This is a genomic window from Acidithiobacillus sp., assembly GCF_023229925.1.
Lineage (GTDB): Bacteria > Pseudomonadota > Gammaproteobacteria > Acidithiobacillales > Acidithiobacillaceae > Acidithiobacillus.
Map to the genome: position 1 here is coordinate 621,814 of NZ_JALNYM010000001.1, position 680,177 is coordinate 1,301,990.

Below are 680,177 nucleotides of genomic sequence, written 5' to 3' on the forward strand. Positions count from 1 at the left end.
GCAAAACTCCATCAGATGATAGTCCCGATGGGAACAGGCCTCCGCGGCAATGGCGTGCGCCAGACCTCGTGCTAGGGTGGGGTCACGAAACTCGTCGACGTACTTCATATTTTCGCCCCTTCCCCATCATCCAGCCGACCGGCCAACTCGGCGAAGAGCGCCAAGGTCCGTTCGGCCTCCTCCGGCTCCAGCCGGGTCAACGCATAACCTACGTGGAGAATGACATAATCCCCCTCCCGGACGCCGTCCACCAGGGCTAGCGAGATCTCCTTGCGCAGACCATCCAGCTCGACCACCGCCAGCTCGTAATCCAGCAATCGTTCGACCCGCACGGGAATAGCTAGGCACATGACGTCACTCCTCTTATAGTACAGCGGCCTGTGCCACCCAGGCCTGTCCCAGGCTCAGGCCGCCGTCGTTGGACGGCAGTAGCCGCGCTTCAAACACTTCCAGTCCTGCCTCTTCCAGCCCTTTCCGCACCGCCGTCCGCAGAATCACGTTGACAAAGCACCCCCCACCCAGAGCCACCCGCCGGATTCCGGAACGGGCAGAGGCCTGTGCCGCCCAGTCAACCAGGCCCCGGACCAAAGTGGCATGGAAGAGGGCTGCCCCGAAGGCCGGGTCGTCCAAGTCGGCCAGATGATCCAACAGCGGCAGCAAATCGAGGGTTCCGCTCTCTTCCAGCAGGTAGCCGCCCGCCAAGGGGTTTACCTTCCCCCGACGCAAGGCCAAGCCTTCCAGCAGCAGGGCCGCCTGCCCCTCGAAATTTGCACAGTCCTTGACACCCAGGAGCGCGGCAGCGGCGTCGAAGAGCCGCCCGGCGCTACTGGTGGACGGCGCGTTGATGCCTTGCTTCAGCATCTGGACTACCACCTCCGCGCTTTCATGCGGAAAGCGATGAATGATCTCGCTGCCTCGGCCCAGAGCGTGCAGCGCGCTCGCCGCCATGCGCCAAGGCTCTCGGGCGGCCCGGTCACCCCCTGGCAGAGCCAGCGAGCGCAACTGCCCCAAGCGCTGAAAACCACCCTCTTCCACCAGAAGCAGCTCCCCGCCCCACGGCGTTCCATCGCCCCCCAGTCCCACGCCATCCAGCGCCAGCCCGAGGCAACAGCCCAGCAAACCATGCTCGGCCATGACGGCGGCAATATGGGCGTGATGGTGCTGAACGGCCACCGCTGGCAGACCATGGGCAGCGGCGAATGCCAAGGCGAAACGGCTGCTGTGGAAATCCGGGTGGAGGTCGTGGGCTACCCGCTCCGGGCGGACGTCCAGCACGCCGAGAAGATGCTCCACGGTCTCTTCGAGCGCCGTGCAAGCGGCAACATTGTCCAAGTCACCCAGGTGCTGAGAGACGAAGGCCTCGTCGCCACGGGTCAGGCAGATGGTATTCTTGAGCGCCCCCCCCAGCGCCAGTACCGAAGGGCCGCGGGCGGGCAGCTTTATGGCTGCGGGGGCATAGCCTCGAGCCCGGCGAATAAAGACCGGAGCGCCCCGATTCGACTGCAGCACACTATCGTCGCAACGGACCAGAATGCCGCGGTCATGCACCACATAGGCGTCGGCCAGTCCGTGCAGACGTCGAAAGGCCTCGTCATTGTCCGTTACCAGAGGTTCGCCGCCAGGGTTGCCAGAGGTGCAGACCAGCACCAAATCCTGGGGTTGCCGCAGCCAGGCCGTGCCGCGGGGGCGCCCCGCGGCTTCGTGAAAGAGGAGATAATGGAATGGCGTGTACGGCAGCATCACTCCGAGCCAGGCAAGCCCCGGCGCCACACCCGGAAAAGCGACGTCGCAGCCCGGCCCCTTGGGCAACAGCACGATGGGGCGGGCTGTGGACTCCAGCAACAAAGCCGCCTGGTCGTCACAGTGGACCCAAGGGGTGAGGGAGGCACGGTTTGCGGCCATGACGGCGAAGGGTTTCTCGGCGCGGATTTTGGCGGCGCGCAAGCGCGCCACCGCTTTCTCCCGTCGAGCATCGCAGACCAAGTGGAATCCTCCCAGGCCCTTGACGGCCAGGGTCCGACCGCCGCGGATCAGATTCAGAGCGGCGGCGACGACATCCGGCACCGCCAGCGCCCGCCCGTCCGCGTCGTGCAACGCGAGTTGGGGGCCGCAGGCAGGACAGGCGACTGGCTCCGCGTGAAAACGGCGGTCCAACGGTTCCTCATACGCGCGGCGGCACTGGACGCACAGCCCGAAACCCGCCATGGATGTATTGGGTCGGTCGTAAGGGAGGGCACCGATGATGGTATAGCGGGGACCACAATGGGTGCAGTTGATAAAGGGGTAGCGGTAACGCCGGTCGGTGGGATCGAAGAGTTCTTCCAGACAGGCATCACAGACCGCCGCATCCGGTGAGACGCCGGTGCGGATCGTGCCTGTGCGACTTTTCTCAATCAGGAAGTGGGCACAGGCGGGGCGAAGCGCGATCTCGCGTACCTCGACCCCCTCCACCCGGGCGAGTGACGGGGCCTTCAGCCGCAGGTCCAGGATGAGGCGTTCCAGGTCCGGGACCGAACCCTGCACCTCCATGTCCACCCCCCGGCCATCATTGCGCACCCATCCGCCAAGCCCTAGCTCCGTCGCCAGACGATAGGCGAAGGGTCGAAAGCCCACCCCCTGCACCTGCCCCAACACGCGCAGGCGATAGCGAACAACCCTTGCTACGGAAGGGTTGCCGACGGGCAACATCAGTGGGCCTCTCCCAGACGCGATCGCAGGGCGGCCAACTCTTGTTCCAGTGTCGTCTTTCGCGCCCGCAACGCCCTTTCGCGCGCGCTACGGGCCTGTTCGGCACCACCCTCGATCCACGCCAGCCACGCGGCCATGCCGTCGCCGCGGGTGGCGGAGACCTGCAGGACCGCAAGTTTCGGATTGATCCGCCGGGCATAGTCGATGCAGACATCCACATCGAATTCCAGATAGGGAAGCAGGTCGATCTTGTTGAGGAGCAGGAGGTCGGCGGCATGGAACATGTCCGGATATTTGAGAGGCTTGTCCTCCCCTTCAGTTACCGACAGCACCACTACCTTGTGGGCCTCTCCCAGATCAAAGGCGGCCGGACAGACCAGGTTCCCGACGTTTTCGATGAAGAGTACCCCCTCGGCGACGGGCTGCAACTGCTCCAGTGCATGCCCCACCATGTGAGCATCCAGGTGGCAGCCCTTGCCGGTGTTGATCTGCAGTGCGTCCACCCCAGTGGCGCGAATACGCTCGGCATCCCGACCCGTCTGCTGATCTCCTTCGATCACCGCCACCGGCAGCCGATGTTGCAGGGCCTCGACGGTGCGCACCAGCAGCGTGGTCTTGCCCGAGCCGGGGCTGGAGACCAGATTCAGGGCAAAGACACCCCGCTCGGCCAGATACCGGCGGTTGGTGTCGGCGTGGCGCTGATTCTTGGCTAGAATGTCCTGCTCGATCCGCACCATGCGCCGTCCGTCCATGCCCGGTGCATGGACGTGGGCCGCCCGGGATTCGTTTCCATGCCTATGCTGCCCGTTATCCTCGTGAGGATCATGGGGATGGTTATGGTGATCAAGCCCCTCGATCTTCATTTCACCACCACCGCAACCACATGTGGTACACATCATTCCACCTCCAATTGCTGAATACGCAATTCCGCGCCCTCGACGACCTGGAGCTGATGACTACCGCATTGGGGGCAGGCATCGAAATATTGCCGGATGGACACCTTTTCGCCGCAGGGAAGGCACCACGCCTGTGCCGACACCGTCACGATTTCGAGACGGGATCCCTCGGCCAGCGTGCCCTGCGTGACCACATCAAAATTAAAGCGCAACGCCTCCGGTTCCACGCTGGCCAGAACGCCTATTTCCAACCATACCACATGCACACGGGCGAAGTGCTGGATCTTGGCCTGTTCCTCCAGCGCCTGTAGTACCCCTTCGCACAATGCCATCTCATGCATAGTCACGTCACCTGTACATTTGCCCGGTTTCTGCTGCGTGTCATGGAATTATTCACCATGCTGTACTATAAGTAGGTATATATCAGAATGGGCTGCGTTTAAAGTTTGACAGGCTACCGGCGAATTATTGGAAAAATGCCACGCAAAGCGTTTGTTCTTTGCCGTGAAACCGCGGTGATATCTTTAGCGTTGAAATCCATGGAAGAATTTTTGGAGAGAACCATCATGAACTGGAAACAGCGTCACATTGTCTGGTTAGTATCCGGCGCCATCCTATATGCCGGTACGGCAGTTACTGGGGCCAGCGCATCCCCCGTGGACATACAGTTAAATGTTGGGACGCAGCCCATCTATGGGGCACCCGGCTATCCGCCAATAGCGATCGCCACGCCACCCTTGATGATTTGGTTGAGCAGCCTCGGGGTTTATGCCGCCTATGGCACATCTCAGCCCATTTTCTATCAAGGCGCAACCTACTATTATTATTATGGCAATCGCTGGTGGGCCGGACCGGGCTATCGCGGCCCATGGCATCCCATCCTCGCGCCGCCGCCCGCGCTCCGTCACTGGAATTACCGCGACTGGCAAAACGTCCAGCGCGACGCCGGCCGCCATTATCAAGACCCGCAGTGGCGCCATTTCCGGCCGACGGAACGTCCGCAACCAATGTATCGTGGGCCGGAGCAGCGGGCACCAGGCGCCTTTCGGAGGCCAGATGGTGGACCCGGCCAGGGCCGCGGTCCTCAGGGACAAGGATCGCGGCAGGGTCGAAACTAACCGAGTTTGCCCCTGACCCAGTCGCGAGCGGCGTTGAGGGCGGCATCCAAAGCCGCCGGATTGCCAGCCCCGGCCTGCGCCATATCCGGACGCCCGCCGCCCTTGCCGCCCAACGGTTGCGCCACGGTATTCACCAGTTCTCCGGCGTGAATCCGTCCAGTCAATCCTTTACCGACGCCAGCAATCAACGCCACCTTCTCCCCTTCCACGCCCGCCAGAACGATGACGCCGTCAGCTAATTGACTGCGCAGGCGATCCAGGGCATCGCGCAAGGCTTTGCCATCCATCCCCTCCAGACGCCTGATCAACACCGGCACTCCGCCCACGTCCTCGGCCTCTGCGGCAAGATCGGCACCCGCTCGGGCGGCTTCGTCCCGCTTGACCTTTTCCAGCTCCTTTTCTAAGTGCCGCAGGCGCTCCAGGGTGTGTACCAGGCGCTGATCCAGTTCTGCAGGGGCGACTTTCAACAGTCCGGCTGCCGCTTGCAGACGTTCTTCATCACGCTGAATAGCCTCCAGAGCCACCGCGCCGGCGACCGCCTCGATACGCCGGATGCCTGCGGCTACGCCACTTTCACTGAGGATCTTGAACACGCCCATATCCCCCAGTGCCTCCACATGGGTGCCGCCGCAGAGCTCCATGGAGAAATCTCCCATGCGTACCACCCGCACCTCATCACCGTACTTCTCGCCGAAGAGGGCCATGGCACCCAGGGCCTGTGCTTCAGCGATGGGCAGCACCCGGGTTTCGGCGCCGACGTTATTGCGGATAGCCGCATTGACCATGCGCTCGATCTCGCGCAACTGCGCCGCCGTTACCGGCTCCGGCTGGCTGAAGTCGAAACGCAGCCGCTCCGGATTGACCAGCGAACCCTTCTGCTGCACATGGTTGCCGAGCACGTTGCGCAGGGCGGCATGGAGCAGATGGGTCGCGGAGTGATGTGCTGCCGTCGCCCGTCGCCCCACTTCATCCACACTGGCGGCCACCGTATCGCCAACCCGCAGACGACCGGATGTCAAACGACCCAAATGCACATGCAGGTGACCCATGGGCTTTTGGGTGTCCGTCACGGTAAACAGGGCAGCATCCGACTGGAGCGCACCACGATCCCCCGCCTGCCCGCCGGATTCCCCGTAAAAAGGCGTCCGGTCGAGAATAACCGCACCCGCATCCCCTGCTTCGAGGAAGGCCACCTCTTCGCCATCGCGGATCAGCGCCAGGACCTTCCCTTCATCCGCGCAGACTGTATAGCCGGTGAACCCGGTAGCCGACAGACGCATGGCCAGATCGTGGTATACCCGCTCGGTTTTGACCTCACCGCTGCCCGCCCAGGCGGCGCGGGAGCGGCTGCGCTGCTCGGCCATGGCCGCCTCGTAGCCGTCCATATCCATGACCAGATCGCGCTCGCGGGCGATATCGGCGGTCAGATCAACGGGGAAGCCAAAGGTATCCGCGAGCCGGAAAATGATCTCGCCGGGAATGGCGGCGCCTACTGCCAGACCCGCAATAGCGTCTTCCAGCAGACTGAGTCCGCGCTCCAGCGTTTCACGGAATCGGGCTTCCTCACGCTCCAGGGCACGCTCGACTTCGCGCTGTGCCCGCGTGAGTTCAGGGAAAGCGTTACCCATCTCGGCTACCAGTGGCGCCACCAGTTGATGAAAAAATACGGTCTCCATGCCCAGCTTGCGGCCATGCCGCACGGCGCGACGGATAATGCGGCGCAGCACGTAGCCGCGCCCTTCGTTGGCGGGCAGGACGCCATCGGTGATGAGAAAGCTGCAAGCGCGGATGTGATCTGCCAGCACCCGCAAACTGGTGTCCGTTGCCGTATCACGGCCGTAAATTTTGCCACTGATAGTGGCCGCCGCGCCGATCAACGGCTTGAAGAGGTCGGTGTCATAGTTGTTATGTACGCCCTGGAGCACGGCGGCGAGACGCTCCAGACCCATGCCGGTATCGACGGAGGGTTTGGGCAGCGGCGTCAGGGTGGCGCTGCTGTCCCGGTCAAACTGCATGAAGACCAGATTCCAGATTTCAATATAGCGATCGCCATCTTCCTCTGGACTGCCCGGAGGGCCTCCAGGGATATGGGGACCATGATCGTAAAAAATCTCTGAACAAGGGCCGCAGGGGCCGGTGTCACCCATGCTCCAGAAGTTATCCTTCTCGCCACAGCGGGAGAGGCGCAGTGGGTCAATTCCAATCTCATTGATCCAGATGGCGGCGGCTTCCTCATCCTCTTCATAAACCGTAATCCAGAGCTTTTCCGGCGGCAGTCCCAGGCGCTCGGTGAGAAAGCGCCAGGCAAAACCGATCACTTCGCGCTTGAAGTAATCCCCGAAGGAAAAGTTGCCGAGCATCTCGAAAAAGGTATGGTGCCGTGCGGTGTAGCCGACATTTTCCAGATCGTTGTGCTTGCCACCCGCGCGCATACAGCGCTGTGAGGAGACAGCGCGCCGGTACGGACGGGTTTCTAGTCCCAGAAACACATCCTTGAAGGGCACCATACCCGCATTGGTGAACAACAGGGTCGGATCATTACGGGGAATCAGCGGGCTGGAGGGTACGATCTGGTGCCCCTGCTCCACAAAATACTCCAGAAAAGCTTGGCGAATGGCTTGCGCGTGCATTGGTCTTCCGTTGTTAAGAATAAAATGTTTCTGCCTCCGGGTAAGGGGGTATTCCACCGCTTACCCGCTGTCAATCCGCAGAGAAATCCCCTTCTCTGCTGGCGGTCAGCACCCGGCGAATCGTCTCTCCGGTAAATCCCCGCCCTGCCAGAAAACGGACGCGCCGGGCATAATCTTTCGCGTCTACTGGCATGGTGTCGCCAAAACGCTTTTGATAGACGGTCTGTGCCTGCACCAGCCAGTCAACCTCTGGGTCTGCGCTAGCCTCGACCCCTGCCCGCCGCAAGTCCTGACGCAAACGCAACGGCCCGTGCCCCTGACGCACACGGGTACGGACGAGCATTTCCGCATAACGCGCATCATCCTGATAGCCGGCAGCGACGAGTGCATCCAGCGCCAGCGCCACGTCCCCTGCATCACATCCCGCACGGAGCAATCTGTCACGCAATTCCAGACGTCCATACTCCCGGCGCGCCAGCAACCGTAGCGCCAGCGCGGTGGGATCGCTGCGTTCCGCCGTCAACTACCCGACCGCTGCGGGCTCTACCGCGTCTTCGGCAAAGGCCAGGGGATGACCTGCTGCCGCTGCCCGTATCCGCTGCTCGATATTGACCGCCAATTCCGGATGTTCCTTGAGATACTGGCGGGCGTTATCCTTGCCCTGGCCGATACGTTCTCCCTGATAGCTGTACCAGGCACCGCTTTTTTCGACAATGTCGAACTTCACGCCGAGGTCCACCAGCTCGGAAAGACGGGAGATGCCTTCGCCGTAATAGATGGCAAATTCGGCTTCACGGAAAGGCGGTGCAACCTTATTCTTGACTACCTTGACGCGGGTATCGTTACCTACCACTTCGTCGCTCTTTTTGATCGCGCCGATACGGCGGATATCGAGACGCACGGAGGCGTAGAATTTGAGGGCGTTACCACCGGTAGTGGTTTCCGGGCTGCCGTACATCACCCCGATTTTCATACGAATCTGATTGATGAAAATGACCAGGGTATTAGTTCGGGAGATATTGGCGGTGAGCTTGCGCAGCGCCTGACTCATCAGACGCGCCTGCAAGCCGACGTGGGAGTCGCCCATGTCGCCTTCGATTTCCGCTTTGGGGGTCAGTGCAGCCACCGAGTCGACAACAATCAGGTCGACTGCCCCGGAGCGTACCAGCATGTCGGCGATTTCCAGCGCCTGCTCGCCGGTATCCGGCTGGGAGATCAGAAGGTTTTCCAGATCGACGCCGAGCTTATGGGCGTAGCTGGGGTCCAGAGCATGTTCGGCATCAATGAAAGCTGCCGTGCCTCCGGCAGCCTGACAACTGGCTATGGCGTGCAGGGTAAGGGTCGTTTTACCCGAAGATTCCGGCCCGTAAATCTCTACCACTCGGCCCCGCGGCAGGCCACCGACACCGAGAGCCAGATCCAATCCCAGCGAACCGGTGGAGTAGACCTCAATATCCTTGATGGCATTGTGATCACCGAGACGCATGATGGCGCCTTTACCAAATTGCTTATCAATCTGTGAGAGGGCCGCCGAAAGGGCCTTGCTACGCTGTTCGTCCATAATGCTTTCCTTCTCCTGAATTGCGGGTTAACCCATCCTTGCAAAACACCCTGTTATAGTGGCGCGCGGCAGGGCCTGATGATCCGCGGTACTGCGGGGGTCATCGGAACAACCCTTTCCGGCATTCTACCTGAGCGAACGGGCGGGGCAAACGACTGAAAGCTACTGCGACATAATTCTTAGTCGACATGGTGGCCGCCGTTCATCCAGCCCCGCGCAATAATCCTAATAACCCGCCCAAAGCGACCGAACCCGCGGCATACTGCACCGACCAACGGTCTCCGTGAAAGTGACAAGTGCTCACCTGCGGCTCCGCGCCCCGCGCACCCCAGGCAATACAGACTGTGCCCACCGGCTTGCCGGGCACGGCGCCTCCCGGCCCGGCGATACCGGTAACCGCTGCGGCGATGTCCGCGTCGTGCAATGCACCCGCGAGCATTTCCAGGGCGGTCTCCTCCGCTACGGCCCCGACCCGCGCGAGGGTGGCTTCCTGCACTTTCAGCAACTGAATTTTCGCGGCATTGCTGTAGGTCACAAACCCGTGGCGCAGCAGCGCCGAGGAGCCGGGCAAGGCGGTGATCCGCGCGGCCAGATCACCGCCGGTACAAGACTCCGCCAGGGCGAGTCGGGTGTCCCGCGCACGGGCGTGCTGGAGCAAGGACCATTCCGGCGGCGCCATGTGCAGCGACATGGCGCCGGGTGTTCCAGCCTCGACCCAATACTCGCCCGGCAAAACCTCCGGTGCGGTGCCGCTGTCGTTGAAAAGGCTCAAAGGCACCTCGCAAACGGGCAGATGCGCGTTTGCCCAATCGCGCAACGCGGCCCAGTCACCAGCCGGTAGACGGGTGCGGAGCGATGTTTTCATCCAGCCTGAGGCGTTCGCAAACTCGCCAATGGCCACCGCCATGCTGGAACAATCGGGCAATGTGGCGACCAGCTCCACCCGGACATCCATCCCGGACCGCCTGGCCCAGGCCGCCAGACGCTGGGCATCGGGCAGGGCCGCGGGGCGCATGGGCAGCAATATCTGCAAGGACTCCGTAGGACGGGTATTCGTCATAACCAGCCCATCGCCAGCATCAGTCGCAGAAGAATCAGTGCCGGGATCGCCGCAGCGATATCGTCGAGCATAATACCCGTGCCTCCATGAATATGCTTATCCAGCCAGGAAATCGGCCAGGGTTTGAGCATGTCAAAAAAGCGGAAGAGCAGAAACCCGACGCACAGCGTCCACCAGCCGAAAGGCACCAGCCAGAGGGTGAGCAGCAGGCCCGCCCATTCATCCCAGACGATAGCCGGGGGATCCAGCGCCCTTTTACCACCGCCGTTTTGCATCTCCCGCGCGGTCTGCCCGCAGAGCCACGGCCCCACCGCGATCATCGTCACCAGCACCAGCGCATAAACCATATTGTTCTGCACCACGAGGGTCAGCAGCAGATACAGGGGAATGGCAGCGATAGTACCCATGGTGCCGGGCAGGATGGGCGACAGGCCGCTGCCGCCCCCCAACGCCAGCCACTGATACCAGGGTCTAGAGCGCATGGACATGCCCCCAGGTGGAAGGCAGCGGCAGCGGCTCATCTCGCCAGGTCAAGGTGACCGCCGTCCCGGCATCGGAGACCGCCGGCAGGATGCTGCCCACCGCTGTCAGGCGGAGGGCAAGTGTCCGCGCGGCCTCCTGTATTGCCGTCGATAAGGCAGGAGCGGCACAAAGGATCAATTCATAATCATCACCGCCGGTGAGAGGCCAGCGTTGCAGGCGTTCCGGGTCAGTCCGCGCCAGATCCGCGAGTTCCGGGCTCAAAGGCAGCGCATCCAGAGCGACCTGCGCCCGGACACCCGAAGCTTTCAGGATATGGCCAAGGTCGGCCAGAAAGCCATCGGAACAATCCACGGCACAAAGCACACCCACTGCCAGAGCCGTCGTGCCGAACTCGAGACGGGGCGTGGGACGCAACCGACGGGCCTCCAATGCATCCCGCTGTGGTGCTGAGCAAGGAAAGGCCTGCCCGTCGTGGCCGCGTTCCACAAAGGCCAGATCCAGGGCTGCGGCCGCATCCCCGAGACTGCCGGTGACCCAGATCACATCTCCGGGCCGCGCCGCATCACGGCGCATCACCCCACGGCCGGCAAGCCCCAACGCGGTTACCGAGAGGGTCAGCGGCCCATCCGTAGCCACCGTATCGCCGCCGACCAGGGTAACGCCGTGGCGGTCGGCGAGCGCACTCCAGCCCGTTGCGAATGCTGCCAGCCACTCCCCATAGCCCTCCTCCCGCTGCGGCAGGGCCAGACTGAGCAGACACCAGCGCGCCGCCGCACCCATCGCGGCCAGGTCGCTGAGATTCACCGCAAGGGCTTTCCAGGCGAGGTCTTCCGGGCGGACCTCGGGGAAAAAGTGGCGACCGGCGACCAGCGTATCCATCGTCGCCACCAGTTGCCGACCCGCGGGGTCCAGCCAGGCAGCGTCGTCGCCGATACCGAGCCGCACGCCCTTGCCCGCCTTACCGAGACGACTCCGTAACCGTTCGATGAGCGCAAATTCTCCGCCCGCCATGTTCACTCCGTTTTCGCCGATGCTCGCGCTACTATAGCAAGGACATCATCTGAAGGAAGCCATGCCCAGCAACCTCACCGTCACCGGACGCTTTGCGCCCTCCCCCAGCGGCCCGCTCCATGCGGGATCACTCATTGCCGCCATTGGCAGCTATCTCAGTGCCCGCGGTCAGGGCGGGCGCTGGTTGCTGCGTCTGGAAGACGTGGATGAGGACCGCGTGCGTCCCGGTGCCGCCGACGCCATTCTCCGGCAACTGGAGGCGCTGACGCTGGACTGGGACGGATCGGTGCAGACCCAGTCCTCCCGTAAGGCGATCTACCGGGAAACGCTGACGGCTTTGCAGGCACAGGGCATGGTCTATCCCTGTGCCTGCACCCGTCAGGAAATCCGGGCCTGCGGTGCACGTTATCCGGGCACTTGCCGGTCGGGTCTGGCACCCGGACGGCAGACCCGCTCTTGGCGCCTGCGGGTGCCCGACCATTTACCGTCCTGGGAGGATCGTTTCCATGGCTGGCAACCATCGCCCGCACCACAAGGTGACCCCGTCCTGCTGCGTGCCGACGGCTACTTCGCCTATATCCTGGCCTGTGTCGTGGACGACGGTGCGCACGGTGTCAGCGAAGTGATTCGCGGCGGTGATCTGCTGGCGCTCACCGGGGTGCAACGCTATCTGCACAGCACCCTGAACCTGCCCCATCCCCAATATGGGCACCTGCCCCTGCTCTGCGATGCAGATGGACGCAAGCTGTCCAAAAGTGCCAACAGCCCCGCGTGGACAGGCAACCCCAGTCAGGCCTGGGAGGAGACGTTGCGGCTACTGGGTTGGACAACGCCTGCCGGGCTGCATGGGGCTTCTGCGCTGGAGTGGCGCGACTGGGCATGTACACGGATGGCTGCCGGACAGCCTCTCTATCGCATTGCGCCACTGGCTTGTACCAGCAGACGGCGTTAGGCTGAACCCCATGAACCTGCCGCCGCTCACCCCCGCCACCCTGATCCGCCGCTACAAACGCTTTCTTGCCGACTGCACGTTGGCCAGCGGCGAGATCATCACCGTACACTGCCCCAACTCCGGGAGCATGCGCAGTTGCGCCGAACCCGGTCAGCCCATCCTGATCTCCCTCAGCGACAACCCCAAACGCAAACTGCCCTGGACCTGGGAACTCTACTGGAGCGGCGCCAGTTGGGTCTGCGTCAACACCCAACGCCCCAATGCCGTAGTTGCCGAGGCCATCGCCGCGGGCGACATACCCGCCTTGCAATACTACACACAACTGCGCCGCGAAGTGCCCTATGGCCATCATGAACGCGTGGACATCCTGCTCAGCACCGAAGGCCAGCCGCCCTGTTATGTGGAGGTCAAATCCTGCACACTGCTGGAGGACGACGGCATCATCCGCTTCCCCGATGCGGTCAGCAGCCGCGCCCTGCGCCATCTGGGGGCATTGACGGAAGTGGTCCGCAGCGGCAAACGGGCGGTGATGCTTTTTCTGGTCGGCCGGGAAGACGGCCGGGGTTTTGCACCCGCAGACGCCATTGATCCCGCCTATGGCAAGGCCTTGCGCCAGGCACGCATCGACGGTGTGGAAATTCTGGCCTACCGGACCCGCGTCAGTCCTGATAAAATGATCATAAGCGCGGCGGAACCGCTTTTCTTTTAGCCGCTTCAGGAGAACAGCATGTTACAGCGCAGCAAAAAATCCCCACAGGGTAGCATCAAGACCGCAGAAGAGGTCGAAAAAATGCGGGTGGCCGGGCAGCTCACGGCCATGGTGCTGAAGATGATCGGCCCTCATGTCAAAGCTGGCGTTACCACCGGCGAACTGGACCGCATCTGCCACGATTACATCGTCAATGACCTGCAGGGCATTCCGGCACCGCTCAACTATCAGCCCAGCCCGGAATACCCACCCTTTCCCAAATCCATCTGCATCTCCCTCAACCATGTGATCTGCCACGGCATTCCCGGCGACCGTGTGATCAAGGATGGCGACATCCTGAACATTGACGTCACCGTCATCAAAGAGGGCTATCACGGTGACAGCAGCAAGATGTTCGCTGTCGGCGAGGTGCCGTTGCGGTCGCGGCGGGTAATGGAAGTGGCCCATGAAGCTATGGTGCGCGGTATTCAGCAGGTGCGGCCCGGCGCGACCCTGGGCGATATCGGCCATGCCATCCAGGTCTACGCCGAGGCGCAACACTGTTCCATCGTGCGGGAATTCTGTGGGCATGGGATTGGCCGCAAATTCCACGACGAACCGCAGGTATTGCACTACGGCAATCCCGGCGAGGGCGTCGAACTGGTGGCGGGCATGACTTTCACCATCGAGCCCATGGTCAATGCCGGCAAACGCCATATCAAGGCCCTGCCCGACGGCTGGACCATCGTCACCAAGGATCACAGTGCCTCCGCCCAGTGGGAGCACACCATTCTGGTCACCGACGATAGTTACGAAATACTGACCCAACTGCCTGGCGACCCTATTTAAGAATGACGAGCCGCGTCGCGCAAACCCAGACGCTCGCACCCCATGCGGCGTTGCGCGCGGGTCAGGGGTCGCTGCAAGCCGCGTTTTCGTCGCCACGGCGAAATAGCAGCACCTTGCTCCGCCAGCACTGCCGTCTGGTGGACAGCACCTTGCGCCAGCTCTGGCAGGCGCCATCGGACACAGACGTGTCAGCCGCCGACTATCTCACCCTGGTGGCCGTAGGTGGTTATGGGCGCGGCCCCCTTTTCCCCGGCTCCGACATCGATTTGTTGATTCTGACCCCCAGCGTCCTGACCGCGACACAAAAAGACTTCATCGAAGGCTTCCTGAACAGCCTCTGGGACCTGCAGATGGCGGTGGGGTATAGCGTTCGCAGCGTGGATGAATGCTTGCAGGAGGCACGCCAGGACTTGGGCATTGCCACCACCCTGCTGGAGTCCCGTTATCTGGCCGGATCGCACCCTCTGCTGCAAGACCTGAATCGCGCCTCACGGGAAAACCCGCCCTGGTCCCCCCCGCTTTTTTTCGCCGCCAAACTGGCAGAGCAGGAAAACCGCCTCTCTCGGTACAGCGATACCGCCTTTCATCTCGAACCCAATCTCAAGGAAGGTCCCGGTGCGCTGCGCGATATCCATCACCTGCAATGGCTCGCGGCCAGTGTTTTTGGGGAGGGTAGCCTGTACCGGCTGCGCGATGAGGACATAATCACCGTTGAGGAATATCGTCAGATCCTGCGCGCCCAGGCCTTGCTCTCGCGCCTGCGGATCGCCCTGCACTACGCCACCGGACGCCACGAAGACCGTCTGCGCCTCGACTTGCAGGTGCCGCTGGCGAAGCAATTGGGTTACACCGACCGGCGTGGGCGCAGCGCCGTCGAACAACTGATGCAAAAGCTCTATCGCGCCTTCGCCGACATCCTGCGCATCGCCGCCATTGCTCAGGAGAATATCGCGCAGCACCTGGCCACACGCACGACAGCGCCCGTGGTTCCAGATCAGCGCGTCGCCCTGCCTCTACGTCCGTTGCGCCGCGATGACCCGCAATTGCTCCAGCACATTCTGAGCCTGTTCCGCCGCCTGGCGGAGGACTCCCGACGGCGCACCCTCGATGCCCAGACCCAGCGCCAGCTTTACGCGTTACGGAACGCTATTCACCCGCGTGATCTGGATCATGATCCCGTTGCGCAGAAAGAATTTCTCGCCATTCTCGCCCAGCCGGACGGCGCCTATCGCAGCCTCAAAATGATGCAGCAATGTGGCATTTTGGCGCGCATACTCCCCGCTTTCGGACGCATTACCGGACGCATCCAGCACGACCTCTTCCATGTGTATACCGTGGATCAGCACACGCTCTTTCTGCTCCGCAACCTCGGTCAAATATGGACCAACGAGACACCGCAGATAGCCGTCGCCAACGCGGCCCGGGAGCAGGTCGAAAAACCGGAGTTACTGGTGCTGGCTGGCCTCTTCCATGATATCGGCAAAGGTCGCGGCGGCGATCACTCCAAAATCGGTGCACAGGAAGCCCGGCGTTTTGCCCGGCGCTTACAGTTGTCGCCCGGCGATACGGAACTGATCGCCTGGCTGGTGGAACAGCACCTGCAAATGTCCAGCGCTTCCCAGCGACGTGACCTCGAAGATCCACAGGTCATCCGCGATTTTGCCGATCTGGTTCAGGATGAACGGCATCTTGCCTATCTTCTGCTTCTCACCGTTGCCGATATGCGTGCCACCAATCCTGAACTCTGGAATGACTGGAAAGGATTATTGCTTGGCACCCTATACCGGGCGACGGCTAGTGAACTTCAGCGGGAAAAGCGGCAGATGCAGGACCTCCCACAACTCATTGCCGATAAACAACATTTTGTCATGGGAAAAATCACCAGTACGGACCAGCCGCAGGCGCGCGCCCTCTGGCGACATCTTTCTGGCCCCTATTTCCTGCGTTACACCGAAGACGAACTGCTCTGGCATTGTCAGGAAATACTGGCCCACAAAAGCCGCAAGACGCTGGTTGCGGTGCGGCCCCATGCACCAGAAGGCAGCGAAATCCTGATTTACGGTTCGGACCGGCCGGGGCTTTTTCAACAGATTACCGGCGCGCTCGATCGTCAATCCTTGAACATTGTCGACGCCCGGATCGATACCAGCGAGGACGGGCGCGCCATCGACACCTTTCTGGTCATCGACAACAGCCACGCCTTCGCCCACAGCGCCCAAGCCCACGCCGATCTGGGTGCCGAACTCCGCGCAATCATTGAAGGAGAGACGACCAGAAAGCCCTGCTTCGGTCCGCGCCATCGCGACCCACGCCACCGTTTTTTCGCCAATATTCCGGCTGAAATCCGCGTGGACAACCGCGCCCTACCCCGTTACACCCTACTGGAAGTCCGTGCCACAGATCAGCTTGGACTACTGTACCAGGTAGGTGAGGCACTACGCGCCTTACAACTCAATATCCACGGCGCCAAAGTCTCCACTTTTGGTGAACGGGTAGAAGATACTTTTTTCATCCTCAACGAGCGTGGGCGCAAACTATCGGATGCACAGGCCAAGGCGTTGACCCAAACCCTGGACAACATCCTGAACGGCAAGGCCGCGTAGACGATGCCGGTTGGTCAGACACACTCCCATTTCCAGTACATTCGCCCTTTCTCCAGACAGGCTCAACACCATGTGGTCATTTCTTCTTCCTGATGCCCGGCGCCGCCGCGACCGCGCCCTGGCCCTCGCCGGCGTACTGCGCAGCGCCCTGCTGGTGCAGAACATTGCGCGCAACGGCACGCAGCCTGGAGAACTGCTGCAGACCTGTATACAGAGCATTCTCGCGCTGGAGTGTCAGGATAGCCAAAGTGCCTTGGGCGATGTCGCCAGCCTGCGTCAACCCCTGGCCCTGCTCTGCCCCTTGCTGCAACGCGGCCCCGGCAACGCCCAAGAGGCCGAACTACTCCGCTACAGCATGGCGCTGACGACCCTCGGCAAACGTTTGCTTAAAAATTCGTCCGCTACCCAGCGCGTTCAGGAAGGTATCGAACAGGCACAGCGCCAGGTCGTCCATTTTGGCGATCCGACACAACGCAGCATCATTGCCGGACTTGCCCAGACTTACACAGAGGCCATCGGTACCCTGCGCCCGCGCATCATTGTCAGCGGTGAAAGCCGCTTTCTGAGCGATCCCGACGATGCCGCACGCATCCGCACCCTTCTGCTCAGCGGCATCCGTGCGGCGGTCTTGTGGCGCCAGGCGGGTGGCCACCTGCCCGGCGTCCTCCTGGAACGCCGCGGGCTCTGCCAGGAAGCAGAAGAACTGCTCGCCATCCATCCCACAGCATGACACGTTTCAACCCCATCACCGGTCGGTGATCTGGCCGAGGTCACATATTTTCAGCCCATTTCCAACGCCTGCGCCACGGCCTCTTCCACCCGCTCTATCCATATAAAAGTGAGTTGTTGCCGGGCATTCTCGGGGATATCTTCGTAATCCCGGCGGTTGCGCGTCGGCAATAGCACCGTATCAATACCGGCACGCAGCGCCGCCAGGACCTTTTCCTTGATCCCCCCGACGGGCAGCACCAAACCGCGCAGACTGATCTCGCCCGTCATGGCCACATCCGGTCGGACTTTGCGGCCGGTCAGCAGAGAAATCAATGCCACAAAGAGCGTCACCCCAGCGCTGGGTCCATCCTTGGGGATAGCACCAGCGGGGATGTGGATATGGATATCGCTCTTGTCGATACTCTCCTGGGCAATTTGCCAGTCCGCCGCCCGCGCCTTGACCAGGCTCATGGCCGCCTGGGCGCTCTCCTTCATGACATCGCCGAGCTGGCCGGTCAGGATGAGGCGGCCGTTACCGGGGCTCTTGCTGGCCTCGATAAAGAGGATATCCCCGCCCACCGGCGTCCAGGCCAGGCCGGTGGCCACGCCGGGCAGGGCTACCCGCGAAGCAACTTCGTTTTCAAAGCGCTGGGGGCCGAGGATCGTCGTCAGATCGTCGGGACGGACGTGCATCCCGCTACTGCTGCCTTCGGCGATGCGCACCGCCACCCAACGGCAAATACCCCCCAGCTCCCGTTCCAGATTGCGACAGCCGGCCTCACGGGTGTATCCGTGAATCAGCGCCAGCAAGGCATCTTCCTCCAGGACCAGTTGCGCCTCCGTCAGGCCCGCCGCCTCCCGTTGCCGGGGCAGAAGGTAGCGGGAGGCAATATGTCTCTTGTCCTCTTCCGTATAGCCCGAGAGCGCGATGATCTCCATCCGGTCCCGCAGAGGACCGGGAATGGTATCCAGGACATTGGCCGTCGCGATGAAAAAGACATGACTGAGATCGAAGGGCATGGCCAGATAGGTGTCGCGAAAGCTGCGGTTTTGCTCCGGATCGAGCACTTCCAGCAGGGCTGCGGCGGGATCACCATGGAAACCACCCGCGCCGAGCTTATCGATCTCATCCAGGAGCATCACCGGATTGCGCACTTCCACCTTGCCCAGCGCCTGGAGAATGTTGCCCGGCAGGGCGCCAATATAGGTGCGCCGATGGCCGCGGATCTCCGCCTCGTCATGGACGCCGCCCAGGCTCACCCGCACAAACTTGCGCCCCATGGCGCGGGCGATGCTCTGGCCCAGAGAGGTCTTGCCCACCCCCGGCGGTCCCACAAAGCAAAGAATGGGGCTCTTGCCATTGGGATTCAGGCGATGTACTGCCAGATGCTCCAGAATGCGCCGTTTGATCTTGTCGAGGTCATAGTGATCTTCGTCGAGAATCATTCGGGCTTCGGCGATATCGATGCGCTCCGCTGTCTCCTTGCTCCAAGGGAGGGCCAGAATGGCGTCGATATAACTGCGCACCATGCCATACTCCCCAGCCCCCTCGGGCATCCGTTGCAGGCGACGCAACTCCTTGCGGGCCACCGCCTCCGTCTCGGCGGGCAAGTGCGCCTCGTCAATGGCATGGCCCAGCGCCTCCATCTCACCGTTGCTTTCCTCTCCTTCCCCCAACTCCTGCTGGATGGCCTTGAGTTGCTCGCGCAGGAAATACTCGCGCTGGCGGCGATCCATGACCTCCTTGGTCTGCTCGCCGATCTTGTGGGTAAGCTTCAGGACCTCGATGCGATAGCTCAAAAACTGCGAGATCTGTTCCAGTCGGCTGCGGACATCAAGGTTTTCCAGGATCTGCTGGCGCTCCTCGGCCTTGAGATCGAGAAAGTTGGCAATCAGATCGGCCAGCGCTCCGGGCTGCTCCACATGAGCGATGGCCTGGGCGAGCTCCTGAGGTACCTGAGGTAGCAGAGACAGGGCTTCGGTAGCCTGCTGACGCAAGTGCAGAACACGGGCATCGAGTTCCGAACCGCTAGCGGTGATCTCCTCGAGTCGCTCGATACGGGCCGCCAGAAAGGGATAATCCGGCAAAAATTCGCGCACCCGAAAACGACTTTCGCCCTGAGCAATGAGGTGGTGGCTGCCATCGCCCGTGGTCACATAACGCAAAACACTGGCCACCGTACCCACCGCATATAAGTCACCAGGGCCGGGTGTATCGTTGCCGGGGTCCTTTTGCAGCAACACGGCAACGGGACATTCCTGGCGAATGGCCTCCTGGGCCGCTGCTACCGATGCTGCGCGACCAATACCGAGGGGCAGAACCACCCCCGGGAAAAGAACAAGATTGCGCATGGGCAATACCGGCAGAACATCCTCGGGTAATGCCTGCTTGTGGCTTCCGCTCGCCCCCGTGTGCGTGTCTTCCATTTCATACCCCCTGCTGGCGAAAGGACAAATGGAGACAGCCATCGCGCATTTCCCAGCCCTGTAAGGTCAACCCATCAGGAACTCGCAAACGCCGGTCAAAAGCGCCGTAGGGAATCTCCAGGCGATGGATATGCCCCGTTTGCAGATCTGCGGAAAGCCGGCGCAGACCACTCACCATCAGCACATTGCCGCTGAAGATCACCCGTACCGCCTCCGGGCTCACGCCCGGCAAAGCCACGACAATCTGCAGCCCCTCACTGGTCTCGAAAACATCCGTAGGCGGCTGCCATAGCGGTTGCCGATCCGACCGCGCCGGTTGAAAGAAACGCCGCTGCAGGCGTTCTGCACGCTCCAACATGTCTATGGCCTGCATCCACATAATGTCTTCCAGTTCGCGCATACCGGCCCCCTAGCTGACCTTCATCACATCCTGCTATTATAGCGTATACCGGCGCAGTTCTGATTTTTTCATCCACACCGAAAGTTGGCGCCCTCGCCATCGCTGAATGCCAGGATGATCCCACTTACTTGGACGCATTGGCCGGAACAGGTCATTGGTCAACGAGAACAGGTCACTCGTTATATCTAGCGAAACCCTGTGCAGCAACTGATGAGTCTTTCCTGTAATTCATATGATTGAAATTGTTAACCCATGCACTCACGTCACTGGCAGGCATCGGCTTGGCAAAGAGATAGCCTTGCATGGCGTGGCACTCCAGCGTCTCCAGTAATCGCAAATGACCGATGGTTTCCACGCCTTCGACGATCACGTCAAGCCCCAGCATATTGGCGGTCGTCATGACGCCGGCGACAATAGCGAAGTCCCGCGGATCGTTCAGGATATTCCGCACGAAGCTCTGATCCACCTTGATGGTTTGCGCTGGTAGTTTTTGTAGGTAACTCAGGGAGGCGCTGCCGGTACCAAAATCGTCCAAGGCGATACGCAGGCCCAAGTCATTGCAGACCCGCAAGGTTTCTTGTGCTTTGGGAAAATCAAGCAAGGGGGCGCTTTCCGTGATCTCGATTTCACACATTTCCGGCGCGATGTCAGGATGCGCAGCCAAGACCGCACGCACATCATTCAAGAACTCGGGATCCAGCAGATGGCAGGCACTGATGTTCATCGACATCCGTAAAGGAAGCCCATCGCGATGCCACTGCTCCCCTTGCGCCAACACGGCATCCAGCACGAAACATCCAATGCGTCGAGCCAGGCGGGGATGATCCAGGGCTTCGGCAAACACGGCTGGCGTGAGAATCCCGCGCTGCGGATGCGCCATCCGGATCAACGCCTCAAAGCCGATAATCCCTTGGCAGGATGCAGTCCCGTCGCGCATAGACACCACCGGCTGGTAGTACATGATCAGCCGCATAGACACCGCAAATGACAAGCTTGCATATTGGACGAGTGCTCTTTTTTCTGAACTATGAAGTATTGCATTTTTAGTATAGAAACGTAGAGTACGCAAGGCCTCGTCGTTATACGATGGCTGCAAAGAAGCGCAATCTCTACCCGGCGGGCCGACAGGACCGAAGGTTATCTAAAATCAGGCGGAGGTTGGGGAAATATGGGTGCGGTCATTGCCAACTGGCTGTTTTTCAGTCATAAGACCGTCAGCATCACACACCAAAACGGCATCAGCCAGGCGTTCGCCAGCCATCAGGGCAGCGCACCAAGAGGCAAGCACTTATGAACGGCCTGCTCCGTATCGCTCTGAAACTGCTGCTGAACGACAAAGGCAAATTCGCCACCCTGGTCATTGGCATCACCTTTTCCGTGTTTCTGATGATGCAGATGACCTCCATGTTCTCCGGCATACTCTATCAATCTGCATCCAACATCGTGAATGTCGGCGCCAGGATGTGGGTGATGGACCCCGCCGTCCAAACCCCGCAAAACAGCATCCCCATGCCCAACTACGTACTGGACGCGGTACGTAGCATACCCGGCGTAAAGTTTGCAGTGCCTTTTTATGTCGGTGCGGGCCTCGTCAGGCTCAATGACGGCACCTATCAGTCCGCCACCATCATCGGCCTGGACGATGCCAGCCTGTTCGGTCGACCGGCGATCATTTCCGGCCGCATTACGGACATTTACCAGAACAACGCCTTCATCATGGTCAAGGATGCCAACTACGCCAAGCTGGGCAGCCCCAAAATAGGCACCAGCTTTGAAATCAATGATCATCGCGCGGTTGTCGTGGCCCTGGCCCATACTCCGGTGCCCGGCCTGTTCGGTTTGCCAACCCTGTATACCACCTATAACCGCGCCACCCAGGATCTGCCCTCCACCCGCTATCTGATTTCCTACATCCTGGTGCAACCGAAAAGCACCCAGGATATCGCCGCCATCCAACAGCAGGTCAAGCGTCTGGGCTATCTGGCCTTGACCGATCAGCAGTTCATCAACCGTAACGACCGGTTCTATGAGTTTCAGACCGGGATGGGCACCAACATCCTGATCATGACCCTGATCAGTTTTCTTGTCGGCCTATCCATCGCTGGCGAGACCTTTTATATGTTCGTCCTGGACAATCTCGAGCACTTCGGCGCCCTCAAGGCCATCGGCGCAAAAAGCGGCGAACTCATTCAAATGATCGTCTTTCAGTCACTGGTCGTCGGCTTTCTGGGCTTTGGCTTCGGCGTGCTCCTGTCCTCCACCATGATCGCCATTGCCAAACTGAAGATCGCCAACTACGCCGCCATGGTGACCTACGAAAACCTGTTTATGGCCCTCATCATGGTCCTGATCATATCCGTTTTCTCGAGCTACATCGGCATCCGCAAAGTCATTCGCATAGACCCCTTCGACGTCTTCCGGGGCTAGCATGATCCTGACGGCGAAAGGCATCACCCAATCCTTTGGCGAAGCGCCGAATCAGACCTACGCGCTCCGCGACGTCAGCTTCGCTGTGGATTTCGGCGAGATGCTCTATATCGTCGGCCCTTCCGGCTCCGGCAAGACCACGCTGTTGAGCATCATCTCCGGTATCCTGCGCCCCGATGGCGGCGACGTGGTGGTGAAGGGTACAGACATCTGGAAGTTGGACAGCGACGCCTTGGCCGGCTTTCGTCTGCAGACCATTGGTTTCGTCTTTCAGGACTACCATCTTTTTCCCCGCCTGACCACGCTGGAAAATGTGGCCATTCCGCTGATTCTTCGGCGTGAGCCCTGGGACAGGAGTCTGGCCGAAGCGCGCAAAACATTGCAGATCGTCGGCCTGGCGGAAAAAGAAAGCTTACCGCCCTACAAGTTGAGCGGCGGCGAGCAACAGCGGGTCTCCATCGCCCGCGCCATCGTCGCCCAGCCGGACCTGCTGATTTTCGATGAACCTACCGCCTCCCTGGATGGAGACACCGGCAGGAAAATCATCGCCTTCGTCAAGGAGCATATTTTGAATGCGCAGCGTGCGATTATCATCGTGACCCACGACAGCAGAATTTACGAATATGCGACGCGGATCATTCGCATGGAAGATGGCAGGATCGTCCCCGGAACCGGAGTGGACCATGAGAAATAAGATACTTTTCGGGCTGGCCATCGTGGGGATCCTCATCGGCCTGGTCAGCGCCTACATATATAGTCGGCAAACGCCGCCGCAACCCCCTCTGGCCACCAACTATGATCCTTACGCCAACGGCCTATTCGCCAACGGCATCATCGAGAGTTATGCGACCAATGGCGAAAACATCAACATCTACCCGCAGGTGTCCGGAAGGGTGACCGGCATCTTCGTTCAGGATGGGCAGACCGTGGCGAAGGGGACGCCGCTCTTCGCCATCGATGACGCCGTGCAAAAGGAGGTGGTGGCCCAGAACATGGCCCAGGCCCAAGCTGCCCTGGCCCTGTTACAGGAGTTGAAAGCAGAGCCCCGCAAGGAAACCTTGCGCATTGCCAAAAAACAAGTCGAATATGCCCGAGCCAGTCTGAAATACCAGCAGGCACAACTGGAAATCACCAAAAAGGAAATGGCCATCAATCCCCAGACGGTGAGCAAACTTGCCCTGGAGAACGTGCAAAACTCTGTCCTGATCGCCGAAAACAATCTCAAAGTGACGCAGGCGCAGTATGCGCTGACCCAGGCGGGCGCCTGGAGTTACGATATCAAAAATCAACAAGCTATCTACCATGCGGCGCGCAAGACCTACGCGTCGAGTAATGCCTTGTTACAGGAATATGTCGTGCGGGCGCCGGTCACCGGCGATATCCTGCGTATCAGCACCGCGATTGGCAGTTACGCATCCCCTCAGGGCGTCTATGGCACTTATACACAGGGGATGGATCCGGTCGTGGTGATGGGCAAGAAGACCGCCTACCTGCAGGTCCGCGCCTATTTGGATGAGATATTGGTTCCAAGACTGCCTGCGCCTGCCGATATAACCGCGAAGATGTTCATTCGCGGCGCCAGTAATGTCAGCGTACCGCTGCAGTTCGTACGGATACAACCCTACGTGACGCCGAAGATCGAACTGTCCAACCAAAGGACGGAAAAAGTGGACGTGCGGGTGCTGCCAGTCCTCTTCAAATTTAAGATTCCAAAACACATGAACCTGTTTCCCGGCGAACTGGTGGATGTGTATATAGGGAAAAAGTCAGGACCATAAATGCGATACCCGTGCGCGGGCCAGAAGGCGCGGCAGGCGTCATTGCGGCCGGTGGCGGTAAAACGCCCCACATAATCCGTATATCCGGCCTCCTGCATCTGTCGCAAGGCCTCGGCCAGAAGCGCCGTTTCGATACCCAGGCCGAACACGCGGCAGGACAGCACCACCTGCACAATCTCGTTATCGCGCAGCAGAGCCAGAGCGATGAGGCCATGATTGGCGAAGCGATCTTCGGCGCTGGCGGCCAGTAACCTGCCGCCAGCGCCTAGCCACACCCGCATTTCCGCATCGGACCAGCGCTGGCCGGTGGTATTGAACTGATTGGTTTTGTTGAGCAATTCCAGAGCGCGGGCATAGCGGGAGTGCCGGGCATCGGCGATGCGATCAAAGCGCAGCGTGAGGCCCAGATCCTGCAGCCAGGCTTCCCGGTCTTGCACGGGCGCGGCCTGGTCGCGGGCCATTTTGGCCTGGATCAGTTCGGTACGATGGGCGGACTCTTCCGTTACCCGGAGCACCTGGGTTTCGGGCGCATAGAGCAAAACATGCCGCCAGCGCCCCGATCAGAAAACGCATCTGCGGAAAAGCCCGCCGTACTTCTTCAATTTCCAGGGGATTATCGTCTATAAACAGCGCCTGCTCGGGCAGGATATTGGTGGCCTGCAAAATGTCGGCGATATTGTCGGATTTGGGACGCCAGTTGATCTGCCGCGCGCAAAAGTCCTCCAACCGCAAAGCCTGTCCCCAAACCTGCCGAAAGCGATCGCAGGTTGGCGCCTCGTCATTTTTACTGGAAATAGCCAACAAAAGCCCGCGTCGCTTGCATTCCAGCAGCGCCCCCGCATAGCCGATAGGCCACCCCTCCGTGTGCCGCCAGGGAGCGACTTCCTCTTCTTCGGCCAGCACCCCACGCCAGAGGGTGTTGTCCAGGTCCGTAATGATAATTTTAACCGGGTCTTTACCACACAGCACAGCCCAGGCACCCTCCAGACGATCTAAAATATCCCGGCAAATCCACTCGCCCTGCTGACTGCGCGGAAACAATCCGGCATGGGAATAATGCCCGACATAACCGTCGTAGGCACCCGCATCTCCATAATATTTACGTATATCATTAATTTCAAAATATAATACATTCTGACGAGTAGAGAGAATGCTTTCCATTTCATCATTTATTGCGCGAACAAGATGATATATTGACTTGTCTCTGTTTCGTCCAAAGACACCAAATAATTGCTCTGGAGGCTCTAAAAATGACAAAAACAATATTGGAAAACCGCTAGGTATCAATCTTAAAACATGTTCAATAACCGTGTTTAAATGGGCAATACTGTTAGCCAGAAGCAATTCGTGATCCGCCTCGGCACGCAAGTAAAATAAATCACCATTACCGTTCCCTGATACCATACCCAGAACGGTAGTTATGACGATGAAATGTCCGGTAAGCGGTGCGGCAGAGCTCATCCACGATACACGCGATATGCCTTACACGTACCAAGGAGAGACCATTATCATCCCGGAGGTCACGGGAGACTATTGCCGGACCTGTGCGGAGTCTCTTCTGGATGCGGGCGAAACGGATCGCGTGATGCGCAAGATGCGTTCTTTCTCCCTGCACGCTTGGACATCTGCAAGAGCCCAGACAATTCCACATCCGGCAAAGTGGAGAGCACCCGGTACAGCAGGCGGATTTCCTGGGGAATACCATAAAAGCTGTCCAGGGCCGGATGCATTTCCATCAGAACACGGAGATTAAAGCCGATACACCCCAATCGACGGCCACTCGCTCCAGCACCCCCTGCCAATCCCCCCTGCGGGTTTGCCGGAAGAGGCGATGGCTGGGATACCACGGGGTGTCCTCGCGCTCCGTCATCCATCTCCACTCAGCTTCAAACGGTAGCAGCACCCAGGTGGGACGGCCGAGCGCCCCCGCCAGATGGACTGGAGAAGAGTCCACGGAGATCAGCAAATCGGCGATCTGCAGAATGGCGGCGGTGTCCTCGAAGTCGCGTATCTCGTCACTCAGGCGGCATAAATTCATGCCTGTTGGGGCAGGCTGGTAGGCTGCCGGTCCTTTCTGGATGGCCAGGAAGGAAGCAGCAACCGTGGCAAGAGAAGCGAATTGCTCCAGACGCATGGAGCGGTTGCCATCGTTGGGATGGGCAGGCCGCCCTGACCAGGCCAGAGCGACCCAGGGGCGAGGGAGGTCGTGCAAGCGCGCTTGCCAATGTGCGATCCGCCCGGGATCGGCCTGTAGATAGGGCATCTCCAGGGGCAGGTCCGAGAGCTGCAGGCTTAGGGCGTGGGGCAGGCTCATCAGTTCGCAGTGGGCGTCAAAGCGCGGCGGCAGCGTTCCCCGAGGCTGTACCGGGAACTCGGGATAAGCCCGGCGCACCAGGGAGAGGGACTCGTGATTGACCTCGACCAGAATCTTCGCCTCGCTGTGTTTCTGGGCGGCACGAAGTAGGCGGATGAACTGAAAAGTATCGCCATAGCCCTGTTCGTCGTGGATGAGCAGGGTTTGGCCGGAGATCGAGCGCCCATCCCAGCGGGGAGCGGCCTGAATGTGTCGGGCGAGGGCCGTGGTGTGGGGCAGATGGTAGCGGTATCGGTACGCCTCCCAGCCGTGCGCGAAATCCCCCAAGGTAAGCAGGGTATCGGCGAGATCGTAGCGCGCGGGGAGATCGCCGGGGAGGGTCTCGACGATCATCTCCTGTATCTTGCGTACGGCCTCAAACCGGCCCTGACGGCGGTAGGCCAATGCCAACAGCTTCCAGAGGGGGATGGGGCCCGTCCCCCCCTGCAGATAGGGATGCAGGAGGGTTCCCACCGCCTCGGGGAGATCGGCGGCGATGAGCGCCTGACCGTGGGCAAGGAGCTCGGCGATGGAACGCTTCATGCGTCGGGATCGATCTCCAGCGCCTCCAGCAGCGGCTGGAGTTGCGCGGCGTGGATCTTCCAGCGGCCGACGGAGCTCCGATAGATGGGTTTGCGGACCTGATTGACGCTCGCCGTCTTCACCGCTCGGCGGGTTTCGTAAAAGTGCTTGCAACCGGGTTCCCAGTCGAGACCAAGGAAATCGAGCAGACGGCGGGTTTGATCTTCCTGATCGTCCACCACCGCCTCGTAGTCCACTTCCAGAAACTGGCTGGCCGGGAGGATATGCCGCCAGTGCTCCATCAGCCGGGCATAGGCCCGGTAGAAGCGCCCGAGCTCCTGCAGATCGTAGGAAAAGCGCTGCTCCCCCGAGAAGTTTTTGCTGTAACAGGACAGGCAGGTATCCACCGGATCACGACGGCAATGGATGATCTTCGCCTCGGGCAGGAGCAGCGGAACGAGCCCCGCATAGAAGAAGTTCGCGGGCATCTTGTCGACGAGATAGCGGGCCTTCTCAGCGAGCGGGGTGATACGATCCCGATATCGCTGGCCAAGGCTCCGAAGCTGCTCTGGAGGGAGAGACACCAGGGCCTCCGGATATATCCCGACCGCATCGACGATGCGACGCAGATCATTCAGTTCTCCGGCACCGTGTATTGCGGAATGTGAGGCGAGGATCTGTTCGATCAGGCTGGTGCCAGAGCGGGGCATGCCGACAACAAAGACGGGGATTGCTTCCGTAGCGGCTTGCGATATGGATGGAATATGCCACTTGTCTTTCGGGAACAGAGTGATGATCCGCTCCGCCAGTGCATCGGCCTGAGCGGGATCGTAGCTGAAAGTGGCACGCTTGGCGGCATTGCCCGCGTGCAGATGGGCAAAGGCGCGCTGCGAGTCCTGCAAGTCCAGATGGGCTTTGCCAAGGGCAAAGTCCAGCAGCATCCGGTCGCGGGGCAAAAGCTCTTGCTCCAGCAGGGCCTGCATGCGGGGCAGCAAGGCGTCCTCGCGCGTAAAACGATGCAGATCGGCCCAGTTGTACCAGGCACTGGCCGAGCGGGGAAAACGCTCGATGGTCCTCTCGAAAAAGCGTTCGGCCGCCGTCCTGGCGCCCTGCTCCATGTGCAGCACCGCCTGACTGATCAGGGCGTCTTCTGCCTTGACCCCGGGTAGTTCTCCGGCCTTGGCATAGGCGGCCAGAGCCTCTTCGTGCCGCCCCAGAGCCTGCAGGACACTACCGCGAGCGTATTCGGCATCCGCAGATTCCGGGGCATGTTGCACCGCCTGCTCTGCGGCTTGCAAGGCTTCAGGCAGGCGTTCGGCCTCCTTCAAGAGGGTGGCTTTGGTGGACCAGGCCTGGCCATTCTGGGACTGAAAGGCAAGCAACGCCTCGACCCAGCGCAGGGCCGCTGCGGGGTTCTGGCGCTCCTGCTCGGCAGCGGCGAGGTTGATATAGGCATCCGTCAGATGCGGATCGAGAGTAATGGCCCGGCGTCCCGCTTCGATGGCGGCTTCGGTCTCGCCCCGGTCGGTGAGGAGCTTGGCGAGATTGCTATAGGGCTGCGGATAGGCGGGATCGAGGACCATGGCTTGCCGCCAGTACTGCTCGGCAGAGCTGAAGTCTCGCTGCCGCAGACAGGTATTACCGAGGTTATTGAGGACCTTGGGATTTTTTGGCTCGACAGCGCGTACCCGTTCCAGGTATTCCAGGCTCTCGTCAAACCGTCCCATCTCCTGCAGGAGGATGCCCAGATTGTTCCAGGCACCCGAGAGCTGGGGGTCGCGGGCGAGCGCCTCGCGGGCGGACCGCTCGCCTTCAGCGAGTTGTCCGCGTTGGCGGAGCATCTCGGCGAGATTGCTCCAGTAGACCGCTGCTGCCTGGGGCGAGGCGCAGGCTTGACGAAGATACTCGATAGCCGGGTCCAGACGACCATAGGCATGTGCCATGAGACCCAGCAGGTGCAGGGCGTCGGGCTGGCCGGGGAAGCCCGCCAGAATACGCTGGCAGAGCTGTTCGGCCTGGGCGGCCTGCCCAGCTTGCCAATGGGCCTGGGCCCGTTGCAGGGCCTCGGGGAGGGTCATGGTCGGGGCTTGGAGTGGGTCAGACATAGGCTTCCTGGCGCATCCATTGAGTGGCAATCCATTTTTCTCCTTTGTGCACCGGGAGGCCGGCGTGCAAAGAAAGGGGGTGGCGCTGGCCTTCTTCGTTCAGATTGCGGAAAAGAACTCCGCCCCCGGGAATGGGCGAGACCTGCAGCCCAAGTTCCGGAAAGGCCGTCTCTCCACCTTCCTCGACGGCATTGAGGTAAAGGATGAGAGTGGCCTGGCGGTTGCCACCCTGACGCAAAGTCGGGGCATCAGCCGCAAAGGCGTCATAGTGCGGCTTATATTCCCCGCCCGGGCGATAATGCAGAATCTGCAAGGGCTCCTGACAGTCGATGGGGATGCCGGTCAATTGGGCAATGCCCTCAGCCAACGACTGCAGGATGGGATAGTCGTCGCGCTTGGGCCAGGCCATCTCCGAAACCCGTTCACCGTGGGCCACCTCCTGCCCGGTCTGCTCGTCGGTCACCGTCGCCGGGCGCAACAGAAATTGTCCGATGGCGATGAGGTTCTGGCAGTTCTCGAGCGTGAGCAGACCCGCCCAGGCGCTGAGCCCGATACGATCGACCTGTAGCAAACGCTGTGGCATTCAATCCCCATAGAAAACGCCCGGCACGGGACCGGGCAGAAGAATATTGGTACTTTAGCGAAAACCGCTGACCCGCGATAGTTGGCCCACTCACCACCGATAGCGGGCGATGAGGTCGAAGCTGTTGAAGTGGGTATCTCCTGCGAACTGGCCCTCATAGGCAAGCTTCGCCACCCAGGGACCCTTGCCCTGCAGGGTCAGGCCCACCCCGATGTCGAGCGCGCCCGCCGGAGCCACCAAGGTCCGAGTGAGATTGTCGCCCAGGTAGCGGGTCTGTTGCAGCACATTCAGGTGCAGGGTACCGACGTTGGCCGCACCCCCCAATCAACCGCCAACCGGACAAAGTTTATGAAAAGTTGAAATGTCACAAGAATGTCACCCTGGTTTCATCAGAGTGTCACATTGTGACGATATTCTTATAGATGTGGCAATTAACCGCAGACACAGCATTGTGCAAGGAGATAATAGTTATGACGTATTCCCATCATCGCCCGCTGCTCTTGGCCCTGGCTAGCGCTGGAATGATTGCTCTGATGTCCCAGGCGCATGCGCAAGGCGACAGTGGGGAAACCACTGTTCAGGTCGGCCAAGTATCCAAAAAGGCAAAGGTTATTGCCAGTAAGAAGAAAGTCCCCTTAAAGGCTACCTACTCGGAGCACGCCATTAGTGCCGAAATGGTGCGGCGCGCCTCGCCGATGCAGAATGCCCAAACGATTCTCGCCACGAAGCCGTCGATAAACGCATACAGTACCGGCCCCAACGGCGTGCGCAGCACCATCACCTTCCGCGCCTTCAACAGTGGGCAGTTCTCCGAGACCTTCGACGGCATCCCTCTCAATGACATGTTCAACGGTGGGGCCACGAATCAGGCATCGAATCGCAACGCCATTCCACTGACTCTCAACGATATTTCCGGCATCAACATCTACAACGGGATCAACAATCCTTCGGTCAACTCGTACAACTCCCTGGGCGGCACCATCAATTATCAGCCGCGCAAGCCGAGCAAGATTCTGGGCGGGTCGGTGGGCATGGGCTACGGCAGTTTCGGGACCTTTCAGTGGAATGCCTTATTCAACACCGGCTCCATCGATGGCTTCCGTTCTCTGTTCGCCTACAACCGGCAGACCAGCAACGGCTGGTTGCAGAATTCCGGCAACCAGAACACCAACTACTACTACGCCGGGATTCTGCCCTACGACCACGGCATGTCCCGAATGTCGGCGTATGTGATCGTCAACCGCAACGTGGGTTATACCCCGCATAGCGTGCCGCAGACCCTGATTCAGCAATATGGTTACAGCTACCAATGGCCGTTGAATTATTCCACCACCTCGAATACCGATACCGAGCTAACGGCCATCCTGGGCGACAAGAGCGTCATCAACCGCCATGTGATCCTGGGCGCAAAGGTATACGTGCAAAACAACAACTACCATCGTACCTCCTATGCGAACCCGGCTTTCGATCAAAGCGCCAGTCAGCCCTATTACCTTCCGAATCAAGGTACGGGCTATCCCTTCTGGCTCTCCTATCCGGTCCCTCCCACCTATGATCCCAGCGCCATCTTCGGGTCGACCCACTATGGTACCGATTATCACCTGTACGAAGACATCTCCAACAGCCTTGGCTTTTCCCCCAAGGCGCAGTTCATCCTGCCGCACAACCGGGTAACCCTCGGCGGCAATGTTTCCTACGGTATGCTCCACAGTGCGGAATACTGGTACGGATCTTATGCCATGCCGAAGGTGTCTCAGTACAATAGTGCCTGGGATGAACATGACACTCGCCTGCTCTCATCGGTCTACATCCAGGACAACATCAGCCTGTTGGGCGGCAAGGTGCATATCACTCCGGGCATAAAGTATCTGTATGCTTATACGACAAGCTCCGATAATATAGGCTTCTATTACCCGATCGGTGGGACCGTAGCGAACAGCCAGGCATTCACGTCACCGACCATCGGCATCAGCTTTGCCCCCATCCATGACCTGAGCTTTTACGGTTCCTGGGGTCGGAACATCAAGTTCCCGAATATTGGCGCCTATTACGGCAACATTGCCGAACAGAACAATGCCGGTCAATACGTTGTGGTACCTGTAACCGTGCAGCCGGAATATGTCACGGATTATGAACTCGGGATGCGTTATCGCCACCAGGGATTCATAGGCAGCATCAACGCCTATCGGGAACAGTTCCAGAACACCTTCCTCACGAACACCAATGCCTCCGGCGTGAGCAATACCTACAATGGCGGCAGTTCGCGGTACGAGGGGGTAGAGTTGGCCCTGGAGCAACGTCTCGGCCACTTCCTCTTGGGCCATTGGGCGGCTTTTGCCAACTACTCCTATAACCAGGCGGTCTTTACTTCTTCCTTCAACTCCAGCTACGCCGGCAACGTTCTGGCCGGACAGCCCTTGGCGAATGTTCCGAAAAACATGTTCAATGTGGGTCTGGACTGGGGATACCATCATTTGCATGCCCATATCGATGGGAAATACGTCTCCAGCCAGTATATCAACCAGCAATTTGCAGGCACCCCGACCAGCCAGACCATACCGCCCTACTTCCTGCTGAACCTCGGTGTAGAGGACACGATACCGGTTCACGCCGATTATGTGAAAAATGTGAAATTGGCGCTGAATGTCGACAATCTGCTGAATCGCCATTATTTTCCAAAAGGTTTCAGCAACACCGATTATTACGGCAACGCCTATCTGTCCGTCCTGGAAGGCATGCCGCGCTTTGTATTCGGCAGTGTGACGGTGAAGTTCTAGGATAAGACCTGAATCGGGAGATTTAGAGAGGTAGGAGCACACCTTGCGACTTAACGATCGCCCTTGGCATAGCGCCCCATGAGTGAGGCTTCGGCCAGCACATGTCCGTGCATGGCCGCCTGTAGGCTGTCCTTGTCAGGATTTTGCAGCGCGGGCAGGGTCGTATCTAGGGCATAGAGCCGGAAAAAGTACCGGTGTCTGCCGACGGGTGGGCAAGGGCCTCCGTACCCTCTGCGCTGCCAGTCGTTAAGGCCTTCCCGGGCGCCGGGCGGAAGCCTTTGTACCCCTGCAGAGAGTTCCTGAATATGTGGCGGAATGTCATACACTATCCAATGTACCCAGATGCGCTGGGGAGCCGCGGGGTCCGGGGCGTCTGGATCTTCCACGATGAGGGCCAGGCTTTGGGTCCCGGCGGGGATACCCTCCCAGCGCAAGGGGGGCGAAAGGTCTTTCCCCTCGCAGGTGTACTGGCGCGGAATAATGCCTTCGCTGGCAAAGGCACTGGAATGGATCTGCATAGTTGCCTCCTGGGCGGAAAGTGCAAGCAACGGCCCCGCCAGTGCCGGACCCGCAGGAAAGATGCCAACTACGAGCAGCAGTACAGCCCACCACCAAATTCGGCGCATGTCGGGTTTGGTCCCATCCCTGAAATTCATGATCAGCAGGATCATATGGATTATAGCTCGTACGGAACGCATCATTCGCTGGCGGGACAGGCTCGAACTGCCGACTTAGTGATTAACAGCCCCCTATTTTACCCTTTTTCGTTCAGGCAGTTGAATCACGACCATTTGTTATTTAATCACTTTTGTACACGCCCGTACACGCCCAAACACAATCTCAGTGTCCAGAATGTCCAGCCGGATTTCCGGTACGGACGTCACTCCCCACCAGGCAACCGCCGGGCAACGAACCCTTTGCGCCGCGATGTTCTCCCGCTTAGGGAAGCGGTGTCAGGTTGCACTAAAGTCACACTCGCACTAAACTGTTCAAGCGTTGATGATATTAATAGAGGTTTCGCCATGTTGGTCACAAAGATTCGCAAGCAAGGCGGTGCGGCGGTAGTTACGCTCCCTGCGGAAGTGCTGCGGCAGTTGGATGCCGGTATCGGTGAGGATTTGAGCATAGTGGTCTCCCAGCACACTGTTATCCTGCGTCCGGCACGCGGTGAGCGGCGGCGCTATAGCCTGGAAGAATTGCTCGCTGGTGTCACCGAGCAGGACATGCAGGTCCTCGCTGAAGACACCGCCTGGGCCAGGGAAGGTGCGCCCGCCGGGAGAGAGTTGATTTGATCGGACGGAAGGTTCCATCCCCTGGCGACGTGTACTGGATCAATCCCAATCCAACGGCAGGAAACGAAATCCGGGACCGGCACCGGTTCGTGGTCATCACGCCCACCGAAATCAACAAGCTGGGCTTGGTCACCTGCGTGCCTATCACCAGCGGTGGCAATCACGCCAGGCAGAACGGATTGACCGTGGCCATCGCAGGGCATGACACGACAGGCGTGGCCGTCTGCAATCAAATGCGCACATTCGATCTACGCGCCCGTGCTGGAGACATTCAGTATGTGGAAACGCTGGACCAGCAAACTACGCGCGAAATTATCAACCGGGTAACCAGTATCATCGATCCAGCGTGACGCGATAGGCGCGGGCGTTAGCGGAATGCCGTTTGCCACTTCAGTTCAAGACTCCTCGTTTAGCTGTTAAACAGCGAGGGACGCTTTCGCCACAATTCACTACGTCATGGGCGGAACTTCCGGTTGCGTTGGCGAGAATGCCTGAAGTTTAGGTCTCTCGGATTTGTCCAGGCAATCCAAGCCAACCCATGTAAAGAGTGGTTGACCTGATCATCAACAGGTATACACTTAACCCATAGGTAGCGCTGACCGGTGAAAGTGCCCGCCCGCCTTGCAAAAGGTTCGCACCCTTGAGTGGAATAGCCAAGAGGCTCCGGATTAACAATGCCCATCCCCGTGATGGGCATTGGCTTTTATGGGGCCTCTCGTATAGGTTTACCCAGCAACCGATTTAGCAGGACAATAAAAAACTTGATTGGCTTCTTGTACTTAAGGGCATCAATCCGCTCATGAGCGCTGTTGATAAAAAGGTTAAGATCAGCCCCTTCCGTCTTATTAGCCTTAGTGACCGTAAAAATACCGCATATTCAAATTTACGATCATCCTCCACCATATCGACTGTTATGAACTCTTCTCGGCCGGAATGCAGACAGCGTCTTCTTTCCAGGTCAGCAATAATACTCGGCAACCGTTTAGATAAAGCCCATCTTCCAGAATCAAAAACACGCTTTTCCCGGCTATCGGAGTACCAGGCATCTGCAGCGACATCCTCATCTGTGGACGGCCCCCGGTGTCAGATACCGTCTTGATGACGCCTATGCAAGAGCTTTTTCAGGGTCGAACGGCTGACCGGATTTGAGGACACCATAGGCGATATGCAGGAGCTTGCGCATGGCGGCAATGATCACCTGCATAGGGCGTTTACCATGAGCGATCAGGCGGTCACAGAAAACCGTAATCACAGGATTTCTCGCCTTGGCCGCCTCATAGAGGGCATGACGTTTCGCCAGCAGCGCGTGATCTTCGCCCCGGTGGCGCTGTGCCGGGGTGAAGAGTGGAAGCAGACGTATGACTAGGCTAAAGTATGCGCCATACTTGCCGTGCGCGAGAGGGAGAATTTCATTGTTTTGTCTCATGTGGATGCTTCAGAAGAAGGATAATAAATACAAACATAAAGGCTTGGCATTGAAGGTCCCAGATGGGACATGTATGATGCATTCTGTCTGGTTCATAAAGCTGCGCGCTCTGGTGTGGACCGTTACGTAACAACGATTAGATATCTGATTCATTTAATGTAATCGTAATTCATCATAATACATAATCAATGGTAACAATTTTGGAGAAATTATGAAAGTAAATTATTCTAAGCAAACGCTAAAAACTCCAAATCCTATTGCACGATTTGCTCACACGAAAAGATATCAACTGTCAACAGGGCGCGTGTTAAAATATTTAGGAGATAAGCAAACATTATTAGATTATGGTTGTGGTAAAGGTGATTTCTTAAATGAAATTTTCGAGTTAAGGAATGATGCTAAATTGCTCGGATACGATCCTGAATCAGGGCATTTTTCTGAACGGTATAATATTATAACTGATACTGACAAAATACCTGACAATTCCGTTGACGTTTTTTGCTCATTTGAAACTTTAGAACACTTATATCAAACAGAAAGGAACCGGTTGTATGCAGAAGCGATGCGCGTTCTAAAGACGTCAGGAACAATTATTATTTCCATACCAATCATTGGCGGCCCGACGTTGTTATTAAAAGAAGTTAATAGAATATTATTATTTAAGAGGAGGTCTGATTACACACCAAAGGAGTTATTAGCTGCATCATTTTTTGGTATTCCAGCCGTAAGACCTGATGATTTAAGAGTAACCCATAAAGGATTTAACTTTAGGACCATTGAAAAAGAGCTGTCATCTAATTTTTCCATTAAAAACCGTTTTTATTCTCCATTCACAGCATTGCCATGGTATTTAAATTCACAAGTATTTTATGTTTTAGAAAAATAACATATTGACATTTCGTTTTATCAATGTGCCATCAAGCTGAAACCCCACTTTTCAAATTCCTGATTGGCGCAGAACACCAGGGTCTTCTCGCGCTGGTCGATCTGGCTCATGAAGAGCTTTACCCGATAACGTTCCCGCTCGGGGATGACGATTTTGCGATTGAGGTCCCCTCTTGTTTCTACTGAATACCTCGTTAAACAAGGCTTTTTAACTTGGCTCCCCGGGACAGGCTCGAACTGCCGAACTAGTGATTAACAGTCCCTATTTTACCCTTTTTCGTTCAAGCAGTTTCATCACAACCATTTGTTATTCAATCACTTTTGTACACGCCCGCACACGCCCAAACACAATCTCAGTGTCCAGAATTTGTCCAGAATGTCCAGACGGATTTCCGGTACGGACGTTACTCTCCACCAGGCAAGCGCCGGGCGGCGGACATGTACGCCGCCATGTTTTCCCGCTTACCGACGGCCAGTACCAGAACTACCAAGACATCATCTTCGACGCTGTAGACCAGGCGATAGCCCTGTTTACGCAACTTGATCTTGTAACAGTTCGCCAGATCCCCATGCAGACGGGTGCCGGGCACATGCGGTTGCTCCAATCGCTTCTTCAGAGCCTTGCGCAACGGACCCTTTGCGCCGCCATCGAGCGCATTCCATTCTTCGAGGGCTTCCGGCATGAACTTCAGCCGGTACTTCCCGACCTCAGATTTGGTCAACATCCACCTCTATGGCCGTATCCTTGCGTGCCAACCGGCGTCGAGCGACTTCCAGCAAGTCCCGATCGGCCAGCTCCTCCACCAGCGCTTCAAAAACTTCCGGGTTGACCATATAGAACGCGGGGCGATTGTGATTGAGCACCGCCACCGGGCGCGTCCCCGCGTCCCGGAGTACGCTGGCTGGGTTCTTCTTGAATTCGGTCATACTGATGGAGTAATCGGCGTAAATGGGTTCCATGATGATGTGCTCCTGCATTCTGTATAATGCTAACAGAGCCAAATATAGAGCCGATAACAGCGCTTTTCAAGAGGCTGCCCGACGGAAAACAAAATATGGCGCGGTATTTTCAAGGGGTGAGGCGGCAAGCGAACCCTGAATCTGCGTCAGACGCGAGCATTGGCGGAATGTTTCAGGGTGTCAGAGCAGGTATTTTTGTGATTGTCTAAGCATTTTCAAGGATCAGGATATATTTTCCACATGTTATCCACAGCTAGTCGCTTCGCTTGGAGTGATAGCCGCGATACAATTATTTTGAACTATAAGAGTGAGGTAGCCAGGTTGGCCGTGCGTAAATGGGCGTATCGTGCCAGCATTTGCAGATTTTTATGGCCGGTAATAGCTCGTATTTCCATAATGTCCAAATCGGTACGCTCAAACAAGCGGCTGGTGGCCTCGTGGCGCAGGTCGTGAAAGTGGAGCGCGTCGTCGCCCCAACCGCTGGGGATGCCCGTAGCAATACGGGCGCGGTCCCAAGCACTATCTATACCCGCGCCAGACATCCCAAACACAGACACATCCTTTTCCCCTTTTCTCGCTGATCGCCGTGGTACGGCATTCAGTGCCTCTATCGCCGCCGGCGAAAGCGGGACGGTACGGGCGTCACCATTTTTGGTCTTAGGAAGAAATAGCGTTCGGTCTTTGAGGCGCACGTTGTCCCAGTGCAGCGCCACGATCTCGCCTTGACGCATCGCCGTCTCGACTGCCAACACAACCAGACAGGCCATGTTCAGATCTAACGCCCCAAGGATCGCCCCCATTTCCCCCGGATTCAGGCGACGTTCGCGGCCACCCGGCAGGCGAGGCTTACGCACGCTGGACACCGGATTGTCCAGAGAAGCCATACCCCAATTCGATTTGGCCACCGAAAATAAATGTGAGAGCGCTGCGAGGTGCAACCGAATGGTGTTCGCGCCTTTACCTTCCGCTTCCATTTCCTTAATGACGTTGGCGACATCCACCCCACGGATGCTCGCCATGGTGCGCGATGACAGCGGGCGGCGGAGCCACTGGCGAATAAAGCGCTTTTCCGCGTCCTGACTACTCACCTTCTTGGTAGGTGTCACCTCGACAAGGTAGCGCTCAAAGCATTCCCCCAAGGTCGTTTTTTCAGACTCACCACGCGGCGCAAAGATTCCCCGATCCATTTCTGATTCGATAGAGCGCGCCCACGCTTCCGCCTCACGTTTGACTCGGAAAACCTTGGTCTGTGTCGAGTAGCCTTTACGTCGCACCTTGGCCTGCCAGCCAATGGTGATGCCGTCCTGGTCTGTTTGCGCGTAGAAACCCGCCATCAATTCACCGTCTGGACAATCTGGACAAATTCTGGACACGGAAGCCTCATGATCTTCGGTAGTGCTTTGCTAGCGAAAACACGGCCGACGGTGTCCAGTATCCCTCTTCAGAAAACTCGATGTCCAGAAAATGTCCAGAAAAACAAAAAGGAGCTAGGCGATACTTACCTAACTCATTGATTCTTTTGGCTACCCTGGACAGACTCGAACTGCGGACCTAGTGATTAACAGTCTCAAAGTCGGGCATTTATGGCGTTTTATCTACCCCCCTGTATCTTGACGTATCAGTCACTTAGTCAGATACTACCTTTACCGATATTCACCGATTTACCGGAAATGTGTTAGCCCCGCGTTAGCCCGGCTAACTGGAGTCTCAAGGTCCAAAGGGAGCACGCCATGCCTGAGAAGATGCAATTCACCAAGGCCCGCATAGCGGCGCTGGAGCCGGTCCCCGGCAAACGGATCACCGTCTACGACGAAACACAGAAGGGACTCTGTATCCGCGTTACACCAGCCGGAGCCAAGGCGTTCTATTGCGTCCGAAGGGTGGAGGGCAAAGTGGAGTGGGTACGCATAGGCGATGCCACCGCCGTGACCATTGAGACGGCCCGGACCACTACCGCGAAGATCGTCAACGATATTGCCGCAGGGACCAACCCCGCCGAGCAGAAGCGTATCAGGAAAGCGGAGATGGCATTCTGTGACCTGTTCAGCGAGTGGGTGAAGGACTGCAAAGCCAGAGACAAAAAGAGCCTGAGCAAAGATCAGGACAACTACCGCTTGCACCTGCAAGGACTGGCCCGCAAGAAGCTATCAGACATTCAGCGTAACGAGATACGCAAGCTGCACTCTACCCTTTCGGTAAAGTCCGGGAAGTTTCTTGCAAATCGCGTCCTGGCCTTGGTGCGGGCACTGTTTAACTTCGGTATCAAAACGCTGGATATACCGGGACTGACCAACCCCGCAGCCGGGCTAAAGATGAATCGGGAGGAAAGCCGGGATCGTCGTCTGCACCTCGACGAAATGCCGCGGTTCTTTGAAGCACTGGCCGCCGAGGAAAACCCCGATATGCGGGATTACATCATGCTTTCGCTGCTGACCGGGGCGCGTCGCTCCAACGTGCTGGCGATGGCCTGGGCAGAGATCAATCTGGACCGGGCAACGTGGACCATCCCCGGCTCCAAGGCGAAGGCGAAGGACAATATAACCGTACCGCTGACCACCGCCGCCATTGAGGTGCTACAGGCCCGCGCAGAAGCTACAGGGGCACAGGGATGGGTGTTCCCCGGCGCTGGCAAGACAGGCCACCTTGTAGAGCCTAAAAAGGGCTGGCAACGGCTATTGCAGCGGGCAGGCATCGAGGACTTGCGCTTGCATGACTTGCGCCGTTCTTTGGCATCCTTCCAGATCGACGCGGGGGTGTCTCTGGCCGTCATAGGCAAGGGGCTAGGCCACCACTCGCAGCAAACGACTGCCGTCTATGCAAGATTGGCGCAAGACCCCGTAGCAGACGCCTGGCAGAAAGGCACCGACGCCATTCTGGTGGCTGCTGGCGTCAAGAGCACCGCCGAGATCGTGCCTTTGAAGAAATTGCCCGGCCATCGCAAAAGTGCTATATCGTGAAGTGGACCACAGAGACACTTGACCAGCGTGTTGATGATGAGCTGAACGCCCTGCCGTCCGCATTGCTGGCGCGTCTGGCGCGGATATTGGAATTGATTGAGCAGGTGGGCTTGGATCAGGTCCACGAGCCGCATATCAAGCACTTGGAGAATAAGCTCTGGGAGATACGCGCCAAGGCACCGGATGGGATTGCCAGAGCGATATATGTCACTGCAACAGGGAAGCGGCTGGTAATCCTTCATGCTTTCGTCAAGAAAGCGCAGAAAACGCCTAAGCAGGCCATAGAGACAGCACGGCAACGCGCCAAGGAGATTTTGCAATGACTCTCATATCGGAACTGAAAGAGCAATGGATGAAAAACCCCGCGTTCAAGGCGGAATACGACGCGCTGGAAGATGAGTTCAGCCTTGCCCGCGAGTTGATCGAGGCCCGGACCCGCGCTGGACTGTCGCAAGCGGAATTAGCGCAACGCATGGGCACCACACAATCCGCTATTGCCCGCCTGGAGAGTGGCAAGGCCCCGCCGTCCATGCGAACCATTGCGCGTATCGCCGCCGCTACCGGCACCCGCGCCGTAGTCCGGCTGGAGCCTCGCCCTTGAATGAGCGCGTCGCAGACGTACAGATCACCGAGGACACGCTGTCCGTGCGGCTCATGGATGGGCGCAGCATATCGGTCCCCCTTGAATGGTACCCCCCCGCCTTGCCCATGCCAGCGCCAAGGCCCGCGCCGTCTGGGAAGTTGCGGGGGGCGGCTATGGCATCCATTGGCCGGAGATTGATGAGGACTTGAGCACCGAGGGACTGCTAAGAGGCGCACCCGCACCGCGAGGGGTGGCATGATTCTACATATCACCGAAGCAAAAGCCCTCCCTGGCCATCGCCTGCACGTCCGATTCAGCGATGGGCAGGAAGGCGATGTGGACCTATCCCGAGAACTGACCGGTCCGGTATTCGACGCATTACGGGATGATGACCTGTTCAACCGGGTAGAGGTCCACAGTCTGTTCCATACCGTGACATGGCCCAACGGCGCAGACCTGGCACCCGAATATATGCTGGGGACCTGTTACAGCACCAGCAAGACCAACGCGAAAAAACCGCGGTTCAATAACACAAGGACATTATTATGAATATGCTATTAAAGACATACCTAGTCGCAACAGGAACCGTTCTTTTAACCAGTTTTGGTGCTCTTACCGATGCATCAGCGGGGACGACGTTCTCCGAGTGGCAAAGATCACAATCGGGGTTTTTCTGCACATCGGCTCTCGAGAAGGGAACGCTTACTGTAAGTTGCAACCAGCCTAATATTGATGACGATGATCACATTCACCAGTTTCAGGAGCTGGGATTGTTAAGCAGAACCGTGACCAATTCAGAGACTAGAGAATATCCCGCGATACCGGTTATAAATGTTTCAAAAATGGTGCTTCTCGAAGACCTGAGGCTACTTCCAACGGGGCGGATGATTAAAGTTGTGGTGATTGTCCAAGTTCCGAACCGCTATGGAAACATTGCACCGAGAACACTCTATAGCTTTGACTTCCCTGCTGGGCTGGGAAAGAAAATAAACTGGAATGGCTTCGGTTTCACTAAGCTTATACGAGTTACACAAAACTTCAGGTTTGGTTCCTGGTTTTTAAATAATTTTCCCCATAACTAAACAACTAGGAAAAACCTATGATCGCTCACGCAAACCAACCACCTTTCCCGCCAGCGCTCGTGCGTTATTGCGACATGAAAAGCACTATAGCAGCTGAAACCCAAAAGGCGAGGCGCGCGCACATGTTTACGCCTAACCGTGATATGTCACTACGTGACCAAGTGGCGGCTTCCATAATCAAATATCGCATGGGCAGCTACACCTATATTCCAGGCCACAAAAATCATAACGGGGCTATATTTATTATGGAAACCGCATTTATCATTCATACTGTCAACGAGGTGTTCAAGTGGGAGTCCAGAAGAGAAACGACAGGACAGGTGCATTCATTGATCAATATGGCCTGTTTAATGGGTCCTTCTGTCCGTAAGTATAAACATAATCATCCAATAAAATAAGAAATAGAGGCACGACAATGTTAGTTACTCTTGGCATCCTGATAGCGATTGCCGCGTGTTTCTGGGCGCTGTATCGCATGAAGGGAAAACGTGCTCACAAGGTTATGACGGTAGAAGAGCGCAATGCGAGACTGGCACCTTGGGCGAGGCCATCTGAGCCGACGACGGATGACGGAACGAAACAGGCAGATTCGGTCACACCGCCGTCCGCCATGCCGAGAAGGCCGGATTTTGGAGATTTTCTAGCAGCATACCATGAAGCGAAAACACACCCGACGCTAAAACAACGAATAGACAACATCTTCGCATTTAGCGGGTGTATGGTTTTTGCGCTGCCGTTTATGATTATCTGGGTGCTGTTCTTCGGGACCATTATATTGGTAGCGGTAGGTTACTTATTATCCGATTCGCACCAAAGCCATGATCCTGGCAAAAATCCCGCATATATCAGCACTCCGGCAGGTGTGGAAAGCATATACAAGGACCATAATTATAATACAGAGTTGTTCTGCAGAGCAGAGGCCGTCTCTCTGAAAAATAATGTGGTCAATTCAATAACAGATATAAGTATAAGTTCACGATACCATCCATCCAAAAAATCAATCGCTCTGCTCACTCACTATGCTGAAGCAAAAGATGATGTTTATGGAATTGAACGATGGTCTACCATTGAAGCGCGCGATGATCTAAGAATATTAAAAGAGACTCGTTCCTCAGTTAATGCCAATATTGGATCCATAAATGGGCTGCGTCTGTATCTCATAGCTCTGCAGACAAATTTTGTCTTATCATCTGACCATGCTTATTGCGGCAAACCAATTTGGTGGCCTAAACAATTCTCAACATCTCCAAAACAGCTTATGCGTGAATATTAAGACGATGTAGAGCACGGTCCGCAGATATGGAGTGCATGATTATGGCGAAACAATCACTAGAACCAGATTATTACACGCTGGAAGAATTGGCGGATAGGTGGGAAAAATCTGAAGACATCCTTCAGAGGTTAGCCCTGGAAGGAAAGGTTGAATGCTTCTTTTCCCTTACAGAAGAGGAAGAAAACATGGACGCCGGCTGGGACGAAGCAAGGGGGGACGTTCGAGAATACTTCTCAAAAAAATCTTTCCGTTTTCGTGCGTCCGAAATCCACCGCATGGAGCGCCAGCACGAAGCCGTAGAGAAGGCCGCCGCCGATGATGTTCTGGGCACCAGAGAGCGGGAAACAATGCAGGCCGTTATTGCGGCTATGACACAGGTTATTGCAAGCACCGCGCCGAAGTATAAATGTGGCGACCGTCCTAATGTGGATGCTATAGCCAGCACGTTAGAAGGAATAATCCCCGACCGGAAAAAAAGGGGAATTAGCGAAACAATAAGCAAGGCTTTGAAAGCAGGGCTAATCCGCACCTGATTTGCAAATGTAAATTACATTTTGCATTTCCCAGATCACCGCAGAAAACCACCGCATCATGGCCTCACGTTATCCCTGAATGTGAGGCAACACCCATGCAAACGAACACCGAATCAGTAGCCCCGATTGTCGCCGAAATTGGCCGTACCCTGGGCTATCCGCCCGAAGCTATCCCCACACAGATTGACGAAAAGCGCACCGCCGAAGTGCTGGGCGTCAAAGTCTCCACCCTGACCAACTGGCGCACGACTGGCCGCTACGCCTTGCCCTATATCAAGGTGGGCAGGCTAGTCCGTTACCGCGTCGCTGACCTGGCCGCCTGGATCGCCAAGCGCCGCACCGGCATGGAGGCCGCCCAATGAAAAAGGCCGCCCTTCCGAAGAAAGACAGCCCGTTCAATCAGCTCAATAAGTTTATTGTTCTTCCAACTGTTTTGCAAGAATTTGTTGTGGCAATTTTAGGGGGTGCAAAATGCTGACTCCCAAAAATAAGCGAATTTTTGAGGCATTGGCTGAGCGAAATGCCACAACCCGCGAATGGCCTGCGCCTGAGCGGATCGGTTCAGACTTGCCACCAGTGCCGCAGATGGATGTGGAGGCGCTTCTGCCTGCCCCGCTTGCCGGGTATGTTAGAGATGCCGCGCATCGTAAGGTTGCCCCGCCTGAGTTTGTCGCCGTATCCCTGCTGGTCAGTCTCGGCGCATTGATTGGAGCGCGGTGTGGAGTGCGGCCCAAACTGCTGGACGACTGGATCGTGGTCCCGAATCTTTGGGGTGCAATCATCGCGCCGCCGAGCAAGAAGAAGTCGCCCTCTATGGCCGATGGTACAAAGCCGTTGAACTGGTTATCCGCCAAAGCCCGCGAGAACCACAACAAGGCGATGGAAGCCCATCAGGAAGAAGCTGATCGGTTCGATGTAATGATGGCCGCGGCGAAGAAAGCCATGCAAAAAGCCGCTGAAAAAGGGGATGATGCTGCCATTGAGCAGGCCAAGGCGCGTATAGCTGCCCTCAAAGATACCAAGCCAAAGCCGCCGACGATGAAGCGGTACACGTCCAATGACGCCACCATCGAAAAGCTGGGCGACCTGCTGGTGGAGAACCCACAAGGGCTGCTGACTGTCCGGGATGAATTGGCCGGGCTGCTGACATCGTTCGATAAATCCGGCCACGAATCGGATCGCGCCTTTTATTTAGAAGCATGGAACGGGACTGAGGGGCACGAAGTAGACAGGATTGGGCGGGGTTCCCTGTATATTCCCAACCTAGCGTTATCGATTCTGGGAGGCATCCAACCCGAACGACTGGAGCGTTATCTGGACAGTGCTGCCAAGGATGTGGGCAACGATGGGTTACTGGCCCGTTTTCAGTTGATGGTATGGCCTGACTCCCTGGACTTTGAATGGAGGGACACCGCGCCCGATAAGGCGCTGAGGGATGCCGTGTACAAGGTGTTCGAGACACTGGACGACGACGATTTTATGGCCGCCTGGGGTGCTGAACCTGCCGACCAGTTCCGGCGTATCCCTTCATTCAGGATGTGCCCCGCAGCCGCTCAAGCCTTCATTGCATGGGACACCAAGCTGCAAACGGAAATCATGCCAACGTGTCAGTCGGTATTGCAGGAGCACTTCGGAAAGTTCGAAAAGCTGGTGGCGGGGTTGGCGCTGATTCTGGACATGGCCGAGCGTGCAGATGCAGGCGGGATCATCGGTCCGATTCGTGAGGGTCCCATGCTCAAGGCGATAGCCTGGGCGGGTTTTCTCGGCGCTCATGCCCGGCGTGTCTACCACCTATGGATGCACCCGGAGGTCAGAGCCGCGCAAAAGCTGAGTGAGGCGCTGCTGCAACGCAAGTTGCCCGACACCTTCACCACCGCCGACGTTCAACGTAAGGGATGGTCTGGCCTGGGATCGCCTAGAGAGATCGCGGCCGCGCTGGAGTTCCTGGAATCTACCGGGTGGGTGCGACCGCTCCCAAAACCGGAGATGCCAACCCCCGGACGGCCTGGCAAGGGGTATGCCGTGAATCCAAAAATTCACCTTTCAAACGCCAAAGGCGACCCGATTAAACCTACCAAACCCCCGCAAAGTGAATTAAATAGGTTTGATAGGGTGTCATCTAGCGTTTGTGAGGATGTTTTTTCCGACGATGACGACACCTCTATGGATGGTGAGGTATGAATGCCGCCGAGCTGATGACCGAAATCATCCAAGCCGGTGGTGAAATCTGGGCGGAGGGGGACCGGCTCAAGTTCCGGGATACCCCCGCCCGGCTGATACCGCTTATCCGGGAACACAAGGCCGCGCTGCTGGCGCTGCTAACGCCACCGTCACCGGCCAAGAGCACTGCTGACACCGCCCAGCCCATGCCGATGCAGCACAGGGCAGATATGCCCCCGCAAACAGCGCCAGCACCAGTCTATTGCCGAGATTGCGCGAGGTTTCAGCCGGGCATCCAGAAGCTCTCGGTGGGCGCATGCCTTGCCTCGGTGACGGGTCCGCCGTCTGGTGGTGTTGGTTACAAAGCCTGCTACCCGATGGCACCCAGAACCTGTCCCAGCTACGAGAGGAACGTCCCATGAGATACCCCAAACCAAAACCCGAGAAAACCATAACCACAAAACGCAGACGAATCCGCCGTGAACATGCGAGCGGCCCCATTGGGTCGCTCTGGAATAGAGTTACCGACCGGCTGGATGTGGCGGAGCTGGAGCTGCTGGCCGCCGGTCTGCTGAACCAGCGACCACCGAAACGAGCCGCCGCGCGAGATCAGCATCGCCGCGAGTTGTTGCGGGATATGTTGGATGATGTCTGGATCACGTCCTACATGGCAGAAGCCGAGATCAAAACGCTCCGGGTGGCGCGGGCTGCTGCCTTGGCGCAATTGAGTGCTGCCGCAAAAAAGATTAAAGCGTTACAGGCGCGAATCTCAGAGCTTGAGCACAAGCTCTCAGAAGCGACGTAGACCACAGGGGTGCATCACGAGTCTGTAACGTATAACTTATTTATTATTCAATTAGTTGTGCACTGATTTACGCATAAATACCACATTACAACGCCATGTTGGAAAACTGTTTTTCAGGTTTGTTTCGCTAGGGTATCAGACATCACGTTATACGGTGGCCACACAATTAAACCCCCTCCCGGTCCAGGTTCAGAGAGCCACGGCTTACGGTTGGACGCTGTCCCGCAAGGCTGTCACCGTGACAGGCGGATCACTGCTGGGCGTGACCGGCACCAGCACCCCATTTTCCTTTCTGAGGTTAGCCCTGGGTTAGCCCGCAAAAATAAAGGCACCTAGCAAGTTGCGCTAAGTGCCTAATTCTTTTGGCTCCCCGGGACAGGCTCGAACTGCCGACCTAGTGATTAACAGTCACCCGCTCTACCGACTGAGCTACCGGGGAAAAGTGCGCGTATCCTAGCCTTCCGTGCCGCGCGCGTCAAGGACTAGACACCCGCTTTTCTCCCAGCCACCGGGCACCCCCACCTTGCCAAAGGATGACATTTCGGCTATCTACTTTTTTAGAGAAAAAAGAAGGAGGAAGACGCCGATGCGAAGGCAAAGCATGATGTTACTGGTCGGCCTAATCAAACATGGAGGCGGACTCATCCTGTTATTGACTCTGGCCCTCAGCGGCTGCGCCACCATGACGTCGCGCTCGGCATATCCACCGGCAAACCCATCTCCCGAGAACACGTCGCCTGCTTACGACAGCCGCGCGGAAGCCACCACCCTGGATGCCGTGCTCGTCCATACCATCGCAGAAATTGGCAAACCATATCAATGGGGTGGAGAAAGTCCGCGGACGGGATTCGACTGCAGCGGGCTCATCCAATATGTATTAGGGCGCGCCGGGGTGGCGATTCCCAGAACCTCTTTTGCCCAAGCCGAAGCGTTGCCAGCGGTAAACCTCAGCCGCATTCGCCCCGGCGACCTGGTGTTTTTCAACACCATGGGCCAGCCCTTCTCCCATGTGGGCATCTATATCGGCGGTAATCAGTTCGTCAGCGCCTTGAACCGGCAGCAAGGTGTCGCTGTGCAAAGCCTGCAGATTCCCTACTGGGCGGAGCGGCTGGATGGCGTGCGACGTCCGATGCCTGCCGAGTTGCTGGCGATGCGGGACAACTAAATGCATAAAAATACGGTCTTATTCCTGAAGAGCACATTGGCCGCGGTGGTCGCCGCGGTTTTATCGGCATGCGCGACCAATGTCGGCACGGTGAATCAAGCGGCCGCACCGGCAATCGCCACACCCGCCCCGCTGCCCTTGCCTGCGGCGCCTTTGCCCGCGGTACCCATTCCGGAGCAACCCAGCACTGCGGTCATGCCGGAGACTAGCAATAACTGCATCAGCAATGTGGCGTTCCCCAATTTTCCCCAGCGATATCAGGAGCGGTTGCAGAAAATCGCCTGCCACCTGCAGGAACGGGATGACCTGCCCGCCAACTATGTGATTCCTACCCTGCAAAATGCCCATTTCAACGCCCGCGCCGTGGCGCTGATGACCCCCCCTCCCCCTTCTGCAACGCCAGCGACACCGTATCCCTGGTGGCGCTACCGGAATCGTTTCCTGCGCCAGAACCGTCTGAATCAGGGGGTGCAATTCTGGCGGGAGCATGCCGCGCTTCTGCACGCAGTCAGTCAAAAATATGGCGTTTCTGGACCGATTTTGATGGGTATTCTCAATATAGAAACGGGCTTCGGTTCCTCTCAGGGCGGGTTTTCCGTGCTCGACAGCAACTTGAGCCTGGCATTGGCGTTACCTGGCCGGCGGCGGTTTTTTCTGCACCAGACCGCGGAGACACTGAAGCTCGCCCAGCGTTTGGGTGTTTCTCCCGGAACCCTCCTGGGCTCACAGGCAGGTGCCATGGGCATGTCCCAGTTCCTGGCCAGCAGTTACCTGCGCTATGGTGTCACCTGGAATGACCCGCCGGGCGGACCCATGCCCAACCTGTGGCAGTCGCCTGCCGATGTATTGGCCTCCACCGCCAACTTCTTCCGCCGCCACGGCTGGCAGCCGGGACAGCCGGTGCTGTGCCAGGTATCCGGCGATCAAGGCGCTGACGTGGCGCCATTTCTACATGGCAAGCACCCGCTTGCGCAACTGCGCGCTGCCGGTATTCAGCCGGAGATGGCTTCGAGGCTCCCAGGATCAACGCCAGTGGGCCTGCTGCGCTTGCAGACAGAGCATGGTCCGACACTGTTCATCGCCTACCCGAATTTCTACGCCATCATGGGCTACAACCCGAGCACTTATTACTCGGCAACAGTCTGGGCCTACGCCGAAGCGATCAAGCGGGTTATCAACGGCTGATCCGCGGCCATATCACGGGCGCCACGACATTTGTCGGACGCCGCTGCCCTTGTGCTAATATGGCGCCTTCCGTTTCCAGAAAGGATGGAGTCCGGTGTGGCGTTAGAAAAAACGGGAATGCAATCTGTCGATCTGATTATTCTGGCGCGCTGGATCGTGCCGATTCGACCGCGCAGCGTACTCCACGATCACGCCATGGCGGTGCATGACGGACATATCGTCGCTATCGGCCCGGCCGAAGAAATCCGCGCGCGCTACACCGCAGCACACACTACGCAACTCGACCACCATGTGCTGATGCCCGGTCTGGTCAACGCCCATACCCATGCGGCCATGACCCTGATGCGCGGACTCGCGGACGACCTGCCGCTGATGACTTGGCTGAATGAACATATATGGCCCGTAGAGGGCCGTTTTGTCAGCCCGGAATTTGTGGCCATGGGCACGGAACTGGCTGTCGTGGAGATGCTGCGCGGTGGCACCACATCCTTCAATGACATGTACTTCTTCCCTGAAGCCGCGGCGGAGGTTGCCCAGCGCATGGGCATGCGGGCCACCATCGGGCACGTCGTCATTGATTTTCCCACCGCCTATGCCGCCAATGCCGATGCCTGCCTGCAGGCTGCAGCGGATTTATTGCCGCGCCTGCGCCGGATGTCCCTCATTCGCCAGAGTATTGCCCCCCATGCGCCTTACACCGTCGGTGATGCGGGCTTGCGCGGGGCGCGCGACCTGGCCACAGTGGAAGAGTTGCCGGTGCATATGCACGTTCACGAAACCGCCTACGAAGTGCGGGAGGCCATGGATCGTGACGGCATGCGCCCGCTGACGCGCTTGGCCAGACTGGGATTATTGAACCAGCACTTTCTCGCCGTACACATGACCCAGTTGAATGACGAGGATTTGGCACTTTGCTGCGACTCGGGACTACGCGTTGCCCACTGCCCCGAATCCAATCTGAAACTCGCTTCGGGGATGGCACCGATAGCTGTCCTGCGTCAACAGGGCATCGGATTGGCCATCGGAACAGATGGCGCGGCCAGTAACAATGATCTCGACATGCTGGGTGAATTGCGCACCGCCGCCTTGCTGGCGAAAGGCGCAAGTGGGGATCCCACCGCCTTCCCCGCCTGGGAGGCCCTGGAGGCTGCGACGCTGGGGGGTGCGGAGGCCATTGGCTGGGGCGCAGAAACGGGTAGCCTGGAACTCGGCAAGGCCGCCGACTGTATCGCCATTGATCTGGATCATCCGGCCACTTTCCCGGTCTATGATCCGGTCTCGCAGGTGGTGTATTGTGCCGGCCGCGATCAGGTCAGCCATGTCTGGGTAAACGGTAATCCGCGTATTGTCGAAGGACGGGCCGTGGATTGGGACACGCAGGATGTGTTTGCACGCGCCCGGAGCTGGGCACAGCGCATTCGTGAAAAGGATAATGACGCATGAATATGGATCAGGCTGAAGTCAACAAGTTCGACGCCCTCGCCGATCAGTGGTGGAATACCGATGGACCCTTCCGCACCCTGCATGAAATCAACCCGTTGCGTCTCGACTTCATCGCCAACGGCTGTGGAGGGCTGAACGGCAAGAAAGTGCTGGATGTGGGCACCGGGGGCGGACTCCTGGCAGAGGCCATGGCCCGTCAGGGGGCGGATGTTACCGGTATTGATCTCGCAGAGGACGGCCTGAATGCGGCACGCCATCATGCAGATACCAGCAGAGTGAGCATCGACTACCGGCAGATCGCCGTCGAAGATTTGGCGGCGGAAAAGCCAGGGCATTATGACGTGGTGACTTGCATGGAAATGCTGGAGCACGTCCCCGACCCGGCAGCCGTAGTGGCGGCTTGTGCCCGTCTGCTGCGTCCCGGCGGCGACGCTTTTTTCGCCACCCTCAATCGCAATCCCAAAAGCTACCTGATGGCCGTCATTGGCGCCGAATATGTGCTGGGCTTACTGCCACGCGGCACCCACGATTATCAGAAATTCATCCGGCCCAGCGAACTGCTCGGCATGGCGCGCAAAGCCGGTCTGGAGACTTTATCGCTCAAGGGCATGCATTACGATCCGATGCGTCATCTGGCCCACCTGACCCAGGATGTGACCGTCAATTACCTCACTCATACCCGCAAAACCCATGGCTGAAAGTTGGGCGGTGCTTTTTGATCTGGATGGCACCCTCGTCGACACAGCACCCGATTTGGCGGCAGCCGCCAACCGGATGCGTGAAGCCCGAAACCTACCCCTCTTGCCCCTTGCGAATCTCCGTCCTGTGGCCTCCCAGGGCGCCAGTGGATTGCTACGGGCGGCCTTCGGCCTGCAACCCGAGGACCGGGCATTCGCCGCCATGCGCGATGAATTTCTGAAAAATTATCAGGAACACATTTGTGAGCAAACGACCTTATTTCCCGGCATGACGCATGTTTTAAGTTTACTCGAAGAACGTGGCGTTGCCTGGGGCATCGTCACCAATAAGCCGGGATTTCTGACCATACCACTGATTGCTGCTTTGAAATTGACCGTCACGCCTGGCGCGATTGTCAGTGGCGACACCACTGCCCGCGCCAAGCCCGACCCCTTACCCGTGATGCATGCCTTGCAGCAACTCGGTGCCACCGGGAAGCAGAGCATTATGATCGGCGATGATCCCCGGGATATTCTGGCGGGCAGAGCGGCGGGTACCCAATGTTGGGCAGCGGGCTGGGGCTACATCGAAGCCGGCGATGACCCCGAAGGCTGGGGTGCCGATCAGGTCATTCGGAACAGCCGGTCACTGGAGCTCGCCCTTCTCCATTTCCACACCACCCAATGACACCGGATGCTGCTGGCTGCGAGTAATCTGTAAAATCGCCGCCGAAAGTATCAGTACACCGCCCAGCACCTCCAGCCAGGTCGGCGCTTCCCTGGCCAACCACCAGGCGGAGAGCGCGCCGACAATGACCTCAAACGGCATAATGACCGCCGAAACGCTGACCGGCATCCGCGCCACCCCGTACTGCACGGCCATCGTCGCACCGGCAATCCATAGCCAGGAGAACGCCAGCAGATAAGCATAGTCAGCGGGCTCGAGACTAGGCCAGTGCTGGAATAAGGCAAAAGGCAGGGCGATCAGTGCGCACCCCCACCAGACGGCGGTCGCACGGTGCAAATCGCCCAGGGCCATATCGGCGCGCAGCACCACATTACTGAGGGCAAAAGCAAAACCGGAGGAAATGGATAACAAATCATCGGTGCTTAGATCCATTATAGAAATGCCCTGACCATGGCTAACCACCAACACCGAGCCGCCCACCGCCAGGATTGCAGCCAGTGCGCCGCGCCAGCCAATGGGCTCGCGCAGAAATACCCGTGCTGCAAAAATGGCCCAGACCGGCGAAAGGTAAAATAACAACAGCATCCGAACTACTTCGCCATGAACGAGCGCCAGCATAAAGGCGACATTCGTCCAGCCCCCGAAAATGAGCAGCCCGACAAGGGTGCGCGCATGGCCGCGTAGCTCATGACGTCGCCGCCAGGACCACCATCCTGCGGGAATCGCCAGCAGCACATAAATAGCCACGATCAGCCAGGCGCCACGCAATCCCGCCGCGTTAAAGTAACGCAAGGGCCACCACAACACGCCCCAGAGGCAGGAACCCAGCAATAGGCCCAGGATCGGCAAACTGTTTCCGCGCACCGGCAATTGAATAGAGTGGCTCAGGAGAGAATCCTTTGCACCAACCAGGCATCCCGGTAAATACAGGGGCTATGCTGAATTTCCGCATTGATAATCCGCTGAATCTCACAGCGCACATGCGGCCAGTTCTTTTCTTCTAGCACTCGAATTTCGCACTCAGGATGAACTAGCACCTCAAGACCCATGGCGATAATTCATGGGCTTACTTTGACGCGCCCAAAGTTCGGCGTAATGACCGTTGGCCAGCAACAATTCTTGGTGATTACCCATTTCAGAAATCTGTCCATTAGCCATCACGATAATGCGATCAAAGTGCGCTATAGTCGAAATACGATGCGCGATGGAAATCACCGTACGGCCTGCCATAAGTGCATCCAGTTCATGCTGAATTTCCTGCTCGGTCACAGAATCCAAGGCTGACGTCGCCTCATCCAAGACAAGAATAGGCGCGTTTTTGAGGAACACTCTGGCAATCGCAATACGTTGCCGCTGTCCTCCCGAGAGCTTGATGCCGCGCTCTCCTACCTGGGCATCCAGCCCGGTGCGACCAAAGGAGTCTACCAGATTCAGAACAAACTCGTCAGCACGTGCCTTGTGCAGGGCCTCCTCCACCTCTTCACGGGAGGCTTTTTGCCGTCCATAGCGTACATTATCAAGGATAGAGCGATGCAATAAGGACGTATCCTGAGATACGACACCAATATACTGACGAAAGCTTTCTTGCTGGATATCCCGAACGTCCTGACCGTCAATCAGGATTCGACCGTTGTTTACATCAAAGAAACGTAGCAGTAAATTGACTAGAGTAGATTTCCCAGATCCCGACGGACCGACGATAGCAACACGCTCCCCCGGATGTATGGTAATGGATACTTCATCAACATGTTTTATTTCGTCTACTGCACCATCAGACTGATGATAACTGAAGGAGACTTTGTCAAAGACGATATTGCCCTTTTTATAGGAAAATGGCTTAGCCAACGGTGCATCTCCCATAACCCGAGGGCGATCTACTGAGCGCATACCATCCTGGACCGTACCGATATTTTCAAAAATCGCCGATAAACTATTGGCAACCCATCCGGACATATTGGCGATTTGCCAAACCAACGGCACCGCAGTCACCAGTATACCTACGCTAATAAATTCCTCATGCCATAACCAGATGCCTACTCCGGTTGTCGCACTCAACAACAATGCATTAAGCACAGTCAGAGAGGTCATCCATGTGGTGACCATCCGCAACGATGCACGAAATGCGGAGGTGTGACCCGTTAGCGCGTCCCTGACGAACTGATCTTCATCTTCCGACTTGGCAAACAACTTTACCGTATGAATATTGGTGTAGCTGTCTACAATTGCCCCGGTAAGGCCAGAACGCGCTTTGGATAACGAATTAGATCGCAGAGTGAGGCGTGGAATAAAAAACCACATCAACAGCCCATAAAGAATAAACCAAAGAAATACTGGAGCAGACAGCTCCCAGCTCTGTCTGGCGAGAATAATGATCGAACTTATGCCGTAGGTGAGTAGATACCATACTGCTGTCAAAGTTGCCACCGTACTTTCCCGCAGCGACGGACCGGTTTGCATAACCCGATTGGCGATGCGTCCGGCAAAATCATTTTGGAAAAACCCCCAGCCCTGACGGATCAAACCTCGATGATTCTGCCAGCGAATCAGGTTCGTGAAATTGGCGGCAAGAGTCTGATTAGTCACCAAGTCATGAAAAAAATGAATAATAGGGCGCACCACGATGATTATCAAGGCCATAATCAATACGGCATTAAATTCATCTGAAGGCAGATCGTTCGACTTCGAATGAGCCACATATCCAGTTATTTTTCCAATAAAAATAGGTATGGAAAGATCCACAATAGCCGTGATAAACCCCGCCATAAATAGCAGAATCATCGACCCCTTGACCTGTGAGACATAATGCCAGTAAAACTCCCATACCGACGATCGGCTGGTGTGATCCGAAATTTCATGGGTTTCATGGTCTCGGAAAATATCAATCATCCTTTCAAACGCCTTATACATCCTTTTCACCCATATCCATTTTGAACAACGGTGTAATTCGCGCTGCCAGCGCTGTTTCCAAGGCGTACCCGTAACACAGTAAAAGCGACTCAGTTCCATGGCCCGCGAAAAACGTTGCACCGACCGGCAGTCCCTGTATATGCCCGGTGGGCACCGTCAAACTTGGCGTACCAGCCACGGCTGCGAGCGTACTACTTCCACCGGTGTGGTGGTCACCAGTAAGAAAATCAATTAACCCACTTGGATTATTGGAGGGTGCGACACAGGCTGCCAACTGGTTTTTATACAGCATGTAATCCAACCCCTCTGTCCATGCCAAACGTTTACACAAGCGCTTGGCATCAAGATACCTTTCCTCCCCAAGCCCGCCTCTCTCCGCGGCAAGCTCCAGATATTCCTGTCCAAACCACGGCATCACCGACCCCGAATTTTTTGAGTTCGAGGCAAGCAATGCTTCGAGCGAGTGCGGTACATCTTTTGAACGAAGTCCTTTCAAGTAACGATTGATGCCGTATTTAAATTCATAGAGTAGAACTTCCAATTCCGCCTGGCCAAGTTCCGCCATATCGGGAAGTCGAATGCCCTCAACCAGGGTAACTCCGAAATCTTGCAATGCATCCAGAACTTTTTCAAAAATAGGTATGGCGTCACGATGCAGCTCAAACGGATTCCTCAACACTCCAACCCGGGTACCTCTCAGCCTGCCTATATCGGAAAAGATCACCGGGCCGCCGTTACCCGCCACATCCTTTCTCAATACCTGATAGAGCAAAGCACAGTCCTGAACCGTTCTCGCCATAGGTCCAGCGGTATCCTGACTGTGGGCTAAAGGCACGACACCGACGGTGCTGATTTCACCCAAACCGGGCTTCAGACCCACAAGGCCGCAAGCCGCAGCGGGGCTGAGGATGGAGCCGTCCGTCTCCGTTCCAACGGCAACCGTACACAGACTAGCGGCGACAGCTGCGGCAGATCCCGAACTGGAACCAGAGGCGCTACGAGTCAGCATATAAGGATTACGGGTCAGCCCACCCCGACTACTCCAGCCACTAGTGCTCCAGGGACTACGGAAATTCGCCCATTCACTGAGGTTGGTTTTGCCAAGTATTACCGCTCCCGCGTCCCGCAAACGCTGAATCAGAACGGCGTCTCGATCGGGACGATTATCCAGCAATGCCAAGGAGCCGGCACTGGTGATCATGCCATCACCGGTTTCAATATTATCTTTAACTAAAATGGGAATGCCATGCAGAGAACCTCTGAGGCGTCCCTTTTTTCGTTCCATATCCCGCGCAACGGCAATACTCCTGGCCTCCGCATTCATTTCTATGACGCTATTTACGCCCCAGCCACTGCTCGAGCTGTTTGAATCATGCGCAGCGATGCGCGCAAAATAGGCCTCAACCAAATCTAACGATGAGCAAATACTAGAGCCCATCCAGCTTTGAAGGGTAACGATATCCACCTCAGACAAATCCGGCAAGATCATTGTAACCTCAGACTTAAAGAGCAGGACGGATCTATGAAGACAAAACCCATCTCATACGGATATGTTCTATACCGGCTTCATCAAAAGCGGGGCCAAAAGGCTCATAACCCAACTTGAGGTAAAATTCCTGAGCGCTTCGCTGAGCGTGGCACCAAACCTCTGACAGCCCCTCGTCGCGCGCGGTACGATGTACTTGGCCCATGATCTGAGTACCCACGCCACATCGTCGGTAAGATGACAGCACTGCCAGACGGCCCACTTTGCCCTTTAAGGCAGTGTCGAGACGAGCGGTCGCTACAAAAACGGTGCCGCTTTGCGCCAGAAAATGCTGGCAGTGCATGTCGCGATCGTCCATTTCCATTTCCTCTGGCACGCCTTGCTCACGAACGAAGACCTCCATGCGCAATTTCTCAATAACCGCACGCTCCCGGCTAAAATCCGCCAGAAAAACCCTGATAAATGGCTTGTCACACATAAGATGATTCCAGAATCACTGTGGATGTTGAGGATTACAGACCACGGAATACAACGCATCCGCTAACTGTTTATGGGTGATTTCAGGCGCATATTTTACAATGTATTCCGGATAAGGTAAAAAAATCACGGGAACCTGTGTATAAGCGTAACTCTCATACTTGTAAAGTGCTTTAAGACCATTATTCTCAGCGCTATCGCGGATAAGTTGATCCATATAGGCGTTACTATAATCTCCGTAATTAGAGCCACCACCAGTATTAAATAAGCCATCACCACTTGGATAATAATCCGGATCATAAGACCATACGATCATAGACGCTTCCCATTTTCCATGCGGATGCAATTTGGCGATCTCCAGGTTAAATGGCAAAACACGGATACGCATGTCTACCCCAATACCCTGCCAGTCCTCTTTCAACAACTCACTGACCGCCACCAAAGTCTGACTTACGTCAGGCACCAACATGGTAAACATGAGTTTATGGCCATTTCGAATCCGTATCCCGTCCGGACCCGCCAACCATCCCGCTTCCGTAAGGAGGTGTTTTGCTTTGGCTGGATTATATGCCAAAACAGGATCTGCAACCAACTTTTTCATTTTGGGCGAAAGATAGGTATCTGGATTGGTAGGAACCGGATTAAAGCTGGGCACACCCAGACCATGAAATGCCGTCCGGATAATTTGTGGCTGGTTAACCGCTAGTGCCAGGGCCTGACGTACCTTCACGTCTCGCAAAAAAGACACCTTGGGATTCGTAAGGTTCAGCGTGACATAATTAAATCCATAGCCCCCATTACTCACGCAGGTTTTTAGATTTTTGACCATCCACCGAGCATCATATAAATAATGTGGAATCATACCCGCCTGAATCACGCCGGATTTCAGTGCCCAAAATGCGCTGGAGTCTGAGGTATACATTTTAAAACGCAAATGCTGCAGTGCAGGCGGTGGTCCTGAATATTTAATATTTCTAACAAAATCAACACTTCTACCCGGTATATATCGTTCCAGCTTGTATGGTCCATCCACCACCGAAACCATTTCTGGTTTATCCTGGAACTTGAAAATCGTGTTGATGGAGTATTTTTTCCATAGCCACGCGGGAACAGGCACCAATTGCGACAATCCATTGAGTTCAAACCAGAGGATATTCACCGGTCGTTTCACGGAGATTTGCACGGTCCGCGCATTGATCACGATCGCTTTAGTGATCAAGTCGGGCATACCACCCATGCCACTGTTCGCGTAACGTGAGCCAAATTCCTGAATCATGCGCAGGCAAGCCAGTACATCGGTGGCGGTAACAGGCTTACCATTAGACCATTTCCAGGGCTTTAGCCTGATCGTAAACTGGCGACGATCTACTGAAACATGAATGGACTGAGCAATAGACTGTTTCCAGTCAATTTTCAAATCCGTGCCAATCCAAAGCAGCGGACGGAACATCAAAGTAATGATCTGCATGTTCGCACTGGAGTCATTATTAACCACCGGCAGCAGCGAGTTCACAGTCATCGGCGGAGACAAGCCCACGGAAGTCACGGTAGTCAGCGATGGAAGTGGGGTCGCAGGCGCCTTGGCCTCAACGAACACCCCCGTAAAAGTGAGACCGAGAAACAAGGAAGCACTACGATATAGATTTTTCAGAACGTCCCCTCAAAGGGTTATTTTCAATGCGGTCATTGCCCCGGGAAGCATGGCCCCACCCCAGGAACGGCTACCGTAACTATGGGTTTCGGGAATGTGGTGCATGGTGGCGCCCAACGCCTCGAGATCAGAGCCCAAAATCTGATACAGACTGGAATCCACCCGCACCGGCGCCAGTGGACCCGCGAGCTCGCCCTGCTCCACCCAGAAACAGTCATATCGCGTCATTGCCGTCAGGCGACAACTCGCCGGATCAGAAATATTCGTGTACCAGAGACGACCAATATACAAACCCGTGCCAATCTGCCGGAGTACTTCCGCATCCGGCAACGCCCCAGCATGGAGATGTAGTGCCATGGGCAGACCATCGCTATTGATCATCTGGTCAAATTCCCGCGCTGCGCGCGGGCTGACCAGAGACTGCCGCGCGCTTCCCGCCGCAATGAGCGGCACTTCACCGGGCAACGGAAAGCCCTGCTCCGTAAACGGCGGAGCACCCAAAGCCAGTCGATTCTCCTGAAGCATGACGGAGGGGTCCAAATGCTTTTCACCCGTATATAGCTGACTCAGCGGACTACTTCCACTGTGAATAGCCTCTTCCGAAAAACCATTCCAACTGATCGTCCCGAGCAGTTCGGCGAGCGCCTCTGCCGAAAGCCAAGCCCGATAACTACCGGCTTTGGGGGTGACAGTTGGCCTCTGTAGAGCATTCAGGTTCCTCGCCATGCCATCCATGAGTGCGGGAATATCCTGAATATCCGGCTGATTCCTGACCCGTTTGACGGCGTTATATTCGGAATCAAAAAAACTCACATCCACACTGCTGCCACCACCGCGATGTACCAGACAATGCCCCTGGCTACTACATACGGCGAGTGTCTGTGGACCGGCGAGAACCAGCCCCACCAAATCATGAGCGCCTGCAGATTCACAAAGAACGCTGACCATCTCCTCAAAATTTGAGGACGAACCAGGACCTCCGGTTTCTATCTGCCAGGGATCTGCGCTCAGGTTCAACCAGGGGTCATCTGGCACATACCGCAAATCATCGCGCAGCGACTGGACCCAATCCCGCAGGTGTGTACCGGAAGGAAGCTCCCCCTCCAGCGAGGCGCTCACCATGGACTGACCATTTGATAAAAACAAGGTGAGGACATTCTGATGAATGGCACCGCTCTGATTTATACGCGCCTGATTCAAACGCGCATATTGCGTTTCCTCCGCATATAACTTTGCATAAAGCTGCTCACCCGCGCATACCAGCGTAGCCAGGACGCTGGGCAGGTTCAGAATATACTGATCCATTGTGCTCATCATGCGTTGCCACCAAAGGTTTCAATGCCGCGAAAGAGACAGGCAGGTGAGGCGTGCCCGACGGTGATCGCCTGATTGGGCTCTCCTTTCCCGCAATAGGGCGTTCCAGAAACGCGGTAACTGGCACGATCCCCCACCGCAATGAGCGATTTCCAGAAGTCCAGAGTGCGTCCTCGATAATTGGGGTTTTTCACCCAACCTTTGAGTTGTCCATTCTCGATACGACGTCCCCATTCACAACCAAACTGAAACTTGTCGCGACGCTGGTCAATGGACCAGGAACGATTTTCGCTCATCCATATCCCATGCTCGACGTGCGCAATCATATCCTCCATAGACGTGCCCCCCGGCTCCAGATTGATATTGGCCATGCGGTCGATGGGTTGGCGCAGAGGGTCACATACCCGTGCGCAGGCTACGGGTTCCATACCGACACGGGCCGCAGAGCGTGCCCCTCCAAGCGGGCGCTGCAGGATGCCATCACGGATTAAATGGGTACGTTGTGCGGGGGTACCTTCGTCGTCGTACCCAAACCCCGCAAGTTCACCCGCTTCGGAGGGATCAAACACCACGTTAAGTAGCGCGCTACCATACTGAAGCCGTCCAAAGTCTTCTTGTCGCACAAAGCTCCATCCCGCATAGTTCCTTTCGTCCCCGAGAATGCGATCCAACTCCAAGGGATGACCGATGCTTTCATGAATCTGCAAAGTCATCTGCTCCGGTGAGAGCAATATATCCGTAATACCCGTGGGGCAGTCCGGTGCGTCCAGCAATTCGAGCGCCTCAGTTGCCAGCCTTGTTGCTGTTGCCACCGTGAAGCCAGACCTCGTCAATGCTTCAGCGCTGGCCGTTCCCTGAGCATAAGGGCTGTAACTGCGTGACTGCGCCTCGTGGCCGTCACTGGCGGTCGCTTGCATGTACGGCATGCAGAGATAGGTTTCCTGGTGCTGTTCCGCCCCGGCGCTATGTAAAAAATAGCGCTGCCGTTCAACCGTCTCGAGACCCGCCCGACGATCCTTGATTCGGTCGCTTTGCTTCAGAGCCGCGTCCAGAACACGCAACCATTCAAAGCGTTCGGCAAGAGACATCCCCGGACCACCGGGCGAACGCCAGTGGCCTATCTGGTTGGGCTTAGGCCAACTCTCCATATCCGTCAGACGAAATGCCGCCAAAGCCTCCGCGCACTGAGTGGCCTGGATGACCGCTCGACGCAATCCCTCCGTAGAAAGATCTGTAGTCGACGCATAACTTACATTGCCCCCCGATCCGACAGTAAGAAGTGCTGCTCTCAGCATCTGACGTTCCGGAGCCACGGCAACCCCACGTTGAACGCTCGTACTTAACCTCACACTTTCTTCGATTAATACCGACCAGTAAGGTAGAGATTGCAGCAGACCAGCGGCCCGGCGCGCTGTAGCACGTAAATCTTCGCCTGAGCCAGATTGACTAGATGACATTAATGTTCTCCTGAGTACATTAGCCAGTCGTTCCGGTAGGCTGCGACGACTGCAGCCTGTCGACACGCTCCAGCGGGAAATGGCAGGCCACCTGATGTCCCTCAGCCACATTCTGCAGCAAAGGACGCTCGCTGCCGCAGCGCGGCTGGGCTTTCGGACAGCGGGTATGGAAAGCACAACCAGAAGAGGGATTGACCGATGACGGAGGCTCCCCCACCGGCGGCGGCAAGTGGGCTGTCTCGCCCTGGCGAACCATGGGCGGCAGAGCATCCATCAGGGACGCGGTGTAGGGATGGGCCGCGTTGCTAATCAAGGCGCAGGTGGGGGCAATCTCCACCACCCGTCCCAGATACAGCACCATAATGCGTTGCGCGAGGTAAGAGACCGCTCCCAGATCGTGACTGATGAAGATGTAGCTCAGCCCCATTTCGCTTTGAAGATCCCGCAGTAGATTCAGGATACGGGCCTGCATGGAAACATCCAGACCTGAAGTAGGTTCATCCAGCACCAGGAGCTGCGGATCAGTGGTAAGCGCCCGGGCGATGGCAATACGCTGCCGCTGACCACCCGAGTACTGACCTGGATATCGGTTCATGGCCCGTCGGTCAAGACCCATACGGTCAAGCAACGCTTCGGCTTTCTGGCGGCGCTCCCCGGCGCGGCCGATGTGTTGCAGGAGCAGTGGCTCCATGATGATTTGCCCTACCGTCATGCGGGCATTCATGGAATCAAAGGGGTCCTGAAACACCATCTGCATTTGCTGGCGGAAGGGACGGATCTGTTTTTCACTCAGGGCGGTGAGGTTGGTACCATCGAGATGCACCGCTCCGGAGCTTGGCCGTACCAGATGCAGAATGGCCCGCCCCAGTGTGCTCTTTCCAGAACCCGATTCGCCGATCAGACCAATAGTTTGCCCTCGTTCCAATCCGAAGCTGATATCACTCAGGGCATGTACGGTGCCCTGGTTTTGCCGCAGCAAGCCGCCTTCACCCAGATTAAATCGGACATCCACTTGCTGTACTTTCAGCCAGTCGCTCATGCCGCACCTCGGACCGGATGAATACAGTAAAAGTGATGGACTTCACCCTGCCGGGTGGGATAGGCCTGCAAACATTCGGGTGTCACGGCTGGGCAACGTTCTGCAAAACGACAGCCGACCGGAAATTCCTGGGGTCGAGGTGGAAGTCCGTCGATATCACCCAGACGTTCCCCCGTGTTGAACAATCGTGGAATGGCGTGCAGCAGGGCTTGACTATAGGGATGCCGCGGCGCACGAAAAAACGCTTCTGCGGGGCCTTGTTCGACGGTCTTGCCCGCGTAAAGTACCATGACTTTCTGGGCGTACTCGGCCACCAAAGAAAGATCATGCGTAATAAAGATCACCGCCATGCCGTGCTCTTTCTGGAGACGCTGAATCAGCCGCAGAATCTGGGCTTGATTGATGACATCCAAGGCGGTGGTGGGTTCGTCGGCAATCAACAGGCGGGGCTTACAGGTGAGGGCCATGGCGATCATCACCCGTTGCCGCATACCACCGGAGAACTGGTGGGGATAGTCGTCGAGACGTCGCTCGGCATCGGGCACCCCCACCTCCTGAAGAAGTTGCAGGGCGTGCGCCCGGGCGGCCTGGTCCGTAGCCCCGCAGTAAAGCCGGTAGGGTTCGGCGATCTGCTGAGCTACGGTCAGGCTAGGATTCAGGGACGAGAGCGGATTTTGGAAGATCATCCCGATCTCCCGGCCTCGGGCGGCCCGCAGGGCGGCGTTGGAAAGGCGGGTGATCTCGGTATTTCCGAGTTGCACTGAACCACTGCTGATCTTTCCTCCCCACGGGAGCAGTCCCATGAGCGCCGCAGCAGTCATGGATTTACCCGACCCGGATTCACCCACCAAACCCAGGGTTTCTCCAGCGCGCACCTCAAAACTCAGGGATTCTATGACGTTAAAGGCTTTGCGTCCGCGCCCGAAGGTCACCGTCAAATCCTTTACCTGTAAAACCGTCGTTTCACTGCGCATATCCGTCTCCCGCAGGGGCATATGGGAACGATGCTGGGTTTTATCGGCCATCTCAGCGACCCTCCATCTGGGCCAGGAGGCCCTGGCCCAGCACGTTCATCGCCACAATCGCCAGGAAAATGGCCACACCTGGGAAGACAATCAGCCACCAAGGTCCAATGATCACGAGTTGTAATCCATCATTGAGCAGTCCGCCCCAGGAGGCGTGGGGGGGCTGAATACCGAGGCCGAGAAAGGACAGGCCAGACAGTGCCAAAATCAGATCCGCCACCATGAAAGTCGTGTTGACGATGAGTATGGGCAGCATGGAACGCATCAGATGCGTCCGGGCGATATAGAAGGTGCTCGCTCCGAACTGCCGGGCGGCGAGGACATAATCGCGCTCTTTATACGCCAGTGCTTCATTCCGCACGATGCGGGCCAGCCCCGGCCAGGACAGAAAGCCGAGAACCAATACCAGACTCAGGGTGTTCAGGGGAACGATGGCCGCGAAGAAAATCATCAGCACCACCCCCGGTAGGGCCAATAGCGCATCGAGCAAACGCATCAGCACCTTGTCCAGCCAGCGAGGACTTAAAGCCGCAGTCATCCCGTAGAGAATGCCCAAAAAGATGGCGATGAATGATCCCAGTAAGCCGACTTCCAAAGTAGCCCGTCCCCCTTCCATCATGCGGGCAAGCATGTTGCGCCCAAGGTTGTCGGTCCCGAAGGGAAACTGCCAGGAGGGGGCAAGCAAAATGTGGTTGGCGTGGATGGCCAGAGGATCCGCAGGGTACAGAAGCTGTCCCACCCAGGAGAAAAGTATCAGCAATACAAAAATACCAAGTCCGATCCAAGTCATGGGATGACTGTACTGACCCACCCAATGGCGCAGGGAGTCCGTCCAAAGGCGGGTGAACATCCCGGCAATGGGGCGCGCTAACAAGCGCTTATTGACATCCATATCCGTCGGGATATTACTCATAGCGCACCCGTACATCGAGAATACTGTTGGTGAGATCCGCTGCGAGGTTGCCGAGAATAGTCAGGACTCCGATCAGCAGGACAATCGCAGTGAGGGTGGGATAATCCTGCTCCAGCGCCGAGCGCCAGAGCAACCAACCCAGACCGGGGTAATTGAAGACGCTCTCGGTGAGAATGCCACCGACAAAAATGCCGGGGATCATCATGCCGATGACGGTAATCAAGGGACGGATGGCATTGCGTAAGACATGATTGACGGCGATCCGCAGGGGCGGGACACCCCGGGCGCGGGCGGTGCGTACATAGTCCAGACGGTACTCGCTGCGCGCCTGATGACCGAAATAGCGGGACAGACCGGCGGTCAGTGGCAATGCGATGGTAATCGCCGGCAGAATCATGTGATGCAGATAACTGCCCACATTGACGCCCCCATGCCAGCTTTCGCCGCCACCAATGCCTCCCGGAGGGAACCAGCTCACGTCAATGGCAAAAAACAAAATCAACATCACGCCGATGAAAAACACCGGAATGGAGTACACCACGATTTGACCGGCACCAATCAGCACGCCCGGGATCCGCTCCGCCCAGTAGCCCTGAAACATGCCTATCAGAACCGAAAAAAGAATCGCCACGACCGTAGCCAGGACATACAGCAATATGGAGTTCTTCAGGTAAGACCCCATGAGAGAAGCCACCGGTGCGTGCTGGGTAAACGAGTAGCCCAGATTGCCTTCAAACAAATGTGTCCACCAAATGCCGTACTGTTGCCAGATCGGATGATCCAGACCCATCTGCCTGTTCAGGGCCGCCACCGCTTCCGGGGTCGCGTGCATGCCCAGAATACTGTACGCAGGACCACCCGGTGTGGCATGAATCAGAAAAAAGACCATCGTTACCAGCAGAAATAACGACAGTACCGATGTCGCCAAACGGTGAACAATCATGCGCCGCATCATCGAGAAAAACTCCTTGATCGCGGATCCGACCGGTCAGTTAAGTTATTTTTCATGGCTCACCCATAAAAATTGCGGGTAAAAACCACCCGTAGGAGTTAATGCCTTAGATAGGCCATGAATATTTTTATAGGCCATAACAAATATTTTCATAATAGGGAGCACAATCACCGGCTGCTGCTCAGTAAAATAATTTTGAAAATTATACAGCGGCTGGAGACCGGCGTGTATTCTGATTTGGTCCCCCAATTTATCCAGATTTTTGTTACAGTAATGATAGCTGTTTTCAACACCGTCGCATTTGAAAATCGAACCACCCGTCGGAAAAGAACTCTGGCTCCAGGCAAGATAAACGGCCTGCCAGTTTTTGTCATGAGTGTCCACCATTTCCGCGTACACTTCATTAAATGGCTTCTCCCGCATATTTACTTCTATACCTACTTTTGCAAACATTTCCGCGAGGAGCGTCGGCCCACGAATAATGTCGGGCGGCAGGTAGAGCGTAAATACCATCCGCCGCCCATTTTTCTCACGAATTCCATCCGAACCACGATGCCAGCCCGCCTCATCCAGCAGCTTATCAGCAAGTGCGGGATCATAAGCTTCTTTTTTCAGGAGTGATTTGGCTTCTGGTGACAAAAAAACCGATGGATTGCCCGGAATCAGACCGTAAGCCGGCGCACCATGTCCATAACCCAGAACTTTAATCATTAAATCCTGATTAATGGCATGCATCATTGCCTGCCGCACCAACACATTGTGCACAAAGGCAATATGGGGATTATCAAAATTAAAACCCAAATAATTAAACCCCCATGGAGGCCCCACCGTAACCATGCGATCATTAACAAGTTGAGCTTTGGCTTTGTATAATGGAGCCGGCAGATTCCCGAGTTGGATCGTTCCACGTTTCAGCGCGAAGAAGACACTCGAATTAGAATTCAAGAATCGAAATATCAGACGGCCAATGTGGGGCTTATCTGGTCCAGAATAAGCCCGATTAGGGACCATACTGACGTAGCGACCCGCATGAAATGACTCCAGACGAAAAGGACCATCCACCGCAGTATAAAATTTCATGTTGGTCATATTGTCATTCATTTGCTTTACGGTGTAGTTTTTCCAGCTACGCGCAGGGTATGGCACAAGTTGCGCAAGTCCGCTCAACTCAAACCATGTCGGATTGACCGAACGTTTCGTGACCACACGAACTTCATACGGATTAACTACCGAAAAGGATTTAATTTCACCCGGCATCCCGCCGGCTCCATACCCCGGATAAAGGGGACCCAACTTCAGAATCATATGGTAGGTGTAGGCCACATCCGCCGCCGTAACCGGCACGCCATCAGACCACCTCCAACTTTTGGAAAGAAAAACCGTAAAGCTGCGATGATCCTGGCTGACGATTATTTTTTTAGCCACACTCAACTGGTAATTGATCTGAAACTTGCGATTTATCCAGAGCAGTGGTTGATACATCAGTGACTCTGCCTCGCTATCATAGGCCGAGGATGTCAGTAGCGGATTAAATCCGTTCATAGCAGCCGGGGGAGATAATCCGATTCCCGGCACGGTAGTGATCGTCCCGCCATTCTGGATTTCCGTAGAGGCTTCGGCAGTGCCGCCGCTCACCATACCAATCAATCCCCACAACAGCACACATACATATCCCGACATCGTCATGCATTTTTCTCCAACACCAACGCTGGTCGATTATTTTGCAGCGGTGGTACTGCTATTTTGTGCAGGTCATTCGCAACCATATTTATTTGACTCCCACATTGAGGCACAAAGCGCGGCCAACAGCGGGACGACCTCTGAAGCGGCGAAGTCTATTCTATAAAACTCAAAACCCGCAGGCTGAATATGCGATTTTGCCGCAACGCCCATGGAGCTTCTGGCCAGAACAGAGCAACTTGAAGGTGAGCATATTTCATGCCAGGCACGATGACCAATACCACGACCTGGGGAGACGTTCCGAAAAATATCGTTACATTCACTTCACCTATCCGCAACATAACGTACCGACAAAATGTCTTTCATGGAAACCTACAACGACCATTGTCCTTTCCAACTTCGGACAACCCGCTCCCGTCGCACCATTGTAGGCCATCCATGATCATCACTGCACCATAATGGAACAACATAAAGAGCGCAGCATATGTTGGAATGAATCCGGTCGTCCGCCTTGCAACTATTTTCATGCAGACCTGAAAAAATAATTTTTTCCTTTTATATCAGCAGGTAACAATATTATTTTTTTAAAAAAGTTACCGGAATCGCCAGCTGCGGCAACACCGTTGTCTCGTTGGCACAACAGTTGCTTGCATAGCGCGCATTGGAGCTCTCCGGCCGACGCGACAAGCATCTGCATAAGTTAAGAGTTCCGACCTTAATTTCACTGTGTTATCACATTTTAACCGGAGATAAAATTATGCCGAAACCATGCTACAACCGCACCATTATGGAGCAAAGCCGATGCTGCGAGTCCCGTAAAGAAATAAAAATAGTAATTGCGGCGACGATGCTCGCACTATACCCCGCTCTCGCTACGCCGGCTTACGCCGCCACAAACAGCAGCCCTGCGATGAACACTGGCACCAGCACCGAGCAGGTGGTCAAGCTTAAAGGAATAAAGAAAAAATATGAAAAGCTATTGGTTGGTGAGCGCAATATCGCATCGGCGATGTCGGTAATTTCACCTAAACAGATCAGCCGCGCTAGTAGCTCACAATCTATTTACAGCATCCTAAAACAAACGCCCTCGGTCAATGAATATCAGCAGAATATCGGACCTGGCACCCCGGTTCTTACCGTACGTGGTGTGCGGATGACTCAGCTCGCACAAACGTTAGATGGCATACCTATGACAAGCCTTCTTTCTGGCGGACAGGGGGCATACCTTACGAACAACGTAGGTTCGCTCGTAGGGACGGGTCAAATCTCCGGGATTCATGTTTATCCCGGCGTGGCCCCACCCGATCGCGGCGGCTTCGCCACCGTCGGAGGAACCATCGACTATACCACCAAGCAGCCCACATCCAAGCCCTATGCGGACATTTTCACTAAAATCGGTTCCTTCTCGACGGATACCTACGGGTTTGAAGCCAATTCCGGTAACATTCCCGATACAGATGGCCTAAAGACTTTTGTCCGTCTCAGCCAAACACAGACCGCAGGCTATATCCAAAACACACCCGCGCGTTACACCGACTTCCTGTTTAGCGCGATAAAGCCTTATGATGATGGTCTTTCCAAAGTCACTGCAACAGTGATTTATAACCAGGCAAAAGGTAATCTTATCAGTGCACCGATTCCCACAGCACAACTGGATAAGTATGGCATCTTCTACAATTATCCGCTCTCTATGGCAAGTACCGAACAAGATAACAAATATTTGACGGTGATACTCGGTGATTCCACTTATATCAACAGTCATATTGTTGTCGGTGGCAAGTTATTTTATATCCACAAAAGTAACGTTTTCAAAACTTACACCGATCCTGCGTACATCAACGCTACGTATCCCTATCAGGTAAACTTTAACTCGCCTTACTTTGCCTACGGCGCAATGGGACCCAACGCCGGTACTGGCGTTGGGCCTAATCTCGGGTATGATCCCCAGGCCGTTTTCGGAAGTTATACGGCAGGAGAAGCCGCAGAAATAAGCAGGGGATCGACCCACACTCTCGGATTTGCACCGAAGATAAACTTTTTTCTGCCTCATAACGATATAACCATCGGCGGGCTCATTGCCAAAGAGGAAACCGGATCTGGTGGCGGTGCTTATGTTTATGGCAACCTGAACATGCCAGAAATCAATGGATATAACAATATTGCGCCGATGGGCGGCAACGCGCAGCGTACCGTCTATAGCGGATATATTTCCGATAAAATCAATTTGCTAGATGACCGGCTTCATATAGAACCTGGGGTCACCATTACTGGCGTAAGCACCAGCAACTATGTACCTAATAATCTATATGGAATGGCCCCTTACTCGTTAGGCAACTACGACAAAACCATTCTACCCTATCTCGGTCTTTCATATGATGTAACTCACAAGGTCGTGGCCTATGCCAGTTATGGTAAGGGCGCGCGTTTTGCACCAGTAGGGGACTATGTACTGGGTTCTAGCGGGAGCACTACACTCGCGCCGGGACCGGAAACGGTGAATGCCTACGAAACGGGTGTGCGCTATGTCGGCAAGCGCCTATACGTCAATTTCGACGGCTACTGGCAGAATATGCACGGCATGTTCTCGTTTTATACCAACTATGTCACTAATGAAAGTCTTTACGGAAACATTGGTGAAGAACAAATGAAAGGTCTGGAGCTGTCTAGCAAGTATCAGATCAACCATAATATAACGGCATTTGGTAGCGCATCATTTACTCAGGCGAACTACCAAAATTCCTTCTCTGCAAACGTAACACCTTTTGAGGGACAGTATGGTTATGTATTTTCTGGAGATCCCTTAGCAGCGGTGCCAAACTGGCTGGCCTCTTTAGGTGTGACGTACCATAAGGGTGGATTCAGCGGGCAGCTCATGGAACAATATACTGGTCCACAACCAACCACTTACAACATTTCTCCGAGCAATCCCAATCCGCTACTCTATGACGCAACTACGCCAGACACATCTAAGATGTTGGCGCCCTACTTTATTACCGATCTGCAGGCGAGCTATAAAATTCCGATTCACGAGGATCACTTGAGCTCGCTGACTGTCAGTTTGAATGTGGACAATTTGTTAGACAACCATTATTACGTTCACTACTACAATAGTTATAAGGAGTTTGGATTCGCAGCGGTCGGCAATCCTTATACCTCCGCGTACCCAGGCGAACCGCGATTCATCGAAGTGGGACTGTCTGGTCGCTTCTCCTAGTATTGTCGCGTAGATTTGCGCTCAAACAGACCCGGGCTCATGCCCGGGTTAACTTTTTGCAGCAGCCATTCACAAGGCGTGCGCAAGTGAGGAAACGTAAGATGATTATCAACAACTCTTGCATGGCATCTCCTATACACTCACTCAAACACTTCGAACAACTGGGCAACATACGCTGCGCCAACCATGCGCGGTTAGAATATGAGCACCGGTATGAGATACTTAATAACTCCGCCATATTAAAAAACGACGTTTTATATTATCTTCTTGCCGGCCACGAATATAGCGAGATCATACTTGCAGGAAGCGTCGACTTACAACAACAGAAAGGATCTGAAATGACGTCTCGAATCAGTGGAGTTAGCGCGAGCGCAAAAAAATATAGAACGACATGCGCTGACAAATGAACATATAAAATAAGAGGCCATCGCGGTGAATTATAGCAATATAGAAATTTTCATACAGACACTTGTTACCTTGTTTATTCTAATGGACCCTATCGGCATCCTTCCACTTTTTATCGCTTTAACGAAAGATCAAAATGTTATACAAAAAAAGAACGCGGCGCGGCATATTGCGCTGGTCGTAGCCGCTGTCCTGACAATTAGCACGTTATTTGGAAATGATATACTTTCTTATTTCTATATTGGCATATCAGAATTTAAAGTAAGTGGGGGATTGTTACTTCTGCTGATGTCTATGCAAATGTTGATAACAGATAACATCAGCGCGGTTTTTGTAAGCGAGAAAACCAGAAAATATAGTAGTGGCCGGCTGGTTACCCCTCTGGGAATCCCCTTACTCGCAGGCCCTGGCGCGATTGGTACTGTTATCATATATGGACAACGAGCACCTAATGTGCTGGGTTATGGCCTTATTATTGTTGACGTTATCATCGCATCGTTCGTCGCCTACGTGGCGATGTACAATGCGCATCATCTAGCCCGAATATTTGGTGACATCGGAATCGAAATCATCACCAAAATATTAGCGCTTATTTTAGGCGCTATTGCCATCCGATTTATATGTCAGGGGTTAATTATGTTATTACCAGGCCTTAACTAGAACGCGGCGAATTCCAACTTATGGACATTTCAATTATCGGCGCCAATGGTAGCACGGGCAAGCATATCGCGAGCCGCGTTCTTCTGGAGAAACTTCTGCTGCCGACAGATCGCCTACAACTGGTAGGAAGAAAAGACGGTAACAGCGCTGCCGCACTCTACGGTTTCCGCCAGGATCTGAAAGATGCCTTCGCTGAACACTGTCCCATTATCGACATCGCTCTGCATCCAGAGGAAGTAGTGGCGGACATTATCGTCATGACCGCGGGTTCTACCATCCAGGCCCACCCCGATCCCGGCAAGCCTCCGCCAAGCCGCGATGAGCTCGCCGCGTATAATCGGGAGATTGCCATTCCCTACGCAGAAGCTATCGCTCAATACGGACACGGACACGAGGTCGTCATTGTAGTAACTAATCCGGTCGAACTCATTGTCGAAATATTTTCCCAACGCTACAACCGAAAACGCGTCGTCGGGATGGGTGCATACCAGGACAGCTTGCGTTTTAGACGTGAAGTCGCACGCTCAATCAATGTTTCCAGAGAGGCGGTAAGAGCCATGGTGCTAGGCGAACATGGGGACGGGATTGTCCCGATTTGGAGCAGTGTCACCGTACAGGGTTTTTCTGACTCGGAAACCGCTCGCGCCATAAAAAAAGTCCGCAGTAGCACGACTAGTCTGGAATTTCCTGAAACACTGGCGCAGATGCGGGATGATATCGTACGGGTCGCGCAGACCGGCAACATCGCGGAAGCATTCCGACGTTTTGATACGTTGCCGCCCGATGTGCGGGTCATGGTGGGACCTTTTTTGACGTTGTTCGCTGGCTCAAAAACCGATATTGCGACCGCAAATGCCACGGTGGATCTAATCAAATCCGTACTGAGTGGCAAGGATACCGTGATCGCCGCACAGGTCTCCCTCAGAGACGAATTTTTAGACGTATCTGGCCCTATCGGGGCGCCAGTAGTCATCAGCCCCAAGGGGTGGGACGCAGTCTATCCGATGACACTTTCCGAAGGCGAGCAACAACTCTTTTACCGGGCAGCGCACTCCATACAAAGGAAACTTCAATTATGGAACCCCTAGACGCAGACATGCTTCCAGAGCAGGTGATTACCCTTACGGTCCAGGATGAGCCCGGAACACTGTTCCTGGTCTCTTCTGTATTTTCGAATCGGGGAATATCCATGCGCAGTCTTCATCTGCATGAAGAGCACATTATCCTGCAGGAGAGGCCATGCAGCAGGCTGACCATTCGCTTTCTGGGAGAAGAAAGTCGTAAAAAAATCATCTGCCGCCTACTTTGCCGTCTCGACTGTGTGATAGGCTCCCAGTGATAAGTCTGGATCTGATATATTTTAAATTTCCATGATCATTATTTTTTCCTATTAAAAAGGTGCAGAAAATAGTATGGCGCCCTCTTCGTCATCTGGCGCTATCTCCTGCAACCACGGCGGCGTATTGGAACGTAACTACAATCTTCCTTTAGAGGAAGTCGTAAAATCCTATTAAGTCAGGTACAATAATAATGCTGACCAATCTTTATGCATATTTAGGCCCATATTCTGTACCGGTTTTTCGTAAGCTACTCGGTGCCGCCTTAGTGTCAGGAATAGGTGACGCATTAATCCCCATTGCATTTGCGATTGAAAGTCACCGTGTCGAGCCATCTGGTTGGGGTTTTACTTTGGTGCTACTTTCATTGTGGCTTGGCCGACTCTTGGGTATGCTTATAGTACGGCATACCAGGCCAGCAGCGAACCCTGTATCGGTGATGATTACATCTGATATTGTTAGATTTTCTGCGCAAATTGGACTTTTCATCTGGCTAATACTTCACGCTGACCATAACAGTGAAGCAATCGTTACCATTACAGCGTTCTCCATATCTTCTGGAATTTATGGCCTCGCCACCGCGTTCATTCAACCTGCACGTTTTAACGCAATGGCACACATTATTCCATCAAAGCATCGCACGCAAGCAAACTCATGGATGTCTATATTCGGTGACACCCTCTCAATTGTTGGTCCACTTGTTAGTTCCGTCATTATGATTTCAATTGGATTTAAGTCGGTACTGCTCATAGACGCGCTCAGCTTTCTGATTGGCATCCTTATGTTAACTCGAATAAAAGTCAACCAATCTGGTCATACTACAGATAAAATCATTAATACAGAAAATGAGATACCCCATATTAACAATGTAAAACTCCCACGCTGGATCAACGTTGGTTTCATGACTTGGCTATTTGTGGCGCTAACGATTGGCATTTTAGGAACCGCAGGACCAACATTTGTTATAGATCGCAATTCATCTGCAGCATGGGCAGTGGCAGCTGCTTGTATGGCTACAGGTTCGCTGGCTGGATCAGCGATATCATTGCTGGGAGTGATTAAATCATTATCTTGGAAACAATTGCAGTTATTAGCTTGTTTTAGCCTCGCGGCGCAGATACTATGTTTTCTGTTTGTCTCTGTACCTCTTATTGTCTGGGTTTCTGGATTCTTTGGTTCGGCTCTAGTTACGGTGTCGGGGATTCGCTGGGACACCATTGGGCAGTCCGTTGGATCAGATAAGCATATTCATGCTTTTGCAGTTCGGGATCAGGCCGTTCATACAATCGGCATCCCCGCTGGAATGCTGATCTTTGGAGTTTCTACTATTCTCAACTCGAGCGCGGCTGCAATAACCATCGTTGCGGCCGTTGTTGCAACTATGGGTATTTTTATCGCCACGGTGAAAACACCGGATTTTCTTTGATCATAAATGCGCGTCAAACCTCGTCGTTTTGGGCGAGGAAGGATAGGATAGCGCGGCGGGGAGTCGGCTCTATGCCGCCGCGCCGGCCAAATCGGGCGCGGAGAATCGCGCGTAAGTGGTCTGGGACAAGCCGGCACCTTGAAAGAGGATTACCGCAGTCAGGGAAGTCTGGTGACGACAATGGCTGCAGTGAAACGTCCATGTCTTAACAATCAATGCATTACATCACGTGGCACCCTGAACCAAAAAAGCAGCGGAAACATCATGCTAACCAGGTAAAGCTTTGTCCAAAATCCGGGATCCACTATTGTTGTACAGTACGCTTTTCGGCATCAAAACAGTGGGAAGATAACCTGTGGCCTGATTTGTCAGCTCAATTGTCGTTCTAAGCACCGGTTTCTTGAGGGGACAAAAGGTTCTTTTCAAGAACCAGCTCTGTCGAGTCCTCCTTTATGGAGAAGTATCCACAACGCTAACACCGACTAATTGACCGCCACGTTCTGCAACTAAAACCACTCCCAGCGAGCTATTCACCCACTTTCTCCAATTTTTTTCCGTTTTGTTCCGAACCCACTCCGCTATTTCAGCACTGTCATTTCGATGATCACTTTCACAGAGTTCAATAATAGAGCGACGAATAACATCTATCGCCTGTTCCGCATCATCATCGGTTCCACACCGTATTTTTAGCTCCATAACTGACCTCACACGTTCTAAATGTTTTTACATTATTGATAAATTATTCATGGCACGCGAAAACGACTTGCAGTATTCTCACGTTGAGGATGTTGGCGGTCTTGTGCACCCAGCGGTGCTGGATGCGCGCAGACCGCCGCTGACACCCACCAGTAGGCATACCGTTTACCTTCCAGGGAACAACGTCGCCAGGCGGCATGCTCTTCTGCCGAATCTTCAAAAACGCTATTATCTGTCACGGTGCGCTCCTCGTTGCTTATTGGTCAGCAAGCCCTTTGTAGCAACCGTGCGCCACCTCATTCAAGTCAGATGTATCTGACCACAAACCAGATTCAATTATAACGCTTACATAAGCCAGGAACCAATAGAGCCCGGAGATGTTGTGCGCACCCGACCACCATGCTCACCAGAGAGGAAAGATTCATGATCCAAGTCATTCGTGCTGATTATCAAAATACGGTTCACCGTTTGGCGATACTCGAGCTGATCGATCTTTACGCCTGTGATGATATGGGGCAGGGAAAGCCGTTAAGCGCGTCCGTTCAGTCCAGATTATTGGATGACCTCAGTGTCCGACCCTGGGTACACATTTTTCTCGCCATTGAAAAGCAGGATACGATCGGTGTCGCGGTTTGTATCGAGGGGTTTTCCACATTCAATAGTGCACCCCTGATCAACATTCATGATGTTTATGTAAAGCCAGAGTTTCGCCGTCACGGTGTTGCCAGCGCGCTATTTGCACATATTGAGGCAACCGCACATCAATCGGGGTGCTGCAAGCTCACGCTTGAAGTGCTGGATGGCAACCTTCCTGCCCAGAAAGCCTATCGTAAAATCGGCTTCATTCCCTACACGGTCAATGACAATGCGGGCGCAGCGCAGTTCTGGCATAAATACCTCAAATAAAACTCACTGCGTCAGGGCTTGTCATGACCGCCATCCTTGCCCCAGAATCACTGCTTATGACAATAAACTCCATGAATCCCCTGCTGGAAACCTTGCAGGCGTATCCTTTTGAGCGTCTGCGCATACTGCTGGCGGGCGTTACTCCGGCGGACAAGGAGCTCATCGACTTTTCCATTGGTGAGCCGCGTCACCCGGCGCCAGCCATCGTCAGCGAGGCGATCATTGAGCACCTGCATGGTCTCGCCGAGTATCCCAAGGTACTTGGTGATCTGCGTTTACGGCAGACCATTGCGGACTGGGCCACCCGGCGCTTTGCCCTGCCCGCGGCTTTTCTCGATCCGGAGCGGCATGTCATCCCCGCCAACGGCAGCCGCGAGGCCCTGTTCAGCGTCGCGCAGGCGGTACTGCCGCCTTGTCAGACCCCCAAACCCCTGGTCTTGTTGCCCAATCCCTTTTATCAGATTTATGAGGGTGCGGCCTTGCTGGCCGGTGCAGAGCCCTATTATCTGAATTGCGAGGCTAGTGGGCAGCCCGACTTTGCCGCCGTAGACGAATCCGTCTGGGCACGCACCGCGCTGCTCTACATCAACTCGCCCCACAATCCCACGGGCGCGACCCTGTCACTGGAAACCCTGGACTGGTTGATCCGCAAAGCCCGGCAGCACGGCTTCGTGCTCGCTGCTGACGAGTGCTACAGTGAACTCTACCCCGACGGACAGGCACCAGTGGGTATTCTGGAGGCCGCCGCAGCGACGGGCAGTTTGGCGCAGGTACTGGCTTTCCACAGTCTCTCCAAGCGCTCCAGCATTCCCGGTGCGCGCAGTGGCTTTGTCGCGGGCGACGCGGATATTCTCCAGGCTTTTATCCGTTATCGGACCTATCTGGGTGCCGCCACCCCGCCCTTCATTCAAGCCGCGGCCATCGCCGCCTGGCAGGATGAGCAGCATGTGCGGCATACCCGTGCTGATTATGCCCGGAAGTTTGCCGCCGCCCATGATATTCTTGGTGCGGTGCTGCCGATAGAGACGCCCGCTGGCGGCTTTTATCTCTGGCCGCAGGTGGGCGATGGCGAAGCCTTCGTTCGCACCCTCTACGAGGCAGAGCATGTACGCTGCCTGCCCGGTGCTTATCTGGCGCGGGATGCCCACGGCATCCACCCCGGTCAGGATCGAGTCCGCATTGCGCTGGTCGGCAGCCTGGAAGACTGCGTCGAGGGCATGCAGCGCATACGCCATTTTATGGAACAGCACCCCTTTTCGACTTTTAACAAATATTAATCAAGGAGTTATTGTGAGCCACAGTCTTGCCACCATTATCGACGCCGCCTGGGAAAACCGTGCGGAGATTTCCCCCAAGCAGGCATCGGCTGAACTGCGGGAAGCCGTGCATCAGACCATCGAAGGGCTGGACAAGGGCGTCCTGCGGGTGGCTGAAAAGCGCGATGGCCAATGGGTCACCCATCAGTGGATCAAGAAGGCGGTGCTACTCTCTTTCCGTTTGCAGGATAATGCCCGTATTCCGGGTGCCGAGACCAATTTTTACGATAAGGTGCCGGGCAAGTTTGCCGACTATAACAGCAACGATTTTCGCACCGGCGGTTTTCGGGTAGTGCCCCCCGCCACGGCGCGGCGCGGGGCCTTTATCGGCCGCAACTGCGTGCTGATGCCCTCGTTCGTCAACATCGGCGCCTATGTGGATGAAGGCACCATGGTGGATACCTGGGCTACCGTCGGCTCCTGTGCGCAAATCGGCAAGCATGTACATCTTTCCGGCGGTGTCGGCATTGGTGGCGTGCTGGAGCCCTTGCAGGCTAACCCCACCATCATCGAGGACAACTGCTTCATCGGGGCCCGCTCGGAAGTGGTGGAAGGCGTGATTGTGGAGGAGGGATCGGTCATCTCCATGGGCGTCTTCATCGGCTCCAGCACGCGCATTTATGACCGTGCAACCGGTGAGATTACCTACGGACGGGTACCTGCTGGTTCAGTGGTGGTTTCCGGCAGCCTGCCTTCCAAAGACGGTAGCTACAGCCTCTACTGCGCCGTCATCGTCAAGCAGGTGGATGCGAAAACCCTGGGGAAAGTCGGCATCAACGCCATTCTCCGTGACATCTGAGGGGCGCCCCGTGGGCAAAAGTGCCGTACTGGCGCTGGCTGAAGACCTGATTTCCCGCCCTTCGGTGACCCCAGAGGATGCCGGTTGTCAGGATCTGATGATCGCCCGGCTGGAGGCCATCGGTTTCCGGGTGACACGTCTGCCCGCCGGGGGGGTGGAGAACTTCTGGGCGGAGCGGGGCAACACCGGTCCGTGTCTTTGTTTTGCGGGACATACGGATGTGGTCCCCAGCGGTCCGCTCGCAGAATGGCAGAGCGACCCCTTTCAGCCGACCATCCGCGACGGCCTGCTCTACGGACGCGGCGCCGCCGATATGAAAGGTAGTCTTGCCGCCATGGTGGTGGCGGTAGAGCGTTTTGTCGCCCTGCATCCGGGGCATTCCGGGCGTCTGGCCTTTCTGATCACCTCCGATGAAGAAGGCATCGCCACCCATGGCACACGGCATGTGGTGGACTGGTTACGGGACCACGGGGAGACCATCGACTGGTGCGTGGTGGGCGAGCCCTCTTCCGAACACACACTGGGCGATGTCATCAAAAATGGTCGACGCGGCTCGCTGAACGGACGCCTGACCGTGCAGGGTATACAGGGGCATGTAGCCTACCCCGACAAAGCCGATAACCCCATCCATCGCGCTTTTCGCCCACTCGCGGATCTCGTGGATCAGACCTGGGATGCGGGGAATGATTTTTTTCCGCCCACTCGTCTGCAGTTCTCCAATATCCATGCGGGTACTGGGGCTAACAACGTCATTCCCGGCCAGTTGCAGGCGGATTTCAATTTCCGTTTTTCCACGGAGTCCACGCCGGAGTCTTTGCAGTCAGGGGTCCACAAAATTCTGGACGCCTCCGCCATGCGCTACACCATCGACTGGCAATTGTCCGGCCCGCCCTTCTTTACTGCACCGGGTCCCCTGGTGGCCGCCACTCAAAAGGCCTTGCAAGCCGTAGAACGGCACGAGGCCCGGCTTTCTACCGGCGGCGGCACCTCGGACGGACGCTTCATCGCCCAGTTGGGCGGGCAAGTCGTGGAACTCGGACCCATCAATGCCACCATCCACAAAATCAACGAGTGCGTCGCCGTTGCCGATCTGGAACATCTGTCCCAGATCTATACGGAGATCATGGTGCATCTGCTGGGGGCGGCGGATGGCCACTAGGCGCGTACGACATACCGTCTACGCGCTGGCAGGCATTCTGCGCGCCGCCTATAACCGCCCTGATCAAGGAACCGCATAATGTCGCACCGTATATGGCCCAATTTCTATATCGTAGGCGCGGTAAAGAGCGGCACGACTTCGCTCTATGCGCACTTGCGGCAACATCCCCAGGTGTTCTTGCCGACGATGAAAGAACCGCATTTCTTTACCCAGCCCCATCCTTCTCCCGAACAGACCCATTTGATTCAGTACGTAGCCAACGTCGAGCAATATCAGCATCTCTATCGGGGTGCCGACCAGTTTCCCCGTATCGGGGATGCCAGTCCTTCTTATCTCTGGTGTGAAGAGGCCCCGGAACGTATCCATGCCGTGCAGCCCGATGCACGCATCATTGTCATTCTGCGCGACCCGGTACAGCGGGCTTATGCCCAATACCTCATGGATTTCAATGAAGGCGTCCTCGACCTGCCGTTCATGGAGGCGTTGCAGCGGGACTGGACCCGTTCCGATAAAGGCTGGGGTATCTCCCAACTCTATGTGGAACTCGGGCGCTATACGGCGCAGATCATCCGTTATCAACAGCGTTTTGGTGCCGACCACGTACACGTTTGCCTCCTGGAAGATCTCAAAGAAAACCCACTGGCGGTGCTGGAGGGCATTGCCGATTTCCTGGACATTGATCGTGCGGCCATGCGCGCCATTGATTTGGGAACCGCCCACAACGCGCACCGTCTGCCGCGCGGGAACTGGGCCCGGCGTCTTGCCAGCGGACGTATGAGCCGTTTTATCGGCGAGCATCTTTTCCCCCATAGCTGGGGCGAATATATCTGGCGTCACTTTTTCCTGCGCGAAGGCCGTAAGCCGCCCATGGACAGCGCAGCGCGGCGTTTTCTGCAGGAACTGTATGCCCCGGAAATCGAGCGCCTGGAACATTTGCTGAATCGACCTCTGCCAGAATTGCGGGTATCGTGGAAGGCTCTCGAGCCGATAAAAGATACCGAACCGTCCGCCCTGCCGCAGAAGCCATCCGGCAATATCTGAGCCCTCGCTCAGTTGCCGCCAAGGCTTGCCGGACCCCGACGGGTCTACTATGTTTATATAGAGAGATGACAATCGGATTTACAGCAGAGGAGAGGGTCATGTCTGGGCGCTATATCCGTTTTTTCAAGGACATCCGCATAGAAGACGTGCCTCTGGTAGGCGGTAAAAATGCCTCGTTGGGGGAAATGTACCGGGAACTGAGTCCACAGGGCGTGAAGGTCCCCAATGGTTTTGCCATCACCGGTGCGGCCTATCGTTACCTGCTGGATCAGGCTGGCGCCTGGCCGGCGCTCCATGATGCGCTGGACGGGCTAGACCCGACCGACGTCACCGATCTGGCCAGGCGGGGTGCGCGGGCACGCGAAATCGTCTACAGCGCCCCCCTGCCGGCGGATTTGCAGGCCGAGATACTGGCGGGCTACGCCGAACTGCGCAAGGAATATGGCGAAGCACTGTCGGTAGCGGTGCGTTCCTCCGCGACCGCCGAAGATTTGCCTACCGCCAGTTTCGCCGGTCAGCAGGACACCTACCTCAATATTTCCGGCGAAGTCGCCCTGCTGGACGCCTGTCGCCGCTGTTTTGCCAGCCTGTTTACCGACCGCGCCATTCACTATCGGATTGATCAGGGCTTTGACCATTTCAAGGTCGCCCTGTCCATCGGCGTCATGAAAATGGTGCGTTCGGACAAGGCGACCAGCGGCGTGATGTTTTCGCTGGATACCGAGACGGGCTTCCGCGACGTGGTCTTCATCACCGCCTCCTGGGGACTGGGTGAGAACGTGGTGCAGGGCGCCGTGGACCCCGACGAATTCTACGTCTTCAAACCCGCGTTTCTGCGGGGCAAAAGGGCGGTTTTGCGGCGGGTATTGGGCAGCAAGAAAATCAAGATGATCTATACCGAAGGGGATACCCGGCACGGCACCCGCAATGTCGCCACCCACCGCCATGAACAGGACAGTTTCTGCCTCAGCGATGCGGACGTGCTGACTCTCGCCGATTACGCCATCCAGGTCGAACAGCATTACAGCCGGAAAATGCAGGAAAGCCGACCCATGGACATGGAGTGGGCAAAAGATGGCACCGACGGCCAGCTTTACATGGTCCAGGCGCGGCCAGAGACGGTGGCCTCTCAGAAAAAGGGACAGGTGCTCGAAGAGTACATCCTGGACGGTCAGGGCACCGTACTGGTGCAGGGACGCGCCATCGGCAGCAAGATCGCATCCGGACCGGTGCATATTATCCGGGATGTAAGACACCTGGCGGCGTTCAGGCCCGGCGAGATTCTGGTGGCGGATACCACTACCCCGGACTGGGAGCCCATCATGAAAGAGGCAGCCGCCATTGTCACCAATCGCGGCGGACGCACCTGTCATGCCGCCATTATCGCCCGGGAACTGGGCATCCCTGCCGTCGTCGGCTGTGATCACGCGACCACCACGCTGAAGGATGGCGACAGTGTGACCATATCCTGTGCCAGTGGTGATATCGGCAATGTCTACGCGGGTACCCTGCCCTTCATGGTCCGCCATACCGATCTGGCCACCCTGCCCCGTCCGCAAACGCAGATCATGATCAACCTCGGCAATCCGGAAATCGCTTTTCAGACATGCATGTTACCCAACGATGGCGTCGGTCTGGCGCGGATGGAGTTCATCATCAACAGCGCCATCAAGGCCCATCCCATGGCGCTACTGCATCCGGAAAAGGTCGAGGATGTCCCTGAGCGCAAAGCATTGGCAGCACTGACCCAGGGCTACGTCCAGCCCGCCGATTTCTTTGTGGAACGCTTGTCGGAAGGCATCGGGACCATCGCTGCCGCCTTCTATCCGAAGCCGGTGGTGGTGCGGATGTCCGACTTCAAAACCAACGAATATGCCGCCCTATTGGGGGGGCGCTGGTTTGAGCCGGAGGAAGACAACCCGATGCTCGGCTTCCGCGGCGCCGCGCGCTACGCACACCCGGCCTATACCGAGGGGTTTCATCTGGAATGTCTGGCCATGAAACGGGTTCGCGAAGAGATGGGGCTGGATAATGTCATCCTGATGCTGCCCTTTGTACGTCGGGTGAAAGAAGCGGACGACGTGCTGGCGAAGATGGCGGAGTTCGGCCTGCGCCGTGGCGAAAATGGCTTGCAGGTCTATGCCATGTGCGAAATTCCCAATAATGTCATTTTGATCGATCAGTTCGCCAAGCGCTTTGACGGTTTTTCCATAGGCAGTAACGACCTGACGCAACTCACCCTGGGCGTCGACCGCGACTCGGCCATAGTCGCCTTCGACTATGATGAGCGGGACGATGGCGTCAAGGAGATGATCCGCCTCGCGGTGGAGGGTTGCGCCCGTAACGGCATCCACTCCGGACTTTGCGGACAGGCCCCTTCGGACTATCCGGAGATGGCTGAGTTTCTGGTGCAAATCGGCATTCAGTCCATGAGCCTGAATCCGGATACGGTACTGGCGACGACCTTGCTTGTGCTCGACGTGGAAAGAAGGCGGAGTGGAGGGGCATGAAGGTCAACCCGGTACTGCTGGTGATTTTTGACGGCTTCGGTCTCAATCCCAATCGCGCTTTTAATGGCTGGGCTCAGGCGCACACGCCGCATCTCGATCACTACTTTGCCAGTTTTCCCCATACCGCCCTGCAGGCTTCGGGGCGGGCGGTGGGCCTGCCGGACGGGCAATTCGGCAATTCAGAGGTGGGTCACCTCACCCTGGGCTCGGGGCGGATTCTTCTGCAGGATCTGGTGCGCATTTCCGATAGCCTGGCGGACGGCAGTTTTGCGCGAATTCCGGCTTGGCAGGACATGCTCGGAGACTCCAAACGCCTGCATCTGGTGGGTATGGTCTCCGATGGTGGCGTGCACTCCCATATCGCACATTTGCTGGGTATCCTGCCGCTGGTGGTGGCGGCGGGCGTGGAGCCGGTAGTGCACATGATTACCGACGGACGTGATACGGCGCCGCAGTGCGCCGATCTGTTCGCCCGTCAGGTGGAGGAAACCCTGCACCACCTGGGGAAGGGCCGCATTGCCACCGTTTGCGGGCGCTATACGGCCATGGACCGTGCCGGATATTGGGACAGGACGGAAAAGGCCTGGGCCGCGCTGCTGCGCGGGGAAGGACGCACTGCGGACAGTGCTGAGGCGGCTATCCACAGTGCCTGGCAGCGCGCTGAGGGGGATGAGTTCATTTCGCCCACCCTCATCGGCGATCCGCAACAAAATCGCATAGCCGCCGATGAGCCGGTCTTTTTCTTTAACTTCCGTTCAGATCGCATGCGTCAGTTGAGTGCGGCCGTCGCCATGCCCTACTTCAAGCACTTCGAACGGCGGGGCGAGACCGCGAGACGTGCCCTGTGCATGACCTCCTACAACGACGAATATCCCTTTCCGGTCCTTTTCCCCCCCGACATTCCCCACAGCGTCCTGGCCGAAGTGATCAGCGATGCCGGTCTGAAGCAGTTCCACTGCGCCGAGACCGAGAAATACGCCCACGTGACCTATTTTTTTAATGGCGGGCGGGAAGCCCCCTTTCCGGGGGAAGATCGCGAGATCATCCCCTCACCGCAGGTGACCACCTATGACCTGAAGCCAGAGATGAGCGCGCCGCAGGTGGCGGACCGGATTATCGCGGCGCTGGAGCGTGGTGACTACGCCTTTGTACTGGTGAACTTTGCCAATGGCGACATGGTCGGCCATACCGCCAAAATCCCCGCCATCCTGCGCGCAGTGGAGACCCTCGACCTGCAGTTTCACCGGGTGCTGCAAGTGGCGCAGCGGCAGGGTTTCAAGGTGATTCTTACCGCCGATCATGGTAATTGCGACGAGATGGTGGACCCGGTAAGCGGCGAGCCCCATACCCAGCACACGGTGTACCCGGTTCCCATGCTGCTGATCGGGGAACCAGGCGCCCGCCTGGGTATCGGCCGCGGCACCGCCGACATCGCCCCCACCGTTCTGGAACTCATGGGTCTACCGCAACCCAACGCCATGACCGGACGCAGCATCCTCCTCAATAACAGCATTGTCTGAAGCCGGTTTCCCCCAAGGGAAAAGGAGTTGTCGTTATGAGTGCCATGGATCGTGTCGCCGTAATCACGCAGATCATCGACGACCTGACGGACGAATATCCGACCCTGATGTATCCGGTGCCCCTGACCAAAGCGGCAGACGATTTCCTGGCGGAGACGCCGCATGGATAAGGCAAAAATGGCAGCCATGCTCCGCGACATGTTGCGCGCGAGGGCCATTGAAGAGGCGGCCGCACAAAGCTACGCCCAAGGCAACATCGCCGGTTTTCTGCACCTGTATCCGGGTGAAGAGGCCGTGGCAGTCGGCGTGCTGCATGCGGCGGAACCGGGTGACTACGTGGTCAGTACCTATCGCGAACACGTCCATGCCCTGGTGCGCGGCATTCCGGCGCGGCAGATCATGGCCGAACTGTACGGCAAGAAAACCGGGGTCAGCGGCGGTATGGGCGGCTCCATGCATCTTTTCGATAAGGACCGGCGCTTTCTGGGCGGTTACGCCATCGTCGGTGAGACCTTCCCCATTGCTTTGGGCGCAGGCTACGCGGTGGCCTATCGTAAATTGCCTGAAGCCGTGCTCTGCTTCTTCGGTGATGGTGCGGTCAATCAGGGCACCTTTCACGAATCCCTGAACATGGCCGCCTTGTGGAAACTGCCCATTTTCTTTGTCTGTGAGAACAACCATTATCAGATCAGCACCGAAATTCACCGGCACTCCGCCATCACCGAAGTCTACAAACGCGCCTGCGCTTATGGCATAGCGGCTGAAAAGGTGGATGGCATGGACATCATCGCGGTACACGAGGCGGCCAAAAGGGCACTGGACCGGGTCCGCGCCGGGGACGGACCGCAGTTCCTGGAGCTGGAAACCTACCGCTTCCGAGGACATTCCATGGCCGACCCCGGCCGCTATCGCCCGGCCGCTGAGCTCACTGCCTATCAGGCCAATGACCCCATCGCCGCGGCCGTCCAGATGGCGGAATGCCCATACCCCAGCGCCGATGCCATAGCCGCAGCCGGTGCCGACTGCGTGGCCCGCTTCACCGACCACTGCTGTGCGGCGGGGCATCTGGACGATGCGGCCGTCGGGCGTATGCGCCAGGAGGTTCAGGAAGAAGTGGCGGATGCGGTGGCTTTTGCCGAACAGAGCGACGCACCGGACATGGACGATGCCTGGCAAGCCTTCCACCGCAATCGCCGTTTCGAGACCTTCATGGAGGCTGCGCCATGAGCGAGATGCTTTACTGGCAGGCGCTGAACCGCGCCATGGACGCCGAAATGGCCGCCGATGAGACCATACTCACCTTGGGCGAGGATGTGGGGCTATATGGCGGTACCTACCGGGTGACCGAGGGGCTCATGGCCAAATATGGCGAATGGCGGGTGCGCGACACCCCCATCTCCGAGAACAGTTTTACCGGCCTCGGGGTGGGCGCGGCGATGCTGGGCCTGCGCCCGGTGGTGGAGATCATGACCATCAACTTCGCCCTTTTCGCCATGGACGCCATCGTCAACATGGCGGCAAAAATCCCGTTCATGTCCGGCGGACAGTTTCCCATGCCTCTCACCATCCGCATGCCCGGTGGTGTTGCCAAACAGTTAGGTGCTCAGCATTCGCAGCGGCTGGAGCACATGCTGATGAATGTGCCCGGCCTGCGCATCGTGGTCCCCGCCACCCCACAGGATGCCTACTGGCAGTTACGCCAGGCCATTCGCAGCGATGACCCCATTCTTGTGCTGGAACATGAGTTGCTCTATTTCAGTAAAGGCGACGTAGACGAGGCGACGCTGGCTCCACCCATCCATCAGGCGGTGCTACGTCGGCCAGGGCGGGACATCACCTGCATCGCCTACTCGCGGATGTTGCCGCTGGCCCTGCAGGCTGCGGAGACCCTGGCGGCGGAAGGCATCGAACTCACGGTCATTGATCCGCGCAGCCTTTCGCCCATTGATTGGGACACCTGCGTGCGCTCGGTAGAGCAGACCCACCGCTGCCTGATCGTCGAAGAGGACTGCCGCTTTGCCGGTGCCGGTGCGGAGTTCGCCGCCACCTTGCAGGAGCGTTGCTTTTACCTGCTGGACGCCCCCATCCAGCGGGTAGCGGGGATGGATATCCCTACCCCCTTCAATGGTACTCTTGAAGCCGCCAGCATCCCCCGCGGGGAAGACATTGTACAGGCGGCCCGGCGGATGATGGCCCGGAGCTAGGAGGAGAGGTTGATGAAAGCGGAAATCACCATGCCGGTACTGTCCGACACCATGCAGACCGGACGCCTCACCCGCTGGAACAGGGCTGTCGGTGAAGCGATCAAGAAGGGCGAAGCCGTTGCGGAGATCGAAACGGATAAAGCGATTCTGGATGTGGAGGCCTTTGCCGACGGTTTTCTGGCGGGCCCTCTAGCCGCGGTGGGCACGGACATCCCGGTGCGGCAGGTCATCGGTTACATTGCCGATACGCGGGAAGCGAGAAAGACCGAGCACCCCCCGCACCCCGGTGGTCTCCAGGCTTCTCCGTACGCCCGCGCCCTTGCCCGTGATCCGGAACTGGACCTCCGCCAGGTAAAGCCCGGTCCCGACGGCACCATTCATGCGGCCCCGGTACTGGCCAGCGTTTTAGCGCCCGAAGATGCGGACCTGTGCCTCGGCCCGCCCTACACCATCGAGCGACCCAGCATGCTCCGCGCTGCGGTGGCCCGTAATATGTCGGCGACCCTCGACACCCCCACCTTTTTCATCAGCAGCCGCTTGGCCACGGCGCCCCTGCATGCTGCCGCCAAACAGGCGAGCCTCAGCCTGACCCTCGCCCTGACCCGCGCCTGCGCGCTGACCGTCGCCGAAGATCCCTGGTTTAACCACGTCTGGACCCGTCAGGGATTGGCCAAGCGCAGCCGGGTGGATGTAGGCATCGCCGTGGATACGGGCGAGGGGCTGATCACACCGGTGCTGCGCGATGCGGCCGGCCGGCCGCTCAAGGAATTGGTGGAGGACTGGCGGACCCTGCTCGGCAAAGTCAAAAAGGGCCGGATTTATCCGAAAGATTATCAGGGGGCCAGCTTCTATCTTTCCAATCTTGGGGTTTTCCCGGAAGTAGAGCGCTTCAATGCCATCGTGCCGGTGGGCGCTTCCGCCATACTGGCCGTGGCTGCCGCGGGCCGTGATGGGCGGGCGGACTTTACCCTGAGCTGCGATCACCGGGTGATTTTCGGCGCTGACGCGGCACGCTTTCTGCAGCGGCTGGGCAAGCGGCTGGAGGATTTGTCCTGGTTGGCCACTGGCGAGGGAGGCCTGTGAATATAGCGGCAACGCGACATGTCCTCTGCCTCAACAGCGGTTCGTCCTCCATCAAGTTCGCGGTTTTTGCGCTGGGGGCTGCAGGGCAAGAGAAACTTGCGGAAGGCGCCGCCGAGCGTATTGGGCAGAGCGTCGGGCGTTTATGGCTGCAGCGGGGAGAAGAGCAGGTCTTTGACCGGCAGTTAGCCTTGCCGCAGCAGCAGGAGGCCTTAAAGGCCGTATTTGCGGCACTGGCGGAGACACGCTGCGCGACGCCGGACGGCGTCGGCCACCGCATTGTCTCCGGCGGACCGCATCATCAGGCGCATTGCCTGGTGGATAACCAGGTGCTCAGCGATCTGCGCGCCTCCCTGCGTTTTGCCCCTTTACATCTTCCCGCGGAAATCGCCGCCATAGAGGCTGTACAGGCGGTGTGGCCCCATATTCCGCAGGTCGCCTGCTTCGATACGGCCTTTCATCAGAGCATCCCGGAAATAGCCAGCCGTCTACCCCTGCCGCGCAATCTCTGGCAGGAAGGTGTCCGTAAATACGGCTTTCATGGCCTCTCTTACGAGTACATCGTCGGTCGGCTCCCCAATCATGCCTCCGGCAAGACCATCATCGCCCACCTCGGTAATGGCGCGAGCATGGCGGCGGTGCATAACGGGCGGTGCCGCGATACCACGATGGGCTTCACCCCCACTGGCGGCCTGGTGATGGGCACGCGCAGCGGCGATCTCGACCCCGGCGTTCTGCTCTATCTCATGGAAGAAAAGGGCTACAATGCGGCGCAACTGGAGCGCGTCCTCAACCATTTATCCGGCTTGCTGGGTATTTCTGCCTGTAGCGGCGACATGCAGACCCTGCTGCAGCTGCGCGGTGGCGACCCCCATGCAGCGCAGGCCATCGACCTATTCGCTTATAGTGCGCGCAAGGCCATCGGCAGCTTGATGGCGGTGCTGGGTGGACTGGATCGCCTCGTTTTTACGGGGGGCATTGGCGAACACGCCGCCGCGATCCGCTGGGCCATTTGTCGGCCCCTGCTGGGGCTGGGGCTGGAGATAGATCCGGTCGCCAATGAAGACCCCGGACTACGCATTTCCGTGCCGCACAGCCCTGTAGACATCCTCGTCATCCCCACGAATGAAGACCTGATGATCGCCCGGCACTGCCACCGGCTCCTACCTGGGCAGGAGCACCGTCGTTGAAATCCGGTAAAACGCATCACCGCGCGCAACAGCCTGCGCACCCAGTACACCCCGATCACGCCAGCATGACCCAGATTCTCGACGAAAGCCCCCTGCTGCCGATCCATTATCGCATCTGGGCGTTATCCACTGGTGGCACCTTGCTCAGCGGCGTCTCGATGTTTCTACTGGGTGTCACGCTACCCCTGGTGATACCCGTCTTTGCCCTTCCCGCCACCAGCGTCGGCCTGGCCGCTGCCATGCTCATGGGCGGCACCGTCATTGGCGCACTGCTCGGCGGGCATCTGGCTGACCACTTCGGGCGCAAACCCGTCATGGTCATGGACATGATCCTGCTCATGATCGCCGCCCTGCTGGCCGCGCTCGCGCCCAATGCTGCGCAGCTCATCGGTGCCGAATTGCTGGTCGGCGTGGGTATTGGCATGGATTTTCCGGTAGGAAGCAGTTATCTGGCGGAATTCATGCCCCAGAGGCGGCGCGGACGCATGATGGCGGCCGCCATCGCCGTGCAATCCATCGGCATGCTGGCAGGTGCCGGTTTTGCTCTGATCCTTTTGCATAACGCCCATCCCGGAGACAATACCTGGCGCTGGTTGCTGGCCGCAGAAGCACTATTGGTGCTCCCCTACCTGCTCGGCCGCCTCACCCTGCCGGAGAGCGTGCGCTGGTGTATGGGGCGTGGTCACAACGCCGAAGCCGCCCGCATTCTGGAACGCATCGCGCCTCAACAAACAGAGATGCTCGCCGCCATGGTTCGGCATCTGGGCAAGAAAATCCACCACGTGGCCAAGATCCGACCAGGTCGGCACATGGGTATAGGGACCCTGTTTTCTCCGGAATACCGACGCCGCACCTTGCTGGTGACCCTGCCCTGGTTTTTTATGGACGTGGCCACCTACGGCGTCGGCCTGTTCACCACCATCCTGCTCGGTGCCATGCGCAATGGCGGGAACGACGGGATCATCGGTGTGGTTAGCAGAGACCTTGCCAATGCGCTGGACAGCGGCAAGGTGGATATTTTTCTCCTTCTCGGTTCCGTACTCTCCCTCTGGGCGGTACCCTGGCTGGGCCGGATTCATATGCAGATGATCGGTTTTGGGGGCATGGCGCTCGCCATGGGATTACTCTATTTTGCGACGGGTATGGCCGGAGGGGCCGCTGCCCACCTGCAGCTCATTCTGATCGGTTTCATGGTGTTCAATCTGTTCATGACCGCAGGCCCCAACGCCACGACCTTCATCTTGCCAACAGAAATGTACCCCACGCAGGTCCGCGCCTTCAGCGCCGGGTTCGCTGCCGCTATAGCCAAGATTGGCGCGACCATCAGCGTTTTTTTGCTGCCGGTGATCCAGTCTGCGCTGGGCGTTACCATGGTCTTGCTGCTGATGGGCACGGTCAGCCTGCTGGGTTTGGTGCTCACTTACAGCTTCCGTGTGCAAGGCCGTGGCCTGACGCTGGAAGAGCACCACGGACCGGCTTTGCCCCAATGAAGCATCGAGAGAAGGAGATCAGACATGCCCTATGCCCATTTTGATGCGCTGTTGGCCGCCGTCGCACCCCTGGACGACATCCCCGTGGCCGTGGTGGACGCCGCCGAGGAGCATGTCCTGCGCGGTGCCTGCGCGGCAAAACTGCAAAGCATCGTAGATCCCATCCTCATCGGCGATGAAAACGAAATTCGCAGCTTGCTGCTCAAGCTGGGACACGATTCCGGCGCCTGTCCCAACTTTCGCATCATCCACGCGGACAATGCCGAAGCCGCCGCTGAAAAAGGCGTCGAGTTGGTGCTCACCGGAGAGGCCAAAGCGCTGATGAAGGGACACCTGCATAGCGACACCTTCCTCCACCCCATTCTCGCCAAACTGCGCACGGATCGTCGTCTTTCTCATGTCTTTGTTGCGGATATCAAGGCGTATCCGAAACTCCTGCTCATCACCGATGCCGCCATCAATATTGCACCTGACCTGACCACCAAGGCCGCCATTCTGCAAAACGCCATTGATCTGGCGCGGATTCTCGACGTTGCGCAACCCAAGGCCGCCATTCTCTCCGCGGTGGAAGTGGTCAACCCCGCCATCGTCTCGACCGTAGACGCTGCCTGCCTGTCGAAAATGGCGGAACGCGGGCAGATTACCGGCGCGCTGGTGGACGGCCCCCTCGCCTTCGACAACGCCATATCCAAAGAGTCTGCAGAGATCAAAGGGATACAGAGTGTTGTGGCCGGAGACGCCGATATTCTGCTGGTACCCGACCTAGTGTCCGGCAACATCCTCGCTAAAGATCTGGAATACCTGGCCGGGGCGACACTGGCAGGGATCGTGATGGGCGCCCGGGTGCCGGTTATCCTCACCTCCCGCGCTGATCCCGCCCGTGCCCGCCTGGTTTCCGCGGCACTCGCTGCCCTCGTGCATTATCGTCGGCTGGAGACGCCCGCATGACCGAAAGCAACGCCCGCCGCCCGCCCATCGCCACCCTCACCCTCAACCCGGCCGTGGACATCGCCTACGAGGTGGCGCACCTGATTGCGGACCAGAAAAGTCATGCCACGTCCACCCGCTACGACCCCGGCGGGAACGGCATCAACGTCGCCCGCGCCCTCAAGGAGCTGCTCGTCTACGCCCACAGTTGCTGTGTCGTGGCCGGAAATATCGGCGAACTGCTGCAGAAACTGCTGCAGCATCAACTGGATGATCCGCACTGCGTGCATCTGGAGGGGGAAACCCGCGTTAACGCCACCATTTTGCAGGGTGACCCCACCGCACAGTTTGAAATCACCGGCATCGGGCCGCGAGTTTCAGAACTCATCCTCGCCGATATCCGGGAAACCTTTCTGGGCCTGTGCAAAGACGGTTTTGCGGTACTCACCGGCTCCGTCCCCCCCGGCGTGGATGACCATTTCTACGGAGATATGATCGATCGCGTCCGGGCTGGCGGTGGACAATCCATTGTCGATGCCCATGGCGCCCTCCTGCAACACGCTCTTCCCCATCATCCCTTTCTGATCAAACCCAACCGCTATGAGCTGTCCCTGCTGCGCCAGCGCGACTTACCTACGCTGGAAGATGTGGCGCAGGAGGCGCGCGCCGTACAGCGGGAAGGAGTGCACTATGTCTGCGTGTCCCTGGGTGGCGACGGCGCACTGCTGGTCGGACCCGATGGCAGCTATTTCGCCAAGGCACCCGCCGTTACGGTGAAGTCGACGGTCGGCTCAGGCGACGCCATGGTCGCCGGCCTCGTCGCCGCGCTGGCCCACGGCCAAAGTCCGGCAGAAGCCCTGCGTCTGGCTGTCGCCTGCGGCAGCGGCACGGCCGCCCGGCCGGGGACCGAGATTTTTTCCCATAATGATCTGGATGCCCTGCTACGGGTTACGGAAGCGCATGCGCTGGATATTTGAGCGCACTGTATCCATTCTACTATTCCAAACATATCTGTGCTTTACCCGCCTCTTTGGCGCGATACATGCGATCATCAGCCAATTTCACCAGTTCCTGCCAGGTGTCTGCGCGATCCTGTGGCCATTGTGCGATGCCACCGCTCCAGGTCAAGGGCTGGCCGTCGGGTCGCTGCATAATGCCACTATGAACGATGGCCTCCATCCGTTTAGAAGCCCGTTCTGCGGTGGCATAGGGCATGACGAGCACGAACTCCTCGCCGCCCCAACGGATCACCGCATCGCTGTCGCGCAAAGCCGCTTTCAGCTGCTCGGCGGCATAGAGCAGGATATCGTCCCCCGTTTTGTGCCCAAAAACGTCGTTCACCTGCTTAAAATCATCCAAGTCAAGGAAAACCATGGAGATGGGGAATTTCTGGCGTTGCGCCTGGGCCATCTGCAATTGCAGGAATTGCTCGCCGCTACGCCGGTTCAACAGGTGCGTCAGAGGGTCCAGACTGGATTGTTGAAACAATCCTTTCATGAGTTGAAGCTGACTCAGGGAAGCCATGCTGCTCACAATCGCAATCAACAGCAGCAACAAGAATACGACCATATCCTTCGTGCCGGGCAGCATCCCCTGACTGTGCAGCTGTTCAGAAAGCATGAAGGCCAACAACATGGGCAGACCGAACAACAGTGTTTCCGTTACCACAAATGGAAACAGGGCCAGCCCGGTCAGCAACACGAACGGCAAAAAGGCATATCCAGCCACCATGGCCCGCCCCAACGCATCGAAATGCACGTCTGCGAGCAATAAACGGCTGAATATGAAAAAAATGGTGGGGATGGTCAACAGCAGCCCGACGGCAACCTTGGCGTGTCCCACACTCGGTGAACAGCGGCAAAGGAAAGCCAGGAAACCGAAGGCCGCGCTGGCAAGAATCCGCGCACCCGCCAGAGTGACCGCGACCCTAAGCGGAAAAATGGCGAAGTCGACCACCATCCAAAGAGGGGTGAGCACCGCGAATACGGCGGCCGTCATCTGGACACGGGAAAGGATGAACCGAGCGCGATAGCGGGAAAAAAGCGGGGAATGGGAGTGGCTATTGACAAAATCCACCAATTCTCCAGGTCCCACAAAGAAAAACTGGCCAATTTCTATCTTGGCACCGAGCCAAAGTCTTTGCCGTAGTCCTTGTAGAAAACTCATGCGCCATGTTCCAGAATATGGTGGCCCCACCAGTCAAGACAGCTAGAGGGCGAGTCCACGCCGGGCCGGTATGACGTAGGGATAGATCTTGTGCTCCGCTTCATTGCGCTCATCGTCCTCTCCTCACCAGACAACAAGCTTAAACCATTGTCTTAAATAGAGGGGGCACTATAATGTGGCTCACAAAATTTTTCAACGAGGTACACTTTACTTATGGCTTTATCCATTACCGACGAGTGCATCAATTGCACCATTTGCGAACCGGACTGTCCCAATAACGCGGTTTTTCCCGGATTGACACATTATGAAATTGATCCAGATCGATGCACAGAATGTGAAAATTTTTTTGCTACGCCCATGTGTCAGGAAGTCTGTCCGGTGGATTGCATCATGTCCATTTCGTAACCATTCACGGAGCGTGCATCTACATGCCACGCATGTTGTGATGCCTTCTCCTGAACCCGTGTTCAATGAGACAAGGAAATCAAGGTGAAAACAAAAATTATAGCAGAACGATATCATGATTTCAGTTATGGACATCGCGTGTATCAGCATGAAGGAAAATGCGCGGCTTTGCATGGACATAACGGTCGGGTGCATTTTACAGTAACCGCTGATACGCTGGACACTGTTGGTCGTGTGGTGGATTTCTCTGTGATTAAGGATAGTCTCTGCAACTGGGTGGAAAATCATTGGGATCACAGGTTCATGGTATGGGAAGAAGACCCTTTGTCATCTCCTCTATGCAACATGAATCCGTCCACCGTTATTGTTCCATTTAACCCTACAGCAGAAAACATAGCCTATCACCTGCTTCATACAGTTGGTCCCATGCAGCTTAAGGAAACTGGTGTAAAGCTGATTAAGGTAACTTTTGAAGAGACCACAAAGTGCAGGGCCGCCGCTGAAATCGAATGATGGGTTTCCTTTACCCACTCCGCCTGGATAGAAATGATGCCCTAGAACCAGACATGGCCCTAATCTGCTTTAAAGGTGCGAAGATTCTCTCTCAACCGTTGCGCAGATTTTTGCAATAATCCGGCCTGATGGCGTGCTACCTCACTTGCCTCGGCGGTACTACGCAGTGCCGTAGAGATATGAAGAATGTTCTCGGTCACCTGCTGAACCGCCTTACTCTGTTCATCGGCTGCGGTTGCCACGGACACCACCCTTTCCGATACGGAATCAATCTGCCCGGTGATCAAGGTCAGTGCCTGCCGAGCCTCGTCTCCTTGTTTGGCGCCCTGCCGAGCCCGTTCTTTCCCCTCTTCCATGGCCTGTATGGCGTCGCCGGAGTCCCGCTGGATGTTTTCCACAATGGCACGGATAGCTACCACGGCCTCTACGCTGCGGTTGGCCAGCCCGCGTACTTCGTCGGCGACGACCGCAAACCCCCGCCCGCTCTCCCCTGCACGCGCTGCTTCAATGGCGGCATTTAACGCCAACATATTGGTCTGATTGGTAATTTCCTGTATGGTGCTGACGATGTCGCCGATGCGTGCGCTGGATTCGCCAAAACGGCTGACCGTATGCGCTACGCCTTCAATACTCGCGACAATTTCTTTCATCGCATCAAGGGTCTGCCCAATGACACACCCACCCTTGTCGGCTTCCAGCTTGGCCTGCTGTGCCGTCGATGCGATTTCCTCCGCACGATGCGCTACGTTCGTAGCAGCGACACTCATGGCTTCTACTGCGGTGGATATGGAATCGGCCTGGTCGTTTGCCTTGATGGTTCCAGAGCTCAGATCTTGTGATAGAGCCTCAATCTCAGTGCCTTTCTGGGCCACCTCATCGGCGGCGCTGCGCACATTGTGGATCAACGTCGCCAGCCGGTTGCCCATCTCGTTGACGGACGAACCGATATTGGCTAGCATGCCACGCATGTCATGGGTATCGACGCGGGAGCGGAGGTCTCCTCCCGCTATCTCTCCGACCACCTGGCTGGTGTTGCGCAACTGCACACGGATGGTGCGGTTTACCATGGTGGCGATGAGCAGCACCAACACGATAGCGCCTACTCCGGAAACAACCAGGATTAAAAGCATCCCATGGTATATGGTGCGGGTATTCTTGGATAAAGCATCTGCATCTTCGTTAAACGCAGAAAATAGTTGTTTTGCTGCAAGATTGTATTTTCCATAAGCGGGCTTCACCGCATGCTTATAAATATCTCCTATTTGATCGAAATCGCCATTTTGCATCGCATGGATTTCTTGCACTGCAGCAGTGCGCGCCGCTCTCTTGGTCGACAGCAACATTAACAAGGCGTGTGCGGCGCGAGAGCCGGGTTTAGAGAGCACCATGCGATCAATTTCTTGCGTATGTATGTCATTGCTGTTTTCGTCCGCCAGAATCGCGGCCATCTGTGTTCCATTGTTGACGGCAGTACTAATTCCCGCATTGTAATTACTGACTGCATCGGCAATTTGCTCCAGCGCCTCACGCGTAAATGCTGATGTCGAAATAATTTTTGCTGCTAATACACTTTCCTGCTGCACGGCATATAATTGAGAGGCCGCGGCGTCCACCCTATACAGAGAATAGATCGCAGCGAATGTGCCAATAGCCATCGCGATAGCAGCGAAGATTGCGCCGCCCACGATTGCTTGATTTACATCCATTTTTATTTTTATCATCGGTTTTCCCGGGAAACGATATGGAATCTTACAGTTAAGATCATTAAAAACAATACCAACAAGACACCGCTGCTCATAATAGCATTAGAATGTCGTATTTATGAAGCCCTGTGGGCTCACGCTACAGAAGTTCCGGCCTTACGTATCGTGCTGTCCCGCGAGGCCAGCAGGAAATTGGCGCAACAGACTGATTTTACTTGTTTATGTCCGCACCTCCATGGTGCTCATTGGTGACGGAGTAGATAACGGTCAGCGACTCTGCCCCAGGCCCACAGCGCTGAATACCTGGGGCTCCGAAAGACATTCCGAAACTCCCGCACATGGGCCATGAATCAGGGCATCCGTCCGAATCTCACCTCTGCGCCATCTGCAAGACGGACGTTGAGAATGTTCTACACTGACAGGAGGATACGGTCATGGCGCATGATGAACCGGTCGCTGCATCCTTTTCCAAGCGCAACTGATGAGGAGCATCAGATGGCTGACACCACAACGGATATCCTGATCGTTGGCGGCGGCCCCGCCGGCATGATGACGGGGATTACCGCCGCCCAGTTCTCGCCGCACAAAAAGGTCCTGGTGATCCGCCCGGAAACGGATGCGGTGATTCCCTGTGGTATCCCCTACATATTTGGCACCCTGGGCGGCACCGATGAGGATATGGCGGGGCGCGCGCCCCTGCTGGCGGCTGGCGGACAGCTTCAGATGGGCATGGTCCAGAACATCGATCGCGTTGCACACAGCGCCACCCTGGCGGATGGCGCTGTCATTCACTGGGAACGTCTGGTGCTGGCCACTGGTGCCGAAAACTTCATCCCCCCCATTCCGGGCACCCATCTGGAAAACGTCTTCAGCATCCAAAAAGACTACGATTATCTGGAGAAGCTCTTCAGTACCCTCATCCCGCAAATCAAAAAACTGGCTATCATCGGTGGCGGTTTCATCGGGGTGGAATTTGCCGACGAAATCCGCAAACGCGGCATCGAGGTGCATATCGTCGAGATGCTACCGCACCTGATGCAGGCGGCCTTTGACCTGGATGCCTGTGCGGCGGTGGAGAAGCAGTTGCAGGCCCATGGCGTGCATATCCATACCGGAGCCCGGGTGGAGGCGCTGCTGGCCGATGCCAGCGGCAAGCGCGTCGGGCAGGTGCAGATCGCCGGACAGGATGCCCTGAACGTGGACGCAGTGCTCATCGCCATCGGTACTCGCCCCCAGGTCGCGCTGGCCAGGGATATGGGCTTGACCCTCAGCCGCTCCGGCGGGATCTGGGTCGATGCCTTCCAGCGTTCCCGCGAAGATCCCGATATTTTTGCCGTCGGAGATTGCGCCCACAAGCAGGATTTTTTCACCCGCAAGGCCAATCACGCCATGATCGCCTCTCAGGCGGCGGCCGAGGGCCGCATCGCTGGCATGAACCTCTATGGCCTGCGCCAGCTCCGCTACAATGCCGGATCGGTAAGCATCTACGCGAGCCAAATCGATGGCTTGGCTTTCGGCGTCGCCGGGCTTACCCAGCATCAGGCGGAGCAGGAAGGCTTCCCCATTCTGGTCGGCGAGGCTCACCTGCCCGATCATCACCCCGCCTCCATGCCCAATACCACAGAGATTTACTGCCGGATCATCTTCGCCGCTGACTCCCTGCAGATACTCGGCGGACAGATTCTCGGCGGTGCCACCACCGGCGAACTGGTCAATACTATCGGTCTCGCCATACAGATGCACGCCTCCGCACCCGATCTGGCCAGTATGCAATTTGGCAGCCAACCCCGCCTGACGCCTTCCCTGCATCCCCTGATAGCCGCTACGGGTGACGCCCTACGACGCCATTATGAACCTCTCCATCCCTGCTTTACAGGAGCCCCACATGCCTAAAATCGCCCAAGCGCCACTCGGCATGTCCGCCGAAAGCACGCACCGCTGGATGGAAAACTATCGTCTCGCCACCCAGGACAGTGGACGCCTGTTCCTGATGGCCGGCGATCAGAAAGTCGAACATCTCAACGACGATTTTATCGGTGGTCATGTCGCGACGGACGACTCCGACCCGGAGCATCTGTTCCGCATCGCCAGTGAAGCGCCCGTGGGTTGCTTCGCCGCACAAATGGGCCTCATTGCCCGCTATGGCATGGACTACCGCGATATACCCTACCTACTCAAACTCAACAGCAAGACCCATCTGATCAAAGCGGCGCAACGCGATCCGGTCAGCCTGCAGTGGCAGAGCATGGCGCAGGTCCACGACTTTCTGCGTCATTCCGGTCTCCGGGTGGTTGGAGTGGGTTACACCATTTATCCGGGCTCTGAGTTCGAGCCGACAATGCTCAGTGAAGCGGCATGCATCATTCAGGATGCCCATGCCATGGGATTGCTGGCCGTCATCTGGGCCTACCCGCGCGGCAAGGCCGTGGGTGAACGCGAGCAGGACCCGCATCTCATTGCCGGTGCTGCGGGTCTGGCGGCCTGTCTCGGGGCGGATTTCGTCAAGATCAACCCACCACTCAATGCGGTCGGCGCCATGGACGGCACGCTCCTGGGTGAAGCGGTAGCCGCTGCCGGACGCACCCAGGTCGTCTGCGCAGGGGGTTCGGAAGCCGATGCGCCGGAGTTTCTACAACGCCTCCACGAACAGATTCATGTGGGTGGCACGCAAGGCTGCGCCACTGGCCGGAATGTCCATCAGCGCAGCCAGCCCGATGCCGTCAACTTCTGCAAAGCCATCCACGCCATTGTCGTCCACAATCAGGGCGTCGATGAAGCGGTCAAACTGCTGAATCCCAACGCATGATGAAACTACCAGCGCAGCGCTGCAAAATTGTCTGCACCATCGGCCCGGCGTCCGATGCACCGAAAACACTGGAGCAGATGATCCGCGCCGGAATGAATGTGGCCCGCCTGAATCTCGCTCATGGTACGCCGGATGAACACCGCAGCCGCATTGGCCGTATCCGCGCTGCGGCGGAACAGGTGGGACAGCGCGTTGCCATCCTCGCTGACCTGCCCGGCCCTAAAATCCGTATCGGTGTGCTACCCGCCCCGGTCACCCTCAAACGCGGCAGCCGGGTACTCCTCGCCCCTGATGTACCCGGAACCCCAGAGCAGATTCCCTTGGAGCTGCCCCGCCTTTCCCGTCCTCTGGTCAAAGGTGACACGGTGTTTCTGAATGATGGCTTTATCGAATTGCATGTGGAGCAGCATGATCCTGCCGGTATCCTCTGCCGGGTGCTGGTAGGCGGCGCACTGCTCTCCCATAAGGGCGTCAATCTGCCCGGGGTGACACTGGAAGGTGGCGCCCTCACCTCGGCTGATCGCGAATTGCTGGCCTTCGCGCTGGAGGCCGGCGTTGACGGGCTGAGTGTCTCTTTTGTGGAAACGCCGGAAGACCTCCACGCCGCCCGTCGGGAAGCGCAGGCTTTGGGTTATGATCCCTTTCTAGTGGCCAAAATCGAAAGGGCGCAGGCATGGAAACACATTGATGCCATCATCGCCGCCGCCGACGGCATCATGGTGGCGCGCGGTGACCTTGGCGTAGAGGTACCCATCGGGCAGATCGCGCTGATTCAAAAGCGCCTCATCCGCAAGGCCCGCGCGGTAGGCAAGCCAGTCATCACCGCCACCCAGATGCTGGAATCCATGGTTCACAACCGTCGCCCCACCCGTGCGGAGGTGACGGACGTGGCCAACGCCGTCCTCGATGGTACCGACTGTGTCATGCTCTCCGAAGAATCAGCCATGGGCGATTATCCCGTCGATGCAGTGAAAATGCTGGCGGAAATCGCCCACATCACCGAAAAATCGCGATCCGAGATGAGCCCGCTCGATGCAGAAACCCTGCACGACGCGCCCAGTGTGGAGTCGGTCATCGCCTGGGATGTCCGTACCGCTGCTCAGCATCTGAATCCGCTGTTTATCGTCACCCCCACGGAAACGGGCACCACCGCAGCCCGCATCGCGCGCTTCCGACTGGCCCCGTGGATACTGGCCTTCAGTCCCCATAACCGCACTTGCCAGCGCCTGTGCTTTCATTATGGCGTGCATGCCATAGAAATGCCGAGCCCTGATCAGGGCTGGGAACAAGCCGTCCGCCGTTGGCTGGTCACCCAGGGTATCGAAAAAGGCCTCATTCTCCTTACCCATGGCCCGAGCCAGGGCCACCCCGGTGGCACCAACCGTTTAGAGATTATTCGTCTGGAGCAAGCCAGCACCCTTTGATCTGCTCACCGCATGTTCCATTGAACCGGAGGACTTTGTGACCATTACCCCTTGCTACCTATTCCCGCAATTGCCCGAATCACTTGCCGGTCTGGCCGAACTCGCCGTCGACCTGCGCTGGTCCTGGAGCCATACCGCTGACACCCTCTGGCAGCACATCGCTCCTGAACTCTGGGAGCAAACCCGCAATCCCTGGCTGATTCTGCAAAATGTTGGCGGTAATACGCTCCAACAACTGGCCCAGGACCAGGATTTTATCGCGAAGCTGAACACCTTCGTCAGCGAGCACCGCGACCGCCTCGCGCAAACATGCTGGTTCAGCAAAACCTATCCCCACCCGCCCTTCAGTCAGGTGGCCTATTTCAGCATGGAGTTTGGTCTGTCCGAGTCCCTGCCCATTTACTCGGGAGGCCTCGGCATCCTTGCCGGCGACTGCTTGAAAACCGCCAGCGATCTCGGAATTCCTCTACTGGGTATCGGCATGCTCTGGCAGCAGGGTTATTTTCGCCAGAGTCTCGACGATTGCGGCCGCCAGATCGAACTCTATCCTTACAACGATCCCACCCAGATGCCCGTCACTCCAGTGCGGGACGCGTCGAGCGAATGGCTCCGCCTGGAATTGCCTTTCCCCGGACGCAAAGTCATCCTCCGCGCCTGGCAGGCCCAGGTCGGTCGGGTGACCCTGTATTTGCTCGACAGCAACGACCCCCTCAACGCCCCCGCTGATCGCGGCATCACTGCCGAACTCTACGGTGGCGGCCCGGAGACTCGCCTGCAGCAGGAAATCTGCCTGGGCGTCGGCGGCTGGATGCTGCTGCGCCGCCTGGGGATCCAGCCGGATATCTGTCACCTCAACGAAGGGCATGCAGCCTTCGCCATTCTTGCCCGGGCTTACAGCCACATGCAGGATCATGGAACCGATTTCCCCTGCGCCCTTACCGCCACCCGCGCCGGGAATATCTTCACCACCCATACCCCCGTTTCCGCCGGTTTCGACCGCTTTCCGCCGGAACTGCTGACACGCTACGTCGCCGGCGCACCCAGGGCCTTCGGCATAGACGTGGAAACGATCCTCGCCTTGGGCCGGGAGAATCCAGAAGACACCCGCGAACCTTTCAACATGGCCTGGCTCGCCATTCACGGCAGCCTTACCGTCAATGGCGTCAGTCGCCTGCATGGGGCTGTCAGTCGTCGTTTGTTCCAACCCCTGTTTCCACGTTGGCCCGAGGACGAAGTCCCCGTCACGCACGTCACCAACGGCGTTCATACGCCCTCCTGGGATTCCGCTGAAGCCGACGCCTTATGGACCAAGCATTGCGGCAAGGCACGCTGGCTGGGGGACTTAAAGGATATCGAAGCCGATTTTCGCCGGACCTCCGATGAGGATATCTGGCAACTGCGCAGCACCGCGCGCCAGCAGGTGATCCACTTCGCTCGGCAACGCCTGCAAAAACAATTGGCAGCCGCACACGCACCCGATCAGGACTGCGAACAGGCCAAAACGGCACTCGATCCCAATACCCTTACCATCGGTTTCGCCCGCCGCTTTGCCGCCTACAAGCGCCCCAACATGCTGCTCACCGATCCAGATCGTCTCTACCGTCTGCTGAATAATCCCCACTGTCCCGTACAATTGCTGATCGCTGGCAAGGCACACCCCAAGGATGGGGCCGGCAAGGCCATGATCCAGCAATGGACCCAATTTATTCATCAACACCCCGACCTGGCCGGGCGCATGGTCTTCATCGCCGATTACGACATGATGGTCGCCGAACAACTGGTGCAGGGTGTTGACCTGTGGATCAATACCCCGCTTCGTCCCTGGGAAGCCAGTGGCACCAGTGGCATGAAAGTGCTGGTCAACGGCGGCCTCAATCTCTCGGAGCTGGATGGCTGGTGGGCCGAGGCCTATAGTCCGGAGACCGGCTGGGCGTTGGGGGACAGTCAGGAGCACGATAGCGACCCGGAATGGAACCGACTGGAGGCAGAGCAGCTTTACCGTCTGTTGGAGGAAGAGGTTGTTCCCCTCTTCTACCATCAGCGTGATGCCAACGGCTGCCCTTGCGGATGGATAAACAAAATCCGCGAAAGCATGAGCCGGCTGACCTCTCAATTCAGCAGCAATCGCATGTTGCAGGAATACGTGCACTCTTTATATGCCCCTGCTGCCCGCCTCCTCGCCGCTCGTAGCGAACGGGCCACGGTGGACGGGATCAGTCGATGGCAGCATGACATTCGTCAGCATTGGCAAAGCCTGCATTTTGGCGAACTGAATGTACAAAGTGACACGGACACTCATCATTTTCAGGTGCATGTATATCTGGATGATCTTGACGCCGACGCCGTGGCGGTACAACTCTTTGCCAATGGCGACGGAGCGCAAGACCCTAAAATTTATGCGATGACGCGCGGAGACGCCTTAAGCGGGGCAATCAATAGCTACAATTATACCTGTGCAGTGCCTGCCCACTGCGCGGTCGAACGTTTCACGCCGAGGATCATTCCGCATCGCGACGGATGTTTGGTTCCCATGGAAAGCACCGAAATACTCTGGTACCGCTGAGAGGACAACTTCATGAATAATCAGATACCTGATCTCCCTACCATCGTCGAGGCCGAACGCAAAATGTTCGGCAAATACCTCCTACCGATTGCCATCGTCCTGATCGTTATCGGCCTTTTCGGACTGCTGAGCCCGGTCATTCTTTCGGCCGTAACCGATGGGGTGCTGGCGGCCATATTGATCATTGCCGGGTTCACCTGGATCATCCACAGTTATCAGATGCATCAGCACCGGTTGGCAGACTGGCTGAAACCGCTGCTGCTGCTCATTACCGGCGGGATCATGATCGCACTGCCCAACGCCGGTATTGCCGCCATCGGCCTGATGTTCATCCTCTACTTTGTGCTTGATGCCTACCGCAACTTCACCCAATCCAACGTCCACGCCGGCCACGGAAGGGGCTGGTTTATTTTCAGTGGAGTGATCGATATTGTCATAGCCATTCTGTTTTTTGCCACCTGGCCACAAGGCTCGCTCATTCTGGTCGGCATCTTTGTGGGCGTAAATCTGATTTTTGATGGCGTCATTTTGCTGATGCTCCGCAATGTTGTGTCTGGAAGCAACAAATAGGCTCGAATAGCGCCATGCGCACATGCCCATAGCAGGACTATCCAGCATTTAATGCGGCGTTGCTGCATTATCCGAATCACCTGGAGGACGAATGATGACCACGATTCCACAACATTTTGCCAACCGTGAAGAGGCGGCGGAATTACTCACCCATCGCTTGGCCTCTTATGCGGGTAAACACCCCTTGGTGCTCGCTATTCCGCGTGGAGCGCTGCCCATGGCACGCATCATCGCCGAGAACCTCCACGGGGACCTTGACGTCGTCCTCGTGCGCAAAATCGGAGCACAGGGCAACCCCGAATACGCCATAGGCGCCGTCGATGAGGAGGGGCGGATATGGACCGATCCCATGGCCAATCGCCTGGGTATCGACGCGCAGTACATTCGCGATGAAGCAGCCCGGCAACTGGAGGTGATCAAAGCGCGGCGCGCACAATACACACCGATTCACCCGGCCATTGACCCTCAGGGCCGCATCGTTATTGTGGTTGACGATGGCGTCGCCACCGGTGCCACGCTGGGGGCTGCATTGCGTCTCCTTCGCCAGCGGCGACCTGCCCGCCTGATCGCCGCCTTTGCCGTGGCCCCTCCCGACACCATCGCGCAGTTGCGTCCCCTCGCCGATGATCTGGTGTATTTGGCGGCCCCACAACCATTTTATGCGGTAGGCGAGTTCTTTACCGACTTCCGTGAAGTCAAGGACGCAGAGGTGCTGGAGATTTTGCGCGAAACATCGCCCAGGCAGGAACCGGAGCAGACATAAACATGCCCATTCTCAATCCTGATATTGTCCAGATCTTCGACGAAATCGCCGACCTTTTGGAGATTGAGGACGCCAATCCCTTCCGGATACGAGCCTACCGCAATGCCGCCCGCCTCGTGCAGGGTCTGAGCAGCGATGTCAAGACTATGGTAGAGGCCGGTGAAGACCTCACCGAGCTACCCGGCATCGGCGACGACCTGGCCAAAAAAATCATCGAGATCGTTACCACGGGCCACTGCTCCTTTCTCGAAAAGCTGGAAAAACAGACCCCCCCGGCATTGACGGAGCTGCTCAAGGTGCCGGGCCTCGGACCCAAGCGGGTCAAGGCGCTTTGGCATGAACTGGACGTGGAGACCGTGGACCAGCTCACCCGCGCCGCCCGGGAAAAGCGCATTCGCGGCATCCCTGGTTTTGGCGAGAAGACCGAAGCGCGTATCCTGGAAGCCCTCCAGGCCCAGATCGCCGCCGTTCCCCGCTTCCCTATCGCCATCGCCGCCCCGTATGCGGCCGCCCTGGTCCGATACCTGCAGAACGTACCCGGCGTGCAGCGGGTAGTAGTGGCGGGCAGTTTCCGGCGCGGCCGGGATACGGTGGGCGACCTGGATATATTGGCTACGGCCGCTACCGACAGTCCGGTGATGGCGCGCTTCACCGCCTACGAAGATGTGGCGGAGGTTCTCTCCCACGGCACCACCCGGGCCACCGTGATCCTGCGGAACAAACTTCAGGTAGACCTGCGGGCCGTGGATGAATCCGCCTATGGTGCCGCCCTGCATTATTTCACCGGCTCGAAGGCCCACAACATCGCCATCCGCCGCATGGGTCAGGATATGGGTCTAAAGGTCAACGAATATGGGCTTTTTCGCGGGAAAGAACGTATCGCCGGCGATACGGAGGAGTCGGTGTATGCCGCTGTCGGCCTGCCTTATATTGCGCCGGAACTGCGGGAAAACTGCGGCGAAATCCAGGCCGCCCGCGCCGGACATTTGCCGAAACTGGTGGCGATGGGCGATTTGCGCGGCGACCTTCACGCCCACAGCAAGGCCAGCGATGGTCACTATAGTGTGCGGGACATGGCCGCGGCGGCCAAGGCCGCAGGTCTGGAGTATCTGGCTATCACCGAGCACAGCCGCCACCTGACCGTCGCCCATGGCCTCGACCCGGTGCGCTTGCGCCGGCAATTGGACGAGATTGACGCCCTCAATAGGGAACTCGATGGCATCACGCTGCTCAAGGGCATAGAGGTGGACATCCTGGAAGACGGCAGCCTGGATTTGCCCGACGGCATCCTGGGTGATCTGGACCTGGTGGTGGCTGCGGTGCACTACCGCTTTGATCTGCCCAGAAGCAAACAGACGGCACGTATCCTCAAGGCCATGGACAGCCCCCATTTCACCATCCTCGCCCATCCCAGCGGACGGCTCATCGGCAGCCGGGAAGCCATGGATGTGGACATGCCCCGCGTCATCCGCCATGCGCGCGAGCGGGGCTGCTTTCTGGAGATCAACGCCCAGCCCGAGCGCCTGGATCTCGTCGACATCCATGCCCGGATGGCCAAGGAAGAGGGGGTGCTGCTGGCCGTCAACTCCGATGCCCACAGCATTCACGACTTCGACAATCTGCGTTTTGGCCTGCAGCAGGCGCGGCGCGGCTGGCTGGAGAAGAAAGACGTGCTCAATACGAGGACCCTCAAGGCGTTGCGGCCATTGCTGGCGGCGACCATGAGCAGCTAGGCCGACGCGTGCGGGGGCCTGTTTCACTGCCTTATCACATCGGCGGCTCCGGCTGCGGCTTTGAAATGGCGCTGAAACCACTCCAGCGCGAGGCGGGCCGCCGCTTCCAGTGTCCCTCGTTCCTCGAAGAGATGGGTGGCGCCGGGGACAATGGCCAGTTCCTTCTCTGCCCGCAAAGCGGCGAAAGCCTGCTCATTCAGACCAATCACGACATCGTCTAGGCCGCCGACGACGAGGAGGGTGGGTGCTTTTACCTGAGTGATGGCAGGACCGGTGAGATCGGGTCGCCCGCCGCGGGAAACCACCGCAGCGATAGCGTCACCAAACTGGGCGGCGGCGCGCAAGGCCGCCGCAGCGCCGGTACTGGCACCGAAATAACCCAGGGGCAAGCCCGCCGCTTCCGGCTGTCGCTTTGCCCAACGGGTGGCTAACACCAGACGCTCGCTCAGCAGGCCGATGTCGAAGCGGGTGGCGTAGACCCTGTCCTCCTCTTCACTGAGCAGATCAAAGAGCAAAGTACCCATACCGCCATCGCGCAGTATCTGCGCCACGTAGTTGTTCCTGGGGCTCAGGCGACTGCTGCCGCTGCCGTGGGCGAAGAGCACCAGACCGAGGGCATTTTTGGGGACCGCCCAGTTACCTTCCAGGCTCACCCCTTCTGCCGAAATGCGCACGGACCGTTCTGATCCCACCATGCCTCACCTCCCGTTGATCTGCACTTCGTTCATTATAGAACCGGTCACGGCCCGTTGCGCTCGGAACATGGGTATCATCCAAATGTGAAATATAGAGATCACCTCCATACTTTGCTAAGGTGAATATCCAAACTCATCACAGGACCCTCCACCATGACACTCCTGAGCATCATCACCTTTCTCATCATTGGCGGTATTGCGGGCTGGCTGGCGGGACTACTGATCAAGGGACGCGGCTTTGGAATCATCGGAGACATCATCGTTGGTATCATCGGCGCGTTCATCGGTGGCTTCGTACTCATCTTCTTCGGCCTGGCAGGCCTTTTTGGGGCGGGTATTATCAGCGCCATCATTGTGGCTTTCATCGGCGCGGTCATCCTTCTGAGCATCATCAAGCTCATCAAAAGGATATGAACTCAGCCAGATGAACGCTATGGCTGTTCTGGTTGGCGAGGGCGTCATCGCCCTGCCGCATAAGCGCAGCGCATATTGAGCGGACAGGTATCACAGCACGGACGAGGCCGACAGTAATCCTTGCCCAAAGAGACCAGCAGGGCATGCAGCGCATTACGTACCGCTGCGTCGCCCGGCTCCAGCTCCGCCTCGATGGCAGCCTGCACCTCGGTATAGGACAGATGATCGCCCAACAGACCGACGCGACCACCAATCCGGCGGGTATACGCGTCCACCACCATCACGGGCAGACCCAGGGCATAAAGCAGAATGGAATCTGCGCTTTCCTCACCGATACCGTGGACCGCCAGCAAGTCTCGCCGCAGCGCCGGAACGGTCGCCTGCCGGGCGATCTGTTCCGGCACCGCACCCGCACCCCGCGCCTCCAGAAACCGGCACAAGGCCAACAGGCGTTTCGTCTTTATCCGATAAAATCCAGATGGCCGGAGCAGTTCAGCCAGATCATTTTCCGATAGAGCCAAAATGACCGCCACGCTCAGGGCATCCGCCGCCCGCAGATTGGCAATCGCCTTTTCGACATTGCGCCAGGCGGTATTCTGGGTCAGGATCGCACCCACCATGACCTCAAAGGGCGACTGCGCGGGCCACCACTCCTGTGGGCCGAACGCCTCCTGCAACGTCCTGAATACCGCCAACCAGCCATTTTCCCCTGGCATCGACAGGCGCTAACCCCGGACCACCCGACGTCCCTGCCCCGCTCCGCCACGCGATGCCCCCTGTCGGGCTTCTCGCCTGCTGTTGTTTTTTCGCGGTTCGGACGCATCTGTCCCTCGTCCCGCCTTGTCAGGGGGCGGTGTCGCAGGGTTTACCCACTGCACACTGGCAAGCAAGGCTTCGCGCTCTTCGTCGGGCAATTCGTCAAAGTAACCCGTCTTGAGCAAACGCGGCATTTCCACCACCCCGTAGCGCACCCGGATCAGGCGACTCACGGTCAGGCCGACTGCCTCGAAAAGTCGTCGCACTTCGCGATTACGCCCCTCGGCCAAAGTGACGTGATACCAGTGATTGAGACCTTCACCCCCGGCTTCCTGCACGCTCGTAAAACGCGCCTCACCGTCTTCCAGCGCCACACCCTGCAATAGGCTGGCCTGCTGCTCCGGACTCACCACTCCCATCACCCGGACGGCATATTCCCGTTCGATGCCCGCGCGCGGATGCATCAGTGCGTTGGCGAGATCGCCGTCATTCGTCAGCAATAACAAGCCCTCGGTGTTGTAGTCGAGACGCCCGACCGCAATCCAGCGGCTACCGCGCAACCGCGGCAAGCGATCAAAAACCGTGGGCCGACCCTCGGGGTCACTGCGGGTAGTGAGCTCCCCCACTGGCTTGTGATAGCGCAGCACGCGCAGGCGCGGACGCACCCAGGAGGGAATCCGCAACGCCTCCCCGTCAACGGTAATTTTGTCCTGTGCCGTCACCCGATCCCCCAGTTTGGCGGGCTGGCCATTCACCACCACACGCCCTGCCGCGATCCACTCCTCCATCAGGCGGCGGGACCCCAGGCCAAAACGCGCGAGTACCTTCTGCAATTTTTCGTCCATGTTTCTCCAAAACCTACGCAAGCTGCGGCAAATACTCCCCGGATCATATCCCGTCCGCGCTCTGGCACCTACAAAAAAACATACCCCGCACAAAGGCGGGGCAATTTTTGCTGACCACTGCGACGGTCAGGATGCCTTACGATGGGTCTCGTCCTCCTTAAGCCGACTAATACCCATCATCTTAAACAGCATCCTCTCATAAAAAGGCTCGGAGACACCTATCTTCATCTTGCGGATGAAGTACTTCTCAAAGGCCACCTTGGCCAGATGTACCCAGCGGCCATAGGCAAAGATATCGACCTTACGGGGTCGCAACTGGGGCAGGGCAATAAACGCCGCGCCGCGATCACCCATATCGGCAAAACACACCGCATTCCAGGTGCCCATGGTCTGCTCACCCTTACGGCCTTCCAGATCCGCCTTGATATTATGTACCGCCGCCGACACCATGGACTCGATCATGTAACCCGTCTTGGGCGCGCCAGTCGGTACCGGAGTTACTTCCACCGGCGGAATTGCGATAGCGATACCCGCCGCAAAGATGTTCGCATACTTCTTGCTGCGCTGATGTTCGTCCACCAGCACAAAACCGCCAGGATTGCACAACCCCTCGACACCAGCCACGGCAGGCACGCCCTTGAAGGCCGGGATCATCATGCCGAACCTGACTGGCAGAACCATTTCCTTGACGGTTTCACCCAGATCATTCACCTGGGTCACATACATTTTGCTGTCTTCGACCTTGGTGACCTTACAATTGGTGTAGGCATCAATACCCTCTTCCTTGAGCCCCCTGGTCAGAATACCCATAGAGTCACCTACGCCCTGAATGCCCAGGTGACCAATATAAGGCTCACTCGTGATAAAGGTGAAGGATGGAATTTTGTCGCGCATGCCCCGCTTTTTGAGATCAGAAGCGACGATCATGGCATATTCGTAAGCGGGCCCAAAGCAACTGGCGCCCGCCATAGCACCCATAACGACAGGGCCTGGTTCGCGTAACAACGCCTGATATTCAGCAAAGGCCTTCTCTGCATGATCCACCGTACAAATGGATTGCACCGGGCCGTCATGCGGGTCAGAACCCGGCACATTCTCAAAAGCCAGCTTCGGACCGGTAGTAATCAACAGATAGTCGTAATGCACCTTGCTACCATCGGCGAGGGTAATATCCTGTGCTTCGGCATCAATGTGCTCAGCGGACTGCGGAATGAAATGTATCCCTTTGCGCTCCACATAAGGTCTGATTGGAAACGCGATGTCGTCACGCTCCTTCCAGCCTACGCCCACCCACGGGTTGGACGGCACGAACTGGAAATAATCATTGGCGTTGATCAGCGTCACCTCATGCCCGGAACCCAGAGCTTCTTTCATTTCGTAGGCGGCCGGCATCCCGCCTGTACCTGCGCCCAAAATTATGACATGTGCCATTGTTTGCTCCTCACATAACCTACTGCGCCAGATTCAAGGTAAGCCACAACCCCCATCTCCGCTTACCGAGCCCAATTTCAAACTCTGCTCTGGATATTATAGTACGTCCAAAATTCGTCCAATCAGATTGATATAACTTTCCCATCATCTTTATTTATCATGTTTCATTCCGTCACGTTTTTCATATTCCGTCAGGTCTCTCCGCCGCCATGACCTTTGGCAATGCTTCCAGCGAAGGCAGCGAAAAATGTGCCAGGAAACCCGGTGTGGTCACCCAAAGCGCCGGTCGCCCCGGAGTATCCCGGTGCCCGGCGACCATTATCCAACCGCGCTCCTGAAGCTGCTGCATGATCTGCGCGCTCACTGCAACCCCCCGCCAATGCTCTATTTCTGGACGGGTTATCGGCTGCTGATAGGCAATCACGGCCAAGGTCTCCAGCGTCGCCTTGGATAAAGGTCGTGGCGCCTCGACGTGAAGGCGCGCCAGGAGAGCATTGTGACGGGGATGAATCTGCAAACGATAGCCACCGGCGACGGAGACCAGTTGCAGAGGTCCTTCGCCAACGGCTAGCAGCGTCTCCAACGCCGCCTCCCATCCTCCGCAGTCGGGATCGTCGTCAAGAAGGGCCGCCAGGTGCTCGCGGGAGATCGGCTCAGCGCTGGACAAAAACAAGGCCAGGAGCGCCTCACGCATCGGCCACCCCAAGCCCATCGACACCCGCTACCGCGACCTGCCAGCCCCCCTCTTCGTCTTCGACCAAAGCCAGTGCCTCTTGCCGGAGCAATTCCAATATGGCTAATAGTGATACTGCCAAAATCAGGCGATCTGCCGTGGGCGGCAGGAGCTCGTTAAAAAACCAGGGGCGCGGCTCTCGGCGGCAATGCAGAAGTAACTCCACCATCCGTTGCCGTAATCCCATATGTGGATTCGTCAGGGTATGGGCCGGAGGTGGCTTGCGCGCAGGGCGCTGAAGCAACGCCTGCCAGGCATTTACGACATCCAGGAGGGCTACCAGCGGTGGTGCCAAGGGCAGATCAGGGCATGGCGTGGGGTACATTGTCCAGAAATCCCGTCCTGCCTGAGGCAACGTGTGGAGCGCCTCCGCTTGACTCTGCACCGTAGCCAGAGCCTCCAGGCGGCGCGCCAGTTCCAGACGGGGATCAAGGTCTTCATCCTCCGCTGCGGGCGGCACGGGCAACAGCATGCGTGCCTTGATCTCCGCCAGCCAGGCCGCCATCAGCAGATATTCCGCCGCCAGTTCCAGATTGCGTCGGCGCGCTTCGTGCAGGTAGTGCAGATACTGCCGAGTCACTTCAGCCACTGGAATATCGCGGATATCCATGCGGTTACGGCGGATCAGCCAGAGCAGCAACTCCAGCGGACCGGAAAAGCTCTCCAGCAACAGCTCCAAGGCGTCCGGTGGAATAAAGAGCCCATCGGGCAGGACTTCCAGCGGCTGCCCGTGAACCTGCATGGGCACCGCCGATAGACGGGATTCAGAAACGGCGCTGCCCATGCGCCAGACCCATGGCTGCGCGTACCCGCTCCAGCGTCTGCTCGGCGCGTCGGCGGGCACGCTGGGCACCCGCGTGGGCAATTTCCTGTAGTTGCTCCGGACGGGCCGCCCAGTACTCCGCCCGCTCACGGATCGGGGCCTGCTCAGCGAGCACAGCTTCAATTACCGGCTGCTTACAATCCAGACAGCCGATACCTGCCGTTGTACAGCCATTGCGGACCCATGCCTGCGTCTTCAGGTCGGAATAAACCTGATGCAGGGCCCAAACCGGGCATTTTTCGGGCGTACCAGGGTCCGTGCGTGCCACCCGAGCTGGATCGGTGGGCATGGTACGAATTTTTTTCTGCACCACTTCCGGCACTTCTCGCAAGGAGATCGTATTCCCGTAAGACTTGCTCATCTTCTGCCCGTCGAGCCCCGGCATTTTTGAGGCCGCCGTCAGCAACGCCTGGGGTTCGCGGAGAATTTCCCGCCCCTTGCCCTCCAGGTGGGCCAGGAGTTGCTCGCACATCCCCGCACTGAGCCCTGCCTGCTGCCCCAGGAACGCCGCCGCTTCGGTCACCGCCAGACCGTCACCGTTCTGCTGAAAACGCCGCTGTAAGGAGGCAAAAGTCTTCGCCGCGCGCTTGCCCATGGCCTGTATGCCCTTTTCTACCTGCGCCACCGCATCGGCATCGCGCCCGTAGAAACTGTTGAAACGCCGCGCCAGCTCTCGGCTGATCTCCAGATGCGCCACCTGATCCGCCCCCACCGGTACCTTGTGGGCGTCATAAAGCAGAATATCGGCCGTCATCAGCAGCGGGTAACCCAGAAAACCGAAGGTGGCAAGATCACGCTCCCGCAATTTTTCCTGCTGATCCTTGAAGGTCGGCACACGCTCCAGCCAGGACAGCGGTGTCAGCATCCCCAGCAGCAGCGCCAGTTCGGCATGCTGTGGCACATGGGATTGGATAAAGAGCACGGACTTTTCCGGGTCTACCCCCACCGCCAACCACTCAATGAGCAGATCCCAGACCGCTTCACTGATCCCCCGTGTCGTTTCATAATGGGTGGTCAGCGCATGCCAATCGGCAACGAAGAAATAACACTCCGCCTCATCCTGCAAACGCAGCCAGTTTTTGAGTACGCCGTGATAATGCCCCAGATGCAAACGACCCGTCGGCCGCATGCCGGAAACGATGATTTCTGTCATCACAAACCGCCAATTGTCAGAAAAAAGTGACGCACCAACAGAAAAAGAGGACCCAGGACGGACCACAACACGCCGGTGAACAGCAGTGCAATCAAAATAATGAATCCATAAGGTTCAACCCGGCTCAGGGCCATACTGGCTGACGCCGGCAACAACCCCACCGCCACCCGACCACCGTCCAGCGGCGGAATGGGGATCAGATTAAAAATGATCAGGATGACATTGATCATAATGCCCGCCTCGCCCATCAGCCGCATGGGTTCACTGATGTACGCCAGGGCATCGGGGAGATGCCCGCCCATCCACAACACCAGTGTCCATAAGAAGGCCATCAACAAATTGGCGGCTGGCCCGGCGATGGCGACGAGCACCATATCGCGTTTGGGGTCTTTCAGTCCGTCAAAATTGACCGGCACCGGCTTGGCGTAACCAAAGAGAAAGGGCGAGTGAAACAGCAGCAGCATGCCCGGCAGCAAAATGGTCCCAAAAGGATCAATATGTTTGATCGGATTCAGCGTTAGACGACCCATGAGCATAGCGGTGGGATCACCCCGTTTCCAGGCAACCCAGCCATGGGCCACCTCATGCACGGTAATGGCAAACAACACCGGTATCGCCCAAATGGCCAGGGTTTGGATAAATTGCGTGGCATCAGACATGGATGCAGTATATCAGCGTAATGCCCTACCCGCCTAATACTACATGGGGCTAGACGGCAACGCTAAGACCGAGCAGCCCCGGGTCACCAGCGCCTTGACGGAGCAGGCGCGGCGGCCATTGCAAAAGATCCACCACCGTTGAACAGAGTGCCCCACCCACACCCGAGACCAGCACCATATCCACCTGACTCCCCAACACCTCACAAATTTCATCGGGATCTGTCAGCGGCGCACTGGCGCCCGGAAGTTGCAGGGTAGAGCTCATCAAGGGCTCTCCCAACTCCGTAAGCAGCATTTCACACACGGGATTGGCAGGTATACGCACACCAATACTGTGCTTTTTCGGGTCGGCCAGGCGCCGCGGCACATCTTTGGTCGCTGGTAGAATGAAGGTGTAGGGTCCAGGCATCGTTTTACGCACCAGCGCATACGCAAGATTATCCAACTTGGCATAGTCCGCCAATTGGGAAATACTGGAAAACAGCAGCGAGAGGTCATGCTGCAAATCCAGTTGCCGGATGCGCCGCAGCCGTTCTTGGGACTCCCGTGCCGCCACTATACAACCCAAGGCGTAGCAGGTATCCGTTGGATAAACCAGCAAACCTCCGGCATGCAGCACCTCAACGGCTTGCGCCAGCAGTCGCGGCTGTGGATTCACAGGATGCAATTCTACACACAACGCCATGATATCCTCCTTAGGAACACAATGGCCTTCAACAAGCAGACACCCCGAGGCACGAAATAGATACCGCCACAATTCAAAAGGGAATGATACGTCAGCCGCGACTGGTCCCGCCAGTCTCTCCCTGCCCCTCGACGTGCCCCATGACACATTGACTAGAGGACAGAGCGCATGAGCAGTGCTGCCATTTAGGAACGCCCCGGCGCGCCTCTTATACCTGCCTGCTGGGTCGTGGTGAATACGGCGGACACTGGCGTGCCGCCTTTGTTGCCACAGGGGCATCAGCACAGGATATGCGCTATAATCACCAACCCCATTGACAGAATTTTAAGGAGGCGGCAAATACAATGCCCGCAGATAACGTCCGTCCGGCCTGGTCTCTGGCCGATATTCCTTACGCCGCCATTGAAAAGGAAAAGATCATCGGCAATATGGACTGGTTTTATCTATTAGCCGGTGCTTCCTTTGTAGAAACGCTGTCCGATCTCTACACCCGTAACCTCGTGGAATACTATCAGGATAACGTGAGTGCCACCATGTGGTTGCTCCAGGAATGGGAGATCGAAGAGGTACAGCATGGGCAAGCATTGCGCCAATATGTGCTCACTATTTGGCCGGATTTTGATTGGGAACGTGCTTATCAGGGCTTTGTAGACGCTTATCTGCCCTACTGTCGCACGGATTTACTGGGACCCACTCGCGCCTTAGAAATGGCTTCACGCTGCGTCGTCGAGACGGGCACGTCCAGCTTTTATACGATGATTCAGGCGGCCAGCCCGGAGCCCGTGCTGTGCCAGCTCGCTGCACGCATCCGCGCCGACGAAGTCCATCACTACAAATATTTCTACCGATTTTTTCTGCAATATCAAGCACGCGAGAAAAATTCACGCTGGCGCATTGGCCGTGAACTCTGGAAACGTGTGGCCGAAGTGGATCAGGAAGACAGCTATCTTGCCCTCAAAAATGCTTTTGAAGTAAAAAATCCCGGGCAGCAATTCTCCTTGGAGGATTTCTCAGCATTTCGACAACGCATGGGCGGCTGGATAAGTCGCCACTACCCCTTTGATATGGCGATGAAAATGTTGCTCAAACCAATCGCCCTGCCCCCCCTGCTGCAAAAAGTCATACTTCCCTTACTGACGCGCAGCGCACGGCGCACCATCATCAACTAACGGCGTTACCGTGGGATTGCTACCTGCCAACCCCCATCAATCGTCATCGCCCCAGCGACGGTCATGCTCATGGTGCCAATAATGTTCACGACGCCGATACCAGCGCGGAGGCGGAGGCGGCGCATAATAGTAGGCTGGTGGCGCTGCATAATAGGTTGGCGCTGGATAGACGACACCGGGGACACCGATAGACAAGCTTACTGCCGGGCCACCCCAACCATCCCGATCCGCAAACGCGGAGTTCGACAGCAACAGGATACCCGCACCCAACGCTGTCACCGACAGCATAAAACGCCATTTACATTTTTTGGTGGACATCACTTCCTCCGCATTCTTCTCAATAATGATGGGAAACACAGTCACCCATTTCCCAACTGGCTACAGGGATCGTACCGTAACAGACGCATACTGACGGTGGGGGGCAGCCGAAGATTGATGGGCAGGCTCTTCCGGCGTAAGCAGCAGCCAGTCCGCCTGCTCAACATGGCCCATCACCATCTGCGCGTCGCCCATCATCCGCAGGCCGCTGGACACTACCGGCCGGGCAACAGAAGTAGTCGTTGTTGGGCGCAGTGGCGCCACCTCGTGCACAAGGCCTCCCAAAGCGATGAAAGGTGCGGCAATCAGTGCCGTGAACAGGGCATTATAGATGGGCTTCTTCATGGCTAACTCCTCTACGATCATTACACACCGTTATCAAGCATTTTTTATGCCACACTACCCGGAAGCCAACGATGGCCACGCGCAGGAAAACCTGAAACGCCCACCCACAGGGCCAAAACCCCTTTTTGTGATCATTCACCAACGGATAACCCACCAAAAAAGCTTCGTTTCAAGATCAGGGATCACATCAAGCTGTCGCCATATGCCGACAACATATACCCCTCTCGTCATTTTTTATCGTGCAAATAACCACCTAGCGAGGTGGCTAGGCGACTACAGCCAGCAGCCTGAACCGAAGCCCTCAGCCATCGCCTGTGATAAGCTGGCGATCAGCGCAACCCCATGCCCATTTCTCGTTCCATGAATGGCCTCAGAAAAGGAGCGACATGTGATTCAGTGGAAGATCCTTTTACCAGCGGATAACCGGAATTTTTCAAAAAGTAGGCTGATATTTTCGCATTTATCCTGGTTAGGAAGATGCTTTGTTATCCTGATTTTTCCGCTATTGGCAGACGCCTCTGGCACGCCGGTGTCACAGGCCAGTGCGACGCTACAATCGATTCACCAGGATTTATCAAAAAACGTCGATTTACAGCAACTTCTGAGCTGGCAGAAAACCGTACGCGTGATCAGCGACAACGCACAACAGTGTATAATAGAAAGGAGCAGCAACCTCAACCAAATAGATAAAAGTCTGGGCATACTAGGGTCTACCATTGCCGGCGAACCAAAGAATCTCAGTACATTACGCCAAAAACTACAGGATACGCAAAAGAATCTCAGCGGAGAACTCGCTACCTGCAAGGTTCTCGCCGTCGCGAGCACAGATCTGAGCGAACAAATCAGCAACAAACGTGATGCACTACATGATAAATTGCTCTTACGCCATGATCACAGCATCTGGAAACAGGCGATTGCCCTGCAATCGGTCTCTGCTGCCACTTGGATTGACGAACAACATTTCTGGCTCGCTCATAATGGACGTTCTGTTCTTGCACAACAGAACTTGCAGATATCCATAGGAATTGGTGTAGTCATATTTGTGTTGCTATTTTTTTTACGTGCGTCATTAGCTAAAATAATTTATCGCACACTGAAGTTACCTGTTCTACAACATAATTCTTATCATTATATATCGTTGCTGGCGGGCATCCTCGCCACTGCAACGGCGACCTATTTCACCAACACCCTTTCGCCCCTCATTGCCCTCATTCTCGGCACCTGGGGCGGCTATATCTTTATCTCCATGCTACTCGCTTTGGCCCTCAGCTCGTCGGGCGTAGTCAGCCGTCATTTACCTTGGAGACCGCAAACGCTACGTCCCACTCTGCGAACCTTACGGTTCATTGCGGCCTTATCCGTATTGGGTCTCACCTGGGCCAACATTTCTCCCAACGATCCATTGTCGCCGATAGGACCCATCTTTTTTGGATCTATTTACCACCTGGTAGTTCTCGGTGCAGTATTTTGGCTGGTCTGGCAGACCGGCGACCGAAAATCTTTCCGTGGTTATCCGCTGCTTAGAATACTCATATCATTAGCCCTGATCGCCACCGCTATATTCGCCATCATTGGTTATCGTAATCTTTCTTACTATATGTTCTTTGGCCTGCTAATGTCCTTGCTTGCCTTCGGAATGGGTCTGTTTTTTTCCTGGGCAAGTGCCGACTTTTGGATGCATACAGCGCGAAAAGCCGGGCGCTGGCAACATCTCCTGCGCCAACGTCTCGGCCTGAAAGAAGATCAACCCTTGCCCTGGATAACATGGTTCAGTGCCATAAGTTACGCCGCCGTGTGGTTATGCGTAGTGGCATTTATTTTATATGCCTGGGGTCTGACACATACCGGATTTACCCTGATCGGGAAATATTTCATCACCGGCTTCTCCATTGGCAGCTTTCATATTCAGCCTTTTCGCTGGGTGATTGCTGCGCTTTTGCTCGTGCTGCTGTTCAACATTAACGCCCTGGTCCAGAAACACCTATCCGACCACTCCCGGATTATTGGACATTTGGAAAGCGGGGCCCGCCACTCCGTACTGTCCATCGTCAGATATATGGGATTTATCATCGCCGTACTGATTGCGCTTTCCACCGCGGGTGTAGCGCTGCACAATCTTGCCATCATCGCGGGCGCATTATCCGTTGGCATCGGCTTTGGCCTGCAAAATATCGTCAATAATTTTGTGTCTGGTCTGATTCTGCTATTGGAGCGTCCCATTCGTGTTGGTGACTGGATTCAGGTGGGTACCACTCAGGGATATGTGCAGAAGATGAGCATCCGTTACACCCTGATCCTTACTTTTGACCGCACTGAAGTCTTCGTTCCTAATTCTGAACTGATCTCTGGCCAGGTGACCAACTGGATGTACACGAATAGCGTGTTGCGCCTCATGATCCCCTTCAGCACTGCTCATGATGCCGATATCCCGCTGGTAAAGCAGTTGCTGGTAGCGGAAGGTCAAAATCATCCCGACGTCCTGCAGGACGATCCGCGCGGTATTCCGCCTACCGCGCTGTTGCTGGACGTCAACGAAAATGCCCTGCAATTCTATCTGCGGGTGTATCTGGAGGACTGTAACAAGAGTTATAACGTGCAGACCGACCTGCGTGCTTCCGTGGTGGAAAGTCTGCTCCGCCATAACGTAACACTGGCGCACCAGCAGCAGGACGTCCACATCATTCCCAGCCGGATTTTACCTACGGACGGGAATATGGTTCAGCCGACGGGAGGTCATTAACCACCACTATCAGGTTATCGCGATGGGCCAGTATCGGTACATCCCCGCTCACCTCGGGATCGTCAGCCAGCTCACCACCGTTTTTAGCGTAACAAATCGTTGATTACCAAGTTGTCACGATGAATCAGTACATCTTCCAGCACCTCAGGATCATCCGCCAATTCATGACTCTGTTTCCGGCAGCAGCGCGCAGCGACCGGCGCGTCGAGATTGATCAAACCGCGGGCGATGTCCCGCCCCAACGGATCTTTGCAAACGACCAAATCGCCCCGCCGGAATGTACCTTCTACCGCGATAACTCCCACCGGCAGTAAGCTGCTTCCCTCCTCCAGAATCGCCCGGGCCGCGCCCTGATCCAGATGCAGCACTCCGTTGCTGCGCAGATGCCCGGCCAGCCAGCGCTTCCGCGCAGCCAGCTTAGGTAAGCGGGCATGAACGAAGGTGCCGATCGTTTCCCCCTGCTGCAAGCGCGGCAAAACTTCCGGACTGCGTCCATCCGCAATGATCGTCGACGTACCAGAACGCGCGGCACGTGCCGCAGCACGCACCTTGGCCAGCATACCGCCCGTTCCCACCCGGGATCCGCCGCCCCCGGCAATGCGCTCCAGCATCGGATCGCCTGCACCAACCTCCGTCAGGAGCGTCGCTTCGGGATGACTGCGCGGATCAGCGTCAAACAGTCCCGTCTGATCGGTAAGAATGACCAGGATATCGGCATCCAGCAGATTGCTCACCAGTGCCGCCAGGGTGTCGTTGTCGCCCAGATTGATCGCGCTATAAGAAACCACATCATTTTCGTTGATGATGGGCAGCACATTCCTGTCCAGCAGCGTGCGTAACGTGGAGCGTGCATTCAGGTAGCGCCGGCGGGTACGAAGATCATCGTGGGTCAACAGCACCTGACCACAGTATAAACGGTCATTCTCGGGCTGCGCGCATTCCTGCAGCATCTTCTCGTAGGTATGTATCAGGGCGGATTGACCAACGCTGGCCGCGGCTTGTCGGGCTTTGAGTGAAACCGGCCGATCTGTCCAGCCCAGGCGTTGCATTCCAGCGCTTACCGATCCGGAGGACACCAGTACCACTTCTACACCGCGCTGATGCAACTGCAGAATTTGCTGCATCCAGGCGTGTATCGCGGTGGTATCCAGATGCTGGCCGTCGTTCGTCAGCAGGCTGCTGCCAATTTTAATCACCCAACGCTTCGCATCCGTTTGCAGATTTGAACGATTCGACCATCGGTTAGGTTCTATTGCCCGTTTTTTTCCGATGCGATCCGTCATGCATCCCTCCTGTTCACCGAATAGATCTGTGATTGAAAAAAAGTAAGCCCATGCCGGTAGTACCGTCACCCATTACATGCTTACATGCTGCTCACGGCGCATCCGCTTCCCGCTTTCTGAAATGCTGCATGTAAGCTCTCATGGTACTGTCCGCCACCGCCTGATGAATGGCCACATAAAATATCAGCAGGCTCAAAACGGCCACTGCCGCCATGCCGGAAAAAAATCCAAGCACCCCCGTTCCGCCCAGAACCGCCGGGCTCAGCCAACTGATTCCCCACAAACCCAGAAAATAGGGAATAATCCACCACATATACTGCCACCCCATTGCGGACCATCTGCCTTTCCGCCAGATGCCGGTGAGGGCATAAAAGATTAGCAGGACGAACAAAGTGCCGAAAATGAAATTCAGGGTATTCAGACCCGACCAGAACACGATCCAGCTTGCCACGACGAAGGTGAGCGGTGCGATCACTGGTGCTGCCCACAGGCGAAAAGGGCGCTCCAGATCAGGCATTGCGCGACGCAACTGAATCAGGGCAACGGGACCGATGACATAGGACAGTACCGTCATAGAAGCGATGTAACCCACCATTTTCTGCCAGGAGGGAAACGGAAAAAAGAATACCGCACCGACAGCGTACAGCAAAATCAGGCTGGCCCAGGGCACCCCATGCCGATTGATGCGTGCCACCCACTTGGGCGCTGCTCCGGTATCGGCGGTCGCCAGGGTAACCCGGGCTGCAGTGGTGGTATAAATCAATGCGGCTCCGCCCGGTGACACAAACGCATCGACATACAGGAGCACAGCCAGCCAGCCGGCCCCCACCGCAGCGGCAAGGGCGGCAAAAGGACCGTTGATTCCGGAAAAATGGAGGTGTTGCCAGCCTCCCGCCGCCAAATCGGCAGGACGTATCGCACCGATAAAAGCTACCTGTAAAGCGATATAAATTCCCGATGCAATCACGACGGAGCCGATAACGGCAATCGGTACATCCCGTTTCGGGTTTTTACTTTCTCCAGCCAGGTCGATGGCATGACGAAAACCCAGCAGGCTGAAAATCACACCGTCGGTGGCCACAGCAACGAACATTCCGTGAAAATCGGCCGTGGCATTCTGTGCCCGCACCACAAAGTTACCGGGGTGCCACGTCGTGGCGAGCAACACGCCAATCGTCAGCACGGGAATCGAAATTTTCCACCAGGTAGCGCCATTGTTGATTTTCAACACCCAGCGCACCACCAGAAAATTAATGGCAATAAATAAGGCCAGCAACGCCAGCGCGACAGTAAAACCTTTGACGCTGAGCAGGTCGGAATGTTGCTGCAGCAATCCCGGCAAGTAATTATTGGCGTAGGTCAGTATGGCCGTAACTTCGATGGGCGCGATGGTGGCGTAAGAGAGAAAGAGAATCCAACTCCACATATGACCAATGATCGGGCCGTTTCCCACATGGGCCAGATGAACCACTGCACCCGCTCGGGGAATCAGCGGACCAAGCTCCGCAAAAACCAATGCCAGCAAAAGGATAGCAGCGGCGCCGATCATCCATGAACCGATTGCGTAGGGGCCTGCCCGCTGCGCGGTATATAGTGGTCCGAACAACCACCCAGAGCCAATTGAAGCACCCACACAGGCAAGTATAAGGCCTTGCAGAGAACCGTCGCGCCGCAGCCTGCTTTTTTTATTCCGAAGCTTTCTGGATGCCATGATTTCTCCAAAAATGTGGTGAATATCACGGTGCAGAATGACCAAGGAATTGCGCGTTACCGCCACACCGAATATTTTTAATATTTATTACCGATAAAATATTAATATTTTTATTATCACATTTCGCAACAAAAATGTCAACACTATTTATTTAACGTACAAAATAATTAGCGTATTTCACATAAAAAATAATGCGAGTGACCCGTAAAATGGCGTGACGTGAAGCAGCATATACTGCGGGAAAGCGCTACGGAATACGCACATAGTCGAAAGGCGGGAACGAAGTATTTTTTATAAAAGATAACGGCAACTCAGGTGCAAAGAAACGCCCAATTGCCGCCATATATACATACTTACCGCCTGGTCATTCCCACTCGATAGTAGCCGGCGGCTTGGATGAAATATCGTAAACCACGCGATTGATCCCGGCGACCTCGTTGATGATCCGGGTGGAGATGCGCCCCAGCACTTCATAGGGTAGGTGCGCCCAGTCTGCGGTCATGCCATCCGCCGACTCCACCGCGCGCAGGGCGATGGTTTCATCATAGGTCCGCGCATCGCCCATCACGCCGACACTGCGCACCGGCAGCAATACCGCAAAAGCCTGCCAGAGACGATCATACAACCCGGCGTCACGGATCTCTTCCATGACGATACGGTCGGCACGGCGCAGGACTTCCAGGCGATGTTCATCAATCGCCCCCAGACAACGGATAGCCAGACCAGGCCCCGGGAAGGGCTGACGACGGATCACTTCTTCGGGCATGCCCAGCTCACGGCCGAGTTCCCGCACTTCGTCCTTGAACAGTTCACGCAAGGGTTCGACCAGTTGCAGGTGCATGCGCTCCGGCAAGCCACCCACGTTATGGTGAGACTTGATCGTCGCGCTGGGACCCTTAAACGAAATAGACTCGATCACGTCGGGATAAAGGGTACCCTGGGCCAGAAAGTCGGCGCCTTCCAGATGCTTCGACTCTTCCTCAAAAATCTCGATGAACAGATTACCGATGGCCTTGCGCTTCTTTTCGGGATCAGTGACCTCCGCCAGCACATCCAGAAAACGCTGCCGGGCGTCCACCACCTGCAGGGGAATCTGAAAGTAATTGCGAAAGACCGTCGCTACCTTCTCCGCCTCTCCAAAGCGCAACAGCCCGTTATCCACAAAAATGCAGGTGAGCTGGTCGCCGATGGCACGATGAATGAGCACCGCCGCTACGGCCGAATCCACCCCGCCGGAAAGCGCGGCAATGACCCGGCCCTTACCCACCTGGGCACGAATCGTCGCCACCGCCGTGTCCACATAAGAGTGCATGGTCCAATCACCCGTGCAGCCGCATACGCCACGCACGAAGGCCGTGAGCATCTCCGCACCACGGGGGGTATGGGCGACCTCCAAATGAAACTGCACGCCATAGAAGTTGCGCGCAGGGTCGCCAATAGCCGCCAGCGGCGAATTGGCACTGCTGGCCAGGACCCGGAAACCATCGGGCACGGACTCGATCCGGTCGCCGTGACTCATCCAGACTTCTTCGGCAGTGTCTGCCGCCCCGAAGGGTAAGAACGGGCCGACCGCTTCTGTTATCTGAATGTGCGCCCGGCCATATTCCCGATGCTCCGCCTTGCCAACTCGTCCGCCCAGTAAATGCGCCATCAACTGCAGGCCGTAACAAATACCGAGGATCGGCAGGCCCAGGGTAAACACGTCCAGATCAACCATGGGAGCGTCGACATCATGTACCGACGATGGTCCGCCGGACAGAATGATCCCCTGCGCTTGCCACGCACGAATGTCCGCGAGTGGCATATTATAAGGATGAATTTCACAGTAAACGTGCGCTTCGCGCACCCGCCGCGCAATAAGCTGGGTGAACTGCGAACCGAAATCGAGAATCAGGATACGTTCTTGCATGGTTCACTCCACCCGGTAATTGGGCGCTTCTTTGGTGATATTCACGTCATGGACATGGCTCTCACGCACGCCCGCCTGGGTAATCTTGATGAAGCGGGCGCGGCTGCGCAGAGCCGACAAATCTTCTGCCCCCAGGTAGCCCATGCTGGAGCGCAAGCCACCGAGGAGCTGGTGAATCACCTGCCCGGCCGGTCCCTTATAGGGCACCCGGCCTTCCACGCCTTCGGGCACCAGTTTGGGGGCCTCCGGACTAGCATCCTGAAAATAGCGGTCGGCAGATCCTTGCTGCATAGCTCCCAGCGAGCCCATGCCACGATAAGCCTTGTAGGAACGACCCTGATAAAGTTCGATTTCGCCCGGCGCTTCGTCGGTACCCGCGAGCAGGCCACCGACCATGACCGCATGCGCTCCCGCGGCCAACGCCTTGGCGAAGTCCCCGGAATAGCGGATGCCGCCGTCGGCAATAAGCGATACGCCGGTACCTGCCAGCGCGTCCGCCACATGACTGATGGCCGTGACCTGTGGCACACCTACCCCGGCAACAATACGCGTCGTACAGATAGAGCCCGGTCCGATACCCACCTTGACGGCATCAGCGCCTGCTTCCACCAGCGCCAGGGCCGCCTCTCCGGTAGCAATGTTGCCGCCGATTACATCCACATCCGGAAAATGATCCTTCACCCAGCGTACCCGGTCGAGCACCCCCTGACTGTGCCCATGGGCCGTATCGACGATAATGACATCAACTCCCGCCTCTGCCAGTGCCTGTACCCGCACGTCGGTGCCTTCGCCGACGCCCACCGCGGCACCCACCAGCAGGCGACCTTGGCCATCACGGCAGGCCAGCGGGTGTTCGGTAGCCTTGCGGATATCCTTGACCGTAATCAGCCCACGCAATTCAAAACACTCGTTGACCACCAGGATTTTTTCAATGCGATGCTGATGCAGCAATGCCTTGGTGGCATCCAGACTGGTCCCTTCCGGCACCGTGACCAGGCGTTCGCGCGGGGTCATGACACTGCTCACCGGGGCATCCATGCGCGTTTCAAAGCGCAGATCACGGTGGGTCACGATGCCCTCCAGACGCTCACCATCCACGACGGGCACGCCGGAAATTCCGTGTACGGCCATCACCTGCAACACTTCGCGAATACTCACATCGGCGCGAGTGGTAATGGGGTCCTTAATAACGCCAGACTCGAACTTTTTGACCCGCCGCACCAAAGCGGCCTGCTGGTCCGGGGACATATTCTTGTGAATGATGCCGATCCCACCCTCTTGCGCAAGTCCAATGGCCATGGCGGCCTCGGTTACTGTATCCATCGCCGCCGAAAGTAGTGGGATATTCAGCCGGATGCGGCGACTGAGCTGGGTCGCGATCTGCACATTACGGGGGAGCACCGCCGAATGGGCGGGAACGAGGAGCACATCGTCAAAGGTGAGGGCTTCGCCGATCAATTGCATATTGGTTCACCTAACAAGAAAGGGGCCGGGCAGTTGCGTCCCAACCCCATGGTTCAAGGCATCCCGCACTATACCCAAGTGAACACTTTTTTTCCAGCCTTGTTTGACGTGGCGGGCACACTCTTGTAGTTTTCTGCGATGGCTCTCCATCATCTCCACGCCCCGGCCCACATCGAAGCATCATGACCGTTTCCATCATCATCCCCTGCCACAACGAATCCGGGAATCTCGCGACACTCTACGCCCGGGTCTGTGCCGTCATGGACGAAGCGGGTGAGCCGTGGGAGATGATTTGCGTCAATGACGGCAGCGGCGATGACACACTGTTGCAGTTGATCGCCCTGCATCACCAGGATCGACGGGTCAGGGTTATTGATTTATCCAGAAATTTTGGCAAGGAAGCGGCGCTCACCGCCGGGCTGGATGCCGCGCGGGGAGAAGCCGCCATTCCGCTGGATGCTGACCTGCAAGACCCGCCCGAACTGATTCCCGAGCTTCTCGCCCAATGGCGGGAGGGGTTTGATGTGGTGAACGCCGTCCGACTCTCCCGCGAAGGAGAATCGTGGCTCAAACGCGCCTCTGCGCATGTCTTTTACCGGATCATCAATCGCATGAGCGATGTGGAGATACCGCCGGATACGGGGGATTTCCGGCTGCTGTCCCGTCCGGTTCTCGATGCCTTGCAGACCCTTCCTGAACGCAGGCGCTTCATGAAGGGTTTGTTTGCCTGGGTCGGTTTTCGCAGCACGAATGTTTACTACCATCGTGCGCCCCGCCATGCGGGGAAAACCACCTGGAACTATTGGCGGCTATGGAATCTCGCCGTAGAAGGCGTTACGTCTTTTAGCCAGGTACCATTGCAACTTGCCGCTTATCTGGGTTTTGTGGTTTCGCTGTTGGCCTTCCTTTATGCCGTCTGGCTGATCATCCGCACCCTGGTGTATGGAAACCCGGTAAAGGGTTATCCATCCATGATGGTTACCTTGCTATTCCTGGGTGGCGTGCAGCTCATGGCCCTGGGAGTGATCGGTGAATACCTCGGCCGGATCTATGAGGAAAGCAAGCAAAGGCCGATATACCTGGTCAGACAAGTCTGGGGAACGGTCAATGTACCTAACGCGATCCAATCAGAAGACAACCCATGAATATTGGGCGTTCGAAGTAACAGCACGTACTTCCCGGTAAGCACTGCTTTTCCGCAACTTTTCAGGTACACTGTCGCCCAGATTACTCGCCTACCGACCCAGAGATCGCCCTTGGTATCCATAAAATCCTTTATTACCAAGCAGTTGAACCTGCCCGACAGCGCCATCGAAACGACGTTGGCGCCATCAACCGGCATCTCCGGTGCGCTGGTGACACCGCGCAGTGAGCACAAGATATCCCGGCGCCAGATCAGTGACAGTGCCTTGCAAGTACTCAATGGCCTGCACCGCGCCGGCTTTCAGGCCTATCTGGTCGGCGGCAGTGTCCGCGATCTGCTACTGGGACGGGAGCCTAAGGATTTCGATGTCGCGACGGACGCGCGCCCGGAACAGGTCCGAAAGCTGTTTCGGCGCAACGCACGGCTGATCGGCCGACGTTTTATCCTGGTCCATGTGCAGTTTGGTAGCGAGATCATAGAAGTAGCCACCTTCCGTGGCAGTGCGAACGGCAAGGAAGACGCAGCCAGCGAGCACAGTGAAACAGGACGCATATTGGCGGATAACGTCTATGGCTCACTGGAAGAGGACGCACGGCGCAGGGATTTCACCGCCAATGCCCTTTATTACAATATTGCCGACCGCAGTATTTTAGATTTCTCCACGGGCATGGAAGATTTGCAGGCCGGTCGTCTGCGCGTCATTGGTGATCCCGAGCAGCGTTACCGGGAAGATCCGGTACGGATGCTGCGGGCCGTTCGCTTTGCTGCCAAGCTGGGATTCATTATGGATACAGCCGCACAAGTGCCCATAGCGGCCTGCCGCGAGCGCCTGCAGGAGGTGCCTTCGGCGCGGCTGTTTGAGGAAACGCTGAAACTTTTTCTGAATGGCAATGCGCAGACCAGTTTCGAACACCTACGTCAGCAGGGACTATTTTCCGCCCTGTTTCCCCAGGTGGATGTGCTCCTCGACAACGCAGAATACGGCGCGGCGCGTGCGTTGTTGCAAGGTGCGCTGGAAGGCACCGATACGCGGGTACGCGACGGCAAATCGGTGACGCCCGCGTTCCTTTTTGCTGCATTGCTCTGGCCGGCTCTGCAACTGCAAAGCCAGTTGCTTGAGCAACAGGGCAAACCTGCCACGGTCGCGTTGCAGCAGGCCGCCAGCGACGTGTTGCAGGAATGCGTGGGGCGGGTTTCTGTCCCCCGCCGCTTCGCCCTACCCATGCGCGAAATCTGGGATTTGCAAGCGCGCTTTCTGCGCCGTGGGGGACGTCGCCCTCATGCTCTGCTCGCCCATCCACGCTTTCGCGCGGCCTTCGATTTTTTGAGTTTGCGCTGCCAGAGTGGAGAAATACCTGCCGCTTTGGTGGAATGGTGGGAACAATTCCAGACCGCAGATCATGATGGTCGGCGCCTTCTCATCGAACAGGCCCGTCTCGAAGAAACCGGGCAGGAACCAGCGCTGGGGCCACTCCCCGCAACATCACGTCGTCGTCCCCGGCGACGGAGACGACGCAGTAATCGTTCGGATCAGGACGATGGAGCCCAGCCGGGCGGCGCAGACGACGGTCATGACGACGGACAGACCGCCAGCAGTTAATTCGGATCCCCTCATTTCCACGGGACACGACTCGCTGGACGCTCACAGCACCATGCCAAAGGCAGGCCACCTACCCGCCGCAGAGATTCACCGGATGCTGCAAGAGCGGTGGGGAGACGCGCTGCTACAACGCCTGCACGCCATCGGCAGGATCGCTGCAAAGCTTGGCACACCGGCTTATCTTGTGGGCGGCTCTGTCCGTGACCTCCTGCAAAATCACCCCACACCAGACGTAGACCTGGCCATTGAGGGTGATGTCCGCGCAGTCGCCGGGGCCTGTTCCGCGGAACTGCCTGGCGTGCAATGCACCTATCATCCGCAATTCGGCACCGCCATCCTCCAGTACCCAGACGGATTCCTACTGGATCTAGCGCGTTGCCGGATAGAACATTATCCAGCGCCCGCCGCGCTGCCGGAAGTGCAACCTGGAGACATTCAGGCGGACTTGATCCGCCGCGATTTCACCATCAACGCCATGGCCATCTCCCTGGATCCGGAACACTTTGGCGACTTTCTGGATCCCTATGGAGGCCGTGAAGACCTGCAACACAGCCTGCTGCGCGTGCTCCACCCCCTTTCTTTTCTGGATGACCCCACCCGCATTCTGCGCGGACTTCGTTTCGCCGCGCGTTTTCAACTCCAATTGGAAACCGACACCCGCGGACTACTGGAGGAGGCACTGGCCCAGGATATTTTCGCCCGACTCAGCGCCGCGCGTTTATGGCGTGAACTGAAGTATCTGCTCGAGCTCGCCGACCTCCCTGCGGCTTTGGAGAAACTGGGTGCCTGGCAGTTGTGGACACTACTGCGCCCGACACCGCTAGATCTGGAGGTTCTCCTTGCCCGGATACGGCGTGGTCAACAGGAAATCCAGTGGTTTCACGGCCACTTCTCTGGCGAGAAACTCTTCGGCGCCGCCGTCTTGTTGACCATACTTTGGCGGGATGTCCCTTGGGCGGAGGCGGAGAAACGCTTACACTATTGGCCACTGGCTGATGGGCGTCATATTCTGAACGATCTGCACCGACTGTCAGAAATGCCTGCGGCCTTGGCGAAGGCCAGTCGCCCCAGTGCAGTAGCGCGATTATGGGAATCGCTGTCTCTGCCAGGGGTGCTCGCGCTACGCGCAGAATACCCGGAAACCGATGCCACCGCCGAAAGTGGCCGCTACTACTTGCTGAAGCAGCGTGGTCTGACGTCACCGCTTAATGGCAAGGAACTGCAGGCCATGGGCTTGGCGGCCGGCCCACAGCTTGGTAAGGTACTGCATCGTCTGCACGATGCCCGCCTGGATGGCGCGATTAAAGACAAGGAAACCGCCCGACAATGGCTTATCAGACAAGGCATCCTGCCTGCCATCCAACCGTGATGGCCTGGATCAGTATTGGCAGCAACCTGGACCTGCCCGAGGCACAGGTGCGGCGGGCGCTGGGGGCCTTGGCCGCCGTACCGGAAAGCGCCCTCCTGTGGCAGTCCCATCTCTACCGGACAGCACCCGTGGGTGGTGTCCCCCAGCCTGCGTTCATCAATGCGGTCGCCCGCCTGCAAACGGCATTGCAACCCCGCGCCCTCCTCAGCCATCTGCAAATGCTGGAGGCAGCGGCGGGACGCCGTCGCGCCGAGGAAATTTACTGGGGTCCGCGGGTGCTGGACCTCGATCTGCTGAGTTACGGGACCACCCATTCCACCGACCCGGAACTCACCCTGCCCCATCCCCGTCTGCACGAGCGGGCTTTCGTGCTCGTCCCCCTTGCCGAGTTTGATCCGGAATTGGTCATTCCCGGCTGTGGGCGCATCGCCGACCACCTGCCCGCCGTGGCGGGGCAATCCATCACCCGTATTTCTGGCAACATCCAGGAAACGTCCGCGCGCAACACCCGTTCCGCCCAGGCATGACCAATCCCCGCATCATCAGTATCGAAGGTCCAATGGGCGCCGGCAAAACCAGTCTGGCGCGGCAACTGGCCCATGCCCTGGGTGGACAGATCATTCTCGAAGCGCCAGCCCAAAATCCCTTTCTTTTCCGCTTCTACCAGGAACCGGATGCAGCGCTGGCGGCAGAGTTGCAGTTTTTAATGCAACGCCGGGCACAGTGGCAGCATCTGGGAGACGGCCCCTGGATCATCAGCGACCACAGTGCCCGCAAGGACGAAATATTTACTCCCCTTACCCTGAATACAGAAGAACTTCGTCTTTTCCAGACCTTGCGGGAGGCTCTGGACTATCACCCTGCACCGTCAGACTTAATGATATTTCTGGATGCGCCACTACCGATCCTGCTGGAGCGCATCCAGACCCGTGGGGATGCCTATGAGCAGGCGCTGACAGCGGATTACCTGGAGCGGGTGCAGATGGCTTATCGTGTATGGAAAACGGGCTATTCCTTTCCCTGCCTGGATATCGACACGGCGCAAGTGGATTTTGTCCACGATCCGCGGCACACTGAGCAACTGATTGACGCCGTCAGATATCGGCTGAAAGATACTGAGGAGCGAGATGCATAAGAAAATTGCCCATTGGGTGCAAGACAAAAAAAACGGCATAAAACGCGCCGTGGTAACGGCCTATGACTATCCTTTTGCTCGTTTCGCGGCGGAGGCGGGGATGCATGGCATACTGGTGGGCGATTCTCTCGGCATGGTGGTCACCGGCGCTGACGACACCCTCAGCGTTACGCTGGAGCAGATGGCCTATCACACCCGGATGGTGGCGCGGGGCGCCGGTGACTGCCTGGTATTTGCTGATCTGCCCTTCGGGACCTACGAAAAGGGTCCGGAGCAGGCCTGGGATGCGGCGACCACCCTTCTGCGCGCCGGTGCCGATGTCATCAAACTGGAAGGCGGTGCGGAGATGGCGCCTACGGTGGCCTTCTGCGCGCAGCGGGGCGTCAATATCTGCGCCCATATCGGCCTGACTCCCCAGCGGGTGCGGCAGTGGGGCAGTTTTCAGCGGCAGGGTACCGACGCGGACAGTGCGCATCGCTTGCAGGCTGATGCCGGGACACTGGCGGAAGCGGGTGCCCGTTTCGTCGTTTTGGAAGCGGTCCCCGACGCGCTGGCGGCGAACATTTCCCGCGCTATCACCATACCCACGATCGGCATCGGTGCCGGACCGGATACGGACGCCCAGGTGCTGGTGGTGCACGACCTACTGGGGCTTGGTGCGGAAAGCCCACCCTTTGCACGGCGCTATATAGAAGGCGGCCAGATCATGCGGGATGCCCTCGCCGAATATGTGCAGGACGTGGGCAACGCTCAATTCCCGCCGCGTCACAAGCGCTGAAATGGCGATCTTCAAAGATATCGCCAGCGTGCGTCAGTGGCGCCAAAGTCTGCGTGGCCCTCTGGCCCTGGTGCCCACCATGGGCAACCTGCACGATGGGCATCTCGCGCTGGTGAAACTCGCCGCCACCCGCGCCGAACAGGTGTTGGTCAGCATCTACGTCAATCCCTTGCAATTCGGGCCCCGGGAAGACTTTGCAAACTACCCGCGCACCCTCGACCGGGACCTGCAGCGTCTGCACGACGCTGGTTGCCAGACTGTATTTGCCCCGGATGACGGACTGATGTATCCGCGGGGACGCCAGGATATCAGCATCGTTATGCCACCACGCAGCCTGAGCAAGGTACTGTGCGGCGCCAGTCGTCCTGGCCATTTTGCCGGGGTCTGTACCGTACTCAGCAAACTATTGCACATGGTCGCGCCAGAAATCCTCCTGCTCGGCGAAAAGGACTATCAGCAACTGCGCATCGTTCAGCAGATGGTGGCCGATCTGAATCTCAACGTGCAGGTCTTGCCGGGCCCCTTACAGAGAGAGGCAGACGGGCTCGCCTACAGCTCGCGCAACACCTATTTGAACCCGGCGGAACGGCAGGTTGCTCCGCTGCTCGCGCAAACGCTGTTCGATCTCGCCCGACGCAGCACCAGCGCAGCGAATATCGCAAGCCTCACGACAGAAGGCTGGGAAAGGCTGGAGCAGGCCGGTTTTTTGCCGGACTATCTGGAGTTGTGCGATGCCCAGACTTTGCAGGCACTTGACGTTCCGCAGCCTGATGCGCGCTGGTTCGCGGCTGCACGGCTGGGGCAGACCCGGCTCATCGACAATGTTATAGTTCCCTTATGAACACTCGCCTGCGCGAAATTCCTTACAACTATACCTCGTTTTCAGACGCCGAGATCGTGTGCCGCCTGATCGGGATGAATGCCTGGCGAATACTGGAAGACCTACGCGAACAGCGGGTCACCGGACGCTCGGCACGGATGCTCTTTGAAGTGTTGGGTGATCTCTGGGTGGTGCAGCGCAATCCTTACATCCAGGATGATTTGGCGCGGGATCGACATCGCCGCCAGGCCCTCTGGGACGCCCTGGCGCATCGTTTGAACGATATTACGGAGCGCGCTGAGGGCAATCCGTTGGTGATCCGTCTGCTGGAGAGCGCTCGCGTCGCGGTGCGCAGCTTTACGCAACAATTTGATGCAGATCTGGCCCTGCGCAAGAAAGCGGAGCGTCGCCTGCTCAAAATCACCGCAAGAGATAATATCGACTTCAGCGCCTATGCCCGCGTCGCGCATGTCACTGACGCCTCCGACTGGCGTGTGGAATTACCGTTTGTCGTCCTTTATCCCGCCGACGAGCCCGAAGTGCAGCGCATGGTCGCCGCCTGCCGCGAAATTGGGCTTTCCATCATCCCGCGCGGGGGGGGCACCGGCTATACCGGCGGTGCCATTCCGCTACGCCGCCACTGCGCGGTCATCAATACCGAAAAGCTGGAACGAATGTCGGTGATCGAAATGGTCACGCCGCCGGGCCTGAGCACCAGTGTCCCCAGTATCTTTGCGGGTGCGGGTGTGGTCACCAAGGTCGTGGCCGATGCGGCCGATGCGGCAGGCCTCGTCTTTGCCGTCGATCCCACATCCATGGACGCCTCCACTATCGGCGGCAATATTGCCATGAATGCGGGGGGCAAAAAGGCTGTGCTCTGGGGTACGGCCCTCGACAACCTGCTTTCCTGGCGCATGGTAACCCCTGATGGGAATTGGTTGGAAGTGGAACGCCTGGACCACAATCTCGGCAAGATTCACGATCAGCCGGTGGTCCGTTTTCGCCTGAATCGCTTTGCCGCCGACGGGCATACGACACTCGGGGAGTCGGAACTGCTCACCCTGCCCGGTGCCAGCTTCCGCAAGGCCGGGTTGGGAAAGGATGTTACCGATAAGTTTCTCGGCGGTTTGCCAGGCATCCAGAAAGAAGGCTGCGACGGTATTATCACCTCTGGACGCTTCCTGCTCCATCAGATGCCGGCCCATGTGCGCACGATTTGCCTGGAGTTTTATGGTGCCGATCTGGATGCCGCGGTACCAGCCATCGTCGAAGTAAAATCCTACGTGGAGGGGTTGGAGCATGTCCTGCTCACCGGTCTGGAGCACCTGGACGAGCGCTATCTCAAGGCCATCAAGTACAGTAACAAGGCCCCTCGTCACGAACGCCCGAAGATGCTGCTGCTCGCGGATATCGCCAGCGATGACCCCGATGCAGCGGGTGCAGCGGCAGCGGCGGTAGTACGTATTGCCAACGCCCGCGGCGGTGAAGGCTTTGTCGCCACTACCCCCGAGTCAAGACGCCGATTCTGGGCCGACCGCAGCCGCACCGCCGCCATTTCCGCCCATACCAACGCTTTCAAAATCAATGAAGATGTGGTCATTCCTCTGGAGAGGCTGGCGGAGTATAGCCGCGCGGTCGAGCGTATCAATATCGAGCAGTCCATCAGCAGCAAGCTGGCCAGCCTCAGCGCACTGGAGGAATATGTCTCCGGTGATCTCGCAGAAATCCGCAAAGCCAAGGATTATGAAGAAAGCAGTGAAGATCAGGCCATCGTCGACGCCAAAAAATCCGCCGCCAGGGCGTTGATTGGCGATACGCGTCAGCGTTGGCAATCTCTGCTGGAGAAGCTGGATACGCTGGCCATGGCGCATCCAGAACTGCTGGACGCGCATATGCTGTCCGCCGTGCATCCCGATGATACCCTGGCCCGCCTCCTGCTGCGCGGCGCCCTGCGCGTCAGTTACCGGGAGCGTGTCGGCAAGCCATTGGAGGCGCTGTTCGCTGGCGATGCATTTGCCGCCGTGCGGTCGCGTATCCGTGAGATCCATGCAGAAGTACGCCGTGCCCGCCTTTTTGTCGCCCTGCACATGCACGCCGGCGATGGCAACATCCACACCAACATCCCGGTGCTCTCCAGTGACTACGCCATGCTCCACGAGGCCGACCGGGTGGTGGACCGGATTATGGCCATCGCCCAGAAACTGGGCGGCGTCATCTCAGGCGAGCACGGCATCGGCATCACCAAGATGCGCTGGCTGGAACCGGAAAAAATTGCCGCTTTCGCGGCTTATAAGGCCAAAGTGGACCCGGACAGCCTCTTCAATCCGGGCAAGCTGCTGGCGGGCTCCGGCCTGGAAACTGCCTATACGCCCTCTTTACAACTGGTGGAACAGGAAGCGCTGTTGCTGGAGGCCAGCGAGCTGGGTGCCCTCAATCGTGAGATCAAGGACTGTCTGCGCTGCGGCAAATGCAAGCCGGTCTGCATGACCCATATCCCCCGCGCCAATCTGCTCTACTCACCGCGCGACAAGATCCTTGCCACCGGTCTGCTCATCGAGGCATTTCTCTACGAGGAGCAGACGCGTCGCGGCGTCTCGCAGCAACATTTTGCCGCCCTTAACGATGTGGCCGACCATTGCACTACCTGCCACAAATGTGAGACGCCCTGCCCGGTGAATATCGACTTCGGCAAGGTCTCCATTCACATGCGTAACATACTCCGGGCGCGGGGTGAAAAGTCCTTTAATCTCGGCACGCGCTTGGCCATGGGCTATCTCAATGCCACAGAGCCCGGCAAAGTCCACCTTTTGCGGCGGGGTGTGCTGCAAAGCGCCTACAATGCGCAGGCCCTCGCCCATAAAATCATCAAGCCGCTGCTGCCCAAGGGGCCACCACCGGCCACCACCGGCAAGACCCCGCTACGCGCCGAGGTCATCCACTTCCTGCGCAAACCGCTGCCTACGGACATGGGCGTGCAGACCATGCGTCAGCTTCTCGCCATTGTCGATGACAAGACCGTCCCCATCATCCGCGACAGCGCCAAAGTCACCGACGAGAGTGACGCGGTGTTCTATTTCCCCGGTTGCGGCAGTGAGCGGCTCTTCAGCCAGATTGGCCTGGCGACACTGGCCATGCTGCATCATGTTGGCGCGCAAACCGTATTGCCACCCGGCTACCTCTGCTGCGGCTATCCACAAACGGCGGGGGGTCAGGAAGACAAGGGGCAGGAAATCTCCGTGCGCAATCAGGTGCTCTTTCATCGCGTAGCGAACACGCTGAACTACCTGGATATCAAGACCGTGATCCTGTCCTGCGGCACCTGCATGGATCAACTGCTGCAATACCAGTTCCAGCAGATCTTTCCGGGCTGCCGTCTGCTGGATATCCACGAGTACCTGATGGAAAAGGGCGTCGCTCTGGAAGGCGTAGAGGGCGTGCAGTATCTCTATCACGACCCCTGCCACAGCCCCATGAAAACCCACAAGCCCCAGGCCGTGGCGTCACAACTGCTCGGGCAACAGGTACTGGACTCTGCCCGCTGCTGTGGAGAAGCAGGGACCCTGGCCAGTAGCCGTCCGGATATTGCCACCCAGCTCCGCTTTCGTAAGGAAGAGATACTCAAGGAAGGCATCCTGCAGCTCACCGGCAGCCCGCGTGCGGAGAATGGCAACGTCAAACTGCTCACCAGTTGTCCCGCCTGCCAGCAGGGTCTGGAGCGTTACCGCGAAGATACGGGTCTCGACACCGATTACATTGTCGTCGAACTGGCACGTAAAATCCTCGGCGCACGGTGGCAGCAGGGTTTTGTCGACGCCGCTCGCCGGGGAGGTATTGAGCGAGTCTTGCTCTGATGGCCACCAACCCACCACCCCAGCGACTGGGCAAACCGGACCGTTCCATGCACCTGCTTTCGGCCACTTCTGGCGCGGCAGACATCGTCGCGTTCCTCAAACTGAATATGGTGTTTACCTCGGCGATGACCGGCAACCTCGCGCTCTTTGGCATCGCTGTCGGCCAAGGCCACCTGCTCTCGGCCACCCATTCCCTCGCCGCTCTTCTCGGTTTCATCAGCGGCGTGGCCATCGCCGCGCTCTGGAAAGAACGCCCCTTCGAGCTGCGCTGGATACTAGGTCTGGAAGTCGTATTCCTCGTGCTTTATGCGCTCTGCTGGTTGCGGTGGGGTTTTCCGCCGGATGGTATCCCGCTCTATGCATTGATCCTTTTCTCCGCCACGAGCATGGGGATGCAGAGCGTGGCGGCACGACTAATCAATGTCGCCGGGGTCCCTTCTGTGGTTTTCACCAACACCCTGACCAGTATCGTGCTGGTTTTCATTCAAAGCATTCACAAACACCGCCCCCTGCCCTTTGCCCTGCGCCAACAGATGGCCGCCCTGCTCGCTTATCTCGGAGGCGCCGTGGTCTTCGCATTCCTGCTGATGATTAGGCCGGTGCTGGCTATGACCCTGCCGGCTATTTTAGTAGCTCTGGCCCTCTGGATGCACTGGCGCCCCACAGCCGATGCGGTAAGTTGAGGGGGTGCAAGCGCAGCCCTATGGAAAGCTCGGACACCGAAACGCAATCCCCTGGACGAGCACCCCTCGACGGCGTGCTCGACCTGCACGCCTTCCGTCCGCAGGAGGTACCCGACCTGCTGCACGAATATCTCCGGGCCTGCCGCGCTGCCCGACTCACGGAAATTCGTATCATCCATGGCAAAGGCAAAGGCGTGCTGCGCGAGACCGTTCATGCGCTACTCCGCCGCGAGCCCATGGTCCGCAATTTCCGTCTGGCCAATGACCGCAGCAGTTGGGGCGCGACCCTGGTCGATATTTATTTGCCAGACGTCCCCTTACCACCCCGCAGTTCACCGGCTCCAACAGCACAGGTACGGGAATCCGCACCTGGCTGGTATCGTCTGTTGCAACGTATTTTCGTCAAAGGATAAACATGGCTCAGGAAGGCGTCAGCAAATTTCACCTGGACTGGCAGGCCAGTCCCGTCATCGAGTGCCCAGACCGGGGCCTGCTCGGTCATTGGCGCGACGTACTACATGCCCACGGCCTGATCGGTGCGGATCCCGCCCGCTACGACGGCATCGGTTTTGGTAACGTGAGTTGTCGTTGCGACGGCGGTTTTTTGATCACCGCCACCCAGACCGGCCACTTGGCCACTTTATCACCTGACCATTTCTGTCAGGTGACCCGCTGGGATATCGTCCACAACCAGATCTGGGCCAAGGGACCACAGCCGCCCTCCTCTGAAGCCCTCAGTCATGCGGCCTGCTATGACGCCCATCCGGAAATTCGCTGGGTCTTCCACATTCACGATCCGCTGCTCTGGCATCAGACCGCGGCCTCGGGGTTACCGGCCACACCGCTCGATGCGGAATATGGCACTCCCGCCATGGCCCTGGCCGTATTTCATCTTGCCAGACAGGAGCGGTTCCCCCTGCTCATCCGGATGGCCGGTCACGAAGACGGACTCATCGCTGCGGGCCACAACGCCGCAGAAACCGGCGCTTTGCTATTAAACGCCGTTGCCGAAGCTCAGGCCTCTAGCGCCTTGCGCAGATAAAAGTCCATATCGGTGAGATTATTCAGCGCCCAGCGTCGGTAATCATCGGGCAGATCGACAATCTTCACGCCCTTGTGTTTGCCGAAAGGCATCGTTTCGGGAATCCGTGCGCGCTCGCTGAACTCCCATAAATCTTCCCAGGAATTGGGCCGCACCGAGAGAATAACCTTATTCAGAAGAATCCGGCAAAATTTCACGTCAGCCAGTGCCGAGTGGGCATTTTTTAGGTTATCCCGGGTCTTGTGCTTATCCTTGCTGAAGTGATACATCAATGCCGACTGGGAATGGCTATCCACCTCGGGCCAGAGCTTGCGGGTCATGGCATAAGTGCAGATGCGTTTGACATCGGGCTTGCCGATGACACCCCAGTCATAATCTATGCTGTGACCGACGAGATACCCTGTGTCTTCGGGTAACTGAAAGCTGCTGGCGGGCGGACTTTCCAGCAGATCTTCCTCAAGAATATGGTGTACCGCCATCGCTCCCATCTCAATGGGTTTGGCTGGCCGGTAACGCTGCACGAACTGTTCCTCTACTTCCAGCGTCTTCAGATCGCTCACCGCTAGCCAGGCCGCCTCAATCAGATCAGGCTCCACACGGCCCGTCGTTTCGGTATCAAAAATCAATGCGCGCATGCAAAACCTCATCCCGGATCTGGCGAAAAGATGCAGGGTAAATGCCTGCTTCGCAATGGGCAAGCGCCCATGTCCGATGGAACTTTACAGAATACACGACATCTCATTGTTTGTCCGACGACTTTATCCAAACATTGCTTTTTTCATCCGGCAGCCCCATTCACAGAAGAGGAGCAAAAAAACGTAATTTACGTTATGCTATCAGCGTGTTCATTCACAGGAGTCAAACATGAATCAGGACCAGAATCAGAACCCGTACCAATTTCCGGACAGCATGAATCCGGCGGGAGCCAGCAGAGGCACATCTATCGGCGCACTCATGGGAAAAACCTATGCGCTGCTTGCGGCCACGCTCGTGGTGTCTGCCATTGCCTCGGTGTATGGCATGCACTCGGTATTCGCCTACCAGCATCCCTTCATCCTGATGATCGGCTCCTTCGCTCTGCTCTTCGCGGTGCAGTACACTGGTGCCCACCGCAGTCCCTTTGCGGTTCCCCTGGTTTTCCTGTTTGCCGGTGGCATGGGCATGATGATGGGCCCGGCCATTGAGATGTATCTGCGGATGCCCGGTGGCGCCTCGATCATTGCCGAGGCCCTGGGTACTACTGCAGCCATGTTCGTTGGACTGTCCGCGTATGCCCTGACCACCCGACGGGATTTCAGCAACATCGGCGGCTTCCTGATCACCGGTCTGGTGCTGGCCATCGTGGTCTCTTTGCTGAATATGTTCCTGTTCCATATCCCCGCGTTGCAACTGGCCATTGCTGGCGTGCTGGTACTGGTCTTCAGTGGCCTGATCCTTTTTGACACCCAGCGCATGATCCGCGGCGGCATTCAAGAGCCCGTCCTGCTGGTGGTCGGCCTCTATCTGGATATCATCAACCTCTTCATGGCGTTGCTCGAAATCTTCGGGGGCAATCGCAATTGATCACCGCGTCCTTCCTGCATCGACAAGAAGGACGCTTTTTTTGAAAGCATGGCACGCAGTATTTGCTATGTCACCACCGGGGATATCAGACATCGCCTTTTCCCGTTTTATAATCCATGAGTAATTCCACCTCTCTGCAAAACCACAGCCCCATGATGCGGCAGTATTTCGGGCTAAAGGAACAATGCCCGGATGCGCTGCTTTTCTATCGCATGGGGGATTTCTACGAGCTCTTCTTTGCCGATGCCGAAAAAGCCGCCCGCCTCCTCGGCATCACCCTCACCAGCCGCGGACAGAGCGCAGGACAGGCCATTCCTATGGCGGGGGTACCCGTCCAGAGCGTAGATGGCTATCTCGCGAAACTGGTGCGTCTGGGCGAACGGGTGGCCATCGGTGAGCAGATTGGCGATCCGGCCACCGCCAAAGGTCCCGTGGAGCGCGCCATCGTGCGGGTCATCACCCCCGGTACCATCATTGACGGTGCCTTACTGGATGCCGGCCAGGAGCCTCTACTTCTGGCCCTCTGTCCGGACGGCCCGCGTTGTGGCCTGGCCTGGCTGGATGCCGCCGGAGGACGCCTCATGGTGCGTGAGGTAGCCGACACCGCCATCGCAGATACCATAGCACGGCGTCCCGTCGCAGAAATCATCGCCCCGGAAGATACATCGCTTCCAGTCGGAATCGACCCGCAAAAATTGCAACTCCTGGAGAAAACCGGCTTTCAAACGCGGCGCACCGAGGCAGTACTTGAACGCTATTTTGGTGAACGGCTGGCGAGTTTCGGGTGCAATGACTGGCCCCTCGCCTTACGCGCCGCCGGCGCACTCCTGAATTATGCCGAGACCCAACTACGCAGCAGTCTGACCCAAGTCCAGCGAATTCATCCAGAGCGCACTGAAGAAGAGCTCTATCTGGACGCGACCGCCTTGCGGGCATTGGAAGTAGTGGAAAGCCTGCAAGGGAATGGCCCTACTTTGCTCACCTTGTTGCAAAAAACCCAGACGGCTATGGGCGCCCGCTTGCTCCGTCGCTGGCTTCTACGACCGCTACGCCAGGGCCCCGTGCTTGCGGCCCGTCAGGAAGTCGTCGCAGCGCTCACCCAAGGCAGCGGGCCAGGCACCCTTCAGAAGGCCTTGCACGGTATCGCGGACGCGGAACGCATTCTCACCCGCGTTGCTCTGAATAGTGCGAGCCCCCGTGATCTCGCCCAACTCCGCGGTACCTTGCAGGCACTGCCCACGCTGCGCGCCACCCTCGAAGAAACGGGGCATCCTGCGCTCACTCCTTATCAGGAGCGCATAGCGCTCTTTACCGCCCTCCGCACGCTGCTGGAAGAGTCCTTAGTGGATGCCCCGCCCATGACCCAACGAGATGGCGGCTACATTCGTGCAGGCTACGATGCCGAGCTAGACCGCCTGCAACAACTCAGCCAGAATTTGCAGGAAGTGCTGCGTGATCTGGAGCAGCAGGAACGCCAGCGCACCGGCATCGCCCAACTCAAAATCCAGTTCAACCGGGTGCATGGCTTTTACATCGAAATCAGCCGTAGCTACCAAGGCCCCATTCCCGACGACTATCGCCGCCGCCAGACCACCAAGAACGCAGAACGCTACATCAACGATGCCCTGAAAGTCATTGAAGATCAGGCCCTCTCGGCAGAGAGCCTGGCCCTGAGCCGGGAGCGCCTGCTCTTCACGCAAGTCCTGGAAGTGGCCGCCCCCGAAGTGGCGGCCCTGCAGGACGCCATGACCGCCGTCGCCGAACTGGACGGTCTCAGCACGCTGGCCGAACGCGCCATCACCCTGCACTGGTGTGCCCCGCATTTCGTCACCGAACCGGTTTTACACGTCCGCGACGGCCGCCATCCCGTCGTAGAAGCCCAGATCGGCAGTAATTTCGTGCCCAACGATCTCGATTTTGATAAAGAACAGCGGATGCTGCTGATCACCGGTCCCAATATGGGCGGCAAATCCACCTACATGCGGCAAACAGCCCTCATCGTCCTGCTCGCCCACATCGGCAGCTGGGTGCCTGCCCGCGAAGCCATCATTGGCCCCATCGACCAGATTTTCACCCGCATCGGCGCTGCCGACGATCTGGCCGGCGGTCGCTCCACCTTCATGGTGGAAATGAGCGAAACAGCGCGCATCCTCCATCTCGCTACGGCACATAGCTTAGTGATCCTGGATGAAATCGGGCGGGGCACCGCCACTTACGATGGCCTCTCCATCGCCTGGGCCACGGCCGAAGCACTGGTGGAACGGGGCGCCTGCACGCTCTTCGCCACCCACTATTTTGAATTGACGGAGATGGCTCTTCCCGGCCTGCGTAACGCCCATCTTGACGCTTTGACACAAGGGGATCAGGTCGTATTCCTGCATCGGGTGGAGGGTGGCCCGGCAGCGCAGAGCTACGGACTGGCGGTGGCCAAGCTGGCCGGAATTCCTGACCCGGTCGTGCAACGTGCCCGCCAGCGGCTCAGTCAACTGGAAGAAACCGCCCAGCAGCCAACCCGCAATGCAGCGCCCGCCCAGTTGTCCCTCTTCCAGGCCGCTCCGCATCCGGCGGTGCATCGATTAAGTCAGATGGAACCGGATCAACTCAGCCCCAGGCAGGCCCTGGATCTGCTCTACGCACTCAAAGAATTAGCGCAGTAAAACCGGTTACGCCCTTACTCCACTTTCACTTCAATGGCCTTATGCTTCGTTTCAGTACTTTTGGGCACCTGGAGATTCAGCATGCCATCCTTAAACGTGGCTTTGATCTTGGTTTCATCGACATTGTCAGGCAGCGTAAAACTACGGACAAAGCTTCCGTAGTATCGCTCGACTCGATGGAACTTTTTCCCCTTTTCTTCCTTCTCCTGCTTCCTTTCTCCCTGGATGGTAAGTACCCCATTGTCCACGCTGACTTTGACATCTTCTTTCTTGACCTCGGGTATTTCTGCCTTGATCACGAACTCGTTGTCCGTCTCGCTGATGTCAACGCGGGGAGACCAATCACCCGTTGTGATGAGCTCCTGACCCCGGTTTGAAGGCCAACCCATCGCCCTGATGTAGCGATCAAACATGTCGTCGATGTCACGCAGCGGTTCCCATTTAATCAGTGCCATGATATCGCTCCTCAATTATGCGGGACTCGTTTACCTTATTGGATAGCCCGCGTTCGACCCAGTAAGGGATTCATTTTATCGGCTGCTTCGGCTTGGGAAAGATTTAATTCTAGCTCATTATTATGGGCAGCGATGCTCACCCTACACACCAATGGATTAACTTCCTGCCGCGGCAGATCGAGCAGTTGCATTCGGTCACACGATCAATGACCGTTTCGATCTCGAAGCGCACGGCACCGCAGTGGCAGCTTCCGATGTAGCGTGGCATCTCCGTAGGCCCCAGCGTGGAGTTCAGCGGAGCGCCGCATCGCGGCGCGTTCGCTGGAACGTAGTGTTAGAAGCAGACTCTTCAAGGCGTTCAGCGAGCCACACCTTAATAATGGATTGCCGGGTAATGCCGAGCTTTCCTGCTTCTCGATCTAATGATTCAATCATCCACGTAGGAAAATCGACATTAACGCGCTTTTGCTCCTGCAACACGCGTTTCGCCTTGGATAACTCCAGAGCAGCAGTAATGTCAACCCCCTCATCAAACTGTTTATCGAACGTTTTAGCTTTCATATAGTGCAGCCTCCTCGGTTCGTGATCGACGAGCAGAAATAAGTCGAATATTTGCCGTTTCCCTAGCCTTCGGCTCTGCGAAAACCTGGCCGTAGGACTTCCACTTATGAAGTAACGCGCCATACCCGGCGCACACGAATGATGTAACCGGTCGCCGGACCCGCGTAGTAGCGGAGGGAACCTGCAGGCGCAGCTTGCGGGCGGTCCGATTGACCGATGGGTTGGGCGTCAAGCGGTCTTCTGCGGCACAAGCTTCACTTGAAGCTCGCACCCCACGGCCTGGGCATACCGCTTGAGAGTTGCGAGCGAGGGCGCATGCTTTCCGGCCGACTCGAGCCTCGAAACTGCACTCTTGGTTGTTCCCATCCGTTCCGCGACGGCGTCTTGCGTCAGGCCCGCACGGGATCGTGCCTTGAGCATTTGGCTGGCAACTTGGTACTCAAGGGCAAGGGCGTCATAGGCTTCGACGAACCCCTTGCGGGTTGCCGCCTTGGCAAGGAATTCCTTGTGGGAATGACGGACGGGTTTGAATTTCAGTTCAGCCATTTGAAACCTCCTTCAGGCGCTTGCGCGCCAACTTAAGTTCTCGATCAGGCGTCTCCTGCGCCTTCTTGATGAAGGCGTGGAGGACGACGGCCCGTTTGCCAACGAGAAAGCAATAGAACGCTCTACCGATGCCGGAACGACCGCGAGGCCGAAGCTCAAACAAGCCATCACCGAAAGCCCTCGAGTGCGGCAGCCTGAGACTCGGCCCATATTCGGCCAGCAGTTCGACCAAACGCGCGTAGTCGGCGAGGACATCTACGGGCCACGACTCAATCTCGTGGAGGACGCGCTCGTGGAAGTACTCGATCTCGAAGAACATGAACAGATGTTAGCAAATACGCGAACACGACGCAATTGAGGTACAATGCCAGTCGCCCAACATTCGGCGCCAGCCTTGCGGCGAGCGCAGTTCATGGAGATCTCCCAGCGTAAGACACGTCACTTTTGCCGCATGAGCGCCGGATTTACAAAATGCACCCCATTCGCAGATGGAGGGCTTCGCGGTCACGTGCCCGCTCGCCCCGGATGCATCACGCCTCATATCCGGTTTTTGTTCATCGCCCCGCAGCTTCGGATTGGGCTTCCTCCAGACCCCGCCTCGCGACAACGCCCTTGCCGTTCTCCTAGCCTTCGGCTCCGCGAAAACCTGGCCCCAGGACTTCCACCTGGGTAGTTACGTGCCATGCCCGGCACACACGTTCAAATTGAGGGGCAGGCCGCTTCTGGCCTGTCCCGCTCGAATGTAGGGTTGGGCTTCATAGGTACGAGAAGGGCTGTTACTTTAGCTCCTTCCATTCATCCGTCAGTAGGCCAGAGAACCCCCAGTCTTCCTCATTTATTTCCTGAATAATGATATGGGTGTGCTCCGCCGTTTTCCCGAGTACGCGCACAAGTGAAGCTGTTACATCCTTAACTAGTTGAGCCTTCTGCTCTCTTGTGACGCCTCTGGTGATCTGGATGTTTACGTATGGCATGTTGTTGATTCTCTCTTTGGATATATCGTCATTTGGTGCGGCAAGAAGCCTAATGTTTGAGGTAAGGGGCGAGGGGCCGGGCTGCCGGTGGAGCGCCCCTCTTGACCGATTGATTAGGCTATATTTTCTCAGAGTCAAAAAAGTCATTATCGAGAACCTTTACCTCGTAATGGCTTTTAGTCTGCACACCAACATTGAACTTATGCATCAGGTCAACAAGCTTAGAACCGTCCAGTAAGATTATTTTATGGTGTGCATCTCTGGCTTTTACTTTTGCCTTTTCATCAAAAGTAGACGTAGTCACAAAGATGCCCTTGTGGGTATCGCCACTCATAGCGCCGATAAAGTTGCGTATATCAGTTTCACGGACTTTATTTTCGCTATAACGCTTGGCTTGAATATATATCCTCTCAAGCCCAAGCTGATCTTCGTTAATAATGCCATCGATCCCACCATCGCCTGACTTGGCTGTTTCTATGAAGTCGCCATATCCCATTTTTTTAAGCAACATCAAAATTATCTTTTCAAACGCATACGGATCAACCTCTTTAAGCATTGAAAGAAGTTCATCTTTTACTTCCCGCTCGATCTGCTCAAAACCAGAATCAATCAAATCCTGTGGGCTTGCGTTCGCTACGATTATTGTTTCTGGTACAGACTTGATTTCAGGCTCATAAAAAGTAATGACGTTTGATTGAATGTCATTGAGTGATACATTTTCTGGCTTGGCAGATTTCCCTTTCTCGGTGATCTGAACATAGCCTCGTTGTGGATAGTGAACAAACCCGCCTTTCTTAAGATAGGACTTTCCCCAAGCAATACGATTTTCAATTAAACGATCCCCACTCTTGGTTGTCTGCCCCAGCAGATCCTGGGGCAGGTTCGAATAAAACCGATCCACTACAAGCCGAAAAAGATCTCTGCCTTTGATGATTTCACTATCTTTAAGCACTTCCAATATTGGAAGGAAGGTTTCATCAAACTTCGGCAATTCCATTGATTCTCCGATCTTGCAGTATGATTTTAGTAGAGTCTAACGTGGCGCTTAAGGGGCGGAGGCCGCTTCTGGCCCGTCCCGCTTGACCGTAAGGTTAGCGGCTTTTTGGCCAACGACTCGGATTGCGAGCATCATGTAACACAGCCAAAACATGTACGAGATCACCCCGCACCACATAAAACAATCCGTAAGGGAACCGTGGAAGGAGTGCTCGGCGAACACTGGAAATTACCTCAGCATAAAGCAGAGGTGCTTGCTCTAGCCGTTTTAGCTGTAACTCCAATGCGGCAATAAATTCTTCACCGAGGCCAGGACTCTGTAATTCGTACCACTCTTGAGCTTCGCCAGTTTCACGCAAAGCTCGCTTAGAGAATTTCAGGCGATACGCCATGAGCCATCTTTAAGGCGTGATTTCACTTGATCCCATGAATAACCTGCTTCCGGATTTGCCTCAAATTCTGCCAAACGCGCTTCTAGTTCAGCTTTAAGCGCGGGCGAAATTTCCACGGCTTCAGGTACTGCGGCAACACTGTCCCAGATAAGCTCAACGAGACGAATGCGCTCCTGTACCGGAAGCTCAAGAATGTCGGCAATAGAGATATTGTTCATGTCGGATATTGTACCCCTTTTCGGAAAACACGCTAACTCCACGCGGGCATCCGCTAACGTAAATTATACTGCACCATAGTGCTGTGTAACATGCGTAAATGCAGGCTAACATGAGGGAGCGTACATGGCTACAACGGGCACTACAAACACCCCGATTCGCCAACCACGGTTGCTGGAGCTAGTACGGGAAGCGCTGCGACTGCGTCATTACAGCCTGCGTACCGAGCAGGCTTATGCCTATTGGGTCAAGCGGTTCGTGCTGTTTCATAGCAAACGGCATCCCCGGGAGATGGGGGCTGCGGAGGTGGCGTGGATTTGCCCTGGCTGGATGAAATTGTGCGCGCCAAACGGCCACAGCGTTTGCCGGCAGTGCTGACGCCGGAAGAAGTGCGTCGCCTGCTGGAATCGGGTCAGGACATTCGCACGGTGCAGGAATTGCTGGGACAGGGTTTTCCCACTCCCCTGATAACCTCTGTCCGGCGGCGTCGCTGGTGATATGGCATGGGGTGGATTTCAATGCGGTTCACCCCATGGTAACGCCGACCACCATCGCACTTGCCATGAGCCCCTTCAGCGTGTACTGTACTTTTATACAGTACCCACCGAAGGAGGCATCACATGGCACCTCATCATTCTGCATCGCAGTTCTGGCCCAAGACGGCGGGCATTTTGGTCTTTGGCACGCTGATTGGCCTCTGGCTGGGACATCAGGACAAAGGTTATCAGCCCGGCCCGACGTCCTCTATGGAGTCTGTGGTACTTCAGCAGACTCAGCAAACGGCCACCTTCCAGCGCACCGCACAAGACCAACCCGCCACGGAGCCTTTTACCGTGCGGCCGTGATAAACTGCGCCGGACAAAAATGGCTTTAGGGCCGATCACACACGGCAAATCAGGGAGTTACTTTGGAACTGGATCACAAGGCCCGCGAGGCCATAGAAGACATCATCAATCGCCGGGAGGGCATCAACTCCATACAGGCGCAACTGAAGGAGGACATCAAGGCGATAGCCGAGTACCTTGCGGTAAAACCCACGCAGGTGGCCCGGATCATCAGCCTGGTGGAGCGGGAACGTGCCAAGGGGGATGTACTGGAGGCCGAGCGTGGGGTGATTGACGCGGCGGAGTCCATGATCCCCGTAACGGCGTCGGCGGAAGCGCAAGACGCTTAACACGGCGATGCGGCTGCGGTGTCTGAAGCATGCACTGCATCCGCATCTAGAAACTGCAAAAATGCCTGGATGGTATGGGACTGGTAAATGGGCTGTGGTCTGGCCATATACAGTGTCCATTGAATGCCGTGCGGCGACGGTAAGCGGCGTACGTGGACGCGCCAGTCTTTTCGGTAGCGCAAGGCTGCGGCAGTCACAAACCCGATGCCCAGCCCGGCGTCTACGGCGGCACCTACCGCCTCGACGCCAGTCACTTCGATGGATTGTTTGGGTGTCAAGTGTGCGTCATGAAACACCCGCTCCACAGAGCGGCGAATGCCCGAGGCGCGTTCCCGCCAGATCATGGGGTAGGACATGAGGCTTTCCAGGGTGATGTCGTCTTGCGCCAGCAGCGCGTGTCCCTCCGGGAAAATCGTCATGATTTCATCGTGTAACCATGGCGTTACCGTATAGTAGGAAGGCAACCCTTCCAGATCCAGCCCGCCTTCCAGAAAGAACAAATCCCAATCGGACAACGAGATGTCTGACCAGTCGATGATGCCACCGCGCAGTTGAAGTTCCACATCGGGGAACTCCCGCTGAAAGGCCACCAGACGTTGCGGCAGAAAATAATTGGCCACCGTATTGGTCGCGGCGATGCGCAGCACACCGTTTTGCAGGCGCTGCCGACGCAACACGATGTCGTCAAATTCGTCGACCACATCGCGCATCCGCTGCGCGGTGGAGAGCAATGCCTCCCCGGCCGGCGTGAGGCGAATACCGCGGCCGCTGCGCATGGTGAGCGGTTCCCCCACTTGCTGGGTGAGTTTCTGTAAACGTTCCGTCACCGTCGGCTGACTGCGGTGCAGCACCCTGGCCGCCGCGCTGATGCCCCCGGACCGGGCTACCGTTAGAAAAGTCAGCAAAAGCTCGGTATCCATATATCGCTATATCCTATAGGTTAGTTATAAATTTCCAATTTGACCTATATATTCCCGGGCCGCATTATCGCTGCGTCTTCCGGAAAATAGCAAACACAACCGCCCGTGACGTCTTCCCTCCGTATTGCCGCCCCGATACCAGCGCTCAGCGCGTCTATGGTGGTACTTCTCAACCTGGTGATCGGGCTGGGTCACCTCCTTGTACTCTTCAACACCGGGGCCTATCTGCCGATGATCCCCCATGTTGCTGGGAGTCTGGGCGTCAACCCCGCTTATGCAGACTGGACCCAGGCGAATTTTTTCCTGGCTATGGCGCTGGCCTTTCCCACCGCGACATGGTTTTTGCACCGCTGGGGGGAGATGCGCAGCCTGCTCGGCGCCTTTCTCACCTTTGCCCTGGCTTCCTCCGTATGCGCCCAGACCTCCAATTACGATTGGTTTTTGGCCGCGCGCGTCGTCCAGGGTTATGCGGGCGGACTGACTATTCCCATCTCTCTTGGTGTCATCCTGCGTCACTACACCCCACAACGGCGCAATATTGGCCTGAGTCTGTGGGGCATCGCCGCCATTACACCGTTCACCTTAGGGCCGACCATCGGCGGCTGGATCACCGACACCCTGGGTTGGCGTTGGCTTTTTTACCTCAACATACCCATTGCCATCGCGGTCGCCTTGATCAGTGCGATACTTCTGGTCGGGCGCGAAGCGGAACACCGCCATCCACCATTAGACTGGCCGGGTCTGATTTTCCTGATGATCGCCTTAGCCGCGCTGGAGTCTGCGCTCAATTCCGGGGAAATCATCAGTTGGTGGCGTTCCAATACCATCATTTTTCTGACGACTATCGGCGCTGCCGCGCTTATTTTCTTCGCACTCTGGGAATGGCACAGCAGCCATCCCCTGCTGGAACTGCGCTTTCTGCGACGCCGTAATTTCCTGATTGGAGCGATAGGGTTATTTTTCACTGCGCTCTTTTTTCAGGGCGCTATGGCCATCTATATTGTGGAATTTCAGTTGACCATGGGATATTCCGCCTGGATGGTTGGCCTCCTATTATTGCCCATGGCTATTTTCTCAAAACTCAGTGCCACGCTCACGCAGCATTTTTTGAATCACATTGATGCGCGCATACTCGGGATGATTGCCTTGCTGGGATTTTCGGCAGGCAGTTTCTGGGTTTCCTCCTACAATCGGACGGCTTCTTTTGATGAATTGCTCTGGCCGCAAATACTCGTGGGCATGTTTCTGGGTGGTCTATTCCCGCCATTAATCGCCATTGCGCTTTCCGGGTTGCGCGGCGCTGCCGAAATGCGTGGTACGGCCTTTTTAAACCTGCTGCGGGTATGTGGACAGGCCATGGGTATTCCTATTATGGCCACCTTATGGGGCAGACGCCTTATTTTCCACGAGCATTTTCTCACCGAAGACAATGCGGCGGGAAAGCATGGGATCAGCACATCGGTGGGACATGAGACGTTGGCCAACCACATAGCGCGTCATGCCGCATTGCTGACTTTTAATGAAATATTCTACATCGCCGCATGGGGATTTCTGACCGTGGCCGGTCTGTTATTGTTAGCCAAACGGGTGGTTTTCGCCGAGCCGGATGTCCGGGTGCGCCGGGCGCTGGAAGAACTGGCGGAGCCCTGATGAAACACAGCATCGCCCTTATCCTACCGCTGTTGTTGCTCGGCGCCTGCGCGCGCCTGCCGCCGCATCTCCCCGGCGGCAAAACGGCGCATGATACCCAAATCAGTGGGATACTGGCCCAGTTGGACGGCCACGCCGGGGTGACTCCGGGTGCTTGGCCCGCGTCAAACTGGTGGGCATCGGCGCAGCTACCCGCCCTGAATAACTTAATCAACGAAGCGCTGCGCAACAATCCGTCGTTACAGGTCGCCAGTGCGCGCATTCTGGAAGCCCAAGCGGCGGCGGCAAACCAGCATACCGCCCTCCTCCCGCACCTTTCCGCAGGGACGTCGGTGACTCAGGAGTACTTTTCCCGGCAGGGCTTGCACGCCCCCTTGAACGGCAAAACCATCACCTATGGTGCTCTCAATCCTCTGGAAATGCGCTATCACCTGGATTTGTGGGGACGTGACAGCGATCGCTTTCGTGCCGCCCTGGGGGAGGTACGCGTACACCAGGCGGATTACGCCGAGGCAAAATTATTGCTTTCCACTCAGTTGGCATGGCACTACTTTTTGCTGGCGGGTGAGGTACAACGTCTCCGCCAGGTGGATCGCGCGGAAGTCCTGCACACCTCCTTACTCCACCTGGTACAACAGCGCTGGCACGACGGCCTGAGCGATGCCCGTACCGTTTATCTTCAGGAAGAGGCACGCGCAGGGGCACGCCAGTCGGTAGCCGACATGCAGGCAGCCGTTGCTCAACAGCGCTATATATTGGCGGCGCTGGCCGGACACGGACCCGATTGGGGGCGGGATATTCCGGCAGAGCCGTTGCCCACGCTATCCACGATCACCATGCCGCGGAATTTGCCCCTGCGCCTCATTGCCCACCGTCCGGATATAGTCGCTGCGCGCTGGGAAATGGAAGTCGCGGCGCAACAGGTGGGTGCGGCACGCGCGGCCTTTTATCCCGATGTGAATATCGCCTTGTTTGCGGGGTGGAACAGCATTCACCTGGGAGATTTGTTCAGCCCTGGCAATCTCGCACATGCCCTTGGCCCGGTCATATCCCTGCCCATTTTCGAAGGGGGGAGATTACGCGCCCAACTGAAGGAGAAAAATGCATTATATCTAGCCACGGAAGACCATTATCGCGCCACCATCCTCGACGCAGTGCGCGAGATTGCCGGTCGTCTGGCCACCTGGCGGCAGATACGCAAAAAACTCCGGGCACAACGGCAGATGATTTTCGCGGTCGAGCATACCACGGCGCTGGCGGAGTCCGCCTTTCATTCTGGAATTACGGATAAAGCAGAAGCCTATAGTGCGCAGATTCAAGAAACGGAAATAAAAAATCAACTGCTGGCCTTAAAGGTGCAAAATGCGCAATCCTGGGTATTGCTGCATTCAGCGCTGGGTGGCGGATATACCTCGTGGAAAAATCCCACATGAGCGTGCAAAAGCCCGAACATTCGAGTTCTCCCATCCAACCGGAAAAACGCGCCCGGATGCTGGTGCTCGTTACCCTCATTTTTGTACTTGCCGGATTGATCTGGGCCGCGTGGTGGTTTTTGCGGGGGCAGTACCGGATAGAAACCAACGATGCCTACGTCTCCGGCAATATTACGCCGGTGAATAGCCAAATGGCCGGCACCATCAGTAGGGTACTAGTAGAAAATACCGAATTCGTCACCGCCGGACAGGTAATGGCTAGCCTTCAGGCCAATCATTCCCAGCTCGCACTGCAACAGGCAGGGGCGCATCTGGCAGCGACGGTCAGGCAGGTGCGCAGGGATTTCGCCAAGGTCACCGCACTGCAACAGACCGTCAGCGCCAAAAACGCCGAACTCCACAAATTAAGCAGCGATTTAATCCGCTATAAACAATCCCTGCCGAGCGGCGCTGTTTCCGCCCTCCGCATTGAAGACACGCAAAACGAAATTGCTGCTGCGACAGCACAAGTAGCAGCGGCCCAAGCGGCGCTAAAAGGCACGCAAGCCATCATAGCGGGCACCACCCTGCAAACGAATCCCCTCGTGCGCCAGGCCGCGGCGCAGTTCGAACAGGCCGATATTCAATGGCAACGCCGAGTTGTCCGTGCACCGGTGTCAGGTTATGTCGCGGAGCGCGCCGCCTACCCCGGACTGATGGTGCACCCCGGCCAGCGCCTGTTTTCCGTGGTGCCCCTCAATGATTTGTGGGTCGTAGCCAACGTCAGAGAAACCGCCATGCGGCATGTCCGCCCCGGACAACGCGTTCAATTGACCAGTGATTACTATGGCCGCGATGTCCATTATCACGGCAAAGTGCTGGGACTGCTGCCGGGTGCCGGTAGTGCCTTCAGCATCCTGCCGCCGGAGAATGCCACCGGAAATTACATCCATATCGTCGAACGGGTGCCGGTACGTATCGCGTTACCCGCCGCAGAACTCGCCAGGCATCCACTGCGGCCCGGGCTCTCCATGGTTGCAGAGATGCACTGGACGCCCTCACAAAAGCATTCGGTGCTCAAACCACTCACCACCTCGCCGGTACGAGGATACCAAACCGCTATATACAATGGGGAGTTAAGGCATGCCCAGCAACGCGCCGCCGCTATTATCGGCGATAATACCTAGGCTGAAGTGACTCAGCCGAACTTGACCGGAATCAAGGAATCCGCACAGACAACCGGCTAAGCTGCAAAACGTATCGCGTTTTACTGAAGTAAATCCACAGTTCAACCAGAAGGAGCAACAACAGATGGCCATCAATATCCAACTCATCCAATCCAGCGGCGCGGCAGTTAAAGACCTGGGCGTGCAGGTTGCCGAACATTTTTATAACACGATGTTCACCCATTTTCCTGAAGTGAAGAAAATGTTTCCGGGGGACATGACAGAACAGCGGGTACGCCTTTTCAATTCCGTCATTCTGATCGCCACCAATATCAACACCATGGAAGTGCTGGTCCCCTATCTGAAGGAACTCGGTATCGGGCACATTAAATACGATACCCGCCCGGAACATTACCCCATCGTCGGCAAAAGCCTGCTCAATACCCTGAAGCATTTCCTGGGGGCGGCCTGGACGCAGGAAATGGCAGAATCCTGGATTGAGGCATACAACCTGGCCTCCACCGTTTGCATCGAGGCGGCCTGCGAGGCCATGGCCCCTTCCCGCTTCGTCCCGGTGACCATAGACGACGTACCTCCCGCCGTTTGATTGACACCTTGCCATTGGCATACCGGCTACTCAGGTACGCCATTATTTTGGGGCATGCCCGTTATGGAATATGAAATCTGTCTGGAACCGTCCGGCATCCACTTTATGGCGGATGAGCGCCAAAATATTATCGAAGCGGCGAAACAGCATGGCATTGCCATCAAACATGGCTGCGCCAGTGGTTCCTGCGGTGATTGCAAAGGCACCATTTTGTCCGGCGCCAGCGAACAGGGACCTTTTATGCCCCTGCTGCTCTTACCCACGGAACGGGCTGCTGGCATGGCCATTCTCTGTAAATTGTATCCACGCAGCGCCATGCGTTTGCGTGCCGAGGTGGTTCCGAAAGACATCTGGACAGCCGAGATTACCCGACTTACACCGCTGGCCTGGAATGTACTGGAGTTACGGCTGCGGCCGGAACGGCCTTATCCCTACCGGACCGGACAATATGCCCGCGTAGCGGTGCCGGGGCGTCCGGGTCAGTGGCGCTCTTATTCCATGGCGACGCCACCGAACACCACCGGAGAACTGGTTTTTCATATCCGTGAATTACCCGGTGGCGTATTTAGCCAATGGCTTTTTCATGCCGCGCAAACGGGTGATAAATTAACCCTGGGCGTTCCACAAGGCGAATTCGCACTATGCCCGGATAATGATCGTGATATGCTTTGTATTGCCGCCGGCACCGGTCTGGCCCCCATTGAGGCGATTATTCAGGAAAGTATCGAATTGGGGCGGACCCGGCCTATCCATCTTTTTTACGGGGCCAGGAAACAGGCCGATTTTTATCATCTGGAAGAACTGGCCAGATGGTCACAACAATATCCGCATATCACCATCACATCGACGCTGTCTGATATGCAGGACACCTCCTGGGCCGGCGCCCACCGTCTCTTGCCCACGGTTGCCGCCAGCGGCCACTGGAAGGATCATGAAGTCTATCTCTGCGGTGGCCCCGGCATGATAGAAGCCGCCATCGACCTGCTGCTCTCCCATGAAGTGCAGCATGACCATATCCACTTCGATGCTTTTGCGCCCAATGGATAGTACCGCTGACAAGGTGAAATATGAAAGTACAAATACTGGTTTCAAAGTGGTGCCCTGTTTGCCCCCAAGCAGAAAAAGTTTGGAAAGAGGCTTCCCAGAAAGTGCCTATGGAGCTGGAGGTGCTGGATGTTGCGGATCGTGAAGGACGCGAAATAGTCAGTAACCTGCGCATTAAGACTGTTCCAGCCATTGTGGTGGATGGCGCCCTAAAGGCGGTAGGTGTGCAGCCTTTGGGAGAAGTGCTGAAGATGCTCGGCGCATCATAAACACGGTATCGTAGATACGCTATTCTAACATTATGGGTACAGTTCAAATGCTAGCATAACTCACGCCGCTCGACATCATTTTCCACATAATGGAGAACGTTATGGCCGATATAGACCAGATTATGCAACACGATCATGAACGCCTGGATCAACTATTGGGACAGAGCGCACATGCTGTTTCGACTGGGGCATGGCAGGAGGCGGCCCATCTGCTGGAGGTATTCCGCCACGGGATTGTCGACGGCCATATGGTGGTGGAGGAAAGCACACTTTTCCCAGCCTTCGAGCGTAACGAGGGTGGTGACGATCATCCACTGACAGCATTGCTACGTAAGGGCCATCGGGATTTGCGGATATTTTTTGAGGAGATGGCTGAAGCCATTCATGATCAGGACGCGGAAACCTTCGACGATCTGCTGAGCACCGTGCAAACCATTCTCAAACAACATGACGCCAAGGAAGAGACGGAACTCTATCCCTATCTTGCAGCGGCCTTACCGGATCGTGGTGAAGCAGCGGGCAAACGCATTCTGGCCTGTGAAGCGGAGACGCCATCATGAGTGAATATCACGGCTGTGAATTGCCTGAGGATCTGTTTTACGACCTCGACTATGTATGGGTACGCCCAGAAGATGACGGCACATTGACTATTGGGGTCACAGATCCCGCCCAAACCATGTCGGGGCGTTTACAAAAGGCCAGAATAAAAAAAACCGGCACCCATCTGGATGCCGGACGGCATGTGGCCACACTGGAAAGTGGTAAATGGGCGGGCGGCGTACCAGTGCCATTTGCAGGTGAAGTCATTGCACGGAATGAAGCGCTGCTGGAGGACCCGCACCTGATTAACATCGATCCCTATAAAGACGCCTGGATCGCCCGAGTGAAACCCGACGATCCACAACACGCGCTGGACAACGTCAAAACCGGACCCGACGCTATGGAAGCGCTGGAAGCCTGGATCAAGCGTTACGGTGTGCAGTGTATGCGCTGCTCTGACTGATCTGTTTGGGGATGGCAATAAGAATGCAGGATTCCGTTACCACATGTGTCATGACAGCACCCCTTTGTCAGGCCCACGACGCCGCCAATGGTCATGGACGCTGAAGGTCAGGTGCAGCAACCACAAAACCAGCAAGATAACGGCCAACACGTGGTGCCATGGAAGGCATTCACCATGTCTCTGCCACAACAGAATACCGATAACCACCGTGATGCTGGCAAAAATCAGGAAAAGGCCTTGCACTGGAGCATCGATCCCCTCGCGAAATGAGGCCGAAAAGCCTATCTCTCCACGGATCTGTCGTCCCAATTGATGCCGAGTTTCTGCCGAGAATAAAAACATACGCGCCATGACCTTGTTTCCCTGCGGAGTCGCAAGCAACCAACCCCACTCCCCCATGATGAAGACGCCAGCCACCAAGCCACCCGCGACATGAAAAGAAAATATCCAGCGCATCCCCGCACCCAGCAAAAAGCCCGAGAGTATCTGCATGGTTACCGTCAGCACGACACCTAGGAGGATGAATAATGCCCAGCGCGGGCGGCGGATCGTGGTCATATTTCCAATGCCACATGGACTCGATTCATCCCCGCAAAGGGTCCCAGAGATAGCATCACGACATTACCTTCCTCTTCAACGGCTGCGGAGTCATAGTGATTTTGACTGCTATACTCAATAATTCCTTAGCCCAGGTCAAAAAACTCAACCACTATACTGGTTAATTGATTTCACCTATGGCTGCTCCGTCTGCAAAAAGACGGCAGCCTGATGCGTAATGACTAAAATGACTTCAGACCGCTCTCAGCACATTGAAATTACGACTTGGCGCGTATATGCGCGTCCCCTGCCCATAGGCTACCACGTACTGGCTGAACGCCTCTGGCCTCGTGGCGTGCGCAAGGCCGACCTCTCGCTGGATGCCTGGCCCAAAGACCTCACCCCCAGCACCGCCCTGCGCCAGTGGTTCGCCCACGATCCTGAACGCTGGGACGAGTTCCGCAGCCACTACCTGGCAGAATTGGCGACGCAAAAAGAAAACGCTCTGACGCTGCTGGCCGAAGCCGCCGGGGCACCTATTATCCTGCTCTATGCCGCCCACGACCAAGAGCACAACGGTGCGTTGGTGCTCTGCGATTTTCTGCAGACACTGACGGCACCAACTCCCGGCGCACCCTGAATAGTGGCAAAGACATCAAGGCACATCGCCTCAATGCCCTTCGGCCCAGCGCCGGAGAGCGAGCGGATCAGGGATGGTAATAATCCGGCGCTCCACATCTATGAATCCGGCCTTGCGTATGCGGGTCAGCACCCTGGACAGTGTCTCAGGCGTCAAGCCCAGACGCGCTGCCACCACCGCTTTCTTGGCAGGAAGTTCGACGGCCGTGGGGCCATTCACCATCGGACACAGATCCAGCAGATAACCCACCAGCCGCTGCTCCGCCGACTCCACACTCAGATGACGCAATTCCTTGACCAAAAAATGCAGGCGCATGCTGAGGCGCGCCAGCATCTGGCGCATCAACAATGGCCGTTGCTCCATGCTCTCGACGAAGCGGTTCAGTGGAATCTCCAGCACCGTGGTCGCCGCATCGGCCTGCGCCGTTACCGGATAACGGCCACCGAGAAAGGCCACCGCCTCGGCGAAAAGGTCATCGGGCTGGATGATTTCGACAATTTTCTCCTGCCCGGTCGCCGCCGCCGCAATCAGATCAATTCGCCCCGATGCCAGAAAATAGAAGGATCGGGCCAACGACCCCTCGGCAAAGAGGATATCTCCCGACCCCAGGGTCAGTGGCCGGGACTCCGCCAGCAACGGTACGATGACGTCCTCGGGCCAGGCGGCGAAGAGCGGAGTTTGCCGTAGGCGGGAAAGCAACGCGTCCTTGTTATTCTCCATGGGCAGCACTTTCTCCAGAATAGGGGGAGCGGACAGGAAGATCAGCATCTCTTGCCACTTGCTTGACGTCAACCACCTTGGCCGGCATAAGGAACTCCGTAGATGAAATGCCCAATGGAATAGATTGGCGTGTTTCTTGCTGAGACTCAAACATTCTGGACAACGACGTCCTCGCCACCTAGATTCTAGGCCGCGGGGATTTTTTGTAGGTGCCGCTTATTTTGGAGAAATGGTCATGGCGCATGAACGCTCTCTCAGCATTGGCTATGTAGCTCTGGTCGACAGTGCGCCACTGATTGTGGCCCGCGAGGGCGGCTTCTTTGCCAAACAGGGCCTACAGGTGGTCTTACAGCGGGAACCGTCCTGGGCAAGTTTGCGCGATCACTTGCTGTTCGGTGATCTCGTGGCAGCGCATGCCCTGGCGCCGCTGCCGCTGGCGGCGACACTGGGCATCGCCTCACCGCGGGTACCGGTGCTGACGGCGCTGACGCTGTCCTTGAACGGCAATGCGATCACCGTGAGCACTGCACTGCATCAGCGTTTGACGGATGCGGGTCTGACGGGTGGCGATCAGCCCCTATTGGCGGGTCTGGCTTTGCGGCAGGTCATTCATGCCAAACCGGCCACCAAGCTGCGCTTCGCGGTGGTATCGCCGGTCTCTAACCATCATTATCAACTGCGCCACTGGCTACAGGCGGCGGGCATTGATCCAGCAACGCAGGTGCAGATCAGCGTGGTGCCACCGCGTTATATGGTAGAGGCGTTGCGTGCCAACGAGATCGACGGATATTGTGTCGGTGAACCGTGGGGAAGCCTGGCTGCGATCGAAAAGGTCGGAATACCCATCGTCAGCAGTTACGCCCTCTGGAACAATCTGATGGAAAAGGTACTGGCGGTGCGCGAGGACTGGGCACTGGCGCAGCCGGAGCTGCATCTAGCGCTGCTTCGTGCGGTATTAGCGGCAGGACACTGGCTGGATGATCCGCAACACCGACTGGAGGCAGCACCTTGGGTGGCTTCGGCTATTGATGTGCCTACAGAAATCGTCGCACTGGCACTGACCGGCGCGGTGCCAGGTTTGCCGCAGCGGGAGGATTTCCACGTATTTACGCGCTATGCAGCGAATTTTCCCTGGCATTCCCAGGCACATTGGCTGGTGCGACAAATGCAGGCAGCGGGTCAATGGCCGGAGGGTGCGGATGCCGCGGCACTCATTCCGCGGGTGTATCGTTGCGCCGAATACCGCCAAGCGGCCCATGCCCTGCAGATTCCTGTGCCGAAAGAGGATTTCGTGGCCTGGGGCGGCGAAGCACAGCCCTGGTTGCTGGCGGATGATCTGGGGGGCACGATCCGCATGGGTGCCAACCGCATTTTTGACGGGAGCAGCGTACTGCCGTAATGCCGCTTGCACCATGATGATGCGAAATTTTGGTGCATCTGCACAGGTATTGCGCATCGACCGCGCTAGCCGGAGGGATTTCCTGCCCCAGCACTCCTGTGATTTTTGGGCAGACTATCCCGTGAACGCCGCACGACGGCACAGTACCCACACGTTCGGTCGCACGACGCAAATAATGGCACGATAGCTGCTTAAAGACTTGCAAGCACTGTCCACCGACGGACAGCGTTTTGGAGCGAAGGCGTTCCTGGCCCACCAGCCAGGAGCGCCTTTTTTCATGTCCTGCATTCTGCCTTTAAGGAGACCATGATGAAAGAATTTTTGACGTCGCTGCGCACCGGCAACTGGCGGGCGTTGGTTGCCAGCTTTCTTTATTTCGATACGGGTTTCACGGTCTGGCTGCTCTACGGCCCGCTGGCGCCATACATGGTCAAAACCCTGGGACTAACACCTGCGGAACAGGGTTTTCTGGTCGCCATCCCGGTACTGGCGGCGGCGATTTTACGGGTCGCCATGGGCAATCTCTATCAGGCCATGGACGGTCGCTGGCTGGCACTGGGCGGCATTGCCCTGTCGGCCATTCCGCCGCTTTTTCTGCTCCTTTATCCGGGGGCACTCCACTTTCCCCTGCTGATTGTCCTCGGCATTCTGCTCGGGGTTGGAGGTGCGAGTTTTGCGGTAGCCCTGCCTATGGCGGGGAGCAACTATCCCGCCAAGGTACAGGGGACGGTCCTGGGGATCGCTGCGGCCGGTAACATCGGCGCGGTGCTGGACGGCTTTCTGTTTCCACCGCTGGCCGCCCAGTTCGGCTGGGCGCATGCTACTGCCGCCGCCCTGCCCCTGCTGACGCTGGCCGGAGTGACGATGTTCTTCTGGGGTAAAGATAACGCGCCGAAAAGCGGGCAGGTCGGACAAGCGCTGGCGGGTTTTACAGCAACGCTGGTCGGGCTGGCCTTTCTGGCGGTGGCGACGCCGTTGGGTTGGCTCGGGCTGCACGGCAAGACGGCTCTGCTGATGCTGCCGATCTTCGGGGTGCTGCTCGCGGGTTCGGTACTGCCGCAGCGTTACCGCCTGGCCCTCAGGGAGCGCGACACCTGGGTCATCATCCTCATCTACAGCATCACTTTCGGCGGTTTCGTAGGGATGTCTGCCTACATCAGTCTGTTGCTGGTGTCTTTGTATCATTTGCCGAAAATCGATGCGGGTATGTTGATGGCACTGTTCGCCTTCACCGGCGCCATGTTGCGGCCCCTGGGCGGGATCATTGCCGACCGGGTTTCCGGTGTTCTCGCCTTGCGCTGGTTTCTCGGCGGCATTGCCCTGACGGACGCCGCTTTTGCCCTGTGGACCCCGTCGCTGGCCGTGGCCGTTGCGTTGCTGCTCTGTCTGTATGCCTGTTTTGGGCTAGGTAACGGGGCGACCTTTCAACTGGTACCCCTGCGTTGGCCCCTGAAGACCGGGATCATGACAGGCATCATCGGTGCGGCTGGCGGCATCGGTGGCTTTTATCTGCCGGTAATTCTCGGCATTGCCAAGGAGGAAACCGGGACCTATCACCTTGGCTTCGCCTGCTTCGCCCTCCTCGCTGCAACGACGCTGGGACTGGTGCTAGCCATGCGCCGCCACTGGCTGCCGTGGTCACAGCACGCAGTCGTCGCCCAGGAGACTGTCAGCCCAGAGATCGGAGAGGTGCCAGCGGCCGTAAGCGACTAACCCCCGGCTTCAACGTCCCCGCGGAGTATTTTCGAGCACGTGATCTTCGCACCAGGGAACGGTTGCCCCCGTCCTCCGCAGATATTTACAGAAATATCCTTAAAACACCGGAGAAACTCATGTCGCGATCCTCTTCACACCGACGTCGTCATGCTATCGCTGCCCTCTTTGCCCTGCTGGCCAGCACCGCCCACGCAGACACTCTGACCGATGCCATCAGCGGTGGCCAGGTCAACCTCGACTTTCGTCCGCGCTATGAATTCATGTCTCAGGCGGACAAAAACAACGCCAATGCCTTCACGGTGCAAACGCTGCTCGGCCTGGCGAGCAAGCCCATCGCCGGAATCAGCGCTGATCTGCAGTTCATCAATGTGGCCGGGATCGTCAATCACTACAACAGCCTACGCAATCGTAAAGCAGCTTACGCGCTGATTCCCGATCCAGAGGAAACCAATGTTAACCAGGCCTATCTCCAGTATGCGGGCATTCCTGCTCTGCGCCTGCGCGCCGGTCGTCAGGAGATTAACCTGGATGACGAACGCTTTGTTGGTGCGGTGGGTTTCCGGCAAACGCCGCAGAGTTTCGACGCGGTCTCGGTACAGGGCACAGCACTGCCTGATCTGACGTTTTACGGAGCTTATATCTGGCGGATCAAAAACATCCTCAATGAAAATGTGCCATCGCGAATCTTTCTCAGCGAGGTGAGCTGGACACCGTCCCCCTTACTGCATGCTCAAACCTTCGGCTATGGCTATGGGAATCAGGCGCATAGCGTCATTCCGGGAGCGGCGGCATGTTTTCTGGCGGGTAATGCACAGGCTTGTAACAGCACTACGCTGGGTGTACGAGTGCAAGGCGCTATTTCTCTGGGGGACGCTCTGCACCTGCCCTACGACCTGAGCTATGCCAAACAGCTGCCTTATGACGGCGGGAGTGCGGTGGTGAATGCCCAGTATTATCACGTTGGTGCCGGTCTGGCGCTGCCGGAGTTCTGGCTGCATACCGACTACATGGTCATGGGAACAAATAGTCAAGGTAATTATGGCTTTCAAACGCCTCTCGCCACCAAACACGCCTTTAACGGCTGGGCAGAAGTTTTTCTGACCACGCCACCCGAAGGTTTGCGTAGCCTGTACTTCACCCTTGGCGGCGAGCTGATGGGCACCCAACTGGCGGCCATTTATTATGACTTCCAAGCCGACCGTGAAGGTGCGCAATACGGACACGAACTGGATTTGTCGGCCACCCACGTCTTTTTCAAACACTGGAGTGCCGGGGTACAGTACGCGGATTACCGGCGTATCAGTTACGGAATGAATACCGAAGGCACATGGGTATTCGTGACGGCGAAATTCTAGCCACTGCACCGCCCATTTGCACTATTATGGTGCGACTGGATCACGACTGCACCATAATATATCGGCGCACCGTAGCGCGTTCGCCATAACTATTTGTTTTTATTTTATGCGAAATACGGCATGGTTATTGCCTCTCGATTGTGGTGCGATCTGCAACGATCGCCAGTGTGCAAAACGGCAAAGGCGTCGTCAGCAATTCGGCTGACTGCGCCTTTTTTCTATTCTGGGAGTATGAAATGATGAATCCGGTACCCGTACAGCATCGCAAAGCGCGCCTGGTGGTGGTCGGCAACGGCATGGCGGGCATTCGCGCCGTCGAAGAGCTGCTGAAAATGGCACCAGAGCTCTACGAGATTACCGTTTTTGGCGATGAACCCCATCCCAATTACAACCGGATTCTCCTCACCCCGGTACTCGCCGGAGAGATGGCCCTGGAGGAAACCATTCTCAACCCTTTGGACTGGTATGCTGAACACGGCATCACCCTGCACACGGGGAGCCGAGTGACCGTCATCGACCGGGTGAAGCGACAGGTCGTGACCGAAGATGGGCGCATTGCACCATACGATCGCCTGTTATTGGCGACCGGGGCGGCAGCGGCCATCGCCCCCATTCCGGGGAACAACCTCCCTGGGGTGCTCAGCTACCGGGACATGGCCGACGTGGAATCCCTCACCCGCAGCAGCGATCTTGGCGGCGAGGCGGTCGTCATCGGCGGCGGTTTATTGGGTCTGGAAGTGGCGCATGGTCTGCGGGCGCGGGGGATGGGGGTGACGGTGGTACATCGCCGCGACTGGCCGCTGGACAAGCAACTGGACGCGCGCGGAGGCGCCTTGTTGCAGACCGCCATGGAGGCGCGCGGCGTGCATTTTCTGCTGGGCAAGGAAAGCGCGGCGGTGCTCGGCGATACCCATGTCAGCGGCCTGCGCTTTACCGATGGCAGCGAAATCCCTGCAGATGTGCTGGTGATGACCATCGGCATCGAACCGCGTATCGAGATTGCCCTGGCGGCGGGTTTGCAGTGTGAAACCGGCATTCTGGTCAATGATACCCTGCAAACCTATGATCCGCGTATTTATGCCGTCGGCGAGTGCGTACAGCATCGCGGGCAAACCTACGGCCTCGTAGCCCCCCTCTTTGAGCAGGCCAAGGTGGCGGCCAACCATCTCGCCGAGTACGGGCGGATGCGTTACCAGGGCTCGGTCACCAGCACCAAGCTCAAAGTCACAGGAATCGAACTCTTCTCCGCCGGGGACTTCATGGGTGGTGATGACTGCGAGGAAGTAACCCTGCTCGACGGCAGTCAGGGCATCTACAAAAAAGTCATCCTGCAGGAAAACAAGGTCGTCGGCAGTCTGCTCTATGGCGACACCAGCATCGGTCCCTGGCTCTTTCAGCTCATGCGTGACGGTACCGACGTCTCCGCCTTCCGCGACCATATCGTTTTCGGTGAAACACATTTGGGTGACTCCGGCCATGCTGGCGAAAATCAGGCCTCGCGGCTCTCTGACGGGGCGGAAATCTGCGGCTGTAATGGCGTGACCAAAGGCAGCATCGTCAAGGCCATCCGCGAGCAGGGTTTGTTTACGCTGGAGGAAGTGCGTAAATGCACCAAGGCCAGCGCTTCCTGCGGCTCCTGCACCGGGCTGGTGGAGCAGTTGCTGGGCAGCACCCTCGGCGGCATTTATGACAGCACCACGAAGAAAAAGGCGCTCTGCGGCTGTACCGAACTCAGTCATCAGGAGACACGCGACGCCATTATTCAGGAAAAATTGCTCTCGGTGCGCCAGACCTTTGCCTATCTGGACTGGCGGCATCCAGGCGGTTGCGCCACCTGTCGACCGGCGGTCAACTACTATGTGCGCACGGCCTGGCCAGCAGAGGGATTGGACGACGCCCAGTCCCGTTTCATCAACGAGCGTGCCCACGCCAACATTCAGCGCGACGGCACCTATTCGGTGATTCCGCGGATTTATGGTGGCGTGACCAGTCCGGCGGCACTGAAACGTATCGCCGAGGTGGCAGAGCGCCATAATGTGCCCATGGTGAAATTCACCGGGGGGCAGCGTCTGGACCTACTGGGAGTAAAAAAGGAGGACCTGCCGCAAATCTGGGCAGAGCTGAACATGCCCTCGGGACACGCCTACGGCAAGGCCCTGCGCACCGTCAAATCCTGCGTCGGCACCGACTTCTGCCGCTTCGGGGTGCAGGACAGCACCCGCCTAGCCATTGAGCTGGAACGAGGACTGGAGCGCATGTGGGCGCCACACAAGGTCAAACTCGCGGTCTCCGGCTGTCCGCGCAACTGTTCTGAGAGCACCATCAAGGATTTCGGCATTATTGGTGTCGATTCCGGCTGGGAACTCTATGTGGGCGGCAATGGCGGCATGAAGGTGCGTGCCGCCGACCTCCTCTGCAAGGTAAAAACCCACGAGGAGGTTTTGGAAATGGCCAAGGCCTTTTTGCAGATGTACCGGGAAGAGGCCCAATACCTGGAGCGCACTGCGCCCTGGGTAGAGCGAGTTGGTCTGGACCATATCCAGGCCATCGTCGTGAGGGACCGGGAATCCCGGCAGCAGCTTGCCGCACGCATGGACTTCGCCCTGTCGCAGGAAAAAGACCCCTGGGCGGAAGCAGTTTCCGGTCGTCTGGATATTCACGCCGCGCCCCTGCGCCGCGTCCCTGCCTGAGGTGATCATGATGGAATGGGTGGCACTCGGTAGTATTGCAGAAATCCCCGCCCTCGGCGGCCGTTATGTGGATACGCCCCAGGGGCAAATCGCCGTCCTGCGCAATGAAAATGACGAAGTTTTTGCGGTCCGCAATCGCTGCCCGCACCGCGGCGGCCCCCTCGCCGAGGGCTTCGTCTCCGGCAAGACAGTATTCTGTCCGCTGCACAACTGGCAGATTGATCTGGAGAAAGGCGAGGCGATGGCGCCGGATCATGGCTGCGTGAAGCGCTTTCCAGTACGCGTCGAGGATCAGCAGGTCTGGCTCGGACTGGAGGGGGTGGCGCCATGACTCTGATACGCCCGCAGCCCCTGCACCGCCTGCAGAGCAAGTCGGTCTGCCCCTACTGCGGGACCGGCTGCGGGGTCATTATCGAACACGACGGCCAGCACATTACCGGTGTGCGTGGCGACCCCGATCATCCGGCCAACTTTGGACAATTGTGCAGCAAGGGAAGTAATTTGCACCTGAGCAGTACGGGCGAGGATCGCGCCCGTGAACCGCTGCGGCGCCAGCGCGGCAGTGAAGACTGGTCGTCCCTGAACTGGTCGGAGGCGCTGACGCAGATGGCGCGTACCTGGGCCGGAATAATCCATACCCAGGGTCCGCAGGCCGTGGCTTTTTATGTTTCCGGACAATTGCCGACGGAGGATTATTATCTCGTCAACAAGCTGGCCAAGGGTTTTATCGGCACCAACCATATCGACACCAACTCGCGGCTATGCATGGCCTCCGCGGTGACGGGCTACAAATCCAGCCTCGGTATGGACTCGGTGCCCTGCTGCTATGAAGACCTCGACAGCGCCGCTTGTCTTTTTATCGTTGGCGCCAACGTCGCCTACGCCCACCCGATTCTCTTCCGCCGCATCGAGGCAGCCAAATTGCGCCGCCCGGAACTGCAGATTATCGTCGCCGACCCACGACGCACGCCGACAGCAGCCATCGCCGATGTGTTTCTGCCGATTCAACCCGGCACCGATGTTGCCCTCTTTCACGGCATGCTGCATATCCTGATCTGGGAAGGGCTCGTCAACCGCACCTTCATTGAGGCGCATACTGAGGGCTGGGAAGAACTCAAGGCGCTGGTACAAAACTACACCCCGCAAAGGGTAGCGGAAATCTGCGCGATTCCGCTCGCCGATCTGCGCGCCGCGGCGCTGGCCTTCGGGCAGGCACCGGCTGCCCTCTCCCTCTGGTGTCAGGGGCTCAATCAGTCCAGCCACGGTTCCGACAAAAATGTCGCACTTATCAACCTGCATCTGGCCACTGGGCAAATCGGCCGACCCGGCGCTGGTCCCTTCAGCCTGACCGGGCAACCCAATGCCATGGGTGGGCGCGAAACTGGCGGCATGCCCGCCCTCCTCCCCGGTCACCGCGAAGTGGCCAACCCGGAACATCGCGCCGAAATCGCGGAGATCTGGGGCGTAGAGAGTCTACATCCACAGCCCGGCCTCACCGCCGTGCCCCTGTTTCAGGCGCTCGAACGCGGCGAGATTGCAACGATCTGGATCACCTGCACCAACCCGGTGCTGTCCATGCCCGATCAGACACAGGTACAGCGCGCTCTCGAAAAATCTCTTTTCGTCATCCTGCAGGACAGTTATCTCGGCACCGAAACCGCCGCCTATGCCGACCTTCTGCTTCCCGCCGCCAGTTGGGGCGAGCGCGAAGCCTTGGTGACCAACTCCGAACGACGTATCACCCATCTGCAAACAGCTGTTCCCGCGCCAGGCAGCGCCCTGCCGGACTGGGTCATCTTCCGGGATTTCGCCTTTGCGCTGGGCAAGGCACTGGATGCCCTCGATCACCCACTGCCAGGTACCCGAGATGCTTCCTGGGCCGAGCGCGCCCGGCGTATGTTTGATTTTTCCGACTCCGCCAGCATCTTTCTGGAATATCGGGAATGCACCCGAGGCCGCGATCTCGACATCACCGGCCTCGACTTCAGCCTGCTCGACGAGTGGGGGCCGCAGCAGTGGCCCTATCCGCAAGGCGCGCAAGCAGGGCAGGCTCGCCTCTACGCCGACGGCATTTTCCCGACGCCCAGCGGTCGCGCCCGTTTCCGCAGCCCGGAATACGTCGGGGTCGCCGAAGAGATCGACGCCCGTTATCCTCTGCGCCTGACCACCGGTCGCCTGCGCGATCAGTGGCACAGCATGAGCCGCACCGGCAAGGTGGCGGCCCTCTTCGCCAGCGACGAAGAAGCCTTTCTCGAAATACACCCGGATGACGCCCAACACCTGAATCTCAGCAACGATGTCCTCGCCAGAGTCAGTAGCCGGCGCGGCAGCAACATCCTCCGAGTGCGGATCAACGCCGATCTGCAACCGGGGTTGATTTTCGCCCCCATGCACTTCGGGCGCCGCTTTGCCCCCGCCGCCCTTTGCAATCAAATGACCCTCGCTGCTATTGATCCCAGCTCCGGCGAGCCGGAGTTCAAGCACACGGCAGTGCGGGTGGAACCAGTGATTTTCCCTTGGCAGGGTACGGTCCTGCGCTTGAACGATCAGGATATCTATTTTCACGCCGCCCAGCGTATTGCCCGGCAATTCCCCTACGCGAGCCTCAGCCGCATCCGTCGGGGGGAGCGCGAGGGCTTTATCCTCCGTCTCGCTGGCGACCAGGCCCCGGCAGCCCGTGAGATTCACGCCTGGGATCAGGGACTGGGTATGGATGACATCGACATTCTTGACTATGAGGATGGCCGTCGCGGTGTGCGCAAACGCCTCTGTATCCGGGGCAACCAGCTCTATGCCGCCCGCCTCTTCGGCGAAGACACCACCCGCGACTGGCTACGTGAACTGTTGTTAAGCGCGACGGACGTCCAATCCTATCGGCACACCCTTTTTGCCCCCAAAGTGCCCCTCGATATGGGCGCATGGGTGCGCTCGCGAGGCGTTTGCGCCTGCACCGGAGTGGATGAGCGTACCCTGCGGCAGCACATCGAAGCGGGCGCGGTCACCCTCGGCCAGATTGCGCAGGTCTGTGGCGCGGGCGGCGAATGCGGCTCCTGCAAACCAGAAATAATCCATATTATCAGCAGAATGCGCCAGGAGGCCTCATGAATAGCATGCCTCTGAACCTGATTGTCGGCCGCGTCGCACGCGGACGGGAACACGCCGAGGACCTGTCCCCGGATGAAGCCCAATCCCTCTTTGCCGCCTGGCTGGCTGGCGATCTCCCTGACCTCGTCGCCGGCGCTTTGTGGGCCGCCTATCGTATCAAGGGCGAGTCCGTAGATGAACTGCGCGGTTTTGTCAGCGCCAGCGAAGCGAGCCTGCCGTCCGTTTCCATCGACAGTGCTTATCGTCCGGTGGTCTTCCCAAGCTACAACGGGACCCTGCGCGGCGCTAATTTGTTGCCCCTGCTGGCGTTGATCCTCGCCCGTTGCGGCGTACCGGTATTACTGCACGGCCCGGCAGCAAGCACGGCAAGCAACGTTATGGCACTCACCGATCACGATCCCTCCGGACGGGTCAGCAGTGCGCAGATATTTGCTGGATTCGGCCTGCCCATCGCCCATGATAACGCGCATGCGAGCAAACAGTTGCAGCAACAGGGTCTCAGTTACCTGCCGATGGAGCAACTACACCCAGGCATCGGCCGGATGCTCCAGCTCCGCCAGCGACTTGGAATCCGCTCCAGCGCGCATACCGTCGTCAAACTCATCAATCCTTTCCAAATATCTGCAGTACACTGCGCCGGGGTCACCCACCCGCCTTATCTGAAGCTTCTGCAAACCTTTTTTAGCACAACCGGGCGTATTGCCCTCTGCCTGCGTGGCACCGAAGGCGAACCCTTCGCCAACCCCAAACGCCGCCCCGACCTGCATACTTGTGTGGCGGGAGATTACGCCCTGTGGATGGCCAAAGACGATAAGCCACTGGCCCAGATCCCGGCACTGCCTGTGGATCAGAGTGTGAGCGCGACATGCCGCTTCATGGATCGGGTCCTTTCTGGCCGCACCCCCTTGCCCGCGCCGCTGGCCGATCAGGCGCTCTGCCTCCTCTCTCTCAGCGGTCGCAGCGTGGACATGGACAGCGCCCGAGCGCTCTTATCCCAGACACTTTCCGGCAACACGGAATAACTGGAGACCTCAGCATGCAAAAGCTATCTTCCCCAAGAGTCTCCATCGTTGGCGCTGGCCCCGGTGATCCCGAACTGCTCACCCTCAAGGCAGCACGCCGCATCGCCGAGGCGGAGATCCTCTTCTACGACGCCCTCGCCAACCCGCAGATCCTCGACATGGCGGCGGACAGTTGCCGCAAAGTCGAAGTTGGCAAGCGTGGCGGCCAGAACTCGACCCCGCAATTGCTCATCCACGAACAACTCATCCGCGCCGCACTGCAGGGTCTGCGGGTAGTACGGTTAAAGGGCGGCGACCCCTTTCTCTTCGGCCGCGGCGGCGAAGAATGCCTAGCCCTGCGCGCCGCCGATATCGACTACGAAATCATTCCCGGTATCACCAGCGGTATGGCGGCAGCAGCCTATGCGGGGGTACCGCTCACCCATCGTCACCGCAGCCAGTCGGTGCTCTTTCTCACCGGTCATGAAGCGCGCGGCGGTAAAGCACCGGACTGGTCGCGCTACGCCCAGGCGGCCGATACTCTGGTAATCTATATGGGCATCGAGCGGGTGGCTGGCATTTGCGCGGCACTCATGGCGGCTGGCCTCGCGGCGGAAACTCCCTGCCTCGCCGTACAATGGGCCACCCTGGAGCAAAAACAGGTACGGGCGCCCCTGGCACAGCTCCGCACAGAAATTGTCCGCGCCAAACTGGGTAGCCCGGCCATTCTGATTATCGGGGCCGTGGTTGATCTCGCCGATCTCTGTGCCTGGCTTCCCAGAACAGAAGAGGCGGCGCGCCACTTACTGCAACAACCTTAAGGAGACACCGTGCCTGAAGTGCAGTTCCTGCTGGCTCACGGTTCACGCAGCCCCCAATGGCGACGCCCCTTCGAGGTGATTGCCGCCCGCCTGCAGGTAGCCCAGCCGCAGCGGCGGATCATACTTTGCTACCTGGAATTGTGGACCCCGTGCCTGGGCGAGGCCATGCGCGAGGCTTTTGCAGCCGGGCTACGCCAGTATCGCATTTCGCCGCTTTTTTGGAGTAGTGGCCGACACTTACAGGAGGATTTACCCACCCTCGTCGCCCAACTCCGGGCTGAATTGCCTGACTGCGAGATCCGCATCGATGGCCCTCTGGGCGAATCAGAAACGATTATTCGCGCCGCGCTACAAGCCTTGCAATGAACCCATGCATCGCGTCATCCTGATAGACAACGACACTGAGCGCGCCGAGATTCTGCGCGAGGCGCTCAGTCTGGAGGGCCATCAGGTTGCCGATATTTTCTCGTGGGCGGAGCTTTCCTGGCAGCGCCTGGAAAAGCTGCAGCCCGACGTCATCATCGCCGAAGCGGGCACCCCGGAACGCGATGTGCTCGAACACATCGTCTTCCTCAGCGAGACGCTGGAATTACCTGTCGTCGTCCTCGGTGCCCCCGAAGATGAAGATACCATGCGCCGTGCTATCCGGGCCGGGGTTGCCGCCTACGTCGCCCATGGCATCTCCGCCCGCGACATCGCCCCCATCCTCAAGGTCGCCGCCCTGCGCTATGCCGAATACCGGCACCTGCGCAAGGAACTCAAAGACACCCAGAACGCCCTTTCCGAGCGCAAGCTGGTGGAAAAAGCCAAAGGCATTCTCATGCGCGACATGCAGATTGACGAAGCCGAGGCCTACCGCCGCCTGCGCCGCCTCGCCATGGACAAGGGGAAAAAGCTGTCGGAAATCGCGGAGATGGTGATTGCCATTTGCCCTTAACCACGTCTTGCACCCTCAGACCAGGCACTTTGATCACCCCGATCAGAGCATATCAACGCGCCGCCCTGCCCCGCCCTCCCCGCCGACCCCGGCAGACGTCCACGCGATTTTTCCGCAATCCGCGCGGCAAGGGCTGCTCCTCCAGATAAACCGATAGGGATTGCAGGGTGGCAGATGCACTCAGAGCGATCAGTTTGACCCCCTTGCCCTTGGGCAAATTTTTGACCTCGGCAAGAGGAAACAGCAGGCCATGTCCGTCTGAAGTCAGACAGAGCGTTTCCGCCTGAAGATCGGTGACCGGCACCAGTGGCATCGGCCGCTCATCCGCGCTCAAGGTCAAAAAGACCTTGCCCGCCCGATTGCGTCCAGTCATGTTTTCCAGGGCAGTCAGGAATCCATAACCACCGGTTCCGGCCACCAGCCACAGGCTGTCGCTGGCGCCGCAGGCTACGGATGCCAGCGCGCCGCCCGCCTGAAAATCCACCTGACTCGACACGGGAATGCCGTCGCCGCGACCGCCGGGTATTTGCGCCACGGCGATAGAATAGGCGCGCCCCGAATTATCCAACAAGGCCAGCGTATCTATAGATCGCACCTCGAAGACTTGCAACAAAGCATCGCCTTCCTTGAACGCCAAAGTCGTCGAATCCAGCCCGTGACCGGAGCGGGTACGCAGCCATCCCTTTTGCGAGACGATCACCGTAACGGGTTCGTCGGTGACGGCAGCGGCAATGGTCTGGATGGATTTGTTGGTAATGGCGGTATCGGCTTCCAGAAGGGTGCGACGGTCATCTCCGAATTTTTTCGCGTCGGCGGTGATTTCTTCAGCAATCAGTGCCCGCAGCCGGGATTCGTCCTGCAGGAGCGCGCTCAGGTACGCGGCCGTTTCCCGTTTTTCGGCCAATTCCTTTTCCAGCTCAATACCGGCCAGTCGCGCCAGTTGCCGCAGGCGAATCTCCAGGATATCTTCTGCCTGAATCTCGCTGAGCTCGAAGTGGACCATGAGGTCGGCCTTGGGGTCGTCGGACTCGCGGATTACCCGGATTACCGCATCGATATCCAGCAGCACCCGTAAACGGCCTTCCAGAATATGGATGCGCGCCAGGGCCTTGTCGAGGCGGAACTGGCTACGCCGCCGTACGGTCGTTACCCGATAGCGCACCCACTGCCGTAATATTCGGGTGAGCGGCATACACGGTGCTTTGCCATCCAGATCCAGCACCGTGAGATTCACCGACTGGTTGGACTCGAGCGAGGTGCGGGCCAGCAGGTAGGTCATCAGACTCTGCGGGTCCTGGTTGCGCGAGCGCGGCTCAATGACGATCCGCACGGCGTGGGCTTTGCCTGACTCGTCGCGCACGGTATCCATCTGGGAAAGCATGGCGTTTTTTGTCGTTTGCTGCTCCGGAGAAAGCGCCTTTTTCTTGCCTTCCCCTTTGGCTTGCGGGTTGGAAAGGGTTTCTATCTCCGAGAGGATTTGTGCGGTGGACACCCCCGGCGGCAGTTGCTGTACCGCGATGCGCCACTCCCCGCGCGCCAGCTTTTCGACTTCCCAGCGGGCACGCACCCGGATGCTGCCGCGCCCCGACAGATAGGCCTCGCGGATTTGCCCCGGCGTCGAAATAATCTGGCCACCGCCAGGGAAGTCGGGGCCGTGAATCTGCTGCAGTATTGCGTCATCGGTCATGTCCGGGCGCAAGACCAACTCCGCACAGACCTGCGCCAGTTCGCGCAAATTGTGGGGCGGAATCTCCGTAGCCATGCCGACCGCGATGCCGGAGGCGCCGTTCATCAGCAGGAAGGGCAACCGGGCGGGCAAGGTGACGGGTTCTTCCAGCGTACCGTCATAGTTGCTGCGGAAATCGACCGTGCCCTCATCCATTTCTGCCAGCAGCAGCTCGGAAATGGGGGTCAGATTGGCTTCGGTGTAGCGCATGGCGGCGGCCGAGTCGCCGTCCAGAGACCCGAAGTTGCCTTGCCCATCCACCACCGGGTAGCGCAAGGTGAAGTGCTGGGCCATACGCACCATGGCGTCATACACCGAAGTGTCGCCGTGGGGGTGCCACTTGCCAATCACCTCGCCCACCACCCGGGCAGACTTGACATGCTGTGGTGAGCGTTGCAGCCCCATATCGCGCATGGCATGGAGAATCCTCCGTTGCACCGGTTTCTGGCCATCGGCCAGCGCCGGAATCGCCCGCCCGGTTACCACACTCATGGCGTAGGCCAGGTAAGCACGTGCGGCATATTCCGCAAGCGGCGGCGCCGGAGGTTCGCCAGAGTCCAGGGCCATACCCCCGGATGGCGGAGGCGGTGATGCTGGCGAGGCCGCGGATAATGCAGCGACATCCCGCACCGCTTCGGGTGCCACCAGCGCAGAAGCGTTACCGATGACCGCCCCGCTTTCCGGGGAGCGCGCATTACCGATGAGATCAAAAAGATCCCGGGTGTTAGCCATGCTTGAAAGTCCTCGCCTTAAATATCAATATCTGCCGTCCAGCCATCCCGCTCCATCCATTCGCGACGCCCGCCCGCCGATTGTTTGGCCATCAGCAGGCTGAAACGGGTATGCAGTGCCGCCTGATCGGCAGCCGTCATGGATAATGGGACAAGGGAACGGGTATCAGGGCACATGGAGGTTTCCCAGAGCTGATCCGGGTTCATCTCGCCCAAGCCTTTGAAACGCTGCACCGAGATCGCACTTTCCTTGACGCCTTCGGTGCGCAGGCGATCTATCGCCGCGTCCCGTTCGGCTTCTGCCTCGCAGTAGATTTTACGGGCCTTGCCGCGCCAGGTGGTATCCACCCGGTATAAAGGCGGCTTGACCACGAACACGTGGCCGCGCTGCAACAGCGCCGGGAAATGCCGCAGAAACAGGGTCAGAATCAGCACCTGAATATGGCTGCCGTCCACATCGGCATCGGACAGTACCATGACTTTGCCGTAGCGCAGCCCGGCCAGCACCCGATCCGGGTCCGCCTGAACGCTGTGTGCCTCAATACCCAGGGCCACCGCCATATTGTGGACTTCCTGGTTTTTGAAGATCTGGTCCGCATCCACTTCCCAGGTGTTGAGCACCTTGCCCCGCAACGGCAGCAAGGCCTGATATTCTTTATCGCGCGCCGCTTTGGCGGAACCGCCGGCAGAGTCCCCTTCGACCAGAAACAACTCATTGCGCTGAATATCCTCACTTTCACAATCCGTCAGTTTGCCGGGAAGTGTCGCCAGGCCCGAGCCCTTCTTACGCTCGATTTTTTGCGCGGCGCGGGTACGAGCCTGGGCATTCTGGATCGCCAACTCTGCGATCGCCTTCCCCGCATCCGGATGACTGTTGAGCCAGAGTTCCAGCGGATCACACACGGTCTGCGCCATCAGCTTATGGGCGTCGCGGCTGGTGAGCTTGTCTTTGGTCTGCCCCTGAAACTGCGGATCGAGCACGCGAGCCGAAAGCACCAGCGCCATCTTACCGGTAACATCATCCTGTACCAGTTTGAGCTTGGCGGGGACGAGGCTGTGGTGCTCCATAAAACTGCGCACCGCCTCAAAAACCCCGGCTCGGAAGCCCGACTCGTGGGTACCACCGTCCAGCGTCGGGATCAGATTGACGTAAGTCTCCGGGTTAGGGGCGGCGCCGTTAATCCAACAGAGCGCCCAGCCCGCACCTTCCCCTTTCGCAAAACCGTTACTGTCCCCGTCCTGATAGGAGACTCCCGCAAAAATCGGCGTGGTCAGCTCGAGATCAGCGACGATTTCCGCGAGGTATTCCGCCAGACCTTCGCTATATTTCCAGACGACGGGTTCGAGCTCCGGGACGGTGAGGCTCACTTGCAGGCCAGGGAGGAGAATGGCCTTGGCGCGCAGGAGATGGGTGAGCTCCCGGATATTGATCTTGGCCGAGTCGAAATACCGCCCGTCCGGCCATACCTGAACCCGCGTGCCATGGGTGCGCGGGCCACAGTCTTCCAGCCGGGCCAACGCTTCGCTCACCTCCCCCTGCGTCAACACCAGGCGATAGCGACCGTTACCCGGCCCCTGAGGGTCGCGGGTTTTGATTTCGACTTCCACCCGTTGGGACAGGGCATTGGTGACAGCCACGCCTACCCCATGCAGACCGCCAGAAAAGCGGTAGGCCGACTCCAAATCCGTCTTATCAAACTTGCCGCCCGCGTGCAGGGTCGTAAAGGCCAGCTCGGCCGCCGGGCGGGACTCGCCGGGCGGGATGCCGACCGGGATGCCGCGGCCATTGTCCTCGACGATCACCGAACCATCGCCACAGACCGTCACGTCGATGCGCGTCGCCTGGCCGGCCAGGGCCTCATCGGCAGCGTTGTCGATCACTTCCTGAATGACGTGGGTGGGGCAAGTCGTCCGGGTATACATGCCCGGACGCAACTTGACCGGTTCGAGTCCCTTGAGGACGGTGAATTGTTCGGCGCTATAGCTCAAATGGTGGTTTCCTTCTGCCTCCCCCTATCATAAAGCTGAAAGGGCCGGATGGGCAGCCCTGTGGCCCCACGCGCCAGCCGTCATACGAATTAATTTTCCCTTAACGAACCGTAACCCCTTCGTATGCTGGCAATCGTCATCTTAGTGTCACAAATTTGTCACAATAGTGTCATGTGCGAGAGTTACCATAATGCGGTAGTCGCGGATAGTCGTGAATCGCCTTGCAGTAATAAAACCTCATGATCCGATGATCAATCATTATGAATATGAATAATTCAACAATAATCAGAATGGAGCCATACTAATGTTTAGCATCCTCCTAGGTGCCGTTTATATACAACACGCCCACACTGCCTTACTGGAAGGCTTGGCATGGCTGAATATGCCTGCCTCTACACAGAATTATCGGGCAGAGCAGAAAATATTGTTAGTCTCGCCAAAGGTGACTGACACCATGGTATATGATATCGAATATGCCTTAGAACGAAATGGCTATCCCGTGCATCGGATTCATTCTACTCATGACATAAATGGATTAGACAAAAGCTTACAAGTAAAAAATGTGATACTCAATGGATGGTTAGATGACTACCGTGACTATCTCCAGAATATACAGGATATCGCTCATAAATCAGTACCTTTTCTGGTCATAGGAGACAGCGCGGAAGCAAACAGCGGATCGATAGCGATCGCTGCGATTGAAGCCGGTGCAGTCGCGTTTATTCCGTGGACCCTCGGGGAAGGGTTGCTAATGGCCCATCTCCGCAGGCTGGATGACGAGATAACTATCCGTCCCACAGAACTGTCAAAATTACCAGGGCATATTCAGTTAGATCCTCTTTCCCGCAGAGTGTCGATATCCGATCAGGAAATTTATCTGCCAAAACAGCTTTTCAGGCTCTTTGAATATATGGTGACGCACCCTGACGAGGCGATATCCTATCAGCAGCTTCTGCAAGTCCTCGCAGAAGGGAAAAGGATATATATCGCACCGAATACGCTCGTGGTGAAAATTTACCGATTGCGGAGGATACTGGAGGATACGGGAGCACATAGATGGTTGGAAACCATCCCCGGTTTCGGTTATCGCTTCTGCCCACCAAGGCACGGTACCCACTTGACTGAACAGTCAACACAGTAAAGGTGTAGCAAGGCCATATAACACCCTCGGTCGCTCCGCGAGCTGAGTGTCATTCGCCAACCCGATCATCTTCAACGAAAAGAATGCGCACAAGATGGTCCCCGTAGTTTTCCGGCGCCTTTGCCCACCCCTAAGCCCCGGTTTTAGCGTCGACGCCTACCTCATGGGTGACTTTGCCATGATTGATATCGAAAGAATAGCGTAAACCGCTCCCACCTTTCTCCTGCTCCAGTTCTTCGTTCGTGAGTTTGCCGGGGTATGCCTTCAAGGCAATAGTCCGCGCCTGTTCGATAGTTACCTTGGCATGGCCCGCCAGATTCTGGCCGGTGAAGGCGAAGGCATTAAGGGATGTCGCAGTCAAAACGACACTCAGCACGCCAATAACGACTTTTTGATGTTCCCATGATATGCACTCTACCACCTCGGAATTAGCGCAGGCTTGGCGCCGGCCAAGTGGAGATTCCTGGATGCACACTCGTCATCCTAAAAAAATATCGGCAGAAAAGCTCCAGACATAACACCCTGGAACCTTTCTGCCGAAAATTACAAGTAACTCTATATCTAGAAGTTTACCGCAATACTTCCATATACCGTCAACGGGGCGCCAGGCAATGCCAGCATCTGCCCAGCCGAGTTTCCACCCAGAAGTCCGCCGGCCGTAATATACTGGAACTCGTTATAACGATTATTCGCAAGGTTGAGGACATCGACACTCAGCTTGACGTCCTTCAAACCCGGAATACTCCCACGCGTGGGGATGGTGCTGTCAAAACCCAGATTCACCGTACCATAGCCCGGCATTTTCTGCTGGCTCGGCGCAGTCGTATTGTTATTGAAGATATTTTGTGCGCCGGTGTACTGATACCAGATCCGCGGCTCCAGTAACACGCCCGAGAGATAGTAGCTGTACGCTGTACCGATATTAAAAGTGCTGCTTGGCACGTTGGATACCGGCAGTCCGTCATAACTAACACCGCCAGTTACGTAATGAGCGAAAGTTGCCTTCTCGAAATTCAGATTGGCGAAAACGTGCAGGTTGTAAATCGGGTCATCTTCCAGTGCCATATTGACGCCCTGATAGATGGAATCACCATTCGCGTCACCCAGATAATTGCCATTGGCATCGTAGAACGGAATATACTGGTTGGTATAGTGCAGATGGTAAAAGCTCGCCAGCAGAAAGAAATTATGCAGGTAAGCGGCATCCTTGAAATGAATCTTTATGCCCGCATTATAATCGGCGCTTTTTTCCAGACTATAAATCGGTGGGGTGCTTTGATACAGACCACCGCCCCCGCCCACCTGCGGCTCCTTGTATGCCTGCGCGTAGCTGGCAAACACTGCCAGCCATTTGATCGGCTGCCAATTGAAATCCACCGAGGGCTCCACCTTGGTGAAGCTGTTGCTGGCGGCCGGGAGCACACCCTGATTATTCTGCGGATACAGGGCATAAGCCGCGGCGAAATCCGATTGCGCGGCAGGCGTGTAACGCGTCTGATAATTGATGAAACGCACACCTGGCGTGATATGCAGGTTTTTCATCGGACTGATCCGATCCTGGATGAACGCGGCAAGATCCGTCTGGTCAAAATAGTCGCTGCGATAATGCGCATTGGGCACAGACGCCGAACCGTAGTACGGCGGGTTGGTATTGTAAAAGGCGTTCCGCGAGTTATACCGGCTGTTCAGGAAGAATCCACCCACGTTCACATCGTTATAGGGCAGGGCCACCGAAAACCACAGCTTGTCGCCGTACACATCGGTATGGGGGTTATTGTATTCATACAGATTACCCGGATTGGACAGTCCGTAGTTGTTATAATGGAAATGCAGACGGTGGCCGTTGCGATACCAGAGCGTGTTATGCAGACCCACCATGCTGTCCAGTGCAAGGTTCAATTTGCTATAGACCAGCCAGGTGGTATTGCCGTCCCGTTTGAACCAGACATTTTCCGGCAGCGAGGAATAATACCCTGACGTCGCCTGGCTATACAGCGGCGAGTTCGGCGTACCATCCATGGTCACACCGGCAATGGGGTTGAGGGGGATGGATACCGGCCGGTAACCAGAACCTTTCGCGAGGTAGGCGCCCATTGAAAAGTCACCGTTGCTGAAGGTCTTGCGGGTTTTCAGGAACCAGGCGTAGTTATAACTGGGGTTGGCGAAACCATCCGAGGTTTGACGGTAGCTGTTGCCGGAACCGGAGCCACCCGCCAGAATGGTGGACCAGCCGTCTATGCTCCCGGTGCGCACGTTGAAGACGATATTTTTGGTATTGTAGCTGCCGTAACTCATCTTGATTGATGCGCCAGCCGTTTTGGTGGGTTGCAAGGGGACAAAATCGATCTGGCCGCCGATGTTGTTATACCAGCGATCCACCGGGTTACCGGGACCATAGGTGACGCCTATACCCTGCAGAATGCCGTTCTGCGGTACCTGCGGACTCTCCCAGAGGCCACTGGAGGGATTCACCATGGGAACGCCGTCAAAGGTGACGGAAAGACTGCCGTTGTCAATCTGGCCACCGGAGAAACCGCCCCAACCCTGCTTGATCCCGTTCACGCTGATAGAAGTCTTGGTGGAGCCGGTGTATCCATAGCTGGAGACGCTGACGCCCGGCGCGTAAGACAAAGCCTGCGCACTGCCGCCTACCGGACCGGCAGCCGCTAATTCATGCTTGTCCAGCACCTTCACCGACTGACCGGAATTAAAACGGTGTTGTTGGGTAAGGGACTGTGCCTCACTGCTCCCAAGGTAAGAACTTCCCTGTGCAGCGGCATTGACCTGACCGACGTCGACGGCAGCATGGTGAGCACTTACCGTGCTGGCAGTAACGCCATCAGCCAGGGCAAGTGCACTCGATAGCATCATCCCGGATGCCATGAGCGCAACGATGATTGGACGTAAATTCGCGGTGTTACGCATGGTTAAAACACTCCCTGTTATGATCGATGCCCCAAAAGAATCTTCGGGCGTTTCAAAGTAGGGAGTACCATAACCACCAAATGTGACGACAATACGACAGATCAATGACTTTTTTATGACATTTTGAGGGGCCGGCCTAAAAAATGGCAATCACTTCTTTACTTAGACACTTGACCGAAGCAAAGCAGCTCTTTAGCGGTCAGACACCCACCTGCCCAAGCAGGTGGCCGATTAGTGCGGTGGCGATCATGGAGAGAGCCCCCCAGAAGACAACGCGGAGAGCCCCCTTCAGCATGGAGGCTCCACCGGCCTTGGCAGCGACCGCACCGAGGATCGCCAGCAGTAGTATGGTGGTGGTAAACAGGACAGGTAGCACCCTGCTGTGGGATGCGAAGGTGGCGATTAATACGGGGAATAACGCGCCACAGACGAAAGCGGCGGCGGAGGCTAAAGCGGCTTCGACAGGCCGGGCGGCCGCCATTTTCGTCAGGCCCAGTTCATCATGGGCATGCGCAGCGAGGGCATCATGTTGCATAAGCTGTGCGGCGACTTGCTGGGCCAGCGCCACATCAAGGCCACGCGCCATATAGATATTGCGGAGTTCGAGGAGCTCTTTTTCGGGATTTTTCTTCAGCTCCCGTCTTTCAATCTCAAGATCGGCCAATTGGGTATCGGCCTGGGAACTCACCGACACATACTCACCGGCCGCCATGGAAAAAGCGCCAGCGACCAACGCGGCAACACCAGCAAGCAAAATTTGCTCATGGCTTGCCTGCCCGGCCGCGACACCGGCAAGCAGGCTTGCTGTCGAAAGCAGGCCATCGTTGGCGCCAAGCACACTGGCCCGTAACCAGCCGATCTTCTCATGATGATGGTATTCCTCGTGATACATGCGATATCTGTTCTCGGCAGAAGGCGGCTATCAAAGTGTACCCGGAGTACAAGGTATTGGTCTATATCACCTAGTCGGCAGGCAATGGTATTATCGGACACGAGTTCGTGCTTACGATTTAACCTACACCCAAAGAGAATCAGCCTATGGAACAGAGTTCAACCCCGCATGTCACCTATTGGAATACAGGCACACGTCTTCTTCATTGGGGCATGGCGCTCACCGTGAGTTTTCAGCTCCTCATCAGCCTGATCATGGAACAGCCCAAGCCGGGTCGGGTACCGACCTCTATTCAGGCCCTTTCCTTTGAACTCCATGAGTGGGTGGGCCTGGCTGCGGTTGGAGTCATCATCGCCCACTGGGTATGGAGCGCACTACTCACCCGTGACGACAGCGGCTTCCGTCACCTGTTTCCCTGGGATTCAAAAGGACGGGCGAAACTCCTGATGGAATTACGCCAGATACTACGGTTTCAATTACCCGAGGGAGGCCCTGAAGGGGGGCTGGCGGGACTCGTCCATGGTCTGGGATTCCTCGCTGTCTCCGCTATGGCGGCCTCCGGTGCCGTACTTTTTTTTATCTACCCCAAAAACGGCGTGGAAACGCCATTCGTCGGTAATGTTGCCGATCTGCATAGCCTCATCGCCAACCTCGTCTGGGTTTACTGGTACGGCCATATCGGCATGGCACTATTGCATGAGGTCCTGGGTCATCGGGTTCTAACGCGTATTTTCCTTCTGCGCCGGTAAACCGCCCCTCTAATTTTCTTTGCGATGTGGGGTGAGATAAACCCAGACCGCCAGGAAAAGGAACGCGATGACGTAGATATTGGTGGTACCCAGGACATCGCCCTTGTTCGCCGTGGCACCCGGCAGAAACGGCGCACCCCAACCTTCCGCCGTCGTCCAGACACCAATGCTGTAGGCAATACCAACGGGGATCACCCAGCGCAGACCTCGGCCGATGATAAGATAAAAAGCGATAATACTTTCTATGATCGCGGCAAAATAGCCAAAGAGCACTGGCCCGACCCAGGTGATAACTGTGATAAAGAAGCTGATATAGGCTGCGATCCAAGCCGGTTCGCCGGGCAGAGCCTGCTGCAGGTAAGTAACGGCATTATTGAGAAAATAGGGCTGCCATTTCCAAAAGGCATCGACGGCCCAGAGTATGCCGAACAAGACACGCGCGGTGTGCATGGCCGGCGCGTAAATAGGACGATGCGGTACTTTACTGAGACTCAATCCCTCCCAGCTCCGGGTCCAGATTACATAGAGGAAGCAGAGCGCATAGATGATGGCGGTACCGGGATCGGTCGCACCCTGGGTGTAGGGACCGCCAAAACCGCCAACGGTACTCCATAGCCAGAGGTTATAAATCACGCCCACCCAAGCCAGCAGTGGCAAGCCGATACCGGTAATGAGGGAGATGGCGAGAATGGCGTCGAGCGCTATAGTCGCATAGGCCACATACTGTGCACCCAGTTGCTGGACCAGTTGCGCCATCCAATGACCATAGCTGGCGATCCAGGCGGGTTGTCCGGACACCCAGTCGGCATTGAGGGTGCTCAGAAAGTGAGCGCTGTAGGCAGGACTAAGTTGCAAGCAGGTATTGATCAGCCAGATTAGGCCGAAAAGGATGCGGACCGCACCGAAAGCTTGTTTACGACGTCGTTCAAAGGGCTGGTGTGTTTTCATCATGCCTCTCATTGTGTCATTAATAACGCGGACATTCTTCAGGAAATCGACAAGAAGGTCAAAGGTCGGGAAATCTTTTGCTCTGGTTATTAAAGAATAAACATCATGAAAATACTGATCATTGAAGATGAGCCAAAAACCGCAGCCTTTTTGAAGAAAGGTTTTACGGAGGAAGGGGATATCGTAGACATTGCCAGTAATGGTACAGACGGACAACACCTGGCGGCGACAGGGGATTTTGACGTCATCGTACTGGACGTCCTGTTGCCGCAGCGGGATGGCTGGTGGGTTTTGCAGGAAATCCGCAAGCGGCGGGCGGATCAACCAGTCATCCTGTTGACAGCGCTGGATGCGGTCTCCCAACGGGTGAAGGGCCTGCAACTCGGCGCCGATGATTATCTGGTCAAGCCCTTTGCCTTTTCTGAACTGTTGGCGCGGGTGCACAACATCTTGCGCCGCTGTAACATGCGCTCCGAGGACGTACTCCATTGCGCGGATCTGGAGATCGATCTGCTACGGCATAAGGTCTGGCGGGGGGGCGAGGCCATCGACCTTGCCCCTCAGGAATATCGACTGTTGAGCTATCTGATGCGCTTTCCCGGCGAAGTGCTGACCCGTACGCGGATCGCCGAGCAGGTCTGGGATATGAATTTTGATGGCGACAGCAATGTGGTGGATGTCGCGATCCGTCGGTTGCGCAGAAAGGTCGACGACCCCTATTCCCGCAAACTGATTCATACCTTGCGAGGGGTCGGTTATGTCCTTGAAACACGCGACTGAGGCTTTCCGCCGCGTTACCGGTTCGATAGCTGTACGTCTGACGTTGTGGTACGCGTTGCTCAGTGTTTTGTTGATCGCCGCCGTTGGCAGTGCATTATATTGGGTACTCGCGGAGCAATTACGGCAGGTCGACAGCCAAATTTTATCAAGCAAGATCAATGCGGTGCATAGCGCACTGAGCCAGCATGCCGGGAATGTTGAAGCGCTACAACACGAAATGCAGTTGGAGGCGAGTACGATTCGCGGCGTATTCATCTGGGTCAACCGCCCCCCTGCCGGCATTATTGCCCGCGGTCGTGACTTCAATCCGCTTCTGGACAGTCCACGACCATTCACGAAATCACCCAACGCGCTGGAAAAAACGGAGTGGCGATGGAAAATACGCGATCACGATCATTATCTGGTCATGGCACAACGTTTTGCAGGGCATCCGCCCACAACAATTTATGTCGCCGTCAGCACCACGCAGGAAGCGCAATTTTTGGCACTTTATCGGCAGGTGCTGCTGCTGGCGACTACCCTCGTCCTGCTAGCGGCAGTGGCGGCGGGATATCTGATTGCCCGGCGGGCTATGCGACCGGTCGCACGGTTGGCGGAGATCGTCGATGAGCTGGGTGCCGCGCAATTGCATCGGCGCGTTGCGGACGAACATTGGCCGGGCGAGCTGCGTACTCTGGCGGCCAACTTTGACCGCCTACTGGGTCGGCTGGAGACGTCCTTCAATCGCATTTCGCGATTCTCCGCCGATATCGCCCATGAACTGCGCACGCCCCTGCATATCCTGCGCGGCGAGGCGGAAATCGCCCTTTCCAGAAACCGCAGTTTGGCGGACTATCAGGCGTGTATCGAGTCCGCTATGGATGAATACGGACGGCTTTCGGGCATGGTGGACGCCCTCCTCTTTCTCGCTCGCGCGGAGCAGCCAGATGCCCAGCTCGACACACCGTTGCTGGACAGCCGGGAAGAAGTAGCGGCAGTCTGCGCCTTTTATCAGGCAATGGCCGACGAGTTGGGGGTTGCGCTGGTCAACAGGGCCAGTGGGTCAGTGGCGGCGAATCCCGGACTGTTGCGGCGCGCGCTGGGCAATCTGCTCGGCAACGCGCTGCGCCATACCCCTGCGGGCGGGCAGGTCAGTATCCGCACCGCCATTCAGCCATCGCTACTGCAGATCATCGTCAGCGATAGCGGTTCCGGGATGGCGGCGGAGGATCTGCCGCATGTGTTTGACCGCTTTTATTGCGCGGATGTGGCGCGGATGCGTCAGGGTCAGGGCACCGGACTGGGGCTCGCCATCGTGCGGTCCATTATGCAGTTGCACCGCGGCGAGGTCGCACTGCAGAGTGAATTGGGGATGGGTACCATCGTCACTTTATCTTTCCCAATTATCGCGACAGAAACTCTGGCATCGCACTAAAGATGACGAATTCGACAGGTTGCGGTCATCTTCTGGTTTCCTGCTTTTGCAATGATGCGCCAATGGCCGCCGCAGTTATGGCGGTATTTATCCTGTGCGGAGATAAAATTGTAATGGCCGGTTATCGGACCCCCCCAGAAAAGCGCCAAAATAATTTCGCGTTTTTAAGCGTAAAGGTCCGTGCATGACGCACAAAGCCGCAACACGGCGGATTGCGACTGCGCTCGGAATCGGCGCCTGTCTGCTCTCGGGTACCGCCTCGGCGGACGATCTGACTTTACAGAGCGCCATTCAGCGTGCGCTGGTCAATCAGGCGGTGGTGCAGCAGGCGCAGCACATGATTGCGGAGCGCCAGGATCAGGGTCGTGCGGCGCACGCGGATCTATTGCCCGCCCTCTCGCTGAGTACCGGAGGCATCTGGACCCAAACCCAGAACGGCCAGCCGCGCTTTGTCAGTGCCAATGGCGCACGGGAGCTGATCGGACAGGTTCGCCTGCAAATCCCGCTGTATACGCCGCAAGCCTATGCCTTATCGGCGCTGGCACGCGACCGCTCGGCCATCGCCCGTTACCGGCTGCAGCAGACACGGCTTGCAGTCGCCGCGCAGGTGACCGTGGCTTATTACCGGATGGCGCTGGACGATAACGAACTGGCCGTGTGGCGCAAGGCGCTGGCGGCGGCGCGCCAGATGCGCACGGCGACGCAGGAAGGGTACCGGGCGGGGACCCGCTCGCGCCTGGATCTGAATCAGTCCAAATTGACCCTGGTACGGATCCAGATGGGGCTCGATCAGGCGCGACCGCGGGCGCAGGCGGCGCGCCAGGTGCTCGCACTGCAGACGGGCTATGGGATGGCGGTGCTGCCCAAGCTGGCGCCCGTTGCCGCCCCACTCACTGCGTTGCCGAATACAAATATGCTCCGCCAGCAAGCCGACCAATCGCAGCCGCTGTTGCGCGTCGCCGACGGCGAAATTCAATCGGCGCGATCGCTGTTGCACTATCGGCAGGCGGCGCGGCTGCCAGCCCTTGCCGCCACCGGTGCCTATGGGGTGGACACCTCGACACTGCCGCAAAGCCAGCAGTTGGGCTGGCAAGCGATCCTCAGCCTGCAAATGCCCATTTTTGGCTTTGGCCGCAACCGGGATCGGGTCGCCGCGGCGCAGGAGCAGGTGGCCGCCATGCAGGCCGCCAAGGCGGCGCTGCAACTGCAGATTCGCAGCCGCTTGGCGGCCGATTACGGGGCGGCACAGGCGGCAGTAAACACCTTGCAGGACGCGCAGACGCTCGCCCGGACCGCACGGACGGTCTATACCATGACCCGCAAGGGCTATCTCGCCGGTGCGGAGAGCGCACTGGCGTTACAACAAGCGGAGAATGGCTGGGTGCAGACCCAGTTGCAAAGCGCAGGCGCCGCCATCCGCGCCCGCCTGACACGTGCGCAACTGGCATTGGATAGTGGCTTGTTGCCCGATCAAAGGAAGCTGTCATGACCTCCCGCAAATGCTCAATGATCCATATTTCCCCACGCTGGCCCGCCGTTATCGGCCTCACCACCCTGCTCTGGCTGACCGGCATGAGCGCAGCTTGGGCACTGCCGGTACGCGTGGCCATCGTCGCCGCCGCGCCAACCCATCAGGAAAACACCGTCCTCGCCACCGTCGAGAGCAACGGTCGAGTGACCCTGACCGCTGCGGTGAGCGGCCGGGTGCTCGGTCCGCTACTGCCGGCCGGACAAATCCCTGCTGGCACCCTGGTGGCGCGCATCGCACCGCCCGGCCTGCAGGCGACGATCAGTGCCGCTCAGGCGCGGGTCGCTTTCAGTCGTAGTCAGTGGCTCCGCAACCAACAGCTCTATGCCGATGGTGTCCTCTCCCGGCAGGATGTGGCGCGGACGAAGCTGGCGCTGGACGAAGCGCAGTCCGCCCTCCGCGTCTTGCAGGCGCAATCAGACCAGCAGCAACTGACTGCCCCCTTCGCCGGGAGCCTGCATTATCTGGTGCCTGCTGGCGCGGTGGTCAACGCTGGCCAGCCCATCGCCACTCTCGCCGGCCGCGGAGCACCCTGGGCGCACGCCTACGTCACGCCTGCCGTGGCGCAGGGGCTGCGGATGGGAACAGTGGTAGGGCTTGATGGCAGCAACTGGCAGGGGCACGGCAAGATTCGTTCCGTCGGGCAAAGCGCGCGGCATCTGGGTCTGGTGTCCGTCTACATCGACCTACCCGCGCGCAGCCCGTTATTGCCCGGCGAGTGGCTACAGCTGCGGCTGCCGACGCCGGGGGCAACAGCCTTCGTTCTGCCGACGGCCAGCATCGTCATGCGCGGTGCCCGCACCGAGGTATTCGCCGTTCGCGACGGGCGTGCGGTCGTAGTGCCCGTCCGCATCGTCGCCAGCCGTGGCGATCGCACCTGGGTCAGCGGTGATCTCCGGGTAGGGGAACCCGTCGTACGCTCCGGCAACGCCCGTCTCGTCGCCGGCACCCCCGTGCAGGTCCATAAGCCATGAAGCGTTATCTGGATTTTCTCTGGGAAAATCGCTTCAGCGTCATCCTCGCCGCCCTGTTTTTGCTGGCGGCCGGCTGGTTCGCCTTAAAAAGCCTGCCGGAAAGCGTGTTTCCCAATGTCGATTTCCCGCGCGTGGCGGTGCTGGTCAACGACGGCAGCCTGCCAGTCAAGTTCATGGAAGTCGAGATCACCCGACCGCTGGAGGCACTGGCCAAGGGGCAGCCGGGCGTCCGGCTGGTGCGTTCGCAGACCGGCAACGGACTGACCAAGCTCAATGTCTACTTCAATCCCGGCGTCAATCCGCAGACCGCCTATCTCATGCTGCAGGCCCGCCTCTCGCAGGTTCGTTTACCCGTCGGCGCGCAGATGCGGGTGACGCGCATGGCACCTTACACCTACCCCTTCGCCGAGTATGCGCTGGTGTCCAATCGTCTGGACAGCTCGGCGATGATGCCGACTTTCGCCTTTCAGGTTCGTCCCGCCCTGCTGGCCATTCCTGGCGTCTATCAGGTGCAGGGCACCGGCCGCGGCTGGCCGCAGGTGCATCTTGATCTGAACCCGGTGCGCCTAGCCCAATATCATCTGACGGCACAGCAGGTGATCGACACTCTCCGCCTCGCCCAGGGACCCTTTTTCTCCGGCATTCTGCATGCCTATCACCAGCAGTTTATCGTTGCCACCACGCCCCGGCCGGTGGACACTGCGCATCTGGCCGCCCTGACCCTGCCCCTCGGTCCGGCCAATGCCGAAGGCATCCGCGCCCCGCTGGCGTTGGGCACGCTGGGACAGGTGCGGGTCGGTCCGCCGCCCTTGCTCACCGATGCCGCCGTTCCCGGCTACCGCCATGCCCTGATCATCGACGTGCTGTCCCAATCGCGGGCCAACGACGTGGATGTCGCCCGTGCCGTACAGAGCCGGCTGGCAACCTTGCGGGCGCACCTGCCAGCCGGTGTGCAACTGGTGCCCATCTATGACTTGAGCCATCTGATCAGCAGCAGTCTGCGCGACGTCTGGATCGCCCTCGGGCTCGGCAGCCTGATTGCCTGGCTGGTGGTCCTGGCGTTTTTGGGTCGTTTCGACGGAGCAGTGGCAACCCTGGTAGTGGTACCACTGGCGCTGGCCGCCGCTTTTCTGGCGCTGCATGCGCTGGGCTACGGGCTCAACATCATGACCCTCGGCGGCTTGACAGCGGCGATTGGCGCACTGGTGGATCATGCCATCGTGGTGGTCGAACGCGGACTCCACGGTCTGCACGGCGACCGCACGGCGCGACGACGATTAGCCTTGCGCCGCGCCGCCGAAATTCTGCCGCTGATGACCCTGGCCACCCTCACCTCTTGCCTGATCTTTCTGCCGCTGATTTTTTTGTCCGGCACGCTGGGGCTCCTGTTCCGGCATATGGCGCTGGCCATCGTCATTGCCCTGCTGACTTCGCAAATCGTTGCCCTGCTGGTGACGCCGGTGCTGGCTGCCTGGCTTGCCGGGCGCCCGCAACAGAACCGACGAAACGGCGCTGAGCGCTGGTTACGCCGACATTTCGGCCGCTGGCTGATTTTCGGCATGCGCCGCCCGTGGTGGGCCATTCCGGTAGTCCTGCTCCTCGCGATAGCAGGATGGCTGACGCTGACCACCTTGCCCACCGCCTTCCTGCCCCATTGGGACGAGGGCGTGATCTCGGTGCCCTTCCGCACCCCCGTCGGCAGCAGCGTGGCAGAAACCACCCGCGTGGGGCGCGATTTCATGCGGGTGGCGCTGGAGAACCCCAATGTGGAGCGGGCATCGCTGTTGGTCGGGCGCGGCTTCCAGTTCCTCCATGCGCCGGCCAACAAGGGGGCCATCGCCATCGTCCTCAAACCCAATCACGCGCAGAGCACCGAGGCGGTGATGCGCACGTTGCATGTGCAGTTCCGTCAGATGGCTCCGAATTTGCTCTCCTTGACGCTCCATCAAACGATGATTGTACGCCTGGGTAATCTCTCGGGTGCCCACGCGCCGCTGGTGGTTTATCTCTTCGGCTCGGATTCCGCCACGCTGCGTGCGCAGGGCGCGCGTCTGGCGGCGGCATTGCGCCAGAGCCATGCCTTTGAGTCCGTGAACTTCAAGTCGCCTTCTGCTGGTCCGGAGTTAGAGATTACCCCGTCGCCACTGGCCGCGATCTATGGCATTACCCCACCGGAGCTGGCCGGCCAGGTCAAAGCGCGTTTCTGGGGGCGGCAGGCGGGCTTCCTCCTGCACGGCGAGCAGATTCTGCCGATCCGCGTCAGCCTCGCCGGCCACGATTTCACCCCGCGCGAGATGGACACCCTCCCCATTCGCTTGCCGGACGGAAGCTTTACGCCGCTGGCGAGCATTGCCGGCGTTCATGTGCAGGGCGAGATACCCTTCGTGACCCATCAGAATCTGGTGCCCGACGCCTATGTCTGGCTGCAGCCAAAGCCCGGTGAGGGACTGGCGCAGACCGCCGATAAGGCGCGCGCGGTAGTGGCAAACCTGCACCTGCCGACCAATGTCAGCACCCTGCTCGGTGGCTACTTTCGCCAGCAGTCGCAGAGCTTTCAGCAGATGGCGCTGATACTGGGCGGCGCGCTGGTCTTGCTCCTGATCTTGCTCGGCTTTCAGTTCAGCAGTCAGCGCGCCGCCATCTCCGCACTGCTGGCCATTGCATTGGCGGCACCGGGGGCGCTGCTGGCGCTGCTGCTGCTCGGCATCGATCTCGATAGCACCGCCTTTCTCGGCGTGCTGTTGGTCTTTGCCATTGCCGTCAATAATGTGATCCTGATTTTTGCGCGCGCCCGACAACTCGGTGGCCCGCAGCCGCGCCCCGCCGTGGTCGCCCTTGCCGCCCGCCAGCGCCTGCGTCCCATCCTGATGACCATGCTCGCCGACGTCCTCGGCTTTCTGCCGCTGGCCATCGGTATCGGCCACGGCACCGACCTGCTCAAGCCCCTCGCGGTAGCGGTCATGGGTGGTCTGCTGCTGTCCGTGTTCATGTCTTTGTGGCTGGCGCCGGTACTATATGCCGCATGGCCCACCAGGCGCCCACTGTCAGCCCCGGACCAGCGGACCAATTTCCTTGCCTGAGGGGGCAATTAAAACTATATTTTGATAGCGTTGTTATTTCACTGGAGGTGTGAGATGTCTAAAAAATCATGTTTAATTCCGATCTTGGGCGCTGTGCTGTGTCTGCCGGTCGGGATTGCCTTCGCTGCGGATGCCGCCCCCGCTGCCGGACAGGTTCAAAACCAAATGATCTATGGCAGCCAGTTGATGACCCCCAAGGAGCGTGTGGAGTATCGTGACAAATTGCGTGCGGCCAAGACCATCCAGGAACGCGAACGGATACGTCAGGAACACCACGAAGAGATGATGGAACTGGCCAAGAAAAGAGGGGTAACCTTACCCGCCGTACCACCCGCAGGCGGGGCCGGCATGGGTCCCGGTCGTCTGAATGGCGGTGCCGGCATGGGTCCGGGTGCCGGAATGATGGGAACCGGAACGGGTGGTGGAATGGGCACCGGTCCGCGGCGCTAAGGGTCAGCACGCCCCTGTGCAAAAAAGTTAAGTCTTCCGGACGGGTTCGTTTCTTGACCCCACAGGCGAGGCGTGGGTTCCGTATTCGTGGTAAATCCGCGGCGTAAGCGGCCCGACCCCAACGACAGGATTCCCATGCTACGCTTCCATATTCTGCAGCGTCCTGGTATTCAGGCGGCCCTTCTATCGGCACTGCTCTTCGGCGCAAGCACGCCGCTGGCCAAAATCCTGCTGACGTCGGTCAGTCCGTGGATGCTGGCTGGGCTCCTCTATCTGGGCTCAGGTCTGGGCCTGACGCTTTACCGCTGGTTGCGCCGCGCCAAACGGGTGCAACTGTCGCAGGGGGACGCCTTCTGGTTTGGCACATCGGTGCTGGCGGGCGGAATCATCGCGCCGGTACTGTTCATGATCGGTTTGCACGGGGCGGCGGCTTCGACCGCTTCTTTATTATTAAATGCGGAGGCAGTGTTTACCACGCTGCTGGCGTGGTGGGTATTCAAGGAAGGTTTTGACCGGCGCATTGCCTGGGGCATGGTGGCAATTGTGCTGGGGATGGTCCTCCTCAGTTGGCCTGGTCAGCTACATTTGGATCATCTGTGGTCCGCCACCGCCATCATCGGCGCCTGCTTCGCCTGGGGCGTGGACAACAACCTGACCCGCAAGGTGTCCTTGACCGATACCACTTGGATCGCTGCCAATAAAGGCTGGGTGGCAGGCGGCGTCAATCTCGGTCTGGCGCTGTTACTTGGTGACCATCTGCCTGCCCTGCCGGACGTGGCGGCGGCGATGCTGCTCGGATTTTTCGCCTATGGCGTCAGCCTCGCCCTTTTTGTGGTCGGTCTGCGCCATCTCGGCAGCGCGCGGACGGGAGCGTATTTTTCCAGCGCACCCTTTGTCGGTGCCGCACTCAGCGTGATACTCGGTGCTCCGGTCAGTCCGTTCCTGGTGATTGCCGGGGCACTGATGGGTTGGGGCATCTGGATGCACCTCACCGAACGTCACGAACATGCCCATATCCATACCTTTATGGAACATGATCATACCCATGTGCATGAAGAAGCACATCATCAGCATACGCACCCGGTTCCGGTGGCGTCAGGGGTCCGTCATCGCCACCCGCACCAACACGAAGCGCTGACCCACAGCCACGCCCACACGCCGGACATGCATCACCTCCACAAGCATTGAGCCGTGCACTTCACGAGCGAACCACTTGCCACTTACGCAGCGCCACCAGCGACCAGATGCTCTCTACCACCCCAAAAGGCCAGGTACCCGCGAGGAAGCCATAAGCCGCAGACCCCAGGCAAGCCACCGCAAAAGCCAGCGTGAACCAGTGCGAGCGCGATTCAAAGGCGTAAAACAGCATCATCAGGGTCACAATCGTGGCCCCATAAATCGTCAATAGCATAGGTACTCCCTCAGATTAAGCCGATGACCGCAGCGCACAAACCGTAACCTACCCCACAACCAGATACTACACAAACCGGTTACAAATATTACCAGATTACCGTTTGCCCTCCTGCCCGCCTTGACTTTGTAGCACACTTCATGGTTTACGATGTCCTACGCACTTCAAAAAAGTATCTCTTGGCATTTATAACCATAGGGAAGCGAGCTTGTGACAATGGATCCCGCAGCCACAAGGCTGCGCTGTTCTAATGATGTAATTGCGATTGATAAGGGAGCAACTCATGACGACGTATGCCTTTTCCACCACCACTACCGGATCTTTTCCGGCGGCCCTCGCAAAAGTTACGGAGGCCCTCAAAGCGGAAGGCTTCGGCGTACTGACCGAGATCGACGTGGCCGCAACTCTCAAGGCCAAACTCGGGATCGATTCACGACCCTACAGGATCCTGGGAGCCTGTAACCCCCAGTTTGCCCACCAGGCGATTGAAGCCGACCCTGACATCGGGCTGCTCCTGCCCTGTAATGTCATTGTCCGGGAGGAAGCCAACGGCCAGGTCACGGTGGGCTTCATGGACCCCGCCGCAGTGCTTGGCATGGTCGGCAACCCGCAGGTAACCGCGATCGGTGAAGCGGTACGCGCCAAGCTGGTTCGGGTGAAAGCAAGTCTTGAGACCACCTGACACCAATATGCAGAGAATCCGCCGCCACTTTCCCCTGCTCGCCTTGCTGGCCATGTTCCTTCTCGGAACATGGATAAGCAATGCCGCGGTGGCTATGCCGCTCGGCGTTTCATGCACTGCCATGCCAGGCATGTCGATGGCAGACCTGCCTTGTTGCCAGGGTGATCACGTCATGGATATGACGAGCACGCATTCCGGGGCGATGTCCGGTCAGTGCATGTCGATCTGTGCAGAAGCCCATGCGCCAGGGGGATTAAGACTCCCCGGAATGGCCTTCCCGGCGCCGGCAATAACGGGCTCAGTGACATTTTCCCGTCTGGCAAGGTTTAGCCCGACACCAGCCCAGTTTTTTTTCTCCCACCCGCCCCATCATCCTCCCCCCCTCCAGCACGTGCGGCTGGTCATTTAATTTCTCCTGAGCAAACTGGCCCCCTTTCTAAACGGGGGGATATGTCATTAATTTGCCATGGAGATTTTTCATGCATACCAACATTCCTGGTCGTTTTACCCAACCGACATGGCGCAGGATTCGCCTCTTGGCCGGGGTGCTAGTGCTCCTGTCGGTAACGACCGCCGGGGCCGCTCCATTGAGCCTGCAAGGCGCAGAGGCGATTGCCCTGCGACAAAATCCCGGTCTCGGCGCCCTGACCCAGAAGATTGCCGAATTACGGCACAAGGCCGTGGCGGTGGCCCAACTGCCCGATCCGCATCTCGCCCTCGGCGCCGTCAACCTGCCCCTCAACAGCTTCTCCATGAACCAGCAACCGATGAGCATGCTGAGCGTGGGCGTGAGTCAGACTTTTCCCTCCTTTGGCAAATTGGGGCTGGAAGGACAGCAGGCGGGGGTGGAGGCGGAGGCGGCCGCCGACACCCTGCGCGGCCAATCCGCCGAGCTGGTGTTGTTGCTGCGTCGCGCCTGGCTGCAAGCGGTCTATGCCGAAGATGCCGTGGCAACGGTCCGGCATCAGGAACAATTGCAGGTCGAGAGCGTGCAGGCGGCCCTGGCGCTCTACCGGTCCGCTCAGGGGTCCCAGGCCGATGTCCTCCGCGCCCAACTGGCGCGCGACAGTCTAGCCAATGATGTCGATCGATTGCAGTCGGAGCAGGCAAGCGATCTCGCGCAAATCGCGCAGATCCTGAATCTGGCGGAACCGCCGTCCATAGAGCATCAATGGCCGAACCTGCCACCCCCGCCCACCCTGGCTCAGGCGGAAGCCCGCCTCTCCGGCCAACCCCTCCTGCGCGCCGCCCAGGCGCAAACCCGCGCGGCGCAAATGGGCGTGCAGGTAGCCAAACGTGGCTATTGGCCGGAAGTCACGGTCAGTGTCGATTACGGTCAGGATTTCCACCCCGGCAGCCCCAACTGGCTGTCAGCAGGGGTTGACCTGAGCCTGCCCATATTTCCGGGAGATCGCCAGGATCAGAACGTCGTCGCCGCCCGGGCCAAGGCCCTGCAGGCGCAATATCGCTACGACGATAAACAGCTTGCCTTGACGCAGCAGGAGCGCGCCACCTTCGCCCGCTACGCAGCCCTCAAGACCGAGTTGGAGCGCACCGATCAACGCCTGCTGCCCACCGCACGAAATGCCTTTTCCGCGACGCTCGCTGCCTACTCGGCGGGACGTGCCGAACTGAGCGCGGTGCTGCGCACCCAGAAGGAAGTGCTGGACTACGCCCTGACCCGCCTGCAATACCGCCGCGACCTGGCCCTCAGCGCCGCAGAACTGGATTTCCTCACCACCGAAGGGGGAGCACAATCATGAAGTCACGCAACAGGATCATCGGTATCGGCCTGCTCGTTTTTGGCGTAGCCCTTGGGGCTGGAGTGGTGTGGTGGCTGCGGGCCCCCGCCGCCGCGCCGAGCGCCAACTCCACCGCAACCCATTCTCAGGAAGGCACGCCCAAGGGACGGCATATCCTCTACTGGGCTGCCCCCATGGACCCCAAGATTCATTCGGATCATCCGATGAAGGACAGCATGGGTATGCCTTATATACCGGTGTATGCCTCCAGGCCGAGTGCGCAAAAGGCATCCGGCCTCAGCATCGATCCGCGCCTGGCGCAAAACCTGGGGGTGCGTCTCGTAGACGTGCAGCGCCGTCAGATGGGCCACGCCATCCACACCGTGGGCACCGTGGCGGTGGACGAAAACCGTGTCTATTCCGTCACCCCGCGTTTCTCCGGCTGGGTGACACGCTTGAACGTCCGGGCCGTGGGTGACCCCGTGCAGCGCGGCCAGGTGCTCGCCGAGATGTATTCTCCCGAGCTGTATAGTGCCCAGCAGGAATATCTCATTGCCCGCCGCCAGGATGGGACGACGGAAGACCCGGCACTGCTGGCGGCAGCCAAGGCGAAATTGCGGCTGCTGGGCATGCCGGAAGGCCAGATCGCGGCGCTCACCCGGCGCGGCACCGCGGAGCGGGACGTACCGCTCTTGGCGCCTGCTTCCGGGGTGGTCGAGACCCTCCATGTGCGCCAGGGTGGTTATGTCTCGCCGCAAACGAATATCTATGAAATAGCCAACCTCGACCGGGTCTGGGTCAATGTGGCGCTCTATTCCTATCAGTTGCCCTGGGTACAGATCGGCAACCCCGTGCGCCTGCGCCTGCCCGCCTATCCCGGCAAGGCCTGGAAGGGACGTTTGAACTTCCTCTACCCGACCCTCGACCCCCAAAACCGGACGGTGACGGCCCGGCTGAGCTTTCCCAATCCCGGCGGGAATTTGCGCCCCGGCACCTACGCCGACGCCACCATTTTAGCCAGCGCCGAGAAGACCCTGGCGGTGCCCAGCAGCGCCGTACTGCGTACCACTCAGGGGAATTACGTGATGCTGGGTGAGGGCCAAGGGCACTTCCTGCCGGTAGAGGTCGCCCTGGGGCCGGAGGCCGACGGCTGGGTAGCCATCGACAAAGGACTCAAAACCGGTGACCGGGTAGTGGAGAGCGCCCAGTTCCTGCTCTATTCCGAATCCCAGTTCCGGTCCGTCAAGGCCCGCATGCTGGGCAATGGAAATTCCCCACCGCAACACAGTGGCCTGACTCCGGGCCGGGAGTCCCCTGCGCCGGCTGCTCCGGTCGGGGATGCAGGTGCCCCATTGACGCCACAGGCATCATCCAGTCCGGGCACCATGGCCGGGATGAACATGGGCCAGGGAGGTCAATCTCATGATTAGAGCGATCATGCATTGGTGTATGGCAAACCGCTTGCTGGTCATGATCGCCGTCCTGGTGTTGATCGTCAGTGGTACGCTGGCAGTGATCGATATTCCCCTGGAGGCCATCCCCGACATCTCGCCCACCCAGGTCATCGTCAAAACCTCCTACCCGGGGCAGGCTCCGCAAATAGTTCAGGATCAGGTGACCTATCCGCTGGAGACCACCCTGCAGGAGGTCCCCGGTGCCCAGGCCGTGCGCGGCTACTCGATGTTCGGGGACTCCTATGTTTACGTCTTGTTCAAGGGCGGCACCAGCACCTATCAAGCGCGCAATCTGGTACTCCAATACCTGAGTCAGGTGCAGTCCAAGCTGCCGCCGGGGGTCACACCGACCCTGGGTCCGAACAGTTCAGGGGTGGACTGGATCTTCGAGTATGCCCTCAGCGACCCCGGCGGGACCCTGAATCTGGCCGAACTCACCACCTTGCAAAACTGGTTTCTCAAGTACGAACTGCAGGGCATCTCCGGTGTCGCGGAGGTAGCCACGGTAGGGGGCATGGTGCAAGAGTACCAGGTGGTGGTGGACCCCCAGAAACTTCTCGCCTACCACCTGACTCTACCGGACGTGGAGGCCGCTATCCGGGCTGCCAACGGGGAAACCAGCGGCTCGGTGGTGGATATGGGAGAGGCGAGTTATATCGTCCGCACCTCGGGTTACATTCGTTCCCTGAAAGACCTGGAGGATGCGTCTCTGGCCGTGCGCGACGGTGTGCCCATTACGCTGCGGCAGGTGGCCCGCGTGCAGCTGGGCCCGCAGTTGCCCAACGGCATTGCCGAACTCAACGGCCAAGGCCATGTGGTAGGCGGTATCGTAATGATGAACCAGGGCGGCAACGCCTATGCCCTCATCCACCAGATTGAGCGCAAGCTGAAGGACATCCAGCCCTCCCTACCCAAAGGGGTGCAAGTCGTCACCACTTACAGCCAGGCCCCGCTCATCCAGCGTAGCATTCATACCCTGACCAGCAAGCTGCTGGAGGAATCCCTGGCGGTAGCACTCATCTCCCTGCTTTTCCTGCTGCGCGCGCGTTCGGCGCTGGTGGCTCTCGTCGCCCTGCCGCTGGGGATACTGGCGGCCTTCCTCATCATGTGGGTCCTGGGTATCCCCGCCAACATCATGTCCCTGGGCGGCATCGCCATCGCCATCGGCGTGATGATGGATGCCCCCGTGGTCATGATCGAAAACATGCACAAGCATTTGGAACACCACCCCGGCGTCGACCCCTGGGCGGCGGCCATAGCGGCAGCGGAGGAGGTCGGTCCGGCCTTATTCTTCTCGCTGATCATCATCGCCGTTTCCTTCCTGCCGGTCTTCGCCCTGGGCGGCGAGGAGGGCAAGCTCTTCGCGCCACTCGCCTTCACCAAGACATTTTCCGTGGCCGCCGCCGCCATGCTCTCGGTAACCCTGGTGCCCATCCTCATGGCTTGGTTCATTCGCGGTCGCATCCTCCCCGAGAACAAAAACCCCCTGAATCGGGTCCTGGCTTTCCTCTACCGACCAGTCATCCACGGTGTCCTGCGCGCCCCCTGGATCATTTTGGTCCTCGCCCTGCTGCTCACGGCCACCCTCTACTACCCCTGGAACCGCCTGGGGTCGGAATTTATGCCACCCCTGAACGAGGGGACGCTGCTCTACATGCCGGTCACCCAGGATCCGGCAGTCTCCATCGGCCAGGCGGCCACGCTCCTGCAGCAGACGGACCGCATCCTGAAGACCTTCCCCGAGGTGGAGACGGTTTTCGGCGAGGCCGGAAGGGCACAAACGGCGACCGATCAATCGCCCCTGTCCATGTTTGATACGGTGGTGAATTTGAAAAATCCCGACCAGTGGCCAGCCGGGATGACCATGCACAAGCTGCAAAGCAAGATGAACAAAGCCTTGCAAGTCGCCGGTCTGTCGAATATCTGGACGCAGCCGCTCAAAGGACGGGTGGATATGCTGACTACCGGTCTCCAGACGCCATTAGGCATTAAAATCGGCGGAACGGATCTCGATACCCTGAACCGCCTGGGGCAGGAACTCCAAACGGTTTTGCGCCAGGTACCCGGCACCCAAAGCGCCTACGCGGCCCGGGTCACCGGCGGCCGCTACATCGTCATCCACACCGACCGCGCCAAGGCCGCCCGCTACGGCCTTTCGGTGGCGGATGTGAACCGTCTCGTGGAGACGGCCATTGGCGGCGAGGTCCTGACCACCGCAGTACAAGGGCTGGAACGCTTCCCAGTGGATCTCCGTTACCCTCGGGAACTGCGCCAGTCCCTGTCCACCCTGATGGAAAGCCGCATCGCCGCTCCCAACGGTGCCCAGATCCCTCTGGCCCAGGTAGCCGATCTCCGTATCGAGGGTGGCCCCGCCATGCTCACCAGCGACAATAGCCGCCTGAATAGCTGGATCACCATCGACCTGAAGCCCGGCACCAACATCGGTGCCTATGTGCCCCGCGCCAAAGCGGCGATTGCGAAAGCCGTCCGTCTTCCAGGAGGTTATACCATCTCCTGGGTAGGCCAGTATCAGGTCATGGAGCAGGCCGCCAAGCGCTTGGAGCTGGTCATTCCTGCCGTCATTCTGCTGATCGCCCTGCTCCTCTACTTCAACTTTAAAAACTGGGTGGAGGTGACCATCATCCTGCTCACCCTGCCCCTATCCCTGGTCGGCGGTTTCTGGCTCGTCTACTGGCTCGGCTACAAACTTTCGGTGGCAGTGGCCGTGGGCTTTATCGCCCTCGCGGGGGTGGCGGCGGAATTCGGGGTGGTGATGCTCCTCTACCTGGATCAGGCCCTCATCCGGCGGCAGGCCCGTAACGCCTTGCAGAACTGGCACGACCTTCGGCTCGCCGTCATCGAGGGGACCATGCTGCGCCTGCGGCCTCTGGCCATGACCTTGACCCTGGTGGTGGGTGGCCTCTTACCCATCCTGTTCAGCCATGGCGCCGGTGCCGATGTGATGAAGCGCATTGCCGCGCCCATGGTGGGTGGCATGTTCAGCGCTGCGCTACTGGCGCTGCTGGTGATCCCCGCCCTCTACGCCCTGTGGCAGAAACGGCGATTGAGCCTGCGGTGAAGACGGTACAGACAAGGAGAAAGTAATGGCATCAGCAACGGACACACATTACAGGAGGATTCGCCATGACGCGAGAAACATCTAACCAGGAAATATGCAAAGAAAGTCAGATCATGACAATCAGACTTCGCCATGCTGCCCTACGGGGGTTTATGATGACGATCCTTATGACCGCGCCATTATCTGCCTATGCACGCGAAGATCATGCGCCAACCAATCCACGATATGAGACAAAAATACTGAAAGATAAAGCAGAATATTTAACGTACACCATGATTGTAGAAATCAAGGATGGTCACTGGGAGGAAGTCGTTAAGGATGCCCAAAAAGTTGCCGAGATCGGTAAGCAAATACAGGCAATAAATACTTATTGATGTGACTACTGGCACCATCGGACCTTCGCGACAGGCAGGAACGCTGCATCTGCCGGATGGCTTGATAGGATTTGGCGAATCGTAAACATCTCGACTGATGAGAGTTACCGCACGCCTCAACTGCTCCCGGAATCTCCCAAAATCACCGTTGTGAAAGGAGCCAAAAACACCCATTCTTGACACCAGTAGAGACCATCATTTCAGGCACTTTGAAATAGCGCCATCCACCAATTGGTGAGAGGTGGTAATAGCAATATAATTAGCATATTGAAAAGTATCTCTTGAGGAGCATGTCAGCGACATGAACGAACTAAAACTTTTTCCTGTTATCACCTTGCTGGCAACGCTTTTCATGGGCATCCAAACCGTACGTGCAAATGATACCATCCAAAATCCTTGCATCGGACCGTCCGCATTGCTCGCCCTGCTAGATCGACCCACAGTGTCTGACAGCGCCTGTGTGGTGCAATACGGCCATGCCGTACTGGAAGCCGGTTACCAACACGCCAACGTTACGGGAACCGGAGGCGGCACTGCCGATGATTTTCCCGAGGCAGAATTGCGCTTTGGCCTACCGGGCCACAACGAATTCATCCTGCTGCCGCCCAACGACACGCTCCAGCAGATCCCAGACAGCTCACGTCTCCAGGGGTTCTCGGCCACCACGGTCGGCATCAAGCACGAATTGGGCTATGCCAAACACTGGCTGGGGGCCGTGGAAAGCTTATTTACTCTACCCTCCGGGAGCCCGGCGTTTGGCAGCCGGGGGACAGGAGTAGCTTTTAACGGCATCGTTGACTATGCCCCCAGCAACGACACCGGGATATCCTTGCAATTGGGCGTCACATCTCAAACCAATCCCGCACTCGCAGGAGGTGGTCGCTTCACCAGCGTTAATCCGGACATCACCTTTACCTGGTTGCCTTTGTGGAATTTACAGTTCTATGGCGAGTTCTACGGACAAAGCCGCACGGGGCCGGACCTGGGGTCCGGTTTTGATGCGGACGGCGGTGTGCAGTATCTGCTTACTCCCTACTGTGAAGTGGACCTCGAAGAAGGTGTGCGCCTGAGCGGAAACCTAGGTGGATTTACCCATTACTTCGGGGCAGGGATGGGTTTACTGTTCTGATCCGTTAGGTCCTTTAAACAAAGGGTATCAGATGTTCTGACAATGCAGCCGCCCCCTCCCTCGTCGTAACAAGGCATTGTCATCGTACTGAAATATTCATCTGCTAAACTTCAGACATGAGCAAGCAGGTGAAGCACATGAATAAGGCATGGCAAGACCTTCAGGAAGCCCTTGGAGGGCTTCACACGCGGATTGTCCAAAGTGAAGCAACCCAACTCACTCTTTTGGAGCAGCAAGACCCCAGCCTCCCCTGGCATCCCGGTATCCGTAACATGCTGCACTACCTGGCCCTGCGTAGCGTCGATTTGCGTCCCCTGCAAGATGCCTTGTCAGATACCGGACTCTCCTCTCTCGGTCGCGCAGAAAGTCACGTGCTCGACAGCGTGCAGTGTACCCTGCAGATATTACGCGCCGCCCTGCAAATGCCGCCTGCCGACTTCAGTGGAACCACAGCCATCACGCGAGAGCAAGGCCAGCAGGCCCTTACGAACAACACGCTGGCCCTGCTCGGTAGTCCGCCCCACCAACGCAACACCCACATCATGGTAACGCTATCCGGCGATCGCGTTGACGATTCTGATTTTTTCCGCAATTTATTAACTGCCGGCATGAACATCGCGCGTATTAACTGCGCCCATGATGACCCGGCCATATGGCAACGGTTGGCTGAGCAGGTCCGCACCGCGAGCCGTGACACTGGCCACCCCTGCCGGATTCTCGCCGACCTCGCCGGGCACAAGATTCGCACCGGCCCGCTTCCCGAAGTTTCGGGAGTGATCCATTTGAGTCCTGAACGTGACCGCCTCGGTCGCCTGCAAACGCCAGCACAAATGACCGTGCTGGCCTGCCATAAGGAGATAGCGCTTAGTCCCGCAGGGATAGATTGCCTGCTCCTTATGGCATCCGGTAGCGCCATGCCGCAGCAAGGCGAAGACTTGCTCTGCCACGATGCCCGCGGCAAAGAGCGCGTACTCGTGGTTGAACGCATTGAAGGTCAGATCATCACCTTACAGGCCATGCAGGGCTGCTACTTCACTGCGGGGAACCCCTGGCAAAGCCGGCGTCGCCGCCATGTGCAAGGACACTTTGTGGGCATTCCGCAAAGCGCACTCCCTCTGCATCTGGAAGTCGACGATCAGCTCCTGCTGCAAAGCCAACCAGGGCCCGGGGCACCGGCACAGAAGAGTCGCCCGGCACGCATCGCCTGCACCCTCCCGGAAGTCGTTGCGCAACTGCCCGTCGGCCAGGCGGTGTGGATGGACGACGGCAAAATTGCCGCCATGGTCATGGAACAGGGTCCTGAAGGTGCCTTGCTGCGCATCACCAAAACCAAACCAGGGGGTGCCCGCCTACAAGCAGGCCGTGGTCTCAATTTTCCCGGACTAGCACTGAATCTTCCGGCCCTCAGTGCCAAGGACCTGGAGGATCTGGACACCATTATTCCTTTGGCGGATCTCATCGGTTTTTCTTTCGTAGAGAGCGCCGAACACATGCGTGGCATGCTGGAAGCCCTGCGTCAGCGGCAAGGTGAACACCTGGGTGTTATCGCGAAAATAGAAACCGCTGGCTCCTTTCACAAACTACCGGAGATACTGCTGGCCGCCCTCGGACGCCAACCGATGGGTGTAATGATCGCGCGCGGCGATCTGGCTGTAGAAGTGGGCCCTGAACGACTGGCGGAAGTACAGGAAGAAATTCTCTGGCTGGCGGAAGCAGCCCATTTGCCCGTCATCTGGGCCACCCAGGTACTGGAACAACTCACCAAAAAGGGTGTCATCTCCCGACCCGAGTTCACCGATGCGGCCATGGGCGTGCGCGCCGAGTGCGTGATGCTCAACAAGGGTCCTTACGCAGTCGAGGCTGTGCATACGCTGAACGACATTCTTATCCGCATGCAAGCCCATCAACACAAAAAATTCAGTCGCTTACGGGCCCTGCACTGGGGCGCATCCACGGTATCGGCAAGTCAGTGACCTGAGCCACCACGCCGCCGCTGAATACGGCGACTGCGGATTTGCCACAGGGTCAACAGCAACCCCACCACCACATAGGACATCACGGCGATAAACAGTACCAACGGTGGATGCACGGCGACCAAGGCCACAGCCAGCACCACGAGGATGGCTAACGCAAAAGGCACTCGCCCGTGCAGGTCGAAATCCTTGAAACTGCGGAAGCGGACATTACTGACCATCAACAGGCCTAACGCGTAGACCAGCCCCAGTGCCAGATATTCACTAATCTGCGTCAACCAGGGGTAGCCCTCCCCTACCGCCACCCAGACCAGACTGGCCAGCACGGCCGCTGCCGTGGGTATGGGCAAACCCTGGAAGTAGCGCTTGGACGCGCTATGCACCTGGGTGTTAAAGCGAGCCAGGCGCAGGGCACCACAGGCGGTATAGACAAAGGCCCCCAGCCAGCCGAAATTGCCGAAATCCCGCAGCCCCCACAGAAACACCAAAATGGCCGGCGCCATACCAAAGGCAATCACATCCGCCAATGAGTCATATTCCGCGCCGAATGCGCTTTCCGTATGGGTCATCCTCGCCACACGCCCATCCAGTCCGTCGAGAATCATGGCAATGAAAATGACGATGGCCGCCACCCGGTAATGTCCGTTAATGGAAGCGATGATAGAGTAGAAACCCGCAAAAAGGCTGGCGGTAGTAAAGAGGTTGGGCAGGACATAAACACCACGGCGCGGATATCTGGGATTCATGCCTGCTGCACACCCAAGGTCGCAATACTCTGGGCGCCCGAACGCACCCGCTCCCCTATAGCCACCAAAGGCTGGGCACTGAGCGGCAAGTAGGTATCCACCCGCGAACCAAAACGGATAAAGCCGAAGCGCTGGCCCGCGGTCACTACACTGTCCGCAGCGACATAACAGACAATCCGCCGTGCGACCAAGCCCGCCACCTGTACGACGGTCACGTCGCTGCCGTCGTCGGTTTTCACCCAAAGAGCATTGCGCTCATTCTCCAAAGAAGCCTTGTCGAGGGCCGCGTTGAAGAACTTACCCGGAAAATACCAAGCCTTTTGCACCTGTCCCTTGACCGGCATGCGATTCACATGCACATCAAACACATTCATAAAAATACTGATCTTGAGCGCATGACGGGAAAGATAGGGGTCTTCAACCTGCTCAATAGCAATCACCTTGCCATCAGCCGGGCACACCACCGATCCTTCCGATAACGCCGGCAGCGGTCGCCGCGGATCACGGAAAAACTGGAGGCTGAAGAGAAAAAGCAGATAAAAGGGCGAAGCCCACCAGGCATTCGTAAATATCTGCAGCACAATGGCGACACCTAAAAACAAGGCCAAAAAAGGCCAGCCCTCGCGCGCCAACAACGGATAAGGATAGTCTGTTTTCATGCGCAGAGCCTATCAGGAGCCAGACCACGATAAAAGGGCGGAATCACCACAGGCACATTGCTTTTTGCCCACAGCCGTTCCGCCCCATGCGGATTGTCGCCAATCCCCGTCGCGAAATTAGTTACGCGAACGGTCCACAATCCGGTTCTGACCAATCCAGGTCATCATGGAGCGCAGTTTGTTGCCTACCACTTCGATGGGATGCTCGGCACCCATCCGGCGCATGGCCTGCATAGTCGGCTTGCCCGCCTGATTCTCGAGGATAAACTCCCTGGCAAATTGGCCATTCTGAATTTCCGTCAGAATCTTCTTCATCTCCGCCTTGGTATCGGCATTAACGACGCGTGGGCCGCGGGTCAGGTCGCCATATTCGGCGGTATTGGAAATCGAGTAGCGCATATTGGCGATGCCGCCCTCATACATGAGGTCAACGATCAGCTTCAACTCGTGCAGACACTCAAAGTAGGCCATTTCCGGCGCATAACCGGCCTCCACCAGCGTCTCGAAACCCGCCTGCACCAACGCCGTGGCGCCACCACAAAGCACGGCCTGCTCACCGAAAAGATCGGTTTCGGTCTCTTCCCGAAAGCTGGTCTCGATCACGCCAGCACGGGTGCCACCGTTGGCCTTGGCATAAGACAGCGCAATATTGGTGGCATTGCCGCTGGCATCCTGATGCACCGCAATCAGGCTGGGCACACCGCCGCCCTGGGTGTAGGTAGAACGCACCAGATGCCCCGGCCCCTTGGGCGCCACCAGGAAGCAATCCAGATCGGCACGCGGATGAATCTGACCAAAGTGGACGTTAAAACCGTGAGCGAATACCAATGCCGCGCCCTGTTTGATGTTTGGTGCGATCTCATCGCGATACAGCGCGCCCTGGCCTTCATCGGGGGTCAGGATCATGATCACATCGGCGACTGCTACCGCTGCGGCGACTTCCTTGACTGCCAACCCGGCCTTGCTGGCCTTCTCCCAGGAGGAGGAGTCCTTGCGCAGACCGACGACCACGCTGACGCCAGAATCCTTGAGGTTCAAGGCGTGGGCATGACCCTGGGAGCCGTAACCGATGATGGCCACTTGCTTCTTCTGGATCAGGGCGAGATCGGCGTCGTTATCGTAATAAACCTTCATGTGAAACCTCTTGCTATCTGGTGAAGTGATTGTAACTTTTTCGTTTAGGACTTAGATTGCCTTGGCACCACGGCTAATGGCGCTGGCACCGCTACGTACCACCTCAATGACCATACCGGGATCCAGAGCATGGATAAAGGCATCCAGCTTCTCGCCAGTACCGGTCAGCTCTATGGTGTAGGAGCGGTCCGTAACATCAATGATGCGCCCCCGGAAAACATCCGACAGCCTTTTAACTTCCTCACGATCCGGCCCCACAGCATGGACCTTGATGAGCATCAGCTCTCGCTCAATGTGCGGACCCTCTGTCAGGTCCTGCACACGAATGACCTCCACGAGCTTATTCAATTGTTTGAGGACCTGCTCCATGATCTCTTCGGAGCCGCGGGTAGCCACGGTCATCCGCGAGATACTCGAATCATGGGTCGGCGCGACGGTCATCGCTTCAATGTTATACCCGCGCGCAGCGAACAACCCTGCCACTCGTGACAAGGCGCCCGCTTCATTTTCCAGCAAGATAGAGATGATATGGCGCATGGGGTTACACCAGAATCATTTCAGAGAGGGCCGCACCCGCGGGCACCATGGGGTAGACATTTTCCTGCGGGTCCACCTGAAAGTCCATGAACACCATGCGATCTTTAAGGCGCAGCGCCTCACGGATCACCGGCTCCACATCAGCGGGCGTGTCCGCACGCAGGCCGATATGGCCATAGGCTTCGACCAATTTGACAAAGTCCGGCAAGGCATCCACATAGCTCATGGCATAACGATTTTCATAGAAGAACTCCTGCCACTGACGCACCATCCCCAGATAATGATTGTTGAGACACGCCACCTTGATAGGCAAGTGATACTGCAGACAGGTGGACAACTCTTGAATATTCATCTGGATGCTGCCATCGCCCGTCACACAGACCACCGTCGAATCCGGTTCGGCGACCTGCGCGCCCATGGCCGCCGGGAGCCCGAAGCCCATGGTACCCAAACCACCACTGTTGACCCAGCGCCGTGGCCGGTCGAAACCATAAAACTGCGCTGCCCACATCTGGTGCTGTCCCACATCCGAAGTGACGATGGCATTACCCCCTGTCAGTTCAAAGAGCTTCTGCACCACAAATTGCGGCTTGATGAGGCGATCGTCCTGCTTGTAATGCAGACAATCGCGCTGCTGCCATTCCTCAATTTGCGCCCACCATGCCTGCATTGCCTGGGGATCGTTGCGCTGATCGCTTTCCGCCAGCACCTGATTCATTTCGAGCAGGACCTGCTGCAAATCGCCGACGACGGGCACATCCACCCGCACATTCTTGGAGATGGAGGACGGATCAACGTCCACATGCACAATCCGCGCGCGTGGCGCGAACTTGGCAAGATTGCCGGTGACGCGATCATCGAAACGCGCGCCCAGAGCAACCAGCACATCACAATGTTGCACAGCCATATTGGCCTCGTAGGTACCGTGCATACCCAGCATGCCCAAAAACTGACGATCCGATGCCGGATAGGCACCCAAGCCCATGAGAGTATGGGTAATGGGCGCGCCCAGCGTGCGGACCAGCTTGCGTAGTTCCCCGGAAGCGTTACCGAGGATAATGCCACCGCCGGTATAGAACATCGGCCGCTGCGCGCTGGTAATGAGTTGCATGGCTTTACGCACCTGCCCCAGATGGCCTTTCAGCGTCGGTTTGTAGGAACGCAGAGTGATTTTTTCCGGGTAGTGGTAATGGGTTTTGTGGCTGGTAATATCCTTGGGGATGTCCACCAGCACCGGACCAGGCCGCCCCGTCGTCGCCAGATAAAAAGCCGTCTTCAGGGTGTTCGCCAGATCGCGGACATCCTTCACCAAGAAATTATGCTTGGTGCAGGGGCGCGTAATACCCACCGTATCCACTTCCTGAAAGGCGTCATTGCCGATGAGCGCAACGGGCACCTGCCCGGTAATCACCACCATCGGCACCGAGTCCATATACGCCGTGGCAATTCCGGTCACCGCATTGGTGGCACCCGGGCCGCTGGTGACCAGCGCCACACCGACCTTGCCGGTAACCCTGGAATAGGCATCCGCCGCATGCACCGCCGCCTGCTCATGACGCACGAGAATATGCTTGACGGCATCCTGCTGCGCAAGCTTGTCGTAAATATACAGCACCGCACCGCCCGGATAGCCGAAAACATGTTCCACACCTTCATCACGCAACGCACGGACTACAATCTCCGCACCCGTCAGCTCTTCTGTTTCCAGCTCGGGACTTGGGCGATCTTGCGTAGTCGTCGGGGACGTCATCGTCGTACTCCTCAGGGAATAAAGTATCAGCACAAAAAGCTAGACATATTTTGCTGTGAGGTCAAATAAAAATGCCTTGGCACATACGGATTGTCATCTATGGTACCGCGGCAGCCAGCACGCTTTTTGGCCTAATGACTGTGCAGGTATTCCAGATAGCCGCGCGCCTTGCTGACCAGATCCTCCGGTAGGCCGCGTTTTGCCGCAACAACCAGTCCCAGGGAATGCCCAGGCACCCCGATCTGCAGCTCGTAGGTGGGCTCCAACCGCTCCTGATCAAAGCGCATGGAAGCATTCCGCAGGCAAGCATGGGTCTCGGCAAAGGCCTTGAGCGGCGTGAGATGGGTGGTCACCATACCCCGCACCCCGCGTCCTGCCAGATAATCGAGCACCGCCATCGCCAGCGCCGCCCCTTCTTCCGGATCCGTGCCGGTACCCAACTCGTCCAACAGAATGAGCGTATGGTCGTCCGCATGAGCGAGCAACTTTTTCAGCACTTCCACATGACCGGAGAAAGTGGACAACGCAAAGGCGACACTCTGCGGGTCACCCATGTCGACAAAAATACGGGTAAAGTTGCCGACCACGGCGCGCCCATTCACCGGGATATGTAAGCCGCAATGGGCCATGACTGCAAGCAACCCAACGGTCTTCAGAGAGACGCTCTTACCACCGGTGTTGGGTCCGGTCACCACCAGAATCGGACACTCGGCATCAATATGCACGGATAGTGGTTTGGGCTGCGGACCCCGCTTCTCCGCGTAGGCCAGTATCAATTGTGGGTGATAGGCTTCTTCCAGTAACAATACCGGTTCATTTACCATCTCCGCCGCTTTGCCATGCAGATGGATGGACAGTTGCGCACCCGCCATGGCCAAATCCAGCCAGGTGAGTGACTCCACCAGATGCTGCAGACTGTCCAGGCGCTCACGCGCCGCATCACTGAGCGCGCGGAGGATGGCCTGATTTTCCTGTTCGATACGACCCGCGAGTTTCTCCAGATGGTTATTGCCTGCCACCATTTCCATCGGCTCAACCAAAGTGCCGTGCCCACCCGGACCTGTGCCGCGCCGCACACCGCGAATATTGTCCACCGCGCCATCGGGCAAATGCACGCAGGCGCGCTGGCCGGACCAGTGGGCCTTCGTTCCGGGCGCACGCAGATGCCCCTGCAAAGCCTTCTGAACCTGCTCGCGCTCCGTCTTCAGTTCGTGATGCAACTGGCGCAGGGCATCATTACCATCTTCGCGCACACTGCCGTTGGGCAAGAGCACGGCGTCAATTTGGGGCAACAGGTCCGCCGCTGCGTCCAACCGCTCCGGTCCGGTGGGCAAAAGCGCAGGACGCTTTTCCACATAAGGACGCATCTGCGCACCGACCCGCAACACCAGCGCCAGATTACGAAAGGCTGTACCCGCCAGCGCCGCGCCAGGAGAAGCCACCTGGCGAATGGCAGCACGCACATCCGGCAGATCTGGGAGGATCGGGCCTTCGCCCGACTCCAGGCCGAAGCGGGCGGCGGTGATGGCCTCTTGCAACTGGCGAGCGACGCCCACCGTGGGGGCAGGTGCAAGATTGCGCGCCGCATCGGCCCCAAAGGGCGTCGCACAGAGCTTTTCGAGCAGCCGGCGGATGCCCTCGAATTCCAGGGGCTTAAGGTCAGCTTCCATGGGTTCTCCTGATCGTTGTTTCGCGCAAGGGTACAAAAGGCCGGGCGATAATGCCAACCCAATCAGTTTTGGAAAATTTCCCGCCACCAGCGCTTGCGGCCTTCGGGCACGACAAACTCCCCCAGAGGATCAGGAGCTACCCGCGAGAGTATCCAGCCGGCTGGAACCACTTTTCCGCTGCTGCCACAAGACGCTCCCAAATTGTTGGGATCGTAAATCTTGATCAGCCGCGGATGTTCAAAATCGTCGACATAGACAATACCCAGATATTTTTCCTTATGATCGTGATGCAGCAAGGTGCCAATCGCGCCCAGCACTTTGCAAAAAGTCGCGGCATCAAGCGGCTCCTGCGGGAAATCTACGCCAACAAAATACACATACCAGCCATTGTCCGCCTGTTCAGCGAGCATCTGCTGGAACTCATCCCAGCGCGACCACTCACGAATGCCGCGCAGCATCCCGTTGTATAACTGCATAAATTCAGGCATCAGACCGCCTCCACAACACCCTGAAAACTGACCAGCACCCGACGGCTGACTGGTCGCACCCGGTGTTCAAAAAGAAAAACCCCCTGCCAGCTCCCCAGTGCCACCCGGCCCTCCCGTACGGGAATGATCAAGCTATTCTGGGTCAGCACACTGCGCAGATGCGCCGACATATCATCTGGTCCTTCATTGCAATGACGAAAACCGGGATCATCATCTGGAACCAAACGCGCAAAATAATCAAGGATATCCGCGCGCACATCCGGATCGGCATTTTCTTGCAGCAATAGGCTGGCCGAGGTGTGTGGCACAAAGAGATTCGCCCATCCTACCCAGGCACCGGCTTCCTGCAACCAATCCTGCAATTTCTGAGTGAGTTCATATAGGCCGCGGCCACCATTGTTCACCTGCCATTCATGACTGCAATGCTTCATCCCCCCTCCCTTGCCTTGTTTCAACACCAGCTTCGGCCATAACGACAGCCGTATCTCTTGCCTTTTTACCATGTCGCCGGACCCGGAAAAAATCCCTTAATAAAACCGCAGATGGTGTTGCCAATAGACCTCCCTCCGTCAGGATGCGATGGTTAAAGCGGTCATCCTCTAACAGGTGGTAAAGACTTTCTACCGCACCCGCCTTCGGATCCGACGCGCCATAGACAAGACGCGCTACCCGCGCATGCAGCATCGCTCCGACACACATAACGCAGGGTTCCAAAGTGACATAGAGGGTAGTACCCGTCAGCCGATAGTTTCGCAAAGACCGTGCCCCCTGACGCAGTACAAGCATTTCCGCATGCGCGCTGGGATCGTGGCCCTGAACCGGTGCATTATGCGCCGCCGCCAACAGACGACCGTCAGCATCCAGCAACACCGCGCCGACGGGCACTTCGCCTTGCCCCGCCGCACGAGCGGCGTAATCCAACGCCAGCGTCATCCACGCCACATCCCGGTGATCAAGGTTATCGTCTGTCAAGTTCATGGAACTCCTGAATTACCCTCGCTAAAAACCATGTTGCACGCCGCGCCGACCGCATTTCGAGCGTATTGTAGCAATTTCTCGGTGGGCGCGCCTTGACAGAATCGGGAATGCTGCTAATTTCCCCCACAAGTTGCGAAGAGTATTCGTGCTTTGCGCAAGTGCCGTTGGTTTTCTGCAAACCGCATTTATGTAATATTCGTCAGACTATAAAAGGGAATAAACGTGCTGCGCTTACCAACTCCTCCTTTGCTCGGCCTGGATATTAGTCCGGACGCGGTAAAACTTGTTGAACTCTCGCAGTCCCGAGGGAAGCTTCGCGTCGAACATGCGGACTCCGAGGCGCTTCCGCCAGGCGCCGTCAACGATCGTGACATTCAGGACGCTGAAGCGGTCGGCCATGCACTGCGCACCATTCTTGAGCGATCCCGCGTCCGGACCAAGGCCGTGGCGACGGCTTTGCCCGCCAATACGGCCATCGTCAAGGTCATATCGCTTCCGGGCGACCTGGATGAAGTGGGTATCGAAGAGCAAATCCGCTTTGAGGGCAGCCAATACATTCCTTACAGCATTGACGCCGTCAATTTTGATTTCGCGGTGCTTGGACCCGATGAAACCAGAAAAGGTTATAGCCATGTTTTGCTGGTAGCGTGCAAGAAAGAAGCCGTCGAAGATCGTGCTGCCGCTATCGAAGAAGCGGGCCTCAAACCAAAAATTATTGACGTCAAGCCCTTTGCGCTCTGGTTATTATATGAGCATCTCGCCAGCATGGCGCCGCAAGAACGCATCATCCCCGGCAGAGCGGTCATTCTGGTAGAAATAGGTAGCGTCACCACAAATATCAATGTGTTCCAGGAAGGACATCCGGTTTACTCCCGTGAGCATAATTTTGGCCTGGGTCGTCTGATTGAAGAAATACAGCGCCGCTATAGCCTCGACGCCAATGACGCACAACGCATGGAGCGCTTCGGTGGCCTGCCTCCCGAATATGAGCGTGATGTGCTCAACCCCTTCGCCCGGAGTATGGCCCAGGAACTGTTTCGCTCTCTTGATTTCTTTCAGGCCAGCATGCCAGATATTCCCGCAGGATCGGTACATCTTTTTGGTATCGGCGCTAAAATTCCGCAACTTGCAGAACAATTACGTCAACTGGTGAACTTCCCGGTTTACGTACCTGATCCTTTTGCGGGCATGGAAATGGCTCCCCAGATCAGCCGTCGCTTTATGGATGCAGACAGATCCTCTTTAGCTGTTGCCTGTGGGCTGGCGTTAAGGAGGATTCCGGCATGATCCGCATTAACCTGCTACCCTATCGGGAGGCCCAGCGTACGCAACGCGGCCGACTTTTAGCACTGGCCCTTGTTGGCATCCTGCTGCTTGCCGCCCTGTTCTATTATGGTATCTACAGTATTTTTAGTGCGCGCGTGTCTGCTGAGCAGAAAAAAGTGCAGTATCTGCAGGGGGTTACTACCCAACTGGACAAAAAAATCGCGTCCATTGCCGACCTGCGTAAAAAACGTGATGAACTGCTTTCCCGTGAGGGCATCATTACCGACCTGCAGAACCAGCGGGATATGGTGGTGCGTCTCTTCAACACCCTCGCCAGCGTCACCCCCAACGGTGTTTTTCTGACACATCTCAAGCAGGCAGGTAATGCCATTACCGTCGATGGTTATGCCCAGGCGAACGATCAGGTCGCGGCATTTATGCGCAACATTGAAGCCTCAAGGATTTTTGAGAAGCCAGAACTGAACATCATCAGCAAATCCAAGCTGGGTAATGAAGAGGTGGGACAATTTACGCTGCGGATGAGCATCCGCACGCCGACTGCCGCGAATAGAAGTGGCGCACCGGCGCAGAACAAGGATACACGACCATGACCTTTGATGAACTCCGTAATCTGCAAATTGATGACATCATCCGCTGGCCGGTCAAAACCAAGCTCATCGTCATCGCCATCATTGTTCTGGTTCTTGGCGTCGTGGTTTGGTTTGAATTCATTTCACCCGAAAATGAGAAATATGATCAACTGCAAACTCAAGAAGACAGTCTGAAGATTCAAGTACGGCAAAAACAATTGCTGGCCGCCTCCCTGCCTGCATATCAGGCCCAGATCAGGGAAATGAATCGGCGTTTTCAGAACTTTCTGCAGCAGTTGCCCAACCGCACACAGATTCCTTCGTTGCTGGATAATGTGACATTGGCGGGACGTAGTCGCGGATTGGATTTCGAACTGTTCCAGCCTACCGGAGAAGTGAACAAAAATTTCTATGCCGAGATCCCGGTCAAGCTCAAAGTAGTCGGTACCTACAATGACATCGGGCGTTTCGCCGCCGCGGTCGCCGCCATGCCTCGCATCGTCACCATTAACAATATCGACATTGCCCGGATGCCTGATGCGGGTGCAACCAGCGCGGCCAAGGCTCAGGCTGTCCAGAAACTGGTGATGCAGTGTACAGCAACCACTTATCGTTATCTGGATGGCGGTGGCAGTGCCGGTCATCAAAGCAAGAAAGGGGGCCAACCATGAAACGCTCTCTACATATCCTGATGATGCTTACCGGCATGGCGCTACTGAGCGGTTGCTCAGACAACGACAATCTCCGCCATCTTCAGACCTTCGTTGCTGACGGCCCGAAGAGCAACACGCACATTACACCGCTGCCCGTGCCCCCTGCTTACGCGCCGAAGGCTTATGAGAATCCGCTCAACCGTGATCCCTTCACGAGCTTCTCGGAGCTTCTGTTGCGCAAGGAAGCTGCTGCCGCCAGTACCGGCCCACGTCCGGCCAGTCATGGGCCTGTCCAGCCGCTGGAAAAATATGCGCTTTCCAGCCTGAGCATAACCGGCATTGTTCGGGATAATCAGGACAAGCTCTGGGCCGTGGTCCTGGCGCCGGATAAAAAAATCTATCGCGCAACCATCGGCAGCTACATCGGCACCCATAATGGTCGCATCGTGCGCATTGAGGATGACATGACGAAACGGTCGGTCACCGTCGAACAATACATACCCAACGCCTTCGGTGGATTCCAGAAAGAACAGACCGTTTTGCACATGCAAAACGGCAACTAAACATGATTTGCCTAACCCCAAAGAATACAGAGGATAGCGAAAAGATGAGCACAGCATCCAGTACCGCCCACCACACCCGCCGTGTCGCTGCAAACCCTCAGCCCCGCTCTTTGGTACTGAGGCCAGCGATTATTGCCATCATGGCGGCGACGCTCTGCCTGATCTCCGGTGCCGCCTGGGCCGAGAGCCTGATCAGCAGCGTTACGCCGGTACGGGATCAGCATGGCACGGCGTTCCTGATCCGCAGTGACAGCCGCCCTGCCTACGACGTAAACACAATGAATGGCGGTTATCGGGTGCGCATTGACTTCAGTGACGCCCATTTTATGAGTTCCGTGGGTACCGTCGCCGGCAGCGGTGCTGTGCAGAATGTGCTCACCGAAAATGTGGGTCATCACGCCCGCCTTGATCTGCTGTTGAAGTCACCGCAGGCAATCATGATGGAGCCGGCGCCCGGCGGTTATCGACTGGCCTTGGTCGCCAATCAGAGTGAAGCGTCTGCCGCAAGTGTCCCGAGCGTGCCCGCCAGCAGCCGTGCGACAGAAACCCCGGTGACGTCGGCGCCGCCCCTGCCCACCCCAACCATCACATCAGGCACACAAATCAATGATCTGAGTTTTAAGCGTGGGAAGGATGGCGGCGGCGTCCTCAATCTTTCCATCTCCGGCCCGCAACCGCAGATGAACGTCACTCGTGAGAATGGCGCCCTCATCGTCGAGCTCAAAGACACGATCATTCCCTCCAGCTACACCCACCGTTTCGGGGTCAACCAGTTCGGCACCCCGGTTCAGTATGTGGACAGCTATCCTCTGGGACGTAGCACCCGATTGGTTTTTGCCATTCACGGTCCTTATGAGTACTCGGCCTACCAGCTGGGGCAACACACGTTGATTGACGTACATCCCAGAACCACTGCGGCAGGCATCAATCCCGATGCCGGTGCGCGCCTGAGTATGGACTTCCAGAACATCAGCGTGCGCGATGCCCTGCAAGTGATTGCCGACTTCACTCACCAAAACATCGTGGTTTCCAACAATGTAACGGGCAGTCTTTCCATCCGTCTCAAGAACGAGCCGTGGGAGCAAGCGCTTCAGGTGATTCTGGAGTCTCAGGGACTGGCGAAAAAACATATCGGCAACATTCTCTGGGTGGCTCCGGCCAACCAGATTACCAGCCAGGAAGAGGCACAACTGAAGGCCGCTGCCAGCAAGCGCAAGCTCGAACCGCTAGAGACGGAGCTGATACAGATCAAATATGCAAAAGCCTCGCAGATTGCCTCGCTACTGCAGGGTTTCGATCAAAACCAGCAAACTGGAGTTGCAGGGGCCGACAATGGCACGAGCATGAATCCCGCACAGAATGCCGCTCTGGCCAGTGCACTGGGCATTCCGAGCTCCAGCCTTATTGGCAACTCGCTGCTCGGCCCACGCGGCTCGGTAGCGGTAGTAACCCGCACCAACAGCCTGCTGGTTCGAGACACCCCGCAGGATATTACCAACATTAAAAACCTGATCGCCAAGATCGATCGTCCGGTCCCGCAGGTATTGATTGAAGCGCGCATTGTGCAGGTCACCACCAATGCGGCACAGTCCCTGGGGGTGGTTTGGGGCGGGACTTATACCGGCGGCGGCGGCGGCGGGGTCGTCAACCTGTCGGGCACTGGTGCTTCAGGAGTCACCCCAACACAGGGGGGCGCCTACCCGATGTCTGGAACTTCCACCACCAGCGGAACCGGCTTCACCACCCCGGCCTTGGTAAACCTGACGCCTTCCACCGCCGGCAGCGCCCTCGCTGGCACCAATCCGGCTTCGCTGGGTTTTGCCCTGGGCACCGCCGCCGGTAATCGCATCTTGAACTTGCAATTACAGGCGCTGCAAGCGAATAACCGCGCCAAGATTATCTCCAGCCCCAAAGTTCTCACCCAGGACAACGAAAAAGCCGTCATCGAACAGGGTCAGGAAATCCCCTATCAGCAGTCCACCAGCAGCGGCGCAACATCGGTATCCTTCAAGAAAGCGGAGCTCAGCCTGGATGTCACACCGCACATCTCACCCAACGGCAAGATCACCCTGGATGTGGACGCGCAAAATAACCAGCCCAACTATGCCCAGGCCCTGCCCTCCGGCATTCCCATTGATACCCAGCAGGTTAAAACCAAGCTGCTGGTCAACAACGGCCAGACCGTGGTCATCGGTGGCATTTATACCGACTCAATCACCCGGACGGAAACCGGCGTCCCCTTATTGAAGGACATCCCTCTGCTCGGTTGGCTCTTCAAGAGTCACCTGAAAAATGTGGCCAAGACCGAACTGCTGGTCTTCCTGACCCCCAAGGTGATTGGCGGCGGCGCCCCAGATGGCCTCGGTGGGACTTCCGGCAACGCCAATCTCGGGCAATGACCGGAAGTATTATCCTCGTCGGTCCGATGGGATCGGGTAAATCCACCATCGGGCGGCTCCTGGCCGCCCGATTGCGTCTTCCTTATGTGGATAGTGACGCGCTGATCGTACATCATACGGGCGTAGACATCCCCACCATCTTTGAAATTGAAGGGGAGTCCGGCTTCCGCGAACGGGAACGCAAAGTTATCGCCGACCTTTCCTCCCGGAGTGAGGCGATCGTACTGGCCACCGGTGGCGGTGCCATACTCGACCCTGCCAATCGTTATTATTTGCGATGCATGGGCGAGGTCATTTATCTGGATGTCAGTGTCGGCGAGCAACTCAAACGTATTCGCCATGACCGCAGCCGTCCCCTGTTGCAAAATACCGACCTCGATACGCGCCTGAAAACACTCGCGGAGCAACGCAATACGCTCTATCAGGAGACCGCACACTGGCGGGTGCTGGGCGATGGTCTGCGCTCGGATCAGGTCTTGCGCCGGATACTGCGACATCTCCAACAGCGTGCAGGACAAGCGCCCGCACGAGGATAGCCAGTCCAAGAAGCTCAAACGGTCGCGATGGCGGCAGCACACTTGCCTCAACGTAAAAGAACCCCAACAATGGGGTATAAATCGGTCTATAAGAGTAAACGTTATGCACAGCCTTCGCGTCGATCTGGGTCCGCGCAGTTACCCCATCCACATAAGCACCGGCATCCTCGCCGATCCGACCCTTTTCGCTCCCGTCCTGAGCAAAGGCCCGGTCGCGATTATCACGGACAGCAATGTCGCGCCCTTCTACCTAGAAACGCTGCAAACAACCCTGAAGAAACTTGAAAAGGACTTGCTGGTCATCATCCTGCCAGCTGGCGAGGAGAGCAAGTCTCTCGCTCATATCCAAGAAATTACCGGGCGCCTGCTGAGTGCGGGTTACGGCCGTGACTGCACCCTCTGCGCCCTCGGCGGCGGCGTCGTCGGAGACATCACCGGCTTCGCCGCCGCCGTGTATCAGCGTGGAGTCACCTACATTCAGGTGCCGACCACCCTGCTCGCCATGGTAGACTCCTCTGTCGGTGGCAAAACCGGGGTCAATCACCCACTGGGTAAAAACATGATCGGCGCTTTTTACCAGCCACGTGCCGTGATCGCCGACACCGATACCCTGGACAGCCTGCCTGACCGGGAATTCCGCTCAGGACTGGCCGAGGTGATTAAATATGGCCTGATTAACGATCAGGGCTTTTTCTCTTGGCTCGAAGACCACATGGATGCGGTGCTCGCCCGGGAGGCCGACGCCCTGGCCAAAGTGATCCAATGCTCCTGCAAAGACAAAGCCGACGTCGTGGCACGCGACGAATTGGAGGGGGGGTTGCGGGCCATTCTCAACCTCGGTCACACCTTCGGCCATGCCATTGAAGCGGCGACCGGCTACGGCCAGTACCTGCATGGCGAAGCGGTGGCCATCGGCATGGTCATGGCAGCAGATCTTTCGCGCCGTCTCGATCTGATTCGGGAGAGCGAGCAGGATCGTATCTACGCCCTCATCAAAGCTGCTGGATTACCCACGCTGGCCCCCACACTCCCCGTCGCCGATTATCTTGGCTTTATGCGCGTTGACAAGAAAGCGGAGGGGGGCCGGGTGCGCTTCATCCTGCTGCGCGGCATTGGGAATGCAGTCATCACCGGAGATGTCCCCTCGGCCGCTATCACTCAAACCCTTCAGGCCTTCATGGAGCATGGACATGCATGAGATCAATAAAGCAACCGCGGAACTGCAAGAGGAAATGGCGCAACGCATCGCGCTGAACCCCGGCGGCACCCGCCGTATTGGCAACTTCGGTTTCATCGAACTGGAAGAGACTTGGGGTGACGAAGCCACCATCATCAACACCGCGCGCATCAGCACCACCAACCAGCGCCTCCGCAGCGGGCACGAATTTTCAGAGCGCGACCGCGCCCTGCTCTACCAGCTACTGCGCGATCAACATGGCACCCCCTTCGAGACCGTCTACTTCCGCTTCCGCTTCATCGCGCCGATTTTTGTGTTGCGCCAATGGGTTAAACACCGCGTTTCTAGCTGGAACGAATTTTCCATGCGCTACCGCAAGCCCCTCTCTGTCGCCTACGTGCCCGATGCCGCCGCACGCACGGTGGATGGCTTTTCGGTATTGGACGAGGCGGCCATAAGCGAATACGAAGCGCTGATGGCGCAGCTCTTTGGCTGGTACGAGCATCAATACAATGCGGCTTGCAGCCGCATTGATCTGGCGCGCGAAAGCGGCGAGTTGGGTCCTAAAGAGGGCGGACGCGACCCTTACCGCGGCCGGGCCCGCGAGCTCCTGCGTAACGTGATGCCGGTTGCCGCCTACTCGGATGTCTACTGGACGGTCAACTTCCGCAGCCTGATGAACTTTTTCAAGCTACGGTGCAAGAAAGATGCCCAGTATGAAATCCGCGAATATGCCGATGCAGCCTTTGCGCTGTTCGCCACGCGCCTGCCTCTGCTCGCCGAAACCATGCAGCGGGTAATAGACGAATCCGCCGCCCGTGTCGCAGTACAGGAATCGTCCGGGCATGCCTGACCCTGTCTCTCCGAACCAGTCCGAGAGATTGGCGCCTTACGCCGCCGACCCCGCACAAAGCCGTGGCCGCAAACATGCGGAGGAACCGCCCGCCGGTCGCAGCGCCTTTCAGCGCGACCGGGACCGGGTCATCCACTCCAGCGCCTTCCGCCGTCTTGAATACAAGACCCAGGTCTTTGTGAATCACGAGGGTGACCTCTATCGCACCCGCCTCACCCACAGCCTGGAAGTCGGACAGGTGGGTCGCGCCATCGCCCGCCAGTTGGCCCTGAATGAGGATCTGGTCGAAGCCATTGCCCTGGCCCACGATCTCGGTCATACCCCTTTTGGTCATGCCGGGCAGGATGCTTTGCAGGAGTGTATGGCCGACCTCGGCGGTTTCGAGCACAATATCCAGTCCCTGCGTATTGTAGATCACCTGGAAAGGCGCTATGGCGACTTTCCAGGCTTGAATTTGAGCTTTGAAACCCGCGAGGGCATTCTCAAACACTGCGCCAAAAGCAAAGCAGCCGACCTGGGAGATGTGGGTGAACGCTTTCTGCAGGGCAGCCATCCCAGTCTGGAGGCGCAGATCACCAATCTCGCCGACGAGATTGCCTATAATAACCACGATATTGATGACGGCTTACGCGCTGGCCTGCTCAATCTGGAAGAACTCTGTGCCAGCACCTTGTATGGGGCTATTTTTGTGGAGGTGTCCCAGCGCTATCCCGAAGCCTCCGAAACCGTATTGCGTCACGAAACCGGCCGCCGCCTCATCAACCTGCTCATCCACGATCTAGTCGATGAAACCCGACGCCGCATCGCCGCCGAGGGCATCATCACGATCGCAGATGTACGGGCCGCGCCACACCCCCTCGCAGCCCACAGTCCCGCCATCGCCCACGACGTCGCTGTGCTCAAACGCCTCCTTTTTCAGCGTATGTATCGTCACCCGCGGGTGCATCGTCAAGCGGAAAAAGCCAAGCGTCTGGTACGCAAACTTTTTCATACCCTGTGTGAAGATCCTCGACTGCTCCCGCTAAAATATCAGGTGCGCATCAACGAGTGTAGCGGTGCAGCGAAGCGCCAGGCGCGTGTCGTTGCCGACTATGTGGCTGGCATGACCGACCGCTTTGCCATTGCCGAGTATGACCGCATCTTCGATCCACATGGCGAAGCCTGAGCCCTTGGATGGTGCCCATGAGCGCGTTATAATGCTCGGCCCTGCATTGCAGTCCGGCGACAGGGTGATGTGATAACCAGGTGACACTATGACGCACAGCTTATATTCCTCCGACTTTGAACGGGACTCCTGTGGCTTTGGGCTGATTGCCCAGATGGACAACCAAGCCAGTCACGCCATTGTCGCGACGGCAATCACCTCCCTGGCACGCCTCACCCACCGCGGCGCAGTAGCCGCCGATGGCAAGAGTGGCGACGGTTGCGGCCTGCTGTTGCAGATGCCGGAGGCCTTTTTCCGCGCCATCGCCACCGAGCAGGGTGTTGCTCTCGGCAAACATTTCGGTATCGGCCAGTTTTTTCTCCCGCAGGACCAATCGGTTGCGGATGAAATCCGCACGACACTGGATGCCGAAGCCGAAGACCTCGGTCTCCGATGTCTGGGCTGGCGCGAGGTCCCTACCGACCTTGCCGCTTGTGGTGACGAAGCCCTTAAGAGCCTGCCGGGTGTATGGCAAGCCTTTGTGGGCCTCCCCGACGCCGCGGATACAGACAGTCACGAACGCCTCCTTTATCGCCTGCGACGACGGGTAGAAAAACGCTTTGTCGACGAGAGCAGCTTTTTTGCCGTGACCTGTTCCTCCCAGGTCATCGGCTACAAGGGCTTGGTGCTGCCAGAGAATCTCCCCGTTTTTTATCCCGATCTCTGCGACCCACGCTTCGCCTCCGCGCTCGTCACCTATCACCAACGCTTCTCCACTAATACCTGGCCGGAATGGCGGCTATGCCAACCCTTCCGCATGCTCGCCCACAATGGCGAGTTGAATACGGTGCAGGGCAACCGTCTGTGGGCCAAGGCGCGCGAGGCGCAGCTCCAATCCGACCTGCTGCCTATGGCAGAAGTGCTACCTGCAGTGGGCGGTGGCAGCGACTCTTTTAGCCTCGACAATATGCTTGAACTGCTGGTGCAGGGCGGCATGGACTTCTTCAAGGCCATCCGCCTGTTGGTGCCGCCCGCCTGGCACAATGTTCCGCGCATTGAACCCGCCCTGCGCGCCTTCTACGAATATCACTCCATGCGCATGGAGGCCTGGGATGGCCCTGCCGGGCTGGTGCTCAACACCGGACGCATCGCGGCTTGTGCACTGGATCGCAACGGCTTGCGCCCGGCCCGTTATGTCATCACCAAAGACCGTATCATCAACATCGCCTCCGAAGTGGGCGTCTTTGACTACGATCACCGCGACATCGCCGTGCAGGGTCGGGTCGGGCCGGGGCAATTGGTGGCGGTGGATATGGCCACCGGAAAATTCCTTGAGTCGGCAGACATCGACGCGCGAATCCAGAACAGCAACCCCTACCGGGAATGGCTGGATCGATATGCTGAGCATCTCGATAGTGACGACAGCGACACCACCCCGGTACTGCCGGTAAGCGACCTGCTGGTCAGCGAAAAGGCCTTTGGTGTCAGCTTTGAAGAAGAAGACCAAGTCATTCGTGTCCTCGCCGAGGGCGCCCAGGAAGCCGTCGGCTCCATGGGTGACGACACCCCCATGGCGATCTTATCGCGGCAAACCCGGCATATTGCCGATTATTTCCGTCAGCAATTCGCCCAGGTCACCAATCCCCCCATCGACCCCCTGCGTGAAGCCCTGGTGATGTCCCTCAACACGGTCATCGGCAGTGAAAGCAACCTGTTTGCCGAGCGTCCCGAATATGCCCGGCGCATTGAAGTACACTCCCCGGTGCTCTCCGATGCCACTTTTGTCGCCCTCACCAGCCGGACGGAACCGGCCTTTCGCGGCCAGACTTTTGATCTCTGTTATTCCGCGGCAGACAGCAATCTGGGAGGCGCTATTGAAGCCCTCTGCGAAGAAGTCATCGAAGCGGTGCGGCACGGAGCCGTTATCCTGGTGCTCTCGGATCACGCCCTGGAGCGCGATCGGCTCTACATCCCGGCACTGATGGCGGTAGGTGCAGTCCACCACGCCCTCATCGATGCTGGTCTGCGCACCCGCTGCAATATCGTCGTGGCCACCGCCCACACCCGCGATCCCCACCATTTCGCCACACTGATCGGTTACGGTGCCACCGCTGTCTATCCCTACCTGAGCTATGCCATCATCCGCAGTCTGGCCGAGCGGCATGCCTTCAGCCAGCCGGTCACGGCCCTCAAGGCGCTGGAAAATTATCGCAAAGGCATCGACAAAGGCCTCTACAAGATTCTATCCAAGATGGGGATTTCCACCCTCGCCTCTTACCGCAGCACCCAACTTTTTGAAGCACTTGGTCTGGATCAGACGGTGGTGGAGCGCTGCTTCAAGGGTACGGTGAGCCGGATTGGCGGCGCTTCCTTTAGTACATTGGAAAGCGATATCCGCCAGCAGGTCCGCGACGCCTACCTGCCGCGGAAGACGCTACCTATCGGTGGTCTGCTCAAATATATCAATGGTGGCGAATATCACGCCTACCACCCGGACGTCGTCCAGAGCCTGCAAACGGCTGTAAAATCAGGACGCTATACCGACTATCAGGTGTTTTCCGGACTCGTCAACGAACGCCCGATCACCAACCTGCGCGACCTGCTGCAATTGCGCACGGCAGCACAACCCATTTCGCTCAGTGAGGTTGAACCCATTGAGGCCATCACCCGCCGTTTTGACACGGCAGCCATGTCCCTGGGCGCGCTCTCGCCCGAGGCCCATGAGGCCCTGGCCATCGCTATGAACACCATCGGCGGGCGCTCGAACTCCGGTGAAGGCGGCGAAGACCCGGCCCGTTATCACAACAACAAGGTCAGCAAGATCAAGCAGATCGCCTCCGGTCGCTTTGGTGTGACGCCGGAGTATGCCGTCAATGCCGAAGAGTTGCAGATCAAGGTAGCCCAGGGCGCCAAGCCCGGCGAAGGCGGTCAGTTGCCGGGGCATAAGGTCAGCGGCATCATCGCCCGCCTGCGCTACGCCAAGGAAGGCGTCGCCCTCATCAGCCCGCCGCCCCACCACGATATCTATTCCATCGAGGATCTGGCACAGCTCATTTTTGACCTCAAGCAGATCAATCCACAGGCCTATGTCTCCGTCAAGCTGGTCTCCGAGGCCGGTGTCGGTACCATCGCGGCCGGGGTGGCCAAGGCCTATGCTGACCGCATCACCATCGCCGGTTATGATGGTGGTACCGGCGCCAGCCCGCTGACTTCGGTCAAATATGCCGGTTCGCCGTGGGAGCTGGGTTTGGCGGAAACTCAGGTCACCCTGCGCCGCAACCACTTGCGGCATCGGGTGCGTTTGCAGGCCGACGGTGGCTTCAAGACCGGGCTGGATGTGGTCAAAGGCGCCTTGCTGGGAGCCGAAAGCTTCGGTTTTGGCACCGCCCCGATGATTGCGTTGGGTTGCAAGTATCTGCGCATCTGCCACCTCAACAACTGCGCCACCGGCATTGCCACGCAGGATGAGACCCTGCGCAAACATTTCACCGGCCTCCCGGAAATGGTCATCAACTACTTCCGCTTCGTCGCCGAAGAAGTCCGCGAAATCATGGCGCAACTCGGCATCCGGTGCTTTGACGACTTGGTTGGTGCCACCCAGATGCTGGAAATCGGTGGGGCGCAGACGGAAAAACAAGCACATCTCGACCTGCGTCCGCTGCTGGCCAATACCGATCTGCGCGATGCCGACAGCAACATCCACACCCAGGATCGTAACCCACCTTTCGATAAAGGCGAGCTTGCTGAGACCATGGTGAAGGACGCGCGACCTGCGCTGGACGAGCAAATCCCCACCCGCCTGCACTATCCGATTCGCAACGTGAACCGCTCCATCGGCGCCCGTCTCGCCGGAGAAATCGCCCGTCGCTATGGTAATTCTGGCCTGCGGGAAGATGCGGTACACGTCGACTTGCAGGGTACGGCGGGCCAGTCCTTTGGTGCCTTCTGCGTGCAGGGTATGACCCTGCATCTGCACGGCGACGCCAACGATTATGTAGGTAAGGCCATGAACGGTGGCACCATCATCATCGCACCGCCAGCGGGCGTTTCCTATGCCAGCCAAGACTCGGCTATTGTCGGCAACACCTGTCTGTACGGAGCCACTGGCGGGCGTCTTTATGCCGCAGGGCGCGCCGGTGAGCGTTTTGCGGTGCGTAACTCCGGAGCCATCGCTGTGATCGAAGGCGCCGGGGACCATGCCTGCGAGTACATGACCGGAGGCCAGATCGTCATCCTCGGCCCGGTCGGCGTAAACTTTGGCGCGGGCATGACCGGTGGTCTCGCCTTTGTCCGCGATCAGGCCCGCCAGTTTCCTGATCAGGTGAATGGCGAACTAGTGAATTATCACCGGATTGAAACCGAGTCCATGCGCGGCTACGAGGCCCTCCTGCGACGCCATATCGAAGCCCATGCGGCCACCACTGGCAGCAGTTATGCCGCAGGGTTGCTCAAGGACTGGACCCACTTTATCCGTGATGTCTGGCTGGTGGTGCCCAAGGCGGCCAAACTGGATGTTCTGCTCGAAGAAGCGAGCTGACCGCGTCACCACTGAGGAAAAACCATGAGTCATTTTTCATTTATCGAAGACCCGCGACAGGACCCCAAAAAGGTGGACGTGGAAGAACGCCGCGCGGCCTTCACGGAAATTTACCACAGCTTTGACCTGGACAGTGCACAGCTTCAGGCCGACCGCTGCCTGCACTGCGGCAACCCATATTGTGAGTGGAAGTGCCCAGTGCATAACTATATTCCCAACTGGCTGCAGCTCATTGTTGAAAACCGCCTGGAAGAAGCGGCCAGTCTCTCCCATCAGACCAACACCCTCCCGGAGATCTGTGGCCGCATCTGCCCACAGGATCGCCTTTGTGAAGGTGCCTGCACCCTCAATGACGGCTTTGGCGCCGTTACCATCGGCAACCTGGAAAGATTCATCACTGAAGAAGCCCTGGCCCGCGGCTGGCGACCGGAAACACCCGATATCATCCCCAACGGCAAGCGCGTTGCGGTGGTAGGGGCTGGCCCTGCCGGGTTGGGTTGTGCAGATATTCTCAACCGCGCAGGCACCGAAGTGGTCGTGTTTGACCGCTACCCGGCAGTTGGCGGCCTGCTCACCTTTGGCATTCCGCCTTTCAAGCTGGAAAAAGCAGTAGTGGCCCGCCGCGCCGATCTGCTTCAGGAAATGGGTATCCGCTTTCAGCTCGATACAGAAGTCGGCAAAGATATTTCCCTGGGTAATCTGTTGGAAGACTTTGACGCCGTGTTTCTGGGGATGGGCACCTACACGGCCAAGATTGGCGAGTTTCCTGGCGAGAACCTGCCTGGCGTCCTCAAGGCGCTGCCCTATCTGATTGCAAACACGCGACACCTGATGCAGTTGTTGGACCCGGCACTCCCCTACGTCAACCTGTCCGGCAAACGGGTCGTGGTGCTGGGTGGTGGCGATACCGCCATGGATTGTTTACGCACCGCCATCCGCCAGGGTGCCAGCACGGTCACCTGCGCCTATCGTCGCGATGAAGAAAACATGCCTGGCTCGCGCCGGGAAGTCGCCAATGCCCGCGAAGAGGGAGTCAAATTTCTCTTCAACCGCCAGCCCGTCGAGATCACGGGTGATGCGGTATCCGGCGCACGGAGTGTGCGCCTGGTCGAAACTCGTCTGGGGCAGCCCGATGCCAAGGGTCGTCGCCATCCAGAAATTGTTCCTGGCTCAGAGCAGATACTGGATGCCGATGCGGTGATCATCGCTTTTGGTTTTGATCCCTCCCCCGCCCCCTGGTTTGCCGAATACGGCATCAGCACGGACGCCCGTGGACGGATTAATACCAACGAACGATTCCAGACCACTAACCCACGTATCTTTGCCGGGGGGGACATGCGCCGCGGCTCTGACCTAGTCGTCACGGCGGTAGATGAAGGGCGCAGGGCCGCCGAGGGCATCCTCGATCAACTGGGCGTATAGCCGATGAAGTCCGCATTGCAGAATGATAATTTCCTGCGTGCCTGCCTGCGTCAACCAGTGGATCATGTCCCCGTCTGGCTGATGCGTCAGGCCGGGCGTTACCTGCCGGAGTACCGCGCTACCCGCGTCCGTGCCGGGGATTTTCTCACCCTCTGCACCACACCGGAACTGGCCTGTGAAGTGACGCTGCAGCCCATTGATCGCTTTCCGCTGGATGCCGCCATCCTTTTTTCGGACATCCTGACCATTCCTTATGTCATGGGACTTGGACTGCAATTTCAGGAGGGCGAAGGTCCGGTATTCGAACGTCCCTTGCGTAACGCTGCGGACATCGACGCACTGAGTCAGCCCGATCCAGAAACGGAGCTGCGCTTTGTGATGGATGCGGTGCGTCTCATCCGCCGTGAGCTGAATGGACGGGTACCTCTCATCGGCTTTGCAGGCAGCCCATGGACCCTCGCCTGCTACATGATCGAAGGTCGCGGCAGCCGCGACTTCATCCATATCAAAGGGTTACTATATAGTGATCCAGCGCTGCTACATCGCCTCCTACGTCATCTGGCCGCAGCGGTCTGCCAATACCTCAACGCGCAGATTGCCGCAGGGGCGCAGGCAGTGATGATTTTTGATACCTGGGGTGGCAGTCTCAGTACCCCGGCCTATGCAGAGTTCTCGCTTGCCTACATGAGCGAGATCATCGCCGGTTTGAAGCGCGAAGCAGAAGGCCGCCCGGTGCCAATCCTGCTCTTTACCAAGGGCGGGGGTAACTGGTTGGGAGCAATGGCGGCGAGCGGCGCTGATGTGCTGGGTCTCGACTGGACAACCGAGTTAAGTGTCGCCCGTCAACATCTGGGTGATGGCATAGCACTGCAGGGCAATATGGACCCCATCGCCCTCTATGGCAGCGCCAGCGCTGTCGCTGCAGAGGCAGAGCGCGTTCTGACCAGCCATGGACCTGGGCCGGGCCATATCTTTAATCTCGGCCATGGCATTACCCCACAAACCCCCGTCGGAAATGTCGCCACCCTGGTGGAAAGCGTTCATAACTGGCGGCCTGCCTAACTAACCCTCGTGACCATGCCGCCATGCTGCCCAGGCATCCCGGATAGGACGACGGCGGGGATTATGCAGATAGGTGATTGAAGCCCCTTGCTCCATCCGGTGTAAGGCATCGGCAATAGCCGCCTGAGCCGTCGCTGCCAGCTTCCGGCGACCCAATTCCGGCGCCAGCGCAGGCAGGAATTCAACGCGCAGTGTCAACGGTGCCGCCGCTGCCAGTCTCCAGAGATGTCCAAACAAGCTATCTTCCCCAATGAAGGGGCAGAGGGGATCGGGCTGACCGGGGCGCAGTACGTCTTCATAGCGCAAAGCGACAGGAATCGTCGGTGCTGCCGCCCCGGATGCGGTCTCGAAAGGTGCCGCAAAAAAATCACCCACCCCCTTCCCATCGCTGGTGGTCCCTTCTGGAAAGAGCACAACACTGGTGCCAGCTGTCAGAATCGCACTGGCCTGACGCATGGTGCGCTGACTGGCGCGGGCGTCGCTACGATCGATGAAGAGCGTCCCCAGCCACTCACCCATAATCCCGAAAAACGGCCAGGCACGCATTTCCGTCTTCGCCACAAAACGCCCCGGAACCAGGGTCGCGAGCGCGAGAATATCCAGGTAGGACACGTGATTAGCGGCGACAAGTACCGGCGATTTAGGGATGGCCCCGTCCACGCGCAAATGGATCCCAAGGATACGCAAGGCCCGCCGACTCCACCAGGCAAAAGCTCGATAACTACCCGCATCGGGCTCGGGCTTGCGTGCACAAGTCCAGACGGCCAACGGAAAGGCCAGAAGCAGATAAAACACCAGCACCGGCAGCCGCCAGATACGCCGCAAAGCCTTGGGCCGCGAACGACGCCAGCGCCGCCCCGGGTAAGTTATCAATACCGAAACGGGCTTTTTACGGCGTATCACTTACGCGCGTCCACCGGTTCCAGAAAGCGCTGCTGATAGCGAGGGGTGATCAGACCAGACTCGCACCAGACGAAGAAATCTGCACAATGGAATTGCGGATCCCAGAAAGGTTCGCCGCCAATACGCACCCCCGCCCTTAAATAGCCCTTGAGCAGGCTAGGCAGTGTGGCAGGGTCTACCTGCGCCTGCACATCAAAATTGGGGACAGCGCGCAGGGGGAAAACCCGCTGTTCCTGCGGCGTCAGGTACATATTGAGACGCTGGTACAGAGCGCCAAGGGCTGGGCCGTCGGTGCTGTGTACACTCGCGCAGCCCATGAGATAATCGATTTGCCACATCGTCATGGCCTCGGCCAGCCCCGACCAGAGCAACGCAATCACCGCGCCCTGACGGTACTCAGGATGTACGCAGGACCGTCCCAACTCCATAATTCGCACATTCAATGCCAGCAGACGTGAAAGATCAAACTCTGTCTCGGCATAATAGCGCCCTACCCGGGCGACTTTCTCGGGGCGGAAGAGACGATAAGTACCAACAACTTCCTGACGGAGCTCGTCTTCGACAATCAGGTGCTCACAAAAGGGGTCGTACTCATCCTGATCCAGCCCAGGACGACCACCGAACTGGGCACCATACTCGGCACTGAATACGCCATAGCGCAGTCGTTGCGCCGCTTCTACTTCGTCCTGGTGACGTGCCAGATAGAGACGCAACGAGCGCTCCTTCTTGGTGGCGACGTGACCGGTACTGCCGTGAGATTGGGTGCTGAGCATACGGGGCTCTCCGTGCAAAAACGATAACGAACCTTCACTTATTGTGACCCACAACCATGACAATAGTGCGACACTTTTATGAACTTTTTATGACAATGATACGCGGTCTCTCAGCGAGATGGTAACTTTTCTTCATAAAAATATCGTGCTGACCTTACAGCAAGAGTCCTCGTCGCCATTAACTCGCGTCGATACGAGCATTTTATATCATGACTCAAGCAATACCAGCCCTGACCATCAAATCGCGGTGGTTTCGATGTGGATCGCGGCAGGCTCTTGCACCGCACGCCCCCAATAGTTACTGTATGCCTTTGCTTTAACGCATACCGTCAGAGGTGAAAGTTCTGCCATGTCCGCCGCTCCCGAGGAAGTCGATGACAGCCCCTACTGCTGCTGTTCGGCCGCCACCTTTCAGGAAATCCTTGAGCGTCAGCGCGCCACCCCCTTGCCTTTTATGGAGCTTTTGATGGTCCACGCCGGATGCGGCGGCGGTTGTGGCAGTTGCATTGACGATCTCGAAACCTATTTGCGCAGTCACGACGCCTATATAGAGGATTGAATTCTTCCTGCACTTTTCATCCGCCCTGGTGGTCGCGGGGTGGCCATTTTCAGACCATCTGGGCGCCGTTTTTCGCCCACTCGGGTTCTGTCGAATTTCGCCGGGAAATCTGGGAAACGCCTGATGGCGACCAGGTGGCTGTAGACCGGGTGGACACATCAGACGATGCACCCGTGGTTATCCTCTTTCATGGCTTGGCGAGCAGTTCGCGTGGACATTATGCCCACTCCCTCGCGGCGGCTCTGCGGCAGAGGGGCTGGGCAGGCTGCTTTATCAACTTCCGCGGCTGCGGGGGAATTGACAATTTCCTGCCCCGCGGCTACCACGCGGGTGATAGTGCCGAGATTCGCTGGATGCTGGAGCGCGCTACGGCACTGTTCCCACGACGCCCACGCTACGCCGTCGGTGTCTCCCTCGGCGGAAACGCTCTTCTCAAATATCTGGGCGAGGCACGAGACGAGGCGCACAAAAATCTGGAAAGTGCGGCTGCGGTCTGCGCGCCCATTGATCTGATCGCGACGGCAGAGCATCTGCAATCCGGTTATCTTCGCTTCTACAACCGGTATTTTCTCCTGAAAATGAAGAGTTCTGTCCGCCGTTACGAGGCCAAGTACCCGGATATGGCGGACTGGCCACGGGTCTTTTCGGCAAAAAGCGTGTATGATTTCGACGAATATTTTACGGCACCCGTACATGGTTTTTCAGGCGCCCGACACCTCTGGAAAGAAGGCTCCGCAGCGCCGTTGTTGTCACATATCAATGTGCCCACACTGCTTCTGAACAGCGCGGATGATCCTATTGTACCCGTCGACAGCCTACGCAATGTTCAGACAAACCCGGCCGTAACACGTTGCATCACCGAGCATGGCGGTCATGTTGGCTTTATAGAGGGGGCCTTTCCGGGTCATCTGCGCTGGTTGCCAAACACGCTGCTGGACTATTTTGAAAGGAAGAACATTCCATGACAGACCATCTGCAACCCCGTCTTCGCATTCTGCTGGCAGAAGCCATCGCCGTTGGCCCCGGCAAGGCCGAACTGCTTCGCCATATTCGCGAAGAAGGCTCCATCTCCGCAGCGGCGCGCGCAATGAATATGAGTTATCGGCGTGCCTGGTTGCTGGTAGATACCATGAATCGCTGCTTCCTGGCACCGGTAGTCGGCACGGCCACAGGCGGCAGCCATGGCGGCGGCGCGCATCTGACCGAGATGGGTGAAGAAATCCTGAAGCGTTATGAAGTGATGGAAAGCAAAGCGAATGCGACCCTCGCTCCTGATATCGCCGAATTTCGCAAACTCATGCAGCTCCACACACCAGAAGAAAACGCCTCGTGAAAAATCTTCTCCGCGAAGTACTGTGCAGCCGGGTCTATGATGTGGCCCGAGAAACGCCCCTGGAAGCGGCGCCCAAACTGAGCGCACGCCTACAGCGCGAAGTGCTGTTCAAACGCGAAGACCTGCAGCCGGTGTTCAGCTTCAAACTGCGCGGCGCCTACAACAAAATCGCCCAGCTTTCGGACGCCGAAAAAGCACGCGGTGTCATCACCGCCAGCGCCGGCAATCACGCGCAGGGTGTCGCCTACGCTGCTCAGAAGCTGGGTATCCGTGCGGTGATCGTCATGCCCGGCACCACTCCGGAAATCAAGGTCAATGCGGTACGGGCGCGGGGTGCGGAGGTCATTCTTCATGGTGACAGCTACTCCGACGCGCAAGTGCATTGCGACGCACTGATTGCCGAATCGGGCCTGGTCTTCATTCCCCCCTTTGACGATCCGCTGGTCATTGCCGGACAGGGGACCATAGGCGCAGAGATACTCCGTCAGCGCGGCGCCGGCCTGGAAGCGATTTTTGTTCCGGTGGGCGGCGGCGGTCTCATTGCCGGGGTAGCGGGCTACCTGAAATCCATCATGCCAGAGATTCGCATCATTGGCGTTGAACCCTTTGAGGCCGATGCCATGTATCAGTCTTTGCAGGCGGGAATGCGGGTAACTCTGCCGCAGGTCGGTATTTTCGCCGATGGCGTGGCGGTGCGCCAGGTGGGAGAACACACCTTTGCCCTCTGCCAGAAATATGTGGATGAAATTGTGCGGGTAAGTAATGACGAGATATGTGCCGCCATCAAGGATGTTTTTGACGAGACACGTTCCATTATGGAGCCGGCGGGTGCGCTTGCCCTGGCGGGTCTCAAACGGATGGCCGCAACCGACCCTGGTCAGGGCGGGGCCTGGGTCGCCATCCTCTCCGGCGCCAATATGAACTTTGACCGTCTGCGCTTCATCGCCGAGCGGGCGGAACTGGGCGAGGCCCGCGAAGCACTGTTTGCGGTCACGATTCCGGAGCGACCGGGAGCCTTTCGCGCCTTCTGCGCAGCCATTGGTCAGCGGGTCGTCACCGAATTCAATTATCGCCTGCACCGCCGGGATCAGGCACATATTTTTGTTGGTGTGGCTATCCGCGACCGGGAAGACGCCAATATGTTGCTGGGGAACTTACGGACGACGGGCCACGAAGCACTGGACCTGAGTGACGATGAAATGGCCAAGCTGCATATCCGTCATATGGTCGGTGGCCATGCGGTCGCGGCGCAGAATGAGCGGATTTATCGCTTTGAGTTTCCGGAACGTCCGGGCGCCCTGATGGAATTTCTCGACCAGTTGGGCGGGCACTGGAATATCAGTCTTTTCCATTATCGCAATAATGGTGTTGACCTGGGCCGGGTCCTGGCGGGCTTTGAGGTGCCGGATGCCGAGATGGCGGAGTTTGAATCACTGCTCGCCCGGCTCGATTACCCGCATGTAGCGGAAACCGCCAACCCAGCCTACCGGTTTTTTCTGGATCACGGTCAGCACTGACCCCTGCTTAATCGCCGCGGGGGGTAAACATCAGGCGCAAAGACTCACCGATACCCGCCGCCATACCGTGCCAGCGACGGGCAAGATCCACATCCATGTGGTCCAGCATGGTCTCGTGGAAAAGCGCAAGCCAGTCATCCACCAGCAGATTGCTCACTCCAACCGACGCGTGTTTGTCGCCCAACGCATAGCGGTATTCTTTGTAAGGCAGTCCACCGGATACGGTCCACCAGTAATGGCTGAGTCGGTCTTTGTGCAGATCCCAGTCCTGGACGACGGAGAAAGGCTCTGCCAGGGTCGGGTGAAGCTGGATGCGATTGTAAAAATCGTCCACCACCGCACGAATCACCGGCAGCGTAATCTTCTCGCACAAGGGTTCGAGACGGCGTTTGGGAGGGCTTACCTGCTCCATGATCGGCTCCGGCGTCCACAGACTGGGAAAACATGCAGTATTGCTGATGGAGCCAGTGCGGGTCAACATCCAGAAACCCGCCGGTCAGAATCGCTCCGGGCGGTAGGGCGTGGGGTCCGTAAACGGCGTTTCACCCGCCATCATTTCAGCCAACAAGCGCCCGGTGGTGGGTCCCAGGGTCAGCCCCTGATGGCAATGGCCAAAGGCATACCAGACCCCCGGATGCCCCGGCGCCCGGCCAATGATCGGCAGCATATCGGGGGTGCAGGGGCGCACCCCCATCCAGGGGTCGGCGTCCAGGCGCTTGCCCAGGGCAGGCAATAACCGGCGGGCCTGCGCCTCCGCCCGAGTGAGCGGAATAGCGGAAGGCGGGGCATCCCGATGCGCGAACTCCGCACCGGTCGTCAGCCGGATACCGCGTTGCATGGGCGCCAGCATATAGCCCTGATCGGCATCGAGCAGCGCGTGACAGAGTGGTGTGGCCTCCGGCTGAGCGTAGTGCATGTGGTAGCCCCTTTTTACAAAGAACGATGGGTGGTAACCCAAAGGTCCGGACACATCCGTTGACCAGGCGCCCAAAGCCACCACCACCTCGGCGGCGTCGACCGGTTCATGCACCGTAGCGATGCGCCATCCTGTCGAACGGCGCTCTACACCCTGCACAGCGCTGGTGCGGAACTCGCCGCCCAGCCGGGTAAAATAGTTCAGGTACGCGCGCGTAAGCGCATGAGGGTCGACGACGGCCAGCGGCTGGGTCCAGTGGATGCCGCCAGCCAATCCGGGGCGCAGACTGCGCTCCACCGCCGCCACCTGAGCGCCGTCGAGTGCATCGTAGGCCACCGCAAAATTCTCGGCCTTAAATGCCGCCTCTTTCAGGGCATGATCCAGGGACTCAGTCTTTTCATGTACCTGCAACCAGCCACCGGGACGGAGCAGATCAATCGCCCCCGCCGCTCCAGCCAAGGCCAGATGGTCATCCAGACAGTGGGCTATCAGTGCGGCGTAATGCCGGGCAATCATCCGATGACGATCTTCCTGGGAGTTATACCAATACCGCATGAAGGGAATAGCCAGACGCGGCAGCATCGCCCCCCGATAGTAGGCCTCGGTCGACTGATTGCGAGCATAGCTGAGCAGCGTCGCCAGAGCGCGGGGGAAGGGGTGCGGCATGACCGCCTCGCGCTGAATCAGGCCAGCATTGCCGAAGGACGTTCCCTCTCCGGGGCCCTGTTGATCCAGGAGAATGGTGGAACGACCCCGTAACTGCAGTTGCAAGGCAATGGAGACCCCAACGATGCCTGCCCCCAGAACCACCACTTCGCCATGCGCCGCCATAATCACTCCAGAAACAGTTTATGAGCCCATTCCGAGCGCCATTTTTTTGTCGGGTATTGATATAACCGCCAGTATGGGACACTAAAATGACGTTTCTATGGGTTGCTTTGATATTGCAGTGGCCTGCCGTCAGGGTCAAGACAGTGAGGCTGTACTGCTATTCCTCGGTCGAGAGCGCCTGCCCTTGGTCGAGCGCCAGCGGCGCCTGCTGCCCCTTTTTTGCTGTGTGGCCGGGAAGTAGGGCTGATGAATTCCGCCTTGCGGCGATTAATGAGGCAAAGCAACTCAGGGAGAGGGAATGTTGTGGTAATCATCTGTTTAACATGGCGGAGAGGGTGGGATTCGAACCCACGTGGGGTTGCCCCCCATCCGATTTCGAGTCGGCGCCGTTATGGCCACTTCGGTACCTCTCCGTGGAGGCATACCATAATCTTTCCCGACGCCAACGGCAAGTGCGCAGCGCCAACAAACGCAGTGCAGCGCTACAACGCGGCGCCGTCGTTACGATCCTTGGCACTGATAAACTGGCGTTTGAGGACGTGCTCCCGCTTGAGCCCCAACCACAGCGCAATCGGGCTCGCAACGAAAATTGAGGAATAAGTACCCACCACGACGCCAATCACCAGCGCCGTGGCAAACCCGTGAATCACCGGTCCACCGAAGAGGAAAAGCGACAGGGCGACCATGAAGGTGATGAAACTGGTAATCACCGTTCGTGACAGGGTCTCATTGATGGCGACGTTGAAAATCTGCGCCACATCGCCGCTGCGGGACGCCCGCAAGTCCTCACGCATTCGGTCGAAAACCACCACCGTATCGTTGAGCGAATAGCCCATGATGACCAGCAACGCCGCAATCACGGTCAGGGAGAACTCTTCGTGACTGATGGCGAAAAATCCCACCACCAGGATCGGATCGTGGAGCATGGCAAGCACGCCGCCCACGGCAAAACGCCACTCGAAGCGAAACCCCACATAAATCAGGATGCCCAGGGTCACGATAATGAGTGCCATGATCCCCTTGTTCCGCAATTCCTTACCCACCTCGGGGCCGACATATTCGGTGCGGCGCAACTGCACGTCCGGGTACTTCATCTGATCATTCTGAAACACCTGTAAAATCTGGTTACCCACCGCACTGCTCTCACCGGGTACTGTGCGCAAGCGAATCAGCAGGTCGTGGTCACCACCAAAGGTCTGCACTACCGCACCGTGAAAGCCTGCCTGGGTGAGGGTACCCCGCACCGCGCCCAGATCCGGCGTCTTGCTGAAGGCCAATTCCACCAGCGTGCCGCCGGTGAAATCGATGCTGTAGTTCAGCCCGCGCACCAGAAAAACAGCGACAGAAGCAACAATCAGCAGAGCGGACACACCCAGAAAAACCCAGCGCCTGGACATGAAATCTACATGGGTACGGACTTTGAAAAGTTCCATTGCGGCCTCAGATATAAAGCTTTTGCACGCGCCGCTTACCGAGGGCGAGTTCGATGATGCCACGACTCATCATGGTCGCGGTAAACATGGACGTGATCACACCGATAGTCAGCACCAGCGCGAAGCCTTTGATGGCTCCAGTACCGAACTGGAATAGCACCAGTGCCGCAATCAACACCGTGATATTGGAGTCCACAATAGTGGCAAAGGCCTTCTTGAAACCGGCGTCAATGGCAGCGCGGGCGCTCATGCCAAGGCGCAGTTCCTCGCGAATACGTTCGAATACCAGCACATTCGCATCCACTGCCAGGCCGATCTTCAGCACGATACCGGCAATACCCGGCAGAGTCAGGGTACCGCCCATTATCGAGAGCACCGCCAGAATAGCCAGAACATTCACCAGGATAGCGAGGTCGGCAATCAGGCCAAAAGCCCGGTAATAAAGCGTCATGAAGAGCACGACGAAGAGCATGCCGAAGACCACCGCCATCACCCCGTCGTGGATGGAGTCTTGGCCCAGAGTCGGACCGACCGTGCGCTCTTCCGAGATATGGACAGGTGCGGGTAGCGCGCCAGCCCGCAATTCAATGGCGGCATTACTGGCGTCTTTCAAGCCGGAGAATCCGGTAATCTGGGCGCGCCCCCCCGTAATGGCTTCACGTATCACCGGCGCGGTCACCACCTTGTTATCCAGCAAAATAGCCATGCGCTTGCCCACATTTTTGGTGGTCAGATCACCGAAGATGCGGGTCCCCTCATTGTTGAAACTGATATTAACGATGGACTGGCCGCTATTGTTGTCCACCCCGGCGCTGGCATTACTGAGATAACGGCCCGTGAGCACCGTATCCGTGTAAAGCACGTAAGGCGCACCATGAATGCCGTAAAACAGGGCTGTGCCGGGCGGCAGGTCACCTTTGAGGGCGGTCGCCATGTTGACCTGGCCATCCACCATTTTGAATTCAAGTTGGGCGGTAGAACCAATAATGGATTTGGCGCGCTGGGTATCCTGCACACCAGGCAATTGCACAGCGATATGCTCAGCGCCCTGACGCTGGATGACCGGCTCCGAAACGCCCAGTTCATCGATACGATTACGAATAACAACAATGGCCTGCTGCAGTGCATCATTCTTCATTTTTTTGGCGGCAGCGGGGGTGATGCTTACGCCTAACACCGCGTTAGGCTGCAGGGTGACGGCATAATCGGGGTAATGCCCGTCAATAGCCTTTTGCGCCTGCGCCGCGACTGCGGCATTTGCCATCTCGATGGCAAGGCTTTGCGGCCCGGTCATGTTGACCGCCAGATATTGCAGATTCTGGTGACGGAGGAAGGTGCGCAAGCTGCCGCTGCCCTGCTCCAGAGCATGTTTGATAACGGCATCGGTATCGACACGCAGCAGAAGATACACGCCGCCGCGCAAGTCAAGGCCCAGATTGACGGGCTTGCCACCGAGACTGCTTAACCAGGCTGGCTCTGCAGACATCTGCGAAAGAATGACCTGGGCATTGGCCGGAAGTTTGTTTTGCAGCAAGGTCTCGGCCAGGCCCTGGGCATTATCGTTCGGGAAAAAGAAGGTGCTGCCCTTCTCGTCCGAGCTGACGCGGGTGACCGGAATTTTAGCCGTCTGCAGCCAGTCCTGTAGCGTGGCCGCTGGCGGCAGGATAGTCCCAGTGGGAGCACGCACCTCCACTGCGGAATGCCAGCCATAAAAGTTAGGCAGTGCGTAAAACAGGGAGGGCAATACGACGGCGAGGATAATCAGGTACTTCCACCACGGGTAACGGGTCATGAACGAGCCTTTACAGTTTTTTCAATGTCCCTTTGGGCAACAGTAACGTCACTGAAGCCCGCTGTACTTTTACAATGACCCCCTCAGCGACCTCAAGCTGCAGATAATCCTCACCCGCCTGCATAATCCGCCCAGCCAGACCACCTTGAGTAACCACTTCATCGCCTTTGGAAATCGCTGAAATCAACTGGCGTTGTTCTTTCGCTTTTTTCATCTGCGGGCGAATCAGCAGAAAATAGAAAATGCCGAAGATGATGAGGAGAGGGATAATTTGCATGAAAATGGATTCTGGACCACCCCCCGCCGCAGTTCCGGCATAAGCATTGGCGATAGGTGAAAAGTTCATATCCACTCCTGATCAGGTCTGAAGGTCGTCATTGTAGCCTTTAGGCGTCAACTAGGGAACCAGCAGCACGCTGCCGGTAGAAATCGTCGGTAAAAGCATCCAGGCGACTGGCCGCGATGGCTCCCCGCAGACCTGCCATCAGCTCCTGGTAGTAGTGCAGATTGTGCAGGGTGTTCAGGCGCGCACCGAGGATCTCATGACTGCGCTGCAAGTGGCGCAGATAGGCCCTGCTATAGTTCTGACAGGTGTAACAGGCACAAGCCGGGTCCAGAGGCCGCGTGTCTTTTTCGTAACGGGCGTTGCGCAGTTTGAGAATGCCCTCGCGGGTAAAAAGCCAGCCATTGCGAGCATTGCGGGTGGGCATGACACAGTCGAACATGTCGACACCGCGACGTACTCCCTCGACCAGATCCTCCGGTGTGCCGACCCCCATGAGGTAACGGGGCCGCTCTGCGGGCATCTGCGGCATGAGTTCCTCCAGCACCTGCATCATCTCCGCCTTGCTCTCCCCTACCGAAAGTCCGCCGATAGCAAGACCGGGGAAATCCAGTCGCTGCAATCCCGCCAGAGAACGCTGCCGTAAATCCCCATACATTCCCCCCTGGACGATGCCGAAGAGCTGACCCGGCCCGGTATAAGAGGCTCGGGAGCGCGCTGCCCAGCGCAAAGAAAGCTCCATGCTGACACGGGCTTCTTCGTAGGTGGCAGGATGGGGCGTACATTCATCGAAGACCATAGCGATGTCCGAACCCAGCGCCGCCTGAATTTGCATGGACTCTTCCGGTCCCAAAAAGATCTTGTGGCCATCGGTGGGCGCACGAAACTGCACTCCGGCCTCCGTCAACTTGCGCAGCGCACCCAGACTGAAGACCTGGAAACCGCCCGAATCGGTGAGGATGGGCCGATCCCAGTGCATCATCTTATGCAAGCCGCCTACCGCGCTGATGACCTCCAGGCCGGGACGCAGAAAGAGGTGAAAGGTGTTACCGAGGATAATCTCGGCCCCGAGCGTCTTCAACTCCTCGGGAGACATGGCCTTGACGGTGCCGTAGGTACCCACCGGCATGAAGGCAGGCGTCTGAATATTACCGCGGGGCAGGTGTAGAACGCCGCGCCGTGCCGCGCCATCACTGGCCAGCAGCTGATAAATACTCATCGGCGTCCGGCCTGAGGGGATATCAACATAGCATCTCCATAACTGAAAAACCGATAGCCCTTTGCCACCGCGTGGCGATAGGCAGCGAGCATGCACTCCGTACCAGCAAAGGCACAGACCAGCATGAGCAGCGTGGATTCCGGGAGGTGAAAATTGGTCAACAGCCCATCAATCACCTGAAAGGTTTTACCAGGATAGATAAACAGACGGGTCTCTCCGGTGTATGGGCGCAGCGTTCCATCCTGCGCTGCTGTCTCCAGCGCGCGGCATGCCGTGGTGCCTACGGCAATCACCCGCCCGCCCCGCGCCTTCGCGGCGGCAACAGCAGCCACGGTCGCCGCGCTGACTTCCATGGTTTCGGCATGCATGGGGTGCTCGGTAATGTCATCACTGCGCACCGGAAGGAAAGTCCCGGCACCGACGTGCAAGGTCACAAAGGTCCGCTCAACGCCACGCGCCGCGAGGGCGGCCATCAGGTTCGCGTCGAAATGCAAGCCGGCGGTGGGTGCGGCCACCGCACCAGGATGGGCCGCATAGATGGTCTGATAGCGCTCCCGATCAATGGCCTCCGGCATCCGCCGGATGTAGGGCGGCAGGGGCATACTCCCTTGGACTTCGAGAATAGATAACCACTGGGCATCCGCAGACAGGCTCAAACGAACGTCCATGCCATCCCTTTCCTCTACCGTAGCCACGGCACCACCCGGCAAATGAATGGACATGCCCGGCCGCAACGCCTTGGAGGATTTTGCCAGAAACCAGCCCTCTTGAGCATCTACCATTCGGTCGAGCAGCAGTTCGACCGCGCCACCCGTCGCTTTGCGGGCCTGCAAACGCGCGGGAAGCACACGGGTATCGTTGAGTACCAGCAGGTCTCCGGGCTGGAGGAGGTCGGGCAGATCGCATATCTGCGCATCTTCCCAAGTGCCTTGGCGGCCATCGACGATGAGCATGCGCGCGGCGCTGCGTTCCGCGAGCGGTGTCTGGGCGATCAGCGCGTCAGGCAATTCATAATAAAAATCACTTTTCTGCATGGAGTGTATCAGGAAAACCAGTCGGATTCAGGTTGGTCAGGGTGCGGGATTACTTGCACCAGTGTGATGCGTGGACCTTTTTTGCGCAAGACCACCACGTCGAAGCTGGAAAAAGCAATTCGCTCCCCCTCTTCCGGGACCCGTTCGAGCTGATGCATGATCAGACCGCCGATGGTATCTGCAGTCTCCTCGTCAATATCCATGTGAAGGCTGCGTTCCAGCGAATACAACGAGAGACTGCCAGAACCCACCCAACTGCCATCAAGGCGCCGCCGCCACTCCCGCCGCTGGTGCCGGAACTCATCAGGGATAACCCCGAGCAAACTTTCCAGGACGTGATCCAGCGTAACAAAGCCGGTGATGGTGCCCAAATCATCCACCACCAGAGCAAAATGCGGGTGGCCGGAACGAAAATGGGTCAGCAAGTCCATGGCCGATAACGCCTTGCCCACGGAAGGTAGTGGGCGCAGGAGTTTTTTCAGATCACCCAGGTCCGGGTGCTTTGACAGGGCCGCGAAAGCATCCTTGACGTGGAGCAGGCCGACCACGTGCTGGCGGTCCCCTTCGCATACCGGATAACGGGTAAAGCGATGGCGCATCATCACCTGGCGGATCTCTTCAGGGCTGTCTTCCAGCATCAGACAGACCATCTCGGCAGCGGGACGCATCAGATCCCCGGCCGTCAGTTCCGTAAAATCCAGGGTGCGATCGAGAATATCTCCGGTGCGCTGGCCGAGGGTGCCCTGCGCCTGACTGAGGGCCAGAATCATCGCCAGTTCATCGCGGGAATGGGGTGCATCACCGGCATGTTGATCCACCCGTAGCGCAAAGAGGCGTAACACGATACGGGTCGCACCATTGAGCACCCAGATCGCCGGGTACATGAGCCAGTAAAAAGCATAGAGGGGTGCGCCGGTCCACAGGGACACTGCCTCCACCTTGCGGATGGCCAGCGACTTGGGTACCAGCTCTCCAACCACAATGACGATGAAGGAGATCAGAGCAAAGCCGGCTGCAAAAGAAACGGATCGCAAGGCCGTCGGATCGGTCACCCCAACAATCCGGAAAAGGGGTTGGAGCAAATGCGCCACGTTGGGTTCACCTACCCAGCCGATGCCCAGAGAGGCAATAGTAATACCGAGCTGGGTCGCGGAAAGATAGGCGTCGAGACGATGGTGTATCCGCATGAGAATGCGCCCGCGCAGCCCATGCTCCTGAGCAAGGGTACGGGCATGGGTACTGCGTAATCGCACCAGCGCAAATTCTGCCGCAACAAAAAAGCCATTCAGCAGAACCAGTAGGGCTGCCAGCAGCAGCCCGTTGACCTCATGCACGGGAAGTCACTCCCGCCCGCGCGTGGCGGGGGTGTCGTCGTTCAGTCATCACTGGTGATGAGTTGCTCCAGCTCCGCAAAACTTTGCACCACATCATTGGTCTGAATGGGCACTCCGAGTTGTCGCGCTATCTGACTGATGGAAAAAACACCGCGAACCTCTTCACCACGGGGCGTTTTCTCGCGCACCAGGGCGTGCTGACGACCCGCCTTGCGCAGGGTCAGGACGATATCCCCCACGGTAGACCGCGCCACCTCAGCGAAGTCGAGCACATCGATCTGACCCAGCGGCACCATGACCTCCTGCACCTTGATGGAGTCCCGTGCGACATGGTTTTCGGCGGCCAGTTTTACAGGCTTCTCACCCATGATGTCACGAGCAGTGGCCAGACCGATCAGCGTACCGAAGTCATCCAGCACAAAAAGCATACGGACGCCCACATGAATCATGCGCTGCATGGCCTGATCAATGGTGGTTTCCGGCTTTATCGTTGCAGCTGGCACCCGACTGAGGTCGGTCATACTGTTGATCGCTATGTCACTGAGCGTCACAGTCAACGGCATCCCATTATCAAGCACGCAGATACGTGTGTCCGGCTGGAGTCCATGACGTTGTAAGGCACGGAATCTTGTCATTTCATTTTCTCCGCAGTTGGAAAAGTGGCTGAAAAAACTCGCTCCTGTCCAAGGATAGCGCAAATCAGCGGCTTGCAAGAGCAGCAAAACCGCGCTCCAGATCATCGCGAAGGTCGTCGACATGCTCCAGTCCGATACTGATCCGCAGCAGGCCATCGCCAATCCCCGCCGCAGCCCTTGCTTCAGGACTAACCCGGCTGTGGGTCGTGCTGGCAGGGTGGGTAATGGTGGTCTTGGCATCCCCGAGATTGGCGGTCAAAGAAAGCAGGCGCAGGGCATCCACAAAGGCCCAGGCCGCCGTTTGCCCACCATGCAAGTCAAAGGACAGAATTGCACCCGGCAGGCGTTGCTGACGCGCCGCGAGGGCGTGTTGTGGATGGCTCTTGAGGCCAGGATAGTAAACCCGCGCTACTTCCGGCCGTGCTTCCAGCCATTCGGCAATCTGCTGGGCATTGGCGCAGTGACTCGCCATGCGCAGTCCGAGGGTCTCCAGACCTTTGAGCTGCACCCAGGCATTGAACGGACTGAGACTTGGACCCGCCGTGCGCACGAAATTGCGTGGCCCACTGTTGAGCAGTTCGGTACTGCCGCAAACCGCCCCGCCCAGGGTTCTCCCCTGCCCGTCCAGGTACTTGGTGGCGGAGTGAATGACCAGATCGGCGCCAAATTTGAGGGGCTGCTGCAGGGCCGGGGTACAGAAACAGTTGTCCACCACCAGCCAGGCATCATGGGCATGAGCTAGGTCCGCCAGTGCCTGCATGTCGCCAATCTCGGTAAGCGGATTAGAAGGCGTTTCAAGGAAAAGCATCCGGGTATTGGGACGCAGTGCCGCGTGCCACGCCGCCACGTCCGCCAGCGGCACAAAACTGGTCTCCACCCCGAAGCGACCGAGAATATTGCTGAGCAGTTGCACGGTCGTACCAAAAATAGAGCGGGAGGCGACGACGTGATCGCCCGCCTTAAGCATCCCCATGAAGGCCGTCAGGCAGGCGGCCATGCCAGAGGCCGTGGCGACACAGGCTTCTGCACCCTCCAGTGCGGCAAGCCGCTCTTCAAAAGTACGTACGGTGGGATTGGTGAAGCGCGCATAGATATTCCCCGGCGCCCGTCCGGCAAAGCGCTCCGCGGCCTCTTCCGCCGAGTCGAAAACAAAACTGGAGGTCGGAAAGATGGCCTCGCTGTGCTCCTGCTCCTGGGTGCGGTGAATACCAGCCCGGATGGCGAGGGTCTCCGGGCGAAGATGTGCCGCCCAGTCTGGGTTGGAATCCTGAGAGCTCATCGCAACGCCTCGATCAGATGCAATTGACGCGAGCCATGTCCTTCCGGCGTCGGCAATGGATAGTCGTCGCTAAAACAGGCGTCGCAAAATCCTTGCCCACGCCCGCCCACGGCTTCATAAAGCGCCTCCAGACTAATGTAGCCCAGACTGTCAGCACCAATGATTTTACGCACCTCTTCAATACTGTGCTGGGCTGCGATGAGCTGGGATCGATCCGGGGTATCGATGCCATAATAGCAGGGCCCGGTCGTGGGTGGCGCGCTGACCACAAAATGCACCTCGCGCGCCCCGGCCGCCCGCACCAGACTGACAATTTTAGCGCTGGTCGTGCCCCGGACGATAGAATCATCCACCAGGACCACTCGCTTACCACGCAGGATGTTGGGCTGGGCATTGAGCTTCACCTTAACCCCGAAATCACGACCGCGCTGTGCCGGTTGAATGAAGGTGCGGCCCACATAGTGATTGCGGATCAACCCCAGCTCGAAAGGCAGACCGGAGGCCTCGGCATAGCCCATAGCCGCCGCCACGCCGGAATCGGGGACGGGCACCACCAGATCCGCCTCCCGCGGATGCAAACGCGCCAACGCCTGACCGATGCGTTTGCGCGCCGAGTATACGTGGACACCATCAAGCACACTGTCTGGACGGGCGAAATAGATATATTCAAAGACGCACATGCGCCGACCGACGGGCGCAAAAGGTTTGCGGCTTTCGATCCCGTCTTTGGAAATGACGATCAGTTCCCCCGGCTCAACATCGCGGACGAACTCCGCCCCCATCAAGTCGAGGGCACAGGTCTCGGAGGCCAGCACAAAGCCCCCGGAATCAATCAGGCGGCCCAGCACTAGCGGACGAAAGCCCATGGGATCACGCACCCCGATCAATCGGCTCTCCGTCAGACAGACCAGCGAGTAGGCACCGGAAACCTGCTGCAGCGCCGCCGCGAGCCGGGTCCCCGTATCATCGCCCGGTACCCGCGCCAGCAGATGGACGATGACCTCGGTGTCCATATCCGTGTGGAATATGGCCCCTTCCCGCTCCAGCCGGGTGCGGAGTTCAGCCGCATTGACCAGATTACCATTGTGACCGACGGCAAAGGCACCATGGCGATAATTGATAAATACCGGCTGCGTATTCCGCAATACGGAATCCCCTGCAGTAGAATAGCGCACGTGACCGATCGCCTGTTCACCGGGCAACTTGCTGATCTGCTCCAGCCCGAAGACATCGGCCACCCGCCCCATACCGCGTTGCACATAAAGCTTGCCCTGATCGCCAGAAACAATACCTGCCGACTCTTGCCCCCGATGCTGGAGGGCATAGAGGCCGAGATAGGTCAGGTTCGCGGCTTCCGGATGACCAAATACGCCAATGACCCCGCATTCATCATGAAAATGATCGTCATCCACGGCATGCTGCACCACATTGTCATTTTGCAATTTTTTGCGACTCCAAATAGGACACGGCAGGTGCCGTCAACAATTGCGACCAGTGTTTCACCGATTCCTGTGCCAGCCAGGAACTCTCCCACCAAGGGGACAGGGACAAGGTCGAGGACTGTACCAGGGTGACCGCAATGGCAATCAGCACCAATCCCCGCAAGAAACCAAAGAAAGCTCCCAAAAAGCGGTCCGTCGCCCCGAAACCAATGCCGTATAATAGCTTACGAACGACAAAAGCGCACAGGGTCCCGACAATCAGACAGGCAAAGAAGAGGATAAAAGAAGCCAGTGGCACCCTCCAGCCTGCGGGGATCGGCGACGACAGCCGGGGCGCCAGCCAACTCCCGCCCCAGTTCCACGCCACATAAAACCCGCCAATCCATGCCGCCAGGGAAAAAAACTCGCGCACCATCCCACGAAAAAGCCCCCAGAGCGCGGACAACACCACCAGCCCCACGGTAGCGGCATCTATCCAGAACATCATGCCGGATCACTCTGCAGCCACGCCATGGGCAACTGCTTGACGAGGTGAAAGGAGCCGAAACAGAGCAGAATGTCTCCAGCCACCAAGGTCATTCTTGCCCTCTCCAGGGCCTGCTCCATGCTGGCATCCGCGGATATCGCGACCGCGCCCATACTCTCAAGTCTATCGCAGAGTTGCGCCGCCGTCGCTGCACGCGGCGTATCGGTGATTTCCAGCACATGCCAAGCATCCACCCAGTGCAATAGCGGCGCGAGTGTCCCGGCAATATCTTTGTCAGCAAGCATGCCGACAATGGCGTGGCAACGCGCGGTACCCTTTCGCGCGGCCAGCAATGCCGCCAATTGCCGAGCAGCCTGCGGATTGTGGGCGACATCCACCAGCAGATCAGGACTGTCCTTACCCCAGGGCTGGAGCCATTGGCAACGCCCCGGCAACTCCGGCGCCAGCGTCCAAGCGGAAATCGCCGTATCGGGCATCGGCAACTTCTCCCGCAGCAGCGATACCGCCGCCACCGCCAGTGCCAGATTGGCCCATTGCGCCGGTCCAGCCCATAAAGGCGCCGGCACCGGAATCTCTTGCCCGAATCCTGACCATTTCCCGCGCAAAGGATCAATATGAAAGTCCCGCCCCAACTGCTGCAAAGGCACATCAGCGCGCACCGCCGCTTCCAACACCGAAGCGCAGGGGTCTTTTGCATCCCCATAGACGGCAGGCACCCCACGACGGAAGATGCCCGCCTTTTCCCTGCCGATAGATGCACGATCAGACCCTAGCCAGTCCTGATGATCCAGATCCACGGTGGTCACGACACTACAATCCGGCACGAACGCATTGACGGCATCCAAACGGCCCCCCAGGCCGACCTCCAGAATCGCCACATCGACCCCGGTGGCCAACATCATCCGTAGCGCAGCGAGAGTCGCAATCTCAAAATAAGTGAGCGGAATCTCGCGTGCGGTGTCGGCCAGTTCCGTGAGTTGCTGGCACCAGAGGGACTCAGGCGCCAGCCCACCACCCAGCCGCAGACGTTCAGTAAACTGCCAGAGGTGCGGACTGGTATAAGCGCCAACGCGATAACCGGCCTGGCGATAGAAGGCCTCCAGATAAGCCACCGTGGAGCCCTTGCCATTAGTGCCCCCCACCAAAATCACCGGCACGGGCAAACGCGCGGGAATCTGCAACGCCGTCAAAGCGGCCAGCATCCGCTCCAGACCCATGACGATTTGCTCGGGTGGCCCGGCAAGTGCAGCGACCCGATCACTGAGGGTATCTGGCAAAGACATCACCGGTTACACCCGCCCCCGTACATAGCGCTTAATGCGCACTCTCGGCACGGGTCAGTATCCTCAGCATCTCGCTCACTACCGTGCGCATCTGGCGACGATCGACAATCTGGTCAATGGCGCCGTGCTCCAGCAAATATTCTGAACGCTGAAACCCCTCCGGCAGCTTTTCACGGATGGTCTGCTCGATCACCCGCGGTCCGGCGAAGCCGATCAAGGCTTTGGGCTCCGCAATCAGGATATCTCCCAAGGTGGCCAGACTGGCAGAAACACCCCCCATAGTCGGGTCGGTGAGCACCGAGATAAAAGGAATCCCCGCCTTGGCCAGTCGCTCCACAGCAGCTGACGTCTTGGCCATCTGCATCAGGGAAAAAAGTCCTTCCTGCATCCGTGCCCCACCGCTGGCACTGAAGCAGACCAGTGGACAACGTTCCGTCAGCGCCGTCTCCGCCGCTTTGGCAAAGCGGGCCCCCACCACCGAGCCCATACTCCCGCCCATAAACTCAAAGGCGAAGGCGGCGGCCACCACCGGGCGCCCTTCGAGAAGGCCGCGCATCACCACCAGGGCGTCTTTCTCTCCGGACTTGGCCTGGGCTTCTTGCAGTCGATCCTTATAGCGCTTCTGATCCTTGAAACGCAGCGGGTCCACCGGAACGTATTCCTTCGCAATTTCCAGGCGGGGCTCCGCATCGAGGAAAAAATCCAGACGTTGCCGGGCAGTGACCCGCTGATGGTGTCCGCAGTGGGGACAGACGAAAAGGTTTTCCTCCAACTCCGTGCGGTAGAGCACCACCTGACAGGTGGAGCACTTGGACCACAGGCCCTCGGGTACGGTACGCTTGTTTTCGGTTGCGCTGGGGGTCTCTCTGGGCGCTCTTTTTATTTTGGGCGGCAGCACCCGATCGAACCAACTCATACGCCTCTCCTTTCCGTTGTTCGTATGATCTGGGCCAGTGGCTCGATAAAGCGGGTGGCCGCCGCAATAGCTTCCTGATCCGTCGTACACTCCGCCAGTTGATCGACCAGTGCGCTGCCGACGACCACCGCGTCGGCGCCGACCATCACCTGTGCCACCATCGCTGCATCACGAATGCCAAAGCCGATGGCGACGGGCAGGCCCAGTTGCTGACGCAGGTCGTGTACTCGTTGCAATACGGCAGCCCAGTCCGCCTGGGCGGCGCCAGTAATACCACGCAGAGAAACGTAATACACAAAACCGCTGCCCATACTGCGGACGGTCGCCACCCGTTCCGGACCACTGGTCGGTGCCAGCAGGAATATGGGATCAATACCGTGCTGCTGGAGAACAACGGCTTCGCCGCGCCCCTCTTCCGGGGTCAGATCCACCAGGATGACCCCGTCCACCCCCGCCGTCGCGGCAGCCGCAGCGAACGGGGTTATGCCCATGGCTTCTACCGGATTCAAATAACCCATAAGGATAATGGGTGTATGGCTGTTGGCCATACGGAATTCGCGTACCCACTCCAGAACCATGCGCAGCTTCACCCCCCGCGCCAGCGCCCGCTCACTGGCGCACTGAATGCTGGGACCATCGGCCATGGGGTCGGAAAAGGGCATCCCCAGCTCGATGGCATCGGCCCCGGCAGCAACCAGCGCGTGCATCAGGGGCACGGTCGCGGTCAGCGAGGGGTCACCCGCCGTCATAAAAGGAATGAGAGCGGCGCGCCCCGCATCCTGGAGTTGGGCAAACAGTCCGGTCAGACGACTCATAAATGAATACCCTCGAGAGCGGCGACGGTATGAATATCCTTATCCCCTCGCCCGGACAGGCTAACGATAATGGTTTGATCAGTGTGCATGGTCGGCGCCAGACGGAAGGCATGAGCCAGTGCATGGGCGGTTTCCAGTGCCGGAATGACGCCCTCCGTGCGGCACAGGCGATGGAAGGCGGCCAGCGCTTCTTCGTCAGTGGCGGCCACATACTCTGCCCGCCCGGTATCCTTCAGATAAGCATGCTCAGGCCCAACCCCCGGATAATCCAGCCCCGCCGAGATGGAGTGCGTCGGCAGAATCTGGCCGTCTTCATCTTCCATCAGGTAGGTCCGGTTGCCATGCAGCACCCCCGGACGCCCCGTCGTCAGAGGGGCGGCATGTTGTCCAGTACTCAGTCCCAGTCCGCCTGCCTCGACACCGATCATCCGCACCGCCTTATCCTCAATAAAAGGATAAAATAGCCCGATGGCATTACTGCCTCCCCCCACGCAGGCGATCAGGCAATCGGGGAGCCGTCCCGTCAGTTCGAGGCACTGCGCCCGCGCTTCGTCGCCAATGACCCGGTGAAAGTCCCGTACCATAGCCGGATAAGGATGTGGTCCCGCCACCGTCCCGATCACATAAAAAGTGTTCTCGACATTGGTCACCCAGTCACGCAAAGCTTCATTGAGCGCATCTTTGAGGGTGCGGGTCCCGCTACGCACCGCCGCCACCTCTGCGCCCAGCAAACGCATGCGAAACACATTGCTGGACTGACGCTGGATATCCTCCTCGCCCATGTACACCAGACATTCCATGCCATAGCGGGTCGCCACCGTCGCCGTGGCGACACCATGCTGCCCTGCGCCCGTCTCGGCGATTACCCGTTTTTTGCCCATACGCCGGGCGAGCAAGGCCTGACCGACCGCATTATTGATTTTGTGCGCACCGGTGTGGTTGAGATCCTCCCGTTTGAGGTAGATTTGCGCTCCACCTAGCTCCTTGGAGATGCGCTCCGCATGATAGAGCGGATTGGGACGACCGACGAACTGGCGCAACTCGTAGTGCAGTTCAGCCCGAAACTCTGGATCCCGTTGCGCCTCCTGATAGGCATGTTCCAGTTCCTCCAATGCCGGAACCAGGGTTTCTGCGACGAAACGCCCGCCGTAAGGACCATAGTGTCCGGATGCATCCGGCAAAGCATAAGCTCCCATTTTCTCTCCCTCAGGTACCGCGCACCCGCGCAACAAACTGCGCCATTTTGTCATGATCTTTGCGTCCGGGCGACATTTCCACCCCGCTGCTCACATCTACCGCATAAGGCCGCGCGATGGCGATAGCTTCGGCAACATTCCCGGCATGCAACCCGCCGGCCAAAATCCAGGGCTTACCCAGATCTGGCAGTCGCCACCAGTCGAAACTCTGGCCCGACCCTCCCCAGACTCCCGGCGCTGCACAGTCCAGCAGCAGTCCTTGCGCGTCATGATAAGCGTCCACCGCTGGCCGCAGGTCTTGCGCTGCAGTCACCCGCAACACCTTGATATAGGGCCGATCAAAATGGCGGCAGAAGGATGGCGACTCGTCGCCATGAAATTGCAGGACATCCAAAGGGCATTGCTGCAGAGTTGCGGCCACTTCAGCAGTATCCGCGTTGACAAAAAGGCCAACGCGCGTGATAAAGGGCGGCAATGCCGTGAGCACCTCCTGGGTACGTACAGCATCCACGGCTCGCGGACTTTTACGGTAGAACACCAGCCCGATGGCATCCGCACCGACGGCCGCGGCCGCGCGCGCGTCCTCCGCATTCGTGATACCGCATATCTTGATACGCACCATCGGCATATTCTAACACCGCGGCATGCAGAAAGCATGAGTGCAGCCATTCGGTCGCGCCCGTTACACCCCCATCAAGAAACCGGCATCTACCGCATCCACCGGCAGCCCGAACTCCGCAGGATAACGCGGCGCTACAAAATAGAGGCCGCCCGGTGGGGCCGTAACGCCAGCCTGGCAGCGATCGCGACTGACCAGCACCTCCACTGCCCAGCCCACGGGTCGCTCGCCGCTGCCGATGGCAATCAGCACCCCCGCAAGATTACGCACCATGTGATGCAGGAAACCATTAGCCTCGGCATCAATGGCAATCAGTTCGCCCCGGCGAGTGACCTGAAGTTGGCACAAATTCCGTATGGGACTTTTAGCCTGACAGGCAGAGGCGCGAAAGGCGGAAAAGTCATGGGTACCCAGCAGAGTTTGCGCGGCTTCCTGCATGGCTTGCACATCCAGAGGGCTATATATCCAGGCGGTGTGATTCCGCCATAGTGCGGATTTTTCACGACGATTGAGAATCACATAACGATAACGCCGCGCCGTGGCAGAAAAACGAGCGTGGAAATGGTCCGGGACGATCCGGGCCCAACGCAGCGCCACGCCTTTGGGCAGGAAGGTATTGGCGCCACGTACCCAGGCCTCGGGAGGACGCACGACCGGGCTGTCAAAATGCACCACCTGACACAGGGCATGCACCCCTGTATCGGTACGCCCGGCAACGATGACAGTAACTGGACACTGGGCCACACGACTCAGTGCTGTTTCCAGAACACCTTGTACGCTGTCCTGATCCAACTGGCGTTGCCAGCCACAGAATCCATTACCATCGTATTCAACTCCCAAGGCCCAGCGAATGCTGGACCTTGGCACGACCAATTCCATTTCCAAGCCCGGTTAACAGTTCTTCAGCAACTGCCTGGCTTCTTCCTGCTGGACACTGCTGCCTTCCCGAGTCACTTCTTCGAGCAGATCGCGTGCCGACTCACTGTCACCCATTTCCACATAGGCCTTGGCCAAGTCGAGCTTGGTACCGACCGCATCCCAATCCGCAACATCCATGCTGATAGATGCTTCCTCGCTCGCAGGAGATTCCGCGGCTGCGGAGGAAGAAGCCGGCAGGGCGGGTGTGGATGGCTCATCATGCTGGGCCAAGCCGACCAGGGGCGCTGCAACTGGAGCTTCCAGCGCTGCAGGCGATTCTTCGCGCGTTTCCTCCATCAGGCGGAATTGCTCATCAATGTCCTGCAGAAGCCGGGCCTTTTCCTCCGGCGGGAATGCGCTCTTTTCTTCCGCAGCAGTCGGCTCCGCGGCCGCGTGGTCAAAGTGGAAATCCAGCATATCCAAGGGAGCCGGTGCCACAGATTTTTCCACGGGCTCAGAAAACGACACCTCAGTAACCGGCTTGGAAGTTGTCGCCGTCGCCGCCTCCTCGGAGGTAGCAAAGAGCGCATTGCCGGGAAAGAGCCGGGCCCCTTGGGCGGCCACTTCCTGCCACGCGGCATTATGCGGTCCGAAACGCCCCCGCATGCGCTCGGCGAGATCCAGATACTCCTCATAGCGATCCAGATTGGCATAAATATCGAGCAGTTTAACGTACAGCTCCTTACGCCGTGGATTCTCTTCGAGAGACTCATTGAGCACGGTGACTGCCTGTACTGCCTTACCGTAGGTCAGGTAAAGATCAGCTTGTTCAATTGGATCGATTTCGGCACCGGTATATGCATCTTTGGCGCTTTCCGGGTGATCTGCAGATGGAGCAAGGCCTGGCAGAGCATCGAGTACGGGCACGGCGACTGCGGCAGATTGAACACCCGACGGAGCCGGTGTAATGGGGGCTGCTGTAGCCACAACTGGCTCAGGAGGCTGGGGCTGGGGTTGGGTATCCGATCTCCTAGGCACTGCACTCAAAGTAGAAAGCCGCTGCGAAATCTCGCGCTGGCGCCTTTCCGCCTCTTTTTGACGACGCAGCATCCAGAGGAACAAAACCAGCAGCAGAATATTACCACCTAGCGATACAACCAACGGAATATTATTGAAAAGACTGCTGTTACCTGCCGTCCGGGAAAGGGTGGCGAGCTGCGCGCCCTGACTAGCCAGCAGGCGCTCCTCTGCGCTCAGACGCTGCCCCAAGCTGGCCACTTCGGCCATCAATTTTTGATTATCATCACGGAGTACAGCATCTGGCCCCCGCAACTGACCGGTTGTGGCAGTGGATGCGGTGCTGGCTGCGACCGCGGTAGCCACTGCTGCAGGCGCGCTGGAAAGCACCAGATGCGTCGCGTTTCCGGCAGATTTCACCGCTGCTACTGCAGATGCGGCCGGTGCAGTAACAGCACCCGAGGGTATTACAGTAGCCGCGGTAGGCGTAGTAGCAACAGCAGACATACCGTTCCCTGTACGCTGGGCAGACAACCAAACTTTGGCCTGTGCCGGTGAAACGGCCTGCACCTGCGCCAGACTAGGCACCGTCAGCATGCTTCCGGCATAGAGGTAAGCAGGATTACCACCCTTGAAGGCTTGCGGGTTGGCCTTCACCAGAGCGGCCATGACCTGGTCGAGGGTGACCGCACTGCTGCGCGTGATATATTGAGCAACCTGGAACAGAGATCCATTGGCGGGCACCGGACCATAACGGCTCACCCTGGACCAGCCATGGTAGATGGGTGCAGGTGCTGCGTGGCGGACGGGCTGCGAAGTTGCCGGGAACGCCGACAAGGTACTGGACGGTGGAACAGGTACGACTGACTGGGGCGTGGGGACAGAGCTATCCCCGGCATTGTATGCAGCATATTCACGTACCAACTGCCCTCCCGACCAATTGAGCTGCACCAGAAAATGCAACGCCGGCTGGGGCAGTGGCAGAGGACTACTGATCAATATGGCCGGTCTGTCACCACTGCGCACCGTAAAATGCCAGTGATCCAGCGCACCCGCCTTGGGAAGATCAATCATCGCGAAGGCGCTGGCGGGTGCCAGACCGGCCCTGATACTCGCTTCACTTTGCGGACTCAACGACTGTATGGAAATTTCGGCACGGAAAGGCTCTCCCGGCGCGGAAAGCACCCGCAAATCACCAAGCCCCAGGGCCTGCGCCATACCCGGCAAGAGGAGACCCATACCGGCCAAGGCCCACAACCAGTTCTTCTTATCCATCATTCATCTTCCTCATTTTGGTAATACCAGCGCAGCCCGGCAAACATTTGTCGCCAATGACGTCTATAAATAGTCGCGAATCAGCAACTCTGCAATCTGTACACTGTTCAGCGCGGCCCCTTTGCGAATATTGTCTGCTACTACCCAAAAATTGATTCCGCGTTCATGCGAGCAGTCACCGCGAATGCGGCCTACATAGGTAGCATCCTGCCCCGCCACATCCAGTGCTGAAGGCCATGCGCCCGTGCCACGATCATCCATGACGATGACGCCCGGGGCCTCTTCCAGCAGCGCGCGGACGGCATCTGGCGTAATTGGCGCGCGGGTTACCACGTTGACTGCTTCGGAATGGCCGTAAAACACCGGCACCCGTACACAGGTAGCGGTCAGAGCGATATCTGGAATCTCCAGGATTTTACGGGTCTCCCAGAGCATCTTCATCTCTTCCTTGGTGTAGCCGTTATCCTGGAAAACATCAATCTGGGGCAGGCAATTAAAGGCAATCCGTTTGGGGAACACCTCGGCGCCCCCCTCTTCATGACGGAAAATCGCCAGGGTTTGCTGCCCCAGTTCTTCAATGGCCCGCTTGCCCGCACCACTGACCGCTTGATAGGTCGCGACCACCACCCGCTCGATGCCCACCGCATCGGCAATAGGCTTGAGTGCCAGCAGCATCTGGATAGTCGAGCAATTAGGGTTGGCGATAATGCCGTGGCGCCGGTAATCGGCAATCCGCTGCGGATTGACTTCGGGCACCACCAGCGGGATGTCATCGTCATAACGGAACTGGGAGGTGTTGTCGATGACCACACAGCCGGCAGCCACTGCCTTGGGGGCGTATTCCGCGCTGACCCTGGCACCAGCGGAAAACAGCCCGATATCGGCCTGCGACCAGTCGAAAGTCGCCGCATCCTGTACCAGCACCTGTTTGCCATTAAATGGCAGACGTCCGCCCGCCGAGTGGCTGCTGGCCAGCAGGTAGAGTTTATCCACCGGAAACTTTCGCTGCTCCAGAATCTGCAGCATCACCTCACCGACGGCGCCGGTAGCGCCCAGAATAGCTACGTTGTAACGTGATTTTTGCATCCGCGTCTCAATCCTTGAGGTTCAGGGCGTCGACCACTGCGGCACCCATGGCTTTGGTGCCGATCACCGGTGCCCCCGGCGCCGCGATATCCGCGGTGCGCAGGCCCTGATCCAGCACCCGCTGCACCGCCGCCTCCACCCGCTGTGCCCAGGGTTCGGCATTGAGGGAATGCCGCAGCATCATCGCCATGGACAGAATCGTGGCCAAGGGATTCGCCTTGTCCTGCCCGGCGATGTCCGGCGCCGAGCCATGAATAGGCTCATACATCGCCCGCCCCTCGCCCAGTGACGCCGAGGGCAACATGCCGATGGATCCGGTCAACTGACTGGCTTCGTCGGAAAGAATGTCGCCGAACATGTTGCCGGTCAACAGCACGTCGAACTGTGCCGGGGCGCGGATCAATTGCATGGCGGCATTATCCACATACATGTGGCTGAGCTGCACATCGGGATAGCCCCGCGCCACTTCGGTGACCACCTCGCGCCACAAACGTGTGGTTTCCAGGACATTGGCCTTATCCACCGAGCACAACTGTTTGCGGCGCCCCTGGGCAGCGCGGAAGGCCACATGGGCGATACGGCGAATTTCATCCTCGTCATAGACCATGGTGTTAAAGCCGCGGCGCTTGCCGTCGACAACCTCCAGACCGCGCGGCTGGCCGAAGTAGATATCCCCGGTCAGCTCGCGCACCACCAGGATATCGACATCGCGCACCAGTTCCGGACGTAGGGGCGAGGCATCCAGCAACTGCGGAAAAATCTGCGCGGGACGCAGGTTCGCATAGAGGTCCAGGCCTTTGCGCAAGCGCAGCAGTCCCTGTTCCGGGCGTTTGGCGGGTGGATACGCGTCCCAGCGGGGGCCGCCCACCGCGCCCAAAATGACCGCATCAGCCGCCATGGCCAACTGCAAAGAAGCTGCTGGCAAGGGATCATCGCTGGTGTCCAGCGCGGCCCCGCCCACCAAGCCTTCGGTGCACTGCAGGCCAAGGTGGGCGGCCTGATCCACGGCATCCAGCACTTGTCGGGCAGCCGCCACGATTTCCGGACCAATGCCGTCACCGGCGAAGATGGCTATTTTTTTCATACCATATCCTTTTTCATCACGATGCGAATAATAAAAGGGTTTTCCGTCCCAAAGAATTGTGGAAGGATAGCATAGGCATTGCCCGCAAGGCACGACACCAGTGGACCCACCCATCAGCGCTTTGGCACCCGCAAATACTCCCGATACGCGGGATGCACAACAACGGCTACCGATCACTGGAATCATTCTGGCCGGTGGCGCCGGGCGTCGCCTGGGCGGCGCGGATAAAGGCTGGCTGGACTGGCAGGGGAAACCCCTGATCGAGCGGGCCATCGCCATCCTGCACGGGGATTGTGCCGACATCGTCATCAGCGCCAACCGCAATCTGGACCGTTATGCGCAATGGGAACATCCCGTCGTCTCCGATTTGACGGCAGACTTTCAGGGCCCGCTCATGGGCCTGGCCGCCGGAATGCATGCCGCGACGCAAGCCTGGGTAGCCAGCATCCCGGTCGACAGTCCCTATTTACCCGAGGATATCGTACGCCGTATGTGGCAGGCCAAAGGCGGGCATGACCTGGTGGTGGTGCGCAGCGCCGACCATTGGCATGCGGTGATCTGCCTGTGTCGCTGCGATCTGCTGCCCCAGCTACAGCGTTATCTGAACGACGGCGGGCGGCGAGCGCAAGGCTGGTTCCAGGACCGCTCTTTTGCCGGTCTTACCCTGCCCGCCGACCTGCTGCGTAACTGCAATCATCCCGAGGATATGGCATGAAAACGCTCTGTGTAATAGGATATAGCGGTAGCGGTAAGACCACCCTGCTCTGCGCCCTGATTCCCCTGCTGCGCGGATATGGACTGAAGGTCGCCGTCGTCAAGTCGACCCATCATGATGTGGACTGGGACGTACCGGGAAAAGACAGTTACCGTTTACGGGAGGCAGGTGCAGATGCCGTATTACTGCAGGGTCCGAAACGCTGGTTTATGACCAGACCTGCTCCGGCAGAAGTCAACCTGGAAACCATCAGGGCCAGCCTGCAACCACCGCCAGACCTTCTCCTGATGGAGGGGAACAAGGCACTGGCGGTGCCGAAAATCGAAGTGCACCGGCCAGGTCTCGGGCGTCCCCCGCTTGCGGCAGATGACCCCTGTATCATGGCTGTGGCAACAGATAGCGTTCTGGACCTTCCCTGCGTTCAACTGGATCTGAATGCGCCGTCCGCCATCGCGCAATTCATCTGGCAATGGATAAAAAAGGGAGATTAAACATGGCTCACTGTTGTGGTGGTAACGAACCTGATTCCCTGGCTAAAAGTGTCGCCGACGCACGGGATGCCATCCTCACGGCCAGCCTGCCGGTACAGGGTACCGAAAATATCCATCTCGGCCATGCGCTGGGACGGGTACTGGCCACAGATATGCATGCCCCTGCCAACGTGCCCGCCTGGTCCAATTCGGCCATGGATGGCTACGCCCTGCGCAGCGTTGACGGCGATGCCGTACGGCGCATCATCGGCCAGTCTTTTGCCGGACATCCCTTCAAGGGGCATGTCGGTGCCGACGAGTGTGTACGTATTATGACCGGTGCCGTGGTCCCGGAAGGCGCGGATGCCGTGCTCATTCAGGAGCAGGCAGAACTCCACGCTGATCAGGTCACGCCGCAAGCGGTCAGCAATACGGGAGCAAATATCCGCCAGCCCGGTGAGGACCTACAGGCCGGAGCCCTGGCCCTGGAAGCGGGAACCTGGCTGCGTCCCGCCCAAATCGGACTGCTCGCCAGTTTAGGTGTGGCTGAACTCGCCGTGTATCGCCGTCTACGGGTCGCATTTTTCTCTACCGGCGATGAGTTGCGCCCACTGGGCAGCGTGCTGGGTCCAGGACAAATCTACGACAGTAACCGTTACGCCCTGCACGGCATGCTGCAACGCCTCGATTGTGAAATTCTTGATCTCGGCCGTATCGCCGACGATCCAGAGCAGATCGAAGAGGCGCTGCACCGCGCCGCAACCATGGCCGATATGGTGATCAGCACCGGCGGCGTCTCCGTGGGAGACGCCGACTACATCGCCGAACTCCTCGGTCGCCTCGGCACCATCAATTTCTGGAAAATAAACATGAAACCCGGGCGTCCTCTGGCTTTCGGACAACTCGGCAACGCCATCTTCTTCGGCCTGCCCGGCAACCCCGTCTCCACCATAATGACTTTTTACCAGTTTGTACGTCCCAGCATCCTCAAGCGCATGGGCAAAACGGCCCCCTGGACCGCTCCGCTGCTACAGCTTCCTTTGGCAGAGGATCTCCAGAAAAAGGGGGGGCGCACCGATTTCCAGCGCGGTCGGCTGCTGCAGACCCCCAGCGGACTACAGGTGACGGGGATTGGTCAGCAGGCCTCCCATATCATGAGTGGAATGGCCCATGCCGACTGCCTGATCATTCTCGCGGCCGAAGCGGGGCATGCCAAGGCGGGCAGTCTGGTCGATGTACAGTTGCTGGAAGGACTTGTCTAGGTCGCCCTAATCCAGGCCGTGACGTGCCGTGTAGGGCGTCGAGTGGCTGAGATGAAAGCGGAAGTTGTCCGCATAGAGTTGCTGTAGCGCAGGATTTCCCCGAAATATCAGGAGATTTTCGGCGTTGGCCTGCTCTGCCGCCTTGCTGAAATTAAAGCTGCCCGTGATCAGCGTTCCCGAATCGATCACCATCACCTTGTTATGGGCAATAGCGTGCTGGTCATCAATGTAAACGGGCACACCCTGGTTAGCGAAAAAATCGGCCACCGAATATTTCTGGGTGCGCTGACTCTTGTCCAGCACCACCTTTACCTCGACACCTCTTTTGGCGGCATTGAGCACGGCCTTGGCTATCGGCGCGCTGGTGAAGCTATAGGCTTGCACCCAGACCCGTTGCTTCGCCTCGCCAATCGCCTGCACGATGGCCGATGTCGCTCCACCAGGCGGCGAAAAAGCCACTTCAATCGTCCCTTGCGCTGGCACCGTTACGGGTGTGTGCGGCAGTGCGGCGGTGGCCGCTGACCACTGATTTTGCCCCCAGTTTTTCAGCGATTGCCAGCCGGATCCAGACCCATCGGCCTGTGCCCCTGCGGCAAAAGACGCCAGCAACAATCCACAAACCAGCACCATGCTCGACCGCTTCAGTCCAGTCATAAACGCTCCTGCTTATTATTATTCCTGTCATTTAGTGACGGAGATATTGATAATTAAACTGCTAAGTAGCGTACTGTTTCCATACATAACAGGCAATCCCTGCCTCGGGGCAGACGGGTAACAGTGCGGCGGAGCGCATGCAATGGCGCTATCAGCAAGGGCAGTTCATGCGCAAAAGGTCGTCACCGCCCCGTGGAGCAAGTCTACCGCTGGCCATACCGAGTCCCCGGATGCACCAGAAAAGATAAAAACATACGAAAATTGGTGGCATATAGTCAATTAGTCATATAGTTAGCGCCGCAATTGAGATGGTTGCCTTTTATTTTTTTGTATTCCGCGATCACGGCATCCAACAGACGACGTTCTGCTGTTTGCACTGAAATCCTGTCATTCTCTTTAGGCGAGGTTATGATCCGTAAATTCATGGCTGCCATAGCCCGATGGTACTCCCTATGCAGAAGATCTATGGTGCTACCCTCCGCAAACCCCAATCGCTGTAGATTTTTTGTGATATGACAAGTGCTCGCATCCGCCAGAGGCATATAGCTCACCAACCGCGGATCCTGCCGAATGGCATTTTTAAAGATTGCGTTATGCGTGATTAGCTCGGCATAGAGCCCGAGAAGGCTCGTTGGATGCTCACGTTGTGTCTTAGGAGGATGCCTTAAGAATTGGAGCAGCTCCTCTAAGGGCAGGGGCCTCGCGATGGCATAACCCTGGAACATTTCCACATCCAGCATGGTCAACGCATCTAATATATCCTCCGTTTCCACGCCCTCTACTACAAGACTGACCCCGAAGTTTTCAGCGAGTTCCTGCATCGTAATCACGAAATACAGATCTTCCGGGCAATGCTCCAAGGTGCGCACAAAACCTTGATCCAACTTGATTTCGTCCACCGGCAGGGTTTTCAGACGCAAAAGCGAGGAATAAGCGCTGCCAATGTCATCCAAGGCAACGCGCACACCTAAGGCACGCAGATCCTCCAGTTGCCCTACGGCATCCTCGGTATTCAGGAATTCGCCGCCCTCCAGAATCTCGAAGGTGATACGCTGAGGATTTATAGGAATTTCCGCCAGGGCGTCCTGCAGACAAGCGAGGCAGCGCTCGTTCAATGAGGAGGGATGCAGGTTCACTGAAGCCCAGAAGCGCGCATCCCCGGGGCCTTCTGCATCTATGCGCTGGATATCCGTCAAGGTCTGGAAAAGCACCTGCCGTGTCAGATCGTAAAGGTCGCCCTCGTTGAAATGGGGCAAAAATTCCATTGGTGTGATGATGCGTCCATCGGCATCCTGTAAACGTGCCAAGGCCTCCATACCGACGATCCGGCGCGAACGGTTATCGAGAAGCGGTTGGTAAAAGACCCGAAGGCCATCCTCATGAAGCAGTTTCTGATAGCCGTTGAGATGTTTTGAAATCTCATGTCCGTAGATCATCCAGAACTGACGGCGATCCGCTTTATTTGCCTTGGATTCATAAAGCGCCTGGTCGGCCAAGCGCAGGAGGATGTCCGAATTATCTCCATCCACGAAAGGGTAGATGGCGACCCCCATGCTCAGCCCTATTTGCACCATTTGTCCATCGTCCAGCGGGATCGGCTCACGACTGATATCTCCGATTTTATCCATGATGGGTGCCAAAGTATCTAAATGGTCCAGATCTTCAATTAACAGCACAAATTCATCTCCACCCAAACGGGCGACAAAGTCGGATTTGCGCAAGGACGCCGTCAACCGTTTACCCAAGGCCACCAGCACCACGTCTCCGGCCTCATGACCATAGGTATCATTGACAGGCTTGAAGCTATCCAGATCCACCATGCACACGGCCAGGAGCTTTTGGTTGCGATCTGCACGTGCGATGGCGCGATCCACCTCCATATCCAGCGCGCGACGATTTGGGAGAGCGGTCAATAAATCTGTCATCGACTGACGAGACAAATCCTCCATGAGTTGATGGCGCTCGGTGACATCTACCGCTGTCCAAACAACAAGCGGATGCTCAGGATCAGTCATCAACCGCTGACCTGACACATCCACATAAATCATCCGGCCATCCCTGCGTTTTACCGCAACATCTTTTATGGATGCGCCACCCTGCGCCAGAATTTCCTGCGCGAGATGCGCTATTTTTGGGCTACTCTCGCCGTTAGGACAAATCTCCTGCGTAGAATGACCGAGGACATCCTGCGCATTCTGATAGCCCAGAATAGCCAAGAATCCTTGATTCACCTCACGGATGATCCGCTCGGGATATTGCTCCAGATAGATACCGGTGATCGTATTGGCAAGCAGAGACTCCTGGGTGGCGTTCAATTGACGGATAGTCTCTTCGTTCCAATGACGTTCCGTGGCGTCCACGTGGGTCCAGACGATCCGTTCTGGCTCGCCGCCGCCCGTGAGCACTTTTTGTCCGGACAAGTCGATATAAATAACGGTCCCATCCAGACACCGATAAGGCACATCGCGCAATATACCATTACCCTGTGCAAGAACTGCTCCGGATAATTCCTCGACCTTTTGCATGGTGTCCATATCCGGGTGAAACTCGTATGCGGAATGTCCTATCATATCTTCCATGGACGAGATGCCATAAATCTCCAGTATTCGCGCATTAGCCCTCTCTACCACGCATTCGGGATAACGCACGACATTCACTCCCGCTGTCAGGCTATTGAGTAACGCCGCATTAAAGGCGGAGGTCGCATGTTCCTGTCGTGCGAGATCAATGCGATCCAAGCCAAAACTGATATCCCTACCAATCGCTTCCAAAATATTCTGTGTGTCCTCGTCAAAGACACACTCCTTACCCCAGTAAAAAGAAAGCAGGGCCCACAATACGCCTGCCCGGTAGAGGGGAAGTGTAGCGCTCTCCTCAATGCCGAATCGCGCGGCATGCTCCTGCCAAGGCACCATATCCGAACCCATGGAAAACACTGAGCCAAAGATTTTTTCCGGCTTCCGCCAGACTCTACCCGCCGGACCAAGGCCCTCCGGCAAATCGTCACGGCTGGATATCCGGATCCCCTCCAGATAGGTGGTTTCCCCAGCCTGGGCCAGTATCTGGAAAGTCCCCTGCGCATCAGGTTTGCCGACCCAAACAAGGCGCATATTGGTGTGCTGAACCGCGAGCGTGCAAATATTATGGAGCAATACAGATTCACAATCCGCTCTGGCAATCGTCTGGTTCACCTCACTGAGCAGGATGTTGAAACTGGTTAACTGTTGCTGATGCTCCAGACTCCGCTGCAAGGATGCTTCCAGCACCTTGCGCTCGGTAATAGCCCGGGCAGAGTCAAATAATACCCACTGGCCCTGAATCTGAACGGGTAAACCATTGATCTCCACATCAATAATGGTTCCATCCTTGCGCTGAAAGCGGGCTTCAAAGCGCAGAGGCTCTTGCATGGCGAATTGTTGCGCGATGTTCTCCAAAAGCTCTTCGGCGTTTTTCTCCGCATACCACTGAGCTACATGCATGCCGATCATTTCGTCGCCAGCGTAACCCAACATATCGCAAAACTGATAACTGGCCTCCAGGAGTACGCCGTTTTCATCAAGAATATGAATGCCGTCGCTCGCGTTTTTCAGTAGCGCTTCGTTTTTCTCTGAAACTTCCATAAGTTGCTGATGATTCCAGATCAGCGTGAGCGCCGCACTCATGGATTGAACCATCTGTGCCAACAGATTTTGCAGCGCCCCATTAAAATACCTCGAGTCATCACTCGCGATCACCAGAATCGCGCTGGGCTCTGCATAGTCGCAGGCGAAAACCGGATACACCATAATGCTGCGGATACGCTGTAATGCTGGGATGGTCTTCTGAATTTCCGCCATCGCCTGATGCTTTTGCGGATCTTGCGGACCCAAAGGGATTCTTTGCGGATAGCAGCGTTTAGGTACCAGCTCCCCGTAGGAGAAATTTACCGCATCCTTGGAAATCTTCAATTGCGCCAGACATTGCTCCAGGGCCGGTTCATCGGCGCAAACCGTAGTGACCCGAAAATATTCTGTGTGTGTATCGGGGACAGCGATATAAGCACCGATAGCATTCGTTTTTTGCACAATGCTCTCTACTACCAGCCGATGCATCTCCTCCGGACTCTGCAGCTTGATAAGCGACTGCTGAACCTGGAGAGCTATTGCCTGGTATTCTTGTAGGCGGATCAGATTCCTATAGGCAATATGGGTACCTCTATACACGACCGCTATGATCAGGAGAAGCAGAAACTCGATAGGCAGATACGGTCGCTCATTCTTCCAAAAAAGATGATTCAACGTGGCCCCATCCCACTGGGCTTTGACCATCAGTGGGATACCCGGTACCGGCAACGTGATTTGTCCGGCGGGCGAGGACAAGGGGGTTCCGGGTGGGTTCCAATGGCCATCCTTCCAAATGGAAACGGTCTTACCATCAGGCAAACTCAGGACGACCGCCTGGATCAACGGCGAGATGCGAATGCTGCCCAAATTTGATAGAACGAACGGAGAATCGATAAATCCCCGCATATGTCCTTTGCTTGTCTTAACGCGGTCCCGCATGGTAACCACCCAGGCATGATCACTCCTGGCGTAAGAGGGAGTTCCCAACAGGCGATTCGGTGCATCTTTAAAATGCGCATTTATTTGCTCTGCCACCCCATCCGCGATGGCTTGTCCAGCCACCTGCGCCTTATCGTGCAGATCATTGCGGACCGCCGCAATTCTGATGGTCATCGCGTTGAATACGAAAACCCCAGACACGACCATGACCGCGAAAAGAAAGATCGCGTTAATGATCCATTTGGTTCGTCTTATAGAGTACATAAAGGGTGCCAAGAAAAACCTTTTTCGGGAACATCAATTCGGGAGATTCAACATGCCATAACAGTGGTTTCAATTCCGAAGTGCAACACGTAATGTCAATCAGAATTTATGCATCAAAGAGTTGGGCGGCACCGTTCCCTGGCATCCGTAACGTCCTGATCTCGCTGGACGCCGACCGGCAATCTTTGAGAATCAAGATAGGACATTTCGGTGAGGGCAGCCAATTTCATGCTGCGTGGCCATGTAGAGGGCACGAATCACCGCATGAGAATCCGTTGCCACGATCTGTATAAGCGCCCCGACTGGCCCTGCAGGGCGTACCCGCTTCCGCTCCCAATTCTGCAAGATATTGAGCTTGACCCCGATCATCGCGGCGAACTGCGACTGACAACGCCCTCTGGTTTCACGGATAGCCTTCACATCCGGATCCAGAATCCGGTCCAGCGTTCCGCACATCACAAAATCAGCGGGGCAGACAATAGGGCAGACATTGTCTATTATATAAAAATAAAGCAATTAAATATCATTATCTTACTGCTTTTATGTGGCGGAGGCGGTGAGATTCGAACTCACGAGGGGCGTTAACCCCTGCCGGTTTTCCTTACCCGCTATGGCTTTCGCCACAGGGCCACAAGGGCCCTTTTGGAGTCTGGATCATGCCTTCACCCTGGCCGTGAGGCTGTAGGTGGGAACCGTCTGATCTCTACACCTTCCGGAACCTTTCCGGCTTGGCTCGGCGTTACCTCGGATAAACCAGGGGATTCGCCGAATTTGATTCCTGCCACCCTGCCCGTTTCCCGGCAGGGGCTCGATTTGGGGACAAGACCGGTGCAATCAACCGCTCTGCCACACCTCCGTGGTCCGCTAGTCTAACGAAAGTGCTGCCCGATGGGAATGGACGCAACACCGCTCCTCTCTAAAATGTTATATAATGATTTTCTTCTTATTTATCGAGCAATTAAAAATACCTTGGTGCTGACAACAGCCCCCAGAGGCTATACTACCCCTACGCTCATCTGGAGCGCGGCGATAGCAATATGGAGGAGAAGTCGATGTTCAAAAAAATGACAATAGCTGCCATCTTGGGGCTTGGTTTAGCGGGGTCGACGATAGCTGTGGCGGCGGACGCCCCGACTGCAGCAGCAATTAGCACTGCCCAGGCTCCCGCCGCTGCTCCGGATTTCATGTCCTCTGCCTGGGCGCAAAGTCTCTGCACAGCATGGAACAACAGCTCGACATTGACCAAAAAGCTGGCCGGTTCCTGGGCCAAAAACAATGGTGGCAAAGGCTACAAAGTGATGGAACTCTCCGACTCCGACATGAAAACCACTCCGCCTGTACAGCTCGAAATCGCTCTGAAGGGAGGCAAAGCCGAGTGCATCTACGGCGGCCCCATCAAAGTCACCAAACTTAACTACAGTTACGACTACAAGATGTGGGCTACTACCCATAACTGGCACCATATGGGTTCGCCCATGATGGCCATGATGTGGGGTGACTTGAAGTTCAAGGGTCCAAAAATAGAAGCCATGGAAAACATGGGTCCATTTGCTGCTTTCCTGAAACTCATCAAGGACGTGCCCGCAACGGTTCCAGCCTCCTGATCGGCTATCTCCGTAACGAACAACAAAGGGGGCACCCCGGAACCACTGGGATGCCCCCTTTGCCCGATCCAGGCTCCCCACCTACTAACTCTTCCGCAAGCGCTCCAGCAAAATGGCGTTTACCTGATCAGGATTGGCCTTCCCCTGACTAGCTTTCATCACCTGACCCACGAAGAAGCCCAGCAGTTTATCCTTCCCCGCGCGGAAGTCGGCCGCCTGTTGCGGATTGGCCGTGACAATGGCATCCACCATTGCGGCAATAGCCGCCACATCGGTAATCTGCCGCAAACCCCGACCATCAATGATGGCATCCACCTCGCCACCGCGATAAAAAATCTCTTCAAAGACTTCTTTGGCGATCTTGCCAGAGATCGTCCGATCTGCAATACGCTGAACCAGCAGGCGTAGTTTTTCTGCAGAAACCGGGCAGTCCTCCATCTCAATACCCGCCTTGTTGAGGGCGCCGAGCAGATCGCCCATGACCCAGTTCGCCGCCAGCTTACCATCCACACCGGCGGCCACCTGCTCGTAGTAATCTGCCAAGACCCGGCCTGCGGTGAGCACCCCAGCGTCATAGGCTGTCAGGGCGTACTGATTCATAAAACGGGTACGCTTGGCATCGGGCAGCTCAGGAAGGATGTCCCGTATCCGCTCAATACGCGACTCGTCCAGCACCAACGGGAGCAGGTCGGGGTCAGGAAAATAGCGGTAGTCGTTGGCCTCCTCCTTGCTGCGCATGGAGCGGGTTTCGTCGCGATTGGCATCATAGAGACGTGTTTCCTGCACAACCTGACCACCACTCTCCAGAATATCGCGCTGGCGAACGATCTCGTATTCAATCGCCTTTTCCAGAAAACGGAAGGAGTTGAGATTTTTAATCTCTGCCCGGGTCCCGTATGCTGCGCCCGGCCGCCGCAGGGAAACGTTGGCGTCACATCGGAAGGAGCCTTCCTGCATGTTGCCATCACAAATATCCAGATAACGCACCAGGGCATGCAGTTTCTTGAGGTACGCCACCGCCTCAGCCGGCGACCGCATATCCGGCTCCGACACAATTTCCAACAGCGGCGTACCCGCGCGATTCAGGTCGATGCCAGACTGACCGATAAAGGCCTCGTGCAGCGATTTACCGGCGTCTTCTTCAAGGTGAGCACGGGTGACACCCACACCCTTTTCCACACCGTCAGCCAGTTGCACCGTCAGCGTCCCCTTGCCGACGACGGGCAACTCGTATTGGCTGATCTGATAGCCCTTCGGCAGATCGGGGTAAAAGTAGTTCTTGCGGGCAAAAATACTGTGCCGGTTCAGCTCCGCGCCAATCGCCAGCCCTAAGGCGATAGCCTTATCTACTGCTGCCACATTGAGGACCGGCAGAGCGCCGGGCATAGCCAGACAGACCGGGCAGGTGTGACTATTAGGCTCCGCCCCGAAAGCGGTCGGACAGCCGCAAAATATTTTGGTGGCGGTATTGAGCTGGGCATGGACTTCCAGGCCAATGACAACTTCCCAGTCCATACTCAAGCCTCCCCCGCCTGCAAGGACGGACGCGCGCGATGCCATTGGGTTTCCTGCTGATAGCGATGGGCCACATTGAGCAATAGATCGTCGGCGAAGTAATCCCCCATCAACTGCATACCGACAGGTAACCCGGCCGCAGTGAAGCCACAGGGAACGCTGAGCGCGGGAATGCCCGCCAGATTCACCGCGATGGTATAGATATCCGCCAGATACATGGCCACCGGATCCGCGTTTTTGGCCCCCAGCGGAAAGGCCGGGGTCGGGGTGGTCGGCCCGACGATCACGTCCACTTCCGCAAACGCCCGCCGGAAGTCCTCGCGAATCAGGCTGCGCACCTGCTGGGCCTTGCGATAATAGGCTTCATAGTAACCCGCAGAGAGCACGTAGGTACCCACCAGAATCCGTCGCCGCACCTCCGCACCAAAACCCTCATACCGGCTCTGCTGGTACAAATCAGTCAAATCGGCCGGGTTCGCCGCCCGGTGGGTGTAGCGCACGCCATCAAAACGGGCCAGATTACTGGAGGCCTCCGCTGGCGCCAGGACATAGTACGTGCTCACCGCATGGGGATTGTTGGGCAGACGAATCGACTGCACCGTGGCGCCCTGCCGGGCGAGCTCCGCAATACCCGCCTGCACGGCAGCTGCCACCTCGGGGTCGAGACCGGCGCCGAAAAACTCCTCCGGAACCCCCACCCGCAAACCCTGCAAGGGACGGTCCAGGCCGCGTAAAAAATCGCTGGCGGCGGCTGGGTGACTAGTGGAATCACGCGGGTCATGCGCGGCCATCGCGTTCAGCATCAGCGCACAGTCCTCGGCGTTACGCGCCATGGGACCGCCCTGATCCAGGCTGGAGGCAAAGGCGATCATGCCGTAACGGGAGACCCGGCCATACGTCGGCTTGATACCCGTGATGCCACAGAGGGCGGCTGGCTGGCGGATAGAACCCCCGGTATCCGTACCCGTCGCCGCGGGGATCAAACCCGCCGCCACCGCAGCAGCAGAGCCCCCAGAAGATCCACCAGGCACCATGCCAGTATGCCAGGGATTGCGCACCGGGCCAAAATAACTGGTCTCGTTGGAAGAACCCATGGCGAATTCATCCATATTCAGCTTACCTAGCACGACCATGCCCTCTACCGCCAGCCGCTCGACCACTGTGGCGTTGTAGGGCGCGACAAAATGCTCCAGCATTTTTGAACCACACGTGGTGCGTACTCCCGCCGTGCAGAAGATATCCTTATGGGCGATGGGAATGCCGAGTAAGGGACCATCCTCACCAGCCGCACGTCTTGCATCCGCCGCCGCAGCGGCGGCGAGGGCTTTACTCTCGGTAACCGAGACAAAAGCATTCAGCGCCGGATTGAGGGCGGAGATCCGCTTTAGCAACGTCGTGGTCAATTCTACGGAAGAAAAATCCCGCTCTTGCAGGCCCTGGCGGAGTTCCCGCAGGGAGAATTCGTGGAGTTCCAAGTGCAGCTCCTACTCGATAACTTTGGGGACGAGAAAAAGCCCATGTTCAGCCACCGGAGCACTGGCCATAAGCAGCTCACGCTGATCATGATTACCAACAGTGTCTGGACGCAAGGGCTGATCCAGATCCAGAGGATGAGCCATGGTCGGGACACCCTTCGTGTCAATCGCACGCAGTTCTTCCACCAGAGCCATGATACGCTCTAACTGATCCGCCACTGCGGGTATTTCTGTCTGCGGCAGCGCAATACGGGCCAGATGTGCCGTGCGCCGCACGGTATCGTGATCGAAGGCCATGATTATGGATTTCCTTTTTTGCTCTCGTGACTCTGGGTGGCTTGATCTGGTGTGCTGGCCACCGGTGGCGGCAGTTGCAGGCCCTCCAGCAACTGGTTTTTACTGACAGCCCCTCCAGAAATCAGATACTGCTCATGCTGTTCCCAGGCATTACGCATAAACACGTAAGGATTAACGGCATCCTGGACCATCCGGATGTTGGGCCCTTCGACATAGCCCTTGTTGATGACTCCCATACCCGTCAAGGCCCACTGAGCCGGGGTACTGGTCAGATAATATGCCGGCCCGGTAAAAATCGTCATCGCCAGACCGGGCAAACTGCGTAGTGAGCTGGGCCCATAAAACGGCAGCACCAGATAGGGTCCCTGCGGAACCCCCCAGACACCCAGCGTTACCCCCAAGCTGTTCTCGTGGTTGGGCAGATCCAGACGGTTCGCCACATTGAACAGTCCGCCCAGACCAAACACGGAATTGACGAGGAATCGGCTCAGATCTTCCATCCCCTGTTGACCACGCCCCTGCAGAAAATCATTGATAAAAATATAGGGCATATCCACATTGGCGAATACATTGCTGACCCCCTCGCGAACGAAATCCGGGGTCACTGTTTTATATCCGGTGGCTAGCGGCTCCAGCACATAATCATAAAGACCCATGTTCAGGTGAAACATCGGCCTGTTGATGGCCGCCAGCGGGTCTGCGGGCGATTCCGCAGCGCTCTGAGGCCCATTTACCGTGGCACATCCCGACAAGGTCAACATTCCAAGGGCCAGCATCACTCCTGATAAATACACACCTGATCGCGTCATTGGGAGCCTTTGGCGTACCCGGCGATTTGTGCTTTCAGATGCGCAACCAGCGCGGCAAAACCCTTTTTCTGCATGGTTTCGGTATATTCCGCACGCTTCAGGGCAAGATCGCTGATCCCGTCGGCGAAGACATTCACGATGCGCCACTGATCCCCTTGCTTCTGCAGAATATAATCAAAGCGATGCACCTTGCCATTATGCTCTGTAAAGGTACTGAACACCCCCTCCGTACCGGGATGCAAGGTTTCGCTCCTCATGATAGCAAAACGCTCCCCGTTGTAGCTGTCGAAACGCGCGGCATAAGTGGCTGCAGTGAAATCAGCAAGCACTTCAACAAACTCTTTTTGCTGTTCTGGACTGAGTTTTTCCCAATAGGCCCCCAGCGTCAGGCTGGCGATTTGCGGATAATCAAAAGCGCTCTGCACCACTGGAGCGACAATGCGGTAACGACCACTGTAACCCAATCGGCTTCCACCCTGCATGGATTTGATGAGAACAGCGTCCAACGCAGTGATGGTTGCTTCCGGCGTATTCGCAACAATCGTCTTGGCCGTTGACGTTGTAGATGTGGATGCCGTTGGCGCAGCCAGCGCTGCTGCAGAGAGCGCTGGGGTGATACCCGTCACTGCACAGGCCAACAGCGTTATTACGGATTTTTTCAGCATAATTCCTCCAGATCCATCCCGAATCGGAATTAACTCAACGTTCGACGCGCAATGGAAAGACCGGGTGACTGGGACTCTGAGGAGGCGGTGACACCGGCATGTCTGGCGCCATCGGCCCCTCCGTACGCGGACCGCGCAACGCTACTTTCAAGGCTCGCAGCGGATGGGTGAAGGTATCATTGACGGCCGTCGGTTCAAAACCAGAGTGCACCTGACATTGGTCACATTTCCCATTCACCCCCACGCCGTATTTATCCCAGGGCGTCGTCTCCATCAACTCATTGAAGCTCTGCGCATAACCCTCGCTGACCAGCAGATAACACGGCTTCTGCCAACCAAAAATGTTGCGTGTGGGGTTGCCCCAAGGGGTGCACTGATAATTCTGATTACCTGCCAGAAAATCTAAAAACAGGCTGGATTGATTGAACGTCCAGTTTGCCTTGCGCTCCTTGCCAATACGGAAGATATCGCGAAAAAGCTGGCGTGAGGCACGTCGCTGGATAAACACCTCCTGCTGCGGTGCCCGCTCGTAATTGAACCCCGGCGAGATGGTCACGCCCTCGACACCCAAGGCCTTGCAATCATCCAGGAAGCTCGCTACTTCTTCAGCACCTTCGCCCTGGAAGAGGGTGCAGTTGACCGTGACCCGGAAGCCTTTTTCCACCGCTTCGCGGATCGCCGCTGCCGCCCGCTGGTAGGTGCCGGGCTGACACACCGAATCATCATGACGATGTTCGTTGCCATCCAGATGCACCGAGAAGGTCAGGTACGGGGATGGCTGATAGTCGTCCATACGTTTTTTGAGGAGCAGTGCGTTGGTACAAAGATAAACAAAGCGCTTGCGCGCGACGAGCCCCCCTACGACAGCGGGCATATCCTTGTGAATCAGCGGCTCGCCACCGGCGATGGAAATAATAGGCGCGCCACATTCCTCGGCGGCGCCAATGCATTCCTCGACAGAGAGGCGTTTGTCGAGCGTTTCATCGGGGTAATCAATTTTGCCGCAGCCCGCGCAAGCGAGGTTGCAGCGGAACAATGGCTCCAGCATCAGCACCAGGGGATAACGCTTACGCCCCCGCAATTTCTGCGTAAGGATGTAGCGTCCTACCCGATAGCTCTGAATTAAAGGAACGCCCATGATAAAATACCCTCGCCTCGCTGCAACGCAGCATGTAAGTAATGAACAACACCTTGTGGCCAGTATAACATACCAAAGCGTATGTGGGACAAGATCACCTACCTTTAGAACGAAGGTGGAAATCGGAACCTATATCCAAAGACATGGCGATCATGAAATGCTCTCCTCATTCGCATGTCTGTGCCGCCACTGAAGGTGTACATGATGGCCCTCTAATACCTGCCACGACAAGAGTACCGGGATGCCCAGCACGATTTCACGGAAACGCCGTGCCAGCGAAAAAGCCAACGCCAGGTCGGGACCCACGCCGATAGCGCTGCCGAAAAGGATAAAGCCGCCCTCTTGTACCCCCAGCCCCCCGGGCACCAGAAAGGCCATGCTGCGCAGGGCTTGTCCCAGGCTTTCCATGAGCAGCGCCGCCCAGGAGGGAATAGGATGCCCAAGCAGCCAGAAGGTAAACCAGACCTCCGCGGTGCCTGCCAACAGACTCGCCAGTTGCCAGAAATTGGCCGGAAGCAGGCCCCAGCGGCGGGCATAGAGCCTGCGAATTTCGGCATCCAGATATTGCGGATCGCCTATGAGCGCGAGCAGGTCCTTGCCACCCAGGAGCTTTTTCATCAGCATCTGAAGAATAGTGAACAAACCCCAGTGCCGCTGCATCCAGACAAAGACCACCAACAGCGGCAACACCAGCGCCAAAAGAAACACCACCTCCAGTTGCAGATGACGATCACTTACCTCGTAACTGAGCACCAGGAGTCCCGCGAGCGTGAAAGCAAACTGGCTCAACAAGGTCAAAGTGACTTCGACCATGACACTAGCCCCGGCGATATAACCGGGCACGCCATAGCGAGTCAATAGACGTACACCAAGCATCTCACCGCCCACCCGTGCCACAGGCAGGAGACCGTTGACCGCCTCGCGGACCAGCGCGACCCATAGTAAAAACCAGTAGCGCGCGCGCGCTTCACCGCGCAGCAGCCACTTCCAGCTCAGCACATCCAGAGCCTGCGGCAGCAGGTGAAAGGGGAGAAGCCAAAGCAGGCCCCAGCCGGCTACCGCCAACAATTTCACAATGCCGGAAACGCCGGCCTGCACGATCAGGAAGACAGACAAGCCCAGGCCGAGCAGACCAGCCGCCAGAAACAGGAGATTACCTTTCTGTTTTAACAAATTAGCGGCCTTCATCCTGCGCGATACCGTCTTCGCGGGGTGACTGGGTGAAGAGCAGCAGCAGAGCCGGAAGTACAATCAGAATGCACAGCAACACAATGGCCAGCGCGAGGCTCAGTGCCTCGCCGAGACTGGCCATACCGGGATCACGGGAAACCGCCATACTACCAAAGGCGCTGAGGGTCGTAAGCCCACTAAAAAGGACCGCCATGGGCGTGGATGTGCCGAGCAAATGCGCCACATCCACCCCGTTGCGCCAGCGCACCACAATGTAAATGGCAAAGGCCACGCCGAGGCCGATGAGCAGCGGCAGAACGATGATGTTGCCCAGATTGAAGCTCAACCCAAACAAACGCATGGCAGCTACCGTAAACAATGCCGCCAGCAGCAGCGGGATCATGACCAGCAAAACGTCCCGGTAGCTGCGCAAAGCCAGGAGGAGCAGCAGGCTGATAGCGATCAGCGCAATATAAGTAGCCTCCTGAAAAGCCCCAAGCACCGCTTCCCCACCCTGAACCAGCATCACCGATGTACCTACGGCATTCGGTTCCACTTTCAGCACACTTTGCACAAAGGTCGTCATCGCCTGATTACTGCTCAGATTGGCTTTAGGGAAAATCTCCACGCGTGCCTGGCCTGAGGCCGCCACATAACGATCCCGCAGGGATTTCGGTAGGGTCTGCAAGGTTACCGGTGCCGCGGACAGGGCCATGCCAAGTCGTTGCAACTCACTGGGCAAGGTCCCCATCACCCGCGTTTGCAGATCCGCGATTGCTTTACCGTCAGCACCATCCTTTGCTAAAAATTGCGCCAGATGATCAGCCAGCACCGCAGCCACCTGTCCGTCCGGTGTTCCCTCGCCATCTTTTTGCGCGAGATATCGCAACCGGGTTACGAGATCCGCAAGATTTTTGGCGGTATCTGGGGGCGGCGGCTGCAAACTGGCGGGCATCAACAGCGAAAAGGGTGGCACCAAAATCTGCAGATTCTGCAAAATGGCCAACTTCTCGGACTGCCGCTCCGGGATATAGCTGGAGATCGTCAGGGCCTGCGCCACCGTAGGTAACCGTTCCACCCGGGTGGCAACGGCCTGCGCCGCGGGAATATCCGAGGTGAGAACTTCGATGCGGTACGGCGCCGTCTGCGGATCAGCGAGGAGCCTCTCAAAAACACGTACCCCCTCGGCATGGCTGTCGATCATATGCAGCGGATTAAAATCAAAGGAAGTACGCAACGCCAGCGGCACGGATACCATCGCCAGCAGGGTCACACCGCCCAGTACATAGTAGGCATAACGGTGGATGGGGTGACGCACGAGGGTAGGGATTTGGCGCAGATGCGGGTAGTAGGTCAGTCTTGTACCCGTGATCACCATAGGCCATAGGGTCAAAAAAGCGGGCAGGAAGGTGAGTGTCATGAGGAGAGCAACGAGCATACTGGTGCCGGATATCAGTCCGAGATCGACGATACCCGCATAGCTGGTTGGCACAAAGGCATAAAAACTGAAAGCAGCCGCAACGGCGGCAAGACTTAAGGCGCCGCCCATACCTTGTGTCACCCGCTGCATGGCCTGTCGGTGGGCTGCGCCGTTAAAAACCTCTTCCCGGTAGCGTAGGCAGAACTGAATGCCAAAATCAACGCCCAGCCCAATGAAGAGAATAGCAAAGGCCACTGAAATCAAATTGAAGGGACCGATAAAAAGTAGCGCCCAGGCCGTGGTTAAAATCATGCCCGCGATCAACCCAATCAGCACACCGGAAACCAGACGCAATGAGCGCAATGCGATGATCAGCAAAATAATTTCAAGACTGATGGTCAGCGCCAAAGAAACCGTAGCCCCCTGACTCACCGTTTTCAATTGTTCCGCATCCAGTACCGCGCTACCGGTCACCCCAACATCGACCCCGTGGGCAGCGTTCAGGTGGAGCGCAGCGAGGCCAGCACGCAAGGTATGTATAGCCGCAGCGGCAGGCTCCAGAGACTTATAATTTAGTGCCGGCTGAATAATAACGAAGCGTTGCGCTGGGCCCATTTGGGCCAGATCCCCCCCCATGAGTTCACCCCAGGGGATTTCATAGGACTTACCCCGCATCTGCGCGACGACCGCCTTATTCATGGCGGAAAAAATAGCCGTTAATCCAGGCAGATGCACGCCATTCGTCAAGCGTTGATCGATCGCCATACTTAACAAACCACTGAGGCCATCCAGGCTGGGCTCAGCAGAGAGTCTGGCGATGAGGGGCTGGGCATCCGTAATGCGGTTAGCGAAAGCCTGCAATTCTTTGGGGGAGAGGTACAGGAGACCGTTACGCTGAAAAAAAACGCCGCCGCCAGGCACATACACATCATGGAAAGACTGTGGCCGGGCACGCAGCCAGGCACTCAGACGATCCACCGTCGTATCCGTAAGAGTCCGGTTATCGCCCTGCAGGACGACCACAATCGTGTTTTTATCCTGAGGGAACGCCTTCTGATAAGCCACTTCGCGCTGCTGAAAAGGCAAATCACGCGACAAGGCGTGGCTGGTATCGGTATCTACAGAAAAATGACCAACCGAATAGACCAGAGCGAGAAGCGTAGCCAGCGCAATGGCCGCCAGCATCCAGGCAGCACGCCGCACCGAGAGGTCCACCAAAGCCACTAAACTCTGGGAGACAAATACCCCGGTGCGCTGCAAAAAACGATCAACGGATGGCAAAATCACTAAAGGTACCCTTCGCGATGTCTTGATCGCGCAAATAATTTTTTACGCTGGGGCTCATCAGGGCCACCCACTCGGCGTGCTGCTCATACTCTGGCATAAGGGCGTGTAATGCTACAGTCTGCGCCGTTGCCGGATGGAAATATATTTCCGTAACCTCCGTCGCTCGCAGACAGCCGAGCATCCGAAGCAGTCGCGCTTCGTCCATATGGCCGGTGGCATCCAGACCATAGAGCAGATCATTGTGACTGATTCGGCGACGGTCCAGTTGGCGACGCATGCGCGCCAGCCAGGGGCGTAGAAAGAAAGACCAGAGTGCCGGCGCCAAACCCTGGGCACCGCCACAACGCGCCGCCCCCAGAGGTTCCCAAGGCAAACGCACCGCCCGCAAACCAAACTCCTCCCCGATATCCAGCATCAGCGTGAGTACTGTGGGGTGCAAATGCAGGTGTTTGTGGGCATTGGCATGATCCAGTTCTAAACCGGTCGCCGCAAAAGCCGCAAACTGGGCACGGATTTCGGCCGCCAGTTGTTTTCTAACCTGGGGCAAAAAGAAATAGCGCACCCCACGTAGCCAGAGATCAGCGGCAAAACGCCCCTGCTTATCGACTAAATCAGGTACCTGCTCTACGGGGAGCAGCGGTGCGCCATCTACCAGGGTGAGATGCAGGCCTACGCCCAGGCGTGGCAGTTCTCTGGCACGGGCGACAGCATCCTCAGCCGCTGGTGCAGCCACCATGAGACTGGCGGTAGTCAGCACACCATCACGATGCGCTGACTCCACCGCCTCATTCACCGCCACATCCAAGCCAAAGTCGTCGGCGTTGAAGATGACCCGCCGACCGCCGACCTGCCCCACTTCAGCCGTGGCGCTGTCGGAGGAAGCGGACGAATTCAACACCCTCGCGCAGACGACGTTTCATCATTTGCGTGCTCTTGAGCATCTCCCCCGTGATTTCGGCAATCTTGCCAGCACGGAAGTAGAAGCGCTTGTACATCACCTCTACGGAGTCGAAGATTTCCGTGTGGTTGAGATGCGGGTAACTCATGGGACTGATCTGTACGCCACGGTCGTTGACCAGATGGGCTTCGTCTTCATCCGTCAACCAACCTTCCTGCTTCGCCTGATTATACAGGAAAGTGCCCGGATAGGGCGCCGCCAGCGATACTTGAATAGTATGCGGATTGATTTCCTTGGCGAAATCGATGGTCTTTTGAATGGTCTCCTTGGTCTCGCCTGGCAAACCGAGGATGAAGGTGCCGTGAATCACAATCCCCAATTTGTGGCAGTCGGCGGTAAATTTACGCGCCGCCTCGACCTTGAGGCCCTTCTTGATGTTGTTGAGGATCTGCTGGTCGCCAGACTCATAGCCCACCAGCAACAGGCGCAGGCCATTCTCATGCAGTACCTTGAGGGTTTCATAGGGCACATTGGCCTTGGCATTGCAGGACCAGGTCACGCCGAGCTTGCCGAGACCGCGGGCAATCTCTTCGGCACGGGGACGATCATCGGTAAAAGTGTCGTCGTCGAAGAAGATTTCCTTGACCTGCGGAAAGTTCTTTTGAATATAGCACACCTCGTCAATGACGCTGGCGGCGCTGCGGGTGCGATAGCGATGCCCGCCGACAGTCTGCGGCCAAAGGCAGAAGGTGCACTGCGAACGGCAACCGCGCCCGGTATAAAAAGAAATATAGGGGTGCTTCAGATAGCCAATGAAATAGTCTTCAATGTGCAGGTCGCGCTTGTACACTTCGGAGACGAAGGGCAAAGCATCCATGTCTTCAATCATGGCACGATCGGAATTATGGACGATCTGACCATTGCCGGAGCGATAGGTGATGCCGTCCACTTCACTGAGGGGCCGCCCTTCCGCCACTTCCTTGAGAGTGTAGTCAAACTCTTCGCGGGCGACAAAATCGACCGCGGTGGAGGCTTGCAGGGATTCTTCCGGCTCTACGGCCACCTTGGCGCCGACCATGCCAATCAGCATCCCAGGGTAGTGCTCCTTGAGCAACTCGGCCATGCGCACATCCGAAGGGAAAGACGGCGTGCTGGTGTGGATAATGCAGAGATCATACGCGGCCGCCACCTGCAGGGTTTCTTCAACACTGACATCCCCTGGAGGGGCGTCCAGCAAACGACTGCCGGGGATCATGGCGGCGGGCTGGGCCAGCCAGGTGGGGAACCAGAAAGAGCGAATTTCCCGCTTGGCCTGATAGCGCGAGCCGGCACCACCGTCGAATCCCTCAAAAGAAGGCGCTTGCAAGAAAAGGGTTTTCATCGTCATTGTTTTGCTCCGTCATGGCCACCCATCCGCCCGTCGGCGCCGATGGCAAATTGCGACCCTCGCCAGGCGACGTGCCGCGCGAAAAGGGCGTGAAACCAAATCCACAGACCCAGGAAATCTCCCAACAGGGCCACTCCGAAGGAGTCACCCGTACTGAGCTTGTGCATAATTTGCCTATGGTACACGAGGCGCAAGAGGAGAACCACACCCAGAGGCAGCCCGCCCCACAAGCCCATCCAAGGTGCCAGCAGAAGCACCAGTGGCAGCGGATAACTCAAAAAGGAGAACGCGTGCCCCAACGGCTGTACCGATCGCGTGGTGCGCGACCAGCGCAAGGCATGCTGATAAAATGACCGAAAACCGGCCTCTTGAACCTCGGTGTCGACCACGTAATCCGCCAACAGGGTGTGTTGCCCCAACTGGCGGCTGTAGGCACCGAGCCAGTAATCATCCGCCAGTTGATTCGCTAATCTGGGCAGGCCGCCAAAGGCCTCCAACATCCCACGCCGCAGGGCCATGGTCGCCCCGCCACAGAAGATATTTGGACCCAGGCGCGCCGCCACCAGCACCGAAGGCAGAAAAAGGCTGTTCACCTGGCTGGCCAATACCCGCGACCAGAAGGTAGCCGCTGGCCGGGCCCGGTAGAGGCAGGTGACCACGCCCACATCCTTATTTTGCAGAGGCGCGCAAATCTGGCGCAGATAACGGGGACCGACGGCAATGTCCGCGTCACTGATCACCAAAGTATCATAACGACAGTCGGCGAGGATGCCCACCAGATTATTGACCTTGGGATTACTGCCGACACGCGCTTCTGTACACACCCAGTATAGTGACAAGGCCGGAAACTCGGCTTGCAGACGTTGCACCACTGCGATAGCCGGATCGGTCGGGCGCTGCACGCCAAAAACAATTTCGAATGCCGGATAGTCCTGTGCGCAAAAACTGTGCAGAGCGTTGTAGAGATCCCCCTCATCACCATGCAGGGGTTTGAGCACACTGACGGCGGGCCAGTCGCACAAGATATCTTCCGTCGCAGCAGCATCACGCTCCGGCAACACCGGATGCCAGCGTCCGACCGCCCAGAGCGTCAGCAACGCATAAATTACGGCGACCAGAGAGATCAACGCCGCAAAGCCGCCTATCCACCAGAACATAAACGCCCCCAAGCGGGGTCCGGCAGACCGACAGACACGCTATAAGTAGTGATGCTCAGCAAACCATTGTACCGCATCCCGCAAGGACTCCTCCGCAGGACGATGGGTGTAATGCAGGACCCGTTCCGCTTTGGCAGACGAAAAATACATTTTATGGGCGGCCATGCGCAGTTCGTCCACCGTCACCAGCGGTGTCCCCCTGCCACGCAGCCGCGCCACGCCTTCTGCCCCCCAGGCTAGGGGATAAAGCAAGCGGCGTGGGATACGCAGCCACGGCGAACGATGCCCGGTCAGACCGGCAATACGAGTGAGGATCGCCGCCAGCGGGAGATTGTCACCACCGAGAATGTAGCGTTCCCCCACCTCGCCATCCGTAAAGGCCTGCCAGTGGCCCGTGGCCACATCATCCACATGCACCACGTTCAGGCCGGTATCGACATAAGCCGGCATGCGGCCCGCCGCAGCATCGCGCACCATCCGCCCGGTGGGGGTCGGCTTGCGATCCGCCGGGCCTATGGGCGTGGAGGGATTGACGATGACGATGGGCGCGCCTTCATCCTGGCAAAGGGCACGCAGTGCCTCTTCAGCAAGATATTTGGAGCGCTTATAGTGACCGATCATATCTTCCAAACGCGAAGGAGTTTCTTCATCCGCTTCCCGACCATCGGCGTAGTGGCCGAGCACGGCAACGCTGCTGGTATAGACGATGCGCTTCACTCCGGCATTGAGTGCCGCGCGTATCAGGCGTTCGCTGCCGCCCACATTGGCGGCGTACATGGCACGTGGTTCGGTCACCCAGAGCCGATAATCCGCGGCGACGTGAAAGACCGCCTGACAGCCTGCTACAGCGCAGTCCAGAGCCGGACCATCCGTAAGATCGCCGACAGCCAACTCCACGTTCAGGCCTTCCCAGTTGCTCGGATCAGCACTCGCCCGGTGCAACACCCGCACTTCCAGACCTTCGGCCAGCAGGCGACGTAACACCGCACCGCCGACGAAACCCGATGCTCCAGTCAGCAGCGCTTTCATGCGACTCTTCCCGCCTGAATACCTGGCACAACGGCGCGCAAAGTGTTCAGTGCCTTCTGCATCTGCCCACCCAAACGTATCAAAGCAGGCAACTCAGCAGGATGACGCAATAATCCGCGCATGAACCTGAGCGCCTGCGGGCGTCCATAAGCATCGACACTCCCCGTAGCCACCGTCGGCAGTGACTGATCCGCTGGGTCCACAACACTGCGAATGACGATAAAGGGTTGGTCTGCCGCATGGGCGGCCGCGGCAATGGCACCACTCTCCATATCCACACTTTGTGCCGATGGGTAGTCCATCAGAAATGCGGATTTCGTGGCCACGGCGCTGCAAGGGGAATCTACCGAGAGCAGACCTCCACCGTGAACGGGAAGAGTCAGCGATTTCTCCACGGACGTGCGCCAGGTCAGATTCACCGCCCAGGCCTGCCCTGACCAGAACACGGTTTCCGGCAACAGCAAGTCCCCAGGCTTCCGCGCCGGCTGCAGGGCGCCTGCGGTGCCCCAGGAAACCACCCCTTCAACACCCGCAGCAATCAGTTTACACACCGCGGACGTCGCCCGCTCAGGCCCCATGCCAGAAACACACAGCAATAGCCGCTCACCTATTTCTATCACTGCATCGTGCGACAGTGCGCCCGCATGAAGAACACGCGCCTCCGCGTCCAGAGCCACCACCACCCCTACGCGCGGGCAAGACATCCCAGATTCCGGTAACGGGCCATCGCCCAGAGCGGGAAGTATCGGCTATAACCGTGATAAATCAGGTAAAAAACCTTGGGGAATCCCGGTGCGTTAAAAAAGGGGTCCTGCCAGCACCCATCCCCTTCCTGGTGTGCCTGTAACCAGGCTATACCGCGATGCAAAGCGACACTATCCCGGTCTCCCGCCGCCATCAGACCGAGACATGCCCAGGCCGTCTGCGCTGCGGTAGAAGTCTGGCCCATGCCGGCGAGACCAGGGTCGCCATAGGAGTCATTGCTTTCACCCCAACCACCGTCGCTCTGCTGTACCGCGCGCAACCAGTATGCTGCGCGCTCCATAGCGGGTTGCAGGGAAGAATCATCCAACTCAGCCAGCGCCATGAGCACGGACCAGGTCCCGTAGACGTAATTGGTCCCCCAGCGCCCCAGCCAAGCCCCGGATGACTCCTGTTCACGCAACAGGTAAGCCACGGCACGCCGCAAAATATCCCGGTCCCGTGGCCGCGCCAAATGCGCCAGGAAAGCCACCACGCGCCCGGTGACATCGGCCGTCGGTGGGTCCAGCAAGGCCTTGTGATCGGCAAAAGGGATTTCGTTGAGGTAATAGTGGGTATTATCGACGTCATAAGCCCCGAATCCGCCGTTTCTGGATTGCATACCAGCCAGCCAGTTTGCCGCCCTTTCGATACTTTCACGATCTTCTGCACGCCCGGCCCGCGCCAGTGCCCAACCTACCGCCGCCGTGTCATCCAGATCCGGATAATAAGGATTAGCATACTGAAAGGCCCAACCGCCGCCCGCCAAATTGGGCCGCTGCTCCTGCCAGTCGCCGGGTTCAGTACCAATTTGCCGGTCCTTGAGCCATTGAATACCGCTTTGTACCGCCGGAGACACCTCGCCATCCTGCTCCAGCAGCGCATGGAGCGCGAGACAGGTGTCCCAGACGGGTGACACACAGGGTTGACAGTAGGCGTCGGTCGCCCGCTCCACCACCAATTTGCGCAGGGCTGCCCCCGTTTGCTGGCGATAGATATGGTCGGACGAATAACCGAGCAACTCCAAAGCCTCGTGGGCGTTCACCATGGCCGGGAAAATACCATTCAGGCCATCTTCCCCGTTAATCCGCGCTGTAAACCACACCTCCGCCTTCTTCAGGGCACTGCGCCGGATACTCCGGGGTATCCAGTCCTCCATCAACCGCCAAAATCGGTCCAGAGACAGAAAGAGATGCGCCACAATCCCCTGCCGGGCATGGCTGAAATAGTCCGCAATCTGCTCCGGCGGCCGCCGGAACAGTTCGCGGATATGCACCTGCAAGGGGTTTTTGGCACGCGCCTTGAGGCTGCACAAAATAAACAGCGGCACCATCACCGTGCGCGACCATGACGCCACTTTATAAATTTGAAAGGGAAACCAGCGCGGCAACAGCATGATTTCCACCGGAATAAAAGGCACGGCCCGCCACGGCACCTGGGCAAAGAGTGCCAGGGTAATGCGCGTGAACACATTGGCGTGTTCCGCGCCACCATGCGCCAGGATCGCCTCACGGGCGCGCCGCATATGTGGTAGCTCCGGAGCATCCCCGGCCAGCTTCAGTGCATAATAGGCCTTTACCGAAGCGCTCAGGTCAAAACGGCCTCCGTAATAGAGAGGCCAGCCGCCGTGATCCGCCTGTTTATTGCGCAGATAGACGGCCATCTTGGCCTCCAGAGACGTATCGCGCTCGTCCATGTAGTGCTGCATCAGAATATATTCGGCAGGGATAGTGCAATCGGCTTCAAACTCGAAGCACCAGTGACCATCTTCCGCTTGCAGATTACCGAGCGCGGTGCGCGCCTCAGCTATCACCCGATCCAGCGACGCGCGAAAAATGCTCGAACTGTAGCGCACGGGTTGCAGGATACGATTCATGGTCGCCCTGCAGCAGGAGACTGCGCCAGCGGTTTGACACCCACCCGAAAGCTCAGTTGCAGGAGCGCGTCGGAACGATGCAGCAGGCGCGACAGGAATACCACCCGATGCACAATGCTCCGACTGATTTTTACTTCGCTCCCGGAAGCAAAAGCAGGATTTTCGGAAATCCGCCGCAGGGTCAATACCGCCATGGCAATAGCCCAGAGGCAAAAATCGCGCATCCCCGTCTGCTCGGCCGGAATCAGTAATGTATAACGCAGCGCATCCTGCAAATGCCCGGCGGCATTGCCCAGCAGTTCACTGAGACCCGCTGCAAAACCCGGATCACGGCTGCCGGGTTGCACCGCGGCAATATCGCAACCATGATGCTGGAACAGTGCGCGTGGCATCCAACTCACGCCGCGCTGCCAGTCATCCCAGATATCCTTGAGGATATTGGTCATCTGTAGACCTTGCCCAAAAGACACCGCGAGCCGCTGCATCTCCGCAGCATGATGCGCCAGTCGCGGCTCATACTCCACAAAGAGGCTGGTGAGCATTTCGCCGACAACGCCCGCGACTACATAGCAGTAGCGGTCCATCGCCGCCATGTTGGCAAGTCCCTGCAGGGAAGCATGTTGCTGAAATTCCGCCATCCCCCTGCCCATGATCCGCACGCAGCGGGACAATGCAGCCCGCTGCGTGGGGCTCAGGCTGTGGGTGATGGCAACGACCTCAGGGGTGTGGCGAATCAGATCGTGCTCAGCTTCGGGCATCGCTGCCGACAGACATGCACCGAATGCAGCGGCAAAAGCGGCAGCATCGCCCGCACCCTCCACCACCGCGAGGAACTCCGCCTGCCAGTAGACCTTCTTTTCCCATGGCAAATCCGGATCGTCTTCTATGGTATCGGCGATTCGGCACAACAGGTAGCCATTACCGACCGCTTTCCGCAAGGCTTCCGGCAACTGGGGAATCGTCAGGGCAAAAGTCCGCGAAACGGCCTGGAGACTCTGTGCCTGGTACGCCAAAGCCTGCTCCAGCGCCGCCGTCAACATGCGGTCCTGTCTGGTGACATCCAAACTCCTTATTCTATTTGTCCGGGTGTGCAAAACACCCTGTCATCTGGCGGCAATGTAACGATCCCAGGCCCATTCTGCAAGTCTTGCAAACCCACGGTCCCATCCTGCGTCGGCTCATCACGGCTCACCAGAGGAAAGCGTGACATCGGATGACATGTGCAATTCGGAACGCAGGGCGCGGCGCATCAACACATCGCTCGCAGCGCGCGGCGCCGTGCCGTCAAAAAGTACGCGATATACCTGCTCGGTGATCGGCATATCCACGCCCAGACGCTGTGCAAGCTGGAACAAGGCTTGCGCCGTACACACCCCCTCGGCCTCTTCACCAATCTCGCGCAGCACTGCTTCCAGACTCAAGCCACGGCCCAGGCCTATTCCCACCCGCCGGTTCCGCGACAAGTCGCTGCTCGCGGTGAGGATCAAGTCACCCGCACCCGCCAAGCCCATGAAGGTCTCGGTTCGCCCCCCCAGCGCCGTTCCCAGGCGATGCAATTCTGCCATCCCGCGGGTGATGAGCGCGGCACGCGCACTGTCGCCATTCCCCAATCCATCAGAAATACCCGCAGCAATCGCCAGTACATTTTTGATCGCCCCACCCAGACAGACACCCGCCACATCATCACTGGTGTAGACCCGCATCTGCGCACTGCCAAAGGCCTCGGCCACCCGCTGGGCGTGGGTCAGATCGGTGGACGCCGCCGTCATCGCCAATGGTTTTTCCAGGATCAAGTCGTGGGCAAAACTCGGGCCAGAGAGCACCACCAGCGGCACATCTGGCACAGTTTCCTGCAATACCTGATCAAGGCGCAAAGCCGTCCGCGTCTCCAGCCCTTTACTGGCGAGGACCAGCAACGTAGCAGGTGGCAGACAGGAACGCAGATTCGCCATCAGACCGCGCAAGGCATGGCTGGGTATGGCGAGCACTATACCCTCACTGTCTCGCACCGCAGCGGTGAGGTCCACAGTACAGCGCAGCCCTTCAGGGCGCGCGCACTGCGGAAATATGGGAAACAAATCCGCGCGACTAGTCTGGCAAGGCAGACGATTGGCGCACCGCCCCCAGAGCTGCACGGCATGCCCCTGCCGGAGCAGATAAACCGCCAGGGCTGTCCCCCAGTGACCGGCTCCCAGCACCGCCCAACGCATGGTTTATTGCGTCGTGTAGTTCTGTTGCTGGACCTGTGCCTGCTGATACAGGGCCTCGAAATTGACCGGATGCAGGTGCAGGGGCTGGAAGCCGCCGCGGCCCACCATATCCGCCACCACTTCCCGCGCGTAGGGGAACAGTATCGTCGGGCAGTGCACGGCGACCAGGGCGGGCAGGTGCTCTTCCGGAATATTCTGCATACGGAACAGACCAGACTGCTGGACCTCCACCGCAAAGTAGGTGCTTTCGCCCGCCTTGGCCTTGACTGTCACGGTCAGCGTCACCTCGGTAAGGCCATCCATACCTTCCACCGCATTGCTGGTGGTGTTCAGGCCGACGTCCACCGTCGGTGCCTCAGTCTGCACAAAACTGAGCGGCGCATTGGGCGACTCAAAAGAGATGTCCTTCACATAAATGCGCTCAATCATAAAAACTGCTTCTTGTTCGTCCATAAGTCCCTTCATCCTGGATTCTTGAGTTGCGAGAGATTTAGTCTACCTGAAGAGGCCCCACTGAGCTACGCATGGACATCGGCAGACTCCGCAAAACAACACTTGCCCCATGCGCCCGTTCTGTGTAGGATTCTCAGCGCTGTCCAGGTCCCCATCGTCTAGCGGCCTAGGACACCGCCCTTTCACGGCGGTAACTGGGGTTCGAACCCCCATGGGGACGCCAAATAAAACAACAAGTTAGCAAATTATGCACGGTTAACTTGATTAAACGCTGCAATTATGCTGCACTCAGTTACAGATATACGGGTGCAGCGTGAGGTGGCAGCATGGCAACGATTAACCCAAGAGTAGATCAAGACAACAACGTGATCGGCTGGCAAGCCATCATCCGTAAACGCGAGTTCCCCTCCCAGACGAAAACCTTCCGCACTAAGCGCGATGCTGAATCGTGGTCAAAGATCACTGATTCAGAAATGGTCCGTGGCGTTTTCATCCAACGCAATGATGCCGAGCGCACGCTGCTTTCTGACGCTCTGGACTGTTGGCGCGTGATTGCAGGTTCACCCCCTGCGGGGCAGACCGCCGTCTCCTGAGCAGCACTTAGCGGTTTGAAGTCTGCTCCTGCAAACCGACTCCGGGAGACCTACTGCCGTCTTCAGTACGACACCGCAAACTCGCGTTTGCGTTCGTGAGACACCACCGACGGGCTGCCAGGAGGTCAGAACATGAAACCCAGCCAGGAATCGGGCTCATGCCTAGCAATCGTCTCGCAACCGGCCGTTTTTGAGAAAACGTGGCATGCCATTGCGTCGGCCCCATCGGCGTGCTAACGTCACGTTATTACCTCTGGAGACAGTCATGCGCAAAGTCTTTCATACCAGCCAATTCATGGCAGGTAATTCACCTGCCGTCCGCATCCCTGTGAGTATGGCATTCCCGAAGCAGACCAAATTGGTCGTGATTCGAGAGGGAAACAGGCTCATCGTGGAGCCTGAAGAAGATTCGCTCGAATCGCTTCCGGCGCTGTTCGCTGCGCTGCGCCCACAGCACACCGGCGAGCGCCCAGAGTTTGTCGAGACGGAAAGATCTTGGTGATACTGCGCTACTTGCTGGACACCAATATTTGCATCTACCTCATGAAGGAGCAGCCCGCATCAGTCATCCGGCGGTTCGCGGCCTGCAAGCCCGGTGAAATTGGGATCAGTTCGATCACCTGGGCTGAATTGTGCTGTGGCCTGGACGTGCATAACAACCAGTTCGAAATGGCCACGCTCTTGAGCAGGCTGATCGTCAAGGATTTTAACGTGGATGCAGCGGACCTCTTCGGAAAGCTCTCCCGGCAGTTCCCAGCCAGAAAGAGCAGCTTTGACCGCATGATTGCCGCGCATGCTTTATCGCTGGGAGTTACGCTGGTGACCAACAACACGGCCGATTTCGATCTCTATGTCGGTGCAGGACTGGTCGTCGAGAATTGGGTGACATGATGGCGAAGTTGCACTTCCTGATCATCAACGGGCTTTTCAACCCCTGTCAAAGGCTTCCTGTAGAGATTTTCTGTTGAAGGGCCGGTCCAGACTGCAAGCGGACGTTGGATTGAGGCATCTGGCTTCTCTAATAAATGATGGGCTGTGACTACCGCCCCTCACGCTACGTGACCAAAAAGTCTCCCAACGCTCCCAACGCTCCCAACGCTCCCAACGCTCCCAACGCTCCCAACGCCATCAGTATTACTGACCGCACTCACATCATGAAGCATTTTCGCAGGTCGAGCACACAGGGGGTTACACATGGGGCACGGTTCCAATGAAGCAGTAAGAGATGCAGAAGAAGATTTTCGCGAAAAAATCTCACCGGAAATTGCCAAAAATGCGGCTGAATTAGTTGCAGCCGGTGACATGGCGCGAGCTGAGGCGATTAAAGCAGCAACCGATCACCAGCGATACATGCAGGAGGCTGTCAGCGATGAAACAGGAACTGTTGAGACGCTGAAGGAAGCACAGAGGCCTGTACCTAGTCGTAAAGTATCAGCACATCAGGTCAAGGCTATCGCTGAGGAGTTAATAGATCACGCGCGTGAGGCTGCTGATGATTTCTAAGTGACATGGACTTGGGCAGGAGTTCGTCAAGCCTACTGTTTTCTGGACACCGGAAGTGCTGCCTCCGAACGCCTGCTCCTGCTGCATGCCGTCGTTGGGTACTAATGGTCGGCAGCAGACTGGTAGCGGACGTTGAGTTGGATTACCCTTCGACGAGGATGATGGGTGGTGCTCAGGGGCAGCCTGCAGGGCGGGTCAAGACTGGAAGCAGACGCTGGATCGCGGGGATGCCGGGCCAATGGGTGCTCTAGGAGCGAGGACCTTGGGGATGCATGACTGTCGAGGTTGTCTTATAATTTCGCGAACATGGCTGCGAGTAAGATGGGTGAACATAGTGCCAGTCCGCCCGCGTGGCAGCAGGCGACGAATACCGGGCTAGGCAGTCTCTGCGATTGGTCTGATGTCGGCATGCCAGGCTACCTGTGCGACACGAGCGCAATCAATCTGTTACGCGCTGGCTGTTCGCAAAGGACGAGACAATACGAGACAGAAATATACAAATTTTCTAAAGTAATAAGTCGCGCTTCAGTATTGAATAAATCATGACTTACCTCATGTTTGGTGAACCGAACCTGAGGATGCTAAATTGAAACATAACTCAACAGCTAACCACATAAATCATCGATGGATAAAATGGCCAAAACGCTTATTTATAGAATTTTTTCAAATCAAAATTTATGGACTTTTGCTGCGTCAATAATAACAGCAATTGGCGCTATTTATCCATTATATTACTCAAGCAATGCACAGCTAACAGGAGACCTAGTTGTGCGACCATTGCTGGCAACATCTGTTTTCCCTTCCGCCGATTTGAGCCCGGAATTAAGCAAGCATCTAAAATTAGAATTCATGGATAAAAAATTAAACCCTTCTCACGTTCAACTTTTGGTATACACCATACAAAATCTGTCGCCTAGAATAATAACACCAAAAGATTTTTACAAACCTATTAAGATAACCGCTCTTGGTGGGCGACAACTTATTAATGTTACTGCTAATACAGAAGAAAACAGACCACCAATTACACCGGTGGTAAAAAATAAATACGAAGCAGAAATACCACCAACATTGCTTAACCCAAAAGATAGTTTTTCTGTGACTGTCCTTTTGGATGCTGGACACAAAATTCCAATTATAAGCAACCCGTATTCAAATAGTGAATCTAGTGTTCAGTGGACGGCGCTGATTAAGGGGGAGACTTTAATAAATTACGACCCCAAAAAACCAAGTAAATTTTTATCTGATCTTGATCTTTATGTTTACATTTACCACATAGGGTATGCGGTTGTAGCGCTATTTATTTTGGGGATAGTGTTGTCATTTGCTCAGGTTTATAGATTTTTTATTTCCGACTACATATATCAAAAATTTATTTTTTCGTCTATTGAAATAACGGTTAGAGTTGCATTGGCGTGGAGCGCTGCAGAATCAATTATTAGTTTGTTTGACATGCCAACAGAAGCCCCAATTGGTTATTTATTTATGGCCGCCTACGTTGCAATAATACTGTTGCCTTCGCTTGTCTCTATAAAACAATTTATTGTTAAGCAACTCTCTAATAGTACGCCATGATATCAATATCTGAAAGCGATACGAGCAATATAAAACAATATTTTCTGAACCATGAGCAATTGGACGCTTTCGGGGGCATTTCCTACCCTGCAAAGGTGCATCAACGCGTATGTCTTTCTATATTATAAAAACGTCACTATAGCGAGTAGCTGTTGCCTGCTAAGCTTTGAATGACAGCAAACGCTGCCCTGTCGCCGTTGAGCCCTGATGGTCGGCAGCAGACTGGAAGCAGACGTCCGCTTGGGATGCATATTGGCTCGATAAGGATAGTCATCAGGAGAAATTAATTGTTCTATCTAATTTCTGCTAAGCACTTACCATGAAAGGACGTTTTACCCTAGTTTCACAGGCGGCCAGCCAGACTAACAATAGCTTCCTTTATAACCTTCATGGTTTCATCCAATCTTCCAAGGACAAGCTTGGTGTTACCGTATGTACGATATTCTTATCAACATGGCCTCCTTAAACCATCCTACCAACTTGAATCTCTAGTCATCTAAAATTGCGATGGCCATTTGAAGGATAAAGCCGACTGATTGCTAAAAAGCTTCATCCTAGAGTACACTCCAAGCAGGCCACCCAACAACAGGAGTCACGGCATCGTGATAGGGAAACATTATATTGTTATCATAGACTACATTTTAATAGCGATAACAATTCCGTCCTTTATACTTTTATCCTTATATATGTGGATAAAAACAATAAAAAACCGATATCAAAACTTTCCTTAATAATCTTTTCCGCATCATTTGCAACATCTATTGCATTGTTTTTCTTGTTCTTATTTTGGGTCCTCACCACGGATACAGAAATTCCAGGATTTATTACTCGGTATGTAGAAGGTCTCTTTACAAAAGAAAGCATAGATATTTCAACTCTTAGCTATGTAGCGTGGTTCTTTTTACTGTTTTCATGGTGGTATATTATGCCGAAAATAATAAAATATCGGCGATTTTCCTTTTTGAAGAGATACAGGAAAAGCATTACCCTTTTTCTGTCCTCGCATCAATTGTCAGCCGTGGTTTCGTTTTCATTTATTTATTTTTCGTTATTATTAATATCTGTGGTAGACTTCTTTGCCGCAAAGAACAATTATTGGTTACTCCTTTTATTTTATTGGTCGGTATTTGTTTTATTTACCGCGGCTCCGCCATATGTATCGGCAACTCTCGACCCACATAAGAGATAAAAAACTAGACAACGCTCTCCTTGGATGGTCTCAGAGGCATTTGTTGGCCCTGAAGGTTTTTATTACTAGCACCCATCAGTTCATTTTGTTACAGACGACTGCTCCCGACCCGTTGCAGATGTTCGTGGTTTGCGAAAGTAGACGCTGATTTAGGCTGAATACGCACGAACCCTGGTCGCCGGTGGTCGGGGCGCCCCACTCCATCGCTGCCTATCAGTGGTATTTGCACCGCTGCTCAGGCTACGCCGAGGTCGGCCTTCACTTGGTCCAGGCCATTGCGCAATCCCGGCACCGGCCAAACTTGGTTAACGTCGAAAGGGTGCGCTTTTACAAGCCAGTAGACCACGAGAACAACTGGCTTTGCGAATAAACCACCAGCCGATGCTGCGCGTTCCTGAATCTTCTTGGTGACGAATGGGGTGAGCTCCGCCTTCACGCCATCCAGGCTTGCCTCTTTGAGCAGGCCCTTGTACGTGTCCAAGATGTCGCGGGCCTCAGGATCGCTTGATGTCGGCGTAATAGAAACCAAGATGGGTTTGACCGTCTCGTCAAGGAAGGTGCACCAGTGCTCGATCTCTCGATTCACCTGATCGAGTTCGTGAACAGCGTGGACGAACATCTCGTCGGTCGTTTCCATGAGAGCCATGCACCGGGCAACGAGCCGCTGCACGGTTAAGGGAACGTGTTCGCCTTTGTAAATTCGGTCGTGACCCAGCTCCGCGTACGCATGTTGCAGGACGGTGCGAATTTGCACTTCGCACGACAGTCCTTCTGGAATCGTCACGCCATTGTGGCTGAACTCCTTGTTGTTGCGCAACAGGTAATGGACTGACTGATATTCAAACGATGTGGGGTCCTTGGCTTGCTCGTCTACTGGATTTCTGTCACGACTGAGGGACCACGCCGTCTGCCCGACAATGGCTCTCTCTACAACTTCAATGTCTGTTTTCAAGAGGACGACGAACCGAGATCCGACGAGGTCGGTCATTTGCTCCTTCGGCTGTGCGTATTTCTTCTTCTTGAGCTTTTTGAGCGCAGACTTTCTCTCCTTGTAGCGATAGTCGGGCGGAATCTTGAAGAACGACTTGTACGCTTCGTCGCCCAGCTCCAGTTTCACGAGTTCGGTGATACGACCCACGATAAAGCCTCCCCACGCCTGCAGCGCAGGGCGCAATTCGTCCAGCCAGTCACCAAATTCGTTCTCATTCATTGCTTGCTACGGTCCCCCGTACGGTCACGGTCGTCGTCCCATCGCCGTTGTCCTTGAACTCCAGGAGTGCCTTGACTGCGTCAGCGGGCGTGGAGATCACCACGTCCGAGTCGAAATACACCTTCTGACGCCGACGCAGGCGATTATTCACATATTCCACATCCTTGGTGATCGCGTGCGCGGGAAATCCACTATTTTGCATGTAGGCAACGTAGTCCGCTTGATCCTTCGCACCTTGGATGTGAACCTGTGCAAAATTGGAAACGCTTAGGGTCTGGGTGTTGCTGCGCAACTCGGTGCGTAACGCCTCGCCCAAGGCAATCCGTTTGCCCTGACTGAATCCTTTTTCGTCGAAGAATTTCAACGTCTTCTCGAAAAAATCCTGCGTGAGGCGGCGGTCCGACGCCGCGACATTGGAACCAAGGAACTCGCTGTAAAAATAGAACGCCGCCCTCCTCGACTCCGTGCCGGTCATGAGGTGGTCGTAGACATGAACGCTATGATGCTCCGGAGCGTACTTGCCGCCCTTCTTTCCCGTCCCAGCCGCCGTTCGCAAGAAGAAGCCGATCTTGTAGAGGCGCTGGCTTTCGGTCAGGAATAGGTCGTTCAGCACATCAAGTACCGACTGCCCTTGCTTGGTCGTTTCGGAAAGAGCCTGTTCGAGGTCTGCCTTGATGAAGGCCGCGAATGGTTGGCCAATTGCGCCGACCGTGCCGCTCATCGAAATCAACTTGGCGGAACTGAATGCCTTACTAAGTTGCACCTGCGTGAGCTTTTCAGCAGCAGCCTGAGCGTGGGCTTTAAAGTCCAGATCAGCGCAATCCATCATTACGCAGGCAAGCCCGAATGCGCTATCATCTCTTGTGTCCTCGAAGTCGGCTTGCACACCGTGTGAGTTGTGACCCAAGGCCTTGCTGATTCGGGCAACCACGACGTCGCTAACGGCACTGTTTAGATGCAATACGTCAGTGCCCCCCGACGGGGGCACGAGATTCTTGTTCAGATCTCGCGCCGGAATGGTGTGAACCACGACCCGGTTTATGGCCATCTGATCGATTTTTAGCAAGCGCATTCCTCCTCGTTAGGTTGCCGCCGATCAAAATCAGATCAAGTATCCGATTGAGTTTTGACCTGAGATCTGAACCGGGTTCTTGGTACTCCGATATTCGGCACATATACCCCCCAACGCTGTTTCTTGAAACGCCTTCGCCCACATAAGTTGACGGACACCAGGCAGTCGTGAACAGCAGCAGGTTATTTGCACCTGGTTGACAGGCTGCTATCGGCGCCGCTAGCGGCCTGTCAGATTATTCGCGTAACTTACTGATTCTATTGCATCGACTATTTTCTTAAAATTTACAAATATGATTAGCAATCAATAGGTTGCATTTTTTTTCAAAATCGAAGTCCGACAGCTGCTAGGTCACGGTCTGCTCCTTGCCGATATTACTCGTTCCTGTGCACGGGTGGAATGTCTGTTTCCGCTGCCCAGCCGCCGTTCGTAGTCGCAGGTCGAATTGGTGATAGGCAGCCAGCCAGAGAATCTGATTGCCGTGGCCAGACTGCTCGTTCATCCCTGTTTTGCACAAAACGACACATGTTGAGAATGACTCTGGTTAACCAGTTCTTACACGCGACAGGCATTTCTCCCGTCACCCCTTCACAATCTCTGGTCAACCTCTTTTTGCATATAGCCATATCCTATTGCGTACTACTACATATACACTTTGAGCTTTTCGTGCCTAATCACGAGTTACGCCACCCCCCTCCCCCGCCTGTTCCTTACCCCCCAGTGGGAGGTCGTACCCCGCAGGGCACAGGGGTAATCCGGTTATACTGGAACCGGAATTGTATAGACAAAAACAACCATGTTTGTTGGTTATGCTGTAACCAGACAACCACGGCAGCTACTCCGGCCCAAACGTTGATGTTGACGTGGGCGCTGATGTAGGCATCGGCGCCGATCCGCCTCCGCCTCCTTGCCGTGCATGCGCCAACGGATCATATGCATCTGGCAAGGACCCCGCCTTCCATGCGTCTGCAATGTCCTTTGAGCCAAAAGGGGCGTCCACGCGATGACCGTTTCGCATCCCAACGCACAGATTTTATCGATCTGCTTTTCATGATCCGAATCAGTACGCCTTTGAGTTTCAGCCGTTTTCTCATTCTCCAGACAAACATAAACGGTGGCGGACTGCTTCAAGACGGACTGCACATGTGGCCGATCCAGGAACGCGCGAACCCCCGCGCCGCCGGATACGACCTGACTCCTTGCCTCCGCATAATCCGGCCAACATGGAATGAGGGTCGTAGTCGATGCGAGTGCCAAAACCGCTACCGTGGCGCTGGAAGGCGTAAAAAACGTTACACTGACCCTGCGCGATGTGAGCTGGGCGCGCGCCCGTTATGACGCGCCCCGGCCCGTCGGGTAGACACGGTCCTGCATCCAGGCCATTTGATATGGCTACGCCCTTATGTCAACACCGTGACAGCGGGCGCTGGTCAGGAGTGGGGTGCAAATGTCTGGTCCTCAGCAGGCAAAACGCGGGTTGGCAACTTCACCCAGGTGCATCAGGTACAGGGCGCCTTAGCCAGTCTGGGGCCGGATTTTGCGGGGTATGGGCTGCCACTTGTTGAGCTACGAATGCCCAAGGTCAAACAGAAGATCTCCGCCTGTTTCCGAACTTCTGATGGGGCTGGCGCCTTCTGCACGATCCGATCCTATCTGGAAACCTTACGCAAGCAGGGCATCGACCTGCTGCACGCCTTGGTCCAATCCTTTCAGTGGGAAACCCCACAGCCCACCATCGGGTAACTGTACCCCTAGTGAATAGTTACGGTTAACTATAGTGCACACCCACAGATCGCGTAAATAAAACACAACAACGTTAGAAAATCCTTGCAAATATAACCCAGACAGCTTCACGGAAAACTATAAATAAGCATTTTATTTGATGTTCTGAACTTTAGACATGCAGGCTCGGCACCGGCCTGTGGATGCGGTGCAATCGGGCAGGATTACTGAGGAATAAGTGGGTCAGTCGGCCTTTTTTCGGGGTGGGCAATCGATATCTACCCAAGGGAGTTCCCCCGGCAGGATTCCCCACATGGGCGGAAATGGCAGCAGCCTTTTCGCGTCCCTGCAGAACCAGTTCAGCCCTCCGCAGGAAACCCGAACCGCTTCTCCAACAAGATAAAATCTCTGAAAAAAAACCGGCATTTTTTCCGGGTGAATGGGCGGTTTAAAGTCTGAGCTACAACCAGCGTTGCCATCGCTTTGAGACCTACCCCTTGATTCAATACCCTCTGCAACAGATTCCGCTCATCTGCGATCAACTGCAGGTATTTCCTTCCCATTCTTCAACTCTGACCCCTTTGGACCATCGGCGTTGCATTTCATTCTTGAGCGCGCGGTGTTTTCCATAAGCAACATTATTGTATGAAAAATAGTACATACATATGATACAATTACGGTTGACACCACCAAATTATTATTGCTAGGTTAGAAACACATGCAGGTTTATGTGCGTGTTCATTGCCCGATATCCATGATCTAGAAAGACCTGTTAAGGAGAGTAATCGTATGAAGCACATTGCACGCAATTTGTTGTTAGGACTTGGTGTCTTTAGTCTCGGTAGCACCTTGGCTTTAGCCGATATGGAACCGCCCGTGAGCTCTGCTCAGCAGCCTGCCAGCACAGCTACCCAACCTGGTCAGAGCGCTCCGGCGCCGATGATGCCGGTGCAGCCGGCCCAGAGCCTTCATGTTGGTCCAACGGAGTTGCGCCACTTTGCATCGGTCATTGTGGCCATTCGTCCGATCGACAAGAAAGTGCATCAGGAGATATCGACGAAAAAAATTACCGCCGCACAGCATCATCAGATGATCGTGAAATACGGAACGAAAATAGAGCAGATATTGGTTCAGAATCATCTCACGCCAGTGAAATATGAAATGCTGTTGAAAAAGGCGCAAACAGATCCGGCGTTCGCTCAACGTACGGAAACCGTCATAAAGACTATGGCCAGTTACTGAGGATAAACAACGTGTTGGGCGATAGCCGCACACTGCTCGCTACCGCGTGGGTTCTTTTGGGGATGGCGAGCGTGACAGTATCCGCGGCTACCACCATGTCTCAGTTCGAGGGGAATGCGCGCCATTTAGCGTTTACCCCGGATAAGATCGGCAGCTTCGATACCTTCATCGGTCAGCACATCATCGCTCCTCCCTCAGTCGATGGAAAAACTCTGTTGGTAACGACGGGGAAGACGGGATACCGCCAGGAGGGGCAGGTGCTGCGCGTCGATGCGCAGACAGGCGCCATTTTATGGCGAAGCGCTTTGGGCAATATTAGCATGACACAAGCGATCGTGGCGGGCCATGATGTGATAGTAGGGCTCGGTGGCAAACGCATGTTTGCGGTCAACCCAGGCTACTCTTGTCGTTCCCGATTTCCCCACGCCATCGAGGCACTCCAGGCGGCTACCGGCAAGGTGGTCTGGGAATATGCCACGCACTGTCAGGATATGGCGACACCTGCTTATGCCCACCATGAAATTTTAACCCCTACCGGAGGCGGCCGTTTCATCGCCCTGGACGCCCGCACGGGGAAGTTGCTTTGGCAGATACCCATCGGTGGGTGGTCGGCGATGTCTTCCCCTGCCAGAGTTGGCTCGAATCTTTATTTCGGAACGGATAATCTCTTCACCCACCGCAATGATTTTTACGATATCGACTGGCGGACCCACAAAATTCGTTGGTCGCGGAATTTTGCGCATACCGTCAATCTTGCAGAAGCATCCCCAGTGGTGCGTAGGGACACCGTGTTTACGGCGTTCATGCGTAAGGATTCCTATGACCTGTGGGACATTCTGGTACATCTCTGGAAACACACCCCGATGCGCGACTTTACCTTCGAGGTGGTGAGTCTGAATGCTGTGACCGGGCGTTTGATTCATCGAAAGAATATCTATACCCATCACCTATCGCCGCGCGCATGGATTCATGAGCGCATCATCAGCAGCGAAATATATTGGAAGAACTGGGTAGTGGCGGCACTACGGAAAATCGGCCACGCCATCCATATACCGGCCCTGTTTTCCAGTATGCGCAAGTCCGATCCGATGCACCCGGGAATCTATGATCCCCCCCTCACCGTGTGGCATCGTATCATTTATGTCGAACCACGCTTGACCAAACGTTTATATGCGCTGGATGCGCGTACCGAAAGAATTCTCTGGATCTTCCGGACAGGGGCAGATGTTAGCAATCCCAACGTATACCATGGGACCCTCTATACCGTGAATGCCCAGGGAATTTTGTATGTGTTGAATGCGCGAACCGGCAAACCGATACATACCGAAAAACTCGCAACCGGTACGGTTGGACCATCCGATGGGCTGCTCAGCCCGTATGCCTTTGTCGTGGGAGGCACCTCCGGGAAACTGGTCTCTCTGCCTATTGGGCACATGAGCACGGTCGATGGTATCGACAAAGGTGTTACGCACCACGTTAATTTCGACTCTTTGTCCCGCCCTATTCGGCGGTAAAAAACGTGGCGTGTTCTCCGTTATTTTATGTCAATCAGCGTCAGCCATTGACCATGCGTCAGCACCAAATATTTGCCACCTATGGAGTGTTATAACGCTTCGTAACTCTATGGACTAAAACATAAACATCAAATTCTTGATCTGATCAAAGGTGAACAAGCTTGACGCTGATCAAAACTTGATACACTCAGGCGCTGTTTTACAGACAAGCAAACCGCCGCAGTCTTCGCCGGCCTGAAAGCGCGCCGCTTTGGAGCGGAACTGTTGCGTATGGCGCAGCGGAAACTGGCACAGTTGCATCGCGCCGGCCAAATCGAAGATCTGGCTGTACCGCCAGGTAACCGCCTGGAGAAGCTCTCCGGCGATCGGAACGGCCAATGGAGCATGCGCATCAATGATCAGTGGCGGATTTTTTGCTTCGTATGGCGCGACAGCAACGCCTGGGACGTGGAGATCGTGGATTATCACTGATGGATGGAGGTATATCGTGAGCATTCGTGTGGAAGAGATCGAAAAGATGGATTTTTCCGATGTGGCGAATCTGCGCGCAGGTCGGTCTGCCCCCATTCACCCCGGCGAGATCTTGCTGGAAGACTTTCTGAAGCCGATGGGCATCACCCAGTACCGTCTAGCCAAGGAAATCGGCGTCCCGCAGCGCCGTATCGGGGAGATCGTGATGGGAAAGCGGGCCGTTACCCCGGATACCGGGCTGCGGCTGTCCCGGTTTTTCGGAATGAGCGACGGTTTCTGGGTGGGCCTGCAAACCGATTACGATCTCGCCGTGACGCGCCACGCCATGCAGGCAGTTCTCAATAAGATTCAACGATACGACGTTCATGCGGCGTAACGACCAGGATCCGCTGGTAACGACTCCGGCAGGTTGAGTTTGCCGCACTCTGTGGCAGGTGGACTGAAAGGCTATATTGCAGCGGGGGCGGACATTCCCGCCCAGTGTATCTGGAGGAGTAATATTAGTCAGAGGCGTGGGCCATCTGGTAAATTGCATAACTGATAGCCTATCAAAATTCACGATATAGGCCATGAATCCGGAAAACGATTTCAAGAGGTATTTTTGAAGCGGTAACGGGTTGATTCTGTGGGCGTCCGTGCCCCGAACTCATGGCCTCTCAAAAACGGTGGTTTTGTGCTGTCGCACAAGTCCCAAGGCATGTGACACGCATTGACAGTAAGGCGCTTTTGCATTACTGTGGGCGCATCATTACAAGCGACTGTGAGGACAGCATGACCACATTGACCGTTACCGCGCGGGGACAGGTGACTTTTAGAAAAGACGTGCTGCAACACCTCGGCATCAAGCCGGGAGAAAAGATCGAGCTGGATTTGCTGCCCGATGGCAGGGGCGTGCTCAAAGCAGCCCGGCAAACCGGAACGGTTGCCAGTTTTGTCGGCTTACTCGCGGGCCGAACAAAGAAAGTCGCCACCATTGAGGAAATCAACGTGGCGACCGCACAAGGCTGGGCCGGTAAAGAATGAAAATCGCTGTTGATACCAACGTACTTGTTCGTGCTGCTGTGGGCGACGACCCCGCACAAGCGAGCATTGCCGCCAAGGTCTTGACCGAAGCCGAGTTGATCGCGGTCGCGCTGCCGTGCCTGTGCGAATTTGTGTGGGTGCTGCTCAGGGTCTACGGCTTCCAACCATCCGACGCAGCCGCTGCGATCCGCGCTCTACTTGCCGCCACCAATGTGGAAGTGAATAGGCCGGCCGTAGAGGTTGGCCTATCGGTACTCGAAGCTGGCGGGGATTTTGCTGATGGCGTCATTGCCTATGAAGGAAATTGGCTCGGTGGAGAAACCTTCGTTTCTTTCGACAAAAAAGCGGTTGCCCTTCTCACGGCACAAGGGCAATCAGCACGCCTTTTGTGAGAAAAGGCGATGAGGATGGGCGGTTTCAATAGTGAGTGCTGGATAATCCCGCTTCAAGGCATGTTCCAAGGCGATGTCCATGTGTTTTTCTCCTGTATCTAAATTTAGAGCGCGGGCGCATTTCCCAGCGTTACGCTCTCCATGTCGGTTGCTGTGGCCATCCACCCCTGCTGTTCCTGATGGCAAAACAGGGTCAAGCCCTAATATCCTGTAGGAATGGTACGCCTGGACCGGTCTTTATCTGGGCGAGAAGGCTATGGAGCAAGGCAAAACGCAACGCTTGCGCCTTTACCAAGACGAAAACACCGGTGTGATGTGGCTCGTTGTGATGAATAGCGAGGTCCCTTGCGGGTTGCCCGACGCATTTTTCTCCGAAAGGATTGGCGATTTCGCTCTTGTGCGGCAGGGAGAATCGCTACTGGTTGGCCGGATCTCCGCCCCTAGCCAAAACATTCTGGGCCGGGTTCTAAGCCGCATGGCAGTTTTCATGAAACGAACGCTCACCACATCAACAGCGCAGCCGCCTCGGCTAACGCCTTGTCTTTGCGACGCAGTTCCCGCTCCAACTCACGAATCTGTTTCTGGTCTGCACGGGCTTGCGCACCCGCTGTCTGTTTCTGTTGGGTGGCGGTCTGCTGTCCAACAATACAAGCCTGTTTCCACACTTTTACCTGATCTGGATACAGCTCTTTCTCCCAACAATATTCGCTCAACGGTCGCGGTAGAGACAGTAGTTACCCACTGCCCCCGCACAGATCCGTACGAGCGGAATTACCGCATACGGCTCCTACCTTAGGTCATGACGCGAAACCTTTGCGATGGGTGGGGATGAGCCAGTTTTACGGGAGGAAGGTATCGGTTCACTATCGGCCCAAAACGCCGCCAAGACATTCGTGCGCGCTGACTGCGTCGCCTTAACGCATGCAGCCATGCGCGAATCACTTCCGTCCGGAAGCCATTCAGCCTATCCGTGTTGCCGGGGACGGCGAAGTACGCAAAGTACCCGCGTAGCACCGTTCCCAACCAACGGCCTGACACCCTAATGGGTTCATGCCGTCGCCGCATCAACGTTTCCCTGATAGCACGCAACGTCTGGCGCATGCGTTTCTTGACCTATGGTGGACCCAATGCCATTGCTGGCGCGAACGCCCATCATCGTCGCCGCTTTCAGCATCCCCTTGTCCAGCGATAACACCAGATCGGCCCCATGATTTCTGGCGATGGCCAAATGCAATGCATCGGCAGTGCGCAGACCCGTCGCATAGTGCCGAATGTAATTCCCTGCCAATACAAAATCGTCGTGCCCAGGGCGCAGCACACGGAAAGCATCACGAATCAAATCATCGCACATGCTTTCGGCGGCTAGCGCCTCCTCCTCACGCAAACCACTCATGCGGACCTCGCGGGCCAGCAGGCTGGAGAACTCAAGCCGCGTGAAGCTGCTCAACACAAATTCACCAGCAGGCAATGCTTGCAGGTATGCGGCCACCTGCACGCTCGTCGGTTCCTCCAGAATGAGTGGCGCCAGAAAACTCGTATCAAAATACCACACCTCAGGTCGACTCATCCCGCATCTCCTGCAAGAGGTCAACACTCAGTTTGCGCCAATGTGGCATTCTGGCCCGAAATGCAGCAAGGCGGTCAAACGGGAGTGGTCCGGTGGTTTTATCCGCGCTCTCCACGCGCGCTACAGGCCGCCCATGGCGCGTGATAACCACCACTTCACCGTTTTCCACCTGATGGAGTATTTCGCTGAGATGCGCCTTGGTTTGGGCCAGGGTATAGGTTGCCATAGTGGTGTGCCCTGTATGACCATAATAGTAGTCATACTAAAGATCGGCAGCGCAAGCGTCAATGCATCACGTCACCATCTCCATTTGATCCGTCGCCAGACTTGGCACGCGCCGCCCCTTTCTTTGTCTCCCGCCCTTTCTTACACTGTAGGCTACGCCTCAACAGGACTTTTTATGCGCGCCAGTCAGATCTTCATCCCCACTCTTAAGGAGACACCCGCCGAGGCGGAGCTCATCAGCCACCAGTTATTGCTGCGCGGGGGCTTTATCCGCCGTCTGGCTTCCGGCTTGTACACCTGGATGCCCTTGGGGTTGCGGGTGTTGCGCAAGGTGGAACGGGTGGTGCGCGAGGAGATGGACCGCAGCGGCGCACAGGAACTGCTGATGCCACTGGTACAGCCCGCCGAGCTGTGGCAGGAGTCGGGGCGTTGGGAACAGTACGGCCCGGAGCTGCTGCGCTTACGGGATCGTCATAATCGCGATTTTTGCCTGGGACCCACCCATGAGGAAGTCATCAGCGATCTCGCGCGGCGGGAGATTCACTCTTACCGGCAGCTTCCCGTCAACTTCTATCAGCTTCAGACCAAGTTTCGCGATGAAATACGGCCTCGCTTCGGACTGATGCGCGGCCGCGAGTTCATCATGAAGGATGCTTATTCCTTCCACATGGATCATGCCTCCCTGGAAATCACCTATCAGACCATGTATGAAGCCTATCAGCGGACGTTTACCCGTCTTGGGCTGAACTTCCGTGCGGTAGAGGCGGATAATGGGGCCATCGGCGGTAAACGCTCCCATGAGTTTCATGTGCTGGCAGACTCGGGGGAAGACGCCATCGTCTCCTGTCACCACTGCGATTATGCCGCCAACATGGAAAAGGCCGCGAGTCGCCCCGCGCCCGCAGAAACGGAGGTACCGCTGGCTGCCGAGCAGGTACAGACACCGGGTATCCGTACCGTGGCGGGGCAGGCGGAGCACCTGGGTATCAGCACCGCAAAAATCGTCAAGACCGTATTGGTGGTGGCCGACGGCAAGATCGTGATGCTACTGCTGCGCGGTGACGACGAACTGAATCTGGTCAAGGCGGGGCATGCCCTGAATGCCCAGGACGTGCACATGGCCAGCCCGGAGGAGGCTGAATCGGCCACGGGCGCACCCGTGGGCTTCATCGGCCCCAAGGAGCCGCTGCTGCCTGTCCCCATCATGGCGGATCACCGCGCTCTTGGCGTAACCAATTTCAGCACCGGCGCCAATGCGGCGGAACTGCACTGGATCAATCTCAACTGGGACCGCGATCTGTCGCGCCCGGCGGCGGCCGATCTCCGCGATGTCCGCGCCGGCGATAGCTGCCCCCATTGTGCGGAGGGCACTCTGAGCATCCGCCGTGGCATCGAGGTGGGTCACGTCTTTCAGCTTGGTGAGCGCTATAGCGAGAGCATGGACATCACCGTGCTCGACGAAACCGGCCGTGACGCCACGGTCACCATGGGTTGCTACGGTATCGGGGTATCGCGGGTGGTAGCGGCGGCGGTGGAGCAGCATTTCGACGATCGGGGCATCACCTGGCCGGTGGCTCTCGCCCCCTTTGAGGTAGGCATCGTCGCCATCAATGCGCGCAAGTCGCCAGAAGTGGCCGCCGCCGCTCAAGCCCTGCATGATCGCCTGGAGGCGCTGGGCTACAGCGTGTTGCTCGACGACCGCGATGAGCGTCCGGGGGTGCAGTTTGCCACCATGGATCTGATCGGTCTGCCCCATCGCATTGTGGTCAGTGACAAAGTGCTGGCGCAGGGCGTTTGGGAATATCGGGCGCGACGCGCCACCGAAAACGTACTGCTCGACGAAACGCAACTCATGGACACCCTGCGCAAGGAGCATCCCCGTGGATAAATCACCCGTAAAGACCCCCGTAAAGCACATTTTGGTGGCCGTCGACTTTTCGCCGATGGCCCTATATACCGCCCGGATGGCGGCGCAAGAGGCCCAATTGCACGGCGCCAGCCTCACCTTGCTCCACATTTTCAACCCGCAAATGCTCAATCTGCAGATGCCGGAAGAAATTCTGCCGCCGACCCTGGATCTGCGCGAAAAGCTGCTCCACCTGGCCCAGGCCGAGATGGAAAAACTGCGCCAGACCGTAGCCGAGAGCGGAATCACCCCGCGGGTAGAATTGGAGGAGAGTGGGGAGAATATCGGGAAGGCGGTGATTGCCTTCGGCAAGGCCCATGCAGTGGACATGCTGGTGGTGGGCAGTCATGGCCACGGCGCCATTGGCCGGTTGTTGCTGGGTTCTGTCGCCAATGACATTGTCCATTACGCCAGTTGTCCGGTGCTGGTGGTCAAGCACCAGGAGGATTGAAGTAAAATCCTAAGGCTAGGGCGCAGACTTCCCGGTGCCTGCCATTTGCGCGGCCCAGTCACTCACCGCCATGACAAAATGTTCACTTGCCCCGGCCATGGCCACGGCACCACCCTGTGCACTCGCACTGGGAAGCGTCTCGGTGAAACGAAAACAGTGCTGGGCAATCACCTGAGAATCCGCAGCCTTCACTAGCGTCGCGGTCCCGGCCACCAGTGCCTTGCCCGCATTCGGCCCGCTGAAATTCACCACGAAATCCGTCAACCTGACCTGCAACAGCCAGGTCGCTGTGCCGTTGGACTGCCCCACCAAAACCGCCCGCCACTGGCCAGAGCCTTCTAATTGATGTTGCAAGCGGCTGACAATCATCTGCGGCGGGGTGCCGGCCCAGCGGGCGTCCCGGTAGGCCAGCAGGCGCTGTGGCTCCTGATAGAGCAAATGATACTGGTACGCGTCCGTTTTCAGCCAATGTGCGGCACTGACCCGAGCCAAACGCAGTACGGGCAGCGTCGTCGTGGTGTCCATGCTGCTGGCCAGAGGGGCGGGATGCGGCGGCGTAATATCGTAGGGTGTCTGCCAGGGGACACTGCTGGCACAACCCGCGGCGAGCAAAACCATGCATGCCAGCACCATGTGTTTCCCCGCGGGTGAATATTTAGAAAGAGGGTGTTGCATGCGCTCAGTTTCCTCCTGCGGAAAAGCCCGACTCACCCGGTCCCGGCGGCGGGCCCTGATTGCCGTAGAGCAATGATTGCGGGGAACGTTGCAGCGAATGGCTGAGATCCGCTAACGCCGCGCTGCTGCTCATCAAGCTTTGGGTAAGGCGATTCACCCGCGGCAGGGTGTCATAATTGAGCGTGTTCGCCGCCCGCTCTCCTGCGACACTGAGTCCACGCAGTGACTTGGCGGCCACCGACATATCCACCAGCGGCGCTTGCGCCGCCACGGTCAGCGCATCAAGATGGGCGATGAGCACATGGCTCGCCACCATGGTGGACTGGGTGGCTGCAACCATGGCAGGCAGGGCTTTAATGGTCGGCAACAATGCCGTCTCCATCTGTACCAACTGGTCTGTGGCCTGATCTACATGGGCTAGCGTCCGCGCAAAATGTCTGCGATTCTTGTCAGTTAAAAGTGCGTTCAGGCGGTCAGCCAGTTCGTTGCTGCGATTCACCAGTGATTCACCATTACGGGACAGCACCTCAAAAAAGCTGGGGTGCATGGGAATTTCGGCCGGTCGACCGGGCACCCCCGGCAAAGGTGCGAAGTCGGTGCCGTGATCAGTCAGGGACAAATAACTCAGCCCGGTCACCCCTTGCGGCGCCAGTTCGGCGAAGGTCGCCCGGGTAATGGGCGTCACCCTATCCACCTTGATCCGCACCCTGATCATGCGCGGATTCGCCGGATCCAGGCCAATCGCGGTCACTTCCCCCACCCGTACACCTTTGAAGCGCACCGGTGCCTGAAGGGTCAGGCCCGCAACGCTGTACGGCGATAGCACATCAAAGGTGATGCCTGGCTGCTCGCCACGATGCATCCACAATCCGACGACGGCCACTCCGACCCCCAGTACGGCCAAAAAGATGAGTGCTACCAGCGCGTGCGCTCGGCTCTCCAAGAGAAACTCCTTTGCAATATCAGCGGCTATTGGAGCACAGGACGGACGCCAAGCCAATCACCACCCGACACGCGCGCAGATGAATGCACGGATTGACTTGCCACAAGACCCATGCCTAAATGGCGGGAAACTACTGGAACCCTGATTCTCTATGGACTTTGATATCCTCCGCCGTACCATGATTGACGCCCAGATTCGCACTTGGGATGTGCTCGACCCCCGCGTGCTAAGTACTGTTGCACAGGTGAAGCGTGAGCTTTTCGTGCCGACCCCATATCGGCATTTAGCTTTTGCTGATTTTAATTTACCTTTGGGGCACGGTGAGATCATGTGGACGCCAAAGATGGAGGCGAGGGTCTTGCAAGAGCTGGATCTGCATGAACCGGATCGGGTCCTGGAGATCGGTACCGGAAGCGGCTACCTGACAGCCCTGATGGCACAGCTATCGGGGATGGTACACAGCGTCGAGGATCGCGCCGAGCTCTCCCGAACGGCGGAAGGCCATTTGCGGGTGCAAGGCGTTCAAAATACCCACCTGCACATTGGTGACGGCTCTAACGGCTGGGTAAGCAATGCGCCCTATGATGCCATCTGCATCACCGGCTCCTTGCCGGTGCTGCCGAATGCCTTCAAGGAGCAACTGGCGGTCGGAGGGCGATTGATCGCTATTCTCGGCACCGGCCCGGCCATGCGGGTGCGCCGCATTTTCCACTCCCAGCCCGGCATCTTTGAAAGCTCGGAACTCTTCGAGACAGAGATTCCGCCTCTGCGTCACAAGCCGCTGCCTGTCGGCTTCGTATTCTGAGCGATCATGCGTATTGAGGCCGGGCAGAGCGTTGTCCTCGCCGTTGATCTGCAGGATCGCCTGCTCGGCACGCTTCCCCCCGTGCGACGGGCGCCGCTGCTGCACAACATCACCCAACTGCTGGAGGCAGCCACGGCCCTCGGGCTGCCCACCCTTGCCACCGCCCAATATCCGCAGGGTCTGGGACCAATCCGTGAGGATATCCGCGTCCATACTGCCGATGTCCTGGAAAAGACCGCCTTTTCCTGCCTGCGCAGCAGCAACAGTCACCGATGGCTGGAGGCACAGGACGGACGACGTCAGGTCATCCTGACCGGTATAGAGCTTCACATCTGTGTGCTGCAAACCGCCCTGGACCTGCAGGCAGGGGGTTGGCAACCGGTGGTCGTGGCCGACGCCTGCGCCAGCCGTGACGCGGAACATCAACAACCCGCTTTGGAGCGGCTGCGGCAGGCGGGGGTTACGGTCGCCGTCGCTGAGTCGGTATTTTATGAGTGGCTGGGCGACGCGGCGCACCCAGCTTTTCGCACCCTTGCCGCCGCCTGGCGTTAGGAGTGCTGCCGTGAGTTCTGCCCCACTGAGTTACCAGATCAGCGCCGCGCCACAAGCACATCTTTTTCACGTATCTCTGAATATTTCCGAACCGGACCCGGAAGGACAGATCCTCGCCCTGCCCGCGTGGGTACCCGGCAGCTATACTATCCGCGACCTCGCCCGCCATGTGACCCAAATCCGCGCAGAGCGTAATGGGCAGGATGTCGCCCTGCACAAAACCGGTAAGGACCGCTGGCGTCTTGCTGCGGGGCAGGGCCCAATTGTCGTCCATTATACCGTGTACGCTTTCGACCGCTCAGTACGCACGGCATATCTGGATGATCAGGGGGGCTTTTTCAACGGACCGGCCATCTACTTGCGGGTCTTGGGGCAGGAAGACCAAGCGCACGCCGTCCTCCTGGATGGTCCGGAAGACTGGCAGGTGGCCACCGCCCTCCCCCGGCAAAGCGGTGCAACCTGGGGCTGGGGCAGCTTTGTTGCCGCTGAGTATAGCGCCCTCATTGATCATCCGCTGCTCATGGGCACGCTCACTCTGCTGGATTTTTCGGCGGGAGAGCGGCCCCATCACCTACTCATTCAGGGAGCCCATCAGGCAGACCTGCAACGGCTGGGTCCCGATCTGACGCGCATCTGCGACTGGCAACATCATTTCTGGGGCGATGCCGCCTTTGCCGAGTACCACTTTCTGTGCATGACCAGTGCTGATGGCTATGGGGGATTGGAGCACCGCGCCTCCAGCGCCCTCCTCTGCGCCCGGGATGACCTGAGTGGCCGCAACGAAGATCATTATCAGCGCTTCCTGGGGCTCGCCAGTCACGAGTATTTCCATAGCTGGCTGGTGCAGGCCATTCGTCCCGCCGTGCTTAGCGCCAGTGCCCTGGACCGCGAGGCGCCCACACGCGACCTCTGGGTCTTCGAGGGGATAACCTCCTACTATGATGATCTCTGCCTGCACCGCGCCGGCCTGACCACGCCCGAGCAATATCTGCGCGGAATCGGGAAGGAGCTGACCCGTTTACTGCGCCGCCCCGGACGTTTCCTGCAAAGCCTGGTGGAATCCAGTGAAGATGCCTGGATCAAGCTCTATCATCCCCACGTCAACAGTGCCAACTTTGAAATCAGTTATTATAACAAGGGCGCCCTGATGGCCCTCTGTCTGGACCTCAGTCTGCGCATCGAGAGCGAAGGCACCCAGAGTCTCGACACCTTGCTCGCCCGGCTGTGGCAAGACTACGGCCGCATCGCCAAACCGCTGCCGGAAGGTCAATGCATTAATCTCGTCGAGGCGCTCGCCGGCTCGGCGCTCGCCGCGCGTTTGGATGCTTGGATTACAGAGAAGACCGACCTGCCGTTGCGCGCACTGTTGGCGGAAATGGGCATTGCGCTACACCTGCGCGCCGCCAATGGTCCGCAGGATGAAGGCGGCGAGGTCTGCGAGAAAACCCCGCCGGTCTGGCTGGGTGCGCACTGGCGTTCGCACGCGCTGGGTGCTCAACTGCGCCATGTGCAGAGTGGCGGCCCTGCAGAGCAGGCAGGGTTGTCGTCGGACGACATTCTCATCGCCATTGATGGCGTCCGGACTACAGCGGAACAATTACCGCCACAACTAGATGCGGTTCCCGCGGGGGCGACGCTACGTATTCAATTCTTCCGCGATGATATTCTTATGGAAACTCATCTGACCCCCGCTCCGCCTCCACAGGATACGGCCTGGCTGGAATTACTGGGGGATGTGGACGCGGTCGTCCTGGCACGTCGTCGTGCCTGGTTAGACGGGACTACGGCAACAGCGGAAAGTCGTTGCGCTTCCATACCATCATGATCTGACTCGGTAGCAACCCATTTCCGTACAGACCATACCCAGAGGGATATCCCAAGGCTCTTTGGGCACACGCGGCACTTCCTGAAAGGCGTGCCCCACCCCAATCAACCGCGGACGCCGCCAACTGCGGCGATGCGGCACATGTGTCAGGCTGCGATCATAAAAACCGCCGCCCATCCCCAGACGGTAACCTTCAGCGTCAAAGGCAACCAGTGGCAGAATCAGCAGGTCCAGTTCACGAACGGAACGCTGATGACGGGGAGGCACCTGCGGTTCCGGGATGCGAAAGCGATTGTTGCGCATGGCCACATGCGGGTTAAAAGGCGCAAAACGGAGGCTACGTGCAAACGGCCCGGCGAGTACCGGCAGATAAAAATGCTTGTTGACTGCGATCGGGTGCTGCATAAGCGGCAAGGGGCTGATTTCGCCCTGCATTGGCCAGTAGAGTCCGATATGCCGGGCCCGCTGAAAGTGGTTGAGACGCGCGAGGTGATCAGAGAGCGCTATGGACGCGCACTGTAATGCCTCAGGTGACAGGTTGCGTCGCTGCTGGCGCAACTGGCGGCGTAACTGACTTTTTGCTGGTACTTCATCCAGCCCTTGAAACAAAAAACCTCCCGCGTGGGTCGTGCGGCCCGCTACCCCATGAACCTGATGTACAGGTGGGAATCCACACACCGCTTTAGGCTACTCCACGAAGGAGCTGCACACCGCGGCGATGACTGAAGATCCCCTGGATAGACAATGTTGGTTCAGGAATCATCTCGACCACTCGCGCCCCGCAGGAGGCAATGCCCAAGCTACTCTGCCCCCTTATCCATGTCAACCAGTCGGCGCAGGCGATCTTCCAGCAGATTGAGTTGATCATCGCGCGCGCGAACTTGCTGGCGGGCGCGCTGCAGATCTGCAGCTAGGTTGACCGCCACCATCAGTGCGGTGCGCTCCTTACTGATCATTCGCCCCCGTGCACGGGCGGCTTCGAGCTGTTGATTCAACAGTGCCACCGCCTCCAGAAGCAATGTCTGTTCTTCGGGCAGACAGGGCACCTGATAACTTTGCCCCAGCAAAGTGATGTTGACGTGATTGGTGGTGGGACTGCGAGTTGCTTCAGGCACGGTTTTCTCCATCTGTATGGTTCTATTCTTCGTTTTCCCAATGGCTCACCTGCGTGAGCAGCTCACTGAGCCGCAGACATACCGCCTCCTGACGTTCCCGCAACAAGATATTCTCGGCGTCGAGCATCTGGATTTGCTTTTGCAGAATCTGCAGGGAACGTTTGTCACGTCCATCTCCTTCCAGATGACGACGCAAGCCGCGATAATCCGTTATAATGTTTTCCAGCTCTGCGAACAGAGATTCAAAACGGGACTCCAACACTGCGCCACCCCACCTTACCAAGGATTTTGCCTCCGAGTGTACGAAGCGACCCAGCCATTTGCAAACTGAGCCAGGTCGTTCCTGATCATGCCTCTTTCTGACCCAGCCAAACGTAATCGCGACTTTCGCTTCCGGCTCGGTATAGCGACTGGCCTGATGCTGCTGGCGATTCTGGTCGTCGTATTACGGGTCGTGGATCTGGAGGTGCTGCATTTTTCCAAGTTCCGCACCTTGGCTTATGATAATCATGCGGCACTCGTCCCCGTCGCCCCACCCCGCGGTCTGGTGCTTGCCGATCATGGTGAGGTGTTGGCGGAAAACCAGCCCACCTATGCCGTGGAAATCACTCCCGACCAAACGCCCCATTTGCGGGAGACGTTGCGGTATCTACAGCAAATGCTCGGGCTAAATGCAGACGATATGCGCCAATTTCAGGACCGGCGTCTGGGAAAGCCGGATTTCGATCCGGTGGTCCTCAAGACCAATCTGACATCTACACAGATCGCCGCTATTGCCGTGCGCGCGCTGGATCTGCCCGGCGTACGGGTTGTCGCCATGCTCCATCGCCACTATCCCTACGACGCACTTTTTTCTCACGTCGTCGGCTATGTCGGCCCTATTACTGCCACCGATCTGAAGGATTTTCACGCCAGCAATTATGTTGGTCGCAACTATATTGGCAAGAATGGTCTGGAGCGCTATTACGAACGCCAGCTACGCGGCACCATGGGTTATCAGATCAAGGATATCAACGCACGCGGCCTACAGGTGGGCACCCTGCGCGACATCCCCGCACACCCCGGAGACAATCTGCTCACGCACTTGCGCGTGCGCGTGCAGCAGGCGGGGGCAAGGGCCTTCCAGGGCAAAGGGTATCGCGGCGCCGTCGTCGCTTTGAACCCTAACAATGGCGCCGTACTGGCTATGGTCACCAGCCCCAGCTTTAATGCCAACTGGTTTGTGGATGGCATCAGCACAGCGCACTGGCAGAGTCTGCTCGATAACCCTGGACGTCCGTTGATGAACCGCGCTGATAATGGCCTCTATCCACCAGGGTCCTGCGCCAAGCCGTTCTACTCCATTCAGGCCGTGCAGGAAGGCGTGATTACGCCTGATTTCCATACATTTTGTGCAGGTAACTACCAACTCGGCGGTCATACCTACTGGGACTGGAACCGGGCAGGTTTTGGCAATACGGGCATAACCAAGGCCCTGGCCTGGTCGGTGGATGTCTTTTACTACAAGCTCGCAGTGAAGATGGGCATCGCTCTGCAGGACAAAACCCTATGGCGATTTGGCTTCGGCAGAAAACCCCCCATCGACCTGCCGGGCGGGGCCAGTGGTCTGGTGCCGACTCCCGCCTGGAAGCGTAGGCATCTGCATGCACCTTGGTATACGGGAGACTCCGTCATTCTCGGAATCGGTCAGGGTTATTTGCTGGAAACGCCATTGCAGTTGGCTCGCGCGGTCTCCGCCCTCGCCAACGGCGGTTATCTGATTCAGCCTCAGGTCGCCAAAGCCTTCATTAACCCGAACACCGGCCAGATAGCAACCATTCCCAATGCGCCGCCCGTTAATCTGCACATTTCGGCAGAGGCCATGCATGCCGTCCATAAGGGTATGGAGGCCTGTGTCGCAATCGGCACCTGCCATACCGTCAGTATTCCCGGCATTACCGTTGCCGGAAAAACGGGGACGGCGCAAGTACCGGTGGGTTACAAAAATGGCCACACCATCTATAACAACGACTCCCTTTTTATTGGCTGGGCACCAGTAGATCATCCCAAAATCGCCGTCGCCGTAGTGGTGGAATATGGCGGGCACAACGCCTGGCAAGCCTTGCCAGTGGCCCGTGCGGTGATCAAAGCCTATTTACAGCCCGATGAAAAAACACCAGAAAAGGTTGCCGAAAAAGCTACAGCGCATTATGATGCGCGCCTTGCTATTGGGGAGAAAGGTTCTGTCAACCCTCGCCCCGCTCATTTCACTAAACCATAAGGAGTCCAAAAAATGACAGATTTTGCAATTGCAGCACAACCGCGTGAAGATAACGGCCGCCGTGCCAGCCGTCGCCTGCGCCGTACCGGCATGGTGCCCGCTGTACTTTATGGTGATGGCAAGGCCTCGATAGGTCTTAGTATTGAAGCCCGCCTGCTACGCAAACTGCTGCCCGACGAGCGCGCATACACCCACGTTATTACGCTGCAGTTCCCCCACGGCAACGAGACGGCGCTCATCCGCGACATACAAATGCATCCCTACAAAGAAGAAGTGCTGCACATGGACTTTTTGCGCGTTCATGCTGGAGAACAGGTGCGTTTGCATGTGCCAGTCCACTTCCTGAACGAAAGTACCTGTGCCGGCCTCAAGGCAGGCGGTGTTCTACATCGCGCCCTGATGGACGTAGAAGTGGAAGCTCCAGTGGATCGCCTACCAGAAGCCATCGAAGTGGACATCGCCGGACTGCACACGGGCGAAAGTCTGCATTTGTCGCAGATCAGTGTGCCTGTCGGCGTGACCCTGGTGCCTTTGCTGCATGAGGACGACAAGGAAGTGGTCTCCATCCACAATCCGCGTACCGGCGCCGAGGCGGAAGAGGCCTCGGAGACCACCGTCTGAGGCCTTATGGACTGGTTGTTGGCGGGCCTCGGTAACCCCGGCGCGGAATACGTCCGGACCCGCCATAATGCCGGTTTTTGGACGCTCCAGACCCTTGCGGATCGGGTCGGGGCGTCTTTGCGTATGGAGAAGCGCTGGCATTGCCTAGCCGCTACGACACGAGCTTCCGGACTGGAACTGGGGCTGTGTATGCCTCAGGATTTCATGAACCGCAGCGGTGGCCCGGTACAGGCCATGGCGGCCTTTTATAAAGTGCCCGTAGAGCGGATTTTGGTAATTCATGACGAGCTGGACCTGCCTCCTGGCACGGCGCGGCTGAAACGCGGTGGTGGTCATGGCGGACACAATGGCTTACGCGACCTCGAACGTACGCTGGGTACCCGCGATTACTGGCGGTTACGCATCGGTATCGGCCATCCAGGGCACAAAGATGCGGTCATCGGTTATGTGCTTGGCGCTCCAACGGCAGCAGATAAGGCCCTGATTGACGAGGCGATTGAGCGCAGTCTCGGCGTACTCCCCGATTTTCTCAGCGGCCGCACGGATGCGGCACAAAAAACCCTGCACAGCGATTAGGAGTTTCTTATGGCTTTGGCCTGCGGCATCGTCGGCTTACCCAATGTCGGCAAATCCACCCTTTTCAACGCCATCACCAGGGCGGGTATCGCGGCGGAGAACTATCCCTTCTGCACGATTGAGCCGAATGTTGGCTTGGTTGCCGTGCCGGATCCCCGTCTTGAGGCCCTGTCAGAGATCGTCAAACCACAGAAAGTACAGCACGCCACCATGGAGTTCGTGGACATCGCCGGGCTGGTGGCCGGTGCGGCGCAGGGTGAGGGTCTGGGCAATCAGTTTCTCGCCCATATCCGCGAGACGGACGCCATTGCCTTGGTCACCCGCTGCTTTGAGGACCCCAACGTCGTCCACGTGAGTGGCCACGTAAACCCGGTGGCGGATCTGGAGGTGGTGCTGACGGAGCTGATTCTGGCTGACCTCAGCACCGTGGAGAAGGCCCAGGCGCGGGTGGCGCGACAGGCCAAGGGCGGCAACAAGGACGCGGTGGCCGAAGTCGCTGCCATGGCCCGCCTCCTGCCCCACCTCAATGAAGGCAAGCCGGCCGCCAGCCTGCACCTGAACAGCGAGGAGCGGGAGCATCTGCGCAGCCTCTGCCTGCTGACCATGAAGCCCCTCATGGTCATTGCCAATGTCGCTGAGAACGAACTACAGGACGGTCCCTGGCGCGCGCCCCTGGAAGCTTGGGCGACTGAACGGCATGCGAGTGTAGTGCCTGTCTGCGCCGCCATAGAAGCAGAACTGGCGGAACTGGAACCGGAAGAGCAAAGTGCTTTCCTGCAGGATTTGGGGCTGGAAGAGCCCGGTCTCAACCGCATCATCCGCGCCGCTTACCGTTTACTGGGTCTGCAGACTTACTTCACCGCTGGCGTCAAAGAGGTCCGCGCCTGGACCATCCCGGTGGGGGCCACGGCGCCACAGGCGGCGGGAGTGATCCACAGTGATTTTGAACGCGGTTTCATCCGCGCCCAGACCATCGCCTATGACGATTTCATTCAGTACAAGGGCGAACACGGGGCCAAGGAAGCGGGCAAGATGCGTGCGGAAGGGAAGGAATACGTGGTGCAGGATGGGGATGTGTTGAACTTTTTGTTCAACGTCTGATCGGCTTCTGAAAGGGTTGATCGAACGCGCCAGCGCTTTTTGCCCGCAAAGCGCTGGCGGCGGTACTGGGTGGTGTCATGCGCAAACTATCGGACACCGTACCTGAAATCAGTCATTGGCAGGCGATAGAAATTGGGCAGTACACGCTTAAGGCCCCAATAAATCATCAAACTGTATCGACCTTGCGCGATACCTCATGGGTGCTGCCCAAATCAAGTTGACACATTCAGCGGCAGTGAGAGCGCAAATCGCAGAGCGCAGAGCGCAGGATATTGGCCCGGCTGCAGCATCGCCAGTTCTTCACCATGGCGGAACTCAACGCGGCCGTTCGCCCCCTTCAATTATTTAGGCAATAAATCACCCTTTAACGTATAGCGGAACATCCGTTCAAAATAGATTACATGGCGCGTGTTTTAACGTACACTCTCCGCCCATGGAACAGGTCTGCAAAAAAATTCGGCAACTTCGCGAGGATAAAGGCTGGTCCGTGCGCGGGTTGGCAGCGCGTGCCGAGATTTCACCCAGTGCCCTCTCGCAGATCGAGGCCGGGCAGAACTCCCCCTCCATCGCCACGCTGGAAAAAATCTGCGCGGCGCTGCAGATCCCCATCGTCGCGATTTTCGATGATGGAGAAACGGCGGGTTTACCGTTGATCATGCGCAACGGTGACCGGCGCAAGTTTTACAGTGCCGGTTCCCACGCCTCACTGGAACCGCTGGCCCGCGGCCTGCCGCAAAAGAAAATGCAACCGCTGCTGATGGTGCTCGAACCCGGCGGGGAGTGTGGGGAGCATCCCTATGCCAGTGCCGAGGGAGAAGAATTCACCATTGTCATCCACGGGACAGCCGCCTTTGAACAATCCGGGGTGACCACGGAGCTGGGGGAGGGCGACGCCATTTACTATGACCCACGTCTGCCCCACAACTGGCACAACCGCGGTCACTCCGCAACGACCCTGCTGGTGGTGGTAGCCCAGTGATCTCCTGCCTGCCCCTGGATCTGGCCACCGGGGCATTACTGCTCTGGCTGGGTCTGGGGCTACTGGGCTTTCTGCTGGGCGACTGGCCGGCCCTCGCCTGTCGGCTGGTCTTTCCGCTGAGCAGCGTGGTCGCCCTACTGCTGACCATTGCCGGATTCACCGCGCTGACGACCACCCCGGACGACTTGCAACTGCGCGGCCCCCTCCCCGCTCTGCCCTGGTCTTTCCAGATTGATCCCCTCTCGGGATTTTTCCTGATCCTGCTAGGGTTGCTGGTCTTCGCGGTGACTCTGTTTGCCACCGGCTATTTCCGCGTCCTGCCAGGGCCGGCACTGCGTCGGCTCATGCTCCAGTACCACACTTTTCTGCTGGGCATGGGGCTGGTTCTACTGGCGGCCAATGCCTTCACTTTTCTGGTCGCCTGGGAAATCATGGCGCTGGCCTCGTATTTCCTGGTGGTGACGAAGCATGAAGAGGCTGGCAGCCGCCTTGCCGGTTTCCTCTATCTGCTCATCGCCCACCTCGGGGCGCTGGCCATTTTGCTGGGCTTCGTCCTTCTCGCCGGGGCGGCCATAGCCCAGGGCGGGCCTTTTAGTGCCATGCTGCACGCCCCCCTCGACCCGTTCTGGGCATCGGCCGCCTTTCTCCTGACCTTTTTCGGATTCAGCGCCAAGGCGGGCCTGCTCCCCCTGCATATCTGGTTGCCGGATGCCCATCCCGCGGCACCCGCCCCAGTCTCCGCGCTGATGAGCGGGGCAATGCTGCAGATGGCCTTCTATGGCATGTTGCGGGTGGATTTTTTCTTCCTCGGCAGACTGGCCCTGTGGTGGGGTCCCTTTGTGTTGGTGGTAGGGCTCACGACGGCCCTCTTCGCTGTGCTTTTCGCCGCCGTCCAGACCGACATGAAGCGCCTGCTGGCCTATTCCTCCATAGAAAATATGGGCCTGATCATGGTGGCTTTCGGCCTCGCCCTGATCTTCTGCGCGCACGGGCTCGATGCCCTGGCGGCCCTGTCTTTGGCCGCCGCCCTGTATCACGCCCTGAACCATGCTTTCTTCAAGGGCCTGCTTTTTCTCGGCAGCGGCAGTGTGCTGCACCGGGCGGGCAGTGTGGCCATGGATCGACTGGGCGGCCTGATCCGGCAGATGCCGCAGACCGCATTTTTCATGCTCCTAGGCACCCTCGCCATCGCGGGGCTGCCACCCCTCAACGGCTTCGTCTCTGAATGGCTGCTCCTGCAAGCCTTTCTGCTATCCCCCGCACTGCCGCAAAGCACCCTCAGTGCGGTATTATCGTTGGCGGCCGCTGGCGTGGTGCTGGCGGTCGCTCTGGCGGCCTATGCCATGGTCAAGTTTTACGCCATCGCCTTTCTCGGTCAACCGCGTGGCACCTGGTATGTCCACGAGGCCGGACGCTGGGAACGGTCGGCCATGGCCCTGCTCAGTCTCGCCTGTATTTTTCTCGGACTCTTTCCGGGTGTTCTGCTGAATCTGCTGCATCCGGTGTTGCTGGAGATGCTCGGCCAGGGCGTCGCCATCCAGCAAGGGCTATGGCTGACCCCGGTCTCCGCACAACGCGCCAGTTATAGTCCGGTGATTTTCTTCCTCGGCATGGCGACCGCCCTGGGTCTGGGTTTTCTCCTGATCTGGAGCCTCTTTGGCCGGCCCTTGCGGCGCGTACCAGCCTGGGCCTGCGGTTTTCCCGTCCGGACGCCGGCCATGCAGGATAGCCCACTGGGCTTTGTGCAACCTCTACTGCGCATCTTCGCCCCACTGTATCAGGCGGAGCGGCAGGCAGACGATGTCGGTCGCTGGCGGGTATGGATCGGCGAACCGGTGTACCGCGGCATCTATCAACCCCTGAACCGCATCGTCCTCTGGCTCTCGGCTCAGGTGCTGCGCCTACAGCAGGGTCGCATCACCCTGTATCTTCTTTACAGTTTCCTGACCCTGCTGATCCTGCTGGCGATCTGGCGATGACCGCAATACTGCTAGAACTGGCGCAGGTGCTGCTGGTGGCGTTTCTGGCGCCGCTCTTTGCTGGCCTGCTGCGGGCATTGCGGGCGATCCTGCAGAACCGGCGACCGGCTGGCTGCTGGCAGAGTTACCGCGATCTGTATCGCCTGTTCCATAAAGAATCTCTGCAGGCAGAGGGAACATCCTGGCTCTTCCGCTTTGCGCCTTACGGGATTTTCGGGGCGTTCTGTCTGGCGGCCGGGATCATCCCCATTCTCGCCACCGGCCTACCCCTGGCACCGGCTGCCGATGTCATCGCCCTGGTGGGTTTGTTCGCCCTGGCGCGGGTTTTTCAGGTACTGGCGGCCATGGATACGGGGACGCCCTTCGCCACCTTGGGTGCCCATCGGGAAATGCTGATCGCAGGACTTGCGGAACCCGCCCTGCTGGCCACGCTCTTTACGGCGTCCCTGCTCTCCCGGTCCACTTCGCTGAGCGTGATCGTCGCCCATCTGGAGCAACTGCGCTTCGCCCTGCACCCCAGCATGGTTTTCGCCGCCGCCGCCTTTTTTTTCGTGCTTCTGGCAGAAAACGCACGGATTCCCGTGGACAATCCCGCCACCCACCTGGAGCTGACCATGATCCACGAAGCCATGCTCCTGGAGTACTCGGGACGGCACCTCGCGCTCATGGAGTGGGGGGCGCAGATCAAGCTGACGCTCTATGTAGCCATCGGTATTGCGCTGTTTCTGCCCTGGGGTATCGTGCCCGCCGCAGAAGTCGCGACACTGCCCGTAACCCCGCCAGTCCTGCTGCTGAAATTCGCGGGCGCCGCCGTTATCCTGGCGCTGGTCGAAACCTTGCTCGCGAAGTTGCGCCTTTTCCGCGCCCCGGAATTCATGGCAATTGCCTTTCTGCTCGGGGTCATCGGGCTTCTGACTTTCTTCATGCTGGGGGCATGACATGATGATCACCACACAGGGGCTCGCCTGGGGCATCCCCCTGCTGAGGCTCCTCGCCGCCCTCCTCCTGCTGCTGGCTTTCGCCATGCTGGCGCAACGGCGGCTCCTCACCCTGATCCACCTTCTCGCCTGGCAAGGAGCGGTCCTGGCGACTGACACCGCGCTGGTGGCGCTGTTGACCGGGCAGACGGAATTATGGTTTTCCGCAGCGCTGACCCTGTGCCTGAAGGCCATTCTAATCCCGACGGTCCTGCATCGTCTGCTACGGCGACTGCAGGTGCATGGCGATGTGGAGGCAATACTCAACATCCCCCTGACCCTACTCGCCGGCATCGCACTGGTCATCTTCGCCTTCTTCCTCGCCGCCCCCATCACCGCCCTGACCGGCACAGTGACCCGCGGCATGGTCGGCATTGCCCTTGCCGCCGTACTGCTCGCTTTTCTGATGATGATCACGCGGCGCAAGGCTATTTCTCAAGTCGTGGGTTTTCTGGCTATCGATAATGGCCTCTTCTTCGCCGCCACCAGCGCCACCCTGGGTATGCCGATGATTGTGGAACTGGGCGTAGCCCTGGATGCCCTGATCGGTTTCGTTATTCTCGGCGTGTTCTTTTTTCAGATACGGGAGACCTTCGACAGCATGGATCTCCAGCATCTGGAACATATCCGGGAGGAATAATGCTGATTCTGCTGGTTCTGATGTGCGCGGCGATGGGCATCCCCCTGCTCGCCCTCTGGGGCGACGGACGCCGGGGCGCAGCGCTGTTCATCGGCCTCAACACGCTGACCCTGATGGCCATCGCCGCCCTAGCTATACAGGTGCTGCGGGACGGCGCATTTACCGCGGGCGGCGGACAATTCATGGTGGATGATCTCAGTATCGTGCTGGTACTGGTGGATGGTCTGGTGGGGCTCAGTACGGCATGGTTCTCCCGCAACTACATGCTGCACGAAATTGTGCACTGGTCGCTCTCTCGCCGACGTGTCCGCCTTTATCACGCCATGTTCCAGACCTTTCTCGCCACCATGCTGCTGGCCCTGTTGACCAACAATATGGGCATCCTCTGGGTGGCCATGGAAGGCGCCACCCTGTCCACGGTCCTGCTGGTGAGTCTCTTCCGCACCGCCGAGGGCCTGGAGGCGGCCTGGAAATATTTCATCCTCTGTGGCGTCGGTCTGGCGATGGCGCTATTCGGCACGATCCTGCTGTATTTCGCCGCCCAGAAAATCATGGGGCACGGTGCAGACGCATTGCTGTGGACCCATCTGGCAGCGGTGCGTCATCAGTTGGAGCCGCAGGTCATGGCCATCGCTTTCATCTTCATGCTGGTGGGCTACGGGACAAAAATCGGCCTGACCCCGCTCAATAACTGGTTACCGGATGCCCATGCCAGCGGCCCCAGCTCGGTTTCGGCAGTACTTTCCGGACTATTGCTCAATGTGGCCCTCTACGCCGTGCTGCGCGCCAAGGTGCTGGTGGATGGTGCCCTGGGTCCGGACTTCGCCGGTCGACTGCTGATGGGCTTCGGTCTGCTCTCCCTGCTGGTGGCGGCCTTTTCCATGCTACGGCAGCGGGATGTGAAGCGGCTTTTCGCCTACTCCTCCATCGAGCATATGGGACTGGCCACCTTCGCCTTCGGGATCGGCGCACCACTGGCGAGTTTTGCGGGCCTACTGCACATGATCAGCCACAGCCTGACCAAATCCTCCGTGTTTTTCTCGGTCGGACAAGCGGTACAAAGTGCCGGCAGCCGGGAGATCCAGCGCATCCGCGGCCTGTTGGAATTCAGCCCCTTCCTGGGTTGGGCGCTCATGCTGGCGGTGCTCTTCATCCTCGGGATGCCACCCAGCGGCCTCTTTCTGAGTGAATTTCTTATTATCACCAGCACGTTGCAGGCCCAGCCCTGGCTCACGCCCTTGCTCCTGCTGGGATTGGGCGTAGCCTTCGCCGGGATTTTTCCGCGTCTGCAGGGCATGGTCTTCGGGCCTGCTCCAGAAGGCATCGCCCGCCAGCCCGTCGCCGGCATCATACCGGTCTTCATCCAAATGGGCCTCGTCATCGTGCTCGGGGTGTTCATCCCCTGGATACTGGTCCAGTGGATGCAGCATGCCGCCCTGCTCCTCCACGGATAAGGACGCCATCATGCCCAACCCCGCACTGCGCGTACTGACTGATTTTAAGCAATGGGGCACGACGTTACCGGTGTGGTCCGGTCGCCTCTGCAAAGAGTATTGGCCGCTTGCCGCCCGCAATATCCGTATGCAAGGGGGTCGCCTGCTGGCACTCTGGGGCGAGGACTTTCGCGCCAAAGAATCCGTTTATCTCGTCCATGCGGCATTTCTCGCCGAGACAGGCATCGTGCATACGGAAATGATCGTGGACCCTGCCACTGCGGTCTGTCCGAGTCTGGCCGCTATCTTTCCGGCTGCCCTGCGCATGGAACGCACCCTTTACGACCTGCTGGGCGTCCGCACGACAGGGACGAACGATACCCGCCCCTGGCTGCGGCATGCCGCCTGGCCTGCGAATCAATTTCCCCTGCGCGCGGATTTTCGCACTGAAAACCTCGGTACCGCCGGAGACGGAGACTATGCCTTCGTGCCTGCGGCCAGCCTGGACACCCACGAAATTCCGGTCGGCCCCATACATGCCGGTATCATCGAACCGGGGCATTTCCGCTTCCAAGTCCTGGGAGAAGAAATCCTGCGCCTGGAGGAACGCTTCGGCTATACACACAAAGGGGTGGAACGCCTCTTCCAAGGCCTGGACATAGACGCAGGTGCACGACTGGCCGGACGGATCAGCGGCGACAACACGGTGGCTTATGCCTGGGGTTATGCCCAGGCGGTGGAACAGATCGCCAACGCACAGGCGCCAGAACGCGCCCAATGGCTGCGCGCCCTCTGCCTTGAACGGGAGCGTTTGGCCAATCACCTCGGTGACATTGGCGCCCTCGGTAACGACGCCGGACTGGCCTTCGCCCTGACCCAGTTTCAGGCCCTCAAAGAGGACTTGCTGCGGGAGAATCGGCGCTATTTCGGACATCGCTATCTCATGGACAGGATTTTGCCCGGTGGTGCGGCCTTTGATCTCACTGCGACGGCCATCGCGGCCCTCCACAGTGCGGGGCAGGCAATCAAAACCGCCGTCTGGCGTCTACAGGGGATCCTCGCCGAGCACGGTGGACTGCGCGACCGCGTGGTGCAACTGGGCATAATTTCGCCAGAGCGGGCCGCGCATCTGGGACTCATGGGGGTTGCCGGCCGTGCCAGCGGCCAGGCCTGGGATTTGCGGGTGCAGTTCCCCCACACTCCCTATGACCAGCTCCAGGTACGGATGGCCATTGCCACAGAAGGCGATGTCGCGGCACGCATGGCCGTGCGCTTTCAGGAGATTTCCGAATCGCTACGCTTACAGGAGGAGATCCTCCAGAAACTGCCCGTCGGTGACGTATACCGCCCGCTGGACCTCCGGCATGCCGCGGGTGAAGGCGTCGGTTGGGTGGAGGGTTGGCGGGGTGAGATATTCTTCTGGCTGCGCATGGAGCAGGGAAATATTCGCCACTGCCGCCCTCAGGACCCCTCGTGGACCCTTTGGCCGGCTCTGGAAGAGGCGGTCCTGCGCGATATCGTCGCGGATTTTCCGCTCATTAACAAATCCTTCAACCTGAGTTACAGCGGCCATGATCTTTGAGCACAGCGCCCGGGCGATTCCCGAAAGGAGACGATGATGTATCGGATACTGCGCGAGGTCCTGCGGTTGGGAATAGCCGGGGAAAAACCGCAGCGGACGGAACGGGACCCCGCATCCGCCAGCCCCTCCTGCTTCCACCACAGTCTCAGCATTCGCCATGTGGATGCGGGCTCCTGTAATGGCTGCGAACTGGAGCTCAATGCCCTGAACGGTCCGCACTATGGACTGGAGCAGGCCGGTTTTCGCTTTACCGCGTCCCCACGCCACGCCGATGTGCTAACGGTGAGCGGGCCGGTGACCCGCCATATGGTTGCGGCTTTACAAGACTGCCACAACGCCATGCCCGAACCGCGGCGGGTCATCGCCATCGGCGACTGCGCCTGTTGCGGCGGTGTATTCCGGGGCAGTTATGCGGTCATGGATGGCCTCGCAGTCGTGTTGCCGGTGGATCTGCAAATACCGGGCTGCCCGCCAAACCCTGACGCTCTACTGCACGGGCTGTTGCAGGCGTCCGGGGAACGGACAGAGAAGAGAACTGATGCAGGATATTGTCTTGACGCTCAAAGGCTGTCCACAGGTGGATAGAGCACTGGCAGAAATAGATCATAAAGTTTTACTTATCTGTAATATAAGATTTTCATTAGTATATTACTACTATTTTTAGTGGTATATTACCATAATAAAATATATTGGTCGTAATGTCTGTTAATCAGAATAAATAATGTGAAGTTAGCAACAAAATTAATCTTTCCCATCAACATGCATATAAGGAGCAACCATGGATCAATCTAATCGTTATGCCGATCTTTCTTTAAAAGAGGAAGAACTTATCGCCGGTGGCAAACACATTCTGGTGGCCTACAAAATGAAGCCCAAGGCGGGCCACGGTTATCTGGAGGCTGCCGCCCACTTTGCTGCGGAATCGTCCACCGGCACCAACGTCGAGGTGTCGACCACCGACGACTTCACCAAGGGCGTGGACGCGCTGGTTTATCATATCGACGAAGCCACCGAGGATATGCGCATCGCCTATCCACTGGAGTTATTCGACCGCAACGTCACCGATGGCCGCATGATGATTGTCTCCTTTCTGACCCTGGTCATCGGCAACAACCAGGGCATGGGCGACATCGAGCACGGCCAGATGATCGACTTCTTCATGCCCCCGCGCGCCATTCAGTTGTTCGACGGCCCGGCCAAGGATATCTCTGATCTGTGGCGCATCCTCGGCCGCCCGGTCAAGGACGGCGGTTATATTGCCGGCACCATCATCAAACCCAAGCTGGGCCTGCGCCCCGAACCCTTTGCCGCAGCGGCCTATCAGTTCTGGCTCGGTGGCGACTTCATCAAGAATGACGAGCCCCAGGGCAACCAGGTCTTCGCCCCGGTGAAAAAGACCATCCCGCTGGTGTATGACGCCATGAAACGTGCCATGGACGAAACGGGTGAGGCCAAACTGTTCTCCATGAACATCACCGCCGACGACCATTACGAAATGTGCGCCCGCGCCGACTTCGCCCTGGAAACCTTCGGTCCCGACGCCGACAAGCTGGCCTTTCTGGTAGATGGCTTCGTCGGTGGCCCGGGCATGATCACCACGGCACGCCGCCAGTATGCCGGCCAGTACCTGCACTATCACCGCGCCGGTCACGGCATGATCACCTCGCCCAGCGCCAAGCGCGGCTACACCGCCTTCGTGCTGGCCAAGATGTCCCGCCTGCAGGGTGCGTCCGGTATTCATGTGGGCACCATGGGCTACGGCAAGATGGAAGGCGGTGCGGATGACCGCAACATCGCCTACATGATTGAGCGCGACAGTTGTGACGGTCCCGTCTATCATCAGGAATGGTATGGCATGAAACCCACCACACCCATCATCTCCGGCGGCATGAATGCCCTGCGTCTGCCCGGCTTCTTCGAGAACCTGGGCCACGGCAACGTGATCAACACGGCAGGCGGTGGCTCCTACGGCCACATCGACAGCCCGGCGGCCGGCGCGGTCTCCCTGCGTCAGGCTTACGAGTGCTGGAAGGCGGGTGCTGATCCCATTGAGTACGCCAGGGAGCACAAGGAATTCGCACGGGCCTTCGAATCCTTCCCGGGCGATGCCGACAAGCTTTACCCGGGCTGGCGCGAAAAGCTGGGCGTACACCGGTAAGCCGCTGACTCAAACCGGTTCCGGTCAACCCGGTGAAAGCGCCCCCATCCGGGGGCGATTTTGTTGAAAGCGGCCGCCCGCAGCCCGCTTTCAGACCGACCCATTCCCTGTTTCGCCGCCTCCGGCGGCAAACCGCACACGGAGCACCGCATGACTGCAACAGATTCCTCCATCCTGAACCAATATCTGGTAGGCAAGGAGCCGTTTTACCAGCCTCAGCATAACGAAGTGGCCCTGTTTGAAGCCGCTTATCGCAGGCGTCTGCCGGTAATGGTCAAGGGACCGACGGGTTGCGGCAAGTCCCGCTTTGTCGAATTCATGGCCTGGCGCCTCGGCAAGCCGCTGGTCACCGTAGCCTGTAACGAGGACATGACCGCCGCCGATCTGGTCGGCCGCTGGCTGCTCGACAAGGACGGTACCCGCTGGCAGGACGGCCCGCTGACAGTGGCGGCACGCTACGGCGCTATCTGCTATCTGGACGAAATTGTCGAGGCCCGTCAGGACACCACCGTGGTGATCCACCCGCTCACCGACCATCGCCGCACCCTGCCCCTGGACAAGAAAGGCGAACTGATCCGTGCGCATCCCGACTTTCAACTGGTAATTTCCTACAACCCCGGCTATCAGTCGCTGATGAAGGATCTCAAGCAATCCACCAAGCAGCGCTTTACCGGCTTCGAATTTGACTATCCCAACGCCGACCTGGAAACCGGGATTCTGGTGCAGGAAACCGGCGTGGCACCGGCCATAGCCGCCCAGTTGGTCACCGTGGCCGCCACCGCCCGGCGTCTCAAGGGTCATGGTCTGGACGAGGGCATCTCCACCCGGCTGCTGGTCTATGCGGCCATGCTGATGGACGATGGGGTGGCGCCACGCGCAGCCTGCCGCATGGCATTGGTGCAGCCGATCACCGATGATGCCGACATCCGCGCGACGCTGGAACACGCCATCGACATGACTTTCGCCTGAAGCGCGGCATTGACCTCCATGACGGATCATCCGCGCGACGCCTCCCTGCCGTCCCGCCTGGCGGCCTACCGGGAGCAACTCGACTGTCGCTTCCCCCGGGTCGGCGAGGTGTTCCCCGACTGTATCGCCCAGGCCAGCGCCCGCCTCAGCCCGGCGGGCATGAGCGCTTATGTTGACGCGGCGCGCACCCTCTGCAAACTCGGACGGGGTGAAGAACCGGTCCTGATTTTCCTCGAAGAGTGGCCGGATATTGGCGCTGCGCTGGGCGACGGTACGCTGGAAATGGTCATGCAGATGGTGCAGCACATGCAGCGCTCACCCAACGGCAACGCCATTGGCGGATTTCTGCAAACCCTGGCGCCGGTCAGCCGCGCCGTGCAGAGCCGCGAGCAATTGGGGCATTACCTGGACGTGCTGCGCGACATGATGGAGCGTACCACCGGCTCCATCCACGGCTATCACCAGACCCACCCCAGTCCCGGTTTGCCCGACCTGCTGCGCCAGGCACCCGCCTTGCTACAGTGGTTGACGGTGGATGGCCTGCGCAACTGGGTCCACTATGGCGTGCGCAATTACCTCCACCACCCCGAACGTCAGAAAGACTTCTTCTCGCTGCAATCCGCCGACAGCCGGGCGGTGCTGCAGCGTGAGCGTCACGGCACCCTGCTGGTGGCTGTCGAACACAAGCTCGGCCTGTACCTGCGCGGACTCTGGCAGGACAGCGAAGTATTGGTACCCTATTCCACGACCTTCGATACGCTGCGCAAACCGCAGCCTTACTACGACGCGCTCGGCATGCGGCTGCCGGACGTGCTCGATGACCTGCCAGGTGCCAGCGCGCTGGACCACTACCGCGCGATCCTGGCGCATATGGTCGGCCACCAGCGCTGGTCAACGCCGCAGATAGCCGATAACTGGAGCCCGTTCCAGCGCCTGGCGGTGGAGTTTTTTGAGGACGCCCGCATCGACACCCTGCTCATCCGGGCCTATCCCGGCCTGCGCACGCTATTCCTCGCGCTGCACCCCAAACCCGGTGAAGATGCCTGCGATCCGGAGACGACCTCCTGCCTGCGCCATCGCCTGGCGATGCTGTCGCGGGCGCTGCTCGACCCGGAACACGGCTACCGTAATCCCGTGCTCCATGACTTTGTCGGCCGCTTTCACGGGGAACTCGCGGGCGGCAATGCCGACACGCCGGCCATGGCCCGGCTGGCGCTGGAATATGTCACCACCACGCGCCGCCAGAGCGATCAGTTCGCCAAAGTGCATTTCGCCGATACCGAGATCAGCTACCGCGACGACAACCGCGGGTTATGGCGGTTCATCGAGGCAGGGGATGAGGAGGAAGCCTTAGACACGGAGCGGCGCAAGGCGCCCAATCTGGAAACCCAAGGCCTGCCGCCGCGCCACTATCCCGAATGGGATTATCAGAGCCAGAGCTACCGGCCCGACTGGGTTAGCCTCTATGAAGGGCTGCACGCCTCGGCGGCGGCAGCGACCATTGATCAACTGCTCCTCAAGCATGCGGCGCTGGCCAAGCACCTCAAACGCCTGCTCGATCTGCTCAAGCCCCAGGACAAGGTGCGCATCCGCTATCAGGAAGAAGGCAGCGAACTGGATCTGGACGTCGCTTTGCGCTCCTGGATGGACTTCAGGAGCGGCCGCACCCCTGACCCGCGCATCAACATGAACCATCGCACGGCCGGTCGCGATATCGCCGTGACCCTGCTGCTGGATTTGTCCGAATCGCTGAATGAACCCGTCAAAACCGGCGGCGGTGACGGCCAGACGGTGTTGCAACTGTCGCAGGAAGCGGTGTCGCTGCTCGCCTGGTCCATCGAACAGCTGGGCGATCCGCTGGCCATTGCCGGTTTCAACTCCAACACCCGCCATGAAGTGCGCTATCAGCACATCAAGGGTTTCTCCGAGCTCTGGGGAGACACCGTCAAGGGCCGCCTGGCGGCCCTCCAAGCCGGTTATTCGACCCGGATGGGTGCCGCCATGCGCCACGCGGGACACTATCTAGCGGCACGCAAGGCCGACAAGAAACTGATGCTGGTGCTCACCGATGGCCAGCCCTCTGACGTCGACGTGCAGGATAATCGTCTCCTGATCGAAGATGCCCGTCAGGCGGTCAACGAGCTCGATCGCGACGGCATCTTCACTTACTGTATCAGCCTCGATCCCCATGCCGACGCCTATGTCGCCGACATCTTCGGCCGTCAGTACACCGTCATCGACCACATTGCCAAACTGCCGGAAAAGCTGCCGGCACTGTTTATCGCCTTGACCAAATAACTGCTCCCTACCCGGGTAACAGGCGTGCCGCTTCCTGATCCAGCAAAAAATCCCGGAAGGCCTGAGTAGCCGCCGAGAGGCGCTTACCCTGACGGTGCACCAGATACCAGTGGCGTTCGATAGGCAAGCCTTGCACATCCAGCACCGCCAGATGTCCCGCCAGCAACTCTTCCCGCACCGTATGCAGAGAAGCGATGCCCAGCCCCATACCGGCGCGCACCGCATGTTTGATGGCTTCGTGGCTGCTCACTTCGATGCTCGCATGTAGCACAACACCAGCCCTTTCGAAAAATTGTTCCACGGCGATCCGCGTCCCCGAACCCGACTCTCGCAGAATGAAGGGATAAGCCGCCACCGCCTCCAAAGTAATCGCCCTGGCCTGAGTTAAGGGATGATCAGGCGCAGCGATGATCACCAACGGGTTTTCCAGAAAGGCCGTAGCCTCCAGCGACAAATCCGCTGGTGGCCGCCCCATGATAGCCACATCCACTTCGTTCTCCGCCAGCTGATGCAGCAAGGTCTCTCGATTGGTGACATCCATACTGACCGTCACCTGCGGGTGCAGTTTACTGAAAGCCGCCAGCAGATAAGGTGCGATATATGCCCCGGTGGTCGCCACGCTGATGTGAATATGCCCCCCCGCCAGCCCCTTGAGGTCATTAATCACTTGTACCGCCTCATCCAACTGCTGGGTGATGGCGGCACTGTAGCGCGCCATTTCCCGCCCCGCTTCAGTGAGATAAATCCGGCGCCCCAGTTGTTCAAAGAGTGGCAGTCCGACTTGATCTTCCATCTGCCGGACCTGCATAGATACGGCGGGTTGGCTGAGATGAAGTGACTGCGCCGCGCGGGTAAAGCTCTGATGCTTCGCCACGGCGGTAAACACCTGTAACTGGCGAAAGGTGAGATGCATGCTCATGGTGCTTTCCTGTAGTGGCCGCAACTAACGCAATACTTCGCGCGATTCTATCAGCATTACCTTATGACATGATACCCATACCTCTGCATTCCACCTTTCCTGATTAGCATCAGAAACATGAAAATGGTCAATTTTTTAGACCATTTTCTCTTGGCCATTCCTGTGCGCAACTCTGGATAGAGATTTCTGTCTTTACAATCTCATCGACCGGAACTGCGATGAGGACCGCAGTCACGTCCGCATCCGAATCGCCCCACGCCACAGCGACTTAAAGTCAGTAGTCGTTTGTAATTTAACATTTTTATATCGGTCAATGGCGGGAGTGAAAACCTATTGACAGGCACATCCGTTTATATATTATTGAGAATAGTTCTCGTTTCTATTTATATGGTGCTTCATGCCTCTGCTTTCCCGCCCCACTACCGTGGTTCTCCTCTCCTGCGCCAGCGTCCTCGGATCCATCTTCGATGCCTGGGCAGTGGATGGTCCTGCGTCCTCCGGTGAAGGACCAATTCCGAACATCTCCGGCATTTCTCCCAAATATCTGGCCGCTTACAGCCATATGACAGAGGGCGTCTCGTGGGCCGGACATGTGGACAGCGAGCTATCGACCAACCTATTGGGCGGGATTAAACAGGGCAGCGAGGGAAACATCGTCGGGCAGTTTGGTCTGAAGTACGACATGGAAAAAGCGGGCCTCTGGAAGGGCGGGAAATTCACGCTTTCCCTCATCGGGATTTACAGCAGCGGGGTCCAGCAAAATTATAGCGGCGACATCCAGACGGCCAGTAATATCTGGGCGCCCAATGCGATCCGTTTTTACGATGCCGCCTTCCGCCAAAGCTGGACAGACTGGCTCAACACCCGCGTCGGTTACATGGACGTGAATTATTACTTTGACGTCACTGCCAATGCCTTGCAACTCATCAACAGTTCCTTTGGCATGACGCCGACCATGACCGTCAATGTCCCTGGTACCGCCACCTATCCTTACTCAGGACTAGGGTTTCTGGTGGATACCCATGGCGAACACCTGAGTAGCAAGGTCGCACTATTTCAGGGCGACCCTCAGCACCAGACCTCAGCCTTTCATCGCGGCTACATGGCCTTGTGGGAAGGAGACCTGCACTGGGGCAAGAGGGAGGAAGACGATCTTGGGGACAGCAGCGACAACGATGGTCAGTACATCCTCAAAGCAGGTGTCTGGCACTACCGGCCGTCCAACCCGGACCATTACGGGATGTCCCCCACGACCTCGGGCGTCTATGTCGTCGCCGAAGGGAACTGGAGCCTGCCCGGAGAACGTCGGCTGGGGACCTTTGTCCAGATGGGCGGCGCACCGCAGGACATCAATCCCGTCCCCTGGTATCTGGGACTGGGCCTGCGCCTGGGTCAGCCGTTCGCCGTTCGCCCAGATGACAGTCTGTCCATCGGTATGGCGCGCGCATGGCTGCGTCCAGGTCCCGTGGCAAAGAGCCTTGACGTGGACACTACCGCCATCGGCAATGCCGAGACGACTTACGAACTCACCTACGTCGCGAAGCTCACTGAGCACCTCAGCCTGCAGCCCGACCTGCAATACATACAGCATCCCAACGGCTATTTTCCTGATGCGACGGTCGGTATGTTGCGTTTGCACGTCGAATTTTTCTGAATGCGGAGGGCGGATCCAGTGAATCCATCCCTGTCCGTAGGAGACCTTAACCTGGGCGACAGCGCCAGGGTACGCGATGTCGGCGGTGGCAGAAGCATACAGCAACGCATGAGCATGCTCGGCATCCGCCGAGGCATCGACATCAGCGTGGTCCATGGTCCGAGCAAGCGCGGTGCGGTATTGCAGGTGGGTGGAGCGCGCGTTGCGCTGGGCTGGGGCATCATCCAGCATATTGAGGTGGAGTTGCCGGGGACCGATTCCCGGAATACAGGAGAGCCGACATGAGCACATGTCACGAAGAAAATCAGAAAATTCAATTTACAGCAGGACTACCGGTCATTGCCCTGGCCGGCAATCCGAACTGCGGTAAAACCACCCTGTTCAACCTGCTGACCGGTGCCCATCAGCATATAGGCAACTGGCCAGGCGTTACCGTGGAGCGACGCAGCGGCAACCTGAGCCTAGCCGGGCGCAAGGTCTCCGTAGTGGACCTGCCCGGCGTGTACAGTCTATTGGGAGGCGGCGGCGAGGATCAAACCGTGGCGCGCGACTTCCTGCTCGACGGGCAGGTCGATCTGATCGTCAATATCGTCGATGCCTCCAATCTTGCGCGACATCTGGCCCTGACTGCTGAGCTGCTGGAAATAGGTCGCCCCATGGTTCTGGTAATGAACATGGTTGATGAAGCTGAAGCCCAGGGACTGGAAGTGCATACGACTGAACTCTCGGCAGCGTTAGGTTTGCCGGTAGTACCCATGATCGCCCGCAAGGGCAGGGGACGCAGCGAGCTGCTGGGCAGTTTGACCCAGACACTTAAGCAAGCACCTCACGGCACTCCGCCCGCCTATGGCCTACTGATAGAACGGGCCTTAAACGTCCTGACCATCCTGCTACCCGGCGGCAACCCCGCGCGCCGGCGCTTCGAAGCCTTGCGCCTGCTCGAAGGTAGTGCCGAACCGGCCGACCCCGGGATGCAATACGCCCTGCAGCAAATCATCGCAGAGGTGGAGGATGGCAGCACTGAAATCCCCGCCGATCTGATCATGGATCGGCGCTTTGGCTGGGCACAGGAAATGGCCGCCATGGCACTGCGTCGGAACGGAAATGCCGGAATGCGCCAGCGGGTCACCGACCTGCTGGATCGGGTAGTCCTCAATGACTGGCTCGGCGTTCCCGTCTTTTTGCTGATGCTCTATCTGGTCTTCGTCGTCAGCTTCAGCGGCGGCAATGTCTTTTTAGACTTCTTCGATCAAGCCTCCGCTGCAATCCTGATACACGGAGTGGGTCATGTACTGCTGGAGACGGGATTGCCCACCTGGCTGATCTCTGTCGCCGCAGGGGGCGTTGGGGGCGGACTGAATCTGGTGATTTCCTTCATTCCCCCCATCGGCCTGACCTTTCTCTTTCTCGCCTTTCTCGATGACTCGGGCTACATGGCCCGTGCCGCCTATGCCATGGATCGCCTGATGCGCCGCCTTGGCTTACCTGGCAGCGCCCTCGTCCCCATGGTCATCGGCTTCGGCTGCAATGTGCCCGCCATCATGGGTTCGCGCATCATCGAGGACCCGCGCGGACGCATCCTGACCGTACTGATGCAGCCCTTCATGTCCTGCTCCGCACGCCTGACCATTTATATGGCCTTTGCGGTAGTCTTCTTTCGCAATAATGGCGGACAGGTGGTTTTTGCCCTCTATGTGTTAGGGATCATCGTCGCCTTGCTGACGGCGTGGCTACTTGGCAAAACCGCCATGCGTGGAGAGGTCCTGCCCTTCGTCATGGAACTGCCGCCCTATCGTCTGCCGAGTTTCCGCAGCGTGTTCTTACAGAGCTGGCAGCGCCTGAAAGTGTTCATCTTCCGGGTGGGCCGGGTGATTGCGGTCATCGGCGTGGTGCTGTTTATTCTTCCCGGCATCGGCTGGACGGATCACGGTCTGCGCAGCACCAACATTAATCACTCTCTGCTCGCCCAGGGTAGCCGCGCGCTGGTCCCTATTTTTGAACCCATGGGCATTCATCAGGACAATTGGCCCGCCATTTCCGGCCTCGTTGCCGGGGCAGCCGCCAAGGAGATTGTGATCGGCACGCTTAACGGCATTTATCAGCGGCAGAATGCTGCCGACCTACTGGCGGACTACCGCGATCCCGACATTGCCGGGCAACTCTGGGATGCGTTGAACACCATCCCGGCTAATGCGGTGACTTTCATCACCACGCTGGACGATCCGCTGGGGCTATCGGCCATGGAATCCACCTTTTCCGCTGAACAAGCCTCTGGGGCGGAAAGCGCTACCCTTCAGGCGATTGCGGCGGGCTTCACTACCCTCTCGGCATTCACTTATCTGGTTTTTGTGCTGCTCTACGTGCCCTGCGCCAGCACCATGGGAGCCTTACGTCGCGAAGTTGGCTGGCGCTGGATGATCTTCTCCCTGCTTTATGGCACCGGCCTGGCCTGGGGCGCCAGCACGGTGATTTACCAGACGGGCACCTTCGCCGAACATCCGGGATCTTCTACGGCGTGGATCGCTGGCGTACTGGCCGCTTTTGCCTTGCTGGTCATCGGGCTACGACTTTATGGACAACGCAGCGACATGTTATCAAAGCCATTTCTGAACCGGAGGGCATCGGTATGAAACCGTTGTTCGCGGTTCGGGAGATACTGCAGAAACAAGGTATGGCCAGCGCCAGCCAGATAGCTGCGGAATTAAAGCTCTCTGTTGGACTAGCCGAGGATATGCTGGCGTACTGGCAGCGGCGCGGCGCGGCGGAGCAAGTAGCTGTGGGCACCCGGAAAAGTTGTGGCGGTTGCCGTTCGGGCGGCGGCGACCGTTGCGGCAACACCTCGGCGTCTTTCGTTCATGCCTACCGCTGGTGCGGCGGTGGGGAGAAGGCAGTGACGACAGCTCAGCCCGCTGTTCCACTGACTTGGCATCAGCCGTGAACTGGCGGGTGGTCACTTAGCCTATTGTCTCCATGAGGCGGTCCTCTATACTTATCCCACAGGACGGAAGTGATGTTTGATTGGCCATGACGAACGAGGTGACCGGTGCGGGTAAAAGTGGCAGCCATTCAGATGGCCGTGGGGAAAAACGAGGCCGATAATATTGCCATGGCGCTGCAGCAGGTGACCGTGGCAGCCGATGCTGGGGCCAAAATCATCCTCCTCCAGGAACTTTTCAGCACACCGTACTTCTGCAAAGATCAGAATCCCGATTTCCTGAGCCTGGCGCAGCCCCGCGAGAGCCACCCCGCCCTGCTCGCCATGCAAAAGCTGGCGCGGGAGCGCGAGGTCGTGCTCCCGGTCAGCTTTTTTGAGCGTGCCAATAATGCCTTCTTCAACAGTCTGGTGGTTTTTGACGCCGATGGCAGCGATCTGGGGCTCTATCGCAAGGCCCATATCCCGGACGGTCCCGGCTATCAGGAAAAGTTTTATTTCAGCCCCGGCGACACCGGGTTCCGCGTGTTTGACAGCCGCTATGGACGCCTCGGCGTCGCCGTCTGCTGGGACCAATGGTTCCCGGAGGCCGCGCGGGTGATGGCCTTGCAGGGCGCCGAAATACTGTTCTACCCCACCGCCATCGGCTCCGAGCCCCAGGCCCCCGAAATCAACAGTCGCGGGCACTGGACCCGGGTCATGCAAGGCCATGCCGCCGCCAATCTCGTCCCCGTCGTCGCTGCCAACCGGGTGGGACGGGAAATCGGCCGGGAGAGCGAAATCACCTTCTATGGCGGCTCCTTCATCAGCGACGCCACCGGCGCACTCATTGTCCACGCCGACCAGGAAGAGACCATCCTCTATGCCGATCTCGACCTGCAAGCCCTCGCGGCACAGCGGCTGGAGTGGGGACTCTTCCGTGATCGCCGTCCTGAACTGTACACGCCCATCCTGACTTTGGACGGGAATCCGCGTCGTGGATGATTCCCAACCCCCCGCGCCACCCGTCATCGCGCTGAGCGCCTATGAGCGCAACGGAGAGGCCTTTTCGCTCGCCCCGCAGTATGCCGCCGCCGTCTGTCAGGCGGGTGGGTTGCCCATCCTTTTTCCACCCCAGTGTCCCGAAGCCCGACTTATTCTGTCGCGCTGTGACGCGCTGGTGCTCACCGGCGGCGGCGACATCTCTCCCGATTTTTACGGTGCGCCGCGTGACGACAGCATTCATGCCGTACATCCGGACCGCGACGCCTCTGAGATCGCGCTGGCGCGAGAGGCCATCGCCCGGCGTATCCCGGTGCTCGGCATCTGCCGCGGCCTGCAGATCATTAATGTCGCCTTGGGCGGCGACCTGCTCCAGGACCTGCCCAAAAGCATCGGCACCCGCATCTGCCACCGCAACGCCGAGCATAATCCCGTCATGCATGAGGTCATCGTCTTGGCGGACACGTTGCTCGGGAGAATCGCCCGGCGGGATACCCTGGAGATCTCCTCCTGGCACCACCAGGCCATCGCGAATATGGCCCCCGCACTACGCATCAACGCCATCGCCGAGGATGGCGTCATTGAAGCCGTGGATATGCCCGACAACCCAGATGTCTTTGCCGTCCAGTGGCACCCGGAACATACAGCCGCCGGTGACCCGCATCAGCAGGCGCTGTTTGATTGGCTGGTACAGCGCGCTGCCCGGCGCATAGCGCGACACAGACTTAGCGGGAAGGATGTTCGGCAGGCTGCAACCGCTGTTGCAGCCAGGCCAGCGCAGCGGGAGTCAGCGAAATCACGATGATGGCGACAATCACCATATTCAGATGGCTTTTGACCCAGGGAAAACGTCCGAGGAAATAGCCCGCGCCGAGCAAGCCCCCCACCCACAGGAAAGCGCCCGTCAGATTGAAGCCAAAGAAGCGACGGTACGGCATGACGGCAATACCTGCCACAAAGGGCGCGAAGGTACGAATAACCGGCAGAAAACGGGCGATAATCACCGTCTTACCGCCATGCCGCGCATAGAAGCGCTGGGTCGTAACCAGGTGCCGGACATTGAGCAAGCGCCCGCCAAAAAGGTGGACACCCCAGCGGCGGCCCACCCAGTAATTCACCGCGTCACCCAGCACCGCCGCAGCCACCAGCAAACCCAGCAGCCAGGGCGCGCTCATGATGCCTGCGCCGGCTAGAGTACCACAGATAAAAAGCATGGAGTCGCCCGGTAGGACCGGCATGATCACCAGCCCAGTCTCCGCAAAGAGAATCAGGAACAACAGGGCATAGACCCAGGCTCCATATTCCTGCAAAAACAGAATCAGGTATTGGTCAAAGTGCAGCAGAATCTGCACGAGATGATGAATATCCGACATTGGCGCGATCACCCGGTGCGACGTGGATTCACGCGTCTTCCGGCGCGCCGCGGTAACGCTGATAGTGACGTTCGAACATCATCTCCAATTCAACAATGACCGTCCCTGCCGCTTCCCCGCCCATCACATGCCTGGACATCAGGCCGGAGGTATCATTGAGCATCTCCTTGGCGTCGAGCATGGCATAACTTTCCCGCAGGCGTTTAATCGCGCCGACGACGGTCTCCCCCTCTTTGGCGGGCAAGATATTCGGCTTCTGTAGCGTCGGCTCTGGCGCTGGCTGTCGCCGGCTATTCAGGAATTCCGCAAAAGTAAGCACCTGCTCCTGCTCCGCACTCCCGAGCCTGCGCATGACGCGGAGAAAATGACGTTCCCGACTGTTCATACATCGTCCCCAGTGTCCACCTTGAGGGCAAATACCCGTGGTTTGCGTTTCTCGGTCATAAGAGACAACTCGCGGACCAGAGCGACAATGACTCGGTCCGTAGTTTTCTGCATCTCCGGCCACAGTGCCCGCGCCTGCCCCAGCAGTTCGCCGATATTCTCGGGGGTTTCGCGGTCCTCTTCCATGAGGATATCTTCAATCAGTCCCGGCTTCATCTCCGGCCTGAACAGCAGCCCTACCACCCCTTCTTCCGGGCGGAAGGCGATCCAGTGACCTTCGTCATCCACCACCAGCGGCTCGATGCCCTCCGGCAAGGTGGCGGTACCCGGCGACCAGACCATCACCTGAGCGCCGTCCACCGCCTGTGCCAGAGGGTCGTTGCGACCTGCCTCGGTGGCGTGGGCGGTGGTGAAATAGGCGTTATGGTAGGGCTCCAGATGCAGTTCGGCTCCTTCATACTGCGCCAGCAATAACGCACCCAGACCAAAGCCCACCACCGGCCGCTTCGCCTTGCGGAAAATGGCAATGGTATTGAGTTCCTGGGTCAGCCAGGCATATTTGTTCGTCTCCAGGGGAGACATAGGCCCACCCAGCAGAAACAGTGCATCAAAGGTCAGTGCATTGCCCGGCAGTTCGTTGCTGAGAAAAACCCGGAAGTAACTGAAACCGATGTCGCGCTTTTCCAGCTGACTCTCCACGATACCCAGAAACTCGGAGTAACTGTGCTGCACGACGGCAAAATGCTTCATGTTATCCCTCTCGACGCACCGGCATGGACAACATGTCCCTGCTACAGCGGCCTTTCGCGAATTCCAGAAATTCATCCATCACCAAGCTGCGGAATTTCTGCTTCTGATAGACGAAAGAATAGGGGCGGGCCAGCGGTGGATTTAAGGGGCGGGCCACTAAAGTACCGAGCGCCAGCTCCTTGAGGACAGTCGCCGCGGAAACAATAGCCACCCCCAGCCCACCTTCCACAGCCCCTTTAACCGCTTCCGGGCTACCCAATTCCATGGTGATATGCAGATCGTTGGTGTCTACGCCGACCTGTTGCAGGTATTCCATAGTCACCTCACGGGTGCCCGATCCTTCTTCGCGGGAAACGAAGGGATAATCCAGCAACTCCTGCGCCGTCACGCTTTCGTGACTACTCAGGGCATGATCAGGGTGGGCGATCACAATCATGGAGTCCATGCAACACTTGAGGGTGGCGAGGCTCTTGTTGGTAACCAGCCCCTCCACCAGCCCCAGATCAATGCTGTTATCCTCAATCATATGGACAATTTTGTCTGTATTGCCCACATGCAGACGTACCTGCACGTCGGGATACTTCATTTTGAAATCGCCCAGCACCCGAGGCAGCATGTATTCAGCGATGGTCGTACTGGCACCGATGAGCAGATGCCCGCGCAGATCACCAGTCATTTCCCCTACCCGGTTGGACATCTCACTGTAGAGCGAGATGATGCGCTCGGAATACTCATAAACCACCATGCCCGCCTCAGTGAGGCCGATGCGGTTGTGGGTGCGGTCAAACAAACGGGTATTGAATTGTTCTTCCAGTTGTTTGACCTGAAAAGTCACCGCTGGCTGGGTCATATGCAGTGTATCTGCCGCCTTGGTAAAGCTGAGCAGCCTTGCCACCGTGTGAAAAACCTGTAAACGCCTGTCTGCCATGAAAATCCTTAAGTCGCCCGCGACTTTTCACCAGTTTAGGGGTAATATCTGAGCGCTTCAATACAGTGTTTACGGAGGATAACCCATGCCCAAGGCTTGGGAAAAGCTCGATCTGCAAGGCGCTGGGGTACAGAGTCTACAAATTCGCCTGCAAAAACTCCAGAAAAAATCTCTATGGGGCTATCTATACTGGTGTCTGTCCCCTTTTGGGGCGCACCGTTTTTATCTGGAACAGTCATGGGCCTGGGTCTTTCCGCTGATCAGCGTCGCGATTCTCGTGCTGACATTTCTCGGCTTGACCTGGGAAGCTGTCGGTCTCGTCGTCGTCCTCTGCGCCGTCGCGCTCTGGGACCTCAGTCGCATCGGCCTGTGGATCAGCGCTTACAACAAGGAACTGCGTAAGGCAAGTTGGTTCGCCCAGCAGACGCCAGCCGCCCCCGCCAACTACCAGGGACGCGCGGACAGTAGCGAAAAGTCGGCGCAGTGGCAGCGCGAGTTACAAGACTATACCCAAGCCAAGGAGAGCGAGCGCGCCGGCCACCCTGCCACTAATACCCCCGCCAAAAAAGGTTTTGCGCCAGGCCAACGCCGCCTCTCTTTCGCGGAACAGGAGCGCCTGCTCGCCGAAATGGCCAAATCTCCGAAAAGTGCGACGGAGAAAAAGCCACCTGATTCTGCCAAAAAGTAGTCGGGATCAACTGAAGCCAGGCTATTGCTCCTTTTCAAACATGGCCAGATAGCGCTCCCTGGGGAGCGGAGGCTGTTTGGCTACCGCCAGGAAATCGGCGAGATGCAGGGGCGCACTGAGCCCCACCAAGGTGACCCCGATACCGGGCGTAGAGCGCACAAACTGGATGGCGCGTTGCGCCGCATCGGCCAGTTCCGGCATCGCTTCCTGCAAGGAAGGCACCTCTTCCCGCGCCAACAGGCCCTTGCCAAGGGGATGGCTCGCCATGATGGTCAACTTGAGTTGAAAAGCCGCCTGAATAGTCGAGCCGATGTTGCCCTGCCCCGTCACCTGACTGAAGCGCGTGTAGGCCTCCGGCATCAGCGCGTTGAATGGCACCTGTACCACCCGCAGATGGTGACGATTACCCTGCCCCGCCGCCTTCTCAGCCAACCCGATAAGGCTGGTCAGGGACTGGAACAGGGTATTATCCGTCTCTACCCGGCAGGCATTGAAGGTGGAAATGCCGTAGTAGCGGATCTTGTTGGCCTGCACCGCCGCTTCGAGCATGGTAAACACATCAATCAGCTTGCGGTACATCCCTTCTTTGCCAATCAATGGGATATGCACCTCCGGCTGATCCACCAAAAATACATCCAGGGTTTCCAGACCAGTTTGCGCGCGCAGGGTATCCAGTTGCCAGGCAATATATTCCGGACTCAGGCAGTGGACCCCTTGGACCATATCCTCCTCCTTGCCCAGCCCCTTGGCCACCACTTCCTCACGGAAAAATGCCAGCGGATCTTCTGGCCGTCCGTCGGGAAAGGTCAGAAACCCCCCCTTGCCAACCACGAAAAACTCCTCACGCTGGATACCCGCCGCCATCGCCTTCGCGATGCCCACACCTACCGCCCGCCCGGCCCGCCCGAAACGGTAGTTGGCACCAGTGTCGATGACGTTGATGCCCGACTGCAAGGCCCGCGCCACAATGGCCGCCACCGCGACATCCGTCACATCATCCACACCGCCGGGGAAGGTACCGACGCCGAGGGAAGATAGCTTGATGCGAGTGTTCAAAAAGTCACTGAAGTGTTCGTCAGCGAGGATCCCAGCGAAGCGTGCCACGTAGGCCTTGGTACCGGCACTGTTGGCGGCCCCCGGAATCAGTCTATTTTCCGCAACATTCACGCAGCGTTACTCCTGTTGGCAAAAAGGGGATGATGTTGCAGCAAAAAATCCAAGCGTTCACGCAGCTCGGCGCGCACCGGCCCCAGTAGGGGCGCATCTTCCAGCGACAAGAACTGCTGACCATAGTCCGGCGCGTCCTCATCGTCCAATTCCCAGTCGACCGTCGTGAGCAACGTCTGTCCGGCGGCTGGTAATTCCGCCGGTAACGAGCGACCGCTGAGGATGGCCCAGAGGCCGGTCCAGCAGCGCGCCAGGGCAACCGGATGATAACCGCCCCCGCCCAGAACCAGCAGACGCGGACTTTCCGCCACGATCTGGCGCACGACCTGCCAGAACAGGCCGTTGGCGATCCGGAACTTGCTCAGAGGATCCGGTGCAAGGATATCGGTGCCCGCCTGCAAAACGACGACATCAGGGCTGAAGCGCTGCAAAACACGAGGCCATAACTCGGCAAAAGCCAACACATATTCGCTGTCATTCACCTCTTTGGGCAAAGGCAGATTAACCGCCAGCCCCGGCCAGTCGGTGAGCTTCCCGCCCTGAAAGGGATAGGCGTAGTCCGTATCCATGTGCAGGGAGACCGTCAGCGTGTCCGAATCTTCCACAAAGGCCGCCTCCACCCCATCACCGTGGTGCGCGTCCATGTCCCAGTACAACACCCGCAACCCGGCGCGGCGCAGGCGCTGAATAGCGAGCACCGGGTCGTTGAGGTAGCAGAAGCCACGCGCCTGACCCGGTGCGGCATGGTGCATTCCGCCCGCGGGGCTGAAGGCGGTTGCGCCTTCCAGCACGGCTTCCGCCGCGAGCACGCTGGAGCCGGTAGCCAGGGAGGGCGTATCGAAAAAACCGGGGAAATAGGGATTCTCCAGCGTACCCAACTGATAACGTTGACGATCGCTGTCCTGCACACCACCACGAAACTGTGCCCGCTCAAAGGCCTGTATGTAATCTTTTGTATGAAAGCCGAAGAGCTCCTGATGACTCGCCGGGCGGCCCTGCCGGTATTCTTCCGGCGCCATGGCCCCGTAACTGTTGATGAGGTCCAGGGTCAGGGATACCCGCGGAATCGCCAGGGGATGGTTACTCCCATAACTCTCCCGCCGGTAACGCGCCGCGCCGACGAAGACCGCCGGGCGGGTCGCAGCGATTTGTGGGCGCAGCATCCCCCGCTCGTTCACATTGCTGGCAACCATCTGCGCCTCATCCGTCACGCGCTGTGACCGCGCAGGCGCAGATAAATCTCCGGCAGACGCGTCGGTAGGCTGTCGAGATGGGGCAACACGAGATAGTGCCCCGGCCCGAAAACCAGCGGCAGATATTCGCCACCACGCGGATCGAGACTGATACAAAAGGCGTGAATACCCAGGTCTTGCGCCTCCTTCACCGCCATGCGCGTATCCTCCTGCAAATAACGAAAGTCACCGCCGTCGTCATAATCTGCGGGACGGCCGTCCGACAGAATCAGCAGCAAACGTCGCTGCGCCGGACTGCGCAGCATGAGCCGTGCGCTATGGCGGATGGCTGCCCCCATGCGTGTCGCCAAGCGCCCGGACAAGCCGCCGAGCAAGGCCCGCGCCCGGGAATCAAACTTGTCGGCAAAGCGCTTGATAGGGTAGAGCAATACCTCGTCATGATATTTGCTGGCGAACCCATAGAGGGCAAAAGGATCACCCACTTCTACCAGTGCCTCGCCGAAAAGGAGCATGGCCGCGCGCAGACGATCCACCACCCGTACCCCGGAATCTCCGGCCTCTGCCATGATGGAGGTGGAGAGGTCGGCAAGAAGCAGTACGGAAGTGTCCCGCTGTTGCGGTCGTCTTTGTTGGTAGATGCTGGCTTTGGGCGAACGCCCGGCGCGCCGTTCCACCATAAACTGCACTGCTGCCTCCAGATCCGGCTCGTCACCCTCGTACTGCCGACGGCGCGGCGCCATCCGGGTCGGCTTCTGCGCCTGCAAGGCCCGCTTCAGACGCCTTAATGTACCGTCATATTCTGCGGCAATGGCGACAGCTCTGACCTCATCCTGTTCGCGCAGGGGGCGCTCGTGCACCCGTGCCCAGTTTTCCTTATAGTTCTGCTGCCGGTAGTCCCATTCCCGATAAGGCCAGCCGCCTTGGGGACCTTGTACCCCGCGACCACTGCCAACAACCTTGGCAGGAATGGGAATACCGACCCCGACGCGCCCGCCGGTCCCCTGAATGTCCTCCGGTGGGATATCCATATCCGGATCGTTGCCCTCCGCCTGTTGCGGGGCCTCCCTGGGCTTTTCTTCATGGCCGGTGGCACCTAGCTCGCCACCACCATCCATCTCCGGCGCATCAGTGCCGCGTTTATGGCGCGGGTACACCGGTCGTGCGGCATTAGGCGAATGGCCGGGCAGATAAGCGCTGGCCCGTTCGGACAAGGATATCGGCGGCAAATCCGTCGTCGCATACAGGGTCAACGCCGCCCGGAAGGCATCGACAATGCCCGCCTGCGCCATCGTCAGAACAGCGAGTTCGGCAGACAAATGTCCGGTGCGCGCCTCTTCCAGCAGTCGTAGCGCCTCCTCGTAGTAACGTCTGGCCGGTCCTCCCGGCGGATTGTGGGCATGCGCCGCCCGCAACACCCGCGCCAGGTAGCCGGGCATCTGCCGTTCCAGCGCCGCATCCACGCGCAAGTCTTCGCAGAGGTCGAAAATAAGCTGGAAGCGGATCAGGTCTTCCCCAAACTGCGCGAAGAGCGGCCGCCAGGTAATCCGCTGGTCGGGATCCAGGGGAGGATGCTCCATACCGATTTCCGCAAAAAGAGCGCGGATGGCGTCCTGCTCGTAGCTGTCAAACGCCAGATGCGCGCCGGTATGGTAAAAGGCGAGCAGTGCCTCCTCCCGGTCCGGCATCACCGCCGGTACGAAGAGGCTACGCCCGTCGGTCTCCAGAAAACTGCGCCCGCCTTCCAGGCTCCAGTCGCCCTCTTCCAGGGGCAGATGCAGCCCGGTCCAGGCCTGAAGCAGAAGTCCAAAGAGCCGCTTGTGGGTCCCCATATGAAAGCCGGGCAGAACCTCCAGCAAGAAGCTGCGCGCTTCGTCACTCTCCAGCCGGAACCAGGCCTCACCACGCACGCGCCCCGCAGCCAGCACATCCGCTCCGCGCCTCGCCCACTCTGCTACACCCTCCAGCCCGCAGATGCCACGCACCTTGATGGCACCTTCCAGATACGTCCCCAAGCCCAGACGGCCCTTGGCCAGGGTATCGGCGGGCGTCAGCAGCGCCCGCAACCCCTCAGTGCCCGCGTCGCCAAACAGAATGGCTGCAGGCACCCGGAAATAGGACGCCGCGCTGTCCACGTGCCGGTCAACCCAGGCGGCACCCAAGGCAAACCACAACGCCTCTCCCTCGACGCCCCAACCCCGGCGTACCGCGCTGGCCTGTTCAAAGAAGCCCACCGCCGCCCGGAAGGTTCCGCGCTGACTGAGGAACCTGCGGGCCTGGTCCAGCCAGGGGTCCAAGCCCCCAAAGGCTTTTACCAAATCGGCGGTGGTATGAAAAAACGCCTTGCCTGCTTCCCGATCATAAAAAAACAGGTCCCGCCCGGTCTCCAGGTACCGCAAGGTCGCCACCTCACCGAATGGGGTGACCGCCGGCAAAGCCGCCCGTGCATCCCTCCCGGCCACAAAGCTGATGGCCGCCAGATGGTCGAGGATATCCTCCGTCGCCGCCGACATGGCCGTTCCTTAGCTTTGTTCCGGGAAGAAGGTCCGGAAAATCTCCAGCAGCGCCTCGGCCAATTCCGGATCGTCCGTCTGCGGATTGATGATCGCCACGGTACAGGCCTCCAGCGCGTCCAGCCCCGCCGCCATCAGCGCACCCGCATAGATCAGGGCGCGGGTAGAGGTCACTTCCTGCAATCCCTGATCCTTGAGATTCCGCGCCTTACCCGCCGCCGCCACCAGCGCTCTGGCCCGACGCTCATCCATGCTCGCCTCTTTCATCACAATCCGGGTTTCCACATCGGCGGGCGGATAGTTGAAATTCATCCCCACAAAACGCTGCTTGGTCGAAGGTTTGAGGTCCTTCAGCACCGTCTGGTAGCCCGGATTGTAGGAAATCACCAGCATAAAATCGGGGTGCGCAGTGATCTCTACACCGAGCTTCTCAATGGGCAGATGACGACGATGATCGGTCAGCGGATGAATGACGACCGTCGTATCGGTACGCGCCTCGACGATCTCGTCCAGGTAGCAGATCGCGCCCTCCCGCACCGCTTTGGTCAGCGGGCCGTCCTGCCAGACCGTCTCGTTACCCTCGATCAGAAAGCGTCCGACCAGATCCGAACTGGTAAGGTCTTCATGGCAGGCCACGGTCACCAGCGGCCGCTTCAGACGCCACGCCATGTGCTCCAGAAAGCGGGTCTTACCGCAGCCCGTCGGCCCCTTGAGCATGACCGGCAAACGCCGACCCCAGGCCGCCATGAACACGCTTACTTCATTCGCCACCGGCTGATAAAAAGGCTCATCGATAAGCAGGCGCAAGCCGTTACTCGCTGCCATTTTCGTCTCACTCATTCTTTGTCCCCATTGTTTTGCTCGGCATGACTGCGCAGGTACAGATAGATATGGCGCAGGGTATGAATCACCATGCGCTCCGGTTGAGCGGGCAGCGCATCGGTACGCTCCTCTTGCAGGCAATTCTGGTAATAAATCAGTTCACGACAATTATCGCGAATGGTGTTCCAGTAGGGGGCACCTTTCACCAGCACCCTCCACAATTCCAGCAAACCCGCATCACTGACATAAGCTTTGCGCTCTGCAGCCAGCATAATACGCAACATAGCTGACGCCTCTTCCACGCCCGCCACCACCAGCTCCGGCAAGGCCATCCCGGCATCCTGCTGCCGTGCCAGCGCCTCAATACGCTCGTGCGTTGTATCTAATGCGCTCATTAACTCGTTTGACTGCGTCATCATCACTCCTGATGGATTTTCCGAACGCGACCCGCTACCGCTCCGCGCGATTTTCGTCTAGGATAAAAGAGTTTCAGCTGAATGCGTGCATAATTCATTTTATAGTGTGATTAAGAAGGGGCTACCATGAGTACGAATCTGATCAAAATGGTCAAACTCAACAACCTGCAATACAATGCCAATCGCGACCCGCAGGTTTACCGCCGCGTCGCTGGCCATCCTTTCCGGATTCAGGCCATGCTGGAAGGCAAGGGCACCGCGAAGATCAGTGTCACCTGCGAAGGCAAGGCCCTGAAAGAAGCCAGCCTAGAATTGCCCGGCATTTTCTCCTACGAAATCACCTTCAAGAACGCCGGCATCCGTATTGCCACGCTCACCGTCAGCGCCAACGGCCAGAGCGAGAGCCACGACCTGCTGCTGGACACAGAAGCCCACGCCAAAGTCGGTTAACGCTTCACCGCAGGCAACGCCCATCGGTTCTCCAGCTGGTGGGCAGTACCCCAACATTTACCAGCCAAACAGAGCAAAAAACTCTGGTAGGCGCTGCAAGCCCGCATCCCGGTCAAAAAAGCGATCCGCCCGCGCCGAACGCGCCGCATTCCGCTGTTCCTGGCTTCCACCCAGACAAAATATCGCAATATTCAATTGATATTCCCGCCGCAGAGTATCAATCAATTCAATAGGCTCTACAATTTCCGGATCATCCAGGTTCAGCAGCATAAACCGATGCAGCAACACGTCCTGCCAATCGCCCAGGTCGTCCAGGTTCGTAGCTTCCGTCATCTCCCAATCTTCGGGCATCCCTGCCACGACCGCCGCGTGCAATTCCGGATCACTTGCCATGAGAATAAAGCGCTTACGCATCCGATCACCGATACTGGGCACTTAGCTACCTCCATTGTCAGAATATCCGTGAGCCGTGCGGTGGGGCTCAATCCGTCCAGACCGCTGTCCCTAATAGCCTTTCACCCCAGAACGGGGCTTCCTTTCCGGCGATTTCTCGCAACCGCTCGCCAAGCTGGACGGGGTCAGGCTGCAGGCCGGTTAACCGTGCCCCCTGCCCCGCCGACCAGACAGAGCCAGCGACGCGCCGAAAGGTGCCATTTTCCGTCCACACCCGCAACCAATGGCCATCGGGCCAGTGCTGCTCCGTCAGGAAAGCACGCGCTTTGAGCTTGATACCGGCAGGCACCCGACGGCGGACGGGCTGGTCCCAGTCCACATCCTCCAACTCAGTCTGCTCCATCGCACGCCGCTCTCTCTCCGTAAGCGCCGTCGGAAACGCCACTTCCCAGCCCATAGCCTGCAACAACCGCGGACAGAATTTCAGCACTGCCTCCACACCGATCACTCTGTTCAGCAACTGCGACCAGCTACATATCCCTTCCTGCAAAGCCTCTGTCAGCCATGTGCGAAAACCCGCCGAAGGGGCTGCCACACAGTCTACAAAGGACGCCCACTGCGCCTCCAGAATAAAGCTGCCACCCAATACCAGACTATGCCCAATGGTCGCAGCCCCGGTGCCACCGATCTTGCGCCCTTGGCACCAGAAATCATGCCCTTCCCGCGCCTCCACTTTCAGGCCAAAATATTCATGCACAGCGATCACCCAAGGGGCAATCAGGGCAAACAGCTCAGGCGCACGGCGCACCCGCGCAGTCGGCGGAAAGATAAAGAAATAACTCAGCTGATCAGGATCTACCCAGACCAAACCACCACCCAGGGCTCGTTGCACAATCGGAATCCTCAGCCGCTCACAAGCCGCCCGGTCCAGCTCCGCACCCGGTCCCTGTGCGGCCCCCAGACTCAGATGGGCATCAGACTGCGCCAGCAGCAGAATGGGCATATCCTGCTCGCCCTGCGCCTCCGCCAAACCAACATAAGCCTGGTGCAGAGCCTCCGGGGCGAGCTTCTCCAAACGGATCAGACGAATTCGCACGACTTACAAAACTGCGTCCAATCGAAACAACCGATTCGCCCCAATCAACTCTGCGCAATCTCCTCCTGCGCTTCTTTATCCTTCGGGCGATAAAAAGCAGAAAAATAAAAGTCGCGCTCATTGAGGGCCTGATGCCAGCGCACTCGTTCTTCCACGCCCGCCTGCATGATCCCTGCCATGGCCATGGACTGCTCACTGTCGAGAATCAGGATGCCATCCTGCAAATCTTCATCCAGATCAATAAAATGTGCCGCCAATCCTTGCGGCTCCTGGATATGTACCAGGAAAGACTTGCATGAGGGATCTTCCGGGTCCAGTGGTGTCATCACCAGACGCCCCAGATAAGCCATGCGCGCCAGTTGATTGAAACGGGGAATCTCCAATTTTTTCCCCATCTTGTACTTTTTCAGCTCGTTCTTCAGGCTGCTCACGTCGGTAATCGGTATCGACTTCATGACAATCCCTAGCAATACGGTCGGCTATATATTCCCCCAAAACCCCCTCCCCATGCAAGACGCCCACAAAAAAGGAGACGGTTGCCCGTCTCCCGCGTAACCCGAGGAGGGATTGTTTAGAATACGTAACCGATTTGAAGGCCGTAGGAGTTTTCATACATGGTAGCGCTGACAGGCATAGGTCCACCAAAAGGGGAGGAACCAGCCGGACCCGTGTTGGTATTGGAGAACTCATGCATGTAGGCCTCCGTCAACTTCCACCCCATGCCCAGCTTCTGCGTGGCACCGAAGGTAATGGCACTCTGCACGATGGCCGGGAAGATCAGATTGGAGGCAATCGTGTTGTTACTGATGGGATTGGAACCATAGGTATAACCTGCACGTACCTGCAACCAGTTGGTAAGATCATACTGTGTGCCGATGTTGGCCACCCACTGGTTCTTCCAGTGCATCGGTAATGCAATAGAGGATACACTACCCGCAGGTGCGCCATGATAAACCGCATTCCAAGGACCAGACACGTCAAAGTTATTCATAGTGCTCGCCCAGTTAATCCACTGCCCCTCTACACTGATTAACCATTGCGGGATTGGGCGGATCGCCAGACCAAATGCAACCTGCTGCGGATAATTCAGAGTACCGCTATATTGACCGGGAGTTCCGTATACCCCAGACATGGTTTGAGGGTTTATCTGATTTTGAACACCCGCCTGCCAGTTTAGGGACGAAAACCAAATGGGTGATTTATAGGTCAGGCCCAAGGTGACCATGTCATTCACTTTGTACAACATACCCAAAGTAAATCCCGCGCCATAAGCCCACGATGGATTAGCAAGATTCAATCCACCCGTATTCAATGGACCCATTGGTCCATAGGCAGACGCATACTGCGAAAAAGTCTGCTGGAAAGATGCTTGTTCAGCAGCAATATTCAGCGTAGCACCCACAGCCAAATGATGATTCACCTTCATAGCAATAGAAGGTGCCATTTGCATAAAGGTAATGCTACTAAAAGCTTGCGCGTATCCGCCATAGGGCATATTAGGGTTGGCAGGCACATTCTGCAAATAATTCACGCCCAAGCCGGAGGTGCCATACACACCACCACCAAATACGATCCCATCGCCGAATGCAGGTGCAACCCAGCCAATCGCCGGAACACCGTAGACGTTGGTGTGGCTGCCAATCTCGCCAAATCCCAAATTCGTCTTGCGAACCGGATTAAAAATTTCTGCCGAGAAGGCGGCTTGCGGAGCCATCAATGCCAATCCGGCCGGGTTGCTGATAGCCGCAGACAGAGGATCATCCGGCGCCGCCACCACGGCACCTGCCATACCCACGGCATACTGACCAATACCAATCAATTGATAACCATCAGTTGCGAATGCGCTGACCGACAGGCCCATCGCCAATGTCGCGCCAACCGCAATTCCTAAAATTTGTGATTTTTTCATCTAAATCCTCCGCCCTCAGTTGTGTCGCTAATGACACGATGATTGTGTCGGAAGCGAAACAGTGATGCAAGACCTTGGTTCTATCATTTTTTTAATCCGTTTATCAACCCACAAAATGATGGTTTATTAGCAATAATAAATATTATAAAGACCTATAAGAGAACGCACATAAACTCAACAAAAAAGGGGCCAAAGCCCCTATATGCGCATTACATAATACACCCCGATTCGGGATGAGACCTTGGCGCTAGCCCAAAAACTGCAAATCCTGCAATCGCATCTGGCGCCGCACGATTTCCACATCTTCCTTGTTCAGCGCAAAGGGAAAGGAGCGGATATCCGAAGGCGACGAATCCCCATAAGGCCGATTACAGGCGCTGACTTCTTCGTCATCCTTCCCTGGGCAGCCGGAGGTCTGAAAGGGCTTACCGGAGTTGATGATGTCTTCCAATTCCGCCTGGGGATAACCGAAACCCAGTACGCGACCATACTGATCAAACTCCATATCCTCATAACGGCCACCCGCATAGTCAATCAGGAATCGGCCCAACTGCACCCGGCGCCAATGGTCCTGGGGCACGGCGTCCCAATCTTCCATCATGGAGCCCTTCTCTGGGAAGAAGGCAAACATGTGGTTGTGACCACCCATATCTTTCATCTTCTGACAGACGGCGAGGATTTCCTGCTCCGTCTCGCCCATGCCGCAGATCAAGTGCGCGCCGAATTTCTCGGGTCCGTAAATTTCTGCCGCCCACTCGATGGTCTGCCAGTACTTATCCCAGGAATGAGGGCTCTGCACCGTCTTGCCACGGGTACGCTCAAAGATTTCCGGCGTCACGGCATCCAATGCGACGGTAAATATATCGGCACCCATCGCCTTGAGGTCGATCAGATCCTGCTTCTCCATGGTGGTCGGATTGGATAGGATGGAGGCGGGAATGTGGGGCGCCACTTCCATCCAGCGCTTCAGTATGACTTGGGTATCATGGTCGGAATCGGGGTGGGTGATCATACTGATGCACATACGCTGGAACTGACCCTTGTCGCTGTTCTTGGCGATACGTTCGAGCATTTCATCCACGCGCACCGTCGGCCAGTCCACCCGGATGAAGTTGCGGTCGGCGTAATCACGGCTCTCTTCGCGGTGCCGGGCCAGACCACAATAGGTACAATTGGCACGGCAACCTTCCGGATAGGTCATCAACAGGTTCAGGCAATTGGTACAGGAGGTTCGGTGCATCACTCCTGGCACCAGGCCCAGGGTAATCGCCGCTGCGGTGCTGAGCTGCACATACTCCGGCGACCGCATCGTCGGCGTTTTGACGAAATAATCCGGGCGATAAAAGTTCAAGGGCTGGGAATTTTCTTGCGCTACCGCACTCATGGAAGCTCCTCCTGTCATTCCGCCTTAGGCGGCAAAGTATTCATCAAAGGCGATCCAACCGGATCGCATCACCCTGTCTTTCTGGGCCGCAGGCTGTCGCCACACGGCTTCCAAAGATTTTCTCCGCTGCACGGCCCGCGCCAGGGCCGGGCCAAATTGATCCTGCATATCCTCGGCGTAACTCTCCAATGCTTCCCCATCGCCCGCCAGATAATCAGCAGCGGCCAGTCCTGCGCCCTCCCCGCTGATCACCGCAGCGGGGATGCCCGCACCGGTAATGGGATGGGTCAGCCCCGCCGCGTCCCCGGCAAGCACCACGTTGCCATGTACCATCAGCCGAATACCGCCCACGGGAATCGCGCCACCGGTACGTCCGAGGACGGCTTCGCCGATGATGCCGCGCTCTACCATCTGCCAATGCAACTGCTCCAGCGGCAATTTAAGATTATCCTCAAAACGCCGATCCGCACCCAATCCAAGATTCGCCACCGGCCCGCGGGGAAACAACCAGCCATAGCCGCCAGGAAAGGCGTCCGAGAGGAAAATATCCGTATCCGCATAGGAACGCAGCAACGGCACCGTATACTGACGGGTATAAACAACCTGTTGATGCGGCATGCCCACCGCTGCCGCCACCAGACTATGTGGCCCATCGGCACCAATCAGCAAGCGGGGACGCACCGTCAACTCCTCATCCGTGCCGCGCCGCAAGCGGGCCACTGCGCCATCCCAGGCGAGGAATCGGCAACGCATTTCCACCTGCGCGCCCGCCGCCTGCGCCAACTCCGCCAACCCCTGATCAAAACGTGCCCGGTCAATCATCATGCCGGGGAAGACACTGTGGTGCTGTAGCCCGGATGGTAGTACCGTCAACATCCCTTCTATGTCCTGCACCCGCGAATCCGTTTCATGTACGGTACGCAAGAGCGGCATGGGGACAAACTCGGCACATTGCACCGGAACACCGACCTCCGCACGGCGATCCACGCAGATCACCGTCAGGCCCTTGCCCGCAGCGGCACGCGCTGCCGCGGCGCCGGCCGGACCAGCACCTATCACCAGTACATCTATGGCTAAGGGGTTCACGCGTCTTTTGCCGCCATCCGCAATACCGTCGCGAAATGTTCCGGCTGTAAGCCGAAACCATCGACAGCCTGTTTCTCGAATAATCCCTCGATAATGCCATCCACGTCATTCAGATGGACATTACGCAGCGCCGCCTCCAGATCGACGATAGCGCGCCGCGGCTGAACAAAATAATCACCGCTAAAGTGAACCTGCCGCACACGATTCCCATAGCTATCCCAGAGCATTTCCGCTCGCAGCGTGCCACCGGGGGCGCGTAACGTCGCTTTACGCAACGGCATATCGTCGCGCGCACGGCGGTTGATGCCGAGCCACTCCGCGTCACGCACCTCCGCCAACGCCTCCGGCAACAGCGCGGCTACGGCATCCGGCAAGTCGCCCTGGACGAAAGACAGCCCCAAATGCGCGCGGAAACCATCCAGCAAGACCTTCTGCACCGCCATCAACTCCGGTGCTTTACCCAACAAGGCTTTTAAGCTCGTCACCCGTTCCGACACCGAAGAGATGGCATGGGCATCCAGTTTCTCCAGCGGTACGCGCAGTACGCGCAACATCCGCGGAATGTCCAGATCGACCAGCACCGTCCCCTGAAACAGCAAGGTGTCTCCATCCATAATCCCACCGGTGCCGGAAATTTTTCGCCCTGCCACTTCAATATCATTGCGCGGACGAAATTGTGCGGTCACTCCCAAAAGAGACAAGCCAACCGCTGCCGCTTCACAGATCTTTCGTGACAGCGACGCCATATCACCCTGGGGCAGCGCGTCCCGCCGACACACCAACTCCCAACCTATCTGGGTGGGATCAAAAATCAGTGCACCACCACCGGTGAGACGACGCTGCACCGCGATCCCCTGCTCACGACAGAACTCCAGGTTGAGTTCCTGCTCCGGCGATTGGTGATAGCCGACCAGAGCGGACTCCTCAAAGCGCAGGAAACGGAAAATATTGGGAATCTGACCTTCGGACATCGCCAGGAGCAATGTCTTGTCTAAGGCCATATTTTCGTCGGCCGGGCGCAAGCCGGTATCGACTACAAGCCAGTCTTTAGCGTTATGCGTGTTCATAACGCAAGCCACCGGACGAACGTGAAGTCTAGAAGAAACAATGCAGTCTCAGGCCGTAAACACGATCGGGATATCCCGCAGATGGGTACGACGCTTCGGTGCAACGGGGACATAATCCAGCGGCATAGTGGTCGTCTCGTCACCGAGCGCCAGGACTTCTTCACCGACAATCATGGAGCAGCAGGACGGTGTCACAAAGACATCCCGTTCCAGGTGCTTGGCGAGGGCCAGCATGCCGTCCGAGGGGAAGGCCACCCCGTTCAGTCCTGCCATAACCGCATAGGTATCGGTGATGGAGCGATGCACACCGGAAGGTCGTGCGCAGCCCAGCAATACCGGAGTTTCCGGCAGAGCTGCCCGCGCATCCATAAAGAATTTACCAATTTCATCCGCTGCTGGCGTCGCGAAAGGCCGACTCGAAGAAGCGTACTGCGGCATGATGACCACCAGCACCAGTGCGCTGGGCAGATGCCGCTGGATAATTTCGAGAGCGTTCCACTCACCAAGCAGCTCTCCGTAATGCAGCCCGATGACAATATGCGGCACCACTTTCATCTTGGTGGCCACCAAGGCTTCCAGGGCGGCCTCAAAATCATCCACCGAACGGCGCAAATGGTACACTTGGCTAATGGTGTCCTGTGCACCGATTACATCCATCATGGCCACATCAACACCCGCATCCTCCATCCCGCGCGCAAACTCCGGGGTGGCAATACCCGTATGCATGGCAATCTGTAAATTCGGATAGCGATCCTTAATCTTGCGCACCGTCGGAAAATAGGGTTCGTAATGGACCACGTTCTGATGGTCAGAACCGCCTGAAAGAAGCAGCCCACGGCCTCCATCCAGGACAATTTGGTCCACCAGACGATCCAGTTCTTCTGGCGTCCGCACCGGAATCATCGGCTCCAAAATCTTCGCCTTACAGTGATCACATTGTAACTTGCAGTCCCCACCGGTGATGGAGATAGCGGGAAACGCATTCTTCCCGCACGCGGAGACTTCCGACGTTTCATGATGTTTAAAAGAAGGCGTATAGAAATTGATACGACCCACCTGAGTACCGGACAGTCCGGACCACCGTTCACGCATAGAGTCCACCAAATCTGCATTGAGGACCAAATCCTCCAAAGCCTCTACTTGAGAAACAGCGTTTAACCATGGGTTCATATGAATTTCCATCCTTTACACAGAGAGAAAGCTGGACGGCCGCAAATGCGGCCGTCTTCTTGGATCATGACGGCTTTGCGAATCAGCAGCCGCCAAAACCATCAGCAGTCATCTTTTCTTCGAAGGCCGCCAAAGCGTCGGCACCGGTCTTCAGTTCACCAGTGTCACCGTCGAAGTCTGCCGGGGTAAGCTTGGCAATCCAGCCGCTGCCGTAGGGATCTTTATTGATGAGGCCGGGATCTTTCGCAACATCATCATTGCTCGATACGACGGTGCCACTGACTGGGCTCTTCAACGGGCCAACCCATTTTCCAGACTCAACGGTCGCCGCCGACTTGTCCTTCTTGATGTCCTTACCAGCGCCCTTCGGCGTATAAGAAACGATCTGTCCCGCCAACGCACAAGCATAGGAGGTCATGCCGATGGTCACACTGCCATCATCTTCCTTGCGTAACCACACGTTATTATCCACGTTGTACAGCAGGTCCTCGGGGATTTCACAGCCACGTACAGTTCCCATCATTTTCTCCTTCGGGGTCACATTTTAGGTAAACAAAGCATGCTGCCAGGCAGCATTATTTAAAAAAACAACAATCGGTCAACGGACAAAATCAAGTCGGCGAGATCACCGGCAGACGCCACCGCATCCACTTCTTCAATCAGGTTATCAGCCTGAATCTCATAGCCTGGAAGTGCCGGACGACATACATGAATTTCTACCCCGGCATTCTTCGCGTCACGAATAAAGTCAATAATGCGCTTGCCACCAGCCATCGCCGAGAGATTTTCCGCGACCCCTGCCTGCATCAGCCTGACCGCTTCCATCGTGCAAAAAATCTTAACCTCAGCATCCATGGAAGACAACAGGGCGCCTAGATAAAAAGGTGTCGCACAGCGATGTGCCGTGCTTGGCCCGCTGGTCATCACGATGACTACCGACTTTTCGCCCTGATCCTCCAGGTAGTGATCGCTCATCGCATTCCTCGTTCACAATGAATATCATCACGCAGACAGCGCTGCCGGTACAAATCAAAGGCAACGTCTCCAGTAGACAGCTTTTCGAGCGCAACATCTACCGAAGCCACTGGCCGTACCCGTGCGATCCATGCTTCGTAGGGCTCAATATTGAGAAGATTAGGATCTTCCAATACATCTTCGTTGGCCGCATCAATCACGCAATCAAAGACATTCGGCACCGGGCCCGCCCATTTCCCACTTTCAATAGTGGCGACCGGCTTGCCCACCGGACGACGTGTTCCAGGCCTGCGTACCCGGACGTGCAATATCTTTCCCGCAATCGACTGAGATATGTCGGTCATACCCACGGTAAGTGTGCCGTCGCCTTCACGTCGCACCCAGATTTGGCATTCCCGATCGTAATATAATTCGGCGCGGAATTCGCAACCGTTACATTCCATAGCCTTCCCCTGGTGTCAGCGGCAGGTAAAAAAAAGCGCCCCACAAAGGGGCGCGTTTCCACACCGTCAGATAATACCTTTGGCCGCGAGGAGATCCATCGAGTCGCTGACGTTGTCGGGGATGCCGACTTTGCGAGCAGACAGACCCATGGCCAAACCGAGCAATTGGGTAAAGTAAATCACCTTGACGTTCGACTTGATGCCAAATTCCGTCTCAGCGCGAACCTGATGCATTTCCAGGCCAGAATGGCAGGTAGGACATTCGGTAGCGATCACTTCCGCACCCGCATCTTCCGCCGCCTGAAGGATATTCAGCACCAACTGGGTGGAAGTGTCCGAATCCGATAGCGTATGGGCGCCGCCACAACACGCCGTTTTCAGAGGAAAATCCACACTGACGGCACCGGCAGCGGATAACAAGTCATCCATAAAGTGTGGCGCATAAGAAGACTCGGAGCCAGGACCCTGATCCTTCTCCGGAAAAATCTGCCGGGGACGGGTGTACATACAACCGTAGTAGTTGGCAATCTTCAGCCCATTCAAGCTCTTCTTGACCTTACTTTTGATGCCATCGGTGCCTACTTCTTCCATGAACCATTCCAACGCATGCAAGCTGCGCACATCGCCATCATATACAGGATCACCCGATTTGTCGGCGAGCTCCTGCACCGTTTTCATGGTTTCTTCCGAAGTAGCGCACTCATATTCGGCTTGCTTCAGATTACGATAGCAGCCATTACAAGGCGCCATCACCGTATCGCAGCCCTGCAGCTTACTGGCAATAGCCAGATTCCGTGCGGACATATACGTCTGCAGCATGGGATGAATGTTCTTCACTTCCATCGCACCACAACAGTTGTAGTCTTCGAGGTTTTCCATCTCCAGACCGAGTTCTTTCACCAGAACGCGGGTGGATTTGTCATAGGGTCCGCCGGAACCTTCCAGCGCACAGCCCGGATAATATGCAACTTTAGCCATGATGAGCGGCCTCCTTCTGTGCCTTCACATACTCAGCGAGGACTTCACCGGTTTTACCCCATGATTTGGTCTTCGGACGAAACACCGTGTTCATTCCCATTTTGGCCAACTGGCCTAAAGGCAGGTGCTTAGTCAAACGTTTGCCAAACTCCACGATCCAGGCCTGCACCATGGGCTGGCCGGAGCGCTTGAAAAACCCCATCATCACCTCAGTATCTTCAATGCGCCCATACTCGATACACTGATGCGTGAACTCTTCATCAAAATGTGTGGACAGCGTCTTGGGCGTCAAGCCGTTCTCTTCCAGCCAATGCGCTGTCGCCTTCATCACTCCTTCAGGACGGACATCCTTAGGGCAGATGTTGGTGCATTTATTGCAGGAAACACACTGCCAGATGATGTCTTTATCCTTTATCAGCTCGGCTTTCAGCCCCAAACGAATCAGATAAATCCAGTAACGCGGATTAAAATCCACGTTCTGCGCATACATGGTGCAGGAATTGGTACAAGAACCGCACTGCCAGCAGCGATGCACGTTCTCACCACCGCTGTAGCTCTGGATGATTTCTTCAAAATGCTCTTCATAGTCCGTCAGCGTGCGTGGGGTAATCATGGTGTTCCAAGAACCGGAAACATCTACCCCATCTACTACCAGATGATCGTGCTGCAAAATCCGATCGGGATCGATCAGTGTTTTTTCATGAATAGCCATAGCCGCTCCTATACCCTAATTCATCAATGAATGTCGTCTCTCTTGATACGAGAGCCACCCATCCGCCGGTGTACCTCTACGCCCAGCAACTTACGGATCTGTTCCGTAAAGTCTGTTTGGCCGCCAAAATCTGAACGCAAAAAGCCCTCTGCCATAGCGCGCACATATTGCGAATACTGGTGGGCCAGGATGATATCGACCATATAAAATACATCACGATATACCCCTAGTTCTAACAGCGCTTCCCGCATCCATTGGCGCAAACCCTCAAACATTTCCGGACTTTCGCCGAAAGGGAAATCGGTCAGGTAGTCGCCCCCACGGATGAACTCCCGCACCGCGCCTGAGGTCGTACTTTGATCCCAGACCCAACGCGTCATCAGCGGATACCGCTCTGGGTCACTGAAGTGCAAAACTTCGGCTCCCATATCCCTGATAACGCGTTTCGCTTTTCCTGTAGCAGGTAATGCCTCCTCAAAACGCATCATGCGCTGTGCCAGATCGCCGTGACCATCCAGCAAATCGCGCATCAATTCACCTACCCGTGCAGCGCCCTGCTCTTCTATGACCGGCCAGATTTTGCGTCTCGCGGTAAACATCTGCTCCACGAGATGCGCCATCTGTGCGTCCGTCAGCGGCCGTTTGTCCTCCAGCAGGAGACGACGAAAACTCGCCGTCTTCTCCGTCAGGCTACTGACCAGGTCAGCAAGACCCTGCTGCCCCTCGAATGCCTCTTCAAGCTCATAAAAAGATCTGCTGAGCAGTCCCTTATCGAGCTCAATCGGCAGTGAGGCGGGAACGATATGCTCTTCGTTCCCGTTGTGGTAGATGTCAGCTGGCAACTTTCTGCTGTCCGTAGAGATCGGCTACCGCACGCGAACCAGCGGACTGACCCTGAGCAATAGAACTATCAATATCCTCCGGACCTGTAGCAGCGCCGCACACATAAATACCCTTGCGCGTCGTGCCCTGGCTATTCGTGTACTGTTCCGCACGATCAATGAATCCATGCTTTTCCAGACCAATACCAAAAGTCTTGGCAATTTCAGGATTCAGCGCGTTGGGATCCATGCCAATGGCGTGAACGACGATATCCATGGGAATCACAATAGGACGCTTAACCAGAGTATCTTCGCCTTTGACCAGCAGGCGACCGTCGGGTGATTTGGTGACTTCGGCGATACGTGCCTTGACGAACTTGGTTTTGAACTCTTCCTGGCTCTTCCAGTAGAACTTGTCTTCATAAAGGCCGAAGGTACGGATGTCCATGTAGTAGATGAACACGTCGGTGCTCGGGGAAATTTCCTTGATCTCCATGGCGAGATTGGTGGAAACTGTGCAGCAGATCTTGGAGCACCATTCACGACCAATCTGGCGGTCCCGCGACCCGACACAAAGCAGGATAGCCACACGCTCAGGAACCCGGCCATCGGAGGGGCAACGGATCTGACCTGCACTCACCATCTGCTCCATCTGCGTGGTGGTAAGCACGTCTTCATAGGTGCCGAAGCCCCATTCCGGTTTGTTGATGGAGTCAAAATGCGTGAATCCGGTACCGAGAATGATCGCACCCGCTTCGACCTTATCGCCGTTGCTCAAGGTGGCCGTAAAGTTACCGGCTTCGCCCACTACCTGGGTGACCTTGGCAGATTTGTGAATGCTGACGTTCCCGTCGCCTTCCACACGGCTGACCATACGGCCGATCGCATCTTTGGCCCACTCGCCCGATGGCACCAGCTTGGCATAGCCAGAGATGATCGGAGCACCACCAAGAATATCTTCCTTCTCAACGATGACAGCCTTCCGCCCCATGGAGGCGATGGTGGCCGCTGCCGACAAACCTGAAGGACCTGCACCTACGACTAGAACTGTATCTTGTGCACTCACTGAATTTTCTCCTTAAGCGCTCGCTTGCATATTGATATTTTGATTGGTGGCGAGTTCGGGGTTGTAGAGGTATTCCACATTGCCCTGTTCCACCTGCTTGAGATATTCCTGGAAGTCGGCCTTGGCCTTGTCCCAGCTGATGCCCATCTTTTCCACCAGATCTTCACAGGGTGAAGCATGCCACTGCAACTGGACGATCTTGAAGGGGTCGGCGCCACAGGCGAGCGCCGCGAGCTGCACGTCGGCGATGATAGGGATGCTGTAGTTCATGTCATGGGCTTTGCCGATCCACTGGTTTTTGTCCATGGTGGTGATACAGCCGGTGTCGATGCCGATCATCACGTCGGCGTTGGCTTCTTCCCGGGCGACCTTGATCTTGCGATTCATGGTGAAGCTGCGGGTAAACTCGCGCTCGGAGATGATGTGGCGGAAACCAAAGCCACAGCAGTCGTACCAGGTGGAGTAGTCGATAACCTGCGCACCCAGGGCCTGGGCCATGGAGGTGCCGACCGCTGTGCGATTGCCGCCGAGCACGCTGTTGTCGTAAATGGCGTCTTCCGCCACCATCTTGTAGTAGTGACAAGCAGCGTGGGTGGTCACGCGGATGTTACTCATGTCGATGGTCTGCATTTCACTGGCGATGCGGTTGCGCATAACGTGCAACCATTCACTGTAATGGACGACCTCTTCGGGGATGACAATCTTGCCGTCGACCAGACGACCGAGTTTGCCCAGGATCTTTTTGACCTTTTCGCGCAGTTCAGCCGACTCGATCAGGTACTTGCGGATTTCCTTGTAGTTACCGAAGGAGGTGCCGCAGTGCACCAAGGGAAAGAAGTGGCCATTCTCAAAGCCGTGCTGCTTGCCGGAGACGTACGCCTGATGGAAGTTGCGCAGGAAAACGGCGGCGAGGGATTCGACATTGCCGATGCCGGAGCCGTGGTAGTTCCAGGCGGTGCAGGAGGTCTGGTCGGTTTCGTCGAGGTAGTCGATGCCCAGGTTGTTCATAAACCAAATCAGACTGGTGGGGTAGCCGGGGATGTTGCCGCACTGACCACAGCTCTTGTGATGCCAGAGGTTGTTGGTAGGAACACGTTTTTTCCAGCCAAACAGCGTATCTACTTCAATGGGCTTGTGGTCATCGTTGATGCGGTGGACGATGATCTCGCCTTCCTTCTCCAGTTCCCACATGTGATCACGAATGTCGTCCATCCGCTCGCCGAGGTCCATCGTGCGCCGGTCAACGTGGCTGCGCACCCAGGCCGTGGCCGCTTCGGCCTCGTTCGCCGAAAGATTCGTGTCCTGAAAAAAAGCACCGTGACCCGCTACGCCTTGCTGCGTGCTGTTGTCGCTCATGATTGACTCCTCAGTCCTTATCACTCTGGCTCTCAAGCCAGTCTTCGTAATCTTCGCGCTTCTCGTCAATGAAGTCCTCAATCACGTCGAAGAGATTTTCGTCCATGGTTTCCAAGGACTTGAGCACGCCCGTCATTTCCCAAATGGTGTACATCTCTACAGAGGTCTTCAGCGACACTTCCCACGCCGTTTCCACAGTCTGCAAGGTGCGCACCGGAATGGCTTTACGCAATATCCGCAGATCGCCTTCTACCTTCTGGATATTGGGGCCCCAGTCGGGAAAGTGATCGGGCTGAATCATATCGGGAGAAAGCTGGTTGCCGGTGGTGATCAGCTTGAGCATGACGCGACCGAAGGGCCGCAACACATCTTTCGCCGACTGCATGCCATGACGAATAGACACTTCGCGCAGAATCATGACCAGACCACCGGGGGAATTCTTGAAAGGACAACGTGCCGCACAAGTCATGCACTGCGCACAGGCCCAGATTTTTTCCTGCATCGCATCATAGATCTGCTCGACATTTTCAGTCCACAGCAACTGGACAATCTCGCGCGGGCTATAATCATAGAACTGCGCAGACGGGCAGGTAGCCGTACAAATGCCACAATTCAAACAGCCATTAAGTTCGTGATCATAACGAAAATCCGCACGGACTTCGTCAAACATCTCTTTCATCTCAGCGTAAGTCGCCATTTACTCGCTCCTCGCTAGCAATTAACACGTCGCACCTGTTGACCTGCAGTGCAGATCGACAGTTCACATAAAGAGCGTAATATCAGACTCTCCGGCAAACTCAAAGAACGATGCAGCGCCGCCAAGTTCAATGCCATCAATGAAATCCGCCGTATCAAACTCGAAAAGATCAACGGTCATCTGACAGGCAATCATCCTTACTTCTGCTTCAACACAGAGCTCACGCAGTTCTTCCAGGCTGGCCACACCCTTTGCCTTCATTTTGCTCTTCATCATGGAAGTAGCCATTCCTTCCATGCCCGGAAGCACCATCATCAGCGTCGGCATCGGTATCGGCATGGGCATCGCGGGATTCCCGAGCGGGCTCACGCGCAGATGGCTCAAGTCTTTCTTCAACAACTGCAGGCCGTAGAAGGTAAAAAATATCTCAACCCCATAGCCGAGCGCCGCTGCGGTAGATGCCAGAATGAAGGGCGGATAACCCCAGTCCAGGGTGCCCTTCGTGGCAATAATTGCTAATTTTTTCTCGTCCATTGTTTTGTGCTCCCGGTCGGGCTTCTTTTCCCAACCTTATTAAGTTAGGCCTTCTGGATGAAGAAGATGAACTCGCCAGCGGCTTCCGCATGCTCCAGAAGGGGATTCTTGGTCTGCTTGGAAAACGCTTCGAAGTCCTTTACTGCGCCCGGATCGGTAGCAACAATCTTCAAGACCTGCCCAGAGGTCAGTTCACCAAGCATCTTCTTGGTGCGGAGAATCGGCAACGGACAATTCAGTCCGCGGGCGTCGAGTACCTTGTCTTCTTGTACCATGGGTTAACCTCCTCGGTTATGATGTCTGTCAAAGAATACTTGCTGGACTCTATCAGGAAAAGCATGAACAGCAAGGCAAATATTTTGATTTGATGATTAAGCCCCCCTATTTTAGGATATCCTTATTAATCTGACAACTGCGCAATGGGAAAGCCCCGATTGGCCCAGGCAGATATTCCTCCACGTAAATTAAGCACTTGGCCGAAACCCTGTGCCGCGGCGAACGCCGCTGCCTGCGCCGAACGCCCACCGCTCAGACAGTAAAAAACGATCGGTTGCGATTTATCCATCTGCTGTAGTGACATAGGCAACAGATGCAAAGGTAGGTGCCTGGCTCCATCAATAACGCCCCGTGCAACTTCACCGGGCGAGCGCACATCAATCAAGGTGAACGCATCCCCTTGTTCCGTTAAGGCTTTGAGCTGATCTGCGGTGATTTCTTGAAAACCGTACATGCGTCACTCGTTTACATGAAAGAAAAGTTAATCGATCAGTCTACACGATGCTCCGCACGGCGTGTAGCCCCATATTCCGGAAACAACAAAAATCGGAAAGGCTAACCCCCGAGTCGCATCATGAACACCGCCATGGAACGACTTGGATCATCTACAAACCGGTGCCGCTCCGGTTTATCGCGCCAGATACCCCGGGTAATGGCCTCGGCGATCTGCCCGTCACTATTCGACCCCCGCAGGAGGGGCATAAGCGCCAATCCGCTATCCTGACCCAGACAATACACCAGACGTCCCGTCGCCGTGAGGCGTACCCGATTACAGGTTGCACAAAAATCATTGCTGATTGGGGTAATGAAACCCACTTGGGAACGCACCCCAGGAAGCTGATAGAGGCGTGCCGGGCCATTATCTGCGGGCCTGGTCACGGGCTGCAGCGGACCAAATTGGCGCTCTATGACTTGCTGTGCTTCTGCGGCGCTCAAAAACTGCATTTCTTGGGCGGCGGCCCCAGCCTCGCCCAGGGGCATGGTCTCAATAAAGCGTATATCGATGCCGCGCTGCATCGCATAGTCTACCAGCACAGGCAGATCATTTCCGTTATTCTGGCGAAGCAGCACGACGTTGAGCTTAATTCGTGGAATTTCCGCGAGAATAGCGGCTTCGATACCTTCCAGCACACGACCCAGGTCACCACCTCTGGTCACCCGTGCGAAAACCTCGGGATCAAGGCTGTCAAGACTGATGTTCAGATTATTGACACCCATCTGCCGCAGAGCCGCGGCGCGGCGCCCTAGAAGTAATCCGTTGGTGCTGACACTGATCTTACCCACACCATGACGATGTGCCGAACCGATGAGGGAAAGAATCTGCGGATGAATGAGCGGTTCGCCGCCGGTAAAACGTATATGACGAACGCCGAGTCCACTAAAAATGCGAATCAGGCGATCATATTCTTCTGCCTGAAGATGGTCTTCCCGCGCGTAGAAGGGGGTCCCTTCTTCTGGAGAACAGTAGCTGCAACGAAAGTTGCAGTGCTCAGTCACCGAAATGCGCAGATAGCTGACATGCCGACCGAACTGATCCGCCAGCGCGGTTTCTCGTCTCGGCTCTGCAAATAACTCCTGCGGCATGCCTGCGACTCCTTGGGAACTTTCCCCAAAAGGCCCATACTAGACCTCTTTTGAGACCGTGTTCAACACTGGTGACCGCCATGATGGCGATGACCACACGCTGTATCTCGACAAAAAAGCGGTCGGCATGCGGTACCGATCCCGAAGATAACCGATAGATCAGCGAACCAGGCGGGGCTGGAAGGGGAGTGTGAAAGTCGCTATCGTTGCGCACGACAATCACACCATGATTCCCGCCGGGGTGGTATTACCCCAACCAGAGAGTCATCCATAGCCAGAGGCACTTGGAAAAGTTCATATCCGCTTTCTGAGTCGCACGAGCTTTATAGTCTTACGCAAAAGGAGTGCCAGATTTATGTCAGGTGTCAATACACTCAATCATTTTAATAGGCTAGGTGAAGCCCACATGGTCGATATCGGTGAGAAGGTAGTGACGACTCGTGTTGCGCTGGCGTCAGGTGAAATCATTATGGCGGATTCTACGCTAGAACGCATTGAGTCTGGACGTATGGGGAAAGGCGATGTTCTGGGTGTAGCACGTATCGCAGCCATTCAGGCCACTAAAAGAACATGGGAGCTGATCCCTTTGGCACACCCATTGCTCCTCACGGGTGTCGAGGTCGAATTGACTCCTGCTCATGATCCGGCGCGGATTGTTTGTCGTGCCGAAGTGCACTGCGTCGGCCAGACGGGCGTCGAGATGGAAGCACTCACGGCGGTTTCCGTGGGTTTACTCACTATTTACGACATGTGCAAAGCCATGGATCGCGGGATGCTGCTACAAAATACCGGTCTCATACGGAAAGACGGCGGCAAGACGGGCCTCTGGGAGAGAGACCAGGCGTCCTGTCCGCCTTCCCCCTGATACCTACTTACCGCGATTTGGTGAAGAACTGTAACGCACCATCACATCCCGATCCTTCCAGTTCACCTCTTTCAGAATCTCATCGGGGATCATGTAACGATCCTGCGGCGCTATGTCCTGATACTTCACCACGCGCAGCACGTCGCTGAAGGCGAGTTTGCGCAGTAGGCCGTCTTTGTCCGTAGCACGGACGATCATGGCGTCCTTGAGGAGGGCATAGACGTAGAAATTGCCGGGTCGCAGTTTACCTTCCTTATCCTTCCAGGTAACGGTAATGCGCGAATGTTCTTTGAAATCATTGCGAATCATGAGTGAATCTCCTTGGATTAAGCGCCAATAAACTAATCACCGTGCCGGGCACAACGCAAATAAGCGCTACTTATTACAAAACAAAAACGGTGATTAGACTTATCAGCCCTATTCCGCCCCCCCCCCTCGGGGGAGCAAGGGGATGCTCCCAAATTCGTGCATGCAGACGCGAGGTACAAGATGGCTACCGTCATGAAATTTAGGGATAGATCTTGTGCTGCGGATGGGGCCGACTGGCATTCGGTCCTAGCGCCGACCCCGCGCGCACATCAATCGCCTCACCTTCAAAAGGGATGTGGTAGCATTCATTCACGAGTTTCATAGCTTTGGTCTCGGCCATTCCTCATGCTAGACTGCCCTTTGCACTCGGCTTGTTGGGGATGCAGTCAGTTTCTGCCCCTTCAAAGTGGTTTCCTCCCATTTTCAGCAAGGCTTTTAACTTGATGATATTTAAACGCATTCTTGGAATCTTCTCCACCGACCTTGCCGTAGATCTGGGCACCGCAAATACCCTGATTTACGTACGCGGCAAGGGCATTGTGCTGTCTGAACCGTCCGTGGTGGCCATCCATACGGGGCGGCATGGGGCTACCAGCCGACGGATGCATGTCGGAGAGGAAGCCAAACGTATGCTGGGCCGCACACCGGCCAACATTACGGCTATCCGACCACTGAAAGACGGCGTGATTGCCGATTTCCAGATTACCGAGGCCATGCTCAAGCACTTCATCAGACGCGTGCACCATCAACGCTTCCTGAGCCCAAGCCCGCGGATTATCGTCTGTGTGCCCTATGGAGCAACGCAAGTAGAACGGCGTGCGATCCGCGAGTCGGCGATGAGTGCGGGCGCACGCGAAGTACACCTGATTGAAGAGCCGATGGCGGCCGCCATCGGGGCCGGGATGCCCGTTGCGGAGCCTACCGGCTCCATGGTGGTGGATATTGGCGGTGGCACCACCGAAGTCGGCGTCATCGCGCTGGGCGGGGTGGTCTACTCCCAAAGCGTACGTGTCGGTGGTGACAAAATGGATGAAGCTATCGTCAACTACATTCGTCGCAACTACGGCATGTTGATTGGTGAGACTACCGCCGAAGAGATCAAGAAGAAGGTGGGCTGCGCCTACCCCGGTCAGGAAGTGCTCAGCATGGAAGTACGCGGGCGCAATCTTGCCGAGGGCGTTCCACGGACTTTTACGATTACCAGCAATGAAATTCTTGAAGCCCTTCAAGAGCCGTTAGGTGCCATTGTTGGTGCTATCAAACTAGCCCTGGAGCAGACACCTCCAGAACTCGCTGGCGACATCGCCGAACGAGGCATGGTATTGACCGGCGGTGGTGCCCTCCTCCGCGATCTGGATCGCTTGATCATGGAGGAAACGGCGCTACCAGTCATCGTTGCGGAAGATCCATTAACCTGCGTGGCGCGGGGCGGCGGCCGGGCGCTCGAAGAACTGGAATTACTGGGTGAGGTATTTGCCGACGATTAAGCTTACAGCTTCCCCAGAGCTACCATGCCTGCATTGTTTTTCCCCCGCCGCTACCCGCCACTTCTTCGCGTAGCCGTACTGGTTTTGTTGACCGTATTCGTTTCGCTGTTCAGCGAAAAACATCCCAGCATAGAAAGTGTTTCTTTGACCATAGCCTATCCAGTGCAGTGGCTCAGCATGCGGGGAACCAGGGTCTGGCAGCAAGCTGACAACTACCTGCAAAGCCGTGCCGCGCTAGAGTCTGAAAATGCCCAACTACGCGCTGAACTCGTCCGTACCCGCCCTAAACTATTAGAAGCAGAAATCCTGCGTAACGAAAACCGACAGCTTCTTGCGTTACTCGACAGCATCCCCCATCCGCCCGGGAAAGTCGCTGTCGCGCAGGTTATCGCGCAGAACTTTTCACCCGGGAACCAGTTGTTAATCGTCAACATGGGCGCGCGCGCGGGAATCTATGTCGGACAGCCGGTTCTTGCCACAGGGGGAGTGGCTGGCCAGGTAGTCAGTGTTTCGCCTATGAGCAGCCAGGTGGCTCTTCTTTCTGACCTGGACAGCAGCATTCCCGTACAGCCCGCAGATTCGGACACGCCCCTACTGGTAGACGGCAAGGGGGATATTGACAACCTTACCGTACCCTTTCAACCGCGCAACACCTCTCTGAAGGTCGGCGATAGACTTGTCACCTCTGGCTTAGGTGGGCGCTACCCGCCGGGACTGAATGTCGGCACGATTTCTGCCATCGTCCGGAATGGTGACCACTCCTTTGCACAGATTGTGGTACGACCGGCTGTTCGTTTGGGACAACTGAGCACGGTGCTTATGCTCTGGGATAGCCCATCCCCGCAGCCAGCGGCAATACCATGATCGCCATCGCGCTCATTCTCGGCTTTTTATTCGCACTTACAGCAGAAACCATTCCCTGCGGCCCGCTTTATGCCTTACTCCATCCTGATTTTGTCGCTCTGCTGCTGCTCTATTGGGCGATCAGCAGCAGATCTGAACTCAGCTTCACCATCGTCTGGCTGATCGGTCTGCTTCAAGATATGGTACTCGGGGGTACGCTGGGAACTCAGGCCATCGCCGGGGTTGTGATGATTTACCTGCTCTATACCGGCATTGCCCGGGTCCGCAGCCTAGCGTCCTGGGAACAACTTTTCTTCATTTTTCTGTTACTGCTGACCCACCGTTTACTGGTCTGGTTGTGGCAAGCCTGGGCAGGCACCATCACCTGGCATTTTTCGCTGCTTTTAGGACCTGTAATCGGCGCCCTGCTGTGGCCGCTTTTCACGCTGACGCTTGATTATCTGCGTCACGCGTTGCGCCTGAAGCATATATGAACGCATTACTGCCCGCCCAAGAACATCGGCAATTCACCCGTCGGCTGCTCGCCGTAGCGGGACTGATCACCCTGCTTACGGCCATACTGGCTACACAGGTATACAGGCTGCAGGTTTTAGATCACGACCACTACGCCACCCAATCCGCCCATAATACTATTGCATTGCTGCCGATCGCCCCCCTGCGCGGCCGTATTCTCGATCGACATGGGCAGATACTCGCGGATGACCGGACCGGTTTCGCACTTGCGATCACACCGAACAAGGCCATTCACTTGCGCGAAACCATCCACCGCCTGCAGCAGATTCTACGCATTAATGCGGAGGATCAGAAACGTTTCAGCCGTGATCTGTCACATGCACACCCCTATCAGCCTGTCTTCCTTCGTCGGGATCTCCGTCCTGATGAGCTGGCAGCATTTGCCGTACAGCGCCATCAATTTCCGGGGGTGGAAATACGGACCCAGATTAAACGTTACTATCCCTATGGTTCGCTTTTCGCCCATGTATTGGGCTATGTGGGCCGCCTGACACCTGCGGAAATCCGCGAGGACCAGATGGCGGACTACGCCGGGCTGGATAGTATCGGCAAAAGCGGTCTGGAAGCACAGTATGAAGCACTGCTGAAAGGCCAGCCCGGCAATCAGGAGGTAGAAGTCGACGCCCGCGGACGCACGGTACACAGCCGGTTGCACCTCTTGGCCCGGCGGGGGACAACACTCCATACAACGCTGGATCTTGCCGTACAGCAGGCTGCCGGCCGGGCTATGGCCGGGCGGCAGGGCGCCGTGGTAGCATTGGATCCGCAGAATGGTGATGTGCTCGCTGCTTATTCGGCACCCGCGTTCGACCCGAATGCTTTCGTCGATAGCCTGAGCATCGCCGTCTGGTCCAAACTTCGGGATGATCCGGGCACCCCCATGACCAACCGGTTCCTGCGGGGCAGCTATCCTCCGGGCTCCACCATCAAACCTTTCGTGGCACTCAGCGCCTTGCATGACAAGGTCATCACCGCGGATCAACGGCTCGTTGGCGGCACTTACTACCAGATCCCCGGCACCAAGCACAAATATTACGACTGGAAACCCGGCGGTCATGGTGCGGAAAATCTGCGCGAAGCCATTCGTGATTCCAATGACGTCTATTTCTATCAAATCGCCATGCGCCTCGGCGTCACCCAGATCGGCAACGGCCTCGCTCATTTTGGCTTCGGTCAGCGCAGTGGAGTGGATTTACCTGGGGAATCCGCGGGGGTGGTCCCCTCCCCGGACTGGCTGCGCCAGCGCTACGGCCAGACGTGGTACCAGGGACAGACAGTGATGATGGGAATAGGACAGGGTTATCTGCTGAGTACCCCACTCCAGTTGGCGCGTGCCACCGCCAGTATCGCTAACGGTGGCCGACTGGTTACACCGCATCTGGAACAATCGTCCGATAGCGTAACGCGACCCCTGGACTTTTCACCAGCCACCGTTGCCGTCATTCAGAATGCGATGCGTGATGCCGTGACCACCGGCACTGGCAAATTGCTGGCCGATGATATACATACGGTTGCGGGTAAAACTGGCACCGCTCAGATACACCATGCGCAGCGTAATGACTCTGGTCTGGTACTGCATAATACGATTCAACTTTGGCAGGATCACGCACTCTTTATCGCCTATGCGCCTGCCGACCACCCGCGCATCGCTGTGGCGGTGGTTGTCGAACATGGTGGCCACGGAGGTCGTACTGCCGGTCCCGTTGCCAGAGCAGTAATCGACGCCTACCTCGATACGATGACAGCGCCGGAGGTCAGCCCATGAACTGGCGCATTCACCTGCTGCGACCACTGCGAAAACTGGATCCGGCGCTCATGACAGGTATCGTGATACTCATGCTCATCAGCCTCGCGGTGCTTTATAGCGGCAGCCAGGAAAGTATCCGCGTGGTACTTGCCCAACTTTTGCGATTCACTGTCGGCATCGTCGTATTGGTAATTGTCGCGAATACACCACCTGAGCGCATTCGCGCCTGGGCACCCGCCTTGTACGCCATAGGCATTATCCTGCTCGCCATCACCCTCGTGGTGGGCAAAACCAGTCTTGGCGCACGCCGCTGGCTGGGAGCCGGGCCGTTGGTCTTTCAGCCCTCGGAGCTTATGAAGCTCGCCCTTCCCCTGTTCCTCGCCTATTATTATTCTCAACAGGAAAACGTCCGCCACTGGCTTTCTACCGTCGCGGGATTTGTGCTTATCGCCATCCCCTTTTTGCTCATCGCCAAGGAACCAGACCTCGGTACAGCCGCACAAATTGGCGCGGCCGGCATCTTCATGATGTGGCTGGCGGGTGCGCGCCGCCGCTGGTTTGTCGGGCTTATCATTCTGATCGCGGTCAGCGGCCCGGTGCTCTGGCATTTTCTGCACGGATACCAAAAAGAGCGCATCCTGACTTTCCTGGATCCCCAACGCGACCCCCTGGGTGCGGGATACCACATCATTCAGAGCATGATCGCCGTAGGTTCTGGTGGGTTTTGGGGAAAGGGCTGGTTCAACGGCACCCAGGTTAACCTCGATTTCCTGCCAGAAGCCCAAACCGACTTCGTTTTTTCGGGATTTGCCGAGGAATTTGGTCTGGTCGGGGTGGTTATCCTCATCTCCACCTACCTGCTCATTGTCTTGCGCGGCCTAGTAATCGCCTACGAGAGCCGGGATTCCTTCGGTCGCCTCATTGCCGGCACCCTGAGCCTGACTTTCTTCCTTTACATTTTCATTAATATGGGCATGACCACCGGGATCCTTCCCGTGGTAGGAGTGCCTCTGCCACTGATAAGCTATGGCGGAACAGCTATGCTGACTTTTATGATTGGGCTGGGCATCCTGATGTCGGTCCACGCCCACCCGCGTACACACGAATAATGCGATTCCTCCCTACGAAGTGTTGGGTGTTGGGCACTATCTGCCGTTCCCGGGCATGGCTTTCTGCTGGCGCATCGTTATAATTCCAGACCTACCAAAACCCTCGAAATTCCAATCAGCGCTTACCACTGAGGTCTCTTCATGATTGCCCGTACTTCCCTGATCACCTGGATACTTTTCCTGTTTGCTGGCCTCTGTTTCGCACCCTGGGCGCTTGCAGCATCCCCGACGCCCATGCTGCCCACACCACCTGCACCGGCCATGCCTGCCATCGTTAGCTATGTGCTGATGGACTACGATACCGGACAGATCATCGCGGCTAAAAGTGAAAATCTGCGGCGGGCACCGGCCAGCCTCACCAAGCTGATGACAGCCTATCTAACCTATCAGGCTATTCAGAACGGCACCCTCACTGCCCAGGAAAACGTCCCCATCTCCAATACCGCCTGGAAGACAGGGGGCTCCAGCATGTTCGTCCAGCCCAATGCACCGGCGAATGCTAGTCAATTGTTGCATGGATTACTGATTGATTCAGGGAATGATGCGGCCGTAGCGCTCGCCGAAGCGGTGGGTGGCAGTCAGCCAGGCTTTGTCACGCTGATGAACGATATGGCCCTGCGCCTCAATCTGCACAACACCCATTACAGTAATGTCGATGGCCTGCCAGACAACAATCTCTATACCACCGCACTGGATGTCGCCAAGCTGTCGCGTGCACTCATTCAGCAGTTCCCACAAGTAATCCATATCACCAAAGAAAAGTCTTATACCTATAATGGTATTACTCAGCGGAGCTGGAACCCCGTACTTTTTCGTGACCCTACGGTAGACGGCCTGAAAACCGGCCTGACCGACGCCTCCGGCTACTGCATTGACGCTACTGCCATACGGAATGGTCGTCGCCTTATCGCCGTTGTTCTCGGCGGACCAAGCTGGGCTGGCAGCACCAATGCCGTCGAGGCCCTGCTCGATTACGGATACCGTTTTTTCGTCAACCATCCGGTTTATACTACCGGGGAAAAAGTCAGCGAGATCACCCGCAGCGATTTATCGCCCATGCATATCCCCGTGGGCGTCGAACAGGTCGTAAACATCACCGTTCCGAAAGGACATTTTTCGGAGCTACAGCGCGTGGTGGAGATTGTACCCCATCTCCAGGCTCCGCTGAAGAAAGGTGCGGTCGTCGGGCAGCTCGTCTTCCTGCTGGATGGCAAACCACTGAAGTCCGTGCCTGTTGTTACCCAGACTCCTGTGAAGAAGGCCGGTTGGATAGCGCAGCTCTTCCACAAGATCAGCAACGCGCTATAAGCAATATGCCGAATCTACGACAGGTCTTCACCTAAGACTGAGGAAGACTTACCATGATCAGCAGACGCCATGGATTGGTCCTGTCCGACGATGACACGAGGGGGTTACGAGACGCTATGGAAATCGAAAAGAATCCAGCAGAAGACTTTCCGCACTTACACCATGTCAAAGCCATTGGTCAGCGCGATGATCTGCTCGCAGCGGTGCGGGCGGCGATCGCACCTCATGCGCCGGATTTGCCGGACATGGCCTTCTCCTGCCGACCCAGTAGCCAGGGGCAATATCAGGCCGTCACGGTTTCTCTGGAGGTCAGCAGCCATGAACATCTTTTGGCTATTTATACATCCGTCAAAGAGATTGACGGCGTAATCCTCTGCTTATGAACACGCCCTTACTCGTTCGCTGCTGGCCGGGCCTGCTCCCTTACTTTACGGTACTGGATGCCATGCGCGAATTCACGGCACAGCGGGACGCCGATACCCCGGATCAGATGTGGCTTCTCCAGCATCCTCCGGTCTTTACTTTGGGGCGCAATGCTGATGCGGCTGACGTTCTTGACCCCGGCCCTATCCCGGTTATTCGCAGTGATCGCGGTGGCAAAGTCACCTATCATGGACCGGGACAATGGGTAGTCTATTTGCTCATTGATCTCCCCCGTATGGGAATCAATGTCCGCAGTTTAACCACCGCCATGGAACAGGCCGTCATTCGTCTGCTCCAGCAACATGGCGTGAGCGCTCATGCGCGTCGCGATGCTCCCGGAGTCTATGTGGGGGATGCCAAAATTGCCTCCCTGGGCCTACGTATTCAGCGCGGTCGCAGTTACCACGGCCTCAGCCTCAACACACAGATGGATCTGAGCCCTTTCCAGCGTATTCATCCTTGTGGCATGGTCAATCTCGCTGTCACCCAGGTGCACGACCTCTGCCCGGACTGGCCCAGCCACGATATTGCCGAAGCCCTGATGGCGGAATTGGCTACCAGCCTGGATCGCCCTTTAAGAAAAGGAGGGGCCTGACATGGACCCCCAACACCAGTCAAAAAAAGCCGAGCGCGGCTACGAAAAGACCGCACGCAACCCCATACCCATCATTCCGGCAACGGCCGAACGCCAGCCCAAGCCCCAGTGGTTACGGGTACGATCACCGTTATCCCCCGAGGTGGACAGACTCAAAAAGATCCTGCGTGCAGCGGACCTCCACACGGTCTGTGAGGAGGCCTCCTGCCCCAATCTGGGAGAATGCTTCGGCGGAGGGACAGCAACCTTCATGATTCTAGGAGACGTTTGCACCCGTCGCTGCCCCTTCTGTGATGTCACCCATGGCCGTCCGCAAGCACCTGATCCTCTGGAACCTGTCCACCTTGCCCAGACCGTGGCAAACATGGGGCTACGCTTTGTCGTCATTACCTCCGTAGACCGTGATGATCTGCGCGATGGGGGTGCCCATCACTTTGCTCAGGTCATCTCAGCGTTGCGCGAACATTGCCCGGAACTGCATATAGAAATTCTCGTACCGGATTTTCGTGGTCGGGTAAACAAGGCTCTGGCGACGCTCCAGGAGACACCGCCGGATGTCTTCAATCACAATCTGGAAACCATACCACGTCTGTATTTACAGGCTAGGCCCGGTGCGGATTACCACCACTCGCTGCAGCTACTCGCTGCCTTTAAGGCACAACATCCTCATGTCCCCACCAAATCCGGGTTGATGCTTGGTTTGGGTGAGGAACTCGATGAAATCCGCGCAGTGATGCGAGATCTGCGGCAGGCGGGATGCGAGCTACTCACCCTTGGGCAGTATCTGGCACCTTCCCGTCATCATCTGCCAGTCGCGCGTTTCATTCTGCCAGAGGAATTTCGGCAGTTACAGCAGGATGGTATGGCTATGGGATTCCGCCACGTCGCTAGCGGCCCACTGGTACGATCTTCCTATCATGCCGAGCGCAGTTTCCATGAAATGGGCGGGGATTGAGCAGAGCCAGAAGTATGCTGCTGCGCTATACCACTATATTGACCCTGGCCTCAGCGCTGCTGCAACCACCGGGCGTCTTGTTCATCCTCGCCGCTATCGGTTGGCTAGCGGAAATTCTAGGTTGGCGTTATCTCGGCCGGGTGCTCATTCTGCTCGCGCTGGGCACCCTCTATTTTTTCTCTACTGCGGTAGGAGCACGCCTCCTCCTCTTGCCATTAGAAGATCGCTATCCGCCCCTGATGCAGCCCCTGCACGGTGCCGAGGTTCCCCGGGCGATTGTCGTGTTAGGGGGCGGGGAGGTTATGCAGTCCCCAGAATCATCCCGAGAAACGGCGAATGCACGCACCCTCGTGCGCCTGATGGCGGCGGCACAGCTCGCCAAGCGAACTGGACTCCCCATCATTCCCAGTGGCGGTGCTCCGCGACTGGGCGCCCCACCCGAGGCGGTCACCATGGAGCATATTCTGCGCCAGGATTTGGGCGTACAAAGCCCTATCTGGCCGGAAACCCAATCCTACAATACTGCCGCCAACGCGGCAGACAGCGCGGCACTGCTGGTCGGGCACGATATCCACCAGATATACTTGGTGACCTCCGCATTGCACATGCCACGGGCGGCCGTCTGGTTCCGGCACGCTGACTTGAAAGTGATCCCGGTTCCCACCGATTACCGTCTGGATCGGGTGAACGGACTCCGACCGGATAGCTGGTTGCCGCGCGCCATTTATCTAGAAATCAGTAGCGAGGCAAGCCACGAGTACCTCGGACTGCTTTGGCTCTGGATTCAGGAACAAGGAATCGGGGGTGGTCACTAGCCCGCAGTAGAGGGGACGATTTTCTACGACTTTTGATCGGGGAAAGTCACTTGGACATGCAAATGTTCCTGATCGGCAGCGCTCGCCAGAGGTAATGGCGGCGGTACCGCAGCGCCATTCGCCGATGGACCATACGGTGCGTACGCATAAGGCGTTGTGGGAAGTGCGGCGGACAGCGCTTCGTAGCTCGGCGCGTCGACCCCAATGGGAAGTGCCACGGTGTTATGCCCCGCCACAATATGCCGGACCTTGCCCCAATCAACATCCTGTTTGATGCGATTCTGCGCCATGAAAGACTTGATCGTCATAACGGCACGCTGCAAATCCGGGATGCCTTTTTGGTGATAGGCATGCATCGGCTTGTAGGACTGCAGATAGACTTGCCCATCACGTACACCCACAAGGTTGGGCTGATCAATAATCCGCACCGGGGTACCCACGGGAATCATGGGGAAAAGTTGCGCAACATTCTCCGGAAACATCTGGAAACAGCCCTGACTGGCTCGCATACCAACACCCCAGGGATGATAAGTACCATGGATGAAGATGCCGGAGAGCCCAGTCTCCATCGCCAGCTCGCCCATGGGGTTCTCGGCGCCGGGTGGCCAGTACCATGGAATGTCCATGTGAAACTTTTTCTCAAACCACGCATGGATATTTTTGGGAACGTTCCACGCAGGCATTTTAAACTTGGCGATAATCTGCGTGGCCGTTAAACGCTCCTTCCAGCCCGGCAGAAAGACCCCAACAGGATAGGTGTATACCACTCGGTCATTCGCCGGAAAATAGTAAATCCGTCGTGCCGGAATATCCACGATGATGCCGGTCCACGGCTTTGGCGGTAGAACATACTCGGCAGGAATAACCACCTTACTGGCCTGGCCGGGGAGCCAGGGGTTAACTCCGGGGTTGGCTGCCGTCACCTGATTGTAACCTAGGTCGTAGAAGCGCCCGATATCCAAAAGCGTATCGTCACTATGGGTTGTTACCGCCTTCAGCGCTCCGACCATATTACCCTGGGCAGGCAAGGCATATACACTGGCATCGGCTACCGTCGCTCCGTACCCCATGAAGGCCGCCAGAAACCAGACACCTAACTGTTTTTTCATTATTTATTTTCCTGTTTGCGGCGCATTGAAAAAGCAAGAAACATTATCCACAGCACGCGCATTGGCAGCGTGCTCCTTTACCGTCATAATTATAAAGTAAAAGGAGGCATGTATGGAATCACCACATCTGATGTTCTTGAAAAATGCAGCAGACGGGCGACCTGCTTCCAGTGCGCTGTTACGCGATGCGCTGCATCGCCTTGATCATATGCTGGCTGACCTGGCTGGCGACCTGCGCATCACCTATGCTGGCCCCTACGTCGGTCTGAGCCAGACGCCGCAACAACACCAATTGTGCGTCGCTGAGCATCAATGGTCGGTGCAGGAGCGCGGCTGGGGTGTCGCCATTTGCACTAGCCATACCGTTCATGGATGGCGTGCCGAATGGCGGCTGGCCACGGTGAGCAGGGAACGCCTCCCGCTCGTCGTAAATGCTTTGCCCGCATTATTTGCAGGTTACGCGGCAGAGGCCGATGCCTCTCCGGCTGCGAAGCGCCCCAGCACGAGGCGCATCCATGAAATTGCCGAACTCTTCGCACATTGACAGCACCGGTAAAACGCCTATTTACCGGGCTGATACCGGCAAAGAAGCAAAACCACGTTCATTTTGAAGCGAGATTCCTGCATGGAATTGCCCATCGGCAGTCTGATTGTTATAGCTTTCCTCGTGGCCCTGGTCATCTTGACCGGGTTGTGGAAGGCGTTGCGCAGGCGAAAACTTCTCAATGTCGCAGGCACGCTGCGCCCTACCCACGAGAGTAGCGGAAGCCCGGCACATGCAGTCCCAGTTATTAAAACCGTCCCAGCCAACAACACGTCGGAAATAACCGCCTCTGTACAGGTTGATGAGACCAGCATTCTTGACGAGGTGGAAATTTATCTTTCCTATGGCCACCTGGAACAGGCGGCCACGTCTCTGAATTGGTACGTGGATCACAACCCCGACGATATTCAGCAGATGCGTCGGCTCCTCTCGATCTATCGTGAAATTCCTGACATTGATCACTTCGCAGAACTTTTAGAAAAACTCAATGATTCGCGTGCCATCCCTGGCGCAGAGGTCCAGAATCTCGTTTTAGAAGGGCTAAAGCTGGATCCGAAAAACCTGCAATTGCGGGTAACTGCAGAGAATTTAGGGGTGAGCAGTGCGCAAATTGCTGCAGTCATTACCCACTCTACGCATGCACCGCAATCAGCGGCATCTTCCTCACTCATAGATGCACAAAGAGAGTTACAGCAAGCCATCGTCAACCCGGAGCCGCTGGATCTGTCTGGATTTGTTGCGAAACCAGGGCAGTTATCGGGCGGGGGTTTAAAGACCAGCTCTGCAGGCACAGACGTTATGCTGCTGACTGGGTCCGATGACATCACACCGCTGGATGAGGAGGAATATGAGGTAGTGGCAGGGCTGATTTCGCCGCTCAGTGCTGCACGTCATTTGCTGACGTGTCGCCAATATCCCGAGGCCGAGCGTCTGTTACGCCGTAACCTTATTCTCGATCCCCGCAAACTCATCCTCCAGGTCACCCTTTTAGAGATGCTCTACATCCAGCGGCGATGCGCCTCCTACGCTGAGGCCCTTCTTCAGCTCTATATAACCTTGTGGGGTGCAGGTAGCGTTTTGCGAACGCGATTGCTGCACCGCGGCCAGCGACTGGGTAAGCATGACCTGTGGACCCCTCTTGCCGAGAGCGACGGAGAAGAGCATGTTCTCGCTAGGCTGGCCGATCAGTACGGGCTGTATCTGCCGATCACGGCCATACCAATGAGCAGCCCACCGCTGGTAACAGAGGAAATTCGCCGCGACCATCAGATCACGCAAAAGGGCAGCGAGGACAGCATTATCGAGGAATTCAACCTGCTTCTGGAGTATGGGCAGGTAGATGAAGCCGTAGATCTTCTGGAGAAAGCCACATTAGCCCAACCAAACCATGGCGTTTATTACGGACCGCTTCTCGAAATGTACGAAAGGATGGATGCCCGGGAGCGCTTTTCCCAATTCATCAAATCGATTCTTACAACGGATATGCCGCCCAACGAAGATATCATGCGCCAAATGTTCAGCCTTGCTGAACGCCTCCAGCGCTACCCGCAACGACAGATCATTTAGGATTTGATCATGACGAAAAACCCCTCTAATAACGATAGTATCCTCGTTCGCAGCATCGGGATGGATGCACGCAAAGAAGCCGTCTTCCGTATGGCTTTCAAAATGTTTACCCGGCGCCATTATCAATTGCTGGATGCGGGTGATACGCAAGCATCTGCAGTGACCATTATTGATGTGGATGGTGCGGAGGGGATGACTATCGCCCATCGATTGCATAGCGAACAGCCGGAACAACGGATCCTCCTGACGAGCGTTTCCCCGCAACCCGATAGTATGTTCCCGGTTTTGCAGAAGCCTGTACGTATGGAAACCCTATTTCCAGCGCTGGAGTCGTTACTGAATGGCGGCCCTGTAACTGGAAAACCGGCCGGCAGGAGCGGCGCCACGGTCATGCCCATTCGGCCCGAGGTCACGATCCCCGCGCTGTCCACGCCTGTTGCCCCATCACCCACCGCCGCAAACCCGCCTGTGCCAAAACCCGTCGCAGCGCCAGCCGCTACGCGGCGCCCGGCCCCCTTGCTGCGCTCTGAAGAAATACGTCACTTCAACCCTCAGGCGGGTCTGCTGGGACTTTTACAGATTATCCGGCGTGATCAATCGTCGGCCATTATTGTGAATGACCGGCAACAGGTTATTCTGCGATTAGACCCGATGGCAGATCAAGCCATCTTGCTGGTGGACGATGAACATCTCAAATCGCTGGCACGAGAAGAGCACCCGCGACTACAAATGCGTGCCCCCAATGACACTGACGTCCCCGCTCCTGCAGCCACAAGGCACCTCACCCTTCAGTCTCTGCTCTGGCAAATGGGCGCATGGACTGCTAACGGACGTCTCAGCCAACAACTACAGATCAACGCCCCGGTACAGCTGAAGCAATGGCCCAACCTGACGCGACTTACCATGCTGCCTGACGCGCTGCGTTTAGCCGCTTTTTTAGCCCGCTCTCCGGCATCTCCTGCGTTGACGGTGAAGATGTTACGCGTCGAGCCATATGATCTCTTCAACTTTCTTGCCGCCGCAGACAGCTTAGGACTGCTGCGCTACAACACGGCAGAGAATCCCGACAACCGCATCCAGCCAGCGGCGCCCGATGCGCCAACGGTTGCAGAAATACCCGCGGCCAAAAGAAGCTTCTTGGGTCGGCTCCTTACCCGCATTTCCGGGCTGTAAAATGCGGATGCAAAGAGCGCTTAGCCAAAAATTATATTGAAGGAGCCCCGTTGTGAGAGAAGACAATAAAATTATCTTTACCGGTCCTGTTGGTGTGGGCAAAACGACCGCCATTTCAGCATTGTCGGATATTCCAATTATCTCCACTGATGCCCAGGCCTCGGATATGACGCTCAATCGCAAGGGTCACACCACCGTGGCGATGGATTATGGTGTACTGAAGCTGGATGTGAACACTAAAATTCACTTGTATGGGACCCCTGGCCAGGAGCGTTTCGACTTCATGTGGGACATTCTCACCACCGGTGGCCTCGGCCTCATCTTGATGCTGGACAACACCCGCCCTAACCCGAAAAAAGATCTGCACTTTTTTCTCCATGCCTTCAAAGATTTCATTGTCGACGTTCCCGTAGTCATCGGGGTTTCAAAGACAGATGTCCAGACACAACCTCAGATAGCAGACTACGCCAGCATGCTCCCAGAAGTGACCGCTGATTTACGGATGCTTAATCCCATTCCACCGATTTTTGAAGTGGATGGTCGAAACAAGGAAGACGTTAAAAATCTGGTTATGGCACTTCTTTACTGCATCGATCCTGGAATCGGGGATCAATTATGAGTATCGAACTGGTCGCCACCAGCGCTGATCTTTATGGTGAAGTGACCCCAGCCGGGGCTTTTTATGCCACATCCAGCCCGAATCAGGAAGGAAGCCGGATCGTTCTATTGCATATTTTAAGAGAAGGACACCGGGTGCCCTTTAGCATCAAGGCCGCACAGCGTTGGACTCAGGCGGCGAACGAAGACGAAGCCCTGCGCAGCATTTTTCGCCTGCAACGACTAGGCTTATTACGGGGTACGGCTCATCCACGTCAGCAAGAAGACAAGCGCCTGGAAGATGCGCTACCGCCCCTCCTCGCGCAACTTTCGGATGTACAGAGAACACTCCTCGCCGACGAAAATGGCTTTTATCTCGCCGCAGCCGGCTACACCCATGAAGCCGCGGAAGAACTCGCCGGGCTTTCGGGAGATTTACTCTCCCTGCAATCCAGGCATGGTCGTTTGCTAAAAAACAACCTGCATGTCAACACTGAAACCTGGGGATTGCTCGATCCCGCAGGACGCTCTGAGCTGGGGTTCTGGCCATTATTCATCGGTCAGCAACGTTTTATGCTCGTCGTTAGCGGTACGCCTCGCCTGCAGGATCAATCCTTCGTTACACTGGTACAGGATTTAGATAAACGCTATCGCTAAAACAACATCCTTATTCATACACTTCATTACCAAGTCATCAGGAGAACAAAAATGCGCGAAGAAATGCTTAAATCCGTCCTCAGTGATCTGAACGGGTCTTCTGCGGACATCGAGGCATCAGCCGTGATTTCTACCGACGGCCTCACTATCGCCTCACTGCTTTCTTCCACCATGGATGAAGACCGGGTCGGGGCCATGGCGGCGGCGATGCTTTCCCTGGGCGACCGTACTGCCGCAGAGTTGGCACGGGGCGAGCTGGAACAGGTCATGATCAAGGGCGATAACGGCTACGTTCTGCTTATTCACGCCGGCCCGGATGCCGTCCTGACCGTCATTGCCCGCAAAGAGGCGAAGCTCGGACTGGTCTTTCTCGACGCGAAGCGCGGGGCTTCAGGGATTGCCGAACTGCTTTGAGCCCATTCAGGGCAGGAAGACGCCCTTCACAGGACTGGCTGCATTGGGCCATAATGCGCGAAACCTCTGTCAGAGATCCGTATGACTTTCCAGGAAATCATCCAGCGGCTGCAAGGCTTCTGGGCCGATCAAGGCTGTGTTCTACTCCAGCCCATGGATATGCCGGTGGGTGCCGGCACCTTCCACCCTGCCACTTTCCTGCGGGCCATTGGCCCCGAACCATGGCGCGCCGCCTATGTGCAGCCGTCCCGGCGTCCCACGGATGGCCGTTACGGGAACAATCCCAATCGTCTCCAGCACTACTATCAGTTTCAGGCGGTGCTCAAACCAAATCCGGTGAACTTGCAGGAACTCTACCTCGAATCGCTGGCGGCCCTTGGCATTGATTCCCAGGTGCAGGATATCCGTTTTGTCGAAGATGACTGGGAGTCACCTACTCTGGGTGCCTGGGGTCTGGGCTGGGAAGTCTGGCTGAATGGGATGGAAGTCACCCAGTTCACCTATTTTCAGCAAGTAGGTGGCTTGGATTGTCATCCGGTCATGGGCGAAGTCACTTATGGTCTGGAACGGCTGGCCATGTACCTGCAGGGCGTAGAAAGTGTTTACGACCTTGTGTGGACCCCCGGCATCCTCTACGGAGATGTGTTTCATCAGAACGAAGTGGAGCAATCCCGCTATAATTTTGAGCTGGCCCCGGTAGAAGACCTTTTCCAGCGCTTCGACCAGGCAGAAAAAGACTGCTGCGCGTTGCTGGCGGCGCGGCTCCCCCTACCCGCCTACGAACGGGTACTGGACTGTTCCCACACCTTCAACCTGCTGGATGCCCGCCATGCCATCGGCGTCAACGAGCGCGCGCGATTCATCGGCCGCGTCCGTACTCTCGCCCGTGGCGTCGCCGAGAACTATGCCGAAGCGCGTGCCGCCCTCGGTCATCCTTTACTGCGGAGCCAAGATGTCAGCGCCTGAAGATCTCCTGCTGGAACTAGGTTGTGAAGAATTGCCAGCGCGGGAACAACTACCCCTGCAGGATGCCGCGACCGAGATCGTGGGCCAATTGCTGGACAAGGCCGGGTTGCAGTATGGGAACATCTGCGGCTATGTCACCCCGCGACGACTCGCCCTCTGGATTAAGGGCGTGTCCCGACAGAGTCTACCGCACGAAACCCTGCGCCGTGGTCCGCCCGTGGAACGCGCCCGTGATGCGCAGGGTAAGCCCACGGCGGCGGCGGAGGGCTTTGCTCGCTCCTGCGGGGTCAGCGTTGACGATCTGCTCACCCTGGAGACGGACAAAGGCCCGGTCCTCGCCTGGCGGGAAGTGGGCGCCGCCCAGGACAGCCACGTCCTGTTACCCGAGATCGCCAGCAAACTGGTGACCAGTTTGCCCCTGCGCAAACGTATGCATTGGGGAGCACGTTCCGATAGTTTCCTGCGCCCGGTGCGCTGGCTTTTGCTGCGTCAGGGCCAGCAGGTGCTGGACTGGCATATTTTTGGTCTGAACGCTGGCGGAGAAAGCTTCGGGCATCGTGTCCATCATCCCCAGGCGGTCCAGATTACCACACCCGCCGATTACGCAGACTCCTTGCTACAGGCAAACGTAATGGTAGATTTCGCCGGGCGCCGCGCGCGCGTTGCCGCCAAGATAGCGGCCTTGGCCGGTGAGATGGCCGTTAGGCCCATCCTGCCGGCAGCCTTGCTGGACGAGATCACCGGACTTAACGAATGGCCGGTCATTCTCGCCGGTAGTTTCGCCTCGGACTACCTGCGGGTGCCGGAAGAAGCGCTGATTACGGTCATGATGCAGCACCAGCGTTATGTCCCCCTGCGCGGCCAGGATGGGCGCCTGGTGCCCTATTATCTGTTTGCGGCCAACCTGCACAGCCTGGATGCGCAGGTCATCATCAATGGGAATAACCGGGTACTACATGCCCGACTGGCCGATGCTGCCTTCTTTTGGGATCAGGATCGCCAAGTCTCACTGCAGATGCAACGGGCCGCGCTAGCGGGGGTACTGTTTCAGGACGGCCTCGGCAGCATTTTCGACAAAACCACGCGTCTGCAGAAGCTTGCAGTGTCCCTCGCGCCACACTTTGCGGTAGATGCAGGAGACATGGACCGCGCCGCAGAACTCTGCAAAAGTGACCTGATCAGCGGTCTGGTGAATGAGTTCCCTGAATTGCAGGGCACCATGGGCGGCCACTACGCCCAGCATGACGGAGAAAACATCCGTGTTGCCACTGCCATTGCCCAGCATTACCTGCCCAGTGGTCGCGATGACGAAATCCCGGTGGATGCGCATGGGCAGTGCCTGGCCATTACTGACAAGCTGGACACCCTCTGCGGCTTTTTTGCCATCGGCAAAGTCCCTACCGGCGACCGCGACCCCTTCGCCCTACGCCGCGCCGCACTGGGGGTGCTGCGGATTGTGCTGGATGCTCGGGTGCCCCTGAACCTGGAGGAAGCGGTAGCCAGTACGCTGGCCGCTTACGGCAGCGCTTTTGCCAAAAACAAAACGGAGACGCAGACTGCAGTGCTCGACTTCTTTCTGGACCGGATGCGTGTCTATTTCCGGGAGGAGGGTTTCCGTGCCGACCAAATCGCTGCCGTGCTCAGCCGCCAACCCTACGAGCCACTGGATGCGCGTCAGCGTCTTGAAGCCCTCGCCCTTTTCCAAGCCGAGCATGCTGCGGCGGATGCTCTGGCCGCGCTGATCAAACGGATCAACAATCTGTTACGCAAGGAAACCCTCTCTGCCACTTGGCAGGTGGACCCACGGCGCTTTACGGATCCCGCAGAGAGCGCACTCTGGGAACACTGGCAAGCCCTGGCACCGCCCGTCTATGGGCAACTCGCAAAACGCCAATATGCCGCAGCTTTAGACCTGCTCGCGGGCTTACGTCCCCCGGTCGATCAATTTTTTGACGGGGTCATGATCCTTGCCGAAGAGCCAGTGCTACGCCGGAATCGTCTCGCTCTGCTTGCTCAACTCCAAGAGGCGTTTCTGCGCATCGCCGACTTCTCGCTGTTACAGGGGGCCTGATGGGGCAACTGGTCATCCTCGATCGTGACGGCGTCATCAACGAGGACAGTAGCGCCTTTATCAAATCCCCTGCCGAGTGGCGTCCTATTCCAGGCAGTCTGGAGGCAATCGCGCGTCTGAACCGCGCTGGCTATCAGGTGGTGGTAGCCACCAACCAGTCCGGTGTGGGTCGGGGGCTTTTCGATATCCGTACCTTGACCGCTATCCATCAGCGTATGCGCCAGGCACTGGCCGCCGTAGGCGGTCGGATAGATGCGATTTTCTTCTGTCCCCATGCCCCGGAAGCGGAATGCGCGTGTCGTAAGCCAGCGCCTGGCCTATTTCACGAGATCCAGGAGCGCCTGCAGACCTCGCTGGAACAAGTTCCCGCCATTGGCGACAGTATGCGCGATCTGGTCGCCGCGCGTGAAGCCGGCGCACGCCCCGTGCTGGTACTGACGGGCAAAGGCCAAAGCATGCGCCTGAAAGCGGAAACGGCGGGCATCCCTATTTTCGCTGATCTTAACGCGGCAGTACACGCCATTCTCGGCATTCCGTGATACGCGCCATTCGCAGTAGCTTGTTTTATGTCGGTTTCACGATCTGGACCCTGGTCTGGGCCATATTCAGCCTGGCCGTCGCCCTGTTGCCGCTGTCTGCGCGGGTCTGGGCCAGTCGCTTATGGGCGCGCACTGGCATCGGCTGGCTCCACTGGAGTTGTAGCCTGCATTATCGGGTTTCCGGTCTCGCCAACATTCCCGCCACGCCTTGCGTCATCGTCGCTAATCATCAGTCGGCGCTGGAAACCCTGCTCCTCTGGTGCATCTTCCCACGACTCTCCTACGTACTGAAAAAGGAACTCTTCCGCATCCCGGTGATTGGCTGGGGCTTGCGCCTGTCCTGGCCCATCGGTATCGACCGCGACGCTGGCAAACAGGCCTTGGTGCAAGTAATTGAAGAAGGTAAAATCCGTCTGGCAGCGGGTTTTCATGTGGTGATTTTTCCAGAGGGCACCCGCCACCCCTGCGGCGAGGTCGGCCCTTTCAGCAGCACCGCCGCTGGCTTGGCCATTCGCGCCCAGGTTCCTCTTTTGCCTATTGCCGTGAACAGCGGGTGTTTCTGGCCGCGTGCAGATTGGCGCAAACGGCCAGGAATAGTCGAGGTGCAGATCGGCCCCGCACTGGCCCCCGCAGGTAAAGCCGCTGCCCTTAACCAGCGAGCGCAAGACTGGATTACAACGGCGGTTGCAGAGATGGGGACAGGGCCTGCTGCAAAAGCGCTTTAACCAAAGTACCTGCAATATCCTGGCCGGTAACTCCTTCGATGCCTTCCAGGCTAGGGACGGGGTTCACCTCCAGCACCAAGGGCCGCTGATCTTCGGCCAACATGATATCCACCCCGGCAAAACCCAGACCCAGTGCGGCCGCCGACCGGCATGCAATGGCGGCAAAATCCTTCGGCAGATCCGGCATTACTGATGCTCGCCCCCCGCAGTGCAGGTTGCTACGAAAATCCTCAGCAGAAGCCTCCCTGCGCATAGCCGCAATCACCTCGCCGAAGAGGACGATTACCCGAAAATCCTGACGTCCTGGAAGAAAGCGCTGGACCATCGCTTCATGTTGCAAATGGAGGAATGTGTCCAGCATTCCCCGTGCGGCGACAGGCGTATCCGCTAAACTGACTCCCACCCCCTGCGAACCACCGAGCAACTTGTGCACCAACGGCGTCCCCAAAGCCGACATCGCCAGATCACGCTGCCCTACCTGGGTGAAGTAAGCGGTTTGCGGCACGGCGACGCCAGCCGCGACCAGGGACTGCAAGGAAGCGAACTTGTCGCGGGACAACTCCAGCGCCCCCGCACTATTGAGACAATAGCTCCCTACCCCAGCAAAGTAACGCAGCAGGCGTGACCCGAGACGCGTGATCGGACCACCCACCCGCGGAATGACCGCCACGCAAGGCGCCAGCAGAGAGGACCCATAGTAAAGCTGGGTCTGGATATTATTCAGCATCAACAAACACTGCTCAGGCTGGAGCAATACTGGTTCAGCGCCCGCTGCGGCAACCGCATCCATCAGACGGCGGGTCGAATAGAGTTTCGCTTGGCGAGAAAGGATTGCAATACGCGGCGCGTCACTCATGCGATAGGTACATCCTCACGAAAAGTGAGCAGCGGTAATTCGCCGTGCGCAATGGAGCGCTCAATGAACCCAGCGCGACCCGGCGTGCGCGCCTCCAGCGCCGCCCGCGATAGGGCAGGCTCACCGCTGATCGCCGCGAAGAGCACCTCCAACTCCCAGAGATCTACGCGCAACGTCCCGAAGGGATTATTTTGCGTCGCCGGGCGCCAGAAGAGGTTCGGCAACCATCCTTTACTGCACACTGCGGGAGCCAGATAGAACGTGCGGCAACGCTCGGCTATCTCTGCCTGCGCCGGAATCCGAGTCACATCCAGGTTTTTCATAAAATTCCTCTCAGAATATCTTTGGCACTGGTGCACAAAAAGCCAGCCAGCAGGCGTAGGCATCGATCACCCATCCGCGATGGATGATCATAAAGCCATTTACTTGGCAACGGAATCATTGTGGAGCATAATGGTCAAGTATTCAGGAACAAGTATTAAAGTTCATTCGCAGAAAACGGCTTGACGGCCAAGGAGTCCATCATGAGCGACAACAGCACGCAGCAAGGCGTAGCGGGTCACGGTGCCTTTTTTCAGGACACGAATCTTTCGGCGAACGAGGCCGAAACGGCCACGGCCTGGGTGCGCAGCCACGTTGACCGGCGCACGGTGGACCTCGGCGAGCGGATGGACGACATCCGTGATCACATGTGGGAACTGGAGAAGGAAGGCGAGATCATCGTCCACCGCATCAACGATGACCACAAGCCCATTGAAGTAGATACGCTGTTTGGCTGGAAAAAACGTGTTCCTACCAACAACCTCTGGCATCACAAGAGCTGTGGTCAGTGCGGCAACATCCCCGGCTACCCCACCAGTCTGATTTGGTTTATGAACAACCTGGGCATCGACTACCTCGACGAAACCGACCAGACCTCCTGCACCGCCTGGAACTACCACGGCTCCGGCATCGGCAATGTCGAATCCCTCGCCGCCGTTTTCCTGCGCAACTTCCATCAGGCGTACGTCTCCGGCAAGCAGCACGGCTTTGAGAATGGCCACTTCTTTCCCTTGGTGCACTGCGGCACCTCCTTCGGTAACTACAAGGAAATCCGCAAGTACCTGATCGAGTCGGCTGAACTGCGCGAAAAGGTCAAAAAGATCCTGGGCAAACTCGGTCGCCTGGTCGACGGCAAGATTGTCATCCCCGAAGAGGTCATCCACTACAGTGAATGGCTGCACGTTATGCGTAACCGCATTGCCTCGGAGATGCAGGTGGTGGACATGAGCAACATTCGCGTCACCGTCCATGCCGCCTGTCATTACTACAAGATGGTGCAGGAAGACGCCGTGTACGACAACAGCGTACTTGGCGGCAATCGCACAGCGGTCGGCACCTCCGTCGCGCAGGCCCTGGGTGCGCAGGTTATCGACTACTCCACCTGGTACGACTGCTGTGGCTTTGGTTTCCGCCACATCATCTCCGAGCGCGAGTTTACCCGCAGCTTCTCCATGAATCGCAAGATCAAGGTCGCCAGGGAAGAAGCCAAGGCCGACGTGATGATCGGCATCGACACCGGCTGCATCACCACGTTGGACAAAAACCAGTGGATCGGCAAGGCGCACGACATGAATTACTCCATGCCGATCATCGCCGACGTGCAGCTCGCGGCGCTCGCCTGTGGCGCCGATCCCTTCAAGATCGTCCAGTTGCAGTGGCACGCTTCACCCTGTGAAGATCTGGTGGAAAAGATGGGCATCAGCTGGGACAAGGCCAAGGCCGACTTCCAGGAATATCTCAAGCAGGTGGAACAGGGCAATGTGGAATACCTCTACAACCCCGAACTCGCCACCAATCAAAATATCAATATGAAGATGGCTTCCGCCTGATTCAGTTTGACGCGCAAAATGACCCCGCCCGGTGCGGGGTTTTTTATTTTTGCACGGAATCTATCCGGGCATGGAATACTTCAATCCACAAAAACCTCCCCTCGGGGCACATTTTTCGGGTATGCTTAAGCATGTCCGCCATAACAGGCGATAGCTTTATCCGTTTAACCAGGAGGATGACAGTGGACCCCAAGGCCCTCAATAGCCGTTGCGTAGAACTTTTTCAGAACCCCGACGTGCGCCTGCGTATGTGGAATGCGCGGATGTTCTGGCAGGTTGGTGATCAGATGAATGTCGCGCCGACTGCACTCACCGACCCCAAGGTGGATACTTGTGAGTTAGAAGTCATGCTCAGCGCCGCCGCACTGACTGATTCCCAGTGTGCCGCTGAACTGGACAAGCGCGAACCTGGTCGCGCCGCGTTCATTCAACGCCAGGTCCGGGAAGGCATGCGCCCGCTTTTACGTCCTGCGCAATAACCAGGGCCGCAGGCATCGCGCAGTTGCTGGTCTCAGCATCGGGGTGGTTGCTAGCGTAACCCCCTTGTGCATTGTCATTGGCGGTCATGTGTGCTCGGCGCAGGTCCAGGACCAGGGTGTTTTCCGCACCCCACGCAAATTGCGTCCCATTGTTATCCGCCCTTTGGCAAGACCGGTACAAAGCGCTATTCTTGCGCCATCGAGGTCGCCATTCGTCAGGGAACTGTTCCATGCCCAAAAAACCTGCCACGCCGTTGCAAACTCCCGACGGCAGCCGACAGATCCTGCTGCACTCCTGCTGCGCGCCCTGTGCCGGTCCAATCATGGATGATATCCGCGCGGCTGACATTGATTTCACCGTGCTCTTCTACAATCCCAATATCCATCCCCAGGCCGAGTACGCGTTACGCAAAGAAGAGAACATCCGCTATGCCGAACAACTGGGTGTCCCCTTCGTTGACCTCGACTATGACAAGGATAACTGGTTCAGCCGTGTGCAGGGACTGGAATGGGAACCGGAGCGCGGCGAACGTTGCACCGCCTGTTTTGATATGCGCTTCGAGCGCTCCGCTCTTTATGCCGCCGAACACGGCTTCAGCGTCTTTTCCAGCACCCTCGGCATTTCCCGCTGGAAGGATATGGCCCAGATCAACGGCTGTGGACAACGGGCGGCAGCGCGCCATGTCGGGTTATGGTACTGGGACTACAACTGGCGCAAGGGTGGCGGCAGCGCACGAATGATCGACATCGCCAAGCGCGAGCAGTTTTATCAGCAGGAATACTGCGGCTGCGTGTATTCCCTGCGCGACAGCAATCTGCACCGGATCAGCCAAGGCCGCGGCAAAATCATCCGCGGCGTCAAGTTTTATGGTTACAACGAGAGCGGTCAGGGCGCTGGCGCAGAAACTACTACAGAGGCTTCGGGCATCAAGAGCTCGTAGCGGTCTCCCGGCCCCAACAATTCCGGAACGACACCCCGCTGCCTGTCACACCTGAAAGCTTGCCGTATCTCCGCCATCTTTACATAGCTCTGCCAGACGGGGCCAGGAAAAACCAGGACCGGGGTCCCATTTACGACCGGGTGAAACGTCCGAATGCCCTACCATGCGCTCGGGGCCCATGGCCGGCAAGAGCGCCCGCAAATCTATTGCCAACGCTGCTAGGCCATGATACTGGACCGGCATGAACGCCGTGCCTTCACTACCCTCCAGTTCGACGCCAACGCTATAATCATTGCAGGCGGGACGCCCTTGCCATTCAGACACCCCGGCGTGCCAGGCCCTCTGAAAAACCCCGACATGCTGCCATAAGGTGCCGTCCCGTTCGATGAAAAAGTGGGCCGAGACCCGCATATCGCGCAGTTTGTCGTAGTAAGGGTGGCTGCTAAAGTCCAAGGTTCCCATAAAAAACCGCTGCACGTCACCGCTGCCAAAGCCCTCAGGCGGCAAGCTGATGGCGTGCACGACCAGTAGGTCCACCGCCGTATTCGCCGGACGTTCGTCATGGTAGGGCGACGGCGCCCGTCGCGCATGGCTGTGCCAGCCGTCCGGATCCCATACCCTCACGGCATCTCCTCCGCAGGCAGCTGCGCGTGGTCACGCAGCCAGCGATCCAGGGCATGAACCCGCGCCTCTACCTGTATGGGACGCTGGTACTGCCCATCCCGAAACAAAAACAACGCCGGCAGATGGTATACATTGAATTCCTGGGTGATCCCCATGTCCACACCCGCATCCACCTCCCACACTGCCACTCCGTCATGGGTAGACTCGAAATCACCGAGCAACTTGCGCCAGATCCGGCAGGAATGACAACCCGCCGAGCTGAAAAACAGAATGACTTCACCCGGGGTATTCGCCATCCGCTGCCAAAAGCCCAGCTCCGATACCGTTTCCATGCACTTCTCCTCAATCACCTGGCCAGACAGGCGAAAAAACGGACGTGCTCACGAATCGGCCAGCCAAAAAAGCAAGTCCAACTCCACGAGCAACCGGGTAGGATATATCGCCAAGGCATGCTCCACGCCAGCCGCTAATGGGCTGGCGCCAGCCATTTTCCCTGTCCGAGACGATTTAACACACCCCTTTACCTCCTCAAGCGAGGATCTCACATTGTTTCCTCCGGGCATCGAGAACGCCCTCAGGAGATTGCGGAAGAGGGGCCCGACGCCCTAGATCTGCGGATGCCGCCTCCCCTGAGGGTTTTGCAAACGGTTCAAGGCCGAGAGATAGGCCTTGGCGCTGGCGATGACAATGTCCGTATCCGCCCCCTGACCATTCACGATGCGGCCATCCTGCTGCAGACGCACCGTGACTTCCCCTTGGGCGTCGGTGCCAGTCGTGATGGCATTGACCGAATACAGCAATAATTGCGTACCGCTCTCCGTCACCGCTTCGATGGCCTTGAAGGCCGCATCCACCGGCCCTCCACCCACGGCCATGGCGGTCTTAGCCACACCTTCCACCATGACCTCCACCGTCGCCTCCGGGCGGGTGCCCATCTCCGAACAAACACGCAGGTAACCCAAGCGATAGCGTTCCGCCTGCTCCTCCTGGAGGTCCTCATTAACGAGGGCCTGCAAGTCCTCATCGAAGATTTCCGCCTTGCGGTCGGCCAGCGCCTTGAAATGTGTGAAAACCATGTCGAGGGCATCCTTGTCCAATTGAATACCCAGGGCCTCCAGGCGCGCCCGCACCGCCGCCCGGCCCGAGAGCTTGCCCAAGGTCATGCGGTTTGCCGCCCAGCCCACGTCCTCGGCGCGCATGATCTCGTAGGTCTCCCGGTGCTTGAGCACACCGTCCTGATGGATACCCGACTCGTGGGCAAAGGCATTGGCCCCAACGATGGCCTTGTTGGGTTGAATCGGGAAACCGGTGATAGTGGACACCAGCTTGCTGGTGGACACAATCCGGGTGGCATCGATATGGGTATCACAGGGGAAAATATCAGCGCGGGTACGCACCGCCATGACGATCTCCTCCAGGGCGGCATTACCAGCCCGCTCGCCCAGCCCGTTGATGGTGCATTCTACTTGCCGCGCCCCATGCTGTACCGCCGACAAGGAGTTGGCCACCGCCAACCCAAGATCGTTGTGACAATGGACGGAAAAGACCGCCTGACCGGCGTTCGGTATACGCGCGCGCAGATTGGCGATGAGCTGCCCGAAACGATCAGGGAGGTTGTAGCCCACCGTATCCGGAATATTGATGGTACGCGCCCCGGCGTCGATCACCGCCTCAATGACTCGGCAGAGAAAATCCTCCTCGGAACGCCCGGCATCCTCCGGCGAGAACTCCACATCATCGCAATATCGCCGAGCGAGCTTCACCGCAGCGACCGCTCGCTCCAGCACCTCGTCAGGGGACATGCGCAATTTGGCCTGCATATGTACCGGGCTGGTGGCGATGAAGGTGTGGATGCGCCCCGCCGCTGCTCCGGCAATGGCCTCCCCGGCACGGCGGATATCCTCGTCCCGAGCGCGGGCCAGGGCGCAGATACGGCTGTCCTTCACCGCTGCGGCGATAGCCTGCACCGCCGCAAAATCGCCGTTGCTGGCCGCGGGAAATCCTGCCTCGATGACGTCCACGCGCAGGCGCTCCAGGGCCTTGGCGATGCGCAATTTTTCGTCGCGCGTCATGGCCGCGCCCGGCGACTGTTCGCCATCGCGCAAAGTGGTGTCGAAAATGATCAAGTGTTCTTTAGATGGATTCATGGATCACCCTTTCCAGATCGTTCGCAGTGATTGTACCGCGTTGGCGCGTTTTCACGAAGGACACGCAGACCGCACCACTTCCCGTACCGGCGTCATGGAGCGACTGTTAGCGGTGGCAGAAAAGATGGATCAGAAGCACATCCTGACCAGTCTCGCCTCCTCCGTTGCCGGCCAGGGGCTACTGAAGAAGCGGCCCATACACCCCCGCATCCAAGTCTGGTATCAGCAGACTCTGGGATATCAGGAAATGACCGGCCTTGCATTGATGATGACAAGACTTACAGTAAACGTGACGTCATATTTTGCAAGAGTGTCTTTGCACTGACGAAAGACCTGCCAACATCACAATATGGACAACGTATATTGTTGGCGAATTGAAGAAGGGTGGGTAATTCTTGGATTAATTGGTCGGGGCGAGAGGATTTGAACCTCCGACCACCTGAACCCCATTCAGGTGCGCTACCAGGCTGCGCTACGCCCCGCGAGAAGCCGTAATGTACTGCCAAAACGCCGCCCAGGTCAATGCCTGTGACCGCACAAATCCAATAATGCCAATAACTCCCCGCGCAAGTATTGCCAGCGTTTGCGGTCCTCTATAACGCCGCCAGAGAGATCCGTCATCTCCAGATTCAGTTGCCCACGATTTTCTTCCTGGGGCGCGCTGCGGGGGGCACGCATCAGTTCTTGCAACCGTTCACGCGCGCCATGGATCGTGTAGCCTTCACCGTACAGCAGGGCGCGAATCTGTCTCGCCAGCAACAGATCACGACGCTGATAATAACGCCGATTACCTTTTCTTTTCAGTGGACTCAGCGGAGGAAACTCCTGCTCCCAGTAGCGCAGCACATGCGCCTTCACCCCGCAGAGCAGGGCCGCCTCGCTAATGGAGAAATACCGCTTTTCCGGTATCTCCGGGAGTGGCGCGAGGTCTTTGCCCGCCTTTCCCTTAACCGTTGTCTGGTTCGCTACCATTTACGTAGGCTTTGAGCTTTTGGCTCGGATGGAAAGTCACTACGCGCCGCGCTGTAATGGTAATTTCCACACCCGTCTTCGGGTTGCGCCCGGGACGCGGATTTTTGTCGCGCAACGTGAAGTTACCAAAGCCCGAAAGCTTCACCTCTTCGCCCTGCGCCAAATTTTCACGAATACCATCAAAAAGGGCTTCGACAATGCCCTTGGCTTCCCGCTTATTAAGACCCATAGTCTCGAACAGCATATCCACGATTTCTGCTTTGGTAACCGCCATATTATTCTCCTTATGCCCTGAGTTCGATGGAACCGAGTCGCCGCACGGCAACCAGCAACCGGTCCATTTCTACTTCTACGTCTGTCTCGGTCAGCGTCCGCTCAGCATCCTGCAAGAGCAGCGCAAAAGCCAGACTGTACGTTCCCACTGTCAGAGAAGGTCCCTGATAGCGATCAAAAATCGTGATCTGCTGCACAATACCCGATGCTGCTACCCGCATGGCGTTCAGCACCGTCCCCGCCAGAATGTCCTGCGGAATGACTAAGGCCATATCCCGCCGCAACGCCGGAAATGGCGACAAGGATGTGAACCTGGAGACATTCGTCAGGCCACTCAACCATTCCATATCCAAATAGAAGAAAAATGGTGATTTGTCCAGGTCATACTCCGCCGCAAGCGTCGGATGTAACGCACCCAACATACCTACCCGCCGATCTTCCACACAGATTTCTGCGACCTGCCCCGGATGTAAAGCCGGGTAATCGCCCAGCGATCGGAAAGTAAACTCCGTATCCGGCCAAAGCGCGAGCAAAGCACACACGTCACCTTTCAGGTCGTAGAAATCAGCCGTACGCTGCGGCTGCGCCCAACTTTCCCGATCCGCTGTCCCGACAATACATCCGCCCAAGACAAGGCGTTGCCCATTTGCAGAAAACACTCGTCCTAGTTCGAAAATCCGTACCCGTTCCTGCTGCCGCTTCACATTAAACTGAAGCGCCTGCATCAAACCCGGCCAGAGACTGGCGCGCATGACGGCCAAATCTGCGGACAGGGGGTTGAGCAGGGAGGGTGCGTCGGCACCCGGCGTGAACAAATCTTGCGCCTGACGGGAGACAAAACTGTAGGTGATCACCTCATGATAATCACGTGCTTGCAAAACACCACGCAAGGTGGCTGACTGCGGTCCCCACGCCATGGGCAAGGGTTGCAATGTGCCCTTCGGACGATGAGCGGGTAATCGCTCATAGCCGTATATTCGGCCCACTTCCTCAATCAGGTCTGCCTCAATGTGCAGATCAAAGCGGTGACTCGGAGAACGCGCGTGCCAACCATCGTGTGTCCTGTTGACACTCAGCCCGAGACGGGTGAGGACTGCCTCGACCACAGTATCTTCGTAATCCATGCCCAGGATGCGTGCCAGTCGGGCACGACGCAAGGGGATCGGCATATGCTCGGGTAACTGCCCCAGGACGGTGCAGGATCGCTCTGTCCGCAACTGTGCCGTACCCAGCGTCGCGAGACACTGCAGCGTACTGCTGGCCACTACCGGCCCCAAGGCGAAATCCACGCCACGTTCGAAGCGCATGGCGGCATCCGTCTGCAAGCCCAAGCGGCGTGCACGCCCCTGGATAGCCTTAGGCTGGAAGAAAGCAGACTCCAGAACAATACAACGCGTCCCTGCCGTTACCGCGGTACGCCGTCCACCGATAATACCTGCGAGAGCCACCGGACCGGCGCTGTCGGCAATCACCAACATATCGGACTTGAGCGGCAGATCCCGGCCATCCAGGGCATCGAGAATCTCCCCGGCCTGCGCCCAACGCACGTTGAGTCCGCCTTGCAGGGTATCGGCGTCAAACGCATGCAGAGGCTGCCCCGTTTCGAGCATTTGCAGATTCAGCAAATCCACTACCGGGTGGATACAGCGCTGCCCCGCACGGCGCAGACGCTCACGTAAATGGTCCGGCAGCCGTTCAGGAACACCCTCTATCCATAGGGCAGTATAGGAAGGACAGGCGTTTTGCGCATTTGCAGCAATGTGCGGAGCGAAGCCTCCATTATCAGGGACCGCGTTGTCCAGACCCACCATCCTCCATGCCGGCGTCGGGCCATCATTCACTGGGCGGGACACAACCTCCGCACCGAGGGCGAACAATTCTCTGGCCACTCCGGTTACGGACAATGCATCGCCGCGATTCGGGGTAATCCCCAGGGTCAGTATCTGGTCATCCAGACCGAGGTAACACCGCAGATTGGCTCCAACCGGCGCATCCGCATCCAGGACCAGCAAACCGCTGCTGCCGTCATCGAGCCCCAGTTCCGCGGCTGCACAAAGCATTCCCTCGGAAGAAATACCACGCAACGCAGAGATAACAATAGAACGCCCATCGGGCAACAGCGCGCCAGGTAGAGCCAGAGGTACTCGCTGACCTACAGCCAGGTTATCCGCCCCGCAGACAACAGTGCGTAGCTGCCCGTCGCCCGCATCCACCTGCGCCACCCGCAGTTTACCGGCGTCCGGATGGGGTGCAATGGACTGAACGGACGCAACGACCACCCCTTGAAAAGGCGGTGCGGCGTCCTCAACGGCCTCCACCTCAATACCGCCCATGGTCAGGCGTCGGGCAATTTCTTCCGTATCCCAGGAAGTGTCTAATAATTCACGAAGCCATTGTATACTGACGCGCATGGTAAACCCTCAGGAAAACTGTTTGAGGAAGCGCAGATCGTTCTCGAAAAAGAGTCGCAGATCATTCACTCCGTAACGCAGCATGGTGAGGCGCTCAACACCCATCCCAAAGGCGAAGCCGCTGAAGCGCTCACCATCGACGCCGGCACCCGCCAACACCGCCGGATGCACCATGCCACATCCCAGCACCTCCAGCCAACCGGTCTGCTTGCAGACCCGGCAGCCAGATCCACTGCAAATTACGCAGCCGATATCAATTTCAGCGGAAGGCTCCGTGAAGGGGAAGTAAGATGGACGGAAGCGTACTGGGAGATCAGGCTTTGCGAAAAACTCCTGGAGGAAATCCGCTAATAAACCGCGCAAGTCGGCGAAACTGGCATGTTCGTCGAGCAACAGGCCCTCGACCTGGTGAAACATCGGCGTGTGGGTAACATCGGAGTCGCGCCGGTACACTCGACCAGTGGCGATCATACGCAGGGGGGGCTGGTGAGTTTCTAGAAACCGAATCTGAACCGTCGAGGTTTGGGTGCGCAAGAGACACGCCGCATCCAGATAAAAAGTATCATGCATCGCCCGCGCCGGATGATCTTCCGGAATATTGAGCGCAGCAAAATTGTGGTAGTCATCCTCTATTTCGGGACCATCGCTGGTTTCAAAACCCAACCCGGAAAAATAATGTTCGATCCACTCCAGAGTCTGGCGAACAGGATGCGCACTGCCCCATGCTTCCCGCCGCCCCGGCAGCGTCACGTCGAGCCGTTCCTGCTGTAGGCGTGCCTGAATAACCGCTGCTTCGAGCCCTGCTTTGCGTTTCTGCAGAAGCAACTGCACTTCGGACTTGCGCTCATTGAGCAACTGCCCGGCTTCTCGCCGCGCTTCGGGCGACAACTGGCCAAGTTGCTGCATGGCCTGGGTAAGAACACCCTTCTTACCGAGCCATTGCAGGCGGATCTGTTCCAGGGCATTGAGGTCGGAGGCCGCCGCGATCTCTCGGGCGGCCTCCGCGACGGAGGCTATGGATTGCAAAGACATCGCCATAGCCTTCGCCACCGTCAAGCTGCCAACTGGCCTTTGACTACCTCGACGAGACGGGAGAAGGCCGCCTTGTCACGCACGGCGATATCCGCCAGCACCTTGCGGTCGAGCTGGATACCCGCGCGCAGCAGACCATTCATGAAACGGCTGTAGGTCACGCCCTCAGAACGCGCTGCTGCATTGATACGCACAATCCACAAACTGCGAAAATCGCGCTTCTTAGTCCGGCGATCACGATACTCATAGGTCAGCGCCTTCATCACCGCCTGATGGGCGATGCGATAATTGCTCTTACGCTGACCACGAAAGCCCTTCGCACGGGCCAGAACTTTCTTGTGACGGGCGTGGGCGGTTACGCCACGTTTTACTCTAGACATGGTACTGCTCCTCTATCATCAACCGTAGGGAAGCATGCGCCGCAATGCGGCCTGATCGCTACCCGAAGTAACCAAGGTATGGCGCAGGTGGCGCTTCCGCTTGGTCGTCTTACTCGTCAGAATGTGGTTCAAAAAAGCCTGACGATGCTTAAATTTACCGGAGCCGGTACGCTTAAAGCGCTTGGCCGCCCCACGATTGGTTTTCATTTTTGGCACGATGGTCTCCTATTTTTTCCGCGGTGCGACAATCATCACCATTTGTCGCCCTTCCATGCGGGGCCGTTGTTCAACCACACCCACTTCAGTTAAATCCTTTTCAACCCGGTTAAGCACTTCCATGCCCAATTCGGGATGCGACATTTCACGACCGCGAAAACGCAAGGTGATTTTTGCACGATCTCCATCTTCAATAAAACGCAAAATATTGCGCAACTTGATCTGGTAGTCGGCATCATCCGTACGGGGGCGGAATTTAATTTCCTTCACCTGTGTCTGTTTCTGCCGACGTTTTGCGTCATGCTGGCGTTTGCTTTCCTGAAAGCGAAACTTTCCGTAGTCCATAATCCGGCATACGGGAGGATCAGCTTGCGGAGCGATCTCGACGAGATCCAGTTCGGCTTCCTCTGCAGCAGCGATGGCTTCCATAAAGGATAGCACACCTAACTGTTCTCCCTCGACGCCTATCAACCGGACCCGCGCTGCGGTAATTTCCCGATTGATATTCACTTCTTTCTCTGTCGCGATCGCCTTATCCTCCTCGCTAGCCTTGCCACTCCAGGGTGTTAACCCGCTCCCGATCCATTTTCTGCAGAGCGGCTCCCACAGCGTCTATGGTAAAGGTGCCGAGATCCTGGCCATTTCGATCCCGCACCGCCACCGTACCCGCTTCTTTTTCCCTTTCCCCGACCACCAGCAGATAGGGCACCCTACGCAAAGTATGGGCGCGTATCTTATAACCTATCTTCTCGTTTCTCAAGTCCGTTTCTGCCCGGATGCCACGTTTCACCAATACGTCACTTACCGACTCCGCGTACTCTGTATAATGCTCACTAATGGGCAGCACCACAGCTTGTACAGGAGCGAGCCAGACCGGGAACTTGCCCTCATAATGCTCAATGAGTACACCGAAGAAACGCTCGATGGAGCCGAAGATGGCGCGATGCACCATGATGGGCACCTTACGCGCGCCATCCTCCGCCACATATTCCATGGCGAAGCGCTCTGGCAGATTAAAATCGAGTTGTACGGTACTGCACTGCCACTTACGGCCGATGGCGTCCTGGATCTTCAGATCGATTTTAGGGCCATAGAAAGCACCGCCACCTGCGTCCACCTGATAGTCCAGGCTGGCGCGCTCCAGGGCATTGCGCAAGGCCTGGGTAGCGACTTCCCAAATCTCGTCACTGCCCACTGAGTGCTCGGGACGGGTGGACAGATTGATTTCATATTGGCTGAAACCGAAGGTGCCAAGAATTTTCCGGACCAGCGCCAACACCGCACCGATCTCTGCTTCTATCTGGTCTGGCCGACAAAAGACGTGCGCATCATCCTGGGTGAAACCACGCACCCGCATCAAGCCATGCAGGGCGCCCGACATTTCATGGCGGTATACCGTGCCCAATTCTGCCCAACGAATCGGCAGATCCCGGTAGGAATGCAGCTTGTCCTTGTAAATCAGGATATGGAACGGGCAGTTCATAGGCTTGAGCTGGTAGGGCTGCCCCTCGTCCTGCATCGGGTCAAACATGGATTCGGCGTAAAAGTCCTTGTGCCCGGAGGTATACCACAACTGCTCGTGGGCAATATGCGGCGTATAGAGGAGATCGTAACCCGCGTCGACATGGGCACCGCGCCAGAAATCCTCAATGATGCGACGGACTCGTGCGCCCATGGGATGCCAGAACACCAACCCACCGCCGGCATCTTCCTGAATGGAGAACAGCTCCAACTCTGTGCCGATGCGCCGGTGATCCCGTTTTTCGGCCTCCGCCAGTTGCTGGAGATAGGCGTCAAGGTCTTTCTGCTGCGCCCAAGCTGTACCATAAATACGCTGCAACATGGGGTTACGAGAGTCACCGCGCCAGTAGGCACCCGCTACCCGTTGCAACTTAAATGCTCCCAAAGTACCGGTCGATGGCACATGAGGACCACGACACAGGTCCACAAAATCCCCCTGGCGATACAAACTCAACAACTCGCCTTCTGGAATGGCACGAATGATTTCAACCTTATAGTCTTCGCCCATCTTTTCAAAGAGGGCAACGGCGTCTTCACGGGAGAGTAATTCACGCTGCACCGGGAGATTTTCTTTGACCAGCGCGCGCATCCGCTCTTCGATAGTTTCCAGATCTTCTGGCGTGAAACCACGCGGGAAGGCAAAGTCATAGTAGAAACCGTTATCAATGACCGGTCCAATGGTGACCTGGGCTTCCGGATAAAGAGACTGCACCGCCTGTGCCAGCAAATGCGCCGTCGAATGGCGGATCACCTCCAGACCATCTGCGCTGTCGCGGGTAACAATCGCCACTTCAGCGTCCTGATCCAGCACCGCCGAAAGGTCTTTGAGGGTGCCGTTGACCCGCATGGCTACCGCAGCCTTAGCCAGCCCGCTGCCGATCGTGCGCGCCAACGCCAGCCCGCTCACAGGCTCTGCGAACTGACGACGACTACCATCCGGCAACTGGATATCTGGCATAGCCCCTCCAAAGAAAAAGCACCAGCGAGCATTGCCCCTCTGGTGCGGGATTTGGTAGGCGCGGGCGGTTTCGAACCGCCGACCTCTACCGTGTCAAGGTAGCGCTCTCCCCCTGAGCTACGCGCCTGCAGCCCGCAAATGTACCGGACTAGCGGGCTATACGTCAAGATCTGCGCAACATCGGCAGTACATTAAAGCGCCAGATAAAGCCCGGGATGGCAAAAACGGCGAACATGCACAGGGCAACCACATAAAACTCCCAACCCTGAGCGTGGTTCTGCCCATCCAGACCACGCTCCATGCCCATACCGATGATACCAACGATGAGATACATTGCCAGCCACTCAAGCAGATACCACTGCAGTGCTTTCTCACCAGCCACGGCACGGAAAAAAAATAGGCGGTTACCCAGCCACGGCAGATTAGCCGCGATAAAAGCCAGTGCAATATAGACCAGCACCCAGTCTTGCATACGCATCAGATCACCCCCTGCATGGCGTAGAAGCAAAAGGCCATCAGCGGCCCCGGCAGAATGCCGAGCACCAACAGCGCCAGACTATTCATGCTTAATGCAGTACTGGCCAAGTCATCACGCACAATAACCCCCGTCTCGGCATCTGCGTGGTCAAAGTACATCACTTTGACCACGCGCAGATAATAAAATGCGCCGATCACCGCGAGCAGTACGCCGATCACCGCGAGCCAGACATACCCTGCGGCAATCACCGCCTGAAACACCGCCAGCTTGGCATAAAAGCCCACAGTCGGCGGTACCCCGGCCATGGAAAACATGATGATCAACATCAGGAAGGCATACCAGGGCTTGCGCTGCGCTAGGCCCTTGAAGTCATCAATACGTTCCGCTTCAAAACCCGCCCGGCTGAGCAGCATAATCATGCCAAAACCGGCCAGGGACATCAGCACATAGACCACGGTATAGAAAAATGCACTCGCCAATCCAACCTCAGTGCCCGCCACAATGCCCAGCGACAGGAATCCGACGTGACCGACGGTGGAATATGCCAGCATCCGCTTAATGTTCTGCTGGGCAATAGCGATCACATTACCGACCACCAGAGACACCAGACTCAGCGCGACAAAAATCTGCTGCCAGGATTCCAGCATTCCGTAGCCACCGTCTACCAGCAAACGAATGATCAGGGCGAAGGCACCAATTTTTGGTGCCGAGGCGAGGAAGGTTGTCACCACCGTGGGTGCGCCCTGATAGACATCGGGTAACCACATATGAAAAGGTGCCGCGCCTAGTTTGAAGGCAATACCGGCGACGATAAACACCATGGCGAAGACCAGTACCAGGTTACCCCCAGTCACCTTCACCAACGCGCTGGCGATATTCCGCACATCCAGGGTTCCCGTCAGGCCGTAAAGAAGCGACATACCATAGAGCAGCATTCCAGAGGCCAGAGCGCCGAGGACGAAATATTTCAACCCGGCTTCTGACGCCGCCACACTGTCGCGATAGAAGGCGACCAGGGCGTACTGGCTCAGCGCCAACAGTTCCAGCCCGAGATAAATGCTGAGCAGGCTGCCGCCCGAGACCATCACCATGACGCCCAGTAAGGCAAAGAGCAGCAACACGAACACTTCGCCCCGGTAAATGCCGCGATCCACGAGGTAGCGCCTAGAATAGAGCACCACCATCAGTACAGCGAGATAGCTGAACAATTCCGCAACATTGGTGAAGGGGTCGAGAACGAAGAGACCGGCAAAGGCTGTACCGCTCTGCCCCATCTCAAAAATGGTCAGCACGACGGCGCCAATCAGGGTCAGCGCCGTCAGCACCGCTGCAAGATCACGCAGACGATCGCCCCAGAACAAGTCCGTCAGCAAAACGACGCAGGCCATCGTCAGTACCCAGATTTCCGGTATGGCGAAAGTCCAGTGCATAAGGAATGAATTCATAGGCAAAGTCCTTTACGCCGGAATTTTGGAGAGAGACACCTGAGTCACCAGATGCTGTACCGAGCTGTGCACGATATTGAGGAAGGGCGCTGGCCAAAGCCCCAGTAGCAAGGTAAAAGCGGCCAAAGTACCCAGTACAAACATTTCCCGACCATCAAGGTCTTTCAGTCCGGCCACTTCGGAATGGGTAACGCTGCCAAAAATCGCCCGCTTGAAGAGCCAGAGGGTATAGCTGGCACCGGTAATTAAGCCCGTGGCCGCCAGAATCGCAGCCCATGGGTTCACCTGATAGGTTCCGAGCACCACCATAAACTCGCCAACAAAGCCAGAGGTGCCCGGCAGACCGACATTACCCATGGCAAATAACATCATCAGCGCCGCAAAAATCGGCATGACATTAGCCACACCACCATAGGCTTTGATATTACGGGTATGCATCCGGTCATAGAGCACCCCGACACAAAGGAACATGGCCGCACTGATAAAACCATGAGACAACATTTGAATGATACTGCCCTGAATCGCCACGCTATCGAACACAAAAAAGCCCAGAGTCACGAAACCCATGTGAGCAATGGAGGAATAAGCAATCAGCTTCTTCATGTCTTCCTGCACAATGGCCACCAGCGCGACATAAATAATCGCGATGAGGGACAACAGAATCATCAGCCAGGCCAGCTTATGACTGGCGTCGGGCACAATGGGCAGGCTCAGGCGCAGGAAACCGTAAGCGCCCATTTTCAGCATCACGGCTGCAAGAATGACGGACCCCCCTGTCGGCGCCTCCACATGGGCGTCGGGCAACCAGGTGTGCACCGGCCACATGGGGACTTTCACCGCGAAGGCAAGGAAAAAGGCCATGAAGATAAGAACCTGCGCGCCCATCCCCAGAGGGGTCTTCTGAAACTCCAGCAAACTGAAGCTATTACCACTGTGGAAGTACAGATAGAGCAGCGCTACCAGCATCAGCACCGATCCCAGGAAGGTATACAGAAAAAATTTAATAGTCGCGTAGACCCGTCGCGGGCCACCCCAGACCCCGATAATCAGGAACATGGGAATGAGCATGGCTTCCCAGAATACATAAAACAAAACGGCATCCAGCGCGCAGAAGACACCAATCATCATACCTTCCATGATCAGGAAGGCTGCCATGAATTGTGCCACCCGCTCTTTCACATTTCGCCAGGAACTAATGACCACCAGCACCGTAAGGAAACTGGTGAGCAGAATAAACCACAGGGAAATCCCGTCGACGCCCAGGTGATAAAAGATGTTCAAGGAGGGAATCCAGGCAACCCGCTCGCTGAACTGCATCGCCGCCGTATGCGTATCAAACCCGGTGAAAAGTGGAATGGTCACAGCGAAGGCAGCGAGAGACACCAGTAGTGCCAGCCAGCGCGCGGCCTCGGCACGGCGATCACCTACCACCAGGACCAGCAGACCGCCAACGATTGGCACCCAGATGGCATAACTAAGGAGGGATGAAGGCGCCATACTTTACCCCCTCCAGACCACGAAATAAGTCATGAATAGAATCAACCCGATAATCATCGCAAAAGCGTAGTGGTAGATATAGCCCGTTTGGACACGCCGCCACGACGATGCCGCCTTGCCAATCTCACGGGCCGTGCCGTTGACTAAGATGCCGTCGATGAGGCGCTCATCGCCCACGTGCCAGAATAAACGACCAAATTGTAGGACACCACGCACCAGAACCGCCCGGTTGAAAGCATCAAAACCGTATTTGCTCTCCAGCACCCAAATAAAGGGGCTGAGGAATCGGGTCAGTGCCACTGGCAGACCCGGACGTAACCAGTAGAACCAGGTGGCAACAGCAATACCAGAAAGTGCCAGCCAAAACGGCGCGGCGCGCAAACCATGCAGCAGGAACTCTCCGGTACCTTGCCAATGAGTGCTGATCTCCCCAACGGTATTTAGCTGCGGGGCAATCACCAGCGAAGAGTCGAGGAAGTGTCCAAAACCGATAGGACCGATATAGGCCCAGCCTGCGTAAATCGCCGGAATGCTCAGGGCAATCAGGGGCACAGTAATCACCCTGGGTGACTCGTGCAGATGCGCATGGGTGTGGGCATCCATACGGGGAGCGCCATGAAAGACGAGAAAGAACATTCGGAAGGTATAGAGTGCCGTGACGAAGGCGCCTGCCACCAGCATGAACTCTGCCCAGCCGGCACCGGGCAGGGTCGAGAGCCCCACGGCTTCAATAATGAGGTCCTTACTGAAGAAGCCGGCGAAGGGTGGCATGCCCGATAACGCCAGACTGCCAATCAGGAAGGTGACATAGGTGATGGGCATCGCCTTGCGCAGTCCACCCATTTTGCGAATATCCTGCTCGTTAGCCATTGCATGAATCACCGAGCCCGCTGCCAGGAATAACAAGGCCTTAAAAAAGGCATGGGTCATCAAATGGAAAATTGCCGCAGAAAAAGCAGAAGCGCCCAGCGCTGCGGTCATGTAACCCAACTGGGAAAGGGTCGAGTAGGCAATGATGCGCTTGATATCGTTCTGCACCAGACCGATGAGTCCCATAAAGAGTGCGGTCACCGCGCCGATGAAAAGCACCACGGTAAGGGCCATCGCTGACTGTTCATAAATCGGCGACATCCGCGCGACCATGAAAATACCCGCAGTGACCATGGTCGCCGCATGGATCAAGGCAGAAATCGGGGTCGGACCCTCCATGGATTCCGGCAGCCAGACATGCAAAGGCACCTGCGCCGATTTACCCATGGCGCCGATAAACAGGAGCAAGGCAATCCAAGTCAACACACTCCAGGGATGACCGGGGATGATTTCTAACGTCTGCCCCACCAGATGGGGTATGGCCGCGAATACCGTGCGGTAATCCAGACTGCCGCAATAGTGGTATATAGCCGCAATCCCGATCAAAAAACCAAAATCGCCAACGCGGTTAACAATGAAAGCCTTGAGTGCTGCGACGTTGGCGCTTTCCCGCTGGAACCAGAAACCGATGAGCAGATACGAAACCAGACCCACCGCCTCCCAGCCAAAAAAGATCTGGAGAAAATTATTGCTCATCACCAGCATAATCATACTGAACGTGAACAAGGCTATATAACTGAAGAAACGCGCGTAACCCGGATCACCGTGCATATAACCAATGGTATAAAGATGCACACACAGAGATACAAAGGTCACAATGACCAGCATCAGTGCCGTCAGGCTATCGATATCAAAACCAATAGATACCGGGAGATGCCCCAATACCGCCCAGGTATAGACATTCCCGTAAAAGGTGATGCCGTGACTGGACTGCCACAGCACCGCTAAAGACAGATAGAAAGCAATAACTACGCCAATAGTCGGCGCCCAATGCGCCTGTTCCCGAAGCTTCCAGCCCCAGAAACCGGCCATCAGGGAACCCACCAGCGGCGCCAGCGGAATGGCCAGATACACGGCGAGAGGGGGAAAGGCGTTTAACCAGTCAAAAACCCACATATCAACCCCTCAACTCGTCGATATCATCTACATTAATGCTATGGCGATTACGGAAGTACACAACCAGTATCGCCAGGCCAATAGCCGCTTCGGCAGCCGCCACGGTGAGAATAAAAAACACAAACACCTGTCCGTCGAGATTGCCGAGATAATGGGAAAATGCGACCAGGTTGATATTCACTGCCAACAGCAACAACTCGATCGCCATCAGCAGAATGATGACATTTTTGCGATTGAGGAAAATGCCGACCACGCCGATGGAAAAAAGCATCGCCCCGAGAATCAGATAGGCCGCCAGGGTCGGTTGTCCAGCACTCATGATTTTGGCTCCCGCAAATCCACCAGATGCACCCGATCTTTGGCGCGCACGGCCATCTGTGCACCAATATTCTGAGTTTTCGTACCCGTCCGGCGCCGCAAGGTCAGAGCGATGGCGGCAACAATAGCTACCAGCAGAATAACTGCCGCTATTTCAAACGGATACAGATATTGGGTATAAAGAAGAACCCCCAGCGCCCGCGTATTATCGGCATTGGCGGGTATAGCTGCGGGTGCGGAAATATGACCCAGCGGAGAAGTCCAGAAAACAGCCGCCAGTTCCAGCACACCGAGGATAGCAATAGCCAGACCTAATGGCAGATAACTGAGAAAGCCTTCTTTGAGACGTGCCAGGTTGATATCCAGCATCATCACCACAAAGAGGAAAAGCACCATCACCGCACCCACATAGACCAGGATAAGAATCAACCCCAGGAATTCTGCTCCCAGCAGGATGAACAGGGCTGCCGCATTAAAAAATGCCAGCACCAGATACAAGGTCGCATACACCGGGTTACGCGCCGTCACCACGAGGGTTGCGGAACCCAGCAGTATGGCCGAGAAAATATAAAACAGGATCGTGGTTACTGGCAGCATGGCATCCATTCTCCGTCAGCGATAAGCGCGATCAGCATCGCGATCGGCAGCCAGCTCTGCTTCCAGGCGATCGCCATTGGCCAGCAGCATGTCTTTGGTATATATCAGGTCGCTGCGAGCTTCGCCGTGATAAGACAGCACCCGGCTTTCGACGATGGAGTCCACCGGACAGGACTCTTCACAAAGCCCGCAAAAAATGCACTTGCTGAGATCAATATCGTAGCGAGTCGTCCGCCGCGTACCATCGCTGCGGACATCGCTTTCGATGGTAATGGCCAGCGCCGGACACACGGCCTCACAGAGCTTGCAGGCAATGCAGCGTTCCTCGCCGTTCTCATAGCGGCGCAAGGCGTGCAGGCCCCGGAAACGCGGCGATTGCGGCGTTTGCTCTTCGGGGTATTGCACGGTGATTTTTCGCGCAAAGAAATAACGGCCGGTAAGCTGCATGCCGCGCAGCATCTCGGTCAGGAAGAAGGTGTTAAACCATTGCTTGGGGCGAAACTGCATATTGTTCTCCTCAGCGCAAAATGGCACGTAATGGCGTTTCCAGAGCAACGCCGACTACGACAATCCAGGCGATCGTCACCGGGATAAACACTTTCCAGCCCAAACGCATGATCTGGTCATAGCGATAACGGGGAAAAGTGGCGCGAATCCATAAAAACACGTAGAGCAGGAAAGCCGTTTTTAGCAACAACCAGACTATTCCGGGAATCCAGGTGAGCACCGGCGTATTGATCGGCGCATACCAGCCACCGAGAAAGAGCACCGTCGTCAACACGGAAACAAAAATCATATTGGCATATTCAGCCAGGAAGAACAGTGCGAAGGCCATCCCGGAATATTCCACATGGAAGCCTGCCACAATTTCCGACTCCCCTTCCGCTACGTCAAAAGGGGCGCGGTTGGTTTCTGCTATGCCGGAAATAAAATACACCAGAAAGAAAGGGAATAAGGGCAGCCAGTACCAGGACCAGAAACCGCCGCCCGCCTGTGCTTCAACGATTTTAGTCAGATTCAGGGTCTGGGCCAGCATCAGCACCCCCACCAAGGCAAAACCCATGGCGATTTCATAAGCCACCAACTGGGCCGCCGCACGCATGGCCCCCAGAAAGGCGTATTTGGAATTGGACGCCCAGCCCGCAACGATGATGCCATATACCCCCAGACCGGCAATAGCCAGCACATAGAGCAGGCCTGCATTCATATTGGAGATGGCCATATCCGGACCGAAAGGAATAGCCGCCCAGACCAGCAGCGCCGGCACAAAAGCCAGCACGGGTGCCGCCAAAAAGAGAAAGCGATTGGCGTTGGTGGGAATGATCACTTCCTTGAACATCAGTTTAATCGCATCCGCAATCGGCTGCAGCGAACCTTTGAAACCCACCCGGTTGGGGCCCAGACGCACCTGTATATAACCGATCACCTTACGCTCCGCCAAGGTCAGATAGGCCACGCCCAATAGTAGCGGCACCACCACGATAATGATTTTTATCAGCGACCAAAGGATCGCCCACCACGCCGTATTCTGAAAATCCTGCATGGCTCCGCCTCCTAAGCACTGGCCGCGGCGGCAGGTAGCGTCGCCATGGTCACCGAGCAGGTCGCGTAAGTGGCGCCTAATGCTGCAGTTTCGTCATACCCCATAGGCACCCAGACGGTACCCATCGGAATCCGCACGTCCAGTACCAGAGGCAGAAAGATTTTGCCGCTGGAACTACTGATTTCGACAAAGTCCCCGCTTAGAGCCAGCACCGTGGCCTGGTCCGGATGCATTTTCGCCACGGCAGGCTGGGTCAGAGGTGCTGCACGTCGCACCAGTGGATCGCCCCGATAGATGGACCAGTCGCCCAGACGGCATAACCCATCAGCAGACATAGTCTCAGGAGCCAGCTCCAAAGTGGGGAAGGCATGGAAAGGCGGCACATCCAGCGCATACTCACCAATTTCGTGCTGCCAAGCGGCAGTGACTTCACTCAGTTCATTAAACTGGAATCCAGACAGCTCAAGGCCATCACCAAGTACGCGCAGTATCTTCCAGGCCGGACGCGCCTCGCCCGGTGTTTTTACCGCTGCCCGAAAGGTTTGCAGGCGCCCTTCATTATTAATGAATGACCCGGAACCCTCGGCAAAAGCCGCCATGGGCAATATCACGTCAGCATACTGCTTCGCTTCGCTGGCAAACTGCGTGATGCTCAGCACGAACTCCGCTTTTTGCAGGGCGGCCAGCGCTGCACCGCCGCGCATCGCGTCCATACCAGGCTCTGTCGCGAGGAGCACAAAGCCGCGTATATCCGAGTCCCAAAGCGCATCGGCAGGCAACCCCAACTCCTGTGCGGTATGACCACCGGGCAGACGATGCGGTACACAACCACTCAGCCAAGCCCCTGCACTATTAGCCTCTTCCGCCAGCCAGCCGACCCGCCCGCCCGCCAGTTCAGCGAGCGTCTCAATCCGGGCAATCATCTCTGCCGCCTGTGGGTGATGCAGCAAGGCGCTGCCAATGAGAATGAGCGGGTTATCCGCAGCAAGCAATGCTCTAGCCGCATGAGCAAGCAGATCGTCACTCGCGGTTCCGGAAAGGTCTGACAGGCGGTTGCATAGGGCGTCATAAAGAGCAAGATCCATACCCGCATCAGCTATCAACTGCGTCACGGGATAGTTAAAATCCTGACGCAGGCTGTCCATGGCAATGACCTTACCCCCCTGCAATACGGATTTGCGCAGCCGGTGGTTAGTCAGCGGCTGTTGTTGCCGGGGGAACGCATGGCAAAGCAGCACGACAGGCTCATGCTCCAGATCTTCCAGCGCCATATTCAAGGCCGGGTAGACTGGCATTGCGGCATCCGCACGAAAATCCTGCTGACGCAAACGGTGGTCCACATGCGGACTACCCAGACCACGCAACAGCGCCTGGAAAAGAAACAACTCTTCATTGCTGGATTGCGCCGAAACAAGTCCCGCCAGCCGCTCCGGGCCGTGCCGGGCGATCACTTGCTCCAGGCCAGACAAGGCCGCATCCAGGGCGTCCGCCCAAGGGACTTCGCGCCATTCGCCATCCACCCGCAACAAAGGCTGAGTCACACGATCTCTGGCCTGCAAACCGGTGTAGGCGTAACGCCCTTTGTCACAAATCCATTCTTCGTTGACCGCCTCGTTTGCTCGCGGCAGCACCCGCAACACCTCACGTCCCAGACTCTGCACATCAGTATTGCAGCCCGTCGAACAATGCGGGCAGAGTCCCGGCGTATGCTTCAGCTCCCAGGAACGCGCCTTATAGCGGAAAGGCTTGCTGGTCAGCGCGCCCACCGGGCAAAGGTCAATCATGTTGCCGGACAATTCCGACTGCACCGCCTTGGCGACATAGGTGCCAATGGCCATATGCTCGCCACGTCCTGTCGCCCCCAGCTCCATGATCCCGCCGATCTCCTGGCCGAAGCGCACGCAGCGGGTACACTGGATGCAGCGGGTCATTTCCGTGGCGATAAGTGGCCCGATGTTCTTGTCCTCCACGACCCGTTTCTCTTCCGTGTAGTGGCTGTGCGGATTGGCAAAGCCCATGGTGACGTCCTGCAAAGGACATTCACCACCCTGATCACAGATAGGGCAGTCCAGGGGATGGTTGATGAGCAGAAACTCCAGCACACCCTGCTGTGCCATCTTCGCCTTGCGCGAAGCAGTCGCAATCTTCATGCCGTCGGCGACGGGTGTCGCACAGGCCGGCAATGGCTTGGGGGCTTTTTCTACATCCACCAGACACATGCGGCAATTGGCCGCCACCGACAACTTCGGGTGGTAGCAGAAAAACGGAATATAAATCCCCAGAGACCCTGCGGCCTCCATAATGGTCGTCCCCGGCGCCACCTCAATGGCGTGCCCGTCAATTTCGATGTGCGGCATCAGGCAGCTCCCATGCTGATCAGACAACGCTTGTGCTGAATGTGATATTCATATTCTTCGCGAAACAGGCGGATAGAGCTGACCACCGGAGCTACGCCGCCATCGGCCAGAGCGCAGATGGTGCGACCCTCGATGCGCGAGCCCACATCCAGTAGCAGTTGCAGGTCCGCTTCGCGGCCTTGACCGTTTTCGAGGCGATGCATCACTCGCCACAGCCAACCCATCCCTTCCCGGCAGGGCGTACACTGGCCGCAGGATTCGTGCATATAAAAACGGGCGATGCGCTCCACGGTTTTCACGATGCAGACGCTGTCATCCATGATAATCACCGAACCGGCGCCCAGTGCCGAACCGGCTTTGGAAATGGAGTCATAGTCCATGGTCACTTCCATCATGGCAGATCCCGCCACCATAGCGGTGCTGGTTCCTCCGGGAATAACCGCCTTCAACTGACGGCCTGGCCGCAGTCCACCCGCCATCTCCAGCAAGTCCTTAAAGGGCAGCCCCATGGGCACTTCATAGTTACCCGGCTTCTGCACCTGACCCGTCACCGAAAAAATTTTGGTGCCGCCATTATTGGGCTTGCCCAGACTCAGGAACCAGCCCCCCCCCTTGGTGATGATGTCCGGGACTGAGGCAAAGGTTTCCACGTTATTGATAGTAGTAGGCCGTCCGTACAAGCCGTAACTGGCCGGGAAAGGTGGTTTGAAGCGTGGCTGCCCTTTCTTTCCCTCCAACGCCTCCATCAGCGCCGTTTCCTCACCGCAGATATAGGCGCCTGCCCCTCGGTACACATACAGATCAAAGGAGAAATCGGTACCAAGAATGTTCTGCCCGAGATATCCCTTCGCGTAAGCCTCTTCCAACGCCCCTTCCACAATCTGGATTGGCTCTACAAACTCGCCGCGGATAAAAATGTATCCGGCACTGGCCCCCATGGCGTAGGCACCGATAATCATGCCCTCAATCAGACGATGGGGTTCATAGCGCATAATGTCCCGGTCCTTGCAGGTACCGGGTTCACCCTCATCGGCATTGCAGAGCAGGTACTTGGTACCTGTCACGCCCTTGGGCATGAAACTCCACTTCAGCCCGGTGGGGAAACCGGCGCCCCCCCGCCCACGCAGGGCAGATTTTTTTATCTCGCTGATGATCTGATCGGGCGCCATGGGTTCCAGCAGCACCTTGCGCAGAGCGCCATAGCCCCCGGTCCCGGCATATACGGAGAGGCGGTGGGAATCGGGCATACCACGATTCTGCAGCGTAACACCGTTAACGAACATCGTCGGGCCCCCCACGTAATTTCGTCAGCAAGGCATCCAGACTTTCCGGCGTCAAGTTCTCGTAGTAGTGATCACCGACCTGCAGCATCGGTGCATCTTTACAGGCACCCAGGCACTCCACTTCCTGCAGGGTAAAAAGACCGTCTGCGGTCGTCTCCCCAGGGTCCACACCCAGTCGCTCACTGAGGTGCTGAAGTACCGCGTCGGAGCCGTTCAGAAAACAGGATACGCTTCCGCAGACGCAGAGCTTGTGTCGACCCACCGGCTTGAGGTCGTACATACTGTAAAAAGTGGCCACCTCGTAGACCTGAATCGCCGGGATGCCGAGCAGATCGGCAACATACTCCATCACCGCTTCGCTCAGATAACCCTGCTCCTCCTGGGCAATGCGCAGCGCCGCCAACAAGGCAGAACGCGCCTGATTCGTCGGATATTTGGCCCGTTCAAGAGCAATTTCTGCCAGAGATTTTTCCGATAACATGGCTTACCTGTCGATCTCGCCGAAAACAATGTCCATGGTGGACAAAATAGCCACCACGTCCGCGATCATATGCCCACGCGCCATCTCATCCATGGCGGCGAGATGCGGGAATCCGGGTGCACGGATTTTCATCCGGTAGGGTTTATTGGCACCATCGGAAATCATGTAAATACCGAATTCCCCCTTGGGGGCCTCCACCGCGGTATAGACCTCGCCCGCAGGGACCGCCATGCCCTCGGAAAAGAGTTTGAAGTGATGGATCAACGCTTCCATGCTGGTTTTCATCTCTTCGCGGGGCGGCGCGGCCACCTTGAAATCATCAGTAATCACCGGGCCGGGGTTCTTGCGCAACCAGTCCACACACTGGGCAATAATCTGGTTGCTCTGCCGCATCTCGGCCACACGGACCAGGTAGCGATCATAACAGTCCCCAGTTTTTCCCACTGGAATATCAAAATCCAGGTCGGCATAAGCCGCGTAGGGTTGTGTACGCCGCAAATCCCAAGCCACCCCGGAAGCACGCAGCATGGGTCCGGTAAAGCCCAGTTGAATGGCCCGCTCCGGTCCCACGACGCCGATACCCACGGTGCGCTGCTTCCAGATACGATTATCTGTCAGCAGAGTCTCATACTCATCCACATAGGTGGGAAAACGGCGAGTAAAGTCCTCAATGAAATCGAGCATACTGCCCTGGCGGCTGGCATTGAGTGCTTCCAGTCGCTGGGCATTCCGATAGGGAGACGGTTGGTACTGGGGCATCTGTGCAGGCAGGTCACGGTAGACGCCACCCGGGCGATAGTAGGCGGCATGCATGCGCGCGCCAGAGACGGCCTCGTAGACATCCATGAGATCTTCCCGCTCGCGGAAGCAGTAGAGAAAGACACTCATAGCACCGACATCCAGCGCATAGGCGCCCAGCCAGAGCAGATGATTGAGAATACGGGTAATCTCGTCGAACAGGGTCCGGATATATTGGGCCCGCACCGGCACCTCAAGACCAATCAACTTCTCGACCGCCTGACAATACGCGTGCTCATTGCACATCATGGACACGTAATCCAAACGGTCCATATAGGGCAAGTTCTGCAGATAAGTCTTGCTTTCTGCAAGCTTTTCGGTAGCGCGATGCAGCAGGCCGATGTGAGGATCGGCGCGCTCGATCACCTCACCATCCAGCTCCAGTACCAGACGCAGCACACCATGGGCCGAAGGATGCTGCGGTCCGAAATTCATCGTGAAATTGTTAATTTCGGGCATTATAGTGACCCTCCCCTTCCTCGCGGATGATACGCGGCACCACCACGCGCTCCTCGGTGCGTGTCGGCTCGTAGACCACCCGGCCCTGGTCCGCGTCATAACGCATTTCCACCGTACCGACCAGGGGGAAATCCTTACGGAAGGGATAACCTACAAAGCCGTAGTCCGTGAGGATACGCCGCAGGTCGGGATGGCCGTCAAAGAGAATCCCGTAAAGATCAAAAGCCTCACGCTCAAACCAGTTCGCCGCCGCCCAGATATCCACCACCGAGGGCACAATCGGCAAATCGTCATCCGCAAAAATGCGCACCCGCAAACGCTGGCGATGTTTCAGGGAGAGCAGATGATAAACCACAGCGAAGCGGGGACCTTCCCAAAGCCCATCGCCGTAGTCGACATAGTCCACACCGCAAACGTCCACCAACAAATCAAAGGCACAGTCCGCGTCATCCCGAAGCCGGAGACACGCCGCCAAAAAACCCTCACGGGACAACTCCACGGTCAACTCACCGCGATCCAGCCGCACGCTGCGTAGTGTCTTTCCCAGTTCCGCGCCTAGATACTGGCGCAAATTTTCGAGTGCGTCAGTCATAGCTCACCTGGCAATGGTATTCGTACGACGGATTTTTTTCTGCAACTGTATCAGGCCGAAAAGCAGGGCCTCAGCGGTGGGCGGGCAGCCCGGCACATAAATATCCACGGGCACAATGCGATCGCAGCCACGCACAATGCTGTAGGAATAGTGATAGTATCCCCCACCGTTCGCACAGGAGCCCATAGAGACCACCCAGCGGGGTTCCGGCATCTGGTCATAGACCTTGCGCAAGGCTGGCGCCATCTTGTTGACCAGCGTCCCCGCCACGATCATCACGTCGGACTGGCGCGGGCTGGGGCGAAAGACAATGCCGAAGCGATCCAGATCGTAGCGCGCGGCGCCAGCGTGCATCATCTCCACCGCACAACAGGCGAGACCGAAGGTCATGGGCCAGAGAGAACCAGTTCGGCTCCAATTCACCACGGTATCGATACTCGTGGTGACGAAGCCTTTTTCGAGGATACCTTCTATTCCCATTCCAGTGCCCCCTTCTTCCACTCATAAATGAAGCCGACGACGAGAATGGCAAGGAAGATCATCATGGCGAGGAAACCCGTCATCCCGATCTGATCGAAGACCACCGCCCACGGAAAGAGAAAGGCGATCTCCAGATCAAAGAGAATGAAGAGGATGGCCACAAGATAGTAGCGCACGTCGAATTTCACGCGCGCGTCCTCAAAAGCCTCGAACCCGCATTCGTAGGGTGAGAGCTTTTCACTGTCCGGCTTGCTTGGCCCCAGCGAAGCCCCCATCAGCAACGGGACCACACCAACCACCAAGGCAACGAGCAGAAATATGAGCACTGGCAAATAGTGGTTCAACATCCCCAACCCCCTCCACCTAATCTGGGCTCTGGAAAACCGCATCCAAAAGCCGCCTATAAATTATTTTTCTTGTATATAAATCAGGGCCCTGTCAAAACCCAGAGACAAAAAAACAGCCCTATAGGCTGCAATTTGGTGCCGAAGACCGGACTCGAACCGGTACAGCTTGCGCCGCCGCCCCCTCAAGACGGTGTGTCTACCAATTTCACCACTTCGGCTTAATATTTAAAACTCTCTCATGACACGCTAACGACGTCAAGGCTTGACGGGGGTTTTTCCTGCAGAAGCAGAAGGAACCGCACCGGTCGCAGGACCCACTGTTGCTGCTACCGACTGCGTCGGAGCAGCAACGACGGGTACTGCTGTCGTCACTGGCACTTTGCTAGGCAAGGCTATACCAGAAACCGTACTGCTGGAATGGTCGGAAAGATAGGCCAATCCGAGGCTGTTCAAAAAGAATACAGCGCCAATCACGGCAGTGGTGTGGCTCAGGAAATTACCCGCACCGCGCGCACCGAAAACGGTCTGCGAACCGCCACCGCCGAAAACCGCGCCAATATCCGCACCCTGCCCCTTCTGAATCAGAATAAGCCCCACCAGGACGATACAAATGATGACCTGGAATACCAGCAACGCCGTGTACATCGCCTCAGCCTCCTCGTCCTGCCGACTCGGCAGCACGACAAATTTGGATAAACTCACCCGCCTGCAAGGAAGCACCACCGACCAGACCGCCGTCAATGTCCACCTGGTCAAAAAGTGCGGCTGCATTGTTACCTTTAACGCTCCCGCCGTAAAGCACTAAGAGACGTTTGGCGAGTTGCGCCGAGTATACGGCCACCAACCCACGGATGAAGGCATGCACCGCCTGTGCCTGTTCGGGACTGGCACTCAGACCGGTACCAATGGCCCAAACGGGTTCATAAGCAATGATCATGTTGGGCTGGCTCGCTTCGAGATTCAACAGTGGCAGTATGGCTTCGACCTGACGGCGTAATACCGCCTCCGTGGCACCTTGCGCACGCTCCGCTTCAGTTTCACCCACACACACCACCGGAACAAGACCCGACAGCAGTGCTGCCTTAACCTTCTGGGTGACCTGCAGATCGCTTTCCGCAAAGATTTGCCGTCGCTCGGAGTGCCCAATCAGCACATAACGGCACCCCATATCACGAAGCATGGCACCCGATATTTCTCCCGTATAGGCACCGCTGGCTTCCCAGAAAAGGTTTTGCCCACCCCAACGCAAGGCGCTGCTTTTGGCCTCCTGAGACACTGCGTGGAGCAACGTAAAGGGCGGGAATATCACCACCTCTGGACGCATCGGCTCCAGCCCGGCATGGAGGATGGCCTGAGTGAGATGCACCGCATCCGCACCCAAGCCATTCATTTTCCAGTTTCCTGCTACCATTGTGGGACGCACGCTAATTCTTCCTTATGATCAATGTCTACGACGACCTCATCGCCCCTGGGGTTGCCGATGGCACGGTCATGATTATCTAATGTGGCGGCCAGTGTAAGGATTCAGCCTCGAATGGTCAATTTAGCGCTCCTGGGACTGCGTGGGTAAGTGCCAGCTTGGCCAACTCTGTGGTCAGCATCGCCGCCACATCGCCCGCCACATCAGCGGATGCCGCCTCTACCATGATCCGTAATACGGGTTCCGTACCAGATGGCCGCACCAGTAAGCGTCCTGTTCCTCCCAAGCGATCCTCTGCATCCGCAATCAACTGACGCGCCGATGGCTGGTCGAGCAAACTGTGCGCACCCGCCATGCGCACGCTCTTCAGCACCTGAGGAAAAGGACGATAACCTTCACGCAGCACTGCCAGCGCCTCACCAGCGCGGCGCAGGATAGCCAATATCCGCAACGCGGCAAGGATGCCATCACCGGTAGTGTTCGCGGGTGTAATGATGTGCCCCGATGACTCGCCACCCAACGGATAGCCATGGCGACGCATGGCCTCCAGCACATAACGATCACCTACGGGCGCGCGCAGCATCGGCACACCGCAGCCGGCCAGTGCCTGTTCCAGAGCGAGATTAGTCATGACCGTACCGACCACACCAGGGAGCTCGCCGTGCTGACACATATCCCGTGCCAGCAACCAGAGAATTTCATCACCGTCAAGTAATTCACCCTGATCGTCCACCAAGAGCAGGCGATCACCATCACCATCAAAGGCAATGCCCATATCTGCGCCAGTGCGGAGCACTGCGGCACGCAATGCTTCGGGATGGGTGGAGCCCACCTGATCGTTGATATTGATGCCGTTGGGCTCTGCCCCCAGCAAGTCCAGGGTAGCACCCAACTCCCCGAAAATCATCGGAGCCACCTTATAGTTGGCACCATGGGCGCAGTCCAGCACCAGACGCATACCACGCAGGTCGAGATCGGCAGGGAAGGTGGTTTTGCAAAACTCTACATAGCGGCCCGCCGCATCATCTACCCGCCGCGCCTTACCCAGACGCTCTGATGCCGACAAGGTCATGGGCCGCTCCATCCAAGCCTCGATGGCCTCCTCCTGAGCGTCCGGCAACTTGTAACCATCCCCAGAGAAAAATTTGATACCGTTGTCCTGATAGGGATTGTGCGAGGCGCTAATGACGATTCCAGCATCCGCGCGCAAGGTGCGCGTCAGATAGGCGATGGCTGGCGTCGGTAAAGGGCCGACCAGCAAAACATCAACGCCAGCTGCCGCCAGACCGGACTCCAGAGCGGACTCCAGCATATATCCCGACAAACGGGTGTCTTTGCCAATAACCACCCGGGGCCGACCCGGCGCGTCGGCGGTGAGCACATGTCCAGCAGCCCAGCCCAGGCGGAGAACCCATTCAGGATGAATAACAGAATCACCGACCTGACCGCGCACCCCGTCGGTCCCAAACCATTTTCTCGCCATAGTTTCTTTGACTCCACATAGGGGCGGTTTGTCAGCGCCTGGGGCGTAACTCTGCCTATAGTTAAAAAAGGTGAACCTTTATTTCTTCAACTCAAACCCATTCCGCGCCAGACCCGCAGCGCCTGCACCGTTTCGCCCACATCGTGGACACGCACGATGTGGGCGCCGCGCTCTACTGCCCAAAGTGCAGCAGCAATACTGCCCGCCACACGCTCTGCAGCCCGTTCCGCACCGGAAAGTGTACCGATCATGCGCTTGCGGGACAGACCAACGAGCAGCGGCGCACCTATGGACGCAAAGGCATCCAAATGGCGCAGTAAACTGCAGTTGGCTTCCAGATCTTTGGCGAAACCAAAGCCGGGATCAATGAGCAGATGTTGTCGGGGAATGCCTGCCGCGACACAACACTCTATGCGCTCAAGCAGGAAGCTCTTCACCTCCGCTACCACATCGACGTAATGGGTTTCTGCTAGCATATTCTGCGGAGTACCCCGCATGTGCATCAGACAGACGGGAACACCCAACTCAGCAATAGTCCCCAATGCCAGCGGATCACCACGCAACGCGGTCACATCATTCATCAACCCTGCGCCCAAGGACCAAGCTGCACGCATAACGGCGGCTTTGCTGGTGTCAATGGAAATGGGCAGCGGCACCTCTGCCGCCACCGCTTCCAATACCGGCAGCAGGCGCCGCAATTCTTCCTCCAGCGCCACCGCTGGCGCCCCCGGACGGGTGGATTCCGCCCCGATATCGATGATATCCGCGCCCTCTTCCCACATCCGTTTAGCGCGCGTAAGCGCAGCATCCACAGACAGATAGGTGCCACCGTCGGAAAAAGAATCAGGAGTGATATTGAGCACCCCCATAACACAAGGGCGCCCGAGAACCAGTGGGCGCCCGTTGCAATCCAGCGTCAGGGTCAAACGGGGTGTTCTCCTGGATTCAGGCCAGGCAACGACTGCCCGCCCGATTTGTCGGCCGTCGTGACATTACCACTGGGTGTGGAGGGATAGTTTCCCGTACCCTCTGCCGGCGGCTGCGGGTCGCGGCCAGCCATGATGTCACTCACCTGCCCCGCGTCCAGTGTTTCATACTTCAGCAGGGCCCTAGCCATGGCCTCGACCTTGTCACGATTCTCTTCAATCAATTTACGGGCAATGCCGTAGCGCTCCTGGATAATATCGCGCACCTCCCCGTCCACGGTTCGCGCCGTCTGCTCGGAGATATTGCTGTGCTTGGTCATTTCCCGACCGATGAACACCTCTTCCTCTTTTTCACCAATGACCATCGGCCCGATGCCGGACATGCCCCACTGGGTCACCATGCGCCGCGCCAGGTCGGTGGCACGCTCAATGTCGTTACCCGCGCCTGTCGTCATCTGGTTGAGGAACACTTCTTCTGCAATACGCCCACCCATGAGAATGGAGATGTTACAGAGAATTTCCTGACGCTCGTAATTAAAACGATCCTCCGTCGGCAACTGCATGGTGAGCCCCAAGGCCCGGCCACGCGGAATGATGGTGACTTTATGCACCGGGTCCGTGCCCGGCAACAACTTGGCGACCACCGCATGGCCCGACTCGTGATAGGCCGTGGTTTCCCGCTGTTTGTCGCTCATGACCACCGACTTGCGTTCAGCGCCCATCATGACCTTGTCTTTGGCATCCTCAAAGTCATGCATATCTACCAGACGCTTGCTCCTGCGTGCCGCCATCAGCGCCGCTTCATTGACCAGATTGGCCAAGTCCGCGCCGGAGAAGCCCGGGGTACCCCGGGCAATGACCTTGGGGTCTACGTCCGGGGCAATCGGCACCTTACGCATGTGCACCTGCAGAATCTGCTCGCGCCCGCGAATGTCCGGCAAAGGTACAGTGACCTGCCGGTCGAAACGACCGGGTCGCAACAGCGCCGGATCCAGCACATCCGGACGGTTGGTGGCAGCAACAACAATAATGCCCTCGGTACCCTCGAAACCATCCATCTCCACCAACAACTGATTCAGGGTCTGCTCGCGCTCGTCGTTACCGCCACCCAAGCCCGCACCGCGCTGACGACCCACCGCATCGATCTCGTCGATGAAGATAATGCAAGGAGCATGTTTTTTAGCCTGCTCAAACATATCGCGAACCCGCGATGCGCCGACACCGACAAACATTTCCACAAAGTCGGAGCCGGAGATAGAGAAGAAAGGTACTCGTGCTTCGCCCGCAATGGCACGCGCCAGCAAGGTCTTACCAGAACCCGGCGAGCCCATGAGCAATACGCCCTTGGGAATCCGTCCACCAAGGCGCTGGAACTTCTGCGGATCGCGCAGGAATTCAACGATCTCTGCAAGCTCATCCTTGGCTTCTTCAACACCCGCCACGTCGGCAAAAGTGACCTTATTGTTTTCTTCCGTCAGCATCCGCGCCTTGCTGCGGCCGAAAGTCATCGCTCCCCGACCGCCCGCGCCACCACCGCCCATCTGGCGCATGAAGAAAATCCATACACCGATCAGCAAGAGCATCGGGAACCACGAGATGAGGATAGAAAGCAACAGCGATTGCCCTTCCGGCGGCTTGACCGAGATCTTCACCCCGGCAGCCAGCAGTTGGGGAACGAGTTGCGTGTCGTTTGCCGGAGTGTAGACGCTGAATTGCTGCCCGGAACTGAGGCTGCCATTCACATGATTACCGTTGATGGTGACATCGGCAACCTGACCCTGTTTGACGCTATTCACGAAGGTCGAGAAATCCATAGCCTGAGCCGGCGTCGAACTGCTCGTATTGAGGTTCTGAAACACCAGCATCAGAATGACGCCAATCGCCACCCACAACAGCACATTTTTTAAGATATTATTCATTCGCACACCCCCCAAACGGGAGAATTAGACCGATTATAAGACCAATATATCGTTCGATGTTAGCGTTCTCAAGACCACCTGACAAGAGCAGGGTTCTCAACCTTGTGTTCCACCCACGGTCAGATCACGGATTTTCAGCGTCGGCTGCCCAACACCTACGGGCACACTTTGGCCATCCTTGCCGCAGGTACCCACTCCTGTATCTAGTTGGAGGTCATTGCCGATCATTTCAACCCTGGTGAGCACATCCGGGCCGTTGCCAATCAGGGTGGCGCCTTTGACTGGCCTGGTTATCTTTCCATTTTCAATAAGATACGCTTCAGAGGCGGAAAAAACGAACTTGCCGTTAGTGATATCCACCTGACCGCCCCCGAAGTTGACGGCATAGAGCCCACGCTTAACGCTGGCGATGATTTCCTGAGGATCGCGATTCCCGGCCCGCATGTAGGTGTTGGTCATCCGCGGCATGGGCAAATGCGCGTAGGATTCGCGACGCCCGTTGCCCGTCGACCGCGTCCCGGTCAGACGGGCATTGAGGGTATCCTGCAAGTAGCCTTTGAGGATGCCATCTTCAATCAGCGTCGTGCACTGGGTCGGAGTTCCTTCATCATCGACGTTCAGGCTGCCACGGCGGCCAGCCAGCGTACCATCATCGACAACCGTAACACCCGGCGCCGCGACCCGCTGACCGACCCGGCCACTGAAGGCGCTGGTCCCCTTGCGGTTGAAGTCACCCTCGAGACCATGGCCAATGGCCTCATGCAGTAATATGCCCGGCCATCCCGGCCCGAGGACCACTTCCATGCAGCCAGCAGGGGCCGCCTCAGCCTCCAGATTGACGAGGGCCTGACGCGCCGCCTCCCGGGCGAAGTCTTCAGCCATATCGCCCTGAAGAAAGGTCTGATAATCATAACGGCCGCCACCACCCGCACTCCCCTGCTCGCGCCGACCGTCCTGCTCGGCAATGACGGAGACGTTGAGGCGCACCAGGGGGCGCACGTCGGCAGCCATGGTACCGTCGAGGCGCGCCACCAGCACCACCTCAAAACGGGCACTCAGACTGGCCATCACCTGAACGATACGTGGATCACAGGCCCGGGCGGCCCGTTCCACGCGCTCCAGCAGGGCGATTTTCTCGCTATTGGGAAGAGAAGCCAGAGGATCGACAGGCGAATAGAGCGCCAACCCCTGACGCCGCTGCCAGACCAGCCCCTTCTCCTGTCCCGGATGGTGAACAATGGCGCGCGCCGCATCTGCCGCCGTCAGCAAAGCATCTACAGCGATTTCGTCAGAATAGGCCAGCCCCTGACGTTCACCGCTCACCGCCCGCACACCCACGCCTTGTTCGATAGAGTGACTGCCCGACTTCACGACCCCTTCTTCCAGACTAAAGCCCTCGCTGCGGCTGTACTGAAAATACAGGTCAGCATCGTCCAGGGCGCGATGGGAGAGGCGGCCGAATACTTTTTCCAACTCCCCTTCGCTGATTCCGCCGGGAGCAAAAAGCGTAGCGCGGGCAATTTCCAAGGCTGAGGCAGTCATGACGTTCCTTCCTGACAGATAATGTGATCAGTATGCGCCCAACCGGCGGTTTAGAACAAGTCCAAATTCATAAACCGGCAGAGATACTCTGCCGCCCGCCCACGGACAAGAGATAAAATTTCATTGTGAAATGATGCTTCTGATTGAGTTATCCACATCTTTTGCCCAACTTGCGCACGACATTATGCACAAGATATGGTTGACACAGACAGAATCAGGTCTATATTTAGTGCTTGGGCGCTCTGCGATCCGTTTTTGCACTTCGCCCCGGCGTATCCCTTCACGCCGCCTCGCTGTTTGCGTTCAACTATCGCCCCGATCATAGGAGTTGCCCATGTCCAAACCTGCCGCCCAAGCCATCGTCAGCAACCCTGCCTACGACCCCTCCGAAGCGAGCCACTACAAAGTCATCCGTCGCAACAACGCGATGGTCAATTTTGACGCCAGCAAGATTCACATCGCTGTGACGAAGGCCTTCCTGGCCGTGGAAGGCGGCAGCGGGGCGGCGAGCGCGCGCGTCCGTGACCTTGTCAGCCGTTTGACGGAACAGGTGATAGAAGCACTGAAACGGCGCCAGCCGGGGGGCGGCACCTTTCACATTGAAGACATTCAGGATCAGGTGGAACTGGCGCTCATGCGCGCCGGCGAACACGAAGTCGCCAGGGCCTATGTGCTTTATCGCGAAGAGCGCGCGCGGGAACGCCGCCAGCAAGCTGCGGCGGAAATCCCAGCCGAGGTCCCGGTTATTAAGGTCAGCCATCCGAATGGCAGCCAGCGGACACTGGACATGGCACGACTGCGCGCCGTTATCGAAGAAGCCTGCAGTGGCTTGGGCAGCGCAGTGTCGATAGATGCCATTCTCGGCAATACCGTCAAGAATCTCTACGACGGTATCAGCGAGGATGAACTGTTTCAGGCCCCCATTCTGGCGAGCCGGGTACTGATCGAGCGCGATCCCGCCTATGCCTACGCCTCGGCACGTCTGCTCCTGGACCGGGTACGCTGGGAAGTGCTGGGTGAACCGGCGACCCAGGCCGAGATGACCGTCCGTTATCCTGAGTATTTCCGCGACTATCTGCAAACCGGCATCCAGAATGAGCTGATCGACCCGCGTCTGGGGCAGTATGATCTGGAGCGTATCAGCGCCGCACTCAAGCCTGAGCGGGACCTGAATTTCCAGTATCTGGGCATGCAGATTCTGTATGACCGCTACTTTTTACATGTGCGGGAGCGTCGCATCGAATTGCCGCAGGCCTTCTGGATGCGGGTGGCCATGGGTCTGGCGCTCAATGAAGTCGACCGCGAAACCCATGCCATTGCCTTTTATGAGGTGCTGTCCAGCTTCGACTTCGTCAGCTCGACACCGACCTTATTCAATGCCGGAACCCTGCGCCCGCAGTTGTCCAGTTGCTTCCTGACCACCGTGGGTGACGACCTGGATGACATCTACGAAGCCATCAAAGAAAACGCCATGCTCTCCAAGTTCAGCGGCGGTTTGGGGAACGACTGGACGCCGGTGCGCGCCCTGGGGTCTTTCATCAAAGGCACCAATGGCAAATCGCAGGGCGTCGTGCCCTTCCTCAAGGTAGTCAATGACACGGCGGTGGCAGTCAATCAGGGCGGCAAGCGCAAAGGCGCGGTCTGCGCCTACCTGGAAACCTGGCACATGGATATCGAGGAATTCCTCGAACTGCGCAAGAATACCGGCGACGACCGCCGTCGCACCCACGACATGAATACCGCCAACTGGATCCCCGATCTCTTCATGGAGCGCGTGGAAAGCAACGCGATGTGGACGCTGTTCAGCCCCAACGAAACGCCGGACTTACACGAGCTCACCGGGTCGGCCTTCCGGGAGCGCTATGAGCACTATGAGCGCATGGCGGATGCGGGCAGCATCGAATTGTTCAAGCGCATGCCCGCCATTCATCTCTGGCGCAAAATGCTGACCATGCTGTTCGAGACCGGCCATCCCTGGATCACCTTCAAGGACCCGTGCAATCTGCGCAGCCCGCAGCAGCACGTCGGGGTGGTGCACAGCTCCAATCTCTGCACCGAAATCACCCTCAACACCAACGCCAAGGAAATTGCCGTCTGCAACCTGGGGTCCGTCAATCTGGTGTCCCATTTGCGGGCAACGGCGAGCACCGACACTGGCGCATTACGCGAGGACAGCAGCCCGGAAGCGTTGCTGGTGCTGATGGATGAGGAGAAGCTGAGCCGCACCATTCGGGTGGCCATGCGGATGCTGGATAATGTCATCGACATGAACTACTACGCCGTCGCCAAGGCGCGCAACAGCAACCTGCGGCACCGGCCGGTAGGTCTGGGGCTGATGGGCTTCTCCGATGCCCTGTTGCAGATGCGGATTCCTTACGCTTCGGCCGCAGCCCTTGCCTTTGCCGACATCAGCCAGGAAGTCATTTCCTACCATGCCATTGATGCGTCGGCCGATCTGGCCCGGGAACGGGGCAGCTATCAGAGCTTCCCAGGGTCCTTGTGGAGTCAGGGTATCCTGCCCATCGACAGCATCGAACGGCTCGCGGCCAGCCGCGAGCACGGCGTGGACGTGGACCGCAGCCAGCGCCTGAATTGGGCTGCACTGCGCGACAAGGTCAAAGCGGGGATACGCAACAGCAATTGCCTGGCTATCGCACCGACCGCCACCATCTCCAACATTGTGGGCGTCAGCCAGGGTATTGAGCCGATTTACCAGAACCTCTATGTCAAATCCAACCTGTCCGGCGAGTTTACGGTGGTGAACAGCTATCTGGTCCACGACCTGAAACGCCTGGAACTCTGGGATGAGGTCATGGTCAATGACTTGAAATACTTCGATGGTTCGGTCATGCCCGTAGACCGCATTCCGGCCAGCATCAAGCCCTTGTATGCCAACGCCTTTGAAACCGACCCGGAATGGCTGGTGGAAGCGGCGGCGCGGCGGCAGAAATGGCTGGATCAGGCCCAAAGTCTCAACCTCTATTTTGGCCAGCCTTCCGGCAAGAAAATTGACGAAACCTACCGACTGGCCTGGAAACGCGGCCTGAAGACCACCTACTACCTGCGCTCACTGGGCGCCACGGCAGCGGAAAAATCGACGGTGCAGACGGGCACCCTCAATGCCGTTGTATCAGGTCAACCCAAAGCCTGCGCGATCGACGATCCGACTTGTGAGGCCTGTCAGTGATACGGGAGTTGTTTAAACAAAGGAAAACATCATGCTAAGTTTTGAAGAAAATCTTCGTAAAGAATCCATTCCCAACGGACCGTTAGCGACGCGTCCGGAACATATTGGTGGCATCGAGGAGACTGGCACGACCAGTTTTGAACGGGTGCGCGCCGAAGACAAGCGCATCATTAACGGCCACGCTGATGTCAACCAACTGGTGCCTTTTAAATACCAATGGGCCTGGGATAAATACCTTGCCGCCTGCGCCAACCACTGGATGCCGCAGGAAATTCAGATGTCCAGGGACATCGCCCTGTGGAAAGACCCCAAGGGGCTGACCGAGGACGAGCGGCGTATCGTGAAGCGCAATCTGGGCTTTTTTGTGACGGCGGACAGCCTGGCGGCCAACAACATCGTGCTGGGCACGTATCGTCATATCACCGCCCCGGAATGCCGCCAGTATATGCTGCGCCAGGCCTTTGAAGAGGCCATTCATACCCATGCCTATCAGTACATTGTCGAATCCATCGGCCTAGATGAGGGCGAGATATTCAACATGTACCATGAGGTGCCTTCGGTACGGGATAAAGACCAGTTTCTGATGCCCTTTATCGACATTCTGGCGGACCCCCACTTCAAAACCGGCACCCTGGAAAATGACCAGAAATTATTACGCTCGCTGATCGTGTTTGCGGCGATTATGGAAGGTACCTTTTTCTATGTGGGTTTCAGCCAGATTCTGGCGATGGGTCGGCAGAACAAAATGGTGGGCGCGGCGGAGCAGTATCAGTACATCCTGCGCGATGAATCCATGCACTGCAATTTCGGTATCGATATGGCCAACCAGATCAAAGTGGAAAATCCGCAGCTCTGGACGGAGGCGTTCCAGCAGGAAATCATCGACCTGATCCGCCGTGGCGTAGAGCTGGAATGCGCTTACGCCGACGATACCATGCCCCGCGGCGTACTCGGTCTGAACGCGCCGGTCTTCAGGGAATACGTCAAATATATCGGCAATCGCCGTCTGGTGCAGCTCGGTTTGCCGCAGCAGTATCCGGGCGTACAGAATCCCTTCCCGTGGATGAGCGAAATGATGGATCTCAAGAAAGAGAAGAACTTTTTTGAGACGCGGGTCACCGAGTATCAGACCGGCGGGGCGCTGAGCTGGGAATAAGCGGGCTGCTCCATTGGACGACACATAAAGTGAGATTCCCGCCACATAAAGTGAGACTGGCGCGACACATAAAATGAGATCAAAAGAGACCAGTCAGCCAAACGTAGGCTGCCACTTCTTGTGAAGTGGCAGCAAAACACAAAATTCTCGTCTCGCGCGTAATGTATGCCCATAATTTGAATGTCCACAGTGCAGCGGGAGCGGACATTCGGCGACTTGGCCAGCATGTTCTCAAAACTCGTCACCATGGCGGGAAACCGTAACCGTTTTTTGAGAATAATTTTCGAGAATTGCAACCCCTTGATTAACCGTGAGGCAGCCATCACCAGCCGAAGACTCCCAAAAACAGTGGGTTGCGAAATTCTGGAATTTAAGCTGTGTACTTGAATGAAATGTTATGGCTCAGAACTATTTTCCTAGAATGGAATGCTGTCATCAAAGGAATCCGAAGGCTGTTTTTTCAATACAAACAGCGATTCGTTATTCTCAATCCAATTCCATCCGGAATCGGAGACCCGTGCGATTGTGTACATTTCGTTTCGATTTTCTTCCCATTCATCTTTTACTTCAATAAGCTGCTTAACATTTAGGCGCCGAAATGCGAGCGAAAAGCCGATTGCGGTTAGGCCGGAACGTTCTGAATCTTCTTTGAGTCGGTACAGCGTAGTTCCTGTTCCTGGAAGTGCAGAGTCACCCGCGAGAGTCGCGAGCACCATCAACTCCCCTTGTGAGAGACCGTGAGTTGGGGCTATTTGATCAGCCTCAGCAATTTGTCGAAGGGCTTCAGATCTATTCAACATCGCATTGATACGATCGGATATGGTTTTTTTTAGATTTTCAAAGTCACTCGGAGACTCGGCCGTGTAGCTGATTACAGTTCGATGCTGAATGTCAAAGGGGTATTTGGTAGATATTCGCTCGTTTGAACAGATCATAACTACGGGACGTCCGATTGCGAAGGCAAAACCCAGTTCGTACCAAACGTTTGGATTGTCAGTCGTTATGTCGGCAAGGCAGACTGCTGACTTGCGAATACCTTCCTCAATGCCTTCTATCGGTATTTCTACACACGGATCGCGATCAACTCGGTAAGCCTCAAGTCCCGCTGACTCGATAGCATGGATGTAAACGTCATCAAACCGCTTATCAAACTTCCCACGATCAAAAGGCTGAATCACAAAGCAAGTTGGCATGGTATCACCTCAGAAGCATTACCGTTATTTTTAATAATAAATCAAATCAGTTACCTGTTTTTCCTAATTTGTCCCGCACGGTTTGTGTTTGTGCTGGGCATGGTGCGACCTGGCTCACCTGGTGCGGTACTTGTCTAGCTTGGGTTTGACTCTGCAATTGGGTCATAGCTTGAAAGCTATTTTTCAGTTTTGCCATTTGATTAAAACTCTCGCTGACCGGCTTTAACTTGCCAACATCATTAAAACCATCATAAGCCGCAACGGGCTTTGACGTACTTTTCGTCTTGTCGTTTGACATCTCGTTTCCTTTATCGCTAAACGTGTTAATTGCTGAAGAAATGCCAAGTGCCGCCGAAAGTAGCATGGCGATAAAAAACGAACAGCTTGCGGCACTATCAAGCACAACAAGAAATGGATCAGCCGTGATTTGCCGGTTAAACACATCAATAATGTGTTTTTTGTTCCTTCTGAATATCATCAAGACGAAAACAAGGCAAAGCATAAAAGCAAAAATTGCTCCGACATAAAGCAAAAAAGAGGCAACAGAGTCTATAGCCGTTTGCATCACTGAAACCAAAACGCCTATCCCAGCCACGGATAGGGTTAGCAGGCTTTTGTCATGCTCCAATGCCGTGCCAAACCAAGCCGCCATCCCTTGCGAATAGAACTCCACCTCCTTGGATTCTTTCAACCTCTCTTCTCTTTCTACAGCTTTCTCTTCGTTATCTTGGAGGCTCATTCGGTATGCATCAATGATTCTGCGTGATGTTTGTTGGGTATATGCGTCAGATTCACAACTGGGGCTTGATGCCAAGCTCGATTGAGTCGTTATGTCTGGCAATAGCCCGCTTTGCAGCATCTTTGGAGCTATAGACGGCCGGACGACCGAACTTGTCGGCCAACATCATTGCGCCTTTTGAACTTGATAGGTGAACATTCCACCCCCCCGTTGCTTTTTGCAACTGAGCTGCATTCGCAGCCTTGATGTTCGCGATAGCTTGATCTGTGAGGCGATTGCGCGGCATAAGTTTCTCCATGTGATGGCGATAAGATCGCCATATGATATACCGTACAGAAACCTTTGGCAACCCCTTGTGATCACCGTGTGTGCGCCATAGAACTTCCAGATTGGATTCGGCAGCACTGTTATGTGCAGTTTAACTAGGAGCTATGCGGTATAACATTCCGACTGAATTATGGGACAGAAGGGATCAAATTGTCCCATGGTGCTGATTCGGCAAGCGGCGATATGCCCACTATTACGGGTGTTTCTGCATGCAGGGAAGGAACCAACAAGGGACAAAAAGTTAATCATCATCTCGACGACCTCCATCCATGCAGAATATCCATCCCTCTCATTTGTAGTCTCCAGAATGGCAAAGACCAAGTGACACCTTCTCGGAATAACGGTGGAACGATGTGGATATCATAGTACAAATATGTTGGTTCCGTCATCCGGACGCTGAGCATATGGCGCCTTGGAATCAAGTGTTATCCAATGACTGCTATCAGTCTGCTGCCGACCATCAGGGCTCAACGGCGGCAGGGCAGCGTAACCGGTTATCTAGGAATTGGTTGTCAGTACACAGCGCGCTTGGGTGATATTTACTAGACATAGAAAGAATAAAAATCCCCACAGCCACTATTTGTCGAATTTCGCTGCAAGCAGCTGGAAATCTGACCCGGAGAGAGTAAATAAATAGAGCTTTTAAATATATAACCAGTGTCAATAAAACTGTTCTTTTGCGGCATTAGACTTTATGTTGTAGACAATAATTATATTTTCCGTGTTATTTTTTCTTCTTTAGGCGCGCAGTGAACCCTGCTTCTATGTTTTCTGCAAAAGCGATAAGACCATTTAGCTTTTGTTCTTCGGCAGCATCAAGAGAGCCAGATATATATCTGTGATACATTGCCCTAATAAGCCTTTTTCTATCCCGACCAATAGAAATTGAATGTGTTGGTGTTAATGTGATACCTGTTACATTTCTTCTGCCTGATCTTGAGGCAAAAATTGTTTTTTTATCATTTATTATTATAGTTGGGTATTCTAATTCCATCAATAAGTTAGTGATTACACCAAGATACTTATCAATTATCCCATATGTTTCGCAAGAAATTGTGATGTCATCTGCGTAACGGGTATAAATAGCATTTTCTTGTGAGCAAATAGAAGAAAGATTCTGATCAAAATCATATAAAATACTGTTTGATATGATTGGCGATGTGGGCGCTCCTATGCATAATATTCTATTCCCCTTGCTTTTTTCCCATGAGCACAGCCTGGACATCATATCTATTGATTTTTTATCTATCGAGCAAGATAAAAATCTATCAAAATGGGCAGATATATCGCTCAATTTTATTGACGTAAAAAAGTTCTTGAAATCTAATTTCATTAAGTAATTGCTGTTCTTATGGTTAGATGCATTGATCTTGATTGAGGAGCCGGTTTTGTAGGCTGTCGTCGCGTTGTCAACCGGTAGGTTTTCAATTAGGATGTTATTAATTAGCCATCGTTGAATTAATTTTACGTCACGGGATGGCTGAGCAACCTCTCGCATGCCCCCGGACCTTTTTTTTATATAAAATACCTTGTAGCTTACCGGCGCCTTTTTTATTATCTCAATAATATGATTTTTCTGTAACCCAGTATCTACAGATATATTATATAATAGCTTGTTAAAATCCAGCATGCTTTCGAGCCTCTTGAATGGCTAAAAACCTTTTTTTTTCATCGCGACGATACAGATCAAGCATCGTCGCACGAAAAATATTATGATCGTGCAATTCGACAAGTACGTTGTATTCAATAAATAGATCTGGAGTATTGCTAATGTAGAATCTCTGCGCCCCTTTTGGTTGAATTTTTACCAGATCAACGAGGTCTAGAACGCGCAAAGTTTGTTTCAACTCGGATTCTGATATTCCGTTACAAAAACCATTTAATAAAGAAAGCACCTCACGCAAAGTTAATGCTGAATACAAGTTTAAGATGTCACAAACAAGTAACGATTGGTGAAGCCAACGACTGCATGAAAAAACTTCAGATGTTTCGTGCGACAGCCGTTCTTCTAACGATTCAACGACTAACTCTGCAGCCTCTAACATCTTGGCGTGAACCAAAACCTCACCTTTTAACTCTTCTTTTTTCCACTCATGGCACTCTGCAATATTTTGCCGATCATTTTCCAAAAATGTTATTGGACCTAGGCGTACAAATGAACTGCTGTCATAATGTTTTGTTTCGATAACAACAAGCAACTTATTTTGGTATTCAGCAAGCGCCGAAAACAGCCCAAGCTCAGCTAATGAGCCTGGGCTTTCTAATACTAATACTATTACCGAAGACAGTTCGGCAATATGTTTTTCAAATGAAATTAGATCGTTGTATATTGATTCATAATTCCAATCTTTGTAATCTTCGGCGATACGTATGCGATTTATTAGTCTGCTTTGTGTAGATAGTTTATTGTAGATTGCGTCACGAATTGATGCTGGCATTTGTGGTTGCGAGCCACAAATTGTGCCTCCGCATAAAAAAATAAAGCCATTATATGGCTTTATTTTTGATGGCCTAATGATATTATATAGTTCAGACATGTTTTATTGTGGTCTTTACCTTGATGCCGCAGAAAAGGCGGTTCGGGTTTTCCGAGTGCTCGCAGGAAAAGGCGAACCGCCTTTTCTGCGGAAAATGTGCTCAATAAGTGATTGTCTGGCGAAACGCCCGACATAATCTACGAAACCCAAGCGTAGATAACGCGTAAAGACCACATATTATTATCCTCGTGCCATCTGTGCTGTCAAGGGCTAATGATAGGACAGCATGTATCATATTGCCTGGTGAGCGTAGACCTATCAGGGGTGGATGCCTTGGTTTTGCTGAGTTAGTCACTTACCCATTGGGTGCCATTTTGAGAAAAAAGGTTGAGGCTGCTCAAACTGTCATGCCGCTGCCATGGTCATATCTCCTGCTGGCATACCGTGATGAGGATCATAGTTCAATTCAGTCGGCCAAGCCATCCATTACACAATCGCTGCCAAGGGTCTTGCTGAACAAGCCTACGAGGGCCCCAATGACCGCAATCAGTCTGCTGCCGACCATGAGGGCTAACCTTATTCGTTAGCTCTCATTTTTCTCAGCCTTTATGCATGCCTCGCGCAGTCGTTTTATAAGCCCCTCTTCCGGTCGGGAGTCTAACACGTAACCAACAGACGAGAACATCTATGCTGCTGAGCTGCGCCATGATCGCGTAATCGCACTCATGGGCAGCATCCAGTTCAGCCCGAATCATTCTGAGTTTTTCCAAATCAGATTGTCTTCCGCCATCCTGTATCTCCCTTGGCATCCATGGAAAGGTTATGGGTGCCGGAGCAGGAAAGAGTCATCATCTCCTCCCTTACCCACAAACGCTACCGCCCTATGGACGGCTTTCGTCCAGAAATGGGGAAACCAGCCGGGCTGTGGCCTGTATCATCTACTTCACGCAGGACTCCGGGTTTCCTAAGCTGAACCGGGCCAAGCCGGGTGCAGCCAAGCCCAAAAGTAAGCCAACCGCGGCCTCTGCCCGCCCAGAAGCGAACAGGCCCTGGATATTTTAATCCAGGCTCTGCGCATCGGTTGCCACTTAAGGATGAGCGTGTCTATATTGTGGCTGGAATACTGGGTAGCGCAAAGATGCCGCTAGCCAGTTTTGATTTTTGACGGAGAAGAAAATACTACATGGCCAAGCTTGCCGACCTCATTTGGAAAAACGCCGAACTCCTCCGTGGAGCCTACAAAGAAAACGAATACCGCAAAGTCATTCTCCCCTTCACGATCCTCCGTCGTCTTGATTGCACCCTGGAGTCCACCAAACAAGCGGCTCTCGACCAGTGGGAAACCATCAGGGACCAAGGCTACACGCCAGAGATGAATGACACCTTCCTCACCCGCGCCTCTGGTACCGGCTTCTACAACCTCTCCCGCTTCACCTTGGCTGGCCTGCAGGCAGACCCAGATGGCCTGCGCGATAATCTCGAACACTATGTGAACGGCTTCTCGCACAACGTCCGGGAGATCTTTGAGAAGTTCACCTTCCTGCAGGTGATCGACAAGCTCCAGGAAAAGGAGCGCTTGTTTCTGGTGCTGCAGCGTTTTGCTGAGACCGATCTGCACCCGGATGTCGTGTCCAACATTGATATGGGCCAGGCCTTTGAGGAGCTACTGCGCCGCTTCAATGATTTGTCCCCGGCTGGTGAGCAGTACACCCCGCGCGATGCCATCCAGCTCATGGTCAACATCCTGCTCGACCCTGACGACGAAATTCTGTCTCGCCCAGGCGTGGTCCGATCGATCTATGACCCGGCGGCCGGCACCGGCGGTATGCTCTCCGTTGCGGAAGAACACATCACCACCATGAACCCCCGGGCCAAGCTCAGCCTCTTTGGTCAGGAGCTGGAGGATGAGACCTACGCCATATGTAAGGCCGACATGCTCATCCGCGGTCAGGACCCGGCGAACATCGCCCTGGGGGACAGCCTCAAGAGCGATCTCCATGCTGGAAAACGCTTCGATTATCTGCTTTCCAATCCACCCTATGGTGTCGAGTGGAAGCCTGCCAAAGATACGGTGGAAAAAGAGTACAAGAAGGGCTATGGCGGACGCTTTGGCCCAGGCCTTCCACGCATCTCGGATGGCCAGATGCTGTTCACCCTGCATTTGCTGTCGAAGATGCAGCCGCTCACCAAGACTGCTGACGGCACCATCACGGGTGGCAGCCGCATCGGTGTAGTCCATAACGGCTCACCGCTGTTCACGGGTGACGCCGGGAGCGGCGAGTCCGAGATTCGCCGCTGGATACTGGAAAACGATTATCTGGAGGCCATCGTGGCGCTGCCGCCGGATATGTTCTACAACACAGGCATCAACACCTATCTCTGGTTCCTCACCAACCGCAAGGAGCCGCATCGCAAGGGCAAGATCCAACTGATCAACGCCGTGGATCTGTTCATCCGGCTGCAGAAGAGCCTGGGCAAGAAGCGTAATGAGCTCTCCCAGGATCAGATTGAGGAGGTGACCCAGATCTATGATGACTTCCAGGCAGGATCGCGCTCCAGGATATTCGATAACACCGACTTTTTCTTCCGCAAGGTGACCGTTGAGCGGCCATTACGACTACGCTTCGATGTTTCGGCGGAGAAAGTGGGGGCCTTGCGGGATGATCCTGCGTTCGGACGACTTAAGCCGGAAATGTCTGCTGCGCTGATTTCCGCGCTTGAAACTCTGGTTGGTCATAAGCCGTGGATGGATGCAGTTAGTTTCAATGTGGACCTGCGGATGGCGTTCACCAAAGGGTCGGAGCGTGTTCAGGAATGCAGCGCTCAGGCTGCATCCTCTGCTCCTGCGAAGTCCATCCAGCCTACTGATGCCATCATCAAGCTCGTCCACAAGCATATTGGTGAGCGTGATGAAGATGCCACAATTGTCAGGGACGTCGACGGGAAACCGCTGCCCGATGCAGAACTCCGGGACACCGAGAAGGTGCCCTACGGCGAGGATGTGAAAGCCTACTTTGCGCGCGAAGTGAAGCCGCATTGGCCGGAGGCATGGATCAACGAAACCGTCCGTGATGAGAAGGATGACCAGGTGGGCCTAGTGGGCACCGAGATCAACTTTAACCGGTATTTCTACATCTACCAGCCGCCTCGACCTCTGGAGGAGATTGACGCGGAGTTGAAGCAGGTGGAAGCGGAAATCGCGGCGTTGCTGGCAGAGGTAACGGAGTGATCGCTAACGCCGCGCAATACTTGGTATTCCGCCGGGGAATCGTCTATGAAGGTGGGCGGGACCAGCTATGGGCGCTTTATCCGATGCCTTTAATCTCTCCTGCGACCTGCGAGCGTATCGAAGTACGGGATCTGGTTTTTCGGGAGGACTCCTTTGATCCCCTGACAAGAATCAGACGCGGGCGCTTCTATCAACGCTATGGCGGTCGCGGAGCGATGCGGTGGCAGGCTTCTTTCGTTTCCAACGGACTTTACGGACCGCTGCTTGGCGTGCCGTACTGCGACGAATTTGATGAGGAGGACAGTTGCAAATTGGTGCGTATCCCAGACGAAAAAACGATTCGAACAGCGGTCGTTCAAATCGGTACGGAAAGCGCTACTACGGCATGGCGTGTCGTCGATATCGAACAAAATTTGTTTGGGCAACAGGTGGTTACCCTTCGTGCGAAATCGTTGTTCGGTGTGCTGCCAGAGCTTTCTGGCGAACTGCTTGATAAACAAAACAGCTCGTTGAAACAAGACAAGATCACACAGATTGGATTGTCTCTGGATCGGCTTGTCGATACCCACCATCGCCTTCAACCCGTTCCGACCGTCGATGTTGCGCGGGAAACGGCCAGAGTCCTTCTGGCGGCATGGATCGGCAGCGAGGCCGTCAGCAAAGATTTGAAGGACGTGATCGATCTGATCCCAGAGAAGATGAGCGTGTTGCGCAACACTGCGTACATCGTGAACCGCCTGCATCCTCGCGCCAAGACTGCGGAACAAGAAGCGCAAGCCCGGAAAGGAAACAGCCTTCGGGAACCCATAGAAGACGATGCGCAAACCAGTGTGCATCTGATCGGGATGATGCTTCGGGAAATCGGGTGGGCCGCCGCATGAGTCACTACAAGCACTATCCTGCCTACAAGGATTCTGGGGTGGAGTGGCTGGGGGATGTGCCGGAGCATTGGCAAGTCGCGCAGTATAAGCATTTGGTAGATATCCAGAACGGCTCCGACTATAAGCATGTCGAGATGGAAGAAGGGTTTCCTGTCATCGGCTCAGGTGGAGCTTTTGCTTTTGCCTCGGACTATCTCTATGACGGCGAGTCCGTGCTGTTGGGCCGGAAAGGCACAATCGACAAGCCGAGGTATGTCACCGGCAAATTTTGGACCGTTGACACCATGTACTGGACCAAAATTGCACCCGATGCCCATGGCAAGTATACCTACTACACTGCGTTGACCATTCCGTTCAATTACTATTCTACAAACACAGCGCTACCCAGCATGACCAAGGACGCGCTCAGCTCCCATGCCATCGCACGACCGCCGCTGCATGAGCAAATGGTTATTTCGGCCTTCCTTGACCGCGAAACCACCCGCATCGACGCCCTGATTGCCAAGAAGACCAGGTTCATCGAACTCCTGCGCGAAAAGCGCCAGGCGGTGATCACCCGGGCCGTCACCAAGGGGCTGGACCCCAACGTGAAGATGAAGGACTCCGGGGTGGAGTGGCTGGGGGATGTGCCGGCACATTGGGAGGTTAAGGCGATAAAGCGAGAGTCATTAGTGCAACGAGGCGCATCTCCTAGGCCAATAGATGACCCTGTCTATTTTGATGATCGTGGTGAGTATGCGTGGGTTAGAATTTCGGATGTAACTGCTTCAGAAATGTATTTATATGAAACAGAGCAACGGTTGTCATCTCTCGGAAGTTCACTAAGTGTTAAAATGCAGTCGGGTTCTCTATTTTTGAGTATCGCTGGCTCTGTAGGTAAACCATGTATCGCCGGAATAAAATGCTGCATTCATGATGGGTTTGTGTATTTCCCTGGCTTGAAGAAAGATCCAAAATTTCTATTTTACATATTCGTTTCAGGTCAACCGTATAGCGGGCTTGGTAAGATGGGGACACAGCTTAATCTGAATACTGATACTGTGGCCTCAATCTATATTGCATCACCACCTATCGAAGAGCAATTCGGTATCACTATCTTTCTTGACCGCGAGACCGCAAAAATAGACTCTCTTATCACTAGGGCTGAGCAAAGTGTCGCCCTGCTACGCGAGCGGCGGTCTGCGCTTATCACGGCGGCGGTGACTGGTCGGATTGACATCCGTCAGGTGCTGCCAGAATTGGTGGACTAAGTCATGTCAGAGATGTCCTGGTCCCCCTTGAAGTATAAATATAGCTTTCCTGTGGTTATGGGCATTGCTTTCATCGGTATGCTGATAGTCTCATCGCGGATGAAAGTAGATTTCAAATCGGTGGCCTCAAAGTTTGTCTTTATCTCGAAAGACCGGTCCAGTAACCCCCTGCGCTATATTTCAAAGCAGGGCAATTCCGGAAGGATCGTAGACCTCGAAGACTTCACGAGCACGATCCAGTCTCTCGTCATTGTCGGCGCCTCTCCAACTGTCGCTATCCCGGATGACATATTTGAATCATTTACGAACTCTAAGCGGCACTTGATACTCGCATGGGCGGAGATGGAAGGACTGCAGAATAGCGTTAGCTTGAGTGCCGCGGAGTTTATAGCCGCCAGGAGCTTGGAGATGGCTCTAGGCGACAAGATCGCACCTGTAATGAGGCACATCGGCAAAGCCAAGAAAAAGACTCCAGTGCTGCATGAAATGCTGGAATTTTTTGTCGAGGATGTTTTGAAGAAGTTTCAACCAAGCTGGCTTCAAGACTATGCTTCCGGTGAGTTTGACCCGCTGAAATGTCTTTGTGCCCTAACCGCCGGCCGTAATGGTTATGCCCACGGACAGCCTGAGCATTTGTCATACGAGGTTTTAGACCTCCGTAGGCTCCAGTTGATGGCTGACTCCATTGGTTATCTATACTCCGACGACTTTTCAAGCCTGACAGCTGAACGTATAACTATAACAAGCACTGAAGGATGATTTACATGCCCGCCATAACCTCCGAAGCCCAATTCGAAACCGAAATCGTCGCCCATCTGACCACCCACTCCGGCTGGCTGGAAGGTCATGACGCCGCCTACGACGCCCATCTTGCCTTATTCTGTGAGGACGCCGTCTCCTGGGTCCAGGAGACACAGCCCGAGTCATGGGACAAATTCCGCTTCAACCACCCAGGCAACGCCGAGGAAGTCTTCTGCAAGCGCCTCGCCGAGGAACTGGATCGCAAGGGAACGCTTACCGTCCTTCGTAAAGGTTTCAAGGATATCAACGCCACCTTCCGTATGGCCCAGTTCGCCCCTGCCAACGGTCTCAACGAAAAGACCTTGGCCGACTATGATCGCAACCGCCTGCGCGTGGTCCGCCAGGTGTATTACTCCGAGCATAACCGCAACTCCATCGATCTCGTCTTTTTCGTCAACGGAATTCCGGTTGCCACCAGCGAGTTGAAAACCGATACCACCCAGCCTGTCCAGAACGCCATCCGCCAGTACCGCGTGGACCGTCCCCCCGTAGACACCCGGACCAAGGCCAAGGAGCCACTCCTGCAGTTCGGTAAGCGCGCCCTGGTCCACTTTGCGGTGTCCTGCGACGAAGCCTGGATGACCACCCATCTGCAGGGCCCCAAGACCTTCTTCCTGCCCTTCAACCGGGGCACCGAAGAAGGCGGCGCCGGTAATCCGCCCAATCCCCACGGCTATGCCACCTCCTACCTTTGGGAAGACATCCTGCGGAAGGACGTTTGGATGCTCCTGCTGGGCAAATATCTGCATGTCGAGCGGAGCGAAAAAGAGGATCCGGTTACTGGCAAGAAGGTCACCCGCGAAATTCTACTCTTTCCCCGCTTTCACCAGTTCGATGCCGTGCGCAAAATCCTGGCAGCCACCCGAGCGGAAGGCGCCGGCGGCAACTTCCTGGTCCAGCATTCGGCAGGCTCTGGCAAGTCGAACACCATCGGCTGGCTGGCCCATCAGCTCGCCTCCCTGCACGACGCGCTGGACCAGAAGCTTTTCGATTCTGTGATTGTGATCACCGACCGCAGGGTGCTCGACTCGCAGCTCCAGGATACGATTTACCAGCTTGACCATCAGCACGGTGTGGTCCAGAAAATCGACGAGAACTCCAAGCAGCTCGCCGAGGCCTTGACGGCGGGCAAGCCCATCATCATCACGACCATCCAGAAGTTCCCCTTCGTGCTGAAGCAGGTCTCGGAGCTGGCCGAAAAGCGTTTCGCCGTGGTCATCGACGAAGCGCATTCTTCGCAGTCGGGTAAAGCCGCGCATGCCCTGCGCCAAGCACTTTCTGCTGGCGTATTGGTTGATGGCGCAGATGCAAATTCTGCAGAGGAAAATGGTGGAGAAGACGAGATCAGTGGCGAGGACGCCGTAGCTACCCTGGTGGCCAGCCGCAAACGCCCCCCGAACCTCAGTTACTTCGCCTTCACGGCCACGCCAAAGCCCAAGACGATTGAGCTTTTCGGTCGGCGGCCGGACCCGTCCTTACCTGCCTCGGACGATAACAAGCCCGAAGCTTTCCACGTCTACTCCATGCGCCAAGCCATCGAGGAAAAATTCATCCTTGACGTGCTCAAGAACTATGTAACCTATTCGGTCTTCTGGAAGTTGGGCCAGGTGGGGGAGGATAAGGAGGTCGAGGCTGGCAAGGCGAGCAAGGTCATTGCTCGCTATGCAAAATTGCATCCAACGAATATCAGCCAGAAGGTCGCCATCATCGTCGAGCATTTCCGCGAGAAGGTCATGCACAAAATCGGCGGCCGGGCGAAGGCCATGGTGGTCACCGATTCCAGGCTGGCAGCAGTGCGCTACAAGCTGGCCCTGGACAAATATCTGAAGGCGCAGGGCTACACCGACTGCAAGGCCTTGGTAGCCTACTCTGGGACCATTACCGATGCCGAGAGCGGTGTGGATAAAGTTGGAGAAGGCGACCTCAATGATCAGCATCAGCGGGACGACCGGATCCAGGAGGATTTTGCGACTGACGAATACCGGGTGCTGCTGGTGGCGAACAAATTCCAGACTGGATTCGATCAACCGTTATTGCACACCATGTATGTTGACAAGCGGCTATCCGGCGTTCTCACTGTGCAGACGCTCTCCCGGCTGAACCGGACGTGTCTCGGCAAGGAAGAGACTTTCGTCCTGGATTTCGTCAATAAACCCGAAGATATCTTGGCCGCATTCCTGCCTTACTACAAAACGGCCACGCTCTCTGGCGTCAGCGATCCCAATATCCCCCATCGGCTCAAAGAGAAGCTGGACGCAGTCGGCGTGTATTTGCGGCAGGAGGTAGAGACCTTCGTCAAAGTCCTGCTGGCCCGTAACGGCTCTCAGGCGGCCCTGCAGGCTCAGCTCAAGCCGGCGGCGGACCGGTATAGAGCGCTGGACAAGGGGGAGCAGGAAATCTTCCGCAAAGACCTCGGGAGCTTTCTCCGCGCATACGAGTTTCTGTCGCAGATCGTGCCATACGAAGATCCGGACCTGGAAAAACTGTACCTCTATGGTAAAGGCCTGTTGCCGCGCCTCAATCAGTCACAGGACTCCGAGGATTTGCATCTGACAGACAATCTAGTGCTGACTCACCTGCGCATTCAAAAACGGGCTGAGCAGGCTCTGCGGCTCGAAGGGGAAGAAGCGCCGCCCTTGGATCCGATGACCGACATCGGTACCGGCCTTGGGCACGAGGACCTGATAGCGCCCTTGTCCCAGATTGTCAGCAAGCTCAACGACCTGTTCAGCGGAGATTTGAGTGACGCCGACCTGATCGGGTACGCAACCCACCTGATCGGTAGGATGACCGAGAACGCGGGATTGCGGGAGCAGGCCCAGGCGAACGACACGGTGGGCCAGTTCGCCAAGGGCGACTATCGTAAGGTCCTCAAGGATAGCGTGATCGACGCGATGCAGAGCCATCAGCGGATGGCAGAGCAGGCGTTACGACGGGAAGATACCTTTGATGGGTTGGCCGAATTGCTGGTGGAGGCGGTTTACCAGCGGTTACGCGGGGAAGCCTCCGGCCAGAAGGCCTAACCGGGCCAACCTGCTCAGCGCTGATTGTAGGCATGCAAGTGGACGCTCAGTTTTTCGGCATTGCCTGATCCGCTAACTAATACTAGGGGGTATGGTGCTCTGCGGGATAAGCGGTTCGCTATTGATTATCATCGGTTGATCTATCCCTACCGGCGGCTTTGTCGGCTGGAGCATAAATTGTTGAGCCATTTGAGGCATGCCTTGCATTAGAACAGTAGCCACTCCCTTATGGTTCTCGACAATCTTGATCGCAGGAGTTTGCGCGAAGGTATGCATGAAAGCATGATGTATCGTAAGGATCAAATCCTGTAAGTAATTGTCAGCTTCAAGTTCTTCTATGTTCAACCCTATTTCCCTGCAACGCCTCATCGAAATGTGCCGTGAATGGGTTTTTGTTCCAGAATGGTCACTAAGCACCTGGACGACACGCTTGGCTTTAGCTTTGACATCGGCATCTTGAATAAACATATTTTCCTGAAGCCAGGATTCGACCATTTCACGGGACAAATCAATTGCCTGCATACACTCCAGTAGGAAAGTTGGATGATATTTACCGATAATTGCTTGCCAGAGAGGCGCGCTGTGTGGGTCCTGTTTTATGCTTTCCACAGCCATTTGAAACTCATCAAGCACAGCCTGTGCCGCCACCCCGCCAAATTGAGGATCCACCGGACCAAGGCTGGATTCCTTGCCCATTAAAATAGACTTTGCCGAACAGGCAATCATGGTTCCAGCCGACATGGATATCTGCGGCACAATAACACGGATATCCTTATTGAACATCGTCCACAGATAATCAACAAGAGATTCGGTGGCCGATATGCTTCCGCCAGGAGTGTGCAAAATAAGATCAAGTCCTATCGATCTGTCTAATTTGTGGACCGCCGCCATAAATCCGTTTTTGTCATCATCTCCTATGTCCATATTCGGAATTTGCGGAGGCCGTGAGAGCCATCCAGAGTAATATGCGATGACATTACGCTTTGTGTATTTATGGAGCTTGGCAAGATAACTTCGCCTTACTAGGTCAACTGATTGTAGGCCGTTAGTCTGTCTACGTCGGATCTGATCAAGGACGGTATTCCAACTGGGCATGACTAGATAGCACTGCTGGTTGTTGACGTGAGGAAGGTGTGGACGTTTGGATCTGTTAATGAAAATCGTTCAAATGGTCCAGCCTGTACAGCTCCAGGCAAGGGAGTGAACAATTGGTTATACCACTCGACGGACATATCTTTAGACAAGGTCGGTACCCCATCCTTGCCCTTCGAAGCATGGAAGGCGGTTTCCAACAGGCTAGGCCCGGACGACAACTTCAAGGTCAGTGGCATTGCAGTTCTCTCCAAAAATGAGACTAGGTAAGTAAGTATAGTTATCCATCAGCACAGATGCCAGTCTGGGGACCATAAAAAGCATTGGCCTAGCTTAGGCCTGTTGCCACAATCATGGCCAGGGAGTATGTATTCGCTTTGCGTTATGCGACATATAGTGATACATAGCGCAAAATGACTGCTATGTCTCCCTATCGTCACTGCCAATTCTTTATCATCATCCGTGCTCGACGCCGCTGAACGCACCGGCAAGCTCAACCTGCGCACTGAAGAAATTCGCGCGGCTTTGCCCGGTGTCACTCCGACAGCCTTGCGCCAGGCGATCTCCATACGCTTCGCGATGATCTCCTGGCTTTCTTGTGCGTAAGGCTTTTGGCCTTCAGCTATTATGCTGGGCACCGCCAAGTCGATGGGGGTCAACTCCGCCTATTTGCTGGGGGTACTCGGCCGATTATTGTATGGCCGTTTTGACCTCTTCTAGTGCGGTGGCGATATCTGTACTGCCCAACTGGACCATATTCGCCATCATCAACCGAAAATGCTCTGGCACCAGCGCCAGATCGGTAAACGCCTGCCATGCCTCCGCTTCATTTAACGGACGCTGAGTCGCATTCGCAAAGGCGCGAAGCATGTGCTGCACGAACTCTGGCCCCAGGTGGGGAAAGGGTATCTGATGGCTAAACTGGAAAAACGGGGCCTTTTCCATCTGAAACATCCGCCGCAGGCCTTCGCTTGATGACCCTGTGAAAACCGCTTTAATTTGGTCTCCATGCTTGTCGAGGGCGCTCCTCAGGGCGGCCACCAGTGCGCCATACCGCCTCTCGTCCGCCAGCGTCTGGATTTCGTCCACGAGCAGCAACGTAGGGTTTTTCTTCTCGGCCAACGTGTTCATCCACTGCCGGAGATCCAGCATGCGTTCGCTGGCCTCTGCCGTCCCCTGCTCCCATGATGCCTGTACGCCTACTGTACTCGCGTTGGCTCCGACACCTATTTTTGATCCTGGTCGGCCCAACCAACGCCGTACGCCCGAAATAATGCCCTCCCCCTCCGCCGCCTTTCGGATGGCATCGAGCAATACCGATTGGGGGTCTTCTCTGGACTCCCACAGGGACACGTAAATGGTGATATACCCGGCCTTTTCGGCGGCGGGCAACAGGTCCTTACGGAGAAATTCCGATTTCCCCATCCGCCGCTGGGCAAAGAGCACCAGACTCTTACTGAGTCCGATGGCCAACGTTTTCAGGTATTGATCGGCCAACGCTGTTCGCGGGTAGTGCCAAGGGTCTTTGACCATTTCTATCCTGTTTTATTGCCATGATAGATAATTATCTATGTTACCGATAAAACCAGGTAATTCAATCGTTCTGCTTTGTGGGAGGCTTCGGTTGCAAAATGGCGTTGACACCCCATCGTTTCGACCTCATATAGCTCGGGACATGCCACTTAAATTATTGCAAGATGTAACAGTACGTGCGTCCCCATCAAATATTTCGCTATTACCACTCATGATCACCCAGATTATAGGCCGCAATCTAACCGAGAGCGCAGTCTAGCTCAGCCATTTAGAATAGTGACGGGCATCCGATAATGGCTACACATGCTCCATGCCATCAGTGCTGACAAACACATCTAGGGCCACCATCACGAACGCAACCGTCAGTAACGCAAAGAACCCACTGCCGCTATCTATGATCCAGTTAAATGTAGCCTTCCTTTCACTGATCCGCTGATCATAAGACGGGTACGGAATACTATGGATGTAGTTAGCCGACGATAGCATCTAGACAGCGATCCGCCGAAGGCCATAGCGATAGACGATAAAGGACAAAAAAACTGTATGTTTGGTTTCATAATCCACGTTAACGTCTCGGGCGCCAACCAAATTCCGAGCATGTCTATGGCGCTTCATTTTAGATTCTTACCAAATATCGTGTGGTGGAATATTACCAACTATCCCATTGCGCAAATTGTGCAGCCCCCAATCACGCAACTTTCGAGCCCGTTCATACTCTTTTGTGGCCTTGTGAAAATTTTCTGAGTTAGGTGCTACTGGTACATGGAGAAGGGATAATCCCCACATAGCATCAAACCCAAATTTTCCTCTAAGCAGTTGCACTCCCGCGCGAGCCCGATCTTCACGACCCCACCCTATCTTCCGATCACCCATGAGTTTCCATAGTTCTCTGCATAAGAGGAAAGCAGACTCGGAGAAATCCACGGTATCCAGATCCAGCCTCATGTCGTCAACCACCACCTGGTTCAAAAGCCTATCACGGAAACACTCGAAGATGTATCCAGCCATCAACAAATAGGAATCAAATGCACAAGACACCAACAATGCACGGTACAGTGAATCGCTAATATGAATAGCATTATTCCCATGATATGAATAAATGTTCTCTGCCAATAGAATGGCTAGGCAGGCTACCGAATCGAACCCCGCCCTTACTTCTAATTGCTGGAGATGTTTTTCATTGATGTCAGGGCTAGTTAACGCTTTGCGTATGCTAAGCTTTGATTCGTTCGCGAAAACTATCCGTTGAATATCCGGCGCCAGCCGACCAAGCCACGACTCCTTCTTTTCCAGAACCCTATCTGGTTGCCGTAGAACTTCCCACATCGGGTGCCTAAGTATCCCCGCACTGCCGGGAACCATCGCCTCCACCTTGCTGACCGTCGTTTTTGATGGTTGGTGCAAACCGACGGCGTACTTGTCCCACTTCCGCCGGCGAAAGACTTCGTTGAATTGGGTACGCCCGAACCCTTCTGGTTCCAGGTAGCGTTCAATCGCGTAAGGCGTTGGGCTATTCCCAAGCATAGGGCGCAACAGTTCTCGCACGCGCCAGTACCACAGCACTGTGGCCAGAACCGCCATTTCGTCGCGACGAGGGCTGGTGGCGTTCGCCAAAGACTGGTTTACAGCACCTCTAAATTCTTCAAGTTTTTCTGAATACATTTATTTATCAAATAGATATAAAACTTCGGTGGAGTAAAGTTGGTATCCAATTTTACCTTCTACCAAGCCGCTGTGCCACATCTAATAATTATCTGGAAGATTGTACCACTGCAACTGAGAGCGCAGTCGGAAGGGTGGCCGTTCAACAGTAAACCCCACAGGTTAGGCGCTCAGGTACGCAGACATTTAACGGCCTGTTCGAGGATGCCATTTTGAAAGCATTGCCCAACGACGATCCCCAATCGCATAACCTAATTTTTATAAAGCCGTTCCTGGGATCACCCGGACCAGCAGCGTGCATTAGTCCGGACGAACACAAGTGCCCCACAGGAAATCAATACCTTAAAGTTTGCTGTATCAATCCGCATCAAAAAAGAAGGCGTCATGGGCTACTGACACCCCGTTGCATTATTTTCAACCTCGCAATCTCCGAGCGCGTCGACATGCGGCCCTTACCAACTACGATAAGTTTAAAGGGGAAAGTGAGTTTAACGAACAGCGAGAAATGTCGATTCTTTGCCAATACAGAACACCAATACAGGTAAATATGTTATTTCATACGCAGCATGCAAGCAATCGTTTTAATGTATTTTTAATGGGGACATTATGAACAACATCAGTGGACATTTCGCAATCACTGATCTGAATAATGATTTGCGGCCAGCTTTGCAAACAATTTTTTCTGCAGAAAAGCCACCGAGCAGCATTCTTCACGGGGTCCGCAAACTGCGCAAGGGACTACCTGAAAAAAAGATTGTATTTTTTCCGAGCACAAAGAATGGTGGTCTTATCCCTTGTGAGAGCAGACTGGAGGCGGCGTATTGCCTCTTCCTTGAGCACGACCGCACAATACAGATTTACCGTAGCCAGCCCGTAACGATGGACTTCGGACCAAGGGGTCGGTACACAGCGGACTTTGCCTTTTTACGCTCCGATGGTTCGATTGAATTAAGAGAAATAAAGTTCTCCGGCGTCATGAACGATCCAGATATTGCAACTTTTTATTCATGGCTGACGGATGCGCTCGCCCGCCTCGATATTGGTTTTCGAGTCGAAACGGAAGAGATGATTTATCAGGCACCGCGGCTGGGAAATCTCAAATATCTTTATCGCGGAGCTAGAGCACCGGATAGTGAACTCATATCGAATCTGACGCTGGCAATCTTGCAGGAATTAGGAGGTGCGCTTTCGCTGCGCGAATTTCATAGCGCACTGCGGCGGGCCGGGATTCCACCACTGGTGGCGGAGAAGTTGCTATTTCAAGAACTTGCGTGCTACGACGAGAATCTTCCGGTAGGTCCCCATTCGCTCGTTTGGCTAAGGAGTAACCAAAAATGATCCCAGAAACTGCCATGAAAATTGGACAGCGGTTCGTTGTCCGAAAAATCGAGTTCGAAATTCTCGCCGTCGAGGCTCGTCGTATTCGATATGCGGAAGTAAAAGGCGGTCGAATACGCCATATGGCCTTCGCTAAATTCAAGGAGCTTCGTGATCGGAACATAGCAGAACTGATAGGCGAAAAACTCAATGAAAACGATCTAGAGCGGCCATCAAAGTTGACTGAGGTGGAAATGACAGAAATGAACCGGCGTCTCAGCTATGTCCGTCCCATCACTAAAGCTATGGTCGCTAGATCACACGAATATGTTGAACCGTTGATTATTAATCTTGCCAAGGAGCGGAAGGAGGATCCACCGGGGACGTCTACCGTTCTAAGATGGATTAGGAAATACATCCTGGCCAATGAGAATCCGCTTTCATTAGCTCCACGATTTCGAGACCGCGGGAATCGCTCGTTGCGGTTTGACCCGCGCGTGGAGGGAATCATGTCAGATCGTATCGCGCGGGATTATCTGAATAGCCAGCGACTCAGCGTGGCCCGCGTTAGCTCTCACATTGTGGGGCATCTCATGGAAGAATTCGGCGATAATGACTTGCCACCTGCGGATTTAACATTTCCTTCCGAAAGAACTGTGCAGCGACGTGTAGCAGAAATCGATTTATATAAGCGAGACCGCGCCAGGTTTGGCCCGCATGCCGCGAACCGTCGTCACAAGGCGGCAGGTGCTCAGAGGTTAGTAACACGTGTGCTTGAAGTGACCGAAACAGACGGGACACTATTAGATGTACTTATTGTCGATCCCGATACGGGAGATGTGCTGGGTAGGCCATATTGCACTGCGGTGATCGATGTGTGGTCCCGTGCGATTATCGCACTGGTAATCACATTCACGCCTTTCTCTGCTCCAACGCTCTTAATGGCCTTGAAGATGGCTTGTAGCCAGAAATGCACGCAAAACATGGGCGGCGTCATGGAAATAGTGGTCTTCGATAATGGTTCGGATTATGGCAGTGACGCGGTGCGCAATTTTTGCAGCAGGACAGGAATTCAGGTTGAAACCTGTGCACCACGTGATCCGAATGGTAAACCGCATATCGAGCGATTCTTCAAGACCCTGAACCACCAACTTATCCATATAGTGAAAGGAACAACTTTCTCAAATCCGAAGGATCGCGGTGATTATCTATCAAATAAATATGCATGCGTTACCATGGATATTTTAAAATCACGCGTTTTTGAATGGTTGGAAATGGATTACCACGTACGCCTTCATCGTGGATTTGGTAGAACACCGTTTCATGCGTGGGAAGAAAATGCCAAAGACCATTCGCCGCTGGTATTTCCTATGGACGACTTGGATATCATCGCACGTTCGGTAGTTTTGCGCTCCATAAATCGTGGCCGCATTCAGTACGAAAACCAGCACTGGTATTCCCACGCACTCGCAATGTTAGAACAGCAGTTGGGATCCCACGGACTTCCCGATAAGGTCAAGGTCTTTGTGGATGAGTTAAATCTGGATCGAGTGTTTGTGGAAGATCCGCGGAGTCACGGAAATTTTATCCAAGCCGATTCTACTCGCCCAGAATACACCCGAGGCTTAACTCTTTACGAACACAGGAAGGTATGCCAGGAGATCAAGGATCAAGGAAAGGCGGATATGGAAAAACTGCCACCTTTTGCATGGGAGAAGGCACGCTGGGAGCTTTGGAAAAAAATTGTTGAAGACGGTGAATCTTATGCTAACAAGCAAATTGCTCGCCTGACCGATGGGAAGAAAAAAAGATTACTCGATGCGGATGAAAAAATCATGAAACAGACCGAAGATCTACCGGAACCAGATGATACTCTGGGAGATCCACCGGATGACGGCAAAAACGAGGAAAGTGTCGTCGAAACCAGGGAGAACAGGTATAGACGCCAAAAAAGTGACACAGACCCCATAGATATAGTTGAAACTTCAAAAAACAGTGCGCCAGAAAAAAGATCTTTTGAAGTTCAGAGAATCATTAGAGATCCCAATAAATGAACCATATTAGACGAAGATGCCCAACAGAAGAAGATGTTGCAGCTACTGATATCTTGGCACCACCGGATTTTTTAACAACCGCAGTTGCAGATGTCAACTGACATCTTTAGCAACGTAGTCCCAATTAGATTGTAGCAGAAAAGATAACCATACCCAGCATATCTCTTTTGGAATAGGTGTCTTGTGTACTGTACCGCAGAGCAATCATCTGGAACAGCGTTGATGTATTTATATTATGGAAACAAATCACAATATGTCTAATGAGGAATCATTGAAAATGGAACAGTTCGAAATCGAAGAACGCGCCAACCGAATTGACGAAATTTATGTTGCCCACACCTCCGCTCACCGAGCAGTAGCTGGCATCGAAGATTGCTTGCGGCGGTCATTAACCGCTGCAGAGCCCTTAAATGCTGTATTGATTGGACGTGCGGGAACAGGAAAAACTACGGTATGTAACGCCGTTCTGCAACATCTACCGCGGCGCATAGATGTGCGCGAAGGCAAAGAAGTCACCGTTATTCCTGCTTTTTATTCAGAAATCCCCAGTCCCGCAACCATTCGTGGCGTCGCGTCGTCGCTGCTAGGAGCATTAGGGGATGTGCACCCGGATCGCGGAACAGCCATAAATCTCACACATAGAGTAATAACACAACTCAAAGCGTGTGAAACACGATTAATTTTGCTGGATGAATTTCAACATCTTCTTGATGAGAAGCGCAGTCGACGCGAAGAGTACCGGCAAGATGTTTCCAACTGGGTAAAGACATTGATAAACAAGACGCATGTGCCAGTGGTGCTTGTAGGGATGCCGGAATGCGAGGTGCTGGTAGATGCAGACCCACAGCTCGCCCGACGGTTTCAACGCCGCTTTCGACTCGAGAACCTTGGCTTTGGTGGCAAGGAAAAAGGTGAATTCCGCCTATTTGTTGAGGCACTCGGCGCAGCAATACCCGAATACTGTAACCTCGCTGGATTTCCCGACCTCAGCAGTAAAACAGAAGCACTCGCTCTATATGCTGCCAGTGGAGGGAATCCCTCTTACGCTACCGGATTGTTGAAAGAGACAGTAATTGTTACCTTGCGCGCCCGGCGTGAGACCACAACAATGGAAGATTTTGCAGCCGCTTATGATATAGGAGTAAGCCAGGGCGGATCTCTGGTAAAGGTTAATCCATTTCGCTTATCACAGGAAGAGCTCGTACGGAATATAAAAAATGGGTTCAGGGGGGTCAACTAATGGCACTTCTTGTCCGTCCAATCCCATACCCAGAGGAGTCACCAGGAAGCCTTCTTCTGAGGGCGGCGGAAGAAAATGGTTGGCAATCTCCTGTCCAACTGCTAACCGCCTACCGTTGCATACGAAATTCCGATGAAAAACATTTGCGGACATTGTTTGTGCGACCGGAAGCCCTTGAGGAGATCATGCACACTCTGGGCATGAAGGAAGGTATCGGGGTCAATTTGGCATACCATCGTGATGGCGTGACAGAGGTGTCCCCCATCCGATGGGCCAGTGTCACGACACCTTGGTCATCCATGCGATTCGTCTCCGGCGCTTTTTGCCCTCTCTGCCTTAGAAAACAATTGTCCCTGCAGCGTACATGGGATCATCGTCTGGTTACCAGCTGCCCTAAACATGGGGTCCTCCTTATCGACCGATGTCCAGAATGTGGACTTCACTTGTCTTGGAACAGGCCTGGTATTGCAACTTGTCGGTGTGGGTATGATTTATCCTTGTCGGCCCCGGTGACGATAGATACTGATGCAACGGCCTTCGTGAAAGAACTTGCTACAACGGGGGATCAGAAGGTTTTTGATGCGCTGGACGCGTTATTTGAAGGATTGCTCCCGATTCTGGACAAGGTTGGATCCCTTGCCGAACAGCACAAGCTAGTCGAACTTGCAGTTTCTGGCATACGCCGACCAGAGTCACTCGTCCCGCTGGTCGCAAATTATATTTTGGATAATGAATGTGGTGGTCTATCCGTTCATCCAAGAATCACATGCCTGCCTTTATTGGCGTCAGGGAATACGGTGGTCCAGGAATTTGGTGTGCTGGTTCTAAGGGAGCTGGGTATTCGAGGTTGGCTGCCAGCATCGTCAATCGAAGAAGTCCCAGGACAGAAAGGAATTCGGGAGGCCGCAGCGGTTCTTGGACTCACCGAGGATCTAACAAAGAAACTTGTCCACCATAATATCTTGCGTGGGAAACGCAACAAAAGTAGCCACGCCTGGCGCATTGAGAATTCATCTCTCAACCGGCTACTCATGGATTTGGAGAACCGTAAATCCGTAGTAAAGGATGCCATATCGGTTTTCCTGTACCGCAAAATCCCAGGTCCACGGCACTCCTTAGCAGAAGCCATTAGCGACATCATAGCGGGAGCCCTCGTGAGCGGAGGATTTGATTTGGCGCCAGGTCTAGAAAGTTTAACTGTCGTGGCTCCTGCGCGGAAAGTATGTGCCCACTGGGATGACTGCGTGACTGTCGCCGAACTCGCTGAACGCTGTAATGTTCACACGGAAAATATTCGGTTCGCGATTAAAGCCGGAGTGATTCCTGCCGAGAAAAGAGTTACGAATGGCCGGAAAATGACTGTCATCGACATCTTCGACGCTGAAAAATTTGAGAAAGACTACATCTTTGCCGGCAGCCTAGCACGGCAAATTGGCGCCAGCGTGACAAACTTTGCAGAAAAGCTTATGTCGACGGGAATTCGTCCTGTGTCCGGCCCGAAAGTCGACGGAGGGCTTACCTACATTTTTCAGCGCCAAGATTTGGAAGCATTAGATCTGGGTGCCGTCGCGGCGCTGGAAAATTATCCGACAAGAACAGGGCGGAAAAAGCTTGGGCTGGCTCAACACACCATCGAGAGTACAATTTCTCTAGCAAAAGCGGCAAAAGCATTGGGACTAACTGTTCAACGGACAAAAGGCTTGGTTCCGAAAGGGCTATTGGAGGCTGCGGAATACGGTGGACGCGCACTTCAGATCAATAGGGATTCTTTCGATCGACTAAAGTCGATGCTCGACGACCAAAACCTCATAACTATTGATGATGCGGCTAAGATTGTTGGTGAGACTCGCTCAGCGTTCGAGCATCGCTGGGTGCATACCCACCTGGTCACAGTAATTGATCTCGGAGTACGTCGCGTTATCCGCAGACAATGTCTAGAAGAAGTCCAACGCTATAAGCGCATCTTTATTACAGCGGATGAAGCTGGGAAGCTACTAGGGTCGCACCGCAGTTTATTACCAAACTGGGAGCGTCGCGGGCTGATTGCACCGGAGAAAGTCATGGAATCCAAGATCGTTGGGGTCAAGCTATATCGGCGCGCAGATTTCGATCAACTACGCTTATTGAAGGAATATAGCGGACCCAGTAATGAGCATGAATAGCGCAAGACTTGTGAAATGACAGAAAGTCAAAATCATGGGGGTACTACTTATGTCAACGCACGCTTCTGCGTCAGGGGCAGGAATGTCTCGCACGATGGAATCGACTAGCACGGATTGCTGCAGCGTGGCCGCCATTGCCATACATCTTCCACCCCTTGCCAATCACCCAGGGTGGGTCTTGGGGCGTGAATTGCGCCCGCAGGGGGCTGTAGGGGGAACAGCGATGGTTCTCTCTACCGAGATATCACGATTAGTTATTTATGCCGACAAATGCGATGGACAAACCTATCATCCTACGGCCACAGCTTGACCAGCTTCAGTCTGGGCCTTATCATAAGGCTGTACACTGCCATCATCGTATAGACGTCGTGATGAGAACAGCCCGTAGGCACCGGGCGACGAAATAACCAGTGCCATGTTAGAATCTTGGCACGCTACGGTATACAGAGGTTATAATTCATCAATATTGTCTTTAATCTTTGGGAGATAGCATCCTCAAAGGATGCCTGATGGTTTTCATTGGTATCGCGCGGGGATTCAATTGGGTACCTGCCAAACGACTAGAAACTTTACTTCTGTAGATATGGCGCCGATAAGACCATATCAAGACATATCGAATTTGGTTTACAGTTTCATTTATATGAAACATGATCTCCTCTCGCAACGAGAATAATAGGACATCATCACCCCATCCTGAGTTCAGATGAGCCGCTTCCGAGCCTAACCCTGCTCCCGCGAGACGAACGCAGCGGATATCCAGAGCGTTCGACCGCTACCGAACCAACCAACATTGCACAACCCGACATCAATCTCGAACCGCGCTACCAATATTGGTGCCTCCTTTCTCATGGTTAGGGGCTATGATACCAGCAGAGAATATCATTTAATGCGTCGGTTTTTTTCATTAGTCTCCGTTTATGTGTCGCATAGTCTCGCTATATGTGACGCATAAATCAGTAGGCGACTGATTATTAATAGCCTACAATCTCACCATATGTGTCGGCCAATGTGCTCCGTTGGACGACACATAAAGTGAGATTCCCGCCACATAACGTGAGATTGGCGCGACACATAAAATGAGATCAAAAGAGACCAATCAGCCAAACTAGGCTGCCACTTCTTGTGAAGTGGCACCAAAACACAAAAATCTCGTCTCGCGCGTAATGCCCAACCATAATTCGAATGTCCACAGTGCAGCGGGAGCGGTCGTTCAATTTAGGTCAGGTGGGTGTAGCATCAACCCACAAGTCTGGCTTTAGCTGTAGATATCCAGAAATGTTATACGGCAACGTCAGCTGTTATGCTGCAGCCTCAGTGTAGTCTGATTTACGTTATAGTTGAATACCCCTTAGATAGTACCAACTTATTTTGCACATATTAAATGAGCCAGTATTTTTTAAAAAGGACTAATTTGATAATGACTGCTACCGAAATGTTTACTGACTTTCTTGATAATTTAAAAATTGATAATGCCGATCAGATTAGTCTTCGTTATGGCGAGATTACATCAATCTTGAACAAGAAATTTCGAGACTCATATTCCAATACAGCTAACAGCTTGCAAGTTGGTTCTTATGGTCGATGGACTGCGATTAAAGGGGTCTCCGACTTGGATATGCTGTATATTATGCCTAATAGCAAATGGGATTCATATAAGAACGGCAAGCAATCGCAACTCCTGACTGATACTAAAGATGCCATTAAGGTCAGGTATCCTACGACAGATGTTCGCGTCGATCGGTTGGTTGTAACAGCAACTTATGCAAACTTCCACGTTGAGGTTCAGCCTGTTTTCGAACAAGACGATGGAAGCTTTAAGTACCCAGATACTTATTGTGGTGGCAGCTGGAAAATAACCAAGCCTCGTGAAGAAATACAGGCAATTAAGGAGTTTGTTGATCAAAAGAACAAAAATCTTCGTCGCCTGTGCAAAATGGCAAGGGCTTGGAAAAACAAACATGGCGTAGCCATGAGCGGATTGCTTATTGATACGCTTGCACATAACTTTCTCAAATCAACCTCGGATTATGATAATAAAGGTTTCTTATATTACGACTGGATGAGTAGAGATTTTTTTCAGTACCTAAAGGATCAGCCAGAACAAGACCACTACAAAGCACTTGGTAGTGGTCAGAATGTAAAAGTTAAGAAAAAGTTTCAGAAGAAAGCCGAAAAAGCTTATGAATTATGCTTGAATGCTATTGATGCTGGAGATTCTGATGCTGCCAATGACAAATGGAAAAAAGTATATGGTCGGCCATTCCCCGCCAAGGCCAAGCAGGTAGAAGAATCAGTTAGCAAATCTTCTGGAGCCTGGAGAAATACTGAAGAATTTATAGAAGATAAATTTCCCATTGATATTCGCTATGATTTGACATTGGATTGCGAAGTATCTCAAAAAGGATTTAGGGAACATCTTATCTCAGTCATGCTTATAAAAAAAATACCTCTACTTACTAATAAAAAATTATTATTCATGGTCACCTCTTGCGATGTTCCAAAACCATACTCAATATACTGGAAGGTTTTGAATAAGGGCGAAGAAGCAGAGAGGAGGGATTGCATTCGAGGTCAAATTATCTCAGATGAAGGGTTCGAGAGAAGAGATGAATCAACAAATTTTCGAGGAAGGCATGTCGTTGACTGTTATGCTGTAAAAAACAGCATTGTTGTAGCCAAAGACAGGATATACGTGCCCATTCAATGAGAATCTTATGACAAAAGATGAACTGCTAAAATCAATTGCAGAAACTGGTTACAATGTTGGTTTTGGTGCTAAAAAGCACTTTGCCACCTATGACATTGTAGAAAAAGTACCCGGGTTCATTGGTTTTCTTTCCTTGGCTTTTGGTATATATGCGCTAGCATTTAACGGTTTGTCAACTAAATTTCTATCGGCATCGTTTATCGTCTTAGGTGTTATTGGGCTATATATATCACCCTATGAGCATAACAAATCTGAGTATATGAGTCTTGGTGTAAAATTAACTCAGTTATATAATGAACTTGGAAGACTGTATCGCGATGCCAAAAGCGCCGATGATGATGACATCGAAAATCTTGCCATTAAATTTGCTCAGCTGCAAAATACATATTATGAATCATGTCTAAGCAAACAAATTTTGTTTAGCGATTGGTATGCACACTATAAATTCTTTTGGCAACATCAAGTTGAATGGGTTGATGAACAAAAGAAATTTAAGTTATTTAGGGATAAAATTCCTTTAACGTTCTCGATATTTATTGTTTTTTTGTTTGTATCTCTAATTGCTTGGAGAGTTGAGTTGTTAGTTCATGCCTGTCAAGCAGTATCACCGTAATTGCTATAACAATTACATCCACCTGGACAGCAAAAAGTGGCGCGGCTTTTGCTGCGCTCCAGTCGCCCCGCTTTTTGCTGCCGGTGATGTGTAGCGTGAAGGGGTGAGTGACTGCAATCAGTCTGCTGCCGACCATCAGGACCCAGCGGCCACCCAGGATGGAGCGGACAAGCATTCCCACATACCTTTTTCAGACCAGAAAAGAACGGTCCAGTAGATCAATTCACAATCGCACCAAAAATCTGGACCCGAGCGTTCAAGCAACATAAGTCCTCGAACTGTTTATTAAATAAAAACATTCCAGTCATGCATCAATCTTAACGGGATAAAATAATAACCAATAAATATGTTTTTATATAGATTATTTCCAGCAAATTCTTCTCCGTAAATCTTGCAAAAGTAACCACCATTTTCCCTTATTATGAAGTAAACAAGCAGTGACGATACTTTTATATTTTTGTTATGATATTTGGTCGCAACATAAGAAATAAAATTTCTGTTGTTCTCCACCCTTAAAAAGTCCCCATACTCTATGGTTCTTAATGAGAACCCAGCAATATCAGAAGGCAGCGGTGAAACTAGATAGAGTAAAATTATTGTAGCTAATATGCCAAAGTAAATAGGTTTCATATAGTCAAAGAGACGTTTTACTCTAGCATTTGCGTATTTTAAGATGAGCAAGATAACAAGCAATGCCTCGCAACCCAAAGTCGACCAGAAAAAATATATCAAATCATTCTCTTTAAAGAATGACAATGACTTTTCATATGGAGGAATCCCACCAAAGCCATATATATCTCTGATATTTGTAAAAATAACAACATAATAAACATAATAAAAACCGACGAGAAGCAGCCCGATCAACGCTCCGTACACATACCTATTAAATTTTTTTTGCGCCTGTGGAATAGCTGATAATATTGCCGCCTGAGTAACAAGCAATGGCGATATAAATAAAAGAACCATAAAAAGGAATATTGACGATGTTATTATATCGAGATACAAAAAATTACCAACAGGAAACGGAACGTTTTTTTGCGTACAGTAAAGAACTAGATTTAAGAAGCCAAACACGGAAGCAAATATCGATAAATTTCTAATTGTTAATATTTCTTTTATCTCTTTATTCATTATTTTGGCCTTTTGTCATTTTAAGCGAGTTAGGATAGAAGCCGCTGACCGTGTCTCTGGAGCCGCACCAACCATCTTTCATGGTGAAATCTACCCACTTAGACTCTTGTCAACCAATATGTATCGCCCCATATTTTAAGAATATTTGCGCAAATCTTTGATGAAGGCATATGCTGTCAATATGAATACTTTGTTCTATATCGAGTTTTATTTTTCTATTGATCGTCCGTATTCTTCGTAAAAATAGGCTATGTCTACAAAACACCTATCATCAACGCTAAAAATGCCGTGATCATAGCACGAAGAGTAAACCTATGTATATTTCCTCGACGATCTCCAGGCAGAATAAAGACCGAATGAGTGCAACATGGAATTACGAAGCCGCCATATAACCGCTATTTCTGCTCCTTCTATATCCGTATAACGAGAGGGATATGCTTTAAATCGTTGTCCAACTTGTCCAGCGTCGCCACAAAGAAATTAGGCCAACAAATGAAGTCCAGCAAGAATACCCATCACACCTGTCCATGTTTGCACCTTTTGTGTGGCAAGTTTTTATATCTCTTCCGAGAAAATAAAGATTTCTGAATGTTTGTGGAATGGGCTAGGATCTTCATCTGGATTCCTAAAGTAGATTAAATTTATTGCAATTCAATTTAACTAAAAAGTGACTTATTTAATAAGAAGACTTGCTCTATTACGTCACAATATCCGTACTTCAAAGAGGTATACCCCTATTTTTTAATGATTTATTACTTACGCCACAATGTCTGACAACACAATGAACTGTTCCATCTGTACAACCATGTGCCAAACCCAAATTTAGCTTATTTCTACGACTGTTGCCAGTCCTTGGCCGCCATGACTACACCGGAGAACTACCGTCAAACCAATGCTCCGGAGATTGGTCCAAACGAACGGCCGCTTCCAGTCTATTGCTGCCGATCAGCCTACGGATCGCCGAGTCACTGCTGAGTCTGGCCTACCAGCCGTGCACTCTTCAGGTCGTAGAGCACATCAGTAATAGATCCATCCCGAATGCGCTGAACCGCTTCGTCAATCACATGGAGCGGCACCAAAAACCACTCCCTTGGTTTGACCGGATGTCCGAAGCGATCTTCGATGGTCAAATCAATCTGTGCTGCGCCGAATAAGCGATGGAAGATGTTTTCCAGCCTTGTGCGGTTTAGATTGTGGAGCTTGTAGGTGGCAACCACCTCTACGTCGGCTAGCAGATATGTGGCATCCTTTTCTGCGCCCGCGATGCGGGTCTCCACCTTGCCGCCGGTCACGCCGATCTTGTGAATCAGCTCGCGGTGCTCGGCGACGAATGGATGGCTGGACAGGCTGCGCAACACATAGATGGTTCCGGTTTCGATGTCGTCTGGCTCAGGCGCATCGCCAAACAGCGGCCCCATATTCGTGCCGGTCAACATGCGAGCGTTTTCGTCTTTGTAGAGCGCACGCTGTAGCGAGCGCATCAACAGATTGCTTTCGGTGCCGTTGGAGTAGACCACACGCAGGCGCGCATCTGGCTCGTTGTTGCCCGTGCGAAAGATGTCACCCTGCTCGGCCACATAAACCAACAAACCGCCCAAAACAAAGAAATTGCCCACCTTAAAGTTGGAGTCACGCCCAAACTGGCGGGACTGGCGAACGCCAGCCTTCAACTCCCGCTCCACCTGCTCAAACAGCGGTTGGAACTTGTCAAACTCTGCGCACGGCGTGCGCTCGGCGATTTCCTCCGGCGCACGCTTTTCGGTGCTAGAACGCACATGGCGCAGCACGGTGATGTCGCGTTGATCGGCGGGTTCATCGCCAATTCCCAACTCGGCCAGCAAGGTGTCTTCGTCCATCGCATCCACATCGACCGAAGCCGCTGCCGCGCCAGACAATAGCCCCGGCGCATCCAACCCGGCCAGGAGCGTTTGGGCTTCTGGCAACTGGCGTATCTGGTCCAAACGCACGGCATACAGGCGTTCAAAGATGTCACGACCCTCGCCATGCAATGGAGCGCGACCGTGGGTTTGATGAAAGCGCAGGATGTCCTCAAAGCCCGCGATGATGCGTTCCTCGCGCGGGGTTCGGCTGGACGCCTTGAGCGGGGCGACTTCTACCCCCAGCGCATCCAACAGTTCGTCATCGTTCATGTCAGCCATTGCCGGGCTCTCCTCGCGCCTGAGCAGCCTTGGCCTGTGCACGGTAACGCGTCAGCGCGGCCACGCCTTCGGCCATGCGCTTTTCCCATGCATCGGCGGAGTGGATGTCCGGCAGGCGGCCGCGTTCATTCTTGAACAGCAGGGCGCGTTTTGCCAGCTCGCGGGCTTCGTCTTCGGGAATGCTGAGCTTCTTGGCGGCAATGCTGGCCTGCACCTGGCGCAGTGATTTCTCATCCATCGCTTTCGCCAGTACCGCGTAGGCGGCGTCGAAGGGGTTGATGCGGTCGATCAGGTCAATGTCCAGGTCGCGCACGTTGACGAACTTGCGCACCCCATCCAGCAAGGCCGTACTGCCTTGATCTGCACCTTCGGCATCGGCCTGGGCCAACGCCAACTTGGCCTGTTGGGTGATGTTCATGGCAGCGATAGCATGCTGACGAATGGCCTCCTGATCGGCCTCGTTCAATTCCGGGTAACGCTCGCGCACGATCTTGCCCATGTGCAACTGGGTGAGTTCTTCGGGCAAGGTGTTTTCCTGGTCGAACAAGCCGCGCTCCAGCACCGTCTTGTCCTGCAGGAAACTGGTGACGACTTCGTTCAAGTCTTCTTTACAGATGCGAGTGGCTTCAGGGGTTTCCGGCGTGGCCAGTCCGTTGATCTCGACGTGGTACTGACCGGTGCCTTCATTCACCCCCACATTGGTGCGGCCTGGCTGATAGCCGTCGGGTCCATAGTCAAAGCCCTCCTTCGGCCCCATGTCCTTCGGGGTGAACTCGTAGCGTGGTGCAAGAACCTGTTCCATCAGCAGACTGGCGGAAATGGCCTTGAGCAGATCGTTCACCGCCTCGGCCACAGCGGCTTGTTCGGCTGCGGGTTCGGCAATCAGATTGGTGAAGCGCGCCCGTTCCTTGCCCTCGGCATCGCGGGTGGCGCGGCCAATGATCTGCACGATTTCGGTCAAACTGCTGCGGTAACCAATGGTCAGCGCATGTTCACACCAGATCCAGTCGAAACCTTCTTTCGCCATGCCCAGCGCGATGATGACGTCCACATGGTCGCGGTTGTCCTTCTGCGCCGGGTCTTTCAGTGCCGCCAGCACGCGGGAACGCCTGGCCGGGTCGCTGTCGTCCACGAGGTCTGCCACCTTCAGCGTGCCGCCGTTCGTGGTTTGTATCTGGTGGAAGCCGGTGGCCGGATCAATGCCCTTCCATTCGCCCAGCGCGTGCATGATCTCATTCACTTCGCGTTCTTTGTCTTGCAGGCTCTCGCGCGAGTTGACGTTGGGGATGTGAACGATGGTTTTTAGTGCCGGGTCCAGCACCTTCGCAACGGCGTCCACATACCGGCCCGTATAGAAGAAGTAGCCGATGTCCAGCGACTTGAGCCAGTTGTAGCCATTGAGCTGCTCGTAGTAGGTGTAGGTGATCGTTTCGAACCGGGCTTCATCCGCCGGGGTCAGCACCGCTTCGCTGTCGCCACGAAAGTAGGAGCCGGTCATAGCCACCAGATGCACCTTATCGCGGGCGATGAAGGCACCAAGCTGACTGCCCAGCTTGTTGTCCGGGTTGCTGGAAACGTGATGGAACTCGTCGATGGCAATCAGGCGGTTGTCGAATGCATCAATGCTCAACTCTTCCACCGCAAAGCGGAAGGTGGCGTGGGTGCAGACCAGCGTCTGGTCGGAGCTTGCCAGAAACTTCCGCACCGCGTCCACCTTGGACTTGGCCGCGCGTGGCTCGTCTACACCGGGGGCGTTGCACAGGTTCCACTGTGGGGCCACCCGCCAATCCCAATAGAAGCCGTGCTGGCTCAGGGGTTCATCGGCAAAGCTGCCGCCGATGGAGCGCTCGGGCACCACGATGATGGTCTGCTGCAAACCCTGGTTGTTGAGCTTGTCCAGGGCAATGAACATCAGCGCGCGGGATTTGCCCGATGCCGGTGGCGATTTGATCAGTAGATACTGCTCTCCGCGCTTGGCATAAGCGCGCTCCTGCATGGCGCGCATGCCCAACACATTGGCCTTGCTGGATACGCCGGTGCGCGCCGTGGTGATGGATACCGACGGCACGGTGTAGGCGTTGGTGGGGTTGGTCGTTGCGTTCATGGTTTCCGTCGTCGTGGTGCAAAGTGTGTGGAACCGGTGATCAAAACTGGATCAAAACTTTCCAGTTCCAACGCTATTTCATAACTTGTTGCAGTGCATTGATATTTTGTCAATCAGACCGGACGGTGCTTGGTTTCCGGCGAGCGAAATCAAAACCCGATCAAATCTACTAGCGCATCCGTTTCCATCCGTTTCCATCCGTTTCCATCCAATGTTCACGGGTCACGCCTGAGCAGAGCCAGCGTACTCGACGTACATCGAAGCCCGCCCAGCACCACGCAATTCGATCTTGTGCGAAACGACAAGGCGACGCAAAAGCTCTTTGGCCTGCCCCTCAGTCAACCGACACAACGCCATCACTTCCGCCCGCTTGATCTGGCCGTGCTGGCGAATGTAGCTCAGTACCATTTGCTCGTGCTGAATCGGGCCAAAGCCCACCTGGCGGGTGTACGCGGCCTTGTCGCTCACCACCGAATACACCGAGGCCGACAAGGTGTAGCTGCGCCCGCGTGTATTGCCATGCGCCTCGACCAAACCCGCTTCGGTCAATGCCTCCAGGGTGCGTTTGGCACTCGCCACATCGCGCTGAATGTGCCGGGCCAATGCTTCTGCCGACAGGCGTTTGAACTCACGCAAGACACCCAACGCGATCAGTGAGTCGATCGGCAACTCTGCATTACGCTGCCGTTCGATATCCACTACCATGCGCCGAAAGGCCACATCAGCAGGCACGGTGGGCAACTGTAGCACCACATTTTGCGCATCCGTGCGGCCATAGTCAGGCGCGGGGCGGCCAAATTTGAGCATGCCGCGATAAATCGTGTCCACCCCGCGGCCCGAGCGCTCAACCACGCCGATCCGCTTCATCGCATCGGCCAGCGCGCGATTGCGTGGACGCGGCTCCGTCACTAGCAAATTAGCTAAGGTCACCCCATCCACCAGACCGCCGGGGTTGCTGATTACCAGTGCTTCATCCTCCAGCCGCACATGCACCGCGCCCATGCGGTGGTAATCGCGGTGAATCAACGCATTGGCCACTGCCTCACGAAAGGCCGCCATGTCCACCAAGGGCACCGGCACACGAAACAGGCCTACCTGCAATTCCTGTTCGGGGTTGTAAGGACGAAAATTCGTTTCCAGCCAATCCAGCGCCTTGAGCAACGGAAAGCGGCGGAACTCATTGAACCGCACCGCCTGCTGCGCAAGCACCTGAAACGCCAGCTCATGAGTGGCCACGCGCTGCTGCAATGCCGCCTCGCGGCCAATCAATAACAGCCCCGTAAGCGTAGGCACCCGGCTCCCGTCGGGCTGACGCTGGGTGAACCCCAAAGCCCCATCCAGCGCCTCGTCATCCAGCTCCAGCAACACGCGGTCGCCACCATATTGACGTATCGCCTGGCGCAGCCGTTCACGCTCCAGCGGGTCAAAGTCGGCCAGCGTCGCACCGGCAACGACCTGCGCCGACGCATCCATCAAACCAAAATGGCCTGCCCGGCTGCTGCGATCATGTGGCAACATGGGGACGCATTCGGGCGTGCCATCCGGTTTCAGGCGGCGTCGCAGATATACCCCCGATGTGGTGGCAACCACCGTGCTGGATTTAGGCACCACAATGCGCGCCACGCGAACGCCGGAAAACGCCAGATCACTGACTATGACAGCGAGGGACGGCGAAGTTCTGGCCGCCACCAATCCCGGCAAACCTGCTAGATTCTGATGCGCCTCATGCAGGCCAGTGGGCGTGCCATCATCCTCCACGCCCAGCCAAAGTTCCCCGCCTTCGGTATTGGCCAGACAAACCAGTGCCTCGACCAACTCATCGTCGGACAAGCGTTTGCGGTCGCTCTTGAATTCAACGGCCAGCGTTTCAGCCAGCGGCAACGAGCCGGGTGGCGCGGTAGTCATGATGGCTTCTTCTCTCCCGCCAATTTTCGGGTGGGCTTGGCAATTCCCGCCGCCGTCATTTTCGTATACAGCTCGAACAGCTTTTCCAGCCGCTCGGTATCGTTCCTGAAGCGGCGACCGATGTAGATGCGCTCCAGCACTTCGTCGTTGCGCTCGTGGGCATGGCGCAGATTCTCCGGCATGTTATCCGGGTCGTACAGGTCGGCGATGGTGGCGGGGAAATGCGCCTCGCGGGCGAGCAGGATGTCTTCGGCGCAGGCGGTCAGGTCGGCTTTGTTCTGCTCGGTGAGGAGGGGGACGGGGAAGGTGTTCCAGCCGAGGGTGTTGGAGTAGCGAAAATCGGTTTTGAGCTTGCCGCAGACAGTGCCAATCCAGACCAGATGCAGGCGGGAAGCGATGAGGGCCATGTTCCAGAGGGGGGCGTCGTAGAGGGCGAAAGCGAGGTTGGAAACGACGGTTCCGGCAGGCAGATAACCGCAGGGCAGGTATTCGCGGGATTCGGATGAGACGCTAGGGACAATGAGCGTTGAATGCTTGCCGAAGTACATCCTTTGGAATTGGTGCGATCTTTCAGCGATGTCCCTTGCTGTCTTCCCTCCGTTGAGCCGCAGACTACGCACATCACGAAGACGTTGAGCAATAGGCTTGATGCTTTGTGCTTCAGCCAAGTGCTGATCTTCGATCCACACGCAGTAACGCTCTAGGCCACGAATGAACTCAGCCGAGCCATAAATCCGACGGACAAAGCGGCCTTGCTGCGCAGGCGTGAGTTGCAGTGCGTCGCGCTCGTCGCGAGACAGCAGCAAATGACCACCATCTATTGGCGTATTTCCAAAGGTCATCTCACTCTGTGCGCCCTGAGGCTGGCTAGCCTTGTCCACGATGACACTCTCGCCTGCCGCTAGATATGCGTTGATATGCGTGCATTGGCGCTCAATGGTTTGTCCCGAATTGTCCAGAGAGAACAAACGCCTCAGATTGCGTGGCTGCGTTGTGATACCAATGATGGCTACGGTCACACCTGCGTTGTGGCTCGCAAGGTTTGCCCACCGAAAGGATGTGTGGGCAAACTCGATCTGGCAGCCACTAGCAAAGATTTCCGGCCACAAAACTGGAACTTGCAGGCCTTGGCAGATGGAGTTGGTGGACACGAAGGCGGCATTGGACTGCGCTTTGGTGCCGTAGTCGGCGGCTTTCAGGAACCAGCCGGCAACATAGTCGAGTGACTTCCAGTTCTGGATTCGCTTGTCGAAAAGAACATGCAAATCAGCTTTTTGTTCGTCCTTCTGATCGCGCGAGCCAAGATACGGCGGATTCCCACAGATGTACGTCTCTCCGCCTTCATTCTCGAAGTCGATTTCCGTCTGGTTGAGCGGCGTGCCAAATAGGTCATCGGCGAGCACTTTCACCTCCGTACCCGTGGGCGGGCAGATTCTCAACCAATCCAGCCGCAGCGCATTACCGCAAACAATCCAGTTCTGCGCATCCAGCGGCAGAAACTCCGCCAGCGCGTCCTTCTGTCCGCGATACAGCACATCGCACTGGAACTCGGCGATGATGAGCGCCAGGCGCGCGATCTCCGCCGGAAAATCGCGCAACTCAATGCCACGAAAATTGGTCAACGGAATCTCGCTGCCCAGTTGCGCTTTGCCCAGGCGACGGTTGATTTCCGCCTCAATCTTGCGCATCTGCTTGTAGGCGATCACCAGGAAGTTGCCGGAGCCGCAGGCCGGGTCGAACACGCGGATGCGCGCCATGCGCTTGCGCAGGTTCAGCAGCTTGCGCTCGTTATCACCGGCTTCGGTCAACTGTGCGCGCAGATCATCCAGAAACAGCGGATTCAACACCTTCAGGATGTTGGGCACGCTGGTGTAGTGCATGCCCAAAGCGCCGCGCTCTTCGTCGTCGGCCACGGCCTGGATCATGCTGCCGAAGATGTCCGGGTTGATCTGATTCCAGTTCAGATTGCCGGCGTGCAGAAGGTAAGTGCGCGCCATCCGTGTGAAGCGCGGCACTTCGGTGCTTCCAGAAAACAGGCCGCCATTCACATAGGGGAAGCCATTGGCCCAGTTTGGCAAACGGGGCTGAGCATTGGCACGCTCGGCAACCTTGACGTTCATGGCACGGAAGATGGTTTTCAGCACCTCATGGGTGTTGGAGCCGTCTCGCTCGCTCATTTGTTCTACCGTGCGGGTGAAAAGCCCGTCGTCATTGAAGATGTCGGTGTCTTCGGCAAAAAAACAGAACACGAGCCTGGCCATGAAGTGGTTCATGTCGTGGCCGCGCTCGTCCTTGGCCCAGTCCGGGTTTTCGCTCAGTAGCTCGACGTACAGCTTGTTCAGCCGCCCGGTGGCGCGCACGTCGATAGGGTTGTCCTTGATCTCCTTGATAGTGGAGATTCCAGCCAGCGGCAGTAAGAAGCCGAAGTGGTTGGGGAGGTCCGGGTAGGCGCAGGCGATGGTTTCGCCGCTAATCAGTTCTTCCGCTTCAACGGTCAGCCCGTCGGTGGCGAGGATAAACTTGGCTTTAGCCTTTGCGGTGGCCGGGCTGGCGCGTAATGCCATGAGGGTTTGGCCGACACTGCCTTCTGCGCACACGGCGATATGAATGTTGTTGCGCTGGAGTACGCCACCGGGCACATCGGAGGCGTTGTTGTTGCCCGTGCGCAGGCGCTTGAGGGCCGTGTCCTTATTGCCGAAAGCGGCCAGGAACGCGAACGGGAACTCCGCCGCATCGAATGACTGAAAGGCGAGGTCTGATATGGCGGCTTCGATTTCTACTGCATTCATGGGGCACCTTGCCTATTGGAGTTTTCTTTTCCCATGGGCCTCAGACCCTCCTACCTAATAACATACTGAATCGCCCCACATCACGCAGCAAGCACCAAAACAAACCACCAAGAGACCTTGCACAAGCACTCGGTACAGATAGATCGAATGGCCGCTTCCGGTTTGCTCCCGACCATCAGGGCTCAACGGCGACAGGGCAGCGGTAGCGGTCATTGGCTGTTCCCTATCAGTGCCATCATGCGACCGACTACATTTCCTGACGTACCGCAGGCGTACAGCCTACTTTCCCCATTGGTTCCACCCCAATCGTAGCAGCGCCGCATTGGTGGCATGGCGGTCAAAGAGGAAGGGATTGAAGTCCTCACCGGCCCAACGGAGAAATTCCCGCACATCCTTGCTCTTAGGCTTGGTCTGGTAAAGTTCAAGGAAGTCCTGGTAGCCCGGTATGCCGCCACTGTCCTCTGGCGGGCAGGCTCCCTCTCCAGCCTCCACAAAGGCGGCTCCGTAGGGTTCGTCCTTGGTCTCGACCTTCTTGACGCCAATGAGGTGGTTCCAACTGTCCCCGAAATCATAGAGATAACTGAACGACAGCCCTTTTTTCAACAGGGAACCGAGTTTGACTTTCCGCTCATCCTGGATCGGCACCTCCCGCAGGTCATCGGGATGCGGTATGCCATAATGTCTTCCATCGATGGTGAATTCGTGCAGATGGGCGCCGGTCCAGCCCATGGCTGCCTGCAGAATGTGGTGCAAGGCATGCAGGGACATGTCACTTTCTACCCATACCCACCGCCAGATAGGTGGATCTATGCCTTCCAGCGTCACCTGCAGCAGATAAGCGTGATGCGGCGATGTTTTGGGGCCGCGCGGTGTGGCCATGCCATTCTCCAGAGCGATAATTCCAGGTCCAATCCGATCGGGACGACGAGCGGGGCACCCATAATCCCACCGTATCTGGCCAGAGTCACCAGTCCCAAGCTCATGGCAATCTATCGCCCCTGGACCGCCGCGGCAAGAGTGCTCTTCGGGATGCCAACGCCCTTTATCTTGTGTTCCGTTCCATTCTATTCCGCTCAGTACCGTGTTAGCTAACGGCCATCAACATCGAAGCCTATGAGTAATCGTGCCTAGCAATATCAACTCACTCGGTCGTCACTCATGCCCATGCCGTATGACTTGTGTTAACCATGTATTGACAACAGCTATACGCCGCTCTACCATTTGTATATCTGTTGTGTTCCATGAGGAGACTGCCATGCGCGCTGCCGCCATCAATTTACGTGCCTTGCCGGAGCAACGTGATCTCATTGACCACGCCGCCAACCTGTTGGGCAAAAACCGTTCCGATTTCATGTTGGAAGCCGCCTGCGAGCGTGCGCAATCGGTGCTGCTCGATCAGGTGTTCTTTGGGCTGGATGCGGAAAAATTCCAGCAGTTCACCGCCATGCTTGATGCGCCGCCACATGCCAATGAGGGTCTTGAGCGGTTGATGGCGGTCAAGGCGCCGTGGGAAAGCAATCAAGCATGAGCTTGAAGCTATCCTCGCCGCAACCACTTGCCGCGACGCATCTGTTGGGCGACTTTGAGTGCGGAGCGCCTGCTCTGGATGAATGGCTCAAACGCCGGGCGATGAATAACCAGCTCACTGGCGCCAGCAGGAGTTTTGTGGTTGTTGATGAAGAAAATCGTGTGCGTGGCTTCTACTCCATGTCAGCTGGTGCGGTCTCTCATCAACTGGCGACCGGCTCGGTTCGTCGCAATATGCCCGATCCGGTTCCCGTCATGGTGCTTGGCAGGCTGGCGGTAGATCGACGGGCACAAGGCATCAAACTGGGGGCAGCCATGCTGCAAGACGCGGTGAATCGGGCCATCACCGTATCGCAGAACACCGGAGTTCGCGCTTTGCTGGTTCATGCGCTCCACGAACGCGCCAAACAGTTCTATGAGCACTACGGCTTTCAGGAGTCACCACAACATCCGATGACGTTGATGCTGCGCCTGAGTACCGTCAAAGCTTGATTACTCCACGCAGGTATAATTTTCGGGTTATACGCAAAAAGAGGCTGACCAGAGATTGCGAGGGGGCGGCGGGAGAAATGCCTGTCGCGTGCAAGAACTTGTTGACCCAGGTCATTCTCAACATGTGCCGTTATGCGCAAAGCAGGGCTGAGCAAACAGCCTGGGCACGAGAATCAGATTCTTTAGCCAGCCCGCCTATCACACATTAGATAGATCTGTGATTACGAACGGCGGCTGGGCAGCTTAAGCAGTCGTCCAGCGGACTGACCATCATGTTCTCGAAACTCGTTACCATGGCTGTAAACCGTAGCAGTCTTTTGAGAATGGTTTTTGAGAATTGCAACCATTTGATTTACTGTGCAGAAATCACCACCATCTGAAGACTCTCGAAAACGGTCGTTTCAGAGAGGGTTATATGATGCTAAATGATGTTACAAGTAGTATCATTCGTGGATGAATAAAGCGATCAAGCTGCGTGAGGCCATGAAAAACCACCCCATGTGGTGGCAGATTGATGATCTTCAGGTGGTTGCCCGTCAGCACGAAATCACCTGGCGACACGATGGCGGCAGTCATTGCATATTTATCCGGCCCGATGGGCGGACGCTGCCCGTGCCCGCCCATCGACCGATCAAGCCGGTCTACATCAAAAAGTTTTTGCGCCTAGTGGCAGGAGAATGACCATGTATGCCCTGGAAGATTACCCGTTCGAGATGCGCCCGCTGAAGCCCTCAGAAGGGGGTGGGTATCTGATTTCCTACCCGGACTTCACGGAATGCATTGCGGATGGAGAAACGGTGGAAGAAGCATTACAGAATGGCCGGGAAGCCTTGCAGGCAGTGATGGGGGCTTTGCAGGAGCAGGGGATGCCGGTACCGGCACCGAATAGTGGAGGCGTGGCTTCCGGAAAATTCATTGCCAGAGTACCCAAATCCATTCATGCCCAACTTGCTGCGCGGGCCAGAATGGAGGGGGTATCGCTCAATGCGATGGTTTTGACGCTCATCGCCAAGGGATTGGGTCAGGGAACGCGGGTGGAATGAGGTCTGTACCACCCTCTGAGCCTAGCCTAACAATGGCATTCCTTATCCCGCAACCAAGGAGACCATGCCGGCATAAAAAGTCCACCGCCGCCATTGACCGCCAATTTTTGTGTTACTACACTAAATCTAGTGACAACTGGATTTTCGCGATGCGGATTGGGTGCTGGAGTCCCGCTATCGTCTCGACATGCCGGTGGCATGGCATGACGAAATGCGGCTACAATCCTTCGCCTAGGTGTTTGAGGTGCTCACTGTGCTTTCGCTGGCGCATGCCGAGCGCGGCGAGGAGTCTCGCATCATCAGCTTTCGGAAAGCCAGCGCGGAAGAACGGGAGATGTACCATGCGTGGCTTGAAAACGACTTCACAGACTGATTTGGCACGGCTCCGTGCCACCGGCGACTTCGCCTGGGATGGAACCGACGAAGACGACCGCCCGCTTTTGCGGGAAGAGATGCAGGCTGGCATCGATGCCAGCCGCAAGAAGCGGGGTCGACCCGTGGGAGCGCTCAAGGAATCCACGACGATCCGTTTCGATCGCGACGTGTTGGAAATGTTTCGCGCCTCCGGCCCAGGCTGGCAGACCCGCATGAATGCCGCCTTGCGCGACTGGCTCAAAAGCCATTCTCCAACGCGGGGTTCCTGATCATGTCATCGGCTGAGTATGGCTTGATCGTGCCACGCTCCACGGTGGTCTGGTGACCCAGGTGCGCCAGGGCGGCGGCGTGACGCTTCGCCGGACCAGCGGTGGCGGCATAAACGTCAGCGAACTCTGGGGCCATGCCGTAGCCAATATCACGCCGTCGGCCATGCCGGCCGTCACGATTTCTCTGGTGGCCATACACGGCGGCGCCTTTACCTGGCTGGCCTATGCCCTCATCGGCATGCTGATGACCCTGGTGGCCCTGCAGGTGGGCATTCTGGCCAGACATTTCCCCTCCCCCGGCTCGCTGTTCTTTTATCTGAGCAAGGCCCTGCATCCGATTTCCGGCATGGTCGCGGGCTTCACCATGATTACCGGCTATTTGGGCGCCTTGGCGGCGGCCCCGCTGCTGGGCGGGCTTTTTGTCGAGCAGGCGCTGCGGTTCTTCTGGCCGGTTTCCGGGATGGGCTGGATTGCCGGAATTGGGGTGCTTTATCTGCTGGTGGCGTGGCGCCTGGCCCTGCGCGGCATCGAAATCTCCGCGCGTTGGGGGCTCTGGGTAGAGATATTCTCCATCCTCTGCATCGTCTTCATTGCCGCGGCGGCGCTCTGGCATCTTGGCTGGCGCGATCCGGCTCAGTGGAATTTCCAGCGCTTGCACACCGCGCCACTGGCGCAGGCGTTGATTCTCTCGTTGCTGGCTTACGGTGGCTTTGAGACGGCAGGTAATCTGGCAGGTGAAACCAGCGCGGCGCGCACCGCCATCCCGCGCGTCATGGTGCTTTCCGTGCTGATGGTCGGCGGGTTTTTCGTCGCCATGGCGTATATCGAGGTGCTGGCTTTTGCCCACCTCCCTACCCCTCTGGGCGACAGTGCGGCCCCGCTCAATGCCATCGCTCAGGCCATCGGGCATCCCTGGCTCGGCATTTTCTCCGATCTCGCCATGGCGACGGCGGCATTTTCCGCCACTATTGCCACCCTCAACAGCATCTCGCGGATTCTTTACAGTATGGCCGGACACGGGATCATCCCGCGTTTTTTCCATCACCGGGACTTACGCCACGGCACCCCGGCGCGGGCGTTGCGGGTACTCGCCATCAGCGTGCTCATCAGTATGGCGGTGGTTACCCTGTGGAAAATTCCCATATTGTCGGTGGTCGGCACCTTTGGCACCTTTACCGGGCTGGCCTTTCTGCTGATTTATAGCCTGGCCAACATCGCCACGCCCTGGTTCCTGTTCCGCCAACGCCATGCCTGGCGCTGGCCCAGCCTGATCATCGCCGGCATCAGCCTGCCGCTCCTGATCAAAGTGACGGCGGTCAGCCTCTGGCCCTTGCCGGTCGGCGGTGAAGGTGCGGCCACCCTGCTGTTTGTCGTGCTGGTGATGGTCATTTTTTTCTGGGGACTCTACTGGGCGGCGTTTCGGCCGGAGCGCTTGCGGCATATCCTTGTTGCCGTGGACGAACCATAAGCCTGACCACGCCGGTTACCCATCCCGAAATCTGGGGAGGTCTCCCGGCGCCCGCTGGGAAACATACCGACCACATGGTATCTTACTCAGGTAATCTTCCAGCCCGTCCGCACCAGCAAGTTGCCAACGCATAAGGAAATAGCCAATGTCCCAAACCAGCAAAGATCTGTTTTCCCCTCTCAAAATAGGGTGCTACACCTTGAAAAACCGCATCGGGCTGGCGCCGATGACCCGCATGTCCTCGGAAAAGGACAGCATTCCCCGTCAGGACGTATTGGATTTCCTGATCCGGCGCGCCGAAAACGATGTCGCACTCATCACTACCGAAGCCATCGTCAGCGATTATGAAAGCGCCCAGGGCTATCCCGGCCAGGCGCGGTTAACCACGCAGCGGCAAATTGATGCCTGGGCACAGGTCAACGCCAAAATCCGTGCGGCGGGCAGCGTATCGGTGCTGCAAATTTTTCATTGCGGCAGAATAGCGTGGAATGAAGTGAATCCCGCCGAACGCACTATCGCAGCCAGCGCATTGATCCCCAAACAAAACAACCCACTGACCGGCGCGCCTTACCCCATGCCCGACGTGATGTCGTCCTTTGATATTGCGCATGTCATTCAGGGTTTCGTCGAAACGGTTAAAGGGGGCATTGCGGCTGGATTCGATGGTATAGAAATTCACGGCGCACACGGTTACCTGATCAATGCGTTTCTATCCGCCTACAGCAATCAGCGTGCAGATAACTATGGTGGCAGCGTCGAAAACCGCTTCCGCTTTGCCCGTGAAGTCGTAGAGGCTGTGCGTCCACATGTGCCGGCTGACAAACTACTCTTCTTCCGGATATCCAACTGGGGTGTTGCGGATATGGAAGTTTCCCTGTTCGCCAATGCCGACGAATGGACAGAGGTGATTCGACTCCTGGATCAACTCCCCATCGACGCCATTTCGGTATCCACCTACCGCTTTGGCGACGAGGCCTTCGGGACCGGCAAAAATATGGCACAGTTGACCCGTAGCGCCACCCGGAAACCATTGTTGATCTGCGGCAATATTCATGATCGGGACAGCGCCGAGGCAGCGCTGGCGGATGCCGATATGATTCTCTCGGGCAAATCCCTGTTACTCAATCCCCACTGGGTGAACGATCTGCGCGCCCACAAAAGGATGGATGCCTACTCCTCCGAGCAGGCCAATATCGCCTACACCAAAGAGCCGTTACCCTGAGCCGCTTTCAAGCCTTCGGTAGGGTTACGCCACTCTGGCCCTGATACTTGCCACCGCGGTCGGCGTAAGACACTTCGCAGACCTCGTCAGATTCCAAAAACAGCACCTGCGCCACGCCCTCATTCGCATAGATTTTCGCGGGTAAGGGTGTCGTATTGGAGAATTCCAGGGTCACATAGCCTTCCCACTCCGGCTCAAAAGGCGTGACATTGACGATGATGCCGCAACGGGCGTAGGTGGATTTACCCAGACAAATAGTCAGCACATTACGCGGGATACGGAAGTATTCCAGCGTACGCGCCAGGGCGAAAGAATTCGGCGGGATAACGCAGGTATCCCCGGTAAAATCGACAAAAGAATCTTCGCTGAAATTCTTCGGATCGACAATCGCGCTACGGACATTGGTGAAGACTTTGAACTCCCCGGCGCAACGGATATCGTAACCATAGGAAGACAAGCCGTAGGAGATAATGGAATTTCCCTCGACGTGCCGCACCTGTCGCGGTGAAAAGGGTTCGATCATCCCGTGTTCTTCCGCCATCTGACGGATCCAGCGATCGGATTTGATGCTCATGGCGGAGACTTCCTGTAAGCGGCTGCGAATCAGCGGTTCTGGACGACGATGTTGGGGAACTTGTGGCTGTGATCGACCGCCTGGATCGCCACCCGTCCGGCCACATGCCGCGCCAGTTCCAGATAGATTTTGGCGAGACGGGAATCCGGCTGCGCCACCACCGTCGGCGCGCCATTATCGGCTTCGTTGCGAATGCTGCGGTCGAGCGGTATCGCCCCCAGAAATTCCACCCCATCCTGCTCGGCCATGGCCGCACCACCGCCATGTCCGAAAATATCGTCCTCGTTACCGCACTTCGGGCAGATATAAAAACTCATGTTCTCGATGATACCGAGAATAGGCACACCCACTTTCTCAAACATCTTCAGACCCTTGCGGGCGTCCAGCAAGGCAATGTCCTGTGGCGTCGTGACGATCACCGCACCGGAGACCGGCACCTTCTGCGCCAGGGTGAGCTGGGTATCGCCGGTACCCGGCGGCAGATCCACCACCAGATAATCCAGCTCGCCCCAGCGGGTGTCGGAAAGCAACTGCTCCAGCGCCTGCATGACCATGGGGCCGCGCCAGACCATGGGCGTTTCGTCGTCGATGAGAAATCCGATGGACATCGCCTTGATGCCGTGCCCTTCCATGGGCTCCATCTTTTTACCATCTTTACTGGTCGGCTTGCCGGAAATGCCCAGCATGCGCGGCTGACTGGGACCGTAGATGTCGGCGTCGAGCATACCCACCTTGGCGCCTTCTTTGGCCAGCGCCAGCGCCAGATTGACGGCCGTGGTGGATTTACCGACCCCTCCCTTGCCGGAGGCAACAGCAATGACGTTTTTGATGCCTTCCATCAGCTTGACACCGCGTTGCACCTGATGCGAAAGAATACGGTGCCCGACAGTAACTTGCGCGCTGATGCCATGATCATTCTGGATTTGTCGGGCCACCTCCTCGCTCAAACTAATGGCCACCCCCAGACTGGGGTAAGGCAATTCCAGTTTGACTGCAAAGCCATCGACCCCCTTGAGGACCCCTGCTGCTGCCAGATCTTTGCCCAGATAAGGGTCCTGCATCGCGCGCAGCGACTGCTCGATCTGTTCCCGCGTCAATCCTGTCATGATCTCTTCCCCGTTCTCAGCGTGGCGCTTCAGAACTGATAATCACCTCGTGGCGCTCAATACCACCCCCCTCACCAAAGGCTTCTTTGGGCAAAGGATTGGTGTGGGCGGTCTTAAAGTCGGCACTTTTCATCCACGCCTCGAAGGCCGCCTGATCGACCCAGTGAGTCAGCACCACATACAGACCGTCATCGTTTAGCGGACGCAGGATCTCCATACGCACGAAACCCGGCTGTTTATCCACTTCGCCCGCCCGGCGCCGGAAGCGCTCCTCAAACTCCGCACGATACTCCGCCTTCACGGGAACCCGGTTCGCTACGACGTATTGCATGATGATGCTCCTCGTATACTCGCATGTCAGATGGTAGTCATTGTAGGGTCGGCAAATCCTTCAGGCCAAGCACATCCTGCATATCATACAGGCCCGATGCCCTGCCCCGCAGCCAACCGGCGGCCCGCAAGGCACCCTCCGCAAAATTGAGACGGCTGGTCGCGCGGTGAGTGAGCTCCAGACGCTCTCCGGTCCCCGCCATCCACACCGTATGTTCACCGACCACGTCCGCACCACGCAGCGTCGCAAAGCCGATACTGCCGGCCACCCGGGGGCCGGGAATGGCATTGCGATCCAGACACTGGATATCGTCCAGGTGCTCGCCGCGCCCCGCCGCCACCGCCCGCCCCAGGGCCAGGGCGGTACCAGAAGGTGCATCCATCTTGTGACGATGATGGGCCTCGACAATCTCCACGTCATAATCCTCGCCGAGGGCTGCGGTAATGGCGGGCAAAAAGGCGAGCAACACGTTGACACTGACGCTCATGTTCGGCGCCAGCACCAGCGGAATATGTCGACTGGCGTTTTCCAGTTCCGCGCGCTGGGTCACGGAAAAACCCGTCGTGCCGACCACGACCGGCTTCGCTGCCGCCACACAGGCCGCGACATGCGCCAGAGCAGCCTCTACCGGACCAAATTCAATCAGCACGTCCAGATCAGCCAGGGTACCCGCGAGATCTGCGGTGACTGGCAGGCCCAAAGCATGAAGGCCCGCCAAACGGCCAGCGTCCTCCCCCAGATAAGCAGCCCCGCTGCGCCCTACGGCTGCCACCAATTGCAGCTCAGGATGAGCGACAATGGCCTGCACCAAGGCCCGCCCCATGCGGCCCGCCACCGCCGTAACGCCGACGCGCCACACCCTGGCCATCAGAGGCCCATCCGGTCAAAAAAGTCTTTGGCCTTATTCCACCAGCTTTCCTGCTGGGGATGTTGGACGTTGTCGCTGCCTTCTCCGGCAAACTCTTCCAGCAACTCCTTTTGCCGGGCGGAGAGGTGTACCGGCACCTCCACCTGGACCTGGCAATGCAGGTCGCCGTTGAGCTTGCTGCGCACCCCTTTGATGCCCTTGCCGCGCAGACGGAATACCGCGCCCGACTGCGTACCTGGCGCAATCTGCACCTTGGCGCGCCCGGTCAGAGTCGGCACCTCCAGCTCGCCGCCCATGGCCATGGTCGTAAAGTGGACTGGCACCGCACAGTGCAGATCATCGCCGTCCCGCTCAAAGAGCGCATGCGGCAACACCCGCACCTGAATATACAGGTCTCCCGCCGGACCGCCCCGCTCGCCCGCTTCGCCCTCCCCGCTCAGACGGATACGATCCCCCGTATCCACTCCAGCGGGGACTTTGACCTGCAAATCTCGGTTCTTGCGGACCCGACCATGACCATGGCAGTTCGTGCAGGGCTCTTTGATGACCTTGCCGCTGCCGTTACACTGCGGGCAGGGGCGGGTCACCGAGAAGAAACCCTGCACCATCCGTACCTGACCGCGACCACCACAGGTCGTGCAATCCTCCACCGCACTGCCCGGCTTGGCGCCGCTGCCGTGACACACCTCGCAAGTGGCTGAACTGGGAATCTGAATGGTGACTTCTTTACCCAGAGCCGCTTCTTCCAGCGTAAGCTCCAGTTCGTAACGCAGATCGGCCCCTCGCCCCGAATCCTGGCCGCGAAAACCACCGCCAAAAGCCTGCTCGAAGAGATCGCTGAAAACGTCGCCGAACCCTCCACCACCGCCACCAAAGCCCCCAAAGCCAGCACTCGGCCCGCCGCCACCGCCATTCACCCCGGCATGGCCAAATCGATCATAGGCCTGCCGTTTCTGTGGGTCGGAGAGCACTTCGTAGGCGGCGCTGATTTCCTTAAAGCGATCCTCAGCACTTGCATCACCCGGATTGCGATCCGGGTGATAACGCATGGCCAGACGCCGGTAAGACTTCTTGATCTCGCCGTCGTCTGCCGTGCGGGTAATTTCCAGTACTTCGTAGTAATCCCGTGTAGCCATCTTCTTTCCTGAAACGGGCAAGGGGACAGGATAACAAACCCTGCCCCCTCGCGACCGATGGTAATTTTACTTCTTGTCGACTTCTTCGAACTCGGCATCCACCACGTCATCCGGCTTGGCATTGCCCTGGGCACCCGTATCGGGTTCTGCCTGCGCCTGACTGGCAGCTGCGCTCTGCAACAATGCCGACATAGCGGCCATCAGGGTGGCGACAGCCCCCTTGATCGCTTCCACATCCTCACCCTTGGCGGCTGCTTCCACCGCGGTGATCGCTTCCGTCACCTTGGTCTTGTCGTGCTCAGGTGCCGTGGCATGCTCCTCCACCGCCTTGCGTGCTCCGTGCATGCTGGCGTCCGCCTCGTTGCGCGCCTCGATCAGCGCACGCGCCTTCTTGTCATCCGCAGCGTGGGCCTCAGCCTCCTGAATCATCCGCTTGATTTCCTCCTCGGACAGGCCCGAGCTTGCGGTGATCTTGATGGACTGCTCCTTGCCGGTCTGGTTGTCCTTGGCCGAGACATGGAGGATGCCGTTGGCGTCGATGTCGAAGGTCACTTCGATCTGCGGCATGCCCCGCGGGGCGTTGGCAATATCGGCCAGATCAAAACGCGCCAGGGACTTGTTATCCCGCGCCAGCTCGCGCTCACCCTGCAACACGTGCACCGTCACCGCCGACTGATTATCCTCCGCCGTCGAGAAAATCTGCGACTTGCGGGTCGGGATGGTGGTGTTCTTCTCGATCAGTTTGGTCATCACGCCGCCCAGGGTCTCAATGCCAAGGGACAACGGCGTCACGTCCATCAACAGCACATCTTTCTTTTCGCCGGACAACACCGCGCCCTGGATGGCCGCGCCGATGGCCACGGCCTCGTCCGGGTTCACATCCTTACGCGGGTCCTGACCGAAGAAGTCTTTGACCTTCTCCTGCACCTTGGGCATCCGGCTCTGGCCACCCACCAGAATCACGTCGGTGATCTGGCTCGTCGCCAGATTGGCGTCCTTCATGGCCACCCGGCAGGGCGCCATGCTGCGATCGATCAGATCTTCCACCAGCGACTCCAGCTTGGCGCGGGTCAGCTTCATGTTGAGGTGCTTCGGCCCGCTCTGATCCGCCGTAATAAAGGGCAGATTGACGTCGGTCTGCTGCGCCGAAGACAACTCGATCTTCGCCTTCTCGGCCGCTTCCTTCAGACGCTGCATGGCCAGACGGTCGCCGCGCAGATCAATACCCGATTCCGCCTTGAAGGAGTCTGCCAAATAGTTGATGACGCGGTTGTCAAAATCACCGCCGCCGAGGAAGGTGTCGCCATTGGTGGAGAGTACTTCAAACTGGTGTTCCCCCTCCATTTCGGCGATCTCGATGATGGAGATATCGAAGGTGCCACCACCCAGGTCATACACCGCAATTTTGCTGTCGCCGGGCTTCTTGTCTTCGCCAAAGGCCAGCGCCGCCGCAGTCGGTTCATTGATGATGCGCTTGACCTCCAGACCGGCGATACGGCCCGCATCCTTGGTCGCCTGACGCTGTGCGTCATTAAAGTAGGCCGGCACGGTGATGACCGCTTCGCTGACCTTTTCGCCAAGATAATCTTCGGCCGTCTTCTTCATCTTCTGCAGGATAAAGGCGGAAATCTGCTGCGCGGAATACTTCTTATCGCGCACTTCCACCCAGGCATCGCCGTTGTCGGCCTTGATGACTTTGTAAGGCACATGCTTGAGGTCTTTCTGGACCTCGGCATCATCAAACTTGCGGCCGATCAGACGCTTGACCTCATACACAGTATTTTCCGGATTGGTGACAGCCTGACGCTTGGCTGCTTCACCCACCAACACTTCGCCTTCTTCCGTGATAGCGACGATGGACGGCGTGGTGCGCTTACCTTCGCTGTTCTCAATCACCTTGACCTTATCGCCTTCCATCACGGCGACGCAGGAGTTGGTGGTTCCCAAATCGATTCCTATTACTTTAGCCATTTTATCATCTCCTGAATATGCAAAACCTGTCTGGTGTGCGTTGTGTTATTCTGCCGCTTTAGGTGCTTTGGAAACGGAAACCATGGATGGTCGCAACAAGCGGTCATGCATTAAATAACCTTTCTGATGCACCGCCAGAACCCGGTTTGCGTCCCCCTCCGTTTCCACCATGGCAATCGCCTGATGCAGATGGGGATCAAAACGCCCTTCGCCCATTTCTATGGGGGCGATGCCGGCCTTTCCCAAGGCTTGGGCAAACAGCGTCAACGTGTTTTCTAAACCCTGCCGCAATGGCGCGATGCTCTCGGCGCCCTCCACTGGGCTAGCCAGCGCCAGCTCCAGGCTGTCAATCACCGGCAGCAATTCGCGGGCAAAACGATCCACGGCATAGTTGCGGGCGTCTTCTACCTGCTTTTCGTGACGCTTGCGCAGATTTTCCGCATCCGCCAAGGCGCGTAAATAATCGTTGCGGTAGCCTTCCGCCTTTTCTTCCCAGTTCACCACCTCTGCACCGGCAGATTCTGCTTCAGTGGATGGCGATCCCTGTTGCTCTTCTTCATTCATGTGCAATCAACCCCTGAAAGTTTGAGTCCAAGACAATATGGGGAAGAGGTCGGAGTATTTCAAGATCTGGCGGTATCAGGATTGCGACAGGGCGCGACCAAGCAATTGCGCCGTGCCGTCGACCAGCGGAATAATCTGCTGGTAGGGCATCCGCATCGGTCCGATCACCCCCAGCACCCCGACCACCTCCCCATCAACACTGTAAGGTGCCGATACCACGCTGCAATCGCTGAGCGGCGCATAGCCCGACTCTTCCCCAATAAAAAGACGCACTTCACTACCGCGCATACTCTCATCCAGCAAATGCACCAGATCGCGCTTCTGCCGCACGGCGGCCAGGAGCGCGCGCAGGCGTTCACTCCCCGCGAGCTCCGGCAGGTCCAACCATTGGAATTCGCCCTCGATGAGCATGCGCTGCTGATCTTCCTCCAGCATTTCTTCGCCCAATTCCATGGCGCTGCGCAGAATGCGGTCCATTTCATGACGGGACTGCTGCAGATCCCGCTGCAGGTTATGGATAACATCCTGCAGTGGCCGCCCGCCGTATGTGGCGTTAAAGAAATTGGCCGCCTGCGTCAGTTCTGCCGCGCCAAAGGGATGCTCAGTGCGGATCAGGCGATTCTCCACGTCCCCCTTGTCGGTGACGAAGATGGCCAGCACCTCACAGTCGCGCAGGAAGATAAAGTCCACATGCCGTAAAATCCGGGTTGCCCGCCGCGGCACCCGCACGAAACCCGCCATGTGCGTCAGTTCGGAGAGAATGCCCGTGGCGGCATGCAGTACCTGCTCCGTATCCGGAGCGCGAAACCCGATGCGATGCACCAGCAAGCGGTTGGATTCCGCCGACAGGGGCACCACCCGCAGCAATGCATCGACAAAAAAACGGTAACCGACATGGGTGGGAATGCGCCCGGCGGAAGTGTGGGGGGAGATCAGATAGCCCTCGTCCTCCAGGTCCGCCATGACATTACGCACGGTAGCGGGACTGATGTTGAGGCCCGCATCACGGGCCAACTGGCGACTGCCGACCGGCACGCCTTTGGCGATATGCTGCTCGATGAGGGATTTGAGCAGGTGACGGGCGCGTTCATCCATGGCCGTCTACATCCCCGGCCAACATGCGCAAAGCACGCAGAGCGGCTCACCCCGTACGACGGGCAAGGACTGCGGCTGCATGGCGCAGATAAGGGGATAAAACATGGCGGGAGAAATCATCCTTGGCACTCAACCATCATGAGTGCTAGTAATTTAGCAAAAAATGATGGCGGAGCAAAGGAACGGTCCGGCCCCTCCCGAAGATTCAGGGCAGACCACCGGGAGGCAGACCGAAAACGGGCGTTACTTGATCTTGTCTTCCCGGTACATCACATGCTTCCGGGCCTTGGGATCGAATTTCTTCATTTCCAGCTTATCGGGCTTGGTCTTCTTGTTCTTGGTGGTGGTGTAGAAATGACCGGTACCGGCCGTGGAAACGAGCTTAATCTTGTCACGCATGATTCAATCCTCAGATATTTTCGCCGGCGGCGCGCAGTTCAGCCAGAACGACGTCAATCCCTTTCTTGTCAATGGTACGGATACCCTTGGTGCTTACCCGCATACGCACCCAGCGATTTTCGCTTTCCACCCAGAAACGGTGGTACTGCAAATTGGGCAAAAAACGGCGGCGGGTCTTGTTGTGGGCGTGGGACACATTATTCCCCGCCATGGGCTTCTTGCCCATCACCTTACATACTCTGGACATCGGTTAATCTCCCTGAAAAAAGGCGCTCTTTATACCATAGATGAAAGTGGCCTGCCAATGGTCCGCACGCCATTGCCTGACAAGGCTATCCCCTGTAATTTATCCGTACTATGAAAAGACGCCTATTGATCACCAGCGCCCTCCCCTATGCCAACGGCCCCATCCACCTCGGGCACCTGGTGGAATACACCCAAACGGACATCTGGGCCCGCTATCAGCGCCTGCGGGGCCACGACTGCGTCTATGTCTGTGCCGATGATGCCCATGGCACACCGATCATGCTCCGCGCCCAGAGCGAGGGCATCACGCCGGAAGAACTTATCACCCGCATGCACGGCGATCATCTGCGCGACTTCACCGGCTTCGGCATTCAGTTCGATTTGTATCATAGCACCCACTCGCCGGAAAACTTTGAAATTTCTCAGCGTATTTATCGTGCCCTGCGGGCCGCGGATTACATCAACGTCCGCGAAATCGAACAGGCCTACGATCCCGTCGCAGGCATTTTCCTGCCTGACCGCTTCATTCGCGGCACCTGCCCGCGCTGCGGCGCAGCGGATCAGTATGGGGATAGCTGCGAAGCCTGCGGTGCCACCTACAGCCCCACCGACCTGATCAACCCCGTTTCCGCGGTCTCTGGTGCCGTACCCGAGCGCCGCAATTCGGAGCACTACTTTTTTCAGCTCGGGGATTTCAGCGACTTCCTCCGGCGGTGGATTCACAGTGGTACCCTGCAGGAAGAAGTCGCCCACAAGCTCGATGAATGGTTCAGTATCGGCCTGGCCGACTGGGACATCAGCCGCGACGCCCCCTACTTCGGCATTCCCATCCCCGATGCCCCCGGCAAGTTCTTCTATGTCTGGCTGGACGCCCTGCCCGGCTACATGGCCGCCACCCAGCACTGGTGCGCAACCCATGACCGCAATTTCGCCGATTACTGGGGTCCGGATTCCACCGCCGAGATCTACCATTTTATCGGCAAGGACATCATTTACTTTCACGGACTGTTCTGGCCCGCCATGCTCAAGGGCTCCAGACACCGGTTGCCGACGGGCATATTCGCCCACGGGCACCTGACCGTAAACGGCGCCAAAATGAGCAAATCGCGCGGCACTTCCATTACCGCTGGGCAGTATCTCCAACATCTGAATCCCGAATTCCTGCGCTACTACATTGCCACCAAGCTCAACAGCCATGTGGAAGATATCGACCTCAATCTCGAAGACTTCCTGCTCAAGGGCAATGGCGACCTCGTCGGCAAAGTGGTCAATCTGGCCTCCCGCGCGGCGGGTTTCATCCACCGCAGTTTTGCGGGCCGACTGGCCGCCTCCCTGGGCAATGATCAGACCTTTTATGATGGGCTGCTGCAGACCCAGGAGGCCATCGGTGAGGCCTACGCGGGACGCGAATATGGCAAGGCCATGCGCGATATCATGGCGCTGGCCGATCAGGTCAACGCCTATGTAGACCAGAACGCCCCCTGGACTTTGGCCAAAGACCCGACCCAACGCGAGGCGCTGCACCGTGTCGCCAGCGTCACCCTGAATGGCTTCCGGGTGCTGATCACCCTGCTCAGCCCGGTGCTGCCGGAGCTCTCGCGCAAATCGCTGGAGTTCCTGCAATGCGACTTGGACTGGGCGGGCGTGACCAAGCCGCTTCTCGATCACCAGATCCAGCCCTACACCCATCTTTTACAACGTATGGAAAAAACCCAGGTGGACGCCTTGATCCAGAATTCCGCAGAAAGCCCCGCAACAGCCCCCGGCATGGCGACGGCCCCAGTGCCCACGCCCGCACCGGCTGAGGCCAAGGAAGAAAATCCCTTTATCAGCGTGGACGATTTCAGCAAGGTAGATTTGCGCATTGCGCGGATTATTGCCGCGGACAGCGTGGAAGGCGCGGACAAGCTACTGCACCTCACCCTGGATGTTGGCGAGGGCACCCGCTCGGTCTTTGCCGGCATCAAGAGCGCTTACGATCCTACCAGCCTGGTCGGCAGGCTGACCGTCATGGTCGCCAATCTGGCGCCCAGAAAAATGCGCTTCGGCCTGTCCGAGGGCATGGTGCTTGCCGCCAGCGGGCCGGAGGGCGGCCCCTTCCTGCTCTCTCCCGATAGCGGGGCCCAGCCCGGCATGCGGGTTAAATAGGAGTCTGCGCGGCCGCCAGCAACATGCGTTCTTCATAGGTTTCGCGGGCCAGACGCACGTCCTCCAGAAACCACGGGAGCTCTTTCAGCAGTAGCGCCTGCGGGCCATCGACCAGCGCTGTTGCCGGGTCGGGATGGAAGTCCACCAGAATCATGTTGGCGCCGGCCACCACACCCTGCGCGGTCACATGGAACACATCCATGATGCCATCCGGCCCCGCATCGCGGCTGCCCACGGAGTGGGACGGATCAATACAGACCGGCATCCGCGTCAGCCGCTTCACGGTCGGCACCTGGGCGAAGTCCACGAAGTTGCGGTGCGGATCACCCAGATTCGTCTTCATGCCGCGCAGTCCGAAGACCACCTTGGTATTCCCCTCTGAGGCCAGGTACTCGGCGGCATTGAGGGATTCTTCCAGGGTGATGCCGAAACCGCGCTTGAGCAGGACGGGGAGTTCCTGCTGCCGCCCCACCGCCTTCAGCAACTCGAAGTTCTGGGTATTGCGGGTACCGATCTGCAGCATGACCCCGGTCGGATGGCCGGTTTTCTCCAGCGCCTCACGGATCTCATCCATATGCGACTCGTGGAGAATCTCCATGGCGATGACGCGCATACCGTACTTGCCCGCCAGTTCAAAAACCCAGGGCAGACAGGCCTTGCCGTGCCCCTGAAAGGCATAGGGGCTGGTGCGCGGCTTATAGGCGCCCATGCGAGTGCAGACCTGGCCGTTTTCCTGTAGGGCGCGCAGCATCTGCTCGACGTGCTCCGGGGTATCCACGGCGCAGAGCCCGGCAAAGACGTTGAGATTATCCTGGCTGAAACGCACCCCGTTGTACTCAAAACCATGGGTACGCTGGTCGCCGGTATGGCGGCCCAGCAACCGGTATTCCCGGGACACGCGAATCGCCCGCTCGACACCGGGCAGGGCTTCCATGTCTTCTATCCGCAACGGCTTGGTGTTACCGATCAGGTAAATCTCACTGAGTAACTGCTCCACACCCTGTTCCTGATGGACCCGAAAGTGGATACCGGAGAAGCTGCGCAGATGAGTCAGCAGTTGCTGGAAGATCGGCGATTGTTCGCCGAGGTCGGCTTGCAGGATCAAAATCATGACTTGCCCCCTTTCGTGCCTGCCAAAAACTGCCGAGGAGCATAACATGGCGCCGCCACCGCCTCTATGGAAGCCACGCGTATTTTACCGCGCTATGACCTCAACATGCGTTCCGGCCGCACGTACCTGTCGAATTCTTCCGCGGAGAGATGGCCGAGATGGAGCACCGCTTCTCGCAAGGTGCAGCCTTCGCGGTGGGCATGCTGGGCGACAATAGCGGCTTTTTCATAACCGATCACAGGTGTCAGAGCCGTCACCAGCATGAGGGATTCTTCCATATTCTGCCGTAGCCGACTTTCTGCAGGTTGGAGATCGTGCAGGCAATGGTCGGCGAAAGACCTCGCCGCATCTCCCAGCAGCCGGATAGATTGCAGAATATTATGCGCTATCAGTGGCTTGTATACATTCAGCTCAAAATTACCCTGCGAAGCGGCAAAAGCGATGGCCGCATCATTGCCGTAAATCTGCACGCAGACCATGGTCAGGGCCTCGGCCTGAGTGGGATTCACCTTGCCGGGCATGATGGAGGAGCCGGGTTCGTTTTCCGGAAGATGCAGCTCGCCCAGACCGGCCCGCGGGCCGGAAGCCATCCAGCGGATATCGTTGGCAATCTTTATTAGGGACATGGCCATGCCACGCAGCGCCGCGCTCAATTGCAGCAAAGCTTCATGTCCCGCCAGGGCGGCAAACGCGTTGGCCGCCGAGTGGAAAGGCAGACCCAGCTCCACATGTAACCGCGCGCACACCGCACTAGCAAAATCCGGGTGGCAGTTGAGACCGGTACCGACGGCTGTCCCGCCCAGCGCCAGGGCGTAAAGACCGGGCAGGGTCTGCTCCAGGCTGTGAATGCCCTGCTGCAATTGCGCCATATAGCCAGAAAATTCCTGCCCCAAAGTGAGCGGAACCGCATCCATCAGGTGGGTACGCCCGACCTTGATGAGGTGGGCAAAATCCCCCGTCTTACGCTCCAGTTCTCCCCCCAGGTGCGCCAATGCCGGTAAGAGCCCCTGATGCACCGCCAAAGCCACGGCAATATGCATGGCTGATGGAAAAGCGTCGTTGGAAGACTGTCCCAGATTGACGTGATCGTTGGGGTGAACCGGCGTTTTACTGCCACGGGGCTGCCCTGCCATTTCATTGGCCCGGTTGGCAATAACCTCATTGACGTTCATGTTGCTCTGGGTGCCGCTGCCGGTCTGCCAGACCCGCAACGGAAACTGCATATCCCAGCGCCCGGCAATGACTTCCGCCGCCGCATCATTGATCTTTTCGGCCAACGTCGCGTCCAGTAGGCCCAGTTCGGTATTCACCGACGCCGCCGCCCGCTTGATCCGCGCCAGGGCGTGGATAACCGGCAGAGGCATCTGCTCCGTACCGATGGCGAAATAGCGCAAGGAGCGCTGGGTCTGGGCGCCCCAGAGAGCGGCGTCTTCCACCTCGATAACGCCCATGCTGTCCTTTTCCTGACGCATACTCAGTGTACTCCCGCCAGCTTTTCGGCCTCATCCACCATTCCGGCCATGTAATCCAGCGCGCGCGACCAAATTTCCGGCTCCTCCAGATCAATGCCGGTCATCGCCACTACGTCAGCAGGGGCCTGACTACCGCCAAGTTTCAGCATGGCGATATAACCGGGCACGAACTCCACCGAGGCGGCCCGCTGGCGCTGAATCAGCGCTAGCGTCAGCAGTTCCCCAAAGGCATAGGCATACACATAGCCCGGCGAGCCGATGAAGTGGGGAATATAACTCCACCACCAACGATAACCGGGGCTGAACTGGATACTGTCAGCAAACTGCTCCGTCTGGGTTTGCATCCATAACTCCGCCAGGCGATCCTTGCTCAGTTCGCCCTCGGCACGGCGCGCGCCATGCATGGCCACTTCAAAGCGGTGCATGGCCATCTGCCGGAACACCGTCGCAAAGGTATCCTCAATTTTGCCGCAGAGCAGGGCTAGCCGTCGCTGAGGGTCCTGCTCCTCGCGCACCAGTCGCTCGAAGGTCAGCATCTCGCCAAAGACAGAAGCCGTCTCCGCCGTGGTCAGGGGGGTATCCGCGTTCAAGTGGCCCTGCTCGCGGGCGAGATACTGGTGAATACCATGTCCCAGTTCGTGGGCCACCGTCATCACGTCACGCACTGTGCCGGTATAGTTGACCATGAGGTAGGGGTGGACATCCGGCGTCGCTGGATGCGCGAAGGCCCCGCCCCGCTTGCCTGGCGCCAGCGCGGCGTCAATCCAGCCCTCATCGAAAAAACGCTGGCCGATAGCCCCCAGTTCCGGAGAAAAATCCGTCACTGCCGCCAGCACGATACGCTGACACTCCGCCCAGTCGTAGCGCCGCTCGCCGCCCGGCAAAGGTGCATAGCGGTCATAGTCCATCAATGGCGACACGTTCAATAATTTGGCCTTGAGCCGGTAATAGCGGGCCACCAGCGCGTAGCGTCCAACCACGGCCTGCTCCAGCGCTTCAACCATTTTGTCGGAGATTTCGTTGCTCAGATTGCGGTCACTCAGCCAGTGGGGATAGCGGCGCAGACGGTCATCCAGGGCTTTGTCGGCGAGGATGGCGTTGAAACAGGTGGTGAGGGTATGCAAGCGCCCTTCCAGCCCCTTGCTGAGGGACTCGGCCGCATCGCGACGCAACTCCCGGTCGGGATTGGACAACAGGGTCAACACCTCCTGCTCGGTCATCTGCTTGCCGCGCAGTGGAAAGCGCATTTCCGTCAATGTTTCATCAAAAAGCCGCTCCCAGAGCGCCCGCCCGGTCACCCGCTTTTCCGACAGAATCTGCTCCTCACTCTCGCTGCGCAGGTGGTCACGATACCTCCGCCAGTTGCGCAGCAGATGCGCCCAATGCGCCAGTGCAGGGTCTGCCAGCAGGCTTTCTGCCCGGCTCTCCGCGATGGCATTCCAGGCGATATCGAAGAAGACCAGTTGATTCTGGATGGCCGTGGCGGCCTCTTCATAGGCCTGCAGAGCGGCACCATAGGCGGGCTGATCGGCATGGGTGACGTAACTGAGATAGCGGAAGGTACCCACCCTGGCCATGCGTTGGCGGATAGCCTCCAACTGGCCCACAGCCGCCGCCAGCTGCGCGGCGTCCAGCCCGCCCAGCCCGGGGCGATAGGCTTCAGCGAAACGCGTCGCCGCGCTATCCGCCCAGCGCATGTCTTCCGCCAGCCGCGGATCATCCATCCCGGCATAGAGATCTTCCAGGCGCCAATGTACCCGCTCCGCGCCCGTCGCTGCCTGATTTACGCCCTCCATCATGCTGTTTTCTCCATCCGAGTAAGTTTGAGTGGTACCGCCGTTCAGCCCGCCTTTTCCGGCAAACCCAGACTACGGCGAACACAAGGCAACAACGCCGTTAGATCTGGGGCGCGTCCTGCGCGTTGGGCCTGCCACATCATCTCTCCCAGACAATCCACAAAAAGATGTTCGGCGTCGGTTTCACCCAGCTTGCGGCGCGCGCTGTCGAAGAGGTCCACAATACCTGCAGGCTCTCCCAATGCCAACATTTCCTCCAGCCCCACATGCAGGGACATGTGCATATAAGGATTGCTCCGCCCCTGCTCCGGCAAAAAGTCCTGCTCCAGCCCGCGCTCCACATCGGTCAGCAGAGCATGATATTCCGGATGGCGGAGAATGACAGAGACAATTCGCGTCTGCACCCCTTCCAGCGGACGACACTCCTGATAGGCGCGCCAACTATCCAGAAAGATCTGCCGATATGTTTCTCGTTTAGTGCCATAAAGCATAATGATTAGCCTGTCAGAACATACCCGAAGATCATAGGTCAGACCGGCACGGGTAGGAAAGAGATGCTTTATGTGGTAAATAAGGCGGGACTTGGAACCATAAATCATCTTAATTAAAAGCATTTATCGCAGCATTATTTTCAGCGGGAGATCAGCGCATCATGGCCAACGCGAATGCAGTATCGTCAGCAGCAATAACCACCCTCAACGAACGCCAATGGGAAGGACTCGGCAAAGTCGGTGACGCCGCCCTGCAGGTGCAAAACCTGCTACAGATGCTGCGCGATATTCTCAATGAACTGCCGCAGGCCATTGACACCGACAAGCTCATGGAGACCATGAAGCCGTATCTAGAGCAACTGCAGAGCGTCGCGGAGTCGCTGCAAGCCTTCATTAAGGGCAACTCCAGTGAGGAGCCGCTGGATCGCCTGCGCAACATGCTGAACGATGTCCAGAACGCTGAACTCAACAAGACCCTGAAGGAGGTTCTACAACTGCTCGGCAACCTGCAGCGCGCCGGCTTCTTCAGCTCCATCTCCGCCCTCAGCGCTGAGCTCAAATGTCCCGTCATCGGCGAAAATCCGGAAGACATGGTGCGAAAAATCCATAGCGCTACCGCAAGCATCCAGTATTGGCTGGATAGCGCCAAACAGGGTATTGGTGTCATCGGCAACATGGTCAGCCAACTCGACCTGCCAGATCGTCTCGACGAAATTCAGGAAATGGCCGGCCAGTGGATTCAAATGGCAAAACGGGCCCAGCGCCTGATTCAGGGCGACGCCCCCAACCTGCAAGCGCGCCTGAGCGGCATGCTCGACATGGCAGAAATTCTCGGTGGGCAGATGAACATCGCCATCGGCACCCTGCGCGACACTATGCCAGAAGTGCTGGAAGGCGAAAACATGAGCGGCACGCTCGCCACCATTGGTGCCGGCGGCAGCCGCTGGATGCACATCGCGCTGCGGGTTAAAACTCTGGCACAGGGCAACTCCGAAGATATCGCTCAACGGGTAGAAGGCTTGCTGGACCAGGTGGAGCATCTCGCCGGCTATGCCGCGAGTGCGGGCTTCTTCATTCAGGCGGGTAAAGATGGCGTAGGCGCGGTCCGCAACATCCTCAGCAACATGGACCTGCCGGAAAAGTTGGACGACCTTGCGGAAGAAGCCGAAAAGTGGCTGAAAATCGCGATGCGTGCCAAAGCGCTGGCGCAGGGTAGCTCTGACAGCCTCGCTGATCGCGTTGGTAGCTTGCTGGGCATGGCGGAAGCCATCGGCGGCTCACTGCAGGCGGCGGCTAAGGCACTCGAGGACAAAGGCATCCACCTGGAAGAGCTGATCGCGCCACGCGGCGATCTCAGCATTGCTTTCGGCACCGCCGCAGACACAATCGGCGAATTCTGGCAGGACGGCACCATCCGCCACATCGGCAGCACCATTAGCCAGGGTGCCATGGCCTGGCTGGAAATCGCGCAGATCGGCGCCAAGGCTGTACGGGGCGATGCGGAAAGCATCAACGTGCGTATCAAGGAAATTGTTCTGGGCCTGCATGATGCCCACCTACTGGACATGCTGCCTGACGTCTTCGCGCTGGTGGGTAATTTGCAGAAGGCCGGCCTGGTCGGCAAGCTGAACATGATCATGACGCAAGTCGTCCCCATGATCCCCTCCGACGAAGTCTTTGCCAGCGGTGTGAACAAGGCGATGAAGGCGCTGGAACAGACCAGGACAGAGATGAAGGACGAGAATAACAAGGGTGGCGGCATCTTCGGCCTGATAAAGATATTCTTCGCCAAAGACACCCAGTTCGTGCTGAAGTTCGCCGTGCGCTTCGCCTCCATCTTCCTGAAGGCACTGAAGCAGGGTTGATTTTTTAGCTCTCGCAAAAGAGCCCGGGACCTTGCTGGTCCTGGGCTCTTTTGCGTCGCGGGAAAGGAACGCCGGTACTATGCCCCGTGCTGTCCCCACCACACCTTTGCCTTCTCTGCTGCCGCCCTGGCCGCTGCCGGATCGTTCAGCCAGGCTTTCGCCAGATCGACAATCTCCGCATTATCTTGTGCCCATACCGCAGCGCCGGCGGCCAACAATCCCTGACGTACTGCGTTATCCGGCATTTTCGGACCGAGGATGAGTGGACAACCATCAGCGATGGCTTTGGCAAGATCCACTGCACCGCCTATGAGCGTGCCACCCGGCACACAAAAATCCACACACCCATAGAAAGCATCGCACAGCTCCGCCGTTTCCACAAAGTAGACGCGCGTTTTTATGGGCACGAAGCTGGTGAACAGACGACTATGACGGATGGTCTGCAGATGGTATTTCAGCGCATCACGATAAACAGGTTCGTAGCGCTCTTCCCGATCCGGCGCCAGCACCATGATCCCCATTTTCACCCGCATCAGGGAGAGAAAAATCCCATAGGCCTCAGCATCTTCGCCTTCGTGCAGGTTGGGGAAGTAGACAACGCAACGGTTACGGTCCCGAAACTCCTTAAAACGCTCGCACCATTCCATACAGATCACTCCTTGGCGGTAGTTATGGGCTTTTCCACCCGCGATGATAGGCGACAGGGGCGTATCATTCAAAATTTGCTCAACGCAGGTGCTCATGAATCGCTCACTGCTTTTGTGTTACATTAGCAACAACGCTCAGCAAAGAAGAACACCGGCCCTATGTTGCGAACACTTTTTGTACTCTCGGAGATGGCGCCCTACTCCAAGACGGGCGGTCTCGCGGATGTCGGCGGGGCTTTGCCCCTGGTGTTGGGGCAACTAGGTGTCGATGTTCGCGTGTTGCTGCCCTACTATGGCCGTCCGGCACTACATGATCTGCGCTGGTGCTGCACCGTCAATGTACCCTATACGGGTGAAACGACCGAGCTGTGGTCCCTGGCGGAGCGACCACAGGTTCTTTTCCTCCGTTACCCCGCTTATTATGAGCGTGACGGCAGTCCTTACCAGGATGCTCAAGGTGAAGACTGGTCAGACAATGACCGACGCTTTGCCTCACTCAACCGGGTAGCTGTCGAAATCGCCCAGGGACGTGTATCGGGGCTCAATTGGCGTCCAGATATCGTCCATGCCAATGACTGGCAAACCGGACTGATACCCTACCTGCTCGACCTGGAGTCGCGGATCGGCGCGACACGACCCGCTACCCTTTTTACCATCCATAATCTGGCTTATCAGGGTCGCTTTGCGCCCAGCGCGATGGCGCCACTGCACTTGCCAGCGGCAGATTTTCACTGGCTCGGGACGGAACTCTACGGGGCCTTTTCCTTTATGAAAGCGGGCCTGACTTATAGCGACCAGCTCACCACCGTCAGCCCCACCTATGCCCAGGAGATTCAGACCAGCGCCTTCGGTATGGGACTGGAAGGGCTGCTACAAACCCGATCCGCGCATCTGTCGGGCATTCTCAATGGCATTGATGCCATCCACTGGAACCCCGGCGCGGACCCTTATCTGCCCGCGCATTATTCGCTACAAGATCGGCTCGGCAAGGCGCAGTGCAAATCGCAACTGCAGAGCAGTCTCGGTCTCTACCCCGATCCCGAGGTATTCCTCCTCGGCATGATCAGCCGCCTGGTGGAGCAGAAGGGAACGGATATGGTACTGGATATTCTCCCGGATCTGTTACGCCGCGGCATGCAGGTGGTGGTACTGGGTAGTGGCGATAAATTTTATGAGCGGCAACTACTGGAGATGGCGGCGGCGTATCCGGCGCAAATGGCGACACGCATCGCCTTTGACGAAGGGCTATCCCATCATATTGAAGCAGGCGCAGACGCCTTCCTCATGCCCTCCCGCTTCGAGCCCTGTGGCCTGAACCAGATGTACAGCCTGCGTTACGGCACCTTGCCTATCGTCCACCGTACGGGCGGACTGGCCGATACGGTCACGGATGCCGACGACTTCCGCCATCCGTCACAATGCAACGGATTTGTTTTTGATAACCCGCAAAGCGACGCCCTGCACCATGCCGTGCTGCGCGCGGAGGCGCTGTTCCGTCAACCGGCGCTGTGGTCACATCTGCAGGATCAGGCCATGGCAGGAGACTATAGCTGGCAGCACTCGGCACGTGCCTATTTCCAACTTTATTACGAGGTGCTGGCGCGGCGCGCTGGTGGTCACTCAGCACCTCCCGCTCGCCACTGACTCGCTATACTGGGAACTAAAGGAGAACCATATGGAAATGCAATTTCATGGCGCTGCGGGGGGGGTCACCGGGTCCTGTCATTTCCTGCGCATTGGCGATAAAAGGCTGCTCATCGACTGCGGCATGTTTCAGGGCGGGCATGACCTGGAAGAAGAAAATCGCGCTGAATTTGGCTTTGACGCCAAAGAGATTGATTATCTGTTGCTGACCCATGCCCATCTCGATCATTGCGGGCGCATTCCCTTACTGATGAAACGCGGCTTTCGCGGCGAGATCATCACCACGGCAGCCACCCGCGAACTCGCGCGACTAGTGCTCATTGATGCCGCAGGCCTTGCAGCAGAAGAAGCGCGACGCTCCAACCGACGTCACCAGCGTCAAGGTGGAACGGAATCCGCGCCCATTTATGACATCACTGACGTCCTCGATACCATGGATCACTTTGGACGTGCCGCAGATTATGGGCAGAAAATAGCGGTCTGCCCCGGCGTCAGCGTGACCTTCGGAGATGCCGGCCATATCCTCGGTTCCGCCTGGGTATTGATAGAAGCCAGTGAAGCTGGCAGGCAGCAGCGCATCGTCTACTCCGGCGATCTCGGCAACCGCGGCAACCGCGGCAAGCCGATCATCAACCCGTCCACCCCCGCCCCCCAGGCGGATGTCATCGTCATGGAAACCACCTACGGCGACCGCCTGCACAAGGCCATCGAACCCTCGGTAAACGAGTTGCGCGATGCCATCCTCGACACCCTGAACCGCGGCGGCAATGCCATCATCCCCACCTTCGCCCTGGAGCGCGCCCAGGATTTACTGTATTACCTGCGGGAGATGATGAACGCCAACCAGCTCCCCGCCAACCTGCCGGTCTTCCTCGATTCGCCCATGGCCATTTCCGCCACGGAGATTTTTCGCCGACATCCGGAATGCTTCAATCCCAACACCCGTGAAAACCTGCAACATGGCGCCGACCCCTTCGCCCTGCGTAACCTCCACTTCACCCGGGAAACCAGCGAGTCCATGGGCATCAATCTGATCAAGGGCGGCGCCCTGATTATGGCCGGATCGGGCATGGCGACCGGCGGCCGAGTGACCCACCATCTCAAACACAACATCTGGCGCGAAGACTGTAGCGTCATCTTTGTCGGCTATGCCGCACAGGGGACGCTGGCGCGGCGCATTATTGACGGGGCGAAAACCGTACGGATATTTGGTGAAGAGATTCACGTCGCCGCCAAAATTTACACCATCGGCGGTTTCTCGGCCCATGCCGACCACGACGAACTCCTCGCCTGGTACGGTGACCAGAAGCCGACGCGCACCGTTCTCGTCCATGGTGAGGATAATGGCCGGGAAGGCATCGCCAGAGTGCTGCGGGCGCGCGGCTTACGGGTGGATTGCCCAGTCATTGGTGATCGTTATTCCCTCTAAAAAAGCTTTTGCGTTGCGCCGGGACCATAAACGGCTACAATGCCCCGAAGGCTTTTTACACCCGCATGCAGGAGGAGTCGTACTATGTCAGGTCATTTTCCTTTTTCCGGCAAGGCCAACCGCGTTTCGGTCTACGCCTTTTTTGAGGCCCACGATTGGAGCCTTGAAGCGCAAGAAAAATATTTTGAAGCGTGGTACCAGTGGGCAAAAGACTACGTCATGAATGACGCCGACCTGAAAGCCGCCAAAGGCGTACTCTTCAGCGGCGACCATTTTGGAACCCATGCCGACCATGATTTCCATCTGCACGGCTACGCAGTTGCCACGCGCATGCTGGACCTCGGCGAAACCATCAAGGGGAGCATCCTGCCCAAGCTGGACCACGACATGCTTCACGCACTGGAACATGATCATGAAAAATGGATCGCTGCCGCCAATGCCGTCGCGGCAAGCCATCCCCGGCCGGAAGTGCCGGAGATTGGTCGTTATCGTCACGTCTGAATGTGCGACAACGGTGTCGGGTCAGGTCACAGACCCGACTTCCGGCACTGCGACCAGCCTAACTCACCGCACCGCCATCTGCCTCCGTGGGTAATATGCGCCATGGATACACAAAACATTCATCGCTGTTTCGCGGCCCTGCGCGCCGCCATTCCTGAACCAAAAACCGAACTAAACTACCACACCCCTTTTCAGCTTCTGGTCGCCGTGGTGCTCTCTGCGCAAAGTACGGACAAGGCCGTCAACGCCTGCACTCAAACGCTCTTTACAGCGGCACCCACTCCCGACGCAATGGCAGCGCTCGGCGAAGACGGCATCAAGACCCATATCCGTCGCCTGGGACTATTCAACGCCAAAGCCCGTCATGTGCATGCCCTGGCCCAACAATTGCTGGCCCTACATGACGGAGAGGTGCCCGCGGACCGGAAGGCGCTGGAAGCGCTTCCCGGTGTCGGGCGTAAAACCGCCAATGTCGTCCTCAATACCCAGTTCGGGCACCCTACCATTGCGGTAGACACCCATATCTTCCGGGTAGGCAATCGGACGGGAATCGCCCCCGGTAAAACACCTCTGGCCGTTGAAAAGGCCCTACTCGCGGCGGTACCCGCCGAATACCTGCAGGACGCCCACCATCTTTTGATCCTCCATGGCCGCTATACCTGCACGGCCAGACGGCCGCGCTGTGGCCGCTGTCCGCTTTTCCAGTGCTGCGAATGGCCGGACAAACATCGGTAGTATCTGATAAATGGAGCAAAAGGGACGCGAAGCACATTGGGGTTTAGATATGCTTGGCGTGTTCGGCTCTAGTCCGAAAGGTTCCGACCTGAACTGGGTACCCCGTCTTACGAATCTTCACCTGCCAGTCTATACGGGTTTCATCGCGGTCTTTTCTTTCATTGATGGCGGGCCGTACTCACTCTCATAGTGGCGCACAAATTCAATACAGCAACAAAAAAAGGCTTAAGCGGTATGCCTAAGCCTGTTCTATTTGGTGGAGCGGAGGAGGATCGAACTCCCGACCTTCGCATTGCGAACGCGACGCTCTCCCAGCTGAGCTACCGCCCCATTGCCGCGTAGGATAAGGGCAACTCCGTCGTAATGCAATGGGCGGCACGGCCGTGTGCCTGCGCGCGATCAGTACTTGCCTGATAGAACGCGGCACGCCGCGCTGGGAGTTCTGAGCGTTACGCTCGGCCCACCACCACGACATCACTACCAAAGGGGAATATTTCTGGCTTCAATCCCGCCTCGCTGAGGGCCGCGGCAATTTCCTCCGGATGCAGGAAATGGTTGCCCTGCACATGCTCGGTCAGATTTTGGAAGGCCATGGCGCGTAGCGGCGGCTCACGCAAAACGCGGTGATCGTCGGGCCAGGCGGGTTCCCAGATGACGATGGCACCTTCGGCTTTCAGGCTGGCGCGCAGTCGCTGAAAAATCTTACCACGGCTTTCCCAAACATGATGCAGAGCACGATTCATGGCGATGAGGTCGGCGGGCTCTGGCAGGGAAAACTGATGAATATCGCCCTCATCAAAATGCAGGCGATCCGCAATGCCCTCGCTTTGGGCTTGTTTCGTAGCCTGGCGAATGTTTTCGGCGAAACCATCCAGCCCCAGACCGCGCAGATGTCCGCAGCGGGCGGCGAGCGCCCGCAAATACCAGCCATTACCACATCCCAGGTCCACCGCCAGCCCGCCACGTGCATCGACTTCGGCAAAGATGGGGACGGCCGGGCAGATTTTCTCCTCGAACGTCTTGCGAAAATTGTTCTCCAGCATCAGCCCGAACCAGGGGAGAATGGTTTCGCGTTCGGCCAGCACCTGTTCGCCGGGACGCTCACCCGTGCGCATGAGACCCGCCGCCCGCTCCGCCATGTGTGCAGAAAGCACGGCACCCACCGCTACACCCATGCGGCTGTTTTCAGCTTCCGGGCGCATGCTGTCGCCATCCTCACTCAACCGCCATTGCTCATTATCGGTCAGCTCCAGCCACCCAAAGGCATAGGCGGCATCACACCAGCGCAGCACATAGCCGGTATCCATCCCGGTAGCGGACGCCAGCGCCGCACTGTCCGCGTTACCCAGAGTATGGAGGGAGCTAAAAAGCCCGTTGACGACGCCAATGAAGGCGATGTTCAGGGATAATGCACCCTGGGCCTGCTGCCGAAGTTCATCCATACTGCGTAAAGCCATGTCACACGCCCTCGTTCAGATAAGGTATTTCAGACCAATCACGGCGAGTACCGCGAGGGTCCCCATGAGAAAAGCTCTTTGATTGATGCGCAGATGCAAGTGATTGCCCGTCCACAGACCGAGCAGCACCGGTGGAACCAGCATGAGAAAACCCACCATCAGTTGCCAGGTCAGCAGGGCCAGCGCTATGTACATAAAGGCCCGTAGAATATTGTCCGTGAGGGCAATACCCTGAAACGTGGCACGGAAGGCGCGTTTGTCGAGATGACGCATTTGCAGATAGGCGACAATGGGTGGCCCTCCACCGCCATACAAACTGCCCACCACGCCACCGAAAATGCCCAGCGGCATTCCCCAAGGCAAGGCGACCTGGGGTAGTCGTTCCGGCTTCATTATCAGCGCGTAGACCACGTAAGCGAGAATGAACACGCCGAGAAAGCGGGTGAGATTCTGGGCATTGGTATCCGCGAGAATAAAGGAGCCGATGGCTAACCCAATCACGCTGCCGGGAATCAGCCAGCGCAGCTCCGGCCAGCGCATTTCCTGGAAGTCATAGGCTCCCAACAGCATGGAACCGAGCAGGTCCAGCAGCAACACCACGGGCACCACTTGTTTTATGGGGAAAATAAGCGTCAGCAAAGCCACAGAAATCAGTCCAGAGCCAAAGCCAATCACCGCTCGGACGTAAAAGGCGACCAAAATGATCCCTCCGGCGATGGCCCAGAGCAACGGATTTTGGATCAGGGTAGCGTAGGACAAAGAAGCATGCGTTATCATACCGACCAGTCTATATGATTTATGAATAACCTTCCATATAAGAAGATGGTAGAATTTGATTCATCCAAATCGAGCGTTGGCCTATAGGCAGCCTTAAAAAAATAGCCTAATATCGAAGTATCCTGAGAAATTGCTTTAACCCGATATAGCTGATGCGGCGAGGTATTCCCATGCTGGCCTCCATTCCTGTACCAGACACAGATCCTGATTTCCCTTCCACAGGGTGGCGGCTCTTTTCCTTGCTTTCGTTGGTGGTGATTCTTCTACTTTGCGCACCGCGCGCTAAGGCAGAGACCAGCGGCATCCCGCCCATAGAGGCGCGTGCTTATATCCTGATGAATGCGGATACTGGCGCCATCATCGCGACAAAAAATGCCTATCAGCCCTATGCTATTGCCAGCATTACCAAGCTGATGACGCTATATCTGCTTTTCAAAGACATTGACAGTGGGCATCTGCAGATGAACCAGCACTTCGTGCCCTGTCACGCGGCGCTACAGACGAGAGGCTCCAGCATGTTCATGCATCCCGGCTTGCCCTTTACCGTCACACAGATGATTCTCGGAATGACAGTGCCTTCCGGTAATGATGCTGCGGTAGAAGCCGCACATCTGGTGGCCGGCAACGTACCCGCCTTTGTCACCGAAATGAACCAGACGGCGCGCAAAATCGGGATGCTTTCCACCACCTTCTATGATCCAGATGGCTTGCCGCATCCCAATAACATGGCTAGTCCCTATGATATCGCCGTCCTCACTCGCACGATCATGGCCCAGTTTCCGCAGTTCATGCCTTTTTTCGGCCACAAAAGCTTTACCTACGCGGGCATCACCAGCCCCAACCCCAACCTTTTGGTGGGGCGGGTGCCCTTTATCACCGGCATGAAAAGTGGCTATACCGATGCAGCAGGACATTGTCTCGTTGCTACGGGAACTCAGGATGGCGTAAAGCTGATTGCAGTGATCCTCGGAGTGCCGTCCTTCCACAATGAAAGGCGGGGTTTCTGGAAGGCATCCTGGCAAAGCCTCAAGTTACTGGACTGGGGATTTGCACGCACCCTCTGGCTGCCTGCAGCGCCGCATCTGGAGCGGACCTCGGCACCGTAGCCTCTAACCTTTCTATTCGCTCAGGTGCGCGGATGGTGCAGAGCCAGTTGAGTCGGCGGGTGGCTTCTTCAGGAACAAGATCAGCGGAATCATGACCAGGAAGCCGTAGAAGACGAGCACAAAAGCATCCAACATCCCGCGCATGTTAGCTTGGCTGTATAGTACAACGTTGCCCAGCACTTGCCAGGTAGTCGGATTCTGGGTCATCCCCGCTGCTGCGAGATAGTGATAGAAGGCAGGGTTGAACGGGTTGATAAAGCCGCTCATCTGGTTCCAACCCACCTGCGTTTCCTGAGTCGTCACCGTAGAAACGATAGCGATGCCGATACTGCCACCCAAGGTTCGCATCAGGTTGAAAATACCCGAGCCCTCGGCCTGTTGTGATTTTTTCAGGGTCATAAAGGCCAGGGTGAAGAGCGGAATGGTGACCAGACCAAAACCAATGCCGCGGATGAAGCTGGGCCAGATAACCCAGGCCATGTTGATGTCCAGGTTGTAGAGTGTCGCGAAATAAGTGCCGAAGGCACCGAAAATGACGCCGACCAGTACGATGTTACGTGGGTTGACGCCGCGCCCAAGAAATCGTCCCGCCAGCATCATGGACAGCATCGCACCAATGCCCTGAGGTGCCATCACCAGCCCTGCGGTAAAAGCTTCATAGCGCATCAGTGTCTCCAGCATGATCGGCAGAATCACCATGGTACCGAAGAGGGCAAGACCGAATATACCAATACCCATGCTGCCGATGGAGAGATTACGGTCTTTGAGCAGACGCAAATCCACTACCGGATGTTTTACGCTCAAAGAGCGCCAGACAAAAAAGAGCATTCCCAATATGGCACAAATGGTCAGGATAATAATGGTCCGCGAGCTGAACCAGTTATCCTGATCGCCGAGACTCAGTACGCCCTGCAGGCTGCCCAGCCCCAGGGCCATCAATGCAAAGCCTGTCCAGTCCACCGGGCGGGGGGTAGCGCTCTTGCCGCCGTCAGGAATGGTCTGCATCAGCAGGAACGCGAGGATTCCGAAGGGAATATTCACATAGAATACCCAACGCCAACTGAGCGTGTCCGTCAAATAACCGCCCAGAGTGGGGCCGAGAATCGGACCCAGCATGATACCCATGCCGAGTATGGCCATAGCTTGGCCGCGTTTGTTGGACGGGTAGGCGCCGAGCATGATGGTTTGCCCCACGGGTGCCAGTGAGGCGCCAAAAATGCCTTGCAGAAAACGCCAGAGCACGATTTCCACCAAGCCGTGTGACTGCCCGCAGAGCACCGAGGAAATCACAAAGCCGACCACACTCCAGAGCATGATGGTGCGTTGGCCGTAGCGTTCCACCAGTAACCCGGTAAGGGGCAGGACAATCACATTGGCGACCATGTAACTGGTGAGCACCCAAGTGATCTGATCGCTGTTGGCATGCAGAGACCCTCGCATGTAGGTCAGTGCGACGTTGACAATGGTCAGGTCGAGCACCTGCATGACTACCGCCAGCATGACCGCGGCCGTAATGGTGAGGCGTGAAACCGAGCTCTCTTGCGCCACGGGTGGCCCCTCTCTGTGACGGATAATCCTGACAATACGGAACAGCTTTACCCACCTTAGCGCCTGGACCTGAAGACGCGCACGCAGGTACCGACCGTTCGGTCAGTATAAGGTCGACACCTCTCTCTGGCAAGCTAGGAAGGTATTAAGTAATGTAAGGATAGGCCACGATCAAAAAACCAGAGGTATCGCCCGATGCACCGCATGGCCAGACTTATTCTGGTGGAAAGCGTGGAATGTCACGGGATGCGGGTGTCTGACGTAGCAGATCCTCCTCATCGCTGCGCAGCCAGCGCCATTCGCCTGGACGCAGTTCGCCGAGGAGCAGATTTCCCACTGCTACGCGAATCAGTCGCAACACATCTCTGTCACAAGCGGCAAGTAGACGCCGAATCTGGCGATGACGTCCTTCCTGCAAAATGAATTCCAGCCACTGGGTTTTGCCACCGCATCGTAACTCACTGATCCGCATCGGCAAACAACGTTCGCCGTCGAGCACGGAGCCAACCGCCAGTTGGGCTGCGGCGCTGGCAGAGAGGGGTGGACGAACCTGTACATGGTAGGTCTTCGCCACATGTTGATCGGGATCCAGCAGTTGTTGCGCCCAGTGCGGATCATTGCTGAAAAGCAGCAGGCCGGAGCTGGCCTGATCCAGACGTCCTACGGGGGCCAGCCATGGACTCTTGGGCAGCAGGTCGTACACGGTGGCACGCCCCTTTTCATCCTGGCGGGTGGTAAGGATTCCGCGCGGTTTGTGCAGCAGCAAAACCTGGCGGGCACGGGCGGTGACCTCGATACCATCTACACAGATTTTTGGGCCGAGCAGAGTGAAGCGCGTCTCTGGATCGTGTATCCGACAACCATCCACCTCCACCCTCCCGGCGCGAATCCATTCCGCCGCTACCGTCCGAGAGCATAGCCCGGCTTTAGACAGGAGGCGAGCAAGTCCAAAGCTAGGAGCACTTTGGTTTTGTCCAGACTTTGGACTATGATTTAAGGAGTATTTCACTAGTCTGCCCAAAGGAATTCGATATGGCGCATGAAACGTTGCATGAATCCCTTGAATCCTTGTCCCCTGAAACCGTGGACATCCACCGGGCCATTTCCTCGCTGATGGAGGAGTTTGAAGCGGTCGACTGGTACCAGCAGCGTGCGGATGCCTGCAAGGACCCTACTCTCAAGCAGGTACTGGAACACAACCGGGATGAAGAAATTGAGCATGCTGCCATGGTCCTGGAGTGGCTGCGCCGCAAAATGCCGCGTCTGGATAAAGAATTGCGTGAGTACTTGTTCAGCAAAGGCTCCATCACCGGCCACGAAACTGAAGCGATGGGACGAGAGTAAAGCGGATCGCACCATCACGGTACAAAACGCGCACAGAGATCGTTGTAAAAATTGAGTCCGAGGGCGGTTGGTCGTAGGGTTTCCCCTTTGATTTCGACTAAACCATTGCGCTCGGCCCGGCGAATTTGTAGCTGGATCATCGGCCATGACAGGCCGGTACGTTCCGGAAACAACCCTATGGGGAAGCCATCCGTCAGGCGCAGGGCGTTGAGCATAAACTCGAAGGGTCTGTCGGCAACTAAAACGGGTTTATAGTCGCCAATGGCGTCGGCATCACTTAGCGCGTCGGCCATATAACTTTCCGGGCGGCTGGGTTTGCGGCTGCGCCAGATGCCCTCGGGCAAGGTGATCTTGCCGTGCGCCCCGGCACCGATGCCGAGATAGTCGCCATAGAGCCAATAATTGCGATTGTGCTGGCAGCGTTGGCCAGGCAGGGCATGCGCGGATATCTCGTAGCGCGGCAGTCCGGCCTCCCGGAGTCGCTGACGTAGGGCACTTTCCATGTCGGCTGCCTGATCGTTGTCCGGCAGGTTGGCTGGCGGATGGCTTGCAAATGGGGTCCCCTCCTCCAGGGTGAGCTGGTAGAGGGACAGGTGAGGGGGTGCATAGTCCAGTGCGGTTTGCAGGTCTGATCGTGCAGCCGCGAGATCCTGCCCCGGCAGGGCAAAAATGAGATCGAGATTATAGCTTTCGAATTCAGCGGCGATGGCGAGTTCCACCGCGCGGTGGGCTGCCGCGGCGTCGTGAATGCGGCCGAGCCGTTGCAGGAAGACGTCGTTGAAAGATTGGATGCCCAAAGAGAGCCGGGTAACGCCTGCCTCCCGGAAAGCGCGAAAGGAGGCCGCTTCTATCGCCCCCGGATTGGCCTCCAGCGTTACTTCCAGGCCAGGCAGTGGCCGCAGGCGGGCGCGGATCTCGGAGAGCATACGGTCGATGATTTCTGGCGGAAAGAGACTGGGGGTGCCACCACCGATAAAAACCGTCTGCACACGACGTCCCCAGATGCGTGGCAGTTCGCGATCCAGATCGGCAAGCAGTGCAGACAGATAACGTTCTGCCGGGATGCTGTCAGCGGCGTGGGAATTGAAATCGCAATAGGGGCACTTGGCCTTGCACCAGGGCAGATGCACATAGAGCGAAAACGACGACGATGGTTTTAGGGTGGGGTTCATGGGTACTCGTGAGAGGAGTGACAGGTGACGGAAACAGACTGGACGCCCTTATTTTTACTCCGAACAGTGCTTTTCCCCAAGGCTTTATTAGGGCTGCGTATTTTTGAGCCACGTTATCTGGACATGATCAGCGCTTCACTGCGGCAAGGTCGTGATTTTGGCATTTGCCTCAGCCACTCCTGGAGCGATGGTCATGCCGAACCGGAGTTGGTGGGTACTTTGGCACGCATTGTGGACTGGGGTGGCGAGGCGGGTGTTCTCCAGATTCGGGTGCAAGGGCAGGAACGCTTCACCATTCAGGAGTGGCGTTATGATGGACCGTTGGCGGTCGCTGTCATTCATCGCTGGGCCGCGGAGCCCATTGTGCCCATGCGCCGCGAAAGTGACGTGTTGCGCTCTATCCTTGAAGAGTTAGTCGGCAAGGATTCCGCAGCAGAGATGGACGCGAGCAGCGCCGGAATGATTCTGGCGCAGGCACTGCCCGCCTCTCCAGAAGAAAAGCAACAGCTCCTCATCCTTCAGGACCCCCTGGAGCGATTGCGCCGCATTATGGATCTGCTCAACCAGCGCGGCGCCTAGGAACGCATCTTAACGCTTTCCCTTTCCGTAAATGTAAGTGGAAAAATCGGTATAATTTTGTGAAAGACTACGGAAAAGATGGTCGAGACTGATGATGGCCTGTTCCAGGATGTTCACAGTAATGTATGGCTTCTCTACCTTTAATCGCTGGTAACGGGCGCGGGTGAGGACCAGTACCTGAGTATCGTCACTCTTGGCGAGGATGCGGGCGCTACGTGGCTGACGATCGAAAAAAGACATCTCTCCAGCCATCTCCCCATCACGTACCCGGACCACTTCTACTTCGTCGCCATCGGCGGTGTGGTGAATAATGGCCATTTCACCCTTGACGCAGAAGAACAGGGCCTCCCCTAACGTACCCCATTCGGCAATCACCTGGTCCATGTGGAACTGGGCATGGGTGACATATTCTGCAAGGGTCTGGATCTCGCTGATGGTCAGAGACTGCGCCAGATGATGCTGTTTGAGAAATTGCGCGATTTCTACATGGGCAATGCCAGGCATGGTTCGTTCCTCTGGAAAGCAGATTTTCCATCATTATAAGGGTGGAAGATGGGTGAGGGACAGTACCATGCCACATTTTGAATCCTGCTGGCTCCTCGCGGTACAATGCGCCACTACCTCCAACGAGCAATCCCATGACACGTCCCAGTGGAAGAAGTGCTGACGCCTTGCGTCCGGTACAAGTCACCCGCAATTTTACCAAACATGCCGAGGGCTCGGTGCTAATAGCCTGCGGCGACACCAAAGTGCTGTGCACCGCCAGCGTCGAAGAAAAGGTGCCGCCCTTCCTGCGCGGCGCGGGCAAGGGCTGGGTGACTGCAGAATATAGTATGTTACCACGCGCAACCCGGGAGCGGGTCGCACGGGAGTCCGCTAAGGGACGCATCGGCGGACGCACCCACGAAATTCAACGTCTCATCGGCCGTAGCCTGCGTGCCGCCGTAGATTTGCAGGCCTTAGGCGAACGCACCATCTGGGTGGATTGTGATGTGCTTCAGGCCGATGGCGGTACCCGCACCGCGAGTATCACCGGCGCTTGTCTGGCGGTGGCCGATGCTCTGCAGCATCTGCGCGCGACGGGGCGGATTCAGAATAGTCCATTGCGGGACTGGGTGGCGGCTGTTTCGGTGGGGATATACCAGGGACAGGCGGTGCTGGATCTCGACTATGCCGAAGACAGCAATGCCGATGTGGATATGAATGTGGTGATGACCGGTGCAGGCGCATTTGTAGAAGTGCAGGGTACTGCTGAGGGCGCGGTATTCAGTGCGGAACAAATGGCGGAAATGCTGGGGCTGGCGCGCAAAGGGGTCGCTGAGTTGGTGGCGCGTCAGCATCGGGAGTGTCCGGAAGCCCGTTCATGACGCCCTTGCTGCTGGCCACGGGCAATGTCGGCAAAGTGCGTGAACTGCAACCGTTGCTCGCCGCCCATGGCTTTGCAGTGGTCAGTCAAGCGGAACTGGGTATTTCCAGTATTGCAGAAACCGGGGCCACCTTTGTTGAAAATGCCTTGCTTAAGGCACGTCACGCCGCTTCAGAAAGTGGTATGGCGGCGCTCGCCGAAGATTCCGGGCTTTGTGTGCCCTATCTGCAGGGGGCGCCCGGCCTTTACTCCGCACGCTATGCTGGCCCAGAGGCCAGTGACGCCGCCAACAATACCAAGTTGCTGACGATGCTGGCAGAGGCGCGGGGAGAGGCCCGTGCTGCTTATTATGTGGCTTGCATGGTCTTTTTGGAATCCGCGGCTGACCCCTCGCCTCTGGTGGCCCAGGGCTTCTGGCGGGGAGCTATTGGTGAGCATCCTGCCGGTGACGGCGGGTTTGGTTACGACCCCCTATTTTGGCCAGCGGGCGGGCTACGCAGTGCAGCGCAGCGTGGTCTGGAAGAAAAAAATGAGTGCAGCCATCGTGCGGTGGCGCTACGCAGACTGATAGAACTACTGACGGAACGTCAGACCCCCCAGCCACTATCACTCAGTAACTGACGCAGGCGAGTCAGGGCCCGTACCTGCAGTTGCCTTACTGCCTCGCGACTGACACCCATCCGCTCGGCGACGGCCTCCAGGGTCATGGGCGCATCGCCATGCATGCCGTAGCGAAACACCATGACTTCCCGTTGCTTTTCGTTAAGTTCTGTCAGATGCCCACGCAGCGCTTTGCAGATGGCGTCGCGGTCGTACTCGCTATCAGGACCAGAAATGTCACCGGCCACTTGTTCGATACGGCTTGGCCCATCGGACAATTCTTCGTCGAGAGAGAAGACACGAATGTCGGCGAAATCCAGGGCGCGCATGGTACTCTCGCGTACCCCAAGCGCTTCGCGACGCTGCTCCCGGCGCACATCGGTGCTGCTATCTTCTTCCTCTCCGCGCTGCATATAAGCGTGCAGGGACTTGGCAAGATAGTCAGGCAGACGTATGAAGCGGGAGCGGATGAGCGCCCGTTGCATGGCCTCGCGAATCCACCAGGTCGCGTAGCTGGAAAAACGTGTCCCGAGCCCTTCCCGAAATCGATCGGCGGCTCGCAACAGGCCCATATAACCCTCCTGAAGGAGGTCCTCCTGACTGAGCCCTTTGTTGCGATAACCGCGGGCGACCGCCCTCACCAACGGCATGTGGGCAGAGATGAGGGTGGTGCGAGCGCATTCGTCGCCCTGGCGCAGGCGATGAATGAGTTGCAGCTCCTGCTTCTGGCTGAGAAACGGTCCACTGTTCTCGTCATCTATAAAATCATCAAGAGGCGGTGGATCAATGGCGGGCCCCATATCAGGAATGTCTGAATCCATGAGCTCTCTAGCTTCAGTATACATTTTGGCCTCTTGCTTTGATTAGAAAGTGTTGTAACATTGTAATCTAATAATATAATTTAACAGGGATTTCCGTTTTCCTGTATTAGGATTCTTTTTGATCTGCCTGTCAAGGGCCTGCAACTGTTGCCTTGCGGTTTTGGCAACAATGTTGCCGCCATCGCGAAAAATAATGCACTTATAGCTGAGGAGCATTCTCGGGTGTCCACGTCTTTTTGACTATGCCCCTTGATCTGCCTATAATCTCGCCCTTTCTTGTCACCCTTATCCAAAGAGGTCGGAATTCTTCTATGCCAACTGTTCGCGTCAAAGAAAATGAGCCCTTCGAAGTTGCGCTGCGGCGTTTTAAACGTTCCTGTGAAAAGGCGGGTGTCCTTACCGAAGTGCGGCGTCGTGAGTTCTACGAAAAGCCCACGGAAGAACGTAAGCGCAAGGCCGCGGCTGCCCGCAAACGTTCGTTGAAACGCATGCGTCGGCAGTCCATGCGTCTGGTTCGGCTCTACTGATGACACTTCGCGAGCGCATCCAGGAAGATATGAAGTCGGCCATGCGCGCCCGGGAAGCCGAGCGTCTGGTGACCATTCGTATGCTCCTGGCGGCGATCAAACAGCGCGAAATTGATGAGCGCCGCGAACTCAGCGACACGGAAGCGTTGAGCATTGTGGATAAGCTGATCAAGCAGCGCAAGGATTCCGCCAGTCAATTTGTTGCCGGTGGTCGTCCTGATCTTGCGGAAAAGGAAGAGTCAGAAATCGTTTTTCTCGCGGTCTATCTGCCAACGGCTCTGTCACCTGCAGAGATTGATGGGCTGATCACTGAGACGATGACGGCCATAGCGGCCAGCGGTCCCAAAGATATGGGCAAGATACTTACCGCCCTGCGCCCGCAGATGCAAGGACGGGCGGACATGGCCGTGGTGGCGGAAAAAGTGAAGGCCCGCCTTAGCAGTTGATGGACGGGGGGTGACTGTGGCCGGGGTTGCCCCTTGGCAGCACAGCTTCTGGCGGGCTCTGGATGCCGGTGATGTGCAGAGCGCGTGGTCAGAGCATTGTGGCCATATCTATGGCCGCAGGCATGTTGCGGCGACCGTGCCGTGGGTGACACTCGCAGAAATCCATGATCGTCTGAGCTGGTCACAGTGCTTGTCACAGCGTATTGCCGCCGGTTTTCCGCTCCCTGTTTCTGATATCCCCGATGTAAATACCTTGCTGGATCTGGCTCAGCGCCCTGGCGCTGTGCTCAGCGGACGAGATTTGCGCGCGGTGCTCAACGTGCTGACAGCGCAGAAGGGTTACGCCGCGGCGTTGCGTCAGACCGTGGATGCCCTGACCGGACTGGCGGCAGAGCTTGATCCTCCTGTGACCTTGTCGCGCAACCTCAACATGGCGTTGGATGAAGAGGGCGAACTCCTAGATACGGCGAGCGCCGATCTCGCCCGCCTACGTCAACGCCTACGGACCAGCCGCGGCGAATTGCAACGTTTCTTGCAGAGCGTTCTGCGCAATCCTGATTCGCAGGAATACTGGCAGGATCAGATCATCGTGCAGCGTAATGAGCGTTACGTGTTACCCCTCAAAGCCAGCCACAAGGGGCGTATCAAGGCGATCATTCATGACCGCTCGGCCAGCGGTGAAACCCTTTTTGTAGAACCACTGGCTGCTGTCGATCTGAATAATCAGTTGGTTCAGGACCGACGTACTGAGCTTCAGGAGCAGGAACGTATTCTCAGCGTCCTGAGTGCGGCTGTTGGGGAGGAGGTGCCGGGCATCGTCACGGCCTTGCGGCATATGGGCCGCCTGGATGCGGTACGGGCAGGACTGGAACTGGGTGACGCCTATGGCGGGACTTTGCCCAAGGTGGGCGTTGCAGCGGCGTTTGATCTGCAGGCCCTACGCCATCCGCTACTTTGCCTGCGTCATCCGGGGCAGGTCGTGGGTAACGCAGTGCATCTCGGGGCGGACACGCGCCAACTGGTGATTACCGGCCCCAATACCGGTGGCAAGACGGCAACCCTGAAAGCGGTGGGGCTCAATCATCTGATGGCGTATATGGGGTTGCCGGTAACGGCGGAAGGCACTCTGGGTTATTTTCGGAAGTGCTTTGCGGTCATTGGTGATGCCCAGGATATTCACACAGATCTTTCTACTTTTTCGGCGCAGGTGCAGCGTCTGCGGGAAATGCTGGAGCATGCTGATGCCCACAGTCTCGTGCTCCTTGATGAATTGGGCAATGGCACCGATCCACGGGAGGGGGGTGCTTTGGCCCAGGCGGTAGCTGAGGCGTTGTTGAAGGTTGGCGCCTGCACGCTGCTCACCAGCCATCTGGAAGTGATGAAACGCTATGCCCTGAGCCATGAAGCGGTGGTGCTGGCAGGGATGGGTTTCGATGCAGAGCGCCTGGCGCCCACCTATCGCCTGCAGTGGGGCGTGGGCGGCGCCAGTCATGGTCTGGCGATCGCTCGTCGGGTGGGCATGCCAACGCCGCTGATGGCCCGCGCCGAGGCGCTCTACGCCGATGACCGTGAGGACTGGGAGCGTTGGGAAGCGCAGCGGGAGGGCCTGTTACGGGCCGCACAGCAAGCCATGGATGAGGCCGCATTGGCACACTACGAAGCCGAAAAGTCTGCCCGACGTCTAGAGCGCGAACTGGAAGCGGCACGACAAGAACGTGATAAAGTGGCTTCTGTAGCGCGCGCGGAATGGGAAAATATTCTGACGGCCGCGCGCCAGCAGGTACGGCAAACTATCGCGGCGCTCAAGTCAGGGCGGGATACGCAGGCCGCGTCGGCAGCCCTGCAGCGTCTGGAAGACCCTTTTCGGTCGAAAGAGCAGCATACTGCGAACGGCCTGCCTGCCGTAGGGGCTAAGGGCCTATTTTTGCCGCTCCGGCAAGTGACCCAAGTATTGCGTGTAGATCCGGCTCAGCAAAGGGTACAGATTCAATTGCGGGGCAAACAGCTTTGGGTGCCTGTCGCACAATTCGCGGTAGATGCAGCGCTGCAGATCCCCAAGGAAAAAGGCAGCACGCAGTATGCGACCCCGGAAGATCATCCATGGCGTCTGGATTTGCGCGGACAGCTTCGGGAAGACGCTTTGGCGGCTTTGTGCCGTCATGTGGATGGTGCCGTGGCCGCCGGTCGGCAGCAGGTGGAGATTCTGCATGGTAAGGGTAATGGCGTACTTGCGGAAATGGTGCGCGAGTTTGCCGACCAGGACCCCCGAGTCAGCCAATGGCGCATGGCGCGACCAGAGCATGGTGGTGGCGGTGTCAGCGAGTTGGAGTTACGCTGACGAATGGCCAACTTTTCTCCCGCATTTATCGATGCCGTACTGGAGCACAGCGATCTAGTGCGCCTTATCGACAGTCGTGTACCGCTGAAAAAAAAGGGAAAGGATTTCTGGGCCTGCTGTCCGTTTCATCAGGAAAAAAGCCCCTCGTTTTCTGTCAGCGCGGATAAGCAGATCTATTACTGTTTTGGCTGCCATACACATGGAAATGCCATTGGATTTTTGATGGCCCATGATCGGCTATCTTTTCCTGAAGCAGTGAAAACACTCGCCGAAGAAGCGGGCATTGCGCTGCCAGAAGATAGCCCCACGGCAGAACAGGAAGACCTGCGGCCGCTGCGTGCCATCCTGGAAAGAGCTGTCGCCCTTTACCAGTCCATGCTCTCAGAATATCCGCCAGCCCAGGAATACCTGCGTGGAAGAGGATTGGGTGCCGACACTATCGCGCGCTTTGAACTGGGTTATGCACCACCAGCGGCCCAGTTTCTGAGCCAAAAACTCGGCACTGACGCATTATTGCGGCGGCAGTTGCTGGGTGCGGGATTGGTCAGCAGTCGTGACGACGGCTCACTCTATGATCGTTTTCGCGGCCGGGTGATTTTCCCGATACGCGATGGGCGAGGACAAGCGGTAGGGCTCGGCGGGCGCAGCCTTGATGGACACGAGCCCAAATATCTGAATTCTCCGGAAAGTGCTCTTTACCACAAAGGACGGGTGCTTTATGGCCTGCATCAGGCGAAGGAGGGTGTGCGTCGTGCCGGACGTATCCTGCTGGTGGAGGGATATCTGGATGTCATTACCTTGCACCAAGCCGGCATCGACTATGCGGTCGCTGCTAGTGGGACTGCCTTGGGCGATAGCCAACTGGAAATACTGTTCCGGGCGGCGGCTGAGGTACTACTTTGTTTTGACGGTGATAATGCGGGCCGTCATGCCGCTTGGCGCGCGATACAGATGGCACCAGAGCATCTGCGCGAGGGGCGTCTGCTGCGGGTGTTGTTTCTGCCCGATGGGGAGGACCCTGACTCACTGGTGCGCCAGCACGGAGCAGCGGCGTTTGAATCACTACTTCCCACCGCGCGCCCGGCCATTGATTTCTTTTTGGAAGAACTGCAACGCCGACACAATCTTGCAGCAGAAGACGAGAAGGCTCTTTTTCTGCATGCGGCGCGCAATTTTTTGGAGCGGGTAAGTGATCCGATCTTGCGTGAGGTCTATGAGCAACGGGTGCAGGATCTTTGCGGGTTAGCGCCGGTTACCCGGCGGGCGGCGCCGCGCGTGGCACGCAAACCGTCGCTCAACGCATCCCGAGGGCCATCCCTTTATAAAACCACCTTGCGACTTTTGCTGAACCACCCGGAGGACCCTGCGTGGCAGACGCTGGATCGCGATTTGCTGCCGTTTCTCTTCGACGGTGACCCTACGGTAAAAAATCTGGCGGAGGCACTTGATATTTTGGCCAACATGACCCATTTAAGTTCTCACGAGTTGTTCGCAAAGTTGTCGGTATCGGAACATGCGGAAATGTGCTATGCGCTGGTGATGACTGATGCTGGCGGCGTAGAAGATGGCGCGTCGACACAGCTTGAAATTTCGGGCTGTGTGGCGCGACTGAATCAGCGTCTTGCTGCAGCGCGCAGCCACTTTATCAGCCGGGCAGCGGATCAGGGTGGTTTGAGTGCGCTTTCCGAGCAGGAGCGAGCAGAGATGGTACGCTTGTCCCGGCGCGGCAGGCGGAGGGATGTTTGAACCAGTCAAATGCAGAAAAAGGGCTGAGGACGCAAGCCTATGACAAAGCACCTTTCCATGCGTGTGGTTTTTCTTATATAATATGCGGCTTTCCGCGAGTGCAGGGTGGTTATGAGAGACGGTGAGAGTGCAGTGGATAATGAATCTCAGCGGTCTGAGCTGAAGCGGCTTATTGCGCGCGGTAAAGAGCAAGGCTATCTGACCTATCGCGAGATCAATGATCATTTGCCCGAAGAGGTTTTCGACCCTGAGCAGATGGAAAATGTCATCTCCATGATCAATGACATGGGCATCGAGGTCTTCGAGGAAGCCCCCGATGACGATACCCTACTCATGGATGGTGAAGGTGGTACTGTGGTCGCCGCTCAGGAGGCGGAAGAAGCCGCAGAGGAAGCCTTGGCCGTGGTCGAGGCGGATATCGGGCGGACCAGTGATCCGGTGCGCATGTACATGCGCGAGATGGGTAGCGTGGAACTGCTGACCCGTGAAGGCGAAATTGAAATCGCCCGACGTATTGAAGACGGCTTGGTGCAGGTGCTGCGTGCAGTATCGACCTGTCCGACAACCATCTCGCTTCTGCTGGACGCCGCCGATCGGGTGGAGCGTGGCGAGACACGTTTGGATGAAGTGGTCGACGCCTTTATCGATCCTAATGCGCTGGATGCGGAGGCTGTCAGCGAGGATGAGGATACCGTACTCGTAGAGGGTGACGAGACTGAGGTTGAGGACGACGACGAAGATTCCGAAAACGGCGATGTCGAAGTAGACAAAGGCCCGCAACTCGAAGAAGCGTTGGAACGATTCGCGATCATCCGCGCCGCTTACGCTGCGTTACTCGTCAGCCATGCCGATGGTGAAATGCGTGGGGAAGGTTACCAGCAGCAGCGTCGTGAGCTTGCAGAACGCTTTCTGGAAATCAAGCTCAATGTTCGCCAGATCGATGTCATGACCGATGCACTACGCGAGCTGACCGAGGAGGTACGTCAGTGCGAGCGGGAGATGATGGAACTGTGCATTGAACGTGCACGTTTCCCGCGTAAAGACTTTGTACGTAGTTACCCCGGTCACGAGAGTGATATTGCCTGGATTGATCAGCAAATTGCAGGTGGCTACACTTATAGTGCTCGTTTGGTTGAGTTTCGTGATGATGTCGTGTCGATCATGAAGCGACTGGCAAACATTGAGAGGCGTGCTGGTTTGCCGGTTGCTGAGATCAAAGAGGCCAGTCGACTGATGTCTATTGGTGAGGCCAAAGCACGACGTGCCAAAAAGGAGATGGTTGAGGCCAACCTGCGTCTGGTGATTTCCATCGCCAAAAAGTATACCAATCGTGGCTTGCAGTTTCTGGATTTGATTCAGGAAGGGAATATCGGCCTGATGAAGGCAGTGGACAAGTTTGAATACCGGCGTGGCTACAAATTCTCTACTTACGCGACTTGGTGGATACGCCAGGCCATTACGCGGAGTATTGCGGATCAGGCACGGACCATTCGTATTCCCGTACACATGATCGAAACCATCAACAAACTCAATCGGATCAGTCGGCAGATGCTTCAGGAAATGGGACGCGAACCGACGCCTGAAGAGTTGGCGGAGCGGATGGAGATGCCTGAGGACAAAATCCGTAAGGTGTTGAAAATTGCCAAGGAGCCCATCTCTATGGAGACGCCCATTGGGGATGACGAAGATTCGCATCTGGGCGATTTCATCGAAGATCGGAACGTAACGGCGCCAGCGGATTCGGCCGTTAACGCGGCAATCCGTGAAGTGGTCGAGGAACTGCTCGATAATGGTTTGACGGCGCGGGAAGCCAAGGTGCTGCGTATGCGTTTTGGTATCGGGATGAATACCGACCACACGCTGGAGGAAGTCGGCAAGCAATTTGACGTTACCCGTGAGCGTATCCGCCAAATTGAGGCTAAAGCGCTGCGTAAACTGCGCCACCCCTCTCGATCGGAGCGTTTGCGCAGTTTTGTGGACGGTGAGGTGACGATCCCGTCGTGACTGATGTTTTTTAGCGGTATCGGGCGTGGGGTCATCGCATTCCACGCCTTTCTTTAGGGCCTGTAGCTCAGTTGGTTAGAGCAGGGGACTCATAATCCCTTGGTCCACGGTTCGAGTCCGTGCGGGCCCACCAAATAAAACCATGTGTCAGGACGTGAGCGGGGGCGGTAGGTTTTGAGTCTATAAGCACCATGTAAGCACTGCCGCATAGACCGCCCAGATCCCGAAGGAACACCTATGAGCAACTATCAAGACCTCGCCGGATTGTCGAGGCCAAGCGCCCAGGTAGCCTGCCTAACAAGGACCGCCGTTGATAATGCGCTCGCCCAGGCCATCCGCTACGCCCACGAACAGCACGTCAAGTAGGTGGCCGTCTGTGATGGCATCCTGTTCTTCGCTGCAGACATCGTTGATGGTGGGTGGAGTCCGCGCGTAGTGTTCGATCTAGCCCAGGAGGAAGCGCCGGTTGATGCGCTCTGGTGGGTGAGCATGGATGGCGTCCACCGTCCTTGTGAGATGCCCGCCGACTTATCGTTGCTGGGGCAGCTTGGTGCCGTTCTATCTGCCGAGGATACTGCTGGCGCTGATCAGGATGCGCTGCTTCATCCGAAGTATCAGATCCCTGCTCGTTGCTTTGCCTATGTGGGCAATCCCAGCAAGACGTCCACCTGGAAGCTGCCCTACCTGTTGGCCGATGGCTCTACCGATCTGAAGCGGTTACCCAAGGCCATCCAGTCACTCTCCAGTAATTATCGTGGCGCAAAAGTGGGCGGCATTCCCGATGAGGCTATTCCGCATGTGTTCCGCCGTCTGGCGGGCGCCGCTACAGCGGAAGGCAAGGTGCCAGCGTCAGGCGTCACGGTCGCGCCCACCTATCAGATGCTTGCAGATATCCTCCAGCAGATGGAACTGGCCGGGGTATAGGGTAAATGCCCAGCAAGGGGCCATATCTGCCCCGTGCTGCCCCCTGAAAAGTGGGGAGGCCACGTTTTTACATCTGAAACACGCCGTTAGTCGCCTGCATTGCGCTCTGCGCCAGTATCGCCTATGTTTCTGATCGGAAGCCCACAAAATGCACGGAAGAACACCATGGCCATCATAACCAAAACCGCCCTTACAGTGGCTAGCTGTTTTTTGATCTTTGATGGGGGCACCACCTTCTACACCGTCAGATCCCATCTGGAAATTCTACGCAAGCGGTGCGTTAACTTGCTGCACGCATTAGTCTGGTCTTTTCTGGGGAAGCCCCCGCAGCCCTCCATGGGGTAGCCCATGGTTGACATCTATCTTTATATTAAGATATATAAACGGACAAAAAATGAATAGACTTTTTATATTTATTAATACGTTAGACACCAGAAATGCATCCACCATTGCAAATGTTTTTAATGAGGCGAAATCTGCCTCAGATGGCTACCATATTGAAATCATAATAACTGGCGAATCTGGAATTATTGCAACAACGCTGGCAGATGAAAGCGGCATTGATGAAAAGTCATTATGCTTAATACACGAAGCCATGAGGTCTGCAAAATCCGCCGGGGTGAAAATCAATATCTGTGAACGATCTATCGAGTGGTGCGGGTTAAATACTGACAATATTATTCCTGAGATAGATAGTATAGTAAACAATAATTACATCACGGAAATAGATCCAATTGACGCCTATGTTATATATCTTTGAATGCGTTTAATTATCGGCCCACACCTCCGACCTGGCCGATGGTCTGGATACTCTTGCCACCCATCTGCTCCATGGCGCCGAATACATGTTCAACGCGCGCCCGCGCTTTAGGGATTCTATGATTGCGCCGTTGCTGGCATTCGGGCAGCGGGTGGTTGCGACCGCCTTTCCGTTGGATACGACTCCGGTAGCCTGAGGCTTTGAGTGGTCCTTCCCGTTCCTGACTGGGATAGCCGCTATCCGCATGCACTTCCGCACTGTATTCCAGTCATCCAGTATGGTTTCGAAATGCCGACTGTCGCAGGCACCACACTTCGTGGCCTGAAGCGACAAGCACTTCCATCGTTTTCCGGTTAAGGTATCATCCAGTGCTATTACTTGCATCCTGACAGAGATCTCTACGCGTGCCCCTTCAAAAACCTGCAGACATTGCGCATGAAGCTCTCCGTCGGATTGCGGAGGCACAACTGCCTCCTACCCCGGAATACTTTGCCAGATTCTATTCGGAAATTGCCCAAACGCCCCCCGCGGCACCATCATCCATAGCCTGGCCGGGCTTGTGCCGCCGCCTGCTCAATGAGTGGGAACGTTCACAGGCGGGGCTTACGCATTTGCAAAAAATAGCGGCCAGAGACCGGGTTCTGGGAGGTAGCGATGCCGAAGAGGTTGCCCGCCAACTGGCGGCCACCATTCAGCAGTGGGAGCGCATGCCCAGCCGACTGCTTCAGCCCGACGCCCCCATCCACCACGGCGATGGCGATTGTCAGCCCTGGCGTCAACTGTGGATTACCAGCCTTCGGCATGCCCTGGGTTCAAAGGTTTGGGAGGCACTCAAGACACACGAAGCATTACTGCAGATCGACGCTTTATTGGCACAAACCGAAACCACACCCGATCAGCTGCTTCCCCATATTCATAAAATCTGGCAGGTCACCGATCAATTCGCACAAGACGATCTGCATATTCGTGAGGGCCTGCAACAACTCATATCGCTGCTGCTCAACAACGTCTCTGATTTGGTTGAGGATGAACGATGGCTTGATGGTCAGATTCATGTGATTCAAGCAATCACCCGCGATGTCCGCAACCCTGCTGGAATTGATCAAGCCATTGCCAGCGTCAAGGAAGTGCTCTTCCAGCAGGACAAACTTAAAAGCGGGGTTCACGAAGCGCGGCAAGCCATTCGCGACTTGATCCATCTGGTGCTGACCACCGTGGATGGGCTGGCGGATCAGAGTGGTCAGGTACACATCCAACTGGAGCAACTTGCTGAAGCATTGAACACAACGGAGGACTGGAAACAAATTCGTCAGATCGTGGCATCGGTCGTGGATACCAGCAAAATCATCAAAAATCATGCTACCGAAACCAGAGATGCGCTACGCTCCGCCAAAGCCCGGCTTCAGGCTGCCCAAGCCAGAATCTACACACTGGAGGAGGAAATGTCTGCGGTCAGCGCCCTGGTTCATGTGGATCCACTCACCGGTGTGTTGAATCGACGCGGCCTGGAAGCCGCTTTTGCGCGCGAGGCCGCTCGCGCGCAACGCCTGGCGCAGCCCCTTGCCATTGCCATTATCGACCTCGACCACTTCAAACGGGTCAACGATATGTATGGTCACGATCTCGGTGATCAGGTGCTCTGCGGCGTAGTTCAAGTCCTGCGCGACACACTGCGGGGGAGTGACACCATCTCCCGCTATGGTGGCGAAGAATTTGTTTTATTGATGCCCGACACCTCACCAGAAGAGGCTCTGGGTATCTTGCAGCGTGTTCAGGAACAACTACACCTGCGCCCATTCCATACGCGTGATTATCCGCTGCATGCCAGCTTCAGTGGCGGCATCAGTGCGCTCAGGCCAGGCCTGACGCAGGATCAGACGATCGCCCTTGCCGATGAGGCGCTGTACCGAGCCAAGCATGAAGGACGGCGGAGAATCTATCTCGCCGCGCAAGCGAATTCGTCGACCTGATGACCGTCTGATTTTTTGCCGAACGTTACGCCGACGGGGCTGAAGGTTTGACGCATCGTGAACACCCATACATGCCTAAAGTTTTTCTTGAAAGACGGGCCTCAGGAGTCAACACTAAAGCAACATGACAGCAAACCAATTTTACCTTGGGCGGCAAGCCATCATCGGGCGTAAGCACGAGTTAGTCGCATATGAATTGCTTTTCAGGTCCAGCACAGACAACACGGCCACACTACTAGATGATGTTGCCGCCAGTGCTGCCGTCATCCAATACGCATTTTCCGACCTGGGCATACAAAAGGTTCTTGGTGAAAAAAAGGGCTTTATCAATTTGTCGGAAACATTGCTGATGAGCAACGTCATCGAGGCATTACCCCAGGATATGGTGGTACTGGAAATTCTCGAGACAGTTCCCCTAACGCCGCGGGTGATTGATCGCTGTCAGCATTTAAAGGGCTTAGGGTACCGACTAGCTCTGGATGATATTATCGAGTTTGCAGAAGGTTATGAAGCCATTCTGCCGCTCATCGACGTGGTAAAGGTGGATGTGCTCGCGATATCTCAGGCCAAAGTCGTGGAGATCCAGCACAAGCTGCGTCCTTTTGCCTGCACATTACTGGCGGAGAAGGTGAATACTCAAGAGCAATACACTTTTTGTAGAAACTTGGGTTTCGATCTGTTCCAAGGCTTTTTCCTCGAAAAACCTACCGTGCTCTCTGGTAAGTCCATACAACCTTCGAACATGGTGCTCCTCAACCTGCTTAGCCTGGTAATGTCAGATGCAGAAACCCATCAGCTGAATGACGCGCTGAAGCAAGCACCGGATATAACTCTGAACCTTCTAAAATTGATCAATTCGGCAGCTTTCCGTTCGCTCGGAAAAATATCCACTGTGCGGGAAGTGATTGTAAAGCTGGGTCGTATCCAGTTGGGTCGATGGATTCAGATCATGGTATTTGCTCAACAAAACGGTACTAACCCCAGCACCAGCACGCTCGTGCATATGGCCGCTGCACGGGGCCACTTTATGGAAGGATTGGCCAAAGCGCTTGGTTGGGCAGAATTAAAGGATCGCGCCTTTATGGTAGGCATGCTTAGCTTGATGGATGTCCTGTTTAACCAACCATTGGTTGAAATCCTTAGCCTGCTTAATCTTGATGATCAGTTACAGGCAGCGCTGCTCAACTACGAAGAAAAACTAGGAGTGCTACTATCCTTGGCAGAGAGCATCGAGCATGGCGAGAACGATGCGGTGCATACTTTGATGGAACGCTTGGGCTTAACGGACTACGATCAACTGAACAGATTGCAAATAGAGGCTATTTACTGGGCGGATAGTCTTTCGGCACTCTGATCAGATCCATCAAAGTGTTGAACATCCCTGTCAGGACGTGCTTTCGCTTCCCGGTGGGCAAGCTGCCGATGCCATACAAGATTTTGGCCAACGAGGATGATGCGTTTCCGAATAGGCCAAGGCAGGATTTAGGGGCCACTGCACCCACTTATCATTTTATTTGGTGCGCAGTACTGGAGTCGAACCAGTGACCTTCGGCTTCGGAGGCCGACGCTCTATCCATCTGAGCTAACTGCGCGTGGGCCAGATTATAGGGAACTCGCCCCGCCGTTGTCCAACCTTTCCTGCGCAACTCCCTGAAAGTCCAGCGCCAGCCAGTACTGCTCGGTGGAGCGCGCGCGCGAGGCTTCCGGCTTGCGTACCACGATCTTCTTGAAGTCCTGGCGCAGCGCCCGGCGCAACGCCTCCGCGCCGGACCCCATAAACACCTTGATCAGCAGCGAACCACCCGGCACCAGCCAGCGATGGGCCATATCCAATGCCAGCTCCGCAAGATCTATGGCGCGCGCCTGATCGACGCTGGCAATGCCGGACATATTGGGGGCCATGTCGCTCATGATCAAGTCAGCGCCATCCGGCAAGGCATCCCGGCAGGCGGCCAGCACGGCATCTTCATAGACGTCACCGCAGATCACTATGGCGCCCGCCACCGGGTCCATAGGCAAACGATCCACCGCCACCAGTCGCCCCTTCCTGCCGATGAGCGGTGCCGCCACCTGCGTCCAGCCACCCGGCGCCGCGCCCACATCCAGCACCCGCATACCCGGACGGATCAGGTGATCCTTCTGCTGAATCTCCAGCAATTTGTAACTCGCGCGCGAGCGATACCCCTCCTTCATCGCGCGCTGCACGAATGGGTCTTTAAAATGTTCCTTCAGCCACTTCTCACTGGATTTACTTCTTGCCAAAACACACCTCCGGGCTTTGACCCCCGCCCTCCGCAAACGTACACTCTGCCGCTACACCATAGCGGCCCAATCAGACTGACGAGGATACCATGCTGGACGCCAAACAAAGACAAACCCTGCGTGGACAGGCGCACGCCCTCAAGCCCGTCGTCATGATCGGCGCCCATGGCGTCACCGACGGCGTCCTCGCCGAACTGGAAGTCGCCATCAACGCCCACGAACTCATCAAGATACGTTTGCCCCAGGTACCCCACGACGAACGGGACGACATGGTAGAGGCTTTGTCCGGCGCCAGTCATGCCGACGTTGTCGGCCGCATCGGGCGCGTACTCATCCTCTACCGCCCCCGCCCGGCCGCCGCGCACAAACGCTGATCGGTGGGCCGGTATAACTTGGCAGCCTGCCCCCGGACCGTTAGACTGTTTCTGAATCGTAACGCCGACCAACGGCCCGGAGCACACCATGGAAGAGCATGCCCCCACAGAAATCCAGATCAGCGTCGAGACGCGCTATCTGCCGGAACAGTCCAGCCCGGAGCAGGAACATTTCGCCTTCGCTTATCAAATCACACTGCAGAATAACGGCCCGCAGACGGCACAGCTCCTCAATCGCCACTGGATCATTACGGACGCCGAGGGCCATATCCAGGAAGTCAAAGGGCCAGGCGTCGTCGGTGAACAGCCGACGCTGCAGCCCGGTCAACGCTTCCGCTACACCAGCGGGTCTGTCCTGTCCACGCCCGTAGGCAGCATGCATGGCAGCTTCGAGTGGGTCAGCGATACCGGGGAGAGTTTTGTCGTCCCTATCCCCGCCTTTCGTCTGGCGGTGGCCACCGTCTTTCATTGAGCCGCCAGAGCCTGCAGCGCGCCTACGCGCTCTGGGCGCCCATTTATAATTCGGCGGTGCGCGCCTTCTCCGCACCCTTGCGGCAACGCAGCCTCAGCAATATTCCGCCGGCGCCCTGTCGCGTCCTGGTCGATGGCATCGGCACCGGGCTGGATATTCCTTATCTGCCTGCCACCTGCGAAGCCGTCGGTATCGACATCACTCACGCCATGCTCCGCCACGCACAAAGCCTGTCTCCCCATTTCCCGCTTATTCGCGCCGACGCCGAGGCTTTGCCCTTCCCGGATGATTGTTTCGATATGGTCGTCATGCATCTCATACTCGCCGTCGTACCCCATGCCGGACGGGCATTCGCGGAAGCCAGCCGCGTCCTCAAACCTGGCGGCCGGATACTGCTCCTCGACAAGTTTGTGCGCCCCGGTGAACGCGCCTTCTGGCGGCGCCTGCTTGCCCCCCTGTCCGGCCCCATTGCCACCCATACCGACCTGGTGTTCGAGGACCTTCTGGCACAACGGCCCGAACTGCAGATCGTCAGCGACCTCCCCGCCGCTGTCGGCGGTTGGTTCCGCCTGATCACCCTGGAAAAAACGCGCGCGGCGCCCACACCGTAGGCATCGCTGGCGACACGAGACAAAAAAATGGCCCGGAACCTTACCTGCGCTCCGGGCCATCTCCCGTCATCCATCCAAAGCGAAGCTTAACTGCCGCCGCGCGATGCCTTTTTACGTTCATTCTCCGTCAGATAACGCTTACGGATACGAATGGACTGCGGCGTCGCTTCCACCAACTCGTCATCGGCAATAAACTCGACTGCCGCTTCCAGCGTCAGTTTAATCGGCGGCGTCAGCATGATGTTTTCATCGGAACCGGAGGCGCGCATATTGGTCAGCTTCTTTTCCTTGAGCGGGTTGACCACCAGGTCGTTGTCACGGGTATGAATGCCGATGACCATACCCTCGTAGACCTTGTCGCCGGGGCTGACAAACATCCGGCCGCGCTCCTGCAGATTGAAGAGCGCGAAACCCACCGCCTCGCCTTCTTCCGCCGAGATCAGCACGCCGTTGTTGCGCGCCGGAATAGTCCCTTTGACCGGACCATAGTTGTCGAAAATATGGCTAATCACCCCGGTGCCGGAAGTCGCCGTCAAAAACTCGGTGTGGAAGCCGATCAGCCCGCGCGCCGGAATCCGGTATTCCAGGCGCACCCGGCCCCGGCCATCGGGGATCATGTCCTGCAACTCGCCGCGGCGGATGCCCAGGCGCTCCATGATGGTGCCCTGATGCTGTTCTTCCACGTCCACCGTCAGCGCCTCATAGGGTTCTTCCCATACGCCGTCTACCTGGCGCTGAATCACCCGCGGCCGCGACACCGCCAGTTCGTAGCCCTCGCGGCGCATGTTCTCGATGAGGATGGTCAGGTGCAACTCGCCGCGCCCGGACACCATGAACACATCGGCGTTGTCCGTATCTTCCACCCGCAACGCGACGTTGATCAGCAACTCGCGATAAAGACGCTCACGCAACTGGCGACTGGTGACAAATTTCCCTTCCCGGCCCGCGAAGGGGCTGGTATTGACCTGAAACGTCATGTTCAGGGTGGGTTCGTCAATGGGTTTCCACGGCAGCGCATCCGGCGCTTCGGGCGCCGCGATGGTGGCGCCGATGGAGGGTTCTTCAATGCCGGTTACAGCGACAATGTCACCCACCGTAGCGCTTTCCCACGGCACCCGCTTGAGGCCATCAAAGCCGAGGAGCTGAAGGATACGCGCCTTGGTCTGGGTCTTATCGACGCCGTGAATAAGGACAATATCCTGCCCCGGACGCATGCTGCCCCGGCGAATGCGACCGACCGCAATACGTCCCACATAGCTGGAGTAATCGAGGTCGGCAATCTGCATCTGCAGGGGACCATCGGGATCGCCTTCGGGCGCCGCCACATGACCGAGGATCATCTCAAAGAGCGGCTTCATGTCACCGGAGCGGACTTCAGGGCTTTCCCCCGCATAGCCCTGCAAACCGGAGGCGTAGATGACCGGAAAATCCAGTTGTTCTTCCGTCGCACCCAGCTTGTCGAAGAGGTCAAAGGTCGCGCTGATGACATAGTCGGCGCGGGCGCCGGGGCGATCCACCTTGTTGATGACCACGATTGGCTTGAGACCCAGTTCCAGCGCCTTGCGGGTAACGAAACGGGTCTGCGGCATCGGGCCTTCAACGGCATCCACCAACAGCAATACGCCGTCCACCATGCCCAGCACCCGCTCCACCTCGGCGCCAAAGTCGGCATGGCCAGGGGTGTCGACGATGTTGATGTGGGTGTCGCCCCACTGCACCGCCGTGTTCTTGGCCATAATGGTGATGCCACGCTCCTTTTCCAGATCGTTGCTGTCCATCACCCGCTCTTCCAGTTGCTGGTGGGCGGCAAAGGTACCCGACTGGCGCAGGAGTTGGTCCACCAGCGTGGTCTTACCGTGGTCCACGTGGGCGATGATGGCGATATTACGGATTTGACGAGCCACTGATATTCCCCAAAAACGGTCATAAGAAAAAACGCAGAGGCCACAAGCCCCGCAGCGGGTTTTCTTATAAAGGTATCCACCCCAAAAAGCAAATAAAAACCGCCCCCGAAGGGGCGGCAATGGAACCGCCGGAGCGGCCCGAAGACTGATTTGAACTTAGAAGCCAGCCTGGAACTGCAGCATCAGGGTGTTGTAGGCCACTCCGTTGATGGGGGCAAAGCCGCCGCCGTTAGGATTGCCATAGAGGTTGTTGATGGAGCCGCCACGGGTCGCCAGGATGTAGTTCAACTGGACTTCAGCCGCATGGGGATTATTGGGGTTCACGAAGTAATTCACGCCAACGGTTGCGTTACCCAGGGTGCCCCGACCATGGACTGCATACTGGTCATAACGCGCGGCAGCCTCGACGTCCAGCCAGTCAGGGGTCAGGGTCATCTCGTACAGGTTGGCAGCGAGCTCAGCATGCCAATCCGTAGCGGCATAAGTGACCGGGGTATACAACGGATTGGTATTCAGGTAAGGCCATGCGGCCACGCCGGAAGCCTTGGTGTAGCCAGCACCGTAGTGGATGCCCATCATCCCACCCTGGACGCCAACGTTCCAACTGGTCAGGTTGTCGGTACCATACCCGTTCTCTGTACCCATACTGCCGCTGACTTCCGCGGTCAACAGGGGACCCATGCTGTACTTCAGCATGCCGGACACGATGTACTTGCCGTTGCCGTTGAGTAATCCACTCTGGCCACCGCCAGCGGTAAGGGTACCGCTGTTACTGAAGGCAGTATAATTGTCCAGTGAGGTATTATCGAAAATACCCACGGCGTAGCCGATGCCGGTACCCATCACGTCGTCGGCATGGAACATGGCACCCGCGGAACGTCCGGGCAACAGGGACTGGTTCATGTTACGGTAGATGAAGGTCAGTTCATTACCCGCAGTGCCGGTATATTCCAGACCTTCCGGGGTCTTGAACTTGCCGACCTGCAACTGTACGAAGGGCACCGGTGCGTAGTTGACCCAGGCATCCATCAGCTGTGCCTGACTACCGCTAAGGCCGCCAAGGCCGTTGTTAAGCAGGCCGTTGCTGTTCGGGGACGAATTGACTGCATTGCCGAGACCAGCATTATCCCAAGCGCCCTGGATGAAGTAAGTCACACCGGGCACCGCCTCACCCTTGAAGCCCAACCGGATACGGTTGGCGCCGAAGACCAGTCCGCTGGACTGTGTGGCTGGAATACCGAATTGCGTGGCGCCGGTGATCTGGGCATAACCGAAAACAACCGGGCCGGTGTCCCTGTTGGAACTGGTCGAAGCGAAAGCAACGCCAGGGACCACAAAAGCCGCCGCAACGGCCAAAGCTACGAGATTCTTTTTCATGACTAAGCTCCTCCTCGAGAGCAATTATTTCAAATACCACGAAGGAAACTATAGCATCGGCGTGAACACTTTGCAACATTTTCACAACACCCTTTTTACAACGCGCAACAAACCTTGTATAGATAAGGCGCCAGCCATTTGACACGGGCCGGTCGCCACGGCTATCATTCGCCCCTCTTTTGGGGGATCGTCTAGCGGTAGGACAGCGGACTCTGACTCCGCTAACCGTGGTTCGAATCCACGTCCCCCAGCCAAATAATAACGCTGACGCGCACTGTCCTCCCCGGGCAGACATTGCTAAACTCAGGGCATGAGCCACCCCCATGCTGATTCTGCGTCCTCCTCTCTGCGCTTCACCAAGATGCAGGGCCTGGGTAACGATTTCGTCGTTTTCGATGGCGTTCGTCAACGGGTCGAACTGCGCCCCGAGGCGATCCGAGCCATAGCCGACCGCCACTTCGGCGTCGGTTGCGATCAAATTCTGCTCGTAGAGACCGCGATGTCTCCCGATGCGGATTTCCGGTATCGCATCTTCAACGCGGATGGCACAGAGGTGGCACAGTGCGGCAACGGCGCCCGCTGTTTTGCCGTCTTCGTGCACCGCGCCGGACTCACGGACAAAGAGCTCATCACTGTCGAGACGCTGGCCGGACGCCTTATCTTGCATCACCAGGATAATGGTGAAGTCACCGTCAACATGGGTGTCCCGCAACTCGCCCCGGCTGAGGTTCCCTTCCGCAGCAATGAAGAAGCGCCCGAATACCTGCTGTCCGTAGGGGACGACACTCTGCGCATCGCCGCCGTCGGCATGGGCAATCCCCACGCGGTGTTGCGCGTGTCCAGGGTGGCCGATGCACCGGTAACCACCTTGGGTCCCCGCGTTGAAACACACCCGGACTTTCCCCAACGCTGCAATGTGGGTTTCATGGAAGTCCGTGACCGAGGCCATATTCAACTACGGGTCTGGGAGCGCGGTGCCGGGGAGACTCTGGCCTGTGGCAGCAACGCCTGCGCAGCAGTCGTCGCCGGTATCCGCTGGGACGAGCTGGATCATGCGGTGGCGGTGACTCTGCCCGGCGGCACCCTACAGATCGAGTGGGCTGGCCTTGGACAACCGGTCCTGATGACCGGCCCGGCGCAAGTGGTTTTTGACGGGGTCTGGCCCTGGTCAAACTGAATCACTGCAACAATGACAGCGAAGGGAGAAACATCATGCAGGATGCAATACTACAGGCCATTGCCAGGAGTTTGAACAGCGATGCAACCCCATTAGCGTTTCTGCACAAGCTCAACGATCAGGAGGGCGAAATGCTGGCACGCCTGATCGCCGCACTGGAGGTGCATAGCGCCGCTGAACGTTACAATGAAACCCATTGGGAGGATGACTGAGTGACCACAACCCCCGAAACGGATGACCGGGCGGATCAGGTCCTCGCCTATCTCCGTCAGCATCCCCAATTTTTGTGGGACCAGGAAGACCTGCTCCATACCCTGACCCTGCCCCATGTCGGGCGCGGTTCGGCCTCCTCCCTGCTGGAGCGGCAGGCACAGATACTGCGCGAGGAAAACGTCCGGCTGCACCAACGCATCAGCGCGCTGCTGAGTGCCGCCCAGCAGAATGCCGCACTCGGCTTGCACCTCTCCGATCTGGCCACCGAACTGCTGCAGACGCCCGATTGTACCGCGACCCTGAATACCGTTATCACCCGTTTGCGGGAGGGCTTTCAGGTCGAGGAAATGGCCTTGATCGCCCGCGCGCCCATGGCCGATCTGCCGCAATTCCTGCCACTGGACCAGGCGGATTTTCAGGAGATTCTAAATGGGTTCCCGCTGTTGCGCGCCGCGACCGGACTGACTCTCAGCCCGCGGCTGCGCAGCACCCTCTTCGGCGCGGCAGGGGCGGGACTGGAGTCCTTCGCTCTGATCCCCCTTGCCGGTGAGCATCTGCAAGGGGGTATTTTGCTCGGCAGTCAGCACCCCGGCCGCTATGCCGAGGACGCTGGGGCCGACCTGCTCGACCAGATTGCCCGCCTCGTCACAGCGGCACTGGATCGCTGTCTGAACCCATGCTGATTGAAACCGCCATTGCCCAATTTATCACAGCACTCCGGCAGAGCGGCAGGGCCAGCCCGGCCACGATCAGCGCCTATGGCCGCGACCTGCTCGCCTGGTCGCGGTTTTCACAGCAACGCGGACAGACGGAGATCGCGCAAATAGATCGCAGCAGTCTGCGCGCCTACCTCGTAGCGGAGCGCAGCCGGGGCGTGGCCATTCGCAGTCTGCGCAGGCATTTCGCGGCATTACGCGCCCTCTATCGCCATCTGCAACATGACGCGCCCGAGCTGCGCAACCCAGTGCAGGGCCTCGCCATGCCCAGGGCGGAACAGCGTCTGCCCGACTGGCTGACGGTGGATCAGGCGCACCTGCTGATGCATCCTGCCGCTACTCCCGAAACGGCGGCGCCCCAAAATTTCACCAGCGTACGTGATCAACTGATCCTGGAACTGTTGTACTCCAGCGCCCTGCGCGTCAGTGAACTGGCAGGACTCAATCTGGGCGATCTGGATCGTCACGGCGGCACCGTGCGGGTGCTGGGCAAGGGGCGCAAGGCGCGTATCGTGCCGGCGGGTCAACCCGCCTGGGTGGCGCTCCGCGCCTACCTCGCGTTGCGCCCGGCAAGTGAGGAAACGGCACTCTTCGTCAATCCACGCGGCCGGCGGCTCAGCGTGCGCAGCATCCAGATGCGGGTCAAAAAGCTGGGGGAGGCCCGACTGAGACAACCGCTGCATCCCCATACCCTGCGCCACAGCGCCGCCAGCCATCTGCTGCAGTCGTCCGGCGACTTGCGCGCGGTGCAGGAATATTTAGGCCATGCAGATATTGGCACGACCGCCATCTATACCCATATGGATTATCAGCAGTTGGCGCGGGTCTACGACCAGGCACACCCGCGGGCACGGCGTGGCGACCAGGATACGAAGCACTTTGAGGGGAAAGTATGACAGATTCGCAGCAAATGCACGGGACGACGATTCTTTGTGTCCGACGGGGTGCCAATGTGGTCATGGCCGGAGATGGCCAGGTGACCCTCGGCAATACGGTGATGAAGGGCAACGCCCGCAAGGTGCGCCGCATAGATCCGGGCGTACTGACCGGTTTTGCCGGGGCTACGGCGGATGCTTTTACCCTGCTGGAGCGTTTTGAGGCCAAACTCAAGGCCCATCCTGGCCAATTGGCCAAGGCCGCAGTGGAACTGGCCAAGGAGTGGCGCACTGACCGGGTACTGCGCCGTCTGGAGGCCATGCTCGCCGTCGCGGATGAAAAACAAAGCCTGATCATCACTGGGCAGGGCGACGTACTAGAGCCCGAACATGGTATCATCGCTATTGGTTCCGGCGGGCCTTACGCCCTGTCAGCGGCGCGTGCCCTACTGGAAAACAGCGACATGCCCGCCCGTGAAGTCGCCAAACGTGCCTTGGGCATTGCTGGCGATATCTGCATTTACACCAACCACAACCACACGATTGAAGAACTATGAGCATGTCTGAAATGACCCCCCGCGAGATCGTCCAGGAGCTGGACAAGTACATCATCGGCCAGTCCGAGGCCAAGCGTGCCGTGGCCATTGCCTTGCGCAACCGCTGGCGGCGCGGGCAGGTGCCACCGCCGCTGCATCAGGAAATCACCCCCAAAAATATCCTCATGATCGGGCCTACGGGAGTAGGCAAGACGGAAATCGCCCGGCGTCTGGCGCAACTCGCCAATGCCCCCTTCATCAAGGTAGAAGCCACCAAATTCACTGAAGTAGGTTATGTGGGCAAGGATGTGGAATCCATCATCCGCGATCTGACCGAAACCGCCGTAGAAATGGTCCGCAGCGAACGTCAGGCCGCGCTGCACCAGCGTGCTGAGGAGCTCGCCGAGGAGCGGATTCTTGACATCCTCATCCCCGGTCCGCGCGACAGCAGCATACCGCGCAGCGATGAGGGCACTCGCCAGAAGTTCCGCAAGATGCTGCGCGAAGGCAAGCTGGATACGCAGGAGATCGAGATCGAGGTGAGCGCCCCCAAGGGCGGTGTAGAGATCATGGCCCCGGCGGGCATGGAAGAAATGACCAACCAGCTCCGCGACATGTTCTCCAACATGACGTCGGGCAAAACCAGCACGCGCCGGGTCACGGTACCCGAGGCGCAGCGCCTGTTGACGGACGATGAAGCCGCCAAGCTGGTCAATGAAGAGGAGGTCCGCGCTCTGGCAGTGGAACGGGTGCAGTCCGGCGGCATAGTGTTCATTGATGAAATCGACAAGGTGGCGGTGCGCTCTGGCATGCAGCAAGGTTCTGACGTCTCCCGTGAGGGGGTACAACGCGATCTGCTGCCACTGGTGGAAGGCTCCAATGTGAGCACCCGTTACGGAGTGGTGAAGACCGATCACATCCTCTTCATTGCCTCCGGCGCCTTCCACCTCAGCAAACCCTCAGACCTGATTCCCGAACTGCAGGGCCGCCTGCCTATTCGCGTGGAACTGGAAGCCCTCAGTGCAGCGGATCTGGTGCGGATACTGCAGGAGCCGGAGAATGCGCTAGTCCGGCAGTATAGTGCCTTGCTGGCCAGCGACGGGCTAACCTTACACTTTACCCAGAATGGCGTGCAGCGTATCGCCGAAATTGCCCAGCAGGTGAATGAACGGGTGGAGAACATCGGTGCTCGGCGATTACACACTGTCATGGAGCGGTTGCTGGAAGAGGTGGCTTTTGTCGCACCGGACGGCAGCACTACAGCCCTGGAAGTCGACGCCGCCTATGTGGACAGTCGCCTGAAAGATCTGGCGCAGGACGAGGATTTGTCCCGCTATATTTTGTGATGGGGTGACTGCACAAGCGGGGTCAGGGCTTTATGTAGAGGGCACCTGCCCCCTGGGCGTCGGCAATGGCAATGATTCCGGCGGGAACCAGTTGGCTGCCCGCCGGGCGGTCATCTGGATCCAAGCCAAGATTATGCAGGCTGTTTTCACAAAAATCGACGCGCACTCCGGCACTGATGCGTTCTTCCATCTCGCGCCGCCAGTGGCCCTTCGCCCAGAGGGACACAGGCGCCTGACCATTCGCGATGACCCGCAGGCTCCGCTCCAGAGCCGCTGCCTGGGCATTACGAACATTGGCCAGCAGATTAGGCCAGCGACCGGCATCGTCGACGTGAAAAAGCAGTATGGCGCTCAAACTGCCGCCGTCGTCGTGAGCATCTGTTGACGCAACTTGCCCATACTGCTTTTTTCCAGCTGCCGTACCCGTTCTGCCGAAACGCCCAGTTCATCGCCCAACACCTGCAAGGTCTTGGGGTCTTCGCTCAGCCAGCGGTTTTCAATGATGTAGCGATCTCTCTGGGGGAGAGCTGACAACGCCGTGTGCAGGGCCTTGTGCTGATGCCGATCCCAGTCCCGCTCCGCCAGTTGCTCTACGGGCGACCCGGTGGGATCCGCCAGATCAAGGACACGTCCGCCCTCTCGTTCTTCATCCGGTTCGAGGTTGAGCGAGTAGTCGTAACCGGACATCCGCCCTTCCATCTCCAGTACCTGCGCCTGGGTAACGCCCAGATCGTCCGCAATGGCGGCGCTTTCCTCGCCACTCATCCAGCCAGCATGGGTGCGGCTGGAGCGGAGGTTGAAGAACAGTTTGCGCTGCGCCTTGGTAGTGGCCACTTTGACGATACGCCAGTTACGCAGGATGAATTCGTGAATCTCCGCCTTGACCCAATGCACCGCAAAGGAGACCAGACGTACGCCATGATCCGGGTCGTAGCGCTTCACCGCCTTCATCAGGCCGATATTACCTTCCTGAATCAAGTCGGCTTCCTGCAATCCATATCCCCGATAGCCACGCGCTACCCGCACCACAAAGCGCAAGTGGCTGAGCACCAGATCCTTGGCCGCGTCCACATCGTCGTGATCACGCAGGCGCAGGGCCAGGTCACGCTCTTCTTCCGGCCGCAGCAGCGGTTGGGCGTTCACAAAACGCAGGTAGGCGGCCAGCCCGTCAGGGCCGACCAAATCTCTACTGGCTATCGCAAGTTCTTTCATGGCAATCCTCATGCACCGTCATGCGTCATTTGACTCCGAATACCGCTGCATGTTCCGTTTTGCGGAGCCCGACTTCAGGAAAAAGTATGGTCGAGGTGCCGCCCCACTGCAAGGCGCGACCCCAACCAACCGAGAAGCGCACTGGCGGCGATAAGAATAAGACCCTGCCCGGAATTCAGACCCAGCAAATGGAACCGGGTCCCGTAGAGTTCCGCCAATCGTTCCACCGGTCCCTGCAAAACAGTTACCGTAATAGCGACTATGATCCAGGCAATCACCCCGGCCACCGCCCCCTGAAACAGGCCCTGATACAGAAAGGGACGGCGAATAAAGGCGCGGGTAGCGCCTACCAGGCTCGCCACATCGATTTCGTCGCGCCGCTGGGCGATGTGCAGGCGGATCGTGTTACCCATGACCAGGATGGCGCCCACGGCAAGTAATCCGGCGAGAATCCAGACTGCACGCTTCCCTAAGGCAAGAATCGCCTGCAAACGCGCCACCCAATGCAGGTCTGATTGCGCACTGGCTACTCCCGGTTGCTGGCCCCAAGAGGCTACCAGTGTTTGCAGCGCAGATGGATTCTGCGCCAGCGGGTTCAGTTCGACCACAAAAGACGCCGGTAAAGGATTTTCACCTAAGGTCTGTATGGCCGCCGTCATTCCGGCATTGCGCTCGAACTCCGTCAGCGCCGCCTCTTTGCCCACATAACGCACACTCACCACCCCGGTGCTGCGTTCGAGCAAGGCCTGGAGGTTCTGAATTTCTGCGGCAGAGGCGTCCTGATGCAAAAAGAGAGATATCTGCGCTTGATCCCGCCAGTGCCCCAAGAGTTGCTGGAGATTGTTGAGGGCAGCAAAAAGGCCCACCGGAAGCGCCAGAACGATAGCCAGCGCCAGCACAGTCATGAGCGTGGCTACAGGCTGCTTGGTCAGCGTATTCAGCGCACTTTTAGCCGCTTCCAGACGAATATGGAAATTCACGCCTTGTCCTCCTCAGGAGTGTGCAGACGGCCCTGTTCCAGGTGAAAGACCGGCAGGCCGAGGCGGTTGACTTGCGATTGATCGTGGGTAGCCACCAACACGGTCGTTCCGTGGTGATGGAAGTCGCGGAAGAGATCAAGAATCTCCGTACTCAGGGAGTTATCCAGATTGCCCGTCGGTTCATCCGCAAGCAGAATTTCCGGAGTATGGACGATGGCACGGGCAATGCCCACACGCTGCTGCTCACCGCCAGACAGGATCGCGGGCAAATCCTGCGCGCGATCCCCCAGCCCCACCTTCTCCAACGCCGCCCGTACCCGGCTTTGTATCTGCCGGCCAGTAAGGCCTCCCACCTGCAAGGTCAGCGCTACATTACTGAACACATCGCGATCCATTAGCAGCTTATGGTCCTGAAATACGACACCGATCCGCCGCCGGTAGGCGGGGATATGACGGCGCCGAAGGGTGGAGATATCGACACCATTGACCATCAGCGTGCCGCGACTGACATCCTCCAAACGCAGAAGCAGCTTGAGTAGCGTACTTTTACCGGCACCGGAAGGCCCCGTCAGCAGGGCCATCTCGCCTTTATGCAAATGCAGATTCACCTCTCGAAGGACGTGATGCCGTCCCGGATAATGCTTGGTGACGTTGACAAACTCGATCATGACTTCGACTCCGCAAAAAGGGCATCGACAAAAGATTCGGGGTCAAAAGGACGGAGATCTTCGACCTGCTCACCAACACCGATATAGCGAATGGGGATGGACACGGCCCTGGCAATGGCCGCCACCACGCCACCTTTGGCGGTACCATCCAGCTTGGTGATGCAAATACCCGTCAACCCTACCGCATCGTGAAACTGACGCACCTGATTAAGGGCATTCTGGCCGGTACCGGCGTCCAGCACCAGCCAGATCTGCTGTGGCGCCTCCGGGTCCTGTTTACCAAGGACCCGCTTGATCTTCTTCAGTTCTTCCATGAGATGGCCCTGGGTATGAAGACGTCCGGCAGTATCGGCGATGAGCAACTCGCTGCCGCGCGCACGTGTCGTAGTCAGCGCATCAAAGATTACGGAAGCACTGTCGGCGCCCGTCCCCTGCGCCACCACAGGCACCTGCACCCGTTTACCCCAGCCCTGCAACTGCTCCACGGCGGCGGCGCGGAAGGTGTCTCCGGCAGCGAGGACAATACCGAAATCCTCCGCCTTCCAGTGCGCAGCCAGCTTGCCGATGGTGGTCGTTTTGCCCGCCCCGTTGATACCCACCATGAGCAACACCTGGGAACGCCCCTTCTCGGGTGACCAGGGTTGCGCGCGGGGACGCAGGATGTCGAGAAGCGACTCGCGCAATGCCGCCTGGAGTGCGTTGGGGTCCGTGAGTTCCTTGCGACGCACCCGCTCCGTCACGCTGTCCATGATTTCACGGGTTGCAGCGGCGCCCAGATCAGCTTGCAGCAGTAAGGCTTCCAGATCATCCAGCAATTCTGCATCAATGACCTTTTTGCCAAGTACCAGACGCCCCATACCCTCGACCAGTTGTTCCCGGCTTCGGGTCAGTCCTTGTCGAAGACGGGAGAAAAGCCCTTTTCCGGGCGTATCGGAAAGGGCTTCTGCCTGGGTCATAGCTTCCGCTGTAGCTGGCTCCCCAGCAACTGGGGAGATGGTTTCTACAGACGACGTTTCCCCCGCAGGAAGGCTTTTGTTACGCTTGAACCAGTCGAACGCCATTGAGTTAAGCAGACCTCAGACACTATGAATTTTTACATTATCCACCGAAGGGCGGGATCGAACAATGCGCACGATGGCGCACCATGCCATGAGCGGCGTTTCTTGTCGCGAAATCGGCCCGCATGAGCGTCTCTATTATTGCGGGTCGTCATCGCGGCCGACGGTTGCTCACCCCGACCGGACTTTCCTTGCGCCCCACACCGGGCGCTGTGCGCGAGACACTGTTCAATTGGCTGGGCGGACGGGTGACCGGGGCACGGGTGCTGGATCTTTTCGCAGGTAGCGGCGCACTAGGACTGGAAGCCTGGTCACGCGGCGCACAAGAAGTCGTTTTCATTGAGAAAAACCCTCAGCACCGCCAGCTCTTGTCCCGGAATCTGGCGACCTGCGGAGTAGCGGCTCCGCAGTTGGCGGGTCTGGATGCACTGGAATACCTGCAACATGGCACCCGACCCTTTGATATCGTCTTCGCTGATCCACCCTTCGACCAAGGCTGGCCAGCGCGGCTGGCCCCGATATTGTGGAAGGGAAAGCAGTTCGCTGCGGAAGGCTGGCTGTATCTGGAGACCTCCGCCGCGGAGCAGTGGGGTGACACTTTAATTCCCAGCCATTGGCAAGTTCATCGGCGGGGCCGCTGCGGTGATTCGTACTACGTACTTTATATGATTTCTCTGGAGCATTCCCATGACTAGGCCCAACATAGAGCGCCGGATCATTTATCCGGGCACCTTCGATCCCATCACCAATGGTCACGAAGATCTGGTGCGGCGGGCAGCGACGCTATTCGACGAGGTCGTAGTGGCGGTAGCCGCCCAAACGGCGAAAACGACCATTTTCCCTCTCGCGGAACGGGTCGCGCTCGCTGAGGCAACTTTAGGCGGGATTCCGGGAGTGCGGGTACGGCCATTTCCTGGCCTGCTGATTCACCTGCTTCAGGAGGAAAAGACGCACCTGATCCTGCGCGGGCTGCGCGCCATATCGGACTTTGAGCATGAGTTTCAACTGGCTTCCATAAACCGGCGCATGGATGCCCGGATTGAGACACTTTTCCTGATGACCTCCGATCAGCACACCTTTCTCTCTTCCAGCCTCGTGCGTGAAATCAGCCGACTAGGGGGGGATGTGGATGCCTTCGTCCAGCCCGCTGTGGCCACCGCCTTAAAGCAGCATTCTCGTATCGGCATAGACCCCAACGCTGCAGAAAAGTAGAATATGAAGTTGCCTTGAGGAGTATAGAATGTCCCTACTCATTAACGATCAGTGCATTAATTGCGATGTCTGCGAGCCGGAATGCCCCAACAATGCCATCAGCATGGGTGCACAGATCTACGTCATCAATCCCAATCTGTGTACGGAGTGTGTCGGTCATTACGACACCCCCCAATGCATGGAGGTCTGCCCCGTCGACTGCATCCTCAGCGACCCCGACCATGCAGAGTCGCCGGAAGCCCTGGAACAAAAATTTCTGCGGCTTACGGGGCAGTGCTGACCGGCTCCCGCAACAGATGGAGCAATGGCGCCGAGAGACGGTCGAGACGAGCCATTTGCTCCTGCGCAATCTGCAGGCTCTGCTGTAGTTGCTGAATGCGGGTATCAATATTGCCCATGGTTTGAGCAATACTTTGCAGCGCATTGAGTTCCTCTTCGGCATTGTCATGAAAAACCTGCAGCTGCTGGTTCATGACCGCCATGATCTCATCTACCCAGGTCTCTGCTTCCCGTCTGGTTTCGACGACGAAATCGCGGGTTCGACTGGCTACGGTCAAGAAGGCTTTACGCACTACGGCACTCTGGGTGTTCATGGCGATCTCCAGCATCATCCCAAATCGCTCATAATTTTCCGCCATATCAATGAGCTCCGCCCGCCGCGGCATAATGGCATAGGGCACCGTCCGCAACGCGGGTAAACGATAACGGTTCTGTAGCGCTTGATACTCCCCGGCCACCAGTACCGACACCTGCTGCGCACCCTGTAGCGCCTTGTCAAAATGGGCTATAGCTTCCTCGAAGAATAGCCTGAAACGTTCGACGATACCTGCCGTCGTCCATACGGAGAGCATCTCCGCTTTGGCGTTGCTGATTACGAAATCAAAGGAGGCAGGAGCCAAGGGGACGAGCAGACACTCCTCAACCGCCTGACGAAAAGCCGCCTTTTTTTCCTCGAAGGCGTGCCGGTCTTTCTCAAAGCTTTGGAGCAACCGCTGATGCTGTGCCACCAGTTCGGGTACTTTCTCAGCAGTCCGATCCTTGAGGCTGCGCACACTCTCCATCTGCGCCGTGATTCTATTCATTTGCTCATGCAACAGATTCTTCTGATCCATAACGACGCGCTCTACCTGGGCCCGGCATTTAGCCTGTATGGCCTCCTGCCGTGCGGGCAGCAGCACTCTGGCGATGGAACGCTCCAAGGCTGCCATCCCGCTGCGTTCAAGCAATTCCGGGTCCTGGCGGATTCTGGCAACGAGCCCCTTCTGACCGGAAACCGGGATAACCTGCTCACGAGGAATACGCAGTCGTTCCGCCGTTTTGTCCACCTGCTGTCCAATTTCTGCCACCACGCCCGACCAGTCACGCAATTCGTCCCAGAGGGTATCAATCTTGTTGAGGAGCACTATTTGCTTCTGGTGTGCATTACGTATCAGATACTGGTCCCAGATGGTCAGGTCGCTTTGAGTAACGCCCGTGTCAGCACCTAAAACAAAAATTATGGCATCGGCATCGGCGAGCATACCGAAAGTCAGTTCGGGCTCAGCGCCGATGGCGTTGAGGCCAGGGGTGTCCAGCACCGTGAGACCAGCATCCAGCATAGGATGCGCCAGATAAAGCAAGGCGTGACGCCAGCGCGGAACCAACACCTTACCTAGGCCACAGGAGGGGCAAACCGTGCGCTCGCGGTCTTTGGGCGTACGGTTGAGCGGCGGGCAGAGTCCAATGCGACGAGCATCCTCGATCGTCACACAAACTGTTTCCGTAAGATGAGCCAACGCCTGGCACCGTTCATTTTTTTCTTCCAGCACCAGCGGCAATCGCGTCCACGCGCTCCCTGCCCTTTTGAGTTTTTCGATGCTGACATCAAGACTACGGCTGGCAATGGGCAGGAGTTGCAAACCGGGCCGCCCCTGTGGCGCGCCGCGAATCTCCACCGGACACATGGTCGTCTGACCGGAACTGGAGGGCAGCAGACGCGTCCCCATATCCGAGAAAAAGAGGGCATTAATCAGTTCGGTCTTGCCGCGCGAAAACTCACCGACAAAAGCGATACGCAGGCTGTCCTGCTCCGTTTCATAAGCCACAGTTTCCAGTTGCAGCATGGTCCCACTGGGCAGCAAGCCCAGATCGGCCGTCAACGCCGCCATTTCATGAAGACCGGCAATGACTTTTTGCCGCCAACCATTCAACGCGCGCAGCCCCTGCAGAATAGGGGACGCCTCTAACAAATGCTCTTCACTCATGCTTACTCCCGACTGGTCAGCGCTGACATTGGGAACAATAAGTCGTCGCCCGGCCGCTGATACGGATGCCGTGTAACTGCGCACCGCACTGCGTACAGGGCTCCCCTTCTCGTCCATACACCGCAAGAGATAGTCGAAAATAGCCGTTTCTGCCATCGGGCCGGGTGAAATCGCGCAGAGTCGTTCCACCCTGGGCAATAGCTGCCTGCAGGACATCACGCACGGTCTGCACCAGCTTCTCATAGCGCGGCAGGGCAATACGCCCCGCATGGCGGCGCGGATCGATACCTGCCACAAACAAAGACTCATTGGCGTAAATATTACCGACGCCGACGACGATGTGGGCATCCATGAGGAAGGATTTAACCGGTATCTGCCGGTTTCGGCTTCGCTGATGCAGGTATTCCGCCGTAAAGTCATGGCCCAGAGGTTCTGGCCCCAGATGTCGGAGGAACGGATGCTGGTCGGGATCGGCGAGCCAGCATACGGCTCCAAAACGGCGCGGGTCGTGGAAGCGCAAGCACAGGTCGCCGGCAAAAAGCAGATCGACATGATCATGCTTCTGCACCGGGGTGCTTTGCGGGAGGACACGCAGGTGCCCGCTCATCCCCAGATGGATCAAGATCGCGCCCTGTTCCAGGTCAAGCAGAAGGTATTTGCCCCGTCGCCGCAGGTTCAGCAGACGCTGCCCGGCCACCCGCCCGGCAAGATCGGCGTTCACCGGCAGACGCAGGCGACCATCCCGTACCACGGCCCCCTCCAGGCGCTGTCCCAACAGATGAGGGGCGATACCCAGTCGGGTGACTTCGACTTCGGGCAACTCGGGCATGGTTAAGTCCTTGTTCCGCTGCTCACGCGTTCACGCCCGGCCAGATCACCGCAGGTTCGCACCGCGCTGAAGCCGGCGTTGATGAGCAGACCACGCACCGCGTTCCCCTGATCAGGACCATGTTCTAGCAACAGCATGCCGTGCCGCGAGAGGCGCTCATGCGCGCCCGCAATGATGCGTTCCAGGCATTCCAGACCGCTGGGACCAGCCACCAGAGCATCCCAAGGCTCATGACGCAAATCAGGAAGATGGGGGTCACCATCGGCCAGGTAAGGGGGGTTGGCCACAATCCGGTCAAAACGCAAAGTGCTATCCACCGGCGCGTACCAGTCGCCCTCCAACCAGTGTACCTGCGGCGCCAGAAGCGCACCATTGGCGCGCGCGACCTGTAATGCCGCCGGGCTGCGCTCCACGGCCCAGACTTCCGCCAGAGGCCGTGCCTGGGCAATGGCCAATGCAATGGCCCCTGAGCCTGTACCAAGATCGAGCACCCGTGATGTGCCCTCCTCTACTAATCCCTCCAGAGCCTGGGTCACCAGCGTCTCCGTATCCGGGCGAGGGATGAGCACCGCAGGAGCCACGCGCAGATCCAGCCCGTAGAAAGACCATTCGCCTAAACAGTAGGCTAATGGTACACCCGCCCGGCGTTGCGTGAGCAGTGCACTAATCCGTGCCTCCTCCTCTGAAGAAATGGGCCGCAATGCATTGCGTAGCAGCGCCGCCCCCTCCAGCCCAAGGGCGGCAGCCAGCAGCCAGCGTGCTTCCTGCTCGGGCTGATCACTCAGCACCCGCAGCTGTTCGCGCAGATCATGCTGCCAATCGCGCAGACTGCGCGACGGATGGTGCGTTACGCCCGAATCAGAGATCATCACCCAGATGCTGCAGGAGATCGGCCTGATATTCCTTGATCAGCGGTTCGATAACCGCATCGAGATCCCCCGCCAGCACCGCCTCCAACCGGTACAATGTAAGATTGATACGATGATCGGTGATCCGCCCCTGCGGAAAGTTGTAGGTACGGATACGCTCGGAGCGATCCCCGGAGCCCACCAGCAGGCGCCTGGTCTGGGCCGCCGCACTTTGCTGCTTCTCCTGCTCCTGCTCCAGCAGACGCGCCTGCAACAGCGCCATGGCCCGCGCCCGGTTTTTGTGCTGGGAGCGGTCTTCCTGACAGGCGACCACCAAACCGGAGGGGATATGGGTGATGCGGATAGCGGAGTCGGTCTTGTTGATATGCTGCCCGCCCGCACCACTGGCCCGGTAGGTATCAATGCGCAAATCGGCGGGATTGATGGTGATCTCGCTCACCGTATCCACCTCAGGCAGCACCGCTACCGTACAGGCGGAAGTATGGATACGGCCCTGCGCCTCGGTCTCCGGCACCCGCTGCACCCGATGCCCGCCCGACTCGAATTTCAGGCGGGAATAAGCGCCGCGACCGCTGATTTCCAGCACGATTTCTTTGTACCCACCACGTTCCGAATCGGAAGCGGAAAGAATGACCACGGCAAAACCTTTACTCTCTGCGTAGCGGGTATACATTCGGGCCAGCACTCCCGCAAAGAGTGCTGCCTCCTCACCACCAGTCCCCGCCCGTATTTCCACAAAGACATTACGATCATCATTGGGGTCCTTGGGCAGCAGGCGCACTCGCAGGGATTCTTCGAGCTGATCGAGTTCTGCCTGTGCCAACGCCACTTCTTCACTGGCCATGGCACGCAGTTCCGCATCTCGTTCTTCCATCAGCATGCGCTCAGCCTCGTCTCGATCCCGCTGTCGCTGCTCATGACGGCGAAGCAGATCCAGCACCGGGCTAATTTCTCCCAGTTCTTTGGAAAGACTTTGAAAACGCTGTGCGTCGCTCGCCACATCCGGGCTCGCCAGCAACTGACTCAATTCATCAAAACGAAAAGCCAACTGCTCCAGTTGGCCTTGCAAACGCGGGCTGAGACTCATCCTTCGGCGTCACTGAGATGGAACAGAATATCCAGCGCCGCGACGAGACTTTCGTTGGTCGCGTCCTGACAAGGCTGGCGAAGGGTCGCAATGGGGTCGTGAAGCACCTTATTCATCAAGGCCTTGGAGAAGGCGTCCAGTACCGCATGGGGGTCCTGCCCCTGATCCAGGTAACGCATAAAACGCCGTACCTCTTCCTGGCGCCGATCCTCCACATGATCACGCAAGCGGCGGATGGCGGGCACCACATCCAGACTCTCCCGCCACTGCTGGAACTCACCGACCTCCTCGGCAATGAGCAGTTCTGCCACCGCTGCCGCCTCGCGGCGTGCACGCATGCCCGCTTGAGCGATATCGTTCAGATCATCCAGCGTGTAGAGAAAACATTGCTCTACACCTTCCACTTCCGGGGCAATATCCCGGGGTACGGCGAGATCCACCAGCATCAGATCACGCTGCGCCCTCCGCATCATGGCCGCGGAGACCGTTTCCAGCGTGACAATCGGCAGCGGACTTGCCGTGCAACTGACCACCACATCGGCGTCATGCAGGAGCTCCGGGATAGCCTCCAGAGCATGAGCATTGCCAGTGAATTTCTCGGCCAACAGCTGCCCGCGCTCTGCACTGCGATTGGCTACGGCAAAACTCTCCACCCCATGCTCGCGCAGATGGATCGCCACCAGTTCGATGGTATCCCCGGCGCCGATCAACAATACCGACTTGCCTTCCAGACTGCCCAGCAACTGTTTGGCCAGACTCACGGCGGCATAAGCCACACTGACCGGGGCTGAACTGATGGCAGTCTCCGATCGCACCCGTTTCGCCACGCGGAAGGTCCAATGCAACAGGCGATTCAGCACCGGCCCGGCAGCACCATTATCCGCAGCCGCCTGATAGGCATCCTTGACCTGACCAAGGATCTGCGGCTCTCCGATAATCATGGAATCCAACCCGCAGGCCATGCGAAACAGATGACGCACGGCCTCTGCATCGCTGGAAGTATAAATATGTCCATCCAGCAATCGCGGGTCCACGCCGTGGAAGTGACAAAGCCAGTCCTGCAAGGCCTGGCGATGGTAGCCCTGCCCGCCGTGGAGGTAGATTTCCGTACGGTTACAAGTGGATACGATCAACGCTTCCGTGGCCAGTCCTTGCTCCAGCAAGTCGCGGTGGGCCGTAGCCAGATTCTCCGGAGAAAAGGCGACTTTTTCCCGGACCGCGATAGGGGCAGTATGGTGACTCAAACCAAGACAGAAAATAGCAGCGACCGTCCCTGCAGAGCGACGATTAGGGGGCTGAATTGTCGCCGACGCCGGGCAGGATTGCAAGCCAGGTTCCTAGCGGTTATTGTGCCTGCTGGCGAAAAAACGCGGAGAAAAGACAGATGAGGAGCAGGCTTGGGGGCATCGCGGCGGGTATTGTACTTAGCCTCGCCACCGGAGGTGCAGCCGCCGACTCCGCTTCGGATGGCATGACCGGGAAGCAACTTTACTATCTGTTAGTCGCCGAATTCGCCACCGTGCAACAGGAACCACAATTGGCCGTTTCGGCCTGGCGGGAAGCCGCCAAACTGGCGCCGGAAGCCAATGTCCTCGGGCGCGCCACACAAATCACCGCGCAATTCGGTGATTTTCCCGGCGCTCTGCAGCTCGCCAAACGCTGGCGGGAGACCGCGCCAGGGAGTGCCCAAGCAGATCAGTTTGAAGCCGCGCTGCTCCTCACCACGGGTCAGGATGAGCAAGCCATTCAATTACTACAGGCAACACTTGCCCGCTTTCCTGACGACCCGAAAGTCACCCTGCAGCTCGCTGAATTACTGGTGGCCCACGGGCGTAGCGGTGAGGCACGGCGATTGTTGAGCGCACTGGCAGACAAAAACCCGAAATCTGCAGCCGCCTGCTATGCGCTCGGACGTCTTGATCTCAGTGAAAAACGACCAGAACACGCTATTCCTTGGCTGGAGAAAGCCCTCAACCTTCGTCCGAACTGGCAGGAAGCGGCCATCAGTCTCGCCGAAGCGCAGCAAGCTACCCTGGGTCCTGCCGTCGCTTTGCGTAGCATTCAAAGTTTCACTGCCAGTTATCCGGCGGCCACGCTCGCTCGTCAATATCTGGCTGCGCTCTACCTCAAAATGGGTGGCCTGACACAGGCCTATCGCCTCTACCAGGACATGGCGCGACAGCATCCCGATGACCCCGATATCCTCCTTTCTCTCGGCCTTATGGACATCGACCGAGGTAACTGGAAGAGCGCAGAAGCCGCTTTGCAGCGCGCCCGCGATCTGGCGCCCCAGTCCCCCGCACCGCTTTACTATCTGGGGCGCCTCTACGAGGCACAGAATCGTTGGACAGAAGCATTGCAGTGGTACCAGCGCATCCACTCCGGCCCTCTTTATCCTGAGGTCGAACTGCGCAGCGCCCGCGTGGAATACCTGCTGGGCCAGCATGACAAAGCCACCAAAAAACTGCGAGCACTGGCGACCGCGCACCCGCAGGACGCACAAATCCCGCTGTTGGAAGCAAACCTGCAGCAAAATAGCGGCCACCTTCATCAGGCCCTGCAGGTGGTCAGTGAGGCCTTGCAGCGCATGCCGGACGAACCTGGGCTCTGGTACGCCCAAGGCGCCATCTATGAGCAACTGAAAGACTATCCGGCCATGGAAAAAGCCATGCGTACGGTTATCCGCCTCGCGCCGGACCATGCACAAGCCTACAATTTCATTGGCTACAGCTTGGTCGAGCGGCACAGCGATCTGGCCGAAGCGCAAAAATTACTGACCAAGGCGCTGAGTCTGGACCCGGACAATCCCGAAATTCTGGATAGCGTCGGCTGGCTGCATCACGTGCGGGGCGACAACAAACAGGCTCTGGAGTATCTGCAAAGAGCCCATACAGCTTTACCAGACGATGCCGATGTGAGTGCACACCTCGGACGCGTCCTCTGGTCACTGGGGCGCCACACAGATGCCCGGCAGGTCTGGCAAAGCGCGCTGCAAAAGCATCCGGACGATGCCACCCTCAAAAGCGATCTTGCCCGCTAGCCATGAGAATCCTTTATCCCAGAGCACTCACCCGGCGCCCGGCCAGGAGACCCATCCGCATACTGGTTGCGCTCCTGCTCACCGGCGTGCTATCCGCCTGCGCCACCACACCTCTCATCCAGCCGCCCACCCACGTCATCCTGCCAACGACCGAGAGAAATCAAGTCGTCGCCAGCCTGAAATATTGGCAAGCCAGTGGGCAGGCCGCTCTCAGCACACCCAAAACGAGCGAAGATTTCGGATTCCGCTGGAAGCAGTCCCCCCGACACCAGGAACTTTCCATTTACGACGCGCTCGGCCGTACGGTTGCCCGTATCGAAGCCGACCCACAAGGGGCGCATCTGCAGCTGGCCAATGGCGAGACACGACAAGCGGACAATCTGGGTGCCCTCCTCGCGCTGGTCCTCCATGTCGATCTGCCCGCGAGTGAATTACCAGACTGGATACTTGGCCTGCGCAACGCGACGGCAACCGAACAACTGAATCCAGACGGCCTGCCGGAAGTACTCCACAGCGGCCCCTGGCAGATCCATTATCTCCAATATGCGCCGATAGGCGGACTGACCATGCCCAAGCTGCTCCAGGCCACTGGGCCGGAGGGTATCACCCTGCGTTTGGCCATCACCCAGTGGCGGATGGGAGGCCATAGCGCCCCATGAGCGAAAGTTACCCCGCCCCCGCGAAGCTGAATCTGATGCTGCGCGTTGTCGATCAGCGCAGCGACGGTTATCACGAGCTGCAAACGGTATTTCAGTTTGTCGACCTGGCTGACCAGATCCAGTTCAGCTCGCGCCCCGCCGGGCAATTTTCCCGCAGCGGCGGACCAGAAGGCGTGGCCGAAGCCGACGATCTCAGCATCCGCGCCGCGCAACGCCTGGCCGATGTCGGTGGCGTCCGTGAGGGTGTGCATATTCATATCGACAAAACCCTGCCCATGGGCGGGGGTATCGGCGGTGGCTCCTCGGATGCCGCCACCACCCTTATCGTGCTTAACCGGCTGTGGCGTACTGGTCTGCGCCACGAAGAACTCATGGCGATTGGCGCCAGCCTTGGTGCTGATGTTCCTATATTCATATTCGGGCGCAGCGCCTGGGCGGAGGGTGTAGGCGAGCGCCTGCGCGTGCTCGATGCTCTCCCGGAAAGCCATTATGTGCTGCTGCATCCGCAGGTATCGGTAAGCACCGGGGAGATATTCACCGCCCCTGAATTGACACGGCACCATGTGCCCATCACAATAGGCGCGTTTCTCGGCGGGGCAACGGAAAACACCCTGGAACCTACGGTTTGTGCCCGCTATCCAGAAGTCCATCGTGGCATGCGCTGGTTAAGAAGCCAAGGCGTGCACGACGTTCGTTTGACGGGTAGTGGTGCTTGTGTTTTCGGGTTGGCGGCAGATGCCGTTTCCGCGCAACGGATTGCCGCGCGGGTACCTGCTCCCTGGCGCGCATGGCCCGTGCGTGGATGTAATAAACACCCACTTTACGATCCCGCCGAGCAATGATTATTGGGGCGTAGCCAAGCGGTAAGGCACCGGATTTTGATTCCGGCATTCCCAGGTTCGATCCCTGGCGCCCCAGCCAAATTGTCCTCGGACTATTTTGCCACCTGCGAAGAGAGAAGGACGTTACATGGCCCACGGCAATCTCATGGTCTTCAGCGGGAACGCCAATCCCATCCTCGCCGCTCAGGTGGCGCGCTTCCTGCAAATTCCCATTGGCCGTGCGGAAGTCAGTTCCTTCAGCGACGGCGAAGTCTTCGTCGAAATTCTGGAAAATGTGCGTGGGCGGGATGTTTTCGTACTCCAGCCCACCTGTGCGCCCACCAATGACCACCTCATGGAACTGTTGACCATGATCGACGCACTGAAACGCGCCTCAGCCAACCGCATTACCGCTGCCATGCCGTATTTCGGCTATGCCCGGCAAGATCGCAAATCCCGCTCACGCACAGCCATCACCGCCAAGCTGGTTGCAGATCTCATCACCACTGCCGGTGCCAACCGGGTCCTCACGATGGATCTGCATGCCGACCAGATTCAGGGTTTTTTTGACGTACCGGTGGATAACATTTATGCCTCACCTATTCTCCTCGGCGATATTTGGCGACAGAGCTACCCGGAATTGATTGTGGTTTCTCCTGACGTGGGCGGCGTCGTCCGCGCCCGCGCCATTGCCAAACGCCTTGAAGTAGATCTCGCCATTATCGACAAACGGCGCCCGCGCCCCAATGAATCAGTCGTCATGAATATTATTGGAGACGTGGACGGCCGCACCTGCGTTCTCGTGGACGACATGGTCGATACGGCCAACACGCTCTGCGAAGCGGCCCATGCCCTCAAGGCACGCGGTGCCGTCAAAGTCTGCGCTTACTGTACTCACCCGGTGCTGTCTGGTCCCGCTATGGAACGCATCGAAAGGTCCGAACTGGACGAACTGGTTATCACCGACACCATACCGCTCAGGCCGGATGCTCAGGCCAGCAGCAAGATTCGCGTGCTGTCCATTGCCGAACTGCTGGCCGAAACTATCCGCCGGATTGCGGAAGAGGACTCCGTCAGCTCGCTGTTCATGGATTAACGCCATCCTTGCAGCTGGGCATCGGCCATTGTATGATCTGCGTTCTATCAATGGTGGCTGTAGCTCAGTCGGTAGAGTCCCGGATTGTGATTCCGGTTGTCGCGGGTTCGAGCCCCGTCAGCCACCCCAAACAAAACAAGGAGTTAGGAAATTATAGCCTAACTCCTTTTTCGTTATGTTGATTTTTAGGGACAATTGCGGGACAGTGAACCTCTGTGCGGGACACTTTGGAGAAACTGAAAATGGCCACGCTCACACCGCGCCACGACCGCGAAGACCTCCTCATCGGCTGGCAAGCCAAAATTCGGAAGAAGGGATACCCCGTTCAGAACCAAACATTCCGAACCAAAGCGGAGGCATTGGAATGGGCTACGGTTGTCGAGTCAGAAATGGTGAGAGGCATCTGGCGGAACCGCGTCGAGGCTGAATCCACCACCCTACGGGAGGCCTTGGAACGCTATCTGGTTGAGGTATCGCCGCTCAAGAAAAGTCACAAGCAGGAATCCTACCGCATTACGGATTGGAAACAACGCCCCATCGCTCAACGTTATCTGGCGTCCATTCGGGGCAAGGACGTTGCGGACACAGTCAGGGAGATGCAATCAGAGGGTAAATCAGCCAACACTATCAGCCTGCACTTGGCCATTTTATCCCACCTATTCACCATCGCCCGAAAAGAATGGGGCATGGAATCCCTCGTCAACCCGGTCGAGCTCGTTCGCAAGCCGAAGAAACCACAAGGACGTGATCGCCGACTTGTCGACGACGAGGAACAACGACTCCTGGATGCCTGTCGAGCCACCAACCCCGAACTGGCACATATCGTAACCATTGCCATCGAAACGGCCATGCGCCAAGGCGAGATCATCGGCATGACTTGGGATCTGGTGGATTTGAAAAGACACACTGTCACACTGTTAACCACCAAAAATGGCTCGAAACGTATCGTACCGCTATCCAACACAGCCGTCGGCACACTACAGGGCATGCCCCGCCGTATGGATGGTAGAGTCTGGACATATACCCAAGATGGCCTGAAATCCTCCTGGATTAAAGCCGTTAAACGCACCGCAATCGATGATCTAACATTTCACGATCTACGACACGAAGCCACTAGCCGACTTTTCGAAAAAGGGTTTAATCCGATGGAAGTCAGCAGCATTACAGGGCATAAAAACATGCAAATGCTCAGGAGATACACCCACCTTAAGGCAGAAGACCTCGCAAAACGTATGGGATAACAACATTATCTCCATCAAATCGGGAGAATGAGGATAAGGACAAATCGACAAGTACATGACACATTGCCGGGAATTCCCTGTCATCACACACCCTTTCAAGAAAACCTGCAAAAAAGCGGGCATCGATGGGTTACGGTTGCACGACCTGCGCCACGAAGCCATCAGCCGGTTTTTTGAGATGGCGTTATCCATACCGGAAGTCGCCACCATCACCGGGTTGTAATTTCTTTCGGACGGTTCGAAAAACTCCCCATATGCAGTAAAATTCAGGGGGGTAGGTTAGATCGGAGAGCCGGTGATGGCAGGACTGGTAGGGCAAACAGGATTCTTCCCCGGAGACCGCCGGTTGCGGGAACTGGATTTGCTGGGCGACGGCCTGCCGCTGCTCAATCGGCTCATTCCCTGGGAGCGCTTCCGCCCAATTCTGGAGAGTGTGCCGAAGGCCAAGCCCAAAGGGCCGGGAGGGAGAAAGCCCTACGACCGGATGCTGCTCTTCAAGATGATGGTGTTACAGCAACTGCACAATCTCAGCGACGAACAAACCGAATACCAGGTTCGGGATCGCCTCAGTTTTCAGCGTTTCCTGGGGCTTGGGTTGGAGGAAGCCGTACCCGATCACACGACCTTGTGGCTATTCCGTGAATCACTGGCCCAGGCCAAGCTGACGGAGCGACTGTTCACGGCCTTCCATGCTTTTCTGCGGGAAGCTGGCTACGCCGCACGGGCCGGGCAAATCATCGACGCGAGTTTTGTGACGGTTCCACGGCAACGGCTGCACCGGAAGAAACGGGAACAGGTCAATCAGGGCGAAACACCCCAGACGTGGCAGGATCAGCCCGCCAAGCGCCGCCAGAAAGACACCGATGCCCGCTGGACCAAAAAGAATGGCCGCAGTTTCTTCGGATACAAGAACCATATCAACGTGGACAAGCGCCACAAGCTGATTCATCAGTACATGGTCACGGATGCCGCTGTGCATGACAGTCAGTGCCTGGAAGCGCTTCTGGACCCGGAGAATCAGGGCGTACAGGTTTTTGCGGACAGCGCCTATCGTTCAACGGAAGCGGAGCAAATGCTATGTCAAAAAGGTTACCGCAGCCAAATCCACGAGAAGGCGCAACGCAACCGCCCCTTGACCAAGGCCCAGGAGTTGGCCAACACGCGCCGGTCACACCACCGCGCACGGGTTGAGCATGCCTTTGGCGCCATGGTACAGCAGGGTGGTAAGTTTCTGCGCACCATTGGTATGGCTCGCGCTGAAGTCAAAATCGGTATTACGCATGCGCTGTGCAGTTCATGCAAGATGGTGGCCTTCCAGAATAACAGGGGTACGAGGAATAAAATCCGTGCCGTCATAGCTACTCTTCAGTTGCCGCAGTGAGGCATTGCCGTCGTAATTCGGCACGCTCACGGTAAAGGCCCAATCTGGCTCCAACCCATTTTCCTCACAAAATTGTACGATTTCCAAGTGGGTAGGACATAACCAGCGGCGATCATCATGGGCCCAGCGGTTTTGCATGCGATCACTGGACTGCTGCATCCAGCACCATCCGTTTTTCGTTTCTTGATAGATAAACCAGCAATTATCTTCCGGATCGTAACGCCACTCATCGGTAAACTTCTGTTCACGCAATGGCCAGTTTTTATAGGTGAAACCCGACATCCAGAGAGCGTCGCTTCCGGTGATACGACGTAAAGGGTCTTTCATGGCGTCAGTTAAAGAATTTTCATCCGCCCTGGCTAACAAATGATTATCCGTGTCAAAACGCAGGCGAGCATCCAGGGCGTGACTTAAAAGTGACCAATCCACTAATTGTGTCATATCATGATTGACAAATTCCGTTGAATTGTCTCTTGTTTCGTTGCCTGGCCAGAGAAAAGCCACGTCTTTTCCATGACATGCCCGCAGGTTGTATTGCAATATTCCAACGTTTGAATGTGCAACATGGCCTGCCCGATGACGGTGAACACGGCCCGACGTCTGAACGATGGATTGCGCGCTGGATGGCTCAATAATCGCCCAATCGAAATCATGATCACGGCCTACCTCTTCAACCGGGGTGGCGACCACGATGAATAACCCGGATTGCACATCATCCCGATCCATATGTTTGCGTACCGACAAATGCCCGGATGGCGCATCCGGGTTTTCGCCCCGGGATAAAATCTGGTCCAGATCACGCTCAAGCATTATTCTATGTCCCCTGAACAGTCTGCTATGATAACAGGCTACACGAGGCTGATGCCGGGATAACTCATCGCGCAAATAATCTGCCATGATAATGGCGGTGCGAATGTTGGCCACCCGGATCAGGCCAACGGACATTGATTTTCCTGACCTGATGTCCAGCCATTTATGTTTTTCATGAAAACCCAGGACGCCTTGCGCTATCGTTTTCCTGAAAGCTTCTTCAGATTTTTCCATTTTAAGCAAACAACCTTTACGCGAAATTTCAGTTTTCTGCGCAAGCGCCGTTTGCAGACGCTCCAAATGCAGCCGGAATACAGCAGAGAAAACTTCAGAGGAACCCATCACGTCCATGGACGGTTCTGACAGGTCGGAAATGACGCCGCAGGCGAAATCCGGGCTGTCAGATCCATTCAGCGCGGCACGCATGGCAGCGCCATGGGCGTAGAATCGCCCCAAGGCATCAGCCAATGCCGGCGTCATGGTGGCGCTGGAAGCGATAACATTGCGTCCGAACAATCCCGCCAACTGAACCAGGCGCAATATGGCCACAACGGATTTGGCATCATAGTTGTCAATTTCATCAAGAATAAGATCACTATTCATCAACCGCAGCAACGGCACGATATGCCGCCCCTGTGCGCCTGGATCACCAGCCGGAACCAGATAATCAGCCGTAGACACAAAAACAGGGGCGGCAATAAGATCTTTCAGATTGTGATCATCCTTGACGAAATGCGCCAACCAGTCGGGCAGAGGGTTGCCCATACCTGTTATGGCGATGTCTTCCCCCAGGCTGCGATCCATTTCATCTTCGTTTTCCGGCTGTTCCTGTGCCCTGTACGCCTTGTGCGTCATGGCGTCACCGATGACTACTGCCATATCCGATTCCTGGATGCCCATCTGGTGGCGATAGGCGCTCCCGGTTTGCAGGGTCAGCGTGCGCAGATTGAACAAGGCGGTAAACCGGGCTTTGTTATTTAGGACAGCACGAATGGCCAGCCTGGCGCAGGCGCGCGTCTTGCCTGACCCCGTACCGGAAATTACGGCCAGCAACATGGGTTTTCCAGGGTGCGCGCTTCGTATTTTTGTTACAGATTGCGCCGCGAGTTCCTGCCACTGGAAACGACCTGTGGCAGGGACGTCAATGCCAGACAACGAATCTGGACTCAGACCCTCCAGAGCGTCCTCCAGGTGGAACATACGATCCGCCATGGCTGCAGCCTGCTGTCCAACCGATTGCAGGTGCCATTGAAGGGTCTGGTTGTGTCGGCGCTTTCCTTTGGCGTCTTTTACGGTATTGGCGAAGGGTGGATTGTTAACCATATTCTGGCATTCGCCCTGATCGCAGCGTTGCGAGGATACCTGATGGTCCGCCAATATCAGCGCGGCCCGCGCCATGAACGCCACAGCGCGCCAATAGAGGGGGTCCATACCATTGGGATGCTCACGCAGTTTGCCCATCATTCGAGCGACCTTACTGGTAATTTCATCCGGGAAACCCGCTTCGCGATTCCTGATAAGGGAGATATCCGGCATGCTTTTGTTTTTCTTGTCCTCCACACCAGAAGAATACATTTTGCCTGCGCGAATCATGTTATCGGCGTCCGGCACCCCACAGTTCTTCTCCTCGTTTAACATCCGGTGATGGGTCGCCACGCAAAACAGAACGGCCGAAAATGCGTCATTGCAGGCTAACAGGGGGTGGTTGCCATTTAATCGCTTTTCATGCGCCTGACGCATTGCGGAGTCCCACACGGATTCCAGCGTGGATCCTTGTTCGTTCCATAGCGATTCCACAATCCTGGTGGAAATCCACTCATGTCGTATGGGGTCGGCTATGGCCCCATCCATGAGAATTTTTCGAGCAAAGAACTGATTGTTTTTCCCCAGATCATGAAACAGCCCGCTCATCGCGGCAATTCGTTTCACCTCTCCCCACCACGACGCGTCTGAGTGGTCCATGGTGCGTTCCCGTGTTTTACCTTCGGTTACAAAAACAGGAGTTCGCCAGTCATCGCCAAACCGTGCCCTACTGCCTACGATCCAAAGAGGGATCAGACCCCGCTTACGGTCGTTACGCAAACAGATGACCGCTGTATTCCTGGATGCCGTCGCTCGCAAATGGATTTGCAAGCTGTGCAACCCTTCCTGGGTGATTGGGGTAGACCATGTGGAGTCCCCCATGCGAAAGGCGTAACGATCCAGTACCGCGCGAGTGCGACGAATGGCGTTTTTCTGGCACGCGGATATCAATACGATGTCCATTATCCATTCTCCAGGGTATTCATCAGCGGCGGCCAGACAGCCTTATCGGAGAGGCACTGCGCCCCAAAACGGCGGTAGAACTCGAAAAGGGTGCGCCGATTCAATGTGATAGTTCCATCCTGAATACGCAGCTCATTCGATATGGCAATGGCCTGATCCGGTGTGAACAACGGGTTGAGCATTGCGCGAATAGTGATGTCCGCATCATGAATACCAGGCTTTGAAAATCCCTTGGGTAAGGCACATGGATGGTCGTTGACGCCCAGAATCCGTGCCAGGACAAAAATGCGTAGCGGATACCCCTTTTTTTTCATGTCCAGTGCCACTAACCGCCATTGATCGCCCATGCGCTCCAGTCCTATGGGGTACACACATCTCCATTGCCCTTCTTCTCCACGATTCAGGCTAACGTAGCGCAGGTGTAGTCCTTGTTCCCGATGGATCGCAAGAATGATTTTCCCCAAGGCGCGATGATCGACCGGCGTATTCCGTGTCCATCGAGGAATGAATACCGGCAACTCGTGGTCCTCAATGCCCGTCATGGCAGGCGCGTTACCATTTTCGATTTCCTCCAGCAGCGATTCAAAGCCAGCCCACTCTGGCACGCCACTTTCCTTTAACAGTACCAGACGGGCACCACCGCCGCGTCCATCCCGATCCAGACAGGAGGCGGCGTCAAGGGCGGCGGCGGTCCACCGCGTGTAGGACGCCTGCGAGGCCTCGAAGTGCTGCGCCATATCCTGGCGCCGTGCGGCACCTAGGCGGCAGGCCCGTCTGACTAGGTATAGGGAAGCATCTGGTAAATTTCCAGGCGGCCTGCTTTTTATGCTCATTTATGACCTATTGTGTGGAGTTAATAATTATGGGATGATGCTATCATAGTTTTTTAGCCAAGGAAATGCTTTATGACAAAACCAATCGGCAAGCGTAAGGACCCTACGCTGAAACCATGGAAATCGTTGCCCATGGACGCATACCGCACCCAATGCGACCAACTGGTTACGCATTCGACCAAGGGAGTTAACACCAATGCGGCCGGCGGAGGCGTTCGGGTAATCCCTGCAATGGATGCGGGTCTGCCCTACGCCAGCGCTCGCTTTGGGCGGGAACCGGTGGCCCTGGATTACACCAAGAACGCCACACAACCATTCGCAGCTTCGGTGGCCACCGAACAATTAGATGCCGTGCGGCTTAATGATTTCCGCCGTTTTTCGGGAGTGGATGCAACGGAATGCGCGGAACTCCAGGAACACGTCCTACCCCTACTGGATCGACATCATGTCTCAATAGGCGTCCGTATTAGTCCAAGAGTGCGACAAATCCTGGTGGACGACGGTCAGGGTGGTGATATTAGTCTTACACCTCTGCATTCCGGCGGGTTCAGTGCCAGACTTCATCGCTTGACGGACTTGGCTCTGGAGGACTCAGTGGCGGACGTGGAAAACGGGTCGGCTCATCCGGCGTTTTTCGATGAAGTGACGATCAAGGTGGGGGGTGATAAGGCGCAGAATGCCGGACGTATTCATTTGATCGGGGCCATGCAGCGGGCCTATCGCTTTGCGGTTCCCACAGAGAAGGACCCGGACATTCGCGCGGCCATTTCACTCCATCACCGCGGCTTATCCACCCTGCCTTCCAGCGCCCTGCTGGCGGAATACGAACGGTTCCTTAGCGGATTGCGAAAACGTGACAAGAAGCAGGGACTACCACTGCAGCGCACGGATCAACGTATGGACAGGGAGTACGACCTCATCGCTAGCATGGTGCGGGCTGTCCTGGGCCGTGGCGACAAGGCCCACAACCTGATCGCGCCCTATGTGGGCACCGTTCTGGAAGATTATGCTTCACCGAATTTGCCACTGGTGCAGCAGGGGCTACTCAATCCGGCACTTCGTAACGACGTGTGGAGGATAACCTTTGCGCGGGAACTGGCGCAACGCATCGCCGCAGCCAAGGCGAAAGACGGGAAGACGCTCATCGTGGGTATCTCGGGGCGCAGCGCGGAGTTCCTGCATGGGCACATCATGGAGGCATTGTCATGAGCAAGCGATTTTTGGTGATTCCGCGCATGCGGATTGAACACGTCAACGCCATGCAGGCATGGTGGCTGATGGCGCCACCATCACCCATGACAATTTACGGTTTTTCCCGCGCACTGGGGTTGCGTTGCGCCTTCTCGATTTCCGGACTGGCTATCGCACATCACGGTGTACAGTGGCTGGCTGCCGAAAAGTCCAATGCCCGTTTCGTCAAGAAACACAAAGGTGGCCGAGATGACAAAAATTGGGATCTCCGTTTCTGGAACCGCAAGGTGATTCCACAGCAGCCACAGGGGGCAACATTCATTGATGAGCAGGATCATATCGCTTCCGGATTTGCAAAAGGACTTCAGCCAACCGCCCGCTGCCATGTGGAAATGTCCGTGGTGTTGGATATTGGTGACGCCGATGTGCATCCCGATGACGTAACCGACTTTCTCTGGTCCGGCCGGTTGGGAGGCGGAGCCATCGTCGATCATGGCTCTGTTGAGATTTGCGGGTCCTCTGAAGAAGTGATCCGAAAAATCGGTGGCGGATTCTGGATCGTCGATCGCTCGGAGATGGCATTGCAAGCGATGCAATCATTTGGGCTGGACGGCACCGAGGCGTTAATTCATGTTCTTGGCGTGAACGCACAACAAAAAAACGCTTATTACGGTGCCAGCGCACGCGAACAGGAAACGATGGACAGCCCGGAATCATGGCTGTCGGCCAACGTAATAGGGTATGCCGCATTGGAACCTCTCAAGGAACGGATTGGTGTACGTGATGGAGTCCGTCATGCCTATGCAGAACCGCTGGTTGGCTTGATGCAATATCGTTCGGTGCGCGAGGAAAAGCGCATGCCATTTTGGCAGTACCACACCAGCCCTGAAAAGGGTGTTTATCTGATGAAAGGAAACTGAAACATGGAAATTAACAGCAATACGCTCCCCCTCAAGAACTTGCCTTCTGTTTTGGCTTTTCGTCGCGGCGTCGTCATTACCGATGCACCGCTCGAATATGGAAACACGCGTGGCGACGTGGTTCCCGTGCCGGTCATTCATCACGGCACGATGGGCACCCAAAACGTCAATGAAAAGAAAGCTAAGGCCAGTGGCAATGCGGGAACCGACACGGTTTCCGACGCGGAACGCGATGTACGTAACCTGCAGGTCATTGAATCTGCCAAAACCGGGCCCGACATGATGGATTTGCAGATCGGCTTTGAAATCAAGGCACTTCCTCTGGGTGGCGCGCTACACGCCTGCGCCAACTCGAAGAAGGAAAATCTGGAAGATGCGGAAAAGATGCGGGCCATGCTGGATGACTTTATCCTTCGCGCCAAAAACTCTGAAGGACTCGCGGAAGTCTCTCGCCGGATCGCCCGCAACGTCTGCAATGGCCGCTGGCTGTGGCGCAATCGTTTGATCGCCAGCGGAATCCGCGTGGAAGTGTCCGCAGGCGATCAACAGTGGGAGGTGCCTGATGCGTTGCAAGTGTCCCTGCGCGATTTCAACCATTATTCCGATATCGAAAAATCCATTGGCGAAGTATTGGCCTCCGGGTTCCGTGGCAATGCGAAAAAGGTTGCGTTGAGGGTTCGTGCCATTCTCGATTTGGGCGTTACCGGGTCCGTGGAAGTCTTCTGTTCACAGAACTACGAGCCCGACACCGGCAGGAGCAGCGGGAAAGGCGAACTTTCGCGCTCCCTGTATAAGCTGGCCATGTCCACCCGGCAGCAGGATCGGGACGGTGTGCGGATCGTGGGGCAGGCAGCTTTCCGCGACGCCAAGATCTGGAACGCCTTGCGCACTATGGACAACTGGTACCCTGGGCACTCCGATACGGATATGCCGATTCCCATTGAACCGCAAGGCGCGTCCCTGTCCATGATGCAGTTTCTGCGGGCCAAGGAAAACAAGAAGTTTTCCGCTTTCGAGTTGTTCAAACGACTGAACCAGATCGATCCGGATTCTGCAGAAGGTATGTACTGTATTGCATCCCTGATGCGTGGCGGCGTGTTTGGTGATAGCGAGAAGGATCGCGGTGATGAAGGGGGGGGCGCACAATGATTCCCTCTGCGTACTGCAATCTGGAGGTGCGCGGGACGGCCACCCATGGGCACGGCACGATGATCGTGCCCGCCCTGGCAAGCCTGATGACCGTCCTGCACGGTTTTTTTATAGATCATCCGGGGTCATACGCATTGGACTTTCCGGAACTGAAGGCCGGAATAGCGAATAAAACTGCCTTGCTTGGCCGTGTGGTTCGTGTGTTTTCTGATTCACGGGAGCACTGCGACGCCTTGCTGAAAACCGTCGAGCAACATGCTGTTTTATCTCAGTATATTATGACTGGTCGCGTGCGCACCGTAGCGGAACATTCCGGGCAGTGGGTTTCCATGCACCGGGCGCGTGTTGCTCCGCGAAGTCAGCCCAGCAATCGGCATCGGGATCTGGAAGCACAGCAAAACCACCAGCCTCCATTCCTGCTGATGCGCAGCCACAGCACCCAGCAGCATTTCAGCCTGATGCTGGAAAGACGCGCATATCTGGAGCGCGGGACAGATGCAGGCGTGTCGAACAGTTACGGTCTGTCCGGAGCGCGACCAGTTTACCTGCCTGATCTGCCAGCATGAGCAGACCGCCCCCTAAAACCGCGCAAATCCTTCTCTCAAAGCGTGCGAATGTGATGTATATCGAACATGCGCGCGTCATGGTGAAGGATGGCCGCGTCATTTATCTGACTGAGTTTAAAGATGGCACGGATCGCGGGTTCAATATCCCAGACAAAAACACGGCTTTTTTATTGTTGGGCAAGGGCACATCCGTTACTGACGGGGCTGTGCGCATGCTGGCTGAATCCGGGGTAATCATAGGCTTTTGTGGCTCCGGCGGAGCACCTCTGATTGCTGGCGTGGATATGGCGTTCATAACGCCGCAAAGCGAATATCGTCCCACGGAGTACATGCAAACATGGATGCGTCTGTGGTTGAATGAGGAAAAGCGCCTGAATGCGGCAAGAAATTTCATGATCAAGCGATTGGAATTTACGTTGGAGTCCTGGGATAAGCAGAGTATTGTGATTCCGGATGCCGTCGCACGAAAATTTGAAGGTGGCATTCAATCCGCACAAAATACCGGTCAACTTCTTTCCGTAGAAGGGGATTGGGCCAAGGCACTGTATGGTGTTTTGGCCAGGAAGTACAAACTGGATGACTTCCGGCGGGAAGATGGCAAACGGAGTCGGGAAGATGTACCGGCAACCATCAATGGCTTTCTCGATCACGGAAATTATATCGCTTATGGCTACGCAGGGGTATCCCTGTATGCCCTTGGCATATCCTATGCCTTACCCCTCCTGCACGGCAAGACCCGACGCGGCGCTCTCGTTTTTGACGTGGCCGACCTCATCAAGGATGCCACGGTTATGCCGCTGGCGTTTGAGTTTGGTTCCAAAGGGGTCAGGGATCAGGAGTTTCGCACCACACTGATTCAACAAATGCAGCTTAGTGAGGCAACCGACATGATGATCGACACCATCAAAGAGACCATCGAAAAATCGACATAAAATATATCATTACCAAACAATAAGTTAAAATATTTCCTGGCAAGGAAGGTCTACGCTCCTTAACAGTTGATAACTGAATGAAAAACTTGACATTTTTTGGACGATATTTGCTGTTATCCGCCGTACAGGCGGCTTAGAAGAAGGGACGGACGAATGGCTACAACTCCGCACTGTTATCCGCCGTACAGGCGGCTTAGAAGGGAAAGATCGGCTCCGGAAAGATTGGCTCTGGGTTATCCGCCGTACAGGCGGCTTAGAAGAGTTCGGCGAGAAGGGCGTCGGCGAATTTTATGTTATCCGCCGTACAGGCGGCTTAGAAGTGAATTTTTAGGTCTGGGTACACGCGCAGGACGTTATCCGCCGTACAGGCGGCTTAGAAGTCTACAACGCCGACTGCCGGGATGTGCTGCCGGTTATCCGCCGTACAGGCGGCTTAGAAGAGTGTGATGAGTCAGATATGTATATAGAATCTGTTATCCGCCGTACAGGCGGCTTAGAAGAGCTTGCGGCTGGCCTGGTCCAGTAATTCTTTGCTATCCGCCGTACAGGCGGCTTAGAAGATCTGACTTCCTGGGCGCATAGCGCGGGCCACGTTATCCGCCGTACAGGCGGCTTAGAAGTACCGCGCCAGCTACGCGCACTTCGCCAAAGAGTTATCCGCCGTACAGGCGGCTTAGAAGACCTGGCTGAACCACGCCACCAACATGTTTGAGGTTATCCGCCGTACAGGCGGCTTAGAAGTTGCGCTTCTCCTCGCGGAGTTGCAGGAGTTCGTTATCCGCCGTACAGGCGGCTTAGAAGACGCGGGGGGGTGACTACGCAGAAGGCGCACTGTTATCCGCCGTACAGGCGGCTTAGAAGTACGAGATTTTTTCCCGATTGATGAAGAAGGAGTTATCCGCCGTACAGGCGGCTTAGAAGATGCAAAATGCGGAGGGCAAGATCGTCAACCTGTTATCCGCCGTACAGGCGGCTTAGAAGACCTGCTCCACAATAGATTACACTACCATTGCGTTATCCGCCGTACAGGCGGCTTAGAAGTCTGGGGTCAGTGGTAGGCTCCGGCTCTTTGCGTTATCCGCCGTACAGGCGGCTTAGAAGTGAACCTCGAACACGTGCGCGATGCCGGAGAAGTTATCCGCCGTACAGGCGGCTTAGAAGAGACTAAGAGTAGGCCGGGCCAGCACGATGGCGTTATCCGCCGTACAGGCGGCTTAGAAGAGGCTCTTTGCCGTCATGGTCTGTGCTTCTTCGTTATCCGCCGTACAGGCGGCTTAGAAGTCGATGATGCGTTCTTGACTGAGCGCTATCTCGTTATCCGCCGTACAGGCGGCTTAGAAGTTATCGGATACCGCACGGTTACCCACGCCGTCGTTATCCGCCGTACAGGCGGCTTAGAAGTCAGCAAGTCATGGCGGCGGGGAATCCTGACCGTTATCCGCCGTACAGGCGGCTTAGAAGATTGGAAAAAGGAGCGGTATTACATTGCTCCCGTTATCCGCCGTACAGGCGGCTTAGAAGGGGAAAGCCGAGTTAAGCGACGAAACCTATATGTTATCCGCCGTACAGGCGGCTTAGAAGTTCAAACAATATAGGTCCTTCCTTACCTATTGGTTATCCGCCGTACAGGCGGCTTAGAAGCGATGGCGCGGATGTCCATCCCGGAAGCGGCTGTTATCCGCCGTACAGGCGGCTTAGAAGCAATAGCGCTACCGGGGCGCCCAATACCGCATGTTATCCGCCGTACAGGCGGCTTAGAAGTAGCGCATGGCTATACTGATTTGGAAATAATCGTTATCCGCCGTACAGGCGGCTTAGAAGATTAATTCTACGGGTTTACTTAAATCTATCACGTTATCCGCCGTACAGGCGGCTTAGAAGAATGCGGCAGGTCAGGTGGGGGTGGCCAACGCGTTATCCGCCGTACAGGCGGCTTAGAAGCATTAAAGAGCGGAAAAAGCGTACCCCGAAAAGTTATCCGCCGTACAGGCGGCTTAGAAGACCCTGATGTGGATAGATTGGCGTTGCTTGACGTTATCCGCCGTACAGGCGGCTTAGAAGGCATAGGTGTACGGCGTAGCTGTCAGCTTCACGTTATCCGCCGTACAGGCGGCTTAGAAGAGTAGTGCGGTTTGCGCGTCCTGCGCAGTTCCGTTATCCGCCGTACAGGCGGCTTAGAAGGCCTCGTTCAGCAGGCGCACGTCGCTTCGGTCGTTATCCGCCGTACAGGCGGCTTAGAAGGGTGCCTGATTATGTTGCTGCTCTTGAGACCCGTTATCCGCCGTACAGGCGGCTTAGAAGTGACGAAGTAATCACATTGCGCGATAGTTATGGTTATCCGCCGTACAGGCGGCTTAGAAGAGATAATCAACATGCACGCAGAGCTAGCTAGTGTTATCCGCCGTACAGGCGGCTTAGAAGAGAAAAGCCTTGTAAGTGGTAAAACGAGGCAAGTTATCCGCCGTACAGGCGGCTTAGAAGTGCAATGTTGCCTGCAAATCCATAAGCATCGAGTTATCCGCCGTACAGGCGGCTTAGAAGTCAATCGCCACACGCTGGCGCATATCGTCCGCGTTATCCGCCGTACAGGCGGCTTAGAAGAATCGTAATGATGAGGCGCATGATGCGCTCAAGTTATCCGCCGTACAGGCGGCTTAGAAGATTTTGGGTTAGCCACTAATGCGGCTGTTGTGGTTATCCGCCGTACAGGCGGCTTAGAAGATATAGTCCGGGTCAACTAATCCAGTGGATACGTTATCCGCCGTACAGGCGGCTTAGAAGACAGCGTCGGCCCCTGGTTTCTGGTTGAGCCTGTTATCCGCCGTACAGGCGGCTTAGAAGAGCAGGAGAGCCATCTTGGTATCGAGCGTTGCGTTATCCGCCGTACAGGCGGCTTAGAAGAGGTCGGGTTTATCCACGGCCACCGACAATTCGTTATCCGCCGTACAGGCGGCTTAGAAGTCTCTTGTGTTGTTGTATGTGGGAAATTGATAGTTATCCGCCGTACAGGCGGCTTAGAAGTTTTTAGACGATCCCTTCTTTAGCGGCATCACGTTATCCGCCGTACAGGCGGCTTAGAAGGTATGATCCCGCACTTTTCTTCTAATGCTGAGGTTATCCGCCGTACAGGCGGCTTAGAAGACAGCGCAACGAAGCGCGACCGGGAAACTCTCGTTATCCGCCGTACAGGCGGCTTAGAAGTACCGCGTCTGGTGCGTCTGGTACTGCGCCTAGTTATCCGCCGTACAGGCGGCTTAGAAGATGAAACATGAGGCGTTATCAGAAAACGCGCTGTTATCCGCCGTACAGGCGGCTTAGAAGACAAACAGCCCTATGACCTGGATCAGGGGCCCGTTATCCGCCGTACAGGCGGCTTAGAAGTCAAGAGTTTATGCCGGGTGGAATTGCCGCTAGTTATCCGCCGTACAGGCGGCTTAGAAGGACCGGCAAGACGATCAACAAGACGGATAAGCGTTATCCGCCGTACAGGCGGCTTAGAAGGTAAAGAACAAACGTAACAGGCCCCGGACACTGTTATCCGCCGTACAGGCGGCTTAGAAGTGAAGGCCTTTTCTTGCGTCTTTTTCATTTCCGTTATCCGCCGTACAGGCGGCTTAGAAGATTCGGCTGGAGTATATTTTGGGCCTGCGGATGTTATCCGCCGTACAGGCGGCTTAGAAGTGGACCCCAATCGCCCAGAGCGCATCCAGACCGTTATCCGCCGTACAGGCGGCTTAGAAGAATTAGCGGCCATGCTATTGCGCATTCCCGAAGTTATCCGCCGTACAGGCGGCTTAGAAGAATGCTGGCGCAGTAGATGGATGCTGGATTCCGTTATCCGCCGTACAGGCGGCTTAGAAGTGTTTGCGCTTTTTGGTTGCCTCAATTTTCTTGTTATCCGCCGTACAGGCGGCTTAGAAGACCCCGAATATCCAGCGGGCATACTGGCTGTAGTTATCCGCCGTACAGGCGGCTTAGAAGAGAACACGTCCCAGATCGGGCATTGGGTGGACGTTATCCGCCGTACAGGCGGCTTAGAAGATCATCGCTTTTGTGAGTGTGTGGCTGATTAAGTTATCCGCCGTACAGGCGGCTTAGAAGACCTGGGCCACTACGTCACTGAGCATTATTTCGTTATCCGCCGTACAGGCGGCTTAGAAGGTTAACGTAATCCAAAAGCTGACTATGAATGAGTTATCCGCCGTACAGGCGGCTTAGAAGATATAGTCTGGGTCCACTAAACCAGTGGATACGTTATCCGCCGTACAGGCGGCTTAGAAGAACAAATTCAGGGGGTGCATGGCCTGGACGTAGTTATCCGCCGTACAGGCGGCTTAGAAGAAGGAGCATTACGTTATCCGCCGTACAGGCGGCTTAGAAGATGCGCTGCCGGGGCGCTGTCCACAATCTATCGTTATCCGCCGTACAGGCGGCTTAGAAGACTCTGGTAAAATCCGAGGTTGATGCGTTTGCGTTATCCGCCGTACAGGCGGCTTAGAAGCAGACCAGAGCGCGGGGAATACACCGGAGAACGTTATCCGCCGCCTGCGTGGAAGACATCGACTATCGCGGTTCCCGGGGACTGGATCGACCCCAAATCGCGGCGTTGATCCAGCACACCTGGGTTCGTCAGGGGCATAATCTGCTGATCACCGGCGCCACCGGTACCGGTAAAACTTGGCTGGCCTGTGCGCTTGGGCATCAGGCCTGTCGTCAGGGCCTGAGCGTGCGTTATCTGCGCTTACCCCGTCTGTTTGAGGAACTCCGGATTCGTCACGGTGACGGCAGCTTCGGGCGTTATCTCAGCGCCCTGGCCAAGGTCGATCTGATTATCCTGGATGACTGGGGACTGGCCCCCATGGGGGCGGAAGGCGTTCGGGACCTGCTGGAAATCATCGATGACCGGGTGAACCAACGGGCCACGCTGATTACCAGCCAGTTACCGGTCAACCACTGGCACGAATATCTGGGTGAACCCACTGTGGCCGATGCCGTACTGGACCGGCTGCTGCAAAGTGCGCACCGACTGGAGCTGAAGGGGGATTCTCTGCGGCGTCACCGTGACGGGCGCGACACCCAAAAAGTTGACCCATCGTGACCACCCGTGCTTAAAATTACGACGACCAGAATGTACGCTTTTCGGGGGTGCCCACGATCAGTGAAATGGCCGCCCACGATCAGTGAAATGCGCATCAAACGGAATGGGTGCCCACGATGCCCCGGAATACGCACTTACTCGGCATGGGTTTCATCAACACCTGTAGCGCTGTCTTGTCCTGTTCAGCCAACGGTCATAATCCCAGATGCCAATGACGGCAGGCATCCGGTCATGGGTGGGCTGCAGTACCGATTGCCGAAGCTACGGCCTAAGCAGTCTCGTCTTCGCGGCTATTTAGCCGCGAAGACGAGAGTCGATACGCACGGAATTTCATCGCCTTCTTCTGGACACGATCCCGCACAAAAATCCGCCCCACCCTCAACACTCCCCCTGCTAGGTTTATCGAATGCATGTTTTTAACGATAGGAAAAATCCCATGAAAACTGCGTTTACAGATTTTCTTCAATGCAGTTTTGCCGTCGGGTAACCCATGGCGCTATTCCATAGAATCCGCGATGACCAGGCACCCAAAAACCGACCAATAAAAGCAGTAAAATACATCGGATGTCCCAAATGGCGTCATCTTGTCACCAACATATCGACAAAATGTCACCATTTCACCAGCATGGCCCCAAAATAACACCAAAATGGTGACAAACAGGAAGCGCTAATAGACCTTGCTGCCATACCGAACTGCCCATTAGAAAACGCTCATCTTCCATGCGGTTCCGCACCGAAGATGAGCGTCTGGCAGTCCACCTATCGCGGAGACGGGGCATTATTTACAAGGGAATTTTTGCGCCGCGATTCCACGACGCGACAACCGGCCCAATACAATGGTCATCCGCCCCGACGTGAGCGGATATCTCCAGGATTTGGTCATGCCATATCAGGTAGCGTTCCGCTGTTGGTGGCGCGACCCAGTGTTGCGGCAACCCACAGCGTGCGGCTGACGGCGAGACTACGACCACTATCGCAGCACCGTCTGCCCGCACATAGCATCGCAACCGTCCAGTTTTCCCGAGCTCCAGCAGGGCGTCGCCCAGCCATGTCCGATCCAACCGCACCATACCTATGGGGTAATCGTGGACCGCCTCCATGGGGAATACCGGGATATCGGCCACATCCTGATGCGCGGCGCCGGCGACATCCAGCCGGTGAGCAAACAGTGCCCAGGCCTGATCACAAGGAACCGTATCGTCCCGCGCATCATTTGGTACCGCCATCGGTGGATTGGTCTGGCCATTAATTTCACTGGTATCCAAAGCCAACTTTTGACGCGCCCAAGCCATCCAGGCAGACAAATCCTCTGCATAGGTGTCCCGCATCTCGGGCTCTACCCAGGAGAGCGTTTGCGGCTGCTCCGCCCACGCAACATACAAACCCTTGGCACCGGGAGTGGCGATGATCTGGTTCAGCGGTTTTTGTAGGCTCGCCATCCCCATGGGGCGTCCAACGCCTGGAACACGATCCCGGAGCAACGCAAAAAAGACGGGCCGGACGGACAGCAGCACCCAGCAGTCCTTGCCGACTTCGGCCACGAGGTGGATCCAGTCCCGCTCCTGGGGTGGGAATTCGAGCGCCACGCTCCACCGCAAATTCTCCGGCAACATCCCTGTGGGCAGATGCAAAAAAGCCTCCATTTGCGTTTCGGAAGCGATCTTCCAGAGATGGATTCCAGAACCAAGGTGAAGCGTATCCGAAGCATCCACCACCAGCCCCGCCCAGCCCACCAACTGCAGGAGTCTGTCATCACTGAGCGTTCGCCTGCCGCCGACGACCCCCATCAGATTGCTTCTGCTCACCCCGAATCTGCGCGCTATCTCCACCAGGCTGAGGTGAGAAAGCGTCAGCACATTGCGCAAATGTTCAATCGGGATCGGATAGGCACGGATGGACATGAACACCTCTAGGACAGAGCTTTTGAACGATCTGCATTATATGGTATCCCGCCGCGACCGTCCTGCAAAACGGGTGCTGACAGATATACATAAAAACGGAAAACTGCAAAACCATGTGGCAGGACAGGATAGTTGACTTGTCTGTATTACATCGCTATACTCTGCACCATTGTCATTCCGCAAAAAGGAGGCTGACATGACCGCACAATGTATCGATCAACTGCTCGCTCTGGGCGAAAAACTGAAGAATGACGTGGAAGAATCCGGCAAACGGAACACAGACGTCTTTCTTGCGATCTGGGACAGCATTGAACTGAGGCTGCTGGATGAAGATTTCGACCTGGTGTCCGCACGTGAACCCAAAAACATCGTCGATCTGAGTGTGCGGGAAGGGTTGGTGGATATCGGGCGCTGTTATCTCGCAGGGGATAGCCGACTGCCAAACGATCGAAACATTGCCGAACAGTGGTTGGCGATCGGCGCAGAATTGGGTTCTTTGATGGGGCAGATGCTGTTGTTGCGGATGAATATTGAGGTTGGCAGGACCGCGTACGACCCTCGATGGTTGCAGGCCTTCCAGAGATGGCAGGCCGAAGAGGAACATTCTGATTTCATTTGGAAAAACCAGAATCAACGCTTTGACATGATGCGTCAGGTGGCCTTCGGGCTGGGTTTGCAGGCGGCCGTGGGGCGGAAAGATGCCGCTCTGGCCGAAGAGGTGTTGGGCATCATGCGAGCGTTGTCCTTCGATGATCTGCAATTGACGGGGTTGAAATGGCAGGCGGAGATGTTGCTGCTCCAGAACAAGCCCGCTTCGGAGCCCAGCCGTCAAATACTGAACAGTATCGCCCCAGGAAATGACGGCAAGGAAAATCAGGCGTTGGAGCGTTTCAAACCGTTGCTTCGCCCCCTGCCCTTGCAGACCTGGCCGGGCAGCCTGTCCTGGACGGAAAATTTGCGGAGGGAATACCCCTGGATGTCGCGGGCCATGGATATGCTGGAGAATGAATGGGCGCTCAATCGCGTCACTGGACAACCGGTGCTGAAGTTCCGCCCTCTCCTGCTGGTCGGAAATCCTGGGCTCGGAAAGAGCCGCTTTGTGCAAAGCCTGGGGGAGGCGTTGGGGTTGCCAACGGCATTCATGACGATGGCAGGAATGAACGATAACATGATGCTCAAAGGCACGGCGCGCGGCTGGAGTTCCGCAAGGGCGGGTTATCTGGTGGAATTCATGCTGGAAAACCGTCAGGCCAACCCGCTGGTCTGTCTGGATGAAATTGAGAAAATCGGCACGGGGCGGAACAACGGCCGCCTTTGGGAAACGTTGCTGACGATGCTGGAACCGGCGACGGCCAGTCGCGTCACGGACGAATTTTTGCTTGGGCCGGTGGATTATTCGTCCGTCAACTGGGTCGCCACAGCCAATGATGTGGACGATTTGCCCGAACCATTGCAATCACGCTTCACCATCATTCGGGTGGGAGAACCCGCCGGAGGGGACTTTGACCGTATTTTTACGAATATCCTCAAGGATATTGCCCGTGATCTGGGCACGGAACCCTGGGCGTTGCCGTCCCTGAATCCACAGGTGGCCGGGGCATTGCGACGGCGGTTTCAGCGCAAACCCGGTTCACTGCGGCGGCTGGCCGTGATCACACGATCGCTGCTGCAACTGGAGGCCAAAGCACAGATGGATGAAGATGGGGCACTGAGGCGTCTGCAGTGAGTATGGGAAGGGTATTCAACCCATAAGGATCAGAGCGATGAAAATCACCCGCATGGCGTTATAGCCATACGTTTTACGAGAAAAATACCATGTTCATCCGATTGATTTCCGACATTCATGTGGATGTGAATCCACCCGCTACCGTCCGTCTGGCGTCATTGCCGACGGACAGGGACAGTATTCTCGTGCTGGCGGGAGACTTCGGCACGCCCAAAAATCTGGCGGACTGGCTCAAGATGGTGGCCGACCCTTTTCCACATGTTGTGGCGGTGTTGGGGAACCACGATTACTGGGGTTTATCCGTCGAACGCGCTCCGGAAAAATGGCGTGAAGGTCTGGCCAGACATTTGCCGGAGGATCTGATGGCGCGGTGTACTCTGCTGGAAAGACAAGGCGTGGACATCGGCAATATCCGCTTTTTCGGAACCACTCTGTGGTCCGATTTTGATGGCGGCGACCCCTATGCCATGCGGGCGGCGCAGGAGACCATGCAGGACCATAAGCGGATACGGTGCCATGGGGGTGCCCGGCGCTTTTTGCCGCGGGACACCCTGGAGGTGCATCTGGCCAGCAAAGTCTGGCTGGAGGAATCCATCGCACAGCCCTGGACCGGCCACAAGGTCGTGATCACCCACCATGCACCGGCATGGGAGTCCATTTACAAATCCTTCCGGCAGGATGATCTGTCCGGCGCCTACGCCAGCCGATTGGAGGAAACGGTGGCGCGCACCGGTGATCAGGGGGTGCGGCTGTGGATGCACGGCCATACCCATCATGCGGTGGATTACCGTATCGGTGCGGTGCGCATATTGTCCAATGCCTTCGGATACCCGAGGGAAGGTACCGGCGTGCAGTTGGATCAGGTGGTTGAACTGGAGGAGCAGGTTTCATGAACCCGCGTGTCATAGCCCATCCGGCCAATCTTCAGGGCCGGGATTTCATCGTCGGTGATCTGCACGGTCACCCCGATGTCCTGCGCAGGCTCATGGATCATGTGGGCTTCGACTATGATATGGATCGCCTGTTCAGCGTGGGCGACCTGGTGGATCGCGGCCCGAACAGTGCCGGGGCGCTGGATCTGCTGGATGCGCCCTGGTTTTATCCGGTGCTGGGCAACCACGACGCCATGCTGCTGGCCACGTTGAATCTGGGTCATTTGCGGGAGATGCGGCGGGAGGAAGCCCAACGGACCGCGGCCTACGCCGATCTCTTTGCCCGCAATGGCGGATGGGACTGGTTTCGTCCTTATCGGATGGATGAAGAATCGTGCGAACGATGGTGGTCAGCGCTGTCTCAGGTGCCTTTGGTACGCATCGTCGACGCTGAGAATACGGCTCCTGCCGGGCGGTTTCAGGTACTGCACGCGGAACTGGTGGCAGAACGCGAGGATGGCGTGGCGGTGTGCTGGAATGACGCCACGCTCGCAGAGGACACGCATCCCCGCTGGCTGGAGCCGCATCAAGTCATCGGCTATGACGCTACGGGAACTTGGGAAGATCATCTGCTGTGGGGGCGGAGCTTGCGTTATGCCCTGTCCCACGAGGTACCCATTGTTCCGGCCGCGTTGTCCCGCACCTATGTGGGGCACACCATCACGCCGCCCCGGGCAGGCCGCTTGTTGCAGGTCGCTGGACATGTGTTTCTGGATACGGGTGCCGCCCATCTGGATCAGGCCGAGCGATACCGCGATCAGGGCTTGACCCTGTTTTGCCATCAGGAACAGCAGGGGTGGATGGCCACCGCAACCGACATGGAGAGCGTAACGCTGGGAAATGCGCCCGGGTTCTAAATGAGATACAGGAGAAGAACACATGGACATCGCCCTGGAACACGCCTTGCGACGGGATTACCCGGCACTCTACAGCAACTGCCGGGAAATCCATTTTGAGTGCGAAGACGGCTGGTATCCCCTGCTGCGCGCCCTGTCTCAGGCCGTAGAGACCTACTGCCAGGAGAACGGCATAGGTCTCCACGTCACCCAGGTCAAACAGAAATTCGGGACGCTGCGCTATTACTATGGCTATGACGCAAAACTGACGGACGCGCAGAAACATGGCCTGTTTCAGATCGTGGAGGATTATTGTGACCGCTCACGCCGGATCTGTGAGCACTGCGGTTTGCCGGGTACCTTGTTGGTCAGTGGCGCCTACTGGCATGTGGCCTGTCCGGAGCACGCCGACGGCGGACTGACGCCTTCTGCCTTTCAACAGTTGCAGGAAGCCAAATTCAAACAAAGGGGATTGCCACCGGAAGGACCCCTCGCCGCACGCAGGCTGCCCGCCGATCCCAAACGGGACGCGTTCACCTACCGGCGTTTCGTGGCTATCCGACTGGCCCACTATGCGGAAGAAATGGCTGAAGCGCGGACCAACTGTCATTGTGCCGACGGGAGTGCACCGGTTTTGCATTATCTCGCCGGCAGTATCGGTTCCGGGAAAACGCTCCTCTCCGCGCCTTTGCGCCGCCAGTTGGGCATTGCGGAAAGCGCATGGGTCGACGTGGATCGCTATCTGCCGTCGCTTCCGAAAGATCACGCACGCCTGGTCACGATGGCCCGTGAGGCCATCCGGCAATGGCTGCCAGACGAAGATGACGCAGATCGGGCCATGGGCCTGATTCCCGCCGCCAATGAACCCCTTCCAGAATTGCAGGTGGCCTATCTGCTCTCCAATGCGGACTGGCGGCGGGGTTTGGATGCCCGTCAAAATCTGCTGGTGGAAACCACGTTCTCCCTTGCGGGCCGATTCGATCAGGTACTTGAAAGCATTCGGGCAGGGGCTGTAGTGGATCTGGATTATGTGGGTGTTCATGATCTGGATACGCTGGTCCAGCGGGTGCAATCCCGTGCCCTGGGCAGTGATCGGGTAGATATTCCAGAGGCCCAGATTGAACGTAATCTGTTCAGCGGTTTTACCCACGCCGCGCTGGTGGCGCATCTTGCGCGGCGCCTGCGCGTGTACGATAACCGCGCCACGGTGGACCTGAACCTGCAGGCCGACTATCAGCCGCTCCTACTCTTGGAAATAGAGAAAGGCGTCATCCTCCGGCAAAGCGCGGAGCCTCTGCCCTGGTGGGCGGAAATTCTGCGGGATGTGGCCCTGGGGGCAGACATGGGCGTGGATGTTGACGCCCTGTACCGTTGAAGATTTCAGGAATGAATATGCGCACCTTTTTTACCAGCGACAGCCATTTCGGGCACGATAATATCATCCGGCATTGTAAGCGCCCCTTCCAGGACGGCGCACAGATGGACCGTGCGTTGATGGATGCCTGGAACAGCGTTGTGCGCCCCGGTGATGTGGTCTACCACCTGGGGGACTTCTCCCTACGCCCGGCGGCGGTCATCAGTGACTTGCTCAAAAAGCTGCACGGCACCAAGCATCTGATTGTCGGCAATCACGATCGGACCACGGGTATGGAGGGCTGCCGCCTGCAAGGCTGGGCCAGCATGCGGGAGATGGCCAAAATCAGCGTGGATGGTCAAAGCGTTCGTTGGAGCGCATCTCTTTTGTGCTATAGTGCATGCGTGCAGTGGTGCATGTCATGGAGGCTATCATGCAGAACGTTAAAACGATTGGGAGCAATGGCCAGATTTCTTTTGGCAAACGGTATGCGGGCCGTCAAGTATGCGTGGAAGAACAAGAGCCCGGGGTATGGTTGGTACGAACCGTGAAGATAATCCCTGACAATGAGCTTTGGCTGAATACGCCCAAGGCGCAAAGCGATCTGCAACGTGCTCTGGCTTGGGCATCGGCGCATCCGGCGGATGATACCGACACCCCGCACGCTCTGGATCAAATGATCCGTGGGTGATCCGGTTCGTCTGGACCTGAATAATCCGGTATTCCAGGAAAACCTGCTTGCCTTGCCCAAGCCAGAACGCCATTCTGCCCTGGAGACCTTGAGAAAGATTTTGCACATGACCTGGGATCAGGTCTACCGGGATAAGGGGTTGCGATGGGAGAAAATTCTGAGTGTGACGCCGCCCAAAGGTATTGCTGCCATCTACTCGCTACGGATCACGCAATCCCGCAGGGCGACCGCCTACCGGGATGGAGACTACTTGCGGTTTTTAACCGTTGCCCCGGACCACGATGCAACTTACGGTAAGAAATGAGATGAAGCGAGAATGTGGCGCTGGCTTACGGGGAGCTCACCAGGTTCCATAGCGGTCATCATCCTTTTGATGACTATCGCTTTAGTCCTCAGCAGGCTGGGCGATTTTTCTGGGCTGAGCGCTCTGGCCGACCAATGGCGAAACCTTCGACGAAGCCCCTTCCGGTTAGTGGCAACCGTCCAGACGTTCCTGGCGGTTCTGTTTTTACTTGAAAATATCGCCGTTTCGATAAGATAAGCGAGATAACCCATGCGCATTGCCTACGCCTCCGACCTCCACCTGGAGTTCGATTCCTCTTTGACGCTTTTCACGCTCACCGGGCTATCCACACCTGCCGTGGGCACCACCGCCGACGTGCTGGTCCTGGCCGGCGACGTGGACACCATACCGGAGTATTACACGGAGTTTTTGCGCAAGCTGCGTCTGGCCTACGCGGGTCCAGTCATCTTCGTGCTGGGGAACCACGAATATTACCACGGCATATTCCCAGACGACCGGCAGAAGTACCGGGATGCCATCGCCCACGACCGCCAAGCGCACCTGCTGGAAAACGAGGTCATCATCATTCAGGGTGTCCGGTTGCTGGGCGCCACCCTCTGGACGGACTTCGCCAGCGGAAAACAGATGCGCAACTGTCGGCACATGATGTCCGACTTCGAGGTGATTCATGATGGGCTTGCACCCTGCAAGGGGTTGGCACCCGGCACGGGCGTGTCCGGCAGCATCACCCCGGAAACCATCCTCAAGGTCCACCAGGACAGCATCGCCTGGCTGGATGGCCAGTTCACTCATCACCCGCATGACGGGCCGACGGTGGTTATCACTCATCACGCGCCCAGCTACAAAAGCCAGCATCCCCGATTCGCCGGCAGCCCCATATCGGGCGGCTTCTGCTCCAATCAGGAGCATCGCATTCAGCGTTGGAAGCCCGACGTCTGGATTCATGGTCATGTGCATGATCCTATGGATTACCGCATCGGCAAGACGCGGGTGCTCTGCAACCCCTGGGGCTATCCCGATGAAGGCCGGGCACGGGAATACCGGATCGTGGAAACGAATGCCACGAGCAAGGGAGATAGCTATGCATGACGTGATGATGGATATTGAGGCGCTGTCCACCCAACTGGGAGCGGTAGTGCTCACCATCGGTGCCGTCATTTTCGATCCAGAGTCTGACCAGATCGGGCAGACCTTTGCCATCCGCCTGCCTGCCCAAGAGCAGATCGACAAAGGTGCCCTGGTGGACATCGACACCATTGAATGGTGGATGGAGCAAACCCTTGAAGCGCGTAATGCAGCCTTCCACGGACCTTGTGCCCATTCAGTGGCCGCCGGATTGGGCAAGTTCTCCCGCTTTCTCCAGCGTATCCCCGCAGAAAGATTGCGGCTTTGGTCCAATGGTCCAGCCTTCGATTCCGCGCAGCTACAACTCTTGTATGCGCGGTTTCGGGTAGAATTGGGTCCGGGCATGGGCTGGCCGGTGCGATATAATGCCGACCGGGACTGCCGTACCATTTTTTCCTTGGCCTATCCGCAAGGCGGTATCCCCGTCGAAGAGAAGGGTGTCGCCCATAACGCCCTCGATGACGCCATCTGGCAAGCCAAGGCGGTGCAGGCGTGCATGCAAAAATTGCGTGACCGTGCTCACCCATGAATCCGCCCCCGTCGAGGGCGAATGGCTCACACATCACTCTCCCGTCTGTAGATCAACCGCCTTGTGCCCAAAATGCTACTCGTAACCCGACGCAAAGGGACAAAATGGTGTTGCCATCACCTGTTGCCACTGCTTTTCCCCGTACCCCTCAGTCTCCCGGAGAATGGGGCCAACCTAAAAAGCCGGTTGGCCGGACTGATGCCATGGCGCAGCGGTGGCCGCTTCGCTGCCGCCCGCGCCGCGGCTCCGGCTTTCATCCTGAAATAGGCTTCGTGGACCCCTGCGGCAATCAATTTTTACACCACCGCTTAATCGTGGATTCAGGGATGCCCAGTACCTGAGAGATGACCCCATAGCTGCTGCCAGAGGCTCGTATCAGCCGTGCCGTGGCCCTTTCCTGTTCGCTGGCCGCACGTCTGGTTTCACCACTGGCTTTGCCGCCCAATGCACCGCGTCTGGCCTGCACCTCTGACGTATGGGTATGTTCTACCCATTGACGCCAGTCGGTATCGGTCATGCTGTGACCTTTGCGTTTGCCTGCCAACACATAGTTGCTGATGGATAAGGCTATGTGCCTGCATTCGCGATGTCCTAAAGGGGGACTGTTGTGCGTGGCGTTGTAACTTTCAACCAACCGCAGTACCGCGTCAAAAGTAGCATCCCGGCCCATAGAATAGGCTGGCCACCGGCACGCCTCCCTGAACTGAACCGCCATTCGTGCGTTCGAACAGAACTGTGCCCATCTGATATTCGATATCTTGCAAGCGGCGGCTCCGCGTCGACTGTCGAATACTAAGTGCTGCAGCAGCTTGCCGAAGGCTGCGATGCTGAGCGACGACAATGGCCCAGCGCATCTCTCGCAGCGTGACATCCACCTGTCACTCACGGATTGCCACGTCGTCCAGCCGGCGTGGCAATTGGATTGCACTGAAAAAAGTGAATGCGTGAAGGCCACAGAGAAGGAAAAAAGCCCAAGCATAAGCTGTCGAGACCGCATGGTCTGCATTATGCGACCGCAGCTTCCAGGCCAGGAAGGACGCGCAAAGCGTCGTCATTAAAGCTGGCGGTGCGGCCGTCGTCAGCACTGGGGGCGGACGCATGCGCTATCCCGCAAAATATGCGGGGTGATTAAGGTCGAAGAGGAGACCTGGCTGCTCCGGCGCCCAGCCGAGCAACGATCGAGTCCGCTCACTAGAGGTCGGGACATCGAGGCTCGCGAAGGGGGCGAACCACCCGAAATGCTTTACCGCCTCTTCCGGGGATTTCGAGACCACCGGAATGTTCAGCCGCCGCCCGATCATCTCTGCAATCTCCTTGAACGGGACGCCTTCCTCGGCGACGGCGTTGAAAGGGCCTCCCTCGGCGCCGCGCTCAATCGCAAGTCGAAAAACGCGGGCCGCGTCGAGGCGGTGCACCGCAGGCCAGCGATTGCCGCCTTCGCCGATATAGGCGGCAACACCCTTGTCTCGCGCCAAGCCGATCAGGGTCGGCACAAAGCCATGATCGCCGTGGCCATGCACCGATGGCGGCAGCCGGACGGTCGACGCCCGCACACTGCGGGCCGCCACTGCGATGGCCGTTGCTTCCGATGCACGAGGATAGGCATCACTCGTGGGCATCGGCGGGTCGGTCTCCGTCCCGAGCCGCCCTGGCGCGAAACCAAGCCCTGAGGTGACAAGCAGGGGACGATCCGAGCCTTCGAGGGCACCGCCAAGCGTTTCGATAACCCGCACATCCTCAGCGCAATTCTTGGCGAATTTTGAGAAGTCGTGGTTGAAGGCGGTGTGGATCACGCCATCCGACCGCGCTGCCGCGCCCTTGAGAACGTCGAGATCCTGGAGCGAACCGCGCACGACCTCGGCGCCAGTGGCAGCCAGAGCCGCTGCCTTGTCGCCCGATCGACAGAGGCCAAGCACCTGGTGGCCATTGGCGATCAGCTCGGTGACGACGACTGAGCCTACCCAGCCCGTTGCGCCAGTGACAAAAACTTTCATGACAGAAGTCTCCTAAATTCGAATTGGGGAAAGACGCGGTCAGCCAGTGCCTACGCCGGCCTGATTGCCTCGATCCTGGTGATCTTGATGGCAGGCTTCGCTCGTGGGGCCGCCTCCACCATCCTGTCGATCAGCGACTTGCATTCCTCTTTCCCGCTCGCGAGCAATTCGCGCATCGATTTCACGCGCGAAAACATCCAGAGCATGAAGGTCAAAACAAAGATCGGAAGCCCGCTGACGCGCGCTTTCGACTTAGGATAGATTTGATAGCCAAGTGCTTTGATTAGCGCGAAGCTCTCTTTCACGCCGCGTGCGACGAGCTTTGCTTCGCCCCAGGAGGCGCCTCCGCCGCGCCGCTCACCAGCCACCGCGACGCTTTCGAATCCTATACACAGCGGAACGTGGCAGCGCAGCCAGAGGGGCATGTCGGGTTCATGGGCTGCCGGTATTCCGGCGGCGTTGAATACGTCCACCCAGCGCTGCTGGCTCATGATGGTCTTTTGAGATTTCGAAATAGTGGGCTTGAGCTTGCCGTCTTTGTCGATCATCGCCTGCATGAAAGGCATGCCGAACGAGCATCGCTCGGCGCCGATCGCGTCGCGCAGCCTCTCCGGCGAGAAAGAGACAAACATGAACTGAATGCTCTTGGCGGCGCTGCGCTGCAAGGTAGGCAGCAGGGTGTCGACCTGATAATCGACGACCGTCACGATGATCAGATCGTAGGGTGTTTGCTCGTCGAGCACGTCGGCGATGTGCACATCGGCGCGCTCACCCTTGATGGTGACGATCCCATTGTCGCGCCGTAACTGCTGGAGTCGGGCCGACATCGGCCGGGCGATGACGGTGACGTCATTGCCGGCGCGCGCCAATTGGAAAGCGAAGGCGCTGCCGATCTTGCCGCAACCAAGGATGGCTATACGCAGAGATGTGAACGCAGGTGAGGGTGAAGGCATGAATATGGTCCCTGATTTCGGTGAGGGACAAATCTTAACTGACGCTGTATGATGGTAAAGTATGGACCTTATGGTAGTATAGAGACTGATAGGATGAGCGAACATCTTACGAACGAGAATGTACTCGGAGCCTATCTGCGTGATCGCCGGACTAAACTTGACCCCGCTGCGCTCGGGTTTTCTTCAGAACGTCGCCGTACCCTTGGGCTGCGCCGTGAGGAAGTCGCGCAACGCGCCAACATCAGCACGACTTGGTACACGTGCCTCGAACAAGGACGCAGCGGCGCACCGTCCGCCGCCGTTCTTAACCGCCTCTCGCGAGCCCTGATGCTTACGGATGCGGAGCGTGAGCATCTGTTCCTGCTCGGGCTCGGCCGTCCGCCTGAGGCCCGCTACCGGGGGAACAATGATGTCACGCCGCGGCTGCAAAGCGTGCTCGATGCGCTGGATCCGAGCCCAGCTCTAATAAGAACGGCGATATGGGATGTCCTCGCCTGGAATCGGGCGGCAACCGTGATGCTGGTTGATTACGGAAAACTTCTGCCGGACCAGCGGAATTTGTTGCGCATGATGTTCCTCAACCCCTACGCACGGACGATCCAGAACGATTGGGAGAGTGTGGCGCGCTTTGTGGTAGGCGCCTTCAAGCTCGATACCGCGCGAGCGGGGGCCGCTGCGGAAGTGGAGCTTCTTGTCGACGAACTCTGCCGACTGAGCCCCGATTTCAGAAGGATGTGGCGCGACAATGAAGTTCACGGCGCCCACGGCGATGCCGTCAAACACATCCACCATCCGGTACTCGGTCCGCTTGCCTTCCAATATTCGGCGTTTTCTGTCGATGGGCGGACCGATCTCAGCATGGTCGTTTACAATCCGGCGACACCACACGATGCTGAACGGATTACCTCGTTGATCACCTGAGCCAACTGGTGGGCGCAAACCTCATCTCTCTACGTCACTTCGGGATATATCCAACCAATCCCAAGAATCGGATTTCGCGAGCACTCGAAACATGTCAACAACTTAGGCGTAAGTAATCGCCACCAGGAGGGAGGTTTCAGTTGTGTGGGCCGGATTTGGACTTACTCGACAAGGTTCGAGTGCTACCACAATCCGGCACTCTAAGCAGAAGTGTGTTGACGCTAACCCAATATTGACCATTTAGACGCGCTTATGCGCGTTGCACCCGCACCGGCAGAAAAACCCCGGCTTACAGGCGACCCAACGGGTGCCGTCGAGAGATAAACCGCCGCCGGGGACAATACCATGGACATGGGGGTGATGCGTCAGCGCCGATCCCCAAGTATGGAGGACCAGGGTAGCTCCGATGTGCGCACCCAGATGCTTGGGATCGGCCGCAATGGTACCCAATGTCTCGGCAGCGGCATTAAACAGCAAGCGATAGACCACTGCCTTGTTGTAATAGGCAATCGCGCTGATGGGAGCCGGCAAGGTGAAGACCACATGATAATAGTCTACCGGCAGCAGCTCGGTTTGCCGGGTTTCCAGGCAGCGTCGAGCCGCGCTGGCCTGGCACTTCGGGCAATGGCGGTTGCGGCAGGAGTTATAAGAAATATCCGTATGCACACACTCCGTGCAACTCAGCACATGTCCATCCAGCGCTGCGCTGCGGCATTGCTCAATGGCGGACATGACCTTGAGTTGGCCGAGGCTCAAGTGCGTGTGTTGAGCGTGTCGCCAGGTTGGCCCATGGGCACGGAAAATATCCGCGACCTCTACAGCGGGTTGTTCCACGGAGATGGCCTACGTGGGGCGCAGGCCCTCGATAGGGCTGACCACTTCACGCAGGATCTCCGTGGCTACTGGGCATAGAGCGCCGTCGTCTCCAGGCGCCGGTGCCCGAGCAGGACCTGAATCACCCGGATGTCGACCATCTGTTCCAATAGGTGAGTGGCGAAACTATGGCGCAACGTATGCATCGAAACGCGTTTATCTATCTTTGCACACCATGCCGGGGCCGTTTGGCTGGATGTAAGCGCGTTGAAGGGCGGTTTTCAGGGGGCGGATTTGCAGCCCTGCGATCAGATCATCCGTGCAATACGGCTTGCGGGGCAGGTGCTCGGCAAAGCAAGAAAGGGCGTCAATCGCGGCCATCAAAGCCCCCGATCGCGCTCATGCTCTGCATGGGGACCGGACAGGCTTTGATTGCATAGCCAAGGGAGGCTATACTGGACCTGTCCGGTCGTCCCCGGAATTCGATGCCCCGTATACCTTTGTCTCCCCAGACTTGCAGGTTACGGGGCATTACCATTTCTATCATGGGTAATGCCTTTGGGCTGTTGTTGATCCTCTGAAACTACGCCAGAAAGCCGCTATTCAGCAAGATCAGTACCAAAATGGCGATCTGGACGCAGGTAACCACTCACTGACGATAAACCTCTTTCCGGTGGGCGATTTTCACGACGAGAATGCACACATCACGATCCTCAATATTCGCAATAACACGGTAGTTTCCTACTCGGTAACGCCAGAGACCGCTGAGACCTCCAGAAAGCGGTTTGCCCAAACTGCGGGGATCATCCAGGAGGGCCACTTTAACCTCGATAAAGTCTCGGATGCGTTTACGCTCTTGTGCATCAAACTTTCGCACGTCTTTCTGAACAGACTCCGCGTACTCAATCCTCCAGACCACGCCAGAATTCCTCGCTGCTTAATACGCGCTCATCCCCGCGCCGGACACGCTCCAGGGTTGCTTCGGCCAAATAAGCGTCCTCCATATCATCCAGATGCTCCAAAATAGCCTCGCGGACGTAATAGGTCTTCGTGCGTCCTGTCGCTTTTGCCAACGCATCTAGACGCTTCTCGATGTCGCTGGACAGACGAACCCCAATCATAATAACCTCGCGATAAACATGTTAAACGTGTTTATCATTTTGCGCCTGATCCAGAGCAAAGGGAAGCGCCACCCACCCTTCAGCCTACCCCTTAGAACCAAAAATTCGTGACCACCATGATTTGGCGCCGGGGCCAGGTAACAACCTAGCCTCCAATGAGTCCAAGCGTTGCTTGAGCCATGACTCTTGCTCTTGATGTTCACGAAGTTGCTCTTCGCGAATCCTCAGCATTTCACGAAGCACTTCATTTTCTGCGCGCAACGCAGCGTTTTCACTCTGTATTGTCACCGTATCCGGTGTTATTTCTGTGTCTTTTTTGTTGTCTTTATCGTTGTCTTGCAAGACGCCGAAGACCCTGATCAGCTCAGATGTGTCTATCTGTGGCTTTCCAAGATGATCTTTATCAACGCTTAACTTTCCTGATCTTATATAAGAGTAGAGCGTTGATCTGGCCACATTGGCCAAGCCAGCAGCCTCTGACAGGTTAATTTTTGCCATATTATTACCGTGTATGATGCGTTGTCTTTCTTGTAGTACGAACCATTCAACAAATCAACAGCAATCACCGCCACAGTTTCTCGAAGCGCACCGGGTTGGTGGCCGTGTAGCGCACCGTATGCTGGATGTTCCGGTGCCCCAGGTAGTCCTGAATGAGCCGGGTATCGGCGCCCTGGTCGGCCAGAGCGAAGCCGCAGGCGTGCCGGAGCATGTGGGGATGGGGCGGCAGGGCCAGCCCCGCCAGCTCCCCATAGCGGCGCAGCAGCGCCCAGAAGGTCTTGCGCGACAGCGCCGTCCCCCGGCTACTCAGAAACAGCGCATGACGATCCAGGGCGGCCCCAGTGCCGCCTTCTTTCTTGCGCCACTGCCGCAGCCAGCGCTCCCGCTCGGCCATCCAGCCTTTCAGCAGGCGGATCTCCTCCGTCCGCAGCGGCTGGGTGGTGGACAGCCCGCCCTTGAGCCGCTGCACCTGGAGAATCTTGCTCTCCAGGTCCACCTGGTCCATCCGCATGGCACAGGCCTCCGTCACCCGCAATCCGTGGCGGAACATCAGGAGGATCAGACAGCGGTCGCGCAGGCCGGTCCGGGGGTTGTCTTTCGTGGCCGCCAGCAGGCGATCCACCTCCAGGGTGGTGAGATGCTTTCTTTCGCCCTCTGAGGCCGTCCGGCGCTTTTTGGGAGTGGCTTCTGCTACAGATAACAGCCCTTGTCCTGCGGACGGCGATCCTGTCGGCGACCGCCCTGTTTTCCCGTCCGCCATCGCCCAAAATCTCCACCGTGATCGTAATGTCTCATCATAGCCCCTTCCGGTCCTTGCCGGGTATCTGGAGAATCAGTACATTAAGACTTCTATCATAGCTGCGCTCTTTCGCGTTGTGGGCCGCAAAAAACCGATTCTGCTCAACGTCGTCGCAATCCCGGTCGGCATCACTATCGCCGAGGCAGTGCCTATGGGTTGGCACATTTCAGGCACGGCATTTATCTTCGTGCTAGCTGGAGCGGTTGGTGTTTCGGTATTTTCCGCGCAGTTCATCAAGGTGCAGCGTAGCGCCACGAGCTTAAAGCAAGAAATGGAGCCGACGTGATTGATTGCTTGTTCTTGGACTCGGATGACCAGCGCCATTTCCCAGCGGACGTTCGGCGTATCATTCATAGCATCTGCACAGATGCTGAGCCGAAGATTCGCTCGGCTATACCGTTGTTGCCTGCGACGATCGAGTTCGCCGCTCAAACCGGTAGCCGCGTCATCCCCGAAGTCGGCTCTATCGGTATGGCAGTTTCATTGGGCAGGATCAGCTGGGTTGTAGATCCTCATCATTCTGGCGGTATCGCCGCAGTTGCACAAATGCACCTGTTCGCAATGCTGGCCCACGAGTGTCATCACCTCGCACGCGGCTGGGTCATTGAAGCGAACCCCCAGCGCCCGTACAGTATGCCGGAGGCCGTTATGAGCGAAGGTTTGGCCACGGCGTTCCAGCGCGACATTACGGGAGTAACGCCACTTTGGGGCACCTACCCAGAACAAGCATCGATATGGGTTCAAGAGCTTCTCAGCCTGCAAGCCGACGCACCATACCAGCATTGGATGTTCCAGCACCCAGATGGTCGCAAATGGATCGGCTATAAAGCGGGTACCTACCTTGCGGACAAAGCTTTTCAGTCTACCGGGCTGACTGCAGCCGAGCTTGTGTCCACACCAGCCCAGGAAATTCTGCGCATGGCCGGCGTTGAGGCGTAGTGATAATGCCGTCCAACATTTTGCAACAGCCGTTAGGCGAGGAGTAAGCGGTGATCGTTGAACGCATCTTCATCAGCCCAGAGCGCGGCGCGGATCAAGTAGAGCGCCAACACATCGCAGTTCAAGGCGGAATGGGAGTCTTAGGTGATCGGAACTTTGGGAAACGTACTCAACCGGGTCAGAACATCACATTGGTCGAAGCTGAAGAAATCGAACGCTTCTGCGCTCAGTTTTCTCGCACCACTGATCTTTCGCTCACGCGTCGAAACCTTGTAACCAGAGGAGTGAGGTTGAACGATCTGGTGAATGTTGAGTTCTCAATCGGAAATGTCAGGCTGCGCGGTATCGAACTGTGCGAACCATGCACCCTTCTTGGCAAACATTTAAGTAGCGAGTCTCTTACCCCTGCTGCGGTCATAAAGCACTGGGTTCACCGTGGCGGACTGTTTGCCGATATCCTCAGCAGTGGAGCAATCGTTCGTGGAGCTCGTATTGAAACTGACGCCTAACCCTTGCTCAGCTCAAACGTTCGGGATTCTGAAGGGGTTTTATGGGTGCGTGACAAGTCGCACTATTTCGTTACCGTAACGGATCGTTGTTCTGAACTGCGGATTGCCCATCCGCGTGTCTTGACAAGAAAAATTCTAGCATTAGGTATTACAATGCGTTCTGTCTCGTTTTTATTCACTCAAAATAGCGAGGAGCCAGGAAATGTATGAGAACCGAAATAATAAAAGCCTTGTGTGGCCGCAAGAGATACAAATTGACCCCTCTCTAAGCATTGCTATGCTGGCGGTTGAACACACGGAGAAAGTCTTTTCTTTGATCGATAAAAACAGGGATTATTTGTCCCGTTGGCTCCCATGGGTTGATGAAACACGTTGTGTTGATGATACAAGGAGTCATATTATGACAGCTCCTGTTCAGCTTCAGCAGGGAACGGATGTTAATTACGTCATTAAATTCAATCATACGATTGTGGGGCGTGTAGGTTTTCATTACTTTGAACCGTTTTCGAGCGCTGGCCGACTGGGATACTGGTTGAGCGAAAAAAGCCAAGGGCGGGGAATAATGTCACGAGTCTGTAATTATTTAACAGAAGAGGCGTTATGCCGCCAAGGTATCCGTCGTGTGGAAATTCGATGTGCAGCCGAAAATAGCCAAAGTCGGCGAATCCCTGAACGGCTTGGCTATCGTTTCCATGGGTTTTATAAGGAGGCTGAATGCCTGCAAGGGCGGTACGTTGACCATGCCGTGTACTTTGCGGAATGTGATTGGTGGGTTATCTCATGTTAGAACTACGTCACCCTGGGATCCTTGGTTTATTTTATTGTCTATCAGAATATTTATCTCACAAGCCATAAAAACTCAACTTTAAACATTCAGAAGCTATTTATTAAGATTAATAACCATGAGATAAAACACTGAGTTTGAGCGGTTGTATCAGTCATCCCGACAACGATTTCATAAATTGAGGAATATTTATTCCACAAGCTGGATTGACGAAAGGATATCAGGTTGGTTTAGGATGCAGATAGATTGTTGCAGCGATTCTGCATATTCGGCACTTTTCAGTGATCATATCGGATCAATACTTTGGCCCAATATCCATCTTTACCTTCTTTACAATTGGTAGACTGTGAAGATTCTCGAGAAGCAGCGGATTATGTGGCGGAATGTCATCAGGCATTTGCCAGGTTGAACCCTAATCTTGCTCTTGAAATTCGGCCCGCTGATGCGGAATATCTGGCGGAATGTCTGGAAACAGGAACATTGCATTTTGTTAATCTGAATAATGAGCGAATTGGTTTATTTGCTACAGCATGGATAGCAATTGAATTTATTCAGGGTTATGTTGTGGTTGAAGAAATTATTCATCCAGCCTTTCAGGGACGAGGACTCGCAAAATATGTGCAGCGTGAAGCTGCGGCACTGCTCGATAAAGCAGGTGAAGGTGAAAAGGCCATGATTGGAACTATACATGCCCATAATATTGCTTCTCGCAAAACGGCAATTGGCGCAGGTAGGCCAGGTATCTTACAATGCGAATTTATATCGTTGTAAAAAAAGGCTGAACGACTATTTCGTTCTGAGTAAGGCCACAAGCATTCTAGAGATAGTTGTATTAACAACCAAACTGGCCATAGCTAACTACGGATTGACCATCCGCTGGTCTGACCTACATGAAGGCCAGCCTACACCGGAGAGATGACGCATTGGATCGCGCTGCCTGGTGCCTCTTGCCCAAAATACGCCCAAGTTCCACTGAAAAAAAGGAGGTTAACACCGTCTCAGTCTGGTCGACTTGCCCACAGCCGTGTAGTGCGCTGCACCGCTATAACACCTGGTCAAAATTCAACGCGCACAGGTGGTCAGTTTTAAATGCGCGCCAACAAATCTGGATTTCACGATGGCGAAGCGCCGCTGATTTCTCCCGGATCCTGGTGCCTCGCGACAGATCATCAGAAAAATAGGGCTTTTGCGGCATCCGCGTCACCATCAATTGCAAAATCGGATGAAGGTCAGCTGGTGGTGTTGTGTTGGTCGCCCAGCGATAAGCGGTCCTCGTGTCCAGTATCTGTTGAAGCTCGGAAATATCCTGTGAGTCCGTGCTGTTTTGGAGCGCCCGCCGTAAATTATCGGTGCTCAGCGCATGATTGCATTTGAGGATGGCTGCCCATCCAACGTAGCCGGCCATGACGCGAGGTCAATGATGCTGGGTGGCTATGCGGGGTCTGCCGACTTTTCTGGGGGGTGGTTCTACCGCCTGACGATAGCTATAAAGCCATGCAAGCACATCATCGCGCAAATAACGTGGCGCTTTGGAACACGGTAGATAGGTGGCTTTCGGTAGCTTGTGAGGTGCGACGGACGCAATGTTTTGGACCGTTTTCTTACTGAGAAGGAGTAGGTTGGCTAGTCCTTGTTGATCTAATACAAGCGGGACAGCCAGTCGGTCAGGGTCACTGTCGCCATCCCCCTCCCCTTTGGCGGGCGCGGCACCACGATGCTGGCTGCGCGGCCGTCTAACGGACGCCGCGGTTTTTTGGTCTACGGCAGCCGCCTTCGCCTTTTGAGCGATCCGTTTTTTTGCGCAAGACTGTATCTCTTGCACGCGATGGTGATGAAGGATTTTCTGGTCGCCCTCGATTTCCTGTCGAACCTCATACTCTTCCTGACCCAACAAGCCGTATTGGTCGATTTCTTTTGGTTTTCTGCGTGGTGATGTCTTTCCTTTCGGCGGCGGTGGGGCCTTGGAAAAGACAATGGCTGATAGGTTCTCTACTGGCATGGCGCTGCTCCGTATTATCGCGGGGGTATGAAGCAGATTTGGCGTGGCCTCTGGAAAAGAGACTGGCTCATGCCTGGAGAAACGTGCGGTCCCCTGCCACGCCGAATCTGCCTCATTTGTCAGGCTACCAGAACAAATTCCGACTTCGAAACAGTTAACGTATGGCAGATGACGGGCGGGATTGGTGGTGATGAAAGGTTGGACGCACACTCACAAACGACGCCATCAATATACCTGGCTGCCCACCAATTTGCGGGACAATTGCGGGACAGTGGAGGCAGGAAACGCTGGGAACATTAGGGAATAATGATTAATGTATGTCGTTGTTTTTTATGCATACAATTCACTTTTATGGCTGACAAAAAGGGATATTATTCGGATTGTGATTCCGGTTGTCGCGGGTTCGAGCCCCGTCAGCCACCCCAATAAAATCAAGGCTCTAGACGAAAGTCTGGGGTCTTTTCTTTGCCAAATTGATTTTGCGCTGCACTTATGCGGCACTTTCTTACGTTGGCTGCACCTTGACTGCAGCGCAAGTAAGAACGCACACATGGCGACGATCAACCCCCGTAGGGACCAAGACGGGCATATCATCGCTGGCAGGCCATCATCCGGCGCAAAGGCCACCCGGCCCGGACCAAGACCTGCCGGGCCACGGCGGAAGCGCTGGACTGGGCGCGTATTGAGGAATCCGAGATGGGACATCCACCCGGGAGAGGGATGCGGGCCATTACCAGCGTCACCGGCCCGAGCGATTGCTCGGGTCTTCCATCACCTAGTCGTTAGATTCTCGCCAACAATACGATCCCGATGAGAATCGGGACGGCGAGCAGTACCGCGCGCCACAGCGGCACGAAATACGGAGTTTCACCGGATGATCGGTGCGACTTGTAGCCATGAATCATGGCCGACACCAGGTTCTCTCCGCGAACCAGGCGGTAGAATACGATCGCGGTGAGATGCAGACTAATGAGGAGCAAAAGGAGATTGAAATTGTCGGCGTGCCAATGTGCGAAACGCCGTCCGGTCGTGTAAGAGACCCACTGGGACAATGGACCTGAGGAGCCGCCGTCGTTATTGACCGCGAATAGACCGAGAATCGTTTGCAGCAGCAAAAGGCTCAGCATTACGATGATACTGAGTGCACCCAGCGGATTGTGACCGAGTGACTCGTAGCGATCGCGATCGCAGAGCTTGCGGGCATAGCGCCAGACGCCCGCGGGTCCGCGAACGAAACTGCTGAACCTGGCAGTCTGTCCGCCGCAAAAACCCCACAAAATCCGAAAAGACACGACACCGAGGACTCCGTAGCCGGCGAACAGGTGCCATCGCATGTGATCGGTGTCCGCGGTCCACCAGCAGGTCGCGAACAGAATCAGGATGCTCCAGTGCCAGATCCTCGTCGGCAGATCCCAGACTCGAACGCGCTTTCGAACTGAACTCCCCGTATTGACCATGCATCACCACCAGTTGCTGTGCGTGCGGAAAACCCGATGGCAACTGTCGCAGGACTGACCGAGTCTCCTGGTTTCCAATGCGAGCGCGTGCAGGTCGTGGCCTGCGGCGTCCCGCGTCATGTTTTGTGCGCTGATTCGCATTCTCTGTGCGGCCTGGGCGAACGCAGCGGGTTTCGCCCAGATTTCCCGGCTCGCTCGGGTGCCGGCCCCATGCCCTTTCCCGCTGCCCGCAGGAAACCATGTGGGCAGGGAATCGGCGAGCACGGCAATTTGCCTCGCGTCCACTTGGATCAGGCGCCAATTCAGGTGCGAGCGATCCATCTGATCCCGCAGAAGCTTGTCGGTCCTGCCGAGTGTCCTGAAGTGCACCTTGCGTGCGTGGATGATTTGCGCGATGCCGGTGGCATTGGCGCCACCCGCAAAACTCATCAGCAGCGCGACGCTTATCCATAAGAGCGGATCGCGGAGGCGGCAGGTTCGAAAGCCGTTAAAACCCATGGTGCTCTATCCTTGATGTGGAGTAGACAGGCGGGCTGCATAGCCACCCGGTGAATGATCTTCGAAATAAACCATTCATAAATTAAATGAATTGACCTGAGCTTGTAAATAAGGGTCGCCTTGGTCCGGCGCATGCTGAGGGTACCATACGTCGTGGGATCAAGACCAATGGAGCTCACCCACCGATCAACGATCCTGGCATATTGACGGGTGGACAGATGTGGGGATGCCCTTAGCCGGCTGGGAAAAAGATACTGCTCTGCCTCCATTGAGCTCTGATCGGCGGTACCAGACTGTAAGCGGCCATCCAGTTTTCGTTGGCGACGGGCGGGGTAATGCGTTCCTTGAATCAGGCACCCAGCCGAAACCGACAACTAGACAATACCATCCGAAAGCATAGTACCATTGGTTTTATCTACCCTTCATCACTGCTACGCTGGAGTCGACCTTGGCCCCGTCCCTCTCCACGAACACCCTCTGAGATCACGCTATGCGCATAGACCGCCTGGATCATGTCGTCCTGACCGTGGTGGATATATCTGTTACGATCGACTTCTATTCACGGGTATTGGGCATGCAGGAAATCACCTTTGGTGACCAGCGAAGGGCCTTGGCCTTTGGGCAGCAAAAAATCAACCTGCATTCGGCAGGGCGTCCCATCGCTCCGCATGCGGCCAGTCCCACTCCCGGGTCGGCGGATTTATGCTTCATCGTGGCCGGTGGTATCGAAGAAGTGCTCGCCCATCTGCAGGTCTGCGGAGTTGCCCTGGAAGCCGGTCCGGTGCCCCGCACTGGAGCCACGGGGCCGATCACCTCTGTCTACTTTCGAGATCCCGATGGCAATTTGCTGGAGGTGGCCACGTATGATCAGCCGATACAACTGTCATGACCGGTAATTCGCGCGTCGCACTGGTTACCGGCGCCACCTCCGGCATTGGTCTGGCTATCGCGCAGCGTTTGACGCAGGCGGGATATTGGGTGGCCCTGCATTCCCGCACCTCCTCCGCTGCGGGTCTACAAGCGGCGGCAATGCTGGCGGGTGCCCACTATTTTCAGGCAGACTTGCTGGAGGATGGTGAGCGCCGGGATCTGATCAATCAGGTGTATACGCACTATGGTCGGCTCGACGTGCTGGTCAATAACGCGGGTGAGTCCAGCATGATTCCGCATGATGATCTACAGGCCGCGACACCCGATATCTGGCACCGCCTCTACGAACTCCATGTGGTGGCGCCCTGGCAACTCGTCGCGCTGAGTGAACCCTATCTGCGCGCGGCATCGACGGCCGAACACCCGGCATCGGTGTTAAATATCAGTTCCCATGCCGGCGTCCGACCCAAGGGGGCTTCCATACCTTACGCCGCCAGCAAGGCCGCATTGATCCATGTCACCCGCTTACTCGCCAAAACCTTGGGACCCGATATCCGGGTGAACGCTATCGCACCGGGGCTGGTGGATACGCCGCTGACCGAAGATTGGGCGACCATTCGCGAACAATGGATTCGCGATGCCCCCATGGGTCGGAGTGCGCGCCCTGGCGACGTCGCGGATGTTGCCATGATGCTGACTGAATCGAGCTATCTGACGGGAGAGGTGATTGTGGTGGATGGCGGGATGAACCTTATTTAACCAGCCCCAATCGATGAAAAATCCGTCAAAAGAGGTGCATATGATTTACACAGTTGAATGCAGCTTTACCGACCCGTCTGCAGAGGATGAATGGAATGCCTTTTACAGCAATGAAAAGTTGCCCGCGTTAATTTCTGTTAGGGGGTTTCTCACATCCCAACGATTTAAATTGTCCGATGGAATACCTTCTGCGCCAACTTATCTCGCTATTCACACTATCGCCAATGAGGGGGTTCTTGAAAGCGCTGATTATCACCAAAATGGTGGCGGCAATTTTGCAAAGTGGCAACCCATGATTACAGATTGGCATAGGAATATTTATGGAGGGATCGATCTGTTCGCAAATGTCACAAATGAACAGCGATTGTTAATTAGCAACGAAAGCGGTGACGCATTAAGAGCGCTTGGGTTTCAAGTTCTGCATCTATGGGCAACAGGACTTGATCGGACGCCAATGGAACGTTGGGTGGCGATTTCCGGCAATCTACCAGATCCTGCCCATCATCTGAAAGCAGGTGGAGTATGTATATACGTCCCTATGGGAAGTCAATTACAGAGTGATTCCACGTAATTATCATACGCAGAACAAATGAATTGTGATTTTGCACTCTATGGCGCATCGCGGTGAACGTAATGGATTATTTCACAACGACGAAGGACGGCCATGCATCAGATCGTGACACAGATTGATATTGCGGCATCACCGGAGCGTGTGTGGTCCATCCTCATGGATTTCCCCGCCTATCCGCAATGGAATCCCTTCATTCGCTCGCTTTCCGGAGTGGCGAAGCCGGGAGAGAAGCTGCGTGCGACCATTCAACCCGAGGAACGCCGGGCCATGACCATCCGGCCGAAGGTACTGAAGGCAGCAGATCAACAAGAACTGCGCTGGCTGGGCCGCTTGGGGTTTCCCGGTCTCTTTGACGGCGAGCACTACTTTCAACTCACCACGATCGGTAATGGGTATACGCGGTTCACCCAGGGAGAGCGATTCTCAGGCATTCTGGTGGGCATGTTCGTATCCAGCATGAAAGCAGCGACAAAAGCGGGTTTTAATGCGATGAATCAGGCATTGAAGAATCGCGCGGAGGCAAATGACCATATTGGCCACGCACATGATGATATCTCCAAGGATCGGTACTGACATGGACACCCGAAAACTGCTGCTCACCGCGCAGGAGATTGATCAGATGAAGGGCGAACATAAGGTCCATTTTCTCAATCCCAGCGCCGTTCGTATCAATAGGTCTTTGGGCGATGCGGTAGGACTCCGGCACATGGGTATACATCTCATCCAGATAGAGCCGGGTAAAGAGAGTGCCGAGTACCACCGGCATCATTATGAAGAAGAGGCCGTGTACGTGCTGTCTGGTAAGGGCATGCTCACCATGGAAGGGGATCAGTATCCCATCGCCCCGGGTGACTTCGTCGGTTTTCCTTGCCATACCGTCGCGCACAGCATCATCAACGATGGAACGGAAACACTCGAGTGCCTGGTCATCGGTCAGCGACTGGATCAGGATGTCGCGGATTACCCGAATCAGCATAAACGCCTATACCGTAATAATGGGGAATGGAATCTGGTGGATATGGCAGATATCCGTGTATTGCGCGAATCCACGCAGAAATAACAGGAAAGCTATGAAACCCGCAAAATTCGATACCCAGCCGTCGCAGCACTTCCTGATGGAAAGCGCCACCGTAGATTATGCGCATGCCGATATCCGTAAGTTGGCGGCCGCGCTGTCTTCTGACGATCCAACGGCAACCGCCAGGCGTTGCTTCGAATGGGTACGCGATCACATTGCGCACAGCATGGATTTTCACCGGGAAGAAGTGACCTGCGCAGCGTCGGATGTGTTGCAGCAAGGCACTGGCCTATGCACCGCGAAAAGTCATCTGCTCGTGGCCTTATGGCGCGCCAACCAAATCCCTGCAGGATTTTGTTATCAACGACTGACGCTGGATGGCCCTAATCCGCCCTACTGTACACACGGCTTCACCGCCGTCTGGCTGGACGACTGGGGCTGGTATCGTTGTGATGCGCGCGGCAACAGCAAACCCGGGATCCACTGCGAATTCACGCCCGGCCAAGAGAACCTGGCCTATCCGACTATGTATAACGGCGAGCAGACCTATCCGGATATTTGGGCGGAGCCCTGGCCGGATTTGCTCACCGCCATGGAAAAGCTGCAAAACATATCGCAGTATCGGAGCCATCCCATTGACGCCTGCCCACCCGCCGCGGATTTGTGCGTAAGCGAGCCTACGGGAATGAACATACAGAGCGCGGAGACCGACCATGTATTGCCCTGACCCGTTTGCGGAAACCCGCCCGGAAATCCTGCGGGCGCTGATTCAGCGTTATCCCCTCGCAACACTGGTCAGTGTGGGTGCCAATGGTCTGGAGGCAAATCATATTCCCTTGTACCTCGCACCCGACGAAGGACCGCAACCGGTGCTGCAAGGCCATGTGGCACGCGCTAATCCCCTGTGGCGGGAGGTGTCCCCGGACAATGAGGTGCTGGTCATCTTTCAGGGGCCGCAACACTACATCAGCCCCTCGTGGTACGCGACCAAGGCGGAAACCGGCAAGGTGGTGCCTACCTGGAACTATGCTGTCGTCCATGCTTACGGTCGGTTGCACGTCAGGGACGATCCCGCTTGGGTACGGCAACAGATGGTCGCCCTGACCGCGCAGCAGGAGAACGGCTTTACCCTGCCCTGGCGGGTGGAGGATGCGCCCCAGGACTTTACGGAGCGGCTCATCCAGCAGGTGGTGGGCATAGAAATCCCCATCTCCCGCTGGGTGGGCAAGTGGAAGGTCAGCCAGAACCAGCCGCTTTGCAACCGTGACAGTGTCGTTGCGCACCTGGCGCAGCAAAAACAGCCTGATTCTGAGGCCATGGCTGAATATGTTCTGGTCGGCCTGAAAGGCGGCAAGAGAGACCATCCTTGATGACGATTACCGTGGGTTTTCTGGTGTTCCCAGGGATTCAGCTGCTGGATCTGGCAGGTCCCTATGAGATTTTTTTGGCAGTGCACGAGGGATGATTGCGGAGCGTGGACCATTGCTACCCGAGATAGTGATTCGACTGTTGGCGAAGGATGAACTGGCAATGATCTTGCCGCTGGTACAGGAGCTCAACCCTGGCGTGCCGCCGGCTGTGCTCGCGCAAAGACTTCAGGATATGACCGCACAGGGATATCGATGCGCTGCCGCTTTTGCGGATGATTGCTGTATCGGTGTGGCGGGTATCTGGCTGGGAACGCGTTTTTGGTGTGGACGCTATCTGGACGTCGACAACGTGATCGTCGCCCCGCAGTATCGAGGTATCGGTATCGGTCAACAGCTTATGGATTGGGTAGAGACCTACGCGCACAAAGAGGGCTGCGAGATCATGGTGCTGGATGCTTACGTCACCAATCATCCTGCGCACAGGTTTTATCAGCGCAACGGTTACCAGATCGTCGGCCACCACTTCGTCAAATCATTGCGGTCCACCGGATGACCCACGAAAGCAGGCTGGGCGGTTTTGAGATACCCTGAATCTCGTGGACACTCTCGATTGGATATAATGGATCGAAGAGGATTTCATGGTATTGGGAACACACCCTCAAATACGAAAAAACCCCGCCGAAGAATCGACGGGGTCCCATCACAAACAACCGGCGCGAGAATTACTTCATCATCGCCTTTTTGAACATCCGCTCCACCTTCTCATTGGCTTCGTCGGCCTTCTGATTGGCGGCGTTGGCCGTGCTCATCGCCTGATCCGCAGTGCTCTGCGCGGCGTTAGCCTTGCTCAGCGCGTCCGTCGCGGTGCTCTGCGCGGCATTGGCCTTGGCCAAGGCCTCGTTGGCGGTGGACTGTGCGGCGTCGGCCTTGGCAGCAACCTTGTCGAGGTCAGAGGTGGTCGCACAACCGGCCAGGCCCAAGGGCAAAATCAGCGCAGTTACTTTCAAAGCGGTGGTGAACTTGCTCATAGCAGTCTCCTTTGTTGGGTTGGATAACGAGCAGACAAAGCATAGCTAAAAAAACAACAACACGCCAGTCTGCAAGCGTGTTTTTTCAGTGGCGGCTACAATCTCGCGCATTGAATACCTGCATATACATCCAGGCAGCAGCTTAGTCCACTATTACGAGCATCTGACAAAAAGGCACAACCCCTTCAATCGATCCGACCACACTCGGCCGACCCTCCCGTACCTAACAGGATACGCCCCAAACACACCATCTAACTGACTGTTTACACTTAAATAAAATTATGTCCTTGATTTTTTCCACATTTTTTGTAAAATGCTGTTCCGTTTCATATTTTGAGAAAAACGCCAGCGACGTTGAAGCTGGGGGGTAGGTCACCACAGGCCAGCTCAAATAAGGAGATAGACTTGATACGACGATTATCTGCCGGTATGAGCATCGCTTTATTCGCATTTTTGCTGCCCAACGCCTTGGCACCCAATCCAAGCGAATTACCAATACCACTGCCCAACAAGCCATTAGAAGATGTTAACAACCATCAGCGGATGGACAGTCAGTCATCCATCTCCTCAGGAGAATCTGCTCAGCCTGAACGCAGCGACGGTGCGCTCCTCATGCGGCAAAAAGTGTTTTACCTGCGGCGATTAACCGCTTACAACGCACTTCCCGACCAAACCAGCAGTGATCCAGATATTGCGGCCTGCGGCCCTAACCGGCCCAATCAGATCGCGCTTTCGCAGGATTTGTTTTTCCTCAAGAATGGGAGCAACCGCTGTGGTGAACACATAGATATCATTTTGCATTCTGGGCGGGTGATTCATGGTGTGGTCTGGGACACCATGAATTCCCGGTATCACATGGCTGCCGACATTCTGATGGGTAGTGTCCAGCGCGCTATGGACTTCGGGGTAAAGCAGGCAAAATTGCGTTTCGTACGCTCGCGAGCACCGTCGACTAACGGCCTCTGAACGACAACAAGGCCTGCCTTGGCAAACGATTATCGCCCACTGCCGGGCCCGGCCGCCATCATTGCCTCCACATCGGCTATGCGCTTTGGCACTTCGTCTGAAAGGATATCCGGCCCGTTGGCAGTCACCAGCACGTCGTCCTCAATACGAATCCCGATACCGCGCCAACGCTCAGGAACCGACGGATTGTCCGGGGAGAAGTACAGGCCTGGTTCTACCGTCAGTACCATCCCCGCCTCCAGTTTCCGCCAGGACTGATCCGCGCTGCGATAATGGCCGACGTCGTGGACATCCATGCCCAACCAGTGCCCTGTCCGGTGCATATAGAAGGCCTTATAGTTGCCCTGCTCAATAATTCCATCGCGACTACCAGCAAGTATTTTCAGATCCAGCAGGCCGTCCACAAGTACCTTGACGGCCTCGTCATGATAATCCGCAACCGGGCGTCCTGCCTGTACGACCGCGATTCCCGCTTCCTGACTGGCCAGAACGACTTCGTAAATTTCCCGTTGTGCGGGACTGAAAACGCCGTTGACCGGCAAGGTTCGGGTGATATCGCCCGCGTAGGCCCCCACCTCTGCGCCGGCGTCGATCAGTACCAGATCGCCGTCACGCAGTTCCGCATCATTTTCCGTGTAGTGCAGAATACAACCGTTGACTCCGCCACCAACGATACTGGGATAAGCCACACTGGGCGACCCGAGGCGATGAAAAACGTGCTCGATCTCAGAAGCCAGCTCGTACTCCAGCATACCCGGCTGGCACAGACGCATGGCATGGCGATGGCCAGCGCCACTGATCCCCACCGCCGCCCGCAGGATTTCGATCTCTTCAGGATCCTTAAACAGCCGCATCTCATGGATCAGATCAGCAACGTCGACCACTTCGAGCGGGTAGCGCACACCTTGCCGAATCTTGCTCTTGGCGACATTACGCCAGTGCATGACCCGCGCGTCGAAATCCATGGACTGACCCATGGGATAAAACAATAACTCCCGATTTTCCAGCAGTTGTGGAAGGACGTCATTCAGGTCATGGATCGAGAGGCAACGATCCACCTGACATTGCTCCAGAGCACCTTCCAGCCCAGCACGACGCCCATCCCAGGTTTCCCGCTCCGGGTCACGCGGACGGCAGAACAGGATCTGCTCCCCATCCGCGCGCCCTGGAACCAACACTAGCACGGCTTCGGGCTCCATGAAGCCGGTCAGGTACAAGAAGTCGCTGTCGCCACGAAACGGATAGTGCACGTCGCTGTTACGGCTCTTGGCTGTGGCGGTGGGTATGATCGCGACACCGGCTGCGTGCATTTTCTGCATCAGACGACTGCGGCGAGCAGAATAATCTGGACGGGGCAAATGGAGTTTGGCCATGGGTGGAATGGCGCTTTACTGCATAGCCGCTTCGACCTGCCTGGCAAATGCCGGGTCGTTCTGCGTCCGCTTGAGCAGGCTGGAGTACTGCTCCGCTGTCAAATGATTACTGGCAAGGATACTGTTTACTCTGGTCATGTAGGATTTTTTCAATTCTTCCCGCTTGGTGGCGGTGATATCCTTCTGGCTCAGGGCGCTGTGGACCTGCTCGTTGAGTGGCTTGATCCCCCGAACCGCGGCCGCAAAATTCTTTATTTCAGTGGGGCTTGCCACGGCACCCGCAGTCATTGCGGTGCGTACCAACCCTGGTGCGGCTGTCTCCATGCCAGAGGCGAAGGCCATACTGGTCCCCAGACCAAACAGACCCAAAGCAAACAAAGCAGTCCCTGCAAATCCACACCTGGATGAATGGAATACGCCCTGTGCAGCAGAGTAAATGGTAGGCTGTTGCATAATAACTCTCCTCTCGGACTATCAGAAAAATGCAGGAATAGCTTCACATATCAGTAAATTATGTGATTTCTCATGCGCACTCCAAGCCACCCTAACCGCTCCGAAAAGATATTGCAAGCTATCCGGCAGACAGCCACAGTACAGCAGACGCGCAGGGGCTTACTCTCCGTCGAAAGCCGCCTCTATCGCATCACCAAGACGGGCGACCGGACGCAGCTTAAAAGCGGAAGAACTCAAAATCTTCTCACCACGCGGGAGAATGGCGCTCGTGAAACCCAGCTTGATGGCTTCGTGTACCCGCGCTTCGGTAGCCGCCACCGGACGCACTTCTCCCGCAAGGCCGAGCTCACCAAAAACCGTCTGACGCCCCTCTAAGGGTTTATTGCGAAAACTGCTGAGCAGGGCCAAAGCCACCGCCAGATCGGCGGCGGGTTCGTTGACTTTGATTCCACCTGCGATATTCACAAAAACGTCCTGATCAAAAAACATACTGCCACCGTGGCGATGCAGGATAGCCAGCAGGAGGGAGAGGCGGTTAGGGTCCAGACCGATGGCGACCCTGCGCGGGTTAGCCAGCGGACTGGGCGTCACCAGGGCCTGCACTTCTACGAGAAGCGGTCGGGTCCCCTCCTGCGTCGCCAGCACTACACTCCCCGCTACGGGTCGATCATGCTGCGACAGGAAAAGCTGCGAAGGATTAGCGACTTCGCTCAGGCCCTTTTCATGCATCTGAAAAACGCCCAGCTCGTTGGCAGCACCAAAGCGATTCTTGATGGCACGCACAATCCGGTAGGGACTACCCGCCTCCCCTTCAAAATAAAGGACAGTGTCCACCATGTGTTCCAGCACGCGCGGGCCAGCGATGGCCCCTTCCTTGGTCACGTGGCCTACCAGCCACACTGTGGTGCCCGTAGCTTTGGCGAAGCGCACCAAGCGGGCCGCGCACTCCCGCACTTGCGCTACCGAGCCGGGGGCCGACTGTAGCGTGTCGGTATAGACCGTCTGGATAGAATCCACCAGCACCAATGCGGGTCGCTCCGATTGGAGCAGCCCCTCGATCGCTTCAAGATGATTTTCGGCGACTACCCGTACGGGGCTCTGGTCCAACCCCAAGCGCTGCGCCCGTAAGGCAACCTGTGCTGCGGACTCCTCGCCAGTGACATAAAGCACCTTACTGCCCTGAGCCAGATGATGGGCGGTCTGGAGCAGGAGGGTGGATTTGCCGATACCCGGTTCTCCGCCCAGGAGAATGGCGGCCCCCGGCACCTGGCCACCGCCCAGCACCCGGTCGAGCTCTGCCAGACCCGTCGTGCTGCGCCCCACATCCATGATCGGCACCGCATGCAGACATTGCGGCGGGCTGGCCGTGGCATAGGTGGTTTGGGATTTGGCCCCGGTCTTCTCCACACGCTGCTCGACGAAACTGTTCCAGGCACCACAATCCGGGCAGCGCCCCAGCCATTTATTGCTGGTACCGGCGCATTCCTGACAGACAAAGAGGGTTTTGTCGCGACTCATGACACCAACTGGCGCGGAACGCGCATCTGCATACGACAGCTCAATTCGTAGGAGATCGTATCGAGTCTTGCCGCCAGGGATTCGAGGGCTGGTCCGCCAGCCCCCATAAGCACGACGGAAGCCCCGATTTCCGCCGACACGGTCGTCAAGTCTACAAAAAGCATATCCATACTCACTCGTGCCAAAGTCCGTGTAGCCTGTCCGGCGACCGTAACCGGTGCACCTGAACCCAAGTGACGCGGGTAACCATCACCGTAGCCCGCCGCCACGACCCCCACCCGGCAGTGCGCAGGAGCCTGCCAGGCCGCACCATAGCCCAGCCAGTCACCAGGGGCGAGCTCGCGGATGGCCACCACGGCACTACGCCAGGATAGAACGGGCTGCAAACCGATTTCGGTACCGCTGTGCCCCGCGAAGGGCGAAAGCCCGTATAGCATGAGCCCAGGGCGCACCCAATGCTGATGGGTAAAGGGCAGTGCCAGCACCCCCCCCGAATTGGCCAAGGTGTGCTGACCCGCCGTGCAATGCCCAAAGTGCGCAACGGCCTCGGCGAAAACGTCCGCCTGCTGGCGACTGAGAGGATCGTCCGGCGTATCGGAGCGGGCGAGATGACTCATCAGCCCCAGCACCCGCCAGCGGGGATGGCTTTGCAGCCCGGCAAATACTGCCGACAGTTGGTCAGGTGCAAAGCCCAAACGGTGCATACCCGTATCCACTTTTATAAACAGCCGCAGGGACGCGTCAGCGGCATGGGCCGCCAGCCAGAGTAGCTGCCGTTGTTCATGGATAACGAGCAGATAGCCCCGCGCGGCCGCAACGGCGATCTCCTCCGCGTCGAAAGGCCCCCCGAGCAGACAAACCGGTTGCTCCAGACGCAGATCATGAAGGGTTTCCGCCTCGTCCAGAGAAGCCACGGCAAAAGCATCGACACCGGCCTCTGCCAGCACCGGAGCGCAGAGCGCAACATCATGTCCGTAGGCATTGGCTTTGACCGCCGCCATAATTTGCGCGTGGGGCGCATGTTGGCGCACTACGGCCATATTATGGCGTAGAGCAGCAGCGGAAATATGGGCAACAACAGGGCGAGTCATATCACCATGATACCGCAAAGCACAGGAAAATCCCCTGGCAAAAATCAGCGCACAGCGAGCTAATGCCCGAAACTATCCCCAGACGGCGCATAATTCTCAAAGCGGGTATATTCACCGAAGAAGCTCATCCGCACGGTCCCGATGGGTCCGTTGCGCTGCTTACCGATGATCACCTCGGCAATGCCCTTCACCTCTTCCTTATCCTTGTAATACACCTCATCGCGGTAAAGGAAGAGAATCAGGTCGGCGTCCTGTTCAATAGCGCCGGATTCACGCAGATCGGACATCTGCGGACGCTTTTCGGTACGGCTTTCCAGGCTGCGGTTGAGTTGCGAAAGGGCAATCACCGGGATGGACAGCTCTTTGGCCAACGCCTTGAGCGACCGGCTGATCTCGGAAATCTCCGCGACCCGATTGTCACCTCTCCCCGGCACCTGCATGAGTTGCAGATAGTCGACCACAACCAGCGCCAAACCATGTTCTCGCTTCAGCCGACGCGCCCGCGAGCGTAAGTCCGTCGGCGTCAGCGCCGCCGAGTCGTCCGCGAACAACGGTGCATTACCAAGTTCACCGATGGCATGGGCGATTCGCGGCCAGTCGTCATTACCCAGACTGCCATTGCGCAGCCGATGCTGGTCCACCCGCCCGCGCGACGAAAGTGCCCGCAAGACGATCTCGTCCGTCGGCATTTCCATACTGAAAACCGCCACCGGCTTGCCTTCGTTACAAGCGACATGCTCGGCTATATTCATGGCGAAAGAGGTTTTGCCCATGCTCGGACGACCCGCGACGATGATGAGCTGACCCGGATGCAGACCGGAGGTTTTCTCGTCCAGATCGGCAAAGCCTGTGGACAGACCCGTGACGCCTTTTTTCTCGCGGGCGATGGTTTCGATTCGATCGATTACCGCCGGAAGTGCATCCTTGAGTTGCTTGAAGCCTTCACCAACCCGCTGCTGCCCTTCGGCGAGCTGAAAGACCCGGCTTTCCGCTTCGTCCAACAGCGCCTGAGCTTCCCGCCCTTCCGGACGATAGGCCAGTTCGGCGATTTCCCGGCCAACCCGAATGAGGTCGCGCAGGGTAGCTCGCTCCCGCACGATCCGCGCATAGGCGAGCACATTGGCCGCCGAGGGCGTCTCGTTGGCCAACATGAGGAGATACTGCACCCCGCCCACCTCAGCAAGTTGCTCGTGATCTTGCAACCACTCGGAGACCGTGACGGCGTCTACTGCCCGCCCGGCACCCAGCATGGCACTGATGGCCAGAAAAATCTGGCGGTGACGGCGCTCATAAAAATCTTCGGCCGTCACCGCCTCGGTCACTTGATCCGCTGTATCGGGGTCAATCAGCAGAGCACCGATGACGGATTGCTCTGCCTCAATAGAGTGCGGCGGGGCCTTGACCCCGCCGCCATGGTCCGCAGACTCGAACACTCCGCCCGCCCTCGCCAGTACCAGGGTCAGGCGCGCTCGACGAACACCATCACGTCCAGCTCCACTTCCGGGTGCAGGTGTAACCGCGCAGGGAATTCACCTATCCGCTTGATTGGGCCATCCGCCAAACGGATTTCCGAATGGGCCACTTCATGACCCAAGGCTGCCAGCGCGGCGCTGATATCATGCAAGCCCACCGAGCCAAACAAACGGCCATCTTCGCCCGCCTGCAGGGCAATTTTGACCACGGCTTCCGCCAACGCGGCAGCGCGTTTCTGAGCCACCTGCAAACGCTCTAATTCGACATGCTCCAATGCCGCCTTACGCTCGGCAAAATCTTCCAGATTACGCTGGTTGGCCACCACGGCCTTGCCCTGCGGCACCAGAAAATTGCGTCCATAGCCCGGCCGCACTTCGACCACATCACCCAGACGCCCCAACTTATTGATACGTTCCAGCAAAATCACTTTCATTCCAAATCCCTCCAAAAAATTCCCTGCTAAACCGCCATCAGGACCGCGAGCCGGCAAACCGTTGACGCAAGTGAAAAACACGATCCACAATGCCCAGCACAGCAACCACCAGCAAGAACTGCGTAAGCAGGATCAGTCCAATATAAAAAGCTGCCAGCGCAATTAGGGGCCAACCCTTTGACGCAAACCACAAGTGCACGAAACTCAGGCCTTGCAGCAGATACAGACCGCCGACTAGTATGGCAAGGTTCTGTACTGACCATAGCGCATCACCATGCAGCAGGCTGATGCCCAACAACGTCACGACGAGCAACCAGATCAGCCGATCCGGCAGCACCCAGTCCCGAAACACCCGTTGTGGCGCCAGAATGCCCTGGAAACCTTCACTCCAACGACTGGCCAGCAACGCCGCCAGCGTCCAGAGCAGCGCCATGCCTGCGGCGAGAATTCCTGGCATCAAGCGGGTCATGTCACCCAATATCTGGCGCTGCGTCGTACTTAACTCTTTCCGCACGGGTGCCAGCAAATGTTCCATCTGCGTTTGCCAGAAGGCCGGACCCACACCCTGCGGTATGACCCAAAGCAAGAGCACCAGCGTCAAAACAGACAAGCCGATGGTCACCCAGACTACCCCACCCCACTGCAGGTCCCACTGCAGGCCTTCCCCCAACAGCCGCCCCGGCAGCCAGGCCACTAGAGCAAACGCCACACCATACCACGGGTTCAGCGTAAACAGTGCGGAGGCGACCCCGGCAATCAGCAGAACCTCAAAGCTTTCCTTGCGTCCAGCCTGCAGGGTAACGAGCGCCACCAAAGCGACGCAGTTGAGCAGTAACGGCCCGGCAAGAAAGGGGACCAGTCCCGCAGCACTAAAGAGTACCGCGATACTGATGCCAGCTTGCCAGCGTCCGCTGAGAAACCAGCGCAAGACCCCACCCTCCGCCTGCGCCGCCACCCGAACGCCGGTGCCTTAACGCACGACGTAGGGCAATAACGCCAGAAAACGGGCGCGTTTGATCGCTGTAGTCAACTGCCGCTGATACAAATTGCTGGTACCGGTAATCCGGCTGGGGACGATTTTACCTGTCTCGCCCACATAAGCCTGCAAGGTTTTCAGATCCTTGTAGTCAATTTCTTTGACGCCTTCTGCCTTGAAACGGCAGAACTTACGGCGGCGGGTAAAGTTACTGCCACCGCCACGCTTGTCGCCATCGTTATCCCGATCTCTGTCCCGATTAAATGCCATCTGAAATCTCCTTGATTAGGCCGTCGCTACGGTTTCGTTATCGCTGTGGTCCGGCTCGCTGTCGTCTTCGGCGGTGTCTTCACTGCGCTCACGGCGGTCACTCTCATCGCGGGCCAGGAAGGAGGGCCCAGTGACGGCTTCATCGCGGGCCAGAATCAGGTGGCGCAATACCGCGTCATTGAAGCGGAAGGCATCTTCCAGCTCGGCCAAAGCGGCCCCGGTGCACTCCACATTCATCAGGACATAATGGGCCTTGTGGGCCTTCTTGATGGGGTAAGCCAGTTGGCGGCGGCCCCAGTCTTCCAGACGATGAAAATGCCCGCCATCGCTCTCGATCATGCCACGATAGCGCTCAATCATCTGGGGGACCTGCTCACTCTGGTCAGGATGGACCAGAAATACAATTTCATAATGACGCAAAAGTTGCTCCTTATGGTTCACTGCGGAGTCCGGGCGCCCATCGCCCGAACAAGGAGTAAAAGGTGAGGGCGTATTCTAATACGCGACACGGGAAAAACAAGGGGTTAACCTTTTGGCCCGTGCATCAGCCAGAGAATCCAGGGGCCAGAGCCCGCAATTGCTCGATCTGATGCAGACAGCGCGCCCGGTCTGCGGGGGACAGGGGTAATGTTGCAGCGTTCCCGGCGAGTTTCTCCAGGCGGTCACCCGTCGGCAGTGCCTCCTTGGATTGGAGATGCGAGATCGCCGTTTTCGCCCCCTCCGGATCGTTACAAATCAGCAGCAAGTCCGCGCCTGCCGCCAGTGCCGCATCCACCCGCGCGGCCATATCGCCGACTCCATGCGCACCCGCCATGCTGAGGTCGTCACTGACCACCACACCAGTAAAGCCCATATCTTTGCGGAGGATATCCTGCAGCCAGCGCGACGAGAAACCGGCGGGGCGTTCCGTATCTACCCGGGGATAGAGACAATGCGCGGGCATGATCGCCGGAATCCCCGCAGCGATCAGGGCAGCAAAGGGCTGGAGATCTTCCTGAATGGCGCTGAACGGACGCTCATCCAGAGGTAAATCGAGATGAGAGTCGGCGGCCACTGCACCGTGACCGGGGAAATGCTTGGCGACCCCCTGCAAGCCGGTCCGTGCCATACCCTCCCAGAACGCTACCGCGATAACACCCACCCACTCTGGATCGCGATGGATAGCGCGGTCGCCAATCACTGCAGAAACGCCGCGATCCAGATCTACACAGGGGGTAAAGTCCATGTCCAGGCCGAGCGCCCGGAGCTCCGCACCGAGTAGAAGACCCCAGTCCCGTGCTGCCGTTTGCGCCTTTTCCAGTCCGGCGCGATCCGCCAGACAACCCAGAGTCGCCATGGGTGGGAAGTGCGTCACCCCGGCGCGCAGACGCTGCACCCGCCCCCCCTCCTGATCAATACCGATGAGGAGCGGGGGAGAACGCAGCGCATGCAATTCGCCGCACAGGGCGCGCACCTGTTCGGCATCAACACAGTTGCGTGCAAAAAGGATGACGCCACCCACTGCTGGCTGGCGCAGCATCGCGCATTCCGCGGCAGTAGGCTGCAGCCCAGCAATATCGACCATCAGCGGCCCCCAAGCAGGGCGCTGCAGCTCAGTCTGTATCGGCATGGGGGGTGGGCTCCTGCATACTGGCCCGCGCCTTGGCTGCGGCACGGGCTTTGGCTTCTTCCTTGTCCATCTCTTCGTTCTGCACCAACTGCATATCCGACGGCATGGATATCGGCAAAGCAATACTCGGCGGCTGGCTGGGAATACCATGCACATGCACGGGCACGATCATCATGCTGAAACCATCATGCTGCAGGCGATCCTGCACAATAAAGCTGACTTCATCATGCAGCAGTCCGTGGAAGGGCCCCTGCGCAGATGTATCAATCACCCGTCCCGCGAAGAAGATGCTCTGCGGAAAATAGCGGATAGCGACATTGGCCAATTCCTCCATCGCCAGGATACGGTCGGTAGAGTAGGTGGCGAACCAGGTCGCCGCCATCCCTTCGTTGCGGCAAAAGGCCATATACTGGTTGGCCTCAGTCTCCACGTATACCTTCAGGTCTTCCAGGGCCTTGATACCCTTAAACTCACCCTGACCAACAATACCCGCCAGCAGAAACACATAGTTCTTGACGAAGCCACTGACCATACGGTGCGCCGTCAGCAAGGTATGCAGTCCCAGGCCGTCAAAACGGCTGACAAAAAATACGGCCGTGGCACCACGCGGATCCAGGGGCAGGTTGGGGCCAGACTCCAGATGCTCGGGCACCACATCCAGCATGGTTTCGTCCAGTTCGGCGGTGATTTTACTGATACTTTTGTAATGGCGATAGATCAAATATCCGAGACCCACCACAATCGCAGTAACCAGCAGAGTGAACCAACCACCCGCATCAAATTTCTCGAAAATGGTGATGGCGAGAATGGAGGCCGTGACGATAAAGCCCAGAATACTGACGGCAAGTCGGCCCCGCCAGAGTGGCTCCTGATGCCGCTGGCCAAACCAGTGCCGGCTCAATCCCGCCATGGTCAGGGTAAAGGTGATGAATACATTGATGCTGTACAGCACCACCAGAATGCTGACATGTCCGCCCGTCGCGAGGAGGATGGCAATAGCCGAAAAACCAATGAGCAACACGCCATTGCGTGACACAAAACGATCCGACAGGTAGGAAAAGCGCTCTGGCAACCAACGATCGACGGCCATATTCGCCATGACGATAGGCGCCGTGATAATACCCGTATTGGCGGCGATAAAGAGAAGCAGACCCTCGCTAATCAGGGTAAGCAGTGTCGCCGTCGAACCAAAGGGGATACCCCCCACCGTCCACCCCTGGGTAATTGCACCATAGAGCACGGCATTCAGGGTTTGCCCCTGCTGGCCGTGCACGTGGTACATCAGGTACAAAAAGATCAGACTGCCCGCGACCAGAGACAGAGACGTCGCCAGCAAGGTCATCGTGCGCTGGCCGGTCTGCACACGCGGTTCACGCATAATGTGCACCCCATTGGCTACGGCCTCCAAACCCGTATAGGTACCACCACCCAGGCTGAAGGCCCGCAATACCAGCGCCACAATAAAGATCCAGCCATATTGCATGCTGTCATGCCGAACACCCGCAACGGTGTTATAGGCAATGGCCGGCACGGCTTCCACGTGGCTCAGCAGCCCCCAACCGAGGAGTATGGTGTGGGTCAGGACGAAAGCCATAAAGATCGGCAACAAAATCTTGATGGATTCTTTCATACCGCGCAAATTGATAAAAATCAGCAACAGCAACACGGCGGCATCCAAGAAAATGCGCTCATCGTACCAGGAGGAAGGCATACTACTCAGCAGCGCCTCGGTGCCCGACGCCACCGAGATCGCCGCCGTTAAAATGTAATCGACAATCAAAGCGGCGCCACTCACCAGACCGGCCTTCGGCCCTAACAGGGTAGACGCGGTGTGATAACCGCCGCCGCCGTCGGGAAAAAGAGCAATGACTTGTTTGTAACCAGCCGAAATGACGAACACCGAGAGCGGGATGCCGATGGCCAGCAAAACGGCCAGATATTCATGCCCTTTCAGGGCATAGTAAATTTCCGGAGGACCATAGGCGGAGGAAGACAGGGCATCGGAACCCAGACCGACCCAGGCCAGAAACGCCGCGAGCGAAAGATTCTCGAAAAGTTTGGGATTGAACACGTTTACGGCGCGACGAAAACGTGGCAAGCGGATCCAGGCCATTCACTGCCTCCTAGCGGGGAAACGCAGCGGTGGCTGCAGGCCGATAAAAACAGGGGTGTTTACCGGACATGCCGCAAAGAGCATGCACACCGCATCCGGCGCCATCCGCACACAGCCCGCCGACACTGGCTGGCCGAGGTGATCCACATCGGCAGTACCGTGGATGTAAATATAACGGCGGAAGGTATCCTGAGAGCCGCCACGATTAAAACCGCTTTCGCTGCCGGAGAGCCAAAGAATACGGCCGAGAATCCAGTCTTGCCGCGGCTGGCCCGCCGCCCACTGCGCGCTGTAACGGGCACCCGTCCAGCGCCGGCCGCGCAGGATTGCCGTCGTGGGCAGGCCTTCACCGATGCGCGCGCGCACCACATGCCATCCGCGCGGCGTGCACCCGCTGTCACGTTGTTCACCGAGTCCGTTACGAGCCGTGGATATGACATACTCCGAACGCAGCTCAGCACCGCTCATCTCGCGCAACCGCTGGGCGGGAACATCCACCCAGAGCCAGCGTGGGGGCATTTCAGCGCGCAAAGAGGGCGATGGATTCGACATGGACGGTATGAGGAAACATGTTGACGACGCCAGCCGCTTGCAGATGATAGCCGCGTTCGTGTACCAGATACGCCGCATCACGGGCCAGGGTCGCCGGATTGCAGGAGACATACACCAGGCGGCTGACACCGGGGGTCAAACTGCGCAGCACTTCAATGGCGCCACTGCGGGGGGGGTCGATGAGCATTTTGTCGATGGTGCCCGCCAGCGCAAAATCTTCCATCTGCGCCTGGGTGAGATCGGCTACGGCATATCGGGCTTTATCCGTCAGGCCATTGGCGGCGGCATTCTCGGTAGCCAGCGCGACCAATCGAGCATCCCCTTCAATGCCAAGTACCTGCGCCCCCAATCGGGCGATAGGCAGGGTAAAATTTCCGAGTCCGCAGAAGAGATCCAGGATCCGCTCTCCCGGTTGCGGCTGCAGCAGCGCCATGGCGCGGCGCACCATCACCTGATTCGCCGCCTGATTAACTTGAGTGAAGACCAGCGGATCAAAACGCAGGCGCAACTGATAATCCGGCAGGTCGTAATAGAGGGGCTCCGGCTGCTCCGGCCATAAAGGATGCAAGGTGTCCGGCCCGCGCGGCTGCAACCATATCTGCAGGTCGTGTTGCGCACCAAAAGCACGCAAGTGCCGCAGATCGCTTTCCGCCAGCGGCCGCATGTGACGAAACACCAGAGCGACCGCATCCGGCGTGGCGGCCACTTCAATCTGCGGAAAATCCTGGGGCGATTGCATCTGCCCGATCAGCGCCCGCAGGGGCAGGATGCGCTGTCCGATGCGCGGGTCAAGGGTCAGACATTGGCCCATGTCCACGACATAACTGCTGTTGCGTTCGCGGAAACCGACCAGTGCGCCCCGGGTTTTTGGCGTCCGCACCGAGAGTCGTGCCTTGCTGCGATAGCCCAGGCTCGGGCCATGAATGGGGGGCAGGACACGTCGGGGGCGGACCTTGCCGATGCGCCAGAGATTATCTTCCAGTTGTCTTTGCTTGATAGCCACCTGCGCCGCTGGCTCCAGATGCTGCAGGCTGCAGCCCCCGCAGACGCCAAAGTGCGGACAGGGCGGCGACACCCGCAGGGGGGATGCCTTGACCACCTGCAGCATCTCGGCACGATCAAAGCTCTTGTGGTCCTGAGTACGCCGTGCCCAGACCCGCTCGCCAGGCAGCGCCCCATCGACAAAAAGCACTTTGCCCTCCACACGGGCGATCCCGCGTCCTTCGGCATCCAGACTTTCGATAACCACCTGCTCAGGCTGAGCGTTATGAATGGGTTTGGGACGCGACATGCAGGTTCTCTGGCCACAAGGTGAGAAATTCCTGGACGTGGGCCTCGTCCCGGCTTTGTAAGTAAGACCGCAATTGCGTTTGACCGGCATCATAAGCCGATTTGTCGAGATGCCCGCGGGTCAGTTCAAAACGCAGATGGACCAGGGCCGTGTTCAGCACATCGACCTCGCAGTAGTGGCGGATGCCCGCCAGATCCCCGGCCTGATAATGGGTCCAGACCTCCGCGCCGCTCATCCCCAGCTTGCCAGGCAGCCCCAACAAGAGTGCCACGTCCTGAAGGCGGGCGACATTGCGCATCTGGTAGGCAGAAAGAATGTCCATGAGGTCGAGATGGCGCTCGTGGTAACGGCTGGTGTAATTATTCCAGCGATAACTCTGATCGGTCTGTCCCTGCTCCCAGTAGCGGGCCGCAGGGATACCGTGGAGCAGGGCGCGGTAATGCAGTACCGGGAGGTCAAAGGCCGCGCCATTCCAGGACACCAGTTGCGGAGCATGACGCTGGATGAACTGAAAGAAGGCAGCGACGAGAGTGGCTTCGTCATCGTCCGCCTTGCCGAAACTGTTGAGCTTGACCTGCTCGCCCTGCCACCAAAGAGCAGAGATAGCCACGACCCGATGCAAATAAGGACGCAGGAACTCCGTCGCGCCCTGGGTTTCGATGCGGCGCTGGTGCTGCAGCAATTCCGCCACGCCCGCGTCATCCCCCAACGCAATGCCATGCACCCGCCGCCCACCGGCAACGTCGGGCACTGTCTCGATGTCAAAAACCAGAATGTTTTGCAAGATGGTGACTATTTCTTCTGCCACTGACCACTGGGCGACTGGTACCAGTATCCTGCGGGTGCTTTGTCGATCCAGGCCTCGGCAAAAGTCTGCTGAATTTGCCCCGCCCACTCGGGATGACCATTGGCATCAGCGATCTGCTGATAGAGATTGCTGAGCGCCTGATTATAACTGGCCACCAGCCCATTGAGCGGAGCCCGCTGCGGCAGCGACACGGCTGCCGCATCATGGATCGTCACCTGACCGTTGGCCGTGTAACCCACCGCGCCACTGACAAAGTAAGGATGCATTTGCGTCGCCAGTGCCTCCACCTGCGCCCGCGCCGATTGCACCCCAGGACTGGAAGCATCGAGGTTTGCGGCGGCCTCTGCCGTGCCGCTGACGGCCGAGAAGCCCATAGCCAACAGGTAGCTGGCCGCATGGTAGGGGGATGCCATGCTCAGGGAATCCGTAGCGGGGGCGGCGGATCGGGCCGGCGCCGTCGGCGCTGACACGGCCGGAGCAACAGGAGCCTGCAAGGCACCCTTGGCAGCGGCCCTATACACCTCACCGACCACTTGATCCGCCAGTTTCTGGGCCGCCGCAGCCGGAAAGTAAATGTTGACGGTCACACAAGCGGATAGCGCCATGAGCAATCCCAGTGCCAGTACACTGCGCCAACCCTGCGTTTTCAGCCAACCCTGCTTTGTCATTTGCTCATTCTCCTGTACCAACTTGGGCACCACTATGCATGGCGGTTTTCAGACGCGCCAGCAACTCGTCCCAGTCCACCCGGCGATTGTACCCCACTATATCCACCCTGGGCAGCCCTCGCCCCTGAAGGATCACAAAACCCGAATCCTCTGTCCCCACTCCAGACAATTCGGCGACACCATCCTGGAGATGCACGCCCATCCCCAGATGCGCGTATGCAAAGGTCTTGAACATCCGCAGAAACATGCCCTGAAAAAATCCGCTGATGCCGTTACCGCCGCCCAGCCTGGTAAGATTCTGGACCGCCGCATAGCTGATTTTCTGAGACACGCCTTGAACAGGAACCGTATGAAATTGCGCCTGAAAAGCCTCCGGCGACCAGTTCAACAGAGTGAGATTTTTTACGTTACCACTGAGCACCCCGCTGATGTACCCAAAGTGGAAGGCGTCCGTCAAGGGCTTCAGTTGCAACCCGGCAATCCCGATGTTAGCCCGCAGCAGGGGTAAAACACCGAGGAAATTCTCGATATGCAGATCGCCCACCCGCACCTCGCCTCCGAACACCTGGGCGGAGAGTGCGCCGCTGGTGGTGATGTCTCCCGCGTGATACTGCAGTTCCGGGATGATGGCCGATACCGTCCCGGTAAACGGCGGCCAATGCATGATCCTGGTCAATTGGGCCATGCTGACCCCTCGCAAGTCGCCGCTCATGCTAAAACCCGACCGCGGTCCTGCCCAACGTGCCGCCAGATGCCGAAAATGCAGTTCGCCCCCCAGCAGGGCCAGGGTGAAAGGCTGTTGCAACTGAAAGCCCTGGGGATTGAGGAACAGCTCAGCATGCAGCGGACCCGCAGGAATATGATAGAGTTCCGCAGACTGCCAGCGAAGCACCGCGTCAGAGGTCTTGCCGGTACGACTCCAGGCACCCTGGCTATTCACGCCCGTCACCGCAAGATCCCCCCTGGGACTGGAAATAGCCGCGTTGCGCAGATCCCATTTCAGCGCACGCAGACCACCCTCTCCCGCCACGGAAAAATGCACTTGCCCCGCGGCCTGCAACTGGGCCGCGAGACCGCCGGGGGGAGCCAGCGGTTTAATCCAGTTCGCATACAGGGGCGCCATCGCCACATCCATGTCCCGGATCTGCCAGCGCAGCACCCCGCCCCGAGTCGGCCGGTACAACGCAAAACCACCCTGCCCGAGGCCGGGCCAGCGGATGCTTCCCTGGTCCAGTTGCCAGGCCTTGGCCGTCTGTTGCCAGCGGGTTTGTATCCGCACCGGCGCGGCGGGGGCTGTCCAGTACCATGGACTCCAGAGGACACCCCCCCGGGTCCAGCGCATCCGGGCAGTGCCGTGCCATTGCCCGGTATATACACCGTCCCCTTGGAGCTGCAATGCGACACCCTGGGCGGCCTGCAAACCGTCCGGGCTACTGAACTGGAGCTGGCTACACTGCAGTTCAAAAGCCATTTGACGAGCCTTTGCCCAGCTTGCGCCCTGCGCCCGGACTTGCCAACGCGCCTGCCCTGAGGTCTGCCAGGTGGCGGGCAGCAGGGTAAATGCGTGCACCAGACCGGCAACCGGCAGGCTGCCCGCACCCGTCAGATGCCACTGTCCGGCGGCGGTACTCTGCACCTGCACGCGGGTGCTGCCGAATTGCGCGCCTCGCAAGGCCAGCATGGCCTGCCCACTGCCGCCCACCTGCCGCAACTGCACGTGCCCATCGCCATGCAGTGCACCCCACGGGCTGCCGTCCACCGCCAGAAGACCCTGACGACATGCCCAACCCTGCGCCGTCTGGAGCCCGCATTGCAGCCGGGCACGCTGCCAGAACTTGTGTTTACCCACCTGCACGACGCCCGCCGCCAGACGCAACTGATCGCCCTGCGCCGATGTGGTCAGCGTCACCCGCGGGTGCTGGGCTGTCCAGCCCGCTCCGCTTATCTGTGCGGCGCTGATTTCCAGAATTTGTGCCCCGGCCACGCCGCTGCTAGCGAGCCCCAGGCACAGCGTCATAGACCACCGGACGGCTATCGGCAAAGCCCTGCTGCGCCCGTGCATCATGCTCTCAAGCCGGAAAAACACCCGTAGAGAGGTAACGGTCACCCCGGTCACAGATAATGGCAACCACCACACCATGCTCCAGCTTTTGTGCCACTCTGATAGCCGCTGCTACCGCGCCGCCAGAAGATATGCCGGCCAGCACCCCTTCTTCCCGCGCCAGACGACGGGTCATTTCTTCGGCTTCTTCCTGGCTCACATCAACAATCTGATCAACAGACTCAGGATGATAGATGCGCGGTAAATAGGCTTTCGGCCAACGGCGAATACCAGGAATTTTGGCCCCCTCCGTCGGTTGTACGCCGACAATCTGAATACGGGGGGACACTTCCCGCAAATAGCGGGAGGTGCCCATGATGGTTCCCGTCGTCCCCATGGATGAGACGAAATGGGTCACGGTTCCACGGGTATCGCGCCAGATCTCCGGCCCGGTACTGAGATAATGCGCCTCGGGGTTATCGGGGTTCGAAAATTGATCGAGCATGAAGCCCTCTCCCGCAGCTACCATCTGCTGCGCAAGATCAATAGAACCTTCAATACTCCGGGCGGCTGGCGTGAGAATCACTTCCGCACCGTAGGCACGCATCACCTGCCGCCTTTCGATACTCATGTTCTCCGGCATGATCAGCGTCATGGATAATCCCCGCACCGATGCCGCCATGGCCAGGGCAATACCCGTATTCCCGCTGGTGGGCTCGATCAGACGCGTAGAAGAAGTGATGGTGCCACGCTCCAACGCCCGGCGAATCATATTCACGGCGGGGCGATCTTTGACGGAACCCGCGGGATTGTTACCTTCCAGCTTCCCGAAAATCCGCACACCCGCATGCGGCGACAAGCGCCGGAGTTCACATAGGGGGGTATTGCCTACCCAATCCTCCAGACCACCCATCTCTGCCTCCTTCTGGGCAGTATTCAATAGTCAGCATCATAGACCCAATCTGCAAAATGCGGCTATCCTTTCTGGAAAAAGATCCGGGGGGATACCTCGCCTGCAGATCATCATCCTTGACACACAGGAATGCATCAACATGGAAGCAGCCCGGCATCGCAACACTTGGCATATTCATCCTGATACCGTAGCCCTCGCCCAAAGATTGGCAGCCGCCATTGCGCGTATGGCCCAAGAGGCTATTGCCGCGCGCGGCGCCTTCCATCTGGTGGTCGCCGGTGGCAACACCCCCCGCGCGGCTTATGCACTGCTTCCGCAACTCGGCCGGGACTGGCAGTGCTGGCACCTCTATCATGGGGATGAGCGCTGTCTTCCGCCCCAGAACCCGGAGCGCAACAGCCTGATGCTGGACACCGTCTGGCTGTCCCAGGTACCCATTCCGGCGCGGCAGATTCATCACATCCCGGCCGAGCGGGGTGCCGAAGTGGCTGCCCGCGACTACGCCGCGGAGCTTCCGTCGCATGCCTTCGATTTGGTTCTGCTGGGAATGGGGGAGGATGGCCATACGGCCAGCCTTTTCCCCGGCCACGACTGGGGCTTGAAAAAAAGCAGCCCCGCCACCCTCGCCGTCCACGATGCCGCCAAGGCGCCGCCCCAAAGGGTGAGCCTGAGCGGCTGGCGATTACAGTACACGCGGGAGATGTTTTTTCTCACCACGGGCAGCGGCAAGCGGATGGCACTCGCGGCCTGGTTACGGGGCGAACCCATTCCCGCCGCACTGGTAGGCACAGCAGCCGATGTCTGGCTGGACAACGCGGCCTGGCCGGAAACAGTGCCTGGGGCCATTTGACCCAGACCCCATAGCAACATCCCTCCCCACGTCGCCCCCGTGAATCCGGGTTTTGCGGGCGCCTCAGGCGGTGTTCAAGCTTTCGCTGCCCCGCCCTGCTGCTTGACCATGGACAGCGCCGTACCCACCAGCGCACCGATATTGCCCAGATCCGCCGGGATCACCAGACTGGTGCTCGCCTTGGCGAGATTACCCCATTTTTCGATGTAATCCTTGGCGAGCTGCATCTGCAAGGCCTCAATACCTCCCGGCGCCCGCGCCGCATCGCCGATGACGCGGATGGCGGCGGCAGTAGCTTCGGCAACCAACTGGATGGCGGCGGCCTCACCCTGGGCGCGCAACACTTCCGCCTGTTTGCGACCATCCGCGACGTTGATGTCCTGCTGACGTTGTCCCTCGGAAGTGTTGATCTGCTGCTGCCGTTGCCCTTCGGACTTGGCGATCAGTGCCCGCTTTTCCCGCTCGGCAGTAATCTGCAGCTCCATCGCGCGGATGATCTCCTGGGGCGGAGTAATATCCTTGATTTCATAGCGCAGTACCTTGACGCCCCAGTTAATCGCCGCCTCGTCCACCGATGCGGCGACGGCCGTATTCAGCAACTGTCGGGACGAAAGCGCCGCATCCAGATGCAATTTGCCAATCTCTGAACGCATGGTGGTCTGCGCCAGTTGTATCACCGAAATAAAGGGGTTGCTGGAGCCATAGGCCGCCTTTACCGAATCGGTAATCTGCAGATAGAGCACGCCGTCCACGGTCATTGTGGTATTGTCCAGGGAGATACAGACCTGCGCCGGCACCTCCATGGGCACCTCGCGCATGTCAAAACGGAAAGCAATGCGGTCCAGAAAAGGGATGATGAAATTCAGCCCCGGCTCCAGCACTGCATGATATTTACCAAGGCGCTCGACGACCCAGGCGCGCTGTTGAGGCACGACCCGGATGGTGGCCCGCAGAATGAAGAAGGCTGCAACAACAACAATCAGGATAACGATGAGGGAGGACATAATGGCTCCTTGCCAGAATTTTGCCGGGGTAGCACACCTAAATGTAGCAAGTTATCCGTCTTGGCGATGATGACGGCGCGGTCGCCCGGGCAAGGTGCAGGACCATCATCGACGACCGCCAGCCACTCGGCACCGCGATAACGCACACTGTACTGCTGATTGCTGTCCGGCCCGCTGACAACCTCCACGCCCTGCCCCAGATCAAAGTCTCCGAGATCTTTGGTTGCGGCAGCTAAACGATGACGTAGCCACAGTCCGGTGGGCAGCAAGACCAGACAAAATCCGAGAAAAACCCAGTGCAGCACCGCGCCAGGCAAAAGCAGCCCGGTGATCGCCGTAAACAGGGCCGCCAGCGCCACCGCCGCCAGATAGAACGTGCCCGTAAAAAGCTCCGCCAGCCCGGCGCCGAAAGCAATGACGACATAGACCATGAACATCGTCACCCCCAAGGTCATTCTGTCCCGGTCAACTGTAAATAAATCGCCCCGAGAGGCGGCAGCACCAGTTCCAGCGAATAAGGCAGCCCCATCCAGGCCAGAGCCTGGGCCTGCTGCGGCAAGTTACCGATATTGCCGCCGTGATAAGCGCCCGCATCACTGTTGAAGATCTCATGATATCGACCCGCCGATGGCACGCCCAAGCGATAATTGTGCCGTGGCACCGGCGTAAAATTGAACGCGGCCAGTACGAAGCCGCCATCCCGATCCCAGCGCAGAAAACTCAATACGGACTGGTCGGCGTCGTGACAATCCACCCAGGAGAAGCCCTCGCCGTGAAAATCCTGCACATGCAAAGCCGGGATATCCCGGTACAAATGCGCCAGATCCCGGCTCAATCGCTGAATACCCTGATGCCAGTCCCAATGCAGCAGGCCCCAGTCCAGGGCCTGCGCGCAATCCCACTCCCGTCCCTGGCCGAACTCGTTGCCCATAAAATTCAGTTTTTTGCCGGGATGGGCGAACTGGTAGCTGAAAAGCAACCGCAGGTTGGCAAAACGCTGCCAGGCATCTCCGGGCATCTTGTCCAACAGTGAACGCTTGCCGTGCACCACTTCATCATGAGACAGGGGTAACACGAAGTTTTCCGTATAGGCGTAAAGCTGGCTGAAGGTCAGATCGTTCTGGTGAAAGCGCCGGTAGACCGGGTCCTGCTCCAGATAAGCGAGGGTGTCATTCATCCAGCCCATATTCCACTTCATGGAAAAACCCAGGCCGCCCACATAGGTGGGGCGGGAAACCATTGGCCAGGACGTGGACTCTTCAGCGATGGTAAGGATACCCGGATGGCGCTCATTGAGGACCACATTCATCGCGCGCAGAAAATCGATGGCCTCCAGATTCTCACGGCCACCGTACTGATTGGGAATCCACTCGCCTTCCTGACGCGAATAATCCCGGTAGAGCAGGGACGCCACCGCGTCCACGCGCAACCCGTCGATATGGAAGCTGTCCGCCCAGTAACAGGCATTGGCCAGCAGGAAACCGCGCACCTCATTGCGCCCGAAGTTGAAAATGTAAGTGCCCCAGTCGCTGTGCTCGCCTTCGCGCGGGTCGGCATGTTCATACAGCGCGGTGCCGTCAAAACGCGCCAGCCCCCAGTCATCCTTAGGGAAATGCCCCGGCACCCAGTCCAGGAGCACGCCGATGCCCGCCCGATGAAAGTGGTCTACAAAGGCGCGGAAGGCATCGGGAGCACCAAAACGACTAGTGGGCGCAAAATAGCCGCTCACCTGATAGCCCCAGGATTCATCCAAAGGGTGCTCCATCACCGGCATCAACTCAATGTGGGTATAGCCCATGTCTTTACAGTAGATTGCCAGGCGCTCCGCCAGCGTCTCATAACTAAGAAAATGGCCCAACGCATCACGCTGCCAGGAACCGAGATGCACCTCGTAGATGTTCATGGGGGCATGTTGCCAATCCTGACTCACCCGCGCCGCCATCCAGTCCCGATCGGCCCAGACGTGATTCGTCTCCACCACCCGCGCTGCAGTGCTGGGTCTGAGCTCAAAAGCATGGGCATAGGGGTCGGTCTTGACAAAGACGACCCCGGAATCGCGGTGGCGCAGCTCAAATTTGTAGATTTCGCCAACAGCCAGATCGGGGACAAACAATTCCCAGATGCCGCTCTGACCGCGCGCGCGCATGGGATGAGTGCGGCCGTCCCAATCATTGAAATCGCCGACGACGCTGACCCGCTCGGCATTGGGCGCCCAAACGGCGAACGATACACCATCCACCCCCTCGTGATGGCGACGATGCGCGCCGAGATGACGATAGGCTTCATAAAGGCGCCCCTCGCTGAAAAGATAAACCTCCAGATCCCCCAGCACCGGACCGAAGACATAGGGATCGTAGCGTTCGTGAAGCCCGTGCCGGTCTTCCCAGCGCAAGCGGTAGGGCACCGGCATGACCTCGCCATGATGGTTGAAGACGCCGTCGCGATGAGTCTGCTCCATGGCCACCCATCCCTTCGGCGTCTGTATCTCCACGCGGAATGCGCCAGGTAGAAAAGCCCTCTGCACGGCCTGCTGACCGGCTACATGCTGGCCCAGCCAGGCGAAAGGGTCCTGGTGACGCGCTTCACAGATCGCCAATTGGTCTTCACTGTCGCCGGACATCTCTGTCGCCGTACCACTGCGCTTTTGTATTGCCGTCACCGCACCCTCCTCTACCTGCATCCGGGGGGAACCCGTTTTCACTTTGATATCATGCCAGCGCCTTCTGAGCATAACACATCCAGAAAGCAGTGCCGTTCCACCGGATGCGACGCTCTTTCGTATACAGAGTCCTTGCCGATACTGGTCAAGTTCAGTACCTTAAAGACCAGCGCATCGACAATCTTACCTATACTGCAGGCAGGATTGTATTTATGCCAAAAAAGGAGAGGGTCATGTCGGAAGAAGGCGGTCTCGGAGTAGCCAATTCACCCCGCTTCGTCAGCAACCTGACCAAGAATACCCTAGCTCTGGTGCTCGCCGGGGGGCGGGGCAGTCGTCTCGGTCCACTGACCGACTGGCGCGCCAAACCGGCAGTCCCCTTCGGCGGTAAATTCCGCATCGTCGACTTCTGCCTCTCCAACTGCCTTAACTCCGGTATTCGTCGCATTGGTATCCTCACCCAGTACAAATCCCATAGCCTCATCCGTCATATCCAGCTTGGCTGGGGTTTTCTTCGCGGCGAGTTCAGTGAGTTCACCGAGATTCTTCCCGCCCAGCAGCGCATGAATACCGGCTGGTACAAAGGCACCGCCGACGCCATCTTCCAGAATATTGACATCCTCCGTGCCCATCGACCGCGCTATGTAATTATCCTGGCGGGTGATCATATTTATAAAATGGATTACGGTCAGATGCTTGCCGAGCACGTCCAAAGCCAGGCCGACATGAGTGTCGCCTGCATTGAGGTGCCGTTGGAAGAAGCCAAGTCCTTCGGCGTCATGACCGTCAACAGCGAGGACCGTATCACTGCCTTTACCGAAAAGCCCCAGGACCCGGTGCCCATCCCCGGCAGTCCCGATCGCGCCTTGGCGAGCATGGGTATTTACGTGTTCAACACCGACTTCCTCTACGAACAGCTCATTCGCGATTCCGACAGCCACAATTCCACCCATGACTTCGGTAATGACCTTATTCCTTACATGGTCCCACGCTACCGGGTGATGGCGCATCGTTTCCGTAATAGTTGTATTTCCAGTTCCGGGGGAAGCAACAGCCGCTGTTACTGGCGGGATGTGGGCACGGTGGATGCCTACTGGTCCGCCAACATCGACCTCGTACATGTCACTCCCGATCTCGACCTCTATGACAGCCGCTGGCCGATCTGGACTTATCAAGAACAATTGCCGCCGGCCAAATTCGTGTTTGACGATGAAGGCCGCCGGGGCATGGCGCTGGACAGCATTGTTTCCGGTGGCTGCATCATCAGCGGTGCCACCGTTCGCCGCTCCCTGCTCTTCTCCAACGTGCGGGTCAATGACGGACACACCCTGATTGAAGACTCGGTCATCCTGCCCAACGTTCGCATGGGCGAAGGTGCGCGCCTGCGCAAGGTGGTTGTGGACAAGGGTACTATTGTACCGCACGGGCTGGTGGTCGGTGAAGATCCGGCCGAAGACGCCCGCCGTTTCTATCGCACACCTAACGGCGTAACCCTGATTACCCCGGAGCTACTTGGTCAGCAACTACATTTTGTGAGGTAATGCCTATGCTCCCGGCGCGCGCGCTTCATGTCATTTTCTGTTGGCACATGCACCAGCCGGATTACCGCGATGCCGACGGCTTCTACGCCTTGCCGTGGACCTATCTGCATGCCTGCAAAGATTATTCGGACATGGTGGCCCACTATGAGGAGAACCCCCTTGCCCGGGGGGTGTTTAACATCGTGCCGATTCTGGTCGAGCAGTTGGAGGACTACACTGCGCAGTTTCAGAGTGGACAGTTTCGCGATCCGCTACTGATTGCACTTGCCACGGAGGATCTCAAGACACTGTCCAGGGAACAGCGGCATTTTCTTCTGGAGCAATGTTTTCGCCTCGACCCCGAGCATATGCTCAACCCTTTTCCTCGCTATCGTCGACTCCATGAGATTTATCAGCTCATGCTGGAGGACGTGAACGAGATAGCGGATTATCTCTCGGTTCAATACATCGCGGACCTCGTGGTCTGGTATCACCTGGCGTGGACCGGAGAAACCGTGCGGCGCGGCAGCCCCTTTCTCCAGTCGCTGTTCGCCAAAGGCCGTGGTTTCAGCCAGGACGACCGTCGGCAACTGGTGGCTTTTCTCGGCGAACTCATCGCCGGCCTGATTCCCCGGTATCGCGCTCTGGCGGAAGCGGGGCGCATCGAAATTTCCACCACCCCCTACTACCATCCCATCGGCCCGCTGTTGCTCGACTTCACGGCGGCGCGAGAGGCAGTGGCGGACGCGCCGTTGCCTGCCTGCCCGGCCTATCCCGGCGGCGCTGAACGCGCGCGCTGGCACATCGAGCGGGCGCAGAATAGCCATCCCCCGCATTTCGGGGTGCCAGCGCAGGGTATGTGGCCCGCAGAAGGAGGCGTCTCTGCCGCCTTTGTCGAAATGATCGGCAACGCCGGTGTACGCTGGACTGCCTCTGGTGAAGGCGTACTGGCCCACAGCCTGCTCCTCGGCGAGGATGACAGCGCCCCACGCGGCCGGGCGGAATACTTGTACCGCCCCTATCGACTGCAAGGGCAGGGCCCGGCACTCTTCTTCCGTGACGATGCGCTCTCCGACACCATCGGCTTCGACTACAAAACCTGGTCCGGGCACGATGCCGTCACGGACTTTATCCACAAACTGGAAGCTATATGGCGGCAGACGGAGCATGAAGAAAACCCCGTCGTCAGTGTTATTCTCGATGGCGAAAACGCTTGGGAATACTATCCTTACAATGGTTATTACTTTCTCTCTGAGCTCTATAAATCCCTGGCTAATCACCCCCACATCCAGATGTGTACCTTCAGCGATTTCGTCAACAACCATCCAGATGACATGAAAGCCATACCCCGCCTGGCCGCAGGGAGCTGGGTCTACGGCAGCTTCAGCACCTGGATCGGCGACGCCGCCAAGAATCGTGCCTGGGACTTGCTCTGCGCCGCCAAACAGGATGTGGATCAGCATCTCGGGCAATTGCCTGCGGAGCAGCAGGCCCGCATTCTCGAACAACTTGGCCGCTGTGAAGGCTCCGACTGGTTCTGGTGGCTGGGTGATTACAATCCCTCAGACTCGGTGCGCGATTTTGACCATCTGTATCGTCTTAACCTCCGCAAACTCTACACCCTGATGCAAATCCCCGCCCCCGACACCCTCAGCGAGCCCATCAGCCACGGCGGCGGCGCAGCGGAGGCCGGTGGTACCATGCGCCGCACCCACGCCAAGGACCCTGAATGACCCACAGCACCCCGCTCCTCCTCGGCGTCCATGCCCACCAACCGGTCGGCAACTTCCCCCACGTCATCGACGATGCCGTATATCGCTGTTATCACCCATTTTTAGAGGCGATGCACAGCTTTCCTGAGTTTCCCTTTGCCATCCACATCAGCGGCTGGCTGCTTTCCTATCTGATTGACCGGCACCCCAGGACCATCACCTTGCTACAGGAGATGGTGGCCCGCAATCAGGCGGAGCTGGTAGGTGCGGGTGATACAGAGCCGGTGCTTGCCGCGATTCCCCACGCCGACCGCATCGCCCAGATTGAGGCCATGGCCAGCCGGCTGGAGAAACACTTCGGACAGCGTCCGGTCGGGGCATGGCTCACGGAACGGGTCTGGGACCCCAGTGTGGTGCCCGCCCTCAACGAAGCCGGGGTACGCTACGTTATGGTGGACGACTATCATTTCCTCTGTGCGGGCGCGGCAGAACGTCAGCTTGGCGGCTTCCACCGCACCGAGGAAAATGGTCGAAGCATCGACGTTTTTCCCATTTCCGAGGCGCTACGCTACCGACTACCCTTCTCCGAAGCCGCCACCGCCGTGTCGTACATTGAAAGTATTTCTGAACAGCATCCGGGCAGCGCCGGTATCTATTTCGACGACATCGAGAAGTTTGGTGTCTGGCCGGAGACCTATAGCTGGGTGTACGAGAAAGGCTGGCTGGAGCAATTCCTGGGTGGCGTGCTCGACTCGGCACACATTCAGCCGGTGCGCTTCCGGGACTATCTGGCACAGAACCGCCCCCAGGGCATCATCTATCTGCCGACGGTATCCTACAGCGAGATGAACGAATGGACCCTGGCCCCCGATGCGGCGCGCTGCTATGCAGCCTTCCTGGAGCAGGAAAAAACCGCGGGCCGGCTGGAAAAGCGCAAAGCCCTGATCCGCGGCGGCACCTGGAAAAACTTCCTGACCCGCTACCCGGAATCCAACTGGATGCACAAGCGCATGCTGCAGCTCTCCCAGCGCTTCCATGCCTTACCCAAGCGCCAGCAAAGCAAAACCATGCGCGCAGATCTGCACGAAGCGCAGGCCAACGATGCCTACTGGCACGGACTCTTCGGGGGTATTTATCTGCCCCACCTGCGGCGCGCCGTCTTCAACGCCATCGTCCGTCTGGAGGCACAACTGGACCGGATTCAGGCACGCCCTGCCTTGGAGATGACTGACGTGGACATGGACGGGGTTGGCGAACTGCTCTACCACAATCACGCCCTCCAGTTGATTATCCGCCCGGAGCCAAGCGCCGCCGTGGTGGAGTGGGATTGCTACGCGCTGCGGCACAATCTCGGTGATACCCTGGCCCGCCGTGATGAGGCCTATTATGACAAGATTCGTCACGGCACCATTGCGCATGAAGCCCCCGGCGAGGGCATTGCTTCCGCCCACGACCGCGTCAGCTTCAAAACCGACATCAGCGCTGAAGACCTTACCCCGGACACCACACCCTGCCACAGCTTTCAGGAATGGATTGACGAGAGCGCTGTCACCTACAGCGAAAGCAGTTTGCAAGATGCCCCGCACTTTTCCGGCGGCGTCGTGGACGAATGGGCAGTCAGCAAACGCTACACCCTTGCGGAAAATCGCCTCACGGTGGACTATCGGATTGAGTCGGCCCGCCAGCAGGTAGAAGCGCAGCGTTTCCGTACCCAGCTCTTTCTGGCCATGCCGAGTTGCGATGGCCCAGCGGGCCAGTTTTTTGCCAATGGCCGTTCACAGGGCGGCTTTGGCGAGCCCATTCAGGGTGAAGCGACCGGGGAAATCGTCCTGGAGGATATGGTTATGGGCGGTAAAATCGTCCTGCATTTCAACCCGCCGGTGCGTTGGCGAAGCGCGCCGCACCTGACCGTCTCACAATCGGAAGCCGGCTTCGAGAAGATCATGCAGGCTTTACGCCTGGAACTGGAATGGCCGGTGCAAGCGGGCAAAGCGCACGTCATAGAAATACAAGCCGCAGTCATTCCCCATGGCTGAGGGCCTGACCATCGGCATTGACGTGGGCGGCACCAACCTGCGCTTTGGCGTCTTTCGTGGCAATGATTTTCTGGACTCCACGCGCAGTGAAGTGGATTTACGCGAGCAATGCCGCCAAGCGGCGGACCCGGAGACCGCAGCCACGCTGGTCGCCACGCTCCTGACTAAAGGCATCGCCGATCTGCGTCGACATCATCCCGATATTGCGCGGGTAGGTATTGCTTTCCCGGGCTTTATCAACGATGACGGCGTATTGCTGCAATCCCCCAACATTCCGCAACTGATTCAATTCGATCTGCAAACCGCCATGCGCACCGCTTGCCAACTCCCCGTCCTGGTCGAAAATGATGCCAACGCAGCGGGTTATGGCGAATTCTGGGAGGAACGTCAGGAGCGACCGGAGTTGCAAAATCTGCTCTATGTCGGTCTCGGTACGGGGGTCGGTGGTGGCTGGATTCATCAGAGCCATCCCTGGCGCGGCGATCATGGCATCGCCATGGAAATCGGCCACATTATCGTGGTACCGGGGGGGCGGCGCTGCGGCTGCGGCAATCAGGGTTGCCTGGAGCAATACGCCTCGGCGCGCGGGGTACAATCCAGTTACGTGGAGTTGACGGGTACCGCGCCAGATACCGCCGCCATCGCGCAAATGGCCCGCGATGGTCACAGTGAAGCCGTGAGCGCTTTTCAGATGGCTGGCGGCTATCTGGGGCAGGCACTGGCCCATATCCTCAAGGTAACCGATGTCGGCGTGGTGAGAGTTGGCGGCGGTATGAGCGCCGCTTGGGACCGCTTTGCCCCAACCATGCTGCAGCGCCTCGATGCGGATCTGATCCCCGCTTTGCGCGGCAATGTCGAGGTGAAGCGCGGTAATGATGATGACCTCGCCGGCATGCGCGGCGCCGCGCTGCTCGCTGATCAGGCGTTTTTACACGACTGATGCGTATCGGTATCTTTGACTCGGGAATCGGCGGCATCAGCACCCTGCTGGCCTGCCTGCGCTACCTGCCCGATGCGCACTATCTTTTTTATGGCGACAGCGCCCACGCCCCCTACGGCGACAAAAGCCCTGCGCAGGTGCGGCAGTGGACGGAAGCAGCCTATGCCTGGTTCATCGCCGCGGGCGTAGATGCGGTGGTGCTCGCCTGCAATACCGCTACCAGTGCCGCCGTCGCGCCGCTGCGGGAGCGCGCCGACGTACCCATTATCGGCATCGAACCCGCCATCAAGAAGGCGCTCGAAGATCACCCGCAGGGCGAAATATTACTCCTGGCCACCGCCGTTACCGTCAGCGGCGTCAAATTGCAAGAACTGTTGGATCGTCTTGAAGGCGGCCCGGAGCGTGTCCGCCCCCTCGCCTGCTCCGGTCTCGCCGAAATTGTCGAAACACAGGATGCACAGTGGCGCGAACGCGCCAGCCGCTATCTGCAAGTGCAGGTCCGGCCAGCGCAACAACAGGATACACGGGCCGTTGTCCTGGGCTGTACCCATTACTGTTGGATAGGCGACCTGATACGCGATGTTCTGGGCCGCGACATTGCTGTTGTCGATGGCAATGATGGGGTGGCCCGTCAGTTGTGTCACCGCCTGAACATCCCCACCGAGACGGGTGTAATGCCCCCACTACCCAGTCATGCGCGGATATCCCTGCACTTCACCACCGACAATGACGTAAAAAGCCACCTGGCTCGCCAGCTTTTGGCCGCAAGCGGGGTGCGCATGGATTCGCAGCCCGATTCGCCCCTCTGACCCATAGGGAGGCTATATCAGCAGTGGCACCGCCAGAGCCAGGGCATGAATGGCAATACCGATCATTCCGCCCACCAGCGTCCCGTTGACGCGAATGTACTGTAGATCCGTACCTACCCCTTCCTCCAGGAGGCGGACCATGTCCTTATCCGGCCAGGCATGTATCGTCGCTTCGATGTGCTGAGCCAAACCGTCGCGCAGGGCAGGCGCCAAACGACGAGCGCTGTCCTCCAGGTAGCCATTCAGCGCATCCTGCAATGCCGGTTGCTCGCCCAGGAAAAAGCCCAGTTGCTGCGACAAACGCTGCACCTGCCCCTGTAACCGGGAATCCGGGCGCTGCAGGTCGGTTTCCAGCCAGGAGCGCAGATCGCGGAGTAGGCCATCCACATAGGCCTGCACCGCCGGATGGGCAATCAAACCATGCTGCCAGCGCTGCACCCGAGCCTGGAAGGTGGCATCCGTCTGCAAACGCAGAATGGCATCCTGCATCCAGCGATCAAAGGCCAGGCGGCGGGGATGCTCCGGGTCATCCGCGATTTCCTGCAACAACTGATGCGCCGCCTTCACCAGATTGCGGGCCAGATTCTCACTCAGCGTGGCCGGGTCCATGACCGCCCCCATCCACGCGAACAGGGTCGGATAGGCGCGCTTGAGCATCGCCCCGATCTGATCCGCCAGCAGGCTTTGGGTATCTTCACCATCCAGCCAGCGGCGCAGGCGCTGAATGCCATCGTCAAGCAGTGCCTGGTGCCGGTGATCTTCGGTCAGCAACGCCAGAATACTCCCCACCCAGCGCGCGCCGTCTATGCCCTGCAGTTGCCGCCCCAACGCAGCGCGCAGCGCGGTGCGCAATTCGCGGTCATCACTGAGGGCCAACCCTTGTTGGAGCAAGGCCGTCATCTGCCGGGCCAGCAGCGCGCTGTTCCCGGCATCACTCAGCCACTGCGCCAGCCAGGTGGCCGGATCGGCGCGTCGCAACAGGCGCACAATGGCCTCGGCCTCTAGAAAGTGTTCGCGGATAAACTCCGCCAGACGGCGCGCCAGACGCGCCTTGTTCCGCGGCAGGATCGCCGTGTGCGGAATGGGCAATCCCAAGGGATGCCGGAAGAGTGCGACCACCGCAAACCAGTCCGCCAAAGCACCCACCATGGCCGCCTCCGCAAAGGCCCCCGCCCAGGCCCAGGACCCGGCAAAGTCATGTGCTGCCGCCACCAGAAACAGCGCCAGCGCCCCCAGCAATAAACCCAGCGCCCAGCGGCGCAGCACACGTAGTCTTTGAGTCCGATCTGGTTTAGCGGCGGTCACTATAGCTCCTGTAGGTGAGGGCGGGCACGGGCGCATCCCTGGGGTGTCTGGCCAGGAGTTTAGCAGAAGGCAGCGCTTGCCCGGTAAAAGTGCGGCAAGGGCTTGAAGCACTGACAGCGCCGGTCGTAGCATGGACAGGCGACAAGAGAAGGCCTATAGGGGGAGCACATGCGTCTGTTTTTAGCTATTTTTCTGCCATTTCTGGTATTTTTCACTATTGGCCGCCCGATTGCGGGGATTGTTTGCCTGATTTTGCAGATCACGCTGATCGGCTGGGTGCCCGCGGCCATCTGGGCGGTGTATGCGCTGAGTCAGTACAAGACGGACAAGAAGATTGAAAGGGCGTTGGGGAGGTAACATAGGATTGCCAGTGCCATGATCAGGCACCATCGCCCGTAGCTTTTTGCGTCGTATGCGCCGCCTCGAAGATCTCGCGTGCCAGTATCGGGAATACCCTGCGCTGGCAAGGTGGCGATGGATTTCAGCAATCATTGGGCCTTTTCCGAATGATGTTTTTAACCGATCTTTAGTGAATTTATCGGCCGTTTTAGAGTATAAGTACCCCGTACATGGCATTGAGCATACCCTCAACCGCCGCTCGCGCCACGCGCACATCCCCCCAAGCAGAACCATATCAATGGTTCCGCTTGGGTTATTTACCAATCACCAAAAGGTACGGGTCAAAACGGAATATCATCATCAAAATCCTCCGCCGGCACGGGCGGCATCTCATTCTTCCGCGAACTCCCCGCACTGCTGCCACCACTCGGCCGGGACTGATCTTCTTCATCGAAGCTAGCCGCACCGCCGCTACCGCCCCCACGCGCGCCCACCAGTTGCAGACGGTCTCCCACGATCTCCGTGGTGTAACGCTCCTGCCCTTCCTTGTCGGTCCACTTGCGCGTCTGCAGGCGGCCTTCCACATAGGCCATGCTGCCTTTGCGCAGGTATTCGCCGGCGATTTCCGCAGTGCGTCCGAAGAGCACCACCCGATGCCATTCGGTGCGCTCCTGCTTGTTGCCTTCCTTGTCCTTGAAGGTCTCAGAAGTCGCGACGCTGAAGTTCGCGATGGCACCGCCGCTGGGCTGATAGCGCATCTCCGGGTCCCGTCCCAGATGCCCCAACAATATGACCTTGTTCACTCCCGCCATCGTCTGATCTCCTTATCTGCAGGGGACGGGTGTCCCCGAAAGCTTTATACTAACCCATTGTCCCCAAAAAGAGCATGTCGGCTGCATGGAACACATCCATATCCGGGGCGCCCGCACCCACAACCTCAAAAATATCTCCCTTACCTTACCGCGCGACCGCCTCATCGTCATCACCGGGCTGTCCGGATCGGGCAAGTCGTCACTGGCCTTCGACACCCTCTACGCTGAGGGACAGCGCCGCTATGTGGAAAGCCTCTCGGCCTATGCCCGCCAGTTTTTATCCCTCATGGGCAAGCCCGATGTGGACGCGATTGAAGGACTGTCGCCAGCCATCGCCATAGAGCAGAAATCCACCTCCCATAACCCCCGTTCCACCGTCGGCACCGTCACCGAGATTCACGACTATCTGCGCCTGCTCTACGCCCGTGCGGGCACCCCCTGGTGCTGCGGCGCGCCCATTCAGAGTCAGACCATCAGCCAGATGGTCGATCAGCTCCTGGCCCTGCCCGAAGGCGAAAAGCTCATGATCCTGGCGCCGGTGCTGCGTGATCGCAAAGGCAGCCACGAGGACATCATCGGCAGCCTGCGTGCCCGTGGCCTGATCCGCGCCCGGGTGGATGGTCAACTCCTCGAACTGGACGAAATCCCCGCGCTGGACAAGAAGCGCAAGCATCGCATCGAGGCCGTCATCGACCGGCTGGTGCTGCGCGACGATAGCGGGCCGCGCCTGGCCGAATCGCTGGAAACCGCCCTCAGCCTCGCCGAGGATCAGGCCATCGTCGTCCTCATGGGACCACAGCATGCGGAAGAGCGACTGTTTTCCGCTCACCATGCCTGCCCCAGTTGCGGGCGCTCCTTTCCGCCTTTGGAGCCGCGCCTCTTCTCCTTCAACAATCCCGCCGGGGCCTGCCCGCGCTGTGACGGTCTCGGCGAGATCACCTTTTTTGACCCCGACCTGATCGTCCCCAATTCGGAACTGAGCCTGCGTGATGGGGCCATCGCCGCCTGGACCAAGCGCCATCAAGAGCACTACGCGCCCCTGCTCACGGCGCTGGCCGCACACTTTCATTTTTCCCTGGACACCCCATGGCGGGATCTGCCTTTCGACATCCGCGAGCAGATTCTCCACGGCAGCTCCGAACGCATCACCGTCCAGCAAGGGGCGCGCAGCCACAAGCTGAGCTTCGAGGGCGTCATTGCCGGTCTGGAGCGGCGCCTGCGCGAAACCCAGTCCAATCTCATCCGCGAAGAAATCATGCGTTATATGGGCCGCCTGCGTTGCCCCGTCTGTAATGGCAGCCGCCTGCGCGAAGAGGCGCGCATGGTCAGGGTTGGCCCACTGGCCATTCAGGAAGTCTCGGCGCTGTCCATTCGCGCGTCATTGCAACACTTCACCCATCTGCAACTGGAAGGGCAGGAAGCCCTCATCGCCGAGCGCATCCTCAAGGAAATCGGCAGTCGTCTGAAGTTTCTGGTGGATGTCGGCCTCGACTACCTCAGCCTCGACCGCTCCGCCGAAACCCTCTCCGGTGGGGAAGCGCAGCGCATCCGTCTCGCCTCGCAGATCGGCGCGGGGCTGGTGGGGGTGATGTACGTCCTCGACGAGCCCTCCATCGGCCTGCACCAGCGCGACAACGACCGCCTCATCGGCACCCTCAAGCATCTGCGCGATCTCGGCAACACCGTCATCGTCGTCGAACATGATGAAGATGCCATCCGCGCCGCCGATTATGTGGTGGACATGGGCCCCGGCGCCGGTACCCACGGCGGCGAAGTCATCGCCCAGGGAACCCCGGAAGAAATCCGCAGCAATCCCGGCTCTCTCACCGGACGCTATCTGACCGGAGACCTCTGCATCGCGGTCCCTGGGCGGCGGCGCGCCAATGTCAGCCAGCGCTGGCTGGAGGTGCAAGGCGCCACCGGCAACAATCTCAAGTCAGTAAACGCGCGTATCCCCATCGGCCTCTTCACCTGCATCACCGGGGTCAGCGGTTCCGGCAAATCCACCCTCATCAACGACACCCTCTACCCCGCCTGCGCCCGCGTGCTCATGGGCAGCAGCCAGAGCCCCGCGCCGCATCAGCATTTGCGCGGGCTGGAGGAACTGGACAAGGTCATCGCCATCGACCAAAGCCCCATCGGCCGCACCCCGCGCAGCAACCCGGCCACCTACACCGGACTCTTCACCCCCATCCGCGAGCTGTTCGCCGCCACCGGCGAGGCGCGCACCCGCGGTTACAATCCCGGCCGCTTCAGCTTCAACGTCAAGGGCGGGCGTTGCGAAGCCTGTGAGGGCGACGGCGTGATCCGGGTGGAAATGCACTTTCTGCCGGACATTTATGTGCCCTGCGACGTTTGCGGCGGCAAACGCTACAAGCGCGAGACCCTGGATGTCCACTACAAGGGCAAAAACATTCATGAGGTACTGGAGATGACGGTGGAAGATGCGCGGGCCTTTTTTGACCCCGTCCCCTCCGTCGCCCGCAAATTGCAGACCCTGCTGGATGTGGGCCTCGGTTACCTGTGTCTGGGCCAGTCGGCTACCACCCTCTCTGGCGGCGAAGCGCAGCGCGTCAAACTCTCCCGGGAACTCTCCCGTCGCGACACCGGGCGGACCCTCTATATCCTGGACGAACCCACCACCGGCCTGCACTTCCACGACATCGCCCTGCTCCTCGAGGTACTGCAGAAGCTGGCCGACGCGGGCAACACCATCGTCGTTATCGAGCACAATCTGGACGTCATCAAGACGGCAGACTGGGTCATCGACCTCGGCCCCGAGGGAGGTTCCGGCGGCGGCCAGATCATCGCCACCGGCACACCGGACGAAGTGGCGCACAATCCCCTGTCTCACACCGGGCATTATCTGGCGCGACATCTCAATCGTTGAGCTTTTTGCACACCTGCAGCCGATGCCGCAAAATAACCAATAACCATTGACTGGAGTTCACCGCATGCCCGTCCTCCCCGAACGCCGAGAGCAGATCCGCAGCGCCCACGCGGCGCTCATCCTGCAAGTCGTCGCCGCCTGCCAGAATGTCCATCTCCGGGCGCCGCTGGAAGAAAACCTGCGCGTCGCTGCCGCCAATGGCTGGGGCGAGCTGGTCGCCGTCATCCGCCAGATTCTGGCCGGGCAGCGTGAGCTGGGTCTACTGCAGGGGCTGGACGAAGAAGACAGTACCATCCTCGAATCCATCCTCATGGGCTTGCAAAATCCCGAAACCCTACCCAAGGCCAGTGATCAGGCTGACCCCACTCTTGCCGCCCCTGGCCTCGCCAGTGTTATCCTCGCTGCCCGCCGCGGTGAGCCGGAAGCCCTCGCCTGGCTGGGCCGTATGGCCACTCAGATGCAGCGAGCCGGCGGCGACATGGCGCGTATGGGCGCGGCCCTTGGTCCCCTCTCTCGGGGCCAGTACGACCGCCTCAAACTGGAGCGCGGCATGGGCCCCCTCGGGCGTAGCCTGCTCCAATCCGTGCTGGACGCCCTGGCTAAAGGTGAACAGCAGTAATTGCCCCGAAAACCGGCGCGCCTTGAAAAGGCCCCGTTTTGACCATACCTGCAACGGTAAATAAAGGCAGTGCAGTCTATCCTCTTCTTCACCTCTTCTTCTCAGGAGTTCGTATGGCTGTCAATGGACACGTTCTCGAAGTGAACCTCGGTAATTTTCAGGAAGCCGTTGTAGGGCTATCCCGGAAGGTGCTGGTACTGGTCGATTTCTGGGCGCCCTGGTGCGCGCCCTGCCGGGCATTGGGTCCGGTCCTCGAAAAACTGGCGGCGGAGATGGACGGCGCCTTCGTGCTCGCCAAGGTCAATTCTGACGAGAACGCCGACCTGTCGCGCCAGTATCAGGTACGTGGCATTCCGGCCGTCAAGGCCTTCAAAGATGGTAAAGTCGTCGATGAATTTACGGGTGCGCTTCCCGAATCCGCCGTGCGCCAGTTCATCAAGAAAAATCTGCCGTTGCCGGGCGATGAACTGCGCGTGCAGGCCCTTGACGCCATTGCCCAGGGCAAGGTAGCAGAGGCCGAACCATTGCTGGAACAAGCCATCGGCCTCAACCCCAGGAACGATCCTGCACGCCTGGCACTGGCACACCTAGCCATCCAGCAGGGCCGCCATGCCGACGCACAGGCTCAGATCGACGCCATGTCCCCCACTTTCCAAATGGAAACCGAGGTCGAGGGGCTGAAAGCGTTACTTGAATTCACTGAGATGGCCCGCAGCGCGCCACCCATGGCCGAACTGGAAGCTACCATTGCCAGCGAAAAGGGCGAGCCCCGTGCCCAGGCCATGTATCAGCGGTCTTTACTTTTGCTCTTGCAGGGACAGGAAGAAGCGGCCCTGGACCAACTCATCGAGATGGTGGAACGTCACAAAAACTACCAGGACGGCCTGGCCCGCAAAACCATACTGAAGATATTTGCTTTGCAGGGTAATCAGGGGCCTCTGGTGGAACGCTACCGGTCCCGCCTGTCCCGCGCTTTGCACTAAGGGTGTGGCTATCCGCCGCCGTCTCTCATTGAGATTTATGTGTTATGTTGTAATGGTCGGTCGGAACTCCCGGCCCTTTCCCAACGTCCAACCCAGGATGTACCGAGCTGCAAGACAAAATCCAGAAGGAGAGTCCAATGGCGAATAATCGCCCGAATTCGATGTTGAAGCACCCCAAACTGGTAGTCACTGCCGTCGTAGCGGCATGTTTTGGTTTTTCACTGGGTGCGACAGAGTGGGCACAGGCCGATACGCCGACTTCGCCCGCCTTGTCCATCGCCACCAATACGGCCCCCCAGCAGGCCTTGGTCGCGCTGCCGGATTTCACCCCAATTATCGATCGTTACGGCCCGGCAGTAGTGAATATCAGCAGCACCACGAATAAGGTCATTCACCAGCAGACCAACCCTTTTCCGCCAAACTCGCCTTTTTATCAGTTTTTTCATCACTTCATGGCTCCCGGACAAAACGGCTCAGCCCCCCAACAACATGAAAAAATCCAATCTCTTGGGTCCGGCTTCATCATCAGCCCCGACGGCTATATCGTCACTGCCGGTCATGTCGTTCGCGGCGCCAACCATATCGTCGTTACCCTCACCACGCACCATGCCTATCCGGCCAAGCTGATCGGCCTCTCGGTACGTTACGATACGGCACTGCTCAAAATCGACGCCAAGGACTTGCCTACCGTGCCCCTTGGCAACTCCGACGATCTGAAGGTTGGCCAATGGCTGCTCGCCGTCGGCGCGCCTTTCGGCTTCTATAACACCGTGACGCAGGGCGTGGTCAGCGCCATGAACCGTCCGCTGCCCGATGACGAATACATCCCCTTCATCCAAAGTGATGTGCCCATCAATCCCGGCAACTCCGGCGGACCGCTCTTCAACATGAAGGGTCAGGTGATTGGCATCAACGACCAGATTTACACCAACAGCGGCGGCTATATGGGTCTGTCCTTCTCGATCCCCATCAATACCGTGATGCGGGTGGTGCAGGACTTCAAGGATCACAAAGCGATCCAGTTCGGCTATCTGGGAGTCGAAGTACAGGATGTCACGCCGCCGATGGCGCAAGCACTGCACCTCAAGGAGCCGGTGGGTGCGCTCGTCGCCTCCGTCATGCCGGGTAGCCCGGCCGCCAAGGCAGGCATCAAGCCCGGTGACGTCATCGTCACCTATGACAACAAGCCGGTGTACAATGTCGGGCAGTTACCGCCTATGGTTGGCAATACCCTGCCGGGCACGCAGGCCAAGGTCGGCATCCTCCACCGCGGAGAAGCGGAAACCAAAGAGGTCCTGATTACCGCCCTACCCAAAAACATGGAAGGGCCTTCCGGCAGCCAGGGGTCCTCCACGGCGGCCAAGGTAGGCAAAATTTCCCGCATGGGCATCCATGTCCAGTCGCTGACCCCCAGCATTGAGAAGCAGTTGGACGTGCATCATGGTGTCGTGGTGGTCGGCGTTAGTGAAGGCGCGGCAGCGGAAGCCGGGATCATGCCGGGCATGATCCTCCAGCAGATTGATCAGCAGGACGTCAACAGTCCCACCCAGTTGGAACACATTGTCGCCGCTCTGCCCGCTGACCAGCCTATCCCGTTGCTGGTGCGGCAGGGCAAAGCCAGCATCTATGTGGTGGTGACGCTGCCTAAGAAGTAGAGTCGCGACAATACGACGAGCATCACCCACGTGGGTGATGCTTCTGATGTAGTTCCTTCAAACGCGCCTGCGCCACATGGGTATAAATCTCCGTGGTGGACAGATTCGCGTGGCCAAGCATCAACTGCACGCTGCGCAGGTCCGCGCCGTGATTCAGCAGATGGGTGGCAAAGGCATGACGCAGGCCGTGGGGAGAGACGGTCTGGGTGATCCCCGCAACATGGGCGTAATGCTCAATGTTTTGCCAAAAACGCTGCCGGGTCATGGCGGCTCCACGTCCCGTCACGAAAACGGCAGCACTGATGCGTTCGCCCAATATCTGCGGACGACCGCTTTGCAGATACTGCGCCATGCGTCCGACGGCCATTTCCCCCATGGGCACCAGACGTTCCTTGCGACCCTTGCCAAAGACCACCACCAGACCGGCGCTGAGGTCCACCTGGCGCGTCTCCAGATTCACCAGCTCCGACACCCGCAAACCGCAGGCGTACATCAACTCCAGCATGGCCGCATCGCGCAGTCCCAGAGGACGAGTGCAATCGGGGGCGGCGAGCAGGGTCTCTGTTTCGGTTTCACTGAGGACATGGGGCAGCGCCCGGCCGAGGCGGGGACTTTGCAGATTACGGCTGGGATCACGGGGCACCCAGCCCTCCCGCTCCGCATGACCGTAGAAACGGCGCACGCTGGAGAGCAGGCGGGCCACGGAACGCAGAGCCGCTCCTGACTGCAGCTTCTGCCCCAGGATACGCGCCAGAGCACCTTCATCGGCCGTGGTCAGGGTCAGCCCTTGCGCCACGAGAGCAACCGCCACCTGCAGCAGATCCTGACGATAGGCCGTCAGGGTATTTTCACCGAGGTTTTTTTCCAGCCACAGGGCGTCGAGAAAGGCATCTATCTGCTGACGCTCAGCAGATACAGCAGCGGCTGCAGTCATTGAATCGCCCGGCTGCGGAAAAACAGCGCGTCAAAGTGCCAGCGGGTCAGCCCAGAAACAGGCGTGTAACAACCAGAGGATGAATCCATGCCAACGGTCCTCCCGTCAAGGATCCGGCGCGCTGCGCAGTGCGCCACAGAGACCAGAAGCCTGCCGGTCCACCCTGCGCCACGCCACACTCGGCCACCTGTAACCACCACTGCGGGCCAGAGCCGGACGCCGCGGCATACAAGGCCCCCTGCCAACTGAATGGCGCAGGCACTGGCTCCAGGGCTGCGCGCTCGCGATAAGCGGCCAGCGTACTGAAGTCCGGCCAATCCTCTTGACGCTTCCATCCGGCAAAGCCAAAAGTGGTAGCCGCCGCACTGAACAACACTTTCCGCGCCTGCCGCAAACTCCGGTGGGGTAATGCCAGTAAACTGCCGAGCCAGACATAGAGACGAATCAGCGGCAAGGGATCCTTGCCGCCACCGCCCTCAATGATCATCAGGGTAACGGTCAGGAAAAGCTGACGGATGGCGTCCAAAGGCTGGTCGCCGAGGGCACGGATACGCCCCATGAAGGCAGGCAGATCGCGATCCCGCAGGGCATGGAGCAGCGGTTTGTCTATTGCCGGATCGCGACTGGCACGCCCCTCCGGGACCACCACAGCCACCCCGGCAGGCAGTTGCCAGTGACTCTGCAAAAGCGCCATCGCTCCCAACGAAAAGGGTCGAGCAGGGAGATCGGCAGTAGCGTCATGCCACTGCCCGTAAAGGATGGTACGCAGACCCTGGGCGTGGTTATCATCGGCCAGACGCTGGGCCAGACGGTTGAGGACAAGCCGCCGGGCGTTATCGTCCTCCGCCATACTAAACAGCAGCGGCGCCAACGTCTCCAGATCACCCTCTTCAATGCCCTTGGCGAAGATGTCCGCCTCCATGTCCAAAGGCATGGGGTTGGCGGCCTCAGACCTCAGCGCAGCGGGCGGCATGGCTGCTGGCTTCACCAGCGATGCCTCCTGCACCTGTATGGCAGTCGCCAACAGCGCTGCGGGCAAAGACTCCGCATCAGCGAGGAGCGCCAGGGTATCCGCCACCATCTGCAGGGCCTGCTCATCTGCGGCGGCAGCCCACCAGTACGGCAACAAACGTTGCTGCCAGGCAGCGCGCAAGACCAAGCGCTGAGCGGAATCAGCCCAAAGAACTTCCCGCTCAGATAGAGAAGCAGAACGCCAGCATTCGAGAATATCCCTCGAACCCGGCGTCAGCATCCCCTCATCCAACCCGAACCCGGCCATGGCCGAGTGCCGCGTCAGGCTGCATCAGCCCAGCTTTTCTTTGATGCGCGCGGCTTTACCGGAGAGATCACGCAGGTAGTAGAGTTTGGCGCGGCGCACATCACCACGGCGCTTCACCTCCACCTTGGTCACCAGCGGCGAATAAGAGGGGAAAACGCGCTCCACCCCTTCACCATTGGAGATTTTGCGGACCGTGAAAGCAGAGTGCACGCCACGATTGCGGCGGGCAATGCAAATACCTTCAAAAATCTGAATGCGCTCGCGGTCGCCTTCCTTCACTTTCACGTGAACGGCAACCGTATCGCCCGCACCAAAAGCCGGCAGCTCCGACTTCATTTGTTCTTGGTTAATTTCGTCAATGATGTTCATGCCCAACTCCTTAGCCTAGTATTACTGCGTTTCGCCGCCCTGACTGCGATACTCTTCCAATAATGCCTTTTCACCGGCCTGCAGCCCCCGTTGCTCCAGCAAATCCGGGCGCCGCTCGGCGGTGCGTCCTAACGACTGCTGCAAACGCCAGCGGCGGATGCGTGCGTGATCTCCGGAAAGCAGCACCTCCGGAACCCCCTCCCCCGCCACCACTTCGGGCCGGGTGTAATGCGGGCAATCCAGCAAGCCGGACGCCGCAAAACTGTCTTCTGCCGCCGAATCCACATGCCCCAGCAGACCCGGCAACTGCCGCGCCACCGCCTCCATCAGCACCAGCGCGGGCAATTCACCACCTGCCAGCACATAGTCACCGATGGACCATTCTGCATCCACCGCTGCCAGCACCCGCTCGTCAATGCCTTCATAGCGGCCTGCCAGCAGAATCAGGCCCGGCAACGCCGCGAAATCCTGCACCGCCTGCTGCTGCAAGCGCCGCCCCTGGGGCGACAAGTAAATCACCGGCGCCCCCGGATTAGCCTGCCGCGCTGCCGCGATAGCCGCCAGCAAAGGCGGCGCCATCATCAGCATGCCCGGCCCGCCGCCAAAAGGGCGGTCATCCACCCGCCGGTAGGTACTGTCACTGAAATCCCGCGGGTTCCAGGTTTGCACCTCAATCAGCCCGCGGGTCAACGCACGCCCGACAATGCCCTCCTGCAAATAACCGTGGATCAGCCCCGGAAAAATGGTGATGACATCGAAACGCATCACCAGTCGGCTTGCCAATCCACGACAATCTGCCCAGCGGCCAGATCCACACCCGCAGACGCTTCGTCCGACCACGGAATGAGCAACTCACCGCCCTTGCCATCGTCGACCACCATCACGTCATTCGCCCCGGTCTCCAGGAAAGCAGACACGTCGCCCAAAGCGACGCCTTCCCGGTTCAGCACCCGCAACCCGGTCAGCGTACTCCAGTAAAACTCACCGGCTCCCAGCTCAGGCAATTCAGCCCTGAGCACGGCGATTTCCTGCCCGATAAGGGCACGCGCCTGCTCACGGTCATCTACCTGCGCCAGCTTGGCCACCACGCCCTCGCCCTGCATACGCCCGTCTTCCAGCACCCAAGGGCACCGGGCCGGGCCGAGATACCAGGGCGAGTAGTCGAGGATAGCGTCGCGATCTTCGGTAAAAGAAAAAACCTTCACCATACCGCGCACCCCATAGATGCCGGAGACACGCCCCAGCACCACCCACTCTCCGGCGTCAGGCGCTGACGACACCCGTCTTGCTCACGCCTTCTTTCTTCAAAAAGCCGGCGACGGTATCGGACGGCTGGGCACCCTGACTCAACCAGTAAGCGGCGCGTTCTTTGTTGATCCGCAGCTCGGCTACTGCCCCAATGGGGTTGTAAAAGCCCAGACGCTCAATAAAACGACCATCCCGACGGCTACGGCTGTCGGTCACCACAATGTGATAAAAAGGCCGCTTCTTGGCGCCGCCCCGGGCCATACGAATGACTACCATGTGTTCTCCTTAACCATGATCCTCTCCCAATGTGCGGGAGAAAGGCGCGTATCGTAACTAAAAACAAGCTCTAACGGAAGGGTAAACCGCCCTTCAACATCGATTTGGGATTCATCCCCAACAAACGGCTGAGCCCCCGGCCCCCTTTACCCATTTTTTTGAACATCTTTTGCATCATTTCGAACTGCTTAAGCAGGCGGTTGACCTCGGTAACAGTCGTCCCGGAACCTGCCGCAATCCGCCGCCGTCGCGAGGCTTTGATAATGTCCGGATGCCGCCGTTCGCCAGGCGTCATGGAATTAATCATGGCCTCCAGACGGCGCATCGACTTGCCGTCCTGCATGGCGCTTTGCGCTTCGGCGGGCAACTCGCCCATGCCGGGCAGCTTGTCCATGATACTGGCCATACCGCCCATACGCTCAAGCTGGCGCAACTGCTCACGGAAGTCTTCCAGATCGAAGCCCTTGCCGCTGCGCAGCTTGTCGGTCATCTTCCGGGCCTGATCTTCGTCCACGTCCTGCTGGACCTGCTCCACCAAGCTGACGATGTCGCCCATGCCCAGAATGCGCGAAGCCATGCGATCCGGATAAAAAGGCTCCAAGCCCTTGCGGATTTTTTCACCGATACCAATAAACTTGATGGGCTTGCCGGTAATGGCTCGCACCGACAGCGCGGCGCCACCGCGGGCATCACCATCGGCCTTGGTGAGAATCACGCCGGTCAGCGGCAGGGCATCATTAAAGGCCTTGGCGGTATTCACCGCATCCTGACCGGTCATGGCATCGACCACGAAAAGCAACTCCACCGGTTTGACCGCGGCGGTCAGGGCTTGCGCCTCGGCCATCATCTCGCTGTCCACGTGGAGGCGCCCCGCCGTGTCGACGATAAGCACGTCATAGACACCGCGCTGGGCCGCTTCCACCGCATCCTGGGCGATGCGTACCGGCTGCTGGTCCGGGCTGGTGGGAAACACATCCACCGCGATATCTTTACCGAGGTGCACCAGCTGCTCCATGGCGGCAGGACGATAGACGTCGGTACTGACCATCAGCACGCGCTTCTTTTCTTTGTCCTTGAGCCACAGGGCGAGCTTGGCACTGGTGGTGGTCTTACCCGAGCCTTGCAAGCCCGCGAGCAGGATCACCGCCGGGGGACGGGCACTAAGATCGAGGCGATCATTGTGCGCCCCCATCAACTTTACCAGCTCATCATTGACGATCTTGACGAAGACTTGCCCCGGCGTGAGGCTTTTGACCACCGCTTCGCCCATAGCCTCTTCGCGGACGTTATGGATGAAGTCCTTGACTACCGGCAGAGCTACGTCGGCCTCCAGCAGCGCCAACCGCACATCGCGCAGTGCGTCGCGGATATTATCCTCGCTCAGCCGTCCCTGGCCGCGCAAGTTCTTGAAGGTCTGGGTCAGTTTCTGGGTCAGATTGTCAAACATGGGTCCCCCTCGTGTAGGGGTGGATTTTGGACTGTATGGAGCGGTCGCGCAATGCGTGACATCCCCCCGCCGCACCGGCAGAGGATTGAACTGGTGCCGTTGATAAGGCTGCATCCGCACTGGTTTCTCCGAAATCTGCCGCCGCTCAGGCATCCGGCGGCCAGTGACGGCTCACCGGATCAAACCTGCCGGATACTTGAAAATTGCTTCGAGCACCCGCTTCCGTCATCTGGAAACGGCAGAATCCGACCCTTCGCCACCACTAAAGCCGGGGGATTCCCTGTTTTTGGTTAAGCAGGCTCAACCTGCCAACGCAAGCATCAACTGATTGATGCGAGCGACGAAACCGGCAGGATCTTCTAATTGTCCCCCTTCAGCCAGAATCGCCTGATCCAGCAACAGTGCTGACCATTCGGCGAAGCGCGTATCATCTTTTTCGCCTTCTATGCGTACCAGCATGGGATGGGTAGGGTTGATCTCCAGGACAGGTTTGGTGCTGGAGATTTCGTGGCCGGCCTGCTTGAGCAATTGTTGCATGTACAGGGCCATGTCCCGCTCGCCTAGGACGATACAGGCCGGAGAGCTGGTCAGGCGGTGAGAGACGCGCACCGCCTCCACCCGCTGGCCTAAGGCGTTTTTGATGCGTTCCACCAAACCTTCAGCACCCTTTTCGGTTTCTTCCTGCGATTTGCGTTCTTCTTCGGTCTCGATAGCGCCCAGGTCAAGCGCACCTTTGGCGACGGATGCCAGTGCCTTACCCTCAAATTCGGGCAAATGGCTGGTCAGCCATTCATCTACGCGATCACTGAGCAGCAATACTTCGATGCCTTTTTTGCGCAGCAACTCCAACTGTGGGCTGTTTTTGGCGGCAAGGAAGGAGTCCGCAGTGATGTAGTAAATTTTGTCTTGACCCTCGGCCATACGCGCGAGGTAATCGGCCAGCGATACATTTTGCGTGTCCGTGTCCGTGTGCGAGCTGGCGAAGCGTAGCAGCTTGGCGATCTGTTCGCGGTTGCTGTAATCCTCGCCCGGTCCTTCCTTGAGTACCCGTCCGAATTCATTCCAAAACGTCTGATATTTTTCGGGCTCTTTCCCGGCCATTTCCTCCAGGAGACTCAGTATTCGTTTCACCGACCCGGAGCGCATCTGATCAATGACTCGGTTACCCTGCAGAATCTCGCGGGAAACGTTAAGAGGCAAATCGCTGGAATCGATCACACCGCGCACAAAGCGCAGGTAGCGGGGAAGGAGCTGCTCGGCATCATCCATGATGAAGACGCGCTGCACATAGAGCTTGATACCGTGGGAATGGTTGTGATCCCAAAAATCAAAGGGGGCTTTGGCAGGAATGAAGAGTAAGGATGTGTACTCCAGTCGTCCTTCAACATGGTTGTGGCTCCAGGTCAGAGGGTCGCCATAGTCGTGGCTGACGTAGCGATAAAACTCCTTGTACTCGTCGTCGCTGATCTCGGACTTGGATCGTTGCCAGAGCGCGGAAGCCTTATTGACCGTTTCCCATTCGTCACCCGGCTTGCCATCTTCGCCCATTTTGCGCATACGGATCGACAGGGGTATGTGATCCGAATACTTGTTGATGATGCTGCGTAAGCGCCAGGCGCTGAGCAGGTCCTGGCGTTCTTCCTCACGCAAGTGCAAGACGATTTCGGTACCGCGCGCGGGCAGACTCAGGGTTTCCAGAGTATAGGTTCCGGTACCGTCCGACTCCCAGCGAACACCATGCTCTGCCTCCATGCCGGCGCGACGCGTGTTCAGGCTAACGCGATCCGCAACAATGAATGCCGAATAAAAACCTACTCCGAACTGGCCGATCAGCTTGGCGTCTTTGGTCTGATCACCGCTGAGGCGTTCAAAGAACTCTCGCGTTCCAGACTTGGCGATAGTGCCGATATGAGCAATCACCTCGTCGCGGTTCATGCCAATACCGTTGTCTCGCACGGTAATGGTGCCAGCCTCGGGATCGAAGTCCACCTCGACCTGAAGCTCGCTGTCACCTGTTAAGAGGGTGGGGTCGGCTAATGCCTCGAAACGTAGCTTGTCGCAGGCGTCAGAGGCATTGGAGATCAACTCGCGCAGAAAGATCTCTTTGTTGGAGTAAAGCGAATGGATCATCAACTGCAATAGCTGATTGATCTCGGTCTGAAATTGCATGGTTTCCTTGCTGGCGGTCATTGTCTCTCCTGAATTGATGGGGTTCGCGCAGAGAGCGAACGGTTGAATGTAAGCAGGCTGGAAGTGGTGTCTGCTAAAGAAAAAATCAAGGCCACTGGTGCCTCATCCAAACCAGGCGCTAAGGCTTCAGTACACAGTCATCGCTGCTCAGGGTCCCAAAAGGGAAGCGCACGAGCCTGAATGCTGGGATAGAGATGGTGACGATCATGAAACATCGTCGCTCGCACCAGGGTTCGGCCATAGGGCAACTCAGCCAGCACCTGGAATGCCCGGGGAAGTTTCAGGCAGTAGGTGCCAGGCACACCGTTGCGCACATGCGGCAGATAAAAAAACGAAAAATCCCCTAATGCGTACACCAGCCGCAGCGGGATCCAGAACCAGAGAAAGGCCCAACCACCTACCAAAAGGCAAGCGCCAAAAATGCCCACCCGCCACCAGAAGTCTGGCGAAAGCGTCCGAATTCCGTGGGGCTGCCTTATCCAGCGGAAAAACGCTTGCTCGGGCACGGTCAAAGCCCCCCAGGCGGCCCGCCATGGTCCACCCAAAAGATGAAAGGCATCAGGATCCGCACGAGTCGCTGGATGCCGGTGGTGCCCGAAATGGATTTGCCTGAACTCGTCATACCCCAATGCAAAAGGCGTAAATGGCAGAGGCATCAATCGTGTGGCGAAATCCACTCGTGTGGGGCCGCGCAAATGAAACAGTTCGTGGGTATAGATCATCCAGCGGGGCAACAAGAGCAACACCATGATCACCAATATCCAGCCCGGCATCGCTAACGCTACGACGGTGCCGTAGGCGCTGAAGAGCAGCAGCACAATAATCAAACTTCGGAACTGGTAACGCCGCGCATCCGCCACTGTAGCGACATGTGGATCATTGGCGGGAGGTTTAGGTTGATGTGGTTGCATGGTGTGAATCCCAGAACTGCCTTATCCTACGACGCCACTATGGCTGCCGATAAGGTGAATAGCCACCTGGAGGCACATCACCATCGCACAATTCGTTGGGGCCGGGATATGATCGGCGATGGACCAGTGGGAAGTGAGTGTTCGGATAGGTCGACGTGGCACGGTTATTCCTCATCGGACATTGATGTAGAAAATCTTGAGAGCGGTAATATAGCCCGTTTTTGCTCCATAGTACGTTCCAGACGAGCGCATCGGCCAGCAGCGCCCCGCCGAGGCCCTGCCCTTTGAATGTCCGATCGACGGCCAAGCGGCCCATACGAACGGTCGGATGGCGCGGTAGCTTCTTGCCGGTGCTGGCTGGAAGATCGGCCAGCAGCAGGCTTGCTGACGCCAAGGTGTAGTAGCCCGCGATGCGCTTTCCATCCGCCAAGGCCACGAAACAGGCGACCATGCGGCGGCGAACGTCTTGGGTGACTTGCTCGCGCAAGTAGCGGTTCAACGATTCCGAATTGCTGTTGAACGCAGCGCAATCATGCCTGGCATCGAGCGGCGCAAGCTGGAACTGACTCACTCAGTGCGCAAGAGCTTGCTGCGACGGGCGAAAGCACGTTCCAAGGCTGGGGGCGGCTTCGGTGGCGATAGCAGCGCCTGTGCAAAACACGCCTGATTGGCCAGCGAAAGCCTGATCACTTCGGCATGTTCAATAGCGTGCTGCGCGGCGTCCTGGATGGCGCCCACAACGAAATCGGTCATCGTGCGTCCCTGAAGTTCAGCCGCGCGTTTGAGCATCGCATGCCGATCCGTGCTGATCCGGGTTTCGAGACGGGCGGTCGAGATGGCAGCGGGCACGGTGTTGTCCTCCCGATGCAGTCATACGGCAAATTGCCGTACAGAGCAATGGCCACTGGGGATTGCCGGGCCAAAGAATAAGAAACATAACACAATGAATAATAATCACTCTTTCCGACATAAAGTAAGGCATAGGGCACTCAGGGGGCGGTTCGGGACAAAATGGGGCGCTTATCCACAGGTCAGGCGGTTGTCACGGTGAGGCCAAAGGGAAGGCTAAGGGGTGCGGTTTGGGTGCCGGTGAGTGCCCACGGGTTGCGGCTTGGTGTCCCATGAGTGCCCCACAAGGGGCTTATGATAGTCTGGAGTATTGCCTAACACACTGTTTTATTTGGTGGGGACGGCGGGATTCGAACCCGCGACCCACGGCTTAAAAGGCCGCTGCTCTACCGACTGAGCTACATCCCCCAAGGAAGGCCCTGGCGAGACAACCGTCAGGGCTGCGTATTATCGGGTGCAGACGGGGACGGGTCAAGGCACAATCGCTGCAGCGTCGGCACCACCACCCGAAGAATGGCGGGCATTGGATATTTCCGTTCAGCCTGATCTTCAGCATACCTTGACCTGCAACAGCTCCTCCCCTGCCGGGTCCACCAGATGGACGGCGCAGGCAATGCAAGGATCGAAGCTGTGGATGGTGCGGAGGATTTCCAGAGGCTGGGTGGGCTCGGGGAGTTCGGTGCCTTTGAGTGCCGCCTCGTACGGGCCGTCCTGTCCGGCAGCGTCTCGCGGGCCAGCGTTCCAGGTGCTGGGCACCACCGCCTGGTAGTTGTCGATGAGACCCTCCTTGAGGACCAACCAATGGGCTAGGGCACCGCGGGGCGCCTCCGTAAAACCCACGCCGCGCGCCTCGGTGGGCCAGGTGGCGGGCTCCCAGAGGGCCGGGTTGAAGGTTTCAAGTTTGTCGGCACGGATATTGGCCATAAGCTGATCGTACCAGCCCTGCATGGCGTCAGCGATGATCTTACTTTCCAGGGTACGGGCGGCGGTCCGCCCCATGGTGGAAAAGAGGGCCTCGACGGGCAGGTCCAGCTTGCGCAGGCTGCTGTCAATCAGGGTGCGGGCCTCCTGGTTGCCGCTGGCATAAAGGACCAGCATCCGGGCCAGAGGCCCCACCTCCATCGCCTTACCCTTCCAACGCGGCGACTTGATCCAGGAATAGCTGGCCGCGCTGTCCAGATGCGCGTAGGGCGGTTGGGGTCCGGTGTAGTCCAGGTGGGTTTGTCCTGCAAATGGATGGAGCCCCTGGTCCTTGCCCACGGTGTAGGAATACCAGGAATGAGCCACAAACTCCTGGATCTGATCGGGGGCGCGCAACTCCAGGGGGTGGAGGGTGGAGAGGTCCCGGTTGAGAATGATGCCACGGGGGATCATGAGACTGTCCAAGTCGTTGATGCCGTGGGAGGGGAACTCGCCGTAGGTCAGGAAGTTGCCCACCCCTTCGCCCTTGCCGAACCAGTCCTTGTAAAAACCGGCGATGGCGAGGGTGTCGGGCAGGTAGACCTGATCCACGAAACGATGGATCTCGCGGATGACATGCTGCACGATCTCCAGGCCCGTCATATTGACGGCGGTAGCTCCGACCCCCACCGCCGCGCCATCGTGCAGTGCTGCGGGTGATACGCTGATGGCCGTGGGGACGCCACCCACCACAAAGTTGGGATGGGGGTTCTTGCCGCCGAAGACGGCATGGAGCTTGGCTACCTCCCGCTGCCAGGTCAGGGCGTCCAGGTAATGGGCCAGCGCCATGAGGTTGGCCTCGGGCGGCAGCTTGTAGGCGGGGTTGCCCCAATAGCCGTTGGCGAAGAGGCCAAGTTGTCCGGAGGCCGCTAAACGGGTGAACTTGTCTTTCACTTCGGCGAAGTAGCCCGGTGAGGAGCGCGGGTAATCGCTCAGGGATTGGGCCAGCGCGGCCGTTTTGGCGGGATCCGCCTGGAGGGCCGAGAGCACGTCCACCCAGTCCAGGGCGTGCAGTTGATAGAAATGCATCACATGATCGTGGACGAACTGGGCGGCGATCATGAGATTACGGATCAACTGGGCGTTTTGCGGGATGGGGTAATGGAGCGCGTCCTCCACCGCCCGCACCGAGGCGATGCCGTGCACCAGGGTGCAGACCCCACAGATGCGCTGGGCGAAGGCCCAGGCGTCGCGGGGATCGCGGCCCTGGAGGATAATTTCCAGGCCGCGCACCATGGTCCCGGAACTGGAAGCGCCGGTGATGACACCATCCTTGACCTCGGCTTCGATGCGCAGGTGTCCCTCGATGCGGGTAACGGGATCGACAACGACGGTTTGCTTGACCATGAATCACTCCTGCTCCGTAACGAGATGGTCGGCCACCAGCTCCAGCAGACTCTGGGCCGTCTTGTCCCCATGGAAATGGGCTTGGCCGTCGTCGAAGGTCTGACGGCAGTTGGAACAGGTCGATACCAGCATCTCCGCCCCTGTGTCCTCCACCTGCTGCATCTTGATCTGGTAGGTTTTGTAGCGCAGGGGATCGGCCCGGTGGATGGTCACCACCCCGCCCCCGCCCCCGCAGCACCAGTTGTAGGCGCCGTGCGCGTCCATCTCCCGCAGTTCCACCCCCAAGGCGCGCAGCACTTCCCGCGGCGCCTCGGTGACGCCGCCGCGGCGCACGATCTGGCAGGGATCATGGAAGGTCGCCGAGTTCCGCACGGGTTGCAGTTGCAGCTTGCCCTGGCGGATCCCTTCCGCCAGATACTCGGCGATCTGCAGCACCTGGAAGGGCAGAGGCTTGCCATAGAAATTGGCGCCCTGCCAACGCAGGGCCTGATAGGCATGGCCGCATTCCGGTAGGATGAGCATGCGGGCACCCACCGCGATAGCGGCCTCGATGAGCTTGAGGCTCGCCTCCCGCTGACCCTGCTGGTCGCCAGCGAACATGCTGAAATTGGTAGCCTCGTAACCATCGCTGCGAAAAGTCCAGGACGCGCCCATCCGCTTCATGATCTTGGCCAAGGCGACGATGGACTGGGGATATTTCATGACCTCAATGGAGGAGATGGTCATGAGGACGTCCGCCCGTTCCCGATCTAGGGGAATCTCGACATTGTGCTCATCCTCCAGCCAGGCGATGCGGTCCTTGAGGACCGCCGGGGTGGTACCAAGGGGGCTGCCTTCCCGTTTCGCGCGCTCCACCGTCGCCCAGAGTTCATGGGGCACCAGCCCGGCGGCGGCCATGCCGTGCCGGGCTAAACCCACGAGGCTGGCGATGTCGATGCCCATGGGGCAAACCATGGTGCAGCGCCCACATTGGGTGCAACTGTCGTAGATCAGCTCCTGCCATTCTTCCAGTGCCTGCACGGTGACGCGGCGCTTGAGGTTGAACAGACGGAAAAAAAACGAAAACGGCCCGGCTTCGCGCTTGTAGGCCTGCTTGAAGGGTTCCAGCTTCCAGATAGGGGTGTACCTGGGGTCGCCGGTTTGCACATAGTACTGACATACCTCGGCGCACTGGCCACAATGCACGCAGGACTCCATGTAAAGGGCAGCGGTGGCGCCGAACTCCTTGACGAAGCCACGCATGGCCCGATCGAGCCGCTCGGTGTCGGCCATCTCGCCCTGCTTGTCGTAGCGTGGCTCGGGTTTCTGGATGCTCAGACGAGACTGGTTCAATTCCAGAGGGAACTGCGTATCTATGCTGGTCATGTCTGTGCCCCCCGACGGCTGTAGATCGTCCCGGTGACACTACGGGAGAACAGGAAGAGCACGGTATGGGCGAGCTTGCTGAAGGGCAGCCACGCCAGCAGGAGTTCCGCGCTCAGCATGTGCACAGCGAGCAAGTCCTCATAACGGCCACCCAGATGGTAATAGGCCATAAGCCCCGTGAGCAGTGGCGTAAAGACCAGCAGCCAACTGAAGTAGTCATCGAAATTGGAGATCCGCCGCAGCACCGGATGGGTGGCACGATGAGCGAGGAGGGCGAGGAGGCTGATCAGGGCGACGCCGGTGGCAAAGGTGATCACCCCTGTTGGCAAGCCCGGCCAGGACAAGCCCGTGATGTCGCGGATGAGAAGGATGTGGGGCACCAAACCCAGAATCACCAACGCCAGGCTGAAGTGAAAGACATAGCTCACTGCCTCCCAGTGGAGGATGCGGGGCCGGAACTCCCGGCGCGGCCACATGCGGGTAAAGATGGTCCTGATGCCCTCCAGCCAGGCGTGGCGCACCCGCGGCTCCGAAAGATCACGGGGTCGGCGCAGAACCAACACCCCCACGAGCCGCCAAAACATGCCGAAAACCAGGATGATCAGCGCGGCCTCCAGGGCGGGGCCGCGAGCGAAATCCAGCAGGTCTGTCTCAGTGCTCATGGGAATCCTCCTTGGGGGGCAGGCTGTTTACCTCTTTGGCGCCTTTTGCAGCGGACGCTTGCTGACGGGAGCGGGCGAGCGCTGCCGCTCCCACCCCGACCACTGCTCCCCCCAGCGCCGCACCGCCCAAAACCTCCCCGCGCGGCCAGTGGCCGGTAGCTGCAGGCAGGGGCCGGTAAAATCCGCCTTTGTCCCAAAAGTCCGGCTCGGAGCAGCCCAGGCAACCATGACCGGATTGGATGGGAAAGCTGGTCCCCTGGTTCCATTTCAGGGTGGCGCAGGCGTTGTAGGTCACCGGTCCCTTGCAACCCAACTCATAGAGACACCAGCCGTTGCGCGCGCCCTCGTCGTCGAAGGTGTGGGCGAAGCGGCCCTCGTCGTAGAAAGGCCGGCGGTAGCAACGGTCGTGGATGGTATTGCCGTAAAACGTCAGCGGTCGCCCCTGGCGGTCGAGGGCGGGCATCCCGAAACTCAGGTAGTAGACGACCACCCCGGTCATCACCTCGGGGATGGGCGGACAACCCGAGACGTTGATGATGGGGCGGTCGCGGACGACCTCCGAGACCGGCACCGCGCCGGTGGGGTTGGGTGCCGCATAGGGAACGCCGCCGAAAGCGGCGCAGGTCCCCACCGCGATGATGGCCGCAGCCCCCTGGGCGGCATGGCGCAGGTCATCGACAGCGCTTTGGCCCGCGGCCACACAGTAGGCGCCGCCTGCTCCCATGGGCACGGCCCCGTCCACGATGAGGATGTACTTGCCCCAGGCCTTGCGCATGGCCTCCTTCCGGGCCGCCTCGGCGGCCTCACCGGCAGCGGCCTGAAGCGTATCGTTGAAGGCCAGGGAAATGTTGTTGAACAGGAGGTGTTCGATGGTAGGCGAGAAGGAGCGGGTCATGGACTCCAGGCAGCCGGTGCATTCCTGATAAGAGAGGTAGATCACCGTGGGCCGAGGGGCGCTCGCCAGCTTTTCCGCCATCGCCGCAGCAGCGGCAGGAGGCAGGGCCAGCAGGGAGGCGGTGGCGGCGCAGAATTTCAGGAAGGCGCGACGGCTCAGGCCGTTTTTCCGGAATGCGTCGAGGATGGTATCTTCCATCAGTGCCCTCCTGGTTCACCAACGGCGATGCGTTGCCGCAGCCGCTGCAGCCCGACCGCGATGTCCGTGGTATCGGCTGGAACGATCTCCGGCACATGGCATACTTCCAGCGACTCCGTCAGCAGGATTCCGTCCTCGCTGGAATGGCGCACCCACCACACACCTGGCACCCCGGTCTCATCGATGCGGGAGGTTCCCAGGGTTGCCAGTTCCATGTGAACCTCTCCCGTCCCCAGTATCTCCCGGAGCATATCCCGGTCGGCGGGGGAAAGGGGCAAGGAGCCAAGATCGATGCAGTGCCGCCGCCCCGAGAGGAGCAAGGCATCCAGGGCGGCGACAATCTCCTGCAGCAAGGCTGGCGCGTTGGCGGCGGGGCTAGGTGCGGGACGGATAGGAATGGCATCAAGCGTCTTCACGTTGCCATTCCTCCAGGAGCGAGCGGGCGCGACGCCCGGCTTCGGGCAGGGATCGGGCCAACGGCAAACTCAGGGTGTCGCCCCAGGCGATGGTCCGGGGCTGAATGCCGAGCAATGCCCGCCGGGGCGGAAGACAACCGAGCAGGCGCGCCATGTCCAGCAGTTCGGCTAGACTGGCCTCGTGCACGCTGCCGGCTCTCGGACGGGCCAGGAGACGGTCCATCTCAGCCCCCTGGAAGAGGGTCACCTGCCCAGCTTCCCGCCCCGATTCCACGGCATCCGCCACTAGCAAAGCATCCACCCCCTCCAGTTCAACCAGCAGCGACGCGCCGATCGTGCCCCCATCCAGGATCGTGACGCCGGTCATGGGTGCCTGCCCGGTGAGCCAGCGGACGACGTGCACGCCCACTCCATCGTCCCCTTGCAGGATATTACCCAGCCCCAGTACCAGTATGCTTCCCATCGTGCCCTCGTGGGGGATCGGAGCAACGGCGCTCAAACGTGCTTGTCCGTATCCAGTGCGAAATGCCCGGAGAACTCCGCGTGGTCGAGGACGTGACCGAGTGGATGGAATTCGCGGGCACGGGGGTCCGCGGCAGGGGGCGGTCCGAGTTGGTCGCTGTCCCGACCTCCCTTGCGCAGCCTTCCTTTCACCGATTCCCAGCCAGCGCCTTCGGCGAGGCCGAGGGTGGGCAGATCGGTCGCCATCAGGATAAAGTCATAGTGTTGAAGCTGATGGTTGGCGTCTGCCTCCGGCGGGCGGTAAGCCATGGTCCCGAAGTCATTGCGCCCCAGCTTGGCGCCATCAGGCAATGGGCCGCCTTCGTGGATACCTTCAGCGGCAGGCGGCAGGTCGTAGACCAGCCACTTGACCTTGCGCCCCGCTTCCGCCTCGCGATGCTCCATGAGCAGGATCAGGCTTTTGGTACCGGGTGGCAGATGCTGCCAGAAGATGGGCGGGGTGCGCCCGTCGCCGGGTTGAGTGAAACGTCTGGCGATCCAGTCGTCAGGATCGATGCCGGTACTGAATACCTTCATCTCTGCCATGGTGGCCTCCTCACAAGTGTGCGGGCGGTTGGCCAAGTGCTGCGGTCGCCTTCGATACGGCCATGCCCGCGGAAATTTCCCATTCCCGCCTAAGGATAGCAGATAGTCGGTGCTGTCGATGGATGCGTTGCGTGGCGATCCTTCAGGGGAAGACGCCTTAGAGGTTCGGGTTTTCCTCCAACGCCAACTGATCGTCAAGGGTTTCGCGGCGGCGGATAAGGCGGTGCTGGTGGCCGCTGATGAGCACCTCGGGAGGACGGGGGCGGCTGTTGTAGTTGCTGCTCATGGCGAAGCCGTAGGCGCCGGCGCTCATGACGGCGAGCAGGTCACCAGCCCTGGCCGCTACCGAGCGGTCCTTGGCAAGGAAGTCACCACTTTCACAGACCGGGCCGACGACATCCAGGGCTTGTCCTGTTTCGGCGCTTTGGTGCAGGGGCAGGATGTCATGCCAGGCTCCATAAAGTGCGGGGCGCAACAGGTCATTCATGGCTGCATCCACCACGCAGAACTGCTTGCTGCCGTTGTCCTTGAGGTATTCCACCTTGGTCAGCAGCACGCCGGCATTGCCCACCAGCGCACGGCCCAGCTCCACAACCCGCCGTGCCGCTCCGCCTTGCAAAGCCTGATCCAGTGTCCAGGCGTAGTCCGCGGGGCTGGGCGGGATTTCGTCGTGGTAGCGAATGCCCACACCGCCGCCCAGATCCAGATGCTGGAGGGCAATCCCATGGGTCGCCAGTTCGTCATACAGCGTGCGCACCCGCACCGCCGCCTCACCCAGGGGGGTCAGGTCCAGCAACTGGGAGCCGATATGGCAGGCAATACCCTTCAGCTCCAGCGCCGGATGTTGCGCCGCCTGCAGGTAGAGGTGGCGGGCCTGCTCCATGGGGATACCAAACTTGCTCTCCTTCAGCCCCGTAGCGATGTAGCGATGGGTGCCAGGGTCCACGTCGGGGTTGACCCGCAGGGCCACCGGCGCACGTTTGCCCATGTCGGCAGCAATGTCCGCAATGCGCCAGAGTTCGGCCGCGGACTCGACATTGAAGCAGAAGATAGCGGCGTTGAGGGCAGCGCGGATTTCGACGCTCGACTTGCCCACGCCGGAAAAAACGGTCTTGTCGGCATCGCCCCCCGCACGCAGTACCCGCTCCAGCTCACCGCCAGAGACAATATCGAAGCCCGCGCCCAGCTCCGCAAAAATCCGCAGGATGCCGAGATTGCTGTTGGCCTTGACCGCATAACAGACCTGGGTGTTGTCACCGAGGGCAGCGCTGAAGGAGTGATAGCGCTCGCGCAACGCCGCCTCGGAATAGACGTAACAGGGCGTGCCGTAATGCTCTGCTATTTCCTGCAAGGGAAGGTCTTCACCATAAAGGGCGTGATTGCGGTAGTGAAACGTATTCATGGGACAGCGGGGCTCTGAACAGGCGCCGAGGGCTCAACGACGGTGGAGTTCTGGGTAGGAACCGTGGTTGCGGCAGGTGTAACGCTGTGAGCAGGCGGCAGGGTCAGCGCCGTTTTACGGCCGCAACCGCCCAGCGCGAGACCAAGCAACAGCAGTAGGAAGACGGCGCGGGCGCGGTTCACAGAGCCTCCCGCTGCAAGCGCTCACGGGCGCGCAGGATGGCGGCTTGCACTTGCCGGGGTGCCGTACCGCCCAAATGATCACGCGCCGCCAGGGAGCCTTCTAGTGCCAACACCGCATAGACCTCCCGACCGATGAGCGGTGACAAGGCCTGCAAATCCGCCAGTGGCATGGCTTCCAGGCCGATGTTGCGTTCTTGGGCTAGGCGTACCGCCCGTCCCACCACGGCATGGGCATCGCGGAAAGGCAGCCCCTTGCGCACCAGATAATCGGCTAGGTCTGTGGCGGTGGCAAAGCCGCGTTCTGCCTGTGCGCGCATAACCGCAGGCCGGGTCTGCAGGCCCGGCAACATCCGGCCCATGATCTCCACGCTGGCGCGCATTTGGTCGAGAGCGTCGAAAAAGGTCTCTTTGTCTTCCTGATTATCGCGGTTATAGGCGAGGGGCTGGCCCTTCATAAGGACGAGGATAGCGACAAGATCGCCGATCACCCGCCCACTCTTGCCGCGAATGATTTCCGCGACGTCCGGGTTCTTTTTTTGCGGCATGATGCTGGAGCCGGTACAAAAGCCGTCGGGCAGGTCAATAAAGCCGAAAGGTGCCGACATCCACAGGATCAGCTCTTCCGACAGCCGCGAGAGGTGGACGGCGAGGATGGCGAGGTCCGATAACACCTCCATCACAAAGTCGCGGTCGGAGACCGCATCGAGGCTGTTTTCGGCGACGGCCTCAAAGCCGAGTTGACGCGCCACATCCCAGCGGTCGATGGGAAAGGTCGTCCCCGCCAGCGCCGCCGCGCCCAGGGGCAGCACATTCACCCGTCGCCGCGCATCGAGCAGACGCTGGGTATCGCGGTGGAACATTTCCACATAGGCCATACAGTGGTGGCCAAAGCTTACCGGTTGGGCGACCTGCATGTGCGTCAGGCCAGGGAGGATAGTCTCCACCTCCCGCTCGGCAAGGTCGATAAAGACGTTTTGTAGGTGCTGCAGCCCCTGGACGAGGTCATCCAGACAGCCGCGGGCATAAAGGCGCAGGTCGGTTGCTACCTGATCGTTGCGGGAACGGCCGGTGTGGAGCTTCTTGCCGACGTCACCGATGATTTCCGTGAGACGTGACTCGACGTGCATGTGAATGTCTTCCAGCGCGTCGACAAAAGGGAGGCGGTCTTCGACGATCTCCTGCCGCACCTGCGCCAGCCCGGTGACAATAGCTTCCACCTCTGCCTCCGCCAGCACGCCCACCCGGCCCAACATGCGCGCATGAGCCATGGAGCCACGAATGTCTTCCACATACAAACGGCGATCCACCTGAATGGATGCCGTAAAGGCTTCTACTAGACTATCGGTGCCCGCCGCGAAGCGCCCACCCCACATTTTTTCACTCATGCCCACACCTCCTGTCCTGCCCGCGACTATAGCGAAAAGGGGGCATTGTTCGCCAGCGCTTCCAGCCGTCGCCCGGCTCTTTGGCATTCCTCCCCAGCTCTTGCTACAGTCTGAAAGAAGAGCTTACACATGGGGTACAACGGATGGACGGAGCAAAAAAAATGCATGGCTGGCGCTGGCTGATCGTGTTGCTGTTTTTGCTGATTGTGGTGTCGGTGCTGTTCTTCTGGTGGCAGAACCAGCAAACCAAAGTACAGTCCACAGCGCCTGCAGATGCGGCGGCGGCGGTGCAACTGATATCACCCACGGTCTCTACTCGGTCCGTTGCGAACTTTCCCGTTGGCAAGACCATTTCTCAGGGGGGTACGCTGGAGGGTCCCATCAGCGGGCAATGCGGCAACATCAAGTGGCACAACCTCAGTCCCGCCGAAGTCGCCCATCTTCGTAAGCTTTGCCCGCCCGCGGCTGCTACCCGGTCCTGAAGTCACCCGTTTAAGGTGACTGCGGCAGGATTATACGCGCCTCCAGGCCGCCGCCCGAGGCGTTGGCCAGGGTGAAGCGCCCGTGATGGTAGGCCACAATCCGTTCGACGATGGCCAGCCCAAGTCCTACCCCGCCGCCCTTTCCGGCTTGTGCGAAAGGCGCACGCACAGTTTCCAGTTCACTCTCCGCAATGCCCGGCCCGTGATCGCGGACGCGGATCAGCACGCCGTCCGCCGTGGGTTCCGCACTGACATCTATGGGTACGCCACCGTGGGATTGCGCGTTGTCGATGAGGTTTTGCAGGGCGCGGGCCAGACCCACTTCCTGTATGGGCAGCTTCGGTAGATCCGCCGCAGGCGGGTGCCACACCACGTCAGCCTGTTGGCGCAGTATGAACATTTTAAGCCAGGGCCCCAGGTCAGTCGCTACCAGCGGCTCCTGCTCGCCACTGCGGGCGTAATCCAGAAACTGGTGGATAACCTTATCCATCTCCTGAATATTGGCGATAATTTCGCCACGGGCCTCCTCCTCGGCCGGTAGAAATTCGGCACTCAGGCGCATGCGGGTAAGCGGCGTGCGCAGATCATGAGAGACCCCCACCAGCACCATCTCCCGCTCTTTCCAGAGACGATGCAAATCGCGCAAGGTTTGGTTGAAGCGTTCGGCTAGGCGCCGCAAATCGGCTGGACCTGCCTCGGGCAGATCCGCTGGTGTATCGCCGCCGCGCAAACGTGCCACCCCCTGCATGAGCCGGGTGAGAGGTCGGGTCACCTGACGTACCGCCAGATACGCCCCCAGCCAGGAGAGCAGCAAAATCGCCGCCAGCTTGAACCAGGGCAATGGCAGCCCCGGTGAATGGGGCATGGGCATCGCCAGCGCCAGGGTGGCATCGGGCCGAGCTAGCAGCCAAAGCACCCGGCGCTGGCCGTCCATGCGTAGTTGCGCCTGCGGCCAGCCCATGCGGTGCAGCAATTGCAGAGCATTTGCCAGTACCGGCATACGGGGCTTGTGGCCGCGCAGCGTACCGGCAGGAACGATGCGGAGCCCTTGGTGCATCAGTTCGGACGTCGCCGCTCGACGCTGGACCGGGCTAAGGCTTTCACTCAGGGTCAGGATTTGCGCCCAGTTCTGCGCCAGCAGCTCGGCCTGCGGGTTGGCCTGATAGATATTGAAAAACCAGTACACCGCGAGCTGACTCAGCAGCAGCAACCCAGCGATGATGAGAAACATACGGGTAAACAGCGTATCCGGCCAGCAGCGCGGCTTTTTCATCCGGGTAAAGCGCCTTGTTCCCTGGGCGTAGCGTCCCCGCCGTCGGGTACCAGCACATAGCCCCGCCCCCAAACGGTCTGAATATAGTGTGGCTCACTAGGGTCGTCTTCGACGAGGCGTCGCAAGCGCGAGATAAACACATCAATACCCCGTGCCCCCGGTGTGGTGTCGTCGCTGCCGTGGGTCATGGCCAGCAGACGGCCCCGCGAGAGCGGTTGCCAGGGATGGCTGGCCAGCGCGTGCAGAATGGAAAACTCACTGTCAGTAAGGGAGATTTTCTCATCATTCCGCCAGAGACTGCGGCTGCCAAGAGCGAGGCGGAAGGGTCCGAAAACAAGTACCCCCGGGGTTGGATCACTACTGCGCAGATCCTGACTGCGCCGCAAGACGGCACGGATACGGGCAACCAGTTCCTGCGGCTCAAAAGGCTTGGAAAGATAGTCGTCGGCGCCCACATCAAGGCCTTGCACCCGGTCGCTGAGATCACCTCGGGCAGTCAACATGATGATAGGCAAATGCGGTTCCTGCACCCGTAGGCGCTGGCAGATGCTGAAGCCGTCTTCGCCGGGCATGAGGACGTCGAGCAAGAGCAGGTCATAATATTCCCGCTCCAATTGGCGATCCATTTGCACGCCGGAGGCGGCGGCGTGGACGACAAAACCCTGCCCTTCCAGGTAACGCACCAGCATAGTGCGCAGCCGGGGGTCATCATCGACCAGCAGGATTTTGCCGCCCTCCGTCATTTACTTGCCCCAGGGTCCCCGCTTGGTCCCCATTTCCTTATATAAGGCAGTAGCTTTCTGCCACTGCACAGGCGTCAGGACCTTATGGAGATAATTCACCTGCTGGATGCCATGTTCGAGCATCGTGGCATGATCCTTGAGGACCGCTTCCTGCAAGGGGGCGATGGCACTGCCCGACTCACCATTCAGCAGCGCATCACGCAATGCGGTGTTGTGGACCAGCATATCGTGACGCCAGGTCGGCATGGCTTTTTCCTGCTGGGCACGCCAGTTTTTCAGATCCGTTTCCTGGGCGGGGGTCAGCTTAAGGTCCACCGCATGCCGCCAGACAATGGGCATCAGCATGGGCACGGGTGCATTCCGCATCCAGCCCCCCTTGCGCATGGGGCTATGCCGCCATCCTCCTGGACAGGGATGACCGTACATCATGCCCGGTCCCATCATGGGGCCACCATTCATGGCAGGCTGGGCCTCTGCGCCTGCTGCAAAGGCAGGTACTACCGCCAGCGCCATCGTTCCGACCATCAATCCAGATACTACGTGCTTAAATTTTAACATCACTCTGCTCCTCATCACTCAGGGGGAAAGGTGTACCCTTTCCGTGGCAAACAAGTTAGCGCTCCGCTCCGGTGGATACCAGCAGCAAAGTGTCAAGAATTGTGAATGGGGGTGATTGCTTGTTGCTGTGGACACGCCTGGCGGCCTACCGGCGGGAAAACTACTTGGTCAACTTTCTTTCAGGTCGCCCCACTTGGATTGCACCTTACCCACCTCTTTTTTTACCTTACCCTCCGTTTCTTGCTGGTGATCTCCAGCAACCTTTCCAGCCGCCTCTTTAACAGCACCCTTTACAGTTTTCACAAGACCGTTGACTTGATCCTTATTCATGAAACGCCCCTCGCTTCACTATAAAAAACAAAGGTTTCTTATGCCAACATCCGTATGCGAATCACCGATGCCCATGGGCAAGTTCTGCAGTGCGCGCCTTAAGTTGCATTAGTAGCGCATCAAAACCCGCGTTTTGCATGGCCGCCGAGCATTTCACAGGGAGATAAAATCTTGTCGCTCACAGCGATGTAGCACAAATACAATATTCCTGAGAAGTAATACCCTTTACAATCTGCGTCTACCCGTAATCAGCGCCACCACAAACAATACCAGGAAGATGACAAACAATATTTTTGCGATTGATGCCGCCGCCCCTGCTATCCCAAAGAAGCCAAGCATACCTGCGATCAATGCGACAATGAAAAACACCACAGCCCAGTAAAGCATACACCCTCCTTAATATATATTCCGGAGAACCGATACAATCGTTTACTCACGAGACAAATTGCTTAACTATAGTACATAGACTGAGTATAGAACCTGATTTGCCTTCCGCAAGGTCAGCCTGTAACATCACGCTACAATTTCACCCGGGACCACCTCTTCCTTATGATTCCGCTTTCCGAGGAGAAAGGCGGCTTTACTGCCGAGGAACCTGAGTGTGCCCCCCCCAAGCGCTATTGCTGGCTGTTTGTACCGTTTTCTGTGTGGCTCAAGGCAGACTGGCGCAAGCGGGCATTGGTACATGGCTGGCAAGTAGAGGCCGCCCAGCGTATGGAGATTAGCCAACCCAAGGTGTCGGCGCTTTTGCGGGGAAATTTTAGTAATCTCTCCGAACGCAAGCCGATGGCCTGCCTGAATAGGCTGGGGTACGACATTGAGATTCAGATAAAGGCCGCATCCGCGCCAATAGGTCATGTGGTGCTGGCGGTTGCCTAAAAAATCATATTCAGATATCGCCGGAGTTCCGTTGCATGATCCTCAAAGAAAGAGACAAGGCTTGGCGCAAGCTCGCAGAGATGGAGCTGGAGCTTCTGTTGCAATGCAATCTAAGCGATGAGCACCGCAAGCAGATAGAGCAGGAGCATTACATGCTCAAATCAGGTAATGATGCCGAGTCCACGACGGCCTTTGACCTGAGCCTTAGACATCGAGAATCTGCTAATTGGATCGTTCTCCACGATTTGCGGCTGGTCGATGGGGATGACGTAGCGCAGATTGATCATCTGTTGATGGTGCGCACCCTCGACTTCTTTGTATTGGAAACCAAGAACTATTCAGGAGGTGTCAAAATTCTCCCTAGCGGTGAATTTGAGGCAATCCGCAAAGATGGAAGTACCTACCCAATACCATCGCCCATTGCGCAGAACGATCGTCACATTGTCCTTTTAAAGCGGCTGCTCAAGCGTCACCAACTCCTTCCTCACCGCTTTGGACTTGCGAAGCCGCATTTCCATAACCATGTGCTGGTATCCACGCGAGGCCGCCTCTTAAAACCTCGCGAGAACGATTTTACGGAAGTGGTGAAGAGCGACCTCTTTTTTCAGCGTATTGATGACTTTCGTAACGGAATTACGGTCGCAGATGTATTTAAACGTCTCCCAGGAGTTACTAGTACCAAAAGGCTGCAAGCCATCGGCGAAGCTATCGCTTCTTGGCATAGACCACCATCAAAACTGGACTATCGTCAGCGCTTCGGTATCACAGAATCTGAGATGCAGCCGAGAACTGAAAAAACGAAACAGGCAAACGAGGACGTTGTATACACTTCAGGCGACCCAATGCATGCTGATGGCAGATATTTTTGTTTTCGGTGTCGACAGCCAATCACTCCCGCAGAGGCGCGCTTTTGTTTCGATAAGCCGAATCGCTTCGGAGGGCGGGCTTACTGTAGAACGCACCAAATATCCTGACAATTCGGTAGGCCGGATCAGGGTAGGGAGCCGTCTGTTTTGGCGATTAGGGCCGAACGACAGAAATGCAGCGGGAAGCGGACCTTCCCGCCCAGTATCTGGAGGAGTAATATAGTCAGAGGCGTTGGCCATCTGGTAGATTGCATAACTGATAGCCTCTCAAAATTCACAATATAGGCCATGAATCCAGAAAACGATTTCAAGAGGTGTTTTGGGAGCGGTAACAGGTTGGTTCTGTGTGCGTCCGCGATCTGAAGCCATGAGCCCTCAAAAATTCTCGTTTGTGAGATACTGCCACAGTGACAACCACAGATTAGACCTTGCCGGTTGGTATGGCGTTGAAGCTGGCTCGGCCTGATCTTCCAGAGGATCTGGATGCTTTTGGTGGCCAGGGCTTTTCCCGATGTTCTCCGCTGGGTTGCTGGTTCCATCCACAGGGTGGCGCACAGAATTTGTGGATGGTTCCTGCAAGAGGGAAAACCGCCTAATATAGACATCAGGGACCGCATGGGGGCTTTAAACCCTCGCTGATGATCGATACCAGAGGAGCGCCCAGAATGAATGCCGTTTTACCTTCTATCATCTCCGAGTTTGCCTCCACCGAGCAGGAGGTCAGCTACACGGCTTGGCTGCAGGCCAAGACTGCCGCTAGCATGGCCGACCCGCGCCCGAGCATCCCGCACGATGAGATTGAGCGACGCATGGCCGAGCGACTAGCACGGCTCAGACAGCGCAAAACGTCCTGATGCTACCCATCTTCTGGCTTGAGTCGGCCGACGCCGATCTAGCCGCTATCATAGACTACATCGGTCGTGAGTGCAGCCGAACGTCTGTGGGAACGCCTGCGCGTCTGTGTGTTGCCACTGTCAGAGCATCCCTACCTGTACCGCATCAGCGATCGCGTGCCGGGCTTGCGCGAGAAGGCCCCGCACCGGCAGGCCATGAACCCAGCAAAATCAAGCCATCCGCCCGTTCTGTCCGAGTGGCCACGAGACAGAATGATACCTACTGACTTGTTGCATTGCACTTCACGTTTTAATACTCCTGGAGGAGGTTCACCAAGGACCATGTTCATGTTATGGTAAAAAACCACAGAGGCAGGCAGCAGCTCTGAAGAGTGGCGCAATCGCGTTGCCACGTCTTCCATACATGGTATAGGAAGTCGCTATCATTTGCCGCTTCGCGCTTCGCCCTTGCGATTGATACAGCGCATTTGACATGGACCGCGCAACCCCAACCAGCTGTACCATGGCAACGGACACGCACGATACTGCACCAAAGATTATGTCTTGGGTCCAAGTAAGACCAGCTTTCGCTATCTGGTCGGTCCGGCTGGCGCCAAGGTTGCACAGCGAGCACGTCCAAAAAACTCCGCTCGATCAGCCTGGTCCGGCCATTGATCGCCAGACTTTGTGAGCCCGCCCTGGCGTAAGGTCGGGATGAAACTCTATTGCTTGTTAATATCTGCTATCTGCCACGTCAAACGCTGTCCGGGCACCACCCCGTGACGCTCAACACCGCCTGCCGCCACCTCCAGCGTCGTGCGGGCACCCCGGCAGGATTTCATGCGCCACATGCTGACACCTGGGTGACAAGTCAATATCTTCAGATCGACATCCAGGAAAATGACATCAATGGGGAAACGCATGCCCACGGTGTGTACACTCCCACAGGCAGTCAACAACAACCCCTGCTGATCAGAGAGCCCGGCCTTGCCCAGCAAGCCCTGCAAACGGTCGAGAAAACTGGCCGCCATCTGCACCTCAGACCAGAGCACCTGATCACCCCGACAAACTACGCCTTGTTGTGTCAAAAGCCGCCTTCCTGAAGAAATTTCATATAGATGACAAAAGCCAGCATCAAAAAGGTGATGGGGAAAATGAAGACAACCAGTGGAGCCAGTAACTTGACCGGTGCCTCCAGTGCCAGCTTTTCGGCGCGCAGGAAACGTTCCTCACGTCGCTGTTCCGCTTGCGCCCGCAATACCGGCCCCAGATCACCACCCCGCTCTTCCGATTGAATCAGGGCGCTGACCAGGCTCCGCACTTCCGGCAACGGAACCCGCTCCCCAAAGCGTCGGAAAATATCCATCTTCGGCGTCCCCGCACGCAAATCGCGGATCATAATGCCAAATTCATTGCGCAACGGTCCCAGCGGCCCCTTGTCCACCGCCACCTGCATAGCGCTGGTCAAATTGAGGCCACCCTCAATCATCAAGGTGATAAAGTCCAGATAAACAGGCAGTTCCTTGAGAATCATCCGCCCCCGCCGCTTCGCCTGCTCAACAAGCCACAAATCGGGATAAAAACTGCCCACCAGCGTAGCCAGCAGGCTCAGCCAAATATTGAAAAGCCCAAATGCCGTATAGGATAAAAAAACAAAAATCAGCGGCACCAGCATGCTGATTGCCTTGAGCGCTACAAACTCTCTGGCACTGAGCAAATAATTCATACCGGCTCTTTGTAATCGCTGGTGGACGCGCAGTAAAAAGCGGTCTGGAATAAAGACAATCAACGTGGAACGGATAAACTGCACCAAGGGCCAGAACGGACGCAACCCTTTGGGCAAGGGATCCATATAATCCCGCGGTGATGGCTCCATCTGCCGCGCCAGCACACCCAATCCATAGACAAAAAGTCCGATGGACACCCCGGCTACGAGCGCTATTAATGCTGCAAAAATCGCACTCATACTTCAATACTCACGATTTTACGGATCCAGAAATAGCCGAGCACTTCAAACAAAATGGCGATAGCCAGCACCGTCCAGCCGCGCATCGTATTAAATAGCGCCCCCATAGCCTGTGGCTCAATCTGCAAGAGCGCAAAAATGATCAATACCGGCAAAATTGTCATCACAATACCTTGAAGTTGGCCCTGTGAGGTCAACGCTTTTATCTTCTGCTCCATCATTAATCGCTTGCGGAAGGTATCCCCCAGTCGCGCCACGGTGTCGGCGAGATTACCTCCCACCTCCCGGCTAATACGCAAGGCGGAGGACACCAATTGCACGTCCTGCGACGGCACCCGTTGCGCCAGATGGTCTATGGCGTCCTCGAAGGCGGCGCCCAGGCGCTGCTCCCGCACGACCAGCGCCAGTTCTTGGCTGATGGGTGGACTCAGATCGCGGGAGAGTCCTTCCATGGCTTGCTGCAAATTGGCGCCGCCGCGCAAGCCGCTGGCCAGCATCATGAGAACATCCGGTAGTTGTGCATGCAGACGATCCAGACGCCGCTTCTGCAGCCAGCGCAGCACAAAACGGGGCAACAAGGCGATGATAATGGCCAACGTAACGGCCAACACTGACGAACCCAGCAGCAACCAGATCATAAGCGGCAAAGCCAGCACCGCCGCTACGTTCAGCTTCCACAGCAGATCAGGGTCAGCGAAGATGAACAACTCCGACAACTTGACCTGCCCCTCGCGAGCGAAGGTCATTCGCCCCGTCACCAAAGCCTGCCGGGTTGCCAGCAGGGCCACAAAAGTAAGCCCGACCACCGCTGCGAATACCAGAATACCGAGTACCTTATGGCTTACCATCCGCTCCCCCCACCCACTTTTCTGGGCTGATTATCGATTCATAAAGGAATCACCCTAACATTCTGCATCTTACGATCGACTCTGCGCATTACTCTGTGATGTTAACGCGTTCATCGCATTAAAACATAATCCAGGGATCAGCAACAAACATTCAATAATCACACATTATAAATTATACTGCATTGTATTTATGTATAATTTTATATAAAAATTCAGCGCAATGACTTCAACAAAAGCAATTATAGTAAACAGCATTGCTACATATTGACATCGACACGGAGCGCGGTAACATCGTGCCATAGCATAGATTATATAATTCTCCATATTGGAGGGAGCGAATATGTGGCTAAACCTACTAGCCCAACCCGCGGCGTGCGGTGCGGGCCAGGCACCAAAGTGCTATACATTGGGAAGGTCACCCTCTGACATCTCCAGAGGATGGCGGGAACAGGGCTGGTTCCGACAAATCAAGGTCTATCGCCTGCATCGCCACTGCAAAGGCTGGCGGACCACATCCTGGTGGCGCTACCCCACGGGACGCTGGCCTGCCCCACCCAGAGAATTGATCGTCCGGGCGCAGCGCGAGGCAACATCCGGAAATCCACACCCCTACTGTATCACGACGTCCTCGCAACTCGCGATGAGCCCCCTCTGCAACCCCACTCCTACCCAGATCGCGTTATTCCACCTGGAAATCACAAGGGCGCTGAGCAATACGGAACTCAAGGATATTCAGGCAGAGTTGCTTATTCTCTACACAGCGCTCGAAACTGAAGAACCTTTTCATCCCGAGCTCACCCCAACGGACTTGCGTATTGCACAAATGCTCGTAGAGGGTATCGGTCAAAACGAGATTGCGACCCAGATTGGTCAAAGTGAAAGTACCATCCGCTCTCGGATCGCCGTCATGTGCAGACGGCATGGAGTACCCAATCGGCGGATGCTCCTGGCACGTCTGCTCAAAACCATCCAAAACAAAAAACCCGGCGGCAAGCAATCCGTCCCTCACCAATTATCACGATCGGAGTGAAGAACATGCGCACTTTTACCCTGCAAATCAGCTTATTGTTGCTCCTGACCACCGGCTCCGCCTTTGCACTGGACGAACCCGGACAGGATTTACCCTTTCTGGGGCGCTACCCTGGCAGCATCATTGATAGTTATAAAACCGCTCATTACGACGAGGCTACCATTCCCCTCGGGATTTTAGGCAGAAAAGGGTTCGCCAACTCGGAGACCGTAGAGGGTCAGGTGACGTACATTCGTTACAAAGTACCGGAAGATCGCTCACCCCTGGAGTTCATCCGTAACTACCGGCAGGCACTACAGCGCGCTGGGTTTCACATCTTGTGGCAATGCGCCGATCATGGCTGCAGAAACCCCGACGCAGATGTGGCAGCAACACTGTGGCGGGGCGCTCCAACCCGCTACACCGGCGGCGCGGAAATTTTTAGCTTTGAGAATGGCCGCATGCTCAGTGCCGAGTATCGCGCCACGGATGGTGTACGCACTATTGTATTTATCAACGATAACACCCTGTTTGGCCATTCTCAGGACGCCTCCGTATACGCCGTGCAAACCAAACCCATGCATAGCGGCCTAGTCAGCAGCGATGTCGGACAGTTGACCAGCGAAAGCATGGCGGGCGCCCTGATTCAGCGGGGACATTTCGCTATGCACTTACCCTTTGATTTCAATCAGGCGACCTTACGGCCAGATGCGCAGTCCACTCTGACGGCGTTATCCCAACTTATGGAGCAGCACCCCTCTCTCCGCGTACGCCTGGAGGGGCACACCGATCAAGTGGGCTCTGCTGCATACAATCAGATGTTGTCGTTAAATCGTGCCTTGGCCGTAAAATCGGCTTTAGTAGCGCGAGGTATAGTTGGGCAACGTATTGAAGTTACCGGATTTGGTGCCACCCGCCCGGTAGCAGGTAACAATACCGATGAGGGGCGGGCACAAAACCGCCGGGTTGAAGTAGTCGATCTCAGCCCTGGTGCCATCGCCGGGCTCCCGCCTGCAAATGCCGACATCGCGCCGACCACCACCCATGCGCCCGCAATGAATAGCGCACCCACCCCATACAAAGCTGTGTCTATCACAGCAACCCAACACCAATCACTGGGAGATCTGCAGCCACCATCCATGCTGCTGTCGAACTGACTAACACCACTGCAGACGCCGTTCGCAGCGAGACCAACTAACCGGCTACAGCAGGGTTTGCGTAGCGTGGTACAGGGCATCTTTGATAACTGACCACCAAGCCTAGATCATCATCACTGAGCGCGCCAAACAATCTGTCCGGCGCTATTTTTTGCCAAAAAATCCAACATTTTACGGCACATATATAAGTAAAAAATAGCGCACAATCATGTTTACTTTAAAGTAACGGTCACCTGCTCGTCGCCCAATTACCCGCAATGCCGCGCTTCCAAAGCTGTATCATCTTTATAACAAAACCGGAGCGCCACTATTAATATTATCTTTCATATAATTACGGCATAATACCAGTGATTTCTGGCCATATTGTGCAATACTTTTGCCTATGTTTGAATGTTTCCGTGGTAGATGCGATCCCACCCATTTTATGGAGGACACATGAAACATTATTTCGTTATTCAGAAGTCTCACGCAGAACGCGGCCAGGGCATGACAGAGTATCTGATAATTGTCGCGCTTATTGCGATCACTGGCATTGCAGCGTTTTCTCTCTTTGGGCAGACACTGCGTCATCAGATGGCAGGTATTTCTCAGGAACTGTCTGGTAAAAAAGCGGACTCTGATATTACAGCAGCCCAAGGTACGGCTGGGCAGGCGACAATTAATGCAGACCTGCAGAAAAACATGAGTGATTACAAATCGGATATGGGCAAGTAATTAGCTGCGGGCGGGGTTCACCCCGCCCATGATCTGAAAGGATTTTAGAAAAGTCGTTTCAGATCATGCCAGCTCATACATTAAGGGGATGTAGTGTTGCATAATACTGATCCACAGCGCGGTTCTCCTGCCGCAGGAAAGCATACAGAATCAGGACAAGCTGCCTTATTTTCTGCTCTCCTAATCCCTGTAATCTTGCTCTCCGTCCTCTTCGTCTTTAACACCGGGCAACTTACCGCCACCAAACTGAAAACTCAAAATGCTGCCGACGCTGCTGCCTTCTCTGCCATGCAAATGGAGGCAAGGGAACTCAACTTTATCTCTTACACCAACCGCGCAATGGTCGCCAATCAGGTTGCTATCGGGCAGACAATTAGTTTGATTTCCTGGTCACATCATGTAAAAACTCTCGGACAGAATATCCAGCGCCTGGGTACTCTTGTGTCTTGGATACCGGCGGTCGGACAGGCTATCGCAACGATCACCAACGCAATTGCCCAAACTACCAACGCATTAGATCAAAGCATCGATACTGCTTCTAAAGTAATTCTTCCGGCGCTGGACATCGCCGATGCTGCGCTGAGTGGTTCGCAAGAGGCTTATCACATGGCCAACGGTGTGTTTGATCCTGGTGGTGGGAATACCAACCCCGGGGGCGCGATGACCGCCGTGGCCGAACAGGTGGTCAAGCTAAACGATCATGAGGCCAGGCTAAATGGTATCGCTCTGGCTACAAATTTAGGTCAGTACTTTAGCAATCGCGGCGATCTCGTCAAGCGTTGGGGAGGGGATAAAGAAAGTGCACAAGCAAGAATGGCGTATATGATCAATGCCTCCCGAGATGGATTTACGAACAACCGTTCGGACCTCCCTATCCCTTTGCAGCTTCTGAGTGACATAGTGCCTCACGACTTATGGGTACTTAAATGGGATATCCCGCGTAAGGGAGCCTCCCAAATTGCGCTCGACCCGGAAAATGGAAAATATGTTTGGTCGGGCATGGATACGCTCTCTTTGCATATGTGGCGGAGAAAGTTTGCGATTTTTGGGGAATGGGAGTCCCTACCCGAAGCGCCTCTTGGCTGGGGTGCCGCGCAGACAACGGGTGACTCACCCTATCACTACTTCCAATCTGCACTCCGTTACCGTGAAATCGACACATCTACGGAAGAGCCGTTTCCACCACATACAAGAACTCAATATATCCCTCCCTACGAGGGATCCTGGAATACCAACCCAGAGGCGTCCGGCTTGGCTAAATCTGAATACTCCTATGAGCAAGATTCCTACGGAAAAGGCATGGTAAATAACGGAGCAGATGCAGACCGTTTTTCTGCCAATGGAATTACCCGATATCAGGATTTTGATCACGTAAGCCCATCGCTGAAAAGGGCTAACGGCGACCCTGCGGATATCATGCCATTTTACATGGTGCTTGTAGAACACCCACGAGGAACCGTCAGAGATTCTGGCACCGCTTTAGGCATCAAACAAAATGCAGCGCATCAGGAGATGAATTTGGCGCTGCCGCAAACCGCACAAAGCGGGCAGGTGCGCGCAATTGCCAAGGCTCAGGTCTATTTCCGACGCCCGGCTTCGCTATGGCAACGCATTGATCGCCACTACGAGCGTGGGAACCTCTTCAGCCCATTCTGGGAGGCACGTCTTGTGGATTTAACCTTAACGGACCGTTCGCGATATGCCGCCCTGCTGGGATTACAGCAGTAAAGAGGGCCTGCTCATGAAAAAAACAGCTTTCAAGTTACGTCACATACTACTAATGACTTCTGTGATTAACTGCCTTAGCTTCGCTGTCGCTACCAAAGCAGAAAAAGGTTGCATGGCATTTTACAAGAAACGTGCAACCATATTGGGAAACCAGCCCGACGAACGCGGCCAATCCCTCACCGAATTCGTTGTGGTGGCAGCCTTTGCACTCATCCCACTCTTTTTTCTGGTGATCTATACCGGCAAATGGAGCTTTACCCAATTACGCACGATTGAGGCTGCGCGTTATGTGGTGTGGGAACGCACCGTATGGCGGGACCAGCCGCCACAGGGACGGGAATGGTTGGCCATCAAGAGCGACGCAGACCTGCGTAATGAGGCGGCCGTGCGATTTTTTGGCCCGCACAATGCGCGCTTATCGAATGCCAATACGGGGAGTGGGCAAAACGTAGATCCGATTCTGGCCCGACATGATGGACAGTCCCTGTTGCGCGACCTCGCCAATATCCAGGTGGCCACCCACGAGGAGCCTATATCCACGGGCGTATCCATGAAGTTTTTAGGAACGCTCATGAAACTGACCGACATCCCCCTGCGCATGACGGGACCGATGGTCGCCACTGTCGGGGTTCAGCTGGAAAGGCTGCCGGGATACGCCTACCTGCCCGATAACCCACTCGCTCGAGGACCGCAATTTGCGGCGCAGGCAGCCGTGCTCACGGATGCCTGGACCGCTAATGGTCCCGCCGAAGAGGTGCGCATCGTCAAACAACTCCTGCCCACCGGTTACCTGGATAATGGTGCCGTGAATACCGTCAAGTCCGTGGGCGGTTTTTTCTTCCCTGAGTTGAATCGTCTGGAGTCCGGGCATATCGACCCCGAGGTACAGTATGGCGATCGCCTTCAACCTTACCCCAGTGGAGGCAAATAGATGAAGCTTCGAGCTACCACGCTGTGCGCGGCGTTTTTCCTCACCAGCCCGGCTATCGCGGTCGCCGCCGACAATGCGCTACTCCTGCCCGCCCCCGAAAATGCCGTCATGGAGCCCTTGTCCAGCCAACTCAAAATCAATGGCGTGGATATGAGGGCCGTGCAATTCCATGTGGGCGCAGAGGAGGAGCGGCTGCGTTCCTATTTCGTAGAAGCCTGCGCGAAACTGAAAGGATCCTACACCGAAAATCAGCTCCGCAACGAGCATATTCAGGGCTGCATTACTCCGCCTTATTCTCTGACCAGTCAATGGCATATGGAAGGAGACTCGGCGTACGGCACGCTCACCAGCCTGCGCATGAATCAGAAAATCGAACGCGACGCCCTGCCCGACGATCTGCCTTTACCCGCCGATGCCCTGGTGCTTCAGGACGTGGAGAGCAGCGATGCTGGCATCCGTGGACGGGTACTGCATGTGCGTGTCGATACACCAGCCGCCAACCTTCGCGCGTCACTGGACAAAGCATTGCTCGCACAACAATGGCAACCGGCACCGGCCATGCGTAACAACGGTTCCGTGATCTCCATGAATAAGGACAATCGTCGGCTCGACGTCGTTATTGGCGAGGATGGCCCCGGTAAAAGCCGCTTAGTCATCGTCCTGGATCAACGATAGGAAGCACGTCCATGGACGAAAAAGGCCAGTCCAGTATTGAGTACGCCATTGTTGCGGTCTTCGCGCTCGGGTTGCTGTTTATCGGCGACCCTAGTCCCATTGCCCAGATCATGGACGCGCTGCGTAAATTTTCCAGCGATTTTTCCTGGGCTGCCTCCATCGCCACCCTGCCTTTCTGAGGAGTTCCCGTGTCGACCCCGATCAAACCCGAGTCCATACCACCGATGCTGCAAAAGAAAAGTCGTGCGCTTACCGGCTGGATTTTGCTGGCCGTCGCCATTTCGGCAGGGCTGGGCGCGGCCTTCCTCGCCGTGCAGTCCCTGGATGCCCAAGAGTCCGCCCTGAAGCAGCGACTGCTCCGCGAGTTGACCTCTAAAAAGGAAAGCACCATTCCGGTAGTGGTGCCCATCGAAAATCTGCCTGCCAAGACGGTGCTTACTCTGTCCATGGTCGCCCGACGCAACATTCCTGCAGATAGTGCGCCGGGCGGCGTCGTCACGGATACCGATTTCAATAAAATTGAGTACAAACGGTTACTTTTCCCTGCCGAGCGTGGTAAACCATTAACGCTCTCCATGTTCAGTTCCACGGAGAGTCCTGCGGACGTTTTGGACAGCCAGCATATCGCGCTGACGATTTCCGTGAACTCCGAGAACTCCATGGACAAAATGCTCCGCCCGGGGGACCGCGTCGACATGTTGTGGATTACCCAGGCGGATGTTCGCACCAATGCCGCCGCGGGCTCCATCACCAACGTGCAAATGACGCCTGCAGCCCCGGAGGGTGCTTTAGTGCGCTTTTTGGGGCAAAACCTGAAAGTCATCGCGACCGGAAAGGATTTATCCGCCAACGGGGGCAACAGCAGCGCCGAAGGCTATAGCACAATCACCCTCGAAGTCACGCCACTGCAAGCACAAAAGATTCTGGTCGCGCAAAAGAGTGGAGAAATCCGTCTGGATTTGCGCGGCAATGACAAAAATAGTGCCTGGCCCAAACGCACCGTGTCACTGCACGACATTATCGGCTATCCGCATGCGGCGGCGGGTGTGGAATATATTGCCGGCGGATCTTCGGGCACCGGCGGCCCGAGCATCGCCCATGTGCAAACCGCGGGCACGTCGCACCCTTCAGCCAGAGCTACGGACAGTTCTGTCCCCGGCGGCAACGGCAACGCACTGTCCGACCATACGCCAGGCAGCCAAATGAAATACTTGCCGTTCTCCTACGTCCCACCCTTGCCACAGCCCTGACAGGAAATCGTTCACGATGAAGATGATTAAAAAATCCCTGGCTGCGGCCATATTTACCTTGATATTACCCGCCTTGGCCTGCGCCAAAGGCGACTTGGAATTAGATAACCAGTCGAGTATTTCCATGTACTCTGGCCAGGTAAAAATCATTACGACGAATACCGTGAAACGGGTAGCCGTGGGCAATGGAAAAATCCTCAGCGTTACCCTCGTCGATGGCAAAGAATTACTCTTGCTGGCCGAGGGTGCGGGCGAGACGAACCTGCATCTTTGGTACAAAAACGGGGAAGAAAGCGCCGCACGTGTGGTCATTTCGCCCAAGGATGTCGGACGCGCTGCCGAAGAGATTTCCAGCCTTCTCGGCAAGAACCCCAATACCCAAGTACGCGTCGTTGGCGACAAAGTCATTATTGATGGCAAGAATCTTTCTGAAGAGGATTTGAGCAGGATAGAAAAACTCAAAGCGGTCTATCAGAACCTGGTAAACCTCGCGGAGAAAGAACCGCTGAGAATGGAAAAGGTAGTCCTCCTGGATGTCAAAATCCTCAAAATGAAAAAGGACTTTTTCCGTAGCCTCGGGGTGAACTGGAATCAATCCATGGCTGGCCCACAGGCGGGTATTGTCGGCGACTTCAGCTCCAATCCGTATTTCCGCATGGGCGTACCGACGACCAACGGCACGGGGGGACCCTTGGCCAACTTCTCTTTCCCCAGCTCAGGGCTACAGGATTTGCCCCTGAAGGTTGCCCCCTTCGCAACCAACTTTGGCATCATCGCTTCTGTTGCCTCGCGTATTAACTTCGCCTTGCAAAACGGGGATGCCTACGAGATCGCCAACCCCAAGCTCAGTGCCAAGAGCGGCAGTAAAGAACCTGCTGAATTTCTGGCGGGTGGGCAAATTCCGATTCCATTAGCCATTGGTTTCGGCCAGACCTCAGTGATCTTCAAGGATTTTGGCATTCGCCTTAAATTCTCTCCGGTAGCAGATGACCGGAATAATGTCAGCCTGAAAATATTCACGGAAATAAGTAATATTGATCCCTCTCTCACCGTCGGAGGTGTGCCTGGATTCTTTACCAGCCGTACTCAGGAAGAAATCAACCTGAAAGATGGGGAAACGCTGGTTATGTCCGGACTGGTGGATCATAGTCTTTCACAAAACAGCAATAAAATACCCGGGCTGGGCAACATTCCAATTCTCGGATACCTTTTCAAATCAGACGACTTTAGGAATAACGAATCAGATTTAGTGTTCCTGGTCACTCCCAAGGTAATCACTGCCAACTCGTTAGAGAACATCGACGCTGAATCTCATGCCCGTTATCTCGAAAATATGTACAAAAGAAATCCCGACAAAGGCATTATCCGTTAGGAGAACCCCCCATGTTTATAGTCCGCGCGTCACATCCCAAAACAGGAACCCAGGAGATTACGCCCAGCGATGGTGTCTGCCTGCTGGGTAAAGCAGAGCATGTCCATCTGCGCATGGAGGGCTGGAATATTGGTAAGGAACATGCGCGGATATATGCCGAGCAGGGTGGGGTTTATATTGAGGGACTGGGCAGCTTTGGCGCGGTGCTGGTCAACGGCGAACGCATGCGCGCCTATGGGCCGGTGGAGGCCCATGACGAGATTGTCGTCGCCGGATATCGGCTGCAAATTTTGCCGCGTTTCGATGGCGAGGATCTGCCCACTCCAATCTCCGCAGAGGATGACAGCAGCATCCCCGTGTCGCCGGCTACGCTCCTCAAAGTAGTAGAAACTGTGCCAGAGTGGGTTCGTCCCGTCTACGACGCCCCCTGGCTCGCGCTGGTGCGGGCGGTCCACGAGACAGTGCGCAGTCAGATGGACCTGCGCCGTGTCGATCTTGGTGCTTTGTCTCCCGAAGAACTCCGCCGCATGGTGGGCGAACTGGTGCGGGAAGTGGTCTGGCGAATGAACCCAACCCCGGAGATCGACCGGCAACGCCTCGTCAAAGAGGTGCTGGACGAAGCGGTAGGCCTCGGCCCTCTGGAGGACTTCCTGGCCGATGCCTCAATCACCGAGATCATGGTCAACCGCTTTGATGAAGTCTTTATCGAGCGGCAGGGTAAGTTGCTGGCGGCTCCGGCATTGTTCAGCAGTGATCTCGCGGTACGGCACATCATCGACCGCATAGTCGCCCCCATCGGCCGCCGTATTGACGAAAGCTCGCCGCTAGTGGACGCGCGCCTGGCCGACGGCTCCCGCGTCAATGCCGTCATCCCGCCGCTGTCCCTGAAAGGCGCCTGCATCACCATCCGCAAGTTCTCCAAGAAGCGCCTGCAGATGGAGGATCTCATGGCCTACGGCTCCATTGATGCGCGCATGGCTCATTTCATTCAGGTCTGCGTGCAGCAGCGCAAGAACATCATCATTTCCGGCGGCACCGGCTCGGGCAAGACCACCCTGCTCAACGTGCTCTCCAACTACATCCCCGATCACGAGCGCATTGTGACCATTGAAGACGCGGCCGAATTGCGCCTCTATCAGCCCAATTTAGTCTCACTGGAGGCGCGCCCCGCCAACATGGAGGGCAAAGGCCAGATTCCCATCCGCGAACTGGTGCGCAACGCCCTGCGCATGCGTCCCGACCGCATCGTGGTGGGCGAGTGTCGCGGCGGCGAAGCACTGGACATGCTGCAGGCTATGAACACCGGCCATGACGGCTCCCTCACCACCGCCCACGCCAACACGGCCCGCGACATGCTCTCCCGGCTGGAAGTTATGGTGCTGATGGCGGGCATGGACTTACCACTCACGGCCATCCGCGAGCAAATCGCCTCGGCAGTGGACATCATCGTTCAGATCACCCGCTTTTCCTGCGGCTCGCGCAAGGTGACGAGCATTTGCGAGGTGACGGGTACCGAGAGCGGCACCATCCAGTTGCAGGAGCTGTTTACATACAAACAACGGGGTTATGGTGCCGAGGGCAGGGTGCAGGGCATCTTTCGTGCTACCGGGGCGGTGCCGGAATTCTACGAAGTCATGCGCGAACGCGGCTTGCCGGTGGATTTGTCCATCTTCCAGGCCGAGGAGCCCTTGCGAGGGCGGGAGGACGTGCATCATGGGGCGTAGGATCCGCACCGGGACGAAGCAGATGGCACGCGGGCCGCGGCGCGGCTTACCAAACGCAGCCGCCCGCAGGGAGGCTGGTGCCAGCGCAGTGGAATTCGCCATTGCCGCACCCGCCTTGCTGCTCGCTCTGCTCGGCACCTTTCAGGCAGCATTACTCTATCAAGCCCGCGCCCAACTGGAAGTCGCTACCCAGGAGGCAGTACGGGCGGGAACTTTACACGGGGCTAGTGTCGAGGCCATGCGTGATGCCCTGGCCCGCGGGCTGACGCCGCTCTATACCCACGGCCAGAACCTGGCTGCTCTTGCTCAAGGCTACGCTACCGCCAAAGTCGCAGCAGGCCAGGCCACTATCCGGGTGCTCAACCCCACCCGGGAGGCCTTTGACGACTTTGCGGAACAGACTCGCGATGCATCAGGTGCCTGGGTCAGGGCGATACCGGTAGACCATCTCGGCTATCGCCGGACCAGCGTGGGCAGCGGAAGCCATCTGTCCGTGCAGGACGCGACCCTTCTGAAGGTGCAGATCACGACTGTTCAACCACTCATCGTGCCCTTCATCGATCAGATTGGTCGGGGCATCTACCAGATGGATACGGGCTTGAAAAATTTAGGCCTACCCAGCCTTTTTGGCGTCCGCCTGAGTCCGGTGACAGGCGTTGATGGCAAAATCCGCTGGGGGATTCTCATGCAGGCCGAGGCGGTGATGCGGATGCAAAGTCCGGTACTGGCGGAGGGGTTGCCGAGCCAGGCGACGGTGGAGCCAGGGCAGAATAGAAATAGCAACTTCCCAGAACCCACGGAGGAGGTCAATTCGCTTAACCCCTTACCGGCTCCTGACATTGGCGACTACACACCGCCCCCAGATCCGGAATTTTGTGTGCACTAAATGAAAACGCAGTCCATAGGCATTTAGGAGACCAGAAAGATGCGGCATACCCCCCAATTATTCGCCTCAATGCCGTTGAGCGTCCTGGTGATGACTATATGTGCCACACTCCCCGGCGATGCTGAAGCTATTGATTGTAGCAAGGCATCAAACTTTAATGAGCAAACCATTTGTGGAGACAAGAAACTTCTCATTTTGAATCGGGATCTTACGGTTGTTTACAACAAATTCATGAAGGCGTTCTCCGACACCGGACATTACACCCACCTCATCACCGAGACCAAGACAGCACAACAGAAATGGCTCCAAAGGAGGAATGCCTGCGGCGCAGACGCCGCCTGTGTCAAGACGGCCTACGAAGAGCGCCTCGAAGCTCTGCAGAGAAAGGTCTGTTATCCGCGAGATGATAGCCCCATTTATCAGGCGTCTTCTCAGCCAGCGCCTAAAAAGACGACCACACAGAATGCAACTGATCATCAAAGTCAGAAGCCCAAAGAACCGACCGCAGTTTGTTCTTCCGATGATCGGGTGGACTATGATTTTATAAAAAAGAACGAGGGTGCAATGCTTGATTTCTACGTGCCCGGCGCTTTCAATACCGACATCAAAACAGGTAAGAATTTAGGGCCAAAATTCAAAAGAGATAAAAATGGCGACCCAATACAAAAAGCCATAGCTTCCAGCGGGGTCACCGTCGGTCAGGGCGTAGACCTTGGACAACAAACTGTAGACAGCCTAAAACATTACATGAACGTTGAGGCGCAAAAATATGGCAAACCAGCAGATGTGGACATTGGATCTTTAATGAATCGTATCAATCCTTTTATTGGGTTACAAAAAGATGTATCTGTCTCTACTCTCAATAAATATTACAAAGATAATGGTCAATATCCGTACCTTAGCCCATTAGAAGCGGAGTTTATTTCTTCTGCGGTAAAACATGGCTATGCCGAAGATGCAGCGGCACTTTTCAATAAAAACTCCAGGCCGAAGATGAATTTCTGGTCCTTACCTGCCACCGTGCAAACCACACTCACCGATATGAAATACCATGCCTATATTCAGAGTGTCGCCCAATATTACTATCGGGGGGAATGGCAAAAAGCGGCAGAAGCGTTCAGACAACTCTCGACAACGGCGAAGTGGGCAAAGTTTGAAGACCGCTTCCTGCGGCGCGCAAAGATGTTGACCGATGCGATCAACAATAACTCTCTGCCGAAAAGAGGGGATCCCTGCACACCCAAGCCATCCGCCGCCATCAATCGCTCGGCGTGGTGGCAAAACCCACGGCGTGCGCGCTGGGCCTGAGTTTTTCACCTTCACTTAAATCAGGAGATCACCCAATGATACGACGCATACTTCTCGGCATCGGCTTCTGTGCAGCCCTCGGCGTCAGTCTTAGCGCCTGCGCCGTAGATGCCCCCCTCAACTGCCCGGCGATCGCCACCAAGATCCCCGACGCGTTTGCCCCTACCTGCAGTCACCCACAGACCCCCCTGCAAAAGGCCATTTGTTACTATAAACCAAAGCATTGGACCGATAATCTTCTATTATTTGACAGCTCGTTAATGCATGCCTACAAGCAAGCCCTCCGCGCGGCTGGCGTGGGCACCCCCGAATGCACTCACCTGCTGGCAAGCCAAACGGTCTTCGAAAAGAAACTCGAAGCCTGCGGCAGTGATGGAGACTGCGTCCTCGAAACCATGCGCAAACGTAGTTTTGCGCTACGCGACATCAGAGAACACCAGCAAGCCCCCCTGGAAGCGGCTGCTCTGCAGCGTTTTGCGGGTGGGGCAATCTTCCAAAACCCCGACCACAAGCCGGCGCCGCTCCTGCAGCGCATCCAGCGGGGCATGGATATTTATCCCCTCCCCCACATGGCGCTACCGAACGGCAACACCCTCGTCTGGGGCTTCCAGCCGCACAATGCTACCGTCCAGTCCCTAGCCGTGGTCAACCACCAGGGTGCCGTACAGTTGCTGGGCGCGGTGGATGGCATTTATCTCGGCCTACCCCAGGACAAGACCCGGCCGGAGCTGGATGCAAACGCTCGCATCACCCTGTTCGTGCGTGATCCCCAGGCCCTTGCCCAAAACCTGTCCGCTCTCCGCGCCTGGGCAGTGGCGAGCATCCTCGGCTTCAATGTGGACTGCGGCGGTGCCGACGCCGCCCGCTGCAGAGCCGCCGAGTCCATCCCCGTGCCCATCCTGGCCTACCGCCTCAGTTGCCCGCAAAAGGACCCGAACAAAACCTTGGTCAACCGCTGTCCTCTGCCCTTGCCCGCCGTGTCCGGCAATATCTCTCCGGGATTGTTCTGGCAATGATCCGACCAAAGTCCCACAAAATGATCACGGTGTGCTTCGTCCGTGTTGCATCGGCGCACATCGGAAATGGCACGACTGGTTCGGCCTTTGACGACATACCGGAAACGCCCATCCGGGGCCTCGTGCCAGCGGGTCGGCATGCACTGTCTCGCGCCCAAGTGGAAACAATTCGGTTGCAAAGTGACGCGGACAGGTACCCGTTTCGCCCACAAAACGGGTGGCCGGCGATCCTGGTTCTGTAAGCGCGTCCCCGGTCAGAACAGCAACGGAGCCGGGTCCAATGCCGGATATTTCGTCTCCATCACGCAGCGGCGTTCGGGTTTTTTGAAAACGCCGCCCAAGTCAAGCAGGCTAGTCTGCGAGTGCCAACCGCTGCTCGATGCGTTCCACGCGCGACGAGATCATCAACGCGCAAAATAGGCTGCAGCCGTCCGCGTTCATATAGAGCGCCTGCAACTCGCTGCGCACCACATTGAGATCCATATCGATGGCTGCAATATGTGTGCCGCGCAGCAGCAGCAGGATATGGCGATAGTTCTGGAGATGGGTAATGCGGAGTTGGCGGATAGTGTCGTTCATGACTTAATATGGATGCCCCCAAGTGTGCAAGATGACATTTGATGTCTGGCATTTTGAGATCTAGTTGCTACCTCAAAAGCGGCCGCGCACGGGCACATCATCGCCCAACGCTAAGGTGGACACAGTGCTGGCCTCCAGATACCAGAGTGAGATCGATTATTAGAGGTGGTGCGCCAGGCATTCATACATCGCGGAATTCGGGATGTGGTTGCGGGGCATCCCGATCAGACCTATAGTCTAACCCGCATGTGGTTCTCTGATTTGCGGAGGCGCAGGACCATGAAAGTCGTCAAAAACATGAACACCACCGAACGCTGGCTGCGCATTTACTTCGGCGCCATCATTTTTCTGGTCTATTTCGTCAATCCCTTCCCCTACAAGGAATGGACCTTTTCCGGGTTGCTCATCATCGCCAGCGGCGTGTTCGGTTACTGCCCCGTGTATTCCCTGCTCAAAAAACCCAAAGCCGCACCAGCGCCAGGCTCCGTAGCCGATCGCTGAGCTCACGACGGGCGCGGCGCCGCAAACGGCGCCCGCAGCGCGTCCTGTACAGACCCCGCCGCAACGATTTATCATTTGCCCTTAATTTTTCATACAATCACTGAAAATGGCACTCATCGTACAGAAATTTGGCGGTACTTCCGTGGGCAGCGTGGAACGCATACGGGCCGTTGCGGAGCGGGTCACGGCCAGTCATCGCGCCGGTCATCAGGTGGTGGTGGTGGTTTCCGCCATGTCGGGCGAGACGGACCGTCTCCTGCAACTGGCGCGCGCCCTGGCCGATGCTCCGGCCGAGCGCGAGCTGGACACCCTGCTCAGCACCGGCGAGCAGGTCACCATTGCGCTGCTGAGCATGGCTCTGGAGCGTATCGGTCAACCCGCCATTTCGTTCACCGGCGGGCAAGTCGCCATCATGACCGACTCGGCCCATAACCGAGCGCGCATTGAGCATATTGACGATCACAATATCCGGGCGGCGCTGGATGCCGGCAAGGTTGTGGTCGTGGCGGGTTTTCAGGGGGTCGATCCGCATGGCAATATCACTACCCTGGGTCGCGGCGGTTCCGATACCACCGCCGTGGCCCTGGCGGCCGCCCTGCATGCCGATGAGTGCGATATCTTCACGGACGTGGACGGCATTTACACCACCGACCCCCGGGTGGAATCCCGGGCGCGCCGCCTGGATCGCATCACCTTTGAAGAAATGCTGGAAATGGCCAGCCTCGGTGCCAAGGTTCTGCAAACCCGCTCCGTCGAATTCGCCATGAAATACCATGTTCCCGTGCGGGTTTTGTCGTCTTTTCAGGATGGACCCGGCACCCTGGTCACCAATGAGGAAAATTCTGTGGAAGCTCCCCGCGTCTCCGGCATCGCCTTCTCCCGCAATGAGGCGAAAATCACCGTCGTCGGCGTGCCCGACCATCCGGGCATCGCCTATGCCATTCTGGGTCCGATTTCCGCGGCCAATATCAATGTGGATGTGATCCTCCAGAATGTTTCGGAGGCGGGTAAAACCGACTTCACCTTCACGGTGGACCGCAATGATTTCGCCAAGGCCCGCGATATTCTCCAGGGCGTGGCCCAAGAGCTCGGCGCCGAGGACGTGCGGGGCGACACCCATATCGTCAAGGTCTCCGTGGTGGGCGTTGGGATGCGCTCCCATGCCGGTATCGCCGCCACCATGTTTGAAACCCTGGCGCGGGAAAACATCAACATCCAGATGATTTCCACCTCCGAGATCAAGATCTCCGTCGTCATTGAAGAAAAATATCTGGAACTCGCGGTGCGGGCTCTGCACGCCGCTTTCGCCCTGGACGGGGAGGCACCAGCCTGATGCCACTCATGTCCACTTATGCCCGGCTGCCAGTCGCTTTCGCAAGCGGTGAGGGCGTCTGGCTCTATGATACCGAGGGACGCCGTTATCTGGACGCCCTGGCAGGAATCGCCGTCTGTGGCCTGGGGCACAGCCATCCGGCCGTTACCCGTGCCTTGCAGACCCAGGCCGGGCAACTGCTGCATACCTCCAACCTCTACCATATTCCGGCGCAGGAAAAACTGTCTGACACCCTCTGCGCCATCAGTGGGATGGATGCAGCCTTTTTCTGCAATAGCGGTGCCGAGGCCAATGAGGCGGCCATCAAAATCGCCCGCCTCCACGGTCACGGCAAAGGCATCGCCGAACCGCAGATTCTGGTGTTCAGTAACGCTTTTCATGGCCGTACCCTGGCGGCACTGACGGCCACCGGTAATTTCCGCATCCAGGAAGGCTTCAGCCCCCTGATGCCGGGCTTTGTGCGCGCCCCTTATGGCGATCTCCACACCGTCCGCGCGCTGGTTCAGGCCAACCCCGGCATTTGCGCCATTCTCGTCGAACCGGTGCAAGGCGAAGGCGGTGTGCGCCCGGCGCCTGAAGGTTTTCTGACCGGACTGCAGGAGGTCTGCGACGCGCACGGACTGCTCCTGATGCTGGATGAAGTGCAGACGGGCATCGGCCGTACCGGGGCCTTCTTCGCCTATCAGCAGATTCCCGGCTTACGGCCCGACGTGCTCAGCCTAGCCAAAGGGCTGGGCAACGGGGTACCCATCGGTGCCATGCTGGCCCGCCAGTCCACCGCCGCGCTCTTTGGACCGGGTAAACACGGCACTACCTTCGGCGGTGGGCCTCTGGTCTGCGCCGCCGCCCAGGCCGTGCTCGACACCATGCAGCAAGAGGCCATCCCCGCCCATGCGGAACAAATGGGGGTTCTGCTCCGCCAGCGTCTACGCGCGCGCCTCGGCCAGCATCCCGAGGTGGTGGAGGTGCGCGGCATGGGTCTGATGGTTGGTATCGAACTGGCCCATAAGCCCGAGCGTCTGGTGGAACGCGCTCTGGAGGCGGGCCTGCTCATCAACGTCACTGCCGAACGGGTAATTCGTCTGTTGCCGCCACTGATTCTGCAAGAGGCAGAAATCGACCTCCTCGTCGCTGGCCTGGCCAGCCTTCTGGAATCCGCGTCATGAACGTCCGTCACTTTTTGCGCCTCTCCGATCTCAGCCCCGCCGAACTGCGGGCGCTCCTGCAGCGTGCCATCGCCCTGAAGAAAATCCAGCGTGCGGGTGAGCGCTACGCCCCTTGCGCGGGCCGGACACTGGCGATGATCTTTGAAAAATCTTCCACCCGCACCCGCGTGTCCTTTGAGACGGGTATGGCGCAACTGGGCGGTCACGCCCTTTTCCTCTCGCCACGGGATACCCAACTGGGGCGCGGCGAGAGCATCGAGGACACCGCCAGAGTGATCTCGCGCATGGTCGATATGGTGATGATCCGCACCTTCGGTCACGACAATCTCATCCGCTTTGCTGCCGCCTCGCGGGTACCGGTGATCAATGGTCTCTCCGACGACCACCACCCCTGTCAGCTCCTCGCCGACCTGATGACGGCGACGGAACACTGGGGTGATCTGCGCGGCAGGACCGTGGCCTATATCGGCGACGGCAGCAATAATATGGCCCACTCCTGGATGGAAGCCGCGCAGATTTTCGACTTTCAACTGCGCGTCGGCAGCCCGGCGGGTTACGCACCGACGGCCGCAATGTGGCAGACCGGCGGTAATCACGTCACGATCCTGCATGATGCCGTGGCCGCGGTGCGCGGTGCCGACCTGATTGTCACCGACGTCTGGACCAGCATGGGCCAGGAAGAAGAGGCCGCCGCACGCAAGGCGATTCTCGCCCCCTTCCAGGTCAACGCCACGCTCATGGCCACCGCGGCGGCGGACGCCTTATTCATGCACTGCCTTCCTGCCCACCGTGGCGAGGAGGTCAGCGCCGAAGTCATCGACGGACCACGGTCTGTCGTCTGGGAAGAGGCGGAAAACCGCCTCCACGCCCAGAAAGCCCTGATGGAATTATTATTTGGCATCGGCCCCGTGGCCGCACTGCAAGGAGATTGATGCATGGTCAAGAAAGTCGTTCTCGCCTATTCCGGTGGTCTGGATACCTCGGTCATCCTCAAGTGGCTGCAAGATCAGTATCAGTGCGATGTGGTCACCTTCACCGCCGACATCGGCCAGGGTGAAGAACTGGAACCGGCGCGCGCCAAGGCCGAGAAGCTTGGCGCCAGGGAAATCTTCATTGATGATCTGCGCCAGGAATTCGTCCGTGATTACGTGTTCCCCATGTTCCGCGCCAACACTCTCTACGAGGGCGAGTACCTGCTGGGTACCTCCATCGCCCGGCCCCTCATTGCCAAGCGCATGGTAGAAATCGCCGCCGACGTGGGTGCCGATGCCGTCGCCCACGGGGCTACCGGCAAGGGTAACGATCAGGTGCGTTTTGAACTGGGGGCATACGCCCTCAATCCGGACATTCAGGTGGTTGCCCCCTGGCGGGAATGGGATCTGAACTCCCGCGAAAAACTCCTCGCCTACGCCGAACGGCATGGCATTCCGGTGGAGCGCCACGGCAAGAAATCCCCCTACTCCATGGATGCCAACCTGCTGCATATTTCTTATGAAGGCGGCATTCTCGAAGACCCCTGGGCGGAAGCCGAAGACAGCATGTGGCGCTGGACCACGGCGCCGGAGCACGCGCCAGACCAGCCCCGTTATCTGGAGATCACCTACGCGCACGGCGACCCCATCGCCATCGACGGCGAGCCGCTCAATCCTGCGCAGTTGCTGGCGCACCTCAACACCGTCGGCGGCGAGCATGGCATCGGGCGCCTGGATATTGTCGAAAACCGCTACGTCGGCATGAAATCCCGGGGCTGCTACGAGACTCCCGGTGGCACCATTCTACTCAAAGCACATCGCGCTATCGAATCCATCACCCTGGACCGGGAAGTCGCCCATCTCAAGGATGAGCTCATGCCCCGCTACGCCAGTATCATTTACAACGGCTTCTGGTGGAGCCCGGAACGCCGCGCCCTGCAGACGCTCATCGATCAAACCCAGCGATTGGTCAATGGCGTGGTGCGCCTCAAACTCTACAAAGGGAGTTGTATGGTAGTGGGACGGCAGTCGCAGGAGAGTCTCTTTGATCCACGTATCGCCACCTTTGAAGATGATGCGGGCGCCTACAATCAGAAAGATGCCGAGGGCTTCATCAAGCTCAATGCGTTGCGTCTGCGCATCGAAAAGCGTTTGCAGGGTTAACGGCAATGGCTCCCGAACCGCATGTACTGGCCAATGCGCTGGGCAAGGCGAGCCGCATTTCTCTAGACGGGCGGCGTAGTGAGCGTAGCGTTATTCTCGCCGATGGCAGCATGCACAGTCTCACCCTGCTGCACCCGGGCATCTATACTTTGCGCAGCGAGGTAACAGAAACCATCCAGATACTCAGTGGAATAGCCTATTATCGCGCCGACGGGTCCAACGACACTCAGGAGTTGCATGCTGGCGACAGCATGGTCATTCCTGCCAACCAGAGCTACCGGATAGAAGTGGTGGAGCCTCTGGATTACCTGCTTTCAAGTTAAGGAGATTCTCATGCGCATACTACACACCATGCTTCGCGTCGTCGATCTGGATCGCGCCATCGCCTTCTACACAGAGGTGCTCGGCATGCATCTCCTGCGCCGTAACGATTACCCCGAGGGCGAATTTACCCTGGCCTTCGTCGGTTATCAGAACGAGAATGCCGGGGCGGTCATTGAGCTGACCTATAACTGGGGCGTGGAACATTACGATCTCGGCGACGGCTTCGGGCATATCGCCATTGAAGTAGAAGATGCCGTGGCGGCCTGTGACGGCATCCGCCAGCGGGGTGGAAAGGTAGTGCGTGAGGCCGGGCCCATGAAGCACGGCAACACCGTCATCGCCTTCGTGGAAGACCCCGATGGCTACCGCATCGAGTTGATCGAGCGCAAAGCAGACTTTGCCGAATATCCGGCCTGAACGGCGAAGTTGCGCACTCAGGTCATCCCTTTTTAATCCTCAGACCACAATGCCGCGACTCCCATATTCCGCAAATATTGCTGATGAGCCGCGCACTCCTCGGAACTGGCGCGAATCACCCGCAAGGGGTCGCGCGGTCGCGCTAATGGCGTTGGCATGACCGCGTTCCGACCATCCCCAGAGCGTTGAGTTTCCACTACGGCATGGGAGCCACCCACCGCCCCCAACAGTCCCATCATATCCACCTGGCCACCCGTCATGGCCAGATAGACCTCAGCGAGTATCTCGCAGTCCAGCAAGGCACCGTGCAGATCACGACGGCTGTTGTCCACATTATAGCGTCGGCACAAACTGTTTAGATCATTTTTCTGGCCCGGATGACGGCGGCGCGCATCCACCAGCGTATCCATCACCGCCTGCCGCAACGGTGCTCTTGCCACCTGCTGCAGTTCATAGTTCAAAAAACCCAAATCAAAAGGCGCATTGTGAATAATGAGTTCCGCGTCACCCAGGAAGTCCAGAAAGGCGTCCGCGACCTCAACGAAACCCGGCTTATCCTGCAAAAACTCGTCGGTCAGTCCATGCACCCGCAAGGCCTCCGGATCACTGCTGCGCTGCGGATTGAGATATTGCTGGTAATGCACCCCCGTTACCCGCCGGTCGATCAGCTCCACGGCCCCGATTTCAATCACCCGATGCCCTTGCTTCCAGTCGATACCCGTGGTTTCCGTATCCAGCACCACCTGCCTCATAGCCATCCTTCGCCCTCCTGTACCTGCCCGCCCGCTGCATGCTGATCCATAACTAGATTCAGCAACGCATCCACCCGTTCATTCTCGATATGCCCCGAGTGCCCTCTCACCCACTCCCACTGGATCTCGTGACGTGCCGCCACGGCCGCCAATAGCTCCCAGATATCCCGATTTTTGACCGCATCCCCACCCGCAGTCCGCCAGCCCCGGCGCTGCCAGCCAGTCAGCCATTGGGTCATACCATCGCGCAGATAACGGGAGTCACTGACTACCCGCACGACGCTGGGACGCTTGAGTGCCTCGAGGCCGCGCAGAGCCGCGGTCAACTCCATCCGGTTGTTCGTCGTTTCCGGGACGAAGCCCCATAAGACCTTCTCCTGCCCGGCCAGCCGCAGATATGCACCCCAAGCCCCCATACCCGGATTACCGCGACAAGCACCATCGGTGAATACATCTATGATTTCTTTTGGCATAACGCAGGGCTCTCGGCAGGATTGGGGCCATCATAAGCAACGGGTGCTTCGGAACGGACTTTTTGACGCCCGGAACGCCACTTGAGCGGACGCAACGCGCCGACCAGTGGGCGCTCGGGATCACGCCGTTGCGCCAGCATCAAATAAGCGTTGGCCCCTGCTGGCCACCAGCGGTCGCCCATCAGCTCCAGCCACTGCGCATTGCGCTTCAAACCCGGCACGGAATATTGAAAGTAGCGTCCCTCGCGCAGAACAAAATCCTGCTCTTCCAACAGGGTACGCAGTCGTCCCAGGGGCAGGAAGGGCCGCCGCCACGGCCAGGCGCGGTCCCGGCGCCAGAGGTGCCAGCGCCGGACCACACTCAGACTGCCTCCTGGGTTGAAATCCATAATTAGCACATGTCCCTCGGGGCGCAGCACCCGCCAGCACTCTTCCAGCACCGCCTGCGGATTGGCTATCCGGGTAAGACAAAAAGGGGCGATAACCAGATCAAAACGCATGGCCGCAAAGGGCATCGCTTCATAGGCACCATAGGCTTGCAGATATTCGTCGGAAGGTAGGGCGAAACCGTCATTGAGCAACACCCAGGTGTGCTCGTGGCCGGGCGGTAGCCCCCAGAAAACGGGTTGCCCGAGTTGCAGAATAGTCTGCGGCTGTAGGCGTTCTACCCAGCGCGGCAGAATATCCCGGGCTCGGTCCAGCAAGAGGCGGCCGCTACTACCATCCCACCAGACAGCGGCACGACGCGCCCGCGGTCGACTGCGGCGTCCCAGACTCTGCATATCAGCGCAATGGCCTTGCAGCAGCAGCGAAAAAAGAAAACACTAGCGTCGGGTACCCCAATTCAATGCCATAATGGACCTATGGTACCTTGCCCGTAGCGAGATGCAAAAATGCCCATTCATTTTATCCCGGCCTTCACGGATAACTACATCTACGCCGCAGAAACACCCAAAGGCGCATGGATTATCGACCCCGGTTGTGCAGAGCCCGTTCTCGCCTGGTGCGCTGAACATCAGCTCCGCCCCAGCGCCATTCTTTGCACCCACCATCATGCGGACCACACCGGTGGCGTGGAAGCACTGGCGCAACATTTCCGCATACCGGTCTATGGCGCCAACCAGCGCATCCCGCAACTCACTCACACCGTTCGCGCGGGCCTCTTAGCGCTGGACACGGAGTTGCTCACCGTGTTGGAAGTACCCGGGCATACCCGCGATCATCTCGCCTACGTTTGGAAAGACGCGCTTTTCTGTGGAGACACCCTCTTCGCCGCTGGTTGCGGGCGCCTCTTTGAGGGCACCGCAGCGCAGATGTTTCAGAGTCTGCAGCAGTTCGCCGGATTGCCGGGGGATACCGCCGTCTACTGTGCTCACGAATACACCCTCAGCAACCTGCGCTTCGCAGCACAGGTCGATCCGCAGAATCCGATCATTGCGCTGCGCCAAAAAATGGCCTCCGCACAGCGCGCGCGCAATGAACCCACCTTACCCTCCAGCATGAGCCTGGAGTGCGCCAGCAACCCTTTCCTGCGCTGCCATGAGCCCGCCTTGATCCACAGTGCCAACACCTTCGACCCTGACACCGGCAACGACCCTGTCCGCGTCTTCGGCACGCTACGCCGCTGGAAAGATCATTTTTCCTGAGTTCAGCGCCGTGTCGGCAGGCACATCAGTTCAAAACGCTCGGCCCAGGCCTTACGCAAGACCCTCCGCACGGCTTCAGCGTCCACCGCGGCAAGGGTCTGAAGGGACTCTTCCACCGGTACTAGGCGCCCCAGATACAGCCATTGTCGCGTCAGGCGGCTCATGCGAATTTCCGCATCTTCCTGCCCCAGCAGGAGCTGAATCCGCAGGCTGCGCTTCGCGCAAGCCATATCCTCCATCGTCGGTCCATGCTCCAGTAATGTCGTCAGAACCTCCGCCATGGCTCCTGCCGCTTGAGCCTGCTGCGCCCCCGGTGTGGCCGCATAGAGCGTCCACTCCCCGCAATCACGAAGGGGATCGAGATGGGAAAACACCTGATAGGCCAGCCCCCGTTTTTCACGCAGTTCGCGGAACAGATAGGACGCGGTGCCACCACCCAGTATGGCGTTGGCCACCACATAAGCCAGATAGTCCTTCGCAGCAACGCTGCAAGCTGGCGCCATCCAGATCAGATGCGCCTGTTGCGCCTGGGCACGGCGCAGGCGTTTCTGTCCGCCATGAAACAGCGGGGTGGGCATTGCAGCACGGGCGCCATGGCGCGGTTCCCGGAAAGCCGCCGCCGCCCAGGCACAGAGTGCCGTATGCTCCACTTCCCCGACGGCGGCGACGATCAGTGGCGATTCGGCGAGGACCCGCTGGTGATAGGCTTGCAAGCGCTTCCGACTGGCCGAACGGATACACTGTGCGTTCCCCAGCACCGGCCAGGCCAGAGGATGCGCCCCCCAGATTTCTGCGAGGGCACGCTCCTGCGCCCAATCCTCCACATCCTCAGCAGCCATGGCCGCCTCTTGCGCAACTACCCGCTTTTCAAGACGCAGGTCAGCGTGGTCAAAACGCGGTTTCGTCAACAGCTCGGTCAGCAGAGCAAATGCTTCCGCAGCGTCTTCCGCCAGCACGGTCCCGTGAAACACCGTGCTTTCGCGATCCGTAAACGCATTGATGGTGCCCCCCAGCGACTCCATCGCTGCATTGAGCGCATCGCCATCGCGCTCCGTGCTACCTTTGAAGAGCATGTGTTCCAACAAATGAGCAAAGCCGTTTTCGTTCGGGGCCTGATCCCGACTGCCATTGCCGACGGTCAGAGACAAAGCCACACTCCGACGTCCGGGCAGGCGCTCACTGATCACCGTCACACCGTTATCCAGCGTTGTGCAGAGCGATTCGGCGGCGCGCGTCAGGCGGCGTTCAACCATATTTATAGTGATATCGGCGGACAGCTTATTGCGGAATATCCTTACTGCTCAGTTTGATCTTGCCCTGACGATCCACCTCCAGAACTTTGACGCGCACCGTCTGCCCTTCCTTGAGGTGGTCGTGGACATCGCTGACCCGCTCGTTGCTGATCTGGGAAATGTGCAACAGACCATCCCGTCCCGGCAGAATCGTCACAAAGGCACCGAAATCCATGATCTTGGCCACCTTGCCATCATAAATAGTATCGACCTGCACATCCGCCGTCAGCAATTCGATACGCCGCTTTGCTGCCGCGCCCGCTTCACCGTCCACAGAAGCGATGGTTACCGTACCGTTGTCCTGAATATCAATGGTCGCGCCGGTTTCTTCGGTCAGGGCACGGATGACCTTGCCGCCCGGTCCGATGACGTCGCGGATGCGATCCGGATTAATCTGAATGGTGATAATACGCGGTGCATAGTCGGACAATTCGCCGCGGCCTGTGGACAGCACATTATTCATGAGTCCAAGGATATGCAGTCGCCCGGCCAGGGCCTGCTTGAGCGCCTGCGCCATGATTTCCCGGGTGATTCCATCAATCTTGATATCCATCTGCAGGGCAGTCACCCCCTGTTCTGTGCCTGCCACCTTGAAATCCATATCGCCCAGATGATCTTCATCACCGAGAATATCGGTGAGAACGGCAAAGCGGTCGCCTTCCTTGATGAGGCCCATGGCCACACCCGCCACCGGCGCCTTGAGCGGCACCCCCGCATCCATCAGCGCCAGGGAGGCACCGCAAACGGTGGCCATGCTGGAAGAGCCGTTGGACTCCAGCACTTCGGAGACCACTCGCAAGCTGTACGGGAATTCGCTATTACCGGGCAGGACCGCCGCTACTGCACGCTTGGCGAGGCGCCCGTGGCCGATTTCCCGGCGTTTGGGGGAACCCACCATACCCGTCTCTCCGGTAGAGAACGGTGGAAAGTTATAATGCAGCATAAAGCGATCACGACTCTCCCCTTGCAGGGCGTCAATGATCTGCTCATCGCCCTTAGTGCCCAAGGTCGCCACCACGAGGGCCTGGGTTTCACCCCGGGTAAAGAGCGCCGAGCCGTGGGTCCGCGGTAACACGCCCGTCTCGATAGTAATGGGACGCACCGTCTTGCTGTCCCGGCCGTCAATGCGCGGCGCGCCATCCAAAATACGTCCGCGCACAATGCTGGTTTCGATTTTTTTCAACAGGCCACGCACCAGATCGCCGCGCTGTGCATCTCCCGCGGCAAAGGCTGTCGCCATGGACTGCTGCACTTCTTCCAGACGCTTGCTGCGTGCCTGCTTCTCCGTCAGCGCATAAGCTTCCTGCAAGAGCCGCGTGGCCTCCTCGCGCACCAGCACGCCCAAGGCCTCATCGGCCACCGGCGCCACCCACTCCCAGCGCGACTTACCGGCTTCCCGTGCCAAGGCTTCAATCGTCTCGATAACCGGCTGGAACTGCGCGTGACCGAACATCACCGCTTCCAGCATGATCTCTTCGGACAATTGCTGCGCCTCGGACTCGACCATGAGTACCGCCTGCCGGGTCCCTGCCACCACGAGATCCAGTTGCGAAGTGGTCAACTGCGAGTAACTGGGGTTCAACACATACTGCCCGTCGATATAACCCACCCGGGCCGCACCAATCGGACCATTGAACGGAATGCCGGAAATCGCCAGGGCCGCCGAAGCACCGACCAGCGCCAGGATATCGGGATCATTATCACGATCCACCGACAGTACCGTGGCGATAACCTGCACTTCGTTCATGAAGCCCTTGGGAAAGAGCGGCCGGATGGGCCGATCAATCAGCCGTGAGGTCAGCGTCTCCTTTTCAGCAGGTCGCCCTTCACGCTTAAAAAAACCACCAGGAATTTTGCCCGCTGCATAGGCCTTTTCCTGATAGTTGACCGTCAACGGAAAGAAATCCTGGCCCGGCTTCACCTCCCGGCGGCCCACTGCCGTCACCAGAACGACAGTATCCCCGCTAGAAACCAGTACCGCACCGTCTGCCTGGCGCGCCATACGGCCCGTTTCCAGTTGCAGGCGGCGACCGCCAAAATCTACTTCTTTTCGAATGATGGTCAAGACCTTCTCCTTACTTACGCAGACCCAGACGTTCGATCAGCGTGCGATAGCGATTCACATCCCGCTTCTTCAGATAGTCCAGCAACTTGCGGCGCTGGCCGACCATTTTCAAAAGACCCTGACGGGAATGGTGGTCATGCTTATTGATCTTAAAATGATCGGCCAGCCCTTCAATACGGGTGGTCAGCAGGGCAACCTGCACTTCAGGAGAACCCGTATCCCCCGCATGCGTGGCATAACCCTGGACAACTTCTGCTTTGATATCACGAGACAATGACATAATTCCTTCTCCTCGGAAATTCTAAAAAAACAATAATCCCTAGTTTACGCTCATGAGGCGGCGAGGCGCCACCTTTCCGTCGTCCATGACCTCTCCTAAACCGAGGAACTGCTCCCCCGGTCCATAGAGGCGAATACGTCCAAGAGAAGAAGGCGCGTGGGCAACCACGACCCCCTGTCCCTGACGCAGGTAATAGGCCGTGTTCTCCGTCAGAGTCACCGCCGGTAAATATTCCAAAGCCAAATCCATGGCTTTAAGCGGACATTCCCCACGCCCAAGCACCTCGGCAAGCTTCTCCAGGGTCAACGCCTGCGCGATATCAAAGGGACCGGTAGAGGTCCGCCGCAATCCTTCAACATGCGCACCACACCCCAGTGCTGCACCGATATCTACCGCCAGACTGCGGATATAGGTGCCCTTGGAACAGTGCACATCCAGTACCAAACGATCACCGTCCAACGCAATCAGGTCGAGCGCATCGATGCGTACCTGCCGTGCCGCCCGCTCCACCTCCAGGCCCTTGCGCGCCAGCTCGTAAAGCGGCTTGCCACCCTGCTTGATCGCCGAATACATGGGCGGGATTTGCGCGATCTCACCGAGAAACTGCGGTAACACCGCACGCACCTGCTCGGCGCTGACGGTTACCGGCCGCTCTTCGAGAATTTTTCCCTCGCTGTCACCCGTCGTCGTGGTCTGCCCCAGACGCAAGGTCGCCCGATAGGACTTGTCCGCATTAAGAATATAGTCCGAGACTTTAGTGGCCTCACCAAAAAGCAAGACCAGCAGCCCGGTAGCGATGGGATCGAGGCTCCCTGTATGCCCGGCTTTTTTAATGCCGAGCAGACGTTTAGCCCGCTGCAAGGCCGCGTTGGACGTCAGCCCCGCGGGTTTGTCGAGGAGCAACAGACCATGCTGACAACTCATGGCAGATCCTCCGGTTCCGATTCCTGCGCCGGCGGCAGGTGCGCCAGGAGCTCCGCCATTTCTGCGCCACGGTCAAAACGCGCGTCGTAAATAAAATGCAGGGGCGGAATGCGCCGCAATGCCAAACGCTTTCCCAGGAGCTGCCGAATTTCTCCGGCATGATCCTGTAACACCTGACGCACCGCATCGGCCCGCTCAGGGCCCTCCATCAACGAAAAATATACGGCTGCCGAGCGCATATCCGCCGGCAAATCCACCAGTGTGATACTGGGGGGCAGCAGGGCCAACTCGGAAGGTAGCCCGTGCAGACGCGGCAATACCGCTGCAATCTCTTCCCGCAGTAAATGGGCCACCCTGGCGCCGCGCGGATACGCGCGATGAGAACTATGCAACACCGCCTCCTAGACCGTTCGCGCCACTTCAGTGGTTTCGAAAGCCTCAATGACGTCGCCGTTTTTCAAATCATTAAAGTTGCGGATACCCACACCACACTCAAAACCTTCACGCACTTCTTTGACATCTTCTTTGAAGCGCCGCAAGGAATCCATTTCTCCGGCATGAATGACCACATCCTGACGGATTACCCGGACCTTGGCGTTACGCCGCAAGATGCCGTCGGTAACCATACAACCGGCAATCGTACCCACTTTGGGCACCCGGAACGTATCGCGCACCTGCGCATGGCCCAGAATACGCTCACGGATTTCGGGAGCGAGCATGCCACTCATAGCAGCCTTCACTTCGTCCACCGCATCATAAATGACGCTGTGATAACGGACATCCACGCCGCTATGGTCGATCAGACGCCGCGCAGGCGCTTCCGCACGCACGTTGAAGCCGATGATGACCGCCTGAGACGCCGCGGCGAGGTTCACATCGGACTCCGTGATGCCACCGACCCCGGAGTGAATGACATTGACCTTTACCTCGGCAGTGGAAAGGCGTTCCAGCGTCGTGGCCAAGGCCTCTACGGAGCCCTGCACGTCTGCCTTAATCAGCAAATTCAACTGCTGCAACTGACCATCTGCGGCGGCCTCGAACAGGCTTTCCAGTGTCGCCTTCTGACTCTTCGCCAGACGCACGTCACGGAATTTACCCTGGCGAAAGAGCGCCACTTCGCGTGCTTTACGCTCATCAGCCACCACGACCACCTCGTCACCGGCCTGAGGCACATCCCCCAGACCCAGCACCTCTGCCGGCATGCCCGGAGCCACCGACTGCGTCGGCTGGCCAGTATCATCCACCAAGGCCCGCACCCGTCCAAACTGTGCTCCAGCCAGAAGCATATCACCCGTATGCAGGGTGCCCTGACGTACCAGCACCGATGCCACGACGCCACGTCCACGATCCAGTCGGGACTCGATGACCACGCCCTTCGCCGGACCGTTCACCTGAACATCCAGATCCAGCATCTCTGCCTGCAACAAAATAGCGTCTAGTAAATCATCAATATGCAGCCCGGTCTTTGCAGAGACATTCACAAATTGCGTGTCACCGCCCCACTCCTCAGGCACCACTTCATGCCCGGCGAGTTCCTGGCGTATGCGTTCCGGATCTACGGACGGCTTATCGATCTTGTTCACCGCCACCACCATGGGCACTTTAGCGGCCCTGGCGTGGTGAATCGCCTCTATCGTCTGCGGCATTACCCCGTCATCGGCTGCCACCACCAGCACGACAATATCCGTCGCCTGCGCACCACGGGCACGCATGGCCGTAAACGCCTCGTGGCCCGGCGTATCGAGGAAGGTCACCATCCCTTTCGGCGTCTCCACATGGTAGGCGCCGATGTGCTGGGTAATACCCCCAGCCTCACCACTGGCTACCTGCGTAGAACGAATCCGGTCCAGTAGCGACGTTTTACCATGGTCCACATGCCCCATGACCGTCACCACCGGAGGCCGTCGGCCCATGATTGGTGCCTCCGCAGTCCCATCCTCTACCAGGAAGGCTTCGGGACTGGTGATTCCCACCAACTTTACCTTGTGCCCCAGTTCCTCTACGACGATTGCGGCGGTTTCCTGATCAATCACCTGATTGATGGTGGCCATCACCCCCATCTTCATCATCGCCTTGATCACGTCAGTGGCCTTAATCGCCATCCGGCTGGCCAACTCACCCACAGTAATCGTTTCGGGAATCGCCACTTCGCGGATGACCGGCGCCACCGCCCATTCGCTTGCGGCAGCCCCCCCCCTGCCGCGGCCTCGTTTGTCTCCGGACTTGTGGCGCCGGGCGAGGGCATCGGCATTGCCGCCCTCGTCACTGCGTCGCCCGCCCCGCCGAGCTGCTCCGCCACGGCGGGCATCATCATCCCCCGCGCGCGCGCCCGGACCAGCTTTTTTGCCTTTCGCTGGCGTCGTTGCGGCAGGCGTTCTGCTCGCTGGCGATGGTGCTGCAGACCGTGCACGTTCCGCGCCTATTGCCGGTGTCCTGCCGCGATCAGGACTAGGCCGTTCCGGAGCGCGCGAAGGTGCGGGTGCCAACCTCGCTTCAGGGAGCGACGGAACCTGTTGCGCAGGTGGTTCCATCGTCACCACTGGTGCAGCCGCCGCATGCGCCGGCTGCATCTGCTGATCAGCCACAACTTCCGCAAGCACCGGCTCGGTAGAAACCCGCACAGCCTCTCCCGCAGAAACCGTTTCCACAGTCGGCGCCGACTCCATTACCGTTGGGGTCATCCGATCACTCGCTGGGGTTTGTTCTGGAATAGCTGATTCCGTGGCCTCTTCAACCACCGCTTCCCGTTTGACGTAAGTCCGTTTACGGCGCACTTCCACCTGCACCGTACGCGATTTCCCGGCGCCTACAGACTGTTTTATTTCCGAGGTGCTGGTGCGGTTGAGTGTAATGCGGCGCAGTTCTCCGCCTCCCTCTCCGTGCGCACTGCGCAACGAAGCGAGAAGACGATGTTTGTCGTCCTCAGTGACCACATCCTCGGCCGTATTCTTGGAAATGCCCGCAGCATTCAACTGCTCCAGCAGCCGAGCATTTGTTACACCCAATTCAGCAGCAAAATTGGCGACAGTTACCGTCATAATCCTCATTCTCCAAAACCGCTACCCCGCCGACATACGTCTCGGGGACAGGGTCTGTATCAAGCAAACCAGGGCGCACGCGCCTCCAGAATGAGAGCCTTGGCCCGCTCCTCATCCACACCGACCATCTCGCATAGCTCGCTCGTAGCCAGTTCCGCCAAGTCCTCGGAAGTGACCACACCTTTACTGGCCAGTAAGTGCGCCAAGCCCCTATCCATACCTTTCAGGGACAGCAAATCCTCTGCCGGTTCACTGAGCGCCACCTGCTCTTCCTGGGCAATAGCCTTATTGAGCAGGACGTCGCGCGCACGGCGCCGCAATTCACCGACGAGATCCTCGTCCAGCCCCTCAATCTCCATCATCTCGGCGACCGGAACATAGGCCACTTCCTCAATAGAAGTAAAGCCCTCGCTGACCAGCAAGCCCGCCAAATCCTCATCCACCCCCAGTTCCTGGATGAAGTGATGGAGGAAGGTCGACTCTTCTTCGTCACGCTTGGTCTGGGCCTCTTCCTCAGTCAGAATGTTGATGGTCCAGCCCGTCAATTGCGTGGCCAGCCTGACGTTCTGACCACCCCGACCAATGGCCTGCGACAAATGCTCAGGCCCGACTACCACATCCATACTGTGCGTATTCTCATCCACCACGATACTGGACACTTCCGCAGGCGACAGAGCATTGATCACATAGCTGGCTGGATCGGCCGCCCAGATCACAATATCAATCCGCTCGCCTTTCAACTCATTGATGACCGTCTGCACTCGGTTACCACGCAGACCGACACAGGCGCCCACCGGGTCGACACGCGGATCATTAGAGCGCACGGCCAGCTTCGCCCGCAGGCCCGGATCACGTGCGGCCCCCATGATTTCGATCATCCCGTTCCCGATTTCCGGAACTTCCTGGGCGAATAGCTTGATCAGCAATTCGGGACTGGTCCGCGACAAAAAGAGCTGTGGCCCCCGCTGCACACGGCGCACATCCTGGAGATACGCACGCACGCGATCACCGGGACGGATAGCTTCGCGCGGCATCATCTCTTCCTTGGGAAGAATGGCCTCCGCACGCCCCATATCGACGATGGCATTGCCTTTTTCCAGGCGTTTGACCAGGCCACTGATGATATCACCCTTGCGTAACGCAAAGTCCGCGACGATTCTATCGCGCTCGGCGTCCCGCACTTTTTGCACAATCACCTGCTTGGCCGTTTGTGCGGCGATCCGTCCGAACTCGACAGGGGGCAACACTTCTTCGATATAAGCACCGAGCTCGACATCGGGACGGTTTTGTCGGGCATCGCTCAGACGAATCTGCTGATCCGCTTCAAAAGCCGTACTCTCATCCGCTACCACTTCCCACAGACGGCGGGTTACATAGTCGCCTGTCTTACGATCCACATCCACCGCGATATGCCAGTCCTGCCCATATTTCTTTTTGGAGGCGGAGACCAGAGACGCCTCCAAGGCCTGGAAAATCACTTCCCGGTCCACATCCTTCTCATGGGCGACGGCATCCGCCAGATAAAGAAGTTCACGACTCATTGACCTGCTCCTCTCTGCATGTTCCGTCTACTCACCATTGGGGAACCAGCCTTGCCTTGTGGATATCTTCCACTGCAAACGCCCAGCGCCCCTCAGCATTTTTTAAAACCACTTTCTGATCTTCAACGCCAAGCAACTCACCCTGCACACGGCGCCGCCCTTGCATCAAACCATGCAGGTGAATCTCGGCCTGAGATCCTTTAAATCGGTCAAAATCGTGTAAATTTTTTAGCGGCCTGTCCAGCCCCGGGCTAGATACCTCCAGACGGTATGCTGCATTGATTGGATTTTCCACATCGAGCCACAGGCTCAGCTGGCGACTCACCGCCGCACAATCTTCGATTGTAACTGCCGCTGTGCCATCTTTCTCTATGAAGACTTGTAACGTCACTGCGCGCCCCGCACGCACCATACGTGCATCCACCAAGGCGCAGCCTACGGCGCCTACTTGCTGAGCAATTCCTTCATAAAGTCGATCTTCCACGTTCACCATTCCCAAGTACAGAAACAAAAAGTGGGCACTTGGCCCACTTTTTTGCGCATGATACGCAGAATCACCACAAAAAACAACCCCGTCTCAGAGTAGAGAGTCGGGGTTGTTGGGTATAGGTGTCTGGCGGTGACCGACTTTCGCGGAGGGAGGCCCTCAACTATCATAGGCGCTGCAGCGTTTCACGGTCCTGTT

General features: G+C 57.3%; 659 protein-coding genes, 13 tRNA genes, 1 other RNA gene, 7 pseudogenes and 2 CRISPR repeat arrays (1 of these 682 running past the window's edge). Of the genes and pseudogenes, 335 read left to right on the forward strand and 345 right to left on the reverse strand.

Going from position 1 to position 680,177, the window contains the following annotated elements; translation table 11 throughout:
- The 5 genes in view from hypD to hypA are tightly spaced (at most 13 nt apart) and all read right to left on the reverse strand, a layout consistent with a single transcriptional unit that may run on beyond the window.
- Nucleotides 1-108: the start of a hydrogenase formation protein HypD gene (gene hypD, locus M0P56_RS03195; RefSeq protein ID WP_291508601.1), read on the reverse strand. 1,065 nt of this gene lie to the left of the window's left edge; the window shows 108 of its 1,173 coding nt (coding positions 1-108); the start codon lies at nucleotides 106-108; its stop codon lies off the left edge, out of view.
- Nucleotides 105-350, reverse strand: a complete 246-nt coding sequence (locus M0P56_RS03200) for a HypC/HybG/HupF family hydrogenase formation chaperone (protein WP_291508602.1) — start codon at nucleotides 348-350, stop codon at nucleotides 105-107. Before M0P56_RS03200 ends, hypD begins: the two co-directional genes overlap by 4 nt.
- A 13-nt stretch (nucleotides 351-363) precedes the next feature.
- A complete protein-coding gene (gene hypF, locus M0P56_RS03205; RefSeq protein WP_291508603.1) occupies nucleotides 364-2,688 on the reverse strand; it encodes a carbamoyltransferase HypF in 2,325 nt (774 codons plus the stop codon).
- Nucleotides 2,688-3,587: a hydrogenase nickel incorporation protein HypB gene (hypB, locus tag M0P56_RS03210; protein ID WP_291508604.1), complete on the reverse strand. Its 900-nt coding sequence runs from the start codon at nucleotides 3,585-3,587 to the stop codon at nucleotides 2,688-2,690. The genes hypF and hypB overlap by 1 nt, the downstream gene beginning before the upstream one ends.
- Complete coding sequence (hypA, locus tag M0P56_RS03215; protein WP_291508605.1) at nucleotides 3,584-3,925, reverse strand: hydrogenase maturation nickel metallochaperone HypA; 342 nt, start codon at nucleotides 3,923-3,925, stop codon at nucleotides 3,584-3,586. Before hypA ends, hypB begins: the two co-directional genes overlap by 4 nt.
- Before the next feature lie 225 nt (nucleotides 3,926-4,150).
- On the opposite strand from hypA, the gene M0P56_RS03220 reads away from it, so the two are divergent.
- A complete protein-coding gene (locus M0P56_RS03220; RefSeq protein WP_291508606.1) occupies nucleotides 4,151-4,702 on the forward strand; it encodes a hypothetical protein in 552 nt (183 codons plus the stop codon).
- On the opposite strand, the gene alaS is transcribed toward M0P56_RS03220, so the two are convergent.
- The 6 genes from alaS to thiL all read right to left on the reverse strand — a co-directional run bounded on the left by alaS (nucleotide 4,699) and on the right by thiL (nucleotide 11,447).
- Nucleotides 4,699-7,332, reverse strand: a complete 2,634-nt coding sequence (gene alaS, locus M0P56_RS03225; protein ID WP_291508607.1) for an alanine--tRNA ligase — start codon at nucleotides 7,330-7,332, stop codon at nucleotides 4,699-4,701. The genes M0P56_RS03220 and alaS overlap by 4 nt on opposite strands.
- 70 nt (nucleotides 7,333-7,402) lie before the next feature.
- Nucleotides 7,403-7,855 (reverse strand): regulatory protein RecX, encoded by a 453-nt coding sequence (locus M0P56_RS03230; RefSeq protein ID WP_291508608.1) that lies wholly within the window; start codon nucleotides 7,853-7,855, stop codon nucleotides 7,403-7,405.
- Nucleotides 7,856-8,893, reverse strand: a complete 1,038-nt coding sequence (gene recA, locus M0P56_RS03235) for a recombinase RecA (protein WP_291508609.1) — start codon at nucleotides 8,891-8,893, stop codon at nucleotides 7,856-7,858.
- Nucleotides 8,894-9,095: 202 nt separating this feature from the next.
- Nucleotides 9,096-9,953: a CinA family protein gene (locus tag M0P56_RS03240; protein WP_291508610.1), complete on the reverse strand. Its 858-nt coding sequence runs from the start codon at nucleotides 9,951-9,953 to the stop codon at nucleotides 9,096-9,098.
- Nucleotides 9,950-10,435, reverse strand: a complete 486-nt coding sequence (locus M0P56_RS03245) for a phosphatidylglycerophosphatase A (RefSeq protein ID WP_291508611.1) — start codon at nucleotides 10,433-10,435, stop codon at nucleotides 9,950-9,952. The genes M0P56_RS03240 and M0P56_RS03245 overlap by 4 nt, the downstream gene beginning before the upstream one ends.
- The gene (gene thiL, locus M0P56_RS03250) at nucleotides 10,425-11,447 is read right to left on the reverse strand and encodes a thiamine-phosphate kinase (protein ID WP_291508612.1); all 1,023 of its coding nucleotides are present in this window, start codon (nucleotides 11,445-11,447) and stop codon (nucleotides 10,425-10,427) included. The genes M0P56_RS03245 and thiL overlap by 11 nt, the downstream gene beginning before the upstream one ends.
- 61 nt (nucleotides 11,448-11,508) lie before the next feature.
- Between thiL and gluQRS the strand changes: the two genes are divergently transcribed.
- From gluQRS to hflD, 5 genes are all read left to right on the forward strand, one after another.
- Nucleotides 11,509-12,399, forward strand: coding sequence for a tRNA glutamyl-Q(34) synthetase GluQRS (gene gluQRS / locus M0P56_RS03255; protein ID WP_291508613.1), 891 nt, complete (start codon nucleotides 11,509-11,511; stop codon nucleotides 12,397-12,399).
- 10 nt (nucleotides 12,400-12,409) lie between these two features.
- Complete coding sequence (sfsA, locus tag M0P56_RS03260; RefSeq protein WP_291508614.1) at nucleotides 12,410-13,108, forward strand: DNA/RNA nuclease SfsA; 699 nt, start codon at nucleotides 12,410-12,412, stop codon at nucleotides 13,106-13,108.
- Between the two features lie 18 nt (nucleotides 13,109-13,126).
- The gene (gene map / locus M0P56_RS03265) at nucleotides 13,127-13,936 is read left to right on the forward strand and encodes a type I methionyl aminopeptidase (protein WP_291508615.1); all 810 of its coding nucleotides are present in this window, start codon (nucleotides 13,127-13,129) and stop codon (nucleotides 13,934-13,936) included.
- A gap of 2 nt (nucleotides 13,937-13,938) precedes the next feature.
- Complete coding sequence (glnD, locus tag M0P56_RS03270) at nucleotides 13,939-16,539, forward strand: [protein-PII] uridylyltransferase (RefSeq protein WP_291508616.1); 2,601 nt, start codon at nucleotides 13,939-13,941, stop codon at nucleotides 16,537-16,539.
- A gap of 70 nt (nucleotides 16,540-16,609) precedes the next feature.
- Nucleotides 16,610-17,269, forward strand: coding sequence for a high frequency lysogenization protein HflD (gene hflD / locus M0P56_RS03275; RefSeq protein ID WP_291508617.1), 660 nt, complete (start codon nucleotides 16,610-16,612; stop codon nucleotides 17,267-17,269).
- Between the two features lie 50 nt (nucleotides 17,270-17,319).
- Here the strand turns inward: hflD and lon are convergent, their stop codons facing one another.
- From lon to M0P56_RS03290, 3 genes are all read right to left on the reverse strand, one after another.
- Nucleotides 17,320-19,677: an endopeptidase La gene (gene lon, locus M0P56_RS03280; RefSeq protein WP_291508618.1), complete on the reverse strand. Its 2,358-nt coding sequence runs from the start codon at nucleotides 19,675-19,677 to the stop codon at nucleotides 17,320-17,322.
- Nucleotide 19,678: 1 nt separating this feature from the next.
- Nucleotides 19,679-20,077, reverse strand: coding sequence for an Hsp20/alpha crystallin family protein (locus M0P56_RS03285; protein ID WP_291508619.1), 399 nt, complete (start codon nucleotides 20,075-20,077; stop codon nucleotides 19,679-19,681).
- A 172-nt stretch (nucleotides 20,078-20,249) separates the two neighbouring features.
- On the reverse strand, nucleotides 20,250-21,050 hold the full coding sequence (locus M0P56_RS03290; RefSeq protein ID WP_291508620.1) for an EAL domain-containing protein: 801 nt from the start codon (nucleotides 21,048-21,050) through the stop codon (nucleotides 20,250-20,252).
- Between the two features lie 195 nt (nucleotides 21,051-21,245).
- On the opposite strand from M0P56_RS03290, the gene M0P56_RS03295 reads away from it, so the two are divergent.
- From M0P56_RS03295 to M0P56_RS03315, 5 genes are read left to right on the forward strand one after another with little or no spacing between them, the layout of a single operon-like run.
- On the forward strand, nucleotides 21,246-21,371 hold the full coding sequence (locus M0P56_RS03295) for a hypothetical protein (RefSeq protein ID WP_291508621.1): 126 nt from the start codon (nucleotides 21,246-21,248) through the stop codon (nucleotides 21,369-21,371).
- Complete coding sequence (locus M0P56_RS03300) at nucleotides 21,368-22,504, forward strand: ABC transporter permease (RefSeq protein WP_291508622.1); 1,137 nt, start codon at nucleotides 21,368-21,370, stop codon at nucleotides 22,502-22,504. Before M0P56_RS03295 ends, M0P56_RS03300 begins: the two co-directional genes overlap by 4 nt.
- A gap of 1 nt (nucleotide 22,505) precedes the next feature.
- Nucleotides 22,506-23,198 carry an ABC transporter ATP-binding protein gene (locus M0P56_RS03305; protein ID WP_291508623.1) on the forward strand — a complete coding sequence of 231 codons (693 nt, stop codon included), beginning with the start codon at nucleotides 22,506-22,508 and terminating at the stop codon, nucleotides 23,196-23,198.
- Complete coding sequence (locus M0P56_RS03310) at nucleotides 23,188-24,282, forward strand: HlyD family secretion protein (protein ID WP_291508624.1); 1,095 nt, start codon at nucleotides 23,188-23,190, stop codon at nucleotides 24,280-24,282. Before M0P56_RS03305 ends, M0P56_RS03310 begins: the two co-directional genes overlap by 11 nt.
- Nucleotides 24,283-24,293: 11 nt before the next feature.
- The gene (locus M0P56_RS03315) at nucleotides 24,294-24,533 is read left to right on the forward strand and encodes a hypothetical protein (RefSeq protein ID WP_291508625.1); all 240 of its coding nucleotides are present in this window, start codon (nucleotides 24,294-24,296) and stop codon (nucleotides 24,531-24,533) included.
- A 133-nt stretch (nucleotides 24,534-24,666) separates the two neighbouring features.
- Here the strand turns inward: M0P56_RS03315 and M0P56_RS03320 are convergent, their stop codons facing one another.
- Nucleotides 24,667-25,650 (reverse strand): HAD-IIIC family phosphatase, encoded by a 984-nt coding sequence (locus M0P56_RS03320; protein WP_291508626.1) that lies wholly within the window; start codon nucleotides 25,648-25,650, stop codon nucleotides 24,667-24,669.
- 109 nt (nucleotides 25,651-25,759) lie between these two features.
- Between M0P56_RS03320 and M0P56_RS03325 the strand changes: the two genes are divergently transcribed.
- Nucleotides 25,760-26,035, forward strand: coding sequence for a type II toxin-antitoxin system MqsA family antitoxin (locus M0P56_RS03325; RefSeq protein ID WP_291509248.1), 276 nt, complete (start codon nucleotides 25,760-25,762; stop codon nucleotides 26,033-26,035).
- Here the strand turns inward: M0P56_RS03325 and M0P56_RS03330 are convergent.
- The 4 genes from M0P56_RS03330 to M0P56_RS03345 all read right to left on the reverse strand — a co-directional run bounded on the left by M0P56_RS03330 (nucleotide 26,018) and on the right by M0P56_RS03345 (nucleotide 30,169).
- Nucleotides 26,018-27,178 (reverse strand): glycosyl transferase family 8, encoded by a 1,161-nt coding sequence (locus M0P56_RS03330; protein WP_291508627.1) that lies wholly within the window; start codon nucleotides 27,176-27,178, stop codon nucleotides 26,018-26,020. The genes M0P56_RS03325 and M0P56_RS03330 overlap by 18 nt on opposite strands.
- Nucleotides 27,175-29,262 (reverse strand): tetratricopeptide repeat-containing sulfotransferase family protein, encoded by a 2,088-nt coding sequence (locus M0P56_RS03335; RefSeq protein WP_291508628.1) that lies wholly within the window; start codon nucleotides 29,260-29,262, stop codon nucleotides 27,175-27,177. Before M0P56_RS03335 ends, M0P56_RS03330 begins: the two co-directional genes overlap by 4 nt.
- Entirely contained in the window at nucleotides 29,255-29,845 is a 591-nt protein-coding gene (locus tag M0P56_RS03340; protein WP_291508629.1) for a 2OG-Fe(II) oxygenase, read from the reverse strand. Before M0P56_RS03340 ends, M0P56_RS03335 begins: the two co-directional genes overlap by 8 nt.
- A 90-nt stretch (nucleotides 29,846-29,935) precedes the next feature.
- Nucleotides 29,936-30,169: a hypothetical protein gene (locus tag M0P56_RS03345; RefSeq protein WP_291508630.1), complete on the reverse strand. Its 234-nt coding sequence runs from the start codon at nucleotides 30,167-30,169 to the stop codon at nucleotides 29,936-29,938.
- Between the two features lie 146 nt (nucleotides 30,170-30,315).
- On the opposite strand from M0P56_RS03345, the gene M0P56_RS03350 reads away from it, so the two are divergent.
- Nucleotides 30,316-32,622, forward strand: a complete 2,307-nt coding sequence (locus M0P56_RS03350; protein ID WP_291508631.1) for a TonB-dependent receptor — start codon at nucleotides 30,316-30,318, stop codon at nucleotides 32,620-32,622.
- A 50-nt stretch (nucleotides 32,623-32,672) separates the two neighbouring features.
- Here the strand turns inward: M0P56_RS03350 and M0P56_RS03355 are convergent, their stop codons facing one another.
- Entirely contained in the window at nucleotides 32,673-33,278 is a 606-nt protein-coding gene (locus M0P56_RS03355; RefSeq protein ID WP_291508632.1) for a YbhB/YbcL family Raf kinase inhibitor-like protein, read from the reverse strand.
- 366 nt (nucleotides 33,279-33,644) lie between these two features.
- Between M0P56_RS03355 and M0P56_RS03360 the strand changes: the two genes are divergently transcribed.
- Together M0P56_RS03360 and M0P56_RS03365 are read left to right on the forward strand one after the other, a co-directional pair.
- Nucleotides 33,645-33,914: an AbrB family transcriptional regulator gene (locus M0P56_RS03360; RefSeq protein WP_291508633.1), complete on the forward strand. Its 270-nt coding sequence runs from the start codon at nucleotides 33,645-33,647 to the stop codon at nucleotides 33,912-33,914.
- On the forward strand, nucleotides 33,911-34,264 hold the full coding sequence (locus M0P56_RS03365) for a type II toxin-antitoxin system PemK/MazF family toxin (RefSeq protein WP_291508634.1): 354 nt from the start codon (nucleotides 33,911-33,913) through the stop codon (nucleotides 34,262-34,264). Before M0P56_RS03360 ends, M0P56_RS03365 begins: the two co-directional genes overlap by 4 nt.
- 755 nt (nucleotides 34,265-35,019) lie before the next feature.
- On the opposite strand, the pseudogene M0P56_RS03370 reads toward M0P56_RS03365, so the two are convergent.
- Nucleotides 35,020-35,130, reverse strand: a pseudogene (locus M0P56_RS03370) (IS110 family transposase); the annotation flags it as partial.
- A 421-nt stretch (nucleotides 35,131-35,551) separates the two neighbouring features.
- On the opposite strand from M0P56_RS03370, the gene M0P56_RS03375 reads away from it, so the two are divergent.
- Nucleotides 35,552-36,226, forward strand: coding sequence for a class I SAM-dependent methyltransferase (locus tag M0P56_RS03375; protein WP_291508635.1), 675 nt, complete (start codon nucleotides 35,552-35,554; stop codon nucleotides 36,224-36,226).
- A 403-nt stretch (nucleotides 36,227-36,629) separates the two neighbouring features.
- Here M0P56_RS03375 and M0P56_RS03380 read toward each other — a convergent pair whose 3' ends face one another.
- From M0P56_RS03380 to M0P56_RS03390, 3 genes are all read right to left on the reverse strand, one after another.
- Complete coding sequence (locus M0P56_RS03380) at nucleotides 36,630-36,908, reverse strand: type II toxin-antitoxin system RelE/ParE family toxin (protein WP_366110150.1); 279 nt, start codon at nucleotides 36,906-36,908, stop codon at nucleotides 36,630-36,632.
- A 25-nt stretch (nucleotides 36,909-36,933) separates the two neighbouring features.
- Entirely contained in the window at nucleotides 36,934-37,185 is a 252-nt protein-coding gene (locus M0P56_RS03385; RefSeq protein WP_215854143.1) for a type II toxin-antitoxin system Phd/YefM family antitoxin, read from the reverse strand.
- Between the two features lie 299 nt (nucleotides 37,186-37,484).
- Nucleotides 37,485-38,558, reverse strand: coding sequence for a site-specific integrase (locus M0P56_RS03390; RefSeq protein ID WP_291508637.1), 1,074 nt, complete (start codon nucleotides 38,556-38,558; stop codon nucleotides 37,485-37,487).
- A gap of 357 nt (nucleotides 38,559-38,915) precedes the next feature.
- On the opposite strand from M0P56_RS03390, the gene M0P56_RS03395 reads away from it, so the two are divergent.
- The 13 genes from M0P56_RS03395 (at nucleotide 38,916) to M0P56_RS03455 (ending at nucleotide 46,578) form a co-directional block, all read left to right on the forward strand.
- Complete coding sequence (locus M0P56_RS03395) at nucleotides 38,916-40,142, forward strand: site-specific integrase (RefSeq protein WP_291508638.1); 1,227 nt, start codon at nucleotides 38,916-38,918, stop codon at nucleotides 40,140-40,142.
- Complete coding sequence (locus M0P56_RS03400) at nucleotides 40,139-40,465, forward strand: type II toxin-antitoxin system RelE/ParE family toxin (RefSeq protein WP_291508639.1); 327 nt, start codon at nucleotides 40,139-40,141, stop codon at nucleotides 40,463-40,465. The genes M0P56_RS03395 and M0P56_RS03400 overlap by 4 nt, the downstream gene beginning before the upstream one ends.
- Nucleotides 40,462-40,743 (forward strand): helix-turn-helix transcriptional regulator, encoded by a 282-nt coding sequence (locus M0P56_RS03405; RefSeq protein WP_291508640.1) that lies wholly within the window; start codon nucleotides 40,462-40,464, stop codon nucleotides 40,741-40,743. The genes M0P56_RS03400 and M0P56_RS03405 overlap by 4 nt, the downstream gene beginning before the upstream one ends.
- Nucleotides 40,744-40,828: 85 nt before the next feature.
- Nucleotides 40,829-40,984 carry a DUF2442 domain-containing protein gene (locus tag M0P56_RS03410; RefSeq protein ID WP_291508641.1) on the forward strand — a complete coding sequence of 52 codons (156 nt, stop codon included), beginning with the start codon at nucleotides 40,829-40,831 and terminating at the stop codon, nucleotides 40,982-40,984.
- Complete coding sequence (locus tag M0P56_RS03415; RefSeq protein WP_291508642.1) at nucleotides 40,981-41,274, forward strand: DUF2442 domain-containing protein; 294 nt, start codon at nucleotides 40,981-40,983, stop codon at nucleotides 41,272-41,274. The genes M0P56_RS03410 and M0P56_RS03415 overlap by 4 nt, the downstream gene beginning before the upstream one ends.
- A complete protein-coding gene (locus M0P56_RS03420; protein ID WP_291508643.1) occupies nucleotides 41,271-41,807 on the forward strand; it encodes a hypothetical protein in 537 nt (178 codons plus the stop codon). The genes M0P56_RS03415 and M0P56_RS03420 overlap by 4 nt, the downstream gene beginning before the upstream one ends.
- 17 nt (nucleotides 41,808-41,824) lie before the next feature.
- A complete protein-coding gene (locus M0P56_RS03425) occupies nucleotides 41,825-42,205 on the forward strand; it encodes a hypothetical protein (RefSeq protein WP_291508644.1) in 381 nt (126 codons plus the stop codon).
- A gap of 17 nt (nucleotides 42,206-42,222) precedes the next feature.
- On the forward strand, nucleotides 42,223-43,080 hold the full coding sequence (locus M0P56_RS03430) for a hypothetical protein (protein WP_291508645.1): 858 nt from the start codon (nucleotides 42,223-42,225) through the stop codon (nucleotides 43,078-43,080).
- 41 nt (nucleotides 43,081-43,121) lie between these two features.
- Nucleotides 43,122-43,613 (forward strand): hypothetical protein, encoded by a 492-nt coding sequence (locus M0P56_RS03435; RefSeq protein WP_291508646.1) that lies wholly within the window; start codon nucleotides 43,122-43,124, stop codon nucleotides 43,611-43,613.
- Nucleotides 43,614-43,708: 95 nt separating this feature from the next.
- Nucleotides 43,709-43,975, forward strand: coding sequence for a helix-turn-helix domain-containing protein (locus M0P56_RS03440; protein WP_291508647.1), 267 nt, complete (start codon nucleotides 43,709-43,711; stop codon nucleotides 43,973-43,975).
- Between the two features lie 109 nt (nucleotides 43,976-44,084).
- Nucleotides 44,085-45,794 (forward strand): YfjI family protein, encoded by a 1,710-nt coding sequence (locus M0P56_RS03445; RefSeq protein ID WP_291508648.1) that lies wholly within the window; start codon nucleotides 44,085-44,087, stop codon nucleotides 45,792-45,794.
- Nucleotides 45,791-46,195 carry a hypothetical protein gene (locus M0P56_RS03450; protein ID WP_291508649.1) on the forward strand — a complete coding sequence of 135 codons (405 nt, stop codon included), beginning with the start codon at nucleotides 45,791-45,793 and terminating at the stop codon, nucleotides 46,193-46,195. The genes M0P56_RS03445 and M0P56_RS03450 overlap by 4 nt, the downstream gene beginning before the upstream one ends.
- Nucleotides 46,192-46,578 (forward strand): hypothetical protein, encoded by a 387-nt coding sequence (locus M0P56_RS03455; protein ID WP_291508650.1) that lies wholly within the window; start codon nucleotides 46,192-46,194, stop codon nucleotides 46,576-46,578. The genes M0P56_RS03450 and M0P56_RS03455 overlap by 4 nt, the downstream gene beginning before the upstream one ends.
- A gap of 363 nt (nucleotides 46,579-46,941) precedes the next feature.
- On the opposite strand, the gene M0P56_RS03460 is transcribed toward M0P56_RS03455, so the two are convergent.
- Nucleotides 46,942-47,017: transfer RNA gene (locus M0P56_RS03460), tRNA-Asn, on the reverse strand.
- A 147-nt stretch (nucleotides 47,018-47,164) separates the two neighbouring features.
- Between M0P56_RS03460 and M0P56_RS03465 the strand changes: the two genes are divergently transcribed.
- The 5 genes from M0P56_RS03465 (at nucleotide 47,165) to M0P56_RS03485 (ending at nucleotide 51,736) form a co-directional block, all read left to right on the forward strand.
- A complete protein-coding gene (locus M0P56_RS03465; protein WP_291508651.1) occupies nucleotides 47,165-47,743 on the forward strand; it encodes a C40 family peptidase in 579 nt (192 codons plus the stop codon).
- Nucleotides 47,744-48,928: a lytic transglycosylase domain-containing protein gene (locus tag M0P56_RS03470; RefSeq protein ID WP_291508652.1), complete on the forward strand. Its 1,185-nt coding sequence runs from the start codon at nucleotides 47,744-47,746 to the stop codon at nucleotides 48,926-48,928. It abuts the gene before it with no gap.
- 96 nt (nucleotides 48,929-49,024) lie between these two features.
- Nucleotides 49,025-50,371, forward strand: a complete 1,347-nt coding sequence (locus tag M0P56_RS03475) for a TRZ/ATZ family hydrolase (protein WP_291508653.1) — start codon at nucleotides 49,025-49,027, stop codon at nucleotides 50,369-50,371.
- Nucleotides 50,368-51,069: a bifunctional 2-polyprenyl-6-hydroxyphenol methylase/3-demethylubiquinol 3-O-methyltransferase UbiG gene (gene ubiG / locus M0P56_RS03480; protein ID WP_291508654.1), complete on the forward strand. Its 702-nt coding sequence runs from the start codon at nucleotides 50,368-50,370 to the stop codon at nucleotides 51,067-51,069. Before M0P56_RS03475 ends, ubiG begins: the two co-directional genes overlap by 4 nt.
- The gene (locus tag M0P56_RS03485) at nucleotides 51,062-51,736 is read left to right on the forward strand and encodes an HAD family hydrolase (RefSeq protein ID WP_291508655.1); all 675 of its coding nucleotides are present in this window, start codon (nucleotides 51,062-51,064) and stop codon (nucleotides 51,734-51,736) included. The genes ubiG and M0P56_RS03485 overlap by 8 nt, the downstream gene beginning before the upstream one ends.
- Here M0P56_RS03485 and M0P56_RS03490 read toward each other — a convergent pair.
- The 13 genes from M0P56_RS03490 to M0P56_RS03550 are packed head-to-tail and all read right to left on the reverse strand — an operon-like array spanning nucleotide 51,695 to nucleotide 66,643.
- Nucleotides 51,695-52,585, reverse strand: coding sequence for a DMT family transporter (locus M0P56_RS03490; protein ID WP_291508656.1), 891 nt, complete (start codon nucleotides 52,583-52,585; stop codon nucleotides 51,695-51,697). The genes M0P56_RS03485 and M0P56_RS03490 overlap by 42 nt on opposite strands.
- Before the next feature lie 35 nt (nucleotides 52,586-52,620).
- Complete coding sequence (locus M0P56_RS03495; RefSeq protein ID WP_291508657.1) at nucleotides 52,621-52,785, reverse strand: hypothetical protein; 165 nt, start codon at nucleotides 52,783-52,785, stop codon at nucleotides 52,621-52,623.
- Nucleotides 52,775-54,622 (reverse strand): ABC transporter ATP-binding protein, encoded by a 1,848-nt coding sequence (locus tag M0P56_RS03500; protein ID WP_291508658.1) that lies wholly within the window; start codon nucleotides 54,620-54,622, stop codon nucleotides 52,775-52,777. Before M0P56_RS03500 ends, M0P56_RS03495 begins: the two co-directional genes overlap by 11 nt.
- A 13-nt stretch (nucleotides 54,623-54,635) precedes the next feature.
- A complete protein-coding gene (locus M0P56_RS03505) occupies nucleotides 54,636-56,132 on the reverse strand; it encodes an amidase (RefSeq protein WP_291508659.1) in 1,497 nt (498 codons plus the stop codon).
- 31 nt (nucleotides 56,133-56,163) lie between these two features.
- Entirely contained in the window at nucleotides 56,164-56,607 is a 444-nt protein-coding gene (locus tag M0P56_RS03510) for a GNAT family N-acetyltransferase (protein ID WP_291508660.1), read from the reverse strand.
- A 15-nt stretch (nucleotides 56,608-56,622) separates the two neighbouring features.
- Entirely contained in the window at nucleotides 56,623-58,230 is a 1,608-nt protein-coding gene (locus M0P56_RS03515) for a peptide ABC transporter substrate-binding protein (protein ID WP_291508661.1), read from the reverse strand.
- Nucleotides 58,231-58,266: 36 nt separating this feature from the next.
- Nucleotides 58,267-59,574 carry a metallopeptidase TldD-related protein gene (locus M0P56_RS03520; RefSeq protein WP_291508662.1) on the reverse strand — a complete coding sequence of 436 codons (1,308 nt, stop codon included), beginning with the start codon at nucleotides 59,572-59,574 and terminating at the stop codon, nucleotides 58,267-58,269.
- On the reverse strand, nucleotides 59,571-61,028 hold the full coding sequence (locus M0P56_RS03525; RefSeq protein WP_291508663.1) for a TldD/PmbA family protein: 1,458 nt from the start codon (nucleotides 61,026-61,028) through the stop codon (nucleotides 59,571-59,573). Before M0P56_RS03525 ends, M0P56_RS03520 begins: the two co-directional genes overlap by 4 nt.
- 19 nt (nucleotides 61,029-61,047) lie before the next feature.
- Complete coding sequence (locus M0P56_RS03530) at nucleotides 61,048-62,067, reverse strand: ABC transporter ATP-binding protein (protein ID WP_291508664.1); 1,020 nt, start codon at nucleotides 62,065-62,067, stop codon at nucleotides 61,048-61,050.
- Nucleotides 62,064-63,092, reverse strand: coding sequence for an ABC transporter ATP-binding protein (locus M0P56_RS03535; RefSeq protein WP_291508665.1), 1,029 nt, complete (start codon nucleotides 63,090-63,092; stop codon nucleotides 62,064-62,066). Before M0P56_RS03535 ends, M0P56_RS03530 begins: the two co-directional genes overlap by 4 nt.
- 1 nt (nucleotide 63,093) lies before the next feature.
- On the reverse strand, nucleotides 63,094-64,005 hold the full coding sequence (locus M0P56_RS03540) for an ABC transporter permease (RefSeq protein WP_291508666.1): 912 nt from the start codon (nucleotides 64,003-64,005) through the stop codon (nucleotides 63,094-63,096).
- The gene (locus M0P56_RS03545; protein ID WP_291508667.1) at nucleotides 63,998-64,960 is read right to left on the reverse strand and encodes an ABC transporter permease; all 963 of its coding nucleotides are present in this window, start codon (nucleotides 64,958-64,960) and stop codon (nucleotides 63,998-64,000) included. Before M0P56_RS03545 ends, M0P56_RS03540 begins: the two co-directional genes overlap by 8 nt.
- A 42-nt stretch (nucleotides 64,961-65,002) precedes the next feature.
- The gene (locus tag M0P56_RS03550) at nucleotides 65,003-66,643 is read right to left on the reverse strand and encodes a peptide ABC transporter substrate-binding protein (RefSeq protein WP_291508668.1); all 1,641 of its coding nucleotides are present in this window, start codon (nucleotides 66,641-66,643) and stop codon (nucleotides 65,003-65,005) included.
- Nucleotides 66,644-67,394: 751 nt separating this feature from the next.
- On the opposite strand from M0P56_RS03550, the gene M0P56_RS03555 reads away from it, so the two are divergent.
- The 5 genes from M0P56_RS03555 (at nucleotide 67,395) to M0P56_RS03575 (ending at nucleotide 73,679) form a co-directional block, all read left to right on the forward strand.
- Nucleotides 67,395-69,851 (forward strand): TonB-dependent receptor, encoded by a 2,457-nt coding sequence (locus M0P56_RS03555; protein ID WP_291508669.1) that lies wholly within the window; start codon nucleotides 67,395-67,397, stop codon nucleotides 69,849-69,851.
- 432 nt (nucleotides 69,852-70,283) lie between these two features.
- Complete coding sequence (locus M0P56_RS03560) at nucleotides 70,284-70,916, forward strand: MarC family protein (protein ID WP_291508670.1); 633 nt, start codon at nucleotides 70,284-70,286, stop codon at nucleotides 70,914-70,916.
- Nucleotides 70,917-70,936: 20 nt separating this feature from the next.
- Nucleotides 70,937-72,004: a malate dehydrogenase gene (locus tag M0P56_RS03565; RefSeq protein WP_291508671.1), complete on the forward strand. Its 1,068-nt coding sequence runs from the start codon at nucleotides 70,937-70,939 to the stop codon at nucleotides 72,002-72,004.
- The gene (locus M0P56_RS03570; RefSeq protein ID WP_291508672.1) at nucleotides 71,992-72,255 is read left to right on the forward strand and encodes an amino acid-binding protein; all 264 of its coding nucleotides are present in this window, start codon (nucleotides 71,992-71,994) and stop codon (nucleotides 72,253-72,255) included. Before M0P56_RS03565 ends, M0P56_RS03570 begins: the two co-directional genes overlap by 13 nt.
- Nucleotides 72,256-72,446: 191 nt before the next feature.
- Nucleotides 72,447-73,679 (forward strand): MFS transporter, encoded by a 1,233-nt coding sequence (locus M0P56_RS03575; RefSeq protein ID WP_291508673.1) that lies wholly within the window; start codon nucleotides 72,447-72,449, stop codon nucleotides 73,677-73,679.
- Between the two features lie 450 nt (nucleotides 73,680-74,129).
- Here M0P56_RS03575 and M0P56_RS03580 read toward each other — a convergent pair whose 3' ends face one another.
- Nucleotides 74,130-74,375, reverse strand: coding sequence for a hypothetical protein (locus M0P56_RS03580; protein ID WP_291508674.1), 246 nt, complete (start codon nucleotides 74,373-74,375; stop codon nucleotides 74,130-74,132).
- Nucleotides 74,376-74,422: 47 nt separating this feature from the next.
- Nucleotides 74,423-74,614, reverse strand: coding sequence for a hypothetical protein (locus tag M0P56_RS03585; RefSeq protein WP_291508675.1), 192 nt, complete (start codon nucleotides 74,612-74,614; stop codon nucleotides 74,423-74,425).
- Nucleotides 74,615-74,798: 184 nt separating this feature from the next.
- Here M0P56_RS03585 and M0P56_RS03590 point away from each other — a divergent pair, with 184 nt between their 5' ends.
- From M0P56_RS03590 to M0P56_RS03660, 15 genes are all read left to right on the forward strand, one after another.
- On the forward strand, nucleotides 74,799-75,281 hold the full coding sequence (locus tag M0P56_RS03590; protein ID WP_291508676.1) for an N-acetyltransferase: 483 nt from the start codon (nucleotides 74,799-74,801) through the stop codon (nucleotides 75,279-75,281).
- Between the two features lie 56 nt (nucleotides 75,282-75,337).
- Nucleotides 75,338-76,558: a succinyldiaminopimelate transaminase gene (gene dapC / locus M0P56_RS03595; protein ID WP_291508677.1), complete on the forward strand. Its 1,221-nt coding sequence runs from the start codon at nucleotides 75,338-75,340 to the stop codon at nucleotides 76,556-76,558.
- Between the two features lie 13 nt (nucleotides 76,559-76,571).
- Nucleotides 76,572-77,396: a 2,3,4,5-tetrahydropyridine-2,6-dicarboxylate N-succinyltransferase gene (gene dapD / locus M0P56_RS03600; RefSeq protein ID WP_291508678.1), complete on the forward strand. Its 825-nt coding sequence runs from the start codon at nucleotides 76,572-76,574 to the stop codon at nucleotides 77,394-77,396.
- A 10-nt stretch (nucleotides 77,397-77,406) separates the two neighbouring features.
- Complete coding sequence (gene dapE / locus M0P56_RS03605) at nucleotides 77,407-78,555, forward strand: succinyl-diaminopimelate desuccinylase (protein ID WP_291508679.1); 1,149 nt, start codon at nucleotides 77,407-77,409, stop codon at nucleotides 78,553-78,555.
- Nucleotides 78,556-78,633: 78 nt separating this feature from the next.
- Entirely contained in the window at nucleotides 78,634-79,596 is a 963-nt protein-coding gene (locus tag M0P56_RS03610) for a sulfotransferase (protein ID WP_291508680.1), read from the forward strand.
- Between the two features lie 98 nt (nucleotides 79,597-79,694).
- Nucleotides 79,695-82,106, forward strand: a complete 2,412-nt coding sequence (gene ppsA, locus M0P56_RS03615; protein ID WP_291508681.1) for a phosphoenolpyruvate synthase — start codon at nucleotides 79,695-79,697, stop codon at nucleotides 82,104-82,106.
- On the forward strand, nucleotides 82,103-83,626 hold the full coding sequence (gene gpmI, locus M0P56_RS03620; RefSeq protein WP_291508682.1) for a 2,3-bisphosphoglycerate-independent phosphoglycerate mutase: 1,524 nt from the start codon (nucleotides 82,103-82,105) through the stop codon (nucleotides 83,624-83,626). Before ppsA ends, gpmI begins: the two co-directional genes overlap by 4 nt.
- 35 nt (nucleotides 83,627-83,661) lie before the next feature.
- Nucleotides 83,662-83,796: a hypothetical protein gene (locus tag M0P56_RS03625; protein ID WP_291508683.1), complete on the forward strand. Its 135-nt coding sequence runs from the start codon at nucleotides 83,662-83,664 to the stop codon at nucleotides 83,794-83,796.
- Nucleotides 83,789-84,853, forward strand: a complete 1,065-nt coding sequence (locus tag M0P56_RS03630; protein WP_291508684.1) for a thiamine pyrophosphate-dependent enzyme — start codon at nucleotides 83,789-83,791, stop codon at nucleotides 84,851-84,853. Before M0P56_RS03625 ends, M0P56_RS03630 begins: the two co-directional genes overlap by 8 nt.
- Nucleotides 84,850-85,830, forward strand: coding sequence for an alpha-ketoacid dehydrogenase subunit beta (locus M0P56_RS03635; protein WP_291508685.1), 981 nt, complete (start codon nucleotides 84,850-84,852; stop codon nucleotides 85,828-85,830). Before M0P56_RS03630 ends, M0P56_RS03635 begins: the two co-directional genes overlap by 4 nt.
- Before the next feature lie 12 nt (nucleotides 85,831-85,842).
- On the forward strand, nucleotides 85,843-86,913 hold the full coding sequence (locus M0P56_RS03640; protein WP_291508686.1) for a 2-oxo acid dehydrogenase subunit E2: 1,071 nt from the start codon (nucleotides 85,843-85,845) through the stop codon (nucleotides 86,911-86,913).
- Nucleotides 86,910-88,100, forward strand: a complete 1,191-nt coding sequence (locus tag M0P56_RS03645) for an acetate/propionate family kinase (RefSeq protein WP_291508687.1) — start codon at nucleotides 86,910-86,912, stop codon at nucleotides 88,098-88,100. Before M0P56_RS03640 ends, M0P56_RS03645 begins: the two co-directional genes overlap by 4 nt.
- Nucleotides 88,097-89,590: an MFS transporter gene (locus M0P56_RS03650; protein WP_291508688.1), complete on the forward strand. Its 1,494-nt coding sequence runs from the start codon at nucleotides 88,097-88,099 to the stop codon at nucleotides 89,588-89,590. The genes M0P56_RS03645 and M0P56_RS03650 overlap by 4 nt, the downstream gene beginning before the upstream one ends.
- Before the next feature lie 24 nt (nucleotides 89,591-89,614).
- Complete coding sequence (locus tag M0P56_RS03655; RefSeq protein ID WP_291508689.1) at nucleotides 89,615-90,538, forward strand: bifunctional enoyl-CoA hydratase/phosphate acetyltransferase; 924 nt, start codon at nucleotides 89,615-89,617, stop codon at nucleotides 90,536-90,538.
- Nucleotides 90,535-91,494: a 1-phosphofructokinase family hexose kinase gene (locus tag M0P56_RS03660; protein WP_291508690.1), complete on the forward strand. Its 960-nt coding sequence runs from the start codon at nucleotides 90,535-90,537 to the stop codon at nucleotides 91,492-91,494. The genes M0P56_RS03655 and M0P56_RS03660 overlap by 4 nt, the downstream gene beginning before the upstream one ends.
- Before the next feature lie 19 nt (nucleotides 91,495-91,513).
- On the opposite strand, the gene M0P56_RS03665 is transcribed toward M0P56_RS03660, so the two are convergent.
- On the reverse strand, nucleotides 91,514-92,683 hold the full coding sequence (locus M0P56_RS03665; protein ID WP_291508691.1) for a GGDEF domain-containing protein: 1,170 nt from the start codon (nucleotides 92,681-92,683) through the stop codon (nucleotides 91,514-91,516).
- A gap of 213 nt (nucleotides 92,684-92,896) precedes the next feature.
- Between M0P56_RS03665 and M0P56_RS03670 the strand changes: the two genes are divergently transcribed.
- Entirely contained in the window at nucleotides 92,897-93,088 is a 192-nt protein-coding gene (locus M0P56_RS03670; RefSeq protein ID WP_291508692.1) for a YfhL family 4Fe-4S dicluster ferredoxin, read from the forward strand.
- A gap of 84 nt (nucleotides 93,089-93,172) precedes the next feature.
- Nucleotides 93,173-93,601: a 6-carboxytetrahydropterin synthase gene (locus M0P56_RS03675; RefSeq protein WP_291508693.1), complete on the forward strand. Its 429-nt coding sequence runs from the start codon at nucleotides 93,173-93,175 to the stop codon at nucleotides 93,599-93,601.
- Between the two features lie 59 nt (nucleotides 93,602-93,660).
- On the opposite strand, the gene M0P56_RS03680 is transcribed toward M0P56_RS03675, so the two are convergent.
- A complete protein-coding gene (locus tag M0P56_RS03680) occupies nucleotides 93,661-95,322 on the reverse strand; it encodes a methyl-accepting chemotaxis protein (RefSeq protein ID WP_291508694.1) in 1,662 nt (553 codons plus the stop codon).
- 477 nt (nucleotides 95,323-95,799) lie between these two features.
- Between M0P56_RS03680 and M0P56_RS03685 the strand changes: the two genes are divergently transcribed.
- From M0P56_RS03685 to polX, 7 genes are all read left to right on the forward strand, one after another.
- Nucleotides 95,800-97,197: an FAD-dependent oxidoreductase gene (locus M0P56_RS03685; RefSeq protein WP_291508695.1), complete on the forward strand. Its 1,398-nt coding sequence runs from the start codon at nucleotides 95,800-95,802 to the stop codon at nucleotides 97,195-97,197.
- A complete protein-coding gene (locus tag M0P56_RS03690; RefSeq protein WP_291508696.1) occupies nucleotides 97,190-98,110 on the forward strand; it encodes an aldolase in 921 nt (306 codons plus the stop codon). The genes M0P56_RS03685 and M0P56_RS03690 overlap by 8 nt, the downstream gene beginning before the upstream one ends.
- Nucleotides 98,107-99,534 carry a pyruvate kinase gene (gene pyk, locus M0P56_RS03695; RefSeq protein WP_291508697.1) on the forward strand — a complete coding sequence of 476 codons (1,428 nt, stop codon included), beginning with the start codon at nucleotides 98,107-98,109 and terminating at the stop codon, nucleotides 99,532-99,534. Before M0P56_RS03690 ends, pyk begins: the two co-directional genes overlap by 4 nt.
- 37 nt (nucleotides 99,535-99,571) lie before the next feature.
- Complete coding sequence (gene glgP / locus M0P56_RS03700) at nucleotides 99,572-102,097, forward strand: alpha-glucan family phosphorylase (protein ID WP_291508698.1); 2,526 nt, start codon at nucleotides 99,572-99,574, stop codon at nucleotides 102,095-102,097.
- A 12-nt stretch (nucleotides 102,098-102,109) separates the two neighbouring features.
- Nucleotides 102,110-102,667 (forward strand): HdeD family acid-resistance protein, encoded by a 558-nt coding sequence (locus M0P56_RS03705; RefSeq protein WP_291508699.1) that lies wholly within the window; start codon nucleotides 102,110-102,112, stop codon nucleotides 102,665-102,667.
- A 91-nt stretch (nucleotides 102,668-102,758) separates the two neighbouring features.
- Nucleotides 102,759-103,430, forward strand: coding sequence for a phosphoribosyltransferase (locus M0P56_RS03710; RefSeq protein ID WP_291508700.1), 672 nt, complete (start codon nucleotides 102,759-102,761; stop codon nucleotides 103,428-103,430).
- A 2-nt stretch (nucleotides 103,431-103,432) separates the two neighbouring features.
- Nucleotides 103,433-105,163, forward strand: a complete 1,731-nt coding sequence (polX, locus tag M0P56_RS03715; protein WP_291508701.1) for a DNA polymerase/3'-5' exonuclease PolX — start codon at nucleotides 103,433-103,435, stop codon at nucleotides 105,161-105,163.
- 23 nt (nucleotides 105,164-105,186) lie between these two features.
- On the opposite strand, the gene M0P56_RS03720 is transcribed toward polX, so the two are convergent.
- A complete protein-coding gene (locus M0P56_RS03720; RefSeq protein WP_291508702.1) occupies nucleotides 105,187-105,858 on the reverse strand; it encodes a dienelactone hydrolase family protein in 672 nt (223 codons plus the stop codon).
- 153 nt (nucleotides 105,859-106,011) lie between these two features.
- On the opposite strand from M0P56_RS03720, the gene M0P56_RS03725 reads away from it, so the two are divergent.
- The gene (locus M0P56_RS03725; protein ID WP_291508703.1) at nucleotides 106,012-106,272 is read left to right on the forward strand and encodes a GlsB/YeaQ/YmgE family stress response membrane protein; all 261 of its coding nucleotides are present in this window, start codon (nucleotides 106,012-106,014) and stop codon (nucleotides 106,270-106,272) included.
- A 44-nt stretch (nucleotides 106,273-106,316) separates the two neighbouring features.
- Here M0P56_RS03725 and M0P56_RS03730 read toward each other — a convergent pair whose 3' ends face one another.
- The 8 genes from M0P56_RS03730 to M0P56_RS03765 all read right to left on the reverse strand — a co-directional run bounded on the left by M0P56_RS03730 (nucleotide 106,317) and on the right by M0P56_RS03765 (nucleotide 113,357).
- Entirely contained in the window at nucleotides 106,317-106,988 is a 672-nt protein-coding gene (locus M0P56_RS03730) for an endonuclease (protein WP_291508704.1), read from the reverse strand.
- Nucleotides 106,989-106,997: 9 nt separating this feature from the next.
- On the reverse strand, nucleotides 106,998-107,873 hold the full coding sequence (gene rluB / locus M0P56_RS03735) for a 23S rRNA pseudouridine(2605) synthase RluB (protein ID WP_291508705.1): 876 nt from the start codon (nucleotides 107,871-107,873) through the stop codon (nucleotides 106,998-107,000).
- 126 nt (nucleotides 107,874-107,999) lie between these two features.
- A complete protein-coding gene (locus M0P56_RS03740; protein ID WP_291508706.1) occupies nucleotides 108,000-109,304 on the reverse strand; it encodes a sulfide:quinone oxidoreductase in 1,305 nt (434 codons plus the stop codon).
- A 181-nt stretch (nucleotides 109,305-109,485) separates the two neighbouring features.
- Complete coding sequence (gene scpB / locus M0P56_RS03745) at nucleotides 109,486-109,998, reverse strand: SMC-Scp complex subunit ScpB (protein ID WP_291508707.1); 513 nt, start codon at nucleotides 109,996-109,998, stop codon at nucleotides 109,486-109,488.
- The gene (locus M0P56_RS03750) at nucleotides 109,991-110,821 is read right to left on the reverse strand and encodes a ScpA family protein (RefSeq protein ID WP_291508708.1); all 831 of its coding nucleotides are present in this window, start codon (nucleotides 110,819-110,821) and stop codon (nucleotides 109,991-109,993) included. Before M0P56_RS03750 ends, scpB begins: the two co-directional genes overlap by 8 nt.
- The gene (locus tag M0P56_RS03755) at nucleotides 110,802-112,013 is read right to left on the reverse strand and encodes a tryptophan--tRNA ligase (RefSeq protein WP_291508709.1); all 1,212 of its coding nucleotides are present in this window, start codon (nucleotides 112,011-112,013) and stop codon (nucleotides 110,802-110,804) included. The genes M0P56_RS03750 and M0P56_RS03755 overlap by 20 nt, the downstream gene beginning before the upstream one ends.
- Nucleotides 112,013-112,672 carry a site-2 protease family protein gene (locus M0P56_RS03760; RefSeq protein WP_291508710.1) on the reverse strand — a complete coding sequence of 220 codons (660 nt, stop codon included), beginning with the start codon at nucleotides 112,670-112,672 and terminating at the stop codon, nucleotides 112,013-112,015. The genes M0P56_RS03755 and M0P56_RS03760 overlap by 1 nt, the downstream gene beginning before the upstream one ends.
- Nucleotides 112,673-112,721: 49 nt before the next feature.
- Nucleotides 112,722-113,357: an L-threonylcarbamoyladenylate synthase gene (locus tag M0P56_RS03765; protein WP_291508711.1), complete on the reverse strand. Its 636-nt coding sequence runs from the start codon at nucleotides 113,355-113,357 to the stop codon at nucleotides 112,722-112,724.
- A gap of 344 nt (nucleotides 113,358-113,701) precedes the next feature.
- Here M0P56_RS03765 and M0P56_RS03770 point away from each other — a divergent pair, with 344 nt between their 5' ends.
- Nucleotides 113,702-114,526 (forward strand): ferritin-like domain-containing protein, encoded by an 825-nt coding sequence (locus tag M0P56_RS03770; RefSeq protein ID WP_291508712.1) that lies wholly within the window; start codon nucleotides 113,702-113,704, stop codon nucleotides 114,524-114,526.
- A 36-nt stretch (nucleotides 114,527-114,562) separates the two neighbouring features.
- On the opposite strand, the gene M0P56_RS03775 is transcribed toward M0P56_RS03770, so the two are convergent.
- Together M0P56_RS03775 and M0P56_RS03780 are read right to left on the reverse strand one after the other, a co-directional pair.
- On the reverse strand, nucleotides 114,563-114,844 hold the full coding sequence (locus M0P56_RS03775) for a hypothetical protein (protein ID WP_291508713.1): 282 nt from the start codon (nucleotides 114,842-114,844) through the stop codon (nucleotides 114,563-114,565).
- A gap of 60 nt (nucleotides 114,845-114,904) precedes the next feature.
- The gene (locus M0P56_RS03780) at nucleotides 114,905-115,189 is read right to left on the reverse strand and encodes a hypothetical protein (protein ID WP_291508714.1); all 285 of its coding nucleotides are present in this window, start codon (nucleotides 115,187-115,189) and stop codon (nucleotides 114,905-114,907) included.
- A gap of 505 nt (nucleotides 115,190-115,694) precedes the next feature.
- On the opposite strand from M0P56_RS03780, the gene M0P56_RS03785 reads away from it, so the two are divergent.
- Nucleotides 115,695-117,929: a mechanosensitive ion channel domain-containing protein gene (locus M0P56_RS03785; RefSeq protein ID WP_291508715.1), complete on the forward strand. Its 2,235-nt coding sequence runs from the start codon at nucleotides 115,695-115,697 to the stop codon at nucleotides 117,927-117,929.
- A gap of 83 nt (nucleotides 117,930-118,012) precedes the next feature.
- Here M0P56_RS03785 and proB read toward each other — a convergent pair whose 3' ends face one another.
- From proB to guaB, 4 genes are all read right to left on the reverse strand, one after another.
- Nucleotides 118,013-119,212: a glutamate 5-kinase gene (proB, locus tag M0P56_RS03790; protein WP_291508716.1), complete on the reverse strand. Its 1,200-nt coding sequence runs from the start codon at nucleotides 119,210-119,212 to the stop codon at nucleotides 118,013-118,015.
- Between the two features lie 91 nt (nucleotides 119,213-119,303).
- Nucleotides 119,304-120,923 (reverse strand): APC family permease, encoded by a 1,620-nt coding sequence (locus tag M0P56_RS03795; RefSeq protein WP_291508717.1) that lies wholly within the window; start codon nucleotides 120,921-120,923, stop codon nucleotides 119,304-119,306.
- Between the two features lie 364 nt (nucleotides 120,924-121,287).
- A complete protein-coding gene (gene guaA, locus M0P56_RS03800; protein ID WP_291508718.1) occupies nucleotides 121,288-122,832 on the reverse strand; it encodes a glutamine-hydrolyzing GMP synthase in 1,545 nt (514 codons plus the stop codon).
- 3 nt (nucleotides 122,833-122,835) lie between these two features.
- Entirely contained in the window at nucleotides 122,836-124,296 is a 1,461-nt protein-coding gene (guaB, locus tag M0P56_RS03805; protein WP_291508719.1) for an IMP dehydrogenase, read from the reverse strand.
- Between the two features lie 182 nt (nucleotides 124,297-124,478).
- Between guaB and M0P56_RS03810 the strand changes: the two genes are divergently transcribed.
- From M0P56_RS03810 to M0P56_RS03860, 11 genes are all read left to right on the forward strand, one after another.
- Nucleotides 124,479-125,441, forward strand: a complete 963-nt coding sequence (locus M0P56_RS03810) for a glycosyltransferase family 2 protein (RefSeq protein WP_291508720.1) — start codon at nucleotides 124,479-124,481, stop codon at nucleotides 125,439-125,441.
- Between the two features lie 111 nt (nucleotides 125,442-125,552).
- The gene (gene pcnB / locus M0P56_RS03815; protein WP_291508721.1) at nucleotides 125,553-127,040 is read left to right on the forward strand and encodes a polynucleotide adenylyltransferase PcnB; all 1,488 of its coding nucleotides are present in this window, start codon (nucleotides 125,553-125,555) and stop codon (nucleotides 127,038-127,040) included.
- 52 nt (nucleotides 127,041-127,092) lie between these two features.
- Nucleotides 127,093-128,409 carry a CCA tRNA nucleotidyltransferase gene (locus M0P56_RS03820; protein ID WP_291508722.1) on the forward strand — a complete coding sequence of 439 codons (1,317 nt, stop codon included), beginning with the start codon at nucleotides 127,093-127,095 and terminating at the stop codon, nucleotides 128,407-128,409.
- Entirely contained in the window at nucleotides 128,367-128,936 is a 570-nt protein-coding gene (gene folK, locus M0P56_RS03825) for a 2-amino-4-hydroxy-6-hydroxymethyldihydropteridine diphosphokinase (protein ID WP_291508723.1), read from the forward strand. Before M0P56_RS03820 ends, folK begins: the two co-directional genes overlap by 43 nt.
- Entirely contained in the window at nucleotides 128,933-129,544 is a 612-nt protein-coding gene (locus tag M0P56_RS03830; protein WP_291508724.1) for a deoxynucleoside kinase, read from the forward strand. Before folK ends, M0P56_RS03830 begins: the two co-directional genes overlap by 4 nt.
- Nucleotides 129,537-130,322, forward strand: coding sequence for a 3-methyl-2-oxobutanoate hydroxymethyltransferase (gene panB / locus M0P56_RS03835; RefSeq protein WP_291508725.1), 786 nt, complete (start codon nucleotides 129,537-129,539; stop codon nucleotides 130,320-130,322). The genes M0P56_RS03830 and panB overlap by 8 nt, the downstream gene beginning before the upstream one ends.
- Nucleotide 130,323: 1 nt before the next feature.
- Nucleotides 130,324-131,163: a pantoate--beta-alanine ligase gene (gene panC, locus M0P56_RS03840; RefSeq protein ID WP_291508726.1), complete on the forward strand. Its 840-nt coding sequence runs from the start codon at nucleotides 130,324-130,326 to the stop codon at nucleotides 131,161-131,163.
- Nucleotides 131,160-134,993 carry a DUF3683 domain-containing protein gene (locus tag M0P56_RS03845; RefSeq protein WP_291508727.1) on the forward strand — a complete coding sequence of 1,278 codons (3,834 nt, stop codon included), beginning with the start codon at nucleotides 131,160-131,162 and terminating at the stop codon, nucleotides 134,991-134,993. The genes panC and M0P56_RS03845 overlap by 4 nt, the downstream gene beginning before the upstream one ends.
- On the forward strand, nucleotides 134,993-135,676 hold the full coding sequence (locus tag M0P56_RS03850; RefSeq protein WP_291508728.1) for a YoaK family protein: 684 nt from the start codon (nucleotides 134,993-134,995) through the stop codon (nucleotides 135,674-135,676). The genes M0P56_RS03845 and M0P56_RS03850 overlap by 1 nt, the downstream gene beginning before the upstream one ends.
- Nucleotides 135,677-135,696: 20 nt before the next feature.
- Nucleotides 135,697-136,089, forward strand: a complete 393-nt coding sequence (locus M0P56_RS03855) for a Smr/MutS family protein (RefSeq protein WP_291508729.1) — start codon at nucleotides 135,697-135,699, stop codon at nucleotides 136,087-136,089.
- Nucleotides 136,090-136,091: 2 nt separating this feature from the next.
- On the forward strand, nucleotides 136,092-136,718 hold the full coding sequence (locus M0P56_RS03860; RefSeq protein ID WP_291508730.1) for a class II aldolase/adducin family protein: 627 nt from the start codon (nucleotides 136,092-136,094) through the stop codon (nucleotides 136,716-136,718).
- On the opposite strand, the gene M0P56_RS03865 is transcribed toward M0P56_RS03860, so the two are convergent.
- Entirely contained in the window at nucleotides 136,691-137,353 is a 663-nt protein-coding gene (locus M0P56_RS03865; RefSeq protein WP_291508731.1) for a DUF3820 family protein, read from the reverse strand. The two genes, M0P56_RS03860 and M0P56_RS03865, sit on opposite strands and share 28 nt — an antisense overlap.
- A 229-nt stretch (nucleotides 137,354-137,582) precedes the next feature.
- On the opposite strand from M0P56_RS03865, the gene M0P56_RS03870 reads away from it, so the two are divergent.
- On the forward strand, nucleotides 137,583-138,281 hold the full coding sequence (locus M0P56_RS03870; protein WP_291508732.1) for a Bax inhibitor-1 family protein: 699 nt from the start codon (nucleotides 137,583-137,585) through the stop codon (nucleotides 138,279-138,281).
- 116 nt (nucleotides 138,282-138,397) lie between these two features.
- Nucleotides 138,398-140,938, forward strand: a complete 2,541-nt coding sequence (gene mutS / locus M0P56_RS03875) for a DNA mismatch repair protein MutS (RefSeq protein ID WP_291508733.1) — start codon at nucleotides 138,398-138,400, stop codon at nucleotides 140,936-140,938.
- A 14-nt stretch (nucleotides 140,939-140,952) separates the two neighbouring features.
- On the opposite strand, the gene M0P56_RS03880 is transcribed toward mutS, so the two are convergent.
- The 8 genes from M0P56_RS03880 to M0P56_RS03915 form a co-directional block, all read right to left on the reverse strand.
- Nucleotides 140,953-141,393 (reverse strand): Hsp20/alpha crystallin family protein, encoded by a 441-nt coding sequence (locus M0P56_RS03880; RefSeq protein ID WP_291508734.1) that lies wholly within the window; start codon nucleotides 141,391-141,393, stop codon nucleotides 140,953-140,955.
- A gap of 291 nt (nucleotides 141,394-141,684) precedes the next feature.
- Entirely contained in the window at nucleotides 141,685-141,954 is a 270-nt protein-coding gene (locus M0P56_RS03885; protein ID WP_291508735.1) for a CopG family transcriptional regulator, read from the reverse strand.
- 228 nt (nucleotides 141,955-142,182) lie between these two features.
- Entirely contained in the window at nucleotides 142,183-142,500 is a 318-nt protein-coding gene (locus tag M0P56_RS03890; RefSeq protein ID WP_291508736.1) for a helix-turn-helix transcriptional regulator, read from the reverse strand.
- Nucleotides 142,493-142,819: a type II toxin-antitoxin system RelE/ParE family toxin gene (locus tag M0P56_RS03895; protein ID WP_291508737.1), complete on the reverse strand. Its 327-nt coding sequence runs from the start codon at nucleotides 142,817-142,819 to the stop codon at nucleotides 142,493-142,495. The genes M0P56_RS03890 and M0P56_RS03895 overlap by 8 nt, the downstream gene beginning before the upstream one ends.
- Before the next feature lie 457 nt (nucleotides 142,820-143,276).
- Nucleotides 143,277-143,621: a 4-oxalocrotonate tautomerase family protein gene (locus M0P56_RS03900; RefSeq protein WP_291508738.1), complete on the reverse strand. Its 345-nt coding sequence runs from the start codon at nucleotides 143,619-143,621 to the stop codon at nucleotides 143,277-143,279.
- Nucleotides 143,593-144,471, reverse strand: coding sequence for a restriction endonuclease (locus tag M0P56_RS03905; RefSeq protein ID WP_291508739.1), 879 nt, complete (start codon nucleotides 144,469-144,471; stop codon nucleotides 143,593-143,595). Before M0P56_RS03905 ends, M0P56_RS03900 begins: the two co-directional genes overlap by 29 nt.
- A 94-nt stretch (nucleotides 144,472-144,565) precedes the next feature.
- Nucleotides 144,566-144,862 (reverse strand): type II toxin-antitoxin system RelE/ParE family toxin, encoded by a 297-nt coding sequence (locus tag M0P56_RS03910; protein ID WP_291508740.1) that lies wholly within the window; start codon nucleotides 144,860-144,862, stop codon nucleotides 144,566-144,568.
- Complete coding sequence (locus M0P56_RS03915; protein ID WP_291508741.1) at nucleotides 144,847-145,080, reverse strand: addiction module protein; 234 nt, start codon at nucleotides 145,078-145,080, stop codon at nucleotides 144,847-144,849. Before M0P56_RS03915 ends, M0P56_RS03910 begins: the two co-directional genes overlap by 16 nt.
- Nucleotides 145,081-145,204: 124 nt before the next feature.
- On the opposite strand from M0P56_RS03915, the gene M0P56_RS03920 reads away from it, so the two are divergent.
- From M0P56_RS03920 to M0P56_RS03935, 4 genes are all read left to right on the forward strand, one after another.
- Entirely contained in the window at nucleotides 145,205-145,456 is a 252-nt protein-coding gene (locus M0P56_RS03920; RefSeq protein WP_291508742.1) for a phage integrase N-terminal SAM-like domain-containing protein, read from the forward strand.
- A complete protein-coding gene (locus tag M0P56_RS03925; RefSeq protein WP_291509258.1) occupies nucleotides 145,390-145,575 on the forward strand; it encodes a hypothetical protein in 186 nt (61 codons plus the stop codon). The genes M0P56_RS03920 and M0P56_RS03925 overlap by 67 nt, the downstream gene beginning before the upstream one ends.
- A gap of 123 nt (nucleotides 145,576-145,698) precedes the next feature.
- On the forward strand, nucleotides 145,699-145,923 hold the full coding sequence (locus M0P56_RS03930; protein WP_291508743.1) for a hypothetical protein: 225 nt from the start codon (nucleotides 145,699-145,701) through the stop codon (nucleotides 145,921-145,923).
- 62 nt (nucleotides 145,924-145,985) lie between these two features.
- Entirely contained in the window at nucleotides 145,986-146,252 is a 267-nt protein-coding gene (locus M0P56_RS03935; RefSeq protein ID WP_291508744.1) for a hypothetical protein, read from the forward strand.
- Here the strand turns inward: M0P56_RS03935 and M0P56_RS03940 are convergent.
- Entirely contained in the window at nucleotides 146,249-147,172 is a 924-nt protein-coding gene (locus tag M0P56_RS03940; RefSeq protein WP_291508745.1) for a LysR family transcriptional regulator, read from the reverse strand. The two genes, M0P56_RS03935 and M0P56_RS03940, sit on opposite strands and share 4 nt — an antisense overlap.
- A gap of 105 nt (nucleotides 147,173-147,277) precedes the next feature.
- Here M0P56_RS03940 and M0P56_RS03945 point away from each other — a divergent pair, with 105 nt between their 5' ends.
- From M0P56_RS03945 to M0P56_RS03980, 8 genes are all read left to right on the forward strand, one after another.
- Nucleotides 147,278-148,822 carry a DHA2 family efflux MFS transporter permease subunit gene (locus M0P56_RS03945; RefSeq protein ID WP_291508746.1) on the forward strand — a complete coding sequence of 515 codons (1,545 nt, stop codon included), beginning with the start codon at nucleotides 147,278-147,280 and terminating at the stop codon, nucleotides 148,820-148,822.
- On the forward strand, nucleotides 148,822-150,255 hold the full coding sequence (locus M0P56_RS03950; protein WP_291508747.1) for an efflux transporter outer membrane subunit: 1,434 nt from the start codon (nucleotides 148,822-148,824) through the stop codon (nucleotides 150,253-150,255). Before M0P56_RS03945 ends, M0P56_RS03950 begins: the two co-directional genes overlap by 1 nt.
- Nucleotides 150,252-151,421 carry an HlyD family secretion protein gene (locus M0P56_RS03955; RefSeq protein ID WP_291508748.1) on the forward strand — a complete coding sequence of 390 codons (1,170 nt, stop codon included), beginning with the start codon at nucleotides 150,252-150,254 and terminating at the stop codon, nucleotides 151,419-151,421. The genes M0P56_RS03950 and M0P56_RS03955 overlap by 4 nt, the downstream gene beginning before the upstream one ends.
- Before the next feature lie 124 nt (nucleotides 151,422-151,545).
- A complete protein-coding gene (locus tag M0P56_RS03960) occupies nucleotides 151,546-152,007 on the forward strand; it encodes a globin domain-containing protein (protein ID WP_291508749.1) in 462 nt (153 codons plus the stop codon).
- A 63-nt stretch (nucleotides 152,008-152,070) separates the two neighbouring features.
- Nucleotides 152,071-153,054 (forward strand): FAD-binding oxidoreductase, encoded by a 984-nt coding sequence (locus M0P56_RS03965; RefSeq protein ID WP_291508750.1) that lies wholly within the window; start codon nucleotides 152,071-152,073, stop codon nucleotides 153,052-153,054.
- A 20-nt stretch (nucleotides 153,055-153,074) separates the two neighbouring features.
- The gene (locus tag M0P56_RS03970; protein ID WP_291508751.1) at nucleotides 153,075-153,320 is read left to right on the forward strand and encodes a thioredoxin family protein; all 246 of its coding nucleotides are present in this window, start codon (nucleotides 153,075-153,077) and stop codon (nucleotides 153,318-153,320) included.
- 101 nt (nucleotides 153,321-153,421) lie between these two features.
- A complete protein-coding gene (locus M0P56_RS03975; RefSeq protein WP_291508752.1) occupies nucleotides 153,422-153,880 on the forward strand; it encodes a hemerythrin domain-containing protein in 459 nt (152 codons plus the stop codon).
- Nucleotides 153,877-154,323, forward strand: coding sequence for a glycine cleavage system protein H (locus M0P56_RS03980; RefSeq protein ID WP_291508753.1), 447 nt, complete (start codon nucleotides 153,877-153,879; stop codon nucleotides 154,321-154,323). The genes M0P56_RS03975 and M0P56_RS03980 overlap by 4 nt, the downstream gene beginning before the upstream one ends.
- 48 nt (nucleotides 154,324-154,371) lie before the next feature.
- Here the strand turns inward: M0P56_RS03980 and M0P56_RS03985 are convergent, their stop codons facing one another.
- On the reverse strand, nucleotides 154,372-154,881 hold the full coding sequence (locus tag M0P56_RS03985) for a hypothetical protein (protein ID WP_291508754.1): 510 nt from the start codon (nucleotides 154,879-154,881) through the stop codon (nucleotides 154,372-154,374).
- 226 nt (nucleotides 154,882-155,107) lie between these two features.
- On the opposite strand from M0P56_RS03985, the gene M0P56_RS03990 reads away from it, so the two are divergent.
- Nucleotides 155,108-155,500: a DUF488 domain-containing protein gene (locus M0P56_RS03990; RefSeq protein WP_291508755.1), complete on the forward strand. Its 393-nt coding sequence runs from the start codon at nucleotides 155,108-155,110 to the stop codon at nucleotides 155,498-155,500.
- 30 nt (nucleotides 155,501-155,530) lie between these two features.
- On the opposite strand, the gene M0P56_RS03995 is transcribed toward M0P56_RS03990, so the two are convergent.
- On the reverse strand, nucleotides 155,531-156,268 hold the full coding sequence (locus M0P56_RS03995; RefSeq protein ID WP_291508756.1) for a Crp/Fnr family transcriptional regulator: 738 nt from the start codon (nucleotides 156,266-156,268) through the stop codon (nucleotides 155,531-155,533).
- A gap of 187 nt (nucleotides 156,269-156,455) precedes the next feature.
- Between M0P56_RS03995 and M0P56_RS04000 the strand changes: the two genes are divergently transcribed.
- The 10 genes from M0P56_RS04000 to M0P56_RS04045 all read left to right on the forward strand — a co-directional run bounded on the left by M0P56_RS04000 (nucleotide 156,456) and on the right by M0P56_RS04045 (nucleotide 169,244).
- The gene (locus M0P56_RS04000; RefSeq protein ID WP_291508757.1) at nucleotides 156,456-157,619 is read left to right on the forward strand and encodes a CmpA/NrtA family ABC transporter substrate-binding protein; all 1,164 of its coding nucleotides are present in this window, start codon (nucleotides 156,456-156,458) and stop codon (nucleotides 157,617-157,619) included.
- A gap of 306 nt (nucleotides 157,620-157,925) precedes the next feature.
- Nucleotides 157,926-159,332 carry an MFS transporter gene (locus M0P56_RS04005; RefSeq protein WP_291508758.1) on the forward strand — a complete coding sequence of 469 codons (1,407 nt, stop codon included), beginning with the start codon at nucleotides 157,926-157,928 and terminating at the stop codon, nucleotides 159,330-159,332.
- 119 nt (nucleotides 159,333-159,451) lie between these two features.
- Nucleotides 159,452-160,690 carry an alginate export family protein gene (locus tag M0P56_RS04010; RefSeq protein WP_291508759.1) on the forward strand — a complete coding sequence of 413 codons (1,239 nt, stop codon included), beginning with the start codon at nucleotides 159,452-159,454 and terminating at the stop codon, nucleotides 160,688-160,690.
- A gap of 236 nt (nucleotides 160,691-160,926) precedes the next feature.
- Nucleotides 160,927-163,380: a nitrite reductase large subunit NirB gene (gene nirB / locus M0P56_RS04015; RefSeq protein ID WP_291508760.1), complete on the forward strand. Its 2,454-nt coding sequence runs from the start codon at nucleotides 160,927-160,929 to the stop codon at nucleotides 163,378-163,380.
- A gap of 7 nt (nucleotides 163,381-163,387) precedes the next feature.
- Nucleotides 163,388-163,711: a nitrite reductase small subunit NirD gene (gene nirD / locus M0P56_RS04020; protein WP_291508761.1), complete on the forward strand. Its 324-nt coding sequence runs from the start codon at nucleotides 163,388-163,390 to the stop codon at nucleotides 163,709-163,711.
- Nucleotides 163,708-166,485, forward strand: coding sequence for a nitrate reductase (locus tag M0P56_RS04025; RefSeq protein ID WP_291508762.1), 2,778 nt, complete (start codon nucleotides 163,708-163,710; stop codon nucleotides 166,483-166,485). Before nirD ends, M0P56_RS04025 begins: the two co-directional genes overlap by 4 nt.
- Nucleotides 166,482-167,507: a DNA-binding protein YbiB gene (ybiB, locus tag M0P56_RS04030; protein WP_291508763.1), complete on the forward strand. Its 1,026-nt coding sequence runs from the start codon at nucleotides 166,482-166,484 to the stop codon at nucleotides 167,505-167,507. The genes M0P56_RS04025 and ybiB overlap by 4 nt, the downstream gene beginning before the upstream one ends.
- A 14-nt stretch (nucleotides 167,508-167,521) precedes the next feature.
- Nucleotides 167,522-168,307, forward strand: coding sequence for a uroporphyrinogen-III C-methyltransferase (gene cobA, locus M0P56_RS04035; protein ID WP_291508764.1), 786 nt, complete (start codon nucleotides 167,522-167,524; stop codon nucleotides 168,305-168,307).
- Nucleotides 168,308-168,316: 9 nt separating this feature from the next.
- Entirely contained in the window at nucleotides 168,317-168,673 is a 357-nt protein-coding gene (locus M0P56_RS04040; RefSeq protein WP_291508765.1) for a CbiX/SirB N-terminal domain-containing protein, read from the forward strand.
- Nucleotides 168,674-168,677: 4 nt separating this feature from the next.
- A complete protein-coding gene (locus M0P56_RS04045; protein WP_291508766.1) occupies nucleotides 168,678-169,244 on the forward strand; it encodes an ANTAR domain-containing response regulator in 567 nt (188 codons plus the stop codon).
- A gap of 52 nt (nucleotides 169,245-169,296) precedes the next feature.
- On the opposite strand, the gene parC is transcribed toward M0P56_RS04045, so the two are convergent.
- Complete coding sequence (gene parC, locus M0P56_RS04050) at nucleotides 169,297-171,702, reverse strand: DNA topoisomerase IV subunit A (protein WP_291508767.1); 2,406 nt, start codon at nucleotides 171,700-171,702, stop codon at nucleotides 169,297-169,299.
- A 17-nt stretch (nucleotides 171,703-171,719) separates the two neighbouring features.
- Nucleotides 171,720-173,690 (reverse strand): DNA topoisomerase IV subunit B, encoded by a 1,971-nt coding sequence (locus M0P56_RS04055; protein ID WP_291508768.1) that lies wholly within the window; start codon nucleotides 173,688-173,690, stop codon nucleotides 171,720-171,722.
- Nucleotides 173,691-173,994: 304 nt separating this feature from the next.
- Between M0P56_RS04055 and M0P56_RS04060 the strand changes: the two genes are divergently transcribed.
- A complete protein-coding gene (locus tag M0P56_RS04060; protein WP_291508769.1) occupies nucleotides 173,995-174,831 on the forward strand; it encodes a winged helix-turn-helix domain-containing protein in 837 nt (278 codons plus the stop codon).
- A 130-nt stretch (nucleotides 174,832-174,961) separates the two neighbouring features.
- Here M0P56_RS04060 and M0P56_RS04065 read toward each other — a convergent pair whose 3' ends face one another.
- The 3 genes from M0P56_RS04065 to M0P56_RS04075 all read right to left on the reverse strand — a co-directional run bounded on the left by M0P56_RS04065 (nucleotide 174,962) and on the right by M0P56_RS04075 (nucleotide 178,648).
- Complete coding sequence (locus tag M0P56_RS04065; protein ID WP_291508770.1) at nucleotides 174,962-175,192, reverse strand: PepSY domain-containing protein; 231 nt, start codon at nucleotides 175,190-175,192, stop codon at nucleotides 174,962-174,964.
- Between the two features lie 200 nt (nucleotides 175,193-175,392).
- A complete protein-coding gene (locus M0P56_RS04070; protein WP_291508771.1) occupies nucleotides 175,393-177,756 on the reverse strand; it encodes a TonB-dependent receptor in 2,364 nt (787 codons plus the stop codon).
- 199 nt (nucleotides 177,757-177,955) lie between these two features.
- Nucleotides 177,956-178,648: a VIT family protein gene (locus tag M0P56_RS04075; protein ID WP_291508772.1), complete on the reverse strand. Its 693-nt coding sequence runs from the start codon at nucleotides 178,646-178,648 to the stop codon at nucleotides 177,956-177,958.
- A gap of 146 nt (nucleotides 178,649-178,794) precedes the next feature.
- Between M0P56_RS04075 and M0P56_RS04080 the strand changes: the two genes are divergently transcribed.
- The gene (locus tag M0P56_RS04080) at nucleotides 178,795-179,397 is read left to right on the forward strand and encodes a cytochrome b/b6 domain-containing protein (RefSeq protein WP_291508773.1); all 603 of its coding nucleotides are present in this window, start codon (nucleotides 178,795-178,797) and stop codon (nucleotides 179,395-179,397) included.
- A 9-nt stretch (nucleotides 179,398-179,406) separates the two neighbouring features.
- Here the strand turns inward: M0P56_RS04080 and M0P56_RS04085 are convergent, their stop codons facing one another.
- Entirely contained in the window at nucleotides 179,407-180,348 is a 942-nt protein-coding gene (locus M0P56_RS04085) for a hypothetical protein (RefSeq protein WP_291508774.1), read from the reverse strand.
- Between the two features lie 102 nt (nucleotides 180,349-180,450).
- Here M0P56_RS04085 and M0P56_RS04090 point away from each other — a divergent pair, with 102 nt between their 5' ends.
- From M0P56_RS04090 to M0P56_RS04120, 7 genes are all read left to right on the forward strand, one after another.
- Complete coding sequence (locus M0P56_RS04090; RefSeq protein ID WP_291508775.1) at nucleotides 180,451-181,125, forward strand: heavy metal response regulator transcription factor; 675 nt, start codon at nucleotides 180,451-180,453, stop codon at nucleotides 181,123-181,125.
- Complete coding sequence (locus tag M0P56_RS04095) at nucleotides 181,103-182,539, forward strand: heavy metal sensor histidine kinase (protein WP_291508776.1); 1,437 nt, start codon at nucleotides 181,103-181,105, stop codon at nucleotides 182,537-182,539. Before M0P56_RS04090 ends, M0P56_RS04095 begins: the two co-directional genes overlap by 23 nt.
- A 184-nt stretch (nucleotides 182,540-182,723) precedes the next feature.
- A complete protein-coding gene (locus M0P56_RS04100; protein WP_291508777.1) occupies nucleotides 182,724-184,028 on the forward strand; it encodes a TolC family protein in 1,305 nt (434 codons plus the stop codon).
- The gene (locus M0P56_RS04105; RefSeq protein WP_291508778.1) at nucleotides 184,025-185,041 is read left to right on the forward strand and encodes an efflux RND transporter periplasmic adaptor subunit; all 1,017 of its coding nucleotides are present in this window, start codon (nucleotides 184,025-184,027) and stop codon (nucleotides 185,039-185,041) included. The genes M0P56_RS04100 and M0P56_RS04105 overlap by 4 nt, the downstream gene beginning before the upstream one ends.
- Nucleotides 185,038-188,121 (forward strand): efflux RND transporter permease subunit, encoded by a 3,084-nt coding sequence (locus tag M0P56_RS04110; protein WP_291508779.1) that lies wholly within the window; start codon nucleotides 185,038-185,040, stop codon nucleotides 188,119-188,121. The genes M0P56_RS04105 and M0P56_RS04110 overlap by 4 nt, the downstream gene beginning before the upstream one ends.
- Before the next feature lie 54 nt (nucleotides 188,122-188,175).
- Nucleotides 188,176-188,571 (forward strand): hypothetical protein, encoded by a 396-nt coding sequence (locus M0P56_RS04115; protein WP_291508780.1) that lies wholly within the window; start codon nucleotides 188,176-188,178, stop codon nucleotides 188,569-188,571.
- A 135-nt stretch (nucleotides 188,572-188,706) separates the two neighbouring features.
- The gene (locus tag M0P56_RS04120) at nucleotides 188,707-189,759 is read left to right on the forward strand and encodes an EamA family transporter (protein WP_291508781.1); all 1,053 of its coding nucleotides are present in this window, start codon (nucleotides 188,707-188,709) and stop codon (nucleotides 189,757-189,759) included.
- A 10-nt stretch (nucleotides 189,760-189,769) separates the two neighbouring features.
- On the opposite strand, the gene M0P56_RS04125 is transcribed toward M0P56_RS04120, so the two are convergent.
- Nucleotides 189,770-189,982: a hypothetical protein gene (locus tag M0P56_RS04125; protein ID WP_291508782.1), complete on the reverse strand. Its 213-nt coding sequence runs from the start codon at nucleotides 189,980-189,982 to the stop codon at nucleotides 189,770-189,772.
- A gap of 283 nt (nucleotides 189,983-190,265) precedes the next feature.
- Between M0P56_RS04125 and M0P56_RS04130 the strand changes: the two genes are divergently transcribed.
- From M0P56_RS04130 to M0P56_RS04160, 7 genes are all read left to right on the forward strand, one after another.
- On the forward strand, nucleotides 190,266-190,664 hold the full coding sequence (locus M0P56_RS04130; RefSeq protein ID WP_291508783.1) for a DUF302 domain-containing protein: 399 nt from the start codon (nucleotides 190,266-190,268) through the stop codon (nucleotides 190,662-190,664).
- 479 nt (nucleotides 190,665-191,143) lie between these two features.
- Entirely contained in the window at nucleotides 191,144-192,427 is a 1,284-nt protein-coding gene (locus tag M0P56_RS04135) for a TolC family protein (RefSeq protein WP_291508784.1), read from the forward strand.
- Nucleotides 192,424-193,836: an efflux RND transporter periplasmic adaptor subunit gene (locus tag M0P56_RS04140; RefSeq protein ID WP_291508785.1), complete on the forward strand. Its 1,413-nt coding sequence runs from the start codon at nucleotides 192,424-192,426 to the stop codon at nucleotides 193,834-193,836. The genes M0P56_RS04135 and M0P56_RS04140 overlap by 4 nt, the downstream gene beginning before the upstream one ends.
- Nucleotides 193,829-196,939 carry a CusA/CzcA family heavy metal efflux RND transporter gene (locus tag M0P56_RS04145; RefSeq protein WP_291508786.1) on the forward strand — a complete coding sequence of 1,037 codons (3,111 nt, stop codon included), beginning with the start codon at nucleotides 193,829-193,831 and terminating at the stop codon, nucleotides 196,937-196,939. The genes M0P56_RS04140 and M0P56_RS04145 overlap by 8 nt, the downstream gene beginning before the upstream one ends.
- A gap of 65 nt (nucleotides 196,940-197,004) precedes the next feature.
- On the forward strand, nucleotides 197,005-197,313 hold the full coding sequence (locus M0P56_RS04150; protein ID WP_291508787.1) for a hypothetical protein: 309 nt from the start codon (nucleotides 197,005-197,007) through the stop codon (nucleotides 197,311-197,313).
- Between the two features lie 301 nt (nucleotides 197,314-197,614).
- Nucleotides 197,615-198,442 carry a hypothetical protein gene (locus tag M0P56_RS04155; protein ID WP_291508788.1) on the forward strand — a complete coding sequence of 276 codons (828 nt, stop codon included), beginning with the start codon at nucleotides 197,615-197,617 and terminating at the stop codon, nucleotides 198,440-198,442.
- A gap of 137 nt (nucleotides 198,443-198,579) precedes the next feature.
- Nucleotides 198,580-200,415, forward strand: a complete 1,836-nt coding sequence (locus M0P56_RS04160; RefSeq protein WP_291508789.1) for a pyruvate kinase — start codon at nucleotides 198,580-198,582, stop codon at nucleotides 200,413-200,415.
- On the opposite strand, the gene pssA is transcribed toward M0P56_RS04160, so the two are convergent.
- From pssA to tadA, 9 genes are all read right to left on the reverse strand, one after another.
- Nucleotides 200,409-201,161: a CDP-diacylglycerol--serine O-phosphatidyltransferase gene (gene pssA / locus M0P56_RS04165; protein ID WP_291508790.1), complete on the reverse strand. Its 753-nt coding sequence runs from the start codon at nucleotides 201,159-201,161 to the stop codon at nucleotides 200,409-200,411. The genes M0P56_RS04160 and pssA overlap by 7 nt on opposite strands.
- The gene (locus M0P56_RS04170; RefSeq protein ID WP_291508791.1) at nucleotides 201,158-201,820 is read right to left on the reverse strand and encodes a phosphatidylserine decarboxylase; all 663 of its coding nucleotides are present in this window, start codon (nucleotides 201,818-201,820) and stop codon (nucleotides 201,158-201,160) included. The genes pssA and M0P56_RS04170 overlap by 4 nt, the downstream gene beginning before the upstream one ends.
- 117 nt (nucleotides 201,821-201,937) lie before the next feature.
- Nucleotides 201,938-202,954, reverse strand: coding sequence for a ketol-acid reductoisomerase (gene ilvC, locus M0P56_RS04175; RefSeq protein ID WP_291508792.1), 1,017 nt, complete (start codon nucleotides 202,952-202,954; stop codon nucleotides 201,938-201,940).
- A 51-nt stretch (nucleotides 202,955-203,005) separates the two neighbouring features.
- Entirely contained in the window at nucleotides 203,006-203,491 is a 486-nt protein-coding gene (gene ilvN, locus M0P56_RS04180) for an acetolactate synthase small subunit (RefSeq protein WP_291508793.1), read from the reverse strand.
- Between the two features lie 4 nt (nucleotides 203,492-203,495).
- On the reverse strand, nucleotides 203,496-205,241 hold the full coding sequence (gene ilvB / locus M0P56_RS04185) for a biosynthetic-type acetolactate synthase large subunit (protein ID WP_291508794.1): 1,746 nt from the start codon (nucleotides 205,239-205,241) through the stop codon (nucleotides 203,496-203,498).
- 131 nt (nucleotides 205,242-205,372) lie between these two features.
- Entirely contained in the window at nucleotides 205,373-206,911 is a 1,539-nt protein-coding gene (locus M0P56_RS04190; protein ID WP_291508795.1) for a DNA mismatch repair protein MutS, read from the reverse strand.
- A gap of 62 nt (nucleotides 206,912-206,973) precedes the next feature.
- The gene (locus M0P56_RS04195) at nucleotides 206,974-207,399 is read right to left on the reverse strand and encodes a hypothetical protein (RefSeq protein ID WP_291508796.1); all 426 of its coding nucleotides are present in this window, start codon (nucleotides 207,397-207,399) and stop codon (nucleotides 206,974-206,976) included.
- On the reverse strand, nucleotides 207,399-207,830 hold the full coding sequence (locus M0P56_RS04200; RefSeq protein ID WP_291508797.1) for a secondary thiamine-phosphate synthase enzyme YjbQ: 432 nt from the start codon (nucleotides 207,828-207,830) through the stop codon (nucleotides 207,399-207,401). Before M0P56_RS04200 ends, M0P56_RS04195 begins: the two co-directional genes overlap by 1 nt.
- Nucleotides 207,811-208,377 carry a tRNA adenosine(34) deaminase TadA gene (gene tadA, locus M0P56_RS04205; protein ID WP_291508798.1) on the reverse strand — a complete coding sequence of 189 codons (567 nt, stop codon included), beginning with the start codon at nucleotides 208,375-208,377 and terminating at the stop codon, nucleotides 207,811-207,813. The genes M0P56_RS04200 and tadA overlap by 20 nt, the downstream gene beginning before the upstream one ends.
- 222 nt (nucleotides 208,378-208,599) lie before the next feature.
- Here tadA and pilM point away from each other — a divergent pair, with 222 nt between their 5' ends.
- The 12 genes from pilM (at nucleotide 208,600) to hemE (ending at nucleotide 224,579) form a co-directional block, all read left to right on the forward strand.
- Nucleotides 208,600-209,664, forward strand: coding sequence for a type IV pilus assembly protein PilM (pilM, locus tag M0P56_RS04210; RefSeq protein WP_291508799.1), 1,065 nt, complete (start codon nucleotides 208,600-208,602; stop codon nucleotides 209,662-209,664).
- Nucleotides 209,661-210,254 (forward strand): PilN domain-containing protein, encoded by a 594-nt coding sequence (locus M0P56_RS04215; RefSeq protein ID WP_291508800.1) that lies wholly within the window; start codon nucleotides 209,661-209,663, stop codon nucleotides 210,252-210,254. The genes pilM and M0P56_RS04215 overlap by 4 nt, the downstream gene beginning before the upstream one ends.
- Nucleotides 210,251-210,904 carry a type 4a pilus biogenesis protein PilO gene (locus tag M0P56_RS04220; protein WP_291508801.1) on the forward strand — a complete coding sequence of 218 codons (654 nt, stop codon included), beginning with the start codon at nucleotides 210,251-210,253 and terminating at the stop codon, nucleotides 210,902-210,904. The genes M0P56_RS04215 and M0P56_RS04220 overlap by 4 nt, the downstream gene beginning before the upstream one ends.
- Nucleotides 210,901-211,449, forward strand: a complete 549-nt coding sequence (locus M0P56_RS04225) for a pilus assembly protein PilP (protein WP_291508802.1) — start codon at nucleotides 210,901-210,903, stop codon at nucleotides 211,447-211,449. The genes M0P56_RS04220 and M0P56_RS04225 overlap by 4 nt, the downstream gene beginning before the upstream one ends.
- Before the next feature lie 44 nt (nucleotides 211,450-211,493).
- Nucleotides 211,494-213,848, forward strand: a complete 2,355-nt coding sequence (locus M0P56_RS04230; protein ID WP_291508803.1) for a type IV pilus secretin PilQ — start codon at nucleotides 211,494-211,496, stop codon at nucleotides 213,846-213,848.
- Nucleotides 213,845-214,384 (forward strand): shikimate kinase, encoded by a 540-nt coding sequence (locus M0P56_RS04235; RefSeq protein WP_291508804.1) that lies wholly within the window; start codon nucleotides 213,845-213,847, stop codon nucleotides 214,382-214,384. Before M0P56_RS04230 ends, M0P56_RS04235 begins: the two co-directional genes overlap by 4 nt.
- A gap of 103 nt (nucleotides 214,385-214,487) precedes the next feature.
- A complete protein-coding gene (gene aroB / locus M0P56_RS04240; RefSeq protein ID WP_291508805.1) occupies nucleotides 214,488-215,582 on the forward strand; it encodes a 3-dehydroquinate synthase in 1,095 nt (364 codons plus the stop codon).
- Nucleotides 215,575-216,414 carry an FAD-dependent thymidylate synthase gene (thyX, locus tag M0P56_RS04245; protein ID WP_291508806.1) on the forward strand — a complete coding sequence of 280 codons (840 nt, stop codon included), beginning with the start codon at nucleotides 215,575-215,577 and terminating at the stop codon, nucleotides 216,412-216,414. The genes aroB and thyX overlap by 8 nt, the downstream gene beginning before the upstream one ends.
- Entirely contained in the window at nucleotides 216,407-217,579 is a 1,173-nt protein-coding gene (locus tag M0P56_RS04250; RefSeq protein WP_291508807.1) for a deoxyguanosinetriphosphate triphosphohydrolase, read from the forward strand. The genes thyX and M0P56_RS04250 overlap by 8 nt, the downstream gene beginning before the upstream one ends.
- 88 nt (nucleotides 217,580-217,667) lie before the next feature.
- Entirely contained in the window at nucleotides 217,668-222,095 is a 4,428-nt protein-coding gene (gene gltB / locus M0P56_RS04255) for a glutamate synthase large subunit (protein ID WP_291508808.1), read from the forward strand.
- A 24-nt stretch (nucleotides 222,096-222,119) separates the two neighbouring features.
- Entirely contained in the window at nucleotides 222,120-223,517 is a 1,398-nt protein-coding gene (locus M0P56_RS04260) for an FAD-dependent oxidoreductase (protein WP_291508809.1), read from the forward strand.
- Nucleotides 223,518-223,520: 3 nt separating this feature from the next.
- Nucleotides 223,521-224,579 carry a uroporphyrinogen decarboxylase gene (gene hemE, locus M0P56_RS04265; protein WP_291508810.1) on the forward strand — a complete coding sequence of 353 codons (1,059 nt, stop codon included), beginning with the start codon at nucleotides 223,521-223,523 and terminating at the stop codon, nucleotides 224,577-224,579.
- Here the strand turns inward: hemE and M0P56_RS04270 are convergent, their stop codons facing one another.
- The gene (locus tag M0P56_RS04270) at nucleotides 224,580-225,482 is read right to left on the reverse strand and encodes a 1-acyl-sn-glycerol-3-phosphate acyltransferase (RefSeq protein ID WP_291508811.1); all 903 of its coding nucleotides are present in this window, start codon (nucleotides 225,480-225,482) and stop codon (nucleotides 224,580-224,582) included. It lies immediately after the preceding gene.
- Nucleotides 225,479-226,255, reverse strand: coding sequence for a GNAT family N-acyltransferase (locus M0P56_RS04275; protein ID WP_291508812.1), 777 nt, complete (start codon nucleotides 226,253-226,255; stop codon nucleotides 225,479-225,481). Before M0P56_RS04275 ends, M0P56_RS04270 begins: the two co-directional genes overlap by 4 nt.
- 349 nt (nucleotides 226,256-226,604) lie before the next feature.
- Between M0P56_RS04275 and M0P56_RS04280 the strand changes: the two genes are divergently transcribed.
- Genes M0P56_RS04280 through ilvA form a run of 4 tightly spaced genes read left to right on the forward strand, consistent with a single transcriptional unit; the run spans nucleotide 226,605 to nucleotide 229,664 of the window.
- Nucleotides 226,605-226,814, forward strand: a complete 210-nt coding sequence (locus tag M0P56_RS04280; protein WP_291508813.1) for a (2Fe-2S)-binding protein — start codon at nucleotides 226,605-226,607, stop codon at nucleotides 226,812-226,814.
- Nucleotides 226,811-227,779 (forward strand): alpha/beta fold hydrolase, encoded by a 969-nt coding sequence (locus tag M0P56_RS04285; protein ID WP_291508814.1) that lies wholly within the window; start codon nucleotides 226,811-226,813, stop codon nucleotides 227,777-227,779. Before M0P56_RS04280 ends, M0P56_RS04285 begins: the two co-directional genes overlap by 4 nt.
- A complete protein-coding gene (locus M0P56_RS04290) occupies nucleotides 227,776-228,147 on the forward strand; it encodes a winged helix-turn-helix domain-containing protein (protein WP_291508815.1) in 372 nt (123 codons plus the stop codon). The genes M0P56_RS04285 and M0P56_RS04290 overlap by 4 nt, the downstream gene beginning before the upstream one ends.
- Nucleotides 228,144-229,664, forward strand: coding sequence for a threonine ammonia-lyase, biosynthetic (gene ilvA, locus M0P56_RS04295; RefSeq protein WP_291508816.1), 1,521 nt, complete (start codon nucleotides 228,144-228,146; stop codon nucleotides 229,662-229,664). The genes M0P56_RS04290 and ilvA overlap by 4 nt, the downstream gene beginning before the upstream one ends.
- A gap of 7 nt (nucleotides 229,665-229,671) precedes the next feature.
- Here the strand turns inward: ilvA and M0P56_RS04300 are convergent, their stop codons facing one another.
- From M0P56_RS04300 to leuB, 22 genes are all read right to left on the reverse strand, one after another.
- On the reverse strand, nucleotides 229,672-230,076 hold the full coding sequence (locus M0P56_RS04300) for a truncated hemoglobin (protein WP_291508817.1): 405 nt from the start codon (nucleotides 230,074-230,076) through the stop codon (nucleotides 229,672-229,674).
- Between the two features lie 84 nt (nucleotides 230,077-230,160).
- Complete coding sequence (locus tag M0P56_RS04305; protein WP_291508818.1) at nucleotides 230,161-231,411, reverse strand: FAD-binding oxidoreductase; 1,251 nt, start codon at nucleotides 231,409-231,411, stop codon at nucleotides 230,161-230,163.
- A gap of 324 nt (nucleotides 231,412-231,735) precedes the next feature.
- Nucleotides 231,736-231,824 (reverse strand) — tRNA-Ser (locus M0P56_RS04310).
- A 69-nt stretch (nucleotides 231,825-231,893) separates the two neighbouring features.
- Nucleotides 231,894-232,844 (reverse strand): protein translocase subunit SecF, encoded by a 951-nt coding sequence (gene secF, locus M0P56_RS04315; RefSeq protein WP_291508819.1) that lies wholly within the window; start codon nucleotides 232,842-232,844, stop codon nucleotides 231,894-231,896.
- A 7-nt stretch (nucleotides 232,845-232,851) separates the two neighbouring features.
- Nucleotides 232,852-234,636, reverse strand: a complete 1,785-nt coding sequence (secD, locus tag M0P56_RS04320) for a protein translocase subunit SecD (RefSeq protein ID WP_291508820.1) — start codon at nucleotides 234,634-234,636, stop codon at nucleotides 232,852-232,854.
- A gap of 10 nt (nucleotides 234,637-234,646) precedes the next feature.
- Complete coding sequence (gene yajC, locus M0P56_RS04325) at nucleotides 234,647-234,982, reverse strand: preprotein translocase subunit YajC (protein ID WP_291508821.1); 336 nt, start codon at nucleotides 234,980-234,982, stop codon at nucleotides 234,647-234,649.
- Nucleotides 234,983-235,022: 40 nt separating this feature from the next.
- The gene (gene tgt / locus M0P56_RS04330; protein WP_291508822.1) at nucleotides 235,023-236,138 is read right to left on the reverse strand and encodes a tRNA guanosine(34) transglycosylase Tgt; all 1,116 of its coding nucleotides are present in this window, start codon (nucleotides 236,136-236,138) and stop codon (nucleotides 235,023-235,025) included.
- The gene (gene queA, locus M0P56_RS04335) at nucleotides 236,135-237,172 is read right to left on the reverse strand and encodes a tRNA preQ1(34) S-adenosylmethionine ribosyltransferase-isomerase QueA (protein ID WP_291508823.1); all 1,038 of its coding nucleotides are present in this window, start codon (nucleotides 237,170-237,172) and stop codon (nucleotides 236,135-236,137) included. Before queA ends, tgt begins: the two co-directional genes overlap by 4 nt.
- Before the next feature lie 8 nt (nucleotides 237,173-237,180).
- The gene (locus M0P56_RS04340) at nucleotides 237,181-238,506 is read right to left on the reverse strand and encodes a hemolysin family protein (protein WP_291508824.1); all 1,326 of its coding nucleotides are present in this window, start codon (nucleotides 238,504-238,506) and stop codon (nucleotides 237,181-237,183) included.
- Nucleotides 238,507-238,547: 41 nt separating this feature from the next.
- Nucleotides 238,548-239,141 carry a CBS domain-containing protein gene (locus M0P56_RS04345; RefSeq protein ID WP_291508825.1) on the reverse strand — a complete coding sequence of 198 codons (594 nt, stop codon included), beginning with the start codon at nucleotides 239,139-239,141 and terminating at the stop codon, nucleotides 238,548-238,550.
- Between the two features lie 64 nt (nucleotides 239,142-239,205).
- On the reverse strand, nucleotides 239,206-240,420 hold the full coding sequence (locus tag M0P56_RS04350; protein ID WP_291508826.1) for an O-succinylhomoserine sulfhydrylase: 1,215 nt from the start codon (nucleotides 240,418-240,420) through the stop codon (nucleotides 239,206-239,208).
- The gene (gene purF, locus M0P56_RS04355) at nucleotides 240,417-241,862 is read right to left on the reverse strand and encodes an amidophosphoribosyltransferase (RefSeq protein WP_291508827.1); all 1,446 of its coding nucleotides are present in this window, start codon (nucleotides 241,860-241,862) and stop codon (nucleotides 240,417-240,419) included. Before purF ends, M0P56_RS04350 begins: the two co-directional genes overlap by 4 nt.
- The gene (locus tag M0P56_RS04360; protein WP_291508828.1) at nucleotides 241,852-242,349 is read right to left on the reverse strand and encodes a CvpA family protein; all 498 of its coding nucleotides are present in this window, start codon (nucleotides 242,347-242,349) and stop codon (nucleotides 241,852-241,854) included. Before M0P56_RS04360 ends, purF begins: the two co-directional genes overlap by 11 nt.
- Entirely contained in the window at nucleotides 242,346-243,632 is a 1,287-nt protein-coding gene (locus M0P56_RS04365) for a folylpolyglutamate synthase/dihydrofolate synthase family protein (protein WP_291508829.1), read from the reverse strand. Before M0P56_RS04365 ends, M0P56_RS04360 begins: the two co-directional genes overlap by 4 nt.
- A gap of 31 nt (nucleotides 243,633-243,663) precedes the next feature.
- Nucleotides 243,664-244,548, reverse strand: coding sequence for an acetyl-CoA carboxylase, carboxyltransferase subunit beta (accD, locus tag M0P56_RS04370; RefSeq protein ID WP_291508830.1), 885 nt, complete (start codon nucleotides 244,546-244,548; stop codon nucleotides 243,664-243,666).
- The gene (gene trpA / locus M0P56_RS04375; RefSeq protein WP_291508831.1) at nucleotides 244,545-245,363 is read right to left on the reverse strand and encodes a tryptophan synthase subunit alpha; all 819 of its coding nucleotides are present in this window, start codon (nucleotides 245,361-245,363) and stop codon (nucleotides 244,545-244,547) included. Before trpA ends, accD begins: the two co-directional genes overlap by 4 nt.
- Entirely contained in the window at nucleotides 245,360-246,559 is a 1,200-nt protein-coding gene (gene trpB / locus M0P56_RS04380) for a tryptophan synthase subunit beta (protein WP_291508832.1), read from the reverse strand. Before trpB ends, trpA begins: the two co-directional genes overlap by 4 nt.
- Nucleotides 246,560-246,569: 10 nt before the next feature.
- On the reverse strand, nucleotides 246,570-247,187 hold the full coding sequence (locus M0P56_RS04385) for a phosphoribosylanthranilate isomerase (protein ID WP_291508833.1): 618 nt from the start codon (nucleotides 247,185-247,187) through the stop codon (nucleotides 246,570-246,572).
- Between the two features lie 54 nt (nucleotides 247,188-247,241).
- Nucleotides 247,242-248,045 carry a tRNA pseudouridine(38-40) synthase TruA gene (gene truA / locus M0P56_RS04390; RefSeq protein ID WP_291508834.1) on the reverse strand — a complete coding sequence of 268 codons (804 nt, stop codon included), beginning with the start codon at nucleotides 248,043-248,045 and terminating at the stop codon, nucleotides 247,242-247,244.
- Between the two features lie 24 nt (nucleotides 248,046-248,069).
- Entirely contained in the window at nucleotides 248,070-250,331 is a 2,262-nt protein-coding gene (locus M0P56_RS04395) for a FimV/HubP family polar landmark protein (protein WP_291508835.1), read from the reverse strand.
- Nucleotides 250,332-250,391: 60 nt separating this feature from the next.
- Nucleotides 250,392-251,414 (reverse strand): aspartate-semialdehyde dehydrogenase, encoded by a 1,023-nt coding sequence (locus M0P56_RS04400; RefSeq protein ID WP_291508836.1) that lies wholly within the window; start codon nucleotides 251,412-251,414, stop codon nucleotides 250,392-250,394.
- A 7-nt stretch (nucleotides 251,415-251,421) separates the two neighbouring features.
- Entirely contained in the window at nucleotides 251,422-252,498 is a 1,077-nt protein-coding gene (gene leuB, locus M0P56_RS04405; protein ID WP_291508837.1) for a 3-isopropylmalate dehydrogenase, read from the reverse strand.
- A 100-nt stretch (nucleotides 252,499-252,598) separates the two neighbouring features.
- Here leuB and mobA point away from each other — a divergent pair, with 100 nt between their 5' ends.
- Genes mobA through glp form a run of 3 tightly spaced genes read left to right on the forward strand, consistent with a single transcriptional unit; the run spans nucleotide 252,599 to nucleotide 254,945 of the window.
- The gene (gene mobA, locus M0P56_RS04410; protein WP_291508838.1) at nucleotides 252,599-253,213 is read left to right on the forward strand and encodes a molybdenum cofactor guanylyltransferase MobA; all 615 of its coding nucleotides are present in this window, start codon (nucleotides 252,599-252,601) and stop codon (nucleotides 253,211-253,213) included.
- Nucleotides 253,210-253,704, forward strand: a complete 495-nt coding sequence (gene mobB / locus M0P56_RS04415; protein ID WP_291508839.1) for a molybdopterin-guanine dinucleotide biosynthesis protein B — start codon at nucleotides 253,210-253,212, stop codon at nucleotides 253,702-253,704. The genes mobA and mobB overlap by 4 nt, the downstream gene beginning before the upstream one ends.
- A 2-nt stretch (nucleotides 253,705-253,706) precedes the next feature.
- The gene (glp, locus tag M0P56_RS04420; protein WP_291508840.1) at nucleotides 253,707-254,945 is read left to right on the forward strand and encodes a gephyrin-like molybdotransferase Glp; all 1,239 of its coding nucleotides are present in this window, start codon (nucleotides 253,707-253,709) and stop codon (nucleotides 254,943-254,945) included.
- A 6-nt stretch (nucleotides 254,946-254,951) separates the two neighbouring features.
- Here glp and M0P56_RS04425 read toward each other — a convergent pair whose 3' ends face one another.
- The 3 genes from M0P56_RS04425 to M0P56_RS04435 all read right to left on the reverse strand — a co-directional run bounded on the left by M0P56_RS04425 (nucleotide 254,952) and on the right by M0P56_RS04435 (nucleotide 260,860).
- The gene (locus tag M0P56_RS04425; RefSeq protein ID WP_291508841.1) at nucleotides 254,952-255,599 is read right to left on the reverse strand and encodes a phospholipase D family protein; all 648 of its coding nucleotides are present in this window, start codon (nucleotides 255,597-255,599) and stop codon (nucleotides 254,952-254,954) included.
- 275 nt (nucleotides 255,600-255,874) lie between these two features.
- Complete coding sequence (locus tag M0P56_RS04430; protein WP_291508842.1) at nucleotides 255,875-260,314, reverse strand: EAL domain-containing protein; 4,440 nt, start codon at nucleotides 260,312-260,314, stop codon at nucleotides 255,875-255,877.
- Nucleotides 260,315-260,596: 282 nt separating this feature from the next.
- Entirely contained in the window at nucleotides 260,597-260,860 is a 264-nt protein-coding gene (locus tag M0P56_RS04435) for a hypothetical protein (RefSeq protein ID WP_291508843.1), read from the reverse strand.
- Nucleotides 260,861-261,456: 596 nt separating this feature from the next.
- Here M0P56_RS04435 and M0P56_RS04440 point away from each other — a divergent pair.
- Nucleotides 261,457-262,008 carry an SCP2 sterol-binding domain-containing protein gene (locus M0P56_RS04440; RefSeq protein WP_291508844.1) on the forward strand — a complete coding sequence of 184 codons (552 nt, stop codon included), beginning with the start codon at nucleotides 261,457-261,459 and terminating at the stop codon, nucleotides 262,006-262,008.
- Between the two features lie 84 nt (nucleotides 262,009-262,092).
- On the opposite strand, the gene gatB is transcribed toward M0P56_RS04440, so the two are convergent.
- The 17 genes from gatB to secB all read right to left on the reverse strand — a co-directional run bounded on the left by gatB (nucleotide 262,093) and on the right by secB (nucleotide 281,535).
- A complete protein-coding gene (gatB, locus tag M0P56_RS04445) occupies nucleotides 262,093-263,523 on the reverse strand; it encodes an Asp-tRNA(Asn)/Glu-tRNA(Gln) amidotransferase subunit GatB (RefSeq protein ID WP_291508845.1) in 1,431 nt (476 codons plus the stop codon).
- Between the two features lie 2 nt (nucleotides 263,524-263,525).
- On the reverse strand, nucleotides 263,526-264,998 hold the full coding sequence (gene gatA / locus M0P56_RS04450) for an Asp-tRNA(Asn)/Glu-tRNA(Gln) amidotransferase subunit GatA (RefSeq protein ID WP_291508846.1): 1,473 nt from the start codon (nucleotides 264,996-264,998) through the stop codon (nucleotides 263,526-263,528).
- Nucleotides 264,999-265,007: 9 nt separating this feature from the next.
- The gene (gene gatC, locus M0P56_RS04455; protein WP_291508847.1) at nucleotides 265,008-265,295 is read right to left on the reverse strand and encodes an Asp-tRNA(Asn)/Glu-tRNA(Gln) amidotransferase subunit GatC; all 288 of its coding nucleotides are present in this window, start codon (nucleotides 265,293-265,295) and stop codon (nucleotides 265,008-265,010) included.
- A 2-nt stretch (nucleotides 265,296-265,297) separates the two neighbouring features.
- On the reverse strand, nucleotides 265,298-266,104 hold the full coding sequence (locus M0P56_RS04460) for a VacJ family lipoprotein (RefSeq protein WP_291508848.1): 807 nt from the start codon (nucleotides 266,102-266,104) through the stop codon (nucleotides 265,298-265,300).
- On the reverse strand, nucleotides 266,101-266,769 hold the full coding sequence (locus M0P56_RS04465; protein ID WP_291508849.1) for an HpnM family protein: 669 nt from the start codon (nucleotides 266,767-266,769) through the stop codon (nucleotides 266,101-266,103). Before M0P56_RS04465 ends, M0P56_RS04460 begins: the two co-directional genes overlap by 4 nt.
- Before the next feature lie 34 nt (nucleotides 266,770-266,803).
- Complete coding sequence (gene hpnH, locus M0P56_RS04470) at nucleotides 266,804-267,907, reverse strand: adenosyl-hopene transferase HpnH (RefSeq protein WP_291508850.1); 1,104 nt, start codon at nucleotides 267,905-267,907, stop codon at nucleotides 266,804-266,806.
- 150 nt (nucleotides 267,908-268,057) lie between these two features.
- Nucleotides 268,058-269,080 (reverse strand): lysylphosphatidylglycerol synthase domain-containing protein, encoded by a 1,023-nt coding sequence (locus tag M0P56_RS04475; protein ID WP_291508851.1) that lies wholly within the window; start codon nucleotides 269,078-269,080, stop codon nucleotides 268,058-268,060.
- A gap of 1 nt (nucleotide 269,081) precedes the next feature.
- A complete protein-coding gene (locus M0P56_RS04480) occupies nucleotides 269,082-271,784 on the reverse strand; it encodes an MMPL family transporter (protein ID WP_291508852.1) in 2,703 nt (900 codons plus the stop codon).
- The gene (gene hpnK, locus M0P56_RS04485) at nucleotides 271,765-272,679 is read right to left on the reverse strand and encodes a hopanoid biosynthesis-associated protein HpnK (protein WP_291508853.1); all 915 of its coding nucleotides are present in this window, start codon (nucleotides 272,677-272,679) and stop codon (nucleotides 271,765-271,767) included. The genes M0P56_RS04480 and hpnK overlap by 20 nt, the downstream gene beginning before the upstream one ends.
- Nucleotides 272,642-274,069: a hopanoid biosynthesis associated radical SAM protein HpnJ gene (gene hpnJ, locus M0P56_RS04490; protein ID WP_291508854.1), complete on the reverse strand. Its 1,428-nt coding sequence runs from the start codon at nucleotides 274,067-274,069 to the stop codon at nucleotides 272,642-272,644. The genes hpnK and hpnJ overlap by 38 nt, the downstream gene beginning before the upstream one ends.
- The gene (gene hpnI / locus M0P56_RS04495) at nucleotides 274,066-275,226 is read right to left on the reverse strand and encodes a bacteriohopanetetrol glucosamine biosynthesis glycosyltransferase HpnI (RefSeq protein ID WP_291508855.1); all 1,161 of its coding nucleotides are present in this window, start codon (nucleotides 275,224-275,226) and stop codon (nucleotides 274,066-274,068) included. Before hpnI ends, hpnJ begins: the two co-directional genes overlap by 4 nt.
- A gap of 39 nt (nucleotides 275,227-275,265) precedes the next feature.
- Nucleotides 275,266-276,255 (reverse strand): hopanoid-associated sugar epimerase, encoded by a 990-nt coding sequence (gene hpnA, locus M0P56_RS04500; protein ID WP_291508856.1) that lies wholly within the window; start codon nucleotides 276,253-276,255, stop codon nucleotides 275,266-275,268.
- Nucleotides 276,252-276,959 carry a nucleosidase gene (locus tag M0P56_RS04505; RefSeq protein WP_291508857.1) on the reverse strand — a complete coding sequence of 236 codons (708 nt, stop codon included), beginning with the start codon at nucleotides 276,957-276,959 and terminating at the stop codon, nucleotides 276,252-276,254. The genes hpnA and M0P56_RS04505 overlap by 4 nt, the downstream gene beginning before the upstream one ends.
- A complete protein-coding gene (gene shc, locus M0P56_RS04510) occupies nucleotides 276,941-278,872 on the reverse strand; it encodes a squalene--hopene cyclase (protein WP_291508858.1) in 1,932 nt (643 codons plus the stop codon). The genes M0P56_RS04505 and shc overlap by 19 nt, the downstream gene beginning before the upstream one ends.
- Nucleotides 278,869-279,936, reverse strand: a complete 1,068-nt coding sequence (locus tag M0P56_RS04515) for a phytoene/squalene synthase family protein (protein WP_291508859.1) — start codon at nucleotides 279,934-279,936, stop codon at nucleotides 278,869-278,871. The genes shc and M0P56_RS04515 overlap by 4 nt, the downstream gene beginning before the upstream one ends.
- A 117-nt stretch (nucleotides 279,937-280,053) precedes the next feature.
- Nucleotides 280,054-281,082 (reverse strand): NAD(P)H-dependent glycerol-3-phosphate dehydrogenase, encoded by a 1,029-nt coding sequence (locus tag M0P56_RS04520; RefSeq protein ID WP_291508860.1) that lies wholly within the window; start codon nucleotides 281,080-281,082, stop codon nucleotides 280,054-280,056.
- Nucleotides 281,083-281,085: 3 nt separating this feature from the next.
- Nucleotides 281,086-281,535 carry a protein-export chaperone SecB gene (secB, locus tag M0P56_RS04525; RefSeq protein ID WP_291508861.1) on the reverse strand — a complete coding sequence of 150 codons (450 nt, stop codon included), beginning with the start codon at nucleotides 281,533-281,535 and terminating at the stop codon, nucleotides 281,086-281,088.
- A gap of 147 nt (nucleotides 281,536-281,682) precedes the next feature.
- On the opposite strand from secB, the gene M0P56_RS04530 reads away from it, so the two are divergent.
- The 6 genes from M0P56_RS04530 to M0P56_RS04555 all read left to right on the forward strand — a co-directional run bounded on the left by M0P56_RS04530 (nucleotide 281,683) and on the right by M0P56_RS04555 (nucleotide 285,203).
- Nucleotides 281,683-281,758: transfer RNA gene (locus tag M0P56_RS04530), tRNA-Glu, on the forward strand.
- 103 nt (nucleotides 281,759-281,861) lie between these two features.
- Nucleotides 281,862-282,128, forward strand: coding sequence for a hypothetical protein (locus M0P56_RS04535; RefSeq protein WP_291508862.1), 267 nt, complete (start codon nucleotides 281,862-281,864; stop codon nucleotides 282,126-282,128).
- Nucleotides 282,129-282,393: 265 nt separating this feature from the next.
- Nucleotides 282,394-282,630 carry an antitoxin gene (locus M0P56_RS04540; protein WP_054608893.1) on the forward strand — a complete coding sequence of 79 codons (237 nt, stop codon included), beginning with the start codon at nucleotides 282,394-282,396 and terminating at the stop codon, nucleotides 282,628-282,630.
- A complete protein-coding gene (locus M0P56_RS04545) occupies nucleotides 282,627-283,019 on the forward strand; it encodes a type II toxin-antitoxin system VapC family toxin (protein ID WP_291509249.1) in 393 nt (130 codons plus the stop codon). Before M0P56_RS04540 ends, M0P56_RS04545 begins: the two co-directional genes overlap by 4 nt.
- A 303-nt stretch (nucleotides 283,020-283,322) precedes the next feature.
- Nucleotides 283,323-283,631: a hypothetical protein gene (locus tag M0P56_RS04550; RefSeq protein WP_291508863.1), complete on the forward strand. Its 309-nt coding sequence runs from the start codon at nucleotides 283,323-283,325 to the stop codon at nucleotides 283,629-283,631.
- A gap of 624 nt (nucleotides 283,632-284,255) precedes the next feature.
- Nucleotides 284,256-285,203: a hypothetical protein gene (locus M0P56_RS04555; protein WP_291508864.1), complete on the forward strand. Its 948-nt coding sequence runs from the start codon at nucleotides 284,256-284,258 to the stop codon at nucleotides 285,201-285,203.
- A 1,424-nt stretch (nucleotides 285,204-286,627) separates the two neighbouring features.
- On the opposite strand, the gene M0P56_RS04560 is transcribed toward M0P56_RS04555, so the two are convergent.
- Complete coding sequence (locus M0P56_RS04560) at nucleotides 286,628-287,602, reverse strand: hypothetical protein (protein ID WP_291508865.1); 975 nt, start codon at nucleotides 287,600-287,602, stop codon at nucleotides 286,628-286,630.
- Complete coding sequence (locus M0P56_RS04565) at nucleotides 287,595-288,668, reverse strand: nucleoid-associated protein (RefSeq protein WP_291508866.1); 1,074 nt, start codon at nucleotides 288,666-288,668, stop codon at nucleotides 287,595-287,597. Before M0P56_RS04565 ends, M0P56_RS04560 begins: the two co-directional genes overlap by 8 nt.
- 1,234 nt (nucleotides 288,669-289,902) lie before the next feature.
- On the opposite strand from M0P56_RS04565, the gene M0P56_RS04570 reads away from it, so the two are divergent.
- The 8 genes and pseudogenes from M0P56_RS04570 to M0P56_RS04605 all read left to right on the forward strand — a co-directional run bounded on the left by M0P56_RS04570 (nucleotide 289,903) and on the right by M0P56_RS04605 (nucleotide 295,038).
- On the forward strand, nucleotides 289,903-290,034 hold the full coding sequence (locus M0P56_RS04570) for a hypothetical protein (RefSeq protein WP_291508867.1): 132 nt from the start codon (nucleotides 289,903-289,905) through the stop codon (nucleotides 290,032-290,034).
- Between the two features lie 206 nt (nucleotides 290,035-290,240).
- Nucleotides 290,241-290,417: pseudogene (locus M0P56_RS04575) on the forward strand (IS66 family transposase); the annotation flags it as partial.
- Nucleotides 290,418-291,185: 768 nt separating this feature from the next.
- Nucleotides 291,186-291,638, forward strand: coding sequence for a DUF4168 domain-containing protein (locus M0P56_RS04580; RefSeq protein WP_291508868.1), 453 nt, complete (start codon nucleotides 291,186-291,188; stop codon nucleotides 291,636-291,638).
- Nucleotides 291,639-291,700: 62 nt separating this feature from the next.
- Nucleotides 291,701-293,152, forward strand: a complete 1,452-nt coding sequence (locus M0P56_RS04585; RefSeq protein WP_291509250.1) for a PQQ-binding-like beta-propeller repeat protein — start codon at nucleotides 291,701-291,703, stop codon at nucleotides 293,150-293,152.
- 210 nt (nucleotides 293,153-293,362) lie between these two features.
- A pseudogene (locus M0P56_RS04590) lies at nucleotides 293,363-293,623 on the forward strand (type II toxin-antitoxin system RelE/ParE family toxin); the annotation flags it as partial.
- A 16-nt stretch (nucleotides 293,624-293,639) separates the two neighbouring features.
- On the forward strand, nucleotides 293,640-293,999 hold the full coding sequence (locus M0P56_RS04595; RefSeq protein ID WP_291508869.1) for a HigA family addiction module antitoxin: 360 nt from the start codon (nucleotides 293,640-293,642) through the stop codon (nucleotides 293,997-293,999).
- A gap of 395 nt (nucleotides 294,000-294,394) precedes the next feature.
- Nucleotides 294,395-294,646: an AbrB/MazE/SpoVT family DNA-binding domain-containing protein gene (locus M0P56_RS04600; RefSeq protein ID WP_291508870.1), complete on the forward strand. Its 252-nt coding sequence runs from the start codon at nucleotides 294,395-294,397 to the stop codon at nucleotides 294,644-294,646.
- Nucleotides 294,643-295,038, forward strand: a complete 396-nt coding sequence (locus M0P56_RS04605; protein WP_291508871.1) for a type II toxin-antitoxin system VapC family toxin — start codon at nucleotides 294,643-294,645, stop codon at nucleotides 295,036-295,038. The genes M0P56_RS04600 and M0P56_RS04605 overlap by 4 nt, the downstream gene beginning before the upstream one ends.
- Nucleotides 295,039-295,544: 506 nt before the next feature.
- On the opposite strand, the pseudogene M0P56_RS04610 reads toward M0P56_RS04605, so the two are convergent.
- The 3 genes and pseudogenes from M0P56_RS04610 to M0P56_RS04620 all read right to left on the reverse strand — a co-directional run.
- A pseudogene (locus tag M0P56_RS04610) lies at nucleotides 295,545-295,751 on the reverse strand (IS3 family transposase); the annotation flags it as partial.
- A 335-nt stretch (nucleotides 295,752-296,086) separates the two neighbouring features.
- On the reverse strand, nucleotides 296,087-296,605 hold the full coding sequence (locus tag M0P56_RS04615; protein ID WP_291508872.1) for a type II toxin-antitoxin system VapC family toxin: 519 nt from the start codon (nucleotides 296,603-296,605) through the stop codon (nucleotides 296,087-296,089).
- Nucleotides 296,592-296,831, reverse strand: a complete 240-nt coding sequence (locus M0P56_RS04620; RefSeq protein WP_291508873.1) for a type II toxin-antitoxin system Phd/YefM family antitoxin — start codon at nucleotides 296,829-296,831, stop codon at nucleotides 296,592-296,594. The genes M0P56_RS04615 and M0P56_RS04620 overlap by 14 nt, the downstream gene beginning before the upstream one ends.
- 174 nt (nucleotides 296,832-297,005) lie before the next feature.
- Here M0P56_RS04620 and M0P56_RS04625 point away from each other — a divergent pair, with 174 nt between their 5' ends.
- Together M0P56_RS04625 and M0P56_RS04630 are read left to right on the forward strand one after the other, a co-directional pair.
- Entirely contained in the window at nucleotides 297,006-298,718 is a 1,713-nt protein-coding gene (locus M0P56_RS04625) for a proline--tRNA ligase (protein ID WP_291508874.1), read from the forward strand.
- Nucleotides 298,711-299,187 (forward strand): universal stress protein, encoded by a 477-nt coding sequence (locus tag M0P56_RS04630; protein ID WP_291508875.1) that lies wholly within the window; start codon nucleotides 298,711-298,713, stop codon nucleotides 299,185-299,187. The genes M0P56_RS04625 and M0P56_RS04630 overlap by 8 nt, the downstream gene beginning before the upstream one ends.
- A gap of 15 nt (nucleotides 299,188-299,202) precedes the next feature.
- On the opposite strand, the gene M0P56_RS04635 is transcribed toward M0P56_RS04630, so the two are convergent.
- Together M0P56_RS04635 and M0P56_RS04640 are read right to left on the reverse strand one after the other, a co-directional pair.
- Complete coding sequence (locus M0P56_RS04635; RefSeq protein WP_291508876.1) at nucleotides 299,203-299,805, reverse strand: ABC-type transport auxiliary lipoprotein family protein; 603 nt, start codon at nucleotides 299,803-299,805, stop codon at nucleotides 299,203-299,205.
- 61 nt (nucleotides 299,806-299,866) lie between these two features.
- Nucleotides 299,867-300,805, reverse strand: coding sequence for an MlaD family protein (locus M0P56_RS04640; RefSeq protein WP_291508877.1), 939 nt, complete (start codon nucleotides 300,803-300,805; stop codon nucleotides 299,867-299,869).
- Nucleotides 300,806-300,956: 151 nt separating this feature from the next.
- Between M0P56_RS04640 and M0P56_RS04645 the strand changes: the two genes are divergently transcribed.
- From M0P56_RS04645 to M0P56_RS04655, 3 genes are read left to right on the forward strand one after another with little or no spacing between them, the layout of a single operon-like run.
- On the forward strand, nucleotides 300,957-301,610 hold the full coding sequence (locus tag M0P56_RS04645; protein WP_291508878.1) for a protein-L-isoaspartate O-methyltransferase: 654 nt from the start codon (nucleotides 300,957-300,959) through the stop codon (nucleotides 301,608-301,610).
- Between the two features lie 6 nt (nucleotides 301,611-301,616).
- Nucleotides 301,617-302,162: an isochorismatase family protein gene (locus tag M0P56_RS04650; RefSeq protein ID WP_291508879.1), complete on the forward strand. Its 546-nt coding sequence runs from the start codon at nucleotides 301,617-301,619 to the stop codon at nucleotides 302,160-302,162.
- Between the two features lie 10 nt (nucleotides 302,163-302,172).
- Complete coding sequence (locus M0P56_RS04655; RefSeq protein WP_291508880.1) at nucleotides 302,173-303,987, forward strand: M61 family metallopeptidase; 1,815 nt, start codon at nucleotides 302,173-302,175, stop codon at nucleotides 303,985-303,987.
- Here M0P56_RS04655 and M0P56_RS04660 read toward each other — a convergent pair.
- The 4 genes from M0P56_RS04660 to M0P56_RS04675 form a co-directional block, all read right to left on the reverse strand.
- Complete coding sequence (locus tag M0P56_RS04660; RefSeq protein WP_291508881.1) at nucleotides 303,982-304,596, reverse strand: 5-formyltetrahydrofolate cyclo-ligase; 615 nt, start codon at nucleotides 304,594-304,596, stop codon at nucleotides 303,982-303,984. The two genes, M0P56_RS04655 and M0P56_RS04660, sit on opposite strands and share 6 nt — an antisense overlap.
- A 1-nt stretch (nucleotide 304,597) precedes the next feature.
- A non-coding RNA gene (ssrS, locus tag M0P56_RS04665) (6S RNA) lies at nucleotides 304,598-304,778 on the reverse strand.
- A 9-nt stretch (nucleotides 304,779-304,787) separates the two neighbouring features.
- A complete protein-coding gene (locus tag M0P56_RS04670) occupies nucleotides 304,788-305,102 on the reverse strand; it encodes a cell division protein ZapA (RefSeq protein ID WP_291508882.1) in 315 nt (104 codons plus the stop codon).
- A 22-nt stretch (nucleotides 305,103-305,124) separates the two neighbouring features.
- Entirely contained in the window at nucleotides 305,125-305,364 is a 240-nt protein-coding gene (locus tag M0P56_RS04675) for a hypothetical protein (RefSeq protein ID WP_291508883.1), read from the reverse strand.
- Nucleotides 305,365-305,451: 87 nt separating this feature from the next.
- Between M0P56_RS04675 and mrdA (M0P56_RS04680) the strand changes: the two genes are divergently transcribed.
- The 14 genes from mrdA (M0P56_RS04680) (at nucleotide 305,452) to M0P56_RS04745 (ending at nucleotide 322,675) form a co-directional block, all read left to right on the forward strand.
- Nucleotides 305,452-307,362 (forward strand): penicillin-binding protein 2, encoded by a 1,911-nt coding sequence (gene mrdA / locus M0P56_RS04680; protein WP_291508884.1) that lies wholly within the window; start codon nucleotides 305,452-305,454, stop codon nucleotides 307,360-307,362.
- 12 nt (nucleotides 307,363-307,374) lie between these two features.
- The gene (locus M0P56_RS04685) at nucleotides 307,375-307,983 is read left to right on the forward strand and encodes a 50S ribosomal protein L25/general stress protein Ctc (protein ID WP_291508885.1); all 609 of its coding nucleotides are present in this window, start codon (nucleotides 307,375-307,377) and stop codon (nucleotides 307,981-307,983) included.
- Nucleotides 307,984-307,989: 6 nt separating this feature from the next.
- Nucleotides 307,990-308,559: an aminoacyl-tRNA hydrolase gene (pth, locus tag M0P56_RS04690; RefSeq protein ID WP_291508886.1), complete on the forward strand. Its 570-nt coding sequence runs from the start codon at nucleotides 307,990-307,992 to the stop codon at nucleotides 308,557-308,559.
- 9 nt (nucleotides 308,560-308,568) lie between these two features.
- Nucleotides 308,569-309,660 carry a redox-regulated ATPase YchF gene (gene ychF, locus M0P56_RS04695; protein ID WP_291508887.1) on the forward strand — a complete coding sequence of 364 codons (1,092 nt, stop codon included), beginning with the start codon at nucleotides 308,569-308,571 and terminating at the stop codon, nucleotides 309,658-309,660.
- Nucleotides 309,661-310,093: 433 nt separating this feature from the next.
- Entirely contained in the window at nucleotides 310,094-310,639 is a 546-nt protein-coding gene (locus M0P56_RS04700; protein ID WP_291508888.1) for a helix-turn-helix domain-containing protein, read from the forward strand.
- Nucleotides 310,636-312,618: a hydrogenase 4 subunit B gene (gene hyfB, locus M0P56_RS04705; RefSeq protein ID WP_291508889.1), complete on the forward strand. Its 1,983-nt coding sequence runs from the start codon at nucleotides 310,636-310,638 to the stop codon at nucleotides 312,616-312,618. The genes M0P56_RS04700 and hyfB overlap by 4 nt, the downstream gene beginning before the upstream one ends.
- A complete protein-coding gene (locus M0P56_RS04710; protein WP_291508890.1) occupies nucleotides 312,615-313,556 on the forward strand; it encodes an NADH-quinone oxidoreductase subunit H in 942 nt (313 codons plus the stop codon). Before hyfB ends, M0P56_RS04710 begins: the two co-directional genes overlap by 4 nt.
- A gap of 1 nt (nucleotide 313,557) precedes the next feature.
- Nucleotides 313,558-314,235 (forward strand): formate hydrogenlyase, encoded by a 678-nt coding sequence (locus M0P56_RS04715; protein ID WP_291508891.1) that lies wholly within the window; start codon nucleotides 313,558-313,560, stop codon nucleotides 314,233-314,235.
- A complete protein-coding gene (locus M0P56_RS04720; protein ID WP_291508892.1) occupies nucleotides 314,235-315,689 on the forward strand; it encodes a hydrogenase 4 subunit F in 1,455 nt (484 codons plus the stop codon). Before M0P56_RS04715 ends, M0P56_RS04720 begins: the two co-directional genes overlap by 1 nt.
- A 10-nt stretch (nucleotides 315,690-315,699) precedes the next feature.
- A complete protein-coding gene (locus M0P56_RS04725; RefSeq protein WP_291508893.1) occupies nucleotides 315,700-317,250 on the forward strand; it encodes an NADH-quinone oxidoreductase subunit C in 1,551 nt (516 codons plus the stop codon).
- A 33-nt stretch (nucleotides 317,251-317,283) separates the two neighbouring features.
- Entirely contained in the window at nucleotides 317,284-317,835 is a 552-nt protein-coding gene (locus tag M0P56_RS04730) for an NADH-quinone oxidoreductase subunit B family protein (RefSeq protein WP_291508894.1), read from the forward strand.
- Nucleotides 317,836-318,028: 193 nt separating this feature from the next.
- Nucleotides 318,029-319,408 carry a ribulose-bisphosphate carboxylase gene (locus M0P56_RS04735; protein WP_291508895.1) on the forward strand — a complete coding sequence of 460 codons (1,380 nt, stop codon included), beginning with the start codon at nucleotides 318,029-318,031 and terminating at the stop codon, nucleotides 319,406-319,408.
- A 150-nt stretch (nucleotides 319,409-319,558) separates the two neighbouring features.
- A complete protein-coding gene (locus M0P56_RS04740) occupies nucleotides 319,559-320,377 on the forward strand; it encodes a CbbQ/NirQ/NorQ/GpvN family protein (RefSeq protein WP_291508896.1) in 819 nt (272 codons plus the stop codon).
- Between the two features lie 108 nt (nucleotides 320,378-320,485).
- The gene (locus tag M0P56_RS04745) at nucleotides 320,486-322,675 is read left to right on the forward strand and encodes a VWA domain-containing protein (protein WP_291508897.1); all 2,190 of its coding nucleotides are present in this window, start codon (nucleotides 320,486-320,488) and stop codon (nucleotides 322,673-322,675) included.
- Between the two features lie 7 nt (nucleotides 322,676-322,682).
- Here the strand turns inward: M0P56_RS04745 and M0P56_RS04750 are convergent, their stop codons facing one another.
- Nucleotides 322,683-323,594 carry a LysR family transcriptional regulator gene (locus tag M0P56_RS04750; RefSeq protein WP_291508898.1) on the reverse strand — a complete coding sequence of 304 codons (912 nt, stop codon included), beginning with the start codon at nucleotides 323,592-323,594 and terminating at the stop codon, nucleotides 322,683-322,685.
- Between the two features lie 397 nt (nucleotides 323,595-323,991).
- Here M0P56_RS04750 and M0P56_RS04755 point away from each other — a divergent pair, with 397 nt between their 5' ends.
- The 6 genes from M0P56_RS04755 to M0P56_RS04780 all read left to right on the forward strand — a co-directional run bounded on the left by M0P56_RS04755 (nucleotide 323,992) and on the right by M0P56_RS04780 (nucleotide 329,966).
- On the forward strand, nucleotides 323,992-325,248 hold the full coding sequence (locus M0P56_RS04755) for a carbohydrate porin (protein WP_291508899.1): 1,257 nt from the start codon (nucleotides 323,992-323,994) through the stop codon (nucleotides 325,246-325,248).
- A gap of 18 nt (nucleotides 325,249-325,266) precedes the next feature.
- Nucleotides 325,267-325,533, forward strand: coding sequence for a FeoA family protein (locus M0P56_RS04760; RefSeq protein ID WP_291508900.1), 267 nt, complete (start codon nucleotides 325,267-325,269; stop codon nucleotides 325,531-325,533).
- The gene (gene feoB / locus M0P56_RS04765) at nucleotides 325,530-327,878 is read left to right on the forward strand and encodes a Fe(2+) transporter permease subunit FeoB (protein WP_291508901.1); all 2,349 of its coding nucleotides are present in this window, start codon (nucleotides 325,530-325,532) and stop codon (nucleotides 327,876-327,878) included. The genes M0P56_RS04760 and feoB overlap by 4 nt, the downstream gene beginning before the upstream one ends.
- A complete protein-coding gene (locus tag M0P56_RS04770) occupies nucleotides 327,875-328,186 on the forward strand; it encodes a FeoC-like transcriptional regulator (RefSeq protein ID WP_291508902.1) in 312 nt (103 codons plus the stop codon). The genes feoB and M0P56_RS04770 overlap by 4 nt, the downstream gene beginning before the upstream one ends.
- A 117-nt stretch (nucleotides 328,187-328,303) precedes the next feature.
- Complete coding sequence (aguB, locus tag M0P56_RS04775) at nucleotides 328,304-329,164, forward strand: N-carbamoylputrescine amidase (protein ID WP_291508903.1); 861 nt, start codon at nucleotides 328,304-328,306, stop codon at nucleotides 329,162-329,164.
- Nucleotides 329,157-329,966 (forward strand): gamma-glutamyl-gamma-aminobutyrate hydrolase family protein, encoded by an 810-nt coding sequence (locus tag M0P56_RS04780; protein WP_291508904.1) that lies wholly within the window; start codon nucleotides 329,157-329,159, stop codon nucleotides 329,964-329,966. Before aguB ends, M0P56_RS04780 begins: the two co-directional genes overlap by 8 nt.
- Here the strand turns inward: M0P56_RS04780 and M0P56_RS04785 are convergent.
- From M0P56_RS04785 to M0P56_RS04800, 4 genes are read right to left on the reverse strand one after another with little or no spacing between them, the layout of a single operon-like run.
- Nucleotides 329,887-330,534 (reverse strand): VTT domain-containing protein, encoded by a 648-nt coding sequence (locus tag M0P56_RS04785; RefSeq protein ID WP_291508905.1) that lies wholly within the window; start codon nucleotides 330,532-330,534, stop codon nucleotides 329,887-329,889. The genes M0P56_RS04780 and M0P56_RS04785 overlap by 80 nt on opposite strands.
- A 28-nt stretch (nucleotides 330,535-330,562) precedes the next feature.
- On the reverse strand, nucleotides 330,563-330,919 hold the full coding sequence (locus M0P56_RS04790) for a hypothetical protein (protein ID WP_291508906.1): 357 nt from the start codon (nucleotides 330,917-330,919) through the stop codon (nucleotides 330,563-330,565).
- Complete coding sequence (locus M0P56_RS04795; RefSeq protein WP_291508907.1) at nucleotides 330,916-331,668, reverse strand: GMP synthase; 753 nt, start codon at nucleotides 331,666-331,668, stop codon at nucleotides 330,916-330,918. The genes M0P56_RS04790 and M0P56_RS04795 overlap by 4 nt, the downstream gene beginning before the upstream one ends.
- Nucleotide 331,669: 1 nt before the next feature.
- A complete protein-coding gene (locus M0P56_RS04800; protein ID WP_291508908.1) occupies nucleotides 331,670-332,596 on the reverse strand; it encodes a LysR family transcriptional regulator in 927 nt (308 codons plus the stop codon).
- Nucleotides 332,597-332,681: 85 nt separating this feature from the next.
- On the opposite strand from M0P56_RS04800, the gene M0P56_RS04805 reads away from it, so the two are divergent.
- Nucleotides 332,682-333,284, forward strand: a complete 603-nt coding sequence (locus M0P56_RS04805; protein WP_291508909.1) for a TM2 domain-containing protein — start codon at nucleotides 332,682-332,684, stop codon at nucleotides 333,282-333,284.
- A gap of 21 nt (nucleotides 333,285-333,305) precedes the next feature.
- Here the strand turns inward: M0P56_RS04805 and M0P56_RS04810 are convergent, their stop codons facing one another.
- The 5 genes from M0P56_RS04810 to M0P56_RS04830 are packed head-to-tail and all read right to left on the reverse strand — an operon-like array spanning nucleotide 333,306 to nucleotide 339,395.
- Nucleotides 333,306-334,451 (reverse strand): aldo/keto reductase, encoded by a 1,146-nt coding sequence (locus M0P56_RS04810; protein ID WP_291508910.1) that lies wholly within the window; start codon nucleotides 334,449-334,451, stop codon nucleotides 333,306-333,308.
- Nucleotides 334,448-335,644, reverse strand: coding sequence for an acetoin utilization protein AcuC (locus M0P56_RS04815; protein ID WP_291508911.1), 1,197 nt, complete (start codon nucleotides 335,642-335,644; stop codon nucleotides 334,448-334,450). Before M0P56_RS04815 ends, M0P56_RS04810 begins: the two co-directional genes overlap by 4 nt.
- Nucleotides 335,645-335,658: 14 nt before the next feature.
- A complete protein-coding gene (locus M0P56_RS04820; protein ID WP_291508912.1) occupies nucleotides 335,659-338,154 on the reverse strand; it encodes a VWA domain-containing protein in 2,496 nt (831 codons plus the stop codon).
- Between the two features lie 9 nt (nucleotides 338,155-338,163).
- The gene (locus tag M0P56_RS04825) at nucleotides 338,164-338,994 is read right to left on the reverse strand and encodes an AAA family ATPase (protein WP_291508913.1); all 831 of its coding nucleotides are present in this window, start codon (nucleotides 338,992-338,994) and stop codon (nucleotides 338,164-338,166) included.
- Complete coding sequence (locus M0P56_RS04830) at nucleotides 338,991-339,395, reverse strand: hypothetical protein (RefSeq protein WP_291508914.1); 405 nt, start codon at nucleotides 339,393-339,395, stop codon at nucleotides 338,991-338,993. The genes M0P56_RS04825 and M0P56_RS04830 overlap by 4 nt, the downstream gene beginning before the upstream one ends.
- Nucleotides 339,396-339,518: 123 nt before the next feature.
- On the opposite strand from M0P56_RS04830, the gene M0P56_RS04835 reads away from it, so the two are divergent.
- A complete protein-coding gene (locus M0P56_RS04835; protein WP_291508915.1) occupies nucleotides 339,519-339,842 on the forward strand; it encodes a hypothetical protein in 324 nt (107 codons plus the stop codon).
- 57 nt (nucleotides 339,843-339,899) lie between these two features.
- On the opposite strand, the gene M0P56_RS04840 is transcribed toward M0P56_RS04835, so the two are convergent.
- From M0P56_RS04840 to moaA, 21 genes are all read right to left on the reverse strand, one after another.
- Nucleotides 339,900-340,277: a hypothetical protein gene (locus M0P56_RS04840; protein WP_291508916.1), complete on the reverse strand. Its 378-nt coding sequence runs from the start codon at nucleotides 340,275-340,277 to the stop codon at nucleotides 339,900-339,902.
- A gap of 46 nt (nucleotides 340,278-340,323) precedes the next feature.
- Nucleotides 340,324-341,331, reverse strand: coding sequence for a lipoate--protein ligase family protein (locus M0P56_RS04845; RefSeq protein ID WP_291508917.1), 1,008 nt, complete (start codon nucleotides 341,329-341,331; stop codon nucleotides 340,324-340,326).
- Between the two features lie 44 nt (nucleotides 341,332-341,375).
- Nucleotides 341,376-341,786: a hypothetical protein gene (locus tag M0P56_RS04850; RefSeq protein WP_291508918.1), complete on the reverse strand. Its 411-nt coding sequence runs from the start codon at nucleotides 341,784-341,786 to the stop codon at nucleotides 341,376-341,378.
- A 116-nt stretch (nucleotides 341,787-341,902) separates the two neighbouring features.
- Entirely contained in the window at nucleotides 341,903-343,240 is a 1,338-nt protein-coding gene (locus tag M0P56_RS04855; RefSeq protein WP_291508919.1) for an OmpP1/FadL family transporter, read from the reverse strand.
- 247 nt (nucleotides 343,241-343,487) lie between these two features.
- Nucleotides 343,488-344,624 (reverse strand): radical SAM protein, encoded by a 1,137-nt coding sequence (locus M0P56_RS04860; protein ID WP_291508920.1) that lies wholly within the window; start codon nucleotides 344,622-344,624, stop codon nucleotides 343,488-343,490.
- Nucleotides 344,625-344,648: 24 nt separating this feature from the next.
- Nucleotides 344,649-345,710: an NAD(P)/FAD-dependent oxidoreductase gene (locus tag M0P56_RS04865; RefSeq protein ID WP_291508921.1), complete on the reverse strand. Its 1,062-nt coding sequence runs from the start codon at nucleotides 345,708-345,710 to the stop codon at nucleotides 344,649-344,651.
- Nucleotides 345,707-346,777, reverse strand: a complete 1,071-nt coding sequence (locus tag M0P56_RS04870) for a lipoate--protein ligase family protein (protein ID WP_291508922.1) — start codon at nucleotides 346,775-346,777, stop codon at nucleotides 345,707-345,709. The genes M0P56_RS04865 and M0P56_RS04870 overlap by 4 nt, the downstream gene beginning before the upstream one ends.
- A 48-nt stretch (nucleotides 346,778-346,825) precedes the next feature.
- A complete protein-coding gene (locus M0P56_RS04875; RefSeq protein WP_291508923.1) occupies nucleotides 346,826-347,947 on the reverse strand; it encodes a radical SAM protein in 1,122 nt (373 codons plus the stop codon).
- A gap of 82 nt (nucleotides 347,948-348,029) precedes the next feature.
- Nucleotides 348,030-348,470, reverse strand: coding sequence for a glycine cleavage system protein H (locus tag M0P56_RS04880; protein WP_291508924.1), 441 nt, complete (start codon nucleotides 348,468-348,470; stop codon nucleotides 348,030-348,032).
- Nucleotides 348,471-348,526: 56 nt separating this feature from the next.
- Nucleotides 348,527-348,922, reverse strand: coding sequence for a DsrE family protein (locus tag M0P56_RS04885; protein ID WP_291508925.1), 396 nt, complete (start codon nucleotides 348,920-348,922; stop codon nucleotides 348,527-348,529).
- Nucleotides 348,919-349,365, reverse strand: coding sequence for a glycine cleavage system protein H (locus M0P56_RS04890; protein ID WP_291508926.1), 447 nt, complete (start codon nucleotides 349,363-349,365; stop codon nucleotides 348,919-348,921). Before M0P56_RS04890 ends, M0P56_RS04885 begins: the two co-directional genes overlap by 4 nt.
- Nucleotides 349,366-349,431: 66 nt before the next feature.
- The gene (locus tag M0P56_RS04895) at nucleotides 349,432-350,343 is read right to left on the reverse strand and encodes a CoB--CoM heterodisulfide reductase iron-sulfur subunit B family protein (RefSeq protein WP_291508927.1); all 912 of its coding nucleotides are present in this window, start codon (nucleotides 350,341-350,343) and stop codon (nucleotides 349,432-349,434) included.
- The gene (locus tag M0P56_RS04900; protein WP_291508928.1) at nucleotides 350,336-351,055 is read right to left on the reverse strand and encodes a 4Fe-4S dicluster domain-containing protein; all 720 of its coding nucleotides are present in this window, start codon (nucleotides 351,053-351,055) and stop codon (nucleotides 350,336-350,338) included. Before M0P56_RS04900 ends, M0P56_RS04895 begins: the two co-directional genes overlap by 8 nt.
- 23 nt (nucleotides 351,056-351,078) lie before the next feature.
- A complete protein-coding gene (locus M0P56_RS04905; RefSeq protein ID WP_291508929.1) occupies nucleotides 351,079-351,897 on the reverse strand; it encodes a hypothetical protein in 819 nt (272 codons plus the stop codon).
- Nucleotides 351,887-352,942, reverse strand: a complete 1,056-nt coding sequence (locus tag M0P56_RS04910; protein WP_291508930.1) for an FAD-dependent oxidoreductase — start codon at nucleotides 352,940-352,942, stop codon at nucleotides 351,887-351,889. Before M0P56_RS04910 ends, M0P56_RS04905 begins: the two co-directional genes overlap by 11 nt.
- A gap of 12 nt (nucleotides 352,943-352,954) precedes the next feature.
- Nucleotides 352,955-354,298 (reverse strand): heterodisulfide reductase-related iron-sulfur binding cluster, encoded by a 1,344-nt coding sequence (locus M0P56_RS04915; protein ID WP_291508931.1) that lies wholly within the window; start codon nucleotides 354,296-354,298, stop codon nucleotides 352,955-352,957.
- 10 nt (nucleotides 354,299-354,308) lie between these two features.
- Nucleotides 354,309-354,995 (reverse strand): 4Fe-4S dicluster domain-containing protein, encoded by a 687-nt coding sequence (locus M0P56_RS04920; protein WP_291508932.1) that lies wholly within the window; start codon nucleotides 354,993-354,995, stop codon nucleotides 354,309-354,311.
- 63 nt (nucleotides 354,996-355,058) lie between these two features.
- On the reverse strand, nucleotides 355,059-355,529 hold the full coding sequence (locus M0P56_RS04925) for a DsrE/DsrF/DrsH-like family protein (protein WP_009562304.1): 471 nt from the start codon (nucleotides 355,527-355,529) through the stop codon (nucleotides 355,059-355,061).
- Between the two features lie 44 nt (nucleotides 355,530-355,573).
- On the reverse strand, nucleotides 355,574-355,804 hold the full coding sequence (locus M0P56_RS04930; RefSeq protein ID WP_291508933.1) for a sulfurtransferase TusA family protein: 231 nt from the start codon (nucleotides 355,802-355,804) through the stop codon (nucleotides 355,574-355,576).
- A gap of 125 nt (nucleotides 355,805-355,929) precedes the next feature.
- A complete protein-coding gene (locus M0P56_RS04935; protein ID WP_291508934.1) occupies nucleotides 355,930-356,259 on the reverse strand; it encodes a rhodanese-like domain-containing protein in 330 nt (109 codons plus the stop codon).
- 101 nt (nucleotides 356,260-356,360) lie between these two features.
- A complete protein-coding gene (gene moaA / locus M0P56_RS04940; protein WP_291508935.1) occupies nucleotides 356,361-357,389 on the reverse strand; it encodes a GTP 3',8-cyclase MoaA in 1,029 nt (342 codons plus the stop codon).
- 355 nt (nucleotides 357,390-357,744) lie between these two features.
- Between moaA and moaC the strand changes: the two genes are divergently transcribed.
- Nucleotides 357,745-358,254 carry a cyclic pyranopterin monophosphate synthase MoaC gene (gene moaC / locus M0P56_RS04945; protein ID WP_291508936.1) on the forward strand — a complete coding sequence of 170 codons (510 nt, stop codon included), beginning with the start codon at nucleotides 357,745-357,747 and terminating at the stop codon, nucleotides 358,252-358,254.
- 3 nt (nucleotides 358,255-358,257) lie between these two features.
- Here the strand turns inward: moaC and M0P56_RS04950 are convergent, their stop codons facing one another.
- A complete protein-coding gene (locus M0P56_RS04950) occupies nucleotides 358,258-358,563 on the reverse strand; it encodes a hypothetical protein (protein ID WP_291508937.1) in 306 nt (101 codons plus the stop codon).
- 446 nt (nucleotides 358,564-359,009) lie between these two features.
- Between M0P56_RS04950 and M0P56_RS04955 the strand changes: the two genes are divergently transcribed.
- From M0P56_RS04955 to M0P56_RS05000, 10 genes are all read left to right on the forward strand, one after another.
- Complete coding sequence (locus M0P56_RS04955) at nucleotides 359,010-360,050, forward strand: rod shape-determining protein (RefSeq protein ID WP_366110501.1); 1,041 nt, start codon at nucleotides 359,010-359,012, stop codon at nucleotides 360,048-360,050.
- Between the two features lie 24 nt (nucleotides 360,051-360,074).
- Nucleotides 360,075-360,914, forward strand: coding sequence for a rod shape-determining protein MreC (gene mreC, locus M0P56_RS04960; RefSeq protein ID WP_291508939.1), 840 nt, complete (start codon nucleotides 360,075-360,077; stop codon nucleotides 360,912-360,914).
- Nucleotides 360,911-361,387 (forward strand): rod shape-determining protein MreD, encoded by a 477-nt coding sequence (gene mreD / locus M0P56_RS04965; protein ID WP_291508940.1) that lies wholly within the window; start codon nucleotides 360,911-360,913, stop codon nucleotides 361,385-361,387. The genes mreC and mreD overlap by 4 nt, the downstream gene beginning before the upstream one ends.
- Nucleotides 361,384-363,192: a penicillin-binding protein 2 gene (gene mrdA / locus M0P56_RS04970; protein ID WP_291508941.1), complete on the forward strand. Its 1,809-nt coding sequence runs from the start codon at nucleotides 361,384-361,386 to the stop codon at nucleotides 363,190-363,192. The genes mreD and mrdA (M0P56_RS04970) overlap by 4 nt, the downstream gene beginning before the upstream one ends.
- Nucleotides 363,189-364,283 carry a rod shape-determining protein RodA gene (gene rodA, locus M0P56_RS04975; RefSeq protein WP_291508942.1) on the forward strand — a complete coding sequence of 365 codons (1,095 nt, stop codon included), beginning with the start codon at nucleotides 363,189-363,191 and terminating at the stop codon, nucleotides 364,281-364,283. Before mrdA (M0P56_RS04970) ends, rodA begins: the two co-directional genes overlap by 4 nt.
- Before the next feature lie 141 nt (nucleotides 364,284-364,424).
- The gene (locus tag M0P56_RS04980) at nucleotides 364,425-365,591 is read left to right on the forward strand and encodes a D-alanyl-D-alanine carboxypeptidase family protein (RefSeq protein ID WP_291508943.1); all 1,167 of its coding nucleotides are present in this window, start codon (nucleotides 364,425-364,427) and stop codon (nucleotides 365,589-365,591) included.
- Nucleotides 365,592-365,644: 53 nt separating this feature from the next.
- The gene (locus M0P56_RS04985) at nucleotides 365,645-365,974 is read left to right on the forward strand and encodes a DUF493 domain-containing protein (RefSeq protein WP_291508944.1); all 330 of its coding nucleotides are present in this window, start codon (nucleotides 365,645-365,647) and stop codon (nucleotides 365,972-365,974) included.
- Nucleotides 365,971-366,609 (forward strand): lipoyl(octanoyl) transferase LipB, encoded by a 639-nt coding sequence (lipB, locus tag M0P56_RS04990; RefSeq protein ID WP_291508945.1) that lies wholly within the window; start codon nucleotides 365,971-365,973, stop codon nucleotides 366,607-366,609. Before M0P56_RS04985 ends, lipB begins: the two co-directional genes overlap by 4 nt.
- 1 nt (nucleotide 366,610) lies before the next feature.
- Entirely contained in the window at nucleotides 366,611-367,564 is a 954-nt protein-coding gene (lipA, locus tag M0P56_RS04995) for a lipoyl synthase (RefSeq protein ID WP_291508946.1), read from the forward strand.
- 14 nt (nucleotides 367,565-367,578) lie between these two features.
- Complete coding sequence (locus tag M0P56_RS05000) at nucleotides 367,579-368,379, forward strand: YdcF family protein (protein ID WP_291508947.1); 801 nt, start codon at nucleotides 367,579-367,581, stop codon at nucleotides 368,377-368,379.
- A 23-nt stretch (nucleotides 368,380-368,402) separates the two neighbouring features.
- Here the strand turns inward: M0P56_RS05000 and M0P56_RS05005 are convergent, their stop codons facing one another.
- Nucleotides 368,403-369,488, reverse strand: coding sequence for a L,D-transpeptidase family protein (locus tag M0P56_RS05005; protein WP_291508948.1), 1,086 nt, complete (start codon nucleotides 369,486-369,488; stop codon nucleotides 368,403-368,405).
- A 112-nt stretch (nucleotides 369,489-369,600) separates the two neighbouring features.
- Here M0P56_RS05005 and M0P56_RS05010 point away from each other — a divergent pair, with 112 nt between their 5' ends.
- The 10 genes from M0P56_RS05010 to M0P56_RS05055 all read left to right on the forward strand — a co-directional run bounded on the left by M0P56_RS05010 (nucleotide 369,601) and on the right by M0P56_RS05055 (nucleotide 378,740).
- The gene (locus M0P56_RS05010; RefSeq protein ID WP_291508949.1) at nucleotides 369,601-370,032 is read left to right on the forward strand and encodes a hypothetical protein; all 432 of its coding nucleotides are present in this window, start codon (nucleotides 369,601-369,603) and stop codon (nucleotides 370,030-370,032) included.
- An 81-nt stretch (nucleotides 370,033-370,113) separates the two neighbouring features.
- Complete coding sequence (locus tag M0P56_RS05015; RefSeq protein ID WP_291508950.1) at nucleotides 370,114-371,598, forward strand: hypothetical protein; 1,485 nt, start codon at nucleotides 370,114-370,116, stop codon at nucleotides 371,596-371,598.
- A gap of 9 nt (nucleotides 371,599-371,607) precedes the next feature.
- A complete protein-coding gene (locus M0P56_RS05020) occupies nucleotides 371,608-372,771 on the forward strand; it encodes a response regulator (protein ID WP_291508951.1) in 1,164 nt (387 codons plus the stop codon).
- Between the two features lie 52 nt (nucleotides 372,772-372,823).
- Nucleotides 372,824-373,390 (forward strand): ATP/GTP-binding protein, encoded by a 567-nt coding sequence (locus M0P56_RS05025; protein WP_291508952.1) that lies wholly within the window; start codon nucleotides 372,824-372,826, stop codon nucleotides 373,388-373,390.
- The gene (locus M0P56_RS05030; RefSeq protein WP_291508953.1) at nucleotides 373,387-374,025 is read left to right on the forward strand and encodes a roadblock/LC7 domain-containing protein; all 639 of its coding nucleotides are present in this window, start codon (nucleotides 373,387-373,389) and stop codon (nucleotides 374,023-374,025) included. The genes M0P56_RS05025 and M0P56_RS05030 overlap by 4 nt, the downstream gene beginning before the upstream one ends.
- Before the next feature lie 51 nt (nucleotides 374,026-374,076).
- On the forward strand, nucleotides 374,077-374,439 hold the full coding sequence (locus M0P56_RS05035) for a roadblock/LC7 domain-containing protein (protein WP_291508954.1): 363 nt from the start codon (nucleotides 374,077-374,079) through the stop codon (nucleotides 374,437-374,439).
- Nucleotides 374,440-374,520: 81 nt separating this feature from the next.
- Nucleotides 374,521-375,405: a glycine--tRNA ligase subunit alpha gene (gene glyQ, locus M0P56_RS05040; RefSeq protein ID WP_291508955.1), complete on the forward strand. Its 885-nt coding sequence runs from the start codon at nucleotides 374,521-374,523 to the stop codon at nucleotides 375,403-375,405.
- Complete coding sequence (gene glyS, locus M0P56_RS05045) at nucleotides 375,392-377,476, forward strand: glycine--tRNA ligase subunit beta (protein WP_291508956.1); 2,085 nt, start codon at nucleotides 375,392-375,394, stop codon at nucleotides 377,474-377,476. The genes glyQ and glyS overlap by 14 nt, the downstream gene beginning before the upstream one ends.
- Nucleotides 377,476-378,015, forward strand: coding sequence for a D-glycero-beta-D-manno-heptose 1,7-bisphosphate 7-phosphatase (gene gmhB, locus M0P56_RS05050; RefSeq protein ID WP_291508957.1), 540 nt, complete (start codon nucleotides 377,476-377,478; stop codon nucleotides 378,013-378,015). Before glyS ends, gmhB begins: the two co-directional genes overlap by 1 nt.
- Entirely contained in the window at nucleotides 378,012-378,740 is a 729-nt protein-coding gene (locus M0P56_RS05055) for a 1-acyl-sn-glycerol-3-phosphate acyltransferase (RefSeq protein WP_291508958.1), read from the forward strand. The genes gmhB and M0P56_RS05055 overlap by 4 nt, the downstream gene beginning before the upstream one ends.
- Here M0P56_RS05055 and M0P56_RS05060 read toward each other — a convergent pair.
- On the reverse strand, nucleotides 378,688-379,596 hold the full coding sequence (locus tag M0P56_RS05060; RefSeq protein WP_291508959.1) for a RimK family alpha-L-glutamate ligase: 909 nt from the start codon (nucleotides 379,594-379,596) through the stop codon (nucleotides 378,688-378,690). The two genes, M0P56_RS05055 and M0P56_RS05060, sit on opposite strands and share 53 nt — an antisense overlap.
- A complete protein-coding gene (locus M0P56_RS05065; RefSeq protein WP_291508960.1) occupies nucleotides 379,593-379,919 on the reverse strand; it encodes a hypothetical protein in 327 nt (108 codons plus the stop codon). The genes M0P56_RS05060 and M0P56_RS05065 overlap by 4 nt, the downstream gene beginning before the upstream one ends.
- A 201-nt stretch (nucleotides 379,920-380,120) precedes the next feature.
- Between M0P56_RS05065 and M0P56_RS05070 the strand changes: the two genes are divergently transcribed.
- From M0P56_RS05070 to M0P56_RS05080, 3 genes are all read left to right on the forward strand, one after another.
- Nucleotides 380,121-381,467, forward strand: a complete 1,347-nt coding sequence (locus tag M0P56_RS05070; RefSeq protein WP_291508961.1) for a heterodisulfide reductase-related iron-sulfur binding cluster — start codon at nucleotides 380,121-380,123, stop codon at nucleotides 381,465-381,467.
- 176 nt (nucleotides 381,468-381,643) lie between these two features.
- A complete protein-coding gene (locus M0P56_RS05075; protein WP_291508962.1) occupies nucleotides 381,644-381,946 on the forward strand; it encodes a hypothetical protein in 303 nt (100 codons plus the stop codon).
- Between the two features lie 230 nt (nucleotides 381,947-382,176).
- Entirely contained in the window at nucleotides 382,177-382,887 is a 711-nt protein-coding gene (locus tag M0P56_RS05080) for an epoxyqueuosine reductase QueH (protein WP_291508963.1), read from the forward strand.
- A 45-nt stretch (nucleotides 382,888-382,932) separates the two neighbouring features.
- Here the strand turns inward: M0P56_RS05080 and ampD are convergent, their stop codons facing one another.
- The 3 genes from ampD to M0P56_RS05095 all read right to left on the reverse strand — a co-directional run bounded on the left by ampD (nucleotide 382,933) and on the right by M0P56_RS05095 (nucleotide 385,658).
- A complete protein-coding gene (gene ampD, locus M0P56_RS05085; protein WP_291508964.1) occupies nucleotides 382,933-383,511 on the reverse strand; it encodes a 1,6-anhydro-N-acetylmuramyl-L-alanine amidase AmpD in 579 nt (192 codons plus the stop codon).
- A complete protein-coding gene (locus M0P56_RS05090; RefSeq protein ID WP_291508965.1) occupies nucleotides 383,508-383,843 on the reverse strand; it encodes a co-chaperone YbbN in 336 nt (111 codons plus the stop codon). Before M0P56_RS05090 ends, ampD begins: the two co-directional genes overlap by 4 nt.
- Nucleotides 383,844-384,116: 273 nt before the next feature.
- Nucleotides 384,117-385,658, reverse strand: coding sequence for a 2-isopropylmalate synthase (locus M0P56_RS05095; protein WP_291508966.1), 1,542 nt, complete (start codon nucleotides 385,656-385,658; stop codon nucleotides 384,117-384,119).
- Here M0P56_RS05095 and M0P56_RS05100 point away from each other — a divergent pair.
- On the forward strand, nucleotides 385,657-385,983 hold the full coding sequence (locus M0P56_RS05100) for a hypothetical protein (RefSeq protein ID WP_291508967.1): 327 nt from the start codon (nucleotides 385,657-385,659) through the stop codon (nucleotides 385,981-385,983). The two genes, M0P56_RS05095 and M0P56_RS05100, sit on opposite strands and share 2 nt — an antisense overlap.
- Before the next feature lie 80 nt (nucleotides 385,984-386,063).
- Here the strand turns inward: M0P56_RS05100 and M0P56_RS05105 are convergent.
- The 32 genes from M0P56_RS05105 to tldD all read right to left on the reverse strand — a co-directional run bounded on the left by M0P56_RS05105 (nucleotide 386,064) and on the right by tldD (nucleotide 415,372).
- Nucleotides 386,064-386,140, reverse strand: a tRNA-Pro gene (locus M0P56_RS05105).
- A 37-nt stretch (nucleotides 386,141-386,177) separates the two neighbouring features.
- Nucleotides 386,178-386,630: a MerR family transcriptional regulator gene (locus M0P56_RS05110; protein ID WP_291508968.1), complete on the reverse strand. Its 453-nt coding sequence runs from the start codon at nucleotides 386,628-386,630 to the stop codon at nucleotides 386,178-386,180.
- Nucleotides 386,605-386,904 carry an integration host factor subunit alpha gene (locus M0P56_RS05115; RefSeq protein ID WP_291508969.1) on the reverse strand — a complete coding sequence of 100 codons (300 nt, stop codon included), beginning with the start codon at nucleotides 386,902-386,904 and terminating at the stop codon, nucleotides 386,605-386,607. Before M0P56_RS05115 ends, M0P56_RS05110 begins: the two co-directional genes overlap by 26 nt.
- A gap of 10 nt (nucleotides 386,905-386,914) precedes the next feature.
- Nucleotides 386,915-389,314: a phenylalanine--tRNA ligase subunit beta gene (gene pheT, locus M0P56_RS05120; protein ID WP_291508970.1), complete on the reverse strand. Its 2,400-nt coding sequence runs from the start codon at nucleotides 389,312-389,314 to the stop codon at nucleotides 386,915-386,917.
- Nucleotides 389,315-389,323: 9 nt separating this feature from the next.
- Entirely contained in the window at nucleotides 389,324-390,346 is a 1,023-nt protein-coding gene (gene pheS, locus M0P56_RS05125; RefSeq protein ID WP_291508971.1) for a phenylalanine--tRNA ligase subunit alpha, read from the reverse strand.
- A gap of 20 nt (nucleotides 390,347-390,366) precedes the next feature.
- Entirely contained in the window at nucleotides 390,367-390,726 is a 360-nt protein-coding gene (gene rplT, locus M0P56_RS05130) for a 50S ribosomal protein L20 (protein ID WP_012537291.1), read from the reverse strand.
- An 18-nt stretch (nucleotides 390,727-390,744) separates the two neighbouring features.
- On the reverse strand, nucleotides 390,745-390,942 hold the full coding sequence (gene rpmI / locus M0P56_RS05135) for a 50S ribosomal protein L35 (RefSeq protein ID WP_064219264.1): 198 nt from the start codon (nucleotides 390,940-390,942) through the stop codon (nucleotides 390,745-390,747).
- A 9-nt stretch (nucleotides 390,943-390,951) separates the two neighbouring features.
- Nucleotides 390,952-391,452, reverse strand: a complete 501-nt coding sequence (gene infC, locus M0P56_RS05140; protein WP_291508972.1) for a translation initiation factor IF-3 — start codon at nucleotides 391,450-391,452, stop codon at nucleotides 390,952-390,954.
- A gap of 34 nt (nucleotides 391,453-391,486) precedes the next feature.
- Entirely contained in the window at nucleotides 391,487-393,421 is a 1,935-nt protein-coding gene (thrS, locus tag M0P56_RS05145) for a threonine--tRNA ligase (RefSeq protein WP_291508973.1), read from the reverse strand.
- A gap of 52 nt (nucleotides 393,422-393,473) precedes the next feature.
- Nucleotides 393,474-393,548: transfer RNA gene (locus M0P56_RS05150), tRNA-Val, on the reverse strand.
- 36 nt (nucleotides 393,549-393,584) lie between these two features.
- The gene (locus M0P56_RS05155; RefSeq protein ID WP_291508974.1) at nucleotides 393,585-393,899 is read right to left on the reverse strand and encodes a DUF2818 family protein; all 315 of its coding nucleotides are present in this window, start codon (nucleotides 393,897-393,899) and stop codon (nucleotides 393,585-393,587) included.
- The gene (nuoN, locus tag M0P56_RS05160; protein ID WP_291508975.1) at nucleotides 393,899-395,344 is read right to left on the reverse strand and encodes an NADH-quinone oxidoreductase subunit NuoN; all 1,446 of its coding nucleotides are present in this window, start codon (nucleotides 395,342-395,344) and stop codon (nucleotides 393,899-393,901) included. Before nuoN ends, M0P56_RS05155 begins: the two co-directional genes overlap by 1 nt.
- A 12-nt stretch (nucleotides 395,345-395,356) precedes the next feature.
- On the reverse strand, nucleotides 395,357-396,841 hold the full coding sequence (locus M0P56_RS05165; RefSeq protein ID WP_291508976.1) for an NADH-quinone oxidoreductase subunit M: 1,485 nt from the start codon (nucleotides 396,839-396,841) through the stop codon (nucleotides 395,357-395,359).
- Between the two features lie 3 nt (nucleotides 396,842-396,844).
- Entirely contained in the window at nucleotides 396,845-398,827 is a 1,983-nt protein-coding gene (gene nuoL, locus M0P56_RS05170) for an NADH-quinone oxidoreductase subunit L (protein WP_291508977.1), read from the reverse strand.
- A 1-nt stretch (nucleotide 398,828) separates the two neighbouring features.
- Entirely contained in the window at nucleotides 398,829-399,146 is a 318-nt protein-coding gene (nuoK, locus tag M0P56_RS05175) for an NADH-quinone oxidoreductase subunit NuoK (protein ID WP_291508978.1), read from the reverse strand.
- Nucleotides 399,143-399,742 carry an NADH-quinone oxidoreductase subunit J gene (locus M0P56_RS05180; RefSeq protein WP_291508979.1) on the reverse strand — a complete coding sequence of 200 codons (600 nt, stop codon included), beginning with the start codon at nucleotides 399,740-399,742 and terminating at the stop codon, nucleotides 399,143-399,145. Before M0P56_RS05180 ends, nuoK begins: the two co-directional genes overlap by 4 nt.
- 15 nt (nucleotides 399,743-399,757) lie before the next feature.
- On the reverse strand, nucleotides 399,758-400,249 hold the full coding sequence (gene nuoI, locus M0P56_RS05185) for an NADH-quinone oxidoreductase subunit NuoI (protein WP_291508980.1): 492 nt from the start codon (nucleotides 400,247-400,249) through the stop codon (nucleotides 399,758-399,760).
- 10 nt (nucleotides 400,250-400,259) lie between these two features.
- On the reverse strand, nucleotides 400,260-401,285 hold the full coding sequence (nuoH, locus tag M0P56_RS05190; RefSeq protein ID WP_291508981.1) for an NADH-quinone oxidoreductase subunit NuoH: 1,026 nt from the start codon (nucleotides 401,283-401,285) through the stop codon (nucleotides 400,260-400,262).
- A gap of 11 nt (nucleotides 401,286-401,296) precedes the next feature.
- The gene (nuoG, locus tag M0P56_RS05195; protein WP_291508982.1) at nucleotides 401,297-403,642 is read right to left on the reverse strand and encodes an NADH-quinone oxidoreductase subunit NuoG; all 2,346 of its coding nucleotides are present in this window, start codon (nucleotides 403,640-403,642) and stop codon (nucleotides 401,297-401,299) included.
- Nucleotides 403,642-404,889, reverse strand: a complete 1,248-nt coding sequence (gene nuoF, locus M0P56_RS05200; RefSeq protein ID WP_291508983.1) for an NADH-quinone oxidoreductase subunit NuoF — start codon at nucleotides 404,887-404,889, stop codon at nucleotides 403,642-403,644. The genes nuoG and nuoF overlap by 1 nt, the downstream gene beginning before the upstream one ends.
- A 25-nt stretch (nucleotides 404,890-404,914) precedes the next feature.
- Nucleotides 404,915-405,406, reverse strand: coding sequence for an NADH-quinone oxidoreductase subunit NuoE (nuoE, locus tag M0P56_RS05205; RefSeq protein WP_291508984.1), 492 nt, complete (start codon nucleotides 405,404-405,406; stop codon nucleotides 404,915-404,917).
- Between the two features lie 3 nt (nucleotides 405,407-405,409).
- Nucleotides 405,410-406,663: an NADH-quinone oxidoreductase subunit D gene (locus M0P56_RS05210; RefSeq protein ID WP_291508985.1), complete on the reverse strand. Its 1,254-nt coding sequence runs from the start codon at nucleotides 406,661-406,663 to the stop codon at nucleotides 405,410-405,412.
- Complete coding sequence (locus tag M0P56_RS05215; protein ID WP_291508986.1) at nucleotides 406,650-407,255, reverse strand: NADH-quinone oxidoreductase subunit C; 606 nt, start codon at nucleotides 407,253-407,255, stop codon at nucleotides 406,650-406,652. Before M0P56_RS05215 ends, M0P56_RS05210 begins: the two co-directional genes overlap by 14 nt.
- A gap of 3 nt (nucleotides 407,256-407,258) precedes the next feature.
- Nucleotides 407,259-407,735: an NADH-quinone oxidoreductase subunit B family protein gene (locus tag M0P56_RS05220; protein WP_163098500.1), complete on the reverse strand. Its 477-nt coding sequence runs from the start codon at nucleotides 407,733-407,735 to the stop codon at nucleotides 407,259-407,261.
- On the reverse strand, nucleotides 407,726-408,082 hold the full coding sequence (locus M0P56_RS05225) for an NADH-quinone oxidoreductase subunit A (protein WP_291508987.1): 357 nt from the start codon (nucleotides 408,080-408,082) through the stop codon (nucleotides 407,726-407,728). The genes M0P56_RS05220 and M0P56_RS05225 overlap by 10 nt, the downstream gene beginning before the upstream one ends.
- Before the next feature lie 133 nt (nucleotides 408,083-408,215).
- A tRNA-Leu gene (locus tag M0P56_RS05230) sits at nucleotides 408,216-408,300 on the reverse strand.
- A gap of 37 nt (nucleotides 408,301-408,337) precedes the next feature.
- Nucleotides 408,338-408,727 carry a preprotein translocase subunit SecG gene (gene secG / locus M0P56_RS05235; RefSeq protein ID WP_291508988.1) on the reverse strand — a complete coding sequence of 130 codons (390 nt, stop codon included), beginning with the start codon at nucleotides 408,725-408,727 and terminating at the stop codon, nucleotides 408,338-408,340.
- Nucleotides 408,728-408,731: 4 nt separating this feature from the next.
- Nucleotides 408,732-409,505, reverse strand: a complete 774-nt coding sequence (gene tpiA / locus M0P56_RS05240; RefSeq protein ID WP_291508989.1) for a triose-phosphate isomerase — start codon at nucleotides 409,503-409,505, stop codon at nucleotides 408,732-408,734.
- A gap of 115 nt (nucleotides 409,506-409,620) precedes the next feature.
- Entirely contained in the window at nucleotides 409,621-410,985 is a 1,365-nt protein-coding gene (gene glmM, locus M0P56_RS05245; RefSeq protein WP_291508990.1) for a phosphoglucosamine mutase, read from the reverse strand.
- Between the two features lie 86 nt (nucleotides 410,986-411,071).
- A complete protein-coding gene (folP, locus tag M0P56_RS05250) occupies nucleotides 411,072-411,911 on the reverse strand; it encodes a dihydropteroate synthase (RefSeq protein ID WP_291508991.1) in 840 nt (279 codons plus the stop codon).
- The gene (ftsH, locus tag M0P56_RS05255; protein ID WP_291508992.1) at nucleotides 411,908-413,830 is read right to left on the reverse strand and encodes an ATP-dependent zinc metalloprotease FtsH; all 1,923 of its coding nucleotides are present in this window, start codon (nucleotides 413,828-413,830) and stop codon (nucleotides 411,908-411,910) included. Before ftsH ends, folP begins: the two co-directional genes overlap by 4 nt.
- Before the next feature lie 96 nt (nucleotides 413,831-413,926).
- Nucleotides 413,927-415,372: a metalloprotease TldD gene (tldD, locus tag M0P56_RS05260; RefSeq protein WP_291508993.1), complete on the reverse strand. Its 1,446-nt coding sequence runs from the start codon at nucleotides 415,370-415,372 to the stop codon at nucleotides 413,927-413,929.
- 334 nt (nucleotides 415,373-415,706) lie between these two features.
- Between tldD and M0P56_RS05265 the strand changes: the two genes are divergently transcribed.
- The gene (locus tag M0P56_RS05265; protein ID WP_291508994.1) at nucleotides 415,707-418,559 is read left to right on the forward strand and encodes a ribonucleoside-diphosphate reductase subunit alpha; all 2,853 of its coding nucleotides are present in this window, start codon (nucleotides 415,707-415,709) and stop codon (nucleotides 418,557-418,559) included.
- A 31-nt stretch (nucleotides 418,560-418,590) separates the two neighbouring features.
- On the forward strand, nucleotides 418,591-419,715 hold the full coding sequence (locus tag M0P56_RS05270) for a ribonucleotide-diphosphate reductase subunit beta (protein WP_291508995.1): 1,125 nt from the start codon (nucleotides 418,591-418,593) through the stop codon (nucleotides 419,713-419,715).
- 416 nt (nucleotides 419,716-420,131) lie between these two features.
- Here M0P56_RS05270 and M0P56_RS05275 read toward each other — a convergent pair whose 3' ends face one another.
- From M0P56_RS05275 to M0P56_RS05295, 5 genes are all read right to left on the reverse strand, one after another.
- Nucleotides 420,132-420,908 (reverse strand): hypothetical protein, encoded by a 777-nt coding sequence (locus tag M0P56_RS05275; RefSeq protein ID WP_291508996.1) that lies wholly within the window; start codon nucleotides 420,906-420,908, stop codon nucleotides 420,132-420,134.
- Nucleotides 420,909-420,954: 46 nt separating this feature from the next.
- A complete protein-coding gene (locus tag M0P56_RS05280) occupies nucleotides 420,955-421,647 on the reverse strand; it encodes a hypothetical protein (protein ID WP_291508997.1) in 693 nt (230 codons plus the stop codon).
- A 52-nt stretch (nucleotides 421,648-421,699) separates the two neighbouring features.
- On the reverse strand, nucleotides 421,700-421,933 hold the full coding sequence (locus tag M0P56_RS05285) for a hypothetical protein (RefSeq protein ID WP_291508998.1): 234 nt from the start codon (nucleotides 421,931-421,933) through the stop codon (nucleotides 421,700-421,702).
- 765 nt (nucleotides 421,934-422,698) lie between these two features.
- Nucleotides 422,699-423,604 carry a retron St85 family RNA-directed DNA polymerase gene (locus M0P56_RS05290; RefSeq protein WP_291508999.1) on the reverse strand — a complete coding sequence of 302 codons (906 nt, stop codon included), beginning with the start codon at nucleotides 423,602-423,604 and terminating at the stop codon, nucleotides 422,699-422,701.
- Entirely contained in the window at nucleotides 423,591-424,511 is a 921-nt protein-coding gene (locus M0P56_RS05295; protein WP_291509000.1) for a retron St85 family effector protein, read from the reverse strand. Before M0P56_RS05295 ends, M0P56_RS05290 begins: the two co-directional genes overlap by 14 nt.
- 1,123 nt (nucleotides 424,512-425,634) lie before the next feature.
- Here M0P56_RS05295 and M0P56_RS05300 point away from each other — a divergent pair.
- The 5 genes from M0P56_RS05300 to M0P56_RS05320 are packed head-to-tail and all read left to right on the forward strand — an operon-like array spanning nucleotide 425,635 to nucleotide 433,635.
- Nucleotides 425,635-427,680, forward strand: a complete 2,046-nt coding sequence (locus M0P56_RS05300; protein ID WP_291509001.1) for a class I SAM-dependent DNA methyltransferase — start codon at nucleotides 425,635-425,637, stop codon at nucleotides 427,678-427,680.
- A complete protein-coding gene (locus M0P56_RS05305; RefSeq protein WP_291509002.1) occupies nucleotides 427,677-428,561 on the forward strand; it encodes a hypothetical protein in 885 nt (294 codons plus the stop codon). Before M0P56_RS05300 ends, M0P56_RS05305 begins: the two co-directional genes overlap by 4 nt.
- On the forward strand, nucleotides 428,558-429,811 hold the full coding sequence (locus M0P56_RS05310; RefSeq protein WP_291509003.1) for a restriction endonuclease subunit S: 1,254 nt from the start codon (nucleotides 428,558-428,560) through the stop codon (nucleotides 429,809-429,811). Before M0P56_RS05305 ends, M0P56_RS05310 begins: the two co-directional genes overlap by 4 nt.
- 3 nt (nucleotides 429,812-429,814) lie before the next feature.
- A complete protein-coding gene (locus tag M0P56_RS05315) occupies nucleotides 429,815-430,570 on the forward strand; it encodes a hypothetical protein (protein WP_291509004.1) in 756 nt (251 codons plus the stop codon).
- Between the two features lie 5 nt (nucleotides 430,571-430,575).
- Nucleotides 430,576-433,635, forward strand: coding sequence for a type I restriction endonuclease (locus M0P56_RS05320; RefSeq protein WP_291509005.1), 3,060 nt, complete (start codon nucleotides 430,576-430,578; stop codon nucleotides 433,633-433,635).
- Nucleotides 433,636-433,707: 72 nt separating this feature from the next.
- Here M0P56_RS05320 and M0P56_RS05325 read toward each other — a convergent pair whose 3' ends face one another.
- Nucleotides 433,708-434,559, reverse strand: coding sequence for a hypothetical protein (locus M0P56_RS05325; protein WP_291509006.1), 852 nt, complete (start codon nucleotides 434,557-434,559; stop codon nucleotides 433,708-433,710).
- A 630-nt stretch (nucleotides 434,560-435,189) separates the two neighbouring features.
- Here M0P56_RS05325 and M0P56_RS05330 point away from each other — a divergent pair.
- Entirely contained in the window at nucleotides 435,190-435,333 is a 144-nt protein-coding gene (locus M0P56_RS05330; protein ID WP_158306945.1) for a hypothetical protein, read from the forward strand.
- An 84-nt stretch (nucleotides 435,334-435,417) separates the two neighbouring features.
- On the opposite strand, the gene M0P56_RS05335 is transcribed toward M0P56_RS05330, so the two are convergent.
- Both M0P56_RS05335 and M0P56_RS05340 read right to left on the reverse strand, forming a co-directional pair.
- The gene (locus M0P56_RS05335) at nucleotides 435,418-436,260 is read right to left on the reverse strand and encodes a hypothetical protein (RefSeq protein WP_291509007.1); all 843 of its coding nucleotides are present in this window, start codon (nucleotides 436,258-436,260) and stop codon (nucleotides 435,418-435,420) included.
- A gap of 624 nt (nucleotides 436,261-436,884) precedes the next feature.
- On the reverse strand, nucleotides 436,885-437,922 hold the full coding sequence (locus tag M0P56_RS05340) for a hypothetical protein (protein ID WP_291509008.1): 1,038 nt from the start codon (nucleotides 437,920-437,922) through the stop codon (nucleotides 436,885-436,887).
- A gap of 606 nt (nucleotides 437,923-438,528) precedes the next feature.
- Here M0P56_RS05340 and M0P56_RS05345 point away from each other — a divergent pair.
- From M0P56_RS05345 to M0P56_RS05370, 6 genes are all read left to right on the forward strand, one after another.
- The gene (locus M0P56_RS05345; protein ID WP_291509009.1) at nucleotides 438,529-439,260 is read left to right on the forward strand and encodes a hypothetical protein; all 732 of its coding nucleotides are present in this window, start codon (nucleotides 438,529-438,531) and stop codon (nucleotides 439,258-439,260) included.
- Nucleotides 439,257-441,293: a DDE-type integrase/transposase/recombinase gene (locus tag M0P56_RS05350; RefSeq protein ID WP_291509010.1), complete on the forward strand. Its 2,037-nt coding sequence runs from the start codon at nucleotides 439,257-439,259 to the stop codon at nucleotides 441,291-441,293. Before M0P56_RS05345 ends, M0P56_RS05350 begins: the two co-directional genes overlap by 4 nt.
- Nucleotides 441,294-441,570: 277 nt before the next feature.
- Nucleotides 441,571-442,533, forward strand: coding sequence for a TniB family NTP-binding protein (locus M0P56_RS05355; RefSeq protein ID WP_291509011.1), 963 nt, complete (start codon nucleotides 441,571-441,573; stop codon nucleotides 442,531-442,533).
- Complete coding sequence (locus tag M0P56_RS05360; RefSeq protein ID WP_291509012.1) at nucleotides 442,533-444,695, forward strand: TniQ family protein; 2,163 nt, start codon at nucleotides 442,533-442,535, stop codon at nucleotides 444,693-444,695. Before M0P56_RS05355 ends, M0P56_RS05360 begins: the two co-directional genes overlap by 1 nt.
- A 1,417-nt stretch (nucleotides 444,696-446,112) precedes the next feature.
- Nucleotides 446,113-447,402 (forward strand): hypothetical protein, encoded by a 1,290-nt coding sequence (locus tag M0P56_RS05365; RefSeq protein WP_291509013.1) that lies wholly within the window; start codon nucleotides 446,113-446,115, stop codon nucleotides 447,400-447,402.
- 7 nt (nucleotides 447,403-447,409) lie between these two features.
- The gene (locus tag M0P56_RS05370; protein ID WP_291509014.1) at nucleotides 447,410-448,015 is read left to right on the forward strand and encodes an SLATT domain-containing protein; all 606 of its coding nucleotides are present in this window, start codon (nucleotides 447,410-447,412) and stop codon (nucleotides 448,013-448,015) included.
- 285 nt (nucleotides 448,016-448,300) lie between these two features.
- Here the strand turns inward: M0P56_RS05370 and M0P56_RS05375 are convergent, their stop codons facing one another.
- From M0P56_RS05375 to M0P56_RS05400, 6 genes are all read right to left on the reverse strand, one after another.
- Nucleotides 448,301-449,146: a hypothetical protein gene (locus M0P56_RS05375; protein WP_291509015.1), complete on the reverse strand. Its 846-nt coding sequence runs from the start codon at nucleotides 449,144-449,146 to the stop codon at nucleotides 448,301-448,303.
- 965 nt (nucleotides 449,147-450,111) lie between these two features.
- The gene (locus M0P56_RS05380) at nucleotides 450,112-451,305 is read right to left on the reverse strand and encodes a GIY-YIG nuclease family protein (RefSeq protein ID WP_291509016.1); all 1,194 of its coding nucleotides are present in this window, start codon (nucleotides 451,303-451,305) and stop codon (nucleotides 450,112-450,114) included.
- Complete coding sequence (locus tag M0P56_RS05385) at nucleotides 451,298-453,409, reverse strand: DEAD/DEAH box helicase (protein ID WP_291509017.1); 2,112 nt, start codon at nucleotides 453,407-453,409, stop codon at nucleotides 451,298-451,300. Before M0P56_RS05385 ends, M0P56_RS05380 begins: the two co-directional genes overlap by 8 nt.
- Before the next feature lie 222 nt (nucleotides 453,410-453,631).
- Nucleotides 453,632-455,314, reverse strand: coding sequence for an ATP-binding protein (locus M0P56_RS05390; RefSeq protein WP_291509018.1), 1,683 nt, complete (start codon nucleotides 455,312-455,314; stop codon nucleotides 453,632-453,634).
- Entirely contained in the window at nucleotides 455,311-458,103 is a 2,793-nt protein-coding gene (locus tag M0P56_RS05395) for a DNA methyltransferase (protein WP_291509019.1), read from the reverse strand. The genes M0P56_RS05390 and M0P56_RS05395 overlap by 4 nt, the downstream gene beginning before the upstream one ends.
- A 279-nt stretch (nucleotides 458,104-458,382) precedes the next feature.
- Nucleotides 458,383-458,982 carry a plasmid pRiA4b ORF-3 family protein gene (locus M0P56_RS05400; RefSeq protein ID WP_291509020.1) on the reverse strand — a complete coding sequence of 200 codons (600 nt, stop codon included), beginning with the start codon at nucleotides 458,980-458,982 and terminating at the stop codon, nucleotides 458,383-458,385.
- Nucleotides 458,983-459,358: 376 nt separating this feature from the next.
- Between M0P56_RS05400 and M0P56_RS05405 the strand changes: the two genes are divergently transcribed.
- The 7 genes from M0P56_RS05405 to M0P56_RS05435 all read left to right on the forward strand — a co-directional run bounded on the left by M0P56_RS05405 (nucleotide 459,359) and on the right by M0P56_RS05435 (nucleotide 464,499).
- Nucleotides 459,359-459,631, forward strand: a complete 273-nt coding sequence (locus M0P56_RS05405) for a DUF1778 domain-containing protein (RefSeq protein ID WP_291509021.1) — start codon at nucleotides 459,359-459,361, stop codon at nucleotides 459,629-459,631.
- Nucleotides 459,628-460,122, forward strand: a complete 495-nt coding sequence (locus tag M0P56_RS05410) for a GNAT family N-acetyltransferase (RefSeq protein ID WP_291509022.1) — start codon at nucleotides 459,628-459,630, stop codon at nucleotides 460,120-460,122. Before M0P56_RS05405 ends, M0P56_RS05410 begins: the two co-directional genes overlap by 4 nt.
- Nucleotides 460,123-460,575: 453 nt before the next feature.
- Nucleotides 460,576-460,803 carry a type II toxin-antitoxin system HicA family toxin gene (locus tag M0P56_RS05415; protein WP_291509023.1) on the forward strand — a complete coding sequence of 76 codons (228 nt, stop codon included), beginning with the start codon at nucleotides 460,576-460,578 and terminating at the stop codon, nucleotides 460,801-460,803.
- A gap of 2 nt (nucleotides 460,804-460,805) precedes the next feature.
- Nucleotides 460,806-461,165: a type II toxin-antitoxin system HicB family antitoxin gene (locus tag M0P56_RS05420; RefSeq protein ID WP_291509024.1), complete on the forward strand. Its 360-nt coding sequence runs from the start codon at nucleotides 460,806-460,808 to the stop codon at nucleotides 461,163-461,165.
- 341 nt (nucleotides 461,166-461,506) lie between these two features.
- Nucleotides 461,507-461,809 carry a BrnA antitoxin family protein gene (locus tag M0P56_RS05425; protein ID WP_291509025.1) on the forward strand — a complete coding sequence of 101 codons (303 nt, stop codon included), beginning with the start codon at nucleotides 461,507-461,509 and terminating at the stop codon, nucleotides 461,807-461,809.
- A gap of 52 nt (nucleotides 461,810-461,861) precedes the next feature.
- Complete coding sequence (locus M0P56_RS05430; RefSeq protein ID WP_291509026.1) at nucleotides 461,862-463,277, forward strand: APC family permease; 1,416 nt, start codon at nucleotides 461,862-461,864, stop codon at nucleotides 463,275-463,277.
- 145 nt (nucleotides 463,278-463,422) lie between these two features.
- Entirely contained in the window at nucleotides 463,423-464,499 is a 1,077-nt protein-coding gene (locus M0P56_RS05435) for an NADH-dependent flavin oxidoreductase (protein ID WP_291509027.1), read from the forward strand.
- Nucleotides 464,500-464,506: 7 nt separating this feature from the next.
- Here the strand turns inward: M0P56_RS05435 and dcd are convergent, their stop codons facing one another.
- The 10 genes from dcd to rpmB all read right to left on the reverse strand — a co-directional run bounded on the left by dcd (nucleotide 464,507) and on the right by rpmB (nucleotide 472,790).
- A complete protein-coding gene (gene dcd / locus M0P56_RS05440) occupies nucleotides 464,507-465,073 on the reverse strand; it encodes a dCTP deaminase (RefSeq protein WP_291509028.1) in 567 nt (188 codons plus the stop codon).
- A 29-nt stretch (nucleotides 465,074-465,102) separates the two neighbouring features.
- The gene (apbC, locus tag M0P56_RS05445) at nucleotides 465,103-466,179 is read right to left on the reverse strand and encodes an iron-sulfur cluster carrier protein ApbC (RefSeq protein ID WP_291509029.1); all 1,077 of its coding nucleotides are present in this window, start codon (nucleotides 466,177-466,179) and stop codon (nucleotides 465,103-465,105) included.
- Nucleotides 466,180-466,195: 16 nt separating this feature from the next.
- Nucleotides 466,196-466,510: an antibiotic biosynthesis monooxygenase gene (locus tag M0P56_RS05450; protein ID WP_291509030.1), complete on the reverse strand. Its 315-nt coding sequence runs from the start codon at nucleotides 466,508-466,510 to the stop codon at nucleotides 466,196-466,198.
- A gap of 37 nt (nucleotides 466,511-466,547) precedes the next feature.
- Nucleotides 466,548-467,378, reverse strand: coding sequence for a 4-hydroxy-tetrahydrodipicolinate reductase (gene dapB, locus M0P56_RS05455; RefSeq protein WP_291509031.1), 831 nt, complete (start codon nucleotides 467,376-467,378; stop codon nucleotides 466,548-466,550).
- Complete coding sequence (gene dnaJ / locus M0P56_RS05460) at nucleotides 467,378-468,514, reverse strand: molecular chaperone DnaJ (RefSeq protein ID WP_291509032.1); 1,137 nt, start codon at nucleotides 468,512-468,514, stop codon at nucleotides 467,378-467,380. Before dnaJ ends, dapB begins: the two co-directional genes overlap by 1 nt.
- 66 nt (nucleotides 468,515-468,580) lie before the next feature.
- On the reverse strand, nucleotides 468,581-470,485 hold the full coding sequence (gene dnaK / locus M0P56_RS05465; protein WP_291509033.1) for a molecular chaperone DnaK: 1,905 nt from the start codon (nucleotides 470,483-470,485) through the stop codon (nucleotides 468,581-468,583).
- Nucleotides 470,486-470,530: 45 nt separating this feature from the next.
- Nucleotides 470,531-471,049 carry a nucleotide exchange factor GrpE gene (locus tag M0P56_RS05470; protein WP_291509034.1) on the reverse strand — a complete coding sequence of 173 codons (519 nt, stop codon included), beginning with the start codon at nucleotides 471,047-471,049 and terminating at the stop codon, nucleotides 470,531-470,533.
- A gap of 75 nt (nucleotides 471,050-471,124) precedes the next feature.
- Nucleotides 471,125-472,144 carry a heat-inducible transcriptional repressor HrcA gene (gene hrcA, locus M0P56_RS05475; RefSeq protein ID WP_291509035.1) on the reverse strand — a complete coding sequence of 340 codons (1,020 nt, stop codon included), beginning with the start codon at nucleotides 472,142-472,144 and terminating at the stop codon, nucleotides 471,125-471,127.
- 243 nt (nucleotides 472,145-472,387) lie between these two features.
- Complete coding sequence (gene rpmG, locus M0P56_RS05480) at nucleotides 472,388-472,543, reverse strand: 50S ribosomal protein L33 (RefSeq protein ID WP_291509036.1); 156 nt, start codon at nucleotides 472,541-472,543, stop codon at nucleotides 472,388-472,390.
- Between the two features lie 10 nt (nucleotides 472,544-472,553).
- The gene (gene rpmB, locus M0P56_RS05485) at nucleotides 472,554-472,790 is read right to left on the reverse strand and encodes a 50S ribosomal protein L28 (protein ID WP_291509037.1); all 237 of its coding nucleotides are present in this window, start codon (nucleotides 472,788-472,790) and stop codon (nucleotides 472,554-472,556) included.
- Between the two features lie 110 nt (nucleotides 472,791-472,900).
- Between rpmB and metG the strand changes: the two genes are divergently transcribed.
- A complete protein-coding gene (gene metG, locus M0P56_RS05490) occupies nucleotides 472,901-474,937 on the forward strand; it encodes a methionine--tRNA ligase (RefSeq protein ID WP_291509038.1) in 2,037 nt (678 codons plus the stop codon).
- Here metG and M0P56_RS05495 read toward each other — a convergent pair.
- From M0P56_RS05495 to M0P56_RS05510, 4 genes are all read right to left on the reverse strand, one after another.
- Nucleotides 474,930-476,048 (reverse strand): 3-deoxy-7-phosphoheptulonate synthase, encoded by a 1,119-nt coding sequence (locus M0P56_RS05495; RefSeq protein WP_291509039.1) that lies wholly within the window; start codon nucleotides 476,046-476,048, stop codon nucleotides 474,930-474,932. The two genes, metG and M0P56_RS05495, sit on opposite strands and share 8 nt — an antisense overlap.
- Before the next feature lie 92 nt (nucleotides 476,049-476,140).
- The gene (fumC, locus tag M0P56_RS05500; RefSeq protein ID WP_366110294.1) at nucleotides 476,141-477,526 is read right to left on the reverse strand and encodes a class II fumarate hydratase; all 1,386 of its coding nucleotides are present in this window, start codon (nucleotides 477,524-477,526) and stop codon (nucleotides 476,141-476,143) included.
- Nucleotides 477,523-479,319 carry a M3 family oligoendopeptidase gene (locus M0P56_RS05505; RefSeq protein WP_291509041.1) on the reverse strand — a complete coding sequence of 599 codons (1,797 nt, stop codon included), beginning with the start codon at nucleotides 479,317-479,319 and terminating at the stop codon, nucleotides 477,523-477,525. Before M0P56_RS05505 ends, fumC begins: the two co-directional genes overlap by 4 nt.
- 41 nt (nucleotides 479,320-479,360) lie before the next feature.
- On the reverse strand, nucleotides 479,361-479,807 hold the full coding sequence (locus M0P56_RS05510) for a DUF1841 family protein (protein WP_291509042.1): 447 nt from the start codon (nucleotides 479,805-479,807) through the stop codon (nucleotides 479,361-479,363).
- Between the two features lie 161 nt (nucleotides 479,808-479,968).
- Here M0P56_RS05510 and M0P56_RS05515 point away from each other — a divergent pair, with 161 nt between their 5' ends.
- The gene (locus tag M0P56_RS05515) at nucleotides 479,969-481,672 is read left to right on the forward strand and encodes a hypothetical protein (protein WP_291509043.1); all 1,704 of its coding nucleotides are present in this window, start codon (nucleotides 479,969-479,971) and stop codon (nucleotides 481,670-481,672) included.
- A 77-nt stretch (nucleotides 481,673-481,749) separates the two neighbouring features.
- Here M0P56_RS05515 and M0P56_RS05520 read toward each other — a convergent pair whose 3' ends face one another.
- The gene (locus tag M0P56_RS05520; protein ID WP_291509044.1) at nucleotides 481,750-482,415 is read right to left on the reverse strand and encodes a 3-deoxy-D-manno-octulosonic acid transferase; all 666 of its coding nucleotides are present in this window, start codon (nucleotides 482,413-482,415) and stop codon (nucleotides 481,750-481,752) included.
- Between the two features lie 63 nt (nucleotides 482,416-482,478).
- On the opposite strand from M0P56_RS05520, the gene glgA reads away from it, so the two are divergent.
- The 4 genes from glgA (at nucleotide 482,479) to nth (ending at nucleotide 486,628) form a co-directional block, all read left to right on the forward strand.
- A complete protein-coding gene (gene glgA, locus M0P56_RS05525) occupies nucleotides 482,479-483,963 on the forward strand; it encodes a glycogen synthase GlgA (protein ID WP_291509045.1) in 1,485 nt (494 codons plus the stop codon).
- A gap of 31 nt (nucleotides 483,964-483,994) precedes the next feature.
- Nucleotides 483,995-485,392: an MBL fold metallo-hydrolase RNA specificity domain-containing protein gene (locus tag M0P56_RS05530; RefSeq protein WP_291509046.1), complete on the forward strand. Its 1,398-nt coding sequence runs from the start codon at nucleotides 483,995-483,997 to the stop codon at nucleotides 485,390-485,392.
- A gap of 84 nt (nucleotides 485,393-485,476) precedes the next feature.
- Nucleotides 485,477-485,893, forward strand: coding sequence for a hypothetical protein (locus M0P56_RS05535; protein ID WP_291509047.1), 417 nt, complete (start codon nucleotides 485,477-485,479; stop codon nucleotides 485,891-485,893).
- Nucleotides 485,894-485,995: 102 nt separating this feature from the next.
- A complete protein-coding gene (gene nth / locus M0P56_RS05540; RefSeq protein ID WP_291509048.1) occupies nucleotides 485,996-486,628 on the forward strand; it encodes an endonuclease III in 633 nt (210 codons plus the stop codon).
- Nucleotides 486,629-486,882: 254 nt separating this feature from the next.
- Here nth and M0P56_RS05545 read toward each other — a convergent pair.
- The 3 genes from M0P56_RS05545 to M0P56_RS05555 form a co-directional block, all read right to left on the reverse strand.
- A tRNA-Ala gene (locus M0P56_RS05545) sits at nucleotides 486,883-486,958 on the reverse strand.
- Between the two features lie 119 nt (nucleotides 486,959-487,077).
- Nucleotides 487,078-488,085: a trans-aconitate 2-methyltransferase gene (locus M0P56_RS05550; protein ID WP_291509049.1), complete on the reverse strand. Its 1,008-nt coding sequence runs from the start codon at nucleotides 488,083-488,085 to the stop codon at nucleotides 487,078-487,080.
- Nucleotides 488,086-488,100: 15 nt separating this feature from the next.
- Nucleotides 488,101-488,862, reverse strand: coding sequence for a sulfite exporter TauE/SafE family protein (locus M0P56_RS05555; protein WP_366110284.1), 762 nt, complete (start codon nucleotides 488,860-488,862; stop codon nucleotides 488,101-488,103).
- A gap of 170 nt (nucleotides 488,863-489,032) precedes the next feature.
- Between M0P56_RS05555 and M0P56_RS05560 the strand changes: the two genes are divergently transcribed.
- Entirely contained in the window at nucleotides 489,033-489,968 is a 936-nt protein-coding gene (locus tag M0P56_RS05560; RefSeq protein WP_291509051.1) for a D-alanyl-D-alanine carboxypeptidase family protein, read from the forward strand.
- A gap of 12 nt (nucleotides 489,969-489,980) precedes the next feature.
- On the opposite strand, the gene M0P56_RS05565 is transcribed toward M0P56_RS05560, so the two are convergent.
- Entirely contained in the window at nucleotides 489,981-491,516 is a 1,536-nt protein-coding gene (locus tag M0P56_RS05565) for a DHA2 family efflux MFS transporter permease subunit (protein ID WP_291509052.1), read from the reverse strand.
- A 214-nt stretch (nucleotides 491,517-491,730) separates the two neighbouring features.
- Nucleotides 491,731-492,525 carry a pseudouridine synthase gene (locus M0P56_RS05570; protein WP_291509053.1) on the reverse strand — a complete coding sequence of 265 codons (795 nt, stop codon included), beginning with the start codon at nucleotides 492,523-492,525 and terminating at the stop codon, nucleotides 491,731-491,733.
- A 23-nt stretch (nucleotides 492,526-492,548) separates the two neighbouring features.
- Here M0P56_RS05570 and M0P56_RS05575 point away from each other — a divergent pair, with 23 nt between their 5' ends.
- A complete protein-coding gene (locus tag M0P56_RS05575) occupies nucleotides 492,549-492,860 on the forward strand; it encodes a ferritin-like domain-containing protein (protein WP_291509054.1) in 312 nt (103 codons plus the stop codon).
- 14 nt (nucleotides 492,861-492,874) lie between these two features.
- On the opposite strand, the gene hemW is transcribed toward M0P56_RS05575, so the two are convergent.
- The gene (gene hemW, locus M0P56_RS05580) at nucleotides 492,875-494,032 is read right to left on the reverse strand and encodes a radical SAM family heme chaperone HemW (protein WP_291509055.1); all 1,158 of its coding nucleotides are present in this window, start codon (nucleotides 494,030-494,032) and stop codon (nucleotides 492,875-492,877) included.
- A gap of 24 nt (nucleotides 494,033-494,056) precedes the next feature.
- On the opposite strand from hemW, the gene M0P56_RS05585 reads away from it, so the two are divergent.
- Nucleotides 494,057-494,611, forward strand: coding sequence for an LON peptidase substrate-binding domain-containing protein (locus M0P56_RS05585; protein ID WP_291509056.1), 555 nt, complete (start codon nucleotides 494,057-494,059; stop codon nucleotides 494,609-494,611).
- 9 nt (nucleotides 494,612-494,620) lie between these two features.
- Here M0P56_RS05585 and M0P56_RS05590 read toward each other — a convergent pair whose 3' ends face one another.
- On the reverse strand, nucleotides 494,621-495,115 hold the full coding sequence (locus M0P56_RS05590; RefSeq protein ID WP_291509057.1) for a Crp/Fnr family transcriptional regulator: 495 nt from the start codon (nucleotides 495,113-495,115) through the stop codon (nucleotides 494,621-494,623).
- Nucleotides 495,116-495,249: 134 nt separating this feature from the next.
- On the opposite strand from M0P56_RS05590, the gene rph reads away from it, so the two are divergent.
- Nucleotides 495,250-495,978 carry a ribonuclease PH gene (rph, locus tag M0P56_RS05595; protein WP_291509058.1) on the forward strand — a complete coding sequence of 243 codons (729 nt, stop codon included), beginning with the start codon at nucleotides 495,250-495,252 and terminating at the stop codon, nucleotides 495,976-495,978.
- Nucleotides 495,975-496,598 carry an RdgB/HAM1 family non-canonical purine NTP pyrophosphatase gene (gene rdgB / locus M0P56_RS05600; protein ID WP_291509059.1) on the forward strand — a complete coding sequence of 208 codons (624 nt, stop codon included), beginning with the start codon at nucleotides 495,975-495,977 and terminating at the stop codon, nucleotides 496,596-496,598. Before rph ends, rdgB begins: the two co-directional genes overlap by 4 nt.
- Here rdgB and M0P56_RS05605 read toward each other — a convergent pair.
- Nucleotides 496,565-497,422: a sigma-70 family RNA polymerase sigma factor gene (locus M0P56_RS05605; protein ID WP_291509060.1), complete on the reverse strand. Its 858-nt coding sequence runs from the start codon at nucleotides 497,420-497,422 to the stop codon at nucleotides 496,565-496,567. The two genes, rdgB and M0P56_RS05605, sit on opposite strands and share 34 nt — an antisense overlap.
- Nucleotides 497,423-497,709: 287 nt before the next feature.
- Here M0P56_RS05605 and rpsU point away from each other — a divergent pair, with 287 nt between their 5' ends.
- The 9 genes from rpsU (at nucleotide 497,710) to M0P56_RS05650 (ending at nucleotide 506,143) form a co-directional block, all read left to right on the forward strand.
- Nucleotides 497,710-497,925, forward strand: coding sequence for a 30S ribosomal protein S21 (gene rpsU, locus M0P56_RS05610; RefSeq protein ID WP_035195145.1), 216 nt, complete (start codon nucleotides 497,710-497,712; stop codon nucleotides 497,923-497,925).
- Nucleotides 497,925-498,371 carry a GatB/YqeY domain-containing protein gene (locus tag M0P56_RS05615; protein ID WP_291509061.1) on the forward strand — a complete coding sequence of 149 codons (447 nt, stop codon included), beginning with the start codon at nucleotides 497,925-497,927 and terminating at the stop codon, nucleotides 498,369-498,371. Before rpsU ends, M0P56_RS05615 begins: the two co-directional genes overlap by 1 nt.
- Before the next feature lie 16 nt (nucleotides 498,372-498,387).
- Nucleotides 498,388-500,709 carry a Smr/MutS family protein gene (locus M0P56_RS05620; protein ID WP_291509062.1) on the forward strand — a complete coding sequence of 774 codons (2,322 nt, stop codon included), beginning with the start codon at nucleotides 498,388-498,390 and terminating at the stop codon, nucleotides 500,707-500,709.
- A 3-nt stretch (nucleotides 500,710-500,712) separates the two neighbouring features.
- Entirely contained in the window at nucleotides 500,713-502,455 is a 1,743-nt protein-coding gene (gene dnaG, locus M0P56_RS05625; RefSeq protein ID WP_291509063.1) for a DNA primase, read from the forward strand.
- Between the two features lie 111 nt (nucleotides 502,456-502,566).
- Nucleotides 502,567-504,459: an RNA polymerase sigma factor RpoD gene (gene rpoD / locus M0P56_RS05630; RefSeq protein WP_291509064.1), complete on the forward strand. Its 1,893-nt coding sequence runs from the start codon at nucleotides 502,567-502,569 to the stop codon at nucleotides 504,457-504,459.
- Nucleotides 504,460-504,515: 56 nt separating this feature from the next.
- Nucleotides 504,516-504,592: transfer RNA gene (locus tag M0P56_RS05635), tRNA-Ile, on the forward strand.
- Between the two features lie 104 nt (nucleotides 504,593-504,696).
- Nucleotides 504,697-504,825: a hypothetical protein gene (locus M0P56_RS05640; protein ID WP_291509065.1), complete on the forward strand. Its 129-nt coding sequence runs from the start codon at nucleotides 504,697-504,699 to the stop codon at nucleotides 504,823-504,825.
- Nucleotides 504,826-505,383, forward strand: coding sequence for a hypothetical protein (locus M0P56_RS05645; RefSeq protein ID WP_291509066.1), 558 nt, complete (start codon nucleotides 504,826-504,828; stop codon nucleotides 505,381-505,383).
- A 394-nt stretch (nucleotides 505,384-505,777) separates the two neighbouring features.
- Nucleotides 505,778-506,143, forward strand: coding sequence for a hypothetical protein (locus tag M0P56_RS05650; protein WP_291509067.1), 366 nt, complete (start codon nucleotides 505,778-505,780; stop codon nucleotides 506,141-506,143).
- A 31-nt stretch (nucleotides 506,144-506,174) separates the two neighbouring features.
- On the opposite strand, the pseudogene M0P56_RS05655 reads toward M0P56_RS05650, so the two are convergent.
- Nucleotides 506,175-506,443: pseudogene (locus M0P56_RS05655) on the reverse strand (transposase); the annotation flags it as partial.
- A gap of 104 nt (nucleotides 506,444-506,547) precedes the next feature.
- On the opposite strand from M0P56_RS05655, the gene M0P56_RS05660 reads away from it, so the two are divergent.
- Together M0P56_RS05660 and M0P56_RS05665 are read left to right on the forward strand one after the other, a co-directional pair.
- Nucleotides 506,548-508,113 (forward strand): diguanylate cyclase, encoded by a 1,566-nt coding sequence (locus M0P56_RS05660; RefSeq protein ID WP_291509068.1) that lies wholly within the window; start codon nucleotides 506,548-506,550, stop codon nucleotides 508,111-508,113.
- 124 nt (nucleotides 508,114-508,237) lie between these two features.
- Nucleotides 508,238-509,467, forward strand: coding sequence for an EAL domain-containing protein (locus M0P56_RS05665; protein WP_291509069.1), 1,230 nt, complete (start codon nucleotides 508,238-508,240; stop codon nucleotides 509,465-509,467).
- Between the two features lie 161 nt (nucleotides 509,468-509,628).
- Here the strand turns inward: M0P56_RS05665 and M0P56_RS05670 are convergent.
- Both M0P56_RS05670 and M0P56_RS05675 read right to left on the reverse strand, forming a co-directional pair.
- A tRNA-Arg gene (locus M0P56_RS05670) sits at nucleotides 509,629-509,705 on the reverse strand.
- A gap of 10 nt (nucleotides 509,706-509,715) precedes the next feature.
- A complete protein-coding gene (locus M0P56_RS05675; protein WP_291509070.1) occupies nucleotides 509,716-510,375 on the reverse strand; it encodes an SAM-dependent methyltransferase in 660 nt (219 codons plus the stop codon).
- Between the two features lie 89 nt (nucleotides 510,376-510,464).
- On the opposite strand from M0P56_RS05675, the gene yhbY reads away from it, so the two are divergent.
- From yhbY to M0P56_RS05690, 3 genes are all read left to right on the forward strand, one after another.
- A complete protein-coding gene (gene yhbY / locus M0P56_RS05680; RefSeq protein WP_291509071.1) occupies nucleotides 510,465-510,749 on the forward strand; it encodes a ribosome assembly RNA-binding protein YhbY in 285 nt (94 codons plus the stop codon).
- A gap of 88 nt (nucleotides 510,750-510,837) precedes the next feature.
- Nucleotides 510,838-511,221, forward strand: a complete 384-nt coding sequence (apaG, locus tag M0P56_RS05685; protein WP_291509072.1) for a Co2+/Mg2+ efflux protein ApaG — start codon at nucleotides 510,838-510,840, stop codon at nucleotides 511,219-511,221.
- A complete protein-coding gene (locus M0P56_RS05690; protein ID WP_291509073.1) occupies nucleotides 511,218-511,832 on the forward strand; it encodes a class I SAM-dependent methyltransferase in 615 nt (204 codons plus the stop codon). Before apaG ends, M0P56_RS05690 begins: the two co-directional genes overlap by 4 nt.
- Nucleotides 511,833-511,918: 86 nt before the next feature.
- Here the strand turns inward: M0P56_RS05690 and typA are convergent, their stop codons facing one another.
- Nucleotides 511,919-513,736: a translational GTPase TypA gene (gene typA, locus M0P56_RS05695; RefSeq protein ID WP_291509074.1), complete on the reverse strand. Its 1,818-nt coding sequence runs from the start codon at nucleotides 513,734-513,736 to the stop codon at nucleotides 511,919-511,921.
- A gap of 156 nt (nucleotides 513,737-513,892) precedes the next feature.
- A complete protein-coding gene (locus M0P56_RS05700) occupies nucleotides 513,893-515,113 on the reverse strand; it encodes a porin (protein ID WP_291509075.1) in 1,221 nt (406 codons plus the stop codon).
- Between the two features lie 180 nt (nucleotides 515,114-515,293).
- Here M0P56_RS05700 and M0P56_RS05705 point away from each other — a divergent pair.
- From M0P56_RS05705 to hslU, 7 genes are all read left to right on the forward strand, one after another.
- Nucleotides 515,294-515,367, forward strand: a tRNA-Gln gene (locus tag M0P56_RS05705).
- Nucleotides 515,368-515,423: 56 nt separating this feature from the next.
- Nucleotides 515,424-516,290 (forward strand): diaminopimelate epimerase, encoded by an 867-nt coding sequence (gene dapF / locus M0P56_RS05710; RefSeq protein WP_366110273.1) that lies wholly within the window; start codon nucleotides 515,424-515,426, stop codon nucleotides 516,288-516,290.
- 35 nt (nucleotides 516,291-516,325) lie between these two features.
- The gene (locus tag M0P56_RS05715; RefSeq protein ID WP_291509076.1) at nucleotides 516,326-516,502 is read left to right on the forward strand and encodes a hypothetical protein; all 177 of its coding nucleotides are present in this window, start codon (nucleotides 516,326-516,328) and stop codon (nucleotides 516,500-516,502) included.
- A complete protein-coding gene (locus M0P56_RS05720; protein WP_291509077.1) occupies nucleotides 516,503-517,186 on the forward strand; it encodes a DUF484 family protein in 684 nt (227 codons plus the stop codon).
- The gene (locus M0P56_RS05725; protein WP_291509078.1) at nucleotides 517,180-518,115 is read left to right on the forward strand and encodes a tyrosine recombinase XerC; all 936 of its coding nucleotides are present in this window, start codon (nucleotides 517,180-517,182) and stop codon (nucleotides 518,113-518,115) included. The genes M0P56_RS05720 and M0P56_RS05725 overlap by 7 nt, the downstream gene beginning before the upstream one ends.
- Before the next feature lie 14 nt (nucleotides 518,116-518,129).
- Nucleotides 518,130-518,651, forward strand: coding sequence for an ATP-dependent protease subunit HslV (hslV, locus tag M0P56_RS05730; protein ID WP_291509252.1), 522 nt, complete (start codon nucleotides 518,130-518,132; stop codon nucleotides 518,649-518,651).
- 2 nt (nucleotides 518,652-518,653) lie between these two features.
- Nucleotides 518,654-519,976 (forward strand): ATP-dependent protease ATPase subunit HslU, encoded by a 1,323-nt coding sequence (gene hslU / locus M0P56_RS05735; protein WP_291509079.1) that lies wholly within the window; start codon nucleotides 518,654-518,656, stop codon nucleotides 519,974-519,976.
- A gap of 22 nt (nucleotides 519,977-519,998) precedes the next feature.
- Here hslU and M0P56_RS05740 read toward each other — a convergent pair whose 3' ends face one another.
- The 5 genes from M0P56_RS05740 to ftsY form a co-directional block, all read right to left on the reverse strand.
- Complete coding sequence (locus M0P56_RS05740; RefSeq protein WP_291509080.1) at nucleotides 519,999-520,331, reverse strand: hypothetical protein; 333 nt, start codon at nucleotides 520,329-520,331, stop codon at nucleotides 519,999-520,001.
- Nucleotides 520,328-521,188: an RNA polymerase sigma factor RpoH gene (gene rpoH / locus M0P56_RS05745; protein WP_291509081.1), complete on the reverse strand. Its 861-nt coding sequence runs from the start codon at nucleotides 521,186-521,188 to the stop codon at nucleotides 520,328-520,330. Before rpoH ends, M0P56_RS05740 begins: the two co-directional genes overlap by 4 nt.
- A gap of 74 nt (nucleotides 521,189-521,262) precedes the next feature.
- Nucleotides 521,263-522,168, reverse strand: a complete 906-nt coding sequence (ftsX, locus tag M0P56_RS05750; protein WP_291509082.1) for a permease-like cell division protein FtsX — start codon at nucleotides 522,166-522,168, stop codon at nucleotides 521,263-521,265.
- Nucleotides 522,165-522,836: a cell division ATP-binding protein FtsE gene (ftsE, locus tag M0P56_RS05755; protein ID WP_291509083.1), complete on the reverse strand. Its 672-nt coding sequence runs from the start codon at nucleotides 522,834-522,836 to the stop codon at nucleotides 522,165-522,167. Before ftsE ends, ftsX begins: the two co-directional genes overlap by 4 nt.
- Entirely contained in the window at nucleotides 522,833-523,792 is a 960-nt protein-coding gene (gene ftsY / locus M0P56_RS05760; RefSeq protein ID WP_291509084.1) for a signal recognition particle-docking protein FtsY, read from the reverse strand. Before ftsY ends, ftsE begins: the two co-directional genes overlap by 4 nt.
- Before the next feature lie 227 nt (nucleotides 523,793-524,019).
- On the opposite strand from ftsY, the gene rsmD reads away from it, so the two are divergent.
- The 3 genes from rsmD to M0P56_RS05775 are packed head-to-tail and all read left to right on the forward strand — an operon-like array spanning nucleotide 524,020 to nucleotide 525,386.
- Entirely contained in the window at nucleotides 524,020-524,589 is a 570-nt protein-coding gene (gene rsmD, locus M0P56_RS05765; protein ID WP_291509085.1) for a 16S rRNA (guanine(966)-N(2))-methyltransferase RsmD, read from the forward strand.
- Entirely contained in the window at nucleotides 524,582-525,106 is a 525-nt protein-coding gene (coaD, locus tag M0P56_RS05770; RefSeq protein WP_291509086.1) for a pantetheine-phosphate adenylyltransferase, read from the forward strand. The genes rsmD and coaD overlap by 8 nt, the downstream gene beginning before the upstream one ends.
- A 28-nt stretch (nucleotides 525,107-525,134) precedes the next feature.
- Nucleotides 525,135-525,386, forward strand: coding sequence for a YfhL family 4Fe-4S dicluster ferredoxin (locus M0P56_RS05775; protein WP_291509087.1), 252 nt, complete (start codon nucleotides 525,135-525,137; stop codon nucleotides 525,384-525,386).
- Here the strand turns inward: M0P56_RS05775 and M0P56_RS05780 are convergent.
- From M0P56_RS05780 to hemA, 5 genes are read right to left on the reverse strand one after another with little or no spacing between them, the layout of a single operon-like run.
- Nucleotides 525,370-527,349 (reverse strand): dynamin family protein, encoded by a 1,980-nt coding sequence (locus tag M0P56_RS05780; protein ID WP_291509088.1) that lies wholly within the window; start codon nucleotides 527,347-527,349, stop codon nucleotides 525,370-525,372. The two genes, M0P56_RS05775 and M0P56_RS05780, sit on opposite strands and share 17 nt — an antisense overlap.
- Nucleotides 527,350-527,365: 16 nt before the next feature.
- A complete protein-coding gene (gene mutM / locus M0P56_RS05785) occupies nucleotides 527,366-528,178 on the reverse strand; it encodes a bifunctional DNA-formamidopyrimidine glycosylase/DNA-(apurinic or apyrimidinic site) lyase (RefSeq protein WP_291509089.1) in 813 nt (270 codons plus the stop codon).
- Nucleotides 528,179-528,180: 2 nt separating this feature from the next.
- Complete coding sequence (prmC, locus tag M0P56_RS05790) at nucleotides 528,181-529,047, reverse strand: peptide chain release factor N(5)-glutamine methyltransferase (RefSeq protein WP_291509090.1); 867 nt, start codon at nucleotides 529,045-529,047, stop codon at nucleotides 528,181-528,183.
- The gene (gene prfA / locus M0P56_RS05795) at nucleotides 529,037-530,134 is read right to left on the reverse strand and encodes a peptide chain release factor 1 (protein WP_291509091.1); all 1,098 of its coding nucleotides are present in this window, start codon (nucleotides 530,132-530,134) and stop codon (nucleotides 529,037-529,039) included. The genes prmC and prfA overlap by 11 nt, the downstream gene beginning before the upstream one ends.
- A complete protein-coding gene (hemA, locus tag M0P56_RS05800) occupies nucleotides 530,131-531,462 on the reverse strand; it encodes a glutamyl-tRNA reductase (RefSeq protein WP_291509092.1) in 1,332 nt (443 codons plus the stop codon). The genes prfA and hemA overlap by 4 nt, the downstream gene beginning before the upstream one ends.
- A 56-nt stretch (nucleotides 531,463-531,518) precedes the next feature.
- On the opposite strand from hemA, the gene M0P56_RS05805 reads away from it, so the two are divergent.
- From M0P56_RS05805 to M0P56_RS05845, 9 genes are all read left to right on the forward strand, one after another.
- Complete coding sequence (locus tag M0P56_RS05805; protein WP_291509093.1) at nucleotides 531,519-533,174, forward strand: tetratricopeptide repeat protein; 1,656 nt, start codon at nucleotides 531,519-531,521, stop codon at nucleotides 533,172-533,174.
- A 2-nt stretch (nucleotides 533,175-533,176) separates the two neighbouring features.
- Nucleotides 533,177-533,833, forward strand: coding sequence for a lipoprotein insertase outer membrane protein LolB (lolB, locus tag M0P56_RS05810; RefSeq protein WP_291509094.1), 657 nt, complete (start codon nucleotides 533,177-533,179; stop codon nucleotides 533,831-533,833).
- Nucleotides 533,830-534,675 carry a 4-(cytidine 5'-diphospho)-2-C-methyl-D-erythritol kinase gene (ispE, locus tag M0P56_RS05815; protein WP_291509095.1) on the forward strand — a complete coding sequence of 282 codons (846 nt, stop codon included), beginning with the start codon at nucleotides 533,830-533,832 and terminating at the stop codon, nucleotides 534,673-534,675. The genes lolB and ispE overlap by 4 nt, the downstream gene beginning before the upstream one ends.
- A 4-nt stretch (nucleotides 534,676-534,679) precedes the next feature.
- Nucleotides 534,680-534,754: transfer RNA gene (locus M0P56_RS05820), tRNA-Gln, on the forward strand.
- Nucleotides 534,755-534,802: 48 nt separating this feature from the next.
- Nucleotides 534,803-535,750, forward strand: a complete 948-nt coding sequence (locus tag M0P56_RS05825; protein ID WP_291509096.1) for a ribose-phosphate pyrophosphokinase — start codon at nucleotides 534,803-534,805, stop codon at nucleotides 535,748-535,750.
- Nucleotides 535,751-535,803: 53 nt separating this feature from the next.
- Nucleotides 535,804-535,879, forward strand: a tRNA-His gene (locus tag M0P56_RS05830).
- A gap of 113 nt (nucleotides 535,880-535,992) precedes the next feature.
- Nucleotides 535,993-536,991: a site-specific integrase gene (locus M0P56_RS05835; protein WP_291509097.1), complete on the forward strand. Its 999-nt coding sequence runs from the start codon at nucleotides 535,993-535,995 to the stop codon at nucleotides 536,989-536,991.
- 55 nt (nucleotides 536,992-537,046) lie between these two features.
- Nucleotides 537,047-537,214 carry a hypothetical protein gene (locus M0P56_RS05840; RefSeq protein WP_291509098.1) on the forward strand — a complete coding sequence of 56 codons (168 nt, stop codon included), beginning with the start codon at nucleotides 537,047-537,049 and terminating at the stop codon, nucleotides 537,212-537,214.
- 75 nt (nucleotides 537,215-537,289) lie between these two features.
- On the forward strand, nucleotides 537,290-538,372 hold the full coding sequence (locus tag M0P56_RS05845; protein WP_291509099.1) for an IS5 family transposase: 1,083 nt from the start codon (nucleotides 537,290-537,292) through the stop codon (nucleotides 538,370-538,372).
- Here M0P56_RS05845 and cas3f read toward each other — a convergent pair.
- Together cas3f and M0P56_RS05855 are read right to left on the reverse strand one after the other, a co-directional pair.
- On the reverse strand, nucleotides 538,286-541,447 hold the full coding sequence (gene cas3f / locus M0P56_RS05850; RefSeq protein WP_291509100.1) for a type I-F CRISPR-associated helicase Cas3f: 3,162 nt from the start codon (nucleotides 541,445-541,447) through the stop codon (nucleotides 538,286-538,288). The two genes, M0P56_RS05845 and cas3f, sit on opposite strands and share 87 nt — an antisense overlap.
- A complete protein-coding gene (locus M0P56_RS05855) occupies nucleotides 541,447-542,184 on the reverse strand; it encodes a WYL domain-containing protein (RefSeq protein ID WP_291509101.1) in 738 nt (245 codons plus the stop codon). The genes cas3f and M0P56_RS05855 overlap by 1 nt, the downstream gene beginning before the upstream one ends.
- 168 nt (nucleotides 542,185-542,352) lie before the next feature.
- Here M0P56_RS05855 and M0P56_RS05860 point away from each other — a divergent pair, with 168 nt between their 5' ends.
- The 6 genes from M0P56_RS05860 (at nucleotide 542,353) to M0P56_RS05885 (ending at nucleotide 552,136) form a co-directional block, all read left to right on the forward strand.
- Complete coding sequence (locus M0P56_RS05860) at nucleotides 542,353-543,489, forward strand: hypothetical protein (RefSeq protein WP_291509102.1); 1,137 nt, start codon at nucleotides 542,353-542,355, stop codon at nucleotides 543,487-543,489.
- Nucleotides 543,486-544,391, forward strand: coding sequence for a type I-F CRISPR-associated protein Csy2 (locus M0P56_RS05865; protein ID WP_291509103.1), 906 nt, complete (start codon nucleotides 543,486-543,488; stop codon nucleotides 544,389-544,391). Before M0P56_RS05860 ends, M0P56_RS05865 begins: the two co-directional genes overlap by 4 nt.
- A gap of 3 nt (nucleotides 544,392-544,394) precedes the next feature.
- Complete coding sequence (gene csy3 / locus M0P56_RS05870; protein WP_291509104.1) at nucleotides 544,395-545,540, forward strand: type I-F CRISPR-associated protein Csy3; 1,146 nt, start codon at nucleotides 544,395-544,397, stop codon at nucleotides 545,538-545,540.
- Nucleotides 545,537-546,106 carry a type I-F CRISPR-associated endoribonuclease Cas6/Csy4 gene (locus tag M0P56_RS05875; protein ID WP_291509105.1) on the forward strand — a complete coding sequence of 190 codons (570 nt, stop codon included), beginning with the start codon at nucleotides 545,537-545,539 and terminating at the stop codon, nucleotides 546,104-546,106. The genes csy3 and M0P56_RS05875 overlap by 4 nt, the downstream gene beginning before the upstream one ends.
- Complete coding sequence (gene cas1f, locus M0P56_RS05880) at nucleotides 546,103-547,038, forward strand: type I-F CRISPR-associated endonuclease Cas1f (RefSeq protein WP_291509106.1); 936 nt, start codon at nucleotides 546,103-546,105, stop codon at nucleotides 547,036-547,038. The genes M0P56_RS05875 and cas1f overlap by 4 nt, the downstream gene beginning before the upstream one ends.
- Nucleotides 547,039-547,150: 112 nt before the next feature.
- Nucleotides 547,151-551,379: a CRISPR direct-repeat array (repeat unit 28 nt; unit sequence GTTATCCGCCGTACAGGCGGCTTAGAAG).
- 8 nt (nucleotides 551,380-551,387) lie between these two features.
- Nucleotides 551,388-551,599: a CRISPR direct-repeat array (repeat unit 29 nt; unit sequence CGTTATCCGCCGTACAGGCGGCTTAGAAG).
- Nucleotides 551,600-551,635: 36 nt separating this feature from the next.
- A complete protein-coding gene (locus tag M0P56_RS05885; protein WP_291509253.1) occupies nucleotides 551,636-552,136 on the forward strand; it encodes an ATP-binding protein in 501 nt (166 codons plus the stop codon).
- Between the two features lie 782 nt (nucleotides 552,137-552,918).
- On the opposite strand, the gene M0P56_RS05890 is transcribed toward M0P56_RS05885, so the two are convergent.
- The gene (locus M0P56_RS05890) at nucleotides 552,919-554,037 is read right to left on the reverse strand and encodes a hypothetical protein (RefSeq protein WP_291509107.1); all 1,119 of its coding nucleotides are present in this window, start codon (nucleotides 554,035-554,037) and stop codon (nucleotides 552,919-552,921) included.
- A 196-nt stretch (nucleotides 554,038-554,233) separates the two neighbouring features.
- Between M0P56_RS05890 and M0P56_RS05895 the strand changes: the two genes are divergently transcribed.
- The 9 genes from M0P56_RS05895 to M0P56_RS05935 all read left to right on the forward strand — a co-directional run bounded on the left by M0P56_RS05895 (nucleotide 554,234) and on the right by M0P56_RS05935 (nucleotide 561,534).
- The gene (locus tag M0P56_RS05895; protein ID WP_291509108.1) at nucleotides 554,234-555,763 is read left to right on the forward strand and encodes an AAA family ATPase; all 1,530 of its coding nucleotides are present in this window, start codon (nucleotides 554,234-554,236) and stop codon (nucleotides 555,761-555,763) included.
- Nucleotides 555,764-555,852: 89 nt separating this feature from the next.
- A complete protein-coding gene (locus M0P56_RS05900; RefSeq protein WP_291509109.1) occupies nucleotides 555,853-556,656 on the forward strand; it encodes a metallophosphoesterase in 804 nt (267 codons plus the stop codon).
- Nucleotides 556,653-557,552 (forward strand): metallophosphoesterase, encoded by a 900-nt coding sequence (locus tag M0P56_RS05905; RefSeq protein ID WP_291509110.1) that lies wholly within the window; start codon nucleotides 556,653-556,655, stop codon nucleotides 557,550-557,552. The genes M0P56_RS05900 and M0P56_RS05905 overlap by 4 nt, the downstream gene beginning before the upstream one ends.
- 22 nt (nucleotides 557,553-557,574) lie before the next feature.
- On the forward strand, nucleotides 557,575-558,906 hold the full coding sequence (locus tag M0P56_RS05910) for a hypothetical protein (protein ID WP_291509111.1): 1,332 nt from the start codon (nucleotides 557,575-557,577) through the stop codon (nucleotides 558,904-558,906).
- Between the two features lie 17 nt (nucleotides 558,907-558,923).
- Nucleotides 558,924-559,436: a metallophosphoesterase gene (locus M0P56_RS05915; RefSeq protein WP_291509112.1), complete on the forward strand. Its 513-nt coding sequence runs from the start codon at nucleotides 558,924-558,926 to the stop codon at nucleotides 559,434-559,436.
- Complete coding sequence (locus M0P56_RS05920) at nucleotides 559,433-559,576, forward strand: hypothetical protein (RefSeq protein WP_291509113.1); 144 nt, start codon at nucleotides 559,433-559,435, stop codon at nucleotides 559,574-559,576. The genes M0P56_RS05915 and M0P56_RS05920 overlap by 4 nt, the downstream gene beginning before the upstream one ends.
- On the forward strand, nucleotides 559,569-559,880 hold the full coding sequence (locus tag M0P56_RS05925; RefSeq protein WP_009566670.1) for a hypothetical protein: 312 nt from the start codon (nucleotides 559,569-559,571) through the stop codon (nucleotides 559,878-559,880). The genes M0P56_RS05920 and M0P56_RS05925 overlap by 8 nt, the downstream gene beginning before the upstream one ends.
- Before the next feature lie 249 nt (nucleotides 559,881-560,129).
- The gene (locus M0P56_RS05930; protein WP_291509114.1) at nucleotides 560,130-560,969 is read left to right on the forward strand and encodes a metallophosphoesterase; all 840 of its coding nucleotides are present in this window, start codon (nucleotides 560,130-560,132) and stop codon (nucleotides 560,967-560,969) included.
- Nucleotides 560,962-561,534 (forward strand): 3'-5' exonuclease, encoded by a 573-nt coding sequence (locus M0P56_RS05935; RefSeq protein WP_291509115.1) that lies wholly within the window; start codon nucleotides 560,962-560,964, stop codon nucleotides 561,532-561,534. Before M0P56_RS05930 ends, M0P56_RS05935 begins: the two co-directional genes overlap by 8 nt.
- Nucleotides 561,535-561,823: 289 nt before the next feature.
- On the opposite strand, the gene M0P56_RS05940 is transcribed toward M0P56_RS05935, so the two are convergent.
- The 4 genes from M0P56_RS05940 to M0P56_RS05950 all read right to left on the reverse strand — a co-directional run bounded on the left by M0P56_RS05940 (nucleotide 561,824) and on the right by M0P56_RS05950 (nucleotide 564,481).
- Nucleotides 561,824-562,051 carry a hypothetical protein gene (locus M0P56_RS05940; RefSeq protein ID WP_291509116.1) on the reverse strand — a complete coding sequence of 76 codons (228 nt, stop codon included), beginning with the start codon at nucleotides 562,049-562,051 and terminating at the stop codon, nucleotides 561,824-561,826.
- 130 nt (nucleotides 562,052-562,181) lie between these two features.
- Entirely contained in the window at nucleotides 562,182-562,388 is a 207-nt protein-coding gene (locus tag M0P56_RS12370; RefSeq protein WP_366110292.1) for a LysR family transcriptional regulator, read from the reverse strand.
- Nucleotides 562,389-562,637: 249 nt separating this feature from the next.
- Complete coding sequence (locus tag M0P56_RS05945; protein WP_291509117.1) at nucleotides 562,638-563,528, reverse strand: SDR family oxidoreductase; 891 nt, start codon at nucleotides 563,526-563,528, stop codon at nucleotides 562,638-562,640.
- A 50-nt stretch (nucleotides 563,529-563,578) separates the two neighbouring features.
- Nucleotides 563,579-564,481: a ketopantoate reductase family protein gene (locus M0P56_RS05950; protein WP_291509118.1), complete on the reverse strand. Its 903-nt coding sequence runs from the start codon at nucleotides 564,479-564,481 to the stop codon at nucleotides 563,579-563,581.
- Nucleotides 564,482-564,574: 93 nt separating this feature from the next.
- Here M0P56_RS05950 and M0P56_RS05955 point away from each other — a divergent pair, with 93 nt between their 5' ends.
- Nucleotides 564,575-565,402, forward strand: a complete 828-nt coding sequence (locus M0P56_RS05955) for a helix-turn-helix transcriptional regulator (protein ID WP_291509119.1) — start codon at nucleotides 564,575-564,577, stop codon at nucleotides 565,400-565,402.
- A gap of 276 nt (nucleotides 565,403-565,678) precedes the next feature.
- Here the strand turns inward: M0P56_RS05955 and M0P56_RS05960 are convergent.
- From M0P56_RS05960 to M0P56_RS05990, 7 genes and pseudogenes are all read right to left on the reverse strand, one after another.
- Nucleotides 565,679-566,236, reverse strand: a pseudogene (locus M0P56_RS05960) (transposase zinc-binding domain-containing protein); the annotation flags it as partial.
- 65 nt (nucleotides 566,237-566,301) lie between these two features.
- Nucleotides 566,302-566,445 (reverse strand): annotated as a pseudogene (locus M0P56_RS05965) (tyrosine-type recombinase/integrase); the annotation flags it as partial.
- Complete coding sequence (locus tag M0P56_RS05970) at nucleotides 566,432-566,596, reverse strand: hypothetical protein (protein WP_291509120.1); 165 nt, start codon at nucleotides 566,594-566,596, stop codon at nucleotides 566,432-566,434. The pseudogene M0P56_RS05965 and the gene M0P56_RS05970, both read right to left, overlap by 14 nt.
- A 268-nt stretch (nucleotides 566,597-566,864) precedes the next feature.
- A complete protein-coding gene (locus M0P56_RS05975; RefSeq protein WP_291509121.1) occupies nucleotides 566,865-567,134 on the reverse strand; it encodes a type II toxin-antitoxin system RelE/ParE family toxin in 270 nt (89 codons plus the stop codon).
- Complete coding sequence (locus M0P56_RS05980) at nucleotides 567,118-567,336, reverse strand: DUF6290 family protein (RefSeq protein ID WP_065974140.1); 219 nt, start codon at nucleotides 567,334-567,336, stop codon at nucleotides 567,118-567,120. The genes M0P56_RS05975 and M0P56_RS05980 overlap by 17 nt, the downstream gene beginning before the upstream one ends.
- Nucleotides 567,337-567,420: 84 nt before the next feature.
- Entirely contained in the window at nucleotides 567,421-567,834 is a 414-nt protein-coding gene (locus M0P56_RS05985; protein ID WP_291509122.1) for a hypothetical protein, read from the reverse strand.
- Between the two features lie 64 nt (nucleotides 567,835-567,898).
- Nucleotides 567,899-568,594: a tyrosine-type recombinase/integrase gene (locus tag M0P56_RS05990; RefSeq protein WP_291509123.1), complete on the reverse strand. Its 696-nt coding sequence runs from the start codon at nucleotides 568,592-568,594 to the stop codon at nucleotides 567,899-567,901.
- A gap of 115 nt (nucleotides 568,595-568,709) precedes the next feature.
- Here M0P56_RS05990 and M0P56_RS05995 point away from each other — a divergent pair, with 115 nt between their 5' ends.
- From M0P56_RS05995 to M0P56_RS06015, 5 genes are all read left to right on the forward strand, one after another.
- Nucleotides 568,710-568,919, forward strand: a complete 210-nt coding sequence (locus M0P56_RS05995; protein ID WP_291509124.1) for a hypothetical protein — start codon at nucleotides 568,710-568,712, stop codon at nucleotides 568,917-568,919.
- A complete protein-coding gene (locus tag M0P56_RS06000; protein WP_291509125.1) occupies nucleotides 568,916-569,572 on the forward strand; it encodes a DUF2268 domain-containing putative Zn-dependent protease in 657 nt (218 codons plus the stop codon). Before M0P56_RS05995 ends, M0P56_RS06000 begins: the two co-directional genes overlap by 4 nt.
- A gap of 50 nt (nucleotides 569,573-569,622) precedes the next feature.
- Nucleotides 569,623-570,081 (forward strand): hypothetical protein, encoded by a 459-nt coding sequence (locus M0P56_RS06005; RefSeq protein WP_291509126.1) that lies wholly within the window; start codon nucleotides 569,623-569,625, stop codon nucleotides 570,079-570,081.
- Nucleotides 570,082-570,283: 202 nt separating this feature from the next.
- Nucleotides 570,284-570,868 (forward strand): GNAT family N-acetyltransferase, encoded by a 585-nt coding sequence (locus tag M0P56_RS06010; RefSeq protein WP_291509127.1) that lies wholly within the window; start codon nucleotides 570,284-570,286, stop codon nucleotides 570,866-570,868.
- Nucleotides 570,869-571,168: 300 nt separating this feature from the next.
- Entirely contained in the window at nucleotides 571,169-571,636 is a 468-nt protein-coding gene (locus M0P56_RS06015; protein WP_291509128.1) for a hypothetical protein, read from the forward strand.
- Between the two features lie 271 nt (nucleotides 571,637-571,907).
- Here the strand turns inward: M0P56_RS06015 and M0P56_RS06020 are convergent, their stop codons facing one another.
- From M0P56_RS06020 to M0P56_RS06035, 4 genes are all read right to left on the reverse strand, one after another.
- Entirely contained in the window at nucleotides 571,908-572,270 is a 363-nt protein-coding gene (locus M0P56_RS06020; protein ID WP_291509129.1) for a hypothetical protein, read from the reverse strand.
- 9 nt (nucleotides 572,271-572,279) lie between these two features.
- Entirely contained in the window at nucleotides 572,280-572,864 is a 585-nt protein-coding gene (locus tag M0P56_RS06025) for a hypothetical protein (RefSeq protein WP_291509130.1), read from the reverse strand.
- A gap of 782 nt (nucleotides 572,865-573,646) precedes the next feature.
- On the reverse strand, nucleotides 573,647-574,321 hold the full coding sequence (locus M0P56_RS06030; protein WP_291509131.1) for a cytochrome b/b6 domain-containing protein: 675 nt from the start codon (nucleotides 574,319-574,321) through the stop codon (nucleotides 573,647-573,649).
- Between the two features lie 3 nt (nucleotides 574,322-574,324).
- Nucleotides 574,325-574,819 (reverse strand): cytochrome c, encoded by a 495-nt coding sequence (locus tag M0P56_RS06035; RefSeq protein WP_291509132.1) that lies wholly within the window; start codon nucleotides 574,817-574,819, stop codon nucleotides 574,325-574,327.
- Between the two features lie 490 nt (nucleotides 574,820-575,309).
- Between M0P56_RS06035 and M0P56_RS06040 the strand changes: the two genes are divergently transcribed.
- The 8 genes from M0P56_RS06040 to M0P56_RS06075 all read left to right on the forward strand — a co-directional run bounded on the left by M0P56_RS06040 (nucleotide 575,310) and on the right by M0P56_RS06075 (nucleotide 579,960).
- Nucleotides 575,310-575,708 (forward strand): VOC family protein, encoded by a 399-nt coding sequence (locus tag M0P56_RS06040; RefSeq protein ID WP_291509133.1) that lies wholly within the window; start codon nucleotides 575,310-575,312, stop codon nucleotides 575,706-575,708.
- A complete protein-coding gene (locus tag M0P56_RS06045) occupies nucleotides 575,705-576,448 on the forward strand; it encodes an SDR family NAD(P)-dependent oxidoreductase (protein WP_291509134.1) in 744 nt (247 codons plus the stop codon). Before M0P56_RS06040 ends, M0P56_RS06045 begins: the two co-directional genes overlap by 4 nt.
- 40 nt (nucleotides 576,449-576,488) lie before the next feature.
- On the forward strand, nucleotides 576,489-577,019 hold the full coding sequence (locus M0P56_RS06050; protein ID WP_291509135.1) for a hypothetical protein: 531 nt from the start codon (nucleotides 576,489-576,491) through the stop codon (nucleotides 577,017-577,019).
- Nucleotides 577,020-577,112: 93 nt separating this feature from the next.
- The gene (locus M0P56_RS06055; RefSeq protein ID WP_291509136.1) at nucleotides 577,113-577,592 is read left to right on the forward strand and encodes an SRPBCC domain-containing protein; all 480 of its coding nucleotides are present in this window, start codon (nucleotides 577,113-577,115) and stop codon (nucleotides 577,590-577,592) included.
- Nucleotide 577,593: 1 nt separating this feature from the next.
- Complete coding sequence (locus tag M0P56_RS06060) at nucleotides 577,594-578,079, forward strand: cupin domain-containing protein (RefSeq protein ID WP_291509137.1); 486 nt, start codon at nucleotides 577,594-577,596, stop codon at nucleotides 578,077-578,079.
- 10 nt (nucleotides 578,080-578,089) lie between these two features.
- The gene (locus M0P56_RS06065) at nucleotides 578,090-578,764 is read left to right on the forward strand and encodes a transglutaminase family protein (RefSeq protein WP_291509138.1); all 675 of its coding nucleotides are present in this window, start codon (nucleotides 578,090-578,092) and stop codon (nucleotides 578,762-578,764) included.
- Nucleotides 578,751-579,407, forward strand: coding sequence for an FMN-binding negative transcriptional regulator (locus M0P56_RS06070; RefSeq protein WP_291509139.1), 657 nt, complete (start codon nucleotides 578,751-578,753; stop codon nucleotides 579,405-579,407). Before M0P56_RS06065 ends, M0P56_RS06070 begins: the two co-directional genes overlap by 14 nt.
- A gap of 91 nt (nucleotides 579,408-579,498) precedes the next feature.
- Complete coding sequence (locus M0P56_RS06075) at nucleotides 579,499-579,960, forward strand: GNAT family N-acetyltransferase (RefSeq protein ID WP_291509140.1); 462 nt, start codon at nucleotides 579,499-579,501, stop codon at nucleotides 579,958-579,960.
- A gap of 169 nt (nucleotides 579,961-580,129) precedes the next feature.
- Here the strand turns inward: M0P56_RS06075 and M0P56_RS06080 are convergent, their stop codons facing one another.
- Nucleotides 580,130-580,435 carry an Lpp/OprI family alanine-zipper lipoprotein gene (locus M0P56_RS06080; protein WP_291509141.1) on the reverse strand — a complete coding sequence of 102 codons (306 nt, stop codon included), beginning with the start codon at nucleotides 580,433-580,435 and terminating at the stop codon, nucleotides 580,130-580,132.
- Nucleotides 580,436-580,840: 405 nt separating this feature from the next.
- On the opposite strand from M0P56_RS06080, the gene M0P56_RS06085 reads away from it, so the two are divergent.
- The gene (locus M0P56_RS06085) at nucleotides 580,841-581,401 is read left to right on the forward strand and encodes a hypothetical protein (protein WP_291509142.1); all 561 of its coding nucleotides are present in this window, start codon (nucleotides 580,841-580,843) and stop codon (nucleotides 581,399-581,401) included.
- A 29-nt stretch (nucleotides 581,402-581,430) separates the two neighbouring features.
- On the opposite strand, the gene pepP is transcribed toward M0P56_RS06085, so the two are convergent.
- The 17 genes from pepP to cysM form a co-directional block, all read right to left on the reverse strand.
- Nucleotides 581,431-582,774 (reverse strand): Xaa-Pro aminopeptidase, encoded by a 1,344-nt coding sequence (gene pepP, locus M0P56_RS06090; protein ID WP_291509143.1) that lies wholly within the window; start codon nucleotides 582,772-582,774, stop codon nucleotides 581,431-581,433.
- Nucleotides 582,775-582,789: 15 nt separating this feature from the next.
- The gene (locus M0P56_RS06095) at nucleotides 582,790-583,116 is read right to left on the reverse strand and encodes a DUF4168 domain-containing protein (RefSeq protein ID WP_291509144.1); all 327 of its coding nucleotides are present in this window, start codon (nucleotides 583,114-583,116) and stop codon (nucleotides 582,790-582,792) included.
- Nucleotides 583,117-583,386: 270 nt separating this feature from the next.
- Nucleotides 583,387-584,745, reverse strand: coding sequence for a DNA repair protein RadA (gene radA / locus M0P56_RS06100; protein WP_291509145.1), 1,359 nt, complete (start codon nucleotides 584,743-584,745; stop codon nucleotides 583,387-583,389).
- Nucleotides 584,742-585,836, reverse strand: a complete 1,095-nt coding sequence (alr, locus tag M0P56_RS06105) for an alanine racemase (protein WP_291509146.1) — start codon at nucleotides 585,834-585,836, stop codon at nucleotides 584,742-584,744. The genes radA and alr overlap by 4 nt, the downstream gene beginning before the upstream one ends.
- A gap of 59 nt (nucleotides 585,837-585,895) precedes the next feature.
- Nucleotides 585,896-587,269: a replicative DNA helicase gene (gene dnaB / locus M0P56_RS06110; RefSeq protein ID WP_291509147.1), complete on the reverse strand. Its 1,374-nt coding sequence runs from the start codon at nucleotides 587,267-587,269 to the stop codon at nucleotides 585,896-585,898.
- Between the two features lie 26 nt (nucleotides 587,270-587,295).
- Nucleotides 587,296-587,742 carry a 50S ribosomal protein L9 gene (rplI, locus tag M0P56_RS06115; protein WP_291509148.1) on the reverse strand — a complete coding sequence of 149 codons (447 nt, stop codon included), beginning with the start codon at nucleotides 587,740-587,742 and terminating at the stop codon, nucleotides 587,296-587,298.
- Between the two features lie 37 nt (nucleotides 587,743-587,779).
- The gene (locus tag M0P56_RS06120) at nucleotides 587,780-588,697 is read right to left on the reverse strand and encodes a DUF2232 domain-containing protein (RefSeq protein WP_291509149.1); all 918 of its coding nucleotides are present in this window, start codon (nucleotides 588,695-588,697) and stop codon (nucleotides 587,780-587,782) included.
- Nucleotides 588,698-588,712: 15 nt separating this feature from the next.
- Nucleotides 588,713-588,988, reverse strand: coding sequence for a 30S ribosomal protein S18 (gene rpsR, locus M0P56_RS06125; protein ID WP_291509150.1), 276 nt, complete (start codon nucleotides 588,986-588,988; stop codon nucleotides 588,713-588,715).
- A 15-nt stretch (nucleotides 588,989-589,003) separates the two neighbouring features.
- Nucleotides 589,004-589,408 (reverse strand): 30S ribosomal protein S6, encoded by a 405-nt coding sequence (rpsF, locus tag M0P56_RS06130; RefSeq protein ID WP_291509151.1) that lies wholly within the window; start codon nucleotides 589,406-589,408, stop codon nucleotides 589,004-589,006.
- 124 nt (nucleotides 589,409-589,532) lie between these two features.
- Nucleotides 589,533-590,597, reverse strand: coding sequence for a beta-N-acetylhexosaminidase (gene nagZ / locus M0P56_RS06135; RefSeq protein ID WP_291509152.1), 1,065 nt, complete (start codon nucleotides 590,595-590,597; stop codon nucleotides 589,533-589,535).
- Nucleotides 590,581-592,710 carry an APC family permease gene (locus M0P56_RS06140; RefSeq protein WP_291509153.1) on the reverse strand — a complete coding sequence of 710 codons (2,130 nt, stop codon included), beginning with the start codon at nucleotides 592,708-592,710 and terminating at the stop codon, nucleotides 590,581-590,583. Before M0P56_RS06140 ends, nagZ begins: the two co-directional genes overlap by 17 nt.
- Nucleotides 592,711-593,229: a L,D-transpeptidase gene (locus M0P56_RS06145; protein WP_291509154.1), complete on the reverse strand. Its 519-nt coding sequence runs from the start codon at nucleotides 593,227-593,229 to the stop codon at nucleotides 592,711-592,713. It lies immediately after the preceding gene.
- A gap of 1 nt (nucleotide 593,230) precedes the next feature.
- Nucleotides 593,231-594,553, reverse strand: coding sequence for a 23S rRNA (uracil(1939)-C(5))-methyltransferase RlmD (rlmD, locus tag M0P56_RS06150; RefSeq protein WP_291509155.1), 1,323 nt, complete (start codon nucleotides 594,551-594,553; stop codon nucleotides 593,231-593,233).
- Nucleotides 594,528-595,361, reverse strand: a complete 834-nt coding sequence (locus M0P56_RS06155) for a 3'-5' exonuclease (RefSeq protein ID WP_291509156.1) — start codon at nucleotides 595,359-595,361, stop codon at nucleotides 594,528-594,530. Before M0P56_RS06155 ends, rlmD begins: the two co-directional genes overlap by 26 nt.
- A complete protein-coding gene (locus M0P56_RS06160; RefSeq protein ID WP_291509157.1) occupies nucleotides 595,346-596,029 on the reverse strand; it encodes a DUF1318 domain-containing protein in 684 nt (227 codons plus the stop codon). Before M0P56_RS06160 ends, M0P56_RS06155 begins: the two co-directional genes overlap by 16 nt.
- Nucleotides 596,030-596,033: 4 nt before the next feature.
- On the reverse strand, nucleotides 596,034-598,046 hold the full coding sequence (locus tag M0P56_RS06165) for a hypothetical protein (RefSeq protein WP_291509158.1): 2,013 nt from the start codon (nucleotides 598,044-598,046) through the stop codon (nucleotides 596,034-596,036).
- Nucleotides 598,047-598,098: 52 nt separating this feature from the next.
- The gene (gene cysM, locus M0P56_RS06170) at nucleotides 598,099-598,983 is read right to left on the reverse strand and encodes a cysteine synthase CysM (RefSeq protein ID WP_291509159.1); all 885 of its coding nucleotides are present in this window, start codon (nucleotides 598,981-598,983) and stop codon (nucleotides 598,099-598,101) included.
- Nucleotides 598,984-599,122: 139 nt separating this feature from the next.
- On the opposite strand from cysM, the gene pgl reads away from it, so the two are divergent.
- Nucleotides 599,123-599,833, forward strand: coding sequence for a 6-phosphogluconolactonase (pgl, locus tag M0P56_RS06175; protein ID WP_291509160.1), 711 nt, complete (start codon nucleotides 599,123-599,125; stop codon nucleotides 599,831-599,833).
- Between the two features lie 74 nt (nucleotides 599,834-599,907).
- On the opposite strand, the gene M0P56_RS06180 is transcribed toward pgl, so the two are convergent.
- The 3 genes from M0P56_RS06180 to glgB are packed head-to-tail and all read right to left on the reverse strand — an operon-like array spanning nucleotide 599,908 to nucleotide 603,457.
- The gene (locus M0P56_RS06180; protein WP_291509161.1) at nucleotides 599,908-600,837 is read right to left on the reverse strand and encodes an SPFH domain-containing protein; all 930 of its coding nucleotides are present in this window, start codon (nucleotides 600,835-600,837) and stop codon (nucleotides 599,908-599,910) included.
- Nucleotides 600,813-601,292, reverse strand: a complete 480-nt coding sequence (locus tag M0P56_RS06185) for a hypothetical protein (protein ID WP_291509162.1) — start codon at nucleotides 601,290-601,292, stop codon at nucleotides 600,813-600,815. The genes M0P56_RS06180 and M0P56_RS06185 overlap by 25 nt, the downstream gene beginning before the upstream one ends.
- Complete coding sequence (gene glgB / locus M0P56_RS06190; protein WP_291509254.1) at nucleotides 601,289-603,457, reverse strand: 1,4-alpha-glucan branching protein GlgB; 2,169 nt, start codon at nucleotides 603,455-603,457, stop codon at nucleotides 601,289-601,291. Before glgB ends, M0P56_RS06185 begins: the two co-directional genes overlap by 4 nt.
- Before the next feature lie 272 nt (nucleotides 603,458-603,729).
- On the opposite strand from glgB, the gene glgC reads away from it, so the two are divergent.
- Genes glgC through murI form a run of 5 tightly spaced genes read left to right on the forward strand, consistent with a single transcriptional unit; the run spans nucleotide 603,730 to nucleotide 610,513 of the window.
- Nucleotides 603,730-605,037 carry a glucose-1-phosphate adenylyltransferase gene (gene glgC, locus M0P56_RS06195; protein WP_291509163.1) on the forward strand — a complete coding sequence of 436 codons (1,308 nt, stop codon included), beginning with the start codon at nucleotides 603,730-603,732 and terminating at the stop codon, nucleotides 605,035-605,037.
- Nucleotides 605,038-605,042: 5 nt separating this feature from the next.
- Complete coding sequence (locus tag M0P56_RS06200; RefSeq protein WP_291509164.1) at nucleotides 605,043-606,749, forward strand: glycoside hydrolase family 57 protein; 1,707 nt, start codon at nucleotides 605,043-605,045, stop codon at nucleotides 606,747-606,749.
- Nucleotides 606,746-608,764, forward strand: a complete 2,019-nt coding sequence (locus M0P56_RS06205) for an alpha-amylase/4-alpha-glucanotransferase domain-containing protein (RefSeq protein WP_291509165.1) — start codon at nucleotides 606,746-606,748, stop codon at nucleotides 608,762-608,764. The genes M0P56_RS06200 and M0P56_RS06205 overlap by 4 nt, the downstream gene beginning before the upstream one ends.
- On the forward strand, nucleotides 608,757-609,704 hold the full coding sequence (locus M0P56_RS06210; RefSeq protein ID WP_291509166.1) for an ROK family protein: 948 nt from the start codon (nucleotides 608,757-608,759) through the stop codon (nucleotides 609,702-609,704). The genes M0P56_RS06205 and M0P56_RS06210 overlap by 8 nt, the downstream gene beginning before the upstream one ends.
- Entirely contained in the window at nucleotides 609,704-610,513 is an 810-nt protein-coding gene (gene murI / locus M0P56_RS06215; protein WP_291509167.1) for a glutamate racemase, read from the forward strand. Before M0P56_RS06210 ends, murI begins: the two co-directional genes overlap by 1 nt.
- A gap of 12 nt (nucleotides 610,514-610,525) precedes the next feature.
- Here murI and M0P56_RS06220 read toward each other — a convergent pair whose 3' ends face one another.
- Nucleotides 610,526-611,818, reverse strand: coding sequence for a DUF445 domain-containing protein (locus M0P56_RS06220; protein WP_291509168.1), 1,293 nt, complete (start codon nucleotides 611,816-611,818; stop codon nucleotides 610,526-610,528).
- Between the two features lie 168 nt (nucleotides 611,819-611,986).
- Between M0P56_RS06220 and M0P56_RS06225 the strand changes: the two genes are divergently transcribed.
- On the forward strand, nucleotides 611,987-612,175 hold the full coding sequence (locus M0P56_RS06225) for a YqaE/Pmp3 family membrane protein (RefSeq protein ID WP_291509169.1): 189 nt from the start codon (nucleotides 611,987-611,989) through the stop codon (nucleotides 612,173-612,175).
- Between the two features lie 323 nt (nucleotides 612,176-612,498).
- Here the strand turns inward: M0P56_RS06225 and M0P56_RS06230 are convergent, their stop codons facing one another.
- Nucleotides 612,499-612,969 carry a single-stranded DNA-binding protein gene (locus M0P56_RS06230; protein ID WP_291509170.1) on the reverse strand — a complete coding sequence of 157 codons (471 nt, stop codon included), beginning with the start codon at nucleotides 612,967-612,969 and terminating at the stop codon, nucleotides 612,499-612,501.
- Nucleotides 612,970-613,054: 85 nt separating this feature from the next.
- On the opposite strand from M0P56_RS06230, the gene uvrA reads away from it, so the two are divergent.
- The 4 genes from uvrA to M0P56_RS06250 all read left to right on the forward strand — a co-directional run bounded on the left by uvrA (nucleotide 613,055) and on the right by M0P56_RS06250 (nucleotide 619,116).
- Entirely contained in the window at nucleotides 613,055-615,859 is a 2,805-nt protein-coding gene (gene uvrA / locus M0P56_RS06235) for an excinuclease ABC subunit UvrA (RefSeq protein ID WP_291509171.1), read from the forward strand.
- 64 nt (nucleotides 615,860-615,923) lie between these two features.
- Entirely contained in the window at nucleotides 615,924-616,478 is a 555-nt protein-coding gene (locus M0P56_RS06240; protein WP_291509172.1) for a hypothetical protein, read from the forward strand.
- Nucleotides 616,479-616,591: 113 nt separating this feature from the next.
- The gene (trxA, locus tag M0P56_RS06245) at nucleotides 616,592-617,461 is read left to right on the forward strand and encodes a thioredoxin (protein ID WP_291509173.1); all 870 of its coding nucleotides are present in this window, start codon (nucleotides 616,592-616,594) and stop codon (nucleotides 617,459-617,461) included.
- A gap of 137 nt (nucleotides 617,462-617,598) precedes the next feature.
- Complete coding sequence (locus tag M0P56_RS06250; protein WP_291509174.1) at nucleotides 617,599-619,116, forward strand: Do family serine endopeptidase; 1,518 nt, start codon at nucleotides 617,599-617,601, stop codon at nucleotides 619,114-619,116.
- 22 nt (nucleotides 619,117-619,138) lie between these two features.
- Here M0P56_RS06250 and xerD read toward each other — a convergent pair whose 3' ends face one another.
- The 22 genes from xerD to argH all read right to left on the reverse strand — a co-directional run bounded on the left by xerD (nucleotide 619,139) and on the right by argH (nucleotide 638,478).
- The gene (gene xerD, locus M0P56_RS06255; RefSeq protein WP_291509175.1) at nucleotides 619,139-620,050 is read right to left on the reverse strand and encodes a site-specific tyrosine recombinase XerD; all 912 of its coding nucleotides are present in this window, start codon (nucleotides 620,048-620,050) and stop codon (nucleotides 619,139-619,141) included.
- A 46-nt stretch (nucleotides 620,051-620,096) separates the two neighbouring features.
- On the reverse strand, nucleotides 620,097-621,329 hold the full coding sequence (locus M0P56_RS06260) for a hypothetical protein (RefSeq protein WP_291509176.1): 1,233 nt from the start codon (nucleotides 621,327-621,329) through the stop codon (nucleotides 620,097-620,099).
- A 24-nt stretch (nucleotides 621,330-621,353) separates the two neighbouring features.
- The gene (gene rplS / locus M0P56_RS06265; protein ID WP_291509177.1) at nucleotides 621,354-621,698 is read right to left on the reverse strand and encodes a 50S ribosomal protein L19; all 345 of its coding nucleotides are present in this window, start codon (nucleotides 621,696-621,698) and stop codon (nucleotides 621,354-621,356) included.
- A 21-nt stretch (nucleotides 621,699-621,719) separates the two neighbouring features.
- A complete protein-coding gene (gene trmD / locus M0P56_RS06270) occupies nucleotides 621,720-622,463 on the reverse strand; it encodes a tRNA (guanosine(37)-N1)-methyltransferase TrmD (protein WP_291509255.1) in 744 nt (247 codons plus the stop codon).
- On the reverse strand, nucleotides 622,463-622,978 hold the full coding sequence (gene rimM / locus M0P56_RS06275) for a ribosome maturation factor RimM (RefSeq protein ID WP_291509178.1): 516 nt from the start codon (nucleotides 622,976-622,978) through the stop codon (nucleotides 622,463-622,465). Before rimM ends, trmD begins: the two co-directional genes overlap by 1 nt.
- Nucleotides 622,962-623,222, reverse strand: a complete 261-nt coding sequence (rpsP, locus tag M0P56_RS06280) for a 30S ribosomal protein S16 (RefSeq protein WP_291509179.1) — start codon at nucleotides 623,220-623,222, stop codon at nucleotides 622,962-622,964. The genes rimM and rpsP overlap by 17 nt, the downstream gene beginning before the upstream one ends.
- Nucleotides 623,223-623,292: 70 nt before the next feature.
- Nucleotides 623,293-624,669 (reverse strand): signal recognition particle protein, encoded by a 1,377-nt coding sequence (gene ffh / locus M0P56_RS06285; protein WP_291509180.1) that lies wholly within the window; start codon nucleotides 624,667-624,669, stop codon nucleotides 623,293-623,295.
- Between the two features lie 300 nt (nucleotides 624,670-624,969).
- Complete coding sequence (htpG, locus tag M0P56_RS06290) at nucleotides 624,970-626,859, reverse strand: molecular chaperone HtpG (RefSeq protein ID WP_291509181.1); 1,890 nt, start codon at nucleotides 626,857-626,859, stop codon at nucleotides 624,970-624,972.
- Between the two features lie 137 nt (nucleotides 626,860-626,996).
- Nucleotides 626,997-627,770 (reverse strand): hypothetical protein, encoded by a 774-nt coding sequence (locus M0P56_RS06295; protein ID WP_291509182.1) that lies wholly within the window; start codon nucleotides 627,768-627,770, stop codon nucleotides 626,997-626,999.
- Nucleotides 627,771-627,807: 37 nt separating this feature from the next.
- On the reverse strand, nucleotides 627,808-628,341 hold the full coding sequence (locus M0P56_RS06300) for a GNAT family N-acetyltransferase (protein WP_291509183.1): 534 nt from the start codon (nucleotides 628,339-628,341) through the stop codon (nucleotides 627,808-627,810).
- Entirely contained in the window at nucleotides 628,338-628,619 is a 282-nt protein-coding gene (locus tag M0P56_RS06305) for a DUF1778 domain-containing protein (protein WP_291509184.1), read from the reverse strand. The genes M0P56_RS06300 and M0P56_RS06305 overlap by 4 nt, the downstream gene beginning before the upstream one ends.
- Nucleotides 628,620-628,951: 332 nt before the next feature.
- Nucleotides 628,952-629,027: transfer RNA gene (locus M0P56_RS06310), tRNA-Lys, on the reverse strand.
- A gap of 141 nt (nucleotides 629,028-629,168) precedes the next feature.
- Nucleotides 629,169-630,926: a nickel-dependent hydrogenase large subunit gene (locus M0P56_RS06315; RefSeq protein WP_291509185.1), complete on the reverse strand. Its 1,758-nt coding sequence runs from the start codon at nucleotides 630,924-630,926 to the stop codon at nucleotides 629,169-629,171.
- A gap of 3 nt (nucleotides 630,927-630,929) precedes the next feature.
- The gene (locus M0P56_RS06320; protein WP_291509186.1) at nucleotides 630,930-632,291 is read right to left on the reverse strand and encodes a (Fe-S)-binding protein; all 1,362 of its coding nucleotides are present in this window, start codon (nucleotides 632,289-632,291) and stop codon (nucleotides 630,930-630,932) included.
- Nucleotides 632,288-632,953 carry a nitrate reductase gene (locus M0P56_RS06325; RefSeq protein ID WP_291509187.1) on the reverse strand — a complete coding sequence of 222 codons (666 nt, stop codon included), beginning with the start codon at nucleotides 632,951-632,953 and terminating at the stop codon, nucleotides 632,288-632,290. The genes M0P56_RS06320 and M0P56_RS06325 overlap by 4 nt, the downstream gene beginning before the upstream one ends.
- Nucleotides 632,943-634,046 (reverse strand): hydrogenase small subunit, encoded by a 1,104-nt coding sequence (locus M0P56_RS06330; protein WP_291509188.1) that lies wholly within the window; start codon nucleotides 634,044-634,046, stop codon nucleotides 632,943-632,945. Before M0P56_RS06330 ends, M0P56_RS06325 begins: the two co-directional genes overlap by 11 nt.
- Nucleotides 634,046-634,462 (reverse strand): hydrogenase expression/formation protein, encoded by a 417-nt coding sequence (locus tag M0P56_RS06335; RefSeq protein WP_291509189.1) that lies wholly within the window; start codon nucleotides 634,460-634,462, stop codon nucleotides 634,046-634,048. The genes M0P56_RS06330 and M0P56_RS06335 overlap by 1 nt, the downstream gene beginning before the upstream one ends.
- Nucleotides 634,449-634,925: a hydrogenase maturation protease gene (locus tag M0P56_RS06340; RefSeq protein ID WP_291509190.1), complete on the reverse strand. Its 477-nt coding sequence runs from the start codon at nucleotides 634,923-634,925 to the stop codon at nucleotides 634,449-634,451. Before M0P56_RS06340 ends, M0P56_RS06335 begins: the two co-directional genes overlap by 14 nt.
- A gap of 32 nt (nucleotides 634,926-634,957) precedes the next feature.
- A complete protein-coding gene (locus M0P56_RS06345) occupies nucleotides 634,958-635,509 on the reverse strand; it encodes a YbhB/YbcL family Raf kinase inhibitor-like protein (RefSeq protein ID WP_291509191.1) in 552 nt (183 codons plus the stop codon).
- Between the two features lie 157 nt (nucleotides 635,510-635,666).
- Nucleotides 635,667-636,911: a diaminopimelate decarboxylase gene (gene lysA, locus M0P56_RS06350; RefSeq protein ID WP_291509192.1), complete on the reverse strand. Its 1,245-nt coding sequence runs from the start codon at nucleotides 636,909-636,911 to the stop codon at nucleotides 635,667-635,669.
- Nucleotides 636,908-637,093 (reverse strand): lipoprotein, encoded by a 186-nt coding sequence (locus tag M0P56_RS06355; protein WP_291509193.1) that lies wholly within the window; start codon nucleotides 637,091-637,093, stop codon nucleotides 636,908-636,910. Before M0P56_RS06355 ends, lysA begins: the two co-directional genes overlap by 4 nt.
- Nucleotides 637,090-638,478, reverse strand: a complete 1,389-nt coding sequence (gene argH, locus M0P56_RS06360; protein ID WP_291509194.1) for an argininosuccinate lyase — start codon at nucleotides 638,476-638,478, stop codon at nucleotides 637,090-637,092. Before argH ends, M0P56_RS06355 begins: the two co-directional genes overlap by 4 nt.
- Before the next feature lie 161 nt (nucleotides 638,479-638,639).
- Between argH and M0P56_RS06365 the strand changes: the two genes are divergently transcribed.
- A complete protein-coding gene (locus M0P56_RS06365) occupies nucleotides 638,640-638,960 on the forward strand; it encodes a hypothetical protein (protein ID WP_291509195.1) in 321 nt (106 codons plus the stop codon).
- A gap of 10 nt (nucleotides 638,961-638,970) precedes the next feature.
- On the opposite strand, the gene M0P56_RS06370 is transcribed toward M0P56_RS06365, so the two are convergent.
- The 5 genes from M0P56_RS06370 to M0P56_RS06390 all read right to left on the reverse strand — a co-directional run bounded on the left by M0P56_RS06370 (nucleotide 638,971) and on the right by M0P56_RS06390 (nucleotide 642,251).
- Nucleotides 638,971-640,233: an ATP-binding protein gene (locus M0P56_RS06370; protein WP_291509196.1), complete on the reverse strand. Its 1,263-nt coding sequence runs from the start codon at nucleotides 640,231-640,233 to the stop codon at nucleotides 638,971-638,973.
- Nucleotides 640,230-640,976, reverse strand: coding sequence for a response regulator (locus tag M0P56_RS06375; RefSeq protein ID WP_291509197.1), 747 nt, complete (start codon nucleotides 640,974-640,976; stop codon nucleotides 640,230-640,232). The genes M0P56_RS06370 and M0P56_RS06375 overlap by 4 nt, the downstream gene beginning before the upstream one ends.
- Nucleotides 640,977-641,534 carry a hypothetical protein gene (locus M0P56_RS06380; protein WP_291509198.1) on the reverse strand — a complete coding sequence of 186 codons (558 nt, stop codon included), beginning with the start codon at nucleotides 641,532-641,534 and terminating at the stop codon, nucleotides 640,977-640,979.
- Nucleotides 641,535-641,702: 168 nt separating this feature from the next.
- Entirely contained in the window at nucleotides 641,703-641,864 is a 162-nt protein-coding gene (locus M0P56_RS06385; RefSeq protein ID WP_291509199.1) for a CsbD family protein, read from the reverse strand.
- 225 nt (nucleotides 641,865-642,089) lie between these two features.
- Nucleotides 642,090-642,251 carry a DUF1328 domain-containing protein gene (locus M0P56_RS06390; protein WP_215855841.1) on the reverse strand — a complete coding sequence of 54 codons (162 nt, stop codon included), beginning with the start codon at nucleotides 642,249-642,251 and terminating at the stop codon, nucleotides 642,090-642,092.
- Nucleotides 642,252-642,413: 162 nt separating this feature from the next.
- Here M0P56_RS06390 and M0P56_RS06395 point away from each other — a divergent pair, with 162 nt between their 5' ends.
- The 3 genes from M0P56_RS06395 to M0P56_RS06405 all read left to right on the forward strand — a co-directional run bounded on the left by M0P56_RS06395 (nucleotide 642,414) and on the right by M0P56_RS06405 (nucleotide 644,463).
- Nucleotides 642,414-642,743 carry a helix-turn-helix domain-containing protein gene (locus M0P56_RS06395; protein ID WP_291509200.1) on the forward strand — a complete coding sequence of 110 codons (330 nt, stop codon included), beginning with the start codon at nucleotides 642,414-642,416 and terminating at the stop codon, nucleotides 642,741-642,743.
- A 35-nt stretch (nucleotides 642,744-642,778) separates the two neighbouring features.
- On the forward strand, nucleotides 642,779-643,717 hold the full coding sequence (locus M0P56_RS06400) for a nuclease-related domain-containing protein (RefSeq protein ID WP_291509201.1): 939 nt from the start codon (nucleotides 642,779-642,781) through the stop codon (nucleotides 643,715-643,717).
- A 557-nt stretch (nucleotides 643,718-644,274) separates the two neighbouring features.
- Nucleotides 644,275-644,463, forward strand: a complete 189-nt coding sequence (locus M0P56_RS06405; protein ID WP_291509202.1) for a stability determinant — start codon at nucleotides 644,275-644,277, stop codon at nucleotides 644,461-644,463.
- Between the two features lie 701 nt (nucleotides 644,464-645,164).
- On the opposite strand, the gene M0P56_RS06410 is transcribed toward M0P56_RS06405, so the two are convergent.
- Genes M0P56_RS06410 through M0P56_RS06420 form a run of 3 tightly spaced genes read right to left on the reverse strand, consistent with a single transcriptional unit; the run spans nucleotide 645,165 to nucleotide 647,256 of the window.
- Nucleotides 645,165-645,530, reverse strand: a complete 366-nt coding sequence (locus M0P56_RS06410) for a DUF192 domain-containing protein (protein WP_291509203.1) — start codon at nucleotides 645,528-645,530, stop codon at nucleotides 645,165-645,167.
- The gene (locus M0P56_RS06415) at nucleotides 645,527-646,408 is read right to left on the reverse strand and encodes a type II secretion system F family protein (RefSeq protein WP_291509204.1); all 882 of its coding nucleotides are present in this window, start codon (nucleotides 646,406-646,408) and stop codon (nucleotides 645,527-645,529) included. The genes M0P56_RS06410 and M0P56_RS06415 overlap by 4 nt, the downstream gene beginning before the upstream one ends.
- Nucleotides 646,405-647,256: a type II secretion system F family protein gene (locus M0P56_RS06420; protein ID WP_291509205.1), complete on the reverse strand. Its 852-nt coding sequence runs from the start codon at nucleotides 647,254-647,256 to the stop codon at nucleotides 646,405-646,407. The genes M0P56_RS06415 and M0P56_RS06420 overlap by 4 nt, the downstream gene beginning before the upstream one ends.
- A gap of 340 nt (nucleotides 647,257-647,596) precedes the next feature.
- On the opposite strand from M0P56_RS06420, the gene M0P56_RS06425 reads away from it, so the two are divergent.
- From M0P56_RS06425 to M0P56_RS06485, 13 genes are all read left to right on the forward strand, one after another.
- Nucleotides 647,597-648,286, forward strand: coding sequence for a LuxR C-terminal-related transcriptional regulator (locus M0P56_RS06425; RefSeq protein WP_291509206.1), 690 nt, complete (start codon nucleotides 647,597-647,599; stop codon nucleotides 648,284-648,286).
- Nucleotides 648,287-648,291: 5 nt separating this feature from the next.
- Entirely contained in the window at nucleotides 648,292-649,422 is a 1,131-nt protein-coding gene (locus tag M0P56_RS06430) for an OmpA family protein (protein WP_291509207.1), read from the forward strand.
- 435 nt (nucleotides 649,423-649,857) lie between these two features.
- Nucleotides 649,858-650,136: a pilus assembly protein gene (locus M0P56_RS06435; RefSeq protein WP_291509208.1), complete on the forward strand. Its 279-nt coding sequence runs from the start codon at nucleotides 649,858-649,860 to the stop codon at nucleotides 650,134-650,136.
- Nucleotides 650,137-650,232: 96 nt separating this feature from the next.
- The gene (locus tag M0P56_RS06440; protein WP_291509209.1) at nucleotides 650,233-651,864 is read left to right on the forward strand and encodes a pilus assembly protein TadG-related protein; all 1,632 of its coding nucleotides are present in this window, start codon (nucleotides 650,233-650,235) and stop codon (nucleotides 651,862-651,864) included.
- 112 nt (nucleotides 651,865-651,976) lie between these two features.
- Complete coding sequence (locus tag M0P56_RS06445) at nucleotides 651,977-652,795, forward strand: hypothetical protein (protein ID WP_291509210.1); 819 nt, start codon at nucleotides 651,977-651,979, stop codon at nucleotides 652,793-652,795.
- On the forward strand, nucleotides 652,796-653,470 hold the full coding sequence (locus tag M0P56_RS06450) for a hypothetical protein (RefSeq protein WP_291509211.1): 675 nt from the start codon (nucleotides 652,796-652,798) through the stop codon (nucleotides 653,468-653,470). It begins immediately after the preceding gene.
- A gap of 11 nt (nucleotides 653,471-653,481) precedes the next feature.
- The gene (locus M0P56_RS06455; RefSeq protein WP_291509212.1) at nucleotides 653,482-653,649 is read left to right on the forward strand and encodes a hypothetical protein; all 168 of its coding nucleotides are present in this window, start codon (nucleotides 653,482-653,484) and stop codon (nucleotides 653,647-653,649) included.
- A 9-nt stretch (nucleotides 653,650-653,658) separates the two neighbouring features.
- Entirely contained in the window at nucleotides 653,659-654,720 is a 1,062-nt protein-coding gene (gene cpaB / locus M0P56_RS06460) for a Flp pilus assembly protein CpaB (RefSeq protein ID WP_291509213.1), read from the forward strand.
- Nucleotides 654,721-654,736: 16 nt separating this feature from the next.
- Nucleotides 654,737-656,092, forward strand: coding sequence for a pilus assembly protein N-terminal domain-containing protein (locus M0P56_RS06465; RefSeq protein WP_291509214.1), 1,356 nt, complete (start codon nucleotides 654,737-654,739; stop codon nucleotides 656,090-656,092).
- An 11-nt stretch (nucleotides 656,093-656,103) separates the two neighbouring features.
- Entirely contained in the window at nucleotides 656,104-657,816 is a 1,713-nt protein-coding gene (locus M0P56_RS06470) for an ATPase, T2SS/T4P/T4SS family (RefSeq protein ID WP_291509215.1), read from the forward strand.
- Nucleotides 657,806-658,702: a TadE/TadG family type IV pilus assembly protein gene (locus tag M0P56_RS06475; protein WP_291509216.1), complete on the forward strand. Its 897-nt coding sequence runs from the start codon at nucleotides 657,806-657,808 to the stop codon at nucleotides 658,700-658,702. Before M0P56_RS06470 ends, M0P56_RS06475 begins: the two co-directional genes overlap by 11 nt.
- 39 nt (nucleotides 658,703-658,741) lie before the next feature.
- A complete protein-coding gene (locus tag M0P56_RS06480) occupies nucleotides 658,742-660,010 on the forward strand; it encodes a pesticin C-terminus-like muramidase (RefSeq protein WP_291509217.1) in 1,269 nt (422 codons plus the stop codon).
- Between the two features lie 35 nt (nucleotides 660,011-660,045).
- A complete protein-coding gene (locus M0P56_RS06485) occupies nucleotides 660,046-661,026 on the forward strand; it encodes a hypothetical protein (protein ID WP_291509218.1) in 981 nt (326 codons plus the stop codon).
- A gap of 351 nt (nucleotides 661,027-661,377) precedes the next feature.
- Here M0P56_RS06485 and M0P56_RS06490 read toward each other — a convergent pair whose 3' ends face one another.
- Nucleotides 661,378-661,605: a hypothetical protein gene (locus M0P56_RS06490; RefSeq protein ID WP_291509219.1), complete on the reverse strand. Its 228-nt coding sequence runs from the start codon at nucleotides 661,603-661,605 to the stop codon at nucleotides 661,378-661,380.
- Nucleotides 661,606-661,884: 279 nt separating this feature from the next.
- On the opposite strand from M0P56_RS06490, the gene M0P56_RS06495 reads away from it, so the two are divergent.
- The 7 genes from M0P56_RS06495 (at nucleotide 661,885) to gloA (ending at nucleotide 667,481) form a co-directional block, all read left to right on the forward strand.
- Nucleotides 661,885-662,106, forward strand: a complete 222-nt coding sequence (locus M0P56_RS06495) for a DUF2892 domain-containing protein (RefSeq protein ID WP_291509220.1) — start codon at nucleotides 661,885-661,887, stop codon at nucleotides 662,104-662,106.
- A 106-nt stretch (nucleotides 662,107-662,212) separates the two neighbouring features.
- A complete protein-coding gene (locus tag M0P56_RS06500; protein ID WP_291509221.1) occupies nucleotides 662,213-663,439 on the forward strand; it encodes an aspartate kinase in 1,227 nt (408 codons plus the stop codon).
- Complete coding sequence (locus M0P56_RS06505; RefSeq protein WP_291509222.1) at nucleotides 663,439-664,605, forward strand: aspartate aminotransferase family protein; 1,167 nt, start codon at nucleotides 663,439-663,441, stop codon at nucleotides 664,603-664,605. Before M0P56_RS06500 ends, M0P56_RS06505 begins: the two co-directional genes overlap by 1 nt.
- The gene (gene argF, locus M0P56_RS06510) at nucleotides 664,602-665,537 is read left to right on the forward strand and encodes an ornithine carbamoyltransferase (RefSeq protein ID WP_291509223.1); all 936 of its coding nucleotides are present in this window, start codon (nucleotides 664,602-664,604) and stop codon (nucleotides 665,535-665,537) included. The genes M0P56_RS06505 and argF overlap by 4 nt, the downstream gene beginning before the upstream one ends.
- Nucleotides 665,538-665,540: 3 nt before the next feature.
- A complete protein-coding gene (locus tag M0P56_RS06515; protein WP_291509224.1) occupies nucleotides 665,541-666,740 on the forward strand; it encodes an argininosuccinate synthase in 1,200 nt (399 codons plus the stop codon).
- 5 nt (nucleotides 666,741-666,745) lie between these two features.
- Complete coding sequence (locus M0P56_RS06520; RefSeq protein WP_291509225.1) at nucleotides 666,746-667,063, forward strand: pyrimidine/purine nucleoside phosphorylase; 318 nt, start codon at nucleotides 666,746-666,748, stop codon at nucleotides 667,061-667,063.
- Between the two features lie 10 nt (nucleotides 667,064-667,073).
- Nucleotides 667,074-667,481, forward strand: coding sequence for a lactoylglutathione lyase (gloA, locus tag M0P56_RS06525; RefSeq protein ID WP_291509226.1), 408 nt, complete (start codon nucleotides 667,074-667,076; stop codon nucleotides 667,479-667,481).
- 32 nt (nucleotides 667,482-667,513) lie between these two features.
- Here gloA and dnaQ read toward each other — a convergent pair whose 3' ends face one another.
- The 3 genes from dnaQ to M0P56_RS06540 are packed head-to-tail and all read right to left on the reverse strand — an operon-like array spanning nucleotide 667,514 to nucleotide 669,488.
- On the reverse strand, nucleotides 667,514-668,239 hold the full coding sequence (gene dnaQ, locus M0P56_RS06530; RefSeq protein ID WP_291509227.1) for a DNA polymerase III subunit epsilon: 726 nt from the start codon (nucleotides 668,237-668,239) through the stop codon (nucleotides 667,514-667,516).
- Nucleotides 668,230-668,706, reverse strand: a complete 477-nt coding sequence (gene rnhA / locus M0P56_RS06535; RefSeq protein ID WP_291509228.1) for a ribonuclease HI — start codon at nucleotides 668,704-668,706, stop codon at nucleotides 668,230-668,232. The genes dnaQ and rnhA overlap by 10 nt, the downstream gene beginning before the upstream one ends.
- Nucleotides 668,688-669,488, reverse strand: coding sequence for a methyltransferase domain-containing protein (locus M0P56_RS06540; protein WP_291509229.1), 801 nt, complete (start codon nucleotides 669,486-669,488; stop codon nucleotides 668,688-668,690). Before M0P56_RS06540 ends, rnhA begins: the two co-directional genes overlap by 19 nt.
- A gap of 111 nt (nucleotides 669,489-669,599) precedes the next feature.
- Between M0P56_RS06540 and gloB the strand changes: the two genes are divergently transcribed.
- Entirely contained in the window at nucleotides 669,600-670,352 is a 753-nt protein-coding gene (gene gloB, locus M0P56_RS06545) for a hydroxyacylglutathione hydrolase (protein ID WP_291509230.1), read from the forward strand.
- A 2-nt stretch (nucleotides 670,353-670,354) separates the two neighbouring features.
- On the opposite strand, the gene M0P56_RS06550 is transcribed toward gloB, so the two are convergent.
- The 8 genes from M0P56_RS06550 to rimP are packed head-to-tail and all read right to left on the reverse strand — an operon-like array spanning nucleotide 670,355 to nucleotide 679,985.
- Nucleotides 670,355-671,605, reverse strand: coding sequence for a pitrilysin family protein (locus M0P56_RS06550; protein WP_291509231.1), 1,251 nt, complete (start codon nucleotides 671,603-671,605; stop codon nucleotides 670,355-670,357).
- A gap of 25 nt (nucleotides 671,606-671,630) precedes the next feature.
- Nucleotides 671,631-673,709, reverse strand: a complete 2,079-nt coding sequence (gene pnp / locus M0P56_RS06555) for a polyribonucleotide nucleotidyltransferase (RefSeq protein ID WP_291509232.1) — start codon at nucleotides 673,707-673,709, stop codon at nucleotides 671,631-671,633.
- Between the two features lie 10 nt (nucleotides 673,710-673,719).
- Nucleotides 673,720-673,989, reverse strand: a complete 270-nt coding sequence (gene rpsO, locus M0P56_RS06560; protein ID WP_291509233.1) for a 30S ribosomal protein S15 — start codon at nucleotides 673,987-673,989, stop codon at nucleotides 673,720-673,722.
- 39 nt (nucleotides 673,990-674,028) lie between these two features.
- Nucleotides 674,029-674,913, reverse strand: coding sequence for a tRNA pseudouridine(55) synthase TruB (gene truB / locus M0P56_RS06565; RefSeq protein WP_291509234.1), 885 nt, complete (start codon nucleotides 674,911-674,913; stop codon nucleotides 674,029-674,031).
- Entirely contained in the window at nucleotides 674,910-675,308 is a 399-nt protein-coding gene (locus M0P56_RS06570; RefSeq protein WP_291509235.1) for a ribosome-binding factor A, read from the reverse strand. The genes truB and M0P56_RS06570 overlap by 4 nt, the downstream gene beginning before the upstream one ends.
- A gap of 6 nt (nucleotides 675,309-675,314) precedes the next feature.
- Nucleotides 675,315-677,951, reverse strand: a complete 2,637-nt coding sequence (gene infB / locus M0P56_RS06575) for a translation initiation factor IF-2 (RefSeq protein WP_291509236.1) — start codon at nucleotides 677,949-677,951, stop codon at nucleotides 675,315-675,317.
- Between the two features lie 59 nt (nucleotides 677,952-678,010).
- Nucleotides 678,011-679,492 (reverse strand): transcription termination factor NusA, encoded by a 1,482-nt coding sequence (gene nusA, locus M0P56_RS06580; protein WP_291509237.1) that lies wholly within the window; start codon nucleotides 679,490-679,492, stop codon nucleotides 678,011-678,013.
- Between the two features lie 31 nt (nucleotides 679,493-679,523).
- On the reverse strand, nucleotides 679,524-679,985 hold the full coding sequence (gene rimP, locus M0P56_RS06585; RefSeq protein ID WP_291509238.1) for a ribosome maturation factor RimP: 462 nt from the start codon (nucleotides 679,983-679,985) through the stop codon (nucleotides 679,524-679,526).
- Between the last annotated feature and the right edge of the window lie 192 nt (nucleotides 679,986-680,177).

Excerpts from the sequence above, each read along its gene's own strand:
- M0P56_RS03200 (WP_291508602.1), bottom strand. The coding sequence starts at position 350 with ATGTGCCTAGCTATTCCCGTGCGGGTCGAACGATTGCTGGATTACGAG.
- hypF (WP_291508603.1), bottom strand. The coding sequence starts at position 2,688 with ATGTTGCCCGTCGGCAACCCTTCCGTAGCAAGGGTTGTTCGCTATCGC.
- hypB (WP_291508604.1), bottom strand. The coding sequence starts at position 3,587 with ATGATGTGTACCACATGTGGTTGCGGTGGTGGTGAAATGAAGATCGAG.
- hypA (WP_291508605.1), bottom strand. The coding sequence starts at position 3,925 with ATGCATGAGATGGCATTGTGCGAAGGGGTACTACAGGCGCTGGAGGAA.
- M0P56_RS03220 (WP_291508606.1), top strand. The coding sequence starts at position 4,151 with ATGAACTGGAAACAGCGTCACATTGTCTGGTTAGTATCCGGCGCCATC.
- alaS (WP_291508607.1), bottom strand. The coding sequence starts at position 7,332 with ATGCACGCGCAAGCCATTCGCCAAGCTTTTCTGGAGTATTTTGTGGAG.
- recA (WP_291508609.1), bottom strand. The coding sequence starts at position 8,893 with ATGGACGAACAGCGTAGCAAGGCCCTTTCGGCGGCCCTCTCACAGATT.
- M0P56_RS03240 (WP_291508610.1), bottom strand. The coding sequence starts at position 9,953 with ATGACGAATACCCGTCCTACGGAGTCCTTGCAGATATTGCTGCCCATG.
- M0P56_RS03245 (WP_291508611.1), bottom strand. The coding sequence starts at position 10,435 with ATGCGCTCTAGACCCTGGTATCAGTGGCTGGCGTTGGGGGGCGGCAGC.
- thiL (WP_291508612.1), bottom strand. The coding sequence starts at position 11,447 with ATGGCGGGCGGAGAATTTGCGCTCATCGAACGGTTACGGAGTCGTCTC.
- gluQRS (WP_291508613.1), top strand. The coding sequence starts at position 11,509 with ATGCCCAGCAACCTCACCGTCACCGGACGCTTTGCGCCCTCCCCCAGC.
- sfsA (WP_291508614.1), top strand. The coding sequence starts at position 12,410 with ATGAACCTGCCGCCGCTCACCCCCGCCACCCTGATCCGCCGCTACAAA.
- map (WP_291508615.1), top strand. The coding sequence starts at position 13,127 with ATGTTACAGCGCAGCAAAAAATCCCCACAGGGTAGCATCAAGACCGCA.
- glnD (WP_291508616.1), top strand. The coding sequence starts at position 13,939 with ATGACGAGCCGCGTCGCGCAAACCCAGACGCTCGCACCCCATGCGGCG.
- hflD (WP_291508617.1), top strand. The coding sequence starts at position 16,610 with ATGTGGTCATTTCTTCTTCCTGATGCCCGGCGCCGCCGCGACCGCGCC.
- lon (WP_291508618.1), bottom strand. The coding sequence starts at position 19,677 with ATGGAAGACACGCACACGGGGGCGAGCGGAAGCCACAAGCAGGCATTA.
- M0P56_RS03285 (WP_291508619.1), bottom strand. The coding sequence starts at position 20,077 with ATGCGCGAACTGGAAGACATTATGTGGATGCAGGCCATAGACATGTTG.
- M0P56_RS03290 (WP_291508620.1), bottom strand. The coding sequence starts at position 21,050 with ATGCGGCTGATCATGTACTACCAGCCGGTGGTGTCTATGCGCGACGGG.
- M0P56_RS03295 (WP_291508621.1), top strand. The coding sequence starts at position 21,246 with ATGGGTGCGGTCATTGCCAACTGGCTGTTTTTCAGTCATAAGACCGTC.
- M0P56_RS03300 (WP_291508622.1), top strand. The coding sequence starts at position 21,368 with ATGAACGGCCTGCTCCGTATCGCTCTGAAACTGCTGCTGAACGACAAA.
- M0P56_RS03305 (WP_291508623.1), top strand. The coding sequence starts at position 22,506 with ATGATCCTGACGGCGAAAGGCATCACCCAATCCTTTGGCGAAGCGCCG.
- M0P56_RS03310 (WP_291508624.1), top strand. The coding sequence starts at position 23,188 with ATGAGAAATAAGATACTTTTCGGGCTGGCCATCGTGGGGATCCTCATC.
- M0P56_RS03325 (WP_291509248.1), top strand. The coding sequence starts at position 25,760 with ATGCCTTACACGTACCAAGGAGAGACCATTATCATCCCGGAGGTCACG.
- M0P56_RS03330 (WP_291508627.1), bottom strand. The coding sequence starts at position 27,178 with ATGAAGCGTTCCATCGCCGAGCTCCTTGCCCACGGTCAGGCGCTCATC.
- M0P56_RS03335 (WP_291508628.1), bottom strand. The coding sequence starts at position 29,262 with ATGTCTGACCCACTCCAAGCCCCGACCATGACCCTCCCCGAGGCCCTG.
- M0P56_RS03340 (WP_291508629.1), bottom strand. The coding sequence starts at position 29,845 with ATGCCACAGCGTTTGCTACAGGTCGATCGTATCGGGCTCAGCGCCTGG.
- M0P56_RS03350 (WP_291508631.1), top strand. The coding sequence starts at position 30,316 with ATGACGTATTCCCATCATCGCCCGCTGCTCTTGGCCCTGGCTAGCGCT.
- M0P56_RS03355 (WP_291508632.1), bottom strand. The coding sequence starts at position 33,278 with ATGAATTTCAGGGATGGGACCAAACCCGACATGCGCCGAATTTGGTGG.
- M0P56_RS03360 (WP_291508633.1), top strand. The coding sequence starts at position 33,645 with ATGTTGGTCACAAAGATTCGCAAGCAAGGCGGTGCGGCGGTAGTTACG.
- M0P56_RS03375 (WP_291508635.1), top strand. The coding sequence starts at position 35,552 with ATGAAAGTAAATTATTCTAAGCAAACGCTAAAAACTCCAAATCCTATT.
- M0P56_RS03380 (WP_366110150.1), bottom strand. The coding sequence starts at position 36,908 with ATGCCGGAAGCCCTCGAAGAATGGAATGCGCTCGATGGCGGCGCAAAG.
- M0P56_RS03385 (WP_215854143.1), bottom strand. The coding sequence starts at position 37,185 with ATGGAACCCATTTACGCCGATTACTCCATCAGTATGACCGAATTCAAG.
- M0P56_RS03395 (WP_291508638.1), top strand. The coding sequence starts at position 38,916 with ATGCCTGAGAAGATGCAATTCACCAAGGCCCGCATAGCGGCGCTGGAG.
- M0P56_RS03405 (WP_291508640.1), top strand. The coding sequence starts at position 40,462 with ATGACTCTCATATCGGAACTGAAAGAGCAATGGATGAAAAACCCCGCG.
- M0P56_RS03410 (WP_291508641.1), top strand. The coding sequence starts at position 40,829 with ATGGTACCCCCCCGCCTTGCCCATGCCAGCGCCAAGGCCCGCGCCGTC.
- M0P56_RS03415 (WP_291508642.1), top strand. The coding sequence starts at position 40,981 with ATGATTCTACATATCACCGAAGCAAAAGCCCTCCCTGGCCATCGCCTG.
- M0P56_RS03420 (WP_291508643.1), top strand. The coding sequence starts at position 41,271 with ATGAATATGCTATTAAAGACATACCTAGTCGCAACAGGAACCGTTCTT.
- M0P56_RS03425 (WP_291508644.1), top strand. The coding sequence starts at position 41,825 with ATGATCGCTCACGCAAACCAACCACCTTTCCCGCCAGCGCTCGTGCGT.
- M0P56_RS03430 (WP_291508645.1), top strand. The coding sequence starts at position 42,223 with ATGTTAGTTACTCTTGGCATCCTGATAGCGATTGCCGCGTGTTTCTGG.
- M0P56_RS03435 (WP_291508646.1), top strand. The coding sequence starts at position 43,122 with ATGGCGAAACAATCACTAGAACCAGATTATTACACGCTGGAAGAATTG.
- M0P56_RS03440 (WP_291508647.1), top strand. The coding sequence starts at position 43,709 with ATGCAAACGAACACCGAATCAGTAGCCCCGATTGTCGCCGAAATTGGC.
- M0P56_RS03445 (WP_291508648.1), top strand. The coding sequence starts at position 44,085 with ATGCTGACTCCCAAAAATAAGCGAATTTTTGAGGCATTGGCTGAGCGA.
- M0P56_RS03450 (WP_291508649.1), top strand. The coding sequence starts at position 45,791 with ATGAATGCCGCCGAGCTGATGACCGAAATCATCCAAGCCGGTGGTGAA.
- M0P56_RS03455 (WP_291508650.1), top strand. The coding sequence starts at position 46,192 with ATGAGATACCCCAAACCAAAACCCGAGAAAACCATAACCACAAAACGC.
- M0P56_RS03465 (WP_291508651.1), top strand. The coding sequence starts at position 47,165 with ATGCGAAGGCAAAGCATGATGTTACTGGTCGGCCTAATCAAACATGGA.
- M0P56_RS03470 (WP_291508652.1), top strand. The coding sequence starts at position 47,744 with ATGCATAAAAATACGGTCTTATTCCTGAAGAGCACATTGGCCGCGGTG.
- ubiG (WP_291508654.1), top strand. The coding sequence starts at position 50,368 with ATGAATATGGATCAGGCTGAAGTCAACAAGTTCGACGCCCTCGCCGAT.
- M0P56_RS03485 (WP_291508655.1), top strand. The coding sequence starts at position 51,062 with ATGGCTGAAAGTTGGGCGGTGCTTTTTGATCTGGATGGCACCCTCGTC.
- M0P56_RS03495 (WP_291508657.1), bottom strand. The coding sequence starts at position 52,785 with ATGGGTCTTGAGGTGCTAGTTCATCCTGAGTGCGAAATTCGAGTGCTA.
- M0P56_RS03500 (WP_291508658.1), bottom strand. The coding sequence starts at position 54,622 with ATGATTGATATTTTCCGAGACCATGAAACCCATGAAATTTCGGATCAC.
- M0P56_RS03505 (WP_291508659.1), bottom strand. The coding sequence starts at position 56,132 with ATGATCTTGCCGGATTTGTCTGAGGTGGATATCGTTACCCTTCAAAGC.
- M0P56_RS03510 (WP_291508660.1), bottom strand. The coding sequence starts at position 56,607 with ATGTGTGACAAGCCATTTATCAGGGTTTTTCTGGCGGATTTTAGCCGG.
- M0P56_RS03520 (WP_291508662.1), bottom strand. The coding sequence starts at position 59,574 with ATGATGAGCACAATGGATCAGTATATTCTGAACCTGCCCAGCGTCCTG.
- M0P56_RS03525 (WP_291508663.1), bottom strand. The coding sequence starts at position 61,028 with ATGTCATCTAGTCAATCTGGCTCAGGCGAAGATTTACGTGCTACAGCG.
- M0P56_RS03530 (WP_291508664.1), bottom strand. The coding sequence starts at position 62,067 with ATGAGCGACTGGCTGAAAGTACAGCAAGTGGATGTCCGATTTAATCTG.
- M0P56_RS03535 (WP_291508665.1), bottom strand. The coding sequence starts at position 63,092 with ATGGCCGATAAAACCCAGCATCGTTCCCATATGCCCCTGCGGGAGACG.
- M0P56_RS03540 (WP_291508666.1), bottom strand. The coding sequence starts at position 64,005 with ATGAGTAATATCCCGACGGATATGGATGTCAATAAGCGCTTGTTAGCG.
- M0P56_RS03545 (WP_291508667.1), bottom strand. The coding sequence starts at position 64,960 with ATGATGCGGCGCATGATTGTTCACCGTTTGGCGACATCGGTACTGTCG.
- M0P56_RS03550 (WP_291508668.1), bottom strand. The coding sequence starts at position 66,643 with ATGACGATGTCGGGATATGTATGTGTGCTGTTGTGGGGATTGATTGGT.
- M0P56_RS03555 (WP_291508669.1), top strand. The coding sequence starts at position 67,395 with ATGCCGAAACCATGCTACAACCGCACCATTATGGAGCAAAGCCGATGC.
- M0P56_RS03565 (WP_291508671.1), top strand. The coding sequence starts at position 70,937 with ATGGACATTTCAATTATCGGCGCCAATGGTAGCACGGGCAAGCATATC.
- M0P56_RS03570 (WP_291508672.1), top strand. The coding sequence starts at position 71,992 with ATGGAACCCCTAGACGCAGACATGCTTCCAGAGCAGGTGATTACCCTT.
- M0P56_RS03575 (WP_291508673.1), top strand. The coding sequence starts at position 72,447 with ATGCTGACCAATCTTTATGCATATTTAGGCCCATATTCTGTACCGGTT.
- M0P56_RS03580 (WP_291508674.1), bottom strand. The coding sequence starts at position 74,375 with ATGGAGCTAAAAATACGGTGTGGAACCGATGATGATGCGGAACAGGCG.
- M0P56_RS03590 (WP_291508676.1), top strand. The coding sequence starts at position 74,799 with ATGATCCAAGTCATTCGTGCTGATTATCAAAATACGGTTCACCGTTTG.
- dapC (WP_291508677.1), top strand. The coding sequence starts at position 75,338 with ATGACAATAAACTCCATGAATCCCCTGCTGGAAACCTTGCAGGCGTAT.
- M0P56_RS03610 (WP_291508680.1), top strand. The coding sequence starts at position 78,634 with ATGTCGCACCGTATATGGCCCAATTTCTATATCGTAGGCGCGGTAAAG.
- ppsA (WP_291508681.1), top strand. The coding sequence starts at position 79,695 with ATGTCTGGGCGCTATATCCGTTTTTTCAAGGACATCCGCATAGAAGAC.
- gpmI (WP_291508682.1), top strand. The coding sequence starts at position 82,103 with ATGAAGGTCAACCCGGTACTGCTGGTGATTTTTGACGGCTTCGGTCTC.
- M0P56_RS03625 (WP_291508683.1), top strand. The coding sequence starts at position 83,662 with ATGAGTGCCATGGATCGTGTCGCCGTAATCACGCAGATCATCGACGAC.
- M0P56_RS03630 (WP_291508684.1), top strand. The coding sequence starts at position 83,789 with ATGGATAAGGCAAAAATGGCAGCCATGCTCCGCGACATGTTGCGCGCG.
- M0P56_RS03635 (WP_291508685.1), top strand. The coding sequence starts at position 84,850 with ATGAGCGAGATGCTTTACTGGCAGGCGCTGAACCGCGCCATGGACGCC.
- M0P56_RS03640 (WP_291508686.1), top strand. The coding sequence starts at position 85,843 with ATGAAAGCGGAAATCACCATGCCGGTACTGTCCGACACCATGCAGACC.
- M0P56_RS03655 (WP_291508689.1), top strand. The coding sequence starts at position 89,615 with ATGCCCTATGCCCATTTTGATGCGCTGTTGGCCGCCGTCGCACCCCTG.
- M0P56_RS03660 (WP_291508690.1), top strand. The coding sequence starts at position 90,535 with ATGACCGAAAGCAACGCCCGCCGCCCGCCCATCGCCACCCTCACCCTC.
- M0P56_RS03665 (WP_291508691.1), bottom strand. The coding sequence starts at position 92,683 with ATGAGTTTTCTACAAGGACTACGGCAAAGACTTTGGCTCGGTGCCAAG.
- M0P56_RS03670 (WP_291508692.1), top strand. The coding sequence starts at position 92,897 with ATGGCTTTATCCATTACCGACGAGTGCATCAATTGCACCATTTGCGAA.
- M0P56_RS03680 (WP_291508694.1), bottom strand. The coding sequence starts at position 95,322 with ATGATAAAAATAAAAATGGATGTAAATCAAGCAATCGTGGGCGGCGCA.
- M0P56_RS03685 (WP_291508695.1), top strand. The coding sequence starts at position 95,800 with ATGGCTGACACCACAACGGATATCCTGATCGTTGGCGGCGGCCCCGCC.
- M0P56_RS03690 (WP_291508696.1), top strand. The coding sequence starts at position 97,190 with ATGCCTAAAATCGCCCAAGCGCCACTCGGCATGTCCGCCGAAAGCACG.
- pyk (WP_291508697.1), top strand. The coding sequence starts at position 98,107 with ATGATGAAACTACCAGCGCAGCGCTGCAAAATTGTCTGCACCATCGGC.
- M0P56_RS03705 (WP_291508699.1), top strand. The coding sequence starts at position 102,110 with ATGAATAATCAGATACCTGATCTCCCTACCATCGTCGAGGCCGAACGC.
- M0P56_RS03710 (WP_291508700.1), top strand. The coding sequence starts at position 102,759 with ATGATGACCACGATTCCACAACATTTTGCCAACCGTGAAGAGGCGGCG.
- polX (WP_291508701.1), top strand. The coding sequence starts at position 103,433 with ATGCCCATTCTCAATCCTGATATTGTCCAGATCTTCGACGAAATCGCC.
- M0P56_RS03720 (WP_291508702.1), bottom strand. The coding sequence starts at position 105,858 with ATGGTGGGATCAGAACGGTCCGTGCGCATTTCGGCAGAAGGGGTGAGC.
- M0P56_RS03725 (WP_291508703.1), top strand. The coding sequence starts at position 106,012 with ATGACACTCCTGAGCATCATCACCTTTCTCATCATTGGCGGTATTGCG.
- M0P56_RS03730 (WP_291508704.1), bottom strand. The coding sequence starts at position 106,988 with ATGCCAGGGGAAAATGGCTGGTTGGCGGTATTCAGGACGTTGCAGGAG.
- rluB (WP_291508705.1), bottom strand. The coding sequence starts at position 107,873 with ATGGACGAAAAATTGCAGAAGGTACTCGCGCGTTTTGGCCTGGGGTCC.
- M0P56_RS03740 (WP_291508706.1), bottom strand. The coding sequence starts at position 109,304 with ATGGCACATGTCATAATTTTGGGCGCAGGTACAGGCGGGATGCCGGCC.
- scpB (WP_291508707.1), bottom strand. The coding sequence starts at position 109,998 with ATGCGTGAGGCGCTCCTGGCCTTGTTTTTGTCCAGCGCTGAGCCGATC.
- M0P56_RS03750 (WP_291508708.1), bottom strand. The coding sequence starts at position 110,821 with ATGGGCAGCGCCGTTTCTGAATCCCGTCTATCGGCGGTGCCCATGCAG.
- M0P56_RS03755 (WP_291508709.1), bottom strand. The coding sequence starts at position 112,013 with ATGACAGAAATCATCGTTTCCGGCATGCGGCCGACGGGTCGTTTGCAT.
- M0P56_RS03760 (WP_291508710.1), bottom strand. The coding sequence starts at position 112,672 with ATGTCTGATGCCACGCAATTTATCCAAACCCTGGCCATTTGGGCGATA.
- M0P56_RS03765 (WP_291508711.1), bottom strand. The coding sequence starts at position 113,357 with ATGGCGTTGTGTGTAGAATTGCATCCTGTGAATCCACAGCCGCGACTG.
- M0P56_RS03770 (WP_291508712.1), top strand. The coding sequence starts at position 113,702 with ATGCCCGCAGATAACGTCCGTCCGGCCTGGTCTCTGGCCGATATTCCT.
- M0P56_RS03775 (WP_291508713.1), bottom strand. The coding sequence starts at position 114,844 with ATGTCCACCAAAAAATGTAAATGGCGTTTTATGCTGTCGGTGACAGCG.
- M0P56_RS03780 (WP_291508714.1), bottom strand. The coding sequence starts at position 115,189 with ATGAAGAAGCCCATCTATAATGCCCTGTTCACGGCACTGATTGCCGCA.
- proB (WP_291508716.1), bottom strand. The coding sequence starts at position 119,212 with ATGACGGATCGCATCGGAAAAAAACGGGCAATAGAACCTAACCGATGG.
- M0P56_RS03795 (WP_291508717.1), bottom strand. The coding sequence starts at position 120,923 with ATGGCATCCAGAAAGCTTCGGAATAAAAAAAGCAGGCTGCGGCGCGAC.
- guaA (WP_291508718.1), bottom strand. The coding sequence starts at position 122,832 with ATGCAAGAACGTATCCTGATTCTCGATTTCGGTTCGCAGTTCACCCAG.
- guaB (WP_291508719.1), bottom strand. The coding sequence starts at position 124,296 with ATGCAATTGATCGGCGAAGCCCTCACCTTTGACGATGTGCTCCTCGTT.
- M0P56_RS03810 (WP_291508720.1), top strand. The coding sequence starts at position 124,479 with ATGACCGTTTCCATCATCATCCCCTGCCACAACGAATCCGGGAATCTC.
- M0P56_RS03820 (WP_291508722.1), top strand. The coding sequence starts at position 127,093 with ATGCCAAAGGCAGGCCACCTACCCGCCGCAGAGATTCACCGGATGCTG.
- folK (WP_291508723.1), top strand. The coding sequence starts at position 128,367 with ATGGCTTATCAGACAAGGCATCCTGCCTGCCATCCAACCGTGATGGCC.
- M0P56_RS03830 (WP_291508724.1), top strand. The coding sequence starts at position 128,933 with ATGACCAATCCCCGCATCATCAGTATCGAAGGTCCAATGGGCGCCGGC.
- panB (WP_291508725.1), top strand. The coding sequence starts at position 129,537 with ATGCATAAGAAAATTGCCCATTGGGTGCAAGACAAAAAAAACGGCATA.
- panC (WP_291508726.1), top strand. The coding sequence starts at position 130,324 with ATGGCGATCTTCAAAGATATCGCCAGCGTGCGTCAGTGGCGCCAAAGT.
- M0P56_RS03845 (WP_291508727.1), top strand. The coding sequence starts at position 131,160 with ATGAACACTCGCCTGCGCGAAATTCCTTACAACTATACCTCGTTTTCA.
- M0P56_RS03850 (WP_291508728.1), top strand. The coding sequence starts at position 134,993 with ATGGCCACCAACCCACCACCCCAGCGACTGGGCAAACCGGACCGTTCC.
- M0P56_RS03855 (WP_291508729.1), top strand. The coding sequence starts at position 135,697 with ATGGAAAGCTCGGACACCGAAACGCAATCCCCTGGACGAGCACCCCTC.
- M0P56_RS03860 (WP_291508730.1), top strand. The coding sequence starts at position 136,092 with ATGGCTCAGGAAGGCGTCAGCAAATTTCACCTGGACTGGCAGGCCAGT.
- M0P56_RS03865 (WP_291508731.1), bottom strand. The coding sequence starts at position 137,353 with ATGCGCGCATTGATTTTTGATACCGAAACGACGGGCCGTGTGGAGCCT.
- M0P56_RS03870 (WP_291508732.1), top strand. The coding sequence starts at position 137,583 with ATGAATCAGGACCAGAATCAGAACCCGTACCAATTTCCGGACAGCATG.
- mutS (WP_291508733.1), top strand. The coding sequence starts at position 138,398 with ATGAGTAATTCCACCTCTCTGCAAAACCACAGCCCCATGATGCGGCAG.
- M0P56_RS03880 (WP_291508734.1), bottom strand. The coding sequence starts at position 141,393 with ATGGCACTGATTAAATGGGAACCGCTGCGTGACATCGACGACATGTTT.
- M0P56_RS03885 (WP_291508735.1), bottom strand. The coding sequence starts at position 141,954 with ATGAAAGCTAAAACGTTCGATAAACAGTTTGATGAGGGGGTTGACATT.
- M0P56_RS03890 (WP_291508736.1), bottom strand. The coding sequence starts at position 142,500 with ATGGCTGAACTGAAATTCAAACCCGTCCGTCATTCCCACAAGGAATTC.
- M0P56_RS03895 (WP_291508737.1), bottom strand. The coding sequence starts at position 142,819 with ATGTTCTTCGAGATCGAGTACTTCCACGAGCGCGTCCTCCACGAGATT.
- M0P56_RS03900 (WP_291508738.1), bottom strand. The coding sequence starts at position 143,621 with ATGACTTTTTTGACTCTGAGAAAATATAGCCTAATCAATCGGTCAAGA.
- M0P56_RS03905 (WP_291508739.1), bottom strand. The coding sequence starts at position 144,471 with ATGGAATTGCCGAAGTTTGATGAAACCTTCCTTCCAATATTGGAAGTG.
- M0P56_RS03910 (WP_291508740.1), bottom strand. The coding sequence starts at position 144,862 with ATGGCGTATCGCCTGAAATTCTCTAAGCGAGCTTTGCGTGAAACTGGC.
- M0P56_RS03915 (WP_291508741.1), bottom strand. The coding sequence starts at position 145,080 with ATGAACAATATCTCTATTGCCGACATTCTTGAGCTTCCGGTACAGGAG.
- M0P56_RS03920 (WP_291508742.1), top strand. The coding sequence starts at position 145,205 with ATGGCTACAACGGGCACTACAAACACCCCGATTCGCCAACCACGGTTG.
- M0P56_RS03930 (WP_291508743.1), top strand. The coding sequence starts at position 145,699 with ATGGCACCTCATCATTCTGCATCGCAGTTCTGGCCCAAGACGGCGGGC.
- M0P56_RS03940 (WP_291508745.1), bottom strand. The coding sequence starts at position 147,172 with ATGGATACCGAGCTTTTGCTGACTTTTCTAACGGTAGCCCGGTCCGGG.
- M0P56_RS03950 (WP_291508747.1), top strand. The coding sequence starts at position 148,822 with ATGAAACACAGCATCGCCCTTATCCTACCGCTGTTGTTGCTCGGCGCC.
- M0P56_RS03955 (WP_291508748.1), top strand. The coding sequence starts at position 150,252 with ATGAGCGTGCAAAAGCCCGAACATTCGAGTTCTCCCATCCAACCGGAA.
- M0P56_RS03960 (WP_291508749.1), top strand. The coding sequence starts at position 151,546 with ATGGCCATCAATATCCAACTCATCCAATCCAGCGGCGCGGCAGTTAAA.
- M0P56_RS03965 (WP_291508750.1), top strand. The coding sequence starts at position 152,071 with ATGGAATATGAAATCTGTCTGGAACCGTCCGGCATCCACTTTATGGCG.
- M0P56_RS03970 (WP_291508751.1), top strand. The coding sequence starts at position 153,075 with ATGAAAGTACAAATACTGGTTTCAAAGTGGTGCCCTGTTTGCCCCCAA.
- M0P56_RS03975 (WP_291508752.1), top strand. The coding sequence starts at position 153,422 with ATGGCCGATATAGACCAGATTATGCAACACGATCATGAACGCCTGGAT.
- M0P56_RS03980 (WP_291508753.1), top strand. The coding sequence starts at position 153,877 with ATGAGTGAATATCACGGCTGTGAATTGCCTGAGGATCTGTTTTACGAC.
- M0P56_RS03985 (WP_291508754.1), bottom strand. The coding sequence starts at position 154,881 with ATGACCACGATCCGCCGCCCGCGCTGGGCATTATTCATCCTCCTAGGT.
- M0P56_RS03990 (WP_291508755.1), top strand. The coding sequence starts at position 155,108 with ATGACTTCAGACCGCTCTCAGCACATTGAAATTACGACTTGGCGCGTA.
- M0P56_RS03995 (WP_291508756.1), bottom strand. The coding sequence starts at position 156,268 with ATGCTGATCTTCCTGTCCGCTCCCCCTATTCTGGAGAAAGTGCTGCCC.
- M0P56_RS04000 (WP_291508757.1), top strand. The coding sequence starts at position 156,456 with ATGGCGCATGAACGCTCTCTCAGCATTGGCTATGTAGCTCTGGTCGAC.
- M0P56_RS04005 (WP_291508758.1), top strand. The coding sequence starts at position 157,926 with ATGATGAAAGAATTTTTGACGTCGCTGCGCACCGGCAACTGGCGGGCG.
- M0P56_RS04010 (WP_291508759.1), top strand. The coding sequence starts at position 159,452 with ATGTCGCGATCCTCTTCACACCGACGTCGTCATGCTATCGCTGCCCTC.
- nirB (WP_291508760.1), top strand. The coding sequence starts at position 160,927 with ATGATGAATCCGGTACCCGTACAGCATCGCAAAGCGCGCCTGGTGGTG.
- nirD (WP_291508761.1), top strand. The coding sequence starts at position 163,388 with ATGATGGAATGGGTGGCACTCGGTAGTATTGCAGAAATCCCCGCCCTC.
- M0P56_RS04025 (WP_291508762.1), top strand. The coding sequence starts at position 163,708 with ATGACTCTGATACGCCCGCAGCCCCTGCACCGCCTGCAGAGCAAGTCG.
- ybiB (WP_291508763.1), top strand. The coding sequence starts at position 166,482 with ATGAATAGCATGCCTCTGAACCTGATTGTCGGCCGCGTCGCACGCGGA.
- cobA (WP_291508764.1), top strand. The coding sequence starts at position 167,522 with ATGCAAAAGCTATCTTCCCCAAGAGTCTCCATCGTTGGCGCTGGCCCC.
- M0P56_RS04045 (WP_291508766.1), top strand. The coding sequence starts at position 168,678 with ATGCATCGCGTCATCCTGATAGACAACGACACTGAGCGCGCCGAGATT.
- parC (WP_291508767.1), bottom strand. The coding sequence starts at position 171,702 with ATGGCTAACACCCGGGATCTTTTTGATCTCATCGGTAATGCGCGCTCC.
- M0P56_RS04060 (WP_291508769.1), top strand. The coding sequence starts at position 173,995 with ATGTTTAGCATCCTCCTAGGTGCCGTTTATATACAACACGCCCACACT.
- M0P56_RS04070 (WP_291508771.1), bottom strand. The coding sequence starts at position 177,756 with ATGCGTAACACCGCGAATTTACGTCCAATCATCGTTGCGCTCATGGCA.
- M0P56_RS04075 (WP_291508772.1), bottom strand. The coding sequence starts at position 178,648 with ATGTATCACGAGGAATACCATCATCATGAGAAGATCGGCTGGTTACGG.
- M0P56_RS04080 (WP_291508773.1), top strand. The coding sequence starts at position 178,795 with ATGGAACAGAGTTCAACCCCGCATGTCACCTATTGGAATACAGGCACA.
- M0P56_RS04085 (WP_291508774.1), bottom strand. The coding sequence starts at position 180,348 with ATGATGAAAACACACCAGCCCTTTGAACGACGTCGTAAACAAGCTTTC.
- M0P56_RS04090 (WP_291508775.1), top strand. The coding sequence starts at position 180,451 with ATGAAAATACTGATCATTGAAGATGAGCCAAAAACCGCAGCCTTTTTG.
- M0P56_RS04095 (WP_291508776.1), top strand. The coding sequence starts at position 181,103 with ATGTCCTTGAAACACGCGACTGAGGCTTTCCGCCGCGTTACCGGTTCG.
- M0P56_RS04100 (WP_291508777.1), top strand. The coding sequence starts at position 182,724 with ATGACGCACAAAGCCGCAACACGGCGGATTGCGACTGCGCTCGGAATC.
- M0P56_RS04105 (WP_291508778.1), top strand. The coding sequence starts at position 184,025 with ATGACCTCCCGCAAATGCTCAATGATCCATATTTCCCCACGCTGGCCC.
- M0P56_RS04110 (WP_291508779.1), top strand. The coding sequence starts at position 185,038 with ATGAAGCGTTATCTGGATTTTCTCTGGGAAAATCGCTTCAGCGTCATC.
- M0P56_RS04115 (WP_291508780.1), top strand. The coding sequence starts at position 188,176 with ATGTCTAAAAAATCATGTTTAATTCCGATCTTGGGCGCTGTGCTGTGT.
- M0P56_RS04120 (WP_291508781.1), top strand. The coding sequence starts at position 188,707 with ATGCTACGCTTCCATATTCTGCAGCGTCCTGGTATTCAGGCGGCCCTT.
- M0P56_RS04125 (WP_291508782.1), bottom strand. The coding sequence starts at position 189,982 with ATGCTATTGACGATTTATGGGGCCACGATTGTGACCCTGATGATGCTG.
- M0P56_RS04130 (WP_291508783.1), top strand. The coding sequence starts at position 190,266 with ATGACGACGTATGCCTTTTCCACCACCACTACCGGATCTTTTCCGGCG.
- M0P56_RS04135 (WP_291508784.1), top strand. The coding sequence starts at position 191,144 with ATGCATACCAACATTCCTGGTCGTTTTACCCAACCGACATGGCGCAGG.
- M0P56_RS04140 (WP_291508785.1), top strand. The coding sequence starts at position 192,424 with ATGAAGTCACGCAACAGGATCATCGGTATCGGCCTGCTCGTTTTTGGC.
- M0P56_RS04145 (WP_291508786.1), top strand. The coding sequence starts at position 193,829 with ATGATTAGAGCGATCATGCATTGGTGTATGGCAAACCGCTTGCTGGTC.
- M0P56_RS04150 (WP_291508787.1), top strand. The coding sequence starts at position 197,005 with ATGACGCGAGAAACATCTAACCAGGAAATATGCAAAGAAAGTCAGATC.
- M0P56_RS04155 (WP_291508788.1), top strand. The coding sequence starts at position 197,615 with ATGAACGAACTAAAACTTTTTCCTGTTATCACCTTGCTGGCAACGCTT.
- M0P56_RS04160 (WP_291508789.1), top strand. The coding sequence starts at position 198,580 with ATGAATAAGGCATGGCAAGACCTTCAGGAAGCCCTTGGAGGGCTTCAC.
- pssA (WP_291508790.1), bottom strand. The coding sequence starts at position 201,161 with ATGAATCCCAGATATCCGCGCCGTGGTGTTTATGTCCTGCCCAACCTC.
- M0P56_RS04170 (WP_291508791.1), bottom strand. The coding sequence starts at position 201,820 with ATGAAAACAGACTATCCTTATCCGTTGTTGGCGCGCGAGGGCTGGCCT.
- ilvC (WP_291508792.1), bottom strand. The coding sequence starts at position 202,954 with ATGAAGGTTTATTACGATAACGACGCCGATCTCGCCCTGATCCAGAAG.
- ilvN (WP_291508793.1), bottom strand. The coding sequence starts at position 203,491 with ATGCGCCATATCATCTCTATCTTGCTGGAAAATGAAGCGGGCGCCTTG.
- ilvB (WP_291508794.1), bottom strand. The coding sequence starts at position 205,241 with ATGACGTCCCCGACGACTACGCAAGATCGCCCAAGTCCCGAGCTGGAA.
- M0P56_RS04190 (WP_291508795.1), bottom strand. The coding sequence starts at position 206,911 with ATGGAAGCTGACCTTAAGCCCCTGGAATTCGAGGGCATCCGCCGGCTG.
- M0P56_RS04195 (WP_291508796.1), bottom strand. The coding sequence starts at position 207,399 with ATGCCTGAATTTATGCAGTTATACAACGGGATGCTGCGCGGCATTCGT.
- M0P56_RS04200 (WP_291508797.1), bottom strand. The coding sequence starts at position 207,830 with ATGAAGCATTGCAGTCATGAATGGCAGGTGAACAATGGTGGCCGCGGC.
- tadA (WP_291508798.1), bottom strand. The coding sequence starts at position 208,377 with ATGAACTTGACAGACGATAACCTTGATCACCGGGATGTGGCGTGGATG.
- M0P56_RS04215 (WP_291508800.1), top strand. The coding sequence starts at position 209,661 with ATGATCCGCATTAACCTGCTACCCTATCGGGAGGCCCAGCGTACGCAA.
- M0P56_RS04220 (WP_291508801.1), top strand. The coding sequence starts at position 210,251 with ATGACCTTTGATGAACTCCGTAATCTGCAAATTGATGACATCATCCGC.
- M0P56_RS04225 (WP_291508802.1), top strand. The coding sequence starts at position 210,901 with ATGAAACGCTCTCTACATATCCTGATGATGCTTACCGGCATGGCGCTA.
- M0P56_RS04230 (WP_291508803.1), top strand. The coding sequence starts at position 211,494 with ATGAGCACAGCATCCAGTACCGCCCACCACACCCGCCGTGTCGCTGCA.
- M0P56_RS04235 (WP_291508804.1), top strand. The coding sequence starts at position 213,845 with ATGACCGGAAGTATTATCCTCGTCGGTCCGATGGGATCGGGTAAATCC.
- aroB (WP_291508805.1), top strand. The coding sequence starts at position 214,488 with ATGCACAGCCTTCGCGTCGATCTGGGTCCGCGCAGTTACCCCATCCAC.
- thyX (WP_291508806.1), top strand. The coding sequence starts at position 215,575 with ATGCATGAGATCAATAAAGCAACCGCGGAACTGCAAGAGGAAATGGCG.
- M0P56_RS04250 (WP_291508807.1), top strand. The coding sequence starts at position 216,407 with ATGCCTGACCCTGTCTCTCCGAACCAGTCCGAGAGATTGGCGCCTTAC.
- gltB (WP_291508808.1), top strand. The coding sequence starts at position 217,668 with ATGACGCACAGCTTATATTCCTCCGACTTTGAACGGGACTCCTGTGGC.
- M0P56_RS04260 (WP_291508809.1), top strand. The coding sequence starts at position 222,120 with ATGAGTCATTTTTCATTTATCGAAGACCCGCGACAGGACCCCAAAAAG.
- hemE (WP_291508810.1), top strand. The coding sequence starts at position 223,521 with ATGAAGTCCGCATTGCAGAATGATAATTTCCTGCGTGCCTGCCTGCGT.
- M0P56_RS04275 (WP_291508812.1), bottom strand. The coding sequence starts at position 226,255 with ATGCTCAGCACCCAATCTCACGGCAGTACCGGTCACGTCGCCACCAAG.
- M0P56_RS04280 (WP_291508813.1), top strand. The coding sequence starts at position 226,605 with ATGTCCGCCGCTCCCGAGGAAGTCGATGACAGCCCCTACTGCTGCTGT.
- M0P56_RS04290 (WP_291508815.1), top strand. The coding sequence starts at position 227,776 with ATGACAGACCATCTGCAACCCCGTCTTCGCATTCTGCTGGCAGAAGCC.
- M0P56_RS04300 (WP_291508817.1), bottom strand. The coding sequence starts at position 230,076 with ATGGAGCAGGTAAGCCCTCCCAAACGCCGTCTCGAACCCTTGTGCGAG.
- M0P56_RS04305 (WP_291508818.1), bottom strand. The coding sequence starts at position 231,411 with ATGGCGGCGCATGGCGAAGTGGTGGTTCTGGGGGCAGGCATCGTTGGG.
- secF (WP_291508819.1), bottom strand. The coding sequence starts at position 232,844 with ATGGAACTTTTCAAAGTCCGTACCCATGTAGATTTCATGTCCAGGCGC.
- secD (WP_291508820.1), bottom strand. The coding sequence starts at position 234,636 with ATGACCCGTTACCCGTGGTGGAAGTACCTGATTATCCTCGCCGTCGTA.
- yajC (WP_291508821.1), bottom strand. The coding sequence starts at position 234,982 with ATGAACTTTTCACCTATCGCCAATGCTTATGCCGGAACTGCGGCGGGG.
- tgt (WP_291508822.1), bottom strand. The coding sequence starts at position 236,138 with ATGAGTATTTATCAGCTGCTGGCCAGTGATGGCGCGGCACGGCGCGGC.
- queA (WP_291508823.1), bottom strand. The coding sequence starts at position 237,172 with ATGCAGAAAAGTGATTTTTATTATGAATTGCCTGACGCGCTGATCGCC.
- M0P56_RS04345 (WP_291508825.1), bottom strand. The coding sequence starts at position 239,141 with ATGACAAGATTCCGTGCCTTACAACGTCATGGACTCCAGCCGGACACA.
- M0P56_RS04350 (WP_291508826.1), bottom strand. The coding sequence starts at position 240,420 with ATGAGCTCTCAGGATTCCAACCCAGACTGGGCGGCACATCTTCGCCCG.
- M0P56_RS04360 (WP_291508828.1), bottom strand. The coding sequence starts at position 242,349 with ATGATGTTCTGGATAGATGCCGCTACCGTGGGGCTGGTGGTGTTGTCC.
- M0P56_RS04365 (WP_291508829.1), bottom strand. The coding sequence starts at position 243,632 with ATGTCTTTGCCAGATACCCTCAGTGATCGGGTCGCTGCACTTGCCGGG.
- accD (WP_291508830.1), bottom strand. The coding sequence starts at position 244,548 with ATGAGTTGGTTCGATCGGGTGCTGCCGCCCAAAATAAAAAGAGCGCCC.
- trpA (WP_291508831.1), bottom strand. The coding sequence starts at position 245,363 with ATGAGTCGTCTGACCGGACTGTTTGCCCAACTCCAGGATGCGGGGCGC.
- trpB (WP_291508832.1), bottom strand. The coding sequence starts at position 246,559 with ATGGGAGCTTATGCTTTGCCGGATGCATCCGGACACTATGGTCCTTAC.
- M0P56_RS04385 (WP_291508833.1), bottom strand. The coding sequence starts at position 247,187 with ATGCCGATGGTGCGTATCAAGATATGCGGTATCACGAATGCGGAGGAC.
- M0P56_RS04395 (WP_291508835.1), bottom strand. The coding sequence starts at position 250,331 with ATGATGGATAAGAAGAACTGGTTGTGGGCCTTGGCCGGTATGGGTCTC.
- M0P56_RS04400 (WP_291508836.1), bottom strand. The coding sequence starts at position 251,414 with ATGCAAAAATCACGTTACAACGTAGCTATTCTGGGCGCTACCGGCGCC.
- leuB (WP_291508837.1), bottom strand. The coding sequence starts at position 252,498 with ATGAAAAAAATAGCCATCTTCGCCGGTGACGGCATTGGTCCGGAAATC.
- mobB (WP_291508839.1), top strand. The coding sequence starts at position 253,210 with ATGAAAACGCTCTGTGTAATAGGATATAGCGGTAGCGGTAAGACCACC.
- glp (WP_291508840.1), top strand. The coding sequence starts at position 253,707 with ATGGCTCACTGTTGTGGTGGTAACGAACCTGATTCCCTGGCTAAAAGT.
- M0P56_RS04425 (WP_291508841.1), bottom strand. The coding sequence starts at position 255,599 with ATGACTGGACTGAAGCGGTCGAGCATGGTGCTGGTTTGTGGATTGTTG.
- M0P56_RS04430 (WP_291508842.1), bottom strand. The coding sequence starts at position 260,314 with ATGACCATCAGAATTGCGGCGGTCCGCAATGATCTGCACGATAAGGCG.
- M0P56_RS04435 (WP_291508843.1), bottom strand. The coding sequence starts at position 260,860 with ATGTGCGGAACGCTGGACCGGATTCTGGATCCGGATGTGAAGGCTATC.
- M0P56_RS04440 (WP_291508844.1), top strand. The coding sequence starts at position 261,457 with ATGTTCAAAAAAATGACAATAGCTGCCATCTTGGGGCTTGGTTTAGCG.
- gatB (WP_291508845.1), bottom strand. The coding sequence starts at position 263,523 with ATGGACTGGGAAGTTGTCATTGGCCTGGAAGTCCATGCCCAGCTCAAT.
- gatC (WP_291508847.1), bottom strand. The coding sequence starts at position 265,295 with ATGGCCTTCGATCACGATACCGTGCGGCGCACGGCACATCTGGCCCGT.
- M0P56_RS04460 (WP_291508848.1), bottom strand. The coding sequence starts at position 266,104 with ATGACGCGATCAGGTGTGTATTTATCAGGAGTGATGCTGGCCCTTGGA.
- M0P56_RS04465 (WP_291508849.1), bottom strand. The coding sequence starts at position 266,769 with ATGCTGAAAAAATCCGTAATAACGCTGTTGGCCTGTGCAGTGACGGGT.
- hpnH (WP_291508850.1), bottom strand. The coding sequence starts at position 267,907 with ATGGGCGTTCCTTTAATTCAGAGCTATCGGGTAGGACGCTACATCCTT.
- hpnJ (WP_291508854.1), bottom strand. The coding sequence starts at position 274,069 with ATGACGATGAAAACCCTTTTCTTGCAAGCGCCTTCTTTTGAGGGATTC.
- hpnI (WP_291508855.1), bottom strand. The coding sequence starts at position 275,226 with ATGTTCTGGTGGATAGGCGGCTTTGCGGCGTTGATCTCTCTGGTCGCC.
- hpnA (WP_291508856.1), bottom strand. The coding sequence starts at position 276,255 with ATGAAAGCGCTGCTGACTGGAGCATCGGGTTTCGTCGGCGGTGCGGTG.
- M0P56_RS04505 (WP_291508857.1), bottom strand. The coding sequence starts at position 276,959 with ATGTCTTGCCCGCGCGTAGGGGTGGTGGTGGCTCTGGACGCGGAGGCG.
- shc (WP_291508858.1), bottom strand. The coding sequence starts at position 278,872 with ATGAATCGTATCCTGCAACCCGTGCGCTACAGTTCGAGCATTTTTCGC.
- M0P56_RS04520 (WP_291508860.1), bottom strand. The coding sequence starts at position 281,082 with ATGCGTTGGGCGGTGCTGGGAGCCGGTCACTGGGGGACAGCCCTGGCG.
- secB (WP_291508861.1), bottom strand. The coding sequence starts at position 281,535 with ATGGACGAACAAGAAGCAGTTTTTATGATTGAGCGCATTTATGTGAAG.
- M0P56_RS04535 (WP_291508862.1), top strand. The coding sequence starts at position 281,862 with ATGGCAACGATTAACCCAAGAGTAGATCAAGACAACAACGTGATCGGC.
- M0P56_RS04540 (WP_054608893.1), top strand. The coding sequence starts at position 282,394 with ATGCGCAAAGTCTTTCATACCAGCCAATTCATGGCAGGTAATTCACCT.
- M0P56_RS04550 (WP_291508863.1), top strand. The coding sequence starts at position 283,323 with ATGGGGCACGGTTCCAATGAAGCAGTAAGAGATGCAGAAGAAGATTTT.
- M0P56_RS04555 (WP_291508864.1), top strand. The coding sequence starts at position 284,256 with ATGGATAAAATGGCCAAAACGCTTATTTATAGAATTTTTTCAAATCAA.
- M0P56_RS04560 (WP_291508865.1), bottom strand. The coding sequence starts at position 287,602 with ATGAATGAGAACGAATTTGGTGACTGGCTGGACGAATTGCGCCCTGCG.
- M0P56_RS04570 (WP_291508867.1), top strand. The coding sequence starts at position 289,903 with ATGAGGGTCGTAGTCGATGCGAGTGCCAAAACCGCTACCGTGGCGCTG.
- M0P56_RS04580 (WP_291508868.1), top strand. The coding sequence starts at position 291,186 with ATGAAGCACATTGCACGCAATTTGTTGTTAGGACTTGGTGTCTTTAGT.
- M0P56_RS04585 (WP_291509250.1), top strand. The coding sequence starts at position 291,701 with ATGGCGAGCGTGACAGTATCCGCGGCTACCACCATGTCTCAGTTCGAG.
- M0P56_RS04600 (WP_291508870.1), top strand. The coding sequence starts at position 294,395 with ATGACCACATTGACCGTTACCGCGCGGGGACAGGTGACTTTTAGAAAA.
- M0P56_RS04605 (WP_291508871.1), top strand. The coding sequence starts at position 294,643 with ATGAAAATCGCTGTTGATACCAACGTACTTGTTCGTGCTGCTGTGGGC.
- M0P56_RS04615 (WP_291508872.1), bottom strand. The coding sequence starts at position 296,605 with ATGAGTCGACCTGAGGTGTGGTATTTTGATACGAGTTTTCTGGCGCCA.
- M0P56_RS04620 (WP_291508873.1), bottom strand. The coding sequence starts at position 296,831 with ATGGCAACCTATACCCTGGCCCAAACCAAGGCGCATCTCAGCGAAATA.
- M0P56_RS04625 (WP_291508874.1), top strand. The coding sequence starts at position 297,006 with ATGCGCGCCAGTCAGATCTTCATCCCCACTCTTAAGGAGACACCCGCC.
- M0P56_RS04635 (WP_291508876.1), bottom strand. The coding sequence starts at position 299,805 with ATGGTTTTGCTCGCCGCGGGTTGTGCCAGCAGTGTCCCCTGGCAGACA.
- M0P56_RS04645 (WP_291508878.1), top strand. The coding sequence starts at position 300,957 with ATGGACTTTGATATCCTCCGCCGTACCATGATTGACGCCCAGATTCGC.
- M0P56_RS04650 (WP_291508879.1), top strand. The coding sequence starts at position 301,617 with ATGCGTATTGAGGCCGGGCAGAGCGTTGTCCTCGCCGTTGATCTGCAG.
- mrdA (WP_291508884.1), top strand. The coding sequence starts at position 305,452 with ATGCCTCTTTCTGACCCAGCCAAACGTAATCGCGACTTTCGCTTCCGG.
- M0P56_RS04685 (WP_291508885.1), top strand. The coding sequence starts at position 307,375 with ATGACAGATTTTGCAATTGCAGCACAACCGCGTGAAGATAACGGCCGC.
- pth (WP_291508886.1), top strand. The coding sequence starts at position 307,990 with ATGGACTGGTTGTTGGCGGGCCTCGGTAACCCCGGCGCGGAATACGTC.
- ychF (WP_291508887.1), top strand. The coding sequence starts at position 308,569 with ATGGCTTTGGCCTGCGGCATCGTCGGCTTACCCAATGTCGGCAAATCC.
- M0P56_RS04700 (WP_291508888.1), top strand. The coding sequence starts at position 310,094 with ATGGAACAGGTCTGCAAAAAAATTCGGCAACTTCGCGAGGATAAAGGC.
- M0P56_RS04710 (WP_291508890.1), top strand. The coding sequence starts at position 312,615 with ATGACCGCAATACTGCTAGAACTGGCGCAGGTGCTGCTGGTGGCGTTT.
- M0P56_RS04715 (WP_291508891.1), top strand. The coding sequence starts at position 313,558 with ATGATGATCACCACACAGGGGCTCGCCTGGGGCATCCCCCTGCTGAGG.
- M0P56_RS04720 (WP_291508892.1), top strand. The coding sequence starts at position 314,235 with ATGCTGATTCTGCTGGTTCTGATGTGCGCGGCGATGGGCATCCCCCTG.
- M0P56_RS04725 (WP_291508893.1), top strand. The coding sequence starts at position 315,700 with ATGCCCAACCCCGCACTGCGCGTACTGACTGATTTTAAGCAATGGGGC.
- M0P56_RS04730 (WP_291508894.1), top strand. The coding sequence starts at position 317,284 with ATGATGTATCGGATACTGCGCGAGGTCCTGCGGTTGGGAATAGCCGGG.
- M0P56_RS04735 (WP_291508895.1), top strand. The coding sequence starts at position 318,029 with ATGGATCAATCTAATCGTTATGCCGATCTTTCTTTAAAAGAGGAAGAA.
- M0P56_RS04740 (WP_291508896.1), top strand. The coding sequence starts at position 319,559 with ATGACTGCAACAGATTCCTCCATCCTGAACCAATATCTGGTAGGCAAG.
- M0P56_RS04750 (WP_291508898.1), bottom strand. The coding sequence starts at position 323,594 with ATGAGCATGCATCTCACCTTTCGCCAGTTACAGGTGTTTACCGCCGTG.
- M0P56_RS04755 (WP_291508899.1), top strand. The coding sequence starts at position 323,992 with ATGCCTCTGCTTTCCCGCCCCACTACCGTGGTTCTCCTCTCCTGCGCC.
- feoB (WP_291508901.1), top strand. The coding sequence starts at position 325,530 with ATGAGCACATGTCACGAAGAAAATCAGAAAATTCAATTTACAGCAGGA.
- M0P56_RS04770 (WP_291508902.1), top strand. The coding sequence starts at position 327,875 with ATGAAACCGTTGTTCGCGGTTCGGGAGATACTGCAGAAACAAGGTATG.
- M0P56_RS04785 (WP_291508905.1), bottom strand. The coding sequence starts at position 330,534 with ATGTCGGATATTCATCATCTCGTGCAGATTCTGCTGCACTTTGACCAA.
- M0P56_RS04790 (WP_291508906.1), bottom strand. The coding sequence starts at position 330,919 with ATGAACAGTCGGGAACGTCATTTTCTCCGCGTCATGCGCAGGCTCGGG.
- M0P56_RS04795 (WP_291508907.1), bottom strand. The coding sequence starts at position 331,668 with ATGAAGCATTTTGCCGTCGTGCAGCACAGTTACTCCGAGTTTCTGGGT.
- M0P56_RS04800 (WP_291508908.1), bottom strand. The coding sequence starts at position 332,596 with ATGGCAGACAGGCGTTTACAGGTTTTTCACACGGTGGCAAGGCTGCTC.
- M0P56_RS04805 (WP_291508909.1), top strand. The coding sequence starts at position 332,682 with ATGCCCAAGGCTTGGGAAAAGCTCGATCTGCAAGGCGCTGGGGTACAG.
- M0P56_RS04815 (WP_291508911.1), bottom strand. The coding sequence starts at position 335,644 with ATGGTTGCCAGCAATGTGAACGAGCGGGGGATGCTGCGCCCACAAATC.
- M0P56_RS04820 (WP_291508912.1), bottom strand. The coding sequence starts at position 338,154 with ATGTCGGCGGCGACGGAGGATATCCTCGACCATCTGGCGGCCATCAGC.
- M0P56_RS04825 (WP_291508913.1), bottom strand. The coding sequence starts at position 338,994 with ATGAGTGAGACGAAAATGGCAGCGAGTAACGGCTTGCGCCTGCTTATC.
- M0P56_RS04830 (WP_291508914.1), bottom strand. The coding sequence starts at position 339,395 with ATGATGACGCAGTCAAACGAGTTAATGAGCGCATTAGATACAACGCAC.
- M0P56_RS04835 (WP_291508915.1), top strand. The coding sequence starts at position 339,519 with ATGAGTACGAATCTGATCAAAATGGTCAAACTCAACAACCTGCAATAC.
- M0P56_RS04850 (WP_291508918.1), bottom strand. The coding sequence starts at position 341,786 with ATGAAGTCGATACCGATTACCGACGTGAGCAGCCTGAAGAACGAGCTG.
- M0P56_RS04855 (WP_291508919.1), bottom strand. The coding sequence starts at position 343,240 with ATGAAAAAATCACAAATTTTAGGAATTGCGGTTGGCGCGACATTGGCG.
- M0P56_RS04860 (WP_291508920.1), bottom strand. The coding sequence starts at position 344,624 with ATGAGTGCGGTAGCGCAAGAAAATTCCCAGCCCTTGAACTTTTATCGC.
- M0P56_RS04870 (WP_291508922.1), bottom strand. The coding sequence starts at position 346,777 with ATGAACACGCATAACGCTAAAGACTGGCTTGTAGTCGATACCGGCTTG.
- M0P56_RS04875 (WP_291508923.1), bottom strand. The coding sequence starts at position 347,947 with ATGAACCCATGGTTAAACGCTGTTTCTCAAGTAGAGGCTTTGGAGGAT.
- M0P56_RS04880 (WP_291508924.1), bottom strand. The coding sequence starts at position 348,470 with ATGATGGGAACTGTACGTGGCTGTGAAATCCCCGAGGACCTGCTGTAC.
- M0P56_RS04885 (WP_291508925.1), bottom strand. The coding sequence starts at position 348,922 with ATGAGCGATCACTACCTGGAGGATCAGGGCGAAAAGTCGGTAGTCATC.
- M0P56_RS04890 (WP_291508926.1), bottom strand. The coding sequence starts at position 349,365 with ATGGAATGTAACGGTTGCGAATTCCGCGCCGAATTATATTACGATCGG.
- M0P56_RS04895 (WP_291508927.1), bottom strand. The coding sequence starts at position 350,343 with ATGGCTAAAGTTGCATATTATCCGGGCTGTGCGCTGGAAGGTTCCGGC.
- M0P56_RS04900 (WP_291508928.1), bottom strand. The coding sequence starts at position 351,055 with ATGGCTATTCATGAAAAAACACTGATCGATCCCGATCGGATTTTGCAG.
- M0P56_RS04915 (WP_291508931.1), bottom strand. The coding sequence starts at position 354,298 with ATGAGCGACAACAGCACGCAGCAAGGCGTAGCGGGTCACGGTGCTTTT.
- M0P56_RS04920 (WP_291508932.1), bottom strand. The coding sequence starts at position 354,995 with ATGGCGACTTACGCTGAGATGAAAGAGATGTTTGACGAAGTCCGTGCG.
- M0P56_RS04925 (WP_009562304.1), bottom strand. The coding sequence starts at position 355,529 with ATGGACGAGAAAAAATTAGCAATTATTGCCACGAAGGGCACCCTGGAC.
- M0P56_RS04930 (WP_291508933.1), bottom strand. The coding sequence starts at position 355,804 with ATGGTACAAGAAGACAAGGTACTCGACGCCCGCGGACTGAATTGTCCG.
- M0P56_RS04935 (WP_291508934.1), bottom strand. The coding sequence starts at position 356,259 with ATGTACGGTTTTCAAGAAATCACCGCAGATCAGCTCAAAGCCTTAACG.
- moaA (WP_291508935.1), bottom strand. The coding sequence starts at position 357,389 with ATGCCGCAGGAGTTATTTGCAGAGCCGAGACGAGAAACCGCGCTGGCG.
- moaC (WP_291508936.1), top strand. The coding sequence starts at position 357,745 with ATGTCAGGTGTCAATACACTCAATCATTTTAATAGGCTAGGTGAAGCC.
- M0P56_RS04950 (WP_291508937.1), bottom strand. The coding sequence starts at position 358,563 with ATGATTCGCAATGATTTCAAAGAACATTCGCGCATTACCGTTACCTGG.
- mreC (WP_291508939.1), top strand. The coding sequence starts at position 360,075 with ATGCCTGCATTGTTTTTCCCCCGCCGCTACCCGCCACTTCTTCGCGTA.
- mreD (WP_291508940.1), top strand. The coding sequence starts at position 360,911 with ATGATCGCCATCGCGCTCATTCTCGGCTTTTTATTCGCACTTACAGCA.
- mrdA (WP_291508941.1), top strand. The coding sequence starts at position 361,384 with ATGAACGCATTACTGCCCGCCCAAGAACATCGGCAATTCACCCGTCGG.
- rodA (WP_291508942.1), top strand. The coding sequence starts at position 363,189 with ATGAACTGGCGCATTCACCTGCTGCGACCACTGCGAAAACTGGATCCG.
- M0P56_RS04980 (WP_291508943.1), top strand. The coding sequence starts at position 364,425 with ATGATTGCCCGTACTTCCCTGATCACCTGGATACTTTTCCTGTTTGCT.
- M0P56_RS04985 (WP_291508944.1), top strand. The coding sequence starts at position 365,645 with ATGATCAGCAGACGCCATGGATTGGTCCTGTCCGACGATGACACGAGG.
- lipB (WP_291508945.1), top strand. The coding sequence starts at position 365,971 with ATGAACACGCCCTTACTCGTTCGCTGCTGGCCGGGCCTGCTCCCTTAC.
- lipA (WP_291508946.1), top strand. The coding sequence starts at position 366,611 with ATGGACCCCCAACACCAGTCAAAAAAAGCCGAGCGCGGCTACGAAAAG.
- M0P56_RS05000 (WP_291508947.1), top strand. The coding sequence starts at position 367,579 with ATGCTGCTGCGCTATACCACTATATTGACCCTGGCCTCAGCGCTGCTG.
- M0P56_RS05005 (WP_291508948.1), bottom strand. The coding sequence starts at position 369,488 with ATGAAAAAACAGTTAGGTGTCTGGTTTCTGGCGGCCTTCATGGGGTAC.
- M0P56_RS05010 (WP_291508949.1), top strand. The coding sequence starts at position 369,601 with ATGGAATCACCACATCTGATGTTCTTGAAAAATGCAGCAGACGGGCGA.
- M0P56_RS05015 (WP_291508950.1), top strand. The coding sequence starts at position 370,114 with ATGGAATTGCCCATCGGCAGTCTGATTGTTATAGCTTTCCTCGTGGCC.
- M0P56_RS05020 (WP_291508951.1), top strand. The coding sequence starts at position 371,608 with ATGACGAAAAACCCCTCTAATAACGATAGTATCCTCGTTCGCAGCATC.
- M0P56_RS05030 (WP_291508953.1), top strand. The coding sequence starts at position 373,387 with ATGAGTATCGAACTGGTCGCCACCAGCGCTGATCTTTATGGTGAAGTG.
- M0P56_RS05035 (WP_291508954.1), top strand. The coding sequence starts at position 374,077 with ATGCGCGAAGAAATGCTTAAATCCGTCCTCAGTGATCTGAACGGGTCT.
- glyQ (WP_291508955.1), top strand. The coding sequence starts at position 374,521 with ATGACTTTCCAGGAAATCATCCAGCGGCTGCAAGGCTTCTGGGCCGAT.
- glyS (WP_291508956.1), top strand. The coding sequence starts at position 375,392 with ATGTCAGCGCCTGAAGATCTCCTGCTGGAACTAGGTTGTGAAGAATTG.
- gmhB (WP_291508957.1), top strand. The coding sequence starts at position 377,476 with ATGGGGCAACTGGTCATCCTCGATCGTGACGGCGTCATCAACGAGGAC.
- M0P56_RS05060 (WP_291508959.1), bottom strand. The coding sequence starts at position 379,596 with ATGAGTGACGCGCCGCGTATTGCAATCCTTTCTCGCCAAGCGAAACTC.
- M0P56_RS05065 (WP_291508960.1), bottom strand. The coding sequence starts at position 379,919 with ATGAAAAACCTGGATGTGACTCGGATTCCGGCGCAGGCAGAGATAGCC.
- M0P56_RS05070 (WP_291508961.1), top strand. The coding sequence starts at position 380,121 with ATGAGCGACAACAGCACGCAGCAAGGCGTAGCGGGTCACGGTGCCTTT.
- M0P56_RS05075 (WP_291508962.1), top strand. The coding sequence starts at position 381,644 with ATGACAGTGGACCCCAAGGCCCTCAATAGCCGTTGCGTAGAACTTTTT.
- M0P56_RS05080 (WP_291508963.1), top strand. The coding sequence starts at position 382,177 with ATGCCCAAAAAACCTGCCACGCCGTTGCAAACTCCCGACGGCAGCCGA.
- M0P56_RS05090 (WP_291508965.1), bottom strand. The coding sequence starts at position 383,843 with ATGGAAACGGTATCGGAGCTGGGCTTTTGGCAGCGGATGGCGAATACC.
- M0P56_RS05100 (WP_291508967.1), top strand. The coding sequence starts at position 385,657 with ATGGATCACCCTTTCCAGATCGTTCGCAGTGATTGTACCGCGTTGGCG.
- M0P56_RS05095 (WP_291508966.1), bottom strand. The coding sequence starts at position 385,658 with ATGAATCCATCTAAAGAACACTTGATCATTTTCGACACCACTTTGCGC.
- M0P56_RS05110 (WP_291508968.1), bottom strand. The coding sequence starts at position 386,630 with ATGGTAGCGAACCAGACAACGGTTAAGGGAAAGGCGGGCAAAGACCTC.
- M0P56_RS05115 (WP_291508969.1), bottom strand. The coding sequence starts at position 386,904 with ATGGCGGTTACCAAAGCAGAAATCGTGGATATGCTGTTCGAGACTATG.
- pheT (WP_291508970.1), bottom strand. The coding sequence starts at position 389,314 with ATGCGCGTCAGTATACAATGGCTTCGTGAATTATTAGACACTTCCTGG.
- pheS (WP_291508971.1), bottom strand. The coding sequence starts at position 390,346 with ATGTCTTTGCAATCCATAGCCTCCGTCGCGGAGGCCGCCCGAGAGATC.
- rplT (WP_012537291.1), bottom strand. The coding sequence starts at position 390,726 with ATGTCTAGAGTAAAACGTGGCGTAACCGCCCACGCCCGTCACAAGAAA.
- thrS (WP_291508973.1), bottom strand. The coding sequence starts at position 393,421 with ATGCCAGATATCCAGTTGCCGGATGGTAGTCGTCGTCAGTTCGCAGAG.
- M0P56_RS05155 (WP_291508974.1), bottom strand. The coding sequence starts at position 393,899 with ATGCGTATGCAAGACTGGGTGCTGGTCTATATTGCACTGGCTTTTATC.
- nuoN (WP_291508975.1), bottom strand. The coding sequence starts at position 395,344 with ATGAATTCATTCCTTATGCACTGGACTTTCGCCATACCGGAAATCTGG.
- M0P56_RS05165 (WP_291508976.1), bottom strand. The coding sequence starts at position 396,841 with ATGGCGCCTTCATCCCTCCTTAGTTATGCCATCTGGGTGCCAATCGTT.
- nuoL (WP_291508977.1), bottom strand. The coding sequence starts at position 398,827 with ATGTGGGTTTTTGACTGGTTAAACGCCTTTCCCCCTCTCGCCGTGTAT.
- nuoK (WP_291508978.1), bottom strand. The coding sequence starts at position 399,146 with ATGAGTGCTGGACAACCGACCCTGGCGGCCTATCTGATTCTCGGGGCG.
- M0P56_RS05180 (WP_291508979.1), bottom strand. The coding sequence starts at position 399,742 with ATGCTGCCAGTAACCACGATCCTGTTTTATATTTTCTCGGCCATACTG.
- nuoI (WP_291508980.1), bottom strand. The coding sequence starts at position 400,249 with ATGCAGTTTCGCCCCAAGCAATGGTTTAACACCTTCTTCCTGACCGAG.
- nuoH (WP_291508981.1), bottom strand. The coding sequence starts at position 401,285 with ATGCAGGATTTTCAGAATACGGCGTGGTGGGCGATCCTTTGGTCGCTG.
- nuoG (WP_291508982.1), bottom strand. The coding sequence starts at position 403,642 with ATGCCGCACATCGAAATTGACGGGCACGCCATTGAGGTGGCGCCGGGG.
- nuoF (WP_291508983.1), bottom strand. The coding sequence starts at position 404,889 with ATGCCCGATTCCCACCGCCTCTCCGTATATGCCGGGACCGGGGGCTAT.
- nuoE (WP_291508984.1), bottom strand. The coding sequence starts at position 405,406 with ATGTTATCGGAAAAATCTCTGGCAGAAATTGCTCTTGAACGGGCCAAA.
- M0P56_RS05210 (WP_291508985.1), bottom strand. The coding sequence starts at position 406,663 with ATGCCCGAAATTAACAATTTCACGATGAATTTCGGACCGCAGCATCCT.
- M0P56_RS05215 (WP_291508986.1), bottom strand. The coding sequence starts at position 407,255 with ATGACTGACGCACTCGAAAATTTGCGCCAGTATCTAGGCGCGGAACTG.
- M0P56_RS05220 (WP_163098500.1), bottom strand. The coding sequence starts at position 407,735 with ATGGGAATAGAAGGTATCCTCGAAAAAGGCTTCGTCACCACGAGTATC.
- M0P56_RS05225 (WP_291508987.1), bottom strand. The coding sequence starts at position 408,082 with ATGTTGAACCACTATTTGCCAGTGCTCATATTTCTGCTCGTTGCCTTG.
- secG (WP_291508988.1), bottom strand. The coding sequence starts at position 408,727 with ATGTACACGGCGTTGCTGGTATTCCAGGTCATCATTTGTATCGTCCTG.
- glmM (WP_291508990.1), bottom strand. The coding sequence starts at position 410,985 with ATGGCGAGAAAATGGTTTGGGACCGACGGGGTGCGCGGTCAGGTCGGT.
- ftsH (WP_291508992.1), bottom strand. The coding sequence starts at position 413,830 with ATGAATAATATCTTAAAAAATGTGCTGTTGTGGGTGGCGATTGGCGTC.
- tldD (WP_291508993.1), bottom strand. The coding sequence starts at position 415,372 with ATGACTGCCTCAGCCTTGGAAATTGCCCGCGCTACGCTTTTTGCTCCC.
- M0P56_RS05265 (WP_291508994.1), top strand. The coding sequence starts at position 415,707 with ATGTCCAAACCTGCCGCCCAAGCCATCGTCAGCAACCCTGCCTACGAC.
- M0P56_RS05270 (WP_291508995.1), top strand. The coding sequence starts at position 418,591 with ATGCTAAGTTTTGAAGAAAATCTTCGTAAAGAATCCATTCCCAACGGA.
- M0P56_RS05275 (WP_291508996.1), bottom strand. The coding sequence starts at position 420,908 with ATGCCAACTTGCTTTGTGATTCAGCCTTTTGATCGTGGGAAGTTTGAT.
- M0P56_RS05280 (WP_291508997.1), bottom strand. The coding sequence starts at position 421,647 with ATGAGCCTCCAAGATAACGAAGAGAAAGCTGTAGAAAGAGAAGAGAGG.
- M0P56_RS05285 (WP_291508998.1), bottom strand. The coding sequence starts at position 421,933 with ATGCCGCGCAATCGCCTCACAGATCAAGCTATCGCGAACATCAAGGCT.
- M0P56_RS05290 (WP_291508999.1), bottom strand. The coding sequence starts at position 423,604 with ATGCTGGATTTTAACAAGCTATTATATAATATATCTGTAGATACTGGG.
- M0P56_RS05295 (WP_291509000.1), bottom strand. The coding sequence starts at position 424,511 with ATGTCTGAACTATATAATATCATTAGGCCATCAAAAATAAAGCCATAT.
- M0P56_RS05300 (WP_291509001.1), top strand. The coding sequence starts at position 425,635 with ATGGCCAAGCTTGCCGACCTCATTTGGAAAAACGCCGAACTCCTCCGT.
- M0P56_RS05310 (WP_291509003.1), top strand. The coding sequence starts at position 428,558 with ATGAGTCACTACAAGCACTATCCTGCCTACAAGGATTCTGGGGTGGAG.
- M0P56_RS05315 (WP_291509004.1), top strand. The coding sequence starts at position 429,815 with ATGTCAGAGATGTCCTGGTCCCCCTTGAAGTATAAATATAGCTTTCCT.
- M0P56_RS05320 (WP_291509005.1), top strand. The coding sequence starts at position 430,576 with ATGCCCGCCATAACCTCCGAAGCCCAATTCGAAACCGAAATCGTCGCC.
- M0P56_RS05325 (WP_291509006.1), bottom strand. The coding sequence starts at position 434,559 with ATGGACATAGGAGATGATGACAAAAACGGATTTATGGCGGCGGTCCAC.
- M0P56_RS05335 (WP_291509007.1), bottom strand. The coding sequence starts at position 436,260 with ATGGTCAAAGACCCTTGGCACTACCCGCGAACAGCGTTGGCCGATCAA.
- M0P56_RS05340 (WP_291509008.1), bottom strand. The coding sequence starts at position 437,922 with ATGTATTCAGAAAAACTTGAAGAATTTAGAGGTGCTGTAAACCAGTCT.
- M0P56_RS05345 (WP_291509009.1), top strand. The coding sequence starts at position 438,529 with ATGAACAACATCAGTGGACATTTCGCAATCACTGATCTGAATAATGAT.
- M0P56_RS05350 (WP_291509010.1), top strand. The coding sequence starts at position 439,257 with ATGATCCCAGAAACTGCCATGAAAATTGGACAGCGGTTCGTTGTCCGA.
- M0P56_RS05355 (WP_291509011.1), top strand. The coding sequence starts at position 441,571 with ATGGAACAGTTCGAAATCGAAGAACGCGCCAACCGAATTGACGAAATT.
- M0P56_RS05360 (WP_291509012.1), top strand. The coding sequence starts at position 442,533 with ATGGCACTTCTTGTCCGTCCAATCCCATACCCAGAGGAGTCACCAGGA.
- M0P56_RS05365 (WP_291509013.1), top strand. The coding sequence starts at position 446,113 with ATGACTGCTACCGAAATGTTTACTGACTTTCTTGATAATTTAAAAATT.
- M0P56_RS05370 (WP_291509014.1), top strand. The coding sequence starts at position 447,410 with ATGACAAAAGATGAACTGCTAAAATCAATTGCAGAAACTGGTTACAAT.
- M0P56_RS05375 (WP_291509015.1), bottom strand. The coding sequence starts at position 449,146 with ATGAATAAAGAGATAAAAGAAATATTAACAATTAGAAATTTATCGATA.
- M0P56_RS05380 (WP_291509016.1), bottom strand. The coding sequence starts at position 451,305 with ATGGCTGACATGAACGATGACGAACTGTTGGATGCGCTGGGGGTAGAA.
- M0P56_RS05385 (WP_291509017.1), bottom strand. The coding sequence starts at position 453,409 with ATGAACGCAACGACCAACCCCACCAACGCCTACACCGTGCCGTCGGTA.
- M0P56_RS05390 (WP_291509018.1), bottom strand. The coding sequence starts at position 455,314 with ATGACTACCGCGCCACCCGGCTCGTTGCCGCTGGCTGAAACGCTGGCC.
- M0P56_RS05395 (WP_291509019.1), bottom strand. The coding sequence starts at position 458,103 with ATGAATGCAGTAGAAATCGAAGCCGCCATATCAGACCTCGCCTTTCAG.
- M0P56_RS05400 (WP_291509020.1), bottom strand. The coding sequence starts at position 458,982 with ATGGCCACACCGCGCGGCCCCAAAACATCGCCGCATCACGCTTATCTG.
- M0P56_RS05405 (WP_291509021.1), top strand. The coding sequence starts at position 459,359 with ATGCGCGCTGCCGCCATCAATTTACGTGCCTTGCCGGAGCAACGTGAT.
- M0P56_RS05410 (WP_291509022.1), top strand. The coding sequence starts at position 459,628 with ATGAGCTTGAAGCTATCCTCGCCGCAACCACTTGCCGCGACGCATCTG.
- M0P56_RS05415 (WP_291509023.1), top strand. The coding sequence starts at position 460,576 with ATGAATAAAGCGATCAAGCTGCGTGAGGCCATGAAAAACCACCCCATG.
- M0P56_RS05420 (WP_291509024.1), top strand. The coding sequence starts at position 460,806 with ATGTATGCCCTGGAAGATTACCCGTTCGAGATGCGCCCGCTGAAGCCC.
- M0P56_RS05425 (WP_291509025.1), top strand. The coding sequence starts at position 461,507 with ATGCGTGGCTTGAAAACGACTTCACAGACTGATTTGGCACGGCTCCGT.
- M0P56_RS05435 (WP_291509027.1), top strand. The coding sequence starts at position 463,423 with ATGTCCCAAACCAGCAAAGATCTGTTTTCCCCTCTCAAAATAGGGTGC.
- dcd (WP_291509028.1), bottom strand. The coding sequence starts at position 465,073 with ATGAGCATCAAATCCGATCGCTGGATCCGTCAGATGGCGGAAGAACAC.
- apbC (WP_291509029.1), bottom strand. The coding sequence starts at position 466,179 with ATGACAGGATTGACGCGGGAACAGATCGAGCAGTCGCTGCGCGCGATG.
- M0P56_RS05450 (WP_291509030.1), bottom strand. The coding sequence starts at position 466,510 with ATGCAATACGTCGTAGCGAACCGGGTTCCCGTGAAGGCGGAGTATCGT.
- dapB (WP_291509031.1), bottom strand. The coding sequence starts at position 467,378 with ATGGCCAGGGTGTGGCGCGTCGGCGTTACGGCGGTGGCGGGCCGCATG.
- dnaJ (WP_291509032.1), bottom strand. The coding sequence starts at position 468,514 with ATGGCTACACGGGATTACTACGAAGTACTGGAAATTACCCGCACGGCA.
- dnaK (WP_291509033.1), bottom strand. The coding sequence starts at position 470,485 with ATGGCTAAAGTAATAGGAATCGATTTGGGAACCACCAACTCCTGCGTC.
- M0P56_RS05470 (WP_291509034.1), bottom strand. The coding sequence starts at position 471,049 with ATGAATGAAGAAGAGCAACAGGGATCGCCATCCACTGAAGCAGAATCT.
- hrcA (WP_291509035.1), bottom strand. The coding sequence starts at position 472,144 with ATGGATGAACGCGCCCGTCACCTGCTCAAATCCCTCATCGAGCAGCAT.
- rpmG (WP_291509036.1), bottom strand. The coding sequence starts at position 472,543 with ATGCGTGACAAGATTAAGCTCGTTTCCACGGCCGGTACCGGTCATTTC.
- rpmB (WP_291509037.1), bottom strand. The coding sequence starts at position 472,790 with ATGTCCAGAGTATGTAAGGTGATGGGCAAGAAGCCCATGGCGGGGAAT.
- metG (WP_291509038.1), top strand. The coding sequence starts at position 472,901 with ATGAAAAGACGCCTATTGATCACCAGCGCCCTCCCCTATGCCAACGGC.
- M0P56_RS05495 (WP_291509039.1), bottom strand. The coding sequence starts at position 476,048 with ATGATTTTGATCCTGCAAGCCGACCTCGGCGAACAATCGCCGATCTTC.
- M0P56_RS05505 (WP_291509041.1), bottom strand. The coding sequence starts at position 479,319 with ATGATGGAGGGCGTAAATCAGGCAGCGACGGGCGCGGAGCGGGTACAT.
- M0P56_RS05510 (WP_291509042.1), bottom strand. The coding sequence starts at position 479,807 with ATGCTTTATGGCACTAAACGAGAAACATATCGGCAGATCTTTCTGGAT.
- M0P56_RS05515 (WP_291509043.1), top strand. The coding sequence starts at position 479,969 with ATGGCCAACGCGAATGCAGTATCGTCAGCAGCAATAACCACCCTCAAC.
- M0P56_RS05520 (WP_291509044.1), bottom strand. The coding sequence starts at position 482,415 with ATGAGCACCTGCGTTGAGCAAATTTTGAATGATACGCCCCTGTCGCCT.
- glgA (WP_291509045.1), top strand. The coding sequence starts at position 482,479 with ATGTTGCGAACACTTTTTGTACTCTCGGAGATGGCGCCCTACTCCAAG.
- M0P56_RS05530 (WP_291509046.1), top strand. The coding sequence starts at position 483,995 with ATGGAAATGCAATTTCATGGCGCTGCGGGGGGGGTCACCGGGTCCTGT.
- M0P56_RS05535 (WP_291509047.1), top strand. The coding sequence starts at position 485,477 with ATGTCAGGTCATTTTCCTTTTTCCGGCAAGGCCAACCGCGTTTCGGTC.
- nth (WP_291509048.1), top strand. The coding sequence starts at position 485,996 with ATGGATACACAAAACATTCATCGCTGTTTCGCGGCCCTGCGCGCCGCC.
- M0P56_RS05550 (WP_291509049.1), bottom strand. The coding sequence starts at position 488,085 with ATGGCTTTACGCAGTATGGATGAACTTCGGCAGCAGGCCCAGGGTGCA.
- M0P56_RS05555 (WP_366110284.1), bottom strand. The coding sequence starts at position 488,862 with ATGATAACGCATGCTTCTTTGTCCTACGCTACCCTGATCCAAAATCCG.
- M0P56_RS05560 (WP_291509051.1), top strand. The coding sequence starts at position 489,033 with ATGCTGGCCTCCATTCCTGTACCAGACACAGATCCTGATTTCCCTTCC.
- M0P56_RS05575 (WP_291509054.1), top strand. The coding sequence starts at position 492,549 with ATGGCGCATGAAACGTTGCATGAATCCCTTGAATCCTTGTCCCCTGAA.
- hemW (WP_291509055.1), bottom strand. The coding sequence starts at position 494,032 with ATGAACCCCACCCTAAAACCATCGTCGTCGTTTTCGCTCTATGTGCAT.
- M0P56_RS05590 (WP_291509057.1), bottom strand. The coding sequence starts at position 495,115 with ATGCCTGGCATTGCCCATGTAGAAATCGCGCAATTTCTCAAACAGCAT.
- rph (WP_291509058.1), top strand. The coding sequence starts at position 495,250 with ATGACACGTCCCAGTGGAAGAAGTGCTGACGCCTTGCGTCCGGTACAA.
- rdgB (WP_291509059.1), top strand. The coding sequence starts at position 495,975 with ATGACGCCCTTGCTGCTGGCCACGGGCAATGTCGGCAAAGTGCGTGAA.
- M0P56_RS05605 (WP_291509060.1), bottom strand. The coding sequence starts at position 497,422 with ATGTATACTGAAGCTAGAGAGCTCATGGATTCAGACATTCCTGATATG.
- rpsU (WP_035195145.1), top strand. The coding sequence starts at position 497,710 with ATGCCAACTGTTCGCGTCAAAGAAAATGAGCCCTTCGAAGTTGCGCTG.
- M0P56_RS05615 (WP_291509061.1), top strand. The coding sequence starts at position 497,925 with ATGACACTTCGCGAGCGCATCCAGGAAGATATGAAGTCGGCCATGCGC.
- dnaG (WP_291509063.1), top strand. The coding sequence starts at position 500,713 with ATGGCCAACTTTTCTCCCGCATTTATCGATGCCGTACTGGAGCACAGC.
- rpoD (WP_291509064.1), top strand. The coding sequence starts at position 502,567 with ATGAGAGACGGTGAGAGTGCAGTGGATAATGAATCTCAGCGGTCTGAG.
- M0P56_RS05640 (WP_291509065.1), top strand. The coding sequence starts at position 504,697 with ATGAGCAACTATCAAGACCTCGCCGGATTGTCGAGGCCAAGCGCCCAG.
- M0P56_RS05650 (WP_291509067.1), top strand. The coding sequence starts at position 505,778 with ATGAATAGACTTTTTATATTTATTAATACGTTAGACACCAGAAATGCA.
- M0P56_RS05665 (WP_291509069.1), top strand. The coding sequence starts at position 508,238 with ATGACAGCAAACCAATTTTACCTTGGGCGGCAAGCCATCATCGGGCGT.
- yhbY (WP_291509071.1), top strand. The coding sequence starts at position 510,465 with ATGCTGGACGCCAAACAAAGACAAACCCTGCGTGGACAGGCGCACGCC.
- apaG (WP_291509072.1), top strand. The coding sequence starts at position 510,838 with ATGGAAGAGCATGCCCCCACAGAAATCCAGATCAGCGTCGAGACGCGC.
- M0P56_RS05700 (WP_291509075.1), bottom strand. The coding sequence starts at position 515,113 with ATGAAAAAGAATCTCGTAGCTTTGGCCGTTGCGGCGGCTTTTGTGGTC.
- dapF (WP_366110273.1), top strand. The coding sequence starts at position 515,424 with ATGAGCCACCCCCATGCTGATTCTGCGTCCTCCTCTCTGCGCTTCACC.
- M0P56_RS05715 (WP_291509076.1), top strand. The coding sequence starts at position 516,326 with ATGCAGGATGCAATACTACAGGCCATTGCCAGGAGTTTGAACAGCGAT.
- M0P56_RS05725 (WP_291509078.1), top strand. The coding sequence starts at position 517,180 with ATGCTGATTGAAACCGCCATTGCCCAATTTATCACAGCACTCCGGCAG.
- hslV (WP_291509252.1), top strand. The coding sequence starts at position 518,130 with ATGCACGGGACGACGATTCTTTGTGTCCGACGGGGTGCCAATGTGGTC.
- hslU (WP_291509079.1), top strand. The coding sequence starts at position 518,654 with ATGTCTGAAATGACCCCCCGCGAGATCGTCCAGGAGCTGGACAAGTAC.
- rpoH (WP_291509081.1), bottom strand. The coding sequence starts at position 521,188 with ATGAAAGAACTTGCGATAGCCAGTAGAGATTTGGTCGGCCCTGACGGG.
- ftsE (WP_291509083.1), bottom strand. The coding sequence starts at position 522,836 with ATGATCGAGTTTGTCAACGTCACCAAGCATTATCCGGGACGGCATCAC.
- ftsY (WP_291509084.1), bottom strand. The coding sequence starts at position 523,792 with ATGACCCAGGCAGAAGCCCTTTCCGATACGCCCGGAAAAGGGCTTTTC.
- rsmD (WP_291509085.1), top strand. The coding sequence starts at position 524,020 with ATGAGCGTCTCTATTATTGCGGGTCGTCATCGCGGCCGACGGTTGCTC.
- coaD (WP_291509086.1), top strand. The coding sequence starts at position 524,582 with ATGACTAGGCCCAACATAGAGCGCCGGATCATTTATCCGGGCACCTTC.
- M0P56_RS05775 (WP_291509087.1), top strand. The coding sequence starts at position 525,135 with ATGTCCCTACTCATTAACGATCAGTGCATTAATTGCGATGTCTGCGAG.
- M0P56_RS05780 (WP_291509088.1), bottom strand. The coding sequence starts at position 527,349 with ATGAGTGAAGAGCATTTGTTAGAGGCGTCCCCTATTCTGCAGGGGCTG.
- mutM (WP_291509089.1), bottom strand. The coding sequence starts at position 528,178 with ATGCCCGAGTTGCCCGAAGTCGAAGTCACCCGACTGGGTATCGCCCCT.
- prmC (WP_291509090.1), bottom strand. The coding sequence starts at position 529,047 with ATGATCTCTGATTCGGGCGTAACGCACCATCCGTCGCGCAGTCTGCGC.
- prfA (WP_291509091.1), bottom strand. The coding sequence starts at position 530,134 with ATGAGTCTCAGCCCGCGTTTGCAAGGCCAACTGGAGCAGTTGGCTTTT.
- M0P56_RS05805 (WP_291509093.1), top strand. The coding sequence starts at position 531,519 with ATGAGGAGCAGGCTTGGGGGCATCGCGGCGGGTATTGTACTTAGCCTC.
- lolB (WP_291509094.1), top strand. The coding sequence starts at position 533,177 with ATGAGAATCCTTTATCCCAGAGCACTCACCCGGCGCCCGGCCAGGAGA.
- ispE (WP_291509095.1), top strand. The coding sequence starts at position 533,830 with ATGAGCGAAAGTTACCCCGCCCCCGCGAAGCTGAATCTGATGCTGCGC.
- M0P56_RS05825 (WP_291509096.1), top strand. The coding sequence starts at position 534,803 with ATGGCCCACGGCAATCTCATGGTCTTCAGCGGGAACGCCAATCCCATC.
- M0P56_RS05835 (WP_291509097.1), top strand. The coding sequence starts at position 535,993 with ATGGCCACGCTCACACCGCGCCACGACCGCGAAGACCTCCTCATCGGC.
- M0P56_RS05840 (WP_291509098.1), top strand. The coding sequence starts at position 537,047 with ATGACACATTGCCGGGAATTCCCTGTCATCACACACCCTTTCAAGAAA.
- M0P56_RS05845 (WP_291509099.1), top strand. The coding sequence starts at position 537,290 with ATGGCAGGACTGGTAGGGCAAACAGGATTCTTCCCCGGAGACCGCCGG.
- cas3f (WP_291509100.1), bottom strand. The coding sequence starts at position 541,447 with ATGGACATCGTATTGATATCCGCGTGCCAGAAAAACGCCATTCGTCGC.
- M0P56_RS05855 (WP_291509101.1), bottom strand. The coding sequence starts at position 542,184 with ATGGCGCAGCACTTCGAGGCCTCGCAGGCGTCCTACACGCGGTGGACC.
- M0P56_RS05860 (WP_291509102.1), top strand. The coding sequence starts at position 542,353 with ATGACAAAACCAATCGGCAAGCGTAAGGACCCTACGCTGAAACCATGG.
- M0P56_RS05865 (WP_291509103.1), top strand. The coding sequence starts at position 543,486 with ATGAGCAAGCGATTTTTGGTGATTCCGCGCATGCGGATTGAACACGTC.
- csy3 (WP_291509104.1), top strand. The coding sequence starts at position 544,395 with ATGGAAATTAACAGCAATACGCTCCCCCTCAAGAACTTGCCTTCTGTT.
- M0P56_RS05875 (WP_291509105.1), top strand. The coding sequence starts at position 545,537 with ATGATTCCCTCTGCGTACTGCAATCTGGAGGTGCGCGGGACGGCCACC.
- cas1f (WP_291509106.1), top strand. The coding sequence starts at position 546,103 with ATGAGCAGACCGCCCCCTAAAACCGCGCAAATCCTTCTCTCAAAGCGT.
- M0P56_RS05890 (WP_291509107.1), bottom strand. The coding sequence starts at position 554,037 with ATGTCCATCCGTGCCTATCCGATCCCGATTGAACATTTGCGCAATGTG.
- M0P56_RS05895 (WP_291509108.1), top strand. The coding sequence starts at position 554,234 with ATGACCGCACAATGTATCGATCAACTGCTCGCTCTGGGCGAAAAACTG.
- M0P56_RS05900 (WP_291509109.1), top strand. The coding sequence starts at position 555,853 with ATGTTCATCCGATTGATTTCCGACATTCATGTGGATGTGAATCCACCC.
- M0P56_RS05905 (WP_291509110.1), top strand. The coding sequence starts at position 556,653 with ATGAACCCGCGTGTCATAGCCCATCCGGCCAATCTTCAGGGCCGGGAT.
- M0P56_RS05910 (WP_291509111.1), top strand. The coding sequence starts at position 557,575 with ATGGACATCGCCCTGGAACACGCCTTGCGACGGGATTACCCGGCACTC.
- M0P56_RS05915 (WP_291509112.1), top strand. The coding sequence starts at position 558,924 with ATGCGCACCTTTTTTACCAGCGACAGCCATTTCGGGCACGATAATATC.
- M0P56_RS05930 (WP_291509114.1), top strand. The coding sequence starts at position 560,130 with ATGCGCATTGCCTACGCCTCCGACCTCCACCTGGAGTTCGATTCCTCT.
- M0P56_RS05935 (WP_291509115.1), top strand. The coding sequence starts at position 560,962 with ATGCATGACGTGATGATGGATATTGAGGCGCTGTCCACCCAACTGGGA.
- M0P56_RS05940 (WP_291509116.1), bottom strand. The coding sequence starts at position 562,051 with ATGACCGATACCGACTGGCGTCAATGGGTAGAACATACCCATACGTCA.
- M0P56_RS12370 (WP_366110292.1), bottom strand. The coding sequence starts at position 562,388 with ATGCGCTGGGCCATTGTCGTCGCTCAGCATCGCAGCCTTCGGCAAGCT.
- M0P56_RS05945 (WP_291509117.1), bottom strand. The coding sequence starts at position 563,528 with ATGAAAGTTTTTGTCACTGGCGCAACGGGCTGGGTAGGCTCAGTCGTC.
- M0P56_RS05950 (WP_291509118.1), bottom strand. The coding sequence starts at position 564,481 with ATGCCTTCACCCTCACCTGCGTTCACATCTCTGCGTATAGCCATCCTT.
- M0P56_RS05955 (WP_291509119.1), top strand. The coding sequence starts at position 564,575 with ATGAGCGAACATCTTACGAACGAGAATGTACTCGGAGCCTATCTGCGT.
- M0P56_RS05970 (WP_291509120.1), bottom strand. The coding sequence starts at position 566,596 with ATGGCCGCGATTGACGCCCTTTCTTGCTTTGCCGAGCACCTGCCCCGC.
- M0P56_RS05980 (WP_065974140.1), bottom strand. The coding sequence starts at position 567,336 with ATGATTGGGGTTCGTCTGTCCAGCGACATCGAGAAGCGTCTAGATGCG.
- M0P56_RS05985 (WP_291509122.1), bottom strand. The coding sequence starts at position 567,834 with ATGGCAAAAATTAACCTGTCAGAGGCTGCTGGCTTGGCCAATGTGGCC.
- M0P56_RS05990 (WP_291509123.1), bottom strand. The coding sequence starts at position 568,594 with ATGGCGGACGGGAAAACAGGGCGGTCGCCGACAGGATCGCCGTCCGCA.
- M0P56_RS06010 (WP_291509127.1), top strand. The coding sequence starts at position 570,284 with ATGTATGAGAACCGAAATAATAAAAGCCTTGTGTGGCCGCAAGAGATA.
- M0P56_RS06020 (WP_291509129.1), bottom strand. The coding sequence starts at position 572,270 with ATGGCCGGCTACGTTGGATGGGCAGCCATCCTCAAATGCAATCATGCG.
- M0P56_RS06025 (WP_291509130.1), bottom strand. The coding sequence starts at position 572,864 with ATGCCAGTAGAGAACCTATCAGCCATTGTCTTTTCCAAGGCCCCACCG.
- M0P56_RS06030 (WP_291509131.1), bottom strand. The coding sequence starts at position 574,321 with ATGGTCAATACGGGGAGTTCAGTTCGAAAGCGCGTTCGAGTCTGGGAT.
- M0P56_RS06035 (WP_291509132.1), bottom strand. The coding sequence starts at position 574,819 with ATGGGTTTTAACGGCTTTCGAACCTGCCGCCTCCGCGATCCGCTCTTA.
- M0P56_RS06040 (WP_291509133.1), top strand. The coding sequence starts at position 575,310 with ATGCGCATAGACCGCCTGGATCATGTCGTCCTGACCGTGGTGGATATA.
- M0P56_RS06045 (WP_291509134.1), top strand. The coding sequence starts at position 575,705 with ATGACCGGTAATTCGCGCGTCGCACTGGTTACCGGCGCCACCTCCGGC.
- M0P56_RS06050 (WP_291509135.1), top strand. The coding sequence starts at position 576,489 with ATGATTTACACAGTTGAATGCAGCTTTACCGACCCGTCTGCAGAGGAT.
- M0P56_RS06055 (WP_291509136.1), top strand. The coding sequence starts at position 577,113 with ATGCATCAGATCGTGACACAGATTGATATTGCGGCATCACCGGAGCGT.
- M0P56_RS06060 (WP_291509137.1), top strand. The coding sequence starts at position 577,594 with ATGGACACCCGAAAACTGCTGCTCACCGCGCAGGAGATTGATCAGATG.
- M0P56_RS06065 (WP_291509138.1), top strand. The coding sequence starts at position 578,090 with ATGAAACCCGCAAAATTCGATACCCAGCCGTCGCAGCACTTCCTGATG.
- M0P56_RS06070 (WP_291509139.1), top strand. The coding sequence starts at position 578,751 with ATGTATTGCCCTGACCCGTTTGCGGAAACCCGCCCGGAAATCCTGCGG.
- M0P56_RS06075 (WP_291509140.1), top strand. The coding sequence starts at position 579,499 with ATGATTGCGGAGCGTGGACCATTGCTACCCGAGATAGTGATTCGACTG.
- M0P56_RS06080 (WP_291509141.1), bottom strand. The coding sequence starts at position 580,435 with ATGAGCAAGTTCACCACCGCTTTGAAAGTAACTGCGCTGATTTTGCCC.
- pepP (WP_291509143.1), bottom strand. The coding sequence starts at position 582,774 with ATGGCCAAACTCCATTTGCCCCGTCCAGATTATTCTGCTCGCCGCAGT.
- M0P56_RS06095 (WP_291509144.1), bottom strand. The coding sequence starts at position 583,116 with ATGGCCTTCGCCTCTGGCATGGAGACAGCCGCACCAGGGTTGGTACGC.
- radA (WP_291509145.1), bottom strand. The coding sequence starts at position 584,745 with ATGAGTCGCGACAAAACCCTCTTTGTCTGTCAGGAATGCGCCGGTACC.
- alr (WP_291509146.1), bottom strand. The coding sequence starts at position 585,836 with ATGACTCGCCCTGTTGTTGCCCATATTTCCGCTGCTGCTCTACGCCAT.
- rplI (WP_291509148.1), bottom strand. The coding sequence starts at position 587,742 with ATGAAAGTGATTTTGCTGGAACGTATCAATAAGTTGGGGCGTCTGGGT.
- rpsR (WP_291509150.1), bottom strand. The coding sequence starts at position 588,988 with ATGGCATTTAATCGGGACAGAGATCGGGATAACGATGGCGACAAGCGT.
- nagZ (WP_291509152.1), bottom strand. The coding sequence starts at position 590,597 with ATGCCGATACAGACTGAGCTGCAGCGCCCTGCTTGGGGGCCGCTGATG.
- M0P56_RS06140 (WP_291509153.1), bottom strand. The coding sequence starts at position 592,710 with ATGGCCTGGATCCGCTTGCCACGTTTTCGTCGCGCCGTAAACGTGTTC.
- M0P56_RS06145 (WP_291509154.1), bottom strand. The coding sequence starts at position 593,229 with ATGCCCCCACGCTGGCTCTGGGTGGATGTTCCCGCCCAGCGGTTGCGC.
- rlmD (WP_291509155.1), bottom strand. The coding sequence starts at position 594,553 with ATGTCGCGTCCCAAACCCATTCATAACGCTCAGCCTGAGCAGGTGGTT.
- M0P56_RS06160 (WP_291509157.1), bottom strand. The coding sequence starts at position 596,029 with ATGACAAAGCAGGGTTGGCTGAAAACGCAGGGTTGGCGCAGTGTACTG.
- M0P56_RS06165 (WP_291509158.1), bottom strand. The coding sequence starts at position 598,046 with ATGACGCTGTGCCTGGGGCTCGCTAGCAGCGGCGTGGCCGGGGCACAA.
- cysM (WP_291509159.1), bottom strand. The coding sequence starts at position 598,983 with ATGGGTGGTCTGGAGGATTGGGTAGGCAATACCCCCCTATGTGAACTC.
- pgl (WP_291509160.1), top strand. The coding sequence starts at position 599,123 with ATGGAAGCAGCCCGGCATCGCAACACTTGGCATATTCATCCTGATACC.
- M0P56_RS06180 (WP_291509161.1), bottom strand. The coding sequence starts at position 600,837 with ATGTCCTCCCTCATCGTTATCCTGATTGTTGTTGTTGCAGCCTTCTTC.
- M0P56_RS06185 (WP_291509162.1), bottom strand. The coding sequence starts at position 601,292 with ATGACCTTGGGGGTGACGATGTTCATGGTCTATGTCGTCATTGCTTTC.
- glgB (WP_291509254.1), bottom strand. The coding sequence starts at position 603,457 with ATGTCCGGCGACAGTGAAGACCAATTGGCGATCTGTGAAGCGCGTCAC.
- glgC (WP_291509163.1), top strand. The coding sequence starts at position 603,730 with ATGTCGGAAGAAGGCGGTCTCGGAGTAGCCAATTCACCCCGCTTCGTC.
- M0P56_RS06200 (WP_291509164.1), top strand. The coding sequence starts at position 605,043 with ATGCTCCCGGCGCGCGCGCTTCATGTCATTTTCTGTTGGCACATGCAC.
- M0P56_RS06205 (WP_291509165.1), top strand. The coding sequence starts at position 606,746 with ATGACCCACAGCACCCCGCTCCTCCTCGGCGTCCATGCCCACCAACCG.
- M0P56_RS06210 (WP_291509166.1), top strand. The coding sequence starts at position 608,757 with ATGGCTGAGGGCCTGACCATCGGCATTGACGTGGGCGGCACCAACCTG.
- murI (WP_291509167.1), top strand. The coding sequence starts at position 609,704 with ATGCGTATCGGTATCTTTGACTCGGGAATCGGCGGCATCAGCACCCTG.
- M0P56_RS06225 (WP_291509169.1), top strand. The coding sequence starts at position 611,987 with ATGCGTCTGTTTTTAGCTATTTTTCTGCCATTTCTGGTATTTTTCACT.
- M0P56_RS06230 (WP_291509170.1), bottom strand. The coding sequence starts at position 612,969 with ATGGCGGGAGTGAACAAGGTCATATTGTTGGGGCATCTGGGACGGGAC.
- uvrA (WP_291509171.1), top strand. The coding sequence starts at position 613,055 with ATGGAACACATCCATATCCGGGGCGCCCGCACCCACAACCTCAAAAAT.
- M0P56_RS06240 (WP_291509172.1), top strand. The coding sequence starts at position 615,924 with ATGCCCGTCCTCCCCGAACGCCGAGAGCAGATCCGCAGCGCCCACGCG.
- trxA (WP_291509173.1), top strand. The coding sequence starts at position 616,592 with ATGGCTGTCAATGGACACGTTCTCGAAGTGAACCTCGGTAATTTTCAG.
- M0P56_RS06250 (WP_291509174.1), top strand. The coding sequence starts at position 617,599 with ATGGCGAATAATCGCCCGAATTCGATGTTGAAGCACCCCAAACTGGTA.
- xerD (WP_291509175.1), bottom strand. The coding sequence starts at position 620,050 with ATGACTGCAGCCGCTGCTGTATCTGCTGAGCGTCAGCAGATAGATGCC.
- M0P56_RS06260 (WP_291509176.1), bottom strand. The coding sequence starts at position 621,329 with ATGGCCGGGTTCGGGTTGGATGAGGGGATGCTGACGCCGGGTTCGAGG.
- rplS (WP_291509177.1), bottom strand. The coding sequence starts at position 621,698 with ATGAACATCATTGACGAAATTAACCAAGAACAAATGAAGTCGGAGCTG.
- trmD (WP_291509255.1), bottom strand. The coding sequence starts at position 622,463 with ATGCGTTTCGATGTCATCACCATTTTTCCGGGGCTGATCCACGGTTAT.
- rpsP (WP_291509179.1), bottom strand. The coding sequence starts at position 623,222 with ATGGTAGTCATTCGTATGGCCCGGGGCGGCGCCAAGAAGCGGCCTTTT.
- ffh (WP_291509180.1), bottom strand. The coding sequence starts at position 624,669 with ATGTTTGACAATCTGACCCAGAAACTGACCCAGACCTTCAAGAACTTG.
- htpG (WP_291509181.1), bottom strand. The coding sequence starts at position 626,859 with ATGACCGCCAGCAAGGAAACCATGCAATTTCAGACCGAGATCAATCAG.
- M0P56_RS06295 (WP_291509182.1), bottom strand. The coding sequence starts at position 627,770 with ATGCAACCACATCAACCTAAACCTCCCGCCAATGATCCACATGTCGCT.
- M0P56_RS06315 (WP_291509185.1), bottom strand. The coding sequence starts at position 630,926 with ATGGTCAAGCAAACCGTCGTTGTCGATCCCGTTACCCGCATCGAGGGA.
- M0P56_RS06320 (WP_291509186.1), bottom strand. The coding sequence starts at position 632,291 with ATGACCAGCATAGATACGCAGTTCCCTCTGGAATTGAACCAGTCTCGT.
- M0P56_RS06325 (WP_291509187.1), bottom strand. The coding sequence starts at position 632,953 with ATGAGCACTGAGACAGACCTGCTGGATTTCGCTCGCGGCCCCGCCCTG.
- M0P56_RS06330 (WP_291509188.1), bottom strand. The coding sequence starts at position 634,046 with ATGGAAGATACCATCCTCGACGCATTCCGGAAAAACGGCCTGAGCCGT.
- M0P56_RS06340 (WP_291509190.1), bottom strand. The coding sequence starts at position 634,925 with ATGGGAAGCATACTGGTACTGGGGCTGGGTAATATCCTGCAAGGGGAC.
- M0P56_RS06345 (WP_291509191.1), bottom strand. The coding sequence starts at position 635,509 with ATGGCAGAGATGAAGGTATTCAGTACCGGCATCGATCCTGACGACTGG.
- lysA (WP_291509192.1), bottom strand. The coding sequence starts at position 636,911 with ATGAATACGTTTCACTACCGCAATCACGCCCTTTATGGTGAAGACCTT.
- argH (WP_291509194.1), bottom strand. The coding sequence starts at position 638,478 with ATGAGTGAAAAAATGTGGGGTGGGCGCTTCGCGGCGGGCACCGATAGT.
- M0P56_RS06365 (WP_291509195.1), top strand. The coding sequence starts at position 638,640 with ATGCATGGCTGGCGCTGGCTGATCGTGTTGCTGTTTTTGCTGATTGTG.
- M0P56_RS06370 (WP_291509196.1), bottom strand. The coding sequence starts at position 640,233 with ATGAAAAAGCCGCGCTGCTGGCCGGATACGCTGTTTACCCGTATGTTT.
- M0P56_RS06375 (WP_291509197.1), bottom strand. The coding sequence starts at position 640,976 with ATGACGGAGGGCGGCAAAATCCTGCTGGTCGATGATGACCCCCGGCTG.
- M0P56_RS06380 (WP_291509198.1), bottom strand. The coding sequence starts at position 641,534 with ATGTTAAAATTTAAGCACGTAGTATCTGGATTGATGGTCGGAACGATG.
- M0P56_RS06385 (WP_291509199.1), bottom strand. The coding sequence starts at position 641,864 with ATGAATAAGGATCAAGTCAACGGTCTTGTGAAAACTGTAAAGGGTGCT.
- M0P56_RS06390 (WP_215855841.1), bottom strand. The coding sequence starts at position 642,251 with ATGCTTTACTGGGCTGTGGTGTTTTTCATTGTCGCATTGATCGCAGGT.
- M0P56_RS06395 (WP_291509200.1), top strand. The coding sequence starts at position 642,414 with ATGATTCCGCTTTCCGAGGAGAAAGGCGGCTTTACTGCCGAGGAACCT.
- M0P56_RS06400 (WP_291509201.1), top strand. The coding sequence starts at position 642,779 with ATGATCCTCAAAGAAAGAGACAAGGCTTGGCGCAAGCTCGCAGAGATG.
- M0P56_RS06405 (WP_291509202.1), top strand. The coding sequence starts at position 644,275 with ATGAATGCCGTTTTACCTTCTATCATCTCCGAGTTTGCCTCCACCGAG.
- M0P56_RS06415 (WP_291509204.1), bottom strand. The coding sequence starts at position 646,408 with ATGAGTGCGATTTTTGCAGCATTAATAGCGCTCGTAGCCGGGGTGTCC.
- M0P56_RS06420 (WP_291509205.1), bottom strand. The coding sequence starts at position 647,256 with ATGGTAAGCCATAAGGTACTCGGTATTCTGGTATTCGCAGCGGTGGTC.
- M0P56_RS06425 (WP_291509206.1), top strand. The coding sequence starts at position 647,597 with ATGTGGCTAAACCTACTAGCCCAACCCGCGGCGTGCGGTGCGGGCCAG.
- M0P56_RS06430 (WP_291509207.1), top strand. The coding sequence starts at position 648,292 with ATGCGCACTTTTACCCTGCAAATCAGCTTATTGTTGCTCCTGACCACC.
- M0P56_RS06435 (WP_291509208.1), top strand. The coding sequence starts at position 649,858 with ATGAAACATTATTTCGTTATTCAGAAGTCTCACGCAGAACGCGGCCAG.
- M0P56_RS06445 (WP_291509210.1), top strand. The coding sequence starts at position 651,977 with ATGGCATTTTACAAGAAACGTGCAACCATATTGGGAAACCAGCCCGAC.
- M0P56_RS06450 (WP_291509211.1), top strand. The coding sequence starts at position 652,796 with ATGAAGCTTCGAGCTACCACGCTGTGCGCGGCGTTTTTCCTCACCAGC.
- M0P56_RS06455 (WP_291509212.1), top strand. The coding sequence starts at position 653,482 with ATGGACGAAAAAGGCCAGTCCAGTATTGAGTACGCCATTGTTGCGGTC.
- M0P56_RS06465 (WP_291509214.1), top strand. The coding sequence starts at position 654,737 with ATGAAGATGATTAAAAAATCCCTGGCTGCGGCCATATTTACCTTGATA.
- M0P56_RS06470 (WP_291509215.1), top strand. The coding sequence starts at position 656,104 with ATGTTTATAGTCCGCGCGTCACATCCCAAAACAGGAACCCAGGAGATT.
- M0P56_RS06475 (WP_291509216.1), top strand. The coding sequence starts at position 657,806 with ATGGGGCGTAGGATCCGCACCGGGACGAAGCAGATGGCACGCGGGCCG.
- M0P56_RS06480 (WP_291509217.1), top strand. The coding sequence starts at position 658,742 with ATGCGGCATACCCCCCAATTATTCGCCTCAATGCCGTTGAGCGTCCTG.
- M0P56_RS06485 (WP_291509218.1), top strand. The coding sequence starts at position 660,046 with ATGATACGACGCATACTTCTCGGCATCGGCTTCTGTGCAGCCCTCGGC.
- M0P56_RS06490 (WP_291509219.1), bottom strand. The coding sequence starts at position 661,605 with ATGAACGACACTATCCGCCAACTCCGCATTACCCATCTCCAGAACTAT.
- M0P56_RS06495 (WP_291509220.1), top strand. The coding sequence starts at position 661,885 with ATGAAAGTCGTCAAAAACATGAACACCACCGAACGCTGGCTGCGCATT.
- M0P56_RS06500 (WP_291509221.1), top strand. The coding sequence starts at position 662,213 with ATGGCACTCATCGTACAGAAATTTGGCGGTACTTCCGTGGGCAGCGTG.
- M0P56_RS06505 (WP_291509222.1), top strand. The coding sequence starts at position 663,439 with ATGCCACTCATGTCCACTTATGCCCGGCTGCCAGTCGCTTTCGCAAGC.
- argF (WP_291509223.1), top strand. The coding sequence starts at position 664,602 with ATGAACGTCCGTCACTTTTTGCGCCTCTCCGATCTCAGCCCCGCCGAA.
- M0P56_RS06515 (WP_291509224.1), top strand. The coding sequence starts at position 665,541 with ATGGTCAAGAAAGTCGTTCTCGCCTATTCCGGTGGTCTGGATACCTCG.
- M0P56_RS06520 (WP_291509225.1), top strand. The coding sequence starts at position 666,746 with ATGGCTCCCGAACCGCATGTACTGGCCAATGCGCTGGGCAAGGCGAGC.
- gloA (WP_291509226.1), top strand. The coding sequence starts at position 667,074 with ATGCGCATACTACACACCATGCTTCGCGTCGTCGATCTGGATCGCGCC.
- dnaQ (WP_291509227.1), bottom strand. The coding sequence starts at position 668,239 with ATGGCTATGAGGCAGGTGGTGCTGGATACGGAAACCACGGGTATCGAC.
- rnhA (WP_291509228.1), bottom strand. The coding sequence starts at position 668,706 with ATGCCAAAAGAAATCATAGATGTATTCACCGATGGTGCTTGTCGCGGT.
- M0P56_RS06540 (WP_291509229.1), bottom strand. The coding sequence starts at position 669,488 with ATGCAGAGTCTGGGACGCCGCAGTCGACCGCGGGCGCGTCGTGCCGCT.
- gloB (WP_291509230.1), top strand. The coding sequence starts at position 669,600 with ATGCCCATTCATTTTATCCCGGCCTTCACGGATAACTACATCTACGCC.
- M0P56_RS06550 (WP_291509231.1), bottom strand. The coding sequence starts at position 671,605 with ATGGTTGAACGCCGCCTGACGCGCGCCGCCGAATCGCTCTGCACAACG.
- rpsO (WP_291509233.1), bottom strand. The coding sequence starts at position 673,989 with ATGTCATTGTCTCGTGATATCAAAGCAGAAGTTGTCCAGGGTTATGCC.
- truB (WP_291509234.1), bottom strand. The coding sequence starts at position 674,913 with ATGAGTTGTCAGCATGGTCTGTTGCTCCTCGACAAACCCGCGGGGCTG.
- infB (WP_291509236.1), bottom strand. The coding sequence starts at position 677,951 with ATGACGGTAACTGTCGCCAATTTTGCTGCTGAATTGGGTGTAACAAAT.
- nusA (WP_291509237.1), bottom strand. The coding sequence starts at position 679,492 with ATGAGTCGTGAACTTCTTTATCTGGCGGATGCCGTCGCCCATGAGAAG.
- rimP (WP_291509238.1), bottom strand. The coding sequence starts at position 679,985 with ATGGTGAACGTGGAAGATCGACTTTATGAAGGAATTGCTCAGCAAGTA.